The sequence below is a fragment of the Muricauda sp. SCSIO 65647 genome (assembly GCF_021534965.1).
Lineage (GTDB): Bacteria > Bacteroidota > Bacteroidia > Flavobacteriales > Flavobacteriaceae > Flagellimonas_A.
In genome coordinates, this window is the sequence record NZ_CP091037.1 from 988,429 (window position 1) to 1,911,174 (window position 922,746).

General features: G+C 43.6%; 814 protein-coding genes and 8 tRNA genes (2 of these 822 cut by a window edge). 421 read left to right on the top strand and 401 right to left on the bottom strand.

The genetic code is table 11. The features are described 5' to 3' along the window. On the bottom strand, positions 1-105 hold the start of the coding sequence (locus tag L0P89_RS04405) for a DegT/DnrJ/EryC1/StrS family aminotransferase (protein ID WP_235267188.1). It extends 1,050 nt beyond the left edge of the window; 105 of the gene's 1,155 nt are visible here — the first part of the coding sequence; the start codon lies at positions 103-105; the stop codon falls past the left edge of the window. Between the two features lie 89 nt (positions 106-194). On the opposite strand from L0P89_RS04405, the gene L0P89_RS04410 reads away from it, so the two are divergent. The 3 genes from L0P89_RS04410 (at position 195) to L0P89_RS04420 (ending at position 3,037) form a co-directional block, all read left to right on the top strand. Beyond that, on the top strand, positions 195-1,430 hold the full coding sequence (locus tag L0P89_RS04410; RefSeq protein ID WP_235267189.1) for a 3-deoxy-D-manno-octulosonic acid transferase: 1,236 nt from the start codon (positions 195-197) through the stop codon (positions 1,428-1,430). 28 nt (positions 1,431-1,458) lie between these two features. After that, positions 1,459-2,781: a sugar porter family MFS transporter gene (locus tag L0P89_RS04415; RefSeq protein WP_235267190.1), complete on the top strand. Its 1,323-nt coding sequence runs from the start codon at positions 1,459-1,461 to the stop codon at positions 2,779-2,781. 109 nt (positions 2,782-2,890) lie between these two features. Continuing rightward, complete coding sequence (locus L0P89_RS04420) at positions 2,891-3,037, top strand: hypothetical protein (protein WP_235267191.1); 147 nt, start codon at positions 2,891-2,893, stop codon at positions 3,035-3,037. Positions 3,038-3,089: 52 nt separating this feature from the next. On the opposite strand, the gene L0P89_RS04425 is transcribed toward L0P89_RS04420, so the two are convergent. The 4 genes from L0P89_RS04425 to L0P89_RS04440 all read right to left on the bottom strand — a co-directional run bounded on the left by L0P89_RS04425 (position 3,090) and on the right by L0P89_RS04440 (position 9,005). Continuing rightward, entirely contained in the window at positions 3,090-4,391 is a 1,302-nt protein-coding gene (locus L0P89_RS04425) for an ATP-dependent 6-phosphofructokinase (RefSeq protein WP_235267192.1), read from the bottom strand. A 78-nt stretch (positions 4,392-4,469) separates the two neighbouring features. Then, a complete protein-coding gene (locus L0P89_RS04430) occupies positions 4,470-6,323 on the bottom strand; it encodes a phosphoenolpyruvate carboxykinase (GTP) (protein WP_235267193.1) in 1,854 nt (617 codons plus the stop codon). 32 nt (positions 6,324-6,355) lie between these two features. Then, positions 6,356-8,194, bottom strand: coding sequence for an SLC13 family permease (locus tag L0P89_RS04435; RefSeq protein ID WP_235267194.1), 1,839 nt, complete (start codon positions 8,192-8,194; stop codon positions 6,356-6,358). A gap of 19 nt (positions 8,195-8,213) precedes the next feature. Next, positions 8,214-9,005 carry a universal stress protein gene (locus L0P89_RS04440; protein WP_235267195.1) on the bottom strand — a complete coding sequence of 264 codons (792 nt, stop codon included), beginning with the start codon at positions 9,003-9,005 and terminating at the stop codon, positions 8,214-8,216. Between the two features lie 192 nt (positions 9,006-9,197). Between L0P89_RS04440 and L0P89_RS04445 the strand changes: the two genes are divergently transcribed. Beyond that, positions 9,198-9,932 carry a DUF2490 domain-containing protein gene (locus L0P89_RS04445; protein WP_235267196.1) on the top strand — a complete coding sequence of 245 codons (735 nt, stop codon included), beginning with the start codon at positions 9,198-9,200 and terminating at the stop codon, positions 9,930-9,932. 86 nt (positions 9,933-10,018) lie between these two features. Next, complete coding sequence (locus tag L0P89_RS04450; protein WP_235267197.1) at positions 10,019-10,741, top strand: energy transducer TonB; 723 nt, start codon at positions 10,019-10,021, stop codon at positions 10,739-10,741. 87 nt (positions 10,742-10,828) lie between these two features. Here L0P89_RS04450 and L0P89_RS04455 read toward each other — a convergent pair whose 3' ends face one another. Together L0P89_RS04455 and L0P89_RS04460 are read right to left on the bottom strand one after the other, a co-directional pair. Beyond that, a complete protein-coding gene (locus L0P89_RS04455) occupies positions 10,829-12,025 on the bottom strand; it encodes a succinylglutamate desuccinylase/aspartoacylase family protein (protein WP_235267198.1) in 1,197 nt (398 codons plus the stop codon). A 2-nt stretch (positions 12,026-12,027) separates the two neighbouring features. Further along, on the bottom strand, positions 12,028-13,872 hold the full coding sequence (locus L0P89_RS04460; protein WP_235267199.1) for a CBS domain-containing protein: 1,845 nt from the start codon (positions 13,870-13,872) through the stop codon (positions 12,028-12,030). Between the two features lie 151 nt (positions 13,873-14,023). On the opposite strand from L0P89_RS04460, the gene hemN reads away from it, so the two are divergent. Together hemN and L0P89_RS04470 are read left to right on the top strand one after the other, a co-directional pair. Further along, positions 14,024-15,382, top strand: coding sequence for an oxygen-independent coproporphyrinogen III oxidase (gene hemN / locus L0P89_RS04465; RefSeq protein ID WP_235267200.1), 1,359 nt, complete (start codon positions 14,024-14,026; stop codon positions 15,380-15,382). Positions 15,383-15,415: 33 nt separating this feature from the next. Then, entirely contained in the window at positions 15,416-16,237 is an 822-nt protein-coding gene (locus L0P89_RS04470; RefSeq protein ID WP_235267201.1) for a universal stress protein, read from the top strand. A 93-nt stretch (positions 16,238-16,330) separates the two neighbouring features. On the opposite strand, the gene L0P89_RS04475 is transcribed toward L0P89_RS04470, so the two are convergent. Further along, entirely contained in the window at positions 16,331-16,762 is a 432-nt protein-coding gene (locus L0P89_RS04475; protein ID WP_235267202.1) for an Rrf2 family transcriptional regulator, read from the bottom strand. 101 nt (positions 16,763-16,863) lie between these two features. On the opposite strand from L0P89_RS04475, the gene L0P89_RS04480 reads away from it, so the two are divergent. The 13 genes from L0P89_RS04480 to L0P89_RS04540 all read left to right on the top strand — a co-directional run bounded on the left by L0P89_RS04480 (position 16,864) and on the right by L0P89_RS04540 (position 28,168). Further along, positions 16,864-17,253, top strand: coding sequence for a hypothetical protein (locus L0P89_RS04480; protein ID WP_235267203.1), 390 nt, complete (start codon positions 16,864-16,866; stop codon positions 17,251-17,253). A gap of 73 nt (positions 17,254-17,326) precedes the next feature. Next, entirely contained in the window at positions 17,327-19,594 is a 2,268-nt protein-coding gene (locus tag L0P89_RS04485; protein WP_235267204.1) for a TonB-dependent receptor domain-containing protein, read from the top strand. Positions 19,595-19,899: 305 nt separating this feature from the next. Next, entirely contained in the window at positions 19,900-20,406 is a 507-nt protein-coding gene (locus L0P89_RS04490) for a c-type cytochrome (protein WP_235267205.1), read from the top strand. 5 nt (positions 20,407-20,411) lie between these two features. Beyond that, positions 20,412-20,999 carry a fasciclin domain-containing protein gene (locus L0P89_RS04495; RefSeq protein ID WP_235267206.1) on the top strand — a complete coding sequence of 196 codons (588 nt, stop codon included), beginning with the start codon at positions 20,412-20,414 and terminating at the stop codon, positions 20,997-20,999. Positions 21,000-21,030: 31 nt separating this feature from the next. Beyond that, complete coding sequence (gene nosZ / locus L0P89_RS04500; protein WP_235267991.1) at positions 21,031-22,986, top strand: Sec-dependent nitrous-oxide reductase; 1,956 nt, start codon at positions 21,031-21,033, stop codon at positions 22,984-22,986. Between the two features lie 90 nt (positions 22,987-23,076). Then, positions 23,077-23,661: a hypothetical protein gene (locus L0P89_RS04505; RefSeq protein ID WP_235267207.1), complete on the top strand. Its 585-nt coding sequence runs from the start codon at positions 23,077-23,079 to the stop codon at positions 23,659-23,661. A gap of 92 nt (positions 23,662-23,753) precedes the next feature. Beyond that, positions 23,754-24,188, top strand: a complete 435-nt coding sequence (locus L0P89_RS04510) for a nitrous oxide reductase accessory protein NosL (RefSeq protein ID WP_235267208.1) — start codon at positions 23,754-23,756, stop codon at positions 24,186-24,188. After that, entirely contained in the window at positions 24,185-24,484 is a 300-nt protein-coding gene (locus L0P89_RS04515) for a hypothetical protein (protein ID WP_235267209.1), read from the top strand. Before L0P89_RS04510 ends, L0P89_RS04515 begins: the two co-directional genes overlap by 4 nt. A gap of 1 nt (position 24,485) precedes the next feature. Then, entirely contained in the window at positions 24,486-24,920 is a 435-nt protein-coding gene (locus L0P89_RS04520) for a CopD family protein (RefSeq protein ID WP_235267210.1), read from the top strand. After that, complete coding sequence (locus L0P89_RS04525; protein ID WP_235267211.1) at positions 24,917-26,167, top strand: nitrous oxide reductase family maturation protein NosD; 1,251 nt, start codon at positions 24,917-24,919, stop codon at positions 26,165-26,167. The genes L0P89_RS04520 and L0P89_RS04525 overlap by 4 nt, the downstream gene beginning before the upstream one ends. Then, a complete protein-coding gene (locus L0P89_RS04530; protein ID WP_235267212.1) occupies positions 26,164-26,874 on the top strand; it encodes an ABC transporter ATP-binding protein in 711 nt (236 codons plus the stop codon). Before L0P89_RS04525 ends, L0P89_RS04530 begins: the two co-directional genes overlap by 4 nt. Next, positions 26,867-27,649 carry an ABC transporter permease gene (locus L0P89_RS04535; RefSeq protein ID WP_235267213.1) on the top strand — a complete coding sequence of 261 codons (783 nt, stop codon included), beginning with the start codon at positions 26,867-26,869 and terminating at the stop codon, positions 27,647-27,649. Before L0P89_RS04530 ends, L0P89_RS04535 begins: the two co-directional genes overlap by 8 nt. Positions 27,650-27,748: 99 nt before the next feature. Then, positions 27,749-28,168, top strand: coding sequence for a CBS domain-containing protein (locus L0P89_RS04540; RefSeq protein WP_235267214.1), 420 nt, complete (start codon positions 27,749-27,751; stop codon positions 28,166-28,168). On the opposite strand, the gene L0P89_RS04545 is transcribed toward L0P89_RS04540, so the two are convergent. The 12 genes from L0P89_RS04545 to L0P89_RS04600 form a co-directional block, all read right to left on the bottom strand. Continuing rightward, positions 28,165-28,662: a ClbS/DfsB family four-helix bundle protein gene (locus tag L0P89_RS04545; protein WP_235267215.1), complete on the bottom strand. Its 498-nt coding sequence runs from the start codon at positions 28,660-28,662 to the stop codon at positions 28,165-28,167. The genes L0P89_RS04540 and L0P89_RS04545 overlap by 4 nt on opposite strands. Further along, positions 28,655-30,151: a pyruvate kinase gene (locus tag L0P89_RS04550; protein ID WP_235267216.1), complete on the bottom strand. Its 1,497-nt coding sequence runs from the start codon at positions 30,149-30,151 to the stop codon at positions 28,655-28,657. Before L0P89_RS04550 ends, L0P89_RS04545 begins: the two co-directional genes overlap by 8 nt. A gap of 47 nt (positions 30,152-30,198) precedes the next feature. Continuing rightward, positions 30,199-31,473: an acetyl-CoA hydrolase/transferase family protein gene (locus L0P89_RS04555; protein WP_235267217.1), complete on the bottom strand. Its 1,275-nt coding sequence runs from the start codon at positions 31,471-31,473 to the stop codon at positions 30,199-30,201. A 101-nt stretch (positions 31,474-31,574) separates the two neighbouring features. Beyond that, complete coding sequence (locus tag L0P89_RS04560) at positions 31,575-32,285, bottom strand: sulfite exporter TauE/SafE family protein (RefSeq protein ID WP_235267218.1); 711 nt, start codon at positions 32,283-32,285, stop codon at positions 31,575-31,577. Positions 32,286-32,287: 2 nt separating this feature from the next. Beyond that, positions 32,288-32,734 carry a FixH family protein gene (locus L0P89_RS04565; protein WP_235267219.1) on the bottom strand — a complete coding sequence of 149 codons (447 nt, stop codon included), beginning with the start codon at positions 32,732-32,734 and terminating at the stop codon, positions 32,288-32,290. A 67-nt stretch (positions 32,735-32,801) separates the two neighbouring features. Further along, positions 32,802-34,211: a cytochrome c oxidase accessory protein CcoG gene (ccoG, locus tag L0P89_RS04570; protein WP_235267220.1), complete on the bottom strand. Its 1,410-nt coding sequence runs from the start codon at positions 34,209-34,211 to the stop codon at positions 32,802-32,804. 69 nt (positions 34,212-34,280) lie between these two features. Next, positions 34,281-35,237, bottom strand: a complete 957-nt coding sequence (locus tag L0P89_RS04575; protein ID WP_235267221.1) for a cbb3-type cytochrome c oxidase N-terminal domain-containing protein — start codon at positions 35,235-35,237, stop codon at positions 34,281-34,283. An 11-nt stretch (positions 35,238-35,248) separates the two neighbouring features. Beyond that, positions 35,249-35,425 (bottom strand): CcoQ/FixQ family Cbb3-type cytochrome c oxidase assembly chaperone, encoded by a 177-nt coding sequence (locus L0P89_RS04580; RefSeq protein ID WP_235267222.1) that lies wholly within the window; start codon positions 35,423-35,425, stop codon positions 35,249-35,251. Positions 35,426-35,428: 3 nt separating this feature from the next. After that, complete coding sequence (ccoN, locus tag L0P89_RS04585; RefSeq protein WP_235267223.1) at positions 35,429-37,630, bottom strand: cytochrome-c oxidase, cbb3-type subunit I; 2,202 nt, start codon at positions 37,628-37,630, stop codon at positions 35,429-35,431. A 2-nt stretch (positions 37,631-37,632) separates the two neighbouring features. Further along, positions 37,633-37,824 (bottom strand): cbb3-type cytochrome oxidase assembly protein CcoS, encoded by a 192-nt coding sequence (gene ccoS, locus L0P89_RS04590; protein ID WP_235267224.1) that lies wholly within the window; start codon positions 37,822-37,824, stop codon positions 37,633-37,635. 65 nt (positions 37,825-37,889) lie between these two features. Next, positions 37,890-38,345, bottom strand: coding sequence for a doxx family protein (locus L0P89_RS04595; protein ID WP_235267225.1), 456 nt, complete (start codon positions 38,343-38,345; stop codon positions 37,890-37,892). After that, positions 38,342-40,729 (bottom strand): heavy metal translocating P-type ATPase metal-binding domain-containing protein, encoded by a 2,388-nt coding sequence (locus L0P89_RS04600; protein WP_235267226.1) that lies wholly within the window; start codon positions 40,727-40,729, stop codon positions 38,342-38,344. Before L0P89_RS04600 ends, L0P89_RS04595 begins: the two co-directional genes overlap by 4 nt. Positions 40,730-40,850: 121 nt before the next feature. On the opposite strand from L0P89_RS04600, the gene L0P89_RS04605 reads away from it, so the two are divergent. After that, complete coding sequence (locus L0P89_RS04605) at positions 40,851-41,543, top strand: Crp/Fnr family transcriptional regulator (RefSeq protein WP_235267227.1); 693 nt, start codon at positions 40,851-40,853, stop codon at positions 41,541-41,543. Positions 41,544-41,623: 80 nt separating this feature from the next. Continuing rightward, complete coding sequence (locus L0P89_RS04610; RefSeq protein WP_235267228.1) at positions 41,624-42,529, top strand: universal stress protein; 906 nt, start codon at positions 41,624-41,626, stop codon at positions 42,527-42,529. On the opposite strand, the gene L0P89_RS04615 is transcribed toward L0P89_RS04610, so the two are convergent. The 16 genes from L0P89_RS04615 to L0P89_RS04685 all read right to left on the bottom strand — a co-directional run bounded on the left by L0P89_RS04615 (position 42,526) and on the right by L0P89_RS04685 (position 65,760). Next, on the bottom strand, positions 42,526-42,750 hold the full coding sequence (locus tag L0P89_RS04615) for a hypothetical protein (protein WP_235267229.1): 225 nt from the start codon (positions 42,748-42,750) through the stop codon (positions 42,526-42,528). The two genes, L0P89_RS04610 and L0P89_RS04615, sit on opposite strands and share 4 nt — an antisense overlap. A gap of 296 nt (positions 42,751-43,046) precedes the next feature. Further along, complete coding sequence (locus tag L0P89_RS04620; RefSeq protein ID WP_235267230.1) at positions 43,047-45,698, bottom strand: glycoside hydrolase family 3 N-terminal domain-containing protein; 2,652 nt, start codon at positions 45,696-45,698, stop codon at positions 43,047-43,049. 8 nt (positions 45,699-45,706) lie between these two features. Further along, complete coding sequence (locus tag L0P89_RS04625; protein ID WP_235267231.1) at positions 45,707-48,382, bottom strand: glycoside hydrolase family 3 protein; 2,676 nt, start codon at positions 48,380-48,382, stop codon at positions 45,707-45,709. 253 nt (positions 48,383-48,635) lie between these two features. Beyond that, a complete protein-coding gene (locus L0P89_RS04630) occupies positions 48,636-52,070 on the bottom strand; it encodes a glycoside hydrolase family 38 C-terminal domain-containing protein (protein ID WP_235267232.1) in 3,435 nt (1,144 codons plus the stop codon). A gap of 31 nt (positions 52,071-52,101) precedes the next feature. Further along, positions 52,102-52,323 (bottom strand): hypothetical protein, encoded by a 222-nt coding sequence (locus tag L0P89_RS17050; protein WP_409557562.1) that lies wholly within the window; start codon positions 52,321-52,323, stop codon positions 52,102-52,104. Positions 52,324-52,342: 19 nt separating this feature from the next. Beyond that, a complete protein-coding gene (locus L0P89_RS04635) occupies positions 52,343-53,407 on the bottom strand; it encodes a mannonate dehydratase (protein WP_235267233.1) in 1,065 nt (354 codons plus the stop codon). Then, entirely contained in the window at positions 53,404-54,615 is a 1,212-nt protein-coding gene (locus tag L0P89_RS04640; protein WP_235267234.1) for a CaiB/BaiF CoA transferase family protein, read from the bottom strand. Before L0P89_RS04640 ends, L0P89_RS04635 begins: the two co-directional genes overlap by 4 nt. A 15-nt stretch (positions 54,616-54,630) precedes the next feature. After that, positions 54,631-55,695 (bottom strand): lactonase family protein, encoded by a 1,065-nt coding sequence (locus tag L0P89_RS04645; RefSeq protein WP_235267235.1) that lies wholly within the window; start codon positions 55,693-55,695, stop codon positions 54,631-54,633. A gap of 6 nt (positions 55,696-55,701) precedes the next feature. After that, the gene (locus tag L0P89_RS04650; protein ID WP_235267236.1) at positions 55,702-56,469 is read right to left on the bottom strand and encodes an enoyl-CoA hydratase/isomerase family protein; all 768 of its coding nucleotides are present in this window, start codon (positions 56,467-56,469) and stop codon (positions 55,702-55,704) included. 1 nt (position 56,470) lies between these two features. Then, positions 56,471-57,622, bottom strand: a complete 1,152-nt coding sequence (locus L0P89_RS04655; RefSeq protein WP_235267237.1) for an ABC transporter substrate-binding protein — start codon at positions 57,620-57,622, stop codon at positions 56,471-56,473. Positions 57,623-57,631: 9 nt separating this feature from the next. Continuing rightward, positions 57,632-58,432 (bottom strand): SDR family NAD(P)-dependent oxidoreductase, encoded by an 801-nt coding sequence (locus L0P89_RS04660; RefSeq protein WP_235267238.1) that lies wholly within the window; start codon positions 58,430-58,432, stop codon positions 57,632-57,634. A gap of 6 nt (positions 58,433-58,438) precedes the next feature. Then, positions 58,439-58,882 carry a hypothetical protein gene (locus L0P89_RS04665; protein WP_235267239.1) on the bottom strand — a complete coding sequence of 148 codons (444 nt, stop codon included), beginning with the start codon at positions 58,880-58,882 and terminating at the stop codon, positions 58,439-58,441. Beyond that, positions 58,879-60,324 (bottom strand): sugar porter family MFS transporter, encoded by a 1,446-nt coding sequence (locus L0P89_RS04670; protein ID WP_235267240.1) that lies wholly within the window; start codon positions 60,322-60,324, stop codon positions 58,879-58,881. Before L0P89_RS04670 ends, L0P89_RS04665 begins: the two co-directional genes overlap by 4 nt. Before the next feature lie 17 nt (positions 60,325-60,341). Then, on the bottom strand, positions 60,342-61,037 hold the full coding sequence (locus L0P89_RS04675) for an RraA family protein (RefSeq protein WP_235267241.1): 696 nt from the start codon (positions 61,035-61,037) through the stop codon (positions 60,342-60,344). Positions 61,038-61,084: 47 nt separating this feature from the next. Next, positions 61,085-64,693, bottom strand: a complete 3,609-nt coding sequence (locus L0P89_RS04680) for a glycosyl hydrolase-related protein (protein ID WP_235267242.1) — start codon at positions 64,691-64,693, stop codon at positions 61,085-61,087. A 47-nt stretch (positions 64,694-64,740) separates the two neighbouring features. Next, the gene (locus L0P89_RS04685; RefSeq protein WP_235267243.1) at positions 64,741-65,760 is read right to left on the bottom strand and encodes a LacI family DNA-binding transcriptional regulator; all 1,020 of its coding nucleotides are present in this window, start codon (positions 65,758-65,760) and stop codon (positions 64,741-64,743) included. A 706-nt stretch (positions 65,761-66,466) separates the two neighbouring features. Here L0P89_RS04685 and L0P89_RS04690 point away from each other — a divergent pair. From L0P89_RS04690 to L0P89_RS04755, 14 genes are all read left to right on the top strand, one after another. After that, positions 66,467-69,520, top strand: a complete 3,054-nt coding sequence (locus tag L0P89_RS04690; RefSeq protein WP_235267244.1) for a SusC/RagA family TonB-linked outer membrane protein — start codon at positions 66,467-66,469, stop codon at positions 69,518-69,520. A gap of 50 nt (positions 69,521-69,570) precedes the next feature. After that, complete coding sequence (locus L0P89_RS04695) at positions 69,571-71,088, top strand: RagB/SusD family nutrient uptake outer membrane protein (protein WP_235267245.1); 1,518 nt, start codon at positions 69,571-69,573, stop codon at positions 71,086-71,088. A gap of 27 nt (positions 71,089-71,115) precedes the next feature. Next, positions 71,116-72,567, top strand: coding sequence for a hypothetical protein (locus L0P89_RS04700; RefSeq protein ID WP_235267246.1), 1,452 nt, complete (start codon positions 71,116-71,118; stop codon positions 72,565-72,567). A 197-nt stretch (positions 72,568-72,764) separates the two neighbouring features. Beyond that, a complete protein-coding gene (locus L0P89_RS04705; protein ID WP_235267247.1) occupies positions 72,765-73,754 on the top strand; it encodes a family 16 glycosylhydrolase in 990 nt (329 codons plus the stop codon). A 132-nt stretch (positions 73,755-73,886) separates the two neighbouring features. Continuing rightward, positions 73,887-75,368, top strand: a complete 1,482-nt coding sequence (locus L0P89_RS04710; protein WP_235267248.1) for a xylulokinase — start codon at positions 73,887-73,889, stop codon at positions 75,366-75,368. 9 nt (positions 75,369-75,377) lie between these two features. Continuing rightward, complete coding sequence (gene xylA / locus L0P89_RS04715; protein ID WP_235267249.1) at positions 75,378-76,703, top strand: xylose isomerase; 1,326 nt, start codon at positions 75,378-75,380, stop codon at positions 76,701-76,703. 3 nt (positions 76,704-76,706) lie between these two features. After that, on the top strand, positions 76,707-78,323 hold the full coding sequence (locus L0P89_RS04720) for a sodium:solute symporter (protein ID WP_235267250.1): 1,617 nt from the start codon (positions 76,707-76,709) through the stop codon (positions 78,321-78,323). A 9-nt stretch (positions 78,324-78,332) separates the two neighbouring features. Then, a complete protein-coding gene (locus L0P89_RS04725; RefSeq protein WP_235267251.1) occupies positions 78,333-79,883 on the top strand; it encodes a sugar porter family MFS transporter in 1,551 nt (516 codons plus the stop codon). Next, a complete protein-coding gene (locus L0P89_RS04730; protein ID WP_235267252.1) occupies positions 79,883-81,487 on the top strand; it encodes a glycoside hydrolase family 43 protein in 1,605 nt (534 codons plus the stop codon). The genes L0P89_RS04725 and L0P89_RS04730 overlap by 1 nt, the downstream gene beginning before the upstream one ends. A 35-nt stretch (positions 81,488-81,522) precedes the next feature. Further along, entirely contained in the window at positions 81,523-83,370 is a 1,848-nt protein-coding gene (locus tag L0P89_RS04735) for a right-handed parallel beta-helix repeat-containing protein (protein ID WP_235267253.1), read from the top strand. A gap of 11 nt (positions 83,371-83,381) precedes the next feature. Beyond that, the gene (locus tag L0P89_RS04740; protein WP_235267254.1) at positions 83,382-84,506 is read left to right on the top strand and encodes a glycoside hydrolase family 26 protein; all 1,125 of its coding nucleotides are present in this window, start codon (positions 83,382-83,384) and stop codon (positions 84,504-84,506) included. A gap of 12 nt (positions 84,507-84,518) precedes the next feature. Beyond that, entirely contained in the window at positions 84,519-85,220 is a 702-nt protein-coding gene (locus L0P89_RS04745; protein ID WP_235267255.1) for a phytanoyl-CoA dioxygenase family protein, read from the top strand. A gap of 16 nt (positions 85,221-85,236) precedes the next feature. Continuing rightward, positions 85,237-86,220, top strand: a complete 984-nt coding sequence (locus tag L0P89_RS04750) for a Gfo/Idh/MocA family protein (RefSeq protein ID WP_235267256.1) — start codon at positions 85,237-85,239, stop codon at positions 86,218-86,220. 12 nt (positions 86,221-86,232) lie between these two features. Next, the gene (locus L0P89_RS04755; RefSeq protein ID WP_235267257.1) at positions 86,233-87,258 is read left to right on the top strand and encodes a LacI family DNA-binding transcriptional regulator; all 1,026 of its coding nucleotides are present in this window, start codon (positions 86,233-86,235) and stop codon (positions 87,256-87,258) included. 155 nt (positions 87,259-87,413) lie between these two features. On the opposite strand, the gene L0P89_RS04760 is transcribed toward L0P89_RS04755, so the two are convergent. From L0P89_RS04760 to L0P89_RS04770, 3 genes are all read right to left on the bottom strand, one after another. After that, a complete protein-coding gene (locus L0P89_RS04760) occupies positions 87,414-88,025 on the bottom strand; it encodes a GyrI-like domain-containing protein (RefSeq protein WP_235267258.1) in 612 nt (203 codons plus the stop codon). A 41-nt stretch (positions 88,026-88,066) separates the two neighbouring features. Then, the gene (locus L0P89_RS04765) at positions 88,067-88,933 is read right to left on the bottom strand and encodes a GyrI-like domain-containing protein (RefSeq protein ID WP_235267259.1); all 867 of its coding nucleotides are present in this window, start codon (positions 88,931-88,933) and stop codon (positions 88,067-88,069) included. Between the two features lie 321 nt (positions 88,934-89,254). Continuing rightward, positions 89,255-89,336, bottom strand: a tRNA-Leu gene (locus tag L0P89_RS04770). Between the two features lie 185 nt (positions 89,337-89,521). On the opposite strand from L0P89_RS04770, the gene L0P89_RS04775 reads away from it, so the two are divergent. Beyond that, on the top strand, positions 89,522-90,913 hold the full coding sequence (locus L0P89_RS04775) for a dipeptidase (RefSeq protein ID WP_235267260.1): 1,392 nt from the start codon (positions 89,522-89,524) through the stop codon (positions 90,911-90,913). Between the two features lie 83 nt (positions 90,914-90,996). Here L0P89_RS04775 and L0P89_RS04780 read toward each other — a convergent pair whose 3' ends face one another. Continuing rightward, positions 90,997-92,199, bottom strand: a complete 1,203-nt coding sequence (locus L0P89_RS04780) for an NAD(P)/FAD-dependent oxidoreductase (RefSeq protein WP_235267261.1) — start codon at positions 92,197-92,199, stop codon at positions 90,997-90,999. A gap of 251 nt (positions 92,200-92,450) precedes the next feature. On the opposite strand from L0P89_RS04780, the gene L0P89_RS04785 reads away from it, so the two are divergent. Beyond that, positions 92,451-93,551 (top strand): DUF4407 domain-containing protein, encoded by a 1,101-nt coding sequence (locus L0P89_RS04785; RefSeq protein WP_235267262.1) that lies wholly within the window; start codon positions 92,451-92,453, stop codon positions 93,549-93,551. On the opposite strand, the gene L0P89_RS04790 is transcribed toward L0P89_RS04785, so the two are convergent. From L0P89_RS04790 to L0P89_RS04820, 7 genes are all read right to left on the bottom strand, one after another. After that, the gene (locus L0P89_RS04790; RefSeq protein WP_235267263.1) at positions 93,548-93,904 is read right to left on the bottom strand and encodes an MmcQ/YjbR family DNA-binding protein; all 357 of its coding nucleotides are present in this window, start codon (positions 93,902-93,904) and stop codon (positions 93,548-93,550) included. The two genes, L0P89_RS04785 and L0P89_RS04790, sit on opposite strands and share 4 nt — an antisense overlap. Further along, on the bottom strand, positions 93,901-94,302 hold the full coding sequence (locus tag L0P89_RS04795) for a Dabb family protein (RefSeq protein WP_235267264.1): 402 nt from the start codon (positions 94,300-94,302) through the stop codon (positions 93,901-93,903). The genes L0P89_RS04790 and L0P89_RS04795 overlap by 4 nt, the downstream gene beginning before the upstream one ends. 11 nt (positions 94,303-94,313) lie before the next feature. Next, entirely contained in the window at positions 94,314-94,940 is a 627-nt protein-coding gene (locus L0P89_RS04800; RefSeq protein WP_235267265.1) for a DUF4230 domain-containing protein, read from the bottom strand. Positions 94,941-94,967: 27 nt separating this feature from the next. Then, positions 94,968-95,726, bottom strand: coding sequence for a cyclase family protein (locus L0P89_RS04805; protein WP_235267266.1), 759 nt, complete (start codon positions 95,724-95,726; stop codon positions 94,968-94,970). Positions 95,727-95,771: 45 nt separating this feature from the next. Further along, positions 95,772-96,905, bottom strand: coding sequence for a radical SAM family heme chaperone HemW (gene hemW, locus L0P89_RS04810; protein WP_235267267.1), 1,134 nt, complete (start codon positions 96,903-96,905; stop codon positions 95,772-95,774). 61 nt (positions 96,906-96,966) lie between these two features. Continuing rightward, complete coding sequence (gene ruvC / locus L0P89_RS04815) at positions 96,967-97,521, bottom strand: crossover junction endodeoxyribonuclease RuvC (RefSeq protein ID WP_235267268.1); 555 nt, start codon at positions 97,519-97,521, stop codon at positions 96,967-96,969. A 1-nt stretch (position 97,522) separates the two neighbouring features. After that, positions 97,523-98,005 carry a hypothetical protein gene (locus L0P89_RS04820; protein WP_235267269.1) on the bottom strand — a complete coding sequence of 161 codons (483 nt, stop codon included), beginning with the start codon at positions 98,003-98,005 and terminating at the stop codon, positions 97,523-97,525. Positions 98,006-98,129: 124 nt separating this feature from the next. On the opposite strand from L0P89_RS04820, the gene L0P89_RS04825 reads away from it, so the two are divergent. Beyond that, positions 98,130-98,639, top strand: coding sequence for a DUF456 domain-containing protein (locus tag L0P89_RS04825; RefSeq protein ID WP_235267270.1), 510 nt, complete (start codon positions 98,130-98,132; stop codon positions 98,637-98,639). On the opposite strand, the gene L0P89_RS04830 is transcribed toward L0P89_RS04825, so the two are convergent. Continuing rightward, on the bottom strand, positions 98,631-99,188 hold the full coding sequence (locus L0P89_RS04830) for a nitroreductase (protein ID WP_235267271.1): 558 nt from the start codon (positions 99,186-99,188) through the stop codon (positions 98,631-98,633). The genes L0P89_RS04825 and L0P89_RS04830 overlap by 9 nt on opposite strands. Positions 99,189-99,274: 86 nt before the next feature. On the opposite strand from L0P89_RS04830, the gene hutH reads away from it, so the two are divergent. The 4 genes from hutH to hutG are packed head-to-tail and all read left to right on the top strand — an operon-like array spanning position 99,275 to position 105,060. After that, the gene (gene hutH / locus L0P89_RS04835; RefSeq protein ID WP_235267272.1) at positions 99,275-100,852 is read left to right on the top strand and encodes a histidine ammonia-lyase; all 1,578 of its coding nucleotides are present in this window, start codon (positions 99,275-99,277) and stop codon (positions 100,850-100,852) included. A 2-nt stretch (positions 100,853-100,854) separates the two neighbouring features. Further along, positions 100,855-102,084: an imidazolonepropionase gene (gene hutI / locus L0P89_RS04840; RefSeq protein WP_235267273.1), complete on the top strand. Its 1,230-nt coding sequence runs from the start codon at positions 100,855-100,857 to the stop codon at positions 102,082-102,084. Between the two features lies 1 nt (position 102,085). Then, a complete protein-coding gene (locus L0P89_RS04845; RefSeq protein ID WP_235267274.1) occupies positions 102,086-104,107 on the top strand; it encodes a urocanate hydratase in 2,022 nt (673 codons plus the stop codon). Between the two features lie 2 nt (positions 104,108-104,109). Then, complete coding sequence (hutG, locus tag L0P89_RS04850; RefSeq protein ID WP_235267275.1) at positions 104,110-105,060, top strand: formimidoylglutamase; 951 nt, start codon at positions 104,110-104,112, stop codon at positions 105,058-105,060. Positions 105,061-105,430: 370 nt separating this feature from the next. Here hutG and L0P89_RS04855 read toward each other — a convergent pair whose 3' ends face one another. Beyond that, complete coding sequence (locus tag L0P89_RS04855; RefSeq protein ID WP_235267276.1) at positions 105,431-106,387, bottom strand: ROK family protein; 957 nt, start codon at positions 106,385-106,387, stop codon at positions 105,431-105,433. Between the two features lie 83 nt (positions 106,388-106,470). Here L0P89_RS04855 and L0P89_RS04860 point away from each other — a divergent pair, with 83 nt between their 5' ends. From L0P89_RS04860 to L0P89_RS04870, 3 genes are all read left to right on the top strand, one after another. Next, positions 106,471-107,952, top strand: a complete 1,482-nt coding sequence (locus L0P89_RS04860) for a xylulokinase (protein WP_235267277.1) — start codon at positions 106,471-106,473, stop codon at positions 107,950-107,952. A gap of 10 nt (positions 107,953-107,962) precedes the next feature. Next, complete coding sequence (xylA, locus tag L0P89_RS04865) at positions 107,963-109,288, top strand: xylose isomerase (protein ID WP_235267278.1); 1,326 nt, start codon at positions 107,963-107,965, stop codon at positions 109,286-109,288. Between the two features lie 235 nt (positions 109,289-109,523). Further along, on the top strand, positions 109,524-110,360 hold the full coding sequence (locus tag L0P89_RS04870; RefSeq protein ID WP_235267279.1) for a dienelactone hydrolase family protein: 837 nt from the start codon (positions 109,524-109,526) through the stop codon (positions 110,358-110,360). Between the two features lie 107 nt (positions 110,361-110,467). On the opposite strand, the gene L0P89_RS04875 is transcribed toward L0P89_RS04870, so the two are convergent. Together L0P89_RS04875 and L0P89_RS04880 are read right to left on the bottom strand one after the other, a co-directional pair. Next, the gene (locus L0P89_RS04875) at positions 110,468-111,532 is read right to left on the bottom strand and encodes an alkaline phosphatase D family protein (RefSeq protein WP_235267280.1); all 1,065 of its coding nucleotides are present in this window, start codon (positions 111,530-111,532) and stop codon (positions 110,468-110,470) included. 138 nt (positions 111,533-111,670) lie between these two features. Further along, positions 111,671-113,614 carry a S9 family peptidase gene (locus L0P89_RS04880; RefSeq protein WP_235267281.1) on the bottom strand — a complete coding sequence of 648 codons (1,944 nt, stop codon included), beginning with the start codon at positions 113,612-113,614 and terminating at the stop codon, positions 111,671-111,673. Between the two features lie 545 nt (positions 113,615-114,159). Between L0P89_RS04880 and L0P89_RS04885 the strand changes: the two genes are divergently transcribed. Then, on the top strand, positions 114,160-117,246 hold the full coding sequence (locus L0P89_RS04885) for a CHAT domain-containing protein (protein ID WP_235267282.1): 3,087 nt from the start codon (positions 114,160-114,162) through the stop codon (positions 117,244-117,246). Here L0P89_RS04885 and L0P89_RS04890 read toward each other — a convergent pair. Next, on the bottom strand, positions 117,235-118,020 hold the full coding sequence (locus L0P89_RS04890) for a hypothetical protein (RefSeq protein WP_235267283.1): 786 nt from the start codon (positions 118,018-118,020) through the stop codon (positions 117,235-117,237). The genes L0P89_RS04885 and L0P89_RS04890 overlap by 12 nt on opposite strands. 10 nt (positions 118,021-118,030) lie before the next feature. Beyond that, positions 118,031-118,576 (bottom strand): RNA polymerase sigma factor, encoded by a 546-nt coding sequence (locus L0P89_RS04895; protein WP_235267284.1) that lies wholly within the window; start codon positions 118,574-118,576, stop codon positions 118,031-118,033. A gap of 218 nt (positions 118,577-118,794) precedes the next feature. Between L0P89_RS04895 and L0P89_RS04900 the strand changes: the two genes are divergently transcribed. The 3 genes from L0P89_RS04900 to L0P89_RS04910 all read left to right on the top strand — a co-directional run bounded on the left by L0P89_RS04900 (position 118,795) and on the right by L0P89_RS04910 (position 120,177). Next, entirely contained in the window at positions 118,795-119,319 is a 525-nt protein-coding gene (locus tag L0P89_RS04900; RefSeq protein ID WP_235267285.1) for a hypothetical protein, read from the top strand. Between the two features lie 149 nt (positions 119,320-119,468). Continuing rightward, positions 119,469-119,891, top strand: coding sequence for a hypothetical protein (locus L0P89_RS04905; RefSeq protein ID WP_235267286.1), 423 nt, complete (start codon positions 119,469-119,471; stop codon positions 119,889-119,891). Positions 119,892-119,919: 28 nt separating this feature from the next. Beyond that, a complete protein-coding gene (locus tag L0P89_RS04910) occupies positions 119,920-120,177 on the top strand; it encodes a hypothetical protein (RefSeq protein WP_235267287.1) in 258 nt (85 codons plus the stop codon). A 176-nt stretch (positions 120,178-120,353) separates the two neighbouring features. Here the strand turns inward: L0P89_RS04910 and L0P89_RS04915 are convergent, their stop codons facing one another. Genes L0P89_RS04915 through L0P89_RS04935 form a run of 5 tightly spaced genes read right to left on the bottom strand, consistent with a single transcriptional unit; the run spans position 120,354 to position 125,575 of the window. Beyond that, on the bottom strand, positions 120,354-121,352 hold the full coding sequence (locus L0P89_RS04915; RefSeq protein ID WP_235267288.1) for a hypothetical protein: 999 nt from the start codon (positions 121,350-121,352) through the stop codon (positions 120,354-120,356). A 5-nt stretch (positions 121,353-121,357) separates the two neighbouring features. Next, a complete protein-coding gene (locus L0P89_RS04920; RefSeq protein ID WP_235267289.1) occupies positions 121,358-122,503 on the bottom strand; it encodes a hypothetical protein in 1,146 nt (381 codons plus the stop codon). 4 nt (positions 122,504-122,507) lie between these two features. After that, positions 122,508-123,521, bottom strand: a complete 1,014-nt coding sequence (locus tag L0P89_RS04925) for a hypothetical protein (protein WP_235267290.1) — start codon at positions 123,519-123,521, stop codon at positions 122,508-122,510. A gap of 18 nt (positions 123,522-123,539) precedes the next feature. Next, positions 123,540-124,544 (bottom strand): hypothetical protein, encoded by a 1,005-nt coding sequence (locus tag L0P89_RS04930; RefSeq protein ID WP_235267291.1) that lies wholly within the window; start codon positions 124,542-124,544, stop codon positions 123,540-123,542. A 38-nt stretch (positions 124,545-124,582) separates the two neighbouring features. Continuing rightward, positions 124,583-125,575: a hypothetical protein gene (locus tag L0P89_RS04935; protein ID WP_235267292.1), complete on the bottom strand. Its 993-nt coding sequence runs from the start codon at positions 125,573-125,575 to the stop codon at positions 124,583-124,585. Positions 125,576-125,788: 213 nt separating this feature from the next. On the opposite strand from L0P89_RS04935, the gene L0P89_RS04940 reads away from it, so the two are divergent. Both L0P89_RS04940 and L0P89_RS04945 read left to right on the top strand, forming a co-directional pair. Continuing rightward, complete coding sequence (locus L0P89_RS04940; protein WP_235267293.1) at positions 125,789-127,570, top strand: tetratricopeptide repeat protein; 1,782 nt, start codon at positions 125,789-125,791, stop codon at positions 127,568-127,570. A 1-nt stretch (position 127,571) separates the two neighbouring features. Continuing rightward, on the top strand, positions 127,572-128,330 hold the full coding sequence (locus L0P89_RS04945; protein WP_235267294.1) for a LytR/AlgR family response regulator transcription factor: 759 nt from the start codon (positions 127,572-127,574) through the stop codon (positions 128,328-128,330). A 167-nt stretch (positions 128,331-128,497) separates the two neighbouring features. Here the strand turns inward: L0P89_RS04945 and L0P89_RS04950 are convergent, their stop codons facing one another. Further along, positions 128,498-129,031 carry an RNA polymerase sigma-70 factor gene (locus tag L0P89_RS04950; RefSeq protein ID WP_235267295.1) on the bottom strand — a complete coding sequence of 178 codons (534 nt, stop codon included), beginning with the start codon at positions 129,029-129,031 and terminating at the stop codon, positions 128,498-128,500. Between the two features lie 95 nt (positions 129,032-129,126). Between L0P89_RS04950 and L0P89_RS04955 the strand changes: the two genes are divergently transcribed. The 4 genes from L0P89_RS04955 (at position 129,127) to L0P89_RS04970 (ending at position 136,811) form a co-directional block, all read left to right on the top strand. Then, complete coding sequence (locus L0P89_RS04955) at positions 129,127-130,293, top strand: FecR family protein (RefSeq protein ID WP_235267296.1); 1,167 nt, start codon at positions 129,127-129,129, stop codon at positions 130,291-130,293. An 84-nt stretch (positions 130,294-130,377) separates the two neighbouring features. After that, a complete protein-coding gene (locus tag L0P89_RS04960; RefSeq protein WP_235267297.1) occupies positions 130,378-133,773 on the top strand; it encodes a TonB-dependent receptor in 3,396 nt (1,131 codons plus the stop codon). Between the two features lie 20 nt (positions 133,774-133,793). Beyond that, positions 133,794-135,221, top strand: a complete 1,428-nt coding sequence (locus tag L0P89_RS04965) for a RagB/SusD family nutrient uptake outer membrane protein (protein ID WP_235267298.1) — start codon at positions 133,794-133,796, stop codon at positions 135,219-135,221. Positions 135,222-135,356: 135 nt separating this feature from the next. After that, complete coding sequence (locus tag L0P89_RS04970; protein WP_235267299.1) at positions 135,357-136,811, top strand: sulfatase; 1,455 nt, start codon at positions 135,357-135,359, stop codon at positions 136,809-136,811. A gap of 430 nt (positions 136,812-137,241) precedes the next feature. Here the strand turns inward: L0P89_RS04970 and L0P89_RS04975 are convergent, their stop codons facing one another. The 7 genes from L0P89_RS04975 to L0P89_RS05005 form a co-directional block, all read right to left on the bottom strand. Next, positions 137,242-140,136 carry a VPS10 domain-containing protein gene (locus L0P89_RS04975; RefSeq protein ID WP_235267300.1) on the bottom strand — a complete coding sequence of 965 codons (2,895 nt, stop codon included), beginning with the start codon at positions 140,134-140,136 and terminating at the stop codon, positions 137,242-137,244. Between the two features lie 82 nt (positions 140,137-140,218). Beyond that, on the bottom strand, positions 140,219-141,778 hold the full coding sequence (locus tag L0P89_RS04980) for a hypothetical protein (RefSeq protein ID WP_235267301.1): 1,560 nt from the start codon (positions 141,776-141,778) through the stop codon (positions 140,219-140,221). Further along, entirely contained in the window at positions 141,775-143,022 is a 1,248-nt protein-coding gene (locus L0P89_RS04985) for a dicarboxylate/amino acid:cation symporter (protein WP_235267302.1), read from the bottom strand. Before L0P89_RS04985 ends, L0P89_RS04980 begins: the two co-directional genes overlap by 4 nt. Positions 143,023-143,035: 13 nt before the next feature. Continuing rightward, positions 143,036-144,205 carry a pyridoxal phosphate-dependent aminotransferase gene (locus L0P89_RS04990; protein WP_235267303.1) on the bottom strand — a complete coding sequence of 390 codons (1,170 nt, stop codon included), beginning with the start codon at positions 144,203-144,205 and terminating at the stop codon, positions 143,036-143,038. Between the two features lie 95 nt (positions 144,206-144,300). Next, on the bottom strand, positions 144,301-145,428 hold the full coding sequence (locus L0P89_RS04995) for a hypothetical protein (protein ID WP_235267304.1): 1,128 nt from the start codon (positions 145,426-145,428) through the stop codon (positions 144,301-144,303). 25 nt (positions 145,429-145,453) lie between these two features. Then, positions 145,454-146,926 (bottom strand): RagB/SusD family nutrient uptake outer membrane protein, encoded by a 1,473-nt coding sequence (locus L0P89_RS05000; protein WP_235267305.1) that lies wholly within the window; start codon positions 146,924-146,926, stop codon positions 145,454-145,456. Between the two features lie 10 nt (positions 146,927-146,936). Next, complete coding sequence (locus L0P89_RS05005) at positions 146,937-149,873, bottom strand: SusC/RagA family TonB-linked outer membrane protein (RefSeq protein WP_235267306.1); 2,937 nt, start codon at positions 149,871-149,873, stop codon at positions 146,937-146,939. Between the two features lie 114 nt (positions 149,874-149,987). Here L0P89_RS05005 and L0P89_RS05010 point away from each other — a divergent pair, with 114 nt between their 5' ends. Next, a complete protein-coding gene (locus tag L0P89_RS05010; RefSeq protein ID WP_235267307.1) occupies positions 149,988-151,127 on the top strand; it encodes a hypothetical protein in 1,140 nt (379 codons plus the stop codon). Between the two features lie 104 nt (positions 151,128-151,231). Here L0P89_RS05010 and L0P89_RS05015 read toward each other — a convergent pair whose 3' ends face one another. From L0P89_RS05015 to L0P89_RS05125, 23 genes are all read right to left on the bottom strand, one after another. Further along, on the bottom strand, positions 151,232-152,800 hold the full coding sequence (locus L0P89_RS05015) for a solute:sodium symporter family transporter (RefSeq protein WP_235267308.1): 1,569 nt from the start codon (positions 152,798-152,800) through the stop codon (positions 151,232-151,234). An 18-nt stretch (positions 152,801-152,818) separates the two neighbouring features. Beyond that, positions 152,819-153,685: an inositol oxygenase gene (locus tag L0P89_RS05020; RefSeq protein ID WP_235267309.1), complete on the bottom strand. Its 867-nt coding sequence runs from the start codon at positions 153,683-153,685 to the stop codon at positions 152,819-152,821. 202 nt (positions 153,686-153,887) lie between these two features. After that, entirely contained in the window at positions 153,888-157,892 is a 4,005-nt protein-coding gene (locus L0P89_RS05025) for a hybrid sensor histidine kinase/response regulator transcription factor (protein ID WP_235267310.1), read from the bottom strand. 24 nt (positions 157,893-157,916) lie between these two features. Then, the gene (locus tag L0P89_RS05030; RefSeq protein WP_313790955.1) at positions 157,917-159,884 is read right to left on the bottom strand and encodes a metallophosphoesterase; all 1,968 of its coding nucleotides are present in this window, start codon (positions 159,882-159,884) and stop codon (positions 157,917-157,919) included. Next, positions 159,865-160,935 carry a phosphatidylinositol-specific phospholipase C1-like protein gene (locus L0P89_RS05035; protein ID WP_235267312.1) on the bottom strand — a complete coding sequence of 357 codons (1,071 nt, stop codon included), beginning with the start codon at positions 160,933-160,935 and terminating at the stop codon, positions 159,865-159,867. Before L0P89_RS05035 ends, L0P89_RS05030 begins: the two co-directional genes overlap by 20 nt. A 13-nt stretch (positions 160,936-160,948) precedes the next feature. Continuing rightward, a complete protein-coding gene (locus L0P89_RS05040; protein WP_235267313.1) occupies positions 160,949-163,285 on the bottom strand; it encodes a GH92 family glycosyl hydrolase in 2,337 nt (778 codons plus the stop codon). Positions 163,286-163,338: 53 nt separating this feature from the next. Then, complete coding sequence (locus L0P89_RS05045) at positions 163,339-164,964, bottom strand: glycoside hydrolase family 28 protein (RefSeq protein WP_235267314.1); 1,626 nt, start codon at positions 164,962-164,964, stop codon at positions 163,339-163,341. 2 nt (positions 164,965-164,966) lie between these two features. Next, a complete protein-coding gene (locus tag L0P89_RS05050; RefSeq protein WP_235267315.1) occupies positions 164,967-167,039 on the bottom strand; it encodes a GH92 family glycosyl hydrolase in 2,073 nt (690 codons plus the stop codon). Positions 167,040-167,211: 172 nt separating this feature from the next. Continuing rightward, complete coding sequence (locus L0P89_RS05055; protein ID WP_235267316.1) at positions 167,212-168,879, bottom strand: RagB/SusD family nutrient uptake outer membrane protein; 1,668 nt, start codon at positions 168,877-168,879, stop codon at positions 167,212-167,214. Between the two features lie 19 nt (positions 168,880-168,898). Next, on the bottom strand, positions 168,899-171,961 hold the full coding sequence (locus L0P89_RS05060) for a TonB-dependent receptor (protein ID WP_235267317.1): 3,063 nt from the start codon (positions 171,959-171,961) through the stop codon (positions 168,899-168,901). Between the two features lie 403 nt (positions 171,962-172,364). After that, entirely contained in the window at positions 172,365-173,816 is a 1,452-nt protein-coding gene (locus tag L0P89_RS05065; protein WP_235267318.1) for a tagaturonate reductase, read from the bottom strand. A 13-nt stretch (positions 173,817-173,829) separates the two neighbouring features. Then, entirely contained in the window at positions 173,830-175,479 is a 1,650-nt protein-coding gene (locus L0P89_RS05070) for a UxaA family hydrolase (RefSeq protein ID WP_235267319.1), read from the bottom strand. Between the two features lie 640 nt (positions 175,480-176,119). Next, the gene (locus tag L0P89_RS05075; RefSeq protein WP_235267320.1) at positions 176,120-177,448 is read right to left on the bottom strand and encodes a Gfo/Idh/MocA family protein; all 1,329 of its coding nucleotides are present in this window, start codon (positions 177,446-177,448) and stop codon (positions 176,120-176,122) included. Between the two features lie 10 nt (positions 177,449-177,458). Continuing rightward, positions 177,459-178,835 carry a DUF1080 domain-containing protein gene (locus L0P89_RS05080; protein ID WP_235267321.1) on the bottom strand — a complete coding sequence of 459 codons (1,377 nt, stop codon included), beginning with the start codon at positions 178,833-178,835 and terminating at the stop codon, positions 177,459-177,461. A gap of 35 nt (positions 178,836-178,870) precedes the next feature. Next, a complete protein-coding gene (locus L0P89_RS05085) occupies positions 178,871-180,166 on the bottom strand; it encodes a TRAP transporter large permease (RefSeq protein WP_235267322.1) in 1,296 nt (431 codons plus the stop codon). A 4-nt stretch (positions 180,167-180,170) separates the two neighbouring features. Further along, a complete protein-coding gene (locus L0P89_RS05090; protein ID WP_235267323.1) occupies positions 180,171-180,629 on the bottom strand; it encodes a TRAP transporter small permease in 459 nt (152 codons plus the stop codon). A gap of 6 nt (positions 180,630-180,635) precedes the next feature. Next, positions 180,636-181,610, bottom strand: coding sequence for a TRAP transporter substrate-binding protein (locus L0P89_RS05095; protein WP_235267324.1), 975 nt, complete (start codon positions 181,608-181,610; stop codon positions 180,636-180,638). Between the two features lie 4 nt (positions 181,611-181,614). Then, positions 181,615-182,283, bottom strand: coding sequence for a bifunctional 4-hydroxy-2-oxoglutarate aldolase/2-dehydro-3-deoxy-phosphogluconate aldolase (locus L0P89_RS05100; RefSeq protein WP_235267325.1), 669 nt, complete (start codon positions 182,281-182,283; stop codon positions 181,615-181,617). A gap of 63 nt (positions 182,284-182,346) precedes the next feature. Next, entirely contained in the window at positions 182,347-183,387 is a 1,041-nt protein-coding gene (locus L0P89_RS05105; protein WP_235267326.1) for a sugar kinase, read from the bottom strand. Further along, positions 183,362-184,816 (bottom strand): glucuronate isomerase, encoded by a 1,455-nt coding sequence (gene uxaC / locus L0P89_RS05110; protein WP_235267327.1) that lies wholly within the window; start codon positions 184,814-184,816, stop codon positions 183,362-183,364. The genes L0P89_RS05105 and uxaC overlap by 26 nt, the downstream gene beginning before the upstream one ends. Beyond that, positions 184,816-186,000 (bottom strand): mannonate dehydratase, encoded by a 1,185-nt coding sequence (gene uxuA / locus L0P89_RS05115; RefSeq protein ID WP_235267328.1) that lies wholly within the window; start codon positions 185,998-186,000, stop codon positions 184,816-184,818. Before uxuA ends, uxaC begins: the two co-directional genes overlap by 1 nt. A 42-nt stretch (positions 186,001-186,042) precedes the next feature. Beyond that, on the bottom strand, positions 186,043-186,897 hold the full coding sequence (locus L0P89_RS05120; RefSeq protein ID WP_235267329.1) for an SDR family oxidoreductase: 855 nt from the start codon (positions 186,895-186,897) through the stop codon (positions 186,043-186,045). Positions 186,898-187,252: 355 nt separating this feature from the next. Beyond that, positions 187,253-188,266: a Gfo/Idh/MocA family oxidoreductase gene (locus L0P89_RS05125; protein ID WP_235267330.1), complete on the bottom strand. Its 1,014-nt coding sequence runs from the start codon at positions 188,264-188,266 to the stop codon at positions 187,253-187,255. A gap of 220 nt (positions 188,267-188,486) precedes the next feature. Here L0P89_RS05125 and L0P89_RS05130 point away from each other — a divergent pair, with 220 nt between their 5' ends. Then, entirely contained in the window at positions 188,487-189,155 is a 669-nt protein-coding gene (locus L0P89_RS05130; protein ID WP_235267331.1) for an NUDIX hydrolase, read from the top strand. A gap of 74 nt (positions 189,156-189,229) precedes the next feature. Here L0P89_RS05130 and L0P89_RS05135 read toward each other — a convergent pair whose 3' ends face one another. The 6 genes from L0P89_RS05135 to L0P89_RS05160 form a co-directional block, all read right to left on the bottom strand. Continuing rightward, positions 189,230-189,781, bottom strand: coding sequence for a hypothetical protein (locus tag L0P89_RS05135; protein WP_235267332.1), 552 nt, complete (start codon positions 189,779-189,781; stop codon positions 189,230-189,232). A gap of 478 nt (positions 189,782-190,259) precedes the next feature. Then, complete coding sequence (locus tag L0P89_RS05140) at positions 190,260-191,396, bottom strand: glycerate kinase (protein ID WP_235267333.1); 1,137 nt, start codon at positions 191,394-191,396, stop codon at positions 190,260-190,262. 12 nt (positions 191,397-191,408) lie between these two features. Then, positions 191,409-193,013 (bottom strand): sodium:solute symporter, encoded by a 1,605-nt coding sequence (locus L0P89_RS05145; protein WP_235267334.1) that lies wholly within the window; start codon positions 193,011-193,013, stop codon positions 191,409-191,411. Continuing rightward, positions 193,010-193,603, bottom strand: a complete 594-nt coding sequence (locus tag L0P89_RS05150) for a GNAT family N-acetyltransferase (protein ID WP_235267335.1) — start codon at positions 193,601-193,603, stop codon at positions 193,010-193,012. The genes L0P89_RS05145 and L0P89_RS05150 overlap by 4 nt, the downstream gene beginning before the upstream one ends. A gap of 6 nt (positions 193,604-193,609) precedes the next feature. Beyond that, positions 193,610-194,929, bottom strand: a complete 1,320-nt coding sequence (locus L0P89_RS05155; RefSeq protein ID WP_235267336.1) for an MGH1-like glycoside hydrolase domain-containing protein — start codon at positions 194,927-194,929, stop codon at positions 193,610-193,612. A 93-nt stretch (positions 194,930-195,022) separates the two neighbouring features. After that, entirely contained in the window at positions 195,023-197,689 is a 2,667-nt protein-coding gene (locus L0P89_RS05160; protein ID WP_235267337.1) for a TonB-dependent receptor domain-containing protein, read from the bottom strand. 177 nt (positions 197,690-197,866) lie between these two features. Between L0P89_RS05160 and L0P89_RS05165 the strand changes: the two genes are divergently transcribed. Continuing rightward, positions 197,867-198,913, top strand: coding sequence for a LacI family DNA-binding transcriptional regulator (locus tag L0P89_RS05165; protein ID WP_235267338.1), 1,047 nt, complete (start codon positions 197,867-197,869; stop codon positions 198,911-198,913). 65 nt (positions 198,914-198,978) lie between these two features. On the opposite strand, the gene L0P89_RS05170 is transcribed toward L0P89_RS05165, so the two are convergent. From L0P89_RS05170 to L0P89_RS05200, 7 genes are all read right to left on the bottom strand, one after another. Then, positions 198,979-199,560 (bottom strand): RNA polymerase sigma factor, encoded by a 582-nt coding sequence (locus L0P89_RS05170; RefSeq protein WP_235267339.1) that lies wholly within the window; start codon positions 199,558-199,560, stop codon positions 198,979-198,981. Positions 199,561-199,843: 283 nt separating this feature from the next. Beyond that, positions 199,844-200,419 (bottom strand): flavodoxin family protein, encoded by a 576-nt coding sequence (locus L0P89_RS05175; protein ID WP_235267340.1) that lies wholly within the window; start codon positions 200,417-200,419, stop codon positions 199,844-199,846. A gap of 19 nt (positions 200,420-200,438) precedes the next feature. Beyond that, a complete protein-coding gene (locus L0P89_RS05180; protein WP_235267341.1) occupies positions 200,439-201,011 on the bottom strand; it encodes a carboxymuconolactone decarboxylase family protein in 573 nt (190 codons plus the stop codon). A gap of 25 nt (positions 201,012-201,036) precedes the next feature. After that, entirely contained in the window at positions 201,037-202,014 is a 978-nt protein-coding gene (locus L0P89_RS05185; protein ID WP_235267342.1) for an alpha/beta fold hydrolase, read from the bottom strand. A gap of 96 nt (positions 202,015-202,110) precedes the next feature. Beyond that, positions 202,111-202,890, bottom strand: coding sequence for a DUF6503 family protein (locus L0P89_RS05190; RefSeq protein WP_235267343.1), 780 nt, complete (start codon positions 202,888-202,890; stop codon positions 202,111-202,113). Between the two features lie 23 nt (positions 202,891-202,913). Beyond that, positions 202,914-203,576 carry a peroxiredoxin-like family protein gene (locus L0P89_RS05195; protein WP_235267344.1) on the bottom strand — a complete coding sequence of 221 codons (663 nt, stop codon included), beginning with the start codon at positions 203,574-203,576 and terminating at the stop codon, positions 202,914-202,916. Between the two features lie 415 nt (positions 203,577-203,991). Next, positions 203,992-204,579: a Crp/Fnr family transcriptional regulator gene (locus L0P89_RS05200; protein ID WP_235267345.1), complete on the bottom strand. Its 588-nt coding sequence runs from the start codon at positions 204,577-204,579 to the stop codon at positions 203,992-203,994. Positions 204,580-204,954: 375 nt separating this feature from the next. Between L0P89_RS05200 and L0P89_RS05205 the strand changes: the two genes are divergently transcribed. The 14 genes from L0P89_RS05205 to L0P89_RS05270 all read left to right on the top strand — a co-directional run bounded on the left by L0P89_RS05205 (position 204,955) and on the right by L0P89_RS05270 (position 221,359). Continuing rightward, positions 204,955-206,337, top strand: a complete 1,383-nt coding sequence (locus tag L0P89_RS05205; protein WP_235267346.1) for a PQQ-binding-like beta-propeller repeat protein — start codon at positions 204,955-204,957, stop codon at positions 206,335-206,337. Between the two features lie 527 nt (positions 206,338-206,864). After that, positions 206,865-207,098, top strand: a complete 234-nt coding sequence (locus L0P89_RS05210; RefSeq protein ID WP_262911471.1) for a DUF4172 domain-containing protein — start codon at positions 206,865-206,867, stop codon at positions 207,096-207,098. Positions 207,099-207,142: 44 nt separating this feature from the next. Continuing rightward, on the top strand, positions 207,143-207,529 hold the full coding sequence (locus tag L0P89_RS05215; protein ID WP_235267348.1) for a DoxX-like family protein: 387 nt from the start codon (positions 207,143-207,145) through the stop codon (positions 207,527-207,529). 1 nt (position 207,530) lies between these two features. Then, positions 207,531-208,271, top strand: coding sequence for a DUF2071 domain-containing protein (locus tag L0P89_RS05220; protein ID WP_235267349.1), 741 nt, complete (start codon positions 207,531-207,533; stop codon positions 208,269-208,271). A gap of 56 nt (positions 208,272-208,327) precedes the next feature. Next, a complete protein-coding gene (locus tag L0P89_RS05225; RefSeq protein WP_235267350.1) occupies positions 208,328-209,026 on the top strand; it encodes a class I SAM-dependent methyltransferase in 699 nt (232 codons plus the stop codon). Next, on the top strand, positions 209,010-209,405 hold the full coding sequence (locus tag L0P89_RS05230) for a hypothetical protein (RefSeq protein WP_235267351.1): 396 nt from the start codon (positions 209,010-209,012) through the stop codon (positions 209,403-209,405). The genes L0P89_RS05225 and L0P89_RS05230 overlap by 17 nt, the downstream gene beginning before the upstream one ends. A 177-nt stretch (positions 209,406-209,582) precedes the next feature. Then, a complete protein-coding gene (locus L0P89_RS05235; protein WP_235267352.1) occupies positions 209,583-212,405 on the top strand; it encodes a carboxypeptidase-like regulatory domain-containing protein in 2,823 nt (940 codons plus the stop codon). A 5-nt stretch (positions 212,406-212,410) separates the two neighbouring features. Next, a complete protein-coding gene (locus tag L0P89_RS05240; RefSeq protein WP_235267353.1) occupies positions 212,411-217,030 on the top strand; it encodes a TonB-dependent receptor plug domain-containing protein in 4,620 nt (1,539 codons plus the stop codon). Between the two features lie 759 nt (positions 217,031-217,789). Continuing rightward, positions 217,790-218,635 (top strand): hypothetical protein, encoded by an 846-nt coding sequence (locus tag L0P89_RS05245; protein WP_235267354.1) that lies wholly within the window; start codon positions 217,790-217,792, stop codon positions 218,633-218,635. A 7-nt stretch (positions 218,636-218,642) separates the two neighbouring features. Continuing rightward, positions 218,643-219,083: a DUF6896 domain-containing protein gene (locus tag L0P89_RS05250; protein ID WP_235267355.1), complete on the top strand. Its 441-nt coding sequence runs from the start codon at positions 218,643-218,645 to the stop codon at positions 219,081-219,083. A 29-nt stretch (positions 219,084-219,112) separates the two neighbouring features. Next, positions 219,113-219,520, top strand: a complete 408-nt coding sequence (locus tag L0P89_RS05255; protein WP_235267356.1) for a contact-dependent growth inhibition system immunity protein — start codon at positions 219,113-219,115, stop codon at positions 219,518-219,520. A gap of 3 nt (positions 219,521-219,523) precedes the next feature. Beyond that, positions 219,524-220,102, top strand: a complete 579-nt coding sequence (locus tag L0P89_RS05260) for a hypothetical protein (protein WP_235267358.1) — start codon at positions 219,524-219,526, stop codon at positions 220,100-220,102. Positions 220,103-220,399: 297 nt separating this feature from the next. Continuing rightward, positions 220,400-220,903 carry a hypothetical protein gene (locus L0P89_RS05265; RefSeq protein WP_235267360.1) on the top strand — a complete coding sequence of 168 codons (504 nt, stop codon included), beginning with the start codon at positions 220,400-220,402 and terminating at the stop codon, positions 220,901-220,903. After that, a complete protein-coding gene (locus L0P89_RS05270; protein WP_235267361.1) occupies positions 220,904-221,359 on the top strand; it encodes a hypothetical protein in 456 nt (151 codons plus the stop codon). It abuts the gene before it with no gap. 104 nt (positions 221,360-221,463) lie between these two features. On the opposite strand, the gene L0P89_RS05275 is transcribed toward L0P89_RS05270, so the two are convergent. After that, positions 221,464-224,043: a COR domain-containing protein gene (locus L0P89_RS05275; protein ID WP_235267362.1), complete on the bottom strand. Its 2,580-nt coding sequence runs from the start codon at positions 224,041-224,043 to the stop codon at positions 221,464-221,466. Positions 224,044-224,310: 267 nt separating this feature from the next. On the opposite strand from L0P89_RS05275, the gene L0P89_RS05280 reads away from it, so the two are divergent. After that, the gene (locus tag L0P89_RS05280) at positions 224,311-225,402 is read left to right on the top strand and encodes a Fic family protein (RefSeq protein ID WP_235267363.1); all 1,092 of its coding nucleotides are present in this window, start codon (positions 224,311-224,313) and stop codon (positions 225,400-225,402) included. Positions 225,403-225,481: 79 nt separating this feature from the next. Here L0P89_RS05280 and L0P89_RS05285 read toward each other — a convergent pair whose 3' ends face one another. Continuing rightward, positions 225,482-226,300, bottom strand: a complete 819-nt coding sequence (locus tag L0P89_RS05285) for an AraC family transcriptional regulator (RefSeq protein ID WP_235267364.1) — start codon at positions 226,298-226,300, stop codon at positions 225,482-225,484. Between the two features lie 252 nt (positions 226,301-226,552). Here L0P89_RS05285 and L0P89_RS05290 point away from each other — a divergent pair, with 252 nt between their 5' ends. From L0P89_RS05290 to L0P89_RS05305, 4 genes are all read left to right on the top strand, one after another. Continuing rightward, positions 226,553-226,984 (top strand): SRPBCC family protein, encoded by a 432-nt coding sequence (locus tag L0P89_RS05290; RefSeq protein WP_235267365.1) that lies wholly within the window; start codon positions 226,553-226,555, stop codon positions 226,982-226,984. 81 nt (positions 226,985-227,065) lie between these two features. After that, entirely contained in the window at positions 227,066-227,254 is a 189-nt protein-coding gene (locus L0P89_RS05295; RefSeq protein WP_235267366.1) for a hypothetical protein, read from the top strand. A 4-nt stretch (positions 227,255-227,258) separates the two neighbouring features. Beyond that, entirely contained in the window at positions 227,259-227,738 is a 480-nt protein-coding gene (locus tag L0P89_RS05300) for a hypothetical protein (protein ID WP_235267367.1), read from the top strand. Next, positions 227,722-228,147 (top strand): SRPBCC domain-containing protein, encoded by a 426-nt coding sequence (locus L0P89_RS05305; protein ID WP_235267368.1) that lies wholly within the window; start codon positions 227,722-227,724, stop codon positions 228,145-228,147. The genes L0P89_RS05300 and L0P89_RS05305 overlap by 17 nt, the downstream gene beginning before the upstream one ends. Positions 228,148-228,782: 635 nt before the next feature. Here L0P89_RS05305 and L0P89_RS05310 read toward each other — a convergent pair. Then, positions 228,783-229,028 (bottom strand): hypothetical protein, encoded by a 246-nt coding sequence (locus L0P89_RS05310; RefSeq protein WP_235267369.1) that lies wholly within the window; start codon positions 229,026-229,028, stop codon positions 228,783-228,785. Positions 229,029-229,155: 127 nt separating this feature from the next. Here L0P89_RS05310 and L0P89_RS05315 point away from each other — a divergent pair, with 127 nt between their 5' ends. Further along, a complete protein-coding gene (locus L0P89_RS05315; protein WP_235267370.1) occupies positions 229,156-229,386 on the top strand; it encodes a helix-turn-helix domain-containing protein in 231 nt (76 codons plus the stop codon). Between the two features lie 19 nt (positions 229,387-229,405). Here L0P89_RS05315 and L0P89_RS05320 read toward each other — a convergent pair whose 3' ends face one another. The 5 genes from L0P89_RS05320 to dnaE all read right to left on the bottom strand — a co-directional run bounded on the left by L0P89_RS05320 (position 229,406) and on the right by dnaE (position 236,920). Continuing rightward, a complete protein-coding gene (locus L0P89_RS05320) occupies positions 229,406-230,662 on the bottom strand; it encodes a site-specific integrase (protein WP_235267371.1) in 1,257 nt (418 codons plus the stop codon). Between the two features lie 242 nt (positions 230,663-230,904). Continuing rightward, positions 230,905-230,978 (bottom strand) — tRNA-Asp (locus tag L0P89_RS05325). Between the two features lie 138 nt (positions 230,979-231,116). Further along, positions 231,117-232,046, bottom strand: a complete 930-nt coding sequence (locus L0P89_RS05330; protein ID WP_235267372.1) for a DUF58 domain-containing protein — start codon at positions 232,044-232,046, stop codon at positions 231,117-231,119. A 70-nt stretch (positions 232,047-232,116) separates the two neighbouring features. Then, complete coding sequence (gene trxA, locus L0P89_RS05335; protein ID WP_235267373.1) at positions 232,117-232,434, bottom strand: thioredoxin; 318 nt, start codon at positions 232,432-232,434, stop codon at positions 232,117-232,119. A gap of 100 nt (positions 232,435-232,534) precedes the next feature. Continuing rightward, the gene (gene dnaE, locus L0P89_RS05340; protein ID WP_235267374.1) at positions 232,535-236,920 is read right to left on the bottom strand and encodes a DNA polymerase III subunit alpha; all 4,386 of its coding nucleotides are present in this window, start codon (positions 236,918-236,920) and stop codon (positions 232,535-232,537) included. A 209-nt stretch (positions 236,921-237,129) separates the two neighbouring features. On the opposite strand from dnaE, the gene L0P89_RS05345 reads away from it, so the two are divergent. The 5 genes from L0P89_RS05345 (at position 237,130) to L0P89_RS05365 (ending at position 241,915) form a co-directional block, all read left to right on the top strand. Continuing rightward, the gene (locus L0P89_RS05345) at positions 237,130-237,780 is read left to right on the top strand and encodes a 30S ribosomal protein S16 (RefSeq protein WP_235267375.1); all 651 of its coding nucleotides are present in this window, start codon (positions 237,130-237,132) and stop codon (positions 237,778-237,780) included. Positions 237,781-237,791: 11 nt separating this feature from the next. Beyond that, positions 237,792-238,319, top strand: coding sequence for a ribosome maturation factor RimM (gene rimM / locus L0P89_RS05350; RefSeq protein WP_235267376.1), 528 nt, complete (start codon positions 237,792-237,794; stop codon positions 238,317-238,319). 149 nt (positions 238,320-238,468) lie between these two features. Then, positions 238,469-239,908, top strand: a complete 1,440-nt coding sequence (locus L0P89_RS05355) for a sulfatase (RefSeq protein WP_235267377.1) — start codon at positions 238,469-238,471, stop codon at positions 239,906-239,908. Next, positions 239,895-240,605 carry a tRNA1(Val) (adenine(37)-N6)-methyltransferase gene (locus tag L0P89_RS05360; RefSeq protein ID WP_235267378.1) on the top strand — a complete coding sequence of 237 codons (711 nt, stop codon included), beginning with the start codon at positions 239,895-239,897 and terminating at the stop codon, positions 240,603-240,605. The genes L0P89_RS05355 and L0P89_RS05360 overlap by 14 nt, the downstream gene beginning before the upstream one ends. Before the next feature lie 131 nt (positions 240,606-240,736). Continuing rightward, positions 240,737-241,915, top strand: coding sequence for an acyl-CoA dehydrogenase family protein (locus L0P89_RS05365; protein WP_235267379.1), 1,179 nt, complete (start codon positions 240,737-240,739; stop codon positions 241,913-241,915). Here L0P89_RS05365 and L0P89_RS05370 read toward each other — a convergent pair. The 13 genes from L0P89_RS05370 to L0P89_RS05430 all read right to left on the bottom strand — a co-directional run bounded on the left by L0P89_RS05370 (position 241,908) and on the right by L0P89_RS05430 (position 256,323). After that, entirely contained in the window at positions 241,908-244,223 is a 2,316-nt protein-coding gene (locus L0P89_RS05370; RefSeq protein WP_235267380.1) for an FdhF/YdeP family oxidoreductase, read from the bottom strand. The genes L0P89_RS05365 and L0P89_RS05370 overlap by 8 nt on opposite strands. A 112-nt stretch (positions 244,224-244,335) precedes the next feature. Then, positions 244,336-244,695, bottom strand: coding sequence for a DUF7009 family protein (locus L0P89_RS05375; RefSeq protein ID WP_235267381.1), 360 nt, complete (start codon positions 244,693-244,695; stop codon positions 244,336-244,338). A 102-nt stretch (positions 244,696-244,797) separates the two neighbouring features. After that, positions 244,798-245,067, bottom strand: a complete 270-nt coding sequence (locus L0P89_RS05380) for a type II toxin-antitoxin system RelE/ParE family toxin (RefSeq protein WP_235267382.1) — start codon at positions 245,065-245,067, stop codon at positions 244,798-244,800. Continuing rightward, a complete protein-coding gene (locus L0P89_RS05385; protein WP_235267383.1) occupies positions 245,057-245,302 on the bottom strand; it encodes a hypothetical protein in 246 nt (81 codons plus the stop codon). The genes L0P89_RS05380 and L0P89_RS05385 overlap by 11 nt, the downstream gene beginning before the upstream one ends. A 31-nt stretch (positions 245,303-245,333) precedes the next feature. Continuing rightward, positions 245,334-248,339: a DNA polymerase III subunit alpha gene (locus L0P89_RS05390; protein ID WP_235267384.1), complete on the bottom strand. Its 3,006-nt coding sequence runs from the start codon at positions 248,337-248,339 to the stop codon at positions 245,334-245,336. Between the two features lie 101 nt (positions 248,340-248,440). After that, positions 248,441-248,767: a four helix bundle protein gene (locus tag L0P89_RS05395; protein ID WP_235267385.1), complete on the bottom strand. Its 327-nt coding sequence runs from the start codon at positions 248,765-248,767 to the stop codon at positions 248,441-248,443. Positions 248,768-248,817: 50 nt separating this feature from the next. Continuing rightward, a complete protein-coding gene (gene dinB, locus L0P89_RS05400; RefSeq protein WP_235267386.1) occupies positions 248,818-250,032 on the bottom strand; it encodes a DNA polymerase IV in 1,215 nt (404 codons plus the stop codon). Between the two features lie 100 nt (positions 250,033-250,132). Next, the gene (locus tag L0P89_RS05405) at positions 250,133-250,645 is read right to left on the bottom strand and encodes a hypothetical protein (RefSeq protein WP_235267387.1); all 513 of its coding nucleotides are present in this window, start codon (positions 250,643-250,645) and stop codon (positions 250,133-250,135) included. Continuing rightward, positions 250,629-251,837, bottom strand: a complete 1,209-nt coding sequence (locus L0P89_RS05410) for a PilN domain-containing protein (protein ID WP_235267388.1) — start codon at positions 251,835-251,837, stop codon at positions 250,629-250,631. Before L0P89_RS05410 ends, L0P89_RS05405 begins: the two co-directional genes overlap by 17 nt. Next, positions 251,837-254,011, bottom strand: coding sequence for a type II secretion system protein GspD (locus L0P89_RS05415; RefSeq protein ID WP_235267389.1), 2,175 nt, complete (start codon positions 254,009-254,011; stop codon positions 251,837-251,839). The genes L0P89_RS05410 and L0P89_RS05415 overlap by 1 nt, the downstream gene beginning before the upstream one ends. Positions 254,012-254,014: 3 nt before the next feature. Beyond that, positions 254,015-255,427 (bottom strand): GspE/PulE family protein, encoded by a 1,413-nt coding sequence (locus L0P89_RS05420; RefSeq protein ID WP_235267390.1) that lies wholly within the window; start codon positions 255,425-255,427, stop codon positions 254,015-254,017. Next, positions 255,428-255,910 carry a hypothetical protein gene (locus L0P89_RS05425; protein WP_235267391.1) on the bottom strand — a complete coding sequence of 161 codons (483 nt, stop codon included), beginning with the start codon at positions 255,908-255,910 and terminating at the stop codon, positions 255,428-255,430. Continuing rightward, positions 255,910-256,323: a type IV pilin-like G/H family protein gene (locus L0P89_RS05430; protein ID WP_235267392.1), complete on the bottom strand. Its 414-nt coding sequence runs from the start codon at positions 256,321-256,323 to the stop codon at positions 255,910-255,912. The genes L0P89_RS05425 and L0P89_RS05430 overlap by 1 nt, the downstream gene beginning before the upstream one ends. 212 nt (positions 256,324-256,535) lie before the next feature. Between L0P89_RS05430 and L0P89_RS05435 the strand changes: the two genes are divergently transcribed. From L0P89_RS05435 to L0P89_RS05505, 15 genes are all read left to right on the top strand, one after another. Next, complete coding sequence (locus tag L0P89_RS05435) at positions 256,536-257,807, top strand: fibronectin type III domain-containing protein (RefSeq protein WP_235267393.1); 1,272 nt, start codon at positions 256,536-256,538, stop codon at positions 257,805-257,807. Between the two features lie 18 nt (positions 257,808-257,825). After that, positions 257,826-259,391: a PKD domain-containing protein gene (locus tag L0P89_RS05440; RefSeq protein WP_235267394.1), complete on the top strand. Its 1,566-nt coding sequence runs from the start codon at positions 257,826-257,828 to the stop codon at positions 259,389-259,391. Further along, on the top strand, positions 259,388-260,398 hold the full coding sequence (locus tag L0P89_RS05445) for a hypothetical protein (RefSeq protein WP_235267395.1): 1,011 nt from the start codon (positions 259,388-259,390) through the stop codon (positions 260,396-260,398). The genes L0P89_RS05440 and L0P89_RS05445 overlap by 4 nt, the downstream gene beginning before the upstream one ends. Beyond that, positions 260,382-261,284: a hypothetical protein gene (locus L0P89_RS05450; RefSeq protein ID WP_235267396.1), complete on the top strand. Its 903-nt coding sequence runs from the start codon at positions 260,382-260,384 to the stop codon at positions 261,282-261,284. The genes L0P89_RS05445 and L0P89_RS05450 overlap by 17 nt, the downstream gene beginning before the upstream one ends. Next, the gene (locus L0P89_RS05455) at positions 261,271-262,059 is read left to right on the top strand and encodes a hypothetical protein (RefSeq protein ID WP_235267397.1); all 789 of its coding nucleotides are present in this window, start codon (positions 261,271-261,273) and stop codon (positions 262,057-262,059) included. Before L0P89_RS05450 ends, L0P89_RS05455 begins: the two co-directional genes overlap by 14 nt. 32 nt (positions 262,060-262,091) lie before the next feature. Then, positions 262,092-265,400 (top strand): hypothetical protein, encoded by a 3,309-nt coding sequence (locus L0P89_RS05460; RefSeq protein ID WP_235267398.1) that lies wholly within the window; start codon positions 262,092-262,094, stop codon positions 265,398-265,400. Between the two features lie 3 nt (positions 265,401-265,403). Continuing rightward, positions 265,404-269,015, top strand: coding sequence for a DUF6443 domain-containing protein (locus L0P89_RS05465; protein ID WP_235267399.1), 3,612 nt, complete (start codon positions 265,404-265,406; stop codon positions 269,013-269,015). A 21-nt stretch (positions 269,016-269,036) separates the two neighbouring features. Then, complete coding sequence (locus tag L0P89_RS05470) at positions 269,037-269,555, top strand: hypothetical protein (RefSeq protein WP_235267400.1); 519 nt, start codon at positions 269,037-269,039, stop codon at positions 269,553-269,555. Between the two features lie 671 nt (positions 269,556-270,226). Continuing rightward, positions 270,227-270,943 carry a hypothetical protein gene (locus L0P89_RS05475; RefSeq protein ID WP_235267401.1) on the top strand — a complete coding sequence of 239 codons (717 nt, stop codon included), beginning with the start codon at positions 270,227-270,229 and terminating at the stop codon, positions 270,941-270,943. A 3-nt stretch (positions 270,944-270,946) separates the two neighbouring features. Continuing rightward, the gene (locus L0P89_RS05480) at positions 270,947-271,336 is read left to right on the top strand and encodes a hypothetical protein (RefSeq protein ID WP_235267402.1); all 390 of its coding nucleotides are present in this window, start codon (positions 270,947-270,949) and stop codon (positions 271,334-271,336) included. A gap of 12 nt (positions 271,337-271,348) precedes the next feature. Then, entirely contained in the window at positions 271,349-271,816 is a 468-nt protein-coding gene (locus tag L0P89_RS05485; protein ID WP_235267403.1) for a hypothetical protein, read from the top strand. Continuing rightward, positions 271,813-273,081 carry a hypothetical protein gene (locus tag L0P89_RS05490; RefSeq protein WP_235267404.1) on the top strand — a complete coding sequence of 423 codons (1,269 nt, stop codon included), beginning with the start codon at positions 271,813-271,815 and terminating at the stop codon, positions 273,079-273,081. Before L0P89_RS05485 ends, L0P89_RS05490 begins: the two co-directional genes overlap by 4 nt. Further along, positions 273,078-273,392 carry a hypothetical protein gene (locus L0P89_RS05495; RefSeq protein WP_409557563.1) on the top strand — a complete coding sequence of 105 codons (315 nt, stop codon included), beginning with the start codon at positions 273,078-273,080 and terminating at the stop codon, positions 273,390-273,392. Before L0P89_RS05490 ends, L0P89_RS05495 begins: the two co-directional genes overlap by 4 nt. Next, positions 273,389-273,856: a hypothetical protein gene (locus tag L0P89_RS05500; RefSeq protein WP_235267406.1), complete on the top strand. Its 468-nt coding sequence runs from the start codon at positions 273,389-273,391 to the stop codon at positions 273,854-273,856. The genes L0P89_RS05495 and L0P89_RS05500 overlap by 4 nt, the downstream gene beginning before the upstream one ends. 1 nt (position 273,857) lies before the next feature. Then, positions 273,858-274,994: a type II secretion system F family protein gene (locus L0P89_RS05505; protein WP_235267407.1), complete on the top strand. Its 1,137-nt coding sequence runs from the start codon at positions 273,858-273,860 to the stop codon at positions 274,992-274,994. A 52-nt stretch (positions 274,995-275,046) separates the two neighbouring features. Here L0P89_RS05505 and L0P89_RS05510 read toward each other — a convergent pair. From L0P89_RS05510 to L0P89_RS05520, 3 genes are all read right to left on the bottom strand, one after another. After that, a tRNA-Leu gene (locus L0P89_RS05510) sits at positions 275,047-275,130 on the bottom strand. A 7-nt stretch (positions 275,131-275,137) separates the two neighbouring features. Continuing rightward, a complete protein-coding gene (locus tag L0P89_RS05515) occupies positions 275,138-275,332 on the bottom strand; it encodes a GIY-YIG nuclease family protein (protein ID WP_235267408.1) in 195 nt (64 codons plus the stop codon). Between the two features lie 143 nt (positions 275,333-275,475). Beyond that, the gene (locus tag L0P89_RS05520) at positions 275,476-275,724 is read right to left on the bottom strand and encodes a GIY-YIG nuclease family protein (protein WP_409557564.1); all 249 of its coding nucleotides are present in this window, start codon (positions 275,722-275,724) and stop codon (positions 275,476-275,478) included. Between the two features lie 221 nt (positions 275,725-275,945). On the opposite strand from L0P89_RS05520, the gene L0P89_RS05525 reads away from it, so the two are divergent. The 3 genes from L0P89_RS05525 (at position 275,946) to pth (ending at position 278,324) form a co-directional block, all read left to right on the top strand. Then, complete coding sequence (locus tag L0P89_RS05525) at positions 275,946-276,887, top strand: ribose-phosphate pyrophosphokinase (protein WP_235267410.1); 942 nt, start codon at positions 275,946-275,948, stop codon at positions 276,885-276,887. A 48-nt stretch (positions 276,888-276,935) separates the two neighbouring features. Then, the gene (locus L0P89_RS05530) at positions 276,936-277,604 is read left to right on the top strand and encodes a 50S ribosomal protein L25/general stress protein Ctc (RefSeq protein ID WP_235267411.1); all 669 of its coding nucleotides are present in this window, start codon (positions 276,936-276,938) and stop codon (positions 277,602-277,604) included. Positions 277,605-277,694: 90 nt separating this feature from the next. After that, entirely contained in the window at positions 277,695-278,324 is a 630-nt protein-coding gene (gene pth, locus L0P89_RS05535) for an aminoacyl-tRNA hydrolase (RefSeq protein WP_235267412.1), read from the top strand. 12 nt (positions 278,325-278,336) lie between these two features. Here pth and L0P89_RS05540 read toward each other — a convergent pair whose 3' ends face one another. Both L0P89_RS05540 and L0P89_RS05545 read right to left on the bottom strand, forming a co-directional pair. Next, complete coding sequence (locus tag L0P89_RS05540) at positions 278,337-279,026, bottom strand: hypothetical protein (protein ID WP_235267413.1); 690 nt, start codon at positions 279,024-279,026, stop codon at positions 278,337-278,339. After that, complete coding sequence (locus L0P89_RS05545; protein WP_235267992.1) at positions 279,023-282,748, bottom strand: reprolysin-like metallopeptidase; 3,726 nt, start codon at positions 282,746-282,748, stop codon at positions 279,023-279,025. The genes L0P89_RS05540 and L0P89_RS05545 overlap by 4 nt, the downstream gene beginning before the upstream one ends. A gap of 91 nt (positions 282,749-282,839) precedes the next feature. Here L0P89_RS05545 and L0P89_RS05550 point away from each other — a divergent pair, with 91 nt between their 5' ends. From L0P89_RS05550 to L0P89_RS05650, 21 genes are all read left to right on the top strand, one after another. Then, complete coding sequence (locus L0P89_RS05550) at positions 282,840-283,778, top strand: bifunctional riboflavin kinase/FAD synthetase (RefSeq protein ID WP_235267414.1); 939 nt, start codon at positions 282,840-282,842, stop codon at positions 283,776-283,778. A 3-nt stretch (positions 283,779-283,781) separates the two neighbouring features. Further along, positions 283,782-285,098: an HTTM domain-containing protein gene (locus tag L0P89_RS05555; RefSeq protein WP_235267415.1), complete on the top strand. Its 1,317-nt coding sequence runs from the start codon at positions 283,782-283,784 to the stop codon at positions 285,096-285,098. Between the two features lie 52 nt (positions 285,099-285,150). Continuing rightward, a complete protein-coding gene (gene serS, locus L0P89_RS05560; RefSeq protein ID WP_235267416.1) occupies positions 285,151-286,422 on the top strand; it encodes a serine--tRNA ligase in 1,272 nt (423 codons plus the stop codon). A gap of 239 nt (positions 286,423-286,661) precedes the next feature. Continuing rightward, the gene (locus L0P89_RS05565) at positions 286,662-288,446 is read left to right on the top strand and encodes a tetratricopeptide repeat protein (RefSeq protein ID WP_235267417.1); all 1,785 of its coding nucleotides are present in this window, start codon (positions 286,662-286,664) and stop codon (positions 288,444-288,446) included. 30 nt (positions 288,447-288,476) lie between these two features. Continuing rightward, positions 288,477-288,794 (top strand): DUF4286 family protein, encoded by a 318-nt coding sequence (locus tag L0P89_RS05570; RefSeq protein WP_235267418.1) that lies wholly within the window; start codon positions 288,477-288,479, stop codon positions 288,792-288,794. Further along, positions 288,791-289,108 carry a gamma-glutamylcyclotransferase family protein gene (locus tag L0P89_RS05575; RefSeq protein WP_235267419.1) on the top strand — a complete coding sequence of 106 codons (318 nt, stop codon included), beginning with the start codon at positions 288,791-288,793 and terminating at the stop codon, positions 289,106-289,108. Before L0P89_RS05570 ends, L0P89_RS05575 begins: the two co-directional genes overlap by 4 nt. A gap of 16 nt (positions 289,109-289,124) precedes the next feature. Beyond that, the gene (rsmA, locus tag L0P89_RS05580; protein ID WP_235267420.1) at positions 289,125-289,949 is read left to right on the top strand and encodes a 16S rRNA (adenine(1518)-N(6)/adenine(1519)-N(6))-dimethyltransferase RsmA; all 825 of its coding nucleotides are present in this window, start codon (positions 289,125-289,127) and stop codon (positions 289,947-289,949) included. After that, on the top strand, positions 289,936-291,288 hold the full coding sequence (mgtE, locus tag L0P89_RS05585) for a magnesium transporter (protein WP_235267421.1): 1,353 nt from the start codon (positions 289,936-289,938) through the stop codon (positions 291,286-291,288). Before rsmA ends, mgtE begins: the two co-directional genes overlap by 14 nt. Before the next feature lie 14 nt (positions 291,289-291,302). After that, a complete protein-coding gene (locus L0P89_RS05590) occupies positions 291,303-291,668 on the top strand; it encodes a cupin domain-containing protein (protein ID WP_235267422.1) in 366 nt (121 codons plus the stop codon). Beyond that, positions 291,665-292,597, top strand: coding sequence for a 2-hydroxyacid dehydrogenase (locus tag L0P89_RS05595; RefSeq protein WP_235267423.1), 933 nt, complete (start codon positions 291,665-291,667; stop codon positions 292,595-292,597). Before L0P89_RS05590 ends, L0P89_RS05595 begins: the two co-directional genes overlap by 4 nt. A gap of 9 nt (positions 292,598-292,606) precedes the next feature. After that, on the top strand, positions 292,607-293,023 hold the full coding sequence (locus tag L0P89_RS16995; RefSeq protein WP_313790943.1) for a response regulator transcription factor: 417 nt from the start codon (positions 292,607-292,609) through the stop codon (positions 293,021-293,023). Between the two features lie 98 nt (positions 293,024-293,121). Further along, a complete protein-coding gene (locus L0P89_RS05605; RefSeq protein ID WP_235267424.1) occupies positions 293,122-293,628 on the top strand; it encodes a DUF4199 domain-containing protein in 507 nt (168 codons plus the stop codon). 7 nt (positions 293,629-293,635) lie between these two features. Further along, on the top strand, positions 293,636-294,091 hold the full coding sequence (locus L0P89_RS05610) for a DUF1801 domain-containing protein (protein ID WP_235267425.1): 456 nt from the start codon (positions 293,636-293,638) through the stop codon (positions 294,089-294,091). Between the two features lie 2 nt (positions 294,092-294,093). After that, positions 294,094-294,486 carry a VOC family protein gene (locus L0P89_RS05615; RefSeq protein ID WP_235267426.1) on the top strand — a complete coding sequence of 131 codons (393 nt, stop codon included), beginning with the start codon at positions 294,094-294,096 and terminating at the stop codon, positions 294,484-294,486. Between the two features lie 68 nt (positions 294,487-294,554). Then, the gene (locus L0P89_RS05620; protein ID WP_235267427.1) at positions 294,555-295,799 is read left to right on the top strand and encodes a peptidase U32 family protein; all 1,245 of its coding nucleotides are present in this window, start codon (positions 294,555-294,557) and stop codon (positions 295,797-295,799) included. Next, complete coding sequence (locus L0P89_RS05625; protein ID WP_235267428.1) at positions 295,799-296,029, top strand: ferredoxin; 231 nt, start codon at positions 295,799-295,801, stop codon at positions 296,027-296,029. Before L0P89_RS05620 ends, L0P89_RS05625 begins: the two co-directional genes overlap by 1 nt. A 79-nt stretch (positions 296,030-296,108) precedes the next feature. Continuing rightward, positions 296,109-296,543 (top strand): TM2 domain-containing protein, encoded by a 435-nt coding sequence (locus tag L0P89_RS05630; protein WP_235267429.1) that lies wholly within the window; start codon positions 296,109-296,111, stop codon positions 296,541-296,543. A gap of 78 nt (positions 296,544-296,621) precedes the next feature. Next, positions 296,622-296,945: a helix-turn-helix transcriptional regulator gene (locus L0P89_RS05635; RefSeq protein ID WP_235267430.1), complete on the top strand. Its 324-nt coding sequence runs from the start codon at positions 296,622-296,624 to the stop codon at positions 296,943-296,945. 28 nt (positions 296,946-296,973) lie between these two features. Continuing rightward, positions 296,974-297,462 (top strand): DUF6428 family protein, encoded by a 489-nt coding sequence (locus tag L0P89_RS05640; RefSeq protein ID WP_235267431.1) that lies wholly within the window; start codon positions 296,974-296,976, stop codon positions 297,460-297,462. A gap of 12 nt (positions 297,463-297,474) precedes the next feature. Next, positions 297,475-297,969: a GNAT family N-acetyltransferase gene (locus L0P89_RS05645; RefSeq protein WP_235267432.1), complete on the top strand. Its 495-nt coding sequence runs from the start codon at positions 297,475-297,477 to the stop codon at positions 297,967-297,969. Positions 297,970-298,024: 55 nt separating this feature from the next. Then, positions 298,025-298,450: an arsenate reductase ArsC gene (locus tag L0P89_RS05650; protein WP_235267433.1), complete on the top strand. Its 426-nt coding sequence runs from the start codon at positions 298,025-298,027 to the stop codon at positions 298,448-298,450. Here the strand turns inward: L0P89_RS05650 and L0P89_RS05655 are convergent, their stop codons facing one another. The 3 genes from L0P89_RS05655 to L0P89_RS05665 form a co-directional block, all read right to left on the bottom strand. Further along, positions 298,451-300,280: a GNAT family N-acyltransferase gene (locus L0P89_RS05655; protein WP_235267434.1), complete on the bottom strand. Its 1,830-nt coding sequence runs from the start codon at positions 300,278-300,280 to the stop codon at positions 298,451-298,453. It lies immediately after the preceding gene. A 63-nt stretch (positions 300,281-300,343) separates the two neighbouring features. Then, a complete protein-coding gene (locus L0P89_RS05660) occupies positions 300,344-301,594 on the bottom strand; it encodes an aspartate kinase (protein ID WP_235267435.1) in 1,251 nt (416 codons plus the stop codon). Further along, positions 301,591-302,070 carry a GNAT family N-acetyltransferase gene (locus L0P89_RS05665; protein ID WP_235267436.1) on the bottom strand — a complete coding sequence of 160 codons (480 nt, stop codon included), beginning with the start codon at positions 302,068-302,070 and terminating at the stop codon, positions 301,591-301,593. Before L0P89_RS05665 ends, L0P89_RS05660 begins: the two co-directional genes overlap by 4 nt. Before the next feature lie 112 nt (positions 302,071-302,182). Between L0P89_RS05665 and fbp the strand changes: the two genes are divergently transcribed. Continuing rightward, positions 302,183-303,187, top strand: a complete 1,005-nt coding sequence (gene fbp, locus L0P89_RS05670; RefSeq protein ID WP_235267437.1) for a class 1 fructose-bisphosphatase — start codon at positions 302,183-302,185, stop codon at positions 303,185-303,187. Here the strand turns inward: fbp and L0P89_RS05675 are convergent, their stop codons facing one another. Further along, positions 303,188-303,610 carry a TerB family tellurite resistance protein gene (locus tag L0P89_RS05675; RefSeq protein ID WP_235267438.1) on the bottom strand — a complete coding sequence of 141 codons (423 nt, stop codon included), beginning with the start codon at positions 303,608-303,610 and terminating at the stop codon, positions 303,188-303,190. It abuts the gene before it with no gap. A gap of 88 nt (positions 303,611-303,698) precedes the next feature. Here L0P89_RS05675 and L0P89_RS05680 point away from each other — a divergent pair, with 88 nt between their 5' ends. From L0P89_RS05680 to mfd, 5 genes are all read left to right on the top strand, one after another. Next, positions 303,699-304,727, top strand: a complete 1,029-nt coding sequence (locus L0P89_RS05680) for a ligase-associated DNA damage response exonuclease (protein ID WP_235267439.1) — start codon at positions 303,699-303,701, stop codon at positions 304,725-304,727. Next, positions 304,724-306,334: an ATP-dependent DNA ligase gene (locus L0P89_RS05685; protein WP_235267440.1), complete on the top strand. Its 1,611-nt coding sequence runs from the start codon at positions 304,724-304,726 to the stop codon at positions 306,332-306,334. Before L0P89_RS05680 ends, L0P89_RS05685 begins: the two co-directional genes overlap by 4 nt. Before the next feature lie 93 nt (positions 306,335-306,427). Next, complete coding sequence (locus L0P89_RS05690) at positions 306,428-308,887, top strand: ligase-associated DNA damage response DEXH box helicase (RefSeq protein ID WP_235267441.1); 2,460 nt, start codon at positions 306,428-306,430, stop codon at positions 308,885-308,887. Continuing rightward, entirely contained in the window at positions 308,884-309,516 is a 633-nt protein-coding gene (gene pdeM / locus L0P89_RS05695; RefSeq protein ID WP_235267442.1) for a ligase-associated DNA damage response endonuclease PdeM, read from the top strand. Before L0P89_RS05690 ends, pdeM begins: the two co-directional genes overlap by 4 nt. Positions 309,517-309,544: 28 nt before the next feature. Next, positions 309,545-312,910, top strand: coding sequence for a transcription-repair coupling factor (gene mfd / locus L0P89_RS05700; protein ID WP_235267443.1), 3,366 nt, complete (start codon positions 309,545-309,547; stop codon positions 312,908-312,910). A gap of 803 nt (positions 312,911-313,713) precedes the next feature. Here the strand turns inward: mfd and L0P89_RS05705 are convergent. Further along, a complete protein-coding gene (locus tag L0P89_RS05705) occupies positions 313,714-314,868 on the bottom strand; it encodes a serine hydrolase domain-containing protein (protein WP_235267444.1) in 1,155 nt (384 codons plus the stop codon). Between the two features lie 131 nt (positions 314,869-314,999). Here L0P89_RS05705 and L0P89_RS05710 point away from each other — a divergent pair, with 131 nt between their 5' ends. After that, positions 315,000-315,806 (top strand): helix-turn-helix domain-containing protein, encoded by an 807-nt coding sequence (locus tag L0P89_RS05710; protein ID WP_235267445.1) that lies wholly within the window; start codon positions 315,000-315,002, stop codon positions 315,804-315,806. Positions 315,807-315,824: 18 nt separating this feature from the next. Here L0P89_RS05710 and L0P89_RS05715 read toward each other — a convergent pair whose 3' ends face one another. Beyond that, entirely contained in the window at positions 315,825-316,484 is a 660-nt protein-coding gene (locus L0P89_RS05715) for an aspartate kinase (RefSeq protein ID WP_235267446.1), read from the bottom strand. A 53-nt stretch (positions 316,485-316,537) separates the two neighbouring features. After that, positions 316,538-316,897, bottom strand: a complete 360-nt coding sequence (locus L0P89_RS05720) for a YraN family protein (protein ID WP_235267447.1) — start codon at positions 316,895-316,897, stop codon at positions 316,538-316,540. A gap of 169 nt (positions 316,898-317,066) precedes the next feature. Between L0P89_RS05720 and L0P89_RS05725 the strand changes: the two genes are divergently transcribed. The 4 genes from L0P89_RS05725 to L0P89_RS05740 all read left to right on the top strand — a co-directional run bounded on the left by L0P89_RS05725 (position 317,067) and on the right by L0P89_RS05740 (position 323,219). Next, on the top strand, positions 317,067-318,566 hold the full coding sequence (locus tag L0P89_RS05725; RefSeq protein ID WP_235267448.1) for a DUF1800 family protein: 1,500 nt from the start codon (positions 317,067-317,069) through the stop codon (positions 318,564-318,566). Between the two features lie 10 nt (positions 318,567-318,576). Beyond that, positions 318,577-320,286: a DUF1501 domain-containing protein gene (locus tag L0P89_RS05730; protein WP_235267449.1), complete on the top strand. Its 1,710-nt coding sequence runs from the start codon at positions 318,577-318,579 to the stop codon at positions 320,284-320,286. Positions 320,287-320,587: 301 nt separating this feature from the next. After that, positions 320,588-322,681 (top strand): methionine--tRNA ligase, encoded by a 2,094-nt coding sequence (gene metG, locus L0P89_RS05735; protein ID WP_235267450.1) that lies wholly within the window; start codon positions 320,588-320,590, stop codon positions 322,679-322,681. A 4-nt stretch (positions 322,682-322,685) separates the two neighbouring features. Continuing rightward, positions 322,686-323,219: an RDD family protein gene (locus L0P89_RS05740; protein WP_262911464.1), complete on the top strand. Its 534-nt coding sequence runs from the start codon at positions 322,686-322,688 to the stop codon at positions 323,217-323,219. Here L0P89_RS05740 and L0P89_RS05745 read toward each other — a convergent pair. Next, the gene (locus L0P89_RS05745) at positions 323,209-324,162 is read right to left on the bottom strand and encodes an L-threonylcarbamoyladenylate synthase (RefSeq protein ID WP_235267452.1); all 954 of its coding nucleotides are present in this window, start codon (positions 324,160-324,162) and stop codon (positions 323,209-323,211) included. The genes L0P89_RS05740 and L0P89_RS05745 overlap by 11 nt on opposite strands. 94 nt (positions 324,163-324,256) lie before the next feature. Here L0P89_RS05745 and L0P89_RS05750 point away from each other — a divergent pair, with 94 nt between their 5' ends. From L0P89_RS05750 to L0P89_RS05765, 4 genes are all read left to right on the top strand, one after another. Beyond that, the gene (locus L0P89_RS05750; RefSeq protein ID WP_235267453.1) at positions 324,257-325,159 is read left to right on the top strand and encodes a histone deacetylase; all 903 of its coding nucleotides are present in this window, start codon (positions 324,257-324,259) and stop codon (positions 325,157-325,159) included. Positions 325,160-325,188: 29 nt separating this feature from the next. Next, positions 325,189-326,028, top strand: coding sequence for a phosphatase PAP2 family protein (locus L0P89_RS05755; protein WP_235267454.1), 840 nt, complete (start codon positions 325,189-325,191; stop codon positions 326,026-326,028). Positions 326,029-326,097: 69 nt separating this feature from the next. Further along, positions 326,098-326,619, top strand: coding sequence for a ferritin (locus L0P89_RS05760; protein WP_235267455.1), 522 nt, complete (start codon positions 326,098-326,100; stop codon positions 326,617-326,619). A gap of 68 nt (positions 326,620-326,687) precedes the next feature. Next, a complete protein-coding gene (locus L0P89_RS05765) occupies positions 326,688-326,861 on the top strand; it encodes a hypothetical protein (protein ID WP_235267456.1) in 174 nt (57 codons plus the stop codon). Positions 326,862-326,880: 19 nt separating this feature from the next. Here the strand turns inward: L0P89_RS05765 and L0P89_RS05770 are convergent, their stop codons facing one another. The 3 genes from L0P89_RS05770 to L0P89_RS05780 all read right to left on the bottom strand — a co-directional run bounded on the left by L0P89_RS05770 (position 326,881) and on the right by L0P89_RS05780 (position 328,362). Then, on the bottom strand, positions 326,881-327,285 hold the full coding sequence (locus L0P89_RS05770; RefSeq protein ID WP_235267457.1) for a hypothetical protein: 405 nt from the start codon (positions 327,283-327,285) through the stop codon (positions 326,881-326,883). Positions 327,286-327,416: 131 nt separating this feature from the next. Beyond that, on the bottom strand, positions 327,417-327,749 hold the full coding sequence (locus tag L0P89_RS05775) for a single-stranded DNA-binding protein (RefSeq protein WP_235267458.1): 333 nt from the start codon (positions 327,747-327,749) through the stop codon (positions 327,417-327,419). Between the two features lie 172 nt (positions 327,750-327,921). Next, positions 327,922-328,362 (bottom strand): BLUF domain-containing protein, encoded by a 441-nt coding sequence (locus L0P89_RS05780; protein ID WP_235267459.1) that lies wholly within the window; start codon positions 328,360-328,362, stop codon positions 327,922-327,924. Positions 328,363-328,495: 133 nt separating this feature from the next. On the opposite strand from L0P89_RS05780, the gene L0P89_RS05785 reads away from it, so the two are divergent. From L0P89_RS05785 to L0P89_RS05795, 3 genes are read left to right on the top strand one after another with little or no spacing between them, the layout of a single operon-like run. Beyond that, entirely contained in the window at positions 328,496-328,822 is a 327-nt protein-coding gene (locus L0P89_RS05785) for a GNAT family N-acetyltransferase (RefSeq protein ID WP_235267460.1), read from the top strand. 1 nt (position 328,823) lies between these two features. Further along, complete coding sequence (locus L0P89_RS05790) at positions 328,824-329,246, top strand: (4Fe-4S)-binding protein (RefSeq protein ID WP_235267461.1); 423 nt, start codon at positions 328,824-328,826, stop codon at positions 329,244-329,246. 4 nt (positions 329,247-329,250) lie between these two features. Beyond that, positions 329,251-329,664, top strand: coding sequence for a hypothetical protein (locus L0P89_RS05795; RefSeq protein WP_235267462.1), 414 nt, complete (start codon positions 329,251-329,253; stop codon positions 329,662-329,664). A gap of 24 nt (positions 329,665-329,688) precedes the next feature. Here the strand turns inward: L0P89_RS05795 and L0P89_RS05800 are convergent, their stop codons facing one another. Beyond that, positions 329,689-330,810 carry a glycerate kinase gene (locus L0P89_RS05800; RefSeq protein ID WP_235267463.1) on the bottom strand — a complete coding sequence of 374 codons (1,122 nt, stop codon included), beginning with the start codon at positions 330,808-330,810 and terminating at the stop codon, positions 329,689-329,691. An 83-nt stretch (positions 330,811-330,893) separates the two neighbouring features. Between L0P89_RS05800 and L0P89_RS05805 the strand changes: the two genes are divergently transcribed. The 3 genes from L0P89_RS05805 (at position 330,894) to L0P89_RS05815 (ending at position 332,647) form a co-directional block, all read left to right on the top strand. Further along, entirely contained in the window at positions 330,894-331,592 is a 699-nt protein-coding gene (locus tag L0P89_RS05805; RefSeq protein ID WP_235267464.1) for an SIMPL domain-containing protein, read from the top strand. A gap of 37 nt (positions 331,593-331,629) precedes the next feature. Further along, complete coding sequence (locus L0P89_RS05810; RefSeq protein WP_235267465.1) at positions 331,630-332,121, top strand: DUF6265 family protein; 492 nt, start codon at positions 331,630-331,632, stop codon at positions 332,119-332,121. Positions 332,122-332,215: 94 nt separating this feature from the next. Beyond that, a complete protein-coding gene (locus tag L0P89_RS05815) occupies positions 332,216-332,647 on the top strand; it encodes a hypothetical protein (RefSeq protein ID WP_235267466.1) in 432 nt (143 codons plus the stop codon). A gap of 7 nt (positions 332,648-332,654) precedes the next feature. Here L0P89_RS05815 and L0P89_RS05820 read toward each other — a convergent pair whose 3' ends face one another. Both L0P89_RS05820 and L0P89_RS05825 read right to left on the bottom strand, forming a co-directional pair. Then, a complete protein-coding gene (locus L0P89_RS05820) occupies positions 332,655-333,236 on the bottom strand; it encodes a TetR/AcrR family transcriptional regulator (protein WP_235267467.1) in 582 nt (193 codons plus the stop codon). Between the two features lie 29 nt (positions 333,237-333,265). After that, entirely contained in the window at positions 333,266-334,015 is a 750-nt protein-coding gene (locus tag L0P89_RS05825) for an SDR family oxidoreductase (RefSeq protein WP_235267468.1), read from the bottom strand. Between the two features lie 158 nt (positions 334,016-334,173). Between L0P89_RS05825 and L0P89_RS05830 the strand changes: the two genes are divergently transcribed. Genes L0P89_RS05830 through L0P89_RS05840 form a run of 3 tightly spaced genes read left to right on the top strand, consistent with a single transcriptional unit; the run spans position 334,174 to position 338,252 of the window. Then, the gene (locus L0P89_RS05830; RefSeq protein ID WP_235267469.1) at positions 334,174-337,323 is read left to right on the top strand and encodes a VPS10 domain-containing protein; all 3,150 of its coding nucleotides are present in this window, start codon (positions 334,174-334,176) and stop codon (positions 337,321-337,323) included. After that, positions 337,323-337,892 (top strand): pentapeptide repeat-containing protein, encoded by a 570-nt coding sequence (locus L0P89_RS05835; protein ID WP_235267470.1) that lies wholly within the window; start codon positions 337,323-337,325, stop codon positions 337,890-337,892. The genes L0P89_RS05830 and L0P89_RS05835 overlap by 1 nt, the downstream gene beginning before the upstream one ends. 6 nt (positions 337,893-337,898) lie before the next feature. Then, positions 337,899-338,252 (top strand): hypothetical protein, encoded by a 354-nt coding sequence (locus L0P89_RS05840; RefSeq protein ID WP_235267471.1) that lies wholly within the window; start codon positions 337,899-337,901, stop codon positions 338,250-338,252. 56 nt (positions 338,253-338,308) lie between these two features. Here the strand turns inward: L0P89_RS05840 and L0P89_RS05845 are convergent, their stop codons facing one another. Next, positions 338,309-338,779 (bottom strand): CBS domain-containing protein, encoded by a 471-nt coding sequence (locus L0P89_RS05845; protein WP_235267472.1) that lies wholly within the window; start codon positions 338,777-338,779, stop codon positions 338,309-338,311. 119 nt (positions 338,780-338,898) lie between these two features. Here L0P89_RS05845 and L0P89_RS05850 point away from each other — a divergent pair, with 119 nt between their 5' ends. The 4 genes from L0P89_RS05850 (at position 338,899) to L0P89_RS05865 (ending at position 343,304) form a co-directional block, all read left to right on the top strand. Continuing rightward, positions 338,899-341,181 carry a M28 family peptidase gene (locus L0P89_RS05850; RefSeq protein ID WP_235267473.1) on the top strand — a complete coding sequence of 761 codons (2,283 nt, stop codon included), beginning with the start codon at positions 338,899-338,901 and terminating at the stop codon, positions 341,179-341,181. Next, the gene (locus L0P89_RS05855; RefSeq protein WP_235267474.1) at positions 341,174-341,983 is read left to right on the top strand and encodes an NAD(P)H-binding protein; all 810 of its coding nucleotides are present in this window, start codon (positions 341,174-341,176) and stop codon (positions 341,981-341,983) included. The genes L0P89_RS05850 and L0P89_RS05855 overlap by 8 nt, the downstream gene beginning before the upstream one ends. Positions 341,984-342,107: 124 nt before the next feature. Beyond that, positions 342,108-342,482 carry a hypothetical protein gene (locus L0P89_RS05860; RefSeq protein WP_235267475.1) on the top strand — a complete coding sequence of 125 codons (375 nt, stop codon included), beginning with the start codon at positions 342,108-342,110 and terminating at the stop codon, positions 342,480-342,482. A gap of 123 nt (positions 342,483-342,605) precedes the next feature. Next, complete coding sequence (locus L0P89_RS05865; RefSeq protein ID WP_235267476.1) at positions 342,606-343,304, top strand: tetratricopeptide repeat protein; 699 nt, start codon at positions 342,606-342,608, stop codon at positions 343,302-343,304. Positions 343,305-343,386: 82 nt separating this feature from the next. Here L0P89_RS05865 and L0P89_RS05870 read toward each other — a convergent pair whose 3' ends face one another. Next, a complete protein-coding gene (locus L0P89_RS05870) occupies positions 343,387-343,887 on the bottom strand; it encodes a hypothetical protein (protein ID WP_235267477.1) in 501 nt (166 codons plus the stop codon). Positions 343,888-343,940: 53 nt separating this feature from the next. On the opposite strand from L0P89_RS05870, the gene L0P89_RS05875 reads away from it, so the two are divergent. Further along, the gene (locus L0P89_RS05875; RefSeq protein ID WP_235267478.1) at positions 343,941-344,882 is read left to right on the top strand and encodes an NAD-dependent epimerase/dehydratase family protein; all 942 of its coding nucleotides are present in this window, start codon (positions 343,941-343,943) and stop codon (positions 344,880-344,882) included. Between the two features lie 8 nt (positions 344,883-344,890). On the opposite strand, the gene L0P89_RS05880 is transcribed toward L0P89_RS05875, so the two are convergent. From L0P89_RS05880 to L0P89_RS05890, 3 genes are all read right to left on the bottom strand, one after another. Further along, complete coding sequence (locus tag L0P89_RS05880) at positions 344,891-345,199, bottom strand: hypothetical protein (protein ID WP_235267479.1); 309 nt, start codon at positions 345,197-345,199, stop codon at positions 344,891-344,893. A 67-nt stretch (positions 345,200-345,266) separates the two neighbouring features. Continuing rightward, the gene (gene moaC / locus L0P89_RS05885; RefSeq protein ID WP_235267480.1) at positions 345,267-345,695 is read right to left on the bottom strand and encodes a cyclic pyranopterin monophosphate synthase MoaC; all 429 of its coding nucleotides are present in this window, start codon (positions 345,693-345,695) and stop codon (positions 345,267-345,269) included. A gap of 3 nt (positions 345,696-345,698) precedes the next feature. Next, positions 345,699-346,139: a molybdenum cofactor biosynthesis protein MoaE gene (locus L0P89_RS05890; RefSeq protein WP_235267481.1), complete on the bottom strand. Its 441-nt coding sequence runs from the start codon at positions 346,137-346,139 to the stop codon at positions 345,699-345,701. Between the two features lie 198 nt (positions 346,140-346,337). Between L0P89_RS05890 and L0P89_RS05895 the strand changes: the two genes are divergently transcribed. From L0P89_RS05895 to L0P89_RS05930, 8 genes are all read left to right on the top strand, one after another. After that, positions 346,338-346,409 (top strand) — tRNA-Arg (locus L0P89_RS05895). Between the two features lie 404 nt (positions 346,410-346,813). Beyond that, entirely contained in the window at positions 346,814-348,127 is a 1,314-nt protein-coding gene (locus L0P89_RS05900) for a TolC family protein (RefSeq protein ID WP_235267482.1), read from the top strand. Between the two features lie 30 nt (positions 348,128-348,157). Next, positions 348,158-349,171: an efflux RND transporter periplasmic adaptor subunit gene (locus L0P89_RS05905; protein ID WP_235267483.1), complete on the top strand. Its 1,014-nt coding sequence runs from the start codon at positions 348,158-348,160 to the stop codon at positions 349,169-349,171. Between the two features lie 11 nt (positions 349,172-349,182). Beyond that, positions 349,183-352,293 (top strand): efflux RND transporter permease subunit, encoded by a 3,111-nt coding sequence (locus L0P89_RS05910; protein ID WP_235267484.1) that lies wholly within the window; start codon positions 349,183-349,185, stop codon positions 352,291-352,293. Next, positions 352,274-352,516: a hypothetical protein gene (locus L0P89_RS05915; RefSeq protein ID WP_235267485.1), complete on the top strand. Its 243-nt coding sequence runs from the start codon at positions 352,274-352,276 to the stop codon at positions 352,514-352,516. The genes L0P89_RS05910 and L0P89_RS05915 overlap by 20 nt, the downstream gene beginning before the upstream one ends. A gap of 168 nt (positions 352,517-352,684) precedes the next feature. Then, positions 352,685-353,797, top strand: a complete 1,113-nt coding sequence (locus tag L0P89_RS05920) for a helix-turn-helix domain-containing protein (RefSeq protein WP_235267486.1) — start codon at positions 352,685-352,687, stop codon at positions 353,795-353,797. Positions 353,798-353,935: 138 nt separating this feature from the next. Beyond that, positions 353,936-354,337 (top strand): hypothetical protein, encoded by a 402-nt coding sequence (locus tag L0P89_RS05925; protein ID WP_235267487.1) that lies wholly within the window; start codon positions 353,936-353,938, stop codon positions 354,335-354,337. Positions 354,338-354,343: 6 nt separating this feature from the next. Beyond that, a complete protein-coding gene (locus L0P89_RS05930) occupies positions 354,344-355,249 on the top strand; it encodes an ABC transporter six-transmembrane domain-containing protein (protein WP_235267488.1) in 906 nt (301 codons plus the stop codon). Positions 355,250-355,310: 61 nt separating this feature from the next. Here L0P89_RS05930 and L0P89_RS05935 read toward each other — a convergent pair whose 3' ends face one another. From L0P89_RS05935 to L0P89_RS05970, 10 genes are all read right to left on the bottom strand, one after another. After that, positions 355,311-355,712 carry a response regulator gene (locus L0P89_RS05935; protein ID WP_235267489.1) on the bottom strand — a complete coding sequence of 134 codons (402 nt, stop codon included), beginning with the start codon at positions 355,710-355,712 and terminating at the stop codon, positions 355,311-355,313. A gap of 153 nt (positions 355,713-355,865) precedes the next feature. After that, positions 355,866-356,279 (bottom strand): DUF6691 family protein, encoded by a 414-nt coding sequence (locus L0P89_RS05940; RefSeq protein ID WP_235267490.1) that lies wholly within the window; start codon positions 356,277-356,279, stop codon positions 355,866-355,868. A 3-nt stretch (positions 356,280-356,282) separates the two neighbouring features. Further along, positions 356,283-356,840, bottom strand: a complete 558-nt coding sequence (locus tag L0P89_RS05945; protein ID WP_235267491.1) for a YeeE/YedE family protein — start codon at positions 356,838-356,840, stop codon at positions 356,283-356,285. A 93-nt stretch (positions 356,841-356,933) separates the two neighbouring features. Continuing rightward, complete coding sequence (locus tag L0P89_RS05950; protein WP_235267492.1) at positions 356,934-357,119, bottom strand: DUF2892 domain-containing protein; 186 nt, start codon at positions 357,117-357,119, stop codon at positions 356,934-356,936. A gap of 9 nt (positions 357,120-357,128) precedes the next feature. Then, positions 357,129-357,251, bottom strand: a complete 123-nt coding sequence (locus L0P89_RS16960) for a hypothetical protein (RefSeq protein WP_262911465.1) — start codon at positions 357,249-357,251, stop codon at positions 357,129-357,131. 3 nt (positions 357,252-357,254) lie between these two features. Next, positions 357,255-360,455 (bottom strand): efflux RND transporter permease subunit, encoded by a 3,201-nt coding sequence (locus tag L0P89_RS05955; RefSeq protein ID WP_235267493.1) that lies wholly within the window; start codon positions 360,453-360,455, stop codon positions 357,255-357,257. 9 nt (positions 360,456-360,464) lie between these two features. After that, positions 360,465-361,556 carry an efflux RND transporter periplasmic adaptor subunit gene (locus tag L0P89_RS05960; protein ID WP_235267494.1) on the bottom strand — a complete coding sequence of 364 codons (1,092 nt, stop codon included), beginning with the start codon at positions 361,554-361,556 and terminating at the stop codon, positions 360,465-360,467. 8 nt (positions 361,557-361,564) lie between these two features. Beyond that, complete coding sequence (locus L0P89_RS05965; protein ID WP_235267495.1) at positions 361,565-362,875, bottom strand: TolC family protein; 1,311 nt, start codon at positions 362,873-362,875, stop codon at positions 361,565-361,567. 256 nt (positions 362,876-363,131) lie between these two features. Further along, complete coding sequence (locus tag L0P89_RS16965; protein ID WP_262911466.1) at positions 363,132-363,263, bottom strand: hypothetical protein; 132 nt, start codon at positions 363,261-363,263, stop codon at positions 363,132-363,134. A gap of 145 nt (positions 363,264-363,408) precedes the next feature. Further along, positions 363,409-363,615: a DUF2892 domain-containing protein gene (locus L0P89_RS05970; RefSeq protein WP_235267496.1), complete on the bottom strand. Its 207-nt coding sequence runs from the start codon at positions 363,613-363,615 to the stop codon at positions 363,409-363,411. Between the two features lie 194 nt (positions 363,616-363,809). Here L0P89_RS05970 and L0P89_RS05975 point away from each other — a divergent pair, with 194 nt between their 5' ends. The 3 genes from L0P89_RS05975 (at position 363,810) to L0P89_RS05985 (ending at position 366,482) form a co-directional block, all read left to right on the top strand. Next, positions 363,810-365,030 (top strand): sulfite oxidase, encoded by a 1,221-nt coding sequence (locus L0P89_RS05975; RefSeq protein ID WP_235267497.1) that lies wholly within the window; start codon positions 363,810-363,812, stop codon positions 365,028-365,030. Position 365,031: 1 nt separating this feature from the next. Then, complete coding sequence (locus tag L0P89_RS05980; RefSeq protein ID WP_235267498.1) at positions 365,032-365,493, top strand: monoheme cytochrome C; 462 nt, start codon at positions 365,032-365,034, stop codon at positions 365,491-365,493. A gap of 119 nt (positions 365,494-365,612) precedes the next feature. Next, on the top strand, positions 365,613-366,482 hold the full coding sequence (locus L0P89_RS05985; RefSeq protein WP_235267499.1) for a sterol desaturase family protein: 870 nt from the start codon (positions 365,613-365,615) through the stop codon (positions 366,480-366,482). Positions 366,483-366,495: 13 nt separating this feature from the next. On the opposite strand, the gene L0P89_RS05990 is transcribed toward L0P89_RS05985, so the two are convergent. The 8 genes from L0P89_RS05990 to L0P89_RS06025 form a co-directional block, all read right to left on the bottom strand. After that, a complete protein-coding gene (locus tag L0P89_RS05990) occupies positions 366,496-366,867 on the bottom strand; it encodes a rhodanese-like domain-containing protein (RefSeq protein ID WP_235267500.1) in 372 nt (123 codons plus the stop codon). After that, on the bottom strand, positions 366,864-367,136 hold the full coding sequence (locus L0P89_RS05995; protein WP_235267501.1) for a heavy-metal-associated domain-containing protein: 273 nt from the start codon (positions 367,134-367,136) through the stop codon (positions 366,864-366,866). The genes L0P89_RS05990 and L0P89_RS05995 overlap by 4 nt, the downstream gene beginning before the upstream one ends. Beyond that, positions 367,136-368,551 carry an MBL fold metallo-hydrolase gene (locus tag L0P89_RS06000; protein WP_235267502.1) on the bottom strand — a complete coding sequence of 472 codons (1,416 nt, stop codon included), beginning with the start codon at positions 368,549-368,551 and terminating at the stop codon, positions 367,136-367,138. The genes L0P89_RS05995 and L0P89_RS06000 overlap by 1 nt, the downstream gene beginning before the upstream one ends. A 51-nt stretch (positions 368,552-368,602) precedes the next feature. Beyond that, positions 368,603-370,342 carry a SulP family inorganic anion transporter gene (locus tag L0P89_RS06005; RefSeq protein ID WP_235267503.1) on the bottom strand — a complete coding sequence of 580 codons (1,740 nt, stop codon included), beginning with the start codon at positions 370,340-370,342 and terminating at the stop codon, positions 368,603-368,605. A 67-nt stretch (positions 370,343-370,409) separates the two neighbouring features. Beyond that, entirely contained in the window at positions 370,410-371,042 is a 633-nt protein-coding gene (locus L0P89_RS06010; protein WP_235267504.1) for a Crp/Fnr family transcriptional regulator, read from the bottom strand. A 37-nt stretch (positions 371,043-371,079) separates the two neighbouring features. After that, positions 371,080-373,236, bottom strand: coding sequence for a xanthine dehydrogenase family protein molybdopterin-binding subunit (locus L0P89_RS06015; protein ID WP_235267505.1), 2,157 nt, complete (start codon positions 373,234-373,236; stop codon positions 371,080-371,082). Between the two features lie 3 nt (positions 373,237-373,239). After that, the gene (locus tag L0P89_RS06020; RefSeq protein WP_235267506.1) at positions 373,240-373,731 is read right to left on the bottom strand and encodes a (2Fe-2S)-binding protein; all 492 of its coding nucleotides are present in this window, start codon (positions 373,729-373,731) and stop codon (positions 373,240-373,242) included. A 10-nt stretch (positions 373,732-373,741) separates the two neighbouring features. After that, positions 373,742-374,353, bottom strand: coding sequence for a hypothetical protein (locus L0P89_RS06025; RefSeq protein WP_235267507.1), 612 nt, complete (start codon positions 374,351-374,353; stop codon positions 373,742-373,744). A gap of 233 nt (positions 374,354-374,586) precedes the next feature. Here L0P89_RS06025 and L0P89_RS06030 point away from each other — a divergent pair, with 233 nt between their 5' ends. Together L0P89_RS06030 and L0P89_RS06035 are read left to right on the top strand one after the other, a co-directional pair. Beyond that, entirely contained in the window at positions 374,587-375,108 is a 522-nt protein-coding gene (locus L0P89_RS06030) for a TetR/AcrR family transcriptional regulator (RefSeq protein ID WP_235267508.1), read from the top strand. 39 nt (positions 375,109-375,147) lie between these two features. Beyond that, entirely contained in the window at positions 375,148-375,927 is a 780-nt protein-coding gene (locus L0P89_RS06035; RefSeq protein WP_235267509.1) for an SDR family NAD(P)-dependent oxidoreductase, read from the top strand. On the opposite strand, the gene scpA is transcribed toward L0P89_RS06035, so the two are convergent. Continuing rightward, positions 375,924-377,996, bottom strand: coding sequence for a methylmalonyl-CoA mutase (gene scpA / locus L0P89_RS06040; RefSeq protein ID WP_235267510.1), 2,073 nt, complete (start codon positions 377,994-377,996; stop codon positions 375,924-375,926). The two genes, L0P89_RS06035 and scpA, sit on opposite strands and share 4 nt — an antisense overlap. Positions 377,997-378,239: 243 nt before the next feature. Between scpA and L0P89_RS06045 the strand changes: the two genes are divergently transcribed. The 16 genes from L0P89_RS06045 (at position 378,240) to L0P89_RS06120 (ending at position 399,583) form a co-directional block, all read left to right on the top strand. Beyond that, positions 378,240-379,103: an AraC family transcriptional regulator gene (locus L0P89_RS06045; RefSeq protein ID WP_235267511.1), complete on the top strand. Its 864-nt coding sequence runs from the start codon at positions 378,240-378,242 to the stop codon at positions 379,101-379,103. Positions 379,104-379,208: 105 nt separating this feature from the next. Continuing rightward, complete coding sequence (locus L0P89_RS06050; protein WP_235267512.1) at positions 379,209-380,528, top strand: L-fuconate dehydratase; 1,320 nt, start codon at positions 379,209-379,211, stop codon at positions 380,526-380,528. Continuing rightward, positions 380,525-381,868: an alpha-L-fucosidase gene (locus L0P89_RS06055; RefSeq protein WP_235267513.1), complete on the top strand. Its 1,344-nt coding sequence runs from the start codon at positions 380,525-380,527 to the stop codon at positions 381,866-381,868. The genes L0P89_RS06050 and L0P89_RS06055 overlap by 4 nt, the downstream gene beginning before the upstream one ends. Then, positions 381,869-382,648, top strand: coding sequence for an SDR family NAD(P)-dependent oxidoreductase (locus tag L0P89_RS06060; protein ID WP_235267514.1), 780 nt, complete (start codon positions 381,869-381,871; stop codon positions 382,646-382,648). It abuts the gene before it with no gap. Between the two features lie 10 nt (positions 382,649-382,658). After that, a complete protein-coding gene (locus tag L0P89_RS06065; RefSeq protein ID WP_235267515.1) occupies positions 382,659-384,152 on the top strand; it encodes an alpha-L-fucosidase in 1,494 nt (497 codons plus the stop codon). A 9-nt stretch (positions 384,153-384,161) separates the two neighbouring features. After that, the gene (locus L0P89_RS06070) at positions 384,162-385,022 is read left to right on the top strand and encodes a fumarylacetoacetate hydrolase family protein (RefSeq protein WP_235267516.1); all 861 of its coding nucleotides are present in this window, start codon (positions 384,162-384,164) and stop codon (positions 385,020-385,022) included. Then, positions 385,019-385,858, top strand: a complete 840-nt coding sequence (locus L0P89_RS06075; protein WP_235267517.1) for an amidohydrolase family protein — start codon at positions 385,019-385,021, stop codon at positions 385,856-385,858. Before L0P89_RS06070 ends, L0P89_RS06075 begins: the two co-directional genes overlap by 4 nt. 22 nt (positions 385,859-385,880) lie before the next feature. Then, positions 385,881-387,242: an alpha-L-fucosidase gene (locus L0P89_RS06080; RefSeq protein ID WP_235267518.1), complete on the top strand. Its 1,362-nt coding sequence runs from the start codon at positions 385,881-385,883 to the stop codon at positions 387,240-387,242. 46 nt (positions 387,243-387,288) lie between these two features. After that, positions 387,289-388,791 (top strand): sulfatase, encoded by a 1,503-nt coding sequence (locus tag L0P89_RS06085; protein ID WP_235267519.1) that lies wholly within the window; start codon positions 387,289-387,291, stop codon positions 388,789-388,791. Beyond that, complete coding sequence (locus L0P89_RS06090; RefSeq protein ID WP_235267520.1) at positions 388,781-390,937, top strand: glycoside hydrolase family 36 N-terminal domain-containing protein; 2,157 nt, start codon at positions 388,781-388,783, stop codon at positions 390,935-390,937. Before L0P89_RS06085 ends, L0P89_RS06090 begins: the two co-directional genes overlap by 11 nt. Next, the gene (locus L0P89_RS06095) at positions 390,934-393,018 is read left to right on the top strand and encodes an alpha-L-fucosidase (RefSeq protein WP_235267521.1); all 2,085 of its coding nucleotides are present in this window, start codon (positions 390,934-390,936) and stop codon (positions 393,016-393,018) included. Before L0P89_RS06090 ends, L0P89_RS06095 begins: the two co-directional genes overlap by 4 nt. Before the next feature lie 4 nt (positions 393,019-393,022). Further along, positions 393,023-393,817, top strand: coding sequence for an SDR family oxidoreductase (locus tag L0P89_RS06100; RefSeq protein WP_235267522.1), 795 nt, complete (start codon positions 393,023-393,025; stop codon positions 393,815-393,817). A 4-nt stretch (positions 393,818-393,821) separates the two neighbouring features. After that, the gene (fucP, locus tag L0P89_RS06105; RefSeq protein WP_235267523.1) at positions 393,822-395,120 is read left to right on the top strand and encodes an L-fucose:H+ symporter permease; all 1,299 of its coding nucleotides are present in this window, start codon (positions 393,822-393,824) and stop codon (positions 395,118-395,120) included. A gap of 14 nt (positions 395,121-395,134) precedes the next feature. Beyond that, the gene (locus tag L0P89_RS06110) at positions 395,135-395,464 is read left to right on the top strand and encodes an L-rhamnose mutarotase (protein WP_235267524.1); all 330 of its coding nucleotides are present in this window, start codon (positions 395,135-395,137) and stop codon (positions 395,462-395,464) included. 4 nt (positions 395,465-395,468) lie between these two features. Beyond that, entirely contained in the window at positions 395,469-396,644 is a 1,176-nt protein-coding gene (locus tag L0P89_RS06115) for an alpha-hydroxy acid oxidase (RefSeq protein ID WP_235267525.1), read from the top strand. 143 nt (positions 396,645-396,787) lie between these two features. Beyond that, positions 396,788-399,583 carry a hypothetical protein gene (locus L0P89_RS06120; protein ID WP_235267526.1) on the top strand — a complete coding sequence of 932 codons (2,796 nt, stop codon included), beginning with the start codon at positions 396,788-396,790 and terminating at the stop codon, positions 399,581-399,583. A gap of 59 nt (positions 399,584-399,642) precedes the next feature. On the opposite strand, the gene L0P89_RS06125 is transcribed toward L0P89_RS06120, so the two are convergent. The 6 genes from L0P89_RS06125 to L0P89_RS06150 are packed head-to-tail and all read right to left on the bottom strand — an operon-like array spanning position 399,643 to position 408,119. Further along, the gene (locus L0P89_RS06125) at positions 399,643-401,196 is read right to left on the bottom strand and encodes an arylsulfatase (RefSeq protein ID WP_235267527.1); all 1,554 of its coding nucleotides are present in this window, start codon (positions 401,194-401,196) and stop codon (positions 399,643-399,645) included. A gap of 25 nt (positions 401,197-401,221) precedes the next feature. Further along, a complete protein-coding gene (locus L0P89_RS06130) occupies positions 401,222-403,075 on the bottom strand; it encodes an FAD-dependent oxidoreductase (protein WP_235267528.1) in 1,854 nt (617 codons plus the stop codon). Between the two features lie 4 nt (positions 403,076-403,079). After that, the gene (locus L0P89_RS06135; protein WP_235267529.1) at positions 403,080-404,171 is read right to left on the bottom strand and encodes a glycoside hydrolase family 10 protein; all 1,092 of its coding nucleotides are present in this window, start codon (positions 404,169-404,171) and stop codon (positions 403,080-403,082) included. Next, entirely contained in the window at positions 404,168-405,322 is a 1,155-nt protein-coding gene (locus tag L0P89_RS06140; protein WP_235267530.1) for an AGE family epimerase/isomerase, read from the bottom strand. Before L0P89_RS06140 ends, L0P89_RS06135 begins: the two co-directional genes overlap by 4 nt. A 20-nt stretch (positions 405,323-405,342) precedes the next feature. Then, positions 405,343-406,290: a DUF4434 domain-containing protein gene (locus L0P89_RS06145; protein ID WP_235267531.1), complete on the bottom strand. Its 948-nt coding sequence runs from the start codon at positions 406,288-406,290 to the stop codon at positions 405,343-405,345. Then, entirely contained in the window at positions 406,290-408,119 is a 1,830-nt protein-coding gene (locus tag L0P89_RS06150; protein WP_235267532.1) for a sodium:solute symporter family protein, read from the bottom strand. The genes L0P89_RS06145 and L0P89_RS06150 overlap by 1 nt, the downstream gene beginning before the upstream one ends. A gap of 351 nt (positions 408,120-408,470) precedes the next feature. Between L0P89_RS06150 and L0P89_RS06155 the strand changes: the two genes are divergently transcribed. The 19 genes from L0P89_RS06155 (at position 408,471) to L0P89_RS06245 (ending at position 426,532) form a co-directional block, all read left to right on the top strand. Next, a complete protein-coding gene (locus tag L0P89_RS06155) occupies positions 408,471-409,691 on the top strand; it encodes a glycosyltransferase (protein WP_235267533.1) in 1,221 nt (406 codons plus the stop codon). Positions 409,692-409,738: 47 nt separating this feature from the next. After that, positions 409,739-410,527 (top strand): PhzF family phenazine biosynthesis protein, encoded by a 789-nt coding sequence (locus L0P89_RS06160; RefSeq protein ID WP_235267534.1) that lies wholly within the window; start codon positions 409,739-409,741, stop codon positions 410,525-410,527. Positions 410,528-410,671: 144 nt separating this feature from the next. Continuing rightward, positions 410,672-411,784 (top strand): DUF2891 domain-containing protein, encoded by a 1,113-nt coding sequence (locus L0P89_RS06165; RefSeq protein WP_235267535.1) that lies wholly within the window; start codon positions 410,672-410,674, stop codon positions 411,782-411,784. A gap of 72 nt (positions 411,785-411,856) precedes the next feature. Continuing rightward, positions 411,857-412,396, top strand: coding sequence for an ester cyclase (locus tag L0P89_RS06170; RefSeq protein WP_235267536.1), 540 nt, complete (start codon positions 411,857-411,859; stop codon positions 412,394-412,396). Between the two features lie 215 nt (positions 412,397-412,611). Beyond that, complete coding sequence (locus L0P89_RS06175) at positions 412,612-413,010, top strand: hypothetical protein (RefSeq protein WP_235267537.1); 399 nt, start codon at positions 412,612-412,614, stop codon at positions 413,008-413,010. A 74-nt stretch (positions 413,011-413,084) separates the two neighbouring features. After that, a complete protein-coding gene (locus L0P89_RS06180; protein ID WP_235267538.1) occupies positions 413,085-417,422 on the top strand; it encodes a CusA/CzcA family heavy metal efflux RND transporter in 4,338 nt (1,445 codons plus the stop codon). Between the two features lie 11 nt (positions 417,423-417,433). Next, complete coding sequence (locus L0P89_RS06185) at positions 417,434-418,588, top strand: efflux RND transporter periplasmic adaptor subunit (RefSeq protein WP_235267539.1); 1,155 nt, start codon at positions 417,434-417,436, stop codon at positions 418,586-418,588. A gap of 195 nt (positions 418,589-418,783) precedes the next feature. Further along, on the top strand, positions 418,784-420,067 hold the full coding sequence (locus L0P89_RS06190; protein WP_235267540.1) for a DUF2157 domain-containing protein: 1,284 nt from the start codon (positions 418,784-418,786) through the stop codon (positions 420,065-420,067). Further along, positions 420,060-420,644, top strand: a complete 585-nt coding sequence (locus L0P89_RS06195; RefSeq protein ID WP_235267541.1) for a GDYXXLXY domain-containing protein — start codon at positions 420,060-420,062, stop codon at positions 420,642-420,644. Before L0P89_RS06190 ends, L0P89_RS06195 begins: the two co-directional genes overlap by 8 nt. A 92-nt stretch (positions 420,645-420,736) precedes the next feature. Beyond that, positions 420,737-421,189 carry a nuclear transport factor 2 family protein gene (locus L0P89_RS06200; protein ID WP_235267542.1) on the top strand — a complete coding sequence of 151 codons (453 nt, stop codon included), beginning with the start codon at positions 420,737-420,739 and terminating at the stop codon, positions 421,187-421,189. Between the two features lie 251 nt (positions 421,190-421,440). Beyond that, positions 421,441-422,022 (top strand): phage tail protein, encoded by a 582-nt coding sequence (locus L0P89_RS06205; protein WP_235267543.1) that lies wholly within the window; start codon positions 421,441-421,443, stop codon positions 422,020-422,022. A 211-nt stretch (positions 422,023-422,233) separates the two neighbouring features. Beyond that, positions 422,234-422,473: a type II toxin-antitoxin system ParD family antitoxin gene (locus tag L0P89_RS06210; RefSeq protein WP_235267544.1), complete on the top strand. Its 240-nt coding sequence runs from the start codon at positions 422,234-422,236 to the stop codon at positions 422,471-422,473. After that, positions 422,466-422,753 (top strand): type II toxin-antitoxin system RelE/ParE family toxin, encoded by a 288-nt coding sequence (locus tag L0P89_RS06215; RefSeq protein WP_235267545.1) that lies wholly within the window; start codon positions 422,466-422,468, stop codon positions 422,751-422,753. Before L0P89_RS06210 ends, L0P89_RS06215 begins: the two co-directional genes overlap by 8 nt. 191 nt (positions 422,754-422,944) lie before the next feature. Continuing rightward, on the top strand, positions 422,945-423,541 hold the full coding sequence (locus L0P89_RS06220) for a hypothetical protein (protein WP_235267546.1): 597 nt from the start codon (positions 422,945-422,947) through the stop codon (positions 423,539-423,541). Between the two features lie 152 nt (positions 423,542-423,693). After that, on the top strand, positions 423,694-424,083 hold the full coding sequence (locus L0P89_RS06225) for a hypothetical protein (RefSeq protein ID WP_235267547.1): 390 nt from the start codon (positions 423,694-423,696) through the stop codon (positions 424,081-424,083). Beyond that, positions 424,080-424,508 (top strand): hypothetical protein, encoded by a 429-nt coding sequence (locus tag L0P89_RS06230; protein WP_235267548.1) that lies wholly within the window; start codon positions 424,080-424,082, stop codon positions 424,506-424,508. Before L0P89_RS06225 ends, L0P89_RS06230 begins: the two co-directional genes overlap by 4 nt. Positions 424,509-424,618: 110 nt before the next feature. Further along, the gene (locus L0P89_RS06235) at positions 424,619-425,224 is read left to right on the top strand and encodes a hypothetical protein (protein WP_235267549.1); all 606 of its coding nucleotides are present in this window, start codon (positions 424,619-424,621) and stop codon (positions 425,222-425,224) included. 88 nt (positions 425,225-425,312) lie between these two features. Continuing rightward, positions 425,313-425,867 (top strand): hypothetical protein, encoded by a 555-nt coding sequence (locus tag L0P89_RS06240; RefSeq protein ID WP_235267550.1) that lies wholly within the window; start codon positions 425,313-425,315, stop codon positions 425,865-425,867. A 194-nt stretch (positions 425,868-426,061) separates the two neighbouring features. Beyond that, complete coding sequence (locus L0P89_RS06245; RefSeq protein WP_235267551.1) at positions 426,062-426,532, top strand: GNAT family N-acetyltransferase; 471 nt, start codon at positions 426,062-426,064, stop codon at positions 426,530-426,532. Here the strand turns inward: L0P89_RS06245 and L0P89_RS06250 are convergent. The 3 genes from L0P89_RS06250 to rseP all read right to left on the bottom strand — a co-directional run bounded on the left by L0P89_RS06250 (position 426,529) and on the right by rseP (position 428,290). Continuing rightward, positions 426,529-426,798 carry a hypothetical protein gene (locus L0P89_RS06250; RefSeq protein ID WP_235267552.1) on the bottom strand — a complete coding sequence of 90 codons (270 nt, stop codon included), beginning with the start codon at positions 426,796-426,798 and terminating at the stop codon, positions 426,529-426,531. The genes L0P89_RS06245 and L0P89_RS06250 overlap by 4 nt on opposite strands. Continuing rightward, positions 426,769-426,842: transfer RNA gene (locus tag L0P89_RS06255), tRNA-Asn, on the bottom strand. Before L0P89_RS06255 ends, L0P89_RS06250 begins: the two co-directional genes overlap by 30 nt. Before the next feature lie 92 nt (positions 426,843-426,934). Then, positions 426,935-428,290 carry an RIP metalloprotease RseP gene (gene rseP, locus L0P89_RS06260; protein ID WP_235267553.1) on the bottom strand — a complete coding sequence of 452 codons (1,356 nt, stop codon included), beginning with the start codon at positions 428,288-428,290 and terminating at the stop codon, positions 426,935-426,937. A 155-nt stretch (positions 428,291-428,445) separates the two neighbouring features. On the opposite strand from rseP, the gene L0P89_RS06265 reads away from it, so the two are divergent. The 9 genes from L0P89_RS06265 to L0P89_RS06305 all read left to right on the top strand — a co-directional run bounded on the left by L0P89_RS06265 (position 428,446) and on the right by L0P89_RS06305 (position 435,298). Next, entirely contained in the window at positions 428,446-429,120 is a 675-nt protein-coding gene (locus tag L0P89_RS06265) for an SCO family protein (RefSeq protein WP_235267554.1), read from the top strand. Between the two features lie 66 nt (positions 429,121-429,186). Next, complete coding sequence (locus L0P89_RS06270) at positions 429,187-429,432, top strand: ferrous iron transport protein A (RefSeq protein ID WP_235267993.1); 246 nt, start codon at positions 429,187-429,189, stop codon at positions 429,430-429,432. Next, positions 429,429-431,663 carry a ferrous iron transport protein B gene (gene feoB / locus L0P89_RS06275; protein WP_235267555.1) on the top strand — a complete coding sequence of 745 codons (2,235 nt, stop codon included), beginning with the start codon at positions 429,429-429,431 and terminating at the stop codon, positions 431,661-431,663. The genes L0P89_RS06270 and feoB overlap by 4 nt, the downstream gene beginning before the upstream one ends. A gap of 3 nt (positions 431,664-431,666) precedes the next feature. Beyond that, positions 431,667-431,819 (top strand): hypothetical protein, encoded by a 153-nt coding sequence (locus L0P89_RS06280; RefSeq protein ID WP_235267556.1) that lies wholly within the window; start codon positions 431,667-431,669, stop codon positions 431,817-431,819. Between the two features lie 123 nt (positions 431,820-431,942). Further along, positions 431,943-432,461, top strand: coding sequence for an RNA polymerase sigma factor (locus L0P89_RS06285; RefSeq protein ID WP_235267557.1), 519 nt, complete (start codon positions 431,943-431,945; stop codon positions 432,459-432,461). A gap of 3 nt (positions 432,462-432,464) precedes the next feature. After that, a complete protein-coding gene (locus tag L0P89_RS06290) occupies positions 432,465-433,250 on the top strand; it encodes a HEAT repeat domain-containing protein (protein ID WP_235267558.1) in 786 nt (261 codons plus the stop codon). 19 nt (positions 433,251-433,269) lie between these two features. Beyond that, positions 433,270-434,022, top strand: a complete 753-nt coding sequence (locus L0P89_RS06295) for a DUF4097 family beta strand repeat-containing protein (RefSeq protein ID WP_235267559.1) — start codon at positions 433,270-433,272, stop codon at positions 434,020-434,022. A 43-nt stretch (positions 434,023-434,065) separates the two neighbouring features. Beyond that, positions 434,066-434,776, top strand: a complete 711-nt coding sequence (locus tag L0P89_RS06300; RefSeq protein WP_235267560.1) for a hypothetical protein — start codon at positions 434,066-434,068, stop codon at positions 434,774-434,776. Between the two features lie 3 nt (positions 434,777-434,779). Beyond that, entirely contained in the window at positions 434,780-435,298 is a 519-nt protein-coding gene (locus tag L0P89_RS06305; RefSeq protein ID WP_235267561.1) for a DUF4440 domain-containing protein, read from the top strand. Between the two features lie 88 nt (positions 435,299-435,386). On the opposite strand, the gene L0P89_RS06310 is transcribed toward L0P89_RS06305, so the two are convergent. The 3 genes from L0P89_RS06310 to L0P89_RS06320 form a co-directional block, all read right to left on the bottom strand. Next, positions 435,387-435,794, bottom strand: coding sequence for a DUF2141 domain-containing protein (locus L0P89_RS06310; RefSeq protein ID WP_235267562.1), 408 nt, complete (start codon positions 435,792-435,794; stop codon positions 435,387-435,389). 94 nt (positions 435,795-435,888) lie between these two features. Continuing rightward, entirely contained in the window at positions 435,889-436,314 is a 426-nt protein-coding gene (locus L0P89_RS06315) for a hypothetical protein (protein WP_235267563.1), read from the bottom strand. Then, on the bottom strand, positions 436,301-438,349 hold the full coding sequence (locus L0P89_RS06320; RefSeq protein WP_409557565.1) for a S9 family peptidase: 2,049 nt from the start codon (positions 438,347-438,349) through the stop codon (positions 436,301-436,303). Before L0P89_RS06320 ends, L0P89_RS06315 begins: the two co-directional genes overlap by 14 nt. Positions 438,350-438,465: 116 nt before the next feature. Here L0P89_RS06320 and L0P89_RS06325 point away from each other — a divergent pair, with 116 nt between their 5' ends. The 12 genes from L0P89_RS06325 to L0P89_RS06380 all read left to right on the top strand — a co-directional run bounded on the left by L0P89_RS06325 (position 438,466) and on the right by L0P89_RS06380 (position 451,728). After that, on the top strand, positions 438,466-439,227 hold the full coding sequence (locus L0P89_RS06325) for a DUF6090 family protein (protein ID WP_235267564.1): 762 nt from the start codon (positions 438,466-438,468) through the stop codon (positions 439,225-439,227). Between the two features lie 46 nt (positions 439,228-439,273). Further along, a complete protein-coding gene (locus L0P89_RS06330; protein ID WP_235267565.1) occupies positions 439,274-440,035 on the top strand; it encodes an SDR family NAD(P)-dependent oxidoreductase in 762 nt (253 codons plus the stop codon). Positions 440,036-440,048: 13 nt separating this feature from the next. Further along, positions 440,049-441,182, top strand: coding sequence for a helix-turn-helix domain-containing protein (locus L0P89_RS06335; RefSeq protein ID WP_235267566.1), 1,134 nt, complete (start codon positions 440,049-440,051; stop codon positions 441,180-441,182). Positions 441,183-441,279: 97 nt separating this feature from the next. Further along, positions 441,280-442,470 (top strand): flavin monoamine oxidase family protein, encoded by a 1,191-nt coding sequence (locus L0P89_RS06340; protein ID WP_235267567.1) that lies wholly within the window; start codon positions 441,280-441,282, stop codon positions 442,468-442,470. Between the two features lie 48 nt (positions 442,471-442,518). After that, positions 442,519-443,256 carry a VIT1/CCC1 transporter family protein gene (locus L0P89_RS06345; RefSeq protein ID WP_235267568.1) on the top strand — a complete coding sequence of 246 codons (738 nt, stop codon included), beginning with the start codon at positions 442,519-442,521 and terminating at the stop codon, positions 443,254-443,256. Between the two features lie 3 nt (positions 443,257-443,259). After that, on the top strand, positions 443,260-443,736 hold the full coding sequence (locus L0P89_RS06350) for a hypothetical protein (RefSeq protein WP_235267569.1): 477 nt from the start codon (positions 443,260-443,262) through the stop codon (positions 443,734-443,736). Beyond that, positions 443,733-444,656 (top strand): helix-turn-helix domain-containing protein, encoded by a 924-nt coding sequence (locus L0P89_RS06355; RefSeq protein ID WP_235267570.1) that lies wholly within the window; start codon positions 443,733-443,735, stop codon positions 444,654-444,656. Before L0P89_RS06350 ends, L0P89_RS06355 begins: the two co-directional genes overlap by 4 nt. A gap of 123 nt (positions 444,657-444,779) precedes the next feature. Continuing rightward, positions 444,780-446,681 carry an alpha/beta fold hydrolase gene (locus tag L0P89_RS06360; RefSeq protein WP_235267571.1) on the top strand — a complete coding sequence of 634 codons (1,902 nt, stop codon included), beginning with the start codon at positions 444,780-444,782 and terminating at the stop codon, positions 446,679-446,681. Positions 446,682-446,796: 115 nt separating this feature from the next. Further along, complete coding sequence (locus L0P89_RS06365) at positions 446,797-448,698, top strand: PQQ-binding-like beta-propeller repeat protein (protein ID WP_235267572.1); 1,902 nt, start codon at positions 446,797-446,799, stop codon at positions 448,696-448,698. 148 nt (positions 448,699-448,846) lie between these two features. Next, a complete protein-coding gene (locus tag L0P89_RS06370) occupies positions 448,847-449,614 on the top strand; it encodes a helix-turn-helix domain-containing protein (RefSeq protein WP_235267573.1) in 768 nt (255 codons plus the stop codon). Between the two features lie 19 nt (positions 449,615-449,633). Then, entirely contained in the window at positions 449,634-450,932 is a 1,299-nt protein-coding gene (locus tag L0P89_RS06375) for a ferric reductase-like transmembrane domain-containing protein (RefSeq protein ID WP_235267574.1), read from the top strand. Positions 450,933-450,981: 49 nt separating this feature from the next. Beyond that, on the top strand, positions 450,982-451,728 hold the full coding sequence (locus L0P89_RS06380) for a hypothetical protein (protein WP_235267575.1): 747 nt from the start codon (positions 450,982-450,984) through the stop codon (positions 451,726-451,728). Positions 451,729-451,799: 71 nt separating this feature from the next. Here the strand turns inward: L0P89_RS06380 and L0P89_RS06385 are convergent, their stop codons facing one another. Further along, positions 451,800-452,621, bottom strand: coding sequence for a ZIP family metal transporter (locus tag L0P89_RS06385; protein ID WP_235267576.1), 822 nt, complete (start codon positions 452,619-452,621; stop codon positions 451,800-451,802). Positions 452,622-452,624: 3 nt separating this feature from the next. After that, on the bottom strand, positions 452,625-453,278 hold the full coding sequence (locus tag L0P89_RS06390) for a metal-dependent transcriptional regulator (protein WP_235267995.1): 654 nt from the start codon (positions 453,276-453,278) through the stop codon (positions 452,625-452,627). A 154-nt stretch (positions 453,279-453,432) separates the two neighbouring features. On the opposite strand from L0P89_RS06390, the gene L0P89_RS06395 reads away from it, so the two are divergent. The 4 genes from L0P89_RS06395 to L0P89_RS06410 are packed head-to-tail and all read left to right on the top strand — an operon-like array spanning position 453,433 to position 458,059. After that, the gene (locus L0P89_RS06395) at positions 453,433-455,784 is read left to right on the top strand and encodes a TonB-dependent receptor (protein WP_235267577.1); all 2,352 of its coding nucleotides are present in this window, start codon (positions 453,433-453,435) and stop codon (positions 455,782-455,784) included. A 13-nt stretch (positions 455,785-455,797) separates the two neighbouring features. After that, positions 455,798-456,307 carry a thioredoxin family protein gene (locus L0P89_RS06400; RefSeq protein ID WP_235267578.1) on the top strand — a complete coding sequence of 170 codons (510 nt, stop codon included), beginning with the start codon at positions 455,798-455,800 and terminating at the stop codon, positions 456,305-456,307. A gap of 49 nt (positions 456,308-456,356) precedes the next feature. Then, a complete protein-coding gene (locus L0P89_RS06405; RefSeq protein WP_235267579.1) occupies positions 456,357-456,911 on the top strand; it encodes an RDD family protein in 555 nt (184 codons plus the stop codon). An 8-nt stretch (positions 456,912-456,919) separates the two neighbouring features. Beyond that, positions 456,920-458,059 carry a lycopene cyclase family protein gene (locus L0P89_RS06410; RefSeq protein ID WP_235267580.1) on the top strand — a complete coding sequence of 380 codons (1,140 nt, stop codon included), beginning with the start codon at positions 456,920-456,922 and terminating at the stop codon, positions 458,057-458,059. Here L0P89_RS06410 and L0P89_RS06415 read toward each other — a convergent pair. Beyond that, on the bottom strand, positions 458,056-459,030 hold the full coding sequence (locus L0P89_RS06415; protein ID WP_235267581.1) for a polyprenyl synthetase family protein: 975 nt from the start codon (positions 459,028-459,030) through the stop codon (positions 458,056-458,058). The two genes, L0P89_RS06410 and L0P89_RS06415, sit on opposite strands and share 4 nt — an antisense overlap. Before the next feature lie 143 nt (positions 459,031-459,173). On the opposite strand from L0P89_RS06415, the gene L0P89_RS06420 reads away from it, so the two are divergent. From L0P89_RS06420 to L0P89_RS06450, 7 genes are all read left to right on the top strand, one after another. Next, the gene (locus L0P89_RS06420) at positions 459,174-459,713 is read left to right on the top strand and encodes an RNA polymerase sigma factor (RefSeq protein WP_235267582.1); all 540 of its coding nucleotides are present in this window, start codon (positions 459,174-459,176) and stop codon (positions 459,711-459,713) included. A gap of 4 nt (positions 459,714-459,717) precedes the next feature. Further along, the gene (locus tag L0P89_RS06425) at positions 459,718-460,152 is read left to right on the top strand and encodes a hypothetical protein (RefSeq protein ID WP_235267583.1); all 435 of its coding nucleotides are present in this window, start codon (positions 459,718-459,720) and stop codon (positions 460,150-460,152) included. A 191-nt stretch (positions 460,153-460,343) separates the two neighbouring features. Continuing rightward, the gene (locus L0P89_RS06430; RefSeq protein WP_235267584.1) at positions 460,344-460,949 is read left to right on the top strand and encodes a TetR/AcrR family transcriptional regulator; all 606 of its coding nucleotides are present in this window, start codon (positions 460,344-460,346) and stop codon (positions 460,947-460,949) included. Beyond that, positions 460,950-462,290, top strand: a complete 1,341-nt coding sequence (locus tag L0P89_RS06435; protein ID WP_235267585.1) for a TolC family protein — start codon at positions 460,950-460,952, stop codon at positions 462,288-462,290. 11 nt (positions 462,291-462,301) lie between these two features. Continuing rightward, on the top strand, positions 462,302-463,492 hold the full coding sequence (locus tag L0P89_RS06440) for an efflux RND transporter periplasmic adaptor subunit (protein WP_235267586.1): 1,191 nt from the start codon (positions 462,302-462,304) through the stop codon (positions 463,490-463,492). Between the two features lie 69 nt (positions 463,493-463,561). Next, the gene (locus tag L0P89_RS06445) at positions 463,562-463,966 is read left to right on the top strand and encodes a four helix bundle protein (protein ID WP_235267587.1); all 405 of its coding nucleotides are present in this window, start codon (positions 463,562-463,564) and stop codon (positions 463,964-463,966) included. Further along, a complete protein-coding gene (locus tag L0P89_RS06450) occupies positions 463,966-467,466 on the top strand; it encodes an efflux RND transporter permease subunit (protein ID WP_235267588.1) in 3,501 nt (1,166 codons plus the stop codon). Before L0P89_RS06445 ends, L0P89_RS06450 begins: the two co-directional genes overlap by 1 nt. 49 nt (positions 467,467-467,515) lie before the next feature. On the opposite strand, the gene L0P89_RS06455 is transcribed toward L0P89_RS06450, so the two are convergent. Further along, entirely contained in the window at positions 467,516-467,866 is a 351-nt protein-coding gene (locus tag L0P89_RS06455) for a toxin-antitoxin system YwqK family antitoxin (protein WP_235267589.1), read from the bottom strand. A 285-nt stretch (positions 467,867-468,151) separates the two neighbouring features. On the opposite strand from L0P89_RS06455, the gene aspS reads away from it, so the two are divergent. From aspS to L0P89_RS06475, 4 genes are all read left to right on the top strand, one after another. Beyond that, on the top strand, positions 468,152-469,900 hold the full coding sequence (gene aspS, locus L0P89_RS06460) for an aspartate--tRNA ligase (RefSeq protein WP_235267590.1): 1,749 nt from the start codon (positions 468,152-468,154) through the stop codon (positions 469,898-469,900). Positions 469,901-470,114: 214 nt separating this feature from the next. Continuing rightward, positions 470,115-471,899 carry a chloride channel protein gene (locus L0P89_RS06465; protein WP_235267591.1) on the top strand — a complete coding sequence of 595 codons (1,785 nt, stop codon included), beginning with the start codon at positions 470,115-470,117 and terminating at the stop codon, positions 471,897-471,899. Then, positions 471,899-472,156 (top strand): hypothetical protein, encoded by a 258-nt coding sequence (locus L0P89_RS06470; RefSeq protein WP_235267592.1) that lies wholly within the window; start codon positions 471,899-471,901, stop codon positions 472,154-472,156. The genes L0P89_RS06465 and L0P89_RS06470 overlap by 1 nt, the downstream gene beginning before the upstream one ends. Before the next feature lie 81 nt (positions 472,157-472,237). Further along, positions 472,238-472,432, top strand: coding sequence for a cold-shock protein (locus L0P89_RS06475; RefSeq protein WP_235267593.1), 195 nt, complete (start codon positions 472,238-472,240; stop codon positions 472,430-472,432). Positions 472,433-472,508: 76 nt separating this feature from the next. Here the strand turns inward: L0P89_RS06475 and L0P89_RS06480 are convergent, their stop codons facing one another. Further along, on the bottom strand, positions 472,509-472,958 hold the full coding sequence (locus L0P89_RS06480; protein ID WP_235267996.1) for a nucleoside deaminase: 450 nt from the start codon (positions 472,956-472,958) through the stop codon (positions 472,509-472,511). Between the two features lie 90 nt (positions 472,959-473,048). Here L0P89_RS06480 and dxs point away from each other — a divergent pair, with 90 nt between their 5' ends. Next, complete coding sequence (gene dxs, locus L0P89_RS06485) at positions 473,049-474,827, top strand: 1-deoxy-D-xylulose-5-phosphate synthase (protein ID WP_235267594.1); 1,779 nt, start codon at positions 473,049-473,051, stop codon at positions 474,825-474,827. Beyond that, the gene (locus L0P89_RS06490; RefSeq protein ID WP_235267595.1) at positions 474,814-475,875 is read left to right on the top strand and encodes a DUF3078 domain-containing protein; all 1,062 of its coding nucleotides are present in this window, start codon (positions 474,814-474,816) and stop codon (positions 475,873-475,875) included. Before dxs ends, L0P89_RS06490 begins: the two co-directional genes overlap by 14 nt. On the opposite strand, the gene dgt is transcribed toward L0P89_RS06490, so the two are convergent. Further along, positions 475,872-477,230 (bottom strand): dGTP triphosphohydrolase, encoded by a 1,359-nt coding sequence (dgt, locus tag L0P89_RS06495; protein WP_235267596.1) that lies wholly within the window; start codon positions 477,228-477,230, stop codon positions 475,872-475,874. The genes L0P89_RS06490 and dgt overlap by 4 nt on opposite strands. A 170-nt stretch (positions 477,231-477,400) precedes the next feature. Here dgt and L0P89_RS06500 point away from each other — a divergent pair, with 170 nt between their 5' ends. From L0P89_RS06500 to L0P89_RS06510, 3 genes are all read left to right on the top strand, one after another. Beyond that, a complete protein-coding gene (locus L0P89_RS06500) occupies positions 477,401-477,796 on the top strand; it encodes a carboxypeptidase-like regulatory domain-containing protein (RefSeq protein WP_235267597.1) in 396 nt (131 codons plus the stop codon). A gap of 141 nt (positions 477,797-477,937) precedes the next feature. Continuing rightward, positions 477,938-480,211 (top strand): inorganic phosphate transporter, encoded by a 2,274-nt coding sequence (locus L0P89_RS06505; protein WP_235267598.1) that lies wholly within the window; start codon positions 477,938-477,940, stop codon positions 480,209-480,211. Positions 480,212-480,241: 30 nt separating this feature from the next. After that, positions 480,242-480,955, top strand: a complete 714-nt coding sequence (locus tag L0P89_RS06510; RefSeq protein ID WP_235267599.1) for a DUF6503 family protein — start codon at positions 480,242-480,244, stop codon at positions 480,953-480,955. 9 nt (positions 480,956-480,964) lie between these two features. On the opposite strand, the gene nadD is transcribed toward L0P89_RS06510, so the two are convergent. The 6 genes from nadD to L0P89_RS06540 form a co-directional block, all read right to left on the bottom strand. After that, positions 480,965-481,549 carry a nicotinate (nicotinamide) nucleotide adenylyltransferase gene (nadD, locus tag L0P89_RS06515; protein ID WP_235267600.1) on the bottom strand — a complete coding sequence of 195 codons (585 nt, stop codon included), beginning with the start codon at positions 481,547-481,549 and terminating at the stop codon, positions 480,965-480,967. Beyond that, positions 481,546-482,148 carry a guanylate kinase gene (gene gmk / locus L0P89_RS06520; protein WP_235267601.1) on the bottom strand — a complete coding sequence of 201 codons (603 nt, stop codon included), beginning with the start codon at positions 482,146-482,148 and terminating at the stop codon, positions 481,546-481,548. Before gmk ends, nadD begins: the two co-directional genes overlap by 4 nt. Beyond that, a complete protein-coding gene (locus L0P89_RS06525) occupies positions 482,145-483,002 on the bottom strand; it encodes a YicC/YloC family endoribonuclease (RefSeq protein ID WP_235267602.1) in 858 nt (285 codons plus the stop codon). Before L0P89_RS06525 ends, gmk begins: the two co-directional genes overlap by 4 nt. 69 nt (positions 483,003-483,071) lie before the next feature. After that, positions 483,072-483,878, bottom strand: a complete 807-nt coding sequence (locus L0P89_RS06530) for a DUF1080 domain-containing protein (RefSeq protein ID WP_235267603.1) — start codon at positions 483,876-483,878, stop codon at positions 483,072-483,074. Positions 483,879-483,880: 2 nt separating this feature from the next. Continuing rightward, positions 483,881-484,627 carry a DUF1080 domain-containing protein gene (locus L0P89_RS06535; RefSeq protein WP_235267604.1) on the bottom strand — a complete coding sequence of 249 codons (747 nt, stop codon included), beginning with the start codon at positions 484,625-484,627 and terminating at the stop codon, positions 483,881-483,883. Beyond that, entirely contained in the window at positions 484,624-485,676 is a 1,053-nt protein-coding gene (locus tag L0P89_RS06540; RefSeq protein ID WP_235267605.1) for a sugar phosphate isomerase/epimerase family protein, read from the bottom strand. Before L0P89_RS06540 ends, L0P89_RS06535 begins: the two co-directional genes overlap by 4 nt. Before the next feature lie 132 nt (positions 485,677-485,808). On the opposite strand from L0P89_RS06540, the gene L0P89_RS06545 reads away from it, so the two are divergent. Beyond that, a complete protein-coding gene (locus tag L0P89_RS06545) occupies positions 485,809-487,518 on the top strand; it encodes a GMC oxidoreductase (protein WP_235267606.1) in 1,710 nt (569 codons plus the stop codon). A gap of 79 nt (positions 487,519-487,597) precedes the next feature. After that, complete coding sequence (locus L0P89_RS06550) at positions 487,598-488,062, top strand: ASCH domain-containing protein (protein WP_235267607.1); 465 nt, start codon at positions 487,598-487,600, stop codon at positions 488,060-488,062. A 54-nt stretch (positions 488,063-488,116) separates the two neighbouring features. Here L0P89_RS06550 and L0P89_RS06555 read toward each other — a convergent pair whose 3' ends face one another. Genes L0P89_RS06555 through L0P89_RS06575 form a run of 5 tightly spaced genes read right to left on the bottom strand, consistent with a single transcriptional unit; the run spans position 488,117 to position 493,161 of the window. Next, positions 488,117-489,253, bottom strand: coding sequence for a Gfo/Idh/MocA family protein (locus L0P89_RS06555; RefSeq protein WP_235267608.1), 1,137 nt, complete (start codon positions 489,251-489,253; stop codon positions 488,117-488,119). Positions 489,254-489,265: 12 nt separating this feature from the next. Beyond that, positions 489,266-490,441, bottom strand: coding sequence for an MFS transporter (locus tag L0P89_RS06560; protein WP_235267609.1), 1,176 nt, complete (start codon positions 490,439-490,441; stop codon positions 489,266-489,268). An 18-nt stretch (positions 490,442-490,459) separates the two neighbouring features. Continuing rightward, on the bottom strand, positions 490,460-491,689 hold the full coding sequence (locus L0P89_RS06565) for a nucleoside permease (protein WP_235267610.1): 1,230 nt from the start codon (positions 491,687-491,689) through the stop codon (positions 490,460-490,462). 8 nt (positions 491,690-491,697) lie between these two features. Beyond that, entirely contained in the window at positions 491,698-492,141 is a 444-nt protein-coding gene (locus tag L0P89_RS06570; RefSeq protein ID WP_235267611.1) for a DinB family protein, read from the bottom strand. A gap of 18 nt (positions 492,142-492,159) precedes the next feature. Further along, positions 492,160-493,161, bottom strand: a complete 1,002-nt coding sequence (locus tag L0P89_RS06575; RefSeq protein ID WP_235267612.1) for a sugar phosphate isomerase/epimerase family protein — start codon at positions 493,159-493,161, stop codon at positions 492,160-492,162. 143 nt (positions 493,162-493,304) lie between these two features. Between L0P89_RS06575 and L0P89_RS06580 the strand changes: the two genes are divergently transcribed. Next, a complete protein-coding gene (locus L0P89_RS06580) occupies positions 493,305-495,026 on the top strand; it encodes a GMC oxidoreductase (protein WP_235267613.1) in 1,722 nt (573 codons plus the stop codon). Next, entirely contained in the window at positions 495,023-495,676 is a 654-nt protein-coding gene (locus L0P89_RS06585; protein WP_235267614.1) for a gluconate 2-dehydrogenase subunit 3 family protein, read from the top strand. The genes L0P89_RS06580 and L0P89_RS06585 overlap by 4 nt, the downstream gene beginning before the upstream one ends. A 335-nt stretch (positions 495,677-496,011) precedes the next feature. Here L0P89_RS06585 and L0P89_RS06590 read toward each other — a convergent pair whose 3' ends face one another. Beyond that, on the bottom strand, positions 496,012-498,504 hold the full coding sequence (locus tag L0P89_RS06590) for a ribonucleoside-diphosphate reductase subunit alpha (RefSeq protein WP_235267615.1): 2,493 nt from the start codon (positions 498,502-498,504) through the stop codon (positions 496,012-496,014). Between the two features lie 122 nt (positions 498,505-498,626). Continuing rightward, on the bottom strand, positions 498,627-499,613 hold the full coding sequence (locus L0P89_RS06595) for a ribonucleotide-diphosphate reductase subunit beta (protein WP_235267616.1): 987 nt from the start codon (positions 499,611-499,613) through the stop codon (positions 498,627-498,629). A 905-nt stretch (positions 499,614-500,518) separates the two neighbouring features. On the opposite strand from L0P89_RS06595, the gene L0P89_RS06600 reads away from it, so the two are divergent. Together L0P89_RS06600 and L0P89_RS06605 are read left to right on the top strand one after the other, a co-directional pair. Further along, positions 500,519-501,253 (top strand): LytR/AlgR family response regulator transcription factor, encoded by a 735-nt coding sequence (locus L0P89_RS06600; protein ID WP_235267617.1) that lies wholly within the window; start codon positions 500,519-500,521, stop codon positions 501,251-501,253. A 95-nt stretch (positions 501,254-501,348) separates the two neighbouring features. Beyond that, positions 501,349-503,235 carry a tetratricopeptide repeat protein gene (locus tag L0P89_RS06605; protein WP_235267618.1) on the top strand — a complete coding sequence of 629 codons (1,887 nt, stop codon included), beginning with the start codon at positions 501,349-501,351 and terminating at the stop codon, positions 503,233-503,235. On the opposite strand, the gene L0P89_RS06610 is transcribed toward L0P89_RS06605, so the two are convergent. Further along, positions 503,228-503,800 carry a DUF3109 family protein gene (locus L0P89_RS06610; protein ID WP_235267619.1) on the bottom strand — a complete coding sequence of 191 codons (573 nt, stop codon included), beginning with the start codon at positions 503,798-503,800 and terminating at the stop codon, positions 503,228-503,230. The genes L0P89_RS06605 and L0P89_RS06610 overlap by 8 nt on opposite strands. Positions 503,801-503,903: 103 nt before the next feature. Here L0P89_RS06610 and L0P89_RS06615 point away from each other — a divergent pair, with 103 nt between their 5' ends. Beyond that, entirely contained in the window at positions 503,904-504,482 is a 579-nt protein-coding gene (locus L0P89_RS06615) for a MarC family protein (protein ID WP_235267620.1), read from the top strand. A gap of 14 nt (positions 504,483-504,496) precedes the next feature. Next, positions 504,497-504,703, top strand: a complete 207-nt coding sequence (locus L0P89_RS06620) for a hypothetical protein (protein ID WP_235267621.1) — start codon at positions 504,497-504,499, stop codon at positions 504,701-504,703. Here the strand turns inward: L0P89_RS06620 and L0P89_RS06625 are convergent. From L0P89_RS06625 to L0P89_RS06640, 4 genes are all read right to left on the bottom strand, one after another. After that, positions 504,700-506,325 carry a S41 family peptidase gene (locus L0P89_RS06625; protein ID WP_235267622.1) on the bottom strand — a complete coding sequence of 542 codons (1,626 nt, stop codon included), beginning with the start codon at positions 506,323-506,325 and terminating at the stop codon, positions 504,700-504,702. The two genes, L0P89_RS06620 and L0P89_RS06625, sit on opposite strands and share 4 nt — an antisense overlap. 16 nt (positions 506,326-506,341) lie before the next feature. Then, positions 506,342-506,779 carry a dCMP deaminase family protein gene (locus tag L0P89_RS06630; RefSeq protein WP_235267623.1) on the bottom strand — a complete coding sequence of 146 codons (438 nt, stop codon included), beginning with the start codon at positions 506,777-506,779 and terminating at the stop codon, positions 506,342-506,344. An 84-nt stretch (positions 506,780-506,863) separates the two neighbouring features. Continuing rightward, complete coding sequence (locus L0P89_RS06635; RefSeq protein ID WP_235267624.1) at positions 506,864-507,448, bottom strand: HupE/UreJ family protein; 585 nt, start codon at positions 507,446-507,448, stop codon at positions 506,864-506,866. A 44-nt stretch (positions 507,449-507,492) separates the two neighbouring features. Then, a complete protein-coding gene (locus L0P89_RS06640) occupies positions 507,493-508,227 on the bottom strand; it encodes a TerB family tellurite resistance protein (RefSeq protein WP_235267625.1) in 735 nt (244 codons plus the stop codon). A gap of 111 nt (positions 508,228-508,338) precedes the next feature. On the opposite strand from L0P89_RS06640, the gene L0P89_RS06645 reads away from it, so the two are divergent. From L0P89_RS06645 to L0P89_RS06670, 6 genes are all read left to right on the top strand, one after another. Beyond that, complete coding sequence (locus L0P89_RS06645; protein ID WP_235267626.1) at positions 508,339-508,749, top strand: BrxA/BrxB family bacilliredoxin; 411 nt, start codon at positions 508,339-508,341, stop codon at positions 508,747-508,749. 67 nt (positions 508,750-508,816) lie between these two features. Next, positions 508,817-509,551, top strand: a complete 735-nt coding sequence (locus L0P89_RS06650; protein ID WP_235267997.1) for a lysophospholipid acyltransferase family protein — start codon at positions 508,817-508,819, stop codon at positions 509,549-509,551. Beyond that, positions 509,548-510,204, top strand: coding sequence for an HD domain-containing protein (locus L0P89_RS06655; protein ID WP_235267627.1), 657 nt, complete (start codon positions 509,548-509,550; stop codon positions 510,202-510,204). The genes L0P89_RS06650 and L0P89_RS06655 overlap by 4 nt, the downstream gene beginning before the upstream one ends. Positions 510,205-510,312: 108 nt before the next feature. Next, positions 510,313-511,737, top strand: a complete 1,425-nt coding sequence (locus tag L0P89_RS06660; RefSeq protein ID WP_235267628.1) for a Gfo/Idh/MocA family protein — start codon at positions 510,313-510,315, stop codon at positions 511,735-511,737. Between the two features lie 76 nt (positions 511,738-511,813). After that, entirely contained in the window at positions 511,814-512,587 is a 774-nt protein-coding gene (locus L0P89_RS06665; protein ID WP_235267629.1) for an alpha/beta fold hydrolase, read from the top strand. A gap of 140 nt (positions 512,588-512,727) precedes the next feature. Continuing rightward, a complete protein-coding gene (locus L0P89_RS06670; protein WP_235267630.1) occupies positions 512,728-513,357 on the top strand; it encodes a LysE family translocator in 630 nt (209 codons plus the stop codon). Positions 513,358-513,402: 45 nt separating this feature from the next. On the opposite strand, the gene L0P89_RS06675 is transcribed toward L0P89_RS06670, so the two are convergent. Continuing rightward, entirely contained in the window at positions 513,403-513,858 is a 456-nt protein-coding gene (locus tag L0P89_RS06675) for a nuclear transport factor 2 family protein (protein ID WP_235267631.1), read from the bottom strand. Positions 513,859-513,970: 112 nt separating this feature from the next. Between L0P89_RS06675 and L0P89_RS06680 the strand changes: the two genes are divergently transcribed. Next, positions 513,971-514,414, top strand: coding sequence for a winged helix-turn-helix transcriptional regulator (locus tag L0P89_RS06680; RefSeq protein ID WP_235267632.1), 444 nt, complete (start codon positions 513,971-513,973; stop codon positions 514,412-514,414). 59 nt (positions 514,415-514,473) lie between these two features. On the opposite strand, the gene L0P89_RS06685 is transcribed toward L0P89_RS06680, so the two are convergent. Next, the gene (locus L0P89_RS06685) at positions 514,474-515,319 is read right to left on the bottom strand and encodes an AraC family transcriptional regulator (RefSeq protein ID WP_235267633.1); all 846 of its coding nucleotides are present in this window, start codon (positions 515,317-515,319) and stop codon (positions 514,474-514,476) included. 131 nt (positions 515,320-515,450) lie between these two features. Here L0P89_RS06685 and L0P89_RS06690 point away from each other — a divergent pair, with 131 nt between their 5' ends. The 9 genes from L0P89_RS06690 to L0P89_RS06730 all read left to right on the top strand — a co-directional run bounded on the left by L0P89_RS06690 (position 515,451) and on the right by L0P89_RS06730 (position 526,019). Beyond that, positions 515,451-516,257 carry a phytanoyl-CoA dioxygenase family protein gene (locus L0P89_RS06690; RefSeq protein ID WP_235267634.1) on the top strand — a complete coding sequence of 269 codons (807 nt, stop codon included), beginning with the start codon at positions 515,451-515,453 and terminating at the stop codon, positions 516,255-516,257. 1 nt (position 516,258) lies between these two features. Then, positions 516,259-517,086, top strand: coding sequence for a sugar phosphate isomerase/epimerase family protein (locus L0P89_RS06695; RefSeq protein WP_235267635.1), 828 nt, complete (start codon positions 516,259-516,261; stop codon positions 517,084-517,086). Further along, the gene (locus L0P89_RS06700) at positions 517,083-519,137 is read left to right on the top strand and encodes a beta-L-arabinofuranosidase domain-containing protein (RefSeq protein WP_235267636.1); all 2,055 of its coding nucleotides are present in this window, start codon (positions 517,083-517,085) and stop codon (positions 519,135-519,137) included. Before L0P89_RS06695 ends, L0P89_RS06700 begins: the two co-directional genes overlap by 4 nt. Further along, complete coding sequence (locus L0P89_RS06705; protein ID WP_235267637.1) at positions 519,134-520,798, top strand: alpha-amylase family glycosyl hydrolase; 1,665 nt, start codon at positions 519,134-519,136, stop codon at positions 520,796-520,798. Before L0P89_RS06700 ends, L0P89_RS06705 begins: the two co-directional genes overlap by 4 nt. A 27-nt stretch (positions 520,799-520,825) precedes the next feature. Beyond that, positions 520,826-521,731 (top strand): alpha/beta hydrolase, encoded by a 906-nt coding sequence (locus L0P89_RS06710; protein ID WP_235267638.1) that lies wholly within the window; start codon positions 520,826-520,828, stop codon positions 521,729-521,731. A 93-nt stretch (positions 521,732-521,824) separates the two neighbouring features. Next, positions 521,825-522,658, top strand: coding sequence for a helix-turn-helix domain-containing protein (locus tag L0P89_RS06715; RefSeq protein ID WP_235267639.1), 834 nt, complete (start codon positions 521,825-521,827; stop codon positions 522,656-522,658). A 93-nt stretch (positions 522,659-522,751) separates the two neighbouring features. After that, on the top strand, positions 522,752-523,771 hold the full coding sequence (locus tag L0P89_RS06720) for an alpha/beta hydrolase family protein (RefSeq protein WP_235267640.1): 1,020 nt from the start codon (positions 522,752-522,754) through the stop codon (positions 523,769-523,771). Between the two features lie 154 nt (positions 523,772-523,925). Next, a complete protein-coding gene (locus tag L0P89_RS06725; RefSeq protein WP_235267641.1) occupies positions 523,926-524,468 on the top strand; it encodes a DinB family protein in 543 nt (180 codons plus the stop codon). Positions 524,469-524,600: 132 nt separating this feature from the next. Further along, complete coding sequence (locus L0P89_RS06730; RefSeq protein WP_235267642.1) at positions 524,601-526,019, top strand: S41 family peptidase; 1,419 nt, start codon at positions 524,601-524,603, stop codon at positions 526,017-526,019. Between the two features lie 19 nt (positions 526,020-526,038). Here the strand turns inward: L0P89_RS06730 and L0P89_RS06735 are convergent, their stop codons facing one another. Together L0P89_RS06735 and L0P89_RS06740 are read right to left on the bottom strand one after the other, a co-directional pair. Further along, complete coding sequence (locus L0P89_RS06735; RefSeq protein ID WP_235267643.1) at positions 526,039-527,280, bottom strand: RNA polymerase sigma factor; 1,242 nt, start codon at positions 527,278-527,280, stop codon at positions 526,039-526,041. Between the two features lie 58 nt (positions 527,281-527,338). Then, a complete protein-coding gene (locus tag L0P89_RS06740; RefSeq protein ID WP_235267644.1) occupies positions 527,339-527,686 on the bottom strand; it encodes a YciI family protein in 348 nt (115 codons plus the stop codon). A 173-nt stretch (positions 527,687-527,859) separates the two neighbouring features. On the opposite strand from L0P89_RS06740, the gene L0P89_RS06745 reads away from it, so the two are divergent. Then, positions 527,860-529,230 (top strand): pyridoxal phosphate-dependent decarboxylase family protein, encoded by a 1,371-nt coding sequence (locus tag L0P89_RS06745; RefSeq protein WP_235267645.1) that lies wholly within the window; start codon positions 527,860-527,862, stop codon positions 529,228-529,230. 7 nt (positions 529,231-529,237) lie between these two features. Here the strand turns inward: L0P89_RS06745 and L0P89_RS06750 are convergent, their stop codons facing one another. From L0P89_RS06750 to L0P89_RS06785, 8 genes are all read right to left on the bottom strand, one after another. Beyond that, complete coding sequence (locus L0P89_RS06750) at positions 529,238-530,311, bottom strand: PA0069 family radical SAM protein (protein WP_235267646.1); 1,074 nt, start codon at positions 530,309-530,311, stop codon at positions 529,238-529,240. Positions 530,312-530,355: 44 nt separating this feature from the next. Further along, the gene (locus L0P89_RS06755; protein WP_235267647.1) at positions 530,356-530,805 is read right to left on the bottom strand and encodes an META domain-containing protein; all 450 of its coding nucleotides are present in this window, start codon (positions 530,803-530,805) and stop codon (positions 530,356-530,358) included. A 6-nt stretch (positions 530,806-530,811) separates the two neighbouring features. Beyond that, positions 530,812-532,371 (bottom strand): hypothetical protein, encoded by a 1,560-nt coding sequence (locus L0P89_RS06760; RefSeq protein ID WP_235267648.1) that lies wholly within the window; start codon positions 532,369-532,371, stop codon positions 530,812-530,814. Between the two features lie 24 nt (positions 532,372-532,395). Further along, positions 532,396-533,178: an enoyl-CoA hydratase/isomerase family protein gene (locus L0P89_RS06765; RefSeq protein ID WP_235267649.1), complete on the bottom strand. Its 783-nt coding sequence runs from the start codon at positions 533,176-533,178 to the stop codon at positions 532,396-532,398. An 83-nt stretch (positions 533,179-533,261) separates the two neighbouring features. Then, positions 533,262-534,668 carry a sensor histidine kinase gene (locus tag L0P89_RS06770; RefSeq protein ID WP_235267650.1) on the bottom strand — a complete coding sequence of 469 codons (1,407 nt, stop codon included), beginning with the start codon at positions 534,666-534,668 and terminating at the stop codon, positions 533,262-533,264. A gap of 168 nt (positions 534,669-534,836) precedes the next feature. Then, positions 534,837-535,388 (bottom strand): CopD family protein, encoded by a 552-nt coding sequence (locus tag L0P89_RS06775; protein WP_235267998.1) that lies wholly within the window; start codon positions 535,386-535,388, stop codon positions 534,837-534,839. An 85-nt stretch (positions 535,389-535,473) separates the two neighbouring features. After that, positions 535,474-537,255, bottom strand: coding sequence for an arylsulfatase (locus tag L0P89_RS06780; RefSeq protein WP_235267651.1), 1,782 nt, complete (start codon positions 537,253-537,255; stop codon positions 535,474-535,476). Positions 537,256-537,606: 351 nt separating this feature from the next. Next, positions 537,607-540,747 (bottom strand): VPS10 domain-containing protein, encoded by a 3,141-nt coding sequence (locus L0P89_RS06785; RefSeq protein ID WP_235267652.1) that lies wholly within the window; start codon positions 540,745-540,747, stop codon positions 537,607-537,609. A gap of 125 nt (positions 540,748-540,872) precedes the next feature. Here L0P89_RS06785 and L0P89_RS06790 point away from each other — a divergent pair, with 125 nt between their 5' ends. The 14 genes from L0P89_RS06790 (at position 540,873) to L0P89_RS06855 (ending at position 553,954) form a co-directional block, all read left to right on the top strand. Beyond that, positions 540,873-542,714 (top strand): DNA adenine methylase, encoded by a 1,842-nt coding sequence (locus tag L0P89_RS06790; RefSeq protein ID WP_235267653.1) that lies wholly within the window; start codon positions 540,873-540,875, stop codon positions 542,712-542,714. Further along, on the top strand, positions 542,711-543,160 hold the full coding sequence (locus L0P89_RS06795; protein ID WP_235267654.1) for a hypothetical protein: 450 nt from the start codon (positions 542,711-542,713) through the stop codon (positions 543,158-543,160). The genes L0P89_RS06790 and L0P89_RS06795 overlap by 4 nt, the downstream gene beginning before the upstream one ends. Further along, the gene (locus L0P89_RS06800) at positions 543,161-544,063 is read left to right on the top strand and encodes a hypothetical protein (protein WP_235267655.1); all 903 of its coding nucleotides are present in this window, start codon (positions 543,161-543,163) and stop codon (positions 544,061-544,063) included. After that, entirely contained in the window at positions 544,063-544,545 is a 483-nt protein-coding gene (locus L0P89_RS06805) for a hypothetical protein (RefSeq protein ID WP_235267656.1), read from the top strand. The genes L0P89_RS06800 and L0P89_RS06805 overlap by 1 nt, the downstream gene beginning before the upstream one ends. A gap of 12 nt (positions 544,546-544,557) precedes the next feature. Next, a complete protein-coding gene (locus L0P89_RS06810; protein WP_235267657.1) occupies positions 544,558-545,283 on the top strand; it encodes a winged helix-turn-helix domain-containing protein in 726 nt (241 codons plus the stop codon). A 147-nt stretch (positions 545,284-545,430) separates the two neighbouring features. Beyond that, the gene (locus L0P89_RS06815; RefSeq protein WP_235267658.1) at positions 545,431-545,898 is read left to right on the top strand and encodes a RidA family protein; all 468 of its coding nucleotides are present in this window, start codon (positions 545,431-545,433) and stop codon (positions 545,896-545,898) included. A 66-nt stretch (positions 545,899-545,964) separates the two neighbouring features. Continuing rightward, on the top strand, positions 545,965-546,909 hold the full coding sequence (locus L0P89_RS06820) for a tetratricopeptide repeat protein (RefSeq protein ID WP_235267659.1): 945 nt from the start codon (positions 545,965-545,967) through the stop codon (positions 546,907-546,909). 22 nt (positions 546,910-546,931) lie between these two features. Then, the gene (locus tag L0P89_RS06825; RefSeq protein ID WP_235267660.1) at positions 546,932-547,369 is read left to right on the top strand and encodes a DUF4440 domain-containing protein; all 438 of its coding nucleotides are present in this window, start codon (positions 546,932-546,934) and stop codon (positions 547,367-547,369) included. Further along, positions 547,330-548,490: a P1 family peptidase gene (locus tag L0P89_RS06830; RefSeq protein ID WP_235267661.1), complete on the top strand. Its 1,161-nt coding sequence runs from the start codon at positions 547,330-547,332 to the stop codon at positions 548,488-548,490. Before L0P89_RS06825 ends, L0P89_RS06830 begins: the two co-directional genes overlap by 40 nt. A gap of 1,240 nt (positions 548,491-549,730) precedes the next feature. After that, positions 549,731-550,864: an SPFH domain-containing protein gene (locus L0P89_RS06835; protein WP_235267662.1), complete on the top strand. Its 1,134-nt coding sequence runs from the start codon at positions 549,731-549,733 to the stop codon at positions 550,862-550,864. 99 nt (positions 550,865-550,963) lie between these two features. Next, complete coding sequence (locus L0P89_RS06840) at positions 550,964-552,064, top strand: DNA helicase PriA (protein ID WP_409557566.1); 1,101 nt, start codon at positions 550,964-550,966, stop codon at positions 552,062-552,064. 57 nt (positions 552,065-552,121) lie between these two features. After that, positions 552,122-552,595 (top strand): nuclear transport factor 2 family protein, encoded by a 474-nt coding sequence (locus tag L0P89_RS06845; protein ID WP_235267663.1) that lies wholly within the window; start codon positions 552,122-552,124, stop codon positions 552,593-552,595. Continuing rightward, positions 552,592-553,539 carry an SMP-30/gluconolactonase/LRE family protein gene (locus L0P89_RS06850; RefSeq protein ID WP_235267664.1) on the top strand — a complete coding sequence of 316 codons (948 nt, stop codon included), beginning with the start codon at positions 552,592-552,594 and terminating at the stop codon, positions 553,537-553,539. The genes L0P89_RS06845 and L0P89_RS06850 overlap by 4 nt, the downstream gene beginning before the upstream one ends. Before the next feature lie 4 nt (positions 553,540-553,543). Further along, on the top strand, positions 553,544-553,954 hold the full coding sequence (locus L0P89_RS06855; RefSeq protein ID WP_235267665.1) for a hypothetical protein: 411 nt from the start codon (positions 553,544-553,546) through the stop codon (positions 553,952-553,954). On the opposite strand, the gene L0P89_RS06860 is transcribed toward L0P89_RS06855, so the two are convergent. Next, complete coding sequence (locus L0P89_RS06860) at positions 553,955-555,055, bottom strand: lactonase family protein (protein WP_235267666.1); 1,101 nt, start codon at positions 555,053-555,055, stop codon at positions 553,955-553,957. A gap of 65 nt (positions 555,056-555,120) precedes the next feature. Between L0P89_RS06860 and L0P89_RS06865 the strand changes: the two genes are divergently transcribed. From L0P89_RS06865 to L0P89_RS06875, 3 genes are all read left to right on the top strand, one after another. Then, on the top strand, positions 555,121-556,137 hold the full coding sequence (locus L0P89_RS06865; RefSeq protein ID WP_235267667.1) for an AraC family transcriptional regulator: 1,017 nt from the start codon (positions 555,121-555,123) through the stop codon (positions 556,135-556,137). A 76-nt stretch (positions 556,138-556,213) separates the two neighbouring features. After that, on the top strand, positions 556,214-557,380 hold the full coding sequence (locus tag L0P89_RS06870) for a PQQ-dependent sugar dehydrogenase (protein WP_235267668.1): 1,167 nt from the start codon (positions 556,214-556,216) through the stop codon (positions 557,378-557,380). Between the two features lie 10 nt (positions 557,381-557,390). Next, positions 557,391-557,816 carry a nuclear transport factor 2 family protein gene (locus L0P89_RS06875; RefSeq protein WP_235267669.1) on the top strand — a complete coding sequence of 142 codons (426 nt, stop codon included), beginning with the start codon at positions 557,391-557,393 and terminating at the stop codon, positions 557,814-557,816. Positions 557,817-557,822: 6 nt separating this feature from the next. Here the strand turns inward: L0P89_RS06875 and L0P89_RS06880 are convergent, their stop codons facing one another. Both L0P89_RS06880 and hemH read right to left on the bottom strand, forming a co-directional pair. After that, positions 557,823-559,214, bottom strand: a complete 1,392-nt coding sequence (locus tag L0P89_RS06880; protein ID WP_235267670.1) for an MATE family efflux transporter — start codon at positions 559,212-559,214, stop codon at positions 557,823-557,825. 142 nt (positions 559,215-559,356) lie between these two features. Next, positions 559,357-560,391 (bottom strand): ferrochelatase, encoded by a 1,035-nt coding sequence (hemH, locus tag L0P89_RS06885; protein WP_235267671.1) that lies wholly within the window; start codon positions 560,389-560,391, stop codon positions 559,357-559,359. A 121-nt stretch (positions 560,392-560,512) separates the two neighbouring features. Between hemH and L0P89_RS06890 the strand changes: the two genes are divergently transcribed. Continuing rightward, the gene (locus L0P89_RS06890; protein ID WP_235267672.1) at positions 560,513-561,343 is read left to right on the top strand and encodes an N-acetylmuramoyl-L-alanine amidase-like domain-containing protein; all 831 of its coding nucleotides are present in this window, start codon (positions 560,513-560,515) and stop codon (positions 561,341-561,343) included. Here L0P89_RS06890 and L0P89_RS06895 read toward each other — a convergent pair. Genes L0P89_RS06895 through L0P89_RS06905 form a run of 3 tightly spaced genes read right to left on the bottom strand, consistent with a single transcriptional unit; the run spans position 561,330 to position 564,403 of the window. Continuing rightward, positions 561,330-562,715 (bottom strand): MGH1-like glycoside hydrolase domain-containing protein, encoded by a 1,386-nt coding sequence (locus L0P89_RS06895; RefSeq protein ID WP_235267673.1) that lies wholly within the window; start codon positions 562,713-562,715, stop codon positions 561,330-561,332. The genes L0P89_RS06890 and L0P89_RS06895 overlap by 14 nt on opposite strands. 32 nt (positions 562,716-562,747) lie before the next feature. Continuing rightward, a complete protein-coding gene (locus L0P89_RS06900) occupies positions 562,748-563,500 on the bottom strand; it encodes a ThuA domain-containing protein (RefSeq protein WP_313790946.1) in 753 nt (250 codons plus the stop codon). 9 nt (positions 563,501-563,509) lie between these two features. Continuing rightward, on the bottom strand, positions 563,510-564,403 hold the full coding sequence (locus tag L0P89_RS06905) for a helix-turn-helix transcriptional regulator (protein ID WP_235267674.1): 894 nt from the start codon (positions 564,401-564,403) through the stop codon (positions 563,510-563,512). 195 nt (positions 564,404-564,598) lie between these two features. Here L0P89_RS06905 and hemA point away from each other — a divergent pair, with 195 nt between their 5' ends. Genes hemA through L0P89_RS06965 form a run of 12 tightly spaced genes read left to right on the top strand, consistent with a single transcriptional unit; the run spans position 564,599 to position 575,444 of the window. Then, on the top strand, positions 564,599-565,858 hold the full coding sequence (hemA, locus tag L0P89_RS06910; protein ID WP_235267675.1) for a glutamyl-tRNA reductase: 1,260 nt from the start codon (positions 564,599-564,601) through the stop codon (positions 565,856-565,858). Then, positions 565,851-566,771 carry a hydroxymethylbilane synthase gene (gene hemC / locus L0P89_RS06915; protein WP_235267676.1) on the top strand — a complete coding sequence of 307 codons (921 nt, stop codon included), beginning with the start codon at positions 565,851-565,853 and terminating at the stop codon, positions 566,769-566,771. The genes hemA and hemC overlap by 8 nt, the downstream gene beginning before the upstream one ends. Further along, entirely contained in the window at positions 566,749-567,411 is a 663-nt protein-coding gene (locus tag L0P89_RS06920) for a uroporphyrinogen-III synthase (RefSeq protein ID WP_235267677.1), read from the top strand. Before hemC ends, L0P89_RS06920 begins: the two co-directional genes overlap by 23 nt. Continuing rightward, a complete protein-coding gene (gene hemE / locus L0P89_RS06925) occupies positions 567,408-568,433 on the top strand; it encodes a uroporphyrinogen decarboxylase (RefSeq protein ID WP_235267678.1) in 1,026 nt (341 codons plus the stop codon). Before L0P89_RS06920 ends, hemE begins: the two co-directional genes overlap by 4 nt. Next, positions 568,430-568,918, top strand: coding sequence for a DUF6973 domain-containing protein (locus L0P89_RS06930; RefSeq protein WP_235267679.1), 489 nt, complete (start codon positions 568,430-568,432; stop codon positions 568,916-568,918). The genes hemE and L0P89_RS06930 overlap by 4 nt, the downstream gene beginning before the upstream one ends. Further along, a complete protein-coding gene (gene hemF / locus L0P89_RS06935; RefSeq protein ID WP_235267680.1) occupies positions 568,915-569,823 on the top strand; it encodes an oxygen-dependent coproporphyrinogen oxidase in 909 nt (302 codons plus the stop codon). The genes L0P89_RS06930 and hemF overlap by 4 nt, the downstream gene beginning before the upstream one ends. Then, positions 569,814-570,683 carry a polysaccharide deacetylase family protein gene (locus tag L0P89_RS06940; protein ID WP_235267681.1) on the top strand — a complete coding sequence of 290 codons (870 nt, stop codon included), beginning with the start codon at positions 569,814-569,816 and terminating at the stop codon, positions 570,681-570,683. The genes hemF and L0P89_RS06940 overlap by 10 nt, the downstream gene beginning before the upstream one ends. Before the next feature lie 16 nt (positions 570,684-570,699). Continuing rightward, positions 570,700-571,488: a PhzF family phenazine biosynthesis protein gene (locus tag L0P89_RS06945; RefSeq protein WP_235267682.1), complete on the top strand. Its 789-nt coding sequence runs from the start codon at positions 570,700-570,702 to the stop codon at positions 571,486-571,488. A gap of 4 nt (positions 571,489-571,492) precedes the next feature. Then, the gene (hemB, locus tag L0P89_RS06950; RefSeq protein WP_235267683.1) at positions 571,493-572,479 is read left to right on the top strand and encodes a porphobilinogen synthase; all 987 of its coding nucleotides are present in this window, start codon (positions 571,493-571,495) and stop codon (positions 572,477-572,479) included. An 18-nt stretch (positions 572,480-572,497) separates the two neighbouring features. After that, the gene (locus L0P89_RS06955) at positions 572,498-573,799 is read left to right on the top strand and encodes a serine hydrolase domain-containing protein (protein ID WP_235267684.1); all 1,302 of its coding nucleotides are present in this window, start codon (positions 572,498-572,500) and stop codon (positions 573,797-573,799) included. Positions 573,800-573,849: 50 nt separating this feature from the next. After that, positions 573,850-574,974 (top strand): CNNM domain-containing protein, encoded by a 1,125-nt coding sequence (locus L0P89_RS06960; RefSeq protein WP_235267685.1) that lies wholly within the window; start codon positions 573,850-573,852, stop codon positions 574,972-574,974. Continuing rightward, complete coding sequence (locus tag L0P89_RS06965; protein WP_235267686.1) at positions 574,974-575,444, top strand: methylated-DNA--[protein]-cysteine S-methyltransferase; 471 nt, start codon at positions 574,974-574,976, stop codon at positions 575,442-575,444. The genes L0P89_RS06960 and L0P89_RS06965 overlap by 1 nt, the downstream gene beginning before the upstream one ends. Here the strand turns inward: L0P89_RS06965 and L0P89_RS06970 are convergent. Next, complete coding sequence (locus L0P89_RS06970; RefSeq protein ID WP_235267687.1) at positions 575,441-576,556, bottom strand: hypothetical protein; 1,116 nt, start codon at positions 576,554-576,556, stop codon at positions 575,441-575,443. The genes L0P89_RS06965 and L0P89_RS06970 overlap by 4 nt on opposite strands. 77 nt (positions 576,557-576,633) lie before the next feature. Between L0P89_RS06970 and L0P89_RS06975 the strand changes: the two genes are divergently transcribed. Next, positions 576,634-577,347, top strand: coding sequence for a 3'-5' exonuclease (locus L0P89_RS06975; RefSeq protein WP_235267688.1), 714 nt, complete (start codon positions 576,634-576,636; stop codon positions 577,345-577,347). A gap of 22 nt (positions 577,348-577,369) precedes the next feature. Here L0P89_RS06975 and L0P89_RS06980 read toward each other — a convergent pair whose 3' ends face one another. Together L0P89_RS06980 and L0P89_RS06985 are read right to left on the bottom strand one after the other, a co-directional pair. Then, positions 577,370-579,568 carry a S8 family serine peptidase gene (locus tag L0P89_RS06980; protein ID WP_235267689.1) on the bottom strand — a complete coding sequence of 733 codons (2,199 nt, stop codon included), beginning with the start codon at positions 579,566-579,568 and terminating at the stop codon, positions 577,370-577,372. Positions 579,569-579,728: 160 nt separating this feature from the next. Next, positions 579,729-580,682, bottom strand: coding sequence for an endonuclease/exonuclease/phosphatase family protein (locus L0P89_RS06985; RefSeq protein ID WP_235267690.1), 954 nt, complete (start codon positions 580,680-580,682; stop codon positions 579,729-579,731). A 74-nt stretch (positions 580,683-580,756) separates the two neighbouring features. On the opposite strand from L0P89_RS06985, the gene hflX reads away from it, so the two are divergent. Further along, entirely contained in the window at positions 580,757-581,971 is a 1,215-nt protein-coding gene (gene hflX, locus L0P89_RS06990; protein WP_235267691.1) for a GTPase HflX, read from the top strand. A 264-nt stretch (positions 581,972-582,235) separates the two neighbouring features. Here hflX and L0P89_RS06995 read toward each other — a convergent pair whose 3' ends face one another. The 12 genes from L0P89_RS06995 to L0P89_RS07050 all read right to left on the bottom strand — a co-directional run bounded on the left by L0P89_RS06995 (position 582,236) and on the right by L0P89_RS07050 (position 593,084). Then, positions 582,236-583,162, bottom strand: a complete 927-nt coding sequence (locus L0P89_RS06995) for a DUF3078 domain-containing protein (protein ID WP_235267692.1) — start codon at positions 583,160-583,162, stop codon at positions 582,236-582,238. 63 nt (positions 583,163-583,225) lie between these two features. Next, positions 583,226-583,732 carry a DUF2480 family protein gene (locus L0P89_RS07000; protein ID WP_235267693.1) on the bottom strand — a complete coding sequence of 169 codons (507 nt, stop codon included), beginning with the start codon at positions 583,730-583,732 and terminating at the stop codon, positions 583,226-583,228. Position 583,733: 1 nt separating this feature from the next. Further along, on the bottom strand, positions 583,734-584,066 hold the full coding sequence (locus L0P89_RS07005; protein ID WP_235267694.1) for a DUF59 domain-containing protein: 333 nt from the start codon (positions 584,064-584,066) through the stop codon (positions 583,734-583,736). Between the two features lies 1 nt (position 584,067). Continuing rightward, positions 584,068-584,490, bottom strand: coding sequence for a SufE family protein (locus L0P89_RS07010; RefSeq protein WP_235267695.1), 423 nt, complete (start codon positions 584,488-584,490; stop codon positions 584,068-584,070). A 70-nt stretch (positions 584,491-584,560) separates the two neighbouring features. Continuing rightward, positions 584,561-585,787 carry an aminotransferase class V-fold PLP-dependent enzyme gene (locus L0P89_RS07015; RefSeq protein WP_235267696.1) on the bottom strand — a complete coding sequence of 409 codons (1,227 nt, stop codon included), beginning with the start codon at positions 585,785-585,787 and terminating at the stop codon, positions 584,561-584,563. A 33-nt stretch (positions 585,788-585,820) separates the two neighbouring features. Then, a complete protein-coding gene (sufD, locus tag L0P89_RS07020) occupies positions 585,821-587,137 on the bottom strand; it encodes a Fe-S cluster assembly protein SufD (protein ID WP_235267697.1) in 1,317 nt (438 codons plus the stop codon). Beyond that, positions 587,137-587,595, bottom strand: a complete 459-nt coding sequence (locus tag L0P89_RS07025; RefSeq protein ID WP_313790947.1) for a four helix bundle protein — start codon at positions 587,593-587,595, stop codon at positions 587,137-587,139. The genes sufD and L0P89_RS07025 overlap by 1 nt, the downstream gene beginning before the upstream one ends. Before the next feature lie 33 nt (positions 587,596-587,628). Then, positions 587,629-588,381, bottom strand: a complete 753-nt coding sequence (gene sufC, locus L0P89_RS07030) for a Fe-S cluster assembly ATPase SufC (protein ID WP_235267698.1) — start codon at positions 588,379-588,381, stop codon at positions 587,629-587,631. A gap of 112 nt (positions 588,382-588,493) precedes the next feature. After that, a complete protein-coding gene (sufB, locus tag L0P89_RS07035) occupies positions 588,494-589,939 on the bottom strand; it encodes a Fe-S cluster assembly protein SufB (RefSeq protein ID WP_235267699.1) in 1,446 nt (481 codons plus the stop codon). Positions 589,940-589,956: 17 nt separating this feature from the next. Further along, a complete protein-coding gene (locus L0P89_RS07040) occupies positions 589,957-590,286 on the bottom strand; it encodes a HesB/IscA family protein (protein ID WP_235267700.1) in 330 nt (109 codons plus the stop codon). 145 nt (positions 590,287-590,431) lie between these two features. Next, the gene (locus L0P89_RS07045) at positions 590,432-591,787 is read right to left on the bottom strand and encodes a hypothetical protein (protein WP_235267701.1); all 1,356 of its coding nucleotides are present in this window, start codon (positions 591,785-591,787) and stop codon (positions 590,432-590,434) included. Between the two features lie 7 nt (positions 591,788-591,794). Beyond that, a complete protein-coding gene (locus L0P89_RS07050; protein ID WP_235267702.1) occupies positions 591,795-593,084 on the bottom strand; it encodes a choice-of-anchor B family protein in 1,290 nt (429 codons plus the stop codon). Between the two features lie 60 nt (positions 593,085-593,144). Here L0P89_RS07050 and thiL point away from each other — a divergent pair, with 60 nt between their 5' ends. Next, complete coding sequence (thiL, locus tag L0P89_RS07055; RefSeq protein WP_235267703.1) at positions 593,145-594,191, top strand: thiamine-phosphate kinase; 1,047 nt, start codon at positions 593,145-593,147, stop codon at positions 594,189-594,191. Here thiL and L0P89_RS07060 read toward each other — a convergent pair. Further along, positions 594,188-594,442, bottom strand: a complete 255-nt coding sequence (locus tag L0P89_RS07060; protein WP_235267704.1) for a hypothetical protein — start codon at positions 594,440-594,442, stop codon at positions 594,188-594,190. The two genes, thiL and L0P89_RS07060, sit on opposite strands and share 4 nt — an antisense overlap. A 239-nt stretch (positions 594,443-594,681) precedes the next feature. Here L0P89_RS07060 and brnQ point away from each other — a divergent pair, with 239 nt between their 5' ends. Beyond that, positions 594,682-595,986, top strand: coding sequence for a branched-chain amino acid transport system II carrier protein (gene brnQ / locus L0P89_RS07065; protein ID WP_235267705.1), 1,305 nt, complete (start codon positions 594,682-594,684; stop codon positions 595,984-595,986). A gap of 192 nt (positions 595,987-596,178) precedes the next feature. Here the strand turns inward: brnQ and L0P89_RS07070 are convergent, their stop codons facing one another. Together L0P89_RS07070 and L0P89_RS07075 are read right to left on the bottom strand one after the other, a co-directional pair. Further along, positions 596,179-597,471, bottom strand: a complete 1,293-nt coding sequence (locus tag L0P89_RS07070) for an aminopeptidase P family protein (RefSeq protein WP_235268001.1) — start codon at positions 597,469-597,471, stop codon at positions 596,179-596,181. 98 nt (positions 597,472-597,569) lie between these two features. Further along, complete coding sequence (locus L0P89_RS07075; RefSeq protein WP_235267706.1) at positions 597,570-597,851, bottom strand: hypothetical protein; 282 nt, start codon at positions 597,849-597,851, stop codon at positions 597,570-597,572. A gap of 165 nt (positions 597,852-598,016) precedes the next feature. Here L0P89_RS07075 and L0P89_RS07080 point away from each other — a divergent pair, with 165 nt between their 5' ends. The 3 genes from L0P89_RS07080 to L0P89_RS07090 all read left to right on the top strand — a co-directional run bounded on the left by L0P89_RS07080 (position 598,017) and on the right by L0P89_RS07090 (position 601,823). After that, a complete protein-coding gene (locus tag L0P89_RS07080; protein WP_235267707.1) occupies positions 598,017-600,863 on the top strand; it encodes a VPS10 domain-containing protein in 2,847 nt (948 codons plus the stop codon). Continuing rightward, entirely contained in the window at positions 600,863-601,252 is a 390-nt protein-coding gene (locus L0P89_RS07085) for a DUF2721 domain-containing protein (RefSeq protein ID WP_235267708.1), read from the top strand. Before L0P89_RS07080 ends, L0P89_RS07085 begins: the two co-directional genes overlap by 1 nt. Positions 601,253-601,385: 133 nt before the next feature. Beyond that, positions 601,386-601,823, top strand: coding sequence for a hypothetical protein (locus tag L0P89_RS07090; RefSeq protein ID WP_235267709.1), 438 nt, complete (start codon positions 601,386-601,388; stop codon positions 601,821-601,823). Here the strand turns inward: L0P89_RS07090 and L0P89_RS07095 are convergent. Next, entirely contained in the window at positions 601,820-602,773 is a 954-nt protein-coding gene (locus tag L0P89_RS07095) for a succinylglutamate desuccinylase/aspartoacylase family protein (protein ID WP_235267710.1), read from the bottom strand. The genes L0P89_RS07090 and L0P89_RS07095 overlap by 4 nt on opposite strands. Then, a complete protein-coding gene (locus L0P89_RS07100; protein ID WP_235267711.1) occupies positions 602,751-603,641 on the bottom strand; it encodes a RimK family alpha-L-glutamate ligase in 891 nt (296 codons plus the stop codon). The genes L0P89_RS07095 and L0P89_RS07100 overlap by 23 nt, the downstream gene beginning before the upstream one ends. A 189-nt stretch (positions 603,642-603,830) precedes the next feature. Between L0P89_RS07100 and L0P89_RS07105 the strand changes: the two genes are divergently transcribed. From L0P89_RS07105 to L0P89_RS07115, 3 genes are all read left to right on the top strand, one after another. Further along, positions 603,831-604,499 (top strand): succinate dehydrogenase cytochrome b subunit, encoded by a 669-nt coding sequence (locus L0P89_RS07105; protein ID WP_235267712.1) that lies wholly within the window; start codon positions 603,831-603,833, stop codon positions 604,497-604,499. A 2-nt stretch (positions 604,500-604,501) separates the two neighbouring features. Beyond that, complete coding sequence (locus tag L0P89_RS07110) at positions 604,502-606,505, top strand: fumarate reductase/succinate dehydrogenase flavoprotein subunit (RefSeq protein WP_235267713.1); 2,004 nt, start codon at positions 604,502-604,504, stop codon at positions 606,503-606,505. A gap of 170 nt (positions 606,506-606,675) precedes the next feature. Continuing rightward, the gene (locus tag L0P89_RS07115) at positions 606,676-607,422 is read left to right on the top strand and encodes a succinate dehydrogenase/fumarate reductase iron-sulfur subunit (protein ID WP_235267714.1); all 747 of its coding nucleotides are present in this window, start codon (positions 606,676-606,678) and stop codon (positions 607,420-607,422) included. 111 nt (positions 607,423-607,533) lie between these two features. On the opposite strand, the gene L0P89_RS07120 is transcribed toward L0P89_RS07115, so the two are convergent. Both L0P89_RS07120 and L0P89_RS07125 read right to left on the bottom strand, forming a co-directional pair. After that, the gene (locus L0P89_RS07120) at positions 607,534-608,490 is read right to left on the bottom strand and encodes a WD40 repeat domain-containing protein (protein WP_235267715.1); all 957 of its coding nucleotides are present in this window, start codon (positions 608,488-608,490) and stop codon (positions 607,534-607,536) included. Between the two features lie 10 nt (positions 608,491-608,500). After that, a complete protein-coding gene (locus L0P89_RS07125) occupies positions 608,501-609,076 on the bottom strand; it encodes a YceI family protein (RefSeq protein WP_235267716.1) in 576 nt (191 codons plus the stop codon). Positions 609,077-609,183: 107 nt separating this feature from the next. Here L0P89_RS07125 and L0P89_RS07130 point away from each other — a divergent pair, with 107 nt between their 5' ends. Further along, positions 609,184-610,065, top strand: coding sequence for a winged helix-turn-helix domain-containing protein (locus L0P89_RS07130; protein ID WP_235267717.1), 882 nt, complete (start codon positions 609,184-609,186; stop codon positions 610,063-610,065). Between the two features lie 7 nt (positions 610,066-610,072). Then, positions 610,073-610,546 carry a very short patch repair endonuclease gene (locus L0P89_RS07135; RefSeq protein WP_235267718.1) on the top strand — a complete coding sequence of 158 codons (474 nt, stop codon included), beginning with the start codon at positions 610,073-610,075 and terminating at the stop codon, positions 610,544-610,546. Between the two features lie 59 nt (positions 610,547-610,605). On the opposite strand, the gene L0P89_RS07140 is transcribed toward L0P89_RS07135, so the two are convergent. Then, positions 610,606-611,313 (bottom strand): helix-turn-helix domain-containing protein, encoded by a 708-nt coding sequence (locus L0P89_RS07140; RefSeq protein WP_235267719.1) that lies wholly within the window; start codon positions 611,311-611,313, stop codon positions 610,606-610,608. A 186-nt stretch (positions 611,314-611,499) separates the two neighbouring features. Here L0P89_RS07140 and L0P89_RS07145 point away from each other — a divergent pair, with 186 nt between their 5' ends. Both L0P89_RS07145 and L0P89_RS07150 read left to right on the top strand, forming a co-directional pair. Beyond that, on the top strand, positions 611,500-611,793 hold the full coding sequence (locus tag L0P89_RS07145; RefSeq protein WP_235267720.1) for a hypothetical protein: 294 nt from the start codon (positions 611,500-611,502) through the stop codon (positions 611,791-611,793). Between the two features lie 58 nt (positions 611,794-611,851). After that, entirely contained in the window at positions 611,852-613,003 is a 1,152-nt protein-coding gene (locus L0P89_RS07150; protein ID WP_313790948.1) for a methionine aminotransferase, read from the top strand. A gap of 8 nt (positions 613,004-613,011) precedes the next feature. Here the strand turns inward: L0P89_RS07150 and L0P89_RS07155 are convergent, their stop codons facing one another. The 7 genes from L0P89_RS07155 to L0P89_RS07185 all read right to left on the bottom strand — a co-directional run bounded on the left by L0P89_RS07155 (position 613,012) and on the right by L0P89_RS07185 (position 620,409). Further along, complete coding sequence (locus tag L0P89_RS07155) at positions 613,012-613,530, bottom strand: GNAT family N-acetyltransferase (RefSeq protein ID WP_235267722.1); 519 nt, start codon at positions 613,528-613,530, stop codon at positions 613,012-613,014. A gap of 329 nt (positions 613,531-613,859) precedes the next feature. Further along, positions 613,860-614,513 carry a CoA transferase subunit B gene (locus tag L0P89_RS07160; RefSeq protein ID WP_235267723.1) on the bottom strand — a complete coding sequence of 218 codons (654 nt, stop codon included), beginning with the start codon at positions 614,511-614,513 and terminating at the stop codon, positions 613,860-613,862. Next, positions 614,506-615,213: a CoA transferase subunit A gene (locus L0P89_RS07165; protein WP_235267724.1), complete on the bottom strand. Its 708-nt coding sequence runs from the start codon at positions 615,211-615,213 to the stop codon at positions 614,506-614,508. Before L0P89_RS07165 ends, L0P89_RS07160 begins: the two co-directional genes overlap by 8 nt. 90 nt (positions 615,214-615,303) lie before the next feature. After that, positions 615,304-617,634: a transglycosylase domain-containing protein gene (locus L0P89_RS07170; RefSeq protein ID WP_235267725.1), complete on the bottom strand. Its 2,331-nt coding sequence runs from the start codon at positions 617,632-617,634 to the stop codon at positions 615,304-615,306. 2 nt (positions 617,635-617,636) lie between these two features. Next, on the bottom strand, positions 617,637-618,122 hold the full coding sequence (locus L0P89_RS07175) for a gliding motility lipoprotein GldH (protein ID WP_235267726.1): 486 nt from the start codon (positions 618,120-618,122) through the stop codon (positions 617,637-617,639). After that, complete coding sequence (locus L0P89_RS07180) at positions 618,115-619,275, bottom strand: stage 0 sporulation family protein (RefSeq protein ID WP_235267727.1); 1,161 nt, start codon at positions 619,273-619,275, stop codon at positions 618,115-618,117. The genes L0P89_RS07175 and L0P89_RS07180 overlap by 8 nt, the downstream gene beginning before the upstream one ends. 102 nt (positions 619,276-619,377) lie before the next feature. Then, positions 619,378-620,409: a rhodanese-related sulfurtransferase gene (locus tag L0P89_RS07185; RefSeq protein WP_235267728.1), complete on the bottom strand. Its 1,032-nt coding sequence runs from the start codon at positions 620,407-620,409 to the stop codon at positions 619,378-619,380. Positions 620,410-620,702: 293 nt separating this feature from the next. Here L0P89_RS07185 and recA point away from each other — a divergent pair, with 293 nt between their 5' ends. From recA to L0P89_RS07205, 4 genes are all read left to right on the top strand, one after another. Beyond that, entirely contained in the window at positions 620,703-621,704 is a 1,002-nt protein-coding gene (gene recA, locus L0P89_RS07190; protein WP_235267729.1) for a recombinase RecA, read from the top strand. A gap of 79 nt (positions 621,705-621,783) precedes the next feature. Continuing rightward, positions 621,784-622,224 (top strand): hypothetical protein, encoded by a 441-nt coding sequence (locus L0P89_RS07195; protein ID WP_235267730.1) that lies wholly within the window; start codon positions 621,784-621,786, stop codon positions 622,222-622,224. A gap of 24 nt (positions 622,225-622,248) precedes the next feature. After that, positions 622,249-622,782 (top strand): RNA polymerase sigma factor, encoded by a 534-nt coding sequence (locus L0P89_RS07200; protein ID WP_235267731.1) that lies wholly within the window; start codon positions 622,249-622,251, stop codon positions 622,780-622,782. 12 nt (positions 622,783-622,794) lie between these two features. Then, positions 622,795-624,267 carry an outer membrane beta-barrel protein gene (locus tag L0P89_RS07205; RefSeq protein WP_235267732.1) on the top strand — a complete coding sequence of 491 codons (1,473 nt, stop codon included), beginning with the start codon at positions 622,795-622,797 and terminating at the stop codon, positions 624,265-624,267. Positions 624,268-624,353: 86 nt separating this feature from the next. On the opposite strand, the gene L0P89_RS07210 is transcribed toward L0P89_RS07205, so the two are convergent. Continuing rightward, positions 624,354-625,103, bottom strand: coding sequence for a 1-acyl-sn-glycerol-3-phosphate acyltransferase (locus tag L0P89_RS07210; protein WP_235268002.1), 750 nt, complete (start codon positions 625,101-625,103; stop codon positions 624,354-624,356). A gap of 73 nt (positions 625,104-625,176) precedes the next feature. Here L0P89_RS07210 and trpS point away from each other — a divergent pair, with 73 nt between their 5' ends. After that, entirely contained in the window at positions 625,177-626,145 is a 969-nt protein-coding gene (gene trpS, locus L0P89_RS07215) for a tryptophan--tRNA ligase (protein ID WP_235267733.1), read from the top strand. A 340-nt stretch (positions 626,146-626,485) separates the two neighbouring features. On the opposite strand, the gene L0P89_RS07220 is transcribed toward trpS, so the two are convergent. Both L0P89_RS07220 and dprA read right to left on the bottom strand, forming a co-directional pair. Continuing rightward, a complete protein-coding gene (locus L0P89_RS07220) occupies positions 626,486-626,959 on the bottom strand; it encodes a hypothetical protein (RefSeq protein ID WP_235267734.1) in 474 nt (157 codons plus the stop codon). A gap of 331 nt (positions 626,960-627,290) precedes the next feature. After that, positions 627,291-628,394 carry a DNA-processing protein DprA gene (gene dprA / locus L0P89_RS07225; protein WP_235267735.1) on the bottom strand — a complete coding sequence of 368 codons (1,104 nt, stop codon included), beginning with the start codon at positions 628,392-628,394 and terminating at the stop codon, positions 627,291-627,293. Between the two features lie 104 nt (positions 628,395-628,498). Between dprA and L0P89_RS07230 the strand changes: the two genes are divergently transcribed. Further along, complete coding sequence (locus L0P89_RS07230) at positions 628,499-629,440, top strand: SPOR domain-containing protein (protein ID WP_235267736.1); 942 nt, start codon at positions 628,499-628,501, stop codon at positions 629,438-629,440. A 55-nt stretch (positions 629,441-629,495) separates the two neighbouring features. Next, positions 629,496-630,014, top strand: coding sequence for an acyl-CoA thioesterase (locus L0P89_RS07235; protein ID WP_235267737.1), 519 nt, complete (start codon positions 629,496-629,498; stop codon positions 630,012-630,014). On the opposite strand, the gene L0P89_RS07240 is transcribed toward L0P89_RS07235, so the two are convergent. The 8 genes from L0P89_RS07240 to L0P89_RS07275 all read right to left on the bottom strand — a co-directional run bounded on the left by L0P89_RS07240 (position 630,011) and on the right by L0P89_RS07275 (position 637,362). Continuing rightward, entirely contained in the window at positions 630,011-630,847 is an 837-nt protein-coding gene (locus L0P89_RS07240; RefSeq protein WP_235267738.1) for an aldo/keto reductase, read from the bottom strand. The two genes, L0P89_RS07235 and L0P89_RS07240, sit on opposite strands and share 4 nt — an antisense overlap. Before the next feature lie 4 nt (positions 630,848-630,851). Continuing rightward, positions 630,852-632,072 carry a murein hydrolase activator EnvC family protein gene (locus L0P89_RS07245; RefSeq protein ID WP_235267739.1) on the bottom strand — a complete coding sequence of 407 codons (1,221 nt, stop codon included), beginning with the start codon at positions 632,070-632,072 and terminating at the stop codon, positions 630,852-630,854. Between the two features lies 1 nt (position 632,073). Continuing rightward, on the bottom strand, positions 632,074-632,859 hold the full coding sequence (locus L0P89_RS07250) for a DUF4292 domain-containing protein (protein ID WP_235267740.1): 786 nt from the start codon (positions 632,857-632,859) through the stop codon (positions 632,074-632,076). Next, complete coding sequence (locus tag L0P89_RS07255) at positions 632,859-633,791, bottom strand: lipopolysaccharide assembly protein LapB (RefSeq protein WP_235267741.1); 933 nt, start codon at positions 633,789-633,791, stop codon at positions 632,859-632,861. The genes L0P89_RS07250 and L0P89_RS07255 overlap by 1 nt, the downstream gene beginning before the upstream one ends. A 65-nt stretch (positions 633,792-633,856) precedes the next feature. Further along, entirely contained in the window at positions 633,857-634,873 is a 1,017-nt protein-coding gene (locus L0P89_RS07260) for a sugar phosphate nucleotidyltransferase (protein WP_235267742.1), read from the bottom strand. A gap of 24 nt (positions 634,874-634,897) precedes the next feature. Next, positions 634,898-635,332: a dUTP diphosphatase gene (dut, locus tag L0P89_RS07265; RefSeq protein WP_235267743.1), complete on the bottom strand. Its 435-nt coding sequence runs from the start codon at positions 635,330-635,332 to the stop codon at positions 634,898-634,900. Beyond that, the gene (locus L0P89_RS07270; protein ID WP_235267744.1) at positions 635,322-636,776 is read right to left on the bottom strand and encodes a lipopolysaccharide biosynthesis protein; all 1,455 of its coding nucleotides are present in this window, start codon (positions 636,774-636,776) and stop codon (positions 635,322-635,324) included. The genes dut and L0P89_RS07270 overlap by 11 nt, the downstream gene beginning before the upstream one ends. Before the next feature lie 100 nt (positions 636,777-636,876). Further along, positions 636,877-637,362, bottom strand: a complete 486-nt coding sequence (locus L0P89_RS07275; protein WP_235267745.1) for a hypothetical protein — start codon at positions 637,360-637,362, stop codon at positions 636,877-636,879. Between the two features lie 117 nt (positions 637,363-637,479). Here L0P89_RS07275 and L0P89_RS07280 point away from each other — a divergent pair, with 117 nt between their 5' ends. Beyond that, positions 637,480-639,117 (top strand): sulfatase, encoded by a 1,638-nt coding sequence (locus L0P89_RS07280; RefSeq protein ID WP_235267746.1) that lies wholly within the window; start codon positions 637,480-637,482, stop codon positions 639,115-639,117. Between the two features lie 59 nt (positions 639,118-639,176). Here L0P89_RS07280 and atpG read toward each other — a convergent pair whose 3' ends face one another. The 12 genes from atpG to L0P89_RS07340 form a co-directional block, all read right to left on the bottom strand. Further along, entirely contained in the window at positions 639,177-640,037 is an 861-nt protein-coding gene (gene atpG / locus L0P89_RS07285) for an ATP synthase F1 subunit gamma (protein ID WP_235267747.1), read from the bottom strand. A gap of 30 nt (positions 640,038-640,067) precedes the next feature. After that, entirely contained in the window at positions 640,068-640,409 is a 342-nt protein-coding gene (locus L0P89_RS07290) for a four helix bundle protein (RefSeq protein ID WP_235267748.1), read from the bottom strand. A gap of 37 nt (positions 640,410-640,446) precedes the next feature. Further along, a complete protein-coding gene (gene atpA / locus L0P89_RS07295) occupies positions 640,447-642,027 on the bottom strand; it encodes a F0F1 ATP synthase subunit alpha (RefSeq protein ID WP_235267749.1) in 1,581 nt (526 codons plus the stop codon). A 2-nt stretch (positions 642,028-642,029) separates the two neighbouring features. Then, a complete protein-coding gene (gene atpH, locus L0P89_RS07300; protein WP_235267750.1) occupies positions 642,030-642,569 on the bottom strand; it encodes an ATP synthase F1 subunit delta in 540 nt (179 codons plus the stop codon). A gap of 78 nt (positions 642,570-642,647) precedes the next feature. Then, positions 642,648-643,148, bottom strand: coding sequence for a F0F1 ATP synthase subunit B (locus L0P89_RS07305; RefSeq protein WP_235267751.1), 501 nt, complete (start codon positions 643,146-643,148; stop codon positions 642,648-642,650). 81 nt (positions 643,149-643,229) lie between these two features. Beyond that, on the bottom strand, positions 643,230-643,421 hold the full coding sequence (atpE, locus tag L0P89_RS07310) for an ATP synthase F0 subunit C (protein ID WP_045801726.1): 192 nt from the start codon (positions 643,419-643,421) through the stop codon (positions 643,230-643,232). A gap of 76 nt (positions 643,422-643,497) precedes the next feature. Further along, positions 643,498-644,631 carry a F0F1 ATP synthase subunit A gene (gene atpB / locus L0P89_RS07315; protein ID WP_235268003.1) on the bottom strand — a complete coding sequence of 378 codons (1,134 nt, stop codon included), beginning with the start codon at positions 644,629-644,631 and terminating at the stop codon, positions 643,498-643,500. A gap of 111 nt (positions 644,632-644,742) precedes the next feature. Next, a complete protein-coding gene (locus L0P89_RS07320) occupies positions 644,743-645,135 on the bottom strand; it encodes a DUF6168 family protein (protein WP_235267752.1) in 393 nt (130 codons plus the stop codon). Continuing rightward, positions 645,135-645,365 carry an AtpZ/AtpI family protein gene (locus L0P89_RS07325; RefSeq protein ID WP_235267753.1) on the bottom strand — a complete coding sequence of 77 codons (231 nt, stop codon included), beginning with the start codon at positions 645,363-645,365 and terminating at the stop codon, positions 645,135-645,137. Before L0P89_RS07325 ends, L0P89_RS07320 begins: the two co-directional genes overlap by 1 nt. Continuing rightward, positions 645,343-645,822, bottom strand: a complete 480-nt coding sequence (locus L0P89_RS07330) for a polymer-forming cytoskeletal protein (protein ID WP_235267754.1) — start codon at positions 645,820-645,822, stop codon at positions 645,343-645,345. Before L0P89_RS07330 ends, L0P89_RS07325 begins: the two co-directional genes overlap by 23 nt. A 3-nt stretch (positions 645,823-645,825) precedes the next feature. Further along, positions 645,826-648,342: a tetratricopeptide repeat protein gene (locus tag L0P89_RS07335; protein WP_409557572.1), complete on the bottom strand. Its 2,517-nt coding sequence runs from the start codon at positions 648,340-648,342 to the stop codon at positions 645,826-645,828. Between the two features lie 158 nt (positions 648,343-648,500). Next, positions 648,501-649,514: a GlxA family transcriptional regulator gene (locus tag L0P89_RS07340; RefSeq protein ID WP_235267756.1), complete on the bottom strand. Its 1,014-nt coding sequence runs from the start codon at positions 649,512-649,514 to the stop codon at positions 648,501-648,503. A gap of 293 nt (positions 649,515-649,807) precedes the next feature. Between L0P89_RS07340 and L0P89_RS07345 the strand changes: the two genes are divergently transcribed. Together L0P89_RS07345 and L0P89_RS07350 are read left to right on the top strand one after the other, a co-directional pair. Continuing rightward, positions 649,808-650,470, top strand: a complete 663-nt coding sequence (locus tag L0P89_RS07345; protein WP_235267757.1) for a DUF2461 domain-containing protein — start codon at positions 649,808-649,810, stop codon at positions 650,468-650,470. A 33-nt stretch (positions 650,471-650,503) separates the two neighbouring features. Beyond that, on the top strand, positions 650,504-650,875 hold the full coding sequence (locus tag L0P89_RS07350; protein ID WP_235267758.1) for a nuclear transport factor 2 family protein: 372 nt from the start codon (positions 650,504-650,506) through the stop codon (positions 650,873-650,875). A gap of 55 nt (positions 650,876-650,930) precedes the next feature. Here the strand turns inward: L0P89_RS07350 and L0P89_RS07355 are convergent, their stop codons facing one another. After that, positions 650,931-651,665 carry an ABC transporter ATP-binding protein gene (locus tag L0P89_RS07355; protein WP_235267759.1) on the bottom strand — a complete coding sequence of 245 codons (735 nt, stop codon included), beginning with the start codon at positions 651,663-651,665 and terminating at the stop codon, positions 650,931-650,933. 36 nt (positions 651,666-651,701) lie between these two features. Beyond that, entirely contained in the window at positions 651,702-653,168 is a 1,467-nt protein-coding gene (locus L0P89_RS07360; protein WP_235267760.1) for a DUF5687 family protein, read from the bottom strand. Between the two features lie 121 nt (positions 653,169-653,289). Between L0P89_RS07360 and L0P89_RS07365 the strand changes: the two genes are divergently transcribed. Continuing rightward, entirely contained in the window at positions 653,290-654,339 is a 1,050-nt protein-coding gene (locus L0P89_RS07365) for a ferredoxin--NADP reductase (RefSeq protein WP_235267761.1), read from the top strand. Here L0P89_RS07365 and L0P89_RS07370 read toward each other — a convergent pair. Next, a complete protein-coding gene (locus L0P89_RS07370; RefSeq protein WP_235267762.1) occupies positions 654,324-655,115 on the bottom strand; it encodes a patatin-like phospholipase family protein in 792 nt (263 codons plus the stop codon). The genes L0P89_RS07365 and L0P89_RS07370 overlap by 16 nt on opposite strands. 318 nt (positions 655,116-655,433) lie before the next feature. On the opposite strand from L0P89_RS07370, the gene L0P89_RS07375 reads away from it, so the two are divergent. The 5 genes from L0P89_RS07375 (at position 655,434) to L0P89_RS07395 (ending at position 659,498) form a co-directional block, all read left to right on the top strand. Continuing rightward, complete coding sequence (locus L0P89_RS07375; protein WP_235267763.1) at positions 655,434-656,135, top strand: DUF2064 domain-containing protein; 702 nt, start codon at positions 655,434-655,436, stop codon at positions 656,133-656,135. An 89-nt stretch (positions 656,136-656,224) separates the two neighbouring features. Then, positions 656,225-656,560, top strand: a complete 336-nt coding sequence (locus L0P89_RS07380; RefSeq protein WP_136564998.1) for an arsenosugar biosynthesis-associated peroxidase-like protein — start codon at positions 656,225-656,227, stop codon at positions 656,558-656,560. 3 nt (positions 656,561-656,563) lie between these two features. Beyond that, entirely contained in the window at positions 656,564-657,652 is a 1,089-nt protein-coding gene (gene arsS, locus L0P89_RS07385; protein WP_235267764.1) for an arsenosugar biosynthesis radical SAM (seleno)protein ArsS, read from the top strand. Positions 657,653-657,686: 34 nt separating this feature from the next. Next, the gene (gene arsM / locus L0P89_RS07390) at positions 657,687-658,655 is read left to right on the top strand and encodes an arsenosugar biosynthesis arsenite methyltransferase ArsM (RefSeq protein ID WP_235267765.1); all 969 of its coding nucleotides are present in this window, start codon (positions 657,687-657,689) and stop codon (positions 658,653-658,655) included. 222 nt (positions 658,656-658,877) lie between these two features. Beyond that, complete coding sequence (locus L0P89_RS07395; protein ID WP_235267766.1) at positions 658,878-659,498, top strand: TetR/AcrR family transcriptional regulator; 621 nt, start codon at positions 658,878-658,880, stop codon at positions 659,496-659,498. 3 nt (positions 659,499-659,501) lie between these two features. Here the strand turns inward: L0P89_RS07395 and L0P89_RS07400 are convergent, their stop codons facing one another. From L0P89_RS07400 to L0P89_RS07410, 3 genes are read right to left on the bottom strand one after another with little or no spacing between them, the layout of a single operon-like run. Next, entirely contained in the window at positions 659,502-660,548 is a 1,047-nt protein-coding gene (locus L0P89_RS07400) for a glycosyltransferase family 9 protein (protein ID WP_235267767.1), read from the bottom strand. Continuing rightward, entirely contained in the window at positions 660,532-661,134 is a 603-nt protein-coding gene (locus L0P89_RS07405; RefSeq protein WP_235267768.1) for a DUF4254 domain-containing protein, read from the bottom strand. Before L0P89_RS07405 ends, L0P89_RS07400 begins: the two co-directional genes overlap by 17 nt. A 34-nt stretch (positions 661,135-661,168) precedes the next feature. Next, positions 661,169-662,104, bottom strand: a complete 936-nt coding sequence (locus tag L0P89_RS07410) for a DUF6427 family protein (RefSeq protein ID WP_235267769.1) — start codon at positions 662,102-662,104, stop codon at positions 661,169-661,171. 40 nt (positions 662,105-662,144) lie between these two features. Here L0P89_RS07410 and L0P89_RS07415 point away from each other — a divergent pair, with 40 nt between their 5' ends. After that, positions 662,145-662,366: a DUF6341 family protein gene (locus tag L0P89_RS07415; RefSeq protein ID WP_235267770.1), complete on the top strand. Its 222-nt coding sequence runs from the start codon at positions 662,145-662,147 to the stop codon at positions 662,364-662,366. 83 nt (positions 662,367-662,449) lie between these two features. On the opposite strand, the gene purD is transcribed toward L0P89_RS07415, so the two are convergent. The 3 genes from purD to L0P89_RS07430 form a co-directional block, all read right to left on the bottom strand. Next, complete coding sequence (purD, locus tag L0P89_RS07420; protein ID WP_235267771.1) at positions 662,450-663,721, bottom strand: phosphoribosylamine--glycine ligase; 1,272 nt, start codon at positions 663,719-663,721, stop codon at positions 662,450-662,452. A gap of 56 nt (positions 663,722-663,777) precedes the next feature. Then, positions 663,778-664,764, bottom strand: a complete 987-nt coding sequence (locus tag L0P89_RS07425; protein WP_235267772.1) for a UDP-glucuronic acid decarboxylase family protein — start codon at positions 664,762-664,764, stop codon at positions 663,778-663,780. Between the two features lie 108 nt (positions 664,765-664,872). After that, positions 664,873-666,222, bottom strand: coding sequence for an undecaprenyl-phosphate glucose phosphotransferase (locus L0P89_RS07430; RefSeq protein ID WP_235267773.1), 1,350 nt, complete (start codon positions 666,220-666,222; stop codon positions 664,873-664,875). Between the two features lie 111 nt (positions 666,223-666,333). Between L0P89_RS07430 and L0P89_RS07435 the strand changes: the two genes are divergently transcribed. From L0P89_RS07435 to L0P89_RS07450, 4 genes are all read left to right on the top strand, one after another. Next, positions 666,334-667,584, top strand: coding sequence for a lipopolysaccharide biosynthesis protein (locus L0P89_RS07435; RefSeq protein ID WP_235267774.1), 1,251 nt, complete (start codon positions 666,334-666,336; stop codon positions 667,582-667,584). Positions 667,585-667,650: 66 nt separating this feature from the next. Further along, a complete protein-coding gene (locus L0P89_RS07440; protein ID WP_235267775.1) occupies positions 667,651-668,841 on the top strand; it encodes a hypothetical protein in 1,191 nt (396 codons plus the stop codon). A 254-nt stretch (positions 668,842-669,095) separates the two neighbouring features. Continuing rightward, on the top strand, positions 669,096-670,100 hold the full coding sequence (locus L0P89_RS07445) for an O-antigen ligase family protein (protein WP_235267776.1): 1,005 nt from the start codon (positions 669,096-669,098) through the stop codon (positions 670,098-670,100). Further along, positions 670,090-670,845: a glycosyltransferase family 2 protein gene (locus L0P89_RS07450; RefSeq protein WP_235267777.1), complete on the top strand. Its 756-nt coding sequence runs from the start codon at positions 670,090-670,092 to the stop codon at positions 670,843-670,845. The genes L0P89_RS07445 and L0P89_RS07450 overlap by 11 nt, the downstream gene beginning before the upstream one ends. On the opposite strand, the gene L0P89_RS07455 is transcribed toward L0P89_RS07450, so the two are convergent. The 12 genes from L0P89_RS07455 to L0P89_RS07510 all read right to left on the bottom strand — a co-directional run bounded on the left by L0P89_RS07455 (position 670,804) and on the right by L0P89_RS07510 (position 683,654). After that, positions 670,804-672,168 (bottom strand): hypothetical protein, encoded by a 1,365-nt coding sequence (locus L0P89_RS07455; protein ID WP_235267778.1) that lies wholly within the window; start codon positions 672,166-672,168, stop codon positions 670,804-670,806. The two genes, L0P89_RS07450 and L0P89_RS07455, sit on opposite strands and share 42 nt — an antisense overlap. A 138-nt stretch (positions 672,169-672,306) precedes the next feature. Next, entirely contained in the window at positions 672,307-672,927 is a 621-nt protein-coding gene (locus L0P89_RS07460; RefSeq protein ID WP_235267779.1) for an FkbM family methyltransferase, read from the bottom strand. A 237-nt stretch (positions 672,928-673,164) separates the two neighbouring features. After that, the gene (locus tag L0P89_RS07465) at positions 673,165-674,322 is read right to left on the bottom strand and encodes an acylneuraminate cytidylyltransferase (RefSeq protein WP_235267780.1); all 1,158 of its coding nucleotides are present in this window, start codon (positions 674,320-674,322) and stop codon (positions 673,165-673,167) included. A 3-nt stretch (positions 674,323-674,325) separates the two neighbouring features. After that, positions 674,326-675,204 (bottom strand): N-acetylneuraminate synthase family protein, encoded by an 879-nt coding sequence (locus tag L0P89_RS07470; RefSeq protein WP_235268004.1) that lies wholly within the window; start codon positions 675,202-675,204, stop codon positions 674,326-674,328. 127 nt (positions 675,205-675,331) lie between these two features. Then, complete coding sequence (gene rfbD, locus L0P89_RS07475; RefSeq protein ID WP_235267781.1) at positions 675,332-676,111, bottom strand: dTDP-4-dehydrorhamnose reductase; 780 nt, start codon at positions 676,109-676,111, stop codon at positions 675,332-675,334. Continuing rightward, complete coding sequence (rfbC, locus tag L0P89_RS07480; protein ID WP_235268005.1) at positions 676,108-676,653, bottom strand: dTDP-4-dehydrorhamnose 3,5-epimerase; 546 nt, start codon at positions 676,651-676,653, stop codon at positions 676,108-676,110. Before rfbC ends, rfbD begins: the two co-directional genes overlap by 4 nt. Before the next feature lie 9 nt (positions 676,654-676,662). Beyond that, the gene (rfbA, locus tag L0P89_RS07485; protein ID WP_235267782.1) at positions 676,663-677,520 is read right to left on the bottom strand and encodes a glucose-1-phosphate thymidylyltransferase RfbA; all 858 of its coding nucleotides are present in this window, start codon (positions 677,518-677,520) and stop codon (positions 676,663-676,665) included. After that, a complete protein-coding gene (gene rfbB, locus L0P89_RS07490; protein ID WP_235267783.1) occupies positions 677,517-678,545 on the bottom strand; it encodes a dTDP-glucose 4,6-dehydratase in 1,029 nt (342 codons plus the stop codon). The genes rfbA and rfbB overlap by 4 nt, the downstream gene beginning before the upstream one ends. 9 nt (positions 678,546-678,554) lie before the next feature. Further along, complete coding sequence (locus L0P89_RS07495; protein ID WP_235267784.1) at positions 678,555-679,550, bottom strand: hypothetical protein; 996 nt, start codon at positions 679,548-679,550, stop codon at positions 678,555-678,557. Further along, complete coding sequence (locus L0P89_RS07500; protein ID WP_235267785.1) at positions 679,550-681,238, bottom strand: DUF6909 family protein; 1,689 nt, start codon at positions 681,236-681,238, stop codon at positions 679,550-679,552. The genes L0P89_RS07495 and L0P89_RS07500 overlap by 1 nt, the downstream gene beginning before the upstream one ends. A gap of 39 nt (positions 681,239-681,277) precedes the next feature. Further along, positions 681,278-682,780 carry a GH3 auxin-responsive promoter family protein gene (locus L0P89_RS07505; RefSeq protein WP_235267786.1) on the bottom strand — a complete coding sequence of 501 codons (1,503 nt, stop codon included), beginning with the start codon at positions 682,778-682,780 and terminating at the stop codon, positions 681,278-681,280. A gap of 4 nt (positions 682,781-682,784) precedes the next feature. Continuing rightward, positions 682,785-683,654, bottom strand: a complete 870-nt coding sequence (locus L0P89_RS07510; protein ID WP_235268006.1) for a M23 family metallopeptidase — start codon at positions 683,652-683,654, stop codon at positions 682,785-682,787. A 162-nt stretch (positions 683,655-683,816) separates the two neighbouring features. On the opposite strand from L0P89_RS07510, the gene tatA reads away from it, so the two are divergent. The 3 genes from tatA (at position 683,817) to L0P89_RS07525 (ending at position 687,061) form a co-directional block, all read left to right on the top strand. Next, positions 683,817-684,011 carry a twin-arginine translocase TatA/TatE family subunit gene (gene tatA, locus L0P89_RS07515; protein ID WP_313790949.1) on the top strand — a complete coding sequence of 65 codons (195 nt, stop codon included), beginning with the start codon at positions 683,817-683,819 and terminating at the stop codon, positions 684,009-684,011. A 250-nt stretch (positions 684,012-684,261) separates the two neighbouring features. After that, complete coding sequence (locus L0P89_RS07520) at positions 684,262-686,628, top strand: OmpA family protein (RefSeq protein WP_235267787.1); 2,367 nt, start codon at positions 684,262-684,264, stop codon at positions 686,626-686,628. Positions 686,629-686,890: 262 nt separating this feature from the next. Next, entirely contained in the window at positions 686,891-687,061 is a 171-nt protein-coding gene (locus L0P89_RS07525; RefSeq protein ID WP_235267788.1) for a DUF6747 family protein, read from the top strand. A 60-nt stretch (positions 687,062-687,121) separates the two neighbouring features. Here the strand turns inward: L0P89_RS07525 and L0P89_RS07530 are convergent, their stop codons facing one another. The 3 genes from L0P89_RS07530 to L0P89_RS07540 all read right to left on the bottom strand — a co-directional run bounded on the left by L0P89_RS07530 (position 687,122) and on the right by L0P89_RS07540 (position 691,048). Then, a complete protein-coding gene (locus L0P89_RS07530; RefSeq protein ID WP_235267789.1) occupies positions 687,122-688,105 on the bottom strand; it encodes a DUF4837 family protein in 984 nt (327 codons plus the stop codon). Positions 688,106-688,115: 10 nt separating this feature from the next. Next, positions 688,116-689,735: a LysM peptidoglycan-binding domain-containing protein gene (locus tag L0P89_RS07535; protein ID WP_235267790.1), complete on the bottom strand. Its 1,620-nt coding sequence runs from the start codon at positions 689,733-689,735 to the stop codon at positions 688,116-688,118. Positions 689,736-689,857: 122 nt separating this feature from the next. Continuing rightward, on the bottom strand, positions 689,858-691,048 hold the full coding sequence (locus L0P89_RS07540) for a phosphoglycerate kinase (RefSeq protein ID WP_235267791.1): 1,191 nt from the start codon (positions 691,046-691,048) through the stop codon (positions 689,858-689,860). A 132-nt stretch (positions 691,049-691,180) separates the two neighbouring features. On the opposite strand from L0P89_RS07540, the gene holB reads away from it, so the two are divergent. Continuing rightward, a complete protein-coding gene (holB, locus tag L0P89_RS07545; RefSeq protein WP_235267792.1) occupies positions 691,181-692,332 on the top strand; it encodes a DNA polymerase III subunit delta' in 1,152 nt (383 codons plus the stop codon). A 15-nt stretch (positions 692,333-692,347) separates the two neighbouring features. Further along, entirely contained in the window at positions 692,348-692,746 is a 399-nt protein-coding gene (locus L0P89_RS07550; protein WP_235267793.1) for a DoxX family protein, read from the top strand. A 49-nt stretch (positions 692,747-692,795) separates the two neighbouring features. Here the strand turns inward: L0P89_RS07550 and L0P89_RS07555 are convergent, their stop codons facing one another. From L0P89_RS07555 to L0P89_RS07580, 6 genes are all read right to left on the bottom strand, one after another. Beyond that, positions 692,796-693,302 carry an OmpH family outer membrane protein gene (locus L0P89_RS07555; RefSeq protein WP_235267794.1) on the bottom strand — a complete coding sequence of 169 codons (507 nt, stop codon included), beginning with the start codon at positions 693,300-693,302 and terminating at the stop codon, positions 692,796-692,798. 230 nt (positions 693,303-693,532) lie between these two features. Further along, complete coding sequence (locus L0P89_RS07560) at positions 693,533-694,369, bottom strand: class I SAM-dependent methyltransferase (RefSeq protein WP_235267795.1); 837 nt, start codon at positions 694,367-694,369, stop codon at positions 693,533-693,535. After that, entirely contained in the window at positions 694,347-694,898 is a 552-nt protein-coding gene (locus L0P89_RS07565) for a hypothetical protein (protein WP_235267796.1), read from the bottom strand. The genes L0P89_RS07560 and L0P89_RS07565 overlap by 23 nt, the downstream gene beginning before the upstream one ends. Before the next feature lie 78 nt (positions 694,899-694,976). Further along, a complete protein-coding gene (mnmG, locus tag L0P89_RS07570) occupies positions 694,977-696,845 on the bottom strand; it encodes a tRNA uridine-5-carboxymethylaminomethyl(34) synthesis enzyme MnmG (RefSeq protein ID WP_235267797.1) in 1,869 nt (622 codons plus the stop codon). 4 nt (positions 696,846-696,849) lie between these two features. Beyond that, complete coding sequence (gene ybeY / locus L0P89_RS07575) at positions 696,850-697,266, bottom strand: rRNA maturation RNase YbeY (RefSeq protein WP_235267798.1); 417 nt, start codon at positions 697,264-697,266, stop codon at positions 696,850-696,852. Beyond that, positions 697,259-700,690 carry a DUF4175 family protein gene (locus L0P89_RS07580; RefSeq protein WP_235267799.1) on the bottom strand — a complete coding sequence of 1,144 codons (3,432 nt, stop codon included), beginning with the start codon at positions 700,688-700,690 and terminating at the stop codon, positions 697,259-697,261. Before L0P89_RS07580 ends, ybeY begins: the two co-directional genes overlap by 8 nt. Positions 700,691-700,900: 210 nt before the next feature. On the opposite strand from L0P89_RS07580, the gene L0P89_RS07585 reads away from it, so the two are divergent. Together L0P89_RS07585 and gltX are read left to right on the top strand one after the other, a co-directional pair. Beyond that, positions 700,901-701,974, top strand: a complete 1,074-nt coding sequence (locus L0P89_RS07585; protein WP_235267800.1) for an alkane 1-monooxygenase — start codon at positions 700,901-700,903, stop codon at positions 701,972-701,974. 35 nt (positions 701,975-702,009) lie between these two features. Beyond that, positions 702,010-703,602 (top strand): glutamate--tRNA ligase, encoded by a 1,593-nt coding sequence (gltX, locus tag L0P89_RS07590; RefSeq protein ID WP_235267801.1) that lies wholly within the window; start codon positions 702,010-702,012, stop codon positions 703,600-703,602. 160 nt (positions 703,603-703,762) lie between these two features. Here gltX and L0P89_RS07595 read toward each other — a convergent pair whose 3' ends face one another. From L0P89_RS07595 to L0P89_RS07620, 6 genes are all read right to left on the bottom strand, one after another. Further along, positions 703,763-704,329 carry a class I SAM-dependent methyltransferase gene (locus tag L0P89_RS07595; RefSeq protein ID WP_235267802.1) on the bottom strand — a complete coding sequence of 189 codons (567 nt, stop codon included), beginning with the start codon at positions 704,327-704,329 and terminating at the stop codon, positions 703,763-703,765. Between the two features lie 88 nt (positions 704,330-704,417). Continuing rightward, the gene (locus L0P89_RS07600; protein WP_235267803.1) at positions 704,418-704,777 is read right to left on the bottom strand and encodes a nuclear transport factor 2 family protein; all 360 of its coding nucleotides are present in this window, start codon (positions 704,775-704,777) and stop codon (positions 704,418-704,420) included. Positions 704,778-704,850: 73 nt separating this feature from the next. Then, complete coding sequence (locus L0P89_RS07605; RefSeq protein ID WP_235267804.1) at positions 704,851-705,657, bottom strand: DUF4198 domain-containing protein; 807 nt, start codon at positions 705,655-705,657, stop codon at positions 704,851-704,853. A gap of 13 nt (positions 705,658-705,670) precedes the next feature. After that, a complete protein-coding gene (locus tag L0P89_RS07610) occupies positions 705,671-706,390 on the bottom strand; it encodes a DUF1349 domain-containing protein (protein ID WP_235267805.1) in 720 nt (239 codons plus the stop codon). Positions 706,391-706,484: 94 nt separating this feature from the next. Further along, complete coding sequence (locus L0P89_RS07615) at positions 706,485-706,919, bottom strand: hypothetical protein (RefSeq protein WP_235267806.1); 435 nt, start codon at positions 706,917-706,919, stop codon at positions 706,485-706,487. Positions 706,920-707,022: 103 nt separating this feature from the next. After that, positions 707,023-707,250, bottom strand: coding sequence for a helix-turn-helix domain-containing protein (locus L0P89_RS07620; RefSeq protein ID WP_235267807.1), 228 nt, complete (start codon positions 707,248-707,250; stop codon positions 707,023-707,025). A 39-nt stretch (positions 707,251-707,289) separates the two neighbouring features. On the opposite strand from L0P89_RS07620, the gene L0P89_RS07625 reads away from it, so the two are divergent. Continuing rightward, positions 707,290-707,514: a hypothetical protein gene (locus L0P89_RS07625; protein WP_235267808.1), complete on the top strand. Its 225-nt coding sequence runs from the start codon at positions 707,290-707,292 to the stop codon at positions 707,512-707,514. A 162-nt stretch (positions 707,515-707,676) separates the two neighbouring features. Here L0P89_RS07625 and L0P89_RS07630 read toward each other — a convergent pair whose 3' ends face one another. The 3 genes from L0P89_RS07630 to L0P89_RS07640 all read right to left on the bottom strand — a co-directional run bounded on the left by L0P89_RS07630 (position 707,677) and on the right by L0P89_RS07640 (position 710,395). Then, on the bottom strand, positions 707,677-708,129 hold the full coding sequence (locus L0P89_RS07630; protein ID WP_235267809.1) for a hypothetical protein: 453 nt from the start codon (positions 708,127-708,129) through the stop codon (positions 707,677-707,679). A 304-nt stretch (positions 708,130-708,433) separates the two neighbouring features. Beyond that, positions 708,434-709,489 (bottom strand): hypothetical protein, encoded by a 1,056-nt coding sequence (locus tag L0P89_RS07635; protein ID WP_235267810.1) that lies wholly within the window; start codon positions 709,487-709,489, stop codon positions 708,434-708,436. A 231-nt stretch (positions 709,490-709,720) separates the two neighbouring features. Next, positions 709,721-710,395 (bottom strand): hypothetical protein, encoded by a 675-nt coding sequence (locus L0P89_RS07640; RefSeq protein WP_235267811.1) that lies wholly within the window; start codon positions 710,393-710,395, stop codon positions 709,721-709,723. 162 nt (positions 710,396-710,557) lie between these two features. Here L0P89_RS07640 and L0P89_RS07645 point away from each other — a divergent pair, with 162 nt between their 5' ends. After that, positions 710,558-711,490: an SPFH domain-containing protein gene (locus L0P89_RS07645; RefSeq protein WP_235267812.1), complete on the top strand. Its 933-nt coding sequence runs from the start codon at positions 710,558-710,560 to the stop codon at positions 711,488-711,490. A 236-nt stretch (positions 711,491-711,726) separates the two neighbouring features. Here L0P89_RS07645 and L0P89_RS07650 read toward each other — a convergent pair whose 3' ends face one another. From L0P89_RS07650 to L0P89_RS07660, 3 genes are all read right to left on the bottom strand, one after another. Then, entirely contained in the window at positions 711,727-713,004 is a 1,278-nt protein-coding gene (locus tag L0P89_RS07650) for a POTRA domain-containing protein (protein ID WP_235267813.1), read from the bottom strand. A gap of 159 nt (positions 713,005-713,163) precedes the next feature. Continuing rightward, a complete protein-coding gene (locus L0P89_RS07655) occupies positions 713,164-714,843 on the bottom strand; it encodes a hypothetical protein (protein ID WP_235267814.1) in 1,680 nt (559 codons plus the stop codon). Between the two features lie 37 nt (positions 714,844-714,880). After that, positions 714,881-716,569 carry a glutamine--tRNA ligase/YqeY domain fusion protein gene (locus tag L0P89_RS07660; protein ID WP_235267815.1) on the bottom strand — a complete coding sequence of 563 codons (1,689 nt, stop codon included), beginning with the start codon at positions 716,567-716,569 and terminating at the stop codon, positions 714,881-714,883. Between the two features lie 263 nt (positions 716,570-716,832). Between L0P89_RS07660 and L0P89_RS07665 the strand changes: the two genes are divergently transcribed. From L0P89_RS07665 to L0P89_RS07690, 6 genes are all read left to right on the top strand, one after another. Beyond that, positions 716,833-719,079: a gliding motility-associated C-terminal domain-containing protein gene (locus L0P89_RS07665; RefSeq protein WP_235267816.1), complete on the top strand. Its 2,247-nt coding sequence runs from the start codon at positions 716,833-716,835 to the stop codon at positions 719,077-719,079. Positions 719,080-719,083: 4 nt separating this feature from the next. After that, positions 719,084-721,159, top strand: coding sequence for a type IX secretion system membrane protein PorP/SprF (locus L0P89_RS07670; protein ID WP_235267817.1), 2,076 nt, complete (start codon positions 719,084-719,086; stop codon positions 721,157-721,159). Next, entirely contained in the window at positions 721,160-734,887 is a 13,728-nt protein-coding gene (locus L0P89_RS07675) for a T9SS type B sorting domain-containing protein (protein ID WP_235267818.1), read from the top strand. A gap of 26 nt (positions 734,888-734,913) precedes the next feature. Further along, positions 734,914-735,876 carry a type IX secretion system membrane protein PorP/SprF gene (locus L0P89_RS07680; RefSeq protein WP_235267819.1) on the top strand — a complete coding sequence of 321 codons (963 nt, stop codon included), beginning with the start codon at positions 734,914-734,916 and terminating at the stop codon, positions 735,874-735,876. 43 nt (positions 735,877-735,919) lie between these two features. Next, positions 735,920-736,279 (top strand): dihydroneopterin aldolase, encoded by a 360-nt coding sequence (gene folB, locus L0P89_RS07685; RefSeq protein WP_235267820.1) that lies wholly within the window; start codon positions 735,920-735,922, stop codon positions 736,277-736,279. Between the two features lie 48 nt (positions 736,280-736,327). Next, positions 736,328-736,401 (top strand) — tRNA-Cys (locus tag L0P89_RS07690). Between the two features lie 13 nt (positions 736,402-736,414). Here L0P89_RS07690 and L0P89_RS07695 read toward each other — a convergent pair. From L0P89_RS07695 to rnr, 4 genes are read right to left on the bottom strand one after another with little or no spacing between them, the layout of a single operon-like run. After that, complete coding sequence (locus tag L0P89_RS07695; RefSeq protein WP_235267821.1) at positions 736,415-736,945, bottom strand: methyltransferase family protein; 531 nt, start codon at positions 736,943-736,945, stop codon at positions 736,415-736,417. 22 nt (positions 736,946-736,967) lie between these two features. Continuing rightward, positions 736,968-737,633, bottom strand: a complete 666-nt coding sequence (locus L0P89_RS07700) for a LysE family translocator (protein WP_235267822.1) — start codon at positions 737,631-737,633, stop codon at positions 736,968-736,970. A gap of 10 nt (positions 737,634-737,643) precedes the next feature. After that, positions 737,644-738,327, bottom strand: a complete 684-nt coding sequence (locus tag L0P89_RS07705) for a head GIN domain-containing protein (protein ID WP_235267823.1) — start codon at positions 738,325-738,327, stop codon at positions 737,644-737,646. Between the two features lie 11 nt (positions 738,328-738,338). Beyond that, positions 738,339-740,534, bottom strand: coding sequence for a ribonuclease R (rnr, locus tag L0P89_RS07710; RefSeq protein WP_235267824.1), 2,196 nt, complete (start codon positions 740,532-740,534; stop codon positions 738,339-738,341). A gap of 565 nt (positions 740,535-741,099) precedes the next feature. On the opposite strand from rnr, the gene rpiB reads away from it, so the two are divergent. The 3 genes from rpiB to L0P89_RS07725 are packed head-to-tail and all read left to right on the top strand — an operon-like array spanning position 741,100 to position 742,914. Beyond that, a complete protein-coding gene (gene rpiB, locus L0P89_RS07715) occupies positions 741,100-741,531 on the top strand; it encodes a ribose 5-phosphate isomerase B (RefSeq protein ID WP_235267825.1) in 432 nt (143 codons plus the stop codon). A 15-nt stretch (positions 741,532-741,546) separates the two neighbouring features. Beyond that, on the top strand, positions 741,547-742,461 hold the full coding sequence (locus L0P89_RS07720) for a cation diffusion facilitator family transporter (protein WP_235267826.1): 915 nt from the start codon (positions 741,547-741,549) through the stop codon (positions 742,459-742,461). A gap of 3 nt (positions 742,462-742,464) precedes the next feature. Continuing rightward, on the top strand, positions 742,465-742,914 hold the full coding sequence (locus L0P89_RS07725; protein WP_235267827.1) for a GNAT family N-acetyltransferase: 450 nt from the start codon (positions 742,465-742,467) through the stop codon (positions 742,912-742,914). On the opposite strand, the gene L0P89_RS07730 is transcribed toward L0P89_RS07725, so the two are convergent. From L0P89_RS07730 to L0P89_RS07765, 8 genes are all read right to left on the bottom strand, one after another. Continuing rightward, a complete protein-coding gene (locus tag L0P89_RS07730) occupies positions 742,904-743,278 on the bottom strand; it encodes a hypothetical protein (protein WP_235267828.1) in 375 nt (124 codons plus the stop codon). The genes L0P89_RS07725 and L0P89_RS07730 overlap by 11 nt on opposite strands. An 83-nt stretch (positions 743,279-743,361) precedes the next feature. Continuing rightward, on the bottom strand, positions 743,362-744,603 hold the full coding sequence (gene dcm, locus L0P89_RS07735) for a DNA (cytosine-5-)-methyltransferase (protein ID WP_235267829.1): 1,242 nt from the start codon (positions 744,601-744,603) through the stop codon (positions 743,362-743,364). Between the two features lie 87 nt (positions 744,604-744,690). Continuing rightward, positions 744,691-745,884 carry a hypothetical protein gene (locus L0P89_RS07740; RefSeq protein WP_235267830.1) on the bottom strand — a complete coding sequence of 398 codons (1,194 nt, stop codon included), beginning with the start codon at positions 745,882-745,884 and terminating at the stop codon, positions 744,691-744,693. A 7-nt stretch (positions 745,885-745,891) separates the two neighbouring features. After that, positions 745,892-747,514 carry a S41 family peptidase gene (locus L0P89_RS07745; RefSeq protein WP_235267831.1) on the bottom strand — a complete coding sequence of 541 codons (1,623 nt, stop codon included), beginning with the start codon at positions 747,512-747,514 and terminating at the stop codon, positions 745,892-745,894. Beyond that, positions 747,498-747,884, bottom strand: a complete 387-nt coding sequence (gene rnpA, locus L0P89_RS07750) for a ribonuclease P protein component (RefSeq protein WP_235267832.1) — start codon at positions 747,882-747,884, stop codon at positions 747,498-747,500. Before rnpA ends, L0P89_RS07745 begins: the two co-directional genes overlap by 17 nt. A gap of 66 nt (positions 747,885-747,950) precedes the next feature. Further along, a complete protein-coding gene (locus tag L0P89_RS07755; protein WP_235267833.1) occupies positions 747,951-749,804 on the bottom strand; it encodes a M1 family metallopeptidase in 1,854 nt (617 codons plus the stop codon). A gap of 5 nt (positions 749,805-749,809) precedes the next feature. Further along, positions 749,810-751,459, bottom strand: a complete 1,650-nt coding sequence (locus L0P89_RS07760; RefSeq protein ID WP_235267834.1) for a S8 family peptidase — start codon at positions 751,457-751,459, stop codon at positions 749,810-749,812. A 16-nt stretch (positions 751,460-751,475) separates the two neighbouring features. Beyond that, the gene (locus tag L0P89_RS07765; RefSeq protein WP_235267835.1) at positions 751,476-752,339 is read right to left on the bottom strand and encodes an MBL fold metallo-hydrolase; all 864 of its coding nucleotides are present in this window, start codon (positions 752,337-752,339) and stop codon (positions 751,476-751,478) included. Positions 752,340-752,562: 223 nt separating this feature from the next. Here L0P89_RS07765 and L0P89_RS07770 point away from each other — a divergent pair, with 223 nt between their 5' ends. Beyond that, entirely contained in the window at positions 752,563-754,407 is a 1,845-nt protein-coding gene (locus tag L0P89_RS07770; RefSeq protein ID WP_235267836.1) for a sodium:proton antiporter, read from the top strand. Positions 754,408-754,431: 24 nt separating this feature from the next. Here the strand turns inward: L0P89_RS07770 and L0P89_RS07775 are convergent, their stop codons facing one another. Continuing rightward, a complete protein-coding gene (locus tag L0P89_RS07775; RefSeq protein WP_235267837.1) occupies positions 754,432-755,235 on the bottom strand; it encodes a glycoside hydrolase family 16 protein in 804 nt (267 codons plus the stop codon). Continuing rightward, positions 755,235-757,031, bottom strand: coding sequence for a translation elongation factor 4 (gene lepA, locus L0P89_RS07780; RefSeq protein ID WP_235268008.1), 1,797 nt, complete (start codon positions 757,029-757,031; stop codon positions 755,235-755,237). Before lepA ends, L0P89_RS07775 begins: the two co-directional genes overlap by 1 nt. Before the next feature lie 143 nt (positions 757,032-757,174). On the opposite strand from lepA, the gene L0P89_RS07785 reads away from it, so the two are divergent. Both L0P89_RS07785 and dusB read left to right on the top strand, forming a co-directional pair. After that, positions 757,175-759,592 (top strand): outer membrane beta-barrel protein, encoded by a 2,418-nt coding sequence (locus L0P89_RS07785; RefSeq protein ID WP_235267838.1) that lies wholly within the window; start codon positions 757,175-757,177, stop codon positions 759,590-759,592. Positions 759,593-759,646: 54 nt separating this feature from the next. Next, complete coding sequence (gene dusB, locus L0P89_RS07790) at positions 759,647-760,639, top strand: tRNA dihydrouridine synthase DusB (protein ID WP_235267839.1); 993 nt, start codon at positions 759,647-759,649, stop codon at positions 760,637-760,639. Between the two features lie 20 nt (positions 760,640-760,659). On the opposite strand, the gene L0P89_RS07795 is transcribed toward dusB, so the two are convergent. Further along, a complete protein-coding gene (locus tag L0P89_RS07795) occupies positions 760,660-761,871 on the bottom strand; it encodes an ABC transporter permease (protein ID WP_235267840.1) in 1,212 nt (403 codons plus the stop codon). 2 nt (positions 761,872-761,873) lie between these two features. After that, the gene (gene rbfA, locus L0P89_RS07800; protein ID WP_235267841.1) at positions 761,874-762,266 is read right to left on the bottom strand and encodes a 30S ribosome-binding factor RbfA; all 393 of its coding nucleotides are present in this window, start codon (positions 762,264-762,266) and stop codon (positions 761,874-761,876) included. A 115-nt stretch (positions 762,267-762,381) separates the two neighbouring features. Here rbfA and mce point away from each other — a divergent pair, with 115 nt between their 5' ends. From mce to L0P89_RS07815, 3 genes are all read left to right on the top strand, one after another. Then, entirely contained in the window at positions 762,382-762,798 is a 417-nt protein-coding gene (gene mce, locus L0P89_RS07805) for a methylmalonyl-CoA epimerase (RefSeq protein ID WP_235267842.1), read from the top strand. Positions 762,799-762,846: 48 nt separating this feature from the next. Then, positions 762,847-762,920: transfer RNA gene (locus L0P89_RS07810), tRNA-Ile, on the top strand. 86 nt (positions 762,921-763,006) lie between these two features. Beyond that, on the top strand, positions 763,007-763,285 hold the full coding sequence (locus tag L0P89_RS07815; protein ID WP_235267843.1) for a hypothetical protein: 279 nt from the start codon (positions 763,007-763,009) through the stop codon (positions 763,283-763,285). On the opposite strand, the gene L0P89_RS07820 is transcribed toward L0P89_RS07815, so the two are convergent. Beyond that, the gene (locus L0P89_RS07820; RefSeq protein ID WP_235267844.1) at positions 763,282-763,761 is read right to left on the bottom strand and encodes a nuclear transport factor 2 family protein; all 480 of its coding nucleotides are present in this window, start codon (positions 763,759-763,761) and stop codon (positions 763,282-763,284) included. The genes L0P89_RS07815 and L0P89_RS07820 overlap by 4 nt on opposite strands. Positions 763,762-763,857: 96 nt before the next feature. On the opposite strand from L0P89_RS07820, the gene L0P89_RS07825 reads away from it, so the two are divergent. Next, positions 763,858-764,244 carry a winged helix-turn-helix transcriptional regulator gene (locus tag L0P89_RS07825; RefSeq protein ID WP_235267845.1) on the top strand — a complete coding sequence of 129 codons (387 nt, stop codon included), beginning with the start codon at positions 763,858-763,860 and terminating at the stop codon, positions 764,242-764,244. A 75-nt stretch (positions 764,245-764,319) separates the two neighbouring features. Here the strand turns inward: L0P89_RS07825 and L0P89_RS07830 are convergent, their stop codons facing one another. Next, positions 764,320-764,550, bottom strand: coding sequence for a helix-turn-helix domain-containing protein (locus L0P89_RS07830; RefSeq protein WP_235267846.1), 231 nt, complete (start codon positions 764,548-764,550; stop codon positions 764,320-764,322). Positions 764,551-764,872: 322 nt separating this feature from the next. On the opposite strand from L0P89_RS07830, the gene L0P89_RS07835 reads away from it, so the two are divergent. The 4 genes from L0P89_RS07835 (at position 764,873) to L0P89_RS07850 (ending at position 768,402) form a co-directional block, all read left to right on the top strand. Then, on the top strand, positions 764,873-765,466 hold the full coding sequence (locus tag L0P89_RS07835) for a hypothetical protein (protein WP_235267847.1): 594 nt from the start codon (positions 764,873-764,875) through the stop codon (positions 765,464-765,466). A 164-nt stretch (positions 765,467-765,630) separates the two neighbouring features. Continuing rightward, positions 765,631-767,196: a hypothetical protein gene (locus L0P89_RS07840; RefSeq protein WP_235267848.1), complete on the top strand. Its 1,566-nt coding sequence runs from the start codon at positions 765,631-765,633 to the stop codon at positions 767,194-767,196. Then, entirely contained in the window at positions 767,171-767,872 is a 702-nt protein-coding gene (locus L0P89_RS07845) for a hypothetical protein (protein WP_235267849.1), read from the top strand. Before L0P89_RS07840 ends, L0P89_RS07845 begins: the two co-directional genes overlap by 26 nt. A 101-nt stretch (positions 767,873-767,973) precedes the next feature. Beyond that, a complete protein-coding gene (locus L0P89_RS07850) occupies positions 767,974-768,402 on the top strand; it encodes a hypothetical protein (RefSeq protein WP_235267850.1) in 429 nt (142 codons plus the stop codon). A gap of 145 nt (positions 768,403-768,547) precedes the next feature. Here the strand turns inward: L0P89_RS07850 and L0P89_RS07855 are convergent, their stop codons facing one another. The 11 genes from L0P89_RS07855 to L0P89_RS07905 all read right to left on the bottom strand — a co-directional run bounded on the left by L0P89_RS07855 (position 768,548) and on the right by L0P89_RS07905 (position 781,675). Continuing rightward, positions 768,548-771,265, bottom strand: a complete 2,718-nt coding sequence (locus L0P89_RS07855) for a phosphoenolpyruvate carboxylase (protein ID WP_235267851.1) — start codon at positions 771,263-771,265, stop codon at positions 768,548-768,550. A 73-nt stretch (positions 771,266-771,338) separates the two neighbouring features. Further along, complete coding sequence (locus tag L0P89_RS07860; protein ID WP_235267852.1) at positions 771,339-772,589, bottom strand: sensor histidine kinase KdpD; 1,251 nt, start codon at positions 772,587-772,589, stop codon at positions 771,339-771,341. After that, on the bottom strand, positions 772,586-773,266 hold the full coding sequence (locus tag L0P89_RS07865) for a response regulator transcription factor (protein WP_235267853.1): 681 nt from the start codon (positions 773,264-773,266) through the stop codon (positions 772,586-772,588). The genes L0P89_RS07860 and L0P89_RS07865 overlap by 4 nt, the downstream gene beginning before the upstream one ends. Positions 773,267-773,347: 81 nt before the next feature. Beyond that, complete coding sequence (locus L0P89_RS07870; RefSeq protein WP_235267854.1) at positions 773,348-773,806, bottom strand: hypothetical protein; 459 nt, start codon at positions 773,804-773,806, stop codon at positions 773,348-773,350. Positions 773,807-773,843: 37 nt separating this feature from the next. Beyond that, entirely contained in the window at positions 773,844-775,691 is a 1,848-nt protein-coding gene (locus L0P89_RS07875) for a V-type ATP synthase subunit I (protein WP_235267855.1), read from the bottom strand. Beyond that, complete coding sequence (locus tag L0P89_RS07880; protein ID WP_235267856.1) at positions 775,688-776,299, bottom strand: V-type ATP synthase subunit D; 612 nt, start codon at positions 776,297-776,299, stop codon at positions 775,688-775,690. Before L0P89_RS07880 ends, L0P89_RS07875 begins: the two co-directional genes overlap by 4 nt. Then, positions 776,289-776,870, bottom strand: coding sequence for a hypothetical protein (locus tag L0P89_RS07885; protein WP_235267857.1), 582 nt, complete (start codon positions 776,868-776,870; stop codon positions 776,289-776,291). The genes L0P89_RS07880 and L0P89_RS07885 overlap by 11 nt, the downstream gene beginning before the upstream one ends. Then, positions 776,867-777,466, bottom strand: a complete 600-nt coding sequence (locus L0P89_RS07890; protein WP_235267858.1) for a hypothetical protein — start codon at positions 777,464-777,466, stop codon at positions 776,867-776,869. Before L0P89_RS07890 ends, L0P89_RS07885 begins: the two co-directional genes overlap by 4 nt. Next, positions 777,459-778,790, bottom strand: coding sequence for a V-type ATP synthase subunit B (locus tag L0P89_RS07895; protein WP_235267859.1), 1,332 nt, complete (start codon positions 778,788-778,790; stop codon positions 777,459-777,461). Before L0P89_RS07895 ends, L0P89_RS07890 begins: the two co-directional genes overlap by 8 nt. Continuing rightward, positions 778,771-780,516: a V-type ATP synthase subunit A gene (locus tag L0P89_RS07900; RefSeq protein ID WP_235267860.1), complete on the bottom strand. Its 1,746-nt coding sequence runs from the start codon at positions 780,514-780,516 to the stop codon at positions 778,771-778,773. The genes L0P89_RS07895 and L0P89_RS07900 overlap by 20 nt, the downstream gene beginning before the upstream one ends. Before the next feature lie 16 nt (positions 780,517-780,532). Then, positions 780,533-781,675 (bottom strand): universal stress protein, encoded by a 1,143-nt coding sequence (locus L0P89_RS07905; protein ID WP_235267861.1) that lies wholly within the window; start codon positions 781,673-781,675, stop codon positions 780,533-780,535. 426 nt (positions 781,676-782,101) lie between these two features. On the opposite strand from L0P89_RS07905, the gene L0P89_RS07910 reads away from it, so the two are divergent. From L0P89_RS07910 to L0P89_RS07930, 5 genes are all read left to right on the top strand, one after another. Beyond that, the gene (locus tag L0P89_RS07910) at positions 782,102-782,896 is read left to right on the top strand and encodes a universal stress protein (RefSeq protein WP_235267862.1); all 795 of its coding nucleotides are present in this window, start codon (positions 782,102-782,104) and stop codon (positions 782,894-782,896) included. Between the two features lie 7 nt (positions 782,897-782,903). After that, positions 782,904-783,557, top strand: coding sequence for a succinate dehydrogenase cytochrome b subunit (locus tag L0P89_RS07915; protein WP_235267863.1), 654 nt, complete (start codon positions 782,904-782,906; stop codon positions 783,555-783,557). 7 nt (positions 783,558-783,564) lie between these two features. Then, the gene (locus L0P89_RS07920; protein WP_235267864.1) at positions 783,565-785,472 is read left to right on the top strand and encodes a fumarate reductase/succinate dehydrogenase flavoprotein subunit; all 1,908 of its coding nucleotides are present in this window, start codon (positions 783,565-783,567) and stop codon (positions 785,470-785,472) included. Between the two features lie 45 nt (positions 785,473-785,517). Next, a complete protein-coding gene (locus L0P89_RS07925; protein WP_235267865.1) occupies positions 785,518-786,261 on the top strand; it encodes a succinate dehydrogenase/fumarate reductase iron-sulfur subunit in 744 nt (247 codons plus the stop codon). Positions 786,262-786,601: 340 nt separating this feature from the next. Then, positions 786,602-786,922, top strand: a complete 321-nt coding sequence (locus L0P89_RS07930) for a hypothetical protein (protein ID WP_235267866.1) — start codon at positions 786,602-786,604, stop codon at positions 786,920-786,922. Here L0P89_RS07930 and L0P89_RS07935 read toward each other — a convergent pair. Then, positions 786,919-787,440 carry a helix-turn-helix domain-containing protein gene (locus tag L0P89_RS07935; RefSeq protein ID WP_262911467.1) on the bottom strand — a complete coding sequence of 174 codons (522 nt, stop codon included), beginning with the start codon at positions 787,438-787,440 and terminating at the stop codon, positions 786,919-786,921. The two genes, L0P89_RS07930 and L0P89_RS07935, sit on opposite strands and share 4 nt — an antisense overlap. Before the next feature lie 387 nt (positions 787,441-787,827). Between L0P89_RS07935 and L0P89_RS07940 the strand changes: the two genes are divergently transcribed. Then, positions 787,828-788,496 (top strand): hypothetical protein, encoded by a 669-nt coding sequence (locus tag L0P89_RS07940; RefSeq protein ID WP_235267868.1) that lies wholly within the window; start codon positions 787,828-787,830, stop codon positions 788,494-788,496. Between the two features lie 41 nt (positions 788,497-788,537). Here L0P89_RS07940 and L0P89_RS07945 read toward each other — a convergent pair whose 3' ends face one another. Further along, complete coding sequence (locus L0P89_RS07945; protein ID WP_235267869.1) at positions 788,538-789,083, bottom strand: DinB family protein; 546 nt, start codon at positions 789,081-789,083, stop codon at positions 788,538-788,540. A 2-nt stretch (positions 789,084-789,085) separates the two neighbouring features. After that, positions 789,086-789,421 carry a winged helix-turn-helix transcriptional regulator gene (locus tag L0P89_RS07950; RefSeq protein WP_235267870.1) on the bottom strand — a complete coding sequence of 112 codons (336 nt, stop codon included), beginning with the start codon at positions 789,419-789,421 and terminating at the stop codon, positions 789,086-789,088. Between the two features lie 106 nt (positions 789,422-789,527). Here L0P89_RS07950 and L0P89_RS07955 point away from each other — a divergent pair, with 106 nt between their 5' ends. Continuing rightward, on the top strand, positions 789,528-790,688 hold the full coding sequence (locus L0P89_RS07955) for a phosphatidylserine decarboxylase (protein ID WP_235267871.1): 1,161 nt from the start codon (positions 789,528-789,530) through the stop codon (positions 790,686-790,688). A gap of 62 nt (positions 790,689-790,750) precedes the next feature. On the opposite strand, the gene L0P89_RS07960 is transcribed toward L0P89_RS07955, so the two are convergent. From L0P89_RS07960 to L0P89_RS07990, 7 genes are all read right to left on the bottom strand, one after another. Next, a complete protein-coding gene (locus L0P89_RS07960; protein WP_235267872.1) occupies positions 790,751-792,052 on the bottom strand; it encodes a TolC family protein in 1,302 nt (433 codons plus the stop codon). Beyond that, positions 792,039-795,185, bottom strand: a complete 3,147-nt coding sequence (locus L0P89_RS07965; RefSeq protein ID WP_235267873.1) for an efflux RND transporter permease subunit — start codon at positions 795,183-795,185, stop codon at positions 792,039-792,041. Before L0P89_RS07965 ends, L0P89_RS07960 begins: the two co-directional genes overlap by 14 nt. 10 nt (positions 795,186-795,195) lie before the next feature. Further along, on the bottom strand, positions 795,196-796,302 hold the full coding sequence (locus tag L0P89_RS07970) for an efflux RND transporter periplasmic adaptor subunit (protein WP_235267874.1): 1,107 nt from the start codon (positions 796,300-796,302) through the stop codon (positions 795,196-795,198). Between the two features lie 2 nt (positions 796,303-796,304). Continuing rightward, positions 796,305-796,664, bottom strand: a complete 360-nt coding sequence (locus tag L0P89_RS07975) for a hypothetical protein (RefSeq protein WP_235267875.1) — start codon at positions 796,662-796,664, stop codon at positions 796,305-796,307. Beyond that, the gene (locus L0P89_RS07980; protein WP_235267876.1) at positions 796,654-797,592 is read right to left on the bottom strand and encodes a DUF6268 family outer membrane beta-barrel protein; all 939 of its coding nucleotides are present in this window, start codon (positions 797,590-797,592) and stop codon (positions 796,654-796,656) included. The genes L0P89_RS07975 and L0P89_RS07980 overlap by 11 nt, the downstream gene beginning before the upstream one ends. Positions 797,593-797,746: 154 nt before the next feature. Next, positions 797,747-799,009, bottom strand: a complete 1,263-nt coding sequence (locus L0P89_RS07985; RefSeq protein ID WP_235267877.1) for a hypothetical protein — start codon at positions 799,007-799,009, stop codon at positions 797,747-797,749. Continuing rightward, positions 798,999-800,327: a DUF4270 family protein gene (locus L0P89_RS07990; RefSeq protein ID WP_235267878.1), complete on the bottom strand. Its 1,329-nt coding sequence runs from the start codon at positions 800,325-800,327 to the stop codon at positions 798,999-799,001. Before L0P89_RS07990 ends, L0P89_RS07985 begins: the two co-directional genes overlap by 11 nt. A gap of 243 nt (positions 800,328-800,570) precedes the next feature. On the opposite strand from L0P89_RS07990, the gene L0P89_RS07995 reads away from it, so the two are divergent. The 5 genes from L0P89_RS07995 (at position 800,571) to L0P89_RS08015 (ending at position 804,682) form a co-directional block, all read left to right on the top strand. Further along, the gene (locus L0P89_RS07995; protein WP_235267879.1) at positions 800,571-801,449 is read left to right on the top strand and encodes a DUF6268 family outer membrane beta-barrel protein; all 879 of its coding nucleotides are present in this window, start codon (positions 800,571-800,573) and stop codon (positions 801,447-801,449) included. Beyond that, the gene (locus tag L0P89_RS08000) at positions 801,442-802,461 is read left to right on the top strand and encodes a Kelch repeat-containing protein (RefSeq protein ID WP_235267880.1); all 1,020 of its coding nucleotides are present in this window, start codon (positions 801,442-801,444) and stop codon (positions 802,459-802,461) included. Before L0P89_RS07995 ends, L0P89_RS08000 begins: the two co-directional genes overlap by 8 nt. 85 nt (positions 802,462-802,546) lie before the next feature. Next, positions 802,547-802,888 (top strand): DUF4907 domain-containing protein, encoded by a 342-nt coding sequence (locus L0P89_RS08005; protein ID WP_235267881.1) that lies wholly within the window; start codon positions 802,547-802,549, stop codon positions 802,886-802,888. Positions 802,889-802,925: 37 nt separating this feature from the next. Beyond that, entirely contained in the window at positions 802,926-803,957 is a 1,032-nt protein-coding gene (locus tag L0P89_RS08010) for a sensor histidine kinase (RefSeq protein WP_235267882.1), read from the top strand. Continuing rightward, on the top strand, positions 803,954-804,682 hold the full coding sequence (locus L0P89_RS08015; protein ID WP_235267883.1) for a LytR/AlgR family response regulator transcription factor: 729 nt from the start codon (positions 803,954-803,956) through the stop codon (positions 804,680-804,682). The genes L0P89_RS08010 and L0P89_RS08015 overlap by 4 nt, the downstream gene beginning before the upstream one ends. Before the next feature lie 79 nt (positions 804,683-804,761). Here L0P89_RS08015 and L0P89_RS08020 read toward each other — a convergent pair whose 3' ends face one another. Next, positions 804,762-805,844: an ion channel gene (locus L0P89_RS08020; protein WP_235267884.1), complete on the bottom strand. Its 1,083-nt coding sequence runs from the start codon at positions 805,842-805,844 to the stop codon at positions 804,762-804,764. Next, positions 805,841-808,747 carry a hypothetical protein gene (locus tag L0P89_RS08025; protein ID WP_235267885.1) on the bottom strand — a complete coding sequence of 969 codons (2,907 nt, stop codon included), beginning with the start codon at positions 808,745-808,747 and terminating at the stop codon, positions 805,841-805,843. The genes L0P89_RS08020 and L0P89_RS08025 overlap by 4 nt, the downstream gene beginning before the upstream one ends. A gap of 464 nt (positions 808,748-809,211) precedes the next feature. Here L0P89_RS08025 and L0P89_RS08030 point away from each other — a divergent pair, with 464 nt between their 5' ends. From L0P89_RS08030 to L0P89_RS08055, 6 genes are all read left to right on the top strand, one after another. Next, the gene (locus tag L0P89_RS08030; RefSeq protein WP_235267886.1) at positions 809,212-809,571 is read left to right on the top strand and encodes an apolipoprotein A1/A4/E family protein; all 360 of its coding nucleotides are present in this window, start codon (positions 809,212-809,214) and stop codon (positions 809,569-809,571) included. Positions 809,572-809,590: 19 nt separating this feature from the next. Further along, positions 809,591-810,442, top strand: coding sequence for a cell envelope biogenesis protein OmpA (locus L0P89_RS08035; protein WP_235267887.1), 852 nt, complete (start codon positions 809,591-809,593; stop codon positions 810,440-810,442). Then, the gene (locus L0P89_RS08040; RefSeq protein WP_235267888.1) at positions 810,429-810,923 is read left to right on the top strand and encodes a Rab family GTPase; all 495 of its coding nucleotides are present in this window, start codon (positions 810,429-810,431) and stop codon (positions 810,921-810,923) included. The genes L0P89_RS08035 and L0P89_RS08040 overlap by 14 nt, the downstream gene beginning before the upstream one ends. Beyond that, positions 810,916-812,442 (top strand): ATP-binding protein, encoded by a 1,527-nt coding sequence (locus L0P89_RS08045; protein WP_235267889.1) that lies wholly within the window; start codon positions 810,916-810,918, stop codon positions 812,440-812,442. Before L0P89_RS08040 ends, L0P89_RS08045 begins: the two co-directional genes overlap by 8 nt. A 177-nt stretch (positions 812,443-812,619) precedes the next feature. Continuing rightward, positions 812,620-812,817: a hypothetical protein gene (locus L0P89_RS08050; RefSeq protein ID WP_235267890.1), complete on the top strand. Its 198-nt coding sequence runs from the start codon at positions 812,620-812,622 to the stop codon at positions 812,815-812,817. Positions 812,818-813,010: 193 nt separating this feature from the next. Beyond that, complete coding sequence (locus L0P89_RS08055; protein ID WP_235267891.1) at positions 813,011-813,178, top strand: hypothetical protein; 168 nt, start codon at positions 813,011-813,013, stop codon at positions 813,176-813,178. Between the two features lie 100 nt (positions 813,179-813,278). Here L0P89_RS08055 and L0P89_RS08060 read toward each other — a convergent pair whose 3' ends face one another. The 15 genes from L0P89_RS08060 to L0P89_RS08130 form a co-directional block, all read right to left on the bottom strand. Further along, positions 813,279-813,947, bottom strand: a complete 669-nt coding sequence (locus tag L0P89_RS08060; protein WP_235267892.1) for an ABC transporter ATP-binding protein — start codon at positions 813,945-813,947, stop codon at positions 813,279-813,281. Between the two features lie 20 nt (positions 813,948-813,967). Then, entirely contained in the window at positions 813,968-816,385 is a 2,418-nt protein-coding gene (locus L0P89_RS08065; RefSeq protein WP_235267893.1) for an ABC transporter permease, read from the bottom strand. 169 nt (positions 816,386-816,554) lie between these two features. Further along, a complete protein-coding gene (locus tag L0P89_RS08070; protein WP_235267894.1) occupies positions 816,555-818,945 on the bottom strand; it encodes an ABC transporter permease in 2,391 nt (796 codons plus the stop codon). Positions 818,946-818,969: 24 nt separating this feature from the next. After that, entirely contained in the window at positions 818,970-821,408 is a 2,439-nt protein-coding gene (locus L0P89_RS08075; protein ID WP_235267895.1) for an ABC transporter permease, read from the bottom strand. A 28-nt stretch (positions 821,409-821,436) separates the two neighbouring features. Next, positions 821,437-823,860, bottom strand: coding sequence for an ABC transporter permease (locus L0P89_RS08080; RefSeq protein ID WP_235267896.1), 2,424 nt, complete (start codon positions 823,858-823,860; stop codon positions 821,437-821,439). A gap of 21 nt (positions 823,861-823,881) precedes the next feature. Further along, a complete protein-coding gene (locus L0P89_RS08085; protein WP_235267897.1) occupies positions 823,882-826,278 on the bottom strand; it encodes an ABC transporter permease in 2,397 nt (798 codons plus the stop codon). Between the two features lie 175 nt (positions 826,279-826,453). Then, complete coding sequence (locus L0P89_RS08090; protein ID WP_313790950.1) at positions 826,454-828,814, bottom strand: ABC transporter permease; 2,361 nt, start codon at positions 828,812-828,814, stop codon at positions 826,454-826,456. A 142-nt stretch (positions 828,815-828,956) separates the two neighbouring features. Continuing rightward, positions 828,957-831,326: an ABC transporter permease gene (locus L0P89_RS08095; protein WP_235267899.1), complete on the bottom strand. Its 2,370-nt coding sequence runs from the start codon at positions 831,324-831,326 to the stop codon at positions 828,957-828,959. 18 nt (positions 831,327-831,344) lie between these two features. Continuing rightward, positions 831,345-833,702 (bottom strand): ABC transporter permease, encoded by a 2,358-nt coding sequence (locus tag L0P89_RS08100; protein WP_235267900.1) that lies wholly within the window; start codon positions 833,700-833,702, stop codon positions 831,345-831,347. Between the two features lie 17 nt (positions 833,703-833,719). Next, positions 833,720-836,119 (bottom strand): ABC transporter permease, encoded by a 2,400-nt coding sequence (locus L0P89_RS08105; RefSeq protein ID WP_235267901.1) that lies wholly within the window; start codon positions 836,117-836,119, stop codon positions 833,720-833,722. Positions 836,120-836,140: 21 nt separating this feature from the next. Next, complete coding sequence (locus tag L0P89_RS08110; protein WP_313790951.1) at positions 836,141-838,549, bottom strand: ABC transporter permease; 2,409 nt, start codon at positions 838,547-838,549, stop codon at positions 836,141-836,143. A gap of 55 nt (positions 838,550-838,604) precedes the next feature. Continuing rightward, positions 838,605-841,031 (bottom strand): ABC transporter permease, encoded by a 2,427-nt coding sequence (locus L0P89_RS08115; RefSeq protein WP_235267903.1) that lies wholly within the window; start codon positions 841,029-841,031, stop codon positions 838,605-838,607. A 39-nt stretch (positions 841,032-841,070) separates the two neighbouring features. Then, complete coding sequence (locus L0P89_RS08120) at positions 841,071-841,766, bottom strand: ABC transporter ATP-binding protein (protein ID WP_235267904.1); 696 nt, start codon at positions 841,764-841,766, stop codon at positions 841,071-841,073. 13 nt (positions 841,767-841,779) lie between these two features. Then, on the bottom strand, positions 841,780-843,030 hold the full coding sequence (locus tag L0P89_RS08125; RefSeq protein WP_235267905.1) for an efflux RND transporter periplasmic adaptor subunit: 1,251 nt from the start codon (positions 843,028-843,030) through the stop codon (positions 841,780-841,782). A gap of 2 nt (positions 843,031-843,032) precedes the next feature. Further along, the gene (locus tag L0P89_RS08130; protein WP_235267906.1) at positions 843,033-844,304 is read right to left on the bottom strand and encodes a TolC family protein; all 1,272 of its coding nucleotides are present in this window, start codon (positions 844,302-844,304) and stop codon (positions 843,033-843,035) included. 277 nt (positions 844,305-844,581) lie between these two features. Between L0P89_RS08130 and L0P89_RS08135 the strand changes: the two genes are divergently transcribed. Beyond that, entirely contained in the window at positions 844,582-845,946 is a 1,365-nt protein-coding gene (locus L0P89_RS08135; protein ID WP_235267907.1) for a sigma-54-dependent transcriptional regulator, read from the top strand. Further along, positions 845,946-847,289 carry a sensor histidine kinase gene (locus L0P89_RS08140; protein ID WP_235267908.1) on the top strand — a complete coding sequence of 448 codons (1,344 nt, stop codon included), beginning with the start codon at positions 845,946-845,948 and terminating at the stop codon, positions 847,287-847,289. The genes L0P89_RS08135 and L0P89_RS08140 overlap by 1 nt, the downstream gene beginning before the upstream one ends. A gap of 30 nt (positions 847,290-847,319) precedes the next feature. Here L0P89_RS08140 and L0P89_RS08145 read toward each other — a convergent pair whose 3' ends face one another. Then, positions 847,320-848,060: a sulfite exporter TauE/SafE family protein gene (locus tag L0P89_RS08145; RefSeq protein WP_235267909.1), complete on the bottom strand. Its 741-nt coding sequence runs from the start codon at positions 848,058-848,060 to the stop codon at positions 847,320-847,322. Between the two features lie 84 nt (positions 848,061-848,144). Here L0P89_RS08145 and L0P89_RS08150 point away from each other — a divergent pair, with 84 nt between their 5' ends. Both L0P89_RS08150 and L0P89_RS08155 read left to right on the top strand, forming a co-directional pair. Continuing rightward, the gene (locus L0P89_RS08150) at positions 848,145-849,956 is read left to right on the top strand and encodes a sodium:solute symporter family protein (protein ID WP_235267910.1); all 1,812 of its coding nucleotides are present in this window, start codon (positions 848,145-848,147) and stop codon (positions 849,954-849,956) included. Continuing rightward, positions 849,956-851,056, top strand: a complete 1,101-nt coding sequence (locus L0P89_RS08155) for an acyltransferase family protein (RefSeq protein WP_235267911.1) — start codon at positions 849,956-849,958, stop codon at positions 851,054-851,056. The genes L0P89_RS08150 and L0P89_RS08155 overlap by 1 nt, the downstream gene beginning before the upstream one ends. 150 nt (positions 851,057-851,206) lie before the next feature. On the opposite strand, the gene L0P89_RS08160 is transcribed toward L0P89_RS08155, so the two are convergent. Continuing rightward, positions 851,207-851,791, bottom strand: a complete 585-nt coding sequence (locus L0P89_RS08160; RefSeq protein ID WP_235267912.1) for a riboflavin synthase — start codon at positions 851,789-851,791, stop codon at positions 851,207-851,209. 47 nt (positions 851,792-851,838) lie between these two features. Here L0P89_RS08160 and pdxA point away from each other — a divergent pair, with 47 nt between their 5' ends. The 7 genes from pdxA to L0P89_RS08195 all read left to right on the top strand — a co-directional run bounded on the left by pdxA (position 851,839) and on the right by L0P89_RS08195 (position 858,028). Beyond that, the gene (pdxA, locus tag L0P89_RS08165) at positions 851,839-852,891 is read left to right on the top strand and encodes a 4-hydroxythreonine-4-phosphate dehydrogenase PdxA (RefSeq protein WP_235267913.1); all 1,053 of its coding nucleotides are present in this window, start codon (positions 851,839-851,841) and stop codon (positions 852,889-852,891) included. 130 nt (positions 852,892-853,021) lie between these two features. Further along, positions 853,022-853,552: a DUF177 domain-containing protein gene (locus tag L0P89_RS08170; RefSeq protein ID WP_235267914.1), complete on the top strand. Its 531-nt coding sequence runs from the start codon at positions 853,022-853,024 to the stop codon at positions 853,550-853,552. 6 nt (positions 853,553-853,558) lie between these two features. Continuing rightward, positions 853,559-853,759: a 50S ribosomal protein L32 gene (gene rpmF, locus L0P89_RS08175; protein ID WP_235267915.1), complete on the top strand. Its 201-nt coding sequence runs from the start codon at positions 853,559-853,561 to the stop codon at positions 853,757-853,759. A 177-nt stretch (positions 853,760-853,936) separates the two neighbouring features. After that, a complete protein-coding gene (locus L0P89_RS08180; RefSeq protein ID WP_235267916.1) occupies positions 853,937-854,926 on the top strand; it encodes a beta-ketoacyl-ACP synthase III in 990 nt (329 codons plus the stop codon). A 27-nt stretch (positions 854,927-854,953) separates the two neighbouring features. Then, positions 854,954-855,442, top strand: coding sequence for an acetyl-CoA carboxylase biotin carboxyl carrier protein (gene accB, locus L0P89_RS08185; RefSeq protein WP_235267917.1), 489 nt, complete (start codon positions 854,954-854,956; stop codon positions 855,440-855,442). A 90-nt stretch (positions 855,443-855,532) separates the two neighbouring features. Then, positions 855,533-856,885, top strand: coding sequence for an acetyl-CoA carboxylase biotin carboxylase subunit (accC, locus tag L0P89_RS08190; RefSeq protein WP_235267918.1), 1,353 nt, complete (start codon positions 855,533-855,535; stop codon positions 856,883-856,885). A 30-nt stretch (positions 856,886-856,915) separates the two neighbouring features. After that, positions 856,916-858,028, top strand: coding sequence for an NAD(P)/FAD-dependent oxidoreductase (locus L0P89_RS08195; protein WP_235267919.1), 1,113 nt, complete (start codon positions 856,916-856,918; stop codon positions 858,026-858,028). Positions 858,029-858,054: 26 nt separating this feature from the next. Here the strand turns inward: L0P89_RS08195 and arfB are convergent, their stop codons facing one another. The 5 genes from arfB to L0P89_RS08220 all read right to left on the bottom strand — a co-directional run bounded on the left by arfB (position 858,055) and on the right by L0P89_RS08220 (position 863,694). After that, positions 858,055-858,456: an alternative ribosome rescue aminoacyl-tRNA hydrolase ArfB gene (gene arfB, locus L0P89_RS08200; protein ID WP_235267920.1), complete on the bottom strand. Its 402-nt coding sequence runs from the start codon at positions 858,454-858,456 to the stop codon at positions 858,055-858,057. 3 nt (positions 858,457-858,459) lie between these two features. Next, on the bottom strand, positions 858,460-859,440 hold the full coding sequence (locus L0P89_RS08205; protein ID WP_235267921.1) for an ABC transporter ATP-binding protein: 981 nt from the start codon (positions 859,438-859,440) through the stop codon (positions 858,460-858,462). 71 nt (positions 859,441-859,511) lie between these two features. Next, complete coding sequence (locus L0P89_RS08210; protein ID WP_235267922.1) at positions 859,512-861,665, bottom strand: prolyl oligopeptidase family protein; 2,154 nt, start codon at positions 861,663-861,665, stop codon at positions 859,512-859,514. Positions 861,666-861,761: 96 nt separating this feature from the next. Further along, positions 861,762-862,562: an alpha/beta fold hydrolase gene (locus L0P89_RS08215; RefSeq protein WP_235267923.1), complete on the bottom strand. Its 801-nt coding sequence runs from the start codon at positions 862,560-862,562 to the stop codon at positions 861,762-861,764. Positions 862,563-862,578: 16 nt separating this feature from the next. Next, on the bottom strand, positions 862,579-863,694 hold the full coding sequence (locus L0P89_RS08220; RefSeq protein ID WP_235267924.1) for a serine hydrolase domain-containing protein: 1,116 nt from the start codon (positions 863,692-863,694) through the stop codon (positions 862,579-862,581). 219 nt (positions 863,695-863,913) lie between these two features. On the opposite strand from L0P89_RS08220, the gene L0P89_RS08225 reads away from it, so the two are divergent. Both L0P89_RS08225 and L0P89_RS08230 read left to right on the top strand, forming a co-directional pair. Beyond that, complete coding sequence (locus tag L0P89_RS08225; protein WP_235267925.1) at positions 863,914-865,011, top strand: sensor histidine kinase; 1,098 nt, start codon at positions 863,914-863,916, stop codon at positions 865,009-865,011. After that, on the top strand, positions 865,001-865,729 hold the full coding sequence (locus L0P89_RS08230) for a LytTR family DNA-binding domain-containing protein (RefSeq protein WP_235267926.1): 729 nt from the start codon (positions 865,001-865,003) through the stop codon (positions 865,727-865,729). The genes L0P89_RS08225 and L0P89_RS08230 overlap by 11 nt, the downstream gene beginning before the upstream one ends. A gap of 28 nt (positions 865,730-865,757) precedes the next feature. On the opposite strand, the gene L0P89_RS08235 is transcribed toward L0P89_RS08230, so the two are convergent. The 4 genes from L0P89_RS08235 to L0P89_RS08250 all read right to left on the bottom strand — a co-directional run bounded on the left by L0P89_RS08235 (position 865,758) and on the right by L0P89_RS08250 (position 869,129). Then, positions 865,758-866,747, bottom strand: a complete 990-nt coding sequence (locus L0P89_RS08235; protein WP_235267927.1) for an aspartate-semialdehyde dehydrogenase — start codon at positions 866,745-866,747, stop codon at positions 865,758-865,760. 163 nt (positions 866,748-866,910) lie between these two features. Beyond that, the gene (gene mscL, locus L0P89_RS08240) at positions 866,911-867,312 is read right to left on the bottom strand and encodes a large conductance mechanosensitive channel protein MscL (protein ID WP_235267928.1); all 402 of its coding nucleotides are present in this window, start codon (positions 867,310-867,312) and stop codon (positions 866,911-866,913) included. A gap of 73 nt (positions 867,313-867,385) precedes the next feature. After that, positions 867,386-868,492, bottom strand: coding sequence for an alanine racemase (gene alr / locus L0P89_RS08245; protein WP_235267929.1), 1,107 nt, complete (start codon positions 868,490-868,492; stop codon positions 867,386-867,388). Beyond that, positions 868,485-869,129, bottom strand: coding sequence for a thymidine kinase (locus tag L0P89_RS08250; RefSeq protein ID WP_235267930.1), 645 nt, complete (start codon positions 869,127-869,129; stop codon positions 868,485-868,487). Before L0P89_RS08250 ends, alr begins: the two co-directional genes overlap by 8 nt. A 156-nt stretch (positions 869,130-869,285) precedes the next feature. Here L0P89_RS08250 and L0P89_RS08255 point away from each other — a divergent pair, with 156 nt between their 5' ends. Genes L0P89_RS08255 through L0P89_RS08270 form a run of 4 tightly spaced genes read left to right on the top strand, consistent with a single transcriptional unit; the run spans position 869,286 to position 871,623 of the window. Then, on the top strand, positions 869,286-869,972 hold the full coding sequence (locus L0P89_RS08255; RefSeq protein WP_235268009.1) for a hypothetical protein: 687 nt from the start codon (positions 869,286-869,288) through the stop codon (positions 869,970-869,972). A gap of 47 nt (positions 869,973-870,019) precedes the next feature. Next, a complete protein-coding gene (locus tag L0P89_RS08260) occupies positions 870,020-870,373 on the top strand; it encodes a DoxX family protein (protein WP_235267931.1) in 354 nt (117 codons plus the stop codon). Between the two features lie 9 nt (positions 870,374-870,382). Beyond that, complete coding sequence (rsmI, locus tag L0P89_RS08265) at positions 870,383-871,054, top strand: 16S rRNA (cytidine(1402)-2'-O)-methyltransferase (RefSeq protein ID WP_235267932.1); 672 nt, start codon at positions 870,383-870,385, stop codon at positions 871,052-871,054. Beyond that, positions 871,054-871,623 (top strand): uracil-DNA glycosylase family protein, encoded by a 570-nt coding sequence (locus tag L0P89_RS08270; RefSeq protein WP_235268010.1) that lies wholly within the window; start codon positions 871,054-871,056, stop codon positions 871,621-871,623. The genes rsmI and L0P89_RS08270 overlap by 1 nt, the downstream gene beginning before the upstream one ends. Positions 871,624-871,702: 79 nt before the next feature. On the opposite strand, the gene L0P89_RS08275 is transcribed toward L0P89_RS08270, so the two are convergent. Then, complete coding sequence (locus tag L0P89_RS08275; RefSeq protein ID WP_235267933.1) at positions 871,703-872,305, bottom strand: carboxymuconolactone decarboxylase family protein; 603 nt, start codon at positions 872,303-872,305, stop codon at positions 871,703-871,705. Between the two features lie 49 nt (positions 872,306-872,354). Between L0P89_RS08275 and L0P89_RS08280 the strand changes: the two genes are divergently transcribed. The 5 genes from L0P89_RS08280 (at position 872,355) to ppdK (ending at position 878,149) form a co-directional block, all read left to right on the top strand. Next, on the top strand, positions 872,355-872,783 hold the full coding sequence (locus L0P89_RS08280; protein ID WP_235267934.1) for an OsmC family protein: 429 nt from the start codon (positions 872,355-872,357) through the stop codon (positions 872,781-872,783). A gap of 32 nt (positions 872,784-872,815) precedes the next feature. Next, positions 872,816-873,166, top strand: coding sequence for a four helix bundle protein (locus L0P89_RS08285; RefSeq protein WP_235267935.1), 351 nt, complete (start codon positions 872,816-872,818; stop codon positions 873,164-873,166). 57 nt (positions 873,167-873,223) lie between these two features. Next, the gene (gene recJ, locus L0P89_RS08290) at positions 873,224-874,912 is read left to right on the top strand and encodes a single-stranded-DNA-specific exonuclease RecJ (protein ID WP_235267936.1); all 1,689 of its coding nucleotides are present in this window, start codon (positions 873,224-873,226) and stop codon (positions 874,910-874,912) included. After that, entirely contained in the window at positions 874,909-875,295 is a 387-nt protein-coding gene (locus L0P89_RS08295; RefSeq protein ID WP_235267937.1) for a VOC family protein, read from the top strand. Before recJ ends, L0P89_RS08295 begins: the two co-directional genes overlap by 4 nt. A 136-nt stretch (positions 875,296-875,431) precedes the next feature. Continuing rightward, on the top strand, positions 875,432-878,149 hold the full coding sequence (gene ppdK / locus L0P89_RS08300; protein ID WP_235267938.1) for a pyruvate, phosphate dikinase: 2,718 nt from the start codon (positions 875,432-875,434) through the stop codon (positions 878,147-878,149). Between the two features lie 88 nt (positions 878,150-878,237). Here ppdK and L0P89_RS08305 read toward each other — a convergent pair whose 3' ends face one another. The 5 genes from L0P89_RS08305 to L0P89_RS08325 form a co-directional block, all read right to left on the bottom strand. Further along, positions 878,238-879,002 carry a UDP-2,3-diacylglucosamine diphosphatase gene (locus L0P89_RS08305; RefSeq protein WP_235267939.1) on the bottom strand — a complete coding sequence of 255 codons (765 nt, stop codon included), beginning with the start codon at positions 879,000-879,002 and terminating at the stop codon, positions 878,238-878,240. Positions 879,003-879,023: 21 nt separating this feature from the next. Then, positions 879,024-880,205 (bottom strand): Gfo/Idh/MocA family protein, encoded by a 1,182-nt coding sequence (locus L0P89_RS08310; protein WP_235267940.1) that lies wholly within the window; start codon positions 880,203-880,205, stop codon positions 879,024-879,026. Positions 880,206-880,351: 146 nt separating this feature from the next. Beyond that, positions 880,352-881,119, bottom strand: a complete 768-nt coding sequence (locus tag L0P89_RS08315) for an enoyl-CoA hydratase/isomerase family protein (protein ID WP_235267941.1) — start codon at positions 881,117-881,119, stop codon at positions 880,352-880,354. Positions 881,120-881,138: 19 nt separating this feature from the next. Beyond that, positions 881,139-882,479 (bottom strand): MATE family efflux transporter, encoded by a 1,341-nt coding sequence (locus L0P89_RS08320; protein ID WP_235267942.1) that lies wholly within the window; start codon positions 882,477-882,479, stop codon positions 881,139-881,141. Between the two features lie 5 nt (positions 882,480-882,484). Then, positions 882,485-882,985, bottom strand: a complete 501-nt coding sequence (locus L0P89_RS08325; protein ID WP_235267943.1) for a GNAT family N-acetyltransferase — start codon at positions 882,983-882,985, stop codon at positions 882,485-882,487. Between the two features lie 54 nt (positions 882,986-883,039). Between L0P89_RS08325 and L0P89_RS08330 the strand changes: the two genes are divergently transcribed. The 3 genes from L0P89_RS08330 to L0P89_RS08340 all read left to right on the top strand — a co-directional run bounded on the left by L0P89_RS08330 (position 883,040) and on the right by L0P89_RS08340 (position 884,857). Beyond that, a complete protein-coding gene (locus tag L0P89_RS08330; RefSeq protein ID WP_235267944.1) occupies positions 883,040-883,837 on the top strand; it encodes a universal stress protein in 798 nt (265 codons plus the stop codon). A gap of 128 nt (positions 883,838-883,965) precedes the next feature. After that, positions 883,966-884,039: transfer RNA gene (locus L0P89_RS08335), tRNA-Ala, on the top strand. 104 nt (positions 884,040-884,143) lie between these two features. Then, a complete protein-coding gene (locus L0P89_RS08340; protein ID WP_409557567.1) occupies positions 884,144-884,857 on the top strand; it encodes an SDR family oxidoreductase in 714 nt (237 codons plus the stop codon). Here the strand turns inward: L0P89_RS08340 and L0P89_RS08345 are convergent, their stop codons facing one another. From L0P89_RS08345 to L0P89_RS08360, 4 genes are all read right to left on the bottom strand, one after another. Continuing rightward, positions 884,858-887,605, bottom strand: a complete 2,748-nt coding sequence (locus tag L0P89_RS08345; RefSeq protein ID WP_235267945.1) for a PD-(D/E)XK nuclease family protein — start codon at positions 887,603-887,605, stop codon at positions 884,858-884,860. A 65-nt stretch (positions 887,606-887,670) separates the two neighbouring features. Beyond that, positions 887,671-889,029, bottom strand: a complete 1,359-nt coding sequence (locus L0P89_RS08350) for an OmpA family protein (RefSeq protein WP_235267946.1) — start codon at positions 889,027-889,029, stop codon at positions 887,671-887,673. Positions 889,030-889,142: 113 nt separating this feature from the next. After that, positions 889,143-890,336 (bottom strand): glycine C-acetyltransferase, encoded by a 1,194-nt coding sequence (kbl, locus tag L0P89_RS08355; protein WP_235267947.1) that lies wholly within the window; start codon positions 890,334-890,336, stop codon positions 889,143-889,145. A 13-nt stretch (positions 890,337-890,349) separates the two neighbouring features. Further along, a complete protein-coding gene (locus tag L0P89_RS08360) occupies positions 890,350-893,442 on the bottom strand; it encodes a UvrD-helicase domain-containing protein (RefSeq protein ID WP_235267948.1) in 3,093 nt (1,030 codons plus the stop codon). Between the two features lie 117 nt (positions 893,443-893,559). Between L0P89_RS08360 and L0P89_RS08365 the strand changes: the two genes are divergently transcribed. Continuing rightward, positions 893,560-894,168 (top strand): superoxide dismutase, encoded by a 609-nt coding sequence (locus L0P89_RS08365; RefSeq protein ID WP_235267949.1) that lies wholly within the window; start codon positions 893,560-893,562, stop codon positions 894,166-894,168. A gap of 655 nt (positions 894,169-894,823) precedes the next feature. Here the strand turns inward: L0P89_RS08365 and L0P89_RS08370 are convergent. From L0P89_RS08370 to purN, 4 genes are read right to left on the bottom strand one after another with little or no spacing between them, the layout of a single operon-like run. Next, positions 894,824-896,737, bottom strand: a complete 1,914-nt coding sequence (locus L0P89_RS08370) for an amidophosphoribosyltransferase (protein ID WP_235267950.1) — start codon at positions 896,735-896,737, stop codon at positions 894,824-894,826. A gap of 25 nt (positions 896,738-896,762) precedes the next feature. After that, positions 896,763-897,704 carry a PfkB family carbohydrate kinase gene (locus tag L0P89_RS08375; RefSeq protein ID WP_235267951.1) on the bottom strand — a complete coding sequence of 314 codons (942 nt, stop codon included), beginning with the start codon at positions 897,702-897,704 and terminating at the stop codon, positions 896,763-896,765. Positions 897,705-897,731: 27 nt separating this feature from the next. Then, positions 897,732-898,364 carry a viroplasmin family protein gene (locus L0P89_RS08380; RefSeq protein ID WP_235267952.1) on the bottom strand — a complete coding sequence of 211 codons (633 nt, stop codon included), beginning with the start codon at positions 898,362-898,364 and terminating at the stop codon, positions 897,732-897,734. Next, positions 898,357-898,926, bottom strand: coding sequence for a phosphoribosylglycinamide formyltransferase (gene purN / locus L0P89_RS08385; RefSeq protein ID WP_235267953.1), 570 nt, complete (start codon positions 898,924-898,926; stop codon positions 898,357-898,359). Before purN ends, L0P89_RS08380 begins: the two co-directional genes overlap by 8 nt. 158 nt (positions 898,927-899,084) lie before the next feature. On the opposite strand from purN, the gene L0P89_RS08390 reads away from it, so the two are divergent. From L0P89_RS08390 to pyk, 5 genes are all read left to right on the top strand, one after another. Beyond that, positions 899,085-899,318, top strand: coding sequence for an acyl carrier protein (locus L0P89_RS08390; protein ID WP_010519573.1), 234 nt, complete (start codon positions 899,085-899,087; stop codon positions 899,316-899,318). A gap of 100 nt (positions 899,319-899,418) precedes the next feature. Next, complete coding sequence (gene fabF / locus L0P89_RS08395) at positions 899,419-900,669, top strand: beta-ketoacyl-ACP synthase II (protein ID WP_235267954.1); 1,251 nt, start codon at positions 899,419-899,421, stop codon at positions 900,667-900,669. A 7-nt stretch (positions 900,670-900,676) separates the two neighbouring features. Further along, entirely contained in the window at positions 900,677-901,420 is a 744-nt protein-coding gene (rnc, locus tag L0P89_RS08400; RefSeq protein ID WP_235267955.1) for a ribonuclease III, read from the top strand. A 107-nt stretch (positions 901,421-901,527) separates the two neighbouring features. Next, on the top strand, positions 901,528-901,992 hold the full coding sequence (locus L0P89_RS08405; RefSeq protein ID WP_235267956.1) for an IPExxxVDY family protein: 465 nt from the start codon (positions 901,528-901,530) through the stop codon (positions 901,990-901,992). Positions 901,993-901,994: 2 nt separating this feature from the next. Continuing rightward, complete coding sequence (gene pyk / locus L0P89_RS08410) at positions 901,995-903,437, top strand: pyruvate kinase (RefSeq protein ID WP_235267957.1); 1,443 nt, start codon at positions 901,995-901,997, stop codon at positions 903,435-903,437. On the opposite strand, the gene L0P89_RS08415 is transcribed toward pyk, so the two are convergent. Next, positions 903,434-903,955, bottom strand: coding sequence for a PAS domain-containing protein (locus tag L0P89_RS08415; RefSeq protein ID WP_235267958.1), 522 nt, complete (start codon positions 903,953-903,955; stop codon positions 903,434-903,436). The two genes, pyk and L0P89_RS08415, sit on opposite strands and share 4 nt — an antisense overlap. Positions 903,956-904,156: 201 nt before the next feature. Here L0P89_RS08415 and L0P89_RS08420 point away from each other — a divergent pair, with 201 nt between their 5' ends. The 3 genes from L0P89_RS08420 (at position 904,157) to L0P89_RS08430 (ending at position 906,254) form a co-directional block, all read left to right on the top strand. Next, positions 904,157-905,005, top strand: a complete 849-nt coding sequence (locus tag L0P89_RS08420; RefSeq protein WP_235267959.1) for a helix-turn-helix domain-containing protein — start codon at positions 904,157-904,159, stop codon at positions 905,003-905,005. A 278-nt stretch (positions 905,006-905,283) separates the two neighbouring features. Further along, complete coding sequence (locus tag L0P89_RS08425; RefSeq protein ID WP_235267960.1) at positions 905,284-905,832, top strand: carboxymuconolactone decarboxylase family protein; 549 nt, start codon at positions 905,284-905,286, stop codon at positions 905,830-905,832. 32 nt (positions 905,833-905,864) lie between these two features. After that, positions 905,865-906,254, top strand: coding sequence for a plastocyanin/azurin family copper-binding protein (locus tag L0P89_RS08430; protein ID WP_235267961.1), 390 nt, complete (start codon positions 905,865-905,867; stop codon positions 906,252-906,254). 32 nt (positions 906,255-906,286) lie between these two features. Here the strand turns inward: L0P89_RS08430 and L0P89_RS08435 are convergent, their stop codons facing one another. Further along, positions 906,287-906,880 carry a TetR/AcrR family transcriptional regulator gene (locus L0P89_RS08435; RefSeq protein WP_235267962.1) on the bottom strand — a complete coding sequence of 198 codons (594 nt, stop codon included), beginning with the start codon at positions 906,878-906,880 and terminating at the stop codon, positions 906,287-906,289. 46 nt (positions 906,881-906,926) lie between these two features. Then, positions 906,927-908,027 (bottom strand): DNA polymerase IV, encoded by a 1,101-nt coding sequence (dinB, locus tag L0P89_RS08440; RefSeq protein WP_235267963.1) that lies wholly within the window; start codon positions 908,025-908,027, stop codon positions 906,927-906,929. Between the two features lie 220 nt (positions 908,028-908,247). On the opposite strand from dinB (L0P89_RS08440), the gene L0P89_RS08445 reads away from it, so the two are divergent. From L0P89_RS08445 to L0P89_RS08485, 9 genes are read left to right on the top strand one after another with little or no spacing between them, the layout of a single operon-like run. Beyond that, a complete protein-coding gene (locus L0P89_RS08445) occupies positions 908,248-910,014 on the top strand; it encodes a class I mannose-6-phosphate isomerase (protein ID WP_235267964.1) in 1,767 nt (588 codons plus the stop codon). 9 nt (positions 910,015-910,023) lie between these two features. Beyond that, positions 910,024-913,257 (top strand): GH92 family glycosyl hydrolase, encoded by a 3,234-nt coding sequence (locus L0P89_RS08450; protein WP_235267965.1) that lies wholly within the window; start codon positions 910,024-910,026, stop codon positions 913,255-913,257. After that, complete coding sequence (locus tag L0P89_RS08455) at positions 913,254-915,653, top strand: GH92 family glycosyl hydrolase (protein WP_235267966.1); 2,400 nt, start codon at positions 913,254-913,256, stop codon at positions 915,651-915,653. The genes L0P89_RS08450 and L0P89_RS08455 overlap by 4 nt, the downstream gene beginning before the upstream one ends. After that, the gene (locus L0P89_RS08460) at positions 915,650-916,945 is read left to right on the top strand and encodes a GH36-type glycosyl hydrolase domain-containing protein (protein ID WP_235267967.1); all 1,296 of its coding nucleotides are present in this window, start codon (positions 915,650-915,652) and stop codon (positions 916,943-916,945) included. The genes L0P89_RS08455 and L0P89_RS08460 overlap by 4 nt, the downstream gene beginning before the upstream one ends. Before the next feature lie 2 nt (positions 916,946-916,947). After that, entirely contained in the window at positions 916,948-917,685 is a 738-nt protein-coding gene (locus L0P89_RS08465) for a GntR family transcriptional regulator (RefSeq protein WP_235267968.1), read from the top strand. An 11-nt stretch (positions 917,686-917,696) separates the two neighbouring features. Then, the gene (locus L0P89_RS08470; protein WP_235264667.1) at positions 917,697-918,626 is read left to right on the top strand and encodes an ROK family protein; all 930 of its coding nucleotides are present in this window, start codon (positions 917,697-917,699) and stop codon (positions 918,624-918,626) included. A gap of 10 nt (positions 918,627-918,636) precedes the next feature. After that, complete coding sequence (locus L0P89_RS08475) at positions 918,637-919,803, top strand: MFS transporter (protein WP_235264668.1); 1,167 nt, start codon at positions 918,637-918,639, stop codon at positions 919,801-919,803. Positions 919,804-919,848: 45 nt separating this feature from the next. Then, complete coding sequence (locus tag L0P89_RS08480; protein WP_235264669.1) at positions 919,849-920,322, top strand: CYTH domain-containing protein; 474 nt, start codon at positions 919,849-919,851, stop codon at positions 920,320-920,322. After that, positions 920,310-920,810, top strand: coding sequence for a YciI family protein (locus tag L0P89_RS08485; RefSeq protein WP_235264670.1), 501 nt, complete (start codon positions 920,310-920,312; stop codon positions 920,808-920,810). Before L0P89_RS08480 ends, L0P89_RS08485 begins: the two co-directional genes overlap by 13 nt. Positions 920,811-920,813: 3 nt before the next feature. Here the strand turns inward: L0P89_RS08485 and pheS are convergent, their stop codons facing one another. After that, positions 920,814-921,833 carry a phenylalanine--tRNA ligase subunit alpha gene (gene pheS / locus L0P89_RS08490; protein ID WP_235264671.1) on the bottom strand — a complete coding sequence of 340 codons (1,020 nt, stop codon included), beginning with the start codon at positions 921,831-921,833 and terminating at the stop codon, positions 920,814-920,816. 116 nt (positions 921,834-921,949) lie between these two features. After that, positions 921,950-922,746, bottom strand: the 3' portion of a protein-coding gene (locus L0P89_RS08495) for a SulP family inorganic anion transporter (RefSeq protein WP_235264672.1). Its footprint extends 1,066 nt past the window's final position; only the last 797 of its 1,863 coding nucleotides appear in the window; its start codon lies off the right edge, out of view; its stop codon occupies positions 921,950-921,952.

Sequence of the window (922,746 nt, forward strand, 5' to 3'; positions counted from 1 at the left end):
GTTGATAAATGCCGAAGAATCCAGTACGTTTGAGATTGATGAATTTATCTGGTCTTTTATTCCCTCATACTGGCCTTTGAGGTCAACCATCTGTATTTTTCGCATGGGAAGTAATTATGGTGCAAAATTAAGAAAATATGGCACCTTAATGCGATTTGGTTCAAAGAAATGTATTTTAGCGCAAAGTCGTCATAGTGCATTCACTCTACAACATGCTGGCCCATGTGGCATGGTTCTTTGTCAAGGTGGCCTCCCCTTTCAATACCAAGTTGAACTTATTCGTTTCAGGTAGGAAAAAGGTTTTCAAGAGCCTACGATCGAAAATCGAATCTACTGACAAAACGATATGGGTACATGTGGCTTCGTTGGGAGAATTTGAACAAGGGCGTCCGTTGATGGAAACACTCAAAACCCATTATCCCGAACATAAATTGGTGCTGACCTTTTTTTCCCCCTCGGGCTATGAGGTGAAAAAGAGTACCCAAATCGCCAATATAGTGACCTATTTACCATTTGACACCCTTTCAAATGCCGTGCGCTTTCTTGATATCTTGCATCCTGAATTGGCCCTCTTTGTCAAGTATGAGGTCTGGCCCAACTATTTGCAACAGCTGCACAGAAGAAAGGTGCCCACCCTACTTATATCGGCCCTGTTTTCAAAACGACAAATCTATTTTAAACCTTGGGGTGCTTTCATGAGGAAGAGCCTGAACAATTTTTCCCATTTTTTTGTACAGGATGAAAACTCGAAAAAAATGCTGACATCGATCGGCATGCAAAATGTGACCATCAGTGGCGATACACGGTTTGACCGTGTTGCAAAAATTCTAAAACGCAACAATGCCCTCGATTTCATGGATGCCTTTTGCGGTGATGCCCTTTGTCTTGTTGCTGGAAGCACCTGGCCCGAAGACGAAGTGATTTTGGTAGATTTCATCAACAACTCACAAAAGCCCGTCAAGTATGTTATAGCCCCCCATGACATCAAGCCGACACATATTGGAAAATTGAAGTCTTCTTTGACCAAAAGGACGATTTGTTATTCAGAACTCGGCGAGGTTGACATCACACAATTCAACGTATTGATCATCGATACCATTGGGTTGCTCACAAAAATTTACAGCTATGCCCATATGACTTATGTCGGGGGCGGCTTTGCCACTGGCCTTCACAACACGCTCGAACCAGCTGTTTTTGGCATTCCGGTGATAATAGGCCCCCATTATAAGGGATTTAAGGAAGCTGAAGAGCTTGTTGACCGTGGGGGCATTGTTTCTATTGATTCAAAAGATGAATTTGCCCATGTGACCAACCACTTCATATCAGACTTTGATTCTGTTCTGAAAACAGGAAAGATAAATTCAGAATACATTTCAGAAAATATCGGTGCCACCGAGACCATCATGAAACATATCAAAACACTTCTGTAATTTTAGTCAACACAAAAAAACCAAGTCAATGGACAGACGCATTCTACTGATCTCGATTATCGTTGCCCTTGCTGGCTTTTTGTTCGGATTCGACACCGTGGTCATCTCAGGAGCGGACCAAAAACTACAATCGCTTTGGAACTCTTCTGATACATTTCATGGCATCGTGGTCATGGGCATGGCGCTTTGGGGCACCGTAATCGGGGCATTTTTCGGTGCCATACCCACTGATAGGCTGGGTAGAAAGCAAACGTTGATTTGGATAGGAGTTCTTTATTCGGTATCGGCTTTGGGTTCTGCATTGGCAAACGACCCCTATGTCTTCGCTTTTTTTAGGTTTATCGGTGGTCTGGGCGTTGGCGCCTCAACCATAGCCGCACCTGCCTATATTTCTGAAATTGCACCCGCCAAGAACCGCGGCAAACTAGTGGGCATGTACCAGTTCAATATCGTTTTTGGCATTATGATCGCCTATCTGTCAAACTACCTTCTCAGCGGCATCAGTGAAGACGATTGGCGATTCATGCTGGGGGCCGAGGCCATACCAGCAATTATATATACCGCAGCGGTTTTCACGGTACCAAAAAGTCCGCGATGGTTGTTGACCAAATCAAGAGAGGATGAAGCACAAAAGATGTTAAAAAAACTTCGTTTGGACACCAGCATAGCACAACTGAAAAAAGATATGCAAGAGACGGTGGCCTCAGGTTTGGGTGAAAACATTTTTATGAAAAAGTATCGTTTTCCTGTGCTACTGGCCTTTTTGATCGCCTTTTTCAACCAATGGTCTGGAATCAATGCCTTTTTGTACTATGCTCCCAGGATTTTTGAAGAGGCGGGTCTTGGCGAAAGCACGGCCCTATTGAGCAGTATTGGCATCGGGGTCACCAATCTTCTCTTCACCCTACTGGGCATCTACCTGATCGATAGACTCGGAAGAAAACAATTGATGTATTTTGGGTCTGCCGGTTATATCATTTCCTTGAGTCTGGTCTCGATGGCTTTCTTCTTTGGATGGACGGGTATGGCCGTTCCCATATTTTTGTTCATTTTCATTGCCTCGCACGCCATCGGGCAAGGAACGGTGATCTGGGTATTCATTTCTGAAATTTTTCCGAACCATTTGAGGGGTTCGGGCCAAGCCTTGGGCAGTTCTACCCACTGGGTATTGGCGGCCGTGATCCCGTCATTCGTACCTGTGCTGTTCGGCACCGTGGGCGCAGGATTCGTATTTGCCTTTTTCGCCTTTATGATGGTCTTGCAATTGCTATGGGTTATTTTCATGATGCCTGAAACAAAAGGCGTCTCACTTGAAGCGCTTGCCAAAAAAATGAGCGCCAAAAAATCGTGAAGCGTCTTGTGGCGGAATATGGTTAAAATCAGTGATTTAGTCGAATATATTGCCTGAAATAGCCCTTTTTTTACGAATAATTCCTTAAATTGATGGAAATTATTCGATTATGGGAAAAGGTACTACTGTCGGAACTAGCTTTTTGGATGGATTCCTAAGAATCATGGTCTTTGCCCTGATAGCGATTCTCATCGCCATACCTGTTTGCATTGTTTTAGAGTTGCTGGGTGTCTTTGACGCGCTCGGTATTTTTTGACCAGACCAATATCCTCAAAAAAACAAAACCTCCCAAAAGGAGGTTTTTTCTTTTACATCAGAAAGGGCTGTCCCGTTGACTGAAGCACCGCAAACCAGAACTCGCTTTCAAGATCAATTTTCTTGCGCTTCTTCGTGACCGCCGATATGGGAAGGTATACGAACTTGTTGTTCACCCTACCCACCACAAATTTGGTCTTGCCCGCCATGGCCCCATGTACCGCTTGATAGGCCAGGCCACTGCAGAAGACACTATCGGTTGAATTGGCCGCAGCACTCCTGACAATATAGCTAGGGTCGATGTACTTGATGGTCACGGGAAAAATATCCTTGAAATAGGTACTGATCTCATCTTTCAAGAACAAGCCGATATCATCATGCTGTACGTTGCCAGAAGCATCGGTTCTCACATCGTCCTTTTTGAACAAGTGTTGGCCCGCCCCTTCGGCCACGACGATCACGGCATGGTGCTTGGCCTCCAATCGCTTTCTCAAAACGGCTAGAAAACCTTTTTCACCATACAGTTCAAATCGCTGTTCAGGTACTAGCACAAAATTTACCACTGGCATGGCCAATGTGGCAGAGGCCGCAATGAAACCGCTGTCCCTACCCATCAATTTTACAATAGAAATACCATTATAGGCCCCTTTGGCCTCATTATGGGCATCTTTCAAAATGGGGCTTGCAATATCAAAAGACGTCTCAAATCCGAATGATTTATCGATGATGTCGATATCATTGTCAATGGTCTTGGGTATACCGATCACCGCAATGTCCAATCCCCTTTTCCGAATTTCTTCGCCAATGTCATTGACCCCTTTCAAGGTACCGTCTCCACCGATCGCAAAAAGTAGGTCAATTTGGTTATCCACCAACGTGTCAACCATTATCGACACCTCTTGCGCCCCTCTAGAAGAGCCTAAAATAGTACCGCCAAACTGATTTATATCTTTGACCCCATCTGGAGTCAACTCTATAAAACCATGGCCTTTTTCAGGATTCAAGCCCTCATAGCCATATGGTATTCCCAAAATTCTTTTGACCCCGTAAAAATAGTGCAGGGCCATTACTACCCCGCGAATCACATTGTTGATGCCAGGGCAAAGACCACCACAGGTAACGATTGCAGCGGTGACCTTATCTGGTTGAAAATAAATATGCTGCCTAGGGCCCGCTTTTTCTAAACACAATGGTTCTTCACTCTTATCCAAACACTGGTTATAGTGCTCAAGCGAAAGGTCATAGACCAACTTATTATCTTCTTTGACATAGTTGAAGATGTTATCTCCCCTGACAGTACTTAACTGTAGGGGAGATTTCACCTTCGGAATGCCCAAACTTTCTATATTGAACATTAGTTTACGAGATTAAAAGTGGCCGCCAATCTCATGGTGCGAATCGATTGGCGGACCACCTTTTATGATTTGGTCAGGTTATATTCTTTCTGGCGCTAGTTCCCATTTTTCAGGAGATCTCCATAGACTAGAAAGAAGTAACTCTCTCATGAACGTGAACTCTTTAGGAAGCTTGTCGTACATTTTTTCAAAGAGTTCTTCATGACCCAATACTTCACCTTTCCATTGCTCACGGTCGATGTCCATGATTTCATCAAATTGCTCGATTGAATAATCAAGACCTTCCCAGTTGATATCATTGTAAGTAGGCATCCAACCGATCGGACTTTCTACTGCACCTGCTTTACCTCTTACTCTACCGATGATCCACTCAAGAACTCTCATGTTATCACCGAAGCCTGGCCATTGGAAATTGCCCTCTTCATCTTTTCTGAACCAGTTTACCACGAACATTCTTGGAGGATTCTGTAGCGATCTACCGAATTGCAACCAGTGATTGAAGTAGTCTGCCATGTGGTATCCACAGAATGGCAACATTGCGAATGGGTCTCTTCTCACTTTACCTACTTGTCCGAAAGCGGCAGCCGTCATTTCAGAACCGATCGTAGAAGCGGCATAAACCCCAGAGTTCCAGTTTGTAGCTTGATATACCAAAGGCACCGTAGTACTTCTTCTACCACCTACTATGAATGCGCTGATCGGCACACCTTGAGGGTCTTCCCATTGTTCATCGATACTTGGGCATTGGCTTGCTGGGCAAGTGAAGCGAGCGTTCGGATGAGCTACTTTTTCGTCAGAACCAGCTTCGTGTACTTTTCCGTGCCAGTTAATGGTTCCTTCTGGCATTTCAGAGCCGATACCTTCCCACCATATATCACCGTCAGGAGTAATACCTACGTTAGTGAAGATACTGTTCTCTTTGATGGTTTCCATCGCATTCGGGTTTGTTTTATAATTGGTACCCGGTGCTACACCAAAGTAGCCAGCTTCAGGGTTGATCGCGTACAACCTACCGTCAGGCCCTGGTTTGATCCAAGCGATATCGTCACCTACTGTAGTGATCTCCCATCCGTCTGTTCCTTTAGGAGGGATCAACATCGCGAAGTTCGTCTTACCACATGCACTTGGGAAAGCCGCTGCTACGTACGTTTTTTCTCCTTCTGGACTTTTTGCCCCCATAATGAGCATGTGCTCTGCCAACCATCCTTCGTCGCGAGCCATTACGGAAGCAATACGAAGTGCGAAACATTTTTTACCCAACAATGCGTTACCACCGTAACCAGAACCATAAGAAACAATGCTTCTTTCTTCTGGATAGTGTACAATATACTTCACCGTTGGGTTACATGGCCATAGCACATCTTCTTGTCCTTCTTGCAAAGGAGCACCTACAGTATGCAAACACTTGATAAATTCACCATCGGTTCCCAGTTGATCAAGTGCATCAACTCCCATACGTGTCATAATGCGCATGTTGACCACTACATACTCTGAATCTGTGATTTCAACTCCAATCTGGGAAATAGGAGAACCTAAAGGCCCCATACAGAATGGAATCACATACATCGTACGCCCTTTCATACAACCTTCAAACAATGGATCTAAAGTGGCTTTCATTTCTTTAGGTGCCATCCAATTGTTTGTTGGGCCTGCATCTTCTTTTCTTCTACTACAAATAAAGGTTTTATCTTCTACTCGAGCCACATCACTGGGGTCAGAGAAACAAGCAAAGCTATTTGGTCTTTTCTCTGGATTCAGGCGTTTGAACGTACCTTTATCTACAAGTTTCTGAGCAAGTCGATCATACTCTTCTTGTGAACCATCACACCAATAAATTTCATCAGGTTGGCATTTTGCTGCTACTTCAGAAACCCATGACCTTAGTGCGCTATGTTTCACATCTAATTTGTTTTTCATCGGTTTTGTTTCCATTATTTCCAAATTTAAATATTTAATGTTATGTTTTAAAAAGGCCATACCAACGGCACCAAGAGTACCGTTGCAATAAAAAATAATAACAATAAAGGCCCACCGACCTTTACATAGTCTAAAAAGTTATACCCGCCAGCTGATAATACCATGGCGTTCGTCGTCGTGCCCACAGGGGTCAAAAAGGCCGTAGAGGCGCTTATGGCCACCGTTATCAAATAGGGCTTGGGGGAAACCCCAAGCGATGTTGCGGCGATCAAGGCGATAGGTGCCATTAAAACGGCCGTGGCCGAATTGTTGATGGTCTGGCTGAAACCTGTGGTCAACAAAAAGATACCGGCCAACAAAACCGTGGGGTGCAGACTACCCAAAGAATTGACCAATCCGTTTGCGGCCATTTGGGCGACCCCTGTTTTTTGCAGGGCCAGCCCCATGGGTATCATTGCGGCAATCATGACCACGCTCGTCCAACTTATGCCCTTGTACGCTTTAGAGATGGGCACGCATCGGGTCAACATCATGATGCCGGCACATACCAAAGCGGCAATGGCGCCCGGTAATACCTTGAAGACCAGCAAAAGAATCATCAATACCAAGGTGCCCATGGCAATGTAACTTCTGGTACTCAGGGTTGCCACATTTTTTGACATGGCCTCTGGGCTTCCTGAAATTACGACATTTTCGTAAAGTGCCTTGAGTGTTTCTATATTTTCCCATGGGCCACGAATAACAAAGGCATCACCCGCTTCTATCTTTATCTTACCTTTAAGTGGCCTATTTTTCCGTGAAGCCGCCAATAGCTGTACCCCCGATTTTCTAAGGTACTGGCCTAGATTGATCACACGGCCCACAAACACAGACTTTGGCGTGATCAACATTTCTGCCATGCCCACCTCTTGATTGATCAGTTCATTTTTCAAGGTATCTTTTTCTGCAGGCGTGGGAATAATGCCCAAACTATATTTCAATGTCAATCGGTCAACCGCTTCAGGGTCTCCTTTCACCGTAATGATGTCATGGTAGCGCATTTCGGTATCGGGCTCTGGAAGCTCTACAAAAAGTGGAACCCGTTGCTGTAACGGACTTGGGTGTCTTCGTTTCAAGCGCATGACCGCTACATGGTGCTCTTGTTCAAAATTCCAATCGCCTATCTTGGTATTGATCAAAGGTGACATTGAACGAATTCGCAAGCGATAGAGATTGTCGCCAATACTATAGCTCTCAATCCATTTGTGCATTTCGGCATCGATATCGACCGGCCTGTTCTTGGTCTTGTGACTGGGCAGAAGACGATAGCCGATATACCTGAAATAAAGAATGGAAATTACCAAGAGCGGTAACCCTATCAACGAGAACTCGAAGAAAGAGAACCCTTCCAAATTATTTTCGATCAACGTATTACTGGCAATAATGTTCGGTGGGGTGCCCGTGAGGGTCAACAAGCCGCCGGTATTCGACCCGAAGGCGACCGGCATCAGTAGTTTTGAGGGCAAGGTGCCAGCACTCCATGCCGCTGATACCGTTACTGGAAGCAGTGCTGCCACCGTACCGGTATTGCTCACAAACCCAGATAATAGACTGGCCCCCAAAGTCACTATGATCAATAATTTCGGCACACTTTTACCGGCCCAACTTACAAAACGCTGGCCAGCAAGGGCTGTCCACCCTGTACGCGAAAGCCCCTCACCGATAATGAACAGGGCAGCGATCATGATGACCGTGGCATTGCTAAAGCCGCTCAAGGCTTCATTCATATCTAAAATACCCGTGAGGAACAATGTCAACATTGAGATCAGTGCCACGACATCGGGAGGGAATTTGCCCCAGATAAAAAGAACAATCGTAATGGTAAGGATGATCAGTAAGGTGACCATAGTAAAATTGTTGCTAGTGCTAATCAAGTGTCAAAACCGGAACATCGGAATGTAGCGTCAACAATTTTGTCAACCTGCCCTCAGATGGCTTTGTTTTTTGTGCATGGTTACGGGGTAAAATGGTCAAGAGGTCAATATTTTTTTCCTCTATATAATCCAATATACCTTTTTCTATATCTTGGTTTTTTTCGAATGTGTGTTCTACATAAAAGTGTTCTAGATAGTATTCCAAAGAGTCTTCATTGGACTCAACCACAGCGTTTTCCTCGTAGATGGAGTCTTTGTAAATCGTAAGTACATGTACCTTGGCATTGAACATACGTGCGATGTGCAAGAGCATTCCCAACAAGCGCGGGTTTTCAATTTCTTCTTTGCCCAAGACCAGTGCGATCTCTTTGGGAATATTGATTTCTTCACCGTAAGGCACTGACATCACCGGGCAGTCAGCTTCCAAAACCAGGCTCGAAGTATTCGTCAAATGCTCATCAACACTCATGTCGCCCAGAGTGCCCATGATGACCAAATCAGCTTTATTTTTTTTTCTAGCCTCTAGAACACTCTTGACCAGTTCACCCTTTACCGTAAGCAATTCGGGCTTGAACTTGGTGCGCTTGTTCAATGAGCCGACCACTTTATCAAAACTTGCCTGCGTCTCTTTTATATCAGATTCACTGATGTTCGAAGTACTTGCATAGATGGCCTGTACCTGAATGGGTCTCTCAAAACCAACAAACCTAAGTGTATATTCCAGTGCGGCTATAGCGGGTTCCGTGAAATCAAACGGAACCAAAATTTTGCTAATGCTGCTCATACCTATGAAATTTAAATGGGTTATAATTCAATTTCGGTTCAAAAGTAATCTTGGGGCTTAATCCAAAACATGACAGAAGTCAGTTTTAAGATTTTCTTCATGAAAAAAAACCGGTTTTTTGAAGAATGATATTTATCATACTTTTCAGATTTCTTTGGGGAGAACTTGCGCCCGATTTCAACCTAACGGGGTATGAACAATTCTAAAATGCATCCGTTCAAAACCTGGTTTTTTGTCGGATTGGCCTTAGTTGGCACCATAAGCAAATTGTTCACTCAAGAACACCCCAAAGATGCCACGGGAACATGGATGGAGATGTTTGGCGATAATGCCATATCAAAAAAATGGAGCATTCCCGTAGCCGGTGTTCTCAGACAGTATGATTTGGCACAAGAAACAGAATTTGCTTTTTTGAGAACCGGTATTACCTATAAAATGAACGATAGGTTTGAAACTACTTTGGGGACGGCCTATCTAGACACCCAACCTTTTGGGCATGACGATCTGGAAACCCTCAATACCGAGTTTTGGTTATATGAAGAATTTGTTATCAAAAGCACTTCGCCCTGGGCGCAACGTTTTCGATTTGAACATCGATGGATCAGCAATAGTGAGAACCATTTTTTGAACAATAGGCTCAGATACCGTTTGCAATACAAAAAATCAATTGGCGAGAACCTTTATTTGAAATGTTCTGACGAGCCTTTTTTCAATTTTGATGAGGCCGCTATCAACCAAAATCGATTTTATCTTGGACTGGGAAGAAAGATCAACTCAGATGTTTCTTTTGAGGTCGGGTATATGAAAAACCACGTCGGCAAGCACAATTACGACCGGGTACGCATGATAGTATTGTTCAAGACCAGATTTTTTGAAAATTCTATAAATGGTTTAACACAAGCCCATAAATTATCAATGTCGCAATAAAAAGTCATAAAAATTCAAAAATTGACAAATATCATGTTTTAAGCGAGTCAAGGGAAGTACTTTTATTGCCATAAATAACATTCGTCATGAAATCTAAAAAAAATCCAAACGCGGATATCGGCAGAAATAGCAGCCTTTATTTTATGGTAGGATTGACCGTAGTACTTTTCACTGTATGGCAGCTATTAGAGTACAAGACCTATGAAACCGAGAACGACTTCGTTCAAGTGTTAGAAGTAGCAGACAACATCGATGAAGATGTACCTGTAACCGAACAGATCAGAACCGCTCCACCCCCACCACCACCAAGTGCACCTGCGATAATAGAAGTGGTAGAAGATGAGTTGGAGATAGAAGAAACAGTCATCGAAAGCACCGAGAGTAGCCAAGACACCGAAATTGCCGAGGCCATTGCCGTTGACGATGTAAGTGTTGGCGAGGAAGAAGAAGACATTTCGGTACCTTTTGCCGTCATTGAAAATGCCCCTGTATTTCCAGGTTGTGAAGATCTGGGATCGGAAACCGAGCGCAAGGCCTGTTTCAATAAAAAAATGCTAGAGCACATTAGAAACAATTTTAAATATCCGAAAACGGCCCTTGAACTGGGCATAACGGGTAGGGTATTCGTAAAATTTGATATCGACTCAAAAGGCCGTGTGTCAAATATTCTAAAAAGAGGGCCAGATAGATTATTGGAAGATGAGGCTGCCAGAATAATAGCCCTGCTGCCCCAAATGAAACCTGGGCAACAGCGTGGCAGAGCTACAAAGGTCACTTACAGTATACCCATCAATTTTGTAGTGCAGTAGTATAAACAAGAATATACTGTAGTACAAAAAAGAAAGACCGAACTTGTGTAAATACAAGTTCGGTCTTTTTTTGTAGGTGATTTTTCGTCAATACCACTTTTCGTCGATATATTCTTTTTCTTTTGAATTTCTTTCCCTACTTCTGATAATCAAATGGTCTTTATCAAAAAATCGTGTTCGGTAACCCAACAAGTGAAAAACAGGTTTGGCCATAAAACGGGCCACATTTCGATTCACCATCAAAGCAGACTTTTCTTTGTCTACCCATTTTAGACCTGGTAATAAGGTCAACACATGGTCAGCGTGAATTTTTCGCAACCATTTCGACAACCAAAGAAAGAATCGCGGAATCTCACGAATGAAATAAAAGCCCTCGCTTCCCTTTTTTTGGTACAGCGGCATGAACAACTGCCTTGGCTTGGTCGTTTTGATCACTCCTTGTCCGTTTACCGCAATAGGCTTGTCTTTTGGCACTTTTTGAAAATTCACAAAGCCCGGAAGCATGTCAAAACAATCTTGTGGGCCAATCTTATGCTGGTAGTAGATCTCATAAAAAGTATGGGGCTCTTTACATGAGTCGGCAACTTTGTTCTTCAATGCTGCCAGTGAAGTTTCATCAACACTCACTACCCCTGTCAATGCAAGGGTGTATTTGATAAAATCAACGCTCTTTTTTATGGCCATGGTATGGTCGTGCTGGCCGCTTTCATAACCAAACGACACATAACCCAATTCGTTGATATAGCTCAGCATTGCGCCCGTAAGGTATTCTTCAATGCCCAAAATGGTGGGCAGCGGATAGTTAGAAACAAATTTTCGGTTCAACAAACTGTCGTTCACCACTATAAAAGGATCTGTTTCACCCGAAGTGGTATGTAAATCGATGAAATAATAGGGTGGTCGGGTCTTTTTGAAAAGCTGGTTCAAAAGCTTCATCAATTGCTGCATCTCTTTGGCATCATCACTTTCAAGTGAACTTTTGTCGCCCAATTGTGCAATTCGTTCTGGTTTCCAGATTCGATTCAGGTCTTCTTGATGAAAACGAATACTTTTTTGAAGAGCCGGTAGGTTTCCGGCAATAGCAAAAAATTCGCCTTTGATGGCGATATTTTTTGATTGTAATTGTTGCAGCACTTCATCAAGGGCGAAGATACCCGCCGGTTCATTGCCGTGTATCCCTCCAAAGAAAATAACCGTGGGGCCTGGTTCTTTCCCTTTAAGATGGCCCAAAACCCTATTAACTTTTAGTGAGCTGCCCAAGGCCTTGCTATAGACTTCAGGCATGATCAAATATCTTTTCTACTTATGATTCCTACCAAGGTGTTATCTAAAACCACGGGCAAACAGCCAATATCATGCTTGCCCAGCAATGTTTTGGCCGAGCCGATTTCCATCTCTGGTGAAGCGGTCATTACCTCTTTTATCATAATTTCGGAAACTTTCGTATTGTTAAAATCTGTTGTTGTGGCCAAAGATTGCAAATAACTCCATGTCAACAGCCCTGATAAATCTCCTTGATCATTCTCTACCGGAATATGGTGTATGCCGTTCCATTGCATGATAGCTTGTGCCATACTGACAAGGTCATCTTCGTGCAATTTGAAAAGATGGGTGGTCATGATCTCTTTTACAAGTTTGGGCTTTCGTCTAATATTTTCCAAATTTACATGTTCCCATCGATGTATCGGTAAATTTTGGGATTGATTCTCTACCATTTTTTTAGTGAGCAACACCAAAGACTTATCTGTTTTGAACCGCTGTTTCAATGTTCTCATATTGGCCACTTGCCACTGTTCTCCTGTCATTCCCTTGGTACGCCCTTCAATGACCCCCAGCAAACGTTCGATATCTTCCTCATCGACACCACACTTATGAAGCCCTTTATAGGCAATGGGCAAAAGTTTGTTCAATATCAACTTTTTGGCACTATATAGTTCACCACACCACAAAAAAACGGTTTCCTTGCCAGAACGTGCCGCTTTTATGAAGTTCGTCTTGGCCGATTTGAAATCCATCTGTGATGGCATGTCATCAAAAACCTTTGGGCGGCCTTTCATCAAACCGACCCAAAAAGCGAAGTTGGCCATCTCATCGATGACCGAAGGACCGGATGGAATATATCTATTCTCTATTCTAAGATGGGGTTTTCCGTTCCCCACGCCGTAGCACGGTCGGTTCCAACGGTAAATGGTGCCGTTGTGCAGGCATAATGCGGGCAACTTTGAAATTTCTCCTTTTTTGAACTTTTGAAGAGAGCTTTCCGCTATTGGCTTGGTCAACAATATACGGTGCTTTGAAATGTCTTTTTTAAAGATTTCGGCCACTGATCCCTCTTCCCAATGATCTCCAAAACCGACTCGTGGTGTTTGGTTGCGCAGGGCATATGCCGTTCTTCTTGTATCAAGACTTTGTTGGAACAATGCAATACGCGTTTCCTTCCACAATTCCCTCCCCATGAGCATCGGAGAATTACAGCATACCGAAAGTACCGGCCCTGCAATTGCCTGGGCCCAGTTATAACTCGATATAAAGTCATGTGAGGGTACTTGCAGGTGCAGTTGAAAACTGGTATTACAAGCCTCGAACATCACAGAATCATGTTTTAAATACAGCTCATCAACACCTCGTATTTTCAGGTTGAAATCATCTCCCTTATATGCCTTGAGCATTTCATTCAAAGCAAAATATCTTGGTATGGGGGTCAAATAATCCAAGCCCACTTCTTTTTTGCCAATTGTGGGCAAAATACCTGCCAATAAGAGATGGGCCTTATTTTTTTTTGCTTGGTCATCAGCTTTTTGAAGCAGTTCCCGCAATTGATTCTCAATAAGTGAAAAACAGTTGTTCTTAAGTTCAAACGGGTCTAGGTTGATCTCAATGTTATAGCTCGCCAGTTCGGTAGTAAAATGGGCGTCGTCAATTTCATTCAACAACTTGAGATTAATGCCATATGGCCGATAGTTCTTGTCGATGAGACAAAGTTCTTGTTCTGCACCGACGCGAACCACATCATCTTCGAACATTTCATTTTGTAAAAGCAACTCAAGGGTTTCTACGTCATCGATCAAATGCTGCACGAAAGCCATTCTTTCTTCAGCATCTTTTGTATTTGAAGTGATCATTTCGCCCATATACCTAATAACTTGACGAACAAATCTAGATATCGAAATCGATTGAAAACATGACATTTGTCAGACAAAACCCGAAGAGGGCGGGTTCAAATGATAATTGTCATGTTTTTTCGGGCCGGGGAAAACTAATTTTGGTTTATAAGCCAAACGTATGTGCGACCTTACCCATAAGTACAATGTTCCGGGACCCAGATATACCAGTTATCCGACGGTTCCCTACTGGGATAATGATTCTTTTTCAGGAAAACGTTGGAAAGAGAGCATCAAACAAAGCTATCGAGAAAGCAAGAACGATGGCGTAAGTGTGTACATTCACCTCCCTTTTTGTGAAAGTATGTGTACTTTCTGTGGATGCCATAAGCGCATTACCAAAAGGCATGAAGTGGAAAGCCCTTATATAGGGGCAGTTTTGAAAGAATGGTCCCTGTATCGAAAATTGTTGGGCGAACGACCCATTATCAAAGAATTGCACTTGGGTGGCGGCACCCCGACCTTTTTCTCACCTGAAAACCTTAAAAAACTTATTGACGGCATTTTTCGTTTTGCCCATATGGCCGAAGATGCAGAGTTGAGCTTCGAGGGCCACCCAAACAACACGACCAAGGCCCACCTACAGACTTTGTATGATGTAGGGTTCAGAAGAGTCTGTTTTGGGGTGCAAGATTACAATGAAAAAGTACAGCATGCCATACGCCGGGTGCAGCCCTTTGAAAATGTAGAACGCGTTACCCGATGGGCCCGTGAAATCGGCTATACATCTGTCGGACATGATATCATTTACGGACTTCCGTTTCAAACCTTCGATGATGTCAACCACACAATTGACAAAACCAATGAACTTAGACCCGACCGCTTGGCATTTTATAGCTATGCCCATGTGCCTTGGCGAAAAGGAAATGGTCAACGGGGATACCGCGATGAAGACCTACCCACTACAGAAGACAAGAAATTGCAATATGAACTGGGCAAAAAAAGGCTGACCGACCTAGGGTACAAAGACATAGGCATGGATCATTTCGCGCTACCCACTGATGCTTTGTACAAAGCTGTCGAAAATGGCACTTTGCATCGCAATTTCATGGGCTACACCCCTTCAAAAACACACATAATGATCGGTCTAGGGGTATCAAGCATCAGTGATAGTTGGTATGCTTTTGCCCAAAACGTAAAAAGTATCGAAGAGTATCAACATTTGGTCGAAAAAGGCATCATACCTGTTTATAGGGGCCACCTGCTAAATGAAGAAGACCTACTGATACGCCAACATATACTGAACCTCATGTGCCGATTTGAAACCAGTTGGCAAATTGGTGAGGGCAATAACATAAATTTTGAGAACGTTATAGATAACCTGAAAGAGTTAGAAGACGATAAATTGATCGAAATCTGCTCCAATCATATAAAAGTAACCGAAAAAGGCAGGCCGTTCATCAGAAACGTAAGTATGGCCTTTGACCTGAAGTTGCATAGAAAGCAACCCGAGATACAGTTGTTCTCGATGACCGTTTAACAGGCTGCCAAGGCAGACCAAAAAAAAAGACCCATGAAAAATATCATTGTCCCAGTCGATTTTTCAGAACAATCAGAGAAGGCCCTAAAAGTGGCTGCAGCCCTATCAGAAAAGTACAAAGCCAACCTCTTTGTATTGCATATGTTAGAGCTTTCACCAGCAATCATGGCCAATACCGAATATATGCCCCCCGAGCATGTGGTTCATCTCATGAAGTTGAACGAAAAGCGGTTTGCCGAGTTTTTAGACAAGCCCTATCTCAAAAACGTTAATATCACTCCTATCATAAAACACTACAAAGTGTTTAGCGAGGTAAACGACGTAGCTGAAAAACACGGTGCCGATTTGATTGTCATGGGGTCTCATGGTGTTGATGGGCTGGAAGAAATCTTTATCGGATCGAACACCGAAAGAGTGGTGAGGAGTTCTGAAATTCCGGTGCTGGTCATCAAAGGTGATATTTCAGATTTCAGGGTAGATAGATTTGTTTTTGCCTGTGACTTCAAGGAAGAAAATATCGCATCTGTCAAGAAGGCTTCAGACTTTGCGAAGAAACTTGGCACAGAATTGAAATTGGTGTATATCAACACCCCGGCAGATGCTTTTTTGAGCCATGAAGATGCCTATAAACGCATCTCAAAGTTCTTGAACATTGCCCAATTGGGATTGGAGGTGGACATTTACAATGATTACACCGTCGAAAAAGGCATCTTAAACTATGCCGAGACCAATGCCGCTGACCTTATCGGCATTCCGACACATGGTAGAAAAGGTCTGTCACACTTCTTTATGGGAAGCCTTGGTGAAGATATTGTCAACCACAGTAAGCTACCCGTGGTCACTTTCAAAATATAAGGCTGTTAGAGAGTGATTGGCTTTATGATTTGATGATTAGTGTATTGATGATAAAGGGAGATTTGGTTGACATCTCCCTTTTTCTTTGCCCTATTATAGAGGCAAAAAGGAAGTGCCTCTTTGAACATCTTCAATCAGTTGGCCCACTGTAGTCTCTTGAATACTGCTAATAAAGCTTGACTTGGTCTTACCGACCATATCATGCAAAGGACAAGGATAGTCTTCGTTGCACTTTTCTAAACTGAGTATGCATGATGTCAATCTGTTCTCACCATCGATAATCGACACAATTTTGAAAAGCGGTGTGTTTCTGTTCTCGTCGGTAAGATAGAAGCCTCCATGGGGCCCTTTGGCTGAGGAAACCACATGGTGTCGTGAAAGTTCTTGTAGCAACTTTGAGGTATAGGCCATGGGAATATCGGTCGCTTCGCTGATATTATTCGCCCTGATTCGCTGATTTCCGGTAGAATTTACCCCTAAATATAGTACTGCCTTAATGGCATATTTGACAGAGTTCGAGAACACAGATCAGTTATTTTTCCAAATATAAAGATTAAAAGACTTACTTATCCGAAATATGATTGATATCATGTTTTCATCCATATGCCGCCTCTAAATTTGTCGACATGAAAAGTTATGTGGTCTTATTGGTAACTGCAATGATGCTCATAAAGCCTTTATGGCCCATTGCAGAATACATTGCCAATTACGACTACATCACGAATGTGCTTTGCGAAAACAGAGACAAGCCGCAATTGCAATGTAATGGAAAATGCTACCTCTCCAAACAATTGGCCAAAGAAGCCGAACAAAATGACCAAAACCCTTTCGGAGAAAGATTTTTCATCGAAATGTTGCAAACGGTCTTTTTTGAGCCATTGACAACCCTATCAATTGAATATTCCGTTAAGAGTGATTCAAAAAACAAAATAGTCTATTTACACAACTTTTTTTCTTCACGCCACCTTTTGGTTTTGATTCAACCACCTGAAAATTGCTTGCCGACTTCATTCTAATTTTCGAATGGTGCTTTTACATGCTTCAAATGTATTGCACCAAAAACATTCGTTGAATCACAATAACAACATCATGACTTTTAAAACAAAACGGGCAATAGGTTTTTTGATGACCTTAATGCTCAGCATGTATGCATCGGCATTACAGGCCCAGAACTATCACAACATCCAATTACTTGACCAAGAAAATTCATCGCCAATAGTGGGTGCCACTTTTACTTATGGCGATCAAAGTGGCATCTCTGATATTGACGGAGGTATCGATTTTCAATACCAGAAAGGTGTGTCAATGAGCTTTTCACATATCAATTATGGAAAATGGTCATTGACCGATACCGAGGTCTTGAACATGATCGAAAAAAAGAGGTTGTACCGACAACCTATTATCGTCAATCTATACCCAATAACCGTAATAGCCCTCAGAAACGGTCACAACCCCAATGAAAATGTGAAACTCGATTATCAAGAGCGATTGGCTCACGATGGGGCATCGGTCTTGAACCAGAGCCCTGCTTTGAACAGCATACGAAAAGGTGGCAACTATGGGTTCGATCCTGTTTTCAGGGGTTTCAAATACGATCAATTGAACATCGTCTTGAACGGGGCACAAAGTGCTACAGCGGCCTGCCCCAATCGCATGGACCCCCCTACCAGTCAAATGGCCCCTAATATGATCGACAAAATCGAAGTGCTCAAGGGCCCTCACGCTTTGCGCTATGGTACCGGTTTTGGTGCTACCATAAACTTTGTGCCAACAAAGCTTCGGTTTTCGGAAGAGAGAGATATCTATGGTAGAATCTCAAATGGCTTTGAGGGCAATGGCTCTGTTTTGAGAAATGAAGGGCAGTTGGGTTTTAGTGGCAAAAACCACGATTATGCATTCTTTGGTTCGTGGTCACAGGGCAACGATTACACTGCTGGTAATGGCCAAACTATTGCTGCCGACTTTAATCGGGGCAGTTTCGGTGCCAATTTGGGTTTTAAGCTATCTGAGGACAACCTATTTCGGGTATCGGCGACCTATAATGTAGCAAGAGATGCTGATTTTCCAGCCCTTCCCATGGATTTAAGGGAAGATGATACTTGGATGTTCAATGCACGTCACGACATAAATTTTGATAAAGACCATTTATCATCTTGGAACACTACCATTTTTGCTTCGTTCGTAAATCACCTGATGGATAATTTATTGAAGCCCCTTGATCCTCGTATGTTGAACGCATCGACCAAAGCGACTACTTATAATTATGGTGCCAGAACAGAGGGAATCTGGAATTTCGAAAAGTCCAATCTTTTTGCGGGGGCCGATTTTAGAAGAGAGGGGGCTGAGGGCACTAGGGTTCGAGAATTCTTGATGGGGCCAAATGCGGGCAATGTGCTCCGTGACAATGCTTGGCAAGACGGACAGATAAGCAAAAGTGCCATCTTTTCTGAGTACCATCTCAATTTTGATAAAACGAGAATAGTATTGGCCACAAGGCTGGAGCTGAACAATGCAAATGTCGATGAGCCTACAGCAGAGTTTACCCAGGCAAATGGAGACACCGAAGTGTCACAGTTCAATCCGAGCTTTAGTCTTGGTGCCACAAGAAGTATTGGCAAAGAAATGACCTTGGGCCTATGGTTGGGCCGTGCGCAGCGCAGCGCAAGCTTAACTGAACGATATATCAATTATTTCCCCGTGGGTCAAGACCCGTTCGAGATGTTGGGCAATCCGCAATTAAATCAAGAAATAAACAATCAATTAGATCTGACCTTCAATTGGCAAAACAAGTTTACCAATGTGAACATAGATATTTTCGCAGGATATCTTCAAGATTTTATCTCTTCTGTCATAGATACGGAACTCGAACCACGACTGCCCACGAGCCCTGGTGTTAGACGGTTTGTCAATATTGAAGATGCGGTTAAACTAGGATTTGAGGTAAATTGGTCACAAGAACTGATCGGGGGGCTTCAACAACGTATGGGTATTGCCTACACCTATGCGCAAGATTTGGAACGGGACGAACCCTTACCAGAGATTGCACCATTCGATTTCAGATATACCGTTTTCGGCGAGTACATGAAAGGCAAACTGCACCCAGAGCTTACTTTCAGACATGTAATGGAGCAATCTCGAATATCTAACGAGTTTGGAGAAACCCAAACCCCATCATTTTCACTGCTGGATGCAAAACTGGCTTACAACTTTACAAAATCGGGTAGAATTTCAATAGGCATGAACAATATATTCGATGAAAACTACTATGAACATCTGACACGGTCGGTACGCGGAAACAACCAACCTATTTTCGCACCTGGTCGCAATGCCTTTGCGGCTATCAATTTCGTGTTCTGAAAAGTATGGGCATGGCACAAAAGTCAACAGCCATATAAAACCATACTTGTTCATTTATTTAAGGCCATTCGCCCTGAGGCGGATGGCTTTTTTATAAAAAAGGTGAAATCTCATTTTTCAGTATCATGGACCCCTGCGCACAAAAACAATTTAAATAATTGCAAATAAGCTATTTATGATTAAATAAATTGATTCTTGGATCTTTCTTTTCAATTAAAGACTTTTTTGTCTTAAATATGACGATTATCATATTTTATACTCTTCCCTCCCCTTACTTTTGGGACACAAATTCAAAAACAACATCCATGAAAATAGGCAGCAAGAGTATAGTTCTATTGTTCACTTTTCTGATGATAGCCTGTGGAGGAAAGCAAGAAAAGAAAGAAGAAGGTTTTAGCGTAGAGCGCAAAAAAACAACTGAAAAAAAAGTCGAGACAAATACAGCAGAAACCGTCAAACCCTCTGAGCGTATTGATTTGACCAACAAAGGCGTAGGCCCTATCAAATCTATAACAATCGATGACGAAATCGACCAGGCAATGGTCACCCAAGGTGAAGAGGTCTACAACCAAATGTGTTTGGCCTGCCATAGAGTCGGCAAAAAATTCATAGGTCCCGCACCCAATGGCATTCTCGAAAGAAGAACCCCTGAATGGGTCATGAACATGATCTTGGTCCCTGAAAAAATGGTAAAAGAAGATCCATTGGCAAAAGACCTCTTGATTGAATTCAATGGATCGCCCATGGCCAACCAAGGCCTTACCGAAGAGCAGGCCCGCGCCATAATAGAATACTTTAGAACCTTAAAATAGATGATATGAAGACAACAGCCAATCTCAAACTTTTGATTGGTTCATTTTGTATACTGATGTTGTTTTTCAGTTGCAAAAATGAAGCCAAGACACAGACTGCTACCGCTGGTGCTGAACAGACAGAAGCCAAGGAAACAAAAAAACAAGGACAGGCCTTTATCAAAGATGATGTTTCACGGCCCAATGTCTTGCAGATAGCGATCGGGTCTGAAGACCATTCTACCCTCGTGGCCGCAGTTCAGGCCGCAGATCTTGAAAATGCTCTCGTGAATGCAGGGCCTCTGATGGTTTTTGCACCGACAAATGCCGCTTTTGAAGCCCTACCTGAAGGCACTGTTGAAACTTTGTTGAAACCTGAGAACAAAGATGCCCTTGCCAATATTCTGAAGCATCACGTCACGCCAGGAAACTACAGCAAAGACTTCTTGAAAAAGTTCAAAAAGTTAGGGCAGGCCAACAACCAAAATGTAATGGTAGAGGTAAAAGGTGATGACGTCTATGTCGGTGGGGCAAAGATTATCGCCAGTGTTTCTGCCGGCAACGGCATTGTACACGTGGTTGACAAAGTAATATTGCCTCCATCAGACGAATAAAACCGATTTAAACGATAAACAATAAAAAATGATGAAAAAACTAAAATATCCAATTGTGATGTCGCTCGCCCTTGCCTTTATTTTCATTGGCTGCGGTGATCAGCGAAAAAGTTCTAACGGAGCATTGACTTCCAATGTGGCCGATAGGGTATATGTGGCCCCTGGTGAACACGATGAGTACTATGCATTTATTTCTGGAGGGTTCAGTGGGCAACTTTCAGTTTATGGGCTTCCCTCGGGAAGACTGTTCAAGGTAATCCCGGTATTTTCACAAGATGCAGAAAAGGCCTGGGGTTATAACGAAGAGACCAAGCCCATGCTGAACACCTCCCATGGATTCGTGCCTTGGGATGATTCTCACCACCCAGATATCTCCCAGACCAATGGTGAACTCGATGGTCGATGGGTGTTTATCAACGGCAACAATACGCCCCGTATTGCCAAGATAGACCTCAGTGTATTTGAAACGACCGAAATCATCGAAATACCCAACAGTGCAGGTAACCACAGTTCTGCCTTTGTGACCGAAAATACCGAGTATGTGGTGGCAGGCACGCGATTCTCGGTTCCCGTACCCCAAAGAGATATGCCCATCAGCGAGTATAAGGGTAACTTTAAGGGAGCTTTGACCTTTATCAGTGTCAATCCAGAAGATGGAGGCATGAACATCAAGTTTCAGTTGCTGATGCCCGGTTTTGATTACGATTTATCACATCCGGGAAGGGGCAACTCACATGGTTGGTTTTTCTTCAGCACCTATAATACCGAAGAGGCCAGCACTTTAATGGAGGTAAACGCCTCACAAAACGATAAAGACTTCATCGCTGCCGTCAACTGGAAAAAAATTGAAGAGTATGTGAACAATGGCGGCGGTACCATGATGCCTGCCAATTATGCGCACAATGTATACGATGAAGAAACCCATACGGGCACCTCGACCATGAAAAAAGAAGTGTTGGTCGTCAACCCATCTGAAGTGCCCGATGCCGTATACTTGTTACCGACCCCAAAATCGCCCCACGGTTGTGATGTAGATCCAACAGGTGAATACATAGTGGGATCTGGTAAACTATCGGCCGACCTCACCGTACATTCATTCACCAAAATGTTGGCGGCCATCGAGGGCAAAAAGTATGACGGCGATGCCTATGGCATTCCAATCTTGAAGTTTGAAGATGTATTGGCGGGCACGGTAAGCCAACCTGGCCTTGGCCCATTGCACACCGAGTTTGACGGTAAGGGCAATGCTTATACCACTTTCTTCATTTCTTCAGAAGTGGTCAAATGGAAGTTGGGCACTTGGGAAGTAGTCGATAGACAACCTTGCTTCTACTCAGTAGGGCACCTGATGATCCCCGGCGGCAATTCAAGAAAACCTTTTGGCAAATATGTGGTCGCCATGAACAAGATTACCAAAGACAGGTACTTGCCAACAGGTCCTGAGGTGACCCAATCGGCACAGCTTTATGATATCTCAGGTGAAAAAATGGAGCTGTTGCTTGATTTCCCGACTGTTGGTGAGCCTCACTATGCCGCAGGCATTGCTGCCGATATTGTTAAAGCCCGCTCCAAAAAAATCTTTGAGTTGAAGAACAACCATCACAAATATGGTATTCAATCAGATGCTGATGTACGGGTCGAACGAAATGGCAAAGAAGTCCACATCTATATGTCAATGATTCGTAGCCACTTCAACCCAGACAATATTGAGGGTATCAAAGTAGGCGACAAAGTATATTTCCATGTCACCAATCTTGAGCAAGATTATGATGTGCCCCATGGGGTAAGTATGATCGGTGCCAATACTTCAGAATTGTTGATCATGCCAGGGCAGACCGAGACCTTTGTCTGGGAACCCAAGCAACCGGGTGTATGGCCATTCTATTGCACCGATTTCTGTTCGGCATTGCACCAAGAAATGCAGGGGTATGTAAGGGTTTCCCCTGCCAACTCCAACATAGACCTTAGCTGGTCTTTGGGAGAATGATCGAATCTTAAAAGATTCTTTTTTCAAACTTAGGATGAAGCCGTCCGTCAATTGGCGGACGGCTTGCTTTTAAAGACTAAAAAAATAAAAATGAAGAAGTCACGTATTATCATGGCATTGGCAGCCTTATTGCCCCTGTTGCTGTTTGTTTTTCCCTTATGGAAAATAACTTTGGAAGCACCCCAATACCCTACCCCGTTAGGTATGTACATTCACATCAATGACTTTTCTGATGCCAACCCCCATGACATCAAAAACATAAACCTCATGAACCACTATGTGGGCATGAAGTACATACCTGATGCTATACCTGAGTTCAAGATATTTCCGATAGGCATCATCATCACAACGGTCATAGGACTGATAATCGCCTTGAAGGCCAACCACAAGTGGTTTCTTTATTGGTTCATCATGATGGTTTTGGTCAGTACCGCAGGCCTAATTGATTTTTATATATGGGAATATGACTATGGCCATGATCTAGACCCCAAAGCGATAATGAAATTCACGAATCCAGACGGGTCGGTAATGGGCTTTCAGCCTCCATTTTTTGGCTCTAAGGATATTCTAAATTTTAGGGCGCATTCATACCCGCAATTAGGAGCTTACTGCTTGGCATTGGGCATTGCCCTAGGGCTTATTTCTTATTTTATGGGGAAAAAAGAACGCAATTGAAACACCAAAAAATGCGCTGCCGTCTTCGTTCGCTCGATAATCGAAATCTAAGTGCCCCCAAATTTTTGGGGCTATTTTACAAAAAATACCCCATGGGCATACTACGGGGCGGTCTATTTCTTTTCGTTCTTTTTCTGAGTGCTTGCAACGCAAAGCCCAGACCCATTGACTATGGCACAGACGGTTGCCACTTTTGTAGAATGACCATTGTTGACCGACAGCATGCCGCACAAATTGTTACCCAAAAGGGCAGGATCTATAGCTTTGATGCGATAGAGTGTATGGTGAACCATTTGAAAGATATTGATAATGGCACGGTTGCCCTTTTCTTGGTCAATGATTACACCCAGCCCGGTGAGTTGATAGATGCCAAAACAGCCATTTACCTTATCAGTGAGGGCATACCCAGCCCTATGGGTGAATTTCTAACAGCTTTTGAAAATAAAGTCGATGCCCAAAACGCCCAAAATGAACATGGAGGTGAGCTGTATTCTTGGGAGGAATTGTTAAGCCGGTTTAGCCTATGAAGATGTATGAAGCGAAAGAGAGTATAAAGACGCAGCCATATGATGATCTGCAGATAGCAAAACTTCTCAAGAACGACACTTTTGAAGTGCTTTGCATCAGTTTGGAAAAAGATGCGGTTTTTCCTGAGCACACCTCACCGACCGATGCACTATTGGTGGTCATTGAGGGCATGATCGATTTTCATATAAACGAGAAGTGTTTTCGCTTGAACGGGCAAGAGCATTTTTCATTTCCAAAAGATGTTGTCCACTGGGTCAAGGCGAAAGAGAACAGTAAATTTCTGATCATTCGGTGATATGGCAACAAAAATGGTCATCTTCATACATATTCTTGCGGCAATGGTCTGGACAGGGGGCCATCTCGTACTTTCAATAGGTTTTTTGCCCCGTGCGCTCCGTCAAAAGAATTTCGACCTCATCAAGAATTTTGAATCGAAATATGAGCCCATTGGTATGCCCTCGCTGCTGATTCTTCTTGTGACCGGTCTCTTTTTGGCCTTTACCTATGCACCTGATTTTTTTGATTTCAATTGGAAAGACCATTATACAAGGCATATAGCGATCAAACTGGTGCTGTTGTTGGCAACGATTTCCCTGGCCGTGCACGCCCGTTTTTTTCTGTTTCCCAGAAAAGCCCTAAAACCTTTGGCATGGCACATTGTTTTGGTTACCTTAATCTCTGTGCTGTTCGTCTTTGTAGGATTTAGTGCAAGAAGTGGAGGACTATTATGAAAAAGAGTATACCGCAAGTTGTTTTGATATGTGGCTTGTTCATATTGCTGATCTGTCCCAAAAACCTGAACGCCAAACTAATTGTGTGCCCCGATTGTGAGGTCTCTTCGATTAAACAGGCCATTGAAATCGCCGCAGACCATGACACCTTGCTGATCAAAAAGGGAACGTACAAAGAATTCAATATTCTCATTGACAAACCTCTTACCCTTTTGGGTGAAAACTATCCCGTCATCGATGGTGAAGATAAAGGTGAAATCATTCGAATCGAATCAGACAATGTAACCGTAGACGGCCTTTTTATCATCAATGTGGGCACCAGTTACACTGCTGACCATGCGGCCATACGCGTGGTAAAGAGCGAACACTACGTGATTCAGAACGTAGTGCTCGAAAAACTCTTTTTTGGCATCTATCTCGAAAAATCGAGCAATGGCAAGGTGTACCACAATAAAATTATCGGTGATGCGGTAAATGAATATAACTCTGGCAATGGCATACAACTATGGTACTCGCACAATGTGGTGGTCGACCGAAACATTGTACAGGGTACTAGAGACGGCATCTACCTTGAATTTTCAGATAACGCCATCATCAAAGACAACATTAGCTCGAACAATCTTCGATATGGCCTTCACTTCATGTTCTCGAATGACGATGTCTATACCGACAATGTTTTTGAGAACAACGGGGCCGGTGTGGCGGTCATGTTCTCAAAACGGATTACAATGCACAACAATATCTTTCGCAAAAATTGGGGAACGGCCTCATACGGCATGCTGCTGAAAGAAATCAACGATGCCGAGATAACCGGCAACACTTTTGAAGAAAACACCATAGGAATCAATATAGAGGGTTCAAACCGAATTACATACAGAAACAATGAATTCGCCAACAATGGCTGGGCCATAAAAGTAAGGGGAGCCTGCTATGCAAACAGGTTTGAAAACAACAACTTTCTTTACAATTCTTTCGATATTTCTTATAACAGCAAGGTGAACGACAATGTATTCAGCCAAAATTATTGGAGTGGCTATACAGGATACGATTTAAACAATGATGGTGTAGGTGATGTTCCCTATCGCCCCGTAAAACTGTTTTCATATATTGTGAACCGTACTCCCGAGACAATCGTGCTTTTACGCAGTCTGTTTATGGATGTCATCGACTTTTCCGAAAAAGTATCACCGGTTTTCACTCCTGACAACTTGGTTGATGCAGAACCTTTAATGAAACGGGCAGAATGATCCATATAGAGAACCTCCATAAAAAATTCGGAAAGAACCAAGTACTGTCTGGTGTCGACCTCAACATAGAGAATGGTGGTATCTATGCCATATTGGGGCCCAACGGATCGGGCAAGACCACACTCATCAAAAGCATTCTCGGAATGGTAATTCCGAATCAAGGGAATATTTCAGTACTTGACCAAAACGCCGTAAACAGCTGGAGATATAGACAGCAAATCGATTATCTGCCACAGATCGCGAACTTTCCGAGCAACATAAGGGTCAAAGAACTGGTTCGCATGATCAAAGACCTACGTCAAAAAGACAGCAGTGAAAAAAAACTGATAGAGCTGTTCAAATTAGAACCTTTTCTGAACAAAAAACTGGGCACACTCTCGGGGGGTACCAAGCAAAAGGTCAACCTTGTGCTCACCTTTATGTTCGACAGCCCTTTGATGATATTGGACGAGCCCACCACAGGCCTAGATCCAGCGTCACTGATCCAGTTGAAAAAATTGATTCAAGAAGAAAAGGCCAATGGCAAAACTTTATTGATCACCACCCATATCATGCAGTTTGTAGAAGAGGTGGCCGATGAAGTCATCTATTTGCTTGAAGGCCAAATATTCTTTAAGGGTACCATAGATGCCCTGATGAAAAAAACAGGGCAAACCGATGTTGAACATGCCATTGCGGCCATTGCAACCGAGACCAGCGATGTTTAAAATATTAAAATACAGTTTTTATGACCTTATGCGCAGTCGATGGAGCTACGTATACTTTCTCTTTTACCTGGCACTTGGGTTTGTACTTCTATTTTTGAACAATGACCTCTCAAAGGCCGTCATTACCCTAATGAACGTCATTGTTGTGTTGGTGCCCCTAATCGGAACCATCTTCGGGGTCATGTACTATTATAACTCCAAAGAATTTACTGAATTGTTGTTGGCACAGCCCTTAAAACGTTCGACCATCTTTTTGGGGCAGTATTTTGGAGTCGCAGGATCTCTGACCTTAAGTTTGGTACTGGGGCTGGGTATTCCATTTATCCTCTACGGGCTCTTCAGAAGCGATGCCATTTTCAATTTTGTGCTTCTTTTGGTCATTGGTGCCTTCTTAACACTGATCTTCACAGCTTTGGCGTTCAATATCGCACTTTCAAACGAAAACAAGATCAAGGGTTTTGGGTATGCCGTATTGCTCTGGTTGTTCTTGGCCGTAATCTATGATGGGCTGTTTTTACTGTCGCTCATTATTTTTGAGGAATATCCTTTGGATACCTTTTCTTTGGCCGCAACCATGTTCAACCCAATTGACCTATCGCGTACCCTGATCTTGCTCAAATTGGACATTTCCGCACTATTGGGCTATACCGGTGCCGTATTCAAGAAATTCTTTGGCACCAATCTAGGCCTTATCATATCATTGGCGGTCTTATTGCTATGGACAGTGCTCCCCATACAACGATTGACTTTTAAGGCCAAAAGAAAGGATTTCTAACAACCTATATCCAAACCATCCACCCAAACCCTGACATTTGTCATAGTTATAACAGATATATGGTAATAACTTGAAATTGGAAATACAAAATCCAGCGTCATGAAAAAAAGAGTCCCGGTTTCCCAGATAATGACAAAGAACGTGGTAACGATAAGTGTAACCGATGATTTGGTCACCGCTGAAGAACTCTTCAAAAAACATCGTATTCGACATATCCCCGTAAAATCGGGTAACGAAGTACAGGGCATGTTAAGTTATACAGACCTTATGCGTATCAGTTTTGCTGATGCCATTGATGAGCACGAGCAAGAAGTCGATACCATGGTGTACAACATGTTCACGATTGAACAGGTCATGGCAAAAAACGTGATTAGTGTCACATCAAATACCACGGTACAAGACACCGCTAGATTTTTGGCACAAAGAGATTTTCATGCACTGCCCGTTATCGATGACGGAAAACTCGTAGGTATAGTCACCACCACAGATTTGATCAACTATCTGTTGCAGCAATATTAGCTTTTGGCTTTTTTGATGAGTTTCAATGCCCAATCATAGTGACTTGATGTGGCTGAAATTAGGTAAGCCCCTAAAGAAGTACTGCCCGTCCACCCATATTTCTTCTTGGTGAACAATTCTTCATCAGAATGACTTTCGATAATATTGAAAACCTCGCCAAATGAACTTTTCAACAGGGATTTTACCTTTTCCAAATCTGTATTTGAATATCTTTTTTGAATTTCTTTGTTAAGCTCAGGAAGCGTTTTCCATGTATATCCCTTAGCTGGCATTTCAGGTTTAACACCTGTTATGCCTATTCTGTACCACTCTAAGAACATAAGATGCCAATGATGCAGGTGTGCCAATACATCTCTGATGTTACGGTTTAAGGTTCCCTTGGGAAATTCCCTCAGCTGTTCTTCTTTTGGGCAATCTTCAACATAGACCTCAAGCCGTTCAAAGTTGGCATGTGCGAGTCTTAACAATTCATCTTTTGTCTTTGGCCTAGGCATAAGTGGTGTAGTTTTTTGCCACATTTAGTGCACGTAGCGACGCTTTCTTTTTTGATACATGGGCATTCATCTTGCGCAAGATATTTTTCAACATTTTGATGGCATCAAGAATATAGGGCCCTTTATTGAGCATTACACATTCTGCCCTGGCCCCTCGGGCCGCATCGCTGATTTCTGCTCGTGTTGGAATACCCTTTTTGGCAAGTGTTTCCAAGACCTGGGTAGCCCAGATCACGGGTACATGGGCCGCTTCACAAAGCCATAGCAACTCATCTTGTACCTCTGAAATACGCTCAAATCCCAATTCAACGGCTAAATCTCCCCTGGCGATCATCACGCCTATTCTAGGTCGGTGCATCCCCTGAAAAAGAATCTCGGGCAAGTTTTCAAAAGCCTCTCTATTCTCAATCTTAAAGACCACTCCGAGGTCAACAGCCCCGATTTGGTCAAGTCGATCATATAGATATTGCACATCATTACGTGACCGTACAAATGAATACCCTATAATATCAGCATTGGCACAGGCAAATGGCAGCAATTTTTCGTCTACATCGGTAAGTGCCGGTAAATTGAGTTTTGTATCGGGCAAATTGATACCTTTCTCACGGCCCAATTTCTTCTTGTAGCATTCGTCAAGCAGTACTTCGGCCGAATCTTCTGTTTTTGAGATTATATGCCCTTTGATCACCCCATCATCAAAAAAAATACGATCGCCCAACTTGACGTCATCGATAATCTGCGGCTGCAGTACTTCAACAACCAAGTTATCTCCATTCTGCACGTCAACAAAAGGCAAATTATTGGACTTTCTTAAAACAAGGGTTTGGCCCTTCTCAATTTTTGCTTTGCTTTTCGGTTTGCTCTTTTTTGTCAGATCAAAAATTCTACCTACCCTTATTTTTGGTCCACTGAGATCGATATAGATTTTTATTTTTCTTCGGCGTTCTTTATTGATCTGCTGTAGGTTTTGGATCATCTTTGTCCATTCTTCGATAGTACCATGGCTCAAATTGATACGGGCAATGTCCATTCCCTTTTGCACCATGGCCCTAAGCAGTTTTTGGTCTGTAGCCGCCTCTGATGGCAAGGTCACCATAATTTGTGCCCTATGCTTTTTTCTGCCGTGACCGAACAGTTCGTTAGCATGCTTCTTTATCAACTTCTTGCTTTGCTGATAGCCCAAAGGGGTATATTTTTCAATATCATTTACCGCCTTTCCTTGTAGCACCCTCAGGTTTTTGATAACACTTATCAGGTTAGCGTGTACATACCCCTCAACTGTTCGCAATGAAGATATGCCCAATTCTGAAAGCTTGTCATGATACCTTCGAAGATCATGGCTGCGAAGCACAAGATATTTATAGAGGTTTTTGGCGCTCGGAGCATAGTTCTTATGGACATTTGCTGAAATCAGGTCTGCAAAGGGGTCTACTCGAGCCAATTCCTCAAGAATTTCGGTCAATTCTTCTTCTAACTGCCGTATGCCCATTGCAAAGACTTTATCAAATCAAAACTTCAGCAATATCAAATAGTATATCAGCTACCGCCATTAAAACGCACATAGGCCGCCTCTTTCAATGCTTCTTGATGATCAGGATGGGCAATCGAAATCAAGGCTTTTGCACGCTGTTTAAGGTTTTTTCCATAGAGATTCACCACTCCATATTCAGTGGCCACATAATGTACGTGGGCACGTGTGGTGGTGACGCCGGCTCCTTGCTTTAAAAAGGGCACTATTTTCGAAACACCTTTATTGGTCGCCGATGATATGGCAAAAATCGGCTTGCCTCCTTCTGAAAGCGATGCGCCTCGAATAAAATCCATTTGACCACCGACACCAGAGAACTGGTAACTTCCGATGGTATCGGCACATACCTGACCTGTGAGATCAATCTCTATGGCACTGTTGATGGCCGTCACTTTTGGGTTTCTTCGAATTCGGGCAGTATCATTGGTGTAACCAGAATCCCTAAAATCACAGATCGGGTTATCGTCTATAAAATCATATAGTTTTCTAGAGCCCACGGCAAAACAGCTGTTGATTTTACCCCTTTTGACCGCTTTTAGCTTGCCGGTGATCACCCCACTTTCCAATAACGGCAACACGCCATCTGAAAACATCTCAGTGTGAATGCCCAAATCTTTGTGGTTGTTCAGGTTAGACAACACTGCATTCGGTATATTGCCTATGCCCATCTGCAGGGTGGCCCCATCTTCAATAAGCGAGGCTACATTGGCCCCTATCTTATGGTCCAGTTCAGAGATTTCTGTGGGATTGTGTTCATGTATGGGTCGATTCACCTCAACCGCACATTCTATCTCATCGATATGAACAATACCCGTACCGTGGGTTCTAGGCACATAGGGATTGATCTGTGCAATAATCTTTTTGGCGGTTCTTACGGCCGGAAGCGCTATATCTACCGATACCCCCAACGAGCAATATCCATGTACATCGGGCACGGAAACCTGAACTATCGCCACATCTATGGGCAAATATTCAGACCTGAACAATCGGGGAATCTCACTTAAGAATATGGGAATATAATCGGCCTTCATTGTATTGACGCTTTTTCTCACATTGCCCCCCACAAAGCAAGAATTTAAATGAAAGCTGTTGCTATAGGGTTCTTGCGTATATTTCGCATCACCCTCGGTATGTATGGAAATAATCTCTACATTTTCAAGCTCTGCATGCCTTTCACATAGTGCATCAATAAGTTCATTTGGCGTCATGGCCGCCCCTTGAATAAAGACACGGTCACCTGATTTTACGGTTTTTACTGTTTCTTCTGCTGTTGTAATTCGCATTGTACTCTATTTATTTTTCATCATTCCACAAAAATGGAAATCCATCGGTGATATGGACTCTTGCTTTCGCAGGAATGACAGTAGTTGTCAAATTCAAATTTTCAAGGTTGATGGCACTCCATTTCTGCAGATACCATATGCGTGTGTACCGGTTTTGGCGATACGTATGGAATGCCCAAGCCCAGCCCCCTTAGAATGAACAATGTTCCGATAAGTATCACAAAAACTGGAATCAATTTCTGAATCTTGGCCTTCATCGGGGCTTTCAACCATCCCCCGACGTATACCGCTGTGGTCATCAATGGAATGGTTCCTAAACCAAACAGTGCCATATAGCCTACCCCTTGTATAGCATCACCAAGGGCAATGGCCCCTAACAGTGCCATATACACAAGTCCACATGGTAGAAATCCATTCAAAAAGCCGATGGTAAGAAAAGTGTCGGGCGTTCTCTTTTTAAGTGCCTGGCCCAGTTTTGACTTCACACTTCCCAAAAACGTATATATCGGTTTGGCCAGGCTATACTTTTTGAAATACCTGCCGGGCACCAAAACCAAAAGTATCATGATGGCGCCAATTAAAATTGAAAGCTTTTGCTGTACCCCAAAAAGATAGAGCCCCTTGCCCACAAGACCAAACGCAAACCCCATTAGGGCATAGGCCAATATCCTCCCAAAATGATACATGGAAAGTTGCACTGCTTTTTTGACCTCGTTTCCCCTATCCAAAGGCAGCATAAAGGCGATAGGGCCGCACATACCCAAGCAGTGCAGGCTCCCTAAAAGTCCTAATATGGCCGCTGATAGCATCATACTCAGTAATTCAGCTTTTCTTTGTGCAAAAAGGATTTATTTTTGTGTTTCCATTGTACGGCAATGTCCCACCGACCGTCTAGCAGGCGATTGTCAGGTATGAGCAAATGTGTATTGGACAAACTTATAGGAAAGTTAAAATCCAAATGCCTGTTCGACGGTCTATAGAGGGACACTTTACCAGTAATATCTTTAGGGTCAAATTGCTCAGGGAACCTTACCAAAAATCCATCGGTGGTTTTTTCGATTTCAAGCACCGCATCCATCCTTACCGCTTCATTCTCTTGATCGATTTCTTCTTGATAGGCAAGTTCTTTTTTGTAATACTCATCGGTAACCAAATCATGATTGGCCCGATCATCGATGCTCATGCGTATTACGAAATACATGATAAAGGCAATAAAACCTATAAATGCCAGAACGATTGCCGTTCCCCAATTAATTCTCATATTTTTTATCATTGTTGACGAAGTAAGCCAATCTCTCCGATACGATAGATCAACGCGTACCTCGCAATTAATTATAACTTCTTGGCGCCAAAAATTGTGTCACCGTGGTTTCTATCAGTTCATTACCGCTGTATATGCCTATCTTCAATTTATCTTTGTCACCGTTCAGTGCCGAATTGTTGATTTCAATAAACAAAGTACCCTCTGCCAATGCCTCTGCAGGTACTAGAAAACTGTCTTGCGAAACCATGTTTATCGTACCATTGTGCGATAACAGTTTAAAATTGACATCGTCGATGTCTTTGGTCGTTTTGTTGACCAATTTGTAGGTATACACATTGCTGATGATATTGTTTTCTTTTCGCTCATACAATTGCCCCGGTAACCTGAGAATATTGGCTTCAATTTCATTTCTGAGGAAAAGCATGCCCACCAACACTCCTATCAAAATGGTCAATACCCCTGTATAACCTTTCATACGGGCCGTGAAGCGAAACTTTTTCTTATCGGTTATCTCTTGTTCGCTGGCATATCGAATCAACCCTTTGGGCCTGTCGATACTCTCCATGATATGGTCGCACTCGTCAATACAGGCCGTACAGTTCACACATTCTAGTTGGGTACCATTGCGAATATCGATACCTGTCGGGCATACATTGACACATTGAAAACAATCGATACAATCGCCATGGCCCAACGCATCACGGTCTTCATTCTTTCGGTATTTTTTTCTACCGTTTTCACTCTCACCCCGCTTGTGGTCATAAGCCACAACTATTGATTTATCATCAAGCAGAACGCCCTGCAAGCGACCGTATGGGCAGGCGATGATACAGACCTGTTCCCTGAACCACGCAAAGACAAAATAGAATACCGCCGTAAATATCAACAACGATACCATGGTGCTCAAATGGGCCATCGGACCATCGGTGATGTACCTGATCAGGGTATCACTGCTGATAAGATAGGCCAAGAAAACATTGGCGATCAAAAAGGAAATGATGAAAAAGATAACCCACTTCAACACCCTTTTCCTAATTTTTTTTGCAGTCCAAGGCGCTTTATCAAGGCGCATCTGTGCCCCACGGTCACCATCGATCCAATACTCGATACGGCGAAAAACCATTTCCATAAAAATGGTCTGGGGGCATATCCATCCACAGAAAATCCTTCCGAACGCCACGGTAAAAAGAGCGATGAATATGACCCCGATGATCATCGAAATGACGAACAGGTGAAAGTCTTGTGGCCAAAACGGAAATCCGAAGATATTGAAACGACGTTCCAGCACGTTGAACATCAAAAACTGATGACCGTTTATTTTTACAAATGGAGCGGCAAAGAGGAACCCCAATAGAAAATAGCTCACTAGCTTTCGATAGTCATAATATCGGCCGCTTGGTTTTTTAGGAAAAATCCATGCCCGTTTACCTTCAGCGGTCACTGTCGCTATTGAATCCCTAAAATTCTCTTCCATTTGCAATTTACGCGGTCGCCTTTGTCGGCCGCCCTTTTAAAGTCTTTCCTCGATCGAGGAAAGACATTTCTAATTCATTACGACATCAGTAGAATCTGAAACCTGTTCAATCGGGGTTTCTTCTTCGGTATTTTCAGGCTCTTGTGGTGCATCGGGATCTATCCATATTTCACCTTCAGGTGCCTTCGGATTAGCGGGAGTGGTACCCTGAAATTGCAATAAATAACTAGCTACCTGGGCCATTTCGGCGGGTTTCAAAACGTTTTTCCAAGCTACCATTCCCTTGCCATCACGACCTCCTTCTGAAATGGTATTGAAGACATTCTTGATACCACCGCCCAAGATCCAATATTCATCGGTCAGGTTGGGCCCGATACCTCCACCGCCATCAGCCATATGGCAGACGACGCAGTTCGCTGTAAATATTTTTTCACCCGCACTCAAATCAGAAGCATCGGTCAGCAATTCAACCGTGTTCACATCAACCAGGTCTTTTGCCGTTTTCTTGTATTCTTCAATGGCTATTCTGGCCGCTGCAACTTCTTGGTCATATTCTTCTGCTTGGGTATAATCGCCGACTATATGAAAACGCACCAAATACACCGCACCAAAAATAATGGTGATATAGAAGAGATAGACCCACCACGGCGGCAAGACATTGTCGAGCTCTCGAATACCGTCATAATTATGGTCTAAAATGATTTCGCCCTCTCTTTCGATAGACTTGCTTCTAGTCAACCGCTTTTTGAGGTTTTCAACCCACTTGTACTCTGGTTTCTTGTTCTTGGCCGCTAAATATCGTTCTTGCGCCTCAGGTGAAAGCGATCTGAACATAATGTTCTCTATCGAACGCAAGATCAACTCGATGGCCACCAAAATCAGTAGCACCATCAACAAGAAAAACTGTGTTATCGGATATTCGATAAAGGCCGGCTTATCACCTGAATCGATGAAATATTCCATCAGTCCGAAGATGATGAAGAACAGTACCGGAACCCTTATCCACCATGGAATTCTAGAAATCATAATCTTGTTTTTTATTGGTTATCATTATCAAGGGGCAATTCACCCATTTCTTTTATATGTGCCTTCGAGGCAGTGAACACCCACCAGAACAACAGTGCAAAGAACACGAAGAAGATCAGCAGTGATATCATCGGATAGGTCGCTATGCCTTCGATGCTTTCCATATGGTTTTTTACAAATTTCAACATGTCCTATTTATTTTGAGATAGTAATTCTTCTGTATCCTTCACCTTGATATCGGTGCCCAAACGCTGTAGATAGGCAATCAACGCCACAATCTCGCGATCGCGCATATCAATGAAATCCTGGCCATTCTCCTGTGCATACTTTTTGTCTGCCTCATAGGTTCTCACGAACTCAGGATCTGAATACAGGTTCTTTTCAATCTGCTCTGCCTGTTCGGCCATCGATTGTTGTGCGTTGGCAATGTCTTCATCGGTGTACGGCACGCCCAATTTGACCATGGTGCGCATCTTAGCTTCGACCGAGCTCCTATCATGTTTGTTTCTTACCAACCATTGATACGCCGGCATTATTGAACCTGCAGAGGTACTTTGCGGATCCAACATATGGTTCAGGTGCCAGTTGTCAGAGTATTTTCCACCAACACGGAGCAGATCGGGACCCGTACGTTTACTACCCCATAGAAATGGATGGTCATAGACAAACTCACCGGCTTTGGCATATTCGCCATAGCGTTCGACCTCACTTCTAAAGGGTCGTATCATCTGTGAGTGGCAACCCACACAGCCCTCGCGTATGTAGAGATCGCGCCCTTCAAGTTCAAGGGGCGTATAGGGTTTCACACTGGTGATGGTCGGAATGTTCGATTTCACCAAAATGGTGGGCACGATTTGAACGATACCCCCGATCAAAATGGCTATGGTCGCCCAAATGGTCATTTGAATCGGTCTTCTTTCCAACCAATTGTGCAAGGTTTCGCCAGCGGTTCTTTTCTTGGTCACACGGGTCAAAGCAGGTGCCTCGGCCAATTCATCTTCTACGGCGCTTCCCTTTCTAATGGTCAGCACGATGTTGTACACCAAAATCAGCATACCCACGATGTAAAGCGTACCGCCTATGGCCCTCATCCAGTACATGGGGATGATCTGCTCTACAGTCTCCAAAAAGTTACCATACACCAAGCTGCCATCAGGATTGAAATCTTTCCACATCAAAGCCTGTGTAAAACCGGCCACGTACATCGGCAAGGCATAGAGCACAATACCCAAGGTACCGATCCAAAAGTGGAAATTGGCCAAGCCCCTCGAATGCAAGGTAGTCTTGAACATTCTGGGCACGAGCCAATAGATCATACCAAATGTCAAGAAACCGTTCCATGCCAAGGCCCCTACGTGTACGTGGGCAATGATCCAGTCACTGAAGTGTGCAATGGCGTTCACATTTTTGAGCGATAGCATGGGCCCTTCAAAAGTGGCCATACCATAACCGGTAATGGCGACTACCATGAACTTCAACACAGGGTCGGTTCGCACTTTGTCCCACACGCCCCGCAATGTCAACAGTCCGTTGATCATACCACCCCAAGAGGGCGCTATCAACATTACCGAGAAGACCACACCTAAATTCTGAGCCCAATCGGGCAAAGAAGAATACAGCAGGTGGTGTGGTCCTGCCCAGATATAGATAAAGATCAACGACCAGAAGTGCACAATTGAAAGCCTATAGGAATATACGGGCCTATTGGCGGCCTTGGGCACGAAGTAGTACATCAGCCCCAAAAAGGGAGTGGTCAAAAAGAATGCCACTGCATTGTGGCCGTACCACCACTGCACCAGGGCATCTTGTACCCCGGCATATACCGAATAGCTTTTTAATGCAGAAACGGGCAGTTCAAGACTATTGAAAATATGCAATACCGCGACCGTGACAAAAGTGGCGAGATAGAACCATATGGCCACATACAGGTGGCGCTGCCTTCTTTTTAAGATAGTGCCGATCATGTTCCAGCCAAATACCACCCATATCAACGCAATGGCAATATCAATGGGCCATTCCAGCTCAGCATATTCTTTTGAGGTGGTGATGCCCAACGGCAATGTGATGGCCGCGGATACGATTATCAGCTGCCAACCCCAGAAATTGATATTGCTGAGTGCATCGCTGAACATTCTTGCCTTCAATAACCGTTGCAATGAGTAATAGACACCGGCAAAGATGGCATTCCCCACAAAGGCAAAGATCACGGCATTGGTATGCAACGGCCTTATTCTACCGAAACTCAACCATGAGATACCATCGGTAATGTTGGGAAACAAAAACATAAAGGCCAATAGTAGGCCCACCAGCATACCGACAACACCCCAGAGTATTGTGGCATAAAGAAACTTTTGTACGATCTTGTTATCGTAATGAAACTGCTGTACTTCCATAATTATTGGTTTTCACTTTTATTTAGTTCGTCTTTTTCGGTTTTGTCTTTGACCAGTTCGTCATCAAACAGCATACGAACCGATGGGGTATAGGCATCGTCATATTGGCCGCTCTTCACAGATAGCACAAAAGCTGCAAAAAAGAAGACCGCGACAGTAATACTGATGGCCAACAACACATAAATGACGCTCATACCTACCTGAATTTGCGCGTAAAACTACTTTTACCCAATGGTCTAAAAAATGACATATATCATCTTTAGTCTTCAATCTTTTCCATGGGGGAAATTTGTTTATGCTTTCTCACCAATGTGATCAATGCACATAATATGATTACGTTCTTGCCGATATATTGCCCAAGCAAGGTGGGTACCAAGGGTGCCTCTTTGAACGATTCCATCGGAAAAAACAGCATCGGTGTGAAAGTCAGCACCATATGCCCCATGGCCACAAAAATGACCTGTTTCCTAAAGATATTTAGCACGAGCAACAACCCGATCATCACCTCTAGGGCAGCCAACAAAACGATCGACGTTTCATCGGGAAGCCACCCCAAAGTCAACCCTTGAATGGTATTTTTTGCCAATTCTTCGGCAGGGCTCATTCCCGGAAAAAACTTCAGCGTACCAAACCATAGATACACAAAGCCTATGCTCAGGGCCAGAATATGATTGCCCATCAATTTCTCTACAACACTTTTAATCCTTTCTTTCATGGTGTTTCCCTATTATGAAATTTCTTCCCCAAAATGTTTGTGGCCACTGTGGTAAAGGCCACAATACTGATAGAACTCAATGGCATCAAAATGGCCGCGATTACGGGTTGTAACTGACCGGTGACGGCAAAATAAAGCCCGATCACATTATAGCATAGCGATAGCACAAAGCTCATTTTTATAATGCCCATCGATTGTCGTGACATTCTTATGAAATCATCCAATCTTGCCAATTGGTCCGCATTCAAAATTCCGTCACAGGCAGGTGAAAATACATTGATGTTTTCTGAGACCGCTATGCCCACATCACTTTGGGCCAAGGCCCCGGCATCATTGAGCCCATCACCTACCATCAATACCTTTTGTTTTTGTTGCAAAGCCTTGACAAACTCTAATTTGTCTTCAGGCTTCTGATTGAAAAACATCGGCGTGTTCTCTGGTAGTACAGCGGTCAAATACTCTTTTTCTCCCTCATTGTCTCCCGATAGTATGGCCACGGCCATTCTCTTTTTCAATCTTGAGAACAATGAAAAAATTCCTGCCCGATAGTTGTTCTTGAAAACAAACTTGCCCTTATACCCATCATTGGCCCCAACGAATACTTGGGTGCCAGCGGTCTTGTCTTCTTCATTGGCACCCACATGGGCTGACGACCCCACTTTTATCGATTGGTCACCTGACCTACCGATAAGGCCTTTACCGGTCAGTTCTTCAAACTCATCCAATGTCATGATTTCGTTGACCTTCAATAGATCGTACAATGACCTGCTCAACGGATGGTTAGAGGCACGCAGCGTGTTCTTCAACAATGACATTTCTTCAGGTGTGAGCGCTATCCCCTCATAAAAAATAGCATCTGATTTCGATGTGGTCAAGGTACCGGTCTTATCAAAAATGGCCGTGCCCACTTTGGCCAGTCGCTCCAAAACATTGGTGTCTTTCAGATAGAACCGATGCTTGCCAAAAATGCGCAACATATTGCCCAAGGTAAAAGGGGCCGCCAGAGCAATGGCACAAGGGCAGGCGATGATGAGCACTGCGGTGAATACGTTCATCACCTTGCTCGGGTCAACGTACAGCCAATAGGCCGATGCCGTTACCGCAATGGTCAATACCGCCAATGTGAACCGTTTGCCAATGCTATCGGTCAGGGTCTGAAATTCGGTGGCCTTGTTCTTTTCAAATACTGAATTGCTCCATAACTGGGTGAGATAACTTTGTGATACCGATTTCAGGGCCTCTACCTCAAGCACGCCCGAAAGTTGCTTGCCACCGGCAAACAGCTTATCGCCCGAGGTCTTCTCAACAGCCTGTGACTCACCGGTCACAAAACTGTAATCGATTTGGGCATCTCCTTTTAGCAGAATACAATCGACAGGTATGATCTCTTGGCTCCGTATCAAAAGTCGATCACCTTGCCTCACTTTATATACCTCGATATTTTCTTCCTGCCCCTTACCCGACAGTTTCGTTACCGCGATGGGAAAATATGATTTATAATCCCTTTCGAAAGAAAGAAAAGCATAGGTCTTTTGTTGAAAGAACTTGCCCAATAACAAAAAGAACACCAAACCGGTAAGGCTATCAAAAAATCCCGATCCCAAATCGAAGGCGATATCGACTGTGCTCCGTAGAAAGAGCACCAAAATACCAAGGGCAATGGGTACATCGATGTTTAAAAGTCTAGACCGCAATCCTTTGTAGGCAGACGTAAAATAATCTTGGGCAGCATAGAACACTACGGGTAGCGAAAAGGCGAACATCAGCCATCTGAATACATACTTGTATTGATCTAACCAAAACTCTTCTACCTCAAAATATTCAGGAAACGACAGCAACATTACATTGCCAAAGGCAAAACCGGCCACCCCAAGTTTGTATATCAGGGCACGATTGACCTTTTTGGCCTTTTTCTCATAGTCATCGAGCGAAATATAGGGCTCATACCCTATTCGTGACAGCATAGAGACCAGCTCTTTCAATGAAAAATCTTGTATCAGATAGGTGATGCGAACGGTTTTTTTCGGAAAATCTACTTGTGAGGTACGTACTGCGGGAAGCAGTCGGTTCAAATTTTCCAACACCCAGATACAAGAACTGCAATGTATGTGGGGAATACTCAGATTGACCACCTGTATGCCATCGGCATCAAATTCGACCAATTTTTTAACGATCTCAACATTATCCAAAAAATCGTATTTCCCATTGACCTCATTTGGGGTGGCCCCGGCACTGGCCTGCAAATCATAATAATAAGAGAGGTCATTTGAGGAGAATATCTCATAGACCGTCTTGCAGCCGTGACAGCAAAAATTACGCTCATCGAAGTGAACCGCTTCTTTTCCGCAGTCATCACCGCAATGGTAACATTTGTCAGGTTCCATTCACATTTGCATTATACCTCAGGCAAATATGAAATACATTGTCTCCATAAAACATGATATTTGTCAGTTCTGGTTTTTTTTGCACTCAGTATTTTTGTGACATCAGGTAAATCAACCCAATATGGAGGAGAGCAGATGCGAAAACTGTATCGTAAGGCAATTCAATGCCTTACGTGCCATGAACAAAGAAGAGCTCAAAAAGGTCTCTGATTCAAAAACCACAAAAAAAATAAAAAAAGGCGAGTCGCTCTTCGAGGAGGGCGAAAAACTAAATGGTGTTTTCTGTGTTCGCAATGGGGTCTCAAAACTCTCAAAACTCAGCGCCAACGGTAAAGACCAGATAGTCAAATTGGCCGCCAGGGGCGAAGTAATGGGCCAGCGCTCGGTCATTGCAGAAGAGCACTCAAACCTTTCGGCAGTGGCCGTCAACGATATGGAGGTCTGTTTTATTCCGAAAGAAAGCATTATCAATACGCTTCAGACCAATCCGAATTTCACGTTGGAAGTACTTCGGCACATGGCCCATGACCTCAAGGAAGCCGATGATGTCATTGTGAACATGTCCCAAAAAACGGTAAAACAGCGTATTGCCGAAGCCTTTCTGTACCTAAAAAATAATTTCGGGGAAGACGAAGAAGGGTTCTTGGCCTTAACACTATCACGTGAAGATATAGCCAATGTGGTGGGTACCGCCACCGAATCGGCCATTCGTATCATTTCAGAGTTCAAGAAAAAAGGGCTCATCCACAGCTCGGGCAAGAAGTTGGGCATTAAAGACGAGCGAAAGCTACAAGACATGGTCGAGGGCTTCTGACCACACTTTAAAAGCTGATAATTATCATAGTATAACGGTCAAGGCCAATCTAATTTTATACTATCGTAAAAAAGATTGTCATGAAACGGATACTGATACCTACCGACTTTTCGCAAAATGCATGGAACGCGATTCAGTATGCGCTGAATTTGTTCAAACGCCAAGAGTGTACCTTCTACCTTTTGAACACCTACACCCCTGCCATACCCAGCAGTCGTTTCATGGCCCCCATGGTCGATGGCGTTCGCATTGAAGACGCCGTGCGAAGCAACTCAGAAAACGGGCTGAAACGAACGATTGAACAGATCAAGACAATGTTCAACAATGAAAAGCATAGCTTCGAGACCATTTCATCTTTCAATCTTTTGGTCGATGAGGTGAACGATGTCGTCGATACGTACAGTATTGATTTGATCGTAACGGGTACCAAGGGTGCTTCGGGCATGGAAGAAGTCTTTATGGGCAGTAATACGGTTCGTATCATCAAGAACACCAAAAAATGCCCTGTATTGGCGATTCCGAAATGCTTTGCGTTTTCTGCCCCTTCAGAAATGGCCTTTGCCACTGATTTCAACCGCTTTTATACGGCCTCTGAACTGGCGCCTCTTATAGAATTGGCCCATGCCTTTAAGGCCACGGTAAGAATTGTGCACGTTCAATATGAGATCAAGGCGCTGACCGAGTTGCAGCAATTCAACCTGAACATGCTACGCAAATATTTAGACTCTGTCGAGCATTACGTACATACGGTCTCTGAACTCAATTCCGTTTCACATACCCTTGAGATTTTTTCACAGGAATTGGACATTCACTTATTGGCGATGTTGAACTACCAACACAGTTATATGGAGCGTATGACCCGTGAGCCTATCGTGAAACGCACTGCCTTTCATACCCAGATACCCTTGTTGGTGATTCCTGAACTTGGTATGGAAAGTTTGTCGAAGCGTTCAGAACAAAACCAAGAAAACCTGGTCTCAAATTAATCTTGCCTGCCGATCGGATGGTCTTCGTAGAAGTCTTCAAAAGTCTTTGAGGTCTGATAATTGTCGGTCAATACCCGGTACACCATATAGACGACCATGGCCTGGCCAAAAATGGTGACGTAGAAGACCCAATTGAACGGAAAGTTCATGCTGGCCATTATGGTCACCGTCACCAAGACCAAGGTAGTAAAGGCCACTATACCCATTGCGGAAATTTTCATAGCTGTTTCTTTTTAAAAAAGGTACGTATAAACCCTTTTTGAAAAAAGCATTTAACAATACTTAACAGCATAAAAAAAGCCTCTCATGATCGAGAAGCTATCTGTGTGGTTGAAGGGAGTCGAACCCGAATCCTGTGGCGCTGTATCCTGCTCTCTAAACAACTCAAAAAAACGTTCTGCGGATAATCTTGAAAACCATGTATGTATTGCTACATCTGCCCATTAAAATCAAAACTACGATGGCACATATCTTTCCTTCATAGAAGAATTTATAAGCCATATTGCTATATTCTCTCTTAGTCCCTTACCTCAAATTCAGTTTTCAAACGAATATCATTCGAAGCTGTGCCCACTTGTACTTTAAATGCGCCAGGCTCCACTACCCTTTCCATATCAATACTCCAAAGGGCCAAATCATCAGGCAACAGAATAAACCCGATCTTTTTTTCTTCATTGGGCTCGAGTGCCACTCGCTGAAAACCACGGAGTTGGATTCTAGGAGTACTTACGGAACTGTATAAATCGGTGATGTATAATTGAACCACCTCTGTACCCTTTAGATTTGAGGTGTTTTTTACTTTCACCATAACTTTTTGCACTTCGTTCGATGAAATGACGGGTTTTTCGAGGCTTATGTCTGAATATTCAAAATTACTATAGCTCAACCCATGACCAAAAGCGAACAATGGACGGTTGCTTTCATCAACATAAGTGGCATCTGCAGATTTTTTCTGATTGTAGTATATAGGAATCTGGCCATTGGCACGTGGAAAGGATATAGGAAGTTTTCCAGATGGATTTACCTTTCCACTTAAAATATCAACCGTTCCTTGAGCTGCTTCTTCTCCGGCATACCATGTTTCTAAAATTGCGTCGGCCATTCCAACTTCTTCGGTCAAGACCAAAGGTCTTCCATTTTGAAGTACCAGTACTATAGGTTTACCAATGGCGGCCACTTCGCGTAAAAGTCTTTTACTATACTCATTGAGCTCAAGACGTACTTTATCCCTTCCTTCACCATTACCATCCTTTTCCCCTAGAACCAACACTGCCACATCTGCTTTTCGGGCAGCATTTACGGCCCTTTCGAACATGGTCTCTTCATTGGTGTCTGGGTTGATTTTCCAACGAATCTTGATATCTGCAAATTCGTCGTATTCCGTCAATTCCATCTTTATCGGGTATTTTTTGCCTTTTTGTAACCGCATACTTTTTTTCGACCAAGAGTTTTTATATTTCACATCCCAACTGTCTATCAAGACTTCATCACCAATGGTGAGTCTGCCCAAATCATCTGCCCATAGCTGAAAATTGTATATCCCATTCAATTCTGGGACGAGGTACCCGGTCCATCGAATCGAAAAATTATCACTTGGTATACCCGGCGCCGGACTCAGATTATGCCAATATTGCTCCAATTTTGACTCAACGCGTATCAGGGAGGGTTTTCCCGTAAAATCTGCATTGGCAAAGTATTCTGCAGTCAGCCCTTTCTCACCATTTTCCGTACGTAAAAAACGTTCGTCAATCTCTTCCATAAAGCCAGTGGGAACGCCGACATCTACGTAATCAACCTCGTAATCCGTTTCTTGGAAGGCGTCCAAAATGGATCTTTCACCCTCCGCCCTTCGAGAATATCCCCCTAAAATGGCCTTATCGGCCAACTCACCAATAAGCGCAATCTTTTTAACGCCGTTTCCAAAAGGTAAAACCCTGTTTTTATTTTGTAGAAGAACGATAGATTTATGAGCGGCATCCAAAGCCATCTGTTTATGCTCTCTGTTTCCATATCGCTTATGCTGTAGAGCGCCATCGATATAAGGGTTTTCAAAGAGTCCCAATTTAAATTTTACATAGAGCACACTCGATACGGCCCTATCAATATCATCTGCACTTAAAAGCTTTTCATCCAGGGCATCTATGATCCCTTGGCGAAACACATCGTGCTTATAATCGTAAAATTGCATATCAAGGCCCGCACTTATTGAACTGGCGATAGCTTCTTTGGAGTTTTTGGCCGTTTTATGCACAAATTCCTGTTTTGCAATAGCGCCCAGATCTGAAATTACCATGCCCTTAAAACCCCATTCTTCTCGTAATACCTTTTTCAACAACCATGGGTCGCCTGCTGCGGGAACACCATCCCATTCATGATAGGCTGCCATAGCACCCAGGGCACCAGCTTCAGTAAAGGCCTTTTCAAAAACATATAAAAAATTGCCTCTTGCTTCCCGTTCGCCAATATATACAGGAGCCGTATTCTTGCCCCCTTCGGGAATACTATGTATGCCAAAGTGTTTTGGTTCCGCCACAACTGCATCATCATGGGTCAAGTCATCACCTTGCATGCCGTTAATAATGGCCACTCCATTTCTCGCTGCCAAAAAAGGATCTTCACCATAGGTCTCTTGCACACGTCCCCATCGCGGTTCCCTACCTAATCCTAAAGTAGGGGCCAGCACTAGGTGTATACCCATGGCCCGGGTTTCTGAACCTATGACCTTTCCGATTTTTTCCATGGCATTAACATCCCACATACTTGCCAAACCAATGGGTACGGGAAAAGATGTTGCGCCCTTTCCCAAATAGCCATGAAGCGCTTCTTCAATCATTAAAGCTGGTATGCCCAATCGATTGTTTTCTATGATATATTGCTGTAGTTCGTTGGAAACCTCTGCTGACTTGGGATAGAAGTCACGAACCGACCCGATATTCAAACCATCCAACACAGCTTTTGCTCTTTCCACCGATAGTTCGCCATTCTCGATCAAATCATGGGCTGAATACATATCGAGTTCCCTAATTTTTTCCTCCAAGGTCATTCTCGAGAGAAGATCGGCAACCCGCATCTCCGTATCCAACTCTGCATTTTTGTAAACAGGATTGCCATTGTCTTGTGCGCAACCCAACAACAATACTGTTAGCAAGAGAAGGTAATATCGTTTCATATGCAATGCTATTTTACCGTCAAAATATCCCTTAAGCGAATATCATTTGAAGCAGAACCTATCATAATTCTGAACTCACCGGATTCAACTACCTCGTTCATGTTTTCATCAAGCATGGTCAACATTTCCGGTGTGATGCTAAACGCCACCTCTTTGGTTTCGTTTTTCTTGAGATGAATACGCTGAAAACCTTTTAGCTCCATTACGGGTCGGGTTACTGAGGCGATCAAGTCCCTGATGTACAGTTGCACTACTTCGTCACCATCATGCTCACCGGTGTTGGTCACTTTGAATCTATAGGTAGCGATTCCTTCTTTATTGATTTCTTTTATATCTACCACAAGGTCACTATATTCAAAAGTAGAATAGCTTAATCCATACCCAAATGGAAAAAGTGGTTTTCCGCTAAGATCTCTATAGTCATCACCTCTTCCTGTTGGTTTGTGATTGTAGTACAGCGGTAGTTGGGCTTCGTGCATTGGAAATGTAATGGGCAATCTCCCTGCAGGGTTATAATCACCAAACAGCACATCGGCCACTGCATTTCCACCTTCTTCCCCTGGGTACCAGATATCAATAATTGAAGAAACCTTGTTGATCCAGTTGCCCATGGTGATTGCGCTGCCTCCAACCAAAACCACTGTTATGGGCTTTCCGGTTGTTGCAATCTGATGTATCAGTTCTTTCTGATGTCCTGGTAAGGAAAGGGAGGACCTATCTTGAAATTCTCCTTCGTCTATTCCCACGACCACTATGGCCATATCACTTTTTTTGACGGCATCCACCGCCTCTTTGATTTCGTTTTTCCAAGTACTTTCAACCTCAGCATCCCACAATAGTTTGAACCATACATTTCCGACCGATTCATAAAACTCCACCTTTATATCGTACACTTTGTCTTTTTCAAATTGATATGCTTTTGTCAATTGTTGAAATGTTTGCTTTTTCCAATTGTCAATGACCAACTTGTTATCGATGTACAAACGATAGCCATCGTCACCCTTTATGCCTATATTGATCATACCCGTTTTCGGTGATACCAGTTTTCCCGTCCACCTCGCAGAGTACCAATCGTAGTTAATGGTTTTATCTTCAGGCGAAAAAAGTGTCCACCTAAAATCGATTTTAGGGTCGATTCTCGTGAGCACAGGTTTCCCTTCAAGCTTGATATTATTGAAATACTCCCCTTTTAATCCGGGCACTTTTTTGCCTCCCTCGTAGCAAAAAAGATTGGCCGTCGGAATCGCCATGAATTCTTCTGACACTCTGCCACAACCCGGGGCGTAGTTTATCTTAGTTGTGGCACCCAACTTGTTCTTTATACCTTCCAAAATGGTCACCTTTTTATTTCCAGGTCCCGAATAGCCTCCCAAACGCGCCTCGGTGGCATCTACACCGACTACGGCAATAGATTTTATCGTTTTGTCAATGGGCAAGATTTTATCCTCGTTTTTTAGAAGTACAATAGATTTCTGCGCTGCTTTTTTTGCAAGTTGGAGATGTTCTTCGGCGCCGTTCCATTTTTTTGCTTCCTTAATGTCGACATAAGGATTTTCGAATAAACCCAGTTTAAATTTTGCGATGAGTACCCTTCGTACCGCATCGTTTAGTTTTTCTTCATCTATTTCACCTCGTTCAAATGCAGGATAGTAATGTTGTTTATATACATCGTAGTCTACCTCAAATATGACGTCCAGACCATTTTCTATGGATTGTTTTCCGGCGTCGGCATAGTCTTCAGAGGTGAAATGGATGAGATTGATGATGCCAACCGCATTGGCATCGGAAATTACAAAACCATCAAATCCCCATTCCCTTTTTAATTTCTGGTTGAGCAACCAATCGTTGGCCGTACACGGTCTACCATCCAAGGAGTTGTAAGATGTCATTACAGACCATGCGTTTGCTTTTCGGAAAGCAGCCTTATATGCAGGGAAATACACTTCTTCCAAGAGCCTCTCGTTATAATGAATTGGGTAGCTATCCCTTCCTCCGGCACCAACATTGGCCACAAAGTGCTTGGGCGTGGTAATTACGCCCAGCTTTTCAAACTCAGAAATAAATGATACTCCCATGTGTGTGGTGAGAAACGGATCTTCCCCGTAGGTTTCTTCTGTTCTTCCCCAACGAACGTCCCTGGCAATGTTAAGCACAGGGGATAATATTTGTCGGATACCCCTTGTTTTTGTTTCCATGGCTATGGAATGGGCAACCTCTTTTACCAGGGTGGTGTCCCAGGTTGCCGCCAATCCAATAGCTTGCGGGTAGACGGTTGCGCCTTTTCTTACCAATCCGTGCAGTGCCTCGTCAAAAGGAATAATCGGAATGCCCAGGCGGGTTTCTTCCACAAAATACTTTTGAATGGCATTGGCAAGTTCGGCGGTTTGTTCGGCTTCACCGCCTGCGGCATAATTCAATATTTGCTGGGTGTCTGAGGAGGAGGTGTTCAGCTGAAAGCCAAAGATACCCGCCCTATATTTGCCCAATCCTTCTGACAAATCACAGGGCACCATAAACAATTGACCGAATTTTTCTTCAATGGTCATTCGGGACAATAAGTCGTTAACCCGATCTTCAACGGGCGCATTGGCATTTTTATAGATGAACCTATCTTCATTACTACATGAAAGAGTTGTGATAACAGCTCCAAGAATAAACGCTCTTATAATCTTCAATCGTACCATTTTATTTGTTCTCCATCTTTTACATTGTGCATTCTGGTCATAAACTCTTCCGAATCCCCCACTTTTTCAATCGTAGTAACCATCACATTTTTTGAATCAATGGAAATGAATCTAACGAAATTTTGCTGTAAACGTAAGTGGTAAACGGGTGAAAAATTCCAATTGGTTTCGCTTATGAGGTGAAAATGACTCTAAAAATAAGATGAATGTATTATATGTTCATATGTCTGTACATATTGTTTTTATATTTGAACTACAAAGATCGTGATAACAGAATGAAACGCGTTTCAAAGTGTTTGATCAAGGTCGGTTCACTTAACCGATTAAGTTTCTCGCCAAGAACATTTACTTCATAGACTTCTTTAGCTCCGGTTTGGTCCATCAATTTATCAATGTCTAAAATGGCGTGGTCTCCTTCTATTTCACGAAGGTGCAATATCACCCCGTCATTGGAAGCTGTTGGTCTTGCATTTACCAGCAACAAATTAGGTACATCAAGACTCAATATCGACCTACTTGGTATTTTTTCAATTTTTGAATCCTTGTCCGATGGAACCAAACGCCCGGCCATTCCCACTCTCTGGTTCCATCCAAATTTCGTGGCAAAGGTGTTTGAGGCATTTGATGACGAGGTCAAGAAATAACTCCATTTCATTTCACCATCTTGACTGGCTTTAAAATTTGTTGCCCAATAATTATTTAAAACCCAAGAATAAATGTGCGAATTTTTGGGCTTGCGCTTGTAATAAAACCTACCTGTATTAATGTCACCAAAATGCACCAAGGGAACATCATTACTACTAAATACAATTTGGGCATTATCATTTTGTACTGCGGCAAAGTTTTGAATCACATTCCAATCTGCCGAAGTACCTTCCAATTGATTGGCTCCAGGATTGACCACACCTCCCTGCACATCAAATGCCAACTCATCATTATCGTTCATACCAAAAGGAAAAGCGATATAAACCCCTTCAGGTGAAATCACTGGCAGCTTCACCATGCTATAGGAAAGCTCTATTTTTTTTGCGGTATGGTAGAGCCTGATTTCTAGATTTACACCTCTTTCGTCTGCGCATCCATCAATTTTACCATTCACGGCAACACTTTTCCACAAGGCGTTTTTCTTGATGTCAGAAACGGTAATATCAGTCAGACCGCTAACTTTTCTTTTGATAGGAACATACACCGTATCTCTGCTGGTATTGGTAAGACGCTCCATAGATTTTCGATCTTCAGGCTCTTCATAGATAAATTCGCCCAGTTTGGCCGTGCTATTTGTATCTACCAATTCTTTGCCCAGCTCTTTGTCAAAAATACCTGTAATCACTCCCTTAGCCCTATCTATTTTTAAACGATAGTACTGATTTTCAAGTATGGAATTATCCTGATGATTCGTTACATTAACCTTCTCCCCTTTCCTATCTTCAAGAACAATACGAAAGGTGGCATAACCCATTGGTGGCACATCAATGGCCCACAGTTTATAAGTACTGCCATCAGGTCTGCTTGATATACGTTGTACTTGAATGGCGTGCCCGTTCTCGTCAACTATCTTGTAATCTTTATCCAATGGCAGCAATTCGTGATCAATGTACACATTGACCGGCCCCGAACGCTTCCAATTTAGCGTGTTGAATACAGCCACTGTTGGATATTCTCCTTTCGGAATATGCTGTTGCAGTATCCCTAGTGCCTTTTCTCGAATTAAACTTGACTCTTTGTAAGCTGTCCACGCATATGCAGATTTTTGTCCCCATTGAACCGTGGAATTTTCACCCAGTGGATCCGTGACACTTTCTGCAGCGCCAAATGTATGCTCATCATAAAACAACAATTCATCATAGGCCCTTTCAATTTCGTTGTTAATGGTCGTAGGAAGTTCTGACCCCATGAGATAAGACATCGACAATAGCCCCATATTGCCAATCATTTGAGAATGAGCGGTTCTTGCCGTTTTTGTTTCTCTGAAAGCTGACCCAAAACCATCGGTCCACCAATCTGGCCAAGCCTCTTTTTTTACGGGAAGGTATTCGGCTTGGTGCTGTTCAATGTATACCATAAACTCACTATCCAAAGAAAGCTTCAATTTGGGCCATTCATATTTTTCGTTCCACTCTTTCACAATATCACATGCTATCGTAGATGGAGGTGAGTTGTCGGTCAAGTAGCCTGAAAATTGAAATGCCGTTCTATTGTACGGATAGCCTTTGGCTTCTAAATTGATGAGATAACTTGATAGGTTAGCTCGAAATTGATCCATTTTTCCATTGGTCAAGCTCAACGCATTACCGTGTGCGTAGTGCTCACTTCTGTACGCCAAAAGTCGGTTTCCAGAATTGGATTCCCACCAAAAGGATGTGGGTTTATCAAAGGGAACATGGGCGCGATGACCGTGTTGCCCCATAGTAAGGTATTTTATACCTGTATTATTGTAAAGATCAATCATGGCCCAACCAATACCATTGACGTCATTCTGCATAGCGGTCGTGACATCAATTCCTTTTTCCTTGAAATGTTTTAAGGCCTGTGTTTGCATGGCCAGGGCCGTCTCATCAACAATTTCTGAAAAGTTAAAGAACATACCTGTCACTTCAATACGCCCTTCTTTTATGCGTTGCAACAACCTATCTATTTGACTTTTTGGACGATTTTTCAGGTATTCACGAACCGTCCATGCAGCCTCGCAGGTCCATCGGAACTTGGCTTCATTAGGATAATCATCGGTTTGATCACAATAGTCCAAAGCGGTGTCGATAAAACGTAAGTGTTCTGCCAAAATTTCGGTCTGGGACCTTGTATATCCGATATCGGTATGCGAGTGCTGTACCAAGTGGATGGTCCACTCCCTTACCGGTTCGACCATAAAGCTGAGCTGTCTCTTTTCTCCATTTATTTCAAACTGCACGTCCATTTTCGTAGGTGACCGTACCGCCGGAACCAAAAAATCAAACTCATTAAAACCAGTGTTGATATTGAATTTCTTTTTCTTGTTGGGTGTAGAAACACTCACAGTAGTTGGTTTTTTTAGGTGCATCAATTCAAACCGTATGCTATGAAAAAGCGCACCATCTTTCTTTACAACTATTTTCGACTGCTGTGTTTTGACTTTCTCATTTAGCTCACGCTTGAACGTCATAAACCATTCGTTACTATCATTATCAACACCGTCTACTTTCAAGACTACCGCCTTACCCTTAGTAAAATAGGTGTCAGGAACGGTAAGTACCGCTGTACCCATTTCATCAAGATTCATATCAACCATGGAGCGGTTGAATTGTAGCACAATACCGTCTTTTCCCTTTAGCGTTCGCATGGCTTCACCATTATTGGGTGATGAAAAGGTCATGACCTTTTTGCCATTTACATAGAGGTCAAATTGTTGACTGGGGGATTTGGCGCCAATACCATAGCCCCAAATAAAGGATGCCGTTTTCTTCGTATATGAATTTGGTATTACCTCGGTTTGCCATTCAATCGGCTCGAAATTTGATTTTGCCCTTGTCAGAAGGGATTGATCTAGATGCGAAAAGGGGGAATGATATGCAAAATTAGCACCGGAAATCGAAGCCTTGTACCCCGCGAAATAATTGTCTTGGGCATGAGTTTTCGAAACAAACAACAGGATCAGAAAATACCAGAACAAGGTGGGTGCTTTAAGTTTTTTGATTGGGGGAGAAGTTTCCATTTCTAAATTTTCTAAATGTTTCAAACTAAATTCATGTATACAAAAACAATGGGGCCAATTCACATTGACACCTTCCTATTCCTTTTTCTTCCAAGGTCTTGCCCTTGGTTTCAGGCAACATTTTTACGATGATATTAATTGCCGGAATTAAGCACATCGCAAAAAACCACGGGGTCATTTGTTCTATAAAGGTGGTGCCCAAGCAAATGACCGGGGCAGCAATATGGGCGAGAAATGTGACATTATTCTTCAAAATGAAATTATTGGATTGCCTATTCTTTTTCCAAGAGTGAAAGTGCCGACTTCATATACCCCATGGCATAAGCCATGCCAGCATACCAAGGTGCATCGCAGGTCATTTGCGGAGTGTGGTCAGGAATTAGAACACCGTCAAAATCGTTTTTTTTGAGGATTTTCAAGATTCGAAACATGTCAATGTCTCCTTCGTCGACAAAAACCTCATGATAATTGGGCACCTTGCCCTTGACGTTTCTAAAATGGACGTAACCAATTCTGCCCTGTTTGCTATACGTTTCGGTGGCATCGTACACATTGCCCTCGGTCATTTCAGCAATGGATCCCAAACAAAACTCCAATTGGTTTGCCGGACTTGCATTCATATCGATCAACTTTTGATACATATGGGGTTGGTACACCAATCTAGGGGTATTTCGCAAGTAGGGCACGGGAGGGTCGTCAGGATGTGCGGCCATGGTAACCCCAGCTTCTTCGGCAACGGGTAAAATCCCGTCTAAAAAATACCGCAACCGATCCCATAACTCATCATGGTCAATTTTTGGCAGCGTACCTTCACCGGCATTTTCATCGTAGACCATGTTCCAGACCATTCCATTAGGAATCGGTGTGTCATCCATACCGTTCATGCCAACAGAAATTGCTTTCCCACGTGCCAAAGGCCCTTGGTATCTTGATGACACTCCTGCCAACGAAAAGTTGTAGCCAAAAATCGGGATTCCTACTTTCCCCACATTGTGTATCAGCTGTTTAAGCTTATTCATTTGCTGTTCTTTCTTAGGCCCATCCAACAATACATCATACCAATGTGCAGGATCAAAATTTTCAATGGCCTCAAGTTTCAAACCATGGGCGTTGATCTCATTTTTAATGGTCAACAACTCGTCATAAGACCAGACTTCATCGGGGTTGCCAGCTTTGCCCCAACCTGTTTTGCCCCCTATGGGTTGGTCTACATTGTTTCTGCTATGCCCAAAATAATCTACTAGATGAATGATCACATGGGTAGCACCACATTGTTTTGCAAAATTGTAATGTGATGCATTGAGCATATGTTTGTACAAACCAAATCCTAACTTCATGATTTCTTTTTCTTCATTGTTAACGTATTTATCTCATCCTCAGAAAAATCACAAAACTCCAGTAGTATCTCCTTGGCATTTTCGTTGAGCAAGGGTGCGGATCTGTAGACTTTTTGTGGCGTTTCACTGAACCATACGGGAAAACCGGTAGTTTTCACCTTGCCTATGGTCGGATGATCAAGTTCGATGATCATTTCATTATGTTCTATTTGCGGGTCAACGACCATTTCGTCAAATGTGTTTACCTGAGAGCACCAAATATCATGTTCCAATAAGGTTTGAAGCCATTCTTCTGAGTTTCTGGTCATAAAAACAGCGTTGAAATTGAGGCGAATCCCATCCCTATCCTCCATAATGTTGTTTGAAGCAAATGCATCGGAATTGTATTGTTCAAGACCCACGACCTGAGCTAATTTTTGCACTGAGTTCATTCCGATGGCGATATAACCATCTTTGGTATTGTAGAGTCCGTATGGAGCCCCAAGCCATGGATTGGGAATACCGCTTTCGCTTCGTTCAGGATTCCCTCCTTTATGCAGATACGCCGTGATTTCCTGAATATGAAATCCTACAACTGAATTCAACAGATTGGCCTCTATTTTTTGGCCCTCACCTGTCTTCTCACGATGATAAAGAGCCGCTAGAACCGATTGATTGATGAATAAACTGGTCAACAAATCTGCCTGGCCCACGGCAGTGACCACGGGCATTTCTCCCTTCTTGCCATTAAGTGCCGCCCCTCCACCCATAGACTGGGCCAATAAATCCTGCCCTGGGCGATGTAAATAGGGGCCAGAAGAACCATAGCCCGAACTAGAGCAATACACCAAAACCGGATTTAGCTTTTTCATGTCTTCATACCCAAGCCCCAATCGCTCCATTACCCCTGGCCTAAAATTCTCGACCAAGATGTCGGCCTTGGCAATAATATTTCGTGCAATTTCATTTTCTATGGAATCTTTAAGGTTAAGTGCAATGCTTCGTTTATTTCTATTGAAACTAACAAATGAAATGCTCTCACCTTCGGGATATAGATTACCGTAAGAGTAATGTCGCATCCAATCCCCTTTTACCGGTTCGATCTTGATGATATCGGCCCCCATATCGCCCAACATTTGCGTAGCCCATGGCCCTTGGGCCAACTGGGTAAAGTCAGCTACTACCAATCCGCTCAACGGCCCATCTTTTGTTTGGTCTTTCTTTTGCATCGATTTAGCTTTTTGTCATTTCGTAACGTCATTATCGGGAAACACAATGCAAACCGGAGATAGAAATTCTTTGGTTCGGTAGCGTTCTTCCAGTTTACCGTTCTCTTGAACTTTATAAACCACTGTATCATGCGAGTTTTGGTGACAGGCAATTAACCATTCCCCATTTGGGGTAATATTAAATTCCCGTAGCTCCGCTCCACCGGTATATTGTATATCGACAAGCTGTAATTCTCGATCGATAATCTTAAAAATGGTGATGGCTTCCACTTTTCTGTTGGCAGCATATAGAAACTTACCATTTGGAAGAATTCGTATGGCCGAACCACTGGGTACTTCTGAATAGTCTTCAGGCAATGAACTATAGCTCCCTATTTGTTTGAAATGCCCCTCTCCCTTTTCCAGCACCGAAACCTCACCAGAGAGTTCGTTGAGCACATAAGCCAAAGTTCCGTTGGGGTCAAAAACCATATGCCTAGGACCACCCCCAGAACTGACCTTTGTATCTTTTGATGCGTCTGCCATCAGCATGTCTCCTTCAAAACGATAGGTCTTTATCGTATCAATACCAAGGTCACAGACAAAAATGTCTTTTTGATTGGGATGAATGGCAATCTGATGCGGATGGGGTGCTTCTTGCCTGACCTTATTAATGCTGCTTCCTGAATGATGGTGCTCATTTTTAAGGGGCATTACTTTTCCGGCTGGATCTAAAGGAAATTGAAGCACATTTCCCGTGGCATAACAGGCAACCAAAGCATTATTTGTATACGTTTTGATATGACAGGGATAACCCCCTGGAATGACCTGTTCATTTACAAATTGCAATGAAAAGTCTTTGTTTATCATAAACGCCTTTACTACGGGATTTTCGTCTTCGGCAAGTTCTGTATTACAATACAACATTCGACCATCATCTGATAGGGCCAGATAACTCGGGTTTCTTGCTTCTATGGAATACAAGGCCTTCAGCCCACCTGTTTCGGTGTTCATTTGTACCGTATATATACCCAGTCCGGTGCCACCAAAATCAGGTAAAAGGTACTCTGTGTAACTGCCCATAAAAAACGTCAACATCATGGTGGGTTATGATTTGTCAATAAAATCTTGAATGGCCTTCTTTGCCTCGTCACCAAAGAAAAGTGCTGTCACAGCCTTGCCTTCCTCTTCAATTTTCTGTTCAAAAGGAATGGATGAAAGGCTCAATTGAGCCAATTTCTTCAGTTGTTTGATGGCTTCTGGCGATCTTCTGGTCAACTTTTGCGCAAAATGCTTCACTTCAGCTTTGAACGCTTCTTCTGGGTACACATGGTTAACGATTCCCCATGCATGAAAAACCTTCGCCGGGTACTGCCCCCCGGTAAACAATACCTCTTTTGCTCTATTTATGCCTATTTTCTGTATTAGGCGCTGGGTGCCGCCACCGCCCGGGACAAGGCTTAAAAACACCTCTGGCAACCCCATCTTTGCGGCTTCTGAGGCAAGAATGATATCACATGCCAATGCGATTTCGAACCCTCCGCCCAAGGCAAAACCGTTCACTGCGGCTATCCATGGTTTTGGAGCATTTTCTATGGCTGAATACAATTCTAGTCCTCTTTCTTGAAATGACCTAAACTCTTCGGGGGATTGGTTGCCGTATTCCTTGATATCGGCGCCGGCCATAAAGGCACGTCCCTCTCCTTGAACAATTGCCACCAAAACCTCTTCGTTCGCATTAATGGTTTTAATGGCATCGATGATTTCATTCATCATTTCTTGGTTCATCGCATTCAGCTGTTCAGGCCGGTTAAAATTTAGCATGCCTATTTTATCTGCGATGTTTACGGTGATGTTCCTGTACTTTTTTTTCATCTCAAGCCATGTTTTTGTACAACTGATTTAGACCTTTTATCATTTGGTCTGAAGAAAGGTCTTTTAAAAGACCGTTATGCAACAAATCTGCTCCCTGCTCTTGAAACTCATTCCAACCGGCATGCCTTGGACGCACATAGGCTCTTTGCATGGTTCTCATGGTATGGGCAAAGAAATTATCGCACAACCCATTATTGGTTTCTGACAACCATGCCATCAGATTGCCCGGCTGACCACCATTTTGGGTATAAATTCCTTTTTGTGTTTCCGCTTTGGCCGTAAATATGGCGTAGGCCACGGCCAATTCCTTATGTATGCTATTAGAAGAAACTGCCAGACCTACCCCTCCCAATATAGTGGATACATCTGTTGCCGGATTTATGGGACTATTGCTGAAATTGACCTTATTCTTTGCGTATCCTTCTCTAGAATAGTTGGTATAACCAAATAAAAATGGCGAGTAGACAATTGAATCTTCATTGGCCATTCTATCTAAAATCTGAATTGGGTTCCACTGTAGGGATTGGGGATGTAAATGACCCAAATGGTACTTCAACTCATTCAGAACGGCGATGCCTACTTTTTCATCAATACTTCTATCTTTAATAAAATCATTACCGGCATCTTGGGCACATAGCGTTAAAAATGTACACCAGAGGTCGGTCGGGCACAAAGGCCATGCTACCGAATGATCTTTGGGAATCAATTGGTAAAAGCCCAACAACTGTTGACGTGTTTTTGGAAAAACGAGTTGATACTTTTCCATTAGATCATTTCTTGATGCAGCGACCAACGCAGCAGCGTCAATTGGCAAAGCATATATATGATTCTTGTAGTCATATGAACCGAAACTTGGTCCGACCGATTGTTCAGAAAGTGCCTCTAAAAAAGTATCAGAGATCATTTCTTCAAGCGGTAACAATAGTTTATTGGCAAAGGCCTGCCCCATGTAGGGATGGTCTATGGTTATCAAGTCATAGTGTTCAATCAAATTCTCAATGGGCATATCGCCAAACTCTTTTAATGAGCGAACATCCCATTCAATATGTACGTTACCTTGTTTTTTCGCAAACGCTAAGGATGTAGCTCTTAGCGGTTCATATCCCCTAGGATGGTCCCATGCAATACCCCTTAAAATAATAGTGTTTGACATGGGTATGGACTAGTTTTTCTTTCGGGCGGGCCTGGGATCATATTGAATGGTATGGTTCATATACGCCCCATCAATGTAGATATCAGCACCATTTATGTAATCTGCAAGGTCGCTTGCCATAAACGCAACCGTGTTGGCCACATCTGAGACATTTCCGATTCTTCCTTGAGGAATCCATCGTTCAAATTTATCCTTGCCAAAATTGGCTATCTCTTTCTTGTTCATATTTGTCTCTATGGCCCCAGGGGCTATGGAGACGACCCTAATGTTCTTCTCTGCCAATTCAAGTGAGAGACATTTAGAGAACATCTTTAACCCTGCCTTGGCGGAACAATAGTGAATCAGTCCTTTTCGTGGAACCACATCATGGATCGAAGAGATATTAATGATGACACCACCACTTTTTGATTCCATTCTTTTGGCCGCATACTGAGAACATAAAAAGGGACCTTTTAAATTGACGTCCATTATTCTGTCCCAGGTTGTTTCTTCCATGTCCAGAACGTGCACAACGCTCTCACAACCCGCATTGTTGACTAGGATATCGACAGTGCCGATTTCCTTATCCATTTGAAGAAACATGGCTTCTACCTCTTTGGCCTTGGAAACATCAGCTTTAAAGCAAGCTGCTTTCGTGCCATAGGTTTCTTTGATTTTTTTTGCGAGCGCTTCCGCTTTGTCACTACTATTGTTATAATTTATAAATACGTCTGCACCACATGTCGCCAATTGGTTACAGATTTCAGCCCCAATACCTTGGCTACCTCCCGTAACCAGTGCTTTTTTTCCTTTTAGATCTATCTTTTTCATCGACTTCTATTTTAAGCTTTGCACATTGTTCAAAATAGTGCTCACCTTATGTTTTAATTCTTCTTGTTGTTCATGGTTGAGTTCGTAGTGTTCAAAATCAGAAATATGGGTATTCGATTTTTCCACCAAGATGACCTCACAACCTTCACACATGGCAATATTGTGCCAAGTACCAACTGGGATGTTATAGGTAATATTGGGCTCCATTAGCTGTATTTGAAAACGTATTCCGCTTTCAGTGATTTCAGCTGCGATCAACACGGCATGCCCTTTTAACAAGATGAAAACCTCATCCGTTAAACGGTGAACATCCAATCTGGTTATATTTTCAATTTCTTGTTCTGGCATGTAGTTCAACTGGGCCACTTGCCACCCATCCCTAATCAAAAAGGGGTGGTATCCATTTGCTTTGATCTGAAATTTTTCTATCAAGTTTTCTCTTTTGGTCATTTCTGATTTTTCTTCCATGTCATTTCTATCTCTTCCAAGGTCTTTCCCTTTGTTTCTGGAACAAACTTCCATATGAACCAAATCGCTGGGAGTGTCAAGACCGCATACAGGAAAAAAGTTCCTGAAGGCTTGATGTGTTGAATGAATATAGGGTTGGTAAGGGTGATGAAAAAGCCTGTCACCATTAATGAAAAACTACCGATGCTGACTGCAAGCCCCCTAATTCTAGTTGGAAATATTTCACTGATTATAACCCAGACAATGGGGCCATAGGAAAAAGCAAAACAGGCTACATATAACAACAACGGAATGAGCACCATGGTAGAGCCTATGGCAAACAGTATACCCACACCTGCCAAAGACAGCGCAGCGCCGATAACACCGACAAGCAATAGTTTTCTTCTGCCATAACGTTCTATATTCATTATGGCTACAAAGGTGAAAACCGAATTGACCAATCCTACCAATACAGCCCCCAAAAAGGAGCTTTCCACACTTTTTATCGCCTCGTTCAAGATGTTAGGGGCAAAGTACATAATGGCGGCAATACCGCTTAAATGGGAAAACATGGGCAGTAAAACCCCTATTAAAAAGGGTCTTCTCAAATAGGGTTTGAACAATTCTTTCATCCCTTTAGCCGGAGCCAAAGAAACGTTCTTCATTTCCTCCAACTGGGTTTTGGCCCGCTCTATCCCACCGATTTTAACCAAGGTAGCGAATGCTTGTTCTTTCTTTCCGTTGACCATGTTCCATCGTGGGCTTTCCGGAACAAAAAAGAGCATCGATAAAAATAGTAGGGCAATGGGTATCTCGGTACCGAACATTCCACGCCAAAGTTCCTCAACAAACAACCAGTTCCAAAAACCAACCTGTTCTCCCGTAATGATCCCCGCATCTTCACCCGCTCGGCTCAGCACTATCCAATCGACCAAAAATGCAAGTAAGATGCCAAGGGTAATGGACAACTGGTAGAGCGAAACCATTTTACCCCTTTTTTCAGGCAACGTTAGTTCTGAAATATAAATCGGTGCAACAACCGAGGTAATACCCACCCCTATACCACCAATTATTCGTACAACGATCAGCGTTATAAATGAGGTGTCCAAGCTTGAGGTAATCCAATAGGCGGTATTGAGATTGCCGTTGAATTGCGGGGGTAACATAGACCCCAATGCAGATAGGGTAAGGCACGAAGCTGCCAGTATCAAGGCTTTCTTTCGACCATATCGATCCGTAACTTTTCCGGCAACAATACATCCAAAGATTGTTCCCAAAAGGGCTGATGAGACCACCCACCCCAACATACTGGACGATAAATCATAATGGGCTTCCAAAAAGGAATTACAGCCTGATATAATGGCCGTGTCATAGCCGAAAAGAAAACCACCAAGGGTCGACACAAAGGTTATGGTCAGGAGATATGCAAAAGATTGGTTTTTCATGCTCGATGATTGAAGTACTACATGATCCCAAATTTTTCAAAAGCATCTACAGCGCTCATGCCTTCTTGCAGGGCCTTTTTTACCAGTTGCTCTCCCCTGGCCTTTTCAATGGCCCCAGAAAATGCTTCATCAACCGCCTTCTTTGGTATAATAAGAACACCATCCCGGTCACCATAGACCACATCTCCTGGAGTAATCCTTACGCCTTCAATCTCTATGGGTACATTATAGTCGATTACCTTACCGCGAGGGCCTTGGTCCTGGGCATATCCACCGTACGAAAATGTGGGAAATCCTAAGTTTAAAATTTCATTGGTATCTCTTGACCAACCATTTAAAACCGCTCCAGCAGCTCCCAACTTCATGGCCCGCGTACTCATCAAACCACCCCATAGGGCATATTCGGGAGAAGATCCGGAGCAAATATATACCTCGCCTTCCTTTAAACTATCCAAAGCTTCAAACATGATCCCAAAGGGCTTTTTCATAAGAGGATTATGTGAACCCTTGCCAACCTCTTCAAAAACATCGGCCTCCAATACGGGCATGGCCCTACCAATGACCACGAAGTCGTGGTGCAACGGCTTCAAATGGGGAGGAAGAAATTGATGTAAGTATCCCATTTTATCTAAAACATCACCTACAAGAGCTACAAAAAGTTCACGCTTTGCAATCTCATAAAGTTCATTATCATCTTTCCAAAGTCCTTTCATTTTGAAGTTTTATGGGTTAATTTCAAGTTGAGTCACTTCTTTTTAGGCTATTTTTCGGCCTCGAGGCTAAACGTTTCAATGGCATATTTGCCCACCTTTAATTGGGGTGAAACAATTTTTGGGTCTTCTTCGATTATGTTGGTATGCTTATAGGACCTAATATCAAAATGAGAGGAAACATTTACTGTATTATCTTGGTCTTTTACATTATACATGCGAAGAATAATATCTTCTGAATCTTCCGCTTTTTTTATTGTCGATATCATTACATCTTCTGAATCAATGGCAAAGAAACTCTTGGTTTCCGGTAAAAATGATTTCACCGAGGTATCAGGATTGAACATGACATACAAGGGCTCGTTCTTCTGTTTCGCCACTTTTTGCCCTGCAATGCTGCCTGCCCTGTTCGAGGTGAGTACATTGTGATAGTCATGATTGCCCGCCTGTGAATACTCATTGCCTTCCCAATGGCAAGATGTTCTACTTGCCAATAGCAAATTTTGCAATACGGCTTTATCTGCATGATGTCCGGTAGGGTCTATCCAATCAGCAGCTGCAACTGATGAGCTCAGTGTGACAGAGATCTCATCATCTGTGGCGGAAATCCAATCGACAATAGCTCTAGGGTGGACATCTTTGCAAAGTGGCGTATAGCGCTCACCCGCCGTTTTAATTTCATCTTTGCCCACCCTTACGCTTCCAAAAGGAACTTCATGGGCCACTTCGGGCCTATTCATATTGATGGGAAAGGCCGTTCTAAATTCTCTGTACAACTCACCTGACCAATTGCGTAAACTAGTGTCAAAATAGACACGTTTTAAATCATGGTATAGCGTAACATCTTGTCTTACAATCGCATGCAAAATCTGTTGTTCTAATCTGTACGTTGTATACACCGGGCCATTTTCCAAAATTATCCAATCTGGGTCATGCAGACTTACCTTGTCAAAATCGACCATACTTGGTTGTTGCACGTCTCCGAACTCACCTGCGCCATTACCAACAGATTGAAGCGTAAAGACATCGCCCACCTTGAAGTTGTCGGTCAAGAATAAATCTTTTTTCATCTCCTTATCAAATATCTGCGCTATACCCCCCTTTTCAAAACTGACTTTATAAAATGGATTGTTGTACGTGGACGCGGTCGCATTGGCGGTTTTCGAATCTGGCACCTTTTCAGTGTCCGTTATATAGTAGGTAACATAGCCGATAGAAGGTACATTTTTTGCAATAAAGGTGATATCGGCGCTTTTTAGGCTTCCATCATCATAACGTACTACATTGGCGCTTTGCGTAAGCACTTTTTTCTTATCGGAAGTAACCACTTGCACATGCTGTATTTCACCTTTTGCAAAACTGACCTCGGTGGTAACCGGATCGGTTCTATTCCATGAAAGACTATTGAACAGCACAATGGGTATTCCGGCTTTCTCATTTTTACTTATTCGACTTGAAATGAAGTTCATGCCTTTGTTCAGCAGGTTTTTTCCCATGGTTCTAGCTTTCACGAGATTCTCTTTGAACAGATTATCGGTAATATCACCATCGTGACCGCCCCATCCGTGATCGGGGTATATCTTGGCTTGCCAGGCCTCATCAAATTCTTTAAATGGATATTGCACTTTCTTGGGATCAAGAATGTTTGCTATTGATAGGAATTTTTCAGCAGCCGGTAAAAGTTTTGAGGCTTCCCGACTGGCGGTAAGTGCATCGTGGTGACCGGGACCATGAATATATACCCATACATTGGGGCGCTCTCCCATAATGGTATCCACTTTGGTAGCGTTTTTCTCTGCCAGAGGCATGAATTCATCTACTGTCATTAGTTCCATATTGGGCAGAAAAACCTTTTTTTCCACTTGGTCATCATCTTTCAACGAATCAAAAGCGTTCCAAGCTTCAATAAAATCAGAATAGTCGATCGCCGGAAGCATATCTTGGGATGATAGTAAAGGAGTGTGTATTTTGTTTTCTTCAAAATTCCCTTCCCAGAACAGTATTTGTTCTGCACCGTATTTCATTTTGTTGTTCAGATCTCGTGACAGGTACAGCAAATCGTTGCCATAATGTCCGGGAGAATAGGTGAACACTGAACTTCCATCCGGACTCTGCCAGTGGAACATGCTTTTCGCATGCCTGCTTATGATCATGTAATCTACCCCGGCTTTTTTCAAAATTTGAGGGGTCTGTAAAGATTTTCCGGGCACGTCTACATTCCAATACACCTTGGAGTCGTAGCCCCCAAAGGTCTTTTTTACCCATTTTTTACCCAAATACAGTTGACGTACTTGATCTTCCGCATCGTACATATCCTCGTATGGGCAATTATATGTAGCCCCGACCGATATGAGTTTTTTATTGAGCAAGGTGGTCAAACGTTCTTGTGACTCTGGGTGACGTTCCAGGTATTCACGAAGCATCAGCCCATCTTCGATATCGAAGCCGTAATCATCCCTAATAAATGCATCGTTTAACACTGGTTTCAACAAAAGGGTATCCCTGAGAATAATGCATACTTCTGGTCGATCTACCCATGCAATGTCTTGATGGCTGGAATTCATAATGGAAACCAAGCCATTATCGTATTTCTTATCAAAAAAGTTATCATAGGTTTCGTAAAACTCAGGCTTATAGAGCTTGGTCAAGGAAGCAAACCAGCCGTCGGAAAAATGGGTACGGTGATGGTACAAAAATTTACCGACAATGTCGGTTTTGGACAGTGTACCGTCCCCTTTTTCAAATTCAAGGGCTATTTCAGATCCATCATAAACAATGGCAAAACTCTTTTTTGGGGGGGCAATTGCAAAAGATGCCTTGGCAAGTTCTCCCTGTTTCCTAAGCGTTTTACGACCGCTTTCTTTACCATCGCTAATAAGATGCACTTTTTTGCCGGAAAAATGTGCGGGCGCGTCTACGTAAAGTAGGTTATTTTTTTGCTTGATTACGAAAGCCGCTTCACTGGCCACTGATTCTTTGATTCGCGCTACGGCATCTGTTGCCTTGAAAATCATCACCCAGCAGTTGGAGTTCTTTTTGTGCCCAACAAACCTAATTTTTGCGCTCTTTCCTTTTTCAATTGATGATGTTGGCACGGTCAGGCGAAAGGCTCCCAATCCATCGCCATTACCATCTCTTTTGACCAAAACATATTCTGCATTTCCGTTTCCAGGATTGTCGGTGACAGACAATGTTCCGTCTTCATTGGAATTAAAGGTCAATACGTGTTTATCGTTTACAGAAATATCAAACGATTCGCTAAAATTCAGGTCTATATCGCTCAGCATAAAAAAGGTCACGGTGTTCTGGTCATGGTCGACCGGCACCTCACCTGTTAAGAATTCAAACCCCATTTTACCTGTCGTCGCCCGGGCGATCATTGACACTCCTATATCTTCCCGTATGGAGGGATATAGAAAAAACTCCGATCCAGACAGCATTTCCTTATATCCCTCGATGTCATTTTTTGCGATATTGAACAAGCGATAATTAGTATTCAATTCTTGAATATGCCCGTTACCATTGCCCTCGTGCATGAGCACGTTCATTGTTTTTTTTGATGGTGGCAATGGGTTGTTAACATTGGAATATACCTGCATGCCCACTAAAAATAAAAGGCTCCAAAATGCCTTGATCAATGGTTGATGATCCTGTTTCATAAGTTTCTATTTTGTTTACTAAATCGGTTTAGTTATTTGGCAAATTTTTAAACCCCACACGACTTCCGTATAAGGAGTTCAGTTTTCAATACCCTATTATTGTCAATCTTTCCATTTTTATCTTCCATTTGGTTCACCAAAATCTCTACTGCAGTATTGCCTATATCTTTCACGGGTTGCCGACTTGCAGAAATTGGTGGATCTACCAAATCAAAAGCGCCCAGTTCATCAAAACTGATAATAGCGACCTCTTTCGGTACATCTATTCCAAGAGACCTTAGCTCCCTCAATCCAGAGGCTGCGAGATAATGCGTGGTAAAAACAATGGCATCTACACTTTTTGCCCCGGTCACCATTGCTTTTATGGCTTTTTTCATTTCTGTCTGGTAATCAAAAAAGTTTAACTCTTTGATTGTTTTTGAATCGGGGATCATTCCATTATCCGTAATAGCTACCTGATACCCCAATTTTCTCTGCAGCATAGCATCCAGTTCACTTTTTATACTGATCAAACCAATAGCTGTTCTGCCCTGGTCAACCAAATGCTGGGTCATTTGTTTGCTTCCCCCAAAATTATCAACGATAACATAATTGGTTTCGATATCAGGGTAATGTCTATCGATCAAAACAAAAGGAAAATTGGACTTCTTTAATTTCAATATCTCATTGTGGTTCTTTTGCGTAGAGGCGATAATCAGGCCATCTACTTGTCTGTTCAACATCGAGGAAATAAGCTCATGTTCGGTCTGGGCATCTTCATTGGAACTACTAAAGACCACATTATAGCCAAACTCTTTGGCTTTGTGCTCTATATGACTGGCAATTTTGGCATAGAAAATATCTGATATATTCGGTACGATAAGGCCAATCGTTTCACTTTTGCCCAAACTCAACCCCCTCGCCATTTGATTTGGTTGATAATTGTGTTTTTGGGCATATTCCAAAATTCTTTTTTGCGTGTTCTTGCTTATTTTATTCTCATCTCCCCTATTGTTCAACACCAATGACACAGCGGTCTTGGAGAGGTTCAATTCGTGGGCGATATCTTTGAGGAATATTTTTTTCAATTTAACTAAACCGATTTAGTTATTATTACAAATCTATGAAAATAATTTCGAAATACGCAGGCATTTGAGAATTTATATAACCTCATTTAAAAGAGTTCTCGCTTAATGAACATCTTTTTCCCTTACGACCATTCTTTGAATCTTGTTTTTGCCATTATAGGGAATTAAATCAGGTGTCTTTGAAAAAAAACAATTCTTGAAAATTTAACGTTTTCACCTGAGAACCCCTCAATCTGTAGTTTTATGGTGTGCATTCTTTTGGTTTTGCGATTAAACAGTCCATAAACAAACTAACATTGCATCATCTTTTGATGGCCTCGTAAAACAGTTCAGAAAAGACAGTTTTTATTTCCCAATTATCAAATTCACTTTTCATCTCCAGATTAATAAAAAAAGTACACTTTTTTATTATCAGAATTGCGATTTCAACAAAAACACCCATGATTTTACGAAAATCTACGAAATCGTTTTCGTTTAATTTTCGTAAACAAAGAAAACATTATTTAAATATTTGAAAATCAATTATTTATGTACGTATTATGATTATTTCGCGCAGAAGCGATGGTTCCGCTTGATGTTCCGCAGAATTGTTAAAATGTCTTAAAATGAAACCCCTATCAAATACTTTTAGACAGCTGAATAGGAGTTACCAGCAGGTCCGTATTACTAACAACTCAAGCAAGTAAATAACCAAATAATCTAAAGTATGAGCGCAAAATATTTTGGCCTCGCCATCCTACTCCTGACCATGGTGTCAGGACTAAATGCCCAGACTATTACAGGGAACGTAAGTGACGCAAGTGGGCCTTTACCGGGAGCTACGGTTTTGGAGAAAGGCACCCAGAATGGAACCCAAACAGATTTCGACGGAAATTTTGTTTTGGAAGTGTCGAATTCCAATGCAGTTCTTGTTATAAGCTACATAGGATATGCTCCGCAAGAAATTGAATTGAATGGCAGGAATGAATTGAGCATAATCTTGGCGGAAGACGCCCAAAGCCTTGATGAGGTCGTAATCGTCGGATACGGCCAAACACAGAATAAACGACTCGTAACCACTGCCGTGGCTACGGTAAAATCGGAGACCATAAAGCAACTGCCCATATCCCAAGCGGAAGCAGCCTTGCAGGGAACAATTCCCGGTGTGGTAGTTCAACAAAACTCTGGGTCTCCAGGTTCCCCACAAACAGTAAGGGTTAGAGGAGTAGGTACACCCAATAATTCCAATCCACTGTTTATTGTGGATGGCATTCAAGTACCCAATTTGAGCTTCCTGAATCCCAACGATATAGTATCGCAAACAGTTCTGAAAGATGCGGCTTCAACCGCTATCTACGGTTCTAGAGGGGGTAATGGGGTTATTCTGGTGGAAACCTTAAGGGGACAAAAAAGGGAGATGAAGCCTCAGGTGTCCATTAACACATTTTACGGTATTCAAAGTTTGTTCAATCAACCCAATTTGATGAACCGAGATCAATATTTGCAATACTACAACCAAGGGGTTGAGGCCGTAAATGGAAATACCGCCCCAGGTTTTAGAGGTGCATTTACAGAAGCTGAAAGGGCATTGCTGCCTGATACGGATTGGTATGATGTTGTTTTTGACGATGCCCCTATACAAAACGTCTATGGTTCTGTTGTTGGTGGGTCTGATAGACTTTCCTATTCATTGTCGGGAGGATTTTTCAATCAAGAAGGTATTTTGGGTGGAGAAGGAAAGTCTGAATTCAAAAGAAGGAACATTAGAGGTTCAATCAGCATCGATTTGACCGATAAGATTACACTTGATGCTTCAGCACAATATCAATTTTCAAATCGTTTTACCATTCCCCAGAATACTGGCGGGGCAGGTGTTGGAATTAGTAGCTTTATCAATGCGCTACCCCCTATCTACCCTGCTTTTGACGAGGACGGAAACTTTTTTAATCCATTCATAAACGGAGGTACTCCCGTTGCAAACGGGGTACCAATAAACAGTCTTGGAGCTGTTACCAATCCCTTATTTTCAATAGCGATAAGTAACAATGAAGCTACTCAAGATGCCACCAACCTCAATCTTTCGTTAAAGTACGACCTAACTGAAAACCTCAAGTTCAGGGGATGGTATGGATCTTTTAACAATTTTATTTTTAACCGCAGCTTTACTCCACTTTTGGTGCAACCAGAACAGCAGTTCGACACTTCCACAGGGGTCAATTACACCGAAATAAAAAGCCGTCAGGAAAATAGGCAATGGGGAGGTACATTGGAATACGATTTTGGTAAATTTTTAGACACCGACCATAATCTAAATCTTCTTCTTGGATATGAAGCTGTGGAAACTGCCTTCATCGGGGGTGATATAATCAATGATACGGGATCATTTCTTACAAATGACTTTGAAAAGGTCAATTTTGCCCTTTCAGAAGATATTACAGATGCGACGGTGGTTCCTGGAACTACCTTTCCAAGAAATATTGAATCGTTCTTCGGAAAAATAGATTACAACTACAAAGAGAAATATCTTTTTAGTGCCGTACTCCGAAGAGATAACTCCTCCAGTTTTGGTCCGGATAACAGGGTGGGTTGGTTTCCGGCAGTATCAGCGGGATGGGTGATTTCAGAAGAGAACTTCATGAGCAATTCAAGAACCTTTGATCTATTGAAGTTAAGGGGAGCTTGGGGAATAAGCGGCAATGACCAATCTTCATCCCCATTCGCTTACGCTGCCACAGTCAACACACAGACCAGTTATGCAGGTCAGCCAGGAATTGCTTTGACAAGTCTTTCCAACCCCGTACTGGGATGGGAAGAGTTGACCCAATTTAACGTTGGTCTCGATATCAATGCGCTTGACAACAAACTGGGCATTACCTTAGACTATTATATCAAAGAGACCTCGGATATTTTGCTAGGGGCCACCACTCCACTGACTTCAGGGTTGAATCCCGCGATTGAAAATACTGGTTCCGTAGAGAACCGTGGTTTTGAGGTCTTGGTCTCATATCGCGAAAATTATGACAGTGGATTTGGATGGAGTGTTGGGGCCAACTTAGGATTCAACAAAAATGAGGTTACTGATTTGGGTGAGACTTCTTTCATACCGGGTGCCCAATTGACCCCACAGTTCAACGACTTTGCCACGAGGACACAGGTAGGAGATCCCATTGCGAGCTTCTATGGTTTTGTGGTCGAAGGTGTCGATGCCCAAGGGAACCTGATATTTGCTGATCTTGATGGCAGCGGAAACAACCAATTGACCCCTGACGAAGGTGACAAGGCCATTATAGGTGATCCAAACCCAGATGCCACTGTTGGTTTTACCCTGGGAATGAACTATAAAGGTTTTGATTTTTCAGCCTTTATGTCAGGTACCTTGGGGAACGATATTTTCGATGCCACTATTAGATACGATGCTCTGGGAACCAATAGGCCAGCCGCTTATGTCACTGAACCAGGAGCACCTCGAAACGTTGTTGTCAGTACCACACCGAACGGGGAGCAGTTGATTTCAGACTTTCATGTACAAGATGGGAGTTATTTGAAAATGAAAAATGTATCCCTTGGTTATAGTCTCCCTGAAGACCTGATAGACCAGATCGGATTGAGACGATTGAGACTCTACGTTTCAGGTCAGAACCTGTTTGTGTTGACCAAATACAACGGAATCGATCCAGAGATTGGTCAAAACAACACCGGATCACCATTGAACATTGGTATCGATCAAGGCTTTTTCCCGCAAGCAAGACAGTTTATCCTTGGTCTTAACATTGATTTTTAACCATCCTAACTCAAAAAACAATCGTGATGCATAGTAACAAATTATTTTTTATGGCCGCTGTAGTTCTGTTCGCTTCCTGTGCGGAAATAGACGATCTGGAACCGGTAACTGAAATCAATGCGGATACCGCTTTCAATACAGAGGATGATGTAATAGCAAGTTTGAACGCTGCCTACGACCCGTTGCAATGGCAGGCTGTGGGAGGCCAACAAACCTTTCCCTTGCTTTCACAAGGGGTAAGGGCCGATGATCTACACTCCCAATCGGCCAGTTTTTGGGCCATAGGGGCTCAATACGATCAATTCAGCACCATTATCCCCTCTTTGCCCTCAGTAGCTTCATTATGGAGCAAATGGTACAGGGCCGTTGGTCGTGCCAACTTTACCATTGACCTTGCAAGCAATTTTGAAAATTATGAAACAGAGGGGCTACAACAGCAAATAGTGGCCGAAGCACGGTTTTTAAGAGGTTTGTATTATTTTGAATTGGTCCGTCTTTGGGGCGGGGTCCCGTTGTTTGAAGAACCCATTACCTCATCGGAACAGGAAATTTTCAAACCGCGTTCAACCGCCGCCGAGGTTTATGCCTTTATCGAAGCTGATCTTCAGGCTGCTGCAAGTGTGCTATCCCAACGGGGCAGTGAAAGGGTTCAGGGTTCAGCCACTTCTGGGGCTGCCTTGGGATTGCTCACCAAGGTCTTCCTATACCAAGAAAAATGGTCTGATGCCGTGGCAAGTGCCGAACAGGTCATCAACCAAGGGGTTTACAGTCTGGAAGAGGATTTTAGGAACAATTTCTTACAGACCACTGAATTTGGTCCTGAATCCCTTTTTGAAATCAACTATCAAGATGGCCTTTTTGCAGGTGGTTTTAACAACACCAACCAGCAACAAGAGGGGTCTGGTATGTGGAGATGGTCGTTCCCTTTTCTTTCGGGAACGTATCCTTCCTTCAACAATTTTATCCCTAGACAGGATTTGGTCGACTTTTTCGATGATAGCGACCAAAGAAAGGAAGCTACTTTTTTACTGCCAGGACAAGTACTGAATTCGCCAGGATTGGCGGCCCTGGGGTTTGACCCTACCCCTGACAATTTTGGCTATGCCATAGGAGTGAATACCGGATCAAAAAAGTACTTCCTGACTTTTGAGGAAGTTCAAGAACTATTGAATGTTGAAGGGTCACCGCTAAATGAAAAAATATTGCGATACGCCGATGTCTTGCTAATGCATGCCGAAGCTTCCCTTATGGGCGGAGGTGGCAATGGTCAGGCATCATTTCAACAAGTAATAGATCGGGCCTACGGCCCTGGCAATCCAGCAGCACCTAGCTACACAATTCAAGGTGTTCGTGATGAACGTCGTCGAGAATTGGCCACCGAGGGATGGAACCGTTTTACAGATTTGGTCCGTTGGGAAATCTTGGATGGTGGTGATGTTATCGGACCAGCACTTCAAGCCATAGGAAAAACTGATTTTTCAGCTCCCCGTGATTTGCTGTTGCCCATTCCACAACAAGAAATAGACACCTACCCAGATGGGATGTTGGAACAAAATCCAGGATATTGATAAGAGGACTAAAAAAGAAAAAGATACATGAAGACTATAATTAATACTAAAAGGAAAATCGGAGTTTGGGCGCTTTCAATTTCTACCCTCATTGCAGTCGTTGCTTGCGAGGAGGAAAAGCTTTTTGATGACCTGAACAACGTTTTGCCGTCGTATGTAGACGGTATCCAAAACTTGGATGAAGAAGGGATTGACTGTGGTGGTGGTTCAGGTGTGGCCTGTCCAACATGTAGTGATGGAATACAAAATCAAGGAGAAGAAGGGATTGATTGTGGCGGACCTTGTGAGGTTTGTATTCCTACTCCTAGGGCCGATGAACTGCAAAGCTCTACCTCGCCCTATTTCTTTACGTTTGAGGCGAACGACGCCTCCTCAGGACGTAATTTACTTCCGTTACCCCAAAATGCACAAGGGGTTACTTTCAATTTGGGAGTTACAGACCCCGCGGGAGGAGATGGGCTTGTAGGACAAATAGTAAGACCTGAGAACGGCCCATTTGGAGGCTTTGAAGACTTCAAGTTTCAGCCGCAACCGGGGCCAATCGACTTTTCTTCGCACAATAAGTTTACCATGGATGTATATATACCATCAAGCAATGATTTTTCAGGAAACCTTGAGCCATTGGTCGAAGTTATTCTGCATGACAATATCGATGGGAATTTTTTTCAACGATGGACGATTTTACCTTTGACGGTACAAGAATCTGATTTTGATTCTTGGGTCACCTTACGATTTGACGGAAGCAATGCCGTTTCTGCAAATGATGGTACCCTTTTAAGCGATAATGCCACTTATGATAATATAACCTTGCGATTTGGTGGCAGTGGCCATCCGGAAGCAGGAGAGTTTTTTGTTCGCGATTTACAAGCGGTCACATCGTTTATTGCCGATGGAACGCCCAGGGCAGATGCCTTGTCAGGTTCGGGATTACCTTTCTTTTACACTTTCGAAACCGGGGATGCTGACTCAGGACTTAATTTGTTGCCACGCCCAACGGTAGAACAAGGAGTGGTACCCACCTATCGTGTTTCAGATCCCGCAGGGAGCACTGATGCCGTGACTCGAATCTTAAGGCCAGAAAATGGGCCGTTCGGAGGTTTCGAAGACTTCAAGTTTCAACCACAACCGGAAAACATTGATTTTTCCGTATACAATAAATTCAGGCTCGATGTGTACATTCCTTCATCCAATGATTTTTCTGGAAATCTAGAACCTTTGGTAGAATTGATCTTACATGATAATGTAGACGGTAACTTCTTTCAAAGATGGACTATAGTTGCCGTCACCATAGACCCCTCTGATTTTGACTCATGGGTCACTGTCGAGTTTGATGGAACTACTGCAATATCAGCCGCTGACGGTACTACATTGCTGCCTGATAATGACACCTATAACAATTACACCTTAAGATTTGGTGGTTTTGGTCACGTAGAGCAAGGTGAGTTTTTCATCAAGGACTTTGTGCCCGTGATGGAATAGGGAAAACGACAATAAACAATTGAAAAATCGCGTGATTCAGCAATTACCCAAAGAGAAGACTGGATATGACAAAATAGTTTTGAGTTAGTTAATTTTTCTTTGAGGATTAGGGAGAAGATACAATTTAATATGCTTCTCCTTAATTTTTAAACCTTAACCCAAAAAGATCAAGTTTAATACAAAACGCAAAAAGTACCATGGTACCAAGTAGTTTAAACCGGTTGGCCTATTTTTTTATCTGGGGATTATTGGTGCAGTGTTCATCCAATGGAACCACTGAACCAATAGAACTAGGGGCATCTTGTTTTGACAATGTCCAAAATGGCGACGAGGAAGAAGTGGACTGCGGAGGAAGTTGTGCCCGGCCATGTGAACCTCCAGAACCTGTTGGAATACCGACAACAGGATATACGACACCTTTGGAATATTCAGGTTATACTTTGGCATGGTCAGATGAGTTTGACGAAAACGAACTTGATGCGACCAAGTGGAGCTTTCATCTGGGTGATGGATGTCCAGGTCTATGCAACTGGGGCAACAACGAAGAACAGTATTTTACCGATAGTGCTGATAACCTTTATCTGCAACAAGGTAATTTAATCATTACGGCACGCAATCAATTCGAGTCGGGAAAGAATTACACGTCTTCCCGAATACATACTGACGATACGTTCGAGTTTCAATTTGGACGAGTTGATATCAGAGCCAGTATGCCTTCGGCCCCTGGAACATGGGTTGCCCTATTTATGTTCAATAAAGAATATACCATAGCAGACCCCGATGCATATTGGCCAAGTGGCGGTGAAATCGATATCATGGAATATCTGGGAGAAAATAAAGACAACGTTTTGGGAACTGCGCACTATGGAACGGATTTTCCGGCAAACCATCATTTTGACTCCGTTGACTTTTCATCATTGAACGGGGTTTCGTTTGACGAGGAGTACTACGTATTTTCCATCATATGGGAAGAGGACAGTATCACTTGGTTGGTAAACGATGTTGCTTACCATACCATATCTCCCGAGACCACTCAAGGTAATGGACAGCCCTACCCATTCAATGATGAGTTCTATTTTGTTTTTGCACTATCGGTTGGCGGTAATTTGCCCAGCGCCTCTCCATCGCCTGCAGATTTTCCTGATTCTTTGATAATCGATTATATCAGGGTTTTCCAAGAAGAATAAACCAATGGAACGAAACCAAATAGGCAAGTTCATTAGAGAATGGAATAAAATAATTAAAGTAAAAAAAGTCTTAAACGATAAGCACTATTGGTTCTGATTGCGGTAGCCGATCCAAAACGTATAACGACAGTAATGTACTTTATAGGATTAGATATAGGAAGTTCTTCGGTCAAGGTGGCCCTAGTTGAGCAAGATACGGGAAAATCCGTAGGGGTCGTACTTGAACCCAAAGAGGAGATGTCTATGTATGCTCCGGAAAAGGGTTGGGCCGAACAAAAACCAAAGGATTGGTGGGACTGTGTTTGTCAAGGCATAAAAAAAATTAAAAAAGACCATAATGTTTCCAAAAACGAGATTGTAGGTATTGGAATCTCGTATCAAATGCATGGATTGGTAATAGTTGATGCCAAGGGAGAGCCATTGCGCAAATCCATTATCTGGTGCGATAGCAGGGCGGTAGAAATAGGTAATAAGGCATTCCAGCAAATAGGAGAAGACTATTGCCAAAACCATCAATTGAATTCCCCGGCAAACTTTACACTTTCCAAACTGAAGTGGGTTCAGGAAAACGAACCGGAAACCTTCGCCATGGTTCACAAGTTCATGTTACCCGGTGATTATATAGCCTTTTGTCTGTCAGGTATCATCAACACAACGATCTCAGGTCTTTCAGAAGCCATTCTATGGGATTTTAAGGACAAAAGAATAGCCTCCCCGGTGTTGGATTACTTTCAAATTGACGGCACTCTTGTTCCTGAAGTCGTAGAAACCTTTGCACAACAGGCAACTGTATCCAAAAAGGGTGCTTCAGAAAGTGGATTGCAAGAGGGAACGCCAATTCTATATCGTGCCGGAGATCAACCCAACAATGCGCTTTCACTCAATGTCTTCCATCCGGGTGAAGTGGCCGCCACGGGTGGAACCTCAGGCGTTGTATATGCCGTGACCAACAGTCTTATGGTTGAAGAGTATGAAAGGGTAAACAATTTTGCGCATGTGAACTATGCAAGCAACGGTGTGCAAAGTATTGGTAAGTTGCTCTGTATCAACGGCGCCGGTATTCAATATCGCTGGCTAATGAACAACCTTTCGGTAGCATCCTACGAAGAAATGAACCAATTGGCGGCAAATGTGGAAGTTGGATCGGATGGGGTTTGTCTGATTCCCTTTGGGAACGGTGCCGAGCGAATGCTGTTGAACCAGGATGTAGGAACACGACTTGTCAACTTGAACCTGAACAGACATTCAAAGGCACACCTATGCAGAGCGGCATTGGAGGGTATAGCCTTTTCGTTTGTCTATGGTATTGAGATAATGAAAAGGGATGGTATTGAAACCAAGTTCATCCGTGCTGGAAATGACAATTTGTTCCGATCTGAAATATTTGCCAACACCATAGCTACCCTTATCGGGAAAGAAATAGAAATATACAACACCACCGGGGCCATAGGTGCTGCCAGGGCTTGTGTTTTGAAAGATGGTGACTTTTCAAAATTTGAATCATATATGAAGAACGACCATGTCATGACCTTTATGCCCTTTAAAGACAGGGTGCCCTATGAAAGGGCATATCACAATTGGAAAAAAGAACTCGAATTAATCATTGGTAAATAATATTTAAAGATGGTACTCTTGGGAGAAAAGGAATTTTTTAAGGGAATAGGTGAGATAAAGTATGAGGGTAGGGATTCAGACAATCCCATGGCCTTTAAGTTTTACAATCCAGAACAAAAAGTGGCCGGAAAAACCATGAGGGAACATTTCAAGTTTGCCATGGCCTATTGGCATACCCTATGTGGAACGGGAGGTGATCCCTTCGGACCGGGAACAAAGCGATTTCCCTGGGCAACCTCTTCAGATCCGATAAAAGCTGCCAAAGATAAAGCTGACGCAGCTTTTGAATTCGCTACCAAAATGGGTTTTGAATACTACTGTTTTCATGATTTTGACTTGGTCGATGAGGCCGAAACATTGGCCGAATCGGAAAAGCGGATTCATAAAATGGTTGACTACCTAAAGCAAAAGCAAGCTGATTCTGGGGTAAAGCTACTTTGGGGAACCGCAAATTGTTTTTCCAACCCCCGCTATATGAATGGGGCAGCGTCCAATCCTGATTTCAACGTGGTGGCCCATGCTGGGGCTCAGGTAAAAATTGCGCTAGATGCCACCATGGCCCTTAATGGTGAAAATTATGTGTTCTGGGGGGGGCGTGAGGGCTATATGTCGCTGTTGAACACGAACATGAAATTGGAACAGGACAATATTGGCCAATTCTTGAACATGGCTAAAGACTATGCGAGAAGCCAGGGCTTCAAAGGAACTTTCTTTATCGAGCCCAAACCCATGGAACCCACAAAGCACCAATACGATTTTGATGCCGCCACCAGTATTAATTCAATTCGTGAGTACGGGTTAGAGAATGATTTCAAGTTGAACATCGAGGTAAACCATGCGACCTTGGCACAGCATACATTTCAACATGAGCTACAAGTAGCGGCAAATGCGGGTATGTTGGGCAGCATAGATGCAAACCGAGGTGACTACCAAAACGGATGGGATACCGATCAGTTTCCAAATAATGTATTGGAAACGGCAGAGGCCATGTTGGTGCTTTTAAAAGCTGGTGGTCTACAGGGTGGCGGAATCAACTTTGACGCCAAGACCCGCCGAAATTCGACCGACTTAGAAGACATTTTCTTGGCACATATCGGGGGGGCTGACACCTTCGCCAGAGGACTATTGGTTGCTGATTCAATATTGAACAATTCGAATTACGAGCAATTGTTGGGCAATCGTTATGCCTCGTTCACTTCAGGTAAGGGGCTTGATTTTGTTCGTGGCTCCCTTTCTCTGGGCGATTTGTATGATATCGCTAAAATAAGTGGAGAGCCAAAGCAAACCAGCGGCAAGCAAGAACTGTTTGAGAACATTATAAATCAACATATCTAGTACATGCAGTCAATATTGGAAACGGCAGATTGGTGGGTTCTTGGCAGTTATTTGGCAGCCTTGATTGCCGTTGCCGTATGGGTAGTGCTTCAAAAGAACAAAAATACCGAAGACTACTTTTTGGCAGGTAGGAATGTTGGCTGGTTTGTAATTGGCGCTTCCATCTTTGCTTCCAATATTGGTTCAGAGCATGTTGTGGGTTTGGCGGGCACAGGTGCCGAATCAGGTATGCCCATGGCGCACTACGAACTTCATGCGTGGATCGTGCTGCTGTTGGGTTGGTTGTTTCTACCCTTTTATTTTAGAAGCAAAGTGTTCACGATGCCAGAATTCTTGGAAAAACGTTTCGATAGTAGGTCACGTTGGTTTCTATCTGTTTTTTCATTGGTAGGGTATGTCATCACGAAAGTATCAGTGACGATTTATGCCGGTGGAATAGTCGTCTCAGAGCTTTTGGGCATCCCCTTTTGGTACGGCGCTATCGGTATTGTCCTCTTCACGGGCGTCTACACTGTGATTGGAGGCATGAAAGCCGTAATCTATACGGAGACGTTACAAACCGTTATCCTTATTGTCGGTTCATTGATCATTACCTATTTGGGATTACAGGAAGTTGGCGGGTGGTCAGCACTTCGCGATGCTGCCGGGAGTGCGCATTTTAATATGTGGCGCCCAATTTCAGATCCTGATTTTCCATGGACAGGAATGCTTTTTGGCGGAACCATTGTAGGAGTCTGGTATTGGTGCACCGATCAATATATTGTACAACGCACTTTGGCCGCCAACAATATCAAAATTGGCCGTCGTGGTGCCATATTCGGGGCCTACCTAAAGTTGTTGCCCATTTTCATTTTCTTACTTCCGGGAATCATTGCCTTTGCCCTTTCACAGCAAGGTGTACTGACCTATGAAAAAAGTGATGAGGTATTTCCTGTTTTGGTAAAAACCCTATTGCCTGTTGGACTTAAAGGACTTGTAGCTGGTGGATTGATGGCTGCATTGATGAGTTCTTTGGCGTCCGTTTTTAATTCGTGCTCCACTATTTTTACTATGGACATCTATAAAAAATTAAAACCAAAAACCCATGAAAAACGTTTGGTGAATATTGGTAAACTGGCTACCACCATAGTTGTTATTCTAGGAATTATTTGGATTCCGATAATGAATAAAATTGGAGGTGGGGTCCTCTATCAATATTTACAAAGTGTACAATCATACATTGCCCCGCCCATAACAGCGGTTTTTTTGCTGGGCATTATTTGGAAGCGTGTGAATTCAAAAGCGGCGATATTTACGCTGTTTTTTGGTCTAATCGTTGCCGCGGTCCGTATTCTTGCTGAAATCTATCAAACGCATTTAACGGGCCTCGCATTGACCTTTGCTACCATCAATTTTGCCCATATGGCGATTTTTATGTTCATCTTTTCCATAATCACGTGCATTACGGTCAGTTTGGCTACCAATCCACCGAATTATGCTACCATACAAGGACTGTCTTTTGGTACTTTGCGTGAACAGGACAAGGTTGTGAACAAGCAAAGTATTTCTACCATCGACATTGCTCTATCGGTTTTATTGTTGATCGTGGTAATCTCGGTTTTATGTTATTTCACAGGATAAATCTCAACTATGGAGAACTCTTTAAAAAGAACTTGGTTTTTGGCAATGGTGGTTTCCTTAGGGGGGTTCCTCTATGGGTTTGATGCTGCAATCATCTCAGGGGTAATGAATTTTGTGACACCAGAGTTCAACCTCAATACTGCACAGCAAGGATGGATCCCCAGTTCGCCGTTATTTGCGGCCATGTTTGCCATGCTCTTCTCTGGAAGAATAAGCGATGTGATCGGGAGGAAGAAAATGCTATTGATCGTCGCATTTCTCTATGCACTTTCAGCCCTTATGTCTGCCTATGCGATTGGCTATCATATGCTATGGATAGCAAGGATGATCGGTGGGGTGGCATTCGGAGCCGCACTGGTTATTGCACCGGTCTATATCGCTGAAGTGTCCACCGCCAAGTCAAGGGGCAAATTGGTCTCCATCCAACAGTTGAATATTGTTCTGGGCTTTTTTGCGGCTTTTTTGAGCAACTATTATTTCAACGAAGCCTATACATCGGGCACAAGTTCTTTTCTGACAGTTGAAAATGTATGGAGATGGATGCTGGGTGTGGAGTTTATTCCGGCTACTGCATACTTTGTTTTATTGCTTTTTGTACCCAGAAGCCCGCGTTGGCTTTTTGTTACGGAAAGGGATGGGGAAGCTCGTAAGGTTCTGATTTCACTACATGGTGATCAACAGGCAAAAGATGAGGCCAAGTCCATTTTGGAAAGTCTAAAGGCATCAAGAAAGAGTCATGACAAAGTCGGTATAAAGAATTTGTTCAACAAGTCATTAAAGTATGTTATTGCGGTCGGGGTGGTAATTGGTATCATCCAGCAAATTACAGGCATCAATGCGGTATATTACTACGCCACATCGATCTTTCAACAGACGGGCATTGGCACCAATGCCGCTTTTTTATCAGGTGTACTGCTGAGCTTTACCACTGTGGCCTTTACCCTAGTGGCACTTTTTCTAATAGACAAATTGGGACGACGCCCTCTCTTTCTGGTCGGTCTTGCGGGCATTGCTATAAGCATGCTGCTTTGCGGATATGGTTTTAGTAAAGCTACCTATGAGTTAACAAGCGCTAAGGTGAACGTGTTCGATGAACCAATCCAGCAACGATTGGAGATGTATGTAGACAAGGTTTACGATAACGATATTGATTTTAAAAATGATATGAAACAAGCCCTAGGGAAAGAGACTTATGTAAAAAATGAGAGTGCCATTCTTGAGGTTGCCACAAATATGAACCCGGTTTTGGTACTCATTGGAATTTTAGGTTTCGTTGCCTGTTTTGCCTTTTCATTGGGTCCGGTTATGTGGGTGATGCTTTCAGAACTGTTTCCGAATCGCTATCGTGGTTTGCTCATTGGGTTCATTGGGTTTTTGAACGGTTTTTCAAGTTGGCTGGTCACTCAGATTTTTCCATGGGAACTGGCCAATCTAGGCAATGCGAAAACCTTTTTTGTTTTTGGTACGGTTGCACTAATAGGGTTTTTTATCCTTTTCAAAATATTACCTGAAACCAAGGGAAAATCCTTGGAAGAACTAGAAGCTGAATTGATAAAGTAATGAGTTATATACAAAATCCAATAATAAGAGGTTTTAATCCAGATCCTTCAATTTGCAGGGTAGGCGATGATTATTATATCGCTACATCGACCTTCGAATGGTTCCCAGGAGTTCAAATTCACCACTCCAAAGACCTCAAAAACTGGAAACTTATCGCTAGGCCCCTCAACAGGATCTCTCAGTTGAACATGAAGGGTATCCCCGATTCTTGTGGTGTTTGGGCGCCTTGCTTGACCTATGACAAAGGTGTCTTCTATCTGGTTTTCACTAATGTAAAGTCATTTGACGGAGTATGGAAAGATACCCCGAACTACATGGTAACCACAACAGATATATTGGGAGATTGGAGCGAACCCATCTATTTGTCTTCTAGAGGTTTTGATGGCTCACTTTTTCATGATCCAGATGGAAAAAAATGGTACGTGAGCATGCTCGTAGATCACCGAAATGGTAAGTTCTTTGGTGGAATCGAAATGCAGGAATACGATCCGACTCAGAAAAAACTGATTGGCGAAGTTCACTATATAACAAAAGGAACCGACCTGGGTCTGACCGAAGGGCCGCATTTGTATAAAAGAGATGACTATTATTATATAGTATTGGCCGAGGGGGGTACGGAATACGGACATGCCATGAGCATAGGAAGAAGCACCTCAATATTCGGGCCCTATGAGTTTCATCCAGAAAACCCGCTCATTTCAGCAGCGGAGGAAAAAAACAACGTACTTCAAAAAGCTGGTCACGGAGATTTGGTCCAGACCCAAAACGGGGATTGGTATGCTGTTTTTTTGGTTGGAAGGCCACTTACCACACATGGCAATTGTACTTTGGGTCGTGAAACTGCCATTGAAGAGGTTGTTTGGAGAGCTGGTTGGCCTTGGCTGAAATGTGGAGGCAGAATTCCTAGGGAAAGGATTCCAATGTCAAAGCTGCCTGAATACGCATATGCTGAACCCAAAGAAATAGTGAAATTCGACAATGGTGATATTCCTATAGATTTTCAATCTTTAAGGGTACCTATTTCACCAAACTGGTGCAGTCTCAGCGCGAGAAAGGGCTTTTTGAGACTTTATGGCAAAGAATCCCTGACTTCTTTGCATAACCAAAGTCTTTTGGCCAGGAGAATCCAAGATTTTCATGTCGTGGTTACCACAGAACTCGAATTTCATCCCACAAACATCCATCACATGGCAGGTCTTGTATTTTATTACAATGCGGGCCACTACCATTATGCATGTATAACCTCAAATTCTGATGGCACCAAAAAGTATTTGAGCGTAATCTCTTCAGACAACTATAAAATGAGCTTTCAAGATGAACTGGAAGATATTACCACTTTTGATTCAATCGTTCTTCGCGGAGAGATGAATCGAGACCAACTTCAATTTCAATATAGCACAGATGGTGTGAATTTTAGAAATATGGGTCAAGTTCTAGACGCTGGTATACTATCTGACGATCACGTCAGAAATGGCAGAAGTCGCTATCGCCCGGCATTTACTGGAAGTTTCGTCGGAATGTGTTGCCAAGATTTGGAAATGAACGCGCACCATGCAGATTTTAAGTGGTTCGCATATAAAGAAATCAATACACAATACGAATGAATTTTATTTCAATACATAAATCCCTCTTTTCAAGAATGGAAAAAATAACATATTTCCTATTTCTTTTGAGCATAGTGAGTGGGTATGCCCAAGAAACCTCTTCGCATTTTGACTGGTCGGGCTATGAAAAATGGGAGAACAAAACCGTCTATTCCAAAACCTACGTTGTCGACCAAAAACACCAGCATGCCTCCGATACAAATGAAGGCACTTTGCAAAAGCCCCTGAAAACCATTAATAGAGCCGCCGAATTGGTAAAGGCCGGTGAAAGGGTTGTAGTATATGGAGGTGTTTACCGAGAAACCATTTTTCCAATAAATGGAGGAGAATCCAATAGTAAAATGATTTCCTATGAAGCGGCACCAGGAGAGGAGGTCATTGTCAAGGGTTCAAAAATATTAAGTGCAAAATGGGAACAACGAAAGATTTATACAGATGTTATAAAAGACACCACTTTGAGTTATACCTGGTCAAGAAAAATATGGGTAACCACCATACCCGATACTTTTTTTGAAGATGGATACTTTCCTTTAAAACTGCCCAATATACTACCGCAAGAACATAAGTTGATGCCATGGGCCAAGTTGGTAAAGAATATATCACCTTATACATCGACAAGGGGATTGATCTTTCAAGATGGGAAACGCATGGTTCAACTGGAAGATTATGGGGATCTGACCCGTGTTCCCGGTTCTTTTTGGGTGGATGCCGATGGTAAGACCATTCATATCCACTCTTTTGACAGTGGTAACCCCAATAGTTCGTTGTTTGAGGTGGCCATACGAAGCCATTTGTTCAAACCAAAACAGGTAGGGTTGAACTATATACAGGTTCGAGGGTTCACATTTGAGCATTGTGCCAACGGTTTTTTAAGGACAAGTACTGGAGCGGTGACAACACTGGGAGGTCAACGGTGGATAATTGAAGACAATACCATCAGGCATGTTAACTCATCAGGATTGGAATTTGGATATATGGCCTATGAAACTGAGGATCCAAATACTGAAAATTTTGTCAGGGAAAGAAAAGATGACATGGGTTTCATGTTGGTTAGAAACAATCATATATACGACTGTGGCACAGCAGGCATTAGAAGTTTTGTAGTATCAAATGGGATAATCGAAAATAACCACATCCACCATATAGGATGGCAAGACGCTGAAAACTATTGGGAATGTTCAGGAATAAAAATGTTGGTGACACACAAAACTTTGGTATCAAACAATCATATACATGATATTCAAGGTGGCAACGGAATATGGTTGGATTGGGACATTAGATACTCAAGGGTCACCCAGAATGTCATTTACGATGTTCAGAACATTCAGGGAGGTATCTTTGTCGAGGCCAGTCACTATCCCAATTTGGTTGACAACAATTTTGTTTGGAACATAGATGGAAACGGCATCTATGCCAACGATACTGACTATTTAATGGTGTATCACAATATGGTTGGCAATACTACTGGCAGCGTCGTTCATGCCATTGTGCAAACCGACAGATTTCAAAATGGCAGAAAACTGACGGCCGAAGAAAATCGTGTTTTCAATAATGTTTTTGTCGACACCAGACCCATGCGCTTCAGTGCGAATTCAAATTTGGTCGACCACAATGTGTATATAAAAACCAAGCAACCCGATTATATCGACCTAAAAGAACTTAGAGCCAAGGGTCATGATGAAAACAGCATTCAAATAAATGGTCAGGTAGCGTTGAATAGAGAAGCCTTGTACGTATTTTGGAAGAGTACTGATGTTATCGAAAAAGTACCAAGATTGCCTGAGGTTTCATTTGATCTTTTCAATAATCCTCGCACAGCGGAAGTACTTCCGGGTCCGTTCAACTTTCTTAACAAGACAATAATTCCATTAAAAGAACACTAAAAACAGTAATCATGAGAAAACAGGTATTCATACTTTTTGGTCTTGTACTTCTACTTTCTTGTATGGGAAAAACGCACGAGAACATAAGTGAGGCAGACTTACAGGAAAAAGCGTCAAGAGAATTGGCCAAGTTCGAACCCAAAAAAGGTGTATTGCTATTTGTAGGGCAAGAATTGGAGGCCGTTGGCGGGCTTGACAAATACAATGATGGTTATCTAGACCATTTCGCAAAGCCTGCTGGATGGACTACCTATAGCAATATCAGCCCAGGCCTAATGTCATTTGGTCGTACCCAAACAGGCTTGGATGGTCTGTTTGAAACCCACGATTGGGGAGACAGTGATTATAATGCCACTTTACAACATAATGATAAGAACTATTCAAATATGGCAATGGCCATTGGACTTGGTTTGGTCAATCACGAAGAAAAAGTGGCTGACGGCACACATGATGCATATATCGATAAGCTGGCGGATTTTTTATTGTCTTTGGGAAAGCGCCCTGTTTTTCTACGAATAGCTTATGAATTTGATGGAGACCCATGGAACCATTATGATAGGGAAACCACTATTGCGGCATATAAAAGAATCGTGGATAAGTTGCGTGACAAAGGGGTTGATAATACGGCCTATGTTTGGCAATCGACCGGGTTCATTTCAGGCCAAGAGCATTTAGAGGGCTGGTATCCTGGGGATGACTATGTGGATTGGTGCGGAGTGTCATTTTTTAATCGCTGGAAGGAAATAGAAATGTTTGAATTCGCCCGAAAAAAAGGAAAACCAGTTTTCATAGCGGAGGCAACCCCTACCATCTCAGATTATGGCGGTAAATTATACGGACTGACCAAGGAGACCCAAATGGGTAATCCGCAACAAGCCGAAGAGGCTTGGCAAAAATGGTTTTTGCCCTTCTTCAACGCTATTGAAGAGAATGCCGATGTGGTCAAGGCCGTACATTATATTAATTGTCATTGGGATTCACACCCCATGTGGGTTGACAATCCGACCTTTAAGGGAATCGATGCCCGCTTGCACCTAAGTGATTCCATAAGCAAAAGATGGATTGAACGCACTTCGAAGGCACCTTTTATCTTGTCTTCAGAAGATCTATATGATAGACTTTACAACAATAATTAGAACCTCTAAAAAATGGACTTCAAAAAGATTCATGATACATTTTGGGACCAAGGATACATCATCTTTGAGAAGTTTTTTGACGACACTTTGATGGATGGTTACAATGAAAAGATATTGAAACATTATGGGGTAAACCCCAATTGGGAACATACAGATGAGTTTATTTCAAAATCAGCAGTAGAGGTCATCCCATGGTTTCCCTATCGCGACGGTTCCGGCGGTTTTGACGGAATAGATAAAGACGAGGATTTTAACCAAATTACAGATGCAATACTTAAAAATGGGTGGAACAATCTTTATTGTATGATGATGTTTTCAAAAGCAGGGAGTAAAGGTCAGGCCTGGCACCAAGATTGTCCACCAGAAAATCCCATTAAGTATAATCTTAATCGTTTGGTATATACCCATGACATCACAGATGAAACCGGAGGTGAAATTGTAATAATGCCAAAGGCCCATAAAGCGGGAATACTGCCAGTTGGGAAACCTCATGAGGATATTGAGGGACAGCTGATCTTTCAACCAAAAAAGGGAACCGTGGTTTTTTTACACGGTCACTGTTTTCACAGGGTAATGCCGGTCAAAAAGGACAGAATTTCCACAAATTTTAGAGCAGTCCCGATAGGTACCCCAGAAGACATTACCGATATCTGCGTATATAGAAATATGAGATATCGCTTTTCAACTTCGGAAGTCATAGAGGAAAGACAATAAGTATGCCTATTACAACATGGACAAAACGATAAAATGGGGCATTATTGGTCTGGGCCGAATTGCAAAGTTGTTTGCAGAAGATCTAAGACTGGTTGAAGATGCCGAATTAGTAGCCGTAGCTTCGAAGAGTTTGGAAAGGGCAAAAAGCTTTGCCAAAGAATTTGACAATCCAAAGGCGTATGCGTCCTACGAAGAATTGTTCAACGACGTCGATGTCGACGTGGTTTACATAGCAACACTGCATCATACCCATTGCCAATACAGCATTGAGGCCATGAACCATAAAAAACACGTTTTGTGTGAGAAACCAGTTGCTATCAGCCAAGACGAAGCCAAGCAAATGGTAGAAGCATCTTTAAGAAACAACGTCTTTTTCATGGAGGCCTTTTGGAGTCGGTTCAATCCTTCGATCGTAAAAATAAAGGAACTAGTTTCCAAGGGAAAAATAGGAACCCTGAGGTACATTAATGCTGAATTCACCTTTTATAAGTTGGACGACGACCCAAAATCACGCTCATTGAACGTTAATTTGGCTGGAGGTTCTCTGTTAGATATGGGGGTATACCCCATTTTTCTGAGTTATTTCCTGCTAGGAAAACCAGCAGAGGTTTTAGCGAGATCCCAGTTTTACGAAACTGGTGCCGAGATTCAAACATCAATGATTCTTCAATATGAAAATGCGCAAGCCGTTTTGTATAGTGGGTTTGCGAACAATACTGACATGAAGGCGAAAATATGCGGTGAAGAAGGTGAAATATTTATTTCTCCTATTTGGCATGAGACACAAGGTTTCCAATTGGTGATCAATGGCAATAGCCAATTCTATGAACTACCGACAAAAGGCAAAGGATTTACCCATGAGATGGATGAAGTTCATGAATGCATCAGAAGTAAAAAAAGAGAAAGCACTAGATGGAGTCATCAAAATTCCCTTGAACTTATGGGCATAGTAGATAAGATTCGGTTAAATTCGGGTATTAAATTCCCATTCGAGGTTTAATGTAAATCGAATATGTCGAAGTTGACACTCAAAGACATAGCAAAACACTTTAAAGTCTCAGTATCTACTGTTTCAAAGGCTATTAATGATAGTTATGAGATAAGTGAAAAACTTAAAGGAGAAATAAAAGAATATGCAAAAGCCCATCATTATAGGCCTAACAAGGTAGCACTGAACCTTATTAACAGAAATACAAAGACAATTGGGGTAGTAATCCCCAATATTCTAAATTATTTTTTTGTTCAAGTTATATATGGCATTGAAAAGGTAACCGATGAGAAAGGATATAGCATCATCACATGCATAACCAATCAATCTTTGGAAAAAGAAACGAAAACGCTTGAACTATTGAGTAATGGCTCCGTGGATGGAGTAATAATCTCTTCTGCCGCGGAAGAGAATGAGCTACCCCATCATGCTGAACATTTAAGGGAACTGTCAGAAAATCAGATTCCTTTGGTCATGTTTGATCGCGTGACCAATTTGATTGATTGTGATAAGGTTATAGTAGATGACTTTGAAGCAGGTTATAAGGCTACAAAGTTTTTCATACAGACGGGTTGCAGAACAATAGCAATCGTTACTCCCATAGTGGATTCCGTAATAAGCAGGTTGAGGATTGAAGGCTATAAAAAAGCTTTGATTGAGAACAATATTCCTTTTGATGACAAGCTCGTTGAGGCAACAGATTCCAAAGAAGACTTGGAACTGACCTTATCCCTTTTGCTGAATTACAAAAAAATCGATGGAATTATGGCCCTTGATGAAATTACCGCGGTCAAGGTCATGAGCATTGTGAAATCGAGGGGGTATCATGTACCCAATGACATATCCATAATTGGCTTCACCAACGGTGAGCTTTCAAAATACGTAACTCCTTCGATTACCATGGTGAGTCAACATGGAATGTATATTGGGGAAACCGTGGCCAAAATATTGATTGATCGAATAGAGAATAAAGACTCAGATGACCAATTTGAAACAAAAACCATAAGGACCAGTTTGGTCGTTCGTGATTCCACTTTAAAACTGGAATAAATAAGTAGTTCAAGCTTCTAAGCCAGTCGGGATATAGAATTCACAGACTTATTTACATTTCCCAAATCAACTTTAAAAAGGCGACTCGGCCCAGGGTCGATCTGGGTAAACTTCTTCTCATGCACGCGTATTTTCCGGCACATGGAGAAACTATGCTATTGATAGGGTTGCCTAATCACGGTTTTCCACTTTTCAGGAGCGGCCCTTCGGATGTCGGAAAGGTAGATTTCATGATGCTTGCCCTTTCTCTCGAAACCTGCATCTTCAATTGCCTTGTGCACTTTTTCGATATTGGGTCCCTCTTCAGAAAATGGTCCGATGTGCATTAGCTGTGCTGTCTTGCCCTCATTGAAAGAGGCGAACCGTATTTTGTCAAGAGCTTTGGGGTTCTTCTTTCTTCTGACCTGTTCAATGGCTTCTTGAACATGTTGCTTGGTAATAAAGTCTGGTTGCATGATCATGGATGTCCATTTCCATTCATCTTTGTTGTCTGGGTCGAAATTCGACATATCATCCATCCACCAAAGGCCTTCTAGGGGCAAAACCCCGTAATCGATACCGATATCTCCTTTCTTGACCATGAACTTTAAGCTATAAGACAGGGCGTAGAGTGCCTCGACTGCCTCTTTATAAGCCCTTGCCGTATTGGGATTTCCTTGTCCATCCACCATCAAAAAATTCATTTCAGGCACCTCTACGAACCCCACTTCTTTAGCGGAGGGCCTGTACAGGTGTTTTAGCCGTTTTTTATAATCTATCTTTTCCATTTTTGTCTATTTTACCATTGTTCTTTTCTATGTGTTATCGCCTACTTAAGGGGCAGATGTATTTCCGTTAGCAAATCATTGGGCCCAGTATCAAACGGTGTATTTATATACCGATCGAAAATCTCGGTATCCCTGAGTTCATGTTCGCTCTTAAGAAGCCACTCCTTGAAAATAAGCTCGTAGATAAGCGGAAAGTTCTCATAACTGCCCTTATAGGTGAACACTGCATATTTTCCGCCTTTCATTTCCTTCATTCCTACCTCTCCCTCGGGCTTAATGTCTTTCTCGATGCTGATACAGGCGTTGTACTCGTATTTTTCATTTTCGGTTATCTCCGGATTGTCATAAGATATTCCGAACATTTTGGTCTTTTCGTCCATCAGGCCTTGGCCGGTTGCGAACTTGAACAATCTGTCCCAAGCCTCTCCAATACTCTCGTGCCCATATTTTCCGAAAACACGGACGAATGCAATTTTCATCGGGGGTATCGTTTTGATTGTCGGACAAAAGTCGAAATTCACTTTCTCGGGTCTATCCATCATATGAAGTGACTTTGGAGTGCTATACTTTTTCCGGTAGGCCGTAGGGGAAAGACCAAATCTTTTGTGGAAGGCGGCACTTAGAGAAGATAGGGTATCATACCCGACCAATTCTGAAATCTCGGTTATAGAAGAGTCAGAGTACCGCAACAACTGCGCGGCTTTCTCAATTCTTACCCGCTTGATGTAGCCTCCGAGGGGTTCTCCCAAATAGGCCGAAATAATCCTATGAAAATGATGTCGCGAAAAGTTGCCGATAGCAGAAAGCTCCGAGAGCTTGAACGGGCTTTCCAGGTTCGCCTGTATATGGTTCAATACTTTGTTGATACGAACCGAGTAATCATCCCTTATACCAACTTTCTTGTCCACTTTGAATCTCTTTGTTGAACAAAATTCGAGTTAATTTTTGGGAACTACTTTCCCAATCTTGCTTTTTTGTTTTTCAAACTTAGTTGAAGGAAGGCCATATCGATATGATGGGGTCAGTGGTGGGCAGAAAAAGAAGCTATTGCCCCAGGCATTTTATCGAACTAGCCTCTTGGTTAAACAAAAAAACCTCAAAATTTGAGGGCTTTCAGTGCGGATGAAGGGAGTCTCTTCGGCTTCACTCAAGGTTAACTTCTCCTCCTGTGAACATTTCAAAAATAAAAACCGCCGATTCTGATTCGAAACGACGGTTTTTGTCTTGAGTGCGGATGAAGGGAGTCGAACCCCCACGCCTTGCGGCACTAGATCCTAAGTCTAGCGTGTCTACCAGTTCCACCACATCCGCATTTTACTATTTTTAAGAACTTTTTCCTGCCTTACTCCTAAGTCTAGCGTGTCTACCATCCCGATAGCTATCGGGACCACCACATCCGCTTAGGGACGGCAAATATACTTCAATTTTTCAATTGTTGTAAATCCGTATTTCAAAAACTTCTTTTTTGTACTTTTAGTTTCCATACTAAATAATTCATGGAAAAAATCAACGACTACCTCAACACCCACAAAGACCGATTCATCAACGAACTCATCGAACTGCTCAAAATACCTTCCGTCAGTGCCGATTCGGCCTTTTCAGAAGATGTGCACAAGACAGCGGAGATAGTACGGCAAAAATTGCAGGAAGCAGGCTGCGACCATACCGAAATCTGTGAGACCAAGGGCTATCCCGTGGTATATGGAGAGAAAATGGTCGGCCCCGACCTGCCCACGATCTTGGTCTACGGCCATTATGACGTGCAACCTCCCGATCCTTTAGACCTATGGAATTCACCTCCGTTCGAACCGATTATCAAAGAAACCGATATCCATCCCAATGGAGCGATATTCGCCCGCGGCGCCTGTGATGACAAAGGGCAGTTTTATATGCATGTAAAGGCATTGGAGTTTATGGTCAAGACCGACCAATTGCCCTGCAATGTCAAATTCATGATCGAGGGCGAAGAAGAGGTGGGCAGCGACAGTCTGGCCGATTTTCTTGACGAGCACAAAGAAAAACTGACCAACGATATCATTCTCATTTCCGACACCGGAATGATGGCCAATGATGTGCCCAGCATCACCACAGGGCTGCGTGGCCTCAGTTATGTCGAAGTCGAGGTAACAGGGCCGAACCGTGATCTGCATTCGGGCATCTATGGCGGTGCGGTACCCAACCCCATCAACGTGCTCAGCAAAATGATCGCCTCTTTGCATGATGAGAACAACCACATTACTATTCCTGGTTTTTATGACAAGGTCGAAGAGGTTTCTACCGCTGAACGGGCAGAGATGGCCAAGGCGCCCTTCGATTCGGAAGAGTATAAAAAAGCGTTGGATATCGGTGACGTTTACGGCGAAAAGGGCTACACCACACCTGAACGCTATTCCATTCGCCCGACCTTGGATGTCAACGGTATTTGGGGCGGCTATACGGGCGAAGGGGCCAAAACGGTCATTGCCAGTAAAGCGTACGCCAAGATTTCGATGCGATTGGTTCCCCATCAAGACCCTGATGAAATCACCGAACTGTTTGCAAGGCATTTTGAAGCCATCGCCCCAAAAGGGGTCAAGGTAAACGTTACACCGCACCATGGCGGTTTGCCCTATGTGACCAATATTGACAGTATCGGTTATAAAGCAGCGGCCAAGGCCTATGAAACCACTTTTGGGAAAATTCCGATTCCAGAGCGGACGGGAGGGAGTATCCCCATTGTGGCTCTCTTTGAACAGGTTTTGGGCAGCAAGACCATCTTGATGGGCTTTGGGCTTGACAGTGACGCCATTCACTCACCCAACGAGCATTTTGGGGTTTGGAACTATTTAAAGGGAATCGAGACCATTCCGTATTTCTATAAACATTTTACTGCGCTTTCAAAAGAATGATCTCAACAAAAAACGAGGCTGTCAAAAAAGCGGTTGCCCAATGTCAGCCTCGCTTTTAACTCAAACCAATGATATTGAAGTGGTCAAGGCAGTTGTGAATACCCATGTCGGGTTTTCCACAAAAAATACTTTTCGAAAAGCACTTTTGAAAAATCATACAGCACATTCGGGATCATGATGGCAAAACGTCGGGGCTTGAACAAATGGTCACTCAAGATGATCACTTCTTTTTTGCCAGCATCCATCACACAGATACCCGGAATTTTGCCCCATGCTTTTTTCTTTAGTTTCTTCTTGCCCTTTTCGACACGAATGATGTTTTCGGCCACTATCTTGCCCGTCTCATCAGAAGGATAGCCTGTTTTCGGGCCAGAGAAAGGCACCTTGCCCGGTTTGAAGGGCAATTTTACATCAACGGCGATACCCGCGGCCCATACATTGGGCCAGTCAGGATGCCTGTAGTCTTCACCCACGGGCAAATAGCCATTGGCCGTTGGGTTTAGGGCAGGTGAATTGGTCACAAAATCGACTCCGACAAAAGGGGGCATCAGCATGGTGAATCGACTGGGGAGCTCTTCGCCAGTAGTCAGCTTCACACTATTTTCTTTGACTTCCTCTACCCCGACCTCTGTTCGGTAATGAATATTGAACAGCTTCATGAATGACTTCAACATGGTCTCTCCTCCAGGCATGCCATCGATACCAAAATGGCCCAAAAAGGTTTCAGGGGTAATCCAGTATAAATCGACTTTTTTCCGAATCTTCTGTTCCCGAAGCCACTTTTCGATATTGAAGAGAAACTCATAGGCCGCACCCATGCACCCAGCATTTTGGGTAGCCCCGATGACCATCGGACCCGGATTCTTCTTGAATTCTTCCAAGGCCTTTCTGGTTTTCATGGCACTCTCTGGGGTACCTATGTAATGGGCATGTTCTCTCACACCCGGTGCCACATCATAATCGACCTTGGGGCCCGTGGCGACCACCAAATGGTCATAGGTGAAATCGCCCTTGGTCGTCTTTACCCTATTGTTTTTGGGATCTACTTCCAATGCCTCGGCAAGTACAAACTCCACCCCCTTTTTATTCAAAATCTCCTCTTTTCTAAACGAGATGTCCTTTACTTCCCTTCTGCCCAAAGGAACCCAGATCAATGAGGGAATGAAGAGAAAAAGCGGTGACTTATCGATAAGTAGTACCCTATGCCCGTTTTTTCCTTTTCGTTTGATTTCCAAAGCGGCGGTCATTCCTGCGAAATTTCCACCAATTATTATAGTTGTCTTCATGGCCGAAAGTTTTACGGCAATGAAGTTACGGCGCATCAAGATCAAAAGCTGTAACCTAGGTCACACATAGCGGTTTATTTTTTGAAAGATTTTGCCCCATGCCATTTTTTGTGTAACAAATCACCCATAATTGCGTTCTAATAGCATCACCCTTGCCAAAGCCGCGTTTCAGCCATCTGCACCAACCCTCCGAAGATAGCGCCGCGCACCAAGGGTATTGGGCAATTTATCAAACCTAAACGAACGCTATCATGTTACTACGTTTTTTTATTTTCTGCTCTGGAGCGGATACCAAGATTCTCGAAACCTGTTCAAACGGTGAACGCACCAAGTATGCCGGTATCGGTGCAACCGTGTTCTTTACCGCCGTTATGGCCTTTATCGCCAGCGGTTATGCCCTTTACACCGTTTTTGACAACGTTTATACCGCTATTTTCTTTGGATTGATATGGGGATTGTTGATCTTCAATTTGGATAGGTTCATCGTCTCGACCATCAAGAAACGCGACAATATCAAAAAGGAAATTTTGCAGGCCACCCCGCGAATCATTCTAGCAGCCATTATTGCAGTGGTCATCTCAAAACCCTTGGAGATGAAGATTTTTGAAAAAGAAATCGATCAAGTACTGTTAGAGGAAAAAAATGCCATGACCCTTGCCAACAAAAAACAATTGGCCTTGCAATACACTCCGAAAATCGAACAATTGAACCAAAATATCACCGACCTGAAAGGTGAAATTGCGACGAAGGAGACAGAAACCAATGCCCTCTACGATGTATACATTTCTGAAGCCGAGGGCACTGCTGGTACCGGAATCTTGGGCAAAGGACCCGTTTACAAGGAAAAACGAGAGAAGCACGATGCCTATTTGGCCGAATTGCGGCAATTGAAACAAGACAATGGTCAAAAAATAGCGGCCATTGAGGCAGAAATTGCGACACTCAATGCTGATTATGCAACGGTAGTGGCCAATTCACAACCCATAATTGATGGTTTTGACGGCCTCATGGCCCGTATCAATGCCCTGGGCAAACTGCCCTGGTTCCCATCCTTCTTCATTTTTCTATTGTTCTTGGCCATCGAGACCGCCCCGATCGTTGCCAAATTATTGGCCCCAAAGGGAGAGTATGATCATAAGCTAGAAGAAGAAGAAAGCGTAGTGGCCACTTGGGTCACCCAAAAGGTAAAGCAGCGCAAGATGGTCTTGGCCACCGATGTGGCCATCAACGACAAGGTCTATGCCGACATCAAAGACGAAGAAGAACTCTACCGTTATAAAAAACAAAAAGCGGAAGAACTGCTTCGGCTACAGGCCGATAAATTTCATGAGGTACAGGTGAAAGGGCTTTAGAGCTTCTCCAGTTCTACCTTGAGTTTATTGGGCAGCTTGTTTACCACCAAGTCGTATGAATGATCGATCAATTCTTTGGTCAGCGCATCGCGTAGGTTTTCATAGAACAGCGTATTCCAATGTACCTTGCTCATGTGGTAGCCAGGGGTAATGATGCCATCAAATTCTTCCCTAAGTTCTATGGCCCGTTCGGGATCGCACTTTAAATTGGCCTGAGGGGGTATTCTTTCCAACGGTATCAACGCGAACATCTTGCCCATAACCTTGAACACCAGCGTATGTTCGTCAAAAGGAAAGGTCTCTTCCACACCTTTTTTTGCCAAGCAGTAGTTCCTAAACTCTTCTACGTTCATGGCGCAACCCCTAGTGCATCATAAACGATGACCTTTTTCCAAAGATCTTTGCATTCTTCGATAAAAGCCAGGTGGCCGGCTTCTTCTTGATATCCCTCCTCTGCTTCGGCCGATTCAAAGGTCACGATGAGATTGTACGTAAAAGAATCATCGACCACATCACGCACGGCCTTTGGTGGTTCACCGATAAAATTGGTCTTGGCAAACTTTGAATTGTCGAGAAATTTCTTGAGCGAGGCCTCAAAACGATCGCGCCCTTTTTCATCATCGGGGTCATTGAACCAGAAATACACCACATGGGCAAAATTAGCATCGAAAGTTTTCGTCATATCGTCTTTTTGTGCCAAAGCCGTTGCACCGACCAGTATCAAAATCGAGGTTATTATGGATTTTTTCATGTTGTACGCATTTACTCTGATTCTAAAAGTTGTTTTTCACGATTCGATATTTCGAGGGCCGAATAATCAAGCTTCCAGCCGATGGTCTCAACGATTTTCTCAATCAATAAAACCGCCTGAAGGGCTTCGCGTTTAGCCGTATCCATGAGTCCGCTTTCAGGTATTTTTTCCTTGATATGTTCTTTTGCCCGTTGGTTCAGTTCGGTCAGATCGTTGGGCGAAAAAGTGTTGAAGAGCCCACTTTTGATATCGTAGAACTGCAACTCTGGTTCAATCGAAAGAATTTCAGGTTCGGGAAACTCTGAAAGAACGATGCTTTTTTTATCGGTATGGGCACTCAGTTTCAATTTTTGCAGGTCGTAGCCGATCTGGGCCTTCGCATTGATCACGATCAGTGCTTTCTTTTTGCTACTGAGCATGTTGAAAAAGCTTTCCTTGGTGCTTTCATAGCGATAAATCTCGGCAAAATCACCCTCAACGGAAACCAATTTGCAGACACTTTTGATCTTATCGAGAATGACGGTAGACTGATGCTCGACCATCTCCTTCCTTTTTTTTCGGTTAAAGAGCGAATACAGCCAATACATGATAATGGCCCCCAGTATGAGTCCGAGAAAGGCTTCGACTATGCTTTCCATCGTCTAAATATAACAAGATTGCCCTTATTACTGAACGGGCTCTAAAATTTCAAACAACACGGGCCGGCTTGGCGCTGCATCGTTCTCGAACGGGGCTACCTGTAAATTCAAGAAATACCTACCGTCTTCGATGTGATTGGGCACAAAGATCAATTCTGTGATGGTAGCGTGCTTTCGAATTGTTCCTCCAACATTCCAAAAGGCCCGATGGGCCAAAAGTGCGCCCTCATCTTTTTCCCGATCTACCGAGGGCAGATCGATCAACAAGTGATCTATTTCTTTTTCGACCAAAAATTGTGCTGCTTCCCTCAACATGTACGGCGGGTTGGTATGTGAGTACTGCCTTGACAATTTGGCACCGGTATTCGGCAACGTACGGATAATGACCGCGTCTCTTTTGCCATCTCCCAAAACATATTGCAATTGCTTTTTTGAAATCACAAAATCATCGCCCAGTTTTTCAGGAGCGATGGTCAACAATTCCGCTGCAAAAAAATAACTGTTCAGATGCTCATTGATGGAATGAAATTCTTCGGTAATATGCCCAACACATTCGGTATGCGTGCCATGCGCATGCGGATTGAACCAAATATCATTGAAATTAATGGAAGCCCCTTCACTCACTTTGGCCACAAAATCGCCATCACGATGCGGTTTGATTTTTGGATGATCGACATACCACACATTTACATTGGAGGCATCGCCACGCAGGGGCATAGAGATATCCAATGGTTTCGAGAGGTCGATGGTATGGATTTTTGAATTATAGGTGACGGTCGCTAGCATATGCCTTCATCCGGGCCCTCTTGCCAAGAAGAGGGAACGATTAGTTCAGGATAAATTTAGCATAAATAAATCCGAAGCGATCCCATCGGCCAAAAACTTGCCCTTTTTTGTGGTCAGCAAGGTATCTTCATCTAAAAACAAAAGTCGTCGATCAATATATTTTACCGCTTGCTGTTCAAGATATTGACGGTAACTTCTCCCAAAGTCGTTCTCCACTTTCTGCAAAGAGACACCCCAGATCGTACGCAGGCCGGTCATCACATATTCATTATAGCGATCGATCGTTGAAAGGGCCTCATATTCAATCGGCAGCCCACCCTTTTCAATGGCAGCGATATATTTGTGGTTGTTTCTAATGTTCCACCCCCTTTTTTGGCCATTGAACGAATGCGCCGAAGGGCCAATGCCAAGGTAGTTCTTTCCTTGCCAATACGCGGTGTTGTTCTTTGAGAAAAACCCTGGCTTTCCAAAGTTGGACAGTTCATAATTGACAAACCCTTCAGCCTTTAATCGATCACAAAGCAGATAAAATTGTTCTTGCGCCCGATCATCATCAACAGCTTCAACAATTCCTTTTTTTATGAAAGCAGCAAGGGCCGTCTTCGGTTCAACGGTAAGCGCATAGCTCGAAATATGCGGTAGGTCAAAAGAAAGGGCCTTGTTTATATTCTTGATCCAGCGATCGTTTTCCATTCCCGGAATTCCATAGATCAAATCAATTGAAATATTATCAAAATACTTTTTCGCCTCGCCGATACAGTTTTTCGCCTCTTCAGCGGTATGGGCACGGTTCATCAATTTCAAATCTTCTTCAAAAAAAGATTGGATGCCGATACTCAAACGGCTGATCGGACTTTCTGACAGTTCGGCTATTCGATTATTGGACAGGTCGTCCGGATTTGCTTCTAAAGTGATTTCAGCATGCGCGACCACTTCATATTGGTCATAAATCGTTCGAATCAACCCTTCAATTTCTGGAACCTCTAGCAACGAAGGTGTGCCTCCACCAAAATAAATGGTTTCGACCATCTCGCCTTTGGATTCATGCTTTCGCAGTTCGATTTCCCTGACCAAGGCCTTGACCATTGCATCTTTTTTCTTCAAGCTGGTCGAAAAATGAAAATCGCAATAATGGCAGGCTTGTTTGCAAAAGGGGATGTGGATGTAAATGCCCGACATAAGGTTTACTGTTCACTGATTACTATTCACTGCCTACTGCCCACTGCCTACTACCCACCTCTCATTCCTTCACCCTATCGGAATTACTCTTAACAAAACTTTCCCATCCCGTATAGCGTTTGCCCACATCTACTCGACCTTCATTGTAGAAATGACAGACCGCGGCCGCCAATCCATCGGTACTGTCAAGATTTTTAGGGAGGGTCTTTAAGTTCAAAAGCGACTGTAACATCTTGGCCACCTGCTCTTTACTTGCATTGCCATTGCCCGTGATCGACATTTTTATTTTTTTGGGCATGTACTCGGTGATGGGAATCTGACGTGAGAGTCCCGCAGCCATGGCCACCCCTTGCGCACGACCCAACTTGAGCATCGACTGTACATTTTTGGCATAGAAGGGCGCCTCAATGGCAATTTCATCAGGATGATAGTTGTCGATCAGCTCTAAGGTACGTTCAAAAATGAGCTTGAGCTTGGTGTAGGGATCTTCGTATTTTCTGAGCATCAGTTCGTTCATTTGAACGAACCGCATTTGCTTGTCCATCACTTTGATGATGCCAAAGCCCATGACCGTGGTACCCGGGTCTATGCCCAATATGACTTTTTCTTTTGCCAAATCAGTTCTCGGTATTTAACACGATAGGGAGCCTAAATTTCATACTCACCGGTATGCCCCTTTTCAATGCAGGGGCCACTGTGGTCAAATCGTTGAGACGTCGGGTCACTTCTTCATTGAAATTTGGCAAGGTTTCTTGTACCCTATCGTTGTTTTGAATATTCGTGACCCTGATAAAACCGTGCTCATCTATCAATAAATCTACCTTTATGGTATCGTTCAAATCTTGGGAAACCTGATATTCAAGACCCTGTAGCGTATCGACCATATGACGCATCATCTCCTCTTGAAAACAGCGAAGTTGAGCTGCTTTTTCGGAGGTCTCATCACAATCGTCAAAAAGTGGGTATTGGTCCACATCGTTCCAATTGATGCTCAAGAGTTCGTCGTTCACCAACTGTCGGGCCTTTTCTTCCTTAGATTGAAAATATTCGCAAGCCTGCAAAACGCCCATCAACAACAAAAACAGCCAAAACCTGCGCATATGCCCAAAAGATTTGGCTGAAATTACGATATTTTGGCAACTCTTGCCCTTCTAATTTATCTTAGACTTTCATGTCGTTGTAACAAATCACCCTTACATTTGTCTTATAGCCAAAACGATTGGTATGGACATCGTTCTTCTCATCATAGGATTGCTTTTGATGCTTGTGGGCATCCTCGGGAGCTTTTTGCCCGTATTGCCAGGGCCGCCCATTAGCTGGGTCGGATTGTTATTGCTCTACCTGACCAAGGCCGTGCCCGATAACTGGTGGGTGTTGGGCATCACTTTTGTAATCGCTATCGGCATCACCGTTCTTGATTACGTGATTCCCGCAGCGGGCACCAAAAAGTTTGGAGGCAGCAAAGCTGGTATGTTCGGTACCATAGTGGGGCTTTTGGTCGCGATTTTCTTTCCTATTCTAGGGCCGCTTGGCATTATCATCTGGCCCTTTATAGGGGCATTGGTCGGTGAACTCATCAACAAGGCAGACCAAAAAACAGCCATGAAAGCGGCATTTGGTTCATTTATCGGCTTTTTGACAGGCACCTTTTTAAAGTTTTTGCTGACAACGGTTTATTTGGTATTCTTTGTCGTCATCGCCGTCAGGTACGCAGGCGACTTGTTTTCATTCTAGCCAAATGGTTTTTTCTTCGATCGGCATTCGGGTCTGGTCGGGTATTTCTTCGTGGTAGTGCCCTATGTAGAAAAAGCCCAGGCAGCGTTCGCCTTCTGCCAGTTCGAAGAATTCATGCATATATTTTATAAGTCCTGGTGAACTCCAATAACACCCCACTCCCACTTCTGCACAACAAAGCCACATGTTTTGAACTGCCATGGCGGTGGCAGCGATTTCTTCCCATTCGGGGAGGCTCTCGTTCATGTCTCGCTGCATACAAATGGCTATAATGGCTCCTGCCCGTCTCGGATTTTCAAGTAGTTTTCTGATTTTTACCTGTTTGGGCCTTGTTTCGGTCTCTTGGTATTTTGTTGAGAGAAATTCGCCCAATTCCCCTTTCTTTTTTCCCATCAATACCTTGAACCGCCAAGGTTCGGTTTTTCTATGGGTAGGGGCCCAGTTGGCCGCCTCTAACAACTCTGCTATAAACTCGCGCTCAATTGGTTGGTCGTTGTATTGTACGGGAAAGACCGCACGACGGTTTCGAACCAGCTCAAAAATGCTCATAGACCATGATTTTTATCGACAATGGCAAAGGTAGGTCTTATCTGAAACTTAATCCATACTTTTAACCCAGCGAAAACGATTTCTTAATGCAACCCAACCATAAAGAATTCAAGTACGGCGAGGCACAACTTACCGCTGGCATTGCCCTTGCCATTTCAAACGAAACTATAAAGGGCGTGCTATCGGCCAGCACTTGTGCGCGTATTGAAAAAAGTGCCGAAATAGTGCTCAATATCGTTGAGAAAGGTGAGCCTGTTTATGGTATCAATACTGGTTTTGGCCCACTGTGCACGACCAAAATCTCAAAAGAGGAAACCCGAATCTTGCAAATCAACATTCTACAAAGCCACAGTGTTGGGGTGGGTGAGCCCATTGCGAACGAACTGGCTAAGCTGATGTTGATCTTGAAGGTCCATGCTTTAGCAAAAGGCTATTCGGGCATTCAGTTGCAGACCCTCGAGCGCATTATATGGCATATAGAAAACGATGTGATCCCCATAGTTCCCTCGCAGGGTTCAGTAGGGGCTTCTGGCGATCTTGCCCCTTTGGCTCATCTATTTCTTCCACTGATCGGATTGGGAACCGTACATTACCAAGGAGAAACCATTTCTACCGTGGCATTGTTCAAAAAAACAGGATTAAAACCCGTTGAACTTGGCCCAAAAGAAGGGCTTGCACTCATCAATGGCACACAGTTCATAGCAGCACATGCCGTGGTGGTCGTTGAAAAATTTCGAAATTGCCTAAAACAAGCAGACATCATCGGAGCCATGATGCTCGAAGGCTTGCAAGGCTCCATGAAACCCTTTGAAAAAGAACTTCACCGACTACGGCCCTTTAAGGGCAATCAGCACGTAGCCGGTAGAATACGAACCCTATTACAGGGTTCTGAGATACTTGAAGACCATATCGATTGTGACCGGGTGCAGGATCCGTATTCGCTTCGCTGTATGCCGCAAGTACATGGTGCCTCTCGAAACGCATGGTTGCATCTTAAAGAATTATTGGAAATCGAGTTGAATTCGGTCACTGACAACCCCGTTATCATCAACGAGGATATGGCCATAAGCGGCGGTAATTTTCATGGTCAACCCCTCGCCATGGCATTGGATTATGCCACATTGGCCACCTCTGAACTTGGCAACATTTCTGATAGAAGAATTTATTTGGCCCTTGAGGGGGGGCATGGGGTGCCCCAATTGTTGATGAAAGATACCGGCATCAATTCGGGCTATATGATATTGCAGTACACTGCCGCTGCCTTGGCCAGTGAGAACAAGGGCCTTTGTTTTCCGGCCAGTGCCGATAGCATTCCCACCTCGTTGGGGCAAGAAGACCATGTGAGCATGGGCTCCATAAGCGGCCGAAAGGCATTGCGGGTCATTGAAAACGTAGAGAAGATCTTAGCCATTGAACTATTGACCGCTGCCCAAGCGTTTGAATACCGAAAACCCTTGAAATCAGGTGTTTTGTTGGATGAAATCTACAAGTTCTTGCGCACCAAGGTTTCCTTTGCCGATAAAGACAGGGTCTTTGCTGATGATATTGAAATCGGCATCGATATCGTTCAAAAAGGCGAGATCATCAACTTGGTGGAAACTATACTAAAGGAAAACAATCTTTCTTGGGATTCTCCCTTTACAGAAGAATTTGAAAGATATTGAAGATGAACAGACCTATTTTAATCGGACCGTTCAAGCAATTGCTGCCCATGTCGGGGCTTCCATTGAAAGGAGCACTTTCTGATGGGCAATTGCCCATAATCAATGATGCGGGGGTTTTGCTTTTAGATGGGAAAATTCTTGAAGTGAACACCTATAAAAAGCTAAAGTCTGACGAAGTCGACTTAGAACGAATCGAAGGCGAGCAGGTGTGCCTTCCCGGCTTCATCGACTCACATACCCATATCTGTTTCGGCGGTTCTCGGGCAAGGGATTATGCCCTCCGCAATTCGGGCAAGACCTATTTGGAAATTGCAAAAGCGGGAGGTGGTATTTGGGATACGGTCACCCAAACCCGAAAAGCGTCCAAAGAAATGCTGGTCAAGGGCATTCTTACAAGATGCGAAAAACATCTTGCGAACGGAATTACCACGTTGGAGGTCAAAAGTGGGTATGGACTTTCCCTTGAGGAAGAACTCAAAATGCTTCGTGCCATCAAGGAAGCCGATGAGCAAGCCACACAAGATTTGGTCAGCACCTGTTTAGCGGCCCATATGGTGCCTAAAGATTGGGATGGAAGTCCAACAGAATATTTAGAGGAAATCGGCGAAAAATTGTTTCCCATCTTAAAATCGGAAAAACTGACAAACCGGGTAGATGCCTTTATTGAAGAAAGTGCCTTTTCTCCCAAAAACATAAAGCCCTATTTCGAAAAAGCGAAACAACATGGTTTTGACATAACGGTACATGCCGATCAGTTCACCACGGGCGGTAGTCAAGTCGCCGTTGATTTCAATGCCATCAGTGCCGACCACCTTGAGACCAGCACCAAAAAAGAGGTGGCACTCTTGGCAAAAAGCGATACCATTGCCACCGCTTTGCCCGGTGCCTCTTTGGGGCTTGGCTGTGATTTCACCCCGGCCCGCAAGCTGTTGGATGCAGGGGCGGCCCTGGCCATTGCCAGCGATCATAACCCCGGTTCAGGACCCATGGGCGACCTGCTTGCGCAAGCGGCCATTTTGGGAACGTTCGAAAAACTGTCAAACGCCGAAGTATTGGCCGGCATCACCTTTCGTGCCGCTGCGGCGTTGAACCTACAGGACAGGGGAGTCTTAAAAAAGGGCATGAGGGCCGATTTTGTTGCCTTTGCCACAGATAATTATCAAGAAATCACCTATCACCAAGGGCAATTGAAGCCCTCTGGTGTTTGGAAGAACGGAATCAAAACCTATTGACATGGCAACCTCTCCACTTCTTTTGTTCAAAGAAGCCATCCTACAGGGAATTCCAAAAGAATTACCAAAAAAAAGACCGCATCACAGGGGCGGTAATCCTGCGCCCAAGCGAAAGGATATTTTGACATCCGAAGAAAAAAAACTGGCCCTACGCAATGCCCTGCGCTACTTTCCGAAAGAGTGGCATACCGAACTGGCCCCAGAGTTCATGGAAGAATTGAACACCCGTGGTCGCATCTATATGTATCGTTTCAAACCCGATTATGAACTATATGCACGCCCTATTGGTGACTATCCCGCTAAAAACCAACAAGCCGCATCCATAATGTTGATGATCCAGAACAATTTAGATCCCGCGGTGGCGCAACATCCTGAAGAGCTGATCACCTATGGTGGCAATGGGGCCGTTTTTCAGCATTGGGCACAATACCTTTTGACCATGAAATACTTGGCAGAGATGACCGATGAACAGACCTTGCACATGTATTCGGGCCACCCCATGGGACTTTTTCCATCGTCAAAAGAAGCGCCAAGGGTCGTGATCACCAACGGAATGATGATTCCCAATTATTCAAAGCCCGATGATTGGGAGCGCTATAATGCTTTAGGCGTGACCCAATATGGGCAAATGACAGCGGGTTCGTATATGTACATCGGTCCACAAGGTATTGTACATGGCACGGCCATCACTGTTATGAACGCTTTCAGAAAGGTGTTGAAAAAGGGGGATTCTTCAAAAGGAAAGGTCTTTTTGACCGCTGGGTTAGGTGGCATGAGCGGGGCACAGCCCAAAGCGGGCAACATTGCGGGCTGTATTACGGTATGTGCGGAAGTGAATCCGTCAGCAGCTCAAAAAAGGCATGAACAAGGTTGGGTCGATGAGCTGATCGACGATATAGGGCAACTGGTCAAACGTACCAAAAGGGCCATAAAAGAGAACGAAATAATCTCTCTTGCCTTTATTGGCAATATCGTCGATGTCTGGGAACGATTCTATGATGAAGACATTTTTATTCATCTGGGCTCTGACCAAACTTCACTGCACAACCCATGGGCAGGAGGTTACTATCCTGTGGGACTTTCCTTTTCGGAGGCCAACGAATTGATGGCAGCAGATCCCCAAGCCTTCAGATCAGCTGTTCAAGAATCGTTGCGAAGGCAGGTGTCGGCCATCAACAAGCACCATGCGAGGGGCACCTATTTCTTTGACTATGGCAATGCCTTTTTGTTGGAGGCCTCACGGGCCGGTGGTGATGTCATGGCTTCGAATGGAGTGGATTTCAAATACCCATCGTATGTGCAAGACATTTTGGGACCCATGTGTTTCGACTATGGCTTTGGCCCCTTTCGTTGGGTCTGCACCTCGGGCAATGCCGAAGATTTAAAGAAAACGGATGCGATTGCCCTTCAGACAATGAAAGAACTTATGGAAACCGCTCCCGAAGAAATCCGGCAACAGATGCAAGACAATATCAAATGGATCGAAGAGGCCGAACAAAACCGATTGGTGGTCGGCTCCCAAGCCAGAATTCTCTATGCCGATGCAGAGGGGCGTATGAAAATTGCCGAAGCGTTCAACCAAGCCATTCATGACGGTGACCTATCGGACCCAGTGGTTTTGGGCAGAGATCACCATGATGTCAGTGGTACCGATTCTCCATTCAGGGAGACCAGCAATATTTATGATGGAAGCAAGTTTACCGCTGATATGGCATTGCACAATGTCATTGGTGATAGCTTTAGGGGCGCAACATGGGTATCTATCCACAATGGCGGTGGTGTCGGTTGGGGCGAGGTCATCAACGGTGGCTTCGGCATGGTGCTCGACGGCAGTGAAGAAGCGAACAAACGATTGAAGAACATGCTTTTTTATGATGTGAACAACGGTATCTCACGAAGAGGTTGGGCGCGTAACAGCGAAGCGTTGTTTGCCATCAAAAGAGAAATGGCGCGTACGCCAGAACTTAAAGTGACCCTGCCAAATTTGGTCGATGACAATCTTTTGGATACTATCTTTGAGTGAACATGGCCACCTATAAAAAACCTTCATCGAAAATATGGTCGGGCAGAACCTCTGCACAACAGCTCTACCTACATGAGAAAGTGCAGTGTCTCCCCATAACCAAAATTGAAAAACAAACACAAAAAAGCTTTGCCGTTCTAGGTTATGCCTGTGATGAGGGGGTCAAACGAAACCAAGGTCGCATTGGCGCGAAAGACGGTCCATACCATATTCGAAAGGCATTGGGCAAAATGCCCAACCATCTGCCAAATGAGATGGCGCTTTTAGACTTTGGTGATGTAGTATGCGCAGACGGCGATATGGAGGCTGCCCAACAGCAACTTACCGATCATACCGCCAAACTTTTGGCATCAGGTACTTTTCCGATACTATTGGGCGGTGGACATGACATCGCCTATGGCCACTATAACGGAATCAAAAAATATTTGATCTCTGAAAAACGGAGACCTTCGATAGGCATCATCAACTTTGATGCACATTTCGACCTCAGAGATGATATCAACGGAGCAAATTCGGGTACCCCCTTTTACCAAATTGCCAACGAAAATGACCCTTTTCACTATCTATGTCTGGGTATTCGAAAAGATGCCAATGACCGAATGCTGTTTCAAACCGCCCACGAATTGGACACTAAGTTTTTGGAGCGCGAAACGTTTCGAATGCAATTTGTCGATGAAATCAATAAATGGATCATCGCTTTTCTAAAGGGTGTCGACCAGGTTTACGTTACCATAGATCTTGATGGCTTTTCTTCGGCCTTTGCCCCAGGGGTCAGTGCTGCCTCACCTATGGGCTATTCACAAGATATCGTATTGGAGTCGTTGAAAACCATTCTGGCCTCTGAAAAATTGATTTCGTTGGATATCGCAGAGATGAACCCAAGATATGATGTTGACGGGCGTACCGCCAAACTGGCCGCTTCCATAATGCATTACCTCATTCACAATATGTGATGAACAAAAAAAGCCTTCCGTTAAGGAAAGCCTTTCATTGGTAGACACCTATTAAGTGTCACAACCTGTTCCGAGTTCTTCGGAACCAACACAACGGGGCAAAGATATGAAAGAAATGCGAAGTACGAAATGGGAAGTGGGAAGTACGAAGTGGGAAGTGCGAAGTGGGAAGTGCGAATAGCGGAGTGCGAAGTACGAAGTGGGAAGTACGAAGTGGGAAGTACGAAGTGGGAAGTGCGAAGTGCGAAATGGGAAGTGCGAATAGCGAACTGTGAAGTACGAAATGCGAAATTAGGCTTATGGATTCAGCGTTGTGCATTATAAAAAACCCCGAACCTTGAACCTCCTACATTGAACAACAGAACCCTCTTTACCGATGGTTTTCCCAGATCAAAGCGGCGGCACCACAAATGGCGGCATCTTTGCCGGGCATGCCCGATGTCATTATCTTTACTTTTCCTTTGTAAACATCCAATAAAAATTCCTCAAAATATACTTTCAACGGATCGGTCAACCATTTTCCACTTTGCATAAGTCCCCCCATCAAAACAAAGGCTTCAGGCTGGGTAAAAGCGGTAAAATTGGCCAATGCCTGAGCCATGATCTTGGCGGTAAAATCAAAGGCCTTCAAGGCTATGGGGTCCCCTTCTTCGGCAGCCTTTGTGATCTCTTCGCCATGAAGTCCATTGTACGATATATCCCTGAATTTACTGTCATCCATATATTTGCTCAGCATGAACATGATGGTTCTCTTGAGTCCCGTTGCCGAAACATAGGCCTCAAGACCGCCCGGTACGCCCAATCCGGTCATGCGTCCATCACCAATGGTCATATCGATATGGCCAAGCTCACCCGCAAAACCATCATAACCATCGATAAGTTGGCCATTGGCCACTATACCGGCGCCAAATCCGGTTCCCAAGGTAACAATGATGAAATCGGTCATGTTTCTGCCATTGCCAAAGAGCATCTCGCCCAAGGCAGCTGCACTGGCATCATTCATGATGCGCATGGGCATCGGCATTTTTTCCTTAAACTTTTCAAGAATGGGAGTAGAGCCTTTCCAAAGCAGATTGGCGGCATTTTCAATGGTTCCCTTTTTGCTTGAAGCGTTTGGGGCACCGATACCGCAGCCCAGTATATTGGCCTCGACATCCAATTCGCCCAACAACGAATCCACAACACCTTTGGCTTGGTCGAGATAAGCATTCAGGTCTGGGTATTCTTTGGTTCTGAAATTCTTTTTGATCAAACAGTTCCCGTCTTTGTCAACGAGTCCGATCTTTGTTTTTGTACCGCCAATATCGATTCCGATTACCAAATCCATAGTCATAAGCTTTTGCCCTAAAAATAATTCATTTGTTAGTTTTTTTGATATTTTTAGAAATGTTTCTCTTACGCTGACATTCATTGTATTATTTAGGAATAGATTTAGGGAGTTCATCCATCAAGATTGCCCTTGTTGAAAGTACCAATGGCAAAAGCTTGGAAGTGGTACAGGTGCCCGAGACCGAAATGGGCATGGATTCGCCCCAAAAGGGATGGGCCGAACAAGATCCTGAGATTTGGTGGCAATTGGTCTGCGAGGGAATACAAAAAATCAAAGCAGTGACAGGAGTTGCGCCGAAAGATATTGAAGCCATCGGCATCGCCTATCAAATGCACGGGCTGGTCATTGTCGATGAGGATGGAAAACCCCTGCGAAAGTCCATTATCTGGTGTGATGGCAGGGCCGTCGAAATCGGCAGGGAAGCCTACGGCGCTATTGGGGAAACCTATTGCGATGCACATTTACTGAATTCCCCGGCAAATTTTACCGCTTCAAAATTGGCCTGGGTAAAACAGCATGAACCAACCATTTATGATAGGGTCTATAAATTTATGTTGCCGGGCGACTATATCGCCTATCGTTTTTCAAACACGATCAACACGACCATATCTGGTCTTTCAGAAGGTATTTTTTGGGATTTCAAGCAAGATGGGGTTTCGAAAGCGGTTTTAGACCACTTCAAAATTTCCAGTGAAACCATGCCCGAAATCGTTCCGACCTTTGGCATTCAAAGTACGGTTTTTGGCAAAGGGGCTGAAGAAAGTGGCCTGCTTGAAGGCACCTCAATTCTTTATAGGGCCGGCGACCAACCCAATAATGCGCTTTCATTGAATGTGTTACGGCCCGGCGAGGTAGCGGCCACGGGGGGCACTTCGGGAGTGATGTACGCCGTCACCGATAACCTGTCCGTGACCGAATGTGCAAGGGTCAACAACTTTGCCCATGTCAACTATGAAACAGGAAAACAAAAAAATATCGGCAAGCTGCTCTGTATCAATGGCGCTGGAATTCAATATCGCTGGTTGCTGAACAATCTTTCGGTTTCTTCTTATGAAGAAATGAACCGAATGGCATCAGAAATAGAGATCGGGTCAGATGGTGTTTGCCTCGTTCCTTTCGGCAACGGTGCCGAACGTATGTTGCTGAACCGGGACATCGGAACCAGGATCGTCAACCTCAGCTTGAACAGGCACCATAAGGGGCATCTCTGCAGGGCGGCATTGGAGGGCATTGCCTTTTCTTTTGTCTATGGGTTTGAGATCATGCAAAAAGATGGCATCGAGCCAAAGGTCATACGGGCGGGCAACGACAATCTCTTCCGTTCCGAAATCTTTTCGAATACTATTGTGGCCCTCATTGAAAAAGAGATTGAAATTTATGACACTACCGGAGCGATCGGTGCGGCAAGGGCCTGTGCCCTAGAAAATGGGGACTATGCGAATTTTTCTTCCTTTATGAAAGATGACCATATCTTGACTTATTCACCCAAGGGTGATAACAGCCCCTATAAAAAAGCTTATGAACTTTGGAAAAAAGAACTGAACTTGATTTTAAATAACTAAAAACACGGCAATGGCAGTACTGGGCAACACCGAATATTTCAAGGGAATCGGGGAAATACAATATGAAGGCAAAGATTCAGACAATCCCCTGGCATACAAGTTTTACGATCCCGAGCTAATGGTAGCGGGCAAGACCATGCGAGAACACTTCAAATTTGCCATGGCCTACTGGCATACACTGTGCGGTACCGGCGGAGATCCCTTTGGGCCCGGAACCAAAGATTTTCCCTGGGCGACAGCTTCCGATCCTTTGGAGGCCGCCAAAGAGAAAGCGGATGCCGCCTTTGAGTTCATCACCAAAATGGGCTTTGATTACTATTGTTTTCACGACTATGATTTGGTCGATGAAGCGAATACACTGGCAGAATCGGAAAAAAGGGTCCTGCAAACGGTCGATTACCTAAAGGAAAAAATGAAGGCTTCGGGTGTAAAGCTCTTATGGGGAACGGCGAACCTTTTTTCACACCCAAGATATATGAACGGTGCCGCTTCAAACCCCAACTTTGATGTGGTGGCGAGAGCGGGGGCCCAATTAAAGGTCGCGCTGGATGCCACTATCGAACTCAATGGTGAAAACTACGTGTTCTGGGGTGGCCGTGAAGGCTATATGTCACTTTTGAACACCAACATGAAATTAGAGCAGGACAATATTGGCCGTTTTATGCGAATGGCAAGGGACTATGCGCGTTCGCAAGGTTTTAAGGGCACCTTCTTCATCGAGCCCAAGCCCATGGAGCCCTCAAAGCACCAGTACGATTTTGATGCGGCGACTTCCATCAACTTCATCAGGGAACAGGGTCTTGAAAATGATTTCAAATTGAACATCGAGGTGAACCATGCCACGCTGGCACAGCATACCTTTCAACACGAACTGCAAGTGGCGGCCAATGCCGGAATGCTGGGGAGCATCGATGCCAACCGCGGTGATTACCAAAACGGATGGGACACCGACCAGTTTCCCAACAACATTCTCGAAACGGCAGAGGCCATGCTGGTATTCTTAAAAGCTGGGGGGCTTCAGGGCGGCGGTATCAACTTTGATGCGAAAACACGAAGAAACTCAACAGACCTAGAAGATATATTCATAGCACATATCGGCGGTGCCGACACCTTTGCCAGAGGTTTGTTGGTGGCCGATGCGGTAATCAACCATTCGAATTATGAAGCGTTGCTCAACAATCGTTACGCTTCCTTTGGTTCAGGAAAAGGTGCCGATTTCATTGCAGAAAAACTGACCTTAAACGAGTTAGCAGCGTATGCCAAATCACGGGCAGAGCCTGAACAGATCAGTGGAAAACAAGAATTGTATGAGAATATGCTGAACCAGTATCTTTAAAGAAACAGCCTCCAACTTTGGTAGGGAGCTTTTTTTGGACTCCCTTCAAAGCCCCCCTTTTAACAAAGTTTACCATTTCTGACTATTTGTTTGATAACATTGGGGATTGGATCAATCGTTTTTTGAACTTGAGATTACACCCCCTAAGACAACCGATCGATCAACATTCCAAAACCTCCAATAAGAATTTGAGTATTTGATTGATTATCTTTAGAGACAACTAAAATTCATGAAAATGAAAAACTATATAGCCCTATTGCTTATTGTAGGTTTAGTAATTCTTGGATCCTGCAGATCAAAAAGCGAAAGTAATACTGTATCAGAGGAAGTTCACGAAGAACTTGCCGTAAAGGTAAAAGGAGAAGAGGTGACCTATGCTACCGATTCGACCAATCTTAAGGGATACATTGCATATGACATCAACACTGAAGGAAAGCGCCCTGGCGTATTGATTGTCCATGAATGGTGGGGGCATAATGATTATGTACGCCAACGAGCAGATATGTTGGCTGAACTTGGATATACTGCAATGGCTGTTGATATGTATGGTGATGGAAAACTGGCAGATCATCCTGATGATGCAGGAAAGTTTGCGAAGAGTGTTATGACAAATCTGCCAGAAGCCACGGCCCGTTTTAATGCGGCCATGAATTTATTACGATCCCATGCTTCGGTAGACGGGGAAAAGATAGGAGCCATAGGGTATTGTTTTGGGGGCAGTGTGGTATTGACAATGGCCAATTCAGGGGCAGATTTAGACGCGGTCGCGGCCTTTCATAGTGGGGTTCAACTACCAGTAATGCCCAACAAAGAGCTTAAGGCCAAAGTTTTGGTCTGCAACGGGGCAGATGATCCGTTTATAAGCCCAGAATCTGTGGTCGCATTTAAAAGTGCTCTAGATTCAATCAATGCCGATTATAAATATGTATCATACCCAGGTGTAAAACACAGTTTTACCAGTAAGGAGGCAGATGCCAATGGCGAGAAGTTCGGATTGCCTTTGGCATACGATGCAGATGCGGACGGAAAGTCTTGGGCAAGTTTACAACAGTTATTTTCAGAAGCGTTTTAGAGAAGTCTGGTTTCAATTTACTTAATTGCCGATCAAGAGTTTTTTAGACTTTCATCTATGTATAAGCTATCGTTTTAATGCGATTTATACACTATTGGCATCCGTATTTATTCCTTAAACTGTATTGACTTCAGGGGTACGGTATATTCTATTCTTTGATTATCATGTATATCCCAGGTCTCCATTATAATTTCGGTATTCCCATCATTCCATTGAATGGTGATCAATCCGAAATGATTGTCCATTATGGGGCCTTCGATTCTGTTGTTATTGGGAGCTGCAAATTTCCAGGTAGAGGAAAGGCCACTTGAGGTAAAATCAAAGATTGGATAGAAGTCTGTTTCTAGTTTTGATATTTCAGAATAATGAACATCTCCAGAAATAAATAAAACACCACTCGCTTTTGTACTTTTGATCAGGTCTAGCATTCGCTTTCTCTCATGGGGAAAATTGGCCCATGCCTCATATCCATTCCATTCTATTCCAAATTGGGTTCCAGAACCGATGATCTTTATGTCTGAAGGCACTTGCAACTCTTTTTCCAACCAATTCCATTGTTCTTCACCCAATAATGTTGGGGTTGCTTCTGTATGGGGGGCATAGTCTTTCTTGTAAAAATCATATCTATCGTCATGGTCGAATTCTCCCCCATATGGCTTTAGATCATCTCTAAAAGTTCTGCCATCAAGTAATATTATTTGAAGCGTATTGTCTCCATAATCATATAGGTAAGAATGATATATGCCTTTGTGTTCTCTCCTTTGCGAAGATTCGGGTTCTTCAAAGAAGTCAAGAAATATCTGCTTTGATTCTTCTTTATAAGGATACGATTTTCCAATATCGTTCCATCCATAATCATGATCATCCCATGTTGCCAAAATTGGCACTTGGCTCTTTAGGTTTTTATAGGACGGTTTGGCACCCAATAGTTGATATTTTGCCCGTAGAGTGTCCATTTCTTTTGTGTCGCCGTAGATATTATCACCCAAAAAAATAAACATATCAGGGCTATGCTCGGTTACCGTATTGAATATCGGAAGTGGGTGGTCTTCATGACCACAAGAACCAAAGGCAATTTTTGTTGTTTTGAAATCGGTCTTGGCTTTCGTTGAATCTGCACATGAATAAAGAACCAAGAAAGAGATGCAGGCTACCGCTAATTTTGTTTTCATGTTTATTTTATTGTTGTCAACGGACAATTATATGTGGAGTATGACCACAGGGAATAACCTGCCATATATAATGTTGGCCATAGTTTTTATTACCTAAATTTCCGTTTTTTGAACGATTACGACAAATAGCAAACTGGCCTATTTGCCACTATTTAATTCGACATTCTTTACTGTCTCTTCTAACCATTTATAGAATTCTCTTTGCCAGACTAAGCTGTTTTGGGCTGAAAGCACCCAGTGGTTTTCTTCCGGGAAAAATAAAAGTCTTGATTTTATGCCTTGCAGCTGGGCAGCCTGAAAAGCTTCCAATCCCTGTCCAATTGGCACCCTAAAATCTTTTCCTCCTTGAATGATCAAGATGGGTGTATCCCATTTGTCCACAAAGTTTATCGGATTAAATTCGGTATAAGATCTTTGAGCGGCAGTATTTTCATTATCCCAATAAGCTCCACCGAGATCCCAATTCACAAAAAATAATTCTTCGGTGGTTCCATACATTGATCTCCAATTGAAAATGCCATCGTGGGAAATAAATGACTTAAATCTACCATCGTGTCTTGAAGCCAAATAAAAAACAGAGTATCCTCCATAACTTGCCCCAATGCAACCCAATCTATCTGTATCCACATATGTTTCTTTTGCAACGTCATCAATTGCAGAAAGGTAATCGTCCATATTTTGTCCACCATAATCTTTTGAGATTTGTTCGTTCCATTCGACACCGAAACCGGGCATACCTCTTCTGTTGGGGGCGACGACGATGTAACCATTTGCGGCCATAAGTTGAAAGTTCCATCTGAAAGAATAAAACTGGGACAAAGCACCTTGGGGTCCGCCTTGACAATAAAGAAGCGTGGGATATTTTTTGGTCGGGTCAAAATCTGGAGGATAAATCACCCAGGTAACCATATCTTTTCCATCGGTTGTTTTGACCATTCTCTTTTCTATTTTAGACATTTTGATGTCTTCATATATTTTATCATTTGCTTCAGACAATTGTTTCATTTCACCAGTTCTGACATTCAGATTATAAATTTCGGTTGCATGATTCATATCTCTTCTATACACAATTAAATGATCCCCACTTTGACCTATAATACCATTTACATCAAATTGACCTTCAGAAATTTGTTTAGGCCTTGACTTGGTTTTCTTATCAACTGGAACATCGATTTGAAAGACATGAACTGTTCCACCAACTGGAGCATTATAATAAATCTTTGATTCATCTTCGCTCCAAATAAACCCATTGACAGTACCATCCCAGTCTTTGGTAAGATTCACGTCTCCTTCAGGTAACCTAACGATTATGTCATTCTTATCGGACTCATAACCATCTCTTTGCATTTGCAACCAAGCGAGGGTGCCTTTGGAAGAAAATGCAGGATGTGTATCATACCCTTTATTGTTTTCTGTAAGGTTGGTTGTTTGTTTTGTTTCTATGTTATACTCATAGATATCTGAATTAGTGCTGACAGCATATTCGGTGCCGGCCAATTTTTTAGTGACGTACAATACTTTTTTAGAATCGGGACTCCATATATAATCTTCATCGCCACCAAATGGTTTCTGAGGACAATCAAACGGTCTCCCTTCCATCAAGTCAATTCCACTATCTGGGGTTTCGGTTGCAGATTGTAAAAATATATGGCTATAGGATCCATCTTCCCAAGTATCCCAGTGTCTGTAGTTGAGTTGATCATATATGAAAACATTTGAATTGGGAACGTCATTATAATGATCACTGCCATTTACTTTCTCGAGTTTCACTTCTTTGGCGATCAACTTCCATTTTCCGTCGGCGGATACATTTTTATCTTTCACCTGCTGCCCAACTTCACCCAAAAATTCCTCCGGGCCTCCACCATGTACGGAAACTGAAAATGTTTTACTCGAGCGCTCATTTGTCTTTAAATCAAAAGATGATGTTTTGTAAATTACTTGTTTCCCGTCATTGCTTAGGCCCAAAGCCGAAACTCTATTTAATTCAATTAGCTGCTCTGGTGTCATTACTTTAGATTGGCCGATTCCATAAGCAACAATAAAGATGTTACATAGTGTTAATATCAAAATCTTTTTCATTATCAATATTGTTAAAGTTTCGATGGTGAAGTTAAGGAATTGCATCAAACCTAAATACAGTTTTCATTATATCTAAACCATGCCAAGGGAATTAATATAATAGCCTTCTGATCATTATTAATGCAGGTTGTTTTACAATTTTTTGAATTGTGGCCAATGGTCTCTGCCATGATTTCGGCTGGCGAAATCTGTAAGGATTTTCCAATTCAGATGGTATTTAGAGCTATCCAGTAATACTCTTTGATTAAGGTTTTTTTTTCAAGGGCTTTGGGCCTACGTATGGGATTACTTATTTAAATTGAGCACAACGCAAGAGTATAGGGCATATGATCTATATATCTTCTGTAGGTGGAACTTTTACAGTGATTATTTTGATACGGTCCATGTACAAACGGCATTACGGTCGATTTTCTATTATTGACTTTCTTACTTCATATTTTGCGTAGGGTATATTTTTTGTACTTTGATTCTCGTTTTTGTTCCGTAAGGTTTGATTTCAAGCGATTCCTGCTGTGAAAGTACAACATACATTTCATCATGATTTTATGAAAATTGACAACAGATTTCTTTTGGTTTTCATGTTTCTTCTACAAGGGTTATTTGCTCAAGAGCATGATACCATTAGGGCCAATGACTATTACCTAAAGGCGAGAGAATATGGAGATGCCGCCAACTACAAGAGTTCTATAGCCCATTATAAAAAAGCTAGGGACAGCTACAAAAAGGCATTGCATTGGTCTGGTTATATAAAATCATTGAACGGATTGGGCGCATGCCATACGCTGTTGTCAGAACATGATCAAGCCCAAGAATATCTACAATTGGCACTTTTAGTTGGGCTTGACAAACTGGGAGAAGTGCCGGAGATAGGAGATACATATCAAAACCTTGGATTTGATTGGAGTAGACAAGGGCAGTATGAAAAACAATTTGACTGTTATAATAGAGCATTGCAAATCAGACTGGACATATTCGGGGAAGCCCACCCTAAAGTGGCCCAGACCTACAGTAGCTTATCGGTCAGTTTCAAGTATCTAGGTGATTATGAAAATGCGCTAAAAACTGCCAAAAAAGGATTGGATATCCGCCTAAATTCGCTTGGTTCCAACGATTTTAGCCTCTCCCAAGATTATACCAATATCGGGGCCATTTACTTAAGTAAAGGAGAATTCAAAAATGCCCAAGAATATTTTGAGCGGGCTTTGGATGTGATGGACAGCGCTTCTGGAGAGCAGAATCAATTTAAGGCCATTGGATACTCCAATTTAGGAAAATCGTTGGATGCTCAAGGACAATATGACAAGGCCATAGTGGCCTATGAAAATGCTTTGGAGGTATTGATTCAGATACTTGATGAAAAGCACGTATATGCCGGTATCTTCTACAATAATCTTGGAGCAGCATGGCATAACAATGGCAATGCAGCAAAGGCCTTGAACTATCATGAAAATGCACTGAATATATTTACCTCTGCGCTATCTAGACACCATCCTTATGTGGCCACCACCTATATTAACATGGGCAAAAGTTTTGGAGCGCTTAAAAAAGAAGCAAAGGCCCTTGAATATTTTAATAAGGGCTTGACCATTCAAGACAAGGTCATTGGCCCCGACCATCCTGAATATGCAAATACTTGTTACCTCATTGGGTCGTATTTTGCAAAACTTGGCCAATGGAACAATGCGCTATCCCATTTTCAAAAAGGTATGGCCGGCCTGTCAAAGCATTTTGATGAAGCCAACATCTATGCGAACCCTTCTCCCAAACAGGTTGCGACAAAGAACATTCTTTTAGACCTGTTGGCCGCAAAAGCGACGGTTTTATTGTCCCGTTATCAAAAAGGCGCACAAAACACCTTGGATCTTGAGGGCAGTCTTGCCACCTGTAAAACAGCTTTGCAATTGATTGATCAGCTCAAATTTGAGATTACCTCAACCATCTCTAAACAAGAATTCATAGAAAAATCAATCCCCGTATACGAAAGATTGATTGAAGTTTCCCATGAATTATTTAAGCAGAACGGCAATCAGGAACATTTAAAACAGGCTTTCGAATTTTCTGAAAAAAGTAAGGCGTTCCTTTTATTGCAAGAACTCAAGTATTCTGAGATCAAGAAGTACGCCAGAATTCCGGATAGTATTATTGATCAAGAAAAAAAACTTAACATAAGATCCGCGTTTTATAAAGGTGAACTCTATTCAGCGATACAGCAAAAAGATTCAATAAAGGCAAAAACGCATAGAGAAAACCTTTTACGAACAAGAACAGCCTATGAAGCCGTCAGAAAGGAAATCGAAAATGGATACAGCCGGTATCAACATTTAAAATATGGGACCAAAGAATTTTCTGTAGCCGATGTCCAAGAAAAACTATTGGATGATCAAAGTCTACTTTTAGAATTTTTTACGGGAAAAGACCAGCTATACCTCTTCACCATTACAAAAAATGATTTTAAGGTCTTCACCATAAAAAAAACGGTATCATACGAAAAATGGATTCAGGATTTCAGGGAAGGGCTTACCAACTACCAACTGGTAATTGATGCCAACCCAAAAACCAAGCAAACATTTGTCGAAGCTGCCCATGAACTATATGGGATGCTATTGCGTAAGTCGTTGGATACGTTAAAACAATCCATAAAAAGAATCATTGTGGTTCCGGATGGGGAGTTGAGTTATCTGAATTTTGAATCCTTGATAACAAAATCCCCCTCGAACTTGAGGAGCTTTAAATACAAAGACATGGCTTATCTGATAAAGGATTATGCCATAAGTTATGCCTATTCGTCCACATTTCTCAGAAATACCATGGAAGCTACCCTATTCAACACCAGCGAAACGACAAGGTCAGCTTTTGGAGGATACGCACCGAAATATACATCACCCATCACAATGCCTGCGATTGATATTGGCATTGAAAAAATCGCTGACAATGAAGCCGTTGACATCATTACTTTACCAGGAGCGGAGAGGGAAGTTCGCAGCTTAGCTGAAAAACTGAACGGCAAGGCCTGGTTGGGTTCTTCGGCTACTGAAAAGACATTCAAAGAAACAGCCCATGGCTATCAAATACTACATCTTGCCATGCACGGACTTTTGAATGACACCGATCCCATGTTCTCAAAATTGCTGTTCGACCAAGATAAAGAAAGTGCTGAGGATGGCTATTTGAACGCAGCCGAAATCTATAATTTAGAGCTCAATGCCGATTTGGCCGTGCTCAGCGCATGTGAAAGCGGATATGGAAAAATAAACAAGGGAGAAGGTATGATGAGCCTATCACGTGCGTTCGCGTATGCAGGATGCCCAAGTTTGGTCGCCAGTTTATGGAAAGTACCCGATGAAACCACGGTTTCACCAATGATTGATTTTTATGATTACCTAATAGAAGGCTTGCCCATTGATAAAGCCTTACAAAAATCAAAATTGGATTATCTTCAAAATATTGAAAACCCGCTGTACGAACATCCCTATTTTTGGGCGGGTTTCGTTGTTCATGGAAACACTGGGCCATTGAATATCGAACCGTCAAGACCAAAAGGGTATACATATGCCGTAGTGGCACTTTTGACCGGACTAATTGCACTGTTTTTGGTCAGAAAAAGAAAACCGATGACAAAATCATCTGTTTAGCTTGCCCAGTAATTTTTGAGCTTCTTCCACCTTGTACCCTTCAATGCGCTCGAGAATTTGTTTGCAAAGTGTTTTTTGATCGTTCTGTAAATAAGCTAGACTTAAGTACCACAGCCCTTGCTCCATAAATGGATTTTCGCTTTCCACTACTTTTTGCAAATGGGAAATCGCCATACCGGGCCTGGGGTTTTCCAAATATAGATAGCATAGACCTGTATAGAAATGTGCCATGGCAAGTGTCTCTTTTCGTTCGATGATAGCTTCGAGGGATGTTATGGCCCCATAATAATCTTGGTTTCCATATAGAAGGGCGACTTGATTCCAAAGGGTGGTGTTTTGGTCAACATCTCCCCGCGCAACAGGTGGTTTGTCATAGGGTATTGAAAGATATTCGTTCAACAATGTGGTTTCAGATTTTGTGCCATTGACCACAAGTAAGGTAGGGATTACCAAAAGGAGTACAACCGCTGCAACCCGTGAGATACGAAGCCATAATGGGCGTGCTTCTGGTTTGACCGATGGTTCCTGCAGGGCAGGGTCCAAAACATCCAATATCCCTTTTTTGGTTTCCAGTAGATAGTTTTCAAGATTCTCCCTGTCCCTTCCGTATGTTTGATAGTACCATATAATACCATCGACAATTTCTGAACACTCACTACTTTTTTCAATATAGCTCTCGACCTTCTCTCTGGACTTAGCATCTAAAATACCATCCACATAGTCAATCAGTACTTCAAAACTGATAGATTCATCATTAGTTGAAAAGTCATTCATAAGAACTGTATTAACTATTTGCAAAGTTTTTCATTTCCGACATCAATTTTTTTCGAATAATGGACTTTTTATTGTCTACTGTTTTTCTTTGTAGCGAAAGCCGCTGGGCTATTTCCTCACTGTTATATCCTTCACAATGAAGGCTCCATAATTCATATTCTCCATCGGTCAGACAAGAGCGGTACATCTTGGTAATATCTTCGGCTCCTAGCTTATGAAAAACTTCAGGCTTCACCGCTATTCCATTGATTGATGAAGCAGCATTTTCGACACTTTTTATTTTGTTCTGCTTGGTATACATGTCTATCCAAGCATTTGAGGCCACCTTATACAGATATGCCTTGAAGTTCTTAATGCCTTTTTTGTGTTTTGTCATCTTGAGCCAGGTTTCTTGTGCTATTTCCCTGGCTACTTCCCTATCCCTGGTTTTCCCGAGCAAGAACATGAGCAATGGATCATTGAATCTATTTATCAGTTCCTTTAGCGCAGACCTATCTCCCTGTAAATAATTGCTCCATAAAACATCGGCATCATCATTTCGATTAGGTCTACCCATTGAGGTCTAGGTGTCAGTTTAATGACTACAAAATAGCTAAAATTTTCCCGACGATTTTTTTGACCGGCCGGCAATTTTGTGGGGCCATCGGGAAAAAATCGCCCTTTTCAGAGTCTATAGATTAGGCATAGTATGCACTGAATGCAGAGATGATAAAAAAAGAAGAGCGCATTCATACCACACTACTTTAGGGCATGAACACGATTAAAAGGGATATTATGATAAAATATGCAGTTTTTATGATGTTGGTTTTCGCCTGGGCATTCGAGGGGATCGCACAAACACAAGATCGAACCCACTTTCCCAAAGCCAAAATATACCTGCAAGACCATAAAGTCTTTAACGCAAAGAATCTCACTATTACCGGGGCAGAGGCATCCTTTCTTGATTCAAATGCTGAAAAGCAGCAAACCATCATGGTAGATGAGATAGATTTTATCAAAATACCGAAGGGAAACCATGCTTTGATCGGAGCATCTTTTGGCGCGGCCACAGGAGCGTTAAGTTCTCTACTCATAGACCTGGATACCGATCCCTTGGGCCGCCCACGGGAAAAGGACGCCGGGTTTTATCTGGCAATGACCGGGGGAGGTGCCGCTTTGGGTGCGTTGATAGGACTTCTTGTCCCTAAATGGAAATCTGTATACCTGAACAAGAAATCTGCCGGATTGTACGTGCCCCTGAAATTTGATGTCTCATCAGAAATGGGAGTAGCAACAATTAAAATCACCATGAAAATATGAAACTCCATTTCCCTTTTACGATTGTCTTGGTCTTATGTATTTGTGCAACATCTTTTGGACAAAAATGTAAGTACTCAGAAAAAAGGGTACGCAAGGCAAACAAACATTTTGAAAACGAAAAAATTGTAAAGGCGACCAAACTAAAACCTTTGTTCTCTAAATTCAGTCAGGCCGCATCAGCCAACTTTGTCAGGTCAGAAGAACGGTACTATTTATCACTGGTTTTGGTTCGCGAGTTGGGTCGGAGAATAGATGTTTTAAAAGACAACCCGCTAATAGTGAAATTTCAAGATGACGAGATTATCACATTATATCCTGATAGAACCCTACTCGGCAAGTTTACCATACCGGTAACAACAGAAATCAACAGGCCATATTACGAAGTAAGCGCTGAGCAGCTGCAAAGGTTCGCCTCCCAACCTGTGGCCTATGTCAAGGTTTATTTTTCCTCTGATAAAGTTTCCGAAGAGAAAATGGGGCGTGATGAGCTAGGCACCTTCTTTGACTATGAAATACGCAACAAAAACCTGCAGGCCAGTTTAATGGAACCCGCTAAATGTATTAATCAATAGGGAACTGGACCCTATCAATCACATCTTTATGAAATCTCTTTTCCAATATTTCGCAATAGTTCTTTTAGTATTTTCCCTTTCCTGCTCTTCAGATGGTGAAGGTGGCAATTGCAGTATTAGCTGTGGAGGTATTGGTACCAGTCAACCTTTTGTGCAGACCAATCATCCGTTTGTCTCGGAATCAAGGTGTGTAGAGATCGCCAAAGAAAAACAGGGCAGTGCCTGTAAGGCATCCTATTGCCCTCCAACCGGAAATCCGGATGACTGTTATCAAGTGTATCCTTAATTCTGAACATCCCCAAAGTTCAATATAAGGTTCCTTTTACTTGCTCTAAGCAGTAGGTTATCCATAGCTGAAGCAAAGCTTTTAAGAATCTCGTAAAACCTTGAAATTAATGACACTTCCACAAAACTATGATCGTGCTTAAAATAAGTGTTCAATCTATATCTTGACGTAAAGAACTATTTTGTGTAATCACCCTTGGCATAAGAAGCCAAAATGCCACTATTCGGGGATTTGCAGTTGTTCGGAAAATCAAAGAAATAGATGCATTTGGGCAAACCATTGGTAAAGGTGATTCTTACCGAGCCCGTGCTCGTGCCCCCAAATCCTTTGTATCTGTAGTTGGCCATCAATTCTTTAGCCCTGCCACTGTTATCTCGGTATTCTTTTACATTTGAAATGCTTCCTGGCAGATATCGATTGAAGCCCCAGGTCCTGGCCTGGTCGGTCACCAAGTCATCAACCAACTTATTGAAATTCTGCGACCCCGAAGGCCCCCCAGACTTTTTCATTTTCACATATTTACTGGCTTCCTGCATTCGAATTGCTGGTTTATTCAGTGCAAACAAGTTTAAATTCTTCTCAAAGCGCCGAATGGCTTGGCTTCTACATGGATTGAGCCTAAAAATTATAGCCATATCATTTTTCAGGCCCTTGGCCTTATGCATTAAATCAACTGAATTGCCCAGGGCATTGGGATCGGCCACCATTCCAAGCGTTTTTCGGAGTGCATCGGAACTTTGAAGTCGCTCTACGGCCAGCTTTGCACTATACAGTTCGGGTCGCGCATAAAGCCCGGTACCCACCGTTTTCCATTGTACACAAACCCTACTGGTCTCAACTCCATAACCGTTAGTGGTGACCTCCTCCATGGCGCATACCTGTTCCATAATTTCTACTTTATCAGCTGGCAAGACATCCGGGCATTGACGGCCAAAAGCCCTTAAGTATTGCTCGAAGATCATTATGAACTGTAGGTCTTCCCTTGTCATGTCAAGCTGTTCAAAATGACCCCTGAAGATATGATCGAAAAACTCTGCATAGTAAAGTCCGTCGGTATTCAATTCAAGGGATTGTAGGGACGAATCAGGGGCAACCTGACCATCTATGGAAACCGGAAGAAAGGAGGTCATGGATACCAAAGCCAAACCTATTAAAAAAGCGCTTTTTACCTTCATAGCATTCAATTTTCCTTATAAATCAATTGCCGCATGTCTAAGCTTCCGATATTTTGAGTCAGTTGAACATCTTCAAAAACTTCAATGATAGGGTCTTCAAAATGATAACTAAAAGTGGGGAAAAAAAGAAATTTGTTTGCCTCGTCGATTCCCTCGAAAACCACTTTGACCTTTGACACCATTTGAAGGTTTCTATACCGGTCGGTCACAAGTTTTTCAGCTCGATCTGAAGCAATTTTAAACAACACCTTCCCCTTGATGTATTGAACTTGATTTGTTTTATTGAGCATTTGTTGTCCATATTCGGTTTTGGGCTGGAAATCAAAAAAGTAGTTCTCTCGGGTGCTATTATAATCCAGGCCATAACTGTACTGCATTTTGTGGGGTAGTGATATCCAAAAACCGTTGTTGTCGAAATCATAGGTTCCCACGTCTTTGAACTGCTGAACCAAATAAAGCGTTTGGGTTCCATCTGAAAAGAAAGATGTACTCCAGGCTAAAATCTGATCTAGATGCTTATCCACAAAATCAACATACTTCTCATTTTCTCTAAAATCGTCCGCTCTGAATCCGCCCCATTTATTGACAATGCGACAGTTGCCCGAACTGTTCTCAGGGTTGCAAAAATATTGCTGTTTCAGGGTTTCGGTACCATTGGCAAAAACAAAATTTAGCAGCATTTGCTGTGCTTTGTGGGATTTGAACTCTTCTTCGTTCAATGTTTGGGGTCTGGGCGTCAGGGCCGTTTTGTCCATGGACTTGAAAAGGTCGTTTAGAAGATTTATTTGCGTCAATTGCATAAATCCTGAATAGCCTGCCTCCATTAACTTCCGCTTGGCCTGCGACTCAGGTGTAAGATCAGGACGGTTGCCTGTCTTTAGATAAAAATCGCAGGAACCAAACCTAGGAAGGCCTTTGTATTGTTGTACATTGATGTCTGCAAATAATGCACTTGGAGACTTGTAGGTTAAGAATTCTGCATTGTCCCAGTCGGTACTGGATTTTGACCGCTCTTGCCGCCAACCTTCGTTTATACCATCGGGAATGTTTTCCGCCAAGGCTGCGTTTTCACTAAAAAACTGCCCACTTATAGTCTTGGGCAACGAGAAAAATAGGAAAGTGACGATAATTGTGATTGGCATTTTGGTCATGGCACTAATATTTTGAAACAAGTTTGTTACTATTCAGTTCTCCAATTTTTTCTGTCAATTGAACGTCTTTGTATACCTCCAAAACATCCCCCTCCAATTCGTACTCAAACTGTATACGGGGCTTTCCCTGTGCAACAAGTGTAGGTAGCATGTTAACTTTGTTTACCAAGAACACCGCCATTCTGTCCTGCAAACCAAGAGACTTTGCCTTATCAGGGGCCATTGGTAACAGAATTTTTTTGTGGTCGTTCCCTTTGAGTATCTTCTCGCCCTCGGTATAGGCCAGAAATTGTGCATGTGGCGGCATTGAACCGATGCCTGAACCTTTTGGGGCAATCCAATATCCCTTGCTTTTAAAATCATACTTTCCGACGATGCGGGTTTGGGTAACGTAATAGGCGGTCTGCTTGCCTTCTTCGTAAAAACTATCCGCCCAACTCTGTAAAGAAGGAAAAAGGTTTTCCAAAAAATATTTGTAACTCCTAAGTTGGCGGAATTCATTGTTCCTGCTTCCTCCCCAATGACCAAGAAATTTTCGCTCTCCTGCCGCATTATTGAATTGACAACTGTTTTGCCTACTGCTCATCGGCTGTTTGACTGTACGTGAGTCAGGATCGCAAAAATGCTCCATTAACACATCGTCAGAACAAATGAAGCCAGCTAGGGTCAGTAAATGGCGTTGTGCCACAGATGAATTAATGGCTGCCTGCTCGTTGGGGTTGCTGTACATGTCTAATTTAGAGCGGTTCATATCGTCAAGAATCGCTTTCATGAATTTCAGCTCTACCAAAGCGATGTAGGCCTTATTGGTGGTGGGTGTAGTTACCCCCCTTCTATAGTACAAGTCACCATATCTGGGCAAGCCCTTGTGCGATTGTATCACCAAATCAATGAAATCGTTGGTTGGAGCTGAATATCTTAGCACCTCGTCATCTTGTGCCTGTACCTGAGATGTATGAAAGGAAAACAGGCAGAAAAAAAAGGTTTTGAATACCAGTATAGGTCGCCGTAAAATCATTGTTCACTCATCTTTATATTAATACCTGGTCTTAGTAATCATCGAATTGATATCAATTACGCTTAGTTTTTGGGTAAGGCTATCGTCCTTAAAAACTTCAATTTTGAGACTGCTAAGGCTGAATAAGGTTTTTAGCTGATTTGCTTTATAGTTCTCAATTCCTTCAAAGGAAGCCACCACACCAAAGACTACGAATAAAAATTGGTGCTTTTCAGCAAGTTTTTCGGCCTTATCACGGGGGAGCTTCAACAATATTTGGCAGCCCTTGGGACTGGCCAGTGTTCGCTCTGCCGAATTGCTCGGTTGAAAATTGTGCCACCTCAACAAAAAATCGGTGTTATAGAAGGCATCGGTGTTCAACCAAAACCCCCTATTTTTAAAATCATATTCGCCCAGCAGTACCTTGCCCACAAAATAGCCCTCAGCTGAATTTTGCTTATGTATTTCGTTGCCCCATTGCCGTATTTTGGGAAATAGTTCCCCTACAAAAGTCGTATAGGCACGAAGTTGTTGAAATTCAGAAGCACCTTTACCTCCCCAGCCGAACAGGCTTCTGGGTTCATTGTAATAACCATCTTCCCTGAATTTGGAGTCGCAGTCTTCCGCTTTTTGGTTACAGAAAAACCGTCTCTTTTGTGCCTTGGAGCACAATGCATTGGCAAGCGCTAAAGTCTGCTGCTGCCCTGCGTAGGATTTCAGCTCCTTCTCGTACATGTTCTGTGTTCTCTTGGTCAGGAACTCCCTATCCATAGCACTAAAGATTTCTTCCTGAAATCTGATTTTTAGCAACTCTACAAAAGCCTGCCTGCTCAAGATATTGTGGCTTGTTTTCTTTTCTGCCTCTGAAAATGCCTCGCCCCTGTTATCTACAAAGCTGCCATCGACATTTAAATAATAGTTGTCCTGTTCCCCAAAGCGAAGCTTGTCATTGTGGGTCTGAAGACTCAAATCGATAAATTCTGAAGAGGGTGAGTCGTATATTACCTCCCTCACCAGCTGAGCCAAACCTATCTCAGAGTACATAAACAATAGCATGCAGAAACAAAAGCCTTTGAAATATATCATGGGGTCTTTAGAATTAAATCGTTCAGTGATAGGGCACTTAGCGGTTTTGTGAGAGCAAGATCCTCGTAAATCTCAATTTCAGGGCTCTCATGTGCATATTTGAACTCTATTGGTTGTGCGGCATTGTCTATTGCCTTGCCAGCGTGCTGTACCTTAATTTTTTTTACCAGATAAAGCGTGGTAATCCCCTCAGTCTGGTAGCGTTCCGCAGTTTCTTCATCCATTTTTAGCAAAAACTGTAGCGCATTTCCCCTACCCAGTTTGTTTTTCAAGTTATTTTCATAGGGTGCTTTAGGTTCGAAAACGATCCGCATATCACGGGCCTTGCCCATGGAAAATACATTGTTCATTCCAAAACTGTGGCTTACCCAATACCCTTTTCGTTCAAAATCGTATTGCCTGCCGAAGGAAACAGAAGACACATGATAACCCACGACCTGATCATCTTCGAAAAAGGTCTTTGCCCACTCCTGTAGCGGGCCAAGATATTTTGAAGTAAAGGCCTTATAATTTCGGAGTCTTTCAAATTCGTTCCTGCCCTTTCCCAGATTTTGGCAAACTTCAGCATGACAGATGCTGGATGCCAGTCTTGTTCGAAGAAAGCTTTGTAGAAACACAGAATTGCGATGGGCCTTGGTGCTATTTCCAGCCATAGGTGTCAATCGTTCCGTATCGAGGTCGGCCATCAGCGGGGCAAGATACTTTAAACGTACCATCAGTGAGTAATTGGAAAGTCCGGTTCTGACCGTTTTGATCTTCTCTCTAATTTCAGGGGAATAGGACGTTCTCGTCGCCTTGGTTCTGGCGGGCAAATAGTTGTCAAAAACTCCAAATCTGGGTAAATCTTTATGAGTCTGAAGGTGTATGGTGGCGAAATCGTCTTGATTTGGATTTATGGTCATTAGTCCTCCGCTGTCCTGGGCAGCTAAGGTCGTAATAGCCCCGAAGCCTAAAATCAAGAACAAGCAAAGGTTGACAGTTCGTTTCATATGGCATTTTATTCAAAAAGAGCCTTCTAAACATCTTAAAACAATAAAAGATAACCATAAGCAGTGAACTGGGCCATGCCGAATTATTCAATGATGGGTTTTGCGTTATGAACGTTGCTTTTGCTAACAGAAGCGTTAAAAAGGAATTTCTTTGACCCTGAAGTTCTTAGGTATAAAAAAATGTAAATTTGGAGGAGATCCAATGAGACCCGAATGAACAGAAATCTGATCGTTTTCTTTTTCTTGGCCTCCTCTTTTTGTGCCGCCCAGGAACCTGTTTTGGATTCGCTAAAAAGTGTTTTACAAACGCAAACCAAGAAAGATTCCATCAGAGCTAAAACACTTTTGGGCATAGCGGAAGAAATGACATATTCAGACCCTGAAAATGCCTTTCCCTATACCGACGAGGCATTAGAAATCAACAAAAGCCTACAGTGGTCAAAAGGTGAAGCCATGGCACTACGCCAGAAAGGAAACCTTTACTATGTCGTAGCAGACAATTTAAATGCGCTTGAGACTTATCAGAAGGCCCTGCAATTGAGCCGGAAAATACAGGACAAAGATCTTGAAAACACCTTACTGAGCAATATTGGTAACATCTATGCCGATTTGAAAGAATATGACAAGGCACTTGAAAATTACAATGCCTTTTTATCAGCCGCCCGGGTTTCCAAAAATGTTCCCAATCAAATCAGAGGGCTTTCCAATATTGGCATAGTATACAACGATCTTGAGAATTTTGAAGAAGGTCTTTTCTATCTTGAAAGTGCCCTAAAGCTTGCCAAACAAGAAAAAAACCAATTTTTTCAGGCCGCCATCATAAACAATCTTGCCCTAGGATATAAGGGCATGGGCCAATACGAAGAGTCACTTTCAAAATACAAGGCGGCGGCGGCCTTAGCGAAAGAATTGGGGAACACCTATATTTTGGCCTCGGCCTTGAACAGTATTGGCAAGGTGAACATCTTACTCGGCAATTACGGGGCCGCCAGTAAGGCCGGGCAAGAGGCCCTGGAGCTCTCAAGGGAAATTGGAGCCATTGAGTGGCAAGCCGATTCATGGCAGGTCTTGAGCACGGTATATGAAAAAAGTGACAAGCCCTTAGAAGCTCTGAACGCGTATAAGCGGCATATCGCATTTAGGGACAGTGTTCTGAATGAAGAGAAAAGGTCAGAACTGACCCGTAAAGAGATGTTGTTCACCATGGAAAAGCAGCGGGCCGCGGCAGAAAGCGAACTAAAAAGAGAGCAACTGATCAAGAACGGCTATCTGATGGGTGCCGTACTTCTGGGAATTATAGCTGCTATTGGATATTTGCTCTACAAGCGAAGAAGAGATGCCAAAGAAGCCCAAAAAATTGCAGATTTTAAGGCCAAGGTTTCCGAAACTGAGCTCAAGGCATTACGGTCACAAATGAACCCACATTTTATTTTCAATTCGCTAAACTCTATAAGCGACTTTCTTGCCAAAAACGATGTGGGGCAAGCCAATGACTATTTGATAAAATTCGCCAAGCTAACAAGGGCGATTCTTGAGAATTCAGAAAAGAAATGGATTCCCATCGCAGAGGATCTGAATTTGATGGAGTTGTATATGCAAATCGAAAGCCTGCGGCTGCGCAAAAAATTTACGTACTCGATTGATGTGGATGAAACTATTGACCAAGAAGATACGATGATCCCTCCTTTGATCCTTCAGCCTTTTGTTGAGAACAGTATTTGGCATGGCATTGCCAAAAAAGAAGAAGGGGGTCATATCTCCATTGTCCTTAAAAAAGAAGATGATATGGTTTTATGTGTTGTTGAGGACAATGGTGTGGGCAGGCCTTCCACGGTACCCGTATCCTTAAAAAAGAGCTCTTTGGGATTAAAAATTACCGCAAGTCGGCTTGATATCATCAATAAACTCAAGAATACCCGTGGTTCTTTAAAAATGATCGATAAAACCGAGGGGCTTCGGGTCGAATTAAAGCTACCTTTGGAATTTCAATTTTGATATGAAAAAACTCTCGGCCATTATTGTTGATGATGAGCAGCATTGCACAGACCGATTGCTGTTGCTGCTCGAAGAGCATTCCGAGACCATAGAAGTAGCCGCGACCTGTAGCGATATTGAGGAGGCCAAAGCGCATATTGAAAACGAAAAGCCCGATATTGTTTTTTTGGATGTACAGTTACATGAGCAAACAGGTTTTGATTTACTGGCCCAAATAGAGGCTGTGGATTTTGAGGTCATTTTTACCACCGCTTTTGACAGTTACGCCATTAAAGCGTTTAAATTCTCGGCACTTGATTATCTATTAAAACCGTTAGACCGTGAGGATCTAAATGCTGCAATAGATAGGCTGAAAACTCAAAAAGGACTTAAGAATGCTTCTCGAAAAATAGAGACGTTGCTTTATAATTTCAACAAAAACATTCATCAAGAAAAGCATCTGGCCGTGCCCACCTTGGAGGGACTTGATATGATAGCGGTCAAGAACATTACCCATCTGCAGTCAGATGCCAACTATACCCATATCCACATTCTCCCCAGTAAAAAAATCACCGCTCCCAAAAACCTAAAATACTTTGAGGATATTTTGGACGAGAATTTGTTTTTTAGGATACACAAATCACATCTGGTGAACCTATCCTTTATCAATTCGTATTTGAAAGGTAAAGGTGGTTATGTGGTACTAACGGATGGCACAAAGCTTGAGGTGGCCGTTCGCAGAAAAGAGGAATTGCTCAAAAGATTGAATACCATGAATTAATCTGAGACCGAGACTTCATTATGCTAAAGCTCTTTCAACAGACCTTCAACTATTAAAATTTCTTTACATATCGATTGTAACTCCCCTAAAACGTTTGCTCTATAGAACTTTAAAGAATTTGATTGATAAATCGTTGGGCCAAACCGAATCTGGATTTAGCAACAAAACTATAACATAAAGCCAGTAGCGTTGGCTCGAAGGAAATGAAGTGCCTTAGACATTTGATTTTCTACGGTTTTTACAGATATTCCCATATCCAAAGCAATTTCTTTGTATTTCTTTTTCTCCAATTTATTTTGAATGAATATTTCCTTACAACGTGGTGGCAATTGGTCTATTAACCTGTTTAGCCTTTCCATTTTGAAATCATAAAGATCTTCTTCCAATGTTGCCTCTGAAATAACTTCCCACCTTATTTTATCCAAGGTATCGAATTTAATCTTTTGGCTTCTAATGTGCTGTAAAAATCGATTATGGCAAGTTTTGAAAAGATAGCTCTTGAGCGACGTGGTGATGATTATCGACTTTCGTTTCTCCCACAGTCCGACAATGGCATCTTGAATGATATCTTCGGCCAAAGACCGGTCAGCACAGAGATTGAAAATGTAATTACAGAGCCACTCATAGTATTCAGAGAACAAATGCCGATAGGCCTTTTCCCTGCCTTTTCGCAGACCATTTATCAGTTTTTTTTCGTCCATATGCAATGGGCAGTAGTAACTCAAATCTAATAAAAATTAAAAAAACATAGGGGTTTTTTATGATTTCAGCATCATTAAGTTAAAACAAATACTGAATGTCTAAATTCCATTTGTTGATAGACAAATTCATTGACCATTCCATCTCTAAGGAAGAAAGAGAGGCTTTGGAGCAGTGGATCCAAGAGAGTGAAAGTAACATGGCTTTTTTTAAAAGCCGCCTCAAAGAATCGAATCGAAAAATATCGGCTGGCTTTGATACCGAATCGGCCTATCAAAGATTCTTGGAAACCTTGACATCAAAGAAGAAAACTTCAACACCTTTTCATTCAATACTAAGATATGCTGCGCTGTTGATTCTTCTATTTACTATTGGTTTTTTGGTCAAAAGACAACTAATTGACCAAAACCAAACCTCAACAAAAGTAGTCGAAAGCCAAAAAGAAATTGATGTTGGCAATAATATCGTAATCAAATTGGCCGATGGAACCACAAAAGTTTTGAGTTCTGAGGGCGATGAAGAGGTAACCGATGCCAAAGGAAACATTGTTGCCAGTAAAGGTGGAAATTCCATCGTATTTGACCAAGATGTATCGGGGCAAGATAACTCGGTCGTATACCATGAAGTCTTTATTCCATTCGGACAAACTTTTCAATTAAGGCTTTCAGACGGAACCAAGGTGTGGTTGAATGCAGGTTCGAAACTGCGCTTTCCACAAAGTTTCGTCAATTCAGATAGAAAAAGGATCGTTTATTTAGAGGGGGAGGCCTTTTTTGATGTTGTTACAAATAAGGATAAGCCTTTTGTGGTCAACACACAGGAGATAGATGTTGAGGTATTGGGCACCCAATTCAATATTTCATCTTACGAGACCGACGATTTCATAGCAACCACTTTGGTAGAAGGTGTTGTCAAGGTTTATGAAACCAGGACACCGGAAAACGGTATTCAGTTATCACCCAATTTTCAAGCCAATTATGACAAATTCGGCAATCATTTCAGTAAGGCAGAAGTAGATACAGACGTTCACACAGCTTGGATGCAGGGCCGTTTGATTATCGACAATCTGAGATTTTCTGAAATACTGATAAGACTAGAAAGAAGATACTTTGTAAAATTCGTGAATAGGGCAGAAAGTTTGAACGACGAAATCTATAAGGGAGAATTTGTTGATGAAGACATTGAATCCGTTCTCAAAACAATAGCCCTAAGTACACCTTTTAACTATGAAATAAACCAAAACATAATCACTATAACGCAATAAAAAAGAAAGGGAAGTGTTGGCCCACTTCCCTTATCAACTCGATCATTAATAAATTATTACTAACAATCAAAGACATTCAAAACTATGAAAAAAAGCGATGAGGACCATGTTCTTGACAAAGTGCATGGTAAAAAACTAAATCTCAAAATGAAGTTCTGTTTTCTTATGGCCTCCCTTGTACTCTTTCAGCTATCGGCCAATTCGGTCATGTCGCAGAAAAGAATGGAATTTAACTATGACAATGTTCCACTGAAACGGATTCTGAAAGAAATAAAATCCCAAACGGGTTATCGGTTCTTCTATAATGTTAAGGAAATAGACGACAAACAAAAAACCTCTCTTGCCGCTGATAAGGAAACCATAAGGGAAGTTTTGGACAAATTGGCGTCCAAGGTAGATCTTGACTATGCGATCAATGAAAATCAAATAGTTCTGACACGTAAGATAATTACTGCCAATGCACCGCCCCAAGAACGGGAAATAAGCGGTACGGTCACCGATGCAAATGGAACGCCCCTACCCGGTGCCAGCATCGTTGAAAAGGGTACTACAAACGGCACGGAATCTGATTTTGATGGTAATTTTTCCATTATCGTTACAGATGAAAATGCTGTTTTGGTCATTTCCTACATTGGTTTTACCAGTCAAGAAATTACTGTTTCAGGACAGTCCAACTTCAATATCATTCTTCAAGAAAGCACTGCGGCGCTTGACGAAATTGTGGTCATAGGGTATGGTACACAGCTGAAAAGCGACCTAACAGGATCGATATCATCGCTTCGTACCGATGATTTTAACCCAGGCGCCAATGTATCGGTAGACCAATTGCTTCAAGGTCGTGCAGCTGGTGTGCAGATAAGTCAGGCCAGTTCTGCCCCTGGTGGTGGTCTCAGCATTAGAATTCGTGGGGCCAGTTCATTGAACGCCGGTAATGAACCCCTGTATGTTATCGATGGCTATCCCATTGACAATAGCCCAAATCTGTTTTCGAGTACCATTGCTGCCCAAGTCGCCAACAATAATAGCCCAAGAAACCCATTGAACGCTTTAAACCCAGCTGATATAGAGTCTATAGAGATTCTTAAGGATGCTTCTGCGACCGCGATTTACGGATCACGGGGTGCCAATGGTGTCATCATGATTACCACAAAAAAAGGTAGGGAAGGAAAAATGTCGGTTACCTACGATGTATATGCGGGCATGCAAAGTGTTGCCGAAACGATCGATGTGCTTTCCACCAGTGAATATATCAATGCTATCAATGCACTGTCGTTAGATCAGGGAAACGATATCGTTTTTACCGATGAAGATATAGCACGAATAGGCCAAGGCACCGACTGGCAAGACCAAATATTTCGTACCGCACCGGTGACCAATCACAACCTTTCTGTTCAAGGAGGCTCGAAGACAACTTCCATTTACGCCTCATTCAATTATTTTGATCAAGAGGGCGTTGTCAACAACTCAGGAATAGAAAGGTTCACCGGTAGAATAAACATCGATACAGAGATTGGGGAACGTGCACAGTTGGGCATAAATTTCAATACCAGTCTCGTTAAGGACAACAATAATGTTGACGGGGTCAATACCAATGAGCAAGCAGGCCCTATCAACACCGCACAGCTCTATGACCCAACAGAACCCATCTTCAATGAGGATGGCTCATTTGCCCAATCTCCTAATTTGACCATCAATAACCCACTGTCACTAGTAAATGGTATCTCAAGTTTGAGCGAGACCAACCGTACTTTCGGCACCGTCTTTTTAAATTATGATTTTACGGATAACCTTTCGGGCAAATTTAATTTTGGAACTGATCGGCAACAGACACGAAGAGATATTTTCAACTCCTCACAAACCATACGAGGTGAAGACCAGAGTGGTATCGCCAATATAGAGGTTTTGGAGCGTTCCAATTATCTTTTTGAGTATACCATGAACTATAACAAGGTTTTTGCAGAAAAACATAGCCTAACGGTCTTGGGGGGTATTACGTTCCAACAATTTGAAACCCGGAGTTTCTCGGGGAACATCAATGGTTTCCCCACAGATGAAATTGGCACCAATAATCTAGAATTGGGTGATACCAACAATGATAATCTTTCGAGCAGAAAGGAAGAAAACTCGCTCTTGTCTTATCTGGGAAGGGTAAACTATAGCTTTGACAATAAGTATTTGGTAACCGCCTCCATCAGGGCCGATGGGTCGTCACGCTTTGGGGAGAACAATAAGTTTGGGTATTTTCCTTCTTTTGCACTGGGCTGGAAACTCTCTGAAGAGCGTTTTATACCAGATGTCTTTAGCGAACTGAAGCTTAGGGCAAGTTGGGGACAAACCGGTAATCAGGAAATAGGTAATTTCAATTCGTTATTGACGTTCCAAGCTGGGCGTAATGTGGTGTTGGACGGTAATCTTGAGGGAAGTGTTCAGCCATCTCGCATAGCCAATCCGAATCTAAAATGGGAAACTACCGAACAGTTGGATATCGGGTTGGACATCGGGCTGTTCAACGGAAGAATCAACACAACCTTAGATTATTTTTCCAAGACCACCAACGACTTATTGTTTAATCTACCATTGCCTTTGGCGTCTGGTTTTGGTTCAATCTTGACCAATGTCGGGGAAGTGCAGAACACGGGGTTCGAGGTTTTAATCAATTCTACCAATATAGTGACCGATGATTTCGAATGGGACACCTCATTGAACTTTTCCACCATAAAGAACGAGGTGGTCGATTTGGGAAGAATTGAAGATGGCAGGTTCGTCACAGGTGGTGTTCAAGGGGTAGGCAATACCTCGGTAATACAGGAAGGCGATCCCTTGGCTTCCTATTTTGGTTATGTGGTTACCGGATTCTTTCAAGAAGGTGACGATATCGCAAATTCTGCACAGCCCAATGCACAACCCGGGTTCCCAATTTTCGAGGACAGAAACGGTGATGGGGTCATTAACCCTGATGACCAGACCATTATCGGAAGTCCCTTTCCAGATTTTATCTACGGTATTCGCAACTCCTTCAAATACAAAAATTGGAATCTTGATGTCTTCTTTCAAGGTCAGGAGGGGGCGGATCTTTTGAACGTCAATTTGATCGAATCACTGTACCCGGCAAACTTTAGAAGAAATCGGCTCGCTGAAACCATTTTGGACAGGTGGACTCCACAAAACACAGATGCCAGATGGCCCTCTTCAGTAAATCCAAATGCGTATGGAGCGAGTAAGGTAAATACCCTTACGGTAGAAGACGCCTCTTTTTTCAGGCTAAAAAATGTGCAGTTGAGCTATAATGTGCCAGTGAACAATGTAAACTTTTTGAATTCCTTGAAACTTTATGTGACCGGACAAAACCTTTTTACAATCACTGATTACAGTGGATTTGACCCAGAGGCCAATTCATTTGGCAGCCAAAATGTTAGGATTGATTACAGCAGTTATCCATTGGCCACTACCTATCTATTGGGATTGACCGCCAACTTTTAAATTAATTAAAAAATATTGTGATGAACACACATTTTCATAAACTCTTAATAGTATTGATATTTAGCTTGGTGGCCTGCGAAGATCGCTTAGATGAAGAGGTATTCTCAGAGCTTGCCCCTTCCAATTTGCTAATTACGGAAGAAGGCATAAACTCGTTGTTAAACTCGGCCTATACCTATGGGCATCGTTCGGGCGGGGATACCTCTTGGTCACCCTACTATATGGCCTCAATGCCGGCAGGTGAAGTTTGGGGCGCAGGTGGAGGCATAGAAAGTCTATGGCAAGCACTGATAGACCACAACTGGGACAGTAACCATTCCCAAATCCGCTCACAATGGGTAGGCTATTATAGAAGTATAAGGGATGCCAACATTGTTTTGGATAATTTGGACAACGAGAATTTCTCTGACGAATTCAAACAAAATATTGAGGCGGAGGTACACTTTTTACGTGGATGGTCTTATTCTGAGCTGTACAATCTGTTCGGAGCCGTTCCTTTATATACATCCCCAGGCGATGACCCATTATTGCCAAGGGCCACCGAAACCGAGGTACAAACATTTATAGAACAAGAGCTCAATTTGGCCATAAACGCATTGCCCGTTCAAAATGAATTTGGCAGGGGGACCAGAGGGGCGGCCCTGGGAATTTTGGCCAAGTATTATTTGAATGGAAGGCAATGGCAAGAAGCTGCCGATTTGACCCAACAGATTATGGACCTTGGTGTTTACGAATTGATTGCCGATTACAGCCAAGTGTTCAGTATAGAAAACGAGGGGAACGATGAACTGGTCTGGGCATTGCCCAAAGACGCCTCTGGGGTCAGCACCTTTCAACAACTTAATGCCCTTATTTTCCCCCCAGATTTTCCCAGGCCGTTCCCCAACAATGGGGTGTTTGCCGCGCGAACCTACCTATTTGATAATTTTGTCAATTCATTTGACGTAAACGATATGCGGAAGAACCTTATCATCACAGAGTATGTGAGCACGGCAAGTGGCGAGGTGGTTTCGGGATTGGGCAACGACAATTCGTTTCCGTATAAGATCGAGTTTGATCCATCTTCAGTAGGCGCCAGGGCTGGAAATGATATCCCAATAATTCGCTATGCCGATATTCTTTTGAGCAGGGCCGAGGCCTTAAATGAGTTATCAGGGCCCAGTCAGGAAGTGGTTGATTTGATAAATCAAGTTCGAACCAGGGCAGGGATTCCATCCTTGAATTTGGCAGGGTTTACGCAAGAATCGTTACGTCAGGCCATTTTTCAGGAAAGGGAATGGGAACTGTGGTTTGAAGGTAAAGCACGGGAAGATCAAATCAGAAATGGGACGTTTATCGATAGGGCCCAGGCACGGGGGAAAACAACCGCAGCTTTTAGGGCGCTGTTTCCCATACCTGAACGGGAGTTGGATGCCAATCCGGCATTGGAACAGAATCCTGGATACTAGCAATACCCAGCAGCCAGATAAGGTTTTTGAGCACTGGAATTGCCATCAAAACCTGCCCTAATAGGCAGGGCAGGTTTTGTCTAACAGAAAAAAACAAAATGAGTTCACAACAATTGTTTAAATGACCTTATGAAAATGAAGATTAAAAAAATGTTTCGGGCATATTCATTATCTGTTGTCTGGATACTTTGCCTTGTATTGTTTACAGAATGGGCAATGGCTCAAGAATTGGAAGATTACCCTAGAAAACCAAACTTCATCATCATTTTTGCCGATGATCTCGGATATGGTGATTTGGGGGTCTACGGGCATCCTACCATACATACGCCCAACCTCGATAGAATGGCCATTGAGGGTCAGAAATGGACCAATTTCTATGTAGGTGCAAGCGTTTGTACGCCTAGTCGTGCCGCTCTTCTTACTGGACGCTTACCAGTACGAAGTGGTATGGCCAGCAACAAGTCGCGCGTTCTTTTTCCCAACTCGGTCAATGGCCTGCCCCTAGAAGAAATTACGTTGGCAGAACAACTTAAAACAGTGGGCTATGGTACTGCTTGCATAGGTAAATGGCACCTTGGCCATAAAGAAAAATATTTGCCAACAAATCATGGCTTTGATTATTACTATGGAATACCATATTCAAATGATATGGACCTTACCCGAAAGTTGGAAGGCCCCACAGGGTATTGGGATTTGTGGACCAAAGAATACAAAAACCTTGAAATAGCGGATTTCAATGTGCCCTTGATTCGCAATAAGACCATTATTGAACGTCCCGCAAACCAGCATACCATTACAAAGCGGTATACCGATGAGTCCATAAAATGGATTGAGCAGAACAAGAAATCTCCCTTTTTCCTTTATCTAGCTTATAATCTACCTCACGTGCCGTTGTTTGCTTCAGAAGAATTTATGGGAACGAGCAAAAGGGGACTCTATGGGGATGTTGTAGAGGAAATTGACCATAACGTGGGGCGTATAATCACCCTGCTTGAAAACGAGGGGCTTGCCGAAAATACTATTGTGGTATTCACCTCAGACAATGGCCCTTGGATCAAAACAGAAATTTCTGGTGGTAGTGCAGGATTGCTACGTGATGGAAAAGGCACCACTTGGGAAGGAGGCATGCGTGAACCCTGCATTTTTTGGTCTCCTGGCAACATCAAGCCAAAAGTGGTCATGGATATGGGAACCACGATGGACCTGTTCAGTACGTTTTCAAAATTGGCCAGTGCCGAAATGCCAGCTGATAGGGAAATGGACGGTATAGATTTGGGCCCAGTACTGTTCAGTGATGGCAAAAGCTCTCGCAATGAGGTTTTTTATTATAGAGGAAGGGATCTTTATGCCGTTCGTGTCGGTGCCTATAAAGCACACTTCATAACGCAGGAAGTATATGTGCACAATCCTAAACGCGTTGAGCACAACCCTCCCCTTTTGTACAATTTGGATGAAGATCCTTCAGAAAGATTTGACATTTCAGAAAAATTCCCTGAGGTCATAGCCGAGATAGAGCAAGTGGTGCGCGAGCACAATTCAAAAATGATCAAAGCACCGGATTTATTGGCGCTCAAGGAAAAAACGAAATGATTTCAAAAGCTTAAGTTCAACTATTGCTCGCAAAGTGTTTTACCAGAATGAAACAGCATACGGGAAAGACAAGACATACTTCCCCAAAAAAAGGATGATTTATTATCTGAACTATGTTTAAGACGAAGAATTAAGTTGAGTCAGTTTGAGTTAGTTTGTGGGAAGGGTGCTAATTTTTGCATCCTTCCCATTTTTTATAGGTGCATTCTTGGCAGACTTCAATGGTGAGACATCACCAAAGACTATGATTAAAACACAAGAAAATGAGTTTGAACAAAAAAATATAAATATATAATAGCTCTTTTGTCTTGTGGAGCTTCCCAAATAATCAGACAAGAAATAAATGTAGTTCCAGAAGTAGAGCGACTTTTGGAGCAAATGACCCTAGAAGAAAAAATCTGGGATAAATAAGATAAGCTAAATGAAGGGGTTATTTGATATTGCTCCATTCTAAAAGCAATTGGTCATATCTTTCAAAAGCATCTTGCCCTAACGGCTGTTGTGCTTCGGTTACCATTTCCATCAAGTATTTGATATGATCGATCAGCATGGGCTTATCGTACCTTTTGGGTCCTTTTTTCAATCTAGCCAAAGCCTTTTGTAGTTTTTTTCTTTTTGTAAGATTTTTTGTAATGCCTAACTCTTGTTCCAATTCCTCTATTCTTTGGGATACCTCTAAGTAGAGCCGTGTTGTCTTCAGGGCCAATGTTTCTTGTTTCTGAAGGTTTTCAATTGTAACTCCGCTTTCAGTCAATTCGGGGTGTAGTCGAAAGTTAATTTTCGCAGACACACTATCTGAACCATAAAAGATCATGAGATCATAATCGCCAGGGGATATTCTGGGCCCTGAAAAATCTTTTTTCCCCTTTCTTTTAAGGTACCATTTAAAATCCCATTCCGTTCTTCTTATGCCCAATTCATCTTCGGGAAGCTTGGCCACTTCTAGATTTTTGGCATGCACCAATCTCCCATTCTTTTGAAATCGAAAAGAGACCACAGAATCAATCGCTTCTTCGGGCAATGTGAAATAGATGTTTTGATTGGGTTCATGATTTGGTCTTGGTTGGAACACTTGTAATTTTTGGCTTTGTTCCGGATCATATTGGTGCAGGGGGCTAATGTCGTCCAAAACCCAGAACGACCTCCCCAAGGTGGATAAGACCAAGTTCTTACGAAAAACCTGCATATCGGTAACGGGCACTACGGGCAAATTGTGTTGAAAAGATCGCCAGTGTGCGCCATCATCGAAGGAAAGATACAGGCCAAACTCTGTTCCAGCATATAGCAGCCCTTCCCTATCAGGGTCTTCACGGATTACCCTGGCCACATGACCTTCGGCCATACCTTGATCGATGCGTTGCCATGTCTGACCGTAATCTTCCGTTTTTAGAAAATACGTTTGCTCGTCGCCAAGATAATCCCTATTGATCGCAGCATAACATTTAGCCGGGTCATGGGGAGATGCCTCCAAATTCTGCACCCGCCCTCCGCTCAGAATACTGGGGGTTATGTTTGTCCATGAGGCACCGCCATCTTTGGTAATATGAATCAATCCATCATTGGAACCCGTCCAAATCACGCCCCTCTTTATCGGTGATTCCTGTATGGCATAAAGTACGGCATAATACTCTTCCCCAGAGATATCTTCATCTATCGGGCCACCACTTCGCATTCGATAGGCGGTCCTATTTTCAGTCAAATCTTCAGATATTCTTTCCCAATTTCTGCCGCCGTCGATCGTTTTGTGGAGGTACTGCGAGCCATAATAGACCACATTGGGATCATGGGGCGATACTTCCATGGGGGTCACCCGCTGAAAACGATAAGTGATATCATCTGGGTGGTTCCCATAAAGACTTTCCCCACCAATGTAATACAGATGTTCCGTGCCCAGTTTATGGTTGTACACCGAAAATTGACCCTTGCAATTGCTGTAAACGATATTGGGATCGCCGGGTTTGGGAATCGCTGGGCCCGTTTCGCATCCTCCTACCCTATCCCAGAATACCATGGTTTCCATTCCATGCCCGTCATTACTGTTCAATACATTTTGTGCTGGAGGCCTACTGGGCACACGAATGGTAGTGTTATCTTGCTGCCCTGAATAGATATAAAAGGGAAATTGGTCATCGACATCACAAGAATAAAGTTCTGCGGTTGGTTGGTTGAACTGTGTTGACCAATTCTTGCCCCCATCGATGGAAACTGCCCCACCGCCGTCATTGCCAGCTATCATAAAAAGAGTGTCCTTGGGATTGATCCATAAATCGTGGTGGTCGGAATGCGGCGGAATGATTTCTTTCCATTTTTTTCCACCGTCATATGATGTCCAGAGTTTTTTGGTTCCTGCCCAAATATTATCGCCATTTTGAGGGTTTGCATCAATATTGGTGAAGTAAAATGGTCGGTACATTACGGATTTATGAATTTTGGCAGGCATTTCCACCTTTTTCCAAGATTCGCCGTAATCATCTGATTTATAAATACCTTCTTGCCCTTCTGCAGCCTGGACCTGAGCCCAAACACGGGAAGGCATGGCCTGGCTTACCGCCAAATCAGCTTTTCCCGTCAAGGCGGTTGGGAGACCTTTTTTCAGCCTCTTCCAATTTTGCCCACCATCGATGGATTTGTAGATGCCATCGGTTGCCCCACCACTTATAATCGTCCAAGGTTTTCGTTCTCCCATCCACATGGTGGCATAGACAATTTCTGGTCGATTTGGTGCCAGCTCAATGTCGACCGCGCCCACGGAATCGGAATGAAAAAGTACTTTGTTCCAATGCTTGCCACCATCGGTGGTCTTGAATACGCCCCGTTCTTTGGATTTCCTAAAAGGTTGGCCCACTACAGCTACATAGGCGATATCGGGATTATTGGGATGCACTTCCAACGCCCCGATTTGACCTGCGTCTTTCAATCCGGAAAATCTCCATGTTTTACCTGCATCAATCGATTTATAGATTCCCCTGCCCACGATTACATTGCTACGGATACCATCTGAACCTGTGCCCACGTATAGAATATCAGGATTCTTCTGGAATATCGCAATCGCCCCTATGGAAGGACTTTCAAAATAGCTGTCAGAAATGTTCTTCCAATGATGGCCATGATCGGTGGTTTTCCATAGGCCCCCACCTGTGCTGCCCATATAGTAGACATTTGTACTGTCGACAACCCCTTTTACGGCGGTCACCCTGCCTCCTCGCGACGGCCCGACGTTTTTAAATTGAAAGGCTAGTTCCTGTTCTGATTTTTCTTTTGATTGTTGTTGGGCAAAACCAAAGAACCCAACGACCATCAATACCGATAAAATGCTCTTCTTCATTTTCAACATTTTTCAAATTATAGCCCCATGATGTATTGTACCGTTAGGAGGTTGTTCATGTTGAATCGACCCAATCGGTACACTACTGCTCCAACCAGTTCAATGCCTTACCGAGCAATATGTTTTTATAATCTAAATAGTTATCCTTGGTCACCGGAACATAATCATCGACCAAGGCGGGATTTCCTTCAAGTACTTGGCCGTTTGGGCGAATGGTGTGGCCAATGTTCCACATAAACTTGACCACAGGGGTGCTACCGTTCGGAAAATATAAATCCTCTTCCCACTCCCAAGTGTTGCTGTACCCCCCAGAGGGCATCCCAAAGGTATGGCCCAGATCATTGTCATTGACCATGGCGGAAAACTGATCCATATGAGATCCGCCCCAAGGGCCTGAAAAAAGCACCAATTTTCCGGTAAAGTGTTTCTTGGCAGGTTGCATTACCCAATCAGAATAATACGGAAGGTGGGCACATTTAAAGGGGACATTGTTACTATAGTCTTGACCGCGCTCCAACCCTTTCAGCACCGGCCCGTGCAACCATTCCATCATCCAAGAGCCATCATCTTCGGTCTCTGGGGAGCTGCCATCCATAATTTGTTTCTTTGACAAATATTTCTCCGTTCTGTCAGCAATAAAATCATCGGTGATATCACTGAGTCTTAAATTTCCGCCCGTGGTCTTGAACGGTCGAGATGAAAATCGCGCCAAGGCATAGGCCCCTTGGCTTCCGCCCCTACTATTGACCGCATCGATAATGAGGTCATGGGCCAACATACCATTGGTCTCGGCATAATTGACCAATTCGTCGACCGCATCCCTTAAATCTTTCCTAAAACCATACCACCAGAGCAAAATGGTCTTAGAGCTCTTATCCTTTGGCAAATACACGGCGAAGGATTCTTTTTCCCAGGCCAGTTCATACCCTTCATAATTGCGCAAAAACCTTCCATATTGCCAATCAACTTCATTCAAGTAAGGCACTACCAAAGAATATGGTCTCCCTTTTTTTGGTTTTAGTTTGATATGGAAACTGTCTTTGAAAAATGTACCGGGCCATTGGGCACTTCTTTTGGATAGGGCATCTGCCGTGCGAATCTTAAAGTTATTTTCATTGGAGTATGCGATGTACGGTCTTACTTGCTCCACAAAATCAGCCAGGGCAACACCATTGACCTCAAGAAGTTCATCTCCTATGCTTGGCGCTCTTTTTTCGCAATAGTCCGCAATATTTTTTGAATGATCAGACACGAAAAACGAAAGCTTCTTGGAAGAATAATCAGGGTGAAACCGTATTGGTGCGCGACCTTCTTCCATTTGGGGTACGGTCAATCCATTTTCAACTTCTTCAATGGAAAGGTGTTTGTCATGTCGTGCGGCACTTAATTTCACAAGGGCAAACCAAAAATCATCGTTTGTTTCCGCATCGACAAACTCTTGTCTGAGCTTTTGCATATTCTCGATCGGGTCAAAGTTTAGCGCCTTGTTCTTGAAATCGGAGAAGGCCTCACGCTGCATTGTCATTTTAACAATGGCATCAAAAAGCGCTTCACGGTCTTCTTTTGTGCCCACCCCAGATTGTGCCATCAACTGCACCGCAAAAAGTAGGTTCAAGAAAAAGTATAGTCCCCTTATTTTCATCTTGCATTATCATTTGGTTGTACGTACGACGGTCTCCACTGCGTCTCAAATCTTGATACTATCGTTGTTGCCACCATATCTCCCATACAGTTGACCGTGGTATTGCCCATATCGATCAATCGATAAATGCCCCCAACAATGGCCACGATCTCGATGGGCAAATTAAACGCTTCTGCAAACAGCATAGCGACCACCAATCCTCCACCAGGAATACCGGACGAGCCCTCAACCACCAATAGTCCGATCAAGACAACTTGTACCAGTTCTTGAATACTAAAATTTAATCCAGCAGCCTGGGCAGTAAAAATGAGGATTCCCGAAAGCATTATGGAAGTACCATCTTTGTTGAACTGTGCCCCCATGGGCAGGGTGAAGGAGTATACTTTTTTGGGAAGCTTCATTTTCGTTTCGGCAATATCAAGTGCCACTGCCAGGCTGGCCAAACTACTGCATGTGGCAATCGTGGTGGCATAGAGTTCCTTGGTCTTTCTAAAAAACCAGGGGATGGAAACCCTTCCAACGGTGGTCAGCAATATCATATATACCAATATCATCAACAACTGCCCTACATAAATTGTCGCTATAAACTTGCCCAAGGCCCCTGCGATGTTCGATCCAAATTCTCCGAAGGTGGCCGCCATCAAGGCCCCAAGACAAAGTGGTGATAGTATCAATATGTATTCCACCAACTTGCGCATCAAACCTGCTAGAAGGTCATATCCCTTCTCCAAAGGTTGCCTAGCTTTTGGAGGCAGTTTTAGCGTAACTATCCCTAAAAGAACGGCAAAAACCACTATTTGAATCAGGTTTCCCTCAGCAAATGATTTAAAAATGTTGATCGGAATCATGCTCAACAAAAGGTCACCAACGTTTGGTATTTGACCAATGTCATTAGAAACTTCTGCCTTAAGCGTCATTCCGACACCCGCTTTGGACAAATTCATCAAACCAATACCGATAATTATGGCCATAATGGTCGAAAAAACATACCATAGCAACACTTTACCCCCAATTCTGCCAAAACTTGAAATACTGTTCAGCGAGGCTATACCCGATAAAAGATTAAAAAAGACCAGTGGTATGGCGGCCATCAGCAAAAGGTTCAAAAAACCAATTCCCAGTGGTTTCACCACCAGTGCCTCTTCTTTAAACACCAGCCCGGCCACGGCACCAAATAACATCCAAAGCAAAACCCTGGTCGCGAAGGGAATCTGTAAATACCGCTTTAGTACTCTTTTGTACATCTTATGATTTTAATCAATGGGACTGGGCAAACCTTTTCAAGCGTTTGAGACCCTCTTCCAATTCGTCCCATGATTTGACACAGGTAAACCTAACATAATTTTCGCCAAATTCACCAAAGGAAGACCCGTGGACTATGGCAACCGACTCTTTTTCAAGAAGTTGCTCAGTAAAATCATAAGAACTTGTTCCCAATTGGGAAATATCGACCCATGCGTAGAACCCTCCTTCGGGGCGATGACATTTCAAGCCCTTGATGCCATCAATGTAATCGGTACAGTAAAATACCTTTTTCTCCCATTCCAACCAGTAGTCGAGCACTTCGTCCTGTGGTTTTCCACAGGCAATGGCCGCACCGATCTGCACAAACGAATTTACGCTGGTGATCAAATGTTGCTGTAATTTTTCCAACTCCTTGATGATATTCTCACTGGAGTAAATGAAGCCGACCCTCCAACCCCCCATGGAAAAGCTTTTCGTAAAGCTCATGAGGGTAATGGTTCGATCCTTCATGCCTGGAAGTGTCGCCAGATTGGTATGTTTATGGCCGTTCCAGACTACTCTTTCATACACCTCATCGGTAATCACGATAAGGTTGTTCTTGATGGCCACATCGGCAATGATTTGAAGATCCTTTTTTGAGTGGACCACTCCCGTTGGGTTATGCGGGGAGCAAAGTATGATCACTTTTGTTCGCTTGGTAACGGCCTTTTCCAAATCGTCCTTGGTCCACCTAAAACCATTTTCAGCCTTTAAGGGTACCTTTACCGCTTTTCCTCCCAAATAGTGAACCGTTTGGGTGTAACTCACAAAACAAGGATCTTCGACAATGACCTCATCACCTGGATTTATACAGGCCAACAGGCCTATGGTAAGCCCTTGTTTGCATCCCATGGTGGCAATGACCTCCTTCTCGGGGTCGGCATCAATTTTGTTATCGCGTTTTAATTTTTCGGCTATGGCGTTCCTGTAAATGGTTTTCCCCCTTGCCATGGTTTGATGGGTATCCCCTGCATTTATCGCGGCTATGGTACCACGTGTTATGTAAGCAGGGGTGGGCTCAAAGGCCCGACCGGCAGAAAAATCGTATACGGCTCTTCCTTGTTCACGAATAATTTGGGCTTTATCTGCAATACCTACCGTTGCTGAAAAACTAGAATCTAATACTCTCTTGGATAAATTCATATTTAAATATTCTTCGTAGAACAAGCGACGATATTGCGACATCGCCGCTTGTTTTAACTAACTCAAATAAACTAACTTACTCAAAAAAAGGTTCTCTATTTCACCCCAATTCTGATGGCATCCAAAAACACCAGTTCGGATCCCGAGTTATTGCCAATTTGAAGGACCAATCTACCGGTCTTCACATTTTGTACAAAAGCATTGAAGGTGACCCAGCTATTTTCAATAACATTTCCGGTACCATCGGGTTGATCGCGCATATCATCATTTTCATCACCTCTAAAGGACAGCAACAGTTCGTCACCGTCAGAAGTCCGCCAAAAGACATCAAACTCATCAGAATCTTCCCAACTGGCATCCACAAAAAAGGTAGAAAGGGTCACCAAAAGAATTTCTGTGCTAGGCGCAATGGTCACTTCATCAAACACTATCTCGGCCAGACCATCTGCATCAGAAGCGACATAGGCCTGCATTCCATCTTGAAAAAATGGCAGATCCCACTCATCGGGTTCGTTCAACACATTGGTAACTCCCCAATAAAGTGAAGTATCCTCTCCCCCTTCTTCTCCCGGAATGTACGAGAAATCAAAGCCCAGTTCATCACCCGTGGAAACATAATCGACCGAATTCAGTCCATCTTTATTGATCTGTTCCACACCATCGTCAGCTTCGTAGTTGTTGGTGGCCCCGGCGGTGGGTTCTTCAAAACTTGTAAATGCAATAATATCGAGATTTTTGGTACGATCTTCCACCGAGGCCGTAAAAACCCCACTCCCTTCCGCCAAACGTAACCCTCCCGATACTCCTGACACTTCGAACATCACGGAATAATCTTTAACCTCTTCGGTAACATTGGGTATCAATCTTATGGTCGGATTGTTGCTCCCCGCAGAAATAGACAGTGATATTTGACCCGAAGCACCATCTGGTTCGGTAACAAAATCAACTCCATAAACAGCGTTCTCCAAGGTCAGGTCTATGGTAACATTTGCACTTTCGTTAAGGGTGAAGCCTACGGAAAAAGGTACTGAAATAGCCTCTCCTTCATCTTCAAAAACCGTGGTGGTAAGCCCATCTGCAATACCGGCCACAAAAGTCTGGCCTTCCCTTGAAACAACTTCATTTACGTCTTCATTGTCACATGAAATAAGCAATACGATCGATGTCAGTCCTACTAGGATGGAAGAAATGATCGTTGGTTTTAGTTGTATGTACGTATTCATTTTTCTGCTTTTAGTTTGTACCTTATTAGTAGCCATCATTCTGGACCATATTTGGATTTCCGTTGAACTCTGCCAGCGGAATTGGCCAAGCATACAGGAAAGTAGGATAATCCAAATTACAGATATCCGCTGAGCAATCATTTCTGGTGAATCCCCGTTGCAATCGCTTCAGATCGAACAAGCGGTTTCCCTCAAAGGCCATTTCCTTTCTACGCTCGGTTATGATATCTTCAATAAGCTGGTTACCGCTCGAAGTGATGGGTGATGCATTGGCCCTTGAGGTAATGCTATTGACCAGGTCAAGGGCAACGGCTTCCTGCCCATTTCGAGCCTCAATCTCGGCTTTCATCAGAATCAATTCGGTAAGCCGAATCACCGAGTAGGGCGTATCATCGGGTGCTGCCCCAAAATCTCCAGGGTATTTGAACACATGTTGATCGGTGTTCTCTACTTTGTACCAATTCAAACGGAGGTCTTGGGTCTCGTACAAATCAAACAGATCACCGGAAATTGCATGTGCGGCGTTGCCATTATTGGATGTGTAGATGTCAATTATGGACCTGTTGGTGGTAATGCTGGCCCCAGCCTCGTTCACGTATAATTGAAAGATACTTTCAGGGGTTACAATCGCTGTTCCGGCCCACTCATTGATGAATTCCAAATCTCCCAAACCAGAAGATGGGTAAAGTCCCGTTGTATATTGGGTCACCAGACTATAACGCCCTGAGTTGATGACCTGATTGGCATCACTGAGCGCATTGGCATAATCAGTGATGTAGAAATACATTTTGGCCCTTAGGCTCAATGCGGAAAAATAGTTGATGAAATAGAAATCGTCTCCCGGTCTATCTATGGCATTGCTGTTTTGAAGATCAGGCAATGCCTCGTTGAATTCTTGAAAAATAAATCCGAAAACTTCCCCGGCGGTGTTTCTTGCTGGTTGGTTGGTCACGCCTGTCGAGGTTACAATGGGTACTCCGGGATGGGATTGATCCGAAGTAAAGTTATAGTCCTGTGCGAAAACCTGCATCAAGCAGAAATAGGCATAGGCCCTTACGACTCTTACTTCGGCAATGGCCTGGGTCTTAGCTTCGTCTGACATATCACCGACCGCATCGATGTTTTCAAGAAAAGTATTGGAATTGTTGATGAGCACATAGGCATCATCCCACAATATACTGGTGGTGTTTGCATTCAGGTTCAACAGATAAGCATGGGGCAATCTGTCACTGTTTGCCCCGGCATCTTCCCTATCTGAGGGGATCTTGCCATTGTCTGAAGCTGCATCGCCAATGACGGCAAAATCTGTTCCGTACATCCCTTTGAGCTTTATTGAGGTATAGATACCGTTCAAAGCGGCCAATGCACCATCTTGGGTCTGAAAAACCGATGAGGAGGCCACTTGGGTCTCGGGTTCAATATCCAAATAATCTTCACAGCTCCATATGAACAATAATATGAGCGTTAAAAATGTATATGCTTTAACTAAAGATTTCATAGTGCTATTTTTAAAAGGTTAAGTTGGCCGCAAAGGTTATGGTCCTGGGAATTGGATATGCCTCAGATGTGGGGTCGAATCCTGGAAAGTCGGTTATTGTCCACAAATTTTGACCGCTCAATCTAAAGGACATACCGTCCAAGCCCAATTGTCGTACTACCTCAACAGGCAAATTGTAGCCCAATGTTATGTTCTGAAGGCGCACATAGGAGGCATCATGTAAAAACCGTGTGCTTTCGAAGCCCCCATTGGGATTGTTCAGCCGCACCCTGGGGATATCGGTTATGTCTCCTGGCTGTTGCCAACGGTTCAGTGCTATTGCCCATTGGTTCGCAGGGAAGTTCTGTCCATCTCCATTCAAGGTTTCCCCCAAATCAAAATACTCTTGGTTTCCTTCATTGAAGAAAAACATAAAGGACAGACTCAGGTCTTTGTAGGTGAAGGTATTTGTGATACTTCCATAGGTGTCGGGACTTCTTTGACCGACCACCGCCCTGCTTTCCTCACCGTCATAATCTGGGGTTACGTTGCCATTGACATCCAAATACAATGGGTCGCCCGTGGCAGGATCTACCCCTTCATAACGTTGGTAAAAGAAATTATCAGATCGTCCGCCTTCTTGCCAGATGCGATCGCTAAAGACCACTTCTTGGGGCAATTGTCTTATTTCCTGATCGTAAAAAGCTATGTTGGCATCGGTTCGCCATGAAAAGTTTTGACTTCGCAGAATGTAGGCGGCCAATGAGATCTCAAAGCCTGTATTCAATAGTTCCGCATCAGAATTCACGGCCTGTTCCTCAAATCCTGTGGTTAGTGACAATGGAAGTTCAAACAACAAGTCTTCGGAAATCCTCCTGAAATAATCCACGCTACCGCTCAACCTATTGTTAAAAAGATTGAAGTCCAAGCCAATATCCAATTGTAGGTTTTTTTCCCACTGCAAACTTCTGTTGGGTGGAAAGGAAACGGTTATACCGGGCAAAAAATCAGTTGGGTTCAGTGCATAATCCCTACCTAGACTGAACAGGTCTCTCCACAGAAAGTTGCCGAAATTATTGTTTCCCGAAGAACCGTAGCTTGCTCTCAATTTAAGGTTGTTCACCAGTTCAGAATCTGAAAACAGGTCTTCAGAAAGGATATAGCTGAGCCCCACGGCACCAAACGTACCCCAACGGGTATCTGGCCCAAAATTCGAGGCTCCATCCCTCCGTAGGGAACCTTCCAAAAAGATCTTGTCTTTATAATCGTAGTTGATCCTTCCAAAAAAACCGGCCACGGCACTTCCATTGAAGCCCGATTCAATATCAGAAGGGTCTATGGGGCCCGAGGCGAGTCCGACATCGTTAAGATTTGCAAATGTGAACCCTCTTCTTGACACCTCAAGCAGGTTGCTCCGGAACCTCGTGGTCTCAAAGCCTGCCTTTATACCCAGTGAATGGTCTTCACCGATATCGGTCGTGTAGGCCAACGAACCCACAAAGTTGAAGGTGTTTTCAGAGGTGCGTTCCTCCAGTGCGTTTCCACCCTCGGTCTCCGCCAGATAGGTTTTACCTATGGTTTCCTTAAAAATTGAGGTGTTGTAGTAGTAATTTCCCAGAGCTTCGCCACGCAATTTCGGCGTAAAATTGTATCCCAAATTCAAGGTGGCATTGATGCTCCAGCTCTCAACATTGTTTGAATTTAAGGCTGCCGAAGCCACAGCATTGTGCTGGGCATTGCTGGGAATGTCAAAATTATACCCAGAACCCACCAATTCGGGATTCGTATCGGGTTGCCCAAATATGGGTTCGGTAGGTGCGGTGTTAAAAGCACCCGAAAGTTGGCCCGATCGGCCCGTTTCAGAAATAAGATTGTCCCTATTTCTGTAATTCAATTGCATATTTCCCCCAATGTCAATTTTGTCATTTAGATTATGGTCGATACTCAAGGTTCCGGTGACCCTTTCAAAACCAGTACCTACCACGGTCCCTTTTTGTTCGGTATAGCCGAGACCTGTATAAAAAGAGGTCTTGTCATTGCCCCCCCTGGCCGAAAAGTCATATTTTCTGAAAGATCCCGTTTGAAAAACCTCGTTCACCCAATCGGTATCAAAAGCTTGGCTTATGGGAAGAAAAAAACCTGTCGAAGGGTCGTCTGGGTTTCTTCCATCATTGATCAAGGCCTCCCTGTAATACTCAACGTACTCTGCGGTATTCATCAACCTAAAATTGTTAGGGTTGGTATTCTCGGTAAAACCGATTTCAGTGTTTAGGGAAAAAGCAGTCTTTTGATTTCTTCCTTTTTTGGTAGTGATCAAGATGACCCCATTGGCCGCCCTAGATCCATAAATTGAGGCAGATGCAGCATCCTTTAAGACATTTACAGATTCAATATCATTAGGGTTGATCTGGGAAAGCCCGCCATTGAAAACAGCACCGTTCAACACAATTAGCGGATCATCGCCTGCCAAGAGCGACCCTATTCCCCTAATCCTGAATTCGGCACCCTCACCTGGTTGCCCATTGCTTTCAAATACCTGGAGGCCAGGGGCAAGCCCCTGTAAAGCGTTGGTGAAGTTTGATAGGGGCTGTGCTTGAATTTCATCGGTGGTCACTACCTCCAAAGCCCCGGTGAGCGCTTTTCGGGTCGAAGTACCAAAAGCGACCACGACCACTTCATCCAATTGGTTCAAATCCCGAACCATGGTGACATTGATCACATTGGATGCAACTGGCACTTCCAGGGTTTTAAAACCCACATAGCTCACCACCAAGATATCTCCCTGATCGGCCATAATGGTGTAGTTGCCATCAAAATCTGAGACCGTACCTACTGTGGTCCCTTTTACCAAAATCGATACCCCTAGCAAGGGTTCTCGGTTTTCAGAAATAATTTTTCCCGTGACCCTGTTCTGAGCCATTAAAAAGCCACTGGAAAATAACATCACGATAAATAATCTGAGCTTCATTCCACATCGTATTAGTTAGTTATCAGAGGCATAAAAATCATCCAAAAAACCAATTCCACCTCCATTTTTTGGAAAAAAGAAAATTATTTCAGAAATTTTCTGAAAATATTTACTATGAAACGTTCTAATAGTGAAAGCGCAGAACTGATCAAAAAGACCGTCGATTACTTGAAATTGCAGAAAATCTCGCAGCAAGAAATTGAAAGCCGGTTAAACTATACTTCCCTGAGCAAAGCCAAAAACCATGACCGATACCCACAACCGGTCATTGAAAAAAAAACCAGAAACGAACTCTTGGAAGAGTTAATGTCTGAATTTTCCCTGATCTACAATCCGGCAACCGATAGAATTGAAAGAAAAGGTGACGTTACCATTACCCCAGATTTAAATGATGTACAATATTACATCATGCATTACTACGCCTTTGCTAGGGGCGTTGTGGACCGGGCTTTGGTAAAGGTGATCAATAAACGCAAGGTAGTAATGGACTATCGGATTCAAGAGCATTGGGAAGGTACCTATACGGTCATTGAAAACTATACTTTTATCGAGGTCACCAAAATGGGGTACACAACTCCGGTCAAAAAGTTGATTTCCCTTTTTTCAGGAACCATGAAGTATGGCCACGATTATCTTTTAGGAACCTACAGTACTGTAAAACGTGATGGCTTTCCTGCTGCAGGTCGTATCATTCTTGAGCGATGCTCTGATGAAAACGCTGCAAAAACCAAATTGGAAACGGCAAGTGATTACCGGATCATGGCCTATTTAAAAGACAATGTTTACATTACCAAACTGCGGACCCCGAACACACTTGACGAAATAGTATCCACACACCATTTTCATTACTTAAAGCTTGTTGGCGACTATAAATTCATCTATCCAGCTGACAACGGAACCATGAACGCCATTGACCTTAGCATTGAAAAAGACTTTTCGGCACATATGGAGATCAACCAAGTAATCTATAATGGATATGCAAGCTTTGTGAACATCAACACCCTGAATATTCGGTTTACTAGAAAAAACCAAGACAGTATCTCTATCAGCAAACAAATTCTCAATCTGCATATCAACGTTCGAAGACCGTTTGAGGGGTATGTCTATAGCTGTTCCTCATCAAGCCCTATTATCCATGCAGAACCTAGCTCTTTTATTTCATATTTGGTCTTGAAAAAAAAGTACAGGCCAGAAGTCTTGAAACAACTCAAACCAGAGCTACTCATGGCAAAAAGGATTGAATCTCTAGTTTAAATGTTAAGGTCAATATTACATTCAGTTAAGTCTTGGAAACCCTTCCCATGCTGAACAGCACTTGTCATATCGGATATTTCACATCATTTTCTTGAACGCCCTACTTACGAGAGCATTATATAAATCAAGATGGTGAGTCCGGTAAGTATAATGCCAGCCTCTTTTACCCATGGCCAGGCCTTATCTGGATATCGGTAGGTTTCATGCACATAATCGGCCGTGGGGCGACCTTTGGATACCAAGAACATGATGATGAAGTTCAATACGAATTCCATGCCCCAAAGATGGACAAAGTGGATGTCTAAGTTTAAAATGAAGGTGGTCAAAATATAAAACAAAAATCCAAATAAAAGCCCCGCTTTGGCCCCAATGGCATTAATCTGTTTTACGAAAATTCCCGCAATGATCACCGAGGAAATGGGAATAAAGAAAATACCGTTCAATTCTTGTAACAGAAAGTAAAGCCCATCTGGTGCATAGGCCACAAATGGTGCAATACTGATGGCCCCTACTGCAAGAACAACAGAGGTCAACTTGCCCCATTTCACCAATTGGGCATCGGAAACTTTTTTGTTGATGATCTTTTTATAGATATCATAGCAAAAAATGGTACTGGCAGAGTTCAACACACTATTGAAGGTACTCAGCACAGCCCCCAATACCACAGCGGCAAAGAACCCGTACAAGTAGGCGGGCAGCACCTTCTTCACCAGCAGAGGGTAAATCAAATCTGGATTTGCATAAAACTCATCCTGAAAGTAGTAATAGGCAATCAGTCCGGGTAACACAATGATGCAGGGCACAAACAGTTTTAAAACGCCTGTATAGATAAGTCCCTTTTGGGCCTCCGCCAGATTTTTGGCCCCAAACGCCCGTTGAATGATGGCTTGGTTCATCCCCCAGAAATACAATTGATTGATCATTAGGCCGGTGAATAGAGTGGAAAATGGTAAAATGGAATCTGGACTACCTATGATATCAAATTTGTCAGGCGCAAAATCATAGACCTTGGTCAGCCCATCGACCACATTCCCTTTTCCGATTTGGTACAAGGCCAAGGCCGGTATGAGCAATCCGCCCAACATAAGGCCAATACCATTAAGACTGTCTGAATACGCCACTGCCTTCAACCCTCCGAAGATGGCATAGAGCGACCCTATAACGCCGATGGTCAATATGGTGTACAGCAGTGCCTCGGTCTTGGTAATATTGAACATTTCGGTAAACTCAAAAACACTTTCAATATTAATGGCACCCGAATACAAAACAATTGGTAACAGTGTTACCACAAAGGATAGCATCAACAAAAAGGCCACGATTGACCTAGTGGCCCCATCAAACCGCTTTTCCAAAAACTCTGGAATGGTCGTCAATCCCATTTGTATAAAACGGGGAAGAAAGAATATGGCGGCAATGACCAAGGCTATGGCAGAAGTTACCTCCCAAGCGATGACAATGATTCCGTTTTTATAGGAACTGCCGTTCATACCGATAAGGTGCTCGGTGGAGATATTGGTCAGAATCATGGATCCGGCGATGATGGGCCCTGTCAAGGTTTTCCCTGCAAGAAAATATCCCTTTGCCGTCTTAAAACTATCTTTTCGGAGTTTGTACGTGGTATAAAGGATGACAAAGAGCGTAAAGCCAAAAAAGCCAAGATATGTTGCTGTCATTAAAGTTTGGTTGGTGCTCTAAAATCTCAGTTTTTCAGGCAAATATTTTTCGACAAGGTCTTCGTAATAAGGTTTTAATGCCTTTGCATCTGGCTTTACGGGTGCTTTGGTATATAAATCGTACGGATTGAATTTTTTTACCCACTCAAACATCTCATGGTCTTTTTCGTTCATCAAATGGCTATAGGCATGTTCTCGATGTTGCGCGTAAAAAGAATGATAGCGAATAATATAGAGTGCCGGCTCTGGCAAATGGTCTTTCATGATATGGTACAGGTACTCGTCATGGCCCCAGCTCATCTTCACCGCGTCCAGTCCACAGTTTTCTGAATATATTCCAAATTTGGTATTGTATCGTTCATCTTGGCTATCTGGGTTTTCGGAAAAGAATTCTGGATAGACGATCTTGTTCGAAAAAGCGCAACCGACCGGAAAGGTATCGCCAACAACTGCCCATTGCGGCTCCCCAAATAGGCATAGCACCTTTCCCATATCGTGCAAAAAACCAGTAAGCACGAACCAATCGGGATGGCCATCGGCCCTTATGGCCTCAGAGGTCTGCAACAAGTGCTGCAATTGGTCCAAATCGATATCCGGGTCACTATCGTCCACCAAAGTGTTCAAAAAATCAACGGCATCCCATAAAGACATCTCCCTTTTATTGAACTGCAATAACTCCTCCTGCTTTTGACAAACAAAATCATAGGTCTGAAACTTATGGTTCAACCTGTAGAACTCCCTGACCGTATCGACCCTATACGAATCTTCATAATTTCGGAATTCCTCTTTTTTCTTGCCATCTTCCGCAGGATCTGGATAACGTTTTAAAATATCCTCTTCCCAATGCTCCAATGATTCCAACGGATTGTTCTTATCTATGCCCATTTGTCTTAAATTATATGTGAATGCTGTTATTCATTTTCTCCAGATCGTTGTGTTTTTGAGCCCCAATTGACCATTGCATTTCTTTCGTCAACATGACCCTGTACTTCAAACATACCACTTCATATCGGTCTTGAAATGGACAAATATTTCAAAACTATGAACATATTGGTTATTTATAGCATCAAAGCACCAACAGGCTCAGCTACTTAATCAATTTACTTGGCGGAAACCCAAACTGTTTTTTAAAGCATCTACTGAAATACAGGGGGTCATTGAATCCTATATAATCGGTAACCTCCGATACGTTATATTTTTTGGTTTTTAAAAGTTGTGCCGATTTTTTTAAGCGCACTGTTCTAATGAACTCATTGGGGGCCAGATCGGTCAACTCCTTGATTTTGCGATATAACTTGGAGGAGCTCATCCCCAACTCCCTGCACAAAAAAGTGGTGGTGAGCTTGGGATTGTTTAAGTTTATATGGACCAAATCCGTAACCTTTCGCATAAACTCTTCATCGATGGGCGAATTGGTCAAAAGTCCAACTTCGCTTTCCACTTCCCCTGAAAACTTGGCCTTAAGCTCCAAACGGGTACGGATGATGTTCTCTATCCGGGACTTCAGTAGGGAGGGATCGAACGGTTTTACCAGATACCCATCAGCCCCTACATCATACCCTTTTATCTTGTCTTCATTTTCAGATAGTGCCGTTAGCAAGATTACTGGGATATGGCTGATAAATTCATCATTTTTAAGGGCTTCACAAAACCTGTGGCCATCCATCACGGGCATCATCACATCTGCCACACAGAGTACGGGCCTTATTTGTCGGCATAGTGCCAATCCCTCCTCTCCATTTTCTGCTTGGTACACCTTATAGTAATCCGATAGATAATCCACCAGATAACTTCTTAGTTCTCCATTGTCTTCAATGACCAAGATTTTTTCCTTGAGATGGGTGCTTTGAATGATTTTTTTGGCCGATTGCACCTGTACGGACTCCGCTTCTTTCGGTTTGGCGGAATATTCGAATACTTCGGTCTCTTTGTAAAACTTGCGGGCTATGGGCAGTTCTAGGGTAAATATGCTGCCCTGCCCATGGGTACTTTGCAGGTTGATCGTACCTTTATGAAGTTCGGTCAACGATTTGACCAGAGCTAGCCCAATACCGGTACCTGTATTGTTTTCCTTACTATTGGCGGCTTGGTAGAACCTTCTGAATATTTTTTTATGGCTCTCTACCGGTATTCCGATGCCATTATCGCTCACCTCGACGACCAACCAGCCCATGGGGTTGTCTTTTAGGCCAATGTAAACATCTACATGCCCATGGTTGGGTGTAAACTTCAACGCATTGGATAACAAGTTATATAGAATTTTATCGAATTTGTCATGGTCAACCCATCCTATGATTTCTTCTTCCTCAGCACTTAAATTATAATGGATTTTTTTATTGGAGGCCAGTTGCTTAAATGAAGCAAATGTGTTTTGGGTGTGCAGCATAATATCGGTCTGGGTCACTTTTAGCTTTAGCTCACCCGTTTGCGCCTTTCTGAAGTCCAAGATTTGATTGACCAAGCCCAATAGCCGATTGGTATTTTGGTGGATAAGGTTGAAACGGTTCAACTGGTATTTGTTCCCATTTTCCTCCCCTTCTTCAATCAATTGCTTTACGGGTCCCAAGATAAGGGTCAATGGGGTTCGCAGCTCGTGGGAAATATTGGTGAAGAACCGTAGTTTTTCGTTGTTCAGCTTTTCATCATGCTCTCGTTTCACCTTCACCATAAGCAGTTCTCGCTTTAGCCTTAATCTATTCTTTATCTCCCTTCTGATAAAATAGAAAATCACAGAGGCGAAGAACAGAAATAGCAATACGGCCTTGTAGGTAAGCCAAAATGGTGGGGATATACTGATATCATATGAATTTTCACCGCTCCAATACCCATTGCTGTTGCCAGCCCTAACCTTAAAAACATAATCATCTGGATATAGGTTGGTGTACCGGACCGTTCTTGAGGCACTATTGACCGCGATCCAGTCTTCGTCAAAGCCTTCGAGTTTATACTCGTATTGGTTTGAACGCTCCCGAACATAGGACGGCATAGCAAACTTTAAGGAAAAATTACGGTTGTCAAAGTCAAGCGCTATCCTTTTTGCATAATTTAAATCTTCGGTCAGCAACTTTTGTCCATTGATGACCGTTCCGGGCAATACCTCTCGATGGGCAATTTTGAATTCTGTAATCAAGGGTTGGGGCGCCAAATGGTTTTCAGATATCTCCAAGGGCGAAAAATATATCACCCCATTGTCACCCCCAAGATAAATTCGCGAATCATCATAAAACAAAAAACCCCTTTTGTTGTAGATGTTGGAACGCACCCCATTGTTCACAAAAAATATCCTGAAATCATCTGTTCTTGGGTTGTACTTTGCTATCTGGTTGTAGTTCATGTTCAGCCACATGTGGCCCGTTGAATCGATACCTATATCGGTGACCCAGATATTCTTTAATTCCTTGGGGGCATCCTTGGCCAGAAACCGATCCCTTTGGGGATCGTAAAAATTGAGTCCATGTCGGGTTGCGGCCCATACCCGGCCGTCTTGATCAATCGCAATATCCTTTACTTTGTTGTTGGTCAATCCGTTTTCCACATTGTCATCATGCCCATACCGTTTCACCTGTCCATTGATCTCATCGTATCTGAAAACACCATTTTCCGTGGCAATCCAAAGCAAACCATACCTAGAGCCCACAATTTTGTTGATTTCCTCGGTGCCCAGGCTTTCTTTGGCCAAGGGTATGCACTTCTTGGTACCGAAATCGTATTGCCAGAGACCTTTTCCCTTGGTTCCGACCAGTAACTTGTCAGGTTCTCGTTGGTAGAAAGAGAAAATAGGGCCATTTTCAAATCCCAACCGTACTTCTTTTATGGTCTTGAAATCATGATTATAGCAATAGACTTTGCCATCCCACATGCCGATGTAGAATATTTTTTGATCTAGGGAATAGATGCTGGCAATCCGCTGCTCCACATCAAAGATCTTTTTGACTTTCGTTCCGTTGGCCAAATAGATACCGTTAAAATGGGTTCCTATCAACAGTTGCCCATCATGGGTTTTTCCAAAACTGCTGACTACGGGCGGTACCCTAGTGGAAAACGCACTCTCGGAAATGAGTTTGAACTGGTTGCCAAAGGGGTCGTATTTCTCCAGCCCATTTTCGGTTCCAATCCATAAAACCCCTGATTTGTCAAAAAACAGCGCGGAAATATAATTGTTGACCAACGAGTTGGTATTGAGCATATCGGGTAGGTGGCGCTTGTATTTGCCTTCGGCAATATCCTCCAATGCATCACATGCTATGACGCCGTTTTGGGTACCGATCCAATATTTCTTGTCCGGACCCTGGGTGATGCACCTAAAAAAATCCGGGTCTTTTTGTTGCACCAATTCAAAGGAGTTCGAAGATTTGTCCAACTTACCAAGTCCTTCTTGGGTTCCGGCAAAAATATCTCCCTTATCATCTTCATAAATAAAATAGACCCCAGGGTTAACATCACTGTCCTTGTCCGAATATTGTAAAATATAGTTTTTGAGATTCGTCAGGTTATTGCCAGAATCGATATCAAAGGAATATATGCCATGTTTAAAGGTTCCAATCCACATTTTCTTATCACGTGTTTGGGTTATGGCCCTCACATGTTGTACATCTTCAATGTTTATTTTTATAAATTGTTCTTGGGATTGATCATAAAAACAGAGGCCTTTGAATTTAGTGCCCGCCCATACCCTGTCACGATCATCCACGAAAACCGCCCGCACCTTGCTGCCACTTATACTGTTCAAGTTGGTGGAATCGGGCAAAAAAGTAGTGAAGGTTCCGGATCGCAAACAAAATCGTGTAAGCCCCTTGCTGGTACCGATCCAAAGTTTTTCGTTTTTGTCCAGGGCCAATTTGGTGATGTCGTCGTCTCGAAGATATTGGGGATTGTCTGGTTGGGCATGGTACACTTTAAAATCGTGCCCGTCAAATCGGTTAACGCCCCCAAAGGTGCCCAACCATAAAAAACCATTTTTATCTTGTAGGATAGATCGAACGGTATTGTGTGACAGGCCATCAGTGTCTCCGTAATGTTCAAAGACAATATCTTGTGCAGCTATTGACTGAACAAATAAAAGACTGATTATAAATGCTTTTAACTTTCCCACTGTACTATAAAACTACGATAATGGTCATTTTAATTCAAATTGTCGATCAACTCTGATTACCTGCCCCTTTTCCAAATCTACCCTAAAATGATCGGAGGGCGTACCCTTCAGCATCTTTTTAAAAATCGTTGCAAATTCCCCAATCTTTTTTTGCGGCCCTTCCTTCTCCGCAGATTGGAACGCATTCAATACCAACAAATATTTTTGCAATCGATCTCGGCCAATATCGTCCAAAGCCAATTCATCCCCGTTTCGAATCTTATAAAAGTCCACCATTAGGTCAAAACCTGTCCAAGACAGCAATTGATCCCATGGCATTGTCTTATCTTCACGCATTGCCTCGGCCAACACACGATCTAAGGTTGCTTTATTTAAAATTTCACCGTTCACAAACAAATTTGAATCCATTTTAGCGGCAGCCCATAACTCTGCGCCATTTAGGGACAAAAGCAGGTTTTTTGGCCCTTTGGGCCAATCATTTTTCAAAAACCTCAACCGTACCAGTTCCCTTAAATGCCATTCGGTAAAATCACCAAAGGTGTCTGACGAAAGAATTTCGGCATCCCAAATATCTTGGGCCAAGGATTCTTTTAAATGGGCCTGTTCCATTTTATAGAGCGGAAAAAGTTCCTGAAAATTTGGAACCGTGTCCATCCGAATGGTCTCTACCTCTATTTCTTCCGATGATCGTAAAGTGGCTATTTTATAGGCAGGACAATAGGCTGCCAGGGAAGGAACCTGAACATTGACCAATGTATTGCCCGTTTTGGTGGTCTTAATTCCCGTATCATTGATATGCATGTGCCCCCCAAAATGGATTTGTAGTCCTGCCTCTGCAAATCCGAGTGCGATGGATTCAGAAGGAACACGATGCAACTGGAACGCGTTTTCTCCAAACATTTTGACCATTTCAATGGTGGCATCGTCATTAAAGTCAACCATGGGATAGTGACTGAATGCGATAAGCATCTTTTCTTGTTTCTTGGCCATGGCAACGACTTTTTCAACCCACGGAATCAAATGCCCTTTATGGGTCATTACCTGATTATAGCCAATGCTGGCACTGCCGTAGTATTTGGGGTTTGAGGGGTGGTCTTTCGTTTCATCTTCAGGGATGTAAACATTACCGTCCAAGGCCAATAACCATAACCCTTCTACCGGCTCTACCAAATAGCTTGCATCCGGAATTTTTGTCCCATGGGGTGAAATGGCATAGGTTCTGTTTTCTAAGGTTGCCAATGGCAATGCTTTTTCATAGGAATAGGTTTTGGGGGTATAATCTGAAAAAGGTGTTTCCCAGTACAGGTAATCATGCTTGGGGTAAAATCCATAATTTTTCAATTCTGTCAGCACCCCATCATAGCCCATTTTTTGAATATCGGCAGTTACAATGGGCAAAAGACCATTGGTACTTTTTTGGGCCAGCTCCAATTGACTCACAATGACTTGTTGCCGACCTCCTTCTCCCAAAAAGTCTGTTTTGCCCGCTGGCATGGCAAAGGGCCTAACGGGGTCATGGTTGCCGGTGATGGCAAAAAAAGAGATGTTATATCGCTGTGAATAACGATCCAAAATTTGACGTACGGCCCTAACATTGAGCGGTTGTCCATCATCACTAAAATCACCGGGCAGCACCACATAAGACACTCCCCGTTCAACCGCATCGTCCAAGGCTGCCAAAAATGCAAAATAGTTTTCATTGAAGAGCCGGGTAGATCGCAACTGTGCCCCCATGGTTCGTATGGTGTTGTATTTTCCGGTCGCAGGGTTTTTGACCCCAGAATAATCAATGTCATCAAAAGTGCCATAAATGTCATGTAAATGCACATCTGCCATAAAAGCAATTTTGAGAGGTTCCGATTGCATTACCCGTCTTTCAGCACAGGCAGATAGACATCCAATAAGGCACAAAATGCAACCTATTTGAACCATTTTAATAGCTTTTAGGTTTACCAAAATGGGTGCCACCGGCTTACTCTTTAACACGTTCATAGGTTCCATCATCAAAAATCACTTGAAAACCAGAGGGAAACAGGGTCGTAACAATATAATAATCTGTGGAAATCACTTGTGCGCCCGAGGCTTTGGCCTTTTCGAACCTTGTGTAATCAAGGTTTCTGGCCTCTTTGGTACCTGCATCTGCACGTGTTCTGACCATATAGCCTTTTTGGATCAGCTTCTTGATATAGTCAAAGTTGTGGACAGGATCATTGATAATTCGAAAACCGGCCTCCGGATTTCCTTCCTTGCTATTGACAAACATAGCGGCTTTGTGCAAGTTTGGGAAACCTTGTAGATATCGACCGATTTTCTCTTCATTTTCATCCAAAACAAACAAGATGCGGCCTCTGACCTCATCAAGATCCGGCCATCCCGACTGCAATACGGCTTCCTCCAAAGTTGGGTGGGTACTCCTTACAAAATCTGGGGTAATCAAATCTTCATCTTTAAAAACACTTCTGATTTCTTGGTCTATACTGTCTAGTGCATTTTTTGAAAAGGGCAAGGGTTTGGTGGTTCCGTCCACTGTCTGGTCCTTGGCATTGATCAGAATAACGATTGGGGTATGATCTGGATGTTCGGCACTCCATTTTTTAATGGCAACCAATCCATTTTTGAAAAGCAGATGATGACTTCTAAAATCGATGTCTTGGATATGGAACATTTTTAGACCCGGTCTGAGCAAGTCCTTTTTCAAATCGAATGGTCTTGGTAGCATTTCCATGCCCTGAACAATGTCGAGTCCCTTGGGATGGGCATAACGGCCACCAACGGGGTCATGAAATACATCCAGCTCTAAATTTCTTAGTCCCAAATCTAATTGTGTTCTTAATGAAGGATGTTCATATTGCAAGCCCTTTGCAGCACTGCTGTCCTTTATCCGTAGATACTGCAACAAAGGCTCCTCAATGGCGATTTTATAGCTATTATGGCTGCCTATTACCTGAATTTGGTTCCATTTAAGAGGCTCTTCCCGTGAACAGGCCACCAGTAGAACAGTCAGGGCCCATTGCAATATCATACGGTTTGTCTTTGGTTTCACACTGCCTGCGTTTTTAATCGGTCAGGGAAAACGGTCTATCTTCTTTCTGGGTTCCCCAGCTTTGATTAGGCTGTTCCCCCATTTCAAAATCGAGTACGCCGCCATCCATCATATCAAAATGGTTCAAGTAATTTTTGGTGATTGGAACGCCGTTCACCTTAAGCGATTGAATATACTTTTTGCCTTTAGATGCCCCCGGGGCATTGATTACCAACTCTTTGCCATTCTCCAAAGCAATGGTAATCTTATCAAAATGTGGCCCTGAAATCACGTACTCCGGTACTGAAGGTGCCACAGGATAAAACCCTAGGGCCGCAAAAACGTACCAAGCCGACATCTGCCCGGCATCGTCATTACCGCTAAGGCCCCCCACCTCGCTGCTGTATTCCGTTTTCATGATATGGTCCACCAGCTTTTGGGTCTTCCAAGGCTCTCCTGAAAAATTGTACAAAAAGGGAATTTGGTGTCCCGGCTCGTTACCATGCCAATACTGGCCCGCCATATGAAAATTGTCCAGATTTTGGTTGAACCCTTTTTCGCCTCCCATAAGCTTCACAAGGCCATGAACATCATGGGGAACATACCAGGTGTATTGGTAGGGTGTTCCCTCGGTGATGAAGGGTTGTCGCACATACTTGTCAAAATCCGCAATAAAGCTGCCATTGGCATACTTGCCCCGAACACAGGAATCCTGCACGCTATAGACATGGCGATAGTTTCTCGCCCGTACTGTCAAAATTTCTGCCTGCTCTATGTCACCCCTTTTTTTTGCGACACGGCTCAATGCAAAATCATCAAAGGCATATTCAAGTGTTCTTGATACCTGTTCGTTTATATGAAAGGATTCCTCTACCGGGTCCTCTAACGGCACATAACCGTATTTAAGATAGGATTCCAAGGCTCGGCGCCCCTTCCCTTGTTTGTACGCTTCAAAGTCTTCAGGCGATTCAAAGGCATTTTTTAGAAGATAGGCATATTGTTGGTCGGAAAGGTCAATCACTCCCTTGACATAGGCATCGGCCACGGTGGCTATCACATGGTCGCCAATCATGGCCGAGGTATAGTGATTCCAACAGGGAAATATGGGAAGCCAACCGCCCTGTTCGGCCATAAGGAACAAACTGTTCATCATCTGCGCATTTGCGGTGGGGGTAAGCAAGTTAAACAGCGGATGCGATGCCCTGTAGGTATCCCACATGGAGAAATCGGTAAAATGGTCGCTCCCACCAGTATTGAGCAATTGTTGTCCACCTGCAAAACTTGTGTAAGTACCATCCGCATCATTAAAGGTTCTGGGCTGCAAATAGCTGTGGTATAGAGCGGTATAAAATGTTGTTTTGTCCTTTTCGCTACCGCCTTCCACCCTGACCTTGGCCAATAGGCTTTCCCAAGTGGTTTTTAGGTTGGCCTTGGCCGATTCAAAATTCAAACGATGGGTTTCGTGCTCAAGGTTGCTTCTGGCATGGTCTATACTGGTAAAAGAGGTGCCCACAACGGCTTCAATGATTTCGCCGGGCTTCACCGTAAAGGAAGCATAACCCCCAATGTTCTTTTTATTGGCAATTTGTATTGCCTCTTCCAAGATGTCATTTTGATGGTAAACTCCATAGCTCTTAAAATTTCGGGCAAACCTAACTACAAAATATCCGCTAAATCCGGCAGGTTCACCCCAGCCTTGATAAATGCGATGCACGGGGTTGTACCCCACAATTTCATTTGATTCGGGCAAAATCTGCACAAAACCTTCCCCTTCATCGCTGTTGGGATTTACCACCACATGGGCGTCGCCCGATTTGTTATAGGTAAATTTGAAAAGACCGGAACGTTTGGTGGCAGTCATTTCAACGGTCACGTCATAGTCTTCCAACTCTACTTCATAGACAAAAGGGGTGGCCCTTTCTTTTTTATGGGAAAACTTGGATCCCCTTACCTGAGGAAGGCATTTAAGATCCCCCGAGATGGGCATAATTGTCATACTGCCATAATCTTGCACGCATGAGCCACTGAGCCAATGACTTCCCCTAAATCCTTGGATAATGGAATCTGTGTAATAGTAGGGGGCATGACATTTGGTTTCGGTCGCCTTGGTCTGGGGTGTCCAGTTGGTCATTCCGAAGGGTACGGTCACATAAGGTACCACTTGGGCGTTGTTCTCTTTACCATGCCCATGTTTTAGGGCACTTGTGGTAGTGGCAGGCGCTGTGCCAATAAGGGGATTGACGTAGGGTACCAGCGACTTTTGGGTGGTATCGCCCGTTGTTTCACAACCCAGCACCAAAAAAAGGGCCAGACTTACCATGGCCATCCCATGATGGGTTTGTAATCGAGCCTTGAAAAAGATATCCTTCATACTAACTTCCTATCAACAAGAACAGACACGGCATAAAGTCACCAAACCTTGGTCTAGTCAATTTTTTCAATGGTATTTTCTAAACGGGCATCGTTCATGACATCAACAGCTTTCTTCAACACAATTTGCTTATGTGTCGTGGAAGGGATGGCAATATTGTCAAGATTTACCTTTTCCACATCATCAAAGATGTAGCCGGGACGGTAATCTTCTTCATCTAATTGCAACGTGACATTTTTAAAGGTGATGTCTTTTACGTGCCTTACGTAAAACCCCCAAGCCGGAAGTTCCCCGAACATGGAAAACTCTGGGTAGTCATCAATTTTTTCCGGCACTTGGTCCAATCTACTCAGCGGAATGTAAGCCATGCCTTTTGAGGCCCTGCCGGGAGCCGTAATCTCAACGTTTTCAATAGTTACATCCTCCACTTTGTGTCCGGGAATGCCGGTTATCGAAGAAGGAATGGGATTGTGAAAAAAGTCAACCGCAGGCCCTCTCATATCATAGTCCAAATCGGGTCTTCCAAACGGAACCTGAACTTTGATGTCTTTTATATGGACATTCTTTATCTTGCCCGGGGTTTTTCCACTTCGGTGCCCTAGTCGGATAAAAATGGCATTGCCCGTGTTCTTGGCCACGATATTGGAGACCTTGATGTTTTCTATTACCCCCCCGTCAACACTTTCAATGGCAATGGCCGAACGAAAGGTGTCAAAAACCTCAATATTTTCTATGGTCACATTTTTGAATCCGCCATGGGAAGCGGTTCCGAACTTTAATGCGCTTGCACTGCTCTTTACGGTACAATTGGCAATATATATACTATCGTTATAATGATCTGGGTAATATGATTTTAAGCAAATACCATCGTCAGCTGAATCTACATCACAATGGGTCACCTGTACATTTTTACAATCGGTGATATCCATGCCGTCGTTGTTCCAATAGGCCCTATTGACCACTTTTAGATGGTCTAATTTCAGGTTTTCGCAAAGCTCAAAGGAAAGCCCCCAGCAAGAACCGTTGTGCAGATCCAAATCCAAAATCTCCACATTCTTGCAGGTAGAAAACCGAAAGAGTTTGGGCCTGGCGGTTTCATTGGGCCGCATTCTTCGGTAGTTGTATCTTGGGTCTATACGTTCCCCAGTGTGGTGAAGGCTATCAATGGCCAAGGCCAACTCCCTGCCCTGCCCATCAATTTTGCCCCTACCGTATATCTTGAAATTGTTCGCTTTGTAGGCTACCAACAAGGCCATTTGGGAATTGTCATCTTTTTTGGGGGATTCAGGTTTGCCCTCCATGGCTATTTCTTTGTAATGATATGGATTGGTGCTTCCCAATAGCACTGCTCCCTCCTTCAAATAAAGGCTGACATTTGATTTCATTTCCAAACTTCCCGATAGGTACCTTCCCGCAGGGAACACCAAGGTTCCCCCACCTGCTTGGGCCACGTCGTCTATCAAAGTTTGCAAGGCTACCGTATTCAGGGTGTTGCCATCAGAAGCAACCCCGTACTCGTTAACTTTATATTCAAGGTCGTCGGTTTTCTTTAGGTATGTTTGCCTGGCCTCCTCTTTTGAAAGCGGTTTTTCTTTTGTTATGACTTCTTTACACGAACCAAGAAGAAACAGGCTTGACAAAATGAGTGCAAAATATGAATACCGACGATTGAATAGCATAGTCAAAAGTTTTTATCCCTTTTAGGTTTAGGTTTGTTACCAAGTTCAAATTGCAAGACCCCCCCTCTTGAGATCATATTGAAGTCTATTAAACTTGAGTTGATTTCGTCTCCATTCCAAGTTACTTTCTGAATGAATATGTTTTCTGTAGAAAATCCATTGGTCACTATTTGCAAAGGCTTGCCCGGGGTCTTGATCGCTATTTTCTGAAATAGCGGGGTGGTCAAGGCCAACTGTGTACTTCCCGGAAATACGGGGTATAGGCCAATGGCCGAACAGACGAACCAAGCTGACATGGTTCCGGCATCGTCGTCCATTTCCCGAATATAACCATGCGGGGTGGCCTGAAATATTTTGCGCGTACTGGGTGTTTTCCACTTCTCATGGGTGCCGTACCAGTTGTTCGTTTTCTTGGTCATCAACCGGTTCACCAATTTTTGGGTTTTCCATGGCGAACGAGTGTAGACATATAAGTACGGTACTTGAATGTCGGGCTGATTTCCAATATTAAAAAGCTCGTTATCAAAAAAATAGTCCAATTGTTCCTCAAACACTTTCTTCCCTCCCAACAACTTCTGGATGCCTTTGATATCATAAGGTACCAACCAACGGTATTGCCAAAGTGTACCCTCATATAGTCCATCACCATGCATGATATCAGAATTTTCATCCATGGTCAAAAACTTCTCTTTCCAAGTTTTTCGGTAGTTAATTGCCTTTTTTTGGTACTTCCTATACTCTTTCCCCTTTCCTATTTCCCTGGCAACTTGAGAAAGTGCCCACAAATCGTAACTGGATTCCAGAACATTGTCCGGTGTCTCAAAAGGGAGTTGACGGGCCTCCTCTTTCAGATGGGGATAAATTGATTCGAGGGAAAAGGGCAGTAACCCCTTTTTATGGGCCTCCAAGACCACAATACCTGAATGTTCGGTTCTCACCGTAAGAAAGGGTTCTTTTTCTGTTGCCCAATCTGGCTTACCCTGTTGGTATAGCTTTCCAATGGCACTTACCATGTCTTTATAATACTCGGGATAGAGCAAAGACAATAGTGGTAGTTTTGTTCGAAAGGTATCCCAAATGGACCAGCCGTGATAATGGTCGGCCCTATCCGTTCCATAAATTTTCCCATCACTTCCCCTAAAGGAGCCATCTTCATCCTGAATCTGAAAAGGGGTCTGTAGCACATGGTACAAATGGGTGTAAAAAAGTTTCTTGTGTACGTTATTTTCACCCTCAACCTCAACTACTGATAAGATGTTGGCCCACTCTTCATGGGCTTGTCTTTTTACCTCTTCAAAACTTTTGTCGTGAAATTGTTGAAGGTTTTTAAGGGCACTTTGGGCACTTACGGTGGAAATCGCGCACAAAACACGTACTTCATTTTCTTCAGGGGTTTTGAAAGAAAAGAAAATTTTGCCATCCTTTTCCTCTATATTGAAGTTTTTCAGACTGGTGGCCAGCGCATAATAGAAAGTGTACTTTCCTTTATCACAGACATTGGCACCAGATATTTCACCCATTATCACCCCATTTTCTTGAATATGATGTTTTTCGTGATAAAACTTTGAAAGAGAGCTGGTCAAATCAATGGTCAGTCCGACAGTTTCACTTTTGGGGAAGGTGTATCTATGAAAGGCCACTTGGCGGGTTGCAGTGAATTCACATCGTATTCCATCCTCCAACTCCACTGTATAATAACCCGCCTGTGCCCTTTCTGTTTCCTTTTTATATGCTCGTGGATTAGGGTAAGGAGAACTGGAACCGATATAAGGCAATATTCTCAAGTTGCCCCCTACGCCCCGACAACCCACACCAGAAAATCGGGTGTTTGAAAAGCCTAGAATTTCGTCGGCATCGAAGTTATATCCTGAATGACCCAGCGGGTGGGAGTCGGGTGCCGGTTTTGCCATTCCAAAAGGAACCCCAGCAGCGGGATCTGTTTGGCCATGATCACTCCCCGTACAGATAAAGGGATCTACATAATCAACGTTCTGTGCCCTGCTGCCTTCTTCCCTTTGTGTATAAAGAAGTGACGTTCCGACAACTATGTAAAACAATACAGTTTTAAATTTCACCGTTAGAAATTTATAATCGATATGATATAACCATAAAAAGTAATTGATTTTATCGAACAGATAGTTTATTTTCAATAAAAAATGAGGACAGGGTACAACACAATTGTACCTGCCTGCCCTCAAAAAACTCAACTAACTCAACTAAAACAACTAATACAATCTGGTCGAACTCTTAGTACCCTGGATTTTGTTCCAAAGAACCATCTGATAACAACAGCTCATTGGCCGGGATGGGTCTTAGCAGGTGAATACTGCTATCAAACGCACCATGATCCGCATTTTGTGGATTGTACAGATTCAACCGTTCCTCCAATTTGCCTGTCCGTTTTAAAACAGCCCATCGATTTTCCTCTCCTGCTAATTCAATGGCCCGCTCGTCAAGGAGGTTGTCTAGGGTCAACTCTGAATAAAAATTGGCTTCACCGGTCGCCCTTTCCCTGACAATATTGAGGTGCTGCAAGCCAGATGCGCCGTTGCCGGCCGCCAAATAAGCCTCGGCCGCAATCAAATGGGTCTCGCCTATCCTGAACACATAAGTATCTCTTGAACCATTGCCTGCCCCATCAATGCCCACATCATCGAATTTCTTGAAAATGGGGAAATTGATGCGGTTGATATTGGAGGAGTATTGATAGACGGCTCCCGGAACATTGTCTGGAACACCAAACAGGTATTGGTCTGGTTGGTACACCCAATATCGGTTCAACTTATCTGCCAATTCAGTGGCATCCAAAGCCGTTTTGGGATAATAGATCACTGTATCACCCACTGCTATGGGGTCTTCCGGTTGTCCTTCACCCGACGAAAACGTAACCTCTTCCGCAGCAAACAAGGCACGGTGAAGGGTAACATCGTCCCTTGTATCATTGGCGGCAAAGAGTCCATAAAAATAGGGAGTGGGCATCAAGGAGGAACTCCTTGCCCCATATACACTATTTCTACCTACACCCGCATAGTTTTCTATGGCATTCATCAAAAGGCCGTGCTTTGAATTGCTACGATCGTTGTCATTGCCCCCGGGCCCATACTGCACGGCAAACAAAACCTCATCATTCACCTGATTGCCATAATCAAACAGCTCGGCAAAGGTTTGGCTTCTTAAATCGTAGCTTCCGATGGCCTGCTCTGCAAGCGAAGCGGCGGTATCAAAATCTGTGCCACTGCCAAACGTCTTGTAACCCCTTGTCAAGTACACATCGGCCAGCAGGTGCTGTGCGGCCCTTCTGGAAAACCGTCCTGTTTGTGGCGCATCAAGCAAATCGGGAATGGCCGCCTCCAAATCGGAGATAATCTGGCCAAAGGTTTCTTCCTCACTTGATCTTGCATAGTCTGAACGTATTGATGTGGTCTCTTCCAATTCTAAAACCACCCCCCCATAATGCTGTACCAGATTGTAGAGTGCCAATGCCCTTAGGGCCCTTGCCTGGGCAATTCCATAATCTCTGGCACCCAAATTGGCATCACTCCAAGCAATGTCGTTTTGATACCTATTGATGGCAATGTTGGCATCTGCGATCAAATCATAGTTTTCCCTCCAATAGTCCACGATATTTTGATTGTCAGAGGCCAATCCAAAATAGTCATTGAAGCTATTGAATTCCTCAACCTGGGTTTGGACCGTATAGATATCGGTACCTGACATATTGATGTCGTATTGTTTATAAATATCCCTCAAATCCTCATAGATGCCCACGACCAATTGGTCTGCATTGTCCTCCCCTATGAAGGTTTCCGCTGTTACATCGGAAAAGAACTCCTCTTCTAGATAGTCGTCACAGGCCATAAAACATGCTATCACAACCAAGAGAAAGATGTATTTTAAATTTTTAAAAGATTTCATTTCTATTTTTTTTATAGGATTATAGTGATACGTTTAGGCCAAAGAGAATGGTCTTGGTCATATAGGCACTGCTATACGAGTTTTGCAGTCCGGTTTCTGGATCAGGTCCTTCATAATCAGTAAAGATGAAAGGATTTTGAATATCCAAGGAAAGACGAAGATCGTTCAATCTTAACTTGTCCAGCAATTCTCTTTGAAAGGTATACGTGAGGCCTATATTACCAATCTTCACAAAATCAAATTCCTCGTAGTAATACTCCCCAGGGTGCGCATAGTCCAATGCCGGTCTTTTTGCATTGGGGTTGTTGGGGGTCCAGTAATCGAGATCCAGTTTATTGAATTTGGCCCCGTCATTTTGATACGGTGCAAAGTTTTGGTAAAATTCAGAATGGCCCAAGGTACCTTGCCGTGTGTTCATCTGAACCCTAAACTCAAGGTTCTTGTAATAAAAGGTATTGGTCATGCCACCAATCCAATCAGGAGCGTTAGAGCCAATGACCACCTTATCTTCATTGTTGATAAGGCCGTCGTTGTTTTGGTCCACAAACTTGAATTGCCCGGGCAGGGCCCCAAAAGACTCCGCTTCGGCGGCTTCGTCAAGTTGCCAAATTCCTTCATTTTCGTATGCAAAAATGGCATCTACCGGTTGGCCCACTTGTAGCACGCCGTGACGCCCAAAGGGAACCATGTCCAAATCCCCATCAATACGTAAAATCTCGTTCTTGTTTCTGGCAAAGTTCAACTCTGTTCGCCATCTGAAATTTCTCGTGGATATGTTCAAGCTATTGAGGGACAACTCAATACCACGGTTCCTTACCGAGCCAAAGTTGCCTATGGCATCGTCAAATCCGGAAATGTCAAACAATTCCCTGTTAAAAATACTACCATCGGTTTCTTTGTTGTAATAGTCTATGGATAGGCCGATTCTGTTGGAAAACAAGCCCATATCCAGACCAATGTTGATCTCATCTGACACCTCCCAGGTCAAATCTTGGTTAGACAGTCTACGTATGGTTTGGCTGTTGGTAAGCTCATCACCGAACAGATAGGTAGAGCCGTTCAAGAAAGACAGGGACCCATAGGGACTTACCGATTCTATATTACCAGTTTGACCATAAGACAATCGCAATTTAAGGTTGGATAACCAATCGATGTCTTGGGCAAAATTCTCCTCGCCGATTCTCCAGGCAAAGGCGGCCGTGGGAAAGAAATCCCATTTGTTGTCTTCGGCCAATCGGGAAGCGCCATCGTAACGACCGGTCAATGTAAACAAGTATTTGTCTTTGATGGAGTAGATGACTCTTCCTGTCAACGAGGCCAAATTCTCTTTTACAAAGAAGCTGTCGTTATCTCTGATATCAAGCCCTGCTCCCGTATTGAAAAAGGAAAAATCGTCAGTACTAAAGTTACGGGTCTGGATGTTGCTTCCTTCCGTTTCCCTTTGGTAAAGTGAACCTATCACGGTTGCCTTGAGTTCATGATCTTGAAAAGGCGTAAAGTTCATGTCCACGATATTATCCCAGACATAAGATACATCGGTGAAGGTGTTGTAGTAAGAGCGTATTCTACCGGGGTCATTTCTTGCAGACTTGGTAAGCAACCCTCTATATTCACCAAATCTGTTAGCGCTCAGGTTGGGCGAGAACTGGGTCTTGATGTTCATCCACGGAAGTGGTTTGTACTCTAAAAAGACATTGGCAATGATATCAAACCGTTTGGTGTTCACCGTCCATGCGCCATCCCTTTCGTACAAAGGGTTGATAAATCGCTGATCCTGCTCATCGGGAATAAGATCGATGGCCCCGTTCTCATCGTAGGGATTCACCGTTGGTGCCAAACGAAAAGAGCTCCTGAACAGTTCACGGCTACCCTCTTCCCTCTCAGAAAAGGCCAGATAGGTCTTTACGCCCAGACTGAACCTGTCATTGATCTTTTTGGTCAATGCACCGGTGAGGTTATACCTTTCAAATTCTTCAATGCCCAGCACACCTTCATCCTTTAGGTATCCTATGGAGGCATTATATACCAAACCATTTTCGCCCCCACTTACCCCAAAGGTATGGCTGGTCTGGATTCCGGTCTCTTGAAAAAGATCGATCCAATCGGTGTAGGCCCTTTGGGCGACATTGTTTCGTTCTTCATCATCAACAAACTCGATGGTGAGATCGGGTACAATGGCATTGTAGTCATCGACGGTGGGATTGCCGGGAAACAATTGCCCAAAATCCCTAGCCCTGACCACGTCTTCAACAAAGGCCACATATTCGTCGCCATTGTAGAAATCGGGAACGTTTACGGGAGACCTAACCCCAAAAGTGGCGTCATAGGTAAACCTTGTGGGGCCTTCCAAGCCATTTTTGGTAGTGATGATGACCACCCCATTGGCACCCCTTGCCCCATAAATGGCCGTGGAGGATGCATCTTTCAATACATCTATTTGTTGAATATCAGCGGGGTTCAATGCATTGATGTTGTCAAAGAAGATACCGTCTACCACATAAAGGGGTTGCGACAGATCACTGCCCGGGTCATCATTCACACCGTCATTGCCCGCATTGTTGTTGGTCAAAGCAGTATTGCCCCTTACCAAAATCGATAAAGGCGCACCGGGCTTGTTGTTGAGGGTACGTACATCAACACCGGCCAATCTGCCCTGTATGGCCTGGGCCACATCTGTTTTGCGTTGCTCCACGACATCTTGACTGCCCAGAGACACCACAGAACCGGTCAAATCTTTTCTGGTGGTGGTACCATAACCGATAACGACCACCTCGTCCAATCCGGTAGCCGAGGTCGATAGCTGCACGGTATAATTGGGGGAACCATCAAGTTGTATCTCTTTGGATTCAAATCCAATATAGGAGACCACTAAAATGGCTCCGTTGTCTTGTACCGAAATAGTGAAATTTCCGTCAAAATCGGTGACCACTCCATTGTCGGTGCCTTTCTCCAGAACACTGGCCCCGGGCAGTGGCACATTTTGGTCGTCAAGGACCACACCGGTCACAGTTTGTTGCCCCCATGAAATGGCTGCCATTCCCATAAAAAGGATCAGCAATAAAAAGATTGGTTTTTTCATCATAAAAAAGCTTAGTTATACAGTAATCAAACTTAGCTGGTCCCTGTCTTAACGCAATGGACATTTTTGCCAAAAAAATGGATAAATCCATCAATATTGCTTTTTGGTCTTCAAAAAACCCATGAAAAGAGTTCTGAGTCTCAGGTCACACTATTATGACCCTTTTGAACAATATGAAGTTGCCACCATTGCGAGCACAGCTTTTTTAAGGATGCATGTCTATGGGAAATGAACCCTTCTTGGGTTTTTGTTGCAAATCACAGCATCAACGCCGTTGTGATATACTGAACCCGCTTAATTCTTTCGGAAGAAAACCTCAGCTGATCATGGGCATACCACCTTCAATCGGGCCATGTTTCCCAGACTCAAAATACCAAAAGGTTCACTGTGAATCGACTGTCGTACTTTATAGGTTTTGAAGACCGCTTTTTACCCCATTTTCTTCTAAATGCAGCGTCACATTGGCCACGTAACCGGTCAAACCATCATATTGGGTCAAATCTTTATTGAAAATTGTTCGATTTGAAAGTATGGTTTTTACCATTTCAAGTATTGTGCAATGCTCTTTTTTCAACATATTCCATTGGTCATTGAAGAATTGAACGGTATATTCATCATCATTCAAGACAATTTGTTCTCCATTGAATTCCCCTTTGTAAAATCGGATCAGGCAGGCCAACGAAAAAGCAATACGTTTTGGAAAAGTTCCTTTTTGGTGGCAGTACGCTTCAAATACCGGCAATAACCTTGTTTTGAATTTGGAAATACTGTTCAATGAAATACTCAACAGGAAATGTTTCAGTGTCGGATTTTTGAAACGGTCCAAGGTTTTGTGGATATGGTCTTCCACTTCTTCCTTTGGGAAACCTTGCAACATGGGTCCGATTTCTTCCATGAGAATACGCCGTACAAAATCAACGACCATGTCATCATCCATGCAATCCTTCACCGTGCGCAACCCTGCCAAATACCCCACCGGAACCATGGCCGTATGGGCACCATTTAAAATGTGCACCTTTAATTTTCTGTACGGGGAGAGATCTTCGACAAATTGTACATTAAGATCTGTCCCTGAAAGGGGAAGTTCTTTTTCTACAATGGAGGGGGCTTCGATTATCCAACTATGATACAGCTCACCGGCGACCATCAATGCATCTTGAAAACCGGTCTTGGCCATAATATCGTGTTCCCTGTCCGTTGGGTATCCTGAAACGATGCGGTCAACCAAAGTGTTGCAGAAGAAGTTACTTGTGTTCAACCAAGTTTGAAATTGGGGACTCAACCCCCAATGAGAGGCATATTTTATGACGGTTTGATGCAATGCCTTACCGTTTTCCTCGATCAGTTCACAGGGCAATACGATACACCCCTTATCACTATTGCCATCAAAGTGTAAAAATCGGTGGTAAAGCCAACGGGTCAATTTAGCCGGAAATTCTTTGGGGGGGTCATCGTCAAAACTGTCCTTATCGGAAAATGCAATCCCTGCCTCTGTGGTATTGGAAATGATAAAACGGATTTCAGGTTGTTCAGCAGTGGCCAAGAAAGCATCCCATTGTTCATAGGCATGTATGACATTACGTATACAAGTGATCAATGAAATCTCCGAAACCATATTTCCGTCCCTGACACCATCGATTACCGCGTGGTACAGGCCATCTTGTGACCTTAGCGCAGCATAATCACCGCCTTTGGTGGGTTTTACGACAATGACACTGCCATCAAAGTCAGTTTTTCTATTCAGAATTTCAATCATCGAATCGGCGAAGGCGCGCAAAAAATTGCCCCCTCCAAATTGCAATACCCGTTCTGGGTGATGCGATGGGCAGTTCAATCTGTTTCTGTTCAATTGTTCCATCGATTCTTATACCTCAAAGTGAAACCCCTCTTTTCCAAGGGATGAAATCGTTCTGTCCATTTAATTCAGCTTTCACGGTAATTGTGCCACTGGCCACTTCAATGATATGATCTAATAGTCTTTCGCCCATACTTTGAATACTCTCTTCACCACTGATAACGGTTCCGGCATTGATGTCGATGATATCATTCATCCGTTCAAACAATGGCGTGTTACTGGAAACCTTGACCACGGGTGCGATCGGATTTCCGGTCGGGGTTCCCAGCCCTGTTGTGAATACGATAAGATTACAGCCAGAACCTGCCAAACCTGTCGTGCTTTCTACATCGTTACCAGGGGTACACAACAAATTAAGCCCTGGCCGGACAACCGTTTCACCATAATCCAGCACATCTTTTATGGGCGAGCTACCTCCTTTTTTAGCGGCACCAGCAGATTTCATGGCATCTGTTATAAGACCGTCCTTAATATTTCCTGGCGAAGGGTTGTTTTCAAAACCAGACCCCACTGCCAATGCCCTTTTAGTATAAGAATCCATCAATCTTGTAAATTTTTCTCCTAATTCCTGGGTCTCGCTTCTATTGATGAGTTCTTGTTCCACACCGTTTAACTCAGGGAACTCCGCTAGCACGGCAGAACCACCCAAAGCCACCAAAAGGTCAGAAGCATGCCCCAATGAAGGGTTTGCAGAAATGCCCGAAAAACCGTCAGAACCTCCGCACTCAAGTCCTAAAACCAATTTATCCAAAGGGGCGGGTTCTCTGGTATTTTGATTGGCCCGGGCCAAACCGACAAAGGTGTGTTTCACGGCTTCTTCCAATAGCTTTTGTTGGCTTCCACTTTTCTGCTGTTCAACAAAATAGAGTGGTTTTGAAAACTCGGGGTCTTTTTCCCATATGGCCTCTTTCAGTAGATCGATCTGGGCATTTTGGCAGCCCAAACTAAGAATGGTGGCCCCGGCAACATTGGCGTGGGTGATGTACCCGGCCAATAATTTACAGAGCATTTCGGCATCTTGTCTTGTGCCCCCACAACCCCCATCGTGCTTCAAGAATTTTATGCCATCAATATTTTGGAAAACCCTATTCCCCATCATTTCCGCATACGAGGAAATAATAGGGGTATCGTATATTTCCGTCTCGGTGGCCCCTGCCCTATACCTATTGACCAAAGCGTCCACTTCAACCACAAAATCCTTCTTGGCCCCATAGCCCAGGGCCTTTGAAAGAATTTCTTCCAGCAATTCAACGTTTCTGTTCTCACAAAACACCAAGGGTATGACCAACCAATTGTTTGAGGTGCCCACGCTGCCATCCTTACGGTGGTACCCCCAAAAGGTTTTGTCTTTGTACTTTGAAATATCAGGTGGTGTCCAATAATAATGACTACCCGAATTGTTGTAGGTAGCCGAGGCATGTTTTATGTTGTTCACCGTTATCGCACACCCCTTTGAAATGGACTGTGTTGCTCTTCCAACCAAAACCCCGTACATGATCACGTCATCGCCCTGATTAAAGTCTTTAAGTGCGAACTTGTGCTTTGCCCTTATGTGTTCCTTTATAGATAACCCGGTATTGTTGATTGAAATGGACAATCCCTCTTTCAAATCTGTAATGGCAACAGCAATATTATCTTTTTGGTCTACTTTAGTATATCTCGACATGCACCTACGTTTCTTCTTTTTTAAAAAATCAAGTGTCGCAACAACAACTCCGTTCCCATGGCCTGACCATTCATCAAAATACCCTATCGTTTCTTAAATGGCAACAAATGAACCTGTTGGGTCGCAGGGGTGATAATCAGTACATTCACCCAAGAATTGCTTTCTCTTTTTTAAGCTGTTCCAGGTTAGGGCGTATTGGCATTAATCTTAGAACTGTAATTTTTTGCCCATAAAACAAGATTAGCTAAATGTTGATAGTATACTAATTTGCCCCGTTGTCTCCCTCAGCATCATTTTATGGTGAATAATTTTTGCACCTCGACTGGCCATCACTTACCATAAACTTTTTCAAATTGACCAAAACCCGTCTACCTGACAAACAAGACTTGCCATTTCAGCTTAAGTTCAATACGTTTAAATCACCTCAATTTTTCAATACATCAGGGTTCCGGTCCACAATCTTGTTTCCATACATGACATCTTGGGCAATTTCAGCATGGGTGCTGAAGGGTATAGCCAACAAAATGGCGTCAACAGCATTATTGTCGGGTAACCTGCAATAATTAGCGTATCTGACAATAGGTGTATTCGCAATGGTCAAATCACTTTTTACAAGAAACTCCCCTTGCTTCTCGATGCCCTATAACTTTGGCTCCCAGCCTTTTTCATAATCCCGTTTCCAAGTTGCCATAACGGTGTCATTGTTCAGTACCTTGCCCGTTTTCACATCTATCTCAATGGTTTCACCTGCATCTTGGGCCATATTTCCCAAGTGGCACAACATGGTAGAGATACTTGCATCGGCAATGGGGGAGTTCATTTCCGTATCCATCCTGATGGCATCAAAAAAGTTGGCTACATGGGAAACGTCCAAATTCCCCATTCCTTGGGTGTCAAGGGTTGCACTTAGCGATTTTTCAAACTCAAATTTTATGGGATTGCCCTGAAGGTCATAAAGCTTATAAAAATTGCGACTTAATTCAATGGCACCTTTGCTGCCATAGATAGTCACTCCACGTCCTGGTCGTTCTGGTTTCATGATACCACGGCTATGCCCGCTCCAAGTAATGAATTTGTTATCATCAAAGGTAAACGTAAGCTGTTGGTTGTCAACAAATTCCCAGTCATCGTCGTAGGTGTACTTTCCACCAAAAGATGTCACGGTCTTTGGAAGGTCAACGCCAAGTGCCCAGCGACAGATATCGATTTCGTGGGTGCCATTATTGTGTACTTCTCCCGTGCCCCAATTGCGGAACCAATGCCAGTTATAGGGATGAATGTTATCTCTGTAATCTTCTTTAGGGGCAGGCCCTTGCCATAGGTCCCAATCCAAGGTTTTGGGTACGTCAACTTTTTTGCCACGACCAATGGATTGCCTGTTGTTGGAGTAATAGGCCTCTCCCTTATAAACATCGCCAATAATCCCTTCCCTGATTTCCTTGACGGCCAATTTGCTGGTTTGGGCCGACCGTTGTTGGTTGCCCATCTGCACTTTCTTGTTATACTTTTTCTGGGCAGCTACCAGCAAATCATTCTCATAAGGATTGTGGCTACAGGGCTTTTCTACGTACACATGCTTCCCTGCCTGTAGGGCCATAATGGCCATCGGGGCATGCCAATGTTCGGGCGTGGCTATGAAAACTGCATCCACATCTTTGTCTTCCAGTATTTTGCGAAAGTCCTTCACCACTTTCGGCACATAACCGATATTTTTCTGACACCAGATATTATTGGCCTCAATGATCAAGTCATCTACATCGCAGTTGTAGCTGATCTTGGCATTGGGATGGGCGTTAATGGCCAATATATGCGCCTTGGCCCTGCTACGGACTCCGATAACAGCGCAGTTGATCTGTTCATTCGCACCCAATATATTGGCATTGCCCATAGTAGGAAATACCATTGTGCCCAAAGAAAGTCCCGTACTTCCCATGGCGGTCTTTTTGATAAAATCTCTTCGTGTTCCCATAAATCCCTGCTTAACGTATTGGTTTTATTTTTATATTCTTGAAACTGACATGATCCCCATGGTCCTGTAATAATATATGGCCCCTATCGGCCTCCCCAAAATTGGGCCATTTTACATATTTACTTTCAGAAACGAGTTTGCGATAGTCTTCACTTTTTCGTTCATACTCCAAGACTTTTGCACCATTCAACCAGTGCTCTACATGATTGTTATTTGAAATGATATGGGCGGTGTTCCATTCCCCAATGGGGTAGATAGGCTTGTTTATATCTGCTTGTATCAAATCATATAAAGAAGCAACGGTACGACTACCTTCATGGTTTCCCAGTTTGGCGTCAGGATGTCGTTCATCGTCCAATATCTGGTACTCCAGACCAATGGAAGATCCGGGCCCTTTATTAAGGTCGGTATCCACATAATATTTGATACCACTATTGGCGCCTTCCGTAAGTTTAAAGTCTACCTTGAGTTCAAAATCGCCATAGCGTTCAGTGGTAACAATATCTCCTCCAGCAGCAGATTCCTCACCATTTGATGCCAAGACCGTAAGCACTCCATCTTCTATCTTCCAACCCTTTTCTGGGAAATTGTCTAATCTTGCACCCCGCCAACCTGATGTGGTCTCACCATCCCACAACAGCTTCCATCCATCCTTGACTTCATTGCCAATAAGCCGGTTTTTGGTTATGGTGGCGGAAAGTGGGGATTTTTTGGAATATCTTGTCAAACTATCCGTCAGTATTCTAATATTCCTCCACTGTACTTCAGTTCCCTCTTTTTTATCTTTATGTATACTATGTACTTGCAAACCTATAAAGCCGCTTGCTGTTTTTTCATCCACTAAATGGGCTGCGGGCACTCCGTTTATCCAAGTTTTGATAGTGTCTCCAATGGCTTCCACCCGGTAGTGGTTCCATTCATTTTGTTTAAAAGCTTGTTGTGCTTTAGGGTTCTTTTCCAAGGTGTTGAGCCACCCCCGTCTACCTTCATCATAAATTCCGCCGCTCCAAGCCCGGTCAGAGGGATCGATTTCAACCTGGTAACCATGCACCCTGCCATTTAAGTAATAAGGAAAACTATTGCTTCGTATCTGAACACCTGAATTCATCGAGGAATCGACCTTGTATTCCACTTCCAGAATAAAATCCCCATACATCTTGTTTGAGGTCATGAAGGAATTGGGCGTACCATGTACGGTAGCCCCCACAATGGCACCATCACGAACAAAATAGTTGGCCTCACCTCCCTTTTGCGTCCATCCGTTCAAGGTCTCACCATCAAACAAATCAATCCAAGGCACATCCTCTTTTTTGTTTTCCGAGCAACCCAAAATGAATACGACCATGACTATGGTCACTGCTTTGAAAAAGTTTTTTATTGTTCTCATCTATATTTCAATTTAGTTCTTATTACACTAATTTTTTACAAATCGAAAAAACCTGGCAACCACAAGCTCAACTGCGGGAAATAGGTAATCAGGAAAAGGGCCACAATCATGGCGATGAACATGGGAACCAAAGGCCGCACCACTTTTTCGATGGTGGTTTTTGCAACGCCCACCCCCACAAAAAGCACAGAGCCCACAGGTGGCGTACATAATCCTATACAAAGGTTCAATATCATGATAATGCCAAAGTGTACCGGGTCTAGTCCCAATTTTGTGACCACAGGTAAAAAAATGGGGGTAAAAATCAACACGGCCGGGGTCATGTCCATGAAGATGCCAACGAACAGTAGAATCAGATTTATAATAAGCAAAATCATGATCTTGTTATCCGTAACGCCCAATAAGCCAGCACTGATCTCTTGGGGAATATGCTCGTAAGACAATACCCAAGACATACTCATCGATGCCCCGATCAATAACATGACAATGGCCGTGGTACAGGAGGCACTCAAGAATATCCCTGGCAGATTATCTTTAGTTATTTCCCTATAGATAATTCCTAAGACAAGACTGTACAATACCGCTATGGCAGAAGCTTCGGTAGCGGTAAATATTCCGGCAACTATGCCCCCAATTACCAATACCAATAAGAATAAGCTGGGCACAGCATCGATAAAAGTCTTGAACACCTCTTTTAGCCTACTTTTCTGGCCAACCTTATATCCTCTCTTTTTTGCCCAAAAAGAAGCCACCAGCATAAGAAATAACCCGGTCAGTATTCCTGGAATATAACCTGCAAGAAACAAAGCTGCTATAGAGGCCCCACCACTGGCCAGTGAGTAAACGATCAAAATATTGCTGGGAGGAATGACCAGCCCTGTGGTCGCCGAAGTAATGTTCACGGCGGCACCAAATTCTCGATCATATCCGTCCTTTTCCATTTCAGGCCCTAGAATGCTTCCCATGGCAGACGCCGAGGCCATTGCCGAACCTGCTATGGCGCCCATTAACATGGCAGCAATCACGTTGATAAGTGCAAGTCCGCCCGGTAGTGCCCCCACCAAGGTCTTGGCAAATGCGATAAGTCGGTGGGCGATGCCCCCTTTGTTCATCAATTCTCCCGAGAGTATAAAGAACGGTATGGCCAATAGTGCAAAACTGTCCAAGCCAGTGGCCATACGCTGTGATATGGTAGTAAATGCAGGAATGGTCGGGATGCTGGCCAATATGGTGAGCAAGGCGGAAATTGCAATACTCCATGCCACAGGTGTGCCTATGGCCAAAAGGCCTACAAAACTCAAAATCAATATCAGTATCGGTATATATTCCACAGGTTCAGTTTTTCATGATGTCAGACACTTTGTAAAAAATTATGACAAGACCACTTAACGGAATTACCAAATACACCAATGCCAAAGGAAGTTTCAGTGCCGGTGAATACTGTTCAAGTACATAGGTGACATAGACCAATCTAACCCCACCAATGACCATCGCAAAAAAGCAGAACAAAATAATGATCACACGTACGACCTGTTTCAGTTTTTGTTGGGTTTTTGAATGCAATTTTGAAGGGAGCACATTGATGGCAACATGCATATTACGGCCCGACACATAAGCTGCCCCCAGAATTCCTATCCAGATCATAAGATAACGTGCAAGTTCATCTGTGAATGAACTTGGCACACCCAGCACATAGCGACTGAAGACCTGCCAAAGCACATTAACTACCATGACGCCCATAATAACTACCAAAGTGGTAGCCAGTATTCTGTCTATTCTATTTCGGAGTCCCATAACCGTTCAATGGTCTTTTATTTGTTGGATCAGTTGGTACAATTCTTCATTTTCACTGTAATTTTGATATAATTCCTGGACCTTTTTGGAGAAAGGCACCTTATTTGGTCTTATGACCTCTACCCCGGCTTTTTGCACTTCACTTAAAGCCGTCGCCTCTGCATCGGCCCACAATTTCCTTTGGTAAACTATAGAACTTTCAACGGCCCTTTTCAACCAGGTTCTTTCTTCTTCAGACAATATGTTCCATAAATGGGTACTGGCGATTATGACATCGGGAGAAAAGGTATGTTCGTTCAATGTGTAATATTTACAGACCTCGTAATGTCTTGACAAATAAAAACTGGGGGGATTGTTTTCTGCACCGTCGACCACACCCTGCTGCAGTGAAGTATAGATTTCTCCCCATGAGATGGGAGTTGGTGACCCGCCCATACTTCGAACCATATCCATTGCGGTTATACTTTCCATCACCCGTATCTTTAGTCCCTTTAAATCATCTGGATGCATCACGGGTTTCTTTTTCGTATAAAAGCTACGGCTTCCTGCATCATAAAATCCCAAACCTTTTAGCCAATATTGTTGACCATCGTCCAAGATTTTTTGACCGATGGGGCCATCTAAAACCTTAAATGAGTGCTCTCTGTCCCTGAAAAGGTAAGGGAGTCCCAAAATTTTGGATTTGGGGGCAAAATTTTCAAGAACCGCCACGGAAACCTTTGTCATATCCAAGCTTCCAATCTGTAACAGTTCCAAAGTTTGGCGCTCTGTGCCCAACTGTTGGTTGGGATATATTTCAAGCTGAAGCTTGCCCTTTGAATTTTCTTTCAAATCCTCTCCCATTTTTACCATGGCCTTATGTACAGAATGGTTGACATCCAGACCATGGGCCAACCGTAAGGTTCTGACATTGGTGGTTTCTTTGCAACCTCCCAACGGAAGCAGGGACAAAGACAAAAGAATGGTCAAGACTTTCTTCACTGCCTTACTTTCTTATTTTGGTTATTATTTCCAAGGTGGCGGCCACTTTTTTCTGTAGGCCCCCAAAATCTTTTTGCGCCAGAATCTCTTTGGAAATCAGTTTTGACCCCATGCCGACACAGGTTACTCCGGCATCAAACCAAGCCCTGAGGTTCGATTCATCAGTGCTCACGCCTCCTGTTGGCATGATGTTGGTCCAAGGTTGGGGGCCTTTTATTGCCTTTACGAACCCCGGGCCATAGGTCGATCCCGGGAAGAGTTTGATAAGCTCGCAACCTAATTCCTCTGCCCTATTGATCTCGGTCAAAGAACCACTGCCCGGGGACCAAAGCAATTTTCTGCGATTGCAGACTATTGCTATGTCTTCCCTCAAAGATGGGGTTACCACAAAGTTTGCGCCCATCTGTGCAAAAAGACTTGCTGCACCGGCATCGGTTATAGAACCTACACCCATGATCATATCTGGCAGTTCTTTGATGGCATATTTGTTAAGTTCAGCGAATACTTCAAAAGCAAAGTCTCCCCTGGCCGTGAATTCCATAATTCGAGCTCCGCCATCATAACAGGCTTTCAACACCTTTTTGCCCAGTTCAATATCTGAATGATAGAATAGGGGAACCATTCCTATTTTCTTCATTGTAGTAAAAACCTCTATTCTAGAAAACCGTGCCATAATCTTTGTTTTTAATGCATTACCAGGAAAATCCCCACCGATGCCCTAACCAACTTACATAATTCATCTAGCAACCCTGCCCGAAGCATCACCACCCATCAATTTTTCCACTTCCGCTACGGTGACCAAATTGGCATCTCCTTTTATGGTATGCTTCAGACAAGAAGCGGCCACGGCAAAGTTCAATGCCTTTTGATCATCTTGTGGATATGTCAATAACCCGTATATCAACCCGCCCATAAAAGAATCACCGCCACCGACCCTATCAACAATATGCGTGATTTGATACTGGGGGGATTGGTACATGGTCTTTCCATCATACAGTACACCCGCCCAAGTATTATGGGATGCCGATAGGGAACCTCTCAATGTCGTTATCACCTTTTTGGCATTCGGGAATTTCTCCATCATTTGTTGGCAAACGGACAAAAATGCCTCTGCTTTTACATCTGCGCCCTGCTTTGTAATGTCCAAGCCTAGTGGCTTGATGCCAAAATGCATCTCTGCATCTTCTTCATTGCCCAAAACGATGTCACAATATGAGGTAAGTTCGGTCATTATCGCTTCTCTGTCGCCATTGTACTTCCATAACTTTTTTCTATAATTCAAATCGGTAGAAATGGTCATGCCCTTTGATTTGGCCACCTTTACCGCTTCTAGGCAGGCGTCGGCCGCACCTTGCGATATTGCCGGGGTTATACCCGTCCAATGAAACCATTGCGCATTGGTAAATACACTCTCCCAATCTACCATCCCTTGCTGTATTTCCGCCATTGCAGAATGCGCCCTATCATAGATTACCTTACTGCCCCGGCTCACTGCCCCGGTCTCCAAAAAATAAATGCCCAATCGGTCGCCCCCAAAAATGATATTATCCGTACCTACTCCCCGTTTTCGCATTTCCATAAGCGCACATTCCCCTATATCATTTTTGGGCAAACGGGTCACGAAATCAACCGGAATACCATAATTTGCCAATGAAACGGCAACATTTGATTCACCGCCCCCGTAGACGACATCAAAATTGTTGGCTTGGGAAAACCTCAGAAAACCCTGAGGTGCAAGTCTCAACATGATTTCACCGAACGTTATAACTTTTTTCATTCTGTTGATTTTCAATTTTATTTGGTCTTAAGTTGAAATTAAAATAATCTTTCGCATTTGTATAGCAGATATCTTGCACTAAACTACCTAAATATGGCATATCATTTGGGATCAGTCCTTTCTTGATGTCATTCCCTAAAATGTTGCACAAAAGCCTTCTGAAGTACTCATGTCTTGGAAAGGAAAGAAAACTTCTAGAATCGGTAAGCATTCCAACAAAACAACTCAACAACCCCATATTGGATAGGGCATTTAACTGCCTTTCCATACCATCCAATTGATCTAAAAACCACCATCCCGAACCAAATTGTATTTTACCCTTGACCGTACCATCATTAAAATTGCCGGCCATTGTGGCAAAGACTTCATTGTAAGCGGGATTTAAATTATAAAGTATCGTCTTTGCCAATTGATCTGTACTGTCTAGCAGATTTAGAAATTTGGCAAGACCTAAGGCCTGCGGGAAATCTCCCATAGAATCAAACCCTGTATCTGGCCCAAGTTGGGCCATTTTTCTTTCATTGGTGTTGCGAAGGGCCCCCAAGTGAAATTGTTGTACCCAACCATGCTTATGGTATTCACGGCAAAGGTGTATCAATGTCTCAAACTTGAAGTAGTTGACCTCATCTACCTGTAACCGATGCCCGTCGATAACTTTTTTGAAAAGTACCTCAATGTCAAATGACTTCATCTCAAAGTAATGTAGCTGTTCCAATCCGTGATCGGAAAGACATCCGCCATTTTGACTGAAATGGGCCATCCTTTCCTTAGCCGCCGCTATTAAATCATGATAGGATTTTATTTGAATGCCCGATACCTCGCTTAAATGCGCTAAGTAAAGCTTATAGGCATCATGATCTTCTATGGCATACAATTTATCAGGTCTGAATGTGGGAAGCATTTTTGGCATGATACCATTAAGGGAAGCCTTTCGATGGTGCTCCAATTTTTCAATTGGGTCGTTGGTGGTACACACCACCTCTACGTTAAGCTGTCGCAATAACCCTATGGTACTATTTTTTTTCTCTTGCAATTGTTCTTTGGTGTCTTGAAATACCCGCTTTGCGTTTGCGCCCGTGAGCAGGTCGTCAATGCCAAAGTAGCGCTGTAGTTCCAAATGTGTCCAGTGATACAAGGGGTTTCTGAGTGTATAGGGCACTGTTTCTGACCATTTTTGGAATTTTTCTTCGTCAGTTGCATCACCGGTAATGTAATTTTCATCAATCCCCAAAGTTCGCATAGCCCTCCATTTATAGTGGTCTCCGGCCAACCAGGCCTCAGTTATATTTTTGAACTGATGGTCATTGGCCATTTGCGCTGCACACAGGTGGTTGTGGTAATCGATAATGGGCATTTCTTTTGCATAACCGTGGTACAATTCTTCGGCCTGTGCGGTCTCAAGTAAAAAGTTTTCGGTTATAAACGCCATCACACTAAAGATTTTTCAATTCCGTACATCAAACCCCTCAATTCGGCAAGGCCCCGTAAACGTCCAATTGCCGAATAGCCCGGATTGGTTTTTTTATGGATATCATCCAACATTTGATGCCCATGATCGGGGCGCATGGGCATACGCTGGTCTTTTCTGCCTTCGGCCATTCTTTTCTGCTGTTCTAAAAGCAATTCTTTCATCACCCCATACATGTCTACATCACCGGCGAGGTGATCCGCTTCATAAAAATTTCCGGCTTCGTCCCTTTTTGTGCTTCTCAGGTGAATAAAATTGATCCTGCTCGCCAACCGCTTGGCCATGCCCGTCAAATCATTATCTGCCCTGACACCGTACGATCCCGTACAGAAGCATAGCCCATTATTGGGGCTGTCGTGGGCCAACAATAATTCCATTGCATCGCTTTCGGTACTAACCACCCTTGGAAGTCCGAGAATTGGAAAAGGCGGATCGTCAGGATGTATGGCCATCAAGACCCCAGCTTCCTCAGCGACCGGGGCAATAGCCTTAATGAAATCATGGAGGTTTTGGCGTAAATCGTGTTCTGTTATTCCGTTATACGTATCCAACACTGACTGAAACTCCTTGAGGGAATATCCTTCCTCTGAACCAGGTAATCCAGCGATAATATTTTTGGAAAGTTTGGTACGATTACCATCGTCCATCCTTTTGTACGCGAATTTGGCCATGGCCCATTCTTCTTTGGTATAGCAATCTTCTGAACCAGGACGTTTTAAAATGAAGAGTTCAAAGGCAGCAAACTCGGCCGCGTTAAAACGCAATGCGAAAGATCCATCATTCAATCTATACGACAGATCTGTGCGGGTCCAGTCCAATACGGGCATGAAATTATAGCAGACCGTATCTATACCGCACTCACCGAGGTTTTTGATGCTCGTTCTATAATTTGCCAAATACTTTATGTATTCACCCGATCGTCTCTTTATATCTTCATGTACAGGTATGCTCTCAACCACCGACCAACTCAGTCCGGCCTTTTCAATCTGTTGCTTTCTTTTTATAATTTCAGCTATGGGCCAAACTTCACCGTTTGGTATATGGTGAAGCGCGGTCACTATACCGGTGGCCCCCGCTTGCTTAATATCTAAAAGGGAAACCGGATCTTTAGGGCCATACCATCGCCATGTTTGTTCTAAACCCATAAATCAGCATACTTCATTGTTCAACTATATTGTAATGCGCTTTCAAACACCACTAAAGGCACTAAACCCCCCATCAATTGGAACTACTACGCCCGTCACAAATTTTGATTGATTACTACAGAGCCATAACGCAGTACCAACAAGATCTTCGGGATCACCAAAGCGACCCATCGGGGTTTGATCGATAATGGTCGCTCCCCTAGGTGTTAATTCGCCATCTTCCTTGGTCAATAGCGCCCTGTTCTGGTCCGTAAGAAAAAAGCCCGGAGCCAGGGCATTTACACGAATCCCAACTTTAGAGAAATGAACCGCCAACCATTGTGTAAAATTGGAAACAGCGGCCTTTGCACCGCTGTATGCGGGTATTTTCGTCAAAGGGGTAAAGGCATTCATTGACGAGATATTCAAAACATTGCATCCCTTGCCCCCTACCATGGCCTTTGAAAAAATCTGGGTGGGCAAAAGTGTCCCTATAAAATTTAGGTTGAACACGAATTGAATTGCCTCAATATCCAAATCAAAAAAAGTCTTCAGGTCTTCCACGGTACTCGTTAGATCTTCTTCAAGCAAGTAAGGATTGCTTGTGGTGCCTGACGGATGATTTCCGCCCGCTCCATTGACCAGTATATTGCATGGCCCAAAGTGTTCTGTGACCTTTTCGTACGCCATTTGCAGGCTTTCTTGACTAAGAACATCCGCTTGAACGGCAATTGCCTCCCCGCCTTTCTGACGGATTTGTTCAGCAACCACCTCTGCCGATTCCTTTTTTAAGTCCAATATCGCCAGTTTTGCGCCTTGATCGGCAAAGGCCGTAGCGATGGCACTGCACAAAATTCCACCTCCACCCGTAATGACTACAACCTGATCTTGTAATTCTACATATCTAGGATTTTCCATGGATTTAAGCAACCGGTTTTTGGTTATCGAAAAGTATTTTTGTTTTCTGTGTATTTTTTACACGGTTGTAAATATATGGATTTTATTGATCCCTGAATGTTAAAAAGCCAATATATCCCTTAAAAAAATACAGAATCAAGAAAAGCACTAGACTTTTAAGCCGAACCATTGAAAGTCATGTCTTTTACCATCGTATGGTTTTGGGTTTGATTTCAATAAAATTGGGGTTATCCATAACTTGCCTGATCGGATCGCTCGTTAACTTTTTTGATGTAGTATCCCCCAATAAAAATCTACTTTGGCCATCATTTTTTAATCAGCTGGGGCCAAACATTTGTCTTACTGCCCTTATTTCTCAGGCCTCCAAAATTTCCAACTGTTGTATGATCTGGGTTTCAGTTACCGGATAGGGCCTTCCTTTTCTAATGGTCTGGTACACATCTTCGAAGACATCGATATAAGAGGATCGTTCTGATACCACTTCAGTTTGGTTTTTTTCTCCCGCTTCACTTATCAGGGTAAGTATTCCCTTTTGATCGGGCTCTTCAATGCCATACCGTAAATCTTTAGGTTTCATGCCCATCATCAGTTGTTGTTCCTGCACATCGGCTCGATTCTTTTTATAAGAGCCCTTGGTTCCATAGATTACAAATGCAGGTCCCGGGTCGGCTACGAGTAGACTGGTGGTGATATGAACCTGTAGATTATCGGGATAGCTAAGATGTATATGCGCGTAATCATCCACCAGCGTACCCGGTCGAAATTGTCCCATCGTTTTTTTCCATTTTTCAGGGACACCAAAAAGTGAAATAACTCCGTCTAAAAGGTGAGGCCCCAGATTGTAAAGTACTCCCGAACCGGGCACGTTTGTTTCTTTGGCAATGTTCGTTCCTATGGCATACCGATATCTATCGTACCGGAAATGTGCCTCGATCAAATTTCCCAGCTTACCAGACTCCACTACCTGTTTCACAGACAAAAAATCACTGTCATACCGCCTATTTTGATAGGGCATGATACAACGGTCGTTCTCTAAGGCCAAGGCAAACAGTTTCTTTGCCTCTTTGGAGGTAATGGTAAAAGGCTTTTCCAACACAACATGTTTTCCCGCTTTGAGCGCCTGCGATGCAAAAGCAAAATGAGTACTATTGGGCGTATTTACAATTATCAATTCAATATCTGCATCTTCAATGATTGCGGTTACAGAATCATAGCTTCTTATTTTAGGGTAACTCTTATGGGCTTTTTTTATGGTTCTTTCGACTATGCCCGTTAACTCAAAACCGGGGTGTTCGTTTAGAAAAGGGGAATGAAAAACTGTTCCGGATAAACCAAATGATAAAACGCCCGTTCTGATCGGATTGGCCATGGCTCACTTATAATTGCCGTTGGTTTTCTTTTTAAATTCGCCATTACAACCTTGCTTTCCAATTCTTTATATTTAGGGATTTTCATTTAGGCATCCCATTGGTTTTTTGGAAAAACAACTGGCTTAATTTAAGAAATCCATTTTCTGCGTGTTTTTTACACAGTTATAAAAATACCATTATTTTTAACTTTAACGTAAAAGTCAAAAAATCGCTGGAAAAGTGACAAAACAAGAAGAATTACAGAATATCCAGGTCAAATTAAATTCTTTCGAATGCTCCATTACCGCAGATATAACCGTTTTTGGATATGTCGATGGAAAACTCAAGATACTATTGATCAAAAGGTCATTTGGCCATTATAAGGACCATTGGCATATTCCCGGGGGTGTTATGGAAGCCAATGAAACCATTGAAGACTGCGCTGCAAAAGTCCTGTTTGCCCTAACTGGGTTTAGGGATATCCATTTTGAGCAGGTAAAAACCTATTCCGCAATGGATAGACATCCTTTAAAAAGGGTCATCACTGTTTGTTTCTATGCCCTTGTCAAACCCGAAAACCATCCGTTGGCGTTACGAGACAATGTTACAAGAATAGACTGGTTCGATGTGGATAAGCTTCCAGAAAAATTTGGCTACGACCATGAAAAGCTAATCAAGGAAGCCTATTCTTTTGTTCGAAACAACTTAAAACATAAGCTTATTGTAGGAGAACTTTTGCCAAAGACATTTACGTTACAGGAACTTCAAAGTCTATACGAGGATATCTTGGATATAAAGCTGGATAGAAGAAATTTTAGAAAACGAATTTTTCAAATGGATGTCTTGGTCAATACCGAAAAAAAGAAACCAGGTGCAAAAGGCGGGCCGTTTTTGTATAGGTTGAAGTAGCGTGGAAGGGACTATTTTTTCCAGTTCAATCCGTTTTATTTCGTTTGGCCATTTCACAATCTTAGCCCTTAAGACTAAAAATGCCAACCCAGTTTAAGTGAAACTTCAGGTATCATTAGTGGAGTTTCAAACGTGCTTTGATCTACCCTTACTTCTTTGTCGCCCGCAACCCTAAGATGTACTGCTGCCCATGGGTTCAAATAAAAATTCTTATAAAATTTCCAGACATGCCCTCCACCGAGAGTGAATATAATATTGTTGTATTCTGCCGTTTCCAATTCTGCATCGGTCTGTATCTCAGCGTCCCAATACTCCAAACCGGGCCCGATCCACCAACCTTTGAAATCAGGTTTAAAAAAATAATCTACAATGGCAGCATACACTCTAATTTCATTATTGGTAAAACCATCTTCCAAGATAAAGTCTGGCGTATCTATGTTTGTAATTACTGCTCTATATCTAAAATGATTATGACCGACCCAGACCGAACCATAATACCCATTGAATATATATGGTACGGCGTCCAGTTCAAAACCGACAGTTGTTTTTATTGTTTGCTCATCGGTATCTTGTGCATTTGAAACAATCAAAGACAAAAAGAAAAAAAGGCATATAAGGGCTCTCATGATTTTCAAGTTTTTTGATGTTTAAAAATATTCCTGAAAACCCAGGTCTACAATGATAAAAATCAGCCAATTATACTGTTTTGTTAACGTTTAGGTTATGTGAAAGCAACTATTCACTTTTATATAACAAACTTCTCGCCAAACGATTTTTTATTCTTTTGTTATATGGCAAATTTCCCTATGCATGAGCCGTTTGCTAAGACAAAAATGCAAGAGCATGTTTTCTATAGCTATGGTGTCTCATTTCTGGTCTCATTTAATAGTTTCGATAATAGACCTTTTATGGAACGAGTTGAATTCAGGCATTGCAAACGTTGATTCACAATGTTGGGCATTGTTGCTTGATGCATAAATACCCCATGAGAATCAAAAAATTCGCTTCATGCGAATCGCTTCGCAAGCCTTAGAAGTACGGCGTTGGGCACCAAGACACGCTATTTCATCCCTGCAGTTGGCTCAAATTGTCATGGATACGATTTCATAAATCTATTGAATTCAAATGTTCGCCAAACTTTTGAGCAGCTTTTTTGACATTGTTGAAGGCAGATACCAACGCTTGTTTGATGTCAGGTATTCCTTCCGAAACACCGACCAGATAAGTTATTCCAATTGATTTGGCTTTTTCTTTTGGAATCTCAATTACACCGCAAAATGCGGCTACCGGTATTTCCCGTCGCTTCGCTGATTTCAGCACTCCATTTATGGTTTTCCCGGACAGGGTTTGTGCATCCAACTTGCCTTCACCTGTGATGATCCAATCGGCCCCCTCAATGGCCGTATCAAAATTGGCAATCTCCTTGATCAAGTCGATTCCTTGGGTCAATCTGCCGTTTAGAAAAACAAAGGCCCCGGCACCCATGCCTCCGGCGGCACCAGAGCCAGGTATCTTTTGAACATCAATGCCGAACTGCTTTTTCAGAATACCAGCATATTTTTTCATTCCATGCTCAAGAATCTCAACATCATTTTTTGATGCACCCTTCTGCAGGGCATAGACCCTTGTCGCCCCATTTGGACCATATAACGGATTCTTCACGTCACATGCTATCTTAAAACTGATATCTTTCAAGAATGCTTTGGCATTGTTACATGATACTCGATGGACATTGATCAGATTTTCCCCTACAGGCCTCAATTCCACGCCATTCTCATCCATAAAGCGATATCCCAAAGCTTTGGCCATACCCATGCCCCCATCATTAGTGGCGCTCCCACCTATTCCCAATATAATTTCTTTGGCCCCACGTGAAATGGCATCTGCAATGAGCTCCCCGGCACCCTGCGTTGTGGTGTACCTGCAATTCATTTCATCTTCTGACAGCAGCCTCATGCCCGAGGCTTCTGCCATTTCAATATAGGCGATTCCTGTCTCCTTTGAATAGGCATAGGAAGCCTCAATTGATCGGAACAACGGGTCGCTTACTTCTTTCCTGAAAACTTCTGCATTCAGGTAGTGACTGACCACTTCCATAGTGCCATCGCCTCCGTCGGCCAACGGTTTGTCTATGATTTCAGCATCTTTGAAGACCTCTCGAAGACCATTGCGAACAGCTTTGCAAAACTCAAATCCAGTGAGCGAGCCTTTGAACTTGTCTGGTGCGATTATAAACTTCATTTATTGGGAAAATCAACCTAAAATATGAGGCATGGACAAACTTGCCAATACAATGAGGACAAAATAACCTATCAACAGTGCCACCTCTTTCTTACTGGCCGAATACACCACTTGTAGCCCTTCGTTTACCTCATGCCTTATCAATCGACTACACAACATGGCAACCAGAACTGTAACCACACAGCCTATGGCATTCCACCAAAACCAAAAAACTTGGGGAACGTAGAGCCATAGGTACATATTGAACAAAACTCCAACAACTATTCCGATGTTGGCTCCAAGTGCATGGGTTTTTTTTGTCAATATCGCCAGTGCGAATGCAGCCAATATTGGACCATAGAATACCGAGCTCACCTTGTTGATGACCTCAATGACGGTTCCCTCAATGCTTCCGGCAAAAAATGCAAAGAAAAGGCACACCAAACCCCAAAATAGAGAGAATAGGCGTGAATTGAGCACATAGCCCTTGTTGGACATGTTCGGCCTAAAACGCTTTACAAAATCCTCCATGGTCACCGCAGAAAGCGAATTCACAGTAGAACTTAATGATGACATGGCGGCCGACATAATGGCCACTATCAAAATGCCTATGATTCCATTGGGTAAATATTTCAAGATGAAAACAGGCACCATGAGATCTTCCCTCTTGCCCTCCAAAGAGCTTATGTTGGTTTGATAAACTTCATCCAATGACTCTTGAAAGCCAATCTCCTGGAAAAACAACGTACCCAGTACCAGCCCCATGATACAATAGGTCAACGTTAATGGAAAGCGGAACAGGCCATTGGCCAATAGCAGCTTTTTTATGGTTGGCATCCCTTTGGACGACAATAGCCTTTGTGATTGGGTTTGATCGGTACCGTAGTAAGAAGCATATAGAAAAAAACCTCCGATGACCATAGGCCAAAATCCGAATTCATCATCTTTATCGGCATTGTTAAACCCCCATTTGTCGAAGCTAACTGCGGTAATCCGTTCGCTGTCCACGTTTATCAAAAAGTTTCCCCATCCCCCTAGCTCACTGATACCATATATCAAACAGATAATGATACCCAAAAAGAGGATAATCATTTGAATGACGTCACCCCAGATTACGGCTTTCATCCCCCCTTGATATGAATATATCAGCGTGATGACCCCAATTATCAAAATGGAAATCCAAAAATCCACCCCGACCGTTGCTTGCAGAATCAGGGCCATGGTATAGACCATGACACCTGTTGCCACCGATCGGCTAATTTGAAAAACAAAGCTAATGAGCAGGCGGGAAGAGGCATCAAATCGCTTTTCAAGATATTCGTACACACTTACGATTCCAGATTTGTAAAGCGTGGGGATAAGACCGACCATCAGAAAGGCCATCGCCAGGGGTACGCCAAATTCATAGGTCAACCACTGTAGTCCACCACCTTGCTTTAGGCCCACAAAAGCAGGGGCTGAAATAAAGCTTATGGCCGAAAGCTGTGTTGCCATCGTTGATAGGCTAAGGGGTAACCAGCCCATGCTACGACCTCCCAAAAAATAGTCACCTGAGGTTTTGTTCTCTTTGAAAAGATAGCCTATGCCCAGAAATCCAGCGAGATAGACCACAATAATGATATAATCAAGATAATTCATAGTTTTTCTTTTAGTTGATGTCCAGTCCCTTTGAACCATTCTTGCTTCAAAACGCCCAGAAGTACTGCATCAGACCTTCCGTGGCCAGTTATGGAGGGAAAGGCATTGCGTATTCGTCCTTCGATTTTGCAACCCACACTTTGCATTGCTGAAAGACTGATTTTGTTTTCTTCATGCGCGCCCAAACCCACTCTTTCCAAGCCCAATTTTTCAAAGGCGAATTGAAACATTAAAAATTTGCAGTTTTTATTGAGCTTGGTACCTCTAAATTCAATGCCGTACCAAGAATATCCCAGTCTAATGGTCTCCAAGTCTTTGGCATATTCAAAAAAGCGGGTAGATCCTGCATACTTGCCATTTTGTTTGTCAAAAACCGCAAATGGGTACTCCTTTCCATTTTTTCTTGACAAAATGGCATCTTTGATATAATGGGGAAAGTTCTTGCCTCCGTCTGACCTTCCTAAAAAATAAGTCCAAATTTCCATCTCCTTGGCAATACTTTCCAATTCGGCAATATGCTTTTCCTGTAAAGGCTCGAGTCTAGCCCTTGCATTTTGCAAAACATAATTTGCTGAAAAGTCAAGTGTCATTTGTAGTTAAGTATTTTCTTCAGTCAATAAATCGATGACCAGGGCGGCGCTCCACGAAAAGTTATCACCCCCATAACCACTACTATCCGTATCAAGATTTTCTTTTCTGCAATCGAAATATTCAAAAAAACCGTTTTTCTGAATCAATTCCAGGGTGTCGCTTTTCACACGATTGGCAAGTTCTGGGTATCCATAATTCTTTAGGCCATGATAAAGCATCCAGTTTACATTGATCCAAACTGGGCCGCGCCAATATTTTCTCGGATTGAACCGCTCATGTGTTGGGTCAAAAGACGCACAGAGATATTTGTCGTCACCCCCAAACCTTTCGATCAAGGCCGTTACCATACCCTCCAATTTTTTTTTGTCTGGAATACCTGAATATAATGGTGTGAACGATGATGATGACAGGTACCGTATAGGCCTATCATTTCGAAGGTCATAGTGTACATATGCCCCCAACTCCAAATCATAAAGCTTATCGTTAAAATTGGCAATACTTTTTTTCTGCCATTGTTTCAAAAGGGCCTTTTTTGCATCATTGCCACCAATCAGATCATAAAGTTCCAACAAAGCTGAATTAGACTTTATCAACATGGCGTTGAATAACGGATCCTGCACCAGAAAGGGTGAGAATTCGGCAATTTTCCCATCATCATAGCTATGGTGTTTGGCGATGTCAATCAGGTATAAGTAGTGGTCATATTCCCTTTTTGATGGTCTTTGGGAAAGATCTACGTGGGTCGTATCCCTCCGTTCAAAAGTATACTTTGGTGGATTCATGGTATCCCAGATGTCATCCCATATCGGGGAATTGTCCGTGCCGGATTCCCAATTGTGGTAGATGTATACCAACCCCTCATCAAGTGGATCCCTATTGGTGTAAAAATAGACATGGTTTTGATATACTTTATCAATTTGTTCCTTGATGAAGTTCATCATATCTTCCTTATCCTTGGCAATCCTGTACATTTCCTGGAGCACGAACCCGGTAATTGGTGGCTGTGTCATCCCCGTGGACCTATACTTTTTATGTGAAAGTGGATGCAGCTCTGATTTATGAAAGTCGGGTCCTGGAAAATAGGTGTCGCTTTCATTGTGGAAGATGATGTGGGGGATAAACCCATTCTCCCATTGGGCATCCAACAATGTCCTTATCTCGGTTTTGGCCCGTTCAATATCGTAATGGGCAAGACCGATTGCAATCCAGCCCGAATCCCATTTCCATTGAAAAGGATACAGCCCCTTGCTGGGAATGGTGAACCCATCTTGTTGGAAATTGTTGTCCAACACTTGTTTTGCCCCTTGTAACATGGCTTCTTTCATTATTTGATCACAGGTTTAAAAACACACTGGCGGTGATCATTACCGCCAGCGGAACTAAACTTAAATAAACTAACTCAAACTATGTTTTCTGGTCTAGAAATTAAATGTTGCCGTGAGGAAAAATCTTCTGGGCAATATTGGTCTCCCAAAGAAAAAATCACCATCATCTACCTGACCTCCAATACCTGCCCTCGGGTTACCCTCCGTCAACCCATCACTATCAAATAGGTTGAAGACTGAAAAACCAAGACGAACAGAATTTACATCTTCGGTTCTGAACGTATAGCCTGCTCCCAATCTGGCAATGGTTATGGCATCAAGTTCTACATTGTTGCCATCATCGGTGAACTTGCTTCCAGTATGGTTCAGTGTAAAGTTTGCATCAAACTTTCTGTCATCATAGTTAAGTCCTAGACTTCCCAAAAAATTGGGTTGACGTCCAATCTCATTACCTTCGTTAATAGTGGTTACCTCTCCGGTGAGAAGATTGGTGGTTTCATTTTTGGTGATTTCATGATTTTGATAGGTAGCTGTTCCGTTCAAGCTGAAACTATCATCAAATCGGTACAACCAAGAGGCTTCCAAACCTACAGTGGAGGTGGTTTGTTCACTTCTCGCCTGGTCTTCCAGTTGCCCATTTACGATTGCTTGATCTATTCGAATACGATCTCGCAAGGTTACATAGTACCCTGCTATGGAACCCGAGAATTTGGGAGTACCAAACTTTGCTCCCGCCTCACCCTGAATAATGGTCTCGCCCTCATAATTTGATTCACGGATTCCCGGAGTTGGCACGAAACCTCGCTGCTGGGGCCAGAAAAACCCCTTTGAGAAGTTGGCATATAGATTGGTCGACTCAGATAATTCATATAACCCTGCCAATGAAACGGCCCAATCCGTGTCCTCGATCTCTGCAGTTGTAAAGCTGCCATCCGCAAATCTTACATTTGCCAATTCAGGTGTCAGCTCCGCATTATCGTAAACCTGGGTTTCTTCCAATCCCCCGTTATTAAATGTACCTGTGGTGTGTTCAATCCTTAGCCCCACATCAAATCGCCATCTGTCAAAAATCATCTCGTCGGTCAAGTAAAAAGCAGTTCTACTTTGTGACAAAAATCTGTTGGAGGTCATACCAATTCGATTGTAGATACCCCCCTCCGAATAAATCACGTTACCACCAACTGCATCGGTATAGCTCAAGTTCACCAATCTGGGATTGTTGTTGAATTCAGAAAGAACCCGGTATTGAAAATTGACATCTTCCGCTTCGGTTCTGGCCAAATAGGTACCCAATGTGAAGGTATGGTAACCGTTGGCAGAATTAAAGATCAAATTGGCGTCCCCTGAATAATCGGTCATTGGCCTTAAACGATCGACATGAAGGTTTTCGACCACCAAATCATTTCCGCTTATCTGTTCTCCGCTTCCACCTTGATAGGTGGCATCAAATCCGGTATTGTCAGGAGCTACTTGGGCAATATAATTGGATAGGGAAATCGGGTTGCCGAAATCGCCGTTACCACCGACGTATAAAGCAAAATTGTGTTCATAGTTGGCATAACGGATTTTCGATTTAAACCTCAGACGGTCACTGAAATTGTATATGAAATCACCCATGATGTATCCGCCTTTGGTATAAACACCGTCTTCTATGGGGCTCTTGTAGACCCCACCTGGAGTCAAAAATGACGTTTCGGCCAATTCGCCAGAAAGTAATTGCTCAACATCTTCGCCATCGTTTCCGGCAATTCTTTCCCGTGAGTCTCCACTAAGGGGCAAGGGCAAAAAGAATTGTGCATTGTCATCAATGTACTGTGCATGAACCGTAAAAGTGCCTCTTTCAAATCGCTTTTTAATATTGCCCCTAAATTGGACGCCCCTGGTAGTCAGACCGGTTTCAATGGGGCCATCATCTTTTCTAACAAATCCAGTAAATGCATAAAAAGTATTTGAATCTTCACCTCCAAGTCTGCCACCTGTGTAGAAGTCTGTCTTTAATCGTCCCCTGCTTCCCCATTCGAAATTGATGACATTGCCGGGATTGGTGTCACCGGTTTTGCTGGTGTAGTTGATAAGACCGGCTACAGAACCGGCACCATACAAGACGGCAGCACCACCTCTTACAAATTCCACCCCTTTAAAACCGATATCGGGCCTTGCGTACACATCATGTGCCGAAGAATTCAATCCAAAAGTGCTCATCAAGGGCATTCCATCATACTGCAACGGATTAAAAACATACTGTCCGCCAGATGGTAAACCACGTACGAATAGGTTGGTCGCAGTTTCACCACCACCACCTTCGGCAGTAATACCGGGAACATCCCTTAAGATATCTGCCTGGCTGTTCGCGGAAAGTTTGGTGATTTCAGCTATTTTCTTTGAGCTAATTGACAAGGGAGCCTGCTTCTGCGACCTAAATGTGCTTGAAGCCGACAGAACGACCTCATCGAGCTGTTGACCACTTTCCTCCAATACAATCTGAAGATTTATGGGGGTTCCATCTAGATTCACGGCTTCCGATACAGGCGAAAATCCTATAAATGAGAAGCGAATCGTTTGACTACCTGTCAAATCGGTGGTCAAAATGAAGTTTCCATCAAAGTCTGTTGTTGTTCCCTCGGTGGTGCCTACAATAAGTACATTCGCACCAAGTACCGGAACACCGGCGTTGTCCACGACCGTACCGGCGATATCGGTCTGCGCAACTGCACCAGTTCCGATAAGAAGTCCGATAGCGGTAAAAATTAGTTTTTTCATGATTAAGGTTTTTTAAGTCAGAAGAGCTATTTTTTTCGAATAGTTAATTTCTTTGGATGAAATTATTTGAATACCACAATGGTTTTACAAAAAAATTGCAAAAAACATATGCAAACGTTTGCGGGAACGTTTGCGGAAGATTTGTACTTTTAGTTTTTAAGCAAAAAGAACTCCTAAATGACAAAGAGAGGCCAGATTACACTGAAACAACTCGCCGAACGGCTTTCACTGTCGACCTCGACAGTTTCACGGGCACTGAACGACCACCCCGATATCAGTGAGGCAACGGTCAAGAGGGTCAAGAAATTGGCACGCAAATTAAACTATGCCCCAAATATTTTTGCCAAAGGTTTTAGAACACATAGAAGCCATATCATTGGGGTGATCGTCCCCAATGTTTCCCATTATTTTACGACAACTATTCTAAAAGGAATTCTTGAAGAAGGTGAAAAAATGGGATATAGGGTCATTATTTCAGAGTCTAAAAACGAAGAGGGCAAACAATCAGAAATGCTGCGCACTATGATGCAATTTGGTGTTGATGGCATTTTAATGTCCCTAGCGAGAACAACCAAATCGATTGATGATATTCTCAGTATCCTGGAACAAATACCATTGGTGCTTTTTGATAAGGTTTCGGACAAAATTCCCTGTACGCAGATAGTTATCGATGAGGAAATTGCGGCATACACAGCTGTTGAGCATCTTATCAATGCAGGTAAGCGTCGTATAGCCATCATCAAAGAAACTGAGAACTCGTATAACTCTGAGAAACGATTTGCCGGTTATCAAAGGGCGCTGAAGGAATACAATATTCCCTTAGATGAAAAAATAATTCTCAGTACGGATAACATTTCCCTTGAAAAAGGTCAAGAGATGGCCAATATTCTTTTGAGCCTCGAACATAGGCCCGATGGTGTCTTTGCCATTACGGACAGTGCCGCCATTGGGGTCATAAAAGCGCTGAAAAGACAGAAGATCTCCATTCCAAAGGATATGGCCATAGTTGGTTTCAGCAATTCAAGAAGCTCAACTATTATAGATCCCGCACTTTCTACCATTGATCAGCCAGGGAACAGAATTGGAAGCACGGCCCTTACCTATTTGGTCGATGAGATTGAAGACCCAAAAGAGACCCAACAGACCAAAACCGTCGAGATTCGAACAAACTTAGTGGTGCGGGCTTCTTCATTTCCACAAGAAAGGATGCAAGCAAATCATTGACAACACAAAATGTCTCATTAAATGTACTGAACATATCTTTTGATTGATATGGTCGTTGATTTAAGCTAATTGACGTTATTTGGCATATAACTTAGACCACTCTCCCAATTTTTCTCAAGGAATATTCTAAGCTTCCTTCTTGCCTTTGAAATCAATAGCCAACAGTAGGCCCTGTTGATGTTCATGTTATCGCAAATCTGGTTCGTATTCATCCCATTTATTTTAAGCTTTATGGCCCTTGATTCGTTCTCCGATAGGGATTCAAAACCTTCTTCCAATATCTGGACCAAGTCATCTAAAATTATGTACGTTTCAGGATTGGAGCTATCAAGCTTAAAGGGATTAGATTCTATGGGAACATAGGCATTAAAATTTTCAGGCCTAATAGCTCTTTCTTTCGTAAGCGCTTTTTTCGTATTAATACCCCGGTAGTAATCCATTATTTTGTGCCTAAGAATGCCCACTAGCCAAGTACGTTCTGTGGAGTTGCCCTTATAAAATGGTGCAGACTTCAATGCGGAAAGAAAGGTTTCCTGTACTAGGTCCTCCACAAGGTGCAAGGGCACCATTTTAATTGCATAGCCTTTAAGGAAGTCTGAATAATTCGAAATCCAATATTTCGGTTTAAGCAGTCTTTTATCGTCCATATTGGCTTTTGGTTTTGATTATGTTGATAGGTCGGTTTGTTTTATAGATTTTTTCCTTTCTCAAATAGCGCTTTATGACAATTGACTTAATCAAACCAGGGAGAATTACTATTACCAAGCGTAAAATAAACAGCCCCTTGAACAAGAAGTCAAAGTATTGCCAAAACGCCCAATTGTTTGGGTTGGTCAGAAAGTCAGTTATTTCAATTGATGGTATCAAAAAAACCATTTCATAGTTGTGAGCAAGGAAACACCATACACGTCATCGGTTTCAAGAGTCTTACTATTTGAGTCGATTGGTGATCTCAGCAAGTCTTGTCCCGTATAGTATCGCAGTTTCCATGTCCCCGATTCTTGGGGCTTCTTCAGGTGAGGCGTCAGATGGCGCAATGGCCAACAAACCGGCGTACCCACCTGTCCAATTTATATCCTTGGGGCCATGCTTTTTTTTGTTGCTGGATAAAAGTCCCAGACCAACCCATATTTGACCATGTTGCATGGCCAGTGTGGTCAAATACGACATTGTGGAGTGCTTATCCCCATTTGTGGAACCAGAAACGGTAAACCCCCCCGCAATTTTGTTTTTCCAAGCCTGTTTGCCCCAAACTGCCCCAGAGGCATCAGCAAACTTCTTGAACTGCCAGGCAACACTTCCCATATATGTGGGGGAACCATAAATGATGGCATCTGCATCTGTGAGTTCATCCAACCAAGTTTCAGGAATCTTTCCATCGACATCAATTTTATACGTCTTCAACTCTGTATTCTCAACAGAGGTTATGCCTTCGGCAATGGCTTCGGCCAACTTTTTCGTATGCCCATACCCACTGAAGTACACAATTGCAAGTTTTGTTCCCATAATTCACATATTTGGTCAATTATGCCCCAACTATTGCCATATTCTCGCTCCAGGCCAACGGCACAAAGGCTTTGTCAAGATCTGGCTCAGCTACATGGGTGCTGTAATTTGACAATACTTTTAGCCCTGTGCCAACAATCACCTCCAGAACCGTTTCTTTGGTATAACCGGCTGCAAGAAATTCCTCAACCTGTTTATCTGTTGCCCAACCCCGGGTTTCATTTATGATGATGGCGAACTTTCTTAACGCTTCGAGCTTTGGGTCATTTAATGGAGAACCTGAGCGCAATGCCTTGATTACGCCTTCGTCTACCTTGGCCATCTTGGATACCGCCGTATGGGCTGCCATACAATACGTGCATCCGTTCAGACGATTGTTCGTCATTAAGATTATCTGGCGTTCTGTCTCACTTAGACGTGATTTATCGAAGAGGCCCATAAGGGCCAGATAGCTTTCTACCATTACTGGTGATTCTGACATGGTTGCCATTAGGTTGGGCACAAAGCCCATCTTTTTTTTGGCGGCCTGCAGAGTGGGTTTAGAGGCTTCTGGTGCACTTTCAATGGTGTGTATTTTGAAATTGTTTTTCATGATTGTGTATTTTAAATAGTAGTATCTAGATTCTGTTAATGAAGTCTTTTATAAGTTTTGCAGCCACATCGGAATGGAGTTCCAGCAGAAAGTGGCTTCCGTCTATCAGATGGGTCTCCACATCTTTTAGGTCTTTTGAGAAAGCCTTGGCACCCTCAACGCTGAAGAACTTATCATGGATTCCCCAAATGACAAGGGTAGGAGGTTGATGGTCCCGTAAGTATTTCTGCCATGCAGGATATCTGTCGAAGTTGCTACCATAGTTATTTAAGAAAGTGACCTGTATCTGATTGATGCCTTCCCTTCTCAAAAATGCTTCGTCGGTCAAATACGATATGGGGTCTACTTTTGAAGGGTCTTTGACCCCACCCAGGTACATGGCCTTTATGCCTTCCAATGACATCCACCAGTTCTGTAGGTCTAGAACGCCTTTGGCGTCGTTAGCCTCCAACAGGGCACTATATTTTTGTGCCCACTCACCACTGAGTCCTTCGAAATACGCATTGGCATTCTGTACAATAAAGCCCTTTACTTTTTCTGGACGGCGAAGTGCCATTCTAAACCCAATGGGACCACCATAATCTTGCATCATGATGTAGAAAGAGTCTATATTTAGCTTATCGACAAACGCATCCATCAATAAAGACACGTTGTGAAAGGTGTATTCATATTCTTTTGTTGATGGGGCATCGCTGAAACCAAAGCCCGGATAGTCTGGTGCGACCACATGAAAATCTGCGGCCAACTTTTTCATTACATCCCTGTACATGTGTGAAGAACTGGGGAAACCATGTAGCATTAATATGGTTTCCTTGTTCGGGTCACCTGTTTCCCTATAGAAAATGGAAAGACCGTTGACCTCTATTTTTCGGTGCGCGGTCTCTAAATAGGTCACGCTATGGGAAATCTCTTTGTTGGATTTTTCCTTGCCTTGCTGTCCGATTGCCAACTGTGCCAAAATGACGAATAAGAACCCAAGAATTGTATTTTTTATTTTTTTCATTTTTGTTTTATAAGAAATTCTAAAGGCGAATTGCCTAGGTTAGAGATAAAACCTTGCAGAACCTTTACCTGTAAGGTCTTATTCAATATCTCGTGATCAATTTTGGATGTTGTTCAAATCGAATCCATTGTTGAACTTCACGTTCTTGGTGAACTGTTCCGTCCAAGCCTCTTTTACAACATTACCGTTCCAGTCAGCTGGGGCGTACTTGCGATAGGTGGTCAAATATACCTCACCAAATTTCTCGTACTTGAGCTTCATCAGACTTGGTTCCGTTACCCCAAAACCTTTTGCGGTATATAGAAACTGGTCGATTCTATAAGTATCAGGATTGATATAGAGTAAATATTTATCGTCAGACTCCCCAACGTTTTCACCGAAGGTCATTTCCACTATTTTGTAAGAGATTCCATTCACCTTTCTATCTGCCAATTGTTTGTGGTTGACCCCTGGATCTAAAAGTTTGAACATCATGGTGAACCAGTAGTAATTGGTCTTCCTGAGCGCATGCCCGATATAGGCAGGTTGTTGTTCCGTGATGATACTGCCATCGATCATTGAAATGGTCTTTTTACCATCAAAAAACTGGGTATGTGTTCCCTTTAGTTGGGGCAGGGCATAGACCTGTCTTTTGGTGTATTTACCGTAGGATACTTCCCCATTGAAAATGTACCTTTCCTTAGATACATCGACAACATTGCTTGCTGATACTTTGAAGGTATAGTCAAAGGATACGTCCTTTAATTTGCGTAGGGCCTTGATACCGCCGTTGGCCTCGACCACTTTTGTAATGAGCCCTCTGGCATCTTGTGCTTGAACAGAGGTTGCGAACATTGTCAGTGCAACCGAAACGATTTTAATGAACTGTTTTCTCATGATAATTGTGTATTTAAGTGTTACTATTTATTTAAGGCGTTAATGATTTCTTTTGGCTCTACACGATTCCGATAATCTGCCCCTTCTGATCTGGCAAATGAGATTGTGGCATCCCTTTCAATGATAAAGGTTGCCGGTACCGGTAGCGCACTATCTTCATCGGAGTTATAGCTATCGTAATCGTATCCCATTTCGATCATGGTATCCAATGAATTTTTCGGATAGGCGTGGACAGTGGTGTACTCTTTGGCGATAAGGTTTCCGTTATCGCTCAATACCTCGAACTGGAGCCCGTTTCGCTCTTGCATGTTCAAAGACCCGTCAGGGCTTTGCGGCGAAATGGCGATCAGTGTGGCGCCAGCATCCTTAATGTCAGGTAAGATGGCCTGATATTGATTGAGGGCCAGGTTACAGTAGGGGCACCAGGCGCCCCTATAAAAAGTGAGTACGACCCTATCTGTTTTTAATACTTCATATAAGTTGACACTTTTATTGACCGCATTTGATAAGGTAAAATCGGTGGCCTTGTCCCCGATATTGAGGTTTAAAACAGATGTATGTTCTTTTTGAAGGGCCTTGGCATCCACATCAAATATCTCCAGCGCATCGCCCGGCAGCATATATGCAAGACTCCCTCTCAGTTCTTTCAAGCCTTCTTTATAGGAAGGAACTACAACCTCTTTCATGGTCTAGAATTGTATTGATGTTTTAAAAAAATTACACTACAAATCTCTTTCGAATAGAGGCAGATAAAAATGAACCAAGACAGTAAATACCCTTGAACTAGAACAAGAAACAATCTTGAACTGGAACAAGATTTATAAGGGATCCCCGGTTATCGCATGGAAGCCCAAAAGTATTCTTGAGAAGGGGAATGGGTGCTGATGGTACCGAACTGCAATTTGCAAGTATGAAGCTGCATGCCTTACGAAGATCGTCGTGAAGTCAAATAGAAATCTTTGACTATAAAAAAGTAATGGAAACCACGGTGGCTCCCCACTGCCTAAATAATGATATTTACAAATGGGCCCTTAAAACGGGGACATACATTTGTCCCTCTTTCATCTAAAGAACTGCAATAGGAAATAAACTTGAACCGGTTCAAGTCTTCTTCAATGGGCGAGCGCGAATTTTGCTTAAAAATTCAGGGGAAATTCCCAGATAAGAGGCAACAACGTACTGGGGGACCCTGTTGACGATTTGCGGATACTTGTTGAAGTACTCCCAATAGCGCTCTTCAGAAGTTTTGCTGAAGGTGGAAACAATCCTATTTTTGGAGTTCGCATAGGCTTTTTCCAAAATGACCCTCCAATATTGACTTATGGCATGACTTTTTGAACATGTTTTTTCGACATCTTCGTAGCTCATTTGAAATATGACGGAATCTTCTAGGGCTTCCGCAAAAAAGTTAGAGGGCTTTTTGTAAATATGGCTGTAGAAATCAGTAAAAAACCAGTCTTCGATTCCAATATTAACAGTGTGTTCCTTTCCCTTTTCATCTAAAAGAAACATACGAAAAGCCCCTTTTACAATATAATTTCTGTATTCACATGGGTAACCAGGCTGGATTACGAACTGTCTTTTCTTCACCCTCGAAGTCTTGATAATAGAGGTGAACAATTCCTTTTCTTTATCTGTCAGCTTAACATTACGGGCAACGTTTTTTAATATCGGTTCAAATTTCTCCATTTCTTGGCGGCCGAATCTCTTGGTTAAATGATCTTTATGAAAATTGGGTTCTTCTTTAAATATAATGATTTAGCCTGAATCGGTTTATCTGAAAAAATCTTAATGGGGAATAGTTAGTAAATAATATTAAGAATCTATTGGGAATTTGAAGTGCACTCCGAGACTGACTTAAACAGCTTCAAACATATATTTAAGTTAATGACCCCCTGCTTATCTAGCAACAATACCTCTTTTTTAAATCTTTTGAGTTTCTTTCATTTTCTATATGATTAATTTGTCGTGTAGCACTCTGTAAATCAAATTAGAACTTTTGACGAATTATTTTGTCTCCAAAACAAATGAAAGATATCTTAGTTTTGGAAATTAAATCTAATCATGAAGCAAGTAATTACTGTTTTATTTATATCCGTTTGTTTAAGTGTTTTTTCGTGTAGTACTTCTGAGGAAGTTTCAAATGACCCTATCTCTGAAGACGAAAAAAAGGAAGTTCCTAGTACAGACTCGGAACCAGAAGACGACCCACCTCCTGTAGTCAACGGCACAAGCTTTTCAAGGACTTTTGGTGGTACCGCAGAGGATTTGGCACGATTGGTATTACAGACTCCTGACGAAGGTTATTTATTGATTGGGAGATCAGAATCTACCAACGGTGATGTGGCTAGCAATTACGGAGGGTTTGATTATTGGGTAGTAAAACTAAATAACAAAGGTGATTTCGAATGGGAAAAATCTTTCGGAGGATCTGGACTTGATGAACCACAGAGCGCTGCTCTTACCAGTGATGGCGGTCTTGTGATTTCTGGCTTTACGGATTCTTCGGATGGTGACATTACAGGCTACCATGGCGGTCATGACATTTGGGTGATCAAATTGGACAGCGATGGTAATTTGCAATGGCAAAAAGCAATTGGGGGTTCTGGGTTTGAGCATGCCAGTTCGATAATTCAAACCATCGATGGGGGATATATTTTAGCAGGAGACACAAATTCAGTTGATGGCGATGCCTATAACGAAGAGCCTGCCAATCTAGACAGTTGGATAGTAAAGTTGGATGAATCTGGTGAAATATCATGGAACCAAAGACTTGGAGGTACAAACAAAGATTATGGAATCGAGATCCTGGAAGTGTTGAACAGCGGTTATCTTGTAGCAGGTCATTCCCAATCTCAAGATGGAGATGTTACCGGCAATCACGGATTTTCTGATTATTGGGTTGCCCAACTTGATATGACCGGTGCTATTGTATGGGAAAAATCATTTGGGGGATCTAACGAAGAATTCCTTTACAAAATACGGCCGACAACAGATGGTGGTTATGCGATACTGGGATTTTCTAACTCTTTTGATGGCGATATAAGTGAACCCAATTTTAATGCCGATATATGGGTAATTAAGATTGATGCAGTTGGCAATTTGATCTGGGAAAAGTCAATTGGCAATTCTAAAGGCTCTCAATCATTGGTTTCAATCGAGGAGAGCCAACTCGGATATTTATATCTAACAGGACTCTCCCATAATACGGAAGGAAATCATGGACTATCTGATTGTTGGTTGGTCAAATTGACGGAAAACGGTGAAATGGTATGGGAAAAATCTTTTGGCGGAACAGATTTTGACGCTGGCTATGCAATCAAATCAACGACTGATGGAGGTTTTGTCATAGGCGGTTATTCAAAATCCTCAGATGAAGACCTCTCCGAAAATAAGGGTGATTCAGATTTTTGGATTCTGAAATTAAATGCGGAAGGTGACCTTTAAGGATTCTGTATTTCGGTTTACGTTTCCTATATCTTATCAAAATTTCCATGGTCAACGCCTTTAAAAGATACGCCTGATTAAATTCCAATAGAATCAGTTTTTCGATGAACTATTTCATAAAGAATTTTCTGAAACCGACTATCCCAGGGTGCAAAGTCCCCGAGGAATTCTTTTCGATTAAATTGTTTTTACAACAGCAAAGAATAAGTTAAAATTACTAGTAGCCTCAAGAAAAGGAGCTTTTTATTTCTCGGTTTTCAAACAGCGATTTTCACTCGCAGGACAATTCTAATAGTATATGTTTTACCCTTAAGAACTGCGAAAAATCCCTAAGGGATAAGTATATGAATCAATTAATTTTATTAATCAACTCATATTTTTATTTTTTTTGAGCCAAATAAGAATTATAATCGGCTCATGCGCTACAATTGGCAACGCAACGATTGGCGAATTTTTCAATATCAGACTACTGATATTGAAGATTAACTCTTTGATTTCGCCCAACGCATGGGGCGAATTAGTGGTATATTGAAAGGACTTTCCGAAACCGAGCAACGGAGGCCATAATCAACCTTATGGTTTCAGAAGCGATAAAGACCTCTGAAATTGAGGGAGAATATCTAAGTCGAAATGATGTAATGTCTTCCCTCAGAAGAAATCTGGGTCTTAAACCAGAATTACCATTGACCGAAGACAAAAGAGCTGAGGGGGTGGACGAAGCACGTGATATGAAGTCAATATTTGAACCAATAGTTCGTTAAAGCATGGGTACGCCCGAATCTATACATTTCTGATACTAGAATAGATGGTGAACTATCTTCATAAATCCCTTAACTATTTTATTGCTCTTGTCTGGCTAATAAACGGGCTTTTATGTAAAGTGCTCAACCTAGTTCCTCGACATCAAGAGATTGTGGGCCGGATACTTGGCGAAGATTATTCAAGACCGTTGACCTTTGCCATTGGCCTTGCGGAAATTGGTATGGCCATCTGGGTTTTGAGTGGTTTTAAATCACGCCTGAATGCCATACTTCAGATTCTGGTGGTCATCACCATGAATGTTCTTGAATTTATTCTTGTTCCTGATCTATTGTTATGGGGAAAGTTCAATGCCCTTTTTGCATTTTTATTTATACTTATCATATACGTCAATGAGTATCATTTGAAAAACCAAGTAAACCCACATCCTTAATATGCTCAGGTCATTAAAAAACCATCCTTTCGCTGTTGAGGCTTTTTTTGAAAGTTCACTGGTCTTGACTTTTGCGTTTCCAAAAAGACAATTGCAAAATCTGATTCCAGACTGTTTGGAGCTTGATACTTTTGAGGATACTTGGGCCTTTGTTGCAGTGGCGATGGTTCAAACCAAGCACTTGCGACCTAAAGGTTTTCCGAAATTCATGGGCAATGATTTTTTTCTGATTGGGTATCGCATCTTTGTCAAATACACGACCAATGCTGGTAAAAGGCTAAGAGGGCTATACATTCTGAAATCGGAAACCGACAAAAGGAAGATGGCGTTTTTTGGAAATATGTTTACCCATTATCATTATAGTAAAATCGACATTCATAGAAAGGAAAACAACGGCTTGGTGGAAATACGTTCCTCAAAATCCGGATTCAAAATTAGGGCTGACATTTCGAACAAAAATGTGGTAGTTCCCGAACACTCTCCTTTTTCAGATTGGAAAGAAGCTAGACGCTTTGCCGGACCGTTACCCTTCACATTCACTTATCAGCCCCAAAGAAAAGAAGTTCTAATTATAGAAGGAGTGAGACAAAATTGGAAACCCAGACCTGTTGCTATACTGGATTATCAAGTTGCTTTCTTGGATACCCTAAAGTTAAAAAGCCCCGTTTTGGCAAATGCTTTTATTATTGAAAACATTCCATATTACTGGAAAAAAGGAAAAAAAGAACGATGGGGCAGTTAAGAAAACCGTTTCAAGGAGTGGTCAATATCATTCGTTTCAATTGGCATTTCTATGTCATGGGAGGAGTACTGATTATCGCATTGGTTTTAGCGACTCTATTTATGGTTCCGGCATCTCTTCAGACATGGTTCGGCCTTGCTATACTTTTGGCTGTCCTAAATATTTTGGCATCGCTGTTCGTATCCTGGTATGTATATGACTATTCTAATCTGTATGCGTTTACTTGGCTTGACAAAGTAAAACTTCCTAAAGCAGTCAACATTGTCAATATCAACGCCGGGTTTGATGAGACAAGTGCACTAATCAAAGATAAATTCACAGAAGCCAAACTAAACGTTTTTGATTTTTATGACCCCTTGAAACATACCGAAGTTTCCATAAAAAGAGCAAGAAAGGCCTATCCTCCCTATCCAAACACTATAGCCATACAGACCACTACTATCCCCTTGGATACCGGAGCTCTTGATATTGCTTTCGGCTTATTGTCAGCACATGAAATCAGGAATGCTAAAGAAAGAAGTGATTTCTTCAAGGAAGTCAATCGTATTCTACAAGCTGAGGGAAAATTTGTCGTGGTTGAACACCAGAGAGACCTGGCCAATTTATTGGCGTTCGGTATGGGAGCGTTTCACTTTTATAGTCCAAAAGAGTGGTTGCAAACGTTCAGGTCGGCTTCTTTTAAGATTACAGATTCATTCAAAATTACACCTTTTGTAACCGCTTATATCCTTGAAAAAAATGGAAATACACCTTAACGTAATTGGCATCTTATTAATTGTCCTTGCCTTTGTACATGTCATTTTCCCTAAGTATTTCAATTGGGCGAAGGAAACATCTTCTATGAGTCTCATCAATCGTCAAATGATGTATGTACACACCCTGTTTATTGCGCTCACCGTTTTTCTAATGGGACTCCTTTGTGTGACTTCCGCCACCGAAATGGTGACAATTCCGTTGGGCAGGAAAATTTCCCTGGGTTTAGGCATATTTTGGATAATTCGCCTGTTTATACAACTGTTCGGGTATTCATCAAAACTCTGGAAAGGTAAGGGTTTCGAGACCATCGTTCATGTGGCCTTTACACTATTTTGGGTTTATATGGGCATAGTGTTTATGGTAGTCGCCAATAGCTAAAGAAATCCTGTTATGGCAAGGGTTGCCACATAATTTACTGGCATTATTGGAAGAACAATGTCAAATTCCATATTGCATTCTGCTTGGGTCATTTCACTAATCCAAACTGCCTCTTTACTAATTATCACTTTTGCTTTTAGAATAATGCGCATAGTTTAGTGATCAAATAACCAACCCATGAAAACCAAAATCATAATCTTAGTTTTCTTCATTCTACCAAGTTCCATGCTTTTGGGCCAACATGGGGTACTATCAGGTACGCTTCTTGACAATAATGGCCTGCCCATTCCTGGGGCTAGCATAACGGTTAAAGGCAAGAACATCGGGACCCAAACTGATTTTGATGGAAATTATAGCCTAAACTGCGAGGTGGGTGACGTGTTGATTTTTACTTATATAGGGTTTGCCAGCAAAGAAGTCAAAGTAACCTCCAAAATGTTCGGCGGCAATGAAAAAACGCAAATAACCAAGAATATAGCTGTCAAACCAATAGTCAATGATGCTTACGTCAATCGATTAAATCAAAGTGATAATCCTGATTTTCAGATACCTGATATCGATGGTTCGAACCAAACATACAGTTTAAACCAAAGGTATTTCGACTCTTCAAGGATTAAACAAATAGAGAAAGGGAAAGACAATATAAAAGTCAAAATATATCCCGAAGACATCTATTTTGAAATTGGATTCACTCAAAAAAGCAGTTTGCAATTTGTACAGCGAAAAAATCTACCGGCACTACAAAATCAATTTGCCCAAGGCAGGCCAGCTAATGGTACTTTCACTTGGTTCGGTCCAGAAACAAATGAACTGTTTTCATTTGGCCCCAGATTGGCAAATCTGGAGTATGACGGCCAACCGTATCCCTTTGATATAAATGGACAATTAGTGAATCTGGGGGATGGGAGCGGAATCAATGCCCAACCTTACGAAGAATCTATTTTTCAAACAGGCTTAAATACATTTAACGCCTTAGATTTCATAATCCACTCTGACCAACACCAACTTACGTTCAACTATACGAACAGCAATTTTAAAGATCTATTCAATAAATCGGGAAGCAAGACCAATGCCATTGATTTGAATTATACCAATAAGGGTGAAATTCTTCATTGGGACACCTCCATTCAATACAATAACAGCAAGGTCGGAAATGCGAACATAAATGCCTTTCACAATCAAATTTATTTAGGACATTTGATTACACCGCCTAGTTTTTCCAATGGTCAGGGCTTTTTTCTGGATGATGGAAGCCAAAGAAGTTTTAGCCCGCAAAACTTCAACAATCCTAACTGGTTGCTCGAACGAAATAGAAACGAATTCAAATATTCATTTTTTAAAGCCAACCTTAAGAATAAGATCAATGTGATTGACGGTTTAAACTTAGAAACAGGCTTGGCCTTTACGAAACAGTCTGAGGATTTATTTTTTGGCTTACCTATAAATACGAATGGTTTTATAGATGGCTATCAAAGTCTAAAAACCATTGATTCCGAAGAAATCTCATTGGACCTTTCGGCCAGTTATTCAAATATTTTCATTTCAGATGATATTTACTTTTATCCATATTCTTCGATTAGTTATAACAACTCTCGATTAGACTATGGCCTTTTGGAGGAATCTCCAGTTCAAGAGTTGAATTCATTAAATGCCGAACCAAATAAGTCAACAGTTCAACTCAAAAACAGATTGCTATTTGAAGCGTACTTTGATGTTGAGGTGAACTTGAGCCTTCAAAACAATTCATTCTCATCAACAATTCAAGGAAGTAGATGGTTTTTACCCTCTGCAAAGGCCTATTTAAAGTTGGGCAATGATATTTTTAATTATTCCAGTTTCCTTAGTTCGATTTCTATAAGTGGAGGAATTTCAAAAGATGTGGTCGATTTTCCCCTGTATTACGATAATCTGAGCCACAACAGTTTGCAGCTTACTATTGATGAGAGTTTAGGCTACACAACAAATAATGACCTTTTTACTTCTTCAGACCTTGATTTTGAGGAGGTGACGCAGTTCGATGTGGAGACAAAAATAGCCTTGTTCGACAATCGGGTCAATCTTGCGGCCAGTTATTACAATTCCAGGCATAAGAACAGTATTTTTCCGGTTTTTGAAAATACTTCATGGCAGCTTCGAAATATTGCTGAAATCAAGAACAAGGGATTCGAAGCCACATTGCAATTTTACCTAAACCAATATTATGATTCAAAATTCAAGCTAGATACCAAATTCATTTTTTCCATAAATAGGCCTACGGTTGAAGCGATTTATGATGAAAGTCTTGATCGTATCCCCATCTCAGGATTCCAAGGCATCTCGAAAAATCTTATTGTTGGCCAACCAGCGGGCGTTGTGGTCGGCACAGCGTTTTTAAGAAATGGCAATAATGAAATTGTTGTCGGCAATGATGGGTTTCCTTTGGTCAATCCAGAACCTCAAATATTGGGAAATACCATCCCTGATTTCAATCTTGGATGGTCAAATACCTTGAATTTTAACCAATTTACACTTAGTTTTCTACTGGACTATCAAAAAGGTGGAGAAATTTGGAATGGTACCCAAAACACCTTGAATTATTTTGGCACCTCCCAGGAAACTGCAGCATTAAGATCAACAACAGATTTCATTTTTCAAGGGATAGACGAATCTGGCAATGTGAATTCAACCCCTGTTGATTTTGCATCTCCAACTGCTGATGTCACACAAAATAGATGGGTAAGATATGGTTTTGGAGGGATTGCCGAAGAGGCGATTTCGGATGGGTCCTATCTGAATCTCAAATCTATTGCTTTGTCATATAAAATCAAGAACGATTCTAAAAATGTGCTTTTCAAAGAGATTGACCTTGGTATTTTTGCCAAGAACATTTGGAATTGGACAAAAACAAGGGGAGCCAATCCATACAGTTCCCTTTTTGGAAATGCGTCTTCTGATGGACTTCATTTTTTTAATCTCCCCTTAGCTTCCGAAGTAGGGCTTACTATCAATATTAAAATCTAGAGAAGATGAAGAAGAATAACAGCCTTTTAAGGATAAGCTTGATCATTGCAGTTTTTTATTGCTGTTCGGTGCTGACTGCACAAAAGAAAACCTATGCAATCGAAAAAATATATACCCAAACCGATAGGCCCTTTTACTTTCCGGGTGAGACCATTTGGTTCAAGTCTTACGTTGTTGGTGAAAAGAACCTACCATCAACTACAAGCGATGTGGTAGTGGCAGAATTGGTTTCGCCGAAAGGCAATGTAATCCAAACCAAAAATCTGGCCCTCACATACGGATATGCCTATGGTGATTTTTCGATACAGGAAGATTGGGTTGGTGGAATATATAAGGTGAAGTTGTACACTAATTATATGCGAAACTTTGGGGAGGATTCTTTTTTTACCAAAGAAATTACAGTTCAAAAGGTAATCGTCCCAAAGCTATTGTTGACGCTAGATTTCCAAAAGGAAGCTTATGGCAAGGGAAGTGAGGTAAACGTAGATTTCAAGGTAGAGGATTTGAAAAACAACCCCTTGGCCAATGTGGTTTTCCGGTCAAGTGTAATGCTTAAAGGCAATCCATTCCTGGAGCAAACGGTCACAACAAATAGTTCTGGGGAGAGCACTATTTCATTTGACCTTCCAGATGATTTGAACACCGCTGATGTGGTGCTGAACATAGAAGTGCCACACCAAGGGTCTATTGAATCGATCTCGAGGACAATTCCTGTTCTGATGGACAATATCGACCTACAATTTTTACCAGAAGGAGGTAAGATTTTAGGTGAAACAACAAATACAGTTGCATTCAAAGCCCTGAATGAATTTGGCAAACCTGCTGATGTGAAGGGCATTGTTCTGGACTCGGATGGGAATGAAATCCAACAATTCGAAAGTTTTCACGATGGTATGGGAACGGTACAATTCATGCCCAAAGCAAGGACGGAATACTTTGCCAAAATCACTGCGCCTTTTGAATCAGATTCACTTTACCTTCTTCCAAAAATCCATTCTAGGGGAGCAAAAATCTCACTGCAAGATCACAAAGGCAATCGAACCATTTGGAACCTATCCACCACAACAGAATTTAACGGTACTTTTCAAGCTCTGGATGCCGCCAACGAAGTACTTTTTCAAAAAACTGTTTCATTACAGAAAGGCATAAATAGTATATCAGTTAATCTATCTGATTTTCCCAGAGGTATCGTAAAATTCCGCCTTCTTAACGCCCTACGAAATACACTAAGTGAACGCCTAGTCTTTTTGAACAGGCATAAAGGATTGAAGATTGGACTTAAGTTAAACAAAGAAATCTTCGCTCCAAGAGAAAAGGTGGTTCTGGAGATTGAGACCAAGGATTTTGACAATAAGCCAATCAGTAGCAACTTGGCCCTTGCCGCTACCGACAATGCCTTGTTGTCATTTGCCGATGACAAACAAGACCGCATTGACAGTTATCTATTGATGTCAAGTGAACTAAAAGGGAAAATTCATGAACCCTCCTTTTATTTTGACCCAACTGAGGAGGACTCCGACAGGGCTCTGGATTTGGTAATGCTGACCCATGGTTGGAGGGACTATATAGTTGATCGGATGGAAGAGCTAAAGCATTATCCTGACAAAAGAAATCTGTTGGAAGGTCAAATATTGGATAAACGGGGAAATCCTATTTCCGCAGATCTATTCTTGTTCGAGAATGACGGAGAGAAAGCTCTGCAATTCAAAACAGATACCGAGGGTAATTTTCGATGCAAATTAGGAGATGCGAATTCTTATGTGCTTGTCGCTTATCGTGAGGACAAACAACCGCTGAAAATTGTGGAAAAACAAATTGGTGTTACAATCTCCGGGGGTACAGAAAATGAGCTTAGGCCAAGGGCGACCCAAGAACAGGAAGCTCAGTTTCCGAATACCGAAGATGTCAAAAAGCCACTTCAAAAGCCGGTTCAAGAAAAAGCGATATTTTCCACAAATCTTGCAGAAGATGCTCAATCTTTGGACGAAGTGGTTATCGTTGGCTATGGTTCAAACACGACCAAGAACGCTTTGGGGTTTGCCCAAACGTCGATTGAGACTGATGAGATTAACGGGCTATTAAGTACAGTCAGTGAAGTAATTCAAGGTCGGGCAGCCGGGGTTCAAATCACCAATTCAAGTGGAATTGCGGGTTCTGGCACAATAATCAATGTCAGGGGATTAAGTTCAATACGAGGCTCAAATCAACCGCTTTTTATAGTAGATGGAACGCCTTTCTCAAATAGTTTTACTGGCGACCAAAGTGCTGAGCTGCAAAATTTAAATCCTTCCGATATTGAAAGCATTAATATATTGAAAGGAGTTGCAGCTACAACATTGTATGGCTCTAGCGGGGTCAATGGTGTTATTATAATTAGCACAAAAAAGGGAAATTATAGATATGGTGATAAAGTATTGGTTCGAAAGAGATTTAATAACTATTCGGTAAAAAGTATCTATAAAAATTCTGGCTTACCGGCTATTGCAACCCCAAATAACTTCTATGTTCCCGTTTATGATTCGGGTGAAAATGTATCTCAGAGAAACGATTTCAGAAAGACCATATATTGGAATCCAGTTGTTCAGACCGACCATGACGGTAAGGCAAAGGTGGAGTTTTATAATTCAGATGCGATAACCTCTTTTAATATCATGGCCGAGGGAATTTCACATAGCGGTCTGATTGGTCATACTGAATCAGTATATAGCATTCAGCGTCCCTCGAGCATAGCAACAAAATTACCTAGTTATTGCTCATTGAATGATACGATAAGAGTACCATTAACGATATCCAATAATACCAGTAAAGAACTGAAATTAAAATTGGATGTAAATATTCCGAATCAATTTAAATATATGGACAGGGGAGTTACTACTGATAGTATATCCGTTGACCCCAAAAGTTACCTTGTTAAGGAAGTGGTTCTGATTCCCACGGCTACAGGGGAAAATTTGGCTCTTGAGGTAAATGTCCAGAATCGGAATTATAGAGATGGTTTTCTCAAAGATATTTCTATAGTAAGTCCGTACTTTCCGGTAGAAACCTCTATTTCTGGTTCTGAAAATGGGACTTTTTCTTTCAACATTATCAATCCTGTACCTAGAAGTGCCCAGGCACAACTTAAGGTCTATCTTGATATTATCGGAGATGTCATGGATGGTGTTGAGGGTATGATAAGACAACCCTATGGATGTTTTGAGCAAACTTCCTCAGCCACATATCCCAATGTTATGATTCTTAAATACCTCAAGGAATCAGGTAAAAATAATGTCGAAGTCGAAGCACGGGCCATGGATTTTATCAAAGAGGGTTATAAGAGGTTGGTCAGCTTTGAAACCTCGAAAGGAGGGTTCGAATGGTTTGGCCGCACCCCTCCACATGAAACCTTAACAGCCTTTGGAATTCTGGAGTTCACGGAGATGCGAGAAGTATATAGCGGGGTAGACCAAAAAATGTTGGACCGGACCATAAAGTGGCTGCTAGGGCAAAAAGATGGAGACGGTGGTTTTCACAAAAGTAAAAAGGGATATGATAGTTTTGCCAGTTCCCCTCCAAAAGTGGCCAACGCCTATATCGTCTATGCGTTGAGTGAGGTAGGACTTACCTCGGAAATTGACAGGGAGTATCAAAGGGCTCTTGAGGAAGCATTGAAGTCAAAAGATACGTACCGTATGGCCCTAATGGCCCTAGCGAGCAAAAATTTGGGCTACCAAGTAGAGTACCAATCATTGATTGAGAAAATTTTGAGTCAAATCAACAATTTAGGCTATGGCGAATTGCCCGTCGAAAACACCATTACAAGATCTTACGGTAAATCTAAAAAACTGGAAACTACGGCATTCGTTATTCTTTCTCTTTTGAGACAAAACCAACATATATCTAAGGTTGTGGAAGGTATACAATACTTGACATCAGAAAGAGAAAATGGGCGTTTTGGTAGTACCCAAGCTACCGTGATGTCTCTTAAAGCATTGATAGAGTACACCAAGAAGCAAAAACAAGTAATGGTAGAAAGTGGCAATACCGTTCAATTGAAGGTCAATGGAGAAACGATTGATCGTGATTTGTCAAAAACAGAAAACGGAACACTTGAAATTGATGGAATTGGCAAATTCTTGTCAGAGGGAGAACAAGTTGTTGAGGTTCGATTTAATAATGCCGATAAGACTTTTCCATATTCGATGGATATCCAATGGGAAAGCTACCTGCCCAAATCGTCTTCAGAAACCCCTATTAAACTAGAAACCAATATAATTCAGCAAAATGTTACCGTGGGTGGTTTGGCGAGAATGAATGTGGTGGTCGCCAATAAAAAAGACGAACCTGTTTCAATGACAACTGCTGTAATTGGAATTCCGAGTGGTGCAAGCCTACAACCCTATCAACTTAAAGAACTGATGGAAAAGGGACAGGTCGATTATTATGAGGTCTTTGACAACCAACTGGTGCTATATTGGAAAAGCATGAAGCCATCGGAAAAAAAGGTAATCGGCTTGGATTTAAAGGCTGAAATTGCCGGAAGCTTTACGGCATCAGCCAGCACTGTTTATTTATATTACGGTGATGAAAATAAACATTGGATTCCGGGGACATCATTGAAAATAATCCCAGTTTCGGCGGAATAAGAACCTGTTGTACGATTAGATGGAAAAGGTGTGCAGAAATTTGTGAAAAAGTAATGCATGGAGAAATCCACTTAGTTAAAGCCATAAAAGCAAGCAAAACAGCGTTTTGTACTGCAAACGTCCTAAATCCTTACCCCAAAACCTTGCGCCACGCCCGAACGTACCGTTCGGTACGGGCGGGCATGGATTCTGTGGAATTTCTTCCGCGTTCGGGAAGATAAACCAAAGCCCGGCATAGGTGGGTAAAAAGAAAGCTTTCGCATTTCGCAACTAAAAAACCCCTCACTTACATGAAGGGTTTTACTTCGTTGCGGTCTGGACCTGCCTGCATGCCAAAAGGTATGTAAACCGGCAGGTGGGATTCTTTGCTCGTAAAACTCGCAAAGGGCCGAAAGGGTGGCCCTGCAATACTCCAAACCCTCTTACCAACTTCGTTGGTATGCATTTTTTAGTTTCTCAACTTCAAAAAGTAAGCTTTTGGGTTTCGAAACTAAAAAACCCCTCGCACTGCGTGCGAAGGGTTCTACTTCATTGCGGTCTGGACGGGACTCGAACTTTTTCCTTAAATGCCCTGTTTCCAAGGCTTGCCAAAGGGCCGTTTTTTAGGCTCACCGCGCGGCTCACCTTTTAACATAGTTTAACGTTTTCAACGAATAAAAGACTACTTTTAAAGGTAATGAATTAAGAAATATTGATATTCCATTATCTTATGATTTAAGATGCGTTTTTGATTTAGATTCTCTAACCAATAAAAGTTGTATGACTAAATACCTGCCCATAATCTTTTTACTATTTAACTTCTCAATCAATGCCCAAGAGAGCTTCTCCTTCGAAGCTCAGATAAGCCCGAATAAAAAATACATTACCCAACTTGAAAGCTCCTCTATTTCCGAAATAGATTTTATTGCGGACGAGAAAACAATGGAAGAATTGAAATCACAAGGAGTAAAGTTGCCTCTAAAATTTACAACCCAGACAAAAATGACAACCACAATCTCAACTGGTTCAAAAGGGGTTGACGGCTACATTCCAGCTACTATGGAATATGGGAAAGTACTTGCCACAACAGAAATGAATGGTGAAACCAAAACTGAAGAGAAGCCATTTTCAGGAGCAAAGATTTTAGGCAAGTATGATAACAATTTCAAGTTTGAGGTGGATACTATTATTGGTGACAACATTGATACCCAGATGAGAGCAGTATTGAAGAACATATTGAGTACTGTTCAGCAAAGCATCAATTTTCCTAAAGAACCAATGCAGATTGGGGATACCTTCCAGAATAAGATTCCAATGAGCATCCCAATACAAGGGATGAACCCTATCAAAGTCATAATCAAAATTGATTATTTACTTAGAGATATTGCAGATGGTAAAGCCACCTTTGATGTAAATCAGCAAGTAAGTTTAGATGCCTCACAAGAACAGGTGAACGTCAAAGCCACTGGTTCAGGTTCAGGTGTTTCAGTGTACAGTGTTACTGATAATTATTTGATAAAGAACCAATCCGAATTACCAATGGAACTTACTGCAAAAATCAACGAAAAAATAACATCCAAAGTAAAAGCGACCACACAAACCAATCTCTCTGTTATCATACAATAAACAAGAATTGAAAGACCAAAGCAACATAGAATTGCTCATTAAAGATTATCAATCCACTGCTAATCATGTAGTCGGATTGTTTCAAAGAAAGTATGGAGTTGAAAATTTATTGGAAGGGTGGTATTCTGGCATTTATTATCAGACTGGTGAACTAAAACAAGAAGGAATAAATTTTTACGCCTTTCATGGTATTGGAATTGCCGTTCACTTTGATACAAAAATGATTGATTTTGATTTTGCTTTTTTTCCTGAGCTGCGATGGGACGGTTTTGATTTATGGAGGTTAAAAGGTTTTGTTTCTAGTCAACCCAAGAAATATCCAGAATTAATAGATGAAAAAAAACTAGAATCAGAATTTGAAAGACTGAAACAAAAAGGAATCATTGAAAATCCGAAATTAGAGTTCCCAACCAGTCTGTATTTCTGGAAAACGGATTTGATTTCCTAAAACCAATGAATTGAAGATAGATACGTCCTATGAATACTGAAAAATCGATTCAAGAAATAGAAAACAACTACTGGACTGATTTGAGCGAATATCCAACAAGTCTAGTGGAAAGGTGTCATACCTATAGAAAAATCAAGGTAAAGGACTTGCAAATTCACCAAATAAACACCTTGCTTATTCAAGACATTGGTTCGGATATTTTAATCCCTCTTGTTTTAAAACAAATGGAACAAAATATTACTGAAGAAGACGAATATGATGGAAGTTGTTTTTTTAGAAGCATGAAACATTTCAGTGTAGAAATATGGAAAAGAAATCCTCAATATTATATTAGGTTGATTGAGATAATAAAAGACAATAAGAACAAAATCGAATCCGAATGGGGATTAAAAATATATGACCGAGAGCTTTACAAGCTTGAAAACAAAATCAACTAACCCTTGAAAGCACAAAAGACATACTTAAAAGGAAAATCGGTATTCATCGTCTCTATCGTTGTGGTTCTCTTGACAATTGCCACCGTCTATTTTACTGGTATCAATTACCACAGAAGTATTGAAAACAACCTGTACATTTCTCTTATTATCATAGGTACAGCACTATTTCTTTTCATGACCTATGGATTATATAAAGGAGTAGAGCTTATAGACAACTTCATAAAATTCAAAGATTTCGAACCTGGCTCAACATTTCACCATAGCAATATTGGATTTGATATGCCCAGTATTGATACAGGTGATGGATTAAGTGGTTTGATACTATCCATTTTAGCATGGATTGCAATAAGTATTCTTTTTGTAATTCTTATGATTGTTTTGGAAGCTGTGTTTTGGGTTTCACTATTTGTAATCCTCGCAATGTTGTATTGGGTGTTCTTCAGAGCTTTGCGGTTGGTTTTCAGCAAGTCGAACAAAACAAAAGGTGATTTAGGAATGTCTGGTGTTTACGCAATGGGTTATTCAATATTATATATTGGTTGGATGTTTGGAATAGTATACTTAGTACAGATTCTGAAATGATTACCAGAACCTTTTCTTTATTCTATTTAAAAACCCAAATGTCAAACTTGCCAAAAGCATCGGGGCAATTATGCATACGGCAGATTCAAGTTCTGAATTTTGCAACCTGAATGATTCTGTTGTATAATAACCCCATATATATGAGAAAACAATGATATAAATGATTATCAATCCAATGAACAACAGAAGACCAAAAATCATAAGGACTCCATTCCCAAACATAGAAAGCTCTTCTCTTAAAAGTTTGAATAGTTTTGATTCGGTCAGTCTTTTATGCATTCTAAATACCTTTCCATTATGAAGATTAAGAGCATAACTTTTAAAGCCCCTGAGCCAAAGTTAAAAATCATAAAGAACGTTTTCATATACATTTCTGAAAAGCATTCGCAAATCATTATAGCCCCTTTTTACAAAGAACCGAATCAAGGATATAGATATTCACAAGAAAAATGTGAAGTTTTACCGCTTAACTCCCCTTATGAAGCGATTGGAGAATCTATAAAAAGAAATATTCAAAAGTTCGATATAAAGGAATATGACTCTACCCGTTCAAGTAAAAAAGACGGATATACAGCGTTCCATTCGAGCAAGGAAAAGTCGATGCGTGGTTTCGAAAAGAACTACACGTTAATCGATGTAAGTGGTTTAACGGATAGAAATAATACTTTCAGAATTCAAACCAGACTTGGATACATTAATAAACTTGAAATTACATCTACAATTTCAGCACATTGTGATAATGCAGAATTGGGAAAACTGGTAATGCGAATGTTCAATTCTGAAATTGTTGATAGAACATAGATGAAAGGAGTATTGTCCAGAATTATCCTAAAAGACGAATTTCTGTTTGATGGAACAGTTGAGCAACTGGAAGAAAAACTATGGTTTCAGAATAACCAAAAATTTAGGATTGAATGGATAGATTATCAATCTTTTAAATTTTTATCCAACTTTTCATTGGGTACAATAATGGTGAAATTTAATCCAGGTTTTGCAGATGGAATAAAGGGCTATGCCCAATTAATTGAAACGGAGTCAGGCAAGACAAAAGTTTCACTTAGAACCAAAATTCGAATTGAACTATACTTCTTCCTTGTCGTTATGTTAATTGCCATTATTGCAGCGTTGGTATCGGAAGAAGTTTTTCCATTATGGATGCTATGGCTTACGCCTCTTGGTCTGTTATGGTTTTGGTTTGTATACCGCATGCAAGAACAAATTCTGTTCAATAAATTGAAAAACTATTTGACCAATTGATACAGAGAATCCAACAATACAAAAACCTCAAAGTAATACTAACCGTTCTGACGATTATTGAAGTCTCTTGGATTTGATTTGAATACGATATTAAAAGGCAAAAATTACTTAGAATGGGGGATCTCAACCAATTCATGAACATCCTTGTCTCTAAAATTTTCAATTTCCAGGATAGATGCTAGTTTTGTTCTAAACCAATGAGTTTGTGACAATTCATCCACTTTCAGCTGGAATTTACTAATGATGGTCTTGTCAAATCTATTTTTCATATCATAGGCCTTTAGGAAGATTTCCAAATCATCTGACTCTAAATAATTTATAATTTCATTCTCATTGGCCTTATCACATAATTTGTCCGCATCTATCTTAAACTCTTGATAAGAGTCTCTTGATTTCTTAAAAATTGATATTATTTGATTTTTATTCTTATTCTTCTGGTCAATAATTTCCTTGATGTATCCTTGTTTGTCAAAATTGCTAAGTCCTAATTCATTTATGTTCTCAGGATGATATAAATAATTTTCAAAACAATAGTAATTAAGAATATAGTAGTTTGGATATTTTTTTCGTATTCTTTCAATTTCCGAATCCACTAGAAAATCTCGGTCTCGGAGTCCATATAAATCAGGATTGGTTTTTATCTTAATGAATACCGCATTACTATTGTTCTCAGGGAAAAACTTGGTGTTTTCAAAATAGATTCCATTCAAAACTTCCGCATTTTTATTTTCGCAAACGACTATTTTTTCTTGATAAAGCGACTTCTTTGCCATGTCGCTTGTTAAATCAAATACTGATACTTCCTGCAGACTAAAATCACACCGAATTTTAACTATGTCGTTCATTTCGTATCTTCTAAGCAACTTATATTTATAGAAATGAGGTGTTTGGCTAGAAACGCATAGAGGGCAAGTACATGGTATCATCTCATTTACTGATAATTTATTGAAATCATTATGAATCTCATTGATGTTTTTTCTAATGAGATATAAAAACTCTCTTTTATTATCCCCCTTTAGCTCTATAGTTATTCTATTCTGAAAATATTTTTCTTTGATTAATGCAAAAGTGTTTTCATATTTTAATATAACCCCATAACGCCAATACTCATTTTCATGGATGTCAGCATTCATTTTTACAATCAACCTTGCCAAAATACCTTTTGGCATGAATTTGTATCTAAATTCAAATTTTGTGTTTTCTTCAGTTGAATTCCATTCGTATTCAACTTCATCTACTGGTAGTAGTCTTGGCACTAAATATTCACCATTATCTAGTTCAAAACACAAATCGAATTTTTTATTCTTCATAAGAGAAATTAACTCTCTTATTTTGGCTTTGTGCTCATCGTCAGACCAAATTCTTAGTATATCTTCATGATTAAACCGACCATTTTGACTTATCACTTTTCTGTCATCGAGAATTTTGTAAACTCCCCTTGTTATCCATTCATGATTTAAAATGACTAAATCCCTTAATTCTATGTCATCTTGAAAGTGAATAATGACACCTAAGTCATGGAAATACTCACTTAAGAAAAGTGCACTATCTTCTTTCCGATAGTATTTTTTGCATAATTCTAAGTAATCATCTCTGCTTATATAGTCTTTACCTTCTAATTTCAGGTTTTCGAGCTCTCCTCTTATATCGACCCATACTTTGGGTAGTGGGTTTCCTATATGTGGAAGTTCCGAGGCAACTCTTTTTAATTGATCTTTAAAAACTTGAAAATCACTTTTATATTCTTTCTTCAGACTTATCTTATGAAAGGAAATAATATTATTGAAAGCTGCTTTATATTCTTTGAATGGGAGTTCCTTTGTTGGTTGGTCACATTTGTTCAAAACCATCATTACTGGGCTTTTATCTCCCAAAAGTTTTATTACATTCAACCAATAGAAGAAATCATCATGACTATCTTCTTTACGTGATTCTGTCACAAGTAAATAGATGGATCTTTTAGTTAGGAAGAACTGATGTGTTGAATGATAAATTTCCTGCCCTCCGAAATCCCATATATTTATTTGGAAATCTCTATCAATATCTGAGTTTATCTCAATTATTTCTTTCTTTGGGATTACCCATCTATTAATATTGATTCCTTCAGTACTTTGTTCATTCTCTAATACATAATCATCTTCAATTAATGCTCGGGAAAGACATGTCTTACCTACTCTCCCTTCACCCACTATTATCAGTTTTACTTCATATATAAAATCTTGTTCTTTTAATTCTTTAAAGAAATTTCTAATCGAATCAATGCCTCTTGCTACTATTTCTGGAGGCAACATATCAAAAGGGTTTCCCGAAATAGCCAACTTTTCCAAGTCTTCCATATTGGCAATCTTCTCAGGCAACTCTTTTAGTTGATTGTTTTCTAGATTCAAATATTTGAGTCGGTAAAGATTTGCCACTTCATCGCTAATTTTATTGACTCTATTGTTCTCTAAGTTTAGTCGTGATAGTCTGCTTATATCTGATATTCTATCTGGAACCTCTGTGATTTTATTTCTTTTACTCTCTTCTAAATAGTCATCATTTCCTAAGTCAATCGCAACTATATCTGGATGATTGAATAGTTCTTCTGGTATGGAACTCAGACCGCAATTGCGTAGGTTGACAACCTGCCAGCCATGCACAGTCACATTTTTCATGGTTTCCTCTATTTTGCGCTTGTCTAACATTTATTTCACTTTTATTTTAATTATATGGTGTAAAGAAATAATCATCTCTCAAACTAACTAGTTGTTTGACAAATGCTTAAATATCGCTAAAGACTTACAGAATAAAAATTAGGGATGATTTTCATTTTTGGAAATAGCCAATAAATCGATAAAGTGTAAGAATTTATCGATATCGAGTAAGATAAAACATCATTCTGAGCTAATTTCATTTATTAATCAACTCATATTTTTATTATTTTTGAGCCAAATAAGATTTTCAATCGGCTCATGCACTATAATTGGCAACAAAAAGATTGGCCCAGTTTTCAATATCAAACTACTGATATTGAAGATATGCTCTTTGATTTTGCCCAACGAACCGGGCGTATTAGTGGTGTATTGGAGGGGCTTTCCGAAACCGAGCAAACCGAAGCTATTATAAACCTTATGGTTTCAGAGGCAATAAAAACCTCAGAAATCGAAGGAGAGTATCTGAGTCGAAACGATGTTATGTCTTCCATTCGCAGGAACTTAGGACTGAATCCAGAATTACCTCTAATGAAGGATAAGAGAGCTGAGGGAGTGGCCGAATTTATGCTAGCTGTCCGAAATGACTATTTAAAACCATTAACAAGTCAGATGCTGTTTGATTGGCATAGGATGTTAATGAAGGGCAACACTCAAATTCAAGTAGGCCAATGGCGTACCCACGATGAACCCATGCAAATTGTTTCAGGAGGTATGGGTAGAGAGGTAGTTCATTTTGAAGCACCTCCTTCAAAGGAAGTGCCTACTGAAATGGATGGTTTTATACAGTGGTTCAATACCTCTCAAACCGAAATCAAAAAACCTATTATTCGTTCAGCTATTGCCCATCAATATTTTGAAACTATTCACCCTTTTGAAGATGGTAATGGTAGAATTGGCAGAGCAGTGGCAGAGAAAGCACTTTCGCAAAGTATAGGTCGCCCAGTGCTTTTCAGTTTGTCCAAATCCATTGAGGGAAATAAGAAAACCTATTATGATGCCTTACAAAGGGCGCAACGTTCCAATGAAATTACTGCTTGGATAAACTATTTTGTCCGAACGGTTTTGGATGCCCAAATCGATGCTGAGCAAGAAATTGAATTCACCTTAAAAAAGACCAAATTCTTTGACAAACACAAAGATGAACTCAATGAGCGTCAACAAAAAGTAGTTCGTAGGATGTTGGAAGAAGGCCATCAAGGCTTTGAAGGTGGAATGAACGCCCGTAAATACGTATCACTCGCGAAAACCTCCAAAGCAACAGCCACAAGAGATTTACAAGACTTAGTGGCAAAAAGCATTTTCAAACCTATTGGTGGAGGGCGGAGTACGAAGTATGAAATCAATATCTAGGCTATCCAAATAAGGTTCTACATAACTTCAAAAGTTCATTTAGAGATTATACAAAGAAAATTACTTCAAGGGCTAAACGTTATGATCCATAAAACAAATTGGAGACATAATAAGCCCCATGATGTTCCGAGGAAGTGATAAATTTTTGAAAAGCTGTGGGAGACATAGACGTCTGCTCTTTCATATCATGGATAAAATGGGATTGGTCATAGTATCCATCGGGAACGATGTAATCCAAGCTTTTCCCATTCAAAAGTTTGAACATATGGCTTTGCATTTTAACCACCTTGGAATAAGATTTAAGAGTTAATCCTAAATGTTTTTGGAACAATTGCTGTAATCGTCTTTTGCTAAGGTTTAGCTGACCGTTTACTTGACCAATGGATATATTTCCCTCATTGGTCATTATGTTTTGGAGTACAAAGAGAATTCGTGGATCAACATTGGAATCTTCTTTCTGTTCGCTGAACAACCTGATGATTTCGTTAAGCACAAAGCTACTCTCCAAATCTGAACTAATAAGAGTTTCCAAACGTTCTGCCAAATACTTGGAAAAACTATCTACAGGTACACGAAGATCTTTAAATTCATGAGCGGACAACCCCGTCAAATAGGGTATTGCGTAGGGCTGCAATTGAATCGTGATGGCTCTCTTGATAACTCGCATGTTCAACTCAAAAGGATGGATTGAATTGCCCGACAAATAGGAGGTAGTTTCCAAAACATTCCCCTTGTGATCCTCAATTGAAAACTTTGTTCCAGAAACAACATTGATATAAGGGTACCCTGTGGGAAAGGCCTTAACATGGATGTCAAACCCATTGCTTTCTTCCACTATCCATGCATTGCGTATGAACAAGCTTGAAATCTTATCTAACTGTGCTGGAATAATTTGCATATGGTAAAATACAAAATTGAAGGTTACAGGACTCGGTACCTTTCGTTTTTTTACAATACAGGGAATCCAAAAAACTGTTTATTTGTTTCAAGTAAGCGTTGACAAACGGGGAGGTCAATCAAAGACTCATCTGTGCCAGGTTGGATATCAAAATGAGAAACATTTGGATTGATACTATAGTGCGGTTTCAAAAGTTTGGATAGAGGTGCTTCATGTATAAAAGCAGAATTTGGAAAAATAAAATGAATACATATGAAATATACTATCGAGACAAGAATCAAAAAACCGTTGGAAGAAGTTCTTGAGCAATTCCATGAGCCTTCGAACTATATGAAATGGATGCCTGGAATTATCAGTCATCAAGTAACTTATGGTAATAACAGGGAAGCTGGCTCTAAATCAATATTCAAATTTAAGGTGAATGGAAGGGATTTTGAAATTGAGGAAAGGGTCCTAAAAAATGAGGTACATGAAGTTGTTGCCGAATTTGTTTCAAATGGAACGATAAATACCCAAACCACTCAATTTTCCAAAATAGATGCCAACAATACCAATTATATCGTCAACGAATCATTCAAATTACATGGGTTTATGAAAGTAATAGGATTTTTAATGCCCGGATCCTTCAAAAAACAGACCAAAGAGTTCGTGGAGGCCTTCAAGAACTTTGCAGAAAACAGATAATAGGATGGGCGAAGGGCAGCTATCAATAATAAAGGAACAATTATCCAACTTGAGACCAATTTTAAAATCGCCAAAGAAAGAATGAAAAAAAACGGTATTCTCTGGATAAGCTGGCCCAAAAAATCATCGAAAATAGAAACCGAACTTGACAAGTTCTACATATTGGAATATGGGCTTGCGAATGGATTGGTCGATACAAAGGTAGCGGCAATCGATGAAAACTGGAGCGGACATAAATTCGTTTACCGTGTTAAAGACAGAAAACAATAAAATCATGAAAAGAACAGGGTTATTTTTACTTATTTGCTTTATTGGATTCCAAACCATCTTTGCCCAAGATTTTTTCGGTAAAGTATCGGGAAATCTTTGGGAAGGCACAGGGGAGTTATTGGGAAGTGAGGCCACTTTTCGTATGGAATGGGAACAGATATTAGATGGTAAATTTTACCAACTGAGTTTCCAAAACCAACGAGAAGAATCAAAAGAATTTATTTTCAAAGCCATTGGCGTTTACAAAAAGAATGAAGACAATTTGATTAGTGGTACTTGGTTTGATTCAAGAGGGTTCTCATTTCCTCTCAAAGGTGAGGTTTCATCCGATAAGCTCATTATATTTTGGGGTTCACCTGAACTTGAAGAAGGAAAAACCATTTACACCATTAAAAACGATTCTACCATTTCTGTAGAAGATTATATTTTAAAAGATGGTGAACTAATAAAATTTGGAAACGCCAATTATGCACCAAACGATTAGATGGAAGCTTTGTTTGAAATCAAAGCCTAGCAAGGTGTTCTCATATCTGACCAGCACGGAAGGAATAGAGAAGTTTTGGGCGGAAAAAGCGGAAAAAAAAGATGGACATATTCAGTTTTCATTCCCGAACAAGCAAGTTTATAAGAGCAAAATTCTAAATCAAGAGGCAAACAAAAACTTCCGAATAGAATACTTTAACTCTATTGTTGATTTTAATCTTTCTGAAAACGAGCTAGGCGGAACGCTCATGGAATTGGTCAATTCCAATGTAGAACTAGAAGATTATCATGCTAATTATGCTGGCTGGGTGTCCGTGTTGATGACATTAAAGGCTGCTGTTGACTTTGAAGTAGATTTAAGAAACCATGATTCCCAAAAAACTTGGGATGATGGTTATATGGATAATTAAGTAAGTCTAGAAGTATAATGGAGTCTTTTTTGGCATAAGATTGTTTGAAAGCGAGCAAAACAAGATTTTGTGCTGAAAGTCCCAAATACTTACCCTTAAACTTAGTGCTGGATCCTGTTGGGATGGCATAGCGAATCGGGAGAATGAGCGAAAAATGCCATCCAAATAGGGCACTACTACTCTGCTTATTGAATTACTCGAAAGTTAACTTGAATTCTACTTTTTCATAAAAAATCTATCGATTCTATTGGGCTGAGCACATTTTTTAATAAAAAATGACTTGTACGGGATATTTGCAATATTGACTATTATCCAAAACGAGTCAAACAAGGCGAATTAAAGTGAAGTTTTTGATTTTTACTGTAAAAATCACCTGATTTTACTGAGCTGGGCGCATTTTTACATTAAAAATGATTTAATGTAATATTCAATGCATAGCTTAATCAATTGAAAAACAATAAAATAAAATATCATAACATCGCATAGCGTGTTATCCTCTTGCTATTCCAAACCACTCCTTATCGTCGTCGTTTAGAATACAATTCAAAAACGGAAATAAACAAATTTTAGCAATACTCATTTAAAGCACTTTTTGATTTAATCAGAAGAATCTCAAAGTATCCTTGAATTTACAACTAGGGTTTTGAAATGGGTCTGAACTTTTGGCAAAGGTTAAGATGTAAGATGGAATAAAAATGCTCATTAATTTCTATTTCAACTGACCAAATATCAATATCTGTTTGGTAATTCCTGTTTCCATCGATAAGTTTATATACCATGAAATCTTTGCAGTTGGACTTTATCAGTCGATTGATGGATTCTTCGTAGAGTAATAGAGCTTCTTCATCCATGCAGAGGAGATAGGTAATGTTATTCTCCATAGTTCAGTTTTAATCACAAATCGGATATTTTGTTGTCGTTGTTTTAAACTTTTACTGACAATACTACGAAAAAAATCACGCACCACAATGCGTAATTCATTAATTGGGATTTGATGAAATTCCCATCATGACCCAGAAAGAGCTTGAGAAAAGGAGAAAATTGATAGGTGAACGTATAAAGGAACTAAGGTTAGGTTCTGGATATACTAGTTATGAGACTTTTGCAATTGATAATGGTTTTTCAAGGCGTGGTTACTGGGCTTTGGAAAATGGCAGTAATTTCAAGATTGATACCCTATCAAAAATTACTACCATTCATGGAATAACCTTGGAAGAATTCTTTAAGGGTATAAAGTGATATTTTCAAACAGACAGTTTTAGTTTTCGACTTTACCTTTATCCTTTGCCTTAGAGATTTCATTCTGCTGTATTTTTTCCTTCAATTGTTCCATTTCATCAGCAATCTTGCTATCAAGAACCTTGGCATAGATTTGAGTGGTTTTCAAGGAACGATGTCCTAACATTTTACTGACCGTGGAAATGGAAACCCCATTGGATAGGGTGACCGTTGTTGCAAATGTATGTCTGGCCAGATGTGTAGTAAGGTTTTTATGAATTCCACATACATCGGCAATCTCTTTAAGGTAAGCATTCGATTTTTGATTGGTCAGAACAGGCAATATTCCTTTGCCATCTACCACATAAGGATGTTCGTTATATTTTTCAATGATAGCTTCGGCAGTTGGGAGCAAGGGAATACTACTTATCGCCTTGGTTTTCTTTCGTGGCATTTTTATCCATCTATCCCCGTTGATTCCGATTACAATATGTTTTGATTGTAATTGTTTGACATCTGAATAGGCCAATCCCGTATAACAACAGAAAACAAAAATATCCCTTACCAAATCAAGACGTGGCAAGAAAGACTTTTTGTTTCTTAGGGTGTCAAGTTCCTCTTGGGTCAAGTACTGCTTTTCTTTTGTTTTCCAACTTGCTTTCCAATGAAAGAAAGGGTCTTTGGTAATCCATTCATTGGCATATGAAATACGGATAATCTTTTTAAAATTTACTATATACTTAATAGCGGTATTGTGGTCGCAATTTCGTTTAGATTTCAAAAAGAACTCTAACCCAGAAATGAACTTGTGATCAACCCTACGGACGGGAATGTCGTTTCTATGGTAGTTATGCTGAATATATTCCGAAACGTGTTTATAAGCTGCTTTATAACGTTGTAAAGTTCCTTTTGTGAAACCTTTGCCCAACAAACTTTCCATTTCATCATTGTGTTCCTGGAAGATTTCCAGAACCATATGCTCCTTACCTTCCTTACCCAAATAGATGTTTTTGATAATAGTTGCTGAAATATCAGCTCTTTCTTTTAAAAGGGAATCGTAAATATCGTAGAGCCTGTTCTTAACGTTGTCCAAAAACCTATTGAAATTGGATACCTCTGAGCTCGTTCCCCTTAATTTTGCCCCTCGTGAATCCCATCTGTGTTCATCTACCCTTCGGCCTAGACTAAACTCACTGCGTTTACCATTAATGGTTACACGAGTATAAATCATGGCTTTTCCATCAGTGTCTGACTTTAATTTTTTAGGGTAAAAAAGGATGTTTAGTTTTCCGTACATCGGTGAGTGTTTTGAAATACTCACCAGAAGGTATAAAAAACAAATGTTAAAATTTCTTTGTAAAGATTTCTTTAACAGTTGATTACAGTGATTTTGGTGAGTGTTTTTTTAAGGGTAAAAGACGCACCGAATTACTCACCTTTTTAATGGTTTTAAATGTTAATTTTTGGCATTAAATAAAATGAAAAAGCCCGTAAATCATTGATTTACAGGCTTTATGCTGAAATTTAATAAATTTTCAGCGGTCTGGACGGGACTCGAACCCGCGACCCCCTGCGTGACAGGCAGGTATTCTAACCAACTGAACTACCAGACCAATGATTTTATCTCGATAACTCCCGATAGCTATCAGGGCGGGACTCACGCAACAGCGTGATTCAAATCTTGTTCAAATGCTTTTGATAAAGCGAGGGCAAATATACATTTACAATTTCATTTGCACAAAATATTTTTATCATACGAACTTCTGCCGTTCGACCATAAAGGTGTTGAGTATCTTCGAAAAATCAGAACGCACATCGGCTTCTACATACTTTATTTGATACTGCATGCATTTCAATTTCAAGGCATCTATGTACGCCTTCACCTTTGTCATATAGGCTTGCTTTATATTGTCTGCATATAAATCGATATGTTGGCCAGTTTCAACATCTATAAATCGTTTGGGAGCATTGTCAAAATCAAAATTCAGTTCATGCTGCCAGTCCATAAGGTGAAAAAGCACCACTTCGTGCTTGTTATACTTTAGATGGCGAAGTGCCTCGAACAGCTTGTCTTCTTCCACTTCTGTCTGAAACATATCAGAGAACAGAAAAATAAGGCTCCTTCTATGTATTTTTTCAGCTATCTGGTGAAGATAATGATAGGTTCGGGTTTTCTTGCCCGTATTTTTTGAGGCCGTGGTCGAATTCAGTGTAGACAACAACATCTGAAAATGGCGTTCGCTACTTTTTTCCTTTATAAAGAATTCATAGTCATCGGAATATATGCTCAATCCAACAGCATCACGCTGTTTTTTTAAAATGTTCATCAACGCTGCAATGGCCAATACCCCGAAACCGATCTTGTTAAGGTTGTCAAGGTGCATTTGGCCCACCTTTGGGTAATGCATCGATGCCGAATTGTCCAATATCATATGGCATCTGAGATTCGTCTCTTCTTCATAGTGTTTGGTGTACAGCTTGTCGGTTCGGGCAAAGAGTTTCCAATCGATATGTTTGGTGCTTTCCCCTATGTTATAGATTTTGTGCTCGGCAAACTCTGCAGAGTAACCGTGGAAAGGACTTTTATGTATACCGCTTATGAAGCCTTCGACCACTTGGCTGGCCAAAAGCTCTAGATTCTGGAACAGTTTTGCTTTATGAAGTTCTGATTTGATGTCCATATCGATACCAATATAAACGAAAAAGGTCTGGCTTTCACCAGACCTTTTCTAAAACTTTTCGTAAACTATCTTAAAGCAATGCATCAATGGCATCGGTATATACCTTTTTGGGCGATACCCCTACCTGTCGGGTAACTATCTCGCCATTTTTAAAGACCAATACCGTAGGAATGTTGCGCACTCCATATTTTGCCGCATACTGTTGATTGGCATCTACATCAACCTTGCCCACAACAGCTTTGCCGTCATATTCTTCACTTACCTCATCGATAATCGGACCCACCATTCTACAAGGTCCGCACCAAGCGGCCCAAAAATCGACCACTACGGGCTTATCACTTTTTAATACCACTTCGTCAAAAGTCGCATCTGTTATTTCTAGTGCCATATGTACTTATTTATTGTTCGCAAATTTAGTCAAATATCGATGAGTTTCCTTACTGATGGTGAATTCGTTTTGATTATGAGGTCATTGGCAAAAACTATATTCAATTGAGCTTATAGTGCACCTCTTGTTCTTCGAGCACTGAAAGCAATTCACTCGAAATGTTCACTTTCTGTTTTCTGCTTGAAAGGTTGAGCTTGATTTCATCTTTCATTTCATAGATCACAAAATTCAACGGGTGTTTCCCTTTGTACGAACGCAACGTATCTTTCAGGTCTTTGATACGCTTTTCTTGTAAGCGATCTATGTCAAGTTTAATGGTGAGCTTTTTGGCATACGCTTCCATCACATCTTGCAATTGCCTGAAATCGTTGTATTGAAGCCTAGGCTCTCCTTTTTTGCCCGTTTCCCGGCTTACCCACCCTTCCCGCACATATACTTTTACATGAACAAAAGAATTGATCATCAAAAAATGCCTGAATTTCAGATATTCCTCCCCAAAAATCTTGAACTCGTGAGAGTCGGTATAATCTTCCAAAACAAAGATGCCCCAACCTTTTCCATTCTTCGACAAGCGGTGCTGCACATCGGTAATGACCCCGGCAAAGGTCAGTTCGCGGTTCACATATGTTTCAAGGTCATCATTGAAAATAGAGATTCCCGTATTGCAGAACGCATCGATCTCTTTTTTGAAATCATCTAAGGGATGGCCCGAAATATAAATGCCCACTACTTCTTTTTCTCTTCGCAGTTTTTCCATGGTGCCCCATTCTTCACAAGGCGGAACCGTAGGTTCGGGTATTTGTACCTCACTGGCATCACCAAATAGGCTTACTTGGGATGAATTTTCATTTTCTTGGAACTTCGCCCCATACCTGATGACCTTTTCCAAAAAACTGATGGCATCGCTTTCTTGATGAAAATACTGCGCGCGATGGGTGCCCCCGAACGAATCAAAACCACCGGCCAAGGCCAAATTCTCAAATGCCTTTTTATTGGCAGCCCTCAGATCTACGCGCTTGGCCATATCAAAGACCGAACGGTAAGAGCCGTTTTCTTTACGTTCGTCAACAATGGCCTGTACCGCTGAGCGACCAACGCCCTTAATGGCGCCCATACCAAAACGGATGGCATTGTTTTTGTTCACCGCAAATTTGTAGTATGACTCATTGACATCTGGGCCCAATACCTCAAGACCCATACGTTTACATTCTTCCATAAAGAACGTGACCTGTTTGATGTCGTTCATGTTGTTCGACAGTACGGCGGCCATATACTCAGCTGGGTAATGCGCCTTTAAATAAGCCGTCTGATAAGCAATGTACGCATAGCAGGTCGAGTGGCTCTTGTTGAAAGCATACGAGGCAAACGCCTCCCAATCTTTCCAGATTTTTTCAAGAATTTCCTTCGGATGGCCATTCTTCTCACCACCTTCAATGAATTGGGGCCGGTATTTTTGTAGTAGGGCGAAAATCTTTTTTCCCATGGCCTTTCTCAGTCCATCGGCATCGCCTTTTGAAAAATTGGCCAACTTTTGTGAAAGTCGCATCACCTGTTCTTGATAGACCGTAATGCCGTAGGTATCCTTTAGAAATTCTTCCATTTCAGGAAGGTCATAAGAAATTTCCTCCTCACCGTGCTTACGGGCAATAAAACTGGGTATGTATTCCATTGGCCCTGGCCGGTACAGTGCATTCATGGCGATCAGATCGTCAAAGACCGTTGGCTTCAGATTCTTGAGATGCTTTTGCATACCTGGTGATTCGTACTGGAATATGCCTACCGTATCACCACGCTGAAAGAGTTCATAGGTCTTTTCGTCATCAAGGGGAAATTCATCGGGCACCAACCCAACACCGGTGCGGGCCTTGACGATCTTGACCGTATCTTTGATGAGCGTGAGCGTCTTCAAGCCAAGGAAATCCATTTTCAACAGGCCAGCACTTTCGACCACTGAATTGTCGAACTGGGTCACATAAAGATCGGAATCTTTGGCCGTGGCCACGGGCACGAAATTGGTGATGTCATCTGGCGTGATGATAACCCCACAGGCATGTATGCCGGTATTGCGAAGAGAGCCCTCCAACACCCGGGCCATGTTCACGGTTCGACCTTCCAAACCTTCTGTTTCAGATATATTGAGCAGTTCATTGACCTTTTGCATTTCATCGGCCCTGAACATTTTTTTCAACTCAGATTCTTCTTTACCGAAAATCTTGTTCAGCTTGCCCATTGTAGGAATCAACTTGGCCAAACGATCGGCATCGTTCAGCGGCAGATCCAACACCCTGGCCGTATCGCGAATCGAAGATTTTGCGGCCATCGTGCCATAGGTAATGATTTGGGCCACTTGATTGGCACCGTATTTTCTGATGACATAGTCCATTACCTTACCACGGCCCTCATCATCAAAATCAATATCGATATCGGGCATCGATACCCTATCGGGATTCAAAAACCGCTCAAAGAGCAAATCATACTCCAACGGGTCGATATTGGTGATCTTTAAGCAATAGGCCACTACCGAACCTGCTGCCGAACCCCTGCCCGGCCCCACAGAGACCTCCATGTTTCTCGCTTCGCGGATGAAATCTTCAACAATCAAAAAATAGCCTGGATAACCAGAGTTCTCGATGGTCGCCAATTCAAAGTCAATGCGCTCCCTTACTTCATCCGTAATCTCACCATACCGCTCTTTGGCCCCTTCATAGGTGATGTGCCGTAAGTAGGCGTTCTCGCCTTCTCGATAGCTATCGGCACCTTCGGCAACCTTGAACGCTTCAGGAATATCGAATTTGGGCAGCAGTACATCCCTCGCCAATGTGAAAGGTTCAATTTTGTCAATGATTTCCCGTACGTTGAAAATCGCTTTGGGCAAATCTTTGAAGAGCGTCTTCATTTCTTCGGCAGACTTGAAGTAGTATTCTTCGTTGGGCAGCCCATATCGATAGCCACGACCACGGCCTATGGGAGTCGACACCTTTTCGCCATCTTTGACACATAGCAAAATGTCATGGGCCTCGGCATCTTCTTTTTTGCCATAATAAGTGTTATTGGTGGCCACCAATTTGACACCATGCTTTTTTGAGAGCTCGACAAGAACTTGGTTGACACGATCTTCGTCTTCTTGGCCATGACGCATGATCTCGAGATAGAAATCCTCACCAAATTCCGATTTCCACCAAAGAAGAGCTTCCTCGGCCTGTTTTTCACCTATGTTCAGAATCTTGTTGGGCACCTCGCCATAGAGGTTTCCCGAAAGCACAATGAGGTCTTCTTTATACTTTTTGACGATGTCTTTGTCGATACGGGGCACGTAATAGAACCCATCGGTATAAGCAATCGATGCCATCTTCGCCAAGTTGTGATAGCCATTCTTGTTTTTGGCCAGCATAACGATTTGATGACCATAGTCTTTTACGTTCTTATTGGTATGGTCTTCACAAACAAAAAACTCACAACCGATGATAGAGACCAATTCACTTTCGTTAAAAGCTTCACCTTTTTCTTCGGCCTCTTTTCTTTTTTGACTGATGGAGGCATTATGGGCATTCACTTCCCTCACAAAGTGAAAGGCCCCCATCATATTGGCATGGTCGGTCAGCGCAACGGCGGGCATTTTAGCTTCGATTGCCCGTTGAACCAACTCTTTGGTCGACATGGTCGACTGCAGTACCGAAAATTGGGAATGATTGTGCAGGTGCACAAAATCGGCATCTTCCAATTTCTTGATATTCTCATCAAGCTCTGTTTGTGAAATGCCCCCAGTATCATTTGCCCAAAGGGCATCCGCAATTTTTTTGGATGCTTCCTTCAGGTTGATGTGCTTCAGTCCGATGAGCTGTATCTCTTGTGGATTTTCTTCTGAAAACCGATCAAAATAATCGGGCTGCACGTCGAGCTGCTCTTGGGTATATTGACGTTTTCTAATGAGTTCTAAAAAACAGCGCGCCGTGGCCTCTACATCGGCAGAGGCGTTATGGGCTTCGGCAAATGGTTCCCCGAAAAGATATTCATGCAATTCGGTCAGGTTCGGAAGCTTATACTTACCGCCCCGCCCGCCAGGTAGCTGGCAAAGCTCTGCCGTATGTTCGGTACACGTATCGAGAACAGGTAACTCTTGTAACGAATTTTGAATATCCATTCGATGAAACTCACAGCCCATGATATTGATATCGAAATCAACGTTTTGGCCCACTACAAATTTGGCCTTGGCCAACGCTTCGTTGAACTTTTCGAGCATCTCTTTTAGCGGTACACCTTCTTGTTCGGCCAATGCGGTCGAGATACCGTGTACCTGTTCAGATTCGTAGGGAATATTAAATCCGTCAGGTTGTATCAAAAAGTCTTGCTGTTCTACCAAACGCCCCATGTCATCATGCAATTGCCAAGCAATCTGCACGCATCTTGGCCAGTTGTCGGTATCGGTGATAGGGGCATCCCAACGTTTGGGCAATCCAGTGGTCTCGGTATCAAAGATCAGGTACATAGAAGTGTTTTATGCCATCAAAAAGCAGCGAATAAAAATAGCCAAAACCTCTATTCTGAAAAAAAGGAGTTTTGAGGAGTTATCAACTGACAAAAACTTCTTTGAAACATTGTGGAATTCAGTATTTAATGTATTTTTGCATCCGCTTTCAAAAGAAAGCTTTTAAAGAATTAATAACCAGGGTCGGGCACCCTACAAATTAATGTGATATGCCAGTAAAGATTAGATTGCAACGCCACGGTAAAAAAGGAAAACCCTTCTATTGGATCGTTGCCGCAGACTCCCGGTCAAAAAGAGACGGTAAATTTTTAGAGAAGTTGGGCACTTACAACCCCAACACCAACCCGGCTACCATCAACCTAAATGTCGATGGTTCGGTAAAATGGTTGCAACATGGTGCACAACCCACCGATACGGCCAGGGCGATTTTAAGCTATAAGGGCGTTTTGTTGAAAAAACATTTGTTGGTAGGCGTGGCCAAAGGAGCTTTTTCTGAAGAAGAGGCCGAAAAAAAATTCAATGCCTGGGTCGAGGAAAAAGAAGCGGCCATTCAGGCCAAAAGAGATGGTTTGAGCAAGGCTGAAGCCGAGGCCAAAGCCAAAGCATTGGCGGCAGAAAAGGAAGTAAATGAAAAGCGTATTGCCGCTGCCCAGCCAGAGCCTGAAGCGACAGAAGGGGAAGCACCGGTCGAAGAGGCAGCCGCTACCGAGGTGACTGAGGCCACAACCACTGAAGAAACGGCAGAAGCTGTTGAAACTGCACCAGAAGCTGTCGAAGAAGCTCCCGCTGCTGAAGAAGCAAAAGAGGAAGCCGCTCCAGAGGCCAAGGCCGAGGAAGCTGCCAGTGCTGAAGAGGAATAAATTTTTTGACAATGCGCAAGGAAGATTGCTTCTACCTGGGCAAAGTCGTTTCAAAATATAGTTTCAAAGGCGAGGTATTGGCAAAGCTCGATACCGACGAACCGGAGATTTACGAAAATATGGAATCAGTTTTTGTTTCGATGGGAAACAATCTGGTTCCATTTTTTATTGACCGTTGTCGATTGCACAAATCGGCACTCTTGCGTATCGATTTTGAGGACATCAAAGACGAAGCTGCCGCCGATGGCATTTTAGGGGCCGAGCTATATCTTCCGCTTGAAATGCTGCCACCCCTAACAGGCAACAAATTTTATTACCATGAGGTCATCGGGTTTACCTTGATCGACACCGTTCATGGCAATATCGGTATCATTACCGCCATCAACGATTCGGCCGCCCAAGTGCTCTTTGAGGCCGAAAAAGATGGCAGACAATTGTTGATCCCCGTTGATGATGATATCATCGTAAAGGTAGATCGTGAACAAAAGACCATTGAGGTGAACACCCCTGATGGTTTGATAGCCCTTTATTTAGCGTAAACAACTTCGAGGCAGGCCTGTCTACCGGATAGGTAGGCCTAGGAGCAACTTGCCCAACGGTAGTCAGGTTTTACATTTCGATTGTCGATTAAATCGACCACATTGCTATTTGTTTTTATATTTTTAGGACATTCCTTAAAAAAACCAATATGCTTCGTATTTCATTGCTCTCCCTGATTTTCGTTTTCTTGTTATCCTGTCAAGATGAAAAGAAGTCCTCCCCAAAAAAACAACTGCCCCCCAATATCGTAATTATTTTCACCGATGACCAGGGGTATCAAGATGTAGGTGTTTTTGGTTCGCCCAATATCGAGACCCCCAACCTTGACCAAATGGCGGCCGACGGGGTAAAACTGACACACTACTACGCGGCCCAAGCTGTTTGTTCCGCTTCAAGGGCGGCACTTTTGACCGGTTGCTATCCTAACCGCATTGGCATACACAATGCCTTGGGGCCCGACAATACACATGGCATCAATGCATCAGAGACCACTTTGGCAGAAATGCTGAAAGCCAAAGGCTATAAAACGGCCATTTACGGAAAATGGCATCTCGGCCATCACAAAAAGTTTCTACCGACACGGCATGGTTTTGACGAGTGGTTCGGTATTCCCTATTCTAACGATATGTGGCCCTATCACCCACAGCAAGGACCTATTTTCAATTTTCCCGACCTCCATTTATATGAAAATGAGGCGGTCATCGACACCTTGGTCGAACAGTCACAATTGACCACCCAGATCACAGCGCGAAGCGTTGATTTCATCAACCGAAACAAAGACCAGCCATTTTTTCTATACGTACCCCACCCACAGCCCCATGTACCCTTGTTCGTTTCAGATAAGTTCAAGGGAAAATCAGAAAGGGGATTGTATGGCGATGTCATCATGGAAATCGATTGGTCGGTCGGTGAGATCATGAAGGCCCTGAACAAAAACGGAATCGAAGAAAACACCATGGTCATTTTCACCTCAGACAATGGCCCTTGGCTATCGTACGGTAACCATGCCGGCAGCGCCCTGCCCCTTCGCGAGGGCAAGGGCACCGCTTGGGAAGGAGGCCAACGCGAGCCGTTCCTCATCAAATATCCCGATAGTTTGCCCACTGGAAAAACAATCGATGTGCCCATGATGGCCATTGACTTGCTGCCCACCATTGCCGAGGTGACAGGTGCCGAGCTGCCCAAAAAAATCATCGATGGAAAAAGCGCTTGGAAACTGTTGAAAGGCGAAAGCGACAAGAGTCCGCAAGAGGCCTATTTCTTTTACTATCGAGTGAACGAGCTTTTCGGCGTTCGCTACGGCAAGTGGAAGCTTTACTTTCCGCACCGTTACCGCACCATGAATGGGCAAGAACCCGGCAAAGATGGTCAACCGGGCCATTACCGGCATATTGAACTCGACGAAATTGAGCTCTATGATCTATCTACCGATGTCAGTGAGACCAAGAATGTAGCAGTCGAAAATCCGGAAGTAGTTGAAAAAATCAGGCTCTTGGCCAATGATATGCGCTCAAGATTGGGAGATTCCCTACTAGAATTGGAGGGTGCGGAGACAAGAGAACCTGGCAGATTGGATGAAACCTTTTAGGTTTAAGGAGTTTACGGTTCACCAAGACCGTTGTGCCATGAAAGTGGGCACCGATGGTGTGCTTTTGGGCGCTTGGACGAGCCTTGAAAACGAACCTGACACTATTTTGGATGTGGGCACGGGCACCGGACTCATTGCCCTACAGCTAGCCCAGCGCAGCTCGGCAAAGACCATTGACGCAGTTGAACTCGACGAACTTGCTTTTGAGCAGTGTGTCGAGAATTTCGAATCTTCGCCCTGGGCAGACCGATTGTTCTGCTACCATGCAAGTTTTAAGGAATTTGTGGAAGAAATGGATGAAGCGTATGATCTGATAGTTTCCAATCCCCCATTTTATTCTGAAGAGGTATCGAGTAGAAGCAAATCACGTGACAGTGCCCGGCAAAATCGATCACTGCCATTCAATGACCTGATTCATGGGGTATCGAAACTACTTTCGCCCACTGGAAGTTTTGCGACCATCGTTCCCCATAAAGAAGAAACCCGATTGATCGGATTGGCAGTTGAAAACCATCTTTTTGTGCATAGCATAACCAGGGTGAAAGCCACTGCGAATACCGAAGTAAAACGCAGCTTGCTACAGTTTTCACGTGTCGAGGCCAAAACTATGATCGATGAATTGACCCTAGAAACCGATAGCCATCGCTATACCGAGGAATACATCTCGCTAACCAAAGACTTTTATTTAAAAATGTAACATTTCGTTCGAAAAGTGTTGTATTTGATTCCTACCTTTGAACTGAGAATCCACTTGTGGATCAAAAGATTTCCGTTTTGCCTTCGACCATGACCAAGGTGACCTACGGGAATGATAAATAAAACTATTTTATGAAGCCTGATCTGTTCGAAGCCCCCGATTACTATACCCTAGATGACTTACTGTCTGATGAGCACAAACTGGTTCGTGATGCGGCCCGTCAATGGGTAAAACGCGATATTTCGCCCATCATCGAAGAATACGCCCAGAAAGCGGAATTTCCAAAACAGATCATTGAGGGGCTGGCCGAGATAGGGGCTTTTGGCCCTTACATTCCGGTAGAATATGGCGGTGCAGGGCTTGACCAGATAAGTTATGGGCTCATCATGCAAGAAATCGAGCGGGGCGATAGTGGTGTTCGATCGACCGCTTCGGTACAGTCGTCATTGGTGATGTACCCCATCTTTGCCTACGGCACGGAAGAACAACGAAAAAAATACCTGCCTAAATTGGCCACGGGCGAGTGGATGGGTTGCTTCGGATTGACAGAACCCAACCATGGCTCCAATCCGGGTGGTATGGAGACCAAGTTTAAGGATATGGGCGACCATTATCTTTTGAACGGGGCCAAATTATGGATCTCAAACTCTCCCTTTGCCGATGTGGCCATCGTTTGGGCAAAAAATGAAGAAGGCCGTATTCATGGCTTGATCGTAGAACGTGGGATGGAAGGTTTTTCAACCCCTGAGACCCATAACAAATGGTCGCTTCGCGCTTCTGCGACCGGTGAGCTCATTTTTGATAACGTCAAAGTGCCCAAAGAAAACCTTTTGCCGGGCAAAAGTGGACTGGGCGCCCCCTTGGGCTGTCTTGATTCTGCCCGCTACGGCATCGCATGGGGTGCCATTGGTGCGGCCATGGACTGCTATGATACCGCCTTGCGCTATGCCAAAGAACGCACCCAATTTGGCAAACCCATCGCCGCTTTTCAGCTACAGCAAAAAAAGTTGGCCGAAATGATCACTGAAATCACCAAGGCACAGCTATTGGCCCTTCGATTGGGGCAACTGAAAAATGAGGGACGGGCCACCACGGCCCAAATTTCAATGGCCAAGCGTAACAATGTCGATATGGCACTCAAGATCGCCCGTGAAGCCCGACAAGTCTTGGGAGGTATGGGCATTACCGGTGAGTATAGTATCATGCGCCATATGATGAACTTAGAGAGTGTGATCACCTACGAGGGCACCCATGACATCCACCTGCTGATCACGGGTGCAGATATTACGGGGATTCCGGCATTTAAATAGTTTCACCGACCTTTTCAATTGTCACCTTAATGGATTTACTGATGGGCGTACGGCTCCCCTCGGCAAATTCATCGATGGGCACCAACAGGTTGGTCTCTGGGAAATAGGCAGCGCAATTGCCCTCGGGTATATTATAGGGAATGGCCAGAAACTGTTCGGCCCTGCGTTCGACCCCATCGTAATTGCTGACCAAATTCAATGCTTGTAATGGTTCGATGCCTCGCTTTTGCATGTCAGTGGGATTCAAAAAAATCACCCGCCGCTCATTATAGATCCCCCGATAGCGATCGTGCAATCCGTAAATGGTGGTATTGAACTGATCGTGTGAACGAATGGTCATCAGCAAGAGTTCATCGTCTTTCAATTGAACTCCCGATAACTTATTTACGGTAAGCTGGGCCTTACCATTGGGCAATTTGCTAAAATCACGTTCACGAACATTGTTGGGTAGGTAGTACCCGTGACCTTTTGAACGTGTGCTCGTATCGTTAAACCCCTTGACGGTTTTGTCGATCAATTCTCTGATGGCTTCATAATCATGGGCAAGTATCGCCCAAGGCATGGTATGCTTTCCGCCGAAATAAGCATCCGCCAGCATCCCGATAATCTCGGGTTCACTTTTTATATGTTCTGATGCGGGTTTTAGCAGACCTTTGCTCTGCCGCACCTTGCCCGTACTGCTCTCCATGGTCATAAATTGCAATTTCCCCTTTTTTACATCTTTTTCTGAACGGCCATAGGTGGGCAACATCAAAGCCGTTTCTCCAGTGACCAAATGGCTTCGGTTCAGTTTGGTGCTTATTTGAACGGTGAGCTTGCAGTTCTGGATCGCCCGTGCCGTATAGGCCGTGTCAGAGGCAGCCATTACAAAGTTTCCTCCCAAGCAAATAAAAACCTTGCCACTGCCCTCATGCATGGCTTTGATGGCCCCAACAGTATCATGGCCCGCTTTCTGTGGAGGGTCAAACCCCAAGTGCTCCGAAATTTTTTGGTTGAGCTCTTTGCTCACATAATGCATGATACCAACACTTCGGTCGCCCTGCACGTTGCTGTGCCCCCGAACGGGACAGGTACCCGCAAAGGGTTTGCCCAGCGCTCCTTTGAGCAATAAGATGTTGACGTATTCTTGAATGGTTTCGACCGCATTCTTGTGCTGGGTGATGCCCATGGCCCAACAGATGATAATGTTCGACTTGCAGGCTAACAAGGCCACGGTCTCCTCAATCAACTTTAGCGGAACACCGGTTCGCTCTAAAAGTTCGGCTTCTTCAAATGTTGTCAAATCGGTAAGCAAGGCTTCATACCCATCTACATATTTTTGAATGAAACCATGGTCAAATACCCCACCCTCTCTGGCATCTAACGCGGCCAACTTTTTTAAGATCAATTTGGCCAGGGCAATATCTTCATTGATTTTCACCTGCAAATGAATATCGGCAATGGCGGTGCCACTGCCCAATAGGCCACTCACTTTTTGGGGGTTCTTGAACCGCACCATGGCCGTCTCTGCCAAGGGGTTGATACTAATTACCTTACCCCCGTTTTTCTTGCATTTTTCCAAGGCCGAGAGCATGCGGGGGTGGTTGGTGCCCGGATTTTGCCCAACGACCAAGACCACATCGGCCCCATGCAGGTCGTCTACTTTTACCGAGCCTTTTCCGATGCCCAAGGTTTTTGATAAGGCCAGGCCCGATGATTCGTGGCACATATTGGAGCAATCGGGCATATTGTTGGTACCATAAGCACGGGCGAACATACCGTACAAAAAGGCCGCTTCGTTACTGGATCTGCCCGAGGTGTAAAAAATGGCTTCATCAGCATGCTTTAGACCTTTCAATTCTTTGGCTATAAGTTGATAAGCATCTTCCCATGCAATGGGTTCATAATACACGCTGCCCGGGCGTAATACCAAGGGCGCTACCAAACGCCCAAATTTGTTGAGTTCGTAGTCACTTAATCGAGATAGTTCTTCAACGGAATGTCTTGCAAAAAAATCGGCACCTATCTTTTCGGTCGTTGCCTCATCGGCCAGGGCCTTGGCCCCATTCTCACAATACTCGGCAATCTTGGACGGATTTTCTGGTACGGGCCAGGCACAACTGGGGCAACGAAAACCATCTTCTTGGTTCATGTCCAACAAGGCTTTCATCGAACGCACAATGCCCATTTCCTTGGTACCATGTCGCAGGGCTTCTTTGACACCCGACAATCCGGCGGAGGTCTCCATGGGCTCTTTTAGCTGTAGGCCCGTGAACTTGATATCGCCCGTCAAAGAGATATTTCGTTGGAGTCTTGCGTTGCTAGGCATGTTTGGCTTCTGTTTTTTTCAGAAAGTTATTTGTTATTGGTTAAAAGTTAACTAGGCAATTTCTTGTTTTATAAAAACTTATGGATTTCCAATCCACTATATGTTTTTTTCTTCATGTTTTGTCCATCAACTTCGGATTGGGATAATTGTCTGATTGGTCTTCCATGGTATTGTCTAAACAAGTGAAGTCTTTTTCCAACAATAAATACAGTTCATTTTGATAATGCTCAAAACCGACCCTGTCATTTTCAAACCAATCTTGGCCCAAGGCCTTCGGAAGAAAAAGGGTAATGTTTCCATTTTTGAATTCAGCCTGCATTTGGGTTGTTTCAACATCCATACGAACAGCATATTCAAAAGTGGCATTCCCAAAATGGGTCTGTGCTATGACATGCCCCTGTTCACAAAGCTGTTTGACTTCGGTTTGGGTCAAACGAAAACGAACGGAATTGCCCTTGATTCTAATTTTCATCTGTATAAAATTTTTAAGTTGTTGAATGCTAATGTCTTAGAAATTTTATTCGTTTTGGTGGGTTAATTTCTCAATGAAAAAAACTATGCTCATTTCATGTGTTCAAAAATTCTGTCTTTGGTTTAAAATACGATAAATAACCGCTTCTTTCTTATCTACCTTATAATGAATGGAGTAATTGAACTGTTCAAAATTTAAAATACGAATACCTCTATACTTCACTTGAAATGAATGGGGCGTTGTCTTTAAAAATTGAAGCTGTCGCGCAAAGTCGTTTAAAAACGCTCTCGACAAGCCCTTTGAAGCAAAATAGCATTCAGCGACATGAAGTTCAACAGCAGCTTCCTTGAGCATTTGGACTTTAAAGCCCATACTTTTTCTCTATCTCTTCAATAGGAATGTATTCTGCTTTTCCGTCTGCCACGCGTGCCAGCATTTCATCCATCATTGCTTTGTATTCCGCAGAGGGAGATTCCAATTTTTTGGCCGTTTCCTCTAGCGTATGTTCCAGATAACTTTTTAAGGAACGTTTTTGTTTTTTGGCTTCAGCCTCTAGAATTTGTAGGCTTTCAGCATCCATATCGATTAATTTTCTAATCTTTTTCAAAATATATACTTTATATATATAAAAATACGGATTATTTCGATTGCGCATTAAATTTTGACAGTTTTCTACTTGTTTTCATATCTGCGTATCGGGGGTCTTCAATATAATCTTCTTTTCGCATCTTGATCACTTCGATACTGAGAAAGCCAAATTCACTGACCACTTTGCCATAAAAACGATAAATTCCCTTGCCCCGAAAACGATATTTTGCCGCCACGGGCGGAAAGAGCACCGTATCGAACACTTCGCCGTATTGGTCTAATAGGGTGGCAAAGTGCATACCATCGCCTTTGTGGGTAGTCGTATTTTTAACAGTGATCAGGTAGCCGTAAATATCGATGCGTTTATTCTGATACCGTTCCAAATCTCGCTGTCCGTTCTTGCTTTTTGGGGCCTCTTGCAAGAGTTCAAAATGATTGAAAAGGGGGAAGCCCAAAAGTTCCCATTGCTCAAAAGCATTTTCAAGATAGGTCGTATTCAATTTTGGAATGTTGAACTTGCTCCGCTTCGGTGGAAATAGTTTTGGATGGTCAATGCGCTTGGTCTTCGAAATCATCAAATGGGCTTTCCATAAAAGCTCATGCCTGTTGGTGCCCGTGAACCGAAAGGCATCGATGCGGATCAAGATGCTTATCTGCTCTATTGAAATGATCACACGGTCGACAAAGTTCTCCAATGACGTAAACTTTCCGTTGGCCCCGCGCTCTTTGACTATGCGTTGCATGACACGGTCTTCCAACTCGCGCAAATACATCATTCCCAAGTAAATATGCGTCCCATAGATAACATTGGCGATGTGGCTCTGGTTGATGCAAGGCGGATGGATGGTCGCCCCCAGCATTTGCGCATCGTGCACATAAAATTCAGGGCGGTAAAATCCACCGCCATTGTTGAGCACGGCCACCATATACTCCAACGGAAAATAGGCACGCAAAAATAGGCTTTGATAGCTTTCAACCGCATAGGAAGCCGAATGCCCTTTGGCAAAGGCATAGCCCGCAAAGCTGGCCACCTGCTCCCAGACTTCATCAACCGTTTTTCTTGGAATTCCCTTTTTGAGGCAATTGCTTCTGAATTTGTCCTTGACCTTTTCAAACTCTTCCCGCGATCGAAACTTGCCGCTCATTCCGCGGCGCAGTACATCGGCTTCGCCCAAATCCAAGTCTGCAAAATAATGCGCCACTTTGATCACATCTTCCTGATACACCATGACCCCATAGGTCTCTGGCATAATGTCGAGCATTACGGAGTGTGCTCTCTCTTCTGTTCTACCTGGATTACGGTGCCTTAAGATATACTCCCGCATCATACCGCTTTTAGACACTCCCGGACGGATGATCGAGCTGGCCGCAACCAGCCCCAAATAATTGTCCACCTCCAACTTTTTGAGCAGCATGCGCATGGCGGGCGACTCTACATAAAAACAACCCATGCACTGGGCGGTCTTTATCAGGTTATTGATCGTGGGATCTTTATAGAATGCTGAAACATCGTGAATGTCGAAAGTTGCCTTTTCTGGTTGGTTCTGCGCTACAATAGCTATGGTATCTTTTATTTTTCCCAATCCACGTTGGGCCAAAATATCAAACTTAAAAAGGCCCACATCTTCGGCAATGACCATATCAAAATGCACGGTGGCAAAGCCCTTGGGGGGCATAAAAGTCGCCGAAAAATGCTGCAAGGGATTCTCGCTGATGAGGATTCCACTGGCATGCACGCTGACATAATTGGGCATACCCTCAATTAACTTTCCGTACTCCAGCACCAAGATCGCAAGGCTATCCAATCTTGATGTGACATAGTTGCCCGTACTCAATGCATCAATTTCATCTTTGGGCAATCCGAAGACTTTTCCCAGTTCACGAATCACGGCCTTTCTTTTGAAGGTCACATAGGTGCCCACAAGGGCCACATTTTCAAAACGATCAAAAATGTATTGGGTCATGGCTTCACGATCGCGCCATGAAAAGTCGATATCAAAATCGGGCGGATTGGCCCGGTATAAGTTGATGAACCGTTCAAAATAAAGGTCAAGGTCGATGGGGTCTACATCGGTGATGTACAAAAGGTAAGCGACAATGCTATTGGCCCCACTGCCACGGCCCACATAGTAAAACCCACGTTTTTTTGCTTCGGAAACAATGTCCCAATTGATCAAGAAATAGGAGACAAAGCCCATTTTTTTGATGAGATCCAACTCTTTTGACAACCGCTTTTTTACCTCTTTGGAAGCCTTTTTGTATCGCCTTGGCAACCCCTCATGGCACAGTTTTTCGAGAAGCGCTTCATCTTCTTTTTTGCTGCCCGTGTAATAGTCTAGGTTTTGGGGTTTTCGCTTTTTTGAAAAATCAAACTGAATGGAACACTGGTTCAACAATCGCGCTGTGTTTTCTAAAATGTGGGGGTGTTCAGCAAAAGCTTTGGCAAGGTATTCGACAGAATACATTCTTTCCCCCTCATTGGCCACTTCTGTTTCATCAAGCTTGCTGAGCAACACATTGTTATCGATGGCCCGCAACAGGCGATGCGCATTAAAATCGCGCTTGTTTCTAAAGGTCACGGGTTGCTGCACCACCAGTCTATCGGTATAATTCTTTACTCGTGAAAAGGGGAGCCGCCGTAAATCCTTGAAGGAAATACCGATGAATTCATGGTCTGAAAATTCATGCTTTTCGGTCAACAGTACTTTCTCAAAAGGATAGACCACAAACGCATTTTTAAAATTGGGGGCCTGTTGGGGAACCTCCAAATCATTATGAAGGCAATCAGATAAAAAGGCATTGAGTTCTTGATACCCCGCATTGTTTTTGGCAATGCCCACAAAACAGGGGTCGGCCCCATTTCTAAAGTCAATGCCCAAAATAGGTCTTATGCCATATTTGGGAGCTTCCCGCACAAAATTGAGACAGGCCGAAGTGTTGTTGATATCGGTCAGTACGAGTTGCCCAAGATGGTTTTCTTGTGCCAAACGCAAGAGTTCCTTTTCAGAAAAAGTTCCGAAGCGCAGGCTGTAATATGTGTGGCAATTGAGATACATGAGGTGAAATCATAAATGATAAATCACAAATTCCAAATGACAAATTCCAAATGACAAGTTCCAAATGACAAGTTCCAAGTTGTTTTATGATGACTTGTTGATTATGGCAGATAATATTTTTTTATTTCTAGAGCTTCGGACTTCAATTCATCAATAGCCTCTTGGGAAAGAGAATTCATATCTGATAACAGTTTTAGCCAATAATGACTTTCCTTGGCCTCCTTTTTGGCAATTTTTGCCCGCATTAAAAAATCTTTATCCCCCAATTTCTCATTGGCTTCAATATAATTCGCCCCCGTTGAACCCGAAGAGCGTATAAGCTGTCTTCCGTCCTCAATATTGTTAATGGTTTTGGGAAGTGATTTTACCAGTACCCGACAGGCTCTTGCAAATACATAAATGCGTTCTTCAAGATCATAGATTTTCATTTTTGACATTTTTTGGAAGTTGATATTCGTGATTTGAAATTTTAAACAACTCATTGTTTGCGATGTGCCAGCACAATCGGCGGCTGTCCGTTAAACGGGTTGTGCATTCTGCCTATGGTCCTGGCTCCCATGGCCGAGGCCCGAATCACGGCGCGGTCACCGAATCGGGTCCTTACCCTGTCCATGGCCTGGTATAAATTCAATGCTTCTTCGGTATCATCGAACAAATTGATCTGGTAATTGCCCGAGACCAAGTGACTCAACCGTACCCCCACCAAGCGAACCAGCATCCGCTTATTGTAGAGCGAATCGAAAAGCTCCATGATCTTCGGAATCAGAATATGATCGGCACTGGTATACGGTATTCGTTTTTGTTTTGAATAGGTATTAAAATCAGAATACCGGATCTTGACCGTGATACAGGCCGTCAATTTTTCGCCCCGCCGCAGTTGATAGGCCAAATTTTCGGCCATGGCCGATATGATTCCCTTGAGCTTGATCACATCAATGGTGTCACGATCAAAAGTGCGTTCGTTGGAAATGGACTTTCGCTCATGAAAAGGGATCACGGGGGTATTGTCCATGCCGTTGGCCCGTTTCCAGATGACCCTGCCATTGGCACCCAAGACCCGCTGCATGATATCAATGGGCATTTCTTGAATGGTCTTTACCCGTCGAATTCCCAAATTGCGAAGTGTTTGATAGGTCTTATCGCCTACCATGGGTATCTTTTTTACGGAAAGGGGAGCCAAAAAAGGTTTCTCGAGTCCGAAGTCAATCTTTAGTTGGTTGTTGGGTTTGGCCTCATTGGTGGCCACCTTTGAGACCACTTTGTTTACCGATAGCCCAAATGAAATGGGCATTCCGGTTTCGTTGATAATTTTTTGCCGCAGCGCAGTGGCGTATTTGTACGACCCAAAGAACCGATCCATGCCCGATAGATCGGCATAGAACTCATCAATGCTCGATTTTTCAAATACGGGCACCGCTTCCTTGATAATTTCGGTAACCTCATCAGACACCTTGCTGTAGGTGCCTGCATTGCCCTTGATAACCTTGGCTTCGGGACAAAGTTCTTTGGCCATCTTCATGGGCATGCCCGAGTGGATACCATACCCCCGGGTCTCGTAGCTACAGGCAGCGACTACCCCCCGATCGGTGATACCGCCGACCAACAAAGGCTTTCCCCGTAGTTCGGGATTGATTCGCCGCTCTACGGAGACAAAAAACGTATCGAGGTCGAGATGTAGAATGGTTTTGTTCACTATCCATAATAGAATTGCTAATATATGGAATTATTCCTTTTTATTGGATTATTTCCATTTTTTTAAATAGAACCCATCACTTTTATGGCTGTACAATTACCTACTTAACTTGTTCCAAAAAAATCTGTGCCTGTAGGTAGGTGCGTTTGCTGCGGTAGTTTTTCTTTTTCTCGAATGCCAAGTGGCTGATGGCACCGTAGCTTCCCTTGTTCTCTAAAGCATTTAAGGTCTTGAGAATATCTGTGTACCCCCCTTCCAGATGAAGGATATGGGTCTCAGTGGTGCCCTTCTCCCCTTCCACCACATGGGGCGAGTTAAAATCGATGATCTTTACTTGGTTCTTTGAGGCTTCTTGGTTCAAAAACTTGAGCAGATTGTTTTGTAGGGACGAATTGCCTACATCAAATGCAACCAATTGTGCATCCAATGTCTTCTCTTTTTGGCCCAACATTGAAAGTTGCCTTGGCAGATTCGTAATGGATTCCTTTTTCCCCAAGCTGTTGTAGAACTCTTCCCTTACCATCAAGGTCTTGTGGATCGCCAATCGATAGCTCAACAGCAACATGGCAACAACACCGGCCAGCAGGTATTTGTTCTTATTGGTCAGTTTCATGCAATATGATGTTGACGGTAAAGTTCGCCGAAGAATTTGAGATATATTCATAATCGATGATCTCTACCTTATCGACCCATTTCTGTGTTTCGAGGTTGTCAGACCATACCGTGAAGGTCATCTTGTCGTTTGTGATTCCCGAGACTTGAATGTTGTTCTTGCTGATCTCTATCGGCTTCTTCTCACGAACCGGTACTATGAGGGGCTGGTATTCCATCTCGCTGAGCCAGATCGAATGGGGCAGGCTCTTGCCCAGCTCATCAAAATAAAAGGTCGTTCTTGAATGCTGTGAGCTGGCCAGCACCTTCAATTTTTCCTCTTTGGCAGCGATGCGCTCTTTTAATTGCCGTAGTGAACTGTCTTGCAAAGCCTCACTCGCCAGGCTACTTTGCAAAGCCTCATTTTCTTTGTTATAATGGTTGAACAAGAAAAAATTGGCCAATAGCAATACCAAAAAAAAGCCGATGGTGGCCTTGAGGCCCACATCAAAGATCCTGATGTTTTTAAACTCGTTCGTCAACTGAATATTTGTTTCTTGAAGGTTAGCCATAGGGCTTACCCCCATCAAATGCCCCAAGATATTAGAGAACGAGAGCAACTGCTTATTGCCAATGGCCAAGCCGTTGATATCATAGCGCTTATCGATAGCTTTTTCGTTAGTGGAGAAATTTACTAACCTGCCACCTTTGAATTCCATCATGAAATTGGAACCTTCGATGACCCCCTCCAAAAAACCGGCGATATGCTCCATGGGCACCACGCCCAGGGCGACCGAAAAAACATGCAGCCCCAATTTCTGTAACTGCTCCAGGTACCAATTGACGTATTCCTTTTTGCCAATGGCCACAAGACCTGAATTTTGGTGGCTGAATATTTGATAATAAAAATTGTCAAGTTCGAGGTTCGGAAAGGCATTGACCACCAAAAGTTCATGGTTGCCCTGTGCTTCATGGGCTATTTGTTTCTTTAGCACCTGTGGTGTGTTGAGGGTCAAAAAGAGTGGTGTCTTTTTGTCGAGATGGGCCATGACCTCATCCAGTTTTTTAGTGGTGACTTCCAAGGCTATCTCCAGTTCACCCTTTTGTCGCACTACCTTTATAAGGGAGAACAATTCTTCCCCTCCCAACTCATAGATTTCAAGTCCGAAATAACCATTGCCCTCAACGATATGTTGTATCCACTTCTTGAACATCAGTATATGACCGTGGGTTTGATGAGTATGGTCAGTTTTTGTTTGGTATCTTCCCTTTTTCGTTTGCTGAAGAGCCATTTGATGACCGGCACCCTGGCCAAGAGGGGCACCCCGCTGCCCGAGTCGTTCTTGATCTTTTCTTCCAGTCCGCCCAGAATGGCCAGATCTTGGTTCTGCATGCGGATGATCGAACTGAACTCCCTTGAGGTAAGTCCGGGAGGGGCATCTTCCTCTATGCGCTCCCCACTGAAATCTGATTGAATGACATTGATGTCTAAGGTCACTTGTCCGTCACCCGACACCAATGGCTTGATGCTCACCCCAAGCTCTGCATCGATGGGCGCATAGTTTCGCACCTCTGAGGTGGTAGGGATCTGCGAGCCAAAAAAGTTCTGGTTGGTAATAACGTAATACGTCGTTTCTCCAATGGATAAGTTGGCGCGATGCCCATTCAGGGTAGAGAGTTTCGGAGTGGACCGAATCTTGATGTTACCATTTTCTTCCAGGGCCTTGATCGTGGCAAAAAATTCAGGCACCACCTTTCCGATATTGAAAGAGCCAAAGCCATCAAACCCCCCTATGACCTTGTTCACCGTATTGGCCCCTAACGTAATGTCTGTTTGGGGAAAGAGACTGCCACTGGTCGTGACCGGCTGGTCACCAATGCCCCAGCTAATGCCTGTCTCGACAGTGGCCGACCTGCGTACCTCGATGATCATCACCTCGATGAGCACCACGGGCACGGGTCGGTCGATTTCCTTGATAAAGCTTTTGAACCGTTCAATTTTGGCAGAGGGCCCACTGACAAAAAAGCTGTTCAGTTCAAAATCAACCTTGATATCAAGGTCTGCCTTGATTTCATCGGGAAGGATATTTACCAAGGCCTCTGCACCGTCATGATACGAATCGAATTGGTTGGCCCGGGTATTGAGGGTACGACGAGAGCTGTTGAGCCCTTGCTGGCCACCCTGCAATCCACTGTTTGGACCATTTGCAAAATAGTTGATGCCGCCCTGATTGGTTCGGCCAGCCGTTCGCATGCCGCCTGAATAATAAGAAGGGTCGCTCAATAGTTCTACCGATCGGTGCATCATCTGCACGATTTCAATCTTTCTAAGGCTTAACTGATCGGCCGTACCAAAAAAATAGATATTGTTCTCTTTTTTGAAGGTAAAGTGCTTGATGGCCCTTACCGGAGATGGTGATGGGTTGTTGTTCGTTCGGGCACGGCCATTGTTCTGAATGTTTTCGGCGGCCATCACTGGGGCACCCGTTTCTTGGCTCTCGAAGATATGGGCCAGTAGGTCATCGAAATAGATGCTCTTGGCATTAAAGGTAACACTACCGGCTTCCTCTAAAGGGGTGGCCGTGTAGACATCGAGCTTTAAGTCGTGGCTCAACGATTCGATGATGTTGGCAATGGGTGAATCGTTGAACGCTACGTTCACTATTTTGTTGATGGTGTCCAATACCTCATAATGCATGCCAGGTCGAAAACCTCTCAGTGAATTTCCTCCGTTTTTTTCGACATCCGGTGCGCTGAAAAGATAAAAACCGTCCCTTGATTTTGAGTGTATGAGTCCGTTCAGGTCGGCAATCTTTTCCATGGCCTTGTCAAGGGGCACTGCATTCAAGAAAATGTTCAGCGATTTGTTTCTCAAATTGTTCGAATACAACAGATTTTGCCCAGAGACCTCCATGATTTTTCTGAACACCTTTTCGAGCGGGTCATTGTTGATGTCTAATGAGATGAGGTTGGTCGTCGGACTAAATTCCACCTTGATTTCTTTTTCGGTGGGCTTCTCAGGTGGTCTATCATACCGTTTGACGGCCAAGATACTGCCCGTGAAATCGATGGTCAGGTCATATTCTTTACAGAGAAAGATCAGCAGATCGGCCACTGTCACATTTGAGAAATTATTGACTATGTTGATGTTCGCCACATCGGGTGCCACGCTCAGGTTCAGTTTGTGCACCCTCGAAACGGCCATCAAAAAATTGGGCAGGGTCACATTGGCCACGTTCACCTCGAGTTGAAGCGTTTCATTGTAAGCCGGATTGTCAGCGGCCAACAATTCCAAATTGTTCTTAATGGTCAGTATGCGGTCGCGTTCTTGCGCCAACGAAGTGTACAGCGCTAGAAAAAACAATACTATGGTGAATAGTCTTTTCATTGATCAGTTTGTCAAAAGGGCATATACCTCTTCGATAGTGGTAATGCCTTGTTGCACCATATCGATGGCGTTGGTCTTTAGGGTGTCGATTTTGTGTTTCTTAAAATGCTTGTCGATTTCTAATTGGTTCTCTTTGATGGGCAGGGCAAGTTCTTTGGTGATGGGCAAAATCTCGTAAAGTGCCTTCCTGCCCGAATACCCCGTATGGTAACATTGGTTGCAACCCGTGGCCGTGAAATGCCTGTTCAAATTTTTGGGAATTTGAAAGCTCGAGGGGAGTTGGGCAGAATCCAGTTTCTCTTCTTTCTTGCAATGAACACAGAGTTTTCTGATCAGGCGCTGGGCCACACTCATATTCAAGGTGCTCGCAATAAGAAATGGGGGCACGCCCATATCGATCAGCCTTGAAATGGTCGCCCAGGCAGAATTGGTATGAATGGTCGATAGCACCAAATGCCCCGTCAATGCCGCTCGAATGGCCATGTTGGCCGTCTTCACGTCCCGTATCTCGCCTACCATGATGATATCGGGATCTTGCCTTAGAAAGGTCCTCAACGAACTGGCGAAATCAAGACCAATGTTTTCTTTTAATTGTACTTGGTTGACACCCTCGAGCGTATATTCGATGGGATCTTCGATGGTAAGGATATTGGTTTCGGGCCTGTTGAGTAATTTCAGGGTGGCGTACAGTGTAGTAGTCTTTCCAGAGCCCGTGGGGCCAGAGATGAGTACGATACCATTTGGCTTTCGAATACCTTCTTTATAGCGGTCCAGCTCTGACTCGGTGAAGCCCAGCGCTTCAAGTTCGACGGCCCCGGTCTCTCGGCTCAGAATACGCAACACCAATTTCTCCCCATATAATGTGGGCAGTGAAGAGACCCTGATATCGAACTCAGAACCATTTGATTTCACCGTTATTCGGCCATCTTGCGGTAAGCGTTTTTCAGCAATGTCAAGATGTGCCCTCACCTTGATCTTGTTGACCATTGTGGGATAATCTTGAATGGGTATGCTGTACTGTTCGATCAGTTTTCCGTCTAAACGAAACCTGATACGGCAACGCTCTTCATAGGGTTCGAAATGGATGTCACTGCTGCCCATGTTCTGGGCACCCAGCAGAATCTTTTCCAAAAAATCGTTCGTATAACCCAGTTGGGCAGATTCGTTGGTGGTGCTTTTGCGATAGTTGGTGGTCAGGTATTGTTGTAGTTCTTCCGTATCGCAAGGCTGTAATGATACGGGCTTGTCCAAGACAATGTTGAGTTCGGCCAAGAGGGTCTGCAACGATTCGGTATCGGTCTTGAGTACCAGTGCATCACCGCTTTCGGCCACCGGCACGATACGATAGTGAAAGGCCTGCTCGGCAGAGATCCGTTGCTGTAGGTGTACCGGTATTTGAAAGCTGTTCTTTTCCATTTAGATGATATACAATGAAGGGAAATCGGGCAGATGGCTCAACACCAGTACCCCTATCAAGAAAATTCCCATGAGCCCCGCCAAGGGCACGGTCTCCATTTCCATAAAAGGCTTTAAGGCCAGATAGGCAAGTATCGAAAAACAAAGGGCCCCCACTAGCAACACGATAAAGGTGACCGTCGGAAACCCCAGCGCAAAGGCATAGAGAAACAACATGTCGCCCAGGCCAAAGGCCGTGTTCAAAAATTTTTGTTGCATAATATGCTTGGTATAGGCCCAGAGCACCAGCAAAATTAAACTGACCAGCAGCATGTTGAGCAGGGCAAACCACGCGAAGTGGTCAAAGGGCATATGGCGCAGGTGCAGTAGGGCCAACAGTACGGCCAGTATGGGAAACAAGACCCAAAGCACCGCCCGCTCCTTAAAATCTTGGTGGGCGATCATTCCGAAGCCCAGCATGGTCAAAAGTTCTAAAAAGAGCATCAGTCTTTTATTATTTGTTTGGGGTTGCCCGACTCATCGATCTCCCAGACATTGAAGACCCCGTCTCCATCAAAATCGGTCACGGCCTCTGCCCGGGCCTTGAAGGCCACATCATTGGCCGAGACTATCTCGTACACATAGTTGGCGGTACCATTTTCCTTTACGGTCTTGGGGGCCACAAAGTCGAGTTCACCGATGTCTGCCGTGAACTTACTGTACATGTAGCGATGGGTGGTCTGTGCATTATAGAGCGCCTTCAGTTGTGTCTGCGCCTCGATGCTCTTTGCCTTTGAGATGAGCGGCATCAGATTGGGCAGGGCCAACAACAGCAAGATGCCGATGATGGCCAAGACGATAAGCGTCTCTTGAAGATTGAGCGCGGGTACCTTTTTGAAAAGAGTTGATTTGGGCATAAGTATGATGTCATGACTTGGTTACACATATAACTAAAAAAACCTTTGGTTATTATATCAGAACGTATCAAAAAATAAGTTTTTTCTTTCATCTTTTGTAGTTCATCGAAAAAACAAAAAGCGTGTTAAAAAATTACGAAAATATACATACTATTGCAGAGTAAAACTTATTACCAAAGTAAGTTTTTACTTATTAAACAACCTACTTAACTATGCGCGATTTCTTTTCAAAGAAAACGGACCCTCTGTCCTTTTTACACTTGACCACATCACATCTTAACATCTCAACTATAAAAAGTACATTTTCTCACGGCCTTGAATTGGCTGTGTTTTTTGTTTACAGCAATGCGTTCTCTCAAATAGATTATGGGACCATCAAACTCTTCAACTCGCTAACCGATCAAGAGATTTTGAACATTTCCAACGGTTCCACTTATGACCTAAATGTGGTCGGTGATAGTTTAAATATCGTCGCAGTGCCTCCCATATCAGTAGGAAGTGTAACTTTTTCTACGACCATAGGTGAAAGTAGAACCGAGAGTGTGGCGCCTTACGCCTTTAATGGTGACGTATCGGGTAACTATCAAAGCAGGTTGACCTTGCCCAACCACCTAGACGTTTCTATAACTTTTGCAGTAAGCTATTGGAGCGCAAGTGGTGGTACTGGCACACTTTTGGGAGACGATGTCTACGCAATAACCTTTACCAAACCGGCTCCCGATATCACGCCTCCCACGGCGCCATCAGGTCTTACAAGCACTGGCAATACCGATACATCAATCTATGTTTCCTGGAATGTGGCATCGGACAATGTCGCAGTTACAGGATACAAAATATATCTTGACAACGTCCCTACTACCCTGGGAAATGTCACCAACCATCAATTTATGGGATTGGCACCTTCCACTTCCCATGACATAAAGGTACGCGCTTTGGACGCGGTGAGCAATGAGAGCTTCGACAGCAACGTGGTTACTGTAACTACAGACTCAGGTTCAGGTGGTGGGCTTGAGACATGGTCAACAGCTAACAATGGGAATGACATTTATTACAACAATGGAAAAGTAAAAATCGGTGTAGCGAATCCAGAAGCAAATCTACATTTCTCGGGCAACGCCAAGATTGAACATGATGAGTCTGATATGTTCGGTGTTGATGGGAGTGGTTTAGGAATAGGCACTAACTCACCCGGTGCTTACAGACTGGCTGTTAAAGGAAGTATTAGAGCTGAAGAAATTAAGGTCGAAACCGGTTGGCCCGATTATGTGTTCAGCGAAGGTTATGATCTACCCACTTTAGAGGAAGTCGAAAAGCATATCAAAGAGAAAGGCCACCTTATCAACATACCCTCAGCAGAAGAGGTCAAGGCCAATGGTATTCAACTTGGTGAAATGAACAAGTTGTTGTTGGAGAAGATCGAGGAGTTGACGCTTCATATCATCAAGCTGAACAAAGAAATCAAAACCCTTAAACAAAATCAATAAATCAAAAATATTGGAATCATGAAAAGTTTTTATTGGATAGTATTATTCGGATTTTTATTTGGCTACCAACTAAGTGCCCAATCGGGGTACGAGAAAAGAATCAACTGTGGGGGCCCGGCAACTACTTATTTGGGCAATACTTACGATGCCGATGATTCAGAAACGAACTCGCCATACTCGAATGGAGAGAAAATAGGAACTTTCCCAGCTGTAAATTTGCCCAGTCTCTATCAAACCATAAGGTTTACCAAAAATACCAATAGAGAGCTCTTTTACGATATAACGGTACCCAATGCCGGAACTTATGATGTGGTATTGCAATTTGCCGAGCCCTTTTGGGGTGTTTCCTCGGGAGGTAGTGGAGATGGTGTTAGGGTCTTTGATGTGTTTGTTGAAGGAACCCAATTGGCCAACGACCTTGATGTTGTGCAATTGGTGGGGCCCCATGCGGTTCATACGATCAATCACCAAGTTACAATGTCTTCAGGGGATTTGGTCATCAGTATTGAAATAGACGCTGAACCAGATAAAAATGACCCTATTATCAATGCAATCGAGGTGCTTGAAGTGTCAAGTCCCTCTAACAATGCACCGGTTGCCAATGCTGGTTCAGATGTTACTATTACACTGCCAACCAATAGCGCCTCACTGACAGGTAGTGGCACAGATTCCGATGGTACGATTGCTGCATACCTATGGAGTCAGCAAAGTGGTCCCAGTACCGCTTCCCTTAGCGGTGCAAATACAACCAATCTTACAGCCAATAATTTAGTTGAAGGCACATATGTTTTTCGTTTGACCGTTACCGATGATGATGGTGCCACAGGATTTGATGATGTTTCTGTCATTGTGGAATCTTCAGGTTCGGGGGGCAACCCGGGAACTTCGGTATGGTCAGAATCAAGCACGAATGATGACATCTACTATAACAACGGCAATGTAGGGATTGGCACAACAAACCCCGGTTCAAGACTACAAGTCAATGGAGATTTTATGTTGTGGGGCGGAGAAGCCTATGGCGACGGTTGGGGAATTTCCCGTTTCAATTGGAAAGGACACTCTCTGATCATGGGCACAAAGCTTGGGATGTATGCCCATAACTTAATTGAATTAAAGCCTGGAGGTTCAAATTCAGGCCAACTCTGGTCAGCTATTGAACTATATCAGGCTTTAGATGAGAACGTTCATGAAAAAAGAGTTAGAATTTCCTCACATATCCACACCGCGACCTTTTTTAATGCAGGCAATGTAGGCATTGGCACCTCGTCTCCCGACTCCAAACTTACCGTAAAGGGGAAGATCCACACCGAAGAGGTCAAGGTCGATCTCAACGTACCCGGACCCGATTATGTGTTCAAAGAAGGCTATGTGCTGAGAAGCTTGGAAGAAGTCCGGCATTACATTAACGAATATGGGCACCTGCCCAACATACCCTCGGCCAAAGAGATGCAGGCCAATGGCATTCAACTAGGCGAAATGAACATGAAACTGCTGGAGAAGATCGAGGAGTTGACCCTATATACTATTCAACAACAAAAAAGAATCGAAAGTCTGGAAAAGGCTCTCAAAAATCTGAAGGAATGAAAAAACTGTTTCAAATAGCCATAATGGGGCTTACTTTACAAATGATTGCCCAGACAAATACTTTTCCGACAAGTGGCAATGCTGGCGTTGGCACAACAAGTCCTATGTCAAAACTGCATGTCTATAACGGTGCTTCCGGCAAAACCCCACATGACTTTACAGACTTTGCTGTAGAAGACGATGAAAACGTACTAATGGTTTTAATGACCCAAAACAACAAAAATGCCTTCTATGGTTTTGCCGATACCGATGATGATTTTGTAGGTGGCATCCAGTATTATCACCCAAGTGATATGATGTATTTCAGGGTCAATAACCATGCGGCAGATATGGTCATCAATAAAGATGGTAATGTGGGCGTCGGCACGACTGCCCCACTTGGAAGAGTGCATGTTTCGACCGGCACATCGGGTGACGCCATATTTCGACTAGAAGCCGATACCGACAATGATAACGAATTTGACAACCCCTTAATTCAATTAAGACAAGACGGTGGTGCCTTAGGGGTAAACATCGGATATTCTGAAGAAAACTTTGGCGGGAACATTTTTGGAATCGGAACAAGGTATACAAACCAAGAAAGCTGGGACGCCTTCACAATCAACACCCAAAATGGCAATGTGGGCATAGGAACCAAAAATGCTGGATCCTGGAAACTAGCAGTTAAGGGAAAAATACGTGCCGAGGAAATAAAGGTCGAAACCGGCTGGGCCGATTATGTGTTCAGGGAGGGTTATGATCTGCCCACCCTCGAAGAAGTCGAAAAACATATCAAAGAAAAAGGCCATCTCATCAACATACCCTCAGCCAAAGAGGTTGAAGAAAATGGGGTGCAGCTTGGTGAAATGAACAAGTTGTTGTTGGAGAAAATTGAAGAGTTGACCTTATACACACTTCAGCAAGAATTACAACTGAAACAGAAGACTGAACAAATACAAAAGGTATATACAAAAATTCAAGCATTGGAAAAACGTTTAAATGAGATTGAAAATGAAAAAAACCCGTAACATATTTTTTGGCCTGATGGTAATACCGATTGTGGCCTTCGCACAGACCAACACCTTTCCCACATCGGGCAATGTGACCATCAATGATGGGGATTTAATCCAAACCGGAACTTCAAACGATTTATTGACCCAAGGAGCCATTAAACTTAAAAATTATCTATTGTTTGATAATGATGGAGATTTCACCGGAGGCAACTATTATACCATCCAAGATGACCCTACAGGGAACTTTCTTAGAATCGGATATCTGTTTAGGAACGACCTAACGATAACTTCCTCGGGCAATGTAGGTATTGGTACGACCAACCCAGGCAGTACCAAACTAAGGGTAAATGGCAACATTAGAGGAACTTCACATATTGCCGTTGAAACTGGTGGAAGCTACAAAGTTTCAATGAATGGTCAATCTGACGGCTATATCGTGGGTAGGGATAATGCTTTTCAGACAAAATTTAGAGTGTCCTCAAATGGCAGTTCATATTTCAACGGTGGCAATGTAGGTATCGGCACCTCGTCTCCCGATGCTGAACTGGCTGTCAATGGCAACATACACGCAAAAGAGGTGAAAGTCGACTTGATCGGTTGGCCCGATTATGTGTTCAGCGAAGACTATGATCTACCCACCTTAGAGGAAGTCGAAAAGCATATCAAAGAGAAAGGCCACCTTATCAACATACCCTCAGCAGAAGAGGTCAAGGCCAATGGTATTCAACTTGGTGAAATGAACAAACTATTGCTTGAGAAGATCGAAGAGTTGACACTTTACATGATTGAATTAAAAAAAGAAAACAAAAAACTAAAAGAAGGGATTTCAGAGATGGAAAACATAAAGCGTCGACTTCTAAAATTGGAAGCCTTAATGAAAAAAGTTCATGATGAAGAATAGATTGACCATAGTATTGTACATAACCATGACTATTTCTGTCGGAGCCCAAAACCCAACGGCATATACAGCTGAAAAAACGGACAATACGTCCGCTTCATTCAATTTGAAAAATTCTATTGGATTTTGGCACTTGAGCGGCCCGCGCATCCATGAGGGCAACGGTTTTTCCATTTTCTGGAACAATGGAACCTATAATAGGTATATGACCATAGTGGACAATGGTAACATTGGCATAGGGACCTCTACCCCCCAATCTAAATTGGATGTAAGAAGTGGCCTAAGGGTGGCAACCGATAACTCCAGATACTTGTCCCTGAATTCAAATGGTGACGGGAATGCCTATGTGAGCTATAGTGGCGGAGCCTCAAATTCAAGAATAGGTTTTCAAATAGACGGTTCAAGCAAAATGTCGATAATGAACAACGGTAGTATCGGCATCGGCACCACCAACGTGCCCTCTGGTTATAAACTGGCCGTTGACGGCAAAGTGATCGCAGAAGAAATCAAGGTCGAAACCGGTTGGGCCGATTATGTGTTTAGGGAAGGTTATGACCTGCCCACCTTGGAAGAGGTCGAAAAACACATCAAAGAAAAAGGCCATCTCATCAACATACCCTCAGCCAAAGAGGTTGAAGAAAATGGGGTGCAGCTCGGTGAAATGAACAAGCTCTTGCTCGAGAAGATCGAAGAGTTGACGCTTTACATTTTACATCAAGACAAAGAAATAAAAAGAATGAAAACCCAAATCAAAAAAATAGTCCAAAATCAAGAATAGACTTGTGGCTAGAAAACCCAAATAATTATAGTATGAGAAATTTTATCTTATTGTTTTTCATTACCTCTTTAGGTCTATCGCAAGAGGTGACAAGATTACAAGAATATTTGCCGCCATCTCCAGAGGCACAAGAGTTTATTAAGTACGGCGAATATCCCGTTAGCATGTTCACCGGGGTTCCGAATATCACTATCCCACTACATACAATAACCGCAAAGGAAATTCAAATTCCTATTTCTTTATCCTATCATGCTTCAGGAATTCAAGTCGATCAAATAGCCTCTTGGGCGGGCTTGGGTTGGTCGTTGAGCACCGGAGGAACAATTTCAAAAATTCCAAGGGGAATTCCAGACGATGCGGGAAAAGGGTTTTTGGTGTCAACACTGCCAGAATTAAGCGCATTGACATTTGATCATTACTTTTATGAGGAAGCGGCAACAGGTATTCAAGATACAGAATCGGATATCTATTACTATAACTTTGCTGGGTACTCTGGCAAATTTTTCTTTGATCGCGGAAAAAATGTTCGCTTAATAGACCAGGCCCCAATAGACATATCTTATTCGGCAGGAGGTTTTACCATTGTAACAAAGGAGGGTACGACTTTCGAATTCAATGATATCGAAAGAACTCAGTCCATAACTACAAGTATCGGAAACCCTACTGGGGCCGGAACCCAACAAAACTATGTCAGCACTTGGCATCTTTCAAAGGTTACATCAAGAAACAAAATAGATATCATCGATTACACCTATGAACTGGGCAATTCTTTTCTGGCCAATCAGTATAGCTATAGTGAAAGTACCGGTAGTGATGTTGATATGAGCACTTGCCCCCCCTCATTACTGAATAATGTCCATGATGGTGGTGGTTCTCAAATCTCATCTCAAACACAGACCACCCAGATCCCTAAAAGGCTTACAGAAATTAGTTTCCCAAATGGAAAAATCGTCCTTAATAGAGTAGCTGACCGTCAAGATGTATCACCAGATAGATTGGAAGAAATTGAAATAATGAAGAAAAATGGGATGGCTTATGAAAAAATAAAAAGTTATCGCCTAATACATGATCATTTTTATTCAAGTCATGCTACAGTTTATCCCATTAATCCAACTGCTTCAAGACGTTACAGATTGAAGTTGATCGAACTACATGAGCTGGACAAAAATGGCAATAATCCCAAAAAACACATTTTTGGTTATAACAGCACTATGCTGCCACCCATTGAGACCAATGGAAAGGACTTTTGGGGATATTATAATGGAAAAAATACCAATATAAATCTAATTCCACTACAACCTATTACATATTTTGGAAATAGCGTTGGAGCCGCAGATAGAAATCCTGATGCCGACTCTATGAAAGCTGGAGTCTTAAATAAAATTACCTATCCCACAGGAGGTTATACGGAGTTTTTTTATGAACCACATGAGTATGTTACCACAGAAACGATAATTACATCAAAAAAACAGAGTGTTTTTGCGGTTGGCTTGCCAAATGTAATAGGAGGAGGCGTTTATTTGGAAGATACCAAGGTTTTTACCCCGAACAACTCTGGTTATGCCACCGTTACGATCGAAGCTTCCGATCGCAGTAGTACCACGGGAGTATATCCAAGGGTGACACTACAAAGAGCGGGCAGCTCTGGTTATATGATCGATCATAGTATATCGCCAACAACATATTCCTATCCACTCAATCCCCCAGAAGTGAACATATCATTCCCGCCAGTATGGCTAGATCAAGGGGTCGCTTATACCCTAAAAGCTGAGGCTGAAGGCACTTCCAATTCCAATGAATTTGACGGGGCGGCCTATATGCGGGCAGAAATAGATTATTTTGAAGAGACCACTTCCCCTACTCCAGTTACCAAAATTGCCGGTGGCCTCAGACTACAACAAATAAAATCATTTATTAAAAGTAATGAGTTGGCATTTTCGAAAAGATATGAATACAACAGTTCAACATTGCTGACGCCTGAAACTTTTTTGAAGGAGCAGTACTTAGATGCTTCCATTGTGGGTTTTAAAGGTCCATGCCCCAATTTGCAATGTGCCTCGGCCAGCACCACTAGAAGATTTTACTATGGTGGCACGGTTCAAAGTTTGACCTTGAATTCAGGTAGCCCTGTGGTATATGGGTCGGTAGATGAGATTATGATAGATGGTTCAAACAATGGCTTGGGAAAAACAAATTACACCTATGCGATCCAAACCGATGATATTCTACCTGTAGTTTCGTCTTATCAAGGAGGTATCATGCTCCTTAAGAAAGACTGGCTGGGCGGACAAAATACTTCTAAAACTACTTTCAAAGAAAACAGTATCGACTACACTACCCAAGAGATCAACGGGTATACATTGAAGAAATATGATGAGAGTTACAAAATGTACAAAATAGTACACGAAGGGAGAATTTTCGGAACCTGTATGCCCATTGACCTGAATGGCGATGCGTACAATAGGTTTGACATTATAGAATACCCTGTTTTCACAGGTGCCAAACTGATTAGCTCAATGGTCAAAAAGACCAAAGAAGATGCTGGCAATGAAATCGTTGTGAGCACTTCGATTTATTATGACAACGAAACCCATTTACAACCTACAAGGGAAGAAACTGTTTTAAGCAATGGAAATATGGTCAATACAGAGATTTTCTATCCTGATGATGTGGTGAATACTTCTTCTTTAGGTTCACCAAACATTTCGTCGGCAGAAAAAACCGTTATAGACCGATTAAAGCAAGGTGATCTACATCAAGTTGCATTGCCCCTGCAGACCATAACATCTGTCAAAAATTCGGGAGGTACCATATTGTCTAAAAATATGGAAAGAACATTGTACACTGATTTGGGAAATGACCTGGTATTGCCCGAGTCGATCAAAACCTTAAAGGGAGATTATTCAGCTACCACGAATGATATTGATGATCGCATAAAATATGAAGAATATGATGCAAATGGCAATCCTTTGGAGGTTTATAGAATTCAAGGCCCTTCTATCAGTTATATCTGGGGATATAATGATCAATTGCCGATAGCCAAGATTGAAAATGCATCATATTCCGATATAGCTGCGGCGCTAAGTATCAGTGTTGCTTCGCTTAAAGGGTATGATGAATCTAATATGGCCCAAATCAATGCACTTCGTTCCAATTCCAATTTACAGAATGCCATGGTCACCACCTATACCTATGACCCCTTGGTGGGCGTGACCAGTACCACTGATCCGCGTGGTTATACCATGTATTACGAATACGATGAGTTCAATAGGTTGAAAGCGATAAAGGATAAGGATAACAACCTCGTGGAAGAATACAAGTACAACTATAAAACCCAATAAGCCATGAACAAGTATCTGAGCATTTTCTTAATAACATTGATGGGTTCATTGGTTTCGGGCCAAGTGGTTTACCCTCCCTCGGGCCAATCAACCTACATTATTTCCAGTGGCCAGAACATTACGGTCACAGATGGCCAGAGCATTACCTTTGGCCCTGGCACACATATACAATCAGGGGCCATTTTTACGGCCAAAATTCTATTGGTCAATACAGCAGATGATCCCTACAGCTCGATTTCGCAAAGTGACGAAAACTATGTATTTACCAGAAACTTTCAGAAGGCAATGTCAAGTTTTACCACTTCGAGCACCTTGGAAGGCGATGTATACGAGCGTATTACCTATTTTGACGGGCTGGGCAGGCCCATACAGCAGTTGGGCATCAAGGCAGCCCCTGACAAAAAAGACATCGTTACCCATATCGGTTACGATGATTTTGGAAGGCAAGACAAAGAATGGTTGCCCTATCATGAGCCTACCGGTACCCTGGGCACCTACCGCGGTGATATGGCCAGCACAACCAGATCCTATTATAAAACCAATTACCCAGAAGACTTTACCAGTCTAAGCAGCGGTACGGCCAATGCCTACGGCGAAAAGGATTTTGAGGATTCACCTTTGAACCGTGTTCTGAAACAAGCAGCACCTGGTCAAGACTGGCGCCTGGGCGCAGGCCACGAAATCGAATTTGACTATGAAGTGAACGCTGCCAACGAGGTACGACTGTTCACCGTAGATCTGACCATTTCAAACGGCATATACATGCCGAGCCTTTCCAATGACGGTCATTATGTTGCGGGCACCCTTTACAAAAATGTGGTCAAAGATGAAAACCATAGCTCAGGTACCGACCATACGACAGAAGAGTTTACCGACATGCAGGGCAGGGTGGTTTTAAAACGTACCCACAACAATGGAGACCATGACACCTATTATGTCTATGATGATTTCGGAAATTTGACCTATGTATTACCGCCCAAGGTGACCACTTCAAGTGTGAGCAGTACCGAACTGAACGAACTGTGCTACCAGTACCGCTATGACGGCCGCAATCGTTTGGCCGAAAAAAAATTGCCGGGCAAGGGCTGGGAATCGGTGGTCTACAATAAGCTTGACCAGCCCATCATGACCCAAGATGCCAATCAAGACAGTGCCAATGAATGGCTGTTCACCAAATACGACGCCTTTGGTCGTGTTGCCTATACCGGGGTCGATACGGGCAACTCAAGTAGCAGAAACTCGGTACAAAACGGTGCAGATAGCGAAAGCGATCAATTTGAAACCCGCACCAGCGGTGCCAATACCTATGCAGGTACTACCGTCTATTACAGCAAGACGGCCTACCCGACCAGTTTCAACGCAGTGTACACGATCAATTATTATGACGACTATGTCGATACCGATGGGTTAAGTGTTCCCAGTACCGTGCTGGGCCAAACGACCACCTCTGACACCCAAGGGCTGGCCACAGTGGGCAAGGTAAGGGTGCTGGGCACCAATGATTGGATCACTACTATCACAGGCTATGATGCCAAGGGGCGTGTCATATATACCGCAAGCAAGAACAACTACCTGAACACCACAACTATTGTGGAGACTGAACTTGATTTTGGGGGCAAGGTGTTGCAGACCAAAACTACCCATAGTCGTACGGGCCATACCGATGTGGTGACCACTGACACCTTTGCCTATGACCATCAGGGCAGGTTGTTACGGCAAACGCAGACCATCAATGGGCAGTCTCAAGAGACCTTGTTGCACAATACCTACGATAATTTGGGCCTTTTGGCACAAAAGACCGTGGGCGGTGGCCTACAGACCGTCGATTATGCCTATAATGTAAGGGGGTGGCTTAAAAGCATCAACGATCCCGGTAGTTTGGGCAGTGACCTGTTCGCCTTTGGCATCAATTACAATACGGTAGCGCATAGTGGCACCCAACTCTATAATGGTAATATAGCTGAAACGGAGTGGCGGACCGCCAATGACAACGTACAACGTTGGTATCGTTATGGATATGATGCCCTTAATCGTATAAACAGTGCAACGGCCAATAGCACCAATTATCACGTAAGCGACATCACCTATGATAAGAATGGAAATATTTTGACCCTAAAAAGAAAAGGGCATACCAATGCCAGTGCCACAAATTTTGGCATGATGGATGACCTTACCTATACTTATGGGGCCAATAGCAATAAACTTTACAACATGTTGGATGAGGCAAGTACAAGTCAGGGTTTCAATGACTTCCTGCATGGCGACACCTCGGTTGAAGAATATACTTATGACGATAACGGCAACATGGTCAAAGATCTCAACAAGGGGATAGGAACGGTAAGTACCGATGGTATTACCTATAACCATTTAAACCTTCCCACTAGTGTTGTGATCAATAACGCGCAACATAATGGGACAATTTCCTATATTTACGATGCCACGGGCGTAAAACAACGGAAGATAGTGAGCACCGGAACCACTACAGATTATGCGGGCAATTATGTATATGAAAACAATGCCCTGCAGTTCTTCAATCATCCAGAAGGCTATGTGGCCCCCGACGGTACAGGAGGGTATGAATATGTCTACCAATACAAAGACCATTTGGGGAACGTGCGGCTAAGCTATACCGATAACAATGGCATTTTGGAAATCGTGGAAGAAAGCAACTACTACCCCTTCGGCCTTAAGCATAAAGGGTACAACGATGGCGTTTCGTCCTTGGGCAACGATGTGGCGCAGAAGTGGAAGTATAATGGCGTAGAACTTGATGAGACCACGGGGTTGTATGAGATGGATCTAAGGCAGTATGATCCGGCCATTGCAAGGTGGACTTCCATTGACCCCGTTACTCACTATTCAGCAAGTACATATAACGCTTTTGACAATAACCCTATTTTTTTTGCAGACCCTAGTGGTGCCGATTCGGAAAGTTTCTGGCAAAATGTTTTCAGGGCTAGGGACAGGGATGGCCAAACACTTGCTGACCTTAGCGGTGGTGATAATTTTGAAGAATCGGATGGAAGCAATGATAATACTTCTAGTGAATCCGAATCTAACGAGGATTGCTGTGAAGAATATATCGCAAGTTTATTTCATTATAAGGGGCCAAAAGAAACAAGATATTATAAAAATAATCCTGACAAGGAAAAAATTGTTCTTCAAGCGGCCTATAAAGCAGGTGTTTTGGCAACAAGGGTTTCTAATGATCTGGGCGGTGATAATTTAGGATATAGTGGGGCTATTCGACATTCATATTGGATGTATTTAATTGCCGTAGAATTAGGTCCAGAATTGGCTGAAAGACTTGGAATGTTACATGAAGATTATGAGATTACCGTAGGGGAACATAAAGGAAAAAATAATCTAACAACAAGAGATAGTCAAATGGATCAGGTGAATAATGCATTTGGAATTCTAATAGCCAGAAAGAATCCTAATTTAACTGATTTAGAGTTCGAGGATATTTTCTTAAAAACTGTTAATCATAAGGATTATCAAAAACTAATTAAGATTTTTGATACACATACAATACCAAAAGAATCTTTAAAAGTGAAGGCCGAAAGAGTCAAAAGAATGGACGAAAGAACTTTTGTGAGATTCGGAGAGTTTTAATAACCTGTTATCTATTATTTTGTGATAAAAAGAAAAACTAATATAATTTTTGCACTAGGGATATTTTTGGTAGTCCTTGGCTATATATTTGTCAAGTTTATCGAATTTGATAACATCAATAGTGGTAAGAATGATTGTTTAGTAAATGATTTTAATATAGTATTTAGAAAAGAAAACAGCATAAAACTAGGTGAGGTTTATAACTTTTCCCAAATATTTAATTGTAGGAATTGGGATGAAGTAATAATAGTGGGAGGTCGAAAAGCTAATAGAACTATTATTTATATAAAAGAAGGAGTTGCCTTGCCTAAAATTGATTATCGAAATAGGCTTCAGGGAGTATTGCTTTTTTATTTTGTAAAAGATGGAAAATTAATTTCTTCTCCTATTTCATTCTATGACCAAGATTTCTTGTATTTCGAAGACTTTAACTATTTTGACTATGTAAGTTTAAAGAAAAAAGAAGCCATTTTCAAATGTGTAAAACTTGAGACCATAGGTGCTGATGAAGAGATTTTAACCTTTGAATTAAGTGATTAAGTTATATTGGAAATAACTAAATAGGCAATATGTCTGCTCCGCAGTAGTTGAACTACTACATCAAATTAAATACAAAGCCAGCACCACCCGTGTTGGCTTTTTTATCACCCGCCCAACCCCTCTCCCTTTTTTGGCTGGTTAAGTGGATGGAATTATTTGCGTTAATTTGTTTGATATTCACCCGCTGCCGCCAGTTTGCAACTGGTGGCGGTAAGAGTAAGTGAAACATCCCCGCTCCCCAGCAGCTATACTGTTGCGGTAAAATAAATATTTAAAAGCCAGCACCAATAAGTGTTGGCTTTTTTATCACCCACCCAACCCCTCTCCCCTTTTTTGGCTGGTTAAGTGGACGAGTTTGTTCTGAATTGCTTTGCGGTCTTGAGTATTTAGACTACTTTTTCAAAAGCCCCCCGCTGCCACACGATTGCATTGTGTGGTCGGGTAATGTCTTAAATTAGGGAGCGACAATTCATATTCTTGTAAACCTCTTATTATCAGTATTTTGAACTGAATATTGATTATATCAGAGCAACCAATAATCACCATGGCGACAATCAAAAGGTCTTCGCGGCCCAATTTGGATTGAAATACTGATTTTTAGTCCATTTTTCGGTGATTTTTACACAACACTTTTGCGAAAAAAGCGTTAGTGTTTGTAAGAATCTTAATACATGAGACTTAGCCTTTTCGCATTATTGGCGGCATTGCTTTTGAGCGCCTGTGCCCCAATGCCTGGCCTACAGAAAGTAGAGACCAAAATACCCTGTATCGGGGCGGTCGGCGAAGACCGTTCGACCCTGTTCAAAAAGGCCTTTCAAAAAGTGGGCGAACCCACTCTGGCGAGCCCCGTTGGGGTGTCGTTGAACTCCCTTGCCTTTGACAAAAAAAGCTATTCAAAATATGCCCGTTGTTCAAAAAACTTGGGCAAGCGGCCCATAGTGGTCTTTGTCGATTCAATAGCCACAAAACCTCGGTACCATACGTTGAAAATCAGCGATCTGGTCGAACTGCAGTCACAGTTCAATAGCGAAAAAAATGAGGCTTTGAAAAACTATATGGCCAACGATGATGGTCTGTGCCTGCTCAACGGTATCTCGTTTGTAGCACGGCCCAATGTACAGGAAATCATCGATAATGCCCACCATTTTTATATCAGTGATTCAAAAGAGGGACTGGTACTCGAGGCCCATGGCACCATAGGGTCGACAAAAATCAGCATGGCTTCTTTAGAGGTCTTTGATTTCAGCACGGCCGAGGTCTGTTGGTCAAAAAACCAATTGGGCAACTATGAGGTGGCCACCTTTTTGACGGTGGGTAGGTCGTGTCCGGGCCATACCGAAAAAGACCCCCACAAATTGGATGATGTCGCCAACTATCTAAAATTTTAAGGCATGAAACGAACCCTACTTTTTTTATTGCTATTTGGGGGCTTCGCCCTCAGCTGTGAAGATATTTTGGAGGTGCCCGACATCTCGGGCCAACAGGTCGAGCTCTTGGCCCCAAGTGAGGGCAGTGTGGTCACCGATAGCATCGTCAACTTCAACTGGAACGGGGTGAACGATGCCGATTCGTATCTGGTACAAGTGGCCACTCCCGATTTTGAAAATGCCGCCCAATTGGTATTGGATAGTGTCATGGTCATCGATTCGACCTTTGTGGGCACAAGAATCTCAAAACAGCTATCGAACAGCACCTATGAGTGGCGGGTAAAGGCCCAGAACAGTGGGTTTGAAACCGAATTTTCCATTAGCGGTTTTACGGTTGATGCTTCTTCGAACTAAACCCCTTGCTCCATGAAAAAGAACAAAAAGACCTATTTGTTGTTGGCCTTGGTATTGGTGATCTGGGGGGTACTGGGCTTTAAGATCGTAGGGGCCATCAATACTACCGAAGAACCCATTGACAAGGTCGATTTGACCGAGACCTATGTGGCGCCCACCCTTAAAAAAAGGGATACGTTTGCCATAACCGCCAACTATCGAGATCCCTTTTTGGGCACTATGCCCAAGAGCGAAAAGATCGAAAAAACCAAAAAGAAGGTGGTCAAAAAGGCTGAGACCCCTCAAAAAAATATCCAATATGCAGGTTCGGTGGCCGAGAACGGTTCGAACAAGCGGCTGTTCTTCGTGTCCATTGACGGGCAACAGCACATCATGGCCCAGAACGAAACAGTGGCCGATGTCAAATTGATCAAGGGTAACCAAGAGTCCATAAAGGTGCGTTACGGTACCCGTACCGAAACCATTTTGTTGCAGCAATGACCAGTACCAAAAAAATAAGGGCCGGGGCACTACAGTTTGTGCTCTTTATCGGGGCTATAGTCGCCATATTGTTGCTCTCGTTCGTCTTGGTCTCTTATTCCCATAACCTATTTCTCAAAAAGACGGATGTATGGGTCGAGGTCATACAAGCGGCCGATTCGGGATTGGAACGTTCTTTTGACCAGGACATGAACGCAGGTGCGACATTCGAGGTGCCAGTTATGAACGATTCGGGGATTTCAGTTTCGGTAGAAAAGGAGTATTGGGGCGTATTGGAAATTCGTAAGGTCAAGTCAGAAAAAGGAAAAATGGGTTTTGAAAAATGGGCCTTTGTGGGCCATGCCGATGAAAAACGATATGCCCTGTACCTGCAAGACCATCAACGCCCGTTGGTGTTGGCCGGAAATACCAAGATTACGGGTACGGCCTTTCTTCCCGAAAAAGGGGTCAAAATGGGCAATATTTATGGCAACAGCTACTACGCCCCCAAATTGATTTATGGGGAGAAAAGACAGAGCCAGGCCTCACTTCCCGTTTTTGACCCAGAAATTCGAGAACAAATCGAAAAATTGACCAGCCCTATTGTTGTACCTAAGGGAGAGGAAATCATCTTGAAAAAAGGAATGGTTCATAAACACAGCTTCAAGAAACCAACCCAAATTATCAAAGGCACTCATATACAACTAGAGCAAGTAGCGCTTTCAGGTAACATAATGGTATGGGCGTCAGATAAAATCATGGTTGGTGCTCTTTCAAAGCTGCACGATGTGCTGCTGGTGGCTCCCCATATTGAGATCGAAAAGGGTTTTCTGGGAAATCTACAAGCTTTGGCCAGCGAGTCCATAACAGTGGGCGAGGGCTGTCAATTGGGGTATCCGACCGTACTATGGGTGCATCAAGAAATAATGGGCGATCCTCCGCAAAATGATATTCACCCCAATATTATGGTAGACTCTTATGCCCATGTCAGGGGCGTGGTCATCTTTCAAAGCAAAGGGGGAGAAGCCAATCGTTTCAAACCCCATGTCAAAATCGATGAAAATGCCAAGGTGGTCGGTGAGGTATATTGTTCTGAAAACTTGGAACTGAAGGGCAGTGTGCACGGCAGTGTGACCACAGGTGGCTTTGTGGCTCTTGAAAACGGTAATAGCTATCAGAACCACCTTTACAACGGAAGCATCAACAGCTCTTTGCTGCCCATGAAATATGCCGGAATCGAATTCGAGGGTAAACCTATAAACCAAGTAACAAAATGGCTGTATTGAGAAAAGTCAGGGCATCGACCCTAATGGAAACCCTGGTCGCCACCGTCTTGATCGTTGTGGTGTTCATGACGGCCAGTATGGTACTGAACAACCTGTTCGCCAACAGCATTCAGCTCAATGACAACAAAATACGGCAAGAACTGTTGCGGTTACAGTACCAGCATCAAAACGAACAGTTACAAGTGCCCTATTACGCAGAGTTTGGGCCCTGGCAGATAGAAGTAAGCGAAATCGATTGGCAGTCGACCACCCAGACCGTGTTCGAGGCCAGCTACCAATCGGGCAATAAAGAAATCGTGCTCAAAAAATGAAGAGAGTAACTAAAATAGCGGCCTTCACCCTCAGTGAGATGCTGGTAGTGCTTTTGCTCACTACCGTCGTTGTGGGCATGGCCTTTGCCGTGCTCAATCTGGTACAGCGCCAGATGCAGGGCATTGATGGCAATTACGAACAAAATACCGAGTTCAACCTGTTACGGCAAAGTCTGTGGTTCGATTTCAACCAGTACGATGGGGTGTGGTACGATGCCAAAAAAAGCGAACTGGTGTTTGCCAACGAGTTGTATGAGACGGTTTACGGGCTTCATGAAGCATATATCGTCAAACAACAGGACACTTTTTTTGTGGAGGTCGCTAAACGGGAATTTTTCTTCAAAGGCCAAGAACAGCTTTCCGGTGAAATAGATGCCCTTGGGTTCGGGCTCTCAAAAAAGAACGGTTCACAGCAGCTTTTTGTGTTCAAAAAGAATGCGGCCACCAGCCACCTAAACCAGTAGCATGGGGTTTAAACTAAATCATACCATACCTGCTGAATCACAGCGCACCACTTCTGAAGGGGGGCTAGAGGGGCTGTTAAAAAAGGAAATCACCCTTTTCGGAACCTTTTTCAACAATAAAAAGAAAGAGCATTTCTATTCTGAATTGGCGGTGCTCTTAAAGGCAGGTGTGCACCTGCGGGAGGCGTTACAACTATTGGCCGACAACCAGAAGAAGGAAAAGCTGCGCAATTTTTATACCACTATGGTAGATAATTTGGATGCCGGGCAAAGTCTTTGTGACGTATTGCAGTCTAGAAAAGTGTTCACCGAGTATGAATACTATTCTGTTCAGATAGGGGAAGAAAGCGGTAATTTGGCACGGATCATTGAGGAATTGGGGGGTTTCTTTGCACGTAAAAATGAGCAACGGCGACAACTGTTGAATGCCATGACCTACCCCATCATCATTTTTTGCACGGCGGTTTTGGTGGTCATTTTTATGCTACGGATGGTCGTGCCCATGTTCGAGGATATCTTTCGCCAGAACGGGGTTGAACTGCCCACCATCACCAAATGGATCATATCGGCCTCCAAGGGTATCAAAGACTATGGCTGGTTGGTGCTTTTCTTACTGGTTGGACTGCTATTGTTCAGAAAGATTCTTTTTAAGAAGGAAAGTGTGCAGCGAAAACGGGATGCCTTTTTGTTGAAAGTTCCTTTCTTGGGCCAGTTCATCCGTTCTGTCTACCTATCCCAGTTCACACAGGCGGTGACCCTGTTGACGGCCTCAAAAGTGCCCGTTTTGAACAGTATACAAATGGCAAGGCGCATGATTCGTTTCTATCCTTTGCAAGATGCCCTGGCCCAAATGGAAGCCAAGATCATGAAGGGGGCGAGCCTTAATGAGAGCATCAAGGGCAACAAGATCTTTGACAATAAGATGGCCTCATTGATCAAGGTGGCCGAAGAGACCAACCAGACAGAATTTATCTTTGAAAAGCTCAACCAGCAATATAGTCAAGAGGTGCAGCAAAAATCAAAACTGCTGTCTACCCTTATGGAACCCTTGATCATTGTGGTCATCGGCCTTTTTGTGGGGGTCATCTTGGTATCGATGTACCTGCCCATGTTCAAGTTGAGCAGTGTGTTGGGGTGATAGAGAGGTGTCAAAATAAAAAGCCCCGAATCGTATCCGAGGCTTCTCTCTGTACCGAAGGTGGGAATCGAACCCACACGGTATTGCTACCACTGGATTTTGAATCCAGCGCGTCTACCAATTCCGCCACTTCGGCATTCTATTCATGAAAGCCCATCTCTGAGCCTTCTCAATTTTTCTTTGCCAACTCCTGATTTCCAGTACTTTTCTCTTTTACGAGCAGTACGTCTATCAGGATGTTCTTCTTCGTAAATCAATACAAAGGGAACATAAGGTCTGGTTGTTCTCTCCCTGCCACCATTATGTCTTTTGATTCTCTCATTTAAGTTAGAGGTCATTCCAACATAAATATAATTGAATCGCAAACTCGACAAGGCATAGACCCAAACCATAGTTCAATATGTCAGCGCGCCTGCCTGTCGGCAGACAGGTCTACCATTTCCGCCCCTGCCTACCGGCAGGCAGGACTTCGGCATTCTATTCATGAAAGCCCATCTCTGAGCCTTCTCAATTTTTCTTTACCAACTCCCGATTTCCAGTACTTTTCCCTTTCACGGGCAGTACGCCTATCAGGATGCTCTTCCTTGTAAACCAATACAAAGGGAACATAAGGCTTTGTTGTTCTCTCCCTGCCACCATTATGTCTTTTGATTCTCTCATTTAAGTTAGAGGTCATTCCAACATAAATATAATTGAATCGCAAACTCGACAAGGCATAGACCCAAACCATAGTTCAATATGTCAGCGCGCCTGCCTGTCAGCGGTCAGGCCTGCCTGTTGGCAGACAGGTCTACCAATTCCGCCCCTGCCTACCGGCAGGCAGGACTTCGGCAAAGGGACTGCAAAACTAAAAAATTATTTCATTCCTGAAACTAAAATTACCCATATTTATGCTTTCCCAACCCAATTAAATTTTTAAATTTGCACCTCCTTAAAAAGAAGGACGTCGTCATGCCCTATCAGGTTCCAGAACCCAAGATTTTTGCTTGTACGCAAAGTGCCGAACTCGGAAAGAAAATCGCCAAGAAATATGGTGCCGAGCTGGGCAATGTAATATTCTCACGATACAGTGATGGTGAGTTTCAACCTTCTTTTGAGGAATCGATTCGGGGAGCTCGAATTTTTATCATTGGCTCAACCAATCCAAGTTCTGAAAACTTAATGGAAATGCTATTGATGCTCGATGCCGCCAAACGTGCATCGGCACGGCATATAACTGCGGTAATGCCCTATTTCGGATGGGCCCGGCAAGATCGAAAAGATAAGCCCAGGGTACCGATAGCGGCCAAGCTAATCGCCAAGATGTTGGAAACGGCCGGAGCGACACGAATCATCACGATGGATCTGCACGCCGATCAAATTCAGGGGTTTTTTGAAAAACCAGTGGACCATCTCTTTGCCTCCACCTTGTTTTTGCCCTACCTGAAGAAGCTGAATTTAGATAATCTGTGCATCGCCTCACCCGATATGGGGGGCTCAAAACGGGCCTATGCCTATTCAAAAGCATTGGAAAGCGATGTCGTTATCTGTTACAAACAACGGGCCAAGGCAAATGTCATTTCAAAGATGGAGCTGATCGGTGAAGTAAAAGGCAAAAACGTGGTACTGGTCGATGATATGGTCGATACTGCCGGTACGCTCACCAAAGCGGCCGACCTTATGATAGAGCGTGGAGCGAAAAGTGTTCGTGCCATTAGCACACACGGTCTTTTGTCAGGCAATGCCCATGAAAAAATTGAAAAATCAAAACTGAAGGAATTGATCATCACCGATTCAATCCCTTCCAAAAAAGAAAGTGAAAGAATCAAAGTGTTGAGTTGTGCCGGCCTATTTGCCGATGTCATGCACCGCGTGCACCACAACACCTCAATATCTTCAAAATTCTTAATGTAAGCCCCCTAGCTGGTGGCAATCTATTAATTATAATCATTTATTCAGACTATGAAGTCAATTACAATCAAAGGATCCCAAAGAGAAAGCGTGGGCAAGGCAGCGACCAAGGCCCTACGTAATGCTGGAAAGGTCCCTTGCGTGCTGTACGGAGGGGAAAAACCATTGCACTTTTCAGCAGATGAGATTTCGTTCAAAGATTTAGTGTACACCCCCAACGCCCACACTGTTGTGATTGAGTTGGAAAACGGTGAAAAGTTCGATGCCGTAATGCAAGACATTCAGTTTCACCCGGTCAATGACAAGATTTTGCATGTAGATTTCTATCAATTGTTCGAAGACAAACTGGTGACCATGAATATTCCCGTACGCCTGATGGGCAATTCACCCGGGGTACGAAACGGGGGTCGGTTACTGTTTCGAAAGCGTAAACTTGAAATTCGTGCGTTGCCGGCCGATCTTCCCGATTTCTTCAATGTAGATATTTCAAAATTGAAGATCGGTGACAACATATCGGTAGAATCATTGCTCAGCGATGACTTTACCATTCTGCATCCAGATTCAACGGTCGTGGTTCAAGTCAAGACCCAACGTGCCGCCATCGTTGTTGAAGACGATGAAGAAGTGGAAGGAGAAGAAGGAGCCGAAGCAACTGAGGGTGCAGCAGAAGGTGCTGAAGCCCCAGCCGCTGAAACCCCTGCTGAAGAAAGCGCAGAGTAAAGCATATTTTCCATTGTGGAAGCATCCCAAGATAGTCGCTCTTAGCGGTTTTTGGGATGCTTTCGTATTTTTGGGCAAAACGAAATTTTCATGTTCAAATGGATACTTTCGCTGTTTGGAAAACAGACGTCCATTCTATCTGAAGGCAATACCATGAAGAAATTTTTGATTGTTGGTCTGGGCAACATCGGTTCTGAATATGCCGATACCCGACATAATGTGGGTTTCAGAATATTGGATGCCTTGGCCCAAGAAGAAGAGCTGACCTTTGAAACCTCGAAATTGGGCGACACGGCGGTTTTTAAGTTCAAGGGAAGACAGGCGCTTTGCCTAAAACCTTCGACCTATATGAACCTCAGCGGAAAAGCCGTACGCTATTGGATGGACAAAGAAAACATTCCTCTTGAAAATGTACTGATCATCGCCGATGACATCAATCTACCTTTTGGCACCCTTCGTCTGAAGATAAAAGGAAGCGATGGGGGCCACAACGGGCTCAAAGATATTCAACATATCTTGCAGACCACTACATACTGCCGTTTTCGTTTTGGGGTAGGTGCTGATTTCAGCAAGGGCAAACAGGTCGATCATGTGCTCGGCCAATGGAACGAAGAGGAGAATGAAAAACTGCCCGAACGGCTGAAAAAAAGTACCGGGATCATTCGCTCATTTATCTTTGCAGGTGCCAAGAACACCATGAACCAGTTTAACAATACTTAGCGCTTAAGATTCTTAGAGCACCTTAAAATCATAGATGCCCGAATCTGATGTATTGCCCTCGGCATCTTTGGTAATGATCTGCCAGTAATAGGTGGTACCCGAAGTCACCGTGACCTTGGTCTGGGTCGTTTCAACATCTAAAGTTTCCAACAAGGCCGTAGGCGGGTTTTGATCTGAGAGATACACTTCGAACGACTCGATATCGTCCTCGACATCTGCCCCTGTAAATTGCAGGGTAACTTGTGAAGCCCCATCCGCAATAACGGTGGCCCCTGATTTTGGGGCTATGATCTGTGCCGGAAACGGTGCATAGGTTGTTTGCGAACCCGCATTGTAAAACAACCAGCTTTCACTGGTAGCCGTTAGATCTGAATCGGTGTTGGCTGAGGTCACCGACCATGAGAATGGGGCCCCTTTTTCAATCGAAAGACTTGCAGATGTTGAAGCCGTGGTCAAAGTTTGGGGTGTATTGGTGTTCAAATTCACCGCACTCAATGTATATAGATCGGTATTCGCTGAAGGCTGCCATTCAAAGGTCACCTGACTCAGCGTCTCATTGATGCTCTGGCCTGTCGTGCACTCTGAATTTTCTAGTGGAAAGACCAAAATGGCCCCTTCAGGTACCGGTGGCGGAGCATTGTCATCATTTTTACATCCGACGATGAAAATAATGGTCATTATCAAAAAAATACCTTGTCTCATCGCTTGATCACTTTTTGGGTCTGTCTATAACCTTTTGCGGAAACCTCCAAATAATATACTCCCGAAGGCAAGCCAGACAATGTCACATCTACTTGAAGGTTTTCGCCATTTACAGATTGATTTCGAACCAATTGCCCGTCTGAAGCAAACACCTTTATCTCATACGGCAGATTTCCCGCATCATAATATACAGATATGTTGTTTCTTGTCGGATTGGGAAATACTATGGGCGCAGTACCTACTACGAAAGTCTCTTCGTAAATACCCTGACAGGGTAATGCCGAAGAAATTTTTAGGGTATTCAACCCCTTCTTCAAACCGATCAACAGTTCATTTTCTGTGGTTTGTGTCACAATTCCGTTAACTTCAACATTGTAGAAAACCGCTCCTCCCAATGTTAAGGATACCTGTCGTGCATCGATAAGGAGTTTCGAGCTCACAGAGAGTACATCGGGCTCATCGACCATCAAATCAAAGCACTGCTCTTGATAGACCTTGGTATCTATTGTACCTGTAATGCAAAGTGTATAATCGCCCGCCTGTAGATTCTGAAAATCATGGGTATCATTGAAATTAGCCGTATCGCTTAGGCCATTGCCACTGAGAACGGCCGTATAGTCGATCGAGGTATCTATGGCCGAAATCGAAATCGATGCATCATTATTGCTTCTACAACTCTCACTTTGAATCTGTAGGGTGAAATTATCAGTTGCGAATCGATGCACTTGACAACCGCTGGTATCAACCTCGGCCCCTTTTGGTGTGCCCAGGCAAAGATCGTCCCCATCATCAAAGACACCGTCTTCATCCTCATCGGGCCTGAAAGTTCCTTCGGCACAAATTTCCAATGAAAACGATTGCAACGAGCCGCCATCAGAACTTGCCGTATCTTCGATTTCAAGTACCCAGGTGCCCAGCGATGATTCGCCCGCAAACGAAGCCAATTCACCCAATGGTTTCACTACGCCACTGATAGCAGGGTCACCGCCACATGAGATGTCATTGCCATCATCATCAAAAACAGCATTGATGTTGTTCATATTGCCGCATGATTTTGATACGAGTGCCACCTTGGTGCCCGAGGGAGATATCAAATTTATGACCAAATCTTCCAAAAAAGTGTGATTGAGTTCTAACGAAACATTTACATCGGCCACTGATAAATCTTCAAGAATGGTAATCGATGAGGAAATGGTTGTGGCTTCATCTGAACGAATTTCCAATGGTAGGTCATCGGCATCCCTACTTTCACAATCGACCAATGTGGTCGTAAACCCAAATGGAGTACCAAACGGGCCCTCACCACAACCATTCTTGGGCTTCACGCGCCAATAATAAACGGTCTCTGGTTGCAGCAAAGCAGAACGGTATTTATTGAACGATATCGTTGCAGCTTCAACAATATCGGTAAAGGCGACATCGGTAGCGATTTCAATATCATATGAGGTATGGGCAGGGCTGTCTTGCCATGTGAACAATGGATTTACGGGCGTGTCAACTGCAAAATCCATCGGTTCGAGCAAGACCACTTCTTCAAAAGTACCGTCATAGAGATTCACTTGAAGCACTACCTCTTGGGTCACCGACGCCGCTGTTGATGTGATGGTGACGGGATAGTTGCCCTCGGTCACCGCCCCCGTATTCGAAAAAGTCACCTGAACGTTTGTATCATCAGCAGTAGCGGTGGATGGCGAAAAAGAAACATCGAGACCTGTCGGGGCATCGGCCGTGAAGGTCGAGACCTCATTGAAACCGCCTGACGTATCATACACAAAAGACGTTATCAAATCATTGGGCTGACAGGTTTCAACTTCAAGGCTCTCAAAATCCAGTACCACCTGGGCCTCTTGAATGGTAAAATTGGCCGAATTCACGGCAAAGAAAATATTGTCACTGGCCTTGACCATGATACGGGCCATATCAGTACCAGTTGATGGCAACAGCACTTCTGCACTGCCATCGTTCAACACATCATCGGCAATTTGAATGGGGAAAGAACTGCCCCCGTCCACAGACAAGAATATATCGACCTTTTCTGCATTTATCGGTTCAACATCGGTATTGGCAACACTCCATGTAACCGTTTGTACACTGCCCGCAGCATATAGTTCACCAGTGGCCTGCGAAAGTACTTCAAAGGGACCTGCCGCATTGATTACAGATACGCTTGTGGTGGCCGTTACCACCTGCCCACCACCAGCTGCATTATCACGAACGGTCAACGCAAAATTTAGGTCACGCTGTATTTCTGAAACAGTTTCCCATGCCGAATTAAGGGGTGGGTCGGTTTGCGTCAAATTGCCCTGTGCCACTTCAGAAAGTCTTGGAAAATAACGCTCAGGATCTGTAGTGGGCGGCAAGGATCTAAAATTTGCTCCACTCGGATTTTCGGGACCAAAAGTTTCGGTCGTGACCACACCGCTATCAATTTGCTCCCAAGTATAGGTCAGTACATCACCAGAATCAGAATCTGTGGCATTCGCTGTCAATACAAAAGCAGTCGATTTCGGAATCGTATAGTTTTGCAGTGGGGCAACCGTGGGAGGTGCATTCGTCAAAACAGTGGTCTCGGCACAGTTCGCCGTTTGCAGATAATCGATAATCTGTACGATACTGTAATAGTGAAAGTAATCGTCTCCATTAGGTGCCACATTATTGTCCCCAACAATACCCGCATACCCCATGATGGAAGTACCACTGGCCGGTTCGGCCTGTACATCGCTGCCTTCTGACTCGAATGACCACGTATGGTTGGCGCCAAATTGGTGCCCCAGTTCATGGGCAACATAATCTAAATCGAAATTATCGCCCTCGGGCGTTTCGGCAGAAGCAAAGGCACTGCCCTTTCGATTGTCAACGCAGACCGAACCGATAAAGCCCGCATTTCCATTATCATTGTCTTTATGGAACAAATGCCCTACGTCATAATTGGCCTCACCGATAATGGTCGTGAGTGTATTTTGCACCTGTGCATTCAAACCCCCATTATAGGGATCGGTCTCGGCATCGGTAAAAATGACCTGATCATTACTTGGCACCAGTTCAAGCGTTACGGCCAAATCGGTCTCAAAAACCTCATTGACACGGGTCAGTGTCGCATTGATGGCCGCAAGGGCATCAACCACCGTTCCGCCATGATAGTCAGTATACTCACCCGTGGCCGAGACCGCAATTCGAAATTTTCTTAGGGTTTGGTCGTCGACTAAAACATTCGGAAAATTTCCCATGTCGCGAGCCATCGGCATGGTATTGCATACAAAAGAATCATCGCGCAATGCTTCTTTATCGCGTTGATAGGCAAGATATGTATTTTTTGAACCGCCCAATTTCTGCAAAAAAGATATACTACGGGTCTGTAGATCAACGCACATGCCCTGAACACCCTTATGGGAAAAACTGAGGCGTAATCTGGCCGTACCATCTGCATTTATTCCCGTGTACGATTTTATGGATGGGTATTTACGTGCCAATTCTTCATGAAACACCGGGGTTTCCCTTAATTGAAAGCGGCCCAGGCTCCCATCCTCCAATGGATAAAAAACTTCAATCGATATTTGGTCGGTGGCATGAAGTGTTTTTGCAAACATGGCCTCATCCAAAGAAAAGTAGTGCGCATTTTTCAATTCATCATCGTGCTTTACCACTGTAGATTTGGCAGATTGGGGAGGCAATAATTTCCAGTAGCCATCTTGGGCAGAAAGAGAAAACCAGCCCAAAAACATGGTTATTGATAAAACAAGATGTAACTTAGCTTTCATGCAAAAAAGGGGCAACGTCAAGCACTAAAAATAAGCCTTTTATTCTTTTTGTTCAGTGGAAACAGTCCAAGGTATTTCTAATTTCGACAAATCGCATCAGACCATTATCACCATCGGCACCTTTGATGGGGTGCACATTGGCCACCGCAAGATACTTGAACGCCTCACAAACAATGCCAAAGATTCTGGCCTGAGGTCAACGGTGCTTACTTTTTTCCCACATCCAAGGATGGTCTTGCAAAAAGACACCGATATCAAACTGTTGAACACCTTGGAGGAAAAGACCCAAATTCTGACAAAGATGGGATTAGACTATCTCATCGTACACCCCTTCACCAAACAATTTTCACGACTCTCGGCGACCGATTTTGTAAGGGATATTCTTGTAAACGGACTCAAGGCAAAGAAAGTGGTCATAGGCTATGACCACCGGTTCGGCCGCAATCGAAATGCAAACATCAACGATCTTAAAGCTTTTGGAGAGACCTTGGATTTTGAGGTGGAGGAAATTCCCGCACAAGAAATTGACGATGTCTCCGTCAGTTCCACAAAGATCAGAAAAGCACTGACAGTAGGCGATGTGGCCACGGCCAATAACTATCTCGGCTACGCCTACATGCTCACCGGTACGGTCAAGAAAGGCAAAGAACTGGGGCGACAACTGGGTTTCCCCACGGCCAATCTGGTCATTGCCGAAAACTTCAAGTTGATTCCCAAAAACGGGGCCTATGCGGTCAAGAGCAACATCGACGGCAAACAAGTATTGGGCATGATGAACATCGGACATAATCCCACCGTCTCAAAAGAAAAAAATGGCGGCACCGAAAAGAACATTGAGGTACATTTCTTTGATTTCGATGACAATCTCTACGGGCAAAAGCTGCAGGTCGATGTTCTCGAAAGAATTCGTGACGAACACAAGTTCGATACAATTGAAGAACTGCGCCAACAGTTACAAAAAGATAAAAGTGTTGCTCTCAAGTTAATCGCTTAGGCCGTGGTGAAACAATTTCTCTTCAAACCGATCGACAATGCCCCACTGGTCGTATTTCGCATATTCTATGGTTTTTTGGTAGCCGCTGAATGTTATGGGGCCATCGCTACCGGATGGGTCAGAAGAACGCTCATTGAACCCAAATTTACCTTTAACTTTATCGGTTTTGAATGGCTGCAGCCCTTACCCGACAATGGTATGTACATCTACTTTGCCATTATGGGCACCTTGGGGCTCATGATGATGGTGGGACTTAAATATAGGGTCAGTGCGTTTGCCTTCGCGGTATTGTGGTCGGGGGTATATCTCATGCAAAAAACCTCGTATAACAACCACTATTATCTCTTGATGCTCTTGGCCTATATCATGGCATTTCTTCCTGCTCACCGAGACGCCTCGATAGATGCAAAACTGAACCCTTCGGCACAAACGAACATCATGCCCAATTATATAAGATGGTTCATCATCTCACAATTGTTCATTGTCTATACCTATGCCTCCGTGGCAAAATTATACGGCGATTGGCTTGACTTCAGCATTATCGAGATTTTGATGAAGGGCAAAAAAGGGTATTTTTTGATCGGGGAGCTGTTGCAAGAAAAATGGCTGCATAAATGTGTGGCCGCTTTCGGCATTCTTTTTGACCTCTTGGTCGTGCCCGCCCTGCTCTGGAAACCCACCCGAAAGTGGGCATTTGGCTTTTCGATATTCTTTCACCTGTTCAACAGCTATGTTTTCCGTATCGGTATCTTCCCCTATCTCTCGTTGGCCTTCACCGTATTCTTTTTTGCGCCACAGACCATTCGCAATATTTTCCTTCGGAAAAAGAAAATCGATATCCCGACAGCACTTCCAAAGCCAAAAAAACATAGGTCGATCGTCACGATTGCCGCCATTTATCTTGCCATACAAGTCGCCCTGCCCTTGCGCCATCATTTTTTTGAAGACCATGTGCTATGGACGGAAGAAGGCCATCGACTAAGCTGGCGCATGATGCTCAGAACCCGTTCGGGCTCTCTTACGATAAAGGTCGTCAACAAAGAAACGGGTGAGAAGACCATTGTTGACCTTAACGAGTATCTGACCAAAAAACAGAAGCGAAAAGTGGCCTGTTACCCTGATTTCACTTGGCAATTTGCCCAATATCTGAAAAAAGAACATGCTCAAAAAGGAGAGGATATCTCGGTCTTTGTCAATAGCCGGGTCAAGGTCAACCAACGAAAATACCAATTGTTCATCGACCCCGAGGTAGATTTGGCCAGTGTGCCGTGGAAACATTTCTCGCACCACGAATGGATAATGCCCTCTGGATGGGATTAATTCTTTCCCTTTGATCAACTTTGCTGTAAATTTGCCCAGCAAAACCGATTTCATGCTACAGTTACAGCGAATACGTGAAGACAAAAAAGATATGGTCAAAGCCTTGGCCAAGCGCAACTTGGATGCAGAGGCCATGCTTGACGGCATATTGCGTTTGGATGAAAAAAGACGTGGCCTACAGACCGATCTTGACAATACCTTGGCAGCGTCGAACAAGCTGTCTAAAGAAATCGGTATGCTCTTTAAATCGGGCAAAGCGGCCGAAGCAAATGCCCTGAAGGAAAAAACGGCAGGTTTGAAAGAGCTATCAAAAAGTCTTTCCGATGACTTGAACGACACGGCCGAAGAATTGAAAAACCTATTGTACCAAATTCCGAATATTCCCCATGAATCAGTGCCGGCAGGCAGTTCAGAAGATGACAATGAAGAGACCTTTTCGGCAGGTGACATCCCCGAATTGCAAAAAGATGCACTACCCCATTGGGAACTGGCCAAAGAGTATGACCTCATAGATTTTGAACTGGGCGTGAAAGTGACGGGTTCGGGCTTTCCCATCTACAAAGGCAAGGGTGCCAAGTTGCAACGTGCCCTGATCTCGTATTTTTTGGACAAGAATACCGAAGCGGGCTATACCGAGGTACAACCACCCCTATTGGTGAACGAGGCCTCTGGTTTTGGCACAGGGCAATTGCCCGACAAAGAGGGGCAGATGTACCATGTGCAGGCCGATGATCTTTATCTGATTCCGACCGCAGAGGTACCAATCACCAATATGCTTCGTGATGAGATTTTAGTTGAAAATGATTTTCCGATCAAACTAACGGGCTACACCCCCTGTTTCAGAAGGGAGGCTGGCAGTTATGGTGCCCATGTTCGGGGCCTTAACCGATTGCACCAATTTGACAAGGTAGAAATCGTTCGTGTCGAACATCCTGAAAAATCTTATGAAGCGTTGAATGAAATGGTCGAACATGTAAAGGGTTTACTAAACGAACTGAAACTACCGTATCGAATTTTAAGGCTCTGTGGCGGTGATTTGGGCTTCACAGCTGCCCTTACCTACGATTTTGAGGTTTTTTCAACGGCCCAGGATCGATGGCTTGAAATCAGCTCGGTCTCAAACTTTGAGAGCTATCAGGCGAATCGTCTTAAACTTCGCTACAAAGATGAAAACAACAAAAACCAATTGACTCATACCCTGAACGGCAGCGCCTTGGCCCTGCCCCGCCTCTTAGCAGGGATTTTGGAAAACTACCAAACCGACAAGGGAATCAAAATTCCCGAAGTGTTGGTACCTTATTGTGGTTTTGAGATTATCGATTGATCGCTTTTTTGAGAATTGGTTAGGGCATGTCTAAAAAGAATATGCGCTAAGCATCAATACCCCGTGGCTCGGGCAAAGCAATGGTTTGAGAAGTTTATCAAGATAGACGATGAGCAGTATGCAGAGCGACCTGTATAGGGCGATGCCGAAGGATGGTTAGCGAGATATTGGTTCTTGCAACAAGGTTTTTAAACATGCCCTTAACAGAAAACCATCTTTTTCTCCATTATCTTTGAGCAATGCGATTGATTTATTTCGTTACTTTTTTACTGTTTTTCACTACTGCCAATGCTCAAGAAGACTTTTTGGCAAAACAGTATTTCAATGATGGAGATTACAAAAAGGCCGTGGTTTTTTATGAAAAGTTGGTCAAGAAAAATCCACGGAGAACCGATTATGCCGAAGGTCTTGTAGCCTGCTACCAGCAATTGGAACGTTATGGGGAGGCAGAAGAATTCTTATTGAAAAAAATCGAGCAAAGCTATGCCTTTCCCACTTTTTTTATAGAGCTGGGCTATAACTATACCCTCCAAAACCAACATGAGAAGGCAGACCATTACTATGATATGGCCATTAGAAAAATTGACGAGAACCCTAATTATGGTCATAGCATAGGGGCGCGTTTTCAACAATATGCCCTTTTAGATGAGGCCATAAACGCCTACACACGGGCCATGGCCTTGAAGCCCGACCTGAACTATGATTTTCAATTGGCGCGAATCTATGGTGAAAAGGGCGAAATTGACCATATGTTCGAGGCCTATCTTAATTTAATACGGTTGGGCAAATCATCGCTCTCAAATGTACTGCGGTATATCGACGGTTTCATCTCTGAAGACGCACAAGACGAGAACAATATGAAGCTGCGCCAAATATTGCTCACCAAAGCGCAAAAGAACCCTGATATACTCTGGAACGAAATGCTCAGTTGGTTGTTTGTTCAACAACGGCAATATCAAAGTGCCTTTGCCCAAGAAAGGGCCATTTATAAACGTTCAGAGACAAACTCAGTTGAACGTCTTCAGTATTTGGGAAACATAGCCCTTGAAGAAGAGGATTTTGATACGGCAGGGGATATTTATGTCTTTGTACTCAAGAATACCGAAGACCCCTCTGCCAAACTGAATGCCGAATTGAACCTAGTGGAAATCGACCTTGTCAACGCATCGAAAAAAGATCTTGAAGATATCGACAAACGCTATCAGGATCTTCTTGACCAATATGGTTACCAAAACCAGACCATTGCGCTTCAGATTGCCTATGCCAATTTTTTGACTTTTAGACGCGAGACCCCCGAACCGGCCATTGATGTATTAAAGAAGAGTCTTGCAACTGCTTTGGGGAGATTTCCCGGAGCCAACCTAAAATTGGCCCTGGGCAACATTTTGGTATTTGACCGACGTTTCAATGAGGCGCTCATTTACTTCACGCAAGTGCAAAAAAGCCTCAAAAATGACGTTCTGGGCCAAGAGGCCCGTTTTAAGGTGGCGCAGACCAGCTTTTATAAAGGTGATTTTGATTGGGCACTGACCCAATTGAAGGTATTGCGCAGCTCAACTTCCCAATTGATCGCCAATGACGCCATGCAATTGAGCCTTTTGATTTCAGATAACTCACTTGAAGATTCTACCCAGACCGCCCTGAAAAAATATGCCCGTGCCGATTTGTTGGCCTACCAAAACAAGACTGATGCCGCAATTGAAGTTTTGGAAGATATTCTACAAAACCACAAGGGCGAAAAAATCGAGGACGAGGCCCTTTTGAGACAGGCCCAACTTCATGAGAAGAAGAAGCAATACGAAAAGGCCCGTTTCAATTACCAAAAAATCGTGGAATTCTACTCCCAAGACATTTTGGCCGATGACGCCCATTTTGCCTTGGCCGAGCTATACCGAAAAAAGCTGGATAGTCCTGAAAAGGCAAAGCCCCATTATGAGAAAATTATCTATAGCTTTGAAGACAGCTATTATTTTCCACAGGCTCGTAAAAATTTTCGTATTTTAAGGGGCGATTCCATTAACTGACACTTCCCCCGGACAGTTAATTTCTATGGAATGTATATCTATAACGTAACCATCAATATCGACGACAGCGTACACGACCAATGGCTTGATTGGATGCGTGATGAACACATTCCTGATATGCTGGCCACCGGCAAGTTCACTGCTGCCAAAATGTGCCGTGTGATGGTCGATGAAGAAATGGGCGGCACCACCTATTCCATTCAATACACTTCAAAAGACAAGGACACCTTATCGAGTTACTATAAAGAAGATGCAGATAGATTGCGCAATGAGGGTGTAACACGGTTTGCAAACAAATTTGTGGCCTTCAGAACAGAACTCGAACTCATAAATGAACAATCAATATGATGACCACGCAACGCTATTTCTGTTATTGCGATATGCAGACCAGCGAAAGACAACTAGAAATTTTGGGAAGGAAAATTACCGGCAAAAAAGACATTCTTTCAGGGTTTAAAATGATTGGGGTAGAAGGTTTCGAAGAGCCGTTTGCCACCAGATCGGCAAAACCCCATGATCAAGTCGGGGGAACCCTGTACAACATTTCGTTCGTGGATCTTTTTCATTTAGATGAATACGAGAAACAGTTCAATACCACAAGAATCAAGGCCAAATTAAAATCTGGGCTGATGGCTTGGGTATATATATACGGTCTCAATTAGAAAACAATAAAAATAGATGCCCAAAGACGCTGTCAAGAACAGCCACAAAAAGTCTTCCGTAAGGCCTAAAAAGTATCTTGGCCAACATTTTCTGAAAGATGAGGCCATTGCAGAAAAAATTGCGGGCACCCTTTCCTTTGAAAATTATAGAAAAGTTCTTGAAATTGGCCCTGGTACCGGTATACTGACCAAATACCTTTTACTAAAAGACATTGATTTGGTGGCCATGGATGTCGATTCAGAATCGATTCAATACCTCGGCCAAAAGTTTGCCCAAGACCAAAAGAACAATGATTTCACGATAGTTGGGGCCGATTTTCTGAAACACGACCTGAAAGAACTTTTTAACGACCAACAATTTGCCATAATCGGAAACTTCCCATACAACATTTCGAGCCAAATCGTTTTTAAGACCTTGCAAATACGTTCACAAGTCCCCGAGTTCTCCGGAATGTTTCAAAAAGAGGTGGCACAGCGCATCTGTGCCAAAGAAGGCAGCAAAACCTATGGTATACTTTCGGTACTGACACAAGCCTATTACAATGCCGAATACCTGTTCACCGTGCCGCCACATGTTTTTCATCCGCCACCAAAGGTAGAATCCGGTGTCATACGACTCACAAGAAAGAACCCATACCATCTTGAATGCAACGAAGCTTTGTTTCAACGAGTGGTAAAGACCGCTTTCAACCAAAGGCGAAAAACCTTGCGCAACAGCCTAAAAAGTTTGGGCCTCTCAGATTATCTAAAAGAAGATGCTATCTTTGACCGGCGCCCTGAACAGCTATCGGTAGCTGACTTCACGGCGTTGGTGAAGAAGATAGGCAATGACTCCGTTTAAACTCACAGATGAGCTGTTAGAACAGATCAAGCAATTGATCGACAACAACGAAAATCAGGGGCTTCGGTCAATGATGAAAGAATTTCATTATGCCGATGTGGCCGAGATTGCGGATGAGCTGAATACCGAAGAGGCCACCTATCTCATCAAACTGCTTGACAGCGAAAAGACCTCAGACGTGCTCACCGAAATGGACGAAGACGTTCGTGAAGCGGTTCTGAACAATCTTTCGGCCAAAGAAATCGCTGAAGAACTTGAGGAATTGGACACCGATGATGCCGCAGACATCGTTGGTGAACTGCCCCAAGAGATCGTGCAAGAGGTCATCTCTGAAATCGAAGACAAAGAACACGCCAAAGATATCGTAGATCTTTTGCGCTATGATGAAAACTCTGCCGGTGGACTGATGGCCAAAGAGCTGGTCAAGGTGAACGAAAACTGGACGGTGCTCAACTGCGTCGGCGAAATGAGAAAACAGGCCGAGAACGTGACCCGGGTGCATTCTATTTACGTGGTTGACGATGAAGAAAAACTAAAGGGGCGATTGTCTCTAAAAGACCTGCTGACCGCATCAACAACAACACACATTCGAGATGTTTACATTCCCAAAGTAGATTCGGTGAATGTGAGCGAGAAACCCGAAGAAGTGGCCAAGATCATGCAGAAATATGACCTAGAAGCCATACCCGTTGTAGATGAAATAGGTCGTCTGGTGGGTCGAATCACCATTGACGATATCGTCGATGTCATTCGTGATGAAGCCGAAAAAGATTATCAATTGGCAGCGGGTATCTCACAAGATGTCGAAGCTGACGACAGTATCTGGGAACTCACCCGTGCACGGTTACCCTGGCTCATATTGGGTTTACTGGGCGGCTTGGGAGCCGCGGCCATTATGGGAGGTTTTGAAGAAATGATAAGCAGGCATGCCATTCTTTTTTACTTTACGCCGTTGATAGCCGCCATGGCCGGTAACGTTGGGGTGCAATCGAGTGCCATTATCGTACAGGGCCTGGCGAATGACGATTTAAAGGGGAGTATCGGAAACCGTTTGGTGAAAGAAATGCTCTTGGCCTTGTTAAATGGACTGATTCTCGCCGCACTGTTGTTACTGTTCACCTGGATATGGAAAGGCACCTTTGATACGGCCGTCGCCATTTCGCTTTCATTGGTTGTCGTCATCGTGGTGGCCGGCCTTATCGGTACCTTTATTCCGTTGTTCTTGCATAAACGAAGTATTGACCCTGCGATTGCCACGGGCCCTTTCATCACCACTAGCAATGATATTTTTGGTATCTTGATATATTTCTGGATAGCCAAACTGATTCTCGGTATTTAATTTTCACTCCACTCATGAAGCCCATCAACCTTAAAGAAAAACACACAGCGTTTGAGGCATTATGGCACCCTCACCAAATAGCGGTCGTCGATGATATGCAAGTGTTATTGGCAAAGCTGAAAGGTGAATTTGTCTGGCATGCCCATGAACATGAAGATGAGCTTTTTCAGGTTATCAAAGGCACTTTATATATGCAGTTCAGAGACCGTACCGAAGTGGTCAGGGAAGGTGAGATCATTGTCGTGCCAAAAGGGGTCGAGCATAACCCCATGACAAAAAATGATGAAGAAGTACAGGTACTGCTCTTCGAAAAGCTGACCACTGCCCATACAGGAAACATAAAACACGAAAAAACCAAAACGGTCTATCCGAAAATATGAAGGTCCTACATCTAGATACCAACCATCCATTACTTCTCGAACAATTGGCCGAACTGGGTTTTGAAAACCATGAAGACTATTCTTCTTCAAAACAAGAGATCGAGAAGAAAATACACTTGTACGATGGCATTATTATAAGAAGCCGCATCACCATCGATGAACAATTTCTTGACAAGGCCTCAAACCTAAAGTTCATTGGCCGTGTTGGGGCAGGTATGGAAAACATCTATGTCAGGTATGCCAAGCAAAAAGATATTTTTTTGGCCAATGCCCCCGAAGGCAATCGAAATGCGGTTGGCGAACATACCTTGGGCATGTTGCTCTCATTGACAAACAAGTTGAACAAGGCGCACCGCGAGGTGCGAAAAGGCATTTGGGACCGTGAAGGCAACCGTGGGGTAGAGCTCGAGGGCAAGACCATTGGCATTATCGGTTATGGCAATATGGGCAAGGCCTTTGCACAGAAATTGACGGGTTTTGACGTTGAGGTCATTTGTTATGATATCATTGGCGGTGTGGGTGATGACAATGCCCGCCAAGTGGGTATTTTAGAGCTCAGACAAAAATCCGATGTCATCAGTTTGCATGTTCCCCAGACCGAATTGACATTGGGCATGGTCAATACCGAATTTATAGAAGCCTTTCACAAACCATTTTGGCTATTGAACACGGCCCGGGGCAAATGCGTGGTGACCAAAGATTTGGCGAAAGCCCTAAAATCTGGAAAAGTACTCGGTGCCGGACTGGATGTGTTGGAATACGAAAAGAAGTCATTTGAAAATTGGTTCACCAAAAAACCAAAAGCACTCAAATACCTGAGAAAGGCCCCCAATGTGCTCATGACCCCACATGTCGCGGGTTGGACGGTCGAGAGCAAAGAAAAACTGGCTCAGACCATAGTCGATAAAATCAAAGAGCGTTTTTGTTAAATTTATAGGGTGAAGAAGACCATCTTTGTCTTTTCGGCCCTTATTGTAGCCCTACTCATCTTATTTCAATTGGGCAAGTATTCATTTATCAGGGGCAATATGGCCGTTGAGCTTATCATTGCCATAATCGCCATAGTATTTCTTTTTTTAGGGTTTTACCTAAACCGTAAAACAGCAGCGCCAAAAGAGATGGCCCCGCAACAAATCGACACCAAAAAAATTAAGGAATTGGGCATTAGCCAACGCGAATATCAAGTCTTGATTGAAATTTCACACGGCCTCTCGAACAAAGAAATTGGAAAAAAACTTTTCATTTCTGAAAGCACGATCAAAACCCATGTTTCAAATCTTTTTGTGAAATTAAACGCAAAAAGGCGCACCCAGGCCATCCAAAGGGCCAAAGAACTACACATTATAACCCCTTGATCAGGGGTTTCAGACGAAAGTACCGGCTTTTTGGTACTTTAGTATGAATGCTGTCAAGGTTTCTCCAACTAGTTTTGAACCAAACCTTTAAACAAAAAATGAAAAAAACAGTATTACGGTACGGTCTTTACGGTGGAATCACCATTTGCGTCTTGTTTCTTTTGGCTTGGTTCATGGGAAATGGCCTTAGCTATAGCCTGCAAGAGGTCATAGGCTATATCTCGATGGTAGTATCGCTTAGTTTTGTGTTCTTCGGGATCAAACACTTTCGAGATAGGGAGAACAATGGTAGGGTTAGTTTTTCCAAAGCCTTGGCCATAGGGGTATTGATCAGCTTGATCACCGCTTTGGTCTTTGGTGTTCTAGATGTCATTTATGTTGAATATCTAAATCCAGAATTTATGGATGACTATTATGATCGCTCCATAGCACAGCTGCGAACAACCTTGCCGGCCAACGAGTATGAGGCAAAAGTGGCCGAACTGGAAGCAGAGAAAGAACTATTCATGAATCCCATTTTTAGCTTCTTGATCATGGGAATGACCGTTTTTGTCATTGGCTTTATCATATCTTTAATTTCATCATTGATTTTGCAACGTAACTAACAATACCATGACCATAGATGCCCAAACCGTTGAAGAATACATTTCCAAAGTACCCGACGACCGAAAAGAACCGATAGCCAAGTTACGGGAAACCATAAAAAACAACCTCCCAAGAGGCTTTGAGGAAGGAATAAACTATAAAATGATCGGGTTTTACGTGCCCCATTCGGTTTATCCTTCTGGGTACCACTGCGACCCAAAACTACCGCTTCCGTTCATCAACATTGCTTCGCAAAAGAACTATGTAGCGTTATACCATGCAGGCATTTATGCCGACAAAAAACTCTTGGATTGGTTCATTGCCGAATATCCCAAACAAGCAAAAACAAAATTGGATATGGGCAAGAGCTGTATCCGCTTTAAAAAGATGGATGACATTCCCTACGGGCTCATCGCCCAGCTCTCCCAAAAAATAACGGTAGATGATTGGGTAAGCCTATATGAAAAGAACATTAAAAGATAAAAATGAAAAAAAGAGTGACCGGTCTTGGTGGATTTTTCTTCAAGACCAAAGACCCCGATAAGATCAAAAATTGGTACAAGACCCACTTGGGGCTGAACACCGATCAATATGGTTGTAGTTTTTGGTGGAAAGACCAAGAAGGAAACGATTGTATGACCCAATGGGGGCCGTTCAAAGAAGATACGACCTATTTCAAGCCCAGTGAAAAGCAGTTCATGATGAACTTCAGGGTCGAAAACCTAAAAGAACTGTTGTCGGTACTTGAAAAGGAAGGGGTGACCATAGTGGGTGAAGTCGAAGAATACGATTATGGAAAGTTTGGTTGGATCATGGATCCCGAAGGCAACAAAATAGAGCTTTGGGAGCCTGTTGATAAAGCCTTTTTGGATCAGTAAGCAACAACACTACTATGCTTAGCCCATTGCCCGTCATTTTGTAATTTAGCCGAACGAAAAATCAAAAGATGACGGCAACGGGAAAAATCGAGCTCATGGCACCTGCGGGTAATTTTGAATCGCTCCAAGCAGCTTTGGACAACGGTGCGGATTCTGTCTACTTTGGGGTGGAGCAATTGAACATGAGGGCGCGTTCCAACATCAATTTTGGCCTGAATGACCTCAAAGAGATCGCAACACGTTGTAAGGCCAGAAGCGTACGTACTTACCTTACCTTGAATACCATTATCTACGACCATGACCTATCACTGATCAAGACTATTCTCAAGGCCGCCAAGGCCGCACAGATCACTGCGGTGATCGCAATGGATCAAGCGGTGATTGCCTATGCGCGCCAGATTGACATGGAGGTGCACATCTCTACCCAGATCAATATCACCAATATAGAAACGGTCAAATTCTATGCGCTATTTGCCGACACCATGGTTCTGAGCAGGGAATTAAGCCTAAGACAGGTAAAAAAAATAGTGGCCCAAATTGAAAAAGAAGATGTTAGAGGGCCGTCGGGCAATTTGGTCGAGATCGAAATCTTTGGGCATGGGGCACTTTGTATGGCGGTTTCCGGCAAATGTTATTTGAGCTTACATTCCCATAATTCTTCGGCCAACAGGGGGGCATGCAAACAAAACTGCCGAAAAAAATATACGGTCATCGACCAAGATACCGGTTTTGAAATCGAACTGGACAATGAATATATGATGTCTCCCAAGGATTTATGTACATTGGATTTTTTGGACCAGGTCATTGCCTCGGGAGTAAAAGTGCTCAAAATTGAAGGACGCGGCCGTGCCCCTGAATATGTGGCCAAGGTCATAAAGACATATAGGGAAGCCATTGACGCACATGCTGCGGGGACCTACGATCAAGCTAAAGTGGCCCACTGGATGGGAGAATTGAAAAAAGTATACAACCGTGAATTTTGGAGCGGCTACTATCTAGGCCAAAAATTAGGGGAATGGAGTGATGTGGATGGGTCTAAGGCCACACAAAAAAAAGTCTATTTAGGTAAGGGACAACATTATTTTCCCAAGGCAAAAATCGGTGAGTTCAAAATAGAGGCCTATGATCTAAAGATAGGTGATACCGTATTGATCACAGGGCCAACCACGGGTGCGCAAGAATTTGTGCTCACCCAAATGCTGGTCAATGATGAAAAAAGGGAAAAGGCAACCAAGAACGATTCGTGTACCATTCCGTTAGACTTTCGCATACGCCCCTCTGACAAACTGTACAAAATAGTTAACAACACCTAATGGTAGTGGTCACCTTACAGCGTAAAAAATGTATAGGTTGCAATTACTGTGTAGAATTGGCACCGACGCATTTTCAAATGGCGCGCAATGATGGCAAGAGTGTCTTACTGCACGCCGTAGAGAAAAAAGGGTTTCATACGCTTAAATCTACTGATGACTCAATATACGATTCCTGTAAAGAAGCCCAAAAAGCGTGTCCTGTAAAGATCATTAGCACCAAGTTAGTGTAAGGCAAACTATGTTGTGCACCCTGTTATGTATCAAAAAAATTTGCTACATTTAAGCTTGTACAACCAACAAATTAAAATTATGTCAGAAGAAAACAAAGATTTGGGCGATAAGGCCGAAGAAGCCTTTGACAAAGCAAAAGAAGCTGCAGGTGAAGCGGCCGAAGACGCCAAGGAAGCTGCCGGCGATTTTAAAGAGGAAGCCAAAAAAACCGCCAGTGAATTCACCGAGGGCTTGAAAAATGCTGGTGGGGACAATAAAAAAATACTCGCTGGCATTACGGCCATATTGGTCGGCTGGTTGGGGGTACACAAGTTTATCTTGGGCTACAATAAAGAAGGCTTTATACTTCTCGGGCTTAGTCTTATATCGATCATTTTGGCCTGTACGGTCATTTTTGCCTTTCTTATATATATACCCGGACTTATCGGTTTGATAGAAGGTATCGTCTACCTGACCAAATCAGATGAGGAGTTTTACAACACATACCAGGTGGGCAAAAAACCTTGGTTCTAAAGAAAAAAAGGTCAGAAAAAACACGCTGACCTTTTATTTTTAATATTATTATCGTAATATTGCAATATTAAATTTTAAATGGGAGTCACCAAAACGCATATTTTCTCGTCGGCACAAAACGAAATGGCACAAATTGCCAAAGTATTGGCACATCCTGCCCGAATTGCCATATTGCAGTACATCAGCAAACAAGAAGGGTGCATATGTACCGATCTGGTCGATGAAATAGGTTTGGCGCAGCCCACCATATCACAACACCTTAACGAGATAAAAAAAATAGGACTGCTAAAGGGATCTTTTGAAGGCAAGAACCTTTGTTACTGCATCAATGAAGAACGATGGCAAGAACTTCAAAATAGCTTTAATGCGTTCTTTACAAATATCAACCAAAATTGCTGTTGACCGATTTAAAAACATTAAACAACAACAAATGAAAACAGGTGAATTTCTAGAATTGCTCAAAGCGCACCAAAACAAAGATCTGCGTTTTGAATATCTGCCCAACCAGCTTGTTGGCGCCAACTACCATATCACGGAAGTGAAAAATATTACCATAGAATCTGTCGATTGTGGCGCAAGAACCGATAGCTGGAAGGAAACAGTGGTACAGTTGTGGGAGAGCCCGAAAGAAAAAGATAACGTTTCATTCATGTCTACTTTAAAGGCATTGGGTATCTTGAACAAGGTAAACCGTATGAAACCAATGGTACTGGATACCGAAATCAAATTCGAGTATGGCAACGCACACTTTCATACGGCCCAATTGTTCGTTGAAGAGGCCGTTCAAAACGACACTTCGCTTATTTTGAAGTTATCGGTAGAAAAAACGGATTGTAAGGCAAAGGAAACCTGTGGGGTTACAGAGAAAACAGCTGTTGAAAGCGAAGCATGTTGTGCCCCCGGTGTTGGGTGCTGCTAATGGTATTTGAGTATGACCATACGCAAAATGACCAAAAAAGATTGGCCATCGGTCGCACAAATCTATGCAGAGGGTATCGCCACCGGTCTTGCAACCTTTGAAAGCGAGGTACCCGATTATGGAAGCTGGAATGCTTCCCATACCGATAGCTGCCGGTTGATAGCCGAACAAGAAGGCAATGTAGTGGGTTGGGCCGCGCTATCGCCCGTATCAAGTCGGTGTGTCTATGGCGGTGTCGGTGAAGTAAGTGTTTATGTAGGGAAAGATAGTAGAGGCCACGGCATTGGCAAATTGTTGTTGCAAGAACTCATTATTGGCAGTGAGGCCGAAGGGTATTGGACGTTGCAATCGGGGATTTTCCCTGAAAACGAGGCCAGCATCAAACTGCATGAAAAGTTGGGATTTCGTTTTTTAGGGAAGCGGGAGCGTATTGGAAAAACGTTAAATGGTATCTGGAAAGACAACCTACTTTTTGAAAGGCGGAGTAAAACGGTGGGTATTGATTAAAAAAGTGTATTCCCCGTCAAACAAGAACTTAATAATAACGACTGAAAAAGACGCAATGAAAAATGTATTGGTACTCTGTACCGGAAATTCATGCCGCAGCCAAATGGCACACGGTTACCTTGAATACTACCAAAAAGATTTGGCCAATGTCTATAGCGCTGGTATTGAGACCCATGGCCTGAACCCCGGTGCGGTATCTATCATGAAGGAAGATGGCATCGACATATCGCACCACACCTCTAACCACGTAGATGAGTACGAGGGCATTGAATGGGATCATATTATTACCGTCTGCGACCATGCAAAAGAAAATTGTCCCTTTATTCCGGCCAAGAACGCACAACGATTACATCATAATTTTTCAGACCCTTCAAAGGTGAAAGGCACTGAAGATGAGGTACATGCTGCCTTTTTGAAAACACGGAATGAAATCAAGGAATTCTGCGAGACTTTCGTAAAGGAAGAGCTGGTAAATGGTTGATTACTCTTCTTCAGAAGAGCTTGCCACAGAACCCCCTTCGGACATTTTTCGTTCGAGTTCGGCCTGAAACTCTTCCATAACGGGTTTCACCGTACTTTCGGGCAAATCGGCAATTTTGATATACATAAGCCCATCAACCGAATTATTGAACAATGGGTCCTCATTGAACGCGACCACTTTTGCGTTCTGTTTGATATACTTCTTGATCAAGACAGGCAGTCGAAGACTACCCGGCTCAACCTCTTCTATCAACTTGTCGAACTTGTTAAGGTCGGCCTTTGTCTCATCAAACACAAATTCTTTGTCGGCATCTTTGAGCTTGACCTTGAATTCGTTTTTGGGTCGAACGTACTGCGCCACATAGGGATCCCAGTAATGCGATTTCATGAATTCGATCATCAACGACTTTGAGAAATTCGAGAATTGGTTACTGATACTTACCCCACCGATCAAATATTTATGTTCGGGAAAACGAAGGGTGGTGTGCACGATTCCCTTCCAGAGCAAAAAGAGCGGCATCGGTTTTTGCTGGTATTCTTTGATGATATAGGCCCTGCCCATTTCAATCGACTTTTCCATCATCGGAAAAAGCTCTGGCTCAAAACGAAAAAGGTCTTGAAGATAGAATCCATCTATTCCATACTTATGAAAAATCTCTGCGCCCAGCCCCATTCTGTAGGCCCCAACAACTTCTTTTTCGTCATCATCCCAAAGAAAAAGGTGGTGATAAAAAGCATCAAACTTATCAAGGTCGATGGCATTATTGGTGCCCTCACCCACCTCTCGAAAGGTGATTTCACGTTGACGCCCTATCTCCTTTAAAAGAAAGGGCATATCCTTTTCTTGGGCCAGATACACTTCATAGTTCTTGCTCTGCAATAGCCTAAGGTCTTTCTCACGCAATTTCTCGATTTCACCCTGAAGCACCTCGGTACGCACGGCAGTGGCCACTTTTTTTGGCGGTTTGGGGATCTTTAGAGTCGTGGGCACCTTATCGATCAAACGTTCTTTTTCAAAAACATTGGCCAGCAGATACGTCTTTTTTCTCAACAGCTCAGCAAAGTCTTCAAGCGTCTCTTCCTCTCTTTGGTGCGCTACCGAAATAGGTTGCCCTATACGTACATTGATCGGCCTTCTTCGTTGTGAAGTCAGTTCAGAGGGCAGTTTGGCCGTTCTGAATACATCATTGATCTTGGATAATCGGTAAAACAACCGACTGTTCTTGGCATGAAAATAAATGGGCACTACAGGTACTTCGGCCTTACGGATCAATTTGATGGCCGCTTCTTCCCACGGTCTATCAACGACCAGTTTACCATCTTTATAAGTAGATACTTCGCCCGCAGGAAAAATGCCCAACGGATGCCCCTCTCGCAGATGCTTCAATGCCGTTTTGAACCCCATCACACTGCTTTTCGCATCTTTGTGGTTTTCAAACGGATTCACGGGCATGATATACGGCTTCAGGGGCTCGATGCGGTGCAGCAAAAAATTTGCTATGATCTTATAATCGGTATGCTCTTGCAATAACAACTTCAACAACAACACGCCGTCAATACCCCCAAGCGGATGATTTGAAATGGTGATGAAGGGTCCTGTTTTGGGCAAGCGTTTATAGTCTTCTTCGGGTATTTCGAACTGAATTTCGTAATGTTCTAGAATTTCATCGAGAAAGGCAGGTCCATCCAAACCCTTGTGGCGATCATAAAAACGATTGATCGATGATATCTTAGTGAGTGCCATCAACACCCATCCCGCAAAAGTGCCCAAAAAGCCGTATTTGTCTAGTTTTATGACCTTTGCAACCTCTTTCGCCGTGACCAACCCCATAAATTCATCAGTTAGGTAGGCGTAAATATAGAAAAATACAGCAATCGACCTTATAGAACAACACTACTTCACCACCAGTTGAACCGTTTGCTTTCCCCTTTGCTCAACCAATACGGTATGCCCGTTCAATAACGTTTCGACTGCCTCTTCATTGAAATGTCGTATGGTATAGAGCGACACATCTTCATGGCAGACCACTTTGAATTTTTTCTTCAGCTCGTTCAACAAGCTCTCAAGACCTGAAAACTTATTGTCGAGACAGACCGAAAAACTGATGGCCGAATTTTGAATCAAATCGACTTTCATTCGGTGGTCATGCAATAACTTGAAGATTTCGCTGATGTTATTCTCGACGATAAAAGAAAAATCCAACGAAGAGAGTTTTATCAAAACTTGGTCTTTCTTAACGATGAAACAGGGTACTTCGGGCGAAATCTCTACTCCCTTACCCACCACAGTGCCCGATTCCTTTGGCTTTAAAAAAGATTTTACGTGCAGGGGAATCTCTTTGCGCTGTAGCGGTTGCAATGTCTTGGGATGGATGACCGAGGCTCCGTAAAAAGCCAATTCTATGGCCTCTCGATATGAAATTTGGTGCAACAATTGTGTTTCTTCAAAATTGCGTGGGTCGGCATTGAGTACCCCGGGTACATCTTTCCAAATGGTCACTGAAGAAGCATTCAAGCAGTAGGCCAAGATGGCCGCCGTATAGTCAGAACCCTCACGCCCCAATGTGGTGGTGAAGTTATTATCATCACTGCCCAAAAAACCTTGGGTGATGTTCAGTTTTTTGGTATCAACATGCTTTTGAACGGCTTCTTGGGTACGTTCCCAATTGACCTGCGCATCGCGATATGAATTATCGGTCTTGATCAGGTTACGTACATCAAGCCATGTGTTTTTGAGTCCGGTTTCATTTAAGTAAGCACTCACAATGGTTGTCGAGACCAGTTCTCCATAACCCACCACTTGATCGTACACAAAACTGTGCTTGGGTGATTTGTTCCACATCAAAAAGCCCTTTACCTCTTCAAAGAGCATCTTGACCTGATTAAAAATAGGATGTTTTTCATTCTCAAAAAGGTCGATCAGCACCTTATGGTGATAGTCATAAACCTCATGAAGTGCACCGTTGATTCCGTTCTTATTCTCAAAATAGGCATCGACCACTTTTTCCATGGCATTGGTAATCTTGCCCATTGCCGAAATCACGATCAAGGTATCATCATGGCCTACTTCGTTAAGTACATGCACTAAGTTTTTGACTCCCCGTGCATCCTTCACGGAAGCACCCCCAAACTTAAATATCCTCATATATTGTTTAGATAATTTTCTATTCCGTTCTCATCTAGCTGAACCACATCCCAATCGCGCATCACCACCGCCCCATTTGACTCATAAAACTTGATGGCGGGCTCGTTCCAATCCAGCACTTCCCAACTGATACGTTTAACGCCCAAATCATGGCCGTATTTTACCACAGTGGCCAAAAGTGTCGAGCCGACCCCCTGCCCCCTGGCCTTTTCGGTAACGATCAGATCTTCAAGATGAACGACCGGACCTTTCCATGTAGAGTATCGCGGATATACCAATGCGAGTCCAACAACCTCATCTTGTGATTCAGCAACAAAACAATGAAACCGCTTTTTTTCTCCAAATCCGTCACGTACCAAATCCGTTTCAGTTACTTCAACAGCCTCAGGTTCTTTCTCAAAAGTTGCCAATTCTTTTACCAACCGTAACACGGCAGGCATATCTTCTGGTCTGGCATCACGAATCTCAATAGTCATTTGTTACAAATAAAACACGAAGTTATAAATTACAGAAATGATAACCTTTCGAAAACGTTATAGTATCACAAAATAGCCGATATTTGCATCTAAATAAAACAGCTTGGCCCCAATGCAAAAGAAAAACAAGACACTTGGCGAGTTTATCATTGAAAACCAATCAGAATTTCAATACTCAACAGGTGAACTTTCTAAATTGATCAATGCCATCAGACTAGCCGCCAAAGTGGTCAATCATGGAGTCAACAAAGCAGGGCTTGTTGATATTCTTGGGCAAGCGGGCGATACCAATGTACAGGGCGAAGACCAACAAAAACTGGATGTATTGGCCAACGAAAAATTCATCCAGACCTTGAAGAACAGGGAAATTGTGTGTGGTATCGCTTCAGAAGAAGAAGATGACTTCATCAGTATAAACAGCCAAGATGAACAGCATCAGAACAAATATGTGGTCTTGATCGATCCATTGGACGGTTCTTCCAATATCGATGTCAATGTATCGGTAGGTACCATTTTCTCGGTTTATCGAAGAATGACCCCCGTGGGTACCCCTGTCACTCTTGAAGATTTTTTACAACCCGGTAAAAACCAAGTGGCCGCCGGATATATCATTTATGGTACCTCTACCATGTTGGTCTATACCACGGGCCATGGCGTAAACGGCTTTACGTTGAATCCTGCCATCGGTACTTTTTACCTCTCACATCCAAATATGCAGTTTCCTGAGACGGGCAAGATCTATTCGGTGAACGAGGGCAACTACATCCACTTTCCCCAAGGGGTGAAAGACTATATCAAATATTGCCAAAAAGAAGAGGGCGATCGCCCCTACACCTCACGATACATCGGTTCATTGGTTTCGGATTTTCACAGAAACATGATCAAAGGGGGCATTTATATGTACCCAAAAAGTAGTATGGCCGAGGCGGGAAAGTTGCGCCTACTTTACGAATGTAACCCTATGGCCTTTTTGGCCGAGCAGGCCGACGGAAAAGCCAGTGATGGTTTTCAACGTATATTGGACATTCAGCCCAGCGAACTGCACCAACGGGTACCGTTTTTCTGCGGCAGTAAGAAAATGGTCGAAAAGGCCGAGGAGTTTATGCAGCAGGCCTAGTTATTTTTTCAATAAATATTGGTAATCCTCAAAATCAATTTTACCTGTAAAAATATTGATGGATTTCTCAATGATCTCTTCCGCTTTTTTCAAAGGAAAGCCCAGCCCAATAGCATATTTTTCGACCATTTTTCGTTCTACATCATCCATTACATTATCTGAAAAAATGATCTGAAAGAAATCGAACAAACGCTTGAGTCGTTTTTCACCGCTATGGGGAGTCTCGATTGGGTATTTGTTCTCCTTTTTCATGATTTCTTTGTACTCGGCCTCGGTGATGTTAAGTTTGAAGGCAAACTTATCTAAAATGGCCTTTTCATGGGGGTTGATCTCCCCATCTACGGCAGCTAGACTGCACAACGTGGCGAAGTGGGCCAACTCTCTGCGTTTCTCTCCGTGCTCGTACCAATCAGTTACAGGCATATCTTACTTTTTAGCTGCGCAAATATAATTCTTAAAGCAGAAAGCGCATACACTTATCGACAAAAGAAATTTGTATTTTGACCCTGCTATGAAAGCTCCCTTGCTTCAATTTACAGATCGTGGTATTTATTGTCAGGAGGCCAATGTCTATCTTGACCCTTGGAAACCCGTCGATAAGGCCATCATTTCGCACGGTCATGCCGACCATAGCCGCTCGGGCCATAAGCGATACATCACCCATCATCGCAATCTTCCCATTGTAAAACATCGCTTGGGCAATGTTTCGATCATTGGAAAAGATTGGGGTGAAGCCTTTACCGTCAATGGTGTGAAGTTCAGCCTGCATCCAGCGGGCCATATCATCGGTTCATCACAGATCCGGGTCGAACACAAAGGTGAGGTCTGGGTCTTTACCGGCGATTATAAATTGGAGAACGATGGTCTGGCCACCCCTTATGAAACCGTGAAATGCCACACTTTTATTACCGAATGTACGTTTGGGCTCCCTGCCTTTTTATGGATGCCCCAAGAACAGGTCATCAGCGATATCAATGAATGGTGGGCCACCAATAAGGCCAATGGGCAAACCTCGGTACTCTTTGGGTATTCTCTAGGTAAAGCACAGCGTTTGCTAAAGCATCTTGACCCATCCATCGGAAAAATCTATACCCATGGGGCCATAGAGAACATGACCGAAGTGCTGCGACCTTTGGCTGATTTTCCAAAAACGGAACTGATTACCCGCGACACCAAGAAAGAAGATATCAAGGGCAATATGGTCATCGCCCCGCCCAGTGCCCATGGCAGTAACTGGATCCGAAAAATGGTGCCCTATGTCACCGCCTCGGCCAGCGGTTGGATGGCCTTTCGAGGAGCCAGACGAAGACGTGCAATAGATAAGGGCTTTGTGCTCAGCGACCATTGCGATTGGTCAGGGTTGCTAGAGGCGATAAAATCAACAGGGGCCGAGAGGGTCATCTGTACACACGGTTACACCGAAATCTTCTCAAGATATCTTCGAGAGCTGGGCTATGATGCACGCACTGAAGAAACCCAATATGAGGGTGAATTGGCAGAAACCGGCTCTTCAGAAACCGTGAAAACCCAGGCCGAATGAAAGCTTTTGCCCGACTCATCAAAACCTTTGACAGCACCAATAAAACCAATATCAAGGTACAGGCCTTGGCTGATTATTTTAAGGCTGCCGATGACAAGGACAAGGTGTGGACCATCGCCATTCTCTCACACCGTCGCCCTCCACGACCGGTCAATACGACCCTGCTCCGCGAATGGGCAGCCGAACTGGCAAACATACCCATATGGTTGTTCGAGGAAAGTTACCATATCGTGGGTGACTTGGCCGAGACCATTGCTTTGGTGGTTCCTGAAAAAGAAAAATCCGCAAACAAATCATTGACCCAGTTTCTGGAAGAGATGTTGGCCCTCAAACAAAAACCAGAAGAAGAAAAAAAGAAGTACCTCTTCGACAATTGGCAGCGGATGGACTACTATGAGCGTTTTGTTTTCACCAAACTCATCACAGGCGGCTTTCGTATTGGGGTGAGCCAAAAACTAATGACCCGTGCCCTTTCAAAAGCCACAGAAATTGATGAGGATATTCTCGCCTACAAGCTCATGGGCAACTGGAACCCCCATAGCATTACATTTCAAGCCTTGATTCTGGAAGAGAGGGAAAGTGACTTTTTGAGCAAACCCTATCCGTTTTACCTTGCCTATGCCCTCGATGATGACGTCGAAGGCTTGGGCAATGTAAAAGACTGGTCTGTTGAACACAAATGGGATGGTATTCGCGCGCAGGTCATTATCCGCAATAATGAACTTTTTGTTTGGAGCCGCGGTGAAGAATTGGTCACCGATAAATATCCCGAATTCGAAAAATTCGTTGGCATCGTTCCCAATGGCACGGTGCTCGATGGGGAGATACTTTCCTATCCCAACGGAAATATTGGCTCTTTTAATGATTTGCAAACACGCATTGGCAGAAAGACCATCTCCAAATCCCTATTGAAAAAAACACCTGTCGTATTAAAGGCCTATGACCTGTTGGAGTGGCAAGGAAAAGACATTCGGCAAAAACCCTATTTTCAGCGCAGGGAATTATTGGAAAAACTCCATGGTGAAGTTGTCATTTCAAGCAAATTTGAAATCTCACTCATGCTTTCTGAACGCATGCGGTTCAACTCTTGGAAAACTATGGTCGAAGAGCGCGAAAAATCCAGGGAAAAAAGAAGCGAAGGCCTTATGCTCAAACGCAATGACTCGCCCTATCTCGTAGGCCGCAAAAAGGGCGATTGGTGGAAATGGAAGGTAGATCCCCTCACCATCGATGCCGTGCTCACCTATGCCATGCGCGGCCATGGTCGTCGCAGTAATCTCTTTACCGATTATACTTTTGCACTATGGAGCGAAAATGAAAATGGCGAAAGAGAATTGGTCACCTTTGCCAAGGCCTACTCAGGATTGACCGATGCCGAGTTTCGTGAAGTGGATGCTTGGATCAAAAAGAATACGTTAGAACGGTTCGGACCTGTACGGAGTGTAACCCCCCATCATGTATTTGAAATTGCCTTTGAGGGCATTGCCCTTTCAAAAAGACACAAGAGTGGGGTGGCGACAAGATTTCCCCGTATTTTGCGATGGCGGAAGGACAAAAAGATTGAAGAAGCGAACAGTATCGAAGATATCAAAATGATGATCCCATAGCTCTCCTCCTTTTCAAAGGAGGAGAATGAATCCCGAAAGCGGAGCGCTTCGGGAGAAAGAGGTGGTTGTTTTCCAATCATTGGTAAAATGCACATGACCAAAAAACAACTTTTTGAAATTGCGGCCATATGGTTTGAACGACAAGGCTGGAAACCCTTTGCTTTTCAAAAAGAGACGTGGAAACATTTTTTGAACGGCAAACATGGGCTGCTCAATGCCCCAACGGGCAGTGGCAAGACGTATGCACTTTGGTTTCCGATCGTATTGAACTACATCAAAAACCATCCTGACCATGCCACCAAGCACAAAAAGGGACTCAAAGCGGTTTGGATCACACCGCTACGGGCACTTTCACAAGAGATCAAGCAATCGGCCGAGCGTATCGTCAATGATTTGGAACTGCCCATGACGGTGGGCATCCGTACCGGGGACACTTCATCAAAAGAGCGGGCACGACAACGTACTACCATGCCCGATCTGCTCATCACCACCCCCGAAAGCCTACAATTGCTCTTGGCGTCAAAAGACTATCCAAAGACATTCAAAAATTGTTCGGCAATAGTGGTCGACGAGTGGCACGAGCTTTTGGGCAGTAAAAGGGGCGTGCAGATGGAATTGGGCCTTTCGCGCTTAAAGACCATTTGTAATGACCTCCGCATTTGGGGCATTTCGGCCACCATCGGCAATTTAGAGCAAGCACGGCAAGTGCTCTTGGGGCCCGGAACCGAGGCATACCAAAACTCCGTTTTGGTCAAGGCACAACTGAACAAAAAAATAACGGTCAAGAGCATCATTCCCATGACCATGGAAACATTTCCATGGCGGGGGCATTTGGGCCTACATCTTTTGAACGAGGTCGTACCCATCATCAAAAACAGCAGAACCACTTTACTTTTCACCAACACCCGAAGCCAATGTGAGATATGGTTCCAAAAAATCTTGGAGAAATATCCTGAGTTTGCTGGCGAGATGGCCATGCACCATGGCAGTATCAACAAAGAGACCCGCCTGTGGGTAGAGCAGGCCATTCGCAATGAAAGTTTGAAGGCGGTCGTCTGCACTTCCAGTCTGGATCTGGGGGTTGATTTCGCTCCTGTCGAAACCGTTATACAGATCGGCGGACCCAAAGGAGTGGCCCGTTTTCTGCAACGGGCAGGGCGTAGCGGACATAGACCCGGCAAAGAGAGTGTCATCTATTTTTTGCCGACCCACGCCATTGAATTGATCGAGGCATCGGCCCTACAGATGGCCGTGAAGAAAAATGCGGTCGAAGATCGATTGCCCTTTTTGAACAGTTTTGATGTGCTCATCCAGTACTTGACCACCTTGGCGGTTTCCGAAGGGTTTTATCCTGAGGAAATCTATCCTGAAATCAAACAAACGTTCTGCTATCAGGGCATTACCGAAGACCAATGGCAGTGGCTGCTCAACTTTTTGGTCATGGGCAGCCAAAGCCTGAAAAGCTATGATGAATACAAAAAGGTAGAGGTAGGGGCCGACGGCCTGTTCAAGGTCAATGACCGTGGGGTGGCCATGCGCCATCGATTTCAAATCGGCACCATCGTGGGCGATGCCAGTCTATCGGTAGTGTATCAAAAAGGAGGCTATATCGGTTCTATCGAAGAGTCTTTTGTATCTAAACTGAATGCAGGTGATGTCTTTGTCTTTGCAGGTCGTAATCTTGAGTTCATTCGAATTCGTGGAATGAAGGTACAGGTACGCAATTCGAACAAGCGCACCAACAAAGTGCCCGCATGGGCAGGCGGCCGCCTTAGTTTTTCTTCACAGATGTCCGCCTTGTTGCGAGAAGAACTGTACAAGGCCTCAAAAAATGAGAACCTGAGCAAAGAACTAAAATCCTTAAAACATATTTTTGACAAACAACGAGAGGAAAGCATTGTTCCGAGTCCATCTGAATTTCTTATCGAAACCTTTAAGTCGCGAGATGGCTACCACCATATTTTTTATCCGTTCGAGGGGCGGGCCGTACATGAAGCGATGAGCAGTCTGCTATCATACCGAATCGGTTTACTGTCACCCATCACCTGTTCGCTGGCCTTTAATGACTATGGTTTTGAAATGCTGTCAGACAAGCCAATCGACATACAGGCCGTATTGGACAATGATCTGTTCACCATCGATTATATGCTATCCGACCTACAAAAAAGTTTGAACTCGAACGAAATGGCCAGACGTAAATTTCGCGACATTGCCGTTATCAGCGGTATGGTGTTTACGGGCTATCCTGAAAAAGGAGTAAAAATGAAGCACCTACAGAGCAGTTCACAATTGCTGTTCGATGTCTTTCGCGACTATGAGCCCGACAACCTGCTCTTTCAACAGGCCTTTACAGAAACCTTTGAGCACCAATTGGAAGAAGGCCGTCTTCGAATCGCCTTGGAACGCATCAACCAACAAAACATCATCTGGAAACAGTGTGAAAGGCCCACCCCTTTCTCTTTTCCCTTGATTACCGACCGATTGCGCGAGAAACTCTCCAACGAAAAATTGGCCGACCGTATCAAGCGCATGACCAAGATATTGATGAAATGAACCAAACCATCAAAATACAGGACCAAGAATTCATTCTCCACCCGTTGGGCGGTGTTTTTTGGACCGAAAGATCCTTGTTGCTGGTCAGTGACGTACACTTGGGCAAAGTGGGCCATTTTCGAAAATTTGGGGCGGCTGTGCCCAGAAAGGCCGTACACCAGAACTTTTTGTTATTGGATAGGCTTGTATCGGCATTTCAGCCCTTTCAGGTATGTTTTCTCGGCGATCTGTTCCATTCTTCCTTGAACAAAGAATGGCAGCTTTTTGAAAATTGGGTGGCCAAAACCCCTTCAAAAATTGTCTTGGTAGCCGGCAATCACGATATTATCGCCCCAGAGGAATTTGAAGCTTTGGGGATTGAAATCTTTGAAGAATTGATCGTGGAAAACTTTCTTTTGACCCATCACCCCATCGAGCGCGATACCCTTTTCAATTTCTGCGGGCACATTCACCCAGCGGTGCGATTGAAGGGTTTCGGGAGACAAAGGCTACGCCTACCCTGTTTCTTTAAGACCCAAAATCAAATGATCCTTCCCGCTTTTGGAGAATTTACGGGCTCACATGCGCTGACCCCAAAAAAAGAAGATGAAATTTTTGTCATCGTAGAGAACGAAGTGGTCAAAATCTAGTTTTATATTTGCAGCAAAGTTTTTTGGATTGACCAAATCGTCCATTTTACCTCTTTTTGAACAGTCTCCACAACTTTGGAAACTGCAGGAGGCCATTGCCCAATCTGAAAAAAACATTTCCGTCAAAGGCCTGGTCGGCTCTTCGCTTTCTTTCATGATCGTGCATACTTTCAAAACCGCTGAACGACCTTTCTTGGTACTCTTGAACGATAAAGAAGAAGCGGCATATTACCTCAATGACCTTGAACTGTTGTTGGGCAACAAAGACGTACTTTTTTACCCAGGTAGTTACCGCAGGCCCTATCAAATTGAAGAGACAGACAATGCCAACGTGCTCTTGCGGGCCGAGGTACTGAACCGTATCAATTCAAGAAAAAAACCTGCGGTCATTGTCACCTATCCCGATGCGCTGTTCGAAAAAGTGGTGACCCGAAAAGAGCTTGAGAAAAATACGCTCAAAATGAGGGTGGGCGATAATCTGTCACTCGATTTCTTGAACGAGACACTCTTCGAATATGAGTTTCAACGCGTCGATTTTGTGACCGAGCCAGGAGAGTTCTCTGTCAGAGGTGGCATTGTCGATGTTTTCTCTTTCTCGCACGATGAGCCGTATCGTATCGAATTTTTTGGTGATGATGTTGACAGCATCCGCACGTTTGATGTGGAGACACAGCTATCGACCGATCAAGTAAAGAAAATCGCCATCATCCCCAATGTTGAGAACAAGTTTTTGCAAGAGAGCCGTGAGAGCTTTTTGAAATACATCAAACCCGACACGGTCATATTTGCCAAAAACCCATCGCTGGCCTATGGGCGCATTGATTCATTCTTCGAGAAGGCCAAGGAAGAATTTTCAAAGCTGAGCAAAGAAATAAAACACTCACGACCCAGTGAACTTTTTGTGACTTCAGAGCTGTTGAAAAACCAGTTGCAAGATTTCACTGTGGTTGAGTTGAATTCAGGTGAAGTAGCACCTATCGACAGGCTCAGCGTGACATTCCATACCCAACCCCAACCCGCTTTCAACAAGAAGTTCGACCTGCTCATTCAAGACCTCAACGAAAAACACGAAGCGGGCTACACCAATTACATTTTTTGCGCCTCGGAACAGCAGGCCCAGCGCTTTCATGATATTTTTGAGGAGGTTGAACAAGAGGTGCACTACAAAACGGTGGTGTTTCCCATTTACCAAGGTTTTATTGAACAAGACCTGAAAATTGCCTGCTATTCCGATCACCAAATCTTTGAGCGCTATCACAAGTTCCATCTAAAAAATGGCTATGCCAAAAAACAGGCCATCACTCTCAAAGAGCTGAACAAACTCGAAGTTGGTGACTACGTGACCCATATTGACCATGGCATCGGTAAGTTCGGTGGACTGCAAAAAATCGAAGTAGAGGGCAAACAACAAGAAGCCATCAAACTCATTTATGGCGACCGTGACATTCTGTATGTGAGCATTCATTCGCTGCACAAAATCTCAAAGTACAACGGCAAGGACGGGGCCGTGCCCAAAATCTACAAATTGGGATCTGCCGCTTGGAAAAAGCTCAAGCAAAAAACCAAGAGCCGTGTCAAAAAAATCGCCTTCGATCTGATCAAGGTCTATGCTAAACGGCGTCTGGAAAAAGGGTTCCAATACGGCCCAGACAGTTATTTGCAGCACGAACTGGAAGCCTCTTTTTTATATGAAGACACTCCCGATCAGGCAAAATCGACCGAAGACATCAAAAAAGATATGGAGAGCGAACGCCCCATGGATCGCCTCATCTGTGGCGATGTGGGCTTTGGCAAGACAGAAGTGGCCATTCGTGCGGCCTTCAAGGCCATTGACAATGGCAAACAAGTGGCCATATTGGTGCCCACCACCATTTTGGCCTTTCAGCACAACAAGACCTTCAAAGAACGTTTGGCCGATATGCCCGTGACCATCGATTACCTGAACCGCTTTCGAACCGCCAAAGAGAAACGCGACATCTTGGAGCGGCTTGAACAGGGCAAAATCGACATCATCATCGGCACCCACCAACTGGTCAACAAAAATGTACAGTTTAAGGATTTAGGACTGCTCATCGTAGATGAGGAGCAGAAATTCGGGGTATCCGTAAAGGATAAATTAAAGTCCATAAAAGAAAATGTCGATGTACTGACCCTTACGGCCACCCCCATACCCCGAACCTTGCAGTTCAGCCTGATGGCGGCCCGTGACCTATCGGTCATCAATACCCCACCCCCCAACCGCTACCCCATCGAAAGCCAAGTGATACGTTTCAACGAAGAGACCATTCGCGATGCCATTTCATATGAGATACAGCGTGGCGGTCAGGTGTTCTTCATCCACAACCGAATCGAGAACATCAAAGAGGTGGCCGGTATGGTACAACGCTTGGTGCCCGATGCCAAGATCGGTATCGGCCATGGCCAACTCGAGGGCAAAAAACTCGAACAACTCATGCTCGGTTTTATGAACGGGACCTTTGATGTGTTGGTCTCGACCTCCATCGTTGAGAATGGTCTCGATGTACCCAATGCCAATACCATTTTTATCAACAATGCCAATAATTTTGGCCTCAGCGACCTGCACCAGATGCGGGGCCGAGTGGGGCGCAGCAATAAAAAAGCTTTTTGTTATTTCATTACCCCGCCCTATGAGGTGATGACCCCCCATGCGAGAAAGCGCATCGAGGCCTTGGCCCAGTTCACCGAACTGGGCAGTGGGTTCAACATTGCCATGAAAGATCTTGAAATTCGTGGGGCCGGAGATTTGCTGGGTGGTGAACAAAGTGGGTTTATCAACGAAATCGGGTTTGAGACCTATCAAAAGATCTTGAACGAGGCCATAGAAGAATTGAAAGAAAACGAGTTCAAGGAACTGTACGATGAGGTTGAGGGCGACAAGCCCAAAACCTTTGTGAAAGACCTACAGCTCGATACCGATTTTGAGCTGCTCTTCCCCGATGACTATATCAACAACATTACCGAGCGCCTCAGCCTCTATACCGAACTGAACGAGGTAAAAGACGAGGCGGGCCTACAACGGTTTGAGACCAAACTGGTAGACCGCTTTGGCGAATTGCCCCCACACGCAGTCGATTTGTTGAACTCGGTGCGCATCAAATGGATAGCCACCCACATCGGACTAGAAAAAGTGGTGCTCAAAAAGAAAAAGTTTATCGGCTACTTTATCGCCGACCAGCAGTCTGACTTTTACCAAAGCGACACCTTTACCCGTGTCTTGCACTATGTTCAAAAACACCCGCAAAAGTGTAAACTAAAAGAAAAGCAGACCCGTAACGGACTGCGATTATTGTTGGTTTTTGATGAAATCACAAACGTGGAAAAGGCCTTTCGGGTTTTGGAGCCACTACATCAACAAAACGGGGTGGTCTCTTAGCTTCCATTTGCCATTCCGACAAAGTGAAATGTAGTAGGCTTTAAAAAGATTTCTCACACTCACTCCGTTCGACTTCGACAAGCTCAGCCTGAAAGGTTCGAAATGACAAAAGCACCTGAATGCCATTTCGATATGACGAGCGAAGCGACGATTGAGAAATCCCAAAAGTATCTGAACGTCATTTCGATATGAGCAATGCGATTGAGAAATCCAAAAAATGCCGTAGGGAGAAATAGAATAGATTGATTTCTGAATTCAATCCGAATCGGGAGTTTTTGAACAGTGAGGTCATTTAGATTTCTCACACTCATTTCATTCGACTTCGACAAGCTCGGCCTGAAAGGTTCGAAATGACAGTACAATCAAAAAATGTCATTTCGATATGAGGAGCGAAGCGACGATTGAGAAATCTCAAAAGTACCTGAACGTCATTTCGATATGAGCAAAGCGATTGAGAAATCCAAAAAATGCCGTAGGGAGAAATAGAATAGATTGATTTCTGAATTCAATCCGAATCGGGAGTTTTTGAACAGTGAGGTCATTTAGATTTCTCACACTCATTTCATTCGGTTCGAAATGACAAAAGCACCTGAACGTCATTTCGATATGAGCAAAGCGATTGAGAAATCCAAAAAATGCCGTAGGGAGAAATAGAATAGATTGATTTCTGAATTCAATCCGAATCGGGAGTTTTTGAACAGTGAGGTCATTTAGATTTCTCACACTCATTTCATTCGGTTCGAAATGACAAAAGCACCTGAATGTCATTTCGAAATGAGGAGTGAAGCGACGATTGAGAAATCTCAAAAACCTTTATACACTAACCTCACAAACTCCCCTATCTTTGAGGGTTCTAACCAACGCGTAACAATAACCAAACCCTTTTGTTGGTCGATGACGATAAAGTTGCCGCCAAAACCAGCTGCATAAAACACATGTTCGGGCACCCCCTCCCAATGGCGATTGCCTTCCTTTTTGTTCAACCACCACATATAACCATAGTTTACATTGGGCGTTGAGGGTGTGGTGGCCAGTTCGATCCACTCTTTGCTCAACAGTTGTTGCCCTTTCCATTCACCACCATTGAGAAATAGGAGTCCGAAGCGAGCCATGTCCTCGGTATTGATGAATAGGCCAGCGCCTGAATGGCCACCCCCTGTGACCGATTGCATTTTGAGTCCGTCGATGGTCGTCCATGCATGGTCGTAACCGTACCACCGCCAAGTGGTGGAGGCACCAACCTTGTCCATCAGCTTTTCTTTGAGTGCCAAGGGCAAGGGCATGCGCCATACCTGGGTCAGCGAGTAAGCGAGCACATTGACCCGTACATCGTTGTACTCCATCACGGTACCGGGTTCGTTGAGCTTGCGAAACTTCCAATCATCAAGACCGCCCTCACGAGGGGGGCGGTCGGCCCAATCTTTGAGCCCCCAAAGTTCGCCCGACCAATCAGAGTTCTGCTGCAAAAGATGTTGCCACGAAATCTTGCCGTTATGGTCGCCGTCGAAAGTACCATCCCAAACATAGTTTGACACCTTATCATCAACATCGACGATCAAACCGGCATCGACGGCCAGGCCAGCTACCGTTGACAAAAAACTTTTGGTAACGCTAAAGGTCATATCGACACGTTTGGTATCGCCCCATGAGGTCACTAGATACCCATCTTTGAGGATCATGCCCGCCGGACCGCCCCGTTTCTTGGTCGGACCGAGAATTTCATGAAAGGGTTCCCGTTGAAAACCCTTCAGTATGGCTTGCCGAAGGTCACGGGAGCCTGAATATTCATTTTGCAAGGCAAAATCGACCGCTTGTTGCAAAGTGGATTCTTTATAAGCGGCTTTTTCGGTTTTCTTCCAATCGGCATTTCGCTCGGGAAAATAAATCCCTTGGCCATTTCCCACAAAGACAAAGAGCAAAAGACAACTAAAAAGAATAGTTTTAGTAGTGGTGTTCATAGTACTGACAATTCTTGATAACTTGTGTCAAGATACCAAATGTCGGCAGAATGTCGGGTCAAAATCGTTAAAGTACGTTGCATGGATTCTATATTGACAATAACATTGCCATGAAAACAAAAACGTTTATCATGAAACAACCAGAACTGGGACGTAGAATTATCGAGTTAAGAAAACAGAAAGGACTCACACAAGAAGAATTGGTAGAGTTGTGCAATATCAATGTACGCACGCTTCAGCGTATTGAAAATGGTGAAGTGACCCCAAGAAGCTACACCATCAAGACCATTTTGTCGGCACTGGACGAAGATTACGAATCGATTCTGCTGACCGAACAACAAGAATCGGACTTCATCTTGAACGTATCAAAAAAAGAGGCCAAATCGGTACATACCCTGCTCACCATAGCCTTGGTATCGGGCATTCTTTACCTCATATCAAGCTCGCTCGAGGGCGTGGTCGATTATTTCAGGTTCTTTGAAGATGAATTGGTTTTTGGCATGGTCGGGTCGGTGCTCCTCAAAGTGCTCTCAATGGTCTTCTACGCCACAATGGTCTATGGGTTTCTCATTTCAGGAAAGTTGCTCAAGAACTATTTGATGAAAATCGCCTCGGTACTTTTACTCATGGCTTGCCTTGTCTTTTATCTTTTTGACATTGTCTCTTTTTTCAACGAATTTCTGGAATTTGAGGTCGTCATACTCGCTGAGGCCGTCACTTGGGGCACATTTGGCATATTGTTCGGGATTTCGATTCTCAAATCGCACAAAATAATGAGGCCCATGAGTTTTTTCGCCGGGGGAATGGAGATTCTTGCCTCTTTCTTTTTATTGACGGTCGTGCTCTCTTTGGTAGGATGGATCTTGATATTGCCCACCATTATTTTGGAAGTCATATTTCTCTACAAGGTCAGCAACCTAGTGAAGAAAACCATGTAGATGTTATGGCAGGGCAAATTACAATGTCTTCAAATCCTTGATGGTCTTAAAGGCCACATCGACTTGATCGTCATTGACCAAAATGGTGAACTCGTTGGTTGTGGAAATGACCTCGTAAAGTACAATGCCCTCCCAAGCCAACCGTTGAAAGATGAAATAATAGATGCCGGGCACAGATACGTTTTCAGAGGGCAGTTTGACCGTTACCGATGACAGGTTTTCTACCTTTTGGGTACAACGTTCGTTTTTGAACAATTCTTCGACCGTTTGGTCAAGACTGTTGCTGACCACAATATTGATCTCGTTGACCCCTCGGGAAGAGGTGTAGAAAATATCCTGGTTCTTGTTTACCTCTTCCAACAGCTTCGCTTGCTTGGCCAATATGGTTTCTGAAGACAAAAAGGTGTAATCGGTAAGGTTCGACCGTACGGTAATCTCACCAATGTTCTTCAGCACTTTGACTATTTTATGGGTGGCTCGAAACTCAAGGTCATCTGACAACCGCTTTAGGGCCATGACTATGGCCCCGTTGCGTACCTCTTTACCCAACTCTTCTTCAATTTCGGGTTTCACAATGCGCGAAAGCGAGGTCAGGTTAATGATGCCTTGCGCCAAGGCGCTCTGTAAAAAAGGCTTCTTCTTGATATAATGCTCAACTACGGCAGAGATAGTTTTCATATCAAAATCAATTTTGAACAAAAATAACTTATTGTTATAAATAAAACAAATGGTTAAAAATGATAGAAGGCGTCCTCTATATGTTCAAGCTCGTATTCCGTTCCTTTTTTGAGGATAGTGATGATATCAAACCGTACCTCTTCTTCTCGATTGTTTTCGGTCACAAAGGCATCTGCAGTGGCGACGATCAGCTTGATTTTTTTTTGGTTCACTGTTTCGGCAATAGTTTCAATGAAATCAGAGCTACGCGATTTGACCTCTACAATGGAAAGAACAGCATCCTTTTTGGCTACGATATCAAGTTCTCCTTTCAGATACCGATAATTGCGCCGTAGAATTTGGTAGCCGTTCCTGATTAAAAAGTCTACTGCCAATTGCTCTCCCAGCTTCCCAAATTCATTGTGTTTTCCCATAAGCATTGAAAAATAGAAAAAAATGCATGCAGTTCATCGAAAAAATTGACAGTTTACCGTCAAAACTGCGTTAACATTGTACATTTAAACCGCAATAAACCCTTAACCACACGTTAAAGCACATAGTTAGCCCCAAAGACTATGAACATATTTAACGCCGAACTTTGCTATGGAATTCTTTGTTAATTGCAACACCTCGACCTTAGCGCCGTACACGACACCCTTAGACAATCTTAGGGCCCAACACCTATATCGTAGGTTGGGTTTCAGTGCGTCGGTGCAGACCATTGACCAAGCGGTTGGCCAAACGGCCGATACGCTGGTAGACCAACTTGTTAATGAAGCGATCAATGCCGCTCCGATTCCACCACCCGCTTGGGCCAATTGGACAGATGCCAACTATCCGGAAGATGACGATGCCGCAGGTCAGCTTAGAAGACAACAACTAGAAGAGTTCAGAACCACTTATGGCAACGCTTTGTTGGACAACAACCTTAGAGACCGTTTGAGTTTCTTCTGGAGCAACCATTTCGTGACCGAACTCGACGTGTACAATTGTAACTCATTTTTATATGAGTACATAAACTGTCTTCAGCGAAATGCTTTGGGCAACTTCAAGACCTTCGTTTCAGAAATCGGATTGACCAGTGCCATGCTCCGCTATCTCGACGGCGCTTTCAATAATAGAAACAGTCCGAACGAAAACTATGCCCGAGAGCTTTATGAGCTGTTCACACTTGGCGAGGGCATTGGTTACACCGAAGAAGATATCATCGAGACATCAAGGGCCCTGACAGGTTATGTCAACAGGGGCGAGGTAGGTTGTACCATGATTACCTTCGACCCTGAACAGTTTGATGCCGATGCCAAGACCATTATGGGGCAAACGGGAAATTGGGGCTATGACGATGTCATCGATATTCTCTTTAATGAGCGTGCCGACCAAATCGCTTTCTTTATCTGTAAAAAGCTCTATATATACTTTGTGCACCCAGATGCCCTGGCCGCCGAGGCACAACCTATCATCACGGGCTTGGCAAATACATTTGTGGCCAACAATTTTGAACTTGCCCCCGTTTTGAGGCAACTGTTCAAGAGTCAACACTTTTTTGATGAAACGGCAATCGGTGTCATTATCAAGAGTCCGTTCGATCTGTATCTCAATTTTATCAAAGAAACAGATTTTGCCTATGATGACGGTACGGTCATCAATGCTGTTGATGCCTGTCGATTGATCGGGCAAGAAATGTTCGATCCCGTCGATGTTGCGGGTTGGCAACGCGATCGCCAGTGGATCAACACCAATTTCATCATCGGCCGTTGGTTGACCATGGAGGTGTTCTTAGAACGCTTCTTTCAAGCAGACCCTGAACAGTTCAGGGCCTTGGCCGTAAGTGCGGTCGACCCTGCTGACAGCAACACCAGCAATCCCGAAATCGTTGTTCGGGCCCTAGTAGACAAATTCACGCCAAAAGGTTTGTTGACAGACCAAGATCTGAGAAATGCGATAGATGCCTTTATCGCTGGCGTGCAAGAAAACTACTATTCTCCAGATTTTATTGATGGCGGACTGAGTCTATGGATGCTTGGAATCAGTGTAGAGGTTCCGATGCAAGTATATAATCTACTCCGTCATTTGACCAGAGAACCCGAATTTCAATTAAAATAACCCTACTGCTATGTGCGATACACACCACAATCACGATATAGAACCACACAAAGGCCTCGAGCACGAAGGCCACGATCTCGAACACAAGAACTGGAGCCGCCGTTCGTTTATTCAGGCGTTGGGCATTGCAGGCTCTGGATCTATGATGTTGGGCGGCAACCTACTTTCTGCTTCGGCGCCTTCTCCGTTGATGGCTTCGATTGCCGATGCCGAAACCGATAACATCTTGGTATTGATCCGTTTGAACGGTGGCAATGACGGTCTCAGCACGGTCATACCGATTCAACAATATGATACCTATGCCAATGCAAGGCCAAATATTTACATACCTGAAAGTAAGATTCTGAAGTTGACCGATGATTTCGGGGTTCCTACCTACATGAATTCATTGGAGCCCTTGTGGGGTGATGGTCAGTTCAAGGCGGTGCATGGTGTCGGTTATGAGAACCAAAGCCTTTCCCACTTTACGGGATCCGATATCTATGCCAATACCGATTTGACCACTTCTGGTTTTCAAGGATTGGATACCGGTTGGATGGGGCGACATTTTGAGGATTGCTATCCAGATTATTTGATCAATCCGCCCGATGCCCCGGCCGCCATCCAAATCGGAAGCATCTCAAACTTGGTCTTTCAAGGTGAAGAGACGAACTACGCTTTCGTCACCAACAATATCGATCAGTTGGAAGAAATTGCCCAAACCGGATTCTTCTATGATTTAGACCATAGCCTGTTCGATACCTGTATGTATGGCGATCAGCTGCGTTTCTTGCGCGGTGTGGCCAATACCACCTACGAATATGCCGGTAAGATACATGAAGCCTATATGCGCGGTCAAAACCAGGTAGAATACCAAGAAAACGGCTTTGCCCGTCAGTTGGCCCTATTGGCCCGCTTGATCAAAGGCAACTTGGGCACCAAGGTCTATATGATTTCAATGGGCGGTTTCGATACCCACGGCAACCAGCCTTTGGCCCATGAGCGTTTGATGTCAAATCTGTCGATTGCGGTGAACAACTTCTATGAAGACTTGGGCTTCACCGAACAAGATGGTCAGGTGTTGAGCATGACTTTCTCTGAATTTGGACGTAGGATCTTCGAAAATGGCTCGAATGGTACAGACCATGGCAAGGCAGCACCCACCCTGTTCTTCGGATCGGGTCTGAACGGTAGTGCCTTTGTGGGCGACCACCCCTCACTTGATGCCCCGAACGGTCGTGGCAACCTTGAGTACACCATGGACTTTAGAGATCTTTACGCCACCGTTTTGGCCGAATGGCTCTGTGTGCCCATCGCCAAGGTAGAGCAGCACTTGCTCGACCACCCCTATAATCCGGTGAATCTTGGCTTCAATTGCAGTGGTGTCGAATTTCCTGATATTGCCTACGATAACGACCCACCAACATTGCCCGATACGCCGCCTGGTGAAGGCACGGATCCAGACCCTGAATTGGCAAATGAAGTCATTCACAGACCGTATTATCCGACAGAAAGAAATCCACATATTTATTTGGAAATGCCTTTCGCTGCCCATGTTGACATTCAATTGTTCAACATCTTGGGCCAGAATGTCGGTACGGTATTCAATGAGATGATGCTCGAAGGCTCTGCGGAAATCAACATAAGGGAACGCATGCGCGGAAGCCTTTCTACCGGCAAGTATATCTATAGAATACAGGTTGCTGACCAGAAGATGAGCAAATCTGTCATGATTATGTAAGCGTTGCTTACATTTCCAGAATCCTCCGGTTGTGCAGCTCCCCACCCCAATTTGGGTTGCATGATTCGGAGGTTTCCTTTTTTGGGCGACGGTCTTTCCGCCCTTAGGGCATATTTAAAAAGAATACGCACCAAAAATCAATAGCTTGTGGTTCTGGCGAAGCATCGTTTGAGCGGTTTGTAGACATAAACCTTGAAAAGAATGCAAGGCCACGGTTCATAAGACCCTGTTTTTTTGGAAGATACCGTTTTTAACATGCTCTTGTCAAAATCAGTATTTTTGGGGCTTAATTTCATACTGAATGGCCCACCAACGTTATACCCTTACCGCCGCGCTGCCCTACACCAATGGCCCCATTCACATCGGCCATTTGGCAGGGGTCTATGTACCGGCCGACATTTATGCCCGATACCTACGATTGACGGGCAATGACGTGCTTTTTATCTGCGGAAGCGATGAACATGGGGTGGCCATTCCCATGAAGGCAAAAAAAGAGGGCGTCTCCCCCAAAGAGATCATCGATAAGTACCATGGTATCATCAAAAAATCATTCGAAGATTTCGGCATCTCTTTTGACAATTACTCCAGAACCTCGGCCCAGGTACATCACAAAACAGCTTCTGACTTTTTCAAGAAACTATATGATCAAGGTGATTTTATCGAAGAAGTCACCGAACAGCTGTACGATGAAGAGGCGCAACAGTTTTTGGCCGATCGTTTCGTAACGGGCACCTGTCCGGTCTGTTCTTATCAAGAGGCTTATGGGGATCAGTGTGAGAACTGCGGATCGTCATTGAACGCCACCGACCTCATCAATCCGAAATCGACCATAACGGGCGCAGTTCCGACCCTGAAGAAAACAAAGCACTGGTTCTTGCCCTTAGACAGGTATGAGGATTTTCTAAAGGAATGGATCATAGAAGGCCACAAACACGATTGGAAACCCAATGTCTATGGCCAATGCAAATCATGGATCGATGATGGGCTCAAGCCGCGAGCCGTGACCCGAGATCTCGATTGGGGCATTCCCGTTCCCGTGCCAGATGCCCAGGGCAAGGTGCTGTACGTATGGTTCGATGCCCCGATCGGTTACATCTCTTCGACCAAAGAATGGGCCGAAAGGGAAGGCAAAGACTGGGAGCCCTATTGGAAAGACAAAGACACCAAACTGCTGCACTTTATCGGTAAAGACAATATTGTCTTTCACTGCATCATCTTCCCCAGTATGTTGAAGGCCCATGGTGACTTTGTATTGCCCGAAAATGTGCCGGCCAACGAGTTTTTGAATTTAGAGGGCAACAAACTTTCGACCTCCAAAAACTGGGCAGTGTGGTTGCATGAGTACCTAGAAGCGTTTCCCGATATGCAAGATGTGCTGCGGTACACCTTGACCGCCAATGCCCCCGAGACCAAAGACAATGATTTCACCTGGAAAGATTTTCAAGCCCGAAACAACAACGAACTGGTTGCCATTTTTGGCAATTTCATCAACCGGGTAACGGTCTTGACCCATAAATACCACGGTGGTGCGGTGCCAGCACCCAATGGCTTCACCGATGTGGACAATGACACGTTGAAGGCTTTACGGGAGTTTCCTGAACGATTAAGCGATTCATTGAACAGGTACCGTTTTCGAGAGGCCAGTCAAGAACTGATGAACCTGGCCCGCTTGGGCAATAAATACCTCGCCGACGAAGAACCTTGGAAACTCATCAAAACCGATGAAGAACGGGTAAAGACCGTCATGTATGTCGCGCTACAAATCGCTACAGGCCTGGCGGTGCTTAGCGAACCCTTTTTGCCGTTCACCTCACAAAAGCTCAATACCATACTCAATATCAAATCAGGCACCTCGTCTGCGCTCGGCACAGGCCCTGTCAAGACCTCTTGGAACGAGATTTCCACAAAAGAAACCTTGCTCCCGCCTGGTCACCAGATCAACAAAAGCGAACTGCTCTTCAGAAAAATCGAGGACAAAGAAATCGAGGCCCAACTCGCCAAGTTGGAGGCCACTAAAAAAATAAATGCCGCAACTGGGCAAAAAAATGAGATTATGCCACAAAAAGATACGATTGCCTATGATGACTTTGCCAAGCTCGATATGCGGGTAGGCACCATCGTCGAGGCCGAAAAGATGCCCAAGGCCGACAAACTGTTGGTCTTGAAAGTAGATACGGGGCTTGATACCCGAACCATTGTCTCAGGCATTGCTGAAAGCTTCAAACCCGAAGATATAGTGGGCAGGCAAGTGACCGTTCTGGTCAATCTCGCCCCCCGAAAATTGCGTGGCGTTGAGAGCCAGGGCATGATTTTGATGGCCGAAAGCGAGGACGGCAAGTTGGTATTTGTGAATCCTGATGAAAAAAAGATTTCAAACGGTAGCTGTATCAATTAAATAGATGGACTTCAGAATAAATAGGATACTATCGATGATTATCGATCATATTACAATGATTATTGTGATGTTTCCCATCGCCATTCTTGTTTTTTTTCTCCTCATTTTCCTTGTCAAGGATACGATTGAAATCATTTTCTTGGATATTCATGGCTATGCACTACTCTTTTCTATCTATGTAATTTATTTTTTAAAGGATAATTGGAAAGGGAAAAGCCTTGGAAAAAGAATAATAGGTCTACAAGTTGTTGATCGGAAAACCGATGAAACCGCCAGCTCGTTTCAGTGCTTTTTTAGAAACCTCTTTATTGTTCTATGGCCTTTAGAGGTTATCGTTACGCTCTTTAGTCCTAAAAGAAGAATAGGTGATTTATTTGCGAACACAAAAATTGTGGAAGCGGAAAAAGAATCTCCAAAAAGCTTATTGGGCGACATCAAAAACACCAAAGTAAACGTAATGCAGGTTTTTTTGATCACACTGGTCACCGTACCTTTTTGCTATCTTTTAGCGTATATAATGGTTTCCATTAATTCTTAGCCCGCTCTAACCGATCGTTGATGGTGATGCCCAGACCTTCTTCAGGCAATCGCTCGGCAATGATCATATCTAAACCAGCCGTGTCTAATTCATGTAGGGCATCGAACAGTTTTTGGGCAGCTTCCTCTAGATCTCTGGTCTTTGAAAGTGCTTTGACAATGGTTGCCCCTGGGTACGCATCCTTATAAAAGGATAGTACCCCTACTTTTTGGTTATCGATTTTCGACAACGCTTTTTCCACATCATTGGTCAGCACCAATGTTGTTCTGGGTGAATAGTGCTTGAACAGCATTCCCGGAGCTTCGGGTGCTTTCTCGTTCTCTAAACGTAATTTGACAGGCCCTACACATTGTTCAATGGCCTCTATGGTGATGCCCCCCTTTCTATAGACAACAGGTGTTTCGCCTTCAAACCCCACAATGGTCGATTCGAGGCCCACCGTACAGGGGCCACCATCTAAAACGGTCACGGCATCGCCAAAATAATCGGCCACATGTTGTGCCGAGGTGGGACTGACGCGTGTAAACGGATTGGCGCTCGGGGCCGCCAACGGAAAATTCAATCCCTTCAGTAATCGTAATGTCAGTTCATGGTTCGGCATACGAATGCCCACGGTTTCTTTGCCCGCCGTGATCAAATCGCTTACCGAGTCTTGTTTGGGCAATATCAAGGTGAGTGGGCCAGGCCAAAATTGCTCGGCCAGCTTTACCGCATTTCTGGGAAGTTCTTTGGTCAGGGAAGTCATTTGGTCGATACCATGCACGTGCACGATCAACGGATTGAAGCGCGGCCGGCCCTTGATCTCAAAAATTTTCTTCACTGCAGATTCGCTATATATATTGGCCGCAAGGCCATAGACCGTTTCAGTGGGTATGGCCACTGGCTGATCTTGTCGCAATAGCTCTCGGCAACGCTCCAAATCTGTGGTAATCACATTTTTCATCGGCAGCAAAGGTATGACAGCTTACCCAATGGGCAAGAATGCCTAATCGCCCATTTCATTGGAAAGCCCCATATTTGAAAAAAATTGCGATAGATTGCTGAAGATTGCCCATCACCCCATTTATTGCCACCCATTGCCCGAGAAACATCGATTTCCGATGATAAAATATGAGTTGTTGCCCGAACAACTGCTTCATGAGGGCACTTGTATCGGCGATAATTTCTATCGCCCAACATTACCGGATGATGACGATATTCTTGCAGCACACGATAGTGGGTACTACCAAAATCTGGTCAATTTAGCTCTCAAGCCCAGTGAGGTGCGAAAAATCGGTTTTCCGCTTTCTGATGCATTGGTACAGCGTGAGCGCATTATCGCTGATGGCACCATCAGAGGAAGTACGTTTGCCCTACGGCATGGTATCGCCATGAATATTGCTGGGGGCACGCACCATGCCTACAGCAATCGGGGCGAGGCCTTTTGTATGCTCAATGATCAGGCCATCGGGGCCAGGTATTTGCTGCGAACAGGCTTGGCCAAGAAAATATTGATCGTTGATCTAGATGTTCACCAAGGCAACGGCACCGCTGAGATTTTTCAGGATGATTCTGCCGTGTTTACTTTTTCAATGCATGGTCGGGGCAATTATCCCTTTAAAAAAGAATCGTCCGACCTGGACATACCCTTGGAAAAAGGCACTGATGACAAAACCTATCTTTCCATTCTAAAAGAAACGCTTCCTAAATTGATCGATCGTACAGCACCTGATTTTATCTTCTATCTCTGTGGCGTCGATGTATTGGCCACTGATAAATTGGGCACTTTGGGCATGAGTCTTGAAGGTTGTGCGGCCCGGGACCAATTTGTTTTGAAAATCTGCAAAATGAACGGAATCCCCGTTCAGTGCAGCATGGGCGGTGGTTATTCACAAGACATCAGAACCATTGTCGAAGCCCATGCCAACACGTTCAGGTCGGCACAGGAAATTTATTTTTAGCTTTACAGTTTCGTAACATACCATCCCTGATGAAAATTGTTTATCTGGCACTTTTTACATTGCTTTCGACAGCTATTTGCGCCCAAGGGCCTGAAAGCACAAAACAGAAGACCCTGTGGAACGATTTCACCTATGACATCGGCAATGTTTTTGGCGGTATGGGGCACTCGTACAGCAGGCCCTTTCACTGGAAAGGGAACGATTGGGCAAATTTTGGGTATCTCTCTGGGGGTACCCTTCTACTGGCCGCCATCGATGATGAATTTGACACTTGGGCAGACGGCTTTCGCGATGATGTGCCTGGTTTTATTACCGAGTACGGACACAAATACGGCAACCCGAACAACAATTATATGCTTACGGGAGGTGTCTATCTGGTCGGCCTGTTCACCAAAAATGAGAAACTCAGGCGAACCGGGGTATTATTGATTTCGTCGGCTACCGCAGGGGGACTTTTACAACAGGTCAGCAAACGAATCATCGGCCGGGCCAGACCCAGAAGTGGAGATTCTTCGAGCACCTTTGATCCCCTACATCTTGACAGGATCTTCAATTACGACTCCTTTCCCTCGGGGCATGCCATGTTGGCCTTCAGCAACGCCTATGTCATCGCCAAGCAATTTAAGAATCCGTGGATAAAGGCCGGATTGTACACTATTGGCTCGATTCCCGGTTTTGTAAGGGTCATCGACCGTTTTCACTGGATCTCTGATGTGGCCTTTAGCACGGTCTTGAGTATTTTCATCGTGGAGTCCATCGACCGGTACCTTGACAAAAAATACAGTGAAAAATACAATGCCGACACAAAAAAGCTGAGCTGGAACCTCACTTTTGGTCCAAATACCATGGGGTTTGTCGTTCAATTTTGAATTATCACAAATAAAGCTGAATTACCATATTCCCTTTTTGTAATTTTAGGGCATAAATATCAAAGCACCATGTTATCCAAAAAAGTCGAAAAAGCACTTAATAATCAAATTCGAATAGAAGCCGAATCATCTCAAGTCTATTTATCCATGGCCTCATGGGCCGAGGTAAAGGGTCTGGAAGGCGTGGCCGGATTCATGTACGGCCATTCAGATGAAGAGCGTATGCACATGCTCAAACTGGTCAAATACGTGAACGAACGGGGCGGTCATGCCATTATATCGGATTTAAAAGCTCCGGAAATCGATTTTGGCACTTTTCAAAAGATGTTTCAAAAACTCTATGACCATGAAATATTCGTTTCTCAGAGCATCAATGAACTTGTGCACATCACTCTAGAGGAAAAAGATTATGCCACGCACAACTTTTTACAGTGGTATGTCGCCGAGCAATTGGAAGAAGAGGCTTTGGCCCGAACGGTTTTAGATAAGATCAACCTCATCGGAAACGACAAGGGCGGTCTTTACCTCTTTGACCGTGATATACAGCAACTTACCGTTGAAAGTGCCGCCTCTGACACGCTTGGTGAATAATTGTTGACAACTACTTTATTTAGATTAATTTAAAATAACTATCTTTACCCATAGCAAGCATTGGTTGCATGGGCAAAATAAAGAAAGGAAAGAAAAAAGGGCTCAAGAAAAAGAAGAAAGCACTTCTTAAAGAGTTGGTGCCCGGCAATTGCAAGACCAGCTGCTGCAAGAAATATAAAAAGGGTGAGCAAAAACGCTGCAAACGCTGCCCCTGCTTTGATTTATTGAAAAAAGTGGCCTAATCGATCACCTTTGGTCGAATCAATTCTTTTTAAGGGATTTTTTGCCTGTTGTGGAAAAAGCCATTTCATCTTCCACTTCGCCATTGATCATGTAAAAAGAAGCCTTGCGGAAAAATTGGTCCCCATGCTGGCACTCAGACCCGCAAAAACGCAGATACTCACGGTAGGCATTGCCCTTGCTGTTCAAATAGATCTGATATGCCCGTGGATTTGTTTTCGATAAACGCTGCTCAAAAGCTTCTTGGTCGTTCCAGAAGTCAAGCTCATCTTCTATAGACATGGCAGGAAGTGATTGTTCGTAATGGGCATCTGCCTTTGCCAAAGCTGAATAAAAACTTTCATCTATGGCACGGTCATCCACTTGTGCCCATAGCCCGGCCGGAAGACACAGCAGAACGGCGATTTGGATGACAATGCGTTTCATAATCAAGCTTTGTTCATTAGACGACCAATAGGGTTTTTAGTTGCAATCATTTACCTTAAGTTATTGTTAAATTGCTGGTCTAAAAAAGAAAAGGGGCAAAATGCCCACTTTTATCGTTGTGCGCGAAAAACTTACTTGCCCAATAGCAGCAATTCATTGCAGCGTACCTCGGTGATATACCGTTTTTCACCGTCTTTGTTCTCATAAGAGCGATGGGTCAGTTTACCCTCTAGGGCCACTTGCTTGCCCTTGGTCAGGTAATTTTCAACGATCTCTGCCGTTTTGCCCCAGGCCACGATATTGTGCCATTGGGTCTCCTCTACCTTTTCGCCTTTGGCGTTTTTATAATATTCACTGGTGGCGATGGAAAACTTGGCGAGCTTGCTGCCGTTTTCCAAGGTTACGATTTCTGGGTCTTGCCCTAAGTTACCAATCAACTGTACTTTGTTTTTAAGTGCGTTCATCTTTCTGATTTTTATGGTTAAACAGTCAATGCCATCGAATGTCCCTCATCCGACAGGGCAAACATAGAACCAGTAAAAAGAAAGATTCGGTCAGGAATTATTTATTTTCGTTTGTAAACGTTTGTAGTCGTTTGAAAATGATTAAATCATTGATCTTCAAGATAGCAGTAATCTAAAACTTCTTCAGTTCGCCCGACTTCAACAGCCGTTTTGCGGTTCTCCAGAAATATTCAGAGGTAGGGTTGGGCTCCATGGCCTCGTCAGGTGATTCAAAATAAGAGGCCACCAATAGCTTTAAGAACTGCAGGGTGTCATTATCGCCCAAAAAATCTTCGTAGGCCATACTCCAGTCTTCAAACTCACGGGTATCGATCTTGCCATATGAAACCAATTCTACGGTATGGTGTCGATTATCTGACTTTATGCGATCGAACAGTTCAAGCACCTTGATTTGATTTCCCTCGAGATATTGTAAAAACTCTCCCTTATAGTAGATCAGACAGCCCGTAATATCGTTCTTGGCATTAAAATCACGTGCCTTTTCAAGCATTTCCGCTATTTCGATTTTTCGAAATGCCAGACTCGCAATCGATTTGTAGACCAAACAGAACATATATGGGCATTTTGACAAAAAAAGCTTAGAACCCTGTACTCTCTTAAAGATATGACATATTTGAATACAGTGGTCATAATGTTCATACCGAAGCAACAAAAATGTCATTGCACACCTTAGCTTCCTAACGAAAATGCTTATTTTTAGGCCTATTGAATTTGTGGTAATGCCGTATCAACTTATAGACAACATTGAAAAAAAACGGTATGAATTTCGCGTAGACGAACATACCCCCATAATCGAATACATCAAGACCAAAGACAAGATTTACCTTACCCATACCGAGGTGCCCAAAGGGTTGGAGGGAAAAGGCATTGGAAAGGAGCTGGTACGGCAAGCACTCGAAGACATCAAGGCCAAAGGGTTGACCCTTGTACCACTTTGTCCGTTCGTGGCCCTTTTCATTAAAAGGAACCCCGAGTACAAGGCCTTGGTGCTAAAGGGCATCAATATTGCATGATATGGAAAGAGAAATCGTAAAAGAATACAGTAAAGGTGATTTCACGGTCATCTGGAAACCCAAAAAATGCATCCATTCAGAAATCTGCTGGCGTACGCTTCCCGAAGTCTATGACCCAAAGGGAAAACCATGGATCAACCCAGAGAACGCCTCCGTTGAGGCATTGAAATCACAGATTGAAAAATGTCCTTCAGGGGCACTCACCTACTCGATAAAAGGAGAAACCGTTATGGAAGAACAAAAAGAGACCGAATGCACGGTCATTGAAAATGGGCCACTTCTGGTCAGCGGCATGTTAAAGGTGACCTTGGCCAATGGCACCATCGAAACCAAGAAAAGATCTACCGCTTTTTGCCGTTGTGGTGCATCGAACAACAAACCCTATTGCGACGGCACGCACAACAAAACCGGATTTAAAGGATAGCTAAGTGGAAAAGCACCGAAACCTTTCCGATATCGAGTTTTCAGCGCGCTTCGCCAATGCGACCTTGAGACCAGAACTCTTCACCCATGAGGCGCACCTGCGATTGGCATGGCTTTATATCAAAAATCATGGTTTAAAAACCGCTATTGATCTGGTCTGCACACAAATAAAACACTTTGCCGAATCAAACGGGGCCTTTGATAAGTTCAATAAGACATTGACCGTGGCCGCCATACGGGCCGTCTATCATTTTATGCTGAAGTCTGAATCAAGTACCTTTCATGGTTTCATCAACGAATTTCCGAGGCTGAAACACAATTTCAAAGCGTTGATGGCCGCGCACTACGGATTTGACATCTACCGTTCCCCAAAAGCAAAAAAAGAATATCTAGCACCTGACCTATTGCCCTTTGATTAATGTTTTGGGCCTTATGGGCTTTGTTCAGGTTTCGAGGGCATTCAAAAATTCTTCGACAGCGCGATAAAGATTCTCACCGGCCATGGCCATGGCCACATTCAAATCGGCAATACCCTTACTTACTTCAGAAACATGGGTCAAGCCCATTTTTTTTGCTTCATTTTCTGAAAGGGCAACGGCACCACAGAACGCTGCCACCGGAATATGCTGCTTTTGTGCCGATGCAATGACACCTCCTATGGTTTTCCCTGAAAGGGTTTGATCGTCCAACTTACCTTCTCCGGTAATGATCCAATCGGCATCTTTGATCTTGGCTTCGAAAGCTGCCATTTCTTTGACCAAATCGATCCCTGACAAGAGTTCAGCATTTAAAAAGGCTACGGCCCCTCCACCAAGTCCACCGGCAGCACCGGCACCGGGAATCTTCTGTAGATCGATCCCCATTTGTGAACGCACTATCGATGCAAAATGACGCAAACCGTCATCGAGTTCCTCAATTTCACTGGCCGAAGCCCCTTTCTGTTTGGCATACACCTTGGCAGCGCCATTTTCTCCATAGAAAGGATTATCGACATCACAGGCCACTTTCACCGAGATGCCCGAAAGTGATTTTTTGGGAGGGACTATGGCCACCACCTTGGCGAGGTTTTTTCCGATAGGGCTGAGGACTTTCCCGTCTTTGTCAAGAAAAGTATACCCTAAGGCTTGGGCCATGCCCATACCGCCATCATTGGTGGCACTGCCGCCTATCCCTAAAAAAATATGCTTTGCCCCTTTTTGAATGGCATCGGCAACTAGTTCACCAGTACCCAGCGTGGTCGTGAGCATACAATTCAACTCATGGGCCCCTAATAGTCGGTGACCTGATGCCTCAGCCATTTCGATAAAGGCCGTTTCTTTTTTACCTGAAAACAAGTAGTTGCACTCCATTGGCCGAAACAAGGGGTCGCTCACCGTACAACCGACAATCTCACCGCCTAGATACTGTTCGGCGACCTGAATGGTACCATCACCGCCATCGGCAAGGGGTACCTTTACAATTTCTGAACGGGGAAACCTTTCAGATACCGCTTTCTCGACAATGGTGCAAAATTCGGCCCCTGTCAATGAGCCTTTGAACTTATCGGGAGCGATGACAAACTTCATAACTAAAAGCAGCTGTTGTACCACGATAAAATACGGTTCTCATGGCTAAAAACAAAACCGTATTTTTGCTTTAAAACCTTACCATGAAAAATGTCTTTTTACTTCTTACACTGTTTGTTTTAGCCCCAACTGTTTTTTCACAGTCAAAAAATTTCTTGGATGTTCCCTATTTAGAGACCTCTGCAAGGGTCGATACCTTGGTGGCTCCCGATAAAATCTATCTGAGCATTACCATACAGGAAAAGGATTCGAAAGGAAGAAAATCTGTTGAAGAACAAGAGAACAAAATGGCCAAGAGCTTGACCGATCTGGGAATCGATGTAGACAAGCAATTGACCATTAAAAACTTGGCAAGCAATTATAAAAAGTACTTTTTAAGAAGTAAGGAGGTGCTTAAAAGCAAGCAATATTCCCTTTTGGTACATGATGGGTTAACCGCGGGAAAGGTCATGGCCGCCCTGGAAGATCTGGGCATAGCCAACACCTACCTTGAAAAGACCGAATATTCAAAAATGGATGAATTGGAGCTGGAACTCAAATCAAGGGCCGTCAAAAAGGCCAAGAAAAAAGCGGATGCCCTTACGGAGCCTTTGGGCCAAACCGTGGGCGTGGCCATACATATCGCCGACCATTCGCAGCCCTATTACCCCAGGTACAATCAGCCAAGAATGGAGATGGCAATGGCTAAAATGGATATGGCCGAACCTGAGCCTTTGGACATCGGTTTTGAAATGATCCGGGTAGAGGCCACCATAAATGTCAAGTTTGCCTTGTCTAATTAATGCCCTGTCATCCGTCTTCATACCAAAAGACATCATTATGAAAATTTTACCGTTTATTTTGTTATTGGGCCTTTCTTTCGGGCAAGCTCAAAACACCATACAATTGGCAGCGGGGCAGACTTCCCCCAAAGCCACTTTGAATCAGGTTTCTTGGCTAGTTGGCCATTGGCAGGGAGAGGCATTCGGCGGTATCGCTGAAGAAATTTGGAGTCCTCCCCTAGGTGAATCCATGATGTTCGTATTTCGATTGGTCAACGACGGCAAGGTTTCCTTTTATGAAAGCGGTCACATCAAACAGGTCGGGCCGACCCTTTTGATGCAATTGAAACACTTTCATGGAGATTTAAGAGGTTGGGAAGAAAAGGACGAAACCGTTGATTTCAAATTGGTAAAACTGGAAAAAAACAAAGTGTTCTTTGAAGGCCTCACCATTGAAAAGGTGACGGAAGATCGGGTCAAGTTTTATGTGCTCATTGAAGATGGCGATAAAATGGAAGAAATCGTTTTTAACTATGCCAGAGTGAGATAAGACAGGGGTGATCTTAGACTTCCATTTCAAAGTGTATGCTGCAATCTAAAAGCATCCTTTTGATTTCGGGTGCATCTCTACATAAACCGTGGGCATGAAAAATCATTATGCGTCCTTAATCCTGTCACTTGCACTTACTTTGGTTTCGTGTAATTCAGATGACAATTCGCCAACTTCAGATATTTGTGATTTTCTGGGCATTGTCAGCAACAGTCAATTCAATAACACGAATACTGACAACTATGTGATTCAAAGTGTTGATCTACAGGGAGATTGTTTGCAGATTGAAATAGCCAGCGGTGGTTGTGACGGGGATTCATGGAAGGTCAGGCTCATAGGAGCAGCCAATGTGGACGATTCCCTGCCGCCCATGCGCAGTATCATTCTAAGACTTGACAATCAAGAGTTGTGCGAGGCTTTTATCACGAAAACGTATTCTTTTGAACTGACACCTTTTCGAGATAGTGGCGACTCCATCCTACTTCGACTCGAAGGTTGGGAAGATCCCATTCTATATTCGTTCTAAGCGGTGCTCAGTCCAGTACCGAGAGTCCAGAATTGACCACCTTCTGTAGCTTGTCGGGGTTAGAATCCACTTTGGCCAACACCCGAATGCCATTGTAAAGGGCAAAGAGCATTAAGCCTACTTCTTGGGCATTTTTTGATGGGGAAAGTTCCCCAGTGTTGATTCCTTTTTGCACATAACCGATAAAGAGGTTTTCAACGGTCTCCTTGTTATCGAGAAGTGTCTGGAGCATCTTTTTATTTCCAGGAATCAGCTCTGTAGTGGTGTTCACCACAAAACAACCCTTACGGTTCTCATCGTTCACCGTTTCCTCAATGGCTTTGTCAAAGAGTTTTTTAAAGCCCATTTTGACCGATGGTTCGCCATCAAATAGCTGATGCAACCAGCCCCCCACGGCCTTTCGATAATGGGCAAAGGCCTTGTCGAACAGTTCTTCCTTTCCGCCAAAGGTATCGTACAGGCTAGCGCGGTTAATGCCCAAATGCAATACCAAATCTTGCATTGAAGTGGCGTGGAACCCTTTTTGCCAAAAGAGTTCCATCGCCTTGTTCAATATTTCTTCTTCACAAAATTGTTTGGGTCGTGGCATAATCTATCGTACCAAATGTATCCAAAAAACTACACTTGGGCGAAACCGCCATCAACGGGAATTTCAGCTCCCGTGATATAGCTACTGTCCGATGCGGCCAAAAACAATGCCGTAGTCGCCACCTCATCAGCGTTCCCAAATCGGCCCAGGCTCACCAACGAAGGAAAATTTGAGGCCATGGCATCAATATTCTCTTGGGGCACATTGTGCTTTCCATAGATCGGGGTATCAATCGGGCCAGGGGCAATGGCATTCACACGAATGCCCTTGGGGCCAAACTCTGCGGCCAAGGTTCGGGTCAATGAGCGCAACGCGGCTTTACTGGACGCATAGGCCGACATTCCTGCAAAACCTTTGATGTTCACCACAGAAGTGTTGAAAATAATGCTTGCCCCTTCGTTGAAGTGCTCGTTGGCCGCTTTGACCGTAAATAATGGGCCTCGTACATTAATGTCATATACCTCGTCAAAAATGGCTTCAGTCAACCCGTCAATGGTTTCCAAGCGAAAGATTCCAGCGTTCAGGAAGAGTACATCGATCTTGCCAAAGGCATCGACCGTAGTTTTTACCAGTTGCTCACTATCTGATACACTGGCGGCTTCTGCCTTTACCAAGAGATAATCCCCTGAAAGTTCAGGGGTAAGGGCGTCTAATTTTTCTTGGCTCCTACCGGTCAAAACGACTTTGGCCCCCTCTTGCAAAAAGAGCTTTGCCGTTTGTAGGCCCATGCCACTGGTGGCTCCGGTTATAATGGCCACTTTGTTTTCCAACTTTTTCATTTGATATACATATTTGGTTTAAATTTTTATTTTGGAACAATCATTCCAATACAAACATATTCATTTTAGAACGTTTGTTCCAAAACAAAATTCAACTTTAACAATATTTTAAAATTTTAGCGGCTGTTTCGTATCTTCCTCACTCAAAAATCCAACCTATGAAAACGCTACGATTGTTTCTGATCCTACTACTTGCCCTTCCCTTCTTTACCACTGCGCAACGAAGAAAAAAGAAGGAGACGAGCCCCGCCATTGTATTGAACGATTCTTTGTATTCTGGACTCAAATGGCGAAATATCGGTCCGTTTCGGGGTGGGCGCAGCGTGGCCTCCACCGGGGTCGTTGGCCAGCCCATGACCTATTACATGGGCACAACAGGCGGCGGTGTATGGAAAACCGTGGATGACGGCATTACTTGGAAAAATATTTCGGATGGCAAATTGAATACCGGAACGGTCGGTGCCATTGCGGTAGCAGAGAGCAATCCCAATCTTGTAGTGGTCGGTATGGGCGAACACGCCGCACGTGGTGTGATGACCTCTATGGGCGATGGGATCTACAAATCGACCGATGCAGGAAAAACATGGAAGCATATCGGTTTGGACGAAACCAGGCACATTTCTGATGTGATCGTCCATCCTACCGATCCAGATATTTTATTTGTAGCTGCCCAAGGGGCACAATATGGCCCTTCGCAACAGCGTGGCATTTATCGTTCAAAGAATGGGGGTGAAACCTGGGAACGCGTACTTTTTGTGGATTCAACCACAGGGGCTTCTTCCCTATCCATGGATATGAACAACCCCCTGATCCTTTATGCGGCAATGTGGCAGCACAGACGCTACTCCTGGACCATGGAATCGGGCGGGCCGTCTTCCGGCATCTACAAATCTACCGATGGGGGAAGCACATGGAAGCAGTTGAAAAAAGGACTTCCCAAAACATTCGGCAAAGCGGGCATTTCAGTATCACGGGCCAATTCAGAGCTGGTCTATGCCGTAATCGAGGCCGAAGGTGAAAAAGGCGGGGTGTACAAAAGTGTTGATGCGGGAAAAACGTGGAAACAGGTCAACAAAAATCGCATCAATATTGCCCGTTCATGGTACTATATGGAGATTTTTGCCGACCCCCAAGATGAAAATGTGGTCTATGTCTTGAACGCCCCAGTGACGAAATCCATCGATGGCGGTAAGACCTTTACCCCTCTGCCCACACCACATGGCGATAACCACCATTTATGGATCGACCCATATAACAATTCAAGAATGATCAACTCGAACGACGGGGGTGCCAATGTTTCAAACAACGGTGGAAAAAGTTGGAGCACCCAACAAAATCAAGCCACTTCCCAATTTTATCGGGTCATTACCGATAATTTGGTTCCCTATAATGTGTATGGAGGCCAGCAAGACAATTCGGCCATTGCCATTGCCAGCAGAACCAATGATGCCGGAATTGACTGGAAAGATTGGTATTCAGTGGCCGGTTGCGAGAGTGCGTATTTGGCCTTTGACCCCGATAACCCAGAAGTGGTCTATGGCGGTTGTTACCAAGGGATCATTGAAAAATGGATCAAAGCGTCACGCGAGGGCAAACCCATTAAGGCCTATCCTGAATTGGGTTTGGGCAAGGTGCCCAAGAACTTTAAATTTCGCTACAACTGGAATGCACCCATTATCAGCTCTCCCCATGACCGAAACACCATTTACCATGCGGGCAATGTGGTGTTCAAAACCACTGACGGAGGCCATAGTTGGCAAGCCATAAGCCCTGATCTGACCCGAAATGAAATCGAAAAACAAGGGCCAGGTGGTGGTCCCTATACCAACGAGGCCGCGGGTGGCGAAAACTACAATACACTAATGTATTTAGTCGAATCACCCCATGAAAAAGGTGTGCTGTATGCGGGCAGTGATGATGGGCTGGTGCACATTACCAAAGACGGTGGTGCCAATTGGGAAAACATTACCCCGCCCAACCTTGCCGAAGGTATTATCAATAGCATTGAGGTCTCGCCCCATGACCCCGCCACCGCCTATATCGCCGTGATGCGCTATAAGTTCTTGGATTTGAAACCCTACGTGTTCAAGACCACCGACTATGGCAAAACATGGACGAAGATCACCAACGGCATTACCGACAAGCATACTTTTGTGCGTGTGGTTCGTGAAGACAAAAAGAAAAAGGGATTGTTATACGCCGGTACCGAAACCGGACTCTATATTTCTTTGGACGATGGACAGAACTGGCAAAAGTTTCAGTTGAACCTGCCCGTGGTTCCCATCAACGATTTGATCATTCAAGACAATGATCTGGTAATAGCCACGGCCGGTCGATCGTTCTGGATCTTGGACGATGTAGGTGCCATACAGAACAGTTTCGATACAGCGGTGCAGCTAAAAATTGTGCAACCGAAACCAAGTTATCGCATTTTTGGTGGCAGTCCAGACAAACCTATTCCCGGTCTGGGGCAGAATCCGAAATCAGGGGTCACAATTGATTATTACCTTCCCAATAAACTGGACTCCATACCCTTGAAATTGGAGGTATTGCAAAACGGAAAAGTCATCAGAAGTTACACCAATCAAAAACCAAACGATTTTAAGTCTTGGCCCGGCGGCCCCCCAAAACCACAAGTACTTCCCTCAAAGAAAGGATACAATCGCTTTACTTGGGATTTTAGAAAAGAGGCCATCCCTACCATTGACAAAGTATTTGTGTTCGGGAATTATGCAGGTTCAAGGGTAGCTCCAGGCACTTATACCTTACGATTGAGTTTAGAGGGAGAAATCGTTGAAACCACCGCACAAGTGTTGGCAAACCCGAAAATAGAAGCCTCTCCGGCAGATTATACCGAGCAGCAGTCCGTACTGAACCAGATTGAAGCTACCCTAAAGACCATGCATACCGCCGTCAACCAAATGCGTTCGGCCAAGGGTCAATTAACCTCTTATAAAAACCTATTGAAAGACCGCGAAGATGTCAAAGAATTACTGGTCAAAGGAGATAGTTTGATGAAGCGGATCACCACATGGGAAGAACACCTTATTCAACCCAAACAGAAAACCTTTCAAGATGTGATCAACTTTCACAACCAACTCAATGCCGACTTCATGCATTTAAAGGGCTTTGTAGATGTCGCCGAACCCAAGGTGACCCAAGGGGTAAAAGAGCGTTTAAAGGATTTATTGCAGGCGTGGCAAACGTATGAAAATGAAAAGAACGCCATTGTACAAACCGAAATGGCTGCTTATAACCAGCTGTACAAATCGTTGAACCTGCCGGCCCTAATTATGGACAACAACTGATGAGGGTTTTTGTTGCGGACAAAAAGTACGTCAAGGAAGATTTTAGAACCCAGCGTCTTGCCAAGGGAGATTATGAAAATTGCCACTTTGAAGACTGCCTGTTTCAAGAAGGGTTTTTAGACAATCAGAATTTTGTGGAATGTCGTTTCGTGAACTGTGATCTGACCAATGTCAACATTGCCAATACCCAATTCAACGATGTGGTTTTCGAAGCGTGCAAATTGATGGGGATACATTTTGAGACTTGTGACCCTTTACTTTTGACACTTCAATTCAAAAAGTGTAATCTTTCATTGGCTTCATTCTATGAAATGGACATGCCCAATACGCGTTTTGAAAACTGCAAGTTGCATCAGGTAGATTTTACCATGACCAAACTTATGGCGTGTCTATTTCCAGAATGCGATATGAAAGGTGCCCTATTTGAAGGCGCTGATCTTGGTCGGGCCGATTTTACTTCTGCGGTCAATTTCAACATAGACCCGACAAAAAACAACATTAAAAAGGCGATCTTCAGTCAAAGTGGCCTTATCGGTTTGTTGAAAAAGTACGATATTGCCGTTGAATAAGGGGTGATGGAAATAAGAAGGTGTTTAGAGTGCGGAACCGAAATTCGGGGGCGGATAGACAAAAAATTCTGTTCTGACCACTGCCGTAATGCATATAACAACAAACTGAACAAAGACAGCAAAAACCTGGTGCGCAACATCAACAACCGCCTTCGTAAGAATTATCGCATATTGAACAGTTTTGAGCTCAAGGATGGAAAGACCCGTACCACCAAGACCAGATTGATGGACAAAGGGTTTGACTTTGAGTATGTCACCAACCTATATACCACCAAAAAGGGAAGTATATATTACTTTGTTTATGACCTAGGGTATCTGCCGTTGGACAATGATTATTATATGATCGTGAAAAGGGAATAAAAAACCGCTTCATATTTTCATAGAAGCGGTTTCTCATCAAATCTCTTTTAGGTCTGCTATTTCCAGTTTGCGCCGCTGAGTTTCAGTGCGGCAATCACCACATCTTTACGGCTGATCTGACCTACCAACAAATCATCTTTCATGACCGGAAGCCTTCTTCGGTTGTGTCTGTCAAAAACTCCGGCAGCATCAAAGATGCTCATATCGTGTGGTATGGTCTCAACGTTCTTGGTCATGTAGCGTTCCACGCTCTTGTCAAGAATGGGTTGATTGAAATAGCGACTCTCAGAAATTTGCTTCATGCAGTCGGCCTCTGAAATGATGCCGACCAGAAAACCATTGTCATCCATCACAGGGCCACCAGAGATATGGTGCTTTGCAAAAGCTTCCATTACCTCTAGTATGGACTGATCTGGTGAGAAGGTCACCAATTTTCTCGTCATATAGTCCTCAACCAAAATAGGAGCATCATATCCTTTTTTGGGATCGACTTTTGCTCTAGCGCCTTGAAAACTCTTGATACCCATGTTAATTTGGTTTAAGGGTGATTAATAAAGTTAGTGAATTTTAGCGAAATATTTAAATTTTTCCGTCCAAATATGCAAACCCTTTATATTTTTATATTCTCAATGCCAACTATTGCCAAATGAAGTTTTCTAGAACCTTAAGCCTATTATTGCTTGTCTTGGCTGTTTTTTGGAGCTACAGATCCCTAATGCCAAATGATCGGGGAACATCGACGGTCACAGAAAACAGTTTTTCAGTGAATCGGGCATTGGAGCATGTGAAGAACATTTCAAAGAATCCTCATGCGGTGGGCTTTCCCGCGCATGAAACGGTGAGGCAATATATTCTTGCAGAATTAAAGAAAATGGGGCTCGAAACGTTCACCCAAGAAGGCTATACGGCTGGCGATTGGGGCAATTTGAGCAAAGCGACCAATATACTGGCCCGGATCAAAGGGTCAGAAAACGGAAAAGCCCTATTGCTGCTAACGCACTACGATAGTAGTCCGCACTCATCATTGGGCGCCAGTGATGCGGGCAGTGGGGTAGCCACCATTCTCGAAGGGGCAAGGGCGTTCATCAATACGGGCAAAACACCCAAGAACGATATCATTATCCTCATATCTGATGCGGAAGAATTGGGCCTTAATGGTGCCGATCTCTTTGTCCACCGGCATCCTTGGGCCAAAGATGTCGGACTGGTATTGAATTTTGAGGCCCGGGGCAGTGGCGGCCCCAGTTATATGCTTATTGAGACCAATCGGGGCAATGGTAGGTTGATCAAAGAGTTCGTTGCCGCAAATCCGAAGTACCCTGTGGCCAACTCACTTGCCTACAGTATCTATAAAATGCTTCCGAACGATACCGATTTGACCGTTTTTAGGGAGGATGCCGATATTGAAGGCTTTAACTTCGCATTTATCGACGACCATTATGACTATCATACCGTTTTGGACAGCTATGAGCGGTTAGATAGAACCTCGTTGGCCCATCAAGGCAGTTACCTAATGCCCCTGTTGGCACATTTTAGTGATGCCGATCTGGGCAATTTAAAAAGTCTTGATGACCATATCTATTTCAATGTTCCTTTTTTCGGACTGGTAACTTACCCGTTTGAATGGATTTGGCCCATGTTGGCCTTGGCCATATTATCGTTTATAGCGCTCTTGATATGGGGGTTCAAAAAGGGAACGCTCGACCTCAAGTCACTGGCAATCGGATTTGTGCCCTTGCTCATTGCACTGCTCTTCAATGGCTTGGTGGCACATTTTGGTTGGCCTGCCCTAAAATGGTGGTATCCTGGATTTCAAGACATGTTGCACGGATTCACCTACAATGGCCATACCTATATTTTTGTCTATGTCTTTTTGGCCTTGGCCATTTGTTTTTTGGCCTATCACAAGGCACGTAAAATAAGTACTGCCAATCTTTTGGTGGCTCCTATACTCGTATGGCTCATCATTTGTACCTTGGCCAGTGTCTATCTAAAGGGCGCCAGCTTTTTTGTAGTTCCGGTGTTTGGTCTTTTGGCCGGGTTATGGGTGCACATCAACCAAAAACGGCCCAACCCCTTTTTATTGGTCTTTTTGGCATTGCCCGCTATTTTCATCTTTGCCCCGTTTGTGAAGATGTTTCCCGTGGGTCTGGGATTAAAAATGATCGCCGCAAGCAGCCTTTTTGTGACGTTGATTTTTGCCCTCTCATTACCTTTTCTTGCTGAGCTGAAGAACAAAATGCGTTATGGACTTCTCTTTTTGCTGCTCTTTGCGGTCTTTTCGATTGCAGCCCACATCAACTCTGGATTTTCCGAAGAGAATCCAAAACCGAGCAGTTTGCTGTATGTGTATGACATTGACCAAGAAAGTGCCAAATGGGCCACTTATGACAAACAGCTGATCGAGTGGAATGCCCAGTTTTTGGGAGATGGCAAACAGCAGGTTCAAAAAGATCAGGCCAAGACCCTCGCCAGCAAGTATAGCACAGGGTTTACCTATACCGCCCCTGCGCCCGTCAAATCATTGCCCAATGCCGACATTGAAATAACCAAAGACACCGTTATTGCCGACCAACGACAAATAGAAGTATGTTTTATCCCTAAACGCCAAGTGAACCGTTTAGATGTCTTCACCAATGAAATTTCCATAAAACAGGCCAAGGTCAATAACATTGAGCTGTCAGAGCACTATCTGAAAAACAGACGAAACGGCAAATTCGTCACACATTTCATTTCGAACAACGATTACACAGAAATCGAATTGGCCATACCCAAAGATTCAATACTTGAACTGGTCTTCTATGAAGCCTCAAATGACTTGTTGGACAACCCACAGTTCACGGTACCTGTTAGACCAGAAAGCAGTATTCCCATGCCCTTTGTACTCAATGATGCCATCATGACCATCAAAACCCTGAGGTTTGAATAAATCTTTGGGTATTTTGGGCTGTGGATGGTTGGGTCTGCCTTTGGCAAAGCATCTAAAGGCCAAAGGATATTCGGTAAGGGGCACAACAACCTCACAGCAAAAAGTTGAAAAGCTTAACAGATCAGGCATCGATTCGTTTTTGGTGATGCTTCACGAAGACGGGGTTCAAGGTCAAATCGAGGCCTTTTTATCCGATATGGACATTTTGATCGTTAACGTGCCCCCAAAGCTTAGATCTAGTTCTAGCGGAAATTATGTTGACAAAATGAAGCACCTGGTCAAAAAGATAGGGGCATTTGGCATCAAGCACGTTCTTTTTGTTAGCAGCACATCGGTCTATGGCAATGTTACCGGTGAAATCACAGAAGATACCCTACCAAGACCCATAACCGAATCGGGCAGGCAGTTGTTGGATGTTGAATCATTTTTGATGACAAAAAAGACCTTTACGACCACTATTATTCGCTTTGGCGGACTCATAGGGCCAAATAGGCATCCTGTCAATTTCCTTTCTGGAAAGGTAGATTTAAAAAATGGGGGAGAATTGATCAATCTCATTCACCTCGACGATTGCATCTACATGATTAGCAGCATCATTGAAAAAGAATATTGGAATGAAGTGTTCAACGGAGTCTATCCATACCACCCAAATAAAGCGGATTACTACCATGATGAAGCTAAAAAGAAAGGATTACAACCACCATTGTACCGGGAAAAACCCTTGAAAAATTCGAAAAAGACAATAATTAACAAGAATTTTCTTAATAAAGGATTGCGTTTATACACCCCTATTGCTTCTTGATTCACCACACAAAAAACATCATTTACAACAATTAAGGTTTTTTTATGTTAATTATATCATTGAATTTCAGCAAGTTATGAATTAAGTGCTTACCTTTAAACTACTATTTATAAAAGGTATGGCCATGGAAACTTCAAGATTGACTACGAGAATCTTGATGGAAACGGAAAAATTGATCATGCAGAGTTGTGCTTCGGATACCTTCGACAAGAAGTCAACCGATTTGCACAAACTTATCATCAAGAAGCACTACAATGCTGCTGATGTTGCCATTGATTATGTTCGGCACCGCATCAATATGGATGTCATTATCAGCGAGGAAGACTACGACCCCAAAACGGTCAATCTTGCCCTTGCCACCGTGCCAGTGAACATTTTTTTCAAAAATCTATGTGACTTTTTGAAATCTTGCCTTGAAAAAGATGTCAAGAGCTTGGCATTCTATTCAAGAATATTGATGCAGTATACCAACAAGAATATGGCATTGCATGCCTTTTGAATTAACTTAAAAATTGTATGAAAAAGATGCGCTAGGCATCTTTTTTTGTTTTAAGGTTTAGCATTTTGTTTGGAATCCGTAGAAGAAAAATATGTAGTTTTGCCGCACTAAATCGAGATTCTTATGAAGAGATTTGCATTTACCACTATACTGATCTTCACTGGTTTTTGGGGTTGGTCACAAACCAACGAAGCCCTAAAAGTACATTACGAAAACTTTTACAATGAAATGCGGCTTCAAGGTGATGTCAATGGCATCATAAATGCTTTGACCCATTTGAACGTTATTGCACCCTCACAACAACGAAAAGATACGCTGGCCTATGTATATATGAACAACAATCAGCACATGCAGGCCCTAAACACGATAGGAATCGACAAAAATGAAAATGATTCCGATTTGGCGGTACAGGTAAAAGCGGTATCATTGAAAGCCTTAAACCAACCCAAAAGGGCTTTGGAGCAATTTGAGATCTTACATAAGCGCAACCAAAACCCCTATTTAGCCTATGAATTGGCAGACTTGAAAATACAAACTGGTGACAATCAGGGAGCTGCTGCCAATATTGAATATGGCATCGCCAATTCAAAAGATGATATGAAATACGCTTTTTTTGAACGCCAACAACCCTATGAGGTACCTTTAAAAGCGGCTTTTTACCACCTTCAAGGTCTCATGCAGTACAATATTGATAAAGACGATATTGACAAAGCCATTGCCTCAATAGATGAAGCTCTTAAGCTAGACCCCAACTTTAATTTGGCCAGCCTGAGCAAACAAGCCCTGCAATCACGTAAGTCACCTGCTGAAACTGAAGAATAGGCAACTTGTTTGCTTCTTGATCGTCAAGTACCTGCCAAGGTCTTCCGCTCAATGGTCAGATCAGGTCGTGGAATAACCAAACCTACCCTTCGTCTAGAATCAATTTTGAATCGAGCGGATTATTGACCAATATATTGAACTGGTTTCTATAGGCATTGTACGCCTTGAACATTTCTATAATGGATTCGGTGGCATCACGTCTTTCCAACGCTTGGGCACGTGCTTTCAGCAAAAACGTCCGCACGACTTTTTGGCGGCTTTTAACTTGTGCCCTGTTGAAGGTTTCTGGATACTCTGAAGCTGCCAATAGTTTTTCCTTTTCCAATAAATCGTCCAATGCCAAAATCAGGTCTTCATTATTTCTTGCCCGATAGAGAATATCAAAGCTTCTTGAAAAATTGCCAAATGCCTCCCATTGATCCAAAATGGCACTGGCTTTTGTATTGATTTCAATACGGGAGGGCATTCTTTGATGATTGAAAGTGCCCGAATCGGTCTGTTGCGCACTGGTCAAATCGCGCTTATCGTCCTTACAGGCCATAAGCGCCAAAAAAAGCAGTAAAATCACCCTAAATTTAAGCATAGGCGAATGTACAAATTTTAATAAAGGCATATCTTTATGCCCAACTGTTTCATATGGAAAAATCAATTCTCATTTTAGGTGCGTGCGGACAAATCGGTACCGAACTTACCCTTGAGCTACGAAGTAGATATGGAAATGAATGTGTAATCGCCAGTGATATTCGCCAAGGCGATGCCCAATTGATGGATTCGGGGCCTTTTGAACTGCTTGACGCAACCAATTATGAGGCCATTGAAGATGTGGTCATGCACTATGAAATAGAGGAAGTGTATCTCATGGCGGCCATGTTGAGTGCGACGGCAGAAAAATTTCCGATGCGGGCATGGAACCTCAATATGGGTTCGCTTTTCAATGTACTGAATTTAGGAAAAGAGCGAAAAATCGATAAGATATTCTGGCCTTCGAGCATAGCTGTTTTCGGTTCCAATAGCCCAAAAGAAAAAACTCCACAAAACACATTGATGGAACCCGCCACGGTATATGGCATCAGTAAACAGGCAGGCGAAAATTGGTGTGTATATTATTTCAAGAAATTTGGGGTCGATGTCAGAAGTGTACGCTACCCTGGTCTTATCAGTTGGAAAACCCTACCGGGAGGAGGCACGACCGACTATGCCGTAGAAATCTATCGAAAAGCTGCAGAACAGGGCAAGTATACCTGTTTTCTCAAAGAAGGCACCAAACTGCCCATGATGTACATGGATGATGCCATAAGGGCCACATTGCAACTTATGGATGCCGATGGTGATAAATTGACCATCCGCTCTTCCTATAATTTGGGCGCAATGAGTTTTGCCCCAGAAGAGATCGCTGAAAGCATCAAAAAGCATATTTCAGATTTTCAAATAACCTATCAGCCTGATTTCAGGCAAGAAATTGCTGATTCATGGCCCAGTAGCATTGATGATTCAAATGCCCGAAAAGATTGGAACTGGAATCCAGAATTCGATTTGGAAAAAACGACAGCTGAAATGCTGGAAAATCTGAGAAAGTAGTTGTACGATTACTCTTCTTCATCTTTTGGCGGCATCATATCGGGGTCAACGACAGCCTTCGGGTCATCATCTTCAAAATCAATGTAATCATCCTCATCGTAATTGGCCATTGTTCTTTCGAGCTTTGAACTGATCTTTACCAGATATTTTGTGTCATCGGTGAGTACCTCAACACACTCAACACGTTCACCCGCCGCATTTCTAAAGCTGATAATATCGTTGTCTCCATAGCCATCAGGGTACTCTTCGACCAGTAACTTCAGAACCTCTGGAGTCAGCTTTTTAAAATCGACAATGATTCTCTTGAGATTGTTCATTCAAATGCCAAATATTGATACTTAAAAATAGAACAAATTTCGAATCAATGCACGTGTCAAAATATTTTCATTGATTTCTTATATCAGACTTGCCACCGGTTTTTTCAAGTAATCGAATGTGCCGTATTTCAACCTGTTTATCAATAGGTTTAAGCATATCATAGATATTCAGGGCCACCAAACTGGCACCATGCACGGCCTCGACCTCTACCCCTGTTTTGTAAAAGGTCTTCACCGTGACCTTGATGATGATCTCCAGATCTTCAATGGCATATTCAACAGAAGCGAATTCAATCGGCAACGGATGGCAATCGGGCAACAATTCCGCTGTTTTCTTGATTCCCAAAAACCCAGCGGCCCTGCTCATTTCAAACACGTCGCCTTTGGGCACTTTTTTGTTTTCAATGGCTTTAACGGTTTCCACTGAACCAACTGTTACGATCGCCTGTGCAATAGCAGTTCTATGGGTATTTTGCTTATGTGTAATATCTACCATTTTCTAGGTGTTCACTTTCCATTGATAACTGTCATCTTCGAAAAGCTCCTTACCGAAAACCGGCACATGGGTTTTGATTTCCTCAACTATATGGTGCAGGGCCTCAAAAACTTCTTTTCTGTGGGGTGACGAAACAAACACAAACAAACAGATTTCGCCAACGGCAACCTTGCCCAAACTGTGGTAAATATGCATACAGGTCAAATCGAATTTTTCAAATGCCGCCTCTCTGATCTCATGAAATTTTTGGTTGGCCATACTTTCGTACGCTGTGTATTCGATGGCCGAAACGATTCTCCGATCAATTTCGTCGGCACGCACCTGTCCCAAAAAAATATCATGGGCACCTATCTGGGTCTTTGACTGGTGCTTGGCAATGGAGTTGGCAATAAAATCAGGGCCTATTGCTCCATCAACAAACACGTTTTTGATTTTCTTTTTCATTTAGGGAAAGTTTTCAACTAAGGTAATGAACTATTGTAAAACCTAATTTTTCAATGCGCCAAAAAACACTATTTTTGCCGTCCACAGGTTGGCCCCGTAGTTAAAGGGATAGAACGGAAGCCTGCCTGCGTACCGTAAAACAAAGGCCTCATAGTTCAAGGGATAGAATAGAAGCCTGCCTGCGTGCCGTAAAACAAAGGCCTCATAGTTCAAGGGATAGAATAGAAGTTTCCTAAACTTTAGATCCAGGTTCGAGTCCTGGTGAGGCCACTCCGGCAGGCAGGTTTCCTAAACTTTAGATCCAGGTTCGAGTCCTGGTGAGGCCACTTCGGCAGGCAGGTTTCCTAAACTTTAAATGCAAGTGATTCTTGCCGGGGCCACTCTCTTAGCTACAGCCTTTTCCCTTCCATTTTTGATCATATGTCTTTCATGCAAATTGGGCGCTTCTTGGCAAATGCCATTGGGTTGCCAACAATGTTGTTTTTTACAACTCCCCCTTTTTGACTTTGATAGGTAAACGAACCCTAGAAAGTTCTCCATAATGCCAACCCCTATAATTCCACACTAAAAATTATGTCTTGATTTATAGGGCGAGTCTTATACGGTATATGGCAACGCTACATTTGTTTCGCAAAATGGGTGACAGCCCTGTTCACCACCAAACAACGAAACAAATGAAGTGTCAATTTCGCTCTTTACTCTTTTGGGTCTTTGGTATCGCCATATCGATGCACACCCCATCGTATTGCCAAGAACTGGACTTGCAATCTTATATCGAATTGGTAAAAAAAGACAATATCGATTTGAAACAAAGTGCAAAACAGGTGCTCATAGCAAGGGAAGAAACCAAGATTGCCAAATCAGCACTACTGCCAGACGTAAATGTCAATGGGTTTTATCAACGTGACTTCAATAGAAATTTTCTCTTTATCAACGATTTTGATGGAAGTACGACACGGTTAAGAACCAACTTCAACAACAGTGTAAGTGCCAATGCCGCGCTGAACCAGACCCTTTTCGATCCCGCCATTTTTTCTGCTGCGAAAATTGCGAAGCTTGCTGAGGAAATCAGCGGGCTACATGACGAACACCTTCACAATGAGCTTATTGTACAGGCTTCCTCTTTGTATTGGCAGGCCATTTTTACCAAAGCAAGTGTCACCGTACTTGTTGAGAATTCGACCTTGGCAGAAGAGCAATTGGCCCAAATCAAGAAGCTGCACGGCAAGGGCACGGTAAGTGATTTACAGGTACAACAAGCCGAGGTCTTCTATAAAAAAACACTCCCCCCGCTTAAAAATGCCAAAAATCAATTTGGAAAATTGATGAACGACCTTAAAGTATTGGCCAACATACCCCTTACCGAACGTATTGTTCTCACCGATGATCTCGAAACCACGGACCTCAACAATGTCATCTATACCGATGAGGCAGATCTAGAGGGGCAGCCGAAGCTCAAAACCTTAAAAAAAGAGGTCGAGATCGCCGATAGGCAAATCAACCTCAATAAGAAATTTTGGTACCCCAAATTGAATCTGACCGCAGCATATAATTATGATGCCCTGGCCAATGATTTCAAATTCAGTGACAATGAAAACAAATTGTTCCTTGTGCAGCTGGGGGTCAGTGTACCCATTTTCTCAGGGGGTAGCAACAGGGCCAAAATTGCCAAGGCTTCCATTGAAAGGGAAACGGCAGAACTCGACCTTGTCAAAACGAAACAACATTTGCTCAATCAACTTCGAGCGGCCGAAAACAATTATAACAGTGCCATGGCCAATATTGAAACATATAGGCAGACCATATTGTTGAATGAGAGCGAACTGGAAATTTTCAAAAAGCAACTAAGCCTAGGTGTCGTCACCACCGTCGAATTCAAGGAAAGTCGATTGCGGCTCACGCAATCCAGATTAGAGCTGTTAAACTCATACCTGGATTTACATATAGCACACCTTCAAATTTTAAGGATCACGGGCCAAATAAACTAAATGCCATCCCAAAAAATAAAGTATCAAAAAATGAAGACAATAAAGCGTTTATCGATGTTAGCCATTTCGTGTTCCCTGTTTGTGGGCTGCTATTGGCCTGAAACCTCACAAGAAACCACTAGGGAAGAACCGATCAAGGTAAAGGCAATCACCCTAAAAAAGGAGCCATACAATGAAACAAAGGTCTATCATGGAGAACTGCAATTTTCCAAATCGGCGAGCTTTGTCGCACAACAGCCCGGAATAGTGACCAAGCTCAATGCCAGACCCGGTCAAAAAGTGCGACGGGGTGAGGTTGTTGCGGTATACCCACCATTAAACCACCAATTACAGATCGATCAGGCAAGGATAGAGCAGAACAAGATAGCCCAAGATTATACACGGCAACAAGAATTGTTTAAGGCTGGTGCCGTTTCAAAGGTATCTGTTGATACCTATAAAACCCAATTGGATGTTCTGGTCAAAACGACCCAGCAACTGCAAAATATGAACACCATTAGGGCACCTTTTTCAGGAATCATTACACAAGTGCCGGTCAAAATCGGTGAGGAAGTGGGCATGGGACAAGCCCTGTTCAGCATGGCGGAAACAGCTACCGTAGAGGTAAATTTTTACGTAACGCCACATGACATTGCCCATATCGCAATAGGGACAACAACCTATTTGACCCTCTCCCACAAAAAGATTGAAGGAAAAATCACAAAGACATCGATTCAAATGGATTCGAAACGAAAGGCATTTCTGGTTACCGCCTCATTTAAGAACGAAGGGGTATCCTTTACGGGCACCCACGTTGAAATTGAATTGGAAACCGGACCATCACTTTCGGGTATTTGGATTCCCGTGGAATCGTTAAAACAAATCGGAAACAGGCATTATGTATTCATTATCAAAGATGACAAGGCTATCGAAACCGACGTGAAAATAGGACAGCGAAACGAGACTTCCGTACAGATCACCGAAGGGCTGGAAGTAGGGCAGCGTTTGATCACCGCCGGTTCAGAAAAAGTGGAAAGAAATAGTCAGGTTTTAACCATTCAGTAAATAGAATAGTTATGAAAGTCACCAATTTCGCAGTCTCTAGGCCGGTAACCACATCAATGGTCTTTTTGGCGCTGTTGCTGTTCGGATTTATGTCGTATGTAAAACTACCGGTAAACCTGATGCCCGAGGTAAATCTTCCGGCCATGGTAATCGTTACGGACTATCCTGGAGCAACTCCCGGTGAAGTGGAGACCGAGATCACCAATCTACTTGAAAAAGAAGTGGCCACCATCAATGGGTTAAAACTCATGCAGTCTTACTCCATGCCCAATATGTCCATGATCATCGTTCAGTTTGAATTGGACAAAAACCAAGATAAGGCCATGGCCGAACTGCGCAACAAGATAGATCTGGTGGTTTCCTTTTTGCCCAAAGAGGCCAAATTGCCATTCGTTCGCAAACGATCCAAGCCCCTATTGGCCCCTTTTAGTATGAACAGTGGTTCTGTGGTCGATCTGATCATTACCGGAAATGTCGATGCCAACAAACTCTACCAGCTATCGAGACGGGAAATCAAGGACAAAATTTCGCGTATCGACGGGGTGACCAAAATTGAGTTCAACGGTGGAAAATTACGTGAAATTCATGTAGAGGTCGATAAGAACGGTCTATATGGTTTGGGCATGAACATTACAGCGGTCGCCACTCAATTAAAAGACAACAATGTAGATATGTCAGGAGGCGACATTGTAAGGGAAGACCGTGAATCTATCATAAAGACCGGGAGCAAATACAACTCTGTACAATCCGTCAAAAGCACCTACATCGCCACCCCTTATGGGGAAAAGAAGCTGACCGATTTTGCTGCGGTAAAAGACACCTTCCAACTCGCAAAAAAAGATGCTTTCTTTTACGATGGTATTGAAAAAAAGGAACTTAACAATATTGTGGGCATAAGCGTGCAGAAAAGCAGCACCGCAAATGCAGTGTCCATAGCCAAGGCGGTAAAGGAACTGGTCCCTGAAATTCAAAAAAACTTGCCTGAAGGGGTTACCCTGAGCTTGCCATTTGACTCTTCAGAATATATCGAAAGCTCGGTGAACGATGCCATGATGAACGTTATTCTCGGCATTATCGTCACGGGTCTGATCTTGTTTCTCTTTGTGAACAATATCAAGGCCACGGTAATCGTGAGCATCTCCATTCCCGTATCGCTCATTATCAATTTTTTGGCCATGAGGCTCTTTGATGGATCACTCAATATGCTGTCGTTGATGAGCTTTGCCGTAGCCATTGGCGCCTTGGTTTCCAACTCTATAGTGGTTTTGGAGAACATTCTTCGTCTCAAAAAAGAGGGTTTGCCCATAAAAGAGGCCTGCGTCACCGGTACCCAAGAAGTGTTTACGGCAGTATTGGCCTCGACAGGCACAAACTTGGTGGTGTTCTTGCCCATTGCATCCATGAACTCGATAGTCGGTGCATTTTTTAGGGAATACGCCCTGACCATTTCATTCGCGACCATTTTTTCACTTCTGGTCTCCATTACCTTAACCCCGATGCTCGCCTCGATTCTATTGAAGAACGATCCAAAACCCTCTAAATTCTCCAATTGGATCATCAAATCATTTGACAGGCTACAAGAACTCTATGAAAAGTCATTGCGAAGGTTGATGTCAAGAAAACGCAACCCTATCATCTTGTTTGCCGTGATGTTCTTCTTCTTTATCATGAGCATGGGGTTGTTGGGGGAAATCGGATTTGAGTTCGAGCCAGAATCAGACAACGGCGATTTGTTTGTAGAGCTTGAAATGCAACCGGGCACCTCAATCGAGAAGAACAGGGAATTGACCAAATTGGTCGAACAAAAGATCGCCACATATCCTGAAGTAAAGGCGGTATTGAGTATGTTGGGCAGTAAAAACTCCTTTACCACGGGCTCTAATTATACCAACATCTCACTGAAGCTCAACAAAAGTGTGGAACGCGAGCTGTCGAATGGCCAAATTGGCCAGAAACTACTAAATGACCTCAAAGAGATTCCTGAAATAAAACCTGTGGTGGCGACCACAAGTTCTGAAGAAAGTGGTGATCTGGGGTTCTCCTTAAAATCCAATGATGCCGCACAACTGTCCCGAGCAAATGATCAGGTCATGGACCTGTTGAAAGATGTGGAAGGTCTAATTTCATTTGAATCAAGTCTGCGAAATGGCCCACCCTTGCTTCAATTCAAGCCCAAGAAGCGTTTGTTGGCCGAATTGGGCATCTCGGTCAATGAACTGGCATTGGTCATTCGAAGTGCCATTACAGGTATCAAGGCGACGGTGATGAGTGAAAATGATGTGGAGTACAACATCAACATCAAGGTTCCCGTTTCCCAGGCCAACTCTGTCGAGGATATCAAGCAGCTCCCCCTTCACACCGCGACGGGCATGTTTACCGTGGGGCAGTTGGCCGAGGTGTCTTATGAAACCGCCCCTGCCCAAATACTCCATAAAGAAAAGTCAAAAACGGCAGAGTTCAGCGCTACATTGGCCCCCGGTTACATATTGGGAGATGTCAGGTCAACCATCGATTCAAAGCTTAACGAAATAAATCTGCCCTCTGGCGTAGATTTCCAATGGAGCGGCAACGTGGAGGAATTGGACAATACGGTGGCCGATATGACGATCACTTTTATATTGGCGCTGGTATTGATGTACATGTTGTTGGCCTCGCTCATGGAAAGTTTATGGCAGCCATTGGTCATTTTCACTACTGTTCCCATGGCGTTGATAGGGGTATTTGTGATCATGTATTTTGCCGGCACTACTATGAACATCATGTCTTTAATGGCCATCATTACCCTATTGGGCCTCGTGGTCAATGACGATATTTTGATCCACGACTATACTGAACAGTTGATGCACAAGAAAAAAATGGATATTCATAGTGCGACCATTCTTTCAGGAAAGACCAAAATGAAGGCCGTTATCATGACCACGGTCGCCATTATATTCGGTATGCTGCCCAATGCCATCGGTCTTGGGGATGCAGGAGCGGAATACAGAATACCCATGGCCATAGTCACCATTGGCGGAATGATCACCTCTACGGTGCTCACGCTGTATTTGATTCCCTCCCTGTTCTATGTCATTAGAAGTAGAAGGCAAAAAAAAGCAGATCATGAAACCCTCAAAAATTGAAATCGTAAAGTTCTCGGCCGTAATGATCGTTTTTTTGATAGGAATGGTCATTATGATCATCCATAAAGTGCAAAATACATGGATTTGGATCGGGTACATTAGCGTTTGGTGGTGGGCAGAAGTGAAAATAGCGAAGAACTTTCATCTAAAACTGTGGGTCTGGGTACTTATTTTGGCACTGATTCTGGCCATTGATGCCCTTGTGATTTTGTACTTCGTGTAATGATGGCAAGAGTGATCTATGTAAATCATCAAGGGAGCACTAGCGTCATCAAATCCATTTTTTATGCGCTATTCGTGCGGCTTAAGCAGTACGTAGCACAAAATCAATTCTATACAGAACGGGGTCAATGCCCCGTTTTTTTATGGCATTAAATGCTACATTTGCCCTATGGATGCTTTAAACATAGCCCCCTTATTAAGTCTCACCGTAGGGGTGTTTTTGTTTATTTTCATTTTATTCCGAAAATCGGGTCTGGGCAGGGATAAAAGGCTTCGCTATGTTTTGGCGGCACTGGTCTTTTATTTTGCATTTGTATCGTTTGACTACTACACTACCCTGAGCGAGCGTGGGAGCAATTGGTACTTTGGAATATCCTATATGTTCCATCATCTGGTAGGGTTTCTGTTCTATTACTTTATTGCCCTATTGATAAAATTGCCGGTAGCCTTTAAAAAATGGGTGTTCATCGTGAGCGGCATTACCCTGCTGAGATGGTTGTTCTTTTATCCCCTATTTGAATATGAAAATATAGATGAGTTCTTTACATTACTACAGACCTCAGAGTATGCCGAGTGGTTGTTCTTAGAATACCTCTTGGTCACCTTACTCAATATTTTCTTCTTCTTCTTGGCATTCTATCGGTTTAGAAAGGCGCCGATGGCATTGGTGCTTACCAAAGATGAAAAGCTCAAGTACAAATGGGCCAAATTGATACTGATCGCACTTGTTATTTTACAACTGGGCATGTTCATCAACCTTTTGGTAAACGGATATACCATGGACACCTATCAAATCTCCATGAAATTTGAATCGCTGTTGATCGCTATTTTCTTTTTCATTTTTGCCTATTCCATCATGCATTTTCCGGTATTTGCCTTTTCGGGCGACTTTGAAGATCTACCCGAAGAGACCAAAAAGAAATATGCAAAGTCTTCGTTGAAAGATTCGTCTGAACTCTTTGATCAAATAGGCGCCTTGGTAAGGGAAGAACAATTGTATCTGGATTTCGACTTGAAATTGAATACGTTATCTGAAAAGTTGGGAAGCTCCATCCATCATGTTTCGCAGGCAATCAATCAAAACTCGGGCATGAGTTTTCCTGATTTTATCAACGGTTTTCGAATTGAGGAAGCAAAAAAGCGACTGCTCATGCCAAAACCGGACACGATTTTTGCCATATCGCTCGATGTGGGGTTCAATAGTAAAGCGGCATTTTATACCGCCTTTAAAAAAGTGACCTCCCAAACCCCAACAGAATTTAAAAAGGCCTTCAAAAGTTAGCTCCAACAAAAATCACATCTATCGCAAAAGTGCCTTGCCTATGGTTTAAGGCATTTTTTATGTTCAGTATTATAGGGAGCGGCATTCTTGCAAATCGCGCAGGCTACTTTTGACCACAATTCACTAAAAGATAATAGTATGAAAGCTTTAAAAATAATGACTGCCTTGACGGTGGTATTGATGTCAATCACGAATTTGACCGCCCAAAACAATCCTTTGGCCGGAAAGTGGGAAGCGGAGTATGAAGAGAACAATGAGAAATCGTATGTAACCTATGAGTTCAGAAAAGAAAATGGAAAACTCACTTGTTATACCACCTACATCAAAGACGATAAAGGTCATGGTGAAAAACATGAATCATTGGCCATAAAAGACGTAACATTTGAAGGGGGAAAAGGCACGGGAACGTTCATATTTGCCCACGAGGGGAAAAACTATGAGGTCAGGGCCAAGCTTAAATTAAGCGATGGCAATACCTTGACCATAAGCTATTCGGCCTGGGGCTATTCAGATAGCGAAACTTGGAAACGGTTAAAATAGTTTTCAATGCTAAACGGACGGCAAATAGTCGACAAAGATAGAATCTGGAAAGGTATCAAAAAACGGCTCGATTCTGAAAGGGTGACCATACGGTCAGTGCTCTTGGAGTTCAAGTGGAAGCTTATCTTCATATTCTTTTTGATCTTGATAGAATCGGCTATCGAGCTGCTGATTCCTTTGTTCATTGGCTTTGCGATAGACAATGCCCTTGACGGAAGTTATACGGGTGCCATTCAGCTTGGTGTATTGGGTACGCTCATCATTCTGATCGGTGGGGGGCGCCGATTTTTCGATTCAAGAATCTATGCCAAGATATATCGAAGGCTGGGCAATGCAACGCTCTTGAGAATTGAAGAAAATCAGTCGTCGATCAAAACCGCAAGGTTGGGGATGATCAATGAGATTATCGAGTTTTTGGAAAATTCCCTTCCGGCGTTGATCTCCACTATTATTGGAATGGCAGGGGTGGTCATCATCATTGCGAGTCTTAATCTCAATGTATTTCTTGCAGGCCTTGTTGCCACATTTTTGGTCTTTCTCATTTATTTTTTGACCAGAAAAAGAACTACACATTTCAATAGCGTCTACAACAACGAGTTTGAAAAGCAAGTAGATATTATCACGACAAACGATGATACACTGTTGGCATCTCATCTAAAAAACATGATGAAATGGAATATTAAGCTATCTGACCTGGAAGTATTCAATTTTTCAATGTCATGGCTTGTCTTAATCGGGTTTTTGGTACTCTCCATAATTTTCTCGGCAAGCCTGGGCAATATGACATATGGAGCTTTGTTTTCGCTGATCATCTATGTTTTTCAATACATAGAAAGCGTAATCGCCTTACCAGCGTTTTACCAAAATTGGTTACGACTGAAAGAAATAAAGGAGCGGTTAGAAAAGCTGTGAGCATTCGAAGTGCATACCAAGCGTTGTCGAAGTGATCCTTGCCAGGGCCACGGGACGATTCTCAACGAGCGGCCTTTGGCGAGAAAATTTTATTGAGACTGCTTTTGGTCAGAGGTTTGTCAAAATATCCTGAAATCAGTGAATGTTGTTTTGCAATTGCCCTATCTTTTGAATTTACAAATGCAGACAGTACATAAATCTCAGGTTTTTTACGATCGCCGGTCAGCAGCTCGAGGTTCTCGATAAATGCCCATCCGTTCATATCGCCCATGACCAAATCTAGAAGAATGATATCAGGCAATTCTTCCTTTTCATCCAACAGATTGGCACAGACCCTTAATCCCTCTTCAGCACTCCCGCAAGCCACAATATTGAACTCCTTGTCGTACTGCTCAATACAATAACGGGTCGCAAATTGCGATACCAGATCATCGTCTATGATAAAAATCGTAGTCTGTTTCAAATACTAGAGTTTGGATGGAATGTATCATTCCACTTACAAAACTAACATCTTTCTAAAGACCTGTGAATCAAATTCGTTGTTTGTAAAGAATAAACCGCTCAATTGGGATAAACACGGCCAAAGGTGAAATTCTCTAGATATACCGCACAAAAATCAATGTGGTAAGCCCTTTTTCAAGTAACCGTAGGCAAAAGCCCCGAGCAATGCCCCAAAGATAACGATCAAAATTGGCCAATACCCTGCACCGGCCAATACGTACATCGGCCCCGGACATGCGCCGGCCAAAGCCCACCCTAGGCCAAAGAGGGTGCCACCAACTGCGTAACGAACAACCCCTTTCTCTTTGGGCATTATGATAATCTTTTCACCAAAAAACGATCTTACACCAGACTTTTTGACCCATTTGGTGAAAAGTACGCCCAATACCAAGGCCGAACCTATGATACCATACATATGTAGGGCGTCGAATTGAAACATTTCGTAAATACGAAACCAAGAAGCGGCTTCTGATTTGAACAAGACAATTCCGAAAAAAACACCGACCAAAAGAAATAATAAACTTTTCATGGCCTAAAAAATTAAGGGAAATAATACGTGTACCATTGCCAATCCGCCAGCAAAAAAACCGATTACGGCAATCAACGATGGCAATTGCAGATCACTCAAGCCCGAAATGGCATGGCCCGAGGTACAGCCTCCGGCATAACGGGCACCAAACCCCACCAAAAAACCACCTATAAGCAAAATGCCCCAAATCAAAGGTTCTGATAGCGCTTCGCCAGAAAAAAGTTCAGTAGGCAAATAGGCTTCACCAGCACTCTTGAAACCGAGCAGGTTCAATTTTTCAATACTAGTATCGCTTATGGCAACTTGGTGGTCAGATGATAGAAAATTAGCTCCGATAAAACCACCCAATACCGCTCCTACTACCACTAGCAGATTCCATCTCCGGGGTCGGGTATCTACCTTGAAATAATCGGCAAATTTTCCGGCACCGCTCAAAGAACAAAGGGTTTCGAGGTTTGATGACATACCAAAGCGTTTCCCCATCAGTATCAATAAGGCCATGGTCAATGCGATCAAAGGCCCAGAAACATACCAAGGCCAAGGGTTGTACAATGCTTCCATAGTTTTGTTTTTTACAAAAATGCACAAATAACCACAAGAAACATACCCTTGGCCCCAATCATTGGGCCCATACCTGACAAACAAGGTAAAAAGTCAGTCCTTTACTCCCAATTTCTTTAAAATATCTTCCATCAAGCACCATTTGGTGATGGACGATTGCAAGAGGTTGACCCCGACAAAAGCGGTGAACCATAACCAGTTTTGGTTTACATAGATGGCCAAAAGCAGGCTTATCAAAACAAAACTTCCGGCAATGGCGCGTATTACTCTATTTCTCATTAGTACAGATTATTCACGTTCATTAAATCGTTCTATGGGCATGCCGCTAACGTCAGAAACTTCTGTGGCCTTAAGATTTCCCAGTACTTTCTTGCGGTACTCCTCAACCGCATTGATCATGACTATTTTCACGGCTTATTCCTTAAAATTTTTGCGTTCCATCATATAATACACCAAGGGCACCACCAACAGGGTAAGTACGGTAGAGGCAATGGTACCGCCCATCAAAGAGATGGCCAAACCTTGAAAAATGGGATCGAACAAAATCACGAAGGCCCCAATGACCACCGTGCCCGCCGTCAACAGAATGGGGGTAGTTCTTACGGCACCGGCCTCTATGACCGCCTGTTTTAGGGCCGCCCCTTCGTTGACCCTAAGGTTGACAAAATCGATCAACAGCACCGAATTGCGAACCATGATCCCGGCCAGGGCAATCATACCAATAAATGAGGTAGCCGTAAAAAAGGCGCCCATTAGCCAATGACCCAGCACAATGCCCACCAACGACAAGGGTATGGCTGCCATCATAACCATGGGTGCCTTAAAGTTTTGGAACCAGCCCACGATTAACATATAGATGATGATGATGACCCCCAAAAAGGCAATGCCAAGGTCGCGGAAGACCTCTAGGGTAATCTGCCACTCCCCGTCCCACTTTACGGTAAAATCGTCTTGATATTGGGGCTGTTCCATATAGCGTTCGTTCATTTGGTGGCCCTGGGGCAGGGCAATTTCGTTGAGCTTGTCCGTCATTCCCAAAATGGCATAGACCGGACTTTCAAGCTCTCCGGCCATATCAGACATCACATAGACCACTCGCTTTTGGTTCTTGCGGTAAATACTCTTTGGCTTTATCCCTCTTTTCACCCGTACCAAATCACCTATGGGATAGAACTGTCCGCTTTGGGAGGTCACCTTAACCCCCAACAGGTCTTCCAAGCTGGAACGGTCTTTTTCTTCCGTCGTCAGTACCACCCCAATTTGATCATAGGCTTCGGTCTGGTACACATGGGCAACCGGGTTTTCTGAAAGCAGCATGTTCATGGTATGCACAATTTGCGTGGTGGTTACCCCATACAACATTGTTTTTTCCTTATCCACCACGAAATCGAATTGCTCTTGATCACTTTCCACCATCCAATCCACATCCACCACATCGGCGGTTTCGTTCAAGATGGTCTTTACCTTATCGGCCACTTTGATCTGTTCACCGTAATCTGGACCATAGACTTCAGCTACAATAGTGGACAATACCGGGGGACCAGGGGGCACTTCTACAATTTTCACATTGGCGTTATGCCGTTTGGCGATTTCCTGTATTGGGCCACGGAATTTTTTGGCAATGGCATGGCTTTGGGTACTGCGATCGTGCTTGTCAACCAAATTCACCTGAATATCGCCCATATTACTGCCTTGGCGCAAATCGTAGTGACGTACCAGTCCGTTAAAGGTAATGGGTGCCGATACTCCTATATAAGATTGATAATTGACCACTTCGCTTTGTTGTGACAGATAGGTGGCAATTTCTTTGGATACCACGGCCGTACGTTCCAAGGTGGTGCCCTCAGGCATGTCGATGACCACCTGAAATTCGTTCTTGTTGTCGAAAGGCAACATTTTTACAGCTACGGTCTTGGTAAAGAACAACGCTACCGAACCCAGCAACAACAACACCGTGATACCCAAGAACAGCCATCGTTTTTTACCATTTTCGATAAGCGGACGCTCAAAGCGATCGTACATTCGGTAGATAAAGGAATCTTGAATGGTCTTGGCCGCTTTTTTTCCCTGGCGCTTGTTTTCTTTTTCCCTTAAGAAAAGATATCCTAGGTAGGGTGTAATGGTAAGGGCCACAAAAAGGGACAGCAACATGGCTATGGAAGCCCCAATGGGCATGGGCGACATATACGGCCCCATTAGACCAGACACAAAGGCCATGGGCAGTACCGAAGCAATAACCGTTAAGGTGGCCAAAATGGTTGGATTGCCCACCTCATTGATTGCATAGAGGGCAGCATCTTTAAAGGGCAGATGCTTCATCTTAAAATGCCGGTGCATGTTCTCCGCAATGATAATGGAATCGTCAACTACGATTCCCGTAACGAACACCAAGGCAAAAAGAGTGATCCGGTTCAGGGTATAATCCAAGAGATAATAGCTCAAGAGCGTAAGTGCAAAGGTGATGGGCACGGAGAGGAAGACTACCAATCCACCTCGCCAACCCATGGCCAACATTACCACAAAGGTCACGGCAATAATGGCCCCGATCAGGTGCAATAACAGCTCTGAAACCTTTTGTGAAGCGGTTTCCCCATAGTTTCGGGTTACGGCCACCTGAACGCCATCGGTAAGCAAGGTTTTTTTAAGGTACTCCACTTTGTCCAAAACCATATCGGCAATTTTCATGGCATCGGCCCCTTTGCGCTTGGCAATGGAAATGGTCACTGCCGGATATTCCGAAGGATATTTTTCCATCTGTTCACCACTGGCCGCCCCATAACCGAAGGATACATATTTTTTGGGCAGTTCAGGGCCATCCAACACCCGGGCCACTTGCTTAAGGTACACCGGTTGGTCATTGTTGGTCCCTACCACCAATAGGTCCAAGTCGTTTTTGGTGCGAAGAAAATTTCCTGTGGTCACATGAAACTCGGTATCGTTGGCAGTAAAGCTGCCGGCATCCTTTTGGCTATGGTTAATCCTGATCATTTGGGCCACTCGCAAAAAGTCGAGTCCTAGTCCAGCTAAACGATCCTTGTCCATCACCACCCTGAATTGGCGGTCCCTGCCACCTATTTTTTTGGTGATGGATACATCGTTCACCTTTTCAATCTCATTGATCAGCTCGTCTGAAATTTGGCTCAGTTGGTAATCGTCGTACACCTCGCTCCAAACGGTAAGCCCCAACATGGGCACATCATCTATGGCCCGGGTCTTTACCAAGGGCATGGTCACGCCTTGGGGCATTTGGTCCATATGCTTGTTGATTTCGTCATACAAACGCACCAAGGAACGTTCAATATCCTCTCCCACATAAAACTGTACGATTACCATACCGGCTTCGTTCATGGAGGTGGAGTACACATATTCTACCCCTTTGATGTTAGAGATGATCTTCTCTAAGGGTTTGGTGATCCGCGATTCCACTTCGGTGGGATCTGCGCCGGGATAGCCCACAAAAATATCAGCCATGGGCACATCGATCTGCGGTTCTTCTTCACGGGGAATCAAAAATGAGCTATATACCCCGATGACCATAAACACGATCATTAATAGCACCGTCAATTTTGAGGTCAAAAACCCCTTTGCTATTTTTCCTGCTAGTCCTTCCTTCATGGCAACCACTTATTTGATGGTCAATTTGGCCCCGTTGTACAATTTGCCCTCAGCAGAAAGAATATAGGTTTCGCCAGCCACAAGACCGGAAAGGACCTCCACCTCTTCCCCAACGGTTTCACCCAATCGCAGCCATCGTAATATGGCGGTATCATTGGGGCCAAGGGTATAAATGCCGATAAGTTGGCCATGTTTCACCAGAGACGATTTGGGCACGCTTACCCTTGAACGCCCTAATGGTTCGCCTTCCACCTCAAAGGAAACGGTAGCGAACATACCGGATAGCAATTGCTCGGGCGGGTCGTTCAACGTCACTTTGGCGATATACTGCCCCCCTGAAAATTGGGCGGAGGGACTCAGCTCGGTGAGTTTTCCCCTAACCGTGGTATCCAAGGCCTTTACAAAAACCGAAGCTTGGGCCCCAACCTTTAGTTGATTGATCGACCCCTCGGCCACTTTGGCCTCTATTTCATAGGAACCTGGGGCCTCTAAGCTCACCAAGGGCATTCCTGGATTGGCCATGGCCCCTTCATCAATATGGGTGTTGGTGATCACACCACCAAAGGGTGCCCTGATATTGGCATAGACAAATTGCGCATCTACCTCTTTCCTCATTTGCTGTGCCGCCTGATAACGAGCCTTGGCCATTTCATAGCGGGAAGTCATGTCGTCCAATTCTTTTTGTGAGGCACTGTTCTGCCCAAATAGGTTCACAAAACGCTGATAGTCTTTTTCCGCATTCTGATAGGCCGCCTTTGCCTCAATAATCGAGGCATCTATCTGGGCCCTTTTGGCTTGCAGATCCGTATTCTTTATGGACAGTAAAAGTTGTCCCTTGTTCACCTTCTGGCCTACTTTAACGGGAATACGATCCACAAAGCCCATCATACGGGTACTTAGGGCAGCACTGTTGACCGCTGTTATCGGCCCACTCCCGGCATTGATATAGGCTTCAGTGGCCGTTCTTGCGCTGGCCACCTTTGCCGTTATGGGAGCTTGGGAAACTACTTGGGCAGCATCGCCTCCCCCACAGCCCATAAGCATTAGGCCAATTATGACCAAGGGCAAGCCCTTGTTAAGCAATGAAACTATTCTATTCATGGTCTTTATTATTCTTTGGTTAAAAATGATTGGTACGCCTTGGCGTAATTGTACTCGTATACGGTTTGGTAATAGGCCAATTCTTGTTGGACATACCGTGTTTCCGTCATCAACAGGTCTGTGGTTTTCTCCAAACCTTCCTTATACCGGTTAGTGCGTATCTGCAAGGTTTCCTCGGCCTGTTCCAACGCCAGTTCAGATGATGATAATTTGCTTTTGGCGTCGGCCAATAGGCGTTGGGCACGTTGCAGTTCCATAATACTCTTGGATCTGTATTCGGCCAACTGAAGTTCAGCCTTATCGGCCTCGGCCTTTCCTTTTTTGGTCTGTGCAAACCGCTGGGCCCCTTTAAAGATGTCCCAGCTTAGACTGGCGCCAAAAGTATAGCCCTCGGCATTGGTGCCAAAAACATCTTGATCGTAGAGCTCGTAGGAACCAAAAGCGTTCAAGCGTGGCAAAAAGGTCATTTTTTCGGCCCTATAGTTTGCCGTATGGGCCGCTGCCGCCTTTTGCATCGCCTTGATGTCTGCCCGGTTTTCCAAAGTTGCTGAACGTTCCTCCGTTTCGGTTGGGGTTGGCAGCAATTCGGCTTGGGGTTCATAGCCGGTACCAGGGTCGGCGTTCATCAAAAACCCTAGGTAGTCTGAGGCATTTTGCAAATTGCTCTTGGCCTGCCGTAGTTGATCGTTGACCTCCGAAGCCCTGACCTGGGCCATGAGCCAATCCGCTTTTTGAATGAGTCCCTGATCGTAATAATCCTTGGTCTGCTTTTTGTTGGCCTTGGCGGTTCGATCTGCCTTGGTGAGCACCGCGACCATCTTATAGGCCAATTGCAACTGCATATAGGCATTATGCGCCTCAAAATTGATGTACTCCTTGGTGCGCTTAAATTGCAGTTCCTTTGCCTCAAAAGTGGATTTGGCTGCCTTGCGCCTATAAAAACCATCCACATTGATCAGGGGTTGCTGAACGGAAACAATGGTGGCAAAGTTTTCAATGTTGTTGGGGTCATTGAGCAATTGCGGGTTAAAATCGGCCTGGGTAATCACCTCTTGGTTAAGCTTTGAACCGAAGGCGGTCAATGGGTTCGTAGTGGTAAAACCGGTATGGGAAATCGAAACATTGGGTAAAAACACCGCACTGCTCATCCCATAATCCGCCTTGGCGACATCTGCCTCCAGGCCGGAAATCCTTATATTGGTATTGGCCTCCTGCACCTTGGCCAACACCTCGTTCAACGAAATCAATCGATGTTCCTGGGCCACCGCCCCTTGCTGCAGCAAGGCACCCAAAAAGGCAATCGCTATTAACTTCTTCATGTTAAGATCACTATTTGCCCGTAAAATTAGAAGGGTGGCAAAAGCTGTGCAGTAACTTAGGTTACATTGACCATCGAGCCTTACGTAAAGGGCCATGCCCGAAACCCTTTTTAGGAAAAAACTGGAAAAAAAACACTTTGGCCCTGATCAGATTGAAATACTGGCATTGTTGAAAACTGCCGTTTCAAGACATAGCAGAACAGGGGTCCGGTCACCTTTTGTTACCGAACTGCAACACTGTTGGGAAAGTTTATTGTCACGATTTCTTACCGCTGTTCATCAAAGCCAATACGGCGACCACCAAAATGATAACGACCAAGGCAAAAACCCCGATCATTATGATACCGTTGTCCCAAGAAACCAGTGGCAATATTTGAAGTGCATTCATTGTCATCAGTTTTAGTATGCCAAATTTAAAATCACCCTATCATCCAAAATATGACAAATCTCAATTTTTGGGTTGCCCATTCTTTGTCAAAAAAAGCCACTCCGCAACAACGAAATGGCCTTTCTATCATCCAACCAATCAAAAACTAACTTTTGACCTTGCAAGTGCTTATACCAAACAATCGATAGAGCGGACAAAAACTAATAAAGGAAGTAATCACAAAAATACCTGCCAATGCCAATAGTACATATGCCAAAGTACCCTGCACTACCCCGGTAAAATATAAGACGCCCACTATAACGGCAACAATCAATCTAATGGTACGATCAAGTCCATTCATATTCTTTTTCATATCTATACATTTAACTATTCAACAACCGAAACCGCCACGGCCACCTATGCCGCTCAAATGGGGCAAACCAAAATCAGTTTATGCCATTTCTTCAGTCTCATTTTCAAATATAGCTACATTCTTACCTTACTTTTGGTAACCTTGGTTACACAATCTGCACATTTATTATCTTAGATTTGAATTGATTTGTGTACATGAAACGAAGGGACTTTTCGAAAAACCTGACATTGGCCGGAATGGCAAGCTTTCTTGGGGCACCAATCGTTTTTTCAAATAAACTGCCCGTTGGGTACATACCCTTAGGCCTACAAGACCCAGACCCTTTTAAACTATTCGATAAGGACAAAGAGATGGTCGTGCTCAACGACAAACCTTGGAATATCGAGGCAAAAGCCCATCTTTTGAACGATAAGGTAACGCCCAACAAGTATATGTTCATTCGTAACAACGGAAAGATTCCACAAGATATCGATGCTGCCAAATGGACATTAAAAATTGACGGGGAAGCCGTAAGCAATAAGAAAACATATACTTTGGCAGAACTGAAATCCAAATTTAAACATCACACCTATCAACTCACACTTGAATGTGGTGGAAATGGCCGCAGTGAATTTGACCCACCGGCAAAAGGGAACCAGTGGACGGTAGGTGCCGTCTCATGTGCCGAATGGACAGGGGTGCGTCTCAGGGATGTTCTCAAAGATGTCGGCATCACCAGCGACGCCGTTTATATCGGTTATCATGCGGCAGATACCCATCTCAGTGGCCATCCTACAAAAGAACCCATCTCCCGTGGTGTACCGATTCAAAAAGCGATGCAAGATGAAACGATCTTGGCCTTTCAGATGAATGGTGAAGATATTCCCTTGGTGCATGGCCATCCACTCAGGTTGGTATGTGGGGGATGGCCAGCCTCGGCTTCGGGCAAATGGGTAAATCGTTTGAGTGTTCGAGATCGTGTACACGACGGAGCCAAAATGGGTGGCACCTCGTATCGCGTGCCCTGCCATCCAGTGGCCCCAGGCAGCAAAATCGATGATGAAGATATGTGCATTATTGAATCGATGCCCGTAAAATCATTGATTACCTACCCGAAAAGTGGCGCCTTGCTCAAAACGGGAAAGCAGCTTCAGATCAATGGCCATGCATGGGCAGGCGAACTTGAGGTGTCAAAGATGGAATACTCAATAGATTTTGGCAGCACTTGGCACCCCTGTACGTTGCAAAAACCCGTCAACCGTTTGGCTTGGCAACATTTCAAGGCACTAGTGGAATTGCCCAAAAAGGGCTATTATGAAATTTGGGCCAAGGCAACCGATTCAAACGGTAAAAGTCAGCCAATGGTGTTACCGGGGTGGAATCCGAAAGGATATTTGAACAATGCCTGCCACCGCATTGCGGTCAAAGCGGTATGAGATGGGGAAAAGATTGAAAAAACAATTTGGCTCACTTGCAAAGGCCCTACTGGCCTTGGGTGCGTTAGTATTGTTGGCAATCATGTTTTTCTTTTTTATCGATACTTCTGACAACCTATCATCTGTGACAACATCAAAAGAAAAAATAGTTGAAATACCCGAAGAAGATTTCGATAAAATTGAAAATGGCATTCATGTGGCCACTGGTTTTGTGGAAGACGAGGGCATGCGTCTGGTCATTCAAAACTGTGTCGGTTGCCATTCGGCCAAATTGGTCACCCAAAACCGCTTGAGCGCTGAAGGTTGGCAAAGCACCATCAAATGGATGCAAGAAACCCAAAACCTATGGAGTCTTGGAGCGAATGAAGAAAAGATCATTGAGTACTTGGCCAAGAACTATGGCCCCGTTTCAAAGGGAAGACGAAAAAACCTGATCAATGCTGATTGGTATGAATTGAAATAACAATGATGGCCATTCTGAGCAAATTCCGATAAGAATTGGAATGGGGTAGGAATCTGAATAGTTGGGATTTCCCTTCACCCACAAGTTCGCCCACCCGAAATGATCAAAAACCAAAACTAATGAACGACTATTGGGAAGCATTGTCAAACGGATTTTTAGGTACTCTGCAATGGACATGGAAATCCATCATCTTTGAGGTGCCTTGGTATACCAACTATTTCTGGGGATTGATTCTCATTTCACTCGTGGTTTGGCTTCTGGAAATCTTTTTTCCTTGGCGTAAAGACCAGTCCATTTTCAGAAAGGACTTTTGGCTCGATGCTTTCTATATGTTCTTTAACTTCTTCATTTTTGCCATTGTCATCAATGGTATCTACAAGGTATTGGAGATACTGTTTGCCGACTTTGGCATTACGGCCAAGAGTTTGGCACTTGTTGACATTTCTTCTTGGGTGATGGGGTTACAATTGCTCGTCTTTTTTATCGTACTTGATTTTGTACAATGGTTCACACATATTTGCCTACATAAATTTTCTGTGCTTTGGCGGTTTCACCAAGTGCACCACAGCGTAAAAGAAATGGGCTTTGCAGCCCATCTGCGCTATCACTGGATGGAAAACATTCTCTACAAGCCCCTCAAGGTCTTCGGCGTGATGCTATTGGGCGGTTTTGAACCTGAACATGCCTATGTGGTGCATTTTATAGCCATCGCCATTGGCCATTTGAACCATGCCAATGTAAAACTGAGCTATGGCCCCTTAAAATACGTGTTCAACAATCCTGTGATGCACCTCTATCACCATTCTTATGAACTGCCAAAAGGAAAATTCGGGGTGAATTTTGGCATAAGCCTCAGTCTTTGGGATTACCTATTTAAGACAAACTATATACCGGAAGATAGTGGCAAGATTCCGCTCGGTTACCCCGGTGATGAGAAGATGCCCCGAGGTTTTTGGAAACAGTTGGTCTATGGCTTTGGAAAAAAATAAGATCTTATAGCGATTAGTTTTTTACCCAATCGGTGTATCCGCCAGCGTAATCATAGATTTTTTCAAACCCTTTTTCTTTGAGCATTTTGGCGGCTCGTGCACTACGACCGCCCATTTTACAATAGAGATAAACAGGTTCGTCTTTATTCAGGCCGGTCAGCTGCTCTTCAAAATGTAGCGGGTCCTTGATATCGAAGTTTACCGCATCATCGATATGCCCCACTTGATATTCTTCAGGTGTTCGCACATCGACTAGCTGTACATCCTTACCGATGACCTTAGATTTCATGGTTGCCTTATCGATGACCGAAATGGCAGATTCGTCCTGTGATTTGCAAGATATGCCCAAAAAAAGCAATAGACCACAAACGATTGAGGGTCTCATAGTTTTGAGATTCTACCAGTGGCACAGCTTACGAATGATTTTGCCTTTGACATGAGGCTATTTTCATCATCGACGGGCGGATATCCCAAGTCTTTCAGCCTCTGCTCGACCAATGTTCGCTGGTGCTCATCTTCATGGTTGAAGATCACCTTGCTTTCTTCTTCATCAACCTGAACATCACTTATATGTTCAATTTTTGATAAGCGGTTGGTGATAGTGGCGGCACAGCCGCCACATTTTAAGTTTTGTATGCTAATTGAAGAGGTCATCAACTTGAGGTTTTTGTGGTTGGACAAACAAAATCGGTCACGGGAATACCGGTTTTTTTGATATGGGCAAATCCTCCAGCTACATCTACCAAGTTATGAATGCCCCTACTTTTAAGAATAGAGGCAGCGATCATGCTTCGGTAGCCTCCGGCACAATGCACATAGAATGTCTTGTCAGTGGGAAATTCTGCCAAGTGATCGTTGAGATAATCCAACGGGGTTAAATGTGCACCCTCTACATGCTCGGCATTATACTCGTTTTCTTTTCTGACATCGAACACTGGTGCTTTTTCGGCCACGTATGGCTCAAATGCCGCTGCAGTGATGCTCTTTACAGAATCTGCTTCCTTACCGGCAGCTTTCCAAGCTTCGAGCCCACCTTCCAAATAACCAATGGTGCCGTCAAAACCTACTCTTGACAGACGGGTAATGGTCTCTTCTTCTTTTCCTTTGGGAGCAATCAATAAAATGGGTTGCTTGACATCGGCGATTAAGGCCCCGACCCAAGGGGCAAAACTGCCGTTCAAACCTATAAAAATCGAACGGGGCACATGTGCTTTGGCAAAATCGTCTTGATGGCGTACATCAAGTACTACCGCTCCGGTTTCATTGGCCGCCGCTTCAAAGGCATCAGGTGACATGGCGATATTGCCCCTGTCAAGTACCTCATCAATGTCATCATAACCTTCTTTGTTCATTTTTACGTTCAACGGAAAATATTGCGGTGGTGGCAACAAGCCTTCGGTGACCTCATCAACAAACTCTTCTTTGGTCATATTTGCCCTGAGCGCATAGTTCATTTTTTTCTGGTTGCCCAACGTATCGACCGTTTCTTTCATCATATTTTTTCCGCAAGCAGAACCGGCACCATGGGCTGGATATACGATTACATCATCTGCCAACGGCATAATTTTCTCACGAAGACTTTCATATAAGACCCCGGCCAGTTCTTCTTTGGTCATATCGGCCGCTTTTTGTGCCAAATCGGGTCGGCCCACATCACCCAAAAAAAGTGTGTCACCACTAAAAATGGCATGATCTTTACCATTCTCATCACGCAATAGATAGGTGGTACTTTCCATCGTATGGCCCGGAGTATGCAGAACAACAAAGGTGAGCTTGCCCAATTTGAACTCTTGCCCATCTTCACCGATTATGGCTTCAAAGCTAGGGTTGGCATTGGGTCCGTAGATGATGGAAGCTCCCGTCTCTTTGGACAAGGTAATATGACCGCTTACAAAATCAGCGTGAAAATGGGTCTCGAAAATGTACTTGATCTTGGCATTATCGCGATGGGCCCTTTCAAGATAGGGTTTTACTTCACGGAGCGGGTCTATGATGGCCACCTCACCTTCACTCTCAATATAATAGGCCCCTTGGGCCAAACATCCTGTGTATATCTGTTCAATAGTCATAATCAATAAATTTCTTCAAAAGTACAAGGTATTTTTAAGGTACAATGCTACTTAAGTTACAAAACGTGAGCCTTTCGATTGTTCAGATACTTTTGATTGCATTGGGGTCTTCGCTTTGGCGTTTTGACAGTAGTCGAGCGCTTCAATGGTTCTTACGAAGAGTTTTTGAATCCCAATTTCATTGGCCAATCCACTCCCAAATAGAATATCACGGGTCGGCCCTATGGCGCCCGCAACCAAAAGTTCGATCTTTCTTTTCTTGAAATCATCCAACACCTGTCTTAGCATGTTTATTGCGGTGCTGTCAATATAGTTGATCGACTCTGCATTGAGAATGACATATCTCAGTTCAGGTCCTTTTAAAGCAATGTTCTTGTGCAGCTGTTTTTTGAAATACTCCTTATTGGCGAAATAGAGCTGTCCGTCAAATCGAAGCAACAAGGTATCTTCATATACTTCAATGTCTTCAGCAAAACGATCGACATTTTTAAAATACTCCGTATCCTTGATCTTTCCCAAAACGGCTATATGGGGCTTCGATGTTCTATACACCAATAAAACAAGTGAAAACAGTACTCCGAGTACTATACCTTCCATAATGCCAACGGCAAGTGTAATCAAGAAAGTGACCATCAACAATATAAACTCGTCTTTTCTGGATCTATAGAGTTTTACCGCATATTTTATATCGATCAGGCTATAGACGGCAACCAAAATGATGGCCGCCAGTACGGTATTGGGCAGGTATCTAAAGACCGGTGTCAAAAAAAGTAAGATCAACCCGACCACCAGGGCACTTATCATGGCCGATATGCCCGTTTTTGCTCCAGCCTTGACATTGACCGCCGTTCGAGAAAAGCCGGCCGTCGTTGAATATGATTGAAAGAACGAACCGATAAGGTTGGCCGTGCCCAGGGCCAATAGTTCTTGGTTTGGTCGCAACGTTTCCCTGTTTTCTTTACCACCCATGGCCTTTGCTATGGAAATGGCTTCCACAAATGACAAAAAGGCCAATGTCATGGCTATGGGAAAAAGGTTCCAGATCTGCTCTCCCTCAACGGCAGGAACCTTGAACGAGGGCAGCCCTTGGGGAATGTCTCCCACAATCTTTACTCCTAAATCACCTAAATTCAAAAAATAAATGGCCAAGATCGAAATGGCCACTGCAATGAACGCTGCCGGTAGCTTCTTGCTCAATTGTTGCAATAGTACAATTACGGCGATGGCCCCGAGGCCTATGGTCAATGTCAACAAGTGCACCTGATCTAGATGTGCCAAGGTATCTCGAAGCAGGTAGCGTATGCGGCCACCTGTTTCCACTTCCAATCCCAACAGATGGTGTATTTGGCTCATGCCGATGATAATGGCAGCGGCCGAGGTGAATCCGCCAATGACAGGTTCAGAGAGAAAATTGGCCAGAAAGCCCATTCGAAGAAAACCAAAGGCCAATTGAATTACCCCAACGAAAAGGGCCAAGAAAATGGCCATGGCAATATATTGCTCAATGCCGGAAAGGGCCAAAGCCCCTAGGCCCGAGGCCACAACAAGTGAGTCGATGGCCACTGCCCCGATCGAAAGTTTTCCGCTGGTGCCCATTACCGCATAGACCAGCTGTGGCAATAGGGCTGCGTAAAGCCCAAAAACAGGGGGCAGCCCTGCTATCATGGCATAGGCCATACCTTGGGGCACCAATAGGATCCCAATGGTAAACCCTGCCGATATATCTCCGGCCAGATATGATCTTTTATATCTGGGCAGCCATTCGAATATGGGAAAATAGCGTTTCAACATGATGGCCAATGGGCAGGCAAAGTTACCAATCAATTACCAGATAAGGTGTAACCTTGGTCACACAGCTTCAAAGATCTATGGTCTCAATATGGTTTCGGTGCAGTTTGACCTTACCCAATTTTTCCAATCGTTTCAATAATCTGGAAATGACCACCCGGGAACTATGTAGGTCATAGGCGATTTCTTGATGTGTATTTTGAATGGTATTGGATTGATTGATCCGCACCTTCTCCTTTAAATATTCCATGAGCCTTTGGTCCATGTTCATAAAGGCAATGCTGTCGATTGTGGAAAGCATCTCGTTCAAACGGTTATGGTAACTTTCAAAAACAAAGTTCCGCCAAGAACGGAATTTGGAAATCCACTCCTCCATTTTACGAATGGGCACCATGACCAACGAAACATCGGTCTCTGCAATGGCCCTGATCTCGCTTTTGGTATCTCCCAAGCAGCAGGCCATGGTCATGCTACAGGTATCTCCACGTTCTAAATAATACAGCAAAAGCTCATCACCTTCATCATCTTCGCGCAAGATCTTGATCACGCCAGAGATCAACAAGGGCATTCCCTTGATATACTCTCCTATTTCCATGATTTTTTGCCCTTCTTGAAATTGCAGCGGAACGCCTACTTCTTCAATTTCGTCCAATAAGGGAAGCTCAAAGAGGTGGTGAAAACTTTCTTTCAATGTAGTAGTCATGCCCCTAAATTATGAAAGCAATGAAGAAAGTGCAAGGCTATGACAAACGCAAGGGCATTTTTGTCAAACGCTTTCCTGTCAAGCGGAATACTGCATTGGCCACAGCCGCACCAATGGGGCCCAACGGCGGTTCCCCGACAGGGCCTGGTCTATCGATTCCCTGCAAAAGCACCACATCGATTTCTTTCGGTGCATGTTTCATGAGCGCCATTTCATAAGGCCCGTATATGATGGGCCTCAATTCTCCTTCTTCGACGAACATCTGTTCATGCATAGCGGCACTCATCCCCATAATGACGCAACCTTCGCACTGCGCCCTTACTTGATCGGGATTAACGGCGATTCCTGGGTCAAGGGCGACCGTTACGCTGTGAACCACAATTTCATTGTCTTCGATGGAAACTTCAGCTACTTGGGCACAAGGGGTTCCGGCATCAATGGAAGCGGCCAAGCCCATGGCCCTTTCGTTGGTCACCTCTTCTGTATACCCTGCTTTTTCCACAGCGGCCGTAATCGTGGCCTTCAAACGTTTGCCCATTTCATCATCGGCTATGCTGGCCATACGAAAATCAGCTGCATTTTTTCCTGCTTTGTGAGCCATATGATCTATAAAGCTTTCAATGGCAAACGTATTGGCCAACAGTCCCAAGCTTCGCCACCAACTAGTGGCAAAGGGCAATGGCACATGCCAGTATACGGCCCTGTGGTTGGGCACATTGGTGTATTGTACGAATCCACCTCTAATGCTTCCAATGTCGGCCCCCAAAATAGTGGGCACAAAATTGGGTATGAGTACCGAATTGTTGCCTACGTCACCGCTCACAAAGTGGTGCTCCAAATTTTGCAAATGCCCCTCAGCGTTTAATCTTCCCTTGACCACATGATGGGTGGGTGGTCGAAACATGTCATGTTGAAATTCTTCTTTTCTGGTGAAGAAATATTTGACCGGTTTCCCCACTGCCTTTGACATCACCGCTGCCTGGACCGCATGTGGGGTATGCAGCCTTCGCCCAAAGCCACCTCCCAGATAGGTGGGTATTACGTTCACATTTTCCTCATCAAAGCCAAGTCTTTCGGCTACCTCTTTTCGGGTAATGCCTATGACTTGGGTAGAGATGGTGATCGTCGCCTTATCATCTTCAACCGAGGCCAGTACACCGTTGGGCTCAATTTGGGCATGGGCACCTATCGGGCTACGGAATTCCAGTACTTCTACCCCGTCATCATTCTCTTCAATGGCATCACCCTCTTTTTGAATAATGGTGGATTTGCCATTTCCGACAGTCATCATTGATTCTATGTCGGCCGTTGTTAAATTATTGGGGGCGTCCCATTCTATTGAAATGGCATTTTTGGCGTTCTCTGCCTGTTGGTAGGTATCTGCCACGACCCCAACAAAATCGACCTCTTCAACAACAGCGATCACCCCGGGCATTTCTGCGACTTTTGAGGTATCGGCACTGACAAATGTAGCCCCGATCTTTGTGGGCCTTACCACTGCCCCATAGAGCATATTGGGCGCAGAAGCATCCATACCAAACATGGGCGTGCCAAAAACCTTATCTTTCAAATCAATACGGGGAATGGGTTTCCCCACAAATTTGTAGCTGCTTGTCGGTTTTAATTTCGGAACGTCTACCTCGGGCCACTCTGTTACGCCTTCAGCGACCTCGGCATATGTCAATGATTTTCCATCGGCGGAAACCATTCCTTCCTTGACCGTAACACTGCCCATATCCACTCCCAATTTCACCGCTGCCTGCGCCTTGATCATTTCACGCATGGTTGCTGCCAGTTCGCGTAGCGGTTGCCATAGACCTGAAACGGAAGTGCTGCCCCCGGTACTCATGCCATCAATGTTTCCTGTAGCAGTGGCTGCATGAACAACTTCTACCATATCTAGGGGCACCTCAAGCTCATCTGCGGCCATTTGTGCCAAACTGGTAAAAGTGCCTTGCCCCATCTCTACTTTTGGCGAATGCAGCAATACCGTGTTGTTTTTCAATAGTTCAAACCAGACCATGGGGTTTTTGGTCTCGCCCATATAAGACATTTCCATCGTATTCGCCATCTCCAATATGCTGCGTCGAATAGGGTTTCTAAAGATATATGCCCCTACTGCCAATACTCCGGCCGTGCCAAGTCCGCCCCTTACCAAAAACTTGCGCCTAGATATTTTCTTTTTCCCTGCCATGGCCTAAGAATTTTGGGTTTCCGTTTCCATATTTTCCGAACTGAGCTCAGCGGCCCTTTTAATGGCCTTTCTCATGCGATAATAGGTGCCACATCGGCACACATTGATAATATTGTTGTCGATATCTTCGTCTGTGGGATCGGGCACTTTTTTTAAAAGCGCTGCGGTCGCCATTATAAAGCCCGGCTGGCAATAGCCACATTGTGGTACCACTTCCTCGATCCACGCTTGTTGTACCGGGTGCGGATTTTCTTCATTGCCCAGACCTTCAATAGTGGTGATTTCTTTTCCTTCTGCAAACTTTACGGCATAAGAACATGAGCGCACGGCTTCTCCATCTACATGCAAGGTGCATGCCCCACAAGCCGCCTTGCCACAACCGAATTTTGTGCCCTTTAGGTTCAAGATATCGCGTACCACCCATAATAAGGGAGTATCGACATCGGTAATTTTCACGGTATGGGACTCACCGTTGACTTTAAATGATATGCTCATGATCTCTTTTTTATTTGGATGGGATTTTGTGTCCTTCTTCAAACCACTTTTTGACCGCCTCTCGATATTCCTCCAACGGAACGGGCGGCAGTTCCCTCTGATTCCCTTCAGCATCAACTCCGGGTGTCCAAGCCCAAAGTACCAATTCATGTTCTGTCAAATGGTGCAGGGTTTCTTCGGGTGTTCGCCCACCATTTCGCTGTGGGTCCATCATCGATTCGGCAATTTCAAACCTGTCTAACCCTTCCCAACGCATAGAATGGGGTGCCAATGACCATTCCGGTGCCCCGGGCACCCCTGAATACGGATTGTTCTCGGTCTGATGGCAAGTGGTACAATTTGTTGCCTGGTATCCTAAATTGTGCTCTCCCCGTTCAATTCCAAAATAATGGGGGTGACTATCATCACCCTGCTTGGGAACATTATCGCTAGGATGGCAGTTCACACAACGTTCATGGGTCAGCACATCCATCATCTTGTGAAAAGCCTCTTCAGAAGATAGATCGGTGTCTTCATCAGTGGGCACTTCAATGTAGATGGAAGTAGTTGGTCGACCGGTAGTGGCCAGAAGTAGGGCCGCCGCCAAAAACAGTGACGAGAAGAGGATTGATTGTGCTTTCATTACAAAAAGTGAGCGCTTACTTATATTGTATATTTAAAAATATGGAATTTTTATCTCCCAGTCAAGAAATATCAGATCCAAGTTAGAGAAAAATCAAAGAACAACACTTAAATAATTGATTATTAAATATTTAAATAATAAAATGGTTTGAAGCCATAAAGGAAAGTTAAAATTTATAATTGCTTTGTGGATTTCAGAAATGCTATTTAAATTTGCAGTGATTACTCACTTTTATGACGGAAAAGCAGGAAAAAATACTCAGTTCGGCTCTTGAGCTCTTTGCGAATGAAGGGTACAATGTGGTTTCCACAAGCAAAATAGCAAAACATGCCAAGGTGTCTGAAGGATTGATTTTTCGTCATTTCAAGAGTAAACAAGGACTTTTGGATGCCATTATGCAACAAGCATTTGAAAGGGCAGCTGCGCTGTACGCCCCAATTATCATAGAGCAAGATCCAAAAAAAGTATTGTCGTTGGCCATTAACCTTCTTTTCGAAGGCGATGTAGAGAAGTACCACTTTTGGAAACTACAGTTCAAACTAAAATGGGAATTGGAAATCTCGGGTAAGGAGAAAACACAGCCCTTGACAGATAAATTGGCTTGGGCCTTTAAAGAGTTGGGATATGAAGACCCCAAAAAGGAAGCAGATGTGTTACAGCATCTTTTGGAAAGTATATTGAGCGGAATTGTCAAAGATGGCATTGATACACAAAAACATCTCCAAACATTTCTTCTGGATAAATATCAAGTTTAAAAAAATTTAATTCAAATAAAAAGTAAGTACTCACATATTATGAAAAATGTAGCATTGATCACAGGAGCTTCAAGCGGAATTGGAAAAGAATTGGCACGAATTCATGCTGAGCAAGGCGGTGATTTGGTCATCGTGGCCCGTAGCAAAGAAAAACTGGAAGCTTTAAAATCAGAACTGGAATCGAATCATGGCGTACAGGTAAAGATCATCGCCAAAGACCTAACGGTCAGTAATGCCCCAAGAGAAATCTACGACGAGGTCAGCAATACGGGAATCGAGGTCGAATATCTGATCAACAATGCCGGTTTTGGAGGGCGCGGTAAATTCTATGAACGATCTTGGGAACAAGATCTGGCCATGATCGATCTGAACGTAGTGGCCCTGACCGCTCTGACCCGCCATTTTTTGCCCGGTTTTGTTTCGAGAAACCAGGGCAGAATCTTGAATGTATCGTCAACGGCCAGTTTCATGCCAGGCCCATTACAGGCCGTTTACTACGCGACCAAAGCCTATGTCACCTTTTTTGGCAACGCCATTGCCGAAGAACTGCACGACACCAATATCACCGTCACCACCTTGATGCCAGGCGCCACCGAGACAGAGTTTGCCAAGGTATCGGGTATGGACAAGACCGATCTTTTTGACAAGACCGTCAGCGCCAGAAGCGTGGCCAAAGATGGTTATGACGGCATGTTGAACGGAAAGCTCGATGTGGTTTCCGGGCTCAGGACAAACCAAAAATTAATGATGAAAATGATTCCTTTCATGCCCAAGAAAATGTTGTTGAAACAGATTCGAAAGCTACAAGAGGCAAATTAGTGTTTTAAAACGTTCAAAATATCGATTGCGGCCTCTGATATTTTTGTGCCCGGACCGTAAATGCCGACCGCTCCGGCGTCATACAAAAACGGGTAATCTTGTTTCGGAATCACCCCTCCTACGATGACCAAAATATCTTCGCGGCCCAGTTCTTTCAATGCTTCGATCACTTTAGGAACCAAGGTCTTATGGCCGGCCGCCAATGACGACACCCCAATGACGTGCACATCGTTTTCAACAGCCTGCTGGGCCGCCTCTTTAGGCGTTTGGAACAACGGGCCGATATCAACATCAAAGCCCAAGTCGGCATAGGCCGTGGCCACTACCTTTGCCCCACGGTCATGCCCATCTTGCCCCATCTTGGCAATCATGATGCGCGGTCTTCTACCCTCTTGTTCCGCTATTTGGTCAGAGAGTTTTCTCGCCTTTTCAAAAAGTGGGTCTTCTTTCAATTCTTTTGCGTACACACCTGTAAATGATTTTATTTCTGCTTCATGGCGGCCAAAGGCTTTTTCCATCGCATCACTGATTTCACCCAAAGTGGCCCTGGCCCGGGCCGCTTCGACCGACAATGCCAATAGATTATCGCCCTTGCCCCCTAACTTGGCCTTAGCCGCCTCTGCAATGGATTGCAGGCATGAAGCTACTCTTTTTTCGTCTCTTTCAGCTTTCACCTTTTCGATTCTTGCAACCTGTTGCTGCCGCACCCGCTGATTATCGACCTCCAATATCTGAAGGTCATCTTCTTCTTCCAACACATATTTGTTGACGCCGACGATCACTTCTTTTCCTCCATCGATTCGAGCTTGCTTTTTGGCAGCGGCCTGCTCAATTCGCATCTTGGGTATGCCCGCCTCTATCGCCTTTGTCATGCCCCCCAGCTCTTCGACCTCTTGAAGAAGATTCCAGGCTTCCGCCGCAAGCTGTTCGGTCAATGATTCTACATAATGGCTGCCCGCCCAAGGATCTACCGTACGGGTAATATGGGTTTCTTCCTGTAAATATAATTGCGTGTTTCGGGCAATACGGGCCGAAAAGTCGGTAGGCAGCGCTATGGCCTCATCCAATGCATTGGTATGCAGGCTTTGGGTACCACCAAAGGCTGCCGCGGCCGCCTCGATCGTGGTTCTGGCCACATTGTTGAAGGGATCTTGCTCGGTAAGGCTCCATCCACTGGTCTGACAATGCGTTCGCAATGCCATAGATTTTGCGTTCTGGGGATCAAACTGTTTCACCAGCTTGGCCCACAACATTCGACCAGCACGCATTTTGGCGATTTCCATGAAATGGTTCATCCCAATTCCCCAGAAAAAGGAAAGTCTTGGGGCAAATTCATCTATTTTGAGTCCTGCCCTCAGCCCCGTTCTGATATATTCCAATCCGTCGGCCAAGGTATACGCCAACTCAATCGCTGCTGTTGCACCAGCCTCGTGCATATGATATCCTGAGATACTGATACTGTTGAAACGGGGCATATACTTGCTGGTGTATTCAAAAATATCGGCAATAATTTGGATGGAAGGTGTAGGAGGATAGATATAGGTATTACGCACCATGAACTCCTTTAAGATATCATTCTGGATGGTACCCGCCAACTGTTCGGGTTTTACACCCTGTTCTTCGGCCGCAACAATATAAAAGGCCATCACTGGCAGCACCGCTCCGTTCATGGTCATCGAAACCGACATTTTATCAAGTGGTATGCCATCAAACAGGATCTTCATGTCTTCAACACTATCGATGGCCACACCAGCCTTGCCCACATCACCCACCACGCGTTCATGATCACTGTCATAACCACGGTGGGTCGGTAAATCAAAAGCTACCGATAATCCCTTTTGTCCCGCTTCAAGATTGCGTCGATAAAATGCATTGCTTTCTTCAGCCGTAGAGAACCCGGCATACTGCCTAATGGTCCACGGGCGTCTTACATACATGGTCGAGTACGGCCCACGCAGATAGGGCGGGATACCGGCAACAAAATCTTGGTGTTCTTCTTTTTGGGGACCCCTGACCTCTGTAGGTCGGTCTGAAACCAATTCTAAATGCTGGACGTTTTTTCTTTTCATAAGATGTAGTTAAAAGGCATGTTCAACCTATAAACATAAAAGCACGGCAAGATAGCCTTGTTTTCTAGTACAAAATATGACTTTTGTTTGTATTTCAAATATACGGGGCACCGATTTTCTCCCCTTGTTAAATGGTCTGATTTTGAATACAAACTGAAGGCATTTCACCAACTTTCAATACTTTTTTGGCTTTTTGAGCCTATATTATCAACACTTCGGTATATTTAAAGCAATTATTTGGTCATGAAGCTGCACTTACTCAACAGAAGTAGTTCAAACGAATCATCGTTTACCGTTACCCGCAACCGCCATCCGTATTTTTTGAAAATATGGCATTACCATCCTGAGCTCGAATTGGTGCTTATCGAAAAAAGCAGCGGCACCCGGTTTATCGGTGACAGTATTCAAAAATTTGAAGCTGGTGAGGTAGTGCTACTGGGTAAGAACCTGCCCCATATGTGGCTCAATGACGAAGTGTATATCAAAAGTGGCAACTTAATAGCCGAGGCCATTGCCATTCATTTCAATGAAGACTTTTTTGGGGCGTCTTTTTTTGAACGCCCCGAATTTGCAAAGATTTCCAAGCTTATAAAAAGAGCCGATAGAGGTTTGAAATTCAACAAGGTTGATGAAGACCTAAAAAACATGATCAGGAAGTTGCTCAAAAAAGATTCTTTCTCTAGAGCGATTGCCCTTCTTGAAATATTGCACCGATTGGCTTCCCATAAAAACCATGAATCCTTATCAAGTCTAGGGTATATCAATTCATTTGTTGCCGAAGAGAATGACCGTTTGCACAAAATTCATGAATACGTATTCAACAATTTCAAAAAGGTCATCAATGCCAATGAAGTTGCCCAAGAAATTGGCATGAATGCTTCGGCCTTCAGTCGCTTTTTTAAAAAAAATCACCGTAAGACCTTTACCAAATACCTGAATGAGATCAGAGTGGGTTATGCTTGCAAGCTACTGCTCGAAAGTCAAAGCAAAATTACCGCAATTGCCTACGAGTCTGGTTTCAACAATATTTCAAACTTCAATCGTCAGTTCAAGGCTTGCAAACAGATGACCCCAAAAGAGTATATTAAATATCATAGAACTATATAAAAATTGCCCCCAGAGGCAAAAAAAGTACCATAATTGGTCAGTAATACAATGGTCTTCGGCAGGCATATCATTTAGTTTTGAAGATACCATTCATCACTTTTTCAAATGCACACCCTAGTAGCCATTGAGGTCAAGGACATTCGGTTTCCGACAAGTAGTTCGCTTGATGGCTCTGATGCCATGAACCCCGACCCTGATTATTCCGCAGCCTACGCTATTTTAAAAACCGACCACCCCGATGGTCTGGAAGGGCATGGGTTGACATTTACTATCGGCAGGGGAAATGAATTATGTGCCGCAGCCATAAAAGCAATGTCACACCTGGTCATTGGCAAAACCCTTGACAGTTTTACACAAGACATGGGAGCTTTTTATAGAATGGTCACCGGTGACAGCCAGTTGCGGTGGTTGGGGCCAGAAAAAGGAGTGATCCATCTAGCTACAGGAGCCTTGGTAAATGCCATATGGGATCTTTACGCAAAGGTCGAGAACAAGCCCCTTTGGAAGCTCTTGGCAGACATGACCCCCGAACAACTGGTGACCTGTATTGATTTCTCCTATATCACTGATGCCATCACATACGAAGAGGCCCTTTCAATTCTAAAAAAACAAGAGGCCGCCAAGCAAGAACGTATCGACCAGCTCTTGCAAAATGGTTATCCGGCCTATACCACCTCGGCCGGTTGGCTAGGCTATTCAGACGAAAAAATAAAACGCCTGTGCCGTAAGGCCAAAGAAGAAGGGTTCACCCATATGAAAATGAAGGTCGGGGCCAATTTAAAAGATGATATGCGCAGGGCGGCATTGATCAGGGAAGAAATAGGCAATGACCTGAAATTGATGATGGACGCCAACCAAAAATGGGATGTGGACGAGGCCATTTCAAATATTGAATCGCTAAAAAAATTCAATCCTTGGTGGATAGAAGAGCCCACGAGCCCCGATGACATCTTGGGCCATGCCAAAATCGCCAAAGCAATTTCACCCGTTAAGGTCGCCACAGGTGAGCATTGCCAAAACAGGGTCATTTTCAAACAATTCATGCAAGCGAATGCCATGCACTTCTGCCAAATCGATAGCTGCAGGGTAGGTGGGGTCAATGAAAACCTGGCCATTATGTTGATGGCCGCAAAATTTGATATTCCCGTGTGCCCACATGCCGGTGGGGTAGGCCTCTGTGAATATGTACAGCACCTTTCGATGGTCGATTTTATCTGTATCAGTGGCAGCATGCAAAATAGGGTCATCGAATATGTAGATCACCTTCACGAACATTTTCTAGAGCCCGTGGTCATCAAAAATGGAGCCTATATGCCCCCAAGTGCCCCCGGTTATAGTATTGAAATGAAAGCGACCTCCCTGAAGGAATATTCGTTTCCAAATGGAAAAGCATGGCGAAAACAACCAAAACCTGAAATGTTATGAAACCCAACTTCAAGCTTGTCGTTATCCTTATGCTTTTTTGTATTCTGGTTTCTGGCCAAGGGCAAAAAGACTATACCCCAACCAAAGAAAACATTGAGGCCAGAAAGTGGTTTCAAGATGCCAAATTTGGCCTGTTTGTCCATTGGGGCATTTATAGCGTTCTTGGTGATGGCGAATGGGTGATGAACAACCAGAACATACCGATAGACATGTATGAAAAATTGCCCTCTTTCTTCAATCCCATAGGGTATAATGCCGAAGAATGGGTGAAAATGGCAAAGGATGCGGGCATGAAGTATATTACCATCACCAGCCGTCACCACGATGGTTTTTCGATGTTCGACACCCAAGCCAATGATTATGATATTGTGACTGCCACTCCCTATAAAAAAGATGTCTTGAAAACATTGGCCGAAGCATGCAGAAAAGAAAACATCAAACTGTTCTTCTATTATTCGCTGCTCGACTGGCACCACGATGACTATTTTCCCCGCGGCAGAACCGGAAAAGGGATAGCGGGAAGGGCTGAAACAGGAAACTGGGACAACTATATCGCTTTTATGAAAACCCAATTGACAGAACTGTTGACCAACTATGGTGAAATTGGTGGTATTTGGTTCGATGGGCATTGGGACCAAATGGGCTGGGACGGCAAAAAATATGGCAGACTCAAGGTCGATTGGCACTATGACGAGCTGTACAAACTCATACACGACCTACAACCACAGGCCCTAATAGGCAATAACCATCACTTGGCACCCATTGAGGGCGAAGATTTTCAAATGTTCGAAAAAGACCTCCCGGGCAAGAATACCACAGGTTGGGGCACTGATGCTTCCGATATCGGCAATCTGCCGTTCGAAGTGTGTGAGACCATCAACGGGTCATGGGGCTTCAATCTTCAAGACCAAAAACACAAATCTGAAAAAGAACTCGTTCAATACGTTGTAAAGGCTGCAGGCTATGGTAGCAATCTATTGCTAAATGTCGGGCCGATGCCCAATGGAAAAATACAGGAAGAACACCAAAAATCCCTCAAGGCAATGGGCGAATGGATGCGCAAAAACGGTGAGACCATCTATGGTACCCGTAGTGGACCGATTCCACCTTCCGAAAAAATGGCCTCCACCCAAAAAGGGAAAAAGGTATATCTGCACCTGCTTGATGAGAATGAAAATGTGGTTTTCTTGAAAGGGTACAGTCCAAAAATAAAGAGTATAAAACGCTACGATGACGGCGCTCGCGTATCGTATGAAAGAACAAAGTATGGTCTTTTGCTCGATGTGCCGAAAGACGAAAGAAATACTATCGATACCATTGTTGAAATAACCTTGCAATAAATGACTTCATTTGATTACAGCGGAAAAACGGTGATCGTGACCGGTGGTGGCAGCGGTATCGGAAAGGCATTGTCAAAACGGTTTGCCCTTGGTGGAGCCAAGGTATACATATTGGAATTCAAGCAAGAAAATGGGCGGCAGGTTGAAAAAGAGATCAATGATGAAGGAGGAACCGCCCATTATTACCATTGCGATGTAGCTGACCACGAACAGGTAAAAAAAGTCGTTGGGGCGATTATTTTAGAAAGTCAAATCGATATCTTGGTCAACAATGCCGGCATTGCCCACATCGGCAACATTGAAGCGACCACTGAAAACGATATGGACAAGCTCTACCAAGTGAACATCAAGGGAATCTATAATTGCATACACGCCTGTATCAGCAATATGAAACAGCAGGGGCACGGCATCATATTGAACATGGCTTCGATAGCTTCCTCGGTCGGAATTTCAGACCGGTTCGCCTATTCGATGACCAAAGGTGCGGCGTTGACCATGACCTATTCCGTGGCCAAAGATTATGTCGATTTCGGCATTCGCTGCAATAGTATTTCCCCGGCACGCGTGCACACCCCCTTTGTTGATGGCTTTCTCAATAAAAACTATCCGGGAAAGGAAAAGGAAATGTTCGAAAAACTGTCAAAGACACAACCGATCGGGCGCATGGCCACCCCCGACGAAGTGGCCCATCTGGCCCTATATCTATGTTCTGATGAAGCTGCTTTCATCACGGGCACTGACTTTCCTATAGATGGTGGATTTATAAAATTGAACGGTTAAACCAAATCAAATGAAAAAAAACAGTTTAAAAACCAAACTGCCCTACCTGTCTTTTCTATTGTTTCTGTTTGTGGTAGACATGGTCATGGCCCAGGCGATCTATGAAGACGAACGCTATGTACCTGAAACCGATCAATTGGTGCTGAAAAAACTGGACCAATGGCAAGATCTCAAATTCGGGTTGTTGATGCACTGGGGCCCATACAGTCAATGGGGCATTGTAGAATCATGGTCTATCTGCCCTGAAGAATACGGCTGGTGTGAGCGCAAAAAGGGCTCTAATCCCAACAACTATTTTGAGTATGTAAAAGAGTATGAAAACTTGCAGACCACTTTTGACCCAGTGAAGTTCAATCCTGAAAAATGGGCAAAAGCAGCCAAAAAAGCGGGCATGAAATACGTGGTCTTCACCACCAAGCACCATGACGGCTTCAGCATGTTCGATTCAAAATACACCGATTACAAGAGTACCGGCCCCAAGACCCCGTTCAACAAAAATCCCAGAGCCAATATCACCAAAGAGATTTTTGATGCCTTTAGGGGTGAAGGCTTATGGACTGGCGCCTATTTTTCAAAACCCGATTGGCACAGTCCCTATTATTGGGATCCCTACTACCCTCCGAGAGATAGAAACGTGAACTACGAACCAGAGGCAAACCCAGAAAAGTGGAACAAATTTGTTGAGTTCACCCATAACCAGATTCTCGAATTGCTCACAGATTATGGCAAAGTCGATATTCTTTGGTTAGATGGGGGTTGGGTCGCCAAAACACCAAAATCGCAGATTACCAGTTGGTACGATGCCCAACTTAAGAATAATGATAATGGCTATCTCAAACATAGAATAGTGAACCAAGACATCCGTATGGATGAATTGGTAACCAAAGCAAGGGAAAAACAACCAGGGCTCATCGTGGTCGATAGGGCCGTGCACGGCAAAAACCAAAACTATCTCACTCCTGAAAATCGAGTGCCCGAAAAACCGTTGCCCTACCCTTGGGAGTCTTGTATCATTGCCGGAGGAGGTTGGTCATACACGTTCAATGCCAATTATATGAGCACCAACAAAGCCGTCCACACCTTGGTCGACATTGTCGCCAAAGGGGGCAATTTGCTGCTGAACATCGCCCCAAGCCCTGAAGGGGAATTGGACGAGGAGGCCTATCGACTACTTGAGGGCATTGGTGACTGGATGAATGTCAACGGCGAGGCCATTTACGGCACCGAAGCGATGGCCCCGTACAAATATGGGAATGTCTGTGTCACCTCAACACCTGATGGAAACATTTATTTGATCTACTTGATGGATGAAGAAGAAACATCACTTCCATCGACCGTAGCATTTGAAGGGCTACCCATCAAAAAGGGAAACAAGGCATCGATTTTAGGTGTCGATGGAAACATCAAATGGGCCAAAAATGACGAACGGTTGACATTTGAAATACCTGATTCGGCCAAAAGGAAACTACAGGGCACACCAGCATTTGTCATCAAAATAAAATAGGGCAATCGAATGAAACTGATACGGTTCGGAACAATAGGAAAAGAAAAGCCAGGGGTGCTGCTTTCAAATGGCAAGCGAGTGGATGTTTCAGACTTTACTCACGATTATGATGAACTTTTTTTCGCAAGTGATGGTATTTCAAAGCTGAGAAGCTGGTTGGGCAAAAATACGGAAAAGTGTCCTGTAATCGAAAACAGTGTACGCTTGGGACCCCCAATAAGGAGGCCTTCAAAAATAGTCTGCGTGGGGCTGAACTACGCCAAGCATGCCAGCGAAAGTGGCATGGCCATCCCCAAAGAGCCCGTATTGTTCTTCAAGGCCACTTCGGCCATTGTAGGGCCAAACGATGATGTGATCATTCCTAAAGAAAGTCAAAAAACCGATTGGGAAGTCGAACTGGCCATTGTCATGGGCAAAAAAACCAACTACGTTGATGAGAAAACCGCGATGAAACACGTTGCCGGTTATGTGCTGCACAATGATTACAGTGAGCGTACATTTCAATTGGAACGTGAAGGCCAATGGGTAAAGGGAAAAAGTTGTGACACCTTTGCGCCCTTAGGCCCCTATTTGGTCACCAAAGATGAAGTCAAAGACCCGCATAGTCTAGACCTATGGCTGAAAGTGAACGGAGAGACCATGCAGCATAGCAACACTTCAGATTTTGTGTTCGGTATTCCGAAACTGGTCAGTTATATAAGTCAGTTCATGACACTGCTGCCCGGTGACATTATATCAACGGGAACCCCTTTTGGTGTTGGCCTCGGCCTAAACCCTCCCCGTTACTTGAGACCGGGCGATGTGGTCGAATTGGGCATCGATGGGCTTGGAAGCTCAAAACAACATATCAAAGCCTTTGGGGAAAAATGAGAATCGACGCCCACCAACATTTTTGGACATACGACCCAAAAGCACATTCATGGATCAGCTCATCCATGAAAGCCATCCGAAAAGATTTCATGCCGTGCAACTTGGCCAAAATACTCAAGTACAACCAAATTGATGGTTGTGTGGCAGTACAGGCCGAACAATCAGAAGAAGAGACCGATTTTTTGCTGAAATGTGCCGAAGAACACCCGTTCATCAAAGGCGTGGTCGGCTGGTTGGATCTATGTGCCGATGATATTGAAACAGCTTTGGAGAAGTATTCTAAAAATCCGTTTCTCAAAGGGCTTCGACATATCGTACAAGACGAGCCCGATGATTATTATATGCTAAGGCCCGATTTTCGAAATGGCATTTCACAGCTCGCCAAATACGGTTTGACATACGATATCTTGATTTACCCCCGACAATTGCCCACTGCACTCGAATTGGTCAAAAAATTTCCGAAACAACGATTCATCATTGACCATATGGCCAAACCCAAAATAAATGGTGTTGTCGAAAAATATTGGGCCCACTACATGAAAGAATTGGGCAAACGCAAAAATGTATTTTGCAAAGTTTCAGGTCTGGTTACCGAGACATCTTGGGGCAAATGGCGTGTACGTGACTTTTATCCTTACCTTGACGTAGTCTTTGACTCTTTTGACATTGACAGGATCGTATTTGGCTCTGATTGGCCCGTATGCCTGCTGTCTGGCAAATACCATGAAGTATTGTCAATAGTGTTGAAATATGTGTCGAGATTTCCGAAAGAAGCACAAGACAAAATCATAGGGTTGAACGCCATATCATTTTATAACTTGACCGAAACACCATAAATAACCTAATGCTTGTTTTGTAATGAAAAGCCAGAGATACATCCGAAAACACCTAATGTTCTTATGCTGGTTTTTGTGTGGATTGACCGCCCTATCGCAAGATCCGGGCAAACAAGAAAAAGACCTTGCAGAGTCAAAAATGCAATGGTTCAAAGATGCCAAGCTGGGTGTTTTTATCCATTGGGGCCTATATGCGGTCAATGGCATCGATGAGTCTTGGTCGTTCTACAATGGTTACATCTCGCACGACGACTACCTAAAGCAGACAAGAGGTTTCTCTGCAAAAAATTATGACCCGTCGGCATGGGCCGATCTTATCAAAAAGAGCGGTGCCAAATACTCGGTCATCACCGCCAAGCACCATGATGGTTTTGCGCTGTGGAATACCCAATTCGGTGATTTGAACGCCGTTAAAAGCGCTGCCGCCAAGCGTGACGTGATCACTCCTTTTGTCAAGGCCTTGCGAAGAAACAATCTAAAAGTGGGCATTTACTTTTCGCTTCCCGATTGGTCGTATACTGATTATACCCATTTTACCAGAGATTCCATCCGATATAAAATTGAAGACCGGCCCCAACGATGGAACACTTTTCTCAACTATTATCAAGGACAATTAAAGGAACTTTCCGAAAATTACAATCCCGATCTATGGTGGTTCGATGGTGATTGGGAGCACACTTCAGAAGAATGGCAGGCACCAAAGGTTCGCCAGTTGTTATTGGACAACAATCCAAAGACCATTCTCAATTCAAGGCTTCAAGGATACGGCGACTATTCGACTCCCGAACAGGGCATGCCCATCACCCGGCCAAAGGATAAGTATTGGGAATTGTGCATGACGATGAACAATTCATGGGGGTATCAAAAAAACGATCACGATTACAAGACCACAGATCAAATTATCGGAATTTTCGCGGATGTCATTTCGAACGGAGGAAACTTATTGCTTGACATTGGCCCGAAAGCCGACGGCTCAATACCTGAAGAGCAAGTCAACATATTGGAAGAGCTGGGCAAATGGACCAGCAAACACAAAGAAGCAATTTATGGTACTGTTGCGGGCATCCCCAAAGAGCATTTTTATGGTCCTACCACACTGTCAAAAAACCGAAAAATACTGTATCTTTTTGTCAAGGGCGATCCTAAGGGAGAAATCGTGGTTCGAGGATTGAAGAACAAAATCAATCGTATCTGGGTAGTCGGCGAAGGCACCAAATTATCACATGAAGTGGTGGGCAAGGTCTATTGGAGCCATTACCCTGGCATTACCTATATTCAGGTACCCGAACATGTATTGGACAAGCAGATGACGGTGCTTGCCCTATTGTTGAACGATGAGGTAGATCTTTATCGTGAAGATGGAGCCGTAATAGAGAGCAATTAACATGCGATCCTTAGCTCAAAAATATTGGATTTTAAGTAGCTGCATCTTGTTTCTAAGCTGTCAAACGCAAGAGAAAAAGACAATAGATCGCCCCAATATTGTGCTTTTTCTGGTCGATGACATGGGATGGCAAGATACCTCGGTGCCTTTCTGGAACCAAAAGACCCCTTTCAATGACCGTTACCATACCCCAAATATGGAGCGCCTTGCCGCAGAAGGCATGAAATTTACCCAAGCCTATGCCACGCCGGTATGTTCACCCACCCGTATCAGTCTGATGACCGGCATGAACGCCGCACACCACCGAGTCACCAATTGGACACTACGTAAAGATGCGCTCCAGCCAATGGAAAAAAATCATCTGACACTACGCTTTCCAGAATGGAATGTCAATGGTATGAGCCCTGTGGCCGGCGACCCTAAGGCCGTTCACGCTACACCGCTTCCAAAACTCTTGCAAACCGCAGGCTATTTTACCATTCATACCGGAAAGGCCCATTTCGGTGCAATCGGCACACCGGGCGAAAACCCCTTGAACCTAGGTTTTAATGTGAACATTGCCGGCCATGCGGCCGGTGCGCCAGAGAGCTATCTCGGTATGGAAAATTTTGGTAACGGTAAAAAAGGTAAAGCGGTGTGGGCCGTACCCAGACTTGAAAAATACCATGGCAACGATATATATCTCACAGAGGCCCTGACCCGTGAAGCCTTGACCCATTTAGATTCCGTGGCCGGGCGAAAACCCTTTTTTCTCTATATGTCGCACTATGCCGTACATACCCCCATTATGGGCGACAAAAGATTTTTGCAAAAATACCTGAATAAGAATCTAGATTCGACCGAAGCAAAATATGCTTCCATGATAGAGGGTATGGACAAAAGCTTAGGTGATATCATGGATTATCTAGAGGAAAAAAAGTTGGCCGACAACACCGTCATCCTCTTCATGTCTGACAATGGTGGCCTGAGCGCCGTTGCACGCGGTGGCGAACCCCATACCCACAATAAACCTTTGGCCAGTGGCAAGGGATCTATTTATGAGGGTGGCATCAGAGAGCCCATGTTGGTCAAATGGCCGGGCGTAACAAAACCCTCATCGATCACCGACCACCAAATCATTATCGAAGACTTTTTTCCTACCCTTGTAGAAATGGCCAATATCACCAATGCCCGCACAGTGCAAAAGATCGATGGCCAGAGCTTTGTGTCCGTTTTAAAAGGACATCCTTCAAAAGATCAGCGCCCCCTATTTTGGCACTACCCAAATGAATGGGGACCAAATGGGCCGGGCATCGGTGCCCATAGCGCGGTGCGGTTGAGTGATTTTAAGCTTATCTATTTTCATGAAGATCAGAAAATAGAACTATACAATATCACAAATGATATCGGTGAGACAGAAAACTTGGCCGACCAAAGACCTGAAAAAGCAAATGAGCTCGCCATCATATTGAGCAATCATCTAAAAGCGGTTAACGCTCAAATGCCAAGCCACAAAAAAACGGGAAAAAAAGTACCCTGGCCCAATGAAATTATAAACGATGACATCTAAACCCCTTTTCATTTTTCTGTTCTTCAGCAGTTTCGCCATCAGTTTTTCATTTTCGCAAAACGATCAAAAAGACTGGTTGATCGATCCAAGCGGCTATACCGCCGAAATTAAAAAAGAAGACGGCAATCTAATTCTGACCAACGGATTGGTTCTTCGAAAAATACAGCTTCACCCAAACGCTGCTACTGTCGAATACAAAAATCTAGTTTCAGAAGAAACCATGCTACGCAGTATCAAGCCAGAGGCCGAAGTAACCATCAACGATAGCACCTATGCCGTTGGAGGGCTCCATGGCCTAAAAGAACATGGGTATCTAAAAAATGAATGGTTGGCAAAACTCAAGGCCAGACCAAATGATTTTCAATACATATCACATGAAATCAAAACCATATCACCAAACTTAAAATGGAACAATAGCAAACGTTATCATACGGCCGAAGAAGAACATGCTAAAGGCAAAGAGCTCGTATTGACTTTTGAACATTCAGATCCAGCGCTCAACGGGGTCACCGTCAATGTGCATTATGAAATCTTTGATGGGCTGCCCTTGATCACCAAATGGATTACCGTAATGAACAACGGCCCGAATACGATAACCCTGAACCGCTTTAAAAGCGAGCTATTGGCCTTCCCCGAAACTGAAAATCCGGTCGAAACCCCCCATCATTGGAGACGGCCCAACATGCATGTTGAGAGCAACTATGCCTTTGGTGGGTTCACAGCAGGTGAATCATCGGTCACTACCTTTTGGGAGTCCGACCCAGAATACACCTCACAGGTAAATTGGAAAATGGAAACGCCCTGTCTGCTGGTAAGCAAATTGCCCGTTGGCCCTGAAATTGATGTGACACCAGATGGGGTGTTCGAATCGTTCAAAACCTATGAACTGCTTTTGGGCAACACGGCAGATAGGGAACGTAATTCGCTAGCGCAACGCAAGATGTACCGAACATTGGCTCCATGGATCACTGAAAACCCCATTTTCATGCACCTGACCACCACAGATGACGAAAAGGTGCTATCGGCCATCGACCAGTGTGTTGAAACAGGTTATGAGATGGTCATTTTAAGCTTCGGCAGTGGCTTGAACATGGAAGACACCACGGCCGTAAACATTCAAAAATTCAAACGCCTCGCTGACTACGCCCATACAAAAGGGATCGAACTCGGTGGGTATTCACTTTTTTCGAGCAGAAGCATTGATGAGACCATAGATGTGATCAATATAGAAACAGGCAAGCCAGGCGGCACCAAATTTGGAAATGCCCCTTGTTTGGCCAGCGAATGGGGAAAGAGTTATTTAGAAAAGTTGAAGTACTTTCTAAAAGAGACCGGTTTTGACCTATTGGAACATGATGGGCCATACCCCGGCGATCACTGTGCCTCGACTTCGCACAAATACCATAAGGGATATGAAGACTCTCAATGGGTGCAATGGAACATGACCAAAGATTTTTATAACTGGCTTCGCCAAGAGGGCATTTACCTCAATGCCCCCGATTTCTATTTTCTAGAGGGGTCGAACAAATGTGGCATTGGCTATCGAGAAGTAAATTGGTCATTGCCCCGTGACCAACAGATCGTTCTCGGCCGACAGAATATTTATGACGGTACTTGGGAAAAAGCCCCATCGATGGCCTGGACATTCGTACCACTGACAGAGTATCACGGGGGAGGCGCCGCCGCCACCCTAGAACCCCTTGAAGAACATCTTGATGCATATGAGGCCCATATGGCACAAAACTACGGCTCGGGCGTGCAGGCATGCTATCGCGGGCCGAGACTCTACGATACTGAAAAGACCAAAAAACTGGTAATCGACCAGATTAATCATTACAAGAAATACCGAGAAATTTTAAATGCTGACATCATACATCTCAGAAGGCCTGACGGAAGGTCATGGGACGGATTCATGCATGTGAGCCCCCATCTTGAAGAAAAAGGATTTCTCATGCTTTTCAATCCGACGGATGAACCCATAAAAGAAACCATAGAAATCCCCATGTACTATACAGGTCTTACGAATACGGTGAACATTTCGCAAGAAGGCAGTACTGAAAAGACCTATTCCATCAATCGTAATTTTTACACAACCTTAGAAATCGAAATAACCCCAAACCATTATACCTGGTATTTGTTGAAATGAAAAGAAAGAATATTTGGTACGGCGCCATAGCGATACTGTTGGCTTTTTCGTCTTGTGGCAAAGTAGCGCCCCCAGAGCCCGTTGGCCCGCTGCCCTCTGAGCGACAGCTTGCATGGCATGAACTGCAGTATTACGCCTTTGTGCACTTCAATATGAACACCTTTACCGATACGGAATGGGGCACAGGTGCTGAATCACCAAGCCAGTTCAATCCTACCCAATTAGATACCCGTCAATGGGCAAAAGTAGCAAAGGAAGCCGGCATGAAAGGTATCATTCTCACGGCCAAGCACCATGATGGGTTCTGTCTGTGGCCCACCGAGACCACCGAACATTCTGTAAAAAATTCCCCTTGGAAAAACGGCAAGGGTGATGTAGTACAAGAATTGAGGGAAGCGTGTGATGAACACGGATTGAAATTGGGGCTCTATCTCTCACCATGGGACCGTAACAACGAACACTACGGAAACCCCGAATACGTGAAAATCTTTCATGAACAGCTTCGAGAACTATTGACCGACTACGGTGAACTGTTCGAAGTATGGTTCGATGGAGCCAATGGCGGGTCAGGTTTTTATGGGGGTGCCAACGAGACCCGTAAAATCGATAACAAAACCTATTACGAATGGGAAAAGACCACCGCCATGGTTCGCGAACTACAGCCCAATGCGGTAATATTCAGCGATGGTGGCCCCGATATTCGCTGGGTCGGCAATGAAGAAGGCTGGGCCAATGAGACAAACTGGAGCATCATGAGAAGAGATGAGATCCATCCCGGTTGGCCTCGGTACGTAGAATTGCGTTCAGGGCATGAAAATGGCACCCATTGGTTGCCCGCAGAGGTAAATACCTCAATACGGCCCGGTTGGTATTACCATCCCCGAGAAGACCACCAGGTAAAATCATTGCCAAGACTGGTACGCACCTACTACGAATCAATAGGAAGAAACGGAAATTTCTTGTTGAACCTGCCCGTTGATGCCCGAGGACTTGTTCATGAAAAGGATGTCGAACAATTGGTGGCCCTTAAAAAACAGATCGATCGCGATTTTGCCCACGAGCTGGCACAAAGCCAACAAATCCAGGCCTCAGATGTACGGGGCAACAGTAAAAGCTATAATGCCGAAAAGGCCATCGATGGCAACAAAGACACCTATTGGGCCACTGATGATGATATAACCTCGGCATCCATTACCCTCAAATTCAATGAACCTACCGAAGTAAACCGCATCTTGCTGCAAGAGTACATTCCCCTGGGGCAACGGGTAAAAAGATTTGCGGTTGCCGCCGAAGTGGATGGCGATTGGAAGACGCTACACGAACAAACGACCATAGGGTATAAGCGCATTCTGCGATTTAACACCACGAAGACTTCCAAGATAAAGGTCGACATCATCGAATCAAAAGGCCCGATCACGCTATCGAACCTTGAGTTGTACCATGCCCCCAACTTATTGGTCGAACCCACGATCTCAAGAAACCGAGAGGGAATGGTATCGCTCTCAGTGCCCGATGAAAAAGTCGATATCCACTATACCTTGGATGGAAACCCCCCTACCCCGTCCTCAAAAAAATACCAACAGCCTTTCATGGCCCCAATGCCCGTTACGATAAAGGCGCTGGCCGTCAATCCTGTCAATGGCAAGCAAACCTCCATTGCAAGTGGTTATTTTGACATTCCCAAAAAAGATTGGAACGTGGTATCAGCGACCAAAGAAAACGATACTATTGTGGAACATCTTATGGATGAAGACCCCAACACATTTTGGGCTACCAAAAAAAGGGAAGTCACCATAGACCTAGGCCAAGCACATGAATTGAAGGGTTTTACCTATTGGCCCAACCAAGAACGTTATCCGTTCGGCATCATTACCCACTATGAGTTTTTGGTGAGCATTGACAACAAAGACTGGAAATCGGTCGCTACCGGCGAGTTCGGTAACATCGCCAATAATAGAATCGAACAAAAGATTACTTTTAATAGAACCAAGGGCCGATACATCAAACTACGTGCCTTGAGAACAAATGGTACCGATCCACGTGTATCATTCGCTGAAATTGGAGTGTTGACCGCAAATTGAATATATGGATCTAGGACTTAAAGACAAGGTAATTCTGGTTACCGGCGGGGATAAAGGGATCGGCAATGGCATTTGCCATGTGCTGGCTGACGAAGATGCCATTCCTGTTGTCATCGGTCGCAAAGAAAAGGATGTGTTGAACGCTGTCGAGGCAATCAAAACAAAAGGGGGCAAAGCCTTCTTCGCCCTTGCCGAACTGACCGACCCTGACCAATGTAGGGCCGCCATTGAAAAAACGATTCAAGAATATGGCAAAATCGACGGATTGGTCAACAACGCAGGGGTCAATGACGGTGTGGGCCTTGAGCAAGGAAACTATCAAGCATTTAAACGCTCGGTTGAGCGCAATGTCGGGCATTATTATGTGATGGCGCACCATGCCCTGCCCGAACTGAAAAAAAGTAAGGGCAGTATCGTAAACATAGGTTCAAAGACCGCTGTAACGGGGCAAGGGGGCACTTCGGGCTATGCCGCGGCCAATGGTGCCAGAAACGCACTCACCCGTGAATGGGCCGTTGAACTGCTTCCCTATTCGATACGGGTCAATGCGGTCATCGTTGCCGAATGTTATACCCCCTTGTACGAACGATGGGTCAAGACTTTTGACCATCCACAGGAAAAACTAAATGAAATCGAAAATAAAATTCCATTGGAAAACCGAATGACCACAACCGAAGAAATCGCGAACACCGTAGCTTTTTTACTATCGCCAAAATCGAGCCATACCACGGGACAGCTCATTTATGTTGATGGGGGCTATACCCATCTCGACAGGGCACTGCAACCATCAAAAAGTTGATACTATGACCAGACCAAAAGTTGTATCAAAAGAAGTCCTGTTCCCGTTTATTCTAATCACTACCCTTTTTGCACTTTGGGGCTTTGCCAATGCGGTCACAGACCCTATGGTACAGGCCTTCAAAAAGGTTTTGGAACTTTCAAATTCACAGGCTGCCTGGGTACAGATGGCATTTTATGGCGGCTATTTTTGTATGGCCCTGCCCGCTGCCTTGTTCGTAAGAAAATATTCGTACAAGGTCGGGGTCTTGATCGGGTTGGCACTATATGCGGCCGGTGCCTTGTTGTTCTACCCAGCTGCCATTACCGAACAATTCTGGTTTTTCTGTCTAGGACTCTATATTCTAACGTTCGGACTGGCCTTTTTAGAGACCACCGCAAATCCGTATATCTTGGCGATGGGCGCTAAGGAAACGGCCACGCAACGCCTGAACCTTGCCCAAGTCTTTAATCCCATCGGGCTGCTGCTCGGCTTGCTCGTGGCACAACAATTCGTGCTCAAAAAACTACAGTCTGACGACATCACTGATTATTTTGCCCTGGATATGGCAAAAAAAGCCATGATACGCACTTCTGACCTTATGGTCATACGTGACCCATATGTGGTATTGGGATTGGTGATATTGGCCGTTTTTGTTTTGATCTTGGTCAACAAAATGCCCCAAGCCAAGGGTGACGGTAAAATTCCGCCTTTTGGTGAAACCGTCAAAGCGCTCAGACAAAAACCCAAATATGTGTTCGGGGTAGTGGCCCAGATATTCTATGTGGGAGCACAGATCATGTGCTGGACCTATATATACCAATATGCAGAAGCCATTGATATGCCCAGTGACATAGCGGCCAATTATCAATTTGCAGCCTTTGTACTGTTTTTGGCAGGAAGGGCCATCGGCACCTATTTATTGCGATTTATCGACCCGGGGAAACTGTTGATGTGGTTTGCCCTGTTGGCCGGTGTTTGTGTTTTGGGAACCATTTTTGGCAATGGACATCCCGGGCTTTACAGTTTGGTGGGCATATCGTTCTTCATGTCACTGATGTTTCCGACCATATACGGCATCTCCCTGAACGGTTTGAACGAAGACGAGGCCAAACTCGGCGCGGCAGGCCTTGTGATGGCCATAGTGGGTGGAGCATTGATGCCCAAATTACAGGGTATGATAATTGACTTGGGCGGCAATGGTGTAGATGATGTACTGTTGGTGGGGGTTCCCGAAGTTAATTTTTCATTTGTCTTGCCATTGTGCTGTTTTGTCTATATCGCTTGGTTCGGATTTAGTGTCTTCAAAAAATTTCGGTATTGAACAAGATGAAAAACATGAAAAGGTATTGCTGGGCATTGGATCTGGTCAACGACGAAGAAAAAATTGAGGAATATGAGGCCCATCACAAAAGTGTGTGGCCCGAAATCATTAAAAGCATCAGGGACACCGGAATCGTAGGAATGGAAATTCATCGAATCGAAAACCGCCTGTTCATGATCATGGAGGTCGATGACACCTTTTCTTTTGAACGAAAGCGATCGATAGATTCTAAAAATCCTAAAGTTCGAGAGTGGGAAACCTTGATGTGGCAGTACCAACAAGCCCTGCCCACCGCCAAACCCGGTGAAAAATGGCTGTTGATGAAAAAGATTTTCGAGCTTTAAAACCATGCGCAACCAAAAAGAAATAGTGTTCGATTCACGATACCCTTCGGTCGATGACCTACGAACAAAGGCACAAAAGCAGATACCCAGATTTGCCTTTGAATATATAGATGGAGGCTGCAACGAAGAAATCAACCTACATAAAAACACCCGAGAGATCAGGGAAGTGGAGTTGGTGCCGAGCTATTTAAATAGCTATAAAGGTGCCAATCTAAAGACCGAACTTTTTGGGCATACTTATGATGCCCCCTTTGGCATTGCCCCAGTGGGCCTACAAGGGTTGATGTGGCCCAATGCTGCCGAAATCTTGGCCAAGGCAGCTTACCGGCACAACATTCCCTTTGTGTTGAGCACGGTGACCACCTCAAGTATTGAGCGTATCGGTGAACTGACCGAGGGCAGGGCATGGTTTCAATTGTATCATCCTACGGAAGAAGAACTGCGCAATGACTTGATTCGAAGGGCCGAAGCAGCGGGTTGTCCGGTACTGGTGCTGTTATGTGATACCCCTACTTTCGGATTCCGTCCAAAGGAAATAAGGAACGGCCTTTCAATGCCCCCAAAAATGACTCTTTCGAACCTATTGCAAATCTTTGGCAAACCTCGATGGGCGTTTGAAACCTTGAAACATGGCCAACCCGGTTTCGAAGTGCTTAAGCCCTATATGTCAAAAAATCTCAATTTAAAACAGCTGGGGCTTTTTATGGACCAAACCTTCAGCAAGCGTATGGATGTCGACAAAATAGCTCCTATTCGTGACCTTTGGAAAGGTAAATTGGTACTCAAGGGCGTAGTCACCGAACACGATACCGAAAAAGCCGTTCAACTGGGTCTCGACGGCATCATCGTTTCTAACCACGGTGGCCGTCAGTTAGATGCCGGTGAATCGGCCATCAAGCCCCTCACCCGAATCGCCAAAAACCATGGGGACAAGATTACCGTGATGATGGACAGTGGCCTACGTTCAGGCCCAGACATTGCCCGAACCCTGGGCAGTGGTGCACAATTCACCTTTTTGGGGCGGGCCTTCATGTACGGAGTGGCCGCATTGGGAAAATTAGGGGGCGAGCATACCATTTCATTGCTCAAAACACAATTAAAGCAGGTAATGGAACAGATTGGCTGTGGGGAGATACACGAATTTCCAACCTTCAGAAAAGTTGATGATCAAGGTAAATGAAAAGTTTGCCAAGACCCTTCAATATGTTTCCATGAAACTTGGCCCGCAATTTCTTTATCACTGACCCAGTCTTTTAAAACACAGAAAAACGGTAACTTGTAATTGAACTTATGCACTTGGTTCGCAAATAGAATTTGAATGGTATGATCGCTGTTATTGGTCTGAAGTGTCCCTTTCCTGTTTTGACCGAACTTACCCTACATCAATATGTTTTGGCAGGCGGCAAAAAGCTATTGTTCACCTACATGTTACTGCTGCCCCTTACCATTTTCCCTCAGCAACATGATAGTGCGGCACTTCACGCCACCATGGCTGAAAAAATATACCTTCAATTGGGTCCGAAGGTGTATGCCACCGATCAGACCATATGGTTCAAAGCCGTAGTAATCGATACCGAAAATCATATCCCTACCGAACTTAGCAAAATTCTCTATGTCGATCTGATCGCGCCCAATGAACAAATCATGGCCCATAAAGTGGTTAAATTGGACCAAGGTACCGGCAGTGGTTTTTTCGAACTGCAAGATAGTTATATGCCGGGCCGCTATTTGATCAGGGCCTATACCCAATGGAATCGCAATTTTGGAACTGATTTCATGTTCAAGACATACGTTGAGGTTCTAGCGGCATCAAGTAATGATAATAAAACCATTGTTGGCCCTATCAGCGTCGTTGAAAAGAGTGAAGGTCGATTATTTTTGAGCGGGCAACTTTCATCACTTCGGCCAAAGAGTCTAGGGCACACTTCCCAGAAAGAGACCAAGATGTACGTAAACTGGGCGCATGGAAAAGATACCATTGGTGTCAAACGAAATGATGGTGGTGTTTCCCCATTTGAATTTGAAATTCCCAAAAACATTGATTGGATCAATGTTTCAGTTGACGATGAAGATGGTCTTCGTAAAACAGAAACGGTCATCATCAACGATTCTAAACTCAATGTTCGATTCTTTCCCGAAAGCGGTAAAATGGTCAACGGATTCAGAAACAAGATCGGCTTTAAGGCGGTAGGTTTCGATGGCAAGGGCAAAAGGGTCAAGGGGGTGGTTTTCGATAATAAGGGCAATAAGGTGACCACTTTTGATAGCAATGATCTAGGAATGGGCTTTTTTTTCTTGGAAGCCGCTATCGGTACAACCTACCATGCGAAAATCTTGTCTGGAGACAATCTATTCAGGGATGGGGCCTATGCCCTGCCGGAAACCTTTTCAAAAGGAAGCATCCTTGCTGTGGCCAGAACCGATAATAAGATCAGGATCAAGGTATTCTCAAATGAACTTAAAGATTCCGTTTCGGTAAAGGTCAGCTGTAGGGGAAAAGATTATTATTCAGTCGATGGGTCATTGCAGAAAGAACGCTTGGTTTTTGAACTGGCTTCCAACAGCTTACCGGAGGGAATCATCGCCTTTACACTCATGAACGGGAACAAGGTACCTGTGGCCGAACGGCTGTACTTCAATGAACATGGAACGCAAAATTCGGGGGGCAAATTGGCCATTGACAAGTCTGAATATGCCACACGAGAGCAGACCAAACTTGACATTGACGAGTCAAAATCGATTGAAGAAACCGCTGATGTCAATGGTTCGGTACTGGTTATGAACAGCGACCTATACCAGGCAGAAAGCCAAAACATACGTTCTTATTTTCTTTTGAGTTCAGAACTTTTGGGCAAAATCGAAAATCCGGGGTATTACTTTAGCGAGGAAAATCAAAGGCGTTCGCACGATCTGGATGCACTGTTGCTGACCCAAGGGCACACGTACAAATATCCCATAAAGAGAAACGGAGCCTCCTTCTTTTGGCCAGAACGCGGGCTGTCCGTCAAAGGAAGAATACGGGCCACCGGTTCAAAAAAAGAAGCGGTGAAAGCTATCGGACTGGTGTTGACCGTTTTTGACAAAGAGCCATCCATCTATTTGCAACAGACCGATAGTCTGGGCAGGTTTGATTTCTTGTTGGATGACACCTATGGAAATCGCAAACGGATATTGCTCCAAACCAACCATCTTAAAAACAAAAAAGGAAACATCGACATTTCATTGGAAACCCATAGCCCTCCTAAAATCGTTTACGAACATAGGCCAGTGGCACAACAAACACATCCTGTGATAAAAGCGGCGGACTTGGCCCACCAATGGCGAAGAAAAACAGCGGCCTCATTTGATTCGCTCTACAATGTCACCCAACTCGAAGAAGTGGTTGTCGAAGGGTATCGATTGACCCCCGAGCGTCAAAAAATTTATGGGGGTTATGGGGAACCAGACGTGATCATTCGTGGAGAAACCCTTTTGAAAAAAGAAAAAGATTGGTCGTATGGCCTATTCAGCATTCTAATGGCAAGTTATCCCGATCAAATTGAAATCGAACGGTTTTCAGATGGGTTCATGTTGGCCCATATAGTGGCGGGCGGTGAACCGACCCTATTACTGGTAGACGGCCGGTTGCTACAAAAACACGAATATGCATTTGTGCCCCAAATGTCTCCCGAAATCGTTGAGAGTGTCGAACTGATCAAATATGCCAAATTCTTCAAGAACAAGTACCTCACCGTTTTTCCTGATGCAGACCCATTTTATTCACCAGATGTAGGCCACGCTATTTCCATATTTACCAAAGGTGGGGTAGGAATACGGGGTTCGGCAAAGCCCATACCCGGAACACTGGATACCACAATCAACGTATTGTCTCCCACAAAAGAGTTCCCGGTTCCCCAATATGGCCAAGATGGGGCCGCCAATGACCAAAAACCTGATTTGAGACCCTTGATCTATTGGAATCCCGATATAAGAACCGACCAGCACCATAAGGCTTCGATTGAATTTTATAATGGCGATGTAGCGGGCGACCATACCATAATCGTTGAAACCATTTCTGAAGATGGCCGAATCGGGCATGAAGAAAAAGAATATACTATAATCGAAAGGTCGAACCGGTAGTAGCCTTAAATCTGTCGAGTTGAATCAATTACCAGATGTTTAGCTTCTTGGCCCGATGTTCATTTTTGGTCATGTTCACCTTTCAGCGCCTCAAAAGTTTTGATCATTTCCGCCAGTTTTTCAGGATGTGATTGGGCAAGATCATATTGCTGCCCAAGGTCGTCTTTTAAATTGTAGAGCTGGTATTCGGTTGAATTTCCCAGTTCTATCCCTACATTTTTGTTGATGGCCACTCCATGGTACGGAGGTATCATCAGCCAGTTTCCACTTCTCAGGGCGGTTCTTGAAGTTGCTTCCAGCACTAAATTGTCTCTTCCTTTGTCACTGGTGCCCAATAGGGCATTCAATACATTCTTGCTGTCAGAAATGTTCACTTCTTCCATCCCGATCAACTTGGCGATAGATGCCAATAGATCCATCTGGCAGACCATGGCATCTGATACCCCAGGTTGAATGGTACCGTTCCAATAGGTGATAAAGGGTACCCTGGTGCCTGCTTCGAACAGACTATATTTGCCACCGCGCAAACCACCACTGGGGTCGTGGTTTCCTACTTTTTCTACCGCCTCGTCATAATAGCCATCATTTAAAACAGGGCCATTGTCACTTGATAGAATCACCAAGGTATTGTCTAGAATACCCTCCTCTTTTAAGGTTTTCATGAACTCGCCAACACACCAATCGGCCTCCACAATGACATCGCCCCTTGGACCCATTCCTGATTTTCCGACAAATCTCGCATGTGGTGTTCTTGGCACATGGGGCTGTTGTAGGGCATAGTACAAAAAGAAAGGTTGGTCTTTATGGGTTTTGACATAGGCTTGTGCCTTTTTCAAAAAGTTGTCGGCCATATCGACATCACTCCATTTGGCAGCTTCACCACCTTTCATGTAGCCGATTCTTGGTATGCCATTGACGATACTGTTGTTATGGCCATGGTGCCATTTCATGGTCAGTAGCCCCGGATGCGTGATGGCCGTGGGCTCTCCTTCAAAATTGTGGGCATAATCGACTTCAATGGGATCGTTGGGATCCAGGTTTTCAACCCGGCCATTCTTTATGTATACCGTAGGAACCCGGTCTTGTGTAGCGGCCAAAATATACGATTCATCAAAACCGACCTCATTGGGCCCTGGTGAAATGCGCTGGTTCCAATTCACCTGACCATCGCCCAGCCCTAAATGCCATTTGCCCACTATTGCGGTATGGTATCCTTGCTTTTTGAGCAATTTGGGAAGTGTCTGTTGTTCGGTCGAAATCAATAGGGGGGCGGTACCTGACAGTATCTTGGCGTTTTTGTTCCTCCAAGGATAAACCCCGGTCAACAAGGCATATCTACTGGGGGTGCAGGTAGCTGAAGAAGCGTACCCGTTGGTAAATTTGATCCCTCCATGGGCCAGGGCATCCATGTTCGGCGTTTGAATCTCGGTGGCACCGTAAGCACCCACATCGCCATAGCCAAGATCATCGAGGTAGATAATGACAATGTTCGGTTTCTTTATTGTGTCGTAGTCAGATTCCGCTTTGGCCGTACTTTCTTTTGCCTTGTTTTTACAGCCAATACTGACCGTTAACATCAAAAGTATCAAGATAAAGTTCTGTGCCTTTTTCATTTGTCCATACATGTGGTTCAACCCCTCATTCAGAGCCCAAGGGTTTTCCTTCAAAATCGATTTCTTTTTCGAAGGGCCGTAAAATCTGATCTACAAGAATACTGACGGTTCTTCTGTTCAGCTCATTTTCTTTTGAAAGTGGTTGATCAATGTGCCACTTTTTCCAATTGTTCTCAATGTAATTGACATCGTATTCTTTATCAATGACCGAAAAGACCCCCTCCAAAAATTTCAAGGTAGCCCCCTTTCCCGAGGCTGTGATTTTGTCAGCCTTCGGATAATAATCCAGAAGCCCTTGTTTCAGTTCATGTTCTGAAACGATGCGGCCAGGGTAAAACCAAGTCTCGTTCGCCCATTTGTATGGCACTCCATATCCTTTCAATATCCCGGTCGCGCCGATACGCTGCATTGCCGCAAACGCCGCGTCATCTGTAGAAACATCGATAAAGGGCATCAGGTACGCCTTGCTTGCCAATAAGCTGTTCTGCACATCACGCACCGAAACCCCGCTCGTGTTCTGCTTTTTTTGCACGGCAGTTGCCGCCATGGCACCGGCAGCTTGGCCAATACCCAAAACCACAGGTTGTAATCGGGTAGTACCGTTCACAATATTCGATACGCTGATGTTCTTATCGGCCACCAAAAAGTTCCCTGCTTTTTCGGGGATCATGGCCCCCATGGGTATCGTATAGCTGGGCACCTTGATGTTGATAAAATCGATTTCTGGTGCCGCCTCGTTTTTATCATGGTGATGGTCGATGGGGTAATCGCCTATGGCGACCCCCGTTCTGTAGAAAGTAAAATCATAGGGCCGTTCTAAATGATCAACGGTCAAAAACACCTTGCCCTTGGCCCTTCGGCCCTCTCTGTGATAGGGTATCATGGGATAACCATCTTTTGTGGGAAACTCATCGGCTAGCCGCAAATGGGCAAAGCCCAAATCGTTCTGAATATAATAGATGAACCCCTGTGTGAACGCTTTGGCCTTTTCAATCTCTTTTTCAACCTCTTCTTCTGATAGGTTGGGCCAATCAATGTAGAAATCATTTCCACAGTTTGGCCAATTGATCATGTACTTACCATTAGGCAACTTTCCGTAGTTCAGCATCTGTTGGCAGTCTGAAACCGACCCGAACATCTCACCGCCCTCACGCTTGCAGGCACATTCGAAAGCTTTTGGGTCATAATCTCTCGGCTTTTTCACCAAGCCTTTTTTTCTGTGCGTCTCCAGATTTTTTGAAACATCCTCTAAAATTGCCACATAGGTCAAATCTTGAATGATAGCATTGGCCTTTTCTGGGGCTTCTTTTTCGGCCGTGTCAGACTTTGCATCCATTCCAAGTCTAAATTCCGCTTCGACCATGGGCAGCAATTCACCTGTTTCTGTGGCATCGATCAAAACTTTTGCGGTGGTACTATACTTTTTTCCGTTCTTGTCATAAACGACCTTCCAACCTTCACCCTCTTTTTCAACGGTTTGGTATGCTGCACTGAACTGAACATCTAAACCATCGATATCGGCCATCTCTTTTAAAATCTTGTCGCCTACCGATGGCTCGAACAGGGTATGGCTTACCCAACCTGTGGCCAAGGCCTTAGCACCCCCATAATGGTCGCGCAACCGCTGCCTGAACTCACCCCAGATACCGGAGGGTAGGTTGTGGTTACCGTCAATGGCCGAAACCCCTGCCGAGGTCAACATGCCCCCCAACCATGTGGTGCGCTCAAGAACCTGCACCTTTACACCGCTTCGTGCCGCTTGAATGCCCGCGGCCGTGCCCCCTGCGCCACCGCCAATAATCAAGACATCGACTTGTTGTTGGCCAGTGGCCAAGAACATCAAAAACAGTGCGGGCAAAAGGCTAAAATATCGGCTCATCACATTAGAGTTTTGGATACGTTTTTTCAAAAAATAATTCATGGTCTTTCAATCCTTCATAAAAGAAGAACACCTCGCTCTCAAGACCATACTTCCGGTTGGTCTTGATCATCTCTTGCAAGAATGTCCGAGACGGTACATACCCATCGACTTTCAACAACACCCCCGGTACAAACGGAACCGTACTGTCTTTGGGCATGAACTGTAAATTCGATTGCAAGGTTGATTCATAGGCCTTGATGTCATATCGATAGACCTGCGGAATGATGGTATCGACCCACCCTTTTTCTACCCAAGTGGGCCAATTCTGAAGGTACTCTTCTTTGCTCCACGGAAAGATACTGGGCGCCATGGTCACCAACACCTGCTGATCGATCGCCTTGACTGTCTTATAAAGCCTTTCTGCAAACTCATCAAGCTTGCCGGCCCGCCAATCGACCCAATCGGAATCTTTGTAATCTTTCGGTGGGGAAACCCCGTCATGTTCTTTTTTATACCATTCTACGGTAAAGGGATCGTACCCTGCCGTAGAGGGATTCGCTGGCAATCGGTCATCGCCCTGAATACCGTCAATATCATAGTTTTCAACCACCTCTGCAATGAGCGATAAGAGAAAATTCTGTACTTCGGGGTGAAAGGCGTTCATCCATTGAAAGCCATTCTTTGAAACCAGATTTCCTTGATTGTCAATTGCCCGCCAATTTGGCTTTGCCCGTAAAATATGTCCGCCATCAGCTTCTTGGTAACTGCTCGAAAAACCGAACTCGAACCAAGCATGAACCTTCAACCCCTCGGCATGTGCCGTTTGTATGAGTTCTTCCAAAATATCACGGTCGGCAAATCTTGGTGCTACTTCTTTACCGAACGTTTTTTGCATCACCACGCTCGGGTAGAGTGTATGGCCCCGGTTCCAAACCACTACATAGATTTGCTCAAACCCGTAGGTCTTGCAGCGTTGTACCACTTCTTCAATCCCCTCTTTGCTGTCTAACGCCTTGCTGGCCACATCGGTGAGCCAGACCCCTTTTTGGGATTGTGCACCACCAAGCAAGGTGGTTAAAACGGCAAGCCATAAAAAAAATCTTTGGGCGATCATTTTTCAAGTGTTTTCCAAATCTGCAACAAGGCCCTTGGTACATGAAAGCACCCTTTCCATTTACCTCCCTTTAACTTCATGAACACTTCGCCTTGACGGTTCAAGTATCCGTACCATTCCCCTCCATTTTTGGTATCCCTAAAATGGCTCCAAGTATACTCATGTACTTTTTCAAACCAATTTTTTGCCTTTGGGCTTTGGGTCAAGGCATAGGTTTTGGCTAAGGCCACCAAGGTCTCGAGATGCACCCACCACAGTTTTTGGTCCCATTCCAATTGTTGGGGCGGATGGCCTTTTGCATCCAAAAAATAGAAAATACCACCATACCGATCGTCCCATCCTTGTTCAAGTTGTTGAAACATGATCTGCCCCGCTTTATCGATCAGATGCGTATCGTTGTTGCGATGGCCCAAATCCATCAAGAACCACATGGCCTCGATGGCATGCCCGGGGTTCAACAGCCTGCCCTCAAAGCTATCGACCAATCCGCCATCGATACCCACGTTCTCATAGACCAGCCCTGACTTCTCTTCGTAGAAGCTGTTGAGGATCAGATCGGCAATGTCATTGGTCAACGTTTCTACTTGATCGTTTTTTAAGAGGTGTTCGAGTTCTAATGAAAGGTTGCAGAGAATCATGGGCAGCGCAAAATTCTGTAGCTCACGGGTGCCTGGGTACAACTTATTGTATTGCCCCTTCGGGTCGTCTTTTCGCCTTAAAATGTTCTCAAAGGTATCGATCGCGATTCGGGCGTACCTGTCATCGGGTTCTAACCGGTAGTAGGCCCCAAAAGCCATGGCCGCAAAGCAGTCTGAGAAAATATTATAGGGCTGCACCAAAGGTTGCCCTTGCCGGTTTAGCGAAAAATACCAATTGCCGTGTTCATCCCTGCCGTGTTTTTCTAAAAAATCAATGCCGTTTTTGGCAATGGCCCTCCAAGCAATTTTTTGCTCGATTTCACTGAAGAGTACGGAAAACATCCATGCTTGACGGGCTTGCAGCCAAATAAATTTATCCGTATCATATACTTTTCCGTTCTGATCCAAACAGGTGAAATAACCCCCGTGTGTTTCATCAATAGCGTTGCGCTCCCAAAAAGGGATGACCTCGTTCAGAAGTTCTTGCCTGTATATTTCAGCGTAGTGGTTCACGTTATCTTCTAATATCTTGTTCAGGTCAGGTCGAAATGCTCCATATAGCGATGATATAGGTGCCCAGCCTGTAGATATGCCGACTGCGGACTCATAAAATGCGAAAATTCAAAAGTAATGGCCTTTTCGCAACCTACTTTTTGGGCCGCCTTCAGCTTCAGCAACAGTTTTTCAAATTTGATGGGCATGAACTTGATGGGCATATCCCTATCGAACGATTCGATGTTCGTCCAAGAGGTCAGGTCATGCTTGTCTGCCAGTTCTTTGTTTATTCGCAGATAGTCTTCGAGCTCGTGGTAATCGACATGACCATCTTGAAAGGCAACGATATCGATAGCTCCTTTGATACCGTCAAAAATCTCGTTCCATTCGTGCCGATGTTCTTCCAAAGAGACCGCATTCGGTTTCTTGAGTGTGCTATCAGCGGCCAAGACCGCTTTTTTTCCATCGATCCATGGTGAGATGAAAACGGGCAGTCCGCCGCTCACATTTTTGCACTCTTTGCCAAGACGGGCAATCGTGTCAATGGCCCCTTTGGTTTTTCTGCTCAGCTCTAAACCCAAATACCAACCCTTGAACGATGCATGGTGGCCGTATTGTTGATAGGCTTCTTCAATGACAAAAAGGTTATCGTCAAGTTCTCGTGCCATATCGCCCGTTTGCCAGTATTCTCCACTATCGTAGGTACCGAAATAGAATTCCATACCATGCTTGTCCGCCAGCTCCAAAAACAATGCTACCAAATCAATGGGCGGCTCATAGCACCCTCTTTTGTTCATCAGGTATTTTGATGGGTATGACAAGAACCGTTGATAGCCTGAACGGATCAAGACCACCGTTTTAATGCCCATTTTGGCCATATGGCCGAAATCGGCCTCCCACTCTTTTCTGCCCCAGTTTTGATGGGGAATGTCATGGCTGATCTCATCTAAAAAAGTACCGCTTATCAATAGTGGGTCTTGTGGCATTAGGAAACATTTTTAAGGTTGTTCCACCAATATTTTTTCAAAAAATAACTCGTTAAGATCAAAACAGCGCACCAAATGATCATTTCCGTGTTTTCGCGTAACATGAAGTAGATCGGGATCACCACTTGGGCCATTTGCCAAATGATGCCGATGACGATATTGAAACTATCCCTTTTAAAATCTTTATTGGGCAGAAAGGAAGGGTCTTCTGCCATGACCTCCCTTTTGATGGGGCCCCAAAGACCCCAAGGTCTGGTCTTTCGATAAAAATCCTTTACCTGTTGCCTATTGGGCAAGGGTTCGAGGTAAGTGCCGATGATACATCCTAAAAGCGAAAACAATAGAATGATGGGGAACACGAAAATATCGACATATTCAGAAAAAAAGAACAGTTTGACCGTAGAAGCGACAAGACCGAACAACATGCCCCAAAAATAGCCGTGACCCGTAAACCGCCACCAAACCCATTTCAACACATTGGCCGCCACATAGCCCCCATAGAGTGCAGAACTCAACCACAGGATCAGTTCGTTCAGCGAACTGGCGTTAAAGCCAAAAATGATGCCCACCACTACCAAAAGCAAAGACGACAGAATGCTATAGTTCACCAATCGCCTGTCTGATGCCCCCGGATTGATATATTTTTTATAGATGTCGTTGACTATGTAGGCGGGCGCTGAATTGACGAAAGCCGCAAAGGTGCCCATAAAAGCGGCCAGAAACCCTGCGAGCATAAGGCCTTTCAAACCTACGGGCAGAAACTTGTTGATCGCCATCGGCAGCACCTGTTCAAAATCAATGGTATCGCCCATGGCCATGAGCTCGGGACCCAAAAAGACCAGAGCCAAGACGGTAAAACCGATGATCATGAAGTAGCGGGGCACAAAGAGCACGCAAATTGTTAAAAAACTCATCTTGGCAGCATCCGCAGGGTTTTTGGCCGCCAAAATCCGCTGCATGTCGTAGCTGGGAACAGGGCCTGCCGTAGAGGCCAAAATTCCTTTCAGTACCATCAACACGAACAACAGACCGAACAGGTCGAAACCATCTTTGGCAATTTTATTGTTGACCTGCGGAAAGGCGCTGTTGCTCCAATCAAGGTTGAGGTTCCATCCGAAGAAAAGGTCTTTCCAACCATTGGGCACGATTTTATCGATCTCGCCCGCATCGACCATATTGTAGGCAATAATGCCCACACCGATACAGGCTATGGTCATGACAAAAAACTGCATCACCTCTGTGGCCACCACACTGTGCATACCGCCCTTGATGGTGTAAAGTGAAGTGAGGCCGCACACGATCAGGGCATAGCTCTTGGCCGATGAGACCTGATAGCCTAGAAAATCAAATGCCAAATCCCAAGGTAAAATAGACGTACAGTACTTGCCGATGCCCTCAAAAAAATAGGCGATGAACCCCAATACACTAATGACCGCAAAGATGACAATGATGATATGTGACAACTTGGCCCCTTTGCCGTCACCAAAGCGAAAGGTTATCCATTCGGCTCCCGTCATGACACTTGAGCGGCGCATCCAAATGGCTAGGTATACGAATACGAACACTTGGTTCCACACGGGCCAAAGCCATGGTAACCAGGCACTTTTTAGTCCGTATACAAAAAGGATGCCCACTGTCCACATGGTACCCGAGATATCGAACATGCCCGAGGCATTGCTCAACCCCAAATAGTACCAGGGCAATTGGTTGCCCCCCAAGAAATACGATTCCAGGTTTTTCGAGGCGCGTTTTGAAAGATAGAAGCCAAGCCCCAATACCCCAACGACATAGGCGGCTACTATGGCGATGTCCCAAAAGGAAAGCGTCATACGGTTGGTTTTTGTTTTTCAGCGCCATCTATTGTATATAATTAGAGGGCAGCATAAAATATTCTACTGGTTTTTCTCTTTTGACATCACCTTTATACCGGTCTACAAACTCGCCGTCGGGATTTGTCGCTCACAAAATATAAAAACTTGCCAAGCCTACCTAACATTGGTCTGACAACCAAAAAATGCTTGACAAGATCAAAAACCTGATTGAAGATTTTGGACCCAAAAATGAAAACAGTCGTTTTCATCTATTTTATTGCTATTTTGGGTGCATAGAGCTACATTTTGCCTCTACATAAATAATTTGAAGGCAAGCGAAAAAATTAGAACTAAATCGAACTCAATACAATGCTTCAAAAAATAATAGCATCCAGCCCGAAAGAAGTTGATTTGACCAATGAAGGGCATTCACTAAAAATCACCGAAACGGTGGAATCACTCTTAGAAACGTACAGTATTTCTGAGCTAGAGAAAATAGAAGACCAGTTGATCGGCAAAAATGATGCTTCACTCGTTTTTATTTTGCTTGCCCTGAAAATTGCAAAGTCGAAACTATTGGTGTCAAAAACAACAGAACCGCTGTTGATCTCAGTGGTCTTCGCTGTCTATAAAGAACACAATAGAATCTTAAAAAACAGTGAACATCCGCATGGAGAAGATTTTCTTATAAAGAAAGTAAAACAACTGCAATGGCTGTTTGAAAACCAACCACTGATTACATGGGAGTTAATCATTGTAGATGACGGTTGTCCAGAACAAAGTGGAAAAATAGCACAAGACATCATCGACAAGAATGCATTGAATGACCAAGCCCGGGTTTTATTCTTGGCTGACGCTATCGAACAAAAACACCCGATTGCAAAACCAATGAATTCAACGAAAGACAGTCAGAAAGGGGGTTCAATAGTGTATGGCATGTGGAATGCGGTTCAACAAAAAAAGGTAAAGAACCAAATAGTCATCTATACAGATGCCGACCTTTCCACACATTTGGGGCAACTTATGCTTTTGGTCGAACCTTTATTGAATGAAAATAAATTGGCCGCCATTGGTTCACGGAGAGAAAAAAATTCAGTCGTTATAAAAAAGGGAGCAAGAAACAATCGGGGCAAGCTATTTATTTATCTATGGAAGAGATTGATCCCTAATTTAGGCAATATAGTCGATACCCAATGCGGGTTCAAGGCATTTAAGGCTGATGTTATTCCGTATATCATCGATGACCTTATAGAAAAAAAGTTTGCCTTTGACATAGAATTACTGCTTAAAACGGCACTGTACAAAAAAGGGGCAATAACCAAAGTTGCCATTGCATGGATAGATAGTGAAGAGGCATCGACCACGACAGATCTTCAACCTTATCTCCCCATGTTAAAAGCAATAGCAATGATGAACAAAAGGTATTTCCCAAAAGAGGGACAACCTAACGAATTTGCATCCTTTATCGATTCACTTACAGAAGAAGAATTTAAAAATATATTGAACAATATCCCTCCAGATATCATAAACAGAAATCCCGATGAATTCACCGCTTATGACAAAGTAAGGGTTGAAGATTTTTTAAGTTAGGAATCATATCCGAGACTATTGGCGATAATTCATGAAAAGGAGCAAAAATGAAACTTGAACTCTATCAAATAGATGCATTTACCGATAAGACATTCGGAGGTAATCCGGCTTGTGTCGTTCCCTTAAATGATTGGTTGCCTGATGAAATATTATTAAAAATTGCTAAAGAAAATGCGGTGGCAGAAACAGCATTTTTTGTTGAAAGAAGTGATAAAATACATTTACGCTGGTTTACGCCAGAAATTGAAATGGATTTATGTGGGCATGCAACACTTGCGACTGCCCATTGCTTAAAGTCGATTTTAAACTATCCAAAAGACAAAATGGTCTTTGAGACACAGAGTGGGGATTTAACCGTGTCCGTAAAAAACGATCTATATCATTTAGACTTCCCATCACGTATGCCCATTTCAGCTGAGCTACCTGATATAATTAGAAAATCACTAAATATAGAACCGAAGGAAGTTTACAGATCAAGAGACTATATGTTGGTCTACGACACGGAGCAAGAGATTGAGAACATCAAGGTTGACAGACAAGTATTTGACCAAATAAATCTTGATCCAGATGGGGTAATCGTAACAGCAAAAGGAGAAAGTTGTGATTTTGTTTCAAGATTTTTTACACCACAAGCGTCGATTTTGGAAGACCCGGTAACCGGTTCAGCACATTGCTCATTAATTCCATTTTGGTCATCAAGGCTTGGGAAGAACAAGTTAGATGCAGTACAACTCTCAGATAGGGTCGGGAAACTATATTGCCAAAACAAAAAAGACAGGGTAATAATAAGTGGAAAAGCAAAAACTTATTCGATCGGAAACTTATGGACAGAATAAAACTATCGCCAACAGAGGCCATAATTTATACGCTCAATGGGCTGGCAGGCACCAGCCCATTAATCCCCTGATATTACACACTGATAAAGGATTAAATAGTAGTGAAGAAAATACAATCATTAAAAACAATTGACCAACAAAACAATGAAGCATACATTTCTCTTCTTTAGTTGCATAGGTGTTTTATTATGTTCATGTAATGTTGACATAAAAAAAGAAAACACTTCAAAACCACCGACCAAGAACACAAAAAAAATAGAATTGGACATCAAAGAGGCTAACCGGCTTACTGAATTACCGCTTGGCTGTATTCAAAATCCACTTCCCTATAAGTCAGGATTGGTATTGGCAAAGGAAAGCGATTTGGCAATGCCCGTGGATCACCATCCTGCTTTCTATGGTTGCTTTGACTGGCATTCTGCGGTACATGGTCATTGGTCATTGGTCTATTTGTTAAAAAACTTCCCTGACCTAGCCAAAAAAGAAGAAGCGATCAGAATGCTTGACGAAAATCTTACCGCTCAAAACATCGAGAAAGAAGTGGCTTATTTCTCATTGAATCGAGAAAGCAAGTCTTTCGAAAGATTATATGGCTGGGCTTGGCTGCTCAAACTTCAAGAAGAGCTGTTCACTTGGGATAATCCCTTAGCTCAAAAGTGGTACAATAACCTAAAACCGTTAGAAGATTACATTTCAAATGCCTACATAGAATATCTTCCAAAATTGGTCTACCCCATTAGGGTGGGTACGCATACCAACACTGCTTTTGGAATCAGTTTTGCCTATGACTACGCACAAACAGTAGGAAATAATGCTTTGGCCAACGCAATCAAAGAAGCCGCAATTCGATTCTATAGCAATGACAAAGATTGCCCAATAAATTGGGAACCCAGTGGACATGATTTCCTCTCACCTTGTTTGCAAGAAATTGACATTATGCGCAAAGTGCTTTCTGAGGAAGAATTTGAAAAATGGTCCAAAGCGTTTTTGCCTTCTTTATTCAATCAAAACCTTTCTCTCAGTCCTGGAAAAGTAAAAGATCGTTCTGATGGTCATCTAGTTCATTTAGATGGAGTGAATTTCTCAAGAGCTTGGTGTCTCTACCCATTGAAAGACAATGTCAATGCTTACAATTTAGCAAACGAACATTTAGATTACTCACTTTCCAAAATCACGGATGGAGATTATGCAGGGCAACATTGGCTGGGCTCATTTGCATTGTATGCCTTCAAAACGAAAATCGAAGCACAGCAATAAACCAACGCTAAAATCCCGTAACTTAGGTCATAAGAACCATAAGCCATCAAAAAATAACCAACCCACAAAAAAATGGACCGAAAAAGTAGTTATCTGCCAGTTTTAATGTTGTTGACCCTATTGTTTTCCTGTAAAAACCAAACAGTGGACATTGAGAAAGAAAGGCAAAATGCCGTTGAGGAATACATCGCTAAATCAGAAACCGATCGACAACAAAAGTTAGCTGTAATCGAGAAATTTTATGGCGTATTTGCAACAGGAGATATGTCGGTCTTACCAGAAATTTTGGCCGAAAACTATACCCAATACCCAGCAGACCCAGGCCAGACACCTGACATTGAAGGATTCATCAAACATGCCCAAGACTTTGAAAATATGTTTTCCGATCTAAAAGGCAAGCCTTCCCATATCTTGGTCGATAACGATCTGGTCTTTGTACGAAGTGAATTGAAAGTGACACACTCTGGCAAGGCCTTTGATATACCTGCAACCAACCGACGCATCAAGATTACCGCTTTTGATCTGCACCATTTCAATGAAGAAGGAAAAATTGACAAAACCTGGCATTTAGAAGATTTTTGGGGAGCATATTCGCAAATAAGCGCTGAATGACGGTTTGCGGCCCTACTCGCTCGCTGCTCCGCAGATACCTTCACAGCTACATCATGGCCGAGCCCATTACCTCCAATTTGAAAAATGAATTCGAAAATATCCCGGATATTTTTGACGGGTTACCTCTAGAAAAACGAAAAGCGTTTTGGCTTTTTTAAGACATATGACTTAGGTCATATTAAAAAAATGAGATTTTCGTAATTTAGTTTTTGCGCATGATACGTTTGGCTTCCATAGTGCTTTCAATACTCATACTTTCGCATAGCATTGGCTTTGATGTGGATGAGTTGCTCAAATTGGACGAGCTTATGGAACATGCCCAATTTCATTCCTCGAAATATGGCGACAATTTCATTGTTTTCTTATCAAAGCACTATGGAGAATTGCAAGATGAGCACAGCCAAGAACATCAAGATGAAAAAAAAGAACATGAACAACTCCCTTTTAACAACACATCATGTTCGCACGTGTTCACGGCCTTTGTTTTGAACAAGATCTACAGTCCGCTTTCAAAATCAGAGCAGGCCGTCAATACCTCTTCCAATTTCTTTTACACAGAACCTTTTTCCCTATTTGAAAAGGCCACTATTCTTCAACCTCCCAGACAAGCATAATCTTCTTCTGATACGAGTCATTTTTTAACAAGCTATTGCTGCTGCATAGCTTTAAAACTTTCTATCTAAAGATCATGCTCTCCAATATTATAAAATTCAGTATTGCAAACAAGTTCATCGTCCTTTTGCTAACGGTCTTTATTGTGGTCTTCGGGCTATACTCACTGACCCAAATACCGATTGGGGCGGTACCCGATGTAACCAACAACCAAGTGCAGGTAATCACTACCTCTCGAAATCTATCTACCCAAGACATGGAGCAGTTCATCACCTACCCCATTGAGCTCGAAATGGCCAATTTGCCCGGAGTGGTGGAAATTCGCTCTGTGTCAAAGTTCGGTCTTTCGGTGGTGACCATTGTTTTTGAAGAGAAAATGGGCACCTATCTGCCCAGACAACTTATAGCCGAAAAAATAAAATCGGCGTCGCAAAAAATCCCTGAAGGCTTTGGCACCCCAGAAATAGGCCCCATAACCACTGGGCTCGGTGAAATTTATCAATATGTGCTCGACACCAAACCTGGCTATGAAGATACCTATTCGGCCATGGATCTACGCACCATACAAGATTGGATCGTCAAACGTCAACTTTCAGGGATTCCCGGGGTGATCGAGGTAAACACTTGGGGAGGATATTTAAAGCAGTACGAAGTCGCTATCAACACCGAGCAGTTAAATGCCATGAATATTACGACCGGCGATGTATTCACTGCATTGCAAAAGAACAACAGTGTAGCCGGTGGCGGTTATATTGAAAAGGTGAATCAGGCCTATTTTATCCGTGGGGAAGGAATGGTCTCATCGCTTGAAGATATCAAAAACATTGTGGTACAGAACAAGAATGGGCTGCCCATATATGTAAAGGACATTGCAGAGGTCGGATTTGGCAGTGCCACCCGCTTTGGTGCCATTACCGGAAATGGGGAGGGCGAAAAGGTTTTGGGCCAGGTAATGATGTTGAAAGACGGCAATTCAAAAAAGGTAATCAAAGAAGTCAAAGATCGGGTGGCGTCTATTTCTAAATCGCTGCCCGAAGGGGTATATGTCAATGCCTTTTTAGACCGCAGCGTATTGATTGGCAAAACGACCTTTACGGTGGTCGAAAACCTCATCTTGGGCTGTTTGATCGTAATCTTTGTGGTGGTCTTATTGCTCGGAAACTTACGTTCTGGACTTGTCGTGGCGTCAGTCATTCCACTCTCTTTGCTATTTGCCCTGTCATTGATGTATCTGTTCGGGGTAGATGCCAATCTAATGAGCTTGGGAGCCATTGATTTTGGGATCATCATTGATGGTGCCGTGATCATAGTGGAGTTCATTTCTTTTCAGATCACAAAGAAAAGTGCCCAACTTGAAGCCCTAACAACGCCTGGGCAGAAAGGCTACTTAAACGAGCTTACCTACAGCGGGGCCTCCAAAATGATGAACACCGCCATTTTTGGGCAGCTCATCATTCTTATCGTGTTTATTCCCATCCTTTCATTGAGCGGAGTCGAAGGCAAAATGTTCAAACCAATGGCACTTACCTTCAGTTTTGCCCTTATTGGGGCGATGATCTTCTGTTTGACCTATGTGCCCGTGGCAGCCTCCCTATTCTTGAGACCCTCAAAACCTTCTGATAAAAATATATCGGTTCGTATCATGGGCTTTTTGAATTACCTGTACGACCCCGTTATTAGATGGGCATTGGCCAACAAAAAAAAGGTCTTGGGAACAGCGGTGGCACTTCTCGCCTTTGCACTTTTTCTTTTTACCACCATAGGCGGTGAATTCATCCCTACTCTTGACGAGGGTGATTTTGTGATACAACCTGTACTGAAAACGGGAACTTCTCTTAGCAATACCATTGAGACCACTACCAAGATCGAAAGGATCCTAATCGATCAATTTCCTGAAGTTGACCAAGTAGTAAGTCGAATTGGCGCTGCAGAAGTGCCCACAGATCCCATGTCAATGGAAGAAAGCGATGTGATCATTACGCTGAAACCAAAGAAAGAATGGGTTTCGGCAAAAAGTAAGGATGAACTGGCAAATAAGTTCAAAGAGGCATTGGCCGTGATTCCAGGTATGGAGGTCGAATTCACACAACCCATTGAAATGCGTTTCAATGAATTGATTACCGGGGTACGGGCCGATATTGCCATAAAGATATTCGGAGAAGATCTTGACATTCTGAACGAGAAGGCGAATGAAGTAAGAAGTGTCATTGAGAACGTTGAAGGTGCTGCAGATATAACCGTTGAAAAAATAGCGGGGCTACCCCAAATGACCGTTCATTTTAAAAGGTCGAAGATTGCACGCTATGGTCTCAACATTGCCGATCTCAACGACTTGGTTTCAATGGGATTCGCTGGCACAACCCTAGGCAGTGTATTCGAGGGCGAAAAACGATTTGATCTGGTACTTCGTTTCAACAAAGACAACCGTAAAGATATTTCCAACCTGCAGAACATGTATGTCGATATCCCATCAGGGGGAAAAATACCGTTGAGCGAACTGGCCGATATCCGCTATACAGAAGGCGCTGCCAAAATATCACGTGACGATACAAACCGAAGAATCGTAATCGGGGTCAATGTGCGTGACCGTGACCTGCAATCTGTTGTAAGTGATATACAAAAGCTGGTCGAAACCAAGGTATCACTACCTGTGGGCTATTCCATCACCTATGGAGGGCAATTTGAAAATCTGCAAAGTGCCAAAAACCGGTTGAAAGTGGCCGTACCGCTTGCCCTGTTCTTAATTTTTGTTCTGCTCTATTTTACTTTCAACTCTATAAAAGAAGCCTTGATCATCTATTCTGCAATTCCGCTATCGGCCGTAGGGGGCGTATTGTTTTTATGGATACGCGATATGCCCTTCAGTATTTCTGCGGGCATTGGTTTTATTGCATTGTTTGGCATTGCAGTACTCAATGGCATCGTCTTGATCGAGCACTTCAAAGAACTAAAACAACAACAAAATGAAAGCGAAAAAGAGAAACTCATTGTAAAAGCCTCTAAAAGTAGATTACGTGCCGTTCTATTGACGGCTTCTGCCGCAGCACTGGGATTTTTGCCAATGGCCATCTCTACCAGTGCCGGTGCAGAGGTTCAGCGACCCTTGGCAACAGTGGTCATCGGCGGACTTGTATCCTCTACCCTGCTCACTTTGGTGGTACTGCCCGTCTTGTATTCAATTTTTTACAATGTTGGGATGAGGTTCGAACTAAAGAGAACAAAAAAAAGAGGGGCTTTGCTTACCATCATCTTGGCATTGCTCATGTCATCGCAAAGCGTTGCACAGCAGCCCATGAATTTTGAAGAGTTGCGTACGCTGGCCCTTGAAAACAATGCGGGGCTTAAAGCTGCTTCACTTAAGGTGAAGGAGGCCGATGCCCAGATCGGAAGTGCCTTCAGTTTTGATAAGACCGAAATCTATTATAGTTATGACGAGAACAATCTTGCCCTAAACGATCGAGCTATAGGCGTCTTTGGCGTTCAGCAAGACTTCTTGTTCCCCACACGGTATTTTGCCATGAAAAAAGTGAACGCGGCCAACTATGAAATGGAGAGCAGTTCGTATGAGATCAGAAAGCAGTTATTGGAACGGGACGTTGCATCGGCATACCATCAATTGCAGTACGAAAGGGAAAAAGAAAAGGTATACCAATATTTGGATAGCTTGTTCAGAAAATTCGCCCATAATGCAAAGCGAAGGTTTGAACTCGGTGAAACCAACTATTTGGAGAAAATTACCGCACAGGCCAAACAGAAAGAGTTGTTGACCAAATATCGACAAGCTCAGGAAGATGTGGTTTTGGCCTATGAAAAACTGCAAAAAATAGTACAGGGCGATTCGGTCATATCAGTGGCAACGATACCTCTTGAAAAGCTGCAACTGCGAAGCTCCAGTATCCAGAACAATGTAGGAATTGGCTACCATGAAAATAGAATATCGCTCTTTAGTGCCAAAAGCGGCCTTGAACAACAACAACTGTTGCCCGACATAAGCCTTGATTATTTTCAAGGCAGTAATTCTGGCCTGAACACCAATTTGAGAGGATATCAATTGGGTTTAAAGATTCCCCTGCTGTTTAGTGGGAATCTAGCGAGAATAAAGGCAGCGAAAATCGCAGAGGATATCATTCGTGAAGAAACCAATGACTACAAATCACGATTGGAAGGAAAAAGACGTCAATTAATGGGTCAACTTAAAAAACAGCAAGAGGCCCTTTCATATTATGAAGATGAAGGGAAAGGCCTGGCCGATCAAATTTTAAAAACAGCGACCTTAGGTTATCAAAGTGGAGAGATTGACTTTTTTCAATACATCCAAAGTCTAGAGAGTGCGTATGGCATTACCCTTGCCCATTTAGAGAGTTTAAATGCCTATAACCAAACGGTGATCGCCATTAATTATTTAATTCTATAAAAATCAACACTATGAAACGATTAGTCCATATACTACCCCTTTTGGCATTGACCCTTTTGTACTTTGGCTGCCAAAATAATGGGAAGAAAGGAGAAAACTCAGATGATGGGACCACGACCTCAATAGGTAATGTGCCTATAATCGTTACCAAGGCACAGTTTGAAGGTGGACCGATGCAATTGGGTGGATTTGAGGAAAAACAATTTCCCAAAATGGTTCAAACTTCTGGATGGCTGGATGTTCCGCCGCAGAGCCGGGCCGTTGTAAGTGCTTATTCGGGAGGATACATCAAAGATGCGCCCTTATTGATTGGTGACAAGGTAAAAAAGGGGCAGGCGTTGATCACTTTAGAGAATCCTGAGTTCATACAGTTGCAACAAGATTATTTAGAGACGGCCGAACAATTGAACTACTTACGATCTGAATACAGTCGCCAAAAAACCCTGGTGGCTGAAAAAGTCACCTCGCAGAAGAGCTTTTTGAAAGCGGAAAGTAGTTTTAAGCAAACTTTGGCAAAATACGACGGTCTTCGTAAACAGTTAGAAATGCTGAACATTAGCCCGACCGCTGTGGAAAAGGGCAAAATCACTTCTGTGGTAACGCTTTATTCCCCTATAGATGGCAGTGTCACCAAGGTCAATATTGGCAAAGGGATGTACGTGGCCCCCACCGATGCCATTATGGAAATCATGAATGCCGACCACATTCATTTAGAATTGGAGGTTTTCGAGAAGGACATCATGAAAATAAAGAAGAACCAACCTATCTTTTTTAAAATTCCGGAAATCTCTGAAGAGGCTTTCAAGGCCCAAGTTTATTTGGTCGGTACATCAATAGGCGAGAAAAACCGAACCATAAAGGTGCACGGACATTTGAACGACGAGGCAGAACATAATTTTACCGTTGGCATGTTCGTTGAAGCCCGAATTGTTGTTGATAGCACTACTTCTAGGGCCTTGCCTGACGAAGCGATTGTTTCCGTTGAAGGCAAATCTTACGTGCTTTTGAGGATTGCCAGTGAAAATGATGGTTATGCATTTAAGAAGGAAGAAGTAATGGTCGGGGAATCGTATAATGGTTTTTCTGAGCTTAAAAACAGTGACCAATTTAAGGAAACGGACCGTTTTTTGATAAAAGGGGCATTTAATCTAATTAGGGAGGAATAAGTAATCATAGAAGTCTACGAACAGGCTTGACGAGTGCCGACAATGTGTATAGCTCATTGCGCCTGCCAGTCGGCAGACAAGGCTCGGAAATTCCAGCCTGATTGGTTAACTTAGGGCTACGGCGGAAAGAATCCTACGGATTTTTCCGCAACGAAGCCATACACTAGACCATTGGCAAACACTTAAAACAGGACAATGAGCGTACTAAAAGATTTACCTGAGCTAATAAAAGCTGAGGTCATCACACAAGAGACCGCAAACAGAATTCAGGATTACTATAAAAACAAAAGCAGTTCATCAACTAACAGACTTTTTATTGTTTTTGGAATTTTAGGTGCAATACTGGTGGGGCTTGGTATCATCTTGATTATTGCTCATAACTGGGATGAACTTTCACGATCGACCAAAACACTATTTGCATTTCTACCATTGCTTATTGGACAAATACTCTGTGGCTTTGTATTACTAAAAAAACAGCATAGCGTTGCATGGAGAGAAAGTGGAACAGTTTTCTTATTTTTCTCAATTGGGGCATGTATATCACTTATAAGTCAGATTTACAACATACCAGGAAATTTAAGTTCGTTTCTCCTTACATGGATGCTCCTTTGCCTTCCTCTGATATATGTGATGAAATCTTCTATTTCATCGTTGCTATATCTAATCGGAATAACTTATTATGTAGCAGAAACCAACTATTGGTCATATCCATCAAATGAATCATACCTATATTGGTTGCTACTACTGATGGCCTTGCCGCATTACTACTTTTTGTACAAGAAAAAACCTGAAAGCAATTTTATGGTTTTCCATAATTGGATAATCCCATTATCACTGGTTATATCGCTTGGAACAGTGGCAAAAAACACAAACGAATTAATGTTTATAGCCTATTTCAACCTTTTTGGGTTACTCTATCTAATAGGAAATTTGGAGTTTTTCACCCAACAAAAATCAAGAAATAACGGTTATAGATTATTGGGTTCGCTTGGTACCATCGTGCTGTTATTGATACTGAGTTTTGATTGGTTTTGGGAAGATTTGAGAAGAGCGGATTTTCAGTTCGATGAGATAATTTCAGCACCTGAATTTTTGGCCTCTGCTATTACGTTAATATTGGCAGGAGTTCTTTTTTATTTACAACATAAGAATAAAGCCTTGAGAGACGTCAAACCCATAGCTCCAATTTTCATTCTATTTATTGCAACATTCATTTTAGGACTTACCTCCCCTTACTCGGTAGTACTTATCAATATTTATGTTCTTGCAATAGGAATCTTGACTATTAGGGATGGTGCAAAGCAAGACCACTTAGGAATATTGAACTACGGTCTGCTGATCATTACGGTATTAGTGATATGCAGGTTTTTTGATACAGACTTGAGTTTTGTCATTCGAGGTATTTTATTCGTATCGGTTGGTGCAGGATTTTTTGCTGCAAATTATTGGATGCTCAAAAAAAGAAAGGTAAATGAATAGTAAAAAAATAGTATTGACTGCATTTGTTCTTGTTGCTTTGGTGCAACTGTTTGTTCCTGCCAAAATGATATGGGACAAAGAAGATGTTCTAGACACAGGAATAGAGTTCAAATTTAAGACCGCACCTGTTGACCCAAATGACCCTTTCAGAGGAAAATATATCACTCTGACTTATGATGAAAACAGTATCACAGTTACTAACGAAGAGGATTGGGTGACCGGAGAATCAATTTATGTCAGTCTAACAACCGATAATTCTGGGTTTGCCAAAATAACGTCAGTTTCAAAAAACAAGCCAGCCAACAACGAAAATTTTGTTAGGGCCAAAGTGGGGTCCGTATTGGGAAATGGTTCGAATCAGTTGATTATAGTCTACCCTTTTGACAGATATTATATGGAAGAATCAAAAGCCTATGATGCAGAACTAACATACAGAATGTCACAACAAGATACAAGCAAAATTACCTATGCCTTGGTCAGCGTTAAAAATGGTGAGGCTGTATTAAAAGACGTTCTGATTGACGGAACTTCAATAAGAGAAATAGTTAAAGTAAATCAGCGGAAAAAAAAGGAATAAGAACATTTGCCAACAGGGTGCATAAATCATTGCGACCAATCAGCACCCTACAATTCATACACGAGACCGTTGTATGCAATAAAACAACTTCAATGAAGAACCTTTATATCATCAATTTTTCAGTTTTGCTCTTAGCCTTAATAAGCTGTAATAAGAACTTGAACGTGACAACGGAAATTCTTAGGGAAACAGAAAAATCTCGATTAAATTCTCTTGTTGAAGCAGATATGAAAACAGCCAGAGCCATTCATGCCGATGATTTCCAGCTAATCACCCCAAGTGGACGTACTTTCACCAAAGAACAGTATTTAGAAGGGATTTCGTCGGGTAATTTAGACTATAAAATCTTTAGACCAGAGTCGGAAATTAAAGTAAAAATCCATAAGAAATCTGCAATTATTAGATACATATCCACTATCGAAATAACTGTGGGTGACAATTACTATCCACCAGAAAAATTTTGGCATACAGATACCAATGAATTTCGAGATGGGCGATGGCAAGTTGTTTGGTCTCAAGCAACCACAATAGTTGATGATAAATAATACGGCATACAACAAGGCCTATAATTTATAGCTGTGCTGTTGGTTAAGACAAGGAACAATTCTTACTTTTAATACGGCTAGATTTCATACGGACAATTTCCTGACTTCGACTTCGCTCAGCCAACAGAAAAGTCCGTAACTAATCATACACATGACCGTTGTAGCCAATTTTGAAAATCCCCAATAACGGGTATTGAAGAGTATTCTAAAAAAGAATTACTTGTTTTCATCTAATTTAAAAAATAATAACGATGAGAACATTAATTACAACTTTATTAATTATCGGGCTTTCCTTTACAGAAATGTATGGTCAAAGCGAAGTTCCTGTTGGAACAATACTTATTTGGTCTGGCCCCTCAAGCACCATACCCAATGGATGGAAAATATGCGATGGTGATTATTTATTGGTAACGGCGTATCCAGAATTGCACAAAGTAGTCCAAGACTATTGGGGGCCTTATAGAGAAAGTAATAGTGGACACGCTATTTCTTATAAATTACCTGACCTAAGAGGAATTTTTATAAGGGGAGTAAATGACGCTAGAAACGACTCCTTTGAAGATAAGGATAAAGATAAAAGAGAAAGTACCAAAGGTACTCCGAATGAAGTGGGAAGCTTTCAGAGACACGCTATACAAACCCATTCACATAGAATCGGAGAAGGAACCTCAGACAAGCAAGCCAACTCCCAGAGAGAGAGAACGAGATTTGCAGATTTTTACAAGGAAAAAAATGGAACACCTCATACCACCAGCGACCCGATTTCAGCAAATCTTTCATCCGAAACGCGTCCAAATAATGCTTATGTCCATTATATTATCAAAGCTGAATAAAAATAAAAACTGGCTACAACAACAAGGTGTATAGCCCATTGCGGTTGATTTTCCTAAACGAAAATTCAACCGCATTTGCTATCTTGGTGTTATGGCGGAAAAGTCGGTTGGACGTTTTCCACAACGAAGCCATACACGAACCGTTAGCTACAATATGAAAATTTGGATTTGATTCGTTTTTGGTGTAATTTTACACCAAATTATTTCAGGCATGGCTAGACAAAGTATTTCTTTCACAGAACCCAACGATAAGTGGCTGAAATCCCAAGTGGAAAATCAGGAGTATTCAAGCAAAAGCGAATTGGTCAATGACCTTGTACGCCAGGCAAGAAAACAGCAAGCACAGATTGACTGGATAAGGACAAAGTTGGAAAAAGCTGAAAAAAGTGGATTTACCAACTATGGAAAGCATGAGATTTTAAAACAGTCAAAAGCAGTGCTGAGTGGCTGATTATAGACTCAGCAATGAAGCCAAAAATGACCTAATACGAATCCATCAATACGGAGTCAAAAACTTCGGCCTTTCGCAGGCCGATAAGTATTTCGAAACATTTTTCCAATACTTCGAAATAATAGCTGAACAACCTTACACTTTCGAATCCGTCGACTATTTAAAAAATGGATATCGCCGTTGTGTTTGCGGTGTTGACAGTATATTCTATAGAATAAATGGAGAAGTTGTTGAGATTATGGCAATAATCGGGAGACAGGACTTAGACAACATACTCTGAAAATGAACAATACTGTTGCTAACATTGGCTATAATTCGCCAACCCGACAGGGTCGTTCTTTTCAAAAAACCCGAATTCAAATACAAGTAGCTTACGGAAACTTCGTTTAAAAGGGTCAAAGATCTCTTATCTTAGTTCTGCCCATAGGTAGCTATATAGATCATAATCTATATTTCTACGTTGCCAACAATATGAAAAAACTTCTTTTTGGACTCATTTTAATGTCTTTAGTAAGCTGTAATTCACGGAACACTAATTTTAATGAACTTAAAAACTGTTTAAATGAAGAAGATATTTCTGTTCTAGAGAAAGGACTTATGGATTTTGAATCTAGACTTGCAGAGAAATATGAAGGACTTGACAAAGAAGAAGGTTACATTCAATTCTTAAACGACTTCATTGGCAATGAAATTTCACCTGATTTTTTTCTTAATCCCAAATCAAAGACAATCAGGACTGAAGTAAAAGAAATTGGGATTTGGCAATTGTCCGAGGAATCAGACGAAGGAATGGAGGCCGAAATTAGACTTGATGGTTCTCAACCTGAAAAAAGCGCTGGAATCTTAACGTTGCGAAATGAATTTCAAAATTGCCTAATTACAAAAGTTTCAAACGACGGCATTAAAAACTTCCTATACCTAAGGACAAAAGTGCCTAATCTAAGTTGGGGGTTTACCACCAAATACATCCATGACGGAATTAATGAAAAGGACCTGAAGAATAAAATGAATCGACTGGCCATGGCTTATGGTATTTACTACGAGTTCGCATTGAATCTGGAAAAATAAAATACTGTTGCCAACATTGGCTATAATTCAGCGTGGCTTTAGAACAAAAAATAAAAGTAATCTATGACTTAAGCTTGATCTCTTTGCGGAATAGTCCTTCGGACGATTCCACGCCGAAATCATAGCCGAGACCGTTGTAGCACATTTAAATTATGCGTCCAATAGATGAAATAATATCAGAAATTGAATCATACGAAAGTGATGATGGTAATTGGCTGCGATTGGACGAATTAGTGACTGAATTGTGGGAAAGCGGAAATCCTGAAAACGGAATTGACGCAATGTTTAAAATCTTTGAAAACAACCCTACCGATGATGGTGCTGGAGTTTTCTGGTCAATACTACACGGATTGGAAACACTGGAATATGAACAGAAACTCTATGATTCTTTGATGGAAAAACCGTCTCATATGACAATTGCAATGTTGAAACGAATTGAAAATACCGAATCTGAAACTATTGCAGGAAAATCGATTTCAGAATTGAAAGACCTCATAAAGAATAACCCAAAAACTAAAACGGAATTACTTGACGAAATATGAGAAGCCTGATAATCGGATTTATCTGTTTTTCCTTGATTTGTTGTTCGAATCGTAAAAGCAAAAAGGAAATCGATGGAAATATTGATTTAGAAAAAGTAATAATGAAAGAAATTGACCTTAAAAATTGGACTGACACGCCTCACGTGGTTGGACGTCTGGCAACCGAATCAGATGTCAATTCAGGTGCTGCCACTTTTGTAATCGATGGACAGGGACAGGAACACAAGCCATTGGATATTAGGATTCCGTCTTTGGCCTTTCACGTAGATGTGGACACAAAAGAAAAAACCCCAGTTGTTGTAATTCAAGGTGAACAAGTTGGAGAGCAAAAAGTTGTGGGAATTAAATACTTGGATGGTTCCGACGGAGTTTGTACGCTTGGGGAATTGGAATTTGTAAGTAGTCCCTCAGAATTTGAAAATTAAAAATCCGTGCTACAACGTGGGCTTTAATTCATTGCGGCTTTCTTGCTAACTTTAAACCTATTAAACATTATCCCGATAGCTATCTGCAGGCTGGATTTCATTTTGACTAAATGAGAAAAATCGCATTTTTAATATTGGCACTAGTAGTATTTAAGAGTTTTGGTCAGCAGAACTCGGACTATGTGATTTTGACATTCATATCAGAAGATAAAGGAGGGCGACATCCAGCCAGCACGCATCATTGGATTGTAAAAACTGACTCAATTAATGAAGTAGGATCCAGAATGCCGACATTTCCGACTTATTTAAATATGGAATATTCAAATGACTGCTTAACGAGATGTTGTGAGAATAAAAAAATAGATTTACTAACAAGTACCACTAACACGAACTTTGACTATCCCAAAAAGCATTTTGAGCAATCAAAATCCCTTTTACAATTAGTTAGTGAAAACAGGCAGTTTTTGCAAAAAATAACTATTACGTGGTCGGACAAAAAAATAAAAAGGATTATCAAAGTTTATGGAACACCAATAAGCGGACAATTTTGTGAATGCGAAATTTACGGACTTGCGCTAAAGTTTGCGGATGGACGAAAAAAAGTTCTGATACCAAATAGTATTTATACCCTGGTTGACGGATTTTGGAATACGGATAAAGGTAAATTTGTTAAGTTTTATGACTTTTCAAAAATAGATCCTCAAAACACGCTTTAAATAAAAAACGTATGCCAACATTGGCTATAATTCAGCATGGCTGAAGAACCAAATATGAAACTAAGCAATAAATACGGCTGATTTCTGGATGAACCGATTTTCCATATTCCTGGTTATTATAATTTTTACATTTGGATGTAAAGAAAAAAATTCTGGAAAAGAAAAAGCTGAATCTAAAAATAGTCTTCGAAACACCGAAAGGAAAAGTGATTTCCACCCTCTTATTGATTTGATTTTGGACAGAGTCCATCCTGATGAAGTGGAGAGGTATAACTTAGAGATATTGATTGACTCTAGCTTAATTCCGAGATTGACAAATTTCCCTCCTGATTTTGACAAGCGACTGAACGACTCTATAAAAATTAAACTGCTAAAATCTTTCAAAAACAGAATTAGTGCTTTTGAGTTGGACACAAGTAAACTAAATCCAAAAAGCAGAACCCTACTGGAACAGCAAGTGGACAAAGTGTATAAAATCCGAATTGTATTCAATGGATTTTTAGAAATAAAAGAAGATGGTTTAGCTGCTACCACAATTGGATTTTATTACAGTCCTAAAGGCGGATGGGAGGAAATTGTGATTTTTGAAAAAAAGGATGGGATTTGGAATATCTCAAACCGAATAGAAACAGTGAATTATTAAAAAATAGTGGCTAACACGGTGTATAATTAATTGCGGGCGGATTTCCCAAAATAGAAATCCTTTGCAATCAATTATCTTTAGTCTTAGGCGGACAATTTCCTGACTTCGACTTCGCTCAGCCAACAGGAAATGTCCGTAACTAATCATACACAAGACTGTTGTAGGCAATTGAATCACATTGATTTTGAAATAAGTTGGAAATAACAATAGACAAATACTCAAAAAAGAACGAAGGCGATTTTGAGCGTCTATGGGTTTCATGGCTTGCTAATTCTATGGGGTTAACACCCCAAAAGGAGGATTTAGATGAAGTACGAAATCCAGAAGTAAACTACATAGAAGGTGGCGGGATGGCTTTTTATGCAAATGTCAATGGCCAATGTGTCGGGGTTGTTGCAGTCAAGAGATTGAACGAGACCGAATATGAATTTTGTAAACTCGTGGTTAACGAAAGAGCCCGCGGTCAAGGATTAGGTAAAAGATTGGTTCAACGTTGCATTGACTTTGTCAAGGAAGTAAAAGGCAGCGCACTATATCTTCAAAGTTTCCACAAATTAGACATAGCTGTAAATATGTATAAGAGAATGGGATTTGTAGATTGTGTGGCACCAAGAGGAATGCTGGTTGTTGAACGAACCGAAATAATAATGAAAAAGAAAATCTAAAATTCCCTTCGTCTTCCACTTCGACTGCCCCTTCGACTGCGCTCAGGGTGACAGCTCAGGGTAAACTTCTCGGCCCGCTTTTTCCATGAAAAAAGCCACCCACTTTCGTGGATGGCTTCGGTCTCGCTTCGCTCCCCCAGCTGGAATCCCTTCGTCAAGCTCAGGGTAAACTTCTCGCCCAGCTTTCCCAACGAAAAAAGCCACCCACTTTCGTGGATGGCTTCGGTCTCGCTTCGCTCCCCCAGCTGGACTCGAACCAGCGACACCCTGATTAACAGTCAGGTGCTCTAACCAACTGAGCTATGGAGGAATATCAATACGTTTTTCGCCCGACTATTTCGTCAAAGGCGGGTGCAAATATAGCAGTTTCTATAAATCACCACAAACAAAAAATCCAGTTTTTTATTTCGCTATGGCCTTATAAATGTCATTGCCATTGGCGAAGAGCAAGAGGGCGATCAAGAGAAAAAATCCGACCATTTGGGCATACTCCAAGAACTTATCGCTCGGTTTTCTGCCCGACACCATTTCGTACAACAAGAACATCACGTGACCCCCATCCAAAGCAGGGATCGGCAGAATGTTCATAAACGCCAAGATAATCGATATCAAAGCGGTGGTCGACCAAAAAGCGGCCCAGTCCCAAGTATCGGGAAACATATTGCCGATCGCGGCAAAACCGCCCACCCCTTTGTAAGCCCCCGTGGAAGGGTTGAAAATCTTCTTCAACTGCTTCACATAGCTCGTCAAAATATCGACTCCCTTATCGATGCCCGCAGGAACCGACTCAAGCAATGAATAGGTCTTGGTCTCGACCTTCAAGATTCCCTTTTCCTGCAATTTCTCAAACGACATGGCCCCGGGCATTACTCCCACGGTTGCGCTGTCACTTATAATCACCGGAATATTGGCCCGCTCACCATTTTCACGAACGACCCCCAATGCTATTTGTTGGCCCTTATACTTTTCCAACAAGGGCTTGGCCTGATCAAAATAGGTTATCGGATCATTGCCGATCTGTACCACTTCATCACCCTTTTCAAGTCCTGAACCATAATTGGCAGATTCTTTGGGCACTTTGCCGATCACAAAGGGTATTCGGTAGTTCAAGAAGCGTACCTTGTCTTCATCTTCCAACAGTGTGGCAATGAAATCGACCGGCATTTCTTTCTCTATGACCCTGCCATCACGCTCAATTCTAATGGTACTGCCATTGATCAGGTCAATGAAAACACTGTTGAACGTCTCTACCGGTTTGTCATCGATGGCCAATATTTTATCGCCCGTTTGAATACCTGCCTTGTCGCCGATATTCTTTTCCATGACCCATACCCCATCTTTAAGACTGTTCATGGGTATATATTGGTCGCCATAGGTATAGGCCATTCCGATATAGATAATGACGGCCAAAACAAAGTTTACGGTCACGCCCCCCAGCATAATGATCAACCGCTGCCATGCCGGTTTGCTCCGAAACTCCCAAGGTTTGGGTTCTTCTTTCATGGCTTCGGTATCCATGCTCTCATCGATCATGCCCGAAATCTTTACATAGCCCCCAAGGGGAAGCCATCCGATACCATATACGGTCTCACCGACTTTTTTCTTGAACAGGGCAAACTTCACATCAAAAAAGAGAAAGAATTTCTCTACCCGGGTCTTGAATATCTTGGCAGGTATGAAGTGGCCTAATTCATGAAGAATAATCAATATGGAAAGACTCAGAAAAAACTGAATGACCTTAACTGCTATGGGGCTCATCTATCGTTCATTAACTACAAGCACGCAAAAGTACATTTTTGCATCGTCTTAAAAAAACGAGCTTATACACATCATTCCATTTTAAGAAAGATTTAGTACCGAATGGCATTTTTCTTTTGATTAATCACTACTGCAAGCGTAATTTTGCAGACATCGTGCGCAGGTTTTTTGCAAAATATCGGTTTTTTGGGATTGTCTTTTCGATTTTGTCGGCCATTATCATCTATTTGATGTACACGGCACTGAATCCGAAAGAAAGATTACCCATTTACCAGCCTTCAATGGTGAATCCTGAACTGGTCGATAGCACCCTTCACTACAAGAAAAAGTACCATACGGTTGCTGATTTTCGACTTGTCAACCAAAATGGGGATACCATCACCGAACAGCACTATGAAGATAAAATCTACGTGGCCGACTTCTTCTTCACCACTTGCCCGACCATCTGCCCCATTATGACCAAAAACATGGGTGAGATACAAAAAAATATTTTGGATGACGATGAGGTGATGTTACTCTCACATTCGGTCACCCCAAAAATCGATTCGGTGGCCCAATTGAAAAAATATGCATTGGAGAAAGGCGTTTTAGATGAAAAATGGAACCTGGTAACGGGTGATAAAAAACAAATCTACCAACTAGCGCGAAAATCATACTTTGCCGTTCAAAATGATGGCGACGGAGGCCCTTTTGATATGATCCATACCGAGAATTTCATTTTAGTGGACAAAGAGCGCCGCATTCGCGGCTTCTACGATGGCACCAACACTGAAGAGGTGGCACAACTGTTAAAGGATATTGAGATTTTAAAGACTTCCTATCAAGATTAAGGCAGGTTTCTAGCCGTTCTTTGGTTTTTTCCTTATTTTTGCTTACTTAAAATCATTCTAAATAGTATTTTGTTGACCATTGCCGATTTGAAAGAGGGCCAAGTGGGTATTATCAAAGAATTTATCAATGACAATATTCCCGTTAAATTGATGGAATTGGGGTGCCTGCCCGGAAACAGCGTCGAACTGGTACAAATCGCCCCCCTAAAAGACCCGCTGTACATCAATGTCAACGGCAGTCATATCGCCATTAGAAGAATACAGGCCAAAGAAATTCAGCTTGAACTTATCGAAGACACCCAACGGCCATGAGCAAGAGCATCAACGTGGCCCTTATCGGCAATCCGAATACAGGCAAGACATCGGTCTTCAACCAACTCACCGGACTCAACCAAAAAGTAGGCAATTACCCCGGCATTACGGTCGAGAAAAAAGAAGGTATCTGCAAACTGCCCCAAGGTGTCAAGGCCCATATTCTAGACTTACCCGGCACCTACAGTCTGAACACCACATCACTCGATGAAAGTGTGGTGGTCGAGCTTCTGCTCAACAAAAATGATAAAGATTATCCCGATGTTGCCGTAGTGATAAGCGATGTTGAAAATCTTAAGCGAAACCTTTTCTTGTTCACCCAAATCAAAGATTTGAAGATTCCGACCATTTTGGTCATCAACATGTCAGATAGAATGTCGCGTAAGGGCATTTCTTTGGATGTAGCGTTGCTGGAGCAACGCTTGAATACCAAAATAGCCTTGGTCAGCACCCGAAAAAAAGAAGGTGTCGACCACATCAAAACGTTGATCGCCGATTACAAGAATCTTTCAACAGAACCCAATCTCAATGCCTCTGTCATCGATACCGAATATTTTGGCCGATTGCAAAAAACGTTTCCGAAAGAAAACCTGTATAAACTTTGGTTGGTCATCACCCAAGACGTGAACTTCATGCCGCTGGAAAAAAAGCGTATCGAAGACTCCTCTTCCTTCAACACAAAATCAAAGAGCGAGTTAAAACAGCTACAACACAGGGAAACCGTTCTACGGTATCAATTTATCAATGGCATACTCAAAGAAACCTACAAGGTCGACCTTCAGGCGGCCAAGGGGCTTCGGGCCACTTTAGACAAGGTGTTGACCCACAAAGTCTTTGGTTATTTTATCTTCTTCGCCCTTTTGTTATTGATCTTTCAAGCCATCTTTGATTGGAGCACCTACCCCATGGACTTCATCGATGCCCAATTTGCTGCTGCCAGTGATTGGATAAAGAATACTTTGCCCGCGGGAGTTTTGACCAATTTGTTGGCCGAGGGCATTTTGGCCGGCATTGGGGGCATCGTCATTTTCATTCCCCAAATCGCTTTTCTGTTTCTCTTTATTTCACTGTTGGAAGAAACGGGCTATATGAGTCGTGTGGTCTTTTTGATGGATCGATTGATGCGCCCCTTTGGCTTAAGCGGTAAAAGTGTGGTACCCTTGATCTCAGGTACGGCATGTGCCATACCGGCCGTGATGGCGACCCGAACCATCGAAAATTGGAAAGAACGCCTCATCACCATATTGGTCACCCCGTTCACGACTTGTTCGGCACGACTGCCCGTATATCTCATTCTGATCTCTTTGGTCATACCCAAGGGCCGTTTTTTGGGGTTGGGCTATCAGGCCCTGACACTTATGTTGCTCTATATTCTCGGATTTGTGATGGCCATTCTATCGGCCATGGTATTGAACAAGATCATGAAAATCAGGTCTCGTTCACTCTTCATGGTCGAGATGCCCACGTATCGTTTGCCCCTGCTCAAAAACGTTGCCTTTACCGTGGTCGAAAAAACCAAGAGCTTTGTTCTAGGTGCTGGGAAAATTATTTTGGCCATCTCGATAGTACTCTGGTTTTTGGGATCCAACGGACTTTCTGAAGAATTCAAGAATGCAGAGGGTATCGTAAAACAACGCATCGAAGACCAAGGTCTGTCACAATACAGTCATTCGTACATAGAACGAAAACTGGAAGAATACAAACAGTCAACTCCTGTGAGTGTCACCCATACCAATAGTGCCATAAGCTTAAAGGCCATGCAGGATTCGATACGTATAAAAACAGAAAGCCTTAGGGAAAGGGCCATAGAGCAAGAGATAGCGAGCCATAGGTTAGAGCATTCTTTCATTGGCCATATGGGCAAATCCATTCAGCCTTTGGTACAACCTTTGGGCTATGATTGGAAAATCGGTATCGCCATCTTGACCTCATTTGCCGCACGAGAGGTTTTTGTGGGTACCTTGGCGACCATTTACAGTGTGGGCAGCGATGAAGAAGAGACCATCAAAAGCCGAATGGCCGCCGAACTTGACGATGTCGGCGAACCGCTATTTGATTTAGCCTCGGGCATTTCTTTGATGCTTTTCTATGCCTTTGCCATGCAGTGCATGAGTACCTTGGCCATAGTCAAACGTGAGACCAATTCTTGGAAATGGCCCATGCTTCAACTGGTCTTTATGAGCAGTTTTGCGTACCTTGCGGCATTGGTTGCCTATCAAATTCTCAAATAACCCATGGAAACAACACAGCAAATCATCGCATATTTGGTTTTGGCCATCGCCGTGGGGTATCTGGCCAAGAAATTTCTGTTGCCAAAATCACTGTTTGCCCCTTCAAAAAAAGATGCCGGCAAAAACTGCGGAGGTACCGATTGTGGCTGTCACTGACCCAAGTCATTCTTTTCTTTCCTGTATCCTAATTTCTCCGCTCCAAATAAAAATTCAGCTTCTCTTGTAACCTTTTGTAATTTTCTGACTATATAAAGTGAACACCACCTAAAGACAACACTGTTGAACAAAAAAACAGATGAGCTATTGATGCAAGAAGTTGCGCAGGGCAATCTCGAGATGCTTCGAATACTTTTTGACAGACATCATTTGCACGTGTTCAACTTTTTGTACAAAATGAGCGGTGACAAAATGCTGAGCGAAGACCTGACACAAGATGTGTTCTATAAAGTCATCAAGTATCGGTCTTCTTATAAAAACGGAAGGTTTCTATCTTGGTTGTTCACCATCGCTAGAAACAGTTTAAAGACCCATTTCACTCGTAACAAAGAAATGCATACCGATCTAGAGCAGTTGGCAGACCAGACCATCGAGGAAAAAAATGATGAGGCACATTCACAATTGCATCTAGCTTTAAGCAAGTTGGAAACTTCAGATAGGGAAGTTATCATCTTGAACAGGTTTCACGAGATACGGTACCAAGAATTGGCCGAAATCATGGGCAGCACCACAGGTGCCATGAAGACCAAGGTCAGTAGGGCCATGAAAAAATTGAAAAATATCTATTTGGAAAGCATTTGAAAAATGGACAAGGATAATATGACAGATTTGATTCAAGACTATTTTGACAAGTCACTTGATCGCGAAAAATTGAACGAGTTCGAAGAGCATCTCAAGAATTCACCTTCGTTCAAAAAAGAAGTGGAAGAATACCGGTTGTTGTTCGATGCTTTTGAAAAAGAAACCGACATCATTCCTCCAGACAGCTTGAAGACAAACTTTTTGAGCATGCTCGAAGACGAAAAAAACAAACAAGGAAAGGTTGTGGGCATGAAGAGGCAGCCAATAAATTGGTTTGCCGCCACATTGAAAATCGCCGCTGGTATCGCATTGCTCGTTTCCGCATTCTTTTTTGGGAAATATTCAGAGAAAAACGTCTTGAAAAATGAATTCGCAATTATGCAGGAGGAGACCACAAAATTAAAGCAAACCGCCATGATATCCCTTTTAGAGAACCAATCGGCAAGCAAGCGTATTCAAGGGGTACACTACATCGATGATTTGATCGATCCAGATGAAGCCATCATAAGTGCCCTGGCAGATAGAATGCTGAACGATGAAAACACCAATGTTCGGCTGTCGGCAATGGAAGCGCTCACGAATTTTAAAAATTCAGAAACAGTAAAGAACGCATTCATAGAAGCTTTGAAAACAGAGAAAGACCCAAGTATTCAAATTGCCATCATTCAGGCATTGGTTCATATACAAGAAAAAAAGGCCATTGAACCCATGCAAAAATTGCTGGAACAAGAAGACACCCAACCCTTTATCAAAAACGAAATCAAAATAGCATTACCAAAAATCACATAAACATCAAAAAACGAAAATCATGAAAAAAGTAACTTTTCTTCTAATCGCAGTGGCCGCATGCGCCATTGCATCTGCCCAAACTGATTACTCGAAATCACTGAACGGTATCGAATGGGTGAAAATCGAATCTAAATCAGATATTACCTTGAAAACCTACAATGCCAACGAACTGCTGATAAAAGGCAGTGGCAGCTCAAAAGTATCTGAAAAGGCCAAAGGGCTAAAACTGGTCGGTGAAGGCGGCAACGACAACACAGATGTCGGGTTCTACGTGGTACAAGACGGAAACACCTTGTTGGTTAAAAACCTGAGAAAGTCAGAGGGTGCTGAAATTTTCCTTCCCGAGACCCAGAACGTTTCGGTAAAAAGCACCTGGAGCGGCGATATAGAAATTGAAGGATTTTCCGGTGAAGTCGAAGCTGATGCACAACTCAACGGCAGCATTGAAATCACAGGTGTAAACGGCCCCGTTACCGCAAATGCCCTCAATGGGGAAATTGAGGTTGAATTTGGCACCGTCAAACAAAATACCCCCATCTCCATCCATACCACGAACGGTGCCATCGATGTTTCCCTACCTGGAGACACACCGGCCGACTTGACCTTAAGCACAATGCACGGAGACATTTACACCAACTTCGATATCAAGAGAGAAGAAAAGGATGGTCTGAAATCGGTATCGAGCAAGAAGGTAAAAGCGACCGTCAACAACGGAGGGGTCAATATTTCTTTAAAGTCCATCAACGGAAATATCTATTTAAGAAAGCAATAATCTACCCCAAAGCAAAGTCAAATCATCAAAAAAACGAACAGTCATGAAAAACGTAATGCCCTTTTTAATGATGGCCCTTCTCGGGCTATCGCTCAACGCCCAAAAAACCATTGAAAAAAACATCGATTATACCGATCAGATCATTGATGTAGAAGTAAAATTTGCCTCTAATATCGAAGTGAAGACCTGGGACAAACGCACCCTTTATTTTAAGGCAGACATCAGCACAAAAGATGGAAAGTATTTAGAATTGTATACCCTCAATGTCAAAGAAAGTAAGGGTTTCATCAGCATTAGCTCTGATACCAAAGCTATTTTTAAGGCATTTCATGACGAATGGAAAAGCAATCATTCCAATGAAAAAAGATACTATCACACATCAGATATGTACGAGTTTGACTATGTGCTCTATGTACCCAAAAATGCCACCTTTACCGTGACCAGCATTAATGGTGACCTAAGGGCAGATGTTGTAGAAGGAGATTTCACCGCCGATCTGATCAATGGAAACATCGATATCAAAAAGTATAATGGCAATCTTGACCTGAAAACCATTAACGGTGAAATCGATCTCTTTCTTTCCAATTCACGATTGACAGCAGAGACCATACACGGTCAGATCTATGCCGATGAAAAATTAGAGCTCAAGGTGACCGATCGTTACGTCGGACAAAAAGTAGAGGGTAGTTTTGATGCTGCATCGAACCGGCTCCGCTTGAATACCATCAATGGAAACATGTACTTAAGGCTTTGATGAATGAAAGCTGTTTTTTGTCTGGCACCAGCAATTGTTTTGATGATGGTTTCTTGCCAAAAAAAACAAAGCGCCATTGAAAAATCTTCGGGGAAAGATTCATTGACACTCATCAAAATGATTTCAGAACGTGAAGCAGCCATGATCAAAAAAGATATGAATTTGGCGATGTCACAGTTCACTGAAGATGCAACCTGGATCAATTCACAAGGCTACTTTTTTGAGGGCAAAAGCGAGGTGAAAAAATTTCACGATATGTTATCTGAAAACGATTCCCTTGATTATTACTATGAAGCCGGCAAACCGAAGGTACGGGTTTTAGACCCCAACAATGCGCTTGCATATTACTCTTGGAAAATGTTTTGGTTTCGAAAGCAAAATGCGGCGGACACGCTGATCAGGGAAATAGGGCTAATGACCTTGCACGCCCAAAAACAAAACGAAAAATGGAAATGGATGGCGGTGACCAACCAACATACACCTTGGTTCTATGATGAAATAAAACCAGAGAAAATCGAATAGCGATATAAGGCATTTCCATAACAAAAGGGAAAAACGATAGGCCGCCCGCAAACGCAATCAACAAAACAGTCTTGCGAGTCCCAAGAAATTAAAGTTCGATGCTTATCTCATAGTCAGAGCTGACCAAGAAGGCGCATTCCTTGAAATTTGGTGGACCAAAAGTTTTCATTTTGGCATTCGAAAAGGCTACTTTTTCTTTGGGTATGCCCAACCAATTGGTATCTAGTATATTGTTTCCGTTCTCGTCATAAAAAATGGCCAGGGCATACTCCCCTTTTGGTAGGTTCTTAATCGATAGACGGGTAATCCCTTTCTTGGCGGCGATACTGTCGCATTTGAATACGTGGTCAAACTTCAAAAAACCTTCCTCAGAGTCATAGACCGCCACACTGATCTTTCCTTTGGAAGAGGGCACGCCGTGTACCTCAACAGAAATCTCGTTCTGTGAAAACAGCAGGGCCGGAAATAACATGATCAAAAGAAAAAGGTGTTTCATTTTTCAAATGGTTTCAGTACAAAGATGCAAACTCAATTTTTACCAAAAAAGTATACGTTCAAATGTATATTGTTGGATGTCGCAAAAGCTCGCTTTACTCTTCTGGATCGATGGCCAACTTCAAGGTTTCATAAAGCTCTGCCGTTTCAAGGCTGTCGGTAAAATTGAGAAAAAGCTTGAGCGAGTCATGGTGCACTATTCTGATTTTTTGTTGCCTCAGATCATCGACGAACACATACACCCTTGATTCCGTCAACGAATCTTTGAACACCCCTTTTTCACGGGCCAACCATGAAAAACCGTTATGGCGTTCCATTTCAGGTATTCTCTTGACGAATGAAATACTGTCCATTTCTGAAAGGGGTAGCTGTTGCCGATAGATCCCTGAGTATATTTTGAACTTGCCTTCTTCGATGCTAGAGTAGTTTTTGTAATGGATCACAAAGGCTGCCATACAGAAAATGATGGTCAGTACGATCAAAAGATTCCAAAACCAATGCTTTTTTCTACTTTTTGTCATCTGGCTCCTTATCCGTCCGATACTTATCAAACCATGCTACCGTATGGGCAATCTTGGTGATCAGATTACTGGGTCGGTTCGCGATGCCATGACTGGCACCTGGAATCTCGACCAAAACAGTTTCTTTTTTCCTCAATTTTAGCGCATGGTACAACTGCTTGGCTTCACTGGGCGGTGTTCGTAAATCGTTCATGCCCACCATGACCATTGTTGGGGTCTCTATATTTCCAACAAGGGAAATCGGCGAAAATTTCCAGTAGTGCTCGACGTTCTCCCAAGGTTGACCTTCATAGCGTGAATTGGCGTACCCGAAATAATTATCGGCCACCAAGGTCTTGCTAATCCAGTTCATCACCGGTTTAGCAACGACCGCAGCTTCAAAACGGTCGTTCTTGCCAATCATCCAAGCGGTCATGATACCGCCGGCACTTCCTCCAGTCACGAATAGCTGATCTTCATGGGCAATGCCTTTCTCAATACAATGATCTACCCCATCCATCACATCATTGTAGTCTTCTCCAGGATAGTTTCTGTACAAAAGGTTACCAAACGCTTCGCCATAGCTGGTACTGCCCCTTGCATTGGGGTAAAACACAATATATCCGGCAGAAGCATATAGCTGCATTTCAATGGAAAAACGATCGCCATAGTTCAAAATCGGTCCCCCATGATTTTCCACCATAAATGGATACTTTTTGGAGGCATCATAATTGGGCGGATAAACCACCCACCCCTGTAGGTCACGATTATCGACACTTGATGTATACCAAACCTCTTCTACTTTGCCCAGCGTTCTATACTTCAACAAACCGCTATTTAAATTGGTCATTTTTCTAGGGCTTTTCGTTTTTGGGCCCAAAAGGGCCAATTCAGCAGGATGCGCAGGTGTAGCATAGGTATAGGCAACCGTACCGTTCTTCGACACACTGTACGATCCACTGCCATAAGGCCTCCCAAGAGTGGTTCCTCCACGATTATCGGCCAGTTTGGTCACCTTGCCAGATAGGGTAATATAACCAACCTTTCCATTTCCCTTATCGTCGTAGTTAAAATAGAGTCCGTTTCCTTTGGCATCCCATTGAATGCTGGAAATACTTCTATCCAAATCATCTGAAATACTCCTTTTACCGGTTCCATCACTGTTCATGATATGAAGTTTTCTGACCTGATACGCCTGTTTTTTATCGCCATACCCCAAATAGGCGATCGACTTTCCGTCTGGTGAAACCTGCGGATCATAATCTGGTCCGTCCCTTTCGGTCAAGGCCTCGATTTCTCCACTTTCTATAGCTACGGCATATATTTCACTATTGCGAAAACGGTATTCCCAATCTTTGAGCCTATTGGCCGAAAAATAGATTTTATCCCCTGCTGGCGCCCATGATAACGTGCCCCGATGATGCCAATCACCTGAGGTGATCTGCCTTGGTGCCCCACCATCTGAAGGCATCACAAAAATATGGTTGAAGCCCGGTTTGATATAACCACGGCCATCCGCTTCATGGTAGACCCGATCCGTAATTCGCGGTGCATCGGCCCATTTTGCCCCTTTTGGGGCCTTGGGCATTTTGGCAATGACAGGAGCTTTGGCCGCTACATTCATTGAAAATGCGATTTGGCGTCCGTCTGGTGACCACGTCAATGCACTTGGCCCAAAAGGTAGTTGTGTCAGTTTTGCCAATTTCCCCGACCCTAGCCAGTACATGTATATTTCAGAACCTTCATCCGTTGTACTGGTAAAGGCAACCCTATCTCCCGAAGGTGACCATCTTGGGCCGCTTTCATCGACTTCCCTTGAGGTCAGCTTTTGGTGTTCACTGCCATCTGCCTTAAGCAGCCATAGATTGCCCTTGGCACGATCCCCCATGACATCGAAGCCCATTCGGCGATAGACCACCCACTCACCATTGGGAGACACTTGGGGATCTGAGACATATTGCAGGTCAAAAATGTCGAGATATGAAAAATCGGGGTTTTGGGCATTGGAAAACTGCATTAAAATGATGAAGCAGAGCAACGAAAAAAGGGTACGCATGATTATGTATTTTGAAGTCTTTAAAGGTAATGGAAACCATCGATTTCAACAACCATTCGCCAATCGTCAAAAATTGGGTCATATCTTGTTATATTTATGGGAAATCACCCATTTTCATGATCAAATTCTTCCGAAAGATCCGTCGGTCATTAATTGCCCAAAACAAGTTTCCAAAATACCTGCTCTATGCCGTTGGCGAAATCATTTTGGTGGTCATCGGCATTCTTATCGCTTTACAGATCAACAACTATAGCGAGTACCAAAAAGAGCGCAAAAAAGAATGGGTATTGCTTTCAAATCTTTCTCAAGAAGTGCAATTGGATATGCTACAAATAGAAAACAACACCAGACTGACCACAGAAAGGCTCAAACGGCTCGATAGCCTGGTACAACTCTTAAGAGCACCCGACAGCATCAATGCCCTACAATTCATTCGGCAGTCATATGAATTTGTTTTCGACCAATACTTCAAAAGCAATAGCGGTATTTTTGATGAAGCCGTTTCTTCTGGCAAGATGAGCTATATTCAAAATGAACCCTTGCGGCAGCGTATTTTTAACTATTACCGCAACGTCAAGGAGTCTTATATCGATGGTACTGCACGACAGATCACTGATGAGTTCATCACCCCGCTTTTGATAGAACACGTATATCTCAACCAAGAAGGGTTTACCATGTTGGGAATGGATGTGGAGGATATTTCCATAATAGAAGAATTGAATGTGTACCAACTCACCAAAAACAAAGACTATTGGAAAATGGTACTGATGAAATTTGGCGCAAACCAAGAACAAATACTCCGCTGGAAAGGTACTCGACAAAGGGCCGAGGAGTTAAAGCAACAAATTGACCTAGAGCTGAAAAAACTGAACCAATGATTAAATTCTTTTGAAGTATCCGTTGATAAGCAGATAAATTTAAATAATGTTGAACTTTAAGAACAAAAACATATTGGTCACCGGCGCCTCTCGAGGCATAGGCAAGGCCACCGCTCTGGCCTTTGCCGAAAAAGGGGCCAAGGTCGGACTCAATTTTAGAAGCAATATGGAAGAAGCCCAGAATACGTTGAACGCGTTATCGGGTGAAGGGCATCAACTTTTTCAAAAAGACATAGCCCAAAACGAAAATTGCCAAACGCTCATTGAAGAGTTCATCAAAACTTTCGGGCGGTTAGATGTGCTGGTCAACAATGCGGGCATCTTTGTACCCCATAAGATCGATGAAATCGAATTCGAAGAATGGAGAACCATTTGGCAAGGCACTTTTGAGACCAATCTATTCGCAGTAGCCGATCTTTGCTATTGGGCAGCACGGGCCATGATGAAAACAGGTGGTGGTAGTATCGTGAATGTTTCTTCAAGAGGGGCCTTTCGTGGCGAACCAAATGCCCCTGCCTACGGGGCCAGTAAAGCAGCCTTGAATGCCATGAGCCAATCACTGGCCAAAAAATTGGCTGCACATAACATCGCTGTGGGCGTGGTTGCCCCAGGCTTTACCGATACCGATATGGGCGCCCATGCCCTTAGCCCAGAAGAAAGGGATCGTCTTATGGCAGAATCGCCCCTCAAGCGTATGGCGAAACCCGAAGAGGTGGCCCATGCCATAGTGTTCTTGGCCTCTGAAGGCGCGAAATATTCCTCTGGCACCATCGTAGACGTGAATGGGGCGAGTTATTTGAGGAGTTAACGGTCATTAGGTCTTGGACGAAAACTACACATATGGTTTTTTGAGTGCCGTGCACATCATGGCCGGCCTCCACGGCGTATTTTTGGCCGCCATTCTGCTTTTTAAAAAAAGCCTTGCATCCAAAAGCAATGGATTTTTAGCCTTGGCACTCCTTGCCGTATCCATTATCGTTTGCTATGACTTTTTTTACTATTCCTATGAAGAGGAGCAACTGCCGTTGCTCGTTCAATATGCACCCATTTATATAAGAACTGCAATTCCGATCGGGCTTTACTTCTTTGTTCGTTTCCTAATTGATCCCTTGGGTCAATTGAAGAAATGGGAGCGATTATGGTACGTCCCCATCGTTTTGGAGCTGGTTATCGAGTTGGCCTATATCCCTGTCAATCTTTTTTTAAATGATGCTTTCATTGCTCCCGCGGAATATCTGTTGTTGATCACAGAAGAATCCATAGGTTTGATCGCTGGTATAATCTTCCCCTGTTTCGCTATCCACAAGATCAACCTCTATCAAAAATTTCTACTTGACAATTATTCCTCCATTTCAGGAAAAAGCTTGCGCTGGTTGCGAAACCTTATTGCCATTGTTTTAGTAATTATGATCATCTGGCTTTTCAGCCATATCCAGTTTATTCTTGGATATGAAAATGAAGGCACCTACACCTTTGTTTCTTTGGGAATGATTCTTTTTCTTTTCTGGATGGGCTACTTTGTCATTTTACAATATCCGCTGTTCAAAGTGGTTCCTTACCAAAAAACAAAGGAGGTCTTGGGCCCTTCAAAAAAGTTGTCACCGAAAACCGATGAATACCATCAAAACCTCTTAAAACTAATGGAAGAAGAATCTGTGTATACCGATACGGAACTAACCCTTTCCGGTTTAGCGGAAAAACTAGCGATAAGTCCGGGGTATCTCTCCCAAATCATCAATGATAAAGAAAATAAGAACTTCTTTGAATTTGTAAATCAGTATCGAATAGAGGCAGTAAAAAGAAAATTGATGAATTCAGATTACAATCAATACAGCATTATGGGCATTGCCTTGGAAAGTGGATTCAATTCAAAATCTACATTTAATTCGTTGTTCAAAAAATACACCGGACAGACCCCGTCCTCCTTCAAAAAATCATTTCAAACTTCAATTTGATTAAAAGTTAGTCCGAAATACCACAATTTTAAACTCGTTGGACGTTTCAAAATAAGGTTTCTCCATTTTTGTTTTGTAATCAGTAAAACAAAAAATTATGGATCGTAGAGAATTTGTCGCTGCCTGTAGCCTATTCGGTATTTCCCTTCCTTTCCAATCTTTCCTTCAAGCCTGCTCAGAAGATGATGAAGCCACCATTGCAGCTGGAAATTTTGATGGATCGGTTTTGATAATTGGAGCTGGCGCGGCCGGAATGGCCACGGCCTATTTACTGCAACAACAAGGTATCGACTATCAACTATTGGAAGCCGACACTTCGTATGGTGGTCGCTTTCGCACCAATAATTCATTCACTGATTTTCCTATTCCCCTAGGGGCAGAATGGCTACACGTTTCCGAATCGGTTTTTGCTGATACCGTAAATGACGAATCAATTCAAATTCCAAAAATCACCCAACGTTATGTGGCGGCTGATACCTATGGACTTTTTAGCAATGGAACTTTAACCGTTACCGAATTGGGCAATAGTGCCAATATGTTTATCGACCAAAAGTTTATCAATTACTCATGGTTCGATTTTTTCGAGGAATACATCGTTCCCAGTATCCGAAACCAGATGCAGTTCAACACCCAAATCGCTTCCATTGATTATTCGGGCGACAAGGTCGTTGCCAGTGACACCAATGGCAATCAGTACGAAGCGGATAAACTGGTGCTGACCGTCCCCTTAAAATTGTTACAATTGGGCCAGGTCGATTTCAATCCGGCATTGCCCAATAACAAACAAAGAACCATAGCCGATGCCACTATTTGGAGCGGTATCAAAATCTTCTTGAAGTTTTCAGAACAGTTCTATCCTACTTTTTTAGAGTTTGATGACAGTGAAACCAGTGAGGGCCAGCGCATGTATTACGATGTGGCCTACGGGCAAAATTCAGCTGACAACGTTTTAGGGCTTTTTTCAGTTGGAAAACAGGCCGAAGTCTATCAAGGTTTTAGTGGAGATGCCCTAAGGGATTATGTGCTGAATGAGTTGGATGAGGTTTTTGATGGAAAAGCATCGGAAACCTTTCAAGATATCTTGGTGCAAAACTGGAACGAACAACCTTTTGCCCGAGCCGCTTATTTAGAGGACAACGCTTCCAGCTCCATTTCACGAACAATGGCCACATCGGTAAACGGCAAACTTTACTTCGCCGGTTGTTCCTATACCCAAGAAGACGATTGGAGTTCGGTACATACCGCTGCACGTTCGGCCCGGGATGCCGTTCGTGAACTGCTACAGTAGTTGGTATCACCGATCAAGCTTCGTATCTTAGAAATGGAATCCTTGTAAATGAGCATCGACCATAACGAAGATATCGTACACGGCAAATCAGGTTTATTCAAACGTTTCGAAAAATACCTCGGTGAATTTGTCTATGGCGGCATCGATGGCTGTGTGACCACCTTTGCCGTGGTCTCAGGCTCTGTTGGTGCGGGATTGGACAGCTCGATCATCATCATTCTTGGGTTCGCCAATTTGTTGGCTGATGGGTTTGCCATGTCGATAGGGGCCTATCTTTCGACCAAATCTGAACAAGACAATTACAATAAGCACAAACAGGTAGAATATTGGGAAGTGGACAACCTCCCTGAAATGGAAAAAGAGGAAATTCGCGAAATCTATGCCGCCAAGGGTTTTAAAGGGGAGTTACTGGAGCAAGTGGTGAACATAATTACAAGTAATAAAGAAGTTTGGGTAAACACCATGATGAAAGAAGAATTGCAGATGATAAAAGAAGAGCGCTCACCCTTTTGGATCGGGGCCACCACCTATATGTCATTCATTTTAATAGGTCTGATTCCACTTTTCATCTATGTGGTAGATTACATTTCTCCATTACATCAGAACTTGTTTGTCATCTCATCTGTTTTAACGGCACTCGGTTTTATTGTCATCGGATGGTTAAAGACCTACGTCAACCAGACCTCTGTTCTAAAGGGAATTCTAGAAACCCTTATCTTGGGTGGAATTGCTGCGGTCGTCGCCTATTTTGTCGGGGACTTTTTAGAACAATTAATCGTTGGATAACCTATGAAAGCGGCCACCGTTTCCCAGCTAAAAAAAGAACTGCAATACCGAAATCAAGAAGAATTGCTGGAACTTTGCCTTCGGCTTTCCAAATTTAAAAAGGAAAACAAAGAACTGCTCACCTATTTGCTCTTTGAGGCCGACAATGAAGCGGGGTATATTGAAACCGTTAAGGAAGAAGTTGACGGGCTTTTTTCAGAAATCAATACCAATAGTTATTTCTACATCAAAAAAAGTGTCAGGAAAATATTGAGAATACTCAAAAAGTACATTCGCTATTCTGGCAACAAAGCCACGGAAGTTGAACTTCTGTTGTACTTCTGCCAAAAGCTGAGTGAATTTAGGCCCGCCATAAGAAGAAATACCACTCTGACCAATTTATATGAGCGGCAATTACTGTTCATCGAAAAGAAGATAATGCTGCTCCATGAAGATCTGCAATATGATTATGGTGCGGTTTTGCATGAATTGAGAACATGAATGCCATAGCACACTACCATACCCTCGAAGCCTATTGTAGGGCCATAAATATTGCACCCCCAAAGTGGTCTGGTTTTGATATTCGAAGCTTTGGCGAAAATATGAAATCGGTAAAACATAAAATGCCCCCGTTCAAGCATGAATTCTATGCCATTGCCCTTAAATTGGACGGCAGCGGGTATGCCAAAACCGGAAATTATAGCACCGAGAAGTTGAAGGCCACCGTTTTTTTCAATTCTCCCTATCAAATACTGCAATGGGACATCGCACCAGACTGGAATGGTTATTACATTATTTTTTCAGAAGAGTTCTATCGCAACCCACCCAATAAAAACCGAATTACAGAACGCTTCCCCTATTTATTATCCGATAAAACGTTGCCATTGTCTATCACTACCGAAGAAACACAGGTCTTGGAGAAACTGTTTCAAGACATGCTGTTTGAATTCGTAGCAGAACAGAAACAAAGTCAAGAAATCATACGTTTCTATATAAACATCTTGCTCTTGAAAGTAGGGCGTTTGTTCGAATCACAATCAAAAGGTCTGACCATTGATCGCGAGCAGCGCAATAACGATATCAAAACGGTCAGTCGCTTTAAAACAATCATGGAGTTGGCATTTCAGCCAGATAAGACCTACGGTACATCACATCCTCATCAAGTACGCTTTTACGCAGATAAAGTGAATTTGCACCCCAATCATTTCAATGCGGTCATAAAACGTATTACCGACAAATCGGCATCTGAACATATCTACGGGCACATATTGTCGTTGGCCAAATCAAAACTTTTGAATTCGACCACTTCGGTCAAAGAGATTGCCTATGAACTCTATTATTCTTACCCGAACCATTTTGGCAATTTCTTTAAAACCCGAACCGGAATGACCCCTTCCGAATTTCGAAAAGCCCATTCGTAGCGGAACCATACCCTCTTTTTTGACCCTTTCTTTGAATTCTGTACCTAATGCTATGAATTCTATAGGATGTAGGCTGCATCTACTCTTTAGCTTTGTGGCATCAAATTAAAAAATCAGGTAGGCATGAAAAATTTACTAATGATACTGGTCCTCTTCACATTGGGCTGTAAAACGAACTCGAACGAAAATCAAATAACCATGGAAACGAAAATTGAGGAACCCTCCATTGAACAAGAACAAAAAGCCATAAAAGGTGTGCTCTTGCAACTTTTTAGTGCAACTGACAACCGAAATTGGGATGGCGTAAAAGCCACGATGAACGATTCTGTGTACGCAGACTACAGTGCACTTGGGGGTGAGGCCGCTTTTAAAACCCCAGACGAAATTTTGAACGGCTGGAAACAGCTATTGCCCGGGTTTGAACGCACTGTACATCAACCCCACAATTTTGCCATTTGGGTTGCGGGCAATCGTGCCACGGCCACTTTAGATGCAATTGCCACCCATTTTCTGGAAGATGATTTCTGGACCGTTTTTGTTGGTTACGATACGGAGTTTATCAAACAAAATGGCCAATGGAAACTGGCTCGAATCGATTTAAGCCTGTATGACCAGACCGGAAATGGACAATTGCCCCAGATGGCCATGGAACATGTGAAAAATGGAACCATCCCCCCTTTGGTCGAAGCAAAAAATGTAGCCTCCATTGAAAAATTCTTTACTTCTTTGGAAGAACAAGACCTAGAAGGTGTACTTTCTTCATTAGACGAAAATGTGGTACAAGAAATGCCGTTTGCGCCAAAAAACTTTCCAAAATCCTTAGTGGGTCTAAAGGCCATGCGTAACCAATATACTGGCGTCATGGACTACACCCAAAAATATGACCGTGAATATTTTGGTACTGCCAACCCCAATGTGATCATTGCCAAATTCAATGGTACCATCACAACCGGGGAAGGCAAACCGTATAACAACTCCTATGTCGGAATCTACACGATTTCCGAAAATGGAAAAATCAAAAAGTTTATCGAGCATTTTAATCCAGATATCCTGCTTAACGGATGGCCCGGACTGCAACCGGAAATCTATTCGGTACATGCGGCCGGTGCAAGAACTGACAGTGGTGTTACCCAAGAAAAAGTAGCCTTTAGCAGTAATGGGGTGCTCTTAAAAGGACATTTATTTCTACCTCCCAACTTTGATGGTGGCAAAAAGTACCCGACCGCCATTGTTACGGGCAGTTGGACCAGTGTCAAAGAGCAAATGCCCGATGAATACGCCAGTCTTTTGGCAAAAGATGGTTTTATTACCCTGACCTTTGACTTTACGGGCTTTGGAGAAAGTGAGGGCCAGCCAAGGTTTTTGGAAGATTATCATCTAAAGATCACCGATATCAAAGCGGCAGTCGATTATCTGTCACAGCACCCGAATGTCGATATTGAAAACGTAACAGGCCTTGGGGTATGTGCAAGTTCTGGCTATATGGCCCATGCCACCGCCCAAGACGAACGCATCAAGAAATTGGTTCTGGTAGCACCATGGTTGCACAATGCAGAAATTGCCAGAATGATCTACGACATGCGCCCCGGAGGAACCGATGGCCTTTTGCAGGCAGCCAAAGAGGCCAAAATCAACTATGCAGAAACCGGGGTTATGGAATACGTGCTAGCGGCCAGTGAACTAGATCCGCTAAGTGCGATGTATGTTCCCGAAAACGCCTTTGATTACTACCTCAACCCATCAAAAGCGGCCGGCCCCAAATACGCCAACCTATTTGCGGTAAGCAGTTGGGAACCTTGGCTGACCTTTGACGGCATTTCGGCCGGCAAAGAGATAGAACAACCCGTATTCATTGTTCATAGTGAAAGTGGTGCCGTTCCGCAGGGCGCAAAAGAATTCTATGAACTCCTCAAAGGTGAGAAGCAAATTAAATGGCTGAACGATTTTGATCAACAACAACTGTACTTTGAAGCAGATGCCGTAAACACCGCAATAGGTGAAGTTGTTGCTTACTTGAAAAAGTAAATTTACAGCCGCTGTAAAAGCGCTGGTCCACTGAAAATGTAGTACCTTTTCAGTGGACTTTTCTTTTGTACGTTTCGAGACAAGATAATGGATGATGGCCATAAAACATTTCTTTTTGTCAATCTTGTTTTTCTTGGGTCAGTTCACAAGCTTGGCCCAAGTAAAGATCACGCTGTCCAATACGGCAAAAGATAATGTCATCAACGCCAGTACGGGAATAGTATTGGTGCGCACCGGAAAGGAGTTGTATGGTATAAGTCCTGAAAGCAAGACCATCATCTGGAAAAACGAATCACTCGGAAAAGTGGATCTTGATTCCTATTATGGGATTCCCTTTACGCCCTTGGCCATTTTTGAGGGCAAACCTGTGGTAAATTCCAAACTACTTTCGAACACCGTCAATGCCAAGGGCACCTCTCGAATAATGATGAACGTTACCACAGGAAAGGTACTTTTCGATTCTGAGAAGGTCGGATTTAAGTCTGTAAACCGTACCCTATTGATTCCTGGACAAAAGGCCATTCTTGTAGATGGCATCAAGGACAAAAAACTAGCGGTTGCCCTTTTTGACCATAAAGACCAAAAAATGCGCTGGCAGAACGATTTGACCAACGCTACATTTTTCAAAAACCTTAAGGGGACCCTTTTTCAGAAGGAAAAAATTCTGTTGGACAAAAACCAAAATGTTTTTTGGTTACGAAACAACCACTTGTTGAATATGAATGGCACCACTGGTGAAATTATCTATCAAAAGGAAAATATTGAATCAATAGCGATCGATCCAAAAAAAGAAGTGGTCTACCTGTTTACCCGGGCAAACGAAGGGGAAAAATTAATGCGGTTTACAGAGGTCATGGCTTATTCCACTAATGGCATGAAACCCTTATGGAAAAAGGCAGCCAGAATCAGGGGGGCGATCAAGGAGATGGTTTTCGATGGCTCCAAGCTCGTCGCGGTCACCTCTACCGGGTTCAATATTCTTCATGAAAGCGGTCAGAAACAATGGGCCGAAATGGAGGCGCTGCCATTGATCAAAAAAATTGTGCCCGTTGAAACAGGATTTTTAGTGATTCAAGAAAAATTCTTGTCACATATTGATGAGAAGGGCAAAAAAAAATGGCAGAAGCCCATTAAAATTTCCCTTTCCAATGATGAAAGGCCCGTACATCTTTTTGAAAAAGGGTCTGAAGCACTATATATAACCCCATCTAGGGCCAACAAGATCAACATCACAAATGGAGAAAAGCATTGGGATGACATTATTCTTAGTGATGCGGACTTTCTGTCAAGAAATTTGAAACTGAAGGTGCCGCCCTATCGCATTTGGCACGACAGCATTAGGGCACAGTTTGCCGTTTATAGTAAAAATGATCTCTATCTGCTTAACCATGAGAGCAAAACGACCCCAACCCCTGTTCATTCCTTTGATTTCGGAAGGTTCCTTCCCAATATCAAGATGGGGGAGTTTGGGTATTTTTTAGACCATGACAACAAGTACTTCCTATTTGACGGTAAAGGTCATTTGGTCTATGAAAAAAACTATCCTTCCAATACTAAATCTTCCATTTTTGGCGAAACCTTTTATTACCTAAAAAGGGGGTTAGGGGCCTACAGGGCAGCGACCAATTTCATTTACAGTCAAGCCGTGGAAAATGTTGGCAGCGCGGTCGCTTCAGGAAATTTGGGTTTTCTAACCGGTTTTGGTTCCAGTATTTATGGCTCTTATCAGGTCTACCAGAACCCTGAAAGAATCATTTCAAATTTAGACGAACTCGGCTTCAGTTCAGGTTTGGAAACCGTTTTCAAAAGAATTCAGAAAGGGAAAGAAAGTAAAAACGCTATTTTGATCGTTGCGCCCAATGAAGATGAAACGGTGGCCGTTATTCGATTGGATATTCCCTCTGGCAAAGAGGAGAAATTAAAACAGTTAGATAGAGATGCTTCATTTGTAATCGATCAAGTTGAAAATATCATTTATAGTTTTGATAAAAAAGAAATTACCATAGAGCGGCTATAGCTAAGATGTTACAGCCCAACTTTCAATGGTCATAGGTACAAGTCCATTGTGACAAAATGAATAAATTGAGCATTCTTTTAACAAAAGACCACTTTAGTAATTTTCATGCCCAGACAAACAATATGTTTGGCGCGATATAAGACCGGCCATGGCCTCGAACCAAATACATCAATACGAAGAGCTATATCCGTCCGAGGATTTGGAAGACTTTGTTTCCCTGTATTTTAAATCGAAGAATCTTTCTGATGCCCCAGAAAAGATGACCATTTGCCCAGATGGTTACTTTAAATTGATCGTTCAGCTGAAAGAAGATAACATCATCGCTTATTTTCTTACCGGTCTTTGGGTCAACGAAGTGGAAATAACACTTCCTCCCCAGGTGACCACCTATGGCATAAAGTTCAAAATAATAGCCGCTGAGTACATTCTAAAAAGGGAAATACAATCCATTCTCAACACGGTGGAACAGTTGGGTACTGATTACTTGGGCATAGATTCCCTCAAGTTTGGTTCTTTACGGAACGTGGCCGAGCAATTCGAGAAAATCTTAAAGAAGAGACTTCCGCCGAAAGAACAAATTCTGGGCAACCGCCTAAGATTAAGTCAATTTCTTTATAGCAATTACAAAGATATTCAGGCCAACGAAGTGGCCGACCAAATCTACTGGTCACATCGACAGATCAATCGCTACATGAACAAGTATGTCGGAACCACCCTTAAAAAGTATCTCAATGTACAAAAGTGCTACCGTGCCTATCTACAGATACGGGAAGGTGAATTCTTTCCTGAAAAGGGCTTCTTTGATCAGGCCCATTTTATACGCGAGGTCAAAAAGCATACGGGCCATACCCCTACTTCATTGTACCAGGGCAAAAATGACCAATTTATACAATTGAACAATATAGGCAAGCTCTAAGTTTGGCAAAAACTTAGCCATGCGCCATTTGAAGCAGGAAATCTATTTTCCCATTATCGTCGGCATCCATTTTATTTTTTGGGCCATTGACCTCTATTTTTACGAGGGCTCCTTCAAGGAAACATCGTCGGATACGATGTTCTTTGGCGAGCTTACCAATGTGAGCTGGAAAAATCCGCATCGTATTTTGGGTGAGGTATTCTCTTCTTGGGTAGTCACGGTCTTTGCTTTCAACTTTTTGATGGCCACTCGTGCCCGCTGGGTCGAAAATCTTTTCGGCGGGCTTGACAAGATGTACCTGATCCATAGAAGATCTGGAATCATAGCCGTATTTCTTTTGCTTGCCCATTTTGTGGTGGTGCCAAGAGCCGCAGAATTCAACCCCGGAAAACCCCTTGGGTTTTATGCCCTAATTTTAATCCTTATCGGGGTGTTGCTTTCCGCAGCACCCATATTCAAAAGAAAGATTCCCTACCATAAATGGGTGAACTTTCACAAGCTTATGGGCATCTTTTACGTGATGGGCGTAATTCACGGTATTTTGGTGGACAGCCTCATCAAAGAACTGCCCATTACAAGGGTCTATGTTTTTGGTATGGCCTTTATCGGTATTATGGCTTGGTTCTACCGGGCATTTCTGTTCAGGGCCTTCAACAAAAAAATGGACTACACGGTAACATCAGTTCAAGACTTGGGCAGTGATATTGTGGAAATCGAAATGGTTCCCGAAAACAAAAAATTGGCTTTCAAGGCGGGCCAATTCGCTTTTTTCACCTTTCCCGCGATCAGCAAAAGAGAGCAGCACCCCTTTACCATCAGTAGTCATCCGAATGAAGACAACCTAAAAGTTACCATCAAGGGATTGGGAGATTACACAAATGGCCTGGCCGACAAGCTATCAATAGGTGACAAGGCAAAAGTGGAAGGGCCATACGGTAAGTTTTCCACGGCATATTCAAAAGAACGTGAACAGGTATGGGTAGCCGGTGGAATAGGTATCACACCCTTTTTATCCTTGATCAAAGACTACTATACCCAAAAGGTCACCCTTTTTTGGTGTGTCTCAGATGAGAACGAGGCGCCTTTTGAACATGAACTAAAAATTGCCGCTGAAAAGAACCCCTTGCTAGAGTTTGTGCTGTGGGAATCAAAAAAACGGGGACATATCAATGTAGATGATATGAGCATCAGAAAACCAAAAGAGAAATCGTATTTCATCTGTGGCCCCGAAGCCTTGAAAAAGAACATTGCCAAACAGCTCAGACTAGAAGGGGTGAAACAGCAACACATTCATGATGAAGAATTTGCCTTTAGATAAAACAACTATTCATATGGAAAATCAAAAAAATCATCAATACACGACGCTCATGAAAAATATCGCATTTTTATTCGTATTGTTCTTATTTTCAGGATGCAAACAAGGAGAAAAAAAGGAGCCGGATGGCTCACAAATGGAAAATAAAGCTTCCAACGAAAAACCATTTGTTCGCACACAGAATTATGCAGTGGTATTCAATTGGGCGACCCAAGATGAAAAGCTCGTAATGGAGAATACCGTACCGCAGTCTGACCAATTATTGGCCCTATGGAAAGACAGCACCGTAGAGAACGTATATTACGATGCCAAGGCACAGTATGACAAGTTTTCGTATTTCCCAAACATCACCTTTACCCTGAAAGCTGAAGATAAAACGGCAGCAAAGGCCATTTTAAATGATTTGGTGATGGTGAAGAAAGGCATAGCCACCTATACCATACACCCTGTTGGCACTTTATGGCTCAAAAGAGATGCTAAGAAAATTGAACAAAGGGGCCTGACCAGTTCATATGTCGCTGTTTGGAACACGAACAAGAAACCCGACATGGATATCACGAAAAAACAAAATGACGCCGTACTGGAACTTTACAACGAAGGGGCCATCGAAAACGTCTATTTTGATATTGAAGGCACCCAAAAACAAAACCAAAAGACCGATTTTGTGTTTTTTGTCAATGCCGATTCAGAAGAAGGGGCAAAGGCCATCATAGACGATCTGCCATTTGTGAAAGAACAAATTGCCTCTTACCAACTCTATCCTGTGGGGATATTTTGGATGGGACTGAACGAAGAGTGATCAATAATGCCTTTTCTTCTGAGGGCTGGTTCATGTATTGGCTTTTCACATGTCAAGGTCGCATCAAAGTGCTACCCCAGCCCCACATCTAGGGTCATCATGATGATAAAACCGCCGATAAAACCCATCGTGGCGATATCGGTATATTTGTCTTGTTGGGTTTCGGGGATGACCTCTTCAACGACCACAAAGATCATGGCCCCAGCAGCAAAAGCCAGGGCATAGGGCAAAATGGGCTCAAAGGTCAGTACGGCCCAAGCCCCCAATACCCCTGCTATGGGTTCTACAATGGCAGAGGCCTGACCATACATCCAACTTTTTCTACGGCTTAAACCATGTCTTCGCATCGGTACTGCTACGGCAAAGCCCTCTGGAAAGTTTTGCAGTCCGATCCCCAGGGCCAAGGCCACAGCACCTCCAATAGTGGCCCCTTCAAAGCCTGAAGCCACTCCCCCGAACAAAACACCTACCGCCAAGCCTTCGGGAATATTGTGAAGGGTTATGGCCAGAACAAGTAATGTGGTACGGTGCCATGGGGTCTTTACCCCTTCGGCCTCGTCTATTTTAAAGTTGATATGTAAATGCGGAAGTACCTTGTCTAACCCATAAATAAACAAGGCGCCCAATAAAAACCCTACCGCCGCGGGAATTACCTTTACAAAGCCCTCACCTTCACTCATTTCTATGCCTGGGGCCAGCAGGCTCCAAAAACTGGCAGCTACCATCACCCCACCGGTAAAACCCAACATACCGTCCATCAGGGCACGTTTGGGGCTTTTGAACAAAAAGACCAGCCCCGCTCCGGCAGCGGTCAACCCCCATGTAAACAAAGTGGCATATAAAGCGGCCAGAATAGGGTTGATACTTTCAAAATAAGTAATTACGTGTTCCATCTATTATTCTTTTTTAACATAAAGATTGGTAGCGATTTGATTGGAAATATGCAATTCGCGGTCATCAATCTTGATAATCAGGGAATCATCAAAGTCTTCTTTTTCGAGTATTTCTAGCGTATCTCCCAGGGCAATGTCATTTTTGTCAAGAAATCTGAGAAATACCGATGATGTATCTTTCACCCCTACACAAATTCCAGTGGCCCCAATGGGCAACTCGCTCAAGGGCTGTTTGTTCCGTTCTTGAAATTCGCCGCTTTTGGTCGGGATGGGATCACCGTGCGGATCGTATTTCGGAAACTCCAAGAGTTCATCAATCTTATCGATGAGTTTCTCGCTTTTGATATGCTCTAACTGCTCGGCGACCTCATGTACCTCATCCCATGTAAAATCTAATTTTTTGACTAAAAAGACCTCCCAAAGACGATGCTTGCGTATAATGGAAAGTGCCGTTTTTATCCCGAGATCGGTCAAATTGACCCCTTGGTATTTCTTATAATGGACCAATTCTTTTTCAGCCAGCTTTTTGGCCATGTCAGTCACAGACGAAGGTTTGGTATCCATCTCATCGGCAATGGCATTGGTGGAAATCAACTTTGTGCTGTTGCCCCCCAAATGAAAAATGGTCTTGATATAGTTCTCTTCAGCCCGTGTCAAGAAAAATATTTTACTCAAAGATACCTTTTATTTTTATTAGTCAAAACATATTTTTAGATTTGTCTAAATATTTTATTTATGATATATCCCCATTTCTTTTTTTACATCTATATTTTAAGTTATTTTTGTTTAGACTAATTATAAATAACCATTTTTGAAAAAGCTCTTTTTTTTCCTATCCGTAACCTCTTTCCATTTTCTCGTAGCACAGACCGTTTCGGTCTCGGGAACCGTGACCTCAAATAAGGAACCCGTGCCTTTTGCCAGCGTCTATGTCAAAGGAGGCAGTGAAGGCACAACTGCCGATATAGATGGCAAATATCAATTACAGTTGCCGGTGGGGGTGGTTACCCTAACAGCCCAGGCGCAAGGGTATCGTACGCAAAACAAGAATTTAACCTTGGTCAGGGGTTTGCCCTTGACCGCTGATTTCACACTCTTGGAAGATGCGTTGGGTTTGGAAGAAGTGGTGGTCAGCGCCACCCGAAATCGCGTGGAACGGAGAAGTGCCCCTGTGGTCGTATCTTCTTTGAAACCCAGATTATTGACCGCCACTCAATCTATTACGGTAGCAGAAGGTCTCAACTTCACGCCTGGTGTTCGTGTAGAAACCAATTGCCAAAACTGTGGGTTTACCCAGGTGCGATTGAATGGTCTGGACGGGGCCTATACACAAATATTACTCAACAGCCGGCCCATCTTTACCTCACTGCTTGGCGTCTACGGGCTGGAACAGATCCCGACCAACATCATTGAACGGGTAGAGGTGGTACGTAGTGGAGGTTCTGCTTTATACGGCTCCAATGCCATAGCGGGAACCGTCAATATCATTACCAAAGATCCCATTTTGAACACTTGGGAAATAGGCAGCAATCTGGCCATTGTCGGGGGCGATGCCCTTGATAGAATCTTAAATTTCAATAGTTCAATTGTTGCCGACGACCTTAATAGTGGTGTCACCCTTTTTGGTGCCTACAGAAATCGCGAGTCTTACGATGCCAATGATGATGGGTTTACCGAACTGGTAGAGTTGCGCAATACCACCGTTGGGGCCAAGGCTTTTTTAAAGCCAACCGATAGAAGTCGTATTTCAGTGAACCTAAATGCAATTCGCGAGTATCGAAGAGGTGGCGACCGATTAGATCTGGCCCCCCAATTTACCGACATTACTGAAGAATTGGACCACGATACCTTTATCGGTGGTGTCGATTACGAATTGAACAGCAAAGATGGTACGCAACAAATGCAGATCTATACGTCGGCCTCTTATACCAATCGTGATAGTTATTATGGCGGATTGGGAGGTGGGAGAACTAGACAAGACAGCCTATTGGCCAACGGTGCATTCGGAACGACAAAAGACCTTGCTTGGGTGAACGGCTTGCAATTGACCAAGACCTTTAAGAACAACGATGTGTTAACCGCCGGTGCGGAATATAACATCAATGACACCGAAGATATGGTTCTAGGCTACAATCGGATCGTTGACCAAAACGTGAATATCTTGGGTGGTTATGCCCAATATGAATGGAAGCCTTCAGACAACTTTTCTGCGCTATTGGGTGCCCGATTAGACAATGTTACCGTGAAAGGAGATTATTCTGTGAGCGGTATTGCAAGGGATTTGGATTTAAGCCAAACAGCCCTCTCCCCCAGAATTACCCTATCTTATAAACTCTCGGAAGAATGGCGCCTTCGTGGAGGGTATGCCCGTGGTTTTCGTGCCCCGCAAACCTTCAACGAAGACCTTCACATTTCTAGTGTGGGCGGTGAACCACAGTTCGTCATATTGTCAGATGACCTGGATACGGAATTCTCAAATGCATTTACCGGTTCTTTAAACTATTCAAAAACTAGAGATCTATTACAATTTGATTTTCTTTTGGAAGGATTCTTCACTATTTTGGAAGATCCTTTCACATTGGTCAGTACCGGTGCTGTTTTAGAAAATGGCTCCATTTTAGAGGAGGTCAGAAATGGAGAAGGGGCCCGTGTTTATGGCTCAAACTTTGAATTGGGCATTTCACCAAACCCTGAATGGCGTTTTCAATTGGGCGGTACTTTGCAGAAAACCGAATGGAATGAACCTCAACTGCTTTTTGAAAGCGATGGAACACCTGGGGAAAGTGATATCATTATTGATGAATTCGTTCGCGTGCCCAACTTTTATGGCTATTTGAACACAACTTGGATTCAAAGTGAAAAATTCAATGTGGATATTACGGGCACGTATACCGGCAATATGACCATACCCAGGGTCATCAGCGATACCGGGTTTTTAGAGCTGAATGATTCGGGTTCATTTTTTGATATGAACATTAAGTTGGAAACGCATTTTGACTTTAGCGACTCTTTTATGGTCACACTTTCTGGTGGAGTAACCAATATTTTTAATAGTTTTCAAGATGATTTTGATGTCGGTCCAGGACGGGATTCCGATTACATCTATGGTCCTGATACCCCACGTGCTTTCTTTTTTGGCCTAAAATTTGGAAAGCTTCATTAAAACAAGACCTGTTTTGAAAAACAGTTTGCCAAATACCATAAGATCCCGTTTCCTTTTAGGAATCTTACTTTTATTGGCACCTCTTTTTTTGCCAACTGAGATTTCGGCCCAAGAAAAAGAAATTCAATGGCTCAGTTTTGAACAACTGGAAGATTCTTTGAACGTAAAGCCCAAAAAGGTATTTATTACTTTTTATGCCGACTGGTGTACCTATTGCAAAAAAATGGACCACGCCGCATTTAAGGATTCAAAGGTGATTTCGAAGTTACATGCTGAATACTATGCCGTTAAGATGAATGCAGAAACCACCGATTCGATTCAATTTGATGGCAAGTTATTTACAAACAAACAGCTTGGCAAGACCAGAAATCCGACCCATGAGATTCCCCTGCTTTTGGCCTCACGTGAAAACCGTCCGTTTTCACTTCCGGCAATGGTATTGCTCGATGAAAAATTTGAGATAAGCGATAGGTATTTTGAGTATCTCTCCCCGAAACAACTTCATAATATCTTGAAACAGTAAGACCAAACCTTTTTGTACTTTCGAACGGTAATTAAAAAATACAATTTCGATGTCATTCGATACCGTTCAGGAAGACAAAATAGAATACGCCAACTTTTGGACACGTTTTGGCGCCTATTTTTTAGACATTTTGATCATAGCCCCAATCTCTCTGGGCCTTAACTATATTAACTTTCTGCATTTCAAAAGTTTTTGGGTCTATCTTCTCATCACAATTTTAGGATTGCTGTACAAACCCTATTTTGAATATAAGTATGGCGCCACCTTTGGAAAAATGGCCACGAATCTAAAAGTAACGGATTACAGTTTCAATCAAATTGATTTTCAAAGATCGATCATCAGAAGCCTGATCTTTATCCTTCCCTCGACAATTCTTATCCCTATACAGTATATGGCCTACCATAACCCAGCGCTCATGGATATCAACAGCTTTTGGGAGTTTAGCACTTTGGTGGCCCAAACCTATCCTGCCCAAAATGTGTTCAGCTGCTTGAGCACTGTTCTAGTCATTACCGATTTAATCGTGTTGCTCGCCGATGATATGAAAAAACAGCGCTCACTGCACGATCGTATTGCCAAAACCTATGTTATTAAATCAAAATAGACATTGACATGTCTTCCTACGACCATATCATCATAGGTGCCGGTGCTTCAGGCCTTTTACTGGCCGATGCCCTGGGCAGGGATGATTTCTTCAACGACAAAAAGATTTTGTTGTTGGATAAAGACACCAAACGAAAAAACGACCGCACTTGGTGTTTTTGGGAAAAAGGCGAAGGTGCTTTTGATGCCATAGTACATAAAACTTGGCCGAAGATTTATTTTGCCGGAAAGGAAACCGCCCTTCACCAAGCCATCGCCCCTTACCAATACAAGATGCTTCGAGGAGTGGACTTTTACCATCACTATTTGGAAAAAATCAAGGGATACGCAAATGTTACATTCCGCAATGATGAGATTCTATCAGTAGAAGAAACAGCAGAATCGGTGCGGGTAAACGGCAAGAACGAAAGCTATTTGGGCAAGGTCGTATTCGATAGTCGTTTCGATTATAAAAAATTGAAGGAGCAGCAAAAATATCCGGTTTTACAGCAGCACTTTTTAGGATGGTTTGTCAAGACAGAACGACCTGTCTTTCATATTGATGAGGCCACTTTCATGGACTTCTCCATACCCCAAAAGGGAAATACCCGGTTCATGTACGTACTTCCTTTCTCTGAAACGGAAGCCTTGGTCGAATACACGCTTTTTTCAGAGAACGTGCTGCCAAGAGAAGAATATGAAGCGGCAATTGCGACCTATCTCGACGAATTGAAAACTGGCCCGTATGAAATAATTGAGGTAGAGCAAGGTAACATTCCCATGAGCTCTTATGCCTTTTGGTCAGAAAGCACCAACAAGGTCATTAAGATTGGTATAGCAGGGGGTTGGGCGAAGCCCAGTACGGGTTATGCCTTTTACAACTCCGCCAAAAAAGTCGAAAAATTGGTCAACTATCTGAAGAGGGGCAAATCCGTTTCCGAATTCCAAAGAAAAAACCGTTTCTGGTTCTATGATCTTTTACTGCTTGATATTCTGTCTCGCAACAACAGCTTAGGGCAGAAAATTTTTGAATCCCTCTTCAAAAAAAGAAATCCACAATTGATTCTTAAATTTCTAGGCGAGGACACTTCGCTTTTTGAAGATGTCAAAATTATCATGGCCTGCCCAAAGCGGCCATTTCTTGGGGCACTGGTAAAAAGATTGTTTTAAAAAGTACGCTGCATGAGATTATTGCCAAAATCTTCAAACACTTTCTTGTTTTCTTCATCGGCCTTTATCTTCGCCAATGACTCAAAAGCTATTTCGGTATAGTTTTCAATTTTCCTTTTTATGGCATTGACGGCACCGCTTCTTTCAAAAATGGCCTTGGCCTTTTGTACCTTTTCAGTTGGGTCTTCAGGCTGAAGGGCATACAGATCGACCAAGGTTTTGCGGTCGGCCTCAGAAGCATGTCGGTACGCCTCTATGTAGAGAAAAGTCTTTTTGTTCTCAATGATATCACCCCCCACTTGTTTCCCGAAGGTTTCTGGGTTGCCAAAGGCATCGAGATAATCATCTTGCAACTGAAAGGCAATGCCCAGATTTCGTCCGAACTCATAGATCAGTTCTTGCTCTTCGTCTGGGGCGCTTGCTACGATTGCTCCCATTTTAAGTGCCGCAGCTATCAAAACCGCTGTTTTGTATTCAATCATTTTAAGGTACTCCCCTATCGCAACATCATTGCGGGTCTCAAAATCGATATCGTATTGTTGCCCTTCACATACTTCTATCGCCGTTTTAGAGAACAGGTTGAGCAACGCTTTAAAAGTGTCTCCTTCATAACCCTCTAGACATTGATAGGCTGATATGAGCATGGCATCTCCCGAGAGTATACCGGTATTGACATTCCATTTTTCGTGAACCGTGGGCTGGCCACGGCGCAAAGGGGCATCATCCATGATATCATCATGCACCAAAGAAAAATTGTGAAATACTTCAATGGCCATTGCAGCATCCATGGCTTTCTTGTGATCACCGCCGAACAAATCGGCGGCCATTAAGGTTAGAATGGGACGAAGGCGCTTACCTCCCAGACCCATAATGTAAACAACGGGGTCATATAGATTCTCCGGTTTTTTTGAAACTATCTTTTTGCCCAGATATTCGGTGAATTCTTCACGATAAAACTCTAAGGACTGCATGCTATCAATTTTGGTTAAAAATACACCCATTGTTACAAATGACATATACCGGCGTCAAATCAATACCGTCATCATCATTCAAAATGCAATGGTTTTGAAAACCATCGTCTATAAGAATGAAAGCTGGCGCCAATTGCCGTGAAATGACCACAGAACAAGAAAACCGTAAAAGACTGGCAGACTTTTTCACCGATGAGTACCAATCGCTCAAAGGGTACGTGCGATCAAGGATCGATAGCACGGCCGAAAGCGATGCGGAAGACATTGTTCAAGATGTGGCCCTGAAGCTGTTCTCAAGGTCGAGTCCGTCACCAATTGACAATATTGCCGGCTTTGTGTACCGTTCGGTCCGAAACAAAATAATCGATGTTATGCGCACCAAAAAAGAAAGATTATATGATGACTCGGCACTAGAAGACCTGTGGACAGAATTTGCAGGGCTTTTTTACGGTAAAGATGAGGTCGAATATCCTGAGCCACTGATAAAAAAGTTGAAGCAGGTGGTAACCGAACTCAAACCTGATTATCGAGACATCATATTGGCGGTCGATTTTGAAGGGTACAGCTATCGCGAAATCGCCGAACAAACGGGAATTTCACAGGGCACCCTAATGTCTCGAAGACATAGGGCCATGTCGATATTGCTCAGAAACTTGGAAAACGAAAAAAAAGATAAAAATTAAAACTATGGAACATAAAAATCACATTGAAAAAAGAATAGAAAGAAAGGCTGAATATTACGTGACCAAGGCCATTAAAATCTTCTTTATGATCATTTTGGCCATACTATTTTTCTTGCTGTTCGGCTATGTGGTCATGTGGTTGTGGAATTGGCTGATGCCCGATCTATTCGGACTCGCCACTATTACCTATTGGCAAGCTTTTGGACTACTGGTTCTATCAAAAATATTTTTTGGCTTTGGATCGGGCGGCCCTGGAAAAAGTGGCTCTGGTAGAAGAAAATCAAAAAGAAGGTTCAGCTCAGAAAAATGTGGTCCTATGAGAAGAGATTTTTCTGAATGGAAACTCTATGACAGATTTTGGAAAGAAGAAGGTGAGCAAGCGTTTAAAGCATATGTTGATAGAACCCGAGAAAATGAAAGAAAAGATTCAGAAGCTTAAAAAAAGCCCCACTCCCTTCAGTGGGTTTAACCATAATCTTAAGAAAAAAACAAATGTTCGGTCCGATCACATCTTGTTTTTACGTCTAAACAGAAGAGGTTTGCCCTAAAATTAGTAATGCGTTAAAAAAATGTAAAACTTTGGAAACTTTTACGGTTTTTATAGTTTCCTGTTTTATTTTTGGCGCCCACATGAGAGAAGAAATTTTGCATAAAGCTACTGAACTGTTCTTGAACTTAGGTTTCAAAAGTGTGACGATGGATGACTTGGCCAATGAAATGGGCATCTCAAAAAAAACCATTTACAGTCACTTTGAGAATAAGACCAAATTGGTAGAGGAAGCCACGATGAACCTTTTTTGGTCAATCTCTGACGGGATAGACCAAATAATAGCCCTCAAGAAAAACCCAATTGAAGAGTTGTACGAAATCAAAAAATTCGTCATGATTCGACTGAAGAATGAGAAGGCCTCTACACTATATCAGTTACGGAAGTACTATCCCAGACTTTTTGAAACGCTCAAGAAAAGAGAGATCGAGGTAATGCATGAATGCTTGATCGATAACATTAGAAGGGGAATGGAATTTGGTATCTACCGAAAAAATCTGAATGTACAGTTTGTGGCGCGTATCTATTTTTCAGGTGCGATAAGCTTGGGTGATCAAGACCTTTTCCCCGTATCCAAGTTCACAAGAATAGAACTGGAAGACTATTTTTTAGAATACCATCTACGGGGCATTGTTACCCCAAAGGGACGAAAAATATTGAACGAAATCATCAATTCAAACCAAGATTAAATGCGAACAATCATCAAAACGGGATTATTTATTTTGCTTGGTGCCATTTCATTGAGTGCCCAGGAAACAAAAACTTCCTTTTCGTTGGATGAGGCCATTGCCTATGCACTGGAGCACAACTACCAATCCATTAACGCCAGCAGGGACCTGATAGATGCACAAAAGCAAAAGTGGGAGACCATCGCCACTGGTTTGCCCCAAATCGACGGCACCGTTTCCTATCAGAACCAAATAAAGCAGCAATTGGCCCAGGTGCCATCAGACTTTATTCCAGGTGCAGAACCCGGGGGCTTCGTCGAAGTCGCCTTTGGCCAACCCCAAACGGCCTTAGCATCGGCCACGCTGACCCAGCAGATCTTTGATGGCTCATATATAGTAGGGGTGCAAGCGACCAAGGCCTTTATACAGTATAGCAAGAACAACAAAGAGAAGACCGATTTGGATGTCAGACGATCGGTAGTCGAAGCTTATGGCAATGTATTGTTGGCCGAAGAGAGCGTGGCCATCTTTGAAAAGAACAAGGCCACCTTGGAGAAAAATTTATATGAGACCAAAAAGATTTTTGAAAACGGTCTAGGTGATGAAGAAAGTGTTGACCAATTACAGATTACCCTTTCTTCGGTAGACAACCAATTGAAGAACGCAAGGCGATTGGAAAAAATCACACTGCAAATGCTCAACTTAATGATGGGCATTCCATTGGACAATGCAACGGAACTGACCGAAAACCTTGATGTACTTACCCAAAGGAAAATAGATTACGGTCTATTGGATAACCAGCTTGTAATGGAAAACAATATTGATTACAAAACGGTCTTTAACCTAAACGAGCAACGCTTTTACGAATTGAAATTGGCCAAAAGCAGGGCGTTGCCCACCTTAAACGCCTTTATCAATTATGGGGGCAACTCTTTTAGTGACCAGTTCAACTTTTTGGATCAGGGACAGCGATGGTTTGGGTTTTCTACATTTGGGGTTGATTTGAACATTCCCATTTTCAGTTCTTTGGGAAGAAGCGCCAGTACCCAACGGGCAAAAATTGCCTATGAAAAGGCAAAGACCCAATTGACCGAAGCCGAAGAACAGATTCGACTTCAGTTTGAGAATGCAAAAAGCGATTATATCCTAGCCATTGAAGAATATCAGACCTCAAAAGACAATCTGGCATTGGCAGAACGTATAGAAAATAAAAACCAGACAAAATATTCTGAAGGTCTGGCCACCAGTTTTGAATTGAGACAGGCACAGACCCAATTGTATTCCACCCAACAAGAATACCTACAATCCATGGTGGATGTCATTAACAGAAAAACAGCATTGGAAATTATATTAAACAAGTAAAATCAATCAAAATGAAAAAAATTGTTTCACTGATAGTAATTGCACTGGTCATTATTTCATGTGGCGGCGGCGACTCAGGTTCGGTCGGGGATGTTATTGCCAGTAATGACCTGGAGGCCATACGACAGAAACGATCCAGTATTTCACAAGAACTAAAAGCCTTGGAAGATCAAGTGCGGCTATTGGATTCGGCCATAGCGGGATTGGATGAAAATGCCAAGCTTCCCTTGGTAACGGCCATGATCGTTCAACCCCAAGAATTTCACCACTATCTGGAACTTCAAGGAGACGTAATGACCGATCAGAACGTCTTGGTATATCCTGAAATATCTGGAACCTTATACCGCATTTACGTTAAGGAAGGGCAGCGTGTTTCGAAGGGACAATTATTGGCTTCTATTGATGATGGTGGCCTATCTAGCCAGTTAGCGCAATTGAAAACGCAAGAAGCATTGGCAAAGACCACTTTTGAGCGACAAAAAAGATTGTGGGATCAAAACATTGGGTCTGAGATTCAATATCTTCAAGCAAAAGCGCAATATGAAGCACAGCAGAGTGCGGTAAAACAATTGGAAAGCCAAGTAGGCAAATCGTCCATTAGGGCCCCTTTCTCTGGAATCGTTGACGATATCATCAAAGATCAGGGCACCGTTGTTGCTCCTGGGTCGGGTTCAGAAGTGTTTCGGATTGTCAATCTTTCAGATATGTATGTAGAGGTTGAAGTTCCTGAGGCGCACCTGGCAAACGTTACTCCCGGCAAACCTGTTGAAATATATTTTCCGGTACTGGGCAGTAGTGTATCTTCCAAAATAAGACAGACCGGTAATTTTATCAATCCTGGCAATCGTTCGTTTAGCGTTGAAATACCTGTTCCCAATAATGATGGAGCCATAAAGCCCAATCTAACGGCAATTGCCAAAATCAATGATTACAGCAATGCAGAAGCCATTTTGATCCCCCAAAGCGTTGTTTCTGAAAATGCGATCGGAGAGCAGTACGTATACGTTGTGGCTGAAAATGGTTCTGAAAGCGAAAGAATTTCCAAAAAGGCCATCATACAACTGGGCAAGACCCAAGGTGACTTTGTGGAGGTACTGTCAGGTCTTTCCAATGGCGACAACATTATCATAGAAGGTGCCAGAAGCGTTCGGGACAACCAAAAAGTAAAAATCTTAAATACGTCTGTAGTCGATAGTGAGTAGCCCTTAAGTTGCAGTTTTAAGAAGCAACTGCATTTTAAGAGAACGATTTAAAAATCAAATCAAAATACCATGGAAGAACCAAAATTTGCTTTTGAGGATTTAAAGGTCTACCGAAAATCATTGGATTTTATTGATATGGTTTATGATTTGACCGATTCTTTCCCCAAAGAAGAAATTTATAAACTCACATCACAATATACACGGGCAGCAACATCTATTGCTTTTAACATTGCAGAAGGTTCTGGTGATACTGATGCACAGTTTAATCGCTTCCTTCAAATCGCACTTAATTCTTTGAAAGAATGTCTGGTATGCACCACGATAGCACTTAGAAGAGAATATATTGACAACACCACAAACAAAAACTTAAGAGAAAAAATGGTTGAATTGTCTAAAATGATAACCGGTTTGCAGAAATATCTAAAAATAGCCCAATCAAAGACTAACATCAACCGACTAAAAACTACAGACTAATGGAAAAAGCCAAAAAGAACGCCAATAAAGAGTTCAGACTGTCATCTTGGGCCATAGATAACCCCTCGGTTATTTATGTGATGATCGCTATTTTCTTGTCCATTGGAATATCATCTTATTTTTCGATGCCGCGCGAAGAGTTTCCCGAAGCGGTTGAGACAAAAATCTATGTGAGTACCATCTATCCGGGCAATACCGCAGAAGATATGGAGCGTCTTATCACCGACCCTCTGGAAGAGCGCCTTAAAAATGTGAGCAACTTTGTTGAGATGACCTCTACATCTCAAGAAGATTATTCAATGGTCGTGGTCGAATTTGACGAAAATATCACTGTCGAAACGGCAAAACAAGAGGTGAAAGATGAGGTAGATGCAGAAAAAGCCGGTGAAGATTGGCCCATTTTCAACGGGGCCAAGGTAGAACCCAATGTTTTTGACCTCAATTTGGCCGAATCTTTTCCCATTCTAAATGTGAATTTGAAAGGAGATTATCCGGTTGAAAAACTCAAAGAGTATGCCGAATACCTTGAGGATGAGATTGAAAACCTAGACGAGATCAAGCAAGTTGATATTAGGGGCGCACAAGAAAAAGAGGTTGAGGTAGCGGTTGACATCAATAAAATGATGGCCGCCAAAATCAATTTTGACGATATCATTCAAGCCATAAACAACGGTAACATGACCATGTCTGCCGGTAATCTGATCACCAGTGGCCAGCGAAGAACCATTCGTATCACGGGTGAGATCGAAGAACCATCAGAACTCAACGACTTTGTGGTGAAATCTGAAGATGGCACGGTATATCTTAAGGATATCGCCAAAATAACCTTTTCAGAAGAAGATAAGAATACCTATGCCCGAGAGATGGGCGAAAGCGTGGTAATGCTCGATATCAAAAAAAGGTCTGGCAAGAACGATGTTATCGCCACTGAAAAGATCCGGGATATCGTTGCTGAGGCACAGATGGGTGCGTTACCCGAGGATCTAGAAATAACGTTTGCCAATGACAGTAGTAGCAGAACCCTGAACCAAGTTGACGATCTGGTCAACAACATCATCTTTGGTATCATCTTGGTCGTTACCGTTTTAATGTTCTTTTTAGGATTTAGAAATGCCCTTTTTGTAGGTTTTGCGATACCCATGTCAATGTTTATGTCGTTCATGATCTTGTCGGCATTGGGCTATACCCTAAACACCATGATTCTCTTCGGACTGATCATGGGCCTTGGTATGCTGGTCGATAACGGTGTTGTGGTGGTAGAAAACGTCTACCGTCTAATGGAGAAAGAGGGCATGACGCGTAAGGAAGCCGCTAAAAAAGGGATTGGTGAAATTGCCATACCCATTATTATATCTACGGCCACCACTGTTGCCGCTTTTGTACCCCTGGGTATGTGGCCGGGCATTATGGGCGAGTTCATGATCTATTTTCCGATAACCCTTTCTGTGGTACTGGGATCATCATTGTTCGTGGCCATTTTTATGAACTCTATGTTGGTATCTCAGTTTATGGAGGTTGGGGAAAAGGAACTGACCCGAAAACAACTGATTCGTCTTAGCTTGATCTTGTGTGGGTTTGGCTTGTTCATATTCTTCGTAGGCGGTACCATAAGAGGTCTGGGAACCCTGATGATCGTTGTGGCCGGATTGTTCTGGATCTACAAGTACTTTCTAAAGAAATGGGCGTTAAATTTTCAGAAGAACGTGCTTACCCGATTTGAAAACCTATATGAAAAACAACTTAAGGGAGCACTTAAAGGCAGAAATGTCTATTGGTATTTTGGGGTGACCATGCTCTTGTTGTTTGCCGCATTTGCAACATTTGGGGGTTCTATTGGAAGTCAACGTACCAAAGTGGAATTTTTCCCTGACAACACCCCAAAAGAAATTTATGTGTACATCGAATATCCCCAAGGAACCGATATTGAGAAAACCAATGTGCTGACCAAAGACATTGAAGAACGCATATATGCCATTGCCAGGGATGAACAATACTACCGTAATGGAGAAAACCTCTTGTTGGATACAGGGGTTTCACAAGTGGGCAAAGGAGCTGAAAACCCGTTTACCGAGGCAGGTTCGGCGGCAGATATGCCCCATCGCGGCAAAATAACACTGTCAATGCAAGAATTTAAGTTGAGGCAAGGTCTTGATACCGAACAGTTACGTTTGCGCATTCAAAACGCCTTGGCCGAGGTATACCCCGGGGTAACCATTTCTGTGGAGAAAGATGCCGTTGGTCCGCCGGCAGGATATCCTGTAAACATTGAGCTGATCGGTCAGAACTACGATACGCTGATCAGTGTGGCAGAACGCATGCGCACCTTTATCAATTCAAAAAGCATCGATGGTATGGAAGGCCTAAAAGTCGATGTCAATAAAAGTAGCCCTGGCATGGAAGTGATCGTAGATCGACAAAAAGCTGGCGAACTTGGGGTATCGGTCGGTCAAGTTGGGCAGCAATTGCGGCGTTCTTTGTTCGGTGATAAGGCCGGGGTCTATAAAAAAGATGGTGAAGATTACGATATCAATGTGCGTTTTAATGAAGACCTGCGCTACAATACCAGTGCCTTGTTCAATCAGAATATGATTTTTAGGGATCAGGCTAGTGGACAAATCAAAGAAATTCCCATTTCGGCAGTGGCCACCCGAAAGAATACCTCTTCCTTTAATGCCATAAAGCACATTAATGGTGAACGGGTGGTTACCGTATACTCTGGACTAAAGCCCGGTGGAAATGCAAATATCATAGTTGACCAAATCAAAAAAGAGATGGAAAACTTTAAAGGTATGCCCCCCGGCGTAAAAATTGACTATACAGGTGAGCTTGAGGAGCAGGCAAAGCAACAGGCATTTTTAATGGGCGCCTTTTTCGCCGGGCTTGGGCTGATCATGCTTATTCTCATTTTCCAGTTTGGGGGTGTCTCAAAACCTGCCATTATCATGATGGCCATTTTCTTGAGTTTCATCGGGGTCTTTGGAGGGCTAGTGGCAACAGGGTGGCCGTTTGTCATCATGATGACCATGATGGGTATCATTTCCTTGGCGGGAATTGTGGTAAACAACGGAGTGGTGCTATTGGACTATACCCAAATATTGATCGATCGTAAAAAAGTGGCATTGGGTATTTCTGATGATGAGCTATTGACACTTGAAGAAGTTTCCGAAACCATCATAAAAGGAGGTAAAGCCAGGTTAAGGCCCGTTATACTCACGGCGATCACAACCGTACTGGGGCTTATACCACTTGCCACGGGATTGAACATCAATTTCATAACACTTTTCGGCCGTTTTGATGCCCAGGTCTATGTTGGTGGTGACAATGTGATTTTCTGGGGGCCTTTGGCATGGACAGTTATCTTTGGCCTGATCATGGCCACGTTTCTTACCTTGATCATCGTTCCCGTTCTGTTCAATATCGTTTACCGGATAAAAATCAGAATTCGCGGAAGTCACAAAAGCAAAGAGGAAAAGAAAGAGAAATTAGACATAGCAGCATAAAAAAATCCCGGCAGATCTGCCGGGATTTTTATTTTCTTCGAGCAAGCCCTTATTCAATAATAGCCACCCCTTCAGCATCTTTCAACTGAACAACGCTGGTAATCCTGTTATCGGTAAAATTAACTTCTTTGAGCATTTTTCCTTCCCAAAAAAGCCATTTGCCCGAACGCTTGCCCTCTTTATATTTTCCCATGGCTATTTTATTGCCGGTTTCATCGAACATGGTCCATTCGCCATGTAGTTTTCCATCTAAGAAATAACCCTTTTGGGCAACTTCACCGTTCTCATGAAAATATGTTGCCTTTACCTTTTCTCCTTCTTGCTTAAAAACAGGTTCGGTATCTTGTGCATACATATAAGCTGAAAACATAACCGCTACGAGTAATATTGCTTTCTTCATAATATATGGATTTTGTATTGTCTTTGTTTACTTTAACGTTACAAATATACATATTATTTTACATTAAATATATTTTTATGTAACAATTATTTTACATTAAATTTACATTAAACTCATATATAATTGTTTTACAGTCACTTATGAATATTAATTAAGAGTGTCTTTCTCGATTACTATGTATGAATGGTCAAAAAAACCGTATGAACGGTATTTTGCCAGCCTATAGATTTTCTTTTCGGTTTCAATTGGGTAACTCATTACCTTTGCACATCATAAAAACCGAGCATGTACAGAAGCCATACTTGCGGTGAACTGAGGGCATCGCACATTGATTCAGAAGTAAGTTTAAGCGGATGGGTACACAAGGTACGCGATAAGGGCTTTGTGGTCTGGGTCGATCTTCGTGACCGCTATGGCATCACCCAATTGGTCTTTGATGAAGAGCGTACCCCCACCGATCTACTTGAAACGGCCCGTGCCCTAGGCAGGGAAACCGTGATCAAGGCTACGGGCAAGGTAATCGAGCGCGCCTCAAAGAACCCAAATATCAACACAGGTGAGATAGAGCTTTTGGTCAGTGAACTACATATTCTCAATCCGGCATTATTGCCTCCGTTCACCATTGAAAATGATACCGATGGCGGGGAAGACCTCCGTATGAAATACCGTTATCTCGATATTCGAAGAAATGCTGTCAAGAACAACCTCATCTTTCGCCATAGCGTGACCATGGAGGTTCGAAAATACCTATCAGATCAAGGTTTTATTGAGGTCGAGACCCCATATTTGATAAAATCGACTCCTGAAGGGGCACGTGATTTTGTGGTCCCCAGTCGTATGAACGAAGGGCAGTTCTATGCCTTGCCCCAGTCACCACAGACTTTTAAACAACTATTGATGGTCGGTGGCATGGACAGGTATTTTCAGATAGTGAAATGTTTTCGCGATGAAGACCTACGGGCCGACCGACAGCCTGAGTTTACACAAATAGATTGCGAAATGGCCTTTGTGGAACAAGAAGATGTGCTGACCGCCTTTGAGGGGCTGACAAAGCATTTGTTGAAAGAGATCAAAGGGGTTGAAATCGATACGTTTCCACGTATGACCTACGATGAGGCCATGCAGCGCTATGGCAACGACAAGCCAGACATTCGCTTCGCGATGGAGTTTGCCGAACTCAACGAAATGACCCAACATAAAGATTTCAATGTCTTTAATTCCGCTGAACTGGTTGTGGGCATTGCCGTGCCCGATGCCGCTTCCTATACAAGAAAGGAAATCGATGCTTTGACCGATTGGGTCAAACGGCCTCAGATTGGGGCCAAAGGCATGGTCTATGTCAAATGTAACGAAGACGGCACCTTTAAATCATCGGTCGACAAATTTTATGATCAAGATGATCTGGCAGCATGGGCACGACTGACAGGGGCCGCTGCCGGAGACCTGATTCTTGTGCTTTCAGGAAATACCGATGAAACACGAACACAGCTCAGTGCCCTAAGAATGGAAATGGCCGAACGTTTGGGGTTGAGAAAGGCAGATGAATTTGCCCCTCTTTGGGTCGTAGACTTTCCTTTATTGGAACTGGATAAGGAAACAGGCCATTACCATGCCATGCACCACCCCTTCACCTCGCCCAAACCGGGCCAATTGAAATTATTGGACACTGACCCTAGTGCCGTTCGTGCCAATGCTTATGATTTGGTGCTCAACGGAAATGAGATTGGTGGGGGTTCGATTCGTATCCATGATAGAAAGACCCAAGAAGTTATGTTCAGGCACCTTGGTTTTAGCCCAGAGGAAGCGAAGGCCCAATTCGGGTTCTTAATGGAGGCCTTTCAGTATGGCGCACCCCCGCACGGTGGAATTGCATTTGGATTGGATAGACTAGTGGCCATTTTAGGCGGACAGGAAACCATTCGCGATTTTATCGCCTTCCCAAAAAACAATAGCGGCAGGGATGTCATGATCGATGCGCCGGCACCGATCGATGAAGAGCAATTGAAAGAATTGCATTTGAAGTTGGATCTATAAGAGACAAATTAAGACCGCTCCACTGCTAGACCTCGGGCATAGAATAGGGTTGCTTTTATTCTGACCATGCCCTGCTTTGTCATTCCGATTCTTTTGAATGTCCAACGTAAAAATCTCCCTGCCAAAGATTAGACCTGTCAAGTTTCGAAAACCTGTCAGTTCTATAATCGTTAACTATCGGTACCTTTGTTCTTGGTTATAAAAGGCAGAAATTATGCCCGAGCTGAAGCTCCTTCTCAAAAGATTTCTTAAATGGCGATATAAAAACATCTCCAACAAAACCTTTGTACAGCTTTTGAGCGTAGTGGTGGGGTTATTGGCAGGATTGGCGGCAGTGTTTCTAAAAAATGTGACCTACTTCATTGAATCATTACTGGAGAAGGGTATTATATTTTCTGAAAACCAGTTATACTTTGTCTTACCCGTCATCGGCTTGGCACTGGTCTATCTCTACGTGAAATTCGTACACAAAGAAAAATTGGAGCATGCCATTTCATCCATTCTTTTTGCATTGTCAAGAAAACGTGGGCTGCTCTCGACCAAACAGATTTATACCCCCTTGATAACGGCCCCACTGACCGTTGGTTTTGGTGGGTCGGTAGGTTTGTTGGGGCCTGCAGTGGCCGCTGGCTCGGCGCTCAGTTCGGCCATGGGCCGATTGGTTCATGTAGATGCCAAGACCCGTTCATTATTGATCGCCTGTGCTTCAACAGGTGCCATTGCCTCTATCTTTCAATCGCCCATTGCTGCCATCATTTTTGCCGTAGAGGTATTCAGCCTTGACTTGACCATGCTTTCTGTGCTACCCTTGTTGCTTGCTTCCATTTCTGGAGTGCTTACCTCCTATTTTTTCTTGGGCAACGAGGTGCTTTTCAGTTTTTCACTTGCCGAAGGCTTCGACCTCAACGATACTTTGTTCTATCTGTTACTGGGCATAGGCACGGGCATGGCCTCGATTTATTTTACCAGAATGTATTTCGGTATCTTAAAATTGTTCAGGCCTTTCCGAAGTCCGAAATACAAATTATTGGTCGGGGGTATCGCCATTGGCATTATGTTGTACTTCATTCCACCGCTTTACGGTGAAGGTTTTGGCTTCATTAATAACTTGCTCGAAGGAGACCACCTTAAAGCCTTGGGAAGTACTCCATTTGATAGATTCGCCGATAGTATTTGGGTCGTCATTGCCTTACTGTTCGGCATTACCATTTTTAAGGCCATAGCGATGACCACCACCTTTGCCGCCGGAGGTGCCGGGGGTGTCTTTATCCCTACCATGGTCATGGGCAGCGCGTTGGGCAACGTGGTCGCCAAAGTCATCAACAATATCGGGTTTGGTTTTCAGGTCTCTGAGTCGAACTTTACCCTGATCGGCATGGCAGGTCTGATTGCCGGGGTGATACACGCCCCCTTGACCGCTATTTTCTTGATTGCCGAAATCACGGGAGGATACCAGCTTTTTGTACCCCTAATGATAACAGCCTCGATTTCGTATCTTATAACCAGAAATACGTTGGATTATACCATCTACACCAAAGACTTGGCCCGACAAGGGGCTTTGCTGACACATAACAAAGACCAAGCCGTCTTGACATTGATGAAGCTCGATGATGTCATCGAAAGAAACTTCAAATCGGTAAACCCAGAGATGACCTTGGGCCAAATGTTGCATGATGCCGTATCAAAATCGTCGCGGAATCTATTTCCGGTGTTGGATGGGGAAAAGAAACTCGTGGGCATTGTATTGCTCGATGATATCCGTGAATTAATGTTCAATGCAGAACTCTATGAGACCACCAAGGTCAGAAACCTAATGCAAACACCCCCAGAGCAAATCTTTTATGGGCAAGACAGTATGAAAACAGTGATGCAAAAATTTCAAAACAGCAGTGCGTGGAATTTGCCCGTTATTAAAGACGGCAAATATGATGGTTTTGTCTCAAAATCAAAACTTTTGACGACCTATAGAAGAGAATTGATAAATTTCACCAAAGAATAATGAAGCTGCGACATTTCATCGTACTGATAGTATTGGCCGCGGTCAGCTCAATTGTTTATGGGTTCACTATTAAGGCCGACAACCCCAAAGAGGCTGACAAATATATCGGAATGGGCACTGTTGGCCTTTTTCTGATTGCCATGCCCCTTTTTCTGATCAAGGAAAGTAAGGGGAAAAAAATGAAAGATTATATGCTGACCAAAGAAAACATTGACAAAATGAAAATGAAAGATAGGCAGAAGCCTGAAAATCAATAATTTTATATAGATTTAAACTATTTGGTGCTTTTGGGCGCCCAAAATAGAGTACTTTCGCATTTTAACATTTATTTTTTATCAATGACTGGAACAGTTAAATTTTTTAATGACTCAAAAGGTTACGGATTCATTACCAATGACGAGACAGGTAAGGACATTTTTGTTCACGTGACCTCTTTGAACGGAGTTGAGCTCAACGAAGGAGACAAAGTAGAATACCAAGAAGAAGAAGGAAGAAAAGGAATGGTTGCTGCACAAGTGCAAGTAATCGGATAACAATATTTTATTTTGGAATTGATTGAATCCCGGCATGACACCGGGATTTTTTTATTGCCCTTCCAAAAAAAGAGGCTTAATTCAAATTTCGTTTTTGAATAAAGAAACGCTTCAACATATCTGAAGCCTCATCTTCAAGTACCCCGCCCTTTACTTCTGTTTTGGGATGCAGGGTAGTTCCCATTACATTGAAACCCCTTTCTAAATCTGCCGCTCCGTATACAATCTTCGAAATTTGGCTCCAGTATAGGGCCCCTGCACACATTTGGCATGGCTCCAATGTTACATAAAGGGTACAACCATGTAGATATTTTCCTCCCAAAAAATTAGAGGCCGCGGTAATCGCTTGCATCTCGGCATGAGCGGTCACATCATGCAATTGTTCGGTCAAATTGTGCGCACGCCCAATGATACGATTGTTGATGACCACCACCGCACCCACGGGCACCTCTCCGTTTCGATAGGCGGTTTCGGCCTCTTGCAAGGCCTTTTTCATAAAATACGTGTCATCAAAAGGGTTTATCAATTTTGCCAAAGTCATTCGATTTAGGGGCAAAACTAGTAATCTTCACTTAAATCGTGTTGACGATTATGGTATTTTTGCATTTTCTGCAGCTTGAAAAAAATATTGCCACATATCGACACCCCACTGTATTTGAGAACACTTGAAGAAGGTTCATTGCCCCAATTGGCCAATGAATTACGTCAATTCATCATCAATATCGTTTCAACAAAAGAAGGGCATTTGGGAGCCAGTTTGGGGGTTGTTGAGCTGACCATTGCCTTGCACTATGTTTTTGATACCCCCAACGACAAACTGATATGGGATGTCGGCCACCAGGCATATGGCCACAAGATTTTGACGGGCAGACAAAATAATTTCGAGACCAATCGCCAACTAGGGGGTATCAGCGGTTTTCCAAAACACGGCGAAAGTGAATTTGATGCCTTTGGAACTGGGCATAGTTCTACCTCGATCTCAGCTATTCTGGGCATGGCCATCGCAGCAAAGTTAAAAGGTGACCTAGACAGAAGCCATATCGCGGTCATTGGTGATGCCTCCATAGCAAGCGGCATGGCTTTCGAAGGTTTGAACCATTTGGGCGAAACGGATGCCAATGTACTTATTGTACTCAATGACAATACCATTGGCATAGACCCTAGCGTAGGTGCCCTTAAAAAATACTTGACCAATGTAAAAGCAGGCACGGCCAAAGAAGAAAACCTTTTTGAATGCCTTAACCTAAACTATTCAGGACCCATTGACGGACATGACCTGGCCGCTCTGATCACCGAACTAAACCGCTTGAAAAATGTCAAGGGGCCAAGATTGCTGCACGTCATCACAACTAAAGGGAAGGGACTGAAAATAGCCGAAGAAGACCAGGTAACCTACCATGCCCCCGGCAGATTTGATGCCCAAACAGGTGAGCGGCCAAAAAATACATTGGGCAAGGCGCCTCCCAAATTTCAAGATGTCTTTGGGCATACATTGGTCGAACTGGCCAAAAAAAATGAAAAAATAGTGGGCATTACACCAGCCATGCCTACTGGTAGTTCGTTGAAGTTCATGATGGAAGAAATTCCTGAAAGGGCCTTTGATGTGGGTATTGCCGAACAACACGCCGTCACCTTGGCAGCCGGTATGGCCATAGACGGGCTGGTTCCCTTCTGCAATATCTACTCCACTTTTTTGCAACGGGCCTATGATCAGGTAATACACGATGTGGCCTTACAAGACTTACCTGTCATTTTTTGTCTCGACCGGGCAGGTCTGGTAGGCCAAGATGGCCCCACCCACCACGGGGTATTTGATTTGGCCTATTTGAGATGCATCCCCAATATGGTGATATTTTCTCCGATGAACGAAATGGAGCTTCGCAATATCATGTATACCGCCCAAAAAGGACTCGATCATCCGATAGCCATTAGGTATCCGAGGGGCAGGGGCATCACACAAAAGTGGAAACAACCTTTTGAAGCTATTGAAATCGGTACTTCAAGAGAGCTCAAAAAAGGCAAGGAAACCGCCATTCTCTCTATCGGCCCCATTGGCAATGTTGCCGCAAAAATTATTGAAACCTCAAACCTGCAACAAAAGATAGGGCATTATGACATGCGTTTCGTAAAACCATTGGATATTGAAATGCTCGATTATATCTTTGCCCATTATAACCATATCGTGACCTTGGAAGACGGCTGTAAAACTGGTGGATTTGGAAGTGCAATTCTTGAATACGCCAACCAGAAGGCGTATAAAAACCCTGTGAAAATTTTTGGCATTGAAGATGAGTTTATCGAACATGGCACCGTAGAAGAGCTACATAAGATAGCTGGCATAGATATTGATGCAATTTTGACTTTCATAGCACAACCCAACCATGATGCACATTAAAAAAATCTCCCTATTTCTTTTTTTCATTATTACCGTCACCTGTTATGGTCAAGACTCCATTCCCGCACAGACTACCGACAGTTTAGATTGGAACGTCACCGTTATCAGATTGGCCCAAGAACAGATCAATATCATACCACGGGGAGTTAGGCGCATAAGTCCGGTGATTTCTTTTAACAAGGTAAAGGCCCTTGACAAAAAACCAAAGAAATTTGTTCCGCCCCTTTTCTGGAAAAAAGAGAACTTACTCAATATCAACCTCAACGAAGTTGCTTTTGTAAATTGGAATGCCGGGGGAAACAATTCCATTTCGGCACTGGGCAATCTAAGTTTTACGAGAAACTACAAGTATAGATATCTTACTTGGGACAACGAGCTTCGGTTTCGCTACGGCATCAATGTGCAAGAGGGAAGGTCTATTCAAAAAACCGATGATCTCATTCGGCTTTCATCAACATTTGGTTTCAGAAAAGACACCATCACGAGCTGGTTCTATTCCGTTAAGGTGAATTTCAACACCCAGTTTTCCAACGGTTTTAAATATCCTGATACCTCAACACCCATATCCCGGTTCATGGCACCCGGGTATCTTTTTCTTGGGGCCGGAACCACCTACGCCCCTGATACAAAAAAACTGAACCTCTACATTTCGCCACTTACCTATAAGGCTACATTTGTATTGGACCAAGACTTATCAGACCAGGGAGCTTTCGGTGTTGAAAAGGGAAAAAATATTTTTGCCGAACTTGGGTTTTTGGTAACCAACACCTGGGAAGATGAAATCTTCAAAAACATATTCATCAACCATCGCTTGAATGTTTACACCGACTATCTCAAGAGTTTTGGCAACATTGATTTCGATTGGGAGCTGAACTTCAAATTAAAGGTCAATGAATATATCAATGCCGATATCGGTACCCATCTCATCTACGATGACGACATTAAATTTGATGAGGAAATCGCAGATGATGGCACGGTGCTGAACCGAGGTGTGCCAAGGGTTCAATTCAAACAATTACTGGGCATTGGCCTGGCCTACGCTTTCTAGATCTGCCTGCCCATGATCTTATTGTGCAGGTTTACCGCCTCACTGTCAGAAAGGCTTGCCACAAAACAGCTTGCCGTCAACAACAGTTCATAAGCCGGTGCTTTATCTACCTTGATCGGGCCGTTGAATGAACGCAACAAAAGACGGTCATAATTACTCGCACGGTTTTCTTTGTGATTAAAAAGGGCAGTGGTGAAAACATTGAGAATATCAGAAATGATCTTATATCCTGCCAACTCTTTATCGATGACCTCGTTCGATCGATATACCTTATCGATGCTCAAGGTAATGATATCGTCAATCTGGGGTTTATAAATGCTTTTGTCCATCAAAGCCACTGAAAAATCACCGTGCAGGATAGCTTCTTGGTTTTCGGTAAAGATCCGTATGGCGTCATTGATCAGTGTATTGATAGAGAGTGCCCTCAAATAACTCAAACGATCGCTCATCAGTGTCATTTGGTTATACTTTTGGGTATTGATGTGTTCTTTAACCAGTTTTATCAAATATTCGAGAGCAAAATCCTCAGAAATCAAACCTAGATTGATACCATCTTCAAAATCAATGATGGTATAGCAGATGTCATCGGCGGCTTCTACCAAATAGGTGAGCGGATGTCTATAAAAACTAGGTTCAGCGGTATCGTTCTTTCTTTTCAGACCGAGTTCATCGGCAATTTCAAAGAAAAAATCCTTGTCGGCCTGAAAAACCCCGAACTTTTTATCGGCAATGTGCTTTGTGGGCTTTACGGGAAGCGACTCTTTTGGGTATTTCATAAAAGCACCCAAAGTGGCATAGCTCAAACGCAGCCCCCCCGGTACTCCATCCCGAGATTCTGTCAGCAATTTGAATCCGTTGGCGTTGCCCTCAAAATCGACTAAATCTTGGTACTCTTTTTCGGTAAGCTGTGATTGGTATTTTTGACCATCGCCCGTTTTGAAAAAAGCCCCTATCGCTTTTTCGCCACTATGCCCGAAAGGCGGATTTCCAATATCATGAGCCAATGAAGCCGCGGCAACTATGGCACCAAAATCATTGAACCGATACCCGTGAACCTCTTGCAATGAGGGATGTTCTCTTAAAATCTCTTTGCCCGCGATACGACCAAGGCTTCTTCCTACAACAGATACTTCCAGACTATGGGTCAGACGGGTATGAACAAAGGCTTTTCGAACACCAGAACTAATGGGCAAGGGCATGACCTGGGTCTTATCCTGTAAACCTCTAAAGGCCGATGAAAAGATGATTCGGTCGTAATCAACCTCAAAGCCCAATCGAGTCTCATCTTGTTCGTTACGCAAGCGTTTATGGGTGTCACCCTGTCTTTTGAGCGATAAGAGTTTTTCCCAATTCATACAATCTCAAAATTTGCCCGAAGATACATTTTTTAAGCTGTAGAATCATTGAAGTAATAATCAACATCAACAGGTAACGTTGGCTCATTCAACATGTTCATTAATAACTTAAAACTAACCTTAATTTAACATTGACATGCTTTCTTTGCAGCTTTAAAATGAAAGAATTGATGTATCGTTTACTCGTCGCCATTGCCTTACTTTTTTCAGTTATGGTCTCAGCACAAGACTCTGGATCGATAGCAGGAAAGATCATGGATAGCGAACTGAAAGACGAACCATTGTCGTTCGTGAACATTTCGCTCAAAGACACTGGTTTCAAAACGCAATCAAATTTGCACGGCAATTTTGAAATCACTGAAGTAGCACCTGGAAGTTATACGATGGTCATTGGTTTTTTGGGCTACGATACCCTGGAGTTTCCGGTGGAAATAAAGAAAAACGGGGTGACGAGAATAGAAAAAAATCTAGTTGCCAAATCTGTTGCCCTACCACCGCTTACACTTTCCGATACTGAAACGGCCAGTTATTCAGAACCTATCACTGCATCGCAAAAAGGGAATTGATCTCTTTGCCTTCCCGTTTCCAAAGAATGTACTTTTAGCAGCACTTTTTTGTATTATATCATGCCCAAAGCGTTGTTTTCATAACTTTATTTTAACGTACCTAAAAAATTATAATGGCATTTTTGCCTTATTTGATTCTCAATGGGGGAAAACATTTACATCTTTATGGTGGTGGCCCTTGCTCTTTTGGCCATTACAGATTTAGTGGTCGGGGTCAGTAACGATGCGGTAAACTTTTTAAATTCAGCAATAGGCTCCAAGGCCATTTCGTTTCGCACCATCATGATCGTGGCCAGTCTTGGCATAGCGTTCGGTGCCATGTCATCAAGTGGTATGATGGAAGTGGCCCGAAAGGGAATTTTTAATCCGGGAGAATTCGTATTTGCCGAAATCATGATCATCTTCATGGCAGTCATGATTACCGATATTCTTCTGCTTGACTTTTTCAACACATTGGGCATGCCCACTTCAACAACGGTCTCAATCGTTTTTGAATTGTTGGGGGCAGCTGTTGCCATTTCTTTGGTGAAAATCATAGCTATTGACGGTACTTTTTCTGATTTGGGAGCCTTCATCAACACAGAAAAAGCCACTGAAATTATATTGGGAATTTTATTGTCAGTATTCATTGCCTTTACCATTGGGGCAATTGTACAGTTCATCTCAAGACTATTGATTTCTTTTGATTTCAAGTCAAATCCTAAATGGGTAGAAGCTACTTTTGGAGGTCTTGCCATTACGGCCATAATCTATTTTATATTGGTCAAGGGTCTTAAGAGTGCCGATTTATTCAATGGGAAGCTGACTGCTTTCATTGCAGAGCATACGAATCTCTTCATTTTTGAAAATATTGTGGGGTGGACCATTATCTCCTATTTGTTTTCCCGCTTTTTGAAATGGAACATCTATACCCTGATCATTATACTCGGAACATTCGCGTTGGCCATGGCTTTCGCAGGCAACGACCTGGTTAATTTCATAGGTGTGCCCATTGCGGCGCTGCAATCTTTTGAAAATTGGCAAACTTCTGGTATTGAAGCAAGTAAATTCAATATGCAAGGGCTCTCTGCAGCAGTTCAAACCCCAACCCTTTTATTGTTGGCCTCTGGGGTAATAATGGTCATTACACTTTGGTTTTCTTCAAAGGCAAAAAGTGTTGTAAAAACAAGTGTTGATTTGGCACGTCAAGATGAAGGTGACGAACGTTTTCAACCCAATTTTCTGTCAAGGCAAATCGTGAAGTTTTCGATTACTGCATCAGATAGCATAGCAAGTGTACTGCCCCCAAAATTACAGCGCTATGCTGACTCACGTTTCGAAATGCCAAAAGCATATGTGCCAAAAAGCAAAGCGCAAGATCTTCCTGCTTTTGATTTGGTACGGGCAGCGGTTAATCTAATGGTCGCAAGTGTGCTTATTTCCATCGCCACCTCTATGAAACTGCCCTTATCAACAACATATGTAACCTTCATGGTAGCCATGGGCACATCACTAGCTGACAAAGCTTGGGGGGCAGAAAGTGCCGTATATCGGGTTGCAGGGGTTTTGAACGTAATCGGAGGGTGGTTTTTTACTGCTTTCAGTGCGTTCACAGCGGCCGCAATTATAGCCCTTATCTTACATTTTGGTGGAACTATTGCCTTAATTGCATTACTTGCAATGGCCGCTATCTTATTACTTCGAAATTATTTATCCCACAACAGAAAATCTAAAGAGCTAAAAGCCGAGGACGGTCTTAGAAGGGCAGAGAGCAGTTCAATTCAAGGGGTCATTCACGAAAGTGCTGAAAACGTGGCCAAAATGATTAAGCGAAGTAACAAGCTCTACACAAAGGCCATCAATGGCTTAGCACGGCATGACCTCGACCAACTAAGAAAAAATAAAAAGGGAATCAATAAATTATCGAATGAAATTGAAGACCTTAAAAACAATATTTTCTACTTCATCAAAAACTTGGATGAATCAAGTGTCGGCGGGGCCAGTAATTTCTATATCAATCTGTTGGGCATTCTTCAAGATATTTCGCAATCACTTGAATACGTGGCAAAACTCAGCCATACCCATGTGAACAACAACCATAAAAAACTCAAGTACAATCAAATCAAAGAATTGAAAGAGCTTGACTATGCAATAGAAAACCTTCTGCAAGAAACAAGTGATGCGTTTGAATCGCGTTCTTTTGAATCGATTGGCAATATGTTAAAGCAAAAAGAAGGCCTGTTCAAGATGGTTTCTGAAAAAATTGAGAGACAGGTTGCCCGTACCCGAACAGAAGAATCAAGTCCTAAAAATACGACCCTGTACTTCTCTTTGCTGACAGAGACCAAAGATGTGATCAAAGCCTTGATGAAATTGTTGGAACTCTATTACGTAGAGCACGACAGCACGGTAGAGCCCGCCCGAATCGATAAATAACCGTACTTTCAAGGTCTAATTTTTCGACCCATGAGAATCTTTCTTTTTATTTCGATGGCACTGGTTCTGAACCCCATTTTTGCGCAGAACCTTACTGGCCCTGAACTACTTGAAAAGGCCATCGAATATCATGATCCCGAAGGGTATTGGCCTACTTTTCAAGCAGATTTTCAAGTCGTTATGAAAACTCCGAATTCATCTGATCGCACAAGCGTCATTTCTCTTGATGTACCAAAAGGCCGCTTCTCTTTAGATGTGAAAAAAGATGATGTCTTCTATCGATATGAGCTACAGGGTGGCGACTGTACAATCACTCTAAACGGAAATGTCGAAATTTCGGAAGAAAACCGTAAAGAACATCATTTGAATTGTGAAAGGGCACAGCTATACAAAAACTATTACACCTACCTCTACGGTCTTCCCATGAAACTCAAAGACCCTGGCACGATCGTTCACCAAAACGTAGAACGTAAGCGTTTTAAAGACAAAGAATATTTGGCGCTCAAAGTCGAATACGACCAAGAAGTGGGCGATGATGTCTGGTACTTTTATTTTGACCCCACCACTTACGCCATGGAGGTGTACCAATTCTTTCATGACGAATCAAAAAATGACGGGGAGTATATTCTTTTGGAAAATGTTCAAGAAATCAACGGTATAAAAATGCCAAAGGTCAGGGCGTGGTATTACAACAAGGACGATACGTATTTGGGTACCGATATTTTAACCGCCCTCGAGCCATGAACTTTGTGGTCATCTGTAAAAATTCATCTCGTCCACATACTTCCAAACTGGCTGGGGCAATAACGGACGCACATTTTTGCCTGCCTTGTGCTGCTTTCTGATAAAAGTGGATGATATTTCCATGATGGGTGCGTTCACCCTATGTATCTTCGGATGGTCATTGAATCGGTGTTCGGCCTTACCCTCTGAAATTCGTGGATACACATAGATTTCGTGGTTCTCTAATATCACCTCATAATTTTTCCACTTGTGGAAGCTTTTAAGGTTGTCTTCACCCATCAACAGACAAAAAGCATATCCACTCTCATATTTATCGATGAGGTGCGCCAAGGTATTGACGGTATAGTTCGGCTGTGATAGGTCAAATTCAATTTTGCTTGCCTTCAGTTTTGGATATTCTTGTATGGCCTCAAAGACCATTTGGTATCGATGGTGGTTATCTAATAGCGATTTTTTGACCTTAAACGGACTTTGGGGGGTTATCACAAACCAAACCTCATCGAGGTCAGAGAATTCTACCATGTGGTTGGCAATGACAAGATGCCCAATATGGGGCGGATTGAAAGTCCCGAAATACAGGCCGATCTTTTTCATTCTTCTTCTTGCGAATCTTGAATTTGAGCTCCAACATAATCTATCACCAGCTTATGTGCCTCTTTTAGGGCAGTGTCAAGATCATAGTTTTTGATAATTTCATCGAACTGTGGTGCCGTGGCCAATTCTACCGAAGCCTTGGCAATGCGCATATTGATTTTATCATCGTCTTCGGTACTCCGTTTTTTCAAACGAATCTTGAGCTCATCGACACTTGGGGGTTTTACAAAAACGGCCAATGTTCGCTCGGGAAATTTTCTTTTGATGCGAAGACCCCCTGCTACGTCTATATCAAAGATCACATTCTTACCCTCAGCCCACAAACGTTCCACTTCACTATTCAAAGTACCGTAGAAACAGTCACGATAGACTTCTTCCCATTCTAAAAAATCACCGTTTTTGATGTGCTGTTTAAACTCAGAAACCGACATGAAATAGTAATGCTTGCCCTGTTTTTCTTTGCCACGACGTGGTCGTGAGGTCGCAGATACCGAAAAGGCCAGATTAAGCTCAGGTTGCTTTAACAAATATCTTACGATAGTTGTTTTGCCACTCCCTGAAGGGGCAGAGAAAATGATGAGCCTACCTCCTTTGCTCATAGCACATTGAGCATTTGTTCCTTGATCTTTTCAAGTTCGTCTTTCATCTGCACCACTACTTGTTGCATCGGGGCATAATTGGCCTTTGAACCTATTGTATTGATTTCACGGCCGATCTCTTGCGCGATGAATCCCAGTTTTTTACCATTGCTTTCCTGTGAATCCATGGTCTTTTGAAAATAGGCCAAATGGTTTGCCAAACGCACTTTTTCTTCGGTGATATCGTACTTTTCTAGATAATAGACCAGTTCTTGTTCAAAACGGTTCCCGTCTACTTCGGCCTTTAGATCGGCCACCGCTTTTTCCAGACGCTCGCGAAGCAGGTTCAAACGTACTGGGTCAAGTTTTTCAACTTGTTGTAAAAGGTCTTGTATTTCTTTGATACGGACATTAAAATCATCTTCGAGTACCTTGCCCTCTTCGGTTCTAAAAGCATTGATCTTCTCTAGGGCATGGGTCAACGCTTGTTGAATGGCATCAAATTCGGTCTCATCGATATCGCTCTTGTCGGTCTTAAGGGCATCGGGCATTCTGAGCGCCATTTCAAGTAATTTCATATCATCTCCAGCAGCAATATTGCGCAGTTGGTCCATATATTTCTTGACTACGCCTTTGTTGATATCGGCCGTGGTTTCTTCACCTGTGATCTCAACATTTAGATTCAAGTCGACCTTGCCTCTCACGAGAGATTCTGATATGGCTTTTCGTAACTCCAATTCTTTTTCTCGATATGCCTGTGGAAGGCGCGCATTGATATCAAGGTTTTTGCTGTTCAGTGATTTTAGCTCAACCGTAATTTTTTTTGATGGAAGCTGTAGCACGTGCTTTCCAAAACCGGTCATGGATTGAATCATACAGAAAATTTAGGCAAAGGTAGCTTAAAATTAATACTGTTTTAGCAAGGAAAACTTTGAGCGGCGGCACTAGAGCTCCCTTACCCAAATGTTTCGGTAGCTTACCCGACTGTTATCACCATGGTCTTGTAATCGAATCGGTCCTTTGCCATGTGGTGGATTTTTCGGCCAGCCAATATAGGGGGTGGTGCCCTTCAACTCAGCATGGTGTTGCACCAACACACCATTGTGCAATACGGTTATGGTGCCCGATTTTATCTTTTGGCCCTCATCGTTGAAATTGGGCGCATGGTAAATGATGTCATACGTGTTCCACTCACCACTGGGCTTCGATGCCATTGCCAATGGAACGTATTGTTTGTAAATCGCCGCTACTTGACCGTTGACATAGGTGTCATTGTCATTGTTGTCCAACACTTGAACCTCGTACAGATTGTTCAAAAACACTCCACTATTGCCACGGCTTTGCCCCTTACCCTCTATCTCGGCCGGTGAACGCCATTCGATATGCAGTTGTATGTCGCCAAAGTTTCGCTTTGTTTGAATATCGCCTGTTTTATCTTTCACGGTCATGCTACCATCACCGTTCAAATGCCAGACCACCTCGGTACTGTCATTGGTCATCGACCATTCATCAAAACCACTACCGTCGAACAATACTATGGCGTCGCTGGGTACACTGTTTTCATCAATGGTCACTTTTGGTGGAACAGGTTCATAGACCTCCGTTTCTTCTGGTTTGGTCGGTTCTTCCCCTAGATATTCTTCATGGATGATTACAGAAGGGTTAGCAGTTATTGTTGGCTCTTCCTGTTTTTTCTGTTGACAGCCGATAATGACGATCATAACCAACAGCCCTAGACCTATTCGAACCATGTTTATAACTGCTTGATCTTAATATTTCGATAGGCAACGACATCATGATGGTCTTGCAGCCCGATCTTCCCTGTCTTGTAGCTACCAAAACCTTCCCAGTCGGCAAATTTTGAGTTGGCGACCATTTTGTCCCATTCTTCGCCATGCACCGGAAATTCAACTATCGTTTCACCATTCATCACCACACTGCCCTGATTTGTATTATGGTTGATGGTCAAAACGACCTTGTTCCATTCGCCAGCAGGTTTGACCACATTTTTTGAAGGGGCCACCATATCGTAAAGGGCCCCGGCCTGATGGGTCGTGCCGTTTTTGGCGTCAGGATGGCGTTCATCATCCAACACCTGTATTTCCGGTCCGGTTTGATAGGGTTGACCGAACTTTTCATCTTCATGTACGCCCCAGAAAATACCACTGTTGCCTCCTTCTGAGACTTTCCATTCCAATGATAGCACAAAATTGGTGTACTCGTCATCGGTTACAATATTATAGCTTGCCCCCTCTGGTCGTTCTTTTGGGGGGTAGAACACCATGGCTCCATCTTCCAGTTTCCATTGCTCTCCGATTTCACCGCCCCCGTAAAGGTGCCAGCGATCGAACGAAGTGCCATCAAAAAGAATCTGCCATTGCTCTTGTGAGGTGTTTTGGGCCATTTCGGTCATTTCTTCTTCGGTTTTGGGTTCTTCTTTTTCCTTTTGTTTACAGCTAAGTGAAAACAGTATCAAAAGTATCAGTGCATAACGTGTCATATTCCCAGTATTTTTTTGAGTTGTTCTTTATCTATTTCTGCCCCGGCGAAATCATCGAAGGTCTTTTGTGTAGCTTCTATGATATGGTCTTGAATGAACTTGGCCCCTTCGCGTGCCCCTTGTTCGGGGCTCTTGATGCAGCATTCCCACTCCATTACCGCCCAGACGTCACAGCCGTATTGGGTCAGTTTTGAGAAGATGGTCTTAAAGTCTATCTGTCCGTCACCAAGCGAACGGTACCTGCCGGCACGATCGCCCCAGTCATTATACCCGCCAAAAGCTCCTTTTTTGCCGGTGGGGTTGAACTCTGAATCCTTTACATGAAACGATCTGATAAATTCATGATAATGATCGATATAGGCGATATAATCGAGTTGTTGTAACACAAAATGGCTCGGATCATATAGAATGTTTACCCGTTTGTGGTTGCCGGTGGCCTCCAAAAAGCGTTCAAAGGTATCACCATCGTGCAAATCTTCTCCCGGATGGATCTCGTAGCATACATCGACCCCCTCTTGGTCAAAATGGTCAAGAATTGGTTTCCATCGTTTCGCCAATTCTTCAAAGCCCATTTCTACCAGACCCGCTGGCCGTTGCGGCCATGGGTGGGCTGTATGCCAAAGTAGCGCTCCCGAAAAGGTGGCGTGGGCCTTAATTCCTAATCTTCGACTGGCCGTGCCCGCCTTTTTGACCGTTTCAATTGCCCATTCGGTACGTGCTGTCGGCTTTCCTTTCAGATTATCGGGCGCAAAATTGTCGAACATGATGTCGTAGGCCGGGTGTACCGCCACCAACTGCCCTTGTAGATGGGTCGATAGTTCGGTGATCTCAAGGCCATATGAATTGATCTTTCCTTTGAGTTCATCACAATAATCTTGGCTTTCGGCCGCTTTGTCAAGGTCGATGAGGAATTTCTCCCAAGTGGGGATTTGAATTCCCTTATACCCCAATCCAGAGGCCCATTCACACATTCCCTCCAAAGTGTTAAACGGTGGTTGGTCATCGACAAACTGGGCCAAAAAAACAGCAGGTCCTTTAATGGTTTTCATATTGCTATTTGTAATTGTTATTCAAAAGTTTTAGGAATTAAGAGCTATATTTAAGAAATAAATATGGCCACTCAACAAAATTCTTGACGAGTCATAAATATAGTGATTCGCAAAGAATTAAAACAATCGATTATGAACCAAAAAACAGTCTATGATGCCATAGTGGTGGGCACTGGCATCAGTGGCGGTTGGGCCGCAAAAGAACTTTGCGAAAATGGCCTAAAGACCCTCGTACTCGATAGGGGCCGTATGGTCAAGCATGTTGAGGATTATAAAACCATGAATGATGACCCTTGGGATTATCCATTTAAGGGCGAATTGACACGCGAAGAAAAAAAGAAATACCCCAAACAGCTTCGGGTCGGGTGGGCACCGCGAGATGATGTCAAGCATTTTTTCGTGAACGATCTCGAACACCCTTACCAAGAAACCAAGCGCTTTGATTGGATTCGTGGCTATCAAGTGGGCGGTCGATCCCTGACTTGGGGGCGACAGAGCTATCGTTGGAGCGATATCGACTTTGAGGCCAATCGCAAAGAGGGTATCGCTGTTGATTGGCCCGTTCGTTACGCCGACATAGCCCCATGGTACGATAAGGTCGAACAATATATCGGCGTCAGCGGTCAAAATTTGGGACTAAGGCAATTGCCAGATGGAAAATTTCAACCCCCGATGGAGCTCAATTGTGTTGAAAAAGAACTTCAAAATGCGATGGAGACCCAATTTGACGATGGCAGGTTATTGACCATAGGCCGAGCGGCTCATATTACCGAAAACACTACCGAATTTAAAGGTCGTGGCCCTTGTCAATATCGTAATCGGTGCTGGCGTGGCTGCCCCTTTGGGGGGTATTTTAGCAGCAATTCGTCTACCTTACCGGCCGCAGAGCGAACGGGAAACATGACCCTCAGGCCCAATTCGATCGTTTACGAAGTCGTCTACAACGAGAATACCAAAAGGGCATCGGGGGTAAAGGTCATTGATACCGAAACCCATGAAAAACTGGAATTCAAAGGAAAAATTGTTTTCCTCTGTGCTTCTGCCATGGCCTCGGTCGGTATATTGTTGCAATCGAAATCAAAAAGGTTTCCCGAAGGCATGGGGAACAACCACGATCAACTGGGCCGTAACATCATGGACCACCACTACAAACTCGGTGCCTCAGCCAAGGTCGATGGCCATTTGAACAGTTATTATAAAGGACGAAGACCCAATGGCTTCTACATTCCACGTTTCGTCAACCTTGACGGGAAGACAAAACGTGACGGCTTTTTACGCGGATTCGGATACCAAGGTGGTGCCAGCCGTCAGAACTGGGCCGAAATGGTGGCCGAAATGGGCTACGGAAAAACCTTAAAAGAAACCTTGCTGAAACCGGGCGGTTGGCAAATAGGTATGACCGGTTTTGGCGAAATGCTGCCCTATCATGACAACCGCGTTACCTTGAGCAGTGATAAAAAAGACCAGTGGGGGCTGCCACAACTCGACTTCGATGTAGAATTCAAAGAAAACGAATATCGTATGCGAGAAGCCATCGTAAAAGAAGCCAAAGCCATTTTTAAAGCGGCTGGGTTCAGACAAGTGGCCACATTTGATGAAACCACGGGCCCTGGCCTGGGCATTCATGAGATGGGCGGTGCCCGAATGGGCAGTAGTTACAAGACCTCGGTAGTAAACAAATACAACCAAGTGCACGATGTACCGAACGTTTATGTGACCGATGGCGCCTTTATGACCTCGGCAAGCTGTGTGAACCCATCATTGACCTATATGGCATTCACCGCTAGGGCGGCCCATCATGCTGCAGAACAGTTTAAATTGGGCAAATTTGCGTCCGCTTAAAGATTTTATTTTACAATTGTCAAAAAAATTAATTTTATTGACGCTCATTTCATAATATTGTTTTGAATACCAACTTTCTATGGAAAATGCTTCAGCCCGAAGTCTATGGGGCGATTTTTTAGATGCCCACTTAGAATTTGCCAACGAAGATGCCCCCAGGGTGGTGCATTTTTGTGACAATGAAAAAGATGCCAACAAATGTGCCGATCTGGTATGCAAAGATATCAAGCGGGCCACATCACACTCATTGTTGGGGCTTCAGCTACGGGGCGAGCCCTTACCCCAAATTGGTGATTTTGTAGTGGTCACCGATTGGTCTGGCAAGGCCAAATGCCTCATCAGAACCACCTCGGTAAAGTTGTTGCCGTATTTCGCCATACATGCTGAACATGCGCGACTCGAGGGCGAGGGAGACAAAAGCCTTGACTATTGGCGAAAAGTACATTGGGACTATTATACCCGTGAACTCGAACCCTTCGGGCGCGTGCCCAGAGAAAGCATGATCATTGTATTTGAGCGGTTTGAGAGAGTTTTTAAAAGATGATAAAAAAGGCCACATGATGTGGCCTTTTTTATTTGTGTCATTTTTTCAATCTAGCTAATCCATTTCTACCCATACATTGCCCTGTTTGTGCGAGGCAACCGTGTTTTCGATGAAGTTCATGCCACGTACACCGTCTCGCATGGTGGGAAATTCGCCGTCATTATATTTTTCGCCCCTAATGGCCTTGGCCGCCCCTTTATAGATGTTGGCCATGGCGTCGAAAATACCTTCAGGGTGCCCTGGCGGTAGTTTTGTACCATCTAAAGACAGTTCTGAATTATAGGCATGGCCAGGTTTATAAATTTGGGTAGGCTCTGTATCGCTCATTCTATATAGAAAATTGGGCCGCTCTTGCTCCCATCTAAAGGCGCCTTTTTCTCCATAGATCGCGATGGCCAATCCGTTTTCCTCGCCTGTGGCAACCTGACTTGACCTGATTACCCCTTTCACATGTTCATTCATTCGAATAAGCACGGTGCCATCGACATCCATTTGGTTGTCATCATAGAGATAATTGAAATCACATAGCAATGACTTGACTTTGAGTCCGGTGGTAAACTCGACCATATTAAAGGCATGAACCCCTATATCTCCCATACATGAGCTGATCCCTGCTTTTTTGGGATCTAATCGCCAAACCGATGAGCGCTTTTCCTTATCGTGGATGATCGGATTGATCCAGCCTTGATAATATCGGGCATCGACCTTGTGTATTTTGCCCAACTCGCCAGCTTTAATCATCTCTCTCATTTGACGCACCATAGGGTAGCCCGTATAGGTATGGGTGAGGGCAAAGACCTTTCCAGACTTTTTGTGGGCCTCTTGAAGAATTTTTGCCTCTTCATAATTCATGGTCATCGGCTTTTCACAGATAACGTGAAACCCATTGTCAAGCAGTTTTTTGGCCATCGGAAAATGGAGAAAGTTGGGTGTCTGTACCGAACAGACCTGCATACGCTCATCTTCGGGCAGTTTCAATTCTTCTTCAATGAGTGTATCAAAATCTTTATAGATTCTGTTCAGCGGAATATCGATTTCCTTGGCAAAATCTAAACTCTCTTGGTGTTCAGGGCTGAACACGGCCCCGACAATCTCATAGTTATCGTTTATAAAGGCCGCAATGCGGTGCAACACCCCGATAAGGGAATCGCCCCCTCCTCCCAAAATTCCTAATCTGATCTTTTTTGGCATTTTCTATTTGTTTTATGCTTCTACGTTTTTAGATTTTCTCTTTTTCATATAGATGTTCAATATGATGAACAAAACGATCAATATGGCAGGCAACACAGACATGATTTTCAGCGCCTCGTTGGCACTGGCATTGTCGATGATATTGCCCATAATGGGAAGTACCACCGAAACCGAAAGCATTCCGGCGCCCCCCATAATAGACAACCCCAGCGCACCGCTTTCAGGTATGTATTCTGCCACAAACGAAATCATGGTCGGCCAGAAAAAGGTAATGCCCACGGCGAAAACGGCCGCTGCAAAGAAGGTCATCGGCCCACTGGTGATGGTCAATAGCCAAAGTCCCAAAAAGGCGAAAACGGCTGAAAACAACAACATCCCCTCAGGTTTTAAGCGGTGAACCACTTGCCCTGCAAAGGCACGCCCAATGGCCATGATACCGTTGATAAAGGCCAGCACCAAAAGGGGCACTGCAACGGTAGATTTCAATAACGACTCGATTCTTTGGTTGGTACCCAATTCTGTGGCCGCGGTCAAAAACATGCAGATAACCATAAAAAGGAACAATGGTTTTGTTATACTAGACCACATTTTACCGGTACTCACCCCCATTTTCACACGTTCTGTAACAGGAAATTGTTGACCCAAAAACATAACCCCATATACCAAAAGGGGAACGAACAGTGTGCCGACCATTATTTGCCAATCAAGCCCCATGACATCCATTACCAGCCAGCCCACTATTGAGCCTACCACTATGCCCCCTGGGAACCATACATGAAAACGGTTCAACATTTTGGTTTTGTTGTTTGGGTACATCGATGCGATCATCGGGTTCAAAGATGCTTCGACCATACCGTTGCCGATGCCCACAAAAAGTGTGGCCAAAAACAACGAGGTCTGATCGCGGGCCAAAATGGTCCAAACGATGCCTATGGCATGAGTGATGAAGGCGATCCATGTAATTTTTTTGATTCCGAGTGAATCGACCAAAGGGCCGCCTATGATCATGGCCAAAGTGAAACCCCAGAACGCCGGTGTGAAAGCCCAACCTATCTGCTCTAGTGTGAGACCGACACCTTCAGGGCCAAAAACGGTTTCGAGTCGCGCGCGGATGGCAAAGGTCATGGCAGTGACCAGAAGGGCCACACATGAGGCGATAAACAATCGATTTTTATTGATATTTTCCATATTGTTGGTTGTTAAAGATTATGTTTTATAGGATACTTCTTCATTTTTGAACAGAATAGCAAATAAAATCAACACCACCAAGGCAAAGCCAGAGGGATACACCCAAATACTTTTCCAATCATGGGAACCGTTTTCTATCAGAAAGGCATCGGTAATCTTGCCCGCGATCCAGAAACCGATCAACATACCGACCCCATAGGTGGCCAAAGTGATCAATCCCTGCGCAGCACTTTTATATTTCTCGCCCGCTTTGGTGTCGGTATAAATCTGTCCCGACACAAAGAAAAAGTCATAGCATATGCCGTGCAGCGCGATACCGATGATTAACATAAAGGCCAAATCGCCAGCATTGCCGTAAGCGAACAAAAGATATCGAACCGTCCAGGCCAGCATCCCTACCATAATGGTCTTCTTGAAGCCAAACTTGGTAAAAAAATAGGGTAACAGCAACATGAAAAGTACTTCAGATGCCTGGCCAATGGTCATTTTTCCCGTGGGATTGTTCATTCCAATCTCTGATAAAAACGGATTGGCATTCTGATAGTAAAAGGCCAAGGGTATGCATATTAAAACAGACGAGATAAAGAACACCAAGAAGTTCTTGTCTTTTAGAAGTTTCAAGGCATCCAACCCTAAAATTCCGGAAATGCTCACTTTTTCACCCTTCTTGATTCGAGGGGGGGTTTGGGGCAATGTAAAGCTGAACAATCCTAGAATTGCAGAGGCGACCGCCACCATCAGAAAGGTATTTCGAAGCATCCCCGATTGAATTCCGTTCGAAGAATCCCAAAAAAACACAAAGCTGATGATAAGCCCGGCCACGATCCACCCAATGGTGCCGAACACCCTTACAAAGGCAAATTCTTTAGAGGGGTCTTTCATCTGATTGAACGATACCGAATTGACCAACGCCAACGTGGGCATGTACACTATCATATACACTAGCACATAAGGGTAAAATACGGCGAAGTCGGCGGCCTGGTACATCTGGTACATCAAAATGGCCCCCAATAGGTGCAAGACCCCCAGAATTCGTTCTGCGTTGAAATAGCGGTCTGCTATCAACCCGATAATAAACGGTGCGATTATCGCCCCCCATGATTGGGTAGAGAATGCCTGTGCTATTTCACCCCCGGTCGCATTGAGGTTGTTTCCCAAAAAAGTGCCCAATGTCACAAACCAGCCTCCCCAAATAAAAAATTCGAGGAACATCATGAATGAAAGCTGAAACTTTGTCTTGGTGCTCATTTGGCTTGTCAGCGTCTATAAAAAATATAGTCTAAGGCCTTGGGTTCTATGTTGTTTGCCCTAAAATCCATCAACATCTGGCCCCTATGGTGGGTCGAATGGTTTACAATATGAAAGAGAATATCTTTTAGATCATTAGCAAATGTTCGCCCTTCGGTGGTTTCATATTCTACCCGCTTTTCAAAATCTTCGGTATTGGTGATGATTTCGAAAGATGTTCGCTGATTGTCGTAATGAATATCTTGCCAATCGGTCATCGAGTGTTCTTGCCATACCCCAAACTCATGGGGTTTCTTAAGCAAGCGATGATTCCAGATGTGGTGGGTGTTCAATATATGGTTAAAAAGTGTTGCACTCTTTTCGGGAACTTTTTTCATTGCAGCACATTCTTCGATCAGTTTGCGATTGCAATAGAAGTTATAGTCGAACAGTTGGTTAAAAAGTGCTTTCATATAAGTGGTGACAGAATACTAAGCCGGTTTTTTTGCTGCATTCAACAAGAGGTTCTTCGTAGCCAAGATCCCTTCTTCCTCGCTCAACTCGTTGCCCTCATATTCAACCCCGATATAACCGGTATAGCCTGCCTCTTTTACAATCTTCAACATACGTCCATAATCAATCTTTGTCTCGTTGCCCTCTTCATCAAAATCGTATGACTTTGCACTGACCGCTTTGGCATAGGGCATCAATTCTTCGACTCCCCTGTATTTGTCGTACTCTTCCAAACACTTTGATTCGTAGTATGAGCCATCTTCACGTTTGATGCAGAAATTGCCAAAATCGGGCAGGGTACCGCAGTTGGGCATATTCACTTTTTTCATCACCTCGGCCAACCAAGCGGCATTTGATGAGGGTCCGCCGTGGTTTTCGACAATGATATTGATGTTCTTGTCTTTGGCATAATTGGCCAATTGCGTCAGCCCATCAACAGAGGTCTCTACCCACTCTTCTGGATCCATACTGCCCTGTAGGTTGACCCTTATGGAATGGCAACCCATGGCAGCCGCGGCATCGACCCATTTATGGTGGCTTTCAACCGCGGCCTTGCGCTCTGCGGCATCGGCGGCGGCCAAAGCGCCTTGGCCATCGACCATTATCAATAGGTTTTTTAGCCCGTGCTTTTCACTTTCGGCATTGCTCTTATCGACAAATTCTTTCATGGCCGCTTCAGAAAAATTATCCTTTTCCAAAGTAGGATAGTACAATCCGCTTACGTATTCCAATCCTTCAAAGCCCCAAGCCTTGGCCTTCTCGGCAAAGGTGTAGGGATCGACCCCATCGTTACGGATCATTTTATTGATGGACCATTGCGCCAAAGAAAGTTTGAAAAAAGGCTCAACGACCGTCTTCATGGTAACCTCTTCTTCGGTTTCTTCTTCTTTTTTGTTGGTATTCTTGCAGGCATAGATTCCTATAAGTGAAAGCCCTACACCTACCTTGGCACTATTGCCGATGAAATGTCTTCTTTTCATAATCAATTAACTAAAATTCGGACTGTTAAAAAATCGAAATCCACTACAACGTTATAGTGCGGAATTCTCAATAAACCTAAGGATTAAATGTAGAAAATTAATTTAATATTTAATACATTTAGAAGATAAACAGGTCAGAATACATGAGCAAATTTTATTACAACGAAGAACAAGATTCGTATGACGCCATTGTGGTCGGTACTGGCATCAGTGGCGGTTGGGCAGCCAAAGAGCTTTGTGAAAACGGACTGAAAACCTTGGTGCTCGAAAGGGGCAGAATGGTCAAGCACCGTGACGATTACACGACGGCCCATATGGATACCTGGGATTTTCCCCATGCCAGGCAACCTACTCAAGAAGACCTTAAAAAACAGGAAAAACAAAGCAGGACAGGTTATACGACCCGGGCCGATTCAAAACATTGGTTCGTCAATGACCTGGAGCACCCCTACAATGAAACCAAGCGTTTCGATTGGATGCGAGGTTACCATGTCGGTGGACGTTCGATCATGTGGGGCCGACATAGTTACCGTTGGAGCGACCTTGACTTCGAAGCCAACAAAAAAGATGGTATGGGGGTAGATTGGCCCGTTAGGTACAAAGATATAGCGCCTTGGTACGTACATGTTGAAAAATATGTAGGTATTTCGGGCGAACCCTTGGGACTACCGCAATTGCCCGATAGCGTGTTTGAGCCGATGATGGAGTTGAATTGTGTCGAGCAGCATGTACGCGAAAAAGTTGCAGAGTACTTTGACGGTAGGGTCATCACCGCTGGCCGTATAGCACATATAAACAGCGACAAGCGTTTTGAAGGAGATGGAAGAATCCGTTGCCAGTTTAGAAACCGTTGCATTCGCGGGTGTCCGTTCGGGGCCTATTTCAGTAGTCTCTCATCTACCTTGCCCGCAGCAGAAGCAACTGGCAACATGACCTTAAGGCCAGATTCTATCGTACACCAAGTAATCTATGACCCCGACACTAAAAAAGCAACCGGTGTAAAGGTGATCGACAGGGTAACAAAAGAAGAATTTGAATTCAGGGCCAAGGTGATATTTCTATGTGCCTCTGCCATTGCCTCTACGGCCATTTTGATGCAGTCGAAGTCTGATAGGTTTCCTGATGGAATGGGGAACGACTCCGATCAATTGGGCCGAAACATCATGGACCACCATCTCGGTGTCGGTGCCTCGGGCAAATTCGATGGTTTCGAAGATAAATATTACAAAGGCCGTAAACCAGGTGGCATCTATATTCCTAGATTCAGGAACTTAGGGGGCGATTCAAACACCGACAGATTTATTAGGGGTTACGGGTACCAAGGAGGCGCCGTAAGGGGCAATTGGGAAGATACCATCGCCGAACTATCACACGGCAAGGCACTCAAAGATGCCATTCTCAAACCTGGGGGCTGGACAATGGGCATGGGGGGCTTCGGTGAGGTTTTGCCCTATGAAGACAACCGCATGACCCTCGACTATGACAAATTGGACCAATGGGGATTGCCGACAGTTACCTTTGACGCTGAATTCAAGGAAAACGAATGGAAGATGCGCGAAGATATGAAAGAGCAAGCCGTGGAAATGCTCACCAAGGCAGGGCTTCGAGACATTGAGCCTTATGACAAACCCGGTGCCCTTGGTTTGGGAATCCATGAAATGGGCACCGCCCGAATGGGACGTGACCCAAGAACTTCTGTGCTCAATGGCTACAACCAAATTCACGCCTGTAAAAACGTCTATGTGACCGATGGGGCCTTTATGACCTCATCGGCCTGTGTAAATCCATCACTGACCTATATGGCCTTCACCGCAAGGGCGGCCAATCACGCGGTACAAGAACTAAAAAAAGGAAATATCCAATGAAACGAAGATCAGCACTGAAAAATATGGGAATGGTATTTGGCTACGCAGCCACCACGCCCGCATTACTGAGCATATTGCAATCTTGTAAAGAAAAGGCTCCTTATGCAGAGTGGGTTCCTTCCTTTTTTGAAAAAGATAAAGGCTATGCCCTAGCGCAAATGGTAGATGTTATACTGCCCAAGACAGATACGCCCTCTGCCACCGAAGTAAACGTGCACCTGTTCATTGATGCATTTGCCAATGAGGTTCTGCCTGAAGAGCAGCAAGGGTTCTTGAAAATGTCGATGGAAAAATTCATGGACAGGTTATTGGATGAATCTGGCAAGGAAAACCTTGAGGATATTGAGGCTGCAGACTTTGAGCCACTACTGGGCAAATACTTGGCAAAGCGAACCGATGAGGAAGAAGAAGCCCAAGAAAAGGCAATGGAAGAATACATGGAAGCCATGAAGTTGGGCCAAGAAGCCGAATTGGATGATGAAGTGGCCCGCTATGCCTTTGCGGGAAATATCAGGAATATTTCCATCTGGGCCTATAAGAGTTCAGAATACATAGGTGAAGAGGTTTTGGCCTACCTACCCATACCCGGTGAATATGTGGCATGTGGTGATGTCAATGAGTTAACACAGGGCAAAGCTTGGTCATTGTAAACCAGAACACGGTCTTTTTTGTAAACCTGTTTTCCTCAATCATAGGAAAGCAGGTTTTATATTTAGTTTAACACCCAATCGTGTAATAAAGAATGATTTAGAGCGTCTATTTTATAGAAGTGATTTATAAAATGGACAGATATCTTATCTTCTTGATCGTCTATACTATTCTCTTGGTGATTTCATACACCCTGACCTTGCATGCCAAAAAGTAAAACACCCTGGATCGACCACTGCGTGGGGTTGGCCTTTATCCAGGGTATTCCAAAATCAAATAAACACTATCACACACATCGAAACATTCAGCAAGGGTCGCCGAAGGTGTTCAATACCCGTTATGATCCGCACATAAGGCAGTCATCATCTGCTTGGCCCTGTTTGGCCTGTGCGATCAATGCTGCCATTTCAGCCTCTGTCATAGGCTGTACATCGACCTCTTTTTGAGCAGTCACTTCCTTGGCCTCCACTTGCATGGCCTTTGCGGTCTCTGCTGCCGGAGGCAGTGTGGCAGTACTTACTTCAGCTTCAGCTGCTATGCTTACAGGCACTTCTTTCTTTTTGGTATTATCTAAAGTAAATTTAATGGCGTCAACGGCAGCTTTGGTTCTCAGGTAGTACATACCGGTTTTGAGGCCGCTCTTCCAAGCATAGAAGTGCATCGAGGTCAGCTTGGCATAGTTGGCATTTTCCATAAACAGGTTGAGCGATTGGCTCTGATCGATGAAATAACCTCTTTGGCGGCTCATATCAATAATATCTTTCATGCTCAGTTCCCATACGGTCTTGTAGAGTTCTTTGACATCGTCGGGAATGACATCGATATGCTGAATTGAACCGTTGGCGCGCATCAGTTCTTGTTTAAGATTTTCGTTCCATAACCCTAATCGTACCAAATCTTCCAATAGATGCTTATTCACCACGATAAACTCTCCTGAAAGCACTCTACGGGTATAGATGTTGGAGGTATAGGGCTCAAAGCATTCATTGTTGCCCAGAATCTGTGATGTTGAGGCCGTGGGCATAGGGGCTACCAAAAGTGAATTTCGAACCCCATGCTTGTTTACTTCCTTGCGCAATTTGGCCCAATCCCATCTCCCCGAAAGTTCTTCATCTTTGATGCCCCAAAGGTTATGTTGAAACTCACCTTCAGAAATTGGCGATCCCTTGTATGTCGAATATGGCCCGTCTGTTTTCGCCTCTTCTACAGAAGCGGTAACAGCGGCATAATAAAGGGTCTCAAAAATCTCTTGGTTCAGCTTTTTCGCCTCATCACTTGTAAAAGGCAATCTTAGCAAAATGAAGGTATCTGCCAGTCCTTGAACACCCAGGCCAATGGGTCGATGACGCATATTGGAGTTTTCGGCCTCTTTGACAGGGTAATAGTTTCTATCGATGACCTTGTTCAAGTTCTTGGTAACACGCTTGGTGACCTTGAACAGTTCTTTATGATCAAATTGACCATTTTTCACGAACATCGGTAATGCGATAGAGGCCAAATTACAGACCGCGATCTCATCGGGAGAGGTGTACTCTAAAATCTCGGTACAGAGGTTAGATGACCTAATGGTGCCTAAATTCTTTTGGTTGCTCTTTCTATTGGCCGCATCTTTATATAGCATATACGGTGTGCCGGTCTCAATCTGTGATTCTAAAATCTTTTCCCATAGTTCACGGGCCTTGATGGTCTTTCTTCCCTTGCCATCAACTTCGTATTTTGTGTACAGTTTCTCAAATTCTTCACTGTGGTTGGTGAATAGCCCGGGACATTCGTTGGGGCACATGAGTGTCCAATCACCATCGGCCTCGACCCGTTTCATGAACAAATCGGGAATCCACATTGCATAAAAGAGATCACGCGCCCGCATTTCTTCTTTTCCATGGTTCTTTTTCAAATCAAGAAAATCAAAGATATCGGCATGCCAAGGCTCTACGTAAATGGCAAAGCTACCCTTGCGTTTGCCACCACCTTGGTCGACATAACGTGCCGTGTCGTTGAAGACCCGCAACATGGGCACGATTCCGTTTGATGTTCCGTTTGTGCCAGCGATATACGACCCAGTTGCCCTGACATTGTGTATGGACAATCCTATACCACCTGCAGACTGTGAAATCTTGGCTGTCTGTTTCAACGTGTCATAAATGCCGTCGATACTGTCTTCTTTCATCGCCAGCAGAAAACACGATGACATCTGTGGTTTAGGGGTGCCCGAATTGAAAAGCGTTGGGGTGGCATGGGTGAAGTACTTCTTCGACATCAGTTCATACGTCTCAATGGCCGAATCCAAATCCCCCAAATGAATTCCTATTGCGACCCTCATCAGCATGTGTTGGGGCCTCTCGGCAATTTTACCGTTCAATTTCAATAGGTAAGAACGCTCAAGGGTCTTGAATCCGAAATAATCATATCCAAAATCACGATTGTAGATTATGGTAGAGTCGAGCTTTTCGGCATTTTCTGAGATGACTTTGTAAACTTCTTTTGAGAGCAACGGTGCTTTTTTGCCTGTACGCGGGTTTACATATTCATACAGATCTTTCATCGTTTCGGAGAACGATTTTTTGGTGTTTTTATGTAGGTTTGAAACGGAGATTCTTGCGGCCAGCTTGGCATAATCAGGGTGAGTGGTTGTCATGGTGGCGGCAATTTCCGCGGCCAAATTATCAAGCTCTGAAGTGGTCACGCCATCATAAAGCCCCTCAATGACCCGCATTGATACCTTGATGGGATCTACCAATTCGCTAAGACCATAACATAATTTTCTAACTCTGGCCGTAATTTTATCGAACATTACCGGCTCTTTTCTTCCGTCTCTTTTTACTACATACATGCTATTCTTTTGTTTTAATGATACGTTGGTTCACTCCTGGGCATAAATATCAAGCCATTGGCTTCAAAAGTTCATTTTTTTTAAAAGTCCATTTTCAGGGCAGAGGACTTTTAGGCGTATTTTTAAAAATCGGCGTCGAAACTGATTTTTTGGGCATCTGTATCTTTTTCTTTATTGAGAACCCCTGCCTTTTGGTATTCAGAGACCCTCTTCTCAAAGAAATTAGTTTTTCCCTGAAGCGATATCATATCCATGAAATCAAAGGGATTGGTAGAATTGTACACTTTTTCACACCTCAGTTCGACCAACAACCTATCGGTCACAAACTCTAGATATTGGGTCATCAGCTTGGCGTTCATGCCAATCAAGCTTACAGGAAGCGATTCGGTAATGAACTCGCGTTCTATATTCAGGGCATCGACAATTATCTCGGTAATGCGTTCTTTGGGCACCTTATTGACCAAATGGTTGTTGTGGAGGTGAACCGCATAGTCACAGTGCATGCCCTCATCTCTTGATATCAATTCGTTCGAAAATGTCAACCCTGGCATCAGCCCTCTTTTCTTCAACCAAAAGATAGAGCAGAAGGCTCCTGAGAAGAAAATACCTTCAACGGCGGCAAAGGCAATAAGACGTTCTGCAAAACTGGGTGATTCTATCCATTTCAATGCCCAATCGGCCTTTTTCTTGATGGCAGGAAAGTTTTCAATGGCCTTGAACAGTATATTTTTCTCTTTTTCGTCTTTTACATAGGTGTCGATCAAAAGGGAGTAGGTTTCTGAATGTATGTTCTCCATCATGATCTGAAAGCCATAGAAAAACTTGGCCTCGGAATATTGTACCTCGTTCACAAAATTTTCTGCAAGGTTCTCGTTGACGATGCCGTCAGAAGCGGCAAAGAAGGCCAAAATGTGTTTAATGAAATACTGCTCGTCATCGTTCAGTTTTGTGTTCCAATCAGATAGATCTTGGTGCAGGTCTATTTCTTCAGCCGTCCAGAAACAAGCCTCTTGTTTCTTATACCATTCCCATAAATCATGGTGCTGTATTGGAAAAATGACAAATCTATCTTTGTTTTCTTGCAGAATGGGTTCTATGACCGAAGACATATATACAGGTTTTAAAAGGTTATTGTTATGAGTGAAATTTCCCTTTGGATGGGCTAACAAAGATTTAAAAATGTGACCTAATTGTAAAGTTTGTTTTGCCAAAACAAACCCAAAGTTTTTAACACAAGTTGTTGAAATCTAGGTTTAGAAGCGATGTTTGTTGGATTTTCGAAAGATGCGTTTTTCTCAATTGAAGACCCCTATCGTTAAACACAAAAAAAAGAGACCGAAAAGTATTTTCTTTGATACTTTTCGGTCTATAATCTTAAAGTCTTGGCCCCGGTCTCTAAAATACATTGCCATAACGCACGGCCAGCCGAAGTAAAAATGGTCAACTGTTTTCTTTAGGTAGTTCCCCCGAAACCCAAGAAACTGAAAAACCATCTTTGACAACGGCAGTGATATTGTAAAGCAACATAACTAGTATGTTTGGTTGGCCGTACGTGGTTGGTAATATTTGGCAAATTCATTCTAACTGGGCTACTGTCATTGTTTTTGACTCTGTCGGTTCAGGCCTGTTCTCAAGTATTGAGGCCAAGACCAGCACCGTGATAAGGAGTAAAAACAATACGATACATTTTTTCATTTTTGGTGGGGTTTGTTGATTTGGTTCAATGTTATTGACAAAACTAAAATAGACCGTATCGCGACACTACACTTTATCGAATGTATGAATGGTAGCAATTTATGTGTGGATGGATGCCCAAAAAACAGCCTTAGATTTCTTACCTATTTCATTTGCAAGCAACTAAGTCATTGATTATCTTAAAAGCACAAATATGTCAAAAGCAATATTTAGAAGATAATCGACCGATTATAATAGATAATGAACCAGAAATACATATTATTCAACGGGCTATTTTCAATAACCCTAATTTTGGTTTTTTATATCATAGTATTGAAGTATGTTGGAAGCAGTCATAGTAGATGATGAAATCAAAGCGCTCCAAAGCCTCAGCTGGGAGCTGACCAATCTAAGCGATGAGGTCGATATCATAGCTTCATTTACCGATGCCCATGAAGCATTGAAATATTTAGAGAAGAACACTCCCGATTGTCTGTTTCTCGATATCGAAATGCCCACTATGGATGGGTTTCAATTCATCAAAAGCCTAAAAAACAAAAACTTCCCTGTGGTCATTACCACGGCCTACAACCAATATGCATTGAAGGCATTGAAAAATGAGGCCATCGATTATTTGCTCAAACCCATAGATTCTGATGATCTTAGCGAAACACTGGAAAAAATAAAAAAGTACAATGCCAAGAACCTGACAGCAGAAAGACTTGAGAAGATTTTGCTGGAGCACAATGCAGAATCACACCACAAAAAGATTACCATAAACACCGATGGCAAATTGATGTTCTTCAATAGCGATGATATTCTCTATGCCGAATCAGATGGTAATTACAGCACTATATTTCTCAGCGATGGGCAAAAAATTCTGTTGACCAAAAAACTGAAAGAGGTCAATGAACTATTGCCGAGCAACAGCTTCTTCCGAATCCATAATTCCTATATCGTAAACCTCAATAAAATAAAAGAGTTCTTGAAAACAGATGGCTATGTCATTTTAGAGACCAACCACAAAATTCCAGTTTCAAGACAGAAAAAATCTGATTTTTTAGATTTGTTGTAACCTATCCCCCTATAGTGTCCCGTAGAGCATCCTATATATTGAACCATGTTCCCATAAAAGCAAGATGGTTTTTGGTGCTTCTTCTTTTTCTATGCATGTCAAATAAGGTTTCGGCACAGTTTATTCCCACGGCATTCAAAAAAAAGGTTGAAAATCTTATCACCGTTTCACCAAAAGAATATGCGCCGATAGACAATGAATTCAGGCGTGAAAAAAGGGATACGGTGCTAATGGCCTATTTAAACCAAGAAGCCGAAAAAGCCAATTATTATGAAGCACAGGCCTATGCCTTGAACCATATTGGGCGAACCCTTCGAAATCTATCGCAATTCGAAAAAGCCGAAATGTACCATAAAAAGGCCCTGAAAATATCAGAGGAAGTCAATAGTATTGATTTTAGGGTTTTGAGCCTTAATTGGCTTGGGGTGGTATATCGACGTATCGATGCGGTCAAAACCGCCCTTGACTATAATCAAGAAGCCCTAAGGTTGGCCGAGTCAGTCGAAGACCCATCATATCATATCAAAAGAAGTATCAATGTGTCTTTGAACTGTATTGGCCTTCTTTATCAAACATTGGAGCAGTACGATTTGGCCATTAAACAATTCAAAGAGGCGCTGAAACTCGAGTATGAACTCAACAATAAGCTTGGCCTGGCAATTAACTATCAAAACATTGGGCATTGTTACGAACTGGAAGGAGATTATGATGAAGCACTTGAAAATTACAGAAAATCGCTTGCCTTCAATGAAGAAATCAACAACAATATGGGGCGTATCATTTGTAAGAACAGCATTGCACAGATACACCTTAAACAAGATATGCCCAATGCTGCACTGGTTTTGTTAGAGCCCCTTCAGGAGCAATCCATTCAATTGGGCGACAATTCAATTACCTCATCAGTCTTTATCAATCTAGGCTGGGCAGAAGTAAAATTGGGGAACTTCACCGAAGCCGAAAAACATATCGAAAAGGGCCTTGACATCGCAAAGCAGTACAATATGCCCAGCATCATGGTGCTTGCTTACAAACATTTGAGCGAACTCGAGACAATGAGGGGCAACTATAACGCCGCCCTACAATATTTCAAGCAGGCAGATGAGCTAGATAAGAAAATCACCAGCGGCACAAACTTTCGGTACATGCAAGATGTGATCAGCCGCTATGAAACCGAAAAAAAGAACAATGAAATTGCCGATTTGGCCAAAGAAAATGAATTGGTGCGGTTACGATTGCGAAAGAACCAGACCACATTTTTAGTAAGTGCCCTGGCGATTGGTTTGATCGCATCAATACTATACATACTCCATAGAAAATATCAGAGCCAAAATGAAAAAAGAGTGCTCAGTTTAGAACAAAACATGCTGCGAAGCCAGATGAATCCACACTTTTTGTTCAATTCATTGAACTCAATAAAATTGTACATCATCAATAATGACCAAAAGAACGCCGTACATTATCTGAACAAATTCTCTAAACTGGTCAGAAAGATCTTAGAGGCCTCTTCAAGCAAGGAAATCACCCTCGAAGAAGAACTGGAGACCCTTGAACTGTATATGAATATCGAGAACATCCGTTTTTCGAACGAAATCGACTTCACGATCAATATCGATAAAAACATCGACCTGGGGCAAATCAAGATTCCGTCACTTGCCCTTCAGCCATTTCTTGAAAATGCGCTTTGGCACGGCCTTTCGCCAAAAGATGGAAAGAAGAAAGTCAGTCTTGATGTAGCGCACAAGACCAATGGCCATGTGACCATCACCATTGAAGACAATGGCATTGGCAGGGAAGCTGCGCACATCAACAAAGAAAACCGGGTATTAAAACGAAAATCAGTGGGCATCAATATCACCAAAGAACGTTTGGCCAATTTTGCAAAAGACTATCAAAATTCTTTTGAAGTACAGATTATCGATCTGTTTGATGATAGCGGAAAGGCCCGCGGCACAAAAGTAGAGGTTGAGATACCTGTTATTTAGTATGTTCTTTGGCCACTTTTTCAAGTTCGCCATACCAGGCTTCCCCAAATTTTCGAACCAAGGCCTCCCTAACAAATACGTAGATGGGCACTTTCAGCTCATGGCCCAATGCACAGGCAGGGTCACAAATTTCCCAACGGTGATAGTTCACGGCCGTGAATTCTGAATACTTTTTTGTTCTTACCGGGTAAAGATGACATGATATGGGCTTTTTCCATTCTGTTGCCCCTTGATCGTAAGCTTTCTCAAGTCCACATTTGGCGATTCCCTTTTGGTCATATACCACATAGGCACAGGCTCCTGTTTTCTCTATAAGTGGCGTTTCCCACTCACCATCTTCACCCTTGACAAATGCTCCGTGCTTTTCGATGGCCTCGATACCTTCTTTTTGTAAAAATGGTCTTACCTTTTTGAAAAGGTCTTTGAGAATTTCGGTTTCCGAGGTTTCCAATGGCGCCCCATATTCACCATCAACACAACAGGCCCCCTTACAGGCATTGAGATTACAGACAAAATCATTTTCTATGATGTCTTCAGAGATCAGGGTCTTGCCAATTTGAAACATCTATCGATCGGTTTAACGAAAATGTTGCGCTTTAAAAAATTATGGATTTAAACATCCAAGGGTTCTCTTAAAACGTAAATTTGCACGACAAATATAGTGCAAGATGAATTTCAACTTTAAAGAAATCGCCACTGCCAGTATGGTGCTCTTTGCGGTAATCGATATTTTGGGAAGCGTTCCCATTATCATCTCGCTTCGCAGCAAGGTCGGCCATATTCAATCTGAAAAGGCCTCGATCGTCGCCGCGAGCATCATGGTGGCCTTTCTCTTTGTGGGCGAGAGCATCTTAAAGTTGATCGGCATCGATGTAAACTCATTTGCCGTGGCCGGGGCCTTGGTCATTTTCTTTCTTGCGGTCGAGATGATTTTAGGCATAACGCTGTACAGAGATGATGAGCCCGAAACGGCTTCAGTAGTGCCCATAGCATTTCCTTTGATCGCAGGTGCGGGTACCTTGACCTCCATTTTGGCACTTCGGGCAGAATACCATGTCGAGAATATTATCGTGGCCATCATCATGAACACCATTTTTGTTTATTTGGTATTAAAAACATCTAAGAAGATCGAAAGGTTTTTGGGCAAGAACGGGCTCAGTATCATTCGAAAGGTCTTTGGTGTTATCTTATTGGCCATTGCCGTCAAATTGTTCGCCACCAATATCAATCAATTGTTGAACCCTTAGCATAAATAGTGCACATGAACAAAACCCTGACCATCACCTTGATTATTTTGGCATTGGGCCTCATCATATTCAATGTCACCTTATTGGATTTTCAAAACCCCTTGGTAGGTGACAGCCTTATTGCCGTGATCGGAATCGTCGCCTCGTTGTGCGCAATTTTGCTTTTGCTCATTCTCTGGAACTCGAAGAAAATAAAAAAGAAGATAGAAGAAAGAGACTAATCCCTTAATGGCGCTTCGATGGCCATTGAAGTCGATACCACAGAATCGATTTCGACCACTTTTTGTAGCATGGTGTCATGCGACCCCTTGATTTGAGCCGATAGGTTGGGCGAAAACAGTTGTTCTGCCAAATTTGCCTTTAGATATGCCTTGATCTTTGTTTCTTGGGCATAAAAATCAAGCTTTATCTTTCGGGCCAGTACAAAGTCAATGAATTTTTCAAAAAGAATATCATCGACCCTAAACGTTTCCAAAAATTGTTTTTTTGAATATGACCGGTATCTGTTTCTATCTTCTTCAAGGTGCTCGAAGATAAAACGTGCAAAGAATTCATAGGTGCCATCCATACTTTCAATGGCCTCTTCTTGATTGCTTCCTATGGGTATGAACACATCGGGAATTATACCGCCGCCGCCATAGACCACCTTGCCTTTGGGCGTTCTGAACTTGAGTGAATCGGCAACCTTTATACTATCCACAGAAATCAATTCACCACTGTGGTAACGATTCACAAACTCTTGGTAGTAATCTTCTTGGTGGCCATTTTCATATGATTTTTGAATAGATCTGCCCGTAGGCGTGTAATATCTTGAAACGGTCAAGCGCACCGCAGAACCATCTCCCAAATCCATTTCGCGCTGCACCAATCCCTTGCCAAAAGAACGGCGACCGACAATGGTGCCCGCATCGTTGTCTTGCAGTGCCCCGGCAATGATCTCGCTGGCCGATGCGGAACGTTCATTGATCAACACATAAATTGGTTTGTTTTCGAAATTGCCCCCGTCGGTCGCAAAGGCCCTTTTTACTTTTCCCTTTTTGTTCTTGGTAAACAGAATCAATTTTCCTTCTTCCAAAAACTCATCGGCCAATTGCTCTGCAATTCCCAGATATCCTCCAGGGTTATCCCTCAAATCGAGCACCAACTTTTCGGCACCCCTTATCTTCAATTTCTGTAGGGCGTCAACAAATTCGGCAAAGGTAGATTCGGCAAAACGATTGATCTTGATATAGCCCATATCATCGGTGAGCATATAATAGGCATCAACACTTTTAATAGGCACCTTATCCCGTCTAACGGTCACATCAAAAAATCTGTTCTCTGATTTTCGATACACACTTAGTCTGACACGGCTGCCGGCCTTGCCCTTTAACCTGTTCACGATCTCAGAGTTGGATATGCGTTTTCTGAAGAGTGTATCGCCATTGGCCATCAATATTCTATCGCCCGGTTTAACGCCTCTTCTATAGCTTGGTCCGTTCTTGATCGGACGGATAACCGTAATGGTATCCCTGTACATATAAAAACTGACGCCAATGCCCACAAAATCACCCTTCATGTTTTCTGAGACCTCTTTCATCTCACTGCTTGGAATATAAACCGAATGGGGGTCTAATTTGCCCAAGATATTGTTCACGGTAATATCGACGATACTATCGGTATTGACCTCATCGACATATTCATAATCGATATAATCTATAAGTCGATTCAGCTTATCTTTCTTTGAATTTGTAGAGAACAGTTTTTCGGGGGTATCGTTGAAGTGCAGTTTACCCCCAATGAAAATGCCAAGGGCAATGGCGACCGCCAATAATGTAGGTAATATGAACTGATACTTTTTCATTATGGTCATTTGGGCACTAAACCATTTCTTCCAAAATGGGCAAATGCTGTATCTCGACTCCGGCCCGTTTCAAAAAACGTAATCCGGAATCATCTTTATAGGCCTTTTGATATACCACACGTTTTATGCCAGACTGATGAATCAGTTTGCTGCACTCTCGGCACGGTGACAATGTGATGTACAACGTGGCCCCCTCACACGATTGTGTTGAAGCGGCTACTTTTGATATGGCATTGGCCTCAGCATGCAGCACATACCATTTGGTATAACCCTCTTCGTCTTCACAAATATTTTCAAAGCCTGTCGGGGTACCGTTATAGCCGTCTGAAATGATCATACGGTCTTTTACTATAATGGCCCCTACCTGTTTTCGCTTGCAATAAGACAATTTGCCCCACTCATGGGCCATTCTCAGATATGCCCTATCGTATTTTTCTTGTTTGCTCTGCTCCATAAATTGAAAACGGGGTTATATCAATTAAATATACCTGCTTTCAAAAACCTCCGCAACCTTATTCCGAAGAAATTAACGAAAGGCCTAATACGGAAACGTGTCTTTAAGCATTGGTATTGTAATGATCAAGATCAAAATCGAGGTCACACCGATGAAAATGCGCCTTTTGACCTTGGCCATATCTTGAAGGACAAAGGCCAGCAACAAAACCAATAAAATTATGGCCACTTGTGAAAACTCTATGCCAGTGGCAAAACCCAGCAAGGGGCCAATTTTATCTTCTTCCTCGGCCATGAGCATTTTAAAATAGTTTGAAAACCCAAAACCATGGATCAGACCAAAAAAAGCCGTCGCCAAACCTTGAAAATAAATTCCGGTGGATTTGCCCTCTTTAAACACCCTGAAAATATTGAACAAGGCAGTCAACGCAATGGTCACCGGAATCAAAAACTCGATAAGTCCAACATCGACCGTAGCGGTTTCATAGACCGATAGTGCCAGTGAAATACAATGGGCAATGGTGAAAATCGTGGCCAGAATCACTACTTGTTTCCATTTTTTAAAAGAAAACGGAACCGCCAACGCGGCCAAAAACAGAATGTGGTCATAGGCCCCCAGATCCAACACATGGTCAAACCCCAGTTTTACGTAGAACCAAAAGTCTTGCATTTTTTTTCGTTTATGGTTTTAAAATAATCTTAGGCGAACACTTCTTAGCTCATTCCTCTTTCTTGTTGAATGGTCTCGTATGCTTTTTGTACTTCCTTGAATTTTTCTTCGGCACCTTTCTTGATGGCTTCATCTTGGGTGTTCACCCTATCGGGGTGGTACTTCTTTGCCATTGTTCGATAGGCCTTTTTCACTTCGTCATCGGTCGCGGTTTTTTCAATCTCCAAAATTTTATAGGCATTATCGGCTGATTTGATGAACATGGCCATGATGCTCTCAAAATCACGCATCGCCACTCTGAGATAGCCCGCTATTTCCCGTAGTTTGTCAGCTTCGGCCGTACTGACCCGACCATCTGATTGGGCGATTCCGAAGAGAAAATGTACCAACTGCAGCCGTACCTCATAGCGTGTTCGTTGGTTGAGATAACTGCAAATGCGCTGTGCAGAGACTTCCCTTTTTTTGATGACCTCATTAAACGTGCGGAAGATGGCATTGGCTTTTTCCTTGCCATAGGTGCTAAGAAAATATTGCCGCACATAGTCAAGTTCTCGTTGGCTTACACTGCCATCGGCCTTGATGACTATAGAGCAGAGCGACAAAAGGTTCAATTCGAAATCTGCGGGCGAAACAGTCTGTTGGCCAAAATCACGAAAAATGCTACGGCCATTTCCACTCCCGCTGGCATTGTCAAGAAAACTACCCAACAAAAAGCCCAATATGGCTCCTGGAAACCGAAATATATAATATCCTAAAATGGCCGCAATCCACTTTATCATGTTGAAAAAATAAAGCCCAAAGATACATTTTTGAATACGAACCAAGCTTAGAAAGGAATCGCAAAAAAGCAACAAAATGCCTATCTTTGGCATCCATAAAAAATTGAACCTATGTATCCAGAAGAATTGGTAAAACCGATGAGAGATGACCTGGCCACCGCCGGGTTCGAAGAGTTATATACAAGCGAGGCCGTTGAAGACGCATTGAAGCGAGAGGGCACAACCTTGGTAGTGGTGAACTCCGTTTGTGGCTGTGCGGCCGCCAATGCCCGGCCTGCGGCCAAATTGAGTTTGCAGAACGACAAAAACCCTGACCATTTGGTCACTGTTTTTGCAGGGGTCGATACCGAAGCGGTGAACACGGCCCGTGCGCATATGGTACCTTTTCCTCCTTCATCACCAAGTATGGCACTTTTCAAAAACGGTGATTTGGTGCACATGATAGAGCGGCACCATATTGAGGGCAGACCTGCCGAGATGATCGCTGAAAACCTTACGGAGGCGTATAACGAACATTGCTGATCTTCTTCCAAAGAAATTGAAAAGCAAAATGACCACTTCTTCTGAAGTGGTTTTTTATTTTTGGAATATGCAAAAACTATTGTCATATCCGCTGACCTTTTTCTATTTTCTGTTCTTCGGATCGACACTCTTGATCTTTCACCCGATACAGTGGTTTTGCCTAAATGTATTGGGATATGAAGCCCACAAGCGCAGTGTATCAATATTGAACTGGTGGTTGATGCGCTGCACCCATATTCTAGGCACCCGCTATACCTTCAAGAACGAGCACCAAATTGCCACTGACGTTCCGTTGATCATCGTGACCAATCATCAGAGCATGTACGATATTCCGCCCATCATCTGGTACATGCGCCGGCACCATCCAAAATTTGTGGCAAAGAAAGAACTGGGCAAGGGCATACCCAGTGTATCGTACAATCTACGGCATGGCGGGTCAGTGCTCATCGACCGAAAAGATGGGCAACAGGCATTGGCCCAAATTGCCGGTCTAGGGCAGTACATTGAACGGTACAATCGAAGTGCCGTCATTTTTCCCGAAGGTACGCGAAGTCGCGACGGCCATCCCAAGCCCTTCAAACCCATGGGATTGAAAACCTTGATAAAAAATGCCCCTTCTGCACTGATCGTGCCCATCAGCATCAACAATTCTTGGAAGTTGCTCCGTTACGGAAAATTTCCCATGGGATTGGGCTGCCACCTAAAATTCGAGGTGCAGGCCCCCATTAAAAATGAAGGAAATCTTGATGATATCGTGGCCCAAGTGGAAGCATCCGTCAAAAAAGGAATCGTATCGACATGACCAATTCTGAAATCATAGAGAAGACCATTGCCTTTGTCAAAGAAACCTTGAAAGGGGCAGAGGGCGGTCATGACTGGTTTCATATACAACGGGTATTCAACAATACGTTGCTGATCGCCAAAGATGAACAGGTCGATGTGTTGGTGGTCAGCCTTGCGGCACTTTTGCACGATATCGCCGATGCCAAGTTCCACAATGGTGATGAAACCATCGGCCCGAAAATGGCCGAAGATTTTCTAAGATCGCTTCCGGTTGCCGATGAGGTCATTTCGCATGTAAAAAAAATCATTGAAAACATTTCATTCAAAAACTCATTGACGGCTGAAAAAAGGTTCACTTCCAAAGAGCTCAAGGTAGTACAAGATGCCGACCGGTTAGATGCCATGGGGGCCATCGGCATTGCACGTGCCTTCAATTATGGGGGCTACAAAGGGCGCCAACTCTATAATCCGAAAATTGCCCCAAGGCCCGATATGACCAAAGAGGCATACAAAAACTCAAACGGACCCACCATAAATCATTTCTATGAAAAATTATTGCTGCTGAAAGATAAAATGAACACTAAAGCGGGAAAAAAATTGGCTGAACAACGACATCAATTCATGCTCAACTACTTAGAGCGGTTTTTCGAAGAATGGAATGGTCAGGTTTGACGGAATTGCCCTCTCGAGACATTGAAAATAACACCATTTTCTTTGGTGGTACGGCTATGAAAGATTTTCTGTTTTCGTATCTTCAATGCCCTAAAAACCCAGATGAAAATGCAAAGAAGAAAGTTCCTGAAAAATGCAGCGGCGAGTTCAGCTGCCTTTACCATAGTGCCCAGTTTTGTGTTGGGCAAAAACCATGTACCCCCAAGTGATACACTCTATGTGGGCGCTTTTGGTGTCGGTGGTCGCGGTAACGGCGTTATACGGGGCATGGCCGAAACAAATAAGGTAAAATTTGTCGCCCTATGCGATGTAGATGACAGAAGGGCCGCGAACACGTTTAAAAAATATAGAAAAGCAAAGCAATACAAAGATTTCAGACAGGTCTTTGACAACCATCTGAGTGAAATCGATGCCGTAATGGTCGCCACGCCCGATCATACACATGCCTCGATCGCCTTGCCCTTTATGCGCGAAAAAAAGCATGCCTATGTTGAAAAACCCTTGACCCATAACATCTACGAGGCCCGTTTAATGACCCAAGTGGCCAAAGAAAATGGCATCGTCACCCAAATGGGCAACCAGGGTGCTTCGAGTGATGACAGTAGAATTGCCCGTGAATGGGTTGAATCGGGCGTTATAGGAAAAGTACATACCATCGATTGTTGGACGAACCGCCCCGTGTGGCCCCAGGGAGTTCCCATACCCGTTGAAAAGAACTCGGTCCCAAAAGAGTTGGATTGGGACCTGTGGCTCGGCCCGGCCGCCATGCGCGATTACAATGATGCCTACCTCCCCTTCAAATGGCGGGGCTGGTGGGATTTCGGCACTGGTGCCCTTGGCGATATGGGCTGCCACGTCATGGAGACGCCCTTCAGCGTACTTGACCTCGGTTACCCTACCGAAGCCGAAGCCAGTTGCACCACGGTTTGGGTAGGTGATTTTGTCGAGGCAGATTACAGCCCCTCATGCCCCCCATCCTCTAAAATACATTTGAAATTTGAGCATCCGCACCACGGCGACATACAATTGAACTGGTATGACGGTGGCCTCAAGCCCGATCTGCCCGATGAACTGAAAGATGGAGAAGATGTCGGTGACGGTAGTGGCGGTACGGTCATGTATGGAGATAGGGGCACGCTTATTTTTGACACCTATTCAAGAAATGCACGTTTTTTGCCCTCTGAGTTGACCAACCTTTACAAATCGCCCGCACCAAAATACCCACGGGTGCCCGGCGACATGGGAGGCCATATTGCCAATTTTGTCGAGGGCTGCCTGAACGGCACGCCGACCTCATCAGACTTTTCAAAAGCCGGACCATTGACCGAAACCGTGTTGATGGGCAATTTGGCGGTCAAGGCCTATCAATACAAACAACTGAAACCGGGCAAAAAAGTCGGTGATTGGGCCCCTTACGAATACCCTGGTCGCCGTAAACTGACGTGGGATGGTGAAAACATGCGCATCACCAACTACGAAAAGGCCAATGAATGGGTGAAAAGAGAATATCGCAAAGGCTGGGAATTGACTTAGCCATGTGCTGTACAAATAAAAGAACTATAGATCATTTTTGATCTATAGTTCTACATTCTACCCCATTAAGAAAAAAATGACCATCCAGATTCGGCATCAACTATTTATCAGAACAAATTCGGTAAAACACGGAAGGCAATCCATTTGGTTTCTTCATGGTTTTGCAGATTCTGGATTGGCCTATAAAGAAGTCTTTGAATCATCACTTAATGAAGAGTTCAATATCTATGTGGTCGATTTACCCGGATTTGGTGTTAGCCCAATCAATTCAGATTTTATTTCGATCAAGGAGCAAGCCGTTCTGATGTCAAACTTGATCAGGGAAGAAACAGCGAATCAAGATAAAGCAAATCTGGTCGCCCACTCTTTAGGAGGGTTAATTGGAACCTGGGTTTGCCAAAACCTAAAGGAAAAAATCAACTGGTACTTCAACATTGAAGGAAATTTGACCGAGGCAGATAGTTACTTTTCGAGCAAGCCATTACAGTTCAAATCAGCAAAGGAGTTTGTAGCATCATTCAAAGCGGAAGTATTTGAAATCGCAAAATCAGAAGAACGCTATAAAAGATATTATAGCAGTTTACGGTTGGCAGATCCTGAAGGAATGCGAAATTGGAGTTTGACAAGCCAAGAGCATATCAAGGAGAATAAATGTGGAATTGAATTCAAGCAACTGACTTGTAAGAAGGTGTATATATGGGGAAATGCTGACACGCCAAAGGAAACCCAAAAGTTCATTGTTGAAAATAACATTCCGAATCAATTGTATGAAGGGATCGGTCATTGGCATATGGTCGAGAATTCAAAACAATTGTACCGTGATATACATGAAAAAATAAAAAAGGTGTAGCGGTTCATAGCGACTATGGGCTGCTCTACTGCCCGGATGGATGGCATTGCTGCCCGATTTCGCTATATTTCCTTTAAATTGGCCATGCTCTACATAGTGCGGCAGCGTGTTTGATCAGAAAAAATAAAATCGAAAAAAATATGGAACCGGCAATATGGCTATCATTTGTGGGAACGGTAATCATTTTGGCAATAACCCCTGGGCCAAGTGTGTTATTGGCAACAGCAAATAGCATGAAATATGGCAAGGGAAAAACCATGGGCACCATTGCAGGGGATTTAACCGCCAATCTTTGCCAAATAATTCTTGCTTCTATCGGATTGGCAACCCTAGTGGTCTCTTCTGGAGAATTGTTTCAAATAATCAAATGGTGTGGTGTAGCTTATCTGATATATATGGGAATAACCAAGATCATCGCCAAGCCGCAAATAAAATTATCAGCACATAAAAAAGAAGATCGCAGTTTTTCAAAATTGTTTGTTGAAGGCTTTTTAATGTCAGCGGCAAACCCAAAGGCGATTGTGTTCTTTGCGGCACTTTTTCCTTTATTCCTAAATGAAACAAATCCGATAATTCCGCAAATAATCATTCTTGCCATTACCTTTTTGATTATTGATGGCCTTTCATTGTTCATATATGCCGTTTTTGCCGAAAAGCTAAAATCATATCTTGAAAATCAAGAAAAAGTTCACTTGCAAAATAGAATTGTTGGCAGTTTGTTGATTCTAAGTGGCATACTATTATCATTGGTGAAAAGAACAAACCATTAAAAAAGAAACCCGTCTGAAGACGGGAATCACGCAGTCCTTGATCAATCAATTTCTATCATGGGCATCAAATACTTTTCCACTTATCTTCCATTTACCTTCCGCCTTGCTCAAGATAAAGAAATCGGTATAGCGAACACCTCCCCAGTTTAAGGACTCAAGCCTGACCACTGCCGCGTTCCCCTGATAATCTATCCATGCAATGCGGCTTTCCACTTGGGTCGAACCACCCAATTGTTCCGCAAATTTCATCGTTTCATCCCTGGTGATATTATAAAACTGTCCATCAAGGCTGCCCACGACACGTGTGTGTTCATACCAGTCTTCTGCATATCCGCTTGCATCACCTGTTTTTGCCGATTCAATATATGATTTGAGAGCATTTTCAATTGCCTGATACTCTCTAAATGATCGTTCAGAATTTTTTTCCATGGTTTTATGCTGTGCTTTTACGTTTATCATTACCCCTACCAACAAAATCAATAGGATATTTACTTTTTTCATGATTGGTCAAAGTTTTGAGTTATAATTATTACTTTCGATGAGCAAGTAAAATTAATAAATTACTTTCTATCAGCAAGTAATAAATTGAAATTTTCAGGAAACAAATACTAATATGTTGACTTCTAAGAACCCCATCGACTTTCGATGTAGCTGTGCGATAACCTCTTCACTTGATATTTTAGGTGACCGATGGATATTGGTCATTATAAAGCAAATGCTGATTGAAGATGTCGAGACATTCAAAGATTTTCTTGAAAGCCCTGAGGCGATTGCCACGAATGTGCTTACCAAAAGGCTAAAATTGCTTGAGGAAATTGGTCTGATCACCAAATCAAGAAGACCTGGTAACAACAAGACAAATTATTATCACTTGACCAAAGAGGGGCTTGAACTTACTCCTGTCATTGTAGACTTGGCCATTTGGAGCCACGACAACCTAAGAACCCTAAACCCTACCATCGGTGACTATGAAGAGTTGGAACACATTAAGTCAAATAAGGCAGCTTATTGTCAAAAACTGATCAAGAACTATCAAGAAAAACTAACTCCACAATAGTGTATTGCCTGTCTCGAAGGGTACGGGCACATTTGGCCCTCGTCTTTTTATGAAAGATGTCACTGGTGATAGGTCTTTTTAAATGCCGTCGGGCTTTGCTGTTTAAACTTTTTGAACGTTCTATTGAAATGGCTCAAACTTTCAAATCCTGAGCTAAAGGCAATTTGTTGTATGGATAGATGGTTATGGGTCAAAAGTTGACAAGCGTTTTCTATTCTTGTTTTATTCAAAAAAGTAATAAAAGAATACCCTGAGTTTTGTTTAAACCATCTACAGAACGATTGGGGCACCATATTGGATATATCTGCCATTTTGGCCACGGTCAGTTTATGATCTAAATGTTCCAATATGTAATTGTTGATCTTGGCAAACTTTTCAATTTTATCTTTTTGGTTATGGTGATGCGCGTATACTTCGGTTGCCAATAATGTTTTGTCATCGTGCAAGGTCAACAAACGCAATATTTCCATGATAGCGCCCAGTTGCTGTATAGTGTCGAGATGTTCAAAGACCGTAATGAGATCTACTATTTCTTGTGCAGGGTCTTTGAACTGTATACCGCGCCTAGCCAATTCAAACAATGAACCAAAACGTTCACATTCCTTGAACGAAGAAAACATATCTGCACTGAATTGAAATACAATTGCTTTTTGCATTTCCGGCGCATCGTGCATTAAACTGACCCAATGGTGAGGGGTATTTTTACCGACCAAGACCAAATCGTAATCGGTAAAAGGGGCAATGGAATTTCCAACAAATCTGGTGCCTTCACCTTTAATGATGAACGTGAGCTCTATTTCGGGGTGATAATGCCAATAAGCCGGGAAAGCAGCTGTTTCCAATTTAAAAAAATGAACCGATCGGCTAGAAGATCCAATGTCTATTTTCTCTAATTCGGGTTTCACACTAGTATATGATAAACAACTATTGAATGCTAAAATATCTATTAATGTTTAGATATGCATAGTATTGGTTAAAATTGAAAAATACATCCCGCTTAATAGCCCTTACTTTTGACTCATTAATACTTCATAGCATGAACACGTCAAAATTATTGGACCAGCACTATTCGTTGACCGCAGAACAAATCGATTTCTACCAAGAGAACCGCTACATAAAATTAAAACAGGTCTTGGATGCAGAAACACTGGCGCATTACAATGCCGTGATCTCAAAAAAAGTCGATGAACTGAATCGACAAGACATTCCGATCGAAGAGCGCAATACGTATGGCAAGGCGTTTTTGCAATTGTTCAATCTATGGAAACAAGATGAAGACATCAAGCAATTGGTCTTTAGCGAACGCTTGGCCAAAATTGCCGCGGATCTGTTGCAAGTAGATGGTGTACGACTGTACCACGATCAGGCCCTGTTCAAGGAAGCCGGTGGCGGTATCACCCCTTGGCATGCCGATCAACACTATTGGCCATTGGCCACGGACAAGACAATCACCGCATGGATACCATTGCAAGAGACCCCACTTGATATGGGACCCTTGGAATTCAGTGCGGGTAGTCACGAAATTTTGGAAGGCAGGGAACTGTCCATTAGCGATGATAGCGAGGTCATGATCCAAAAACGGCTAAAAGTGACCGATTTCAAACATGTCATTGAACCTTTTGACTTGGGAGAAGTAAGTTTTCATTCTGGTTGGGTCTTTCATCGGGCCGGAGCCAATACAACGGCCCATATGCGAAAGGTCATGACCGTAATCTATATGGACAAGGACATGAAATTGAAAGAACCCAAAAATGACGGCCAACTGAACGATTGGAACACCTGGTGCCCGGGTGCAAAAATCGGTGAGATCATCAACACCCCGCTAAATCCGGTGCTATATTAAAATGAATACCATCAAATACCTATACTCCTATTGGGGAAGTGAACATATGAGGCCAAAAGAATTTTTGGCCCTGGTCATTTCAAACGGTTTTGATGGTATTGAGATCAACCTCCCCAAAGACATAGAATTTGAAAGAAATTTTCATGAGGCACTCAATGCGGTCAGGCAAGTAAATCCAAGTTTTAGCTGCGGTCTTCAGCAAGTGCTTGGCGTAAAAAAGGAAACACCAGAAGAATATCTTGATATCGTGTTAAAGCGACTTGACCGACTGGTGCCCTACAATCCTACCTTCATAAATTCCCATACGGGAAAAGACCATTATTCTTTCTCTCAAAATTGTAAGATCATTGAGGCCATTGAAGAGTTTTCAATACAACACAACATACGTGTATACCACGAAATTCATCGGGGGAGATTTACGTTTCACAGCCTATCTACTTTAAAATATTTAGACGTTTTCCCCAATCTAAAGTTCGTGGGCGACCTATCGCATTGGTGTGTTGTTTCAGAGTCGATGCTTCAAGACCAAGCAGACATCATCGACAAAATAATTCCCAGAATACGGCATATTCATGCGCGTGTAGGTTTTGAGCAATCCCCCCAGGTCAATGATCCATTTGTTCCGGAGTGGAAGGCCCACCTTGACCAATTTGTAAAGTGGTGGCAAAGCATAGTAGATCATCATTTACCGTACAGGGATATGACCATTACGCCAGAGTTTGGCCCATTTCCATATATGCCGACCATGCCCTATACCAAAGAGCCTTTGGCGAAGCAAAGTAGATTGAATATGAAGCTGAAAGAATATTTGAAAACGTCCTTGAAATGAAAAAAATATCGATAATGCTATTGGTCATACTGTCATCTTGTAAAGAACCAAAAGAAAACTCGCAGGGTGAAAATTTCTCTAAAAATGTACATAGGGTAGCCGAGCAACTGATAGATGACAGTGACAAGCTTCAATTTTTCAAGAACAAGAAAAATCCGATAAAGACAAGCTATCAGCCTTTCGAAACGGGCAGTGTCTTGCCGAAAGGATGGATTTTGGAGATGATGGAAAACGACCTGGAAAAGGGAATCGTGGGCGCGTTAGACGAACTCTATCCAGGTATAACGTCAGATGACCTGTATCATATGGCACGTCGTGGAGGCATGGAGGACATTCCTGAAATGGGTGATCTGGTACTTACGGGCCAGCCATGGGAAACATCGATCATGTGGTGGAATGCAGAAACCATAGGCAACTGGTGGGAAGGTTTCATAAGACATGCGTTTCTGACCAAAAATGAAACAGCGATTGAACAATCGCATGAAATTGTGCGCAACCTATTGAATTCAGCAGATGAAGATGGCTACATTGGAATCTACAAACCAAACCTTCGATACCAACATGATGGCTCAAACGGAGAGCTTTGGGCACAAACAACTGCGTTTAGAACGATGTTGGCCTATTATGGGTTCACAAATAATGAGAAGGTTCTAAAGGCCGTTGAACGCGCCATGGCTTTGACCATGCAACGCTATGGCAAGAATGGCAGAAATCCCTTTCAGCTTAAAAATGCTTTCGGGGGTGCCACGCACGGTCTAATGCTGACCGATGTCTGTGAAACACTGTACCGTATTACCAACAAAGCTGAATATCAAGATTACGCCACCTACCTGTACGAGGCATTTTCTACCTTTTCCATAAATCGATCGTTCAATGATTTGCGCTATCCTTTTTTAGCTGAGAGAGACTCCCTTTTTCAAGGACATGGTGTTCATACGTACGAGCATATTCGTTCTATGGTCAATGCCTATTACAACACCGGTTATCCAGAATTGAAAGAAGCCCACAACAACATGATCGCAAAATTGGAACCCTGTATCTTACCCAGTGGGGCCGGCCATGGAGATGAGTGGATTTCAAAACTGACCGCAGACCCAGACAAAACAGCGGCCGAGTACTGTGGAATGCTCGAGCTAAGAAATTCATACGGGAGTTTATTGGAAAAAACAGGTGAGGTACAGTTCGCCGACGCCGCAGAGAAATTGACCTATAATGCGATGTTGGGAGCCAGAAATCATGACGGAACCGCAATTACGTATTCTAAACACGACAACTGCTATGCAGTGGATGGCAAACATCATGAAGAAGATCGATCGGCCAACGAACCACGGTATAAATATTCGCCCACACATTCTGAACCGGCGGTTTGTTGTGTTCCCAATTACGGTAGAAATCTCCCCTATTTTCTTGATCAAATGTATATGAAGTTCGATGACGGCATTGCCATTCTCATGTACGGCCCTTCAGAACTCACCGCACCACTAGATGATGCGACGATCATCATTCGGCAAAAGACCGACTACCCCTGGACAAACAAAGTGACCTTTGAAATCAGCGCCACAAGACCCAAGACCTTTACGTTGCGGTTCAGAAAGCCAGAGTGGAGTGAATCCGTAACATTTTCAGGGGTAGAGGCCGTAAATTCAAAGAATGGTTTTTATGAAGTAGCCAAAACTTGGCCCCCAGATGAAACCTTTGCCATCACTTTCAATAACCCTATCAAAGTGAAACCGGCAAATAACGATCAAGTCTACCTGCAAAAAGGGCCTTTGGTATTTGCCCATCAAATACCCCATAAAGAAAAAACCATCAAAACCTATGGCGACACCTCTTTCAAAGATTATTACTGTCTTCCTGAAAATGAAGACCACAAGAATCTGGTCATCCCTGAAAATGCCAACTTTAAAAGCATTGAAGACGGTGAATTGGCATTGAAGGGAGAGCTCTTTGATACCTCAAGACAAAAAGAGGTAGAAGCAACGCTGGTGCCTATGGGCAAAACGGTTTTAAGGCGTGTCACATTCCCAGAAAAAAAACAACGACTACAATGAGAAAGCTTACAGAGTACAGTTTCTTCTTCATCGTTTTTACACTATTGTTTTCTTGCAATACGAATAAAAAACAGGATGAAGGTGAAACCGCCGGGGCATCGACCATCGATCGACCCATCAATTGGAACAATGAAATTATTTACCACGTCATGCAGCGCAGTTTTTACGATAGCAATGGCGACCTACATGGTGACCTCAACGGGTTTACCGAAAAGTTGGACTATCTCAAAGAACTCGGTGTGACCACTATTTTATTCACGCCGTTGTACGAATCGGGTTTCTATCATAATTATTTCCCCACAAATTATGAGAATATCGATCAAGAGTACGGAACCAAGGAAGACTATCTAAATTTCGTCAAGGCCGTACATGATAAGGGGCTTAAGTTCTTGATGGACATGGAAACCCAATATGCCCAAAGCGGACATATTTGGTTTGACGACTCCTATAAAAATCCAGATTCAGAATATGCAGACTTCATCTACTATGCTGACTCCCTCAATCGGTATCCTGAACAAATTTTTATGCCCCCCAAATCACCAATGCACGAGTTTGAGGCATGGCCGGGCGACAAATACCACATCGTTTTGCTCGATGTGAACCATGCACGTGTCAAACAATGGATGATCGATTTCTACAGCTATTGGGTCGATCCAAACAAAGATGGAAATTTCGACGATGGGGTAGACGGCTTTAGAATTGACCATATTATGGACGACTTGGACAACAAAGGGATTTTTACCAACATGTACCAAGACTTTTGGCGACCTATTTTTGAGGCCTGCAAAGACATCAATCCGAATATTTTTGTTTTGGGCGAACAGTCAAACTGGAATGAATACGGCGACCAAATGATAGTGAAAAGTGGTGCAGACGCCGCTTTTAACTTTCCGCTTCGTTTTGCCATAGCTGGGGAAGAGGGCACACACGATATGTACATTGACCCATCATCAAAAGGTGTAACCATGGAACCAAACAGAATTCACAGCGTGGTTTTGGAAAATCTTGCGAAATTCAGTGATAGTACGTTCACGGTGAATTTTTTGGAAAACCATGACACGTCAAGATGGGCGTCAGTGGTCAACGGCAATGAAGACCAAAAACGAAGTGCTGCCATTTTAAACCTTCTTTTGCCAGGGGTACCATCAATTTATTATGGACAGGAGCTGGGGGTCACCGGTCAAAAGCACGAGTGGGGCAGTGACGCCAATCATATTCCCGTTCGCGAGGCTTTTCCATGGACAAGTAATTTTGAGGATTCGGGCAATGCCCTGTGGTATAAAGATGGTGGCGCGGTTTGGGATGTTTCTTTTTGGCAATCGGAGGCCATTCAGCAGTTCAGTCTTGAACATCAAAAGAATGACCCAAATTCGCTGTGGAACCATTATAAAAAACTTATCAAGATTCGAACGAATTATGACAGCTTTCGATTGGGTGATTATGTACCTTTATATGAAAATTTAGAAGGGGTCATAGCCTTTCAACGAGCCTATGGAAATGAAAAGGCGATCGTGATGATCAATATCAACAATGACCCCATAGAAGTGCAAATGGATACCGAAAGTTATGAGGAAGTATATGGGCAGGGTGCTGAAGTTTCCAAGGCTAAAATACTATTGGCCCCCTTTGGCCATTATGTAGCGTTGAACAAATCAGATTGACCTTTTTTTGATAGAAACCCGTAGTTTATGAGATTCTTTTTTTTGATTTTTTGTGCGAGTATTTGTTTAGGGATCAACGCCCAAGATACCGGGCCCAACATCCATACCGTCAAGGATATGGCCTCCGCCTATGTTGCCCCAAGGGATGTTTATGTTCGATTGCCCGAAAAGTACAGTGAAGACAATACCTATCCCGTGCTCTACATGCACGATGGGCAAATGCTCTTTAGCACCCAAGAAACATGGAACGGCCAAAACTGGGGGGTTGATCAAACCATTGATAGTCTTGTAAATAAGGAGATGATCCACGATATCATCGTAGTGGGCATTGCCAATGTAGCTGCTGCCCGACACGCCAATTACTATCCTGAAAAGCCTTTTTTGTCCCTCCCGACTGCAGTTAAAGATTCATTGTTGGCCATTTCAAGAGGTGATGCCAAACTATTTGACAAAACCGTTAATTCAGATGATTACTTAAAATTCTTGGTGTTTGAGGTAAAGCCCTTTATTGATCAAAAGTATTCCACTAAAACGGAAAGTGAACATACCTTCATAGCAGGGTCAAGTATGGGCGGCCTCATCTCTATGTACGCTTTTTTTGAATATCCCGAAGTCTTTGGTGGGGCTGCATGTCTTTCCACCCATTGGATCGGTGGTTTTGTGGATAATGCTATCATTCCGAACAGCTTTAGGGCCTATATCGAACATAGAAGGGGATTGATAGAAGGCAGAAAGTTATATTTTGATACGGGTACCGAAACACTGGATCGCCATTATGGCGCCCATCAACAAAGTATCGATGCCTTGTTCAACGAGCAAAACGGATTGAACAAGTACTATTTGAGCAAGGTCTTTGACGGTGCGGCCCATACGGAAAACGACTGGAAAACACGTTTTCACAATCCGATACGGTTCTTATTACAAAATGAGTGATACAAGGGTGTTGCCCACTGCATACGATTTCGCTATATTTCATAAAAATCCTTAAACCGTATCCAAGGTGTGGTTGCGGTAATTGTTCGGGCTATGAAATTTGATGACATTCAGTCCTTTAACGAATACACCAATGCCAGAAAGCCTAGGCACCGGTTTATCGACATCGGTACATATCCCCAAGACTTCTTGCTATCATCCCCTGCGGTCTATCCGAACTTCTATCGTATTTCCATTAAGTATGGGTTAGAAAATGATAAGAAAAAGGGGTATATGTACTTTTCAAGCCCCAACCAGCCCATTGAATGGAAAACCGATACCCCTTGGAAAGGCTACTATATCAACATTACGGAAGAATTGATCGCCAACAACCAACATTTGCACTATTCATTTTTGAATTATGGATTGCATGAACCCTTATTTCTAAAAAAGGAGGAAGAAACAATCATTACCCAACTGTTTAAAGAAGCCTTGAAAGAATATAATAAAGAGGTTTTTTCAATCGATCTGTTGCTCGCCTACGCCAATTTGCTTTTTGCGCACGTGGCCCAGTTCTATAAAAGGCAATTTGGTGAACGCAAAGAGCAGTATAGCAAATTAGTGGGTGATTTCTTTTCTCTACTTGATAGCTATTATGTTCAACATGGCGAAGACAGCAAAACGGTTCAGCCCTCTGTACATTATTTTGCCGATCGATTGAACGTGACCCCCAACTATTTGAGCGATGTCATTAAATTTTATACGGGCAAACCCGCTTTAGAACATATTCACCAGCATATCGTCAAAGTGGCCAAATCATTGTTGGTTCAGAAAAAGACCACTATTTCAGAAATTGCCTATCAGCTCGGTTTTGAATATCCGAATTATTTTTCCCGTCTTTTTCGCAAAGTGACCGGTGTCTCCCCCTCAATTTTCTCCAACCTGTAATTTGTATCCTTTTTACCTTCATTTGTTTCCATATCCCCATGCTAAAACAAAAGACCTTTGCGCTACAGAGAACTCAAATAAAATCGTATCGCTATGGCTTTTGAAAAAACATTGGATTATACCATTGCCGACACCCTTACGGGCAGAATGGGTGAAGAGGCTTATAAAAAAGCAATTGAACAGCAAAAAACCATTTCTGAACAAGAGTATGCGACATTAAAATACTTGGCAGCATTTGCCGTTCGCCCCATGTTCAGAACACCGGTGCACAAAACCCCTTCAGACCACGGCATGGATATATGGGAAGATGTATATTTTTCATCAGCTGACGGGGTTCCTCTTGAGGGCTGGTACATCCCTTCCGTAAAAGGTGAATCAGATAAGCTGATCATCATCAACCATCCGATGCCGATGAGTCGTTCGGGCTTCACCGGACATTTCGGAGAACCCTTCTCAGGAGTCGATACCCTTGAAATCGATTTTGTGGCACACATGGGCCATCTTTCAAGGGCCGGTTATAACATTTTAGCGTACGATTTGAGAAACCATGGCAATAGTGGAACTGCCAATGGCGGAATCTGTGGTATTGGCAGATATGAGTGGCGAGATGTAGTGGGCGCCCAGCAATATGTGGCGAGTCACCCCAAATTGGGCAAAATGAAGTGTGGACTCTACAATAGATGCACTGGCGGAAATGCCGCATATGAGGCCATGTATCGCCGTCCTGAACTGTTTAAGGATGTGCTCTGCTTCTTCGGACCCATGACCGTTTCAATGACCGCGCTGATGACTTCTTTCGCCGGCCTTATGGGATTGGATCAATACATGGAACTGATGGATCTTGAACAACTGAAACTGGGAGGTTTTACCAATGGGAAGATGCACCCGCAGAAGTACGCGCATGCGGTAGAAGTACCCTACTTCATGGCGGAAGTATTGGATGATGTTTGGACAGACAACCCCAAAGATGCCCAAGAAATCTTTGACAACATACGTTCAGAAGAGAAAGAACTGTTCTGGATCGAAGGAACGAACCGTAGGTTTGACGGCTATAACTACTTCGGTGTACACCCAGAAAAAATGATCGCTTTCTTCGATACGTATATGCAATAAAAAATATAGCGAAAAAGGTACACATGCATTAACGGTCTGGGTGTTTGCCCAGACCGTTTTTGTGTTTAATTGAGTATCTTCCAAATTGGAAAGCAATGGCGATCACACCGTATACGCATTCCATAGTACATCAATGGAACACATTTAGAATAACATGAAACAACTACTTGTCTTGACCCCAATATTCTTTTTCTGTTTGTTCAAAACACCATTGTTGGCCCAACAGCATAATTTTATTGAGGACTATCTAGAGCGATTGGAAAATTCCCGTAACTATTTACTTCTTGTGGCAGAAACAATGCCCGAAGACAAATACGGCTTTAAAGCATCGCCAGAGTCGTTGACCTTTGCCGAGAATTTAATGCATATCGGCTATGCGATGGATTGGCATAGCCAGTCATTGTTGGGTGGCCGAGAATCTAGGGATTGGAACACCGACACTATTTTCAAGGTCGCCGACAAATCCAAAGAAGAAATGATTGCGACAATCGACGACACATTTGATCAAACCATAGCGTTGATCAAAAAATTCGATGCCGACCAATTCGATGACGAGTTGGACTATTTTGGGCTAACGAGAACAAAGCGACAGATCTTTTTATTGCTTGCCGACCACATTACCCATCACAGAGGTCAAATGCTTGTCTATATGAGGTTGAACGGGCTGGTGCCCCCTAGGTATGTGTTGTTTCAATGAAGTGGTTCAGGCCCGAGCGACCATTTCCGCAAAACCACCTATAACCGATCATTCCCCTAAAAAATTGGTTTAACAGAATATACTGTAACAAAACATAAAAATAGGGGTCTAATGGTAAGCAACCATTAGAAAATGAAACAACTGACCCTACTTTTTATAGTGCTGTCACTAGGTTCTTGTGACTTTAGATCATCAAACAGAAAAGACAACCCCCTTAACCAAGATTTGATCGTTGTAGCCGATAGTATATCGCTAATGATGTCAAAATACCATTACAACCCCGCAGAACTTGCCACGGACGAATATCTTGATCTGGAAAAGAAAGTGATGGGTCTTGCAGAAACCGTTGAAACAAAACAAGAATTCATGGATGGGTTCAATGCGCTTTGGAAAAATGGCCCTTTTTCGCACGTAACACTGGGCACATCAGAAAAAAGCGCAGACCAGATGGCTGAATTCATCGATTCACTGCGAGTGGGCGACCACAGCGTTTCACTACAATGGAGGGATACAACGGCCATACTTACCGTGACGACCATGACCGGCATCGACACAAAAGAGCGTGTATTTGAGGCCTATCGCAAAATTGCAGAAAAGGAGACGACATCGCTCGTAATCGATCTTCGAAATAATACCGGAGGAACGTTTGCTGGCGTACCCCTTATCGGTCATGTGCTGACCGACTCCCTTGATGCCGGAATATTTGTTTCCCGAAAATGGTGGGAAAACCATACACGAGCACCCAAGCTAGAAGATGTTCAAGATCTGGTGCCCTGGCAAGGATGGTCGTTAAAGTCGTTTTGGCACGATGTACAAGACAAACCCCTTACCCGTGTACGGTTTGGGCCGATGCAGCCGCACTTCGATGGCCCCGTTTATGTGTTGATCAGTGATAAATCTGCCAGTGCCGCCGAGTTTGCCGTAGATGCACTTGCCCATGAAGAAAAAGTGACCATAATAGGTGAAACCACCGCTGGTGAGATGTTGTCGCAGAAAATGTTCGATCTGCCACAAGGACTGCAATTGTCCCTACCGATTGCGGAATATTACTCCACACGGATCGGAAGAATTGAGGGAACAGGCGTACAGCCCGATATAACTGTTGATCATAGTGTGGCCAAAGATTTGGCCTTATCATTGATCGATGGTATGAAATTAGACGATGCCTTGCCCCAAGCACAACAAAAGGTAGCTGAAATGATGGTACAACCCTTGGCAGACGAAACCATTTACCTGTTTGGCAATATGAACGATTGGGGCAAGAAATGGAATATCACCCCTCGTTTTGAGTATAAGGGAAATGGTATTTATGAAACCTCGACAACCTTTAAAAAAGGACGCTATGAATTTAAAATAGCGCCCATGAACTGGAATTTTGATTATGGGGCAAAACCCGATCAAGAAAAAGTCGTTATCGGGCAAAAGACTTCTCTGGCAAGAGTGCCCGGAAGCAGCAATCTCATACTGGTTGTTGAAGAGGAGGCAAAGCTGACGTTTAGTCTGGACGTCAGTGATGAAAAGGCTGCGGTATTGCAGATAACAAAAAATTAAGAACGGCGGTACAGCACGTTCAAATCAATTTTTTTTTCAAATGCCTCTTGGCCAATTGATTTTCGGTGAGGTCAATGGCTTTTTCCAAGGTAGGTCTCCATTGCCGATCACCTATTTCCTTGAGCAATTCGGCCTTGATGGCATAGAAAAGCCCTATTGATCCGTAGTCGGAGGTCTTCTCAAGAACCTTAAATTCAGTCAATGCCCGTTCGGCCCCATGAACTTTTGAAAAGGGCACGATTCGATTCAGGGCGGCCATGGGCGAATACTGTGTTTTCAACTGTAGGTCATAGAGTTTCAGAATGCTTCCCCAATCGGTCCCCGCAAAGGTCTTGGCGGTTGAATGGTAATACGAGACCGCTGCTTCAAGGTGATAGTTCGAGGGCAGTTTATCTTCCGTTCCGGCATTTTCGAGATGCCGAATACCTATACCTATCAATTCGCGGTTATATTTTGAACGGTCTTGGTGCTCAAGATCGACCATTTCGCCCTGGGTATCAAGCCGCGCATCAAAACGGGCCGCATGAAAGCACATCAGGGCAATAAGGGCTTCTAAATTCGGATGTTGGCAATAAGAATTTTTCTTTAAGAGCAGGGCCAATCGCATGGCCTCATAGCAGATATCCCGTTTCAATACTTGTGAGCCCGCAGTCACCGAATACCCTTCGGTAAAGAGCAGGTAAATGACCCGAAGTACAACGAACAGACGCGATTGAAGGCCCATTTCAACCGGTACCTGAAGCCATGGTACTTTCTCTTTGAACTTCTTTTTGGCACGTGTGTATGATTTGGCCACGGCAGCTTCTTTTTTGAGCAAGGCCTTGGCCAGTTCAACATTGCCAAAACCCCCGATCAGCTTCAAGCTCAAGATAATCTGGTGCTCTGTTGACAGCGAAGGGTGGCAACAGGCAAAAATCATCTTCAACTGACTATCGTTTATGGTGTCATCTAAATGTATTTCCTTAGGTTCAAATTCACTTTTTTCAAGAAGGGGGCCATCACCCGATTGCACCATCTTTTTATCTCTTCGCAATCGATCGATCAGTTGGTTGTGCGCCACCCTCAACAACCAAGCCGCAGGGTTCTTTGGCGGTTCTTTGTAGCCCCATACCTGCATGGCCTTGATCAGCGCCTCTTGTACGGCATCTTCAATACTTTCGAGATGTGACGGCCCGAACTTGTTTACCAGATATGAGACCATCTTACCGTATTCATGCCTGAACACATGTTCGACAAGCACTCCGTTTTCTGTTGATCGCATATATAAAAATATAAAGTCCGATGCTAGCATCGGACTTTATGCCTCAGTATTGTTCTTTTTACATGTCCATGGACAAAATCTCACGGACCTCCACATTGCCCTTATTTTCAAAAATCGGGCACCCTTTTGATATCTCTACGGCTTCATCAAGACTGTCGGCGGTAACGATCAAATAACCGCCTACCACTTCCGCACCTTCGGCAAAAGGGCCGTCAGTGATTACCTCGCCTGCTTTTTCAACTACCTTTCCTGTCTCGGCCAGGGGTAGGCCATCAACTAATTTTCCCTGTTCTTTGAGTCCGCCCATCCAGACGCCCCATTTTTGCATATGGGCCTGTACGACCTCTGGCGGTTGGTTTCTCCATTCGGGGTCTCCCCCCCTAAATAAATACAAAAAATTACTCATCGGTTTCGGTTTTGTGTCCATCAAGGTGGACTGATTTGTACTTTGTTTTCATCTAGATGACGAAAACGATAAGCTACATTGGACAATCGCTATAAATTTATTCAAAAGAATCGTTCAAATGTCATATAATCGCCTGCCTTCAGACGGTATCTTTGCAGACAAACAATCTGTCAATGCACCATATAGATATCGAACTGGTCGAAATGACCTTAGACATTATGAAATATGTCATCAACCGCATCACCAATCTTTCACCCGAGCTTGGCTGTCCAAAAAAAGAAGAGGAACTGAAACAACTAGTGGGCGATACCATTACCCCCGAGGGGATCGGTGGTGAAAAAGCGTTTCAGCTCTTTCGCGATGTTTTGGTAAAGGCCACGGTACCCATCGATCATCCGAGACATCTGGCATTTGTACCGGCTGCACCGACAAGGGCGGCCATCATGTTCGATTTGGTCACCTCGGCCTCGAGCATTCACGGGGCCTATTGGATGGAGGGCGCCGGTGGCATTTTCTGTGAGAACGAGGCCATGAAATGGTTGGTATCGTTAACGGGTATGCCCAAATCTGCCTTTGGCGTCTTTACCAGCGGTGGTACAGCTGCAAACTTATCGGCCATGGTCACTGCACGGGAATATTGGCGAAAGAACCCAGAGAACCAAAATAAAAAGGGGCTCATCATTACCTCTATCGGGGCACACTCATCGGTCAAGACCATGGCCACGGTCATCGATGCCGATGTACTTACAGTCGATACGGAAGACTTGATGACCGCAGCCATGTTGCAACAGAAAATAGTCGAGTTGGATGCCCAGCAACGAAAACGACTCTTCGCCGTGGTGGCCACGGGGGGCACTACCAATGCCGGTATCATAGACGATCTTGAGGGCATTGCCAATTTGTGCCAAAAAGAGAACCTTTGGTTTCATGTCGATGCCGCCTATGGCGGAGGGGCTTTGATAGCCGAATCGGCAAGACCACTGTTCAAAGGAATCGAAAAAGCCGATAGCATAACCATAGATCCGCATAAGTGGATGTTCTCGCCCTACGATTGCGGTGCCATCATCTATAAGAATCCTGAATTGGCTAGGGAGGCCCATTCGCAAGAGGGCTCGTATTTGGATATTTTCAAGGATGAAGGAGCCCGTGGCTTCAGCCCTGCCAATTACCAAATACAGCTCACAAGACGGCTCAGGGGAATGCCCTTGTGGTTTTCATTGGCCATGCACGGCACCGATAAATACAAATGGGCCGTCGAAATGGGTATCGAACTCGCCAATTTGGCCGGAAAGCTCATCGAAGCACTACCCCATGTTGAACTGGTTCGCGAACCCAGTCTATCGTGCGTGTTGTTCAGAAGAAAGGGATGGTCGCCCGAAACCTATAAAAACTGGACCTATGAAAACCATCGAAAAGGATTCGCCCTTGTGGCCCCTACCCAATGGAAAACAGGAGATGAATATGAAACCGTGGCCCGTTTCTGTTTTATCAATCCACATAGCACGGAAGATGACATCAAGGCCATTTTAGATACCATGGCCTAGCCAATTATCAAAATAGCTTTATCTGCCCTGACTTGTACTGCGCATGAAGATCGGTACGCAATTTGGGAAATGTCTTGTCCGCAAAATACCTTTGCCTTGCCAACCTCGCCATTTCATGTATCTGTTGGGCCACTTTGCCCTCGCCTCGACTTCGAATACCAAAGCGGCTGTCGTTGATACTGCCCCCGTGGCAATCTTGAATAAGGTGCAACACTTTTTCGGCACGATCGGGCATGGCCTTTTTGATCCAATCCGTAAAAATTTGGCCGATGGCACCATTCAATCGCACCACGGTAATGCCAAATGATCTTGCGCCATTGTCAGCAACCGTCTCGGCCAATTTCAATAGCTCATGGCTGTTGATACCCGGTATCATAGGGGCCAACATGGCATTTACCGGAATGTCGTTTTCAGACAGTGTCTTAACGGTTTGCAATCGTCTTTTGATAGTGGCCGTCCGTGGTTCCAGCAGCCTTCGGGTCTTTTCTGACAAAGAGGTGATGGAAACATTCACCGCTACCAATTGATGCTCGTTCAATTGTTTCAAAATATCGAGATCCCTCAAAATCAAGGCGTTCTTTGTGATGATGCCAACGGGGTGCCGGTATTTCAAGAAAACCTCCAAACACTTTCTGGTGATTTCAAACTTCTTCTCGGCTGGTTGATAACAATCGGTGTTGCCCGACATGACAATGGTGGCCGCTTTCCACCGCTTGTTCTTTATTTTCTCTTCCAGCAGTTGGGGCGCCGCCTTTTTGACCAGGATCTTTCGCTCAAAATCCAAGCCTGCGCTATATCCCCAAAACTCATGGGCATTTCTGGCATAGCAGTAGATACAGCCATGCTCACAACCCTGATAGGGATTCATGGAATACCCCATACCAACATCAGGACTCGTCACTTTGTTCACAATGGTCTTCGGAAATATGGGAATGTAGGCCGTTTTACTCTTGTCAGCTTCCTCACCCTCTAGGCGACAGAACTCCAAGAAATCATCCCTTAGCTCATAAACATGCTGTAAAAAGCGATTGTGTACATTTTGTTGTGCGCCACGACCTTTGAGGTATTTTTTTGAAGACATTTATTGGATTTATTCCAAATTTATGGAATATTTCCCAATAACAATTATGGTCTTTGTAGTCTCATGGTCCCTGAATCCGCAAAGCCCAACATCAAGGTATCGGCGGCTACCGAAAAATCAAATTCGGCATAAGTGGTATTTGGCACTATGGCCTCTGAAATGGCATTATAAAATGCCCCTGCAAAGGGTGTGTCGGCCACTTCGGTAGTGGTAAAGGAAGTCAATGTCAACGTGCTGCCCGTCAATTCATAGTTTCCACCAAAAGTATTGGCCGTAGTCGTGCCAGAATAATCTCCGCTGCTTTCAAATACAATGGAGATGACCTCGGCATCGGGGGTCTGAAACCCAATTGACTGCCCCGACAAGATTACCGACATGACCCGCCAGTTGCCCGTAACAGCATTGTTTTGAGAATCATCGGAATCATCACATCTTACCCCTAACAAAATTATTGAGGCCAAAGCGCAAACCAATACTATTCTCTTGCCAAACATGCTTCGTCAATTAAAGGCGATTTTCACCAGCTGTTTTTTATTGCCCCGTTTTGCATAAAAAAGCATTTCGTCATCATCTTCATCTTTCAACGGCTTTGAGACCATTAAGGGCAATCGTGCTTCTTGGGCATCGATGATGCGTTCGTAATCCATCTTTCCGTTTTCATCCAACGAAATCAAGAACACATTGCGGTTACTACTCAAGCCCTGTTTGAATATCAACCGTTCTCCGTTGATCAATTGGGGATTGTTTGCCGATGTACAGATGAAGAAATAGGTCTTGCCATCTTTGTTATGGGTCGAATATGACGCATAGGCACCATCGCCCTGCGTTACCTCGGTCTTGTTGATGTTGCGTGCCCAAATCATGTCGCCGTTGGCGGTGAGCTTGGCACTGACAATATCGTTGTGGTGGTAGCGATCTACTTTAATACGCTGCCCTGCCCCAGTGGGGTGCATGCTGTGGGTGACAAAATACTCTTCGGCGTTGAAAAGAATTTCATTCTCACCGGTCACCTCAACATTCTTGAAAATCAGGTTTTTGATCTCTTTGTCATCTTCCCGGCCAAACTTGTCTTCCATGAATTGTTGGGTGAAGGGACCGTACTTCTTTGATTTGACGACCAGATCGTACGGGTTTAGCTCAAAGTATGAAAGTCCGTTATAGCGATTGTCCTTCCGATCTGCATAAAATCCGACACAAAGCAATCGCCCATCGTGTAAAACGGGATACAGTGCCTCTGAATATTTACCGGGATCATCAAACGATCGGGTCTTGATTCCATTTTTGGTGATGCGCACCATTTCATATTGAAATCTGCGCTCATCGACCCGAAAACGCTTCTTTTTGAAATAGGCCTTGCCCGTGATATAGATCTCGCCCAAGTCTTGTGACATGGCCACATTCTCAAATGCGTAGTTCTTCTCTTCTATCTCGGACGAAAAATCAAATTCGCCCCGTTTGTTCAAATCATCATCATATAGATGTATGGTGTGTTTGTTGTTCTTTCCCTTTTTGTGATGGGTACTGATCACAAAGCCAGACTTGTCTTGATTGAACAATACCGTAGTGGTAAAGCCCTTCGAAAAATTGCGGTTGTAGTAATTTTTCCCCAATGCGCCGCTTACGGCTTGCGACTGAATGGACAATAGCTTGGTGGGCTTGAAATCAAAATATTCGATGGGACTGGTATGTACCCAGTACTCATATTGCTCCCGTTCAAAATCGTAGTTCAAAAAGAGAAGGCTGAGTCTTCCGTTCTTAAAAAAACCATCTACAAATTGTAGTCCGCGCAATTTGTAATTGTACTCTGAAACCAGTTCGAGATCACTGTTGTAATGCTCGATGAAATACCCCTTGGGCTTTAAGATGAGTCCTTGAAAATAGGCTCTCACCAAAATATAGCCTCCCGAGCCATCGTCTTCGATGACCATTAGGTTCGAATAGCGATAACGATCGTTCAATTTCTCACCAAAATCGTAGGTGACGGGCATTTTTTTTGCGTCTTGCCCATATATGCCCAGGCTTATGAACAATAGACAAGCCAGAAGTAGCGAATGCTTCATAATCACAGGTTTGGTCTAACCTGGCTATGATCCCTTGAAATTGGCTTTTCGCTTTTCTAAAAAGGCCGAGGTACCTTCTTTAAAGTCGTCGGTGCCAAAGCACTCCCCAAAAGCCTTTATCTCATGGGCATAGCCATCGGTATCATAGCTATAACCCGCATTTACGGCTTTTATTGCATGTTTTATGGCCGATGGGGAGTTATTCGATATCTTACCGGCCAGTTTTCGACATAGGGGCAATAATTCTTCTTGGGACACCACATAGTTGACCAAGCCAAATTCCAAGGCTTTATCAGCAGAGATCATCATTGCGGTCATGATCATTTCCATGGCACGGCCCCTACCGACCAAACGCGGTAAACGCTGGGTACCGCCATACCCCGGAATCAAGCCCAGCGATACTTCTGGAAGCCCCATTTTGGCATTGAAACTGGCCACCCTGAAATGACCGGCCATCGCCAGCTCGAGTCCGCCCCCCAGTGCAAAACCGTTGACCGCCGCGATAACGGGCGTCGATAGGTTTTCGACTAGATCGAACAGCTTTTCTTGACCGCTCGCGGCCAAGGCATGGCCCTGCTTCACCGAAAAATCGGCAAACTCAGCGATGTCTGCACCGGCCACAAAGGCTTTTTCACCGCTTCCGGTCACAATGATCGCCCTGATGTCACTATCTTCATCAAGTTCCCTAAAAGCCGTATGCAATTCTTCAATGGTGCGCTTGTTCAGCGCATTCAGCTTTTTGGGCCGGTCTATGGTGATGACGGCCACATGGTCTTCTTCCTCGATATAGATGTTTTCGTAATTCATTTATGCTTGCTGTTAGATGTACGATGCATGATGGGTCATAAAAGTAAACATTCGGCACCGAGCAACCAATAGCCTGCATCAAACTATGCCCTCGGAAATTTTACTGTGAACACCGTGCCCTTACCTTCTTGAGAGATAAAGCTGATACTGCCCCCATAATTTTCAACAATATTCCTCACCATACCAAGGCCTAGGCCCATACCACTGCTCTTGGTGGTGAACTTCGGTTCAAATATTTTCTCGGTAAACTCATCGGCGATCCCTATGCCGTTATCGGCGACCGAAATCTTTACCTCATCTCCTGCCGAGGCCACGGTGACCAAAATTCTGGGGTTTTCGACATCGACCATCGCTTGAATGGCGTTCTTGACCAAATTGGTCACCACTCGAATCAACTGGGTTCTATCTAACTTGGCCACTATTTCTTCTTCGTCGGCTATGAAATGGATGTAGGGTTCATGAAAGATATCCAAGGCCAACTTCACCACTTTGACCACATTCAGGGTTTCTTTCTGCTGTGCGGGCATATCGGCAAAATTTGAAAAGGCCGAAGCGATATTGCTCATGGTATCTATCTGCTGCACCAATGTCTTTGAAAACTCTTTGACCTTATCCTCGGCCTTAGGGTCATCTGGATTGAACTTTCGCACAAAACTCTGTACGCTCAACCGCATCGGTGTCAACGGATTCTTGATCTCATGGGCCACCTGCTTGGCCATCTCACGCCATGCCTGCTCTCGTTCGCTACGGGCCAATTTGGCCGCACTCTGCTCAAGCTCATCGATCATGTCATTGTACGAATCGATGAGCGATGAGATCTCTTCAGTGGAATCTTCAATGTATATCTTTTCGTTTCTTTTGGTAAGATCGGTCTCTGTAAGCTTATCTGAAATGGTCTGCAACGAACGCGTGATGTACTTGGTGATGAAATAGGCGAGTATGATGGCCGCCAACAACATCAATACATAAACACCCCCAAGGCGCATCAAAAACTCACGAAGCTCCATATTGTTGAAGGAGTTATCCTCGTAATAAGACAGGTTCATGATCCCTATGGGCTTGAACTTCAAATCAAGAATGTAGATGTAAGAGGCCTGATAGTTGTCGCCAGCAGTGGATTTTTCCTCAACATAACGTTTATCAGGGGTATCACGCAGTTGGTTCAGTACCTCGGCATCCAAACAATTGGAAATGGAATCCAGTTCAAAGGTGCGTTTCGAACTTTTGATGAGATTACCTTCCAGGTCATAGATATTGAATTTGACATTTTGTACATCGGCAATCTTGTAGATCTCTGTTCTGAAGATATGCTGCAGATTTTCGGTGTCTACGGGATACGTGGTCGCTTTCAGTGTATAGTTGATGCTTTGAACGATTTGATCTTCTTTGCGCTCTAAACGGTTTTCATGGTAATCCCTTGACTGTTCGCGGTACTGATAAATCGTTACCCCTGCGATCAAGACAGAGGCGATTACCACCAAAAGGATCATGGTGACAAAGATTCGCGACCGTAACGATTGTCTACTGAACAAGGGGTTAAACTTTCCTCGAAAATAGCAATAATCGAACCAAAACCGGTTCTAATTCAACCTCAAGTACCTAATTCAAAAAAAATTGGGAAAACCGATCTTGGACGCAACCCCTGTACCTGAACTTTTTCAGGCATTCGGATTTTTGTCCCTGATACGTTTGTACAACCGAATGCCCAACATGAGCAAGATGGCCAACAGCACGATTCCGACGATACCATAGATCCAGTTGAACGCATTCTTGAGCACCACCAAAAATGTGACGGCGAAGAGCACCAAGGTGGCCACCTCGTTCCAAATCCGCATAAATCGCGAGGTATACCTCACCTCGTCACGCTGTAATTGTTTGAACATCTGATGGCATTTGAAATGGTAGGCAAACAGTAACACCACAAACCCCAGCTTGACATGCATCCAAGGTTGTGACAACCATTCAGGTATGAGGTGCAACAACCAAAGGGCAAGCAAGGTGCACAGAATGGCCGAAGGCCAGGTGATGATGAACCACAACCGCTTGGTCATCAATTTCAATTGTTCGGTCAGGATTTCCCTTTCGGGGGATGGTTTTTCATTGGCCTCTATATGGTAAATGAACAGGCGGGGAATATAAAAGAGCCCGGCAAACCATGTGACCACAAAGATGAGGTGTAAAGCTTTGATGTAGTTGTAAAGTTCCACTATAGTCGCTAGGTGTTGGTGTAGGATTACGGTTTCAAAGGTAGGGATTTATGCATGGGGCATTGATCGTCATTTACTCTTTTTATCGTTATTGAATACGCTCCATTTCTACCCAAAAGGGCAATATACGTTTGCCATCGATCGCATAGAACGGGATCAGATCGCAATCCATTTTTGGCAGGGATACGTTTTTCATTTCTATCAGGTCGGCGCCCTCTATTTTGTTTTCCATGGTATTGACCAGCGCGCTTGTTTCCAGCATCATCTTGCCCCCTTTTTTCAATGGCTTCGTAAACTTGAACCTGATGTTATACTGCCCTTGCTCAAGCCGTATCCTCCATTTTCCAAAGACTTCATCTTGTGCCCAAATACCACGGTCTCCGCTTGCATCGTTCCGGTTCAAAAAAATGGGGTTTTCATGGTCTGTGCCGACAAAGATCCGAGGTGGATCGAGCAGGTTGTCTGAACGGATCAGTTCTTGGTACAGTGCATCCATTTGATCTTTGTAGGTCTTCACCAATGGGGTATTTTCAACGGCCAGATTGTTTTGCTCATAGGGGTCTTGGGCGATATCATACAGCTCAAAACCGTTCAAGGAAGCATCAAAATCGGTCTGGGCCACCAGTTTGTAGGGCTCTTTTTGTAGGGCCATGTTTCTATAGCGCACGGGGTACTTCCTCGTCCAATAAAAGAAAAGGGGGCGTGGTGCCCAATCGCCTTTTTCTTCCATCAGGGGCACTAGGCTTCTGCCATCCCATTGGTTATCTTCGGTCGGTTCAATGCCACAGATCTCGGCAAGGGTGGGCAGCACATCGATATGTGCGGCGGCGGTGGCTATATCGCTATTCCCTTTCAGCCTTGCGGGATATTTCAGGTAAAAAGGCACCCTTACCCCACCGTTATGAACACTGCCCTTTCTACCCTTCATTCCCGCTACATAGCGCACCTGTTGGGGGCCATTGTCGGTCATGAAGATGATCAGCGTGTTCTCTTCGATGTTGAGGTCTTTCAATTTTTGCACGATTTTTTCGATGTTGTCATCGATATTGGTCACCATGGCATAGACCCTCCGGGCATCTTCCTTGTCTTGCTCCGTCATTTCAACAAAGGGGCGGGGATCATCTTCAAATCCGGCAGCGGGATCCACTTGGCTATATAGTTGATAGTATTGTTCCGGCACCTGTAGTGGGGTGTGTGGGGCGTTGAATGACAAATAGCAGAAGAAAGAGCCAGACTTGTTCTTTTCAATGAAGCGAATGGCCTCTTCAGTAAAGATATCACTGCAATACCCTTGGTATTTTTGCCTTGTGCCGTTATGCCAGAGTACGGGGTCAAAATAACTTCGATTCCCTTGAAAATAGGTGGTAAAATCGCCTACTTGGCCCATACCCCCCGATAGGTGCATGACCACCTCGTCAAAACCTTGGTCTTGGGGCCTACTCGGATAATTATCTCCCAAATGCCATTTGCCAAAGATTCCTGTTGTATAGTTTGCGGTCTTTAGCATTTCGGCAATCGTCACTTCGCTCGGTGCCATAATGGCCCCTCCGTTATAGGTATCCCTGATCCCCGTTCGCAATGAATACCGACCGGTCATCAAACTGGCCCGGGTCGGTGCACAAACCGGGGAAACGTAAAAATTGTTGAACCGCACACTCTCTTTGGCCAAAGCATCTAGGGTCGGGGTCTTCACATGCGGATTGCCCGTCACCCCCAAATCTCCGTAGCCTTGGTCATCGGTAATGATGATAATCACATTGGGCCGCTCTGATTCTTGGCCTACAACATTCAAGGGCAGCGACAAAAGACCGATCACCATTAAATAGCCGAGAACGGTTCTGTATCTATTGACATTCTTTTTTTTGTTCACTGCTCTTTTTTTAGTCTATAGTTTATAGGTAGTAGTTTTTAGTCTCTAACATCCAACGCCTAGCATCTGGCGCATAGCACGCAGCACCCAGCATCAAGCTTCCAAATCTCAAATTCCAAGTTCAAAGTTCCAAGTTCTTACTTCCAACCTCTAACCTCTAGCTTCCTACTTCCAACCTCTAACCTCTAACTTCCTACTTCCAACAGCATCGTGCATCGTGCATCGTGCTTCCAAATCCCAAATCTCAAATCTCAAATTCTAAGTTCTAAGTTCTTACTTCTAACCTCTAACTTCCAACTTCTAACTTCCTACTTCCAACCTCTAACTTCTAACTTCTACCGTCCAACAAAACTACTCCTCCACCGACAAATACTTCAACCCCAGTGCATTGAACTCATCGTTAAAGGCCTTCATCTCTTTATCGACCAACGCATCAAACGCTCGCAACTGCGTATTGACCTTGGTGGTCATCTCGTTCTTCACCGCCACATCTTGGTCAGTGGGCGGAAAATCATCGATGGAGACCAATCTATTCAAATGCGCCAATTTGTTGTTCAGCCGAATCGGAAAGTTCAGCGGGTCTTGATTGCTTCGGTTCTTGGTCTGATAGAGTGCCTTTTCGATTTCAGAAAACCCTTCTTTCATCTTTTTGGCCTTCTCAACCAGGGCCTTGGTCTGTTCATCACCCTTATACTGCTTTACAAAGGCATCGAGTTTTTCATTGATCTTTCTGATCTTTTTGATGCTCTGGTGGGCCCTATCGATCGTTTCATTGATACTGGTGATAAAGTCATACTGTTTTTGCATATCGGCTACGGATACCTCGGCCCGTGGGTCAGGCAAAATCTTGAACCGCTGTGTTTGGGCCGTTCCATTGACGTTCAGCGACACCTGGTAGTCACCGGGCACCGCCTTGGCCCCATCGAGGCTCGCCGCCCATAAAATCATGCCCTTCAGCTTCTCGGCCCCTTTGCCACGGGTATCCCAGACATGGGTATTGCCGCCCGCTTCGACTTTTAGTTTTTTGTTTTTCTCCTTGGCATAGGTGCTGTAGCTGGCCAGACTATCACCCCTCATATTGAAATAGGTCAGGGCGACACTGTCTTTTTCTTGATCAAAATCTCTTACATAGAAATGGGTAATTACCCCGTTGGGATGGTTCTGCCCCGCGGTTTTCGAGGGTTCTTTTAGGGTCCTCCCCTTGGTGCGGTACGAGTCTTTCGGAGCAAAAAGCTTCGCTCTGGTGGCCCCATCGGAAGCCTTGACCTGGTGCAGTACCGTGAGGTCATCCACGACCCAAAGACTGCGCCCTTGTGTGGCCACCACCAAATTATCGTTTTTGATCGCTAGATCGGTAATGGGCACGATGGGCAGGTTCAATTGAAACTTTTCCCAATTCTGGCCATCATTGAACGAAATGTACATGCCCGTTTCGGTACCCGCGTACAATAGTCCCTTGCGTTTGGGGTCTTCGCGGACCACCCTCGTGAAATGTTCACTTTCGATGCCGTTGGTGATCTTTGTCCATGTTTGGCCATAGTCGGTGGTCTTATAGAGGTAAGGGGCAAAATCACCCAGTTTATAACGTGTGCCCGCCATATAGCAGGTGCCTTCATCAAAGGCGGAAGGCTCTATGCTGTTGATCATCATCCATTCGGGCATGCCCTTGGGGGTGATGTTCTGCCAAGTCTGGCCCCCGTCTTGGGTGATATGCACAAGTCCGTCGTCACTACCGACCCAGAGCAGCCCTTCTTTCAGCGGACTCTCTTGCGCGGCGAAAATGGTGCAGTAATACTCCACCCCCGTATTGTCTTGGGTGATAGGTCCGCCACTGCTCACCAGTTTGTCGGGGTCGTTGCGGGTCAGGTCATCACTCAACCGCTGCCAGCTCTGGCCCTCATTGGCGCTCATATGCACATGGTTCGAGAAGGTATAGAGCTTTTTGGGATCGTGCTTGCTAAAGATAATGGGGAAGTTCCATTGAAAGCGGTACTTCATGCCCTCGGCCCCGTACCCCATCGGGTTATCAGGCCATACGTTGATGCCTCGCACGGTTCTGTTGTCATGGTTCACCCGTGTGAGGAAACCGCCATAACTACCCCCATAGACGATATCGTTGTTGGTGGGGTCAATGGCGATATGGGCGCTCTCGCCCCCTGCGGTGGGTTCCCAATCATCTTCATCGATGGTGGCCCCATCACTGCGGTGCTTGATGCGCACGGTCGAATTGTCTTGCTGTGCCGCGTAGATACGGTACGGAAAGGCATTGTCGGTCGTCACCCGATAGAACTGTGCCGTGGGTTGGTTATAGTAGGTGCTCCAGGTGGTACCACCGTCATAGCTGACCTGTGCCCCACCATCGTCGCCGATGATCATGCGCTGACTGTTTTCGGGAGCAATCCACAAATCATGGTGGTCGCCATGGGGGGCATTAAAGGTATTGAAACTCTTACCGCCATCGGTGCTTTTATGATAACGTACGTTGAGCACATAGACCACATCTTGATCTTTGGTATCGGCATACACACGGGTGTAGTACCAGGCCCGTTGGCGCAGTTTTCGTTCATCATTGACCTGCACCCATGTCTTGCCCGCGTTGTCAGAGCGGTACAGTCCTCCCTTTTCTTTGTTCTCGACAATGGCGAACACCCGTTCAGGGTTTACGGGCGATACCGAAACCCCGATAATGCCCAAAGTGTCTTTGGGGAAGCCATCGTTTTTGCTGATCTCTGTCCACGTGTCACCGCTATCGGTACTCTTCCACAGCGCTGAACCCTCGCCCCCGCTGCTCAAACTGTAGGGGGTGCGCTGAACCCGCCAGGTGCTGGCATACAGAATACGGGGATTGTTCGGGTCGAAGGTCAGATCGACCGCCCCGGCCATATCGTTGACGAACAATAGCTGTTTCCAAGTCTTGCCCCCATCGGTGGTCTTGTAGATGCCCCGTTCTTTGGTGGGTTTGTAAATATTGCCCATCACGGCCGCATAGACCGTATTGTAATCGGTGGGGTGCACCCGCAATCGCGACACATGACGACTCTTTTCGAGTCCGGCCGGTTGCCAGGTCTTGCCTGCATCGACGGTTTTCCAGATTCCATAGCCTGAGGAGACATTGCCACGCACGGTCTTTTCACCCCCGCCCACATAGATGACATTCGGGTCGCTCTTGGCCACCTCAACGGCCCCTATACTGCCCCCAAAATAGCCATCGGATATGTTTGACCAGGCACGGCCACCGTCGGTGGTTTTCCATACGCCGCCCCCTGTGGCTCCAAAGTAAAAGAGGTTGGGTTCACCGGGCACTCCGGTTACCGCCGCCGAGCGCCCCCCACGAAAGGGACCCACCAAACGGTATTCGAGGCTTGAATAGAGCGCCGAAGGTATGTCAGACGACGATTGGGTCGTTTTCTTGCGCCGTTGCGCTTCAGCGGTAAAGGTGAAGAAGGTCAGGGCCAGCAATACGATGCCAGCTTTGGAAAGCAGAAATTTCATGATAGGTATTTTGAATTAGTCAGAAGCTAAAAATACGGAAAATGGACATCTTTTTTTCATTAAAAATTAACATCCCGATAAGTTCTTAGAGTCTTTTGTTAGCTTTGAGTGTATTTAGCAGATTTATGAGATATTACGGAGCCAAAACAAAACTTCTCCCACTTATAGAAGAAGTAGTCAAATCAACTGGAGTAAATGGAACATCAAATTTTGTTGACTTATTTGCCGGCACTACTTCCGTTGGACAGCATTTTAAAAAGTTAGGCTATACGGTTTATTCTAACGATATGTTAGAGTTTTCATATGCTTTATCAAAAACGTATATAGAACTCAACAAAGAACCTCAGTTCAAAAAACTCAATTCGAAATTAAAGCTAAAAAATGGCATAAGCTCATTGTTAAATTATTTAAACAAGTCAGATACAAATACTCAAGGTTTCATCTATGAAAACTACTCCCCAAATGGAGAAAGGATGTACTTCACAGATGAGAATGCTCAAAAAATTGACACATTTAGAACTCTATTTGAGGAATGGAAAAATGAAAAATTAATCAATGAATTAGAGTACTATTATTTAATTACCTCTTTACTACGTGGAGTTAATTTAATTAGTAACGTTACTGGCACTTATGGGGCCTATTTAAAAACTTGGGATAATCGTGCATTAAAACCTTTAATTCTTGAAGAAGTTCCGATTATTAAAAGTTCTACCAAAAACAAGGCTTTTAAAAAAGATGCCAACGAGCTAATAAAGAGCATTAAACCTGACATTCTTTATTTAGATCCACCTTACAATTCAAGGCAGTATGCATCAAATTACTTCCTACTTGAACTAATTGCAGAAGGCTGGTTTGGCGAAAAGCAACCAGAAATATATGGCAAAACAGGAATGAGAAACTATGAACATCAGAAATCTGATTATTGTTCTAAAACTAAAGCATTAAACGCGTTAGAGGATTTAGTTCTGAATGGCAGTAAAGCAAAATATATTCTCTTAAGTTACAATAACGAAGGTGTTATTAGTCAACCTGGTATTCAAAAAGTTTTGGAAAAAGTTGGCGAGGTTGAAACAATGTTTGAAAATCATAAAAGATACCGAAGCATAAATCAAACCGTTGAAGACCCACAATTGACGATGGAATTTGTTTATAAAGTAAAACCAAAAAAAACAGTCAACAAGACCAACAATTTATCTGGCAAAGAATGGTTGCAAAACTCTTTCAGTATATGGAGAGAATTAGGAAAGACTGACGAGGAAAGAAAGTTAAACCATCCTGCAATTTTCACAATAAAACTTGCCTCAAAATTAATTGACACTTTTTGCAAACCCAATGGCGGCAAAATTTTAGACCCATTTGCTGGTTCAGGAACTACCCTTTTGGCAGGTTTAATGAAAAAGAAAGAAATAATAGGGTTTGACTTAAATCCAGAATTCAAAGAACTTTTTATCAAGAGAGCTACTCAATCATATAACTTCGACGAATACAATCTTGAAAAAAAATATATAGTCAATGACTCAAGATTTTTAACAAATCACATCGAAGAGAATAGCGTTGATTTGTGTATAACATCGCCACCTTACTGGGATGTTTTAAATAGAAGAAGAACAGCCGACTATAAAGATAACGTCAACTATTCTGACCAAAATGAGGACTTAGGAAACATTGAGGATTACAATGAGTTTCTTCAATCCTTAAAAGAAGTTACCGGCGAAGTGTTTAAAAGCTTAAAGCCTAAAGGGTATTACATCTTAAATGTTATGGACTTAAGAAAGAAAAGTAATTTTTATCCATTGCATATGGATGCATCAATGTTGGCAAAAGAAATTGGTTTTAATTTGGAAGATATAATTATTTGGGACAGACAAAACGAATATAACAATATGCGGCCACTTGGTTACCCATATAAATTTATTGTCAACAAGGTTCATGAATACCTTTTAATTTTAAGAAAACCGGAAAAATGACCCAACAAGAATTTTACATCAATGTAGGGTACTTGGCAAATCCTGAAAGGAGAACGAATATCGAAGTTGAAATGCCGCATAGAAGACAAGCTTCATTTATTGCAGAATATGCTACTCTCACAGGCAACTTTCCTTTACCTCCTAACTCAAATATCGCTCCTTATTATGTTTGGGTACTTGGAACTGACAAATATGGATTAGAAACGCGAGCATATTTCACTTCAAATGCCAACATTCCTCAATCACTAATAGACACTCTAGAACCAAGGGGTTTTCAAAACAGACCGGGTTATGATGTTTATGATAGAAGAATAAGCAGGAAGAAGAATATCTTTCCGCTTTTAGAAGCTGGTTTTGTTCTTGGGCCAATCCAGGATGTGAATCGTATAAGACGACTAGTACCAGCAGCTCATATTAATGATTTTCATGCTGGATTTGCTCTTTAAATGGAAAAGAACAAAATATCAAATTTTTTAACTCCTGATATATCCTATTTATTAGGATTGATAACTGGAAGAGGAGAAATCCAATACAATCGAGATGTTAAAAAAATTATTATTGATTTTGAATACAAAAATCAAAAAGTAACTACTGGCAAGTTGGATTTTGATCAAAAGCTACATATCCAAACAAGTCTTGACAAAGTTGTTGTGAGGCTTCAAAATATGGGAATCAATGTCTCCAAAGACGTTTCTGAAAATAGTATCTCTTTGGTTTTAAAATGGGACAAAGAAGATATTGCTTGGTTGTTTATAAAGTTTTTAATTAATGGCACGAGATTTAGTTATCATGATTTTCAAGTGCCAGATCCTATTTTTGAATCAACTGAAATCAATAAAAAAGAATTTATTCGTGGGATTGGAGATGTCACGGGATATGTTAGACCTTCTAACTATTACGGTTTTTCAAAACCTTATAGACACCGTGTATATTTAGAAATTACTCAAAAAAATTGGTATTTGCCACCTCAACTATGCCGGCTATTGCAGTCTGTTGATGTACCAGTTCAGAATATAAACTATGGTCATCCAAATTTAAGAGACCCAAACAACAAAAAAGGTAATAGGTTTTGGGCTAAGGAGCATCAAATGAAATTTTTTGCTGAAGACTATCAAAAAATAGGTTTTTATATTTCCCACAAGGAACAAGCCTTAGCAGAATTCGCTGAAATAAACAAATCAAATTTTCATACCAGCATTCCTCTATGCAATGGTACCTCGAGTAGAAGTAAAACAAAACCTAAGCATCCGGATGAAAGTGACCATGAATTGCCAAAAGAGATAAAAAGCAAACACTTTGATGGATACAAAGAGATTTGCAATTGTTTAAACTGTTATATGCAGAACTAATGTACAGTAATGAAATAGAGATGTATCCAGACATAATAGTTTGGCTAGAGAAAAGACTTAAAGGAAATTATGGTAGAAAAGCTAAAAAAATTACTGTTATAGACACACACGATAGCGATTTATCTAATTTCATTATGAAGTTAAATTATCAAAAGTTTTTTCCTGAATTCACAACATACAAAATTCGTCAAGACATTACGGGCTTCATAGAATATGATGAAAAAGTTGATTTAGTTTTTGTTGAGTGTAAAAATTCAAAACTGACTTTGATTAACCTATCTCAACTAATCGGTTATTCTTGCATTGCTTTACCAATATTTTCGATTTTAATAGCACCCCAAGGAATGGGAACAACTTTGAACAAACTTTTGACTTCATTTAATCGGAAAGATGTACTTGAATATCGCTCAAAACGAAAAATTGAAATTTTAAAATGGAATGAAAACAGACAAGATATTGATTATATGAATAGCGTTCTGTAACATCAAAATAGTATGAACAAGTTCAAATCTGCCGCCATTCAAATACTAAAAAAAGCTGGTAAGCCTCTTCACTATAAAGAGATTACTAAGTTGGCTCTAGAAAAAGGCATTCTTGAAACTCATGGAAAAACACCTGCTGCTTCAATGAACGCGCAAATAGTTACCGATATAAATGCCAAAGGTTCCAATTCTAACTTCATCAAAACAGCTCCTGCCACGTACGCCTTAAATCTTAAAAAGAAGCAACAAGAAGAAGTAAAATCGGTAAAATCAGAAATTTTCGAAAAAATAGGTAGTGGTTTTATAGGTAAAGCTGGTGAGCATTTTGTCACTTCAGAGTTACTATTTAGGGGTTATAATGCCAGCATAATGAGCGTAGATATTGGAATGGATATAATTGCTACCAAAAATAATAAGCTTTTCTCCTTACAAGTCAAAACATCTAATCTACTAGGTTCAAATAGCTACATTTTTGACATGCGAAAAGTCTCTTTAGAAAGAGACCATGCAGGTAATGTCTTTTACGTTTTTGTAATGATTCATCCTAATAATAAGAAATCTGCTGTAATCTTAACGCCAAACAAAATTGAAGAATTGATACATTCAAATGCAATTAAGAATATTGAAAAGTATGGTCGTTTTAGGGTTGTATTAAAAATCAGAGATAATAGAATATTTATAGGTACTCTTGACAACCCAATTGATTATTATTGGAATAATTGGTCAATTATTAAGTAACATTTTACTCATTCAACCTACTGCTTGTCCTCATCTATAAATTCACCCGAGCTGACAGTTTAGGACTTATAGAACATCAAATTTTTAGCGGTGTATTACTTAAAATTTTTCTCTAACTTGAAGAAGATACTATCATTTTCCAGCCTCATGAAACGATTTTTACTTCTAGGATGCTTATTGGTTATTTCCTGCCAACCCCAACCGGGTAAACCCAACAAATCTCAAATTCCAAATTCCAAGCTCACCAAAACCTATATCGACCCCGCCCAAGGCTATTCACAAGCCGTGGCGGTGGAGGCCAATGGGGTCCAGACCATTTATATTTCTGGCCAAGTGGGCAGTGGCGAGAGCTTTGAGGACCAATTTCGAGATGCGTTGAGCAAACTTTTCAAAACGCTCGAAAACGCAGGGGCCACCTTTGATGATGTGGTCAAGTACAATACCTATATCGTCGACTACCAGCCCGCCTATCTCGATACCTTTAGAACGGTCAGAAAAGAACTCTTGGGCGATAAAGACATGCCCGCCAGCACCTTGGTGGGGGTACAGGCCCTGGGGCTGCCCGATTGGGGCGTGGAGATCGAGGCCATTGCCGTGGTCAATAGCGCCGAATAACGCAACAACCCCCATTTTCAAAAAGGCACCCTGTCAAAACACAATTGTTTTGATTACCTTACCTACATGAAAGCCTTATTGCCCTTGTTGGCCATTCTTGTGCTGGGTTGCAAACAGACCCCCAAAACACCCACGGCCAAAAAAGTACAGATCGATACCCTGCAGGGGCAATCGTTGTTGGGCAAACCTTTGGTGAGCCCCAAGCTCAGGCCCATCGACGACAAAAAGGTAAAGAACTATGAAAAGGCCCTTGCCGTTTACAAACAGCATCCCGACAGTGCCGAAACCAAGATTTGGCTGGGGCGGCGCCTAGCCTATCTGGGCGACTACCAAAAAGCCATAAAGGCCTATACCGAGGGCATCGAAAAATTTCCTGAAGATGCGCGTTTTTATCGGCATCGCGGGCACCGCTATATCTCTACCCGCCAGTTGGACCTTGCCATTGAGGATCTGGAAAAAGGGGCCACTTTGATACAGGGCACAGCCGATGTCGTTGAACCCGATGGCATACCCAATCGGCTCAACCAACCGGTGTCGAGCTTGCATACCAACATCTATTACCATTTAGGACTGGCCTATTATCTAAAAGGGAATTGGAACAAGGCATTGGAACATTTTCAGCAGTGCTTTGATGCGTCGACAAACGATGATATGCGGGTGGCCAGCTCACATTGGCTGTATATGATTCTTCAGCGGATGGAACGGCCCGAGGATGCTGAAAAAATACTCGAACCCATTACCGCCGATATGGAAACCATTGAGAGCGATGGCTATCACAGACTACTCTTGTTTTACAAGGGCGAGCTTGAAGAAACGGCCCTGAGTGGCAGTGGATCGATCGGTTCGAGCGAGGCGGTGCGCTATGGCATTGCCCATTGGTACCAGTACAATGGCGATGCCAATAAGGCGAAAACTTTGTATGAAGAATTATTAGCATCGGGTACTTGGGCCGGTTTTGGCTATATCGCCGCCGAAGCAGAGCTGGCAAGATGGCCAAAGAATGAACAATGACGTAACCACAAAATTTGATTGAATGAGAAAACTATTTTTGATAGGCTGTCTTTTCGTGGCAACCCTTGCCATAGGGCAAACAAACACTACTGACGAAGAAGCCATCAAAGCAGTGCTGGAAACCCAGCGAACCGCTTGGAACAACTATGACCTCGAAACCTTTATGGAACCCTATTGGCAGTCAGATTCCCTGACCTTTTACGGTAGCGCGGGCGTGGTACGTGGCTGGCAGGCCACGATGGACAGGTACCGAAAGAGCTACCCTACTCCCGCGCATTTCGGGCAACTGCGCTTTGTACTGAACGACATCACCCCTATTACCGCTAAAGCCTATTACGTGCTGGGCGAGTTTTACCTGACCCGTGAGGTAGGCGACGCCAAGGGTATTTTTATGCTGGTGATGAAAAAAATCGATGGGCAATGGAAGATCGTGGCCGATACGTCATGCGCCACGCCATGAACAAGAACTACCTAGTACCGCTACTGTTTCTGTTAAGCATCGTCATGTGCCAATCACAGGTCCGCCTACGCGATCATGGTATTGAAATCGGTGTTTTGAAAACCGGACCTCTCAACGCCATTACCGATGTGCCTGGGGTCAAGGTGGGGCACCAGACCCTTCATAAGGGAGATACGGTGCGAACCGGGGTAACGGCCATTCTGCCACATGAGGGCAACCTCTTTCAAGAAAAAGTGCCCGCTGCCATCTATGTGGGCAATGGCTTCGGCAAACTGGCGGGCTATACCCAGGTAAAGGAGTTGGGTAATTTAGAAACCCCTATTGTACTCACCAATACATTGAGTGTGGCCACGGCCGTCAATGCGGTCATTGGCCATACCTTGCAACAACCCGATAATGAAACGGTGCGCTCGGTCAATGCCGTAGTGGGCGAGACCAATGATGGTTATCTTAACGATATTCGTGGGCGGCATGTCACCGAAGACGATGTGCTTCGCGCCATTGCAGGTGCCGGTTCGGGCGCCGTACAAGAGGGCAACTTGGGTGCCGGTACGGGCACGGTATGTTTTGGCTATAAAGGCGGTATCGGCACTTCGTCACGGGTGCTTCCTGAAAAAACAGGTGGGTATACCGTTGGGGTATTGGTGCAAAGCAACTTCGGTGGGGTACTGCAGATCGCCGGCGTGGAAGTCGGCAAAAAATTGGGGCACTATTCCGATAGTTTCAAATACACGCCCGATGGTTCGTGTATGATTGTCGTGATGACCGATGCGCCATTGCATTCCCGAAACCTGGAACGATTGGCAAAAAGGGCCATGTTGGGACTCGCGAGAACGGGGGGCATTGCCAGCAACGGTAGCGGTGATTATGTGATAGCGGTTTCAACAGCTGAGGAATGTCGCATTCCCTATACCAGTGACGCGCCTGTTCAGACCGTGCCCACTTTGAGAAACGAGGCCATGACCCCTTTGTTCTTGGCGGTGATCGAGGCGACGGAGGAAGCCATTCTGAATTCCCTTTTTGCGGCCGAGACCATGACCGGATACAAGGGCCACACGATAGAGACCCTTTCGAAAGAAAAGGTGCTACAACTGCTTAGGGAAGCTGGGAAAATCAAGTAGGCCAAAAAATGTTCCCGTCATTTCGAACCGACCTGCACTAAGCAGCGAGCGTGAGAAATCTCAAATAATAGAAAATAGAGATTCCTCGTCGTCCCTCTCTCACTCTCGATAGCTATCGGGACTCTGTCGGAATGAGAAAGCCACCTGAAGCCCTCTTCCGGATTCTTCACTGCGTTCAGAATGACAAATGATGAAAATAGTCTCTCTTGTCATGCTGAGGAGTCTTCGACGAAGCATCTAGACAAGCCCCTCCCAAAAACACAGGCTTCTTCCCTTACCACGATCTCACAAAGCCGCTTGAAGCCTTCCTCTGGATTCTTCACTGCACTACGCTCCGTTCAGAATGACAAATGATGAAAAGAGCCCTTCTTGTCATGCTGAGGAGTCCTCGACGAAGCATCTTGACAAGGGCCTCCCATTAGAACACGGGCCTCTTTCCTTGCCATGATCTCACAAAGCCACCTGAAACCTTCCTCTGGATTCTTCACTGCGTTCAGAATGACAAAGGATGAAAAAAGCCGCTCTTGTCATGCTGAGGAGTCCTCGACGAAGCATCTAGACAAGCCCCTCCCATTAAAACACGGGCTTCTTCCCTGACCATGATCTCACAAAGCCACTTGAAGCCCTCTTCTGGATTCTTCACTGCACTACGCTCCGTTCAGAATGACAAATGATGAAAATAGTCTCTCTTGTCATACTAAGGAGTCCTCGACGAAGCATCTAGACAAGGGCCACACGATAGAGGCCCTTCCGAAAAAAAAGGTGCTACAACTGCTTAGGGAAGCTGGGAAAATCAAGTAGGCCAAAAAAATGTTCCCGTCATTTCGAACCGACCTGCGCTAAGCAGCGAGCGTGAGAAATCTCAAAGAATAGAAAATAGAGATTCCTCGTCGCCCCCCCTCACTCCCGATAGCTATCGGGACTCTGTCGGAATGACAAAGCCACCCGAAACCTTCCTCTGGATTCTTCACTTCGTTCAGAATGACAAATGATGAAAAAAGCCGCTCTTGTCATGCTGAGGAGTCCTCGACGAAGCATCCAGACAAGGGTCTCCATTAGAACAAGGGCTTCTTTCCTTGCCATGATCTCACAAAGCCGTGAAGCCCTCTTCTGGATTCTTCACTGTGTTCAGAATGACCAAATACGTAGTGTAACAATTCCAAAAAAAATTCTACCAATAGATTGGAGAATACAACACGCTTTTCTTAGCTTTAAAATCCTAATCAAAAAAAACACTAACATGGATATTTTCAGTAAAATCAAGGAAAAATTGAGCAATGAATTCATCGACATTGTCGAATGGCTCGATTACACCGATGACACCATTGCCCATCGATTCGAACGTTATCAGAACGAAATCAAGAACGGAGCAAAGCTAATCGTTCGCGAGGGCCAGACCGCCGTTTTTGTCAATGAGGGCCAACTGGCAGACGTCTTTGAACCAGGGACCTATGACCTGACCACCAAAAACCTTCCCATCTTGGCCACATTGAAAGGATGGAAGTACGGCTTCAACAGTCCGTTCAAGGCAGAGGTCTATTTTGTGAACACCCACCTGTTCACCGATGAAAAATGGGGCACCAAGAATCCGATAACCCTAAGTGACGAACGTTTCGGATTGGTCGAAATACGCGCTTTTGGCACCTATGCCTTCAAAATCAGCGATGCGGGCAAGTTCATCATCGATATTGTGGGCACCGACAACAACTTTACCAATTTCGAGATCAACGAACACCTCAAGAGTTTGATCGCCACAAGGTTTACCGATACCGTTGGGGAAGCCAACCTGCCCATTGAGCTCTATGCAGCCAATACTTCTGAACTTTCGGAAACCTGCCGTGAGGTCATGGCCCCGGAGTTCGCCAGTGTCGGCATCGGATTGGAGAAATTCTATATCGAAAACGTCTCCATGCCCGAAGATCTTAAAAAGGAAATCTTTGAGTACAGCCGTATCGATAAACTGGATTTGGACAAACTGGCCAAGTTCAAGACCGCCAAGGCCATCGAGGCCGCTGCCAAGAACGAGGGCGGAACGGCAGGAGCCGGTATGGGTATGGGCATGGGTTTTGTATTGGCCCAACAAATGGGCGGTCTTATGAATCCGCAGATGGGCGCACAACAGCCCGTGGCCCAAACGGGAGCGGTAGTACCGCCACCGATGCCCGTGGCTGTGCAATACTTTTACGCTGTTAACGGTATGCAACAAGGGCCGGTGGGCTTTGATCAATTAAAGGCACTGTTTGCCAATCGCACGATCAACAAAGAAAGCCTGGTCTGGAAACAGGGCATGGCCAATTGGGCACCTTTACAAGAGGTCGAAGAGTTGAAATCGTTCTTGGGCGGTAATACGCCCCCGCCTTTGCCAAACAATTAATTTCTTTTGTCATTTCGATGGAGCTTGCGACTGAGAAATCTAGATTTCTCACCTGCGCCTGCTACGGGCAGGTTCGAAATGACATGCCATTATTGAATTTTGGAAAAAACAACAAAACAAACTGAACTCAAAAAAGCCTGCATCAACTGTGGTGCCGAGCTAAAATATAAACCGGGCACCACGGCCATCAACTGTGAGTACTGTGGGCATGAAGAGTCCATTGCCTTAGACGAGTCCGGTTTCAAAGAATTGGAACTGTACCCCTATCTGCAAGAGATGGGTGCCCAGCGGCATAGTGAAGAAATCGCCATGCTGCACTGTAAAAACTGTGGTGCTACCCAACATATTGAAGAAAACTACAAATCACTGCACTGCGTGTATTGCAGTACACCCCTTATTTTAGAAGATGGCCATCAAGAAGAATGGATTTTACCGGGGGCTGTGCTGCCCTTTCAAATTGACCAAAAGGCTTCTTTTCGCATTTTTCAACGCTGGGTGAAAAAGTTGTGGTTTGCCCCCAATAAACTCAAAAAAGCCGCTTTAGATCCCCAATTCACCAAAGGGCTCTACCTGCCCTATTGGACGTTCGATGCGCAGTTGAAAGCCAACTATTCAGGGCAACGTGGCGATCATTACTATGTCACCGAGACCTATCGTGACAGCAAAGGCCGAAAGCAGAAACGTCAGGTACGCAAGACACGTTGGACGCCGGCCTCGGGAACCGTCTCAGGCTTTGTCGATGATACCCTGGTCAAAGCCTCTAAGCAAAAGGCAGGGCGTATACCGAACAAAATCGCCCATTGGAACCTCAAAAAATTACAGCCTTTTGAAAGTGGATTCTTGGCCGGATTCGTGACCGAAAAATATACCATACCCCTAAAACAAGGGCATTTGACCGCCAAGAAAGAGGCCGAGAACATCGCGGGCCGTTGGTGCCGTCAAGATATTGGTGGTGACGACCAACGCCTGCACCATATGGATGTACGCCTTAGTGACGAAACTTTCAAACATATTCTTCTGCCGGTCTATGTAAGCGCCTACCGCTATAAGGGGAAAGAGTACAACTTCTTTGTCAATGGTGAAAACGGACAGATTTCGGGCAGTCGGCCCTATAGCGCCTTGAAGATTTTCTTTGCGGTGCTCTTCGCACTGTTGCTGATTGCAATAATCATACTTCTTGCTGGCAACCAAGGGGTTTAACAATCTTTTACATTCTTTGGGAAAGCTTATTGGCTACCTTTATTGAAAACCTGACCAATGAAATACTTCATACTATCCTGTGGTCTTTTGTTACTACTCGCATGCCAGCAAGGAAAGCAAGAACTTCCCACAGCGCAAACTTCACTACAATCGGTTTCAAAAGAAGACAGTTTACTGCTTCGATACCTAAAAGAAGTACAATGGCCCAAGGCGTATCGGGAGCAGGACACAGTACTATTGGACAAAATTCTGGGCGATGATTTTCAGATGATCGATGCCAGCGGTAACTGGTCTGACAAAGTCGGTGAGCTCGAATGGATAAAAGCCAATGCCATGCAGCACGATTCCTTTTTTTATGAAATCAAACGATTGGATGTTTTGCCCAACGGTACCGCACTCATTTGTGGTACGGGGCATATTATGAATGATACGGTGAAAACCATTTATCAGTCAAGCAATATTTTGATTAAACGCGATGGGATATGGAAAGCGGTCGCTTCCCATGTTTCCGGAATCAAAAAAGTGGAATGATGAGGGTTTTTTCTTGTTTGCTGCTACTGGCTTTTTCCGCTTCTTTTGCCCAAACCCATTCAGATAGCATAGAATTGCCGCTCGAAAAAGACCTGATTCCCGAAGGCATTGCCTGTGATGCCCATGCAAAGCGGCTTTTCCTGAACAGTTTACGCAAAAACAAAATCGTAAGCCTTGACCTTGATGGACGCGATCCGCAAGATATCATTGAATCTAATCAATACGGCTATCTTTCAGGATTCGGAATGACCGTAAAAGGTGATACACTCTTTGCACTGGGCAATTCGCTGCCCAAAAAAAACAATACATCCATTCTACTACTACTAAATAGCCGTTCGGGGGCTTTCATCAAATCATTCATGCTTGACGATACGACCACCATTTATCTCAATGATTTGGCTATCAGCTCAACAGGAAAAGTGTATATCACCGATTCTGAGAGCAACAACATTTACACTATCGATGAACAAGCGGATACGCTAAAAATCTTTCTATCCCATGATGAACTGAAATATTCAAATGGCATAGCGATATCAGATGACAATACCTTGCTCTATTTTGCCACCTATACCACCGGAATACGAATTCTCGACATCGCATTGCAAAGACTGGTGAACCTTCCGAACCCACATAAGGGCATCGATGGCATGAAGTTTTATAAGAACAGCCTCATCGCCATTGTAAATGGAAAAAGGGATGGCGCACAAAATGGCATTTACCGATACCATCTCAATCAAGAAAGCACGGAAATTATCCGTACGGAAAAGATTTTTGATTTGAGATATGAATCGGATATCCCCACTACCTTCGACATTTGTGATGATATGCTCTATTTCATTGCCGATTCTCAATTGGATAACTTTGACCAAGACACCAATGAAATAATCGATACGACCCGATTGGAACCCTATCAATTGATAAAAATAGATCTGACCAAAACCTAAAGCCATGATACCTAGAACATTTCTTTTACCAGTATTTGTCATACTCACCACGTTCTTCTGTGTTGCACAAGAAGAGAACAAGCTCATCGCCAAGAACTATTGTACCGAAATTGGGCGCTTTGACCTTCTCATCGATAATGACGAAGTGGCCGGGGCCTATTATTTGATCCATAAAAATGCCCTGGGCGGGGTATGGGGAAGATTGAAGGGAAATGTCATGACAGGGCGCTGGCATGACGCCGATGGCAAAGGGGATATCATCATCACCTTTGAGAGCGATTTTTCTTTTTTTACGGCCGATTACCGAAGTGATGACGAGCCCGAAAAATGGTACAAAGATTCTTGGCATGGAAGCCTAAGACCGAACAAGGCATCCCAATTCACGGCGAAGGGCAAAACATTTAAATGCGAGTGATCACTGCTTCAAAAATACCAAACATACCGGACTGCCCAGTTCAAACGAATTCAAAAAGTGTAGGGTGCCCTTATCGGTATCCCGCTTAAAAACGGAAATGTTGTTGCTGTTTTGATTCGCGACCAGCAAATGGTTTCCGCTGGGGTCAAGCACAAAGTTGCGGGGCCAGTCGCCATGAACGGATTCTCTTCCCACCAAAACCAACTCACCTGAAGCCGCATCCACGGCAAAGATGACAATGGTGTTCTCGCCGCGGTTCGAACCGTATAGAAATCGACCGTCGGGCGAAAGATGAATATCGGCACAAGAATTGTTTGCGCCATAATCGTCGGCCAACGTCTGAACCGTTTGCCGTTCTTCATACGAGCCCTGTTCGTCTTTTTCAAATAGGGTAATGGTCGAATTCAATTCGTTGATGACATACAGCCTACTTTGGTCGTCATTGAACACAAAATGTCGTGGGCCGGCCCCATTGGGCAGATCGAGGGAGGCTTGGGCCGCAGGTCTCCATTCATCTTCTTTTTTTTGATACCGTTTTACGGCATCCAGACCCAGATCGGCGGCAAAGAGTTCATTATTGCTGAAATGGGCCTTGTGCGTGTGGGCCTGTCGTGTGGTGTCGAGCGCTTTATGGTCGATGAGTTGCCGTTGGCCGAGCTCTCCGCCCACTTCAAGATCAAAGATGGCGAGATTGCCTCCAGAGTAGTTTGAAACGGCTAGTTGGCCATCTCCCGAAAGGGCAGCATGACAGGGGTGCGCACCACCCGAACCCTTGCTATTCAGTTTTTCGAGAACTCCATTCTCTAGTGAAAAAGCGGTCACGCCGCCACCAAGACTATCAAAATCTGCGGTTTCTTGAACAGCGTATAGATAATCCCCTACTTCTGAAACGGCGAGAAAAGACGGATTGGGCAACTTGGCCTTTAACTGCAAAGAATCCAAAGCACCGGTCTCAGCATTAAATTGTAGGGTATAGATGCCCTCACTGGTACCATCGGTATAGGTGCCCACAAAAAGGGTCTCTGTATGGGCAACCTTTTTTTCAGAACAACCCATTACCGCCAAGACTAAAAGTAAACAGCCAACTATTTTCGTATTCATGATCCTCCTTATTTTTCCAAAAATAAACCATGCCCGGCTACCATTACTATTTTTATCTTTAAATCATGGATAGTTCGTCGATACTATTGGTGTTAAGTTGTCTTGGCATTGCCCAAGCGCTGTTCTTGTGCCTCTACCTCTTTACCCTGAAAAAGGGAAACAGAAAAGCCCATGTTTTTCTGGCCTTGATCATTTTCGGATTGACCCTACGGATCGGAAAGTCTATTCTCAATACGTACATACATTTGGAGGCTTGGCAGCGAAACTTGGGCATAGCCGGTATTCTATTGGTCGGGCCCAGTATTTGGTTATATGGCAAAACATTGTTGAACAGCGCCCCAAAGCGTATTGGGCATAGCCTTCCTCATTATATACCATACGTTATTTTTAGTGTGTGCTGTGCCGTGATCCCGAACCGTTTTGACACACTGTCATTGGCTATTTACTATGCCGTTTTTGGTCATCTTTTATTGTATCTGGTGCTGGCCGCCCTCTTAAGTTTTCGTATAAGAAATCAATCACAAAAGGCGGTTTTTCATTGGTATCGCAATTTGGTCATTGGGGTGGGTATCATTTGGGCATTCTATATGGGAAATGTATCAGGACTGATTCCGTTTTATATAGGCGGCGCTATTTGCTATACGTTTTTGGTCTATATTTTCTCTTTTTTGCTGCTGCGAAAACATACTTTCCATTTAGAAAAATACCAAGGGAAGCCATTGGATCAAAATACTTCCAAAAATCTGATGGATAATCTGGAAGCGCTTTTTGAGAATAAAGCGATTTACCTCAACCATCAAGTAACCTTGGCCGAAGTCGCCAAGTCTTTGGGTACCAATGCCAAAACATTATCACGGGTCATCAACGAGACCACGGGAAGAAATTTTTCTGAGTTTGTCAATGGCTATCGTGTCGAAAGGGCAAAAAAACTGTTGGCCTCAGAAGCGACCCAACATGAAAAGATTGCCTCTATAGCCTATGATTCAGGTTTCAACAATGTCACCTCCTTTAATCTTGCTTTTAAGGGATTGACCAAGCTTACCCCATCAGAATTCAGAAAACGGACATTGGTCAAAAACTGAAAAAATCGTTTTAAGAATCATGATTTTTAAAGCCTAAGAACGGTTTTCTTCCCTTCTTTGAACCAAAATATATGCCATGCGCTTTAGTATTTTATTGGTGTCGATCCTTCTCTTCGGATGCGGCCAAAACCTAAACGAACCCAAGACCCCTAACGCCGTGCTACCTGTCAAAGAAACGGTCTTTGAGGGCCTGAACAGGCCTTGGGGCATCACCTTTCTTTCAGAAGAGGAAGCTTTGGTGACCGAGAAAAATGGGCATATGGTCAAAGTCGATCTCCAGACCAAGACCAAGAAAGTCATTAAAGGGTTCCCCTCTGATCTGACCGATAGTATCGGTGCTGTTCATATCGGCGACAACTCCGGAATTTTTGAGGTCATAAAGCACCCCGATTTTACCGAAAATCAAGTAATCTATTTCTCGTATGCCGCCAAAAAGCCCGGCGTAGGCAAAACGACCAAATTTGTCAGGGCCCGCTTGCAGCATGACTCGCTGGCCGATATCAAAACCGTTTTGGTCGCCGACCCTTACAACCATATCAATTACCATTATGGGGGCGGAATGGTCATTGGTCATGACAGAAAACTGTACATCACTGTTGGGGAGCGACTTTTTTGGGAACATGATGAGCCCGTACTACCAATTGCACAAGATGTTACCGACAAAAGGGGTAAAATTCACCGCTTTGATCTAGACGGGGGTATTCCCGAAGATAATCCTGATTTTGGACCAGATGCCGTACCCAGCATTTTTGCTTTAGGTATTCGAAATACCCAAGGTATCGCAATACAGCCCAAAACAAACACCCTTTGGTTTACCGAGCATGGCACCATTCAAGGCGATGAGCTGAACATCTTGAAACCCGGAGCCAATTACGGATGGCCGAATAGAACCACGGGCAGATTGCGAAGCAAAGAGTACAAACCACCAAAAATAGAGGGGGTCGAATTTACCCCTCCGACATGGTTTTGGCACCATACCGTTGCCCCGACCGGATTATGTTTCTATACGGGAGATGAATTTCCCACTTGGAAGAACAATCTATTTGTGCCCGGGCTTTCAAGGGGCAGTTTATGGCGATTTCACATTGAAGGCGATACCATAAAAAACGTTGAGGAACTGTTTTTGGACGACCGGGTACGTTCAAGAAAAGTAGCCCAAAGCCCCGAAGGAAAATTATATCTCTTGACAGACGAAGAGAACGGCAAGATTATTCGAATCAAAGCAAAACCCTTATCAGAATAAAGCAAAGGTCATGAAAAAACATATTGTAACAGCACTGCTATTAGCTACATTTATCTGTTCTGCCCAATCTGAGGAGGAGGCGATACGGGCTACCCTCCAGAAATATCTCGAGGGCTCTTCATACAGTGATCCCGAATTGATACAAACGGCTTTTTATGAAAATGCCGACCTATTCCTTTCCAAAGAAGGCCAAGAAATTTGGGTGCTGTCCCCAAAAGAATATGCCGCACTTTTTGAAAATCGGGTCAAAGGCAAATTCAACGGTCGTGAGGGGAAAATACTGGCGATTGACCGTGCCAACGATATTGCTTCCGCAAAAGCGGAAATCCGTATCCCGTCCAGAAACCTTTACCTTATTGATATTTTTCTTTTGAAAAAACTTTCGGGAGAATGGAAAATCATCGGTAAGGCCGCTACACAAATGCCAGAACAATAAACTTGATCATCGCTTTGAAGAACCGCTGAGCTTGGTCTTTATTTCCTTCCTCAAATAGATTCCCGTAACCATCGTTGCCAACACATCAGCGATCGGAAACGACAACCATACCCCAAGTTCGCCCAAGAAATTGGGCAACAGCAACAATAACGGAATAAAGAAAAAGCCCTGACGAGTCAATGTCAACAATAGGGCAGGGATTGCCTTGCCAATGGCCTGAAAATAGGCAGCGCCGATAAGCTGCAGTGCAATAATCGGTGTTGCCGCGAACACCAATCGCATCGCCAGGGGGGCATGCTCCAACACAAAGGCGTTCATTTCAAGTTCTTTTATCGGTAAATCGGGCCGATCGCTCAAGAACAGATCGGCAATCTCAGCCGGAAACAGCATCAACACCACGAACACCAAAGCGGCCACCAGAGCGGCGTATTTAATGGCCGTATAGATCGATTGCTTGACGCGGTCATATTTGGCGGCCCCATAGTTGAACCCCGCGATGGGCAGAAACCCTTGGGTGACCCCAAACACGGGAAACAGCGCAAACATGAGCATTCGCCCAATGATGGCATACACGGCTACTAAGGCTTCACCTCCAAGGCTAAAAAGTATATTGTTGAGCAACAGGTAGATGATGCTGGTCACCGCTTGGCGCGAGAGCGTCACAAAGCCCAGTGAGCCGATTTCCCTTAAGATAGGGGCATTCAGTCCAAAATGTGATGGGCTTATTTTGAGTTCTGAATTTTTTGAGAGGAAGAAGTACACGATATAGGCAAGACACAACAAATACCCCGCCGTGGTCGCCCATGCCGCGCCATGCATGCCCCAATCGAATACATAGATGAAAATATAATCAAGCAATAGATTGCCCACCGAGGGTATGATCATGGCGATCATGGCAAACTTCGGTTTTCCCTCTGCCCGAATCACCGTATTGCCCATCATGCAAAGCGCCAAAAAGGGCACGCCGTACAAGACAATGATGTAATAAATCTTGGCGGGGTCAAAGATATCGCCCTTGCCCCCAAAAGCGGGAATCAAGCTATCGACATAGTACAGCCCCAAAATGACCATCGAAACGGTCACCAAAAGGGTCAACGTAATCTGGTTACCAAAGGTTTTGAGTGCCTTCTCTTTGTTGTTGGCCCCCAAGGCCCGTGAAATGATGCTCGATCCCCCGATACCAATGGCCATGCCCAGCGCAGCGATAAAAAAGGAAACGGGCAGTACCACATTGATGGCCGCGATGGCGATGGAGCCTATCCAATTGCCCACAAAAATGGAATCGACCAGCACATTGATCGACATGACCAAGATACCGATCGAAGCGGGCACGGCCTGTTTGATCAGTAATCTTCCGATGGGCTCAGAGCCCAATTGATCTGCGGTTACTTTGGCCATATTTAAAAAACAAAAGTCATTTCGGCCAAAGGGAGAAATCCAAGTGTGACCCTTAGATTTCCCGATTGTCCGCCAAGGGCGGACCCATATCGAAATGACACTGTCATTGAATTTTTCTCGTCACTTTTTGCAAATGGGCTGCTTAAGCCGGCAACACTTCCTTTTGCTCCCACTCGTTCACCCATTTCGCCATCAGGGCGGCCCAGTCATCGCGATCGTTCAAACAGGGAATATGAATGTAAGCTTCACCGCCCGCTTCCATAAATTGGTGCTTGCCCTCCATGGCAATTTCTTCCAAGGTCTCGAGACAATCACTCACAAAAGCAGGGGTGATGACCGCCAAGCGTTTTTTTCCTTCTTTGGCCAATCGCTCAAACTCGAAATCGGTATAAGGCTTTAACCAAGGGTCACCGGCCAATCGTGATTGAAAGCTTGAACTGACCTTTTCAGAAGACAGGTTCAAAACCCGTTTCACCCGTTCAGTGGTATCGTAACACTGGTGCCGATAACAGGAGTGATGTGCCACGGAGTTGGTCTGGCAACATTGGCCATCGATCTTGCAATGGAATTTTGTCGGGTCGCTTTTTCTTATATGCCGTTCGGGTATACCGTGATAGGAAAACAACAGATGGTCGTATTCAAACTCTTTGAGCCCCTCGGCGATACTTTTTGAGAGCAATGCGATATACTCATCATTTTTATAAAACGCAGGTAGCGTAGTCAACCTCATGTTCGTAAAATGACGTTCCCGCTCTTGCATGGCCTTTACCACCACGGTCTCATAACTCGACATGGCATAGTGTGGGTATAAGGGCACCAACAACACCTCATCAACTGACTCATCGGCCAATTTTTGTAAGCCTTCCTTGATGCTCATCGAGCCATAGCGCATACCCAAGGCGACGGGCATTTTGGTCAGTTTCCTTACTTTTTCAGCAAAGCGCTCAGAGATAACGATAAGGGGAGAGCCTTCATCCCACCAAATCTTTGAATAGGCTTCGGCCGAACGTTTTGGACGGGTCTGCAAGATGATGCCGCGCACGATGATATTGCGCAATACTGGATTCACATCGATGACCCGTTCATCCATCAAAAATTCATCAAGATATGGCTTCAAATCTTTTGGGGTGGGGCTGTCGGGCGAGCCCAAATTAACCAACAAAACTCCTTTTTTCACAGCCTTTGTTTTAGCGGCGTAAAAATACAACTTACCATTATTTTAAAGTGGTTGTCGGCGATAACTTTACCTATTCGAGAATAGATGCTATCGATTGCCTTTTTGGCCGTAACTTTAAACTATGAAATACAATGCGCTTTTCTTAGTCTTCTTATGTGCCTCGCTATCGGCGCAGATTACCTGTAACCCCAAAGACCGTTTACTATTTCAACAGAAAATAGAGGCCCTTGAACAGGTCAAGGCCCATTCTTTCGGAGATACCTTGGTACAAGTGGGAAAGACCTTTTTGGGCACCCCCTATGTGGAAAAAACACTTGAGATCGGCGATACAGAAACCCTTGTGATCAACCTTCGCGGACTCGATTGCACCACTTATGTAGAAAACGTTTTGGCCTTTTCAACCCTTTTGCGCGATGGTAATACCGATTTTGACGCCTTTGCTGAAACGTTAAAAACCATTCGGTATCGGAATGCTACTTTAAATGGGTATTCTTCTCGTTTACATTACTTTACAGAGTGGATTCGAAACAATAACGAGAAGGGTTTTGTCAAAGATATCTCAGCTGATCTGGGAGGGGTCGAATTGCAAAAGCCCATCAATTTTATGGGAACCCATCGCGAACTGTACCCCTTTTTGAAAGATGATGACAACTACCAAAAGATTTTGGAAACAGAGAAAGCACTTGCCAAGCAAACCTTATGCATTTTGCCCCAAGACCAGATCAAAGCCGTAGAAGAAAAAATCAATAATGGTGATATCATTGCCTTGGCCACTTCCATAAAAGGTCTTGATGTGACCCACACGGGGGTTGCCATTCGACGACCGAATGGCCGCATACATCTCTTGCATGCCTCCAGCTCGGGCCAAGTGACCATAACCGAAGAGCCCTTGGCCGACTACCTTAAAAAAATCAAAAACAATATCGGGATCATAGTGGCTAGGCCTCTTTGAGGTACTCGTGGTAAACCGCAATGGGTATAAGGCCCGTCCATCCACAGAAATCTTTTTTTGCGGGCATGCCATATGAAATCAAATCGGGCGCATAGTTCTCCCAAAACGTATCGGTGGCCTTAAAGACCTCGGCCACGGCCGCATAGGTCTTTTGGGCCAGGTCTTTGGCAAGTTCGTGCCTGTTATTGGCTGTCAATCCTTTGAGCACCATATAGGAAGTCGGTGCCCAAACACCGCCCAACCAATAATCGCCCCAACCCACATAATCAGGGTCATCTGCTGAAAGTGCCGGTAGCGGTATCTTTCGATAAAACGCGTCGGGATCGGTCAGGTGCGCCAAAAAAGTATCCATTTTTTCTTCTGGAATCAATTCGCCCAGCAGCGTCCAGTACATACCGATATGCTTACGCTTTACTTGTTTGCCATAGCCCAAATCATAATAAAAGGCATCTTCATCGTTCCAGCACAACTCGTTCAAGGCCCCTTTTACCTCAGAGTGGAATGTGTCGTAAAAAGCAATATCCCCATCTTCGCCGATTTCTTGCGCAATGAATTTCAACTGCCTTGAGACCATGGCCATCTGGGCGGTAAAATCGACCAATCGGCCCTCGTCGTTCCACACCCCTTGCAAGGTCTCGACATAGTCGGCGATGAACATGTTCAATCGCTCTTCGGCTGTCGAGCCCCCCATTTTACCCAGCTTTTCACCCAGTTCGTGGTGGGTCATTCCATTGCCCTCATCGGTGGTCCACCCTCGCGGGGAACGGGGAATATTGTCCATGCCCATGCCCAGGGTATCGCCCCAGAACAGCTTGTCATCACCCTGATAGCGATCGATGAGAAATTCAAAGTTCTTTTTTAATATCGGATAGGCATACCGTAGCCGTTCCTTATCTTTTTTCACTCCATAAATCTCGGTCTCTGCCAATGCCAACAGGGGCGGATTGATGGATACCGGATGTTCTTTCGACCAGAGCGGTTCTCCATTTTTCCGGTATTCACGGCAGATATATCCATCATCATCCATCCGTTCATAAAAATTGTCCAGGGCTTGATAGACGGGCAGTTCATCGAGATGATATTTTGCAAAACAAACGATGAAGCACGAATCCCATAGAAAAATATTATCGGAAAAGGCCGCATCGACGAAGGGTTTCTTGAAGAACGGTTCACCGTCGCCACCACGAACTTTCTTCTTGGTGATTTCGAGCGCTTTGGCATACATTCGTTCACCCAGTTCTGGCGTGACCTCAAAGTCGCACGATACGGGCAAGGTCGAATTGGTCTCGGTCTTACCTTTACAGGCTGTTAGAACGGTAGCCGTGCCCAAAGCACCCAGGCCCATGGCATGGGCAAAATCTCTTCTTTTCATCTATCGGTATATTTCGTTTTTTGGGGGGTCTTTTATCGCTTTAGACACCATTCGATGGCACCCATCAAATGTTTTTTGAAATCTGGTTCATCGAATGATTCATCGGTATGGCCGCCCCCCGTATAATAGGCCCTGCCCCCATCAAATTCATGGTACCACGCAATAGGATGGTGGTCGCCATTGGTGCCCCCTTTGTAACTATTCTCATCTAAATTCATGACCACGGTTACTTCGGGATTCAATTCTTTAAAGTTGTACCATTCATCACTGCGCACCCATTTATCTGGCAAGTGTGCTGTTGACGAATGTGTTTTATCGAGCACCTCAATGGTCGCTTTTCGTACATTGGGATTGTTCGGATGCCCATCGAAGTACCCCCCGACCAATTTACCGTACCAAGGCCAATCGTATTCGGTGTCAGCCGCTGCGTGTATGCCCAAGAAGCTTCCCCCGCCCTTAATGTAGTTTTCAAACGCTTTTTGCTGGGCATCGTTCAACACGTTCATCGTTGTATTCAAAAAAACCACCAACTGGTAATTTTTCAGGTTTTCAGCACTGAAATCCTCACCAGATTCGGTCCGTAGGGCAATGAAGTTGTTGCTGCGCCCAAGTTTACGAAGGGTCATGACCCCCTTTTCTATACTCTGATGCCTAAATCCATCGGTCTTGGTAAAGACCAGTACCAGATCTGGTTTCTTGGGCCGCTCGGCCGGCCCATCTTGTCCGGATGCAACAAGGGGAACGAGAAAAAGTGAAAAAACGGATAAAAAAAGTGTTTTCATCATCTAATGTTCTTAGGTTGTTGAAGATAAATATTTTTTGGGCGTCGTACCATACTTTTTCTTGAACGAGGCGATGAAATGACTTGCCGTGCTATAGCCAACCCTAAGCCCCACTTCATTCACATTATACCGTCCGGTTTCTAACATTTTGCGTGCATACTCCATTTTATAGTCGAACAGAAATCCGTAAACAGAATCGCCATAAATCTGTTTGAAACCCTCTTTCAACTTTTTCAGGCTCAACCCAATTTCTTTTGAGAGTTCGGCCAAGGTGGGGGGTTCGGCCATACGTGTGATCATGATTTCCTTCGCCTGTCTGATGCGCCGCACATTCTCTTCGTCGGCCAAAAATGGGCATTGTTCCAAATCGGCATCCTCAACACGGTTGAAATAGAGTGAGAGCAGTTCATAGACCTTGCCCCTGATGTACAACTGTTTGATGGAAGGATGCAGGCTGTAGTTCATAATTTGGCTTAATATCACCGCAATGGCCGGGTTTACCGGCTCTTGTGAATAGTATTTTTTTTCGCGATTGTCAGCGCTCAAAAACGGAATGTAACCGGCCTCTGAGGAAAATAGCGAATGAAATTTTCGAATGGTCATCACCACCGACAACAACCACGACTTCGGTGCCAACAATAGGTTCAAGGGCAAATCTTTTTGTGTGTTGTACAGCAAGAGCGAGTTTTCTTCAGAGACTTCCAATCCGTACGCCCCTTGATTGAAATTGAATCTTGCGTTGCCTTTCAAACAGAAATGGAACTGAATATAGGTGCTATCGATCTCACGCTCTACCCGCCTCGGTTCATCGCTATCATTCTGTATCTTAAGCACATAGAATCCGTCTTCGATCAAAACTTCCCGAAACGAACCGCTAGCGACATTTTCATTAGATGTGACTTGCATAAATGAACGATTTTATATTATTTAGATTGAGTCTAAACAATAATTTCCTTAGACTTAAACGCAGTAAATTTAGGGTTTTTCATTGATTTTGATGTTTTGTGGCCAAAATGCATCCTATATCGTTATTAAAAGTTCTTCCAGCGTTATTTTTGACCGTGTACAGCATGTATTTTTGTGGGCGTCGTAAGACAGGGTATGAAGCATTATCACATTTCAAGACATAGTTCATTCTACACGATTGGCCTGAGCTATAAAAAGGCTGATGCCACTACAAGGGGCCAGTTCAGTCTCGATATACCTGCTATCGACCGCCTTTTACTGGCCGCTAAAGGCGAGGGCATCGATGGTCTTATGGTTATTTCAACTTGCAATCGCACAGAATTGCATGGTTTTGCGCAACACCCCTTTCAATTGATAAAGTTGCTTTGCGAACACACCCAGGGTACTGTTGAAGCTTTCCAAGAAGTGGCCTATGTCTATAAAAACCACGAAGCGATTACCCATCTTTTTCGTGTGGGCACAGGATTGGACAGTCAAATTTTGGGCGATTTTGAAATCATCAGCCAGATCAAGCAAAGCTTTTATCGCTCAAAAAAGCACGAAATGGCCAATCCGTTTTTAGAGCGTCTCTGCAATTCGGTGATACAGGCCAGTAAACGCATTAAAAACGAAACCGAGATTTCGTCGGGCGCTACCTCAGTGGCCTTCGCGTCTGTACAATACATTTTGAACCATGTGCCCGATGTACCAAACAAAGAAATATTATTGTTCGGTACGGGCAAAATTGGGCGCAACACTTGTGAAAACCTCATTAAGCATACCGATAACAAACACATTACCCTTATCAACCGCACGCGGCAAAAGGCAGAGGAAGTGGCGGGCAAATTTCATCTTGTGGTCAAGGAGTATGGCGATCTGCAGACCGAGATCAGAAAGACCGATGTACTTGTGGTGGCCACGGGCGCACAACTGCCCACAGTTTCAAAAGAATTAATCTATACCGATAGGCCGCTCTTGATCTTGGATCTGTCCGTTCCAAAAAATGTGTCAGATGATGTAAAAGAATTGCCGAACGTTTCATTGGTGCACCTTGACGAACTTTCGCAAGTCACCACCAAGGCGTTGGAACGCAGAAAGCAGTACATTCCCAAAGCGGAAGCGATCATTGATGAGGTACAGAACGACTTTACGAAATGGCTCGAGACCCGAAAATTTGCCCCTATAATCAAAGCCCTGAAAAAGAAGTTGAAGACCATGAAGGAAGAAGAGCTTAGCTTTCATTCCAAAAAACTGGAAGACTTCAACACCGAACAGGCAGAGATCGTCTCAGAGCGAATCATACAGAAGATCACCAAACAATTTGCCAACCATTTGAAAAAGAAGGAAGTCGATACCGAAGATAGTCTGCAATTGATACAAGAGGTTTTTCAGCTTCAAATCAATGCTGATGAGTAGTCCGCTTCGTATTGGCACCCGTGACAGCGAATTGGCGCTTTGGCAGGCCAACACCGTCAAAAATGGTTTGGAGGCACTGGGGCACGTCGCCCAGTTGGTCCCTGTAAAATCATTGGGTGATCTGGTACTCGACAAACCGCTCTACGAGCTCGGTGTTACCGGTATTTTCACAAAAACACTTGATATCGCCTTGCTAAAAGGAGAAATAGACCTAGCGGTGCATTCGATGAAAGATGTGCCCACCCAGTTACCCCAAGGTATTGTACAGGTAGCTGTTCTAAAACGCGCAGATGCGGCCGATGTACTCGTGCACAGGGGATTAAATTTTCTGAATGAAGAGGGTATTGTCGCCACGGGAAGCCTTAGACGAAGAGCCCAGTGGTTGCACCGATATCCCCTACATGAAATGGTCGATTTGAGGGGCAATGTGAATACCCGTTTGCAAAAATTGGAAGACAGCAAGTGGAACGCTGCCATATTTGCCATGGCAGGGCTGCAACGAATCGGCCTTTTGCCCGAAAACACCACCAAATTGAACTGGATGTTGCCCGCACCCGCACAAGGGGCCATGGTAGTGGTCGCTTTGGAAAAAGATGAGGAAACCATCGACAAAGTTGCTGCGCTCAACCATACAGAAACCGAACTTTGTACCCAAATCGAAAGGGCTTTTCTGCGAACCTTGGAGGGTGGCTGTTCGGCCCCCATAGGAGCCTTGGCCAAAATAAAAGACCAAAAGGTTTATTTTAAGGGAGGTCTTTTTTCCTTAGATGGAAAAAGAACGGTAACCGTTGAAAAAGAGGTAGCCATTTCAGCAGCCAAGGCGTTGGGCGAACTGAGCGCCAAAGAAGTTTTGGATACAGGTGGCAAGGAAATAATGGAAGACATTCGAAATGCGAACGGTGCTCTCAACTAAAATCTTGGCCCTTGCACAAAAAGAACGACTGCTAAATGCCGGTTTGGGATTTGTCGAATACAATGCCATTAACATTGCCTTTTCTGATTTTGAAATCGATGATGGCTACGACAATTATATTTTCACCAGCCAAAATGCCGTAAAATCGTATACGAAAAAAGAAAATTCTGAAAGAAATGGTGAAATCAACGCTTTTTCAGTAGGAAAAAAGACAGCAGACCTGCTGAAGCAACACGGATTTTCAGTAGTTGAGACGACCGATAACGCCACAGCCCTGGCCCAAATCATATCAAAAGACTATAGCGATTGCCGCTTTTTGTTCTTATCGGGAAACAAAAGAAGAGATGAGCTGCCCGAACTTCTTAAAAAAAATAACGTTCGGTATAAAGAAGTGGTGGTCTATGAGACATACTTGGTGCCAAAGCGCTTTGACCGAACTTTTGACGGTGTGCTGTTTTTTAGTCCGAGCGGAATACAGAGTTTTACGAAACAAAATAAATTGGGCGAGAGCATTGCTTTTTGCATTGGCGAAACCACGGCGAACGAAGCAAAAAAACATACTGAAAACATCATAACGGCAACAAGGCCAACGGTAGAGAATGTATTGGTAAAAGCCATAAAATATTTCAATGGAAAATGATTAAAAATGACCTTTTTTTAAAAGCCTTAAAAGGGGAGACCGTCGATAGGCCCCCCGTTTGGATGATGCGACAGGCGGGGCGTTATCTGCCCGAGTTTATGGAAATACGTGAGCAATACGATTTCTTCACCCGTTGCCAAACCCCCGAACTGGCTTCTGAGATCACCGTACAGCCGATTCGTCGCTTCAACATGGATGCCGCGATTCTCTTTAGCGATATCTTGGTGATTCCGCAGGCAATGGAGATCGAAGTGCAGATGAAGCCCAATTTCGGCCCCTATTTGCCAGACCCCATAAGAAAGGCCGAAGATGTAACCCGAGTTGTTGTGCCCGATATCAACGATACACTGGGCTATGTGATGGAGGCCATCAAAATGACAAAGGAAAAACTGAACGATGAGATTCCACTGATCGGTTTTGCAGGCTCTCCATGGACGATTCTCTGCTACTGTGTGCAAGGACAGGGCAGCAAAAGTTTTGATCTGGCCAAGGGCTTCTGCTTTACCCAGCCCGAAGCAGCGCATGAATTGTTGCAAAAAATAACGGATACCACAATTGCCTATCTCAAAGAGAAGGTCAAAGCCGGTTGTGATGCCGTACAAATTTTCGATTCATGGGGCGGTATGCTCTCACCGATCGATTACCAAGAATTTTCATGGCAGTACATTCAGCAGATCGTCGATGCCCTAAAAGGGCACGCACCCGTTATCGTTTTCGGTAAAGGCTGCTGGTTTGCACTGAACAAAATGGCACAATCGGGCGCTGCCGCCTTAGGTGTCGATTGGACCTGTTCTGCCCAAAATGCGCGGTACCTCACCGGTGGCCAAATAACATTACAGGGCAATTTTGATCCAGCCCGACTACTGTCACCTCCCAAAGACATCAAGAAAATGGTACGCCAAATGATTGATGAATTTGGCAAAGACCGTTACATTGTAAACCTCGGACACGGAATTTTACCCAACATTCCACTTGAAAATGCAAAGGCGTTTGTCGAGGCAGTAAAGGAATACAGTCAATGAGCCCATGGCAGACCATTAGAAGAATCGGTTCAAAAAACCTGTGGAGAGTGACCGTACTTGTTATAAAAAACCCATTGTTCGTTTGGCCGACCATCAGTGCCACAAGAGAAACCATTGATCTTTCCTATTATCATTACCAAAGAAAACATCACGAAAACGGACCTGCAAATGCTTTTCGGCATGCCCTTTGGAATTACCTGATCGCCAAGAAATGTGCCAAATGGTCTAAAAATAAGGGCAAAGTGCTGCGCTGGACCAAGAACATCACCGATTGGCATGAGCTTGCATTTCCCAATCGGGAACTGGCCAAAAAAATGGACCTGCACAACAACGAAGTAGGTCGAAACCTCTTTCTCGAGTATGCTGAAAGCAGCATTGACCATTTGGTCGAAAAATTGCAAAAAATGACCGAAGATTCGGTCTATGTTGAAAAGGCAGAAGAGTTGAAATCCCTTAAAAAACAATTAGTCCATATCATAAGATGAACCTAAAAGACAACTTCTACGAATACATACAGAACCTGCAAGATACCATCACTTCAAAACTCGAAGAGGTAGATGGCAAGGCAACATTCAAACAAGACCTATGGCAGAGGCCCGAAGGTGGTGGGGGCCGCACGCGCGTTATCGAAAACGGAGGGGTTTTTGAAAAAGGAGGGGTCAATATTTCTGCAGTTCACGGCAAATTGCCTGAGAGCATGCAACAGTACTTCGGTGTCAGTGATGCCGATTTCTATGCCTGCGGATTGAGCTTGGTCATCCATCCTAAAAACCCGTTTGTTCCCACGGTACACGCCAATTGGCGCTATTTTGAACTGTACGATCAGCAAGGAAATATTGTGGACCAATGGTTCGGCGGCGGACAAGATCTGACCCCCTACTACCTCTTTGATGAAGATGCTGCGCATTTTCACTCTATCTGCAAACGGGCCTGTGATCGACATCATCCGAATTTTTACCCACAGTATAAAAAACGCTGCGATGACTATTTTTGGAACCACCACAGAAACGAGGCCAGAGGTGTGGGCGGACTCTTTTTTGACTATTGCAAGGCCAACGAAGAAATGGATATGGAGGCCTGGCACAATTTCGTCACCGAAGTGGGCAATAGTTTTTTGGAGGCTTATATACCCATTGTTTCAAAACGAAAAGATATGGTATATGACCAGCCCCACCGCGATTGGCAAGAAATACGCCGTGGGCGCTATGTCGAGTTCAATTTGGTGCATGATAAGGGCACATTGTTCGGACTGCGTACCAACGGCCGTATCGAAAGCATATTGATGAGCCTTCCGCCCCATGTGCAATGGCAGTATGACCACCACCCTGAAAGGGGGAGTGAAGAAGAGCGGCTCACAAAAGTCTTGCAAAAACCAAAAAAATGGGCGTGAACCGATCAAGCCAACAAAAAGCCAGTAAAGACAAGCTGCTCATCATACACGCCGATGATGCCGGATTATCGCATTCTGAAAACAGGGCGACCATCGAATGCCTGAAAAAGGGAATGGTCAACTCTTACAGTATCATGGTTCCTTGTCCGGCTTTTGAGGAGATGGCGACCTTTGCCAAAGAAAATCCGGCATTTGATTATGGTATTCATCTGACCCTTACCTGTGAATGGCATGATTACCGCTTTGGTCCCGTATCGCCACCCGAAGAAGTCAAAAGCCTCATCGACCACAACGGACACTTCTACAAAACCAGACAAGAGTTAAGCGAAAATGCCCGAACTGAAGAGGTCTATAAAGAGCTTGTCGCCCAGATGGAACGTGCCCTTGATTTTGGATTGCAACCAAGCCATATAGATTCGCATATGTACAGCGTAGGGGCTTCGCCCGATTTCTTCAAAAGCTATAAAGATCTGGGCAAAAAATATGGCCTGCCCGTATTCATCAACAAAAAATTGATGCATGGTGTAGGCCTAAAGGTAGCGGATTGTATAGATGAAAGAGATTTTGTTGTGGATAATGCCGAATGGGCGACATTCGATCATTTTAAAAAACAGCATCTGAAAGCCTTTTATCAAGAAACCATCAAAAATCTCGATGCAGGCCTTAATATCATTTTGATACATCCGGCATTCGATGACGACGAGATGAAAAGCATAACGATCGACCATCCTAATTTTGGTTCGGAATGGAGACAAATGGATTTTGAGACCTTTACCGATGAAAAAACCCGTTTGGTACTGGAAGAAAATGACATTCGGTTGGTCACTTGGAGGGAAATAAGCAAATTCTCAAAGGTTTAATGCTTAGCTTTATGGCATGAAACTGACCCTCTATCAAATCGACGCCTTCACCGACCATGTTTTTGAGGGCAATCCGGCCGCTGTCTGTATTTTAGATAGTTGGCTCAACGCCGATATAATGCAAAAAATCGCCCAAGAGAACAATCTGGCCGAGACCGCTTTTATGGTACAGAAAAACAGCATCTTCGAGCTTCGCTGGTTCACCCCTGAAACCGAAGTCGATCTTTGTGGCCACGCCACCTTGGCCTCGGCCCATGTACTTTTCAATTATCACGGCTACACAGAAAAAACCATTCGGTTTTATTCTCATCGAAGCGGTAATTTGTTGGTCACAAAGGGGTTGGAGGGTTGGATGACCCTTGATTTCCCTACAGACGATATTGTGCCCATAAAGGGTTTGCCAGAGCTGGACAAGGCCATCGGACTGACCCCTTTTAAAACACTAAAGGGCAAGACCGACTATTTATTGATCTATAACTCCCAAGAGGAAATCGAAGCCATACAGCCCAATTTTTATTTACTGGCCCAACTGAATTGTAGGGGGGTGATCGTTTCAGCCGAGGGCAGACATTCAGATTTCGTATCACGGTTTTTTGCACCTTATTGTGGTATTCCCGAAGATCCGGTGACCGGCTCAGCACACACGTCGCTGACGCCCTATTGGGCAAAAGTGTTGGGCAAGAATAAAATGACGGCGAAACAACTATCGAAACGGGGCGGTAATTTGATCTGCGAATATTTGGGTGAACGGGTAAAAATATCAGGGAAAGCCGTACCCTATCTAATTGGTGAAATTGAAATTTAACACTATGTATCCACTCATACGAAATCGAAGACTGCGTGCAAGCGAATCCATCAGGCGATTGGTGCGCGAAACAGTGGTGACGCCAGATGACTTCTTGGTACCGCTATTTGTGGTAGAGGGAAAAGGAATAAAGGAAGAAATACCCTCTATGCCCAATTACCATCGCCTGAGCCTTGATGAGCTCGAGAAGGAAGTCAAGGCGCTTTGGCAAATGGGGCTTTGTGCCGTCTTGCTTTTTGTCAAGGTGCCCGATAATTTAAAAGATAACAAAGGCTCAGAGGCCATCAATGAGCACGGTCTCATGCAGCGGGCCATCAAAACGGTAAAAAATGCCTGTCCAGATATGTTGGTCATGACCGATGTGGCCTTGGATCCCTATTCTTCATATGGCCATGATGGCATTGTCATCGACGGACATGTTCTCAACGATGAGACCAGTGAGCTATTGGCCGAGATGAGTGTCTCACATGCCCAAGCTGGTGCTGATTTTGTGGCCCCAAGCGATATGATGGACGGTCGCATACTTACCATTCGAGAAGCCTTGGAAGACGAGGGGTTCACCAACACGGGCATCATGAGCTACTCCGCCAAGTATGCCAGTGCCTTTTATGGCCCCTTTCGAGATGCCCTGGATTCCGCTCCCGTTGATGAAAAAAATGTGCCCAAAGACAAGAAGACCTATCAAATGGATCCCGCCAACAGATTTGAGGCCATCAAGGAAACCCAAATGGACATTGATGAAGGGGCCGATATCGTAATGGTCAAACCAGGAATTTGCTATTTGGACATTGTTCGTGAAATACGGAACGAAGTAGAAGTGCCCGTGGCGGTATATCAGGTTTCAGGTGAATATGCCATGTTGAAGGCGGCGGCTAAAAAAGGATGGCTCGACCATGATGCTGTGATGATGGAACAATTGATGGCCATCAAACGGGCAGGGGCAACCATCATTGCCACGTATTTTGCGAAGGAAGCCGTACAGTTATTATAGGGATAAAACAGCCAACACTTGAAAAATCTTCTTTTTGTACCCATTCTATTGATTTCTTGGTGTTCGTTTGCCCAAGAAAATGATTCATTGCCATTTGCCCATCCCTCAGAAATGGGTTTGGATAGCATCTATATCCATTCAAAAACAGATGCCATCATAACGAATGGTATAAAAAATAGGGCATTCCCCGGGGCACAGGTATTGGTAGCCAAAAACGGTGCTGTCATTTTTCATAAGGCATATGGTTTTCATACCTATGACAGCCTACAACCCGTTTCATTGACCGACGTATATGATTTGGCTTCCGTTACCAAAATCACGGCCCCACTTCCGGCCCTGATGAAATTGGTCGATGAGAAAAAACTGAATTTGGATGTGCCTTTCTCAACCTATTGGAGGCCTTGGCGAAAACAGAAAGACAAACGAAACCTGACCCTTCGCGAGATTTTGGCCCACCAAGCAGGCTTGCAACCCTATATTGTGTTCTTGGGAAAGGTGCTCAAGAAAAATGGCCAACTGAAAAAACGTTTTGTGCGGCACAGCGCCCACAAAAGATTCAAGAAGCAGGCCTATGATAGCCTCTATGTCAAGAACCGCTTTGAACAAAAGATGCAGCGCATCATCAATCGCTCCAAGGTATCCGAAGAAAAGAAATACCGCTATTCAGGTCTTACCTTCCTGATCTTTCCGAAACTTATTGAGCAATTGACGGGTGAAGACTATAAAACCTATCTGCGAAAGAATTTCTACGACCCCATGGGTGCCAAGACCCTATGTTTCAATCCCAATGAGAAAGCGCTGCCGAATAAAATTGTTCCCACAGAAATCGATACCCTTTTTCGCCATGCCCTGACACAAAATTGGGTACACGACGAGAACGCGGCACTGTTGGGCGGTGTCTCGGGCAATGCAGGTCTCTTTGCCTCGGCCCATGACCTGGCCAAACTCATGCTGTTATATCAAAACTATGGAGCGTTCAATGGCAAGCGCTATCTCTCTTCAGCAGTGGTAAAAGAATTTATTTCGGTACAGTATCCTGAAAACGAAAATCGCCGCGGCCTTGGTTTTGACAAACCCCTGTTGGGCAATGATACCTTGGCCCTGAAAGATGCCTATCCCGCGCCAATGGCCAACCCAGAAAGCTTTGGGCACTCGGGTTTTACCGGCACATTTGCTTGGGCAGACCCAAAAGACCAATTGGTATTTATCTTTCTTTCCAATAGGGTACACCCTTTCAGGTCACATCGAAAACTATATGAACTCAATATCAGAACTGCATTGCACCAGGTTTTCCATGAGGCCGACATTGAAGGCAAATGAACAACAGGGTGTTCCTAAATTATTAATATCTTAGTCATAAGCAAGCGCTCATGGGACTCCTGATTTTTTACGCACTCATTTCCATCTTTTTCTCCTTTTTATGCTCAATTCTCGAAGCGGTACTGCTGAGCATCACCCCGACGTTCATCAATGTAAAAAAGGCAGAGGGAAAAACGTACGCCTTTGAACTTGAAGATCTCAAAAAAGATGTTGACAAGCCCCTCATCGCTATTTTGACCCTCAACACCGTTGCCCATACCGTAGGGGCCATTTTGGTAGGTGTACAGGCCAAAACGGCCTACGCCAATGCCTTTGGTAGCGAACAGCGCACCCTTCTCGGCATCGAGTTTACCGAAGATCTCATGGTAGGCGCTGTTTCGACCATCATGACGATCTTGATCTTGGTCGCTTCTGAGATCATTCCGAAAACCATAGGCGCCACCTATTGGAAACAACTGGCCAATTTCACGGCAAAGGCCTTAAAAGCAATGGTCTTTGTATTGAAATGGACGGGATTGCTCTGGCTTTTGCAGCTATTTACCAAATTGATCGGCAAGAAGAACGTGCACGGTAGTGTATTGAGCCGTGAAGATTTCACAGCCATGGCAGACATCGCCCATGAAGAAGGGGCCGTATTGGAATCAGAATCGAAGGTCATCAAAAATCTTTTGCGGTTCGACGAAATCATGGCCAAAGATGTAATGACCCCGAGAACCGTAATGAAAATGGCTTCTGAAGATACCGCCATCAAAGACTTTTTTGAAGCCAATCCGCAGTTACGGTTTTCAAGAATACCCCTATTCAAAGACAGTGTTGACCATATCACAGGGTTTGTGTTGAAAGACGAAGTGCTCGAGACCATTATCAATGAAAAGGGCAAAGCCCCGTTATCGACGATCAAACGTGATATTTTGGCGACCAGTCGCAAAACGCCAATTCCCCAACTATTCGAAACCTTTGTCGCCAAACGTGAACATATTGCACTGGTGGTCGATGAGTATGGTTCGGTCAGTGGGCTTGTCACCATGGAAGATGTCATCGAAACACTCTTGGGACTTGAAATCATGGATGAAAGTGACAATGTTGCCGATCTACAATTGCTGGCCCGCAAAAATTGGGAGGTGCGCGCCAAGCGTCTGGGCATTATACAAGAACAAATACCCGACGAAGACTGATGGAAACCGCTTACCTTAAAACCCCTATCGGCACGGCCGAATTCAAAGGCGATACTTCAGGATTGATTTCCATTACCGTAATCGACGAGAAAAAACCAGCCGATATCATTCCAGAAGTGTTGGAAGATGCCGTGTACCAATTGAAGGAATATTTTGAAGGCTCCCGAAAACAATTCGATCTAAAATTGAATCCCCAGGGCACAGACTTCCAGAAAAAGGTCTGGAGCGCTCTTCTGGAAGTTCCCTATGGAAAAACGGTCTCTTATCTAGAGCTCACAAAACGATTGGGCGATGTAAAGGCCATTCGTGCCGTTGCCGCCGCCAATGGAAAAAATCCATTATGGATAGTGGTTCCCTGTCACCGTATCATCGGAAGCAATGGAGATTTGACCGGTTATGCCGGTGGCCTTCACCGAAAAAAGTGGTTATTGGATCATGAGAGCCCGATAAAGCAGCAAAGTTTGTTTTAGTTTTTTACGAAATACGTCGGAAAGAACGGAACCGTGATATTGGCCAATAGTTCTCCATCGGTCGAAATTTGCATTACGCCACCCAATACCTCTTCAGTACGAACCCTATAGCCCACTAAAAAAACCTCTTGAATCCAATCATAATCTTGTGCGATCACGGTAATACCTGTTCCCAATTCTATTTCTATTTCATTGGCGATGGCCAAGAAATCGATCCGTCTATTTTCTTGGGTGGTCAAATCGTATATCGCGGGCCCTGCTGAAAAAGGGGCAGGTTGCGCATAGGGCATCGAATAATAGAATCGGTTGTCGACAACTATGGCATCATCAATGGGGCCGGGTAAAAATCCTGAATCCAAGCTCATCGGTACACCCCCTAAAAACATCAAACTATCTGCATCATAGATCTCCAAAGTGGTTTCAACACCATTTCTGATGACCACCAGGTTACCCGACTCGTTAGTTAAAATGCTGATCGCGGTTTCTCCAAAATCAAGTGTAGCGCCTTTGTTCTTTGTGCGGGTATTGTACTGGGTCAATTTATAGTCTCCTTGATTGTCGCGATAGACCATATATATCTTATCTTCCAGAAAAAGAGGTTGAAAAACCTGATCGATACCAAAATCGATGGTGATATCTTCGCCTTCATTTTCTTGCAGCGAGATATCTTGTATGGCAAGGTTTCTACTGCTCCAAGGGCCAAAATACCCGAAAAACACATTCGAGGTATTATTGGTGCCCCACGCAACCGACCGCTCGGTGCTGTAGGTGTAAAAACTATCGTAATTTGCCAATGCGCCTGTTGAAACATCCTTTACCGCCAAAGAAAAAGCTCCAGCGAAAAAAGAAAAGAAAGAAAGTTGGTCTTTGAATTGCCTTAAGGTGATATAATTGGGCCAAACTCCCAATTCATCTGTCAGATCAATCTGTTCGCCATTATTTGAATCAGCATCATAGTTAAACTGATAAACAGTATCCAAGTCTTCGCCGATAACCATAAAATCAGCTTTCGCCGTTTTCTTGATATCTTCTTGGGTTACACCATTGTCATCGGTTGAACAGCCCATACCGACCAACGCCAAAACCGTACAGAGTATTCTTTTCAAATTCATAGCCTTTTGAAAGTAAACAAGATACCATTTAATTTTTGGAAGTATGCGGTTTCATCCCAAATTAGTATTTTTCGGCCATGCTCTACAAACTGAATTTAGAGAACATTCTTTTTTTAGATATCGAGACCGTGCCCCAAAAAGAAAGTTTTGGCGAACTTGACCAAGAACGCCAAATACTCTGGGAGCAGAAGTCACAGTACCAAAGAAAAGATGAAATCAGTCCCGAAGAGTTCTATGAGCGGGCCGGTATCTGGGCCGAGTTTGGCAAGATCATCTGTATCTCAGTGGGGTTTTTTGCCATCGATGGTGACGCCAGAAGTTTTCGGGTCACTTCTTACCACGGTGAAGAAATCAAGATCTTAAAATCATTCAAAAACCTGCTTATTGAGCATTTTAGCCAAACCAAACATTTGTTGTGCGCCCATAATGGAAAGGAATTCGATTTTCCGTATATCGCCAGAAGAATGCTTATCAATGGCATCAAACTACCCTATAAATTGGATTTGTTCGGTAAGAAGCCATGGGAAGTGCCCCACCTCGATACCATGGAACTCTGGAAGTTCGGCGATTACAAACATTTTACCTCATTGAAGCTCTTGGCCAATGTTCTGGATATTCCTTCACCAAAGGAAGATATGGACGGCAGTATGGTAAGGGATGTCTATTATAAGGAAAGCGATCTCGACAGGATCATTACCTACTGTGAACTCGATGTGGTTACCACTGCCCAGGTTTTCTTGCGCTTACGGGGCGATGGGTTGTTGAAAGACAGCGAAATCAAAAAAGTTTGAGCTTCAAAGCCCAATTAAGCTCTTAGTTTTTGTAGAATTTCGAGCTTTTCAAACCCGAATGGTCCTGCACCATCAACACATATAGGCCAGAGGCCAAATCAGCGACATTGATGGCACCATTGACTTTTCCGTTCTTAATGATATTGCCCGATACGGTCACCACCGAATACTCGGCATCAGATGACAATTGGGCATTTACCATTAACTCATTCACTGCCGGATTGGGATATACGGAAATATGCAACGCTTCAGAATGTGACAATGGCCCATATTCGATCGGTTGCTCGGTAGCCGCTCCATTGAATTCAAATTCGAGTGTCTTACTGAATTCTGAGACCAAATTTTCAGTGCATACTGCCCGTAATCTGATTTCATACGCTTTGCCCTTTTCAAGGTCGGGTATGTTCCAATGGTTTTCCCAGGTATGGCCAGTAACCCATTCAACCTCGTTCTTTTCTTTGTATTGAATCTCAAAGAGCGTTTCGGCTGCTGCATTCCATTCAAACCTTGCAACTGCTTCGGTCGCTGAGGCCAACTCCAGTCCATTTGGGGCCTCAATGCGACATTGGGTCAGCTCTGCCCCTGAAACAATCAATGAAAAATCTTGTACAGCACTGGTAAGACCGCCTTTGTGTGTGATGGTGATGGTGTATTCTCCTTTTGCATCCTGTATATCGATACGTTCATAGGGATCGACTCGATTATCGCCCTTTTGGGCTCTGTCATTGGCTTTTGCCGGATTCAGTTTCCAAGGAAAAAATTCTTTTCCGTCCTTGGTAATCCTCATATCCAAATCATTTGTCAATGCTGCGGTGGCATCATTTATACTGCCCCGGTTGATGAATTCTCCTTTAGGATCGGTCCAAGAAATGGAAGCCGATAAAGGCTGCTTTCCGTCGGCCTTTACCGTAATGGAATATACCGCATTATTTGCCAAGGTTTCTTCAGAAATTATTGTACTAAAGTCTTTATGTTTCAATACCTCGGCCGCTTGCTTGACGTTCAGAACGCCCCATCCCATTTTATAATCTGGCCCAGCAGCGGCAACATCATCGGCGGTATGTAGGGCAAGCCCCTTCAAAGTGGCCGCCTTCATGTAGGTGCCGTAAAGTTGCTCATGGTACTGTTGTAATAAAAGCAAAGAACCTGTTACCCCCGGTGTGGCCATCGAAGTGCCCGTTGAGGCTCCATAGCTTTGGTTGCCGTATGAACTTGCAGAAAAAACCGAAGTGCCATCGCCTGCCAAATCAGGTTTGATACGACCATCATCAACCGGGCCAAAGCTGCTATAGCCCGCCACTTCGGCACTGGTCAATTCACCTTTGTCATTGATTCGGGTATTGGCTCCAGCTACGGTAATGCCATTTTTAGAAACGGCAAAGCCCAGCAAAAGATCGAACCCATCTTTTGTTTTGCCGTAAACGGGCATTTCATTGTCATAAGAATTCTGCGCATTGCCCGCTGCGGTGACCATTAAATAATAGGGCGCATTGAACATGATATCGTCCCAATCTTGTGACACCTTGATGTATGAGCCAAAGTACCAGTCAGGTACACGGTCAGATTTGATACCGTATGAATGGTTTGAAAGCAACATACCGTTTGCTGCGGCCTCTGCCACTTCAATTTTATCGCGTGTCCAATCGTGGGTCAATGCATCAGCGGCAAAAGCCACGCCCTTGGCCTTTTTCTTGACCCCCGATGAAATTAGCGCCCCCGTGACCATTGTGGCATGTGGGCTGATTTCTTCCGTACCATCCATATTCTTGGCCCTAACATCAAATTCTTGATGGGTGGCCAGGGCAATACCTGCATCCCAAACCCCAACCTCAAGATCGTCACCGTCTAAAGCCAAATTCAATGAGCCTCCTTGATGAAGTTCATTGGCCCTGGAAACTTTGCTGGTAGGATCCATAAATGTGGTGTAGAAAAGAGGCGTGCCGTCATCTCCCAAATCTTGCAATGAAACAATAGTGCCATCAGATAGTTTTTCATTCATCTTTAATCCATTTTCTTTGGCAAATTGTTGAAGCTTGATTTGCTTCATGTCATAACCAGCCTTCATTTTTGAAATGAAAGTCTCTATTTCTTTGGTCTGATAAACGGAACGAATGAAATTTTTCTGTTCTTTGGACTGACCTCTAACCAGTGCGGTGTAGAAAAGTACACTTGAAAAGAGAACAATTTGCAAAGTCTTAAAGACAATGTTATTGTAGTCCATGGCTTTCTAATGAGTAAGATTTGGACTACAAATATATTTTTATTAACTAAAATCATCGATTAAAATCCCTATTTATTCGATGAAATGCGCAGTTTTTCTCATTCGCATGTTGTGAAAATTCAATTTTTTGTGGTTTTGTGGTGCCCTTGCCCCAAGCTTATCACTGCTCTTTCAATATGACATAAACGGGAAAATGGTCGCTATAACCGCCTAAATATTTTTTACCGGCAAAAGTCCGAAACGGATTCCCCTTGTATGAACCTTTCCATTCTTTTAGCAAACGAGGTGAAAAAATGGCTGCTTTCTGAAAGCTATGGGTATTCGGCTCGTGGTTCAAAAAGCTGTGCGACAGTAATATTTGATCAAAGAGGCTCCATACCCCTTTATAATTTGCACTACCGCTGACCGGTGAAAGCAGTTTTCTCCACGGATTGATAAACTTGCCTGTCTTCATCAGCATTTCAATGCTCTTGGCATTGGGGTCGTCATTAAAATCGCCCATTACAATAAGGTTTGCTTCTTTATCGGCAATTTTTTTCATTTTTCCCATTATCTCTTCTGCAGCCTTTATGCGTTTGTATTGGGTTTCTTCGGCCCCATCTCTCCTTGAGGGCCAATGGTTGACAAAAATGTGGACTTCTTCTGCATGAAGCTGCCCCTTCACATATAAAATATCTCGGGTAAGGTCTCGGTCACCGTTCAAATTGTCAATGATAAGAGGTATCATCTCTGCCTGCAAAACCTCAAAGTGGTCTTTATGGTACAATAGTGCCGTGTCGATGCCCCTTTCGTCTGGCGAGTCAAAATGCACATAATCGTATGCTATTTCCGAAAGTGGTTTTTGGGCCAGCAAATATTCGATGACATTCTTGTTCTCTACCTCGGCAATGCCGATCAATACAGGTGGTTTTTGTGTTTCTTCAACACCGATCTTTGCAATGGCACGGGCCAACTTTTTTGCTTTCTTTTTGAAACGCTGTGGGGTCCACTTTTTAAATCCCGCTGGTGTGAAGTCATCATCAAGTGTGTAGGGGTCATTGACCGTATCGAAAAAATTTTCCAGATTATAGAAAGCGATCGTATGGGGTTTCTTATAGGGGCCCTTTTTTGACATAGTAAAAAATGCTTCCCCCAAAATACAAAATTCAACTTGCAAACATTGTGTAGCTTTGCAGTCTAATTAAGACTATGCTTGACAAAAAGAACATTGAGCTCGAAAAAGCCGCCCTCATCGGTATCATCAACAAATCACAGAACGAGCAAAAAGTCAAAGAATATCTTGACGAGCTTGAATTTCTGACCTATACCGCCGGTGGTGAAGTGGTAAAACGTTTTGTGCAAAGAATCGAGGTGCCCAATCCGAAGACTTTTATCGGTAGCGGAAAGATGGAAGATGTACAACGATTTGTCAAAGAAAATGATATTGGTTCGGTCATCTTTGATGATGAGCTCTCACCCGCACAGCAAAACAATATTGAAAAAATATTGCGCTGCAAAATATTGGATCGTACCAGTTTGATCCTGGATATTTTTGCCCAACGGGCCCAGACCAGTTATGCCCGTACCCAAGTCGAGCTTGCCCAGTACGAATACCTTTTACCAAGACTGACCGGCCTATGGACACACTTAGAGCGACAACGCGGGGGTATTGGTATGCGCGGACCTGGTGAAACAGAGATAGAGACCGATAGGCGTATTGTTCGTGACCGCATTGCCCTTTTGAAAAAAAAATTGGGCAAGATAGACAAGCAGATGGAAACCCAGCGGGGCAATCGCGGGGCCTTGGTACGGGTAGCCTTGGTCGGTTATACCAACGTAGGCAAATCAACCCTGATGAACGTTATCAGCAAGAGTGATGTTTTTGCCGAAGACAAGTTGTTTGCCACGCTTGATACCACTGTTCGAAAAGTGGTCATTGGCAACCTGCCCTTTTTACTGAGCGATACGGTCGGATTCATCAGAAAACTGCCCACACAATTGGTTGAAAGCTTCAAAAGCACATTGGATGAAGTACGTGAAGCCGACCTGTTATTGCATGTTGTTGACATCTCACACCCAAATTTTGAGGAGCATATTGAGTCGGTGAACCAAATTCTGGATGAAATCGGAAGTGCCGACAAAAAAATCATCATGGTCTTTAACAAAATAGATCGATACCGACCCGAAACCATTGAGGAAGATGATTTGGTCACTGAAAAGACCGCTGCCCATTTTACCTTGGAAGAATGGCAAAAGACATGGTTTGGCAGAATGGGCAATGATGCACTATTCATCTCGGCCCTGAATAAAGACAACTTGGATGGGTTCAGAAAAAAGGTCTATCAAGCCGTTAGGGAAATACACGTGACGCGTTTTCCGTACAACAATTTTCTATACCCTGAACATCTTGACACTTTTTCATAACACCTCGCATAATGCTGTTCATCGATAAAACCGCACCACTGGTTTGGGCCACCACAAAAAAGAATTGTTTGACAACAAAAATTGCGGGTTAACAATTTTGTGGTCGTATCTTTACCATGATTAAGTTATAGTGTTTATCCCCAAATTTTCACTCGAGCTTAAGCTCAAAAAAGGTTAGCAAAATAACCCAATTTAAACCCTACTTACATTAAAAAAGCCCAGACAAATTGTCTGGGCTTTTTTATGTGTATACCACCATGGTATTTAGAAAGAATAGCTCAATCCCAAGGTCCAGTAGGTCTGTAAATCGTTGTCTATAGTATCAAAGGTGGCCCCGGTATTGCCAAGAGTGTTGACTTCATAGTTAAGGGCTTCCTGTTTGTTGTTGCGAAGTCCGAAATCAAACCCGACGCCAATGACCTTCCAAAGTGTATAGGAAAAAGAGTTTATCCATGTCCAGTTGCTCAGGTCGCCATCTTCATAACTTTGAAACATCGAAAGGTTTGTCTTGAAGTTGATGGCACCGATCTTTCGTGTATAATCGGCCAAGATTTTGGCGCCCAATGACGAATTGAAAATGGTATCGTCATCGGCAAACACGAAATTATAGTTCAAGGGGTGTATCACTACCACTAGATCGGTAATGGGTGTCCATGTCATGCCGACACCCAAATCTAGATAACCGGGATCGTTAAAGTTGCTGAGAATGGTGGTGCGATATTCCATTAAACCAGATGCCGCCCATTTTTCACTCAATTTTCGACCATAAAGGGATGTCAAATTGAATACATCGGTCGCCTCACGAAAACCTTCTTCATCATTGGGGTCATCTTCATCGTCCAATTTTACCCATGAAAGGTTGGTGTTCAATGAATTTCTCCAAAAAAACTTGTCTTCGATTAAATTGGCATATGCATTGACCGTAAAGCCTATGTTACCCGATGAGTTGTTCGGAAAACCTTGGGCGTACCAATTGTTGAAATTTGAAAGACTACCCCCAATGGTACCGAAAGCGCCCACCCGCCAACCGGGCAGGGCATCAATTTGGGCCTGTAGGGCATCGACCCTACCTTGAATGGCGGCAATGGAATCTTTTTTGGGGGCCATTTCGGCCTCTAGTTCTTCTTTGGTCTGGGCCCATACCATAGTGGTCGCCAAAAGGGCGGCGACCATAGCGATTAAGTTCTTCATACTGTTAGTGTTTTAGCGATTAGAAACACAAAAGTACGAATTGTCACATTTCTGCTTTGGGCATTATTTTCTTTTGTGCAAGGGCACAGAAGAGCAGGCCTCACCGTACATCACACTTTTGGCGACAGGCTGTATTTTGGCGATAGCCATGAGATAGGCATTTTCAGGTACGGGTTTGTTTGCACAGCCTTTGATGATAACAGGCTTGTCTTCAAAGCTGGAAACATCTAGGCTTTGAATGATTTCTTGATACAATAAGGTCTCGAGTGTCTCTGAATCACCTCGAACCACTTTTTTTGCAAAAGGCTGTAGTTTGGAAGCGAGCAGCATAAACGCCCAACCGGGCACAATGGCATCTGAAGAACAGGTAAGGGCCACATAAGAATCGGCATATTGCGACCAATCGTGCTCGTCAACTTTAAACCGGAATTCTTTTTCACGTAAGATCAACCCCTCGTAAAGCCACTCTTTGATGTCAAGCACCCTCCTTTCCCCTTCTGGATAGAGTTCTTCCAAATCAAAGGTGATCAGTTTACTTTGCGCGACCCTATTTACTATTTCTTCTGCCATGTTATAAAAGTCCCAACTCAAGTTTGGCTTCTTCACTCATAAGATCTTGTGTCCATGGTGGGTCAAAGGTAATCTCGACCTCGGCACCCTTGACCACGTCCAAAGATTTCACTTTTTCCTCTACTTCAACGGGCAGTGTTTCTGCCACTGGGCAATTCGGCGAAGTAAGGGTCATCAGAATCTTGACATCATAATCTTCATTGACAAAGACATCATAAATCAGCCCCAATTCATAGATATCAACAGGTATCTCGGGGTCATAAATCGTTTTTAATACCCGTACTATTTTTTCTCCCAGTTCGGCAGTATCAATGGTCTTTGTGTCTTCACCCATGTTAGTTCAATTGTGTTTGATAGGCCACGGCATACAGTTTCAACTGTTTGATCATGCTGACCAGACCATTGGCCCTTGTAGGCGACAAATGCTCTTTTAGTCCAATTTCATCAATGAAGCCAGTATTGGCTTCGATGATGTCTTGAGGTCTCTGATCGCTGTAGGCCCGAATCAAAATGGCTATAATGCCCTTTGTGATAATGGCATCACTATCTGCGGTAAAGACCAATTTATCACCTTCTAATTCTGCATGCACCCAAACCTTGCTTTGGCAGCCCTTGATGAGGTTATCATCAGTCTTATATTGGTCATCTATCAACGGTAGTGATTTGCCCAATTCGATCATATACTCATAACGCTGCATCCAGTCATCGAACATCGAAAACTCATCTACTATCTCGTCTTGTATCTCGGCAATGGTCATCTGTCGGTTTTGTGCAAAAATACCATTCGTTCAGGCGTTTATCAAATGATTGGCAAAATGTTAACCTAGATTACAATAACATAGCTTTGGCCCTTTTGACCGCCTCGACCATTGCCTCGATCTCTTCTTTGGTATTATAAAAACTAAAACTGGCCCGAACCGTACCGGGAATCCGGTAGAAGTCCATAATCGGTTGTGCGCAATGGTGGCCGGTGCGTACGGCAATACCCAGTTTGTCTAAAATCGTGCCGATGTCATAGGGGTGAAACCCCTCGATGTTGAACGATATGACCGATGTTTTTTCTTTTGCCGTACCATAAATCTTGAGCCCTTCGATTTTTAGCAGCTCTTCCGTGGCATATTCAAGCAGTTCTTGTTCGTAGGTCGCTATGGCATCAAACCCGATACCGTTCATGTAATCGAGTGCTGCACCAAAAGCGATGCCACCACAAACATTGGGTGTACCGGCCTCAAACTTGTGCGGTAAGTCGGCATAGGTGGTCTTTTCAAAGGTCACCTCAGCTATCATTTCACCACCGCCTTGATAAGGGGGCAACTTTTGTAGCCATTCTTCTTTTCCATACAGCATTCCGATTCCGGTGGGGCCACACATTTTGTGGGCGGAGACCGTGTAGAAATCCACATTCAAGGCTTGCACATCGGCCTTTATATGGGGGGCCGCTTGGGCACCATCGATCAAAACGGCTGCGCCTGCCCGATGGGCCGCTTCGATAATTTCCTTAATGGGATTGACCGTACCCAGTGCATTCGAAACATGGTTGCAGAACACCAATTTTGTTTTTTCGGAAAGGAGGTTGTGATATTCATCCATGATCAACTCACCTTCCAAATTCATGGGAATCACCTTTAAAACCGCCCCTGTTCGTTCACAGAGCATCTGCCAGGGCACGATATTGCTATGGTGCTCCATGGCCGAGACCAAAACTTCATCTCCTTTTTGTATAAAGGAAGAAAAGCCATTGGCCACCAAATTGATACCATGGGTAGTGCCCGAAGTGAAAATCACTTCATGGGGTTTGGCAATGTTGAAATGCCTTTGAATTTTGCCCCTAGCTTCTTCATAGGCATCGGTGGCCTCTTGCGAAAGGGTGTGTACCCCTCGGTGTATGTTGGCGTTGTACCGTTGGTAATAATCAACAATGACATCGATGACCTGTTTAGGGGTCTGGGAAGTGGCCGCATTGTCAAAATAGACCAAAGGCTTTCCATTGACCTTACGATTTAGAATCGGGAAGTCTTTACGGATGGTTCCTATGTTAAAGGTTGTACCTATCATGAAAGGGATTCCTGCTTCCGTTGGAATGATATTTTATAGTTCAAAGCCCAATCGAACACCCAACTTATTCGCGATCAATTTATTGATACGGGTCTTCAATTCAGGAATACGGACGCTTTCCAACACATTATTGGCAAAGGCATACATGAGCAACGCCGCCGCTTCCTTTTTGGGGATACCCCTTGACTGAAGATAAAAGAGTGCCTCCTCATCCAATTGGCCAATGGTGCAACCATGTGAACATTTGACATCATCGGCAAAAATCTCAAGCTGGGGCTTTGAGTTTACGGTCGCCTTGTCGCTGATGAGCACATTGTTGTTCTGCTGAAAGGCATTGGTCTTTTGGGCAATCTTATCGACAATGATCTTACCGTTGAAGACCCCCGTTGACCTTTCGCCGAAAACACCTTTATAATCTTGATGGCTCTCGCAGTTGGGCTCGGCATGGTGCACCAAAGTGTGGTGGTCAACATGCTGCTTTTCGCCTAAAATGGTAATTCCCTTCAAGGTCGAATCGATACGTTCACCATTTTGGTAAAAGTTAAGGTTGTTGCGGGTTAACTTTCCACCAAAAGAAAAGGTATGTACCCGAACCACGCTGTTATCTTTCTGCGAAATATAGGTGTTATCGACCAACGAAGCTGTATTAACATCGTTCTGTACCTTGTAGTAATCAACAATGGCGTCTTTGGCCGCAAAGATCTCGGTCACCGAATTGGTAAAGACTTCATTGCCTGTCAAACTTTGGTGACGCTCGATTACCTGAAGTTCAGCATTTTCTTCCGCAATGATCAAATTACGGGGCTGTAACATCAGGGCCGCTTCATTGCCCGTTGCCAAATGCAAAATCTGAATGGGCTTTCTCGGTGCCTTGTTCTTGGGAATATAGATATAGGCCCCCTCTTTGCTGAATGCCGTGTTCAAGGTAGTCAGTGATTCATCTTTAGAGGCCACTTTGTTGAAATAAACGTCAATGACCTGTTTGTACATGGGCTTGGTCAAAGCAGAGCTCATCAAACAGACATCGACCCCATCATGGGTGGTCTCAGATAGATAACTGCTATAGACACCATCGATAAATACAATTTTATAGGTATCGATCTCGTGAAGAAAATACTTTTTGACATCTTTATACTCGAGTGCATTCTCTACTTTCGGAAACACACTGAAATCGACCTTTTGCAAATTGTTCAAAGAGGTGTACTTCCAAGCTTCCTGTTTTTTGGTCGGAAACCCTTTCGCCTCAAAGGTTTTGATCGCTTCAGATCGAATGTCGTGCACCGGATGGTTCACATCGACATTGTTCTCAAACGCCATGAACGATGATATGAGTTTGTCTTTTAAATCCATTATTCTTTGGTTTCATGTTTCCCATCAAACTTTGTTTGATGTTTCAAGTTTCTATTGTTTACCACTCCGTTCCTGAATTTCAAGCCTTTGAAATCCTCTTTGTTCAGATAGGCCATGAAATTTGCAATACGTTTGCTCAGAATTTTGTAGTCCTTTATTAGATCAAATAATTTGTCTTCAGATATATATCCATTATCATAAATGCGGTACAATTGCGACCTTGTTTCACCAGCGGAAGATTTAGAGATAGATAGAAATTGTATGAATTCCCTATTTCCATCTCTTTCAAATCCTTCAGCGATATTGTCCATAACTGAGCCCGAAGAAGCTTTTATTTGATCTCTCAATCGAAAATCAGATTTCAAGTCTGTCTTTTTGGATATTTCAATTATTTCTTTGGACAATCTTCGTGCCTCTTGCCAAACATCCAAATCTTCAAAATACTTTACAGTTGCCATAACCTGAAACCAGAAACTTTGAACCAGAAGCCGCTAAACAGTAGCTTCTTGTTTGATCCAATCGTACCCTTTCTCTTCCAGTTCAAGGGCCAGGTCTTTGTCGCCCGACTTCACGATTTTGCCCTCGTGCAGCACATGTACATAATCGGGCACGATATATTCGAGCAATCGCTGGTAATGGGTGATCACAACGATGGCGTTGTCTTTGCCCCGCAACTTGTTCACCCCATTGGCCACGATGCGCAGGGCGTCGATGTCGAGCCCTGAATCGGTTTCATCTAAAATGGCGAGTTTTGGCTCCATCATCGCCAATTGAAAGATTTCGTTCCGCTTCTTTTCACCGCCTGAAAAACCTTCGTTCAACGAACGCGAAAGAAACTTTCTGTCGATATCGAGCATCTCTGATTTCTCACGGATGAGTTTCAACATCTGGTTTGCCGGCATATCTTCAAGCCCCCTGGCCTTGCGTGATTCGTTGATGGCCGTTTTCATGAAATTGGTCACCGACACTCCCGGAATTTCAACTGGATATTGAAACGAAAGGAAAATTCCCTTATGTGCTCGCTCTTCAGGGGCGAGTTCTTCCAAGTCTTCCCCATCGAGTTCGATGCTACCCTTCTTTATCTCAAACTCTTCTTTGCCCGCAATGACCTCGGCCAAGGTACTCTTGCCCGAACCGTTGGGGCCCATGATGGCATGTACCTCTCCGGCATTCACCTCTAAGTTTATACCATTCAATATTTTTTTGCCGTCGACACCGGCATGTAAATTCTTGATTTTTAGCATTTTTTCTTTATTTCAAATAATTCGAACTCTTTGGAAACGTATCAAAATCTTTTTTAAAAGGCATTCATACGGACCTTGATCTGCGAAATGTCAGGGCCAATATTCTCTTCAATCAACCAACTGAACCCTCTAAACTGATCTCCAATAATTTTTGCGCCTCTACGGCAAACTCCATGGGCAACTTGTTCAATACCTCTTTGCTAAAGCCATTGACGATCAAAGCGATGGCCTTTTCAGTATCGATGCCCCTCTGGTTGCAATAGAAAATCTGGTCTTCACCAATTTTACTGGTGGTGGCCTCATGCTCTATCTGAGCGGTCTTGTTCTTGGCCTCGATATATGGAAAAGTATGTGCTCCACATTGATTGCCCATCAACAATGAGTCACATTGCGAAAAGTTACGGGCATTCTCAGCACGGCCGTTCACCTGTACCAACCCCCGGTAACTGTTCTGCGACTGCCCAGCGGAAATACCCTTTGAAATAATGGTGCTTCTCGTGTTCTTGCCCAGGTGAATCATTTTGGTGCCCGTATCGGCCTGTTGAAAATTGTTCGTTACCGCGATGGAGTAGAACTCCCCGATAGAATTGTCGCCTTTCAATACACAGGAAGGATATTTCCATGTGATGGCCGAACCTGTCTCTACCTGTGTCCAAGAAATCTTGGCGTTCTTTTCGCAAAGTCCGCGCTTGGTCACAAAATTAAAGACCCCGCCATTTCCTTCCTTATCACCGGGATACCAGTTTTGTACCGTTGAATACTTGATTTCGGCATTATCTAAAGCGATCAATTCGACTACCGCGGCATGCAATTGGTTCTCATCACGCATGGGTGCGGTACAGCCTTCTAAATAACTGACATAGCTGCCTTCATCAGCAATGACCAAAGTTCTTTCGAACTGGCCCGTACCCGCTTGATTGATACGGAAATAGGTCGACAGTTCCATCGGGCATCGCACTCCTTTTGGAATGTAGCAAAAGCTGCCATCTGAAAAGACTGCCGAGTTCAGCGCTGCATAGAAATTGTCTTTCTGGGGCACCACCGTACCGATATATTTCTTCACCAGTTCAGGATGTTCTTGTATCGCTTCTGAAATCGAGCAAAAGATGATGCCCTTTTCGGCCAAGGTCTTCTTGAACGTGGTGGCCACTGAAACAGAATCCATCACAACATCAACCGCCACTCCCGCCAGTTTTTTCTGTTCGTCCAAAGAAATACCCAGTCTCTTGAAGGTATCCAACAACTCTGGATCCACCTCATCCAAACTATTGTATTTGGGTTTTTTATTGGGAGCCGAATAATAAGAGATATCTTGAAAGTCAGGCTTTTTATAGGTGACGTTGGCCCACTCGGGCTCTTCCATTTCTTTCCAGATACGAAAAGATTCCAAACGCCACTCTGTCATCCATCCGGGCTCTCCCTTTTTCTTTGAAATGGCGGCCACGATATCTTCGTTCAACCCCTTCGGAAAGGTGTCGGATTCAATATCGGTATAAAAACCATACTCGTACTCTTTGGTCTCGAGTTCTTTCTTTAATTCTTCTTCTGTATAGGCCATGTTCCCGTTCTAAAATTTTATAATGAAAAACTTTCACCGCATCCACAGGTGCGCTGCGCGTTTGGGTTATTGAACACAAACCCCTTGCCATTCAATCCGCCAGAATATTCCAACGTGGTGCCGACCAGGTACAAAAAGCTCTTTTTGTCGATGATGATACGAACTGAGTTGTCTTCAAAAACCTTGTCATTATCTGCGGTTTTATCATCGAACTTGAGTTCGTATGACAACCCACTGCAACCACCACTTTTCACACCTACGCGCACATAGTCTTTCGTGGCATCAAACCCTTCTTCAGTCATCAATGCCACAACTTTCTGCTTTGCTGTTTCAGAAACTTTGATCATTCTTTTACTAAGATTTATTCTAAATAGCTGTCAAATATACGGTATTAGTAGGGTTTTACCACGTTTTCTTACATTATAATAACGTATGTTTTGATAAAGTTTTTCTATGGAAAGGTTAAACAGAATTTATCAATCAAAGAAGGCTCTATTTAATTTTCACCACCACAAGGTCTTTTTCGCCCTTATGCTGAATTTCAGGAATATCGGTGCTCTTTGCTTCACCAACCAAAACAAGGCTACCATCTTGATTTTCAATGGCATCAAAACCAAAATCTAAATCAGACCCCCCAAAGGTCTGTTGCCAGGTAATATTGCCATTTCTGTCGGTCTTGATCAACAAAAGGTCATTCTCGCCCTTGTTTTGTGAAATGTCGCCATCACTGCTTTTCGAATTACCGGCAATTAGAAATCCGCCATCTTTCGTCAAAACCACGCTCTCGGCAGCGTCAAATTCCAATCCGCCCAAAGATTTTTGCCAAAGCTTGTTGCCATTGTCGTCTAATTTGACCAACCAGACATCAGACTCGCCATGATTCTGTGAAATATCAGCGTCAGTACTAAAGGTATGGCCTACCACAAGATAACCGCCATCTGTTGTTTTCGTAATATCACGGGCTATATCAATACCTGAGCCCCCCAGTGATCTTTGCCAGAGCATAGTGCCGTTCTTATCGACCTTGACCACCCAAAAATCATAGCTTCCCTTTGGGCTGGTTATATCAAAATCATCGCTTTCTGAGGCCCCGGCCATCAAAAAACTGCCATCATCGGTTGCCAAGACGCTATAGGCCCGATCGTTGTTCGTACCCCCAAAATATCTTCGCCATTGAAGATTGCCATCGGCATCTAATTTAGTGCCCCAAAACTCACCCACACCGTGCCGCGTAAGGTAACCTCCCTTGCCAAAATTGCCCTCACCACCTGATTGGGTAACATCTAAAAACCCTGCAAAGAAAAAACCACCATCAACCGTCTGTACCACGTCATAGCTGTGGTCATGGCCTGAAAACCCGAAACTTTTTTCCCATAGAATGCTTCCCGAAGCATCCAATCGCAAAATCCAATTGTCATGAAAGCCTTCGTTGTTGGTGCCATCACCATCATCGCTCATGGCGTAGCCCACAATGGCAAACCCCCCGTCATCGGTCTCGATGACCGATTGGCCCCTGTCGTCTTTGCTGCCGCCATAGGTCTTGTTCCAAAGCAGGTTTCCATCAGCATCCAACTTCAACAACCAATAATCGTTGACCACCAATGATTTTCCGGTAATGTCACCATCTGTACTGTTGGTGTATCCGAGCACCGCATACCCCCCATCGGCGGTATGGACAATTTCTTGGGCCGTATCTTCACCTGAACCTCCATAGCTTTTGACCCAATCGATTTCACCCAAGAAATTGGTCTCTTCCATTTCGTCTTGCCCGTCATCATCTGAGCCATAGTCGTCACCTGAACATGAAAACAGCAAGAGGATCCCAAAAACAAACCACCACTTTTTCATGCGTACATTAATTGGATTTCTTGATGACGAACAACCCTGAATTGATATCGTTGACCAGTATCTTTCCGCTTGAAAAATAGGGGTATACACTCCAAACCCCATTGAAATCTGCCGTATCGCTACTGGGATACGTGTCAAAGAACCCTTCTTCGACAATGATTTCATCGGCAATCTGTGAAATATCCAATATTCTGACACCGGCAGTGTAATTGGCCAAATAATACCGGTCGCCCAACACATAGCCGTTATGGTCAATGGCACCGGTCGGACCACTGTACGTGGTATGCAATGTAGGGGCATCCAAGTCGGTAAAATCAAACACCAAGGTTCTTGAATCTACCCCAAAGTTCACCTCATCGAGCTCATCTCCCAAAATGAAGTACCGTTGGTCTTCAGTGAACCAACCTTGATGCGTGTAAGCCAATTGTGGATAGCCCAATGTTGCGATGTCGACCGGATTGGCCTTATCGGTCACATCGGCAATAATTACTTGGGTCTCATTGGCCCCAATGAAGATTTCCCTTCCTGTATAATCTGAATCTGGACCGTTATAGGTCACCACTTGCGCGTCATGGGTATACCCTCGACCGCCATACCCCCCAACACCTACTGGACTTGTCGGATTCGCCACATCCAAAAAATGTGCGCCGCCATTGAATGCATCATTTCTATCAGTACCTACTGGATAAGCAAAGCCCACCATTTCATTGATGACGATGTTATGGGCATTGCCAATACCCGTGTACCTGGCATCTGAAGAAAATGTTTCCGGCACATTGGCAACGTTTCGCAATCGGGTGAGGTCAAACACCTGCATACCATGATTGGCCGATTCTGCCACGATAAAGGCGTGGTTGCCATATACTTTGATATCCCTCCAAACACTGCTGCCCGTAGCAGTAGGCAACTTTCCTAAATATACTGGGTTTTGGTCATCTGTAATATCAACGAAGGCCGTACCATTGTCAAGGCCTACCAGAGCATACTCGTTATCGGTGTCTGGATCTGTCCATCCCCAAATATCATTGGCCCGTGAAGCATTAAAAGCATTTAAGGGCATTTGAAAAACAAGATCATAGCCTTGACATGCATATCCTGCGGCTGACCCTCCCTCACATGGGGCGAATGAATTAGTGGTGTTTCCGGTACCGATATCGGGGTCATCACCGGTCATCGAACCGGCGTCATCATCGGTTATGGCAATGTCGTCATCGACTTGTATTGGGTCATCACCACTATCAGAAGAGCAGCCAAACAAAAAGAGGCCGAGCAAAAAGACGGGCAAAAAAAGTCTCATGGGGTTTTGCAATTTTATCTTAAAGATACGATTTATATTTGTCCGCTGTACTTTTGTAAAATGCTTGAAGATAAAAACCAAAAACGTACATCACTTGAAAAAATGGGTGAGTTTGGCTTGATCAAACACTTGACCAAAGATTTCCCATTGACACAGCCCTCAACAATGAAAGGCGTTGGCGATGATGCCGCCGTTCTTGATTTTGCGGGCAAAAAGACAATCGTTTCAACCGATCTTCTGGTCGAGGGCGTTCATTTCGACCTCAGCTATATGCCCTTAAGGCATTTGGGCTATAAATCGGTCATCGTGAACCTTTCCGATATTTGCGCCATGAATGCCCTGCCCACACAGATTACGGTGTCACTAGCGGTATCGAACCGTTTTTCACTTGAAGCTTTAGAAGAGTTTTATGCCGGGGTGGCCACTGCCTGCAAGATTTATGGTGTTGATATGGTAGGCGGCGATACCACTTCGTCAACAAAGGGCATGCTCATCAGTGTTACCGCACTTGGTGCCGCCCCTGAAGAGCATATTGTATATCGTTCGGGCACAAAACCCAATGATCTTTTGGTGGTTTCTGGAGACTTGGGGGGTGCTTATTTAGGCCTTCAAGTTTTGGAACGTGAAAAGGAAGTCTTCAAGGTAAACCCCAATAGCCAACCTGACCTGGACCCCTATTCTTATATCATTGAACGACAACTAAAGCCCGAAGCCCGCAAAGACATTATCGAGCTCTTTGAAAAATTGAAAGTACGGCCCACTTCAATGATCGACATCAGTGATGGGCTTTCATCTGAAATTTTGCACCTCTGCGAGCAAAGTGGGGTAGGCTGCAATCTGTTTGAAGATAAACTGCCACTTGATCCCACGGTAATATCAACTGCAGAAGAGTTTAAAATGGATAGTACAATGATCGTATTGAGCGGAGGGGAAGACTATGAACTTCTGTTCACCATCGATCAAAAAGATTTTGATAAGATAAAGGGCAATCCGAATTTGACGGTAATCGGGCATATGACCGACAAAAAAGAGGGGGCCCATTTAATCACCAGGGCCAATACCAAGATTCCCCTAAAAGCGCAGGGGTGGAATTCATTTCATGATTAAGCCACGTTCTGCACCATACGGCCACTGCGCTTGCGGTACATATCTTGCAAAGCACTATTGATTTCACGCATTTGGGGCGTGAGCGCTGATAGTTTTCCGCTAGCGTCGGTCGTTACCTGCTTTTGGCAATGCAGGCACGTGTATTCTTTAATGTGTCCGGTCACTTTTCTTGAGACCACATAGTGATGGCCAAAAAGATTGCAGAAAAGAGCACTGAAAAAGTTGCCTTTAGGGGAAGTCGTATTTTTCATAAGTCGGTTTTTGGGTGCATTGTACGATTTGGGGACCGATAATGCTAATTCACTAATTGTTATACGTTTGAAAGTGTTTTTTAGATGTTATCGTTAAAACAGCAACGCCGCTGTACAGCTTTTATTTTTTGTATTCATCCTTTTTCGATGAAATACTGATATAGTTCATCTGTAGGGTCGAAATGATGCTGTGGTCAATATACAATATTTGACCTATCTTTCCCAATAAAACCAAGCCTTTGATATCAAAAAAGCAACTATTTGTAGTCACATTTGCGCTTTTTTCTTTGTTCTTTGGCGCCGGCAATCTCATTTTACCGCCCCAATTGGGGTTCAAGTCAGGTGAATTTTGGTGGTCGGTGGCACTTGGTTTTTGTCTTTCTGCTGTTTTGATTCCCATTTTGGGCATTTTGGCGCATGCAAAACTGCAGGGCACCATGTTCGATTTCGCAAAAAAGGTATCTCCGACCTTCAGCTTGTTTTACTGTTATTTGGTGTATGCCATATCTATCAGTCTACCTTCACCACGCACTGCATCGGTGACCCATGAAATGGGGGTTGCGCCACTGTTTGGATCCTCCCCGTTGTTGACAAGCACAGTGTATTTTATCTTGGTTTTCATTTTTGTGATGAACCGCTCCAAAATACTGGATATCATCGGAAAGCTTATGACGCCGGCCATTATCCTTATTCTTTTCTGTATCATCGGTATTACTGCTTTTTCCATGGATTTTTATTTTGGAGGTTCTGAATTCCCCCATCCGTTCTCACATGGCATTTTAGAAGGGTATCAAACTTTTGACGCCATTGGCGCGGTAGTTGTTGGCGGGGTCATCATCATTTCCATCAACCTAAAAAATACCACAACCGACTATGCGACAAAAAGAAGCCTTATCGCCAAGGCGGGATGGTTGGCGGGTCTCGGACTCTTTCTCATCTACACCGGACTCATTTTGACGGGGGCCCTCATGCAAGGTGAATTTTCACCTGACATCGGCCGAACCGCAATCTTGAGCGGCATCAGCCTCAAGACCATGGGCAATACCGCCAACCTTTTTTTGGGTCTTTTGGTGAGCCTCGCTTGTTTTACCACAGCCGTGGGCATCGTTACCGGTACCGCCGATTTTGTCAAGGGCAGGTTCAATGATTCGCAAAAAGCCTACACCATCACGGCTGTTTTGGGGTGTGCACTAGGGGTCTTGATGGGCCGGTTCAACGTCGATTATATCATTGCCGTGGCCATACCGGCACTGATGTTCATTTATCCCATTACCATCGTGTTGATCTTTTTGAACGTATTGCCCGAGAAATGGGTTTCAAAAAGGGTTTTTCAGTTGACGGTCGCCATGACCATTTTGTTCAGTATTCCAGATTTTCTCTCAAGCCTTGGTTTTGCAGCACACTTGCAAAGTGTTAAAAACTGGATTCCGCTTTCGGGCTTTCATATGGGATGGGTACTGCCCGCATTGATCACCCTTATTTGTGCCAATGTCATTCAGAACCCCTTCTTTTTTTCTGATAGTGATAAATCAGATAAGCAATAGCCACCAAAGCAACAAAAGGAAGGTATGACCCGATGACCACCCCTATTTCGTAAGCACTATTGGGGGCTTCTTCCATCTTTTTTTCGATATCGGGCTGTTGTAAAAGGGCTACTAAAAATTTCATTTTCAAAAAATAGATTTCTCACATGCGTTCGAAATGACAATCGATCATTGACAGGCAACGATTAACCATCAGCCATTCATCAACTCTTCCAACTCGTCTGCCTCAATGGGAATATCGCGCATCAAATTTAACGGTTCACCAGATTTTTGAATGACCACATCATCTTCAAGGCGAATGCCGAATCCCTCTTCAGGTATATAGATGCCCGGTTCTACCGTAAACACCATGTTCGCTTTCATGGGGGTCTTTAAGGCACCATAGTCATGGGTGTCCAAACCGATATGGTGGCTGGTACCATGCATAAAGTATTTTTTATAGGCGGGCCAATCGGGATTCTCGTTATTCACATCTGCGGCATCCAACAACCCCAAGTTCAATAATTCTGAGGTCATGACCTTACCGACTTCTTCATGATATTCTGCCCAAATTGTACCCGGCACGAGCATTTTGGTCGCCTCATTCTTGACCCTGAGCACAGCTTCGTACACTTCTCTCTGTCGTTTGTTGAACCGCCCGCCCACAGGAATGGTACGGGTCATATCGCTAGAGTAATTGGCATATTCAGCACCGACATCCATCAAAATCAGATCACCGTCTTTGCATTGTTGGTTGTTTTCGATATAGTGCAGTACGTTGGCATTGTTTCCCGAGGCAATGATGGGTGTATAGGCAAAGCCTTGGGAACGGTTACGGATGAACTCATGTAGATACTCTGCCTCCAACTCATACTCCCAAACCCCGGGTTTGGTGAATTCCAATATCCTTCTGAACCCCTTTTCGGTAATGTTGCAGGCCTGTTGCATCAGTTCAATTTCTTCAGGTTCTTTGATTCCCCTGATCTCTTGTAAAATCGGGTTGCTCTTCGCCCACTGGTGCGCCGGGAAATCTCTTTTGCACTTTTCGATAAAGCGGTCTTCGCGGGTCTGGGTCTCAACGGCCTGGCGATAGTGCTCGTTCGTATTGAAATAGATGGTTTCGGCCTCGGTCATCAAATCAAAGAAGACCTTGTCGAAATCATTGAGCCAATAAATGGTTTCAATCCCCGAAACCATTGTAGCCTGTTCTTTGGTGAGCTTGGCCCCCTCCCAAACGGCAATATGCTCATTGGTCTCTCGAACGAACAACACCTCTCGATGCTTAACATTCAATGCATCAGGAAACAAAAGTAAAATGGTCTCTTCTTGGTCGGCCCCGCTTAAATAAAAGATATCACGGTGCTGTTTGAAAGGCATGGTACTATCTGCGCTGATGGGGTAAATATCGTTGGAGTTGAACACGGCAATGCTCTTGGGCCGCATTTGCGCCATGAATTTCTTTCGGTTTTTAACGAACAATGAGCTCGGTATTGGGTCGTACTTCATCGATTGGTTTGCTTTTTTCAAAAGTAGCGATTTGCCAAAGGGACACAAAACAAAAAGAGGGCTGTTGGCCCTCTTTGAAAAAAATGTGTGTCCATTGATTATTTTGACATGGCATTTTTTATGGCCCCGATAATGGCCATGATTATGCCACCACCGACACCACCACCGGCCACACTTCCTAAAATGCCAGCAGCATCCATACCACCGTCAGTGCCCAAGCCCAGGGCTCCTAAAACATAGCCCCCCAGTCCACCGCCAAGTATTCCTGAGATTGAATTGCCCAGAGTGCCCAAATTCAACTTGGGCAACAATTTTGCGGCCAGATTGCCTCCAAGGGCTCCTGAAATCAATTGAATGATCAATGGCAAATACTCTTCCATATTTATAGTTTTAATGGTTACTTGTCAATAAATAAACATAAATTTTGCCATATCGTCAAAATTTTAGTTGATAAATCTAATTTTTATCAGAATTGATAGGTGGTTCGTGGGTTTGTTCCTACAACTTGCTTTTCCTACCTTTCAGGGCTAATTAACCCTATCGAGATGAGAATACCCTTTTTTCTTTCTGTTTTCCTGATTTTTCAAATGGCCCTGTCACAGCAACCTGCCACATCTGCTGTACAGGTCATGAAAGCACTGCAACGAAAAGCTGAAATGGCCAAAACTTCTTTGGTCAAGAACATTCCATTAAAAAACATAGGCCCTTCGATAATGAGTGGCCGCGTTGTCGATTTGGCTGTCAACCCCAACAATCCGACCGAATTTTATACGGCCTACGCCTCGGGCGGTCTGTGGTACACCCGTGACAATGGCATTTCTTTCACTCCAATACTGGACAATTCAAATACGCAGAACATCGGCGACATCGCCGTAGATTGGAAAAATGGTATTCTTTGGGTCGGCACGGGTGAAAACAATTCGTCTCGTTCGTCGTATGCGGGCATAGGTATCTTGAAATCTACCGATGGCGGAAAAACCTGGCAGAACATGGGGCTACAAGATTCACACCATATCGGTAGAATCATCATCAACCCCAATAAGCCCGATGAAGTGGTCGTCGGTGTAACGGGGCATTTGTATTCACCCAATGAAGAACGGGGCATTTACAAGACTACCGATGGTGGAAAAACTTGGCGAAAGACACTTTTTGTCAATGCCGAAACCGGCATTATCGATGTGGCACATGCCCCTGATGATTTTACCATCCAATATGCCGCGGCATGGCAGAAAGACCGAAAAGCCTGGAACTTTACCGGTAACGGTAATACCTCGGGCATCTACAAAAGCGTCGATGGAGGTAACAGTTGGAATTTGGTCACCGTTTCAGAAAGTGGTTTTCCCACAGGTGATGGAGTCGGTAGAATTGGCCTGGCCGTTTTTGATGACAATACGGTCTATGCCGTACATGACAACCAATTCAGGCGAGAAAAAACAGTCGGGGAAAAGATAAAAGATGGACTGACCAAGGAAGATTTCAAGACGATGGACAAGGCTTCTTTTTTGGCGCTCGACAATAAAGAGTTGAATGATTTTCTCAAGACCAATGGTTTTCAAGAAAAGTACCGCGCCGAAAATGTGAAAAACATGGTGCGCGATGGTGCGGTACAGCCCATTGACCTTGCCAAGTATCTTGAAAATGCCAACTCATTGCTCTTCGATACCCCCGTTATAGGGGCCGAGGTCTATCGCAGTGATGATGCGGGCAAAACTTGGCAAAAAATGAACAAAGACCATATCGATGACCTCTTTTACAGTTACGGCTATTACTTTGGGCAAATCGGTGTCGACCCCAATGACAAAGACAAAATCTACCTATCAGGGGTACCGCTCATCATGTCGACCGATGGTGGCAAAACCTACGAGGCCATCGACAAAGAAAACGTACACGCCGACCACCATGCCCTATGGATAAATCCAAAGCGGTCGGGCCACCTCATCAATGGCAATGACGGTGGGGTCAATATCACCTATAACGATGGCAAGTACTGGATGAAGAACAATTCGCCCACCGTTGGCCAGTTCTATGCCATAAATGTCGATAACGAAGAACCGTATCACGTATATGGTGGTCTGCAAGACAATGGTGTGTGGAAAGGTGCCCATAACAACGAGGAAAACAGTCGTTGGCTCGCTGAGGGTAAAAATCCTTGGCAGCGCATCATGGGTGGTGATGGCATGCAGGTACAGATTGATAATCGCAACAGCGATATCGTATATACTGGATTTCAATTCGGAAATTATTTTCGATTGCATTTGGATGAAGGAAAAAACACCCGAATACAGCCCAAACACGAACTGGGCGAAGCACCTTATCGCTTTAATTGGCAGACACCCATTTTGTTGAGCCCGCACAATCAAGATATTCTATATCTCGGAAGCGATAAACTGCACCGTTCGATGAACCAAGGTGATGATTGGGAAGCCATTTCAGACGATTTGACCAAAGGCGGTAAAAAAGGAAATGTCGCCTATGGCACCTTGACCACCATTTCAGAATCACCGTTCAAATTCGGATTGATCTATGTAGGTAGTGATGATGGTCTGGTACATGTGACCAAAAATGCTGGGGGCAGTTGGGAGCTTATTTCCAGTTCTTTCCCCAAAGACTTATGGGTCAGCGAAGTTGCCGCCAGCAAGCACAAAAAAGAACGGGTCTATGTTACCTTGAACGGATACCGGTGGGATGATTTCACTTCTCATGTGTACATGAGCGACGACCACGGAAAGACTTGGAAGAATATTTCAAGTAACATTCCCAACTCACCCGTGAATGCTTTGACCGAAGATCCAAAAAATGAAAATCTGCTCTTTGTAGGCACCGATAACGGATTGTACGCATCGTTCAATCGTGGTGAATCTTGGGAGCTATTTCAAAATGGCATGCCCAACGTAGCGGTACACGATCTGGTGGTTCAACCTGAGGCCAAACATTTGTTGGTGGGCACCCATGGCCGAAGCATTTACAAGGCAGGTATTTCAAGCCTTCAAAAAATGAACGCCCAGGTAATGGCCAAGAACTTACATGTCTTCGGGGTTGACAACATCAAGCACTCAGAACGTTGGGGCAACAGCTGGAGCTTGTGGAGCAAGCCCAATACTCCCGGTTTGGATGTGCATTTTTATACTTCGTTTTCCGAGAATATAAATGCTTCTGTGAAAACCATTGATGGTATTGAAGTTAGTTCCACAACAATGCAAACAGACAAGGGCCTGAATATCCTTTCCTATGATGTGGCCTTCACAAAAGAAGGAAAAAAGAATTTTTTGAAAAAGAACAAAATGGAATTGAAGGAAGCCAAAAATGGAAAGACCTACTTGCCCAAAGGCAAGTATTTGGTTGAGATTTCAAACAATAGTGGTCTAGAAAAAGTCGAATTTGAGATAGAATAATGCAGCTTACCCTTACCATACCCGCTTTATTGTTTCCAGCGGTCTCGTTGACCATGTTGGCCTACAATGCCCGTTATCTGGCCATCGCAGCCTTGATACGGCAGTTACATAAACAATTTGAAGAAACCCAGGCAAGTCCGCTAAAACGACAGATCGAGTCATTGCGAAAACGACTGAACATCATTAAAAACATGCAGGCCACCGCTATCGCCAGCTTTTTATTTGCGGCGGTTTCCATGTTCATGATCTACGTCGAAATGAATGTGTGGGCCAATGTGATTTTCGGTATCAGCCTGATTTTTTTGATGGTCTCATTGGTGCTGTCGCTGATCGAGGTACAGTTATCGACCAGAGCCTTGGGCATACAGCTCAAGAATATGGAAAAATAGCCTACACCGCCCGTATTCTTTCGGGCAATGGAATATCAGAATTTTCATCACTTTCAATGCTCCTTTACTTTCACTGAAACTAAAAGGAAATTAGTATCTTTAATATTCAACTTTTAACGCCAACTAACTAGCTATGAAAAGTGTGCGCGAACTTGATTTTTTCAAGAACATTCGCGAGATACGCGAATTCGAATTTGGTTTCTTCTATTATTTCGACGGACTGGTCATTTCTGAGATGAAAGAAGGGGTTCACATGACATGGGGCATGGCCAAAAAAGCCGTCAAAGCCGCCGTTGAAATATATGGAGAAGATATGCCCATCGCCTATATCTCTAACCGTATCAACGACTACACCATAGTGCCCTCAGATTGGATCAAATTCTATACGAACCGGCACCAACTCGATTTTTATTCTGTAGTGGGCAGCACCAAAGGGAGTTTTGCCAGTTTGGTGTTGGAAAAAATGTTCTTTCAAAATTCCATCAATCAGTTTACCGATATTGAAGAGGCCATTGAATGGAGCGTTGCAAAAATTGAACAGAGAAGTAAAATGAGCAGCGCAATAAATTAGCGGCCAATATGAAACAGTGCGTCACCTTGATTCACGACTGCTTGATGGTTGATACAAATGATATGGCCGTCTGAAGGGGCCTTTATTTTTTTGTTCGTTTTTGAATACGTATCGTTTATCGCCCCCAAAATCTGGTTTTTGCTGACACTGCTTCCATTTTCTATTTCAGGGATAAACATGCCCGCCCTAGGGGCACGCAACCATTTGGTAGTTTTCAAATGCATAGATTTCGGTTTTCGTTTCCCTTTTGATATCATCCCCAAATGCCCCAAAACATTCTTGATACCAGTTACCGCGGTCTTGATCGAGTGCTCATCAAACCGCATGCTTTCCCCTGCCTCATATATCAGAACGGGTTTCCTCATGGTATGCATCACCTTTCTAAAGGAACCCCTTATCAATTTAGATGGGAAATGGAATGGGGCGTCAAATAAAGCGGCCAGTTCTTCGCTCTTTGAATCTCCAGATGTGTACCTTACCTGCGGATGGTTGTGCCGTTGCGCCCCCCCTGTATGCAAATCAATGGCAATATCTATTTGCGGCAGTACCTCAGAGGTATAGTGGTAGGCGATTCTACTGGCCAATGAGCCCTTGCTACTACCCGGAAAACTGCGGTTCACATCTTTCCCATCAGGTACATCCCTAGAGAAATGTATGAATCCAAAAATATTCAAGACGGGCACCACGATCAACGCTCCCTTTTCAATTTTGAGTGCCCTGTCTTTCAATAACCTTCTCAACGCTTCGACTCCGTTGATTTCATCGCCGTGCAGCCCCGCCTGCACCAAAACTGTGGGGCCGGCTTGTTTGCCATTGAAAACATGAATGGGTATATCGATCAATGTACCGGTCGGCAAACGTGCAATTTCGATGCGAACCAATTGGCTTTGTCCTGGTTTTACTGTATTGCCATTGACGGTTATCGTCTTATTTTCTTCTCTTGAATGCATTTCTTTCTACGAACTTCACAATATGTTCTGCAACATTTATACCAGTGGCCCCTTCAATTCCCTTCAGCCCAGGTGAAGCATTGACCTCTATCAATAACGGTCCCTTTTTGGAGCGGATCAAATCTACCCCCGCTACACCAAGGCCCAAATATTTTGTAGCGTTCAGCGCAATATACTGTTCTTTTGCCGTGGGTTTGATGGCCTCGGCCTCGGCGCCTCGATGAACGTTCGACCTGAAATCGTCCAGCTCACTTTTGCGCTTCATACTGGCAACGACCCGGTTGCCGACCACTATGATTCGAATGTCTTCACCATTGGCTTCTTCAATATATTTCTGAATAAGAATGCTGGTATCCATCTTGTAAAACGTATCGATGATCGATTTCGCCGATTTCTTGCTCTCTGCGAGTATAACGCCCAGCCCATGGGTGCCTTCTTGAAGTTTTATGATGACCGGCGGGCCGCCAAGTAGTTTTATTTGTTCTTCAATATTATCAGGATTGATCGAAAAAACCGTTTCAGGGATCGGGATTCCCTTTCTGGCCATGATCTGAAGTGTTCTCACCTTGTTCCGCGCCCTGGTAATGCCCAAAGAACGGGCAGTGCTGAACACCCCGTTCATTTCGAACTGCTTGACGATCGCAGCACCGTGTCGGGTCACTTTTGCCCCTATTCTGGGTATGATGGCATCGAATTCATCAGTGACATCATCTTCACCCATATAGATTCTGGGGCTTCCCCCTCCCAATTTAACAGAGCATTTCGTATGGTCGATAAGTTCTACATAGTGCCCCGCCCGTTGTGCTTCTTCCACGATTCGCTTTGTGGAATGTACATTGAGGCTAACGGAAAGTATGGCAATGTCCATTTTGGTAGTTAGTGCGGCTGATCTTCAGCCTAATATCGGGTAAATTTTACAATCGAGCCAATTTGTAGGTAGATTTTGACCAAAGCAATTATAACATTGATCAAAACGCTTCTAAATAAGTATTTTTGGTACTTTCAAAGTTTGTTAAAACTCGTTCGTACCGTAAATTTGTGGTAAAACCAACAGCTAATGAGCGGATTGATAAAATCTTCGATTGCCCGAAAAGTCGTCATGGCGCTTTCGGGTCTTTTTTTGGTCATTTTTTTGGTACTCCATGTCACCATTAACCTAGCTTCTGTCATTTCTCCTGATTTTTTTAATGAGGCTTCCCATTTTATGGGCTACAACCCGATCGTGCAATTTATCATGCAGCCCATTTTGATTGCCGGGGTCGTCATACATTTTGTCATGGGCTTTGTGCTGGAAATACAGAACAAAAGGGCCAGGGGCATCAATTATGTGAAATTTAAGGGCAGTGCCAATGCCTCGTGGGTCTCGCGAAACATGATCTATTCAGGTCTGGTGATCTTGGCCTTTCTCGGGTTGCATTTTTATGATTTCTGGATTCATGAAATGAATTACAAATATGTGGCTTCACTGCCTGAAGATCCCACCCGGTACTATGCCGAGACCGTCGAAAAATTTGAGCCAATATGGCGAACGGTACTCTATGTGGTATCATTTATATTACTGGCCCTGCACCTCTGGCACGGTTTTGCCTCCTCATTGCAATCAATGGGGGTGAACAACAAGTATACCCCGGGCATCAAGAAGTTCACAAAACTATTTGCGGTAGTGGTTCCATTGGCTTTTGTCTTCATCGCCATTTACCATCACCTTAACCCAATAACACATTAATTATGGGCGTAATGGATTCTAAAGTTCCATCTGGGCCATTGGCCGAAAAATGGACCAAGCATAAAAATGAAATTGACTTGGTCAACCCTGCCAACAAACGAAACATCGATGTTATCGTGGTCGGTACGGGCTTGGCAGGTGGATCAGCTGCAGCGACTTTGGCAGAACTTGGTTACAACGTCAAGACTTTTTGTTACCAAGATTCACCCCGAAGGGCCCACTCGATTGCTGCCCAAGGAGGTATAAACGCCGCCAAAAATTACCAAGGTGACGGCGATAGCGTTTACCGGTTGTTTTATGATACGGTCAAAGGAGGAGATTACCGCTCTCGCGAAGCCAATGTATATCGCTTGGCCGAGGTTTCGACCAATATCATTGACCAGTGCGTGGCCCAGGGGGTTCCCTTTGCACGTGAGTATGGGGGATTGTTGGACAACCGTTCGTTCGGTGGTGTTCTGGTATCAAGAACCTTTTACGCAAAAGGTCAAACAGGCCAACAATTACTCTTGGGCGCCTATTCGGCCATGAACCGTCAGATACAGCGCGGTAAAATCAAATCGTACACCCGCCACGAGATGCTCGATCTGGTACTTGTAGACGGCAAAGCCCGTGGCATCATTGCCCGCGACCTGGTCAGCGGTGAAATAGAAAGACACTCGGCACACGCTGTGGTTTTGGCCACTGGTGGCTATGGAAATTTGTTTTTCCTTTCAACCTATTGCATGGGGGCCAATGTAATGGCCGCTTGGAAAGCGCACAAACGGGGTGCTTTCTTTGCCAACCCCTGTTTTACCCAGATTCACCCGACCTGTATTCCCGTTTCGGGCGATCACCAATCAAAATTGACCTTGATGTCAGAATCGCTTCGCAATGATGGCCGTATTTGGGTACCCAAAAGATTGGAGGATGCAGAGGCCATTCGTGAGGGCCGCTTAAAACCTACCCAACTTTCAGAGGAAGAAAGAGATTATTATTTGGAAAGAAGATACCCCGCCTTCGGAAACTTAGTGCCAAGAGATGTTGCCTCTCGAGCTGCCAAAGAACGTTGTGATGCAGGCTTCGGCGTAAATAAGACCGGAGAAGCGGTCTATCTCGATTTTGATTCGGCCATTATGCGCTACGGCCGCGAAAAGGCACTGACTTCGGGCATGAAGGATCCCGATGATGCCACAGTACGAAAAATGGGCGAAGAAGTGGTAGAGGCCAAATACGGCAACCTCTTTCAGATGTACGAAAAAATCGTAGATCAAAATCCATATAAAACCCCGATGATGATCTATCCGGCCGTGCATTATACCATGGGCGGGCTTTGGGTCGATTACAATTTAATGACCACCGTGCCCGGTTGTTATGCCGCCGGTGAAGCCAATTTCAGCGATCATGGGGCCAACCGCCTTGGGGCTTCCGCTTTGATGCAGGGCCTTGCAGACGGCTATTTTGTATTGCCCTATACCATTGGCGATTATCTCAGCGATGATATCAGAACCGGACCTATATCGATCGAGAGTGCAGAGTTTGATGCAGCTGAAAAGAATGTGCGTGACCGTATTCAAAAACTGATGTCTGCCAATGGGGCCAATAGTGTGGATTACTACCACAAAAAATTGGGCAAAATCATGTGGAACAAGTGCGGCATGGCCAGAAATGCAAGAGAGTTGAAAGAAGCCATAAAAGAAATTGCCGAGCTCAGGAAAGATTTTTGGGACAATGTGAAAATTCCCGGTTCAGCCGATGCCAAAAACCAAGAACTGGAAAAAGCCGGTCGTGTTGCCGATTTTATGGAACTCGGCGAGCTTTTCGCCATGGATGCCCTGCACCGCAATGAATCATGTGGGGGGCATTTTAGGGAAGAATATCAGACAAAAGAGGGAGAGGCCCTTCGCGACGACGAAAACTTTAAGTACGTGGCCGCATGGGAATATAAGGGTGACCCGAGCAAGGCCGAGCTGCACAAAGAAGACCTTGAATATGAAAACATTAAGGTAAAAACAAGAAGTTACAAGTAGCTTGGTTATCGGTTGCTTTGGATGAAAATTATATCGTAAAAGAAAAATATGATGAATTAAGGTCAATGATTATTGATTGTCTTCGATTATTAAATGGGTACATCAACTATTTGATCAATGCAGACAATACCAATAACCATTAACCCTTAACTATTAACAAGCATATAGGCATGAAAATATACTTGAAAATTTGGAGACAGAAAGATGCCGATACCAGGGGGGCCATGGTCGATTATACCCTTGATGGGGTCGAAGCCGATATGTCTTTCTTGGAAATGTTGGATGTTCTCAATGAGAAGCTCGTCTCAAAAGGTGAAGAGCCTGTTGAATTCGACCACGATTGCCGAGAAGGTATCTGCGGTACTTGCTCCCTAATGATCAATGGTCGTCCGCACGGGCCCGAATCGCTTATAACCGTTTGCCAATTGCACATGAGAAGCTTCAATGATGGTGATACCATTGTCATTGAACCTTGGCGCGCCAAGGCATTTCCGGTAATCAAAGACTTGATCGTTGATAGAACCTCCTTTGACCGCATTCAACAGGCCGGAGGCTATATTTCTGTGAACACCTCTGGAAACCCAGTGGATGCCAATGCCATCCCCATTGAAAAAGAAATGGCCGACAAATCGTTCAACGCTGCTGCCTGCATTGGTTGTGGTGCCTGTGTCGCCGCCTGTAAAAATGCCAGTGCCATGTTGTTCACCTCGGCCAAGGTCTCGCAATTTGCCTTACTGCCCCAAGGAAGGGTAGAAGCTGCGGAACGGGTTCAAAATATGGTGCGCCAAATGGATCTCGAAGGTTTTGGCAACTGCACAAATACCGGCGCATGCGAGATTGAATGCCCGAAAGGCATCTCTCTTGAGAATATCGCCCGTATGAACCGAGAGTATCTTTCAGCTACGGTGAAAGGATAGCGTTTGTCCACGAAACTCGGTCGAGACTTCTTTGCACAATCTCTCGACGCTGCTCGAGGTGACATTTCGACCTAAGATATGCCCAAATTCCAATAGGGAGTTTGGGTTTTTTCATTCTTCCAACTCTCTGACAAGTTTTGCATTTTCATTCCAAATAGCAATTTTGCCTTCACTACTCGATGTGACTATAAACTTGCCATCCGGACTCCAATCCACTCCCCACAGATAATCATCCGTTGACTTTGATTCCGCAATGGGTTTGGCTTCTTTTGACCATATACGCAATGCATCGCTGGCCGTTGCCAGTTTTTCTCCGGAGTGATTCCACCTTATGTTTCGATATTCAGCAAGGCTTCCATGTATCTCATTGAGTTTTTTTCCTTCGCTATTCCAAAATTGCACCAGCTTATTCTCTGCATTTTCAAGGTCACCATAATCCCCAATGGCAAAAAAATCACCAGATGGGTGCCATTCCACGCACAACATAAAAGTTTCGACCGTTCTAGGTTGAAACGTATTTAGGGTGTCCCCATTTTTTGTATAAACGCCAATGTGTGTACCCACGGTTACCAGAATATCCCCGAAAGGATGCCAATCCAGACCAGCGACTCCTTTGGGGTCGGCCTTAAATCTGCTGACAAAAGCTCCGTTGGCCGAAAAAATTGAAACTGAATCTTCCAATTCTGAAACTGCCAGGAGATTCCCGTCGCTGTTCCAATCCAAAGCTCTAAAACCAGATTTTAGTCCTTCCAAATCTGTCCATTTCCCTTCTTCAATATGTAAGATTTTCGCCTTGAATGTTTTGCTCTGGGTTATTACAGCCAACATGTTCTTCGTAGGATGCCATTTTATCCTACTTAATTGAACCCCTTTGACCGGAAAAGTTTTGATGAGCTTAAAAGTCTTTGTTTCAAAAATTTTTAGTTCATCATGATCGCCTCCAGTAGCCAGGTACTTCGCATCAGGGCTCCAAGCAATGGTCCAAAGTGTTTCATTGTTTTCCTTCGGTTTGCAGGAAGCGAACGAAATCAAAAAGCCAAGTAAAATAACAGAAAGAAGTTTTTTCATTTGTGAAAATTTACTCTGTGACCACGATTACTTCAAATTCAATGGCATCAGAAATAATCTCATCCTTGACGCTTCCTAGTAGTCCCTTAGATTCATAACTGATGCCCCATCGGGTTCTATCTAGTATAAACTTCGATTTGAGTAAGGTCATATCCGGTCTTTTTTCAATGGTGGATCGAAATTTTATGGGCTTTGAAATTCCTTTTATCGTCAACAGTGCTTCGATTTCAAGTTGCCCATCGTCTTCATGTTTTATGTTGCCAATCTCCAATCTGGCCGTCGGATATTTTTCGACATCGAAAAAATCTTGATGCTTTAGATGAGAGACCAACATCTCATTGTATTTGCCATCGGTATTCATGATACTGTTCATATCCGCAACAAATTTTCCTCCGGTAATGGAATCTCCTTTTATGGACATTTTGCCGCTCAAGAACTTCACGGTGCCATAATGCTCATTGAACTTAAAAAGATTGGAGCCCCTCCATTTGATCACGCTTTTTGCCGTGTCGATTTTTGTGTTACCTTGTCCTTGCGCAATTGAAATAGTGCTGATGCTTACCAATAAGATGATGATTTTTTTCATTGTCCGATTTTTTAGACAAATCTAGACTCGGACTGCCTGCGAGGCGTGAAAAAAATGTAAATGAAGTGCAAAAAATTGCAATTTTTCGCTTCTTGAAGTTTATAAGAATGAAAACGGTTACATATTCAATTTTTGCTCTTTTCTTGTTCGTGCTTTCTTTGATAGTAAGCAGTTATTCCCAGAATGGGAACGATGAAACTTTCTCAGGTTTGGTCAAAGTGGCACTAAGAAATACTGGAAATTCATTGCTATTGCAAAGCAACGACTCTACCTCTTTGGTCTTGCCGGTCATTGAAACAGAGCAGCGCAATTTTCAATTATCATTTCAAACGCAACTGTTCATAATACCTGATAGCCTTGTAGCGGCAATCAAAAAAAACGTTGCCGCTTTGAACCTTCCGAATGAGTATCTGGTCGAGGTCATAGATTGTAACAGCCAAGAGGTCTCATATAGCTATTCCGTATCGAACAGTGAGGAAAAAAACATCATTCCATGTCTAGGACGAAACCTACCTTTAAGTTGTTATACCATACACGTGTCTTTCAACAAGAGCACTGTATTATTGGGATTAAGTTTGGGTGCTTCTTGGTATGCACTTGTTCTCTTGGGCATAATGGGAGTCGCCTTGCTTTACTGGACCAAAAAGAAGCAAGAAACCAAGGTATATGACACATTGCCTTTTGAAACCATTGGCGACTATAGATTCTACAAAAATCAAAATGAATTGGTGAAAAACGACCTGAACATTAAACTTACTTCCAAAGAATCTGAACTGCTACAAATATTCTGTGCCAATCAAAACCAAGTAGTGAAACGTGATTTTCTTCTTAAGGAAGTTTGGGAAAACAAAGGGGTTTTTGTTGGCCGAAGTTTAGATACCTTTATTTCAAAACTGAGAAAGAAGTTTAAGGATGACAATCACATCAATATTCTCAATATTCATGGCGTGGGTTATAAGCTTGAAATTGTGAAGAAACCCAAAAGATAACCTTACCATGCCCAAAAAGTATACTGAAGAGCGTATCAAAGTGCCACGTTTTAACGAGGAGTCTGGGTTTTATACCACCCCAGAGCGTTCAAAGATCATGGGTAAGATCCGGGGCAAGAACACCAAACCTGAACTGGCCTTTAGAAAGGCTCTGTGGGCCACTGGCTATCGCTATCGCATCGATTATAAAAAATTGATCGGCAAGCCCGATATACTGCTCAAAAAATACAAGACGGCCATCTTCATCGATGGGGAATTCTGGCACGGGCATGATTGGGAAGAACGAAAGCACAAGATAAAAGCGAACCGTGAATTTTGGATCCCCAAAATAGAGCGGAACATACAACGCGATAGAGAGGTGAACGACGGCCTTGAAAATTTGGGCTATACCGTTTTCAGGTTTTGGGAAAGTGAGGTCAAAAAGAATTTGGATGAATGTGTGAAGAAAGTGGTCTTGCATTTGAAGTCTATTGAAAAATAGACAACACATTCTTTTTTGTCGAGCTGAAAAGCCTTTGGGGCCCTTTCTGGAAAGGTTGGCTACAATTGTTTTTTAACGATGTTGAAGAATTGTAGCACATCGGCCATGGGCAACTCAAAGTCTTGATATTCCGGACTTTTGTTCAAGTTTGTGCAAAGAATGGCATTGGCTTTTTCGCTATATTCCACAATTTTCTTGCACAATATCCTGTCTTTGCAGACAATTACCTTTAGGCTTTGGGATGCCTTGATCTGTTGGAGATTCTTTTCACTGATGTCAAATTGTTCGCCAAGAACGACGGCTTTGTTTGGTATTGATTCGATAGATCCGTCGTTCATTGAATCTCCCATTATCTCAAAAGCGACATATTTATTGCTGGTGACACTGTTTGTCATAAAACCAATTTTGGGCAATCGCTCAAAAAAGTTTATATCGGTGTGGTTTTGAATATACTGCTTGTACTGATTTTGTGATACTAATGGAGCCATGACGAAGTACTTGCCCGGTTCAATATCGTAAACGCTATTGTTTTTTCTTGATAGCATACCGGTATTTAAGTAAACGATCTCATTTTCATTTACTTCATACATATACATTTCTGCAATGCTCAACCCAAAATATTCGGCAATCTTTGTAAGATTTTTTATGGGGATGTTGGCATCTTTCTTTTCATAAAGTTGAATGGTACGCAAACTGACCCCAACGGCATTTGCCAAATCGGTTTGACTTATCTTTTTTTTCTTCCTCAGTTGCTTCAATATAAGCATAATATTGTATTATTGTGTAATAATCTTACATATATTGTTGAATACGCTATATTTCGTCATATATCTGTAATACAATTACAAGCAAATATAAAAAAATACGCAACTGTGTTTTATAGAATCATTTAACCCTAAAAATCTGTTGTATCGATTACCTTAATTAATGTCTCAAATAAACCCTTTACCATTATGTTCGAAGAAAATGACTTTGGCAAACCGATCAGTGAACAAATGTCAACTATCTTGAGAAGAAATACCGACAAGGACGACCTTGCCAACATTGCTTCAAAGACCGACATAAGTTTTTCTACAATCAGGGATGTACTGTACAGAACGAATAGTTTGACAAAAACAAATTCGAGGGCCATCAAACTGCTGATACGTACCGCTTTCGAAAATTCTTTCGCGAAACAGTTACAGGCCGAGGGAGATAAACTGTATTTAGACCAGTTTATACAATATGAAAACTTCAACCGTTTTTGACCATCGTTGAATACAAGGTTTTTGAGTATTTTTATCATCGATCTTATCGCTTGATGCCTTGCAAAAAATCTACCCTCATTCGAAACTGCCCAATGTGGCAACCACCATTTTTGCCACAATAGGGCAATTGGCCCATCAACATGGTGCTGTAAACCTTTCGCAGGGATATCCAGATTTCGGGGTAGCACCAGAATTGTTGCGATTGGTCAGCAAAGCGATGAACGAAGGCCACAACCAATATGCGCCGATGCAGGGTATTTTTACATTGCGCGAGACCATCTCAGAAAAAATAGAGCGGCTGTATGGTCACCATTACCATCCTGAAAATGAAATGACCATTACCGCAGGTGCGACCCAAGCCCTTTTCACGGCCATAAGCGCTTTTGTAAAAAAAGGAGATGAGGTCATTGTGCCACAACCCGCATATGACTGTTATGAACCTGCCATTGAACTGTACGGTGGAAAGGTAGTGCCGTTATCTTTAAAAGGAACAGATTTTGCCTTTGATTTTGATGGATTGAAAAAGGCTTTGTCACCAAAAACGCGTATGCTGATCATCAATACCCCACACAACCCTTCGGGAAGCATTTTGTCAAAAGAAGACATGCGCAAACTTGAGCAACTGCTCAAAGATACCAACATCATCGTTTTAAGCGATGAAGTCTATGAACATATCGTTTTTGATGAACAAAACCATGAAAGTGCGGCAAAATACCCTGAGCTTGCCAAACGTAGCATCATCTGCTCTTCCTTTGGAAAGACCTTTCATGTCACCGGCTGGAAAATGGGGTACTGTGTCGCGCCAAAAGAACTCATGCGAGAATTTCAAAAGGTACACCAATACAATGTGTTCTCTGTAAACCACCCCATTCAAAGAGCATTGGACACCTATTTAAAAAATGCTGGGAGATATGAAGAATTAGGGGTCTTTTACCAACAAAAACGTGATTATTTTTTGAAGACCATAGCCGCATCGCGTTTTACCTTTGCCCCTAGTTCGGGCACCTATTTTCAATTACTCGATTATTCTGCCATTAGTGACGAGCCCGACATTGTATTCGCTGAACGGCTAATAAAAGAATTCAAGCTCGCAAGTATTCCCGTTTCGGTGTTCTACCGAAATGGTTCTGAGGCAAGGCATTTACGGTTCTGTTTTGCCAAAACCCAAGAAACATTGGACAGAGGTGCTGAAATCATGATGAAAATCTAATTTGACTTTCAATTACCAAGTGCAAGCCGCATCAACCAATCTGTCTGCTCGTCATTGCCGATGAAATAGGGGTGCTCACCAAACTTTTCGAAACCATGTTTTTCGTAGAATCGAATGGCCTTAGGATTATGTTCCCAGACCCCAAGCCACAATGTTTTCTTGCCCATCTTTTTTGCCAGTTCGACCACTTCTTGCACAATTAGGCCGCCGACATTCTTTCCTTGGTGTTCTGGCAGCACATAGATTCGTTCAAGTTCAAGCGAAGAAGCATCCTTTAATTCGGTCTGGGCCCCGTTTTGGTTGATCTTAAAGTATCCGACAAGCTCGTCATCACCATAAACGAAATAGAAAAAGGCATCATTATTTTCAAGCTGTTTCTTCAAGGTCTCAACAGAAAAGGCCTCATTGACGTAAGCGATAAAATCTTCTGGATCGTTGTCTTTCTCAAATGCCGCCACAAAGGTTTCCTTAGAAATCTTGGCCAAAGCCGGTAAGTCGTTGACGGTACATTGATGAAGCCGGATCATTCCACTAAAATAATGCCCAAAAACAAAAAAGCCGAATCATCGATCCGGCTTTTTCAATTTTTTATGGGAGTATCGTTTAGAGCATGAACAGCTTCTTTACCAATAGGGCAAAGCCACTGTAAAAATCATTTCTATAAACCTGAATCTCCTCTTGCATTGCTGTGTGGTTAAGTTCGGGTGCCATAGGGGTTAAATTAAGTTCGTTGATTTGGTTCAAAATTCGTATACCAAAACTACCAATAAACGCTTGTACCCCAAAAATTATGTTGTGTATTGAAAGTTAATTGTTGCCAAAAAAACGAAGTGTGCCATTTTTTCGATGAAATGCACTATAGCGTCATTTCAGCAACCTCATCTTGAACGACCAATTTTCCTTCTGTCGCTGCCTTGATTTCATCGACCGATACCCCTGGGGCACGTTCTAGAAGCAAAAATCCGTCATCGGTAATTTCGAGTACGGCCAGATTGGTCACGATTTTCTTGACACAGCCCACTCCGGTCAACGGCAATGTACACCGTTTCAACAATTTTGACTTGCCTGCTTTGTTGGTATGCATCATGGCCACGATTATATTCTCGGCCGAAGCGACCAGATCCATTGCCCCGCCCATGCCCTTGACCATTTTTCCTGGAATTTTCCAGTTGGCTATGTCACCATTTTCGGCAACTTCCATAGCGCCCAAAATGGTCAGATCGACATGTTGCCCACGGATCATACCAAAACTTGTGGACGAATCAAAAAACGAAGCTCCTGCCAAAGTCGTTATGGTCTGCTTGCCCGCATTGATGACATCGGCATCTTCTTCACCCTCGAATGGAAAAGGCCCCATACCAAGAACACCGTTCTCACTTTGAAATTCGACATTGATATCGTCACGAACGAAGTTGGCCACTAAAGTGGGTATGCCAATACCCAAGTTCACATAGTAGCCGTCTTTTACCTCTTTTGCGATTCGTTTTGCTATTCCGTTCTTATCAAGCATTTTCTTTTGGCCTTACCGTTCGCTGTTCGATTCGTTTTTCATATTTTTTGCCCTGAAAGATGCGCTGAACAAAAATACCGGGTATGTGAATTTGGTTGGGGTCTAGATTGCCTGCGGGCAAAAGCTCTTCAACTTCGGCTACAGTAATTTTGGCCGCCCCGCACATACAGGGGTTGAAGTTTCGGGCCGTTCCCTTGAAAACAAGGTTGCCTGCCTCATCTCCTTTCCACGCCTTTACAAAAGCAAAGTCGGCCTTGTAGGCTTCTTCAAGTACATACATTTTTCCATCGAATTCCCTGGTTTCTTTTCCCTCGGCCACTTCGGTACCATATCCGGCAGGGGTGTAAAATGCCGGAATACCTGCCTGGGCCGCGCGGCATTTTTCTGCCAAGGTGCCCTGTGGGGTGAGCTGTACTTCCAGTTCGCCGCTCAACATCTGTCGTTCAAACTCGTCATTCTCGCCGACATACGACGATACCATCTTTTTTATCTGGTGTTTTTGCAGGAGAAGGCCCAGTCCGAAATCATCAACTCCGGCGTTGTTCGAGATACAGGTGATATCTTTGATCCCTCTTCTTACCAATTCGGCAATGGCATTTTCAGGAATACCGCAAAGCCCAAAACCCCCTAACATAAATGTCATTCCATCTTGAACTCCATCAAGTGCCGTGATGACATTTTCGACAGTTTTCTTGATCATCTTTTCAACAGGTTTTCTTGTCTATCGAAAAGTACAATATTAATTGAAAAAAGTCTTACGATTTATAGCTAATTTAAGGAGAAGGGCCTTCTAAAAATCAAGATCTTCGAGGTCGTCTTCGGTATCGATCTCTTCTTTGATCTCTTCCAAAATTTTGGTGCAGTCAACATTGATCGATAATTCTTCGGGTTCTTCAAAGGCTTCTTTTGAGACACCTAAATCTTCATCTTCGTAGTTCTTTTTCATGTACAATGCCCAAATGGGCAGTGCCATTGAAGCTCCTTGTCCGTAAACAAGGCTGCCGAAATGTGTTGACCTTTCTTCGCCCCCTACCCATACACCGGTCACCAAGTTTGGCACCATACCCATGAACCACCCATCGCTCTGGTTTTGTGTGGTACCTGTTTTTCCTGCAATCGGGTTCGTCAATTCGTAGGGATAGCCCGTAATAATTTCTTTATATACCGTTTGGTCTTTTGCGAAAGTATGGCGCAATCTCCCGCCAGAGCCATATTGTGTTACCCCTTCCATTAGATTGACCATGGCATATGCCACATCTCTGCTAAGTACGTCTTTGGTCTCAGGTACATATTCATAGAGTACCGTACCATTTTTGTCTTCAATACGTGTAACCGTGACAGGTTTGACATATACCCCTTGATTGGCGAAGGTACCGTAGGCCCCGACCATTTCAAAAACATTGAAATCATGGGTGCCCAAAGCGATCGAGGGCACTTCAGGTATCTCTCTTGTCAACCCCATGCCTTCGGCAATACTGACCACCGATCCTGGCCCTACCTTATCTATGAGTTGGGCCGTGACGGTATTCACTGAATTCGCGAGCGCATTTTTTAAGGTCTTCATCTCACCCGAATATTTGCCATTTGAATTCTTGGGGCACCAAGCCTCTGGATTGCCATATTTCAAGGGTTCGATACAATATTGACTGTCTGGTAACGAATCGCATGGCGAATACCTTAACTGGTCAATGGCCGCGGCATATACAAAGGGTTTGAACGTAGATCCTGCTTGTCTGGCCCCTTGAAACACGTTGTCATATTGAAAATGCTTGTAATCAACACCTCCGACCCAAGCTTTTACGTGTCCGGTCTGGGGCTCCATCGACATCATGGCCGTTCGCAGAAAAGTCTTATAATACCTGATGGAATCGATCGGGGTCATAATGGTGTCTTTTTCGTAAGAATCACTGTTCCAATCAAAAACGGTCATCTCTGTTTTTTCATGGAACGTTTTTTCAATTTCCTCGTCAGATTTTCCTTCTTTTTTAAGTACCCGCCATCTTTCTGAACGTTTCATGGACGACCGCATGATGGTATCGATGGCCCCATGGGTCAAATCTAAAAACGGAGCCGTTGGGTTACGTTTTGGCGTGTTTTGATGAAAAAACTCGGCTTGAAGGTTTTTCATGTGCGCTTCAATGGCCTTCTCCGCATTTTTTTGCATGCGCGAATCAATGGTGGTGTAAATTTTCAAACCATCTAAATAGATATTGTATTTCTCACCATTCGGCTTGGGGTTTTCATTGACCCATTTTCTTAACCAAGTTCGTTGCATGTACATTCTGAAATAGGTGGCCAAACCTTCTCTATGCGATTCTGGATGATAGTTTAGGTCAATCTCCAACGCTTGCAATGAATCTCTTTCAGATTCAGAAATGTAGTCGTATCTGGCCAATTGGCTCAGCACGGTATTTCTCTTTTTCTGTGTTCTTTCTTTGCGCCGTAACGGATTGAAAAGGGATGAGTTTTGCAACATGCCCACCAACATGGCGGATTCTTCAATTTTTAGATCTTTGGGCTCTTTTCCAAAGTATATTCTAGAAGCCGATCGAATACCATCAGCATTATTGCCAAAATCATAGATGTTCAGGTACATGCTGATAATCTCTTCTTTGGTATAGCTCCGTTCCAATCTAGTGGCAATGACCCATTCCATGGTTTTTTGCTTTATGGTTTCCAGTATATTCTTAGATCGTACACCCACGAATAGTTGCCTTGCCAATTGCTGTGAAATAGTACTGGCCCCACCTCTTTTTCCCAAAAAGAAAAATGCCCGCAATGTGCCACGGGCATCTATACCCGCATGATTGTGAAAACGGATGTCTTCACTGGCGATTAACGCATTCACCAGATTTTGTGGAAGATCATCGTATGAAACATCGGTTCGATTATCTTCCAAATAAAATTTTCCAAGGGTTTTTCCATCCGAAGAAATAAGTTCTGTGGCCAAATTTGTCTGCGGATTCTCCAATCTTTCAAATGTCGGCATCTCACCAAAGACGCCCCAACCGGCCAATAAAAACATTAGGGCGAACAGTAGAATACCTGAGGCGAACAAAATCCAAAACCACTTTATGTACTTGAAAAATCCCTTCTTTTGCCTTTTGACCGTTTTTGCCATTTTTACCGTTTACTTTTTTCAATTGTGAGGCCTACATCGGTTATGCCCTCTAAAGCTTCTATGCCTTTTACGTTGCCATTCTTTCTCATGGCATGCATGACCCTAACCTTATATACGCCCGTATCGCGAAAAACGATGTTTTCTTTGTACCAAAGTTTGTTTTCTTTTATACTGCCTTGGCCGGTGCCCAACCACTTTCCATCAGGTCTGGCCATTTCGAACTCTAGGGTATCCCTTGTCGTTTGCCCTTGTGGCAACTCCATTTCGGTTATCAAAAAAAGGTTGCTGAACGGAAATTCATCATTGTTTCTAATATTGATGAACATATCATGGTGTTGCAAAGTATCTAACCCGGTAAATTGAAATGCAATGGTATCATCTGCCTGCCATTTTCCATTTGCCGTGGATTCAAAATCTGAATATATCAAATCATTGTTGCATGAAAACAGCAACGAAACAACCACTGTACAAAGAAATTTCTTAAGCATTTGAAGTTGTCTTTCTCTTCTTGTTTCGCCTTTTCTTGTTTTTGCCCCTTTTTCTTCGTGAAGGTTTGTCAAAACGTGTCAGACTGTCTTGACCCACCACATTCTCGAACGTGAGCTGCTCTTCTTTGATATTATCGGCCGCAAATTCTTCTAGGCTGACAATTTTTTTGCCATTGGCGTTCAATTGCAAGATTTCCTGTACTTGCTGTTTGTTGAGCGCGTGCCAGTTGGCAGGCTCGTTCTTGTAAGAGAACCAAAGGGTTTCTTTGAAGATATCGACCTTTTGGCAAAAAGATATGCCCTTCTGGGTCTGTAACTTGCTGTCAGGGGAAGGAAAGTCTTTTAAGGCCTCTAGGTACATATCGAGCTCATAGTTCAGACAGCATTTCAATTTGCCACATTGCCCGGCCAGTTTTTGGGGGTTCAAGGCCAGCTGTTGATACCGGGCAGAAGCCGTGTTCACCGACCTGAAGTCGGTCAGCCAGGTCGAACAACAGAGTTCCCTGCCACATGAACCGATGCCTCCCAATCGTTGTGCCTCTTGACGATACCCTATCTGTCGCATCTCAATACGGATACCAAAAGCACGGGCCATATCTTTTATCAGTTGCCTGAAATCGACCCGTTCTTCAGCTGTGTAGTAAAAAGTGGCCTTCGATCCATCGCCCTGAAACTCGACATCGCTCAATTTCATCTGTAGATTAAGCGAGATCGCAATTTCTCGAGAGCGTTTCTTGATTTCTTCTTCTTTGTTCCGGCACTTTTGCCATATGTCGATATCACGCTGCGCCGCCTTTCTATATATTTTGGGAAGTGCTTTATCGTCCCAAGCCACTTTTTTGCGCTTCATCTGTACCTTCACCAACTCACCGGTCAAGGTCACAATGCCAACATCATGGCCAGACTTTGCTTGGGTGGCCACAACATCACCAATCGATAAAGAAAGATTATCGGCGTTTCTAAAGAATTCTTTTCTGCTATTTTTAAAGCGGACCTCTACGCAGTCAAATGGCTGTTGACCATTGGGAAGCGACATATTCGAAAGCCAATCGAAAACCGTAAGCTTGTTGCAACCATCTGTGCCGCAAGTACCGTTGTTCTTGCAACCACGCGGCTGCCCATCCTTACCGGTTGAACAACTGCTGCACGCCATATTTGATATCTTGATTCAGGCAAATCCGATAAACATTGCCTGAAAAGGGTTCATATTTTACTTGAATGTAAATATAAAGCAAAATGTCAGAGAAGAGAAATGCTATTTCTTAAACTTCAACACCTCAGAACGACCTTTCTTGAAAATTTTATTGCTGACCATTTTGCCCCTTCTACGTTTTTTTTGCTCTTCGTACGGCAAGGCCACAATCTCTTTACAGGTATCTGAGCAGCAGTCGTTCATTTTTTCGGCACATTCATCACATTGTATGAACAACAGATGACAGGCCTCGTTGGCACAGTTCACATGAGTATCGCAAGGTTTGCCACATTGATGGCAATTAGCTATTACCTCATCTGTAATACGCTCACCCCTACGGTGGTCAAAAACAAAGTTTTTGCCCCTAAATTTGTTTTCGAGACCTTTTTGGTTCACCTGTCGGGCATATTCAATGATGCCCCCCTCAAGCTGGTACACATTTTTGAATCCCCTGTGCTTGTAATAGGCACTTGCCTTTTCACATCGAATACCGCCGGTACAGTACATGACCAATTTTTTGTCTTCTTTATGGCCCTCCAGATCTTTTTCAATGATGTCGAGAGAATCGCGAAAGGTGTCGACATCGGGGGTAATGGCATTTTTGAAATGGCCTATCTCACTCTCGTAATGGTTGCGCATATCGACCAAGATCGTATCTGGGTCTTCAATAAGTGCATTGAATTCTTTGGCATTGACGTGCACTCCCTTGTCGGTGACGTCAAAGGTGTCATCGTTCAAACCATCGGCCAAAATTTTATTGCGGACCTTTACCTTTAATTTCAAGAATGATTTGTTGTCTTGTTCAATGGCAATGTTCAGTCGCACACCCCTTAGAAAAGTAACGCTATCCAAATGTTCCTTGAACGCCTTAAAATTTTCGGCGGGTACCGACAACTGGGCATTAATGCCCTCTTGGGCCACATAAATACGGCCCAATACATCAAGTTCGTTCCAGTTTATGAACAAATGGTTTCTAAAAATCTGCGGGTTGCCGATGTGCGCATATTTATAGAAAGAGATGGTTAGGCGATCTTGCCCGGCCGCTTCGATAAGTCTTTCCCTTTCTTTCGCGCTCAATGTATTGTACAGTTGCATGCTATACCAATAATTAAAGCTTAGAGAATGAAACTACGTGCGCAAAAGTACAGATTATGGACAAGGAGAAAAAACAAAGGCTCCCAAAGTTTTGGGAGCCTTTGAACCACATATTTTCTTCTTCATAGACAGAATTCTCAATGTATCAATGTGGTCTTTACCGCTTGAATAAACAAGGGTTATCTATAATTGTTTGAATTAGTCGTTTATAGGATGTGTTCCTTTCAAAAAGGTTGCGCGCCCATTGTGATATGCAAAAAGAAATGGTATTTTTAGCCTCTTAAATCACGAACATGAGCAGCGAAAAAGAAGCAAAGCTAAAGGCCCTTAAACTGACATTGGACAAGTTGGACAAAACCTATGGAAAAGGCGCCGTCATGAAAATGGGCGACCATGTGGTTGAAGATGTAGAGGTAATTCCATCTGGATCGTTGGGTCTTGATATTGCCCTGGGGGTCGGAGGATACCCGCGTGGACGCGTGATTGAAATCTATGGCCCCGAATCATCGGGCAAAACCACCTTGACCCTTCATGCCATTGCCGAGGCCCAAAAAAATGGAGGCATTGCCGCTTTTATCGATGCCGAACATGCTTTTGATCGTTTCTATGCCAAAAAATTGGGTATTGATATCGACAACCTGATCATATCGCAACCTGACCATGGTGAGCAAGCCCTAGAAATTGCCGACAACTTGATACGCTCTGGAGCCATTGATATTGTCATCGTCGATTCAGTGGCAGCCCTTACACCGAAAAGTGAAATAGAAGGCGAGATGGGCGATTCGAAAATGGGCCTGCATGCCAGACTTATGTCACAAGCCCTCAGAAAACTTACTTCGACCATCAGCAAGACGAACTGTACCGTAATCTTCATCAACCAGCTTCGTGAGAAAATCGGGGTAATGTTCGGCAATCCTGAGACAACCACTGGGGGAAATGCGCTGAAATTCTATGCCTCGGTGCGATTGGATATTCGTCGATCGACCCAAATAAAAGACACCGATGGCAATGTTCAGGGCAATAAAACCCGTGTGAAGGTCGTCAAGAACAAAGTGGCCCCTCCCTTTAAAACCGCTGAATTCGACATCATGTATGGTGACGGTATCTCAAAGGTCGGCGAAATATTGGATCTTGGTGTGGCCTATGAGATTGTCAAAAAAAGTGGCTCATGGTTCAGTTATGGCGACACCAAATTAGGTCAAGGCCGTGATGCCGTTAAAGCCCTCCTCTTGGATAATCCAGAATTATCAGAAGAACTGGAGGCAAAAATAAAAGAGGCCATCGCTTCGATATAGGGGCTTAAATTTCTGTCAAGAGCCTTCTTTCTCACGCAACCCTTGTTGTTGGCATTCATCTATAAAAAAATGAAGATTGATGAAAAGGATATTTGTAGGAATTGCATTTTTGGCTTTGGTTTTCCCCTTGTTTCAGGGGTGCAGCATTGACGATAACGATGCTAATTTTCATTTTGTCGCGCTCAGCATAGTAGATGTGGACATACCTGCCGCATTTGAACTCAACGAAACCTATGAAATAGGTGTGACCTTTATAAGGCCCGACGGATGTACTTTTTTTGAAGGTTTCGATGTTTCAAATACAGCCCAGACCGATAGGGATGTTGTGGCCATCGGCACTGTTCTCAACAATGAAACGGCATGTACGCAGGCCATTGAAGAGGTAGAGGCCACCTTTACATTTGTGGTGCTTTACAATCAAGAATATCATTTTAGGTTCTATGCAGGTGATGATACGGATGGTGAGCCTGAATATTTAGAGTTTACGGTTCCAATTGAAGAGGTACCGTCAAATAATTAAGAGAAATAAATCCTGACCAACGATTTGAGTCTTGAAGAACTCATAAATAACTGTAAAAAGGGTAAAAGGCAGGCGCAAGAAGAATTATACCGCAGATATGCTGGCGTTCTCTTTGGCATGTGCCTCAAATACTCCCGTAACAAGACGGAGGCAGAAGACAATCTGCACGACAGTTTTATGACCATTTTTGCCAAGATTGGGCAGTTCAACCACAAAGGCTCATTTGAAGGTTGGATGAAACGCATCACTGTCAACACAGTTTTGCAGAAATATAGAAAAGAACAGTACCTCAGCGTCGTCGATGAAAGCGTCGTCGAAGCTGAACCGGATGAATCAAATAAAATCGAAACCGTTAGCCTTTCAACCTTGTTGGGCTATATTCAAGAGCTTCCGAACAAATACCGACTGACCTTTAATTTGTACGTGCTTGATGGCTTCTCGCACAAAGAAATCAGTGAAATGTTGGGAACATCGACCGGAACCTCAAAATCAAATCTGGCCAGGGCCAAAATGATCTTGAGGGAAAAGCTCGAAAAAAAGAATATAAATATTGCCTAAACCATTGAAGAGATGGAATATGAAGAATTAGAAAAATTGTTTAAGGAAAAATTCAAGGATTTCCGTCCTGAGCCCGATGAACGGGTCTGGAAATCCATTGAAGTTTCGCTTGACAAAAAGAAGTCACGGCGAACCGTTATTCCTATTTGGTGGCGATTGGGCGGCATTGCCGCACTGTTGGCCATTCTGTTTTACATCATCAATCCATTTGATGATGCTTCCGAACAAATTCCCCAGACCCAACAACAGGTCACCGGTACCGAAGATGTCGATAAAAAAGGTGAGGATGCCTTGGTAAAAGAAGACAGTACCGCTATCCTGAAAAGCAATAGTGAACCAACGCAGTTGACAGAAACGTCAGAAGGCTCAAAAATCGAAAATCCATCAAACTTGGCACATGATGACGAAACCCATGAATTGGTCTCAAAGGGGGCTGAAAAGAACCAAAGCGTCGATCAAGTTCAAATTGCTTCAAATCAGCAAGATAACCCCTCTGTGACCAAAGAAAAGCAGTTCATTGAAGAGACCGTTGGCGATACTCAAAAAGATGCTGTCGCCGTACAGAACCAAGAGGTCATAGAAAATGCGGTTGAAAAGAATGGTGACAAAGACCAAAAGCAACTCTTTGACAAAAATGTTGAAGAAGAAGAAAACGTAGTGGCCAATGTCGATGAACAACAAGATCAGAATAAAGGGAAATCAATATTCGAGGCCATTGAAGAGCAAAACAACGATGAACAACTTGTAGCAGAAAATGAGCAGGGTAAATGGTCAGTAGGGCCTTCTGTCGCCCCGGTATATTTCAATGCCCTGGGCGAAGGTTCCCCGATTCATTCAAATTTTGCCCCGAACAACAAATCAGGAAACCTGAACCTAAGCTACGGTCTTGCAGTGACATACCAGATAAGTGACCGTTTGGCGGTGAGATCGGGTGTACACCGGGTAGATTATGGCTACGACACCAATGACATAAGCTTTTCGTCTTCACCGACCGAATCGACAAATGGTGAAATTGAAAATATCGATTATGCACAAGCATCGAGAAGCATTGTCGTACAAAGCAATGCAAAAGAGACCCCCAACGCCAATGAAACATTTGATGTTCTGGCGCCCAGCGCAGAATTGGATGGTCGTATGGTGCAACAAATGGGTTATGTAGAGGTGCCCGTAGAATTGAGCTATTCACTCATTGATAGAAAGTTCGGTGTGAACTTCATCGGTGGCTTCAGTTCGCTCTTTCTTGTTGATAATACCGTGTCATTGGAGTCTCAAGGGCTTGTCACCGAAATGGGTGAAGCAAACAATGTGAACAACGTGAACTTCAGTGCGAATGCCGGTATCGGACTCGATTATAAGTTTTCGCCCAAAATACGATTTAGTCTAGAGCCTGTTTTCAAGTACCAGTTAAACACTTTTTCAGATACTTCGGGCAACTTTAGGCCCTATACGATAGGTGTTTATAGTGGGGTAAATTTCAGGTTCTAAAAGAAGTTGGTTAGGTAGACTGCCCCTTAAGGTAGTCAAAATAGCGCCCCGGCACTACTGCCGGGGCGTTTTTATGCCGTTTGGTATTATTTTTCTGGTCGGTTTGTTATAAGGTCGTTCAGAATCACGTCCCGCACCTCTTCGCGCAAGGTGCCCTTATCATCTTCGGCCAAGATGCCCGTCTCAAAAAAAGTATGCACTTTCACCCTTAACCGGCCTGGGCCTCCACTGAAAAATGTAAAGGGAAAGCGCTTTTTCGTATCATAGAAGGTCATGGGCACTACGGGAATCTTATGTGCAATGGCCATTTTAAAGGCCCCGTCCTTGAATTCATCCAACACCATATTCTCGTTGGGCACTCCTCCCTCTGGAAAGATACAAATGCTCAACCCTTGGTTCAAACGCCTTTGGGCACGACGATAGACGCCCGTTCTGCTTCTCACATCTTCACGATCTACCATGATACAGACACGTTTGTAGAAAAAACCGAACACGGGAATTTTGACCAACTCTTTTTTGCCCACAAAAACAAAGGGATTGCGGCTCACATAGAGCATGAGCATAATATCGAGCATACTGGTATGATTGGCAACCAACATATAGCTTTTGCCCCTATGCATTCGTTGCTGCCAGAAAATCTTGGGAAAACAGCCCATACCGTACAAAATGGGCTTCGCCCACAGGTTGCGGGCCAACCAAAAAAATTGGGTGTATGTCTTTTCAGATAACGTGGTCAACAGCAAAAAGGGAAGAAAAACAAAAATGGGTACGGCCACCAAGACATAGAACCATATTCTATAAAGTAAATGCCCAACATTCTTGACCATTCGAAGCATGGAGCCAAAAATACTGATTTGCACTAGTTTTTAGTGAATTCTTTTACCTTTGTCGCTTTACAAATACCAAGGCATGGCAAGAATATTGACGGGCATACAAAGTACGGGCATACCGCATTTAGGGAATATTTTGGGGGCCATCATGCCCGCGATTGACATGGCGAAAAATCCCGAGAACGAGTCTTTTCTTTTTATAGCCGACATGCATTCGCTCACCCAGGTCAAAAACGGGGACCAACTGCGCCAAAACACCTATGCCACCGCAGCTACATGGCTGGCTTTCGGCCTCGACGTGAACGAGACCGTTTTCTATCGTCAGAGCGATGTGCCGCAGGTTACTGAACTGGCATGGTACCTGAGCTGTTTTTTCCCCTATCAACGACTGACCCTTGCCCATTCGTTCAAAGACAAGGCAGATCGGTTGGAGGATGTCAATGCCGGACTCTTTACCTACCCCATGTTGATGGCCGCCGATATTCTATTGTATGATGCCGATATCGTACCGGTCGGAAAAGACCAATCACAACATTTGGAAATGACCCGTGACGTGGCCCAGCGCTTTCACCACCAATTTGGGGAAACCTTTGTGCTACCAGAGACCAAATTGCAAGAGAGCACCATGTACGTGCCCGGTACTGATGGCGAAAAAATGAGCAAGAGCAAGGGCAATATCATCGATATCTTTCAACCCGACAAAAAACTGCGCAAACAACTTATGGGCATTGTCACCGACAGCACCCCGATGGAAGACCCCAAAGACCCTACAAAAGACAATGTCTTTGCACTCTACAAACTATTGGGTTCACAAGCGCAAATTCAAGAGATGAGCGCCAATTATCGAGCGGGCAACTACGGTTACGGCCATGCCAAGCAAGCCCTTTTTGAGCTTATTCTACAAAAGTTTGAAGAACCCCGTGAAAAGTTCGACTACTACATGAACCACTTAAGCGAAGTGGATGATGCCCTCGCAATCGGGGCCGAAAAGGCCAGAAAAGTGGCCGATGGAGTGTTGGCCAGGGTTCGGGAGAAAGTAGGGTATTGATATTCTTGGGAAAAACAGCCTAAACTTTCCTGCTTACCAGCAGGTGGGTTTATTTCTTTTTAGGTCGATGTAAAAAAGAAAAGGCTTTTATGTTCATTTCTTTGCTTGTCCAAAAGAAACGAACCAAAGAAAGGACACTTCTCCGTAGGAATTTTTGCTTTGCAAAACCGCTTTCGAAACTTCGCCAAAAATTGTCTTCAATTTTTGTGTGCTAACCGAAGCTTTCTCAAGCTATTCTTCGGAGAAGATCGCACACAAATTCAACATAATGCCCCTAACCCACATTTTACGCCCTAAAACCAGGTAGTCTATCCCACGATCGGTGCCGAAAAGGCCAACCTTATTCCAGCATTATTAAATCCTCTCTCGGAATGTTTAAATCCTCAAATTTAGGTTTCCAAGCAAGTCTTTCGATATGAATCTTATAAATGGTATCAAATGAAATACCTCTCATTCTACCTTTTTTGTAATAAAGTGTGTGGCAAAAATCTCCGACAGTCCAAATATCCGAAGTTTTGTCCATGATTGCCGGAGATAGAAATGTTCCTTCGCTAAATATCCTCTCTCTTCTCAGAAGAACCCAATAGCCTTTATACTTGTACTTGATATAATGTCCCATATAATGAAGCCACAATAAAAAATTGGAATCTGATTTCTCTGCTTTCCACATTATTGCATTTGTTATTGTTTTCAGGCTTTGATATTCGGTCAAGTTTTCACCTTGAAACTCAGTAACCTTCCTCAACTTGTCTAGTTTTTCAGAAGTGTTGAGGTGTATAGTCTTAATTAACTCCTCTTGGGCTACAAAAATCACTATGTCTTATCTTGAAATTTAAAATCTTTACAGCGTAAATCTAATAAAATAGAAACATGCCTAGACTTCTGCCTACCAGTAGGTGGGTTTGTTTCTTTTTTGGTCAATGCTAAAAAAGAAAAGGCTTTTATGGCCCACAAACCGCTTGGTCGGTTTTATCAAATCTTAAACCATAGGGCCATGGCCAGAATCGTTAGATTTCAAGAAGCATTTTATCGATAAAACACCTAAACCGGGGCATTTTCAATCCTTTTTTTGAAGATACTAGACCACCCGGTCGGTGAAAAGTGGTTTCTTTCCCCTATTAAGAATGGGTAATATGAAGGTGTCTTTAGATCGCCTCGAACAATTTTCCGGGCAGCGGACGCACGATACCCTTCATTTCCATATTCAAAAGTGTCGCCGAAGTTTTGAAAATGGGCAATCGGCATTCCAAAGCCACGGTATCGAGCAACTGTTTCCCATTTGTCTGCAAAAAGGCGTAAATGGACTTCTCGGTATCGTCTAACTCGACAAAAAGCTGTGTCTGTTGCTGTTTTTGGTTTTTTTTCTCCAATTTCCAACCCAATAGATACACTAAGTCGGCCGCTGAGGTCAGCATATGGGCCTTTTGCTGTTTGATGAGGTTGTTGCAGCCCACACTGAACTTATCGGAACCTCGCCCCGGTACGGCAAACACATCGCGATTATAGCCATGGGCAATGTCGGCCGTGACCAAACTGCCTCCTCTTTCGGCCGACTCTACGACGACCGTGGCCTCGGCCATACCCGCAATGATTCGGTTTCGTTTCAAAAAATTCTCCCTATCGGGATTGCTGGCACTCCAGAATTCTGTGATGAACCCCCCGTTTTTTTCAATTTCACTGGCATATTTTTTATGGCCCCTTGGGTACATCTGATTTAAGCCATGGGCCAAACACCCTATGGTCTGTAGGCCCCTTTCCACAGCGGCCCTCTGAATGGCTATATCGATACCGTAGGCAAAGCCACTGACGATTATGGGATCCAATGGTGCTATATGTTCGATGAACTCCTCACAAAATGCCTGTCCGTAGCTGGTACTATTTCGGGTGCCCACCACACTGATGATTTTTCTTTCTTCCAGGTCAATATTCCCTCTGGCAAACAAAAGTATGGGCGCATCAATACAATGTTTCAAATATTGCGGATAGCCTTCGTCAACAAAGTAATGAACCTCAATGTTATTGCTCTTGATAAAGTTCCATTCGGTTTCTGCCGCCTCAAAATGCTCGGCATCGTACAACCCCCGTAAGGTCATTTGGCCAATACCCTCGATTTTGAGCAAATGCTGTCGTTTCTCCTCAAAAACCATTGCCGGACTGCCACAGTGGGCAATCAATTTTTTTGCCGTGATATCGCCAATATGGGGCACGCGTTGCAGACGAAGGGCAGCAAGAATTTCGTTCTCAGACATTTGAAATACGGCGATATTTATTCACAAAATACCGAAAATAGAATGTTAATAAAAAGTTATGCGCGATATTTTACACCCCTTTATTTTTTGCAATATTTGTCAACATGCGTGCAGAACACTATATAGAAGAATTGCTGTATAGATATCACTGTGTGGTCATGCCCGGTTTTGGGGCTTTTTTGGCCCATAGCAGATCTGCCGAGATACACTCGGGAACCAATACCATCACTCCTCCCACCAAAGTCATCTCATTCAATGGCCAACTGGCCAAGAACGACGGGCTTCTGGTCTCGCATATGGCCAAGGCATTGAAATTGCCCTATGAGGAAATGCTTCTTGAGGTGGAAGCCATTTCAAAAGAATGGCATGAACGCCTCACCCAAGGTGAAGAACTCGATTTGATAGGCATCGGCACACTTTCAAACAGTGCGGGAAGAATACAGTTTCAACCTGAGAACAAAACCAATTTTCTAATCTCTTCATTCGGATTGTCGCCATTCACGGCCATTCCCGTTCAGCGTGAAATTCTGAAAGAAGAAGTGGAAGAACTCGAAGAACGGGTACCCTTCCTCATTACCCCCGAAAAACACAAACAACGAAGATTGGCCCCATGGCTCAAATATGCCGCTGTTATTCTTTTGGCCGTTTCAGCGGGCTTTACGGGCTACCGCTTTTACCATGAGAATACAGTGAACCAAGAAATCGCTCGCCAAGAGGCCCAAAAAGAGGTGTCCCGCCTTATTCAAGAGGCTACTTTCTTCGAAAGCGCACCGATCGAACTGCCCGCCCTGAACATTTCGGTCAAAAAAGCGAACAAAGGCTCACATCATGTAATAGCAGGGGCTTTCAGAATAGAAAACAACGCTGACAAAAAGGTGAAACAGCTTAGGGCCGAAGGCCATAATGCCCTATATCTGGGGCAAAACAAGTATGGGCTGCACCAAGTGGCCTATGCCAGTTTTGAAGACCCCAAAGAGGCCTTGGCCTATCTCAAAAAAATTAGGAGAACGGAGTCGCCAGATGCTTGGTTACTCTCCGAAAAGTAATGCTTCGCTTTTCTGACCCTGACATCTGACGTATCTTTGCGCCTAAAATCTAGGTATGGGACCCAAAACACCCAGTGAATCACGCACCATTATGACCGATTTGGTCTTACCCAGTGAGACCAATCCTTTGAACAATTTATTTGGGGGTGAATTATTGGCCCGGATGGACAGAGCCGCCAGCATCGCTGCCCGAAGACACAGCCGTCGCATCACGGTAACGGCCTCGGTGAACCACGTGGCGTTCAACCATTCTGTGCCCCTTGGCAGTGTGGTCACCGTCGAAGCTGCTATCTCAAGGGCTTTCAAGACCTCGATGGAAATCTATATCGATGTATGGATCGAGGATCGTTTCAGTGGTGAGCGCACCAAAGCGAACGAGGCCATCTATACCTTTGTGGCCGTTGACGAGAGAGGCAAACCTACTGAAGTACCTGGAATAGTGCCCGAAACCGAATTGGAAAAAGAGCGCTTTGAAGCGGCTTTGCGCCGAAAACAGTTGAGCTTGGTATTGGCGGGCAAAATGAAGCCTTCAGATGCTACCGAACTCAAGGCATTGTTTACCCAAGAATCTTAAAAGTCGAAGTTGTCTGGGTCAGGGCCGAACCGTTTGCCCTTGTCCATTCTATTCACTAATTGTACGTCTTCTTCGCTCAACTCGAAATCAAAGATATCAGCGTTGGCGATAATACGCTCTTTTTTTGAGGATTTCGGAATGGTGACCACCCCCTTCTGCAAGTCCCATCGTAAGGCAATCTGAGCAATCGATTTGTTGTATTTCCCGGCCAAGCCCTTGAATTCTTCCATATCAAAAATATGGCCCTGCATCAAAGGCGACCACGCTTCATACTGGATGGCATTTTTTCTGCAGAAGTCGATCAAAGCTTGCTGCACCAAATAGGGGTGGAATTCCATTTGGTTGACCATGGGCACAATCTCTGCCGCTTGCAGTAAATCTTCTAAATGGTGCTGTAAAAAGTTGCTGACCCCAATCGCCTTGATTCGGCCATCGCGATATAGTTTTTCCAAAGCTTTCCAAGTGTCTTTGTATTTTCCGGCAACGGGCCAATGTACGAGATAGAGGTCAAGATAATCGGTTTCGAGACGCTTCAGGCTGTCGTCAAAGGCTTTCAATGTTGATTCATAGCCTTGATCTGCGTTCCATACCTTACTGACCAAAAATACTTCTTCGCGATTTACGCTGCTTTCCCTGATCCCCTGGCCGACGCCCTGCTCATTTCTATAGATAGATGCCGTATCGATATGGCGATAGCCGGCTTCTAACGCCCATTTTACTGCATCGATGACTTCTTGGCCATCTTTTGACAAATAGACCCCCAACCCGAAATAGGGCATTTTAATACCGTTGTGAAGTGTAAAGGTGCCTTGTAGATCTGTAATGTTGTTCATTTCATTAAAGTTGATAAATCCATTCTTCTGGGTTCAATCTATCGGTATCTCTGTAAAGATAGAATTTCAGCGTGGTAGCGCCATCAAACCGATTGGTATAAATATCGCCAAGTGCTTCTTTTGCAGCTACTTTGTCTCCTTTTTGAACATACACTTTCGACAAATTGTAGTACATACTGATATAGTTGCCATGCCGTAGATACACCCCTTTGATGCCCGTTTTGTTGGTGAAAATGGTGATGACCTCACCTTCAAATATGGCGCGGGCCTGGGCCCCTTTGTCGGTGGCAATGATCACACCATTGTTCTGGTGCTTGATGCCCGGATACACTTTATCTGCATAGACCCCAAATCCTTGGCTTTTTATCCCCTTTTCAACGGGCCAGATCAATTTGCCTTTATTGGCAGAAAAATTACTGGCCACCAATTCAGCTTCGGGGGTCAACACAAACCGGCTGCTGCTTTTGCCTGCCCTTTTGTTAGAACTGGCAATGGCAGAACGGATCAAACGCTCTATCTGTCGGTCTATGCGACGTGCTTCTTTTTTCTTCTGTTCTATTGCCGCTGCATATGCGCTCTCGTTCTTTCGAATGCTTTTCAACAACTCTTTTTGTGATTGTATTTCTTTGAACAATTGGTTCTTGACCCGCATATTTTCAGCCAACAATTGCTCTTTGACCTTTCGCTGTTCGGTCAATTCTTTGTTGAGTGCGGCCAATTCATCGGTCTTTATGATGATCTCTTCACCTTGCTGTTTTCTGTGTTCGGCATACTGTTTCATGTATTGCCAACGCTTGAAAGCCTGAAAGAAGTTCTCTGATGACAACAGAAACATCAGCCGGTTGCTCTGCGTTCGGTTTTGATATGATTTTTGTATGAGTGTGGCATAGTCATCTTTCAACAGCTTTAAATCTTCACGCAATTTGCTGATACTTCTGATATTGACGTTGATTTGTCTGTTCAGCAAATTAGATTGTTGATTGGTGACCCTGATCAGCTGTTGCCGAACATTGATTTTCTTGTCGAGGGCTTCCATCTGCTCCAAGACATTGCCCTTTTGCTTCTTTTCGGCAAACAGCAAACGGTTGATTTCTTTGATTTCATTCTGCAATTGGGCGCGTTTGGCCTCCAATGCCTTTTGCTCACTGGTCTGCGCCGTTGAAGTGTATGTGGAAAAAAATAAAACTAGCAGTAATACAATATGATGTGCTATTTTACTTTTCATACTACTTCAATACTATTTCTTTATACCCTTTCGGTATTCTATAGGGAAAGTTTAGGCGTTCATCAACTTTTAGGCTCTTCAAATCTAGTACAATTATGTCTGTGCTGCCCTCATTCAATGCCTGAATGTGTATTTGGTTCGGAAAAATTTTGCCCCCGCTTTCTTGATATGAATATTCTATGTGCAATGACCTATCTTCTGTGGGCTGGGCCATGAACTGTGCTGCTGTTTTAAAGTTCTTGGGTTCAAGCAAGAGCAAAAGCTTGATCACATCATCGGTTCTCTTCGGTCTCAGCTCATAATTGTTTCGCTTTATGGCAGATACGTACCGTTGGTGCCTTAGGTCAAAAACGGCATTGCCCAAAAGCAGGTTCTGTACTTTTCGAAAATTGAGCTCGATCCCCAGCAAGTCACTGAGATAACCATAATCGCCCTCAAAATACTCTCCTTCAAGTTTGTTATAGAACGATACCTTTTCTGGAGTGATATAGGCCTTGACAATACCTAGGGTGGCACTGATCCAAATAACGCTATCTTTTTTCATTCGCAACCCTACATTGAACGATTGTTCAGAATCGCCATCAGAATAATCAATCCTGACCCGTCCGCTCAAAGTGGTAAAATCGGTTTCGTTGTCATAATGGCTCTCGATAATTCTTTTGGTCGATAGTTTGGTGTCCACCTCACCTGAAGCTACCTTTTTGATGGATTTACACGATACAAGAAATACCATGGCCGCACCCAGCAATAACCCATATCTTATATATACAATGTTCTGTATACGCACTACGACCCTGATTTTATCTTACTAAGGTATTCATTTGCCTTTGAATTGTTGCCCAATGCCTTATGGGCCACACTCAGTTCACCATATATCTTATTCCGTAAGGCAGGGTCATCAAAAAGATAATCCAATCCCTGGCCCAAAATCATAACAGCCTCATCATGCCTGCCCTGCTCGTTGAGCGACAAGCCATTGGCATAATAGAAATAGGGTTGCAGGGGATAGGCCTCCAAAGCTTCCTTTGTCAATGATTCCAAAGCTTTGTGGTCTTCTTTTGCAATGGCCGCCTTTATTTGCTGTTTATAACTGTCTGCCCCATCGTCAACAACTTCTTCCTCTTGAATCTTGGGTTTCGCCTTCGCGGTTTTTGAACTACCAAGCGAATCATTGATTTTTAACATCAATGTTTCGGTGAAATCTGATTTTTTCATTGCTTTTAAGACGTTTAAAGCGTCTTGATAGCGTTTTTGCCTAAAATAGATAAGGGCCAGGTTTTGTTGTAGCCCGAGGTTTTCATGGGGAAATCTGTCTTTAACCATTTCAATCGTGCTGCCCTGCCCATCCTGTACTTGCACCAAAGTATGTAGAAACCAATAGTTTTCAGGCTCTGAAACCAATGCCTCGATGGCATATTGCTGTGCCGAGGGATAGTTCTTGTCCAATAGATAGACCTTTGCCAATTCATGGTCGACCGCCGTAGCATCAGTAAGAAGTTGCTTGCATTTCAATAAGAGATTCGCCGCTCGATCATAGTTTTGGATGCCTTTTTGTTTCAATGCCTCGAAGAAATTTTCTTGAAACTCATCGGTATATTCTTCTAAAAAGACCTCTGCGCTCTGTTCCACCTTGATTTGTTCATCTTCTTGGGCAAAAACAGTCTCTTGTGCTATGAGAAGCACTATCAACACTGTGAAAAAGTGAACGCTTTTCTTCATTTTCCCCTGACCTTGATCCGCTCTCTACTTCGACTGTGCTCTGCGCAAGAAAGAGAGGGAGCGTTTTATTCCAATACCGAATAATCGCCGATGCTGATGGTCTCAAAATTACCATCATACCTCACATGGTTGCCGATCATGGCATTATCCAAATTAGCATTTTTGATGATGCTATTGCTTTGGATTAAGCTATTTTTAACGGTTGAGTTTTCGATGACCGTATCGGCCCCGACAGAGACATACGGCCCCACCGTTGTATTTTTCAAAACGACATTCTCCCCTATAAAACAGGGCTCGATAATATTGGCATTTTCGGTTGTCGCAGTATCGGAAACCAAGGTTTCACCGTCTTTTTCCAAGAACGACAGCATACGCTGGTTGGTTTCAACGGTTACCGCTTTGTTACCGCAGTCCATCCATTCATCAACCTTTCCCGTCACAAATTTCATGCCCTTGTGCATCATACGTTTGATACCATCATTGATCTGATATTCGCCCCCGTGCATGATATCGTTTTCGAGCACATATTGCAGTTCATCACGCAGCACCCCTACATCCTTAAAATAATAAATGCCGATAACGGCAAGATCTGAAACGAATTCTTTGGGTTTTTCCACCAATTCAACAATCTCCATTTTTTCATTGAGCTTGACCACTCCATAGGCTTCTGGCCTATCTACCTGTTTTACCCAGATCACACTATCGGCATCTTTATCCAAATCAAAATCAGCGCGAATCAGGGTATCGGCATAGGCAATCACCGCAGGTCCGCTCAAAGAAGGCTTGGCACTCATAATGGCGTGCCCAGTGCCCAGTGGTTCATCTTGACGGTAAATGGAAGCCTTTGCCCCTAAACCTTTTGCCAGTTCTTCAAGGCTTTCGACCACATCATCACCAAAAAAAGCAGGGTCACCCAAGATAAAGGCAATCTCTTCAATGGATTCGCCCAGCACCTTGGCGATATCGCTGACCAATCGGTGTACAATGGGTTTACCAGCCACTGGAATCAAGGGTTTTGGAATTGTCAATGTATGGGGACGTAATCTAGAGCCACGACCTGCCATTGGGACTATTATTTTCATTATATCAATTTGAAAATTGTTTCACTATTTTGTTCCTGTACTACCAAAACCGCCCGAGCCTCTTTCGGTAGTGCTCAATTTCTCAACCTCGACCCATTCGGCACGTTCATGTTTGGCAATGACCAACTGGGCGATTCGCTCACCATTTTCTATGGTAAACGCCTCATTGGAAAGGTTAACCAGAATCACGCCTACTTCACCACGATAATCGGCATCAATGGTGCCAGGTGCGTTCAAGACGGTAATGCCTTTTTTGGCGGCCAGTCCGCTACGCGGGCGTACCTGTGCCTCATAGCCTACGGGCAATTCGACAAATAGGCCTGTTTTGACAATGGCCCTCTCTAAAGGTTGTAACGTAATGGTTTCTGTAATATTGGCCCGAAGGTCCATGCCAGCCGAAGCTTCTGTTTCATAATGTGGCAAAGGATGGCCCGATGCATTGATGATCTTAACTTTCACGCTTGAACAGTATGATTTTCAGTCTATCGCCCTCCATTTTGAAAAGCAACCCCAAAAATACTAAAAGCAGCAAGGCGCCCACAATTAAATTTCGGTTAAAAACGTAGAACGATAGAGCCGAGAAGAGAATGGATATGCTGCCATAAAACACTATTTTTCGAAAATTATAGGGAATGGGATAGTATTTTCTTCCAAAATAAAAAGATAAACACATCATGCTGCCATAGGCGGCCAGAGTGGCCAGTGCAGAGGCCATATACCCGATTTTTGGAATCAGCCCAATGTTGATGACCAATGTTAGAATCGCCCCGATAGAAGAAATGTAGGCCCCAAACTTGGTGCGATCGGTAACCTTGTACCATACCGACAGGTTATGGTAAATGCCCAGACAAAAACTGGCCAAAAGAATGATGGGCACGATCTCAAGGGCTTCCCAATAGGTGCTGTTCCGAATCAAAATCTTGCCCAAAGGTTCTATAAAGGCCACTACCGCCAACAAGATCACACTTCCCAAAATCACGAAATAATTGGTTATCTGTGCGTACGTCTTCTGCGGATTGCTTGTATTGGCGTGACTGAAGAAAAACGGTTCTACCCCTAAACGAAAGGCCGTACCATAAAGTGTCATGAAAAGGGCCAGCTTATAACAGGCCCCATATTTACCGGCTTCGGTCTCGGTGGCCATCAAGGTCAACAAAATCTTATCGACCACCTCATTGATGGTAAAGGCCGCTCCGGCCACCATCACTGGGGCGGCATACTTCAACATCTGTCGCCAGAGTACCACATCGAACTTGTAATTTACTTTGAAATAGGTCGGGCACAGCATCAACAATGTACTTCCACTGGCTATGATGTTTGAAATGAAGATATAGGCAATCTCAAAATTGGGGCGATAAATGCTCGTCCAAAAACTGTTTTCTTCTATGGCCAATTGTGGCAAAATCAACAGGAAGAATACATTGAATCCGAGATTGATGGTTACATTGATTACTTTCAAAACCGCATATTTCATGGGCTTCTCATTGGCCCGAAGCAGTGCAAACGGAATGATGGCCAAGGCATCCAACACCAAAATAAGGGCCGTAAACTGAATATATTCGACCTTGATGCTCGTCAATTCAGCTAAGCTGTTCTTGAACAAGAGGGCAATCAATAAAAAAAGCAGTGATGAGCAAATGAGCGATATCAAAGAGGTCGAGACCACATCTTTCTTTTCGTTGTGCTTATGGTAAAACCGAAAAAAAGCGGTCTCCATGCCATACGCCAGAAACACATTGAAAATGGCAATCCAAGAATAGATGTTGATGTATTCGCCATAACCCGCCGCATTCTCAAAAACGCTCGTGTACAGTGGCAATAACAACACCGAGATCACTCTCGGCAATACCGTGGCCAAGCCATAAATAAAGGTTTGCTTGAAAAGCTTTTTAAGTGCGCCCAAGGAGAATCTCTCTTTTTAACAGAAACCCCGAAGCTAGACTTCGGGGCCCTAAGTCGTCATAAATGTAGCCAATAACGGCTTTTGTTCAAAAAGTGCAGGCTTATTGGTACGCAAGCGGTTTCTTCTCTTTGATACCGGCAACCTTGAAATAGTTCATTTTGCCATCTTCTTCATAACCCATCACGCATTCATCGGCTTCTAGTTCAAAGGGAAATTTCTCTTGCAGTTTTGGTGGTTGGTTACCTACCTCTTTTTTTGGGTCTGAGTGCATGATCATATCCGGTTTATCGCCTTTTTGGTCGATGAAGTTTGCAATGGCCAACCATTGGCCATCTTTTTCCTTCATGTTGACATCGGCGACCTTGCCCCTGAAATACGCTTTTTGTATCTCCGCGTTTTCTGAAAGCTTGCCTGTGATCGGAATTGACAACAGCATGCCCGAACCGCTCTCGGCACGACCTCCTACCCATCGCTGACAGGTGGCGTCACCAGTTTCAAAAGGAGGGTCGTCCACCAACTTTTTTTGTGAAGAGCATCCCGACATGGAAAACAACATAACAACTATCATATAGGTAAAAAGTCTCATCCGCTAGGTTTTTGATTGTCATAAAGATATAAAACAAATTCAGTGCCAAATCAAAATCAAGTTTATTACCGGCTTCGAATCGAATAATTTATATCTTGAAGCGCAAACGACCTTTCTATGAAATCTTTTGTTCCCTTAGTGCTTTTTGGCCTTATCGCCATGGTGTTTTCATCTTGTCAAGAAGCGAAGAGAGAAACCGAACGGGCACTTGAAAAACCGAACATCATCTTTATCATGTCTGATGATCATGCCTATCAGGCCATAAGTGCCTATCAAGACCATTTACTGGCAACACCCAATATCGACCGAATCGCCAACGAAGGCATCACCTTTACCAATGCCTGTGTGACCAATTCTATCTGTGCCCCCTCGCGGGCCACTATTTTGACGGGGAAACACACCCATATCAACGGCAAGGTCGATAACATTATGCCTTTTGATACCACACAGGTCACTTTTCCGCAACTTTTCCAAAAAGCAGGGTACCAGACCGCCATGTTCGGAAAACTCCATTTCGGTAACAGTCCCAAGGGGGTTGACGAGTTTATGATCTTACCGGGGCAAGGGCATTATATCAATCCTGATTTCATCAACAAAACGGGTGATACGGTACGAATAAAGGGCTATGTAACCGATATCATCACCGATATGACACTTGACTGGTTAGCACAAAAGCGTGACACCACAAAACCTTTCATGTTGATGTACCTTCATAAGGCGCCCCACCGCCCATGGTGGCCCAGAGCTGACAAGTTCAAAGAATTTTTGCAAAAAACCTTTCCCGAGCCCCCAACCCTCTTCGATGACTATGCGAACAGGGGCACTGCGGCCAAAACCGCTGAAATGAACCTTTTGCATCACATGATGTACAGTCATGACAGTAAAATACGGCCCGAAACCTTGAATAAAATGCAAAAGGTGGCCCCCGAAGTAGAAGATGTCAAAAATGGACTGTATGCGGCTTATACAAGAGCGAACCCTGAACAAAAAGCTTTGTATGACCCTATCTTGGATCAAATCAATGCCGATTTTGAAGCCAATTGGCCCAAAATGGACGATGAACAGAAAATGCGATGGAAGTACCAACGGTACATGCAAGATTATTTGGCCTGTATTTCTTCTGTGGATGACAATGTGGGTCGGGTTTTGGATTACTTGGATGATAACCAACTCACCGAAAATACCTTGGTGGTCTATACCTCAGACCAAGGTTTTTACTTGGGTGAGCATGGTTGGTTCGATAAGCGCTTTATTTACGATGAGTCGTTCAAAACCCCTTTATTGGTACGTTGGCCGAACGTCATCAAACCCGGTATTACCAATGAGGAAATGGTACAGAACCTTGATTTTGCCCAGACCTTGTTGGAAGCTGCCCAAATCAAAGCGCCCGATGATATGCAAGGCGAAAGCCTCATGCCCTTGCTGACCTCGAAAGAAAATGGTTGGAACCGTGATGCGGTGTACTATCATTATTATGAATACCCTGCCGTGCATATGGTGAAACGGCACTATGGTATCGTGACCAAAGACTACAAGCTGGCCCATTTTTATTATGATGTGGATGAGTGGGAGCTCTACGATCGCAAAAAAGACCCACAAGAATTGAACAATGTGTATGATGACCCGGCTTATACGGAAACCATAAAAACATTGAAATCAAAATTGGAAGCTTTGCGGAAACAGTATGGTGATTCAGACAGTTTGAACCAAAACTACATTGACATCCATAAAGCGAACATCGGCAATTTTCATTAGATAGAATAAAAAAGGCTCTTGATCAAGAGCCTTAGAAGTCAGTGTAATGACTATTATTTTTAGTTGTTCAATGCTTCGGCACCACCAACAATCTCTAAAATTTCATTGGTAATGGCCGCTTGTCGTGCCTTGTTATAGGTCAAGGTCAGTTGGTCTCTAAGCTCGGCTGCATTATCGGTAGCTTTGTGCATGGCCGTCATACGGGCGCCATGCTCGCTGGCGAACGAATCACGAACAGCCTTGTACAGTTGTGTTTTCAGTGACTTCGGTATCAATTGCTCGACAATTTCAGGTTTCGATGGCTCAAAAATATAATCCCCACTGTTTGAGGCATCTTCTTCTGGGGCAACGATTGGCAAGAACTGTTCGGTCATCACTATTTGCGTGGCCGCGTTTTTGAACTTATTGTACACCAATTCAATGCGGTCATACTCGCCCTCGGTAAAACGAAGCATCAGGTTTTCTGCAATTTCGGCCACATTTTCAAAGGTCAAATGGTCATATACCCCACTATGGTTTGAAACGATGGTAAATTTCTTGCTCAAGATATCATTGCCTTTTTTGCCGATGGTCATAAAATCGACCTGTTTGCCCCCGTATTGGCCATGGTAAAGTGAGACGCTCTGTTTGATGATGTTCGAATTGAATGCACCGCAAAGGCCACGGTTCGAAGTGATTGCCACGACCAAGACTTTTTTGACCTCACGATTATCGGCAAACTTGCCCCCAACGTCGCCATCAAGGCTTCCGCTGAGGTTTTGCAAGAGTTCGGTCAACTTGTTGGCATAGGGTCGCATGGCGGTAATGGCGTCTTGCGCTTTTTTCAACTTCGCAGCCGAAACCATTTTCATGGCACTCGTAATCTGCATCGTTGATTTTACCGATGAGATCCTATTTCGTATTTCCTTTAAATTGGGCATTTTTTCTAATTATGAATGATGAATTTAGAATCAAGAATTTTTTAGTATCGCAACCAGTAACTTTATCAATTCTTCACACCGTTCTTTCAATTGATCAGGAATATGCATAGTCGTTTCCTCTATAACATCCAACCAATAGGAAGTTTCATCTGCTTCTTTCAGGGCAATCCCTAATTTATTTTTAAAATCTTTTGTGCTTACCCCTCTCTGTGATTCTCTTGTATTGGCTCCAATACTTGTTCCACATCTAATGAGCTGGGTCGCTATTTCAAACTCTTTTCTCTCTTTTAATACTCTAGAGAAGCGAACAATATCACAGCCGAAATAAAAACTTTTATCAACTATTGGATTATTCCTTTCCCTATAACCCATAATTCAACATTCTGAATTCAGAATACTGAATTCTGAATTATCCAACGTATTTACCGGATAGATCTTTCGCCACTCCGGTCAAGGTGTCAATAACCTCATCGGTCAGTTTTCCTGCCTTGAGGGCATCGAGCACGTTTCGATGTTTTGCCTTCAAAAATTCAAGATAATCCCTTTCAAACTCCTTTACCTTATCGACGGGCACGTCACGCAACAAGTTCTTTGAGCCTGCAAAGATGATGGCCACTTGATCTTCAACGGTAAAGGGATCTGCTTGTGCCTGCTTCAAGATCTCTACGTTTCGACGTCCTTTTTCAATAACGTTAAGGGTAGCGGCATCCAAATCGGAACCGAACTTGGCAAATGCTTCCAGTTCCCGGAACTGTGCTTGGTCAAGTTTCAATGTTCCCGCTACTTTTTTCATCGACTTGATCTGCGCCGAACCGCCCACACGCGATACCGAAATACCCACATTGATCGCGGGTCTTACCCCTTGGTTGAAAAGGTCTTGCTCCAAGAAAATCTGTCCGTCCGTAATCGAGATCACATTGGTAGGGATATAGGCGGAGACATCACCTGCCTGGGTTTCGATAATCGGAAGTGCCGTCAACGAACCTCCCCCTTTGACCATTGATTTCAAAGCATCTGGAAGGTCGTTCATGTTCTTGGCCACATTGTCGTCTTCTATCACTTTTGCCGCACGCTCCAACAATCTTGAATGCAAGTAGAATACATCACCTGGATAGGCTTCACGCCCCGGTGGTCTTCTCAAAAGGAGCGATACCTCACGATAGGCTACCGCTTGCTTCGACAAATCGTCATAAATAATCAAGGCTGGGCGGCCCGTATCCCTAAAATATTCACCGATCGCGGCCCCTGCGAAAGGTGCATAAACCTGCATGGGTGCTGGATCGGAAGCGTTGGCGGCCACAATAGTAGTGTAGGCCAAAGCCCCTTTATCTTCTAAAGTCTTGGCAATACCGGCCACTGTAGAGGCCTTTTGGCCCACGGCAACATAGATACAATACACGGGCTCACCGGCATCGTAAAATTCTTTTTGGTTGATGATGGTATCGATACAGACCGTGGTCTTACCTGTTTGACGGTCACCGATTACCAACTCACGCTGACCACGCCCGATCGGAATCATAGCATCAACTGCCTTTACCCCTGTCTGCAAGGGCTCGTTCACAGGTTGGCGATAGATAACCCCAGGTGCCTTACGCTCTAAGGGCATCTCATAGGTCTTGCCCGAAATCGGTCCCTTACCATCAATAGGGTTGCCCAAGGTGTCGACCACACGGCCGACGATTCCTTCTCCTACATTGATAGAGGCGATCAACTGGGTGCGCTTCACGGTAGCACCTTCTACAATTTCTTTTGATAGGCCCAACAATACGACACCGACATTATCTTCTTCAAGGTTAAGAACGATTCCCTGCATACCACCTTCAAACTCGACCAACTCTCCATATTGGGCATTCGAAAGACCGTATACACGGGCGATACCGTCACCTACTTCAAGTACGGTACCTACTTCGTCCAATGAAGCTGTCGCTTCAAAACCCGACAACTGTTTTTTCAATATTGCTGATACCTCAGCTGCTTTTACTCCCGCCATTTTTATAGACTATTTGTAAATTCTCTTTTTAACTTGTTCAATTTGTTGGCCACACTGGCATCATACTGTAGGTCGCCGACCCTGAGAATGAACCCTCCGATGATGCTCTCATCAATATCGTTCTCTAGGGTGACCTTGTTTTTTGTGATTTTCTTGACCTGGGCCAGTACTTTCTTTTCCATGTCTGGGGTCAAGGGTACCGCGGTGGTCACATGGGCCACATCTTCGCCCTTCATTTTTTCGTAAAGGCCGATGTACTGGTTTGCCACCTCGCCCAAAAGCGCAATACGCTTGTTGTGCGCCAAGGTCTCGATCAAGTTGGCCGTGATTTTTTCATTCTTCTTGAAAATCTCGAGCAAGGTTTTTTGCTTGAGTTCGGTCTTCACCACGGGGCTATCCAATAACTGGCGCAATTCACCGCTCGCGGCTATGGTAGCTTTTACCTCTTGCATGTCTTTCTCGACCTTGTCAGCTGTTTTCTTTTCAACGGCGAGGTCAAGCATTGCCTTAGCATATCGTATGGCAGCCCTAGTATTGCTCATTTTATTCGCAATGGTTATTTATTATCAGCTAATCGCCATTGACCTTTCACCCCTTAACGATTACCTTTTTCTTATTAACTAATTCAACTTAACATCGCCCAACATATCGTCGACCAATTTCAGTTGCTTCTTTTTGTCAGACAGTTCTTCTTTGATGACCTTTTCTGCAATATCGATGGAAAGGTCGGCCACCTGCGCCTTGATATCGGCCACTGCGGCTTTTTTCTCGCTCTCGATAGTGGCCTGGGCCTGCTTGATCATCTTGTCGCCTTCGATCTGGGCCTGTTCTTTGGCATCAGTGATCATTTTTTCTTTGATCTCGCGGGCTTCTTTAAGCATGACTTCGCGCTCGGCACGGGCTTCTTTCAACAGTTTTTCGCTGTCAGCGGTCACATTCTGCATTTCTTTTTTGGCTTCTTCTGCAGCTTCCAACGCATTTTTGATGCCCTCTTCACGGTCGTTTACGGCCTTTAGAATGGGTTTCCATGCGAACTTCCACAACAACCACAATAGCAGTGTGAACAATATCGTCTGCCAAAAAAAGAGTCCGAGTGAGAATTCTTCCAATAATTTTTCCATGTCTGTACTATTAAATGGTACTTTTTAAACAAAGCAAGGGCCGCAACCAACCGTTACGGCCTTTTGCCCTTAGATGACTGGTTACACGGCAAATAGTGCAGCGAAACCAATTCCTTCGATCAACGCGGCAGCGATCAACATCGCTGTCTGGATCTTACCATAAGCTTCAGGTTGACGGGCAATGGCCTCCATCGCAGAACCACCGATTCTACCGATACCAAGACCAACACCGATCACAACCAAACCTGCGCCTACCATTACTGGAATTTCCATATCTATCTAGTTTAAAAATTAAGTTTTCAATATTATGTATGTCTCTCCTTCAACAAACCCAGGATGACAAAATTCTTTATAAATGTGCCAGTTCAGGCTCTTCATCATGCTCATGGTCATGCTCGTGCTCCTCAGAGGCAAAACCGAAATACAGTGCACTCAACATGGTGAAAATATAGGCCTGTAACAGTGCTACCAATACCTCGATCAACATAATGGCAAAAGCTAGGCCGAATGACATCGGACTCCCGATCCAGCTCTTGAAAATGAACATCAGACCAATTAAGCTTCCAATGACAATGTGCCCCGCCTGCATGTTCGCATACAAACGAATCAACAGTGAGAAGGGCTTAATGATCAATCCCAACAATTCAATCGGAACCAAAATGATGTACAATGGTATTTTGCCGTACCAAGGCAAAGAGTCTCCCAACGGGTTAAATTGGTGCATCCAATAATCTTTGGTTCCCGTAAAATTCGTGATCAAGAATGTAAGTATGGCCAAGGCCGTTGTGATGGCTATGTTTCCTGTCACATTGATCCCCAACGGGGTCATCCCAAACATATTCAAGAACCAGATGAAGAAAAAGATGGTCAACAGAAACGGCATATATTTTTTGTAGCGTTTCTCTCCGATATTCGGTCGTGCAATGTCATCTCTGATATAAAGCACAATGGGTTCGAAGAAACGCCCAACCCCTGTCGGAATGCCATTGTTTTTGGCATACGACCGGGCCAAACTTGAGAACAGCCATAGCATCAAAAGACCGGTGACAATAATCATCACCACATTTTTGGTAATGGACAGGTCAAATGGTTTTACATTGGTCGGATGGTGTTCTTCATCATAGGCAATGGTGCCTTCGGCATCGGTCTTGTAGATTTTTCCGTGATAGAGTTTATAATGTTGCCCATCAGCTTCAGCCAAGGTCTCGCCATGGTGAAACTTCGAAGAAGAGAATATTTTCAGGCCATCATCCCACAAAATAACGGGCAATGGGAACCCTACATAAACATGTTCGCCGTTGTCTTTGGTGTACGAAAAAAGATTGAAATCATGTGAGTCTTGAAGGTGGTGGTCGATGTATTCTTTGATTTCGGTCTTGAGGTCTTTGCCATCTTCATGGTCGCCATTATCCTTGGCAAACGAAAATTGTCCCGAAAGTACCGTCAAGACAACAAGAATGTGCTTCAAAAAAGTATTTCGCATTACGCTCAAAATATCGGTCTTCAAAAATCGGTGCAAATGTAAGCCTTTCTTGTAAAAAGAAAAAAGCATAAAGCACTTTATTTTCAAAGGATTTTGGGGTGTCTCTTATGGTTATTTTCCACCTAGATTTTTGAGCATTTTCGAAGTGAAAAATGTCTCTAGTACCAAGGCTATGGCATAGGGCACAAAAAAGGCCGCGAACTCTACACCCTGCGTAGTGCCATCGCTTTTATAAACGGGATAGAATACCAAGAAAAAAACGACAAATTTCAAAAGGCTTCCGGCCATGAACAGAAAGCCCATCGAGTTGCCCAGTCTGTTCCTTAGAAAATACAGCCCTAGAAAAATGCCCAGCGCCAATACAAAATTGAGTACGTAAGAAAGTACGATCAAGTTGTCCCAAAGGGGCAAATCCAAAACATTCAGGATACCCAAATGAACACAAAAGGCAAAGACAAGGCTTGCCAATAGCGCAAGTGAAAAATTGAGCGGCAGTTTTGCCATCAGTATTTGATTCGTTTCAACTGCTGCAAAACTACCCAAATAGAAATTGCAACGCCCAACAAAGTGGCGATCACCGTGAAAATTCTTTTTTCTGTCTGATAGTGTTCGTCAAGCCATTTGCCCCCTTTGACCGCCAAATAGATAATGGCGCCCATTTCAAAGGCGATGCCCGAAAGCATGGCTGCATTCTTGAGATTATTCTTTTTCTTAGGTGGCTTTTGCTGGCTCATTTGTTTTATTGGCACTGCTAGAAGCGGCACTCTGCACCGAAGACTTAAAATTGCTCGAGGCAGTGCTAGAGCTTGTGGTAGTAGCACTACTTGTCGAAGTACTTGCCTTGCCCATGGTGCAAGAGGCATTGAATGTGGCCCCTGGCTCTACGGCAAGTTTTGAAACGCTGACAGTGCCTTCTATCGTGGCCGAAGATTTCAAAGAAAGTAGGTCTTTCACCTGTAGTTCGCCATTGAATTTACCTTCGATATCTGCATTTACACATTCTACCTTGCCTTTGATGTAGCCGTCTTTGCCGATCACGACCTTACCGGAAGTGGTCACGTTGCCCTCAAGCTTGCCATCTATTCTAAAATCAGCTTCAGAGGTGATGTCTCCTTTGATCTTGGTGTTCTTTTCAATTCGATTGGGTTGGCCTGCGCCAAAGTCAGTGGGCCTTTTGTTGTCAGAAAACATGTTCTATGGTTTTGGGGTTAACTGTTGATCTAAGTAATCTTCCAAATTTTTATGGACTTGGACGATTTTATAGTTGGAAGATAAAATTACAAAATTCTCGTCTTTGATACGGTAGTCCTTATTGTTTTTTATGAGTTCGGCAAAGCCCAGGGCAAAATCTTTTGACCTGAAGCCATGTACGACCACAAACTGGTCTTCCAAATTGTAAATATCTTTTGATACAATGTTCTTGTACCGTAAATCCTTAATGGCATCCTCTAGCCGTTTTTTGAGCTTCAGTGCTTTTTCGTTGCCGTGTATCTTAAAGGGAAAAACCACCTTCCAATTGCCTGTGCCTGAAGAACCGGTCTCTGGTGAAAACTCTTTGACAGCCAACTTCGGAAGCTGATCGGCGACCATTTGTTCGGCTTTTTTGCCTTCTGGATTGTTCGGATATGTCAAGGCCACGTAGTTCAACGCCTCTTTGAACGGCTCAAAGCCCTGCAGTCTACCGACAGCGTTCGCTTTCAACATTTCAAACTTAGGTACGATGGGATCGCCCGTAAACTTGTTGATCATTTCTTGTGATTGGGTGATCACTTCGAGGTACTGCTGGCCCTCATACATCTTATAAAGCGTTGCATAGCGAGCATCAGGGCTATCGGTGTCGCCCGCAAGCACAGCCTGTGGGTTGAGCAGAATCTCGGCATAACGTGTATCAGGATGGTTTCTGATGATGTCTTGCTTCATCTGATCGGCCAAGAGCACACTATTACTTTCCTCATAAATCTTATAGAGATTGTATTTGGAAGGAAGAATCAACCGCTCTTCTGGGTTCGATTCCAATACGGCTTCCAGCTTACCGGCAGCCAAAAGGTTTTCGTTGAACTTTTCTTTATAGATCAATCCCAATTGGTAATTGGCAAAGTTTCGTTCTCCACGAAGGCTATCGATCACAGCCACGTCTGTCGGAATCTTATCTAGATAAAAATCGAGTGAATATTTCTGTTCATCTGTGACCTCACCATCATTTTGAACATCGGCCAGTACTTCTTCACCCGTAGCCTCTGATGGGCCCGTTCGCGCTTTGTTGCTCCACCGCCAATCGTCTTCAAGCACGCGGTCGCCCCAACGGGTCTTGAAATCATTCTTGCCATAACCGAGGCTGGTGATGTTATAAAAATAGAACTTGCCCTTGTTCTGCTTACCGCCCTGGGTCTCTGCAAAGGCCGCGAACCCGCTATTGGCCTTTTTCTCCTTTTCTTCAGCGGCTTCCTCGTCTTTTCGTTTCAGTTCAGCGATATACCCTTCAAAATATGTGGTGCGTTCGGTATCGGGCATTTCATAAAGCGTAATGACGCTATCGGCGTATTGCACGATATCTTCGTATTTGATGACATCTTCCAAATTGTCAAGCTTCTTTTTGATGCTTCGAAATTTTTTGGTGTTCTCCACCAAATTTGTCAAGGTGCTATCATAATATGCCCCGGCCGTTTTGTAGGCGTTGCCGTCAAAATGATAGTCAGCGAGGTTTTGATAATTTAAGGCGCTCAACTTTTTTTCACCTTGATTGGCACGCAATGATTTGTTGTAGTACACCAAGGCAAGACTGTCTTTTCCGATAGCCATATGGTACTGGGCCACCTCGCGATAGATTTTGCCCAAAAAGGGGCGGTTTTCACGATTTTCCTCTAGCTCGGTAAGGTATTCGAATAATGCTTCTTTATTGTTCTCTGTGATCTCTGTGTTCTGTATTTTTTTCAAATGGGCATTGATCATATAAACCCTTGGGGATCTTCGGTTCAGGGCAATCACCTTGTCAAAGGCATAGTTTGCACTGTCTTTGTGCCCCAGTTGATTGTATAGCTGCCCGATGATAAAGAGATAGCGCCCCCGTTCTTCGTTCTTTTTCGTATAGGCTTGGGCAATTTTCATTTTTTGAATTGCCGTATCGGGCGCCTTTAAATCGATATAACATTGCGCCAAAACGGCATTGGCATCGGCATATTCTTGATCTTTTAACTCTTCATATCTAAAAAGCCTTTTCAAGTTTTTGATGGCCAGTTCTGGGTTGTCGAGCCGCATGTTGGTCTTTTCTCGCCAAATGGTCGCCTCGTTCAATTTATCGCTGGCCACATATTTTCTGAGGATATAGTTGAAAGACTCCAAGGCCGGTATGTACCGTTGGTCAAAATAGCGGGCCTTGCCCAAGAGCAAAAAGGCTTCATCGGTCTGCGGATTACGTTCCTCATCCTTAATGTCCATACTATGTTTCTGTATCGCCTTGGTCGCCTTTTCTTCAGCAATGAGGAAATTCGGATTATTATCTTCTGAATCAAGTTTGATTTCATCGGTCACTTCAAGACGTTCGACGGGCAGTATCTCCCAAAAATCATCGCGATATGAATTACGCAATTCTTCACGCCCTTGTTCAAAAGCGATATTGCCATTGTACAGTACGTTGTACTTGGTTGTAAGCGCATGAAAATTGCGGTTCATGAAGGCATCCTTTTTGGTAGAACACCCCAATAGAAAAAGCATCCCGAAGATGACAAAAAAAGAAAAACGAAAATGAAGCTTCAACGTACTAATCTTTCCTACCCAATCATAACTTAAAAAAGTACAGATTATTATAGGCCTTATCGATAAAATGCCATTATTTTTTTCGGTGCCCCAACGAGAGCCGAAATCGGAAAAATTTACCAAGCCGTTGGCCGCTCCAGTTCGACCCTTCCGCGATTATATTTTGCCCTATAGGCCACAGGTGAGAGGCCCACGTATTTTTTGAACAACGAGCGAAAAGCCTTTTGGTCGGCATAGCCCACTTGGTACATTACTTCATTGACGTTATATTGGGTGCTTTCCAAATTGCGTTTGGCCGCTTCTATCTTTACACGCTGAATATACTCTAATGGCGTATTTTGGGTCGCTTTCTTGAACCGTCGTACAAAATTGCGCCTACTGATGGCATACTTTTCTGCAAGACGTTCGACAGAGATTCGTTCTGACACATTGCCCTCGATATAATTCTGGGCCCGACGTATGGCCTCATCTTCATGGTCTTTTTGCCCTTGAAAGATGGCGAAATGGTTTTGGTTGTCGCGGTCGATATCGATCTCAAAAAATTTCGAAATGTATATGGCCGCACCACGGCCACAGTATTTTTCAACCAAATGAAGCATTAAATTCAAGAACGAAAAGGCACCGCCACTGGTATAAATGCCCTCTTCATCCGTTACCACTTTGTTAGACACAAGATTTACCATTGGGTACATTTGTTTGAACAGATCCATTGCGGCCCAGTGGGTAGCACATTGCTTGCCGTCGACCAACCCCGTTCGTGCAAGTACAAAGGCGCCCATGCACATACTGGCAATCTCTGCGCCATGCACGGTACGCTGCTGTACCATCCACGGTATAAAGGGGTCGTTGCTTTCCAAATCTGTCAACAATTGGTCGGGCCGTAGCGCCGGTATCAATATAAGGTCGGTCTTCTTGACCTCATCGATGGTGCAATGACTGTGAATACTGAAGGCCCCATCATAAAGGGTAGATCGCTCTTCAAGGCCCACCAAGTGCAAATCAAAATAATCATCGCTATGGGCACCCGTCTGTTTTAAAAACTCATTGGTGGCCATCAAAATCTTGTATGGGCCCACTACACTGCTCAAAATGGCATTCCCTTGAGGGACCAAAATACTTACATGTTTCATTCTCAATGATTTTAGGCAGACTAAATGTACGCCTTTCATTTGGCACAATCAACCCTAGAAAGTGGCCGATTTGGCCTTTCTGTCGTGCTTTTCTCTTTTGTAGTTTTGGAAATATGGCGTTCAGCAAATTTGAAGGGATAAGGCAGTCGTTTTGTGATAGGTGCCCTGAAGCCATTGAGTGCAAAATGATGGGCTTATCAAGGTCGCTTTGAAATCAACACGGAAAAACACTTTAATGTCCAAAAACAAATGAACAAATCGTCTTGTTGAAAGAAGAACCAAAAAACGTTGAAATGATTTCAAAAGAATACAGCATATTTTTTATGGAATTAGCCCAAAACAACCATAAAGAATGGTTCCATGCCAACAAGAAACGTTATGAAAATAATGTAAAGACCCCTTTTCTTGATTTGCTCGAAAGCTTGTTGGGGAGACTCACCGAGTGGGATGCCCGTATGCTGCCCGACCCTAAAAAGGCACTGTTCAGGATCAACCGTGACATTCGTTTCTCAAAAGACAAATCTCCTTATCATACCATCATGAAGGCTGGTTTTTCGGCAGGAGGGAGAAAATCTGAGCTGCCAGGATATTACCTGGGCATCGATGCCGAGAACATACATGTGGGCGGGGGACTTTTCATGGTACGCCCGCCAGAGCTTAAAAAAGTTCGCCAATATATCGCATCAAAGCCAAAAGCGTTGATTGATATCGTTGAAGCACAGCCGTTCAAAAGTGCTTTCGGAAAACTGAGGGGCGAAAAGGCCAAACGATTGGACAAAGAACTCTTATCGGCATCTGAAAAGACAGCGCTGATATATCACAAACAGTTTTATGCCTTTGCAGAATTTCCGCTGGAGCCCTTTTATGAATCCGATCTTTTGAAAGAAGAGGTGCTTCAGCACTTTGAGCTCATTCGCCCGTTAAATGCCTATTTGACCAAAGCATTGCAATATTAATAGCGTTAAAGTATAATCATTAAACAGACAATCATGACAACACAAGAAGTAGCAGACAAATTGGTAAGCCTTTGTAGAGAGGGCAAGTACGATGAAGCCTATGGGCTGTATGCCGAAGACGCGGTAAGTGTCGAAATGCCAGGGGTGCCCAATGAGATCACCAAGGGCATTGACAATATTTTAAAAGGATTTGAAAATTGGGCAAACAGCATTGAAGAGCACCATGGGGGATCGGTCGGAGACGCGGTAGTGGCCGGAAACCACTTTATGGTACCGATGACCAGTGATGCCACCTTTAAGGAAATAGGGCGGTGCAAAATGGAAGAGCTCTGTGTGTACGAGGTCGAAAACGGAAAAATCAAAAAGGCTTCGTTTTTCTACGACCCATCCATTTTTGGCGGATGATCCAAGAATCATTTTTCTAAGCGGTGCGCCTAAAAATGCACCGCTTTTTTATCCTTTAGTTCAATTCATCGCTTTTTGTCACCGATGCCCATTCACCTCCAGTAAAAAAAGCTTCCAGTTCTTTCAATGTCTGGGCCGAGGTTTGAATATCCCTGACAATTTCACCATTGTGCAAGACCACGATACGCTCGCAGACCTCGGTCACGTGCATCAGGTCGTGACTCGATACCAAAACGGTTACTTCTTCTTTGGCCGCCAGTTCTTTTATGATGGCCTTTAGGCGTATTTGTGTGGTGGGGTCTAAATTGGCAAATGGTTCATCAAGTACCACAACTTCCGGACTACCGATAAAACTGGCCACAATGCCCGCTTTTTTTTGGTTGCCCTTTGAAAGGTCACGCAAGTATTTCTTTTGCCCTAAAATCTCACCGTGGAAAAAATCTTCGAACTGTGACAACAAAGCATCTACATCTGCCTTGTTGCGCCCCCTTAATTCACCGATAAAATAAAAATATTCTTCGGGAGTGAGATACCCAATCAAAAAGGTTTCATCGATAAAAGCCGAGGTAAAAGGCTTCCATGCCTCACTGGTATTTACCTGAACATTGTTATTGGCAATATGGCCCGTGGTGGGCTTTATCAAATCGAGAACCAGGCTGAACAAGGTGGTCTTGCCCGCACCATTGTTCCCGACCAATCCGAAGCTTTGCCCCTTGGGTATTTTCAGGTGATCAATATTCAACACGGTTTGCGAACCATATTTCTTCGTCAAATTTTCTGCTATCAACATATTGTAAAGTTCAAATGGTTTTGACTATGCTTTTTATCAATTTTTCTCTTTGAATCCGGTAATCATGCCGTATTTTTTCTTTCGGTACTGTTCGGTGATGCGCTCCATAAAATAGTTGCGCAGGGCAAAGCCGGCAATGCCCAACACTGATAGTACGACCACCGCCGCTGTCAACGAAATCAAAAAATAGAAGATGGCGAACAGAACGATCGGCAGCCCCAATACCGGTAAGATGATCAAAAACTGTGTAGCACTGGTGCCCTGCATATTGCCAAAAGGGCTCTGATCCAATTCTATGCGCTTTTTGTTGAACGAGCCAAAATACAGGATCACGGGTATGTTCACCCCAAGGTTATATAAAGCCGAGGCAAAATTGATGGCCAATACATCTGACCCAAAGTACACATACGGAATGGTCAAGAAGAACATCACCACAACGCTTACCATGATAAGCAGTGCCTTTGATTCCAAATATTTTCTGAGCGGAATGTTCTGTGACATCATCATAGAGTAGTATGAACTGTCCCAAGCGGGAATGAACTGCCCAAAATTGCTCAAGAAGATCCCGGTCATAAAAATGCCCAAAAAACAATGCATGACCTTCATGTTGGCATACACATCTTGGGTATAAAAAATCAATCCGTAGAAAACAAAGAGCAGCGATATGAACACTTGCGATTTGGTGCGCTTGTTACGCCAGATCATCTTCAGGTCAAGCTGTAGAAAGGGAGCCATATCGCCAAACCTTCGTGTCCACGCCAATTCAGAGGTTTTTGCTTCTTTCTTTTTTGACTGTAGGGCATCATCTAAAGAAATACGCTTTTTGAGAAACCTAAAATTTATCCAATAGGCCAAAACTGCAATGGCAATGGGAATTAGCACTGTTGCCGGATATGCATAGAGGCCATGAAAAACAGGTCCGAAAATCTCGGTGACGGGCAACACCTTGAAATGATCCAGTGCATAAAGGGCTATGATAATCGTACCTATCACCACCAGTGCCTTGTTACTCTTGTTCACCAAAAAGTTCACATAGTTGACAGAGAGCACTGTTGCAACAATGGCCAACAGCCATGCCGCTATGTTCAAGGGAGGATACCCTTTCGATATCAAAACAATGCCAAATGGCACAAAAAAGAACAAGGCCATAAGATTGTAAGCCGAAACAGAAGAGCGCCCCAAAATATAATGGGCAATAGAACTTTTCTTAATCGGAGAAATCAGTAACGGCTTGATGTCCATCACTGGAAGCTTCTGCATAAAATAGCGGAAAAACAGCTCAATCAAGACCCAGTATACCATAAACTGGCAAACCACCCATAACGGGTTCTGGTCTGGCACCAATTTTCTCAATATGAAATAAAGCCCTACACCCGACATGATGAGTACGCCCACCAAATAAATGGTCAAAAAGCCCATCAAAATCTTAATGGCCACACTTTTGCCAAAGGAGGAGGACCTGAAAAAAGATTTCCATTGAAGCCTGGTGAAATGTATGAACATCGGTTGGCAATTTTGGCTGGTTAGTAGCGGAAACAAGAAGATTGTTACACGAATATCTCTTTTTTCATTAAATGAAGGCCAAAAGTTCGTGAATCCTTAGTTTTGCAGCAAATTTGATTTAATGAGCGAGTTTTATCCTCTAAAAGTGGCCCAAGTTGAACGGCTGACAGCCAATGCAGTATCATTGTCTTTTGAAATTCCTGAAAATCTGAAATCGGTTTTTTCCTTTAAGGCCGGTCAATATATCACCCTGAAACACCGCCTGAACGGTGAAGAGGTTCGTCGGGCCTATTCCATCTCATGCGCCCCCGGTTCGGAAAAAATCACCGTTGGCGTCAAAAAGATGCTGAACGGGGCCTTTTCCGTCTATGCGAACGAACATATAAAATCAGGCGATACCTTCGAGGTCATGCCCCCAGAAGGGCGTTTTGTGTTCGAGCCGGGCAATGAAGCCAAAAATATTGCTGCTTTTGCTGCCGGCAGCGGTATTACGCCCATCATGAGCATTGCCGAAACCGTACTCACCGGTCATCCTGATAATACATTTCTGTTGGTCTTTGGCAATCAGAGCCCTGAAGAGGTCATGTACGCCCAAAAAATCGATGCGCTCAAACAAAAATATAACGATCAGTTTTTTCTTCAGCACATATTCAGTAGAACCCCGGGCGATGATGCGCTTTTTGGCAGAATCGAGACCTCAACGGTAAACTTCGCCCTGAAAAATAAGTTCAAACATGTCGAATTTGATGCCTACTATCTGTGCGGGCCAGAAGAGATGATCAACACGGTTTCAGATACCTTGAAAAAGAATGGGGTCAGTGACCATGCTATCTTTTTTGAGCTCTTTACCCCTTCTGAGGTAGTGGATACCTTGGCCGAAAATCTGTCGGGAAAGACACAGGTAGAAGTGCTATTGGATGACGAAGTCCATGCCCTGACCATGGATAAAAAGGAGCTGGTGCTCGATGCCGTGCTCAAAGCTAACATCGATGCCCCCTATTCTTGCCAGGGCGGGGTGTGCAGCAGTTGTGTGGCACGGGTGACCGAAGGCAAGGTCGAAATGGTCAAGAACCAGATTTTGACCGATGGCGAAGTGGCAGAAGGGTTGGTCTTGACCTGTCAGTCACATCCTGTGACCCCAAAGCTGAAGATTGACTACGATGATGTCTGATTCAATACTTGGCCCAATAATCGGCTGCTGTACTCATAGCCAATGTTGAATGCTTTTTCGATGCCCTTTTTATCAAGTACCCCTACTTGCTCCACTTCTTTGGGCTCGATCATAATATCGCACTCCTCGATTTTTTCACGCGATGAAGCGTAGACCATCAATCCTGTGATCCTTCCAGCCAATTGCAATGAATTCTTTAAATCCTTTTTTTGTAGCCTGCCCGCTATTGAGACATTGCTGCCGATGACAAAATCGCTTTGTTCTTCGATATGCTCTTTCGGAAAATTGTTCATGATGCCCCCATCAGCATAGAGAATTCCACCAATCTCAACTGGGCTGAAAACCGGTGTCAGTGCGGCAGAGGCCAACAGTGGATGTATCAACGGCCCCTTGTAAAAGACTTTTTCCCCACCGCCCATCAAATCTGTCGCGACCACATAGAGCGGTTTTGTCAAGGCCGAGAAATCATCTTCAGGGAAATATCTCTTGAAAATGGAAAAATATCTTTCGGTATCGATCAGGCCGGGTTTCCCGATAGCAAAGAAACTGTACTGAAAAAGCGGGGTATCCTTAAAAAACTGGAGCATTTCGGCCACTGAATTACCGTTGGCATATAAGGCCCCTACCAATGCCCCCACACTGCTACCGGCAATTGCCCGTGCTTCGATACCATGCTCTCGTAACGCCTTTATCAGACCGATATGGGCCATACCGCGCACGCCACCGCCCGAAAGTACCAGTCCGATCGATTTTGCATCATGTAACGATTTCAGCATAGCTAAAATTAGCGGATATCCTCAAATAATCGAGAAAAATAATCGCCATTGTGATTTAATTTTACAGACTATGCGGTCGGTTGATCTCTTTGCCGGCAACACAACGTTCATGAAATGTGTCTTTCATCGAAAACTGCTCGTTTTTCATCCTATACCAATCCAAAATACCGCAATGGTCCACCCATTTAAAACCGACTGCCCGGTCTGTTGATGGTTTTTGTCAAATGTTAAAGTTTTTCTTTCCTGTAATGCCCAAAAACACGATTCGACCAACCCTTATATACGATTTTATCGTAAGTTTACTTGCAATTATTTTCAATGCAGCACATTCTTGGCCAAAAAACCGCTGTTCTTGTTTTCGCCAACTCTGCGAAAGAGGAAGTGAAACACAAACCCATTAGGGGCGGTGCGATTCTTTTTGATGAACTCACAAAACATACCTTGGGTGAGGTCAAGAAAACCAAGCTTCCCTTTTTTCATTTCACCGAACAAGACCAGACCGGAGCGACTTTTGGCCAACGTTTTTCAAATGCGATCCAACACCTGTTCAATCTAGGTTTTGAACAGTTAATTACGGTCGGTAACGATAGTCCACAATTAAGGGCAAGGCACATTCTTGAGGCCCATGCCCAGATCAAGCTCGGCAAAAACGTATTGGGGCCCTCGAATGATGGCGGTTTTTACCTTATGGCGCTACATCACCGAAGTTTTGATAAGAAAACATTCGGTGAGCTTTCATGGCAAACACGAAAAATATACCATGAAACCATAGCCTATTTCAAAGACAGAAATTTTGAGACGGTACCGTTGACCGCAATGGTCGATATCGACTCACTTTTCGATATAAAGAGATTGGCTTATACGGTCAGGTCGGTCTCCACTAAGATTCGACGGCTCTTAATGCGCCTAATAGTGGAAAAAAAGAGCTTTCACCATAGGTCTGGCGAAAATTCGTTCTCTGGCCTTTCCCTTCCTTCCAATAGGGGCTCTCCCCTCGTACTTGCCCTTAGCTTGGTATAGGGCACACCTCCTTTTTATCACAACACCAGCAAAGTCATCTAAGAACGCTGTTCTTAGGTATCATCAACATTATTTAAAAAATCATTTACATGGCAAATTCATATTACGATCCGGCCGATCTTAGAAAATTTGGGAACATTACCGAGTGGAGCGAAGAATTGGGAAACAAGTTTTTTGATTACTACGGAAAAGTGTTTGAGGAAGGCGCTTTGAGCGCAAGGGAAAAATCATTGATCGCATTGGCGGTCGCCCATGTGGTCAAATGCCCCTATTGCATAGATGCCTATACCAAAGACGGCCTGCAGCGCGGCATTACCAAAGAAGAAATGATGGAGGCCGTTCACGCCGGTGCGGCGATCGAAAGCGGCGCCACTTTGGTTCATGGCGTGCAAATGATGAACAAGTACAACAAACTATCTATGTGAGCTATGTCACAAAGTATCTTAAATGAAGTAAAGAAAGCGGCCAAAAAATCGCTTAAGGCCCGGGAAAACGAACTGGCCTCGGTAAACAAGCAATTGGAAATCTTGAATGGTGGATTGTTTGCTGATGGAGAGCTTCCCTATTTTAAGGACAAGATCCATGAAATTGGCCATTTCCCGTTGCGGCCCGGTAGATTGGAGATACTTCAGATCAATGTGGGCTATATGTGCAACCAGGTCTGTGAACATTGCCACGTTGACGCAGGGCCCGACCGCAAAGAAATCATGACCCGTCAAACCATGGAACAATGTTTGGAGGTTATCCGCAACACGGGTGCCCATACCTTGGACCTCACCGGTGGTGCCCCCGAGATGAACCCCGATTTTCGATGGTTTGTTGAAGAAGCGGCAAAGGCCGGGATCCAAGATTTCATTGTGCGCTCGAACCTGACCATCATACGAGCCAACAAAAAATACCATGATTTACCTGATTTCTTTAAAAAACACAATGTGCATGTGGTCTCATCGATGCCGCACTATACCCGAGGAAAAACGGATAAACAGCGTGGCGACGGTGTTTTCGACAAAAGTATCAAGGCACTTCAAGAATTGAATGCCGTGGGCTATGGTATGCCTGACAGCGATTTACGTTTAGATTTGGTGTACAATCCTTCGGGAGCTTATTTGCCAGGGGACCAAGCCGCCTTGGAACGTGATTTCAAAAAAGCCTTGGATGAAGATTTTGGCATTCAGTTCCATAATCTGTTCGCCATCACGAATCTACCCATTTCACGGTTCTTGGATTACCTCATCGCTTCTGGCAACTACGAAGATTATATGTATGCCCTGGTAGATGCTTACAATCCAGCAGCGGTTGAAAATGTAATGTGCACCACCACGATTTCGGTCAGTTGGGATGGATGGCTATACGATTGCGATTTTAATCAAATGTTGGATTTAAAGGTCGCCAGCAAGGTAAAGCACATCAAAGACTATAATGAAGATGTTCTCAATGACAGAAACATCACCATTTCACAGCATTGCTACGGCTGCACGGCCGGGGCTGGAAGCAGCTGTCAAGGCACCGTGGCCTAAAAATATAAAATACCAATAAGTATAAAATAAATATATGAGTTATTTAGAAGTTACCAACGACGTATATAAAGAGGCGGCCCTTGCCCCCGAGGTGGGCTTATGCTGTACCACCAACCCCGTTTGGGAGTTACCGGGACTGAAAGTCCCGAAAATCATGCAAGAGATGAACTATGGCTGTGGCAGTACGGTACATGCGAGAGATTTGGCCAATAATCCCAAAATACTCTATGTAGGCGTCGGTGGTGGTATGGAGCTATTGCAGTTCTCGTATTTCAGTCGCCGAAAAGGTGGTGTCATAGGTGTTGATGTCGTTGATGAAATGTTGGAGGCCAGCCGCAACAACTTTAAGGTAGCAGAAGAGGAAAACGACTGGTTCAAATCTGAATTTGTCGAATTGAGAAAGGGCGATGCCATGAACCTTCCCGTAGATGATAACAGTATTGAGGTCGCCGCCCAAAATTGTCTCTTCAACATCTTCAAGGAAGATGACCTGAAATGCGCCATTGAAGAAATGTACCGTGTGTTGAGACCCCACGGTAGGTTGGTGATGAGCGACCCTGTTTGTGAACAGCCCATGAACGATACCCTTCGAAACGATGACAGATTGCGTGCCCTGTGTCTAAGTGGAAGTCTCCCAATCAAGCAATATGTCAAAGCGTTGACCGATGTGGGCTTTGGCACTATAGAAATAAGGGCCCGTAAACCCTATCGTATTTTGGATCCAAAGCATTATCCGACCGACGAGTTGATCTATATCGAATCCATTGAGGTTGCGGCCATCAAAGACCCCATGCCCGAAGATGGCCCGTGTGTGTTTACCGGTAAAGCTGCCATCTATTATGGCAATGAAGACCATTTTGATGATGAAAAGGGCCATGTTTTGCTGAAGAATCAGCCTTTGGCCGTTTGTGATAAAACGGCAGGCGCCTTGGCATCGTTGGGCAGGGACGATATCTTTATCAGCGGATCGACCTTTCATTATGATGGAGGGGGTTGTTGTTAAATCAAGAAAAAATCTGCTTTTGTAGGATTTTTCATCCCATAAAAATGACACTTAAACCGACCGCTTGGTCGGTTTCGTTTTTTGAAAAAGGGGTATTTGGTCGAGAAAACGACTTTTTACCGAAATTTTTGCTTGTTACATCCCGTAATCTTCACCAAAATGGCTTTTCGACGGTTCTTTGAAACAGACTTAACGGTCTGAAACCCCAAAAACCCAAATCTTATGGACAAGAACCGAAAACGCATGGAAACCATGCACCGAATGAGGGCCAAAGGCCTCGAACTTTTCTATCAAAAAGGATATCATGCCACCAGTATTGACGATATTCTAAAAGAACTATCACTTTCTAAAGGTGCTTTTTATCATCATTTTAAATCTAAAGAAGACTTTTTTATCAGCATCACCCAGCACATCATCACCCAAAAGGTGTACGCCATGTTGGTTGAACCATTGGCCCAAGACAGAAGTCCGGTGTCGATGATCATTGATACCGTAACCAATGCGTTAGAGACCGCCGAGCACAATTCGATGGACCGCGGTTTTATGCTGGGCAACTTTTTGACCGAGTTCAACCGAGGTGACAATGAAATTGTCCAATACCTCAAGGACATCCTAAAAATCTGGGAGATCAACCTTATTTCTGTACTCAAAAATGGTAAAAGTGACGGACATATAGCACGCCATGTAAACTGTGAAGAGGTCGCTACGTACATCATTGCTTCTTTTATGGGCATTCGCACCATGATGGTGGGCAATAATGCCAGAATGCTGAAGTATCAATATCTGCAGCAGCTGAAGACTTATCTGTATGCCCTCGAACAAGAGAAAGAAATAATAGTATAAGCTTTAGCCCAATACTTCCTTTATTTTATGAAGGATGGTTTCTTCGGAAATGGTCTGTATGGCATTTTCGTACCCCTTGGGAACCTTGTTGCCGTAAATGGAGGTAGGTATGGCAGGATATTTTATCCTGTCGGAAAGCAAAGCGTTGGAAAAGGGCTGCCCAAAAGGATAAAAACCGGCATACGGATGGGTCACTCCCCATAACGAAATCACCGGAACCCCATAATTCGCCGCCAGATGCCCATTGGCACTATCCATAGAGACCATCAGGTCTAGATTTGAGATCAATTGCAGTTCTTCTTTGAATGAAAGCCTTCCCGCAATATTGATAACATTTTCGGCAGAAGAGGCCAAGGTTTGAAGTTGTTGTTTCTCTTTGTCGCCCCCTCCAAAAAGAAATATTTTATACTTTTTGGTATTTTTTAATGATTCGACTACACCTTTCATTCTTTCAAACGGGTACATTTTACCCGAATGGGCAGCAAAAGGGGCAATACCAAGCCATTGTTCTGCTTTTTCTCTTGTTAGGCCATTGATATTTTCAGACATTTTCAATGGTCGAAGCACATCATCGCCTTGCAGCTCGATCGGATAGCCCAATTGGGCAAACACGTCGGCATAGCGTTGGTGGGTAGTTTTCAACGGTTTAAAAATCTTGTCTTTTTTACGGGTCAACGCCCTCTTATCAGCCCTACCCTTGTCGATTTGTGCCAATTTAAATCCGCCTATGGAAAAGAAAAACTTAAGAACCTTGCTGCGCAGCACATTATGAAGGTCGGCCACCGCATCGATATTTCGTTTTTTAAGCTCATTATACAACTTCCAAAGCCCAAGAACACCCTTGTGCTTGCCTGAAAGCATGGCTTTATGAAAATCAACACGCTCAATTCTCTCGAAAAGAGGTTGATGAAAATCACGCGAAACTACCGTAATCTTTAGCCGGGGATACTTTTTTATAGCTGCCAATAGCACAGGTACGGCCATGGCCACATCGCCCAAGGCCGAGAAACGGAGTATCAACAAATGGTCATACTCAGCCCTTCTGGCCACGTAACACTGGGTTTAGTTCATCATCATTGTACATTTTCATCTGTTTATAGACTTTCATGTACTTATCGCCATTCTCAATATCGACCAATAATTGGTCTATGGCCATAGAGAGGTCTTTTCGCTGTTCAAGCAATACATTTAATTTTTCTTGGCACTTGGCGATATGCTCTGATGTGGCGTCTGGCCGCTCAACCTCTTCGCGCATATGGTAGATCTTCAGCGCCAAAATAGACAACCTGTCTATGGCCCAAGCAGGGCTTTCGGTATTGATGGTAGCGTTGGGCTTGGCCTGTACCGATTGGTGTTTTGTAAGGAAATAACTGTCTATATATTCGACCAGATCGGTGCGATCTTGGTTACTGGCATCAATTTTTCGTTTGAGTTGCAGAGCTTCCCCAGGTTCAATATCGGGATCTCGGATGATATCCTCATAATGCCACTGTATCGTGTCAATCCAGTTTTTTCGGTATAACAATTGTTCAATCCCCTTATCATATGGGTTTGTGAACTCTTGATCGACATCGTCTTTTACATGATAATCTGCGATGCTCTCCTCAAAAATCTTAAACGCTTTTTTGCTGAACATTATATGGGTTTTCTACAAAGATAGGGTTTATACATTAGCCCATTTCTTCTACAAAGAGCAATATGAACGGTGTTAAGATGAAAATCGCCAAAAGTATCTCTTTGAGCTGCGCCCTTTTGATGGTCTCGACATAATTGGCCAAAAAGACAGCCCCTGGCATAAAACTGAAGATGATCCAAAAAGATGAAATCGGCTGCAGGGCATTGATCAAGAGCGATACCAAAAAATACAACAGCATAAATCGAAAAATGATGATTTTTCCGCCTCCTTTTTTTCGAAACTTGACGAAGTCGATTATGGCAAGAACAAAGACCACGATTGCGAAGACCATGACTTTTATGTTCACTATCTCGGGAGAAAACCGTGGAATCGTTTGAAAATGGGCAACAAAATCATACTGTTTTTGAAAAAACCCTAGGTTGTCGTTCAACACCAAAACGGCAAATGTAAGTAGTAAAAATGCTGCTATGCCCGCCAGTACTGATAACCAGTTCTTGGTTGATTTGCCCAAATACGTATTAATTGAAAAAAAGACAAGTGAGAAAAACAACAATGCCCAAGAACAAAAAAGGGAAGAGATACAAATCGACAAGGTCGCATCAAATATTTTATGCTTGGGGTTCTTGAGTGTTTTTACTTCGAGCAAGCGATACACGGCCATCAAAATGAAAAGGTTGGCCAGAACAGCACTATGGTCAATCAGAGTTGAAGGAAAGAGCACTGCCAACAAAACCCAAAAGAGCATCAGAAAAGAATTTTGCCCGACAACATTGCCTTTTTTTGCCATTTGGTCGGCAAAAAGAACGCCGATTATGAACGCCCCAAGTATCAGTATTTGAAAAGCGATACCGCCCATGGTAAACCCTTCTTCGGAAATTCTTGTAAGGTACACGCCATGGAAAGCAAACAAAAATCCGAAAAAAACAATGTAGTGTATGGGCCGTGTTTTGCCAAAAAACCTTGAAATCATCTTCGGATTTACTATTTTTGTCTCATAAATATAGCGAAGTATGAGCTCTTTTTTTTACGGTATCGAAGACTTATTTGTCAACTACCTCTTTTGGCCTTTCGATTTTTTCCGTTTTATGGAAAGTTGGTGGACTTCAAACACCGTGAACTGGATTTTCTTTATCGCCGGTCTAATCGCCATGCTCTACTGGATGAACCAATTGAAGCTGTTCAACGATCGCGGTGAAGAAGATAAAAGCATCACTTCACACTCATACTTATAGTCTATTTGCCATTATAGCAATTCGAGCTAGCTTCGGCAGGCTAAGCGTTATAGCACTCAGCTATCTTTTGGAATACCCTCTTTTTATAGATCGAACCCGATATCTTTTCGGTAGTAGATGTCGTCAAAACATATCTTTTCGATGTTTTTGTACGATACGGCCAAGGCTTCCCTGAAATCATTTCCGTAAGAGGTAACGGCAATTACCCGACCGCCATTGGTCATTACTTTTCCATTTTCCTCTTTCGTGCCTGCATGAAAGATGAGGGAGTCATAGATTTCATCGAGCCCAAAGATTTCCTTTCCCTTTTCATAAGCTTCAGGATAGCCCCCGGAAACCGTCATCACCGTAACGGCCGATCTTTCATCAATATCAAGTCTCAATTCACCCAACTTCTTTTCGGCAACAGCTTGAAGTACTTCTACAAAGTCGTTCTTTATTCTGGGCATTACCACCTCGGTCTCAGGATCGCCCATACGAACGTTATATTCTATGACCTTGGGTTCACCATCGACCTTGATCAAGCCAATGAAAATGAACCCCACATATGGAATGCTGTCCTTTTTTAGTCCTACAATGGTAGGCTTTACAATACGTTCCTCAATTTTTTGCATGAACGCACCATCAACAAAAGGCACTGGAGATATGGCTCCCATACCGCCAGTATTCAATCCTGTATCACCTTCGCCTATTCGTTTATAATCTTTTGCCATGGGCAAGATTTTATAATGCTCGCCATCTGTGAGCACAAAGCAGCTCAATTCGATGCCATTCAAAAATTCCTCAATGACCACCGTTTGGCTGGCCACGCCAAATTTGGCATCGGCCAGCATGGCCTTCAGCTCTTCTTTAGCCTCATTTATGTCATTCAAGATCAGAACGCCCTTACCAGCGGCCAAACCATCAGCTTTTAACACATAGGGGGGGTTCATCGATTCTAAAAATAGAAATCCTTCCTCCATGCTGTCCAAAGTAAAACTCTCATAAGCCGCTGTAGGTATGTTATGTCGCTTCATAAAGGTCTTCGCAAACTCTTTACTGCCCTCTAGCGTTGCGCCTAATTTCTGTGGCCCGATAACCGGAATTTGTGCCAATTCAGCATCTTGCAGAAAAAAATCATGGATGCCCTTCACCAAAGGGTCTTCTGGCCCTACGACAACCATCTCGATATTTTCGGCCAAAACCAGTTCTTTTATCTGCCCAAAGTCATCAACCTTTACATCAATATTGTTGGCGATCTTTGAGGTGCCAGCATTGCCCGGAGCCACAAAAAGTTTCTTGACCTTATTGCTTTGTGAGATTTTCCAAGCTAGGGTGTGTTCGCGTCCACCTGAGCCCAATAACAAAATGTTCATATACCGAAGTTTGGGCAAAAGTAAAATTTCGCAGGCTTACGAAGTAGTGATATGGACTATTTTTTATTGTGCCCTGAGAAATCGCGGTGTTCAGTCTTCTCCAACTCCTCTTTTGAAAGGGTTTTGAAGTACTCAAAAGTCTTTTTCATGCCTTCGGCACGGCCCACCTTGGGTTGCCAGCCCAAAACTTCCTTGGCCTTGGTGATGTCGGGCTGACGCTGCATGGGGTCATCTTTCGGCAAAGGTTTGTAGATTATCTTCTGGTCGGTGCCGGTCAGCTTGATGATTTCTTCGGCAAACTCTTTGATGGTAATCTCATGTGGATTACCAATATTCATAGGCAAGGTGTAGTCGCTCATCAACAATCTGTAAATGCCTTCAATTTCATCATCGACATAACAGAATGAACGGGTTTGCGAACCATCGCCGAAAACAGTCAAATCTTCACCGCGAAGGGCCTGGCCCATAAAAGCGGGTATTACGCGCCCGTCATTCAAGCGCATTCTTGGGCCATAGGTATTGAAAATTCGAACGATTCGTGTGTCCAATCCATGAAAACGGTGATAGGCCATAGTGATGGATTCTTGAAATCGCTTGGCCTCGTCATATACCCCTCTTGGGCCAATGGTGTTCACGTTGCCATAATACTCTTCAGTCTGTGGATGCACCAAGGGGTCACCATACACCTCAGAGGTAGAGGCAATCATGAAACGGGCCTTTTTGTCTTTGGCCAAACCAAGCAAATTATGGGTGCCCAAAGCACCAACCTTCAATGTCTGGATCGGTATCTTCAAATAGTCAATCGGACTTGCTGGCGAGGCAAAGTGGAGAATATAGTCGAGTTTGCCCGGCACGTGCACGAATTTGGTCACATCGTGGTGGTAGAACTCAAAATGTTCAAGCTTGAACAGGTGTTCGATGTTTTTGAGGTCTCCGGTTATAAGATTGTCCATGGCAATTACATAAAACCCCTCTTTAATAAACCTGTCGCAGAGGTGGGATCCCAGAAACCCGGCAGCGCCGGTTATTAAGACTCGTTTCATTCTATTGAATAAATATTTTTTTCATGGCAAAAGTAACAATCCAAAAAACTCTGTGGTCATAGTTTTGCCCAAAAACAAATAAAAAGGTCAAAAAGATTAAGAATGGAATCAATACGCTTTTTCTTCACCCTTGATTACATTCAAAACGGTTTGGAAAATAATTTTTAAATCTAAAAAGAGGGACCAGTTTTCCACATAAAATATATCAAAACGCACCCTATTTTTCATATCTAAGTCTGTCTCTATTTCACCTCGATACCCCTTTACTTGAGCAAGGCCTGTTATTCCAGGTTTGACATAATGTCTCAGCATAAATTTTTGAATTTTGTCAACGTAGTCGTTCGTATGTTTAATCAAAAGAGGGCGCGGACCCACTACCGACATATTGCCCATTAGAACGTTATAAAACTGTGGAAGCTCATCCATACTTGTCTTTCTTATAAATCGCCCCACTTTGGTAACCCGCATATCATTTTTAGTGGCCTGTTGCTCATCTTGGGCTTTGTTCATGGCCATTGAGCGAAATTTATAACACGCAAAAAGCTTAAAATCATATCCTTTTCTATACTGTCTAAAGAAAACCGGGCCTTTGGATTCAAGGCTTATTATGATTGCCATCAAAGGAGTTAGCCAAGACAATAAAAGAACGATTGTCAGAGAAGAAAAAACAATATCGAATGTTCTTTTGAGCACATAATTGGTCCTGATTTTCAAAGGTATCTCCTTTAAGGACAAGACAGGAACATAATCATAGTATTCAAAATTTAATTTCTTGGAAAAAATCTGTTTGTTATCTGGAACGAATTTTACCGTTTTGAAATTTTTGTCGGCAAAATTTATCAGATTCAAAATCTGATCATCCTCCAACCCTTCAATCGAGCAATAGATTTCATCAATTCTATTATCGACCACATAGTTTAGGCAACCCTCTAAGTCAAACTGTTCTTTTGAAGTCGAAAATTGTCTAAAAAACTGATAGCCATAGCTCTTCTCATTGTTAAAGACTTCAACCAATTGATTTATTTTTTGATTTTTGCCAATAACAATGACATTTCTTAAATCGCTTTTGCTCTTTTTCCTGTAGTACCTAAGGAAAAGATACTTGGAAAATTTAAGCGCTGAAATGGCAAACACAATCAACAGAAAAAATATCCCCAGATACAACCTACTTACATTGGGTTGTTTAAAGAACCCGATATACGCATAGAGTGCTAGAAACATAAAAACGAATTGTCTGAAAAGAAGCACCAATATATAAGTGACCTTGGTATATCTATAAACCTCGTAAAACTTGTTTCTATATGAAATGATTATCCAAACCAATGATATGTAAGGATAAAACAGAATTGGATTGTGAAAATATACCGGCAAGGAATACGCCAATAGATTAATGGTCAATAAATCTGCGAGGCCTTCAATGCTTCTCTTTAATCCGAACTTTCTTTGATTTATAGGCATGTTTGTAGGCTACTATCAATGATATTATCGGCAAAGAAACAAAATAGCTGCCAAATAGCTTATTTTTGCACGCAATATGGCGTCGGAATTTTTTGGCCACCACAACACAGGATGAAAATTCAGAACAAATCATTACTGCTCAATTTCAGTGGGTATACCATAATCAATCTGCTCAATTCACTTACCCCTTTTATCATTCTTCCTTTGCTCACTAAAAATCTTACTGCCGAAGATGTCGGCTCGATAGACCTTTTCACGACATCTACGCTTTTTCTAACGCCCCTTATCGGTTTGTGCATGATTCAGTCATTGACAAAATTATACTTTACCGTACCTGATAAGTCCAAATACCTTTCGGTATTGGCTACCGCGGTTTTTTTGTTGTCATCTACCTTATTTCTGTTGGTTTCTGGAATATTGTTTTTAACCGATTTGATAAAAATTTCTTTAGAAAACAAGCTTTTTGTGCTACTGATTGTGTTTTACGTTTTCTTGTCGCTCATTATTGAGGGATACTTGTTGTTGAAACGAAATGAAGAAGCTATAAAGGAATTTGGTTTCTTAAGGCTTTCAAAAGCTTTTGTCGACATAGTTCTCACCATTGTTTTTCTCTTTTATTACGACGATTATTGGGCTCGCATTATGGCAATGGTAATTTCTTCTTCACTGATTGCTGCTATAATAATTTTTTTGATCAGGAAAAACCCTGTCATTCAATTTATGTGGGATAAAGCAATGATCAAATATATTTTATCATATACTTGGCCTTTGATCTTGCATGCCTTATTTATCAATATTCTTAATTATGTTGACCGCTATTTGATCGGTGATTTTTTAGGAATGTCCGAATTGGGAAAATATTCTGTCATTTATCAAATTTGTATGGTAATGAGCCTATTTATCAATTCTTTTGGAATGGCTTGGACACCTTTTTTTATGAGAAACATGGCAGAGAATTCAGCTGGTTTTAAACCGATTTTCAAGCAAACGTTCAGCTATTATGTTTTGACGCTCATACTTGGGGGTTCTTTGCTCTATTTAATAATGCCGCTGATTTATAAGTTTTATGTCGGTGAGGATTTTCTGGTCAGTAAGGAAATTTACATTGCACTGCTTTCAGGATATGTTTTTCAGGGACTTTATCGCTTTAAAATAAACCATCTATACTTTTTGGAAAAGACCGCGTCAATTGCACAAATATCTTTTGTCGGAGCAATGGTCAACATTGGTCTAAATTTAATTTTTATAGTGAAATGGGGATTGTATGGGGCTGCCTTTGCCACCTTTGTTTCCTTTTTAATCTTATATTTATTTACTGAACTCAAATTGGCCATGTTCAATCGCCGTAAACCAATTTATTAGTCAAGCTTTCTTGGCATTGGTTATAAATACTTTCTTTTGTAGGTTATAAAATCTGACACGACACCTATGATCTTTATTCTTCTTGGTCTATATATCATCAATATTTATTACCTAAAAAAAAAGAGGCTTTTTCGCAGTTCTTTTGCGATGCACTTCTTTTTTATCTCTTTGATTTTCATAGGGCCCGCGCTATACTATGAGATTGGATTGACATCTTATTCGAACAGTTTTGAGCCCGAAGACGTCATAACCTTTGAAAAGTATGGCATCTTCGTATTCTCGGTAAGTCTTGTGTTCATGTTTCTGTTGGCCAATATCAAAAAGTCATTTCTTGATGACTTCTTTAAGACTTATCGAGGCCAGAACAAAAATGTCATTTTTGTCTATTTTCTTTTTTGGTATGTTTTGGTTGGGGTATATATATTGTTCTACATTGCTGAATTGCCTGTCGTAAAGTTTATATCCACTGGAAGTTTGCCAGAACGATTTGATCAATCAGATAATGTAAGATTGTTTTATACTTTTTCTTCCATTTTCATGGTATTCATTCCCTCGGGGTACTTTTTCTTCATTCGATATCTGAAAACCCCTATTTTGAAACTACTTCTTTTGTTGCTCGTTGTTTTTATACTTTCATCAGGCGGTCATAAAGGCTTGGCGGCTTATTTCATAATCTTTGCATTGTTGTTTTCCGGTTTCAGATTCAATCTGAAATATATTTTAATACTCGGTTTTTCCGGTTTGGGCTTGCTTGTGGTTTACACCCTTACCAAGGGCAAGGAATTTAATGAGGAAACATTTATTTATCTGTTGGAATCTCCCCCGAGAAGGTTTTTCGTAACGCAAGGTTCGGCCTTTATCACACGAATATCTATGGATAGAAGATATAAATATATGGGTGATATCTATGAATATCGTGTTATCAAAAGTGAAACCTATCAAGAAATATACCCGGGTCTAAATGAAAAAGGTGCTGCCCCCACTATTTTTTTGGGCGATATTCACGTTAGGTATGGCCCCATCTTCACCGGAATTTCATACATCTTGTTCTTGATTTTTTGTTTTCCGATTATCAAAGCAATTGATGGCATGTCAGAACGTAGATTGTACATTTGGTGGAGCCTTTTTATACTCTTTTATGTTTTGGGTACCGCAGAACTGTCCTATTATAGCTCAATCCGTGTCTTTTTGGTTTTCTTGAACATCTTTCTTTTGGTTGCGATCGCAAACATAAAGCTCAAAACCCCTTCATCTTGAAAAGCAATCTTTTAAATAACTACTTGCCTATCGCATCGACCTTGTTGGCCCTATCACTCTTTGCAAAAGAAAACATAAATACCTTAGTGTTCATTATATTCATCCTTATAGCGGCATTTCAACTTATTGCCAGTGTCGAAAAAAGGAGGCAGTTTGTAAGGCTTTTGACTCATCCCTTTTGCCTTGGTTTATATTTATATTTCTTTTTGGGGATAATTGGTCTGTTCTTGAATCATGAATCAAAACCAGACTATGTGGCCAGATTGGTCCCTTTTGTACTCGCACCATTTATCATTTTTCAAAACAAAACTTCAAAAAAAGGGATTTCAATGTTCGTCAAGGCCTTTATCATTGGAAACCTTATTCTATTACTGGCACTAGACTTCATTGCCATTTACGATATGCTAATGGCCAACTCAGTCTTTGTAGAATTGGGCAAGCACAAATACTATCGGTTTTTGTACACCCGATACACTATGGGCGACTATTTTAGCCATATTTATTTGAGCGCCTATACTCTTTTGACACTGGTTTTGGTTCATCAATTCAACTTTTTTAGAAAAAGAATCAAATGGATTTTGACCCTATATCTTTTAATCCATCTTTTTATGATGGGGTCAAGGGCGGTAGTCATTTCTATTATTTTGGCTTCATTTCTTTTTTTGCTTATTGCCAGCATGTTGAAAGCAAAGTTTTTTAGGTACCTATTACTACTGTTGCTGGGTCTAACGCTTTTGTCAACCGCCGCATACATGTTCAAAGACACCATTTTTTTCAATAGATACTCCCAGATATTCGAATGGTATGGCAAAAGAGACAAAGTTCTGGAGCGAAATTATTCCATTAATAAACGGATAAAAATATATATCATCGGCAGTAGTTTTTTTAAAACAAAAAGTTTCGAAATCGACGGTACGGGAATAGTCGACAGCCAAATTGAAAAGAGGTACAATGAAAGGTTCAAAAATGAGTTTAATTTCAAGACAGAGACTTACAATGCCCATAACCAATACATTCACAATTTTATCGATTGGGGCTATTTAGGGATATTGGTGTTGCTTTTTCTACTGTTCCTACTTGTCAAGGATGCAACAAAAAAGAGATACCTTTGGGTGCTGTTTTTTTGGTTGTTTTTTGCCATTTTGCTTTCGATGGAAAGTTTTTTGATACGGCAGCGCGGTATTATGCTATTCATCATTTTTGGCAGTCTTTTTATGTCAAAAGACAATCTTATATCTACCATTAAAAATGAAGGATAGCCCCTTAGTATCCATAATAGTGCCCAACTACAACGGAGCCGAATTCTTAGAAGAATGTATTGATTCGGTGATCTCACAGACCTACAAGAACTGGGAGCTTATCATTTGTGACGATAATTCAACGGACGGCAGCCTTGAGATAGTTTGCAAATACAAGGATAAGAGAATTCTACCTCCGATAGCTCTGAAAAAAAATCAGGGGGCTGCCGTGGCGCGCAACCTTTGTATTGAAACTGCGAAAGGAGAATTACTGGCCTTTTTGGACAATGATGACTTTTGGCATCCTGAAAAATTAAAAAAGCAGGTTGATTTTATGATTCGAAATGCTTTTGATTTTACCTATACCGACTATATCCAATTTTCAGATTCGCACAAAAAAATTGTACGATGCAAAGAAAGGGTTAGCAAAAGAGTCATGCTGAGGAATAATTACATTTTAACCTCTACTGTGATGTACAATGCATCCTCTATCGGGAAAGTATATATGTCAAATATCCGTAAAAGACAGGACTGGAGCCTTTTCATGAATATTTTGAACAAGTCAGCACATGCCTATAACCTCACGGAACCGCTAACGCACTATCGAAAACACCCGAAATCGCTTTCCAATAAAAAATTAGGGCTATTGGGGTATACCTTTGATTTTTATCACAAGGTTTTGGGGTACGGAAAAATTATGGCGGTATTCATGCTCGTGCAGTATCTATTTCACTACTTCATCAAAAAAATCAAGGAAATCTTCTGATGATACCATTTTAGAAAAAATATGGTTAATCGAGTTTTTTACGTCGGCCTGCTTGAATTCTGCTTTTTCTAATATTTTCAATGTCTTTTTTAGCTCTAGGGCATCTGATACCACATGGTTGTAGGGGTTATCGTCTAACATCGGTCTAAGAAATTTGGTGTAGTACCCCTTGATGTCTATTGAAATATTTGGTTTGCCCAAGGCCAGGCACTCCATGGCACAGGTAGAATAGACCGTGATATGATAGTCACAGTATTTCAGTAGTTCATACGTGTTGATATCGAAGCGTTGTAAGAAATTGGCCCTTTGTTCAAAGGTTTGGACCGAATTTTTATGCCGAGGTTTAAAAATGAAGCAAATTTCAGGAAAAAGGTGGTGTACTTCATCTATCATTTTCAATAGGGGGCCATCTGTAGCAGGAAGTTGGCCCGTGATACAGATGACTTTTTTAAAGCTACTTTTTATACTTTCAAGTTCTTTCGACATACTAAGTTTGCCCGCAACCAGTTCCAAGAAAGAATTTCCATAATCAAGCGTTTGACCTGGCCTTACCACATGGCCACTTGTCACAACATCACTTGAATAGGCCCCGTAGCTCAAAAAATAATCTGGGAGATGTTCATCTCCGTAGGGTTTTGAAAAATAATAGGCCCGGTGCCCGGTCGATACAAGCCCATGTTGGAGTTCAATGACGGGGATTTTGTTTTTCTTTGCGGCCCTGATCATCTCAAAATTCGAATAGTAACAAACAACAAATATGGCTTTGGGACCATATTTCTTCATTAAAAAATCGTATAGTTTCTCCCCTGCAAGAATTCTGTTGAATACCTTTTTGATCTCGCTCAAGTCCTTTTTTAAATAGCTCGCAAACGCATCAAAATTTTCAATCGTACCCTTTTTGGATAATTTTTGCAAAACGAATTGAATCAGGTAGACCCATGACATACCAACGTAAAACTCCCCTTTTTGAAGTTTCTCCTTTTTGGTCTTTCCCTTGGGAACAGGATTCTCAAAAAGCACGTAATTGTCCAAATAATTCAATAAACCGGTGGCAATACGGTCAAAAGATTCATTTTCCACATAATATCTTCTCTCGGAATTTGTGAAGACCCACACCTTGGATTTCCCCAAGTTTCTCAATGATAACACGTCTGAGAAAAGATTCTTTGCCAGTAGTTTTATTACAGATCCTGAAGCCTTTTTAATGATCGGGGTCTCTTTTTCAATGCCGATCAAATAAGATTTCAAAATTGGCCACACGCAATTACCCTGAAACTTTAACCCGCCAACATCGAAGTTTTTCTCAATTTGTTCAAAATCCATTACTGCAATTTTACCTTAACTGTGCGTCAAAACAACCGGTTGCCAAATAAATTTAATTTATATGTTGTGGTGGTAAAAACGAATTTATCTGAATTAAATGGGTTTCAAAAGATCATTGGTATGGTTGCACCTTGGTTTTTACTGACCACTTTTCTTCCAAACTTGAAAATTGTTGTCGGAAAGGGTCTTTGTAAATCCAAGCGATAAGAGAATTTCTTCGCATTCGGAGGCCTCATCTTTTGTTAAAATTTCGGCAAATGGATGGATTTCAAAAAAAATAGCTTTGAAATTTTTGACCGAGCTTTGGAAATTTCTAAAGAAATCAAGCTCTCCGCCCTCAATATCCATTATCAAAGTGTCAAATTCGAGATTATATTTCTTTTGCAACTCTTCAATACTGCTTCCTTCAATCTCGACTTTTTCTCCCGTTACCCTTTTGGTGCTACCTCCTACAATCAAATCATGTATAAAAAAGGTGTTGGACGTGTCTTTGGATATGATACGGTTTTCTATTGAAAAAGAACAGGTGTTCTCTTTTTTGTTTTTTTCAATCCATGGAATAAGTTTTGGGTTAGCCTCTAAAACTACATGGTCACTTTTGTTGGAGATCAACTTGTTGGTCAAGCATGATATGTAGCCCAGACAGCTTCCCAATTCCAAGATTTTGGCATTGGGATCAAGATGGGTGGTCAAATATTTTGCTTCTTCTCTTTCATATGCGTTGAAGACAAACCTTCCCCTAAATTTATGATCTGTCATAGAATAGGGCACATGTATGACCAGCCCGTTTTTGCGAAATCTTTTAACGAAATAAGAGAAATAAAGCCCTCCAAGCCAAAATATCGTTTCTTTAGTTATTTTTTTGGCTTTTCTGAGTGATTGGAAAACGGGATCTGGCAATACTTTTTTTGCTGTTTCTTTAGGATTCACAAGACCAGTATATGTTAGGTTAATTATTTTGATTCATATTTTTTTCGGGTTTGTTTCCAAACAATATTAAATCCGATTTTTAAGGAGGTTCTCGTAGAATTCCCGAACAACGCCATCTCCACCCTTCTTCGATAATTTATGGATGCCCGGTATGTTTTTTATGGTTTCAACTGCATTTGATGGACAAGCTGCCAAACCAACTGCACTTAGAAGTTCATAACAGTTAACGTCATCACCGATATAGGCCACTTCTGATAAATCGAATTTCTCTTTTCTACAAATTTCTTCGACTGCTTGTAGCTTGCCATTGTGTTTTTTTCCTTGGCAAACATAATCAACTTTCAATTTTTTAGCCCGTCTTGAGACTATTTGCGTTTTCTCAGATGTTACAAGACCTGTTTTCACCCCTGACGCTCGTAACAATCCAAATGCCATGCCGTCATGGGTGTTAAACTTTTTTAGTTCATCGCCTTTTTCGGTATAGTACATACCTGCATCTGTCAACACGCCATCTACATCAGATATAAATAGTTTTATTGATTTCTCGGTATCGGGTTGCGGAAGAACAAATCTTCTCATAAGCTCCTCTACAATGATCCAATCTTCTTTTTCATCAATTTCATATGCCGTATATTCGGGCATTTCCACCAAACCTATATTTCCTGATATTCTGTTACCAGATTTTATTACATCTGCGACCCTGCTTATATAAAAGGCGCCATTCTCTACCAATAGCCCATCAAAATCTTGTCTTCTTGGTCTATTGCGATAATCATAATTCAATGGTACGCCTTCATTTTTCCAAAAAAATCTTTTGGTTCTTGCAACAGACAGCAAAGAATCGTACTGATTAATTTCACTCAGTCCCTTTTTCAAATGAGTGCTTTGTAGTAAAGGGGATGTGGCTTGGACAAGAATCAAAAAATCATTTTTATTGATTGTTGAATGTTTAAAATATTCCAAAATCACACTTTCTGTCGACGATGTGTCTCCCGCATTTTCAGAACTTCTGCGATATACCTCAACTTTTGGCAATTGAAAATCGGTGACAACAGACGCTATCTCATCATTATCGGTGGCAACTACGACCTTATCAATCTCTTTGACTTCAGAAGCTGCCTTGGCTGTCCAATAGACCAGGGGCTTACCACATAAAGATTTTATGTTTTTTAACGGAATCGACTTGCTGCCCCCCCTAACGGGTATGAATGCGATATTGGCCAATTACTAATCTACTTTTCTATATTTAAGTTTCTCTCTTTGAACCTTCTCAATATCCAATATGTCTTTGCTCTTAAAAGACATCGATTCATATGTTGCATTCAAATCTCTACAAAGTTTACGTAAACCATTTGGCTCTAAAGATGCGGCATGGTCGGTCCCCTTCCACGTACGGTCTTTTGTAAAATGTCGCTCGAACCAATTAGCGCCTAGGGCGCATGCCGCATTGTCAATGGCAATTCCTAAATGATGCCCCGAAAAACCAATGTCTTTTACCCTACTGCCATATTCTTTCTTAAGCCTTGTAATCTCTAGTAAACAAACATCTTTGAAAGGAACCGGATATCCCGAAGTACAGGCATACACGACCAATCGGCCTTTTGACTGATTTTTTTCCTCGAAAAATTCAACAATTTTCTTTTCTTCTGATTTGCTGGTCATTCCGAAAGAAAGATGCACTTGACCCTCATAAGAGTCTCTCAAGATTTCAAGCATTTCAAAATGATTGTTGCATGCAGAAGGGACTTTTAATAATGATGGCTTAAAAGTTATCATCTCTTTTGCAGAAGTAGTATCCCATACCGAGGTTGAGTATTCTATGCCAATTTTGTCACAGTATTCATTTAGCTTTTTGTGTTGTTCGACGTTGAACTCCAAAAACTCTCTGTGCTGACCATAAGTGTCGCCATAAGAATTGGAAGGATTTGGATGTGGTGCATCATATTGTTCTTTTGTCAACAATTCTTTGTTGTTTCTTTTTTGAAACTTTACCACATCGGCTCCACACTGTTTTGCCAAATCCAAGAGTTCTATTGCAATATCAAAATCTCCCTTGTGGTTACAGCCTATCTCAGCGATTACTTTTGGCTTTTTATAGTCCATTATTTTTATATTAATTCAGCGCCAAAATTACACATTTATTTAACCATCCCGGTCCATTTTTTAGTTGAACATTAAAGACCCCTTTGAATAATTGATAAAATTACCAAGAAACTGAAACCCCGTAGCGCTTTCAAGGCATAATCACGCTCTTTTTAGGCCTTGGGGCCAAGGCCTGATACTTCTGAACAGCCAATAGTTCAATTTTATCGGACAGTTTTTGTTCATCAAGAATTTTCTTTGCAAATCCGTACCAAGTCATCACTTTCCCATCAGAGAAGTGATGAATCCCAAATTTCTTTTTCCCCTGCACCAATTTTTCAATTAAAAATTCTGAAAGGGAAAGCGTATTTGTGGGGCATCCTGTCTGTTGGTCTGTGACTCTAAGAACTTCCCCGGCCCTTGCTTTGGCCAAAATAGTTCTATAAAAGTTATTGCCGTATTTTTTGCTATAGAGCCATGAGGTTCGAACGATATAAAATCTATCGAGCATTTTTTGAATATGTCTTTCGCCCTCCAACTTTGATTTCCCATATTCATTGATGGGGTTTGGCTCATCATCAGGATAGTAGGGCGACCCTTTTTCACCATCAAATACGTAATCTGTTGAGAGATGGATTAATACCACATTGTTTTGCAGGCATAATTCGGCCATTTGCTTGACGGCATCCGCATTTACCTCAAACGCCTTTTTAGGATGCTTTTCTGCCTCTTCAACTTGAGTATAGGCCGCGCAATTGATGCAATAGCTGTGTTCATAACGGACAAAAGCCTGTTTTAACGCTGTGGTGTCGGTTATATCTAGTTGGTTTGAATCTCTGAAGTCGAATTCTAGTTCCGGATAGCCGGGTGCCAGTTCTTGCAACGTCAGACCCAACTGGCCGCTAGCTCCTGTTACCAAAATCTTCTTCATAATTGTAAAGCCTTGAGAACAGGTAAGTGTCTATCTTTTTCTGACAAAATCAATTCTGCGGAAGGATGCCCCCAGTCAATGGCCAAATCAGGATCATTATATACAATTCCGCTTTCGGAATTCGGGTTGTAAAAGGCATCGCATTTGTATTGAAACACCGTCTCTTCTGATAAACAAAGAAATCCGTGGGCCATCCCTTTTGGTATAAAAATGGATTTCCCTTCTGATGCCTTAATCTTAAGTTTTAGATGTTCACCAAATGTCTTGCTATCTTTTCGAAGGTCAACGATAACATCGAGCACTTCACCCCTTAAAACTTTTATCAGTTTGGCCTGACCATGGGGCTCTTTTTGAAAATGAAGCCCGCGCAATACTCCATTTTTAGAAGTCGAGATATTATCCTGTACAAAATCAACCTTTAAACCAGTAAGTCTTTCGAAGTCTTTTCTGTTATAGGCCTCTTGAAAGGTACCGCGCTCATCTTTGTACAAATCATGTTCAAAAATGAAACAGCCTTTTAACTTGGTCTCGGTCAGCTTCATCTTGCCCAACTATTTCAATTTCATTAGATATTCGCCATAGCCACTTTTTAACAAGGGCTTTGCCAGTGCATGAAGTTGTTGTTTTGTAATGTACCCCATGTTATAGGCAGTCTCTTCTATCGATCCAATCTTTAGGCCTTGGCGTTTCTCTATGACCTCGACAAATTGTGAGGCCCTCATCAACGAGGCGAAAGTTCCGGTATCTAACCAAGCGGTACCCCGATCAAGAATACTTACGTGTAATTTGCCCTGTTCTAAGTAGGCCTTGTTTATGTCTGTTATTTCAAGTTCACCCCTGTCACTGGGCCCTATGCTTTTTGCAATTTTCAAAACTTCGTTGTCATAGAAATAGATTCCGGGCACGGCATATGATGATTTGGGTTCTGCAGGTTTTTCCTCTATGGATACGACACCACCCCGGTCATTAAACTCAACGACACCATACCGTTGAGGGTTGTCAACATGGTACCCAAAAATAATACCCCCATCTGGGTCGTTGTTGCCTTGCAACAATTTCGACACGCCCGATCCATAGAAAATGTTGTCGCCAAGGATCAAGGCCACTTTTTCTTTTCCGATGAACTCTTCCCCAATCAAAAATGCCTCTGCCAATCCTTTTGGTTCTTTTTGCGCGGTATATGAAAAATTGCAGCCCAATTGTGACCCATCACCCAAAAGTTCTTTGAAAAGATGGGCGTCGTTTGGTGTGGTAATAATCAAAACCTCTCTAATACCTGCCGACATCAAGGTTGATAGGGGGTAATAAATCATGGGCTTATCATAGATGGGCATCAACTGTTTGCTGATAACCCTTGTCAAAGGATACAACCGCGTACCCGACCCACCTGCCAAAATAATTCCCTTCATGTTTTGGCGGTATATTTTTCTAAATAGTGATCAACAGTCTTTTCGAGACCAGAATGCAAATCTTCGCTTGGTCTCCAATCAAAGCTTTTATACATTTTAGCTGAATTTATCGCGTAACGAAAATCATGACCTGGCCTATCTTTCACAAAAGTGATCAAATCGCTGTAATGTTCGTTCTTCATGGGAGCTTTTGCATCAAGTAGGGCACATATTTTACGGGCGATGTTCAAATTCGTTTCCTCACAGTTTCCACCTATGGCATATGTTTCTCCAGAAATTCCATTCTCGAACACAAGTTGTATAGCCTCACAATGATCTTTTACATAAAGCCAATCTCGTACGTTCAGGCCATCGCCATAAATGGGAATCGATTCTTTGGCCAGTGCTTTTCCAATGATGGTCGGAATCAATTTTTCCTTATGCTGGTTGGGGCCATAATTATTGGAGCAGTTGCTGATCACCACATTCATGCCATAGGTATGGTGATAGCTCCTGACCAGAAAATCTGATGCTGCTTTCGAAGCACTATACGGACTGTTAGGGGCATAAGGCGAACTTTCATCAAAAAAACCCTCATCACCCAAACTGCCATATACCTCATCGGTCGAGATATGGTGAAACCTGCTAATGCTATTCTCTATGTCGCTGTTGCCTTCTTCCAACCAATGCTGTTTGGCAACTTGCAAGAGCGTAAAAGTGCCCTCAATATTGGTTTTGATGAAATCAGCTGGGCTTTCAATTGAGTTGTCAACGTGCGACTCAGCCGCAAAATGGATGACCGAACCAATATTATGTTCCTCGAAAATTCGATTTACTAGTGATGCATCACAAATATCTCCCTGAACAAAGGTGTAGTTTTCGTTCTTTTCGAATCTAGACATGTTTTCTGGATTGCCGGCATACGTCAGCTTGTCTAGATTGATTATATGGATGTCTTCCCTTTGGTCTAAATAAAGCTTAATGAAATTGCTTCCTATAAATCCAGCTCCCCCTGTGACCAATATGGTTTTTCTGGTCTTTTGCATTTAGTCGAATTATTGCAATTCATTCGCTTTTTGATTCAAATATTTGATAACTGACCAGAGGAAGAAAAGTCCTATGAGCACAAGTGGAAGCAATACCAGTTCCTTGCCAAAGAAAGGCTTGATCACTTCTTGCGGTCTGCCATAGTTTATAATTCTAATAGCCTCTGTACGCTGCTTTAATTCCACTTTTTTGGATTCGGTATCTTTTATCAAATCGTTTTTAAGATCAAAGAGCCTTCTAATATCCATTTGTTCTTCATTGTCAAGAATAATGCGCCCTTCTACCGATTGGTCAGCCTGTGTAGCCAAATTTTTGGAGTATTGGGCAATGAGTTGGTCAAGCTGTCCAATCAATGCTGTATTGTTCTTAATTCTGTCTTCTGCATTTGAACGATAGATTTTTATCAACTCGTCAAAATATGGATTTGAGTTTATGTAATCCATCATTTTTCCAGAGTGTTCTTGGCCATTTTTATTCTCCTTGTAAGAGAAAATGATTTTGTGATTCAAAGAGTTCTTTGTGAGTATTTCGTTTCTTACAATATCAGAAACAGAGCCTGATACATCAAGCCCTTTAAGAAGTTCCAAGAATTTAAGTTCAGCCTCCAATTTGCTGTTTTTATCACCCAAGGAAACTACTGAAACTTTAAATCCCTTTAAATCATCAACATTGATGTTCATTTCATCAAAAAAGACTTGGTTCTCTGCTTTTATGTTAGCCTGAATTTCATCTACCACGTCATATAGGTATTCTTGGCTCTCTAAATTTGGCCTGACAATAACTTCGATTTTCATTCTTTCAGAAACTATTTGCTTTAACGCAAAACCGCCTGCTATTCCCAAAACTCCCAAAGCAATAAGAACTACAAGATTTCTTCTGATGTAAAGAAAAAACCTAAGGAAACTATTAAAAAGTGATTGAAAAAACCCACCGATGATTTTGAATAATTGTCCAAAGTCAATTTCATCAGAATTGTTTGAAGTGTTTTTTGAATTTTCTGCCATTATGAACTAAAAATTTGTTTTAGAATCTTATCGGTTATCAAATAGGTGGGTTTTACCCCTGTTGTGCCCAAACCACCAGATGCTAATGTGCTTCCTGTTTCCAAGGGGTTATCTGAGGCATAATAGGCATAGCGTACTTTAACGTCTCTTTTTATACTGTTCCGTATTTTTGAGGCCGATTGAATCGCCTTTTGATAGTGCACCCCTTCCATTTCCAATCCGATCACATTCCACGTAGATTCATTAAAAAACTTTAAAATGTCTCTATTCTGTAAAGAAGTTCCCAAAACGGTGACCATCGTTCCTTCCATTACATTGAGCCCATTTCCTTTAAAATCTTCTCCGCAGAGCTCATTCTTGAACGGATAGTTATCGGCCGTGCCCTCGAAAATATGCGCGGAGGGAATCATCAAATCTCCTTTCCCTCCTTCCAATATGCCTGCCTTGCCCATAATTGAAATGGATTCTACATTCAAAAAGTGTCTCTTGCCATCGAGCTTGAAAGGCTTCAATAGTTCATCTATCGTCTCATAGGCCTGTTCTCCAAAGGCATAGTCCATCACAAATATAAGTGGTTTTGTCTCGTCATCGGTGCCATGGCCGAATTCATAGCAACAGGCTCCCATGCCGAACTTGGCCACATCAAATAGTTGCACATCAATATTGGCCCCTGAAGTATCATCGATGAACGACATGCCGTTTTTGCTTGCATGGTCTTCAACTTTTTTGCGTAGATCACCATTCTCTGATGAGCTCAAGGTCTCAAAAATCTCCAAATTTGATTTATCGGGAAATTCTTTGTGCAATGCCACTTTTGCGAACAGAGAGTTCATGACGCTGTGCATGTTGGCACTGATAATGTGCAAGGGCCGGCCAAACAACCCGTTTTCGTACATTGCGGTTTTAATGGTCTGCGCCCATCGCTCACCATGAATATGATGACCTAGGCTCTCACGTAACAACGGACTGAATGTGATGGCACGCTTGTTGCCCGTTGTGCGCTCTTCCAATGCAAGTTTGCCAAGCCAATACACAATATTGAGAAAGCGGTCTGTTTTGTCTTTCTTGGCCAATTTCTGGTGCATCTCGGTCATCTCTTCAAAAGTTCTTCCCAAGATATTGGCGGTATGTATAAGTGCCACCTCCCGCTCGTTGTCTTCCTTTTCATCTTTAAGTATGAATTCTTCCAACTTAGTCCAATCGCGGATGGTCGTCTGGCTTTCTTCGATGAACACTCGTTCGCAGATTTTGTCCGATTCGACGAACAGAAAGGTGAGGTGGGTCAGAATATCATAGATATCAGAACGCCCTCGGGTGATTTCGATGTTCATCTGTTCTTCATCGATACGATAACAATTTCTTCTTCTTTTCGGGGGAATAATGGGCGTCAAATGTGATTTTGAAAATCCCTCATCTGAGGTCAGGTTGATATATCGGCATTGTTCAATGCCCTCGGGAAGCCTTTCCAAGACATACATGAGCCCGTTGAGCTCGGCTTTTTCTTCCGCAATGGTGCCATAAATCTCAGGCCGTAGCAACAAGAGAGCGTTGCGCAACGCATTGCCCGACACGCCAGAGGGCTTGTAGAACCCACGGTTCAAAAGGTGCCGCATGGTGATGTACAAACGCTCAATGGCATTTGTCGACTCTTGTGCCCTTGTGGGCGTGACCACTTTTGTTTCTATCATAATCGGGTCAAAAGTACACCAAATACTTAGATTTGTATATCATTTCTGCAATTTGAACGGCGATAGCCCATCAGCAAGTTCCCGATCATTGGCCAACCTTTTGACTTTGTTCTGACCCCCTAACTTGCCGATTGATTTCATATATTCTTGAAACCCTCCTTTACCGATTTTGGTAATCTTTAGACGTTGAAGAATTTTTCCATCCAACAAATCAAAGTAATAGCTGTTCTGTTGCTGCATCGAAGTATCGAGCAATTGGGCAAACGCTTCCAAATCATGCGGTGTTTTCTCAAATTCGACAAGCCATTCGTGATAGGGCAGTTCACCTTCTTCTGGATCTGTCTGTGGGGCCACCGTAAACTCGTTTACTTGTGCACCTGTTTTTTCTATGGCCTTTTGCATGGCCTCTTCAACCTCTTTGGCAATAACATGCTCACCAAAAGCCGAAATGAAATGTTTTATTCTTCCAGAAACCACGACCCTATAGGGGTTTGTTGAAATAAACCGAACGGTATCTCCTAGGTTATAGGCCCACAGTCCTGCATTTGTAGAAATGACCATGGCATAGTCAACCCCCAACTCTACATCTCTAATGGTCAAACGGGCCGGGTTTTCATCAAAAAACGCATCTGCTCTCACAAATTCGTAGAAAATACCTGAATCGAGCAATAAAAGCATTCCCTTTTCAGTTTGTGAGTCTTGATAGGCAAAAAATCCCTCACTGGCCGGAAACAACTCAATACTGTCTACCTTTCTGCCCATCAACGCCTCAAATTTTGAACGATAGGGCTCATAATTCACCCCGCCATAGATGAACAATTGGAAGTTTTTGAACAAATCGCCTATGTTCTCGCCTGTTTTTGCCTTTAACCGCTCGAAATACATCTGTACCCATGAGGGTATGCCCGCAATCACGGTCATGTTCTCGTTCACCGTTTCTTTTACAATTGCCTCTACTTTGGTTTCCCAATCTTCGATACAGTTGGTCTCCCAACTCGGTAAGCGGTTTTTTTGCAAATAATCGGGGACATAGTGGGCCGATATGCCCGAAAGTCGTCCGAACTTGATGCCGTTTTTTTCTTCCATCTCTGGACTACCCTGTAGAAAAATCATTTTCCCATTTACAAAACTGGAGTTACCCGTCTCATGAATGTAACTGAGTATCGCATTGCGAGAGGCCTCGATCTGGTATTTCATCGATGCCCCGGTGATAGGAATATACTTTGCCCCAGAGGTCGTGCCCGATGTCTTGGCAAAATAGATGGGCTTGCCGGGCCACAATACATTCTTTTCCCCGTGCCTGACCCTTTCTACATAAGGTTTCAATTGCTCGTAATCGCGTATGGGAACCCTCAGTGCAAAATCTTCTTGTGATTTTATTTCACCAAAACCATGGTCTTTCCCAAAAGCAGTATTGACAGCTGTTTTGAGAAGCTTTTCGAATACCTTCTCTTGGGCCAAGACCGGATTATCGACCCACCGAGAATTTTTAAAGTGTACGTATCTGGCAAAAACTTTTGCGGCAAAAGCTTTTAAGGACATAGTGCTAGTTAAAGTCTATATAGTCTTGGGGGTCAATGGGTTTTCCATCTTTCCATAGCTCAAAATGAAGATGTGGCCCAGTAGTAAGTTCACCGGTATTGCCCACAGAGGCCACCACCTCACCAGCGTTGACATGTTCGCCTTGCGATTTGTTCAGTGAACCACAGTGTTTGTATGCCGAAATCAAATCGTCTTCGTGCTCAATGATGATCACATTTCCCGTGTCAGAGGTCCATTCTGCAAAAATAACAGTACCATTGGCAACGGCCTTCACGGGTGAATCTTTCGGAGTGGTCACATCAACCGCAAAATGTTTTTGGTTGACATCGTACCGTTGTGAAATCTCACCGCTTACCGGCGGAAAAAGTATGGTTCTCGTGCCCTCGACGGTACGTTCGAAGAGATTGTACTTATCTTCAAGCTCAACTTGTTCCCTTAGCTCCAAATCTTCTTTGATAGGTGTCAGATTTATGGTATTCGGATCCAGTTTGTATTTCTCGAAAAGTGAATCACGGTTGGTCTCGGTATTTTCGATGTCTCCTCTCAATACCATTCTGACATTTTCCAAATACCGATTGGTATAATTCAATACAGTGACCAAAGAATCAGTCTTGTAGGTCAATTCGGTGGCCTGTCTTTTGAGTTTTGTCGAAGAATAGCCCGGTATATATTCGCGCAAAGGCGTAAAGGCGATCAACAAGGTGGTCAGGGCGATCAACACAATAATGAAAATAGTGCCTGTTACAAAGACATTCAGTCGATTTAGCTTAAAGGAAATCTTTTCTTCAAAGGTGCTTTCGTTCAAAATGACGAGACGGTACTTATGAAGCAGCTTTCTCTTTATCTCCTTGCGCTTTTTACCCTTCTTGGCCATGGTGCAAAGATAATGGTAATGCCCATTTACCGCCATGATTGTGAAAGTTTTATGAAAACCATGAATTTGGGCGTCAAAAACAATTATACTTCGTAACTTTCGTTAAGAGCATACAGACTTTATAGCTACTTTTTAGTACTTTTATCAATTCAAATGAATACTATGATTGCTCAGAATATTTTTCTCGGTATGTTGGGACCATGGCAGATTGTACTCATCGTGGTCGTGGTGCTCTTGCTTTTCGGCGGAAAAAAGATCCCTGAACTTATGCGGGGCCTTGGTAGCGGTATCAAAGAATTTAAAGACGCTTCCAAAGAAGATGAAAAGTTGGAGGGCAAAAAGGAAACCGACTCTTAAACCTCAGCTTTTTCTTACTTTTTCCTTCTACCAAAACCTGCCTTTTGCCAGTCTAGATGTGGTCTTATCGGTAAAAAACACCACATTTTGCCGTTTCATGCTGTAAATCCATCCTTTCACAACAAAAAATTAGCCGACAATGCCATTCAGGGTACTTTTGTCGTTATAACCAATGTGGTAATGTGCATTTTGTTTTTTGCCGATTTCATGGCACATGCCCCAGGTTTTAGTATCAATCCATAGGGATATAATGAGGAAACTAGTTATTACGGTCATCACGGCCTTGGTGCTCTTACCGTACCATACCTTCTCACAAGAACTCAACGCAGCCTATCAGACCATGGCCGCTTCTGTGTTTGAAGAAGATATGGGTGAACAAAATGAGCCCGAAAGAACCGATATCAAGACCAAGACTTTTTCGAAGATCAAAGGGGCCCCAGCGGGCTATTATCTCATTGCCAATACCTACTCCAAAAAAAAATACCGCGATCGTTTTATAAAAGACCTGAACAAGAGGGGACTGCACGCCCATTTCATTACCAATCAGAAAGAGGGTTTAAGCTATGTCTGTGTAAACCACCACACCAATTGGAATGATGCCGTGGCCGATTATGATTCGGGCCTACAGGGCAAATATGATGGTGAGCTTTGGGTGCTCATCATTGAAAAAGATAACGACACAAAAGTTGAAAAGGCTAAAGTCCCTGTTGCGAACGGCCAAGCCAAGTTGATCAAAAGAGCCAATGAGTACTACGATATGATGTGGTATAAAGAAGCGGCCAAATACTACGACCTTGCTCTTGAAAAGAATGCAGCATTGCACTCAAAAGAGGTGTTGCAACGTGCAGGTGATTCACATTATTTCAACTCGAATATGGAAAAAGCCCATCATTGGTACCATATGCTGTATGAAAACCACAAAGATGAAATCACATCGGACAACCTGTTCAAATATGCCCATGCCCTAAAGGGAAACAGCAAGTACGGTAGGGCGAAGCGAATGATGCGCCTATACAAAAAACGCCTAAAAGAAGAAGGTCGGCACACTTCACGGAACATAGCAGAAAGACGTGAGACCGTTCTTGATGAGATCTTGGGCAATACTGAAGAAACCGAGGTCAAAAATCTGGCCATCAACTCTAGGTACTCTGATTTCTCACCCATGTTCTACGGTCAAGACAAAATGGTATACGCTTCGGCAAAAGATTCAGGGTTTTTAAATACCAGGCGGTATAAATGGAACAACCAGCCCTATCTCGACCTTTATGTGGCAAAGATTAATGAACGATCAAAGACCCTTGACGAATCAAAAAAGTTGTCAAAAAAAATCAATACCAAATATCATGAGGCCTCGGTGACCTTCTCACCTGATGGTTCGACCATGTTTTTTACCCGAAACAATACCAAGGGCAAAAAGGTTATTTGGGGCAGTAGAAAAATCAATTATCTAAAAATTTATCGTTCTGACCTAATCGATGGAGAATGGACACAAGCCAAAGAATTGCCGTTCAACAGTGATGAGTTTTCGACCGGACACCCTGCTCTGAGCCCAGATGGTAAATTACTGTACTTCGTATCAGATCGCCCGGGCACTATTGGCAAGACCGATATTTTCGTCGTTGATGTGAATGATGACGGCACTTACTCAGAACCTAGAAACCTGGGCCCAGAGATCAATACCAAAGAGCGTGAGATGTTTCCTTTTGTGAACGATGAAAAGCTCTATTTTTCTTCGGATGGACACATTGGTCTCGGCGGATTGGATATTTTTGAGGCCGTTCGTTCCGATACCGGTTTCGACATGCCCAAGAATTTGGGAAAACCCATCAACAGTAGCCTTGACGATTTCTCATTTATCATTCGCGAGGAAACCCAAGAAGGCTATTTTGCCTCAAACCGAAAAGGGGGCAAGGGAGATGATGATATCTACTCGTTCAAACGTTTACAGCCCGAAGAAGCAGTAAACCTGAATGCCATCACAGGCACCGTGACCGAATTGATCACCGGCGATGTCATGCCCAGTGCCCTTGTCGAATTGTTGGATGAGAACAACATCAAGCTTGCTGAAGCCGTTACCGGTGAAGATGGTACCTTTTTGTTCGAAGATCTTGAGGGCAACACCCAATACATGGTGCGTGTAAAAAAGGACGAATTCTTTGAAAAAGAACAGTCGGTCTCTACTTTGGACAATGAACTTGTGACGTCTGATGTTGGCATGAAACGATTGAAAGAGATGATCGCCATTGAAGATGGTGTCAAGAAGTTGAAGACCGATATGATACATTTTGACTTCGACAAATCATATATCAGAACCGATGCGGCAGAAGAACTCAATAAATTGGTCGAGATTATGGAGCAATATCCGACCATGGTCATTAAAATTGAATCGCACACCGATAAGTTTGGTCCGAGTGCCTATAACAAATATCTGTCGGACAAAAGGGCAAAATCTACCCGTGACTATTTGATATCGAAAGGCATCGATGCATCCAGAATAGCCAGCGCCGTGGGTTATGGAGAAGAACAACCGTTGAACGAATGTACCGATGGGGTGCGTTGTTCAAGAGAAAAACACCAGCAGAACAGACGATCAGAGTTTATCATCGTCGATATGTGATCTCTGCTAAACTGACCAACCCTACAAGCCCTGACCCTAAACGTCAGGGTTTTTTGGTAATCGCAAATGCCCCTGAATGCCACAATTCATCGATAAACGGTCAATGGTGTTGATGCTGTTCATCTGACCGGAAATACCGTTTGTGGACGATAGATGCCCGCAACCGCCGCTATACCTATTTTTCAAGTCATTTATCGCACTTTTTTCAATTTGGCCATGTATTTGGAGAACTTTATTTCAGTGTTCAATTAAAATGGTGTCTATGAAAAAATTTATACTTGTTAAAGAGATTTATTTAGAGGCGTTCAGAAACCTGGGAAATATTTTGATCACAAAATACTTCAAAGTGTTTTCGTGGTTTTGTTTCATCATGTTCTTTGTGGTGCTCTATGCGTTTATCTTTAGGGTTTCCACAGGCTTTGCCTTTGATTGATAAATCTTAATGCAGAAAGAATGAAACGGGCCCTTGTATGGGCCCTTTTTTATTAAAATTTTATGGAACGGCCAAGGTCTTCAGAATGGCCTCCAGCTCAAACATGTAATCGCGTTTTTCGGTAGCCGGGGCAAAGGTGAAGCCCTCTAATACCAATCTCCGATCGTTCTTCTTATCGTTGATGATATAGGTCAAGAAAGGACCTGCCATCGGATAGCCGTGTATCTCCCATATTCCACGTACCTCTACCGCTTTTTTGCCGGCCACTTCAGCAGGAAACACATATGGGGCAAAAACCTTTTCAGTGATCATATACGTGCCCTTATTTGGCCCGGGTATGTACTTTTCACCAATCGAATCACGCATTCTGACAATATCTTGTACAAAGGTGGAGTCGTTTGTCAAACTGCTCATGGGCATTTCGTAGGCAATAATGTTCATGGTACCTTTTTGTATCTGCCTATCGAGCCAAACAAATTTATCTTCTTCTTTCCCCACACGATATACGGAAGGAATGGTCAATTTGATACCAAATTGTTCTTCAAGGGCCTTTTCTTTGTTCAATGAGCGGGTAAAACGTTTCTGTGCTTCGCTGATTTCAACATCTCTATAGGCCATCATGGCCTTTTGGGCTATGCTGTCAAGGCCTTGTAGCAGCTCTTCATTGTTTGGGCCTTTGACCACGGTTACCCGTTGGGGCTTCGCATATACATCATTGCTTACGTAGGCCATTGCGGCAGAATCTCTGAGAACGTACAATATAGACCGAGATTCCAAGGCCGCACCGCGAAAAACCTTTGGCGGCAATTGTGTAATGGTGAACAATGGCTCTTCCCAGGGGAGCCCGACCACGGTTGCGGCAAAATGTTCACGAATGCGGTCGCCGACCTCACCTTGCCACAAATCGGTGTTCATGACCACCATCAATGAATTGACGCTGCCCGTAGAGGGTGGCAGAAATTTCTGTTTTTTAGAATTGTCGTTACATGAAATGCCGGCCAGTAACAGGCCGGTCAAGAATAGTGTCCCCAAAAATTTTTTCATGGTGCCTAATTTACGAAGAACAATCGCACAATTTCAATTTTGTGCCCGGTTTTAGATTGTTACCACTAATACCGTTCCATTCTCGCAAATTTTCAATGGAAACACCAGGATACTTTCTAGAAATTGTCCAAAGTGAGTCACCCTTTTGTACCGTATGCACTTTCGCGTTATTCGCCACAGCGGTTGGGGAAGCTGTTTTGCCGGCACTTTTCTTTGCCGTTGCGGTCTTGGCCACATAAGGTTTTCGCGGAAAAATAGTCAGCCGTTGGCCGATTCTTAGGTTGTTGCTGCGCAAGCCGTTCCATCGTTTGATCTGGCTCACGCCAACACCATAACGTTGGGCGATCTTGCCCAGATAGTCGCCGCTTCTTACCTTATACCGTATTTTGTTCTTCGCCTCTACCAATTGGGGCAATGGTTTTTCAGATGCATCGAATTCTTTCTTGGCATAGGCGTAAATGGCTTCTTCATTGTTGACGAATTTTCCGATTTTCGCCTTGGGTAATCGCAGCACATAGGTCTTGCCCTTAACCTTCGGTATAATTTTCAGTTTGTAGGACGGATTCAGCATCTCAAGCTCTTCCATATTGATATCGACCACCTTTGCGATTTGATCGAAACTGATCATGTTCTTTATATGTACCGTATCGGTCTCAAAATAGGGCCGCTCGGCATTCACCCGTTTCAATCCGTGTTCTTCGGCGTATTCAAAAATGTACATCGTCGCCAAAAAAGCGGGCACATACCCTGCCGTTTCACGTGGCAAAAAGGGTCTGATGTTCCAATAATTGCGATATCCTCCAGAACGTCTGATAGCCTTGTTCACATTGCCAGGGCCTGAATTATAGGCCGCCAAAGCCAAATCCCAGTCATCAAAAATATCATACAGCTTGGCCAAGTATTTACAGGCCGCCGTGGTCGATTCAATCGGATCTTTTCGCTCATCGACATAACTGCTGACATCAAGGCCGTACATCTTTCCTGTGCTGTACATAAACTGCCACAGTCCTGTGGCCCCTACTCTGGATCTCGCCCTTGGGTTCAAGGCCGATTCTACAATGGACAGGTATTTTATCTCTAATGGAATATTGTGATTGTCCAACTCTTGCTCAAACAACGGAAAATAGAACTGGCTGGCCGTCATCATACGCTCCATCAAACCACGCTTTCTTGTCAAAAACGATTTGATGACACTTTCCAATGATGGATTGTACGCAATATTAAAAGGGGTTTTTTCATTTAATCGTTCCAATCTCGATTTCAGTGTATCGGTGGGCAGGTCTATCAAAACCACTTCTTCACTTTCGATTTTTTGATTGGCCACCTCGTCGTACATTTCTGTGAAGAGGGCCGCATTTTTATACAGTTCACGTAACCAAAGGCTGTCATAGCGATACGCTTCTTGATGGTCGGCCAATTTAATGGTTCCCTTTTCAGAATCTTTGATTTCAACCATCGCCCCATCGAGTTTTTTGGGGTCAAGTGGCGGTACGATCTCTGTATTGGAAATAGAATCAGTTGCCACGGTCGGCTCAACGGCAGTCTCAATGGGTGCCATTGGTTCTTGAGCCAAAACATCGGTCATGACAAGACAAAGGACAAAAAAGAGGATTTTGGTTATTTGGTTCATTGGGTCATCAATTTGACATGGGGCTAACTAAATTGATCTTTTTTTCTGAATTACAAAAATTTAGGGGTCAAAAACCCTTTCTTATGCGGTAAATGACCCCTACTCGTTTAATAACGTTAAGATCAGTCCAATATTGCGGCTATGCCCGGTAATGTTCGCCCCTCAAGACTCTCTAACATGGCGCCTCCGCCGGTAGAGACATAGCTTACCTTGTCTTCAAAGCCAAACTGTTTTACCGCTGCGACAGAGTCACCGCCGCCCACCAGTGAAAACGCTCCGTTCTGGGTAGCCTGGTCAACGAAGTTTCCGACTGAAACGGTGCCCTTTGCAAAGCGCTCCATTTCGAAGACCCCTACCGGGCCGTTCCATAAAATGGTCTTTGATCCCAAGATGACGTTTTTGAAATTTTCCAAAGTAGCCGGACCCACATCCAAGCCCAGCCATCCATCGGCAATTTTGTCGACGTCAACTACCTTGGTGTTGGCGGCATTATCAAAAGCATCGGCAGCTACCACATCAATGGGCAGGTGCACGGCAACCCCTTTTTCTTCAGCTTGTCGTAAAATATCAAGGGCCAGATCGGTTTTGTCATCTTCACAAATAGAATCGCCTATTTGCCCCCCTTGCGCCTTGACAAAGGTATAGGTCATTCCGCCGCCGATGATAAGGTTATCGACCTTGTCCAATATATTTTCAATGATGGTGATTTTCGAAGATACCTTGGCTCCGCCCAAAATGGCCGTTACTGGTTTTTCACCGGTTTGCATTACTTTCTCAATGGCCTTGATCTCTCTCGCCAGCAAATAACCAAAACACTTTCTTTCTGGAAAAAATTCAGCCACTATGGTAGTCGAAGCATGTGCCCGGTGCGCCGTACCAAAGGCATCGTTCACATAAACATCACCATTTTTTGAAAGCTTTTCTGCAAAAGGTTTATCGCCACTTTCCTCTTCGGCATAAAACCGAAGGTTTTCCAACATCAATACCTCGCCGGTTTCAAGAGCCTCTATCGCCTCAGAAACTTTATCACCAATGCAGTCATCGACAAACTTCACCTCGACACCAATGATCTCTGATACTTTTTCTTGAATGTGGCCAAGCGACATATCTGGATTCACCTTGCCCTTGGGCCTACCCAAATGGCTCATAAGCACGGTGCTTCCGCCATCTTCCAGAATTTTTAGAATAGTGGGCTTGGCCGCTTCGATACGACTGGTGTCGGTCACATTGAAATCACCGTCTAAAGGCACGTTGAAATCTACCCGGATCAGTGCCTTTTTGTCCTCAAAATTAAAATCATCGATTGTCTTCATTGTTATGCGTTTATTGCTCGCCAAATGTAAAGATTTCAAAGGGTGGAGACAAGGCAACCACAGTAGTTTTATGGATAGCCGACCAAAAGCGCCCCAAATTTGTCGAGTACACAAAAAACGTATCTTTGGCACATGCGGTTTTCAGAGGTTCTGGGTCTAAGCCATATCAAAAATCACCTGGTGACCACGGTCGATAATGGGCGCATTGCCCATGCACAATTGTTCGTAGGGCCCGAGGGTTGCGGCACCTTGCCCATGGCGTTATGCTATGCCCAATATCTATTGTGCCAAAATTCTGGGGGTGAGAACCAGAATGGCAATGCCGCTTGTAACGCCAAATGTGATTCATTGATACATCCTGACCTGCATTTTGCCTTCCCCGTGGCCAATTCTGACAAGGTCAAATCGCATGCCGTCAGTGATCTTTTTTTGACCGAATGGCGCCTATTTCTAAAAGAAGAGCCCTATAGAAACCTATTCGATTGGTACCGCCATGTGGGCATCGAAAAGAAACAAGGACAGATCGGGGTCGATGAGGCCAATGATATCGTCAAAAAGCTTTCATTGAAATCATATGAAGGGGGCTATAAAGTGCTCATCATTTGGATGGCCGAGAAGATGAACACCCCGGCCGCCAACAAACTCTTGAAACTCATAGAGGAACCTCCTGATAAAACAGTGCTCTTGCTCATTGCTGAAAACGAGGAGCAAATCATCAATACCATTCGTTCGCGTTGCCAAGTTTTGCATTTCCCCCCGTTGCCTGCAGAGGTCATCGCCCAAGCCCTCATCAAAAGGGGATTGACCCATGAGGAAGCCCATACCATTGCCCATGAGGCCCAGGGAAACTTCAACAAGGCTCTCGATCTGATGAACAAAGACTCAGAAGATCTTGTCTTCGAGAAATGGTTTGTACAGTGGGTGCGCAGTGCCTTTAAAGCCAAGGGCAACAAGGCTGCCGTTCATGAATTGATTTTATGGAGCGAAGAAGTTTCCAAAACCGGGCGAGAGGTACAAAAAAAGTTTTTGAAGTATTGCCTAGTTGCCATGGAACAGGCCTTGATGCTCAACTATGGTGCCGAAGAACTGGTGTTTTTGAAGATACATATGGACGGATTCAAACTAAAGAAATTCGCCCCCTTTGTTCATGAGAAGAACATTCAGAACATCATGTCAGAGCTTGAAGATGCGCTCTACCATGTCGAACGCAACGGTAATTCTAAACTCATCTTCACCGATCTTTCAATAAAACTGACCCGTCTTTTACATGTGAAAGCGGCCTAAACATGACCATAAATAATGCACCTACACTTTTTTGAAAATGCCACAGAGACCATTTTGCTTGTTTTCATCATCATCGTCTTTCTACAAAGTGGAATCGATAAGGTAACGGATTGGGGAGGGAATCTTTCGTGGCTGAAAGGGCATTTTTCCAAATCGCCCTTCAAAAACAGTGTTCCTTTGTTATTGGGCATCATCACGGTCATGGAACTTGCTGCCGGTCTTTTGTCACTTGTAGGATCGGTGCACCTTTTGTTGCACGATAACGGAGGTTTTGCTTTCTACGGGGCACTTTTGGCCTGTATCTCGCTATTGATGCTCTTACTTGGGCAACGAGTGGCCAAAGATTACGAGGGGGCCAAAACGATTGTCATTTACCTCGTGCCCGCTGCTTTTCTGTTGTTTTTGTTGCAATAAAAAAGCCCCATTCGAAAGAAAAGGGCTTTTATAAAAACGGTCAAGAGTATTACTTCTTGTATTTATCGTTCAGAATCTTTAGCACCTTATCGGTCAAGTCATCGGCATCATTACCATAAAGCACGGCACCTCCATCACCGCCGCTCAAGATATAGGCATAGCCGTTTGCCTTGCCGAAAGCCTTGATCTCATTTTTGACCTTGCTGACAATGCTATCGATCTCTGTCTGGCTCGTCTGCTGCAGTTGCTGCTCTTCTTGTTGCAATTGCTGCCCTACAAACTGACCTCTTTGTTGCAAGAGATTGTATTCTTCTTGGGCGTTCTTTTGTGACATCTTTTGGGCCTTTGTCTGAAAATCTTGCAATTCTAGCTGAAAGGCCTGCGAGATGCTATCACGTTTTTTGGTGAATGCGCTCCGCTTGGTATTGAAACGTGTCTCGACATCAATTTTTTCTTGGTATCCATCAAGCAATTCGACGGTATTGACATAACCAATTTTTTGTTGCTGGCAGGCAGCTGCCAAAATCACGAAAAGGCCTATGGCTAATTTTTTCATTGTTCTTTTTTTAAGATGGCGCAAAAATAGAAAAGCTTTTTGAATGAGCTTGTTCGGAAAGGGAATATAAATTATGGTGTTAGAACTTTAGATAAATATAATCTATAGTTAAGCTGTCCTTTAATCATCAAAATTTATTGTTTTTGGTGCTCTATAATCGTTTCTGAGCCATCTTTTTACCACGGTGTGACATTTAACCAGCCACCATAGAGAACATCCCTCAAACCCTTTTAAATGGTTTTGTTTCGCTGCAAAACGTAAATCAGTGAAGAATACTCCCCTGAAAAGTAAGCTTTCAGGTTTGACCATAGCCCAACCCAGAAAAAAGCAAACCACCAAAAAGAATTTCCTTTGTACTTTTCTGAGAGCATGGAAACATAAAAAGCGTCAAAGGGCATGGCAATGGTCTTGGCCACTTTCATGTTCTGTTTGGCAAAAAGGTCAGCTATTGATTTTTGCGAAAAATGCCATAGGTGCCTTGGCACGTCATATCCTGCCCAAAACGCTCCATAATATTTTGCATCAAACGATCTGAAATTGGGCACGGCAACAAAAAGGGTTCCGTTGGCCCCCAATAATTTTGAAATCGTTTCGATCTGGGATTCCAGCTCGGGAAGATGCTCCAATACGTGCCACAGGGTTATGCCCTCAAACTTTCTTTCTTCAAGAGCCTTTATATCAGCGACCAGTGAAATTCCTTTTTCCATTGCTCTTTTTCTGGCAAATTCACTGGGCTCTACTCCCATTACCGACCCACCACCTTTTTGGGCTTCCTTTACAAAATCACCAGATCCGGCTCCGATGTCGAGCAACGATGTTTTCTTCCCGCACCACTTTTCGACCCATTTGACCTTTTTTGAAAGCATGCGGCCCTTGACCAAGAAATATAGCTTATCGAAAATTGTCTTTTTGCTGTCTGAATGGGAAATATAGGATTCACTATTGTAGTAGGCGGAAATATTTTCAGGCTGCGGACTTGTAATCAACATATCAGATGCCTCATCGTGCAACAAATCGAACAGCTCGTTCGAGACTGAAAAATCTTTAGTCCTTAAATAAGACTTCATTGTAATTGTGGGTCGCTAGATATTCTTTTTTCAGGTCTCGAAGATACGCCAAAACCTGTTTCCGTGAGGGGGAGTCTTTATGGAGGCAATCTTTTTCTGAATCGCTGAAGACTTCTATGGCAATGTACCAGTTTTGTCTTTCCAAAATATCGTTCCCGCTGATATACTCCTCTTCCTCACTTCCCAACGCTTCGTTCATCACGGCATTGAAGAGCGCAGGAAACATGTTCAGCGTTTTATCTTTTATTTCAACTTCATAAAAGGAAAAATAATAGTCGTCGCCCTCAACCGCAAAGGGCACCTGTACATCCACATAATAATCATCGAGCTGATACTTCGTGTTTATGTAGTCGTAAAACTCCCCCGCTTGTTTTGAATCCTCAAAAACAAATACGGTTTTTTTGGGAAGTCCTCTTTTAAACCGTTTTCCTTTGGTGACCTTGTAGTCAGAAATGCTTGGGGCTATACGGATGGGAATGCAGCTGTTGAGCAAAAAAACTCCGAGCAACAAGGGTAAAAAGTGCTTCATCTTGGTTTTGGTCCGGTTGCGGAACAAAACACAAAAACCAGGCCAAAAATCAAATGTTCCACGTGGAACATTTAAGGCCTATCGACCGAGAAATACCAGTAAGACACTGACATCGGCGGGCGAAACCCCGCTGATACGGGAAGCCTGGGCAATCGTAACTGGCCGTATGGCCTGCAGTTTTTCCCTAGCTTCAAAAGAAAGGGACTTTAATTTGGCATAATCAAAGTTTTCAGGGATGCGAACATCCTCCAATCTATGCAACTTATCCGCATTTAATTTTTCCTTTTCGATATAGCCTGAATACTTCACCTGAATCTCTGCTTGCTCAAGTACATCGTTCTGCAATTCGTTCTCCGCCACAAAAGAAGAGACTGATGCTAATTGTAGCATATGGTTCATGGTCACTTTCGGCCGTGAAAAAACCTTGAACAATTTATCTGATTGTTTGACGGTCGCGGAATTCAATTCTTCTAAAATCGGATTTATTTCTTCAGGATTGAAGCTCGTTTTTTTGAAGAAATTGATAAAATCTTGTGACTTTTTCTTTTTTTTCTCCATTTTTTTCATTCTTTCCGCTGTGGCCAAACCCAATTCAAAACTTCTAGGGGTCAAGCGCAAATCTGCATTGTCTTGCCGCAATAGGGTTCGGTACTCTGCCCGTGAGGTAAACATGCGATAGGGCTCTTCTGTGCCTTTCGTAATTAAATCATCGATCAATACCCCGATATAGGCCTCGTCTCTCTTTAAAATAAACGATTCTTTGCCTTTGATCTTAAGGTGTGCATTGATGCCCGCCATAAGGCCCTGCGAGGCCGCCTCTTCATAGCCCGTTGTACCATTGATCTGCCCCGCAAAATACAAATTGTCAATGAGCTTTGTTTCGAGCGTGTGCCGTAATTGGGTAGGCGGAAAATAATCATACTCGATGGCATATCCAGGTCTAAAGAACTTCACGTTCTCAAATCCCAAAACCGATTTTAAGGCGCGATATTGTACGTCTTCCGGAAGCGAGGTAGAGAAGCCGTTTACATATACCTCTACCGTGTTCCATCCCTCCGGCTCTACGAATATCTGATGGGAATCTTTATCAGCAAAACGATGGATCTTATCTTCGATCGATGGGCAATACCGCGGACCGATACTTTTGATCCTACCATTGAACATAGGGGAGCGGTCGAAGCCTTCACGCAGAAGATCGTGCACCAATGCGCTGGTGCGGGTCATATGGCAATCGCGTTGTCTCTGCAATGTCGGGGTCTCTAAATAGGAGAACCGCTCAGGATTTTCATCACCGGGCTGCACAGTCATCTTCGAATAGTCAAGTGAACGGCCATCTACCCTGGGCGGGGTTCCGGTTTTCATTCGCCCGCTATCGAAACCGAAATCGACCAGCTGTTCAGTAATGCCCGTAGCGGCCTTTTCGCCCGCACGGCCACCTCCAAACTGCTTTTCCCCAATATGTATCAATCCGTTGAGAAAGGTACCGTTGGTCAAGACCACGGCCTTGGCGCGAATGTCAATGCCCAATGAGGTGCGCACACCGACCACCTTGTTCCCTTCCACCAAGATCTCTGACACCATTTCTTGGTAGAAATCGGCATTCGGGGTCTGCTCCAATAGCAACCGCCATTCTTCCGCAAAACGCATACGGTCGTTCTGCGCACGCGGACTCCACATCGCCGGACCCTTAGATTTGTTCAGCATCTTAAATTGAATGGCCGAACGGTCAGTAACAATACCACTGTAGCCTCCCAACGCATCAATTTCCCGAACGATCTGGCCTTTTGCTATGCCCCCCATGGCCGGATTACAGGACATCTGCCCTATGGTCTGTAGGTTCATGGTGACCAAAAGTGTCTTGGACCCCATATTGGCCGCCGCCGCAGTTGCCTCAGCTCCCGCATGGCCACCGCCAACCACAATTATATCGTATTCTTTCTCAAACATAGCCCTATTGTTCCACGTGGAACATCTTGATCATTTCGTCTTCTTTGCGGCGCATCACACGCACCTCATCTTCCTTCTTGTCATTATAGCCCATAAGGTGCAATACCCCATGACACATCACGCGCTGTAGCTCATTCTCAAAACCGACCTTATGGTCTGCCGCATTGTCGTCGACCCGCTCAACAGAGATGAAAATGTCGCCCGCTATCAATTTACCAGAGGAGTAATCAAAAGTGATAATGTCAGTGTAGGTGTCATGGTTCAAATACTGCATATTGATGTTCCAGAGGTACTCATCATCGCAGAAAACGTATGCCAAATCTCCCAATTGAAATCCCTCCGATCTAATTACCCTACTCAACCAATCGGAATACTTGTCTTTATCAAGTTGAAAGTCATTCTCAAAATGGAAGTCAATCATTTTTGAAATACTCCCGTACCTTTCTACGGTATTCTTGCCGCAAAGGTAAGGCTTGTCGGTTTAAAATCTCGATTTCCTGTTCGTTGTTCTTGAACAGTTCTGGCTTGGTCAAAATGGGGGTCTTATAGCGGTCGGTATTTGTGGTGCTCTCCCGTTCCTTTTTTTCGCCCTGTTTCAAGGTGGCGTTCTCTAATTTCAACAACTGGTGCTGAATATAATTTGCCTTGTTCATCGTTCGCCTTGTGATACCGTTTTCTAATAGGTCATTCTCAAAATTCTCCATTTGCTGTACCAATTTCTTGGCCAGATCCCGGTCAGATTTGTTGATCATGTCTTGCAACTGTTGCTCTAGCTGCTGTCGTATCAACTGTTGTTGCTTGTATATTTCATAAATCTCTTTCAGCTCTTCTTCACTCATGCCATCGCCCGATTGCCCGTTCTGGCCATTTTCTCCATCCCCCCCGTTCTTGCCGTCTTTGCCATCCTTTCCGTTTTGACCTTCTTGGTTTCCTTTCTTGCCCCCTTCTTTTTCTCCGTGGCCCTCTTGTTGCCCATCGCTTTTTTCCCCAGATTGCGACTCTTGTTCTCCCTTGCCCGATTGGCCCATTTGCCCCATCTTTTCATTTAATTGCCCTTGGCCCTGAATGATATCGGGTAATTGAAAGTCACTGCCGCTTTGTCCGGAACCACTGCCTTGCTGCATGCTCATCTGCATATTGTCCAAGATATTGGCCAAAAAATCAGCCAGCGCATTACCGGCATTGATGACATACTGTTGATAGGCGGCCCCTTGATATACTTGGTTCTCTGCAATGCTCTCTAACGACTTGTCAATGTTATAGTATACCTCGGTGACCTGTTCGTTCACAAATTCAGATAGTTCTGCACGGCGCAGCGATAAGGCAAAAAGGCTATCATCAACATGCTCAAAAAGGTTTCGCAGTTCTTTTTGTTCGCGTACCGTTTCAGAGAAATTGGAGACATCAATATTCGCCTGTTCAACACGATCAAAAAGGCTTTCTTGTTTAAAGGAGAATATCACCAGATTATCAAGTATCTGTCGTAGCATTTCAGCATCTTCAGTGATTGACGAACCACCGCCCATCGAGGCGCCCTGCTGCAGGCTCTCGCTCATCTCCTTCATCTTCTGTGCCGCCGACTTTTGCTTTTGTGAGGCATTGTTCTGGGCGTTCTGCCGCTCCTGGTCTTGAGACGATTCTTCCATGCCCTGGTGCTTGTTGATCTCTTCCAAGGCGTCTTGCTGGTCTTGTTTGACCCCTTCTTGCTTGTTCTCGTCAATCTCAAGGTCTAGGGGCTTTTTCAGGTCTTGGTTGTCTTTTTGCAATTCGTCCAACTCTTCACTCAGCTTTTCAAAGTCTTCATTCAGCTTCTCTTGTTCCTTATTGGAAAAATCTTCTCCCAATTTCAATTCAGAAAGCATCTCTTGACGCTCTGCAAGCTTTGCCAACTCCTGTGCCAATTGTGAAGCCTTTTCGGTCACATAGTACCTTTTGGTGAGCTCTAAAAGCTGTTCGAGGTTACGCTGGTTCTTGCCCTGCTGCTTGCTGAGTTCTTCAAGACGCTTTTTGAGGTCGTCTTCCTCTATCTTGTCGGCTATTTTGTTCAGCTCTTCGAGCAGTTTGGCGTTCTTTTTGGCCTCCATTTCCTGACGCTCCAATCGCTCTTTCAGCAACTCGTTCAGCGCATCATCTTTTTCTTGCTTGTCAAGACTTTCTTTGAGCTGTTTACTGAACTTTTGCATCATGTCTTCTTGCTGCTGCTGTTTGCGTAAAAAGTTCTTGATCTGGTTCTTGTCATTGAAGTCCAGGCCCTTTTGCTCTTTCTGTTTTTCGTTGATCTTTTCTAGCTCGCTCTTTTGCTCCCGAAGTTTTTCAAGGGATTTGTCAAAATTGTCCAAAACCGACTCCTGAAACTCCAAGTCTTTGTTTTTCAGTTCATTATCAGAATACAGTATGGTACTGAACACTTGGCTCTTGGCGATTTTTCCCCCTCGTAACCCATCATTGTCGACCACTTCAAATACCAATTGGTACTCATTGCCGGGCTCAACGTCCAATCCTGAAGGGAAGGTGTAAAAAAACTGTTGCACATTGCTCTTGGGCCGTTGCAGTACCAGTCTTTGTACTTGCTCGGGATTTTCTTTTGGGGAGCAAACCACCCGAATCTTATCGACCAGATAATCGTCTGACACTTGACCTGAATAATACGATTCATTAAGGTTTAGCGAATCAAAGGCCTGTTCAACCTTTATTTGTGGACTTGCATCGCGCACTACTTTGAAGCTATACTCCAAAAACTCGTGGTTCTTGACATTTTCATTGCTGGTCGAAAGGCCATAATCAAGATTCTTGTAAATGCGTTTGCCCAATGAAAAAGCATCGCCGTTACGCCCAAAGGCCAACAGCGTATCGGCCAAATGAAGGTCAATGCGTTCGGTGTTCTTTCCCGTAATCTTCCAAATGGTCTCGGTGCCCTCGGGAATTGTTGCATTGCCCGTTCCCTTCAAGACCTCTGGTGTTCTGCCCGTATAAGTAGGGTACTGAAGGTGCAGCTCAAAATCTTGTAACGAAGGGGTCGGCAGGCTGATGATGGTATAGGCTCGCGAGCGATATCCGTTGGCCGAAAAATAAAACTCGGCCGCCTTTACCGGGGCCGCGAACCGGTGTTCGAAGACCCCCTCCGTTTTTTGCAGCAACCATTGTTGGCCATCGACCACGATGTACACATCTTCGGGCTGAATCTTCCCCTCTGTCATCATCTGTACCAACAAGGGCTGGTCATCAAACACCCTGAGCTCATCGTTCAGCAATTGAAATTGAAACGGAGCGGGCGGCTCATAGGCCAAATCATAATTGACGACGCGCTCGTAAGAGCCAAAAAACGATTTGAGATTGCCCGTCAACCCGATGAGGGCAATGAGCACCAAGGGAATGAGTCCGTATTTCGCATACTTGAGGTTTTCCTTGAAATCTATGGCCTGCACAAAGGGCACGGTGTCGAGCTGGTGCGAACGTTGCTCGATACTGGCCAGCAACAATTCAGATCTTTCCTCATCTTCGGCGAGTTCGAGCAGATTATAAAGCTTATCATCGACAAGCGGAAAGTGTTTTCCGATGAGCAATGAGGCTTCTTTGTTTGAGATGCCTTTCTTAATCCGAAACAGATAAAACAGGGGCGTAAGAATGAAACGATAGAGCAAGAAGGCCTCAAAAACCACGACCATGACCAATACTAGCAATCGTGCCGTAGAACCCATCCACAGAAAATACTCCAAAGAAAGTGCGGCCAAGAAGAAGAGCAGTCCGAATGCAAAAAACAACAGTAGGCCCTTTACCAATAGTTTGCGGTAGTATTTTGAAACGAAGCCGTTCAGCTTGTCAAGTATCTTATGGTAACTGCCCAAAATGCGCTATCTTTAAATTGTTGCAATCAAATAAAACCACGTCGATTCGAGTGATTTTTCGTAGAAAAATGGCATCTAGAATATCCTTTTCTACCGAAAGCCCTGTTCTCGATACTTTTCACAGGGAAAAACTCGAACTGACGGCTTTTTATTAAACTATATACCAAGATACCCGATATTGCACGATCGGGCTGAAAAAGTTGTGTTAAAATGGATGATTGGAAAGATTTGCGCTACCTAGCGGCCTTCACCATACCCCTCTCGGCGGTAATCAGCCTCTATTTCAAGGGACCGTGGAGCTATTTCACACCATTTTATGCCTTTGTGCTGATCCCGGTCATGGAAGTGTTGCTGCCCCAAGATGCCAGTAACCTCGACGGCGAGGCGCGTAAAGAAAAGGAAAAGAGCCAATTTTTTGACTGGTTGCTCTATCTCAATCTGCCCATCGTGTACGGATTGTTGGCCTACCTGCTTTGGGATGTTTTTCATCATTCGTATGCCCCTTACGAGCTGGTCGGGCTTTGCCTTTCACTGGGCGTTGTTCTGGGTGTCAACGGCATCAATGTGGGTCATGAACTGGGGCACCGCCAACAGACCGCTGAACGTTTTCTGGGGAAAGCCCTGCTCTTGCCCTCGTTCTATATGCACTTCTATATCGAACACAATTTTGGGCACCACGCCCATGCGGCCACTGCCGAAGACCCTGCCACCGCAAAATACAACCAATCGGTATTTTCTTTTTGGTTCACATCGGTGACGCGGCAATATGCCAACGCCCTAAAAATTCAACAAAAGCTCTTGCAAAATGCCGGTAAAGGGTTTTTCTCGATCCAGAACGATATGCTCTGGTACCTTATTTTTCAATTGGGCTATCTCGCCGTTATATTTGCTCTTTTCGGCGCTACCGGACTTTGGTTTGCCCTGGGGGCGGGAGTAGTCGGATTTCTGCTGTTGGAGACCGTGAACTATATCGAGCATTACGGACTCATGCGCAAAAAGCTGCCCTCTGGGCGCTACGAACGGGTACGGGAATGCCATTCGTGGAACAGCAACCATGTCATCGGCCGTATCGTGCTCTATGAGCTGACCCGTCACAGCGACCACCACTACAAATCGGCCAAAAAATACCAGGTGCTGGAATGTCACGATACCTCGCCCCAAATGCCCTATGGTTACCCGACCAGTATGGTGCTTTCGTTGGTGCCCCCGTTGTGGTTCGCCATTATGAATCCGCGTATTCCCAAAGAGATGAAACCCGATGCCGATTCGCTTTCGCTGGCCTGATGCAATCACTATCTTTGCTGGCAAAATACTGAACTATGACCAATGTGAGGGTTCGTTTTGCCCCCAGTCCGACCGGACCGCTACATATCGGTGGGGTGCGCACCGCACTCTTCAATTACCTGTTCGCCAAAAAACACGGCGGCACTTTTGTGCTCCGCATTGAGGACACCGACCAGAGCCGCTATGTCGAAGGCGCAGAGCACTATATCATCGAAGCGTTAAACTGGTGCGGCATTCCCTATGATGAAGGCCCTTCGTCCTTGGTGGGTGAGCGTAGTCGAAGCCACCATGACAATTCAGAGAAATTGGGGTCTGAGGGTAATCGAAAACCAGAAAAAGGTGGTTTCGGGCCCTATCGCCAGAGCGAGCGCAAGCAGTTGTACCGTCAATACGCCGATGAACTGGTTAAGAACGGCCATGCTTATTACGCCTTTGATACGCCCGAAACGTTGGATTTTCACCGAAAAGACCACGAGGCCAAGGGCAAGACCTTTATCTACAATTGGCACAACCGGTTGAAACTGACCAATTCGTTGTCGCTTTCAAAAGAAGAGGTGCAAGCGAAGCTAGCTGCCGGTGAGGCCTATGTGATCAGGTTTAAATCACCACAAGATCGTCAGCTGGTGCTACATGATGTGGTTCGTGGCGAAATCATTATCGATACCAACATTCTCGACGATAAGATCCTGTTCAAGAGCGATGGCATGCCCACCTACCACTTGGCCAACATCGTGGATGATCACTTGATGGAAATCACACATGTTATTCGTGGGGAAGAGTGGCTGCCCTCATTGGCCTTGCATAACTTGTTGTACGAAGCCTTTAAATGGCAGAAACCCATTTTTGCACATTTGCCGCTGATCCTGAAACCGACCGGAAAGGGAAAATTGAGCAAGCGCGATGGTGAAAAAGGAGGCTTTCCCATATTTCCATTGTCGTGGGAAGATTCGGCGGGTTATCGTGAAGCAGGCTACTTTTCAGAAGCAGTGGTCAACTTTTTGGCCCTCTTGGGGTGGAACCCCGGTACGGAACAGGAACTCTTTTCACTCGAAGAATTGGTAGAGGCCTTTTCTTTGGAACGGGTGAACAAATCGGGGGCACGTTTCGATCCCGAAAAGACTAAATGGTACAATCACCAGTGGCTACAGCGCAAAAGCGATGAGGAGTTGGCCAGTTTATTTACAAAGGTGCTTGAAGGCCAGGAGATTCCTCCCCCGATAGCCATCGGGGTTCGAAATGACAACTACGTTGAAAGGGTCGTGTCGCTTATCAAAGAGCGGGCAGATTTTGTGCAGGATTTTTGGGGATTGGGCGATTATTTCTTCGCGGCCCCGACCACCTACAACGAAAAAGCGGCCAAGAAGCAATGGAAGGAAGACACCCCGACCATCATCAAACAAGTGGGCGAGGTGTTGAACACTATTGGGGACTTCTCTTCTGCCCACATCGAAAAACAGGTCAAGGAGTGGATTGCCGCCCAAGAGCTTTCTTTTGGTAAGGTAATGCCCCCATTGCGGTTGGTTATCGTTGGCGATATGAAAGGCCCGCACCTGTTTGACATTATGGCGCTGTTGGGGAAAAAAGAGTGCTTATCCAGAATCGATACTGCCCTAAAGACTTTGGGCTAGCACTGTCATTTCTCGTCGCCCCTAACTCCCCACCCGATAATTATTGAGCGTTAGTGGGATTTCGGGGCGCTGTCGAAATGACTCATTTGCCATGCTTTAATCGTTGTGGCAACGGTATGCCCAGCTACACGCCCGACACTGCACTTTAGGGGTTGCGCGCCTAGCGTTTTTTTGCAATCAACAACAGCGAATCGGCTTCTTCGAACTCGGCATACCGCTCGATCAAAAGAATCTCGAAATGGTCTTCAAAAAATGTGCGCAACGCATTTTCTGAATGGTAGTTTACAAATAGGCCCTTAAAGATTTCGGAGCCCTCCCCCCGCCAAAACGAATGGCAAACAATACCATTGGGCCCTAAAATCTCGTGTTGTCTTTTAATGGAAGCCGCTAGCTCATCATCCCTCAAATGGTGCAGTACTTTGTTGGAATAGATTCCCTCAAATTTTTTATCGGTGACCAAGGTAATGGCATCCAGTTCGAGAAAGCTACCCGTTGGGTTATTGGCCTTAAGATGCTTGAGAAATTCTTGTGAGTTATCAGAGCCTGTGACCTGATAGTCTTCTTTTAAGAGGTTCCAATCGGTGCCCGGCCCGGTGCCGATCTCGAGCAGGCTGGCCTTTGGTGGCAAGAACTGTTTTAGTTTTTTGATCAGTGCGCCCCCATTGACCCCTTCGGCCAACCGAATGTATTCGTCAACAGATTCTTTGGTCTTATAGTATTCGGTCATTGGTTTGGTTTTTATGAGCTAACAGTTTTGGTTAAGGGTTGGCCCCTTGGGGCGATGAACAATGGCCAATGTCGTGCATTCGCTCCTTTTATTCAGTTGGGATCGGCAAATTATGTTGCCTTAAAAATGATAGTTTGTCCCAATAGCCTCTTTGAAATTTAATTTTCCCATTCTCGATTTGAAAGAATCCACAGCCCCGTAGCCCTAATGGGTCTTTCCATTCTAAAATTCCCCAATCGTTATCTTCAAAAATGTTCTCGACTAGGCAGGTCATGTCTGCTTGGTCAAACTCATTTTTAAACATTTCTTTGATGGCCACTTTTCCAACAACCGGTTGATGGGTCACTTGATGGTTAATGGCGTCATCATGATAAAATTCTGAAAGCCCTTCAGCGTTTCCTTCGTTAAAGGTTTCCACCCATTTTTCGATCAATTCTTTTGGTTTCATTTCTATTGGTTCGTTTTGTCAGTATGAAGCGCAGCGGTCTCAGCGAGTGTTTTAAAGCCCCTTATACATTGAACTATTTTACTTCAAAAGTAAGGGTTGCCCAGTTCGATTCATAGTCTAAAGACCCTTCATCGCTTTCGATCATGTGAATGGTGGCAATATACCATTGCCCTTCATTGCCAATGGTAAAACTGACCTCTCCATTATCGTTGGTTCTTACAGCGGTCTCGCCCTCGCCTTTCTCCCCAAAGTTCTTTCGAGAGCTGATGTGTACGGTTTGGTTGCCGAGCGGTTCGCCCCTATACAGCAGTTTGAACGACATGCTGTCTCCCACGGAAAGGATATAGGGATTTTTTAAAGGAATAAATTCTATGGGATACCCTAGGGAGGTCGAAAAGTGTTCTGTTCTTTTTTCGTCAACCTGAAATATGGCCTTTACATGTTTTGAATATTTTTCTCGGGCCATTTGGTCGGAAATCCCTTTGGATTTTCGATCCTCGATTACTGCAGTCAACCCTTCGTGTTCCAAATAAGCCGTAAACTCTTCCCCACTGAGTTCGATTGTTCTCGGTTTTGTTGAAACTCCAGCCACATAGGTCCCGGCAAAACCTGTTTTGAATTGTAAATAGGTGGCTTTGTCTTTATCATAGTAATCATCAGGGGATGGTTTGAAATTGTATTCAGGACCGATGATCTGCGGGTCGATGATTCGATCTCTTGTGATTACATTTTCACTTTCATCGAACGTTCCGTTAAAAAGATACAGTTCTGATCGGCTATTCTCCTCGAGAAAATAGGTGTCAGACTTAAGAAACAGTTCATGTGACGATAGGGTGAAAAATAGGGCCAATAGCAGTACGGTAATCGCTGTTCTTTTCATTTTAATGGTTTGATTATTCTCCTTTTCTCAAATCGTTGACGGTGGTTTTTGTTATCTCAAAATAGGCGATTTCGTGGGTTGCGGCCTCCCCGACCGGACATTGCGCTTCTATGCCAATCTTGACCGAGTCTGTGTTTGGCAACGTGCTCAATCGGGCCATTTTGAAATCGTTCCCATCTATTGACCAATGCATGGAATACTGGTTGTCTTTTCGAACCAATTTTAACCAGATTTGGTCTTGGTCTTTTAAGATCGCCCCATTGGCATCGTCAGAAATCTCTTTGGTAACCACCGTAACAATGCTTCTTCCGGTCGCATCAGAGTTTTCAAAAGCGAACTTGATCCAGTGATCATTATCGATATGAACCATGAGTGCCACGGCATTCCACAATGAAGAAAAATCAGGCCGCACCAAGGCCTTTGCGACAAAATCGCCTTTCAACTCCTTATACAATATAGGCGCAGTGGCGGTCTTCTTTTTATCTTCTGGATTATTAAAAAAATCGGTTTCCTTTTCAGCTACTATCTTTAAAGCTCCCTCTTTGATTTCAAAAGACTTGGGTTCATTTAACCATTTGAACTCCCCCAAGTTTTCATCAGTAAGCTGTTTCAACACATTGTTTTGCCCATACGCTATCGCTGTTGATTTTGAATTCTTGTTTTGAACGCACCCTATCTGAAGTAGTAAAAGAATCATGAGCAGGGGAATACGATTTCGAATGGTCAGTTGCATATGGTCTGGGTTTTTAATAATTGGTGGTAGCGGTCTTTAGGTTTAAAGTTAGGGAAAAGGCAGTTATGAATTGTTGCCGTATTGTAAGTAGTTCTTAATATAATTCTTGTGCTATTCTTTTTTCAATTTGCTCTAAATAATCCATTTGATTTTCAGAATCTATAAATCTCTGCCATTCGTCTTCAAACATACTATAGTATCGCTCATTCATTTTTTCAAAATCAGATGGCTCATAGAAGTCGACTTTGTTTTTTCTCAATTCGTCAACCTGTTTTTCCATTTTTCTACGGTAAATTTCCAAAAGATTAAATTTTGCTTGTGCAACCCTCAGATTAATCAAATCCGTAGTATCCGAAGCATAAGATTCTTCTGGAATGAAAACCGTTTTAGATCTAAAGAGAATTGGATCATCAGAATTGTAGCGAGCTGATAAGCCAACTTTTGCGTAAAGCCCTTGCTTATTATAGGAATTTAAAAAGTCTGACCATCTAAGTTCAGTAGATTGAGACCAGACAATTTTGTTCCTCAAAGTCCAATATTCTTGAAAGTCATAATAATATTTTGCCAAGTACAATCTGAAAATGACGAACAGAACTAGAACTGAAATAAACAATATGATAATTCTCCAAATTCTATTCATTCAGATCACAAATTTCAGTCAAAGGTACTTCCAAGGCTTGGCTGATTCTGAACAAAGTATGGATGGTGGCATTTGTACGCCCCTTTTCGATTCGTGAAATATTGGTCGTGTCAATTCGGGTCTCTATTTTTCCGACGAGGTCAACTTGGGTAAGGCCCTTTTCAAGTCGAATGCGCTTGACGTTCTGTCCGATGATTTTCAACATTTCCGATTTTTCCATACTTGCCATATTTGACAAGTCAAGAAAAGGTTTATCTTTATGGTTGTTAATGTCATATATGACAAGTTGGACAACGAGCAAAAAGAAGATTTCACCCGCTTAATCATTGATAAATACGGTTCTGTTGATGAATTGGCAAAAATTCTTGATTTAGGTATCGAGATGCTCTTCTATTTGGAAGAAGATACGTTTGAACGTAGGGAGGTGCAGCGTGTTGTTTCTGCGCTGAGGGGAATCAGCACTTTTCTAAGACGGCAGGATTGAGTTTTTCAAATCCGTTTTGGCGGTCGGGCTTAATGTATTCTTGGGCGAATTTTTTGGTCTTATAGAATTCGGGCATATGAAATCCGGTGCTTTAGTAGTCAATATTTTTGAAGTTAGTCAATTTGGGGCAAATCAATTATGGCTTTTTTTATACCTAACTCTTTATTCGACTCTTTTTAAGACTAGGGTTGACTCTGGCCATTCCAAAGCTCCCTTAATATTTTGAATATAAAATCTCAATCCAAATTTCATATCTTCCCATTCATATGTGCAAAGACCTAGATGAATATCGTCAGGGATTTTTGGCAAATTTCGAATCTTTGATTTTCGGAATACCTCAAAATTCATCGAGAATGGTGATTGTTCTTTGCTTATTGGAAAAATAAAATCGTGGCCATCTTTTTTTGGCCTATATTTTTCCAGTTTGGAAATATTTTTTGGAGCTAATAATAAGATTAAACTGGAAGATTCGATTTTGTTAAAGGGAATTCCTTTTATTCCATCTTTGTATCTGTTCCCTTTCTTATTTGTAGAATGAATGTAACCCGATTTATGAAATGAAAACTTATGCCTCATAAATTCTGTAGTAACAGGGTTTTTGATGTCTATTTTCAACTGGTTTTCTGTTTTCTTTGATAACTTATAATATCTAAAAGGTTGATTAGATTCTTCGTAAAGATGAAAATAGAAGGAATTGTCCTGAGACGTAAAAATGCTCAAGAACTTATATAATTCATTTCTGTACTTGAAAACAAATCGGATTTGTTGCCTTTTCAATTGATTCTATAAATTATACTCAACAGCTGGACTATGATTTCAGTCCGAGAATGGTCGGATTTCTAATTATTCACTCTCAAGTGGATAAATTCACAAATGTTATAAGTGGATAGGCCTCAATTACGGTCAATGTTGTTAATTGTTAATCCTTAATTGGGTTTACTTTTTCTATTATTTTCTCAGTTATAGAATTACCTATGTTTTCAGGGTCCTTTTTGTTGTAACCAGTTGGCTGATGAGAGAATATAGCACTTGCGGCTTGTATCATAATATTATCATTTCCATCATCTGTTTTTGCCCTTTCCAAAAGAACTAAAGCAGCATTAAGTGAATTAGCTTTCTGAGCGTTAACCGTGAAATTGTGTTTGTTAGCATTATAATTACGGACACAAAAACTTACCGCATAGACTATAAAAGAAATTAGAAAAATACGATATGCAACAGACTTAAATATTTCTAAATATAATATCATACCGTTTCCTCCGGGATCAATCTTGCTATAATCAATTTCCGAAATCGATTGGTAACAAGAAATATCAAAGCAAAAGTTCCTAAAAACCACCCACAACATTATTATGAGAAAAATTGTTGAACCAATAATACCATAGAGCCAATACTTAGCTGTACTATTGTACTTATTCGATTGAATCGAAAAAATTTCCCTTTGATTTACGAGTTCTGCTCTTTGAAATTGTTCTCGGTATCTTTTCTCGAAATCCGATAGCTCTGAGGTCAGTCGTGTTTTTAAATCCTCTATTTCCTTAGCATCTTGTTCAGATTTTTTGGATAGTTCGTCTAACTCCTTGAGTAATTCTGTGGCATCTGCGGTCTCCGAAGTGTCATTTATTATTGCAACAACCTGAGGCCAGTGATTAAGGAGTTGTTGGTATTGGTTTTTTATTTGATTTTCAAGAGTCGTTTTATTCGACACAAATTGCTCATTATTATATCCAACGAGCTGATTTAAATATGCTGTTATTTGCCTGTAGATATTATAAACTGATGAAAGCAAACTATCGCCCAATTTATCTTTAACTGTGTCAGTCCTTTTTATTTTATTAGTTAAATCCTCAATTAAGGTTTTAAGATTTATTAAGGAAACCGTTCCTAAGTCTTCTCGATAAACCTTCTTAAGTTCTAACTCGCTCCATGCCTTAAGTTGTGCACTAAATTGGTCAATGTGTCCTTCAGTAGCCATATTACTACATATTGTTGGTGTATTCTTGTTAAATATAGGAAATTATATGTAGGAAACCATTCGTAATCAGAAACCTAGTCCATTTGAGGTTCATAGTGAAAAATTATTGCGGACAACGGTCTCGGCCATAAGTAGTTTCATGTCTCGATGGCTATCGAGACAATGGTTTACAAGTTTGAAGTTAGGGAAAAATGTAGCTATAGATCATAGCCCTTACTGGCAATAGATAATTTAAAATCTTTTCTCAAGGGACGATCCAGCCTCCACAAGATATCTTAAAAAGTCCCTTCCTTGGAAAGTGATTTGTAGGTTTTCTGGGTCTTCATTCTCAATCACCAACCCATTTATTTTCATAAACTCCAGATATTTTTCATATGAGTATGATTTGTAAGCCTCAGGATAGACTTTATTAGCGTTATCATAGTACATTTTTAAAGATGCTTTTGATTCGATATTGCTATGATTAAGTCTTTGCAATAGTCTAATTTGACTTCCATAAATAGAATCATAAATTTTTTCGAAACTTTTTACTAAAACCAATAGTTTGGAATATTTGTAAATTCTGTCATATTTATTTTGTATCCCGTCCAAAGAGGAAATTTTTGTTTCGTTTTCAATTATTTCATCGGCCTGATTTATTGACACTTCGGAAAATTTGGCTAAGGCATTGTCTAAATATGATTCGTCATTTCCATCTCCTAATATTTCCACAAATGACTTGTCTTCTTCTTGACTAGAAGGCAAACCGGTTTCCAGTTCAGTTCCAGCGTAACCAATTTTTTTTATGTTCTTCAGAAGGTTTTTTAATGGCTTTTTTAAAATAAAAAAGATAACCAAGGTGATAATAGGCCAGGAGATGGAGGCTATAAAGTCCAGAATTAATTCTATTGTATGATAATTTGCCATAATTATTGCTAACAATCGTATATGATCAATGATCATATGCGCACTATACCCGCAAGATAAGAAATCCCTTACTTTTGTTTTGTAACAAAAGTGTGTTGGTCGCTACCTATATTAGGCAAGACTTTTGTATTTTCCTTCTCTTAACTTTTTAAAACATATGCTATGGGCAATTTTCTTTTGATCCCGATTGTATTTTTCGGGTTGATCATTCTTTTCGCTTCTTTCTTTATCGTCAAACAACAGACCGCCGTGGTGGTCGAACGCTTTGGGCGTTTTCAGAGCATCCGCAATTCAGGGCTGCAGATGAAGATCCCCCTCGTGGATCGTATAGCGGGGCGATTAAGTCTTAAGATTCAACAGCTCGATGTGATCGTCGAGACCAAGACGCTCGATGACGTATTTGTAAAGATCAAGGTCTCGGTACAGTATGTGGTGATCCGCGACAAGGTGTACGACGCTTTTTATAAACTGGAGTATCCGCACGATCAGATCACCTCGTTTGTCTTTGACGTGGTGCGTGCCGAGGTGCCCAAGATGAAGCTCGATGACGTGTTCGTGAAAAAAGACGATATCGCCATCGCCGTAAAGCGCGAACTGCAAGAATATATGTCTGAATATGGGTACGACATCATCAAGACGCTGGTCACCGACATCGACCCCGATGCCCAGGTGAAGGCGGCCATGAACCGTATCAACGCCTCAGAGCGTGAAAAGATCGCTGCCCAGTTCGAGGGCGATGCCGCACGGATCTTGATCGTTGAGAAGGCGAAGGCCGAGGCCGAGAGCAAACGCTTGCAGGGGCAGGGCATTGCCGACCAACGCCGTGAGATCGCCCGTGGGCTCGAAGAGTCCGTCGAAGTATTGAACAAGGTGGGCATCAATTCGCAAGAGGCCTCGGCCTTGATCGTGGTGACCCAACATTACGATACGCTACAGGCCATCGGCGAAGAAACGAACACCAACCTGATCCTCTTGCCCAATTCGCCCCAGGCCGGTAGTGATATGCTGAACAATATGGTGGCCTCGTTCACGGCCAGCAACCAAATCGGAGAGGCGATGAAGACGCAGAACAAGAAAAAGGATTCTGGAGAATAATAGATTTTCCCATCGGGACTCCCTCAAAATGACACTCATCTAAAATTCCCTGCCAAAAGCAGGGAATTTTTGTTTTAAGCCCGTTTGTGGGCCTTTGGGCCCATCACACGGGCAAACGCCCCGCCCGAAAAAGAAAACCGCCCAGAGCGCCTGAAATAAAGCCTGTTTTCATAGAAAATACCGATTGATATATTTCAATCGATCAACTATTGTTATAGTCAGAAAAAACGTATAACTCAAAAATATTGGCCGATGCCAAAGACAATGCCATTGGTGGCCTCGTTGCCGATTCCAAAACCATAGTCTAACCGAAAGACCGCATTGAAAATACGTTTGTGGATCAACCGAAAGCCAACACCCGGGCTCAGCCTTGTTGAACTGCCATCGAACAATTGCGAAAAGGGCTCCCCGGGATCTCGCCATGCCCCCGCATCGACAAAGACATTGCTCTGTACCACAAACCATCCCCTTTCATACAGCGTGTGGCGATATTCGGTGTTCAGCACAATGGCCGCCGTGCCCCGATCGACCAAATTGCCCACCCCACGAATATTGAGCTGGTTGTCGAGCGTAAAGGGGGCAAAGTCAGAATCTTCATTGCCAACGGCAGCCGCCAAACGCAGCCGATTGGCCCAATTGCCCCTATTACCCATTTTTTTATAGTAGATGAAATCGTTGCGCAGCGAGAGAAAGTCTCCAAGAAATTCCTCGCCCGCGGCATCGCCACTCAATTGGTGAATGTACTGCCCCGTGAACTCGCTCTGAAAACCGTCAACATATTGGTAGTCAATATCAAAGTTGATGTATCGGTACACCGCCCTATAGAATATTTTGTCGGCGTTGAGCGCTAAAGGTGCCCCGGGCACGGGGTCATCACCCTCAAAGGTATACTGCTCTTTTACGAACAGGGCGCCAAGTTCGGCCTCGTTATTAAAGTCGAACGAAAAAATGACCTTGCCTTCGAACTGCCTTGAGTTGAATCGGTAATCTTTGTCGCCCGCATCAAAAAATATGGGCTCTTGTCGGGTAATGTCTTGATAGTTGAACCCAATGCCCACCTTGTCGCTGAACAAGAAAGGATGTTCCCAAAACACCCCATACGAATCAAAGACATTACGTTCATAATACCCCCCGATAAGTTGGTTGTTCCCCAAAAAATTGAACTCGAAGGCCGATAGGCGATAGGCAAAACTGTCGTCATTGGCGGTAGCGATCCGGAGTCCTGGGATAATGGTGAAGTTTTCATCCAAGATGTACAGCACCCCCACACCATCATCGGCAGCATAGATGCTGTCTTTCGCATTGGCAATGCCCGGTAGGCGGTTCAGGCGTTCGATGTCTTTTTTGACCTTAACGGAATCGTAGGCTTGGCCCGGTTGTACCTTTAAAAGCCTTCTCAAGAAGGTTTCTTTGGTGCGTTTCAGCCCTTGAAACTCCAGTTCTTTGACCTGGCCCTCTTGTGCTGAAACCATGGTAAGCCCCAGCATGAGAAAAGCACAGCAATATTTGTACATGATCGGCAATTTTTTTAGGATAGGACGTAAAAAATGCCAAAACCCTACAAAATTTATGGAAAGCTTTTAGAGAAACTCCATCTGAGCCGCCGATTTTCGCCCAAGCATTGCGAAGCGACGCCCACATTGAAATCGGTTTGTTTTCAAAAAAGCAAGGTTTTATTGTTCAAATGGCAAATCATCAAGAGATCTTTCAAAGTCTGTCGTTCTTGATCCCTTATTATTGGCCCCTGAATTATGGAACAAGGTCTTTGTTCTATACCCATTTTCCAATGGATCGGCCCTTTGTTCTAGAATGAAGGTGAAAATGTAATCATCAAAATCTTCGATTTTTTGGTAATCGATGACATCTGCGCTTTCCAATCGATGGTCTTGATCAAAAAGGAAGCCGTTTTCAAATTCATCCTTTATGGTTTGTGGAAGGCTTAAAATAATTTGGTGCTGTTCCCCTTTTCTCGGATCCAGTCTATAGTACCAATTAAAATCATCCCAATAATTATCACCATTGTCATCTACCACTCCGCCATACACCATGCGCAAGACATCGGCATTTTGTGCCGATGTCGATATTCTTATCGAATTCTCCATGGGTTCGAAAGTAATCTGTCCGTCTATCTCATTGAGATCTACTTCATTGCCGAACGTTACAAATGTGTTTCTATAGTCTGTCACGGGGTCGTGATAGTTCACATAATTTCTATAATACCCGAATAGGTCAAAAATGGGCAGATCAACATATGTCACCGAAGCATTGGAATGGCTAAAGATCCTATGGTTGTTGTAGGTTTCGAGAGGTAAATCTTCGTCTGTTTCAAAACCGTACCTATCAATACTGTAAGAGCTCATGCCTTGAGGCAAATCCAATCTAAAACTATTTTCCAAACCACTAAAATCTCCTTCTTCAACGGTCACGTTAGACTGGTCTTGCGGATTGTCAATGATTAGATATCTATAGTCTTCTTTCTTTCCAGTACCCCCATTTTCAACGGCGACCAAATAAGACTGATTGGTATAAAATAATTTTTCCGTATTGTTTTCAAAGTAGGTATCTGCGGTTACAATGAATGAAGTACCATTTGAACCTGAGCCAAAAGTGGTGGTCTCATACTTTGTGCCCCTTGCCTCACAATACGCTAAATAATCAGATTCAGGAAGTCCATCAACGGTGAGGCTTAGCCTATTGGTGTTATCTAAATTCGTGCGCACCCTATCGGTAACATTTCTGTGCTCGCCCAATTTCAACGTGTAGGTATATACCGTTCCCAATCTCTGGTATTGCGTATCGCTGCTTTTGTAATATACCCTTGAATAATAGATTTCTTCTTCTTCAACAATCTCTTCGCTATATAGCTTATTGAGTCCGGAAACCAATTTCTCAACGGCCAACAAGTCTCCCCCAAGGTTATGGACCATATCCCAAACCGTCTCATCGCCATTGATTTGATAATCTGCCACATCTGTGGTGAACAACAAATGCTTTAAATCAATAGTAAAGGTTCGCTCTACGGTATTCTCATCAGAATCCGTAGCTACAAAACGAATGGTAGCAGAACCAATGGGAATGATATATGGGTTTAAACGAAATACGAATTGAAGATTTTGCGTAACGAACACTTGTTGATCATTAACATAAATAGTCGTGGTCACTTCCGAATCATCTGAAACGGTTACTTCAATATCGGTAAATGTTTCAACTGTTGACTGATCGGCCAGGTTTTTGATCGATAGGGTTGGATCGGTCGATTCATTTTTTGGATCCTGTGGGTTGTTTTCATCATCGGTATTGGAACAGGCAACTAAAAACAACAAAAAGACAATTGAAAGAAACTTGTTCATCATTAAGGCTTGGTATATAATCGAAATTTTAACGCTGCTCCTAACCCTTTATTGCTTCTACTTTCGCCCACGTATCACGAAGCGGCACGGTGCGGTTGAAAACCAATTGGTCAGAAGTGGAATCCACGTCGACATTGAAGTACCCCAGTCGCTGAAACTGGAATCGGTCGCCAGGTATGGCCTCTTTTAAGCTAGGCTCGAGATGCCCCATTACTTTTTTGAGGGAGTCAGGATTCACGAATTCCATGAAATCTTTGTCTTTATGCCCATCGGGTGTGGGGTCATTGAACAAACGGTCGTACATGCGCACTTCGGCGGTAACGGCATGCTTGATGGACACCCAGTGCAAGGTGCCCTTCACTTTTCGAAGGCTTTCTTCGGTGCCGCTGCCGCTTTTGCTTTTGGGGTCATAGGTGCATTGCACCTCAGTGATATCGCCGTCATCGTCTTTGGTGCAGCTCTCGGCCTTGATGATATAGCCGTTCTTCAAGCGTACCTCACCGCCCAATTTCAATCGAAAGAACTTGCGGTTGGCCTGTTCACGAAAATCTTCTTTCTCGATATAGAGTTCTCTTGAAAAGGGTATTTTTCTATGCCCCGCCGATTCATCTTCGGGATTGTTTTCGGCATCGAGCCATTCTTCTTCCCCTTCTGGATAATTGGTGATGACCACTTTCAGGGGGTCGAGCACAGCCATTACCCTCGGGGCGATCTGGTTGAGGTGATCGCGCACATGAAACTCCAACAATGACACATCGACCACATTGTCTCGTTTGGCAATGCCAATGGTATCGGCAAAATTACGGATGGCCTCTGGGGTGTACCCCCTGCGGCGCATACCCGAGATGGTCGGCATACGGGGATCGTTCCAACCGCTCACCACGCCCTCTTCGACCAGTTTCGACAACTTTCGCTTGCTGACCACGGTATGACTAAGGTTTCTACGGGCGAATTCTCGCTGCTTGGGTCGTAATTTATCATTTGATACCAATCGGTCTAAACACCAATCGTACAGCTCGCGGTGGGGCAAAAACTCCAAGGTGCACAGTGAATGTGACACTTGTTCGATATAATCGCCCTGACCGTGCGCCCAGTCGTACATCGGATAAATACACCAATTGGTATTTGTGCGGTGGTGCGCTTTGTGCAATACGCGATACAGAATTGGGTCGCGCATCAGCATATTGGGCGAGGTCATATCGATCTTGGCGCGCAACACATGCTCGCCCTCACCGAATTCACCGTTTTTCATGCCCTCGAACAACCGTAGGTTTTCTTCAATAGAGCGGTTTCGATAGGGGCTTTCGGTGCCCGGTTCGGTCGGCGCGCCCTTTTGGTCGGCCATTTCTTCAGAGGTCTGGCTGTCAACATAGGCCTTGCCCTCTTTGATCAATCCGACGGCCCAATCGTACAGCTGTTGAAAATAATCGGAGGCATAGCATTCGTTATCCCACTGAAAGCCAAGCCATTTGACATCTTTCTTGATGGCATCGACAAATTCTTGTTCTTCCTTTGTCGGGTTGGTATCATCGAACCGTAGGTTCACGGGGGCATCATATCGCAATCCGAGTCCGAAATTCAGGCAAATTGCACTGGCATGGCCCACGTGCAGATAGCCGTTTGGTTCTGGCGGAAAACGAAAACGCAACTGGTCACGGGAGTACCCTTCCTTCAGATCGTCCTCAATGATATGCTCTATGAAATTCAACGATTTTTCCTCTTTGCCCATAGTCAAAATTGAAGCACAAATGTAGCAAAATTGGGCTGTTTATCGATTTTTTTGCGCCGTTCTTCATACAAAACCACCGATTTCACAACAGATTTCAAGAGCGCCACAACAATAAGTTTAATGGGCGGTGAATTAACGCCATATTTGTTTTTAGAATACTGTATGGAAAAATCCCGTGAAAACGGGCATTAAAACTGACATGACGAAAAAAAGTTCAGTGCGATCCCCCAAAGTCGTCCTGGACCCGTAAAGCTACCATAGCCATGAGACCTATTTTTCCAAATCGTATTCTACAATTGGTCGTTGCCTGTATGTTCTTCGGAGCTCAGGTGAACGCCCAGACATTGAACCAACCTACACCTGCCCCCAATCCTAATATAGGCAGTAGCCAGCCTTGGGAAGAAGCCTGTGCCTCAGAAAGTTTTAACGAGTGGTTTGTAAGCTTCAATTGGGACCCTCCCCTTGTCAACGGCGATAATGAGTTCATACTCGAACTTTCAGATGGCGACGGAAATTTTGGCTCGCCAACCGAACTTGCACGGGTCGGTGATGATAATATCGACTTCGAGGTGCTGTTCCAATTTGGCTTGCCGATCGATACACGGGGCGAAAACTACCGAATGAGGGTCAGAAGTACCAGCCCAGCAATGACCAGTCCGGTTTCCGATGCCTTTGTGATGTACTACATTGACTTCAGGGATCGCATATTCATAAGCCAAGACGGTAACGGCACCATACCGGGTACTATCAACCTCTGTGATGGAAATTCAATAGTTCTCGAGCCGCATAATGTGCCCAATGCCGATACTTATCGGTATAATTGGTACCGCAGTGGTACGCTATTGTCCGAAACAAGTGAAAGCCTAACGGTCTCTGAAGCCGGAATGTACTATACCAGGATCGACTACGGAAGTTGTTCTGGTACGGCATTCACAGACTCGCAGATCATAGAGATCACCACGGGAACCAGTCAGGGCATCGCCATCGATCCACCTGCTAAGACCGCTCTTTGCCCCGGTGAGACCGAAACCCTACAAGCCAACATTACGGGTACGGGCCTTACCTACACTTGGTACAAAGATGGTACGGCCATCACCAGCCCTACCGTTGATGACGATTTTTATGTTGTCGATGCCACCGTTTCAGGGTTTGAGGGAGATTATCAAGTTGAAATATCAGGCACGGGAATTTGTCAAGAACGTTCGGCCGCGGTCACCATGACCAATGCCAGCAACTTTACCGTTACCCGCGATAACGACGCTACCGTCGTCATACTACCATCGCAGACCATTACCCTGTCGGTCTCTACAACGGCGAGTACGCCAACGTATCAATGGTACAAAGATGGTGCCCCTCTCGCTGGGGAAACCAATAGCACATTGCAGGTATCGGATGTCGGAGCATACTTCGCGCGCGTTACTGAAAGCGGTGGTGCTTGTGCGGCCTCACCTGTTGATTCAGAAACCACCAATGTGGTGGCGCCTGATTCATTCGAGTTCATCGTCGACTATGCCACTTCATATACGTCGTGCGAATCGACAGATGTGACCCTAGGCCTTATACAAATCAATGCCGTAGCCTTAGATGGCAGCAAAACCGATGTCACGACAGCCATGCAATCGACCTTTACCTATCAATGGACAAGGGATGGAAGTGATGTCTCTGGAGAAACCAGTAGCTCGCTCATCGTTGCCAACAATACTGACAATGGCAGTTACGTGCTGAACGGAACGGCAAGCACCTACAATGCTACCTCAAATACTTTGGCCGTTCAATTACGATCTTCTGAAACCATTGCCATTAACAGTACGGCCACTGTGGTTTGCCAAGGAGGTGATACCGTGGTACTGACCACTGGCAGGGATTTGAGCGGAGAAACCTTCGAATGGCACAGAAACGGTGCTGATACCGGTTCGGGCGATACCGATTTTACGGTCACACAATCAGGGGTATATCGATTGATGGTCGATATCGATGGTTGTATGGTGCCCTCTAACGAAATTACCATCAATGATTTTGATGACTCGCAATTGGTACTTGACAATGAGAACAACATCGTAATTCGTGAGGGTGAGTCCACTACCGTAACGGCAACCGGTGCCGATACCTACGAGTGGTATGGTGCCAACAACGAATTGATCAGTAATTCTGACCGTGCGACCTTTTCAGAAGAGGGTGATTATATGTTGTTCGCCAGTATTGGCGATTGTGAGGCCGTGCGCCAACTCACCATAGAATTTCAAGACAACTTTAGAGTGCCCAATGTGGTCACTGCCAACGGCGACGGCATCAATGACCTTTGGGTGTTGCCCAATACATATTCAAGAAGGTCTGATGTGACCGTTACCATATATAATGAAAAAGGACAGGAAGTTCTGAACGTCAATGACTATCAGAACAATTGGCCACAGTCGAGTACTTCGTTCTCAGAGCAGAACATGGTATTCTACTATAAGATCAGAAAAGAAAACCAAACGCTGAAACAAGGAACCATTACAATAATCCGATAGGATCATGTACAAAAAAGTATTGCCCTTAGTGCTCATATCGCTCTTCTTCACAGGCCTTTCGCAGGCCCAGGAAGAAAGCCCCGCTGTGACCTACAGTGCCCCTTCGCAAAATCTGTTGAAGTTCAATAGGTTCTTGATAAATCCGACCTTTTCGACGGTTCGGGAAGATAAGTCGTACATCAATCTATTTCATAGAAACCAATCGGTATCTTTTGATGACAACTTTCAGACCTATTTTTTGAGCTACAGTGGTAGAATAGGAGATAGGAGCGGTGTCGGTCTGAGCCTATATACCCAACGAGAAGGCATTTTCAACAATTTTGGTGTATTGGCCAACTATGCCTACGGAGTGAAGCTCAGCGAAAAAAGCAATTTTACCTTTGGGGCAAACTTTTCGTACTATAACAGTGGTCTTGACCAAGGTCGCGCCAATTCACTCGACCCCAATGATCCCTTATTGGGGCAAGACAACAGCACCCTGATATTGTTCCAACCGGGATTCAATCTTTCTTTTGGGCGTTTCGACATTGGTGCATTTGCCGAAAACCTTTTTGATTACAACCTAAAAACAAACGAATCGAACACCGAATTCAGCGAAAAGACATATTCAGCACACTTACAATATACCCATCAGTTTGAAAATGCTTCGGGCATTTTTGAACAGGGTAGGTTATTACCCTTGGCCAGGGTCAGAAAAGTGGGTGAAGATGACATTTCTTTAGGTGGGGGCCTTATCATGGACCTTCCAAAGCTAGGCTGGTTACAAGCGGGCTATGATGAACTTTTCGGCGCTTCGGCCGGTGTGGGCTTCAACCTCAACAAAAGAATCTCATTGGGCTATACCATGGAAAAGGGATTAGACAATGATTTGGACAACCTGGGCCTTACCCATGAAATTTCATTGGCCTATTCGTTCACCCCAACATTGACCGAAGACCGCGTCATGCTCGAGAAAGAAGATGATCTGGTCAGCATCGAAGAGGAAGAAACCCCTATTGAAGAACTTTCTTTGACCGAGAAAGACATGAAAATCGCTGAGCTGGAAAAAAAGTTGGCCGAAAACGATGCCATATTGGATGAGTTGCTCTTCAGACAAGATTCTTTGGAAAAGAACCGACAGCGTGATTTGGAAAGACGCTTTGAAAATGTGATGCGATTGGTGCGCCGTGAGACACAGGGCAAAAGACCAGAACTCGAAAAACAGGCCAAAGAAATGTATCTCGCCAATATGGATAGTGCCGATATCCCTAAAAAAGCTTTGGTCGAACCCTTGGCCAACCATGGTCTGACCAACAATACCTCGGCAAAAAAAATCATCAAACTCAAAGACACAAAAACTCCCGTAAGCACAACACCAGCAGTAGCGCGTGAGGTTTCCAAAAAAGATAACATTCGGTATAAAAAGAAGAGCAGAAACTTCAAGCCCTTCACTATCCCCAATGTACAGACCGGGCATTACTTGATTGCCAATGTGTACCGTGGTACAAAATACATGAACAAGTTCATTGACAAGTTAAGGGCCCAAGGTATTGAGGCCGATTACTTTCAAAATCCGAAGAACGGTTTGAACTATGTCTATTTGAAGGGTTATAGCAACAAGCAAGACGCCATCAACGCCTATCGAACAAAAATGAATGGCCAGTATCAAGGTGATACCTGGGTAATGAGGGTAACGGGTGATTACGACAATACCCAATATGCCAACAACGACGATAAAAAATCAAAATACGACGATAGTGCACTTCAACAAAACGTAATCAACGAAAACCAGGGGGCGCCTGCTTCCCCACAAAATGGGGTGACTTATAAAACATACAATGTTGATGGCCTTGGATCGGGTTTCTATATCATCGCCAATGTTTTTGAAAAACCATCGAATGCCAACCGCTTTGTAAAAGAGTTGAATGCCAAGGGGCTAAGCGCAAGTTATTTCATCAATCCGGAGAACAATTACCGGTACGTGTACCTGAAAAAGCACAATGAATGGACGAACGCCCTTATATCATACTACTCAAAACTGAACAATCAATACCATGATCAAATGTGGATCATGCGTGTCAAACCAAACCACATTAGCTAAATGAAAAACCGACTGATACGATTAGCGCTATGCTTAGGCATAGGTCTGTTCTCTTTTACTGGGTTTTCTCAACAATACAACGCCTTTGATATTCGCTACCAAGACAATATCAAGGGAGATCTTACTTTTATTGCCAATAACATCGTTAACCGTGATGGGGGCACTGGTTCTACCGAACCCGAAGATCCATACAACGCCACTGGCAGCTCATCAACATACAACGACTGGCTTGATATGCAGTATATCGATGTCGACAATGACCCGACCACCTTCAGCTCGAGTACGGCAACATTTACCTTTCCACAGGCCAATTGTAATCAAATTCGTTATGCTGGGCTATATTGGTCGGCCACATACCCAAGCGAACAAGCCGGGCAGGCCGTGGGCACCAACAGACAAAATGATTTCAATCAGGTAAAATTTAGGGTGCCAGGGGGCACTTATGTCGATATCACGGCCGATGAAATTCTCTATGATGGCTTTACGAGTACCGATAATACCATGCGGCAAAACAGCCCCTATGCCTGCTATGCCGATGTGACCGCATTGGTCGCCGCATTGGGTAACCCCGAGGGTGACTATACCATAGCCAATGTACGTTCGGTAACGGGATCGCTGTCGCCTGGTGGTGGTGCTTCCGGTGGATGGACATTGATCATCGTCTATGAGAATCCAACCCTTACCGGAAAACTCATTACAACCTTTGATGGTTTTGCCAGGGTCAACAGCGCAAATTCAAACGTAAATATCGACTACAGCGGTTTTAACACCATCCCAGTCGGGCCCGTAAACGCAACTATCGGTGCTGCGGCCTTAGAGGGTGATAACAGAATTACGGGTGACCGTATGCGTATTCGTGCAGCCAGTAGCGGTTCATTCACCACTATTAGTAATGCAACAAACCCTGCCAATAACTTTTTTAACAGTAACATCACCTTAAACGGTGTAATTACAACCAATCGAACCCCGAACAGCATCAATACGCTCGGCTATGATACCGATATGTTCTTGTTGAACAATCCGGCAAACTCAGTGATTCCGAACAATGAGACAGACGCCACGTTCAGGTTTACTTCCAGCGGAGATCAGTACTATCCATTCTTCAATTCTTTCAATGTTGAGATTATTGAGCCAGAGATCGTACTTGAAAAAAGGGTAGAAGATATTGGGGGCAATGATATTACTGGGGCAGGGGTGAACTTGGGCCAATACCTTGATTATGTGCTTTCATTTGTCAACATCGGTAATGATGATGCCACCAATTATACCATACGCGACGTACTGCCCGTCAATGTATCACTTGATGAGTTGAATCTGATTCTCCCCACAGGTGTGACCTATGTATATGATGCCCCGACCCGAGAAATCATTTTCACCATTCCAGACAACCTGGTCGAAGCTGGTGACCCCATTGCTGAAATCAGAATGCGCGTTCAGGTGGCCGAAAACTGTTTTGATTTTATCGATGCCTGTACCGATCAAATAACCAACCTTGCCTATTCGACCTATCAAGGCATTATCAATGATAACCAGATTACCGATGACCCCAGTGTCTCTGACTTTGACAACTGCGGTTTTGTAACCCCCGGGGCCACCAATTTCTTGTTGGACGACCTTGAAAACTGTGACTTTACAAGAACCGTACAACTTTGTGGTGAAGATGTCTTGCTCGATGCGGGTGATAATTTTGATTCGTACACGTGGTATATAGACAACAATGGCGACCATCTCATCGATCCGGGCGATACCGTCATTACCGATGGCGACCCTGACGGTGACCCCAGCACTTTGTTGGTCAGCGATACGGGCACTTACATTGTTGATAAAGACGTGGCCGATCCGTGCAAGGGCTTTCAAGAAATCATTATCGTGACCCTTTTCGGGGCCACCCAAACGAACCCGATTACTGATTTGATCAATGACACATCGAATACCGTAGAGGGTGAAATAGTAGCCTGCCCCAATGATGGGGAGGAATTGCCACAGGTCTTTCTTTGCGGACTGAACGATACAGAATTGATCCAAATCAACATTCCCGATGCCGACAGTATTGTTTGGGAACAGTTGGATGAAGCCAGTTGCCCAGCCGCAACACCAGATTGTGCCAACAAAGATGATGGTTGTACCTGGAATGCCGTTGGCGCCGGAAGCGATTATCTTGCCTCAGATGCCGGTCAATACCGCTTGCAGATCAACTATCAGAACGGATGCTTTAGCCGTTTCTATTTCAATATTTTCAAAAATCCGCTCGATCCACAGTACAATAGTCGAGACATTATCTGTAGCTCCATTGGAAACATCACCGTCACCAATATGCCGGTTGATTATGATTTTCAATTGGTTGATGCGACCAACGGTAACATTTTGGTGCCATACTCTGACGATAATGGCCCTAGCTTTGACATAACCAGCAATGGGGCATACAGGGTAGAAATGAGGCAGCAAGGTGTGGTCGATGGCTGTGTGTTCATTTTAGACAACATAGGTATCCTTGAAAGAAATTTTCAAGTTGATGTTACCACCAGGGACACCGATTGTAACGGTCTGGGAGAAATATCGATCAATGTGCTCGATGTAGAGCCCCAATACTATTACGAAATCTCGCAGGGCGGAACCGTGGTGGACACCTACGGCCCCTCAGATGACAACAATTATACCTTTCAGAACCTGAACGACGGGGTCTATGATGTCAGGGTAACCACCGATGACAACTGTTTGTACACCGAACAGGTCACCATTGTAGATCGTACCGATCTCGATGTGACCGCCAGTCTGACCAAGAATATCGATTGTACCGATGGCGTTATCACGGTAACCGGGTCAGGAGGCTTCCCCAACCCAGAATACAGCTATGCCATTTGGTCTTATGTAGACGAATCAGGAACCACCCAGATTTCTTATCCTGATGTGGCCAGTATTCCTGGTACCGCCTACCAATCGACCAATGATTTTTTCTTCACCAATGGTGAAGAAGGTGATTATCAATTTGTCGTGGTCGATGGCAATCTTTGCCACCATATTTCAAACGTGGTGACCATTGTGGTGGCCCCGTCAGTAGAATACACCACCTCGCAAACAGATGAAACGTGTTTTGGTGGGGCAGACGGTACGTTTACCGTTAATGTTACCAATACCAATGGCTATTCGTTGTCATATACCTTGACCTATCCTGACACCTCTACGGCTACCAATACCTCAGGTGCTTTTACCGGATTGGGGCAAGGTGATTATTCATTGACCATCACCCAGACCCAGGGTGCTGTTTCCTGTGATTTTATTGAAACATTCACCATAGGTGGGCCCATTGATGGGGTTACCGGCGCGGCTGAACTTGTAGACCCCTATACTTGTACACAAAATGGAAGTATCAGGGCCATCAATGTCATGGGCGGAACAGCTCCTTATGAATACAGTATTGATGGTGTCAATTTTGTCAGCGGAGCAACTTTTTCAAACCTAACGGATGGCACTTACACCATCACCATTCGCGATGACAGTGGCTGTACATTTGTGACCAATGCCGTAACCATTGACCCGCTCAATCCACCGACTGATTTGACCTTTTCAGCCACCCCGCCCAACTGTCCGTCACAAACATCTGATGTCACCGTTACAGTGGTTGACGGCAATACGCCCTACCTTTTCGAAATCATTGCGCCCGTGCCCATCGCGGCGACTTCCATCTCAGGAAATACGGCCGATTTCGACGGCCTGGCACCAAACACCTACACCTTTAGGGTAACCGATGACAAAGGGTGTATATATACTGAAGATTTTACCATTGATGCCGTTACGCCGATCAATGTTGTGGGGCAGTTGGTTCAGAACGTGACCTGCTTCAACGATACCGACGGTGAGGTGTTGTTCACCGTTTCCGGATTCAATACCAACTACGATTATACGGTAACCGGTCCCGCTACCTTCAATGGCACCAACGAGACCAATAGCACCATCAATCTCAACGGTTTGGATGATGGCACGTATACCATTGTGGTTACCGACAACGAGACCAATTGTACGGCCACCGCCGATGTCACCGTCAATGCCCCTGCAGCTGATTTGGCCATTGCAGCGGCCGAAACACAACCGTCCTGTACTGCAGATGGTAGCGTGATCTTAACGGCCACAGGAGGTTGGGGAAACAATACCTTTACGCTGACCAACCCCGATACGACCCCCTTTGGAACCAATTCAACGGGATTGTTCAACAACCTCACCCAAACGGGCACCTACACCGCTTCTGTAACCGATGCCAACGGGTGTACCGATTCAACGACCTTTACTTTGAATGCCGCTGTGGCCCCTGTACTGCAAATCACACCAAATGATTTCTGTTACGATGCCGCCATAGGGCTTACCCTGACCGCCACAGTTACTTCTGGGGGTGATGGCAATTTTGAATATAGCCTGAACGGTGGTGCCTTTGATACCAACAACATCTTTGCAGGTCTGGGTGCTGGCACCTACACCATCGATGTCAGGGATGGCAATGACTGTACAGACTCAGAGACCATCACCATAAATCCTGAATTGACGGTCACCGCATCAGCGCCCAATATTACGGCTTGTGGAACCGATACCGATATTGATATCACCGCTGCCGGGGGTGACGGCAATTTTGTATATGCTGTTGTCGCCGATGGCGTTTCTCCCACACCTGGAGATTTCGCCACCACAAATCCTGTAACGGTTACCGGTGCGGGAGATTACGATGTATATGTGCGCGACAATGCCGGTGGGGCCGATTATTGTGAGGCTTCTTTTGATATCACCATTGCGCAAGATCCATCGCTTGTGATTACACCGACACTGACCCATGTCAGTTGTTTTGGTGGCAACAATGGCGCTATCACATTAGCGGCTTCAGGAGGTGAGGCCCCTTATCAATACAGCATTGACAACGGTGCCAATTATGAGGTTACAACCGATTTTTCCAACCTGACCGCGGGTAGTTATACTGTTAGGATCAGGGATGCGAACAACTGTGATATCAGTACGGTCGTTACCATCAACGAACCTGCCCAATTAATTGCAGAAGCACAACCAACACAGAATTACACCTGCACCCAAACCGGGGAAATCACTGTGGGCAGCGTGACCCCGACATCAGGTGGCTCGGGTAGTTATCAATACAATATCAATGGAGGTGCTTGGACGCCCGCTACACCAGGGGGAACCACGTTCACCGGTTTGATCAACGGCACCTATACCATTCAGGTAAGGGACGCCAACGAACCATCGTGCTTTATCACACTCCCAGCCATAGTGATCGATCCACTACCGAATGAACCTTCATTGAGTTTCTCTGAGACCTACAATTGTGACGGTACGGGAAATATTACCGTATTGCCCAACGATCCCGCTTATACGTATAGTTTGGATGCCGGACCCTTTCAGTCAAGCAATGTGTTCAACAATGTCGCGCCCGGCCTTCACACGGTGACCGTTGATTACGGTAACAACTGTACCACCCAAGCCAATGTTAACGTCGAAAGTGGTCATGCCTTTGAGGCCAATATCACCGCCTTTTCAAACATCAGCTGTAACGCTGGCACGGATGGAAGCATCACCTTTGAGGTCGACAATTTTGGCACAGGAGGATTTGAATATAGTTTCGACAATTTTACGACTGTCTTGGGGAGCTCGACCACCTCACCCATTACCCTCAATAATTTAAGTGCTGGTAACTATACACTGACCGTTAGGGATGTGGACAATCCGATTGCCGGATGTACCGTAACCTTAAACCAAACACTTAGTGAACCTACTCCGGTCGTTGCATCTGCTTCTTTGACCAGCCCCGCCACCTGTACCGATGGCGCCGTTATCACGGCTTCGGCCGCTGGCGGAACCCCATCGTATATCTATCAGCTTGAAGATGGCGTTGGTGGAATCATTGCAGGTTTCGATTTTGCGACCAATGGTAACAACACTGTATTCACAGGCCTCGCAGTGGGTGATTATATTGTTAGAGTGCGTGATGCCAACAACTGTGAAGACCCCATAGATACGGCGATTACCGTTACATCTGCCAATGGAATCACTTTTACTTCCGCTCCGACCGCTTGTTACAGCGGCAACAATGATGGAACCATACAGGTAGACGTAACCGCTGGTAATGGTGATTATCAATTTAGTTTAGATGGTGGCCCATGGATAACCCCAACCCCTTCAACGGCAACTACCCATACCTTTACGAATCTTGCCGCTGGCACCTACACCATTGATGTAAGGGACGGTTTTGGCTGTATAGGTGTGCAACAAACGGTGACCATCAATCCACAATTGATAGCTGACGCCGTATTGACAAACGACTTGACCTGTTTGGTCGATGCCACGGTGACCATCAATGCTTCGGGCGGATCCGGAACGTATTCATATGAATGGTCAAATGATGGGGGCACCAACTATTTCACTACTAATTTTACCGGTAACGTGTTCACGACCAATACTTTCGGCACCTTTATTTTCAGGGTGACCGATACCACCGCCCCAACAGCTTGTACGGCGGTTTCCAATTCGGTAACGATTACCGAGGCACAGACACCCGTAATAACCTCTGTTACGCCCACCCATATTCTTTGTAACGGTGAAAGTACGGGAGTTTTAGATGTTGTAATCGATACTTCGGTAGGAAATCCTCCATACGTCATCAATGTTGTGGAGACCAGCGGTCCGACCAACTACGGAACCCAGACATCGGGTCTTCCCGCAGGTAACTATGAGGTGACCATCACCGACGACAAAGGCTGTGTCTCAATACCATTCCCGGTCACCATTACAGAGCCCAATGCCATAACCTACGATATCAATCTTCAACCCATTACCTGTGATGCGATGGGCGGGGGCACAACCCCAGGATCCATCACAGTGGAAAACCTAGCGGGTGGAACAGCTGAATATACCTATTACCTCACCGGTAACAATGGCCATTCAGACACATATACTACCACAGCTGGTGGAGAGGATCACACCTTTGGAATTTTGGAATTCGGAATCTATGAAGTCGATGTCATCGATGCGAACGGTTGTTCAGTGGTGACGACCAATATTATCGCTTCGCCACCAGATGATCTCGATATCGATGTTTCAGCGGTTACTGCTAGCTGTGCAGCTGGTGGAACGGCAATAGTTTCTGTCTCTTCAACAGCGCTGGGCAGTGGCAGCTATCAGTTTGCCATTTTAGAAACCTATTCTGCGCCTTACTCATCAACATACATTGGGCCAGATGTGCCCGGTGGTGATACGGCCACTTTTACCGGCCTTGTGCCCGGTATCACCTATACCTTCGTGGTATACGATACCGTGACCAATTGTTATTACTTTGAATCAGCGGCCGCTCCCATCAATTCGCCCTCGAACATGACGGTCACTTCTTTGGTAGAGGCCAATGTAACCTGTACTGGGGCAAACGACGGAAATGTGACCTTTACATTTGACCATTTCGATGTTCTGGCGACCGATGTTTCCTATGAAATTTTCAATGCTCAGTCAAACCTGACAACAGGTGTTACGGGCACGACTGCCGTAAATCCACCAGCAGGTCCAGTAACGGTTTCAAATTTGGGGCCCTTGGCTCCAGGGGTATATTTTGTACTACTACGGGAAGTTGGCGGTCCTTTTGATGGTTGTACTATCGGGTCACCTGATTTCACAATTGATGAGTCGACCAATGCCTTATCTGTAACCGCCACCTCGACCAACGCAAGTGACTGTAGCGCCGATGGTACGATTTCAGCTGTGGCTCAATTCGGCACTGCTCCTTATCTCTTTCAACTTGAGGCATTTGGAAATCCTGTTCCTACCCCTGCCACATGGACAGGCACAAGCACCAATGGTGTCTTCACTGGTTTGGCCAATGGCAATTATACTGTTTATGCGCGTGATGCTTATGATTGTATTCAGCCATTTGATATCACTGTCGGGCTAGATCCAAGACCTGAAATAACCATAGCGGTTGTCGATGAATGTGCTGATGAAGGAACCTTCGAGGTGCTCGTGACCTTGACCAACCCGGGTGTGGCCTCTGCACCTTTTCAATTGAGCGTAAATGGTGGGCCAAGCCAAAATATCACCTTCAATGGAAGCAACCAATATACCGTAACCGGACTCAGCTCTGGCTTAGGCCAAACTATTTCGGTAACCGACTTGAACGGTTGTTCTGATATAGACCCCTTTGACATTCACCCACCCTTACAGTTCAACGCCTATGTTTCTACATTGCTTGACTGTGAAGTGGCCCCTGCCGATAATGCAGAAATCACTATTGATGTTACCGCTGGCTCAGGAAATTATGATTACGAAATTGACGGGCCGGGTGCAGTAGATCAAGCAAGAACCGCTATGGGCGGAAACACAATAACATGGACCGGTGCAAGTGTTGCCGGATCTTACACGGTTACCGTTTATGACACCAGCACTTCGGTTCCCAACTGCTGGGGCAGTTTTGTCGTGGATGTGCCCCCAGTGGTGACCCCCAATATAAGTATAGATGCCTTTACAGATGTCACCTGTAATGGCGACGATGATGGCACAATCACCGTATCGAGTACCGATGTGGGCATAGGGCCCTATACCTACGAGATCATTTCTGGCCCGGGCAGCAGTGCGGTATTCCCCATTGCGCCCACCAGCAGTAGTGCAACCTCGGCCACCTTTACGGGCCTTGAGGGCACTCTAGCGGGCATCACCTATACCATAAGGGTAACCGCCGCCAATAGTTGTACCGATCAAACCACACAAGTAATCGAACAGCCAGATGTTATCACCGTGCCCGCTCCGGCAGTGGTCGAATTTGGCTGTACGACCGGCAATAACCTAAATTATGCCACCATTACCGTTGATGACCTGGCCATTACGGGCGGCAGTGGCACCTATGTGACCTATGAATTCATAGAGGAAGATGACCCCAATACCGTTCCTGTTGAAGCGCCGGTAGTTGTACAAACAAGCGGCAACCCTGTTTACATTGAAACAGACCCAGCAGGTGGCGTTTATACCATCAATGTTTACGATGACAACGGTTGTCAGGGCAGCACTACCGCTACCATACAGCCATATGATGAACTGCTTTCGGCAACGGCCGCGATTACCAATCCGTTGAGCTGTAGCCCAGGTAGCGATGGTGAGATCACCATCACGGTGACTTCGACCAACAGTGATCCAACACGTTTCGAATACAGCATCGACAACGGGGCCACATGGCAGAACACCGGTACCCATACCAATCCTGAAATCTTTACCGGATTATCGGCCGGCACCCATAATTTCTTGATACACCATATCGATACGGGCTGTATGATCACTGCCTCTGAAACGATTGCCGATCCGAATACCTTTACCATCGATGCAAATGTGCTCAATGATGTCATCTGCTTCGGAACACAAAGCGGGCAGGTTACCTTCGAATTGATCGATGCCACGTATTCAGGGCCTATCGATTGGGAAATATTCGACACCAATGGAACCCCCGCCAATACCCTTGATGATACTTCAGTAATGACCGGTTCGTTTGCCACTAATGGCCCAACCGCGCCTATTTCACTCTTTGCAGGTGATTACTATGTGGAAGTTACCCAAACAAACTTCCCCCAGTGTGCCGCCACCGAACCCTTTGCCATTGCGGGGCCCCCAGCTGATATCACAGGGGCAAAACAAGTTACCGACATTACCTGTGCCGGAAATGATGGGGCCATTGAAATCATCAATGCCGCAGGTGGTTGGGGCAATTACAGTTATTATGTGAGCACGACCCCAAATCCTGATCCAAACGATCCATTGAATTATGTAGCCACTCCATTGTTTGAAAATCTTGGCCCTGGCACATATGAAATTTGGATAATCGATCAGAACGGATGTCCACATCAGCTTCTTGATGAAACATTGGCTGACCCAGTGCCCATAACGGCCACATTATCCATAACCAATCCGAATTGTACAAACATAGAAGGTGCAATCGAAGTTAGCAATCCGGTCGGGGGCCAAGGAAGCAACTACAGTTTCCAACTGGTTCGAAACGGTTCAAACGTAGGGTCTCCACAAACTTCCAGAACGTTCAATAATCTGGGTGCGGGCACCTATGAGGTCATCGTGAGCGATCAATGGAGCTGTACGTTGACGACCAACGCCGTAGTGCTGTACGATGAAATTGTTCCGTCGGCAACGGTCGACAAGCCCATCGATTGTACAGTTGATCCAGGGGGCCATGTGACCATAACGCAGACGGGTGGTTCAGGTGTTTTTGATTACGCCGTGACCTTTCCTGATAGCTCAACACCGTTGCCCGACGTATTGGCCAGTGCTTCGGCCACGTTCACCGACCTGACCATGCCCGGCAGCTATACCTTCACCATAACCGATACCGCAACGGGGCACGTATGTGTAAAAACGATCGCAGTGCTTTTAGATGACAGGGTCGATCCGATATTGCTAGATGCCACCATCACCCACGTGAGCTGTAACGGTGGTTCTGATGGAAGCATTTTGGCTAACCTTGACCCCGCGACAGACGACAATCCGCCCTATCAATATGAACTGATCGGTTTGGCCGGGGCGCCCAGTAGGCCCCTACAGAACAGTCCATTGTTTACTGGCCTGCCCGCGGGCGACTATGACGTACGGGTAGTTTCGTCAAGAGGCTGTGAAGATATCAAAACAGAAACGATCACAGAGCCAAATGCCTTGGCCGCCTCAGCTGTGGCCACGCCTTTTGCGTGTGCGCTAGACAATACGGTCAACACTTCGACGGTCACCATCACTGCAACAGACGGCACAGCGCCTTACCTGTACAGTATTGACGGGGTCAACTTCCAAACAGGAAATACCTTTGAAATAATTGACAATGGCGCCGTACAGAATATCAATTTCTTTGTGGCCGATGCCAATGGTTGTCCATTCACCGATAGCATAACCATTCAACCGCTGAACACCTTTACAGCGGCTGTTTCCCTAGACTTGGGCATTTCTTGTGCCAATGATGAGCGCGTTACCATAACGGTGACCGAAAGCATTCCTGGCGATGTCTATACTATCGATTTGCTTCCTGTGGGCAATCCAACAGGTACTTTGGTGGGCAATACGAACACTACGGCAACATTCGATATTTCATTGCCCGGCAGCTATACGTTCAGGGCGACCAATACGACAACGGGCTGTTATGTAGATACGGCTCCGTACACCATTGCGCCATATGACTTGATCGATGTGTTGGCAACAGCCACAGCGCCTGCCGTATGTTTTGGCGGAGCGGGCACATTGGAAATCGATATTTCGGGTTATTCGGGCACCTACGACTATGAAGTGTTCAGGTCAGATAACACCTCTACGGGAATAACAGGTAGCGGCAACACTGCCACCAACCCGCTTTCGATTACCGACCCGGCACTTATCGGCGGAAATTACTACGTCAGGGTAACTGAAACAGGAAACCCATTATGTGTAGAGGATTCAAACGTTATCACCATTGTCTCGCCCGACATGCCCTTGGATGCCACACCAGTACAGGTCGCCAATGTGGCCTGTACCAATGACCAAGGTGAAATCGAGGTCAGTCCGACCGGTGGTTATGCGCCTTACGATATTGTGGTGACAAATACGATTACTTTACAAGTCGTCTATACCGTAAATGATGTGGTTAGCCAAGTGGTCACCGGATTATCTGCCGGAAACTATGATATTCAGATTACCGATGATGCGGGCTGTAGCATCAACAGGCCGTTGAACCTGACCCAACCGTTGCCGATAACGGCGGGTATCGATGCCACCCCGACCTCTTTGGCCTGTTATGGTGACACCAATGCCACGGTGACCGCCATCAATGTCATCAATGGAGAAGGAATTTACCAATACCAATTGAATACGTATGATGCTGCGGGTACTGCAATAACCTTCACCAGTGGCCCTCAGAGCAGCCCCGTGTTCAACAACTTGGGTGCTGGCATTTATAGCATTACTGTTTCTGATGGGTGGAATTGTGGTGTAGAAACCACTCAGGTTGCGATTACCGAACCGACTGAGGTAGAGGCCTCATTGATTCAATTGAGCCCATTGACCTGTAACAATCAGGCACAAATCGAATTGACCGCTTCTGGGGGTTCGGGGCCCTATCAGTTCAGCACTGATGGCAGTGCCTACTCACCAATGAGCGGAGGCAATACACATACATTCAGCGTAAATGCGGGTGTCTACCAATATTATGTGCGTGATGCTTTTGGCTGTGAAGCCATGATCTCAAACCAAGTGAGCGTTGATGCGGTGCCGCCATTGATGATCGATATCGATCATTCGGCCGCCATGATCAACTGTGCCGGCGAGGCCTCGGCAACCATCGTCGCCAATGCAACGGGCGGACTCGGAAATTATAGTTACGAGCTCTTTTCTGATGCGGCTTTGACAAACTTAGTGGGAGGACCACAAAACAACGATACGTTCAGCGGATTGCCTGCCGGAAATTATTACGTGCGGGTTACCAGCCAAGACTGTATAGCGGTTGAGGCCGTATCACCAATTGTAGATCCCGTACCGTTACAAATTGATAGGGAAGAATTTACCGATGTTACCTGTTCGGGAGAAGAAGATGGCACAATAACTGTCGAAGTGTCGGGTGGAACAGGGCAGATTCTGTATGCCATCACGCCTAATTTGAACCAATTCGATACGGTGAACGTGTTCACCGATCTAGCACCTGGCGTCTACGATGTGATCGCACAAGACGAGAACGGTTGTTTCATTCCGTTCCAGTTTACGATAGCAGAGCCCACCCCTGTTTCTGTAACCGCAACGAACGTATTACACGAGGTTTGTGCAGGAAGTGAAGACGGCTCCATAGAAATTGCCATTTCAGGGGGTACCGCACCCTATAGGGCCAGCCTTAACTCGAACAATGATGCAGATTTTGTCGATGGGCAAACCCTGTTCAGCAATTTGCCTGCGGGCAACCATGTGATCTTTGTCAGAGATGCCCAAGATTGTGATGCCAATATCATTGTTGAAATCAATCCGGGTGTAAACCTGAACGCCATGGTCGTTCCAATTTACGAATGCTCGGGCAATATACCCGACAACCGTATTGAAGTGTTGCTTGAAGACGCCTCTGTCTCGGCAGATGTGCTGTATGCGTTGGATTCGACCGATCCCGCAGATATGCAATTGGCACCTGATTTCACCAACATGACGCCCGGAGGCCATTATTTGGCCATTGCGCACTCAAATGGTTGTATCAACACCGTTGATTTTGAAATCATCGGTTTCGAGCCACTGACCTTGTCTTTGCAACAGGGCAATATCAACGAAATTGTCGCTGAGGCACAAGGTGGACTGGAAGACTATACTTTCTACTTCGGCGATGTCAACAATGGAACCGATAATTCTTTTTATATCAATCGAACAGATACGTATACCGTAACAGTGGTCGATCAGAACGGCTGTGAAATGTCGGCCGAGATATTTATGGAATTTATCGATATCGAAATACCGAACTACTTCACACCAGATGGTGATGGGGTAAACGATTATTGGCTTCCTGACAATCTAGAGGCTTTCCCCAACGCACTAATGATCATTTTCGATCGTTATGGTAGAGAGCTCTATAGGATGCGTTACGGGGACACTGGATGGAATGGAATGTATCAGAATTCTAACCTTCCTACCGGTGATTACTGGTATGTCATCAAACTTCAGGGAGAGAATGATGATAGGGAGTTAGTAGGACATTTTACCCTGTATAGATGATAACGAAGAACGTAACCTAAAGAAACATGTTTAAGAGAACCCAAATCTTAATAGCAGTACTTTTTGCTGCAATAGGGGTGCAGGCGCAAGAGCTGACCCTTCCACAGCATTCGCAGTACAATGCCGATAATCCCTTTTTGATTTCGCCGGTATACGCGGGAATTGGAGACCATATCAAAGTTCGCTTGAATGGGTTGACCCAATGGGTGGGCATTGAGGATGCCCCCGATACCCAAACTGCCGCTGCCGATGCACGAATCGGAGATCGCTCAGGTCTAGGTATGTTTCTTTACAATGATAGTAACGGATATACCAAACAACGCGGTGCAAGGGTTTCGTTCGCCCACCATTTGACCTTAGACCGATATGAGGACGAATTTCTTTCTCTTGGAATATCATACAATTTCAACCAGTTCAGAATCGATGTCAACAACTTCATTCCTGAAAACGGTCAGGTCATCACAGATGATCGGGCCACCACCAACCATAATTTCGATGTTGGGGTACTTTATAGGAAAGATAGGTTCTTTCTTACCTTAAACGCTGTAAATCTTCTTCCCAAGAATTTAGATAGTTTTGGGGTCAACCAGGTCTTTGAGCCCAATACGCTAAGAAACTATTTTGCCTATGTAGGCTACAGCTTTATGAAAAATAAGAACAGTAAACTTGAAATAGAGCCTTCGGTTTTCTTTCAGTGGTTCGAAAGTGATAATCGTTCCGTTACCGATCTCAATGCCAAGTTTCGGTTTCATGATTTTGAGGACTATTACTATGTCGGCGCCACCTACCGCTTCTTGAACGATCCGGATCAGCCCCTGACACCCCTTTATCTATCACCTATGGCCGGCTTGAAAAAAAGTAATTTTTATTTCGGTTACTCATACCAAATCTTGACCAATGAAATTGCCGGTTTCAACATAGGCACACATGTAGTGACCGTAGGCATGGATCTGTTTCAAGGTATCAGTAACTGCCGTTGCACCTATTAAAGTTTGCAGACTTTGACGTAATTTTGCCCTTTTGTAAGCACAAATGGGGAAAATCAAGCTCAACAATATACGTATACACGCCAATCATGGGTGTTTAAAGGAAGAGGCCATCATCGGCAGTGATTATCGTGTCGATCTGGAAGTACATGCCGATTTGTCGGTTCCCGCCAAATCCGACAGGCTTTCAGAAACGGTTGATTACGTACACCTGAATAACATAGTCAAAGAAGAGATGGCCATAAAATCACATCTTTTAGAGCACGTCTCCAAACGGATCCTGAACCGTATAATGAATGAACTGGCATTGGTCTCGAGTGCCGAGGTGACCGTGTCGAAGATAAATCCACCTTTGGGGGGTGATGTTGAAAGTGTATCGGTCGCCATGCGTTTGAGCAGGGACTAACTTTGTTTTGACAAGCCCAAAAAGAGTACTAAATTTGCAGCGGTAAAAGGCATCGTGGCCGAGTGGCTAGGCACAGCTCTGCAAAAGCTTGTACAGCGGTTCGAATCCGCTCGATGCCTCCAAAACCCGTCTGAATCAGACGGGTTTTTCTTTTTCAGGATACCAGCCCTTGATTCTGGGCAACCACCGCGGTACATTCTTCTTGTATATTTTGTATTCTTCTCCAAATCTTTTTGTCAAGTCAGGTTCTTCTTTCCAAATAAAATAACAATGGTTCAGCACAAAAAAGAAAATGGCCCATACCAAAATCGTAAATGATGCCAAAAGAAGTGATTCGCCCAAAAGAATGCACAAAACCCCAAGAATCATAGGGTTTCGCATGTGCCTATACAAACTTTTGACCACCAATTTACGCGTAGGGTTCCATGGCGCCAGTGTTCCCTTGCCTATCCGTACAAAAAGTACGACCGACGAGATAAATAAAACCAACCCAATGCCCAATAGTAACATTCCGGTGGCAAAGAGTGCGCTTTTGTTGATGGAAGAAAAAAATGAAGGTAAAAAATTTGATGACAGCCCATACATCAAAAAAGGAATGACCACTGTCACCATGAACGGCAACAAAAATATGGCCTTTACTATCTCTGCTGTTGATGGTGGTTTCATCGTAACAGACATTTTGAAAATGCTATCTTATGTTCTCTATCTGTTCGATGCCTTTTTCGATATCGAACTTGTCTTTTGGCAAAAAGCCCTTTATAATCAACACTAGGCCACAGACCGCTAAAACAATGCCCAAAACTTTCTTGACGAACCGAACCTTTTTTTTGGTCAATTTTCGCCTAAGTTGCTTGGCCAACAAGATTTTAAAAAGGTCAACTATAAAATAAGTGCCCAACATGGTTCCAAAAAAAACAAGTATTCGATTGGGTTCATTGTCAAGAGTGGGTCCGACAACGATCAAGACGCCCAACCAAAATATCAAGACCCCTATGTTGATGAAATTCAAGAGAAAACCTTTAACGATCAAATTGACCAACGTTCCTTTTTTGATTTTCATTTCAACGTTGCGTCCGCTTCCCTTGAAATAAACGATCAGGCCGTAAATAAGTAAAATGGTGCCCCCGAAAACATACAGACCGGGTAGATTGCTCAAATTTTCCAGTAATTGAAAACTACTGAAATAGGCAATCATCAAAAAGAGAATGTCGGCCACTATGACCCCAATGTTGAAACATAAACCCGCTCGAAAGCCTTTTGTGGCGCTGGTTTCAAGCAAAACAAAGAAGACGGGGCCAATCATAAAACTCAATAGAAATCCGAGTGGTATGGCCGCCTGAATGTCTTCTATCATTGCTTTTCCGTTATTCTACACGCTCGATTTTTCCACCAAAAACTGTTTTTTCATCCATTTTGGCAGGGTCACCGAATACTTTTACCAAACCACCGGCCTTTACATTTGCGTTGACATAATCAGTAGCATAAATGTTTGCTTTGCCGCCGGCATTTACGCGTATGGTCGTGAATTCGGTTTTGAACTGTTGCCCGTCATAAGTGCCCCCCGTATTGATGATCACATCTTGAGTTTTAGCAAAACCTTTTGATATGATATCGCCGCCGGTTACTGCTTTTACCAATAGTTGTTCGGGTTGACAATTTATTTCGAGTTTACCGTTTTCCTGTGCTTTTAATTCCAATACATCTTGATCAAACACATCTTCTGAACTTATCTTTGCGTCTTCATTGACATCGATTATTTTTAGTTCATCGGTATAATGCAGGTCTATGAACGTTCGATAACCACTGAAAATCTTATCGATTTCCATCCTTAGTTTTAATACTCCCGAATTATTGACAATGGCCACTTTGTTTGTGTTCGCCCCTGTAATAATGGCTTTGTTCTCACTTGATTTGATAAGGTTTATCGAAAGGCCATCAAAACCCTTGACCTCATGGAACGGCTCAAGTTCTCTGGTTATTTTGCCATTCTGCGCCACTAGGGTAAAACAAAGTAGAAAAATTGCGCTATGCACTATAGCAGTTTTCATGTGTTTGTTTTTCAGACATTTTCCTTTTTTCCAATAAGCGAAAAATCTAAATGTCTTTTAATCAGATCAGTATCTTTTACCATTACATATACTTCATCGCCCAATTGGTAAACATTGCCCGTTCGCTCACCTATTATGGCATATTCCCTCTCATCAAAGGTATAATAATCATCTTTGATATCACGAATACGAACCATGCCCTCGCACTTGTTCTCTATAATCTCTACATAAATACCCCATTCGGTAACACCGGAAATCACACCTAGAAACTCTTGGTCCAGGTGTTGTTCCATAAACTTGATCTGCATATACTTTATGGAGTCTCGCTCTGCATTCGCAGCCAGCAACTCCATATCAGATGAATGCCGGCATTTTTCTTCATAAATCTCTTCTTTTGGTGTTCTGCCGTCGTCGAGATAGTGCTGCAACAAACGATGTACCATCACATCTGGGTATCTTCTAATGGGCGACGTGAAATGCGTATAATGATCAAACGCCAGCCCATAATGCCCAATATTCTCTGTAGTGTAAATGGCCTTGCTCATACTTCGTATGGTCAGCGTATCGACCAAATTCTGCTCTTTTTTTCCTTTGACATCTTTAAGAAGCTTATTTAGAGAGGCACTGATAGATTTTTTATCCTTTAAGTTGACTTTGTGCCCAAACCGTGAGATAACGCCGTTAAGGGCCATTAATTTCTCTTCATTGGGCTCATCGTGCACACGATAGACGAATGTTTTCTTTGATTTTTGTTTACCGATGAACTCGGCCACTTTTCTATTGGCCAACAACATGAACTCTTCAATCAGTTTATTTGCCTCTTTTGCTTCCTTGAAATAAACGCTCTCAGGTTCGTTGTTCCCGTTCAGGTTGAATCTGACCTCAATTTTATCAAAAGAGATGGCCCCTTTTGCCATACGTCGTTCACGCATGATCTTTGCCAACCTATCTAGTATTAAAATTGCTTCAACAACTTCATCGGAAACCTCATACGAACCATTCCTTATCGAAATGTTTTCTGGAATCGAAGGTTCTTTTTTCTCAATAATGTGCTGGGCCTCTTCATAAGCAAAACGCTCATTTGAATTGATTACCGTTCTACCAAACCACTGTTTTTTGACCTGCGCTTGATCATCTAGCTCAAAAATGGCCGAAAATGTATATTTTTCTTCATTTGGTCGTAGTGAACACGCATTGTTCGACAATATTTCAGGGAGCATGGGCACTACTCTATCCACCAAATAAATTGAAGTTGCCCTTTCATAGGCCTCCTCTTCCAAAGTCGTACCAGGTACCACGTAATGGGAAACATCGGCTATATGTACCCCGATCTCATAATGGCCATTATCCAATTTTTGAAAAGAAAGCGCGTCATCAAAATCTTTGGCATCTTTGGGATCTATGGTGAAGGTCAGTACCTCTCGCATATCTTTGCGATTGGCGATTTCTTCTTCTTTGATGGAAGTATCCAACTTATTGGCAAAATCCTCCACCTGATAAGGAAATTCATGGGGTAGGCCATATTCGGCCAAAATACCGTGAATCTCGGTATTGTGTTCACCTGGTTTTCCGAGTACTTTTACGATTTCACCAAAAGGCGAGTCTGCATCTTCAGGCCAATGCGCCAGTTTGACCAACACCTTATCACCATCTTTGGCCTTGTTTATTTTTTCAATCGGAACAAAGATATCAGTGTACATTTTACCCTCGGTAGGCCGCACAAAAGCAAAGGTTTTATGTTTCTCAAGAATTCCCACATAGGTATCTTTTGTTCTTTTTACAATATTGATTATTTCCCCTTCAATTCTTTTGCCACGTCCCTTTTTCTTCACTGCCACCTCAACGATATCAGCATGAAAGGCCTTTTTCAACTTCTGTGCGGGCACAAATACATCATCTTCCATATTGTCGACCACCACATAGGCATTACCACTCATGGTAACATCTAAAACACCTTGAAGCACCTTTCGCTCTACTGCCTTCTTTCTAAACTTGCCCCGGCCAACTTCAACGATCCTGTCTTTTTGTTTTAACTGACGTAATCGGTCTATCAGTATATTTCGACCGGGGGTATCGTCAATACCCAAACGGGAAGCTATTTGTTTGTAATTGAAACTTTTCGAGGGTTCTCCCTCCAAAACCGTAAAGATACCTTTGGTGATTTCGTTCTTACGCTGGCTCTTGGCTCTTTTTTTCTTTTTCGACATTAAGGATGTTTGATGCCCGAAAAATACAAATTATACAGGGCAATCAAACAGCTTGCGTTATCAACACTTCATAATATTACCTTATTATCTTTTTTATTAAAATTCTAAAAATGGTATTTATGATGGTGTGTTGGTAAGCCTGAAAAAAAAGTGTTCTATAATTTGCTTTGAACATATAGAAAGGTTTATGAACAGATTATAATTTGATAATCATCTTGTCAATCAGTTTTTTGTGTTTTTAATCCACGGTTGTCAACAACCATTTTCAACATGTTCTTATTGAAAATAAAATGTTTCTAAATTGTTAATTGCCTTCAAAAGATGTTTGATAAAAAACTTCTATCTTTTAACTTCTTTGGTTGCTTTTTTGATGGGAAATAAGTAATGAACATTCTTACTTTAAGACTGAAATTAAGTTATTCATTTTTTTGAGTAAAAATGAACAATCCATCATAAATTCTAATACATTCTTTTTTAAATGATTACTGAATACTATCAGAATTTTTCAACAGCTCGATTAAAAAGAATCTTAACTTTGTAATGAGGATATAAAAAACACAAAGCCATGAAAATCGCCATAGGAAACGACCATGCGGGCACAGAATACAAACTGGCCATAGTGGGAATGTTGAAATCAAAAGGTATAGGGGTCATCAATTATGGGACCGATGATACGGAAAGTGTTGACTATCCTGATTTTGTGCATCCGGTCGCAAAAGATGTATCAGAAGGAAACGTTGATTTTGGTATAGTGGTCTGTGGTAGTGGTAATGGGGCAAGCATGACCATTAACAAACATCAAAGAGTACGCGGTGCACTTTGTTGGAACAAAGAGATCACCGCGCTTGCGCGCGAACATAATGATGCCAATATATTGAGCCTTCCGGCAAGGTTCATAGCGCTTCCCCAAGCACTTGAGATGGTCGAGACTTTTATGAATACCTCTTTTGAAGGGGGTAGGCATGAAAGAAGAATAGAGAAGATACCCTGTGTTTAAAAATCAAGGAATGAAATGGGGCATCACCACAACCATCATCATCATGCCCATGGTGATACCAAAGAAAGGCATTTAGGAATTTCCATTTTACTGAACCTGTTGATTACCGTTTCACAAGTTGTGGGCGGAATCATATCGGGTAGTTTGGCACTCTTGTCCGATGCTCTTCATAACTTTAGTGACGTACTTTCCTTGGTTATCAGTTATGTTGCGAATAGACTTACCAAAAAAAGGGCATCGGCAAATAAGACCTTTGGCTATAAAAGGGCAGAAATTATAGCGGCTTTTGTCAATGCGGCTACATTGGTGGTGGTAGCGGTCATACTGATCATAGAGGCAATTGAAAGATTGTTCGAGCCCCAGAGCATCGGTTCTGATTTGGTCATTTGGTTAGCGGCATTGGGCATTGCCGCGAATGGATTCAGTGTTCTTTTGTTAAAAGGTGATGCTGAGAATAATATCAATATGAAATCTGCCTATTTTCATTTATTGACGGATATGATGGCTTCAATAGCCGTTTTGATAGGTGGATTGTTGATGAAATTCTTTGAGATTTATTGGGTAGATGCCCTATTGACCATGGCCATAGCCATTTATTTGATTTACGTGGGGTATGATCTATTGAAAGAGTCGACAAAGGTATTGATGCTGTTCACCCCAAAATCAATCGTGGTTCAAGAAATAGTGGACACCATAAACCGAATCGATCAAGTGAAGAATGTGCACCATGTGCATATTTGGCAACTCAATGACGAAGAAATTCACCTTGAGGCACACATTGATTTCAAGGCTGATATAAAACTCTCTGAATTTGATGTCATTTTAGATCAAATTGAGAAAAAGGTATACCATGACCATGGTATCAACCATGTCAATATACAACCCGAGTACGGCAAGTGCGACAGCAAAAATGTAATAGTGCAAGATTAGGGTATGGAATTTTATGTGAGAACATTCGACGAGCTCACCAAAGATGAGCTGTATCGAATTTTACAATTACGGGCAGAGGTTTTTGTGGTCGAACAAGAATGTGCCTACCAAGATGTGGATGGCAAAGACCAAAAAGCGCTTCATGTACTCTGTCAAGAAAGCGGTAAGCTGCAGGCCTACACCCGAATTTTCAAGCCAGGAGATTATTTTGAGAAAGCATCAATTGGAAGGGTAGTGGTGGACCGCTCAAGCAGAGATAAGGGCTTGGGACAAAAAATAATGAAAAAGTCCATTGATTTTTTGGTTGAAGAACTTTCAGAAAAAGAAATAGAGCTCTCTGCCCAGACCTATTTGTTGCGCTTTTATGAAAACCTAGGGTTTCAATCGGCCGGAGACACTTATCTAGAAGATGGCATACCTCATATCAAGATGGTATATCAGTCTAAATTTTGATGGGATTTTTGTTGGTAAGATTGATATCGGCCAACATGGTGTCGGTGAACTTATAGTGGCCCCTAGTGGTTATGATTCGAAACTGATTTGAGTTCATTCGGCTCAACGTATCCAAAAACAACCACTTGGTCTTCAACAATCTCGGCCTTTCAGATTTAAGGCTGATGTCAAAAAAGTACTTGCTGCCATTCTTTACCGCCACGATGTCTGGGGTTATCTTCGCAGTACTACCTTTTCTAACGTACGATTTTGGCCTATCATAACCCTTAAGATCTGCTTTGATGTCCTTAAAGCCATGGGCCTCTAAGTGTTTGATAGATTTCTGTAAAAATGCCCTATTTTCTTTTTTATCAGACTTGACCATAACCCTTAAGATAACAAAAATCTGGCAAAAAACAAATTTTAGATACTGATTAACAGGTAGTTAACAATGAAATTATGATTAAATCAAGCTGTTTGCGACAATTGTTCGATTTTCTCAAAAAGCACCTTACCAGTTTTTTTAACGATACCGACCACCAAGGCATTTCCCATGAAAAAAGCGCGTTTGGTATCAGAAATGCCCTTGAGTTTGGTGTGATTGTCAGGAAACATATTGAGTCGTTCCAATTCAACGGGTGTCAATCTTCTCAACCCTCTTTGGGTTGGCACCACATGCTTAAAGCGAGAAGGGGCTTTGCCCCCTTCACCCGTAATGATGGTTCGTGAAGGTTTGTTCAGCGCATCAGGAAAAACCATAGACCCCTCGGCATAATGATATTGGTGGCCAGATCTTGACGTTCGCAGTTCACGCTTGGCACCTTTCAGATATTTCCACTGTTTAAGTTCATCTATCGAAATAAAGAAATCATCTGGGGCCTCTCCATTTTGCAAGATATCTTCAAGAACCGTATGTGGACCGTTATAATCTGGAACGGCATCTGTGGTGAATACATGATTACCTATGAAGATTCCACAATTCTTGAACGGAGACTTGTTTCCCCCTTTATTGAAGTGGTTTGATAGGGTAGCGAGATCATCGGTCAGGTCAAAAGTTTCAAAAGCTTTGTTCTCATTTTTCATTGGAAAGGCCATGGCAAACACACCGTCGGTTTCCAACCAGGTTTTTTCAGGTCTTTCCTTAATTGCTTGAAACATTTGGGTCGATTGGTGGTAGGCCAGAAAAAACACCCGTCTTCTTCGCTGGGGCATGCCGTAGTCTGCGGCATTGATGACCCGCCATTCAACGGCATAGCCCAATTCAGACAGACTTTTGAGCATAATGGCAAAATCGCGACCACGTTGGGAAGAAGGCGATTTGAGCAACCTATCGACATTTTCGAGAAAAAGATATCGGGGCTTTTGTCTTTTTTCTTTCAAAATTCTATGGATAGACCACCATAACACCCCTTTTTTGCCCACCAATCCTTTTGAGCTGTTCAGAGTGGTCGCCACAGAGTAGTCTTGACAGGGAAAACCACCGACCAGTACATCATGATCGGGAATTTCGCTTGTGGGAACTTTTTCAATATCGACAGCACTGTGGTTTTCAGGCCCAAAACGGGCTTCGTACACCAAAGAAGCATGTTGGGTCTTTGTGGAAGGCTCCCACTGGTTGCTCCAGACCACTTCGTAATGTCCGGTATTCTCAAGACCGATACGGAAACCGCCGACCCCGGCAAAAAGTTCACAGACCCTCAATTTTTGCATGTTTAAAAATAAAGAGAAAAGCCTTATGGATCAACAATGTTCTATATCGATAATCATCAAATTTTACATAATAAGGTATACCAAAGATCAGTTCGCTTTTTGATAGATAATTTTTCGAATCGTAAGGCTTACCTCTTTTTGGGCACTGTTTGATTGTTGCAAATCTGGATTGGTCTTCTCATAAGCGGCAGCAAAAACAGAGAACTTGGTTCTTGCCAACATCTTTTGCATTTCACTATCAGCACCATAGTACTTTTCGTCCAGGCCTGCGAATTGTTTTCTCCACCAATTATAATCTACCTTTGCCGGATTGGCCAGATCTTCCATTAACCGCTTATGAAGTTTTTTGAGCAGCACCGTTTCTGTTTCAAGAGCTTGCGCCAGCGCCTTTTCAGCTTTTATATACTCTTTTGACCCAAGTAGGTTTTTATATTTGGCCTTGACACTGTCCAAACCGAAAAAAACCGAATAATTTTCGATAATTCTATGGTAATTTTCAGCGGCAAAAAGCAATTCACCAGCCTCTTCTTGTGATAAAACCTCAGCATGATCGTCTCTATATCTGTCCATTAAATCTTCTTTTGCAATATGACTGCTCGGCGATTGATTTTTCTTTAGAAGTATCCAGTTAAAAGCCTTTTCTATTTGTTGGGGAGGTGGCCAGCGATGATTTCCATTGAAAGTTATCAGGGTGCTGGAGAAGTTCAGTCGCTTGAGATATTCACGATTGTTCAACATTTCTTGATAGTTCATGTCTTCATCTCCGCAAATGCCCACATATGAATAATTCTGAACAGAAGGAGAATGATTTGGATTTGAAGAAAACCCGGCGCCGCATGCTAGAACTCCTGAAAATTGGTCGGTAAGTGAGGCAATTGCCGTTACCAATCGGGCGGCACCTGAGAACCCGGCAAGATACATCCCGTTTTCTTTGATATTAAAATTTTTGAAGACATGATCAAATAACCGCTGAGCTATTTGAAAGTTGTTTTCCATCGGTCCGTTTCTTGAATTATTTGAGCATATAACCATAAAACCATGTTCTTCGGCAGCTGTCACAAAGGGAAATATGCCAACCTTGCCCCTTGCTAGGGGATCAAAGACAAAGAGAATGGAAGAAAGATGGGTTTCACTGTAGGTATTGGGCAAATACAGTGCAAAACTCTCATTTGATGTTCCTGAAACCGTAATGGAGTCAATAATTTCACCTTTGGCGAATGGGCTTTGGGCTATACTGCAAAAGCCGACACAAAAAAGAAGGGCCCGCAGTAATCTTTTCATGATAATTCTAGTTCAAAATCGAACGATATTTGCCATGATCGTTCAATATCTCTTTGGCTCCCAAAATAGCTTCGTCGTGTATCAGGTTGTAGTCGTATAGCCCTTCTCGGTAGAAATAACGCTTGATGATTTCATCGGTGAGTTTTTTCTCGATTTCGTTACGGTAGGTATCAAGTGCGTTTCTTTTGCCATTGCTGATGGCCAAGAGTAGGTCTTTGTACTTGGTCTGTACATTTTGGCCCAGAAGGTGGCTTTCACCATTGAGGGCTTCGGCCAATAACTCTTCACTTTCGGTCTGAAAAGAAAAATCTTTGGCAACGGCGAATTTTTTGAACGTCTCATAATCTGTATCGGAAAACGAGAAATCAGCTACCTCTTGAAAACTGTTCTGATAATGAAAATCAGTGGCAAAGTCGAAGATGATATTATTCATGATCAAGGCCTCGATCAAGGCATTCGATTGTAGGTCTGATACTTCAACATCTGGCATTACACCACCACCATCTTGTACCGACCTACCATTACGTGTCTTGAAGGTATTGAACTTTGTGTTTCGAATGGCTTTTCCATCTTGATCACGGTTCCAATAATCAAGTGATTGAATACATCGGCCCGAGGGGGTATAATAGCGTGAAATGGTCACTTTCAACTGGGTGCCATAGGTCAATTTTAAAGGCCGCTGCACCAAACCTTTACCAAAACTTCTTGCACCCATGACCACGGCACGATCTAAATCTTGCAAGCTGCCCGACACGATTTCGCTAGCGGAAGCACTGCTGCCATCGATTAGCACGACAACAGGTATCTCAAGGTCTTCGGGCTTGTTTTTGGTCTTGTATTCTTGGTTGAACTTTTTGACCTTTGATTTGGTGGTGACGATTAGCTCGCCTTTATCGACGAACAGATTGGTGACATTGATGGCTTCTGAAAGTAGGCCACCGGGGTTGCCCCTTAGGTCTAAGATCAAATTTTCGGCACCTTTGCCCTTTAAATCTTGAATGGCTGATTTGGTCTGGGGCGAAGCTTTTCTGTTGAATTTTGAAAGTACGATATACCCAGTTTTTTCATCGGCCATTCCATAATAGGGCACGGCATCGACCTCGACACCTTTACGGTTCAAAGTGGCGGTTTTTGTTTGACCCTGTCTTTTGTAGGTAATGTCAACACTGGTATTGTTCGCCCCTTTTAGCAGCTCACTGGCATTGTCATCAAAATCAGCTACATTGATATCGCCGATCTTGACAATTTCATCACCAGCTTTTAGGCCAGCATTATCGGCGGGGTAACCTTTGTAGGGCTCGATGACGAGTAAACGGTCTTCATATGATCTTACCAAAGCCCCAATGCCTGAATATTCACCGGCATTATTGATTTTATAGGCCTCAACGTCTTGTTCGTTCAAAAATCGGGTATAGGGATCCAACTCTTCGAGCATGTTCTTGATTGCCGAGTCCATCAATTCGGCTGGGTTTGTTTCATCGACATAATTCATGTTCAACTCTTTGAAGAGCGTGGTGAAGATTTCTATCTGCTTGGCAATTTCAAAAAAATCACTTTTAAAGCTGCTTCCGACCACAAAAATGGCCAGCGCCAATATTGGAACGATGATTTTTCTATTGATTCTTTTCATGTGATTCCTTTTTTAAGAAGATGTTCAAGACGGTCTTTATCTCTTCATCTATCTGTTTGAAATTCGGCAAATCCTTTCCAAGATATAAAAAGACGAACGCAAAATTTCCCTCAATGTTGTTAAAAATAAGGTGTTTGTTAAGGCGATAGGCCTCTCTCAGCAGCCGTTTGATTCGGTTGCGCCGCACCGCTTTCCTGAACCTTTTTTTGGGAGCGACAAATGCCGCTTTTACTGGAGAACCATCATTGAACCTTGTTCTTAGATAAATAAGTTTCAGTTGCTTGGTTTGCACATGTTTTCCCTCTTCAAAAACGCTTTCAAATTGCTTTTTGCCGACTAGGCGTTGTTTTTTGGGAAGGGATTGATCCATTTTTAAAAGTAAAAAATCCGTTTGAGAACCAATTTCCCCAAACGGATTCAATGCTGAAGAAAAATTTTATTGGCCAGGCAAATAGGTATTGTCTTCTTTGTTTATATCGGCCATAAGCTGGGAAGGATCTATCGTAATGCCCTCAATTTCTGAAATGGGCCTATCGATCAAAAACTCATATACCGGGTTGGCCCAGGCCCAATCTTGCAAGACGGTCCGGGTTATATTCGGATATGGATTTTCTTTTTCACCCCTCATCATTCTTAGCGGAATGTAGTAGGTCTCTCCGGTACTGTTGTTGTCGGCGTTGACCACCAATATATCCAAGGGCATGGGCATTAATCCAATTCTTTCCAAAACAACACGGGTCTTGTTACCCTCTGCAACCACTTCTTTGATAGCATAATCGATGGTATTGGTGGTTTGTGTCCAATCCATAAGATACCAATCGAGCTCCATACCGGAAACTTTTTCCGCTGTTCTTATAAAGTCGTTCGGTATGGGGTGCTTGAACTTGAAGTCTTCAAAATATTTTCTAAGGGTCTTCATGAGTTTGTCTTGACCGATAACATAGCCCAATTGCGATAAAAATATCGAACCCTTGCTGTATGCGGCGACACCATAGGCAAAATTGACATCGTAGCGATCGGCATGGGTGGTCTGGGGCTGCTCTTTCCCAGAATTGACCAAGGCAAAATAACCTTTGTACGATCCTTCGAACGGATTTTGCTTGCCCTGCTCCATAATCTGGTTCATGCACAGACTACTGATGAACGAGGTGAAGCCCTCATCCATCCAAGAATGTTTCGATTCATTGGTGGCCAGTACATGCTGAAACCATGAGTGTGCCAGCTCATGAACCATAACGCCCACCAAGCTGTTAAAACTTCTTTCGCCGGTTATCAGTGTGCTCATGGCATATTCCATGCCGCCGTCACCCCCGTGCACCACAGAATATTGTTCATAAGGATATTCACCTATGTTTCTATTGAAAAAGGCCATGGCCTCGGCCGTTTTGGATTGAAGATTTTTCCAGTTTTCCAGAATTTCGGGGTTGTTCTTATAGAAGAAATGTAAGGTTGGGCCGTTTTCCATTTCAAGGGTATCATGTATGTATTCGGGATCGGCGCCCCACATAAAATCATGTACCATCGGGGCTTTGAAATGCCAAGTGAGCATCTTGCCCTTATGCTTGATTTTGGTGTCGGGCTTTTCATACCCATGCCCGATTTCTTGAGGGTTCTGCAAATAACCGGTGCCACCGATGACATAGTCTTTGTCAATGGTGATTTTCACATCAAAATCACCCCATACCCCATGAAATTCCCTTGAGATATACGGATTTGGGTGCCAACCCTCGAAATCATACGCAGACATTTTTGGGTACCACTGGCTCATTGAAAGGGCAACACCTTCACTACTGTTTCGGCCTGAACGACGTATCTGCAAAGGCACCTGACCGCTGAATTCCATATCGAAGATGGCTTTCTGGCCAGGGGCGATGGGCTTGTCGAGATAGGCCACCAAAATGGTTTCTTCCTCTACAAATCTGATCGGGCTACCGTCATGGGTCAATGATTTTGCGTGTAGATAACCGATTTCATCCTCCGAGAGATCGGCAATCCTGCTTTTTCCCTCTTCCATCATACGATTATCAGGGTCTTTGATGCTCTGTAACCGAATATCCATGTCACTGCCTGGCTGAAAGGCATTGAAGTAGAGATGATAATAGACACGGTCGAGGGTGTCAGGTGAGTTGTTGGTGTATGTCAATTTTTGGGTGCCCTCGTAGCGAAAGGTCCCGACATCAATCGTAACGTTCATTTCATAATCGACATGTTGCTGCCAGTAGCCATGCCTCTCTTGTCCGTAAACACCTAGGGCCAGCTCAAAAAAAAGCAAAAAAAATGTTCTGTACATTGTCATTATTCTGTATTAAAACCAAGTGTTTTTTTCCCTTTGGAAATATTATCCGCCAAAATGAGGGCGTTGTACGCGTTCACCATTTTGCCCGATTTTGAAATTTTGTCAAAGGTCGTTGCCTTTTCGGGATCGCCCGAGACAATCACCGAGGCTTTTGAAAAAAGCCCTGATTGTACCAAAACATCTTTTACCTGTTCGGCCGATAATTTGGGATAGTGCGATCGTACCAAAGCCGCTATTCCCGCTACGGCCGGTGCGGCCATTGAAGTGCCTCCCTGAAAGTCATATTCATTGTTCGGTAGTGTTGAATAGATATCATCACCTGGGGCAAAGACATCTACATTTTGCTTGCCATAGTTTGAAAAATCTGCCACTAGGCTTGAACCATATCGACTTGTCAATGCGCCCACCGTAATAACGTTATCGGCAAATTCAGCACCTGAGAATTTATGATCGTTCGGGTAGTTCGGGTTTTCGGCACTGTCAAGGTTTTCACCATCATTGCCGGCAGCATGTACGATCAGCACATCGTTCTGTGCGGCGTACCGAATGGCATCATAGACCCATTCTGCATTTGGTGAAAAAGACTTGCCAAAGCTACAATTGATGATCCTGGCCCCATTATCGACCGCATAACGAATGCCAAGGGCTATGTCTTTATCATATTCATCACCGTTGGGCACAGCTCTGAGAGCCATAATCTTGACATTGTTGGCCACACCTTTTATGCCCTTGCCATTATTGCGTTCGGCGGCTATGATACCCGCTACGTGCGTACCATGGCTTTCATCTTTGACCCTGTTATCGGGATTGCCATTGCCATACGTTACGTCATCAATATCGTAGGGGTTGTCACCTACCACTCCACGGCCATCAAAATCTTTGTTCAGATTATAGTTTACCTGTTCGGCGAAATAGGTAATGCCAGTGTTCAGTTCTTCAAGCACTTCTTCTATGGTGTCGGCATAATTGTACATTTGGGTCAATACCGCAACATGTTGCCGCATTTCATCGGTCTTTGGCTCAATGGCCAAAACTTCTTTTTTGGTGTATGAATCTTTGCCCAACTCTTTTTTTACAGCTTCATCGGCATTTTTGACCACTTGCATTATTTGTTCGTACTGTTGCTTGTTCTGAAGCGCCTCGGGATATTTTTTGTCCAATTTTATTTTGGCCTTTGCGCGTAAGGCGGGGTCTCCGAGATTCAACCGAAGTATTCGGGCGTATTCCAATTGTTCGTGATACGCTTCCCCCAAGAAATTGTAACCATGTATATCGTCTACATAGCCGTTGCCGTCATCATCCTTGCCATTGCCCGGCCTTTCGTCTTTGTTGACCCAAAGCACATCATCAAGATCTTCATGGTTAAGGTCGATGCCAGAATCCAATACGGCGACCACAACTGTTTGTCCCTTCTTGTTTTTTATGATTTCTGAATAGGCACGGTCAATGCTCATTCCAGGTATCGTATCGTTGATCAGATCGGCATGGCCCCAATTCTTTTTTTCACTTTCCGTAAGTTCTGCCACCTTTCTCGGTACCGTATCGATACTTTCAACAGGGGTTGAGACCAAAGTTGTGGCCCCACAACCCATCATAAATAAAGAAAGGCCCAAAAGACCAAACCGAAACTCAAAAAATCTAGCTATCATAAAAATTAATTATTTCTTAATTGTCGAACACTTCATTGAACGAGAATACTTCATCGAGACGCACCCCCTTTTCAGTATGTTTTAACGTACATAGTTCATTATGGGCGTCGTGTTCAAAAAACAGTATGTATTGCTCATCGGCCGCTTTGTTCAAGAACTGTTCTTTTTCATCTAAAGTAACCAAGGGCCTCATATCATAGCCCATCACATAGGGCAATGGAATATGGCCGACCGTCGGAATCAAATCTGCTGAAAAAACAATGGTTTTGCCTTTATATTGAATATGGGGCAACATTTGCTTTTCTGTATGTCCGTCCACAAACAAAATGCCAAACTCCAATGATGATCCACTCAAAAAAGATTCACCCGTACTTTCTATGAAGTGCAATTGACCGCTTTCTTGCATTGGAAGCAAATTTTCTTTAAGAAACGAGGCTTTTTCTCGTTTATTGGGGTTGAGGGCCCATTGCCAATGGTCTTTGTTCGTCCAGAACCGGGCATTTTTAAAGGCGGGCTCGTAACCCGTTCGGTCTTTGTTCCATTGAATACTTCCACCACAATGATCAAAATGAAGATGGGTCATGAACACATCGGTGATGTCGTCTCGGTGAAAACCGTGGTTCTCGAGCGACTTATCCATAGAATGGTCTCCCCAAAGAAAATAATGACCGAAAAACTTTTCTGATTGTTTGTTTCCAAGACCGGTATCTATAAGCACCAAGCGGTCACCGTCTTCTATCAAAAGGCAGCGTGCTGCCAAATCGATCATATTTTTTTCGTCAGCCGGATTGGTTCTGTTCCACAGTGACTTGGGCACGACACCAAACATGGCGCCGCCATCCAATTTAAAATTTCCAGTCTCAATGGGGTATAGCCTCATGCGATGAACAAAGGGTGCGCAAAATAATAAAACTGCACTGTAATTCGCTTAAAAACACTGGTTTATTATTGCTATTTTAACATATTTTGCAAGTCTATTGTCTCGATATGAAGAGCTGGATGGGCATTTTACGGCACTTAAGGTCAAAATGAAGGATCAGGGAGGCCATTTTTTAAAATGCCGTTTCAAAAGAAAAGCATTAAATTTCAAAAAAATAACCAACATGCTCGAACTCGCCGGAATCATCATTCTCGGAATCATTGCCCAATGGGTGGCGTGGCGCTTGAAATTACCAGCTATTCTTCCTTTGATTTTGATAGGATTGTTGGTGGGGCCAATTGCCACATTATATACTGCCGATGGCAGCAAGTTGATAGAACCTATTTGGAATGGCTATAAAGGGCTTTTTCCGGGTGACGGTCTCTATAATTTTGTTTCACTCTCGATCAGCATTATACTTTTTGAAGGAGGGTTGACATTGAAAAGGGCTGAAATCAGAAATGTTGGCCCCGTCATCACCAAACTGATTACCGTCGGCACCATTATAACCTTTGTTTGTGCCGGTCTGGCCGCCCATTACATTTTTGACCTTTCATGGCAGATTTCCTTTTTGTTCTCAGCTTTGATCATTGTTACCGGGCCTACGGTGATTACCCCCATTCTTAGAAATATTCCACTTAAAAAAGATGTTTCAACGGTATTGAAATGGGAAGGCATTCTCATCGACCCCATAGGAGCTTTGGTGGCGGTATTGGTTTTCGAGTTCATCAGTGTGGGCGAGGGGCAGGCGTTCACCAAGACGGCTTTGATAGAGTTTGGGAAAATTTTGCTATTTGGCACCACCTTTGGTTTTACCTTTGCCCATGCCCTGGCATTTGCCATTAAAAGGAACTTCATTCCACATTATCTCTTGAACGTTGTGTCATTGTCTGTGGTGCTCTTGGTATTTGTAGAGTCAGATGTCTTTGCCCATGAATCAGGTCTCTTGGCGGTTGTGGTAATGGGAATGGTCTTGGGCAATATGAACCTGCCCAATCTTAAGGAGCTGCTTTATTTCAAAGAATCATTGAGCGTGCTTTTGATTTCCATTCTTTTCATTTTGTTGGCCGCGAACATCAATATCGATGACATGTTGTTGATCTACAATTGGAAAACGGCCTTACTGTTCGCCATTATTGTTTTCTTGGTACGGCCAATCGGTGTTTTTATAAGTGCTTGGGGGTCTCACCTCAAGGTCAATGAAAAAATGTTCATCGGATGGGTCGGCCCCAGAGGTATCGTAGCAGCTGGTATTGCTTCACTTTTTGGGTCGAAACTGATTCTTAGGGGCGAGCCGGGCGCAGAGTACATTACCCCATTGGTGTTTATGATCGTACTGGGCACGGTGTTACTGAACGCCACTACCGCACGGCTTTTTGCTAGATTGGTGGGGGTCTTCTTGACCAAGTCAGAGGGCATTTTGATCGTGGGTGCCTCTGCAGCATCAAGATTGATCGCCCAGTACCTAAAAGACAACAACCGACATGTGGTATTGATCGATAACAATCAGACCAATATTGACAAGGCCAAAAAACTGGGTGTCGAAGGCATCGCTGCAGATATTTATTCTGACACACTGACCGACAACATCGAACTGAACGACGTCGGCTATCTGATGGCCCTGACCGCAAATTCTGATATCAATCGATACGCCATTGACAAGTTGGGAAAACAATTTGGCGAGAACGGGGCATTTCGTTTGGTGAACGGTGATGAGATGAATGATTCTGAGAGAAATCAAAAGGAAGGACTGTTTTCACAAACCGATGATTTTATAAAACTTATGGAGGCCGTTAGAAAAAATCCGACCATACACGAGATAGGCCTCAAAGACAGAGAACATTACGAAAGCCTGGTCGAAATCAGCAGTGCCGACGATGACATCGTTCCTATTTTTTTAAAGGATGCGGAAGGAGACCTGAAGATTATTCCCGCTTTCAGCCAAGAACCTGAACCAATCAAGAAAGGATATAAATTGGTGTATTTGGGGAAGGAATTTGACCTACAGACCGATCAAGCTTCAAATTAACATGGGTCAAAGAATGATGGATCGTTATTGATATACCTTTACCCAGTCGACTATCATCTGAACGGGCAGGTCATCTGGATCGACCTTGCCGACCCAAGAACCCCCCAATTGCATATCAATGAGCAGATAAAAAGGTTGGTCAAAAGGCCATTGTGAGGGATCGACACCTTCAACTTTTGGATAGGTAAGCGTCTCTTTGCCGTTCACCATAAATACCAGTTTGTCGGCATACCACTCCATGCCATAGGTATTGAAATTTTCAGTGTTTACAGGAACGGTAGTGTAGCGTTGCGGAAATTCTTTTTTAAGCTCCAAAGTATAGTATGAGTGTATGGTCTGATATACTTGATTTTCATAGTTCAGGTGTTCCATCAGATCTATTTCACCGTTTCTGGGGTAGTCGCCATACTTGGGTTGATCGGCAAGCATCCACATGGCGGGCCACGCACCGGTGGCACTTTCTAGCTTGGCGTGTATTTCGATTTTTCCGTACTGAAAAGCAAACTTGCCCTTGGTACTTACCCCGCCGGTCAAGTACTGGGCGGTGTCTTTTGCTTGGTCGGGGTTTACGATACCGCGCAGGTACAGCTTTCCGTCCTTTATCTTCATGCATTCAGGATTGTTCGACATATAATTGCCCCAATCTACATTGTTGCGTTCGACGATGTTCCATTTGGTCGTATCAAGAATTCCCGGGGTGTCAAAATGTTCTTCCCAAATTATGGTCCAATCTTTCCCTTGCCTTATTTCCTTTTTTTGATGATAAGAGGCGCATCCGACCAAAAAGAGAAAGATGCCCAAAACGAACGGTATGTTGATTTTTTTCATCAATCGTTCAATTTCAGAACGGCCATGAATGCCTGTTGTGGAATTTCTACATTGCCTACTTGGCGCATGCGTTTCTTGCCCTTCTTCTGTTTTTCCAAAAGTTTTCGTTTTCGTGAAATATCACCGCCGTAGCACTTCGCGGTAACATCTTTGCGCAACGCCTTTATGGTTTCTCGAGAAATGATTTTTGAACCAATGGCCGCTTGAATGGGTATATCGAACTGCTGCCTAGGAATGAGCTCTTTGAGCTTTTCACACATTTTCTTGCCGATGTGGTAGGCATTATCGAAATGCACCAGTGCAGAAAGGGCATCAACAGGTTGGGCGTTCAACAATATATCGACACGCACCAATTTTGAGATCCGCATTCCAATGGGTGAATAATCGAAAGAAGCATATCCCTTTGAAACCGTTTTCAAGCGATCGTAGAAATCGAACACTATTTCGGCCAAGGGCATGTCGAAGGTAAGTTCGACCCTTTCAGTGGTCAAATAGGTCTGGTTGGTAATTTGGCCCCGCTTGTCAATGCACAACGACATCACATTGCCCACAAAATCTGACTTGGTGATAATGGTGGCCTTTATATAAGGCTCTTCAACGCGATCGAGAGTAGAAGGGTCGGGTAGATCTGAAGGATTGTTGACGATTACAATTTCTTCAGGGTTTTTGGTGGAAAAGGCATGGTAGCTCACGTTCGGCACCGTGGTGATGACGGTCATATCGAACTCGCGCTCTAAGCGTTCTTGAATGATTTCCATATGTAGCATTCCGAGGAAACCGCAACGAAAACCAAAACCAAGGGCCGCACTGCTCTCGGCGGTGAACACCAACGAAGCGTCGTTGAGCTGTAACTTTTCCATAGAGGACCGCAACTCTTCAAAATCTTCGGTATCGACCGGATAGATGCCCGCAAACACCATGGGCTTTACATCTTCAAACCCGGCTATGGCGGTCGAGGCCGAATTTTCTGAAAGGGTAATGGTATCACCTACTTTCACCTCTCTGGCATCTTTGATACCGGTAATCAAATAGCCCACATCGCCCGTAGTTATTTTTTGCTTGGGATGTTGGGTGAGCTTCAATGTACCGATCTCATCGGCAAAATAGCTCTTATCGGTGGCCATGAACTTGATTTTTTGCCCCTTTTTGATTTCGCCGTTCACGATTCGAAAATAAGTCTCCACCCCACGAAATGGATTATAGACCGAATCAAAGACCAAGGCCTGTAGGGGTGCGCCCGGGTCTCCTTCAGGTGCAGGAACACGTTCAATGATGGCCGTCAAGATATTCTCGATGCCAATACCGGTTTTGGCACTGGCCGGAATCACTTCTTCTGGCTTGCAGCCCAACAGATCGACTATGTCATCGGTCACCTCTTCTGGGCTGGCACTGGGCAAATCTACCTTGTTGAGCACGGGTATGATCTCTAAATCGTTCTCTAAGGCCAAATATAGGTTTGAAATGGTCTGTGCCTGTATGCTCTGGGCGGCATCGACCACCAGAAGGGCGCCTTCACAGGCCGCAATTGAACGTGAGACCTCATATGAGAAGTCTACATGGCCAGGGGTGTCGATCAAGTTGAGCACATAGGTTTCGCCTTGATGGGTATAATCCATCTGAACGGCATGGCTCTTTATGGTGATGCCCCGCTCACGCTCAAGGTCCATATTGTCCAATAACTGATCTTGCTTTTCACGTTCGGTCACAGAACCTGTGAAATCCAACAATCGGTCGGCCAAGGTGCTTTTGCCATGGTCAATATGGGCGATGATACAGAAATTTCTAATGTTCTTCATGGCTCTGGCCTTCACTAGGTTCAAGGGCGATAAAAGTGACTGCAAATATAGCGGTTTTAGGGGCCATTCATGGAGGTTTTCATCGAATATGAAAATTTACAATAAATAATTTCATTAGATTTGGTAGACAACCCAAACTCTGAATGATACACTTGCGCCTGTTGCCAGTCATGGCTTTCTTGGCTTTTGCCAATTTGATGGGCCAGACCTATCAGATCACCGGAAAGGTGGTCAATGAAGCAAACGAATCCATTGGTTTTGCCAATGTATTGTTGTTGAGCGCTGTCGACTCTACTTTCGTTCAGGGCACCTCTGCTGATGAAGGCGGTCGTTTCTTGCTGTCAGACATTGCACCAGACCTGTATCTCTTACAGGCCAGCTATGTGGGCAGGGGCTCGAAACCCTTGGCGCTTGATGTCAAAAACGATATTTCTTTGGGTGCATTGATTATTCCCGTTAAGGCCGAAACCCTTGATGAGGTGGTGGTGACGGCCAGACGCCCCACTTTAGAGCGGTTATCAGACCGTTTGGTCTTCAATGTAGAGAATACAGTGGTATCACAGGGAAATTCTTGGGATATCCTTAAAAATACCCCTGGGGTCATTATCAATCAAGATGATTTACAGATTCGCGGTCAATCAGCGACGATTTACCTGAACGGGCGAAAGGTTCAGTTGTCAAGTCAAGAAGCCAAAGATTTATTGGAGGGGCTTTCAGGTACCAATATCAAATCGGTTGAGGTGATTGCCAATCCACCGGCCAGTTTTGATGCCGAGGGTGGCCCCGTACTGAACATAATCAGTGGCAAGAACATTGTACCGGGCTATAAAGGGAGCATTACCACAAACTATACCCAAGCGGTTTTGCCCAAGTACAGTTTTGGCATGAGCCATTACTATAAAACAGATAAATTGAATGTCTTCGCCAATTATTCGTTTAACCCTAGAAAAGAACTAAGAAGAACCGACAAGGGCATCAATTTCATCAATGATGCCAATGCTGTCTTTTCAAGATGGCAAACCGATATCGATGAAACCAAAAGAACAAGGGCCCATAACGGAACATTGATACTCGACTATGATTTTGACGACAAAAACAGTCTCAATTTCACGGCAACGGCAGTTCATAATCCAAACCAAGAATGGGAAAGCAATTTAGATACTGAAATTCGCAATGCGCAAAACGTCCTGGACTCGACGTTCATTACAGATAATCGGGTAGGGGCCGATAATACCAACCTCGCATTTGATCTATCATATGTGCACAAGCTGAAAAAAGAAGGGACCCAACTTTCTTTCAACACCCACTACACCCACTATAGTGATAGCTTTCTTCAGCTAATCGGCTCAGACTATTTTGATGGTTCGGGTAGCTTCATCAGGGACTTTGGGTTTACCACGGCCTCAGATCAACAAATAGAGATACTAACCGGGCAGGTCGATTTTGCCACCCCTCTGGGCACCTCATCATTCGAATCTGGATTGAAAATTTCGTCGATTGCTTCAGAAAGCGCCATTGACTATTTCAATTTTACCGGGAACAACCCCAATGTTGATGCTTCACTCTCAGACGATTTTAGATATGATGAAAAAGTATATGCAGCCTATGTGAGTTGGGTAAAAAGTTGGGAAAAATGGTCAGTGAAGCTGGGGGCCAGGGGAGAACTTACCGATGCTGAAGGGGTTTCATTGACTTTTGACACCACTAGCAACCAAGATTTTTTCGAGATCTTTCCTTCGATCTATTTGTTGTACTCACCCTCAGAAAAGCACAGTTTTGCCTTTGATTATGGCAGGCGGGTCGATAGGCCAAGGTATAATGACCTGAACCCGTTCAGAAATTTCAACAATGAAAATGATTTCGAGGAGGGCAATCTGGGCCTGGTTCCCTATTTCTCAAATAATTTCAATTTAAACTATACGTTCAATAGCGAATTCTTTATCGATGCCTATTATCGCGACAACGGCAACTCCATAAACTATTTGGTGTTTCAAGACAATGAAAACCAAACACTTAGAGAGTTAAAGCAGAACGTTTTAGAAAGCACTTCGTACGGCCTTGATTTCACTTTCAGCAAAAGCATCCTGAACCCTTGGTATATCTATTCGTATGTTTCCGTTTTTCATGAAGACGAAACATTTTTGGCCGTTGAAAGTGGTGACCAAGAATTCAAAAACGAAGTAAACGGCGTTTATGGCTATTTGGCCAATTATCTGACCCTTTCAAAAGACGGGTCCCTTACGGGAGAGGCTACGATTACCTATTTATCAAGGTTCTTGTTTGGCTCGTACATATCTGACGAGCAGATCAATCTGACATTGGGGCTTCGCAAATCACTATGGAACAATAGGGCCGTACTATCACTGGCCGCAGAAGATATCTTGAGAACCTATGTGCCCACCTATACCTCTAGATATTTGAACCAAGACAATTTTTACCGAAGAAGGCCAGAGACGCAGTTCGTCCGTTTCGGTTTTACCTATAACTTCGGAAACTTCAGGCTTGAAGACAACCAACGCAGCATTGATAAGAAAGAGCGTGATCGATTAAAAGCCGATTGACAAGGTGTTTTTTTGCGATTTCGTAATTTTGCACCTCTTAAAGGTCAAATGCCCATGCCAAGGATAGGAAGCATAGAATTGCCCGATTTTCCATTACTGTTGGCACCGATGGAAGATGTGAGCGACCCTCCTTTTCGCGCTTTGTGCAAAGAACAAGGGGCCGATGTCGTTTATACTGAATTCATTTCTTCGGAGGGACTGATACGCGATGCCGCAAAAAGCGTAATCAAACTTGATATCTATGAAAAGGAACGCCCAGTGGGCATCCAGATTTTTGGCGCCGAGATGGATTCAATGTTGAAGGCCATCGACATTGTAGAACAAACAGGTCCTGATATCATAGACATCAACTTTGGCTGCCCCGTCAAAAAGGTGGTCTGCAAAAATGCGGGGGCCGGTATTTTGAGGGATATTCCGCTTATGGTAAAATTGACCGAGGCAATGGTCAAACGCACAAAATTGCCCGTTACCGTAAAAACCCGTTTGGGGTGGGACCACAACTCCATCAAAATCGTTGAAGTAGCGGAACGCCTGCAAGATGTGGGCATAAAGGCCATCTCAATACATGGCCGCACACGGGTACAGATGTACAAAGGGCAAGCCGATTGGAAGCCCATTGCCCAAGTAAAGAACAACCCTAGAATGCACATACCGGTGTTTGGTAACGGAGATGTCGATACGCCAGAGGCCGCGATGAAAATGCGCGATGATTTTGGTTTGGACGGCGCCATGATCGGCCGTGCCAGTATTGGCAATCCCTGGTTTTTCAACCAAGTGAAGCACTATTTCAGAACGGGCAACCATTTAGCCCCACCGACCATGGAAGAACGGGTCGAAGCGGCCCGGCGCCACCTGCAGATGGCGATTGATTGGAAAGGCGAGAAGTTAGGGGTCTTTGAAACCCGGCGCCATTACACCAATTACTTCAAGGGCATACCCCATTTCAAGGAATACCGGATGAAAATGGTCACCAGCGACGATGCCGCCGATGTTTTTGCCGCTTTTGATGAAGTATTGGAAAAATTCGGTGACTTTCAGTTTGCCTAGCCAAAAGCATATTCTTTGTGTTAAGAAGCGGCAATCAATCTTTTTGATATTCGACTGCTGGCGATTTTTGATGAAACGATTCCCAATAGGGTTATGGTCGCCAGTACCAACAAAACGTTCATCATATCAAATGCCACCGGATATGCCAATGAAGGGGTTATCTTCAACCACCCGAACACCAATTGGGAGGCGACCAAAAGAATTCCTATCAATACCCCTACCAGACCACCCAGTGTGGTCACCAAAAGGCCTTGAATAAAATAGATTTGCCGCAGTTCTTTGATGGTCGCACCAAGGCTGAACAATGTTTTTGAGTTCTGGCGCTTGTCGAGTATCATCATGATGATGGCCCCCACCACATTGAACAGGGCGATGATCAAGACCAATGTGAAGATGAGGTAGGTGGCCAAGTTTTCAGTGTTCAGCATACGGTAGAGCGTACTGTTGAGTTCTCTTCTGCTCAAAACAATGGCCTTGTCGCCCAACGCATTTTTGATTGCCCCGCGCACGTTTTCCAATGAAGCGTTTTCATCGAGCTTAAAGTTGATTCCTGAAACTTGGGCACTGTCCTTTTCCAAAAAGGCCTGCACCAATTTCAAGTCGGTAAATATGTATTTTTTATCGAGCCCCTCTTCAACGGCGTACACCCCACTGACCACTAGGGGCAGTTCATTGTAGGGTTTTGAGCCCAAGGCGGCTTGGGTCAACGAACTCTTGCCGGGCTTGGGGGCCAGAGCCATCATGGGGGTTTGGTAATTGTTGATGGGCACGCCCAATAAATTGTAGATGCCGATGCCCATTACGGTGTTGTGATCGGTGATGCCCCAATTGCCAAAATAAAGTGTGCTGTCAATATCCGTAACCTTGCGGTAATTTTCATCGACCCCCTTGATGAAGGCCAGATCGCCCTTTTCACGAAAAGACAGATAAACGCGCTCTTCCAATTCTTTTGAATAATGCAAGACACCGCCAATTGTCGAAAGTTTTTCTTCATCTGTTTCCAGCAAAGAAAAGACCTTGCCGGTGGTTGGCACCGCTTTTAGATCGGGGTCGAACGTATTCGTGAATTGAAGGCTAAAGATCTTGAGTCCTGAAAAGGCCGAAAGCACAATGAAAAGTGCCGCAGCACCAATAATGATGACCAAAAAGGTGATGAAATTGATGATGTTGACCGCATTTTGGCTACTTTTTGAACGGAGGTACCGCTTGGCGATGTAGAGCGGAAAGTTCAAGGCTAAGACTTCTTTCTTTTTGGTAAAAGGTCGCGATTCTCGATAGGGTTTTCACCGCCCTTCAACGATTCTTCAATACTGTCGATGTAATCTAACGAGTCATCGAGAAAAAAAGTCAGTTCTGGCACCCGTCTCAACTGGTGTTTGGTGCGCTGGGCCAATTGGTGTTTGATCTGTGGTTCGGTCTTTTTGATTTCGCTTAACAGGGGTTGTGCCCTGTCATTCGGAAAGATACTGACGTACACCTTGGCCATTGAAAGGTCAACGGTGACATAGACTTTTGATACGGAAACAATGATGCCCTGTGCGCCGGCTTCAGTAACGGCACGTTGCAGTATGTCGGCAAGGTCTTGCTGAATGACACGGGCTATCTTCTTCTGTCGTTGTGTTTCCATAGGGCAAAATTAGGCAATAAATGACGTTTCTCATGATTTGGTCGCCCAACATTGGTTAATTTGGCCGTTATTCTGATAAAGAACAATTATTTTGTTATTTAAAATAGCGCTATCTATGGACAAAATTGAGCATATCGGTATCGCGGTGAACGATTTGACCGCCTCGAACGCACTTTTTGAGAAACTGTACGGTGAACCCCACTATAAGATTGAAGAAGTGGCCTCAGAAGGGGTTCGCACTTCTTTTTTTAAAGTAGGCCCGAACAAGATTGAATTGTTGGAAGCCACCAATGACAACAGCCCGATCGCCAAATTTTTAGAGAAAAAGGGAGAGGGCATACACCACATTGCCTTTGCCGTAACGGATTTGGAGGCGGAAATGAAGCGCTTAGAGGGCGAGGGGTTCGTTATATTGCCCGGCTTTCCGAAAAACGGGGCAGACAACAAGCGAGTGGCCTTTTTGCACCCTAAGGGCACCAACGGGGTTTTGGTGGAACTGTGCCAAGAAATAGCTGTGGCCGAAACTGCGTGACCCTTGTGGCAACGAAAAATAAGTGCTAGTTTTGCGCCTGCATTTGTAGGTCCTATAGCTCAGCTGGTTAGAGCACTTGACTCATAATCAAGGGGTCCCTGGTTCGAGCCCAGGTGGGACCACGGAGTGGTACCAAAAGCCTTCGCGAGAGCGGGGGCTTTTTTATTGCGGAGCAATGGTGGGTGAGAAGTTCATGCCGAGCCAGCCTGTGAAAGCAGGCGCGGTCGAGGTAAGCCCAGGTGGGACCACGGAGTGGTACCAAAAGCCTTCGCGAGAGCGGGGGCTTTTTTATTGCGGAGCAATGGTGGGTGAGAAGTTCATGCCGAGCCAGCCTGTGAAAGCAGGCGCGGTCGAGGTAAGCCCAGGTGGGACCACGGAGTGGTACCAAAAGCCTTCGCGAGAGCGGGGGCTTTTTATAGATGGCCATTTTAACGATGGCCAAAAAGTGTGGGGAGCTCTTTACTTTTTGATTACTACCGAATGCTAATACACCCCATTGGTATTGGCTATTTTACCACCTGTTAACCAAAAGTATAATCTCAGAAAAGCGTTCATGGGCTGTAGAGAGTCCCAATGCGCTACAATTTGGCCATTCTTAATTCGCCAAGAGTCGTGAACATTGATTCCTTTTTTATCGTTACCACGATCTTTTCTATGGGTAGTAATATGAGAATGAAAAATCACAAAATCACCGTCTGCATAAATGTGCTTGACATCATACGTATAGTCGGGAAATTGTTTTGAGAAGCTTTTGACATACTCTACCAATGCATCCATACCATCTGGGATACTTCTGTTGTGCTGTACGTAATGGGGATTTCCGAATTTTGTAAGCACTGCATCAAAATCATGATCGTTCATGAGCAGTTGCACAAATTCAATGATCAATTTCACATTTTTGGTTTCCTGTTCAGACCAGCTGTCTCTCTTCAAGGCATCAAAACTGATTTTTATGGTATCCATTTTTAGCTTTTATTTGATAAAATAAATTACTTGCGTTTTGCAAGCGTACAAATATAATGATTAACTTGCAAAATGCAAGTGAATAATGTAACGAATATGAGATCAGACTGCCCTGTTAGCTTTGCTTTGGACCTATTTGGTGACAAGTGGACCTTTTTAATCATTCGTGATTTGGTTCAAGGAAAAAAATTCTACAACGATTTTTTACATTCCAAAGAAGGTATAGCCACCAATATTCTATCTGATCGTTTAAAAAAGCTGGAACATAATGGAATAGTTGAGTCTAAGGTGTTTGAAGCGCTAAAGACCAAAAAAGAATATTCAATGACCGAGAAAGGAAAAGATTTGATTCCTGTTTTGATAGAAATCATTATCTGGTCAGATAAGCACCAAAGCGATTTGGCAGTAAGTAGGGATTTTATCAACAAAGCCAATAAAGATCGCGAAGGATTGATTTCGGAAATCTTGTTGGGATTAAAATAAGATCCAGATTACCCATTTTAAAAGAAGCGCAGACCCTTTTATGAGTTCTCAAAAGTGGAGCCATCCTAGGCCCAATCATTCCCCGGCCTCGAAGAAAATAGAGACCGGCTCTTCAAGTACCTGGGCGATCTTGTATAGGGTCAAGACGGTTATGTTTCGTTTACCAGCCTCGATGGCGTTGTAGCCGCTCTTGTGAAAGCCGCATTCTGCGGCCACCTTGTTCTGTCGCATGCCCTTGCGCATGCGTACTTCTCTGATACGCCCGCCCAAGACGGCCAGTACATCATCTTTAGAAAATTTGTCCAATGTAGAAGAGTATAGGGGTTTCTATAAAGATAGGCACTATGCGAGATAAGGACGAAAAACGCTCTACCAAGGGCAAAAAAAGGGGGAGGAAGTGCAATATATGATAACAAGTTATAATATATAGTAATTTTTTCTTTTCTTTGTACGCCCCTATGACAAGATTACAGCGACTGGCGAGCATCATACTCAATGCTGTCGTGTGTAATTCCAAAAATCATACCACCCAGGATTATTGCCTAGAAGCCAATTAAAGGAAGATTTGTTTCGCTGAAGAAACAAATTTTCAAGTACCCAAGTGAAGGTCAGACCTAAAATTAAGAGAATGAAAATTTTGTCAAAGGCAAAGAGTTTGAATTTAAACATTGAGAGGAGACTTTTTGTTCGACAAGTTCTAATTAGTGGCTATTTCTTAACCGCATCGACTTTTTTTGCCTGTACAGACAAGAATGCAAAGAATGGGACAGTGAATGTAGACTTGGTCAATCTTATTGAAAGTCAAATAGCACAAATTGATAAGCTGCACAACGATTCTCTCTATCAGGCATTTGAGAATTTTGATGAGACAGTTCGTAATACAATGTTGAACATCAACAAACAAGAATTGGATAAAAGGCAAAAAGAATCATTGACGGATTTCCACCTTGCTACCGACATCGATGATTATGAGGGAATTAGCGATGTCTGTGCCATGTATATCAGAACGATAGAAGAAGAAATCGTAAAGCATGATAATTTGGAAGAACTCACTTTATGTTTTAACCAAATTAAAGCAGAATCGAAAGATAAGCTAAGCGAATACGAGTACAAAATAGTAATCATTGCCATGTCAGTAGGAATTTATTCAGCCGAATTTTGGTCACCTGTCGAACAAGGAGACACAGGACATGATTTTTTTAAGCGCAGGGAATTACCATAGCCGGCCATAAATCGGGTGATTGCCTGAGACGGCCGTACCTCCATGACCATTTCGGAACATTAAACGGTAATATTTTACAACAAAAAGTTATAATTTATTATAACTTTTTGTTTTCTTTGCATGCCCCCATTTGACATTCTTACTTGATCTAAAACCAAACGGAAATGGAAAAATCGATTTTAAAAGGATTGAAGGGTTTGTTTGGGCATGGGGGAACCATGGCCCTGCTCATCGTACTTGCGGTGACCGTCGGGGGCTGTGAAAAGGAAACGGCCCCGTCTGTGGAGGATGGGGGCACAGCGGGCGAACGGGGGGTGCCAGTGTCCGTCCTCAGCTCGGGCGACGTGCCCGTGATAATGGCGCGCATTACCGATATCACAAAGGCAAACAAAGACGCCCTCGGCCTGAAGGATGGCGAGGCCCCCTACCATGTAGATACCAGCGACATATTGGAGAACATCGACTCGGTGGGCAACAAGACCTATTCCCTGAGGTTCTACCCAAGGGCGAGCAGGGAAAATGCCTTCTACAACCTCATAGTGGCCGAACGGGCCGATGAAGAGATCCCGCCCACGGTACTCGAGTACGTCATGGAACCGGGGTATTTCACCGACATGGCCCGGGGCAGCCCCCGGGCGGGGGGCTATGTGCCCATCGAGGTGAACTACTACGCCCTTGAAGGGTTCTATGCGATGACGGATGCTGCCCGCAACGGGGTACACATGCCCTACCCCTGCGGCGAGGTCGGCAACACCGGTAGCGGTGGTTCGGGGTCGTATCCCAGCACGGGCGGCGGCAACCAGAGCGGCAACGGCAGCGGCAACGGCAACAATGGGACCACCAACCCTGCCGGGGGCCGTGGCGGCTGGAGCATATCGATATCCGGGCAAGGAACGGGTTCTGGGGTCAACCCGACGGTCAGCGGGGGCAAGGGATGCTTCTGCTCCACATGGGAAACCGATGACGATGACGACAACAAGGGGCCAAGAACAAACAGATCAAAGGATGACGACTGCCCCAAGGGGGAACTGGTGGTGCCGATTAATGAAGAGGATAAAATCATTAATCGCCTCAAGGGCAAAGCAAAATGCGTTTTTGAAAAGCTCGAAGAAAAAAATGAAAATTTGTTCAAAAGGACTATAGGGGCCTTTACGGATGACCCGGAATATAATTTGGTGATTAGTATTGGGCCTATGCCTTCGGGAAATGCCAGTGCAGATGCCGTAACACTTGATAGAATTACAAGTAGTGATGAAATAAGAATTGTCATAAATGAAAACAATGCCAACAACAATCCCCTGGAACTGGCAAGACTCATTCTGCACGAAGGCATTCATGCAGAAATAGTAAGGTACGTGCATCGTAAATCAAGAGATTACACAATAACCGATAGACCTCGGCTAATGCAACTTTTTTCGTTCTATATTGGACTACTAAGCGAGGAAGAACTCGATAGTCCTCATCTGGAGCAAAGTATAAGGAAGAGAATGAGCGAAGCACAACATAACTATATGGCTGAGAAGTATGTAACTCCTATTGCACGTGCATTGTATCAATTTGACAATGAAAAATTTACCCTTAAGGAATATGAAAGTTTAGCATGGGCGAGCCTTGAAAATACCTACAATTATTTGGGTAATTTAACAGAAGCGGAAAGAGACTATATTGAAAGGAAAAGCACCGAAATTTTAAATTCTTCACTAAATGACCAGAACAGTCCTTGTAATTAGCAAGTTTGTGGCCTTAGCATTTTTCTTGGTTTCTTGTGGAGACAAGAACTTAAATAAAGAAAAGACAGCTGCCGCCTTGGAGGAACGGAATAGCCATGAAATATATTCATTGTTAATCAATAATCATGAATATTTCGATTACGTTGGACTATTACCGCCGCCGCCGGCTACCTTCACGGAAGACTTTACAGAAAAGGACTTTTGGAGATTGAGGGATTCTTTAAAAGCGATACACCAAGATAGCCTATTACGTATTGCAATATATCCCGAATTTTTTCATACTGACCCCAAAGACAATACTCAAAGTACTATAAAGGATAGCACTTTTTCTAACCTTTATGAAAAACTGGTCCATTTCAAGAGATCGACTATTGATATCTCAAAATTGACCTATGATGAAAACAGAATAAAACTCTCCTTACTCGATACCATTCGTAATAATGATAAATGGAAGAGAAGATTCAAAAACAATCACATTATACTTTCCTTTTCAAGGGTGGCTTTTTCCGAAAACTTTGACAAAGCATTAGTTGTCTCTGGGGTGACGATTTCAAAATATGATGGATTTTCTTCCACTATTCGATTAAAGAAAGAGGATGGTAAATGGAAAGTGCTGGATAGCTTACAAGATGATGTAAGGGTTATGTATGACCTTATTATGAAGAATAATGAATAGTAGGAAACAACGATTCAAAAGGTGATAAGTGTAAATGGAATTATAATCATCCTGTTGTAGGCCATAAAGACCATATTCACTTTTCAATAAGAAAATAACTCATGAGAACTTTTTTTAAACTAATTGTCTATTTAATGGTCATTGGTTGTTCCTCACAAGTAAAAATCGAAGATTTCTCGGAAAAAGATGAGATGAGCTACATATTATCAAGCCTTCAAGATCCAATAGAAATCTCCAAACCAATTTATGATGGTGCTTTGTTTTTAAGCATATTTGAGATAAATGATAGTCGAGCATCAATAAAAAACTCAAATGAAAGCGAAGAAATATATTCTAGCATATTTATATCAATCACACCTGACGGTGACTACTATACTGTGAGTAAATTGTACAAAATCGAACGCTTGATGAGGCCAAAAATAATCAGGATAGAAGAAGATGTTTTTCCTACATTGGAAATTTCTTTCGAACACGGAAACTATGATTCTCGAAAAACGGAAAAGTTTAGATTTTCTGGAGAGTTTGATTAAAAACAAACCACGATAAGGCATAAACAAAATGACGGCTTGGGTTTAATTTGGCCCGCTGTTCAGTGGCCCACAAAGCCTTCACAGTAGAGCGCGTCATCAAAACCTGTGGTTGGGGAATATGCCGATTAAGGTCATTTTGGTTTCCTTACCCCGTACCTTTCAGTCCGCCCGATAACACATTCACCACCAACAAAAGCACCAACAGCAGTTTGTTGGCCTCTTCAGCGTCTTTTTTGTCGAGGGCCCGCCATTTTTTGAGCGACCGTAGCTGTATTTCGTGCAACATCTGCAATGACCGATGCCTAAGTTTGTTGTTTTCAAGCCTAGAGAGCCGGCGCTCTTCTACAGATGCGCCCATAAGGGTTTCAATTTCTTCAAGACAGGTACCATAATCGGCCAGAATAAGCTGCATGAGCTCGTTTTTGGTGGTAGGATCCGGCACCAGATCGGCAAAGACCTTCATGATGTCGGTATCTGAATTCAAAAGGTTGGTCTCGATCTGGATCAGACCGTATTTCAATAACGGCCATTCTTCGGCAAGGGTTTTTAAATATTCGAAATCTTCAGGATATTGCGCCTGGAAGGTGCCAAGGGCAGTGCCCGTACCAAACCACCCCGTGAGGTTGAACCGCGATTGGTTCCAACTGAACACCCAAGGTATGGATCTAAGATCATCGAGGGATCGCTGACCGGTTCTGCGGGCAGGCCTTGAACCGATTTTGCTTTGTTCAAGCACGTCTATGGGGGTGGCATGGCCATAGAATTCAATGAATTGAGGGTGGTCTAACAATTGCCGGTAGTTGCTTCGGGCCAGTGCCACAAGACGGTCCATGATGTCGTACAGCTTTTTGTCTTTTTCTTTCTGCGCCGTTCGCATGGCCTGTCTGGCCGTGCCCGAGAGAAACATCTCGAGGTTGTACGAGGCGTTCAGGCGATTGGCAAATTGATTGGCTATGGTTTCACCCTGTACGGTCATTTTGATGTGGCCGCTCATCGCACCGGGCGGCATGCTTTCAAGAAAACGGTGGATTTTACCGCCCCCCCTGCTGATGGTGCCCCCCCGGCCATGGAAAAAGCGAAGGGCTATACCGCGTCGATCTCCAACCTCCGTGAGTTTTTCCTCCGCCTTGTAGATGTTCCACCGGCTGGTCAGTATGCCCCCATCTTTGTTGCTGTCGCTATAGCCTAACATCACTTCTTGTATAAAGGGCTTTTTGTGCTTTTGCTGTTCTTGCACCATGGGGTGGGTTAAAAAGGCCTCTAAGATATCAGGGCCGGCCACAAGGTCGTCAATGGTCTCTAAAAGCGGCACAACGGGAAGGTGGGCATCTTTGAGACCGACCTCGCGCAGAAACAGAAAAACGACCACCAAATCACTTAAACTGCGCGTCATACTGACGATGACAGAGCCTATACCATCGGTTCCGTACCGATCCACATATTTTTTGACCTCGCTAAAATACCCCAATACGTTATCGGCTTCTGGCCCGCAGGGGGTACCGGCCACCAAAAAGGGGCGATTGCTCTGTAACTCTTTGTTGATAAAAGAAAGTCTTTTTTCTTCATCCCAATGGGCATAGTCGGTATCGGAAAAGCCTGCGGCCTGTAATAGTTGGGCCATGGCTTTTTCATGGTACGCACTGTTCTGCCGAATATCGAGCTTGGCCAAATGAAAACCAAGGCAGGCCAATAGCCGTTCTACCGGAAACAGGTATTGTTTGATCACTTGGCCGGCCTTTAGGTGGGCCAAGACATCTCTGAGCTTTTTCAGTTCGATCGCCAGATCATCAGGGCGGCGATAACAGCTCTGATCGCCGAGGTCAAAACGTTCGTCAACCGTATTGTCTAACCGTACCAACAATAGGTTGATGAACTGTCGCAGGGGTTCAGAAGGGTTTCGCTTCAAGGCCTTCTGACCGGCCTCGCCAAGGGTTTTGGCCTGTGATGCGATTTCTGATAGAAACGCCGTGGGAACCTCATTGAGAAATTCGGAAAAACTCATTTTTTGTGCCAATGCCACCAATTGCTCCCTTAGAATGTTCAATGCAGCCCTACGGTGAAGCTGTAGGGTAGAAGCGGTAAATTCTGGAGTCACGTACGGATGCCCGTCCCTATCGCCACCGACCCAGCTTCCGAATTGCAACATCGGAAATTGTTCTGGCCCATCGAGCAGTTCAGGTGAAAAACCGACATGCTTCCAGGCATTGAGCAAACGCTGGTCGGTCAAATGCAGCACTTTTGGGAACACGTTGACAAAGTAGTGCATGACGTTGCTGCGTTCGTCGGTGAGCCTGGGCTTTTGGAGATAGATTTCACCGGTACGCCACCATCGCTCCAATACACTTTTGATCTCTTGCTTTATCTCGGCCCGTTCTGAGACAGACCAAAGCGGGTTTTCGTTTTTTACCAGCAACACGTAAAGTTCTCGGTGAATGTCCAATACCGTCAACCTTTTTGCTTCGGTAGGGTGGGCGGTCAATACGGGCATTACCTTGATTTTGGGCAACAAATCCGCTATTTTTTGCTCATCGACCCCTGATTCTTTCCATAATTTGAGCGTTTCTCCCCACGATCCACGTGTGGTTTCCAGTCCGAATTGGGACTCGGTTTTTCTGCGGAATTGCGTGGCCGCGTTCTCTTCTACCAAGTTGAGCAACTCAAAGGAAATGCCCAGGGCCTGTGCCAGTTTTTCATCGGCCACTTTAGACTGTTTTTTTTCATGGGAGTCGTTTTCTGCGTTGATCAGGGCCGCAAGTTCAGCCTCTCCCAAAGACTGGAGCATTTCTTTGAACACATTGATCAAATAGGTGTAATCTTTTCTGATCTTTCGCAGTCCTTCAAGCTCAAGTGTTTTCTTTTCCATGGTCGGGGTCATATTTTTAGAAACAAGTTATGTATTTACGATTTTTTATTTTTCACCCGCAAATTTCAGAAACCTAACCTTTGAAAAACAAAGAAAACGTGTGTATTTCTTCATTTCGGTCATAGGCCAATCGAAACCCATAGATATCACATATCTTTTGATTGATGGCAAGCCCCAGGCCCAAGGAATCTTTTGTTGAAGAGCCCCTTTGAAAACGACGGAACAATTTTTCAGTGGCTATCTCAGAAATTTCACCGGTATTGGTGATTTCAAATTTATCCTCGTTGAGCAGCATGTTTATGGAACCACCTTCTTTATTGTGCTGCACGGCATTTTTGATAAGGTTCGTAAGCAGGATATCGGCCAGAATATGGTCGCATTCTATGGTTACCGGATGTAGTTCGGTGGTTACATTGAGATTCTTGAAATTGATGATCTCTTGCATATTGCTTAAGATGTTCCCTATAATGGCATGGACATCGACACGGTCTAATCGCCTGAATTCTTGGTTCTCTATTCTGGAGATCAGTGTCAGGGCCTTACCTATTTTAGATAGTTTATTGGTCTCTTGGTACACGGCCTCTACCCGCGCCAGTTCTTTTTTATCGAGGTTGTTGCTCTCTAACAACAAGACCACTTTGTTTCTGATAATGGCCAAAGGAGTCTGTATTTCGTGCGATATGTTCTCGTTGAATTCCTTTAGGTTCTGAAAATCTTTCTTTACTTGGTCCATCAACGTGGTGATGACCTCATTGAGCTCTTCAAACTCACTTATGCTGGATGTATTGAGATGTATAGACTCTTTTTGGGTTACATTATATTGTTTGAGCTTTGATAAATTCCTGAAAAACGGATTCCACGCCCATTTGTATATTTCCCGATTGATGAAATAAAGCCCTATCACCAATAGCAGTATAACAAAACTGGTCGTGATGAAAAGCAACCAGATTAACTCATGTATTTCGAGCAGCACATGCCTGAGCGTGATCTTTACGGGCTGTGCATTGATAGATGAGGTGAATGTATATATTTTGTAAGGAAGCTGTTTGTCGGCGTAGGCCTCATAGATCAAGGTGTCATTGAATTTTTCGGGCCGTATGGCGCCGTTGTCGATAGGGGTGCTCTGCAATAAATAGTTGGAAGGGGGTAGCACGCCCTCTTTGTCGAGATGAAAATCAATACGTTCCCGTTCATGCAAGAGAATTTCTTCCACTTCACTGTTCACGAGATACTGAATGAAGTAATAATCTACCGCGATCATTACCGGAAAGAGGAAAGCCAGAAATATGAGGTAATATGTATTGGTCTTTCTGACTAGGTTCATTCTCGATCGGTAAATTTATAGCCTACGCTATAGATGGACTGAATATAGTCTTTGCCTTTCAATTCGGCAATTTTTCTGCGCAAATTGGCCAAATGGGTATAGATGAACTTGTAAGAATCGGCCATTTCTATATCGTCGCCCCAGAGGTGTTCGGCAATGGCCTCTTTGGTCAAAAGACGGTGCCTGTTGACCACAAAAAAGTGGATGATGTCAAACTCTTTTTTGGTCAGGTTCAAAAGGCGATCGTGCACAAAGACTTCATGGCTGTCGGGTTTGATCTTGATCTCGTTGAAAAAGATTTCCTTGTTTCCGCTGTATACCTTTCTTCGATAAAGGGCCTTGATCCTTGCATTCAGTTCTGCGAGATAAAAGGGTTTGATCAAGTAATCATCTGCGCCGATCTCTAAACCGTGTACTTTGTCATCAACAGAATTTTTTGCTGAAATGATGATGATGCCGGCATCGATATTCTCTTTTTTTACTTCTCTTATGATGTCCAATCCGTTGCCATCGGGCAGTGTGATGTCAACGACCAAGATATCATATGGAAAATACCCTATTTTGTCATAGGCCGATTTATGGTCGGGGGCGATTTCACAGATGTTGCCTTCCTCCTCCAGAAAATTTTTGATATCCTGTAGCAGTTCGGCATTGTCTTCAATAACCAATATCTTCATGGCTAGGGGCTTTGAGAAAATCCATCTTGTGGTCAAATGTACTTGCCATAGGTCAAATAAAAAATGACATTGTACCGATGTCTAGCCCGTTGGCAACCCTGTCATGGTGAATATCATTACGAACAGTGCCACCGTTTCCACGATACCGATGATCATAATGTATTTGGCCGTATCGTTGGCACCAGAGGCAATGGCATCACAGGCCCGCGCCCCGGTTTTACCCTGAAAGATGGCCGAACCTGCCATGGCGGCGCCCGCTACAAGACCAATGACTATTTGCCAGACGTAAGAGTCAGGTGCAAGGTTGGCATCGGCAATAGCATTTTTAAGGATCATTCCGTAGATGACCTGTGATAACGGCGCGCCCACAAAAATAAGTAGGGCCGTAGCGGCCTTTTGACCACTGGTGATCATTTTCTTCCATGCCCCGATGGCCGCCATGCCGGCGATTCCTGTTCCTATTGCAGATCCTATTGAAGCGATGCTTAGTGACATGCCCATATCGCCGAGTCCTGTTACCGTTGTTGTTAAAAGTGCCATACCTACCATAATCTAGAGTTTTATTGATTTTTATTTTTTATCGTGTTGAAATGGATGATTTCCTTTTGTTTTCATATTCGTTTTCTTGAGAAATCAGTGTAAAGGGCTTATAGGCTTCGCCCGAAAACTGAACGCCCAAATGCCCGGCAAACTCAAGCATGTTCAATCGAATGCCATGTACCATGACCGCCATTAGGGCCAAGGCGATGTTGAGTCCGTGGCCCAAAAGCAGGGCTATTGCCGCCATAAGCAGATTGATGATGCCCATGCCCGTTGTTCCTTCGGGCAATATCATATTGTTAAAGCTGGCCGCCACGGCAGCGGTGGCCATTCCCACCGCAAAAAGCCGTACATAAGAGACGATGTCTGAAAATCCGCTGATAAGGCTCAGGGGCAAATTGGCCAGAGAAATCCCCATGCTTTTGAAAAAGTTCTTGCTTTCAACTGAAAAGAGGGCCACCAATGCCGTTCCGCCGACAAACAACCATGGCCCCCATTCGGGCATGGGCTTGCCGAGCACCAGTTGTTCGGTTATCAAAAAGAGCCCCCAGACCAATACGATCCAGCCCACTTCGCTCAACGCCTTTATGGAATTGATGAACTGGGCGACCCGTATGCCATGGGCAATGGTCAGATGAATGGCCCCGATCAAAAACGACAGGTGCATCATGAAGGAAATGTTATCTACCCCAAAGCTGGCAATTTCTGGAATGATCAAATTTTTGAGTAAAGGGAGGGCCGCTATCTGCTCTGACCCAAAATAGGTGCCGCTCAACACTCCCCAAATAATGGTAGCCCCGCTCAAGACATAGATCAAAACCTGCATCTGACCTGTCATTTTTTTACGAAGCAGGAAAGTGATCAACAGAAAGACCAACCCATAGCCCGCATCACCTACCAACATGGTGAAGAACAGGGCAAAGGCCACCAAAAAGTAGATGGAGACATCGACCTCTTTATACCCCGGCACGATATCGATGAATTTCATCACGGGATTGATGATACCGATCCATTTCGGATTCTTGATATAGACGGGTACTTCCTCTGGTTTTTCAGGTTCCGCTATATGGTAGCCCCAATGGTTCTTCTTCGCAGCGGCAACAAAATCGTCTACGGTATTGCGGGGAATGTACCCTTTGAGGTATTTGAGCCGACCTTCGATGTCGCCCATGCCTTCTAGGGCCTGCTGCGTGCCCAATCGATTTTTTAGCAACAACTGATACGCTTCAAGCCATTTTATATTTTCGGTCTGATCCTCTAAGAAATGTTCCACCTCGGCCAGTTGCCGTTCTTTTCTTTCAATTTGCTGTTTGATATCTTCAAAGGGCAACTTGGGCAGGGGCCCTTCTTTGTGGTGCAGTTTCTCAGATCCGTTTCGGGCGATCAATACGGTCGGAACCTTGCCATCGCGTTCAGGAAGTTTCACCAAGGTATGTTTGCCCTCTAAGGAAGACGCCACAGATTTGTCGAGTAAGTACAACTTGAGGTGAAGCCCTTTCTCTTCTAAATAAGAGATGTCTTTTCTATTGGTCTTTTCGCCCCATATGCCGTACCAATGCAATTGTTGGTTAAGGTCATCTAATCTTTCTTGGCCTTTGCGCCTGATTTCCTCTGTTTGCAATATGCGGTCAACCAGTTGTTTGGGGTCTTTGGCAGCATATTTTGTACGGTCATGGCCCTTATTTTTCTTTTTTGAATAGTCTCTGAGCACCGAAAGGGCCCTTTCTGTTTGATGGACGGCTTGCAAACGTCTTTCAACGGTACCATTGCCGGGCCGATCGATTTCCTTGATATCGACCACGCCAAGTCTGCCCAGTTTCATGATGGTATCATCGACGGCACGTGCGGTGGTAAACAGCAATATTTCCTTCATCCTCACGATCATGCCAGGGCCTTTTTCTCTTCTTTTTTCTTTTTCACCAGTTTGGCGCATCCTATGGCCAAGCGTTCCACATCGCCCAGATAGATCTCAATCTTTCTGATATTTTCCTTGGTCTCGGGAATGAACACCTCCTTAAGGGCATTTTTCATTCTTCGTGCCTCGGCCAGTTCTTCCCAAAGCAGTTGCAGGTTGCGTTCTTCGATTTCTATCAGGGTATGGTTCGTCTTTTGCTCGCGTATCACTTCAATGGCCGCATCTACCCAAAGGGGCGTGCTGAAAAGGTCTACTTCAAGGTCTTCAAAGACAATGTCTTGAAAGACTTCAATGGTTACCCCTGCGATTTCCTTTTTTTCGGTGATGGTACGGTCTACTTTTACCATTTCAGATAAGTCAATGGTCTTCTCGGCCATAACGCCCACCCATTTCTTTGTTTCGGCATTGGTCGTTGCAATGGCTTGCTTCAATCGAACGATATTGTTTTCTATGGTCTGCACCACTTCTTTCAGCTGTTGCTCTTTCATCTCAAAGACAGGCAGGGCCGTATTGAATTCTTTTAGCTCTATCTTTAGGGCAGCCAGGGTATTTTTGTTCATCAAGATCTTATCGGCCATCTTCGGTCTTTTTTGTGCTGTCTAAAAAATTGTCAAAGCCCTGTTTTGGGTCAAAACCCCACCACCGTAGCAATAGCAACAACTTCAGTTTATAGATGGATAGGGCGCCAAGATCGGCATAGTGTCCTATGGACAATTCCTCCAGCTTATCCCATTGCCATTTCAAGAGCTGTATTTCTTCTTCTAACGGTGTGCCGGGCACCAGTGGCAAGGCTTGTTTTTTTACTGTTGATGTGCTTGTGCCGTCTTTTCTGGAGAGGCGAAGCTGTTGGATGTCTTTTTTGAGGGCATACACATAACTGGAAAAAGCGGCCAAGACCTTGTTCTTGCTCTTTTTAAAGGCATCTGAATAGATAGTGCTCAAATTGATCTGTTGAAACATTCGATAGGTGCCCGGGGATAAATACTTGCAGGCTTCCTCTTCTAAAATGGCAATGATGTCTTTTTCCGATTCGGAAGGATTGGTATACTTTTTCAAGATGGAAAATACCTTTGAACGTTCCTCGACCGTATCTTGAAAAGACAGGTAGGGCAAACTGCTCATCAGGTATTCCAAATTTCCCGCGATCATGTGTTCGATTCGTTTTTAAGGATCTGCACCCATTTCGGACTAAGATGTGCGTTCAACAATTCGGCCACTTCTTCGGGTGAAATTTGGTAACTCCATCCTTGATCGGTCTTGGTGACGGTAAACCCATTGAGCAGATGGGCATCTTTGGTAACGGAGTCTAGATTATCTGAATCTTGTAATCGCTTCTGGATTTTTTTGGCCAGTTGCGCTTCCATAGTTTCAGGAAGTTGTAAAGCGATGCCACTGCCCACATTTTCTATGACCTTTAAAACGGCTTTTTCCATAAGTTCGGGGGTGAAGTTCGTCTCCACTTCCCTTTCCAATGCGGCTTTGAGCAGTTTTAACAACTCATTGCGTACCGAGACGGTGAGGTCTCTGGCAGCCTGTTTCAGGGCAGCCTCCCCTTTGTTAAGGGTGGCTTCGGCCTCTTTCTCGGCATGGTGTAGAAGCTCTTTACTTTTGCTCTCTGCCCCATCAACAATTTTTTGGGCCTTTGCTTGTGCCTTTTCGACTATCTGCTTTGCTTCATTGTCGGCCGCGTCTATGGCTTCCGTTTTTAAGGTGGCGATCAATTTATCCAAGGTCTTCTCACTCATGGGTCTTCTCTTTTAAAATTTTGAACTTCCCTTTTTCCGGCCAATAGGCCTCGATCAGTTTTGAGGAAAGCCCTACCTCTTCCTTTTTGAAATGTTGGGCGAGGATGTCCCAGCACAGATCTAGGGCATCTTCCAATTCCAAATAGCGGAAAGGATCCATCAATTCACGTTGAAAGGTCTTTCGGTACTCCAGCAACCGTAGGGAGTAGTCATCTTTTACCGAACCGAATTTCTGTGCCTTTACCCGTTCCTCTGCCTCCGATAACAATCGGGCCATGGCGTTCATGATACTTCTATGGTCGGGGCGTGTACGGTCGTTCACTTGTTGCTTCAGTCGGCTGAGGGAACCGAACAGTTCCAGATAGCCGTCTTTCATGAAAAACTGTCCCTCGGTGATATATCCGGTATTGTCGGGCACTGGGTGGGTAACATCATCCATGGTGGTCACCCCGAGAATGGTGAGGCTTCCTGCGCCCTCGATGTCGGCAGCCTTCTCATATCGGCTGGCCAATTGTGAATACAGGTCACCAGGGTAGCCCTGATTGGCGGGAATCTGGTCTTGAGCGTTGGCCACTTGCCGCAGATAGTCTGACCACTGGGTCATGTCTGACAACAGCACGAATACATTTTTTCCCTGCAGCGCAAATTGCTCTGCCACGGCCAGGGCGAGATCGGGCACCATCAAGCCTTCCACAATCGAATCTCTATGGGTATGGATGAACATGATGGTCTTGTTCTTGCTACCGGCCTCTTCGATACGTTGCCTGAAGTAGTGAAACTCATCGTATTTGAGACCCACCCCACCGATGATGATGACATCTGCATCGGTTTGGGTAGCGATGTTCGCCAGCAAGCGGTTATAAGGTTCGCCCGCCTTCGCAAAAATGGGTATCTTCTGGGAACGCACCAAGGTATTGAATACATCGATCATGGGCACCCCGGTACGGATCATGTCTTTCGGAATGAGTCGTTTGACCGGATTAATGGAGGGCCCTGCCACACGAACCCTATCGGAAAGCAGTTCGGGACCTCCGTCGATGGGCTGCCCATTTCCTGAGTAGACCCTCCCCAGCATATCATAAGAAAACCCAACCTGAACGGGTTTTCCGAGAAAACGGATCTTACAGTCGGTAGAGACCCCAAAGCCTCCCCCGAACAATTGCAGGGTCACTTGGTCACCATCTAGGGCAATGACCTGTGCGAACGCCTTCTCTCCATTGGGGTAGATAACCTCTGCCAATTCTTTGTTGTGCACCCCTTTGGCCTTTATGCTTAGAATCGCTCGACCGATGCTGTCTATGTTCTCATACGTTTTCTGCAACATGACCTCTTTTTTTTACCAGGTTCAAGAGTTTTGTTTTTTGCTTTTCGAATCCCTCCTCGTCGGGCCTCATATAATTCCAATCAAGAAAGGCCTGTCGAACGAAGTTGAAGTGCGATCGTATTTCTTCCTTTCCCTTGAGGCCCACATCGGCATCGATGATTTCCCTTACCATGTTGAACATCAAACGCATTCGGTCGGGATCGGTCACCCCATCCACTTCATGAAAGCTGTTTTGTTGCAGAAATACCGCATCGAGCAATTCGGCTTTTTGGTAGCGGATATACGATTCGTCGGTGATGCCTTTTTCACCCATCAAGATGATGTTTGAGGCTATCGTCTTTCCATCACGGAGCAGTTCCAACAAATAAGACACTTCTTCTTGCTCTAACAGTGAAGGGTATTTTGAATTACTGTCAATTCGGTCTATGGCCGGGTATTTACGGGCATCTGACAATGCCCTTGACAACCCCCAAAAGGCCCCTGTACTGAGCAAAGTGGCCTGGGTCACGGGCTCGTCGAAGTTTCCACCTGCGGGGGAAACCGTGCCGATGATGCTGAGCGAACCCATTTGGCCATCACCCAAGATTTCTACCCCTGCGCGATCATAAAAAGCCGAGATAAGGGTAGAGATGTACATGGGGAAGGCCTCGGGACCGGGAATTTCCTCTTTTCTGCCCGAAGTTTCCCTAAGTGCCTGTGCCCAACGTGAGGTGGAGTCGGCCAAAATCAATACGTTCAATCCCTGTTTACGGTAGTATTCCCCAACCGTGGTGGCCATATAGACAGATGCTTCACGGGCGGCCACGGGCATAGAGGAGGTATTGCCCACAATATAGGTACGGTCCATCAATGATTTGCCTGTGCGGGGGTCGATCAGTTCAGGGAAATCCTTGAAGACTTCAACGGCTTCCCCGGCGCGTTCGCCACAGGCCGCGATGATGACCACATCTGCTTGTGAATGCCGGGCCAGACTGTGCTGCAAAACGGTCTTCCCTGCCCCAAAAGGGCCTGGGTTGCAGGCCGTGCCGCCATAGGCGATGGGAAATAGCGCATCCAAAATCCGAATTCCAGTGGGCATGGGCTTTACGGGTACCGAACGTTCTTTAAAGGGCATGGAGGTCTTTACCGGCCATTCAAAGGCCATCTTGAGTTCAATACGCTGCCCAGAGCTATCCTTTATAACGGCAATGGGCTCATCAACGGTGTATTCCCCTTCTGCAACGATATGCTCGACCGTGTGGCTCGTCTGAAGGGAAAAGGGAACAAAAATCTTGTGCTCGAACAGTTTTTCGGGAACGGAACCCAATACGGAACCTCCCGTAACGGTGGCCCCCTTGTCTACTCGGGGGGTAAAATGCCATTTTTTGGTGTTGTCAAGTGGGTCTACCTCAAGACCCCTTTCCAAAAACCATTCGATTTTTCCCAACTCGTACAATGGATTTTGGAGGCCGTCGGTCACGGACCCCAATATGCCCGGTCCCAATTTTACGGCCAGGGGAAGCCCCGTAAACTGTACAGGGTCACCTACCTTCATCCAACTGGTATCTTCAAAGACCTGCAAGTATACATTATTGCCATCTTTCACATCAATCACCTCGGCTTTGAGCCGTTTACCGTCTTCAATAATGATGTACGCCACTTCTCCATTCATAACGGCCCCTTCAGTGGTTTGGGCCCCAACGAGCGACTCGTTGACGCTCATTACTTTTCCTTTTGCTTTTTGCATGTTGTATGGATGTTTGTCAGCTACCGCGAAGTTTGCGCACCTCTTCTTCTATTTTTTGATACCAGATTTTATCCATGATATCCGTGGCATTCATCTTGTACATTTTAGCCTTTTCTGGCTGGTTCAATTTTGTGTACGCCTTGGCCAGTCCTTTATAGGCGGGCACATGCATATCATTGATGGTAAGACAGGCTTTTAAATGGCCTATGGCTTCTTCGTAAAAGCCATCTTCTATCAGTTTCATCGCAGTCTTATGAAGTTGTTCAATGTCTCTGATATGTGTCTCTAATTGTAGGGTGATTACATCCTCAGATTTTAAGGTGAGGAACGAACACGGAACTTCCCGTATCACCTTTTCGGTAACGCTTCCCATGAGCATTCGGTTCAATCCCGTTCTTCCAGCAGTGCCCATAATGAGCAGGTCGATCATCTTTCTAGAAACGGTGCTGAGTATTTTTTCAGACGGATTGCCCCTGGGGGTTTCCTTGGTCCAGGTGATATCCGATAAGTTGAACTCTTTTAAAAAAGCTTCAAAGTTTTCTTTGTGATGTTTGCATTTGCTATCATTTTCGGTTTCCATATCATCTTCTGACGGAAACCAAGACGATTTTGAGACTTCACATACGCTGAGAATGGTCAGTTCTGATTTGAACCTTCGGGCCATCGTAATCGCATTCTTGAGGGCCCGTTTGGAGGCCTCGGAAAAATCGACCGGACATAGTATGTGGTGCACATTTAGCAGCACCCCCTCTTTAATGACAAAAACGGGCTTTTCGCTTTTTTGAATGATGCGTTCGGCAGTGGTGCCCAGCCGAAAAGTATCTCCTTTTTGGGTCTCACCCGATCCAAGTAGAATAAGATTGGCATTTGTATCTATAGCTGCCCGGGTAATGGCTTCATATGGGCTGCCCACCATCAACAAAGGCTTCATCACCGTCAAACCTTCACTCTTGATGAGGTTTGCCGTTTCTTCCAATTTGGCCAATGCCGTTTCATTGAGAAACGACCTTACTTTTTCGTTCATGATATCATCTGGAAGCACGTGGATGGGAGTGATGGACGATTGAAATATCTTCGCCAACTCTATGGCACTCGATACTACATTATGGGATGATTTGCTAAAATCATGTGCTAATAAAATCTTATCTAACAACTTCATAAAACTCTTTTTTGCTCTTAAAGTACAGCTATACTATAGGGTTAAGTATTTTGTTGCCTAAAGGTCTTGAAATTTGCCCGACAACATCAATAAAAATATTAAGCAATTCTTTAGAGAAACTTAAGCGTTGGCATGGTCTTGGCCATATAAATCATAATTCATTGAAAATGAGCTATAGGTAGTAAAAAAAAAGAGTATTCGCCAATCATCAGAACAATGGGCTGTACTGATCTGGGATGATTTTTTTGTTGATTTTTATCGACTTGGCACCCATCTAAAGTTTTGCTAAAGAATCTGTTGTTACATTTCATCATGTAAATGCCATGAGACCGTAAAGGCCATTACTTGAAAAAGTAATTCGGTACTGAATACCCAACTGAAAATGCTGGTCCTTGATTATTGATCGTTCACCTTAATGATTTGAAAATGAAAAAGATTCTTGTTCCCGTAGATTTTTCCGATGCTTCGTCAAATGCCTTATCGTATGCTATTCAGCTTTTCGAGACACCTGCTTTAGAAATTACCGTACTGCATATTTACGGAGCAAGATCCACGGCGCTTCTCATGAAAAATATTGATGGGGTATTGGAGAAAGATGCCAAGCGTAGAATGGATGAACTTCTCGGCAGCGTTCAAAAAGAATATCCTGATATAACCTTCAGGCCAAAAATCATTAAAAGCTATGCCGTTTCTGCTATTTCGGCACTGGGCGATACCGGTAATTACGACTTTATTGTGATGGGTACCAAAGGAGCTAGTGGACTCAAAGAGGTATTTATGGGCAGCGTTGCCGGAGGAGTGGTATCCAAGACATCTGCTCCCGTAATAGTGGTTCCGGATGGTCATGCGTTTCGTCCGCTAGAGCGAATCGTATTGGCTGTAAGCGATAATCCATTCTCAGATGCCAAGGTAGTCGACCCTTTGCGCCAGATTGCCACCAAGCATGAGAGCAAGATCAAGGTGCTGCATATTGCCGATAAGAAAACACCTCAAATTGAGAAGGCCCTAAGTGCTATCGAAGATTTGAACCCTTCCGTTGACTACGCTTTTGGCACGGGCGATACCAACAAAGACCTGAACGATTACCTGATGAAAGATTTTTCTGGATTGGTTTGCCTTATTCGCAGTAAAAAAGGATTTTTGGATAGGCTATTGAATGAAAGTGTAACTTTAAAACAAACTTTTAACAGCCCCGTGCCTTTGCTAATACTCCATGACTAGTAATTAAATGTTTTTTAGAAAGTCCATCATTGCGCTTACCGGTCTGTTTTTATGCCTTTTTCTGATTGTGCACCTTTCTGCGAACAGTATCTTGTTGTTACCGGAAGAAACGGCCAGGGGGTTGTACAATTCATATTCCACCACGCTTCGGGAAAGCCCAATAATCAAGATAGTGGCCTATGTACTGTACCTCTCCATTGTTCTACACGTGGTATATGCGCTCTTGATCACCTTGAACAACCGAAAGGCCAAGTCTAAACGCTACACCCTAAACCAGTATAAGGACAACAGTAGTTGGACCTCCCAAAACATGGGACTTTTGGGCATAATGGTATTGTTGTTCATCGTAGTGCACCTCGCCAATTTCTGGGCCCGCATCAAATTGGGCATGGGAGAGGGAGTGGGTTTTGACAGCAATGGCCATGTAGATGTCTATGAGGTCACCTATAGCCTTTTTCAGAATATTTATTACGTGCTCTTTTATACCCTATTGATGATCCCTTTGGGATTACATCTTTACCACGGTTTGAAAAGTGCCTTCATGACCTTGGGCTTTTACCATAAAAAAGGGCTTCGAATCATCGCTAAGCTCTCGCTGCTATACGCTGTTGTTATGGCTGTAGGTTTTGGTGTTATTCCATTTATAGTATTTTTTAAATAATCGGAAAATGTTGGACGCAAAAATTCCTGAAGGACCCTTGGAAAACAAATGGCGCAACTACCAGATGAGGGCCCAGTTGATCAATCCGGCCAACAAGAAAAAATTGAACGTCATTGTGGTAGGTTCTGGATTGGCAGGTGCAGGAGCTGCCGCCACGCTTGCTGAACTGGGGTATGACGTGAAATGTTTTTGCTATCAAGATTCTGCCCGAAGGGCACATTCTGTGGCGGCCCAAGGCGGGATCAACGCAGCAAAGAATTATCAGCATGATGGCGATAGTGTGTGGAGGATGTTTTATGATACCTTAAAAGGAGGTGATTTTCGTTCACGTGAGGCCAATGTCTATCGTTTGGCCGAGCTCTCTGCCCCGCTGATTGACCATTACGTGCAGCAGGGCGTACCCTTTGCCCGTGAATATGGGGGGGTGCTCGTAAATCGAAGTTTTGGGGGCGTACAGGTACAGCGTACATTTTATGCCCGTGGGCAAACGGGACAACAACTTTTGTTGGCCGCCTACTCGCAGTTGTACAAAATGAAACGGGCCAAAAAAGTAGAAATGTTCCCGCGACACGAAATGTTGGATGTAGTGGTGATTGACGGAAAGGCCAAGGGAATCATTGCGCGTGATTTGGTGACGGGGCAGCTAAAGCGTTTTGCAGCCGATGCCGTGGTATTGGCAACGGGAGGCTATTCTCGGGTGTTCAGACTTTCGACCTTGGCCATTGGCTGCAACGGAAGCGCCATTTGGAAAGCCCATAGGCGAGGGGCTTATTTTGCCGCACCCAGTTTTACACAGATACACCCCACTGCATTGCCCCAGACCAGTGAGGCGCAGTCTAAACTGACCTTGATGTCAGAATCGTTGCGCAACGACGGGCGTATTTGGGTCCCCAAAAAGAAGGCGGATGACCGAAAGGCCAATGCGATCCCTGAAGAAGAGCGCGACTATTACCTTGAGCGGCGTTATCCCAGTTTTGGAAACCTTGCCCCACGAGATATTGCCTCGAGGGCTGCCAAAGAGCGTATCGATGCAGGCTTTGGTGTGGGACGGCTCAAAAATGCAGTGCACCTAGATTTTAAACATGCCATTGAACGCTTCGGCATGGAGACCATTAAAGACCGCTATGGCAACCTTTTCAAGATGTACAAAAAGATTACAGGGGTAGATGCCTATCAAGAACCCATGCAGATTTCTCCTGCGGCACATTTCTCCATGGGCGGACTATGGGTAGATTATGAACTGATGACCACCATTCCCGGTTTATATGCCGTTGGGGAATGTAACTTTTCGGATCACGGGGCCAACCGCTTAGGGGCGAATTCGTTGTTACAAGCAAGCATTGATGGATATTTTGTGCTGCCGAATACTATCAACAATTACTTGGCAAGTGCCTTGAAAGAAGACCATACCACTACCGAACATCCTGAATTTGCGAAAGTGGAAGAGGAAGTCGCAGCGCAAATCAACAAGATACTTTCGATCAAGGGAGACAAGACCGTAGACCATTTTCATCGTGAACTGGGCAAAGTGATGTGGCAAGAATGTGCCATGAGCAGAAATATGGATGGGCTTGAGAAAGCCATTGCCCAGATCCAGGAAACCAAGAACGCCTTTTGGAACGAAGTGAATGTTACCGGTACAGATCAAGAGATGAACACAGAACTGGAAAAAGCTTTGCGTTTGGCCGATTTTTTTGAGCTTGCCCTATTGATGTGTACCGATGCCCTGCAACGCGAAGAATCTTGTGGCGCCCATTTTAGGGAAGAATACCAAACCAGTGAGGGAGAGGCCCTTCGTAATGATGATGCCTTTTCTTATGTATCGGCCTGGGAATATGACCACGGGCGTTTTAAGCTTCATAAAGAAGCGTTGACGTTTGAAAATGTGCAGCCCACCGTTCGAAGCTATAAATAGCCATTGAAAACCATCAAAAATCAGTCAATAAAGAAAAACAATGATATGAAGGTCACTTTCAAAATATGGAGACAAGACAATGCAGCAAGTAAAGGTGATTTTGTGTCATACGAAGTAGATGGGCTTACAGAAGATATGTCTTTCTTGGAGGCGTTGGATTATCTCAACGAGCTTTTGGTGGCCCGTAATGAAAAGGTCATCGCCTATGAGTACGATTGCAGGGAAGGTATCTGCGGACAATGTGGAGTGTTCATCAATGGAAGGGCACACGGGCCACATGATCATATGACCACATGCCAATTGCACATGCGCAGTTTTACCGATGGGCAGACCATTGTGGTCGAACCATGGCGAGCCACCGCTTTTCCTGTCATAAAAGATTTAGTGGTAGACCGCTCTGCCCTCGATAATATCATTGAACAAGGGGCCTATATTTCGGCAAAGACCGGAACCGCCCCTGAGGCCAACGCCATACTGGTCGGAAAGGAAGTGGCCGACAAGGCCATGGACGCTGCTGCCTGTATTGGCTGTGGGGCCTGTGTGGCGACCTGCAAGAATTCATCGGCGGCACTTTTCACCGCTGCCAAGGTCAATCATTTGAACAGCTTGCCACAGGGCAAACAAGAAGCCTCAAAACGGGTTTTGGAAATGACCCGGCAAATGGAGCTCGAAGGGTTTGGCAGTTGCACGTTCACAGGTGCCTGTGAGGTAGAATGCCCCGAAGGAATCTCCATTCTCAACATCGCCGAAATGAATGCCCGAAGGGCCAAGGCCAAATGGTTCGATTGAACAAAACCATATTTTGGGGTAGATCAAAGATTGCCATGTTTGGTTTCCAAACCCCCCAAGGTTATGCTTATGAACCACTTTAAAATAAGTTATTGTAAATGCAAGGTAAGTAGCTAAAATAGGACAAGGGAGATGGCCCAATATTTCTCACGGATGATAGTGTATGGTACTCGCTGACGTAGGCGATATCATAGCCGGGTGAAAATCAACATTAAGATTTGTCTCCCCATCAAAACAGGAAGATTCGGTATAAAAAATTGTACAAAAACCCTTTGATTTTAATAGTCACACTTTCAAAAAAGCAAGAGAATTACTATATTCAGCTGTAAAAAAATAGCACATGCTCAGAGACGAAATTGTCAAAAGAATAGATGGTTTTGGAGGCATAGAAAAGCTCACCGCATCGCTTATGGAGTATAAGAGAACCACGCCCAGGGTCGAGAGGGTGGTCTACAACCGCCTTGCCTCTTATTTCAACCACGTATATTCTTTTGATGTCAATGTAGAGGCCAAGGCCATCAAACACAAAAAGCTGACCGTATGGGCCGTAAATTATTTGGGCTCAAAGCTAAGGGAAAAAGACGCTGAGATCATTCGCCTCTGCCGTAGCATGCTACAGTTGAAATTGGATCATGTCAAAGGGGTGGAAACGTTGCATTAAACGACCCCTTTCCCGTTGTCGTTTTCTTCTATTTTCTTGCGTACCGCCTCTATGCGTTCGGGGGCGAGTTCGAAAACCTCTTCTTCATAGATTTCCATTTGCCGCACCAAACTGTTGAATTTGCTCAAGTATTTTTTTTCCCATGCCATGAGGAACAATTTTTCCAATGGATGTTGTGATACACCATCGGCTGCATCAATATGGTTCAAAAATTCGTCCAGGGCGGTTTCATCCGGGAGTCCCAAAAACCGTATGACCTTGTCTTTAAACGACAAATCATTATTCGATGAAGCATTGCCCTTGGGAAGCTTTTGTAACGGTAGCTTGTCATTGAAAATTGAATTGATGTCATATCCCTTTTCCATTAAAAACAAAATATACTTATTTGGAATAAATTTTTTTTGTCCTAACTCCAATTTTGATACATTGTTCTGGGAAAGTCCTAGGGCTTTTGCCATATCAGTTTGTGTAAACCCCAGTTCTTGTCTGGCTTTCTTTATTTTTTTAAATGCACCCATAAATATCTCAAAATAGTATACTGCGCTTGTATTATATGCAATTTTACTATATTTTTAATACTAATATAAGTAATATAGTTTATTACATCAATCTTTATAATATTGCCGAAAAAGAAAAAGATTGCACTAACCATCTAAATATCAACACTATGAAAATCATAGGAATGAATTTGAAATTAGATTGAAATAAATAAAGGGGTTATTAGTGCAAAAACCATTGCGGGCCATGCAATGGAAATGGACTCATCTTATTTAGCATCACGTTCAAATTTTATTTGTAGCAGTCCCTTCACAGTATTTCGATGGATCTGGAAGGGAACAAGGAAAGGCAAATCTGGCATTGCCATTGAATACCATGATTCAAAAGCGTAATGAAGGCAAATCTTAATGATGCAAAAGCGAAAGTCTGACAGTGGGCCCGATGACCGGAAAGAAGTGCATCAAGTAGTGGGCTTGGACTCTTTTCACAAAAGTTTGGACAAAATTTTTTTTTCGAACACCACGATAACTTGCAAAAACGATACTGACCGAGTTTTTAATCTGGTCATTGAACTGCACTGTAATTTCAATCTGATCAATGCCCTTTTTCACCCGAACATGGGCAATTGGGGCGGACTACATACAGGAAATCGAGTAAAACAACCACCATTTGAAAGGGCGTTTATGCAATTGCACCAATTGAACCATGGGGCAGTCGACATTGCCGAAATATACATTAATATGCTCGATACTTCATTGATTATAAGCAAAATACATGCACAAAGTATTTCCCATCAGCTAGGGGCCATTTTGCGGTCATTGAGTCAAAATTTTGTACACTTCACCAAGGGGTTGCTCGAAATGCCCTTAGAAATATTCATCCCGGTCTTTGAGAAGAAAGGGAACAACGGTTCGCCAGACAAACAAAACGATAAGCAAATTAAAGCGATCGGGGGGTATTTTGATTTTTGGGGACTGTATTTTCTTTCCAAAAAAAATCAAGACCCCATTATCTATGATTTGAAAAACGGAAGATTTATAGATGGAGACCTTTTGTTAATCGGCTTGGAGACATAAGGGAATGACGATATGACCTCTAGATGGGCAAATTTAAAGTACTACCGATCCATATATCTTTCTTTGATGATATTGAAATGCCGCAGTTCATGACCTGCGATATGGTAGGCGAGGCCCCTAACCGAGCGCTCGTTGACTATGCTGCCATCATGCTCAATACCACAGCCCTTTCTTGTAAAGCTTTCCTCAGGTAGGTTTTTGAACAAAGAAATGGTCGCCTTTCGCACGGTTTCGTATTCATCAAAAATGCTCTCCAACGACCTTGCGTTCGCATTCGAGCTTTTGGCATAAACATCTTGGTCAAACCCATGGAGCGGGGTATCATCATTTCTGGCATAGCGCAGGGCCCTGTAAGAAAAGATGCGCTCATCGTCGATAAGGTGTACCAGAATTTCCTTGATCGTCCATTTGTTATCGGCATATCGGTAATACAGCTTTTCTTCGGGAAGCGCATGGACATACTCCCTTATTTTTAGAAAATTGGCCCATAAATGCTCCAGCACTTTTCCATCATCTTCCAGTAAATCCATATAGATTTTAGAGTACTCGGGATATTCCCCTAGAAGTGGTTTTTGTATCGTTCTCATAGTTACTCTTTGTCAAAGTTTTTGGCCCATGAATTTCTGGCCCACATGCCCAAGGGTTCTATCAGTTCGTACAGTTCTTTGCCCAAGGGTGTTAGCGCATATCCCTCCAGGGTCCTTTCAATCAAAAAAGACTCTTTTAACTCTTTTAACCTAGTGTTCAAAGTGGTGGGCGATATAGATTCACAATATTCCTGTAACTTTCTGAACGTGCTGGGTCCGTGGTTCAAATGCCAGATAATACCCATGGCCCAACTACGCCCCAATAGGTCTAAGAGAGCCATAACGGGCTGACCAGATTTTGATCCTCTTACAGGGTTGCCAGGTAAAGGTAATGCCATCTTACTACTTTTTTTGTAGCAAATATATAAAATGTGTAGCTTTGCTACAAAATATGTAGTAACCTTTTTTTGATTTTTATGCTAGTCAATTTTTAAAATGATGATTATGAGAGTTAAGGATTTTATTATTTCGTTGGCGGTCGCATTATTCACGGCCGGTATGCTGCACTCACAAACAGTGAGCCCGCCAGTAAAGAAACTCAGAGAATTGTATGCCACGAACAAAGATTTTCAGAAAGTAGTGGATGATATGTTTGAAAACCTTCAAGATTTGCCCGATGGTACACTCAACCCTTGGAGAAACAAGAACGTAGAAGACCTCTACGGTTTTTTGAACGAATGGCACTTTTTTTTGCCAAACACCGAAAACGGATTGGATAAGATAATCGAGTTCTCAATGCTCTATTACCACAATCCCCATGGTATGAAATTTATTTTAGAGGAACCCGGATACAGCTGGGGACTCCATTTTATCGAAGAGAGGGGAAAATTTATGGACAGCCCAGAATCGGCCAAGGGCATTGCAGTTTGGTTGAACGATTCATCCATAAAACATAGCGATTTTGTAATGCCATTTGAAGGTTACAAATCGTTTAATGACTTTTTTACCAGAGAATTGAAACCTGGGGCGCGAACAATAGATGCCATTGAAGATAATGCCGTGCTGGTTTCCCCTGCCGATGGGGTTATCAACATGATCAACAATGATTTGAAACTTGACACCCAGATTCCTACAAAGGGCAAAATGACGCTAAGTCTCAACGCTTTATTGAGCAATTCAAAGTATGCCGAGCAATTTGTGGGCGGAACGGCCTTGGCCGTATTTTTGAGACCCCATAACTATCACCATTACCATTCACCTGTTTCAGGAACGGTGGTTGAGTCTGACGAAAAGGCAGGGGACAGGCTTTTCGGTATGCCAGACATATTGGATATCATAAACAACGGCAACATTGCTTATAATAAGGATTATAGCGTATTTCAAAATTTCAGGCATGGTTATTTGGTCATCGACACAAAAGACTTTGGTTATGTGGGCATGATACCCATCGGCTTGCAGACAATAGGCTCTGTTGTTTTTGAGGAGCGCTTTAAAAAAGTAAGGGACGTTAAGCCCGAAAAGATTTACAAAGGCGATAAGATCGGTTATTTTGCCTATGGGGGCTCTACTGTACTGCTCATTTTTCAAAAAGGGGTTCTTAGCGCCGTTGATGTGAGGCAGGGGCAGCAAATTGGAATGCTGAAACCAGCTTCTGGCACGAAATAAGTTTGTTTTTGGGTTATCGGATTTTGGTTCTAGCCTAACGGGGGGCGGAAATATTGAATACTTTAATTGATCAATACGCCCCCAAGTTGCAATAGGGTCACTTCGGCTAGCTTCAAGTCGTATTTTGCCCTTGCATGGTTGTTTCTGGCATTGAAGAGGTTTATCTGTGCCTGCCTGAACTCTATCGAAGTGATTTGCCCAAGGCCATATTGCCTTTGGGTTCTTGAAAAATTCAGCCTATTGGTTTCAAGGTTCTTATTTTCTGCTTGTAGTGCATATTGCGCAATGTTGTAGGTTTCATAGGCGTTCAGCACATCGGTCAAGAGCTGGTCTTTCACCTTGATCAATTCTATCTCGCGATTTTGTTTGGTGATTTTCGAGGTCTTTACCCGGGTGACCGAACTACCGTCAAAAATGTTCCACGAGAGGTTTAGGCCCAGGTTGATCCCGTATGACTCATTGGCCAAAGCAAAAGATGTGGGTGGGTTTTGGCTTTCGTTCCAACGATACGAACCGCTGCCGTTTATTTTGGGCAAAAATTGTGCTTTGCTAATTTTGATGTCCAATTCACTGAGCAACACGTTCTGTTTTGCCAAAACGGCCTGAATATTCTTTTCTTCTGCAGATTCTAAAATTCTTTGCTCCTCCAAGACGGGCACAAAGACCACGGTCGTGTCGATTTCAAAGCTTGTGGTAATGCCCCTACCAAGCAATAGGTTTAGCGAACGTTTTAAATTCTTTAGGTCGCGAACCGCTTCGGTATAAGAAATACTGTCGTTGTTGAGATCCACTTTGGCATTGAGTTCGTCTAAAGTGGTGCCTTGGCCATACTTCAACTGTTTTTGTGCCCGCACCAAGCGGTCTTTTGAGTTTTCAATGTTCAACTTCAGGTTCTCCACCACTTGTTTTTGAAAGGCCACATTGAAATAGTTTTCATAAATCGAGATAATGGTGTTCTCAATCTTTTGCCGTTCTTGCAGTTGTGCCAGCGTAAGCGCTTCCTCATTTCTATCTTGGGTGAACTTGCGTACCAACCCATCAAAAATCAGGTATTCAGTGGTAATCGAGGCGTTGTACGATTCGGTTACCGCACCATCTATCGATGTAGAATTACCATCTGAAAAGGTTACGCTCTGGTTTTCATCTGAATAGCTCACACCACCACTTGCACTTAAGCTGGGAAGGTAACCACTGTTAAACGTACTGGCCTCGATATCGGCAATCTCTGTATTGTTCTTGGCGATGCGCAGGTCGTGGTTGTTTGCCACGGCTATGGCCATGGCTTCATCAACGGTCAACATTTTCTGTGCCGCTGCCGTGGTCACCACCAACAAACTTACTATCGTGAAACTATATCTCAACATTGTCGATCTTTAATTCTTTGATGGCACGTTCTACCTCTTCGCGTGTTGGTTTTTTTCCTGTGATCAATTGTTTCACCTTTACTTTGATGCTATTTGATGCGGAAAGAAAGATGGGCAGTAAAAAAAGGGTCAATAAGGTCGCCACGGCAATTCCGTAAGAAATGGAAATGGCCATGGGAATCAGAAACTGTGCCTGTAGGCTTCTTTCCAGCATCAGTGGCGCAAGCCCGGCAATAGTGGTGATCGAGGTAAGGAAAATGGCCCTAAACCTCGCCCTTCCGGTTTCATAAAGGGCCTCGTTAAATTTCAATCCCTCCTTAAGAAAACTGTTGAATCGCCCAGTAAAGACCAGGCCATCATTGACCACGATACCGATCAATCCGATGATACCGAGATAAGACAGGATACTCATCGGAAAGCCATGCAGCCAGTGCCCCCATGCCACCCCAATGATACAAAAGGGCACTATGGCCAAAAGAATAAAGGGCTGGCTGTATGACCTGAAGGCAAATACAATGGTCACATAGATCAAAAAAATGGCGGCGGGCAAGATACCTGCAGCTGAAGCTGATATTTTGTTCACTTCCCTGTTTTGTCCCTCGGCACTTATGACTACCCCTGGATATTTTTCGCCGACCATTCTAGCCACACGGGTAGTAAGGTCTGCCATGATCGCTGTTGCACTTGCTTTCTGATTGGCCAAATCTGCCTCAATGGTGATTTCACGAATTCCATCCAAATGGTTGATGGCCACTTCACCCCGTTCGATTTGATAGGTAGCGATTTCTGAAAGGGGAATCCGGCCGTTTTGGGTAGAAATCTGTATCGTGTTGATGTTATTGATGCTCGAACGGTCTTTTTCATCATACCGTACCCAAATCTTCACCTCGTCTTGACCACGTTGTATGCGTTGTACCTCATTGCCGAAAAAGGCATTGCGTACTTGGGCCATCACATCGTTCAGGGTCAGGCCCAGCAAGGTGGCATTTTCTTTGAGCTGCAGTCGTATTTCCTTGATGCCCTTAGGGCTGGAATCAACGATATCCTTGACATCCTGATTTTTTTGGAGTTCGCTGTAAACAAGTTCCTTGGCTTGATCCAAATACTGAAAATTCTTGCCTTGTAGTGAGATGGAAATAGGCATTCCACCGACATTCCCACCTGAATTATAGCTCAGTTTTTCCACTCCGCGAAGTGTGCCCGCCGCCTCACGGATCTTATTGGCAATATCAGGAGAGCTCAATGTACGGGTCTCACTGGGGGAGAGATTTACCGTAATCAAGGAAGCAGCGCTTCCGGGCCCAATTTGTTTTACCGTTGACAGGATATGGTCACCGCCCAATTCGTTTTCGCCCAGTTGCCCATTTACTTCCCAAACCTTGTTTTCAACATAGGTGGCCAGCGAATCGGTCATCTGTTCATTGGTGCCTTGTGGTGTATTCAGGGTGATGCGTATCTGGTTGCTGGCAGTGCTTGGAAAAAAGGTAAGTTTGATGATTTTACCGGCAAAGGCGCCCATGGTGACAATGAACATGAAGAGAATGATACAGAACGATATGAACTTATTCTTTAAGGTAAAGCGAAGGGCAGGGGAATATATCTTATCTCTCATATAGTTCATGAACTGGTCGCCCCATTCGTTGAACCTGTAGGTTTTTCCCCTACCGCTCAAATCTTTTGAATGTGCCAAATGTGCGGGCAGTATCAACAGTGCCTCTATTAGTGAAACGGCAAGTGTCAATGCCACGACCATGGCAATATCACCGAAAAAGGCCCCTATCTGACCATCGAGAAAAAAGAAGACCGAAAAGGCCAAAATAGTTGTGGCAATCGCTGAAAGAATGGGCACGATCACATCCATGGTGCCATTGACGGCGGCCTTGATCGCCGAATCGCCCTTTTCGTATCGGGCATAGATGTTTTCGGCAATCACAATGCCGTCATCGACCAAAATACCGATGACCAGAATCATTCCGAAGAGCGATAGCATGTTGAGTGTGACCCCGTATTGTGGCAACAGAATGAACATTCCGAAGAACGAAATGGGCAACCCGAACGCTACCCAAAAGGCTACCCCGGGGCGTAGAAAGAAGGAAAGTAGCAGTAATACCAACAGCATTCCAATAATGGCATTTTCTAGCAGCAGTGAAATACGATCGCTGATGGCCTCTGATGAATCTATGGTGACTACCAGTTCAAGATTATCATGACTTGCGTTGAATTCATCAATGTATTCATGAATTTTCTCAACACTGCCGATAAGGTCTTCGGTATTGGTATTGGTGATGGAAATATTGATGCCTTGCTGCCCATTAAGACTTATTTTGTCAGGGGTTTCGCTAAAGGTGTTGCGTACCTTGGCAATGTCACGCAGGTACACCTTGCCACCATCAACACTCGATTTCACGACGATATTGCCCAAGTTTTCAGCATAATAGGCCTTGTTGTTGGCACGTATCAGGTACTCTTCTTTTTGGGTTTTGATGGAGCCGCCCGTTATCCAGATATTGGCACTGGCGACCGCTCGGGAAACATCTTCAAAGGTGAGGCTATAGCTCCTGAGCATTTCTTCGGTCACGGCAATCTCTATTTCCTCATCGGGAAAGCCTGAGAGCGCTACTTGTGAGACACCATCAATCCTCAATAAATCTTCTTCAATTTCTTGGGCGGTTTCCTTCAAAATGCTCAAGGGAACGTTTTTGCCCGTGACCACGAACGATATGGCTTCCCGTGTCGGTTTTAAGGTTTCGATGACTGGCGGTTCGGCACTTAATGGAAGGGAAGAAATCTTGTCTACCGCATTTTTTACCTCATCCAACACCAGATTGATGTCGAAATCAGTGAGCACTTCCACAATGACCGTACCTACATTTTCCTGGGAAACCGAAGTGATCCTGTCTACCCCTTCAACCCCTTTCAGGTTGCGTTCGATTTTTTCCACCACGCCTTCTTCCACTTCTTCTGGTGAAGCACCGGGGTAAGAAACCGAAACGGTAATCCTACTAGGGTCAGACAGGGGAAAGAAAGAAGAGTTTAGCTGCCGATAGCCCAGATACCCGAAAATCAAAAAACCGATGATAAAGATGTTTACCGCAACGGGATATTTGATGAAGTAACCGATGAACTTTCTCATATACTTTGGGCTAATAGGTAACCTTTAAACCCGGATAGGCGTTGCCGATGGTTTCTATCACTAGAATGGTGCCTGTTTTCAATCCGCTCACTATCACATGGTCGCCCACATAGTTCAAGGGGGCCACTTTTTGTAGTTGTAAAGTGCTGTCGACCACGATATAGACATGATCGTTTTCGACCAATAAACTGCTTTCAATTTGTACTACCCCATCGATTTTCTCTCCATATATTTCTGCTTTGAGGTATTGGCCGTCTTTTAGGTTTGGGTTTCTTACCTTGACAAACACTTCTATCGTCTGGGTCTGTTGGTTGATTTTTGGATTGATACGGCTAATGGCCCCCTTGTACGTGGCATTGCCCTTTAGTGGACCAAGGCGAACCGGTTTGCCAATGGTGAGGTACCGGTTTTCTGTTGCCGGAATGGAAAGTTTCAGTTCGTAGACCGAATTATCAATAAATTCCCCTAGTTTTTGACCATTCCGTACCAAGGTCCCGGGGTCTACATTGGCTTCGGTGACCACCCCATCAAACGGAGCAGTGATGTAATATTTTGAAAGCCGCTCTTGTTGGTTCTTCACATTGAAATAGGTCTGGGTGATGCCACGGCCCGTAACAAAGAATTTTTCGGCATCTGATGAAAATTGGGGCAGTGGCTCCAGTTTTCTGTTGATATCAAAATTCTTGAGGTATCGCTCCCATTTTTTTGCCGCTTCGGGAAATTCGATTTCCATGTCGGCCAACATGGCCGCTATCTGGCTGACGAGACTGCTCTTGCTCGATTGCAGTTGTGCCAAGTATTCGGCATTATCGATTTGTAAAATGGTCTGCCCCTTGCCAAAGCTGTTGCCCTCTTTAAAAAGTGGTCGGCTCTGCAAGAGCACGCCCTGCACCTCACTGTACAATTCTATGTTTTGCACTGCTGAAAGTGTGCCCGTGGCAGAGACAACGTAGGGCATGGACTGTGGTGCTACCAATGTCGTTGAAACCAAGGGCTTTTCTTCTCTCATTTTGGTTGCCACATTCTTTTCGGCACCCCTGCCCATGAATGCCACAACCACCAAAACACCTAATACGAGAATACCGAGACCAATTAAAACAGCGTAGGTTCGCTTCATTGCTATGACCGCATTTTTTTGCGCATTTTTTTGCGCATCATAGGCGCTACATCATCTTCATACTTTTTCATTTGCTCCTTAGAGAGTACTTTTTTGAGTTCCGCTTTTTTATCCTTGGCGATTTGCTTCATATCGTCCATTTTGCTGAACATAGAGCCTTCTTGGTTCATCAATGTCGCCTGTTTTTCGGAATACTCAAGATTGAGTTCAGCTATTTGCTTTTGCTGCTCTTCGCTCAAATCCAATTGTTCGGTCATGGTCTCCGTTTGATAGTCGGCCATTTTTTGAGCATCCATCTTTTGGGCATTGCCCCATTGCATTACAAAGAGCAGAAGTGCTGCCCATACTAGTTTACTGTTCATCATCATCAGATTTTTTGTTTTTATTCAATTGTTTTCTGTTCAGAACCAAGTTCAGGCCTACTCTGAAATAGGCTCCGCTTCCTGGATCTAAGTCATAGATTTCTTCACTTTCATCGTCCAGTACCTTGAGCGTGGCCGCGGGAACAAAGCCACCCCTTACCGTGAGGGCCAAGTTTTTTGCGAATTTTAGACGGTAGGCCAAACTGGCATTGATGCCGTTAAATTGAAGTTTGGTGTTGGTCAGTATTCGATTGCCCTCGACGGCCACCTCGTTTGAGTTATTGCCAAATAGGCCCTCTGGCATCAACGAGGCCGTGAAAAGGTGTCTATCGTTGATGCTGTAATTGATCCCGGTGATGGGCAATCCGAGGGAATAGCTCCAATGTTCGTTCAGTTTCTGTCGCAATGAAACAGCAGGCAAAATAGTGGGCTCTCCCAGCTGAGTACCGTACAATACGCCCAACATCAATACGGTATTGCGGTCAAAATTTCCCCATCTTTTGGTCACGGCACCTATGGAATTGAACACAAAATCTTCAGAGCCCACACCGTTGCCTAGATTCGACATTAGCGAGGTACCACCCATAAGCATCAGCCCCCATGAATTTTTCAGGGGTCTGATAAACGAAAGACCGACTCTGGCCACGTGCATATTTTCGTAGGTGGTCAAGTCAATCACATTGGTTGATTCGTCGAAGACGAAATCATAATATTGGTATCCTATATTAAATCCAATAATACTTTTGCCCACGGGTCGGGCCATATTCAAATCAATACGATAATTGGTAATCTCGGTACCGCCCAGATCGGGCAGAAATCCATATTGGATGGACACGGGTTGTATCTCACCGGGGGTTACCATTATGGGCATTTGGTTAAAGCATTTAAACGACCCAAGCAATACCAGTAGCAATATGTACCTTTTCACACTCTTGGTTTTTTTTCAAAACTATTGCATGCACAATGCTGTAAACAAGATTAATAGACCGCCCAAATGATTGCCTATACCAACTTCAGTTTTCTTTCCATCAACCCATATCTTGGGTTTCGTAGAGGAATTCTGCCTGTTTATAGGCAAAACCTTATTCTATTTTTCGTTTGAGGAACCAAAAGTCTTTCAACGAAAGATTGACGTTCAGTGTATGGATTTGTTCCTCTACCAAGATGCCTTCTGTTGCGCCTCGAGCAGTAAATCCATATGAGATATTGAGACTTGAAAGGGTTCTATTGCCCAAGGGTATGCCCAGGCCCGCTGTGATTGTGTAAGAGTCTATAGGGTTATCGTTAATGGCCAGATAACCGGTATTGTAATTGAAGCCGGCCCTATATTGTATTCGCTTAGAAAACAAATAACTATTTTCATCTTGGACATACTGTAAGCCAATTGCGTATTCTTCCTCATCGATATATTCTCCAACATTATCTTTTTGTTCGGTGGCGTTCCACAAGGCAAGTGAATAATCCATTGAAATACCCAAGCCCTCTGTGGGCTGCCATAAGAGCCCTGTGTTTATTTTCATTGGCAATTTAAAGTCATCAATGTCCAAACCTTGTTCGTCTTCCACCACCGAAGGCGCAAAATCAAGAGTTCTCTGTATTCTTCTATCTTGGCTTCCAGATAAGATTGTGGGCAAATCTACACCCCACGCCAAGACCAGATCAGAAACCGGTTCGATCTGAAGTCCTAGGCCGAATCTCAAACCGTTGTAATAATTGGTCTCCTCAATATTGAGCCCTGTCTCATTCGCAAATCCAGGTCCTGAGACAAGCTCACGTTCATCAATAGACCCAAAAAGGTAAGAGGCATAAAATCCAAAACGCAAATAATCGGTCGCTCCGTAGCCATATGATAACCTTAGGTCGTTCAGTGCCCCAGACCCAAAGACATTAGCCGTGAAATTTTCTAAAGAACCTTCAATATTGCTCTCAATACCGATTAGGGAGTAGCCGACATCGCTAAAAGGAACGATTGAGAGACCGAATGCGCTTTTGGCATCTAAGTTGGCCGCGATCGCGATGTTGGAAAAACTGCCGGCCAGCCTATTTTCGGTAGAGCTTCGATTTGAAATGGCGCTCAATTCGGCTAGAAAACCGAAGTCATAGATAAAGGTTTTGTCACCTAGATCGCCATATGAAGCGGGGTTCAGATTGTTTATGAGCGATGCACCGCTCAGCGCGTACCCACCTCTGCCCAGGGCACTATTGATGCCTACATTGGAGTTGCTGTTCACACCAAGTCCAAAAAGGGAGTAGGGCGAACCTGTCAAGTTGTTGGTCTGGGCAGTCAAGACCTGCAAAGAGCATAAAAGGGGAAGCATTAAGAAATAACGGTGCCTACTCATCATAGATGGCGTATGTTATGATTACCCTGGCTTCAAAATCAGAGTTGGATTCTCCTTGTAGCACCACGCGGTTGACCGTTGCATTGAAATCTTCATTGAAGAGCACCAAAGAGGTTTCGGTATCCCGCTCCTCGGTCAACTTGCCATCCAAGAATATTCCAATGGGTATTTCATATCGGACGGTTCCAAATTCTTCCTCTTCACCCACGATCACGCCTTGTACAGCTCCGATCCCGGTTATGATTTCTTGTGCAATCACGTTGTTTCGGTCCAATATTCCTGTATTCAGGGTATCACGCACAGGGGTGTCTCCTGTATTGCTTACTTTCAGCGGCTTGATTTCAAGTTGGGCGTTCAAGATGGTTCCGGTACCCGGAATATCATAGAGTTTTTTAATCGTTGGGAAGACTATTTTTGTGGCGAATCCCGTGCCAGATTGAATGAAGGCCAAATCATCGATGGTGTCTGAAAATAGTTCATCCTCTTGGTCGACAAGACTGTCTAATGGACTGCCTTTGGTAGTTATATTGTTGAAGGAAACGGGGTTTTCAGGAAATGGATTGATAACCAAGTCTAAGGTCTCCTCAGAGTCCTCAAACTCCTCCGGAACGGAATAAAAAAAGCGCAGATAAGTGTTCTCTTGGTTTTTTGAAAATCCTATTACGCTGCCATTCTCATCGAGATTGGGTTGAAGCGTCAAACCGTTCAGCACATCCCTGAGATCTTGATTGTTGTTGATGTCATTTTCCGCTATCTTTTCGAAAATTTCTTGACCAAATTCAAAAGGCAATGAAATGTGCAGGGAATCTTCATCAATCGGTTCTGGCTCAAATGATCTTGATGCAATCGGTACCGAATCAAATTTTAGTCTGCTGGTATTATAAAAAAAGCCTTCTTCGGGTGTGACATCTTCCAATAGGCGATGCACATTGATTTGCATAAGCCTAGTGGTATCGTTATAGGAGTAGCCATCATAGCCCAAAATAAGGGCGACACTATCTAGCTCGGCATCTTCGGGCAAATCGTAAGGTCCAGTCACCGATTCTACCACGGGGGCCACCAATTCAAAGTAAGGCTCTGCCCTTACGGTTCCAAAATAGTCATCTATATATTGTCCATAGAGCAACCGAATGCTTTCTGAACTATTTATGCTATCAAACCGAAAAGTACTCATGCGTAGATCAAAGGTGTCGAGTACGATTACCCTAATGTTTGAGTTGACGAAATCTTGCCCTACTTCCAATGTCGGTATTTCACTGCTGTCAATTGAACAGGCGGCCACTAACAAACAGATAAGTGATGCAACAGCTAATCTCCCCATGTGGTGAATTAATTTTCAGCAAAGAAAATGGTATGCCTCTGGTAGTCGAACATTTTTATACCTACGGGCAAAATCTCTCTACAAACAAGACATATCTACCTACAGGTATAGTAAAGGTTCCGGTAGTCAAAATGACCTATTTGGTATAAAAAATTCTGGCATCGGTATAATTTATTTAACGACGATCAAGCTTGGGTTTAGTTTTGGCACAAATTTTAAATGTTGAATCGATATCTGGTATTGATGGCATTGCTTTTTATATCGTCAGAAGTATTGTCGCAAAATGTTGAAAGCGGCAATACCCTAGGATTTGATTATCGAACTATGCCCAGTTTTGGAAACCACCAATGGAACGCTATGCATTTTAGGGCAAACTACATTATTGAACTTGGATCAAAGACCGACATCGCGCTCTCAACTATGTACAGAAGTGATGACTTTACCTATTTCGGACTATCAGATATTGATGAATCAGCGTTTGAGGATCTGCACTCCGTAGACCTTCAAATCGGTTGGCAACAAAAATTAAAGAAAAACTGGACGCTCAATGTAAGCTTCATGCCCAGGGCCGCCTCAAATTTTTCCGCATCTATGTCGAATGAGGATTTTTTCTTCATGTATGGGGCAAATCTAACAAAGCAGTGGAAGGGCCAGAAAGGAGAATATTCGATTACCATGGGCCTTGAACAAAATACGCTATTGGGCAAGCCTAGATTGTTGCCAACGGTCTCGATGAAATTTGACGGATATGATACATGGGGGTACACTATTGGTTTTCCAAGTTCAAGCGTAAATGCCCGAGTGGGCGAGCGACATCTTTTTTTGGCTTCTGCGGTTTTGGAAGGACTGTATTTCAACAATTCTTCAGAGGGCATGCCAATGGTCTACGATCAGGTATACAATAGCTCGAAGTTAGCCTTTACGGGGCTTGATATTGGCCTGAGCCACAAGTATAGATTGCAGCCCAATATAACGACCCATGCGCGGGTCGGATTCTCTTTGTCAAATACATGGCAATTGCAAGATGGCGACACCAATGTCTTATATGACTTCAATGCTGACGAGACAATCTATTTTACTATGGGATTAACATATAACTTAAAACTATTTGCTGATGAGTAATCAAATAGACCTTACAAGATTGAATAAGAATCTTTTGAAGATTTTTCTTCCTCTTTTTATGGCGATGTCTTTCATATCCTGTTCAAGTGATGATGAAGACGATGAAAATATCGGAAACTGGGTTGACCGATCCATTTTTGATGGTACACCAAGAAGTGGAGCATTTGCCTTTACCATTGGCAATCTGGGCTACATGGGCACTGGCTTTGATGGAGACGACCGATTAACCGATGTATGGGTATATGATATGGAGGGTAATTTTTGGTCACAATTGGCCAGTTTTCCGGGTGTTCCAAGAAGCTCTGCAGTAGCCTTTACCATTGAGGGAAATGGTTATGTTGGGCTTGGGTATGATGGTGACGATGAACTGGGTGACTTCTATCGCTACAATGTGAATTCAAATACATGGGACAGCATTACGCCTTTTTCCGGTTCTGCGCGTAGGGGCGCTGTTGGGTTCAATTCTGAAACCCATGGTTACGTGGGCAGCGGCTTCGATGGCGACAATGACAAAAAGGATTTTTGGAAGTTCGACCCAGGTACGGATTCTTGGACTGAAATAGTGGGCTTCGGCGGCAACAAAAGAAGGGATGCCACTACATTCACCATTGGAAACAAGGTCTATTTTGGTACAGGAATCTCCAATGGTCTGAACCAAGAAGATTTCTGGGTGTTTGATATGGATTCTGAACAATGGAGCTCCTTACTTGACCTGGACGATGATGATGACAATTTTATACTAAGGAACAATGCCGTTGGCTTCAGCATAGGGGACAAAGGCTATTTTGCCACAGGGGATGCTGGTTTTGGCGCATCGGTAGATGTCTGGGAATATAACCCATCAACAGACCTTTGGGAAGAAAAGACAGAATATGAAGGAGCCACTAGACAAGGGGCGGTAGCATTTTACAATGGCACCCGGGCCTTTTTGGCACTGGGTCGCAGTGGTACGCTTTACCTTGATGACAATAGGGAATTCTTTCCTGACCAAGAAGAAGATGAGGATGATTAGCACTTTTTTCATGACTTCGTTGAGTATTTTGTTTAAGTGGGGGTACCGGTTTTCCAGGGTTTGGGAGACCGGTACTATTTTGTGAATGGTGAAGAGAAGACACATAACCGCCCTTTTCATCATTGGATTGGTGATGGTTTTGATAGGATATTTTTCAGACAAAAAAATCCAGCAAGATCTTGACGATGATAGATACCGTCTAGAAGTCATGGAAGATACGGTCAATGATGGTTGGTACTATGAAATATATTTTGAAAACCATCTGGCCCTTCGTCAGAAATTTATACCCAGCATCTCTGAAAAACGATTTTTTATCACGGAAAGAGATGCCAAGAAAACGGGTAGTCTGGTTCTTGAGCGATTGAAGAGCGGTAAGTCACCGACAATCTCAAAAGACGATTTGTATAAGCTGGGAATAACATTTTAAAAAAGAGTATCTTCTGTTTTTATAAACTTGGGATACATTGTTAAAGGTCAAAAAAATAAAAGAGTACTGGATTCATATCATTGCTTGGATTTGCATATTTTCCTTTCCGTTGAGTATTTCATACTTAGACTTGGGAGAAGTACAATTTGGAATGTTTTACAGAATGTTGCTCAATTTAGGGCTACTCTACTTAAACTATCTTGTACTGGTCCCGATTCTTCTCTTGAGAAAGAAAACGCTTCTTTATGTGATAAGCTCGATCTTGGTTTTGATTTTGTTCAATTTAGTGGCAAATTCAATGATGCCTTTTGCCCCTCCAATCGAAAGGTTCAGATCGGTTCTTGAAAAAGGTGATATGGTCAGGTTACGAAAAATGCCTCACTTTTTCTCTTCTATCATGTCATTGACTTTCTTTATGCTCGGGGCGGTTCTGGGGCTTGCCAAAGACTACTACAAAAGAGATAAGATCAATCGCCAGATAAAGGTACAGAGCAAAGAGACCGAACTACAGTTTCTAAAAGCCCAATTGAACCCACATTTTCTTTTCAATTCTTTGAACAGTATTTACTCTTTGGTAAGAAATGGTTCGAATGAGGCTCCTGAAGCGGTGATAACACTTTCTGAATTAATGCGCTATATGTTGTACGAAGCCCAAGAAGATCTAGTGCCTTTGGCCAAGGAAATTGAGTATATAAAGAACTATGTACATCTGCAATTGTATCGATTGTCTAATAGTGAGAATGTCAAACTAAAGATTTCAGGAGAGTACTCAGATAAAAAAATATCCCCTTTGTTGTTGATTCCCTTTGTCGAAAATGCTTTTAAATATGGAACCGATTTCAAGGGAAAAACGTATGTAGACATCAAAATCCAAATTTTTGATGATAGCTTGTTTTTTCAAGTGATAAATGGAATTGGAGCCTATCAAAAAGATGAACTGAGCTCAGGTATTGGGCTAACCAATATTCAAAACAGACTCGATCTTTTATATCCCAATGACCATCTCCTGAAAATTGACAAGAAGAACGGTTTCCATAGCGTACAATTAGAACTAAATCTAACGGCATGAATTGTATTATCATCGACGATGAGCCCTTGGCTTTGGGGATCATCAAGTCTTATTGTGAAGAGGTTGGCGGCATTCAAGTGCTTGACACGTATACCAATCCTTTAGATTCTGTGGAGATAATGCAGAGCGGAGAAGTTGATTTGGTTTTTTTGGATATTCAAATGCCGCAGATATCGGGCATAGAATTTGTGAAATCACTGGACAAGAAACCTCACTTCATCTTTACTACGGCATATCCGCAATATGCGATTGAGGGGTTTAACCTCAATGCGATCGACTATTTGGTAAAGCCAATTCCCTTTGTGCGTTTTGTCAAAGCGGTCAACAGGGTAAAAGAACGTATTGCATTGAAGGTCGGTTCGCATCAAAAAACGGGCAATGTGTCTTCAGCAGATGGCCTTATGAATGATAACAAATTCATTTTCGTGAAATCTGATTACGGAAATGTAAAAATTGAACTAGAAAATATAAGGTACATACAAGGACTTAAAGATTACCTCAAGATCAATGTTATCGACAGCAAGCCTATTCTTACCCTGATGAATTTCAAGGATATGGAAGATAAACTGGCAAGCAATGATTTTATACGGGTGCATCGATCATATATCATAAACGTAAACAGCATTGATTCTATTCAAAAGAGCAAAATCTTGATGCACGGTGAGAGGATTCCAATAGGTGAAAGTTTTAGAGAGGGTTTGATGAGAAGAATCGGGCTGCAATGACCTTAAGTGAAAGAACAAAGGCTTCCCAGACAAAATAGATTTACCGCTGTCTCAAAACACCCGATCTAACTATTTCCGATCAATCCAAGGCAAGATTATAGCCCGCCATAAGCTCTTTAAAATCAGCACTTCGTGTTTCAGCCACCAGCAAACGGTTGATCACATCAAATTGAGGGTGTGCCTTCGGCATGATAAAACTACGGTATTGCTTTTCGAAAGTGAGAGGTAAGAGCTGAACATTAGATTGCATCTGTCTGTTTCTTATCAAGTATTGTAGAGTGGTTCTATCATGGACCAACACCTCTATTTCTTTGTGCGACAGCGCCAAAAGGGCCATCTCGGCAGAACGATAGATCTGAAAGGGCTGTATGTCTTGGGCCTGTAAAAAGTCTGCGCCAGAACTACTGCCAACGACCCCGACCCTTTCTACCCCCTTAAGGTCTTCTAGACTGTTCACCTGCCCCTCGAGGCTATTAACGGTAAGGGTAGAGGCAATGGTGGCCGTGAAGCTTGAAATGATGATGACGGCCGTGAACATCCAAATAATGGCGATGGTCTTTCCGGCATTGGTTTTTGGGGCTTTGTCACCATAACCTACCGTGGTCATGGTCACCGCTGCCCACCAAAGACCATCGAATAGCCCTAAAATACCGGGACGAAACTGATACCTGTTGGCCCTTCGCTCTACAAACCAGAGAATGGTGCCAAAAGAAAGTAAGATCACCAGTAACAAAAGCACAACGTTTAAAAAATCTTTCGAAAAAAAGTTTTTTACAAAAATCTGGAACTGGCTCTGGGCCGATGAGGTGATGGCCACCCCGACACTCGACACATGAAAGGGCTGTGAAACGTTGAACCTTTCCATCCGCAATGGGGTATTGTAATATGGGTTGATGCCGATATCCAAATCGCCATAATCCAACGACCTGATGACCTCAACCGGATCACTGAACCGAATGTACTTGTAGGGAACATTCATTTCGGTGGCCAAACGTTCCCACAAATCGATCGAGAGACCAGAATGGTCTTTGTCTTCTTGTACGATCACAAATGGGGGACTCGTAAATACACCCACTCTTAGCGTATCGTTGGCCATTTGTGCCCGTACAATGCCCATCATCAACATCATTAGAAAAACCACTATGTTATATTTTGTAGTCACGTTGAATTCGATTGGTTGGTTACGGTCATTGAAAGAAATTTGACCAAGACCTGTATGAGGGTCAAATCTCTGTGCGAAAACCTTTCCTTCTCTTTTGCATAGGCACAAAAAATGGCATCAGCGCCATCTAGTTGCTTAAAAGGCACCAATAATAAGGAAGCATGGTCTTTGGGGTCTTTTCTGCCTATATATTGGATGGCTTCGGTTTCATGGTCGTTGATCAGCAGAGGGGTATCGGCGGATAGGGCATAGCTTTGCAAGTTCTCTTTTTCGTTGAACTCTTCTTTTCGTTCATGATAAAGCGCACCTTTTCGACCATAGCCCTTGAAATGCACTTCATTGGTTTTTACAAAACCAATTTCAAAGGCATCGAGGCCTGTTGGCAGGGTTACCAATTTTTTCAGAACGGGCAATACTTTTTCCCAAGGTTCATTTTTGGGGAGCTGAAGCAAAAGCCGGTTCAACATATAAAGATTGGTGCCGGTACTTTTCAATTCTTTTTCTCTATGTGCCAAGGCATCTGATTTGGCGGTCAATTGGGCCTGTTTGTCCTCAAGGGCCTTTTGCTTTTGAGAGAGTGCGCTAGAGAGATTTTTTGCTTTTGACCGACCCCATCGATACGTAATGTACCAAAAGGCAATCATGCCCATTACCAAAAGTAAACCCGTTCCCCACCAAGTGGTGTACCAAGCTTTTTTGACCACCATTGGAATCGATATAGGGTCACTCCAGCCATAACCCCCTGGTCTTTTGGCCCTGATGAAGAGAGTATACTGCCCCGATGTTAGGTCGCTCAGACGCATACTGGGCTCCCTGAAAGGCGCTGACCATTGTGCATGTTCTGAGGCTTCTTCAGAGAGTGATCGGCTCACCATTTTGTATTGGTATTGGATGCCTTTCGCAGGATAAGAAATGGTGGCCAGCCCAAACTGCACCTCTTCTTTATTAGATAGTGACAACCCTGAAAAGTCTACGGGATTGTTGTCGATATGGACACTTGTAATTCTGGGAGGGGCGGCGGCAAGGGGTTTTGGCCAGACCAATGTCGAGTGAACGGCACCTTCAGCGGTACCTACCCAAAGCGTTCCGTTTTCATCCATGGAAAGACATCGGTATGAGGCTATCTTTGAGGGAGTACCACTTTCTTCGTCAAATTGTACGTAATGGCCCGATGGATATAAATAAATAAGGCCGTCGGTATCGGTGGCCATCCAAACCCCGCTGTTGCCAAGGGCATGCACGGCACGAATCTCATTTGATGTAAACGGTCCCAAGTCTACCCGCTTTACGGTTTCGGTATCGTACTTGAGCAGGCCATCTGTGGTTCCCATCCAAACAATTCCGAGTGAATCAATAGAAAGGTCATGCACCTCAAAATTGGTGCTTACGTCTGGGGGCAAAGGCAAGCTTTTACTCTCAAAAGCATCGGCCTTTCTGTCGTATTTGAAAAGATAGGAGTCGGCTCCTATGCCGGCAGCATAAATCTCTGAGCGACCTCCTTCCCTGACGACAAGAATTCGAGAATTCAGCCCTTCATCGGCCCCATAGAACTTGAGCTGGCCATTTGATAGCAATTTTCCCACACCCCTCAAAGGCTTGTCAGATGGGGCCTGGCAAAACCAAATGTCACCAAAAGCATCGGCAGACATGAAGAACACCCCTCCTCCTCTTTTGTCCAAATCATAAGTGTGCCGTCTTTGTTGTTTCTCAAAAACCACAATTTCGGCATTGGCGGTGCCATAGTAGCTTTTTTTATCATAAACGCCCATGCCCGTTACCCTGTCTGCCCCTGAAATAGTACTGAACGACTTGGTGTTTTTATTCACATCTACTTGAAAGAGGTTTCCCTGCGAGATCAATACTTTATGGTCAATACCTGTGGCAATACTGAACACATTGTCATGGGGCATGCCATCTACAGCCTTGAAATAGTTGGTCTGCAACAGCCCCAAGCCAGTGGAGGAACCGACCCATATTTTTCCGCCCTTACGAAGCTGGTCTGAAGAAAAACCGATGCTATTGATTTTTTGAAAGGGAAGCTCTTCGACCCTATGCGGATCGTTTGAGCCAAATACTTTTTGAAGGCTGTTGCCATCTTCTAGAATGGTGAACAACGATTCACCTGAGGCAACAAAAAAAGTGCCTGCCAAATCACGCCCGATTTGGTCAAAGACCAAATCGGCGCTGATGATTTCATTCTGCTTTTTCAAGATGTTTCCTGATTTGATCGAATACCTTTCAATTTTAGCGCCCACCAAAAAGAGGTAATCTTCACCCACAAAAAAATGTCTTACGTCGCCAGACCTTAAAATATTGATAAAAGTGTTTATCGAGCTGTCGAAGATGAAAAGACTTCCATTTGACGCAAGGGCCCATAGGGTCTGGTTTCCATCTTCACCAAAAAAGATGTGGTCATGTCTTTTTGGCAAGGGGTATTTGTCAAGAATAGTACCATTTGAATCAATTTTCACAATGCCCACCTCAGGAGAATTTACCCAAAGATGCTTTTTGGAATCTATGAACAGATGATCGGCATAGCCTATTTCTGTTCCCTCACCAATGGCCGCAAGGGGAACAATTATGGCGTTGTCTTCTTCGTAATATAGCTTGAAGATGCCCGAGTCATTTGAAAAGACGACAGTATCTTGATTTTTGGAAACAATAGATCGAATATGCCTGCTTTTCAGTGACAGGTTGAAGTCTTGAAAGTTTTGGCCATCAAAGCGGTACAGGCCATTGTCAGAGGCGATCCAAATAAAACCTTTGTTGTCTTCCAAGGTCTGGTTCACTTTTTTAAAGGGGGTTTGATCCCCATCATAGAAAGTGTACCTGAAATTTTGGCCAAATAGAACTGTACTGGTCAGTAAGGCTACAAAGAACAATATGGAACAGTGGTATTTCATGGTCGGTCACCTTTTCAAGATATGAAAAAAAGAAATGTGGGGGCAACGCGCTTTTTTTGGCAATGGTTCAAATGCCAACAGTATTGATATTTTGACCCGGATCATTGGTGTGGCAGACCGTACCATCGTTTGACCTGAACATTGGTATTGGCCGTGGGAAAAGGGATAGTGAATACGACCATTTTTTGATTAATGGCCTTTTATTGTGGGCAGCAAAACATGCAATTGCCACATGCGGCCACAATGGCAAAATTGAGAATAGCTAAATCACACGAAACGAGTCGTTTATGGGTTTTTGTTCTTTTGTTTCCATTCTTTGATAAGTACCATGAGATTCATTATATTGGGCTTTTGCAACGAACCTGAACAAAGCCATTAGGCTTAGGCAACCACAGACTGCTTTTACGTATAAAAGGGCAATCAGTACAAAAACCATTAATTCAATAAATAGTAAACGAACGACCATGTCAAAGACCCACCGACCCGTAATAGAATTGAACAAAAGTGGCGATGTGACGCCATCAAAGATCGAGGTAATCAAAAACCTCATTTTTGGCGAGCAAATAGAAGCCTATGATGCCGAGTTTGAAAAACTCAAACAAGACATAATAGCCAAGAAAAAAGTATTGAACGAGCTTATTGAAGAGGTCAAGACAGAAGTCTCCCAATCGATAGACAATGTTTCCACAGACCTGAATATTCGAATCACCGAAGTAGAGCAAAATCTTGGGAACAAGGTAGAAGAACTCCAATCAGAAGCGGTCAACAAAGAAATGCTGGGCAAACTTTTGATTGATTTGGGTGAAAAAATCAAGAAAAAATAACCATCACAAGTTCATTGTAATGGATGAAAAAGACAGGCTCGAGATTATAAAAGACATACTGTTCACCGACGATCGGGAGTACATTGAAAAAATTTCAGAAAGAATAGCACTGCTCGAAAAAACGGTCAATGAACAAGAACGCCTGTCTTCAAAGGTTGACCCCATTATAGAAAACCAGCTCGAAGAATTCACCAAGAGCATTCCGACCACATTGGGGCCGACCATTACCGAAACCCTAAGGGAACAGATTCGAACACAAAGAGATGAGGTGGTCGATGCGCTTTTTCCCATTTTGGGCAAGATGATCAAAAAATACATAGCCCAAGAGATTAAGGCACTTTCAGAAAAAATTGATAGCCAATTCGATTTTATTTCTAAATGGAAGATAAGGCTCAGAGCCTTGTTCAGTGGCAAAAAGAAAAAAGAGCTGCTCTTGCAACAGCTCTCATCGGCCAAGATAGAACAAGTGTTGTTGATAGAAAAAGACTCGGGCATTCTCAAAGCAAGCTATTCAAAAACCAAGACCATTGATGAAGAGATGGTTTCGGGCATGTTGACCGCGATCAAATCATTTGTCGAAGATGCGTTCAACCAACAGAACCAAAACCTTGAGCTTATTGAGTATGAACTTTATCAGATACATCTTCAGAGCTTTGTCACCCATTATATGGCAGTGGTCATTTCTGGGCCATACGGCCTAAAATCAAAGAACAAACTTCAAGATCTCATTTTCGATTTTTACAACCGATATATGGCAATGAACGTCGATTTGGTAGTTGATTTTCCAATTCTTGAAAAGAAGACCAAAAAAGCGGACAAAAGAACAATAGAAAAAGAATTGGCCTCAAGTTTCGGCAATGCAAAAATCTAAGAAAATTGTCATCTTAGGCCATTTTGGCGTGGGCAAGACCTCGCTGATCAGAAGATTTGTGAAAAATAGCTTTTCTGATAAGTACAAGGTCACCATTGGGGTACACATCTCAAAAAAAGTGGTTGAGGTCGGATCTGACGAATCTATTTCAATGATTTTGTGGGATTTGGAAGGAACCGATGATATCAGAATGATTCGAAACCCATACCTTCTGGGTACGCATGGAGCTTTCTTTGTCTTTGATGTCAATCGGCCATCGACTTTTCAGAACATACAAGAAGACCTTTCGGTGTTATCGGAAAAAATGCCCGATGTTCCCCTTTTGATCATTGGCAACAAGGTAGATCTTGTAGATCAAGATGATTTAAATCTCCTTTTGAAAGAAAACGATATTTCTTTTGACTTTCTTACAAGTGCCAAGACAGGTGAATGGGTAGAAGATGCGTTTCTGCAAATGGCAACCCTTTTAAAAGATGCTTGAGCGTTACAAACAGCAATACATTGGCAAGAACATTCAATTTGTTTTTGTGGACGATGACGGTACGGTAAGAGAAAGCGACCAAACCATTTTTCGTTTTCAAATAGGTTTTCGCATTGCCGAGGTCCATCCGTTTTTTGAAACGCTTTCTTTCTTGGAAGGTATACAGGAAAATGAGTTTTCGTTCAATTGCGTACATCTCGAAGTTGATGACAATGAGCATATTGTCGATATAAGGGTTGTTGGGCAAGAGGCTGGAATATTGATGGTCATAATCGACCATACCCAATATTATCAAGAGTATCAGACCGTTGCACAGGCAAGAAATGAATCGATTATAAAAGCTGAGCTCATTGTATTGAAAAATAAGGAGCTCGAAGAGCGTGAACGGTTCAAGAACAGGTTTATCCAAAATTTCAGCCATGAGCTTAGAAATCCACTTACGGGCATAGTTTCCATTACCAATATATTATCGGCAACTGATTTGAACGTTCAGCAACGACAACTACTTGACTTTCTCAAAGAGGCCAATACCAACCTCAAATCAATGCTCGAAGATATCTTGAGCATCAGCATGATGGCTTCGGGAAAACTGGCATTGAAAGAAAAAGCGTTCAAGCTTTCAAGTCTGCTCGAACTTCTAGAGTTCACCTATGGCAATAGGGCAAAGAACAAAGGGCTGCAATTCTCGGTTGATGTAGATGAAAGATTACCTGAATATGTAGAGGGCGACCGATTGCGACTGTACCAGGTATTGACCAACTTACTTGAAAATGCGGTTAAATATACAGAAAGCGGCACGGTTTCGCTTACCGTTCATGTAAATCAAAAAAGGGCCAACAAGGTCAGTCTGCATTTTGAAGTCTCTGACACGGGCATGGGTATTTCGCCAGAAAACCATGTACTTATTTTTGAAAGCTTTTCACGCCTTGACCGATATGACAACAAAGGAGGGGTAGGGATCGGCCTTACCATTGTAAAAGGACTTTTAGAATTGATGGGCAGCGAAATTAAAATGGAATCACATCTTGAAAAAGGCACAAGATTCTACTTTGACCTTACCCTGAAATATCCTTTGTATTCAATTAAAAAATCACTTATCAAGTCTAAAGGCCGCATCGTAGAAAACACCATTTCAAAAAGGGATAAGAAATATAGGCTATTGTTGGTCGAAGACGACGAACGTGTGCAGATGACGCTTTTTAAAATTTTAGCGGACACGGAGCACTTTTATATAGAACTGGCAAATGATGGGGCACGCGTGATTGAAGAAGTGATCAACAATACTTATGACTTGATCGTGATGGACGTGAACCTGCCCAATGCTTCAGGTGACCATCTCACCCATATAATACGCGAATTGCCCTTTGGCAAGGTTCGAGACGTTCCTATTATTGGCATTACCGCGAACGCATTCGATGAAGATATCAAAAGGTATTTGAGAGTGGGCATGAATCAGGTGATTACCAAACCCTTTGAAGCGCATAAACTGCTCGAGGCCATTTACAACTATTTGAAATGACAAGGTTGTTGTAGGAAAAATACGAATAACTATGCATTTCATCGATGATTATACGCATTTTGTCGATAAGGCAAAGTTGTCTTTCCGTTCTTTCTTCCATTTATGAGCACCATGTTAGATTTAGATGCTTTTAGCTTTTCAAGGTGAAAAAGCCAATCAACAACCAAAACCAATGACATGGATTTTCCCTTTTTGACAGAGATTTTTTTCATCATCAGTTTGCTGGCATTTCTTATCGCCATGTTTATCATACTGCCGACATTGATCAATGATAGAAAGGGAAAAGGGCACCGAAAAAAAAAAGAAACACCTTTAGCCCACAGAATTGAGGGAGGCAAAAAAATGAAATATGCGATTGTTCGCCTAAAGCAGTAAGGCATAGGGTCAAGCTGTATGGACACTAACCATAGTTTACCCTTTGATCGGCCTAGGCTCAAAACTCTTCTGAGATAGCGACAATTGATTCACCCCATTGTTGATGTCGATGAAATTGGCATTGATTTTTGAGTTGGTTGGTTGATTTGGGCCCCGTCAAGGGGCCTTTTTTTAACTTTTAATGGCACATAGAATGAATACCGAACACGAGAACGAATCATTGTTTATTGGGGCTACGTTCAGTTGCGACCTCCCAAAAGGGCATGGTAAGAGATTACCAAACAAGATTCCATTTGGCACCTATAACGAACACGGGAAAGAAAACCATAACCACGGGTTGAACAATGAAGAAAACATTTGAAAGATTGCTATTGTTGTTTTTCGTGATGGCCGCACTCTTGAACCTTTGTTGCCTGTTGTTCAAATGACATAAAGAGGTAAGATTACCAATATTTGTGACGTTACTTGATCATCCGCCCATCCAACAAATTGATAATCCTTGAGCCATAGGCCGCATTCTTCTCAGAGTGGGTCACTTGAATAATGGTCACCCTGTCTTCTTCATTTAACCTTTTAAAGAGCTCCATAATCTCTTCGCTCTGTTGTGAGTTGAGGTTGCCTGTAGGTTCGTCGGCCAAAATCAACTTTGGTTTAGAAATTAAGGCCCTGGCAACCCCTACCAATTGTTGTTGTCCGCCGCTTAACTGGGCCGGGAACAAATCTTTTTTGCCCACAATATTGAAACGGTCCAGCATATCGCCGACCATGGCCTTGCGTTCTGAGCCTTTAAATTTTTTGTAAAGTAGGGGCATTTCCAAGTTTTCATAAACGGTCAGATCATCCAATAAATGGTATGATTGAAAGACAAAGCCTATATATTCTTTATACAGATTCGAGCGGTGCTTTTCTTTTAAGGTATGTACAGACTCGTTCAAAAAATGATATTCTCCCTCATCAAACCGATCCAGCATTCCGATGACATTGAGAAGCGTTGATTTTCCAGAACCCGAAGGTCCCATGATGGAAATAAACTCCCCTTCCTCAACGGATAGATTGATGTCTTTCAATAAGAATATACGTTGGCCACCCGAGTTGACCCATTTAAAGATGTTTTTTAATTGTAGTAGCATGGTACTCTATTTTAAATATGTTATTCATCCCTTAAAGATTCTACGGGATTTACTATTGCCGCCCTAAAACTTTGCCAGCTTACTGTTAACAACGCGATTGTCAATGCAGTAATTCCGGCTAAAGCAAATACCCACCAGTCAAGGTTTGTTTTATAGGCAAAACCCTCTAACCATTGGTTCATGGCATACCATGATACCGGTACTGCAATAATAAATGCTAAGCCTACCCATTTCACAAAATCTTTGTTTAACAAAGAAAGTATTTGGGTTATTGTTGCTCCGTTGACCTTTCGCACGCCAATTTCCTTCTTCCGTCGAATAACGGTATAAGAAGTAAGTCCAAACAATCCCATCGAAGCGATTAAAATGGACAAAATGGTGAAAATCTGAAATGCCGTGCCAAAGGCTTTGTCGTCTTTGTATTGGGCTTCAAAGTTTTCATCAAGAAAAGTGTATTTGAAAGTACTTTGGGGAAATATTTCCTTCCAAGTGTCCTCAATCTGCACCATGGCTTCCCCTAGGCCATCAGCAATCACAGCTTTTTGATTCAGTTTTGCAAGAATGTTACTAGAACTGGAGCCATATCGCAAAATCATGGGCTCAATACCCGTTTTCAATCCGAAATGGTGATAGTCCTTTAAAACTCCTACAATGGTCCAATCTTGATTCCAGAATCGTACAGTTTTTCCAATAGCTTCTTTCGAATCTGAAATTCCCATAAAACGAATGAATTTTTCATTCATGACAATGTCATTGCCAAGACCTTGGGAATTTTCCCTAAAGGGTTTGCCTGCGGCAAATTCAAAACCCATCAATTCAAAATATTTGGGGCTTACGGCGTAATTATAGGTGATACGTTTATCGTCTCTTCTTCCATCAGGAAAGGTAATTCCCGCACTAGAACCTAAATCTTCATATCTGCCGCCAGGAAAGGTGTTTGCAGTAGCTGTTTGTTCTATAAAAGGCAGGTTTTGCAATTTATCCTTAAACGTTTTTATCCCCTGAACAATAGTGGAATCAGAGCTTGAATTGAGCACTTGCCAATGTAGGGCGACCACTTGTTGCAAATCTGTACCTGTTGGTTGGTTTTTCAGAAAACCAATTTGCTTGCTGATCATTATGGTTCCCACTATTAAAACAATAGTCGCGAAAAATTGACCTATAATCAGTGCTTTTCTGATGTTAAGTCCCAAGGAGGATGAGTGAACCTTGCCCTTTAGTGTTTTGGTTGGAGTATAGCCACTTAGCACAAAGGCCGGATATATCCCTGACATGGCCGCTCCTAATAGGATTAGACCAAAAAGGGGCAATATTTGGGCAAAGTTTGGAATTCCGAAAGACAGCTCTTTTCCAATAAACGCATTGTAGGATGGCAAGAATACAATGACAATACCGATTGCAATGGCAATGGCAATAAAGTTCAGCAAAAGCGACTCCAACAACGATTGTATGATGATTTGTGGTTTCTGGGCCCCTGCTACTTTTCGAATGCCTGTTTCCTTAGCTCGTTCTATTGATTTGGCCGTAGAAAGATTAATGTAATTCAACCATGAAAGAACTATGATAATCAACCCGATTGCAAATAGGAACCGAACCCTTAGGATGCTCCCGTTTGCCTCTGCCTCATAAGGCTTGTTGGAATATAAATGAATGTCTTCCAAAGGTTCAATATTATGCCTTTCGAAGGGCAAGGCCTCTATTTTGAAATCCTTTATTTTTTGTTGCAGTTGCCGGGCATTCGTCTTTGGGTCAATGCTGAGAAAAGTATAATAGACATTTTGGTTCCAAGTATATTCCCAATCCCTCTCAAAAGCATCCCAAGCTCGAAAAGTGCTAAACGAAACTAAAAAATCGTTCTTGATATGTGTTTGTCGGTTGTTTTCTTTTAGAATTCCCGTGATAGTAAAAGAAGGGCTGTTTCCATTATGCAGTTTTAGTGATTTGCCCATAGGTTCCTCATTGCCAAATAATTTCTTGGCCAAAGATTCTGTTAAGACCATGGAGTAGGGTTCGGTTAAGGCATTTTGTGCATTCCCTTGTCTTAACTTAAGGTCAAAAAGCTCTAAAAAAGAAGGATCGGCCAAAGACCCTTTGTTGTGCTCATAGATTTCATTGTCTTTTAGGAGCACAATACCGTTAAAATAGCGCAGCCTTGCATAATCAAATATTTCAGGAAAATTTTCCTTTAAGGTTTCCCCCGTTACGATATAGCTATTGGCATCCCCTGCGACCCATTTATCCCCTTCAAGGTAGTCCATGTAGGCCCTGTAAATGTTTTCAGAACCATCAAAAGTGTCATAGCTTTCTTCATGGTTGACATATAACATTATCAGTATAAAACAAGCGGTGCCGACAGCCAGACCAAAGATATTTATGAAAGAATACAGCTTGTTTTTGAGCAAATACCTCGTAGCGATTTTCAAGAATAGTTTGTACATGGCTTATTATTATTCTGTCCGTAAACTTTTCACCGGATTCGCTACAGCGGCTTTTATGCTTTGGTAGCTAACCGTAAGCTGAGCAACGTTAAGTCCAAAGGTGTTGAGAAATGTAATAAAGGATTGATTTTTTAACATGATTGTTTGTTTTAATGATTGAAATGACTTTTTACTCCGTCCTTAAACTCTTTATAGGGTTTGTTTGTGCCGCTCTAAGTGTTTTATATCCTATTGTAAGCACGGTGATTAGAATTACGCCTGTAATGGCAAGGGCAAAAATCCACCAAGACAGCTGGGTGTGATATTTATAATTCTCAAGCCATCGATTCATTAAAAGCCAAGCAATTGGCGAGGCGATGGCCCCCGCAACCAAAATCATCAGCAGGAAATCTTTGGCCAATAGCGCCAAAATGTTACCTAGACTGCTTCCCAAGACCTTTCGAATACCGATTTCCTTTGTTTTTTGGGTTATAAAGAAACTTATTAGGCCATAAACCCCCAAACAGCCTATTAGAATGGCCAGTGCTGAAAAAACCTTGGTCAACGACAGAAATTGTTGCTCCGCTTCATATTGCTCTGCCACCCTATCATCTAGAAACTCGTAGTCAAAGACGAAATCGGGAAATAATTTTAACCATTCCTTTTCAATACCTGATAGAATTTTTGAGGCTTGACCCAAGTTAATATTTATTGCAAATTCACTGTAATAATCTTCAATGGGTGCGATAAAAACCGGACTGATGTTTTCAACAAATGATTCATTATGAAAGTCTGAGATCACTCCGACGATTTTCGATTGTACATTGCCTCCATTAATTTCCAATTTCCTTCCAAGTAGTTCATTTACATTGGAAACACCAACTTTTTCGGCGAAGGTTTTATTGACCAAAACTTCGTCAACGGTATCTTTTTCCATGAAATTTCGACCGGCCAAAATAGGAATTTCGAATGTACCGACATAATCACTGTCAGCTGCTTTGACCTGTATATTGAATTCTTCATCTTCTGGTTTATTGTTGTATCGAACACTAGTACCCCAGTTTCTGTTGCTAGCACCAGGTGAAGCGAAACAAGTAGTTATCTTTTCTACGCCCACAAGGTTTGAAATGCGTTCTTTCAAACCTTTTAACTGTATGCCCTCAACATTGTCATTTGGAATTTCAACCATAACAATGGAGTTTTTCTCATACCCCAAATCTGAAGAGATGGCATATTCAATTTGTTGGTTGATCACTATAGTACCAACAATCAAAACAATTGCAATGACAAACTGGGTAATCACTAAGGTTTTACGTGTTATCGAACGACCCATGTCTTTAGTGGAAAGCTGATTTTTTAAGGCTAAGATTGGAGCTACCTTGGCCAGCAGCACTCCAGGGTAGCTGCCTGCAAGAAAAGTAACCAAGAGCAATAGCAACATTAAGAATCCTATGAACCTAACATCCAACATGTTTTTTAATGAAAGGGATAGATCAAATAGGGAATTAAACCATGGTAGCACCAAAAAGCATATGCCAATACCAACTAACAAAGCCAAAAAACCGGTCAGTAAGGTCTCTACCATGAATTGCCAAAACAATTGGTTTTTTAACCCGCCAACAACCTTGCGCAAACCCACTTCCTTTGAACGGTAAAAGGATTGTCCGGTTGAAATATTGATGAAGTTGATACAGGCCATTCCCAAAATGAAAAGGCCTATCAAAGAGAATATCCAGAGCGTTTTTCTGTTCACATTACCTCCGTACTTTGTGTTTAGATGAATATCGGCTAAGGGCTGAAGTTTATAAACATGTTTATTTTTTGATTTTGGTCTAAACTTCTTTGGATATTCAGTAAGATTCCTTTCAATTGCAGCAATATCTTGATTGGGATGTAGCAAACCGAAACACATGAGATTCGAAGTGATTCCTCCCCAACTCTCACTGGCAACAAAATCAAAAAAAGAAGATATTGTTGCAAATGAAACGAAGACTTTACCAGTGAACATAGTGGTTTCAGGGAATTGTTTCAATACCCCTGTAATGGTAATGAGCTCGGTATTTCCAAGCAAAAAGCTCTTTCCAATAGGATTTTCATGCCCAAACAGCCTAAGGGCCATATCCTCAGTTATAACTGCCGTATTTGGTTCAGTAATTGGAACATCACCGGAACCGTTTACCAAAGGGAAATTGAATATTTTAAAGAAATCTGCTTCCACAAACCGCAATTCGTCATCTAACTTTATTTTTAAGTTGCGGTCTTCAATGGTTAAAACTTCATCGCCCCAATATATCATTTTCGCCATTTTGGTGGCGTAAGTGTAGTCTTTCTTAAAGGCATTCGAAAATCCGGGGGGAACAGAAGCAGTATGCGTAATTATATCCGTTTGCTGTTCAGTAACGAACCTAAAAATACGTTCACTGTTGTGATGGAATTTATCATAGCTTAAATGATGGTTGACAAATAAAAATATCAGTGTTGCACATCCAAAACCTATTGCCAGGCCAAGAATGTTGATCAGTGAGAACACTTTTCTTTTTAGGAGACTCCTCCATGCTATTTTTAATTGGTTTTTAAACATGATTTTGTCTTTTTTATTGATGATTTACTCTGTGCGTAAGCTTTTCACCGGATTCACTACAGCTGCTTTAATGCTTTGGTAACTAACGGTAATCACGGCAATGGCAATGGCCAAAAAGGCGGCCAAAAGAAGCATCCACCATTGAATCTCGATTCGATATGAGAAATCTTCAAGCCATTGGTTCATGGCAAACCAACCTACAGGAACTGAAATAAGAATGGCCCAACCCACCATTTTCAAGAAATCAGTGGTCAGACGATACGATATTTGGCCTACACTGGCCCCCAAAACTTTTCGTACCCCGATTTCCTTTGTTCGTTTTTGGGCATTGAAGGTAGCAAGCCCGAACAGGCCCAAACAGGCAATTAGAATAGAGAGCACCGTAAAAACGGAAAAGATTTTGCCCAATCGCTGTTCTGCCTCGTAGCTGTCATTGAAGGATTCATCCAAAAAATAGTAATTGAATGGCTGACCGGGGGCAATCTGTTGCCAGATACGTTCAATACCCGAAACAGCTGCAGAAATGTCTTGAGGGCCCAACTTGACGGCCATAGATCCCGGGAAACGCCCGATAGTCAAGCCCAAAGCTTTGATGTTGTTTCTTAAAGATTCAAAATGGAAGTCCTCAACAACCCCAATAATGGTCTGATAATCGATATTGTCACCGGCCTCACCTAAATCTGGTGATACCCTAAGCCCTAGGGCATTTTCCGCATTTAAATTCAAGACCTTGATTGCGGCCTGGTTGAGAATAATGGCCGAAGAGTCGGTAGGGATGTTTCTATTGAAATCCCTGCCGGCAATAAGCCGTAGCCCCAAGGTAGAAACGTAATCATGGTCAACCCTCCAATTCTCCATATTAATGGCTTCTTCTTGATTAAAGGCACCTTCTTTGAAAAAAGTTTGACTGCTTCTCGCCGATGGGGTCGGGAAAAAGCTGCTCAAGGTGACATTCTTCACCTGTCCCAACTTTTTCACCTCGTCTCTCAATGACAGTATTCGATCGCCAGCATTATTGACGTCTTCCAATACCAACACTTGATCTTTTTCAAAGCCCAGTTCTTTGCTTTGAATGAAACGCAGCTGTTGGTAGACCACCACGGTAGCAATGATTAAAAAGACCGAAATGGCAAATTGGAAAACGACCAAAGAGCTTCTTACCTTACTTCCACCAACATCTGCAAAACCACTTCCTTTTAGAACCTTGACCGGGATGAACCGCGACATAAAAAAAGCTGGATATGTACCTGAAAGCAACCCCAACAAGACAGTTGCCGCTCCCAAAGCCAGCCAGAACAAAGGATTTTCAAAAGGAATGGAAATCGCTTTCCCGGCCAGGTCATTGAAAAGAGGCAGCACGAGAAACGCCAGACCGATCGCCAAAAGCAACGACAAAAAGCAAATGAGTCCTGATTCTGTGAGAAATTGGCGAACAAGGTCTTTTTTGTCAGACCCTAAAGTCTTTCTGACCCCTACCTCTTTGGCTCTTTTTAGCGAATAGGCCGTGGAAAGGTTCATGAAATTGACACTTGCCAGCACCACCAAAAACAAACCGATAAAAGATAGTATATATATGTTTTGAATGCTACCATTGGCACTGAGTTCTGCCTTCATATTAGAGTACAGGTGAATATCGGTAAGGCGCATTGTAGAATACTTGATGTAATTTCCCGAGGCTTTAAAAGACGCTTCGGTCATGCCCGGATAGTAAACCTGCACCCACGGAATCAAATATCGCCCTAGCAACGATTGCAGTTCCGTATTAAACTCTCCCATGTTTGCAGATGGAACCATTTTTATAAATGTGAAGTAGTTGTGACTGCCCCAATGCCCAATTTGGGCAAATTGAAAACCTGACATTGCCATGAACACTGAGTGGTGCCTTAGAAACGAGTTTTTTGGCAAATCATCCATCACTCCGGTTACGGTGTATGTTTCTGAATTGTTGAGCACCATGTTTTGACCTAGGGCATTGGAAACCCCAAAATGTTTTTCCGCAGCGGTTTTTGTCAGCACCAAAGTGTTCGGTTCGGTCAAGGCGGTATTGGGATCACCGACCAAAAGCTTTACTCCAAACATTTTAAAGAAAGTTGAATCTACAAAAGTGGTATGCAACTCCTTCACGTTCGCGGTGACATTTGCCTTTCTGATGAGTAGGCTTCCCCGATTCAGAAAACGGGTCGCAAGCTCTACCTGGGGGTAATCTTTGACCAAAGTGGCCCCCATAGGTTCTGGTGTCTCGGCAAGTTGTTCGGCCAAACCTCCAAATTTGTTATCTGCATTGATGCGATAAATTCGGCCAGAATCGGCAAACATTTTGTCATAGCCCAGTTCATCATGAATGTAAAGGGCGATAAGTAGGGCACCACCCATACCAATGGCAAGTCCAAAGGTGTTGAGAAAAGTGAAAAATGGTTGCTTTTTTAAACTTCTCCAAGCGATTTTGATGTGATTTTTTAACATGATTGTTTGTTCTTTGATTGATATGTGATCATTCTCTACACAAAACTTCAACAGGATTGGTAGTAGCGGCTTTAAAACTTTGCCAGCCAACTGTGAGCATGGCAATGGCCAAAGTGCTGATTCCGGCCAAAGCAAATACCCACCAACCGATGGTAGTTTTATAGGCAAAGCCCTCTAACCATCTATCCATGGCCCACCATCCTAAGGGAATGGCAATGGCAATGGCGACTAAAACAAGTTTTATGAAACCAGAAGTGAGCAGGTTCACGATTCCAGCTACAGAAGAACCCAACACTTTTCGTATACCGATTTCGTTGAGCCGTTGGGCCGTGGTAAAGGCTGTTATTCCAAGCAGCCCCAAACAGGCAATGATAATCGCAATAATTGAAAAATATTGAAATAATGTGCTTAGTAGCGACTCCCTTTGGTATAACCGTTCAAACGCATCGTCCAAGAAAAAAAATTCAAAAGGTCTGCCAGGTACAAATTCTTTTAATTGTGCTTCAATAGAATTTATGGTTGACGCGACATCTGATCCCGATAATTGAATTAGAATGTTATCGATGTAATAGCTTCTGGGAGCAACGGTAAGAATCAAGGGTTGAATTTTATCGTGTAGCGATTGCAAATGAAAATCTTTTACTATTCCTATTAGACGCCCTTCTTTGGCACTTGAAGAAGAGATACCTGTCATGGACAACTTCACATTTTGCAAATTCTTGATTCCAAACTTTGATGCCGCCGCTTCATTCATTATAAAGGCCATAGTGGAATCGGTGCCATGTTCATTGGAGAATCCCCTCCCATTTACAATGGCCATGTCTAATGTGTTTATGATGTTTTCATCTACCAAAAGGGTGCTTAGATTGGCTTTGGTAACCAGGCCATCGTAGTTTATCGATGTTTCAAAATCATAAAAGCCCTTTTCCCACGGAAAATTTGAAATGGTAGAAACTTCCTTTACTCCTTGTAGTTGAAGAATCTTGTTTTTAACGGCAACAAACCTATTTTGAACAGCCTCATCCCTTACGGGAACCACAAGTACTTGGTCTTTCTGAAAACCTAAGTTCTTCTTTCGTATGTAGTGCATTTGCGATTGCATGACAACCGTTGCAATGATCAAGGTAACCGCAACGACAAATTGTAATACAAGTAAGGCTGATTGAACGGAAGAGGATTTTTTCCCCTTAAATACAGAAGTCCCCCTGCCTTTCAAAAAGGCAATCAGTCGAAATCTGGAAATAATCAGAAAAGGAATAATGGAAATTAGAATGCTAAGAAGCAGCAATAACCCCATTAGGTAAAAGATAACCCCTGTGGTGAAAATCGAAGATAAGTTGAGTTGTGTTTTCATCAGTGCATTGAACCCAGGAAGAACAAGCACCCCCCAGACCAGCGCCAATAGCATGGAAACAAAAAGAAAAGCAAAGCTTTCTAGCAGCAATTCTTTCCATATACTGCGATTATTGGCTCCTAGCACCTTTTGAATGCCAACTGCTTTTAAGTGTAGTACTATTTTGGTAAGGAAAAGGTTAACAAAATTGAAGGCCGCCACAAGCAATATGACAATGCCAACGGCGATGAAAAGAAATAGTACATTTCGATTGATCGAAGGGTGCAATTCGTTTTCAAGCCCTGAAAAATGAACCTCGGTAAGACCTTGAACGGCATGTGTTCTTGTCTTTCCTATATTTTCAGGCAAGAACTGTTTTTCAACACTTTTGATGTATTGTACGGTCTCGTCAACATCGACATTTGCGCTGAGTTGTACAAAGCTATAAACAGGAGGATAGTACCATGTGCTATTCGAATCGGCTATCCAGGACCCCCAGATATCCTCTGCCGCTGCCATTGGAACAATAAAATCGAATTTTAAGCTAGATTGATCGGGGGGATCCATAAGAATTCCTGCTACTTTGAACGTATGGTTTTGTTCCACTTTCAGCACCTCGCCCAATGCATCTTTTTTGCCAAAATACTTTCTGGCCATGGCTTGAGTTATCAAAATGTTGTCAGGAGCCGCCAAGGCCTTTTCTTTATTGCCCTGAACAAGGGGAAAAGAAAACACATCCAAAAAAGAAGGGTCTACATAAAAAAAGTTGGACTCTTGAAAAAGATTTAGGTTTTGGTCATCACTTATGCTAACATTTTGCGGCAATATCCTAACCGTTTCCGCTATCGAGGAAAATTTAGATTCAAGCAGCGGTGCATAGGGCATAAAAGAATTGGCAAAATTTCTGGTGATGCCATCTTCAGAAGCCTCGTGGGTGGTAATTCTATAGATTTTATTCGCATGTTCATGAAAGGTATCATATTTCAATTCATTATCGACAAATAGAAAGATGACCAAACAACAGGTAATGGCCACAGAAAGGCCAAAAAGATTTATTAGCGTGTTCAGGCGGTCTCTTGCGGCCCTTCGAAAAATGGTCTTCAAATAGTTTTTGATCATGATGGTTCAGTTTTTTGATGATTATTCGGTACGCAAACTCTTTACCGGATTGGCATTGGCGGCCTTTATGGCCTGAAAGCTCACGGTAATGAACGTGATAAACAGGGCTCCTAAAATGGCCGCTGCAAATATTGCCCAAGACAAGTCGATCCTATAGGTATAATTTTGCAACCATCCTTTCATTATATAGAATGCTATGGGTATAGCGACTGTGCATGCAATGAGGACCAGGGCCAAAAAGTCTTTGGAAAGCATTTTCCATAGACCAAATACCGACGCGCCCAACACCTTTCGAACCCCTATTTCCTTGGTACGCCGTTCGGCGACAAAAGCCGTAAGCCCAAAGAGTCCCAGGCAGCTTATAAAAATTGCCAAGACCGTGAAAATCCCGGCCAAACTCGCCACGCGCTCCTCTGATTGAAACTTGATGGCGTATTGGTTGTCTACAAACTGGTAGTCGAATGGTACTTTTGAAAAATGCTCCTTAAACACATTCTCAACCATTTCGAGGTTTTCCTCTGTGCTTTTTTGTGGGTTTAGCCGAAGATTGTAAAAATTGGTTATGCCATATTTGTCGAATGCATAAACCCCTTGTCTTACTGGCTCAAAGGGAGATTGTACAATCATATCTTCGACCACTCCGATGATTTTTAAGGGAGGGTCGGGGCTATCAGTATCTGAATTTCTTAGGTATTTGCCAATCGGATTGGAAAGGCCCATGTATTTCATTGCGGCCTTATTGATAAGGACGGCATTTGAATCTGTTGGAAATTCCCTAGAGAAGTCCCTTCCCATGATTACCTTTAAACCAAGTGACTTGGCATATTCTGGGGATACAAAAGTCCAAGCTAGACTTACTTGAAAATCGTCTGGTTTTCCATCCCAGGTATAGTTGCCTGCATTTGACCAGATTTCAGTGGCAGGTGCGCTAGAGGTCGACATTTCTGTTATGGCGCCCGATGCCAGAAATTCGTTTCGAATCAGTTCTCTTTTTTCTGAAAACTCCTGCCCTGCGGCGGGTATTTGTATAAGCCCTTCTTTATCATAGCCAACCGGCCGGTTTTTTACAAAACGAATCTGTTGCAATACCACCAGGGTGCCAATGATAAAAGCCGCCGATGCCGTAAACTGAATGACCACCAACGCTTTTCTTGGGAGAACCGAAAACCGTCCGACCTTAAATGTGCCCTTCAGGGCCTCTGCGGGCTTAAAAGAAGACAGATATAGTGCCGGATAGCTTCCCGATAGCAGTGCCGTAATACAAATAAATAGCATTGAAGCCATCCAGAATAACGGACTTTTCCACGGTAATTGTACTTCCTTGCCAGACAGTTCGTTAAAGCTACCCAAGAAGACCAGTACCAAGATAACGGCAAAAAAGAAGGCCAATAGGGTTATCAAAAAAGATTCTCCAAGAAATTGATGCACCAAATGACCCCGATTTGAACCTATCGTTTTTCGAAGCCCTACCTCTTTGGCCCTTTTTTCAGATCGTGCAGTACCGAGGTTCATAAAATTGATACAGGCCAGCACCAACACCAAAATGCCTATAATACCAAATAGCTTAACATAGGTAATACGGCCACCTGCTTGGCGGCCTTCCTCAAAATTATTGCGCAGATACCAATCTTTCATGGGAAAAAGAAAGAGTTGGGGATTGCTTTGGGCCTCGGGGAGTTGGTCTTTCTTGACGTTCTTTATTATAGCGGTAACCTCATCCATCTCCATATTGTCGGCTATCTGTACCAACATCTGAAACGAGTTGTTGTTCCAACTATCCCTGGCCTCCGAGACCCATTCACGCCAGGCTAGGTACCTTTCCCAGGGTATCAAAAATTGGAGACCATGAAACGAATTGTTAAACGGTATATCCTCATATACCCCGGTTACGGTCGCGTCAATTTCGTTATTTACCCTGACAACCTTTCCTATGGGGTCTTCAGACCCAAAAAGAGCTTGAGAAGTTGATTTGTCCAACATAATACCATCGATATCTTGCAGGCCATCCTTTTGGCCGTTCACCATTTTGAGGTCTAACATATCAGTGATACCGGCCTGCATGTAATTCCCCATACGGGAAATGATGTTGTCATTATATGCCAAGCTTTGTTTCCATTCCCATGATGCCATTACAATATGTTTGAAATGGTCTGCATATTGTTCCCTGAGTACAAACTCCAAAGGTCTGGGTACGGCATTCCCGGTATTTATACTTCCATTTCTTGTCCTATTCTGATAAACTTGGGCAATTTGGTCCTTATTCCCAAAATATTGGTCATGGGTCAATTCATCTACCACCCACAACCCGATCATCAAGGCCACGGCCATTCCAACAGCCAGCCCACCTACATTGACAACCGAGTAGATTCTATTCTTCCATAAATTGCGCCATGCGATTTTTAAATAGTTTTTTAACATGATGTATTTCTTCAGTTTTTAGATCATTGCCGTTTTTGTGATCATCCGTTTCATGTACTTGTTCTTTTTTGTATGAGACCTACAAGGTCTTTTCCATCTACGTTGGTGCCCTTCACCCATATTCCCCCTGCAAAGGGGCACGACCAATGGGGATATCTAATTGGTGGTGGGCTTTCTATTGCTCCCGTAATCCCTCTACCGGGTTCCCGTTTGCTGCACGAATAGCCTGCCCACCCACGGTCAAGAGCGCAATGCCCAACGCCATTACGCCCGCGGCCACAAAATACCAAAGGTGCAGGGGTATTCTATAGGCAAAACCCGATAACCAATTTTGGGCCAATAGATAGGCAATGGGCAGGGCAATGCACATTGAGATCAAAACCAGTTGCACGAACCCCTTTGAAAGCATCAGCATAATTTGGGAGGTGCTTTGGCCCAAGACTTTTCGAATACTGATTTCCTTTCGTCTTCTTTCAGTAGTAAAGATGACCAGACCAAACAAACCTAGACATGAAATAAGGATGGCCAAGCCCGCAAAGTACTTTGACAGGGAGGCCACCCGTTGTTCCGATGTATAGAGTTCTTGAAAGTTGCTGTCTAAAAATTCATATTCAAAGGGCAGGTTGGGGTTAAATGTTCGATGCAGTTTTTCCATTTCGGCAAGGGCCTCTTTTTCCTTACCGGCCTTTATTCTAACCATTACCTTATTGGTGGCATTGGGCATCAAGGTGAGGAACAGCGGCTCCACCTTATCGTGCAACGACTTAAAGTGAAAATCCTTGACGATTCCGATTATTTTTCCCTGACCAAAAAATCCGCGTACAACCTTGCCCAAAGGATCTTCAAGCCCCATTGTTGCAATGGCCGTTTCATTGAGCACAAGGCCTAAGCTATCGGCCCCAAATTCTCTGCTGAAGCTACGACCCGCCACTAACTCCATGTCCATGGTTTCTATAAAACCGTAATCGGCGCCGATTACCTGAAAAGCAATATTTCTTTCGTTCCTTCCTTCCCAATCCAACCCAACGGACCAATTGTGGCCCACCATGCTGTGTGTCGTAGTGGATGCGTTCAGCACTCCGGGCATATTCTTTAACTCTGAAAGAAAGGAGGCCTTTTGGGTTTTTATCTTGCCCTCGACACCAAACAAGACAACATTGTCTTGCCCATACCCTAAGTTTTGGCTTTGAACATAATCCATTTGTTTGTACACCACCAATACCGATGCAATCAAAATAATGGAGAGGGAAAATTGAATGATGACCAATCCCTTACGTGTCCATAATTCTCCAAAAGATTGGCTTAGTTTTCCTTTTAGGATTGCCACGGCATTGAACCCTGATAGGTAAATGGCAGGATAGCTTCCAGCAAAAAAGCCCGTAAAAATGGCAATGCCCAAAGCAACCAAGACAAAGGGTACATTAAAGTCCAATTCCAACTGTTTTCCAACGATTACATTGAATTGTGGCAGAAAGAGTGCCACCACGATAACTGCGATGATCAAGGCCATAAATGCCATTACAATTGACTCGCCAAGAAACTGTGCTATAAAAACCCTTCGGTTTGCCCCAACGGCCTTTTTTACCCCAATCTCCTTCAATCTTTTGGTTGCCCTTGCCGTAGAGAGGTTCATAAAATTGATACAGGCAATGACCAGAATGATAAGGGCAATAAGGGAAAAGAGCCTAACATATTGGATTCGCCCCCCGACCTGTTTTCCATTTTCATATGTGCCATGGAGGTAATGCTCGGAAAAGGGCACCAAGACCGCGGTTCTAATGGTATTTTCATTCGCACTTTTTCGAATCTTGTCTACCTTGTCATTCAATGCGTTGACATTGGTTCCTTCTTTTAGCAGTACATACACCTGTGGGCCACTGCCATTCCATGTATGGAGCGAATTCCATGGAGGAACATCTTTATAGGCATGGGAGGAAAGGGCAAAATCGAATTGGATGGTGGAATTGGATGGGGTTCCGTCAAAGATTCCCGAAACCGTAAAGAGCCTGTCTTGCTCGTACGTTATGGCTTGACCGACCACATTCTTGGCAGTACCGAACAACTTTACGGCCAATTCTTTTGAAATGACAATGGAGTTGGGGTCTTCAAGCAATTGGTTTTTGTCGCCATAGCGTAGCCCGTAGGAAAAAATATTGAAATAATCTTTACCGACAATCTGCCCCACTGCCTTGATATTTTTCTCGCCAATGGAAAGATTGTGCTTGCCAAACCAGGAGGGAGGAATGGCCTCTGCGGCATATTCTACCTCGGGCATTTCATCGACCAACAATTCTGCCATGGGACCGAAAGTTTCTATCATCGTCTTGATACCATCGGTAAAATTCAAATGTTCTATCACCTGATAGATCCGGTCATGGTTTTTATGGAATTTATCGACGCCAAGCTCGTCAAGCACCCATAGCGATATCAACAGGGTACAGGCCAGGCCTGTTGACAAGCCGATCATGTTTATTAGAAAAGAGCTTTTATTTCTATAGATGTTTCTTAGAAATAGTTTAAAATTTTGTGTTATCATGATGGTCGTCTTAAGGGCCGCGGCCGCCCACTCTATAAGGGGAACAGGATCGCGCTTTGATTTTTTACATTTTCATTCTCTTATCTTTTTCCTCCCCTATGGGGGAGCCTGACTTGCTGCTAAGCAGGCCAAAAGGGATTTTTTATTCCGTTCTTAGGCTATTTACCGGATTTGTCATGGCGGCACTTATCGATTTAAAACTGACTGTCAATAATGCTATTGCGATGACCAAAACTCCAGCCAACCCAAAAGCCCACCAAGGCATATCGATGCGATATTCATAGTTGGTCAGCCATTTATCCATAAAGTACCAGGCAACGGGAAAGCCAATTACAATGCCGATGACCACAAGCTTCAAAAAATCTTTTATTAAAAGACTTGTGATTTTACTGACCGAAGCACCCAGCACTTTTCGTATTCCGATTTCCTTTACTCTTTGCTGGGCCGAAAAGATGACCAGGCCGAACAGCCCTAGGCATGAAATGAATATCGCCATTAGCGAAAAGTATTGGGAGAGCCTAAAAAATACCGTCTCGCTTCTATACATATCATTGTACCATGCATCGGTAAAGATGTACTGGAACGGAATTTCGGGAAGTATTTGGGCATACACGTTTTCTAAAGCTTCTACCGTTTGGGCCACATTTATGGGGTTGATTCGTGCTAAAACCGCTCCCCTGTTCAGATATTCCCCATTACGGATTATTAATGGGGGGATCGTAGATTTTAAGGTATTTACGGGAAAGTCTTTCATCACCCCTACAATTTCACCTTCTCTGCCCCACATCGCCAAGGGCTTGCCTATCGGATCTTCAAGCCCCATTATTTTCAAAGCGGTCTCATTAATAATGTAGCCCGAATTATCGGCAACACGGTCATCGGCGAAATCGCTGCCTACAAGTAATTCTGTACCCCAGGCCTCGGCAAAATCAGATCCTACGGCCATACTCATAAATATGGTTGGGTCATTATCGGGTTTGCCAGTCCAGACCACGTCGTCAAAACCATTTGATATCTGCATGGGCCCTGCATCGGTGATGGATACGGATTCAACACCAGGAAGTTGTAGCACTCTTTCTTTTAGGCCAGCAAACGTATGCGTAGAATCGCCTTGAAAAATAAAGGCAACCACATTGTGGCGGTCAAAACCGAAGTTTTCATGCTGTATATAATTTATCTGACGTGAAGTAATCAGCATTCCTGAAATCAAGATGACCGTCAAGGCAAATTGAAAAACCACCAAGCCTTTCCGTACCCATTGTGAACTGGCATTGGCGTTGCCATTGCTTTTGAAAGTGTCTATTGCTTTAAAGGAAGACAGTACGAATGCGGGGTAACTTCCAGATACAAAGCCTGTCAACAGTGCAATTCCAAAAATACCCGACCAAGATAAGGGCGATAGGCGAAGAAGACTTAAATCCTTTCCCGCAAGCTCGTTGAACATGGGCAATAAAAGTGAAACCAACAGCAATGATAAAATGGTGCCAATGAGAGAAAGTAGTAGCGCCTCTCCCAAAAACTGGGATATCAAACTTCCTTTTTTTGCACCCAAAGATTTCCGCACCCCAACTTCTTTGGCTCGTTTTATTGAACTGGCAGACGCCAAGTTCATAAAGTTGATACAGGCGATCAACAAAACGAAAAACGCGATGAATCCAAAAATGCGCACATTCTCGATACGACCACCGGAAATTATGCCGTTCTCAAAGCCGTTGTGCAAATAGCTCTCGCCATAAGGTTGCAGCCCCAATTCTACCGTAAAATTGGCATCTTCTTCCGTTCGGTACGGAGTTAGAAAATCTTTGATTTTGGTCTGTACTACAGCGACATCAGAATTCTCTTTAAGCATTATAAAGGTCGGCGGACCGCTATTGGTAATATCGGGAGCCCAGCTGTTTTCTTCAAGAAAAATATCCCAATGCACGAAAAAATCGGCTTTTTTGGAATTGGCAGGGCTAGCGTCTTTGAGCACAGCAGACACCTGTAACGGACGGCTGTTCTCATAAGTGATCGATTTGCCAATAGCATTTTCGACACTCCCAAAAAATAGCTGCGCCATTTCTTCTGATATCGCGATATTATCGGGCGAATCCATTACTGAGGCTACAGTACCTTCCAAGAAGTCGTACGAAAACATATCAAAATAATCGTCACCTACATGAAACCCTTCCTGTCTAAACGTTTTATCCTTATAGGCAAAGGTTTTAGAGCCTCTCCAGCTCGTGGGAGCGGCTTTCTCGATTTCGGGGATCTTATTTTTTAGTTCCTTGTAAAGTAATGCCGGGGTGGAATAGAACGCATCTACTCTGCCCTCGAAGATTTGTCTTTGATATACCGAATAAAGGCGGTCTATATTCTCATGGTAGTTATCGACGGCCAGTTCATCGGAGACCCATAGATAAATAAGTAGACTACATAATAGCCCGGTCGCCAACCCAATTATATTTAAAATTGAGAGCACCTTGTTCTTTATGATGTTTCTCCAAGCGATTTTTATATAGTTCTTAAACATAACTGCCCGCTTTTTTGATTATTCGGTGCGCAAGCTTTTTACGGGGTTTCGTATGGCCGCTTTAATGGCTTGATAGCTTACCGTAATAAGGGCGATTGCTATGGCCAATACGCCAGCAAATAAGAAGGTCCATCCCGATGGTTCTATCCTAAAATCAAAATTTTGTAGCCACTCACGCATAAAAATCCATGAAACGGGAATGGCGATCAAACAGGCCAACGCCACCAATTTTAAAAATGATTTGGATAGTAGGGTGGTGATGTTGCCAACCGAAGCTCCCAAAACTTTTCTGACACCTATTTCCTTGATTCTGTTTTCTGCCATATAACTGGCCAACCCGAACAGTCCCAAACATGAAATGATAATGGTCAACAACGTAGACCACGAAGCAAGGGTCTCTGTGCGTTTTTGGTTATTGAACTTGCGTTCGTATTCTTTGTCGACGAACTTGTATTCAAAAGGATAATTCGGATTGAATTTTTTGAAAATTGTTTCGGCCTGTGCCAAATTTTCCCCTATTGAACGATTGGGGTTCAGCTTCATATTGATAATATTGTCGGCCCAACCACAGTGCACGATCATGGGTTCTATCTTTTGAAACGGGGAGGTGAGTATAAAATCTTTTACCACCCCGATGACCGTCCAATCTGTGCCCATATCGCTGATCTGTTTGCCAATGGGCTCGTCAAAGCCCATGTGCGCTACGGCAGCTTCATTGATGATCATGGCCGTGGAATCAGTGGGAAATCGGGTTTTATCAAAATCCCGTCCCTCGACCAGTTCAAAACCAAAGGTTTTAATGACATCGTCGTCTGCATTGAACCTTAAGATCAAGGTTTTGTCTTCGGGGTCTTTTCCTTTCCAACCTATATTCCAAGAATTACTCCAATTTTGGGTGATCGGAGACATCGTTTTGGTCACTGCGACCGTAGTGCCCGATGCATTCAATTCTTTCTTGATGAGGGCATAATTTTTTTGCAGATCACCTTCCATTTCAACATACACCAGCTTGTCTTGAGAGTACCCCATTTGACGGTTCTGCACCTTGTTCAATTGTTGTCTGACGATGAGTGTCGAAGAAATTAAAATGATCGCTACCGCAAATTGGGTGACCACCAATATTTTTCTTGGCGTAATGAGCGTGTTCTGTTTTTGAAAAGTTCCTTTGAGTACAGAGGCAGGTTTAAATGCGGATAAATATAAAGATGGATAGCTGCCCGCCAACAATCCTGTAAAAATGACAATCGCTCCAGAGATGACCCAGAACATAGGGTCCCTGAAATTTAATGACAAGGGTTTTTCGACCAACCCACTAAAGGTGGGCAATGTGATGACCACAAGTATCAATGCAAAAAAGGCACTGATTATGGCCAGTAGTATTGACTCGCCCATGAACTGACCGATAAGACTACTCTTTCGGGCGCCCACCACTTTACGTACCCCTACTTCTTTGGCCCTTTTTTCGCTCCGCGCGGTACTTAAATTCATGAAATTGATGCAGGCAATGAGCAATACGATTCCGGCGATAATGCCAAACATGCGTATTATGTCTATTTGCCCTCCCTTCTCAAGGCCGTTTTCAAACTCACCGTACAGATGGTTGCGCGAGAAAGGGTAAAGGTAGGTTACCATTTCAGGGCTATCCTTATCATGGACTTTCCTTAGTGTTTTAATTTTTGAAGCAAAAGAACCATGGTCCACGCCATTTTTGAGCATTACGTAGGTTGCTACAGAGTTATTGCCCCAGTTTTCATCGTCTAACCCTTTTTGGGTGAGGTATTTCCACGGGATCAAATATTCAAAAGTAAATTCGGTGTTTTTGGGCAAGTCTTTTAAAACCCCGGTAACGGTAAAAAGATCTTCATTGTCGATTTTGACCGTTTTGCCCATGGGATCGTTGTCACCGAACAGTTTTTTGGCAAAAGTTTCGGTTACCACAACGGAATTCACCCCATCCAAAACTTGGTTTATATCGCCTTTGACCAAAGGAAAACTGAAAATGTGCAAAAAATCTGGATCTACAAAGGTGCCATTGCCCTTGATGTTCTTTTCGCCATTGGTGAACAGAAATAAGTTTTCATAATTATGACGGGTAACCCGTTCCACTTCGGGATACATATTCTTTATGGTCTTGGCCATAATTTTCGGTGTGGAGTTCCATGTCCAGATTTCACCATCGACTGGATATTGGTTGTACACCTGATAGATTCTAGCATCATTGTCATGGAATTTATCAAATCCGATTTCAAAATTGATCCATAAAACAATCAGTGCCGTTACGGTAAGGCCGATGGACAATCCCAGAATGTTAAGGGCAGAAAACCCCTTGTTCCGTAATAGGTTCCTCCAAGCGATTTTTAAATAATTCTTGAACATAGCTGTTCACTTTTTGATTATTCGGTACGCAAACTTTTCACTGGGTTTTGCTTGGCAGCCCTAATGGCCTGAAAGCTTACGGTAAGTACCGTTATTCCCAAGGCGCCCAACATGGCCAAAACAAAGATCCACCACTTCAAGATGACCCTGTACGGATACTCTTGCAGCCAACCGTTCATTATATAATAGGCTATGGGCACCGCGATGAAACATGAAATGATGACCAGTTTCAAAAAGTCTTTTGAGAGCATGTTCCACACATTGAAAACAGTGGCCCCCAACACTTTTCTTACCCCAATTTCCTTGGTGCGCTGTTCGGCGACGAAAGAGGTCAATCCGAAAAGGCCCAAACAACTGATAAGGATCGCCAAAGCGGTAAAAATGCCAGAGAGTGTTCCTATTCGTTGCTCTGCCGCAAATTTTTCGGCATATTCATCATCGACAAAATCATATTGAAACGGTATGGCCGGGAAATTTTCTTTGAACACCCGTTCGATGACGGCCAAATTTTGACTGGCACTCTGATTGGGGTTGAGCCGCAGGTTATAGTAACTAAAATTGCTGAAGCGATCGTATACATACCAGCCCTGTTTGACGGGCTCATAGGGTGATTGGGCGATCATGTCTTGAACTACCCCGATGATCTTCATGGTCGGGCCCGGGTCTTCTTCATCTGAATCTCGAATGAGCATACCCACAGGATTTTTCACCCCCATATATTCAACCGCTGTTTCATTGATGAGTATTCCCAAAGAATCAGAGGCGATATCCCTTGAGAAATCCCGCCCTTGAACAATCTTTAAATCAAGTGTACTGGCATATTCAGGTGAGACTTCGGTCCACGCGAAATCTTCCTGAAAGCCATCAGGTTTTCCTTCCCAGGTATAGCCACTTCTATTAGACCAAATGCGGGTGGTGGGGCTGCTCGATGTAGCCATTGCCACGGCTCCTCCCGACTTTAAAAACTGCTCTCGCATCAAATCGGTCTTGCCCTCAAAATCTGCCGACCAGGTCGGTATTTGTATCAACCCTTCCCTATCATACCCAATCGGTCGATTTTTGGCATGGTTGATCTGTTGCATGACAATGACCGTGCCGATGATAAAGGCCACGGAAACGGTGAACTGCAAGACCACCAGTATTTTTCTTGGCAAACCTGAATATTTGCCTCCTCTGAAAGTTCCCTTTAGCACATCGACTGGCCTAAAGGAAGACAGGTACAATGCAGGATAACTGCCGGCCAGCAGTGCCGTGAAAAGAATAAAGACAATGGAAATCAACCAGAATCTGGTGTTTTCCCAAGGAAAGGCAATTTCTTTTTTCGCCAATTCGTTGAACCCGTTCAAAGACAACAGTACAACGGCCAGTGCAACAACAAAGGCAAAAAGCACCACTAAAAAAGACTCGCTCAAAAATTGATAGATCAACTGCCCTTTTTGAGAACCTATTGATTTTCGAATACCTACCTCTTTGGCCCTTTTTTCAGAACGCGCAGTACTCAGGTTCATAAAATTGATGCAGGCCAAGAGCAGTACAAAGCCCCCAATGACACCAAAAAGCCAAACATACTTGATTCGGCCACCGACCTGTTTACCCTGTTCGAAATTGCTCCGCAGATGCCAATCGGCCATAGGAAGCAAAAATAGTTGGGGATTGAACTCTGCAATATCTTCATCGGCATTCTTTTTAACATCGATGATGGTGTTGGTTACCTTTTCAAAGGTGGTGTTGTCAGTAATCTGCACGAACAATTGAAAAGAATTGTTGCCCCAATGGTCCAATGATTCTTGAATCCACTCCCGATTGGCCACATAATGGTCCCACGGAATGATGTAATCGGTCTCATTAAACGCATTGTTGAAAGGGATATCTTTATATACAGCAGAAACATTCAGATCGTATTGATTGGCGATCTTTACCACCTTGCCAATGGGATCTTCTTTGCCAAAAAGGGCATCAGAAGTTGATTCTGACAGCATAATGGAATTGATTTCACGCAGCCCGTCCTTTTCACCTTTGACAATCTCAAGGTTCAGCAATTCAGGTGCTATGGGCTGCATATAGTTGCCGGGGCGGGAAATGCTCTTGTCTTGGTATTTAATATAGCTGTCCTGCGTCCAAGAAGCCATCATCAAATGTTTGAAGTTGTCGCCATACCCATCACGCAAAGCAGGCTCTAAAGGCAAGGGTATGGCAGGACCGGTTCCTACATTGCCGTTAAAGGTTTGTGATTGAAAAACCTGGGCGATTTTGTCCTTGTTCTTAAAATAATTGTTGTAAGACAGTTCATCATAGATCCAAAGACCGATGGTCAAGGTAACGGCCATGCCCAATGCGAGACCACCAATATTGATTGCCGAGTATCCTTTGTTCTTCAAAAGGTTTCTCCAGGCGATTTTTAAATAGTTCTTTATCATGATTGTCCGTTTTTTGATCGATTATTCTGTACGTAAACTTTTTACCGGGTTGACCACTGCCGCCCTGATACTTTGATAGCTTACCGTAATTATGGCAATACCCACCGCCAATGAAGCCGCAATTGCCAACATCCACCAACTGACTTCAATGCGATATGAAAAATCTTCAAGCCATTTGTTCATGGCATACCAACCTATGGGCAATGAAATAAGTATACCTATACCGACCAGCTTGATAAAGTCCATAGTGAGGCGGTATGAGATTTGGCCCACACTTGCCCCCAATACCTTTCTGACCCCTATTTCTTTGGTTCGCTTTTCTGCATTGAAGGCCGCTAATCCAAATAACCCAAGGCAGGCGATTAAAATGGACAGGGTGGTAAATATGATAAAAATGCGACCCAAACGTTGTTCAGACTTATAGGTGTCATTGAAAGAATCTTCCATGAAGTAATAGTCAAAAGGTTGGCCAGGGGCAACGTTGTTCCAAATTCCTTCTATACTTGCTATGGCGTTTGAAAAATTGTCAGTCTCCAGCTTTACGGCCATTGAACTTGCAAAATTGCTTAAATGAAGGCTCAAGGCCTCTATTTCTTCCCTGAAGGGGGAGAAGTGGAAGTTCTTTACCACTCCGATAATCGTAAAATACTCTGGGTTTTCTTCGCCAAAACCTTGTGTAAAGCGCATACCCACGGCAGCTTCTGGGGAAACCCCGATGGTGGCAATGGCAGATTCATTGATGATTATACTTGTTGAGTCATTTTTGAATGCCCGATCAAAATCTCTCCCTGCGATAATCTCAAAACCCATGGTCGACACATAATCATGGTCAACGCCCCACGTCTGCATGCTTACGGCATTTTCTTGGTCAGTGGCCCCTTCTTCAGGGGCAAAAACAGTATCAGACCTACCTGAAGGTGTTGGAAAAAAACTGCTCAGGGTAGCATTATTGACGAACCCCAGTTTTTTCACCTCTTCCTTAAACGAAGCAACCTGATTTCCGGCGGTAAAGACATCGTTGACTATCAGCACTTGTTCTTTGGAAAAACCCAGGTCTTTGTTCTGAATATATTGTAATTGCCGATACACGACCAAAGTGCCAATTATCAAAAAAACAGAAATCGCAAACTGGAATATAACCAGACCGTTTCGAATTTTTTCACCTTCCAGACTATTGCCACCGGTTCCTTTTAGCACCTTGACCGGAATGAATTTTGACATAAAAAATGCTGGATAGCTTCCTGAAAAAAGCGCCAAAACAATCCCTGAAGCGAATAAGATCAACCAAAAGAATGGACTTGCATAAGGCATTGAAATATCTTTGTCAGCCAAATCGTTGAAATAGGGCAAAGCCAATATGGCCAAGACAAGGGCCACTAGAAGTGAACCGAAGGAAACCAGACCAGATTCAATCAAGAACTGGCGGATAAGCTCTCTCTTATTTGAGCCCAGCGTTTTTCGTATACCTACTTCTTTCGCCCTTTTCAAAGAATGTGCCGTGCTCAAATTCATGAAGTTCACACAGGCAAGCACAATCAGAAAAATGGCGATAAAAGAAAGTATGTAAATGCTTTGAATAGTATTGTTGCCACTTATTTCAGCCACCCTGTCAGATTTCAAGTGTATATCGGTCAACGGAATGGTACTGTAGATCAGATGATTTCCGGCTGCCTTGAACTGTTCTTCGGTAATGCCCGGCATATATTGCTGTACCCCTGGAATTACATATTTCCCCAAAAAGGCTTGTAGGGGTTCTTGTAAATCTTCTACGCGCGCAGACGGGATCAGTTTGATGAACGTTTGGTAATTGTTACTGGCCCAGTTTACCACGCGAGAATCATCATAACCGGCCATGGCCATAAAAATTGAGTAATCCCTTAAGAATGAATTTTTCGGTAAATCGTCGATTACGCCAGAAACGGTATAGGTTTCTGTATTGTTCAAAAGTAGGTTCTGGCCTATGGCATCGTTAATGCCGAAATGTTTTTCAGCGGCCGATTTGGTCATTACCAACGTATTGGGAGACTTTAGGGCGGTTTTTACATCGCCCACCAAAAGATCCACACCGAACATCTTAAAGAAAGTTGAATCAACAAAAGTCGATTGAACTTCTTTTACATTGACTTCGGTATCTGACTTTCTGACCAGCATGCTGCCCCTTGTACGAAATCGTGTTGCTAGCTCGACTTCAGAAAAATCATTGTCAATCGTTTCAGCCATAGGGGCCGGAGTAACCGCAAATTTGCGGTCTTCTCCACCAAACTTTATATCTGCATTGACTCGATGTATGCGATTGGCATCGGCGAACATGGTGTCATAGCTCAGCTCGTCATGTATATATAATGAAATAAGTAAACCTCCGGCGATACCGATAGCGAGGCCCATGGTGTTGAGCAGGGTAAAAAAGGATTGCTTTTTTAAACTTCTCAAAGCGATTTTTAGATGATTTTTTAACATGATATTGATTCTCGATTGATATGATGAATTACTCTGTCCGCAAACTTTTTACGGGGTTGGCCATGGCCGATTTTACCGATTGAAAACTAACCGTCAATAACGCTATAATGGCGATGGCGAAAAATGGAATTGCAAAGTAGGTCCAATGGATATTGATCCTAAAAGCATACCCGTTCAACCAGTTATTGATGACGTACCACGCCAAGGGGATTGCAATTACGAATGCCAATAGCAATAGAATGGCAAACTCTTTATATAAGAGCTTTAAAATACGCACTACTGAAGCCCCCAACACCTTTCGAATTCCGATTTCCTTGGTACGCTGTAACGTGGTATAAGAGGCCAGACCAAAAAGCCCGAGACAGGCCACCAAGATGGCCAGGGTGGTAAAGATCCCGAATACCTTTCCAAACCGTCGATCAGCTTTATATTGTGCATTGAACCGCTCATCAAGAAAAAAATAATCAAAGGTATTTCCGGGAAAAAACGTGTCCCATTCAGACTGTAGCAAAGTCAGGCTTCGTTGGATTTGGTCAGTTTGGATTTTCAGCGAAAAATACCCGTAAACATCAGGGTTTAGAATAAGGATAAGTGGCTCGTAGGCGTCACGTAGCGATTCTTGGTGAAAATTCTCAATCACTCCTACAATTTCACATTGGTCGCCCCAGAATTCGATCTGTTTTCCTATTGCTTCTTCGGGGTCGTCAAAACCTAGCTGCTCAATTCCCTTTCTGTTGAAGATCACGTTTGTTCTTTCGGCACCGAAGTCTTCTGAAAATTTGCGTCCCGCTACGATCTTGGCCTCAAAAAGGTCTACAAAGTCATGGTCTACACGAATGAACCTATATTGCTTTTGCTCTGTGTCGTCTTGACTGAGCAACCGTATGCCTCCGGCATTATCACCCGGACCGGTTCCGGGAACAAAAGATGACACAGCGACATCTTGAAATAAGGGATGTTGTAAAAGGGATTGCTTAAATGCCCTTTTCTGGTTCGAAAAGGTAGAATCTGCCACGATTGGAGGGGGCAATACAAGTGTTTGCGAAATATCAATGCCCAAAGATTGATTGCGCATGAACTGAATTTGTTGGTAAATTACCAACGAGCCTATCAACAAAAACAGGGAAGCAGCAAACTGAAATACCACCAGGCCCTTTCGCAGACCGGCACCTTTTGTTGCCCCAGACATATTTCCTTTAAGCACTTCGACCGGCCTGAATTTCGATAGTACCAGGGCGGGGTAAAAGCCTGATAAAAAGACACCTACCAGATACAAAAATGATAGCCCCAACCAAAAATGGGCATGCGAAAACAGGTCATAAGAGACGTATTGATCTGATAAGCGGCCAAAGGAGGGTAAAACTAGTACTATGACAATCAAAGCCAGCATTACGGCTAAACCATTGAACAAAGCCGACTCTAAAAAGAACTGTGTTATCAAATGTTTACGCTGCGATCCGACCGATTTGCGAACACCCACCTCCCTTGCACGGCCCATTGCCCGGGCCGTGGCCAGGTTAATATAGTTTACCCATGCTATTACAATGATGAAGATCGCGACACCCAAAAGTAAGTACGCCATTTTTGAATTGCCATTGGGGCCAGGCTCTTCCAAATAATTTGAATAGAGGTGTATTTCGGTCAATGGCTTCAAATAATAGGTCACTGAAGCATTGAATCGCCGCATCAACTCACCTACCCCCTCATCAACAATAGGGGGAAACTTGGCCTCTACATCGATTGGGTTTACGCCTTTTTGAAGCAATACATAGGTGAGGCATCCATCCCAATCCCATGCTTGCTCGGGATCACTCGTTCCATCAGAGTTTGTTTTCACTTGTTCGACAAAACTGGCATAAGAGGCCAAAAAATCGGGTCGTAATTGTGTGTTCATGGGCATATCCTTGAATACTCCCGTGATCCTATACGTTTTACCCCCGCTGATGGGCAAGATATTGTCTACCACATTCGTGGTTCCAAATATCCTAAGGGCGGTACTCTCAGAAATAGCGGCCGTATAGGGCTCCGTTAAAAGACTTTCGGTCTTGCCATAGAGCAGCGGATATGAAAAAACGGTAAAAAAAGAATTGGTGGCAAAGAATACTTGTTCGATTTTCAGGGGGCGGTTTTCCACTTCAACGACGATGTCGCCTGTCCGCACCACTTTTACATACTCTTCTATTTCAGGAATCGCCTCCTTAAAGGAATTACCAACGGCATAGGCCCCCGCCGCCCATTGTGTCGATAGTTTGCCATTGTCGTATCTATCTTGTTGTACGCGGTAAATACGATCCTTTTTTTCATGGAAATCTTCATAACTAAATTCAAACATGACATATTGTAAAATCAATAGACATGCCGCTATGCCAATGGCCAATCCTCCAATATTTATAATAGAGTAGACCCTGTTCTTGATCAGGTTGCGCCAAGTGACTTTCAGATAGTTTTTGAACATGATTCCCGTTTTTGATTTGATGATGATGAATAAACTCTCTTACATAATGGCTCCCACGGCTCGATTTTGACTCTCGGTGACGATCTGCCCATCAAATAGGTTCACAATTCTATGGGCATAGTGAGAATCTCTATCAGAATGGGTCACCATAACGATGGTGGTGCCTTCTTGATTTAGCTCGGTCAAAAGGTTCATGACCTCGATACCATTTTTTGAATCGAGGTTTCCGGTTGGCTCATCGGCCAGGATCAATTTAGGATTGGTGACCACGGCCCTTGAGATGGCCACCCTTTGTTGTTGTCCACCGGATAGCTGCTGTGGAAAATGCTTTTTTCGGTGTGCGATTTTCATTCGCTCCAATACGGCCATGACCTTTTCTTTACGCTCGCTTTTGCTCATCTTTAAGTAGATAAGTGGAAGCTCGACGTTCTCATAAACGGTCAGCTCATCTATGAGGTTGAAACTTTGAAATACAAATCCCAGATTTCCCTTTCGCAACTGGGTGCGCTGACTCTCCCTTAACCCGGCCACTTCATGGCCTGCAAAATTGTAACTGCCCTCGGTCGGATTGTCGAGCATGCCGATGATGTTTAATAAGGTGGATTTGCCGCAGCCAGAAGGCCCCATGACCGCAACAAATTCACCTTGCTCTACCTTGAGGTTTACGTTGTTCAGAGCCAATGTTTCCACTTCTTCCGTTCTAAAGCTTTTTTTTAGGTTTTTGATCTGTATCATTTTTTTGACTGATTTATTTTAATACAATTCGTTCTGCTTCTCCGAAGCTATCATAATTACTGGTTATTACCTGTTCGCCAGGTTGAAGTCCTTCAAGTACCTCATAGTACCTAGAATTTTGTTTTCCTATTCTTATATCGCGTCTTAGGGCTTCATTTCCATCATTGTCGACCACAAACACCCATTGTCCGCCGGTGCTGGTAAAAAATCCACCTTTTGGCAATAGCAGGGCATCGTTTGAGGCGCCTAATTGCAATCTGATGTTATAGGTTTGACCGGTGCGAATGGTAGCAGGCTTGTTTTGGGTAAACACCAAATCTACCCTGAACCTTCCGTTCCGCACCTCGGGATACACTTTTCGTACCCTGAGCGGATAAATGGTATCGTTTCTTTCCAGCTCAGCGGTCAAGTCGCGCCTTACACGGTCAATATAATGTTCGTCTATGGCAGCTTCGATCTTGAAGTCTGTCAGCACATTGATTTGCCCTATGCGCTGCCCTTGGGCTATGTTCTGCCCGATCTCGGCATCTAAAAAGCCCAATTGCCCATCGGCCGGTGCCCTCACGTTGAGGTGGTCTAACCGCTCGTACACCATTGAGAGCGTCTTTTTCATGCGCTCCAGATCTGTGTCAAGACCGGCTAGGGAGGTTTTTCGTAATGCGTCGTCCTGTTCTGTTTGCAACTTTACGATCTCATATTGCTTTTGGGCCAATTCGTAATTTTCTTTCGAGGTCAAATAGACTTCCTTAGATATGAGTTCATCTTTATAAAGTGAGGTATTTTGCTCGAAATTTCGCTTTAACCGTTGTAGATCGGTGCTTGCGGTGGCCAATGATCTTCTACCTTCGACTTGTCTGGCATCAAAGGTGAGACGTGTAGAGCGCAGGTCATTTTGCTTGAGCGCCAAATTACTTTCGCTGGCCAATATCTGCTCATAAAGGTTCATATTCTCCAATTTCAATATAATGTCTCCCTTTTTGACCATGGCGCCTTCTTCTATCAGTTTTTCTGTGACCCTTCCCCCTTCATAGGCATCCATGTAAATAGTGGTAATCGGCGCCACTGAACCATTGATGGTGATGTAGTCATCAAACTTACCGTGGGTAACTTGGGCTATGGAAAGTCGCTCTTTCTCTGTTCTAAAGGTTGATTTCGAACTGCCGAACGCCAGTTTCCAGCCCACGAAGAGCAACAGCGCGCCAAGGGCGATATAACCGTAGTGTTTCGGCCGAAGTCCTTTTTTCTTTTCTAACTGTATATCCATGACTAATTAATGTTGAATATGGGCAAGCCCTTGTAAAAGTCTAATGTGCTCGTGTTGACCCGCAACCGCAACCGCGCCTGTAAATCTTGATTCTGCGCCGTGGCAAAAAGATTTTTTGCCTGACCAAGCTCTATGGCGTTGATCATGCCCTTTTCATAACGTTTTTGGGCGATGGAGAAAGCAAGTCGCTGCGATTCCATTCTTTTATCTGTCTGCGTCGTTTCTGCCTGTAACGCATCGTTTTCTTGAACCAATTGCTGAATGATCTGATAGAGCTCTTGCTCCGTAATTTTTGCATTGTTCTTTGCCCGCTCTAAGGCGATTTTTTGTTGTTTCACCCTAGATCGGTTGGCCCAGCCGTTAAAAATCGGGACATTTAATGTAGCCCCGATATATTCGAACCTGTTTTCTTCAAACTGATCTCTGAACGGCACGGTCACGAGAGCACCATCAATTGAATCCCTTTGTGTTTCGAAGTATCCTGTACCAATACCTCCCTGTAGTGAAATGGATGGGTAAAGACCTCCTCGTGCCGCTGCCAATTGCTTTTTGGCCGCTTTGACACGATAATTCTGAGCCTTAATGGAGGGCATAAAGCCTTTCGCTTTTGTGAAGATAGAATCTGAAATAACAGCTCCATCAGATTTTGGCATATTACTTAGTTCAGGCTCTATGGTGATGTCTTTTTCCCCTTCAATATTCATGGCCTGCACTAAAGTCAATTTGGCGGCTTTCAGGCGATTTTCGTTTTGGGTGAGGGTCAATTTATCGGTAAAAAGAAGTGATTCGGCCTCATAAAGATCTGCACCGGCCATTACCCCTAGTTCTACCTGTCTTTTTACCAAATCATAATTGGTCTGCGAGATTTCTACCTGCTCTTCCGATATTATTATCAAACCTTCGATAAACTGAATGTCATAATAGGCCGACATCACCCTGAATGCCAACAAATATTTCTGTTGTAAGTGCTCTTCCTTAGTTGCCTTGTATAAAAACTTGGATGCTTTCAAGGTGTTGATTTTTTGAAAACCCTGAAAAAGATCAAAAGCGCCATCTATGGAATAGTTGTTCGAAAAAATATCGGTGTTGACAATACTGTTGTCATCTGGATTGACCTGACGGCCATATCGTACGAAGTAATTGGCAAAACCACTTACCGTTGGCAATAAATCTCGTATAGATTGCTTGTAGGTTTCTTTGTTTGATTCGGTATTGAACTGAAAATCATTTAATTGAAGATTATGATCGATGGCATAGTCGATACACTCTTCCAAAGTCCAAATCTTTTGAGAAAAAGTGGATATTGAAATAAGGAAAATCAGAACCGTAATGTTTTTTCTTAAGTGCATACGTATTATACTGTGCCAAAATGTAAACCATTGTTATGCCATGTTCTTAGTTGTTTGATTTACAAATTATTACAATGAAGCAAGATGATAATGAATTTTAAGAATGTAAAATTTTTATACAAAAAATGTCAAATAATTTGACACTTCATTGATTTTCTGAATGCCTTATTCGTAGTTTAGCCATAATACGAAGTTCGATACTATGACCCATGCGAAGATATTGGTGGTTGATGATAACAAAAGTGTTTTGAGCGCTCTTGAAATTCTATTGCAATTTGAGTATGAGAACGTCGAAACGATATTTAACCCGAATCAGCTTTCGTCATTTCCACTTTTGGAGGAATTTGATATCATTCTTCTCGACATGAATTTTTCTGCGGGTGTCAATACCGGAAACGAAGGCCTCTTTTGGTTGAAGGAAATCAAAAAGAAAGCCCCGAACACTTCGGTGGTTATGATGACCGCTTATGGGGCGGTCGACTTGGCCGTAAAGGCCCTTAAGGAAGGTGCGGCAGATTTCATTCTAAAACCTTGGAACAACGATAAGCTTTTGGCCACCGTAAAATCGGCATATGAACTGAGAAAGTCAAGGCAAGAAATACACAAGCTGAAAAAAAAGGAGAGCAGCCTGAAACAAGTTATCAATGAAGACAAAAACTATATCATTGGCAACTCAAAAGCATTGAACAGTGTATTGAACCTTACCAGAAAAGTGGCCAAAACCGATGTCAATGTGCTGATAACTGGCGAGAACGGTACGGGAAAAGAGCTGATAGCCAGAGAGCTGCACAGAACCTCAAAGCGAAAAGCAGAGGTTTTTATAGGGGTAGACATGGGATCTATTTCTGAAAGTCTTTTTGAAAGCGAACTGTTTGGCCATGTAAAGGGGTCGTTCACTGATGCCAAAACAGATAGGGTCGGAAAATTCGAGGCTGCAAACAAGGGCACATTGTTTTTGGATGAAATCGGAAACCTTTCACTTCAAACCCAGGCAAAATTGCTTTCGGCCATACAAAACAAGACCATAGTCAGGGTAGGTTCAAATAGGGCGATTTCAGTTGACATACGCCTTATTTGTGCCACCAACTGTAACCTTGAACAAATGGTTGTCGACGGACTTTTTCGCGAAGATTTACTGTATCGAATCAATACCATACATATTGAAATACCGCCATTGCGGGATAGGGATGAAGACGTTTTGATCTTGTCTGACTTCTATTTGAAGCGATTTGGGCATAAATATGACAAGCAGGGCCTTCGAATCAACAATGCGGCACAAGAGAAGTTGATGCAATATGTTTGGCCGGGCAATGTACGTGAGCTGCGTCACATTATTGAAAGAGCCGTCATTCTAAGCGAAGGAAACATTTTGAAACCTGAAGATTTTTTGCTCAGTTCCAAAAGCGCTACATCGTTTGAACTGGGGCCTACCACGCTTGATGAGATGGAGAAACAAATGATCTCACGAGCATTGGAGCAACATGATGGCAATTATAGCGCGGCTGCAGAGCAATTAGGGGTTTCACGACAGACCCTTTACAACAAGATGAAGAAATTAAAAACCTAATGGCCAGTAGAAATTTTTACTTGCAGCTTATCGTTAGGGTCTTGCTCATAGCGTTGACGGCAATAGGGTTATCATTTGCCTTGGTGAGACAATATTACCTTTTGATGGGTGTCTTGGTATTATTTTTTGTCTTGCAAACCTATTTTTTGATTTCATATATCAACAGTACGAACCGAAAAATCGCCTATTTCTTTGATGCTATAAAAAATGAGGATTTCACACTTCGGTTTCCTGAAAAGGTTTCCATAAAATCATTTAAAGAGCTGAACCAGAGTTTGAATAGGGTCAACGGGCTGATTCAAGAGGTACACTTACAATTGCAGATTCGTGAGCGGTACTACCAAGAGATAATGAGGCAGGCCAACATAGGCATCATGACCTTTAATAAGAAAGGACATATCCTTTTTTCAAATCCCACATTGGAAAACCTATTGAATTACAAACCGTTGAACCACATCAAACAACTCAATCAAATCGATGGTCGATTATATGGGATTTTTGCGTCAATGGAACCTTTTGATAGAAAGCTGGTGCAGTTGACCAATGAACGCGAACAGATACAACTGGCACTCAAATCGACACCATTGCAATTAGATGGACAAGATTTGCTTTTGGTGGTCGTGCAAGACATTCACAGAGAACTTGATGAAAAAGAGACCGACTCTTGGGTTCGTTTGATCAGGGTGTTGACCCACGAGATCATGAACACCATTACCCCCATTACCTCTATATCAGAATCTATTTTAAAGTATTTTGGAAATCATGGCCGTCTCGTATCCGCCGATGAGCTCAACGAAGACAAAATAAGAAATACGGTAAAAGGGTTGAAGGTGATCAGCCAGCAAGGCAGCGACTTGATGGAGTTTGTGCAATCGTACCGTAGTTTTCTGAACGTACCCAAACCTGATAGGATATTGGTAAGAACCAAAAAACTTTTTGACAAGGTCGAGGTGCTGACCCAACGCAACTCGAATGACCTAATTGAAATTTCATGGATTTCATCACCAGAAGATTTAGAGCTTTTCATTGATGAAAAGCAAATTACACAGGTACTGGTGAATTTGGTCAAGAACGCGATCCATTCTTTGGAAGACTCGGAAAAGGGTAAAATACAGATCAGGGCGTTTGAAGATAAATCAGGAAAAAAGTATATCGAGGTCAGTGACGATGGCCCTGGAATTCCACAAGAAATCATAGAAGATATTTTTGTGCCTTTTTTTACCACCAAAGACAAGGGTACGGGCATAGGGCTGAGCCTATCAAAACAGATCATGCATCTTCATGGAGGCAACATAAAGGTACATTCAGAGCTGGGCAACACCTCATTTTTACTTTCCTTTTGAACGGGACCGTTCTTTTAAAAAGACTTGCGGTCATTTAAATAAGATGATCAAAGCCCCTATCGCGGTGACCACCAAAATAAAACGGCGATAATGTTTCTCATTGATGCGTTTGACAATTCTTATGCCCAAAGCGAGGCCAATGATGATGGCCGGAAGCAATTTCAAATTGATGGCCAATGTTTCGGGGGTGATGGTTTTCCAGACAAAAATGTGAAAGGGAAGCTTAAAAAAATTGGTCATAAAAAACAGCCATGCCGCAGTGCCCACGAATTCGTTTTTTGGCAATCGTATGGCCAAAAAGAAAAGGTTGGTAAAGGCACCGGCAAGGTTTCCTATCATGGTACAGATACCGGCCACAATTCCGACAGAGCCTGCGAAGGTCCAATGTTGGGGCACTTTTTTTGACTTTCTGTTTTCCCACCAAACCAAAATGACAAGACTCAGCAATATAACGAGCGCCATGCCAATTTTGAACTGCTTTTCGGGCAAATCTTTTCCCACAATGACCCCTATTAAGATACCGAGGATCATCCAGGGCAAAAACTTCCACAAATAATCCCAACGGGCATGGCGATTGTAATAGATCACGGCAAAAATGTCACCGACCAAGAGCAGGGGCATCAAAATTCCTGTAGATTCTTTTGCGCCAAATGCCAAGGCCAAAAGGGTCACATTAAAGATCGATAGCCCCTTTAGTCCCGATTTTGAAATACCCAACAAAAAAATGGCGGTATAGGCCATCGCCCAACCCAAAACAGAAACTTCGTTCATAAGACGTATGGTGTTGTCTAGCTAATATTTAAGGTAAAAGTAGTCGTTAAAATACTATATTTGGCTTACACCAACTACCTGACCATGGAACTCAGTACGTTAGACTACAGCTTCATCATTATTTTTTTCACGATTGTTTTAGGAATCGGAATTTACGTTTCGAAAAAGTCGGGCAAAAACTCTTCTGAGTATTTTCTCTCAGGAAGAACCATGCCCTGGTGGCTTTTGGGCCTTTCGATGGTGGCGACCACATTTTCGACCGATACGCCCAATCTGGTCACTGATTTGGTACGTACCAATGGGGTATCGGGAAATTGGGGGTGGTGGTGTTTCTTGCTCACCGGTATGTTGACCGTTTTTGTGTATGCCAAACTCTGGCGTAAATCAAATGTGAAGACCGACCTTGAGTTTTACGAGCTGCGATATGGGGGAGCCCCCGCTAAGTTCTTACGAAAGTTCCGTGCCGTCTATTTGGGCATTTTTTTTAATGTGATCACCATGTCGGCAGTTACTTTGGCGGCCATTAAAATAGGGGGCATCATGCTGGGCCTTGAACCTTGGGAAACCGTTGTGAGTGCCGGCCTGATAACAGTTGTGTTCAGTGCCTTGGGCGGATTCAAAGGGGTTGTTTATACAGATTTCCTATTGTTCTTTGTGGCCATGGCCGGAGCTATTGGTGCAGCATATTACTTGGTGAACATTCCTGAGGTGGGTGGTATACAGGCCATTATTGAAAGTGAAAATGTCAAGGACAAACTCAATATTATACCAAACCTTAGCGATACCAAGGCAGTGATCACCATTTTGGTGATTCCGTTGGCGGTGCAGTGGTGGAGCTCTTGGTACCCAGGAGGCGAACCGGGCGGTGGCGGATATATCGCCCAGCGAATGTTGGCCGCCAAAAATGAGAACCATGCCATAGGGGCGACTTTTTTCTTCAACATCATGCACTATGCGCTCCGTCCTTGGCCATGGATTTTGGTTGCCCTGGCCTCATTGGTGGTGTATCCTGACATTGCCAGTATTTCTGAGGCCTTTCCAAATGTGCCGGCCGACAAACTGGGGCATGATCTGGCCTATTCGGCAATGCTGACCAAATTGCCCAGTGGCTTGTTGGGGGTGGTATTGGCCTCGTTGATCGCTGCCTACATGAGTACCATTTCTACCCAGCTGAACTGGGGATCCTCGTATATGGTCTTCGATTTTTACAAGCAGCAGATCAATCCGGATGCCACTGAAAAACAAATGGTAAGGGTCGGTAGGCTATCTACCGTGGTCTTGATGGTTTTGAGTGCCTTTTTGGCCTTGGCGATGCAGAACGCCATGGGCATTTTCAACCTGTTGTTGTCGTTCGGGGCAGGTACAGGATTGATTTTTATTCTTAGATGGTTCTGGTGGCGAATCAATGCTTGGAGTGAGATTACGGCAATGTTTTCCTCGGGTATTTTGGCCATTCTCCTGGAAACTACCTCGCTGAGACCGATGCTGTTCAGCCCTGAAACAGGAATTTTACCCGATTGGGGCGAATTGCCCTTCATCATGGTGGTGACCTCTGTAATATGGTTGTCAGCTACCTTTTTGACACAGCCAGAATCAAAAGGAGTGCTGAAAGACTTCTATAGAAAAATACAACCCGGTGGGCCGGGCTGGGCAAAAGTGGTACAAGAAGCAGAAGCTGAGAATGATCCGGTGGTCAAAGGAAAGGAGAAATGGAGCGTACCCTCTGGTATCGTTGCCATGTTGCTGGGTGTCGTGTTGGTGTATTCGACCATGTTCGCCACGGGCTATTGGATCTATGGCAGAACCACGGCCGCTATGGCATTGACGGGCGTAGCCCTTGTTTCGGGTTTCTTGTTGATACGTGCATGGAACAAAATGAAAGATAACTTGTTGTAATGGCCAATCTTCAGAACCGAATTATTTCAGTCGATATATTTAGGGGGCTGACCATAGTGCTCATGATTTTGGTCAATACCCCGGGCACATGGTCTGCGGTATATGCGCCTTTTCTGCATGCCGAGTGGCATGGGTATACCCCAACAGACTTGGTATTTCCGTTCTTTTTGTTCATCGTGGGTACATCTATCGTGTTTGCCTACAAGAACAAGAGGCCCGCTAATGCGGCCACTTATAAAAAAATTACGATTAGATCGTTAAAACTTATCGGTTTAGGGCTTTTCTTGGGGGCTTTTACCATCAGTTTTCCATTTATCAAAGAGTTTTCAGAGATTCGGTTTCCCGGGGTGTTGCAGCGCATTGGGGTCGTATTCTTTTTTGCAGCGGTACTTTTTTTGAATTTTAATTGGAAAACGTTGTTGGGGATCTGCATTTCTATCTTGATCGGCTATTGGCTGTTGATGGCATTTGTTCCTGTAGAAGGGATACCTTCGACTTTTGATAGGGCCCCGAACAATTTGGCCAACTATCTTGACGTGCAGGTATTTGGTTCACATAATTACAGGCCAGATTATGATCCTGAGGGATTGCTGAGTACCCTGCCCGCTATCTGCAGTTCGCTTTTAGGGATTTTCACAGGGTTGATCCTGACCTCAAAGCAAGCTGAAAAAGTCAAGATACTGTTTGGCCTTGGGGGCTCAATGCTCATAATCGGACATCTTTGGGATTTCATCTTTCCTATCAACAAGGCATTGTGGACAAGCAGTTTCGTTTTGGTCACTGCAGGCTGGGCGAACATTTTTTTGGCATTGATCTATTATCTTACCGATGTCAAAGGGCTTCGATTCGGAAGCATTTTTCGCTATGCCGGGGCCAACGCCATTGTCGTGTACTTCATGTCGAGCTTTGTCACCAAACTCTTCTATTCGATAAAGGTAAATGAAGACACCTCTTTACATGGGTGGTTGTTTGATACTCTTTACGCACATGAATTTATGTCGATGCAGCTATCATCATTACTATATGGGTTGACCATAGCGGCCTTTTATTGCCTATTGGCCTATGTAATGTATAAAAAAGGGATTTTTATAAAAGTATGATATGCTGATGTTTATAAAAATCCTTTTGACTTCCTGCATCGAGCATCAACCTTCTTTCCAACCTTAAACCTTGAACCTTAAACCTTGAACCTTCAACCTTGAACCTTCTACCTGAAACAACAGAAACCGAAAACACCGAACGTGCGGCATCTAGGTCGCCATCAACCTTGCTACATATTTACCAATGACATCAAACTCAAGATTGACAGTGCTACCCACGTGATAGGTTTTGAAACGGGTATTTTCATAGGTATAGGGAATGATTGCGACACTGAAATAACCATTTTGCGAATTGACCACTGTCAAGCTCACCCCATCTACGGTGATCGAACCTTTTTCAATGGTCACATTGTTTTGCGCGGTATCGTACGCAAAGGTGAAGACCCAACTGCCGTCTTTTTCGTCGATATGGGTACATGTTGCGGTTTGGTCGACATGGCCTTGCACCAAATGACCGTCTAACCGGGTGCCGAGTACCATGGCACGTTCAAGATTTATCAAATCACCTATCTTCAACTCATTTAGGTTAGACTTGTTCAAGGTTTCTTGAATGGCGGTTACGATATATTCATCGTCGTCAATGGCGACTACGGTCAAGCACACACCGTTATGCGCCATACTTTGGTCGATTTTCAGCTCTTTGGCCAAGGGTGATGAAATCGAAATATGTAAATTGCCCCCTTCTTTTTTCAGTGCGGCCACTGTGCCCAAGGTTTCGATAATTCCTGTAAACATGTCTTTGGTAAATTGCCTAGATTTGCGGTGTAAATGTAGCCATATTTATGGGAGGGAACACAAAAATAAAGCTAGGTATTTCTATAGGGGATTTGAATGGGATCGGATGTGAGGTGGCCCTTAAAACTTTTGAAGATGCCCGAATGCTTGATTTTTGTACTCCGGTGCTCTTTGCTTCGAACAAGACTATTTCACACCAAAAAAAATCGCTATCCCTAAACACCAATTTTAATGGCGTATATGACGTCTCGAAGATGGTCGAGGGCAAAATCAATGTGGTCAATGTCTGGAAAGAATCTCCAAGAATAGAATTTGGAAAACCCACCGAAGAAAGCGGTAAGTATGCCATAAGATCTTTACGGGCAGCAGTCGAAGCTTTAAAAAAGGAGGAAATCGATGTTTTGGTGACCGCACCGATTAACAAAAACAACATACAATCTGAAAATTTCAAGTTTCCTGGCCATACCGATTTCTTGGCCCAAGAACTCGAGGGAGAAAGCCTGATGTTCATGGTAACCGATACCTTGCGCGTGGGGTTGTTGACCGACCATATAGCAGTGAAGGATGTCGCCCAGGCCATTACACAAAAACGGGTTTTTGAAAAGGTGGAAACCATGATGGACTCGCTAAAAAAAGACTTTGGTGTCAGAAGGCCGAAGATTGCGTTATTGGGCATCAATCCGCACAGTGGTGATAGGGGCACCATTGGTCAAGAAGACGACAAAATCTTGAAGCCCGTGATTCAAGAACTCTTCGATAAGGGGCATTTGGTGTATGGGCCGTATTCTGCCGACAGTTTTTTTGGCTCCAAAACGCATCAGAACTTTGATGCCATTCTGGCGGCCTACCATGATCAGGGATTGATTCCTTTCAAGACCCTATCATTTGGAAAAGGCGTGAATTTTACCGCTGGTCTTTCGAGGGTACGCACTTCGCCCGACCACGGTACTGCTTATGAAATAGCGGGCCATGGCAAGGCTGACGAAAGCTCTTTCAAAGAAGCGGTTTTTGCGGCCATCCAAATTTTCAAGAATAGGGTCGAGTATGAAGAATTGACCAAAAATCCATTGAAAAAACAAAAAGTCAAGAAATCCGCCTAGGGCGTTCGCCCACATTGAATTATATAGTGGTAACAGTTGGGCATTTCTAAATAAATGGTATCTTTGCACCCGCCAGAACCGAAAGGGCCTGGCTTCCTTTCGAGGATATGGCAAACTGAAAGAGCGAAAAATGGAGATGAAGCAGTTCACGATTCCGTTTTCGGGATTGAAACAAGGTAACCATTCGTTTGCCTACACGATAGGGAATGAGTTCTTTGAAGCCTTTGATTATCACGAATTCAATACAACATCGATTGAAGTGAAAGCACTGCTCAAAAAAATGAGCACCATGATGGAATTGCTTATCACTGCAAAGGGATCGGTAAACGTTGATTGCGATTTGACCAATGAGCCGTACGATCAGCCCATAACCTCAGATTTGGATCTTGTGGTGAAGTTTGGGGAAGAATACAACGATGAAGATGATGAGATCTTGATCATTCCGCATGGCGAGCATCAAATCAATATTGCGCAGTATATCTTTGAAATGTTGGTACTGGCAGTGCCACAAAAAAGAGTACATCCGGGTGTTGTTGACGGTACGTTGAAGTCAGAATTGTTGGATAAGCTTGAAGAGCTACAACCGAAAGAAAACAAAAGGGAAGAAGGAAATACCGACCCAAGATGGGACGGATTAAAAAAATTTTTAACAGATAAATAGGAAATCATGGCGCATCCTAAAAGAAAAATATCAAGAACAAGAAGGGACAAAAGAAGAACCCACTATAAGGCAACCATGCCAACCATTGCCAAAGATTCGACCACTGGTGAAATGCACCTTTACCACAGGGCACATTGGCATGAAGGGAAATTGTACTACAGAGGGCAGGTCTTGATCGACAAGACCGAAGAAGAAACCGCTGCTTAGTCGTATAGTATTCGAAAAGAAAATAGGACTCCCGTTGAGAAGCATCGGGAGTTTTTTTATGGCAGCAACCAAATTTCCAAAAACAAATGTGTTTGCAGCAAAAAATCACAAAAAATCACTATTTTTCCCTGTTTTTGGGTCAAATTGTGCCGTTTTTGACTAAAAAAGGACACTAAAATGAATAAAAGAACAGCAGCGATCACAGCTGTGGGAGGCTATGTCCCCGATTTCGTGTTGACCAACAAGCTGTTGGAGACGATGGTTGAGACCACTGACGAATGGATCACCACCCGAACCGGAATCAAAGAACGTAGAATTTTAAAGGAAGAAGGCCAAGGCACCTCATTTCTTGCCATTAAAGCTGCTGAAGACGTATTGCAAAAAAGAGGACTTGACCCCTCTGAAATCGATATGGTGCTCATGGCAACGGCAACGCCCGATATGCCAGTGGCCGCGACAGGAACATATGTGGCATCCCAAATCGGTGCTACCAATGCGTTCTCTTACGATTTGCAGGCTGCCTGTTCCAGTTTTTTATATGGCATGTCGACCGCTGCCCGCTATATTGAATCGGGCAGGTACAACAAAGTATTGTTGATAGGGGCCGACAAAATGTCTTCCATCATCGATTATACCGATCGAACGACCTGTATCATTTTTGGTGATGGCGGGGGAGCCGTTTTGTTCGAGGCCAATGATGAAGGGTTAGGGTTACAAGATGAGCATTTGCGAACAGACGGTGTTGGGCGGCAGTTCTTGAAAATCGAAGCAGGAGGCTCTATTTTACCAGCTTCAGAAGAAACGGTCAAGAACAAACAGCACTATGTGTTTCAAGATGGTAAATCAGTATTTAAATTCGCTGTATCGAATATGGCAGATGTATCGGGCTTGGTCATGGAACGCAATGGGCTGACCCATGAAGATGTGAATTGGCTGGTGCCCCATCAGGCGAACAAAAGAATCATAGACGCTACGGCGAACCGAATGGGCCTTGACGAGAGCAAGGTCATGATGAACATACACCGATATGGAAATACCACATCGGCAACCCTCCCACTTCTGCTTTATGATTACGAGAAGCAGTTAAAAAAGGGAGATAACCTGATATTTGCTGCTTTTGGAGGCGGATTTACTTGGGGCTCGATCTATTTAAAATGGGCCTACTGATTAGAAACTAACTAAATCAAATATTTCATGGACATCAAAGAAATTCAAAGCCTGATCAAGTTTGTCGCCAAATCTGGTGCCAGCGAGGTAAAACTTGAGATGGAAGATTTAAAGATTACCATTCGTACCGGATCTCATACCTCTTCACCTGAGACAACCATCGTACAACAGATTCCAGTGGCCCAGCCCCCTGTGGCCCAAGCACCGGCACCTGTTGCCGAAGCACCGGCGGCTCCAGCGGCAGAGCAGAAAGAAGTGGATGCGGATGACTCAAAGTATATTACGATAAAATCACCCATTATCGGTACTTTTTATCGTAAGCCTTCACCTGACAAGCCGCCATTTGTTGAAGTGGGAAAAACCATAAATAAAGGGGATGTGCTCTGTGTGATCGAGGCCATGAAGCTCTTCAATGATATCGAATCAGAAGTGTCGGGCAAGATTGTCAAGATACTGGTAGAAGACTCGTCACCGGTTGAATTTGACCAACCGTTGTTCTTGGTGGACCCCAGTTAATCAAAAGTTTAAAGTTTAAGGTTTATATGTTTTGGGTTACCAGATCTTGACATATAAACTGCTAAACCATGAACTCTTAAACTCAAAAGTATGTTCAAAAAAATATTGATAGCAAACAGGGGAGAGATTGCACTGCGGGTAATCCGTACCTGTAAAGAAATGGGCATCAAAACAGTGGCGGTATATTCCAAAGCAGATGAAGAGAGCCTACACGTTCGCTTTGCCGATGAGGCAGTTTGTATAGGCCCTGCACCCAGTAACGAATCATACCTGAAGATACCGAACATCATTGCTGCCGCTGAGATTACCAATGCCGATGCCATTCATCCCGGTTATGGCTTTCTTTCTGAAAACGCCAAGTTTTCGAAAATATGTGCTGAATCTGACATCAAGTTTATAGGAGCTTCTGCAGAGCAGATTGAGAAAATGGGTGATAAGGCCACGGCCAAAGAGACCATGAAAAAAGCGGGAGTGCCGACCATACCTGGATCGGATGGAATCTTGAAAGATGTGGAAGAGGCCAAAGAAGTGGCCAACAAAATGGGTTATCCAGTGATGATCAAAGCCACGGCTGGTGGTGGCGGAAAAGGGATGCGTGCCATTTTGAAAGAAGAAGAACTCGAAAAGAACTTTGAGAGTGCCGTTCAAGAGGCCGAGGCAGCTTTTGGCAATGGTGGTATGTACATGGAAAAACTGATTGAAGAACCCCGCCATATCGAGATTCAAATCGTGGGGGATCAATACGGCAAGGCATGCCACCTATCAGAACGCGATTGTTCGGTGCAGCGAAGGCACCAAAAGCTTACCGAAGAGACCCCTTCACCGTTCATGACCGATAAATTGCGTGATGCCATGGGCAAGGCAGCTGTCAAAGCCGCCGAATATATTAAATATGAGGGGGCGGGCACGGTCGAGTTCTTGGTCGACAAGCACCGTAATTTCTATTTTATGGAAATGAATACCCGTATTCAGGTTGAACACCCCATTACCGAACAGGTAATCGATTATGATCTGATTCGCGAACAGATCTTGGTGGCAGGCGGTGTTCCCATTTCTGGCAAGAACTACACTCCGAAATTGCATTCCATCGAATGTAGGATCAATGCTGAAGACCCTTATAACGATTTCAGGCCTTCGCCAGGCAAGATAACCACATTGCACACGCCGGGCGGTCATGGTATTCGATTAGATACCCATGTGTACAGCGGCTACGCCATTCCGCCGAACTATGATTCGATGATCGCGAAGTTGATCACTACGGCCCAGACCCGTGAAGAAGCCATCAATAAGATGCGAAGGGCCTTAGATGAATTTGTCATTGAAGGCATAAAGACGACCATACCCTTTCATCGTCAGTTGATGGATGACCATGACTACTTGGCCGGTAACTATACCACCAAGTTCATGGAAGATTTTGAGATAGATGAAAAATACCTATATTGAATTCGCCCCGACCTAGTCGGGGTTTTTTGTATGCGATTAAGTTATTGGGAATATAAGACTTGGTTTTCCGAGATTGACTTTACAATAGTAGGAAGCGGTATTGTGGGGCTCACTACTGCCGTTTTTCTAAAGGAGAAATACCCAAAGGCAAAGGTACTGATCCTTGAAAAGGGCGTTTTACCCCAAGGCGCAAGTACCAAAAATGCAGGCTTCGCCTGTTTTGGAAGTATCTCAGAGATTATTTCAGACCTTGAGAACCATAAAGATGAAGAGGTGTTTCAATTGGTAAGACAACGGTTTGAGGGCATTGACACACTTCGAAGACTTTTGGGAGATGACCCTATTGGTTTTGAACAAAATGGTGGACACGAAATCTTCTTGGATAAGGATATTGGGCTATATGAGAAATGCCAAAAAAAAATACCTGAGATCAATGCTTTTTTAAGACCCATTTTCAAGGGTGATCCATTTCAAGAACTGCCCAACCGGTTCGGCTTTCAAGGAGTACAAAAGCGATACATCACCCATCGGTTTGAAGGCCAGTTGGATGTTGGAAAAATGATGTGGCAACTGCTACAAAAAGCCCATGAAAAAGGGATCATTGTTTTAAACGGCATGGCGGTGACCGCTTTTGAGGATAATGGAGATGCCGTGCACATAAACATTGCAGGGGTTGAATTGGTCACAAAAAAACTCTTTGTTGCCACCAATGGTTTTGCTGGCCAATTGCTCAATAAAACGGTCAAACCCGTAAGGGCACAGGTACTGGTGACCAAACCCATTAAAAACCTGCATATCAAGGGCACTTTTCATTTTGATGAGGGCTATTATTATTTCAGAAATGTCGATGATCGCATTTTGTTTGGCGGGGGCCGAAATCTTGATTTCATCGGAGAAGAAACAACCGATTTTGGTACCACAGGCCCTATTCAAAAAGAATTGAAAAGACTACTTGCAGACATCATACTTCCCGACCAAGAGTTTGAGATCGATCGCTCATGGAGTGGAATCATGGGTGTGGGTCGCCAAAAAACCCCTATTGTTGAACAGCTTTCAGAAAATGTGTGCTGTGGCATTCGATTGGGGGGAATGGGGGTGGCCATCGGAAGCTTGGTCGGCAGGCAGCTTGCAAACTTTGTGTAGTGTGGGTGTTACCATTGACCCAGATTCTATACCTCGGGTCTTCTACGATTTGCCTTTTTCTGGGAATCCTTTTTCTTGGATTTTAATCGTTTTTCAATGGAGCTTTTGGAAGGCTTTGTAGGTTTTCGTTTTTTGGGAACGTGCAGGGCTTTTTTCAGCAACGTAAAAAATCGTTGAGTAACTAATTTTTTGTTTTGATGCTGGCTTTTCGCCTCGTCACATTGCAGTATCAAAACATGGTCTTTTGTTAGACGTGGCTTCAATTTTTCAAGGGCACGCTCTTTTTCGCTTGGTGTGAGCGCCAATGTATTTGCTAAATCAAATGTCAATTCTATTTTCGAACTGACCTTGTTGACATGTTGCCCACCAGAACCACTACTGCGAATGGCCTTGAACTTTAACTCCGAAAAAAGCTTCTCCTTATTCATCGGTCAATTGTTTATCATTCTTTTGTTGACCAGGGGCAAGGGTATGTTCAAAAAAACTTTGACATGAGCTTTCAGGGCATGGCTGTTGGAGAAGAAAATGTGTTGCCCATTGTCGGTAACGCCTTCAATAAGATAGGTGCTGCCCTTAAAATGACTTTTGATTACGTATACCTCCACACCACTTTCTTTTGAAATTTGAAATTCATGCGGATATACCAGTATTTTGGCATCGGTCTCGGCGTACTCTTTGAGCAGTTTTATGGGCAACTCATTCACTTGGCCAAACAAAGAAGCCACGTATTTTTCTTTGGGCTTATCATACAGTCTTTGGGTAGGTTCATGCGCTATCTGAACCCCATCTTTGAGCACCAAGACCTCATCGGCAAAGGCCAATACATCTTCGGGGTCATGGGTGGCCGTAATTATGGTGACTCCTCGTTCTTTTAAATAGGGAAAAAGCTTATGCCGAAGTTCATATTTTTTAAACTGATCAATACTGCTAAAGGGCTCGTCCAAAAGAAGAATGTCCGATTCTTGGGCCAAGGCTTTCGCCAAAGCTACGCGCTGCTTTTGGCCACCACTTAGGTCTTTGACCTTGGCATTGGCAAAGGCCGTCATGGAAACAGTATTGAGCAATTCGTCAACACGGGGCTGATGTGTGTCCATTTCAAAAACGGAAAGATGTTCTGCCACATTTTCAAAAACTGTGGTAAAGGGCATCAGGTCAAAATCTTGGGAAACATACTTCATATAGTTTTCCCCGGGAATCAAATTGAAGTTTGGCCCCAGAACCTTGGCGCTGTTCCAATGCACACTGCCTGCATCAAGCTGTAGCAATCCGTAAATGGCCTTGAGCAATGTGCTCTTGCCCGAACCGCTTTCACCAATTATGGCCAAATGCGTGCCCTTTTCCAGAGAAAAATCAATGTTTTTCAATACGGGCTCCTTTTGATAGGAAAAGGAAATGTTTTCTACGTTGAGCATGTAACAAGAAATAATCCGCTTCTAATGGAAACGGATTATTATAAGGTTTTATTGAAAGCTAATGGCTCAAATCAATCCTTGAACTCCTTTAAGATCCCCCGATTGGGCAATTCGTCAAACCCCATATTGTAAAGGGTGAACCCAAAAATATCGGCATATTGCTCAATGGTCTTACTCACCGGGGTTCCTGCACCGTGGCCCGCTTTGGTCTCGATACGGATCAACACCGGATTTTCACCTGCTTGCTTTTCTTGCAGTTCGGCGGCGAACTTGAAGCTGTGTGCTGGCACCACACGGTCGTCATGATCGCCGGTGGTGACCAAAGTGGCAGGGTAGTTTGCCCCCTCTTTTACATTGTGTACGGGCGAATATCCTTTCAAGTACCCAAACATCTCCTCGCTTTCTTCTGAAGTGCCGTAATCGTAGGCCCACCCTGCACCGGCGGTAAAGGTGTGGTAGCGGAGCATATCCAATACGCCCACGGCAGGCAGTGCCACTTGCATCAAATCAGGCCGTTGTGTCATAGTGGCCCCCACCAAAAGCCCTCCATTGGATCCTCCGCGAATTGCGAGATATTCTTTTGCAGTGTAGTTGTTTTCAATCAGGTATTCAGCAGCGGCGATAAAGTCGTCGAAAACATTTTGCTTTTGCATCTTGGTTCCGGCGATATGCCACTTTTTACCATATTCACCGCCACCGCGAAGATTGGGCACGGCATAAACGCCACCTTGCTCCATCCAAACCGCATTGACAATACTGAAAGAGGGCGTCAAACTGATGTTGAAACCTCCATAGCCATAAAGAATGGTCGGGTTTTTTCCATTGAGTTCGATACCTTTTTTATGGGTGATGATCATCGGCACCTTAGTGCCATCTTTAGAGGTGTAGAATACCTGGGTCGATTCATAATCATCAGGATTGAAATCAATGGCAGGCTTCCAGTATTGCACATATTCGCCTGTTTCCACATTGTATTTGTAAGATGAGCCCGGGGTATTGTAGTTGGTGAACGAAAAGTAGAACTCCTTGTCCTCCTTTTTGCCACCGAACCCTCCGGCACTGCCCACACCGGGTAGTGCTACTTCGCGTACAAGATTGCCCTCATAATCATATTGCAATACTTTCGAAATCGCATCGACCATATATTCAGTGAAAAAGTAACCCCCTCCCGTTCCGGCGGTCAGCACATGTTCGGTCTCAGCAATGAAATCTTTCCAGTTTTCAGGAACTGGATCTGAAGCATCGGTGACCACGATCTTTTTGTTCGGGGCATTTCTATTGGTCACCAAATAGAGTGACGGGCCCTCATTGTCGATTACATAGGTGTCAGATTCGGTATCGTCAAGCACGGTCACCAATTCGCTGTTGGGCTTTGTTAGATCTTTCAAGAACAATTTATTGCCTGAAGTGGAAACCGATGCGGTGATGAACAGGTATTTTTCATCTTCGGAAACATAGCCGCCCACATACCGATGTTTTTCTTCGGCCGTTCCACCAAAAATGACCTGATCTTCTGATTGTGGAGTGCCCAATTTGTGGTAATAGAGCTTGTGCTGGTCGGTTTTGGCCGAAAGTTCGCTGCCATCGGGCTTGTCATAACTAGAGTAGAAAAAACCGTCATTGCCCTTCCAAGAAATGCCGCTAAACTTGATATCGACCAACGTATCTTCGACAATTTCCTTGGCCTCGGCATTGATGACAATGCCCTTGCGCCAATCGCTTCCCCCCTCAGAAATTAGATAGGCCGCTTTAGAGCCATCTTTGGTAAAGCTTAGCCCCATCAAAGAAGTGGTGCCATCTTCAGAAAAGGTATTGGGGTCTAAAAACACTTCAGCTTCACCATTTTCCTTTTTTCGATAGACCACGTATTGGTTTTGTAGGCCGTCGTTTTTATAAAAATAGGTGTAGTCGCCCTCTTTGAAAGGAGAACCCAATTTTTCATAGTTCCACAGTTTCTCAAGGCGGTCTTTTAGGTCGTTGCGAAATGGAATGCTGTCGAGATACCCAAAAGTGACCTTGTTCTGGGTTTTGACCCAGGCCTCGGTCTCGGCACTTCTATCATCTTCAAGCCAACGGTAGGGGTCTTTGACCTCGGTGCCGAAATAGACATCAACGGTATCGACTTTTTTGGTTTCAGGATAGTTCACAACAATGGGATCTCTCTCTTTTTTTGTTTTACAGGCCGCAAAGATAAGCAGTACTGCGAGCAGTGTTATTTTTTTCATTTTCGATAGGATTGATTTGGTTAAAAATACCATAAAAAAACCTTTGAATTTGTTGAAAATCCAAAGGTTTAACGAATTTTAACCCTTTACTGCGATTTAATGCCGAGCCAAAATTTTTCGTACTTCGGCGATGATCACATTGGGCCTATCGTGATGAATATAATGACCACTTCCATCAACGATGAGATGCGTGCTTTTTGGAGACATTTCAGCCAGTTCATTTTGAAAGACCAACCATTGATCCCTTAGTTTTTTGCTTTCTAAAATAGATGATTTTTTACCTGCGGTCAAAACGGAAATCGGAACTTCTGGAAAACCGGGTTTTCCATTAAAATCATTATGGGCATTTTTGACAATATCGAGCTCATACTTTCGGTTACTTTTTTTGATAGACATGACCAATGTGTTATAGATCAACCCATGTTCGTTTTTAAAATACTCGAATTGCCCTGGGTGTGAAGCATCCAAAAAGATAACTCCGGTTACTTGCCCAGGGTACAATCGTGCAAACATATTGATGTATAATCCACCCGCCGAGTGCCCGATCAATAGGTAAGGAGGGGGCACGTTATTTGACCTAAGGTTTTGATGTAATTGTTGGGCTACCTCGACCACGTTCTTGGGCGGATCGACCACTGTACTCGAACCATACCCTGGTCGGTTATAGGCGTATACCTTTGCTATGGTGGCCAACGAGTCAAGAATGGGTCTCCAAGTGTCCATTGTCGGGCCCATGCCTGTTTCGAGCACTATGGTGGCCGTACCTTCACCCATGATGATCTGCTCAACGGTTCTATTTTTGACTTGTTGTCGGGTAACATTTTGCAATGGGGCGCAGTTAACGAACAGAAGAACTGTTAGAAGCGGCAAGAAGCTGTATGAGAATACGTTTTTCATTACTTTGATTTTCGATTTACTGACTATTTGAAAAGCGCTCTCCCATGATTCGCATTGCCTCAAGAACCGCGGGAATACTTTTTTTCCCTTCCCTATCATAAGAATTGGTCACTGCAAAATTGGAAAAGGTTCGATCGGCACTTAAGAAAAGTTGGGCGAACCATTTGGCATTGCTACCTGAATGAAAAATACCATTTTCAGTAACATTCCACCCTAGGGCATAACCAGAATTACCGACCTCTTTATGTAATAGATCCAAAGTCTCTGGTTTTACGATATTCGTTTTCCCCATGTGCAATTCGATATATTTTGCCAAATCATCCAATGTGGTGTGAACGGTACCTGCAGGCCCTAAGGCAATGGGGTTGTCAGAGAAAATATCCATTGGGTCCTTGGGCTCCCATTCCCCATGTTCAAACTGATGTCCCCAAGGCTGCTCATCACCGTCATTGCCAGGGGCACCAAAATGGGTATTTTCCATAGCAAGGGGATCGAAAAGATAGGTGGTCATCAGGTCTTCCCAAGAGGTTTGCATAATCAGCTCTAACATAACACCGGCAACCACATAGCCATTATTGCTGTAGGCGAAACCATTTTCTCTTGGTTGGTTCAAAACGGCAATGGCCCATTCTTGCCTTATTTCAGAGATGTTACTTGTATCGTGATGGTCAACAGAATAATCATTTGGCGAGACACCACTTGTATGCGACAATAATTGTATGAAGTTGACCTCTTTATATTCCTCGAGATATCCTTCAGAAGCGACATCGCCAATAGTGGTCGTCCATTCTAAATGGCCTTTTTCGACCAATATCCCTATCAAGGTCGCGGTCATCGATTTTGTAATGGAACCAATGTGCCATTTGTTGTTCGTACTGACCTGGGTTGTCGTATGGGCAGAGTGAACCCCAACGGCTTCTTTTTCCAAAACGCCATTTGTGCCCATGGTCATTGTGGCAAGTGAAGGAACATTTAGGTCTTCAAGAATTTTTTCAAGATTGGGCACCAATAGCGTATCACCTGCTTTTCCTACACTCAAAGAGGGGGTGGGCACAATGGGATCATTGTCTTTACTGCAACTTAGGGTAGTAAGACTCAAGAGTGAAACAAGAAATAGAACTAGTGTTTTCATGATCGCTGATTTAAAGATTACCCGCCAAAGGAAGAGTAGCCTTGCCTCATTTTAAAACTTTGTTGACCATCGAAAGAGAGGTGTTGACAAACACCGTTTTTCCCTTTATCTGGCAACTTTTTGCCATTGGTCAACACTTATGGCATGTTGGTAAACTTTTTATTTTCAGTTAAAAAGGATTGAATACCTTTCAGGTGATTTATCACCAAGATTCCAACGATGGCCTGGAAAGCAAAACATTTTAGAAGACTGATCGTTCATTCATTGAGTTGGCTGGGTTTTGTCTTTCTGATGAGTAGCAAGGCTGTGGATTTGACATGGGGATTTTTCGCTCGTTCAGAAGGATCCATTTTTCTTCCGGTGCTCTATGGAACTGTTTTTGGAGCTATTATTTTTTATGGCAATTATTACTATTTGATTCCCAAATATTTTAGCCAACGCAAGAAATGGAAATATTGGTTTTTTGCTGTCGGGTCGCTCTTGGTGGTTTGTGCCATAGAATCTCTGGTCGATATTTTGGTACTGATTCAAAAGCATGGCCTTCAAGAAAAAAACAGCGATGGTTCCGAAGATTTTGGGGCCTTTGCAACTTTGGTTTTTGCCAATACCTTGACGGCCAATTTGGCCTGTCTCATTTTTTCATTTGCCTATCGATTTCCAAAAGATTGGATTAGAAATGAAAAGCAAAAGAACCAGTTGGAAAAAGACAAGTTGCGTTCAGAACTCGATTTTTTAAAAGCGCAGATCAACCCCCATTTTTTGTTCAACGGGATCAACAGCATTTACCACTTGATCGGTTCGAACAATGAATTGGCGAAGCATACCCTGCTTCAGTTTTCGGGACTGTTGCGCTATCAATTATACGAGTGCAATGTAGATTTCATTTCCTTGCAAAAAGAACTTGAATATTTGAAGAACTATGTGAACATTGAAGAGATAAGAAAAGGGGAAGATGCGGTATTCTCTATTGATTTTCCCGATATGTCAGACAATCAATTCAAGGGGTTAAAAATCGCTCCTTTATTGATTTCGCCCTTTTTAGAGAACGCATTTAAATATTTGAGCCATAATTCAGAAAGAGAACGAAATTATGTGAACATTGCCCTTGGGGTAACGGGCAATGTACTGCACATTTTTATTGAAAACAGCACAGATCCCAAACTAAAGAAGAAACCCGAGAGCGAAGGGGGCATTGGCTTGGTCAATGTGAAACGACGACTGGCATTGATGTACCCCAATGACAAGCATCAATTGACAATTTCTTCTGAAGACCGTAAATTTCAAGTAGAATTGATACTCAGTTTGCATGAAAATTAATTGTTTGATCATAGATGATGAGGCCTTGGCCCGAAAAGGATTGCAAGAGTATGTTTCCGCCTTGGATTTTCTTGAGCTCAAGGGGCTGTGCAAGAATGCCATACAGGCCAATACGCTTTTAAAAGCAGAGGACATACACCTTATTTTTTTGGATATTGAAATGCCCTTGATTTCGGGGATGGATTTTCTGAAATCATTACAAAACCCGCCTAAAGTCATTTTTACAACGGCATATACCGAATATGCGGTCGAAAGTTTCGAATATGACGTGGTCGATTATTTGGTGAAGCCCATTTCAATGGAACGGTTTCTGCAGGCCTGTAATAAGGCCCACAAAGTCATTCTCGGCGATCAAAAAGAAGGTATTGCCGATACAAAACCTGCAGATGAAGATGATTTTCTTTTTGTTCGTATCGACAAAGAATTGGTGAAAATAAAGTTTGATGATATCCTGTTTGTGGAAGGCATGCAGAATTACGTCAAAATTTTTACCAAAGAGCAAACCTATATTGCCCATTTGCCACTCAAGAATGTAATGGAATGTCTCCCCAAAGAATCGTTTTTTCAGGTTCACAAGTCTTTTATATCGTCACTGGACAAAGTTGAGGTCATAAGTGGCAACCAATTGATCATCCAAAACCATAAAATACCCATAGGGCGCACCAAGAAAGAAGCTGTCTTGGCGTTGTTGACAAAAAACAGACTACTCAAAAAGTGATGTTGACCAAAGTAATTGGGGAATGAACTTAAACCAAGTCTTTTTCCACTAAATACTCAGCGATTTGTACCGCATTGGTAGCGGCCCCCTTACGTAGGTTGTCAGAGACGATCCACATGTTCAAGGTGTTACGCTGGGTTTCATCCCTTCGTATACGGCCCACAAAGACTTCGTCTTTATCATGCGCATAGATGGGCATGGGGTAGGTGTTCGTATCAGGATTGTCTTGTACGGTCACCCCGTGGGTTTCGTTGAGTAGCTTTCGTACCTCCGATAAATCAAAATCATTGTGAAATTCGACATTTACTGATTCTGAGTGCCCGCCCGCCGTAGGAATTCGAACCGCTGTTGCCGAAACCGAGAACGTACGATCGTCCAATATTTTTTGCGGCTCACGGGCAAGCTTCATCTCTTCTTTGGTATAACCGTTTTCTAAAAACACATCACAGTGGGGCAGGGCGTTTCTGTTGATAGGGTACGGATAGGCCATTTCACCCTGTACGCCGGCCATTTCATTTTCTAACTGCTGTACCGCTTTAATGCCTGTACCAGAAACCGATTGGTAAGTCGAAACGACCACCCGCTTCATTTTGTATTTTTTGTGCAAAGGGTTCAGGGCCATGACCATTTGAATGGTCGAACAGTTGGGGTTGGCAATGATTTTGTCTTCGTTGGTGAGCACATGGGCATTGATTTCGGGCACCACCAATTTTTTGGTGGGGTCCATGCGCCATGCAGATGAATTATCGACCACCGTTGTGCCGACTTCGGCAAACTTAGGGGCCCATTCCAAAGAAGTATCGCCGCCTGCAGAGAGGATGGCAATATCAGGTTTGGCAGCAACGGCGGTTTCTAGACCAATGACACTGTATTCTTTGTTTTTAAAGGTTAGTTTCTTTCCAACAGATTGCTCAGAGGCGACCAATAACAACTCGGTTATCGGAAAATTTCGCTCGGCCAACACCTTTAGCATCACTTCACCTACCATGCCTGTTGCTCCTACAACTGCTACTTTCATTGCATTTGATTTTAGAGAGCAAATGTACTGCACGTATTTGGTTGTACAATACTTCTTGAAGCGTATTTCAAAAAATCACAGATTGTTATAAATAAAACAACCACCATGTTTTGTCATGGTGGTTTGGGTTAAACCTGGTGTAGCGGTCTGCCGCTTACGGCCATTATTTTTTCAGCGCATCGCGTATTTCCATCAAAAGATCTTTTTCTGATGGCCCGGGGTCTGGAGCCGGTTCTTCTTTCTTCTTCATTTTGTTGACGCCTTTGACGATCAAGAACATGACAAATGCCACGATCAAGAAGTCGATTACATTGGTGAGAAAATCACCATATAGAACAGCAACTTCGCCCACTTTTTCACCCGCATCGTTCATGGTTCCTTCTTTGATAATGTATTTTAGGTTTTTAAAATCCGCATCGAACAAGAGACCGATGAGAGGAGAAACGATACCTCCGGTAAAAGAGGCCACCACCTTGTTGAAAGCGGCACCCATGACGAAACCTACAGCAATATCGACGAGGTTTCCTTTCATGGCGAAATCTTTGAATTCGCTAACAAATCCCATTTCTATAGTTTAATTGGTTAATACGGTAACAATGTAGGCAAAAAAGCGATGTATAGCAATAGAGCCATCCAATTTAGGGGATGATCAGCCGTTTGACCCGTTGCGAGATGGCGGTCAATATTTCGTAAGAAATCGTATGGGCAGAAGAGGCGAATTCTTCTGCGGAATGGTTCCCGCCAAAAATAACGACCTCATCGCCCTCTTCACAATCGATGTCAGTGACATCGATCATAATCATGTCCATGCAGACATTACCGATAATCGGCGCTCTTTTCCCCTTGACAAAGACATGGGTCTTGTCACCCCCATATTGCCTTCCTATACCATCGGCATGGCCAATGGGAAGCGTGGCCGTGATTCGATGGCCGTCTGATTTGAAAGCACGGTTATAGCCAACACTTTCGTCAGGTTCTATTTTGTGCATTTGTGAAATAACGGTTTTCAGTGTGGCAACGGGTTTGAGTATTTCATCAATTTCATGATGGTTGCCATACCCATATAGCCCGATACCACTGCGTACCATTTCGAACTGTGCTTCAGGATAGTTGATAATGCCCGATGTGTTCAGCATATGTCGTACGGGCCGATGGCTCAGTTTTTGGGTGAGCGCTGTACTGATTTTTTTAAAGGTGTCGATTTGTTGAAGACTGAACGCGCGTTCATTTTCGTCTTCTGAAGCGGCCAGATGGGAAAAAACAGAAACTATTTCGAGCTCGTCCCTTCCGTCCAACACTTTTAAGATATGATTCACATCATTTTCCCAAAATCCGAGACGGTTCAGGCCCGTATTGAATTTGAGATGTACAGGATACTTATGCTGTGCCTTCTCTTTGGCCACTTGCAAAAAGTCACGCAATATTCGTGGTGAATAAAGACTGGGCTCTAGACAGCGGTCTATGAGCTCGCCAAAATTGATCACTTGGGGGTGCAGTACCAAAATGGGGGTTTTGATACCGGCATCGCGTAAAAGCACCCCTTCTCTGACATAGGCCACAGCAAAGTAATCAACCTTCAAGGCCTCAAGTTTTTTGGCTATCGATACCATATCACTGCCATAGGCAAATGCCTTTACCACAGCCAGAAATTTGGTCTGCGGGTCGAGCCTTGATTTGAAATGGTCGAAATTGTGTTCGAGTGCAGAGAGGTCAATTTCAAGAGTGGTCTCACCGATTCTACCCATTGGCCGCTTTCTTTTCAGTGATGATTTCTTCGGCATCGACCTGCATCTTGCCGACCTTTTCTTTCAACATGGCCTTATAGAAAGCCGCTCGGCTCAAAGGCTCGTACTCATCGGTCTCGCCCAAGAGTACCAACTTGTCATCATTTGATTTTCTAAAACTGTAATTGGCAAGGTTTCCGGTACGGGTGCAAACGGCGTGAACTTTGGTCACATATTCGGCGGTGGCCATTAAAGCGGGCATGGGGCCAAAGGGATTGCCTTTGAAATCCATATCCAATCCGGCGATGACCACTCGAACACCTCGATTGGCCAAATCGTTACAGACCGTTATGATCTCATCATCGAAAAACTGGGCCTCGTCGATTCCCACCACATCACAGCTGTCGGCCAAAAGGCGAATATTTGCCGCGGCCGGTACAGGGGTCGACCGAATTTCGTTGTCATCGTGCGAAACCACCATTTCCTCATCATATCGGCTATCGACGATAGGTTTGAAGATTTCGACCTTTTGCTTTGCAAACTGCGCACGGCGCAATCGTCGGATCAATTCTTCGGTCTTGCCCGAGAACATAGATCCGCAGATGACCTCTATCCATCCGAACTGTTCTTTATGATTGACCGTGTTTTCGAGAAACATGTTGTACTTTTAAACGAAAGTAAGCTGTTTTCCGTTTCTATTAAAAGGAAGTTTAAAATTACTAAAATTTACACCGGCCATTTAGAACAAAATTTAACCTTTTGTTCAATAAAGGGCACGGATTTTGGTGTTACATTTATATAAAGAATTATAATGATGAAGCGTAAGATTAGGGAAGAGCTGGTAAAACTGTCAACAGATATCATCACTTCACGTGAAGATAAAGAACTGACCGACCTTTATGAAAAGGCAAAAGAATTGTATGAGAAGTTGGCGGTCTTGAAATTCATCGATGAAAATTTGAACGATATCGAGGTCGATGTATCGAAAAATGTATTGGCTGCCCGTTTCGAAAAAATGGCTACCGCTGTTATAAGCGGCAATACTTCAGTGCCCGAGACCAATCCCCATGAAGAAGATATCATTACCCCAGGTATGGAAACGATAAAAGATATGGTATCTGAAATGCCCAGTGAGGCCGTAGAATATATATTTTCAGATTTCATCGCCAAGCCGACGAATATGAAAAGTGATAAGGAGATTTTGACACCGGAAGTATCCGAAATCGAGGCGGAAAAACCCAAACAAAAGTCACTCAATGACAAGTTGACCACCAAAAAGCTACAGATAGGCCTCAATGACCGTTTGGCCTTTGTGAAACATCTGTTCAATGAAAACACTGAAGATTATAACCGGGTCATTTCTCAATTGAATACCATCGATACCGAAGAACGCTCCATGTCTTTTATCGATAATATGGTGAAGCCCGAGTATAACGGTTGGGAAGGAAAAGAAGAGTATGAGAATCGTTTCAAGGCACTGATCGAGCGTAAGTTCGCATAGTGTGGCTTTCTTCTTACCTTTAGCAACGAACCAATATCATCTTGTTTATGCTTAAAAAGATTCTCTATTGGGCGTCAACCGGTATTTTGACGCTTATCATGCTTTTTTCTGCTTACAACTACTTCTTCAACCATCAAGCGATTGCTGACTTTTATGTGAACATGGGGTATCCCACCTACTTGATCTATCCTTTGGCAATTGCAAAAATCTTGGGGTTGGCCGTCATTTGGGGCAATTTTTCAAAGGCCCTAAAAGAATGGGCCTATGCGGGGTTTTTCTTCAATACGGTTCTGGCCTTTTTTGCCCACTATATGGTGAATGATGGGCAGCATATGGGAGCACTCATTGCTTTTGTGGCGGTAATGCTTTCTTATTTCACAGGAAAGGAAGTTAGGCCTTAACTTCACCCCATGGGAAAGTTATATTTGGTGCCCACGCCCATTGGCAATTTGGAAGACATGACCTTTCGGGCCATCAAGGTGCTCAAAGAGGTTGATTTGATTCTGGCGGAAGACACCCGCACCAGTGGGAAGCTCTTGCAGCATTATGAAATCTTGACCCCAATGCAGAGCCACCATATGCACAACGAGCATAAAACGGTAAACGCCTTGGTCGAACGTATGAAATCTGGGGAAATTTTTGCCCTTGTTTCAGATGCGGGCACCCCGGCCATTTCCGATCCGGGATTTTTATTGACAAGGGCCTGTATCGAAAACGATGTTGAGGTCGAATGCCTTCCTGGGGCCACGGCCTTTGTTCCGGCGTTGGTGAACAGTGGCCTGCCCAATGACCGATTTGTTTTTGAAGGTTTCCTTCCCATAAAAAAGGGTCGCCAGACACGGTTGATGGCCCTAAAGGAAGAGACCCGTACCATGGTGTTTTATGAGAGTCCGCATAAATTATTGAAGACCTTGACCCAGTTTACGGAGTATTTTGGAGAAAACAGACCAGCTTCGGTCTCTCGAGAACTCACCAAACTATATGAAGAAAACATCCGCGGAACGCTATCAGGGGTATTGCAACATTTCACAGAAAACCCGCCTAAGGGAGAACTGGTCATCGTGGTAGCTGGAAAGAAATGATGGAAAAACTGCTTTCAGATATCAGAAACTGCACGGTCTGCACTAAGCATCTGCCCTTGGGGCCACGCCCTATCGTTGCGGCAAATTCAAAAGCCAAAATCGCCATCATCGGCCAAGCACCTGGTAAGAAGGTGCACGAAACGGGCATACCATGGGACGACCCCAGCGGAAGGCAATTGCGAAAATGGCTGGGTGTCACTGATGAGGTGTTTTATGATGAGACCAAGATGGCACTTATACCCATGGGTTTCTGCTATCCCGGAAAAGGCAAATCAGGTGATTTGCCGCCCCGCACCGAATGTGCCCCACTCTGGCATGAACCACTATTAAAAAAAATGCCAAACCTGCAGATGATTATTTTGATTGGCCAGTATGCCCAAAATTATTATTTGGGGAACAAAATGGGCAAAAATTTGACCGAAACGGTGAGGAACTTCAAAGACTACTTGCCCGAATATTTTGTGTTACCGCATCCATCACCAAGAAACCGGTTTTGGTTAAGTAAAAATCCGTGGTTCGGAGAAGAAGTTTTGCCTAAATTGAACAACTTGGTCTCTAAGTTCATTTAAGTTGCCATTCTTCTGGTCACGGGAATGACAAAGAAGAAAAACCTAATTTCTAATAGCGAAGCGGTCTAGCGTCTAAAATCTAATACCTACTCCCATCATGTTTTCCTTTCTGCCAACCGTATTTGCCCAGATATTGCTCGGCGCTTTCTACGGCACCATCTTCGATCGAGGTACCCATTGAGTCATTCCAGCGATTGAGGTACCCAAATAGCGAGATGACCCCCAACATTTCAACAATTTCACCATCATTCCAATATTTATGAAGTTGTCTTTTGATTGTGGCATTCACGGTATTGGGTACCTGTGAGGCGGCCAACGCAAAATCCAAAGCGGCGCGTTCTGCATCAGAAAAGGCCTCGTGGGTGCGGTATTCCCAAATATTGTCTAATTGTTCTTGTTTGGCACCATAGCGCTCAGCGGCTCTAATGGCATGGGCTTGGCAATAACGGCAACCCGTGGCATTGCTGCTCACCCAGGCTATCATGCGTTTTAGGGCCGAGGTAACACGCCCTTCATTGGCCATGACGGCCTTGTTCAAATTAATGAAGGCCTTTGAAATAGCCGGTCGGTGCTGCATGGTCAATACCGAATTTGGGCAAAAACCCAAGGTCTCGTTAAAGAATTCGGCCAGTTCTTTGGTCTCTGGGTCGTGATTGGGGTCTAGTGGTTCTACAAGTGCCATCGGGGGTTGATTTTATTGTACTTTTGATTTTTACAAGAAACAAAATTTTATGGCAACAACAAATCATATTTCAACAAAGTGGTTGGGCAATATGGCCTTCGAGAGTAATAATCCATCGGGGTTAACCCTGAAAATAGATGCGAGTCCTGAAGATGGGGGTGATGGGGCTGGCCTTCGCCCGAAAGCTCTTATGTTATCTGGCTTGGCAGGGTGCTCTGGCCTAGATGTTGCCTCGCTGATAAAAAAGATGAAATTGGAAGTCGATGATTTCCATATTGAGACCATTGGTTCGCTTACCGATGAGCACCCAAGGTATTATGACAAGGTCAGTATCGAATACCATTTTTACGGTTCCAATCTCAATGAGGCCAAATTACAACGTGCCGTAGACCTGTCTTTAGAAAAGTATTGTGGCGTGATGGAGATGTTCAGACGGTTTGCCAAGATGGACATTGAAACGGTTTTTCATACAAGATAAGTTCAAGCACAAGCACAAGTCCCAAGTTCAAAATGAATGATAAAAGGTATGATTTAGAAGATAGGTTAGTCGATTTTGCTGCCGCCGTCACCCTTTTTAGCGAAAAGTTGCCCAATAATTTTACGGGCAATTACAACGGTAATCAAATGTTGCGTTCGTCAGGAAGTGCGGCCTTGAATTTTGGGGAAGCCCAAGGAACCATTACTGATAGGGATTATGCCCATAGAGCAGGAATCAGCCTTAGGGAACTAAAGGAAACAAGGGTGAACCTGAAGATTTTGTCAAAAATTGAATACGGCAATGTTAACAAACGTATGAGACTATTAGACGAGGTTGAGCAGCTGATAAAAATCATCGCGACCATTATCAAAAACAAGCTGTAGATGCACTTGATCCCTACACTTGAACTTAAACTTGGGCTTGACTCTTGAACTTCAATTATGCGCTGGACACTAAAACCAAAACCTGACCAAAAAGATATCGAGCGGCTTTCCAACGAACTGAAAGTCGACGGTTTGGTAGCACAATTGCTCCTGCAACGGGGAATAACCAATTACGAGGAGGCCAAAAATTTTTTTAGGCCGCAACTCACAGATTTACATGATCCTTTTTTGATGAAGGATATGGATATTGCCGTTGGCCGAATCGAAAAGGCAATCGCCAATAAGGAAAACATTTTGATATATGGTGATTATGACGTCGATGGTACCACTGCAGTGGCCCTGTTGTTTACCTATTTGGGCGAGTACTATGAGAATGTGGCAACATACATACCTGATCGTTATACTGAAGGCTATGGGGTTTCATTTGAGGGAATAGACTTTGCCGACGACAACGGTTTTTCATTGATCATCGCCTTGGATTGTGGCGTCAAGGCAATTCGGCAGATTGAATATGCCAAGAAAAAAGGAATAGATTTCGTCATCTGCGACCACCATAGGCCTGGTGAACAGCTCCCAGAAGCCGTTGCGGTCTTAGACCCCAAAAGGAGAGATTGCGATTACCCCTATAAAGAACTTTGTGGCTGCGGAATTGGGTTTAAATTAACCCAGGCCTTGGCTTTGAAAAGAGGACAGACCATTGATGATCTGGAGCCCTATCTCGATTTGGTCGCCACGGCGATAGGGGCCGATATTGTACCGATAACCGGTGAAAACAGGGTGTTGGCCCATTATGGCCTACAAGTGATCAACATTAATCCACGAACCGGATTTCGGGCCATCATTGACCAGATCAAAAAGAAAACCTTGACCATCACAGATGTGGTATTTATCATTGCCCCCCGAATCAATGCTGCGGGTCGTATGAAGCATGGCCAATACGCGGTTGACCTCCTCATAGAGACCGATTTGGACAAGGCCGTTGAATTTGCCAAGAAAATTGAACTGTTCAATCTTGACCGTAGGGGGCTAGATCAAGAAATTACCGAAGAGGCCTTGATCCAGATTCGCGATAATAAAGAAGAGGAATACTTCACCTCTGTGGTCTATGCCGAACATTGGCATAAGGGCGTTATCGGCATCGTGGCCTCGAGACTGACCGAGACATACTATCGCCCCACGCTGGTCTTTACCAAAAGCGGTGATAAGCTGGCAGCCTCGGCACGTTCAGTAAAAGGGTTTGATGTATATGAAGCCTTGGAAGGCTGTTCTGACCATATAGAGCAGTTCGGCGGACATAAGTACGCTGCGGGGCTCACGTTACTTGAAGAACAATACGAAACCTTCAAGAAACAATTTGAAAAAGTGGTCTCTGAGACCATAGACCCCATATTGTTGACCCCTGAAATTTCGGTTGACACCCAGATCGAATTGAAAGACATTACACCGAAATTAATGCGAATCATTCGCCAATTCGCTCCCTTCGGGCCTGGCAATATGACGCCTATTTTTATGGCCAAAGATGTTCAAGACACGGGCTATGGAAGAGGGGTGGGCGAAGATGAAAAGCATTTGAAGCTTTCATTGACCCAAAAAGGCTCAAGGCCTATTGGTACTATTGGGTTCAATTTGGGAAATAAACTAGATGTGGTAAAAAAGAAACATCGTTTTGATGTTGTATTTTCTTTGGATGAGAATGAATGGAACGGACAAGTGAGCCTGCAATTAAAACTAAGGGATATCAAATGAGAATAGAACATTTGGCCATTTGGGTAGCTGACCTTGAAGCCATGAAAGATTTCTATGAAATCCATTTCAATGCCAGGGCAGGAGAGCGGTATGAAAACCCAACGAAAAACTTCACCTCCTACTTTTTGGATTTTGGTACAGGTTCGAGACTTGAATTGATGCACAAACCGGAAATTCCTTTTTTGGTGAGTCAAGAAAGTGAACGTCTCGGACTGGTTCACTTTGCCATTTCAGTAGGGTCAAAAAGAAAAGTCGACACCCTGACCGAAAAACTCAGAGCTGATGGTTTCAGTATAGTAGGCGAACCTAGAACCACAGGCGATGGCTACTATGAAAGCGTAGTGCTCGACCCTGAGGGCAACCGAGTCGAGATTACTGAATAGCCTGCCACATACGTCCATATTCCAATACTTTTTTGATTGCATCAAATTGGTTTAGAAGCTTTTATGATATATGTCATAAATCCAGCCGCTTGTTGCCCGTACCTTAGTCTCTTATTTTAGGATTAAAAAATAATTTATGGATTCAATTACCAATACCAAGAGAAAAGTATACCGTTTTGGCCATCGACAGACCGATGGCGACCGAACCATGCGCAACCTTCTAGGCGGTAAGGGCGCCAATCTTGCTGAGATGAGCCGTTTGGGCATTCCCGTTCCGCCAGGGCTTACCATTACCACCGAGGTTTGTACTGAATACAACGCCATTGGAAAAGAGGCAACGGTCGAGTTGATAGCCGAAGAAGTACGTGAGGCCATTAAGCAGATAGAAGCTGAAATGGACACTGTTTTCGGCGAAGATAAGAATCCGTTGTTGTTGTCAGTGCGGTCGGGGGCAAGGGTTTCGATGCCCGGTATGATGGATACGGTATTGAACCTTGGCCTGAACGATGTTTCGGTATTGGGCGTTGCCAAAAAAACCAATAACGAGCGCTTCGCTTGGGATTCATACCGGCGCTTTGTACAGATGTATGGCAGCGTGGTCATGGGAATGAAACCTGAAAACAAAGAAGACGAAGATCCCTTCGAAGAACAGATCCACCAAACAAAAGAGGCACGGGGCATTTCTTTAGATACCGAATTCACCGTGGAAGACTTGAAAAATTTGGTCGTTGACTTCAAGAAATTAATCAAAGAAAGAACAGGGCAAGACTTTCCCACCGACCCATGGGAACAATTGTGGGGAGCCATAATGGCCGTTTTTGATAGTTGGAATGGAGACCGGGCCGTCTATTATCGCAAGATCAATGGTTACCCACCAGACTGGGGCACTGCGGTAAATGTACAGGCCATGGTATTCGGTAACATGGGTGAAAATTCGGCCACAGGTGTCTGTTTCACCAGAGATGCCGCCACAGGGGCCAATCAGTTCAATGGCGAGTACTTGATCAACGCACAAGGTGAAGATGTGGTGGCCGGTGTTCGTACCCCCCAACAAATCACATTGGAAGGTTCAAAACATTGGGCAGAATTGGCCAAACTTTCTGAAAAAGAAAGGGCAGCAAAATATCCATCCCTACAAGAGGTGATGCCCAAATTGTACCAAGAACTATTCCGATATCAAAACCAGTTGGAAATCCATTACCGTGATATGCAGGATATGGAATTTACCATTCAAGACGGCAAATTGTGGATTCTGCAAACACGAAACGGTAAGCGAACCGGTGCGGCCATGGTCAAAATTGCCGTAGATCTGCTTAAAGAAGGCATGATTGACGAAAAAGAAGCCTTATTGCAGATTCTACCTGAAAAATTAGATGAGTTGTTGCATCCTGTTTTTGATCCACGCGCTTTGAAACGTGCGAAAGTCATCGCCCAAGGATTACCGGCTTCACCAGGTGCCGCCACGGGGCAAATCGTCTTTTTTGCCGATGAGGCCAATAAGTTCAAGAACAGTATTTTGGTTCGAACCGAGACCTCGCCCGAAGATTTGGAAGGAATGGACCTTGCCAAAGGCATCTTGACCGCAAGGGGAGGTATGACCTCGCATGCGGCAGTGGTGGCCCGGGGCATGGGAAAATGCTGTGTTTCAGGGGCAGGAGCTTTGAAAATCAACTATAAAAAACGAACGATGACCGTTGATGGGCACGAATACCACGAAGGCGATTGGATTTCCCTCAACGGCACCACAGGAAATATCATCGATGGAAAAGTGGCCACCATGGAACCACTGCTCAGTGGTGAATTTGCCGAAATCATGACATTGGCCGACAAATATGCCACTATGAAAGTGCGTGCGAATGCCGATACCCCGAAAGATGCGAAGACTGCCCGCAATTTTGGGGCGCAGGGCATCGGATTGGCACGAACCGAGCACATGTTTTTTGAGGGCAATCGCATCATGACCATGCGGGAAATGATCTTGGCCGATACCATAAAGGGCAGAAAACTGGCTTTAGAGGCCTTGTTGCCCATGCAGCGAAATGACTTTGAAGGACTTTTCGAGGCCTTACACGGGCATCCCGTAACGATTCGATTGTTGGATCCACCATTGCACGAGTTTGTTCCCCATCAATTGGCTACACAAAAAGAATTGGCAGAAGACCTGCATATTTCATTGGCGGCCGTCAAGAACAAAGTCGCTGAATTGCACGAGTTCAACCCCATGTTGGGGCATAGGGGCTGTCGTTTGGGCATTACCTATCCTGAAATCACCGAGATGCAGACCCGTGCCATTATTGAGGCGGCCTTGAATGTAAAAGAAAAAGGTATTGAAGTAAAGCCCGAGATCATGGTCCCATTAGTGGGTACTTTGGAAGAATTTGAAAGCCAAGAAGAAGTGATCAAGCAAACGGCCGAGACCGTTTTTCAAGAATATGGTGACCGAGTCGACTATTTGATCGGCACCATGATAGAAGTGCCCCGTGCGGCTCTGATGGCAGATGCCATTGCGCAAAGGGCCGACTTCTTTTCTTTTGGCACCAACGACCTTACCCAGATGACCTTTGGCTATTCTCGTGATGACGCGGGCAAGTTTATGTCATATTATCTTGAAAAAGGTATTTTAAAAGCTGACCCATTTGAGGTCTTGGATCAAGAGGGTGTCGGTCAACTGGTGGCCTTGGGCGCTAAGAAGGGTCGAAGCACCAAACCTGATTTGAAAGTGGGCATCTGTGGCGAACATGGGGGCGAGCCTTCATCGGTCGAATTCTGCCATGACAACGGATTGGACTATGTGAGCTGCTCACCGTTCAGGGTTCCGATTGCAAGAGTTGCTGCAGCACAAGCAGCACTATAATAAATAGATTGCCTGATTTTGGGAACGCCGTAGAAAAGTTGATTTCAAAGGAAGCAAATCCGGAGATGACTTTTTAACGGCGTTCTTTCTATTCTATTTTTTTAAGCTTAAGTTGCGCGCCATCAAAAACGGCATAGGTGAAATGGTTGATCCAGTCACCTAGATTGACATAGGTCGACTTGCCATTGAGGTCAATTTCTAAGGGAAGGTGACGATGCCCAAACACAAAAAAGTCATAATGCTTCGTTTCCAATTTTCGCTTACAGTAATGTACGAGCCATTCTTTGTCTTCGCCCAAAAACTGTGCATCCGCTTCCCCTGAAATGATTTTGTTGTTGATGGAAAGGTGCTGTGCCAACCGAACCCCCATATCGGGATGCAGCCACCGAAAGAACCATTGTGCCACAGGGTTCGTAAACACTTTTTTCATTCGCTTGAAACCCTTGTCACCCGGACCAAGCCCATCGCCATGGCCTATCAGAAAAGAAGTGTTGTCTATCTTTAGTTCTTGGGGTTTGTGATATACGGGAATGTTCAGTTCTTCCTCAAAATAACCGTTCATCCAAAGGTCGTGGTTGCCAACAAAATAGGTGATGGAAATGCCTGAATCGGTCAATTCAGCTAGCTTTCCCAAAGTACGGGTAAAGCCTTTTGGCACTACTTTTTTGTACTCGAACCAAAAATCAAAGAGGTCGCCCATTAGATAAATGGCGGCTGCATCTTCTTTAATGCTATCCAACCAGGCCACAAATTTCTTTTCGCGCGGCAAGCTCTCTTTGGCCGTGGGCGCACCCAAGTGGTTGTCACTGGCGAAGTATGCTTTTTTGCCCTTTGGAAGAGTTATTGAATCCATTCAGAGGTTAAAAATACAAACTTAGGGTGTAGCAGTGGTGAAAAAGTCTTTCCAAACCACCGTCTTTCCTGTTTCGGCAGCATGTTTGGCGGCTTCCAAGATTTGTACGACAATCAAGTTGTTTTCAAGGGAGGAAACCCCAAAGGCATCCACAGGCAGATTTTTATTGACCACTTGGGCCAAGTAGGCAAAAGGATCGTGAACACCCATTGGTAGTGGGGAAGCAGTAATGTTCTTTGGTCCGTCTTTTTCATTTTCGAGTACCTCCATATCCTCTCCATTTTTACAGATGACATAGCCTGATTTGCCATAAACTTCCATATCCTTGCGATTGTGCGACCAGTTCCAGGAGGCCTGCAAGATGACCTGAACATCTTTATAATCTAAAATGATGGTGGCGTCATCTTCCACCTTCGGATACAGTTCAGGTTTATACTGTCTCGTGGTACAGGTCACTTTTTCTGGGGTTTGGCCTTCCAAAAACCATGTGGCCAAATTGGCACCATAGCAACCAAAATCGGTAAGGGCTCCACCGCCGTTCAAAACGGGATCTGTCAACCATTCCAAAAACTCTTCGTTGCAACCAATTTCAATTGGCCCGGGGTGACCGTGATGAAATACCATTCGTTGAATGGGGCCTATCTTTTCTTCCTTTTTTACCAAAGAGTAGGCTTTTTCATTTGAGCCGTACCATGAGGTTTCGTAATTGGTCAACAACTGCACCCCGTGCTCTTTGGCCAACCGGGCCATTTTTTGGGCATGCTCCCAATTAACGGCCAAAGGCTTTTCGACCATAACGTGAACCCCTTTTGGGGCAAAAAACTCGACCACTTCTAGATGCCCGTAAATGGAATTGAAGGCCAATACAGCTTCGGGTTTGACTTTTTCATAAAGCGCTGGCATTGAATCAAAGACCAAATCCATTGAATAGCCATGTTGCCTGCCATATCGCTCTGCCAGTTCTCGGTTGGGCTCTACTATGCCCACTATTTCAATGTCGCCCAGTTTTTCCCTGCCCAAGATCCAATGCACATGAGTATGCACTAAACCGATCACCGCCACTTTTAGCGGCTCTCCCTCATAATACGATGGGCTTTCTTGAGTATCCATAAGCTCATTTGTCTTGGGCACGTCTTTTTGTTTGCAACCCACGCTCATTATCAAAAGTAAAATCAGACCGATTGATTGAAAATGTTTTATCATATAGATGGTATTGATTGAAAAAAATGGTTCAACGTTTAAACCGACGGTTATTGCGAATGCGCATGATTACATAAATCGCAATGACCAATACGGCCAACAAGGGCAAAACGAGGTCACTGTTTAAATACGATAGAATGTCCATATAGCTATTTTTTAAGGTCTGAAAGAACCGCTTTCGTATTGGGCGACAGAGCCAATTGCCCTGACTGTTCGGCACGTTCAAGCAATAAATCATCCCAATGTTCGGTACCGAACCATAGGGCCTTCTTCATTTTTTCCAATGCTTCTGGATTATAAGCGGCCATTTTTTGTAGATAAAAATCGAGTTCTTTGTCCATTTCCTTTATAGATCCAAAGACTTTGGCATACAGACCCTTTTCTTTGGCCCAATAGGCATTTTTCCACTCTGTGGGATTCAAGGCCAGCTCTGCCAGTGCGGCTTTTCCAGCTTTTCTTTCCACGGCCGGGGCGATTACCAAAGGGGCGATCCCGATTGAGATCTCAGATAATTTTATGGAGGCCGCTTCAGTGGCGAACACATAGTCACAGGAAGCGGCAAGCCCTACACCACCGCCGACCGTTTTGCCCTGCACACGACCGATAACGGGTTTTTTGCATTTTCGCATGGCGTTGATGACCTGGGCAAAACCACTGAAAAAAGCCTTTCCTTCCTTTAAATTGGATATGGCCAGAAGCTCATCAAAAGATGCCCCGGCACAAAAGGCACGGTCACCTTCTGATTTTAAGAGTATGAGCGATACTTCTGAATTACTGGAAAGCGTATCAAATGCATCGGCCAAGCGCAGCAGCAATTCCGAGACAAACGAATTACTGGCCGGATGCCCAAATTCTACGATAGCTATACTGTTTTCAATTTTGGTGTAAAGACTTCCGTTGGGTCGATCTGTGCCCATAATATGGTTTTGTCCAAAATTAAGTTTTTTGGAGCAAGGGCCTGAATTTTCTTCTAAATTTAAACACCAGCGCAAAGCCCCTTATGGCCATCCAAACCACAAAGGCGATCCAAATGGCATAGAATCCCCAGCCCAATGCCTTGCCGATGTACAGCGTGGGCAAAAAGCCCAAGAATGTGGCCGTCAGCAGCACATTTCTAAGGTACTTCATTTCGCCGAGACCTTTAAAGAGTCCGTCAAAAACAAAGGCCAGTGTGTTCATCGGCAATCCTAGAATAACAATGAAGAAGATACTGTAAAAGGTATTCAAGACAATGGTCTCGTTTGAAAATATTCTCCCCAGCGGATAATAAAAAACAAAGCCGATAAGCATCAGAACCAGACTGACCATCAATCCGTAAACGATTATTTTCTTGGCCAGTTTCCATAGACCTTTATAATCTTTCGCGCCCAATAACCTGCCGCCCATACTATTGCCCGCAGCTCCATAGCCATCGATGAAAAAGGCGGCAAAAAGCCATAGATTGATGGCAATGGTGTGTGCGCCGATATATCGGTCACCCAATGCCGTGGCCTCCCTGACCGCGACAATCAGTGCCACGTTCAGGGCCAATGCCCTTACAAAAAGGTTAAGGCTCATAAAAATCAATCGTTTTAACTCATGATTTAATGGAAAACGAAGCTTTAGACTGATGTTTGTCTTGCTTTTCAATAAGAAAAACACCAAAATGGCCATGACCGCCTGTGAAATGAGACTGGCCCATGCAGCGCCCTCTAGGTACATGGCAGGAATGACATCTTCAATTCCATACACCAATATAAAATCAAGAACAATATTGAGTCCGGCCCCAATCAAGGCAATGACCATAGGATAGAATGTATTTTGAAGGCCCCTAAAAATGCCAAAAACGGCAAAAGTGAACAATGTGAGCGGGAACCCCCATACCCGAATCGAATAATAACTGATACAGTAGTCAAGAATCTTGCCCGAAGCCTCAAAGAGTTTGAAAATATCCTCCACGATAAAAATGGTAGAGCCCAAAATCACGAAGCTCAATAGAATATTGAAGAAAATGGCCTGGGCAGGTAGATTTTCGACTTCTTTGATTCGTTTGGCGCCCAAATACTGTGAGATGATGGCCGAAATGGCACTACGGGTCTGGCCCAATACCCAAATCAACATCGAAAGGAAAGAACCGACAATACCGGCAGCGGCCAAAGATTCCAACCCATCTACGGGAATATTGCCGACAATTGCCGTATCTGTGATGGAAAGAACAGGTTCTGCTATGCCCGAAATGGTAGCGGGGATAGCCAAATTGTTTATATTTCTAAAAGTGACAGCGGTTCGTGTAAGCATAGTAATCAGAGCACCAACTCGTAACAGTGAAAAGGATGTTCGCTTTGTTTTGGAAAGTAGACATCAGCCAATCTTTTATATCCTCTCATTTCATAAAACCGTTGGTTTCTTTTGTTTTGGGAAAAAGTATCTAATCTAATGGATGCAAATTTACCTGTTCGAGCCAACTTTTCGGCAAAGTCCATCAAAGATCGGGCGTGGCCATGACCCTGAAATTTGGGATGTACGCATAGACGGTGTACATAGATGTTGTTTTCATTGGGGATCAACCAGTCTACTGATTTGTACTCGTCATCGATAAGGGTGGAAATGGCAATGGCACCGATGATTTTTTCGCCCACCTCCTTAACATACAGCTCTTGTCGCTCCACATCCCTCATAAAGGCAGTTTCTGAGGGGTAGTGATCGTTCCATTGATAAATGCCTCTTTGCTGCATAGCATGGGCACAGGCCTTTGTAATCATCAAAATTTCAGGTATTTCAGATATCTTTGCATGTCTGATCATCTAAGAAGGTAGATTAAATTGTAAATTTAGGTCATAATCATAACAACCAAGCTTATGAAGAATATATTGGTGCCGGTGGGCACGTCACCAAATTCGCATGAGACACTTCAGTACGCTGTAAATTTCGCTTCAGATTTTGGGGCCAACATCTACGTTATGGATGTGTTTACCGTAACCACTGGCGCCGGAAATCTGGGCAAGGTTACCGAGAAAGTGGCAGAAAGCGGCAAAGCATATATCAAAGAAGTCATTTCAAAAGTTGACACAAGAGGTCTTGACATCAAGATTGCCTCGTACAACGGCGACATCATTGATGGCTTGATAGATATTGAAAAAGAATTGGGCATTGACCTGATCATTATTGCACCAAGAAGCAATGACATCAATGAAGAGCTCTATTTGGGAAATACCTCTGGGCGAATTATCAAGCAGACCGAAATACCAACGCTGATAGTACCAAAAGGCACCAAGCATTCTCCCATCAAGAATATTCTATGCGCTTTTCGTTCAGGGATATTGAAGCACAATAAGATTTTACAACCGTTGATTGAGGTTACTGAAAAATATCATACCGAGGTAAACCTATTACTGGTGAAGACACCGGGTTACACCGAAGATGATTTACAGGTAAATACCGCTTTGATGGATTTAAGCAAAAAGTTGACCATTTCTGAAAATCCGACCACCTATTTAGGCGTTTTAGAGCACTTTCAAAAAAATCAGCCAGATATTCTATGCGTTTTCAGAAGAAAACGCGGATTTTTCAAAAAACTATGGGAAAAGAACACCATTCGTAAATCAGAGTTCTATGCACCAATACCCGTGTTGGTCTTGAGTGTGAAAAAAGACTAGCTTTTGCCTAGGAGACATTTTGAAACTTGGCCAAAATGTATTTCCTTTGCGCTCTCTTTCGGGGCATTAGCCCGCCCGGATGAATCCATTCATCCGTTGAAGAAAGTGGCGAAAAGAAATATAATTTTGGGGCATTAGCTCAGCTGGCTAGAGCGCTACGCTGGCAGCGTAGAGGTCATCGGTTCGACTCCGATATGCTCCACAAAAGGCACCTTTCAATAGGTGCTTTTTTTGTTTTTGGAAAACAATAACATTTTGCTTTTCACCGAACGGCGCATCGTTCATATCTTATGGGTCAAATTTTGTATGATGGATTTAAAAGGAAAAGTTGCCTATATAACAGGGGGTAGTAAGGGTATTGGCCATGGCGTGGCCAAAACGCTTTTGAATGCAGGAATGAAAGTTGCCATAAGCGGAAGAACGTTAAAGACTGTACAAGAGGCCGCTTCCATCTTGGGAAGCGAAAAGAGTGTGCTCGCACTTGAATCAGATGTCACTAGCCTTGAGAATGAGCAACAGGCCATCAATACCATTCTTCAGAGGTGGGGCCATTTAGATGTAGTTTTGGCAAATGCAGGTGTGGGTCACTTCGCCCCGGTCGATGAAATGGTTCCGGAACAATGGCACCAAATGATGAACACCAATCTAACCGGAGTTTTTCATACTCTCAAGGCTTCGGTTGAGGCATTAAAAAGCTCAAAAGGGTATTTCATGTCATTGGCGAGTCTTGCCGGCACCAATTTTTTTGCCAATGGGGCAGGGTATAATGCCACAAAATTTGGCGTTGTCGGCTTTACACAGGCTGCTATGCTTGATTTGAGAAGGTATGATATAAAAGTCACCACCATCATGCCCGGCTCCGTGGCCAGTTATTTCAACGACAATGACCCCTCTGAAAAAGATGCTTGGAAGATACAGCCAGAAGACATTGGTCAAATTGTTCTCGATCTCTTGATGATACACCCGAGAACGTTGCCCAGCAAAGTTGAGGTGAGGCCGACAAGGCCAGATTTGAAATAATCAGGCCTCTTCTTCAACAAATGGGGCATCAACATTGAAAAGGGAAACGATCAATTCTTTTAGACCGCTCTTGAACCGGTCAAGAAGTGTGGCGTCTATCAGATGTTCTTTTTGTTGGCTTCTCGCAGACGGTTTAAGAGCGAACATAATGGGTTCGGGGTTTATTTTTTTGACAGGAATGATTCCAGCGGTCAGATGCCCAATAGTTGATTCTTTTGCATAAAGAAGGCTATAGCAAAGCAACTGAAAGGCTTTGCCGAGTGAAGGGTCTTGGGTAATGTTTTTCATATCGGTTATTTCGACCTCTGAAGAAATAACACGCCCTGTCTTATAGTCTAAGATGCGCAATTGCCCATCTTTTTCATCTATCCTATCAATTTTTCCTTTCAAAGTAACAGGGAACCCCAATTCTTGAATATCTAGATCGAGGGAGACTTCTTTTTCGATGCCCAAAATTTTTATTTCATGTTGTTCGGCATCTGATATTTCATTATCGATCAGGTTTTGCAAGTATTTGGTGATTACATTGAACACGATAAGGGTTTGCCCACTTTTTAAGCTGTTCGGCGAATACCATTTCAGAAACTGTTCTTCTACAGTGGGGGCAATTTTTTTCTTTGTTTCTTCAAGCGCATAAGTAGTCAAAAAAGAGTTTTCAAAGGGCCGATAGAGCACTTCCAATGCGTCATGTACAATGGTGCCAAACGTATTGGCGGCGATGTTCTCTTCTACTCCATCCGTTTCCTTTATTTTGAGTACGTTCTTTTTGTAAAACCCAAGCGGATTCTCGATGTAATTGGCCAATGCCGAGGGTGAAAACCCCTTTTCGGCCAAAATTTTCAGGGTATCGAGCAGGCCAGGGGTTTTGGGTACTTCAAACGAGAATTTTTCTGAAGCTGAAACTATGGGTGAGGCAATGTTGTGTTCTACATAGTGTTGAAGTTTCACATCTGTGAGCAGTTGTGTGAGCAAACGACTTTTTTCACCACCTTCTAGAGTATCGATTTCGGTATTGTACAACAAGTGAATGTTTTTGGCCCTTTGTAACAGGCGATAGAAATGATAGGTGTAAATGGCATCTTTTTCTTTGTGGGTGGGCAGGCCGAATTCTTTTTTTACATCAAAGGGGATGAATGAACTGTTTGTTTTTCCGGTAGGCAAGATACCTTCGTTTACAGAGGTAATGACCACGGTTTCGAAATCGAGATTTCGACTTTCGAGCATTCCCAAAATTTGTAACCCTTTAATGGAATCTCCTTGAAAATCGAGCTTTACGTCAGAAACTTGCTTTGCTAACAGTTGTTTGAGAATGGCAATGTTGTTTAAAAAAGAATGGGTCAAGACATTTTCATGCAGTGTAGTGAAAAGACTGTGAAAGTGTTCAAGTTGTTGCAATTCAAGTGCATTCTTTTCTTTTTCGAAATATTTTTTAAGTGAAAGGATGGCTTTTAAGCAATTATTGATGAACTGCCGGGGGTTCGGAAGACTCTCAGCAAAAAACATCGATATAAAGGTATTCTGATCAGGGGAATCAGATCTGAGATGTGAAAGACTTAGATACGTTAAATTTTGCGAAAATATTTTGCTCTTTAACATCGAGACATAACTATTGCCGGCTTTATGCAACAATATCTTGGCATAGGGGTTTGCCAATAACAGTTGTATGTCTTTGTGGTACCAGCCGTGCTTAGACCTATTGATCGACAGGTTCATCAGCGTGGTAAAGAAATCATATAACGGTGTGTCGGCCAAAGATAGGCCCATCGTAACATTGACTTTGGCAATTTCTTTGGGCAATGCATGTAGTATCGGCACCAACAATGATTCATCAGCTAGAACAAGGGCCATATTGTTCAATTGCCCCGGATTGGTGGTATTTATTGTTTCAAGCAATTGACCGACATATTTCGCTTGGGCAATATTTTTGGGGACCCCTGTGATTTTTATCGATTTTTCGCCAAGAAAATTATCGGTTATCCCTTTGAGTGGATTGCCGCTAAAATAGGGCCAGCCCTTCTTATATCTTCTGATAAAAAGTCCGGCATCATGTACGGGGTCATTTAGAAAGTAAGAATCCAAATCCCAATAGATATCGGCATTGCCTTTCGCAAGAAATGCTTGAACAATCTGTGTTTCGGCAGTGTTCAAGGCGTTGAAACCTATGAATAGATGTTTATGGCCATTTGTTTCGATGTAGCCATCAATGTTGTTGCTGGCTTGCCGGTAGGCCAACCCCTGATAAGCCTTTCCTTCTTCAATGAGTTTTTGGGTAAAAGACTCATATACTGAATGGGCATTTTGCCAGAACTTAACATAGCCTTCAACCAAAGGGGTCTTTTCTGCTTTTAGGTTCCAGTTTTTAATTCTATGGATTTCAGATAGATAATTGAACAGGGTCCGATAATCGAGCAGGTAACGGTCGATTTCATTGAAATCTTGCAATAAAGTATGTGCCCATCCCAAAAATGATAGAAAGTCTTCTTTGGGCTTTTCATCTGAAGTGGTTAGGCTTTCATATAGGGTCAACAAGAGCTCTTGCTGTGTACTAGGTGAAAGTCTGGATAGTTGCCCGATGAAGTCTTCTATCGATAGAATCGAAGGTGCAAAAATGGGCTTATCTATGCGTTCGGCTAAGTATTTCCTCAGAAAAACCCCTGCTCTTTTACTGGGTAAGACAAATGTCAGTTGATTCAGTGACACATGTTTCTCGAGAACATCATCAATAACATCTTCCAAAAAAGAGCGCATTGTTAAAAATAAAAAAAGCTCCGCATTTGCGGAGCTTTTCTTTTATCGAAAATTGTTTTTGAGCCTTACTTTATCAAGTTGATTTCAACCCTTCTGTTTTGGCTTCTACCAGCTCTTGTGTTGTTGGTGGCGATTGGCTTATCTTCACCATAACCAATAGCGGTCAAACGATCAGAAGCGATACCTTCGTTAATCAAGAAATCACGTACTGAATTTGCTCGTTTTTCTGAAAGCGATTGATTCAATTTGGCGCTACCAACACTATCAGTGTGTCCTTCAACAGTAAACTTGGCATTTGGATACTCGTTAAGAATTCTGATGATGTCAACAAATACACTGGTTGATTCAGGCTTCAAAGAAGCTTTGCCAGTATCGAACAAGATAGTTCTAGCGTAATCGTTCAACTGCTTTTGAACCTCTTCTGTAACTTCTGGGCAACCATTGTTTGCAACAGTTCCGGCAACCTCAGGACATTGATCGTCTTTGTCAAGTACGCCATCACCATCACTATCTGGCCATGGGCAGCCATTGTTCTCAGCAGGACCTGCTTCATTAGGACACTGATCATCTTTGTCAGCAACACCGTCGCCGTCAGCATCAGGACATCCAGCCAATGCCTCAAGACCAGCTTCGTTTGGACATGCATCGTCTTTATCAGCGATACCGTCACCATCAGCATCAGGACAACCGTTCAATTCTTTTAAGCCAGCGGCATTTGGGCAATCATCTTTACCATCTTCAATGCCATCACCGTCTGAATCAGGACAACCGTTGAATGCCTCAAGACCAGCAACCTCCGGGCAGGCATCATCTTTGTCATAAATGCCATCGCCATCAGTATCGGTACCTCCGAAACGGATAGAGAAGCCAGCCAAGTGCTGGAAGTGCTTCACGCCATAGTCTTCAAAAGCGTGCTTATATTGTGTCTGAACCGTGAAACCAAAATTGTCGGTGAACCAATAGTTGAGACCAACGCCACCATTCACTGTTCCTGCGCCGATTTCATCAACCCAAGTATAACCACCGCCCACTTCAACAAAGGGATCTAATTTGGTGTTCTTTAGAATATTATACTTAATGGTACCATCAATGGCATAATGTGATAGGTCATCTGCAGTAACATCTCCAAGCTTTTCGATTCTGTTAAGCGATCCTCGAGCACCTACAGAAAAGCCATCACCGATGTATTTCGAAACGGCTATGTATGAAATCGAAGGGATGATGTTCCAGTGATCGTTTACATTGAAATACTCATCGAAAAGTCCGCCTGTTGGATATGAGGCATCAGAATCATTGGTAGGATAAACATCAATTGCGTTCACCCCAACGCTCACCTGCCAAGGATTATTTTCGTCTTGCGCCTGTATGCTGTTCAAGCCAAAAAAGACAATAGCAACAGCTACTAATTTGCTAAGATGTTTCATGTTCAAAATTTTAAGTTTAAGTGTTTATCAGCTGCAAATGTAAGTTGTTAAAAACTATTAACAAAATCAATCACTTATTTTTTTTCCTGCATTTCATGGAAAAATTTGCGCACTTAAACGATATTTAATTCCTTTCCAACTTCAATAAATGCATCGATCGCTTTATCAAGATGTTCCTTTTTATGTGCTGCCGATAATTGTACACGAATTCGAGCTTTGCCCTTGGGCACAACGGGATAGAAGAACCCTATGACATAGATGCCCTTTTCGAGTAGCATATCGGCCATTTTTTGCGATAGTTTGGCATCGTAGAGCATTACCGGCACAATGGCAGAATCACCATCGATGATATCAAAACCGGCTGATTTCAGGCCTTTTTTGAAATATTCTGTGTTTTCTTGCAAGGTATCGCGCAGTTGGGTATCATTTTCAAGCATATCGAATACCTTAATAGAGGCACCTACTATGGCCGGGGCAAGTGAATTTGAGAATAGGTAAGGTCTTGAACGCTGACGGAGCATTTCGATGATTTCCTTTTTACCAGTGGTATAACCGCCCATTGCACCCCCAAGGGCTTTTCCCAGCGTACCGGTGATGATGTCTATACGATTCATCACGCCTTTTTCTTCCAAGGTTCCTCTTCCGGTCTCCCCAATAAATCCGGCCGCATGGCACTCATCGATCATGACCAGTGCATCATATTGTTCAGACAGGTCGCAGATTCTATCCAAAGGCGCCAATAATCCGTCCATTGAAAAAACACCATCGGTCACGATTATTTTAAACCTGGCTCCGTCATCAACGGCCTGTTGCAGTTGTTTTTCAAGGTCGGCCATGTCACTATTGGCATAACGATAACGCTTGGCCTTGCAGAGCCGAACCCCATCGATAATGGAGGCATGGTTCAACGAATCTGATATGATGGCATCTTCAGCAGTGAGCAGTGGCTCAAATACCCCCCCATTGGCATCAAAGGCCGCAGCATATAATATGGTATCTTCAGTACCGTAAAATTGTGCGATTTTGGCCTCCAGCTCTTTGTGTATATCTTGGGTCCCGCAGATAAAACGTACTGATGACATGCCGAAACCATGTGTGTCAAGCGTTTTCTTTGCCGCAGCGATGACCTCTGGGTGCGATGATAGCCCCAAATAGTTGTTGGCGCAGAAATTGATGACTTCTTGACCCGTGGAAATCTTGATGACAGCATCTTGGGGTGTCGCAATGATGCGCTCTTTTTTGAACAGTCCGGCTTTCTTGATTTCTTCAAGTTCGTTTTGAAGATGTTCCTTTATTTTTCCGTACATAGATTTTATGGTTTTAGACAAATATCGGTGTTATCGTATCATTTATATATAACAGTACTTTCTTTTCGATTATCAGGCCCATTTCTGTCAATGCTTTTGCGTATTCATTTAACTGGATTTGATGTTTTGGTGAGGGACTCCCGGTCTTATAGTCGATCAACGACACCTTGTTTTTCTTTATCACGATCCTATCTGGGCGCAGAAGATTTCCCTCGGCGGTAATGATTTCTTGTTCATTGAAGACATCATTGTCTTCTGAAAAGAAGGGTGATAATTCAGGACGTTGCACCACATCGTCCAACTTTTTCTGTAAATACACCAGTTCTTCTTCAGCAAGCGTATGCTGAGATGCCATGTTGGCCAAAGCTTGGGGCACATCTTTGCCATACTTGATCTGACTTAAAACGTCATGAACAAGATTACCTTTTGAGATGGCTTCTTTTCTTTCGGCAGACATGAATGCACGATTTGAAACTGCTATTTTCAAATTTGAATGCTCTATGGCAGTGGGCCGCATGGCAACAGTGTCAGGAATTCTGTCTACCACTCTTTCCGTCTTTTCGGTAAGACTTCCAAAGCTATATTGCAACCGTCCATCTTGCCAAAGGCCTTTTTCCAAAAGATAATCCTTGAAAAGTCCGGAATAATTGTCCGGTTTTGAGGAGACCCCTAGAGGGCAAAGTATATACAACGCATTTATTGCCCTGGTCATGGCCACATAGAGCACGTTGAAGGCATCGAGTTGGGCTTTTTCAAGTTCTTCTTGGTACAATGTTGCGATCGGGTTGCCCATATGTGCCATTTTCTTGTTCGAATTCAATAAAACACGGTCGAAACCCAAAAAGTCACCGGTATTCACCGGCATCCATAATTTCTTTGGCTTGGTATCGACCAATTTTGAATCGGCGTATGGAAAAATGACCAGTTCAAACTCAAGTCCCTTTGCTTTATGAACGGTCATAATCTGAACGGCATCAATACCCTCAGGGGTAGAAAGGCTGATCTTGTTTTCATTGAGACGCCAGTATTCCAAAAAAGAAAGAATTTGCGAGCCCTCATTTTGCTGAACCGAAAAAGCCTCATCCAACAATGTGAAAATATAGGCATCTGAATGGCCCCAAAGGTCGAATTTGGCAATAGCCAATTCTAAAATATCATAAACCGTTTTCGAGTGTAGGCCATTACGATCAAACCCAAAGCTCCCTGATAGGTACTCTGTGAGCGAGCCTAAACGTTGTGTGATGGATTCGTGCAAATTATCTTCTTCTCGCAAAAGAAATTTCAAAATTTCAAAGGAAGCTTCTTGGTCACCTGAATTTTCGAGCCATGTCAACAGTGCCAAAAGAAAAGTGATGGTCTCATTGTTTTTGAGCAAAAGCGAATCTGGCGACAGCAATGGCACATTCTGCTGTTTTAGAAAATTGGCCATCGAGGCGGCTTTTTGGTTATCGCGGACCAGAATGCAAATGTCGCCGTAACCGTACTTTTTTTGGATGGCATTTTGAACAATGTCGATTACCTTTTTGCAGTATTCGTCTTCTGCCTCATTTTTTTCCAAAAAGGAGATTTCGACAAAGCCACCCTTTTTAGATCGAATTTTTTGTCGGGAACCTTCAGAATAGAGCCGCTGATAGGTTTCGTTGTGGAGAAACCTTGAAATGTGTGAAAAAAACGAATTGTTCAGCTTGATGATTTGTTCATGGCTTCGCCAATTCGAGGCCAGGGGCTCTATCGAGGGCTCGACTACAAACGGACTGCCCTGTAGGTTGATAAGGTTCAAGAACTGCTCGGCCTCGCCGCCCCGCCATCGATAGATAGATTGTTTTACATCGCCCAAAAGGGTCAATGAGCCTTTTTGCCCTTTTTCATTCATACCTTCCAATGCATTGGCTATGAGCGGAACAAGATTCTTCCACTGCATTTCAGAAGTATCTTGAAACTCATCGATGAAATAATGTCTGAACTTTTCACCCAGCCGCTCATAGATGAAGGGAACGGGTTCATTCTTGATGGTGTCGGCAATGATGGTATTGAATTCAGAAATGGGCAATAGATCGCGCTCTGCCAATATTGCCTTGACCTCTTTCGATATTTCGTTCAGCACTGTCATTGGCACGATGTTCTTGTAACAGTTTTGTAAGAACGTCATTGACCAAAAGGTCTGTCTGATATGGTTGAACAGTTCGATGAATCTGGGGTGTAGGGCATCAAGCCTTTCTTTTATCTTCTCTGTGGCCGTTTTGTTGTAGAGTGCTGTTTCTTCAAAGTTTTGCTTCCAAGATGCATCGAAGTTGATATTGAAATTTTCGTCTTTAAGGGTTTGCATGAACTTTGGAAAGTAACCACCCTTGAAGTCTGAAAACCCAAGGTCATTCGAGGTAATGGTGCGCAACGCTTCAGTGGCGGTTTCCTTAATCTGTATTTCCTTTGACCTTATATCGGCCCTCAATTTTTTCTGCAACGCCAAAAAATCTTCCAGATTCTTGTCTTTCAAATGTTTCAGGTGTTTCGAATGCACTTCTTGAAAGAGCAGTTTTCCGGTTTCGAACAAGTCTTTGAAAATGTTCCAACTTTTGTTCGCCTCGATTTTTTCAAAAGAAAAATCCAGTAAAAATCGGGTAAGTCCCTGATCGGTTCCTGCCCTGTCCAGAAGGCGGGCTATGGCTTCTTCCAACAATAAATCGACATCGAGCACGACCTCAAAGTTTTGCGATATTTTCAGGTCGCGTGCAAAGGTTCTGATAATGTTATGGGTGACCCGATCGATAGTCGATATTTCGAAAAGTGAATAGTTGTGCAAAATGACCTTGAGCAACGACCTTGAACGTTGCACGAGCTCTTCATTTGACAAGGAAAGTTCGTTGCAGAGTTCTTCTGCCATGCTACTCTCTTTGACATCTGAAAGGCGCGAAAAAAGTTGTAGGTTACCCAAAATCCGCTCTTTCATTTCGCCCACAGCCTTGTTTGTGAAAGTAATGGCCAATAGATGCCTGTGGTCGATTTTCGAATTTGGGTCAAGTAACAGCTTCAGGTAATTTTTGACAAGTTGATACGTCTTGCCAGAACCTGCAGAAGCATTGAAGATCGTAAAGGTTTCGCCGTACAAGTTTTTATTTGCAAAGTACTGATTCTTATTGGCTTCTTAACATAACATTATGGGAATTTATTTGTTAAAATTGTACCTTTGAAGCAGAACATTATTAACGTAAAAACTGAAAAAATTATGGCTTTTGAATTACCCAATTTGCCTTATGCCTATGATGCTTTGGAACCACATATCGATGCCCGTACTATGGAAATTCACCATACCAAGCACCATAATGGCTATACCACAAAATTGAACGGAGCGATTAGTGGCACCGATCTTGAACACAAGACCATCGAAGATCTTTTGAAGAATTTAGATATGTCGAACGGCGCAGTTCGAAACAATGGCGGCGGTTATTACAACCACTGCCTTTTTTGGGAAATAATGTCACCCGATGGGGGAGGAAGCCCTTCGGGCGAGTTGGCCACTGCCATCGATGTTGCCTTTGGCTCGTTTGATGGGTTCAAAGATAAATTCAGTGCTGCGGCAGGAAGTCGATTTGGCTCAGGCTGGGCTTGGCTGTGCGTTCATAAAGGCGGAAAACTCGAGATTTGTTCGACCCCCAACCAAGATAACCCATTGATGCCCGAGATAGGCTGTGAAGGCCACCCAATTTTAGGATTGGATGTCTGGGAACATGCTTACTATCTCAATTATCAGAACCGAAGGCCCGATTACATTTCAGCTTTTTTCAATGTTATCAACTGGGATGAGGTCGCAAAACGGTATGCAGGGAACAAATAGGAAATTTCTATAAAAATGTAGTGAAAAGGCGCGCCGAAACCGGTGCGCTTTTTTTATTGCGAATGGCTCAATAGCATAGAATAGAAAAGGGCGGGGAAGCCCCCACCCTTTTCGTCCCAAATCTTACCATAAACTTAACCTACTTATGCTATGGCAATACTAAATTACTGGTATTGTGTAAAATAACAAAGAAAATTTAATGATTTTTTTGAGCTTCCCGTAAGATTCTGACAGAAAATTCAATCGAAAAATTTGTTTAACGGCTTGAATTTCAAACATAAAGAAGGCGGAGCTAGCTCCGCCTTCTTTCCCCAAATCTTACCATGAACTTAACCTACTTATGCTATGGTTTTCCAAATGTATTTCAAGCCCTTATAACCGAAAAAGCTTTTAGACGAATGCCCCTTTAATCGGTTGAAATACCCGATTAAAACAAAGGGATTATAAAATATGAAGAAAAGGATTACGGATATTTTTAAAAGGAAGTGCCTGAATATAAAAAAGGTGGAGAAGTCTCCACCTTTTTTGCCCCAAATCTTACCATGAACTTAACCTACTTATGCTATGGCAAGCACTAATTTAACAGTCTGCTACTCCTAAGGGCTAAAAAGACGGTAAAACACCGTTTTCATCGATGAAAAGCATGCTTCTCTGGTTAAACGGTAATCTGTGAATAAGCACGCTGGTTTTTGCCTTCATAGAAATTCACGAAAGCACGATTGACCACTTTGTTGCCCCCGGGGGTAGGGTAGTCACCGGTAAAGTACCAATCACCGAGATTCTTTGGGCAAGCGGCATGAAGGTTTTCGATGGTCTGATATATAATCTGTACTTCTGCCTGTACGTCTTTCGGACTTAGCATTGATGCTATCTTATCAGATATCTGTCCAGCGGTGAACGGGGCATAGAAATCCTGCACATAATTGACGGGCTCAATTTTTGGAGATTTTACCTGCTCTTTACATTTGTAATAAATGTCATCCACAATATGCATCGTACCCTGCTCTTTGTGTAGGGCAAGTGCAGCCCTAAAGGCCACGAAATCTTCGAGCTTGGCCATGTCGATGCCATAGCAATCAGGATATCGAATCTGGGGAGCCGAAGAAACCACGATTATCTTTTTCGGATTCAATCTGTCCAACATCTTAAGAATACTCTTTTTCAATGTGGTGCCCCGAACAATACTATCATCAATAATAACGAGGTTGTCAGACTTTTTGACCGATCCGTAGGTGACATCATAAACGTGGGCAACCAAATCATCCCTACTGCTGTCTTGGGTGATAAACGTTCTGAGCTTGGCATCTTTTATGGCCACTTTTTCGATTCTTGGCCGAATATCAAGAATTTTGTGCAGTTGCTCTTTGGTAATATCCTGGCCCAAGGCCAAAATCTGTTCTTCCTTTTTTTTGTTCAAATAGTTTTGTGCCTCTTTCACCATTCCGAAAAAGGAAGTTTCAGCCGTATTTGGAATATATGAGAACACGGTGTTCAACAAGTCGCCGTCAACCGCCTGCAATATTTGGGGAAACAATAACTGTCCCAATTTTTTACGCTCTCCATAGATTTCTTTGTCACTGCCCCTAGAGAAGTAAATACGCTCGAATGAACATGATTTTTTTTCTACGGGCCGAATGATTTCCCTGATGGATGTGGAGCCATTCTTTTTGATGATAACGGCGTGCCCTGGATCGAGTTCTTTTACGCTTTCGTAGGGAACGTTGAAAACCGTTTGAATGGCAGGCCGTTCTGAAGCCACCACGACAATTTCGTCATCTTGATAGTGATAAGCTGGCCGAATGCCCGCCGGATCCCTCAACACAAAGGCATCGCCGTGGCCTAAAAGCCCAGCCATAGTGTAACCGCCATCCCAGTTTTTGGAAGACTTTTTCAATACTTTGGCCACATTTAACCTTTTGGCGATCATCGGGGAAGCTTCTCGCTTGTTGAAACCTTCTTTTTTGATTTCTTTGTAAAGCTTTGCCACGGCATCGTCTAAAAAATGACCGATTTTTTCCATAACCGTGACGGTGTCTACCATTTCTTTTGGGTGTTGCCCCAGTTCGACCAAATTTCCAAAGAGTTCATCCACATTGGTCATATTGAAATTACCGGCCACGATGAGGTTACGGTGCATCCAATTGTTCTGCCTTAAAAAAGGGTGTACACTTTCGATGCTGTTTTTGCCAAAGGTACCATACCGTACGTGTCCCAAAAGTAGTTCGCCGATATAGGGAATGTTTTTTTTCTGCCAGGCCACATCAGAGGTTTTGTCAACGTTTTCAGAAATGACCGAATTGACCCTTGCATTGATTTGATCAAAAATATCTTGAATGGGCTGCGCTTCGGCCGATCGTACCCTGCTCATATATCGCTCACCAGGGGCCATGTTCAGTTTGATGCTGGCAAAACCGGCACCATCTTGGCCTCGGTTGTGCTGTTTTTCCATCATCAGGTACATCTTGTTGACACCGTAAAAAGCCGACCCGTATTTTTCTTGGTAATATTCTAAGGGTTTTAGCAGCCGTATCAGCGAAATCCCGCATTCGTGCTTGATAGCATCACTCATCTCACAAAAATATGAAACCCATTGATCACAGGGTTTGGGGTTGTTTTAGTTCAATATTAAATTGGGTCAATTCTTTAAATTGCAATAGTCGGTCGTTGACTTCTTTCTTTTGCAAGTGCAACATACGGTCGACACCGAACTTTTCTACACAGAAAGAGGCAAGGTTCGATCCATGTATAACGGCGTTCTTCAAATTCTCAAACGTTATGTTCTTTGTTTCGGCGAGATACCCGACAAAGCCCCCGGCAAAGGTGTCACCGGCACCTGTTGGGTCGAAGACCTCTTTAATTGGCAATGCAGGGGCAAAAAAGATATGATCTTGATGAAACAGGAGCGCACCGTGCTCTCCCTTTTTGATGACCACATATTTTGGGCCCATGGCCTGTATTTTTGAGGCTGCCTTGACCAATGAGTGTTCATGTGTCAATTGCCGTGCTTCCTCGTCATTGATGGTAATGACATCGATTTTGGCTATCACCTCCATGAGTTCATCCCACGTGTTGTCCATCCAAAAGTTCATGGTATCTAGAACGATAAGTTTGGGCCGTTCAGACATTTGGTCAATGACACTCATCTGAATATCAGGATGAAGATTGCCCAACATCACTACATCGGCATTCTTGAATGTTTTGGGCACAAGTGGATCGAAATTAGCGAGGGTGTTGAGTTCCGTCACCAGAGTATCTCGTGTGTTAAGGTCATTCCGGTATTTTCCTTTCCAAAAGAACGTCTTACCGCCTTTCACGATTTCAACACCTGAAAGGTCTATATTTTTGTCCCTCAAAAGCTGTAAATAGTCTTCAGGTAGATCGTCACCCACTACCGAGACAATGCCCGATTCAACCTTAAATTGCGAGGCGGCCATACCTATGAAAGTGGCCGCGCCACCTAAAATCTTGTCCGTTTTTCCAAAAGGGGTTTCAATGGCATCAAAGGCTATGGTGCCCACAATCAAGAGTTTGCCCATTTAGCAAATTTTGGTGCAAAGATACAATTATTTTCGGCCAAAGTCTGCAGGAATCTCACCCCATGCCCTGGTCTCCCACTTGACGATCGGCGTATTGTATCGATTGGACTTTAGCCAGTGTTCAGCGCGTTCAATAAGCTCAAACAATTTCTTGTTCTTTTTGTTTTGTTGAAGCTTGGTGCCACATTTTTTCTTTTGAACCCAACCTATGGCAATACGGGAATCGGAATAAAGTAAACGATCACTCTTTTTTTGCTTTAAAAAGGCCAGGCCATGCACTAGGGCCAGAAACTCACCGATATTACTGGTGCCCTCGGTAAAAGGCCCTTGCTTGAACAACACCTTTTTGGTACGTGTATCGACCCCTTGATACTCCATTTTGCCAGGATTGCCACTTGAGGCGGCATCAACTGCAATAGAGTGATAGTTTGGCTCGCCGATTTTTAAAAGTTCTTCTGGAGTAAGTCTTGGTTTACCCACTTTCTTTCCTTTGTATTCGAGATAGTTGCCGTTGAATGCTTTTTTGGCTTCCTGAAAGGTGGAAAAAGATTTATACTGTGCGCCCTTGAAGCCTTCGATCTGGGCCTTGCAATCTTCCCAAGACTCATAGATTCCGGGGCGCTTCCCCTTCCAAACGACATAAAACTTCTTCTTAGCCATCGCCCAGCAACAGTTTTTCAATAACTTTCGGGTAGTGCTCGTACTCCAGTTCATGTACTTTCTTTGCTATGCTCTCTATACTGTCTTCACTGTTGAGCGCTACTTTTTCTTGATGGATGATCGCCCCTTCATCATAGTGTTCGTTCACGTAATGGATAGTGATGCCGGTTTCTTTTTCTGAATTTGCCCTTACGGCTTCATGTACCCTGTTTCCGTACATGCCCTTACCTCCGTATTTGGGAAGCAATGCCGGATGAATGTTGATGATTTTATTGGGGAAGGCCTCTACGAAAGAGGAAGGTATTTTCCAAAGAAAACCTGCCAGAAGGATAAGGTCGGGATTTTCATGTCTGAGCAGGCTCAACAATGTACCGTATTGAAAGGCGGCCTTGTTGAAATAAAAAGCCGGAATATTTAACCGCTCACACCTTTGCAGCACTTTGGCATCAGATTTATTGGTCAACACCAATGAAACTTTCGCAAGATTTCCTGAATTGAAATACGTAATGATGTTTTCTGCATTTGAGCCAGAGCCAGATGCCAAGATGATAAGTTTTTTCATGCTAAGACAAGATAACTATAGGTGTCTTCAACGGGCCGCTAAGTTAAGGGCAAAGAATTTAACCCAGTAATTTACAGCACATTTTATCGCCGAATAGTGTATTTAAACCAAAGTTTACTATTTTTGCCAACGATTTAAATTTAAAAACCGATATAACTATGTCAGACATTGCATCAAGAGTTAAGGCCATTATCGTTGATAAACTCGGTGTTGACGAAAATGAAGTAGTACCTGAAGCAAGCTTTACCAACGATTTGGGTGCAGATTCTTTGGACACTGTTGAGCTTATCATGGAGTTTGAGAAGGAATTCGACATCCAAATTCCTGATGATCAGGCTGAAAACATTGCTACGGTCGGTCAGGCCATAAGCTATATAGAAGAAGCAAAGTAATTTATGATATCTTACTAAGATTTTAGATTATCCATGTGGTAATTGAACCACATGGATAATTTTTTTTAATTTAAGGCTGAATAGGTCAAAAATCAGTTCAATGCAGTTAAAGCGAGTTGTAGTTACCGGTTTGGGAGCCTTGACCCCGATTGGCAACAATATTGATGCCTATTGGGACGGATTAAAAAATGGAAAAAGCGGTTCTGCCCTGATCACATATTTTGACACGGAAAAGTTCAAAACCAAATTTGCCTGTGAACTAAAGGGGTATAACCCACAAGACCATTTTGACAGAAAGGAGGCCCGAAAACTTGATAGATTTGCCCAATATGCACTGGTTTCTTCAGAAGAGGCAATAAAAGATTCAGGTCTTGACCTCGATAAATTGGACAAATTCAGAGTCGGTGTTGTTTGGGGAGCAGGTATTGGAGGGCTTGAAACCTTTCAAGATGAAGTCATTGGGTATGCCAAAGGTGACGGTACCCCAAGATTCAACCCTTTCTTTATCCCTAAGATGATTGCGGACATTGCACCTGGCAATATTTCCATCAAATATGGTTTCATGGGCCCGAACTATACGACGGTCTCTGCCTGTGCTTCTTCAGCGAATGCTATGATCGATGCCCTGAACTACATACGTTTGGGCCATTGTCAAGTTGTGGTGACAGGAGGTAGTGAAGCTGCAGTGACCATAGCGGGTATGGGCGGTTTCAATGCCATGCATGCCCTTTCTACAAGAAACGATAGTCCCGAGACCGCCTCAAGACCCTTTGATGCCACTCGTGACGGGTTTGTTCTTGGCGAGGGAGCTGGCGCTTTGATTCTTGAAGAATATGAGCATGCCAAGGCCAGGGGAGCGAAAATTTATGCAGAGGTAATCGGTGGCGGGCTTTCAAGCGATGCCTACCATATGACGGCACCACATCCTGAAGGCATCGGAGTGGTGAAGGTGATGGAGAACTGCCTTGAAAATGCTGGCGTCAAACCTGAAGAAGTAGATGCCATCAACACCCATGGGACCTCGACACCCTTGGGCGATGTGGCAGAGCTAAAAGCAATATCAAAAGTGTTTGGCGACCATGTGCACAATATCAACATTAACTCTACCAAGTCTATGACCGGGCACCTTTTAGGGGCTGCCGGTGCAATTGAGGCAATAGCGTCGATATTGGCCATAGAGCATAGTCTGGTACCACCTACCATTAACCATAGTGTGGTCGATGAGAACATCGATCCCAAGTTCAACCTTACCTTGAACAAGGCGCAAGCACGGGAGGTTAATATAGCGATGAGCAACACCTTTGGTTTTGGAGGGCATAATGCCTGCGTGCTTTTCAAGAAAATAAGTTGAGAAAACAATGAAGTTTTCGCCCAAAATATTTAATTCCCTTCCGAAATCGGACGGGGATTTTTTTTTGGGAATGAAAAAAATTCTTGGTTTTAAACCAAAGGATATCGGTATCTACAAAAAGGCCTTTTTACACCGATCTTTGAATAAAAGGGATGTTGATGGCAACCCCTTGAACTATGAACGCCTCGAGTTTTTGGGCGATGCGATGCTGGGCACCATCATCTCAAAACACCTATACAGTGAAGTTCCCAATGGAGATGAGGGCTATCTGACCAAAATGCGCTCAAAGATCGTCAGTCGAAAACACTTAAATGAATTGGGCAAAGACCTCAACTTGCTCAAACATGTAGAAAGTAGAATACCGAAATCACATTTTGGTGAAAACATACATGGCAATGTGTTTGAAGCAGTGGTCGGAGCCATCTATTTAGACCGTGGATATCACTACTGTGAGAAGTTTATTCATGAAAGGGTCATTGAACCTTATGTTGATATTGAACAATTGGAAGGAAAGGTCATTAGCTATAAGAGCTTGGTCATTGAATGGTGTCAGAAGCAAAAAAAGAATTTCCATTACGATGTCTATGAAGACACGGGCAATGATGAGTTGAAACATTTTGCGGTTAAACTTTCAATAGAAGACAAAATAGCGGCCAAGGCAAGGGCCACCTCAAAGAAAAAAGCAGAAGAAAAAGCATCAAAGCGTGCCTACTTTGCACTACAGAACAAAATTGAAGCGGCTCAATCATGAAATAAGTAAAACGCAAACGTTTTCGTAACGCTTCTATGGTTTAAACTAACGTTATCTTCTAGGGAAGTTGTCTCAATAGCTTTATATTTACAATTCGCTTTGATTTAATGTTGACAACCCACAAGATATCGGCTGAGCTGTTCTACGATTCATTCGACCTTATTGCTATTCATAGCAGTTTGAACGACTATACGTTGGCTTATGCGCTCAACAAGCATCAGGGACTTCGTTTGCAGCGAAATCAAAAAGACCGGCAACTCAACAATGGCATATCTTTTCCTGTTTTTGATTGGCATGATGAAGTGAGTGATTGTGAGTACGTCTTATTTGGGAACAAGTGTAGAATCGATGAAAGTCAAAGGTCTGATGGCCTTTTCGAGTTTGATACGTCTATGAGAGCATATTATTTGGTGCAAGAGCGAAAAGAAGTTGATTACTTTTTGAAGATCTGTACAGATCAAGACTCAAAAATTGCGCAAATGGCGCAGAGCATCAATTTAATTTCGGGCGTGGTCATGGCCTATGGGCTAGAGGCCGATATGTTAAAGTCTAAGGCAAACCTAATTTTTTGAAAATGCCGACCAAGAAAAAGACCAAGATTGTGGCCACTTTAGGGCCCGCTACGAATAGGCGTGAAACGCTTAAGAGTATGATAGAGGCTGGGGTAGATGTCTTTCGCATCAATTTTTCACATGCGAATTATGATGACGTGGTCGAACGTATCGACCTGATCCGAGATCTGAATAAAGAACTCGGTACAAATACCGCCATTTTGGCAGATCTACAGGGTCCGAAGCTCAGGGTGGGGGTCATGGGCGGTGAGGTTGTCGTGGCACCCGACGATGAAATTTCTTTTGTTACCGGAGAACCCTTTGAGGGAAATGCTGAGCGGGTATACATGAACTATAAAAACTTTCCCAAAGATGTAAAGCCCGGTGAGCGAATTCTTCTTGATGATGGCAAACTGATTTTCGAGGTGCTATCGTCAAACTCAAAAGATGAAGTGAAGGCCAAGGTTGTTCAAGGGGGGCCATTGAAGTCAAAAAAGGGGGTCAATTTACCCAATACGAACATCTCACTTCCGGCGTTGACCGAAAAAGATATCAAAGATGCCATTTTTGCCGTCAAGCAAGAGGTTGATTGGATCGCCCTTTCATTCGTTCGCCATAGTCAAGACCTTATCGATCTACAGAATCTTGTTAAAGAGCATTCAGAACATAAAATACCTATCATTGCCAAGATCGAAAAGCCGGAGGCAGTCGAAAATATTGATAAGATAGTCGCCTATTGTGATGGAATGATGGTTGCCCGTGGCGATTTGGGCGTCGAAATTCCTGCCCAAGAAGTACCGCTGATTCAAAAGAAACTGGTATTGCGTGCCAAAAAGGCGAGAATACCCGTAATCATCGCTACCCAGATGATGGAAACCATGATCACGAGCCTCACCCCTACCAGGGCCGAAGTAAATGATGTGGCCAACTCGGTCATGGATGGGGCCGATGCCGTAATGCTTTCAGGAGAAACCTCGGTGGGCAACTATCCGATTCAGGTAATCGAGAAGATGACCAGTATCTTAAAAAGCGTCGAAGGGTCAAGTTTGATAACGGTTCCTCAAAATCCGCCCCATATTCGAACCAAGAGGTACATCACCAAATCGGTCTGCTATCATGCAGCTTTAATGGCCAATGAGATACAGGCCAAAGCTATTTCTACCCTTACCAATAGTGGCTATACGGCTTTTCAAATCTCAGCTTGGCGGCCAAGCGCCCATATACTGGTCTTCACTTCAAACAAACGAATACTTACACAATTAAACTTGTTATGGGGGGTCAAGGCCTTTTATTATGATAGATATGTCTCTACCGATGAGACCATTGAAGATGTGAACGCCATTGCCTGTAAAAAAGGGTTTTTAGATGTGGGCGATATGCTCATTAGCCTTGCAGCCATGCCCATAAAAGATAAAGGAATGGTGAATACCTTACGGGTCACAGAAATAGAGACCTGTAGTTTTTAGGCTACTTCTTTTTCGTAGGCAATGAAGTTGATCACATCGCCCGAGGTGTTATAGATCGGTTCTGCAAGAATTCGACAGTTGTACGTGCTTCCGTCTTTTCTATAATTTAGTATGGTCTCTTCAAAAGGCTCTCTTTTCTTTATAGCTTCCCCGATTCTTTTTGATGTTTTTTGGCAGGTATCCTTGCCTTGAAAGATTTTGGGTCGTTTGCCCAAAATTTCTTCGGGGCTATAACCGGTCATGGAGAAAATATTATGGGTTGCATGAACAATTCGCAATTGTGCATCGGTGACCACGATTACAAGACCGTCATTGAGCAAATGGTCTTCAAAAGGTTGCGATGCGCTCCACTTATTCCTTTTTGCAATGTTTTTCAAAAGAGAGATGTCTAGATAATTATTACAGATAGTATCGAAATGCATGGCATAGAAATCCCAAGAGGCCAAGGGAGGGCTTTTGATCGTTAGTGTATCATAAAATCGTTGTGCCGCAGAATCATAGACTTCAAATTCTTTCATCTTCCAAAAATTGGGATATTCAGATTATCTGTAATAAATACCTTCTATTATGGTATCAATACTACAAAAAACACTGAGGATGAATAAATATTTGGGCCGTATTAACCTTTTTGTTCAACGATTATCTGGTTTAGGGAGAATCATAGGGTGTAAGGATAAACAAAAAAATAGAACAATATATAAGAAACAGGTCATCATCATATGAAATTTGAATATCGCGATTCTAAAATTGGGGCCCTTCTAGGGTTTACCGACAACATCAAAAAAGACCAAAACGCCTTTACCATTACCAAAGACACCATTAAGTTTCTTTGGAACCGTCAAGACCAACCCGTCTCCTTCTCTTTGGATGGCCAAGAGATTGTGCTGCAACCAAGGCAGTTGGTCACACTGACCTACCTGCAGCATGTATCATTTGAACGCACAAAACAGCCAATTGCCGCATTCGTCTTCAATCGTGAATTTTATTGTATCAATGACCATGATAGTGAGGTCTCGTGCAACGGCATACTCTTTTTTGGCACCCAAGACATACCGATAGTCACCATTCCAGAAGCGCAGCGACAACGCTTCAATTTATTGTATGAGATCTTCATGGAAGAGTTTATGACCTCAGATAAAATTCAGGGCGATATGCTGCAGATGTTGCTTAAGCGTCTTATCATAATGTGCACGAGACTGGCGAAAGAACAGCTTATCGTTAAAGAACTCAACAACGACCAAATCGATATTATTAGAAAATTCAATTTTTTGGTCGACGTACATTATAAGACAAAAAGAAAAGTGGGCGAATATGCCGATATGTTATATAAGTCGCCGAAGACACTCTCCAATCTTTTTGCAATCTATAACCAGAAAACGCCACAGCAGATCATTCTTGAACGATTGGCACTTGAGGCCAAACGATTGATTCACTTTACCGATAAACAAAACCAAGAAATCGCCTATGAACTTGGGTTCAACGACCCGGCCCATTTTAGCCGATTTTTCAGAAAGATGACCCAAACCACTCCCTCAGAGTATAGAGAAAGCCTGAATTTATCTGCCTAAGGGAAATTTTGACAAGCGGTCGGGAAATCGCTCCTAACACCTGCCTTCTATTTCAGTACATCTTTGTGCCATAGTTTAAAAACAAGAATGATGAACGCACAGAGATCGCTTTTTAATCTCATTGAGATTTTCAGAACAAATAAAGCCTCGACAACGCCGTCCGTTGCCATAGAAGAACATTGCAACAAGAAATACCACCATGATTTCTACTGTGATGCCGAGAAACCTTTTATAAAGAATTTTTAATCAGAATAATAATCCTATAAACAATTAAGATCATGAGCACATTTAATGTACCCAGAAGGGAAGAAGTAAGTGAAAACAACCAAGCCTTGTTCGATACGCTTGAAAAAGCCGTGGGCTTTGTACCCAATCTATATGCCACATATGCGTATTCAAAAAATGCACTTGGCAATTATTTGACACTTTCAGGCGCAAAGACTTCATTGAGCGCTAAAGAGAAAGAAGTCGTAAACCTAGCGGTGAGCCAAGTGAACGGCTGTTCGTACTGTTTGTCTGCGCATACCGCCATCGGTAAGATGAACGGTTTCAGCGATGACCAAATAATAGAACTGCGTCTGGGCAAGGCTTCTTTTGACAACAAACTGGATGCTTTGGCACGTTTGGCCAAAAACATCACCGAAAATAGAGGGGCAACAGATGCAGAAGTGGTCGAGAATTTCTTTGCTGCCGGATGGACCAAAGAAAATTTGGTCGATACCATAGTATTGGTCGGTGACAAAACCATTTCAAACTATCTGCACAAAACGACTGATGTGCCCATTGATTTTCCTGTAGCGCAACCCTTAGAAGCAGCAACAGTATAGTAGAATTCAACAATAAATCTAAATACGTAAAAATGAAAAAAGTAATCGCAATTTTAGTTTTGACAATAGGTGTAGTGCTTAACGCAAATGCACAAGACAGCATGGTCGATAAATCGATGAAGACCATTGAGTTGGAACAAACCCCGGGAGAATTTACCAAAAAGAGTTTGACCGTCAATGAAGGCACCTATGTTTTCGAGATCAAGAACAATGGTATTGACCACAATGTGGGCTTTGTATTGGTAAAGAAGGGAAAGGATATCAGCAAACCTGAAAACCATATTCAGACCGCTTATGTTACCGCACCGGTAAAAACGGGTGATACCCAAAAATCAAAACCCACTAAGCTTGAAAAGGGAGAGTACATTTATTTTTGCCCATTGAACCCAACGGCGACAGACAATCTTTTGATTGTAGAGTAGGTCGATCTAAATAGTTGAAAGCCCCGACATTTTTAGTCGGGGCTTTTTTCTGCCCATTGAACCCCATTGAACAAACTAGGGGCCATATTCTTTGCAAGGTAAATAGGCCAATCGCTTTTGTGCACATAGCTTTCCGTCATGGCACTTTCATAAAGCAGATAGAGACCCCCTGATATTTTTTCGACCTCGGCCTTTGAAATATTCACGAAGTTACGTCGCACCAACCCTTCTAAAAACAGCAACAAATCCTTTTTTTGTTGGCGAATGACCTCGGCAATTTTTCGATTTTCTTGTGGCAGTTCACCATAAATTCTTGAAGCCCAACAGCCATAAAAAGCACTATTTCGATACACATCGATCAAATAATCAAAAATGGCCATTAGGGCTGGTTTGCCTATTTCGCGACGCTCTGCATAGGCCTTTAGTGCAGAAATAAAGCTGCGATGCCTATCTTCAAGATAAGCGATACAAATAGCATCTTTTGATTCAAAATGATTATACAGTGTGGCTTTGGCAATGCCGGCTTCTTTTATGATTTCATTGATTCCGGTATTGTGGTATCCGTTTCTGTAAAAGAGTGAACCGGCTGTTTTTAAGATGTGAAGGGCGATATCTGGGGCTGACATGCCTTCAAAGTTAAGAAAGACCGGTTTGTCTACCAGCTTTTTTTCGTTAAAAATCAAATCTTAGCTGTACCGAGATTGAATTTTCCTTTGGTTCTGACTTCTTGTCTGGGGTATTCAGATTTGAAAGCGATATACCCAAAAGCCGTACAGAGTTTTCTAGAGAAGACTGGTACAAAAGCTCTTTTGCCATTTCTAGGATCATGGCCTTTTCAGAAATGAAATAGGGCAGGGTCTTACTGCGGGTCTGTAAGGTGAAATCGCTGTACTTGATCTTTAAAGTCACCGTTTTTCCGGCGATTTTTGATTTTTTTAGGCGACGCTCCAGTTCTTGTGAGATATTCTCTAAACGTTCCAACATAAAGATTTCGCTGCTCAGGTTTTCACTAAAAGTGCGTTCGGCCCCCACTGACTTCGGGGTACGATGTGGCTTCACGGCACTGTTGTGCTGACCGCGAACCACATGGTAGTAGTATTTGCCGTTTTTTCCGAAATGGGTATTCAAAAAAACAAGTGACTTTTCTTTTAGGTCTTTGCCGTTGAAGATGCCCAATCGATACATTTTTTCGGCAGTGACCTTGCCCACGCCATAAAATTTTCGAATGTCGAGGCCTTCCAAAAAAGGGATGACCTCCTCTGGGTTCACGGTTTTCTGTCCGTTGGGTTTGTTGTAATCACTGGCCACCTTGGCGATGAACTTGTTGATCGATATGCCCGCTGAAGCGGTCAATCCTGTTTTTTCAAGAATTTTTTGTCGTATTTCCTTGGCGATCAAGGTAGCCGACGGGTTTCCTTTTTTGTTTTCGGTCACATCTAAATAAGCTTCATCCAGCGAAAGGGGCTCGACCAAATCGGTATATTCAAAAAAGATGTCTCGTACCTGCTGCGAAACTTCCTTATATCTGTCAAATCGGGGTTTGACAAAGATGAGATCTGGACAGTTTTTCTTGGCGATGTAGCCAGCCATGGCACTACGAACCCCAAATTTTCGTGCCTCATAACTGGCGGCCGATACCACACCGCGTTTTGAACCGCCTCCTACGGCTATGGGTTTCCCCTTTAGTTCTGGATTGTCATGTTGCTCTACGGAAGCATAAAAAGCATCCATATCAACATGAATGATCTTTCGTAAAGGGAAATCCATTTCCATACTATAAATGTATGACAACTTGCAACGAAAAGGGCACGTACGAAGAACAACTTGGCCATTTAGAACAGCCGTATCCATAAGGGAAAAGGTATCGATACTCTTTTTGAACTACCCTGGCCTTGTTAAAAATCTGGTGGAGAGAAACAAGAAAATAAACTTATATGTACATATGTTTAAACATAATTAGTATCTTAGAGGCCCTTTTGGTATGTCTCGCGCTATGCAAAGAAAGACTTCTCAATATTTGCTTCCGGTTTTCAAGAATGGCCACAATGATTCATCATATGATATCTTTCCCTCATTTCCTCTTAAAAGTGGGGTCATCAACGAAGGATATAAGGGTTTGGCCCAAGAGATCCTAGGGAAAAAAACAGTAATTCTTGATGGGTATATCGGTGTTGATTGGCATGAGGTATGCACTTCACTGGGGGCTGAACTTCAAGAAAAAGGTCAAGAGGTATCATTCATTCACGTAAAGGACTTTTTGAGGCCAGAAAATGAGATTTCAGTATTGATAGCACCTTTTTTGGGAGCAGATGATCCCTTATTTGGACACAGGGCCGATATCGGTCTCTCTGCGTATTTTGATCAAGAGAAGTTGAAAAACCTCGAATTAGATGAAAATGCCGATAGCAATATTATTTATGGTACCGGGGCAGCCCAAACATCGATTGAAGGTTTTTTGGTCTATTTCGACATTCCGAAGAACGAACTTCAATATCGAATGCGCGCCAATGCCATAACCAATCTCGGTTTTAGTTCCCCCAAAGATCATAAACAAATGTACAAGCACTTTTATTTTGTTGATTGGGAAGTGCTGAACAGGGAGAAAAAAAGATTATTGCCCCAAATCTCCATTGTGGTAGACCAACAGCGGCCAAACCATCCTACTTGGATGATGGGCGATGCGATGAGAAAAGGCTTGGCCAGAATGTCAAAAAGGTACTTCAGGGTCAGGCCTTGGTTTGAACCCGGTGTTTGGGGCGGTCAATGGATGAAGGGAAAAATAAAAGACCTAAATCAAAAAGTGCCGAACTATGCCTGGTCTTTTGAGATGATAGTACCCGAAAATGGATTGGTGTTTGAAAGTGATGGTCTACTTTTGGAAGTCTCGTTTGATATGCTCATGTATCAAGAGCGTGAAAATGTCTTGGGCAGGGCAGCAAAGAGATTTGGTGATGAATTTCCGATTCGCTTCGATTTTCTTGACACATTTGATGGGGGCAATCTATCGGTACAATGCCATCCGTCGCCAGCGTATATCAAAAACAATTTTGGTGAAAATTTCACTCAAGACGAAACCTATTACATACTTGATGCGGGAAAAGGCGCCAACGTATATCTAGGGTTTCAAAAAGATATTGATTCCGCAGAATTTAAAGAAGCCCTTGTTCATAGCCATAATAGCAAGGAAGTATTGGATGTTGAGAAATATGTACAAAAGCTCCCTGCCAAAAAGCATGACCTTTTTTTGATACCCCATGGTACTGTTCACTGTTCGGGGGTTGATAATTTGGTTCTTGAAATCAGCGCTACACCTTACATTTTTACTTTCAAAATGTATGACTGGCAACGGTTAGATCTAGAGGGCAACCCGAGGCCTTTGAACATTGAAAGGGCATTTGAGAATCTTAATTTTGAAAGAAGGGGCCAAAAGGTGGCCGAAACATTGATATCTAAACCCAGGGTAGAAGCTTCGGGAAAAAACTGGGAAAAAATACACCTGCCCACACATCCCGATCATTTTTATGACATATATCGATATGATTTTGATGATGAAGTACATATTGACACCCAAGGGCAGTGCCATGTACTGATGTTGGTCGAGGGTGAAAAGATAGTGCTGGACACCAATGGGGCCGAACAAGTTTTTCATTACGCGGAGACTTTTGCCATACCGGCAGCAGCGGGCAACTATAGCTTGATCAATAAAGGAAATGCAAAGGCAAGGGTCATTGTCTCTTTTGTAAAAGACGAAATGTGCTGATTATTATCTATGGGAACAAAAAAAACATATTGTCTGCTCGTAAACCTTATGCTGTTGGCCATGGCCTATTCACAGCAAGAGATAGTCTGGCAAATTGGGCGGTCAGACAATAGCGGAAACGAGTTTGCCTTGGCCCCGTCAGGGTTCAATAAATTTTTGGAGAAGGATTTTGGATGGGAAGACCGTTTTTTTGTAATTGGGCATTCAGAAGAGCGCAAAGATTTTCCCTATGTGCTGCCCGGTGCCGACGACTACTGGGGCGGAACATCTGGATTATCGGGCATACGCCCCCATCAATTGAACCTGTTGTTCGGCATAGCCAAAAAAACGAAAAAAAGTACGTGGAAACTTATTGTGGATATTTTGGATTGCAGCCCCGAAAAACCACCCTTCTTAAAAGTGTCCCTGAATGGACAGTCATGGAAATTTCGTTTAAAAAATGGAAAGAATGCCGATGCCTTAACAGGGAATATGGCTGATTCTCAAGAGCAAGTAATTGAAATTCCCGTTGATGCCGAACTGATAAACGAGGGGGGCAACGAGCTTCAGTTGACAACTTTGGAGGGAAGTTGGCTAGTGTTCGATCAAATTAGATTGGAAGCTTCTGGGGATGTGCGTTTGCTGAAGCCAAAAAATATATTTATCAAAAAAATAGAACCTGCCCACTATGAATTACTTGAAAATGGCATAAGGTTCCAACCACTTTTGCTAGAGGCACAACATTTATCAGGAACGCCAGAGCTTAGGGTGCAATTGGATGATAACGATGTATTTAGAAAAGTGGTCGAAAATGGCAGGCATGTTTTTGAGGTGCCCATGCCATCTGTGGGCAAATCAAAAATGAGTCATTATAAAGTTCTTGTGAACGGAAAGATTGTCGACGAAGGCACAATCAAAAGAACACCACAAAAATTGAATCGCCTCGTAGACTACGTAGACACCAAAATAGGTTCGGGCCATTCAAGGTGGATGATAGCCCCAGGCCCTTGGATGCCGTTCGGAATGGCGAAAATAAGTCCCGATAATCAGAATAGTGGTTGGCAGGCAGGATATCAACCTACTTTTGAAAGTGTCGGAACCTTCAGCCATATTCATGAATGGACCATGGCAGGGTTGGGCACGTTTCCCACCAACGGTCCTTTGGTTACTGAAATCGGCAATCAAGGGGAACCCGATACCGGGTATCGCTCCCGTATAGATAAAAAAACCGAAAAAACCCCTTTGGGCTATTATTCGGTCGTACTAGATGATTACAACATCAAGGCAGAGCTTACGGCCACAACAAGATGTAGCTTTCAACGGTATACCTATCCTAAGAATGTGCCCGGTTCAAGAATATTGGTCGACCTAAAAATACCTGCTGAATATGGCTATAACATAAAAGAAGCACATTTAGAAAAAATAAGCGATTACAAAATCGTAGGGTACAGCAAACAGGTTTCACCATCGGTCTGGGGCGAGCAGTATTACAGAAAGCAGATGGTCGAAGATGGTGACAAGCGAAGAGAATGGGATGAGATCGAACAAGAGTACACCCTCCATTTTGTAATGGAATTTGATAGACCCATCACTGGGTTTGGCATTTGGGCAGACGGCCCTGAAAAGGGAAATAAAGATGTATCGACTTCAAATGATGTCGATAAGCTTACGTTGGTCAATCCTGAAGATGTCGTTGCCTTTGTTGGTTTTGACACCAAAGAAACCCAAGTGGTGCAAACAAGAACCGGATTGTCTTTTGTAAGTATTGATAATGCGGCCCTCAACTTGAAAGAGGAAATTACAACACCATTTGGGTGGAGCTTTGATAAGGTGCGAAGCCATCATGAAGCATCGTGGGAACAGTTGTTGGAAAGGGTATTGATATCCACAGACGATAGATTGGAAAAAACACGATTCTATACCAATATGTACAGGGCATTGGTGAGCCGTAACATATTTAGTGATGTAGACGGCAGTTGGGTCGATGCTACCGAGCAAGTACGTAAGTTTAAAAATCCTGACGACGTCGCACTTGGGTGCGATGCCTTTTGGAATACGTTTTGGAATCTTAATCAATTTTGGAACCTGATCACTCCCGACTGGTCTTCAAAATGGGTGAAATCGCAACTGGCGATGTACGATGCCAATGGCTGGCTGGCCAAAGGGCCTGCTGGAATGGAGTACATACCCGTTATGGTGGCAGAGCATGAAATACCGCTGATCGTGGCGGCCTATCAAATGGGAATACGTGATTTCGATGTTGAAAAAGCCTTTAGGGCCATATATAAAATGCAAACGGTTCCCGGTGAAAAAGTGGGCAACGGTTACGCAGGCAATAGAGATTTGGAATCGTATCTAAAATATCGCTATGTGCCCTATAACAAAGGGCGTTTTTCCAATACGTTAGAGTATTCGTTCGATGATTTTGCGGTATCACAACTTGCCAAGGCACTTAATAAAAAAGAAGAATATACCGCGTTTATAGACAGGGCATATTGGTGGAAAAATGCAATTGACCCTGAAATCGGGTATGCCAGGCTTCGACATTCAGATGGCACATGGTATGAGAATTTTGACCCCATCAAAACGGGGGGAAACCATCAATTTGTTGAGGGCAATGCATGGCAACTCACGTTTTTTGTGCCACAAGACATTCCAGCCCTTGTCGAAATTATTGGGGAAGACGAATTTGTAAAACGTTTGAATGGGGGCTTCGAGGTGAGCAATATATGGCGATACAATGCCCCCAATGAGCTCTACTGGGATTTCCCCGTGATACAGGGAAACCAGCAATCAATGCATTTTGCCTACTTGTTCAATTGGGCAAAAAAACCATGGCTTACCCAAAAATGGAGTAGGGATATCATGCAACGTTATTACGGTTATGGCGTGTCGAATGCCTATTTGGGCGATGAAGACCAAGGTCAGATGAGCGCTTGGTTCATCATGTCTTCCCTTGGGCTTTTTCAAACAGATGGCGGTACGAGAGAAGCTCCCATCTATGAGATTGGCAGTCCTCTGTTCGAAAAGGCTGCCATTAATTTGAATAATCGATATGGCAGGGGCAAAACGTTCACCATTATTGCCAAAAACACTTCTTTTCTCAATAAATATGTACAAAAAGCGACCCTTAACGGTGTAGAATTGAACAATTTTTGGTTTTCTGCAAGTGAGTTGACAAAGGGAGGGGTATTGGAATTGATTATGGGTCCCCAACCAAATAAAAGCTGGGGCGTGAACGAACTGCCAAAAAACCCAAAATGATGAAATACGCAACAACCGTCCTTCTTCTTTTATTGTGTCTTGCAAGCTGTAGCGAAAGCAAGAATGAAGAAAAAAAGCCCTTGCACGACCTTGTACAATATGTAGATCCACAGATTGGCTCTGTTCATGGCCGATGGTTTTTTTATACACCTGCGGCCCGACCCTTCGGCATGGCAAAACTGGCACCGCATACCAATGCGTACAATAGCCAAGGAGGATGGGGCCCCACGGGCTATGATGACCGCCATACCTCCATTGAGGGGTTTGGCAATTTTCATGAGTTTCAAATCGGGGGATTGGTGATTATGCCAACCATCGGATCGTTGAAGACCGTTCCGGGAACCTTGGAAAATCCTGATGAGGGATATCGATCTAGATTCGATAAAGAAACCGAACATGCCGAGGCGGGGTATTACAGTGTTCATTTGACCGATTATGACATAAGGGCAGAACTGACCTCGACCGAAAGGGTAGCACTCCATCGATATACCTTTCCAAAAACCGATGAGGCCCACCTCATTATCGATATCGGGCATAAACAGGGTGAGAGCAGCGATGTGACCGATGCCCATGCCCGACTTGTCAATGGAGATGAGGTGGAAGGCTATATCGAGACCTATCCCGAATACGTGAAATTCTGTGACCCAGAAAAAAGGGTAATGATGTATTTTGTGGCCAAGCTCGGCAAAAAGCCCATAAAGATGGGAAGTTTCATCGATTCCGTCCAAAATGTGGGGGCTACAAAAACCAAGGGGATCAACAACGGACTCTACCTTACTTTCTCAATGCATCAAGAAGAGATTTTAGAAATGCAAATTGGGTTGAGCTATACTTCGATAGCCAATGCCCGCTTGAATTTGGAAACCGAGACCAAGGGAAAAGATTTCGACACTATCAAAAACGAATCCAAAAACATTTGGAACAAGAAACTTAACAAAATAGTCGTTGAGGGCGGTAGGGAAAAAGATAGGGTCAAGTTCTATACAGGGCTTTACCATGCCCTATTGGGTCGTGGCCTTTCAAGTGACGTCAATGGCGATTATCCCTTGGTGGACGGAAAAATAGGCAAGACATCTTTAGATAGCGATGGCAAGCCCAAGTACCACCATTACAATACCGACGGCATATGGGGCGGTTTCTGGAACCTGAGCCAGCTTTGGGCTCTGGCCTACCCCGATTATTTTAGTGAGTATGTACAGTCGAATATCGATTTTTATAAAGACAGGGGCTGGCTACATGATGGGGCGGCCAACGGTGTTTTTACCAATGGCGTGCAGACCAATTTTCAAGGTCTTCTGTTGGCCTCTGCCTACAATGTGGGCATACGTGACTTTGATATAAATAATGGTTATGAGGCTGCCTTGAAAAATGAACTTGAATACCGTGGCAGAAATTTGGGCAATGGAAAATATGATTTAAGCCACTTCATTAAAGATGGGTATGTATCGTATAAAGATACCGTGATCTCTAATGGCTGGGTATTCAATTTTGGGGCATCGCACACCTTAGAGTATAGTTTTAGCTCGTACGCCGTGGCGCAAATGGCCGAGAGCATGAAAGACAAGGAAAGCCATGACAGGCTCATGGAGCAGGCGGGGTATTATAAGAACCTGTTCGATCCCGAAACCAAGTTCATACGCCCTAGGCTCGAAAGCGGCGCTTTTATCGAAGACTTTGACCCCATGAGGGGCTGGGACGGTTTTCAAGAGGGTAATGCGTACCAATATACCTGGTATGTTCCCCATGACCCTGCAGGCCTTATCGATCTTGTCGGTAAACCCTTGTTCAATGAACGCTTGGAAACCATGTTCACGGCTGCCCAAAAAAGTATGTTCGGGGGTAACCCAGAAGAGATCCATAGCTTTTCAGGGGTAGAAAAACTTTACAATCACGGTAACCAGCCCTGTTTGCACAATGCCTGGTTGTTCAACTATTCGGGCAAGCCCTGGCTTACCCAAAAATGGGTTCGCACCATTTGCAATGAATTCTATGGAACCGAACCTTTGCACGGGTATGGCGTAGGGCAAGACGAAGACCAAGGGCAGTTGGGGGCATGGTATGTCATGGCCTCTATGGGCTTGTTCGATGTGCAGGGACACACTTCAGCAAAACCAACATTTCAGTTTGGAAGCCCCCTGTTCGACAAGATAACCGTACAGCTCGATAAAGACTATTATCCAGGTAAAGAACTGGTTATTGAAACGAAGAACCAACACCCGAACAATCTATATGTACAATCACTTACATTTAATGGCAAACCGATTGCCAAAAACTGGATGTACCACAGTGAATTGATGCACGGGGGCAAGCTTGTTTTTGAAATGGCCTCTGAACCCGATACCGAATGGGGCACAAAAACCCCACCCCCCTCAATGTCAACCGAAAATAATAGATGATGAAAAATATGATACCATTCTTTTTTGGCTTTTTACTTATTGGCTGTGTCGCTGATAAAGAGAATAAGGAACTGGCCGAAAAAATCCTTTCCAACCAACAATTTGAAGAAGTAAAAGATAGGGCCTTGGCAGTTGTCAAAACCGGATTCAATGCGGGAGATGGCTATCGTGAAGTCTGGATCCGTGATTACAACACTTTTATCGAACTGGCGGCAGAAGTATATCCAAAAGAAGAACTGAAAGAAAATCTTCTTGTTTTCTTTCGTATGCAGGGTGACGATGGAAACATTATCGATGGGTTTACCCCTGCAGAAAAGATAGGCGAGGGAGAGACCGACTTCAGTTACTCAGAATTGGAACCCCGCTATGCTGGCCATAAAAATACGGTGGAGACTGACCAAGAGACCTCTTTGGTACAGACTGTTCATAAATATGTCAAGGCCACCGGCGACACAACCATACTTGATGTGGAAATAGGCGATAAGACCGTGTCGGAACGAATGGAATGGGCCATGGAATTTCTTATGAACGAACGTTTCTCAAAAGAATATGGTCTACTTTGGGGTGCCACTACCGCAGATTGGGGAGACGTGCAACCAGAGCATGGTTGGGGGGTTGACCTCGATGAAAATACACATAGGGCCATTGATATTTACGATAATGCGATGATGATCATCGCATTGAACAATTTGGTCGAACTCTTGCCCCACACAAAAAGCAAATGGCTTTCTATACGCGATCAATTGGTAGAAAATTCGAGAACACATTTATGGGATTACAAGAACCAAAAATTCATTCCACATATTTATTTGAACGGCTCACCCTTCCCGCAAGACTTCAATGAGAATGAAATATATTATTTTGGCGGAACGGCAGTGGCGATAGAAGCAGACTTACTGTCAGAAGAGGAAGTATTGGGGTCTCTTGAAGAAATGGTGTCAAGGGTGAAACAGGCAGGTGCAGCATCAATCGGCCTTACGCTCTATCCGCCTTATCCCGATGGTTTTTTCGTGAACAAAATAATGAATCCAGAATACAGCTATCAAAATGGTGGCGATTGGACCTGGTTCGGAGCTCGCATGATCCAACAATTGGTCAGATATGGTTTTGTCAAGGAGGCGTATGAACAGCTATTGCCCATGACCGATAGGGTGATAAAGAACGATGGTTTTTATGAATGGTACACGATTGATAACAAACCTGAAGGTTCGGGAACGTTCAGGGGATCGGCCGGGGTACTGTATATGTCAATCAAGGGAATGGAAGAATGGGCCAAGGCCCAAAACAAGTAAAGATGGACTTTAAACTGGACCAAAAAAGCCCAATACCCTTTCATGCACAAATAGAAGGGTATCTACGAACTTTGATCGTTCAAGAACAATACCGTAACGGCAATAGCTTTTTGCCCAATGAAGTGACCCTTGCAAAAAAATTGGGGGTTTCAAGAAATACGGTCAGGCAGGCCGTCAATACCTTGGTCAATGAACAGCTGATAGCGCGCAAAAAAGGGGTTGGCACCAAAGTCGTTAATAAAAGGATAACGACAAGACTTGATAATTGGATCAGTTTTACCAAAGAAATGCGCAAACAGGGTATAGAGGTGGTCAACTATGCAATCGATGTTTCCCATATAAATGCCATAGATGAGGCGTACGATGCACTGGGCATTTCTAAACCTAAGAAGTTGTGGAAATTGGAAAAGATAAGAGGATCGAAAAAAGCGAAATACCTGTATTCGGTATCGTATTTTCATCCTCGGGTCGGCATTACTGGGCATGAAGATTTCACTGTTCCATTGTATGAATTACTTGAAAACCAACATGACACCCTAGTGGCTACGTCCAAAGAAAAAATTAGTGCCATCAGGGCCGATAAAGATTTGGCCACGGTACTTGAAGTGGCCATTGATATGCCAATATTGAAGCGGGAGCGCTTGGTATGTGATGCCGGAGACAGGCCGGTTGAATACAATATTGTATATTACCACACCGATTACTTTACATATGATATCGAAATCAAAAGAGAACTATAGATAGATAAACAATGAATGATCAAATAACAATTGGTGTAGATATAGGAGGTAGTCATATTACAAGTGCCGCAGTGGATTTACGTTCCAATGAAATTCTTCCTGGAACTACCCATTCGGTCAAGATCGATAATAAGGCATCAAAAGAAATTATCTTAAAAGATTGGAGTACGGCCATCAACAAGACCATTGAAGCTGCAAATATTGTCGACATGGCAAATGTTGGATTTGCCATACCGGGACCTTTTCATTATAAGACCGGGGTAGCCATGTTCGAGGGAGGAAACGATAAGTACGAAAGTTTGTACAAGGTTTCCATACCAGATGAATTGCCCCAATATATAGATAGTGAAAATGTGACGCTGAGGTTTCTCAACGATGCCACTGCTTTTGGGGTGGGCGTGGCCACGCAGGGTAAGGCGAAGAACCATAATAGAGTTGTTGTCGTTACCTTGGGCACGGGCTTTGGTTCGGCATTTATAAAAGATGGTGTGCCTCTGGTAAATCATCCTGAAGTTCCCGAAAGTGGCTGCCTTTGGGACAAGCCCTACAAATCGGGCATTGCCGACGATTATTTTTCAACCCGTTGGTGCGTTGCACGCTATCAAGAAATCTCTTCAATTAAAGTTTCTGGGGTCAAAGAAATAGCGGAGGCGAATACCGTTCATTCAAGGCAACTGTTTGAGGAATTTGGCAAAAACATGGCTGATTTCATGATACCATTTCTTAAAAAATTTCAACCCCAAATTCTTGTCATGGGCGGAAATGTTTCCAAAGCCAGTGACTTGTTTCTACCAACTCTTGAGAGTGAACTGCATAAGGTAGATGTAACGATCGGGTTTGAGATATCTTCGTTAATGGAAGATGCTGCCATCATTGGCAGCGCAAAGCTTTTTGACCCTACATTTTGGAATTTGGTAAAAGACGACTTACCCAACCTTTAAACTATTGTAAATGACTTCAAAAAAAATCAACCTTAGTAAAATATTGCCCGTATTCCTAACATTTATCGTTATGGGGTTCGTAGACATAGTAGGGGTTTCCACCGGCTATGTACAGAAAGACTTTGATCTTTCAGACACCATGGCACAGTTTCTCCCTTTTATGGTGTTCATCTGGTTCTTTGTGTTCTCGATCCCCGTCGGGGTACTTCAAGATAAAATAGGGAAAAAACGTATGATGAACATTGGTCTTGTAATCACTTTGGTGGGGTTGCTCATTCCTTTTGTCTATTATTCGTTTGCCTCGGCTTTAGTGGCGTTCATTGGTATAGGCATCGGCAATACGATCATACAGGTAGCTGCCAATCCGCTGTTACAGGAAGTCGTTTCCAAAAAAAAGCTTTCGAGTTCCCTGAGCCTCGCCCAGTTCGTAAAAGCCATTACATCGCTATTGGGCCCCATATTGGCCACCTATGCCGCCATTACATATGGAGACTGGAAATGGGTCTTTATCGTATACGCCCTTGTCACATTGGTTTCAGCACTTTGGCTTTCGGGCACGGGCATAGAGGAAAACATCAAATCTGAGACACCTGCTTCGTTCAGGTCGTGCATGCAGTTGTTGACCAACAAATTTGTTCTGGCCATGGTCATCGGGATATTTCTCATTGTCGGGGCCGATGTGGGCATGAACTCCAACATTCAAGGATTTTTGATGAAACTTCATGGATTCTCTTTGGAAAAAGCTTCCTATGGCATTAGCATATATTTTACCGCCCTCATGATCAGTAGGTTTGTTGGGGCTATTCTATTGCAATTTTTAAAACCCGTATTTTTCTTGGTGACCACTACTGTTTTGGCCTTGGCAGGTATTTTGCTGATTTGGTTCTCTACTTCTGGACTTATGGCCCAAACAGGTATTTTCATAGTCGGCTTGGGCGCAGGAAACCTTTTTCCACTTGTGTTTTCAATCGCTATAAATGGAATGCCCAAACGAGCCAACGAGATATCAGGTTTATTGGTAATGGCCATAGTGGGCGGGGCAGTAATTCCGCCGATAATGGGCGCCTTAAGTTCAAGCAGCGGAGTGACGGGAAGCTTATTGGTATTGGCGCTCTGTTTTGTCTATATGCTCGTGGTACCCTTATTTAAAAACAGAGACGAAGTTGCCGGTCAGTAGCAGGTAAAAGTCCGAGATGATCACCAAAAACAGAAGGGACTGAACATGATCGAAATTGAACGTAAATTTTTGGTGACCACCGACACCTTCAAACATGAAGCCGAGGCGCAGACCCGAATGGTCCAAGGATTTTTGAACACCCATCCAGATCGAACGGTAAGGGTACGAATTGCTGATGGCAAAGGATTCTTGACCATAAAGGGAGCCGGTAACGATTCGGGTACCAGTCGTTTTGAATGGGAGACAGAGATACCGTTGAACGAAGCGACCGATCTTATCGATTTATGCGAGGGTCCAATCTTGGAAAAAAACAGGTTCACCATACCCTTTGGAAGACATGTTTTCGAAGTAGATGAGTTTTTGGGAGAGAACAAAGGGCTCGTTATCGCCGAGATCGAGCTTTTCCATGAAGACGAAGTCTTCGAAAAACCCTATTGGTTGGGTGAAGAAGTTACGGGAAACATAAAATATTACAATTCACAACTGACAAAAAATCCATACACGCAATGGAAAGAATAAGGTATGTATTTGCATTGACCCTACTGTTGACGGTTTCTTGCAAGCAAACGGAAAACCCCACAGAACAACCTATTGAAGTGGCTTCTGCCAAAGCCGAAAAAACCATAATGGAAATAAAGAACAAACTCACCTCAGAGGGTTATCAAGTGGTTGATTTTGTTGACGAAGAGACCAAAGACACTATTTTGATGCAGCAATATTTTGTGGCCTTTTTAAAAAGCGGGCCCATTCGTTCGCAGTCAAAAGAAGAGGCCGATAGTCTTCAAATGCTTCATTTGGCACATTTGAAACAAATGTACGATCAGGGCTATGCTGACATTTCTGGCCCTTTTGGTGACGAAGGTGAGGTGCGGGGAATCACAATTTACAATGTGCCCACCTTAAAAATGGCCGATAGCCTTGCGAATATGGATCCCGCTGTAAAGGCGGGCCGTTTGGCCATTGAGGTAAGGCCTTGGTGGGCCGCTAAGGGATACCCTTTGAGATAGTGTCTAAATAGAAGATTTAAACTGCTCCAAAAATCTCACATCGTTCTCGCTCAGCAAGCGAATGTCAGGTATTTGGTGCAACAACAGGGCGATTCGGTCAATGCCCATGCCAAAGGCAAAACCTGAATAAACCTCTGAGTCGATACCGCAATTCTGTAACACATTGGGGTCTACCATGCCACAGCCCATAATTTCAAGCCAACCGGTACCTTTGGTCATACGGTAATCGGTCTCGGTTTCCAACCCCCAGTAAACATCGACTTCGGCACTGGGTTCTGTAAAAGGAAAGTAAGAGGGGCGCAGTCGAATCTTTGACTTGCCGAACATTTCTGTAGTGAAATATTGTAACGTCTGTTTTAAGTCGGCAAATGAAACGTTTTTGTCAACATAAAGACCTTCTACCTGGTGAAAAAAGCAGTGCGAACGCGCCGAAATGGCCTCATTGCGATAAACACGGCCCGGTGAAATGGTACGAATGGGGGGCTTATGCTTTTCCATATAGCGTACCTGAACCGAAGAGGTGTGTGTTCGCAAGAGAATATCGGGATCGGTCTGTATGAAGAACGTATCTTGCATGTCGCGGGCAGGATGGTATTCTGGCAGGTTCAGCGCCGTGAAATTATGCCAATCATCTTCAATTTCAGGCCCTTCTGACACATTGAAACCTATCCTAGAAAAAATATCGATTATTTGGTTTTTTACTATTGATATGGGATGCCGGGCCCCAATTTCAACAGGTTCGCCAGGCTTGGTAAGGTCATCATATTTTCCTGTAAGATTATTTTGGTCTTTCAATGCCTCTTGAAGTGCATCGACTTTTTCGGTAGCGGCTTTTTTCAACTCGTTGATGACCTGGCCAAACTCTTTTTTTTGTGCTGCGGGCACATTTTTGAACTCGGCAAAAAACTCGTTCAAAAGGCCTTTTTTGCCCAAATACTTAATTCTGAACGTTTCGATCTCCTCTTTTGATGTAGAGGTAAAACCCTCAACTTCTTGTAAATATTGTTTTATGGTATCTATCATTCTTGGCGGCCTTATTGGCCGACAAATTTAATGAATTGTACAAGAAAATGAGGTAAAAGCATTAGCCGTTCTATCAGGTCAAGAATATTTCAACAGCAATTTGATGCCATAGATTTTTATATGACATCCTCCACATTTTCTTTGACCCAATCAATACAATCATCAACATTTTCAAAAACATGTTCTTCGGGAATCAAATCGGGGATAATATCAATGCGCTCCATCATATATCTCGGTTGATCTAAAATACCCACCAAGAGAGCGGTCTTACCATTTCTTTTGAGGTCTTGCAAGACATCTTCCATGGCATAAAGACCAGACTGGTCCATATACTGCATCCGATCCATTCTGATAACGACCGTTGAGGCAAAATGTGGTATCTGTAGCGCCAATTGCTGAAAATCACTTGTGGATCCGAAGAAAAGGGGCCCCTTGATGTGCTTGATGACGACCTCTTCCTTGAGTTTTTCCGGAAAACCTTTTTCATCTGCCCAAGGCTGTTCGTGCAGTGGTTTAACATCTGATCGTTTGGCCGTCAAATCCCCGATTTTCTTCATGAACATCAAAGATGCGATGACCAGGCCAATGCCCACGGCATAGACCAAATTCCATATCGACGACAAAACCAAGACCGTCAACATGATAATGACCTCAGAACTGAGCTTCAATGGGCCCAGCTTTATGTCTTTTGGCAGGTAAGGAATGGCCTTTAGGCCCTTATAATCCATTACCCCGATACCCACAGTGACCAAAATACCGGCCAAAACCGCCGCAGGAATTTGTGAGGCCACAGGACCAAGAGCGAGCAAAATGAGCAAAAGCAAAACACCGGCGATCATACCCGAAAGGCGGGTCTTGCCCCCTGAATTGATATTGACCACCGTACGTATGGTGGCACCGGCCCCGGGAATAC

Excerpts from the sequence above, each read along its gene's own strand:
- L0P89_RS05075 (WP_235267320.1), bottom strand. The coding sequence starts at position 177,448 with ATGGGAACACGAAGAGATTTTATCAAAAAGACCGCCATGGGAAGTACG.
- L0P89_RS06440 (WP_235267586.1), top strand. The coding sequence starts at position 462,302 with ATGAAAAAAATTGTTTCACTGATAGTAATTGCACTGGTCATTATTTCA.
- L0P89_RS05425 (WP_235267391.1), bottom strand. The coding sequence starts at position 255,910 with ATGCTCTTTTTAGAACTTTTGACCATGCTGGGCTTCGGAATGATCGCC.
- L0P89_RS05010 (WP_235267307.1), top strand. The coding sequence starts at position 149,988 with ATGAAACGTTCTAATAGTGAAAGCGCAGAACTGATCAAAAAGACCGTC.
- L0P89_RS08120 (WP_235267904.1), bottom strand. The coding sequence starts at position 841,766 with ATGATACAGATCAAAAACCTAAAAAAAAGCTTTAGAACGGAAGAAGTG.
- L0P89_RS07565 (WP_235267796.1), bottom strand. The coding sequence starts at position 694,898 with ATGAAGCACTTTTTACCCTTGTTGCTCGGAGTTTTTTTGCTCAACAGC.
- L0P89_RS05995 (WP_235267501.1), bottom strand. The coding sequence starts at position 367,136 with ATGACCTCTTCAATTAGCATACAAAACTTAAAATGTGGCGGCTGTGCC.
- L0P89_RS08480 (WP_235264669.1), top strand. The coding sequence starts at position 919,849 with ATGATCGAAATTGAACGTAAATTTTTGGTGACCACCGACACCTTCAAA.
- L0P89_RS07360 (WP_235267760.1), bottom strand. The coding sequence starts at position 653,168 with ATGTTCATACATTTCACCAGGCTTCAATGGAAATCTTTTTTCAGGTCC.
- L0P89_RS07705 (WP_235267823.1), bottom strand. The coding sequence starts at position 738,327 with ATGAAAACTGCTATAGTGCATAGCGCAATTTTTCTACTTTGTTTTACC.
- L0P89_RS06830 (WP_235267661.1), top strand. The coding sequence starts at position 547,330 with ATGGAAGATCGTGGCCGATACGTCATGCGCCACGCCATGAACAAGAAC.
- L0P89_RS07510 (WP_235268006.1), bottom strand. The coding sequence starts at position 683,654 with ATGGCCAAGAAGGGTAAAAAGCGCAAGGAGATAAAGAGAAAGCTGCTT.
- ccoS (WP_235267224.1), bottom strand. The coding sequence starts at position 37,824 with ATGAGCGTCATTTATGTGTTGTTGGCCATCAGTATTACTGTCGCGGTC.
- L0P89_RS08210 (WP_235267922.1), bottom strand. The coding sequence starts at position 861,665 with ATGAAAAAAATAACACTGCTCGCAGTACTGCTTATCTTTGCGGCCTGT.
- L0P89_RS07210 (WP_235268002.1), bottom strand. The coding sequence starts at position 625,103 with ATGCTTCGAATGGTCAAGAATGTTGGGCATTTACTTTATAGAATATGG.
- L0P89_RS08125 (WP_235267905.1), bottom strand. The coding sequence starts at position 843,030 with ATGGATATACAGTTAGAAAAGAAAAAAGGACTTCGGCCGAAACACTAC.
- L0P89_RS05465 (WP_235267399.1), top strand. The coding sequence starts at position 265,404 with ATGAACAAGTATCTGAGCATTTTCTTAATAACATTGATGGGTTCATTG.
- L0P89_RS07990 (WP_235267878.1), bottom strand. The coding sequence starts at position 800,327 with ATGGGGAGATTAGCTGTTGCATCACTTATCTGTTTGTTAGTGGCCGCC.
- L0P89_RS07820 (WP_235267844.1), bottom strand. The coding sequence starts at position 763,761 with ATGGATACCATAAAAATCAGTTTTGATGCCTTGAAGAGAGACAGCTGG.
- L0P89_RS06195 (WP_235267541.1), top strand. The coding sequence starts at position 420,060 with ATGAATAGTAAAAAAATAGTATTGACTGCATTTGTTCTTGTTGCTTTG.
- hemE (WP_235267678.1), top strand. The coding sequence starts at position 567,408 with ATGATTAAAAATGACCTTTTTTTAAAAGCCTTAAAAGGGGAGACCGTC.
- L0P89_RS04745 (WP_235267255.1), top strand. The coding sequence starts at position 84,519 with ATGGACTTCAAAAAGATTCATGATACATTTTGGGACCAAGGATACATC.
- L0P89_RS06800 (WP_235267655.1), top strand. The coding sequence starts at position 543,161 with ATGGAAAAGAACAAAATATCAAATTTTTTAACTCCTGATATATCCTAT.
- L0P89_RS06205 (WP_235267543.1), top strand. The coding sequence starts at position 421,441 with ATGAGAACATTAATTACAACTTTATTAATTATCGGGCTTTCCTTTACA.
- L0P89_RS04940 (WP_235267293.1), top strand. The coding sequence starts at position 125,789 with ATGAACAGAAATCTGATCGTTTTCTTTTTCTTGGCCTCCTCTTTTTGT.
- L0P89_RS05320 (WP_235267371.1), bottom strand. The coding sequence starts at position 230,662 with ATGTACGGAAAACTAAACATCCTTTTTTACCCTAAAAAATTAAAGTCA.
- L0P89_RS07925 (WP_235267865.1), top strand. The coding sequence starts at position 785,518 with ATGAAGGTCACTTTCAAAATATGGAGACAAGACAATGCAGCAAGTAAA.
- L0P89_RS07650 (WP_235267813.1), bottom strand. The coding sequence starts at position 713,004 with ATGTACAAATATTGCTGTGCTTTTCTCATGCTGGGGCTTACCATGGTT.
- L0P89_RS08145 (WP_235267909.1), bottom strand. The coding sequence starts at position 848,060 with ATGAACGAAGTTTCTGTTTTGGGTTGGGCGATGGCCTATACCGCCATT.
- L0P89_RS06175 (WP_235267537.1), top strand. The coding sequence starts at position 412,612 with ATGATACGTTTGGCTTCCATAGTGCTTTCAATACTCATACTTTCGCAT.
- L0P89_RS06745 (WP_235267645.1), top strand. The coding sequence starts at position 527,860 with ATGCACCATATAGATATCGAACTGGTCGAAATGACCTTAGACATTATG.
- L0P89_RS04425 (WP_235267192.1), bottom strand. The coding sequence starts at position 4,391 with ATGTTCAATATAGAAAGTTTGGGCATTCCGAAGGTGAAATCTCCCCTA.
- L0P89_RS05080 (WP_235267321.1), bottom strand. The coding sequence starts at position 178,835 with ATGAGAACAATAAAAAACTTTTTCAAAGCAGTGACCATAGTCATGGTC.
- L0P89_RS07450 (WP_235267777.1), top strand. The coding sequence starts at position 670,090 with ATGAAGGATAGCCCCTTAGTATCCATAATAGTGCCCAACTACAACGGA.
- L0P89_RS06825 (WP_235267660.1), top strand. The coding sequence starts at position 546,932 with ATGAGAAAACTATTTTTGATAGGCTGTCTTTTCGTGGCAACCCTTGCC.
- dinB (WP_235267963.1), bottom strand. The coding sequence starts at position 908,027 with ATGGAAATGGATTTCCCTTTACGAAAGATCATTCATGTTGATATGGAT.
- feoB (WP_235267555.1), top strand. The coding sequence starts at position 429,429 with ATGAGCAAGAGCATCAACGTGGCCCTTATCGGCAATCCGAATACAGGC.
- L0P89_RS04580 (WP_235267222.1), bottom strand. The coding sequence starts at position 35,425 with ATGTTGAAATTTGTAAAAAACCATATGGAAAGCATCGAAGGCATAGCG.
- L0P89_RS06670 (WP_235267630.1), top strand. The coding sequence starts at position 512,728 with ATGGAACCGGCAATATGGCTATCATTTGTGGGAACGGTAATCATTTTG.
- L0P89_RS07585 (WP_235267800.1), top strand. The coding sequence starts at position 700,901 with ATGGATGATTGGAAAGATTTGCGCTACCTAGCGGCCTTCACCATACCC.
- L0P89_RS05965 (WP_235267495.1), bottom strand. The coding sequence starts at position 362,875 with ATGAAGAAGTTAATAGCGATTGCCTTTTTGGGTGCCTTGCTGCAGCAA.
- L0P89_RS05605 (WP_235267424.1), top strand. The coding sequence starts at position 293,122 with ATGAAAAAAACAGTATTACGGTACGGTCTTTACGGTGGAATCACCATT.
- pyk (WP_235267957.1), top strand. The coding sequence starts at position 901,995 with ATGCCGACCAAGAAAAAGACCAAGATTGTGGCCACTTTAGGGCCCGCT.
- L0P89_RS08470 (WP_235264667.1), top strand. The coding sequence starts at position 917,697 with ATGAATGATCAAATAACAATTGGTGTAGATATAGGAGGTAGTCATATT.
- L0P89_RS06125 (WP_235267527.1), bottom strand. The coding sequence starts at position 401,196 with ATGAAAAAGGCACAGAACTTTATCTTGATACTTTTGATGTTAACGGTC.
- L0P89_RS05835 (WP_235267470.1), top strand. The coding sequence starts at position 337,323 with ATGAGGGTTTTTGTTGCGGACAAAAAGTACGTCAAGGAAGATTTTAGA.
- thiL (WP_235267703.1), top strand. The coding sequence starts at position 593,145 with ATGCTTGAAGATAAAAACCAAAAACGTACATCACTTGAAAAAATGGGT.
- L0P89_RS06025 (WP_235267507.1), bottom strand. The coding sequence starts at position 374,353 with ATGAAAGCACAATCAATCCTCTTCTCGTCACTGTTTTTGGCGGCGGCC.
- L0P89_RS04730 (WP_235267252.1), top strand. The coding sequence starts at position 79,883 with ATGAGTTATATACAAAATCCAATAATAAGAGGTTTTAATCCAGATCCT.
- rpmF (WP_235267915.1), top strand. The coding sequence starts at position 853,559 with ATGGCGCATCCTAAAAGAAAAATATCAAGAACAAGAAGGGACAAAAGA.
- L0P89_RS04785 (WP_235267262.1), top strand. The coding sequence starts at position 92,451 with ATGTTACTACGTTTTTTTATTTTCTGCTCTGGAGCGGATACCAAGATT.
- L0P89_RS07240 (WP_235267738.1), bottom strand. The coding sequence starts at position 630,847 with ATGAACAACATTACAGATCTACAAGGCACCTTTACACTTCACAACGGT.
- L0P89_RS07595 (WP_235267802.1), bottom strand. The coding sequence starts at position 704,329 with ATGACCGAATACTATAAGACCAAAGAATCTGTTGACGAATACATTCGG.
- L0P89_RS05485 (WP_235267403.1), top strand. The coding sequence starts at position 271,349 with ATGAAAAAGAACAAAAAGACCTATTTGTTGTTGGCCTTGGTATTGGTG.
- L0P89_RS05200 (WP_235267345.1), bottom strand. The coding sequence starts at position 204,579 with ATGGAGAAATTTGAACCGATATTAAAAAACGTTGCCCGTAATGTTAAG.
- dnaE (WP_235267374.1), bottom strand. The coding sequence starts at position 236,920 with ATGTACCTGATCTTTGATACCGAGACCACTGGATTGCCCAAACGTTGG.
- L0P89_RS06645 (WP_235267626.1), top strand. The coding sequence starts at position 508,339 with ATGTATCCAGAAGAATTGGTAAAACCGATGAGAGATGACCTGGCCACC.
- L0P89_RS04970 (WP_235267299.1), top strand. The coding sequence starts at position 135,357 with ATGAAGATTAAAAAAATGTTTCGGGCATATTCATTATCTGTTGTCTGG.
- L0P89_RS06785 (WP_235267652.1), bottom strand. The coding sequence starts at position 540,747 with ATGAAATTTCTGCTTTCCAAAGCTGGCATCGTATTGCTGGCCCTGACC.
- L0P89_RS05305 (WP_235267368.1), top strand. The coding sequence starts at position 227,722 with ATGCACCAAACGATTAGATGGAAGCTTTGTTTGAAATCAAAGCCTAGC.
- L0P89_RS06305 (WP_235267561.1), top strand. The coding sequence starts at position 434,780 with ATGAAAGCTGTTTTTTGTCTGGCACCAGCAATTGTTTTGATGATGGTT.
- L0P89_RS07535 (WP_235267790.1), bottom strand. The coding sequence starts at position 689,735 with ATGAACCAAATAACCAAAATCCTCTTTTTTGTCCTTTGTCTTGTCATG.
- L0P89_RS06660 (WP_235267628.1), top strand. The coding sequence starts at position 510,313 with ATGCAAAGAAGAAAGTTCCTGAAAAATGCAGCGGCGAGTTCAGCTGCC.
- L0P89_RS07105 (WP_235267712.1), top strand. The coding sequence starts at position 603,831 with ATGAGCGGATTGATAAAATCTTCGATTGCCCGAAAAGTCGTCATGGCG.
- L0P89_RS06185 (WP_235267539.1), top strand. The coding sequence starts at position 417,434 with ATGAAACGATTAGTCCATATACTACCCCTTTTGGCATTGACCCTTTTG.
- L0P89_RS04610 (WP_235267228.1), top strand. The coding sequence starts at position 41,624 with ATGAAACGGATACTGATACCTACCGACTTTTCGCAAAATGCATGGAAC.
- L0P89_RS08080 (WP_235267896.1), bottom strand. The coding sequence starts at position 823,860 with ATGATCAAAAACTATTTGAAGACCATTTTTCGAAGGGCCGCAAGAGAC.
- L0P89_RS07940 (WP_235267868.1), top strand. The coding sequence starts at position 787,828 with ATGATGCAAAAGCGAAAGTCTGACAGTGGGCCCGATGACCGGAAAGAA.
- L0P89_RS06455 (WP_235267589.1), bottom strand. The coding sequence starts at position 467,866 with ATGAAGAAAGCAATATTACTCGTAGCGGTTATGTTTTCAGCTTATATG.
- L0P89_RS05265 (WP_235267360.1), top strand. The coding sequence starts at position 220,400 with ATGAAGATTAAGAGCATAACTTTTAAAGCCCCTGAGCCAAAGTTAAAA.
- L0P89_RS04845 (WP_235267274.1), top strand. The coding sequence starts at position 102,086 with ATGGCAACCTCTCCACTTCTTTTGTTCAAAGAAGCCATCCTACAGGGA.
- L0P89_RS07365 (WP_235267761.1), top strand. The coding sequence starts at position 653,290 with ATGAGCGAGTTTTATCCTCTAAAAGTGGCCCAAGTTGAACGGCTGACA.
- alr (WP_235267929.1), bottom strand. The coding sequence starts at position 868,492 with ATGGGTAGAATCGGTGAGACCACTCTTGAAATTGACCTCTCTGCACTC.
- L0P89_RS05060 (WP_235267317.1), bottom strand. The coding sequence starts at position 171,961 with ATGATGAAAAAACCAATCTTTTTATTGCTGATCCTTTTTATGGGAATG.
- L0P89_RS07155 (WP_235267722.1), bottom strand. The coding sequence starts at position 613,530 with ATGATCCGGCTTCATCAATGTACCGTCAACGACTTACCGGCTTTGGCC.
- L0P89_RS08475 (WP_235264668.1), top strand. The coding sequence starts at position 918,637 with ATGACTTCAAAAAAAATCAACCTTAGTAAAATATTGCCCGTATTCCTA.
- L0P89_RS08295 (WP_235267937.1), top strand. The coding sequence starts at position 874,909 with ATGAGAATAGAACATTTGGCCATTTGGGTAGCTGACCTTGAAGCCATG.
- L0P89_RS04830 (WP_235267271.1), bottom strand. The coding sequence starts at position 99,188 with ATGAGCATTTTTGAGCTGGTTCGAAACCGTCGTGCGGTCTTTCCCGTA.
- L0P89_RS07415 (WP_235267770.1), top strand. The coding sequence starts at position 662,145 with ATGAGCTCTTTTTTTTACGGTATCGAAGACTTATTTGTCAACTACCTC.
- L0P89_RS05655 (WP_235267434.1), bottom strand. The coding sequence starts at position 300,280 with ATGGGGTTGGTCACGGCGAAAGAGGTTGCAAAGGTCATAAAACTAGAC.
- L0P89_RS05215 (WP_235267348.1), top strand. The coding sequence starts at position 207,143 with ATGGTGAACTATCTTCATAAATCCCTTAACTATTTTATTGCTCTTGTC.
- L0P89_RS05545 (WP_235267992.1), bottom strand. The coding sequence starts at position 282,748 with ATGTTTTTGGGCTGGTTTTCTCTTTCTGCCCAAGATGGCTACTGGAAA.
- L0P89_RS07840 (WP_235267848.1), top strand. The coding sequence starts at position 765,631 with ATGGAAAAATCGATTTTAAAAGGATTGAAGGGTTTGTTTGGGCATGGG.
- hemN (WP_235267200.1), top strand. The coding sequence starts at position 14,024 with ATGTGCGACCTTACCCATAAGTACAATGTTCCGGGACCCAGATATACC.
- L0P89_RS07080 (WP_235267707.1), top strand. The coding sequence starts at position 598,017 with ATGAGAATACCCTTTTTTCTTTCTGTTTTCCTGATTTTTCAAATGGCC.
- L0P89_RS05925 (WP_235267487.1), top strand. The coding sequence starts at position 353,936 with ATGAAAGCTTTAAAAATAATGACTGCCTTGACGGTGGTATTGATGTCA.
- L0P89_RS06430 (WP_235267584.1), top strand. The coding sequence starts at position 460,344 with ATGAGAGAAGAAATTTTGCATAAAGCTACTGAACTGTTCTTGAACTTA.
- L0P89_RS06760 (WP_235267648.1), bottom strand. The coding sequence starts at position 532,371 with ATGAAGCATTCGCTACTTCTGGCTTGTCTATTGTTCATAAGCCTGGGC.
- L0P89_RS05180 (WP_235267341.1), bottom strand. The coding sequence starts at position 201,011 with ATGAAAAACAATTTCAAAATACACACCATTGAAAGTGCACCAGAAGCC.
- L0P89_RS06315 (WP_235267563.1), bottom strand. The coding sequence starts at position 436,314 with ATGACAAAAAGTAGAAAAAAGCATTGGTTTTGGAATCTTTTGATCGTA.
- L0P89_RS05405 (WP_235267387.1), bottom strand. The coding sequence starts at position 250,645 with ATGAAACTGACCAATAAGAACAAATACCTGCTGGCCGGTGTTGTTGCC.
- accB (WP_235267917.1), top strand. The coding sequence starts at position 854,954 with ATGGACATCAAAGAAATTCAAAGCCTGATCAAGTTTGTCGCCAAATCT.
- L0P89_RS05005 (WP_235267306.1), bottom strand. The coding sequence starts at position 149,873 with ATGAAGCTCAGATTATTTATCGTGATGTTATTTTCCAGTGGCTTTTTA.
- L0P89_RS05000 (WP_235267305.1), bottom strand. The coding sequence starts at position 146,926 with ATGAAATCTTTAGTTAAAGCATATACATTTTTAACGCTCATATTATTG.
- L0P89_RS07540 (WP_235267791.1), bottom strand. The coding sequence starts at position 691,048 with ATGAAGACAATCGATGATTTTAATTTTGAGGACAAAAAGGCACTGATC.
- L0P89_RS07835 (WP_235267847.1), top strand. The coding sequence starts at position 764,873 with ATGAAAATTTTGTCAAAGGCAAAGAGTTTGAATTTAAACATTGAGAGG.
- moaC (WP_235267480.1), bottom strand. The coding sequence starts at position 345,695 with ATGGTAGATATTACACATAAGCAAAATACCCATAGAACTGCTATTGCA.
- L0P89_RS06970 (WP_235267687.1), bottom strand. The coding sequence starts at position 576,556 with ATGAATTTGAAAAGAATACTCTGTACGGTTTTGGCGTTGGTCGGTATG.
- rfbC (WP_235268005.1), bottom strand. The coding sequence starts at position 676,653 with ATGAAGCTGACCGAGACCAAGTTAAAAGGCTGTTTCATTTTTGAACAT.
- L0P89_RS06580 (WP_235267613.1), top strand. The coding sequence starts at position 493,305 with ATGAGCAAATTTTATTACAACGAAGAACAAGATTCGTATGACGCCATT.
- L0P89_RS05460 (WP_235267398.1), top strand. The coding sequence starts at position 262,092 with ATGAGAAATTTTATCTTATTGTTTTTCATTACCTCTTTAGGTCTATCG.
- L0P89_RS07260 (WP_235267742.1), bottom strand. The coding sequence starts at position 634,873 with ATGAAAATAATAGTCCCAATGGCAGGTCGTGGCTCTAGATTACGTCCC.
- L0P89_RS05275 (WP_235267362.1), bottom strand. The coding sequence starts at position 224,043 with ATGTTAGACAAGCGCAAAATAGAGGAAACCATGAAAAATGTGACTGTG.
- pheS (WP_235264671.1), bottom strand. The coding sequence starts at position 921,833 with ATGATAGATACCATAAAACAATATTTACAAGAAGTTGAGGGTTTTACC.
- L0P89_RS08230 (WP_235267926.1), top strand. The coding sequence starts at position 865,001 with ATGAAAATTAATTGTTTGATCATAGATGATGAGGCCTTGGCCCGAAAA.
- L0P89_RS06150 (WP_235267532.1), bottom strand. The coding sequence starts at position 408,119 with ATGACGCTTTCCTTTTGGGACATCGCCATAGTAGCCGCCTATGTCGTT.
- L0P89_RS07430 (WP_235267773.1), bottom strand. The coding sequence starts at position 666,222 with ATGCCTATAAATCAAAGAAAGTTCGGATTAAAGAGAAGCATTGAAGGC.
- L0P89_RS08380 (WP_235267952.1), bottom strand. The coding sequence starts at position 898,364 with ATGGCTAAGAAGAAGTTTTATGTCGTTTGGAAGGGGAAGCGCCCCGGA.
- L0P89_RS07255 (WP_235267741.1), bottom strand. The coding sequence starts at position 633,791 with ATGAAGAAAAGCGTTCACTTTTTCACAGTGTTGATAGTGCTTCTCATA.
- L0P89_RS04820 (WP_235267269.1), bottom strand. The coding sequence starts at position 98,005 with ATGCGCAGGTTTTGGCTGTTTTTGTTGTTGATGGGCGTTTTGCAGGCT.
- L0P89_RS07610 (WP_235267805.1), bottom strand. The coding sequence starts at position 706,390 with ATGCAACTGACCATTCGAAATCGTATTCCCCTGCTCATGATTCTTTTA.
- L0P89_RS04660 (WP_235267238.1), bottom strand. The coding sequence starts at position 58,432 with ATGAAAAAGATAGATCTAAAAGGAAAAAAAGCACTGGTTACGGGAGGT.
- L0P89_RS07195 (WP_235267730.1), top strand. The coding sequence starts at position 621,784 with ATGAAAAGGATATTTGTAGGAATTGCATTTTTGGCTTTGGTTTTCCCC.
- L0P89_RS04710 (WP_235267248.1), top strand. The coding sequence starts at position 73,887 with ATGTACTTTATAGGATTAGATATAGGAAGTTCTTCGGTCAAGGTGGCC.
- L0P89_RS04670 (WP_235267240.1), bottom strand. The coding sequence starts at position 60,324 with ATGAAAAACCAATCTTTTGCATATCTCCTGACCATAACCTTTGTGTCG.
- L0P89_RS04615 (WP_235267229.1), bottom strand. The coding sequence starts at position 42,750 with ATGAAAATTTCCGCAATGGGTATAGTGGCCTTTACTACCTTGGTCTTG.
- hemC (WP_235267676.1), top strand. The coding sequence starts at position 565,851 with ATGAGTAGTCCGCTTCGTATTGGCACCCGTGACAGCGAATTGGCGCTT.
- L0P89_RS05955 (WP_235267493.1), bottom strand. The coding sequence starts at position 360,455 with ATGAAGGAAGGACTAGCAGGAAAAATAGCAAAGGGGTTTTTGACCTCA.
- L0P89_RS07060 (WP_235267704.1), bottom strand. The coding sequence starts at position 594,442 with ATGAAAAATACGACTTCCCCTAAAGGCAACTTTTTCAGTGCTCTTTTC.
- L0P89_RS06565 (WP_235267610.1), bottom strand. The coding sequence starts at position 491,689 with ATGAGCACCAAGACAAAGTTTCAGCTTTCATTCATGATGTTCCTCGAA.
- L0P89_RS05620 (WP_235267427.1), top strand. The coding sequence starts at position 294,555 with ATGACGGCAACGGGAAAAATCGAGCTCATGGCACCTGCGGGTAATTTT.
- fabF (WP_235267954.1), top strand. The coding sequence starts at position 899,419 with ATGCAGTTAAAGCGAGTTGTAGTTACCGGTTTGGGAGCCTTGACCCCG.
- L0P89_RS07495 (WP_235267784.1), bottom strand. The coding sequence starts at position 679,550 with ATGGCAGAAAATTCAAAAAACACTTCAAACAATTCTGATGAAATTGAC.
- L0P89_RS05500 (WP_235267406.1), top strand. The coding sequence starts at position 273,389 with ATGAAGAGAGTAACTAAAATAGCGGCCTTCACCCTCAGTGAGATGCTG.
- L0P89_RS07625 (WP_235267808.1), top strand. The coding sequence starts at position 707,290 with ATGGTTGTTAATGTCATATATGACAAGTTGGACAACGAGCAAAAAGAA.
- L0P89_RS07110 (WP_235267713.1), top strand. The coding sequence starts at position 604,502 with ATGGGCGTAATGGATTCTAAAGTTCCATCTGGGCCATTGGCCGAAAAA.
- L0P89_RS05840 (WP_235267471.1), top strand. The coding sequence starts at position 337,899 with ATGGAAATAAGAAGGTGTTTAGAGTGCGGAACCGAAATTCGGGGGCGG.
- L0P89_RS06350 (WP_235267569.1), top strand. The coding sequence starts at position 443,260 with ATGAAAGCGGCCACCGTTTCCCAGCTAAAAAAAGAACTGCAATACCGA.
- gltX (WP_235267801.1), top strand. The coding sequence starts at position 702,010 with ATGACCAATGTGAGGGTTCGTTTTGCCCCCAGTCCGACCGGACCGCTA.
- L0P89_RS04595 (WP_235267225.1), bottom strand. The coding sequence starts at position 38,345 with ATGAAAGAAAGGATTAAAAGTGTTGTAGAGAAATTGATGGGCAATCAT.
- L0P89_RS07850 (WP_235267850.1), top strand. The coding sequence starts at position 767,974 with ATGAGAACTTTTTTTAAACTAATTGTCTATTTAATGGTCATTGGTTGT.
- hemB (WP_235267683.1), top strand. The coding sequence starts at position 571,493 with ATGTATCCACTCATACGAAATCGAAGACTGCGTGCAAGCGAATCCATC.
- L0P89_RS06600 (WP_235267617.1), top strand. The coding sequence starts at position 500,519 with ATGTTGGAAGCAGTCATAGTAGATGATGAAATCAAAGCGCTCCAAAGC.
- L0P89_RS05865 (WP_235267476.1), top strand. The coding sequence starts at position 342,606 with ATGAAGAGATTTGCATTTACCACTATACTGATCTTCACTGGTTTTTGG.
- L0P89_RS06155 (WP_235267533.1), top strand. The coding sequence starts at position 408,471 with ATGCTTCAAAAAATAATAGCATCCAGCCCGAAAGAAGTTGATTTGACC.
- L0P89_RS06985 (WP_235267690.1), bottom strand. The coding sequence starts at position 580,682 with ATGTCAAAAAAGGGCCCCTATAAGAAACCCCATACGATCGCTTTCTAT.
- L0P89_RS04540 (WP_235267214.1), top strand. The coding sequence starts at position 27,749 with ATGAAAAAAAGAGTCCCGGTTTCCCAGATAATGACAAAGAACGTGGTA.
- L0P89_RS05300 (WP_235267367.1), top strand. The coding sequence starts at position 227,259 with ATGAAAAGAACAGGGTTATTTTTACTTATTTGCTTTATTGGATTCCAA.
- L0P89_RS04890 (WP_235267283.1), bottom strand. The coding sequence starts at position 118,020 with ATGAATGACTTTTCAACTAATGATGAATCTATCAGTTTTGAAGTACTG.
- L0P89_RS05440 (WP_235267394.1), top strand. The coding sequence starts at position 257,826 with ATGAAAAGTTTTTATTGGATAGTATTATTCGGATTTTTATTTGGCTAC.
- mscL (WP_235267928.1), bottom strand. The coding sequence starts at position 867,312 with ATGGGATTTGTTAGCGAATTCAAAGATTTCGCCATGAAAGGAAACCTC.
- L0P89_RS06630 (WP_235267623.1), bottom strand. The coding sequence starts at position 506,779 with ATGGAGCAGAGCAAACAAGAAAAATACGATAGGGCATATCTGAGAATG.
- L0P89_RS06030 (WP_235267508.1), top strand. The coding sequence starts at position 374,587 with ATGACGGAAAAGCAGGAAAAAATACTCAGTTCGGCTCTTGAGCTCTTT.
- L0P89_RS08350 (WP_235267946.1), bottom strand. The coding sequence starts at position 889,029 with ATGAAACATCTTAGCAAATTAGTAGCTGTTGCTATTGTCTTTTTTGGC.
- recJ (WP_235267936.1), top strand. The coding sequence starts at position 873,224 with ATGCGCTGGACACTAAAACCAAAACCTGACCAAAAAGATATCGAGCGG.
- L0P89_RS08325 (WP_235267943.1), bottom strand. The coding sequence starts at position 882,985 with ATGATCAGACATGCAAAGATATCTGAAATACCTGAAATTTTGATGATT.
- L0P89_RS06055 (WP_235267513.1), top strand. The coding sequence starts at position 380,525 with ATGAAACCCAACTTCAAGCTTGTCGTTATCCTTATGCTTTTTTGTATT.
- L0P89_RS07665 (WP_235267816.1), top strand. The coding sequence starts at position 716,833 with ATGAGACCTATTTTTCCAAATCGTATTCTACAATTGGTCGTTGCCTGT.
- L0P89_RS07555 (WP_235267794.1), bottom strand. The coding sequence starts at position 693,302 with ATGAAAAAATTAGCCATAGGCCTTTTCGTGATTTTGGCAGCTGCCTGC.
- L0P89_RS08025 (WP_235267885.1), bottom strand. The coding sequence starts at position 808,747 with ATGAAATACCACTGTTCCATATTGTTCTTTGTAGCCTTACTGACCAGT.
- L0P89_RS05255 (WP_235267356.1), top strand. The coding sequence starts at position 219,113 with ATGAATACTGAAAAATCGATTCAAGAAATAGAAAACAACTACTGGACT.
- L0P89_RS04975 (WP_235267300.1), bottom strand. The coding sequence starts at position 140,136 with ATGAAGAAGAGCATTTTATCGGTATTGATGGTCGTTGGGTTCTTTGGT.
- L0P89_RS05435 (WP_235267393.1), top strand. The coding sequence starts at position 256,536 with ATGCGCGATTTCTTTTCAAAGAAAACGGACCCTCTGTCCTTTTTACAC.
- L0P89_RS04950 (WP_235267295.1), bottom strand. The coding sequence starts at position 129,031 with ATGGACGAAAAAAAACTGATAAATGGTCTGCGAAAAGGCAGGGAAAAG.
- purD (WP_235267771.1), bottom strand. The coding sequence starts at position 663,721 with ATGAACATTTTGTTATTGGGCTCAGGTGGACGCGAACACACCCTAGCT.
- L0P89_RS05370 (WP_235267380.1), bottom strand. The coding sequence starts at position 244,223 with ATGCCTAGCAACGCAAGACTCCAACGAAATATCTCTTTGACGGGCGAT.
- L0P89_RS07095 (WP_235267710.1), bottom strand. The coding sequence starts at position 602,773 with ATGCATTCAAGAGAAGAAAATAAGACGATAACCGTCAATGGCAATACA.
- L0P89_RS06115 (WP_235267525.1), top strand. The coding sequence starts at position 395,469 with ATGCGCAACCAAAAAGAAATAGTGTTCGATTCACGATACCCTTCGGTC.
- L0P89_RS06605 (WP_235267618.1), top strand. The coding sequence starts at position 501,349 with ATGTCAAATAAGGTTTCGGCACAGTTTATTCCCACGGCATTCAAAAAA.
- L0P89_RS06230 (WP_235267548.1), top strand. The coding sequence starts at position 424,080 with ATGAGAAGCCTGATAATCGGATTTATCTGTTTTTCCTTGATTTGTTGT.
- trpS (WP_235267733.1), top strand. The coding sequence starts at position 625,177 with ATGGCAAGAATATTGACGGGCATACAAAGTACGGGCATACCGCATTTA.
- L0P89_RS06750 (WP_235267646.1), bottom strand. The coding sequence starts at position 530,311 with ATGTCTTCAAAAAAATACCTCAAAGGTCGTGGCGCACAACAAAATGTA.
- L0P89_RS05945 (WP_235267491.1), bottom strand. The coding sequence starts at position 356,840 with ATGGAAGCATTGTACAACCCTTGGCCTTGGTATGTTTCTGGGCCTTTG.
- L0P89_RS06735 (WP_235267643.1), bottom strand. The coding sequence starts at position 527,280 with ATGCGATCAACAGAAAACGGAGTGCTTGTCGAACATGTGTTCAGGCAT.
- L0P89_RS07125 (WP_235267716.1), bottom strand. The coding sequence starts at position 609,076 with ATGAAAAAAATCATCATCTTATTGGTAAGCATCAGCACTATTTCAATT.
- atpG (WP_235267747.1), bottom strand. The coding sequence starts at position 640,037 with ATGCCCAATTTAAAGGAAATACGAAATAGGATCTCATCGGTAAAATCA.
- L0P89_RS06710 (WP_235267638.1), top strand. The coding sequence starts at position 520,826 with ATGAGATTCTTTTTTTTGATTTTTTGTGCGAGTATTTGTTTAGGGATC.
- L0P89_RS08030 (WP_235267886.1), top strand. The coding sequence starts at position 809,212 with ATGTCAAAGACCCACCGACCCGTAATAGAATTGAACAAAAGTGGCGAT.
- L0P89_RS05740 (WP_262911464.1), top strand. The coding sequence starts at position 322,686 with ATGGACTTCAGAATAAATAGGATACTATCGATGATTATCGATCATATT.
- L0P89_RS06415 (WP_235267581.1), bottom strand. The coding sequence starts at position 459,030 with ATGCAGTCCTTAGAGTTTTATCGTGAAGAATTCACCGAATATCTGGGC.
- L0P89_RS06525 (WP_235267602.1), bottom strand. The coding sequence starts at position 483,002 with ATGATTCAATCCATGACCGGTTTTGGAAAGCACGTGCTACAGCTTCCA.
- L0P89_RS06875 (WP_235267669.1), top strand. The coding sequence starts at position 557,391 with ATGAAAAAACATATTGTAACAGCACTGCTATTAGCTACATTTATCTGT.
- L0P89_RS08205 (WP_235267921.1), bottom strand. The coding sequence starts at position 859,440 with ATGCTCAACGTAGAAAACATTTCCTTTTCCTATCAAAAGGAGCCCGTA.
- L0P89_RS04605 (WP_235267227.1), top strand. The coding sequence starts at position 40,851 with ATGGAGGAGAGCAGATGCGAAAACTGTATCGTAAGGCAATTCAATGCC.
- L0P89_RS04980 (WP_235267301.1), bottom strand. The coding sequence starts at position 141,778 with ATGAAAATAAGGGGACTATACTTTTTCTTGAACCTACTTTTTGCGGTG.
- L0P89_RS05310 (WP_235267369.1), bottom strand. The coding sequence starts at position 229,028 with ATGGAGAATAACATTACCTATCTCCTCTGCATGGATGAAGAAGCTCTA.
- L0P89_RS04455 (WP_235267198.1), bottom strand. The coding sequence starts at position 12,025 with ATGCCTGAAGTCTATAGCAAGGCCTTGGGCAGCTCACTAAAAGTTAAT.
- L0P89_RS06070 (WP_235267516.1), top strand. The coding sequence starts at position 384,162 with ATGAAACTGATACGGTTCGGAACAATAGGAAAAGAAAAGCCAGGGGTG.
- L0P89_RS05155 (WP_235267336.1), bottom strand. The coding sequence starts at position 194,929 with ATGAAAGAAGCCATGTTACAAGGGGCAAAACAAGTGTTGGACAACAAT.
- L0P89_RS06295 (WP_235267559.1), top strand. The coding sequence starts at position 433,270 with ATGAAAAAAGTAACTTTTCTTCTAATCGCAGTGGCCGCATGCGCCATT.
- sufD (WP_235267697.1), bottom strand. The coding sequence starts at position 587,137 with ATGGATTTAAAAGACAAACTCATATCATCGTTCATGGCGTTTGAGAAC.
- L0P89_RS05715 (WP_235267446.1), bottom strand. The coding sequence starts at position 316,484 with ATGAAAACTATCTCTGCCGTAGTTGAGCATTATATCAAGAAGAAGCCT.
- L0P89_RS07905 (WP_235267861.1), bottom strand. The coding sequence starts at position 781,675 with ATGAAGTTGTTAGATAAGATTTTATTAGCACATGATTTTAGCAAATCA.
- L0P89_RS07600 (WP_235267803.1), bottom strand. The coding sequence starts at position 704,777 with ATGAAACCAAAAGAATTGATCGAAAAATGGGTGGAAACCTTTAACGAA.
- L0P89_RS06845 (WP_235267663.1), top strand. The coding sequence starts at position 552,122 with ATGAAATACTTCATACTATCCTGTGGTCTTTTGTTACTACTCGCATGC.
- fucP (WP_235267523.1), top strand. The coding sequence starts at position 393,822 with ATGACCAGACCAAAAGTTGTATCAAAAGAAGTCCTGTTCCCGTTTATT.
- L0P89_RS06795 (WP_235267654.1), top strand. The coding sequence starts at position 542,711 with ATGACCCAACAAGAATTTTACATCAATGTAGGGTACTTGGCAAATCCT.
- L0P89_RS06465 (WP_235267591.1), top strand. The coding sequence starts at position 470,115 with ATGCCCGAGCTGAAGCTCCTTCTCAAAAGATTTCTTAAATGGCGATAT.
- L0P89_RS07000 (WP_235267693.1), bottom strand. The coding sequence starts at position 583,732 with ATGGCAGAAGAAATAGTAAATAGGGTCGCGCAAAGTAAACTGATCACC.
- L0P89_RS04430 (WP_235267193.1), bottom strand. The coding sequence starts at position 6,323 with ATGGAAACAAAACCGATGAAAAACAAATTAGATGTGAAACATAGCGCA.
- L0P89_RS04805 (WP_235267266.1), bottom strand. The coding sequence starts at position 95,726 with ATGCTAGCGACCGTCACCTATAATTCAAAAATCCATACCATCGACCTC.
- dgt (WP_235267596.1), bottom strand. The coding sequence starts at position 477,230 with ATGAATTGGGAAAAACTCTTATCGCTCAAAAGACAGGGTGACACCCAT.
- L0P89_RS05125 (WP_235267330.1), bottom strand. The coding sequence starts at position 188,266 with ATGGCCAATCCGATCAGAACGGGCGTTTTATCATTTGGTTTATCCGGA.
- L0P89_RS07115 (WP_235267714.1), top strand. The coding sequence starts at position 606,676 with ATGAAAATATACTTGAAAATTTGGAGACAGAAAGATGCCGATACCAGG.
- L0P89_RS07135 (WP_235267718.1), top strand. The coding sequence starts at position 610,073 with ATGCCCAAAAAGTATACTGAAGAGCGTATCAAAGTGCCACGTTTTAAC.
- L0P89_RS05240 (WP_235267353.1), top strand. The coding sequence starts at position 212,411 with ATGAAGAAGAATAACAGCCTTTTAAGGATAAGCTTGATCATTGCAGTT.
- serS (WP_235267416.1), top strand. The coding sequence starts at position 285,151 with ATGCTACAGTTACAGCGAATACGTGAAGACAAAAAAGATATGGTCAAA.
- L0P89_RS05390 (WP_235267384.1), bottom strand. The coding sequence starts at position 248,339 with ATGTATCTCAATTGCCACACATATTACAGCCTGCGCTTCGGAACTTTT.
- L0P89_RS05880 (WP_235267479.1), bottom strand. The coding sequence starts at position 345,199 with ATGAACAATCTCAAGAGAATCATTGTCGATTTTAAAAAGCTGACTCCA.
- L0P89_RS07910 (WP_235267862.1), top strand. The coding sequence starts at position 782,102 with ATGAAAAAGATTCTTGTTCCCGTAGATTTTTCCGATGCTTCGTCAAAT.
- L0P89_RS07890 (WP_235267858.1), bottom strand. The coding sequence starts at position 777,466 with ATGAGTGAGAAGACCTTGGATAAATTGATCGCCACCTTAAAAACGGAA.
- L0P89_RS07825 (WP_235267845.1), top strand. The coding sequence starts at position 763,858 with ATGAGATCAGACTGCCCTGTTAGCTTTGCTTTGGACCTATTTGGTGAC.
- L0P89_RS04925 (WP_235267290.1), bottom strand. The coding sequence starts at position 123,521 with ATGATTTTACGGCGACCTATACTGGTATTCAAAACCTTTTTTTTCTGC.
- L0P89_RS05395 (WP_235267385.1), bottom strand. The coding sequence starts at position 248,767 with ATGAAAATCTATGATCTTGAAGAACGCATTTATGTATTTGCAAGAGCC.
- L0P89_RS08100 (WP_235267900.1), bottom strand. The coding sequence starts at position 833,702 with ATGTTCAAGAATTATTTAAAAATCGCTTGGAGGAACCTATTACGGAAC.
- L0P89_RS05475 (WP_235267401.1), top strand. The coding sequence starts at position 270,227 with ATGAGACTTAGCCTTTTCGCATTATTGGCGGCATTGCTTTTGAGCGCC.
- L0P89_RS06815 (WP_235267658.1), top strand. The coding sequence starts at position 545,431 with ATGAAACGATTTTTACTTCTAGGATGCTTATTGGTTATTTCCTGCCAA.
- L0P89_RS05660 (WP_235267435.1), bottom strand. The coding sequence starts at position 301,594 with ATGAGGATATTTAAGTTTGGGGGTGCTTCCGTGAAGGATGCACGGGGA.
- L0P89_RS06450 (WP_235267588.1), top strand. The coding sequence starts at position 463,966 with ATGGAAAAAGCCAAAAAGAACGCCAATAAAGAGTTCAGACTGTCATCT.
- L0P89_RS05980 (WP_235267498.1), top strand. The coding sequence starts at position 365,032 with ATGGGGAAAAGATTGAAAAAACAATTTGGCTCACTTGCAAAGGCCCTA.
- L0P89_RS08320 (WP_235267942.1), bottom strand. The coding sequence starts at position 882,479 with ATGCTTACACGAACCGCTGTCACTTTTAGAAATATAAACAATTTGGCT.
- L0P89_RS05190 (WP_235267343.1), bottom strand. The coding sequence starts at position 202,890 with ATGAGAAAACAGTTCATTAAAATCGTTTCGGTTGCACTGACAATGTTC.
- L0P89_RS04635 (WP_235267233.1), bottom strand. The coding sequence starts at position 53,407 with ATGAAGTTAGGATTTGGTTTGTACAAACATATGCTCAATGCATCACAT.
- L0P89_RS08180 (WP_235267916.1), top strand. The coding sequence starts at position 853,937 with ATGAATAAAAGAACAGCAGCGATCACAGCTGTGGGAGGCTATGTCCCC.
- tatA (WP_313790949.1), top strand. The coding sequence starts at position 683,817 with ATGATTGCTCAGAATATTTTTCTCGGTATGTTGGGACCATGGCAGATT.
- L0P89_RS05940 (WP_235267490.1), bottom strand. The coding sequence starts at position 356,279 with ATGAAAAGTTTATTATTTCTTTTGGTCGGTGTTTTTTTCGGAATTGTC.
- L0P89_RS07205 (WP_235267732.1), top strand. The coding sequence starts at position 622,795 with ATGGAATATGAAGAATTAGAAAAATTGTTTAAGGAAAAATTCAAGGAT.
- L0P89_RS08155 (WP_235267911.1), top strand. The coding sequence starts at position 849,956 with ATGGCCAATCTTCAGAACCGAATTATTTCAGTCGATATATTTAGGGGG.
- L0P89_RS07945 (WP_235267869.1), bottom strand. The coding sequence starts at position 789,083 with ATGAGAACGATACAAAAACCACTTCTAGGGGAATATCCCGAGTACTCT.
- L0P89_RS06135 (WP_235267529.1), bottom strand. The coding sequence starts at position 404,171 with ATGATCGCCCAAAGATTTTTTTTATGGCTTGCCGTTTTAACCACCTTG.
- L0P89_RS06945 (WP_235267682.1), top strand. The coding sequence starts at position 570,700 with ATGAAACTGACCCTCTATCAAATCGACGCCTTCACCGACCATGTTTTT.
- purN (WP_235267953.1), bottom strand. The coding sequence starts at position 898,926 with ATGAAAAAACTTATCATCTTGGCATCTGGCTCTGGCTCAAATGCAGAA.
- L0P89_RS08220 (WP_235267924.1), bottom strand. The coding sequence starts at position 863,694 with ATGAAAACACTAGTTCTATTTCTTGTTTCACTCTTGAGTCTTACTACC.
- L0P89_RS05230 (WP_235267351.1), top strand. The coding sequence starts at position 209,010 with ATGGAAATACACCTTAACGTAATTGGCATCTTATTAATTGTCCTTGCC.
- L0P89_RS08225 (WP_235267925.1), top strand. The coding sequence starts at position 863,914 with ATGGCCTGGAAAGCAAAACATTTTAGAAGACTGATCGTTCATTCATTG.
- L0P89_RS06235 (WP_235267549.1), top strand. The coding sequence starts at position 424,619 with ATGAGAAAAATCGCATTTTTAATATTGGCACTAGTAGTATTTAAGAGT.
- L0P89_RS06890 (WP_235267672.1), top strand. The coding sequence starts at position 560,513 with ATGAAATACAATGCGCTTTTCTTAGTCTTCTTATGTGCCTCGCTATCG.
- L0P89_RS07100 (WP_235267711.1), bottom strand. The coding sequence starts at position 603,641 with ATGGACATTGCCATACTTTCCGTTAGCCTCAATGTACATTCCACAAAG.
- L0P89_RS07660 (WP_235267815.1), bottom strand. The coding sequence starts at position 716,569 with ATGGGCAAAGAGGAAAAATCGTTGAATTTCATAGAGCATATCATTGAG.
- L0P89_RS05780 (WP_235267459.1), bottom strand. The coding sequence starts at position 328,362 with ATGTTCTGTTTGGTCTACAAATCGATTGCGAGTCTGGCATTTCGAAAA.
- L0P89_RS06965 (WP_235267686.1), top strand. The coding sequence starts at position 574,974 with ATGGAAACCGCTTACCTTAAAACCCCTATCGGCACGGCCGAATTCAAA.
- L0P89_RS07680 (WP_235267819.1), top strand. The coding sequence starts at position 734,914 with ATGTTTAAGAGAACCCAAATCTTAATAGCAGTACTTTTTGCTGCAATA.
- L0P89_RS07655 (WP_235267814.1), bottom strand. The coding sequence starts at position 714,843 with ATGATGAACAAGTTTCTTTCAATTGTCTTTTTGTTGTTTTTAGTTGCC.
- L0P89_RS05590 (WP_235267422.1), top strand. The coding sequence starts at position 291,303 with ATGAAGCCCATCAACCTTAAAGAAAAACACACAGCGTTTGAGGCATTA.
- L0P89_RS06065 (WP_235267515.1), top strand. The coding sequence starts at position 382,659 with ATGAAAAAAAACAGTTTAAAAACCAAACTGCCCTACCTGTCTTTTCTA.
- L0P89_RS07505 (WP_235267786.1), bottom strand. The coding sequence starts at position 682,780 with ATGTCCTTAAAAGCTTTTGCCGCAAAAGTTTTTGCCAGATACGTACAC.
- L0P89_RS05875 (WP_235267478.1), top strand. The coding sequence starts at position 343,941 with ATGGAAAAATCAATTCTCATTTTAGGTGCGTGCGGACAAATCGGTACC.
- L0P89_RS07050 (WP_235267702.1), bottom strand. The coding sequence starts at position 593,084 with ATGAGACTTTTTTTGCCCGTCTTTTTGCTCGGCCTCTTTTTGTTTGGC.
- L0P89_RS07045 (WP_235267701.1), bottom strand. The coding sequence starts at position 591,787 with ATGAAAAAGTGGTGGTTTGTTTTTGGGATCCTCTTGCTGTTTTCATGT.
- L0P89_RS06860 (WP_235267666.1), bottom strand. The coding sequence starts at position 555,055 with ATGAATACGAAAATAGTTGGCTGTTTACTTTTAGTCTTGGCGGTAATG.
- L0P89_RS08040 (WP_235267888.1), top strand. The coding sequence starts at position 810,429 with ATGCAAAAATCTAAGAAAATTGTCATCTTAGGCCATTTTGGCGTGGGC.
- L0P89_RS07520 (WP_235267787.1), top strand. The coding sequence starts at position 684,262 with ATGAGGAAACTAGTTATTACGGTCATCACGGCCTTGGTGCTCTTACCG.
- L0P89_RS06380 (WP_235267575.1), top strand. The coding sequence starts at position 450,982 with ATGAAAAATATCGCATTTTTATTCGTATTGTTCTTATTTTCAGGATGC.
- lepA (WP_235268008.1), bottom strand. The coding sequence starts at position 757,031 with ATGAAGAACATTAGAAATTTCTGTATCATCGCCCATATTGACCATGGC.
- nadD (WP_235267600.1), bottom strand. The coding sequence starts at position 481,549 with ATGAAAAAGATCGGCCTGTATTTCGGGACTTTCAATCCGCCCCATATT.
- L0P89_RS04755 (WP_235267257.1), top strand. The coding sequence starts at position 86,233 with ATGTCGAAGTTGACACTCAAAGACATAGCAAAACACTTTAAAGTCTCA.
- L0P89_RS05615 (WP_235267426.1), top strand. The coding sequence starts at position 294,094 with ATGAAAAAAAGAGTGACCGGTCTTGGTGGATTTTTCTTCAAGACCAAA.
- L0P89_RS07070 (WP_235268001.1), bottom strand. The coding sequence starts at position 597,471 with ATGAAGTACGACCCAATACCGAGCTCATTGTTCGTTAAAAACCGAAAG.
- L0P89_RS07725 (WP_235267827.1), top strand. The coding sequence starts at position 742,465 with ATGGAATTTTATGTGAGAACATTCGACGAGCTCACCAAAGATGAGCTG.
- L0P89_RS08450 (WP_235267965.1), top strand. The coding sequence starts at position 910,024 with ATGGGAACAAAAAAAACATATTGTCTGCTCGTAAACCTTATGCTGTTG.
- L0P89_RS07015 (WP_235267696.1), bottom strand. The coding sequence starts at position 585,787 with ATGATAGGTACAACCTTTAACATAGGAACCATCCGTAAAGACTTCCCG.
- hutH (WP_235267272.1), top strand. The coding sequence starts at position 99,275 with ATGCAACCCAACCATAAAGAATTCAAGTACGGCGAGGCACAACTTACC.
- fbp (WP_235267437.1), top strand. The coding sequence starts at position 302,183 with ATGCAAAAGAAAAACAAGACACTTGGCGAGTTTATCATTGAAAACCAA.
- trxA (WP_235267373.1), bottom strand. The coding sequence starts at position 232,434 with ATGGCACTAGAAATAACAGATGCGACTTTTGACGAAGTGGTATTAAAA.
- L0P89_RS06765 (WP_235267649.1), bottom strand. The coding sequence starts at position 533,178 with ATGAATTACGAAAACATCTATATCGAGGAAGAAGACCATGTGGCCGTC.
- rnc (WP_235267955.1), top strand. The coding sequence starts at position 900,677 with ATGAAGTTTTCGCCCAAAATATTTAATTCCCTTCCGAAATCGGACGGG.
- L0P89_RS07640 (WP_235267811.1), bottom strand. The coding sequence starts at position 710,395 with ATGGCAAATTATCATACAATAGAATTAATTCTGGACTTTATAGCCTCC.
- L0P89_RS08340 (WP_409557567.1), top strand. The coding sequence starts at position 884,144 with ATGATGGATTTAAAAGGAAAAGTTGCCTATATAACAGGGGGTAGTAAG.
- hflX (WP_235267691.1), top strand. The coding sequence starts at position 580,757 with ATGCTTGACAAAAAGAACATTGAGCTCGAAAAAGCCGCCCTCATCGGT.
- L0P89_RS06290 (WP_235267558.1), top strand. The coding sequence starts at position 432,465 with ATGGACAAGGATAATATGACAGATTTGATTCAAGACTATTTTGACAAG.
- L0P89_RS05630 (WP_235267429.1), top strand. The coding sequence starts at position 296,109 with ATGTCAGAAGAAAACAAAGATTTGGGCGATAAGGCCGAAGAAGCCTTT.
- L0P89_RS05145 (WP_235267334.1), bottom strand. The coding sequence starts at position 193,013 with ATGAATTATCTTGATTATATCATTATTGTGGTCTATCTCGCTGGATTT.
- accC (WP_235267918.1), top strand. The coding sequence starts at position 855,533 with ATGTTCAAAAAAATATTGATAGCAAACAGGGGAGAGATTGCACTGCGG.
- L0P89_RS05195 (WP_235267344.1), bottom strand. The coding sequence starts at position 203,576 with ATGAAAGAGGTTGTAGTTCCTTCCTATAAAGAAGGCTTGAAAGAACTG.
- L0P89_RS04545 (WP_235267215.1), bottom strand. The coding sequence starts at position 28,662 with ATGCCTAGGCCAAAGACAAAAGATGAATTGTTAAGACTCGCACATGCC.
- L0P89_RS05890 (WP_235267481.1), bottom strand. The coding sequence starts at position 346,139 with ATGAAAAAGAAAATCAAAAACGTGTTTGTTGATGGAGCAATAGGCCCT.
- L0P89_RS05380 (WP_235267382.1), bottom strand. The coding sequence starts at position 245,067 with ATGGGCTTTAAAGTCCAAATGCTCAAGGAAGCTGCTGTTGAACTTCAT.
- L0P89_RS07165 (WP_235267724.1), bottom strand. The coding sequence starts at position 615,213 with ATGATCAAGAAAACTGTCGAAAATGTCATCACGGCACTTGATGGAGTT.
- L0P89_RS05515 (WP_235267408.1), bottom strand. The coding sequence starts at position 275,332 with ATGACCTCTAACTTAAATGAGAGAATCAAAAGACATAATGGTGGCAGG.
- L0P89_RS06165 (WP_235267535.1), top strand. The coding sequence starts at position 410,672 with ATGAAGCATACATTTCTCTTCTTTAGTTGCATAGGTGTTTTATTATGT.
- folB (WP_235267820.1), top strand. The coding sequence starts at position 735,920 with ATGGGGAAAATCAAGCTCAACAATATACGTATACACGCCAATCATGGG.
- L0P89_RS07395 (WP_235267766.1), top strand. The coding sequence starts at position 658,878 with ATGGACAAGAACCGAAAACGCATGGAAACCATGCACCGAATGAGGGCC.
- L0P89_RS05755 (WP_235267454.1), top strand. The coding sequence starts at position 325,189 with ATGAAAATTGTTTATCTGGCACTTTTTACATTGCTTTCGACAGCTATT.
- L0P89_RS05330 (WP_235267372.1), bottom strand. The coding sequence starts at position 232,046 with ATGGACATCAAATCAGAACTTCATAAAGCAAAACTGTTCCAGAATCTA.
- L0P89_RS05455 (WP_235267397.1), top strand. The coding sequence starts at position 261,271 with ATGATGAAGAATAGATTGACCATAGTATTGTACATAACCATGACTATT.
- L0P89_RS07785 (WP_235267838.1), top strand. The coding sequence starts at position 757,175 with ATGATACACTTGCGCCTGTTGCCAGTCATGGCTTTCTTGGCTTTTGCC.
- L0P89_RS05815 (WP_235267466.1), top strand. The coding sequence starts at position 332,216 with ATGAAAAATCATTATGCGTCCTTAATCCTGTCACTTGCACTTACTTTG.
- L0P89_RS07130 (WP_235267717.1), top strand. The coding sequence starts at position 609,184 with ATGAAAACGGTTACATATTCAATTTTTGCTCTTTTCTTGTTCGTGCTT.
- L0P89_RS04450 (WP_235267197.1), top strand. The coding sequence starts at position 10,019 with ATGAAATCTAAAAAAAATCCAAACGCGGATATCGGCAGAAATAGCAGC.
- L0P89_RS04680 (WP_235267242.1), bottom strand. The coding sequence starts at position 64,693 with ATGAAACAGGATCATCAACCATTGATCAAGGCATTTTGGAGCCTTTTA.
- dprA (WP_235267735.1), bottom strand. The coding sequence starts at position 628,394 with ATGTCTGAGAACGAAATTCTTGCTGCCCTTCGTCTGCAACGCGTGCCC.
- L0P89_RS05015 (WP_235267308.1), bottom strand. The coding sequence starts at position 152,800 with ATGACAGCAACATATCTTGGCTTTTTTGGCTTTACGCTCTTTGTCATC.
- L0P89_RS08425 (WP_235267960.1), top strand. The coding sequence starts at position 905,284 with ATGAGCACATTTAATGTACCCAGAAGGGAAGAAGTAAGTGAAAACAAC.
- L0P89_RS08115 (WP_235267903.1), bottom strand. The coding sequence starts at position 841,031 with ATGTTCAAAAACTATCTGAAAGTCACTTGGCGCAACCTGATCAAGAAC.
- L0P89_RS04690 (WP_235267244.1), top strand. The coding sequence starts at position 66,467 with ATGAGCGCAAAATATTTTGGCCTCGCCATCCTACTCCTGACCATGGTG.
- L0P89_RS05990 (WP_235267500.1), bottom strand. The coding sequence starts at position 366,867 with ATGAGACCCTCAATCGTTTGTGGTCTATTGCTTTTTTTGGGCATATCT.
- L0P89_RS05805 (WP_235267464.1), top strand. The coding sequence starts at position 330,894 with ATGAAAAATGTCTTTTTACTTCTTACACTGTTTGTTTTAGCCCCAACT.
- sufC (WP_235267698.1), bottom strand. The coding sequence starts at position 588,381 with ATGCTAAAAATCAAGAATTTACATGCCGGTGTCGACGGCAAAAAAATA.
- rsmA (WP_235267420.1), top strand. The coding sequence starts at position 289,125 with ATGCCCAAAGACGCTGTCAAGAACAGCCACAAAAAGTCTTCCGTAAGG.
- L0P89_RS07405 (WP_235267768.1), bottom strand. The coding sequence starts at position 661,134 with ATGTTCAGCAAAAAAGCGTTTAAGATTTTTGAGGAGAGCATCGCAGAT.
- L0P89_RS06425 (WP_235267583.1), top strand. The coding sequence starts at position 459,718 with ATGGAACATAAAAATCACATTGAAAAAAGAATAGAAAGAAAGGCTGAA.
- L0P89_RS07965 (WP_235267873.1), bottom strand. The coding sequence starts at position 795,185 with ATGAGAAAGTTCATCGGTTACTTCATCAAATATCCCGTTGCGGTAAAC.
- L0P89_RS06300 (WP_235267560.1), top strand. The coding sequence starts at position 434,066 with ATGAAAAACGTAATGCCCTTTTTAATGATGGCCCTTCTCGGGCTATCG.
- L0P89_RS07760 (WP_235267834.1), bottom strand. The coding sequence starts at position 751,459 with ATGATAGCTAGATTTTTTGAGTTTCGGTTTGGTCTTTTGGGCCTTTCT.
- L0P89_RS06535 (WP_235267604.1), bottom strand. The coding sequence starts at position 484,627 with ATGACACGTTATGCACTGATACTTTTGATACTGTTTTCACTTAGCTGT.
- L0P89_RS04420 (WP_235267191.1), top strand. The coding sequence starts at position 2,891 with ATGGGAAAAGGTACTACTGTCGGAACTAGCTTTTTGGATGGATTCCTA.
- L0P89_RS08095 (WP_235267899.1), bottom strand. The coding sequence starts at position 831,326 with ATGTTTAAGAACTATATAAAAATCGCTTGGAGAAACATCATAAAGAAC.
- L0P89_RS05920 (WP_235267486.1), top strand. The coding sequence starts at position 352,685 with ATGGATGCTTTAAACATAGCCCCCTTATTAAGTCTCACCGTAGGGGTG.
- pth (WP_235267412.1), top strand. The coding sequence starts at position 277,695 with ATGTTCAAATGGATACTTTCGCTGTTTGGAAAACAGACGTCCATTCTA.
- L0P89_RS06865 (WP_235267667.1), top strand. The coding sequence starts at position 555,121 with ATGGATAGTTCGTCGATACTATTGGTGTTAAGTTGTCTTGGCATTGCC.
- L0P89_RS05055 (WP_235267316.1), bottom strand. The coding sequence starts at position 168,879 with ATGAAATCTTTTAAAAATTTAAAATACATCTTTCTCTTGGTTGTGATA.
- L0P89_RS04700 (WP_235267246.1), top strand. The coding sequence starts at position 71,116 with ATGAAGACTATAATTAATACTAAAAGGAAAATCGGAGTTTGGGCGCTT.
- L0P89_RS04915 (WP_235267288.1), bottom strand. The coding sequence starts at position 121,352 with ATGAAGGTAAAAAGCGCTTTTTTAATAGGTTTGGCTTTGGTATCCATG.
- L0P89_RS05345 (WP_235267375.1), top strand. The coding sequence starts at position 237,130 with ATGCCAGTAAAGATTAGATTGCAACGCCACGGTAAAAAAGGAAAACCC.
- L0P89_RS06435 (WP_235267585.1), top strand. The coding sequence starts at position 460,950 with ATGCGAACAATCATCAAAACGGGATTATTTATTTTGCTTGGTGCCATT.
- L0P89_RS07230 (WP_235267736.1), top strand. The coding sequence starts at position 628,499 with ATGCGTGCAGAACACTATATAGAAGAATTGCTGTATAGATATCACTGT.
- L0P89_RS05765 (WP_235267456.1), top strand. The coding sequence starts at position 326,688 with ATGGGCAAAATAAAGAAAGGAAAGAAAAAAGGGCTCAAGAAAAAGAAG.
- L0P89_RS05100 (WP_235267325.1), bottom strand. The coding sequence starts at position 182,283 with ATGGCACGGTTTTCTAGAATAGAGGTTTTTACTACAATGAAGAAAATA.
- L0P89_RS04955 (WP_235267296.1), top strand. The coding sequence starts at position 129,127 with ATGTCTAAATTCCATTTGTTGATAGACAAATTCATTGACCATTCCATC.
- L0P89_RS06505 (WP_235267598.1), top strand. The coding sequence starts at position 477,938 with ATGGGGGAAAACATTTACATCTTTATGGTGGTGGCCCTTGCTCTTTTG.
- L0P89_RS04650 (WP_235267236.1), bottom strand. The coding sequence starts at position 56,469 with ATGAAAAAAAAGTACAGGAACATCACCGTAAACATCGCAGATAAAATA.
- L0P89_RS05645 (WP_235267432.1), top strand. The coding sequence starts at position 297,475 with ATGACCATACGCAAAATGACCAAAAAAGATTGGCCATCGGTCGCACAA.
- L0P89_RS04920 (WP_235267289.1), bottom strand. The coding sequence starts at position 122,503 with ATGACCAAAATGCCAATCACAATTATCGTCACTTTCCTATTTTTCTCG.
- rfbD (WP_235267781.1), bottom strand. The coding sequence starts at position 676,111 with ATGAAGAAGATTTTGGTAACAGGAGCTAGCGGCCAGTTGGGTCTGACG.
- L0P89_RS06355 (WP_235267570.1), top strand. The coding sequence starts at position 443,733 with ATGAATGCCATAGCACACTACCATACCCTCGAAGCCTATTGTAGGGCC.
- L0P89_RS05490 (WP_235267404.1), top strand. The coding sequence starts at position 271,813 with ATGACCAGTACCAAAAAAATAAGGGCCGGGGCACTACAGTTTGTGCTC.
- L0P89_RS06590 (WP_235267615.1), bottom strand. The coding sequence starts at position 498,504 with ATGTATGTAGTAAAAAGAGACGGAAGAAAAGAGCCGGTAATGTTCGAT.
- kbl (WP_235267947.1), bottom strand. The coding sequence starts at position 890,336 with ATGTACGGAAAAATAAAGGAACATCTTCAAAACGAACTTGAAGAAATC.
- L0P89_RS04665 (WP_235267239.1), bottom strand. The coding sequence starts at position 58,882 with ATGACCAAAAGAGAAAACTTGATAGAAAAATTTCAGATCAAAGCAAAT.
- L0P89_RS07960 (WP_235267872.1), bottom strand. The coding sequence starts at position 792,052 with ATGTTGAGATATAGTTTCACGATAGTAAGTTTGTTGGTGGTGACCACG.
- L0P89_RS07330 (WP_235267754.1), bottom strand. The coding sequence starts at position 645,822 with ATGTTTTCTGACAACAAAAGGCCCACTGACTTTGGCGCAGGCCAACCC.
- L0P89_RS05090 (WP_235267323.1), bottom strand. The coding sequence starts at position 180,629 with ATGGGACTCCGAAATAGAATAGACAGAATACTGGCTACCACTTTGGTA.
- L0P89_RS06180 (WP_235267538.1), top strand. The coding sequence starts at position 413,085 with ATGCTCTCCAATATTATAAAATTCAGTATTGCAAACAAGTTCATCGTC.
- aspS (WP_235267590.1), top strand. The coding sequence starts at position 468,152 with ATGTACAGAAGCCATACTTGCGGTGAACTGAGGGCATCGCACATTGAT.
- L0P89_RS06540 (WP_235267605.1), bottom strand. The coding sequence starts at position 485,676 with ATGAAAACCATTAAAGGACCTGCTGTTTTTTTGGCCCAGTTTGTCGAT.
- L0P89_RS04740 (WP_235267254.1), top strand. The coding sequence starts at position 83,382 with ATGAGAAAACAGGTATTCATACTTTTTGGTCTTGTACTTCTACTTTCT.
- L0P89_RS06975 (WP_235267688.1), top strand. The coding sequence starts at position 576,634 with ATGCTCTACAAACTGAATTTAGAGAACATTCTTTTTTTAGATATCGAG.
- L0P89_RS05570 (WP_235267418.1), top strand. The coding sequence starts at position 288,477 with ATGTATATCTATAACGTAACCATCAATATCGACGACAGCGTACACGAC.
- L0P89_RS06420 (WP_235267582.1), top strand. The coding sequence starts at position 459,174 with ATGACCACAGAACAAGAAAACCGTAAAAGACTGGCAGACTTTTTCACC.
- L0P89_RS06110 (WP_235267524.1), top strand. The coding sequence starts at position 395,135 with ATGAAAAGGTATTGCTGGGCATTGGATCTGGTCAACGACGAAGAAAAA.
- L0P89_RS04655 (WP_235267237.1), bottom strand. The coding sequence starts at position 57,622 with ATGTCAAACACTATTATTTTAAGGGGTATTGCATGGGACCATCCTAGG.
- L0P89_RS05950 (WP_235267492.1), bottom strand. The coding sequence starts at position 357,119 with ATGAGAAATAGAGTAATACGCGCCATTGCCGGAAGTTTTGTTTTGATA.
- L0P89_RS06880 (WP_235267670.1), bottom strand. The coding sequence starts at position 559,214 with ATGGCCAAAGTAACCGCAGATCAATTGGGCTCTGAGCCCATCGGAAGA.
- ccoG (WP_235267220.1), bottom strand. The coding sequence starts at position 34,211 with ATGGAAGAGAATTTTAGGGATTCAATAGCGACAGTGACCGCTGAAGGT.
- L0P89_RS07340 (WP_235267756.1), bottom strand. The coding sequence starts at position 649,514 with ATGAAACATGTAAGTATTTTGGTCCCTCAAGGGAATGCCATTTTGAGC.
- L0P89_RS08275 (WP_235267933.1), bottom strand. The coding sequence starts at position 872,305 with ATGGCACTTGTAGAACCACTAGACCCCAATCACGACCCAGAGACCAAA.
- L0P89_RS06650 (WP_235267997.1), top strand. The coding sequence starts at position 508,817 with ATGCAAAAACTATTGTCATATCCGCTGACCTTTTTCTATTTTCTGTTC.
- L0P89_RS06690 (WP_235267634.1), top strand. The coding sequence starts at position 515,451 with ATGAACACGTCAAAATTATTGGACCAGCACTATTCGTTGACCGCAGAA.
- L0P89_RS08085 (WP_235267897.1), bottom strand. The coding sequence starts at position 826,278 with ATGTTAAAAAACTATTTAAAAATCGCATGGCGCAATTTATGGAAGAAT.
- L0P89_RS04790 (WP_235267263.1), bottom strand. The coding sequence starts at position 93,904 with ATGAACGTAGAAGAGTTTAGGAACTACTGCTTGGCAAAAAAAGGTGTG.
- L0P89_RS04995 (WP_235267304.1), bottom strand. The coding sequence starts at position 145,428 with ATGAATACGTACATACAACTAAAACCAACGATCATTTCTTCCATCCTA.
- L0P89_RS06980 (WP_235267689.1), bottom strand. The coding sequence starts at position 579,568 with ATGGACTACAATAACATTGTCTTTAAGACTTTGCAAATTGTTCTCTTT.
- L0P89_RS04530 (WP_235267212.1), top strand. The coding sequence starts at position 26,164 with ATGATCCATATAGAGAACCTCCATAAAAAATTCGGAAAGAACCAAGTA.
- L0P89_RS05800 (WP_235267463.1), bottom strand. The coding sequence starts at position 330,810 with ATGAAGTTTGTCATCGCTCCCGATAAGTTCAAAGGCTCATTGACAGGG.
- L0P89_RS07025 (WP_313790947.1), bottom strand. The coding sequence starts at position 587,595 with ATGGCAACTGTAAAGTATTTTGAAGATTTGGATGTTTGGCAAGAGGCA.
- L0P89_RS06280 (WP_235267556.1), top strand. The coding sequence starts at position 431,667 with ATGGAAACAACACAGCAAATCATCGCATATTTGGTTTTGGCCATCGCC.
- L0P89_RS08330 (WP_235267944.1), top strand. The coding sequence starts at position 883,040 with ATGAAGAATATATTGGTGCCGGTGGGCACGTCACCAAATTCGCATGAG.
- holB (WP_235267792.1), top strand. The coding sequence starts at position 691,181 with ATGCGGTTTTCAGAGGTTCTGGGTCTAAGCCATATCAAAAATCACCTG.
- L0P89_RS05105 (WP_235267326.1), bottom strand. The coding sequence starts at position 183,387 with ATGAAAAAAGTTATAACGTTCGGTGAAATCATGTTGAGACTTGCACCT.
- L0P89_RS07865 (WP_235267853.1), bottom strand. The coding sequence starts at position 773,266 with ATGAAGATATTGGTTATTGAAGACAATGCCGAACTGCTACAGGATATC.
- L0P89_RS04695 (WP_235267245.1), top strand. The coding sequence starts at position 69,571 with ATGGCCGCTGTAGTTCTGTTCGCTTCCTGTGCGGAAATAGACGATCTG.
- L0P89_RS07620 (WP_235267807.1), bottom strand. The coding sequence starts at position 707,250 with ATGGAAAAATCGGAAATGTTGAAAATCATCGGACAGAACGTCAAGCGC.
- L0P89_RS05540 (WP_235267413.1), bottom strand. The coding sequence starts at position 279,026 with ATGAGACAAGGTATTTTTTTGATAATGACCATTATTTTCATCGTCGGA.
- L0P89_RS06930 (WP_235267679.1), top strand. The coding sequence starts at position 568,430 with ATGAGCCCATGGCAGACCATTAGAAGAATCGGTTCAAAAAACCTGTGG.
- L0P89_RS07870 (WP_235267854.1), bottom strand. The coding sequence starts at position 773,806 with ATGGCACTTTTAACAACAACGGTAACAGGACTCGGCGATATGGGCATG.
- L0P89_RS04795 (WP_235267264.1), bottom strand. The coding sequence starts at position 94,302 with ATGAAAAAATCCATAATAACCTCGATTTTGATACTGGTCGGTGCAACG.
- L0P89_RS08050 (WP_235267890.1), top strand. The coding sequence starts at position 812,620 with ATGGATTTTCCCTTTTTGACAGAGATTTTTTTCATCATCAGTTTGCTG.
- L0P89_RS04645 (WP_235267235.1), bottom strand. The coding sequence starts at position 55,695 with ATGATGTTGACGTTTTTTATGGGCAGTTACACAGAGTACCTTTTACCT.
- L0P89_RS04960 (WP_235267297.1), top strand. The coding sequence starts at position 130,378 with ATGAAAAAAAGCGATGAGGACCATGTTCTTGACAAAGTGCATGGTAAA.
- L0P89_RS07290 (WP_235267748.1), bottom strand. The coding sequence starts at position 640,409 with ATGGGTTATAGGGAAAGGAATAATCCAATAGTTGATAAAAGTTTTTAT.
- hutG (WP_235267275.1), top strand. The coding sequence starts at position 104,110 with ATGGCCACCTATAAAAAACCTTCATCGAAAATATGGTCGGGCAGAACC.
- L0P89_RS05420 (WP_235267390.1), bottom strand. The coding sequence starts at position 255,427 with ATGGAAAAGAACAGCTTTCAAATACCGGTACACCTACAGCAACGGATC.
- L0P89_RS04985 (WP_235267302.1), bottom strand. The coding sequence starts at position 143,022 with ATGTACAAAAGAGTACTAAAGCGGTATTTACAGATTCCCTTCGCGACC.
- L0P89_RS05690 (WP_235267441.1), top strand. The coding sequence starts at position 306,428 with ATGACCAAAAAACAACTTTTTGAAATTGCGGCCATATGGTTTGAACGA.
- rpiB (WP_235267825.1), top strand. The coding sequence starts at position 741,100 with ATGAAAATCGCCATAGGAAACGACCATGCGGGCACAGAATACAAACTG.
- L0P89_RS04560 (WP_235267218.1), bottom strand. The coding sequence starts at position 32,285 with ATGATGCTATCAGCGGCCATATTAGGACTTTTAGGGAGCCTGCACTGC.
- L0P89_RS08260 (WP_235267931.1), top strand. The coding sequence starts at position 870,020 with ATGCTTAAAAAGATTCTCTATTGGGCGTCAACCGGTATTTTGACGCTT.
- L0P89_RS07920 (WP_235267864.1), top strand. The coding sequence starts at position 783,565 with ATGTTGGACGCAAAAATTCCTGAAGGACCCTTGGAAAACAAATGGCGC.
- scpA (WP_235267510.1), bottom strand. The coding sequence starts at position 377,996 with ATGAAAAGAAAAAACGTCCAGCATTTAGAATTGGTTTCAGACCGACCT.
- L0P89_RS08375 (WP_235267951.1), bottom strand. The coding sequence starts at position 897,704 with ATGGGCAAACTCTTGATTGTGGGCACCATAGCCTTTGATGCCATTGAA.
- L0P89_RS05720 (WP_235267447.1), bottom strand. The coding sequence starts at position 316,897 with ATGGGAAAACACAATGAATTTGGGAAGCTGGGAGAGCAATTGGCAGTA.
- L0P89_RS06240 (WP_235267550.1), top strand. The coding sequence starts at position 425,313 with ATGAACCGATTTTCCATATTCCTGGTTATTATAATTTTTACATTTGGA.
- L0P89_RS05040 (WP_235267313.1), bottom strand. The coding sequence starts at position 163,285 with ATGAAGGATATCTTTTTCAAGGCTCGATTACAAACCCATCATGGGATG.
- L0P89_RS06320 (WP_409557565.1), bottom strand. The coding sequence starts at position 438,349 with ATGCGTACCCTTTTTTCGTTGCTCTGCTTCATCATTTTAATGCAGTTT.
- L0P89_RS07950 (WP_235267870.1), bottom strand. The coding sequence starts at position 789,421 with ATGGCATTACCTTTACCTGGCAACCCTGTAAGAGGATCAAAATCTGGT.
- L0P89_RS06035 (WP_235267509.1), top strand. The coding sequence starts at position 375,148 with ATGAAAAATGTAGCATTGATCACAGGAGCTTCAAGCGGAATTGGAAAA.
- L0P89_RS05565 (WP_235267417.1), top strand. The coding sequence starts at position 286,662 with ATGCGATTGATTTATTTCGTTACTTTTTTACTGTTTTTCACTACTGCC.
- L0P89_RS07370 (WP_235267762.1), bottom strand. The coding sequence starts at position 655,115 with ATGCTGAAATCGTTACATGATGCAAAATCGATCGGACTGGTACTTTCG.
- L0P89_RS08390 (WP_010519573.1), top strand. The coding sequence starts at position 899,085 with ATGTCAGACATTGCATCAAGAGTTAAGGCCATTATCGTTGATAAACTC.
- L0P89_RS06020 (WP_235267506.1), bottom strand. The coding sequence starts at position 373,731 with ATGAGCATATCATTTAAAGTCAACGGTGAGTCCCATACCGTGAAAATT.
- L0P89_RS05525 (WP_235267410.1), top strand. The coding sequence starts at position 275,946 with ATGCCCTATCAGGTTCCAGAACCCAAGATTTTTGCTTGTACGCAAAGT.
- L0P89_RS04945 (WP_235267294.1), top strand. The coding sequence starts at position 127,572 with ATGAAAAAACTCTCGGCCATTATTGTTGATGATGAGCAGCATTGCACA.
- L0P89_RS06375 (WP_235267574.1), top strand. The coding sequence starts at position 449,634 with ATGCGCCATTTGAAGCAGGAAATCTATTTTCCCATTATCGTCGGCATC.
- L0P89_RS04720 (WP_235267250.1), top strand. The coding sequence starts at position 76,707 with ATGCAGTCAATATTGGAAACGGCAGATTGGTGGGTTCTTGGCAGTTAT.
- L0P89_RS04875 (WP_235267280.1), bottom strand. The coding sequence starts at position 111,532 with ATGAAAACAAAATTAGCGGTAGCCTGCATCTCTTTCTTGGTTCTTTAT.
- L0P89_RS05745 (WP_235267452.1), bottom strand. The coding sequence starts at position 324,162 with ATGAAAAATGTGATTACCACAGATTTGGAGCGTTGCCGAGAGCTATTG.
- L0P89_RS06740 (WP_235267644.1), bottom strand. The coding sequence starts at position 527,686 with ATGAGTAATTTTTTGTATTTATTTAGGGGGGGAGACCCCGAATGGAGA.
- L0P89_RS08415 (WP_235267958.1), bottom strand. The coding sequence starts at position 903,955 with ATGAAAGAATTTGAAGTCTATGATTCTGCGGCACAACGATTTTATGAT.
- L0P89_RS05830 (WP_235267469.1), top strand. The coding sequence starts at position 334,174 with ATGAAAACGCTACGATTGTTTCTGATCCTACTACTTGCCCTTCCCTTC.
- L0P89_RS08460 (WP_235267967.1), top strand. The coding sequence starts at position 915,650 with ATGATGAAAAATATGATACCATTCTTTTTTGGCTTTTTACTTATTGGC.
- L0P89_RS08305 (WP_235267939.1), bottom strand. The coding sequence starts at position 879,002 with ATGGATTCAATAACTCTTCCAAAGGGCAAAAAAGCATACTTCGCCAGT.
- L0P89_RS04550 (WP_235267216.1), bottom strand. The coding sequence starts at position 30,151 with ATGGGCATACGGCAGTTAGAAGAAGAATTGACCGAAATTCTTGAGGAA.
- L0P89_RS08465 (WP_235267968.1), top strand. The coding sequence starts at position 916,948 with ATGGACTTTAAACTGGACCAAAAAAGCCCAATACCCTTTCATGCACAA.
- L0P89_RS07325 (WP_235267753.1), bottom strand. The coding sequence starts at position 645,365 with ATGAGCCAGCAAAAGCCACCTAAGAAAAAGAATAATCTCAAGAATGCA.
- L0P89_RS07375 (WP_235267763.1), top strand. The coding sequence starts at position 655,434 with ATGCAGCACATTCTTGGCCAAAAAACCGCTGTTCTTGTTTTCGCCAAC.
- mgtE (WP_235267421.1), top strand. The coding sequence starts at position 289,936 with ATGACTCCGTTTAAACTCACAGATGAGCTGTTAGAACAGATCAAGCAA.
- L0P89_RS06010 (WP_235267504.1), bottom strand. The coding sequence starts at position 371,042 with ATGACTACTACATTGAAAGAAAGTTTTCACCACCTCTTTGAGCTTCCC.
- L0P89_RS04725 (WP_235267251.1), top strand. The coding sequence starts at position 78,333 with ATGGAGAACTCTTTAAAAAGAACTTGGTTTTTGGCAATGGTGGTTTCC.
- L0P89_RS06585 (WP_235267614.1), top strand. The coding sequence starts at position 495,023 with ATGAAACGAAGATCAGCACTGAAAAATATGGGAATGGTATTTGGCTAC.
- rnpA (WP_235267832.1), bottom strand. The coding sequence starts at position 747,884 with ATGGATCAATCCCTTCCCAAAAAACAACGCCTAGTCGGCAAAAAGCAA.
- L0P89_RS07090 (WP_235267709.1), top strand. The coding sequence starts at position 601,386 with ATGAAAAGTGTGCGCGAACTTGATTTTTTCAAGAACATTCGCGAGATA.
- dusB (WP_235267839.1), top strand. The coding sequence starts at position 759,647 with ATGCCAAGGATAGGAAGCATAGAATTGCCCGATTTTCCATTACTGTTG.
- L0P89_RS05770 (WP_235267457.1), bottom strand. The coding sequence starts at position 327,285 with ATGAAACGCATTGTCATCCAAATCGCCGTTCTGCTGTGTCTTCCGGCC.
- L0P89_RS06635 (WP_235267624.1), bottom strand. The coding sequence starts at position 507,448 with ATGCAAGACTTTTGGTTCTACGTAAAACTGGGGTTTGACCATGTGTTG.
- L0P89_RS06210 (WP_235267544.1), top strand. The coding sequence starts at position 422,234 with ATGGCTAGACAAAGTATTTCTTTCACAGAACCCAACGATAAGTGGCTG.
- L0P89_RS06345 (WP_235267568.1), top strand. The coding sequence starts at position 442,519 with ATGAGCATCGACCATAACGAAGATATCGTACACGGCAAATCAGGTTTA.
- L0P89_RS05850 (WP_235267473.1), top strand. The coding sequence starts at position 338,899 with ATGAAGTTTTCTAGAACCTTAAGCCTATTATTGCTTGTCTTGGCTGTT.
- L0P89_RS08485 (WP_235264670.1), top strand. The coding sequence starts at position 920,310 with ATGGAAAGAATAAGGTATGTATTTGCATTGACCCTACTGTTGACGGTT.
- L0P89_RS05705 (WP_235267444.1), bottom strand. The coding sequence starts at position 314,868 with ATGAACACCACTACTAAAACTATTCTTTTTAGTTGTCTTTTGCTCTTT.
- mce (WP_235267842.1), top strand. The coding sequence starts at position 762,382 with ATGGACAAAATTGAGCATATCGGTATCGCGGTGAACGATTTGACCGCC.
- L0P89_RS04780 (WP_235267261.1), bottom strand. The coding sequence starts at position 92,199 with ATGAAGACAACTATAATAATTGGTGGAAATTTCGCAGGAATGACCGCC.
- L0P89_RS06200 (WP_235267542.1), top strand. The coding sequence starts at position 420,737 with ATGAAGAACCTTTATATCATCAATTTTTCAGTTTTGCTCTTAGCCTTA.
- L0P89_RS06080 (WP_235267518.1), top strand. The coding sequence starts at position 385,881 with ATGAAAAGCCAGAGATACATCCGAAAACACCTAATGTTCTTATGCTGG.
- L0P89_RS07985 (WP_235267877.1), bottom strand. The coding sequence starts at position 799,009 with ATGATGAGTAGGCACCGTTATTTCTTAATGCTTCCCCTTTTATGCTCT.
- L0P89_RS06190 (WP_235267540.1), top strand. The coding sequence starts at position 418,784 with ATGAGCGTACTAAAAGATTTACCTGAGCTAATAAAAGCTGAGGTCATC.
- L0P89_RS07380 (WP_136564998.1), top strand. The coding sequence starts at position 656,225 with ATGGCAAATTCATATTACGATCCGGCCGATCTTAGAAAATTTGGGAAC.
- L0P89_RS04415 (WP_235267190.1), top strand. The coding sequence starts at position 1,459 with ATGGACAGACGCATTCTACTGATCTCGATTATCGTTGCCCTTGCTGGC.
- L0P89_RS04535 (WP_235267213.1), top strand. The coding sequence starts at position 26,867 with ATGTTTAAAATATTAAAATACAGTTTTTATGACCTTATGCGCAGTCGA.
- L0P89_RS06820 (WP_235267659.1), top strand. The coding sequence starts at position 545,965 with ATGAAAGCCTTATTGCCCTTGTTGGCCATTCTTGTGCTGGGTTGCAAA.
- L0P89_RS05930 (WP_235267488.1), top strand. The coding sequence starts at position 354,344 with ATGCTAAACGGACGGCAAATAGTCGACAAAGATAGAATCTGGAAAGGT.
- L0P89_RS08150 (WP_235267910.1), top strand. The coding sequence starts at position 848,145 with ATGGAACTCAGTACGTTAGACTACAGCTTCATCATTATTTTTTTCACG.
- L0P89_RS08420 (WP_235267959.1), top strand. The coding sequence starts at position 904,157 with ATGAAATTTGAATATCGCGATTCTAAAATTGGGGCCCTTCTAGGGTTT.
- L0P89_RS05270 (WP_235267361.1), top strand. The coding sequence starts at position 220,904 with ATGAAAGGAGTATTGTCCAGAATTATCCTAAAAGACGAATTTCTGTTT.
- L0P89_RS06620 (WP_235267621.1), top strand. The coding sequence starts at position 504,497 with ATGAACAAAACCCTGACCATCACCTTGATTATTTTGGCATTGGGCCTC.
- L0P89_RS06720 (WP_235267640.1), top strand. The coding sequence starts at position 522,752 with ATGGCTTTTGAAAAAACATTGGATTATACCATTGCCGACACCCTTACG.
- L0P89_RS07645 (WP_235267812.1), top strand. The coding sequence starts at position 710,558 with ATGGGCAATTTTCTTTTGATCCCGATTGTATTTTTCGGGTTGATCATT.
- L0P89_RS08195 (WP_235267919.1), top strand. The coding sequence starts at position 856,916 with ATGCGATTAAGTTATTGGGAATATAAGACTTGGTTTTCCGAGATTGAC.
- L0P89_RS06570 (WP_235267611.1), bottom strand. The coding sequence starts at position 492,141 with ATGAAAGCACTTTTTAACCAACTGTTCGACTATAACTTCTATTGCAAT.
- L0P89_RS06835 (WP_235267662.1), top strand. The coding sequence starts at position 549,731 with ATGGATATTTTCAGTAAAATCAAGGAAAAATTGAGCAATGAATTCATC.
- L0P89_RS06675 (WP_235267631.1), bottom strand. The coding sequence starts at position 513,858 with ATGAAAAAAGTAAATATCCTATTGATTTTGTTGGTAGGGGTAATGATA.
- L0P89_RS05165 (WP_235267338.1), top strand. The coding sequence starts at position 197,867 with ATGACAAAGAGAGGCCAGATTACACTGAAACAACTCGCCGAACGGCTT.
- L0P89_RS04485 (WP_235267204.1), top strand. The coding sequence starts at position 17,327 with ATGACTTTTAAAACAAAACGGGCAATAGGTTTTTTGATGACCTTAATG.
- arfB (WP_235267920.1), bottom strand. The coding sequence starts at position 858,456 with ATGAATAAGGAGAAGCTTTTTTCGGAGTTAAAGTTCAAGGCCATTCGC.
- L0P89_RS04505 (WP_235267207.1), top strand. The coding sequence starts at position 23,077 with ATGAAGAAGTCACGTATTATCATGGCATTGGCAGCCTTATTGCCCCTG.
- L0P89_RS07970 (WP_235267874.1), bottom strand. The coding sequence starts at position 796,302 with ATGAAGCGAACCTACGCTGTTTTAATTGGTCTCGGTATTCTCGTATTA.
- L0P89_RS06700 (WP_235267636.1), top strand. The coding sequence starts at position 517,083 with ATGAAAAAAATATCGATAATGCTATTGGTCATACTGTCATCTTGTAAA.
- L0P89_RS08365 (WP_235267949.1), top strand. The coding sequence starts at position 893,560 with ATGGCTTTTGAATTACCCAATTTGCCTTATGCCTATGATGCTTTGGAA.
- L0P89_RS06470 (WP_235267592.1), top strand. The coding sequence starts at position 471,899 with ATGAAGCTGCGACATTTCATCGTACTGATAGTATTGGCCGCGGTCAGC.
- L0P89_RS06545 (WP_235267606.1), top strand. The coding sequence starts at position 485,809 with ATGAACCAAAAAACAGTCTATGATGCCATAGTGGTGGGCACTGGCATC.
- L0P89_RS07280 (WP_235267746.1), top strand. The coding sequence starts at position 637,480 with ATGAAATCTTTTGTTCCCTTAGTGCTTTTTGGCCTTATCGCCATGGTG.
- L0P89_RS05355 (WP_235267377.1), top strand. The coding sequence starts at position 238,469 with ATGCTTCGTATTTCATTGCTCTCCCTGATTTTCGTTTTCTTGTTATCC.
- L0P89_RS06370 (WP_235267573.1), top strand. The coding sequence starts at position 448,847 with ATGGCCTCGAACCAAATACATCAATACGAAGAGCTATATCCGTCCGAG.
- L0P89_RS08170 (WP_235267914.1), top strand. The coding sequence starts at position 853,022 with ATGGAGATGAAGCAGTTCACGATTCCGTTTTCGGGATTGAAACAAGGT.
- L0P89_RS07425 (WP_235267772.1), bottom strand. The coding sequence starts at position 664,764 with ATGAAACGAGTCTTAATAACCGGCGCTGCCGGGTTTCTGGGATCCCAC.
- L0P89_RS04775 (WP_235267260.1), top strand. The coding sequence starts at position 89,522 with ATGGAAAAAATCAACGACTACCTCAACACCCACAAAGACCGATTCATC.
- L0P89_RS07010 (WP_235267695.1), bottom strand. The coding sequence starts at position 584,490 with ATGACCATTGCCGAGATACAAGACGAGATAGTAGATGAGTTTTCGATG.
- L0P89_RS05070 (WP_235267319.1), bottom strand. The coding sequence starts at position 175,479 with ATGTCGAGATATACTAAAGTAGACCAAAAAGATAATATTGCTGTTGCC.
- arsM (WP_235267765.1), top strand. The coding sequence starts at position 657,687 with ATGAGTTATTTAGAAGTTACCAACGACGTATATAAAGAGGCGGCCCTT.
- L0P89_RS06120 (WP_235267526.1), top strand. The coding sequence starts at position 396,788 with ATGATCGCTGTTATTGGTCTGAAGTGTCCCTTTCCTGTTTTGACCGAA.
- L0P89_RS06130 (WP_235267528.1), bottom strand. The coding sequence starts at position 403,075 with ATGAGCCGATATTTTAGCCTTTTGCCCGCACTGTTTTTGATGTTCTTG.
- L0P89_RS05710 (WP_235267445.1), top strand. The coding sequence starts at position 315,000 with ATGAAACAACCAGAACTGGGACGTAGAATTATCGAGTTAAGAAAACAG.
- L0P89_RS07185 (WP_235267728.1), bottom strand. The coding sequence starts at position 620,409 with ATGCAACTGTACAATACATTGAGCGCGAAAGAAAGGGAAAGACTTATC.
- L0P89_RS04965 (WP_235267298.1), top strand. The coding sequence starts at position 133,794 with ATGAACACACATTTTCATAAACTCTTAATAGTATTGATATTTAGCTTG.
- L0P89_RS08270 (WP_235268010.1), top strand. The coding sequence starts at position 871,054 with ATGGAAAAACTGCTTTCAGATATCAGAAACTGCACGGTCTGCACTAAG.
- L0P89_RS07170 (WP_235267725.1), bottom strand. The coding sequence starts at position 617,634 with ATGGCAAAAACGGTCAAAAGGCAAAAGAAGGGATTTTTCAAGTACATA.
- L0P89_RS04630 (WP_235267232.1), bottom strand. The coding sequence starts at position 52,070 with ATGGAAACTTCTCCCCCAATCAAAAAACTTAAAGCACCCACCTTGTTC.
- L0P89_RS04855 (WP_235267276.1), bottom strand. The coding sequence starts at position 106,387 with ATGGATTTGGTAATCGGAATCGATATTGGCGGTACAAAAACAAAGATC.
- L0P89_RS07635 (WP_235267810.1), bottom strand. The coding sequence starts at position 709,489 with ATGGCTACTGAAGGACACATTGACCAATTTAGTGCACAACTTAAGGCA.
- L0P89_RS04825 (WP_235267270.1), top strand. The coding sequence starts at position 98,130 with ATGGACATCGTTCTTCTCATCATAGGATTGCTTTTGATGCTTGTGGGC.
- L0P89_RS06490 (WP_235267595.1), top strand. The coding sequence starts at position 474,814 with ATGATGCACATTAAAAAAATCTCCCTATTTCTTTTTTTCATTATTACC.
- L0P89_RS06850 (WP_235267664.1), top strand. The coding sequence starts at position 552,592 with ATGATGAGGGTTTTTTCTTGTTTGCTGCTACTGGCTTTTTCCGCTTCT.
- L0P89_RS08160 (WP_235267912.1), bottom strand. The coding sequence starts at position 851,791 with ATGTTTACAGGAATTATCGAAACCTTGGGCACAGTGGCCGCACTGAAA.
- L0P89_RS06100 (WP_235267522.1), top strand. The coding sequence starts at position 393,023 with ATGGATCTAGGACTTAAAGACAAGGTAATTCTGGTTACCGGCGGGGAT.
- ybeY (WP_235267798.1), bottom strand. The coding sequence starts at position 697,266 with ATGATTGACTTCCATTTTGAGAATGACTTTCAACTTGATAAAGACAAG.
- L0P89_RS06905 (WP_235267674.1), bottom strand. The coding sequence starts at position 564,403 with ATGCAAGTCACATCTAATGAAAATGTCGCTAGCGGTTCGTTTCGGGAA.
- L0P89_RS06725 (WP_235267641.1), top strand. The coding sequence starts at position 523,926 with ATGAAACAACTACTTGTCTTGACCCCAATATTCTTTTTCTGTTTGTTC.
- L0P89_RS06160 (WP_235267534.1), top strand. The coding sequence starts at position 409,739 with ATGAAACTTGAACTCTATCAAATAGATGCATTTACCGATAAGACATTC.
- L0P89_RS04675 (WP_235267241.1), bottom strand. The coding sequence starts at position 61,037 with ATGAAAGGACTTTGGAAAGATGATAATGAACTTTATGAGATTGCAAAG.
- L0P89_RS07740 (WP_235267830.1), bottom strand. The coding sequence starts at position 745,884 with ATGAAAAGATTACTGCGGGCCCTTCTTTTTTGTGTCGGCTTTTGCAGT.
- L0P89_RS05635 (WP_235267430.1), top strand. The coding sequence starts at position 296,622 with ATGGGAGTCACCAAAACGCATATTTTCTCGTCGGCACAAAACGAAATG.
- L0P89_RS05020 (WP_235267309.1), bottom strand. The coding sequence starts at position 153,685 with ATGGGCATAGATAAGAACAATCCGTTGGAATCATTGGAGCATTGGGAA.
- L0P89_RS05985 (WP_235267499.1), top strand. The coding sequence starts at position 365,613 with ATGAACGACTATTGGGAAGCATTGTCAAACGGATTTTTAGGTACTCTG.
- L0P89_RS07180 (WP_235267727.1), bottom strand. The coding sequence starts at position 619,275 with ATGGCGTGCAGCAGTTGTTCAACCGGTAAGGATGGGCAGCCGCGTGGT.
- pdxA (WP_235267913.1), top strand. The coding sequence starts at position 851,839 with ATGGGAGGGAACACAAAAATAAAGCTAGGTATTTCTATAGGGGATTTG.
- L0P89_RS05685 (WP_235267440.1), top strand. The coding sequence starts at position 304,724 with ATGAAAGCTTTTGCCCGACTCATCAAAACCTTTGACAGCACCAATAAA.
- L0P89_RS07160 (WP_235267723.1), bottom strand. The coding sequence starts at position 614,513 with ATGCTTGATAAGAACGGAATAGCAAAACGAATCGCAAAAGAGGTAAAA.
- rsmI (WP_235267932.1), top strand. The coding sequence starts at position 870,383 with ATGGGAAAGTTATATTTGGTGCCCACGCCCATTGGCAATTTGGAAGAC.
- uxaC (WP_235267327.1), bottom strand. The coding sequence starts at position 184,816 with ATGGCGTTTATAACCGAAAACTTTTTACTTGAGACCGCACAGGCCGAA.
- L0P89_RS05450 (WP_235267396.1), top strand. The coding sequence starts at position 260,382 with ATGAAAAAAACCCGTAACATATTTTTTGGCCTGATGGTAATACCGATT.
- L0P89_RS06695 (WP_235267635.1), top strand. The coding sequence starts at position 516,259 with ATGAATACCATCAAATACCTATACTCCTATTGGGGAAGTGAACATATG.
- L0P89_RS07875 (WP_235267855.1), bottom strand. The coding sequence starts at position 775,691 with ATGATCGTGAGGATGAAGGAAATATTGCTGTTTACCACCGCACGTGCC.
- L0P89_RS06705 (WP_235267637.1), top strand. The coding sequence starts at position 519,134 with ATGAGAAAGCTTACAGAGTACAGTTTCTTCTTCATCGTTTTTACACTA.
- L0P89_RS08135 (WP_235267907.1), top strand. The coding sequence starts at position 844,582 with ATGACCCATGCGAAGATATTGGTGGTTGATGATAACAAAAGTGTTTTG.
- L0P89_RS07935 (WP_262911467.1), bottom strand. The coding sequence starts at position 787,440 with ATGGGTGCATTTAAAAAAATAAAGAAAGCCAGACAAGAACTGGGGTTT.
- L0P89_RS04760 (WP_235267258.1), bottom strand. The coding sequence starts at position 88,025 with ATGGAAAAGATAGATTATAAAAAACGGCTAAAACACCTGTACAGGCCC.
- rimM (WP_235267376.1), top strand. The coding sequence starts at position 237,792 with ATGCGCAAGGAAGATTGCTTCTACCTGGGCAAAGTCGTTTCAAAATAT.
- L0P89_RS06325 (WP_235267564.1), top strand. The coding sequence starts at position 438,466 with ATGATCAAATTCTTCCGAAAGATCCGTCGGTCATTAATTGCCCAAAAC.
- L0P89_RS04490 (WP_235267205.1), top strand. The coding sequence starts at position 19,900 with ATGAAAATAGGCAGCAAGAGTATAGTTCTATTGTTCACTTTTCTGATG.
- pdeM (WP_235267442.1), top strand. The coding sequence starts at position 308,884 with ATGAACCAAACCATCAAAATACAGGACCAAGAATTCATTCTCCACCCG.
- L0P89_RS07845 (WP_235267849.1), top strand. The coding sequence starts at position 767,171 with ATGACCAGAACAGTCCTTGTAATTAGCAAGTTTGTGGCCTTAGCATTT.
- L0P89_RS05410 (WP_235267388.1), bottom strand. The coding sequence starts at position 251,837 with ATGTTCAAGAAGTGGATACAACATATCGTTGAGGGCAATGGTTATTTC.
- L0P89_RS06995 (WP_235267692.1), bottom strand. The coding sequence starts at position 583,162 with ATGAAGAACTTAATCGCTATGGTCGCCGCCCTTTTGGCGACCACTATG.
- L0P89_RS06060 (WP_235267514.1), top strand. The coding sequence starts at position 381,869 with ATGACTTCATTTGATTACAGCGGAAAAACGGTGATCGTGACCGGTGGT.
- L0P89_RS05030 (WP_313790955.1), bottom strand. The coding sequence starts at position 159,884 with ATGAACGTGTTAAAGAGTAAGCCGGTGGCACCCATTTTGGTAAACCTA.
- L0P89_RS05810 (WP_235267465.1), top strand. The coding sequence starts at position 331,630 with ATGAAAATTTTACCGTTTATTTTGTTATTGGGCCTTTCTTTCGGGCAA.
- L0P89_RS05825 (WP_235267468.1), bottom strand. The coding sequence starts at position 334,015 with ATGAAAAAGTTGGAAAACAAAGTGGCCATTATAACCGGAGCCACCAGT.
- L0P89_RS07145 (WP_235267720.1), top strand. The coding sequence starts at position 611,500 with ATGTTCGAAGAAAATGACTTTGGCAAACCGATCAGTGAACAAATGTCA.
- L0P89_RS05415 (WP_235267389.1), bottom strand. The coding sequence starts at position 254,011 with ATGAAAAGACTATTCACCATAGTATTGTTTTTTCTAGCGCTGTACACT.
- L0P89_RS08105 (WP_235267901.1), bottom strand. The coding sequence starts at position 836,119 with ATGATAAAGAACTATTTAAAAATCGCCTGGAGAAACCTTTTGAAGAAC.
- L0P89_RS04895 (WP_235267284.1), bottom strand. The coding sequence starts at position 118,576 with ATGGGTAGACCTAATCGAAATGATGATGCCGATGTTTTATGGAGCAAT.
- L0P89_RS06500 (WP_235267597.1), top strand. The coding sequence starts at position 477,401 with ATGTATCGTTTACTCGTCGCCATTGCCTTACTTTTTTCAGTTATGGTC.
- L0P89_RS04930 (WP_235267291.1), bottom strand. The coding sequence starts at position 124,544 with ATGTACTCTGAGATAGGTTTGGCTCAGCTGGTGAGGGAGGTAATATAC.
- rbfA (WP_235267841.1), bottom strand. The coding sequence starts at position 762,266 with ATGGAAACACAACGACAGAAGAAGATAGCCCGTGTCATTCAGCAAGAC.
- L0P89_RS05610 (WP_235267425.1), top strand. The coding sequence starts at position 293,636 with ATGACCATAGATGCCCAAACCGTTGAAGAATACATTTCCAAAGTACCC.
- L0P89_RS07075 (WP_235267706.1), bottom strand. The coding sequence starts at position 597,851 with ATGGAAGAGTATTTGCCATTGATCATTCAATTGATTTCAGGAGCCCTT.
- hemA (WP_235267675.1), top strand. The coding sequence starts at position 564,599 with ATGAAGCATTATCACATTTCAAGACATAGTTCATTCTACACGATTGGC.
- L0P89_RS04735 (WP_235267253.1), top strand. The coding sequence starts at position 81,523 with ATGGAAAAAATAACATATTTCCTATTTCTTTTGAGCATAGTGAGTGGG.
- rnr (WP_235267824.1), bottom strand. The coding sequence starts at position 740,534 with ATGTCGAAAAAGAAAAAAAGAGCCAAGAGCCAGCGTAAGAACGAAATC.
- L0P89_RS05205 (WP_235267346.1), top strand. The coding sequence starts at position 204,955 with ATGAAGCAAGTAATTACTGTTTTATTTATATCCGTTTGTTTAAGTGTT.
- L0P89_RS08285 (WP_235267935.1), top strand. The coding sequence starts at position 872,816 with ATGAATGATAAAAGGTATGATTTAGAAGATAGGTTAGTCGATTTTGCT.
- atpB (WP_235268003.1), bottom strand. The coding sequence starts at position 644,631 with ATGCGAAATACTTTTTTGAAGCACATTCTTGTTGTCTTGACGGTACTT.
- atpE (WP_045801726.1), bottom strand. The coding sequence starts at position 643,421 with ATGGAAATTCCAGTAATGGTAGGCGCAGGTTTGGTTGTGATCGGTGTT.
- L0P89_RS06790 (WP_235267653.1), top strand. The coding sequence starts at position 540,873 with ATGAGATATTACGGAGCCAAAACAAAACTTCTCCCACTTATAGAAGAA.
- L0P89_RS04565 (WP_235267219.1), bottom strand. The coding sequence starts at position 32,734 with ATGAGAATTAATTGGGGAACGGCAATCGTTCTGGCATTTATAGGTTTT.
- L0P89_RS07040 (WP_235267700.1), bottom strand. The coding sequence starts at position 590,286 with ATGATCAAAGTTTCTGAAACAGCAAAGCAGAAAGTTGTGGCATTGATG.
- L0P89_RS06805 (WP_235267656.1), top strand. The coding sequence starts at position 544,063 with ATGTACAGTAATGAAATAGAGATGTATCCAGACATAATAGTTTGGCTA.
- L0P89_RS07455 (WP_235267778.1), bottom strand. The coding sequence starts at position 672,168 with ATGGATTTTGAACAAATTGAGAAAAACTTCGATGTTGGCGGGTTAAAG.
- L0P89_RS06555 (WP_235267608.1), bottom strand. The coding sequence starts at position 489,253 with ATGCCAAAAAAGATCAGATTAGGAATTTTGGGAGGAGGGGGCGATTCC.
- L0P89_RS05280 (WP_235267363.1), top strand. The coding sequence starts at position 224,311 with ATGCACTATAATTGGCAACAAAAAGATTGGCCCAGTTTTCAATATCAA.
- L0P89_RS07605 (WP_235267804.1), bottom strand. The coding sequence starts at position 705,657 with ATGAAAAGAACAGCGATTACCGTACTGCTATTGGCCCTATTTTTCACC.
- L0P89_RS06005 (WP_235267503.1), bottom strand. The coding sequence starts at position 370,342 with ATGTTGAAACGCTATTTTCCCATATTCGAATGGCTGCCCAGATATAAA.
- L0P89_RS05675 (WP_235267438.1), bottom strand. The coding sequence starts at position 303,610 with ATGCCTGTAACTGATTGGTACGAGCACGGAGAGAAACGCAGAGAGTTG.
- L0P89_RS05245 (WP_235267354.1), top strand. The coding sequence starts at position 217,790 with ATGACTAAATACCTGCCCATAATCTTTTTACTATTTAACTTCTCAATC.
- L0P89_RS05900 (WP_235267482.1), top strand. The coding sequence starts at position 346,814 with ATGAAGTGTCAATTTCGCTCTTTACTCTTTTGGGTCTTTGGTATCGCC.
- sufB (WP_235267699.1), bottom strand. The coding sequence starts at position 589,939 with ATGGCCTATACAGAAGAAGAATTAAAGAAAGAACTCGAGACCAAAGAG.
- atpH (WP_235267750.1), bottom strand. The coding sequence starts at position 642,569 with ATGAGCAATACTAGGGCTGCCATACGATATGCTAAGGCAATGCTTGAC.
- L0P89_RS07855 (WP_235267851.1), bottom strand. The coding sequence starts at position 771,265 with ATGGAAAAGAAAACACTTGAGCTTGAAGGACTGCGAAAGATCAGAAAA.
- L0P89_RS05970 (WP_235267496.1), bottom strand. The coding sequence starts at position 363,615 with ATGAAAAAGAATATGAATGGACTTGATCGTACCATTAGATTGATTGTT.
- L0P89_RS08250 (WP_235267930.1), bottom strand. The coding sequence starts at position 869,129 with ATGTTTCTCGAAAACACGGTCAATCATAAAGAACAGTTCGGATGGATA.
- L0P89_RS05820 (WP_235267467.1), bottom strand. The coding sequence starts at position 333,236 with ATGCCACGACCCAAACAATTTTGTGAAGAAGAAATATTGAACAAGGCG.
- L0P89_RS06000 (WP_235267502.1), bottom strand. The coding sequence starts at position 368,551 with ATGACTATTGAACAGATATACACAGGATGTTTGGCCCAAGGGGCCTAT.
- L0P89_RS07765 (WP_235267835.1), bottom strand. The coding sequence starts at position 752,339 with ATGAGGCTATACCCCATTGAGACTGGAAATTTTAAATTGGATGGCGGC.
- L0P89_RS05960 (WP_235267494.1), bottom strand. The coding sequence starts at position 361,556 with ATGAATAGAATAGTTTCATTGCTTAACAAGGGCTTGCCCTTGGTCATA.
- L0P89_RS05870 (WP_235267477.1), bottom strand. The coding sequence starts at position 343,887 with ATGCTTAAATTTAGGGTGATTTTACTGCTTTTTTTGGCGCTTATGGCC.
- L0P89_RS06360 (WP_235267571.1), top strand. The coding sequence starts at position 444,780 with ATGAAAAATTTACTAATGATACTGGTCCTCTTCACATTGGGCTGTAAA.
- L0P89_RS08235 (WP_235267927.1), bottom strand. The coding sequence starts at position 866,747 with ATGAAAGTAGCAGTTGTAGGAGCAACAGGCATGGTAGGTGAAGTGATG.
- L0P89_RS08005 (WP_235267881.1), top strand. The coding sequence starts at position 802,547 with ATGGTGAAGAGAAGACACATAACCGCCCTTTTCATCATTGGATTGGTG.
- L0P89_RS04620 (WP_235267230.1), bottom strand. The coding sequence starts at position 45,698 with ATGAAACGATATTACCTTCTCTTGCTAACAGTATTGTTGTTGGGTTGC.
- xylA (WP_235267278.1), top strand. The coding sequence starts at position 107,963 with ATGGCAGTACTGGGCAACACCGAATATTTCAAGGGAATCGGGGAAATA.
- L0P89_RS08075 (WP_235267895.1), bottom strand. The coding sequence starts at position 821,408 with ATGTTAAAAAATCACATCAAAATCGCTTGGAGAAGTTTAAAAAAGCAA.
- L0P89_RS05625 (WP_235267428.1), top strand. The coding sequence starts at position 295,799 with ATGGTAGTGGTCACCTTACAGCGTAAAAAATGTATAGGTTGCAATTAC.
- L0P89_RS06655 (WP_235267627.1), top strand. The coding sequence starts at position 509,548 with ATGACCAATTCTGAAATCATAGAGAAGACCATTGCCTTTGTCAAAGAA.
- L0P89_RS07085 (WP_235267708.1), top strand. The coding sequence starts at position 600,863 with ATGCAGCTTACCCTTACCATACCCGCTTTATTGTTTCCAGCGGTCTCG.
- L0P89_RS07525 (WP_235267788.1), top strand. The coding sequence starts at position 686,891 with ATGAAAAAATTTATACTTGTTAAAGAGATTTATTTAGAGGCGTTCAGA.
- L0P89_RS07995 (WP_235267879.1), top strand. The coding sequence starts at position 800,571 with ATGGCATTGCTTTTTATATCGTCAGAAGTATTGTCGCAAAATGTTGAA.
- L0P89_RS06170 (WP_235267536.1), top strand. The coding sequence starts at position 411,857 with ATGGACCGAAAAAGTAGTTATCTGCCAGTTTTAATGTTGTTGACCCTA.
- L0P89_RS06870 (WP_235267668.1), top strand. The coding sequence starts at position 556,214 with ATGCGCTTTAGTATTTTATTGGTGTCGATCCTTCTCTTCGGATGCGGC.
- L0P89_RS07770 (WP_235267836.1), top strand. The coding sequence starts at position 752,563 with ATGCTCGAACTCGCCGGAATCATCATTCTCGGAATCATTGCCCAATGG.
- L0P89_RS05290 (WP_235267365.1), top strand. The coding sequence starts at position 226,553 with ATGAAATATACTATCGAGACAAGAATCAAAAAACCGTTGGAAGAAGTT.
- L0P89_RS07320 (WP_235267752.1), bottom strand. The coding sequence starts at position 645,135 with ATGGCAAAACTGCCGCTCAATTTTTCACTTGCGCTATTGGCAAGCCTT.
- L0P89_RS08445 (WP_235267964.1), top strand. The coding sequence starts at position 908,248 with ATGCAAAGAAAGACTTCTCAATATTTGCTTCCGGTTTTCAAGAATGGC.
- L0P89_RS07410 (WP_235267769.1), bottom strand. The coding sequence starts at position 662,104 with ATGATTTCAAGGTTTTTTGGCAAAACACGGCCCATACACTACATTGTT.
- L0P89_RS07245 (WP_235267739.1), bottom strand. The coding sequence starts at position 632,072 with ATGAAAAGTAAAATAGCACATCATATTGTATTACTGCTAGTTTTATTT.
- L0P89_RS05185 (WP_235267342.1), bottom strand. The coding sequence starts at position 202,014 with ATGAAAAAAATAAAAAATACAATTCTTGGGTTCTTATTCGTCATTTTG.
- L0P89_RS07755 (WP_235267833.1), bottom strand. The coding sequence starts at position 749,804 with ATGTACAGAACATTTTTTTTGCTTTTTTTTGAGCTGGCCCTAGGTGTT.
- L0P89_RS07275 (WP_235267745.1), bottom strand. The coding sequence starts at position 637,362 with ATGAGACTTTTTACCTATATGATAGTTGTTATGTTGTTTTCCATGTCG.
- L0P89_RS05680 (WP_235267439.1), top strand. The coding sequence starts at position 303,699 with ATGAAAGCTCCCTTGCTTCAATTTACAGATCGTGGTATTTATTGTCAG.
- L0P89_RS04495 (WP_235267206.1), top strand. The coding sequence starts at position 20,412 with ATGAAGACAACAGCCAATCTCAAACTTTTGATTGGTTCATTTTGTATA.
- rseP (WP_235267553.1), bottom strand. The coding sequence starts at position 428,290 with ATGAGCCCCATAGCAGTTAAGGTCATTCAGTTTTTTCTGAGTCTTTCC.
- L0P89_RS05375 (WP_235267381.1), bottom strand. The coding sequence starts at position 244,695 with ATGAAAATTAGAATCAAGGGCAATTCCGTTCGTTTTCGTTTGACCCAA.
- rfbB (WP_235267783.1), bottom strand. The coding sequence starts at position 678,545 with ATGCAAAAGACCAGAAAAACCATATTGGTCACAGGGGGAGCTGGATTT.
- L0P89_RS08065 (WP_235267893.1), bottom strand. The coding sequence starts at position 816,385 with ATGTACAAACTATTCTTGAAAATCGCTACGAGGTATTTGCTCAAAAAC.
- L0P89_RS05760 (WP_235267455.1), top strand. The coding sequence starts at position 326,098 with ATGTTATCCAAAAAAGTCGAAAAAGCACTTAATAATCAAATTCGAATA.
- L0P89_RS08310 (WP_235267940.1), bottom strand. The coding sequence starts at position 880,205 with ATGATAAAACATTTTCAATCAATCGGTCTGATTTTACTTTTGATAATG.
- L0P89_RS06475 (WP_235267593.1), top strand. The coding sequence starts at position 472,238 with ATGACTGGAACAGTTAAATTTTTTAATGACTCAAAAGGTTACGGATTC.
- L0P89_RS05220 (WP_235267349.1), top strand. The coding sequence starts at position 207,531 with ATGCTCAGGTCATTAAAAAACCATCCTTTCGCTGTTGAGGCTTTTTTT.
- L0P89_RS07530 (WP_235267789.1), bottom strand. The coding sequence starts at position 688,105 with ATGAAAAAATTTTTGGGGACACTATTCTTGACCGGCCTGTTACTGGCC.
- L0P89_RS05505 (WP_235267407.1), top strand. The coding sequence starts at position 273,858 with ATGGGGTTTAAACTAAATCATACCATACCTGCTGAATCACAGCGCACC.
- L0P89_RS06045 (WP_235267511.1), top strand. The coding sequence starts at position 378,240 with ATGAAGCTGCACTTACTCAACAGAAGTAGTTCAAACGAATCATCGTTT.
- L0P89_RS07955 (WP_235267871.1), top strand. The coding sequence starts at position 789,528 with ATGAGAGTTAAGGATTTTATTATTTCGTTGGCGGTCGCATTATTCACG.
- L0P89_RS08315 (WP_235267941.1), bottom strand. The coding sequence starts at position 881,119 with ATGGGCACAGATCGACCCAACGGAAGTCTTTACACCAAAATTGAAAAC.
- L0P89_RS06855 (WP_235267665.1), top strand. The coding sequence starts at position 553,544 with ATGATACCTAGAACATTTCTTTTACCAGTATTTGTCATACTCACCACG.
- dcm (WP_235267829.1), bottom strand. The coding sequence starts at position 744,603 with ATGCAAAAATTGAGGGTCTGTGAACTTTTTGCCGGGGTCGGCGGTTTC.
- L0P89_RS08430 (WP_235267961.1), top strand. The coding sequence starts at position 905,865 with ATGAAAAAAGTAATCGCAATTTTAGTTTTGACAATAGGTGTAGTGCTT.
- L0P89_RS04470 (WP_235267201.1), top strand. The coding sequence starts at position 15,416 with ATGAAAAATATCATTGTCCCAGTCGATTTTTCAGAACAATCAGAGAAG.
- L0P89_RS06730 (WP_235267642.1), top strand. The coding sequence starts at position 524,601 with ATGAAACAACTGACCCTACTTTTTATAGTGCTGTCACTAGGTTCTTGT.
- L0P89_RS08280 (WP_235267934.1), top strand. The coding sequence starts at position 872,355 with ATGGCAACAACAAATCATATTTCAACAAAGTGGTTGGGCAATATGGCC.
- L0P89_RS05140 (WP_235267333.1), bottom strand. The coding sequence starts at position 191,396 with ATGAAGTTTATAATCGCACCAGACAAGTTCAAAGGCTCGCTCACTGGA.
- L0P89_RS07700 (WP_235267822.1), bottom strand. The coding sequence starts at position 737,633 with ATGATAGAAGACATTCAGGCGGCCATACCACTCGGATTTCTATTGAGT.
- L0P89_RS06895 (WP_235267673.1), bottom strand. The coding sequence starts at position 562,715 with ATGAAAAGAAGAGATTTTGCCCATGCCATGGGCCTGGGTGCTTTGGGC.
- L0P89_RS05905 (WP_235267483.1), top strand. The coding sequence starts at position 348,158 with ATGAAGACAATAAAGCGTTTATCGATGTTAGCCATTTCGTGTTCCCTG.
- L0P89_RS04705 (WP_235267247.1), top strand. The coding sequence starts at position 72,765 with ATGGTACCAAGTAGTTTAAACCGGTTGGCCTATTTTTTTATCTGGGGA.
- L0P89_RS05575 (WP_235267419.1), top strand. The coding sequence starts at position 288,791 with ATGATGACCACGCAACGCTATTTCTGTTATTGCGATATGCAGACCAGC.
- L0P89_RS08055 (WP_235267891.1), top strand. The coding sequence starts at position 813,011 with ATGAATACCGAACACGAGAACGAATCATTGTTTATTGGGGCTACGTTC.
- L0P89_RS04575 (WP_235267221.1), bottom strand. The coding sequence starts at position 35,237 with ATGATTTCTAGAATTCCATGGTGGATAAGGGTTCCGGTACTGTTCTTC.
- L0P89_RS08000 (WP_235267880.1), top strand. The coding sequence starts at position 801,442 with ATGAGTAATCAAATAGACCTTACAAGATTGAATAAGAATCTTTTGAAG.
- L0P89_RS07460 (WP_235267779.1), bottom strand. The coding sequence starts at position 672,927 with ATGACAGATCATAAATTTAGGGGAAGGTTTGTCTTCAACGCATATGAA.
- L0P89_RS07550 (WP_235267793.1), top strand. The coding sequence starts at position 692,348 with ATGCACCTACACTTTTTTGAAAATGCCACAGAGACCATTTTGCTTGTT.
- L0P89_RS05665 (WP_235267436.1), bottom strand. The coding sequence starts at position 302,070 with ATGACTATTGAGATTCGTGATGCCAGACCAGAAGATATGCCTGCCGTG.
- hutI (WP_235267273.1), top strand. The coding sequence starts at position 100,855 with ATGAACAGACCTATTTTAATCGGACCGTTCAAGCAATTGCTGCCCATG.
- L0P89_RS05650 (WP_235267433.1), top strand. The coding sequence starts at position 298,025 with ATGAAAAATGTATTGGTACTCTGTACCGGAAATTCATGCCGCAGCCAA.
- L0P89_RS05235 (WP_235267352.1), top strand. The coding sequence starts at position 209,583 with ATGAAAACCAAAATCATAATCTTAGTTTTCTTCATTCTACCAAGTTCC.
- L0P89_RS07775 (WP_235267837.1), bottom strand. The coding sequence starts at position 755,235 with ATGAAAAAAATCAACATACCGTTCGTTTTGGGCATCTTTCTCTTTTTG.
- L0P89_RS06680 (WP_235267632.1), top strand. The coding sequence starts at position 513,971 with ATGTTGACTTCTAAGAACCCCATCGACTTTCGATGTAGCTGTGCGATA.
- ccoN (WP_235267223.1), bottom strand. The coding sequence starts at position 37,630 with ATGGAAGTACAGCAGTTTCATTACGATAACAAGATCGTACAAAAGTTT.
- L0P89_RS05170 (WP_235267339.1), bottom strand. The coding sequence starts at position 199,560 with ATGGACGATAAAAGACTGCTTAAACCGAAATATTGGATTTCGAATTAT.
- L0P89_RS04910 (WP_235267287.1), top strand. The coding sequence starts at position 119,920 with ATGAAATCTCTTTTCCAATATTTCGCAATAGTTCTTTTAGTATTTTCC.
- L0P89_RS06510 (WP_235267599.1), top strand. The coding sequence starts at position 480,242 with ATGAGAATCTTTCTTTTTATTTCGATGGCACTGGTTCTGAACCCCATT.
- L0P89_RS06715 (WP_235267639.1), top strand. The coding sequence starts at position 521,825 with ATGAAATTTGATGACATTCAGTCCTTTAACGAATACACCAATGCCAGA.
- L0P89_RS08435 (WP_235267962.1), bottom strand. The coding sequence starts at position 906,880 with ATGTCAGCCCCAGATATCGCCCTTCACATCTTAAAAACAGCCGGTTCA.
- L0P89_RS07860 (WP_235267852.1), bottom strand. The coding sequence starts at position 772,589 with ATGAACCTAGTCAGAAAGACCAATACATATTACCTCATATTTCTGGCT.
- L0P89_RS06340 (WP_235267567.1), top strand. The coding sequence starts at position 441,280 with ATGGATCGTAGAGAATTTGTCGCTGCCTGTAGCCTATTCGGTATTTCC.
- L0P89_RS07305 (WP_235267751.1), bottom strand. The coding sequence starts at position 643,148 with ATGGAAAAATTATTGGAAGAATTCTCACTCGGACTCTTTTTTTGGCAG.
- L0P89_RS06095 (WP_235267521.1), top strand. The coding sequence starts at position 390,934 with ATGAAAAGAAAGAATATTTGGTACGGCGCCATAGCGATACTGTTGGCT.
- L0P89_RS07670 (WP_235267817.1), top strand. The coding sequence starts at position 719,084 with ATGTACAAAAAAGTATTGCCCTTAGTGCTCATATCGCTCTTCTTCACA.
- L0P89_RS07140 (WP_235267719.1), bottom strand. The coding sequence starts at position 611,313 with ATGCTTATATTGAAGCAACTGAGGAAGAAAAAAAAGATAAGTCAAACC.
- L0P89_RS08215 (WP_235267923.1), bottom strand. The coding sequence starts at position 862,562 with ATGAAAAACGTATTCTCATACAGCTTCTTGCCGCTTCTAACAGTTCTT.
- L0P89_RS08060 (WP_235267892.1), bottom strand. The coding sequence starts at position 813,947 with ATGCTACTACAATTAAAAAACATCTTTAAATGGGTCAACTCGGGTGGC.
- L0P89_RS05640 (WP_235267431.1), top strand. The coding sequence starts at position 296,974 with ATGAAAACAGGTGAATTTCTAGAATTGCTCAAAGCGCACCAAAACAAA.
- L0P89_RS07560 (WP_235267795.1), bottom strand. The coding sequence starts at position 694,369 with ATGAAGTCTTATTTAAGGACTAAAGATTTTTCAGTCTCGAACGAGCTG.
- L0P89_RS07885 (WP_235267857.1), bottom strand. The coding sequence starts at position 776,870 with ATGATCGCGGGAAATTTGGAATACCTGATGAGCAGTTTGCCCTACCTG.
- L0P89_RS06090 (WP_235267520.1), top strand. The coding sequence starts at position 388,781 with ATGACATCTAAACCCCTTTTCATTTTTCTGTTCTTCAGCAGTTTCGCC.
- L0P89_RS16965 (WP_262911466.1), bottom strand. The coding sequence starts at position 363,263 with ATGAATGCACTTCAAATATTGCCACTGGTTTCTTGGGACAACGGTATC.
- L0P89_RS07915 (WP_235267863.1), top strand. The coding sequence starts at position 782,904 with ATGTTTTTTAGAAAGTCCATCATTGCGCTTACCGGTCTGTTTTTATGC.
- L0P89_RS06640 (WP_235267625.1), bottom strand. The coding sequence starts at position 508,227 with ATGATAAAGTGGATTGCGGCCATTTTAGGATATTATATATTTCGGTTT.
- L0P89_RS08455 (WP_235267966.1), top strand. The coding sequence starts at position 913,254 with ATGATGAAATACGCAACAACCGTCCTTCTTCTTTTATTGTGTCTTGCA.
- L0P89_RS05120 (WP_235267329.1), bottom strand. The coding sequence starts at position 186,897 with ATGGAAAATCCTAGATATGTAGAATTACAAGATCAGGTTGTAGTCATT.
- L0P89_RS06615 (WP_235267620.1), top strand. The coding sequence starts at position 503,904 with ATGAATTTCAACTTTAAAGAAATCGCCACTGCCAGTATGGTGCTCTTT.
- L0P89_RS07235 (WP_235267737.1), top strand. The coding sequence starts at position 629,496 with ATGGGACCCAAAACACCCAGTGAATCACGCACCATTATGACCGATTTG.
- L0P89_RS04480 (WP_235267203.1), top strand. The coding sequence starts at position 16,864 with ATGAAAAGTTATGTGGTCTTATTGGTAACTGCAATGATGCTCATAAAG.
- L0P89_RS05480 (WP_235267402.1), top strand. The coding sequence starts at position 270,947 with ATGAAACGAACCCTACTTTTTTTATTGCTATTTGGGGGCTTCGCCCTC.
- L0P89_RS08255 (WP_235268009.1), top strand. The coding sequence starts at position 869,286 with ATGAAGCGTAAGATTAGGGAAGAGCTGGTAAAACTGTCAACAGATATC.
- L0P89_RS06560 (WP_235267609.1), bottom strand. The coding sequence starts at position 490,441 with ATGGAAAATATCAATAAAAATCGATTGTTTATCGCCTCATGTGTGGCC.
- L0P89_RS07120 (WP_235267715.1), bottom strand. The coding sequence starts at position 608,490 with ATGAAAAAACTTCTTTCTGTTATTTTACTTGGCTTTTTGATTTCGTTC.
- L0P89_RS05530 (WP_235267411.1), top strand. The coding sequence starts at position 276,936 with ATGAAGTCAATTACAATCAAAGGATCCCAAAGAGAAAGCGTGGGCAAG.
- L0P89_RS07975 (WP_235267875.1), bottom strand. The coding sequence starts at position 796,664 with ATGAACAGTAAACTAGTATGGGCAGCACTTCTGCTCTTTGTAATGCAA.
- L0P89_RS07745 (WP_235267831.1), bottom strand. The coding sequence starts at position 747,514 with ATGAAAAGAATCAATAGAAAAATCATCGTTCCAATATTGGCGCTGGCC.
- L0P89_RS05785 (WP_235267460.1), top strand. The coding sequence starts at position 328,496 with ATGCTTATTTTTAGGCCTATTGAATTTGTGGTAATGCCGTATCAACTT.
- L0P89_RS04435 (WP_235267194.1), bottom strand. The coding sequence starts at position 8,194 with ATGGTCACCTTACTGATCATCCTTACCATTACGATTGTTCTTTTTATC.
- ppdK (WP_235267938.1), top strand. The coding sequence starts at position 875,432 with ATGGATTCAATTACCAATACCAAGAGAAAAGTATACCGTTTTGGCCAT.
- L0P89_RS04640 (WP_235267234.1), bottom strand. The coding sequence starts at position 54,615 with ATGCAAAAGAAAGACCAAACAAAAGATGGGCCGTTGAGCGGATTGGTA.
- L0P89_RS05175 (WP_235267340.1), bottom strand. The coding sequence starts at position 200,419 with ATGGGAACAAAACTTGCAATTGTGTACTTCAGTGGGTATGGGCATACG.
- L0P89_RS05045 (WP_235267314.1), bottom strand. The coding sequence starts at position 164,964 with ATGCTATTCAATCGTCGGTATTCATATTTTGCACTCATTTTGTCAAGC.
- L0P89_RS05790 (WP_235267461.1), top strand. The coding sequence starts at position 328,824 with ATGGAAAGAGAAATCGTAAAAGAATACAGTAAAGGTGATTTCACGGTC.
- L0P89_RS05225 (WP_235267350.1), top strand. The coding sequence starts at position 208,328 with ATGGGAGGAGTACTGATTATCGCATTGGTTTTAGCGACTCTATTTATG.
- L0P89_RS08090 (WP_313790950.1), bottom strand. The coding sequence starts at position 828,814 with ATGATAACACAAAATTTTAAACTATTTCTAAGAAACATCTATAGAAAT.
- L0P89_RS07005 (WP_235267694.1), bottom strand. The coding sequence starts at position 584,066 with ATGGGTGAAGACACAAAGACCATTGATACTGCCGAACTGGGAGAAAAA.
- L0P89_RS06920 (WP_235267677.1), top strand. The coding sequence starts at position 566,749 with ATGCGAACGGTGCTCTCAACTAAAATCTTGGCCCTTGCACAAAAAGAA.
- arsS (WP_235267764.1), top strand. The coding sequence starts at position 656,564 with ATGTCACAAAGTATCTTAAATGAAGTAAAGAAAGCGGCCAAAAAATCG.
- metG (WP_235267450.1), top strand. The coding sequence starts at position 320,588 with ATGGCCCACCAACGTTATACCCTTACCGCCGCGCTGCCCTACACCAAT.
- L0P89_RS06755 (WP_235267647.1), bottom strand. The coding sequence starts at position 530,805 with ATGTTTGGCAAGAGAATAGTATTGGTTTGCGCTTTGGCCTCAATAATT.
- L0P89_RS08070 (WP_235267894.1), bottom strand. The coding sequence starts at position 818,945 with ATGTTTAAAAACCAATTAAAAATAGCATGGAGGAGTCTCCTAAAAAGA.
- gmk (WP_235267601.1), bottom strand. The coding sequence starts at position 482,148 with ATGAGCAAAGGAGGTAGGCTCATCATTTTCTCTGCCCCTTCAGGGAGT.
- L0P89_RS06550 (WP_235267607.1), top strand. The coding sequence starts at position 487,598 with ATGGAAAATGCTTCAGCCCGAAGTCTATGGGGCGATTTTTTAGATGCC.
- L0P89_RS08370 (WP_235267950.1), bottom strand. The coding sequence starts at position 896,737 with ATGAGTGATGCTATCAAGCACGAATGCGGGATTTCGCTGATACGGCTG.
- L0P89_RS08035 (WP_235267887.1), top strand. The coding sequence starts at position 809,591 with ATGGATGAAAAAGACAGGCTCGAGATTATAAAAGACATACTGTTCACC.
- L0P89_RS06940 (WP_235267681.1), top strand. The coding sequence starts at position 569,814 with ATGGGCGTGAACCGATCAAGCCAACAAAAAGCCAGTAAAGACAAGCTG.
- L0P89_RS06595 (WP_235267616.1), bottom strand. The coding sequence starts at position 499,613 with ATGTCTTCGGTCATAGAACCCATTCTGCAAGAAAACAAAGATAGATTT.
- L0P89_RS06385 (WP_235267576.1), bottom strand. The coding sequence starts at position 452,621 with ATGGAACACGTAATTACTTATTTTGAAAGTATCAACCCTATTCTGGCC.
- L0P89_RS05150 (WP_235267335.1), bottom strand. The coding sequence starts at position 193,603 with ATGACACTTGACTTTTCAGCAAATTATGTTTTGCAAAATGCAAGGGCT.
- L0P89_RS07500 (WP_235267785.1), bottom strand. The coding sequence starts at position 681,238 with ATGATAGAAACAAAAGTGGTCACGCCCACAAGGGCACAAGAGTCGACA.
- L0P89_RS04460 (WP_235267199.1), bottom strand. The coding sequence starts at position 13,872 with ATGGGCGAAATGATCACTTCAAATACAAAAGATGCTGAAGAAAGAATG.
- L0P89_RS04555 (WP_235267217.1), bottom strand. The coding sequence starts at position 31,473 with ATGCGAATTACAACAGCAGAAGAAACAGTAAAAACCGTAAAATCAGGT.
- L0P89_RS05520 (WP_409557564.1), bottom strand. The coding sequence starts at position 275,724 with ATGGTTTGGGTCTATGCCTTGTCGAGTTTGCGATTCAATTATATTTAT.
- L0P89_RS04510 (WP_235267208.1), top strand. The coding sequence starts at position 23,754 with ATGGGCATACTACGGGGCGGTCTATTTCTTTTCGTTCTTTTTCTGAGT.
- L0P89_RS06625 (WP_235267622.1), bottom strand. The coding sequence starts at position 506,325 with ATGAAAAAGTATCAGTTCATATTACCTACATTATTGGCGGTCGCCATT.
- L0P89_RS07355 (WP_235267759.1), bottom strand. The coding sequence starts at position 651,665 with ATGTTGATAGCAGAAAATTTGACGAAGAAATATGGTTCGCAAACCGTG.
- L0P89_RS07720 (WP_235267826.1), top strand. The coding sequence starts at position 741,547 with ATGGGGCATCACCACAACCATCATCATCATGCCCATGGTGATACCAAA.
- L0P89_RS04800 (WP_235267265.1), bottom strand. The coding sequence starts at position 94,940 with ATGGAAAGCATAGTCGAAGCCTTTCTCGGACTCATACTGGGGGCCATT.
- L0P89_RS05730 (WP_235267449.1), top strand. The coding sequence starts at position 318,577 with ATGTGCGATACACACCACAATCACGATATAGAACCACACAAAGGCCTC.
- L0P89_RS08345 (WP_235267945.1), bottom strand. The coding sequence starts at position 887,605 with ATGCGCTCTTTTTTGGAAGATGTTATTGATGATGTTCTCGAGAAACAT.
- L0P89_RS06900 (WP_313790946.1), bottom strand. The coding sequence starts at position 563,500 with ATGATGAAAACACTTTTTTTATCCGTTTTTTCACTTTTTCTCGTTCCC.
- L0P89_RS05445 (WP_235267395.1), top strand. The coding sequence starts at position 259,388 with ATGAAAAAACTGTTTCAAATAGCCATAATGGGGCTTACTTTACAAATG.
- L0P89_RS05065 (WP_235267318.1), bottom strand. The coding sequence starts at position 173,816 with ATGGAACAATTGAACAGAAACAGATTGAACTGCCCATCGCATCACCCA.
- L0P89_RS07435 (WP_235267774.1), top strand. The coding sequence starts at position 666,334 with ATGAAAATTCAGAACAAATCATTACTGCTCAATTTCAGTGGGTATACC.
- L0P89_RS06445 (WP_235267587.1), top strand. The coding sequence starts at position 463,562 with ATGGAAGAACCAAAATTTGCTTTTGAGGATTTAAAGGTCTACCGAAAA.
- L0P89_RS08015 (WP_235267883.1), top strand. The coding sequence starts at position 803,954 with ATGAATTGTATTATCATCGACGATGAGCCCTTGGCTTTGGGGATCATC.
- L0P89_RS07675 (WP_235267818.1), top strand. The coding sequence starts at position 721,160 with ATGAAAAACCGACTGATACGATTAGCGCTATGCTTAGGCATAGGTCTG.
- L0P89_RS07175 (WP_235267726.1), bottom strand. The coding sequence starts at position 618,122 with ATGCTTAAGAAATTTCTTTGTACAGTGGTTGTTTCGTTGCTGTTTTCA.
- L0P89_RS07335 (WP_409557572.1), bottom strand. The coding sequence starts at position 648,342 with ATGCTTTTTCTATTGGGGTGTTCTACCAAAAAGGATGCCTTCATGAAC.
- L0P89_RS06770 (WP_235267650.1), bottom strand. The coding sequence starts at position 534,668 with ATGATCCTTTTGGTGGTAATCGCCTCTGTCTTGATCGCAGGGGTAACG.
- L0P89_RS06575 (WP_235267612.1), bottom strand. The coding sequence starts at position 493,161 with ATGAAAAGAAGACATTTCATCGGCAATAGTGCCAAGGTAGGTGTAGGG.
- L0P89_RS08140 (WP_235267908.1), top strand. The coding sequence starts at position 845,946 with ATGGCCAGTAGAAATTTTTACTTGCAGCTTATCGTTAGGGTCTTGCTC.
- L0P89_RS04520 (WP_235267210.1), top strand. The coding sequence starts at position 24,486 with ATGGCAACAAAAATGGTCATCTTCATACATATTCTTGCGGCAATGGTC.
- L0P89_RS06410 (WP_235267580.1), top strand. The coding sequence starts at position 456,920 with ATGTCTTCCTACGACCATATCATCATAGGTGCCGGTGCTTCAGGCCTT.
- L0P89_RS06220 (WP_235267546.1), top strand. The coding sequence starts at position 422,945 with ATGAAAAAACTTCTTTTTGGACTCATTTTAATGTCTTTAGTAAGCTGT.
- L0P89_RS04880 (WP_235267281.1), bottom strand. The coding sequence starts at position 113,614 with ATGAAAAAGATTTTGATATTAACACTATGTAACATCTTTATTGTTGCT.
- L0P89_RS08045 (WP_235267889.1), top strand. The coding sequence starts at position 810,916 with ATGCTTGAGCGTTACAAACAGCAATACATTGGCAAGAACATTCAATTT.
- L0P89_RS05365 (WP_235267379.1), top strand. The coding sequence starts at position 240,737 with ATGAAGCCTGATCTGTTCGAAGCCCCCGATTACTATACCCTAGATGAC.
- L0P89_RS05295 (WP_235267366.1), top strand. The coding sequence starts at position 227,066 with ATGAAAAAAAACGGTATTCTCTGGATAAGCTGGCCCAAAAAATCATCG.
- L0P89_RS04990 (WP_235267303.1), bottom strand. The coding sequence starts at position 144,205 with ATGAATTTATCCAAGAGAGTATTAGATTCTAGTTTTTCAGCAACGGTA.
- L0P89_RS06330 (WP_235267565.1), top strand. The coding sequence starts at position 439,274 with ATGTTGAACTTTAAGAACAAAAACATATTGGTCACCGGCGCCTCTCGA.
- recA (WP_235267729.1), top strand. The coding sequence starts at position 620,703 with ATGAGCAGCGAAAAAGAAGCAAAGCTAAAGGCCCTTAAACTGACATTG.
- L0P89_RS06225 (WP_235267547.1), top strand. The coding sequence starts at position 423,694 with ATGCGTCCAATAGATGAAATAATATCAGAAATTGAATCATACGAAAGT.
- L0P89_RS05910 (WP_235267484.1), top strand. The coding sequence starts at position 349,183 with ATGAAAGTCACCAATTTCGCAGTCTCTAGGCCGGTAACCACATCAATG.
- L0P89_RS04885 (WP_235267282.1), top strand. The coding sequence starts at position 114,160 with ATGAAAATTGACAACAGATTTCTTTTGGTTTTCATGTTTCTTCTACAA.
- L0P89_RS04750 (WP_235267256.1), top strand. The coding sequence starts at position 85,237 with ATGGACAAAACGATAAAATGGGGCATTATTGGTCTGGGCCGAATTGCA.
- L0P89_RS06665 (WP_235267629.1), top strand. The coding sequence starts at position 511,814 with ATGACCATCCAGATTCGGCATCAACTATTTATCAGAACAAATTCGGTA.
- hemF (WP_235267680.1), top strand. The coding sequence starts at position 568,915 with ATGAACCTAAAAGACAACTTCTACGAATACATACAGAACCTGCAAGAT.
- L0P89_RS06310 (WP_235267562.1), bottom strand. The coding sequence starts at position 435,794 with ATGAAACACCTTTTTCTTTTGATCATGTTATTTCCGGCCCTGCTGTTT.
- L0P89_RS06810 (WP_235267657.1), top strand. The coding sequence starts at position 544,558 with ATGAACAAGTTCAAATCTGCCGCCATTCAAATACTAAAAAAAGCTGGT.
- L0P89_RS05845 (WP_235267472.1), bottom strand. The coding sequence starts at position 338,779 with ATGGGTATCAAGAGTTTTCAAGGCGCTAGAGCAAAAGTCGATCCCAAA.
- L0P89_RS04935 (WP_235267292.1), bottom strand. The coding sequence starts at position 125,575 with ATGAAACGAACTGTCAACCTTTGCTTGTTCTTGATTTTAGGCTTCGGG.
- L0P89_RS07695 (WP_235267821.1), bottom strand. The coding sequence starts at position 736,945 with ATGAAACCACCATCAACAGCAGAGATAGTAAAGGCCATATTTTTGTTG.
- uxuA (WP_235267328.1), bottom strand. The coding sequence starts at position 186,000 with ATGGGTTTAGAACAAACATGGCGATGGTATGGCCCTAAAGATCCGGTT.
- L0P89_RS05315 (WP_235267370.1), top strand. The coding sequence starts at position 229,156 with ATGACCCAGAAAGAGCTTGAGAAAAGGAGAAAATTGATAGGTGAACGT.
- L0P89_RS05775 (WP_235267458.1), bottom strand. The coding sequence starts at position 327,749 with ATGAACGCACTTAAAAACAAAGTACAGTTGATTGGTAACTTAGGGCAA.
- L0P89_RS04515 (WP_235267209.1), top strand. The coding sequence starts at position 24,185 with ATGAAGATGTATGAAGCGAAAGAGAGTATAAAGACGCAGCCATATGAT.
- rfbA (WP_235267782.1), bottom strand. The coding sequence starts at position 677,520 with ATGAAGGGAATTATTTTGGCAGGTGGGTCGGGTACGCGGTTGTATCCT.
- L0P89_RS04625 (WP_235267231.1), bottom strand. The coding sequence starts at position 48,382 with ATGGTACGATTGAAGATTATAAGAGCGTTTATTCTTGGAGCTGTTATC.
- L0P89_RS05860 (WP_235267475.1), top strand. The coding sequence starts at position 342,108 with ATGGAAACTTCAAGATTGACTACGAGAATCTTGATGGAAACGGAAAAA.
- L0P89_RS05725 (WP_235267448.1), top strand. The coding sequence starts at position 317,067 with ATGGAATTCTTTGTTAATTGCAACACCTCGACCTTAGCGCCGTACACG.
- L0P89_RS05135 (WP_235267332.1), bottom strand. The coding sequence starts at position 189,781 with ATGAGAGCCCTTATATGCCTTTTTTTCTTTTTGTCTTTGATTGTTTCA.
- L0P89_RS04525 (WP_235267211.1), top strand. The coding sequence starts at position 24,917 with ATGAAAAAGAGTATACCGCAAGTTGTTTTGATATGTGGCTTGTTCATA.
- L0P89_RS07880 (WP_235267856.1), bottom strand. The coding sequence starts at position 776,299 with ATGGCCGATAAGATCTTGATGAACAAAAATACCCTGGCTGCCCTAAAG.
- L0P89_RS05975 (WP_235267497.1), top strand. The coding sequence starts at position 363,810 with ATGAAACGAAGGGACTTTTCGAAAAACCTGACATTGGCCGGAATGGCA.
- L0P89_RS07350 (WP_235267758.1), top strand. The coding sequence starts at position 650,504 with ATGACAACACAAGAAGTAGCAGACAAATTGGTAAGCCTTTGTAGAGAG.
- L0P89_RS04600 (WP_235267226.1), bottom strand. The coding sequence starts at position 40,729 with ATGGAACCTGACAAATGTTACCATTGCGGTGATGACTGCGGAAAAGAA.
- L0P89_RS07895 (WP_235267859.1), bottom strand. The coding sequence starts at position 778,790 with ATGTTGCAGAAAACGTATGAGAACATAGACAGCATCGGTCGAGCGATT.
- L0P89_RS06015 (WP_235267505.1), bottom strand. The coding sequence starts at position 373,236 with ATGGCAGGGAAAAAGAAAATATCTAGGCGCAAGTTTTTGGTAAGGGGC.
- L0P89_RS04900 (WP_235267285.1), top strand. The coding sequence starts at position 118,795 with ATGATAAAATATGCAGTTTTTATGATGTTGGTTTTCGCCTGGGCATTC.
- L0P89_RS07730 (WP_235267828.1), bottom strand. The coding sequence starts at position 743,278 with ATGGTCAAGTCTGATAAAAAAGAAAATAGGGCATTTTTACAGAAATCT.
- L0P89_RS04440 (WP_235267195.1), bottom strand. The coding sequence starts at position 9,005 with ATGAGCAGCATTAGCAAAATTTTGGTTCCGTTTGATTTCACGGAACCC.
- L0P89_RS06960 (WP_235267685.1), top strand. The coding sequence starts at position 573,850 with ATGGGACTCCTGATTTTTTACGCACTCATTTCCATCTTTTTCTCCTTT.
- L0P89_RS06530 (WP_235267603.1), bottom strand. The coding sequence starts at position 483,878 with ATGGTTCGAATAGGTCTAGGGCTGTTGGTTATGATCGTCATTATCGGC.
- L0P89_RS05595 (WP_235267423.1), top strand. The coding sequence starts at position 291,665 with ATGAAGGTCCTACATCTAGATACCAACCATCCATTACTTCTCGAACAA.
- L0P89_RS05360 (WP_235267378.1), top strand. The coding sequence starts at position 239,895 with ATGAAACCTTTTAGGTTTAAGGAGTTTACGGTTCACCAAGACCGTTGT.
- L0P89_RS05285 (WP_235267364.1), bottom strand. The coding sequence starts at position 226,300 with ATGCAAATTATTCCAGCACAGTTAGATAAGATTTCAAGCTTGTTCATA.
- L0P89_RS05430 (WP_235267392.1), bottom strand. The coding sequence starts at position 256,323 with ATGCCCAAATCAACTCTTTTCAAAAAGGTACCCGCGCTCAATCTTCAA.
- L0P89_RS06405 (WP_235267579.1), top strand. The coding sequence starts at position 456,357 with ATGTCATTCGATACCGTTCAGGAAGACAAAATAGAATACGCCAACTTT.
- L0P89_RS07440 (WP_235267775.1), top strand. The coding sequence starts at position 667,651 with ATGATCTTTATTCTTCTTGGTCTATATATCATCAATATTTATTACCTA.
- atpA (WP_235267749.1), bottom strand. The coding sequence starts at position 642,027 with ATGGCGGGAGTAAAAGCAGCTGAGGTATCAGCAATATTGAAAAAACAG.
- L0P89_RS07900 (WP_235267860.1), bottom strand. The coding sequence starts at position 780,516 with ATGCAAAAAGCAAAAGGAAAAGTAATGAGCGTCAACGAGTCGCTCGTT.
- hemW (WP_235267267.1), bottom strand. The coding sequence starts at position 96,905 with ATGTCGGGCATTTACATCCACATCCCCTTTTGCAAACAAGCCTGCCAT.
- xylA (WP_235267249.1), top strand. The coding sequence starts at position 75,378 with ATGGTACTCTTGGGAGAAAAGGAATTTTTTAAGGGAATAGGTGAGATA.
- L0P89_RS08405 (WP_235267956.1), top strand. The coding sequence starts at position 901,528 with ATGTTGACAACCCACAAGATATCGGCTGAGCTGTTCTACGATTCATTC.
- L0P89_RS06145 (WP_235267531.1), bottom strand. The coding sequence starts at position 406,290 with ATGCCACAAGACCCACTATTGATAAGCGGTACTTTTTTAGATGAGATC.
- L0P89_RS07930 (WP_235267866.1), top strand. The coding sequence starts at position 786,602 with ATGCTCAGAGACGAAATTGTCAAAAGAATAGATGGTTTTGGAGGCATA.
- L0P89_RS07345 (WP_235267757.1), top strand. The coding sequence starts at position 649,808 with ATGATTTCAAAAGAATACAGCATATTTTTTATGGAATTAGCCCAAAAC.
- L0P89_RS05160 (WP_235267337.1), bottom strand. The coding sequence starts at position 197,689 with ATGAAAAAACTAATTTTTACCGCTATCGGACTTCTTATCGGAACTGGT.
- nosZ (WP_235267991.1), top strand. The coding sequence starts at position 21,031 with ATGAAAAAACTAAAATATCCAATTGTGATGTCGCTCGCCCTTGCCTTT.
- L0P89_RS06610 (WP_235267619.1), bottom strand. The coding sequence starts at position 503,800 with ATGTTTCAAATTGGCAAGACCCTGATCTCTGAAGACATCATAGAAAAT.
- L0P89_RS04445 (WP_235267196.1), top strand. The coding sequence starts at position 9,198 with ATGAACAATTCTAAAATGCATCCGTTCAAAACCTGGTTTTTTGTCGGA.
- mnmG (WP_235267797.1), bottom strand. The coding sequence starts at position 696,845 with ATGTTTGAGAAAGAATACGATATAATTGTGGTTGGCGGTGGCCATGCG.
- L0P89_RS06050 (WP_235267512.1), top strand. The coding sequence starts at position 379,209 with ATGCACACCCTAGTAGCCATTGAGGTCAAGGACATTCGGTTTCCGACA.
- L0P89_RS05915 (WP_235267485.1), top strand. The coding sequence starts at position 352,274 with ATGAAACCCTCAAAAATTGAAATCGTAAAGTTCTCGGCCGTAATGATC.
- L0P89_RS06075 (WP_235267517.1), top strand. The coding sequence starts at position 385,019 with ATGAGAATCGACGCCCACCAACATTTTTGGACATACGACCCAAAAGCA.
- L0P89_RS04870 (WP_235267279.1), top strand. The coding sequence starts at position 109,524 with ATGAAAAACTATATAGCCCTATTGCTTATTGTAGGTTTAGTAATTCTT.